784 protein-coding genes, 20 pseudogenes and 1 riboswitch (2 of these 805 only partly in view) are annotated in these 910638 nt (G+C 63.5%); of the genes and pseudogenes, 426 read left to right on the plus strand and 378 right to left on the minus strand.

What is annotated here, in order from left to right; genetic code table 11:
* Positions 1–1370 carry the 5' portion of a sigma-54-dependent Fis family transcriptional regulator gene (locus LOY69_RS11025; protein ID WP_265074531.1) on the minus strand. 499 nt of this gene lie to the left of the window's left edge, so 1370 of the gene's 1869 nt are visible here — the first part of the coding sequence; it begins with the start codon at positions 1368–1370; the stop codon falls past the left edge of the window.
* Positions 1371–1725: 355 nt separating this feature from the next.
* On the opposite strand from LOY69_RS11025, the pseudogene LOY69_RS11030 reads away from it, so the two are divergent.
* From LOY69_RS11030 to LOY69_RS11060, 7 genes and pseudogenes are all read left to right on the plus strand, one after another.
* Positions 1726–2801, plus strand: a pseudogene (locus LOY69_RS11030) (ATP-NAD kinase family protein).
* A gap of 2 nt (positions 2802–2803) precedes the next feature.
* Complete coding sequence (locus LOY69_RS11035; RefSeq protein ID WP_265074533.1) at positions 2804–3781, plus strand: thiamine pyrophosphate-dependent dehydrogenase E1 component subunit alpha; 978 nt, start codon at positions 2804–2806, stop codon at positions 3779–3781.
* A 175-nt stretch (positions 3782–3956) separates the two neighbouring features.
* Positions 3957–4970, plus strand: a complete 1014-nt coding sequence (locus tag LOY69_RS11040; protein ID WP_170004164.1) for an alpha-ketoacid dehydrogenase subunit beta — start codon at positions 3957–3959, stop codon at positions 4968–4970.
* Positions 4970–6082, plus strand: a complete 1113-nt coding sequence (locus LOY69_RS11045) for an acetoin dehydrogenase dihydrolipoyllysine-residue acetyltransferase subunit (protein ID WP_265074534.1) — start codon at positions 4970–4972, stop codon at positions 6080–6082. The genes LOY69_RS11040 and LOY69_RS11045 overlap by 1 nt, the downstream gene beginning before the upstream one ends.
* Positions 6083–6170: 88 nt before the next feature.
* The gene (locus LOY69_RS11050) at positions 6171–7244 is read left to right on the plus strand and encodes a 2,3-butanediol dehydrogenase (protein ID WP_265074887.1); all 1074 of its coding nucleotides are present in this window, start codon (positions 6171–6173) and stop codon (positions 7242–7244) included.
* A 142-nt stretch (positions 7245–7386) separates the two neighbouring features.
* A complete protein-coding gene (locus tag LOY69_RS11055; protein ID WP_170004158.1) occupies positions 7387–8112 on the plus strand; it encodes a hypothetical protein in 726 nt (241 codons plus the stop codon).
* A 421-nt stretch (positions 8113–8533) separates the two neighbouring features.
* The gene (locus LOY69_RS11060; protein WP_258379800.1) at positions 8534–8776 is read left to right on the plus strand and encodes a hypothetical protein; all 243 of its coding nucleotides are present in this window, start codon (positions 8534–8536) and stop codon (positions 8774–8776) included.
* Between the two features lie 214 nt (positions 8777–8990).
* Here the strand turns inward: LOY69_RS11060 and LOY69_RS11065 are convergent, their stop codons facing one another.
* Positions 8991–9347: a DUF6572 domain-containing protein gene (locus LOY69_RS11065; protein ID WP_265074535.1), complete on the minus strand. Its 357-nt coding sequence runs from the start codon at positions 9345–9347 to the stop codon at positions 8991–8993.
* A 38-nt stretch (positions 9348–9385) separates the two neighbouring features.
* Positions 9386–9889 (minus strand): SPOR domain-containing protein, encoded by a 504-nt coding sequence (locus LOY69_RS11070; RefSeq protein ID WP_110653723.1) that lies wholly within the window; start codon positions 9887–9889, stop codon positions 9386–9388.
* Positions 9890–10260: 371 nt separating this feature from the next.
* On the opposite strand from LOY69_RS11070, the gene LOY69_RS11075 reads away from it, so the two are divergent.
* Both LOY69_RS11075 and LOY69_RS11080 read left to right on the plus strand, forming a co-directional pair.
* Positions 10261–11130, plus strand: a complete 870-nt coding sequence (locus LOY69_RS11075; protein WP_110597093.1) for an AraC family transcriptional regulator — start codon at positions 10261–10263, stop codon at positions 11128–11130.
* Between the two features lie 68 nt (positions 11131–11198).
* Entirely contained in the window at positions 11199–11453 is a 255-nt protein-coding gene (locus LOY69_RS11080) for a hypothetical protein (protein WP_110597094.1), read from the plus strand.
* Positions 11454–11501: 48 nt separating this feature from the next.
* Here the strand turns inward: LOY69_RS11080 and LOY69_RS11085 are convergent, their stop codons facing one another.
* Positions 11502–11858, minus strand: a complete 357-nt coding sequence (locus tag LOY69_RS11085; RefSeq protein ID WP_108546317.1) for a DUF6572 domain-containing protein — start codon at positions 11856–11858, stop codon at positions 11502–11504.
* Between the two features lie 423 nt (positions 11859–12281).
* On the opposite strand from LOY69_RS11085, the pseudogene LOY69_RS30530 reads away from it, so the two are divergent.
* Both LOY69_RS30530 and LOY69_RS30535 read left to right on the plus strand, forming a co-directional pair.
* A pseudogene (locus LOY69_RS30530) lies at positions 12282–13037 on the plus strand (MCP four helix bundle domain-containing protein); the annotation flags it as partial.
* A gap of 66 nt (positions 13038–13103) precedes the next feature.
* Positions 13104–13892: a methyl-accepting chemotaxis protein gene (locus LOY69_RS30535; RefSeq protein WP_372859300.1), complete on the plus strand. Its 789-nt coding sequence runs from the start codon at positions 13104–13106 to the stop codon at positions 13890–13892.
* A 435-nt stretch (positions 13893–14327) separates the two neighbouring features.
* On the opposite strand, the gene LOY69_RS11095 is transcribed toward LOY69_RS30535, so the two are convergent.
* Complete coding sequence (locus tag LOY69_RS11095; protein ID WP_265074536.1) at positions 14328–14786, minus strand: hypothetical protein; 459 nt, start codon at positions 14784–14786, stop codon at positions 14328–14330.
* Between the two features lie 32 nt (positions 14787–14818).
* Positions 14819–15187 carry an antibiotic biosynthesis monooxygenase family protein gene (locus LOY69_RS11100; RefSeq protein ID WP_102880282.1) on the minus strand — a complete coding sequence of 123 codons (369 nt, stop codon included), beginning with the start codon at positions 15185–15187 and terminating at the stop codon, positions 14819–14821.
* Between the two features lie 132 nt (positions 15188–15319).
* Between LOY69_RS11100 and LOY69_RS11105 the strand changes: the two genes are divergently transcribed.
* The 3 genes from LOY69_RS11105 (at position 15320) to LOY69_RS11115 (ending at position 16600) form a co-directional block, all read left to right on the plus strand.
* Positions 15320–15748, plus strand: coding sequence for a MarR family winged helix-turn-helix transcriptional regulator (locus tag LOY69_RS11105; RefSeq protein ID WP_102880283.1), 429 nt, complete (start codon positions 15320–15322; stop codon positions 15746–15748).
* A gap of 193 nt (positions 15749–15941) precedes the next feature.
* Positions 15942–16373 (plus strand): hypothetical protein, encoded by a 432-nt coding sequence (locus LOY69_RS11110; RefSeq protein WP_102880284.1) that lies wholly within the window; start codon positions 15942–15944, stop codon positions 16371–16373.
* 53 nt (positions 16374–16426) lie between these two features.
* On the plus strand, positions 16427–16600 hold the full coding sequence (locus LOY69_RS11115; protein WP_265074537.1) for a PAAR domain-containing protein: 174 nt from the start codon (positions 16427–16429) through the stop codon (positions 16598–16600).
* A 98-nt stretch (positions 16601–16698) separates the two neighbouring features.
* Here LOY69_RS11115 and LOY69_RS11120 read toward each other — a convergent pair whose 3' ends face one another.
* From LOY69_RS11120 to LOY69_RS11130, 3 genes are all read right to left on the minus strand, one after another.
* Positions 16699–17100 carry a type II toxin-antitoxin system HicB family antitoxin gene (locus tag LOY69_RS11120; protein ID WP_265074538.1) on the minus strand — a complete coding sequence of 134 codons (402 nt, stop codon included), beginning with the start codon at positions 17098–17100 and terminating at the stop codon, positions 16699–16701.
* A 483-nt stretch (positions 17101–17583) separates the two neighbouring features.
* Positions 17584–17892 carry a hypothetical protein gene (locus LOY69_RS11125; RefSeq protein ID WP_265074539.1) on the minus strand — a complete coding sequence of 103 codons (309 nt, stop codon included), beginning with the start codon at positions 17890–17892 and terminating at the stop codon, positions 17584–17586.
* Between the two features lie 632 nt (positions 17893–18524).
* Positions 18525–19505, minus strand: a complete 981-nt coding sequence (locus LOY69_RS11130) for an IS5 family transposase (protein ID WP_265074540.1) — start codon at positions 19503–19505, stop codon at positions 18525–18527.
* A gap of 239 nt (positions 19506–19744) precedes the next feature.
* On the opposite strand from LOY69_RS11130, the gene LOY69_RS11135 reads away from it, so the two are divergent.
* The 3 genes from LOY69_RS11135 (at position 19745) to LOY69_RS11145 (ending at position 25655) form a co-directional block, all read left to right on the plus strand.
* Positions 19745–24163 carry a hypothetical protein gene (locus LOY69_RS11135; RefSeq protein ID WP_265074541.1) on the plus strand — a complete coding sequence of 1473 codons (4419 nt, stop codon included), beginning with the start codon at positions 19745–19747 and terminating at the stop codon, positions 24161–24163.
* A 506-nt stretch (positions 24164–24669) separates the two neighbouring features.
* Positions 24670–25422, plus strand: a complete 753-nt coding sequence (locus LOY69_RS11140) for an ImmA/IrrE family metallo-endopeptidase (protein WP_265074542.1) — start codon at positions 24670–24672, stop codon at positions 25420–25422.
* Positions 25423–25526: 104 nt separating this feature from the next.
* Positions 25527–25655, plus strand: a complete 129-nt coding sequence (locus LOY69_RS11145; RefSeq protein ID WP_256214295.1) for a hypothetical protein — start codon at positions 25527–25529, stop codon at positions 25653–25655.
* Between the two features lie 759 nt (positions 25656–26414).
* Here LOY69_RS11145 and LOY69_RS11150 read toward each other — a convergent pair.
* The 7 genes from LOY69_RS11150 to LOY69_RS11180 all read right to left on the minus strand — a co-directional run bounded on the left by LOY69_RS11150 (position 26415) and on the right by LOY69_RS11180 (position 32960).
* Positions 26415–26927: a hypothetical protein gene (locus tag LOY69_RS11150; protein ID WP_265074543.1), complete on the minus strand. Its 513-nt coding sequence runs from the start codon at positions 26925–26927 to the stop codon at positions 26415–26417.
* A 770-nt stretch (positions 26928–27697) separates the two neighbouring features.
* Positions 27698–28498, minus strand: a complete 801-nt coding sequence (locus tag LOY69_RS11155; protein WP_320110049.1) for an amino acid ABC transporter ATP-binding protein — start codon at positions 28496–28498, stop codon at positions 27698–27700.
* Between the two features lie 16 nt (positions 28499–28514).
* A complete protein-coding gene (locus LOY69_RS11160; protein WP_265074544.1) occupies positions 28515–29756 on the minus strand; it encodes an NAD(P)/FAD-dependent oxidoreductase in 1242 nt (413 codons plus the stop codon).
* A 46-nt stretch (positions 29757–29802) separates the two neighbouring features.
* Positions 29803–30513: an ABC transporter permease gene (locus LOY69_RS11165; RefSeq protein ID WP_016962591.1), complete on the minus strand. Its 711-nt coding sequence runs from the start codon at positions 30511–30513 to the stop codon at positions 29803–29805.
* Positions 30510–31229: an ABC transporter permease gene (locus LOY69_RS11170; RefSeq protein WP_102880307.1), complete on the minus strand. Its 720-nt coding sequence runs from the start codon at positions 31227–31229 to the stop codon at positions 30510–30512. Before LOY69_RS11170 ends, LOY69_RS11165 begins: the two co-directional genes overlap by 4 nt.
* Positions 31230–31315: 86 nt before the next feature.
* A complete protein-coding gene (locus LOY69_RS11175; protein ID WP_047285526.1) occupies positions 31316–32068 on the minus strand; it encodes a transporter substrate-binding domain-containing protein in 753 nt (250 codons plus the stop codon).
* Between the two features lie 16 nt (positions 32069–32084).
* Positions 32085–32960 (minus strand): MurR/RpiR family transcriptional regulator, encoded by an 876-nt coding sequence (locus LOY69_RS11180; RefSeq protein ID WP_047285528.1) that lies wholly within the window; start codon positions 32958–32960, stop codon positions 32085–32087.
* A gap of 132 nt (positions 32961–33092) precedes the next feature.
* Between LOY69_RS11180 and LOY69_RS11185 the strand changes: the two genes are divergently transcribed.
* From LOY69_RS11185 to nahK, 4 genes are all read left to right on the plus strand, one after another.
* On the plus strand, positions 33093–34130 hold the full coding sequence (locus LOY69_RS11185) for an Ldh family oxidoreductase (RefSeq protein ID WP_265074545.1): 1038 nt from the start codon (positions 33093–33095) through the stop codon (positions 34128–34130).
* Positions 34131–34338: 208 nt separating this feature from the next.
* Positions 34339–35523, plus strand: a complete 1185-nt coding sequence (locus LOY69_RS11190) for a porin (RefSeq protein WP_232644311.1) — start codon at positions 34339–34341, stop codon at positions 35521–35523.
* Between the two features lie 254 nt (positions 35524–35777).
* Positions 35778–36941 carry a nitric oxide-sensing protein NosP gene (gene nosP / locus LOY69_RS11195; RefSeq protein ID WP_265074546.1) on the plus strand — a complete coding sequence of 388 codons (1164 nt, stop codon included), beginning with the start codon at positions 35778–35780 and terminating at the stop codon, positions 36939–36941.
* A complete protein-coding gene (gene nahK / locus LOY69_RS11200; protein WP_265074547.1) occupies positions 36871–39507 on the plus strand; it encodes a hybrid sensor histidine kinase/response regulator NahK/ErcS' in 2637 nt (878 codons plus the stop codon). Before nosP ends, nahK begins: the two co-directional genes overlap by 71 nt.
* A 407-nt stretch (positions 39508–39914) precedes the next feature.
* Here nahK and LOY69_RS11205 read toward each other — a convergent pair whose 3' ends face one another.
* From LOY69_RS11205 to LOY69_RS11230, 6 genes are all read right to left on the minus strand, one after another.
* A complete protein-coding gene (locus tag LOY69_RS11205) occupies positions 39915–40580 on the minus strand; it encodes a response regulator transcription factor (protein WP_102880312.1) in 666 nt (221 codons plus the stop codon).
* A gap of 46 nt (positions 40581–40626) precedes the next feature.
* Positions 40627–41169, minus strand: coding sequence for a PQQ-dependent catabolism-associated CXXCW motif protein (locus tag LOY69_RS11210; protein WP_265074548.1), 543 nt, complete (start codon positions 41167–41169; stop codon positions 40627–40629).
* Positions 41170–41748: 579 nt separating this feature from the next.
* Positions 41749–42543: an ABC transporter permease gene (locus LOY69_RS11215; protein ID WP_265074549.1), complete on the minus strand. Its 795-nt coding sequence runs from the start codon at positions 42541–42543 to the stop codon at positions 41749–41751.
* Positions 42540–43298, minus strand: a complete 759-nt coding sequence (locus tag LOY69_RS11220; protein ID WP_265074550.1) for an ABC transporter ATP-binding protein — start codon at positions 43296–43298, stop codon at positions 42540–42542. The genes LOY69_RS11215 and LOY69_RS11220 overlap by 4 nt, the downstream gene beginning before the upstream one ends.
* The gene (locus LOY69_RS11225; RefSeq protein ID WP_015635007.1) at positions 43295–44269 is read right to left on the minus strand and encodes a YVTN family beta-propeller repeat protein; all 975 of its coding nucleotides are present in this window, start codon (positions 44267–44269) and stop codon (positions 43295–43297) included. The genes LOY69_RS11220 and LOY69_RS11225 overlap by 4 nt, the downstream gene beginning before the upstream one ends.
* Positions 44270–44299: 30 nt before the next feature.
* Positions 44300–45484, minus strand: coding sequence for an ABC transporter substrate-binding protein (locus LOY69_RS11230; RefSeq protein WP_213666035.1), 1185 nt, complete (start codon positions 45482–45484; stop codon positions 44300–44302).
* 190 nt (positions 45485–45674) lie between these two features.
* On the opposite strand from LOY69_RS11230, the gene LOY69_RS11235 reads away from it, so the two are divergent.
* From LOY69_RS11235 to LOY69_RS11245, 3 genes are read left to right on the plus strand one after another with little or no spacing between them, the layout of a single operon-like run.
* Positions 45675–45797 carry a hypothetical protein gene (locus LOY69_RS11235; RefSeq protein WP_258010305.1) on the plus strand — a complete coding sequence of 41 codons (123 nt, stop codon included), beginning with the start codon at positions 45675–45677 and terminating at the stop codon, positions 45795–45797.
* Positions 45798–45799: 2 nt separating this feature from the next.
* Positions 45800–47071 (plus strand): HAMP domain-containing sensor histidine kinase, encoded by a 1272-nt coding sequence (locus LOY69_RS11240; protein WP_265074551.1) that lies wholly within the window; start codon positions 45800–45802, stop codon positions 47069–47071.
* A complete protein-coding gene (locus LOY69_RS11245) occupies positions 47071–47709 on the plus strand; it encodes a response regulator transcription factor (protein WP_265074552.1) in 639 nt (212 codons plus the stop codon). Before LOY69_RS11240 ends, LOY69_RS11245 begins: the two co-directional genes overlap by 1 nt.
* Before the next feature lie 1073 nt (positions 47710–48782).
* Here LOY69_RS11245 and LOY69_RS11250 read toward each other — a convergent pair.
* Complete coding sequence (locus LOY69_RS11250; RefSeq protein WP_265074553.1) at positions 48783–49442, minus strand: pentapeptide repeat-containing protein; 660 nt, start codon at positions 49440–49442, stop codon at positions 48783–48785.
* A 183-nt stretch (positions 49443–49625) separates the two neighbouring features.
* The gene (gene exaA / locus LOY69_RS11255) at positions 49626–51512 is read right to left on the minus strand and encodes a quinoprotein ethanol dehydrogenase (RefSeq protein ID WP_265074554.1); all 1887 of its coding nucleotides are present in this window, start codon (positions 51510–51512) and stop codon (positions 49626–49628) included.
* A gap of 253 nt (positions 51513–51765) precedes the next feature.
* Here exaA and pedF point away from each other — a divergent pair, with 253 nt between their 5' ends.
* The 11 genes from pedF to LOY69_RS11310 all read left to right on the plus strand — a co-directional run bounded on the left by pedF (position 51766) and on the right by LOY69_RS11310 (position 64326).
* A complete protein-coding gene (gene pedF, locus LOY69_RS11260; protein WP_102880320.1) occupies positions 51766–52227 on the plus strand; it encodes a cytochrome c-550 PedF in 462 nt (153 codons plus the stop codon).
* A 5-nt stretch (positions 52228–52232) separates the two neighbouring features.
* Positions 52233–53108 carry a substrate-binding periplasmic protein gene (locus tag LOY69_RS11265; RefSeq protein ID WP_110653655.1) on the plus strand — a complete coding sequence of 292 codons (876 nt, stop codon included), beginning with the start codon at positions 52233–52235 and terminating at the stop codon, positions 53106–53108.
* 8 nt (positions 53109–53116) lie between these two features.
* On the plus strand, positions 53117–53887 hold the full coding sequence (locus LOY69_RS11270) for a quinoprotein dehydrogenase-associated SoxYZ-like carrier (RefSeq protein ID WP_102880322.1): 771 nt from the start codon (positions 53117–53119) through the stop codon (positions 53885–53887).
* A gap of 35 nt (positions 53888–53922) precedes the next feature.
* Complete coding sequence (locus tag LOY69_RS11275) at positions 53923–54852, plus strand: quinoprotein relay system zinc metallohydrolase 1 (protein ID WP_265074555.1); 930 nt, start codon at positions 53923–53925, stop codon at positions 54850–54852.
* A 319-nt stretch (positions 54853–55171) separates the two neighbouring features.
* The gene (gene pedH / locus LOY69_RS11280; RefSeq protein WP_102880324.1) at positions 55172–56947 is read left to right on the plus strand and encodes a PQQ-dependent alcohol dehydrogenase PedH; all 1776 of its coding nucleotides are present in this window, start codon (positions 55172–55174) and stop codon (positions 56945–56947) included.
* Positions 56948–57144: 197 nt separating this feature from the next.
* Positions 57145–58665 (plus strand): aldehyde dehydrogenase family protein, encoded by a 1521-nt coding sequence (locus tag LOY69_RS11285; protein ID WP_265074556.1) that lies wholly within the window; start codon positions 57145–57147, stop codon positions 58663–58665.
* Positions 58666–58977: 312 nt separating this feature from the next.
* Positions 58978–59049 (plus strand): pyrroloquinoline quinone precursor peptide PqqA, encoded by a 72-nt coding sequence (gene pqqA, locus LOY69_RS11290; RefSeq protein WP_011060521.1) that lies wholly within the window; start codon positions 58978–58980, stop codon positions 59047–59049.
* Between the two features lie 61 nt (positions 59050–59110).
* On the plus strand, positions 59111–60025 hold the full coding sequence (gene pqqB / locus LOY69_RS11295; protein WP_265074557.1) for a pyrroloquinoline quinone biosynthesis protein PqqB: 915 nt from the start codon (positions 59111–59113) through the stop codon (positions 60023–60025).
* 423 nt (positions 60026–60448) lie between these two features.
* Entirely contained in the window at positions 60449–61612 is a 1164-nt protein-coding gene (ercA, locus tag LOY69_RS11300) for an alcohol dehydrogenase-like regulatory protein ErcA (protein WP_102880327.1), read from the plus strand.
* Entirely contained in the window at positions 61596–63323 is a 1728-nt protein-coding gene (locus LOY69_RS11305; protein WP_265074558.1) for a NahK/ErcS family hybrid sensor histidine kinase/response regulator, read from the plus strand. The genes ercA and LOY69_RS11305 overlap by 17 nt, the downstream gene beginning before the upstream one ends.
* A gap of 151 nt (positions 63324–63474) precedes the next feature.
* Complete coding sequence (locus LOY69_RS11310) at positions 63475–64326, plus strand: VanW family protein (RefSeq protein WP_265074559.1); 852 nt, start codon at positions 63475–63477, stop codon at positions 64324–64326.
* Here LOY69_RS11310 and LOY69_RS11315 read toward each other — a convergent pair.
* Positions 64300–64848, minus strand: a complete 549-nt coding sequence (locus tag LOY69_RS11315) for a YniB family protein (RefSeq protein ID WP_123723550.1) — start codon at positions 64846–64848, stop codon at positions 64300–64302. The two genes, LOY69_RS11310 and LOY69_RS11315, sit on opposite strands and share 27 nt — an antisense overlap.
* A gap of 184 nt (positions 64849–65032) precedes the next feature.
* On the opposite strand from LOY69_RS11315, the gene LOY69_RS11320 reads away from it, so the two are divergent.
* The 3 genes from LOY69_RS11320 to LOY69_RS11330 are packed head-to-tail and all read left to right on the plus strand — an operon-like array spanning position 65033 to position 69249.
* Complete coding sequence (locus LOY69_RS11320) at positions 65033–65701, plus strand: ABC transporter ATP-binding protein (RefSeq protein ID WP_102880331.1); 669 nt, start codon at positions 65033–65035, stop codon at positions 65699–65701.
* A 1-nt stretch (position 65702) separates the two neighbouring features.
* Complete coding sequence (locus tag LOY69_RS11325) at positions 65703–68183, plus strand: FtsX-like permease family protein (protein WP_265074560.1); 2481 nt, start codon at positions 65703–65705, stop codon at positions 68181–68183.
* On the plus strand, positions 68173–69249 hold the full coding sequence (locus LOY69_RS11330) for a lipocalin-like domain-containing protein (RefSeq protein ID WP_265074561.1): 1077 nt from the start codon (positions 68173–68175) through the stop codon (positions 69247–69249). The genes LOY69_RS11325 and LOY69_RS11330 overlap by 11 nt, the downstream gene beginning before the upstream one ends.
* Before the next feature lie 359 nt (positions 69250–69608).
* Here the strand turns inward: LOY69_RS11330 and LOY69_RS11335 are convergent, their stop codons facing one another.
* Positions 69609–69995 (minus strand): hypothetical protein, encoded by a 387-nt coding sequence (locus LOY69_RS11335; protein ID WP_265074562.1) that lies wholly within the window; start codon positions 69993–69995, stop codon positions 69609–69611.
* Positions 69996–70197: 202 nt separating this feature from the next.
* On the opposite strand from LOY69_RS11335, the gene LOY69_RS11340 reads away from it, so the two are divergent.
* Positions 70198–70554: a hypothetical protein gene (locus LOY69_RS11340; protein WP_259697782.1), complete on the plus strand. Its 357-nt coding sequence runs from the start codon at positions 70198–70200 to the stop codon at positions 70552–70554.
* A gap of 15 nt (positions 70555–70569) precedes the next feature.
* Here the strand turns inward: LOY69_RS11340 and LOY69_RS11345 are convergent, their stop codons facing one another.
* Both LOY69_RS11345 and LOY69_RS11350 read right to left on the minus strand, forming a co-directional pair.
* Complete coding sequence (locus LOY69_RS11345; RefSeq protein ID WP_265074563.1) at positions 70570–71976, minus strand: FAD-binding oxidoreductase; 1407 nt, start codon at positions 71974–71976, stop codon at positions 70570–70572.
* A 146-nt stretch (positions 71977–72122) separates the two neighbouring features.
* Entirely contained in the window at positions 72123–73517 is a 1395-nt protein-coding gene (locus tag LOY69_RS11350) for a VOC family protein (RefSeq protein ID WP_265074564.1), read from the minus strand.
* Positions 73518–73823: 306 nt separating this feature from the next.
* On the opposite strand from LOY69_RS11350, the gene LOY69_RS11355 reads away from it, so the two are divergent.
* Positions 73824–74906, plus strand: coding sequence for a diguanylate cyclase (locus LOY69_RS11355; protein ID WP_265074565.1), 1083 nt, complete (start codon positions 73824–73826; stop codon positions 74904–74906).
* A gap of 168 nt (positions 74907–75074) precedes the next feature.
* Here LOY69_RS11355 and LOY69_RS11360 read toward each other — a convergent pair whose 3' ends face one another.
* The 11 genes from LOY69_RS11360 to LOY69_RS11410 all read right to left on the minus strand — a co-directional run bounded on the left by LOY69_RS11360 (position 75075) and on the right by LOY69_RS11410 (position 89115).
* Positions 75075–75992, minus strand: coding sequence for an ABC transporter substrate-binding protein (locus LOY69_RS11360; protein WP_123392897.1), 918 nt, complete (start codon positions 75990–75992; stop codon positions 75075–75077).
* A complete protein-coding gene (locus tag LOY69_RS11365; RefSeq protein ID WP_123392901.1) occupies positions 75985–76737 on the minus strand; it encodes a (2Fe-2S) ferredoxin domain-containing protein in 753 nt (250 codons plus the stop codon). The genes LOY69_RS11360 and LOY69_RS11365 overlap by 8 nt, the downstream gene beginning before the upstream one ends.
* A gap of 11 nt (positions 76738–76748) precedes the next feature.
* Positions 76749–78725: a TonB-dependent receptor plug domain-containing protein gene (locus LOY69_RS11370; RefSeq protein ID WP_265074566.1), complete on the minus strand. Its 1977-nt coding sequence runs from the start codon at positions 78723–78725 to the stop codon at positions 76749–76751.
* Between the two features lie 97 nt (positions 78726–78822).
* Positions 78823–79026: riboswitch (cobalamin riboswitch) on the minus strand.
* Positions 79027–79059: 33 nt separating this feature from the next.
* Positions 79060–80133 carry an arginine N-succinyltransferase gene (locus LOY69_RS11375; RefSeq protein ID WP_102861857.1) on the minus strand — a complete coding sequence of 358 codons (1074 nt, stop codon included), beginning with the start codon at positions 80131–80133 and terminating at the stop codon, positions 79060–79062.
* A 49-nt stretch (positions 80134–80182) separates the two neighbouring features.
* The gene (locus tag LOY69_RS11380; RefSeq protein ID WP_265074567.1) at positions 80183–81199 is read right to left on the minus strand and encodes an arginine N-succinyltransferase; all 1017 of its coding nucleotides are present in this window, start codon (positions 81197–81199) and stop codon (positions 80183–80185) included.
* Between the two features lie 174 nt (positions 81200–81373).
* A complete protein-coding gene (locus tag LOY69_RS11385) occupies positions 81374–82723 on the minus strand; it encodes an APC family permease (protein WP_102880344.1) in 1350 nt (449 codons plus the stop codon).
* A gap of 184 nt (positions 82724–82907) precedes the next feature.
* A complete protein-coding gene (locus LOY69_RS11390) occupies positions 82908–83660 on the minus strand; it encodes an N-formylglutamate amidohydrolase (RefSeq protein WP_265074568.1) in 753 nt (250 codons plus the stop codon).
* Positions 83644–84999, minus strand: a complete 1356-nt coding sequence (locus LOY69_RS11395) for a glutamine synthetase family protein (protein WP_265074569.1) — start codon at positions 84997–84999, stop codon at positions 83644–83646. Before LOY69_RS11395 ends, LOY69_RS11390 begins: the two co-directional genes overlap by 17 nt.
* Positions 84996–85640 carry an isochorismatase family cysteine hydrolase gene (locus LOY69_RS11400; protein WP_102861852.1) on the minus strand — a complete coding sequence of 215 codons (645 nt, stop codon included), beginning with the start codon at positions 85638–85640 and terminating at the stop codon, positions 84996–84998. The genes LOY69_RS11395 and LOY69_RS11400 overlap by 4 nt, the downstream gene beginning before the upstream one ends.
* Before the next feature lie 2 nt (positions 85641–85642).
* The gene (locus tag LOY69_RS11405) at positions 85643–86497 is read right to left on the minus strand and encodes a MurR/RpiR family transcriptional regulator (protein WP_102861851.1); all 855 of its coding nucleotides are present in this window, start codon (positions 86495–86497) and stop codon (positions 85643–85645) included.
* A gap of 620 nt (positions 86498–87117) precedes the next feature.
* The gene (locus LOY69_RS11410; protein WP_265074570.1) at positions 87118–89115 is read right to left on the minus strand and encodes a GGDEF domain-containing phosphodiesterase; all 1998 of its coding nucleotides are present in this window, start codon (positions 89113–89115) and stop codon (positions 87118–87120) included.
* A gap of 213 nt (positions 89116–89328) precedes the next feature.
* Here LOY69_RS11410 and LOY69_RS11415 point away from each other — a divergent pair, with 213 nt between their 5' ends.
* Entirely contained in the window at positions 89329–89892 is a 564-nt protein-coding gene (locus LOY69_RS11415; protein WP_102864115.1) for a histidine phosphatase family protein, read from the plus strand.
* Positions 89893–89979: 87 nt separating this feature from the next.
* Complete coding sequence (cobF, locus tag LOY69_RS11420) at positions 89980–90741, plus strand: precorrin-6A synthase (deacetylating) (RefSeq protein WP_102864116.1); 762 nt, start codon at positions 89980–89982, stop codon at positions 90739–90741.
* A gap of 152 nt (positions 90742–90893) precedes the next feature.
* Here cobF and ftrA read toward each other — a convergent pair whose 3' ends face one another.
* Positions 90894–91862 carry a transcriptional regulator FtrA gene (gene ftrA / locus LOY69_RS11425; RefSeq protein WP_110594960.1) on the minus strand — a complete coding sequence of 323 codons (969 nt, stop codon included), beginning with the start codon at positions 91860–91862 and terminating at the stop codon, positions 90894–90896.
* Positions 91863–91965: 103 nt separating this feature from the next.
* Here ftrA and LOY69_RS11430 point away from each other — a divergent pair, with 103 nt between their 5' ends.
* The 4 genes from LOY69_RS11430 (at position 91966) to LOY69_RS11445 (ending at position 95202) form a co-directional block, all read left to right on the plus strand.
* On the plus strand, positions 91966–92400 hold the full coding sequence (locus LOY69_RS11430) for a rhodanese-like domain-containing protein (protein ID WP_265074571.1): 435 nt from the start codon (positions 91966–91968) through the stop codon (positions 92398–92400).
* A gap of 273 nt (positions 92401–92673) precedes the next feature.
* Entirely contained in the window at positions 92674–93453 is a 780-nt protein-coding gene (locus LOY69_RS11435; protein ID WP_102864119.1) for an ABC transporter substrate-binding protein, read from the plus strand.
* A gap of 114 nt (positions 93454–93567) precedes the next feature.
* Positions 93568–94680 carry a M14 family metallopeptidase gene (locus LOY69_RS11440; protein WP_265074572.1) on the plus strand — a complete coding sequence of 371 codons (1113 nt, stop codon included), beginning with the start codon at positions 93568–93570 and terminating at the stop codon, positions 94678–94680.
* 123 nt (positions 94681–94803) lie between these two features.
* Positions 94804–95202, plus strand: coding sequence for a hypothetical protein (locus tag LOY69_RS11445; protein WP_180988398.1), 399 nt, complete (start codon positions 94804–94806; stop codon positions 95200–95202).
* On the opposite strand, the gene LOY69_RS11450 is transcribed toward LOY69_RS11445, so the two are convergent.
* The 5 genes from LOY69_RS11450 to LOY69_RS11470 form a co-directional block, all read right to left on the minus strand.
* Positions 95196–95774 (minus strand): hypothetical protein, encoded by a 579-nt coding sequence (locus tag LOY69_RS11450; protein ID WP_170004553.1) that lies wholly within the window; start codon positions 95772–95774, stop codon positions 95196–95198. The genes LOY69_RS11445 and LOY69_RS11450 overlap by 7 nt on opposite strands.
* A gap of 167 nt (positions 95775–95941) precedes the next feature.
* On the minus strand, positions 95942–97585 hold the full coding sequence (locus LOY69_RS11455) for a B12-binding domain-containing radical SAM protein (RefSeq protein ID WP_265074573.1): 1644 nt from the start codon (positions 97583–97585) through the stop codon (positions 95942–95944).
* 188 nt (positions 97586–97773) lie between these two features.
* A complete protein-coding gene (locus LOY69_RS11460; protein WP_170004557.1) occupies positions 97774–98688 on the minus strand; it encodes a DMT family transporter in 915 nt (304 codons plus the stop codon).
* Between the two features lie 99 nt (positions 98689–98787).
* The gene (locus tag LOY69_RS11465; RefSeq protein WP_170004559.1) at positions 98788–99564 is read right to left on the minus strand and encodes a helix-turn-helix domain-containing protein; all 777 of its coding nucleotides are present in this window, start codon (positions 99562–99564) and stop codon (positions 98788–98790) included.
* Positions 99565–99661: 97 nt separating this feature from the next.
* The gene (locus LOY69_RS11470) at positions 99662–100444 is read right to left on the minus strand and encodes a hypothetical protein (RefSeq protein ID WP_170004561.1); all 783 of its coding nucleotides are present in this window, start codon (positions 100442–100444) and stop codon (positions 99662–99664) included.
* A 436-nt stretch (positions 100445–100880) separates the two neighbouring features.
* Here LOY69_RS11470 and folE point away from each other — a divergent pair, with 436 nt between their 5' ends.
* From folE to LOY69_RS11485, 3 genes are read left to right on the plus strand one after another with little or no spacing between them, the layout of a single operon-like run.
* Positions 100881–101441 carry a GTP cyclohydrolase I FolE gene (gene folE / locus LOY69_RS11475; RefSeq protein ID WP_102864126.1) on the plus strand — a complete coding sequence of 187 codons (561 nt, stop codon included), beginning with the start codon at positions 100881–100883 and terminating at the stop codon, positions 101439–101441.
* The gene (locus LOY69_RS11480) at positions 101442–101969 is read left to right on the plus strand and encodes a chalcone isomerase family protein (RefSeq protein WP_115582084.1); all 528 of its coding nucleotides are present in this window, start codon (positions 101442–101444) and stop codon (positions 101967–101969) included.
* Between the two features lie 24 nt (positions 101970–101993).
* Positions 101994–102521, plus strand: a complete 528-nt coding sequence (locus LOY69_RS11485; protein WP_170004563.1) for a DUF3833 domain-containing protein — start codon at positions 101994–101996, stop codon at positions 102519–102521.
* Between the two features lie 25 nt (positions 102522–102546).
* Here LOY69_RS11485 and LOY69_RS11490 read toward each other — a convergent pair.
* Positions 102547–103005 (minus strand): annotated as a pseudogene (locus LOY69_RS11490) (thiol-disulfide oxidoreductase DCC family protein); the annotation flags it as partial.
* 157 nt (positions 103006–103162) lie between these two features.
* On the opposite strand from LOY69_RS11490, the gene LOY69_RS11495 reads away from it, so the two are divergent.
* Positions 103163–104482 carry an Nramp family divalent metal transporter gene (locus tag LOY69_RS11495; protein WP_102880031.1) on the plus strand — a complete coding sequence of 440 codons (1320 nt, stop codon included), beginning with the start codon at positions 103163–103165 and terminating at the stop codon, positions 104480–104482.
* Positions 104483–104562: 80 nt separating this feature from the next.
* Here LOY69_RS11495 and LOY69_RS11500 read toward each other — a convergent pair whose 3' ends face one another.
* Positions 104563–105510, minus strand: coding sequence for a LysR family transcriptional regulator (locus tag LOY69_RS11500; protein ID WP_110653030.1), 948 nt, complete (start codon positions 105508–105510; stop codon positions 104563–104565).
* A gap of 192 nt (positions 105511–105702) precedes the next feature.
* On the opposite strand from LOY69_RS11500, the gene LOY69_RS11505 reads away from it, so the two are divergent.
* Both LOY69_RS11505 and LOY69_RS11510 read left to right on the plus strand, forming a co-directional pair.
* Positions 105703–106128 (plus strand): DMT family transporter, encoded by a 426-nt coding sequence (locus LOY69_RS11505; protein WP_249735905.1) that lies wholly within the window; start codon positions 105703–105705, stop codon positions 106126–106128.
* 2 nt (positions 106129–106130) lie between these two features.
* Entirely contained in the window at positions 106131–106604 is a 474-nt protein-coding gene (locus LOY69_RS11510; protein ID WP_110594949.1) for a DMT family transporter, read from the plus strand.
* 10 nt (positions 106605–106614) lie between these two features.
* Here the strand turns inward: LOY69_RS11510 and glcF are convergent, their stop codons facing one another.
* The 3 genes and pseudogenes from glcF to glcD form a co-directional block, all read right to left on the minus strand.
* Entirely contained in the window at positions 106615–107832 is a 1218-nt protein-coding gene (gene glcF, locus LOY69_RS11515; RefSeq protein WP_265074574.1) for a glycolate oxidase subunit GlcF, read from the minus strand.
* A gap of 3 nt (positions 107833–107835) precedes the next feature.
* Positions 107836–108935: pseudogene (glcE, locus tag LOY69_RS11520) on the minus strand (glycolate oxidase subunit GlcE).
* Positions 108935–110434: a glycolate oxidase subunit GlcD gene (gene glcD, locus LOY69_RS11525; protein ID WP_265074575.1), complete on the minus strand. Its 1500-nt coding sequence runs from the start codon at positions 110432–110434 to the stop codon at positions 108935–108937. Before glcD ends, glcE begins: the two are co-directional and overlap by 1 nt.
* Positions 110435–110686: 252 nt before the next feature.
* On the opposite strand from glcD, the gene LOY69_RS11530 reads away from it, so the two are divergent.
* The gene (locus LOY69_RS11530; RefSeq protein ID WP_102864137.1) at positions 110687–110857 is read left to right on the plus strand and encodes a metallothionein; all 171 of its coding nucleotides are present in this window, start codon (positions 110687–110689) and stop codon (positions 110855–110857) included.
* Between the two features lie 46 nt (positions 110858–110903).
* Here LOY69_RS11530 and LOY69_RS11535 read toward each other — a convergent pair whose 3' ends face one another.
* The 3 genes from LOY69_RS11535 to LOY69_RS11545 form a co-directional block, all read right to left on the minus strand.
* Positions 110904–111131: a DUF6555 family protein gene (locus LOY69_RS11535; RefSeq protein WP_011060569.1), complete on the minus strand. Its 228-nt coding sequence runs from the start codon at positions 111129–111131 to the stop codon at positions 110904–110906.
* Positions 111132–111279: 148 nt separating this feature from the next.
* The gene (locus tag LOY69_RS11540; RefSeq protein ID WP_265074576.1) at positions 111280–112308 is read right to left on the minus strand and encodes a purine-nucleoside phosphorylase; all 1029 of its coding nucleotides are present in this window, start codon (positions 112306–112308) and stop codon (positions 111280–111282) included.
* A 109-nt stretch (positions 112309–112417) separates the two neighbouring features.
* Positions 112418–113365, minus strand: a complete 948-nt coding sequence (locus LOY69_RS11545) for a nucleoside-specific channel-forming protein Tsx (protein WP_110594944.1) — start codon at positions 113363–113365, stop codon at positions 112418–112420.
* A 366-nt stretch (positions 113366–113731) separates the two neighbouring features.
* Here LOY69_RS11545 and kynU point away from each other — a divergent pair, with 366 nt between their 5' ends.
* The 3 genes from kynU to LOY69_RS11560 all read left to right on the plus strand — a co-directional run bounded on the left by kynU (position 113732) and on the right by LOY69_RS11560 (position 117906).
* The gene (gene kynU, locus LOY69_RS11550; RefSeq protein WP_110653023.1) at positions 113732–114976 is read left to right on the plus strand and encodes a kynureninase; all 1245 of its coding nucleotides are present in this window, start codon (positions 113732–113734) and stop codon (positions 114974–114976) included.
* Positions 114977–115007: 31 nt separating this feature from the next.
* On the plus strand, positions 115008–116423 hold the full coding sequence (locus tag LOY69_RS11555; RefSeq protein WP_110594942.1) for an amino acid permease: 1416 nt from the start codon (positions 115008–115010) through the stop codon (positions 116421–116423).
* Between the two features lie 151 nt (positions 116424–116574).
* Entirely contained in the window at positions 116575–117906 is a 1332-nt protein-coding gene (locus LOY69_RS11560) for an OprD family porin (protein ID WP_265074577.1), read from the plus strand.
* An 82-nt stretch (positions 117907–117988) separates the two neighbouring features.
* On the opposite strand, the gene LOY69_RS11565 is transcribed toward LOY69_RS11560, so the two are convergent.
* From LOY69_RS11565 to LOY69_RS11610, 10 genes are all read right to left on the minus strand, one after another.
* Positions 117989–119341 carry an MFS transporter gene (locus LOY69_RS11565; RefSeq protein ID WP_265074578.1) on the minus strand — a complete coding sequence of 451 codons (1353 nt, stop codon included), beginning with the start codon at positions 119339–119341 and terminating at the stop codon, positions 117989–117991.
* 102 nt (positions 119342–119443) lie between these two features.
* Positions 119444–120433, minus strand: a complete 990-nt coding sequence (locus tag LOY69_RS11570) for an amidohydrolase family protein (protein WP_253166017.1) — start codon at positions 120431–120433, stop codon at positions 119444–119446.
* Positions 120430–121002, minus strand: a complete 573-nt coding sequence (locus LOY69_RS11575; protein ID WP_016965505.1) for a 3-hydroxyanthranilate 3,4-dioxygenase — start codon at positions 121000–121002, stop codon at positions 120430–120432. The genes LOY69_RS11570 and LOY69_RS11575 overlap by 4 nt, the downstream gene beginning before the upstream one ends.
* 2 nt (positions 121003–121004) lie before the next feature.
* Entirely contained in the window at positions 121005–121439 is a 435-nt protein-coding gene (locus tag LOY69_RS11580; RefSeq protein ID WP_102880017.1) for a RidA family protein, read from the minus strand.
* Complete coding sequence (locus LOY69_RS11585) at positions 121436–122227, minus strand: 2-keto-4-pentenoate hydratase (RefSeq protein WP_265074579.1); 792 nt, start codon at positions 122225–122227, stop codon at positions 121436–121438. Before LOY69_RS11585 ends, LOY69_RS11580 begins: the two co-directional genes overlap by 4 nt.
* Positions 122224–123258, minus strand: coding sequence for a 4-hydroxy-2-oxovalerate aldolase (gene dmpG, locus LOY69_RS11590; protein ID WP_265074580.1), 1035 nt, complete (start codon positions 123256–123258; stop codon positions 122224–122226). The genes LOY69_RS11585 and dmpG overlap by 4 nt, the downstream gene beginning before the upstream one ends.
* Before the next feature lie 12 nt (positions 123259–123270).
* Entirely contained in the window at positions 123271–124209 is a 939-nt protein-coding gene (locus tag LOY69_RS11595; protein WP_265074581.1) for an acetaldehyde dehydrogenase (acetylating), read from the minus strand.
* Positions 124210–124222: 13 nt separating this feature from the next.
* Complete coding sequence (locus LOY69_RS11600) at positions 124223–125035, minus strand: 2-keto-4-pentenoate hydratase (RefSeq protein WP_265074582.1); 813 nt, start codon at positions 125033–125035, stop codon at positions 124223–124225.
* 13 nt (positions 125036–125048) lie between these two features.
* On the minus strand, positions 125049–126509 hold the full coding sequence (locus tag LOY69_RS11605) for a 2-hydroxymuconic semialdehyde dehydrogenase (RefSeq protein WP_265074583.1): 1461 nt from the start codon (positions 126507–126509) through the stop codon (positions 125049–125051).
* A 96-nt stretch (positions 126510–126605) separates the two neighbouring features.
* Positions 126606–127577: a LysR family transcriptional regulator gene (locus LOY69_RS11610; RefSeq protein ID WP_265074584.1), complete on the minus strand. Its 972-nt coding sequence runs from the start codon at positions 127575–127577 to the stop codon at positions 126606–126608.
* A 213-nt stretch (positions 127578–127790) separates the two neighbouring features.
* On the opposite strand from LOY69_RS11610, the gene LOY69_RS11615 reads away from it, so the two are divergent.
* Genes LOY69_RS11615 through mnmH form a run of 3 tightly spaced genes read left to right on the plus strand, consistent with a single transcriptional unit; the run spans position 127791 to position 130334 of the window.
* Positions 127791–128156: a nuclear transport factor 2 family protein gene (locus LOY69_RS11615; RefSeq protein WP_265074585.1), complete on the plus strand. Its 366-nt coding sequence runs from the start codon at positions 127791–127793 to the stop codon at positions 128154–128156.
* Positions 128157–128199: 43 nt separating this feature from the next.
* A complete protein-coding gene (selD, locus tag LOY69_RS11620) occupies positions 128200–129234 on the plus strand; it encodes a selenide, water dikinase SelD (RefSeq protein ID WP_047303467.1) in 1035 nt (344 codons plus the stop codon).
* Positions 129234–130334 (plus strand): tRNA 2-selenouridine(34) synthase MnmH, encoded by a 1101-nt coding sequence (gene mnmH / locus LOY69_RS11625; protein ID WP_170004197.1) that lies wholly within the window; start codon positions 129234–129236, stop codon positions 130332–130334. The genes selD and mnmH overlap by 1 nt, the downstream gene beginning before the upstream one ends.
* A 52-nt stretch (positions 130335–130386) precedes the next feature.
* Here mnmH and LOY69_RS11630 read toward each other — a convergent pair whose 3' ends face one another.
* From LOY69_RS11630 to LOY69_RS11645, 4 genes and pseudogenes are all read right to left on the minus strand, one after another.
* A complete protein-coding gene (locus LOY69_RS11630; RefSeq protein ID WP_265074586.1) occupies positions 130387–130728 on the minus strand; it encodes a DUF3077 domain-containing protein in 342 nt (113 codons plus the stop codon).
* A gap of 458 nt (positions 130729–131186) precedes the next feature.
* Positions 131187–131366, minus strand: a pseudogene (locus tag LOY69_RS11635) (type II toxin-antitoxin system HicB family antitoxin); the annotation flags it as partial.
* A 189-nt stretch (positions 131367–131555) separates the two neighbouring features.
* The gene (locus LOY69_RS11640; protein WP_047303474.1) at positions 131556–132611 is read right to left on the minus strand and encodes a permease; all 1056 of its coding nucleotides are present in this window, start codon (positions 132609–132611) and stop codon (positions 131556–131558) included.
* A 359-nt stretch (positions 132612–132970) separates the two neighbouring features.
* Positions 132971–133633, minus strand: a complete 663-nt coding sequence (locus LOY69_RS11645) for a histidine phosphatase family protein (RefSeq protein ID WP_110594931.1) — start codon at positions 133631–133633, stop codon at positions 132971–132973.
* 219 nt (positions 133634–133852) lie between these two features.
* Here LOY69_RS11645 and LOY69_RS11650 point away from each other — a divergent pair, with 219 nt between their 5' ends.
* The 7 genes from LOY69_RS11650 to LOY69_RS11680 all read left to right on the plus strand — a co-directional run bounded on the left by LOY69_RS11650 (position 133853) and on the right by LOY69_RS11680 (position 142554).
* Entirely contained in the window at positions 133853–134557 is a 705-nt protein-coding gene (locus LOY69_RS11650) for a glutathione binding-like protein (RefSeq protein ID WP_103740248.1), read from the plus strand.
* Positions 134558–135632: 1075 nt separating this feature from the next.
* Positions 135633–136535 carry a PhzF family phenazine biosynthesis protein gene (locus LOY69_RS11655; RefSeq protein ID WP_265074587.1) on the plus strand — a complete coding sequence of 301 codons (903 nt, stop codon included), beginning with the start codon at positions 135633–135635 and terminating at the stop codon, positions 136533–136535.
* Positions 136532–137128: a hypothetical protein gene (locus tag LOY69_RS11660; protein ID WP_265074588.1), complete on the plus strand. Its 597-nt coding sequence runs from the start codon at positions 136532–136534 to the stop codon at positions 137126–137128. The genes LOY69_RS11655 and LOY69_RS11660 overlap by 4 nt, the downstream gene beginning before the upstream one ends.
* Before the next feature lie 272 nt (positions 137129–137400).
* Positions 137401–138375: a porphobilinogen synthase gene (gene hemB / locus LOY69_RS11665; RefSeq protein WP_016962997.1), complete on the plus strand. Its 975-nt coding sequence runs from the start codon at positions 137401–137403 to the stop codon at positions 138373–138375.
* Positions 138376–138486: 111 nt separating this feature from the next.
* Positions 138487–139008: a sigma-70 family RNA polymerase sigma factor gene (locus LOY69_RS11670; protein ID WP_102864158.1), complete on the plus strand. Its 522-nt coding sequence runs from the start codon at positions 138487–138489 to the stop codon at positions 139006–139008.
* Complete coding sequence (locus LOY69_RS11675; RefSeq protein WP_265074589.1) at positions 139005–139976, plus strand: FecR domain-containing protein; 972 nt, start codon at positions 139005–139007, stop codon at positions 139974–139976. The genes LOY69_RS11670 and LOY69_RS11675 overlap by 4 nt, the downstream gene beginning before the upstream one ends.
* Before the next feature lie 103 nt (positions 139977–140079).
* The gene (locus tag LOY69_RS11680) at positions 140080–142554 is read left to right on the plus strand and encodes a TonB-dependent siderophore receptor (protein WP_265074590.1); all 2475 of its coding nucleotides are present in this window, start codon (positions 140080–140082) and stop codon (positions 142552–142554) included.
* Positions 142555–142595: 41 nt separating this feature from the next.
* Here the strand turns inward: LOY69_RS11680 and LOY69_RS11685 are convergent, their stop codons facing one another.
* Both LOY69_RS11685 and LOY69_RS11690 read right to left on the minus strand, forming a co-directional pair.
* Complete coding sequence (locus tag LOY69_RS11685; RefSeq protein ID WP_110652941.1) at positions 142596–144146, minus strand: FAD-dependent oxidoreductase; 1551 nt, start codon at positions 144144–144146, stop codon at positions 142596–142598.
* 63 nt (positions 144147–144209) lie between these two features.
* Positions 144210–144824: a LysE family translocator gene (locus tag LOY69_RS11690; protein WP_265074591.1), complete on the minus strand. Its 615-nt coding sequence runs from the start codon at positions 144822–144824 to the stop codon at positions 144210–144212.
* Between the two features lie 476 nt (positions 144825–145300).
* Here LOY69_RS11690 and LOY69_RS11695 point away from each other — a divergent pair, with 476 nt between their 5' ends.
* Complete coding sequence (locus LOY69_RS11695) at positions 145301–146392, plus strand: DUF1615 domain-containing protein (RefSeq protein ID WP_265074592.1); 1092 nt, start codon at positions 145301–145303, stop codon at positions 146390–146392.
* A gap of 108 nt (positions 146393–146500) precedes the next feature.
* Here LOY69_RS11695 and LOY69_RS11700 read toward each other — a convergent pair whose 3' ends face one another.
* Complete coding sequence (locus LOY69_RS11700) at positions 146501–147298, minus strand: DUF4349 domain-containing protein (protein ID WP_102880000.1); 798 nt, start codon at positions 147296–147298, stop codon at positions 146501–146503.
* A 197-nt stretch (positions 147299–147495) separates the two neighbouring features.
* Here LOY69_RS11700 and LOY69_RS11705 point away from each other — a divergent pair, with 197 nt between their 5' ends.
* Positions 147496–147915, plus strand: coding sequence for a PaaI family thioesterase (locus LOY69_RS11705; RefSeq protein ID WP_213666078.1), 420 nt, complete (start codon positions 147496–147498; stop codon positions 147913–147915).
* Between the two features lie 440 nt (positions 147916–148355).
* Here the strand turns inward: LOY69_RS11705 and rtcR are convergent, their stop codons facing one another.
* Positions 148356–149948 carry an RNA repair transcriptional activator RtcR gene (gene rtcR / locus LOY69_RS11710; protein ID WP_265074593.1) on the minus strand — a complete coding sequence of 531 codons (1593 nt, stop codon included), beginning with the start codon at positions 149946–149948 and terminating at the stop codon, positions 148356–148358.
* A gap of 204 nt (positions 149949–150152) precedes the next feature.
* Between rtcR and LOY69_RS11715 the strand changes: the two genes are divergently transcribed.
* The 11 genes and pseudogenes from LOY69_RS11715 to LOY69_RS30545 all read left to right on the plus strand — a co-directional run.
* Positions 150153–151703 carry an RNA-binding protein gene (locus LOY69_RS11715; protein WP_265074594.1) on the plus strand — a complete coding sequence of 517 codons (1551 nt, stop codon included), beginning with the start codon at positions 150153–150155 and terminating at the stop codon, positions 151701–151703.
* A 754-nt stretch (positions 151704–152457) separates the two neighbouring features.
* Positions 152458–153684 carry an RtcB family protein gene (locus LOY69_RS11720; protein WP_060838629.1) on the plus strand — a complete coding sequence of 409 codons (1227 nt, stop codon included), beginning with the start codon at positions 152458–152460 and terminating at the stop codon, positions 153682–153684.
* Positions 153685–153688: 4 nt separating this feature from the next.
* Positions 153689–155032 carry a PBS lyase gene (locus LOY69_RS11725; protein ID WP_265074595.1) on the plus strand — a complete coding sequence of 448 codons (1344 nt, stop codon included), beginning with the start codon at positions 153689–153691 and terminating at the stop codon, positions 155030–155032.
* 18 nt (positions 155033–155050) lie between these two features.
* Entirely contained in the window at positions 155051–155695 is a 645-nt protein-coding gene (locus tag LOY69_RS11730) for a hypothetical protein (RefSeq protein ID WP_265074596.1), read from the plus strand.
* A gap of 16 nt (positions 155696–155711) precedes the next feature.
* Positions 155712–156500 (plus strand): nucleotidyltransferase domain-containing protein, encoded by a 789-nt coding sequence (locus LOY69_RS11735; protein WP_265074597.1) that lies wholly within the window; start codon positions 155712–155714, stop codon positions 156498–156500.
* Between the two features lie 8 nt (positions 156501–156508).
* Positions 156509–157537 (plus strand): RNA 3'-terminal phosphate cyclase, encoded by a 1029-nt coding sequence (gene rtcA / locus LOY69_RS11740; protein ID WP_213666083.1) that lies wholly within the window; start codon positions 156509–156511, stop codon positions 157535–157537.
* Positions 157538–157844: 307 nt separating this feature from the next.
* Positions 157845–158963: a site-2 protease family protein gene (locus LOY69_RS11750; protein WP_265074598.1), complete on the plus strand. Its 1119-nt coding sequence runs from the start codon at positions 157845–157847 to the stop codon at positions 158961–158963.
* 205 nt (positions 158964–159168) lie between these two features.
* A complete protein-coding gene (locus LOY69_RS11755) occupies positions 159169–159462 on the plus strand; it encodes a DUF3144 domain-containing protein (protein ID WP_102864173.1) in 294 nt (97 codons plus the stop codon).
* 324 nt (positions 159463–159786) lie between these two features.
* Positions 159787–160203 (plus strand): fascin domain-containing protein, encoded by a 417-nt coding sequence (locus tag LOY69_RS11760; protein ID WP_047285711.1) that lies wholly within the window; start codon positions 159787–159789, stop codon positions 160201–160203.
* A 533-nt stretch (positions 160204–160736) separates the two neighbouring features.
* Positions 160737–161372 (plus strand): annotated as a pseudogene (locus tag LOY69_RS30540) (cache domain-containing protein); the annotation flags it as partial.
* 588 nt (positions 161373–161960) lie between these two features.
* A pseudogene (locus LOY69_RS30545) lies at positions 161961–162494 on the plus strand (methyl-accepting chemotaxis protein); the annotation flags it as partial.
* 71 nt (positions 162495–162565) lie between these two features.
* On the opposite strand, the gene LOY69_RS11770 reads toward LOY69_RS30545, so the two are convergent.
* Together LOY69_RS11770 and LOY69_RS11775 are read right to left on the minus strand one after the other, a co-directional pair.
* Positions 162566–163021, minus strand: a complete 456-nt coding sequence (locus LOY69_RS11770; RefSeq protein ID WP_123392989.1) for a hypothetical protein — start codon at positions 163019–163021, stop codon at positions 162566–162568.
* Positions 163022–163047: 26 nt separating this feature from the next.
* Positions 163048–163971, minus strand: a complete 924-nt coding sequence (locus tag LOY69_RS11775) for a LysR family transcriptional regulator (RefSeq protein WP_110652950.1) — start codon at positions 163969–163971, stop codon at positions 163048–163050.
* A gap of 128 nt (positions 163972–164099) precedes the next feature.
* On the opposite strand from LOY69_RS11775, the gene LOY69_RS11780 reads away from it, so the two are divergent.
* From LOY69_RS11780 to LOY69_RS11790, 3 genes are all read left to right on the plus strand, one after another.
* Entirely contained in the window at positions 164100–165536 is a 1437-nt protein-coding gene (locus LOY69_RS11780) for an MFS transporter (protein ID WP_102879989.1), read from the plus strand.
* Between the two features lie 36 nt (positions 165537–165572).
* Positions 165573–167297 (plus strand): alkaline phosphatase D family protein, encoded by a 1725-nt coding sequence (locus LOY69_RS11785; protein ID WP_265074600.1) that lies wholly within the window; start codon positions 165573–165575, stop codon positions 167295–167297.
* A gap of 112 nt (positions 167298–167409) precedes the next feature.
* Positions 167410–168588, plus strand: a complete 1179-nt coding sequence (locus LOY69_RS11790) for a DUF6166 domain-containing protein (RefSeq protein ID WP_170004897.1) — start codon at positions 167410–167412, stop codon at positions 168586–168588.
* 12 nt (positions 168589–168600) lie between these two features.
* Here the strand turns inward: LOY69_RS11790 and LOY69_RS11795 are convergent, their stop codons facing one another.
* Both LOY69_RS11795 and lysA read right to left on the minus strand, forming a co-directional pair.
* Positions 168601–169272 carry a hypothetical protein gene (locus LOY69_RS11795; protein WP_170004899.1) on the minus strand — a complete coding sequence of 224 codons (672 nt, stop codon included), beginning with the start codon at positions 169270–169272 and terminating at the stop codon, positions 168601–168603.
* 187 nt (positions 169273–169459) lie between these two features.
* On the minus strand, positions 169460–170692 hold the full coding sequence (gene lysA, locus LOY69_RS11800; RefSeq protein WP_123392995.1) for a diaminopimelate decarboxylase: 1233 nt from the start codon (positions 170690–170692) through the stop codon (positions 169460–169462).
* A gap of 129 nt (positions 170693–170821) precedes the next feature.
* On the opposite strand from lysA, the gene LOY69_RS11805 reads away from it, so the two are divergent.
* Complete coding sequence (locus tag LOY69_RS11805) at positions 170822–171736, plus strand: LysR family transcriptional regulator (RefSeq protein WP_123392997.1); 915 nt, start codon at positions 170822–170824, stop codon at positions 171734–171736.
* Positions 171737–171863: 127 nt separating this feature from the next.
* Here LOY69_RS11805 and LOY69_RS11810 read toward each other — a convergent pair whose 3' ends face one another.
* Genes LOY69_RS11810 through LOY69_RS11820 form a run of 3 tightly spaced genes read right to left on the minus strand, consistent with a single transcriptional unit; the run spans position 171864 to position 174448 of the window.
* Positions 171864–173042, minus strand: coding sequence for an acetyl-CoA C-acetyltransferase (locus LOY69_RS11810; protein WP_110652954.1), 1179 nt, complete (start codon positions 173040–173042; stop codon positions 171864–171866).
* Between the two features lie 11 nt (positions 173043–173053).
* On the minus strand, positions 173054–173713 hold the full coding sequence (locus LOY69_RS11815) for a CoA transferase subunit B (RefSeq protein ID WP_011060620.1): 660 nt from the start codon (positions 173711–173713) through the stop codon (positions 173054–173056).
* 36 nt (positions 173714–173749) lie between these two features.
* Positions 173750–174448, minus strand: coding sequence for a CoA transferase subunit A (locus LOY69_RS11820; protein WP_011060621.1), 699 nt, complete (start codon positions 174446–174448; stop codon positions 173750–173752).
* 179 nt (positions 174449–174627) lie between these two features.
* On the opposite strand from LOY69_RS11820, the gene LOY69_RS11825 reads away from it, so the two are divergent.
* Entirely contained in the window at positions 174628–175530 is a 903-nt protein-coding gene (locus LOY69_RS11825; protein WP_102864184.1) for a LysR family transcriptional regulator, read from the plus strand.
* A 3-nt stretch (positions 175531–175533) separates the two neighbouring features.
* Here the strand turns inward: LOY69_RS11825 and LOY69_RS11830 are convergent, their stop codons facing one another.
* The 9 genes and pseudogenes from LOY69_RS11830 to LOY69_RS11865 all read right to left on the minus strand — a co-directional run bounded on the left by LOY69_RS11830 (position 175534) and on the right by LOY69_RS11865 (position 184424).
* Positions 175534–176376, minus strand: a complete 843-nt coding sequence (locus tag LOY69_RS11830; protein ID WP_110595910.1) for an NAD-dependent protein deacetylase — start codon at positions 176374–176376, stop codon at positions 175534–175536.
* Positions 176377–176487: 111 nt separating this feature from the next.
* Positions 176488–177351 (minus strand): methyl-accepting chemotaxis protein, encoded by an 864-nt coding sequence (locus LOY69_RS30550; RefSeq protein ID WP_372820915.1) that lies wholly within the window; start codon positions 177349–177351, stop codon positions 176488–176490.
* A pseudogene (locus LOY69_RS30555) lies at positions 177343–178119 on the minus strand (CHASE3 domain-containing protein); the annotation flags it as partial. The gene LOY69_RS30550 and the pseudogene LOY69_RS30555, both read right to left, overlap by 9 nt.
* A gap of 213 nt (positions 178120–178332) precedes the next feature.
* Positions 178333–180558 (minus strand): LTA synthase family protein, encoded by a 2226-nt coding sequence (locus LOY69_RS11840; protein ID WP_123393001.1) that lies wholly within the window; start codon positions 180556–180558, stop codon positions 178333–178335.
* Between the two features lie 304 nt (positions 180559–180862).
* Positions 180863–181303 (minus strand): CBS domain-containing protein, encoded by a 441-nt coding sequence (locus tag LOY69_RS11845; RefSeq protein WP_102864196.1) that lies wholly within the window; start codon positions 181301–181303, stop codon positions 180863–180865.
* A gap of 169 nt (positions 181304–181472) precedes the next feature.
* Positions 181473–182642, minus strand: a complete 1170-nt coding sequence (solA, locus tag LOY69_RS11850; protein WP_265074602.1) for an N-methyl-L-tryptophan oxidase — start codon at positions 182640–182642, stop codon at positions 181473–181475.
* A gap of 24 nt (positions 182643–182666) precedes the next feature.
* A complete protein-coding gene (locus LOY69_RS11855; RefSeq protein WP_110652958.1) occupies positions 182667–183191 on the minus strand; it encodes a DUF2867 domain-containing protein in 525 nt (174 codons plus the stop codon).
* A 47-nt stretch (positions 183192–183238) separates the two neighbouring features.
* Positions 183239–183481 carry a hypothetical protein gene (locus LOY69_RS11860; RefSeq protein WP_265074603.1) on the minus strand — a complete coding sequence of 81 codons (243 nt, stop codon included), beginning with the start codon at positions 183479–183481 and terminating at the stop codon, positions 183239–183241.
* 19 nt (positions 183482–183500) lie between these two features.
* Complete coding sequence (locus LOY69_RS11865; protein ID WP_265074604.1) at positions 183501–184424, minus strand: LysR family transcriptional regulator; 924 nt, start codon at positions 184422–184424, stop codon at positions 183501–183503.
* 102 nt (positions 184425–184526) lie between these two features.
* Here LOY69_RS11865 and LOY69_RS11870 point away from each other — a divergent pair, with 102 nt between their 5' ends.
* Positions 184527–186041, plus strand: coding sequence for an MFS transporter (locus LOY69_RS11870; RefSeq protein ID WP_110595904.1), 1515 nt, complete (start codon positions 184527–184529; stop codon positions 186039–186041).
* A 229-nt stretch (positions 186042–186270) separates the two neighbouring features.
* Here the strand turns inward: LOY69_RS11870 and LOY69_RS11875 are convergent, their stop codons facing one another.
* From LOY69_RS11875 to LOY69_RS11895, 5 genes are all read right to left on the minus strand, one after another.
* Positions 186271–187377 (minus strand): polyamine ABC transporter substrate-binding protein, encoded by a 1107-nt coding sequence (locus tag LOY69_RS11875; protein WP_221178216.1) that lies wholly within the window; start codon positions 187375–187377, stop codon positions 186271–186273.
* Positions 187378–187517: 140 nt separating this feature from the next.
* The gene (locus tag LOY69_RS11880) at positions 187518–188414 is read right to left on the minus strand and encodes an ABC transporter permease subunit (protein ID WP_102879976.1); all 897 of its coding nucleotides are present in this window, start codon (positions 188412–188414) and stop codon (positions 187518–187520) included.
* The gene (locus LOY69_RS11885) at positions 188411–189292 is read right to left on the minus strand and encodes an ABC transporter permease subunit (RefSeq protein ID WP_170004810.1); all 882 of its coding nucleotides are present in this window, start codon (positions 189290–189292) and stop codon (positions 188411–188413) included. Before LOY69_RS11885 ends, LOY69_RS11880 begins: the two co-directional genes overlap by 4 nt.
* Positions 189293–189336: 44 nt before the next feature.
* Complete coding sequence (potA, locus tag LOY69_RS11890; protein WP_110595902.1) at positions 189337–190479, minus strand: polyamine ABC transporter ATP-binding protein; 1143 nt, start codon at positions 190477–190479, stop codon at positions 189337–189339.
* Positions 190480–190729: 250 nt separating this feature from the next.
* Positions 190730–191485 (minus strand): gamma-glutamyl-gamma-aminobutyrate hydrolase family protein, encoded by a 756-nt coding sequence (locus tag LOY69_RS11895; protein ID WP_265074605.1) that lies wholly within the window; start codon positions 191483–191485, stop codon positions 190730–190732.
* Positions 191486–191751: 266 nt separating this feature from the next.
* Here LOY69_RS11895 and LOY69_RS11900 point away from each other — a divergent pair, with 266 nt between their 5' ends.
* The 7 genes from LOY69_RS11900 (at position 191752) to LOY69_RS11930 (ending at position 200013) form a co-directional block, all read left to right on the plus strand.
* Complete coding sequence (locus tag LOY69_RS11900) at positions 191752–193128, plus strand: glutamine synthetase family protein (RefSeq protein ID WP_110595901.1); 1377 nt, start codon at positions 191752–191754, stop codon at positions 193126–193128.
* 33 nt (positions 193129–193161) lie between these two features.
* Positions 193162–194652 (plus strand): aldehyde dehydrogenase, encoded by a 1491-nt coding sequence (locus LOY69_RS11905; RefSeq protein WP_253085585.1) that lies wholly within the window; start codon positions 193162–193164, stop codon positions 194650–194652.
* A gap of 55 nt (positions 194653–194707) precedes the next feature.
* A complete protein-coding gene (locus tag LOY69_RS11910; RefSeq protein ID WP_265074606.1) occupies positions 194708–195988 on the plus strand; it encodes an NAD(P)/FAD-dependent oxidoreductase in 1281 nt (426 codons plus the stop codon).
* Positions 195989–196238: 250 nt separating this feature from the next.
* Positions 196239–196787, plus strand: a complete 549-nt coding sequence (locus LOY69_RS11915) for a cupin domain-containing protein (RefSeq protein WP_015635120.1) — start codon at positions 196239–196241, stop codon at positions 196785–196787.
* 147 nt (positions 196788–196934) lie between these two features.
* Positions 196935–197870, plus strand: coding sequence for a PoNi-like cognate immunity protein (locus LOY69_RS11920; protein WP_265074607.1), 936 nt, complete (start codon positions 196935–196937; stop codon positions 197868–197870).
* A gap of 150 nt (positions 197871–198020) precedes the next feature.
* Entirely contained in the window at positions 198021–198545 is a 525-nt protein-coding gene (locus LOY69_RS11925) for a hypothetical protein (protein ID WP_265074608.1), read from the plus strand.
* Between the two features lie 304 nt (positions 198546–198849).
* Positions 198850–200013 (plus strand): ubiquitin-like protein, encoded by a 1164-nt coding sequence (locus LOY69_RS11930; RefSeq protein WP_181433955.1) that lies wholly within the window; start codon positions 198850–198852, stop codon positions 200011–200013.
* Positions 200014–200483: 470 nt separating this feature from the next.
* Here LOY69_RS11930 and LOY69_RS11935 read toward each other — a convergent pair whose 3' ends face one another.
* A complete protein-coding gene (locus LOY69_RS11935) occupies positions 200484–201020 on the minus strand; it encodes a hypothetical protein (RefSeq protein WP_265074609.1) in 537 nt (178 codons plus the stop codon).
* 493 nt (positions 201021–201513) lie between these two features.
* Here LOY69_RS11935 and LOY69_RS11940 point away from each other — a divergent pair, with 493 nt between their 5' ends.
* The gene (locus LOY69_RS11940) at positions 201514–202200 is read left to right on the plus strand and encodes a pYEATS domain-containing protein (RefSeq protein WP_265074610.1); all 687 of its coding nucleotides are present in this window, start codon (positions 201514–201516) and stop codon (positions 202198–202200) included.
* Positions 202201–202328: 128 nt separating this feature from the next.
* Here the strand turns inward: LOY69_RS11940 and LOY69_RS11945 are convergent, their stop codons facing one another.
* The gene (locus tag LOY69_RS11945) at positions 202329–203843 is read right to left on the minus strand and encodes a 2OG-Fe(II) oxygenase (RefSeq protein ID WP_265074611.1); all 1515 of its coding nucleotides are present in this window, start codon (positions 203841–203843) and stop codon (positions 202329–202331) included.
* Positions 203844–203948: 105 nt separating this feature from the next.
* On the opposite strand from LOY69_RS11945, the gene LOY69_RS11950 reads away from it, so the two are divergent.
* Positions 203949–204557, plus strand: coding sequence for a TetR family transcriptional regulator (locus LOY69_RS11950; protein ID WP_110595883.1), 609 nt, complete (start codon positions 203949–203951; stop codon positions 204555–204557).
* Positions 204554–205240 (plus strand): hypothetical protein, encoded by a 687-nt coding sequence (locus LOY69_RS11955; RefSeq protein ID WP_265074612.1) that lies wholly within the window; start codon positions 204554–204556, stop codon positions 205238–205240. Before LOY69_RS11950 ends, LOY69_RS11955 begins: the two co-directional genes overlap by 4 nt.
* 160 nt (positions 205241–205400) lie before the next feature.
* Here LOY69_RS11955 and LOY69_RS11960 read toward each other — a convergent pair whose 3' ends face one another.
* Positions 205401–205829: a hypothetical protein gene (locus LOY69_RS11960; RefSeq protein ID WP_265074613.1), complete on the minus strand. Its 429-nt coding sequence runs from the start codon at positions 205827–205829 to the stop codon at positions 205401–205403.
* Between the two features lie 263 nt (positions 205830–206092).
* Between LOY69_RS11960 and LOY69_RS11965 the strand changes: the two genes are divergently transcribed.
* Positions 206093–206554 (plus strand): hypothetical protein, encoded by a 462-nt coding sequence (locus LOY69_RS11965; RefSeq protein WP_265074614.1) that lies wholly within the window; start codon positions 206093–206095, stop codon positions 206552–206554.
* A gap of 364 nt (positions 206555–206918) precedes the next feature.
* On the opposite strand, the gene LOY69_RS11970 is transcribed toward LOY69_RS11965, so the two are convergent.
* The 4 genes from LOY69_RS11970 to LOY69_RS11985 form a co-directional block, all read right to left on the minus strand.
* Positions 206919–207227, minus strand: a complete 309-nt coding sequence (locus tag LOY69_RS11970; RefSeq protein ID WP_134928764.1) for an Hpt domain-containing protein — start codon at positions 207225–207227, stop codon at positions 206919–206921.
* A gap of 59 nt (positions 207228–207286) precedes the next feature.
* Positions 207287–207946 (minus strand): hypothetical protein, encoded by a 660-nt coding sequence (locus tag LOY69_RS11975; RefSeq protein ID WP_110652975.1) that lies wholly within the window; start codon positions 207944–207946, stop codon positions 207287–207289.
* 334 nt (positions 207947–208280) lie between these two features.
* Positions 208281–211928 carry a transporter substrate-binding domain-containing protein gene (locus tag LOY69_RS11980; protein ID WP_265074615.1) on the minus strand — a complete coding sequence of 1216 codons (3648 nt, stop codon included), beginning with the start codon at positions 211926–211928 and terminating at the stop codon, positions 208281–208283.
* Positions 211929–212020: 92 nt separating this feature from the next.
* Positions 212021–213226: an EAL domain-containing protein gene (locus LOY69_RS11985; RefSeq protein ID WP_265074616.1), complete on the minus strand. Its 1206-nt coding sequence runs from the start codon at positions 213224–213226 to the stop codon at positions 212021–212023.
* Positions 213227–213448: 222 nt separating this feature from the next.
* On the opposite strand from LOY69_RS11985, the gene LOY69_RS11990 reads away from it, so the two are divergent.
* The 9 genes from LOY69_RS11990 to LOY69_RS12030 all read left to right on the plus strand — a co-directional run bounded on the left by LOY69_RS11990 (position 213449) and on the right by LOY69_RS12030 (position 222255).
* Positions 213449–214078, plus strand: coding sequence for a response regulator transcription factor (locus LOY69_RS11990; protein WP_110595878.1), 630 nt, complete (start codon positions 213449–213451; stop codon positions 214076–214078).
* A 193-nt stretch (positions 214079–214271) separates the two neighbouring features.
* On the plus strand, positions 214272–215024 hold the full coding sequence (locus tag LOY69_RS11995; protein ID WP_146232637.1) for a molecular chaperone: 753 nt from the start codon (positions 214272–214274) through the stop codon (positions 215022–215024).
* Positions 215021–215518, plus strand: coding sequence for a fimbrial protein (locus tag LOY69_RS12000; protein ID WP_110595876.1), 498 nt, complete (start codon positions 215021–215023; stop codon positions 215516–215518). Before LOY69_RS11995 ends, LOY69_RS12000 begins: the two co-directional genes overlap by 4 nt.
* 7 nt (positions 215519–215525) lie before the next feature.
* On the plus strand, positions 215526–216608 hold the full coding sequence (locus LOY69_RS12005; protein ID WP_110652977.1) for a hypothetical protein: 1083 nt from the start codon (positions 215526–215528) through the stop codon (positions 216606–216608).
* A 306-nt stretch (positions 216609–216914) separates the two neighbouring features.
* Entirely contained in the window at positions 216915–217478 is a 564-nt protein-coding gene (locus tag LOY69_RS12010) for a fimbrial protein (RefSeq protein WP_110595874.1), read from the plus strand.
* 343 nt (positions 217479–217821) lie between these two features.
* Positions 217822–220278, plus strand: a complete 2457-nt coding sequence (locus LOY69_RS12015; RefSeq protein WP_265074617.1) for an outer membrane usher protein — start codon at positions 217822–217824, stop codon at positions 220276–220278.
* 15 nt (positions 220279–220293) lie between these two features.
* Positions 220294–221049 (plus strand): fimbria/pilus periplasmic chaperone, encoded by a 756-nt coding sequence (locus tag LOY69_RS12020; protein WP_110595872.1) that lies wholly within the window; start codon positions 220294–220296, stop codon positions 221047–221049.
* A 130-nt stretch (positions 221050–221179) separates the two neighbouring features.
* Entirely contained in the window at positions 221180–221704 is a 525-nt protein-coding gene (locus LOY69_RS12025; protein WP_265074618.1) for a fimbrial protein, read from the plus strand.
* Positions 221705–221712: 8 nt separating this feature from the next.
* Positions 221713–222255 (plus strand): fimbrial protein, encoded by a 543-nt coding sequence (locus LOY69_RS12030; protein WP_170003692.1) that lies wholly within the window; start codon positions 221713–221715, stop codon positions 222253–222255.
* A gap of 113 nt (positions 222256–222368) precedes the next feature.
* Here the strand turns inward: LOY69_RS12030 and LOY69_RS12035 are convergent, their stop codons facing one another.
* The 5 genes from LOY69_RS12035 to LOY69_RS12055 form a co-directional block, all read right to left on the minus strand.
* Positions 222369–223133: an amino acid ABC transporter ATP-binding protein gene (locus LOY69_RS12035; RefSeq protein ID WP_102879948.1), complete on the minus strand. Its 765-nt coding sequence runs from the start codon at positions 223131–223133 to the stop codon at positions 222369–222371.
* On the minus strand, positions 223130–223789 hold the full coding sequence (locus LOY69_RS12040; RefSeq protein WP_253085566.1) for an amino acid ABC transporter permease: 660 nt from the start codon (positions 223787–223789) through the stop codon (positions 223130–223132). Before LOY69_RS12040 ends, LOY69_RS12035 begins: the two co-directional genes overlap by 4 nt.
* Before the next feature lie 9 nt (positions 223790–223798).
* A complete protein-coding gene (locus LOY69_RS12045) occupies positions 223799–224446 on the minus strand; it encodes an amino acid ABC transporter permease (protein WP_102879946.1) in 648 nt (215 codons plus the stop codon).
* A gap of 63 nt (positions 224447–224509) precedes the next feature.
* Complete coding sequence (locus LOY69_RS12050) at positions 224510–225298, minus strand: ABC transporter substrate-binding protein (protein WP_102879945.1); 789 nt, start codon at positions 225296–225298, stop codon at positions 224510–224512.
* Positions 225299–225488: 190 nt separating this feature from the next.
* Positions 225489–228536: an aminotransferase class III-fold pyridoxal phosphate-dependent enzyme gene (locus LOY69_RS12055; protein ID WP_265074619.1), complete on the minus strand. Its 3048-nt coding sequence runs from the start codon at positions 228534–228536 to the stop codon at positions 225489–225491.
* A gap of 139 nt (positions 228537–228675) precedes the next feature.
* Between LOY69_RS12055 and LOY69_RS12060 the strand changes: the two genes are divergently transcribed.
* From LOY69_RS12060 to LOY69_RS12085, 6 genes are all read left to right on the plus strand, one after another.
* Positions 228676–229116 (plus strand): Lrp/AsnC family transcriptional regulator, encoded by a 441-nt coding sequence (locus LOY69_RS12060; RefSeq protein ID WP_102864225.1) that lies wholly within the window; start codon positions 228676–228678, stop codon positions 229114–229116.
* Between the two features lie 209 nt (positions 229117–229325).
* Positions 229326–229832: a sigma-70 family RNA polymerase sigma factor gene (locus tag LOY69_RS12065; protein WP_110595868.1), complete on the plus strand. Its 507-nt coding sequence runs from the start codon at positions 229326–229328 to the stop codon at positions 229830–229832.
* Positions 229829–230794 carry a FecR domain-containing protein gene (locus LOY69_RS12070; protein ID WP_265074620.1) on the plus strand — a complete coding sequence of 322 codons (966 nt, stop codon included), beginning with the start codon at positions 229829–229831 and terminating at the stop codon, positions 230792–230794. Before LOY69_RS12065 ends, LOY69_RS12070 begins: the two co-directional genes overlap by 4 nt.
* Before the next feature lie 96 nt (positions 230795–230890).
* Positions 230891–233725 (plus strand): TonB-dependent receptor, encoded by a 2835-nt coding sequence (locus LOY69_RS12075; RefSeq protein WP_170003702.1) that lies wholly within the window; start codon positions 230891–230893, stop codon positions 233723–233725.
* Positions 233726–233828: 103 nt separating this feature from the next.
* Positions 233829–234293: a DUF3429 domain-containing protein gene (locus tag LOY69_RS12080; RefSeq protein WP_047303602.1), complete on the plus strand. Its 465-nt coding sequence runs from the start codon at positions 233829–233831 to the stop codon at positions 234291–234293.
* Between the two features lie 165 nt (positions 234294–234458).
* Positions 234459–234620 carry a DUF2986 domain-containing protein gene (locus tag LOY69_RS12085; RefSeq protein WP_102864230.1) on the plus strand — a complete coding sequence of 54 codons (162 nt, stop codon included), beginning with the start codon at positions 234459–234461 and terminating at the stop codon, positions 234618–234620.
* A gap of 107 nt (positions 234621–234727) precedes the next feature.
* On the opposite strand, the pseudogene LOY69_RS12090 reads toward LOY69_RS12085, so the two are convergent.
* A pseudogene (locus LOY69_RS12090) lies at positions 234728–235202 on the minus strand (GNAT family N-acetyltransferase).
* A 493-nt stretch (positions 235203–235695) separates the two neighbouring features.
* Here LOY69_RS12090 and LOY69_RS12095 point away from each other — a divergent pair.
* Positions 235696–236388, plus strand: a complete 693-nt coding sequence (locus tag LOY69_RS12095; protein ID WP_283777127.1) for a tRNA (adenine(22)-N(1))-methyltransferase — start codon at positions 235696–235698, stop codon at positions 236386–236388.
* Positions 236389–236450: 62 nt separating this feature from the next.
* Here LOY69_RS12095 and arsH read toward each other — a convergent pair whose 3' ends face one another.
* The 3 genes from arsH to LOY69_RS12110 are packed head-to-tail and all read right to left on the minus strand — an operon-like array spanning position 236451 to position 238037.
* A complete protein-coding gene (gene arsH, locus LOY69_RS12100) occupies positions 236451–237143 on the minus strand; it encodes an arsenical resistance protein ArsH (RefSeq protein ID WP_102864577.1) in 693 nt (230 codons plus the stop codon).
* 24 nt (positions 237144–237167) lie between these two features.
* Positions 237168–237638, minus strand: coding sequence for an arsenate reductase ArsC (locus LOY69_RS12105; RefSeq protein WP_110652986.1), 471 nt, complete (start codon positions 237636–237638; stop codon positions 237168–237170).
* Positions 237639–237689: 51 nt separating this feature from the next.
* On the minus strand, positions 237690–238037 hold the full coding sequence (locus tag LOY69_RS12110) for a metalloregulator ArsR/SmtB family transcription factor (protein WP_102880097.1): 348 nt from the start codon (positions 238035–238037) through the stop codon (positions 237690–237692).
* A gap of 243 nt (positions 238038–238280) precedes the next feature.
* On the opposite strand from LOY69_RS12110, the gene LOY69_RS12115 reads away from it, so the two are divergent.
* Complete coding sequence (locus LOY69_RS12115; protein ID WP_265074622.1) at positions 238281–239135, plus strand: hypothetical protein; 855 nt, start codon at positions 238281–238283, stop codon at positions 239133–239135.
* Positions 239136–239183: 48 nt separating this feature from the next.
* Here the strand turns inward: LOY69_RS12115 and LOY69_RS12120 are convergent, their stop codons facing one another.
* A complete protein-coding gene (locus LOY69_RS12120; RefSeq protein WP_249735863.1) occupies positions 239184–239525 on the minus strand; it encodes a hypothetical protein in 342 nt (113 codons plus the stop codon).
* Positions 239526–239882: 357 nt separating this feature from the next.
* On the opposite strand from LOY69_RS12120, the gene LOY69_RS12125 reads away from it, so the two are divergent.
* The 6 genes from LOY69_RS12125 to LOY69_RS12150 all read left to right on the plus strand — a co-directional run bounded on the left by LOY69_RS12125 (position 239883) and on the right by LOY69_RS12150 (position 246538).
* A complete protein-coding gene (locus LOY69_RS12125; protein WP_265074623.1) occupies positions 239883–240785 on the plus strand; it encodes an AraC family transcriptional regulator in 903 nt (300 codons plus the stop codon).
* Positions 240786–240954: 169 nt separating this feature from the next.
* Positions 240955–241887 (plus strand): alpha/beta hydrolase, encoded by a 933-nt coding sequence (locus tag LOY69_RS12130; RefSeq protein ID WP_265074624.1) that lies wholly within the window; start codon positions 240955–240957, stop codon positions 241885–241887.
* A gap of 141 nt (positions 241888–242028) precedes the next feature.
* Positions 242029–242316 (plus strand): barstar family protein, encoded by a 288-nt coding sequence (locus LOY69_RS12135; protein WP_265074625.1) that lies wholly within the window; start codon positions 242029–242031, stop codon positions 242314–242316.
* A 96-nt stretch (positions 242317–242412) separates the two neighbouring features.
* Positions 242413–244977: a valine--tRNA ligase gene (gene valS / locus LOY69_RS12140; protein ID WP_265074626.1), complete on the plus strand. Its 2565-nt coding sequence runs from the start codon at positions 242413–242415 to the stop codon at positions 244975–244977.
* Positions 244978–245109: 132 nt separating this feature from the next.
* On the plus strand, positions 245110–245949 hold the full coding sequence (locus tag LOY69_RS12145) for an EcsC family protein (RefSeq protein ID WP_213666113.1): 840 nt from the start codon (positions 245110–245112) through the stop codon (positions 245947–245949).
* 13 nt (positions 245950–245962) lie between these two features.
* Entirely contained in the window at positions 245963–246538 is a 576-nt protein-coding gene (locus LOY69_RS12150) for a GNAT family N-acetyltransferase (protein ID WP_265074627.1), read from the plus strand.
* Between the two features lie 79 nt (positions 246539–246617).
* Here LOY69_RS12150 and LOY69_RS12155 read toward each other — a convergent pair whose 3' ends face one another.
* Genes LOY69_RS12155 through LOY69_RS12165 form a run of 3 tightly spaced genes read right to left on the minus strand, consistent with a single transcriptional unit; the run spans position 246618 to position 247969 of the window.
* Complete coding sequence (locus LOY69_RS12155; RefSeq protein WP_265074628.1) at positions 246618–246947, minus strand: cyclic-phosphate processing receiver domain-containing protein; 330 nt, start codon at positions 246945–246947, stop codon at positions 246618–246620.
* A gap of 27 nt (positions 246948–246974) precedes the next feature.
* A complete protein-coding gene (locus LOY69_RS12160; RefSeq protein ID WP_265074629.1) occupies positions 246975–247379 on the minus strand; it encodes a hypothetical protein in 405 nt (134 codons plus the stop codon).
* Positions 247380–247417: 38 nt separating this feature from the next.
* Positions 247418–247969 (minus strand): hypothetical protein, encoded by a 552-nt coding sequence (locus LOY69_RS12165; RefSeq protein WP_260627304.1) that lies wholly within the window; start codon positions 247967–247969, stop codon positions 247418–247420.
* Positions 247970–248197: 228 nt separating this feature from the next.
* On the opposite strand from LOY69_RS12165, the gene LOY69_RS12170 reads away from it, so the two are divergent.
* From LOY69_RS12170 to LOY69_RS12210, 9 genes are all read left to right on the plus strand, one after another.
* Complete coding sequence (locus LOY69_RS12170) at positions 248198–248986, plus strand: hypothetical protein (RefSeq protein ID WP_265074630.1); 789 nt, start codon at positions 248198–248200, stop codon at positions 248984–248986.
* A 177-nt stretch (positions 248987–249163) separates the two neighbouring features.
* Positions 249164–250174, plus strand: coding sequence for a hypothetical protein (locus tag LOY69_RS12175; RefSeq protein ID WP_146232968.1), 1011 nt, complete (start codon positions 249164–249166; stop codon positions 250172–250174).
* The gene (locus tag LOY69_RS12180; RefSeq protein ID WP_265074631.1) at positions 250165–250506 is read left to right on the plus strand and encodes a hypothetical protein; all 342 of its coding nucleotides are present in this window, start codon (positions 250165–250167) and stop codon (positions 250504–250506) included. Before LOY69_RS12175 ends, LOY69_RS12180 begins: the two co-directional genes overlap by 10 nt.
* Positions 250496–250684, plus strand: coding sequence for a hypothetical protein (locus LOY69_RS12185; RefSeq protein WP_102864243.1), 189 nt, complete (start codon positions 250496–250498; stop codon positions 250682–250684). Before LOY69_RS12180 ends, LOY69_RS12185 begins: the two co-directional genes overlap by 11 nt.
* Positions 250684–250827: a hypothetical protein gene (locus LOY69_RS12190; RefSeq protein WP_180988597.1), complete on the plus strand. Its 144-nt coding sequence runs from the start codon at positions 250684–250686 to the stop codon at positions 250825–250827. Before LOY69_RS12185 ends, LOY69_RS12190 begins: the two co-directional genes overlap by 1 nt.
* Before the next feature lie 8 nt (positions 250828–250835).
* On the plus strand, positions 250836–251465 hold the full coding sequence (locus tag LOY69_RS12195) for a DUF4375 domain-containing protein (protein WP_265074632.1): 630 nt from the start codon (positions 250836–250838) through the stop codon (positions 251463–251465).
* Between the two features lie 59 nt (positions 251466–251524).
* Positions 251525–251971 (plus strand): NUDIX hydrolase, encoded by a 447-nt coding sequence (locus tag LOY69_RS12200; RefSeq protein WP_213666119.1) that lies wholly within the window; start codon positions 251525–251527, stop codon positions 251969–251971.
* A 210-nt stretch (positions 251972–252181) separates the two neighbouring features.
* Positions 252182–252877: an OmpW/AlkL family protein gene (locus LOY69_RS12205; RefSeq protein WP_102879926.1), complete on the plus strand. Its 696-nt coding sequence runs from the start codon at positions 252182–252184 to the stop codon at positions 252875–252877.
* A 222-nt stretch (positions 252878–253099) separates the two neighbouring features.
* Positions 253100–253723: a cell wall hydrolase gene (locus tag LOY69_RS12210; protein ID WP_170003740.1), complete on the plus strand. Its 624-nt coding sequence runs from the start codon at positions 253100–253102 to the stop codon at positions 253721–253723.
* 21 nt (positions 253724–253744) lie between these two features.
* On the opposite strand, the gene LOY69_RS12215 is transcribed toward LOY69_RS12210, so the two are convergent.
* The gene (locus LOY69_RS12215; RefSeq protein ID WP_265074633.1) at positions 253745–254086 is read right to left on the minus strand and encodes a hypothetical protein; all 342 of its coding nucleotides are present in this window, start codon (positions 254084–254086) and stop codon (positions 253745–253747) included.
* Between the two features lie 43 nt (positions 254087–254129).
* Positions 254130–254531 carry a GFA family protein gene (locus LOY69_RS12220; protein WP_170003746.1) on the minus strand — a complete coding sequence of 134 codons (402 nt, stop codon included), beginning with the start codon at positions 254529–254531 and terminating at the stop codon, positions 254130–254132.
* Positions 254532–254789: 258 nt separating this feature from the next.
* On the opposite strand from LOY69_RS12220, the gene LOY69_RS12225 reads away from it, so the two are divergent.
* Positions 254790–255251, plus strand: coding sequence for a methyltransferase family protein (locus tag LOY69_RS12225; RefSeq protein ID WP_102880094.1), 462 nt, complete (start codon positions 254790–254792; stop codon positions 255249–255251).
* Between the two features lie 42 nt (positions 255252–255293).
* On the opposite strand, the gene LOY69_RS12230 is transcribed toward LOY69_RS12225, so the two are convergent.
* A complete protein-coding gene (locus LOY69_RS12230; RefSeq protein WP_102864582.1) occupies positions 255294–255731 on the minus strand; it encodes a hypothetical protein in 438 nt (145 codons plus the stop codon).
* Between the two features lie 183 nt (positions 255732–255914).
* Positions 255915–256535 carry a TetR/AcrR family transcriptional regulator gene (locus LOY69_RS12235; protein WP_102879922.1) on the minus strand — a complete coding sequence of 207 codons (621 nt, stop codon included), beginning with the start codon at positions 256533–256535 and terminating at the stop codon, positions 255915–255917.
* Between the two features lie 93 nt (positions 256536–256628).
* Here LOY69_RS12235 and LOY69_RS12240 point away from each other — a divergent pair, with 93 nt between their 5' ends.
* A complete protein-coding gene (locus LOY69_RS12240; protein WP_240321974.1) occupies positions 256629–256976 on the plus strand; it encodes a darcynin family protein in 348 nt (115 codons plus the stop codon).
* Positions 256977–257065: 89 nt separating this feature from the next.
* On the opposite strand, the gene yfcF is transcribed toward LOY69_RS12240, so the two are convergent.
* A complete protein-coding gene (gene yfcF / locus LOY69_RS12245; RefSeq protein WP_265074634.1) occupies positions 257066–257698 on the minus strand; it encodes a glutathione transferase in 633 nt (210 codons plus the stop codon).
* Positions 257699–257986: 288 nt separating this feature from the next.
* On the opposite strand from yfcF, the gene LOY69_RS12250 reads away from it, so the two are divergent.
* Positions 257987–258316: a hypothetical protein gene (locus LOY69_RS12250; protein WP_102879920.1), complete on the plus strand. Its 330-nt coding sequence runs from the start codon at positions 257987–257989 to the stop codon at positions 258314–258316.
* A gap of 346 nt (positions 258317–258662) precedes the next feature.
* On the opposite strand, the gene LOY69_RS12255 is transcribed toward LOY69_RS12250, so the two are convergent.
* On the minus strand, positions 258663–259559 hold the full coding sequence (locus LOY69_RS12255; RefSeq protein ID WP_102879919.1) for a DMT family transporter: 897 nt from the start codon (positions 259557–259559) through the stop codon (positions 258663–258665).
* Positions 259560–259672: 113 nt separating this feature from the next.
* Between LOY69_RS12255 and LOY69_RS12260 the strand changes: the two genes are divergently transcribed.
* Positions 259673–261007 carry a PLP-dependent aminotransferase family protein gene (locus LOY69_RS12260; RefSeq protein ID WP_110595847.1) on the plus strand — a complete coding sequence of 445 codons (1335 nt, stop codon included), beginning with the start codon at positions 259673–259675 and terminating at the stop codon, positions 261005–261007.
* A 45-nt stretch (positions 261008–261052) separates the two neighbouring features.
* On the opposite strand, the gene LOY69_RS12265 is transcribed toward LOY69_RS12260, so the two are convergent.
* From LOY69_RS12265 to LOY69_RS12280, 4 genes are all read right to left on the minus strand, one after another.
* Positions 261053–262681, minus strand: a complete 1629-nt coding sequence (locus LOY69_RS12265; protein WP_102879917.1) for a methyl-accepting chemotaxis protein — start codon at positions 262679–262681, stop codon at positions 261053–261055.
* Between the two features lie 245 nt (positions 262682–262926).
* The gene (locus LOY69_RS12270) at positions 262927–263808 is read right to left on the minus strand and encodes an alpha/beta fold hydrolase (RefSeq protein WP_265074635.1); all 882 of its coding nucleotides are present in this window, start codon (positions 263806–263808) and stop codon (positions 262927–262929) included.
* An 87-nt stretch (positions 263809–263895) separates the two neighbouring features.
* Entirely contained in the window at positions 263896–264417 is a 522-nt protein-coding gene (locus LOY69_RS12275; RefSeq protein WP_123393142.1) for an alpha-ketoglutarate-dependent dioxygenase AlkB family protein, read from the minus strand.
* A gap of 87 nt (positions 264418–264504) precedes the next feature.
* Positions 264505–265218, minus strand: a complete 714-nt coding sequence (locus LOY69_RS12280) for a murein L,D-transpeptidase catalytic domain family protein (RefSeq protein WP_123393144.1) — start codon at positions 265216–265218, stop codon at positions 264505–264507.
* 151 nt (positions 265219–265369) lie between these two features.
* On the opposite strand from LOY69_RS12280, the gene LOY69_RS12285 reads away from it, so the two are divergent.
* On the plus strand, positions 265370–266944 hold the full coding sequence (locus tag LOY69_RS12285) for a L,D-transpeptidase family protein (protein ID WP_265074636.1): 1575 nt from the start codon (positions 265370–265372) through the stop codon (positions 266942–266944).
* Positions 266945–267046: 102 nt separating this feature from the next.
* On the opposite strand, the gene LOY69_RS12290 is transcribed toward LOY69_RS12285, so the two are convergent.
* Positions 267047–268930, minus strand: a complete 1884-nt coding sequence (locus LOY69_RS12290) for an amidohydrolase (protein WP_265074637.1) — start codon at positions 268928–268930, stop codon at positions 267047–267049.
* Between the two features lie 113 nt (positions 268931–269043).
* On the opposite strand from LOY69_RS12290, the gene LOY69_RS12295 reads away from it, so the two are divergent.
* Both LOY69_RS12295 and LOY69_RS12300 read left to right on the plus strand, forming a co-directional pair.
* Entirely contained in the window at positions 269044–269415 is a 372-nt protein-coding gene (locus LOY69_RS12295; protein ID WP_265074638.1) for a hypothetical protein, read from the plus strand.
* Positions 269416–269418: 3 nt separating this feature from the next.
* Entirely contained in the window at positions 269419–269601 is a 183-nt protein-coding gene (locus tag LOY69_RS12300) for a DUF1289 domain-containing protein (protein ID WP_102879910.1), read from the plus strand.
* A 51-nt stretch (positions 269602–269652) separates the two neighbouring features.
* On the opposite strand, the gene LOY69_RS12305 is transcribed toward LOY69_RS12300, so the two are convergent.
* The gene (locus tag LOY69_RS12305; RefSeq protein ID WP_265074639.1) at positions 269653–270294 is read right to left on the minus strand and encodes a LysE family translocator; all 642 of its coding nucleotides are present in this window, start codon (positions 270292–270294) and stop codon (positions 269653–269655) included.
* Positions 270295–270540: 246 nt separating this feature from the next.
* Here LOY69_RS12305 and LOY69_RS12310 point away from each other — a divergent pair, with 246 nt between their 5' ends.
* The gene (locus LOY69_RS12310) at positions 270541–271215 is read left to right on the plus strand and encodes an ATPase (RefSeq protein ID WP_110595841.1); all 675 of its coding nucleotides are present in this window, start codon (positions 270541–270543) and stop codon (positions 271213–271215) included.
* Positions 271216–271339: 124 nt separating this feature from the next.
* Here LOY69_RS12310 and LOY69_RS12315 read toward each other — a convergent pair whose 3' ends face one another.
* The 3 genes from LOY69_RS12315 to LOY69_RS12325 all read right to left on the minus strand — a co-directional run bounded on the left by LOY69_RS12315 (position 271340) and on the right by LOY69_RS12325 (position 273477).
* Positions 271340–272191 carry a CAP domain-containing protein gene (locus tag LOY69_RS12315; RefSeq protein ID WP_102880092.1) on the minus strand — a complete coding sequence of 284 codons (852 nt, stop codon included), beginning with the start codon at positions 272189–272191 and terminating at the stop codon, positions 271340–271342.
* Positions 272192–272284: 93 nt separating this feature from the next.
* Complete coding sequence (locus LOY69_RS12320) at positions 272285–272980, minus strand: DUF1963 domain-containing protein (RefSeq protein WP_265074640.1); 696 nt, start codon at positions 272978–272980, stop codon at positions 272285–272287.
* A gap of 2 nt (positions 272981–272982) precedes the next feature.
* Positions 272983–273477 carry a PaaI family thioesterase gene (locus LOY69_RS12325; protein ID WP_102879906.1) on the minus strand — a complete coding sequence of 165 codons (495 nt, stop codon included), beginning with the start codon at positions 273475–273477 and terminating at the stop codon, positions 272983–272985.
* Between the two features lie 890 nt (positions 273478–274367).
* Here LOY69_RS12325 and mqo point away from each other — a divergent pair.
* The 3 genes from mqo to LOY69_RS12340 all read left to right on the plus strand — a co-directional run bounded on the left by mqo (position 274368) and on the right by LOY69_RS12340 (position 277844).
* Positions 274368–276005: a malate dehydrogenase (quinone) gene (gene mqo, locus LOY69_RS12330; protein ID WP_102879903.1), complete on the plus strand. Its 1638-nt coding sequence runs from the start codon at positions 274368–274370 to the stop codon at positions 276003–276005.
* Between the two features lie 265 nt (positions 276006–276270).
* On the plus strand, positions 276271–276993 hold the full coding sequence (locus LOY69_RS12335) for a GNAT family N-acetyltransferase (protein ID WP_110653006.1): 723 nt from the start codon (positions 276271–276273) through the stop codon (positions 276991–276993).
* 68 nt (positions 276994–277061) lie between these two features.
* Positions 277062–277844 (plus strand): DeoR/GlpR family DNA-binding transcription regulator, encoded by a 783-nt coding sequence (locus tag LOY69_RS12340; protein ID WP_265074641.1) that lies wholly within the window; start codon positions 277062–277064, stop codon positions 277842–277844.
* 38 nt (positions 277845–277882) lie between these two features.
* Here the strand turns inward: LOY69_RS12340 and LOY69_RS12345 are convergent, their stop codons facing one another.
* The 3 genes from LOY69_RS12345 to LOY69_RS12355 all read right to left on the minus strand — a co-directional run bounded on the left by LOY69_RS12345 (position 277883) and on the right by LOY69_RS12355 (position 281384).
* Positions 277883–279211 (minus strand): MFS transporter, encoded by a 1329-nt coding sequence (locus tag LOY69_RS12345; RefSeq protein WP_265074642.1) that lies wholly within the window; start codon positions 279209–279211, stop codon positions 277883–277885.
* 154 nt (positions 279212–279365) lie between these two features.
* Positions 279366–280559 (minus strand): L-2-hydroxyglutarate oxidase, encoded by a 1194-nt coding sequence (gene lhgO, locus LOY69_RS12350; protein ID WP_265074643.1) that lies wholly within the window; start codon positions 280557–280559, stop codon positions 279366–279368.
* 114 nt (positions 280560–280673) lie between these two features.
* The gene (locus LOY69_RS12355) at positions 280674–281384 is read right to left on the minus strand and encodes a FadR/GntR family transcriptional regulator (RefSeq protein WP_102879898.1); all 711 of its coding nucleotides are present in this window, start codon (positions 281382–281384) and stop codon (positions 280674–280676) included.
* A gap of 359 nt (positions 281385–281743) precedes the next feature.
* Here LOY69_RS12355 and LOY69_RS12360 point away from each other — a divergent pair, with 359 nt between their 5' ends.
* The gene (locus LOY69_RS12360) at positions 281744–282202 is read left to right on the plus strand and encodes a GNAT family N-acetyltransferase (protein WP_123393160.1); all 459 of its coding nucleotides are present in this window, start codon (positions 281744–281746) and stop codon (positions 282200–282202) included.
* Between the two features lie 979 nt (positions 282203–283181).
* Here LOY69_RS12360 and LOY69_RS12365 read toward each other — a convergent pair.
* From LOY69_RS12365 to LOY69_RS12375, 3 genes are read right to left on the minus strand one after another with little or no spacing between them, the layout of a single operon-like run.
* Positions 283182–284123, minus strand: a complete 942-nt coding sequence (locus LOY69_RS12365; RefSeq protein WP_110653770.1) for a class I SAM-dependent methyltransferase — start codon at positions 284121–284123, stop codon at positions 283182–283184.
* Positions 284124–284181: 58 nt separating this feature from the next.
* Positions 284182–284628, minus strand: coding sequence for a hypothetical protein (locus tag LOY69_RS12370; RefSeq protein ID WP_123393162.1), 447 nt, complete (start codon positions 284626–284628; stop codon positions 284182–284184).
* A 47-nt stretch (positions 284629–284675) separates the two neighbouring features.
* A complete protein-coding gene (locus LOY69_RS12375; protein ID WP_265074644.1) occupies positions 284676–285611 on the minus strand; it encodes an ankyrin repeat domain-containing protein in 936 nt (311 codons plus the stop codon).
* Between the two features lie 349 nt (positions 285612–285960).
* Between LOY69_RS12375 and LOY69_RS12380 the strand changes: the two genes are divergently transcribed.
* Together LOY69_RS12380 and LOY69_RS12385 are read left to right on the plus strand one after the other, a co-directional pair.
* A complete protein-coding gene (locus tag LOY69_RS12380; RefSeq protein WP_213666134.1) occupies positions 285961–286944 on the plus strand; it encodes an MDR family oxidoreductase in 984 nt (327 codons plus the stop codon).
* Between the two features lie 135 nt (positions 286945–287079).
* Positions 287080–288435 carry an MATE family efflux transporter gene (locus tag LOY69_RS12385; protein WP_110653766.1) on the plus strand — a complete coding sequence of 452 codons (1356 nt, stop codon included), beginning with the start codon at positions 287080–287082 and terminating at the stop codon, positions 288433–288435.
* 12 nt (positions 288436–288447) lie between these two features.
* Here the strand turns inward: LOY69_RS12385 and LOY69_RS12390 are convergent, their stop codons facing one another.
* Both LOY69_RS12390 and LOY69_RS12395 read right to left on the minus strand, forming a co-directional pair.
* Positions 288448–288768, minus strand: a complete 321-nt coding sequence (locus tag LOY69_RS12390; RefSeq protein ID WP_110653765.1) for a DUF2834 domain-containing protein — start codon at positions 288766–288768, stop codon at positions 288448–288450.
* A gap of 26 nt (positions 288769–288794) precedes the next feature.
* Positions 288795–289184 carry a DUF6713 family protein gene (locus LOY69_RS12395; RefSeq protein WP_102864293.1) on the minus strand — a complete coding sequence of 130 codons (390 nt, stop codon included), beginning with the start codon at positions 289182–289184 and terminating at the stop codon, positions 288795–288797.
* A 148-nt stretch (positions 289185–289332) separates the two neighbouring features.
* Here LOY69_RS12395 and LOY69_RS12400 point away from each other — a divergent pair, with 148 nt between their 5' ends.
* Both LOY69_RS12400 and LOY69_RS12405 read left to right on the plus strand, forming a co-directional pair.
* Entirely contained in the window at positions 289333–289791 is a 459-nt protein-coding gene (locus tag LOY69_RS12400; RefSeq protein ID WP_102879890.1) for a GNAT family N-acetyltransferase, read from the plus strand.
* A gap of 44 nt (positions 289792–289835) precedes the next feature.
* Positions 289836–290645, plus strand: a complete 810-nt coding sequence (locus tag LOY69_RS12405) for a helix-turn-helix domain-containing protein (protein WP_213666139.1) — start codon at positions 289836–289838, stop codon at positions 290643–290645.
* A gap of 49 nt (positions 290646–290694) precedes the next feature.
* Here LOY69_RS12405 and LOY69_RS12410 read toward each other — a convergent pair whose 3' ends face one another.
* Positions 290695–291069 carry a DUF2784 domain-containing protein gene (locus tag LOY69_RS12410; RefSeq protein ID WP_102864296.1) on the minus strand — a complete coding sequence of 125 codons (375 nt, stop codon included), beginning with the start codon at positions 291067–291069 and terminating at the stop codon, positions 290695–290697.
* A 200-nt stretch (positions 291070–291269) separates the two neighbouring features.
* On the opposite strand from LOY69_RS12410, the gene LOY69_RS12415 reads away from it, so the two are divergent.
* The gene (locus tag LOY69_RS12415; protein ID WP_249735869.1) at positions 291270–292322 is read left to right on the plus strand and encodes a hypothetical protein; all 1053 of its coding nucleotides are present in this window, start codon (positions 291270–291272) and stop codon (positions 292320–292322) included.
* Positions 292323–292337: 15 nt separating this feature from the next.
* On the opposite strand, the gene LOY69_RS12420 is transcribed toward LOY69_RS12415, so the two are convergent.
* The 5 genes and pseudogenes from LOY69_RS12420 to LOY69_RS12440 all read right to left on the minus strand — a co-directional run bounded on the left by LOY69_RS12420 (position 292338) and on the right by LOY69_RS12440 (position 298168).
* Positions 292338–294119 carry an FAD-dependent oxidoreductase gene (locus tag LOY69_RS12420; protein WP_265074645.1) on the minus strand — a complete coding sequence of 594 codons (1782 nt, stop codon included), beginning with the start codon at positions 294117–294119 and terminating at the stop codon, positions 292338–292340.
* Positions 294120–294312: 193 nt separating this feature from the next.
* Positions 294313–294924 carry a class I SAM-dependent methyltransferase gene (locus LOY69_RS12425; protein WP_265074646.1) on the minus strand — a complete coding sequence of 204 codons (612 nt, stop codon included), beginning with the start codon at positions 294922–294924 and terminating at the stop codon, positions 294313–294315.
* Positions 294925–295102: 178 nt separating this feature from the next.
* The gene (gene ppnN, locus LOY69_RS12430; RefSeq protein WP_102879885.1) at positions 295103–296476 is read right to left on the minus strand and encodes a nucleotide 5'-monophosphate nucleosidase PpnN; all 1374 of its coding nucleotides are present in this window, start codon (positions 296474–296476) and stop codon (positions 295103–295105) included.
* 223 nt (positions 296477–296699) lie between these two features.
* Positions 296700–297365 (minus strand): suppressor of fused domain protein, encoded by a 666-nt coding sequence (locus LOY69_RS12435; protein WP_110653525.1) that lies wholly within the window; start codon positions 297363–297365, stop codon positions 296700–296702.
* A 51-nt stretch (positions 297366–297416) separates the two neighbouring features.
* A pseudogene (locus LOY69_RS12440) lies at positions 297417–298168 on the minus strand (SIR2 family NAD-dependent protein deacylase).
* 180 nt (positions 298169–298348) lie between these two features.
* Between LOY69_RS12440 and LOY69_RS12445 the strand changes: the two are divergent.
* Positions 298349–298753 carry a response regulator gene (locus LOY69_RS12445; RefSeq protein WP_102879882.1) on the plus strand — a complete coding sequence of 135 codons (405 nt, stop codon included), beginning with the start codon at positions 298349–298351 and terminating at the stop codon, positions 298751–298753.
* Positions 298754–298786: 33 nt separating this feature from the next.
* Here LOY69_RS12445 and LOY69_RS12450 read toward each other — a convergent pair whose 3' ends face one another.
* Positions 298787–299656 carry an isocitrate lyase/PEP mutase family protein gene (locus LOY69_RS12450; protein ID WP_102864306.1) on the minus strand — a complete coding sequence of 290 codons (870 nt, stop codon included), beginning with the start codon at positions 299654–299656 and terminating at the stop codon, positions 298787–298789.
* 438 nt (positions 299657–300094) lie between these two features.
* Between LOY69_RS12450 and LOY69_RS12455 the strand changes: the two genes are divergently transcribed.
* On the plus strand, positions 300095–301222 hold the full coding sequence (locus LOY69_RS12455; RefSeq protein WP_265074647.1) for a saccharopine dehydrogenase NADP-binding domain-containing protein: 1128 nt from the start codon (positions 300095–300097) through the stop codon (positions 301220–301222).
* A gap of 7 nt (positions 301223–301229) precedes the next feature.
* On the opposite strand, the gene LOY69_RS12460 is transcribed toward LOY69_RS12455, so the two are convergent.
* The 3 genes from LOY69_RS12460 to LOY69_RS12470 form a co-directional block, all read right to left on the minus strand.
* A complete protein-coding gene (locus LOY69_RS12460) occupies positions 301230–302555 on the minus strand; it encodes a hypothetical protein (RefSeq protein ID WP_265074648.1) in 1326 nt (441 codons plus the stop codon).
* A 140-nt stretch (positions 302556–302695) separates the two neighbouring features.
* Positions 302696–303643 (minus strand): sensor domain-containing diguanylate cyclase, encoded by a 948-nt coding sequence (locus tag LOY69_RS12465; RefSeq protein ID WP_102864309.1) that lies wholly within the window; start codon positions 303641–303643, stop codon positions 302696–302698.
* A 3-nt stretch (positions 303644–303646) separates the two neighbouring features.
* Positions 303647–304636 (minus strand): response regulator, encoded by a 990-nt coding sequence (locus LOY69_RS12470; RefSeq protein WP_102864310.1) that lies wholly within the window; start codon positions 304634–304636, stop codon positions 303647–303649.
* A gap of 709 nt (positions 304637–305345) precedes the next feature.
* Here LOY69_RS12470 and LOY69_RS12475 point away from each other — a divergent pair.
* Complete coding sequence (locus tag LOY69_RS12475) at positions 305346–305882, plus strand: DUF4174 domain-containing protein (RefSeq protein WP_102879878.1); 537 nt, start codon at positions 305346–305348, stop codon at positions 305880–305882.
* Positions 305883–305946: 64 nt separating this feature from the next.
* Here the strand turns inward: LOY69_RS12475 and LOY69_RS12480 are convergent, their stop codons facing one another.
* Positions 305947–307137, minus strand: coding sequence for an aspartate aminotransferase family protein (locus LOY69_RS12480; RefSeq protein WP_265074649.1), 1191 nt, complete (start codon positions 307135–307137; stop codon positions 305947–305949).
* Between the two features lie 101 nt (positions 307138–307238).
* On the opposite strand from LOY69_RS12480, the gene LOY69_RS12485 reads away from it, so the two are divergent.
* Positions 307239–308186: a LysR family transcriptional regulator gene (locus tag LOY69_RS12485; RefSeq protein ID WP_102864313.1), complete on the plus strand. Its 948-nt coding sequence runs from the start codon at positions 307239–307241 to the stop codon at positions 308184–308186.
* On the opposite strand, the gene LOY69_RS12490 is transcribed toward LOY69_RS12485, so the two are convergent.
* Genes LOY69_RS12490 through LOY69_RS12500 form a run of 3 tightly spaced genes read right to left on the minus strand, consistent with a single transcriptional unit; the run spans position 308138 to position 309907 of the window.
* Positions 308138–308644 (minus strand): NUDIX hydrolase, encoded by a 507-nt coding sequence (locus tag LOY69_RS12490; protein ID WP_102879876.1) that lies wholly within the window; start codon positions 308642–308644, stop codon positions 308138–308140. The genes LOY69_RS12485 and LOY69_RS12490 overlap by 49 nt on opposite strands.
* A gap of 8 nt (positions 308645–308652) precedes the next feature.
* Positions 308653–309360: an NUDIX hydrolase gene (locus LOY69_RS12495; RefSeq protein WP_110595815.1), complete on the minus strand. Its 708-nt coding sequence runs from the start codon at positions 309358–309360 to the stop codon at positions 308653–308655.
* Between the two features lies 1 nt (position 309361).
* Positions 309362–309907, minus strand: a complete 546-nt coding sequence (locus LOY69_RS12500; protein WP_110595814.1) for an adenylyltransferase/cytidyltransferase family protein — start codon at positions 309905–309907, stop codon at positions 309362–309364.
* A gap of 183 nt (positions 309908–310090) precedes the next feature.
* Here LOY69_RS12500 and LOY69_RS12505 point away from each other — a divergent pair, with 183 nt between their 5' ends.
* From LOY69_RS12505 to nadE, 3 genes are read left to right on the plus strand one after another with little or no spacing between them, the layout of a single operon-like run.
* Complete coding sequence (locus LOY69_RS12505) at positions 310091–310738, plus strand: isochorismatase family protein (RefSeq protein ID WP_110595813.1); 648 nt, start codon at positions 310091–310093, stop codon at positions 310736–310738.
* 9 nt (positions 310739–310747) lie between these two features.
* Positions 310748–311977 (plus strand): nicotinate phosphoribosyltransferase, encoded by a 1230-nt coding sequence (gene pncB, locus LOY69_RS12510; RefSeq protein WP_060838784.1) that lies wholly within the window; start codon positions 310748–310750, stop codon positions 311975–311977.
* Between the two features lies 1 nt (position 311978).
* Positions 311979–312818, plus strand: a complete 840-nt coding sequence (nadE, locus tag LOY69_RS12515) for an ammonia-dependent NAD(+) synthetase (RefSeq protein ID WP_265074650.1) — start codon at positions 311979–311981, stop codon at positions 312816–312818.
* A gap of 117 nt (positions 312819–312935) precedes the next feature.
* On the opposite strand, the gene LOY69_RS12520 is transcribed toward nadE, so the two are convergent.
* The 7 genes from LOY69_RS12520 to speD all read right to left on the minus strand — a co-directional run bounded on the left by LOY69_RS12520 (position 312936) and on the right by speD (position 319151).
* The gene (locus LOY69_RS12520; RefSeq protein ID WP_110595811.1) at positions 312936–313316 is read right to left on the minus strand and encodes a GFA family protein; all 381 of its coding nucleotides are present in this window, start codon (positions 313314–313316) and stop codon (positions 312936–312938) included.
* On the minus strand, positions 313316–313837 hold the full coding sequence (locus LOY69_RS12525; RefSeq protein ID WP_265074651.1) for a hypothetical protein: 522 nt from the start codon (positions 313835–313837) through the stop codon (positions 313316–313318). The genes LOY69_RS12520 and LOY69_RS12525 overlap by 1 nt, the downstream gene beginning before the upstream one ends.
* On the minus strand, positions 313834–314355 hold the full coding sequence (locus LOY69_RS12530) for a hypothetical protein (RefSeq protein ID WP_072452323.1): 522 nt from the start codon (positions 314353–314355) through the stop codon (positions 313834–313836). Before LOY69_RS12530 ends, LOY69_RS12525 begins: the two co-directional genes overlap by 4 nt.
* Positions 314352–315017 (minus strand): hypothetical protein, encoded by a 666-nt coding sequence (locus LOY69_RS12535; protein WP_102879868.1) that lies wholly within the window; start codon positions 315015–315017, stop codon positions 314352–314354. The genes LOY69_RS12530 and LOY69_RS12535 overlap by 4 nt, the downstream gene beginning before the upstream one ends.
* 169 nt (positions 315018–315186) lie before the next feature.
* Positions 315187–316500 carry an NAD(P)/FAD-dependent oxidoreductase gene (locus tag LOY69_RS12540; RefSeq protein WP_102879867.1) on the minus strand — a complete coding sequence of 438 codons (1314 nt, stop codon included), beginning with the start codon at positions 316498–316500 and terminating at the stop codon, positions 315187–315189.
* 157 nt (positions 316501–316657) lie between these two features.
* Positions 316658–318022, minus strand: a complete 1365-nt coding sequence (locus LOY69_RS12545) for a glutamine synthetase family protein (RefSeq protein ID WP_265074652.1) — start codon at positions 318020–318022, stop codon at positions 316658–316660.
* Positions 318023–318716: 694 nt separating this feature from the next.
* Entirely contained in the window at positions 318717–319151 is a 435-nt protein-coding gene (gene speD, locus LOY69_RS12550) for an adenosylmethionine decarboxylase (RefSeq protein WP_102879865.1), read from the minus strand.
* A gap of 593 nt (positions 319152–319744) precedes the next feature.
* Between speD and LOY69_RS12555 the strand changes: the two genes are divergently transcribed.
* The 24 genes from LOY69_RS12555 (at position 319745) to LOY69_RS12670 (ending at position 346313) form a co-directional block, all read left to right on the plus strand.
* Entirely contained in the window at positions 319745–321244 is a 1500-nt protein-coding gene (locus LOY69_RS12555) for an alkaline phosphatase family protein (protein WP_265074653.1), read from the plus strand.
* Positions 321244–323058: a B12-binding domain-containing radical SAM protein gene (locus LOY69_RS12560; protein ID WP_102864327.1), complete on the plus strand. Its 1815-nt coding sequence runs from the start codon at positions 321244–321246 to the stop codon at positions 323056–323058. The genes LOY69_RS12555 and LOY69_RS12560 overlap by 1 nt, the downstream gene beginning before the upstream one ends.
* A gap of 3 nt (positions 323059–323061) precedes the next feature.
* Positions 323062–324189: a radical SAM protein gene (locus LOY69_RS12565; protein WP_102864328.1), complete on the plus strand. Its 1128-nt coding sequence runs from the start codon at positions 323062–323064 to the stop codon at positions 324187–324189.
* Positions 324179–326410 (plus strand): ANL family adenylate-forming protein, encoded by a 2232-nt coding sequence (locus LOY69_RS12570; RefSeq protein ID WP_265074654.1) that lies wholly within the window; start codon positions 324179–324181, stop codon positions 326408–326410. Before LOY69_RS12565 ends, LOY69_RS12570 begins: the two co-directional genes overlap by 11 nt.
* 3 nt (positions 326411–326413) lie before the next feature.
* Entirely contained in the window at positions 326414–326668 is a 255-nt protein-coding gene (locus LOY69_RS12575; RefSeq protein WP_102879862.1) for an acyl carrier protein, read from the plus strand.
* 147 nt (positions 326669–326815) lie between these two features.
* Positions 326816–328114 carry a trans-sulfuration enzyme family protein gene (locus tag LOY69_RS12580; RefSeq protein ID WP_102879861.1) on the plus strand — a complete coding sequence of 433 codons (1299 nt, stop codon included), beginning with the start codon at positions 326816–326818 and terminating at the stop codon, positions 328112–328114.
* Complete coding sequence (locus LOY69_RS12585) at positions 328111–329181, plus strand: OsmC family protein (protein WP_213666147.1); 1071 nt, start codon at positions 328111–328113, stop codon at positions 329179–329181. The genes LOY69_RS12580 and LOY69_RS12585 overlap by 4 nt, the downstream gene beginning before the upstream one ends.
* On the plus strand, positions 329175–329585 hold the full coding sequence (locus LOY69_RS12590) for a VOC family protein (RefSeq protein WP_102879859.1): 411 nt from the start codon (positions 329175–329177) through the stop codon (positions 329583–329585). The genes LOY69_RS12585 and LOY69_RS12590 overlap by 7 nt, the downstream gene beginning before the upstream one ends.
* A gap of 9 nt (positions 329586–329594) precedes the next feature.
* Entirely contained in the window at positions 329595–330239 is a 645-nt protein-coding gene (locus LOY69_RS12595) for a sulfotransferase family protein (RefSeq protein WP_213666148.1), read from the plus strand.
* Complete coding sequence (locus LOY69_RS12600) at positions 330232–330903, plus strand: HAD-IA family hydrolase (protein WP_102879858.1); 672 nt, start codon at positions 330232–330234, stop codon at positions 330901–330903. The genes LOY69_RS12595 and LOY69_RS12600 overlap by 8 nt, the downstream gene beginning before the upstream one ends.
* Entirely contained in the window at positions 330881–331315 is a 435-nt protein-coding gene (locus tag LOY69_RS12605) for a type II 3-dehydroquinate dehydratase (protein WP_110653507.1), read from the plus strand. The genes LOY69_RS12600 and LOY69_RS12605 overlap by 23 nt, the downstream gene beginning before the upstream one ends.
* Complete coding sequence (locus LOY69_RS12610) at positions 331308–331619, plus strand: phosphopantetheine-binding protein (protein WP_181433975.1); 312 nt, start codon at positions 331308–331310, stop codon at positions 331617–331619. The genes LOY69_RS12605 and LOY69_RS12610 overlap by 8 nt, the downstream gene beginning before the upstream one ends.
* An 8-nt stretch (positions 331620–331627) precedes the next feature.
* The gene (locus LOY69_RS12615; RefSeq protein ID WP_265074655.1) at positions 331628–335647 is read left to right on the plus strand and encodes a non-ribosomal peptide synthetase; all 4020 of its coding nucleotides are present in this window, start codon (positions 331628–331630) and stop codon (positions 335645–335647) included.
* A gap of 214 nt (positions 335648–335861) precedes the next feature.
* A complete protein-coding gene (locus LOY69_RS12620; protein ID WP_102864339.1) occupies positions 335862–336254 on the plus strand; it encodes a VOC family protein in 393 nt (130 codons plus the stop codon).
* 42 nt (positions 336255–336296) lie between these two features.
* Positions 336297–336650: a DUF1801 domain-containing protein gene (locus tag LOY69_RS12625; RefSeq protein WP_123393316.1), complete on the plus strand. Its 354-nt coding sequence runs from the start codon at positions 336297–336299 to the stop codon at positions 336648–336650.
* A gap of 103 nt (positions 336651–336753) precedes the next feature.
* Positions 336754–337494, plus strand: coding sequence for a class I SAM-dependent DNA methyltransferase (locus LOY69_RS12630; protein WP_102879854.1), 741 nt, complete (start codon positions 336754–336756; stop codon positions 337492–337494).
* 24 nt (positions 337495–337518) lie between these two features.
* A complete protein-coding gene (locus LOY69_RS12635; RefSeq protein WP_102864341.1) occupies positions 337519–338139 on the plus strand; it encodes a sugar O-acetyltransferase in 621 nt (206 codons plus the stop codon).
* Positions 338140–338156: 17 nt separating this feature from the next.
* Entirely contained in the window at positions 338157–338780 is a 624-nt protein-coding gene (gene cysC, locus LOY69_RS12640) for an adenylyl-sulfate kinase (RefSeq protein ID WP_265074656.1), read from the plus strand.
* Positions 338780–341104, plus strand: coding sequence for an efflux RND transporter permease subunit (locus tag LOY69_RS12645; RefSeq protein ID WP_265074657.1), 2325 nt, complete (start codon positions 338780–338782; stop codon positions 341102–341104). Before cysC ends, LOY69_RS12645 begins: the two co-directional genes overlap by 1 nt.
* A gap of 31 nt (positions 341105–341135) precedes the next feature.
* Positions 341136–341939 carry an outer membrane lipoprotein-sorting protein gene (locus tag LOY69_RS12650; RefSeq protein WP_102864344.1) on the plus strand — a complete coding sequence of 268 codons (804 nt, stop codon included), beginning with the start codon at positions 341136–341138 and terminating at the stop codon, positions 341937–341939.
* Positions 341936–343147, plus strand: coding sequence for a hypothetical protein (locus tag LOY69_RS12655; RefSeq protein WP_265074658.1), 1212 nt, complete (start codon positions 341936–341938; stop codon positions 343145–343147). Before LOY69_RS12650 ends, LOY69_RS12655 begins: the two co-directional genes overlap by 4 nt.
* Positions 343148–343201: 54 nt before the next feature.
* Positions 343202–344371: a hypothetical protein gene (locus LOY69_RS12660; protein ID WP_110653501.1), complete on the plus strand. Its 1170-nt coding sequence runs from the start codon at positions 343202–343204 to the stop codon at positions 344369–344371.
* A gap of 84 nt (positions 344372–344455) precedes the next feature.
* Positions 344456–345562, plus strand: coding sequence for a bis-aminopropyl spermidine synthase family protein (locus tag LOY69_RS12665; protein WP_265074659.1), 1107 nt, complete (start codon positions 344456–344458; stop codon positions 345560–345562).
* On the plus strand, positions 345552–346313 hold the full coding sequence (locus LOY69_RS12670; protein WP_170004784.1) for a PIG-L deacetylase family protein: 762 nt from the start codon (positions 345552–345554) through the stop codon (positions 346311–346313). Before LOY69_RS12665 ends, LOY69_RS12670 begins: the two co-directional genes overlap by 11 nt.
* Here the strand turns inward: LOY69_RS12670 and LOY69_RS12675 are convergent.
* From LOY69_RS12675 to LOY69_RS12690, 4 genes are read right to left on the minus strand one after another with little or no spacing between them, the layout of a single operon-like run.
* Positions 346253–347125, minus strand: a complete 873-nt coding sequence (locus LOY69_RS12675) for a glycosyltransferase family 2 protein (RefSeq protein WP_110595795.1) — start codon at positions 347123–347125, stop codon at positions 346253–346255. The two genes, LOY69_RS12670 and LOY69_RS12675, sit on opposite strands and share 61 nt — an antisense overlap.
* Positions 347125–348504, minus strand: a complete 1380-nt coding sequence (locus tag LOY69_RS12680) for an MATE family efflux transporter (RefSeq protein WP_265074660.1) — start codon at positions 348502–348504, stop codon at positions 347125–347127. The genes LOY69_RS12675 and LOY69_RS12680 overlap by 1 nt, the downstream gene beginning before the upstream one ends.
* A gap of 28 nt (positions 348505–348532) precedes the next feature.
* Positions 348533–349609: a Gfo/Idh/MocA family protein gene (locus LOY69_RS12685; RefSeq protein ID WP_185021152.1), complete on the minus strand. Its 1077-nt coding sequence runs from the start codon at positions 349607–349609 to the stop codon at positions 348533–348535.
* Positions 349606–350814, minus strand: coding sequence for a DegT/DnrJ/EryC1/StrS family aminotransferase (locus tag LOY69_RS12690; protein ID WP_102864352.1), 1209 nt, complete (start codon positions 350812–350814; stop codon positions 349606–349608). Before LOY69_RS12690 ends, LOY69_RS12685 begins: the two co-directional genes overlap by 4 nt.
* Positions 350815–351429: 615 nt before the next feature.
* Here LOY69_RS12690 and LOY69_RS12695 point away from each other — a divergent pair.
* Genes LOY69_RS12695 through LOY69_RS12715 form a run of 5 tightly spaced genes read left to right on the plus strand, consistent with a single transcriptional unit; the run spans position 351430 to position 356149 of the window.
* The gene (locus LOY69_RS12695) at positions 351430–352713 is read left to right on the plus strand and encodes an alkaline phosphatase family protein (RefSeq protein WP_265074661.1); all 1284 of its coding nucleotides are present in this window, start codon (positions 351430–351432) and stop codon (positions 352711–352713) included.
* The gene (locus LOY69_RS12700) at positions 352710–353669 is read left to right on the plus strand and encodes a transglutaminase domain-containing protein (protein WP_110653497.1); all 960 of its coding nucleotides are present in this window, start codon (positions 352710–352712) and stop codon (positions 353667–353669) included. Before LOY69_RS12695 ends, LOY69_RS12700 begins: the two co-directional genes overlap by 4 nt.
* 23 nt (positions 353670–353692) lie before the next feature.
* Positions 353693–354436 carry an SDR family NAD(P)-dependent oxidoreductase gene (locus LOY69_RS12705; RefSeq protein ID WP_170004919.1) on the plus strand — a complete coding sequence of 248 codons (744 nt, stop codon included), beginning with the start codon at positions 353693–353695 and terminating at the stop codon, positions 354434–354436.
* Positions 354436–355368, plus strand: coding sequence for an ROK family protein (locus tag LOY69_RS12710; protein ID WP_102864356.1), 933 nt, complete (start codon positions 354436–354438; stop codon positions 355366–355368). Before LOY69_RS12705 ends, LOY69_RS12710 begins: the two co-directional genes overlap by 1 nt.
* Before the next feature lie 55 nt (positions 355369–355423).
* Positions 355424–356149, plus strand: a complete 726-nt coding sequence (locus tag LOY69_RS12715; protein ID WP_102879840.1) for a YczE/YyaS/YitT family protein — start codon at positions 355424–355426, stop codon at positions 356147–356149.
* Positions 356150–356376: 227 nt separating this feature from the next.
* On the opposite strand, the gene LOY69_RS12720 is transcribed toward LOY69_RS12715, so the two are convergent.
* Positions 356377–356706 (minus strand): hypothetical protein, encoded by a 330-nt coding sequence (locus LOY69_RS12720; protein ID WP_265074662.1) that lies wholly within the window; start codon positions 356704–356706, stop codon positions 356377–356379.
* A 568-nt stretch (positions 356707–357274) separates the two neighbouring features.
* Between LOY69_RS12720 and LOY69_RS12725 the strand changes: the two genes are divergently transcribed.
* Positions 357275–359635, plus strand: a complete 2361-nt coding sequence (locus tag LOY69_RS12725; protein ID WP_265074663.1) for a DNA polymerase II — start codon at positions 357275–357277, stop codon at positions 359633–359635.
* A gap of 6 nt (positions 359636–359641) precedes the next feature.
* Here the strand turns inward: LOY69_RS12725 and LOY69_RS12730 are convergent, their stop codons facing one another.
* A complete protein-coding gene (locus tag LOY69_RS12730; protein WP_102879838.1) occupies positions 359642–359938 on the minus strand; it encodes a hypothetical protein in 297 nt (98 codons plus the stop codon).
* 282 nt (positions 359939–360220) lie between these two features.
* Here LOY69_RS12730 and LOY69_RS12735 point away from each other — a divergent pair, with 282 nt between their 5' ends.
* The gene (locus LOY69_RS12735) at positions 360221–361672 is read left to right on the plus strand and encodes a serralysin family metalloprotease (RefSeq protein WP_265074664.1); all 1452 of its coding nucleotides are present in this window, start codon (positions 360221–360223) and stop codon (positions 361670–361672) included.
* Positions 361673–361722: 50 nt separating this feature from the next.
* Here the strand turns inward: LOY69_RS12735 and LOY69_RS12740 are convergent, their stop codons facing one another.
* The gene (locus LOY69_RS12740) at positions 361723–362457 is read right to left on the minus strand and encodes a glycine-rich domain-containing protein (protein WP_265074665.1); all 735 of its coding nucleotides are present in this window, start codon (positions 362455–362457) and stop codon (positions 361723–361725) included.
* 85 nt (positions 362458–362542) lie between these two features.
* Here LOY69_RS12740 and LOY69_RS12745 point away from each other — a divergent pair.
* Positions 362543–362635: pseudogene (locus LOY69_RS12745) on the plus strand (hypothetical protein); the annotation flags it as partial.
* Positions 362636–362681: 46 nt separating this feature from the next.
* On the opposite strand, the gene LOY69_RS12750 reads toward LOY69_RS12745, so the two are convergent.
* Entirely contained in the window at positions 362682–364304 is a 1623-nt protein-coding gene (locus tag LOY69_RS12750; RefSeq protein ID WP_110595790.1) for an MFS transporter, read from the minus strand.
* A gap of 196 nt (positions 364305–364500) precedes the next feature.
* Entirely contained in the window at positions 364501–366147 is a 1647-nt protein-coding gene (locus LOY69_RS12755) for a GMC family oxidoreductase (RefSeq protein ID WP_265074667.1), read from the minus strand.
* A 133-nt stretch (positions 366148–366280) separates the two neighbouring features.
* Here LOY69_RS12755 and LOY69_RS12760 point away from each other — a divergent pair, with 133 nt between their 5' ends.
* A complete protein-coding gene (locus LOY69_RS12760; RefSeq protein ID WP_102879834.1) occupies positions 366281–367174 on the plus strand; it encodes a LysR family transcriptional regulator in 894 nt (297 codons plus the stop codon).
* 6 nt (positions 367175–367180) lie between these two features.
* On the opposite strand, the gene LOY69_RS12765 is transcribed toward LOY69_RS12760, so the two are convergent.
* Both LOY69_RS12765 and LOY69_RS12770 read right to left on the minus strand, forming a co-directional pair.
* A complete protein-coding gene (locus LOY69_RS12765) occupies positions 367181–368116 on the minus strand; it encodes a phytanoyl-CoA dioxygenase family protein (RefSeq protein WP_265074668.1) in 936 nt (311 codons plus the stop codon).
* Between the two features lie 118 nt (positions 368117–368234).
* A complete protein-coding gene (locus tag LOY69_RS12770) occupies positions 368235–368645 on the minus strand; it encodes a hypothetical protein (protein WP_265074669.1) in 411 nt (136 codons plus the stop codon).
* A gap of 303 nt (positions 368646–368948) precedes the next feature.
* On the opposite strand from LOY69_RS12770, the gene LOY69_RS12775 reads away from it, so the two are divergent.
* On the plus strand, positions 368949–369323 hold the full coding sequence (locus LOY69_RS12775; protein ID WP_265074670.1) for a hypothetical protein: 375 nt from the start codon (positions 368949–368951) through the stop codon (positions 369321–369323).
* 28 nt (positions 369324–369351) lie between these two features.
* Here LOY69_RS12775 and LOY69_RS12780 read toward each other — a convergent pair whose 3' ends face one another.
* From LOY69_RS12780 to LOY69_RS12810, 7 genes are read right to left on the minus strand one after another with little or no spacing between them, the layout of a single operon-like run.
* Positions 369352–370764 (minus strand): ATP-binding protein, encoded by a 1413-nt coding sequence (locus LOY69_RS12780; RefSeq protein WP_265074671.1) that lies wholly within the window; start codon positions 370762–370764, stop codon positions 369352–369354.
* Positions 370761–371423, minus strand: coding sequence for a response regulator (locus LOY69_RS12785; RefSeq protein ID WP_102864368.1), 663 nt, complete (start codon positions 371421–371423; stop codon positions 370761–370763). Before LOY69_RS12785 ends, LOY69_RS12780 begins: the two co-directional genes overlap by 4 nt.
* Before the next feature lie 22 nt (positions 371424–371445).
* Positions 371446–372090 carry a tetratricopeptide repeat protein gene (locus tag LOY69_RS12790; RefSeq protein ID WP_102879829.1) on the minus strand — a complete coding sequence of 215 codons (645 nt, stop codon included), beginning with the start codon at positions 372088–372090 and terminating at the stop codon, positions 371446–371448.
* On the minus strand, positions 372087–372896 hold the full coding sequence (locus LOY69_RS12795) for an SDR family oxidoreductase (RefSeq protein ID WP_110595783.1): 810 nt from the start codon (positions 372894–372896) through the stop codon (positions 372087–372089). The genes LOY69_RS12790 and LOY69_RS12795 overlap by 4 nt, the downstream gene beginning before the upstream one ends.
* Positions 372883–373557, minus strand: a complete 675-nt coding sequence (locus tag LOY69_RS12800) for a TenA family transcriptional regulator (RefSeq protein ID WP_110595782.1) — start codon at positions 373555–373557, stop codon at positions 372883–372885. Before LOY69_RS12800 ends, LOY69_RS12795 begins: the two co-directional genes overlap by 14 nt.
* Positions 373554–375035 (minus strand): AMP-binding protein, encoded by a 1482-nt coding sequence (locus tag LOY69_RS12805; protein ID WP_265074672.1) that lies wholly within the window; start codon positions 375033–375035, stop codon positions 373554–373556. Before LOY69_RS12805 ends, LOY69_RS12800 begins: the two co-directional genes overlap by 4 nt.
* On the minus strand, positions 375025–375702 hold the full coding sequence (locus LOY69_RS12810) for a thermostable hemolysin (RefSeq protein WP_102879825.1): 678 nt from the start codon (positions 375700–375702) through the stop codon (positions 375025–375027). Before LOY69_RS12810 ends, LOY69_RS12805 begins: the two co-directional genes overlap by 11 nt.
* Positions 375703–375912: 210 nt before the next feature.
* Between LOY69_RS12810 and LOY69_RS12815 the strand changes: the two genes are divergently transcribed.
* Complete coding sequence (locus tag LOY69_RS12815) at positions 375913–376464, plus strand: cytochrome b (protein ID WP_102879824.1); 552 nt, start codon at positions 375913–375915, stop codon at positions 376462–376464.
* Between the two features lie 140 nt (positions 376465–376604).
* Here LOY69_RS12815 and LOY69_RS12820 read toward each other — a convergent pair whose 3' ends face one another.
* The 4 genes from LOY69_RS12820 to LOY69_RS12835 form a co-directional block, all read right to left on the minus strand.
* Positions 376605–377645: a DUF6602 domain-containing protein gene (locus tag LOY69_RS12820; RefSeq protein ID WP_265074673.1), complete on the minus strand. Its 1041-nt coding sequence runs from the start codon at positions 377643–377645 to the stop codon at positions 376605–376607.
* 17 nt (positions 377646–377662) lie between these two features.
* On the minus strand, positions 377663–378769 hold the full coding sequence (locus LOY69_RS12825) for a DNA alkylation repair protein (protein ID WP_265074674.1): 1107 nt from the start codon (positions 378767–378769) through the stop codon (positions 377663–377665).
* Positions 378770–378970: 201 nt separating this feature from the next.
* The gene (locus tag LOY69_RS12830) at positions 378971–380794 is read right to left on the minus strand and encodes a monovalent cation:proton antiporter-2 (CPA2) family protein (RefSeq protein ID WP_110595777.1); all 1824 of its coding nucleotides are present in this window, start codon (positions 380792–380794) and stop codon (positions 378971–378973) included.
* 189 nt (positions 380795–380983) lie between these two features.
* Complete coding sequence (locus LOY69_RS12835) at positions 380984–381874, minus strand: LysR family transcriptional regulator (protein ID WP_102879820.1); 891 nt, start codon at positions 381872–381874, stop codon at positions 380984–380986.
* A gap of 170 nt (positions 381875–382044) precedes the next feature.
* Between LOY69_RS12835 and LOY69_RS12840 the strand changes: the two genes are divergently transcribed.
* The 4 genes from LOY69_RS12840 to LOY69_RS12855 all read left to right on the plus strand — a co-directional run bounded on the left by LOY69_RS12840 (position 382045) and on the right by LOY69_RS12855 (position 387285).
* On the plus strand, positions 382045–383127 hold the full coding sequence (locus LOY69_RS12840; protein ID WP_213666168.1) for a 4-oxalomesaconate tautomerase: 1083 nt from the start codon (positions 382045–382047) through the stop codon (positions 383125–383127).
* 43 nt (positions 383128–383170) lie between these two features.
* Positions 383171–384496 carry a C4-dicarboxylate transporter DctA gene (gene dctA, locus LOY69_RS12845; RefSeq protein ID WP_265074675.1) on the plus strand — a complete coding sequence of 442 codons (1326 nt, stop codon included), beginning with the start codon at positions 383171–383173 and terminating at the stop codon, positions 384494–384496.
* Positions 384497–384635: 139 nt separating this feature from the next.
* Entirely contained in the window at positions 384636–385940 is a 1305-nt protein-coding gene (locus tag LOY69_RS12850; protein ID WP_110595774.1) for a CitMHS family transporter, read from the plus strand.
* 91 nt (positions 385941–386031) lie between these two features.
* Positions 386032–387285 (plus strand): OprD family porin, encoded by a 1254-nt coding sequence (locus LOY69_RS12855; protein WP_265074888.1) that lies wholly within the window; start codon positions 386032–386034, stop codon positions 387283–387285.
* A 103-nt stretch (positions 387286–387388) separates the two neighbouring features.
* Here the strand turns inward: LOY69_RS12855 and LOY69_RS12860 are convergent, their stop codons facing one another.
* Both LOY69_RS12860 and LOY69_RS12865 read right to left on the minus strand, forming a co-directional pair.
* Positions 387389–388300, minus strand: coding sequence for a M48 family metalloprotease (locus LOY69_RS12860; RefSeq protein ID WP_265074676.1), 912 nt, complete (start codon positions 388298–388300; stop codon positions 387389–387391).
* Positions 388301–388327: 27 nt separating this feature from the next.
* The gene (locus LOY69_RS12865; protein ID WP_102879815.1) at positions 388328–388927 is read right to left on the minus strand and encodes a LemA family protein; all 600 of its coding nucleotides are present in this window, start codon (positions 388925–388927) and stop codon (positions 388328–388330) included.
* A 170-nt stretch (positions 388928–389097) separates the two neighbouring features.
* Between LOY69_RS12865 and LOY69_RS12870 the strand changes: the two genes are divergently transcribed.
* The 4 genes from LOY69_RS12870 to LOY69_RS12885 all read left to right on the plus strand — a co-directional run bounded on the left by LOY69_RS12870 (position 389098) and on the right by LOY69_RS12885 (position 390846).
* Positions 389098–389547, plus strand: a complete 450-nt coding sequence (locus LOY69_RS12870) for a DUF4265 domain-containing protein (protein ID WP_265074677.1) — start codon at positions 389098–389100, stop codon at positions 389545–389547.
* A gap of 22 nt (positions 389548–389569) precedes the next feature.
* Positions 389570–389977: an Imm10 family immunity protein gene (locus LOY69_RS12875; protein WP_102880088.1), complete on the plus strand. Its 408-nt coding sequence runs from the start codon at positions 389570–389572 to the stop codon at positions 389975–389977.
* Between the two features lie 76 nt (positions 389978–390053).
* The gene (locus LOY69_RS12880; protein ID WP_060843293.1) at positions 390054–390392 is read left to right on the plus strand and encodes an FKBP-type peptidyl-prolyl cis-trans isomerase; all 339 of its coding nucleotides are present in this window, start codon (positions 390054–390056) and stop codon (positions 390390–390392) included.
* A 31-nt stretch (positions 390393–390423) separates the two neighbouring features.
* On the plus strand, positions 390424–390846 hold the full coding sequence (locus LOY69_RS12885; protein WP_110653453.1) for an NUDIX hydrolase: 423 nt from the start codon (positions 390424–390426) through the stop codon (positions 390844–390846).
* Positions 390847–390861: 15 nt separating this feature from the next.
* On the opposite strand, the gene LOY69_RS12890 is transcribed toward LOY69_RS12885, so the two are convergent.
* Both LOY69_RS12890 and LOY69_RS12895 read right to left on the minus strand, forming a co-directional pair.
* Complete coding sequence (locus LOY69_RS12890) at positions 390862–391884, minus strand: sensor domain-containing diguanylate cyclase (RefSeq protein WP_110595772.1); 1023 nt, start codon at positions 391882–391884, stop codon at positions 390862–390864.
* A 159-nt stretch (positions 391885–392043) separates the two neighbouring features.
* Positions 392044–392682 (minus strand): LysE family translocator, encoded by a 639-nt coding sequence (locus LOY69_RS12895; RefSeq protein WP_265074889.1) that lies wholly within the window; start codon positions 392680–392682, stop codon positions 392044–392046.
* Between the two features lie 120 nt (positions 392683–392802).
* On the opposite strand from LOY69_RS12895, the gene LOY69_RS12900 reads away from it, so the two are divergent.
* Positions 392803–393762, plus strand: a complete 960-nt coding sequence (locus LOY69_RS12900; protein WP_265074678.1) for a LysR substrate-binding domain-containing protein — start codon at positions 392803–392805, stop codon at positions 393760–393762.
* A 2-nt stretch (positions 393763–393764) separates the two neighbouring features.
* Here the strand turns inward: LOY69_RS12900 and LOY69_RS12905 are convergent, their stop codons facing one another.
* Entirely contained in the window at positions 393765–394259 is a 495-nt protein-coding gene (locus LOY69_RS12905; protein ID WP_102879809.1) for a DUF1543 domain-containing protein, read from the minus strand.
* An 82-nt stretch (positions 394260–394341) separates the two neighbouring features.
* Complete coding sequence (locus tag LOY69_RS12910) at positions 394342–395475, minus strand: cytochrome P450 (protein ID WP_265074679.1); 1134 nt, start codon at positions 395473–395475, stop codon at positions 394342–394344.
* Between the two features lie 81 nt (positions 395476–395556).
* Between LOY69_RS12910 and LOY69_RS12915 the strand changes: the two genes are divergently transcribed.
* Positions 395557–396306, plus strand: a complete 750-nt coding sequence (locus tag LOY69_RS12915; RefSeq protein ID WP_265074680.1) for an ArsR/SmtB family transcription factor — start codon at positions 395557–395559, stop codon at positions 396304–396306.
* A gap of 71 nt (positions 396307–396377) precedes the next feature.
* On the opposite strand, the gene LOY69_RS12920 is transcribed toward LOY69_RS12915, so the two are convergent.
* Positions 396378–399980, minus strand: coding sequence for a transporter substrate-binding domain-containing protein (locus tag LOY69_RS12920; RefSeq protein ID WP_170003067.1), 3603 nt, complete (start codon positions 399978–399980; stop codon positions 396378–396380).
* 337 nt (positions 399981–400317) lie between these two features.
* Between LOY69_RS12920 and LOY69_RS12925 the strand changes: the two genes are divergently transcribed.
* From LOY69_RS12925 to LOY69_RS12960, 8 genes are all read left to right on the plus strand, one after another.
* Positions 400318–401526: an EAL domain-containing protein gene (locus LOY69_RS12925; protein ID WP_102879805.1), complete on the plus strand. Its 1209-nt coding sequence runs from the start codon at positions 400318–400320 to the stop codon at positions 401524–401526.
* Positions 401527–401616: 90 nt separating this feature from the next.
* Entirely contained in the window at positions 401617–402117 is a 501-nt protein-coding gene (locus LOY69_RS12930; RefSeq protein ID WP_265074681.1) for an AAA family ATPase, read from the plus strand.
* Between the two features lie 492 nt (positions 402118–402609).
* Complete coding sequence (locus tag LOY69_RS12935) at positions 402610–404019, plus strand: circularly permuted type 2 ATP-grasp protein (RefSeq protein WP_265074682.1); 1410 nt, start codon at positions 402610–402612, stop codon at positions 404017–404019.
* A gap of 3 nt (positions 404020–404022) precedes the next feature.
* Positions 404023–404973 (plus strand): alpha-E domain-containing protein, encoded by a 951-nt coding sequence (locus LOY69_RS12940; protein ID WP_102864395.1) that lies wholly within the window; start codon positions 404023–404025, stop codon positions 404971–404973.
* Entirely contained in the window at positions 404970–405767 is a 798-nt protein-coding gene (locus tag LOY69_RS12945) for a transglutaminase family protein (RefSeq protein WP_265074683.1), read from the plus strand. The genes LOY69_RS12940 and LOY69_RS12945 overlap by 4 nt, the downstream gene beginning before the upstream one ends.
* A gap of 182 nt (positions 405768–405949) precedes the next feature.
* On the plus strand, positions 405950–407116 hold the full coding sequence (locus LOY69_RS12950) for a DUF1624 domain-containing protein (RefSeq protein WP_110653445.1): 1167 nt from the start codon (positions 405950–405952) through the stop codon (positions 407114–407116).
* 141 nt (positions 407117–407257) lie between these two features.
* Positions 407258–408478 carry a putative DNA modification/repair radical SAM protein gene (locus LOY69_RS12955; RefSeq protein ID WP_265074684.1) on the plus strand — a complete coding sequence of 407 codons (1221 nt, stop codon included), beginning with the start codon at positions 407258–407260 and terminating at the stop codon, positions 408476–408478.
* Positions 408475–409311: a TIGR03915 family putative DNA repair protein gene (locus LOY69_RS12960; RefSeq protein WP_102879799.1), complete on the plus strand. Its 837-nt coding sequence runs from the start codon at positions 408475–408477 to the stop codon at positions 409309–409311. Before LOY69_RS12955 ends, LOY69_RS12960 begins: the two co-directional genes overlap by 4 nt.
* Before the next feature lie 51 nt (positions 409312–409362).
* Here the strand turns inward: LOY69_RS12960 and LOY69_RS12965 are convergent, their stop codons facing one another.
* The 5 genes from LOY69_RS12965 to LOY69_RS12985 all read right to left on the minus strand — a co-directional run bounded on the left by LOY69_RS12965 (position 409363) and on the right by LOY69_RS12985 (position 415674).
* Complete coding sequence (locus tag LOY69_RS12965) at positions 409363–410382, minus strand: branched-chain amino acid aminotransferase (RefSeq protein ID WP_015635266.1); 1020 nt, start codon at positions 410380–410382, stop codon at positions 409363–409365.
* 288 nt (positions 410383–410670) lie between these two features.
* Positions 410671–412062: a dihydrolipoyl dehydrogenase gene (lpdA, locus tag LOY69_RS12970; protein WP_265074685.1), complete on the minus strand. Its 1392-nt coding sequence runs from the start codon at positions 412060–412062 to the stop codon at positions 410671–410673.
* 17 nt (positions 412063–412079) lie between these two features.
* Positions 412080–413378, minus strand: a complete 1299-nt coding sequence (locus LOY69_RS12975; protein ID WP_047303845.1) for a dihydrolipoamide acetyltransferase family protein — start codon at positions 413376–413378, stop codon at positions 412080–412082.
* Positions 413379–414437: an alpha-ketoacid dehydrogenase subunit beta gene (locus LOY69_RS12980; protein ID WP_047303847.1), complete on the minus strand. Its 1059-nt coding sequence runs from the start codon at positions 414435–414437 to the stop codon at positions 413379–413381.
* Between the two features lies 1 nt (position 414438).
* Positions 414439–415674, minus strand: coding sequence for a 3-methyl-2-oxobutanoate dehydrogenase (2-methylpropanoyl-transferring) subunit alpha (locus LOY69_RS12985; RefSeq protein ID WP_102864402.1), 1236 nt, complete (start codon positions 415672–415674; stop codon positions 414439–414441).
* 196 nt (positions 415675–415870) lie between these two features.
* Here LOY69_RS12985 and bkdR point away from each other — a divergent pair, with 196 nt between their 5' ends.
* Positions 415871–416359 (plus strand): Bkd operon transcriptional regulator BkdR, encoded by a 489-nt coding sequence (bkdR, locus tag LOY69_RS12990; protein ID WP_060838848.1) that lies wholly within the window; start codon positions 415871–415873, stop codon positions 416357–416359.
* A 3-nt stretch (positions 416360–416362) separates the two neighbouring features.
* Here bkdR and LOY69_RS12995 read toward each other — a convergent pair whose 3' ends face one another.
* Both LOY69_RS12995 and LOY69_RS13000 read right to left on the minus strand, forming a co-directional pair.
* Positions 416363–417565: an HD-GYP domain-containing protein gene (locus LOY69_RS12995; RefSeq protein ID WP_265074686.1), complete on the minus strand. Its 1203-nt coding sequence runs from the start codon at positions 417563–417565 to the stop codon at positions 416363–416365.
* Between the two features lie 133 nt (positions 417566–417698).
* A complete protein-coding gene (locus tag LOY69_RS13000) occupies positions 417699–419321 on the minus strand; it encodes a methyl-accepting chemotaxis protein (protein ID WP_265074687.1) in 1623 nt (540 codons plus the stop codon).
* A gap of 244 nt (positions 419322–419565) precedes the next feature.
* Between LOY69_RS13000 and LOY69_RS13005 the strand changes: the two genes are divergently transcribed.
* Entirely contained in the window at positions 419566–421050 is a 1485-nt protein-coding gene (locus LOY69_RS13005) for an anion permease (protein WP_265074688.1), read from the plus strand.
* A 6-nt stretch (positions 421051–421056) separates the two neighbouring features.
* Here LOY69_RS13005 and dapF read toward each other — a convergent pair whose 3' ends face one another.
* Positions 421057–421851 carry a diaminopimelate epimerase gene (gene dapF, locus LOY69_RS13010; RefSeq protein WP_265074689.1) on the minus strand — a complete coding sequence of 265 codons (795 nt, stop codon included), beginning with the start codon at positions 421849–421851 and terminating at the stop codon, positions 421057–421059.
* A gap of 217 nt (positions 421852–422068) precedes the next feature.
* On the opposite strand from dapF, the gene LOY69_RS13015 reads away from it, so the two are divergent.
* Together LOY69_RS13015 and LOY69_RS13020 are read left to right on the plus strand one after the other, a co-directional pair.
* Positions 422069–423724 carry an MFS transporter gene (locus tag LOY69_RS13015; protein ID WP_110653438.1) on the plus strand — a complete coding sequence of 552 codons (1656 nt, stop codon included), beginning with the start codon at positions 422069–422071 and terminating at the stop codon, positions 423722–423724.
* Entirely contained in the window at positions 423721–424851 is a 1131-nt protein-coding gene (locus tag LOY69_RS13020; protein WP_102879792.1) for an HlyD family secretion protein, read from the plus strand. The genes LOY69_RS13015 and LOY69_RS13020 overlap by 4 nt, the downstream gene beginning before the upstream one ends.
* 184 nt (positions 424852–425035) lie before the next feature.
* On the opposite strand, the gene copD is transcribed toward LOY69_RS13020, so the two are convergent.
* The 3 genes from copD to LOY69_RS13035 are packed head-to-tail and all read right to left on the minus strand — an operon-like array spanning position 425036 to position 426750.
* A complete protein-coding gene (gene copD, locus LOY69_RS13025) occupies positions 425036–425911 on the minus strand; it encodes a copper homeostasis membrane protein CopD (RefSeq protein WP_265074690.1) in 876 nt (291 codons plus the stop codon).
* A 3-nt stretch (positions 425912–425914) separates the two neighbouring features.
* Positions 425915–426283 (minus strand): copper homeostasis periplasmic binding protein CopC, encoded by a 369-nt coding sequence (copC, locus tag LOY69_RS13030; protein ID WP_265074691.1) that lies wholly within the window; start codon positions 426281–426283, stop codon positions 425915–425917.
* 32 nt (positions 426284–426315) lie between these two features.
* A complete protein-coding gene (locus LOY69_RS13035; RefSeq protein ID WP_102879789.1) occupies positions 426316–426750 on the minus strand; it encodes a GNAT family N-acetyltransferase in 435 nt (144 codons plus the stop codon).
* A 264-nt stretch (positions 426751–427014) separates the two neighbouring features.
* Here LOY69_RS13035 and LOY69_RS13040 point away from each other — a divergent pair, with 264 nt between their 5' ends.
* A complete protein-coding gene (locus LOY69_RS13040) occupies positions 427015–427635 on the plus strand; it encodes a TetR/AcrR family transcriptional regulator (protein WP_102879788.1) in 621 nt (206 codons plus the stop codon).
* A 255-nt stretch (positions 427636–427890) separates the two neighbouring features.
* On the opposite strand, the gene preA is transcribed toward LOY69_RS13040, so the two are convergent.
* From preA to hydA, 3 genes are all read right to left on the minus strand, one after another.
* A complete protein-coding gene (preA, locus tag LOY69_RS13045; RefSeq protein ID WP_265074692.1) occupies positions 427891–429165 on the minus strand; it encodes an NAD-dependent dihydropyrimidine dehydrogenase subunit PreA in 1275 nt (424 codons plus the stop codon).
* On the minus strand, positions 429166–430533 hold the full coding sequence (locus LOY69_RS13050; RefSeq protein WP_265074890.1) for an NAD(P)-dependent oxidoreductase: 1368 nt from the start codon (positions 430531–430533) through the stop codon (positions 429166–429168).
* A gap of 419 nt (positions 430534–430952) precedes the next feature.
* Positions 430953–432392, minus strand: coding sequence for a dihydropyrimidinase (hydA, locus tag LOY69_RS13055; RefSeq protein WP_265074693.1), 1440 nt, complete (start codon positions 432390–432392; stop codon positions 430953–430955).
* Positions 432393–433013: 621 nt separating this feature from the next.
* On the opposite strand from hydA, the gene LOY69_RS13060 reads away from it, so the two are divergent.
* From LOY69_RS13060 to msrA, 7 genes are all read left to right on the plus strand, one after another.
* Positions 433014–434501 (plus strand): NCS1 family nucleobase:cation symporter-1, encoded by a 1488-nt coding sequence (locus tag LOY69_RS13060; protein ID WP_265074694.1) that lies wholly within the window; start codon positions 433014–433016, stop codon positions 434499–434501.
* A gap of 224 nt (positions 434502–434725) precedes the next feature.
* Positions 434726–436003, plus strand: coding sequence for a Zn-dependent hydrolase (locus LOY69_RS13065; protein ID WP_265074695.1), 1278 nt, complete (start codon positions 434726–434728; stop codon positions 436001–436003).
* Between the two features lie 215 nt (positions 436004–436218).
* On the plus strand, positions 436219–436824 hold the full coding sequence (locus tag LOY69_RS13070; RefSeq protein WP_265074696.1) for a hypothetical protein: 606 nt from the start codon (positions 436219–436221) through the stop codon (positions 436822–436824).
* A 259-nt stretch (positions 436825–437083) separates the two neighbouring features.
* Positions 437084–438052, plus strand: coding sequence for an aliphatic sulfonate ABC transporter substrate-binding protein (locus LOY69_RS13075; RefSeq protein ID WP_102879782.1), 969 nt, complete (start codon positions 437084–437086; stop codon positions 438050–438052).
* 114 nt (positions 438053–438166) lie between these two features.
* On the plus strand, positions 438167–440239 hold the full coding sequence (locus LOY69_RS13080) for an ATP-binding cassette domain-containing protein (RefSeq protein ID WP_265074697.1): 2073 nt from the start codon (positions 438167–438169) through the stop codon (positions 440237–440239).
* Entirely contained in the window at positions 440236–441291 is a 1056-nt protein-coding gene (locus LOY69_RS13085; protein ID WP_265074698.1) for a glycine betaine ABC transporter substrate-binding protein, read from the plus strand. Before LOY69_RS13080 ends, LOY69_RS13085 begins: the two co-directional genes overlap by 4 nt.
* Positions 441288–441737, plus strand: a complete 450-nt coding sequence (gene msrA, locus LOY69_RS13090; protein ID WP_265074699.1) for a peptide-methionine (S)-S-oxide reductase MsrA — start codon at positions 441288–441290, stop codon at positions 441735–441737. The genes LOY69_RS13085 and msrA overlap by 4 nt, the downstream gene beginning before the upstream one ends.
* Positions 441738–441936: 199 nt before the next feature.
* Here msrA and LOY69_RS13095 read toward each other — a convergent pair whose 3' ends face one another.
* From LOY69_RS13095 to LOY69_RS13110, 4 genes are all read right to left on the minus strand, one after another.
* Positions 441937–442209 carry a hypothetical protein gene (locus tag LOY69_RS13095; RefSeq protein ID WP_265074700.1) on the minus strand — a complete coding sequence of 91 codons (273 nt, stop codon included), beginning with the start codon at positions 442207–442209 and terminating at the stop codon, positions 441937–441939.
* Positions 442210–443540: 1331 nt separating this feature from the next.
* Positions 443541–444959, minus strand: a complete 1419-nt coding sequence (locus tag LOY69_RS13100) for an efflux transporter outer membrane subunit (RefSeq protein ID WP_265074701.1) — start codon at positions 444957–444959, stop codon at positions 443541–443543.
* Positions 444943–446109, minus strand: a complete 1167-nt coding sequence (locus LOY69_RS13105) for an efflux RND transporter periplasmic adaptor subunit (protein ID WP_265074702.1) — start codon at positions 446107–446109, stop codon at positions 444943–444945. The genes LOY69_RS13100 and LOY69_RS13105 overlap by 17 nt, the downstream gene beginning before the upstream one ends.
* Positions 446099–449320 (minus strand): efflux RND transporter permease subunit, encoded by a 3222-nt coding sequence (locus tag LOY69_RS13110; RefSeq protein WP_265074703.1) that lies wholly within the window; start codon positions 449318–449320, stop codon positions 446099–446101. The genes LOY69_RS13105 and LOY69_RS13110 overlap by 11 nt, the downstream gene beginning before the upstream one ends.
* 230 nt (positions 449321–449550) lie before the next feature.
* Here LOY69_RS13110 and LOY69_RS13115 point away from each other — a divergent pair, with 230 nt between their 5' ends.
* Both LOY69_RS13115 and LOY69_RS13120 read left to right on the plus strand, forming a co-directional pair.
* Positions 449551–449961: a hypothetical protein gene (locus LOY69_RS13115; protein WP_170004963.1), complete on the plus strand. Its 411-nt coding sequence runs from the start codon at positions 449551–449553 to the stop codon at positions 449959–449961.
* Positions 449962–450084: 123 nt separating this feature from the next.
* Positions 450085–451101: a PDDEXK nuclease domain-containing protein gene (locus LOY69_RS13120; RefSeq protein WP_123393850.1), complete on the plus strand. Its 1017-nt coding sequence runs from the start codon at positions 450085–450087 to the stop codon at positions 451099–451101.
* Between the two features lie 75 nt (positions 451102–451176).
* Here LOY69_RS13120 and LOY69_RS13125 read toward each other — a convergent pair whose 3' ends face one another.
* The 6 genes from LOY69_RS13125 to LOY69_RS13150 form a co-directional block, all read right to left on the minus strand.
* Positions 451177–451515 (minus strand): YkvA family protein, encoded by a 339-nt coding sequence (locus LOY69_RS13125; RefSeq protein WP_102864425.1) that lies wholly within the window; start codon positions 451513–451515, stop codon positions 451177–451179.
* 222 nt (positions 451516–451737) lie between these two features.
* Positions 451738–452157 carry a DUF6691 family protein gene (locus tag LOY69_RS13130; RefSeq protein ID WP_110597259.1) on the minus strand — a complete coding sequence of 140 codons (420 nt, stop codon included), beginning with the start codon at positions 452155–452157 and terminating at the stop codon, positions 451738–451740.
* The gene (locus LOY69_RS13135) at positions 452154–452594 is read right to left on the minus strand and encodes a YeeE/YedE family protein (protein WP_265074704.1); all 441 of its coding nucleotides are present in this window, start codon (positions 452592–452594) and stop codon (positions 452154–452156) included. The genes LOY69_RS13130 and LOY69_RS13135 overlap by 4 nt, the downstream gene beginning before the upstream one ends.
* Before the next feature lie 128 nt (positions 452595–452722).
* Positions 452723–453550, minus strand: a complete 828-nt coding sequence (locus LOY69_RS13140; protein ID WP_102879770.1) for a sulfite exporter TauE/SafE family protein — start codon at positions 453548–453550, stop codon at positions 452723–452725.
* Complete coding sequence (locus tag LOY69_RS13145) at positions 453547–454824, minus strand: FAD/NAD(P)-binding oxidoreductase (protein WP_253085750.1); 1278 nt, start codon at positions 454822–454824, stop codon at positions 453547–453549. The genes LOY69_RS13140 and LOY69_RS13145 overlap by 4 nt, the downstream gene beginning before the upstream one ends.
* Before the next feature lie 30 nt (positions 454825–454854).
* Positions 454855–455739 carry an MBL fold metallo-hydrolase gene (locus LOY69_RS13150; RefSeq protein ID WP_265074705.1) on the minus strand — a complete coding sequence of 295 codons (885 nt, stop codon included), beginning with the start codon at positions 455737–455739 and terminating at the stop codon, positions 454855–454857.
* Positions 455740–455991: 252 nt separating this feature from the next.
* Here LOY69_RS13150 and LOY69_RS13155 point away from each other — a divergent pair, with 252 nt between their 5' ends.
* Positions 455992–457305: a sigma-54 interaction domain-containing protein gene (locus LOY69_RS13155; RefSeq protein WP_213666197.1), complete on the plus strand. Its 1314-nt coding sequence runs from the start codon at positions 455992–455994 to the stop codon at positions 457303–457305.
* Positions 457306–457333: 28 nt separating this feature from the next.
* Here the strand turns inward: LOY69_RS13155 and LOY69_RS13160 are convergent, their stop codons facing one another.
* The gene (locus LOY69_RS13160; protein WP_102879765.1) at positions 457334–457876 is read right to left on the minus strand and encodes a GNAT family N-acetyltransferase; all 543 of its coding nucleotides are present in this window, start codon (positions 457874–457876) and stop codon (positions 457334–457336) included.
* A gap of 181 nt (positions 457877–458057) precedes the next feature.
* Here LOY69_RS13160 and LOY69_RS13165 point away from each other — a divergent pair, with 181 nt between their 5' ends.
* Both LOY69_RS13165 and LOY69_RS13170 read left to right on the plus strand, forming a co-directional pair.
* A complete protein-coding gene (locus LOY69_RS13165) occupies positions 458058–459551 on the plus strand; it encodes a helix-turn-helix transcriptional regulator (protein ID WP_265074706.1) in 1494 nt (497 codons plus the stop codon).
* A gap of 142 nt (positions 459552–459693) precedes the next feature.
* Positions 459694–459981: a DUF1652 domain-containing protein gene (locus LOY69_RS13170; RefSeq protein WP_060838880.1), complete on the plus strand. Its 288-nt coding sequence runs from the start codon at positions 459694–459696 to the stop codon at positions 459979–459981.
* A gap of 130 nt (positions 459982–460111) precedes the next feature.
* Here LOY69_RS13170 and LOY69_RS13175 read toward each other — a convergent pair whose 3' ends face one another.
* A complete protein-coding gene (locus LOY69_RS13175) occupies positions 460112–461506 on the minus strand; it encodes a sensor histidine kinase (protein WP_265074707.1) in 1395 nt (464 codons plus the stop codon).
* Positions 461484–462167, minus strand: coding sequence for a response regulator transcription factor (locus tag LOY69_RS13180; protein WP_060838882.1), 684 nt, complete (start codon positions 462165–462167; stop codon positions 461484–461486). Before LOY69_RS13180 ends, LOY69_RS13175 begins: the two co-directional genes overlap by 23 nt.
* Before the next feature lie 169 nt (positions 462168–462336).
* Between LOY69_RS13180 and LOY69_RS13185 the strand changes: the two genes are divergently transcribed.
* From LOY69_RS13185 to hcnC, 4 genes are all read left to right on the plus strand, one after another.
* Entirely contained in the window at positions 462337–462678 is a 342-nt protein-coding gene (locus LOY69_RS13185) for a hypothetical protein (RefSeq protein ID WP_170003304.1), read from the plus strand.
* Between the two features lie 459 nt (positions 462679–463137).
* Entirely contained in the window at positions 463138–463455 is a 318-nt protein-coding gene (hcnA, locus tag LOY69_RS13190) for a cyanide-forming glycine dehydrogenase subunit HcnA (RefSeq protein ID WP_102864437.1), read from the plus strand.
* Positions 463452–464861, plus strand: a complete 1410-nt coding sequence (gene hcnB / locus LOY69_RS13195; RefSeq protein ID WP_265074708.1) for a cyanide-forming glycine dehydrogenase subunit HcnB — start codon at positions 463452–463454, stop codon at positions 464859–464861. Before hcnA ends, hcnB begins: the two co-directional genes overlap by 4 nt.
* Positions 464854–466107 carry a cyanide-forming glycine dehydrogenase subunit HcnC gene (hcnC, locus tag LOY69_RS13200; protein WP_102864439.1) on the plus strand — a complete coding sequence of 418 codons (1254 nt, stop codon included), beginning with the start codon at positions 464854–464856 and terminating at the stop codon, positions 466105–466107. The genes hcnB and hcnC overlap by 8 nt, the downstream gene beginning before the upstream one ends.
* 235 nt (positions 466108–466342) lie before the next feature.
* On the opposite strand, the gene LOY69_RS13205 is transcribed toward hcnC, so the two are convergent.
* Positions 466343–466954, minus strand: a complete 612-nt coding sequence (locus tag LOY69_RS13205; RefSeq protein ID WP_265074709.1) for a glutathione S-transferase — start codon at positions 466952–466954, stop codon at positions 466343–466345.
* A gap of 665 nt (positions 466955–467619) precedes the next feature.
* A complete protein-coding gene (locus LOY69_RS13210; RefSeq protein WP_265074710.1) occupies positions 467620–468843 on the minus strand; it encodes a multidrug effflux MFS transporter in 1224 nt (407 codons plus the stop codon).
* 109 nt (positions 468844–468952) lie between these two features.
* Here LOY69_RS13210 and LOY69_RS13215 point away from each other — a divergent pair, with 109 nt between their 5' ends.
* Together LOY69_RS13215 and LOY69_RS13220 are read left to right on the plus strand one after the other, a co-directional pair.
* Positions 468953–470422 (plus strand): PLP-dependent aminotransferase family protein, encoded by a 1470-nt coding sequence (locus LOY69_RS13215; RefSeq protein WP_265074711.1) that lies wholly within the window; start codon positions 468953–468955, stop codon positions 470420–470422.
* An 82-nt stretch (positions 470423–470504) separates the two neighbouring features.
* Positions 470505–471437, plus strand: coding sequence for a DHH family phosphoesterase (locus LOY69_RS13220; RefSeq protein ID WP_265074712.1), 933 nt, complete (start codon positions 470505–470507; stop codon positions 471435–471437).
* Here LOY69_RS13220 and LOY69_RS13225 read toward each other — a convergent pair.
* The gene (locus LOY69_RS13225; RefSeq protein ID WP_102879756.1) at positions 471434–472354 is read right to left on the minus strand and encodes a MurR/RpiR family transcriptional regulator; all 921 of its coding nucleotides are present in this window, start codon (positions 472352–472354) and stop codon (positions 471434–471436) included. The genes LOY69_RS13220 and LOY69_RS13225 overlap by 4 nt on opposite strands.
* Before the next feature lie 312 nt (positions 472355–472666).
* On the opposite strand from LOY69_RS13225, the gene LOY69_RS13230 reads away from it, so the two are divergent.
* The 13 genes from LOY69_RS13230 to LOY69_RS13290 all read left to right on the plus strand — a co-directional run bounded on the left by LOY69_RS13230 (position 472667) and on the right by LOY69_RS13290 (position 489075).
* The gene (locus LOY69_RS13230; protein ID WP_265074713.1) at positions 472667–474607 is read left to right on the plus strand and encodes a bifunctional 5-dehydro-2-deoxygluconokinase/5-dehydro-2-deoxyphosphogluconate aldolase; all 1941 of its coding nucleotides are present in this window, start codon (positions 472667–472669) and stop codon (positions 474605–474607) included.
* A 130-nt stretch (positions 474608–474737) separates the two neighbouring features.
* Entirely contained in the window at positions 474738–475646 is a 909-nt protein-coding gene (gene iolE, locus LOY69_RS13235) for a myo-inosose-2 dehydratase (RefSeq protein ID WP_265074714.1), read from the plus strand.
* Positions 475643–476449, plus strand: coding sequence for a 5-deoxy-glucuronate isomerase (gene iolB, locus LOY69_RS13240; protein WP_123393865.1), 807 nt, complete (start codon positions 475643–475645; stop codon positions 476447–476449). The genes iolE and iolB overlap by 4 nt, the downstream gene beginning before the upstream one ends.
* Before the next feature lie 43 nt (positions 476450–476492).
* Positions 476493–477992: a CoA-acylating methylmalonate-semialdehyde dehydrogenase gene (locus tag LOY69_RS13245; RefSeq protein WP_265074715.1), complete on the plus strand. Its 1500-nt coding sequence runs from the start codon at positions 476493–476495 to the stop codon at positions 477990–477992.
* Positions 477993–478028: 36 nt separating this feature from the next.
* Positions 478029–478850, plus strand: coding sequence for a TIM barrel protein (locus LOY69_RS13250; protein WP_265074716.1), 822 nt, complete (start codon positions 478029–478031; stop codon positions 478848–478850).
* A 69-nt stretch (positions 478851–478919) separates the two neighbouring features.
* Positions 478920–480857: a 3D-(3,5/4)-trihydroxycyclohexane-1,2-dione acylhydrolase (decyclizing) gene (gene iolD, locus LOY69_RS13255; protein WP_265074717.1), complete on the plus strand. Its 1938-nt coding sequence runs from the start codon at positions 478920–478922 to the stop codon at positions 480855–480857.
* 34 nt (positions 480858–480891) lie between these two features.
* Entirely contained in the window at positions 480892–481902 is a 1011-nt protein-coding gene (locus LOY69_RS13260) for a Gfo/Idh/MocA family protein (protein WP_110596971.1), read from the plus strand.
* Between the two features lie 539 nt (positions 481903–482441).
* The gene (locus tag LOY69_RS13265; RefSeq protein ID WP_102864452.1) at positions 482442–483368 is read left to right on the plus strand and encodes a sugar ABC transporter substrate-binding protein; all 927 of its coding nucleotides are present in this window, start codon (positions 482442–482444) and stop codon (positions 483366–483368) included.
* Positions 483369–483472: 104 nt separating this feature from the next.
* On the plus strand, positions 483473–485038 hold the full coding sequence (locus LOY69_RS13270; RefSeq protein WP_110597018.1) for a sugar ABC transporter ATP-binding protein: 1566 nt from the start codon (positions 483473–483475) through the stop codon (positions 485036–485038).
* Positions 485039–485107: 69 nt separating this feature from the next.
* A complete protein-coding gene (locus LOY69_RS13275; protein ID WP_102864453.1) occupies positions 485108–486130 on the plus strand; it encodes an ABC transporter permease in 1023 nt (340 codons plus the stop codon).
* 421 nt (positions 486131–486551) lie between these two features.
* Positions 486552–486956: a TraR/DksA family transcriptional regulator gene (locus tag LOY69_RS13280; RefSeq protein WP_011060892.1), complete on the plus strand. Its 405-nt coding sequence runs from the start codon at positions 486552–486554 to the stop codon at positions 486954–486956.
* 162 nt (positions 486957–487118) lie between these two features.
* Positions 487119–488741: a methyl-accepting chemotaxis protein gene (locus LOY69_RS13285; RefSeq protein WP_265074718.1), complete on the plus strand. Its 1623-nt coding sequence runs from the start codon at positions 487119–487121 to the stop codon at positions 488739–488741.
* Between the two features lie 115 nt (positions 488742–488856).
* Positions 488857–489075 (plus strand): hypothetical protein, encoded by a 219-nt coding sequence (locus tag LOY69_RS13290; protein ID WP_265074719.1) that lies wholly within the window; start codon positions 488857–488859, stop codon positions 489073–489075.
* 179 nt (positions 489076–489254) lie between these two features.
* On the opposite strand, the gene LOY69_RS13295 is transcribed toward LOY69_RS13290, so the two are convergent.
* Positions 489255–489485: a hypothetical protein gene (locus LOY69_RS13295; RefSeq protein ID WP_102864456.1), complete on the minus strand. Its 231-nt coding sequence runs from the start codon at positions 489483–489485 to the stop codon at positions 489255–489257.
* Positions 489486–490158: 673 nt separating this feature from the next.
* Between LOY69_RS13295 and LOY69_RS13300 the strand changes: the two genes are divergently transcribed.
* The 3 genes from LOY69_RS13300 (at position 490159) to LOY69_RS13310 (ending at position 491980) form a co-directional block, all read left to right on the plus strand.
* Positions 490159–490629, plus strand: coding sequence for a hypothetical protein (locus LOY69_RS13300; RefSeq protein ID WP_102864457.1), 471 nt, complete (start codon positions 490159–490161; stop codon positions 490627–490629).
* Complete coding sequence (locus LOY69_RS13305; RefSeq protein WP_102864458.1) at positions 490629–490832, plus strand: hypothetical protein; 204 nt, start codon at positions 490629–490631, stop codon at positions 490830–490832. Before LOY69_RS13300 ends, LOY69_RS13305 begins: the two co-directional genes overlap by 1 nt.
* A gap of 134 nt (positions 490833–490966) precedes the next feature.
* Positions 490967–491980, plus strand: a complete 1014-nt coding sequence (locus LOY69_RS13310) for an ABC transporter substrate-binding protein (RefSeq protein ID WP_265074720.1) — start codon at positions 490967–490969, stop codon at positions 491978–491980.
* Between the two features lie 145 nt (positions 491981–492125).
* Here LOY69_RS13310 and LOY69_RS13315 read toward each other — a convergent pair whose 3' ends face one another.
* Together LOY69_RS13315 and LOY69_RS13320 are read right to left on the minus strand one after the other, a co-directional pair.
* Positions 492126–494261, minus strand: a complete 2136-nt coding sequence (locus LOY69_RS13315; protein ID WP_265074721.1) for a TonB-dependent receptor — start codon at positions 494259–494261, stop codon at positions 492126–492128.
* 87 nt (positions 494262–494348) lie between these two features.
* The gene (locus LOY69_RS13320) at positions 494349–494735 is read right to left on the minus strand and encodes a DUF2946 domain-containing protein (protein WP_170003274.1); all 387 of its coding nucleotides are present in this window, start codon (positions 494733–494735) and stop codon (positions 494349–494351) included.
* 96 nt (positions 494736–494831) lie between these two features.
* On the opposite strand from LOY69_RS13320, the gene LOY69_RS13325 reads away from it, so the two are divergent.
* Positions 494832–495269, plus strand: a complete 438-nt coding sequence (locus LOY69_RS13325; RefSeq protein WP_102864462.1) for a DUF3995 domain-containing protein — start codon at positions 494832–494834, stop codon at positions 495267–495269.
* Positions 495270–495399: 130 nt separating this feature from the next.
* Here the strand turns inward: LOY69_RS13325 and LOY69_RS13330 are convergent, their stop codons facing one another.
* Genes LOY69_RS13330 through LOY69_RS13355 form a run of 6 tightly spaced genes read right to left on the minus strand, consistent with a single transcriptional unit; the run spans position 495400 to position 501472 of the window.
* Complete coding sequence (locus LOY69_RS13330) at positions 495400–495768, minus strand: Na+/H+ antiporter subunit G (protein ID WP_102864463.1); 369 nt, start codon at positions 495766–495768, stop codon at positions 495400–495402.
* Complete coding sequence (locus LOY69_RS13335; RefSeq protein WP_016962858.1) at positions 495765–496043, minus strand: K+/H+ antiporter subunit F; 279 nt, start codon at positions 496041–496043, stop codon at positions 495765–495767. Before LOY69_RS13335 ends, LOY69_RS13330 begins: the two co-directional genes overlap by 4 nt.
* Entirely contained in the window at positions 496040–496528 is a 489-nt protein-coding gene (locus LOY69_RS13340; RefSeq protein WP_102864464.1) for a Na+/H+ antiporter subunit E, read from the minus strand. Before LOY69_RS13340 ends, LOY69_RS13335 begins: the two co-directional genes overlap by 4 nt.
* The gene (locus LOY69_RS13345) at positions 496525–498213 is read right to left on the minus strand and encodes a monovalent cation/H+ antiporter subunit D (protein ID WP_102864465.1); all 1689 of its coding nucleotides are present in this window, start codon (positions 498211–498213) and stop codon (positions 496525–496527) included. Before LOY69_RS13345 ends, LOY69_RS13340 begins: the two co-directional genes overlap by 4 nt.
* Positions 498210–498554: a Na+/H+ antiporter subunit C gene (locus LOY69_RS13350; RefSeq protein WP_011060906.1), complete on the minus strand. Its 345-nt coding sequence runs from the start codon at positions 498552–498554 to the stop codon at positions 498210–498212. The genes LOY69_RS13345 and LOY69_RS13350 overlap by 4 nt, the downstream gene beginning before the upstream one ends.
* The gene (locus LOY69_RS13355; protein ID WP_102864466.1) at positions 498554–501472 is read right to left on the minus strand and encodes a monovalent cation/H+ antiporter subunit A; all 2919 of its coding nucleotides are present in this window, start codon (positions 501470–501472) and stop codon (positions 498554–498556) included. The genes LOY69_RS13350 and LOY69_RS13355 overlap by 1 nt, the downstream gene beginning before the upstream one ends.
* Positions 501473–501695: 223 nt before the next feature.
* Between LOY69_RS13355 and LOY69_RS13360 the strand changes: the two genes are divergently transcribed.
* The gene (locus LOY69_RS13360) at positions 501696–502037 is read left to right on the plus strand and encodes a hypothetical protein (RefSeq protein ID WP_265074722.1); all 342 of its coding nucleotides are present in this window, start codon (positions 501696–501698) and stop codon (positions 502035–502037) included.
* A gap of 145 nt (positions 502038–502182) precedes the next feature.
* On the opposite strand, the pseudogene LOY69_RS13365 reads toward LOY69_RS13360, so the two are convergent.
* Positions 502183–503209: pseudogene (locus LOY69_RS13365) on the minus strand (DMT family transporter).
* On the opposite strand from LOY69_RS13365, the gene LOY69_RS13370 reads away from it, so the two are divergent.
* The 6 genes and pseudogenes from LOY69_RS13370 (at position 503204) to LOY69_RS13395 (ending at position 509081) form a co-directional block, all read left to right on the plus strand.
* Entirely contained in the window at positions 503204–503767 is a 564-nt protein-coding gene (locus LOY69_RS13370; protein WP_102879741.1) for a helix-turn-helix domain-containing protein, read from the plus strand. The pseudogene LOY69_RS13365 and the gene LOY69_RS13370 sit on opposite strands and share 6 nt — an antisense overlap.
* A 201-nt stretch (positions 503768–503968) precedes the next feature.
* Positions 503969–505171: an SfnB family sulfur acquisition oxidoreductase gene (locus tag LOY69_RS13375; protein ID WP_265074723.1), complete on the plus strand. Its 1203-nt coding sequence runs from the start codon at positions 503969–503971 to the stop codon at positions 505169–505171.
* A 12-nt stretch (positions 505172–505183) separates the two neighbouring features.
* Entirely contained in the window at positions 505184–505648 is a 465-nt protein-coding gene (locus LOY69_RS13380; RefSeq protein ID WP_265074724.1) for an acyl-CoA dehydrogenase, read from the plus strand.
* The gene (locus tag LOY69_RS13385) at positions 505648–507045 is read left to right on the plus strand and encodes an LLM class flavin-dependent oxidoreductase (protein WP_102879738.1); all 1398 of its coding nucleotides are present in this window, start codon (positions 505648–505650) and stop codon (positions 507043–507045) included. Before LOY69_RS13380 ends, LOY69_RS13385 begins: the two co-directional genes overlap by 1 nt.
* 331 nt (positions 507046–507376) lie before the next feature.
* Positions 507377–507631, plus strand: a pseudogene (locus tag LOY69_RS13390) (ABC transporter ATP-binding protein); the annotation flags it as partial.
* A 13-nt stretch (positions 507632–507644) separates the two neighbouring features.
* Complete coding sequence (locus LOY69_RS13395; RefSeq protein ID WP_265074725.1) at positions 507645–509081, plus strand: FAD/NAD(P)-binding protein; 1437 nt, start codon at positions 507645–507647, stop codon at positions 509079–509081.
* Positions 509082–509206: 125 nt separating this feature from the next.
* On the opposite strand, the gene LOY69_RS13400 is transcribed toward LOY69_RS13395, so the two are convergent.
* The 6 genes from LOY69_RS13400 to LOY69_RS13425 form a co-directional block, all read right to left on the minus strand.
* Positions 509207–510316, minus strand: coding sequence for a Gfo/Idh/MocA family protein (locus tag LOY69_RS13400; protein WP_265074726.1), 1110 nt, complete (start codon positions 510314–510316; stop codon positions 509207–509209).
* A 230-nt stretch (positions 510317–510546) separates the two neighbouring features.
* Complete coding sequence (locus LOY69_RS13405) at positions 510547–511314, minus strand: SDR family oxidoreductase (protein ID WP_110653616.1); 768 nt, start codon at positions 511312–511314, stop codon at positions 510547–510549.
* Between the two features lie 39 nt (positions 511315–511353).
* Complete coding sequence (locus LOY69_RS13410) at positions 511354–512421, minus strand: phosphotransferase family protein (RefSeq protein ID WP_110653615.1); 1068 nt, start codon at positions 512419–512421, stop codon at positions 511354–511356.
* A gap of 311 nt (positions 512422–512732) precedes the next feature.
* Positions 512733–513683 carry a 2-hydroxyacid dehydrogenase gene (locus LOY69_RS13415; RefSeq protein WP_123393876.1) on the minus strand — a complete coding sequence of 317 codons (951 nt, stop codon included), beginning with the start codon at positions 513681–513683 and terminating at the stop codon, positions 512733–512735.
* Positions 513684–513699: 16 nt separating this feature from the next.
* Positions 513700–514095 (minus strand): VOC family protein, encoded by a 396-nt coding sequence (locus tag LOY69_RS13420; RefSeq protein WP_265074727.1) that lies wholly within the window; start codon positions 514093–514095, stop codon positions 513700–513702.
* Positions 514096–514229: 134 nt separating this feature from the next.
* A complete protein-coding gene (locus LOY69_RS13425; protein WP_102879731.1) occupies positions 514230–514769 on the minus strand; it encodes a cysteine hydrolase family protein in 540 nt (179 codons plus the stop codon).
* Positions 514770–515270: 501 nt separating this feature from the next.
* Between LOY69_RS13425 and LOY69_RS13430 the strand changes: the two genes are divergently transcribed.
* Both LOY69_RS13430 and LOY69_RS13435 read left to right on the plus strand, forming a co-directional pair.
* Entirely contained in the window at positions 515271–516551 is a 1281-nt protein-coding gene (locus LOY69_RS13430; protein WP_102864482.1) for a serine/threonine transporter, read from the plus strand.
* A 342-nt stretch (positions 516552–516893) separates the two neighbouring features.
* Positions 516894–518573: a SulP family inorganic anion transporter gene (locus tag LOY69_RS13435; RefSeq protein WP_265074728.1), complete on the plus strand. Its 1680-nt coding sequence runs from the start codon at positions 516894–516896 to the stop codon at positions 518571–518573.
* 148 nt (positions 518574–518721) lie between these two features.
* On the opposite strand, the gene acnB is transcribed toward LOY69_RS13435, so the two are convergent.
* The gene (acnB, locus tag LOY69_RS13440; protein WP_102879729.1) at positions 518722–521322 is read right to left on the minus strand and encodes a bifunctional aconitate hydratase 2/2-methylisocitrate dehydratase; all 2601 of its coding nucleotides are present in this window, start codon (positions 521320–521322) and stop codon (positions 518722–518724) included.
* A gap of 409 nt (positions 521323–521731) precedes the next feature.
* On the opposite strand from acnB, the gene LOY69_RS13445 reads away from it, so the two are divergent.
* Complete coding sequence (locus LOY69_RS13445; RefSeq protein ID WP_102879728.1) at positions 521732–522199, plus strand: DUF1289 domain-containing protein; 468 nt, start codon at positions 521732–521734, stop codon at positions 522197–522199.
* A 113-nt stretch (positions 522200–522312) separates the two neighbouring features.
* Here the strand turns inward: LOY69_RS13445 and LOY69_RS13450 are convergent, their stop codons facing one another.
* A complete protein-coding gene (locus LOY69_RS13450; RefSeq protein WP_102864486.1) occupies positions 522313–523176 on the minus strand; it encodes a universal stress protein in 864 nt (287 codons plus the stop codon).
* A 292-nt stretch (positions 523177–523468) separates the two neighbouring features.
* Between LOY69_RS13450 and LOY69_RS13455 the strand changes: the two genes are divergently transcribed.
* The 3 genes from LOY69_RS13455 (at position 523469) to LOY69_RS13465 (ending at position 526260) form a co-directional block, all read left to right on the plus strand.
* The gene (locus LOY69_RS13455) at positions 523469–524074 is read left to right on the plus strand and encodes a tRNA-(ms[2]io[6]A)-hydroxylase (RefSeq protein WP_253085725.1); all 606 of its coding nucleotides are present in this window, start codon (positions 523469–523471) and stop codon (positions 524072–524074) included.
* A gap of 185 nt (positions 524075–524259) precedes the next feature.
* On the plus strand, positions 524260–524970 hold the full coding sequence (locus LOY69_RS13460) for a winged helix-turn-helix domain-containing protein (protein WP_102879726.1): 711 nt from the start codon (positions 524260–524262) through the stop codon (positions 524968–524970).
* Entirely contained in the window at positions 524971–526260 is a 1290-nt protein-coding gene (locus LOY69_RS13465; RefSeq protein ID WP_102864488.1) for an ATP-binding protein, read from the plus strand. It begins immediately after the preceding gene.
* A gap of 84 nt (positions 526261–526344) precedes the next feature.
* Here the strand turns inward: LOY69_RS13465 and LOY69_RS13470 are convergent, their stop codons facing one another.
* From LOY69_RS13470 to LOY69_RS13480, 3 genes are all read right to left on the minus strand, one after another.
* Positions 526345–527145, minus strand: a complete 801-nt coding sequence (locus tag LOY69_RS13470; protein ID WP_102879724.1) for a MipA/OmpV family protein — start codon at positions 527143–527145, stop codon at positions 526345–526347.
* A 6-nt stretch (positions 527146–527151) separates the two neighbouring features.
* A complete protein-coding gene (locus LOY69_RS13475) occupies positions 527152–529083 on the minus strand; it encodes a serine hydrolase domain-containing protein (protein ID WP_265074729.1) in 1932 nt (643 codons plus the stop codon).
* Between the two features lie 138 nt (positions 529084–529221).
* The gene (locus LOY69_RS13480) at positions 529222–529788 is read right to left on the minus strand and encodes a GNAT family N-acetyltransferase (protein ID WP_102864490.1); all 567 of its coding nucleotides are present in this window, start codon (positions 529786–529788) and stop codon (positions 529222–529224) included.
* A gap of 267 nt (positions 529789–530055) precedes the next feature.
* Between LOY69_RS13480 and LOY69_RS13485 the strand changes: the two genes are divergently transcribed.
* A complete protein-coding gene (locus LOY69_RS13485) occupies positions 530056–530487 on the plus strand; it encodes an HD domain-containing protein (protein WP_115582293.1) in 432 nt (143 codons plus the stop codon).
* Positions 530488–530520: 33 nt separating this feature from the next.
* Here LOY69_RS13485 and LOY69_RS13490 read toward each other — a convergent pair whose 3' ends face one another.
* The 4 genes from LOY69_RS13490 to LOY69_RS13505 form a co-directional block, all read right to left on the minus strand.
* On the minus strand, positions 530521–530850 hold the full coding sequence (locus tag LOY69_RS13490; RefSeq protein ID WP_110653531.1) for a hypothetical protein: 330 nt from the start codon (positions 530848–530850) through the stop codon (positions 530521–530523).
* 63 nt (positions 530851–530913) lie between these two features.
* On the minus strand, positions 530914–532362 hold the full coding sequence (locus LOY69_RS13495) for an amidase (protein WP_213666221.1): 1449 nt from the start codon (positions 532360–532362) through the stop codon (positions 530914–530916).
* A 105-nt stretch (positions 532363–532467) separates the two neighbouring features.
* Positions 532468–533589 carry a polyamine ABC transporter substrate-binding protein gene (locus LOY69_RS13500; protein ID WP_265074730.1) on the minus strand — a complete coding sequence of 374 codons (1122 nt, stop codon included), beginning with the start codon at positions 533587–533589 and terminating at the stop codon, positions 532468–532470.
* Positions 533590–533695: 106 nt separating this feature from the next.
* On the minus strand, positions 533696–534727 hold the full coding sequence (locus tag LOY69_RS13505) for an AraC family transcriptional regulator (RefSeq protein ID WP_170004227.1): 1032 nt from the start codon (positions 534725–534727) through the stop codon (positions 533696–533698).
* A gap of 111 nt (positions 534728–534838) precedes the next feature.
* Between LOY69_RS13505 and LOY69_RS30560 the strand changes: the two are divergent.
* A pseudogene (locus LOY69_RS30560) lies at positions 534839–534961 on the plus strand (TRAP transporter large permease subunit); the annotation flags it as partial.
* A gap of 8 nt (positions 534962–534969) precedes the next feature.
* Positions 534970–535098, plus strand: coding sequence for a hypothetical protein (locus tag LOY69_RS30565; RefSeq protein ID WP_413787153.1), 129 nt, complete (start codon positions 534970–534972; stop codon positions 535096–535098).
* 159 nt (positions 535099–535257) lie between these two features.
* Here the strand turns inward: LOY69_RS30565 and LOY69_RS13515 are convergent, their stop codons facing one another.
* From LOY69_RS13515 to LOY69_RS13535, 5 genes are all read right to left on the minus strand, one after another.
* A complete protein-coding gene (locus LOY69_RS13515; protein ID WP_207167689.1) occupies positions 535258–535875 on the minus strand; it encodes a DNA-3-methyladenine glycosylase family protein in 618 nt (205 codons plus the stop codon).
* A 117-nt stretch (positions 535876–535992) separates the two neighbouring features.
* On the minus strand, positions 535993–536895 hold the full coding sequence (locus LOY69_RS13520; RefSeq protein WP_265074731.1) for an alpha/beta hydrolase: 903 nt from the start codon (positions 536893–536895) through the stop codon (positions 535993–535995).
* A gap of 32 nt (positions 536896–536927) precedes the next feature.
* Positions 536928–539168, minus strand: coding sequence for a TonB-dependent siderophore receptor (locus LOY69_RS13525; protein ID WP_265074732.1), 2241 nt, complete (start codon positions 539166–539168; stop codon positions 536928–536930).
* Between the two features lie 103 nt (positions 539169–539271).
* Positions 539272–540609 carry a sensor histidine kinase gene (locus LOY69_RS13530; protein WP_265074733.1) on the minus strand — a complete coding sequence of 446 codons (1338 nt, stop codon included), beginning with the start codon at positions 540607–540609 and terminating at the stop codon, positions 539272–539274.
* Complete coding sequence (locus LOY69_RS13535; protein ID WP_110653537.1) at positions 540609–541301, minus strand: response regulator transcription factor; 693 nt, start codon at positions 541299–541301, stop codon at positions 540609–540611. The genes LOY69_RS13530 and LOY69_RS13535 overlap by 1 nt, the downstream gene beginning before the upstream one ends.
* A gap of 183 nt (positions 541302–541484) precedes the next feature.
* Here LOY69_RS13535 and LOY69_RS13540 point away from each other — a divergent pair, with 183 nt between their 5' ends.
* Together LOY69_RS13540 and LOY69_RS13545 are read left to right on the plus strand one after the other, a co-directional pair.
* Positions 541485–542180, plus strand: coding sequence for a transcriptional regulator (locus tag LOY69_RS13540; RefSeq protein WP_102879712.1), 696 nt, complete (start codon positions 541485–541487; stop codon positions 542178–542180).
* Between the two features lie 5 nt (positions 542181–542185).
* Positions 542186–542971, plus strand: a complete 786-nt coding sequence (locus tag LOY69_RS13545) for a PhzF family phenazine biosynthesis protein (RefSeq protein ID WP_253166715.1) — start codon at positions 542186–542188, stop codon at positions 542969–542971.
* An 83-nt stretch (positions 542972–543054) separates the two neighbouring features.
* Here the strand turns inward: LOY69_RS13545 and LOY69_RS13550 are convergent, their stop codons facing one another.
* Positions 543055–543483 (minus strand): N-acetyltransferase, encoded by a 429-nt coding sequence (locus tag LOY69_RS13550; RefSeq protein ID WP_181430935.1) that lies wholly within the window; start codon positions 543481–543483, stop codon positions 543055–543057.
* 89 nt (positions 543484–543572) lie between these two features.
* Between LOY69_RS13550 and LOY69_RS13555 the strand changes: the two genes are divergently transcribed.
* From LOY69_RS13555 to LOY69_RS13570, 4 genes are all read left to right on the plus strand, one after another.
* Positions 543573–543866, plus strand: coding sequence for a hypothetical protein (locus tag LOY69_RS13555; protein ID WP_110653538.1), 294 nt, complete (start codon positions 543573–543575; stop codon positions 543864–543866).
* Positions 543867–543905: 39 nt separating this feature from the next.
* A complete protein-coding gene (locus tag LOY69_RS13560) occupies positions 543906–544256 on the plus strand; it encodes a hypothetical protein (RefSeq protein ID WP_102879710.1) in 351 nt (116 codons plus the stop codon).
* A gap of 107 nt (positions 544257–544363) precedes the next feature.
* Entirely contained in the window at positions 544364–544975 is a 612-nt protein-coding gene (locus LOY69_RS13565; protein WP_110597001.1) for a hypothetical protein, read from the plus strand.
* Between the two features lie 16 nt (positions 544976–544991).
* Entirely contained in the window at positions 544992–545579 is a 588-nt protein-coding gene (locus LOY69_RS13570) for a hypothetical protein (RefSeq protein ID WP_110597002.1), read from the plus strand.
* Positions 545580–545665: 86 nt separating this feature from the next.
* On the opposite strand, the gene LOY69_RS13575 is transcribed toward LOY69_RS13570, so the two are convergent.
* Positions 545666–546220 (minus strand): UPF0149 family protein, encoded by a 555-nt coding sequence (locus tag LOY69_RS13575; RefSeq protein WP_265074734.1) that lies wholly within the window; start codon positions 546218–546220, stop codon positions 545666–545668.
* A gap of 85 nt (positions 546221–546305) precedes the next feature.
* A complete protein-coding gene (locus LOY69_RS13580) occupies positions 546306–546707 on the minus strand; it encodes a hypothetical protein (protein WP_123393887.1) in 402 nt (133 codons plus the stop codon).
* A 115-nt stretch (positions 546708–546822) separates the two neighbouring features.
* Here LOY69_RS13580 and LOY69_RS13585 point away from each other — a divergent pair, with 115 nt between their 5' ends.
* The gene (locus tag LOY69_RS13585) at positions 546823–547035 is read left to right on the plus strand and encodes a hypothetical protein (RefSeq protein WP_265074735.1); all 213 of its coding nucleotides are present in this window, start codon (positions 546823–546825) and stop codon (positions 547033–547035) included.
* Here the strand turns inward: LOY69_RS13585 and LOY69_RS13590 are convergent.
* The 5 genes from LOY69_RS13590 to LOY69_RS13610 all read right to left on the minus strand — a co-directional run bounded on the left by LOY69_RS13590 (position 547032) and on the right by LOY69_RS13610 (position 550047).
* Complete coding sequence (locus LOY69_RS13590) at positions 547032–547346, minus strand: type II toxin-antitoxin system RelE/ParE family toxin (RefSeq protein ID WP_265074736.1); 315 nt, start codon at positions 547344–547346, stop codon at positions 547032–547034. The genes LOY69_RS13585 and LOY69_RS13590 overlap by 4 nt on opposite strands.
* Entirely contained in the window at positions 547343–547624 is a 282-nt protein-coding gene (locus LOY69_RS13595) for a type II toxin-antitoxin system ParD family antitoxin (protein ID WP_102879703.1), read from the minus strand. The genes LOY69_RS13590 and LOY69_RS13595 overlap by 4 nt, the downstream gene beginning before the upstream one ends.
* A gap of 108 nt (positions 547625–547732) precedes the next feature.
* Entirely contained in the window at positions 547733–548353 is a 621-nt protein-coding gene (locus LOY69_RS13600) for a LysE family translocator (RefSeq protein ID WP_265074737.1), read from the minus strand.
* A 240-nt stretch (positions 548354–548593) separates the two neighbouring features.
* On the minus strand, positions 548594–549181 hold the full coding sequence (locus tag LOY69_RS13605; RefSeq protein ID WP_170004248.1) for an AidA/PixA family protein: 588 nt from the start codon (positions 549179–549181) through the stop codon (positions 548594–548596).
* Between the two features lie 251 nt (positions 549182–549432).
* A complete protein-coding gene (locus tag LOY69_RS13610) occupies positions 549433–550047 on the minus strand; it encodes an alpha/beta fold hydrolase (RefSeq protein WP_265074738.1) in 615 nt (204 codons plus the stop codon).
* Positions 550048–550280: 233 nt separating this feature from the next.
* On the opposite strand from LOY69_RS13610, the gene LOY69_RS13615 reads away from it, so the two are divergent.
* Positions 550281–551477, plus strand: a complete 1197-nt coding sequence (locus LOY69_RS13615; protein ID WP_265074739.1) for a PrpF domain-containing protein — start codon at positions 550281–550283, stop codon at positions 551475–551477.
* Positions 551478–551893: 416 nt separating this feature from the next.
* Here the strand turns inward: LOY69_RS13615 and LOY69_RS13620 are convergent, their stop codons facing one another.
* On the minus strand, positions 551894–552235 hold the full coding sequence (locus tag LOY69_RS13620; RefSeq protein WP_265074740.1) for a low molecular weight protein tyrosine phosphatase family protein: 342 nt from the start codon (positions 552233–552235) through the stop codon (positions 551894–551896).
* Positions 552236–552424: 189 nt separating this feature from the next.
* On the opposite strand from LOY69_RS13620, the gene LOY69_RS13625 reads away from it, so the two are divergent.
* The 3 genes from LOY69_RS13625 to katG all read left to right on the plus strand — a co-directional run bounded on the left by LOY69_RS13625 (position 552425) and on the right by katG (position 556122).
* The gene (locus LOY69_RS13625; RefSeq protein ID WP_265074892.1) at positions 552425–552982 is read left to right on the plus strand and encodes a helix-turn-helix domain-containing protein; all 558 of its coding nucleotides are present in this window, start codon (positions 552425–552427) and stop codon (positions 552980–552982) included.
* A 126-nt stretch (positions 552983–553108) separates the two neighbouring features.
* The gene (locus LOY69_RS13630) at positions 553109–553681 is read left to right on the plus strand and encodes an HD domain-containing protein (RefSeq protein WP_265074741.1); all 573 of its coding nucleotides are present in this window, start codon (positions 553109–553111) and stop codon (positions 553679–553681) included.
* Between the two features lie 260 nt (positions 553682–553941).
* Positions 553942–556122 carry a catalase/peroxidase HPI gene (gene katG, locus LOY69_RS13635; RefSeq protein ID WP_265074742.1) on the plus strand — a complete coding sequence of 727 codons (2181 nt, stop codon included), beginning with the start codon at positions 553942–553944 and terminating at the stop codon, positions 556120–556122.
* Between the two features lie 76 nt (positions 556123–556198).
* Here katG and LOY69_RS13640 read toward each other — a convergent pair whose 3' ends face one another.
* Entirely contained in the window at positions 556199–556627 is a 429-nt protein-coding gene (locus LOY69_RS13640; RefSeq protein ID WP_265074743.1) for a hypothetical protein, read from the minus strand.
* Positions 556628–556861: 234 nt separating this feature from the next.
* Between LOY69_RS13640 and LOY69_RS13645 the strand changes: the two genes are divergently transcribed.
* On the plus strand, positions 556862–557776 hold the full coding sequence (locus tag LOY69_RS13645) for an SGNH/GDSL hydrolase family protein (RefSeq protein ID WP_265074744.1): 915 nt from the start codon (positions 556862–556864) through the stop codon (positions 557774–557776).
* 50 nt (positions 557777–557826) lie between these two features.
* Positions 557827–558081 (plus strand): annotated as a pseudogene (gene tnpB, locus LOY69_RS13650) (IS66 family insertion sequence element accessory protein TnpB); the annotation flags it as partial.
* A 41-nt stretch (positions 558082–558122) separates the two neighbouring features.
* On the opposite strand, the gene LOY69_RS13655 reads toward tnpB, so the two are convergent.
* Positions 558123–558788: a hypothetical protein gene (locus tag LOY69_RS13655; RefSeq protein ID WP_265074929.1), complete on the minus strand. Its 666-nt coding sequence runs from the start codon at positions 558786–558788 to the stop codon at positions 558123–558125.
* A 437-nt stretch (positions 558789–559225) separates the two neighbouring features.
* On the opposite strand from LOY69_RS13655, the gene LOY69_RS13660 reads away from it, so the two are divergent.
* Positions 559226–559489, plus strand: coding sequence for a hypothetical protein (locus LOY69_RS13660; protein WP_265074745.1), 264 nt, complete (start codon positions 559226–559228; stop codon positions 559487–559489).
* 2 nt (positions 559490–559491) lie between these two features.
* Positions 559492–559680 (plus strand): DUF6360 family protein, encoded by a 189-nt coding sequence (locus LOY69_RS13665; RefSeq protein ID WP_258379786.1) that lies wholly within the window; start codon positions 559492–559494, stop codon positions 559678–559680.
* Between the two features lie 46 nt (positions 559681–559726).
* Here the strand turns inward: LOY69_RS13665 and LOY69_RS13670 are convergent, their stop codons facing one another.
* The gene (locus tag LOY69_RS13670; RefSeq protein WP_265074893.1) at positions 559727–560395 is read right to left on the minus strand and encodes a phytanoyl-CoA dioxygenase family protein; all 669 of its coding nucleotides are present in this window, start codon (positions 560393–560395) and stop codon (positions 559727–559729) included.
* 290 nt (positions 560396–560685) lie between these two features.
* On the opposite strand from LOY69_RS13670, the gene LOY69_RS13675 reads away from it, so the two are divergent.
* A complete protein-coding gene (locus LOY69_RS13675) occupies positions 560686–560967 on the plus strand; it encodes a DUF3077 domain-containing protein (RefSeq protein WP_265074746.1) in 282 nt (93 codons plus the stop codon).
* Positions 560968–561146: 179 nt separating this feature from the next.
* Here the strand turns inward: LOY69_RS13675 and LOY69_RS13680 are convergent, their stop codons facing one another.
* The 3 genes from LOY69_RS13680 to LOY69_RS13690 form a co-directional block, all read right to left on the minus strand.
* Positions 561147–562973, minus strand: a complete 1827-nt coding sequence (locus tag LOY69_RS13680) for an AIPR family protein (RefSeq protein ID WP_265074747.1) — start codon at positions 562971–562973, stop codon at positions 561147–561149.
* A gap of 180 nt (positions 562974–563153) precedes the next feature.
* Complete coding sequence (locus tag LOY69_RS13685) at positions 563154–563786, minus strand: cupin domain-containing protein (RefSeq protein WP_123393902.1); 633 nt, start codon at positions 563784–563786, stop codon at positions 563154–563156.
* Positions 563787–563859: 73 nt separating this feature from the next.
* On the minus strand, positions 563860–565812 hold the full coding sequence (locus tag LOY69_RS13690; protein WP_265074748.1) for an FAD-dependent oxidoreductase: 1953 nt from the start codon (positions 565810–565812) through the stop codon (positions 563860–563862).
* A 215-nt stretch (positions 565813–566027) separates the two neighbouring features.
* On the opposite strand from LOY69_RS13690, the gene LOY69_RS13695 reads away from it, so the two are divergent.
* From LOY69_RS13695 to LOY69_RS13755, 13 genes are all read left to right on the plus strand, one after another.
* Complete coding sequence (locus tag LOY69_RS13695; protein WP_265074749.1) at positions 566028–567101, plus strand: ABC transporter substrate-binding protein; 1074 nt, start codon at positions 566028–566030, stop codon at positions 567099–567101.
* Between the two features lie 99 nt (positions 567102–567200).
* Positions 567201–567995, plus strand: a complete 795-nt coding sequence (locus LOY69_RS13700; RefSeq protein WP_093408513.1) for a class II aldolase/adducin family protein — start codon at positions 567201–567203, stop codon at positions 567993–567995.
* 482 nt (positions 567996–568477) lie between these two features.
* Entirely contained in the window at positions 568478–569116 is a 639-nt protein-coding gene (gene betI / locus LOY69_RS13705) for a transcriptional regulator BetI (protein WP_110653560.1), read from the plus strand.
* 82 nt (positions 569117–569198) lie between these two features.
* Complete coding sequence (locus LOY69_RS13710; protein WP_047304616.1) at positions 569199–569915, plus strand: response regulator; 717 nt, start codon at positions 569199–569201, stop codon at positions 569913–569915.
* A 1-nt stretch (position 569916) separates the two neighbouring features.
* The gene (locus tag LOY69_RS13715) at positions 569917–570714 is read left to right on the plus strand and encodes a substrate-binding periplasmic protein (protein ID WP_265074750.1); all 798 of its coding nucleotides are present in this window, start codon (positions 569917–569919) and stop codon (positions 570712–570714) included.
* Entirely contained in the window at positions 570711–572966 is a 2256-nt protein-coding gene (locus LOY69_RS13720; RefSeq protein ID WP_265074751.1) for an ATP-binding protein, read from the plus strand. Before LOY69_RS13715 ends, LOY69_RS13720 begins: the two co-directional genes overlap by 4 nt.
* A gap of 208 nt (positions 572967–573174) precedes the next feature.
* A complete protein-coding gene (locus LOY69_RS13725) occupies positions 573175–574578 on the plus strand; it encodes an amino acid permease (protein ID WP_102879679.1) in 1404 nt (467 codons plus the stop codon).
* Between the two features lie 1297 nt (positions 574579–575875).
* Positions 575876–576667, plus strand: coding sequence for an enoyl-CoA hydratase/isomerase family protein (locus tag LOY69_RS13730; RefSeq protein WP_265074752.1), 792 nt, complete (start codon positions 575876–575878; stop codon positions 576665–576667).
* A 216-nt stretch (positions 576668–576883) separates the two neighbouring features.
* Positions 576884–578044, plus strand: coding sequence for an acyl-CoA dehydrogenase family protein (locus LOY69_RS13735; protein ID WP_110595526.1), 1161 nt, complete (start codon positions 576884–576886; stop codon positions 578042–578044).
* Positions 578045–578065: 21 nt separating this feature from the next.
* The gene (locus tag LOY69_RS13740; RefSeq protein WP_265074753.1) at positions 578066–580165 is read left to right on the plus strand and encodes an acetate--CoA ligase family protein; all 2100 of its coding nucleotides are present in this window, start codon (positions 578066–578068) and stop codon (positions 580163–580165) included.
* Positions 580166–580175: 10 nt separating this feature from the next.
* A complete protein-coding gene (locus LOY69_RS13745) occupies positions 580176–581783 on the plus strand; it encodes a 5-guanidino-2-oxopentanoate decarboxylase (RefSeq protein ID WP_265074754.1) in 1608 nt (535 codons plus the stop codon).
* Positions 581784–581810: 27 nt separating this feature from the next.
* The gene (locus tag LOY69_RS13750) at positions 581811–583019 is read left to right on the plus strand and encodes a pyridoxal phosphate-dependent aminotransferase (RefSeq protein ID WP_265074755.1); all 1209 of its coding nucleotides are present in this window, start codon (positions 581811–581813) and stop codon (positions 583017–583019) included.
* A 9-nt stretch (positions 583020–583028) separates the two neighbouring features.
* A complete protein-coding gene (locus tag LOY69_RS13755) occupies positions 583029–583733 on the plus strand; it encodes an NAD(P)H-dependent oxidoreductase (RefSeq protein ID WP_265074756.1) in 705 nt (234 codons plus the stop codon).
* Between the two features lie 487 nt (positions 583734–584220).
* Here LOY69_RS13755 and LOY69_RS13760 read toward each other — a convergent pair whose 3' ends face one another.
* The 7 genes from LOY69_RS13760 to LOY69_RS13790 all read right to left on the minus strand — a co-directional run bounded on the left by LOY69_RS13760 (position 584221) and on the right by LOY69_RS13790 (position 591542).
* Positions 584221–585006: a hypothetical protein gene (locus LOY69_RS13760; RefSeq protein WP_265074757.1), complete on the minus strand. Its 786-nt coding sequence runs from the start codon at positions 585004–585006 to the stop codon at positions 584221–584223.
* A gap of 74 nt (positions 585007–585080) precedes the next feature.
* Positions 585081–585431: a DUF2493 domain-containing protein gene (locus LOY69_RS13765; protein ID WP_265074758.1), complete on the minus strand. Its 351-nt coding sequence runs from the start codon at positions 585429–585431 to the stop codon at positions 585081–585083.
* A complete protein-coding gene (locus LOY69_RS13770; protein WP_265074759.1) occupies positions 585419–587134 on the minus strand; it encodes a Na/Pi cotransporter family protein in 1716 nt (571 codons plus the stop codon). Before LOY69_RS13770 ends, LOY69_RS13765 begins: the two co-directional genes overlap by 13 nt.
* Before the next feature lie 27 nt (positions 587135–587161).
* A complete protein-coding gene (locus LOY69_RS13775) occupies positions 587162–587362 on the minus strand; it encodes a hypothetical protein (protein ID WP_110595533.1) in 201 nt (66 codons plus the stop codon).
* A 138-nt stretch (positions 587363–587500) separates the two neighbouring features.
* Positions 587501–590212, minus strand: a complete 2712-nt coding sequence (mgtA, locus tag LOY69_RS13780) for a magnesium-translocating P-type ATPase (protein WP_102879668.1) — start codon at positions 590210–590212, stop codon at positions 587501–587503.
* A 285-nt stretch (positions 590213–590497) separates the two neighbouring features.
* Positions 590498–590788: a hypothetical protein gene (locus LOY69_RS13785; protein ID WP_102864541.1), complete on the minus strand. Its 291-nt coding sequence runs from the start codon at positions 590786–590788 to the stop codon at positions 590498–590500.
* 403 nt (positions 590789–591191) lie between these two features.
* A complete protein-coding gene (locus LOY69_RS13790; protein ID WP_102864542.1) occupies positions 591192–591542 on the minus strand; it encodes a hypothetical protein in 351 nt (116 codons plus the stop codon).
* A gap of 558 nt (positions 591543–592100) precedes the next feature.
* Between LOY69_RS13790 and ltnD the strand changes: the two genes are divergently transcribed.
* From ltnD to LOY69_RS13820, 6 genes are all read left to right on the plus strand, one after another.
* Positions 592101–593006, plus strand: coding sequence for an L-threonate dehydrogenase (gene ltnD / locus LOY69_RS13795; protein WP_110651527.1), 906 nt, complete (start codon positions 592101–592103; stop codon positions 593004–593006).
* 10 nt (positions 593007–593016) lie between these two features.
* Positions 593017–594309 (plus strand): 3-oxo-tetronate kinase, encoded by a 1293-nt coding sequence (otnK, locus tag LOY69_RS13800; RefSeq protein WP_265074760.1) that lies wholly within the window; start codon positions 593017–593019, stop codon positions 594307–594309.
* Positions 594306–594944, plus strand: coding sequence for an aldolase (locus LOY69_RS13805; RefSeq protein ID WP_102879665.1), 639 nt, complete (start codon positions 594306–594308; stop codon positions 594942–594944). Before otnK ends, LOY69_RS13805 begins: the two co-directional genes overlap by 4 nt.
* A gap of 177 nt (positions 594945–595121) precedes the next feature.
* Complete coding sequence (locus LOY69_RS13810) at positions 595122–596585, plus strand: SLC13 family permease (RefSeq protein WP_123391106.1); 1464 nt, start codon at positions 595122–595124, stop codon at positions 596583–596585.
* A gap of 21 nt (positions 596586–596606) precedes the next feature.
* The gene (gene otnI / locus LOY69_RS13815; RefSeq protein WP_265074761.1) at positions 596607–597404 is read left to right on the plus strand and encodes a 2-oxo-tetronate isomerase; all 798 of its coding nucleotides are present in this window, start codon (positions 596607–596609) and stop codon (positions 597402–597404) included.
* A gap of 234 nt (positions 597405–597638) precedes the next feature.
* Positions 597639–598706, plus strand: coding sequence for an alpha/beta fold hydrolase (locus tag LOY69_RS13820; RefSeq protein ID WP_265074762.1), 1068 nt, complete (start codon positions 597639–597641; stop codon positions 598704–598706).
* A gap of 353 nt (positions 598707–599059) precedes the next feature.
* On the opposite strand, the gene LOY69_RS13825 is transcribed toward LOY69_RS13820, so the two are convergent.
* From LOY69_RS13825 to LOY69_RS13840, 4 genes are all read right to left on the minus strand, one after another.
* Positions 599060–599872, minus strand: a complete 813-nt coding sequence (locus LOY69_RS13825) for a DeoR/GlpR family DNA-binding transcription regulator (protein ID WP_102879661.1) — start codon at positions 599870–599872, stop codon at positions 599060–599062.
* Between the two features lie 122 nt (positions 599873–599994).
* On the minus strand, positions 599995–600735 hold the full coding sequence (locus tag LOY69_RS13830; protein WP_110651531.1) for a substrate-binding periplasmic protein: 741 nt from the start codon (positions 600733–600735) through the stop codon (positions 599995–599997).
* 74 nt (positions 600736–600809) lie between these two features.
* A complete protein-coding gene (locus LOY69_RS13835) occupies positions 600810–602393 on the minus strand; it encodes a hypothetical protein (protein WP_265074763.1) in 1584 nt (527 codons plus the stop codon).
* The gene (locus LOY69_RS13840; protein ID WP_265074764.1) at positions 602390–604882 is read right to left on the minus strand and encodes a phospholipase D family protein; all 2493 of its coding nucleotides are present in this window, start codon (positions 604880–604882) and stop codon (positions 602390–602392) included. Before LOY69_RS13840 ends, LOY69_RS13835 begins: the two co-directional genes overlap by 4 nt.
* Before the next feature lie 211 nt (positions 604883–605093).
* On the opposite strand from LOY69_RS13840, the gene LOY69_RS13845 reads away from it, so the two are divergent.
* The 7 genes from LOY69_RS13845 (at position 605094) to LOY69_RS13875 (ending at position 613732) form a co-directional block, all read left to right on the plus strand.
* On the plus strand, positions 605094–606125 hold the full coding sequence (locus LOY69_RS13845) for a lysozyme inhibitor LprI family protein (RefSeq protein WP_265074765.1): 1032 nt from the start codon (positions 605094–605096) through the stop codon (positions 606123–606125).
* Positions 606126–606402: 277 nt separating this feature from the next.
* Complete coding sequence (gene fabV / locus LOY69_RS13850) at positions 606403–607599, plus strand: enoyl-ACP reductase FabV (RefSeq protein ID WP_102879659.1); 1197 nt, start codon at positions 606403–606405, stop codon at positions 607597–607599.
* A 276-nt stretch (positions 607600–607875) separates the two neighbouring features.
* Positions 607876–608574: an AzlC family ABC transporter permease gene (locus LOY69_RS13855; protein WP_102879658.1), complete on the plus strand. Its 699-nt coding sequence runs from the start codon at positions 607876–607878 to the stop codon at positions 608572–608574.
* Entirely contained in the window at positions 608574–608885 is a 312-nt protein-coding gene (locus LOY69_RS13860) for an AzlD domain-containing protein (RefSeq protein WP_162884178.1), read from the plus strand. The genes LOY69_RS13855 and LOY69_RS13860 overlap by 1 nt, the downstream gene beginning before the upstream one ends.
* Before the next feature lie 68 nt (positions 608886–608953).
* Entirely contained in the window at positions 608954–609943 is a 990-nt protein-coding gene (locus LOY69_RS13865; RefSeq protein ID WP_265074766.1) for an SMI1/KNR4 family protein, read from the plus strand.
* A complete protein-coding gene (gene nudK, locus LOY69_RS13870; RefSeq protein WP_123391090.1) occupies positions 609940–610911 on the plus strand; it encodes a GDP-mannose pyrophosphatase NudK in 972 nt (323 codons plus the stop codon). Before LOY69_RS13865 ends, nudK begins: the two co-directional genes overlap by 4 nt.
* Positions 610912–611161: 250 nt before the next feature.
* A complete protein-coding gene (locus LOY69_RS13875) occupies positions 611162–613732 on the plus strand; it encodes an EAL domain-containing protein (protein ID WP_265074767.1) in 2571 nt (856 codons plus the stop codon).
* A 76-nt stretch (positions 613733–613808) separates the two neighbouring features.
* Here LOY69_RS13875 and LOY69_RS13880 read toward each other — a convergent pair whose 3' ends face one another.
* Genes LOY69_RS13880 through LOY69_RS13895 form a run of 4 tightly spaced genes read right to left on the minus strand, consistent with a single transcriptional unit; the run spans position 613809 to position 619933 of the window.
* Complete coding sequence (locus tag LOY69_RS13880) at positions 613809–615224, minus strand: ATP-binding protein (protein WP_265074894.1); 1416 nt, start codon at positions 615222–615224, stop codon at positions 613809–613811.
* A complete protein-coding gene (locus LOY69_RS13885) occupies positions 615224–617029 on the minus strand; it encodes a DAHL domain-containing protein (RefSeq protein ID WP_265074768.1) in 1806 nt (601 codons plus the stop codon). The genes LOY69_RS13880 and LOY69_RS13885 overlap by 1 nt, the downstream gene beginning before the upstream one ends.
* Positions 617026–618021 carry a cytochrome-c peroxidase gene (locus LOY69_RS13890; protein WP_413787142.1) on the minus strand — a complete coding sequence of 332 codons (996 nt, stop codon included), beginning with the start codon at positions 618019–618021 and terminating at the stop codon, positions 617026–617028. Before LOY69_RS13890 ends, LOY69_RS13885 begins: the two co-directional genes overlap by 4 nt.
* A complete protein-coding gene (locus tag LOY69_RS13895; RefSeq protein WP_265074769.1) occupies positions 618011–619933 on the minus strand; it encodes a putative bifunctional diguanylate cyclase/phosphodiesterase in 1923 nt (640 codons plus the stop codon). Before LOY69_RS13895 ends, LOY69_RS13890 begins: the two co-directional genes overlap by 11 nt.
* A 198-nt stretch (positions 619934–620131) precedes the next feature.
* On the opposite strand from LOY69_RS13895, the gene LOY69_RS13900 reads away from it, so the two are divergent.
* Complete coding sequence (locus LOY69_RS13900) at positions 620132–621490, plus strand: HD domain-containing phosphohydrolase (RefSeq protein ID WP_102879650.1); 1359 nt, start codon at positions 620132–620134, stop codon at positions 621488–621490.
* Between the two features lie 258 nt (positions 621491–621748).
* Positions 621749–622405 carry a ribonuclease T2 family protein gene (locus LOY69_RS13905; protein ID WP_123391078.1) on the plus strand — a complete coding sequence of 219 codons (657 nt, stop codon included), beginning with the start codon at positions 621749–621751 and terminating at the stop codon, positions 622403–622405.
* Between the two features lie 190 nt (positions 622406–622595).
* Here LOY69_RS13905 and dapA read toward each other — a convergent pair whose 3' ends face one another.
* From dapA to LOY69_RS13935, 6 genes are all read right to left on the minus strand, one after another.
* Positions 622596–623459, minus strand: coding sequence for a 4-hydroxy-tetrahydrodipicolinate synthase (dapA, locus tag LOY69_RS13910; protein WP_110595549.1), 864 nt, complete (start codon positions 623457–623459; stop codon positions 622596–622598).
* A gap of 352 nt (positions 623460–623811) precedes the next feature.
* Positions 623812–624531, minus strand: coding sequence for an anti-sigma factor domain-containing protein (locus LOY69_RS13915; protein ID WP_102879647.1), 720 nt, complete (start codon positions 624529–624531; stop codon positions 623812–623814).
* Positions 624528–625085 carry a sigma-70 family RNA polymerase sigma factor gene (locus LOY69_RS13920; RefSeq protein ID WP_375538617.1) on the minus strand — a complete coding sequence of 186 codons (558 nt, stop codon included), beginning with the start codon at positions 625083–625085 and terminating at the stop codon, positions 624528–624530. The genes LOY69_RS13915 and LOY69_RS13920 overlap by 4 nt, the downstream gene beginning before the upstream one ends.
* Before the next feature lie 107 nt (positions 625086–625192).
* Complete coding sequence (locus LOY69_RS13925) at positions 625193–625732, minus strand: DUF3455 domain-containing protein (protein ID WP_265074770.1); 540 nt, start codon at positions 625730–625732, stop codon at positions 625193–625195.
* A gap of 113 nt (positions 625733–625845) precedes the next feature.
* The gene (locus LOY69_RS13930) at positions 625846–626391 is read right to left on the minus strand and encodes a GNAT family N-acetyltransferase (protein WP_110595552.1); all 546 of its coding nucleotides are present in this window, start codon (positions 626389–626391) and stop codon (positions 625846–625848) included.
* A gap of 184 nt (positions 626392–626575) precedes the next feature.
* Entirely contained in the window at positions 626576–627049 is a 474-nt protein-coding gene (locus tag LOY69_RS13935) for a GNAT family N-acetyltransferase (protein ID WP_265074771.1), read from the minus strand.
* A gap of 468 nt (positions 627050–627517) precedes the next feature.
* On the opposite strand from LOY69_RS13935, the pseudogene LOY69_RS30570 reads away from it, so the two are divergent.
* From LOY69_RS30570 to LOY69_RS13950, 5 genes and pseudogenes are all read left to right on the plus strand, one after another.
* Positions 627518–627832, plus strand: a pseudogene (locus tag LOY69_RS30570) (PAS domain-containing protein); the annotation flags it as partial.
* Between the two features lie 81 nt (positions 627833–627913).
* Positions 627914–629083 carry a methyl-accepting chemotaxis protein gene (locus LOY69_RS13940; protein WP_410897061.1) on the plus strand — a complete coding sequence of 390 codons (1170 nt, stop codon included), beginning with the start codon at positions 627914–627916 and terminating at the stop codon, positions 629081–629083.
* A gap of 68 nt (positions 629084–629151) precedes the next feature.
* A pseudogene (locus tag LOY69_RS30575) lies at positions 629152–629235 on the plus strand (hypothetical protein); the annotation flags it as partial.
* Between the two features lie 126 nt (positions 629236–629361).
* Positions 629362–629685 carry a DUF6388 family protein gene (locus tag LOY69_RS13945; RefSeq protein WP_146232629.1) on the plus strand — a complete coding sequence of 108 codons (324 nt, stop codon included), beginning with the start codon at positions 629362–629364 and terminating at the stop codon, positions 629683–629685.
* A 92-nt stretch (positions 629686–629777) separates the two neighbouring features.
* The gene (locus LOY69_RS13950) at positions 629778–630362 is read left to right on the plus strand and encodes a LysE family translocator (RefSeq protein ID WP_102879640.1); all 585 of its coding nucleotides are present in this window, start codon (positions 629778–629780) and stop codon (positions 630360–630362) included.
* Here the strand turns inward: LOY69_RS13950 and LOY69_RS13955 are convergent.
* The 5 genes from LOY69_RS13955 to LOY69_RS13975 form a co-directional block, all read right to left on the minus strand.
* The gene (locus tag LOY69_RS13955) at positions 630359–631192 is read right to left on the minus strand and encodes an AraC family transcriptional regulator (RefSeq protein WP_123391068.1); all 834 of its coding nucleotides are present in this window, start codon (positions 631190–631192) and stop codon (positions 630359–630361) included. The genes LOY69_RS13950 and LOY69_RS13955 overlap by 4 nt on opposite strands.
* 37 nt (positions 631193–631229) lie before the next feature.
* Positions 631230–631394, minus strand: coding sequence for a hypothetical protein (locus tag LOY69_RS13960; protein WP_249735878.1), 165 nt, complete (start codon positions 631392–631394; stop codon positions 631230–631232).
* 89 nt (positions 631395–631483) lie between these two features.
* Complete coding sequence (locus LOY69_RS13965) at positions 631484–633964, minus strand: TonB-dependent siderophore receptor (RefSeq protein ID WP_265074772.1); 2481 nt, start codon at positions 633962–633964, stop codon at positions 631484–631486.
* A 101-nt stretch (positions 633965–634065) separates the two neighbouring features.
* Entirely contained in the window at positions 634066–635043 is a 978-nt protein-coding gene (locus tag LOY69_RS13970; protein ID WP_123391065.1) for a FecR domain-containing protein, read from the minus strand.
* Between the two features lie 6 nt (positions 635044–635049).
* The gene (locus tag LOY69_RS13975) at positions 635050–635583 is read right to left on the minus strand and encodes a sigma-70 family RNA polymerase sigma factor (protein WP_102879636.1); all 534 of its coding nucleotides are present in this window, start codon (positions 635581–635583) and stop codon (positions 635050–635052) included.
* A 322-nt stretch (positions 635584–635905) separates the two neighbouring features.
* Here LOY69_RS13975 and LOY69_RS13980 point away from each other — a divergent pair, with 322 nt between their 5' ends.
* From LOY69_RS13980 to LOY69_RS13990, 3 genes are all read left to right on the plus strand, one after another.
* The gene (locus tag LOY69_RS13980) at positions 635906–637993 is read left to right on the plus strand and encodes an EAL domain-containing protein (RefSeq protein WP_265074773.1); all 2088 of its coding nucleotides are present in this window, start codon (positions 635906–635908) and stop codon (positions 637991–637993) included.
* Positions 637994–638348: 355 nt separating this feature from the next.
* Positions 638349–639521 (plus strand): NnrS family protein, encoded by a 1173-nt coding sequence (locus LOY69_RS13985; RefSeq protein WP_110651550.1) that lies wholly within the window; start codon positions 638349–638351, stop codon positions 639519–639521.
* 96 nt (positions 639522–639617) lie between these two features.
* A complete protein-coding gene (locus LOY69_RS13990) occupies positions 639618–640586 on the plus strand; it encodes a sensor domain-containing diguanylate cyclase (RefSeq protein ID WP_265074774.1) in 969 nt (322 codons plus the stop codon).
* A 63-nt stretch (positions 640587–640649) separates the two neighbouring features.
* On the opposite strand, the gene LOY69_RS13995 is transcribed toward LOY69_RS13990, so the two are convergent.
* The 9 genes from LOY69_RS13995 to gloB all read right to left on the minus strand — a co-directional run bounded on the left by LOY69_RS13995 (position 640650) and on the right by gloB (position 652340).
* A complete protein-coding gene (locus LOY69_RS13995; protein WP_265074775.1) occupies positions 640650–641525 on the minus strand; it encodes a hypothetical protein in 876 nt (291 codons plus the stop codon).
* A gap of 70 nt (positions 641526–641595) precedes the next feature.
* Positions 641596–642390, minus strand: a complete 795-nt coding sequence (fabI, locus tag LOY69_RS14000; RefSeq protein ID WP_102879631.1) for an enoyl-ACP reductase FabI — start codon at positions 642388–642390, stop codon at positions 641596–641598.
* 22 nt (positions 642391–642412) lie between these two features.
* On the minus strand, positions 642413–644023 hold the full coding sequence (locus LOY69_RS14005; RefSeq protein ID WP_265074776.1) for an ABC transporter ATP-binding protein: 1611 nt from the start codon (positions 644021–644023) through the stop codon (positions 642413–642415).
* A 1-nt stretch (position 644024) separates the two neighbouring features.
* Positions 644025–645044, minus strand: coding sequence for an ABC transporter permease (locus LOY69_RS14010; RefSeq protein WP_102879629.1), 1020 nt, complete (start codon positions 645042–645044; stop codon positions 644025–644027).
* 1 nt (position 645045) lies between these two features.
* Positions 645046–646119, minus strand: coding sequence for a microcin C ABC transporter permease YejB (locus LOY69_RS14015; RefSeq protein ID WP_016964272.1), 1074 nt, complete (start codon positions 646117–646119; stop codon positions 645046–645048).
* Between the two features lies 1 nt (position 646120).
* Complete coding sequence (locus LOY69_RS14020; RefSeq protein WP_110651555.1) at positions 646121–647971, minus strand: extracellular solute-binding protein; 1851 nt, start codon at positions 647969–647971, stop codon at positions 646121–646123.
* A complete protein-coding gene (locus LOY69_RS14025) occupies positions 647968–649797 on the minus strand; it encodes an extracellular solute-binding protein (protein WP_265074777.1) in 1830 nt (609 codons plus the stop codon). Before LOY69_RS14025 ends, LOY69_RS14020 begins: the two co-directional genes overlap by 4 nt.
* Positions 649798–650042: 245 nt before the next feature.
* Positions 650043–651473, minus strand: a complete 1431-nt coding sequence (locus LOY69_RS14030; RefSeq protein WP_102879626.1) for a transglycosylase SLT domain-containing protein — start codon at positions 651471–651473, stop codon at positions 650043–650045.
* 99 nt (positions 651474–651572) lie between these two features.
* Positions 651573–652340: a hydroxyacylglutathione hydrolase gene (gloB, locus tag LOY69_RS14035; protein ID WP_265074778.1), complete on the minus strand. Its 768-nt coding sequence runs from the start codon at positions 652338–652340 to the stop codon at positions 651573–651575.
* 65 nt (positions 652341–652405) lie between these two features.
* Between gloB and LOY69_RS14040 the strand changes: the two genes are divergently transcribed.
* Together LOY69_RS14040 and rnhA are read left to right on the plus strand one after the other, a co-directional pair.
* Positions 652406–653164, plus strand: a complete 759-nt coding sequence (locus LOY69_RS14040) for a methyltransferase domain-containing protein (protein WP_102865229.1) — start codon at positions 652406–652408, stop codon at positions 653162–653164.
* 108 nt (positions 653165–653272) lie between these two features.
* Complete coding sequence (gene rnhA / locus LOY69_RS14045) at positions 653273–653722, plus strand: ribonuclease HI (protein ID WP_102865228.1); 450 nt, start codon at positions 653273–653275, stop codon at positions 653720–653722.
* A gap of 5 nt (positions 653723–653727) precedes the next feature.
* Here rnhA and LOY69_RS14050 read toward each other — a convergent pair whose 3' ends face one another.
* Positions 653728–654051, minus strand: a complete 324-nt coding sequence (locus LOY69_RS14050; protein ID WP_265074779.1) for a DUF2388 domain-containing protein — start codon at positions 654049–654051, stop codon at positions 653728–653730.
* 180 nt (positions 654052–654231) lie between these two features.
* Between LOY69_RS14050 and dnaQ the strand changes: the two genes are divergently transcribed.
* The 3 genes from dnaQ (at position 654232) to LOY69_RS14065 (ending at position 658272) form a co-directional block, all read left to right on the plus strand.
* Positions 654232–654981: a DNA polymerase III subunit epsilon gene (dnaQ, locus tag LOY69_RS14055; RefSeq protein WP_102865226.1), complete on the plus strand. Its 750-nt coding sequence runs from the start codon at positions 654232–654234 to the stop codon at positions 654979–654981.
* A 442-nt stretch (positions 654982–655423) separates the two neighbouring features.
* The gene (locus LOY69_RS14060; RefSeq protein WP_102879623.1) at positions 655424–657679 is read left to right on the plus strand and encodes an Orn/Lys/Arg decarboxylase N-terminal domain-containing protein; all 2256 of its coding nucleotides are present in this window, start codon (positions 655424–655426) and stop codon (positions 657677–657679) included.
* A 14-nt stretch (positions 657680–657693) separates the two neighbouring features.
* Positions 657694–658272, plus strand: a complete 579-nt coding sequence (locus LOY69_RS14065; protein ID WP_102865224.1) for a GNAT family N-acetyltransferase — start codon at positions 657694–657696, stop codon at positions 658270–658272.
* A gap of 5 nt (positions 658273–658277) precedes the next feature.
* Here the strand turns inward: LOY69_RS14065 and LOY69_RS14070 are convergent, their stop codons facing one another.
* Complete coding sequence (locus tag LOY69_RS14070; RefSeq protein ID WP_102865223.1) at positions 658278–659171, minus strand: LysR family transcriptional regulator; 894 nt, start codon at positions 659169–659171, stop codon at positions 658278–658280.
* Between the two features lie 74 nt (positions 659172–659245).
* Entirely contained in the window at positions 659246–659482 is a 237-nt protein-coding gene (locus tag LOY69_RS14075) for a hypothetical protein (protein ID WP_102865222.1), read from the minus strand.
* A gap of 215 nt (positions 659483–659697) precedes the next feature.
* Here LOY69_RS14075 and LOY69_RS14080 point away from each other — a divergent pair, with 215 nt between their 5' ends.
* Complete coding sequence (locus LOY69_RS14080; RefSeq protein WP_265074780.1) at positions 659698–660255, plus strand: NADPH-dependent FMN reductase; 558 nt, start codon at positions 659698–659700, stop codon at positions 660253–660255.
* 147 nt (positions 660256–660402) lie between these two features.
* A complete protein-coding gene (locus LOY69_RS14085) occupies positions 660403–661689 on the plus strand; it encodes an arsenic transporter (RefSeq protein WP_265074781.1) in 1287 nt (428 codons plus the stop codon).
* Between the two features lie 86 nt (positions 661690–661775).
* On the opposite strand, the gene LOY69_RS14090 is transcribed toward LOY69_RS14085, so the two are convergent.
* Positions 661776–662753: a DUF1853 family protein gene (locus tag LOY69_RS14090; protein ID WP_265074782.1), complete on the minus strand. Its 978-nt coding sequence runs from the start codon at positions 662751–662753 to the stop codon at positions 661776–661778.
* 162 nt (positions 662754–662915) lie between these two features.
* On the opposite strand from LOY69_RS14090, the gene LOY69_RS14095 reads away from it, so the two are divergent.
* Genes LOY69_RS14095 through pepN form a run of 6 tightly spaced genes read left to right on the plus strand, consistent with a single transcriptional unit; the run spans position 662916 to position 669416 of the window.
* The gene (locus LOY69_RS14095; protein WP_007920913.1) at positions 662916–663806 is read left to right on the plus strand and encodes an NAD(+) kinase; all 891 of its coding nucleotides are present in this window, start codon (positions 662916–662918) and stop codon (positions 663804–663806) included.
* Positions 663803–664777: a metallophosphoesterase gene (locus LOY69_RS14100; protein WP_181430804.1), complete on the plus strand. Its 975-nt coding sequence runs from the start codon at positions 663803–663805 to the stop codon at positions 664775–664777. The genes LOY69_RS14095 and LOY69_RS14100 overlap by 4 nt, the downstream gene beginning before the upstream one ends.
* The gene (locus tag LOY69_RS14105; RefSeq protein ID WP_102879620.1) at positions 664774–665643 is read left to right on the plus strand and encodes a rhomboid family intramembrane serine protease; all 870 of its coding nucleotides are present in this window, start codon (positions 664774–664776) and stop codon (positions 665641–665643) included. The genes LOY69_RS14100 and LOY69_RS14105 overlap by 4 nt, the downstream gene beginning before the upstream one ends.
* Positions 665644–665658: 15 nt before the next feature.
* Entirely contained in the window at positions 665659–665919 is a 261-nt protein-coding gene (locus tag LOY69_RS14110) for a YeaC family protein (RefSeq protein ID WP_011061566.1), read from the plus strand.
* Positions 665916–666746 (plus strand): DUF2797 domain-containing protein, encoded by an 831-nt coding sequence (locus tag LOY69_RS14115; protein WP_102879619.1) that lies wholly within the window; start codon positions 665916–665918, stop codon positions 666744–666746. Before LOY69_RS14110 ends, LOY69_RS14115 begins: the two co-directional genes overlap by 4 nt.
* Positions 666747–666758: 12 nt before the next feature.
* Positions 666759–669416 carry an aminopeptidase N gene (gene pepN, locus LOY69_RS14120; protein ID WP_265074783.1) on the plus strand — a complete coding sequence of 886 codons (2658 nt, stop codon included), beginning with the start codon at positions 666759–666761 and terminating at the stop codon, positions 669414–669416.
* A 162-nt stretch (positions 669417–669578) separates the two neighbouring features.
* Here pepN and LOY69_RS14125 read toward each other — a convergent pair whose 3' ends face one another.
* Positions 669579–671210: a SulP family inorganic anion transporter gene (locus tag LOY69_RS14125; protein WP_265074784.1), complete on the minus strand. Its 1632-nt coding sequence runs from the start codon at positions 671208–671210 to the stop codon at positions 669579–669581.
* Positions 671211–671643: 433 nt separating this feature from the next.
* On the opposite strand from LOY69_RS14125, the gene LOY69_RS14130 reads away from it, so the two are divergent.
* The 5 genes from LOY69_RS14130 (at position 671644) to LOY69_RS14150 (ending at position 677108) form a co-directional block, all read left to right on the plus strand.
* Positions 671644–672693 carry a WD40/YVTN/BNR-like repeat-containing protein gene (locus tag LOY69_RS14130; protein WP_102865214.1) on the plus strand — a complete coding sequence of 350 codons (1050 nt, stop codon included), beginning with the start codon at positions 671644–671646 and terminating at the stop codon, positions 672691–672693.
* A gap of 32 nt (positions 672694–672725) precedes the next feature.
* Positions 672726–675101, plus strand: coding sequence for an efflux RND transporter permease subunit (locus tag LOY69_RS14135; protein ID WP_110595573.1), 2376 nt, complete (start codon positions 672726–672728; stop codon positions 675099–675101).
* Between the two features lie 216 nt (positions 675102–675317).
* A complete protein-coding gene (locus LOY69_RS14140; RefSeq protein WP_102865212.1) occupies positions 675318–675611 on the plus strand; it encodes a DUF5629 family protein in 294 nt (97 codons plus the stop codon).
* Positions 675598–676773, plus strand: a complete 1176-nt coding sequence (locus tag LOY69_RS14145) for a lactonase family protein (RefSeq protein WP_102879615.1) — start codon at positions 675598–675600, stop codon at positions 676771–676773. Before LOY69_RS14140 ends, LOY69_RS14145 begins: the two co-directional genes overlap by 14 nt.
* 155 nt (positions 676774–676928) lie before the next feature.
* Positions 676929–677108: a hypothetical protein gene (locus LOY69_RS14150; protein WP_102865210.1), complete on the plus strand. Its 180-nt coding sequence runs from the start codon at positions 676929–676931 to the stop codon at positions 677106–677108.
* 178 nt (positions 677109–677286) lie between these two features.
* Here LOY69_RS14150 and LOY69_RS14155 read toward each other — a convergent pair whose 3' ends face one another.
* Genes LOY69_RS14155 through LOY69_RS14165 form a run of 3 tightly spaced genes read right to left on the minus strand, consistent with a single transcriptional unit; the run spans position 677287 to position 679748 of the window.
* Positions 677287–677766: a YbaK/prolyl-tRNA synthetase associated domain-containing protein gene (locus tag LOY69_RS14155; protein WP_080963096.1), complete on the minus strand. Its 480-nt coding sequence runs from the start codon at positions 677764–677766 to the stop codon at positions 677287–677289.
* A gap of 16 nt (positions 677767–677782) precedes the next feature.
* On the minus strand, positions 677783–678541 hold the full coding sequence (locus LOY69_RS14160; protein ID WP_265074785.1) for a sulfite exporter TauE/SafE family protein: 759 nt from the start codon (positions 678539–678541) through the stop codon (positions 677783–677785).
* A 4-nt stretch (positions 678542–678545) separates the two neighbouring features.
* Positions 678546–679748: a TauD/TfdA family dioxygenase gene (locus LOY69_RS14165; RefSeq protein ID WP_222933700.1), complete on the minus strand. Its 1203-nt coding sequence runs from the start codon at positions 679746–679748 to the stop codon at positions 678546–678548.
* Between LOY69_RS14165 and LOY69_RS14170 the strand changes: the two genes are divergently transcribed.
* Positions 679742–680692 (plus strand): LysR family transcriptional regulator, encoded by a 951-nt coding sequence (locus tag LOY69_RS14170; RefSeq protein WP_170002445.1) that lies wholly within the window; start codon positions 679742–679744, stop codon positions 680690–680692. The two genes, LOY69_RS14165 and LOY69_RS14170, sit on opposite strands and share 7 nt — an antisense overlap.
* A gap of 58 nt (positions 680693–680750) precedes the next feature.
* Positions 680751–680876, plus strand: coding sequence for a hypothetical protein (locus LOY69_RS14175; RefSeq protein ID WP_016965043.1), 126 nt, complete (start codon positions 680751–680753; stop codon positions 680874–680876).
* 72 nt (positions 680877–680948) lie between these two features.
* Here the strand turns inward: LOY69_RS14175 and LOY69_RS14180 are convergent, their stop codons facing one another.
* Complete coding sequence (locus tag LOY69_RS14180; protein ID WP_102879612.1) at positions 680949–684047, minus strand: efflux RND transporter permease subunit; 3099 nt, start codon at positions 684045–684047, stop codon at positions 680949–680951.
* A 10-nt stretch (positions 684048–684057) separates the two neighbouring features.
* Positions 684058–685212: an efflux RND transporter periplasmic adaptor subunit gene (locus LOY69_RS14185; RefSeq protein ID WP_102879611.1), complete on the minus strand. Its 1155-nt coding sequence runs from the start codon at positions 685210–685212 to the stop codon at positions 684058–684060.
* 202 nt (positions 685213–685414) lie between these two features.
* Between LOY69_RS14185 and LOY69_RS14190 the strand changes: the two genes are divergently transcribed.
* The 4 genes from LOY69_RS14190 (at position 685415) to nudC (ending at position 689340) form a co-directional block, all read left to right on the plus strand.
* The gene (locus LOY69_RS14190; protein ID WP_102879610.1) at positions 685415–686116 is read left to right on the plus strand and encodes a response regulator transcription factor; all 702 of its coding nucleotides are present in this window, start codon (positions 685415–685417) and stop codon (positions 686114–686116) included.
* Between the two features lie 4 nt (positions 686117–686120).
* The gene (locus LOY69_RS14195; RefSeq protein WP_265074786.1) at positions 686121–687425 is read left to right on the plus strand and encodes an ATP-binding protein; all 1305 of its coding nucleotides are present in this window, start codon (positions 686121–686123) and stop codon (positions 687423–687425) included.
* A gap of 265 nt (positions 687426–687690) precedes the next feature.
* Positions 687691–688503, plus strand: a complete 813-nt coding sequence (locus LOY69_RS14200) for a crotonase/enoyl-CoA hydratase family protein (RefSeq protein WP_102865202.1) — start codon at positions 687691–687693, stop codon at positions 688501–688503.
* Positions 688504–688509: 6 nt separating this feature from the next.
* On the plus strand, positions 688510–689340 hold the full coding sequence (nudC, locus tag LOY69_RS14205; RefSeq protein ID WP_102865201.1) for an NAD(+) diphosphatase: 831 nt from the start codon (positions 688510–688512) through the stop codon (positions 689338–689340).
* Here nudC and LOY69_RS14210 read toward each other — a convergent pair.
* Positions 689308–690087: a TSUP family transporter gene (locus LOY69_RS14210; RefSeq protein WP_011061548.1), complete on the minus strand. Its 780-nt coding sequence runs from the start codon at positions 690085–690087 to the stop codon at positions 689308–689310. The two genes, nudC and LOY69_RS14210, sit on opposite strands and share 33 nt — an antisense overlap.
* 320 nt (positions 690088–690407) lie before the next feature.
* On the minus strand, positions 690408–691643 hold the full coding sequence (locus tag LOY69_RS14215) for an acyl-CoA dehydrogenase family protein (RefSeq protein WP_110595575.1): 1236 nt from the start codon (positions 691641–691643) through the stop codon (positions 690408–690410).
* A gap of 376 nt (positions 691644–692019) precedes the next feature.
* Here LOY69_RS14215 and sfnG point away from each other — a divergent pair, with 376 nt between their 5' ends.
* Entirely contained in the window at positions 692020–693114 is a 1095-nt protein-coding gene (sfnG, locus tag LOY69_RS14220; RefSeq protein ID WP_102865199.1) for a dimethylsulfone monooxygenase SfnG, read from the plus strand.
* Positions 693115–693316: 202 nt separating this feature from the next.
* Here the strand turns inward: sfnG and LOY69_RS14225 are convergent, their stop codons facing one another.
* Together LOY69_RS14225 and LOY69_RS14230 are read right to left on the minus strand one after the other, a co-directional pair.
* Complete coding sequence (locus LOY69_RS14225; protein ID WP_016965720.1) at positions 693317–693796, minus strand: DUF1348 family protein; 480 nt, start codon at positions 693794–693796, stop codon at positions 693317–693319.
* 58 nt (positions 693797–693854) lie between these two features.
* Positions 693855–694418 (minus strand): TetR/AcrR family transcriptional regulator, encoded by a 564-nt coding sequence (locus LOY69_RS14230; protein WP_102865197.1) that lies wholly within the window; start codon positions 694416–694418, stop codon positions 693855–693857.
* A 235-nt stretch (positions 694419–694653) separates the two neighbouring features.
* On the opposite strand from LOY69_RS14230, the gene pssA reads away from it, so the two are divergent.
* Positions 694654–695997 (plus strand): CDP-diacylglycerol--serine O-phosphatidyltransferase, encoded by a 1344-nt coding sequence (pssA, locus tag LOY69_RS14235; RefSeq protein ID WP_102865196.1) that lies wholly within the window; start codon positions 694654–694656, stop codon positions 695995–695997.
* A 106-nt stretch (positions 695998–696103) separates the two neighbouring features.
* Here the strand turns inward: pssA and LOY69_RS14240 are convergent, their stop codons facing one another.
* The 8 genes from LOY69_RS14240 to LOY69_RS14275 form a co-directional block, all read right to left on the minus strand.
* Positions 696104–697303, minus strand: a complete 1200-nt coding sequence (locus tag LOY69_RS14240; protein WP_110595577.1) for an MFS transporter — start codon at positions 697301–697303, stop codon at positions 696104–696106.
* A gap of 235 nt (positions 697304–697538) precedes the next feature.
* Positions 697539–698363 carry an iron uptake system protein EfeO gene (gene efeO, locus LOY69_RS14245; protein ID WP_265074787.1) on the minus strand — a complete coding sequence of 275 codons (825 nt, stop codon included), beginning with the start codon at positions 698361–698363 and terminating at the stop codon, positions 697539–697541.
* Positions 698364–698398: 35 nt separating this feature from the next.
* Positions 698399–699712, minus strand: coding sequence for an iron uptake transporter deferrochelatase/peroxidase subunit (gene efeB / locus LOY69_RS14250; RefSeq protein WP_265074788.1), 1314 nt, complete (start codon positions 699710–699712; stop codon positions 698399–698401).
* A gap of 15 nt (positions 699713–699727) precedes the next feature.
* Positions 699728–700927, minus strand: coding sequence for an iron uptake system protein EfeO (gene efeO / locus LOY69_RS14255; protein ID WP_265074789.1), 1200 nt, complete (start codon positions 700925–700927; stop codon positions 699728–699730).
* 10 nt (positions 700928–700937) lie between these two features.
* Positions 700938–701786 carry an iron uptake transporter permease EfeU gene (gene efeU / locus LOY69_RS14260; RefSeq protein ID WP_265074790.1) on the minus strand — a complete coding sequence of 283 codons (849 nt, stop codon included), beginning with the start codon at positions 701784–701786 and terminating at the stop codon, positions 700938–700940.
* Positions 701787–702006: 220 nt separating this feature from the next.
* Positions 702007–702912 (minus strand): AraC family transcriptional regulator, encoded by a 906-nt coding sequence (locus LOY69_RS14265; RefSeq protein WP_102865190.1) that lies wholly within the window; start codon positions 702910–702912, stop codon positions 702007–702009.
* Positions 702913–703092: 180 nt separating this feature from the next.
* Positions 703093–704391: a glycosyltransferase gene (locus LOY69_RS14270; RefSeq protein WP_265074791.1), complete on the minus strand. Its 1299-nt coding sequence runs from the start codon at positions 704389–704391 to the stop codon at positions 703093–703095.
* Between the two features lie 85 nt (positions 704392–704476).
* Complete coding sequence (locus LOY69_RS14275) at positions 704477–704836, minus strand: response regulator (protein ID WP_102865187.1); 360 nt, start codon at positions 704834–704836, stop codon at positions 704477–704479.
* A gap of 253 nt (positions 704837–705089) precedes the next feature.
* Here LOY69_RS14275 and LOY69_RS14280 point away from each other — a divergent pair, with 253 nt between their 5' ends.
* The 5 genes from LOY69_RS14280 to LOY69_RS14300 all read left to right on the plus strand — a co-directional run bounded on the left by LOY69_RS14280 (position 705090) and on the right by LOY69_RS14300 (position 711647).
* Positions 705090–708584 carry a response regulator gene (locus tag LOY69_RS14280; protein ID WP_110651810.1) on the plus strand — a complete coding sequence of 1165 codons (3495 nt, stop codon included), beginning with the start codon at positions 705090–705092 and terminating at the stop codon, positions 708582–708584.
* Entirely contained in the window at positions 708557–709399 is an 843-nt protein-coding gene (locus tag LOY69_RS14285; RefSeq protein WP_222933699.1) for a CheR family methyltransferase, read from the plus strand. The genes LOY69_RS14280 and LOY69_RS14285 overlap by 28 nt, the downstream gene beginning before the upstream one ends.
* A complete protein-coding gene (locus LOY69_RS14290) occupies positions 709396–710001 on the plus strand; it encodes a chemotaxis protein CheB (RefSeq protein WP_265074792.1) in 606 nt (201 codons plus the stop codon). The genes LOY69_RS14285 and LOY69_RS14290 overlap by 4 nt, the downstream gene beginning before the upstream one ends.
* Entirely contained in the window at positions 709995–711191 is a 1197-nt protein-coding gene (locus LOY69_RS14295; protein ID WP_102879596.1) for a hybrid sensor histidine kinase/response regulator, read from the plus strand. Before LOY69_RS14290 ends, LOY69_RS14295 begins: the two co-directional genes overlap by 7 nt.
* Positions 711192–711269: 78 nt before the next feature.
* Entirely contained in the window at positions 711270–711647 is a 378-nt protein-coding gene (locus tag LOY69_RS14300; RefSeq protein ID WP_265074793.1) for a response regulator, read from the plus strand.
* Positions 711648–711655: 8 nt separating this feature from the next.
* On the opposite strand, the gene LOY69_RS14305 is transcribed toward LOY69_RS14300, so the two are convergent.
* The 7 genes and pseudogenes from LOY69_RS14305 to mexE form a co-directional block, all read right to left on the minus strand.
* Entirely contained in the window at positions 711656–713326 is a 1671-nt protein-coding gene (locus LOY69_RS14305) for a response regulator (protein WP_265074794.1), read from the minus strand.
* Positions 713323–714825, minus strand: coding sequence for an ATPase domain-containing protein (locus LOY69_RS14310; protein WP_102879594.1), 1503 nt, complete (start codon positions 714823–714825; stop codon positions 713323–713325). Before LOY69_RS14310 ends, LOY69_RS14305 begins: the two co-directional genes overlap by 4 nt.
* A 590-nt stretch (positions 714826–715415) precedes the next feature.
* Entirely contained in the window at positions 715416–716471 is a 1056-nt protein-coding gene (locus LOY69_RS14315; RefSeq protein WP_102879593.1) for a HEAT repeat domain-containing protein, read from the minus strand.
* Between the two features lie 74 nt (positions 716472–716545).
* Positions 716546–717445: a bestrophin family protein gene (locus LOY69_RS14320; protein WP_102865180.1), complete on the minus strand. Its 900-nt coding sequence runs from the start codon at positions 717443–717445 to the stop codon at positions 716546–716548.
* A 360-nt stretch (positions 717446–717805) separates the two neighbouring features.
* Positions 717806–719227: an efflux transporter outer membrane subunit gene (locus LOY69_RS14325; RefSeq protein WP_110651572.1), complete on the minus strand. Its 1422-nt coding sequence runs from the start codon at positions 719225–719227 to the stop codon at positions 717806–717808.
* Positions 719224–722402 (minus strand): annotated as a pseudogene (locus LOY69_RS14330) (efflux RND transporter permease subunit). The gene LOY69_RS14325 and the pseudogene LOY69_RS14330 overlap by 4 nt, the downstream one beginning before the upstream one ends.
* A 15-nt stretch (positions 722403–722417) precedes the next feature.
* Positions 722418–723665 carry a multidrug efflux RND transporter periplasmic adaptor subunit MexE gene (gene mexE / locus LOY69_RS14335; RefSeq protein ID WP_110595588.1) on the minus strand — a complete coding sequence of 416 codons (1248 nt, stop codon included), beginning with the start codon at positions 723663–723665 and terminating at the stop codon, positions 722418–722420.
* Positions 723666–724093: 428 nt separating this feature from the next.
* Here mexE and LOY69_RS14340 point away from each other — a divergent pair, with 428 nt between their 5' ends.
* The 4 genes from LOY69_RS14340 to LOY69_RS14355 all read left to right on the plus strand — a co-directional run bounded on the left by LOY69_RS14340 (position 724094) and on the right by LOY69_RS14355 (position 728554).
* The gene (locus LOY69_RS14340; protein ID WP_170002424.1) at positions 724094–725383 is read left to right on the plus strand and encodes an MFS transporter; all 1290 of its coding nucleotides are present in this window, start codon (positions 724094–724096) and stop codon (positions 725381–725383) included.
* 13 nt (positions 725384–725396) lie between these two features.
* Positions 725397–726872 (plus strand): glycoside hydrolase family 32 protein, encoded by a 1476-nt coding sequence (locus LOY69_RS14345; RefSeq protein ID WP_265074795.1) that lies wholly within the window; start codon positions 725397–725399, stop codon positions 726870–726872.
* Positions 726873–726973: 101 nt separating this feature from the next.
* A complete protein-coding gene (locus LOY69_RS14350) occupies positions 726974–727972 on the plus strand; it encodes a LacI family DNA-binding transcriptional regulator (protein ID WP_253084853.1) in 999 nt (332 codons plus the stop codon).
* Positions 727973–728182: 210 nt separating this feature from the next.
* Positions 728183–728554, plus strand: a complete 372-nt coding sequence (locus LOY69_RS14355; RefSeq protein ID WP_213666294.1) for a DUF4156 domain-containing protein — start codon at positions 728183–728185, stop codon at positions 728552–728554.
* A gap of 209 nt (positions 728555–728763) precedes the next feature.
* Here LOY69_RS14355 and LOY69_RS14360 read toward each other — a convergent pair whose 3' ends face one another.
* Positions 728764–729657, minus strand: a complete 894-nt coding sequence (locus LOY69_RS14360) for a LysR substrate-binding domain-containing protein (RefSeq protein ID WP_265074796.1) — start codon at positions 729655–729657, stop codon at positions 728764–728766.
* Positions 729658–729816: 159 nt separating this feature from the next.
* Between LOY69_RS14360 and LOY69_RS14365 the strand changes: the two genes are divergently transcribed.
* Positions 729817–732885, plus strand: coding sequence for an FAD-binding and (Fe-S)-binding domain-containing protein (locus tag LOY69_RS14365; RefSeq protein ID WP_265074797.1), 3069 nt, complete (start codon positions 729817–729819; stop codon positions 732883–732885).
* Here LOY69_RS14365 and LOY69_RS14370 read toward each other — a convergent pair.
* The 3 genes from LOY69_RS14370 to LOY69_RS14380 all read right to left on the minus strand — a co-directional run bounded on the left by LOY69_RS14370 (position 732873) and on the right by LOY69_RS14380 (position 736749).
* Complete coding sequence (locus tag LOY69_RS14370; RefSeq protein WP_102879584.1) at positions 732873–734483, minus strand: amidohydrolase family protein; 1611 nt, start codon at positions 734481–734483, stop codon at positions 732873–732875. The genes LOY69_RS14365 and LOY69_RS14370 overlap by 13 nt on opposite strands.
* Positions 734484–734581: 98 nt before the next feature.
* Positions 734582–735811 carry an MFS transporter gene (locus LOY69_RS14375; protein WP_047304692.1) on the minus strand — a complete coding sequence of 410 codons (1230 nt, stop codon included), beginning with the start codon at positions 735809–735811 and terminating at the stop codon, positions 734582–734584.
* A gap of 47 nt (positions 735812–735858) precedes the next feature.
* The gene (locus tag LOY69_RS14380) at positions 735859–736749 is read right to left on the minus strand and encodes an amidohydrolase family protein (RefSeq protein WP_265074798.1); all 891 of its coding nucleotides are present in this window, start codon (positions 736747–736749) and stop codon (positions 735859–735861) included.
* 306 nt (positions 736750–737055) lie between these two features.
* On the opposite strand from LOY69_RS14380, the gene LOY69_RS14385 reads away from it, so the two are divergent.
* Both LOY69_RS14385 and LOY69_RS14390 read left to right on the plus strand, forming a co-directional pair.
* Positions 737056–739182: a TonB-dependent siderophore receptor gene (locus LOY69_RS14385; RefSeq protein WP_265074799.1), complete on the plus strand. Its 2127-nt coding sequence runs from the start codon at positions 737056–737058 to the stop codon at positions 739180–739182.
* Between the two features lie 121 nt (positions 739183–739303).
* A complete protein-coding gene (locus tag LOY69_RS14390) occupies positions 739304–740053 on the plus strand; it encodes a hypothetical protein (RefSeq protein ID WP_265074800.1) in 750 nt (249 codons plus the stop codon).
* Between the two features lie 917 nt (positions 740054–740970).
* On the opposite strand, the gene LOY69_RS14395 is transcribed toward LOY69_RS14390, so the two are convergent.
* On the minus strand, positions 740971–749268 hold the full coding sequence (locus LOY69_RS14395) for a hypothetical protein (RefSeq protein ID WP_265074801.1): 8298 nt from the start codon (positions 749266–749268) through the stop codon (positions 740971–740973).
* Between the two features lies 1 nt (position 749269).
* Complete coding sequence (locus tag LOY69_RS14400) at positions 749270–760894, minus strand: hypothetical protein (protein WP_265074802.1); 11625 nt, start codon at positions 760892–760894, stop codon at positions 749270–749272.
* A 74-nt stretch (positions 760895–760968) separates the two neighbouring features.
* Between LOY69_RS14400 and LOY69_RS14405 the strand changes: the two genes are divergently transcribed.
* A complete protein-coding gene (locus tag LOY69_RS14405) occupies positions 760969–761691 on the plus strand; it encodes an ATP-binding protein (RefSeq protein WP_265074803.1) in 723 nt (240 codons plus the stop codon).
* A 581-nt stretch (positions 761692–762272) separates the two neighbouring features.
* On the opposite strand, the gene LOY69_RS14410 is transcribed toward LOY69_RS14405, so the two are convergent.
* Entirely contained in the window at positions 762273–762863 is a 591-nt protein-coding gene (locus LOY69_RS14410) for a DUF3238 domain-containing protein (RefSeq protein ID WP_265074804.1), read from the minus strand.
* Between the two features lie 186 nt (positions 762864–763049).
* Here LOY69_RS14410 and LOY69_RS14415 point away from each other — a divergent pair, with 186 nt between their 5' ends.
* From LOY69_RS14415 to LOY69_RS14430, 4 genes are all read left to right on the plus strand, one after another.
* Positions 763050–763958 carry a hypothetical protein gene (locus LOY69_RS14415; protein WP_265074805.1) on the plus strand — a complete coding sequence of 303 codons (909 nt, stop codon included), beginning with the start codon at positions 763050–763052 and terminating at the stop codon, positions 763956–763958.
* Positions 763959–764076: 118 nt separating this feature from the next.
* Entirely contained in the window at positions 764077–764331 is a 255-nt protein-coding gene (locus tag LOY69_RS14420; protein WP_265074806.1) for a hypothetical protein, read from the plus strand.
* Positions 764332–764474: 143 nt separating this feature from the next.
* Positions 764475–765734: a hypothetical protein gene (locus tag LOY69_RS14425; RefSeq protein WP_265074807.1), complete on the plus strand. Its 1260-nt coding sequence runs from the start codon at positions 764475–764477 to the stop codon at positions 765732–765734.
* A gap of 84 nt (positions 765735–765818) precedes the next feature.
* On the plus strand, positions 765819–766592 hold the full coding sequence (locus LOY69_RS14430) for a hypothetical protein (protein WP_265074808.1): 774 nt from the start codon (positions 765819–765821) through the stop codon (positions 766590–766592).
* A gap of 97 nt (positions 766593–766689) precedes the next feature.
* On the opposite strand, the gene LOY69_RS14435 is transcribed toward LOY69_RS14430, so the two are convergent.
* The gene (locus tag LOY69_RS14435) at positions 766690–767808 is read right to left on the minus strand and encodes a tyrosine-type recombinase/integrase (RefSeq protein WP_265074809.1); all 1119 of its coding nucleotides are present in this window, start codon (positions 767806–767808) and stop codon (positions 766690–766692) included.
* A gap of 153 nt (positions 767809–767961) precedes the next feature.
* Entirely contained in the window at positions 767962–768876 is a 915-nt protein-coding gene (locus tag LOY69_RS14440; protein ID WP_102865166.1) for a LysR family transcriptional regulator, read from the minus strand.
* Between the two features lie 269 nt (positions 768877–769145).
* Between LOY69_RS14440 and LOY69_RS14445 the strand changes: the two genes are divergently transcribed.
* Both LOY69_RS14445 and pgm read left to right on the plus strand, forming a co-directional pair.
* Entirely contained in the window at positions 769146–770168 is a 1023-nt protein-coding gene (locus LOY69_RS14445) for a zinc-dependent alcohol dehydrogenase family protein (protein WP_102879467.1), read from the plus strand.
* A gap of 252 nt (positions 770169–770420) precedes the next feature.
* Complete coding sequence (pgm, locus tag LOY69_RS14450) at positions 770421–772067, plus strand: phosphoglucomutase (alpha-D-glucose-1,6-bisphosphate-dependent) (protein ID WP_102879466.1); 1647 nt, start codon at positions 770421–770423, stop codon at positions 772065–772067.
* A gap of 180 nt (positions 772068–772247) precedes the next feature.
* Here the strand turns inward: pgm and LOY69_RS14455 are convergent, their stop codons facing one another.
* Positions 772248–772943, minus strand: a complete 696-nt coding sequence (locus LOY69_RS14455; protein WP_265074810.1) for a pirin family protein — start codon at positions 772941–772943, stop codon at positions 772248–772250.
* Between the two features lie 275 nt (positions 772944–773218).
* Between LOY69_RS14455 and LOY69_RS14460 the strand changes: the two genes are divergently transcribed.
* Positions 773219–775678, plus strand: coding sequence for a UvrD-helicase domain-containing protein (locus LOY69_RS14460; protein ID WP_265074811.1), 2460 nt, complete (start codon positions 773219–773221; stop codon positions 775676–775678).
* 51 nt (positions 775679–775729) lie between these two features.
* Here the strand turns inward: LOY69_RS14460 and LOY69_RS14465 are convergent, their stop codons facing one another.
* Positions 775730–775999: a DUF1652 domain-containing protein gene (locus LOY69_RS14465; protein WP_102865161.1), complete on the minus strand. Its 270-nt coding sequence runs from the start codon at positions 775997–775999 to the stop codon at positions 775730–775732.
* 279 nt (positions 776000–776278) lie between these two features.
* On the opposite strand from LOY69_RS14465, the gene LOY69_RS14470 reads away from it, so the two are divergent.
* The 4 genes from LOY69_RS14470 to LOY69_RS14485 are packed head-to-tail and all read left to right on the plus strand — an operon-like array spanning position 776279 to position 780093.
* Positions 776279–777094 carry a helix-turn-helix domain-containing protein gene (locus LOY69_RS14470; protein WP_102879463.1) on the plus strand — a complete coding sequence of 272 codons (816 nt, stop codon included), beginning with the start codon at positions 776279–776281 and terminating at the stop codon, positions 777092–777094.
* A 51-nt stretch (positions 777095–777145) separates the two neighbouring features.
* Entirely contained in the window at positions 777146–778552 is a 1407-nt protein-coding gene (locus tag LOY69_RS14475; RefSeq protein ID WP_102879462.1) for an NAD(P)/FAD-dependent oxidoreductase, read from the plus strand.
* A gap of 57 nt (positions 778553–778609) precedes the next feature.
* A complete protein-coding gene (locus tag LOY69_RS14480; RefSeq protein ID WP_102865158.1) occupies positions 778610–778951 on the plus strand; it encodes a cupin domain-containing protein in 342 nt (113 codons plus the stop codon).
* 47 nt (positions 778952–778998) lie between these two features.
* Positions 778999–780093, plus strand: coding sequence for a polyamine ABC transporter substrate-binding protein (locus LOY69_RS14485; RefSeq protein WP_265074812.1), 1095 nt, complete (start codon positions 778999–779001; stop codon positions 780091–780093).
* Positions 780094–780191: 98 nt separating this feature from the next.
* On the opposite strand, the pseudogene LOY69_RS14490 reads toward LOY69_RS14485, so the two are convergent.
* A pseudogene (locus tag LOY69_RS14490) lies at positions 780192–780356 on the minus strand (SDR family oxidoreductase); the annotation flags it as partial.
* A gap of 35 nt (positions 780357–780391) precedes the next feature.
* Between LOY69_RS14490 and LOY69_RS14495 the strand changes: the two are divergent.
* From LOY69_RS14495 to LOY69_RS14525, 7 genes and pseudogenes are all read left to right on the plus strand, one after another.
* A pseudogene (locus LOY69_RS14495) lies at positions 780392–780478 on the plus strand (cupin); the annotation flags it as partial.
* 312 nt (positions 780479–780790) lie between these two features.
* Positions 780791–782407, plus strand: coding sequence for a tryptophan halogenase family protein (locus LOY69_RS14500; RefSeq protein WP_213666306.1), 1617 nt, complete (start codon positions 780791–780793; stop codon positions 782405–782407).
* Positions 782407–783492: a monodechloroaminopyrrolnitrin synthase PrnB family protein gene (locus LOY69_RS14505; RefSeq protein WP_265074813.1), complete on the plus strand. Its 1086-nt coding sequence runs from the start codon at positions 782407–782409 to the stop codon at positions 783490–783492. Before LOY69_RS14500 ends, LOY69_RS14505 begins: the two co-directional genes overlap by 1 nt.
* A 41-nt stretch (positions 783493–783533) precedes the next feature.
* On the plus strand, positions 783534–785237 hold the full coding sequence (locus LOY69_RS14510; RefSeq protein WP_102865153.1) for an NAD(P)/FAD-dependent oxidoreductase: 1704 nt from the start codon (positions 783534–783536) through the stop codon (positions 785235–785237).
* 24 nt (positions 785238–785261) lie between these two features.
* Positions 785262–786353: a Rieske 2Fe-2S domain-containing protein gene (locus tag LOY69_RS14515; RefSeq protein WP_110595600.1), complete on the plus strand. Its 1092-nt coding sequence runs from the start codon at positions 785262–785264 to the stop codon at positions 786351–786353.
* A gap of 112 nt (positions 786354–786465) precedes the next feature.
* Entirely contained in the window at positions 786466–787701 is a 1236-nt protein-coding gene (locus tag LOY69_RS14520) for a cation:proton antiporter (RefSeq protein WP_265074814.1), read from the plus strand.
* Between the two features lie 24 nt (positions 787702–787725).
* On the plus strand, positions 787726–788286 hold the full coding sequence (locus LOY69_RS14525; protein WP_265074815.1) for a flavin reductase family protein: 561 nt from the start codon (positions 787726–787728) through the stop codon (positions 788284–788286).
* A gap of 91 nt (positions 788287–788377) precedes the next feature.
* Here the strand turns inward: LOY69_RS14525 and LOY69_RS14530 are convergent, their stop codons facing one another.
* The 5 genes from LOY69_RS14530 to LOY69_RS14550 all read right to left on the minus strand — a co-directional run bounded on the left by LOY69_RS14530 (position 788378) and on the right by LOY69_RS14550 (position 793663).
* A complete protein-coding gene (locus LOY69_RS14530) occupies positions 788378–789139 on the minus strand; it encodes an SDR family oxidoreductase (RefSeq protein ID WP_265074816.1) in 762 nt (253 codons plus the stop codon).
* Complete coding sequence (locus LOY69_RS14535; protein WP_265074817.1) at positions 789136–790518, minus strand: aspartate aminotransferase family protein; 1383 nt, start codon at positions 790516–790518, stop codon at positions 789136–789138. Before LOY69_RS14535 ends, LOY69_RS14530 begins: the two co-directional genes overlap by 4 nt.
* Before the next feature lie 61 nt (positions 790519–790579).
* Entirely contained in the window at positions 790580–791395 is an 816-nt protein-coding gene (locus LOY69_RS14540) for a molybdenum cofactor biosynthesis F family protein (protein WP_265074818.1), read from the minus strand.
* An 89-nt stretch (positions 791396–791484) separates the two neighbouring features.
* Positions 791485–792159: a helix-turn-helix transcriptional regulator gene (locus LOY69_RS14545; RefSeq protein ID WP_102865145.1), complete on the minus strand. Its 675-nt coding sequence runs from the start codon at positions 792157–792159 to the stop codon at positions 791485–791487.
* Between the two features lie 169 nt (positions 792160–792328).
* A complete protein-coding gene (locus tag LOY69_RS14550; protein WP_265074819.1) occupies positions 792329–793663 on the minus strand; it encodes an aspartate aminotransferase family protein in 1335 nt (444 codons plus the stop codon).
* 343 nt (positions 793664–794006) lie between these two features.
* Between LOY69_RS14550 and LOY69_RS14555 the strand changes: the two genes are divergently transcribed.
* From LOY69_RS14555 to feaR, 4 genes are all read left to right on the plus strand, one after another.
* Positions 794007–795494 carry an aldehyde dehydrogenase family protein gene (locus LOY69_RS14555; protein WP_123390987.1) on the plus strand — a complete coding sequence of 496 codons (1488 nt, stop codon included), beginning with the start codon at positions 794007–794009 and terminating at the stop codon, positions 795492–795494.
* Between the two features lie 240 nt (positions 795495–795734).
* A complete protein-coding gene (locus tag LOY69_RS14560) occupies positions 795735–797255 on the plus strand; it encodes an APC family permease (protein WP_123390984.1) in 1521 nt (506 codons plus the stop codon).
* On the plus strand, positions 797221–797814 hold the full coding sequence (locus LOY69_RS14565; RefSeq protein WP_102879453.1) for a DUF3156 family protein: 594 nt from the start codon (positions 797221–797223) through the stop codon (positions 797812–797814). Before LOY69_RS14560 ends, LOY69_RS14565 begins: the two co-directional genes overlap by 35 nt.
* A 149-nt stretch (positions 797815–797963) precedes the next feature.
* Positions 797964–798902, plus strand: a complete 939-nt coding sequence (feaR, locus tag LOY69_RS14570; RefSeq protein WP_102879452.1) for a transcriptional regulator FeaR — start codon at positions 797964–797966, stop codon at positions 798900–798902.
* Positions 798903–799173: 271 nt separating this feature from the next.
* Here the strand turns inward: feaR and LOY69_RS14575 are convergent, their stop codons facing one another.
* Positions 799174–799977: a helix-turn-helix transcriptional regulator gene (locus tag LOY69_RS14575; protein WP_102879451.1), complete on the minus strand. Its 804-nt coding sequence runs from the start codon at positions 799975–799977 to the stop codon at positions 799174–799176.
* Between the two features lie 205 nt (positions 799978–800182).
* Here LOY69_RS14575 and LOY69_RS14580 point away from each other — a divergent pair, with 205 nt between their 5' ends.
* The 11 genes from LOY69_RS14580 to LOY69_RS14630 all read left to right on the plus strand — a co-directional run bounded on the left by LOY69_RS14580 (position 800183) and on the right by LOY69_RS14630 (position 817428).
* Positions 800183–801547 (plus strand): APC family permease, encoded by a 1365-nt coding sequence (locus LOY69_RS14580; protein ID WP_102879450.1) that lies wholly within the window; start codon positions 800183–800185, stop codon positions 801545–801547.
* Between the two features lie 9 nt (positions 801548–801556).
* On the plus strand, positions 801557–802657 hold the full coding sequence (locus tag LOY69_RS14585; protein WP_102879449.1) for a P1 family peptidase: 1101 nt from the start codon (positions 801557–801559) through the stop codon (positions 802655–802657).
* A 299-nt stretch (positions 802658–802956) separates the two neighbouring features.
* Entirely contained in the window at positions 802957–804405 is a 1449-nt protein-coding gene (locus LOY69_RS14590) for a serralysin family metalloprotease (RefSeq protein WP_265074820.1), read from the plus strand.
* Between the two features lie 93 nt (positions 804406–804498).
* Positions 804499–804882, plus strand: coding sequence for an AprI/Inh family metalloprotease inhibitor (locus tag LOY69_RS14595; protein ID WP_102879447.1), 384 nt, complete (start codon positions 804499–804501; stop codon positions 804880–804882).
* A gap of 216 nt (positions 804883–805098) precedes the next feature.
* Positions 805099–806892, plus strand: coding sequence for a type I secretion system permease/ATPase (locus LOY69_RS14600; RefSeq protein WP_110651812.1), 1794 nt, complete (start codon positions 805099–805101; stop codon positions 806890–806892).
* 14 nt (positions 806893–806906) lie between these two features.
* Positions 806907–808223: an HlyD family type I secretion periplasmic adaptor subunit gene (locus LOY69_RS14605; RefSeq protein ID WP_372342524.1), complete on the plus strand. Its 1317-nt coding sequence runs from the start codon at positions 806907–806909 to the stop codon at positions 808221–808223.
* A gap of 2 nt (positions 808224–808225) precedes the next feature.
* Positions 808226–809587 (plus strand): TolC family outer membrane protein, encoded by a 1362-nt coding sequence (locus tag LOY69_RS14610; RefSeq protein WP_265074821.1) that lies wholly within the window; start codon positions 808226–808228, stop codon positions 809585–809587.
* 30 nt (positions 809588–809617) lie between these two features.
* On the plus strand, positions 809618–811300 hold the full coding sequence (locus LOY69_RS14615) for a polyurethanase (protein WP_265074822.1): 1683 nt from the start codon (positions 809618–809620) through the stop codon (positions 811298–811300).
* Positions 811301–811821: 521 nt separating this feature from the next.
* Complete coding sequence (locus LOY69_RS14620) at positions 811822–814914, plus strand: autotransporter domain-containing protein (RefSeq protein WP_265074823.1); 3093 nt, start codon at positions 811822–811824, stop codon at positions 814912–814914.
* 110 nt (positions 814915–815024) lie between these two features.
* The gene (locus LOY69_RS14625) at positions 815025–816878 is read left to right on the plus strand and encodes a polyurethanase (protein ID WP_213666316.1); all 1854 of its coding nucleotides are present in this window, start codon (positions 815025–815027) and stop codon (positions 816876–816878) included.
* A gap of 169 nt (positions 816879–817047) precedes the next feature.
* Complete coding sequence (locus LOY69_RS14630) at positions 817048–817428, plus strand: hypothetical protein (RefSeq protein ID WP_265074824.1); 381 nt, start codon at positions 817048–817050, stop codon at positions 817426–817428.
* 14 nt (positions 817429–817442) lie between these two features.
* Here the strand turns inward: LOY69_RS14630 and LOY69_RS14635 are convergent, their stop codons facing one another.
* On the minus strand, positions 817443–817667 hold the full coding sequence (locus tag LOY69_RS14635; RefSeq protein WP_102865128.1) for a YgdI/YgdR family lipoprotein: 225 nt from the start codon (positions 817665–817667) through the stop codon (positions 817443–817445).
* Positions 817668–817871: 204 nt separating this feature from the next.
* Here LOY69_RS14635 and LOY69_RS14640 point away from each other — a divergent pair, with 204 nt between their 5' ends.
* Positions 817872–819524 (plus strand): VRR-NUC domain-containing protein, encoded by a 1653-nt coding sequence (locus tag LOY69_RS14640; protein ID WP_265074825.1) that lies wholly within the window; start codon positions 817872–817874, stop codon positions 819522–819524.
* Complete coding sequence (locus LOY69_RS14645; RefSeq protein WP_265074826.1) at positions 819521–821815, plus strand: ATP-dependent DNA helicase; 2295 nt, start codon at positions 819521–819523, stop codon at positions 821813–821815. The genes LOY69_RS14640 and LOY69_RS14645 overlap by 4 nt, the downstream gene beginning before the upstream one ends.
* A 53-nt stretch (positions 821816–821868) precedes the next feature.
* On the opposite strand, the gene LOY69_RS14650 is transcribed toward LOY69_RS14645, so the two are convergent.
* From LOY69_RS14650 to LOY69_RS14675, 6 genes are all read right to left on the minus strand, one after another.
* Complete coding sequence (locus tag LOY69_RS14650; protein ID WP_102879437.1) at positions 821869–822282, minus strand: TIGR03067 domain-containing protein; 414 nt, start codon at positions 822280–822282, stop codon at positions 821869–821871.
* Positions 822283–822308: 26 nt separating this feature from the next.
* The gene (locus tag LOY69_RS14655; RefSeq protein ID WP_102865251.1) at positions 822309–822956 is read right to left on the minus strand and encodes a response regulator; all 648 of its coding nucleotides are present in this window, start codon (positions 822954–822956) and stop codon (positions 822309–822311) included.
* Positions 822957–823030: 74 nt separating this feature from the next.
* Positions 823031–826270, minus strand: coding sequence for a hybrid sensor histidine kinase/response regulator (locus tag LOY69_RS14660; protein ID WP_265074827.1), 3240 nt, complete (start codon positions 826268–826270; stop codon positions 823031–823033).
* Positions 826271–826379: 109 nt separating this feature from the next.
* The gene (locus LOY69_RS14665) at positions 826380–827570 is read right to left on the minus strand and encodes an EAL domain-containing protein (RefSeq protein WP_110651613.1); all 1191 of its coding nucleotides are present in this window, start codon (positions 827568–827570) and stop codon (positions 826380–826382) included.
* Positions 827557–830391, minus strand: a complete 2835-nt coding sequence (locus LOY69_RS14670) for an ATP-binding protein (protein WP_123391154.1) — start codon at positions 830389–830391, stop codon at positions 827557–827559. The genes LOY69_RS14665 and LOY69_RS14670 overlap by 14 nt, the downstream gene beginning before the upstream one ends.
* Positions 830392–830595: 204 nt before the next feature.
* Entirely contained in the window at positions 830596–831417 is an 822-nt protein-coding gene (locus tag LOY69_RS14675) for an aldo/keto reductase (RefSeq protein ID WP_110651615.1), read from the minus strand.
* 224 nt (positions 831418–831641) lie between these two features.
* Here LOY69_RS14675 and LOY69_RS14680 point away from each other — a divergent pair, with 224 nt between their 5' ends.
* Genes LOY69_RS14680 through LOY69_RS14700 form a run of 5 tightly spaced genes read left to right on the plus strand, consistent with a single transcriptional unit; the run spans position 831642 to position 835418 of the window.
* On the plus strand, positions 831642–831857 hold the full coding sequence (locus tag LOY69_RS14680; RefSeq protein WP_102865121.1) for a TOBE domain-containing protein: 216 nt from the start codon (positions 831642–831644) through the stop codon (positions 831855–831857).
* A gap of 42 nt (positions 831858–831899) precedes the next feature.
* Positions 831900–832937 carry an isopenicillin N synthase family dioxygenase gene (locus LOY69_RS14685; protein WP_102879433.1) on the plus strand — a complete coding sequence of 346 codons (1038 nt, stop codon included), beginning with the start codon at positions 831900–831902 and terminating at the stop codon, positions 832935–832937.
* 29 nt (positions 832938–832966) lie between these two features.
* Entirely contained in the window at positions 832967–833776 is an 810-nt protein-coding gene (locus tag LOY69_RS14690; RefSeq protein ID WP_110651619.1) for a MetQ/NlpA family ABC transporter substrate-binding protein, read from the plus strand.
* A complete protein-coding gene (locus LOY69_RS14695) occupies positions 833773–834750 on the plus strand; it encodes a methionine ABC transporter ATP-binding protein (protein ID WP_265074828.1) in 978 nt (325 codons plus the stop codon). Before LOY69_RS14690 ends, LOY69_RS14695 begins: the two co-directional genes overlap by 4 nt.
* The gene (locus tag LOY69_RS14700; RefSeq protein ID WP_110595623.1) at positions 834747–835418 is read left to right on the plus strand and encodes a methionine ABC transporter permease; all 672 of its coding nucleotides are present in this window, start codon (positions 834747–834749) and stop codon (positions 835416–835418) included. The genes LOY69_RS14695 and LOY69_RS14700 overlap by 4 nt, the downstream gene beginning before the upstream one ends.
* Positions 835419–835436: 18 nt before the next feature.
* Here LOY69_RS14700 and LOY69_RS14705 read toward each other — a convergent pair whose 3' ends face one another.
* Positions 835437–836348, minus strand: coding sequence for an AraC family transcriptional regulator (locus tag LOY69_RS14705; RefSeq protein WP_265074829.1), 912 nt, complete (start codon positions 836346–836348; stop codon positions 835437–835439).
* Between the two features lie 104 nt (positions 836349–836452).
* On the opposite strand from LOY69_RS14705, the gene LOY69_RS14710 reads away from it, so the two are divergent.
* The 5 genes from LOY69_RS14710 to LOY69_RS14730 are packed head-to-tail and all read left to right on the plus strand — an operon-like array spanning position 836453 to position 840894.
* Positions 836453–837013 (plus strand): carboxymuconolactone decarboxylase family protein, encoded by a 561-nt coding sequence (locus LOY69_RS14710; RefSeq protein ID WP_253084825.1) that lies wholly within the window; start codon positions 836453–836455, stop codon positions 837011–837013.
* Positions 837014–837061: 48 nt separating this feature from the next.
* Entirely contained in the window at positions 837062–838129 is a 1068-nt protein-coding gene (locus tag LOY69_RS14715) for an acyl-CoA dehydrogenase family protein (protein ID WP_265074830.1), read from the plus strand.
* Positions 838126–838965, plus strand: a complete 840-nt coding sequence (locus LOY69_RS14720) for an ABC transporter ATP-binding protein (protein WP_265074831.1) — start codon at positions 838126–838128, stop codon at positions 838963–838965. Before LOY69_RS14715 ends, LOY69_RS14720 begins: the two co-directional genes overlap by 4 nt.
* Entirely contained in the window at positions 838931–840130 is a 1200-nt protein-coding gene (locus tag LOY69_RS14725; protein ID WP_102879425.1) for an ABC transporter substrate-binding protein, read from the plus strand. The genes LOY69_RS14720 and LOY69_RS14725 overlap by 35 nt, the downstream gene beginning before the upstream one ends.
* Entirely contained in the window at positions 840130–840894 is a 765-nt protein-coding gene (locus tag LOY69_RS14730; RefSeq protein ID WP_102865111.1) for an ABC transporter permease, read from the plus strand. Before LOY69_RS14725 ends, LOY69_RS14730 begins: the two co-directional genes overlap by 1 nt.
* A 75-nt stretch (positions 840895–840969) precedes the next feature.
* Here LOY69_RS14730 and LOY69_RS14735 read toward each other — a convergent pair whose 3' ends face one another.
* From LOY69_RS14735 to LOY69_RS14750, 4 genes are all read right to left on the minus strand, one after another.
* The gene (locus LOY69_RS14735; RefSeq protein ID WP_265074832.1) at positions 840970–841764 is read right to left on the minus strand and encodes a type 1 glutamine amidotransferase domain-containing protein; all 795 of its coding nucleotides are present in this window, start codon (positions 841762–841764) and stop codon (positions 840970–840972) included.
* Between the two features lie 112 nt (positions 841765–841876).
* Positions 841877–842719: a metal-dependent hydrolase gene (locus LOY69_RS14740; RefSeq protein ID WP_123390953.1), complete on the minus strand. Its 843-nt coding sequence runs from the start codon at positions 842717–842719 to the stop codon at positions 841877–841879.
* Positions 842720–842757: 38 nt separating this feature from the next.
* Positions 842758–843657 (minus strand): SDR family NAD(P)-dependent oxidoreductase, encoded by a 900-nt coding sequence (locus LOY69_RS14745; protein WP_102865108.1) that lies wholly within the window; start codon positions 843655–843657, stop codon positions 842758–842760.
* Positions 843644–845212, minus strand: coding sequence for a flavin-containing monooxygenase (locus tag LOY69_RS14750; RefSeq protein WP_102879421.1), 1569 nt, complete (start codon positions 845210–845212; stop codon positions 843644–843646). The genes LOY69_RS14745 and LOY69_RS14750 overlap by 14 nt, the downstream gene beginning before the upstream one ends.
* 265 nt (positions 845213–845477) lie before the next feature.
* On the opposite strand from LOY69_RS14750, the gene LOY69_RS14755 reads away from it, so the two are divergent.
* From LOY69_RS14755 to LOY69_RS14800, 10 genes are all read left to right on the plus strand, one after another.
* Positions 845478–846473, plus strand: a complete 996-nt coding sequence (locus LOY69_RS14755) for an alpha/beta fold hydrolase (protein ID WP_265074833.1) — start codon at positions 845478–845480, stop codon at positions 846471–846473.
* A gap of 281 nt (positions 846474–846754) precedes the next feature.
* Positions 846755–848032, plus strand: a complete 1278-nt coding sequence (locus LOY69_RS14760) for an alkane 1-monooxygenase (RefSeq protein WP_102879419.1) — start codon at positions 846755–846757, stop codon at positions 848030–848032.
* A gap of 144 nt (positions 848033–848176) precedes the next feature.
* Positions 848177–848668: an alkane oxidation protein activator PraA gene (gene praA / locus LOY69_RS14765; RefSeq protein ID WP_102865104.1), complete on the plus strand. Its 492-nt coding sequence runs from the start codon at positions 848177–848179 to the stop codon at positions 848666–848668.
* Positions 848669–848875: 207 nt separating this feature from the next.
* Positions 848876–849367, plus strand: coding sequence for an alkane oxidation protein activator PraB (gene praB / locus LOY69_RS14770; RefSeq protein ID WP_102879418.1), 492 nt, complete (start codon positions 848876–848878; stop codon positions 849365–849367).
* Positions 849368–849490: 123 nt separating this feature from the next.
* Complete coding sequence (locus tag LOY69_RS14775; protein WP_102865102.1) at positions 849491–850927, plus strand: outer membrane protein transport protein; 1437 nt, start codon at positions 849491–849493, stop codon at positions 850925–850927.
* Between the two features lie 279 nt (positions 850928–851206).
* On the plus strand, positions 851207–853756 hold the full coding sequence (locus LOY69_RS14780) for an acyl-CoA dehydrogenase (protein WP_265074834.1): 2550 nt from the start codon (positions 851207–851209) through the stop codon (positions 853754–853756).
* Positions 853757–853786: 30 nt separating this feature from the next.
* The gene (locus tag LOY69_RS14785) at positions 853787–855139 is read left to right on the plus strand and encodes a 3-oxoacyl-ACP reductase (RefSeq protein ID WP_102879416.1); all 1353 of its coding nucleotides are present in this window, start codon (positions 853787–853789) and stop codon (positions 855137–855139) included.
* Between the two features lie 3 nt (positions 855140–855142).
* On the plus strand, positions 855143–856036 hold the full coding sequence (locus tag LOY69_RS14790; RefSeq protein WP_265074835.1) for a MaoC family dehydratase: 894 nt from the start codon (positions 855143–855145) through the stop codon (positions 856034–856036).
* Entirely contained in the window at positions 856033–857331 is a 1299-nt protein-coding gene (locus LOY69_RS14795) for an acetyl-CoA C-acetyltransferase (RefSeq protein ID WP_102879414.1), read from the plus strand. The genes LOY69_RS14790 and LOY69_RS14795 overlap by 4 nt, the downstream gene beginning before the upstream one ends.
* A gap of 19 nt (positions 857332–857350) precedes the next feature.
* Positions 857351–859054, plus strand: a complete 1704-nt coding sequence (locus LOY69_RS14800; RefSeq protein ID WP_102879413.1) for an AMP-binding protein — start codon at positions 857351–857353, stop codon at positions 859052–859054.
* 178 nt (positions 859055–859232) lie between these two features.
* Here the strand turns inward: LOY69_RS14800 and LOY69_RS14805 are convergent, their stop codons facing one another.
* Genes LOY69_RS14805 through LOY69_RS14820 form a run of 4 tightly spaced genes read right to left on the minus strand, consistent with a single transcriptional unit; the run spans position 859233 to position 863901 of the window.
* A complete protein-coding gene (locus LOY69_RS14805; RefSeq protein ID WP_265074836.1) occupies positions 859233–860519 on the minus strand; it encodes an efflux RND transporter periplasmic adaptor subunit in 1287 nt (428 codons plus the stop codon).
* Positions 860509–862008, minus strand: a complete 1500-nt coding sequence (locus tag LOY69_RS14810) for a TolC family protein (protein ID WP_110595636.1) — start codon at positions 862006–862008, stop codon at positions 860509–860511. Before LOY69_RS14810 ends, LOY69_RS14805 begins: the two co-directional genes overlap by 11 nt.
* Positions 862001–863200, minus strand: coding sequence for an ABC transporter permease (locus LOY69_RS14815; RefSeq protein WP_265074837.1), 1200 nt, complete (start codon positions 863198–863200; stop codon positions 862001–862003). The genes LOY69_RS14810 and LOY69_RS14815 overlap by 8 nt, the downstream gene beginning before the upstream one ends.
* Positions 863197–863901: an ABC transporter ATP-binding protein gene (locus LOY69_RS14820; protein WP_102879409.1), complete on the minus strand. Its 705-nt coding sequence runs from the start codon at positions 863899–863901 to the stop codon at positions 863197–863199. Before LOY69_RS14820 ends, LOY69_RS14815 begins: the two co-directional genes overlap by 4 nt.
* Before the next feature lie 354 nt (positions 863902–864255).
* Here LOY69_RS14820 and LOY69_RS14825 point away from each other — a divergent pair, with 354 nt between their 5' ends.
* Complete coding sequence (locus LOY69_RS14825; protein ID WP_102879408.1) at positions 864256–865011, plus strand: TetR/AcrR family transcriptional regulator; 756 nt, start codon at positions 864256–864258, stop codon at positions 865009–865011.
* A 253-nt stretch (positions 865012–865264) separates the two neighbouring features.
* Here LOY69_RS14825 and LOY69_RS14830 read toward each other — a convergent pair whose 3' ends face one another.
* The 3 genes from LOY69_RS14830 to LOY69_RS14840 are packed head-to-tail and all read right to left on the minus strand — an operon-like array spanning position 865265 to position 869070.
* A complete protein-coding gene (locus LOY69_RS14830; protein ID WP_265074838.1) occupies positions 865265–866578 on the minus strand; it encodes an NAD(P)/FAD-dependent oxidoreductase in 1314 nt (437 codons plus the stop codon).
* The gene (locus tag LOY69_RS14835) at positions 866575–867663 is read right to left on the minus strand and encodes a polyamine ABC transporter substrate-binding protein (RefSeq protein ID WP_265074839.1); all 1089 of its coding nucleotides are present in this window, start codon (positions 867661–867663) and stop codon (positions 866575–866577) included. The genes LOY69_RS14830 and LOY69_RS14835 overlap by 4 nt, the downstream gene beginning before the upstream one ends.
* 48 nt (positions 867664–867711) lie before the next feature.
* On the minus strand, positions 867712–869070 hold the full coding sequence (locus tag LOY69_RS14840) for a glutamine synthetase family protein (RefSeq protein WP_170002979.1): 1359 nt from the start codon (positions 869068–869070) through the stop codon (positions 867712–867714).
* Positions 869071–869233: 163 nt separating this feature from the next.
* Between LOY69_RS14840 and LOY69_RS14845 the strand changes: the two genes are divergently transcribed.
* From LOY69_RS14845 to LOY69_RS14855, 3 genes are all read left to right on the plus strand, one after another.
* Positions 869234–870142 carry a helix-turn-helix domain-containing protein gene (locus LOY69_RS14845; RefSeq protein ID WP_102879404.1) on the plus strand — a complete coding sequence of 303 codons (909 nt, stop codon included), beginning with the start codon at positions 869234–869236 and terminating at the stop codon, positions 870140–870142.
* A 147-nt stretch (positions 870143–870289) separates the two neighbouring features.
* A complete protein-coding gene (locus tag LOY69_RS14850) occupies positions 870290–871528 on the plus strand; it encodes an MgtC/SapB family protein (RefSeq protein WP_265074840.1) in 1239 nt (412 codons plus the stop codon).
* 115 nt (positions 871529–871643) lie between these two features.
* The gene (locus LOY69_RS14855) at positions 871644–872567 is read left to right on the plus strand and encodes a universal stress protein (RefSeq protein ID WP_265074841.1); all 924 of its coding nucleotides are present in this window, start codon (positions 871644–871646) and stop codon (positions 872565–872567) included.
* 44 nt (positions 872568–872611) lie between these two features.
* Here the strand turns inward: LOY69_RS14855 and LOY69_RS14860 are convergent, their stop codons facing one another.
* Positions 872612–873175, minus strand: coding sequence for a GNAT family N-acetyltransferase (locus LOY69_RS14860; protein ID WP_265074842.1), 564 nt, complete (start codon positions 873173–873175; stop codon positions 872612–872614).
* A 257-nt stretch (positions 873176–873432) separates the two neighbouring features.
* Here LOY69_RS14860 and LOY69_RS14865 point away from each other — a divergent pair, with 257 nt between their 5' ends.
* Positions 873433–874344, plus strand: a complete 912-nt coding sequence (locus LOY69_RS14865) for a universal stress protein (protein WP_265074843.1) — start codon at positions 873433–873435, stop codon at positions 874342–874344.
* 45 nt (positions 874345–874389) lie between these two features.
* The gene (locus LOY69_RS14870) at positions 874390–875751 is read left to right on the plus strand and encodes an MBL fold metallo-hydrolase RNA specificity domain-containing protein (protein ID WP_170002989.1); all 1362 of its coding nucleotides are present in this window, start codon (positions 874390–874392) and stop codon (positions 875749–875751) included.
* A gap of 11 nt (positions 875752–875762) precedes the next feature.
* Here the strand turns inward: LOY69_RS14870 and fnr are convergent, their stop codons facing one another.
* Positions 875763–876515: a fumarate/nitrate reduction transcriptional regulator Fnr gene (fnr, locus tag LOY69_RS14875; RefSeq protein WP_170002991.1), complete on the minus strand. Its 753-nt coding sequence runs from the start codon at positions 876513–876515 to the stop codon at positions 875763–875765.
* A 217-nt stretch (positions 876516–876732) separates the two neighbouring features.
* On the opposite strand from fnr, the gene LOY69_RS14880 reads away from it, so the two are divergent.
* Together LOY69_RS14880 and LOY69_RS14885 are read left to right on the plus strand one after the other, a co-directional pair.
* Positions 876733–878139, plus strand: coding sequence for a hypothetical protein (locus LOY69_RS14880; RefSeq protein WP_146232912.1), 1407 nt, complete (start codon positions 876733–876735; stop codon positions 878137–878139).
* Positions 878140–878151: 12 nt separating this feature from the next.
* Positions 878152–880431 carry a KAP family NTPase gene (locus LOY69_RS14885; protein ID WP_265074844.1) on the plus strand — a complete coding sequence of 760 codons (2280 nt, stop codon included), beginning with the start codon at positions 878152–878154 and terminating at the stop codon, positions 880429–880431.
* 91 nt (positions 880432–880522) lie between these two features.
* Here the strand turns inward: LOY69_RS14885 and LOY69_RS14890 are convergent, their stop codons facing one another.
* From LOY69_RS14890 to LOY69_RS14900, 3 genes are all read right to left on the minus strand, one after another.
* Positions 880523–881230 carry a peptidoglycan DD-metalloendopeptidase family protein gene (locus LOY69_RS14890; protein ID WP_102879395.1) on the minus strand — a complete coding sequence of 236 codons (708 nt, stop codon included), beginning with the start codon at positions 881228–881230 and terminating at the stop codon, positions 880523–880525.
* A gap of 192 nt (positions 881231–881422) precedes the next feature.
* Positions 881423–881965: a histidine phosphatase family protein gene (locus tag LOY69_RS14895; RefSeq protein WP_265074896.1), complete on the minus strand. Its 543-nt coding sequence runs from the start codon at positions 881963–881965 to the stop codon at positions 881423–881425.
* Positions 881966–881982: 17 nt separating this feature from the next.
* Positions 881983–883053 carry an SDR family oxidoreductase gene (locus LOY69_RS14900; protein WP_110651818.1) on the minus strand — a complete coding sequence of 357 codons (1071 nt, stop codon included), beginning with the start codon at positions 883051–883053 and terminating at the stop codon, positions 881983–881985.
* A gap of 179 nt (positions 883054–883232) precedes the next feature.
* Here LOY69_RS14900 and LOY69_RS14905 point away from each other — a divergent pair, with 179 nt between their 5' ends.
* Positions 883233–884114, plus strand: coding sequence for a LysR family transcriptional regulator (locus LOY69_RS14905; protein WP_265074845.1), 882 nt, complete (start codon positions 883233–883235; stop codon positions 884112–884114).
* Positions 884115–884133: 19 nt separating this feature from the next.
* Here LOY69_RS14905 and LOY69_RS14910 read toward each other — a convergent pair whose 3' ends face one another.
* The 7 genes from LOY69_RS14910 to LOY69_RS14940 form a co-directional block, all read right to left on the minus strand.
* Entirely contained in the window at positions 884134–886137 is a 2004-nt protein-coding gene (locus LOY69_RS14910; RefSeq protein ID WP_110651666.1) for a peptidase U32 family protein, read from the minus strand.
* Positions 886138–886260: 123 nt separating this feature from the next.
* Positions 886261–886641 carry a RidA family protein gene (locus LOY69_RS14915; protein WP_110651668.1) on the minus strand — a complete coding sequence of 127 codons (381 nt, stop codon included), beginning with the start codon at positions 886639–886641 and terminating at the stop codon, positions 886261–886263.
* Positions 886642–886699: 58 nt separating this feature from the next.
* Complete coding sequence (locus LOY69_RS14920; protein ID WP_134929045.1) at positions 886700–887839, minus strand: HNH endonuclease; 1140 nt, start codon at positions 887837–887839, stop codon at positions 886700–886702.
* Positions 887832–889721, minus strand: a complete 1890-nt coding sequence (locus LOY69_RS14925; protein ID WP_265074846.1) for an AAA family ATPase — start codon at positions 889719–889721, stop codon at positions 887832–887834. Before LOY69_RS14925 ends, LOY69_RS14920 begins: the two co-directional genes overlap by 8 nt.
* A complete protein-coding gene (locus tag LOY69_RS14930; protein WP_265074847.1) occupies positions 889722–891365 on the minus strand; it encodes a restriction endonuclease subunit S in 1644 nt (547 codons plus the stop codon). It abuts the gene before it with no gap.
* Positions 891362–893209, minus strand: a complete 1848-nt coding sequence (locus LOY69_RS14935; RefSeq protein ID WP_170003005.1) for an N-6 DNA methylase — start codon at positions 893207–893209, stop codon at positions 891362–891364. The genes LOY69_RS14930 and LOY69_RS14935 overlap by 4 nt, the downstream gene beginning before the upstream one ends.
* Positions 893210–893816: 607 nt before the next feature.
* Positions 893817–894437 carry a TetR/AcrR family transcriptional regulator gene (locus tag LOY69_RS14940; RefSeq protein WP_102879387.1) on the minus strand — a complete coding sequence of 207 codons (621 nt, stop codon included), beginning with the start codon at positions 894435–894437 and terminating at the stop codon, positions 893817–893819.
* 139 nt (positions 894438–894576) lie between these two features.
* Between LOY69_RS14940 and LOY69_RS14945 the strand changes: the two genes are divergently transcribed.
* Complete coding sequence (locus tag LOY69_RS14945; RefSeq protein WP_213666335.1) at positions 894577–895020, plus strand: nuclear transport factor 2 family protein; 444 nt, start codon at positions 894577–894579, stop codon at positions 895018–895020.
* A 9-nt stretch (positions 895021–895029) separates the two neighbouring features.
* Here LOY69_RS14945 and LOY69_RS14950 read toward each other — a convergent pair whose 3' ends face one another.
* Positions 895030–895290, minus strand: a complete 261-nt coding sequence (locus LOY69_RS14950) for a hypothetical protein (protein ID WP_102879385.1) — start codon at positions 895288–895290, stop codon at positions 895030–895032.
* Between the two features lie 199 nt (positions 895291–895489).
* Here LOY69_RS14950 and LOY69_RS14955 point away from each other — a divergent pair, with 199 nt between their 5' ends.
* A complete protein-coding gene (locus tag LOY69_RS14955; RefSeq protein WP_102879384.1) occupies positions 895490–895831 on the plus strand; it encodes a hypothetical protein in 342 nt (113 codons plus the stop codon).
* A gap of 11 nt (positions 895832–895842) precedes the next feature.
* Here the strand turns inward: LOY69_RS14955 and LOY69_RS14960 are convergent, their stop codons facing one another.
* The 3 genes from LOY69_RS14960 to LOY69_RS14970 are packed head-to-tail and all read right to left on the minus strand — an operon-like array spanning position 895843 to position 898234.
* Positions 895843–895986, minus strand: a complete 144-nt coding sequence (locus LOY69_RS14960) for a DUF2256 domain-containing protein (protein WP_102879383.1) — start codon at positions 895984–895986, stop codon at positions 895843–895845.
* Positions 895983–897530, minus strand: a complete 1548-nt coding sequence (locus tag LOY69_RS14965) for a cryptochrome/photolyase family protein (protein ID WP_265074848.1) — start codon at positions 897528–897530, stop codon at positions 895983–895985. The genes LOY69_RS14960 and LOY69_RS14965 overlap by 4 nt, the downstream gene beginning before the upstream one ends.
* Positions 897524–898234, minus strand: a complete 711-nt coding sequence (locus tag LOY69_RS14970; RefSeq protein WP_102865071.1) for an SDR family oxidoreductase — start codon at positions 898232–898234, stop codon at positions 897524–897526. The genes LOY69_RS14965 and LOY69_RS14970 overlap by 7 nt, the downstream gene beginning before the upstream one ends.
* 177 nt (positions 898235–898411) lie before the next feature.
* Here LOY69_RS14970 and LOY69_RS14975 point away from each other — a divergent pair, with 177 nt between their 5' ends.
* Entirely contained in the window at positions 898412–898555 is a 144-nt protein-coding gene (locus LOY69_RS14975) for a hypothetical protein (RefSeq protein ID WP_170003011.1), read from the plus strand.
* 97 nt (positions 898556–898652) lie between these two features.
* Here the strand turns inward: LOY69_RS14975 and gltS are convergent, their stop codons facing one another.
* The gene (gene gltS / locus LOY69_RS14980) at positions 898653–899864 is read right to left on the minus strand and encodes a sodium/glutamate symporter (protein ID WP_265074849.1); all 1212 of its coding nucleotides are present in this window, start codon (positions 899862–899864) and stop codon (positions 898653–898655) included.
* Between the two features lie 511 nt (positions 899865–900375).
* On the opposite strand from gltS, the gene LOY69_RS14985 reads away from it, so the two are divergent.
* The 7 genes from LOY69_RS14985 to LOY69_RS15015 all read left to right on the plus strand — a co-directional run.
* Positions 900376–900576: a hypothetical protein gene (locus LOY69_RS14985; RefSeq protein ID WP_102879380.1), complete on the plus strand. Its 201-nt coding sequence runs from the start codon at positions 900376–900378 to the stop codon at positions 900574–900576.
* Between the two features lie 82 nt (positions 900577–900658).
* Complete coding sequence (locus LOY69_RS14990) at positions 900659–901093, plus strand: hypothetical protein (RefSeq protein WP_259697730.1); 435 nt, start codon at positions 900659–900661, stop codon at positions 901091–901093.
* Complete coding sequence (locus LOY69_RS14995; RefSeq protein WP_265074850.1) at positions 901090–902550, plus strand: ATPase domain-containing protein; 1461 nt, start codon at positions 901090–901092, stop codon at positions 902548–902550. Before LOY69_RS14990 ends, LOY69_RS14995 begins: the two co-directional genes overlap by 4 nt.
* Positions 902551–902560: 10 nt before the next feature.
* Positions 902561–903604, plus strand: coding sequence for a sensor histidine kinase (locus LOY69_RS15000; protein WP_110651681.1), 1044 nt, complete (start codon positions 902561–902563; stop codon positions 903602–903604).
* Positions 903605–903959: 355 nt separating this feature from the next.
* Entirely contained in the window at positions 903960–904892 is a 933-nt protein-coding gene (locus LOY69_RS15005; RefSeq protein ID WP_265074851.1) for an NAD-dependent epimerase/dehydratase family protein, read from the plus strand.
* An 80-nt stretch (positions 904893–904972) separates the two neighbouring features.
* Positions 904973–907783, plus strand: coding sequence for a bifunctional glycoside hydrolase 114/ polysaccharide deacetylase family protein (locus LOY69_RS15010; protein WP_102879376.1), 2811 nt, complete (start codon positions 904973–904975; stop codon positions 907781–907783).
* Positions 907761–910638 carry the 5' portion of a tetratricopeptide repeat protein gene (locus LOY69_RS15015; RefSeq protein WP_265074852.1) on the plus strand. It continues 710 nt past the right edge of the window, so only the first 2878 of its 3588 coding nucleotides appear in the window; the start codon lies at positions 907761–907763; its stop codon lies beyond the right edge, outside the window. The genes LOY69_RS15010 and LOY69_RS15015 overlap by 23 nt, the downstream gene beginning before the upstream one ends.

Consider the following 910638-nt stretch of genomic DNA (forward strand, 5'->3'; position numbering starts at 1 on the left):
TCGCGGTGGGTGGCGCAGATCACCTGGATATCCACCGCCTTGCGCTGCGCGGCCCCCAGCGGCGCCACTTCACCCTCGGCCAGCACCCGCAGCAGGCGGGTCTGCAAGGCCAGGGGCATGTCGCCGATTTCATCGAGGAACAGGGTGCCGCCATCGGCCTGTTGCAGCAGGCCCTGCATGCCTTTGTTCGAGGCCCCGGTAAAGGCCCCGGCGACGTAACCGAACAGCTCGCTCTCGATCAGGTTCTCGGGAATCGCCGCGCAGTTCACCGCGACAAAGGGCCGGTCCCGGCGCTGGCTGGCCTGGTGCAGCTGGCGGGCGAAGACTTCCTTGCCGGAACCGGTTTCGCCCTGGATCAGCACCGGCAGGTGGCGGTCCTTGACCCGCACCGCCAGGCGCAGGCTCTGTTCCACTCGCGGGTCCAGCGGTTCGCCGGCCAGGCTCAGGCGCGGGCGACTCTGGGGCCGGCGCGGCGCCTGCAAGCGGCCATGCAGCTCGGCGGACAGCGGGCACAGGGCTTCGTCCCGGGCGCGCTGCAACAGCTGCGGGTCGAACACCTGGGTGATGTGCTGCGGCAAGCGGCCATAGCGGCGCAGCAGGTAATGGCGCGCCGCCGGGTTCAGCGCCCGCAGGCAACCGTCATCGTCCCAGGCCAGCAGGTAATCGGGCTGGCTGTCGACATAGCCCGGGCTGGCATGGGCCCGCAGCACCCAGTAACCCTGGGCGCTGTTCATGAAGAACGCCTGTTCGATCTCCCGCGCGCTCTGCACCACCATCTGCCGGATCAGGTGCTGGGAACGGCGGTCATCCGGGGAGCGCACCGCCGATACGTCCAGCACCCCCAGCAGCTCGCCCTGGGGATCGAACACCGGCGCGGCGGAGCAGGTCAGGCCGATAAACGCGGCGCGAAAGTGGTCGCGCTTGTGCACGGTGATCGGCGTGCGCGCGGTGAGCACCGCCGCCACGCCGCAGGTGCCTTCTTCACCCTCCGACCAGCAGGTGCCCAGGTACAGCCCGGCCTTGCGGCAGTCGTTGCGCAAGGTGGATTCCACCCGGTAGTCGATGGTCTGGCCCTGGGCGTCGGTGAGCAGCACGCAGTAGTCGGCGTCGCGCACCCGGCCATGCAGGCGCGCCACTTCTTCGCTGGCAATGCGCAGGAACAGCTCGGAGCGCTCACGGCATTCCTTGAGCACGTTTTCCGACAGGATGCGCGGCCCCTGCAGCGAGCCGGGGTCCAGCTGGTGCTGCTCCATGGAGCGCCGCCAGGAATCGAGGATCAGGCTCGGCACGGGCGCCTGGGGCAGGTGCGCGGCGTTTTTCAGGACCCGGCTGACGCAGTCCACGTGGGCTTTGGAATGTGCGGAAAGCATGAAGGCCTCCGGTTGCAGCTTCTTATCGTTGTCGGCGCATTAAGCGCCGATCCGCCGCCCTCGACAAGCACCGAACGCCGCCGGGACGGCAGTGAGACGCAACGTCTCAAGGTCTCGCCCAGGCCCCGTGCAGCCTGACATGCAACGTCTCACGGAAGGCTGGCTTCAACGCGCCGCAGCAAGCGCGTCAGCCGCTCTGGAACAGCCTTTTGCAGAGGTTTTCCGACACCTGGCACCGGCCTTGCTCTGGCCCTTGGCAACCAGTCTCCGGCAACCCGCGTCGACTGGCCCATCGAAGAATAAGAACGAGGTGCCCGATGTTTTCTCCTGCCTGTGCTCCGCCCGCGGTGAGCCCATGAACCGCCGCCCCCTGACCGTTGGCATCATCGCCAACCCGGCCTCGGGCCGTGATGTGCGCCGCCTCACCGCCAACGCCGGGCTGTTCTCCAGCACCGACAAGGTCTCGGTGATCCAGCGTCTGCTGGCGGCTTTTGGCGCCACCGGCATCACCCAGGTGCTGATGCCTACCGACATGACCGGTATCGCCGCCGCGGTGCAGAAAAACAGCCGCAGCCGCCAGGCCCGGGAGCAGCACTGGCCGGCCCTGGAGTTCCTCGACCTGACCCTGCGCCAGAGCGTCGAGGACACCCGTCAGGCCGCGCGCTGGATGGCCGAGCGCGAGGTGGCGCTGATCGCCGTGCTCGGGGGCGACGGCACCCACAAGGCGGTGGCCGCCGAGGTCGGTGACATTCCGCTGCTGACCCTGTCCACCGGCACCAACAACGCCTTTCCGGAACTGCGCGAAGCCACCAGCGCCGGGCTGGCCGGTGGGCTCTACGCCAGCGGCCGGGTGCCCGCCGAGATCGCCCTGCGGCGCAACAAGCGGCTGCTGGTGCGCGAGCCGTCCCGGGGCCTGTGCGAGGTGGCCCTGGTGGATGTGGCGGTGTCGCCCCTGGCCTTTGTCGGCGCCCGGGCCATCAGCCGCGCCAGCGATCTGGCCGAGGTCTTCGTGACCTTCGCCGAGCCCCAGTCCATCGGCATTTCCGCCCTTTGCGGGCTGTGGCTGCCGGTGACTCGCCAGGAACCCCACGGCGCCTGGATGCGCCTGGACCCGCAATCCCCCGAAGCGCTGCTGGTGCCCCTGGCCCCCGGCCTGCTGCAGGGCTGCGGGGTGCTGGAGTCCGGTTACCTGCAACCCGACGTGCCCCAGCCGCTGTGCCTGAGCGCCGGCACCCTGGCCCTGGATGGCGAGCGCGAGATCGAATTCAACCCCCACGACCGGCCCACGGTCACCCTGGATGCCGGCGGCCCGCTGAGCATCGACGTCAACGCGGTCCTGGCACACGCGGCGCGCCAGCGCCTGCTGGCCATCGACCGCGATCACCGGCAACACCCCGTGAACCTTCAGTCCGAAGACACCCTGGAGAATAAAAATGTCGACACCCCTGACCACTGACCAGTTGCTCCACGCCTACCGGGTGATGCGCACCATCCGCGCATTCGAAGAACGCCTGCACGTGGAATTCGCCACCGGCGAGATCCCCGGTTTCGTCCACCTCTACGCCGGGGAAGAAGCCTCCGCCGCCGGGGTCATGGCCCACCTGCGCGACGATGACTGCATCGCCTCCAACCACCGCGGCCACGGCCATTGCATCGCCAAGGGCGTGGACGTCTTTGGGATGATGGCGGAGATCTACGGCAAGAAGACCGGGGTCTGCCAGGGCAAGGGCGGCTCCATGCACATCGCCGATTTCGAGAAGGGCATGCTCGGCGCCAACGGCATCGTCGGTGCCGGGGCGCCGCTGGTGGTGGGCGCGGCCCTGGCCGCCCGGCTGCAAGGCACCGACGGTGTGTCGGTGGTGTTCTTCGGCGACGGCGGCTCCAACGAAGGCGCGGTGTTCGAGGCCATGAACATGGCCTCGGTGTGGAACCTGCCGTGCCTGTTCATTGCCGAGAACAACGGCTACGCCGAGGCCACGGCGTCCAACTGGTCGGTGGCCTGCGACCACATCGCCGACCGCGCCGCCGGTTTCGGCATGCCCGGGGTGACGGTGGACGGCTTTGATTTCTTCGCCGTGCACGAAGCCGCAGGCGCCGCCGTGGAGCGCGCCCGGGCCGGGGAGGGGCCGTCGCTGATCGAGGTCAAGCTGACCCGCTACTACGGCCACTTCGAGGGCGACGCCCAGACCTACCGCGCCCCCGACGAGGTCAAGCATTACCGCGAGCACAACGACTGCCTGATGCAGTTCCGCGAACGCACCACCCGTTCGGGCCTGGTGCAGGCCAGCCAGCTGGAGCAGATCGATGCCGAGGTGGAAGCGCTGATCGAAGACGCGGTGCGCAAGGCCAAGTCCGACCCCAAGCCGAGCCCCGCCGACCTGCTCAGCGACGTGTACGTCGCTTACCCATAAGAACCTGCTCACGATCTGCTGCGCTTAGCTCATGCGGCGTTAAAAATGGCTTCGAAATGCTCATTTAGGGCCCTAAATTCCGCTTTCTCAGCCATTTTTGCCTTGCCTGAGCGTCGCTCGCTAGATCGTGAACAGGTTCTACAGCCTCCTCCAAGAACAACAAGAGACCACCATCATGGCGAGAAAAATCAGTTACCAGCAGGCCATCAACGAAGCCCTGGCCCAGGAAATGCGGCGCGACCCCAGCGTGTTCATCATGGGTGAAGACGTGGCGGGCGGCGCCGGCGCCCCCGGCGACAACGACGCCTGGGGCGGTGTGCTCGGGGTGACCAAGGGCCTCTACCATCAATTCCCCGGACGGGTGCTGGACACACCGCTGTCGGAAATCGGCTACGTCGGTGCCGCGGTCGGCGCCGCCACCCGTGGCGTGCGCCCGGTGTGCGAGCTGATGTTCGTCGACTTCGCCGGCTGCTGCCTGGACCAGATCCTCAATCAGGCGGCGAAGTTTCGCTACATGTTCGGCGGCAAGGCCCAGACTCCGCTGGTGATCCGCACCATGGTCGGCGCCGGCCTGCGCGCTGCGGCCCAGCACTCGCAGATGCTCACCTCGCTGTGGACCCACATCCCCGGGCTGAAAGTGGTCTGCCCCTCGTCGCCCTACGACGCCAAGGGCCTGTTGATCCAGGCCATCCGCGACAACGACCCGGTGATCTTCTGCGAGCACAAAATGCTCTACAGCCTGCAGGGCGACGTGCCGGAAGAGTCCTACGCGATTCCCTTCGGCGAGGCCAACTTCCTGCGCGACGGCAAGGACGTGACCCTGGTGTCCTACGGGCGCACGGTGAACACCGCCCTGGACGCGGCCCGTGCCCTGGCCGGGCGCGGCATCGATTGCGAGGTGATCGACCTGCGCACCACCAGCCCGCTGGATGAAGACAGCATCCTGGAAAGCGTGGAGAAGACCGGGCGCCTGGTGGTGATCGACGAAGCCAATCCGCGCTGCTCCATGGCCACCGACATCTCGGCCCTGGTGGCGCAGAAAGCCTTCGCCTCCCTCAAGGCGCCGATTGAAATGGTCACCGCGCCCCACACCCCAGTGCCGTTCTCCGACGCCCTGGAAGACCTGTACATCCCCGACGCGGCGAAGATCGAAAAAGCCGTGCTCACTGTGATCGAGTGGAGCCGCTGATGAGCCAGATCCATACCCTAACCATGCCCAAGTGGGGCCTGTCGATGACCGAGGGCCGGGTCGATGCCTGGCTCAAGGAAGAAGGCCAGAGCATCAGCAAGGGCGATGAAGTGCTGGACGTGGAGACCGACAAGATCTCCAGCAGCGTCGAGGCGCCGTTCTCCGGCATCCTGCGCCGGCAGATCGCCCGCCAGGACGAGACGCTGGCGGTGGGCGCGCTGCTGGGCATCGTGGTCGAAGGCGAGGCCAGCGACGCCGAGATCGACGCGGTGATCGAGCAGTTCCAGGCCAGCTTCGTGCCCGGCGACAGCGCCGACGAAGACAGTGGCCCGGCGCCGCAGAAGGTCGAGCTTGGCGGCCGCTTGATCCGTTATTTCGAAAGGGGCGAAGGCGGCATGCCGCTGGTGCTGGTGCACGGCTTTGGCGGCGACCTCAACAACTGGCTGTTCAACCACGAAGCCCTGGCTGCCGGGCGCCGGGTGATTGCCCTCGACCTGCCGGGCCACGGCGAATCGACCAAGGCTCTGCAACGCGGCGACCTGGATGAATTGAGCGAAGTGCTGCTTGCATTGCTGGATCACCTGGAGATTCCCGTGGCCCATCTGGTAGGCCATTCCATGGGCGGCGCGGTGTCCCTCAACACCGCGCGGCTGGCGCCGGACCGCGTGCGCACCCTGACCCTGATCGGCAGCGCCGGGCTGGGCGCTGAGATCAACGGCGACTACCTGCAAGGTTTTGTCGAGGCCAGCAACCGCAATGCCCTCAAGCCGCAACTGGTGCAGCTGTTCTCCAATGCCGAGCTGGTGAACCGGCAGATGCTCGACGACATGCTCAAGTACAAGCGCCTGGAAGGGGTGCAGGACGCCCTCGGGCAGTTGGCCGGCAAGCTGTTCGCCGATGGCCGCCAGCAGGCCGACCTGCGCCCGGTGGTGCAGGACGGTGCGCAGCCGGTGCTGGTGATCTGGGGCAGTGACGACCGGATCATCCCGGTGAGCCACAGCGCCGATCTCAAGGCGCAGATCGAGGTGCTGCCGGGGCAGGGGCACATGCTGCAGATGGAAGCGGCGGAGCAGGTCAACCGCCTGATCCTCGACTTTATCCGCCAGCACTGAGGTGTGCTGCGGCGGCCAGGGGGCCGTCGCAGCCCTATAACAATCAGGAGAAGCCAAGATGAGTGTTTCCCTCAAGTCCGTTCCGAGCATGCGCGCCGCGGTCTGGCACGGCCGCCACGATATTCGCGTCGAAGACGTACCGCTGCCCGACGCACCAGCGGCCGGCTGGGTGCAGATCCGCGTCGACTGGTGCGGCATCTGCGGTTCCGACCTGCACGAATACGTGGCCGGGCCGGTGTTCATTCCGGTGGACGCGCCGCATCCGCTGACCGGGATCAAAGGCCAGTGCATCCTCGGCCACGAGTTCTGCGGCGAGATCGTTGCCCTGGGCGAAGGGGTCCAGGGTTTCAGCCTCGGTCAGCCGGTGGCCGCCGACGCCTGCCAGCACTGTGGCACCTGCTACTACTGCACCCACGGCCTGTACAACATCTGCGAAAACCTGGCCTTTACCGGGCTGATGAACAACGGTGCCTTCGCTGAATTGGTCAACGTGCCGGCCAACCTGCTGTACGCCTTGCCGGACAACTTTCCCGCCGAGGCCGGAGCGCTGATCGAGCCGCTGGCAGTGGGCATGCACGCGGTGAAAAAGGCCGGCAGCCTGCTGGGGCAGAACGTGGTGGTGGTCGGCGCCGGCACCATCGGCCTGTGCACCATCATGTGCGCCAAGGCCGCAGGCGCGGCCCAGGTGATTGCCCTGGAAATGTCCGGCGCGCGCAAGGCCAAGGCCCTGGAGGTGGGCGCGACCCACGTGCTCGATCCCAAGGAATGCGACGCCCTGGCCGAGGTCAAGCGCCTGACCGGCGGATTGGGCGCCGATGTCAGCTTTGAGTGCATCGGCAACAAGCACACCGCCAAGCTGGCCATCGACCTGATCCGCAAAGCCGGCAAATGCGTGCTGGTGGGGATCTTCGAAGAGCCCAGCGAGTTCAACTTCTTCGAACTGGTGGCCACCGAGAAAACGGTGCTGGGGGCCCTGGCCTACAACGGTGAATTCGCCGATGTGATCGCCTTTATCGCTGATGGCCGGCTGGACATCGCGCCGCTGGTGACCGGGCGCATCCAGCTGGAAGAGATCGTTGGCCAGGGCTTCGAGGAGCTGGTCAACAACAAGGAACACAACGTCAAGATCATCGTTTCCCCCGGTCAGTTGCGACGCTCGTAAGCGAGCGATTTGGCGATGGTCGGCAGCGGTCATCGCACTTTTTTACAGTTTTGCGTTCTATCACCAGGCCTGGCCGCGCCGATCCCCGCCGCAGCCCGTGAATTTCGACCCGGTGCCGATGGCCTACGCTCCCTCTTCTTGCATGATGCAAACCCGCTTTCAGCGCCTGTTCCTGGTGGTGCTGCTGATGCTTGGCGCCACGGCCTGCACCCAGCAGCAAGGGCGCGATATCGCCAAACAGTTTCGTGAAGGCAAGCCTGACGAATTCTTCCAGACCAGCGTCGATCGCATGGCCACCATCGGCATGCGCGACAACCTGCAGAGCCTGTACCTGCTGATGGGCAAGCTCTATCTGCGTAATCCCAGCCAGTGGCGCAAGTCGGGGTTCCCCGATGGCACCACGGCCCAGCGTGAGATTCGCAATGCCATCGAAAAGCGCCAGCCATTGCCGGCCCTGGGGGATCGTCGTGATCTGGCGGCCTTGAGTTATTCCTTGAGCCCGGAGTTTCAGGGGGATCGGGTCGGGGCCTTTATCTATGCCATTGGCAGCATGTTGGTGACGGCCCATGGCGGGCGGACCGAGTTCTACATGACCGATACCATTGATCCGCAGTTCATCAGTAATGCGGCGCGCAATATTGAAAAAGCCACTTGGCTGTTGAGCCAGCGTCAGGATGCCAATGGGGTGTTGTTGCTGTTCTCCAACGAGATTTCCGAGGAGGGCAGCAATCTGAGTTTTGCTGTGGAGTTTGGGAAGATTGTGGCGCGGTTGGATTTGCTGACGCAGATTCTGGATGAGCGCTATCGGCGGGTGGGGTTCAATTATGCGCAGAGTTTGTTGTTGATGAATTTTTTGCCGGTGCAGTAGTAGGGGGGCGGAGCACTCGTCTTGCTCCCGCTCGGGCGCGTAGCGGTTGTAAAACCTGAGGGTGCGGTCTGATTGGTGGATATATCCGTTGCTGCGGGGGCGGCCGCTTATGGTTCCGCTCTTACAGCGGCTCACTTTTGAAGAGCGCAAAAGTAAGCAAAACGCTCTGCCCCTCCACTCGGTGCCTCGCCTAGGCTCGGCATGCCCGAACTCCGGCATTGATCCGTGGGCCGCCGCCACCGGCCATCCATGGCCGGGTGGCGGCTAACCCGGCGTCCTGCCGGGTTACCCACGGCTCAATGCCTGCGTTCGGCCATCGTGGTTAACGGGGCGTTCAGATCAAGATCAAGAGCGTGACGGCGGCCTTGCGGCCGGCCTGAAGATGGGGCGGTGTGTAGCGTCCCCCCATGTAGGAGCTGGCTTGCCAGCGAAGGCGTCAGTCCAGGCGCTGCATGAGTTTGTGCGCCAGTCCGATACGGTGGCCTTTGCCAGCGCCATCAGTGGTGAGGGGCAGGGCATGGATGGGCTGGTGTCGGTGCCGCTGTCCAACCCGCGCTTGGGCGATCGGGACATTCAGGTGCTGACCATGCCCAAGCGGGTGTTGCCGGAAAGCCTGGCGTTCTTTATCGACACCTTGATTGCGCGGTTGCAGAAAGAGGGCTGAGGGAGGCTGCTGACCGTTCTCGCCGAGCCGGACACGCTCAGGGCGCTGGGTGAGTTCCTGATCAAGGCTTCAGCTGACATGGCGGCCAATGGCCTGGAGCATGTGCACCTGCAAGATGTGATCGAGCACTTCTCGCACCAGGATGATGTGGATGTGATTGCCCTCAACCGGGCGCTGATCAAGCCTGCCTGAGGCACCGCCGTGCGCGGCCCGGCTATATGTTGCGAATCCTCTCGTCGGCCCTGAGTTCGAACTTAAAGCCAATGCCCACGTCATTCAGGGTTTCGGTCACGCGGGCCATGAAGTACTCGGCCTGCGCGGGCAGTTCATACAAGCCTACGACCTGGATGATCGGGTACTTGCCATAGGCGCCGGGGATCTCGGTGTAGATCTGGCCACCTTCGATGAAGGCGATGTAGCTGTTGATTTTCTCTTGCAGCAAGAGCAGGTGTTCGCCTTGTTCCGCCTTGCTGCCCCATTCGAGGTGGTCGGTCATCACCAGCAACAGGCTGTCGGGCGGGTCTTTGGGAATTGCCCAGAAATCGATGACTTTGGGATTGGTGATGGACACGTCTGATCCTTAACGAGGTCGGCTTGCAAGCATTTGATTTACCGGGTCACTGAGCGCCAGGTCACCAGTCCATCCAGGCCATGCTCGGACTTCAGGTAGTTGAGTGTGTTCTGTGCCTCGGCCTTTTCTTCGAACGGGCCGGCAAAAAGGTGCGGTGGCTCATCGAGAATGGTGGGGATGTCGATGAGCCCCATCTGTGCAGCCAGGCGTTCAAACTCTTCATCGGTTTGAGCGCTGATGCGCGCTACCCAACCGCTGCGATCCCTCAAGGCGATAGGCTCCACTTCGGCGCCGCAGCGCTTGCATCGTGAGGCGCTGGCGTTGATGTCCTGGGTGCAGGCAGGACAAGGGCGCAGATCCTCATGCACCAGCGCATCAACGCCAGTCTTTGCCAGCCGTGGCATCAACCACACGGCAAGCAGGGCGACGCCAGGAAAGAACAGCCCGATTGCAAACCATCTTGGACCCGAGCGCCCACGTGTACTGGCAGCGTAAGCGGTTATTGCCGTGAGAATGAGCCAGACGGGGAGCGAGACGCCCATTGCAACTCCTTGTGTTGAGGTGTGAGTAATGCTCCCGCTGAACGGGGGGCTGCAAAATATCCGTTCTTTGGCGGCGACGCCATAAACCATCATGCGAGCGGTCTGGTGTGGGGTAGTGGCCAGTGAGGTCAAGTGGTCGCTCGGTCGGCGCCGCTGCCGTTATCAAACCGGAGCGCCTTTGTGTTGCTGGCGCGCCAGGCCATTGGCTTGCTGTCGAATGATGAGGACAATCACGGCGCGGGGTGATTCAAGGCCTTACCCCGGGCGGCTGCCACGAACCACCCGGGTGCACCTTGAGCAAGAGCGGCTAGGCGCGTGCCTGCCGGGATAGCCGATCCTGTGCCTACCGTTATTCCCGGAGCCTTTGCCCAGTGCCTGACCTGTCGATCAACGCCGCCTACGCCAAACGCTTCAACGCGGTACTCGCCTACATCAATGAGAACCTTGAAGGCGATCTGTCGGTGAGGACGTTGAGCCGGGTGGCGAACTTCTCCGAGTTTCACTTCCATCGGCAATTCACCGCCTTCGTCGGCGTGCCGGTTGCACGTTATGTGCAACTGATGCGCTTGCGCGGTGCGGCCCATCGCCTGGTGTCCCGGGCGGACCACTCGGTGCTGGAGGCCGCGTTCGGCGCCGGTTTCGAAAGCCCCGAGGCGTTTTCCAGGGCGTTCAGGCGGGCGTTCGGCATGAGCCCGAGTGCGTTCAGGAAGCAGCCGAACTGGCAGGTCTGGAATGCGGTATTTGCCATCCCTCATTTTTCCAGGAGCATCATCATGCAGGTACGAATCGTGGACTTTGCCGACACCCGGGTTGCAGCGCTGGAGCACTGCGGGCCTGCCGAGCTGGTCAATGAAAGCGTGCGCAGGTTTATCGATTGGCGGATGCAGAGCGGGCAGTCGCCGGTGGCATCGAGTCGCAGTTTTGGCATTCCCTTCAACAACCCCGATACCACGGCGCCGCAGGAATTCCGCTTTGCCATCTGCGGCGAGATTCATGAGGCGGTGGTGGCCAATGAGGTGGGTATTGGCGAGATGCAGATTGCCGGTGGCCGCTATGCGGTGGTGCGGCATGTGGGCTCGCCGGATCACATCGGTGAAAGCATCTACCCGATCTACCGCGATTGGCTGCCGGGCAGTGGCGAGGAACTGCGGGATCAGCCGATGTTCTTTGAATACCTGAGTATTTATCCGCAGACCCCACTGGAGCAGTGGCTGACGGATATTTATGTGCCCTTGCAGTAGTGGGGATGGGTCAAACCTTGCTCATGACCTCGATTTGAGCATGACCTTCGGGTACAGGAGTTCGACCTTTGCCAACGTTGAAACGCTTTAGCGTTCAGGGAACCGCGGTGGGCGGTGAGCAGAGCATCCAGCTGGACGAGATCTCGATTCTCGCCGAGCCGGACACGCTCAGGGCGCTGGGTGAGTTCCTGATCAATGCGGCCAACGAAATGGCGCTCAATGGGCGGGAGCATGTGCACCTGCAAGAGGTGATCGAGGACTTTTCCCATGAGCGGCATGTGGATTTCATTGCGCTTAACCGGGCGCTGATCCTGCCGGCATAAGGTGGTGCTGCGCGCTGCTCGACCGAGGGGCAGCGCGCAGCTGGCGGGCTACAGGCCGGGAGCCTGTTCGGTCACTTTCAGCTCGAAATCGAAGCCAATGCCGCGCTCGTTGAGGAGCTCGCCAATGCGTTTGAAAAACCAATCGACCTGCTCGGGCAGCTCGTGCAAACCCAGGACCCGGATCATCAGCTGCTTGCCGCAGGCATCGGGAATTTCGCGGTAGATCTCCTCACTTTCGATAAAGGTGATGTAGGTGTTGATCTTCTCCTGCAGCAGGAGCAGGTGCTCGCTGTGCGCCGCTTCGTCACCCCATTCGAGAGGGTCGACCATGATCAACAGCAGGCTGTCGGGCGCGGATTTGGGGATTGCCCAGATATCGATGACTGTTGGGTTGGTGATGGACATGGCTGATCCTTCAGAAGGTGGGGGGCGGCATTGTATGACGTGGCTGATGGTGGTTTCAGGACGCGGTCGAGGACACTGGGTGATACGCCAGCCTCTTGCAACACCAGCCACAACAAAAAATTCACTCCCGCGGGATGTTTTTATGACGTGTGCGGATTTAAGGTAATGACGAAATGCCATCATCGTTGAGCGCGCAGCTGGCTCAATGTCGTATTTCAGGCCCAGGCCAAGAAAAGCCCGGGTGGCAGCGGCATGGGCAGTGTGGTTCGACTTGATTGATGCTGCCGCGCCGAGGCAGCTGCAGGTCGATCAACCGGTCGTCGGGCTGTTTGCAGCTCCATGACCTACAGTCGATAGCCTGGGATGACAGCAGCGAAGTACCGACAACTCCACCAAGAGAGATAAAAAATGAACGTCCGGACAATGAACCTCGCTCCACGGTCTGCCGCCTTTTTCTCACTCATTGTCCTGGTGGTGTTTGCCCTGGGCATTGTCGCGGTGCTGCAAATGGGCAAGCTGCGAGACGCGGAACAGGATGTCGAGACCAACTGGATGGCCAGCATCCGCGAGATCGGCAAGATGAAGACCGGCGTCTTGCGCCTGCGTCTGGAAAGCATCCGCATCACCGTGACCACCGACGAACAGCAGCGGCAAACCCGCATCGCCTCCTTGAGTGGTTATCGAAACACGCTGCAGAGCACCATCAGCCAGTACCAACCCCTGATTACCGGGCCGGCGGAGCGCGAGCTGTACCAGGCGGTGGCGACTGATGTGCAGGCTTACTTCAAGCTGCTGGACGAGCTGGAGCCGCTGTTGCGCAGCGGTGACAACGCTGCGGCCATCACCCTGATCAATACCCGCATCAGCCCGATGACCAACATCATGCAAGAGAAGATGGACAAGCTCTCGGACTTCAATGACGAGGGCGCGAAGCAGGCGGGGATCACCGCCGCGTCGGTGTACAGCAGCGGCTTGACGCTGGTGCTGGTGCTGATGGGGGTGACGGTGGTGCTCACCGTGGTGCTGGCCACCGTGCTGACCCGCAGCATAACCTCGCCCATCGGCGATGCCCTGGCAGTGGCCGAGCGCATCGCCGGCAGCGACCTGTCCCGGGAGATCGCAATCAGCGGCCGCGATGAAGCCGGCCGCCTGCTGGCCGCCCTGGCCAAGATGCAGAGCAACCTGCGGGAAACCATCGCCCACATCGCCGACTCCTCCACCCAGCTGGCCTCGGCCTCGGAAGAAATGACCGCGGTGACCGAAGATGCCAGCCGCGGGCTGGTGCGGCAGAACGATGAAGTCAACCAAGCGGCCACCGCAGTGACTGAAATGAGCGCCGCGGTGGACGAGGTGGCCCGCAACGCCGAAGCGGCTGCGCAGTCGTCCCGCGAGTCCATGGAGTTCACCCGCTCGGGTATCGAGAACGTGGCCCAGACCCTCAAAGCCATCGAAGGCCTGGCCGACAACGTGGCCAGCACCGGCGAGCAGGTCAAGGCGCTGTCCGGCAGGGCCCAGGACATCAGCAAAGTGGTGGAAGTGATTCGCGCGATTGCCGAGCAGACCAACCTGCTGGCCCTCAACGCTGCCATCGAAGCCGCCCGCGCCGGCGAGCAGGGCCGGGGTTTTGCGGTGGTGGCCGATGAAGTGCGGGCCCTGGCCCATCGCACCCAGCAGTCGACCCGGGAAATCGAACAGATGATCACCGCGATCCAGGCCGATTCGACCCAGGCGGTGAGTGCGATGAACGTCAGTGCGGAGATGGCCAGCAGCTCGATTTCGGTGGCGCAGAATGCCGATGTGTCGCTCCAGCAGATTGCCCAGGCCATTACCCAGATCAACGAACGCAACCTTCTGATTGCCACCGCCTCGGAAGAGCAGGCGCAGGTGGCGCGTGAGGCGGATCAGAACCTGACCAGTATTCGTGAGTTGTCGATCCAGAGTTCGGCGGGGGCCAGTCAGACGGCCAGTGCTTGTGGGGAGATGGCCAATCTGGCGATTGAACTGAATCGGTTGGTGGCGCGGTTCAAGGTTTGAGGGTGGGTTTTTGCCTTGCGGTGGTCTGGTTACTTTGTGGGGGCGGGTGGGGGACATATCCGTTGCTGCGGGTGTGGTCACTGGCGGTTTCGCTCTTACAGCGACTCACTTTTGAAAAGCGCAAAAGTAAGCAAAACGCTTCTGCCCCTCCACTCGGTGCCTCGCCTAGGCTCGGCATGCCCGAACTCCGGCATTGATCCGTGGGCCGCCGCCACAGGCCATCCATGGCCTGGGGCGGCTAACCCGGCGTCCTGCCGGGTTACCCACGGCTCAATGCCTGCGTTCGGCCATCGTGGTTAACGGGGCGTTCAGATCAAGATCAAAATCAAAATCTGACGGCGGCCTGCCGGCCGGCCTGAAGATGGGGCGGTGTGTACCGCGCCCCGTGTAGGAGCTGGCTTGCCAGCCAAGGCGTCGGTCCAGGCAAGGTATGGCTTACCGACCCTGAGGCAGGGGCCTCTGCAATCGACCGCTTAGACGCAAGCCATCACGTACGTTCAACCCCATCAATGTGAGGTTGGTGGCCCCGGCGATCAGTTCGATGATCTGCACCAGGTAAAAACCCGTGTCGAAGTTGCCAGCCGACGCCCACCGGTTGAGCACAATTGCGCAGGGCACGAGCACCAACAGGCCATTGGCGGCAATGAAGGGCATGCGTTTTTTCTTCGAGGCGATCAGGCGTCCCTGTCGTGCCCGGCTCAGACCCATGCCGCTGGCTCCCGCCACTGCCATCGCCGGGATCAGTACCCAAAGCCCAGGGCTGACGATCAACTGCTTGAGCTGAGCGATCGCATGTCGGGTGCCCATGCTTTCCACCAGCAGGGTCGAGACAAAGAACGTGGCGATGCACAGCAGGGCCAGCAGGCTGGCGGTGAGGTGGAGTCGTTTGAGCATGGGGCGCTTTCCGTCAGTCAATGGGGCGGTGTTCAAGCCGTGCAGATGTTCGGCACAGCTACCTTGGTGAACAGATGGGGCATGGCCAGGGCGCTTGAGGGGTAACGGCCCAGGGCGTTGGCGAAGTCCGGGTGATTGAAGGCTTCGCGAAAGCGCTCCACCGACTCCCATACGGCGTAGTTCAGGAACATGCAGCTGCCACCGATGGCCTGGTGGAGCTGCGTGGAAATGTAACCGGCACGCTGTTTCATCCAGTTGGCATCCAGCTCCCAGGCACGCAGAAGCTCGGGTATATCGTCCTCGTCGACGCTGAACAGGTTGACCAGCACCACCGGTGACTCGCTGCACTGGAGTTGCTGATGAATGGGGACTACAGGATCAAGCGGGCGAATGGACAACATGGCGGTCTCCAAAATGTAAACATGATGACAAGATGGTGCGATGGATAAAAACTAGCTTGATTGACATCATGATGTCAATGTGGAAAAGTTCGCGGCATGAAAAAACCAAACCACACCCCCGCTGGACGCGCCATGACCGATCTGGTCCTCGAGCTCTTTCGAGCCAGTGCGCGCATGCTCACCGCAGGCGATCGCCTGGTGGCTGAGATAGGTCTCACCAGTGCCCGCTGGCAGCTCCTTGGCACGATCGTCGCTGCCGATCGGGCGCAGCCCGTCTCGTGGATTGCCCGCGACATGGGCGCGAATCGGCAGAATGTTCAGCGGATCGTCAACGATCTGGTGAAGGATGGCCTGCTGGAATTTCAACCGAACCCTCACCATCGCCGAGCGCAACTGGTGGTGCTGACGGAGGCTGGAAAGGCTGCATTCGATCAGGCATTGAAGCTTCAAGCGCCCTGGATCAACGAGCTAGCACAGGGGCTGGAAGTCGATGAGATCCAGACTACCCACCGTGTGCTGAACCAGCTGCGCAACCGGTTAGAACAAGACCAGGACGAATGAGCCGTGCCGGCCTGGAGACGAGCAACTCCTCAGGGGGACTCGGCCACAGGCTGTCGGCATCCCCGATGATAATCGGGCCAAAATCACTGCCAGCGTTTCAGGACCTGGGCCCTTTATTGGGAGAATGGCCTGTTCCCCATAACGCGCTCTGCCCACCCTGCAGCGATCTTTTGCACAGTTTTAAGGTTGATGTATGAATGCATTCGATTTTAAGAAATTTAATGTGGGTTCCATTGTTCGAACAGCTGATAGTTGCGCAGCGCTCAAACACCAGATCGGATTCTTGATCCAGGTTCTGGAGGCCTTGGATATCAAGTTCTCTGACTGCGAGCAGGACCCTTTGCTTCTGGCGAAAGCTTATGTGGCCGGGGATATTCCCATTGAACAGTGCAAGGCGCAGGCTGCGGTCTGGTGGGCAAAAATCGACGAAAAAGGCGCCGTGCGAGCGTTTCAGGATCGGGACGTCTTGATGGCCCGGCTGGCCATTTGCTTACTGTCGAATGATGAGGACGATATCGCTGTTTTGGGAGATAACCTGTCGTGGTTTTTTGAGGTGTTGGGTTTCTTGAAAGTGGAGCCGATGAAGCCCATTGAGATGATGAAAGAGTACTTTGAATTCAAATGAAATTTGATTCGCGGCCGACTCGCCATTAGGGCTCCAGCCTGAAGAATCACAACATGAAAGACGCCATTCGTTTTGCTGACGCCACCCGCCATTCTGGCGTGATACTCGAAGCGTTTTCCCAAGCCGAACTCAATGGCGAGCCGATTGCGGGCATCGGCCACAAGGCCGGTTGCCCACGGCTCAATACCATCCCCTGTAGGCGCTGGCTTGCCAGCGAAGCTCGCTAACGAGCGAATCAATACGGCACCGATGAGTGTTCCGCCAGCCAGCGTGCTCCTCCCCAAACGCGTTCTGCGTTCGCTCTGTTGCGCTCTTGAATCTGTGCTTAGCGCCCGAGCTTTTCCATCGCCGCATCGGCCAGAAAGGACGACCGACTCTTGATGTTGTGCTCGCGGACAAAGCGGTCGATCTGCTGAATCACATAACCGGGCAAGGTCACGTTGACCTTCTCGGTCTTGCCCAGGTATGGGGTGATATCGATCTCCAGCATGCCCCAGCCCATGCCCGCGAAATCGGGGTTGGCGCGGTGTTTGTGGGTGGGCAAGGGCAGGGGAATGGCGTGCCCCGCTCGGGCTAGCTCTTCGAGCATGACGTGAGCAATCTCGATGGCCGCGCTATAGGCGGTTTCGAAGGTGTCGCCCGCGGTGACAGCACCGGGAATATCAGGAATCTGGATGCCGGTGGCGGTGTGTTCGTCGCCCCATTCGATGCAGATGGGATATTGCACGGGGATCTCCTCAATAGATGAAGGCTGAAGGGCTAGATCAGTCCAGCCAGTTTCCTGATGGCCCTGACCATCGAAACCTGTAGCCGCTGTCGAGCGCAGCGAGGCTGCGCACGAGGACGCAGTCCTCGCCAAACCTGCCAATGCTTTTCACCTGGCTGCATACGGTGCTGTGTACATATCCGTTGCTGCGGTCATGGCTGCTTACGGTTTCGCTCTTACAGCGACTCACTTTGGAAAAGCCCCAAAGTAACCAAAGGGCTCCTGCCCCTCCACTCGGTGCCTCGCCTAGGCTCGGCATGCCCGAACTCCGGCATTGATCCGTGGGCCGCCGCCACCGGCCATCCCTGGCCGGGTGGCGGCTAACCCGGCATCCCTGCCGGGTTACCCACGGCTCAATGCCTGCGTTCGGCCATCGTGGTTAAGGGGGCAGGAAGATCAAAAGCAAAAAGCCAGATCAAAAGCCAAAGCAAAGCCATGCGCGTTTTACGCGCTTGTTGAGTTCAATGGCGTTTCGGACTCTTGCTCCGTTCGCCACTGAATCACCTCCAGCACCGCGCAACCCTCCCGGGTGAGCAAATGCACCCCTCGGGTGACCCGCGTCAGGTCGCAGTCGGCAATGTCTTTCAGGTTAAGCGTGGACAGCGTGTCCATCAGATCCCGCACCACGGTGAAACGATGGGCCGCACTGCTGGCCAGATCGCTCAGGGATGCTTGGGTGTCGAGGTAGAAAACGGCTTGGTTGGCGTCGTGGGTGTCGACGGCGGTAAAGCGCGAGAGTGGCTGGTCAATCATCGGTACAGCTCCTGTTTATGGAGCAATCACCTGAGTTGCCGACGACGAAGAAAATGACCGCTATGCGCGCCTATGACGACCGGGGAATCACCGCGCACAGCCGCCATAACATCCTGTCGCGGGCACCGGAAAGGTGACTGCAAAGGTGTGGTGGACGCTGATGCTGCGTTGTAATTCGACCGGCCAAGGTCGTCGCGGATGTTGCTGCGAGGGAACGACTATAGGGGCGGGGAGTGGGGGCGGCAACGGTGTGTTGGAGGGGATGTTTGAGTGAGTGTGTCTAGCGGCAGTTGGCTACGGTAAGGATGCAAAGAGACTTTAAATCGCGTTCTGCTTTTTTAGGTGAGTATGAGAGACAGCTATAAGCGGACGCTCAAGACCGGTCAGCGTTCGGCCAAAAGAGGCTCATCGGTTGAAGCGGGGTCTCAACCCATAAATGAAAGTGGTGATCAGGAATTGTGCAAATATCAACCGTAGTCGGGTTCACATTTAGAAGCCGGATCGTTAGGGAAGCTCCGATCAACTTGCCGCATCCGCGCAGCGAGTTGTAAACCCCACCACGTTCAGCGCTAATTATCGCGAAACGTCCCGTGCGTACCGTCTTGGCGGGCTTTTCAGCCCATTTCTCCGTGTTACACGCGTAACTCGCCCATACCCATCAGTAGTTTTCGAGCCATCCAAAGGTTTGACAGGGCGAACAGCGTGGTCAACTGAGCGGTGTTTTTCAGCAGCCCACGGGAGCGTACTTTTACATAACCGAACTGGTGCTTGATCACCCGAAAAGGATGTTCGACCTTGGCCCGCGTCTGCGCTTTGAGGTACTCGATTTTGCGCTTGGCCTTGTAGAGCAGGCTGCGCTTATTCAGTTTGGAATAAGTGCTGCGCCGAGCGGCGATCTGCCAAACCACCGCGCGATTTTCATGCTCCTCACGCTTCTCGACACCGGTGTAGCCCGCATCGGCATAGACCGCGTTTTCCTCGCCATGCAGCAGTTCGGCAACCTGGGTGACATCGGCGACATTCGCCGCCGTACCGTGAACATGGTGGACCAGTCCCGACGCCACATCCGTCCCGATATGCGCTTTCATCCCAAAGAAATACTGGTTACCTTTCTTCGTCTGGTGCATCTCGGAATCACGTTTTCCGTCCTCGTTTTTAGTCGAACTGGGCGCGTGAATAATCGTCGCATCGACGATGGTGCCCTGGCGCAGGGAAAGACCTTTTTCCTGCAAATAACCGTTGATGACGGCAAGGATCGCAGGGGACAACTTATGCTTTTCCAGCAGGTGCCGGAAGTTCATGATCGTGGTGTCTTCGGGGATCGGTCCGCTCAGGGTCAGGCGCGCGAACTGGCGCATGGGAGTGATTTCATAAAGCGCCTCTTCCATCGTCGGGTCGCTCAGGGAAAACCAGTTTTGCAGCAGGTGAATGCGCAGCATGGTTTCCAGCGGATAGGGTTTGCGACCACCGCCAGCTTTCGGGTAATACGGTTCGATCAGCTTCAGCAAACCGTTCCAGGGCACGACCTGATCCATCTCAGTGAGGAACCGTTCGCGGCGTGTTTGCTTACGCTTGCCGGAGTATTCGAAGTCGGAAAAGCTCATCTGACTCATGGGCGGCTCGGATCAGGTGGTGAGGCTGTATTTCAGCACATTTGAGGACTTGTTCGGAGTTTCCTTAGGTGCCCGACCACCGCTTATAGCCACAGCCCCCACAAAGGGCAATGGTTATGCAGTCTCAAAAAATACAAATACAAACAAAATGGCCGCAACACACTTCTCTTCTCACATCTTCATGTTTAATCTAGTGAGGATTTTGGATGGTTTATAATCAATTTGGCATGGAGTTAAATATGAGCGCCCCAGAAGAGCAGGTCAGCTATCCTTGGCCTAATGAGTTCTCGGATATTCAAACTGGTGTCAAAGACTTATGGCGATATACAACAATAAATCTACACAGGCAGCTTGCCGGGAAGTCTGGGGCATATGTATATCTGGTTTATGTGGCGCTTGAAGATTATAAAGGAAGCGCGATCCTTAAATTGGAGCGCAGGTCTAGCTGGCAAAATCTCCCGGTAGAGGCGGAGCAACTTAAAAGGGCTCGAGCTAACTCTGGAGATTTTGGAGAGCAACATTTGCCAGGACTTTTAAGAGAATATTACGAGGGCGATGTTGCAGTATATCTATTCAATATTGCCGCTGACGGGCTTGAGTATGTTTTCCCGCTTGGTAACATAGATAGCAACTCCGATTCAGTTTTAGAAAGTGTCTGCAATGATCTGGCAAAGTGGAGCGCCCTGAATCATAAAGTTTTGCAAGATCCAATGAGCGCGGCTGGCCTGTTAAGTATATGGCTTGAGTATAGGATCAAGCCTGAGGAGGGAGGCCGACTTCACGATTTTTTAAAAATGTGTGGTCTCGCGGCGAGCGAGCACAGTTTTAGTGCAGCGGGAACAGTTTATCCTAATCCTTTGGAGTTTTGTCTTTCCAGTGCCAGCGCTGCAGACTTATATCCTATAATTGGTCAGCAGCATGGTGACTGTCATGGGAATAATTTACTCATAAAGCTCAATCACGCAATGGATGTGCCGTTTTGCTTTATGATTGACTTTGCTCTCTATCAAGAGTCATGGCCAGTATTCTATGATCCTGCTTACTTAGAGCTAAGCTTGATTTTGGAATTAATGCCAGAGGCAACAGTATCTCGATGGGATGCTTTTTTAACTTATTGTGGAAGTTATGCAAATAGAACCGACCAGAGAAAACTAAAGATCCAGGATAAAACTTACTCAATCTTAGTTCGCAATATCAGGGCTCCGTTTCAAAAGTGGGTTTCGAGCAATCATCGCTCCGTCATGGCATCTGCAGACGGGCAAATCATTCTCGCAAGAGTAGCAGCTGGTTTAAATTTTGCGAACAAATCGACTCTTGAGCTAAACCTACGCTACAAAGCACTGCTTTATGCCGCGCATCAACTGAAAGAATTTTTTATTTTCAAGAAAATGGAACTGCCAGATTCTGGACCGCCCTTGAAGGAACCTTTCAGCCAAACTGAAATTCAGGACCCTACTAGTGAGACTCATGAGGAGGGGGATTGGCGATTGGTTTCTAGTGGGTGTCAAGATTTTAGTAGTGATCAGATAAATATTTTGGTCATCGGAGGCGGATTGAATACCGGCAATGGTAGTTATTCCGCTATTGGAACTCTGCCTTGGTCGGCGGTGTTGGACTTTAATCCGGACTCAACTACAAATGGTGTATTGAGCGTTGCTAAAGACGAGCTCCAAAAGCAACGCGGGTTTCATGAGTTGGACGTAGAACCGATAGTTGAAATTAATTTTGATCGAGCTGCACTTTGGTTGATGGCGCGGGGGGCAAGTAATAGGCCCGACACTGTATTCAATGACTTCACTTCTTGGCGCAATCGCAATTTGCGAAAAATCGACAAGCAAATTGAAAAACTTTACTCCAAAGTAAGTCCGAAAAAAATATGCGTTCTAGTGTTGTTTGCAGATGAATCCGACCGGAGTTATTTCATCAAAACGCTGGAGCGTATATTGGAAGTGGTGTCCCCTGAAGCTGCAAAGGTAATAGTTAGTCATGAGCCACACTTAAGTCCAATAGGACTGGAGGAAAAATACGAAAATATTTCTTGTTCGCCAGATAACTGGATATCGGGGGTTGCTCGATATCTCGGCGCAGTGTCAGGCGTGGATACAATTTTTTTGCCAGTACGTATTCAAGAGGGGAACTCTCCCTTTCTAAAGCGAAATCTTCGTTCTTTTTCTCAAGCAGAGTTGCTTAATATCGATGAGGACTTGGAGATCCTTCATCCAGGATTAGAAAATACTCCTGGAGATGGTAATCTAGGTGATTTCTTGAGAGGCAATACCATCACTTGGGCTGAGCTAGGTAAAGGATACGATGTCGAATTAGAAATGTATTCTGAGTTTAGGAAGGAAGTCTTAAAGAAACTTGAAGCGTATACCAATGAAACAATAGAGCTTGGGCATGAGCCAGGAGCTGGTGGTTCGACTGTGGCGCGTCGTCTAGCTTGGTCCCTACACCGCGATTTTCCATGTGTAATATTGCGAAATTTTTCAAGCTCCACAGCTGACCGTGTTGCGCAGCTTTACCAAATGACCCATCTTCCTGTTTTGGTGATAATAGAGGCAAACATACTCAGTGTTGCTGAGAGAGAGCGACTGTTCAAATCGGTTGCTGTGTTGAATGTTCGTGCTGTCTTTGTGTATGTTAAGCGGCGCTATAATGTTCAAACTAAATTTAGAGTTTGCTCTCCTTTAACAAGACTTGAGTCGGGGCTATTCCTTGCTAAATACTATCAAGAAAATGTTGCCCGTCAATCGAGAGTTGAAAAGCTAGCTAGCAGCGATGCTTTACTACCTTACAGAATACCATTTTTCTTCGGTCTGTATGCTTTTGAAGAAAACTTTACTCATATTAATTCATATGTATCAATACACATAAAAGATATTTCTGAAAGATCAAAGATGCTGCTGAGATACTTGTCATTGGTGAGCTGCTACACGCAGGCTTCCCTTGATCTCAGTATTTTGGCGGTAATTGCTGATAGGGCAGAAAGTGAGCTGTATAAAATTGAAGATGTATTTTGTGAAAATGCTTTGAAGCTGATTGTGCAGGATTCTTCATCCGGTCGGAAGATGGTTAGAATTGTGCATCCCCTAATTGCCGAAAGCATTATCTCTCTTAGCGCTGGAGGAGAAGGGGCTGCGGGGGATGTGGTGTCTCAGTTGGAATCTTTATCTTGTAGTTTTATTGATGCCTTATCAGAAAAGTGCCCAAATGATGCGGAAATTGTTCTTAAACTTTTGGATCAGCTTTTTATCCGTCGAGAGCAGGTTCAGGATGAGGGTGCTCGAGCTCAATTCTCGCAACTTATTTCCTCAATTGTAAGTATTCATGGCCAAGGCAATGTTCTGAAAAAGCTGACAGAAAGCTACCCAGACATGGCGCATTTTTGGAATCATCGCGGTCGCCATAGTCTCTTTCAGTTGAATGAATCTTACGAGATCGCAGAAGGTTTTCTTATTACTGCGATCGAAAAACAAAACGCTGATCCTCTGCATCACCATACCCTTGGAATGGTATATCGAGCCGAACTCAAGAGGATTCTCCGGGATCTGCTAAAATCCTCAAGTTCACGCCCTATTAACTCTGAGCAGATTGTGGAGTCCATTGACTCGCTCTATACGCTTGCCGAGGAGTCGTTCAAAGAGGCGAGAAGGTTAGACTCCGACGATGAACATGGGTATGTGGCAAGCGTACAAATGACTATATACATAGTTGAAAATATGCGCCTCATTACAAAGTCAGCTAATTATTCGTCACTTTTTACCGCCTCAGGCAATAGCTCCAGTTGGTTGCGATCGCAGTTGGAACATGCAAAAGATCTATTGGATCACGTAGGCCGGATTCAGGGTCAGAGTAAGAGTGAGTATGTATCGACGTGCCTGTCGAAATATCGTGGTTTGTTTGGTGATTATGAGTCAATGTTTAATGGTTTAAGTGCTCTGTTGAAAAAAAGTTCTGACAAGCCTTGCTTGCGAAGACTCATCGTAGACTGCATTCGTAATGAACATATAGACAGGTGGTCAAGTCTAAAAGCAAAAAATCTCATGCGTATTCGCGATTTGGCAATGGATAATATAAATGAAGGCTCTGCTACTTCGCGAGACTATATAAGTTGGTTTCAGGCGTATCGTAGACTTCCATTGTTTAGTCTTGGAGAAGCAATTAGCGTTATGGATAAGTGGTCTTTGCAGGGGGACCTTTTAGGCGCGCATTATTATCTGTATATCCTTCATTTTCTAAAGTGGTATGGTGGGCTAACTACAGACTTAACGACGATGAAGCGACATTTGAGTAATGTTACCCGAATGGTCTACGGTAAAACCTGGTCGCATGAATGGTTAAGTAACGCCGATGAGTCAAACTGTGGCCTTGTTCAAGATAATGAACTCGGTGAGTTTGTAAACGTAGGTGGTGGGCAAAAATTTTTCGAAAATTCAAAGCTATTATTGCGCGTTACCGGAGTGATATCAAATATCAAGGACGCTCGATCAGGCTCAATAGCTATATTTGGTAGCCAGCAAGGTGGAATTACTCCCCAGCGAGTCGATGCCTTTTTTGTGCCTGGGACTGATTTTATTAAGGGCAGAGACGAGAATAGAGTTATTACGGCTTATATTGGGTTCAGCTATGCTGGGCTACGAGCTTGGTCAGTAAGCTAAATTAGTTGTAAAAATATAGGAAGTTTTACGCCGGGGCACAGCTCTATTGCTGGGCCTCGGTGCTTTCTTAAGGCACTCTTTCAGGAAACATATCTGCTTTGTTAGAGGATTAAATAACTACAACTGATCAGAAGGGGGGAACTCGATAAATACCAGTTTCCAGTTGCTGGCTAATCTAGGGGGAATGTTCGCCTATGGCCTGATCGACTGCACGCGAACGTCCGCTTTTGGCTGTGGAAACTTGCCCGTATCCGGTTTCAGACGCTTCCCAACCTACGCTTTAACTCACCGGCCCCGGCCCCGGCTCCACCCACCCACCCACCCACTCAACCAATCCACTCCCAATACCAAAATCAGCGAAAAAATAAATCCGTGCCCATTTTGATTGCCATTTTGATTGTTTCCGGAAGGCTCGATTCCTGAAACCGTCTGCATGGTGGTTTGCTCATGAGCTTGACTTACTTAACACCGTTCGTCAGCTGGATCCAAATCTGACGGAGAGATGGTTGAATGTCCTACATGTTGTGGTTATTTTTGCTTCTAACACAATATGTGGTGATGGCGAAATGGATCGAGAATACATCCAAGAAGCAGCGCATTGGGTTCACGAAGGCCTTTGGGCAAACAAGGAAGCTCTGTGGCCTGGCGGACAACCTCCACTATTAAGCATGCTCGATCCCGCAGTTGCTGCTTCACTGTTGGGACTGACGTATCTGGAGCTCCCGACCCTTGGTTCCACAAGATTTGCTCCACAAGGTCAGAAATTCCAAGCAGCTGGGATATTTGATCGGCGCTCCGGAAAAATCGCAGTCTCTACCGAATTCCCATTACATGAACGCCGTTTCACAGCTGCTCATGAGATAGGCCATTTCCTACTTCATGAGCAAGAAATTATGCATAGGGACCGGCCGATAGGCGGCTATCACTCACTATCGACCAAGCCTCTGATTGAGCGCGAAGCGGATTATTTCGCAGCGTGTTTCCTTATGCCCCCTAAGCTTGTGATTGCTCGGTTTGAAAGCCAGTTTGGATGCAAGGGGCAGTTTCATTTTAACGACGTCAGTTGTTTTCACCTGAACGCTAACGATCCAAATTCCCTTCTTTATGCCTCGCAAAATTCACTCGACCGAGAAATAGCTTTGGCTCGCTGTACCAGATTCAACGGCAAGGCAATCAATTCTTTGGCTCAGCAATTCAGAGTATCTGACAGTGCCATGGCGGTTCGAATCAAGGAATTGAATTTGGTGCGCTGGCCATAGAATTAAGAAACCAACCTTGGTAGGAGGGCAAAGGGGAAATTTACTTTATGAGAAGTTGATAAGTGCAAAAACCACAATCAATATCAACGTTAAGGAGAAAGCTTATGGCGCTTAAACCAGGCCCAAAACCAATCGCTAAATCAACCGGTGAAGTTGACAAGCGTCGTCGTGATAATAAAGACACGCAAGGAAACAATCCCGACTTGAAACCTAGCAAATCCTCAAAAAAATAAGTTGTCGCTGGCAGAAGCTACTGTAACGGTAGCTTTTGTCATTGAAAAAGGAGACTGATTTATTTCTCAGAAAAAATCAGTCCCCAGTCTTAAGAGAAGATAAGCTCCAACCAGAACAGGGGACGTCTAGGTTTTTGGACGCAATCAGGGTCGTATAACCGGACCCAAGGGCTCGTGTATTCAGTAATTCGGGCTCATGAAATCGCATCTCACTTTCAAGAGTTTGTCGAATCGAGCACGGTGGGTTTTGTACCCAACGCTAGTGCTTGCCTTGCTCAACTTTTTCACCTTCGTAGCGGTCAGCCAGTATCTTTGGGGGCGATGCGCTCAACGGATATATTCAGGCGGGAAAATATTTTGTGTGTGCTCATGGAAGCTGCGTCCACGTATTGCCAGAAATTTGGCAATACAGCTACTGGCATGCAGTGACCGCAATGGGAGGCATCCTGTTTTCGTTTGCGGAGGTCGCTCTCTTCGTTAACACAGGTGACATCACAATTGACTGTAATGCGCCCTAATCATTCATACAGTTGGACGGCTTACCATCCGCTTAATTCTAGCGTTGAACGTCTGTTTCTGGCCGAAAGCTGCGGCTCACGGACGGCCGTTCTCTGCCTGTCATGTCTCCACTAATCTTGCTGCTCAAAAAACGGGCACATGAATGGTTAAGTCGAATGCAAATAGGTGTGAGCCCCCCCGCAATTAACCACCTGTGATCTGAAGATGGCTGAGAGCAAATTGTGGCTCTGAGGCATCTATTCAAAGTGTCTGGTCAACCGCACAATTGCGGTCGATTTTCGACGCATCGGCCATGGGGACGCGCGTGCCCGAATCGACATTGAATATGTCAATGTAACAACCGCTCAGCGCGCCCGGGTTGTCGATAATTCCTCCTTTGATTACGTAACGTGCACCCGGCGTAAATTCGCTGACGAACGCTACGTTGCACGAGCGATTGGCGTTGGCCATGCCGCGCATTATCAGGTGCAGCGGCTTGCCGGCTTCAATCGGAAAAAAGCCTTCCGGCGTCGATACATTCTTATAAACGGAAACCAGTTGCCGTACCTGCCCTCCCTGAGCAGTCGCCACGGCTCTGCCGTATTTGCAGCTGATGGCAGACGCTTCGTCCAGAGATAGGTGGTTTCGATGATTCTCCATCGACACCAATTCGCTGCGGATAAGCGCGTGAGGCGCCCCTTCAGGCACAAGGTATTTCGTCGCTGGGGTGCAGCCTGCAAGCAGCAGAATTGAGCACAGGTAAAGAGGTTTCATAATTTCCTAATTAATGTGGGCACAGGGCGGCTTCTGAGCATGAATTTCTCTGTTCAACGTGAAGATTTCAAACTCAAACGCGTACTTTTCTGTCCTGGAACACATGGCCGATTTTTTCAACACAAACGGCCGAAAGCTGTCCGTCACGAATGTTAGTACGATGGCTGTTTACTGTCTGCGGTGATCATTGCAGTCCGCAAAATCTTCGCATTCGTCGATTTGACCTTTTGTTTATTCTTGGGGACGGGCGACTTATGGGCTGCTTTAGCTGTTGCGGTAGAGGGCCTTCTTTTTTGCGTTGACGGATGCTCGGGTTATCGGAGGTTTTCTTGGATAAAGATGGAGGGTTGAACCAGATAGATAAATAGCCACGCCTAAGACCGCTGCGCACGCTTCGCGGTCGTTCGCAGCCTTCGGCAGTGGCTACAGGTAACGCGAACGGCAATGAAACAGGTAGGCCGATAGGCCGCCGTCTGCTTTTGCTCTTGCTCTGGCTTTTGATCTGCCTGCCCCCTTAGACACGATGGCCGAACGCAGGCATTGAGCCGTGGGTAACCCGGCAGGACGCCGGGTTAGCCGCACTGGGCCATGGATGGCCCATTGCGGCGGCCCACGGATCAATGCCGGAGTGAGGGCATGCCGAGCCTAGGCGAGGCACCGAGTGGAGGGGCAGGAGCCCTTTGCTTACTTTGGGGCTTTTCCAAAGTGAGTCGCTGTAAGAGCGAAACCATAAGTAGCCGTTACCGCAGCAACGGATATGTCCACTTACCTCAATGCACAATCTGCGCAAGAAACGCCTTAGCCCTCTCACTCTTCGGCGCCCCAAAAAACGCCTCCGGCGGCGCATCCTCCACAATCCGCCCCCCATCCAAAAACAACACCCGCTCCGCCACCTGCCGCGCAAACCCCATCTCATGGGTCACGCACAACATGGTCATCCCACTCCCAGCGAGCTTCACCATCACATCCAACACCTCACTCACCATCTCCGGGTCCAGCGCCGAAGTCGGTTCATCAAACAACATAATCTTCGGCTCCATGCACAACGCCCGTGCAATCGCCACGCGCTGTTGCTGCCCGCCAGACAGTTGGCTCGGGTACTTATCCGCCTGATTCTCAATCCCCACCTTGGCCAGAAACCCCCGCGCCAGTTCTTCAGCCTTTTTCCGCGACAACCCGCGCACAGTCATCGGTGCCAGGGTGCAGTTGTCCAGCACGCTCATGTGCGGGAACAGGTTGAAGTGCTGGAACACCATGCCCACTTGGCTGCGCACCTGGGCGGCTTCGCGGGTGTTTTGCGAGAGGTCGGTGCGGTCCACCAGGATGCGGCCTTTTTCGGCGATTTCCAGGCGGTTGATGCAGCGGATCAGGGTGGACTTGCCGGAGCCGGAAGGCCCGCAGAGGACGATGCGTTCGCCCTGGCGCACCTTGAGGTCGATGTCGTGCAGGACGTGGAAGGCGCCGTAGAACTTGTTCAGCCCGGCAATATCGATCACCACTTCACGCGGGTCGACAGTGGGCTGGGCGGGCGCTTGGGAGGCGGCGGAAAGCGGGGCTGTCTGGGTCTGCATGGCGGTTCTCCGTCGGTCAGTTGAAGCGCTCGGCGCGGTAAGGAGTGGGGTCGGTGAAGGGCGTTTCGCCGGTGACCATTTGCGCCAGCAGTTGGCCGCTCACCGGGCCCAGGGTCAGGCCGTGGTGGGCGTGGCCGAAGTTGAACCACAGGCCAGGGTGGCGCGGGGCGGGGCCGATCACTGGGCACATGTCCGGCAGGCACGGGCGGCGGCCCAGCCAGGGTTCGGCGTCGAGGCGTTCGCCCAGGGGGTAGAAGCGGCGGGCCAGGGCTTCGCAGCGGCGCAGTTGGATTTCGTTGATCGACTCGTCCGGGTCGGCGAATTCGATGCCGGTGGTCAGGCGGATGCCGCCCACCATCGGCGCCAGGACGTAGCCGCCCACCGGGTCGAGGATCGGGTGCTGCAAGCGGGTGCCGGGCAGGGCGGCGTAGTGCATGTGGTAGCCGCGCTTGATCGCCAGGGGGATGCGGTAGCCCAGGGGCTCGAAGATGCCGCTGGCTTGCGGGCCGAGGGCGACTACCACTTCTTGGGCGGTGATGGGGCCGAGTTCGCTGTGCACCTGCCAGCCGCCTTCGACTTGGGTCAGGCTCAGGGCGTCGCCGATGACGAATTGGCCGCCGCGCTGCTTGAACAATTCGGCGTAGCCGCGGGTCAGGCCGCCGGGGTCGCTGACGGTCTTGGGGTCGAGCCAGTGCAGGCCGCCCACTACATCCGCGTGCAGGCCGGGTTCCAGGGTCAAGAGTTCGGTGCGGTCCAGTACCCGGTAGTTGAGCTGGTAGTCGCGCAGGTCGGCGGCGGCGCGTTGGGCGAAGTCGAAGGCCTGTGGGTCGTTGAAGGCTTCGATCCAGCCGCCGTCGGCGATCAGCTCCAGCATGTTGGCCGGTCGGGCCAGGGCCAGGTGTTCGCTCACGCAGCGCTCGATCAGCGGCAGCATGGCGCGGGTGGCGGCGGCCAGGCCCTTGGGCGAGGAGTGGCGCCAGTATTGCAGCAGCCAGGGGCCGGCCTTGGGCAGGTGGCGCAGGCTGTAGCGCACGTCTGATTGCTGGTTGAGGCCGTAGCGCATCAGCTTGGTCACTTCCCGGGGGAAGGCGTAGGGAATCACGCTGGCGCGTTCGATCAGCCCGGCGTTGCCGTGGCTGGTGCCGTTGCCCGGGGGCTGGCGGTCCAGCAGCACTACTTGGCGGCCGCGGGCCTGCAGGTGCAGGGCGCTGCTGACGCCGACGATTCCGGCGCCCAGGACGAGGGTTTGGCAATGCATGTTTCAGTCCTTATGACAGGGGCCGCGCGGCGGCCCGCTAAAGGGTTCAGTTCAGGTGCCGGCCCAGGCGGCCTTCCAGGTATTTGAGGCTGCGCCGCACCACTTCGACGATCAGCAGGTAGAGCACCGCAGCCCACAGGTAGATCTGGAAATCGAAGCTGCGGGAGAAGGCCAGCTTGGTCACCCCCATCAGGTCGTAGATGGTCACCAGGGAGGCGATGGCGCTGGCCTTGATCATCAAAATCAGCTCGTTGCCCAGAGGCCCGATGGCGATCAGCAGCGATTGCGGCAGTATCACTTTGCGAAACGCGGTCCAGCGCGACAGGCTCAGGGCCTTGCAGGCTTCGCGCTGGCCCTGGGCCACGGCCAGCAGGCTGCCGCGCAGGATCTCCGCCTGGTAGGCGGCGGTGTTCAGGGTGAAGGCCAGCAGGGTGCAGAACCACGCATCGCGGAAGAACCACCACAGGCCCACGTCCTGCCAGAAGCCTTTGAACGAGCCCAGGCCGTAATACAGCATGAACAGCTGGGCCAGCAGCGGCGAGCCGCGGAAGAAGTACACATAAGCCCCGGTGAAGCGCCGCAGGAACTGATTGCTGGACAGTCGCCCGAGGGCGATCAGCAGGCCAAGTACGGCGCCCAGGCTGAAGGAAATCGCCACCAGTTTGGCGGTCACCAGCAGGCCGTCGATAAAGCGCGGGCCGTAGCGTTCCAGCAGTTCCTGGTTGAGGAACAGGTTCAGCAGGTCATCCAGGCTCATGGTTGCAGGCTCCGTTGCGCACGGTTGAAGCGCCGTTCGAGAAAACTGAACAGGTGCCCCGACAGCGCCGAGAAGAACAGGTAGCCCAAGCAGGCCACGCTGTAGAACAGCATGGGTTCCTTGGTCACGCTGACCGCGAGGTTGGTCTGGCGCATCAGGTCCACCAGGGAAATGGTCGACACCAGGGAGGTGTCCTTGAGCAGCGACAGCCAGTTATTGGAAAGCCCCGGCAGGGCGATGCGCGTCAGTTGCGGCAGCAGCACCCGGGTGAAGGTGGTGCGGCGCGACAGGCTCAGGGCGCTGGCGGCTTCGTACTGGCCCTTGGGCAGGGTCTTGAACGCGGCCAGCCAGATCTCGCTGGAGAAGGCGGCGAACACCAGGCTGAAGGCGATCATCGCGGCGACGAAGGTGTTGATCGCCACTTCACCGGGGTAGCCCAGGGCGCCGAGGATCTTCTGCGCGGCAATCTGGCAGCCGTAGTAGATGATCAGCAGGGTCAACAGCTCCGGCAGGCCGCGAAACACCGTGGAAAAGGTCGTGGCCCAGGCCCGCGCCCAGCGGTTTTTCGAGCGCGCGGCCAGGGCTACCAGTAAGCCCAGGGGCAGGCCGATGGGCACGCAGGCCAGCGCCAGGGCGATGGTCACCAGGGCCCCGGCGAGTAAGGCCGAGCCCCAGCCGCCGCTGGCAAAGGACAGGAGTGACAGCTGTTCGAACATGCGCGAACCCTCAGGAAAATTGAACCGTGCAGGGCGCCGCCGCGCTCAAGGGAGCGCGGGGCAAGGGCAGCGGCAAAGGCGGGCGGTCAGTAGATGTCGAAGGCGAAGTAGCGGCTGGAGATCTGCTTGTAGGTGCCGTTGGCGACGATCTCGTCCAGGGCCTTGTTCAGGCGCTCGCGCAGGGCGTTGTCTTCCTTGCGCACGGCGATGGAAGCGTCGGCGGTGGTGCCGTTGACGTCGCCGATGATCTTGCAGCAGTCCTTGCCGGCGCTTTCAGCCCAGGCCAGCAGCGGGAATTTGTCGGCAATCACCCCGTCCACGCGTCCGGCGGCCAGGTCGCTGTTGGCTTCGTCCAGGGTCGGGTAGAACTTCACGTCGGCACCGGCCGGGCCGTAGTGGTCCTCGGCGTAGATGGCCTGGGTCGAGGAGGCCTGGGCGCCCACGGTGCGGCCCTTGAAGTTGGTCTGGGCGTCGGTGATGTCCGAGTCCTTGGCCACGGCCACCGACAGCGGGGTGCGGTAGTAGTGGTTGCTGAAGGCGATCTTTTTCTTGCGTTCGTCAGTGGCGATCATCGAGGCCACCACGGCGTCGTATTTCTTCGCCAGCAGCGCCGGGATGATGCCTTCCCAGTCCTGGGCGACGATCTGGCACTCGACCTGCATCTGCTTGCACAGGGCGTTGGCGATGTCCACGTCAAAGCCGTGCAGCTGGTTGTTGGAGTCCACGTAGTTGAAGGGCGGGTAGGCGCCTTCGGTGGCGATCTTCAGGGTTTCGGCCTGGGCCGTGGAAGCGGCGATGACCAGGGCGCAAGCGCCGGCGAAGCGGAGGACGTTGTTCATGGAGCACCTCGGTTATTTATTGTTTTGGTCGGGCGGACGATGTGTAACCAACAAACTCGTTATGCAGGGCAGCGGTGGCTTCCAGGCGTTTTTCCACCTCGGGTCCCAGGTGCTTGCACACCTCGTTGACCAACAGGTGCACCAGCGACAGCATGGCCGCGGTGGACTCCCAGAACAGGTTGAATTCAGTGGGCACGCGGAACACCTCGTCGGCGTTCTGCTCGGCCCAGTCGCAGAAAGTGTCGGTGACCAGGGTCACCGGAATCCCCGCCTCGCGGGCCTTGTGGCACAGGGTCAGGGCGTGGCGCGAGTAGCGCCGGGCCTCGAACACCACCAGGGCACAGTCTTCGGCGGGGCTGAGCAGTACGTCGGCGAAATGCCCGGCGGCGCCGTCCACCAGGTGCACGCCGTCGCGCAGGTATTGCAGCAGGTGGACCATGGAGGCGGCGATGCCGCGCTCGGTCTGGAATCCCGCCACGTACACCCGGCGCCGGCTGGCCAGGCGCTGGACCACGGTCTGCCAGGCCGGGGTCAGGCTGTATTCGTAGACCTTGACCAGCGCCGCCACTTCCAGCTCGAAGCTGCGGGGCAGGCCCTGGGCCGCCGGGTTGGGCTGCTGGCGAAATTCCTGCAGGCGGTCGCCCACCAGCCACGGGCCTTCGCCGAGGTCGTTCTTCAGGTCGTTTTTCAGGTCCTTGAAATGGCTGTAGCCGATGGCGCGGCAGAAGCGGCCGACGCTGGATTCGCTGACACCGAGTTTTTCGGCGATGTCGGCAGCGGTCTGGAAGGGCAGTTCGTAGAGGTTGGCCAGCATGTAGCTGGCAATCGCCCGGCCCGACGCGGTGGCGCTGGACAAGCTGCTTTCAAGGCGTTGTTTGATGGGCTGGCTCATGGCCGCTCCTGGTTTTTATTGACCGCTGGAAACGGAAAATGAATGTTTTCTGTCATGAAGTCAACATTTGACAGTTAACTGGCGTGACGCGATAGTCAGGCACCTTCCAATAACAATTCCAATGGAGCTGCCATGCACCACGCGACCCCGGCGCAGGCTGATGTCGAGTACCTCGACCTGCCGGCCTTGACCGACTTGCTGCAACGCATTTTTCTTCGCCACGGCACCTCTGCCGAGGTGGCCCGGGTGCTGGCCGACAACTGCGCCCGCGCCGAGCGCGACGGCTCTCACAGCCACGGGGTGTTCCGCATGCCCGGTTACCTGTCGTCCCTGGCCAGTGGCTGGGTGAATGGGCAGGCCGTGCCGCAAGTGGAGGATGTGGCCCCCGGCGTGGTGGCGGTGGACGCCGCAGGCGGCTTCGCCCAGCCGGCTCTGGCAGCGGCCCGCGAGCTGCTGCTGAGCAAGGCCCGCAGCGCCGGGATCGCGGTGCTGGCGATTCGCAATTCCCATCACTTCGCCGCCCTGTGGCCGGATGTCGAGCCGTTCGCCGAAGAAGGCCAGGTGGCCCTGAGCCTGGTCAACAGCATGACCTGCGTGGTGCCCCACGGCGCCCAGCGGCCGCTGTTCGGCACCAACCCGATTGCCTTCGCCGCCCCCCGCGAGGGCGCCGAGCCCATCGTCTTCGACCTGGCTACCAGCGCCATCGCCCACGGCGATGTGCAGATCGCCAAGCGCCAGGGCCAGCTACTGCCGCCGGGCATGGGGGTGGACCGCGATGGCCAGCCCACTTGCGACCCGGCAGCGATTCTCGACGGCGGCGCCTTGCTGCCCTTTGGCGGGCACAAGGGCTCGGCGTTGTCGATGATGGTGGAGCTGTTGGCGGCGGCGCTGACCGGCGGCAATTTCTCCTTCGAGTTCGACTGGTCGCAACACCCGGGGGCGCAAACGCCCTGGACCGGGCAACTGCTGATCGTCATCGACCCCAGCCACCTGGGCGGCGGGCGTTTTGCCCAGCGCAGCGGCGAGCTGGTGCGGCAGATGCAGGCCGTGGGCCTGGAGCGCATGCCCGGCGACCGGCGCTACCGCACCCGGGCCAAATCCCTGGAGCACGGCATTCCCCTGGCCGTTGCCGAGCTGGCGCGACTGCGCGCGTTGGCGGCCGAGGCTTAAGGCCTTATCCCTTGGCACCGGGGTCGATAGACCCTTGGTGCTACTCCCGGTAGGGGGGCCGGTAGCGGTCCGGTCGTGGATCGGATTTGCCGCTCCCTGCCAGCCCCTCCAAAGCACCGTGAACTTGCCCCCAAGGCAGCCTATGGGCGGCCTTGGCGCGTTTCGATAATCGCCTCCGACATTTCGTCCCCCGTTTGCGGAGCGCGCCATGCATAACAATAAGAACTGCCAGTACCCTCTGATTCCGGCCCTGCTCGTCGGCCTGTCGACCCTTGGCCTGGGCACTGTCGCCGAAGCCGAAATCATGCTGTACGACAAGGACCAGACCACCTTTTCCACCGACGGCTACGTCAACGCCTTCTACGTCAACAGTGACGTCGACCGCGCCGGCGAGCAGTACGACCGCCGCCAGGCGCGGGTGAAGATGGGCTTTCTGCCCAACTACCTGGGCTTCAACATGGGCAAGCAGGTGGACGACCTCAAGCTCGGCGCCCGGGCCTCATTCTGGGTGACCATCAACGACAGCGAAACCAACGGCACCGACACCGCCATCGACGTGCGCCAGTTCTACGGCACCGTGGCCAACCCGGAGTGGGGCGAGGTGCTGATCGGCAAGGACTTCGGCCTGTTCGCCCGTTCCAACATCCTGCTCGATGAAATGCTTGCCGGGTACGGCCAGGTCAGCGACAGCCTGGGGCTGGTGGACGGCGGCGGGGTGTCGTTCGGCAACATCGGCAGCGGTTACCCCTATCCCTTTCCGTCGTCGCAGATCACTTACCGCAGCCCGGTGATGGACGGCCTGCGGGTAGCGGTGGGCATCCTCGACCCGGTGGACACCAACGACAGCAGCGCCCTGGGCAAGGCCTACCAGAAGAACCCGCGTACCGAGAGCGAAATTACCTATCAGTTCGACCTGGGCGGGGCCAAGTTCTACAGCTGGCTCAACGGCAGCTACCAGACCTCCGACAACACCGACCCCAACGTGCAGTCAGTGACTTCCAAGGGCCTGGGTTATGGCCTGCAGGCGAAGATGGGCGGGTTGTCCCTGACCGGTTCCGGGTTCCAGGCCAAGGGCATCAACCCGTTCTTCACCAACAATGCCGGCGAGGCCACCCTGCGCAATGTCGACAGCAAGGGCTACCTGCTGCAGGGCTCGTACAAACTGGGCAAGAACCGCCTGGCGCTGTCCTACGGCAAGACAAAGGACGACGGCAACGGCGTAGTCGGCAGCGGCGCCGATTACCAGACCCGGGGCGTGGCGCTGTTCCACGACATCAACGACAACCTCAAGCTGGTGGCCGAGTACAACCAGTTCGAGATCGACGGCCACCACACCAATGCGCAGAACGAAAACACCGACACCTTCGCCGTGGGTGCGGTACTGACCTGGTAACCCCAGCGTCGGCCCTGGCGTGCGCATCGCGCCCGGGCCGGCGCCCCCTCCATTCCCCATATCTCCCGCATGTCCCGTAGGAGCCGGCTTGCCGGCGAAGAGGCCCGCCAGCCTTGCACCAGCCCGGCCGACGCCTTCGCTGGCAAGCCAGCCCCTACGCCCATGGAACCGGCTACCCGCTACCCAAGTAGCATTCGTCCCCCGGGGCCGGCTTCGTACACTCATTGCTCAGACAACCCGCGCCGGAGGCGACGATGCAGCAAGCCCAGAGCGAGGGCGTGGTCAGTGCCATGTCCCAGGCCGTCGATCCGCAGCAGGTGGCCCAGGACCTGGCCAGCCAGTTGCTGCATCCGCACCTGGGCTTCGTGCTGTTCTTCTGTTCTGCCGAATACCCTCTGCAAACCCTCGGCCCGGCCCTGCAGCAGAGCTTTGGCGGCATCCCTCTGGTGGGCTGCACCAGCGCCGGGGAGATCACCCCGCTGGGCTACGGGCGCAATTGCGTGACCGCCATCGGTTTCGACCATCGGCACTTTTCCATCGCCGCCGAGCTGATCGACCAGATGGAGCACTTCAGCCTGATCGACGCCCAGCAGATGGTCGAACGCCTGGTGGGCCGCTGCCGCAGCAACACCCTGGCGCCGATCAAGGGCAACAGCTTCGCCCTGACCCTGCTGGACGGTCTGTCGAGCCGTGAGGAAATGGTCCTGGCCGCCCTCAGCGCGGCCCTGGGGGACATTCCGCATTTCGGCGGTTCGGCCGGCGATGACAACTACCTGACCCACACCCACGTGTATTTCGGCGGCGAGTTCCACAGCGGCGCGGCGGTGGTGGTGCTGGTCAACACCTGGCTGGATTTCGAGGTGTTCACCACCCACCACATCCTGCCCCGGGAAGAAAAACTGGTGGTCACCGGCGCCGACAGTACCTTGCGTCGGGTCTACGAACTGAACGCCGAGCCCGCCGCCGAGGAGTACGCGCGGCTGATCGGCGTGCCCCTGGCGCAGCTCGACCACCGGGTGTTCGCCGCCCACCCGCTGGCGGTGCGCATCAACCAGCACTATTACGTGCGCGCGGTGCAGCAGGTGCACCCGGACCTGAGCCTGAGTTTCTACTGCGCGGTGGAGAACGGCATAGTCCTCACCGCCATGACCCCCGGCCCCTTGCTGCCCAACCTGCAACAGCTGTTCGACGGCTTGCAGCAGCGCCTCGGCGGGCTGTTGCTGACCATCGGCTGCGACTGCTTTTTGCGCCGCCTGGAGCTGGAGGATCGCGGCAGCCTGGACCAGATCGGGGCCTTTTTGCGGGAACAACGGGTGATGGGTTTCAACACCTACGGAGAACAGTTCAATGGCATGCACATCAACCAGACCTTCACCGGGGTCGCCATTGCCCGCAGTCGAACTCCGGCCCGCCGCTGAGCTGCAAGCGCAGCTCGATGACCTGCAGCGCGAGAACCGCAAGCTGCGGCGCATCAACGAGGCGCTGATCGAACGGGTCGAGTCCGGCATCACCCGTGGCAACGACCCTTACGCGGCGTTCCAGCATTCGGTGGTGCTGGCCGAGCAGGTACGCGAACGCACCGACGCCCTGAACCAGGCCATGGCCGAGCTCAAGGCCGGCAACCATTTGCTCAGCGAAGCGCGGCTGCGGGCCGAGACGGCCCACCAGCACCTGATCGACGCCATCGAGAGCATTTCCGACGCCTTCGTGCTGTTCGACCAGGAGCAGCGCATCGTCCTGTTCAACAGCCGCTTCCGCGCCTTCTGGAGCCACAGCCGGGTGCGGATCATGGCCGGCATGCGCCTCTCGGAAGTGCGCCGGCTGATGACCAGCACCGGGCTGTTCAGCGAAGAACCGCGCAGCGCCGGCGACGAACAACTGCTGTATCGCCTGCACAACGGCCGCTGGTTGCAGGTCAGCGAACGGCCGACCCGGGAGGGCGGGCGGGTGATCCTGTTCACCGACATCACCGAGGTCAAGCACAGCGAAACCCTGCGTCGGGAACAGGCGGTGGCGCAAAAGTCCCACCTGCTGCAACGGGCGGTGGACAACCTGTCCCAGGGCGTGGCCATGGTCAACGCCGAGGGCATCCTCGAACTGTGGAACCGGCGCTTCCTCGAACTCAGCGGGTTGGCCCCGGTGGCCGCGCACCGCTTGTTTGCCGAGGTCATCGGCGACAGCGAGCTGAGCCTGCTGACCCCCGCCAGCCGCGACGGCAATGGCCGGGTGATCCATGAATGCGAGCAGCGCCTGAGCGACGGCCGGGTGCTGGAGATTCGCACCCATCCGCTGCCCACCGGCGGCTTCGTCAACACCTTCACCGACATCACCGAGCGCTACCAGCACGCTGAGGCCCTGAGTGAAAGCGAGCGCTGGATTCGCCTGATCACCGACCATGTGCCGGCGCTGATCGCCTACCTGAATGCCGATCTGGTGTATGAGTTCACCAACAAGGTCTACGAGGAATGGTACTGCTGGCCGCGCGGCGTGATGCTTGGCCAGAGCCTGCGCGAGGTGCACAGCGAACAGCACTACCAGCGCCTGGAAAGCTATGTGGAACGGGCCCTGGCCGGGGAGAGCGTGACCTTCGAATTCGCCGAAACCAACATCAACAACCAGGAGCGCTACATGCTGCGCTCCTACGTGCCCAACCGCCTGGCCAATGGTGAAGTGGTGGGGATCTTCGTGCTGATCCGCGACATCACCGAACGCCGGCGCACCGCCGAGGCGCTGCATCAGGCCTACCAGAACCTGGAACTGCGGGTGCGCGAACGCACCGCCGAACTGACCACCCTCAACCAGCAACTGCTGCGCGAGATCGAAGAGCGCAGCCGGGTCGAATCGCGGCTGCGTGAGGCCAAGGCCGAGGCCGAACGGGCCAACCTGTCGAAGACCAAGTTCCTCGCCGCGGTCAGCCATGACCTGCTGCAACCCCTGAACGCCGCGCGGCTGTTCACCAGCGCCTTGCTGGAGCGTCGCGATCCCCAGGCCAGCAGCGCCCTGGTGCGCAATGTCAGCAACTCCCTGGAAGACGTGGAAAACCTGCTGGGCACCCTGGTGGACATTTCCAAGCTCGACGCCGGGGTGATCAAGGCCGATATCGCGCCCTTTGCCTTGAGCGAACTGCTGGAAAACCTCGCCGCCGAGTACGCCCAGGTGGCCCGCAGCGAAGGCCTGGAACTGCACTTCGTGGCCTGCTCGGCGCTGGTGCGCAGCGACATCCAGCTGCTGGCGCGGATTCTGCGCAATCTGTTGAGCAACGCCATCCGCTACACCCGCCAGGGCCGGGTGGTGCTGGGCTGCCGGCGCCAGGGGCGCTGGCTGTCGATCGAAGTCTGGGACAGCGGTATGGGCATCGCCGCCGAACGCCTGGAAGAAATCTTCCAGGAGTTCAAACGCGGCGAAGAACAGCGCCCGGACCAGGATCGCGGCCTGGGCCTGGGGCTGGCCATCGTCGAGAAGATTGCCGGGATTCTCGGGCACCGCATCGGCGTGCGCTCCTGGCCGGGGCGCGGTTCGGTGTTCAGCGTGCAGGTGCCCATCAGCGCCAGCGCGCCCTTGCCGGCGCCGCGCCCGGAACTGGGGGAAGCCCTGCTGGAGCGTTTGCACGGCGCGCGGATCTGGGTGCTGGATAACGACGCGGCGATCTGCGCCGGCATGCGCACCTTGCTCGAAGGCTGGGGCTGCCAGGTGATCACCGCCTTGTCCGAAGAAGACCTGGCGCGCCAGGTGGACGACTACCGCGCCGAGGCCGACCTGCTGATTGCCGATTACCACCTGGACCAGCAACAGAACGGCATCGACGCCGTGGCACGAATCAACGCCCGGCGCGCCCTGGCGATCCCGGCGATGATGATCACCGCCAACTACAGCAACGAGCTCAAACAGCAACTGCGGCAGCTGGGCCACACCCTGATGCACAAACCGGTGCGCCCGATGAAACTCAAGACCGCCATCAGCCACCTGCTGACGCCCCCCGTGTAGCCGCTGCCGCAGGCTGCGCCCGGCTCCGCAGGAGACGCCAACCCTGACAACGCGGTCTATCAGAACAACCCGCGTGCCCCGATTCATCGCTACGGCGTTGGTCGCGATGGATGCGCCGGTCTTCAGATCGCTGGAAGGGCCTTCGGCCCTTGTCGCAGCCTCGCCGAAGGCTCGGCAGCGGCTACAGGACTTGCAGGGCGCGGAAGGCTTCATGTAGCCGCTGCCGCAGGCTGCGCCCGGCTCCGCAGGAGACGCCAACCCTGGCAACGCGGTCTACCAGAACAACCCGCGTGACCCGATTCACCGCCATGGCGTTGGTCGCAATGAATGCGCCGGTCTTCAGATCGCTGAAGGGCCTTCGGCCCTTGTCGCAGCCTCGCCGAAGGCTCGGCAGCGGCTACAGAGGGTTAGCGGCGCAGGTAGGCGCCGAAATCGATATCACCGGCGCTGAGGATCGCTTGCACCCGGTTGTGCACGTTGAGCTTGCGCAGAATCGCCGAGACGTGGGCCTTCACTGTGGTTTCGGCAATGTCCAGGGTGTAGGCGATCTGTTTGTTGGACTCGCCCTTGGTCATGCGTTCCAGTACCAGGAGCTGTTTGCGGGTCAGGGCTTGCAGCAGTTCCGGGGGAAAGCTCGGGGTCTCGCTGTTGCGCCGCCCCGGCTGGCTTTTCTGGGTGCGGATGATGTCCGGCGGCAGGTACACGTTGCCATTGAGGATCTGTTCGATGGCGTCGGTCATCTGCGAGCGCGCCGAGGATTTGGTGATGAAGCCGACGGCGCCGTAGGTGATGGCCTGGAGCACGATCTGCTTGTCCTGCTCGGCGGAGACGATCACCACCGGAATGGTCGGCGCTTCGTTGCGCAGGGTGATCAGGCCGTTGAGGCCGTGCATGCCGGGCATGTTCAGGTCGAGCAGGATCAGGTCCAGATCGTCGTGCTCCTGGGTCAGGGCCAGGGCGCTGTCCAGGTCGGCGGTTTCCATCACCTCGCTGCCGGGAAATCCGTCGCTGATGACGTTGTGGATGGCTTCGCGAAACAGTGGGTGATCGTCGGCTATCAGAATTTTATACATGGCCTTTCACCTCGTTATTGTGATTGTGCAGGGGGCTTTTGCGGCTTCAGGGAAAGGCTTCCGGCTGGGCCGCCACCACCGGCAACCCGGCGGCCTCCCAGGCGTCCAGGCCGTCGCGATACCAGTAGAGGGAGGTATAGCCCAGGGCTGCGGCGCGTTTTACCGCGTTCCAGCTCAGCCAGCAATCGGCGCGGCAATAAAAGACCAGCGGTCGTTGCCGATTACCGGCACTGAGCTGTTGCAGGTAGCGGCTGAAGTATTGCTGCCACTCTGGGCTCAGCTCGCCGTCGCCGGTGTTGGCCAGCCAGTGGCTGCCGGGCAGGTTGGCGTGGGGCTCGCTGTCGATGAAGCGGCCTTGCAGCCATTGCCGGCGATAGACGTCGATCAGCAGGGGTTTGGGTTGCGCCTGGAGCAGGGCCTGCAAGCCTTGGGTGTCGATGATCTGCGCGGCCTCGATACGCGTGGGCGTCGGGCTGCGGTAGAGGCGGGTGCGATAGCCGTCGGCGGAAAACAGCGGAGTCTCGGCTTGGGCCATTCCCAGGGTCAGGCTCAGCGAGAGCAGGGCCAGGGTCTGCAGGGCACGGGGCATAGGGGGTTGTCCTTCTTGTTATGGGCCCATTACATGCCAGCGCGGGTGCATTTGTGAATGCGACCATCGACAGCAAAAGCAGTACCAAAGTCGTAGGTCCTGGCTGGGCGAGGCTCTCGCGCTTGTCTGTAGCCGCTGCCGCAGGCTGCGAACGGCTTGGGCGGCATTCCGACGGAGGAGACGCCAAACCTGGCAATGCGGTCTATCAGAACAACCCGCGTGGCTCGATTCACCGCCATGGTGTTGGTCGCGATGAACGCGTGGGGCTTCGGATCGCTGAAGGGCCTTTGGCCCTTGTCGCAGCCTCGCCGTAGGCTCGGCAGCGGCTACAGGCGTTGCAGCGATTGCGGAGGTTGCAGGGCTTCGTGTAGCCGCTGCCGCAGGCTGCGAACGGCTCCGGAGGAGACGCTAAACCTGCCGGCGCGGTCCATCAGGAAAGTCCACGGGCGTCGATGCAGCGCCATGGCGTTGATTGTGATGAATGCGCGGGCCTTCGGATCGCTGGAAGGGCCTTTGGCCCTTGTCGCAGCCTCGCCTAAGGCTCGGCAGCGGCTACAGTGGCTCTTTATCTGGAGATACCTAGGCGGTGCTTTTGCGCAGGGCGGCGTGCTGCGGGTTGAAGGTCAGCACCGCCAGCACGGAGAACACCAGGGTCAGCCCCAGGCACACGGCCAGGGCCAGAAGGTTGAGGCGTTGATACAGGGCGAAGCGCACCAGTTCCACGGCGTGGGTGAAGGGGTTGAGGGCGCACAGCCAGTACAGCCAGGGGCTGGCTTCGAGCATCTTCCACAGCGGGTACAGCGCCGAGGACAGGAAGAACAGCGGGAAGATCACGAAGTTCATCACCCCGGCAAAGTTCTCCAGCTGGCGGATGGCGTTGGACAGCAGCAGGCCCAGGGCGCTGAGCATCAGGGCCACCAGCAGCAAGGCCGGCAGGGCGCTCAGCAGGCCCATGGCCGGCGGTTGCACGCCATACAGCCAGGCCACGGCGAGGAAGGCATAGACCTGCAGCAGCGAGATCAATGAGGTGGCCAACATCTTGCTGGCGAGCAGGAAGGCCCGGGGCAGGGGGCTGGTGAGCAGCACGCGCATGCTGCCCATTTCCCGGTCGTAGACCATCGACAGCGAGCCCTGCATGCCGTTGAACAGCAGGATCATGCAGGCCAGCCCTGGGACGATGTAGACCTCGTAGGGAATGTAGGTGCTGTAGGGCTCGATGATGGCGATGCCCAGGGCCGCGCGAAAGCCGGCGGCGAACACCAGCAGCCATAGCAGCGGCCGCACCAGGGCGCTGAGAAAGCGCGTGCGCTGCAGCACGAAGCGCAGCCATTCGCGCAGCACGATGCCACGCAGGCATTGCCAGTAGGCGTTCATGCGAGCGGTTCTCCGATCGGGGCCGGGCGCGGCTGGGGATTCTGGGTCAGGCGGGCGAAGGCCGTGCCCAGGTCGCCGCCCTGTTCCTCACTGATGGCGCTGGCCACGCCACTGGCCACCAGGCGCCCCTGATGCAGGATCAGCAACTGGTCGTCGGCCTGCACTTCATCCAGCAGGTGGGTGGTCCAGAGCACGCTCAGGCGCTGTTCCTGGCACAGCTGGCGAATGTGCCGGTTGAGGGCCAGGCGGCTGGCCGGGTCGAGGCCGGCGCTGGCTTCATCGAGCAGTAGCAGGCGCGGTTCATGCAGCAGGGCGCGGGCGATCTCCACCCGTCGGCGGTGGCCGCCATTGAGGGCGCGGACGCTTTCCCGGCGCCGTTCGCTCAGGCCCTGGCGCGCCAGTTCGGCATCGATTCGCGCCTGCGCCTGGCGCCGCGACAAACCGTGCAGCGCGGCATGGTAGTGCAGGTTCTGCTCGACGCTCAGGTCCAGGTCCAGGGTGCTTTGCTGGAACACCACGCCGAGCTGGCGCAGGGCGGCGCGGGCAGCGTTGCGCAGCGAGCAGCCACCGACGCGTATGTCGCCCTGTTGCAGGTCGTAGAGCCTTGTGAGCAGGGCGATCAGGGTCGACTTGCCGGCGCCGTTGGGCCCCAGCAGGGCGGCAAAGCGTCCGGGAGCCAGGCTCAGGCTGACCTGATCGAGGGCCTGGCGCGGGCCATAGGCGAAGCTCAGCTGGCTGACCTCCAGGGCGTTCATGGGGTCACCACCACGCCCCAGGGATAGCGCCCGACCTTCACCGACTTGAGCACCTTGAGGCTGTTCACATCGATCACCGAGACATCGCCGCTGACCCCGTTGGTGGCCAGCAACTGGCTCTGGTCCGGGGTGAATGCCAGCTGCCAGACCCGCCGCCCCACCAGCAGGTAGTCGAGGATCTCGTAGGTCTTGGCGTCGATCACCGCCACGTGGTTGGCCGGGCCCAGGGCGACGAAGGCGTACTTGCCGTCGGCGCTGAGCTTGATGCCCACCGGCTGCACCTTGTCCGGGTGCACGCCCTTGATCTTGAAGTTCAGGGTCTTGAGCACCTGGCGCGTGGCCACGTCGAGGATGGTCACGGTACCGCCGATTTCCGCCGAGGCCCAGAGCCTTGAGCCGTCCTGGTTGAACTCGACGAAGCGCGGGCGCTGGTCCACCAGGGTGCTGTCGGCCAGGGTCTGGGTGCTGGTGTCGATCCAGTGCAGCATGTTGGTGGTTTCGCTGGTGTTGACCGCCCACTTGCCGTCGGGGCTCACCGCCATGCCTTCGGGTTCGACCCCGACGTTAATCTGGCCGAGGACCTTGGCGGTCTCGGTGTCGATCACCGTGACCAGCGCATCGTCCTCGTTGGACACGTACAGCCAGCGGTTGTTGGGGTGTAGGGCGAACTGCTCGGGGTCCTTGCCGGACGGCAGCTCCTTGATGATCTTGCGGGTCGCCACGTCCATCACCTGGACCCGGTCCGAATCGCTGGCGCAGATGTACAGCAGCTTATTGTCATGGGACAGCAGCAACCCCCGCGGGCGCTGGCCCACCGGCAGGGTCTCGGTGACTTCCAGGGTCTGCAGGTCGATCAGGCTCAGGCTGTTGTCCTTTTCGTTGGAGACCCAGGCCGTGGCGGCCATGGCGTGCCCGGCGGCGAGCAGCAGGCCCGCGCAGAGGGCGGAGCGGCAGAGAAGAGGGCGGCGCATGGCGGATTCCTTGTTGTTGTGGTTATGGGATCAGGGGTAGCGGCAGGTCACTTCGGGGCGGTCGTAGCCCAGGCTGTCCATTTCGTTGAAGGGGTGCAGGAAGCCGTCCTGGGGCGAAGTGCTGACCAGGGCTCGGGGCTGCACCAGGGGAATGGGTTGGCGCAGTTCGCCGTTCCACGGCCGGTAGCTGAGCTTGCGGCCCTTGAACCCGTCCAGGGGCAACTGGTCGCTGAGCAGCAGCGTCTGCAGGGCCCGAGGCTCGGCCTGGCGCAGTTTGCTCACTGCGCTGGCGACGCTGCGCACGGCCATCCAGGCGGCGAAGTCGCGGTCGTTCATCCAGCGTCCGGCCTGGGCTTCGAAGCGCTTTTGCAACTGCGCGGCGCCGAAGGTCTCGACGCTCTTGTGCCAGCCGGTGGGGGTCAGGCCCTGGGTGCCGGCCACCGGGCGCGGGAACCAGGTCTGGTAGGGCAGGTATTCGCCGAAGTCGCCGCGCTCGTCGGCCACCAGCACCACGTCGTATTCGGCGGTCTGGGTGAACAGCGGCATGTCGGCCTGGGCGCTGCGGCGCTGGTCGTTGTCGAAGCTCCAGTCTTTCTCGGCGACCAGCTTCACGCCGAAGCGCTGGGTGGCCCGGCGCAAGGCGTCGGCGTAGGCCCGGTCGTCTTCGGTCTGGCCGACGATGAGCAAGGCCCGCTGCCATTTACGCAGCACCATGAACTGCACCAGGGCGTCGGCCAGCATCGCCCGGCCGGGCAGGCTGTGCAGCACGTTGCCCAGGCACTGGCTGCTGCGCAGGGCGTCGTCGGGGCTGCCGGCGTTGAACAAGAGGCTGTCGGGCAGGGCGGCGGACAGTTCCCGCAGGCTGGCCGCCGGGGCATTCACCACGAACAGCCGCAGGCCCTGGTCGTGCTGGGCCTTGGCGGCTTGCAGCAGCGCCTGGGGGCTGTCGACGCTGGCGCTGTCGAGCTGGAACTGCTGCTTGAGAAAGCGCCCGGTGCTGTTGCTGTCGACAATCGCCAGCTGCGCGCCTTGCAGCCCGCTGTCGGCGGGCTCGGGGATGATATTGGACAGCAGCGGGCCGGGATCGGGGCGATAGCCCAGGTAGCCGATGCGCACCTGCAAGGTGTCCTCGCTGGCCTGGCTCGCGGCCAGGGGCAACAGGACCGAGGTCAGGGCCAGCAGGCAGGTCAGGATAAGCGGGGCAGGCTGGTGCATAAGGCACTCCACGGCAGGTGGCGCCAGCATAGGAACAGCGTCGGGGCGGGGAAATATGCAGAAAGTAGCGCTCGGGCAGTACCAAGGTAGTAGCCCGGCGCGGGTGCGGCGGTCTTAGCATGGTCCCAGCGGCCCCGACCCTGGCCGAACCCGCCCCGAGCCCTGAGCCCGAACCTTGAGAGAGACGCCCATGCGCATCATCAAAGTGCTGCTCCTGCCCTTGCTGCTGATCCTCAGCCTGATCGGCGTCGATCGCCTGCACGGCCCGCGTCCGGTCCTGCCCCTGGCGGTGCCCTTGGTTCCGGGGCGCTAGGCATGTCGGCGCTGTGGCGGATCAACCTGTGGGTCACGGCGTTCTTTGCCGTGGTGACCCTGGCCTGCGCCGGCTTGCTGCTGCATCAGGCGGTGGCCGATGTCGAACGTGAATTGCAGTCCGCCGCAGCGGTGGTGGAGTACTTGAGCGACAGCGCCGAGCGCAACCCGGCGGGCTTGCAACCACACCTGACCCAAAGCCTGCGCCATGTGCGGGTGCACTGGCTGGCGCCTGACGAGGCGGCACGCATGCCGGAAGAGGCAGGGCTGGACGCCTGGCTCGGCCGCCAGTTGTTCAGCGACCGTCTCTACAGCGCCCGCGAACTGGACCTGGGCGACGGGCGCCGGGTGCTGATCGCCGTGGACGCGCGGGATGAGATCGACGAAGTCTGGGATTCCCTGCAACAGCTGCTGAGCCTGTGCGGCCTGGCCTTGCTCCTGAGCCTGCTGACCATCCGCTGGGCAGTACGCCGTGGCATGGGCTTGCTGGATGATTTGCTGCGGGCCTTGCAGCAAGTATCCGGCGGGCAACTGGCGGTGCGCCTGCGCGAAGCCGGCCTGCCGGAAGCGCGACAACTGGCCGGACACTTCAACCGCATGACCGCGACCCTGGAACAGACCCGCGCCGACAACACCCAACTGACCCAGGCCCTGCTGGCGGTGCAAGAGCGCGAGCGCACCTACCTGGCGCAGACCCTGCACGACGACCTCGGGCAATACCTGGCGGGCATCCGCGCCCAGGCCTGCCTGCTGCGCATGGTCAGCAACCAGCCCACGGTGGTGGAACACACTGCCCAGGCCCTGGAGCTCAACTGCGAGCGCTTGCAGCAAGGCTTTCGCGCCCTGGTGCAGGACCTGTACCCGGTGGTGCTGCAGCACCTGCCGCTGGCCGAAGCTTTCGGCCTGCTGGTGAGCCAATGGCAGGACAGCCAGGGCATCGACTGCCAATTGCGGGTCGGCGCCGACCTGCCAGCGTTGCCCGACGCGAGCAAGACCCACCTCTACCGCCTGCTGCAAGAAGCGCTGACCAATGTCGCCCGGCACGCCGATGCCAGCCAGGTACGGGTGCGCCTGCAACGCAGCGCCCGGGGCCTGCGCCTGCTGGTGCGCGACAACGGTTGCGGCGCGCGCCAGCCCCAGCGTCCCGGCGTCGGCCTGCACTCGATGGCCGAACGGGCCCGCAGCCTGGGCGGCGAACTGCACATCCTCAGCCGTCCCGGCGCCGGTTGGGCACTGGCCTTGAACATGCCCCTGAACATGCCCATGGAGGCCTGATGAACATCTTGTTGGTGGATGACCACGCCGTGGTCCGCCAGGGTTACGCCAGCCTGCTGCGCGCGGTATTGCCGGCGATGCAGGTGCGTGAAGCGGCCAGCGGCGAAGAGGCCCTGACCCGGGTCGCCGAAGAAGTGCCGAACCTGGTGATCATGGATTTCGGCCTGCCGGGCATCAGCGGCCTGGAGACCACCCGCCGCCTGCGCCAGCGCCTGCCGCAGCTGCGGGTGCTGTTTTTCAGCATGCACGACGAACTGCCCCTGGTGCGCCAGGCCCTGGAGGCGGGTGCCTCGGGTTACCTGACCAAGAACTCCGCGCCCCAGGTGCTGATCGAAGCGGTGCACCGCGTGCTGGCCGGGCACGCCTACATCGAACAGCCCCTGGCCACCCAGCTGGCCTGCACCCCGGCGCAGAACGCCAGCGACCCGCGCTTGCAGAGCATGACCCAGCGCGAGCTGGAGATCTTCGTGATGCTGGCCAAGGGCACCCCGGCGCGGGTGATTGCCGAGCAGCTGTGCATCAGCGCCAAGACTGTGTCGAACCATTTGACCTTGCTCAAGAGCAAGTTGCAGGTCAGCTCCCATGCGGAGTTGGTGCATTTGGGGATTGATATGGGGGTGGTGCGGGTGGCGGTGTGAGGGGGGGGCAGTTGGGGCTAGGGGATTGAGGGCGTATCCGTTGCAGCGGTCATGGCGGTTTCGCCCTGACTACGGCGATTGGGATGGAGTACATATCCGTTGCTGCGGGTGCGGCCACTTAGGGTTTCGCCCTTACGGCGAGTCCCTTTTTACAAACGCCTAAAAAGGAACCAAAAACGCTTGCCCCTCCATGGGCCCCTCGCTGGGGCTCGGGGTGCCCTCGCTTCGGCATTGCTCCGGGGGCCCGCCGCCAACCGGCCATCCATGGCCGGGTGGCGGCTAGCTCGGCATCCTTGCCGAGCTGCCCCCTACGCAACGCCTGCGTTCGGCCGGCTGGGAAGGGGCCGGAAGATCAAGATCAAGAGCAAGAGCAAGAGCAAGAGCAAGAGCAAGAGCAAGATCAAAAGCCAAAGCCAAGGTGCGCAGGCCGGCTCTTTGTAGCCGCTGCCGAAGGCTGCGAAAGAGGGCGACGCGATATGTCAGGAAAATTGGGGAGGCAGGTTTAGCGTCTCCTGCGGAGCCGGTCGCAGCCTGCGGCAGCGGCTATATGTAACGCGAACGGCAATGAAACAGGCCGGCCGGCAGGCCGCCGTCAGATTTTGATCTTGCTTTTGATTTTGATCTGAGCGCCCCGTTAACCACGATGGCCGAACGCAGGCATTGAGCCGTGGGTAACCCGGCAGGGATGCCGGGTTAGCCGCCACCCGGCCATGGATGGCCGGTGGCGGCGGCCCACGGATCAATGCCGGAGTTCGGGCATGCCGAGCCTAAGCGAGGCACCGAGTGGAGGGGCAGAAGCGTTTTGCTTACTTTTGCGCTCTTCAAAAGTGAGCCGCTGTAAGAGCGGAACCGCCAGCGGCCGCACCCGCAAGAACGGATATGTACCCAACCCCCGCTGTAAAAGCGGAACCATAAGTGGCTACACCCGCAGCACCGGATATGTACCCAACCCCCGCTGTAAAAGCGGAATCGCCAGAGGCCGCACCCGCAGGAACGGATATGTACCCAACCCCCGCTGTAAGAGCGAAACCGCCAGCGGCCGCACCCGCATGAACGGATATGCCCCCAACCCCCTACTTATCCCAAGTCCCCGGACACCCCTGGCACCCTTCCATATTGGCATCCTGAAAATTCCCATAATGCTGCCGCGCCCCGCGCAAATCGGCGCGTTCCAGATTGCTCTCACCCAACTTGGCCTCCTGCAGATTGGCATCACTCAGATTGGCCCCTTGCAGATCCGCCTTGCTCAACCAGGCCATTTCCAGATCCGCCGCTTGCAGGTTGGCCTGGTGCAGCTTGGCCCCGGACAGCCGGGCAAATTGCAGATAGGCCGCGCTGAGGTTGGCGTTCTCGAATTGCGCGCCCTGGGCAAACAGGCCCCAGCCCTGAATGGCCATCAGCTTGGCGTCGGTAAAGTCCGCCAGCCGCAGGTTGCTCTGTTGCAGGCTGGCACGGGTCAGGTTGGCGCCTTGCAGGCGGGCTTTTTCCAAATTGGCCAGGTCCAGCTGGGCATGGCGCAGGTCGGCGCCGGAGAGGTCGGCTCCGGCCAGGTTCATCTTGCGCAGGTCCTGGTTGGCCAGGTTGGCGCCGCGCAGGTTGGCGCCGGGGCATTGGCTGGCTTCGGCAATCACGCAGCCGTTGATGGTCAGCGGGACGTCGTTGCCGTCGTCGTCGACGTTCATTGCCAAAGCGGGGGAGAGGCCCAACAGCAGGGCCAGGGGCAGGTAGTTCATGGTGCTGTTCTCCAGGCGGGAGTGAAGGCGGGTGGGGCGAGGGCGCTGGCTTGCGCTCGGCCGGCGCCCTGGGGGGCGTAGCCGTGGTGAACCCGGCCCCTGGGGTGTGTCGGGCACATCTCAGGGGCTGGTTTTGGGGCCGCTGCGCGGCCCAGCGGAGCAAGCTCCCTCGCCACAAGTCGGTCAGCGCTGGGCGGTCTGGTTATCCCAACTCGGGATCTTGAACACCCAGAACGAACCGCCTTGGGCCACCGGCTTGGTCAGCTCGGCCATGTCGCCACCCCACAGCGGCACCGCGCCGCCGTAGCCCACGGTCACGCCGATGTACTGCTCGCCATCCTGTTCCCAGGTGATGGGCGGCGAGACGATGCCGCTGCCGGTCTGGAATTTCCACAGCTCCTTGCCGGTCTTGGCGTCGAAGGCCTTGAAGAAGCCATCGCCGGTGCCGGTGAACACCAGGTTGCCCTTGGTCGCCAAGACGCCGGCCCACAGTGGCAGCTGCTCCTTGTGTTCCCACACCAGTTTGCCGGTGGTGGGGTCCATGGCCCGCAGGGTGCCGACGTGGTCGTCGTACATGCGCTTGATGCGGAAGCCCATCCCCAGGTAGGCCGAGCCTTTCTTGTAGTTCACTTCCTCGGTCCAGTACTCCTCCTTCCACTGGTTGCCGGGGATGTAGAACAGCCCGGTGTCCTGGCTGTAGGCCATGGGGTTCCAGTTCTTGCCACCCAGGAACGGCGGCGAGACTTCCACCGGTTTACCCTTGGTTTCACCCGGCAGCGGCTTGGCCGGACGCTGGCCTTCGTTTTCCACGGGGCGGCCGGTCTTGAGGTCGATGTGGCTGGCCCAGGTGATGTTGTCGACGAAGGGGAAGGCGTTCTGCAATTTGCCGTTGTTGCGGTCCACCACGTAGAAGAAGCCGTTGCGGTCGGCGTGGCCGGTGGCCTTGACCACTTTGCCGTCCTTGTTCTTGTAGTCGAACAGCACCAGTTCGTTGTTGCCGGAGAAGTCCCAGGCGTCGTTCGGCGTGTGCTGGTAGAACCATTTCACTTCGCCGGTGCTCGGGTCGACGCCGACCTGGCCCGAGGTGTAGAGGCTGTCATAGTCGTGGGGGTTGCCGTCTTTCGAGGTCCGTGCCCAGGTGTTCCACGGGCCGGGGTTGCCGGCGCCGACGATGATGGTGTTGGTTTCGGCATCGAAGCTGGCGCTCTGCCAAGGGGCACCGCCGCCATGGCTCCAGGCTTCGACCTTGCCGGTTTCGGTGGTCTTGTCGTCGGGCCAGGACGGTGCCTTGACGTCGCCGGTGGGGGTGCTGTCCTTGCCGTTGAGGCGGCCCATGTGACCTTCGACGAAGGGCCGCATCCACACCTCTTCGCCGGTGTCCGGGTCGCGGGCGAACAACTGGCCGACCACGCCGAATTCGTCGCCGGAGCTGCCGTGGATCAGCAGCACCTTGCCGCTGGTCTTGTCTTTGATCAGCACCGGGGCGCCGGTCATGGTGTAGCCGGCGCTGTGGTCGCCGAATTTCTTGTTCCACACCACCTTGCCGGTGTTCTTGTCCAGGGCGATGACCCGGGCGTCGAGGGTGCCGAAGTAGATCTTGTCGCCGTAGATCGCCGCGCCGCGGTTGACCACATCGCAGCACGGGCGAATGTTGTCCGGCAGGCGGTGGTTGTAGGTCCACAGGCGTTTGCCGGTCTTGGCGTCCAGGGCGAACACTCGCGAGTAGGAGCCGGTGACGTAGACCACGCCGTCGCGGACGATGGCCTGGGATTCCTGGCCGCGCTGCTTCTCGTCGCCGAAGGAGTAGGACCAGGCCGGGGTCAGCTTGAACACGTTCTTGTCGTTGACCTGGGCCAGGGGGCTCCAGCGCTGGGCGTTGGTGCCCATGCCGTACTGCAGCACGTCCTTGGTAGTCAGGTGGTCGTTGGCGATGTCTTCCCAGGTGACGTTCTTGCTGGCAGGTGTCGCCGGGGCGGTGGCCGCTGTGGCCGCCGTGCTCAAGGACAGGCTGGCGGCCAGCAGCACGGCCAGGCTCAGGGGGGAAAGGGCGGGTAGCGATCTTATTGTCATGGTTGCAGTTCCCAGTGGAGGTTTTGGCCTGACTAGGGTCTGCCGCGGGACGGGCTTTGAGATACGGAAAAAGTCCCGCCTTTGCCGGGAAAAGTTCCCGGGCGGCACCTGATTTAGGCCCGCGCCACAAGCCCTACTACCAAGGGAGTAGGACGCGACCACCAAAGCAGCATACGGCCGCCCGCCGGCTGTTTCTAAGATGGCGCCATGGCCTCTGTAGCGAGGTCTTGCGTGCAATCTTGAGGGCATAACAATGACAACAAAACGCAACGCCTTGCTCGCGGTAGGGCTGCTGACCGGTGCCTTGGCCACCGGCGCTGTATGGGCCCATGGCAACGTGGTGCCCCAGGCGGTGGAAACCCAGGGCCTGACGCCGATCAAGGATGCTGGAGTGAGCCTCGATGGCGACGGCTGGGCCGCGGTCAACCCCTATCGCACTTTGCCCGAGCGCGACAAGGCAGTGGAAATCGGTGCCTCGGCCTACAACCAGAACTGCGCCGCTTGCCATGGCCTGGAAGCCAAGTCCGGCGGTATCGCCCCGGACCTGCGCATGCTCGATGCCGGCGAAGCCGGGGATGAATGGTTCGTCGAACGGGTGCGCCACGGCGCGGTGCGCGATGGCCGGGTGTACATGCCGAAGATGGCCGACTACCTGAGTCAGGAAGCCCTGTGGGCGGTGCGCACCTACCTGGACAGCGTGCGCGTCGAGGAGTGATCGCCATGGGCCGCCTCGGCGTGTTCCTCAGTGGCCTGCTGTTGTGCTGCGCGGCTGTGCAGGCCGAGGTGCGCAACTACGACACGATGATCGCCTCCGGTGAGTTGAAGGTGGCGGTGTACCAGGATTTTGCCCCCTACAGCTTCGAGGATCAGGGCCAGCCCCGAGGTGTTGATGTGGAGCTGGCGCAAGCCTTGGCCGAGGCCCTGGGGGTGCGCCTGCAACTGATCTGGGCGCCCCCCGGGGAGAAGCTCGACGACGATTTGCGCGACTACATTTGGCGCGGCAGTCCGCTGCGCCACCAGCAGTTGGCCGACCTGATGATGCGCGTGCCCTACGACCACGACTTTGCGCAAAAGCGCAACGAACTGGGGGAGCTGACCAACGACCACGTGGTGATGTTCGGCCCCTATCAGGAGGAGCGCTGGCAGGTGGCATTCGACCGCCGCCGGCTGGATGCGGTGGCCAGTGTCGCGGTGTTCCAGCAGCACCCCATTGGCGTCGAAGTGGACAGCGTGCCGTCGTTCTACCTGACCTCGGTGTTCAACGGCATGCTCAGTGCCAAGACCCACCATTACCCCAGCGTGCAGCAGGCCTTCGGCGCCCTGCGGGCCGGGCAGGTGGACGCGGTGATGGCCATGCGCGGGGAGATCGACTGGCAGTTGCATAAGGCCGCTGATCCGCAGTTGGCCCTGGCGGAAAACGCCTACCCGAACATGGGCAAGCAAGTGTGGGAGATCGGCATGGCGGTGCATGAAAGCAACCGCCAGCTGGCCTATGCCGTGGAGGAGGCTCTGGAAGGGCTGATCCGCGACGGTCGCCTGCAGGCGCTGTACGCCCGTTATGGCCTGCGTTACGAGGTCCCACAGATGTATCAATAGGAGCTGCGATGAACTGGCGAGCGACCTGTCTGTTGGCGTGCTGGCTGCCCTTGGCGACCCCGGCGCTGGCCGCTGATCCGCAAGGCCCGGGCGCGGACCCGGTGCCCTCGGTGATGTGGGCCTTCTACCACAAGCAACTGCTGGGCGATGCCGCGTTCGTCTTCGATGACCGGGTCAAGCTGCTGGCGCCGCCCTTTGCCGAGGATGCGCGGCAGGTGCCGCTGGAGATCGACGCCCGGGCCTTCACCGGCGAGGTGGTGCGCATCCTCGCCTGGGCCGAGCTCAACCCCTTGCCGCGGATCGTCGATTTCGAGCCGGGGGAGCGGGTGCTGCCCTGGCTGTCGATCCGCATCCGCATCGAGCAGGCCACGCCGCTGCGCGCTGCGGTGCTGACCCGCGATGGCCTGTGGCACGTGGGCTCGACCCTGATCGATGCCGCCGGTGGCGGTTGCACTGCCCCCAGCGTGGTACGCACCCAGCCGGGTTGGGAAGAGCACATCGGTGAGGTGCTGGGCGGGCGTTATCCCCGGGGGGATGCCAGCCGCCTGCGCCTGCAAGTCTCCCATCCGATGGACAACGGCCTGGTCAGCGGCATCCCTGAGTTCTTCCTCAACCACGCCGAACTGCGCGACCAGAACGACCAGCGCCTGGCCAGCCTCGAACTGTTCCCGGCGGTCAGCGAAAACCCCAACCTGGGGTTCGATATCCAGGGGCCGGGGCAGACCCGCTTGCTGTTGCGCGACAACAGCGGCAACCAGTTCGAGGCCAAGCTGCCCTGACCGCATCCTTTGACCCACCCGAGCCGAGGCGCGCCATGCGTTGGATTCTGCTGTTGCTGCTGTGCCTGGGCCTGCCGGCCCGAGCCGACCTGGACTATCAACTCAAGCCCCGGCAGATCGCTGAGGGCACCTGGCTGCTGGAAGGCAGCACCGACAATTTCGCCAAGGCCAATGGCGGCAACATCGTCAACACCGGGTTCATCGTCACCGACAGCGGGGTGGTGGTGATCGACAGCGGGCCGTCCAAGCGCTACGGCGAAGCCTTGCGCCGGGCGATTGCCGCTACCACCGACAAGCCGGTGATCCAGCTACTGCTGACTCACCATCATCCCGACCATGTGCTGGGCAATCAGGCTTTTGGCGATGTGCCCATCGGCGCCCTGGTCGGCACCACGGACCTGCTGCGCCAGCAGGGCGAGGCCATGGCCGAGAACATGTACCGCATGGTCGGCGACTGGATGCGCGGCACCGAGGTGGTGTTGCCGACCCAGGAACTGAAGCCCGGCCTTCTTGAGGTGGGCGGGCATCGCTTGCGCCTGCTGAGCCTGAGTGGGCACACCGGCGCTGATCTGGCGATTCTCGACGAGAACACCGGGGTGCTGTTTGCCGGTGACCTGGTGTTCTACGAGCGCGCGCTGACCACCCCCAACAGCCCGGGGCTCGGGGTCTGGCTCAAGGACCTGGACACCTTGCAGGCCTTGCCGTGGAAACTGATCGTGCCTGGCCATGGCCCAGTGGCCAGCGATACGGCGCCCTTTGCCCAGATGCGTGACTACCTGGGCTGGCTGGACGAGCTGATGCGCGACGGCGCAGCCCGGGGCGATGACATGGCGGAGATGATCCGCCGCCCGATTCCCGAGCGTTTTGCCGGCATCAGCCTGACCCGCTACGAGCTGATCCGCAGCGTCAGCCACCTGTATCCGCGTTACGAACGCCAGCGCCTGCAGCGTATCGACGGCCTGTAGGCGCCGGCTTGCCGGGGAAGGTGATTTCGAGGGGCTCTTCGCTGGCAAGCCAGCTCCTACGGTAGGCAGGCATATCGCTTGGAGCCTTGTAGGAGCCTGCTGGCCGGCGAAGGCGATCTTGCGGGCCCCTTCGCTGGCAAGCCAGCTCCTACAGTGCGGGGGCATGGCGCCTGCTTGAAGCTTGCCACTGCCCCTCCTGTACCAAGGAACTAGAAAACTCCGCACTGCGGGCAATTGTTGGCAAGCAGGCCGGGACCAAGAATTCCCGGCAGACCGGGAAAATTTCCCGGGAACAACAATAACCGCCGAGGTAGCCGTCATGACCCAACCCCCACGTCGTCCCTGTTTCGCCGTGAGCCTGGTGCTCAGCGCCATGCTGCTGTCCAGCGCGGCCCTGGCCGCCGTCACCGATGAAGAGATCCTCCAGGACCCGAAGAACCCTGAGCAGATCGTCACCAACGGCCTGGGTGTCCAGGGCCAGCGCTACAGCCCGCTGGACATGCTCAACGTCGATAACGTCAAGGAGCTGCGGCCGGTCTGGGCCTTCTCTTTCGGTGGCGAGAAGCAGCGCGGCCAGCAGGCCCAGCCGCTGATCAAGGACGGGGTGATGTACATGACCGGTTCCTATTCCCGGGTGTTCGCGGTGGATGCGCGCACCGGCAAGAAGCTCTGGCAGTACGATGCGCGCCTGCCGGACGACATCCGCCCGTGCTGCGACGTGATCAACCGCGGCGTGGCGCTGTACGGCGATCTGGTGTTCTTCGGCACCCTGGACGCCAAGCTGGTGGCCCTGAACAAGGACACCGGCAAGGTGGTGTGGAGCAAGAAGGTCGCCGACCACAAAGAGGGTTATTCCATCAGCGCCGCGCCGATGATGGTCAACGGCAAGCTGATCACCGGGGTGGCCGGCGGCGAGTTCGGCGTGGTCGGCAAGATCCAGGCCTACGACCCGAAAAACGGCGAGTTGCTGTGGATGCGTCCCACCGTGGAAGGCCATATGGGCTACGTGTACAAGGACGGCAAGGCTATCGAGAACGGCATTTCCGGTGGCGAGGCGGGCAAGACCTGGCCGGGCGACCTGTGGAAGACCGGCGGCGCCGCGCCGTGGCTCGGCGGCTACTACGACCCGGAAACCAACCTGCTGCTGTTCGGCACCGGCAACCCGGCGCCGTGGAACTCCCACCTGCGCCCTGGCGACAACCTGTATTCCTCGTCGCGCCTGGCCCTGAACCCGGACGACGGCACCATCAAGTGGCACTTCCAGAGCACCCCCCACGACGGCTGGGACTTCGACGGCGTCAACGAGCTGATCTCCTTCAACTACAAGGAGGGCGGCAAGGAGATCAAGGCTGCCGCCACCGCCGACCGCAACGGCTTCTTCTACGTGCTCGATCGCACCAACGGCAAGTTCATCCGCGGCTTCCCCTTTGTCGACAAGATCACCTGGGCCACCGGCCTGGATAAGAATGGCCGGCCGATCTACAACGAGGCCAGCCGTCCCGGCGCGCCGGGCAGCGAAGCCAAGGGCAGCTCGGTGTTCGTCGCCCCGGCCTTCCTCGGCGCCAAGAACTGGATGCCCATGGCCTACAACCGCGACACCGGGCTGTTCTATGTGCCGTCCAACGAATGGGGCATGGACATCTGGAACGAAGGCATCGCCTACAAGAAGGGCGCGGCGTTCCTTGGCGCGGGCTTCACCATCAAGCCGCTGAACGAGGACTACATCGGCGTGCTGCGGGCCATCGACCCCATCAGCGGCAAGGAAGTCTGGCGCCACAAGAACTTCGCGCCGCTGTGGGGCGGGGTACTGACCACCAAGGGCAACCTGGTGTTCACCGGCACGCCTGAGGGCTTCCTCCAGGCCTTCAACGCCAAGACCGGCGAGAAGGTCTGGGAATTCCAGACCGGCTCCGGGGTGCTGGGCTCGCCCGTGACCTGGGAAATGGACGGCGAGCAGTACGTTTCGGTGCTCTCCGGCTGGGGCGGCGCGGTGCCGCTGTGGGGCGGCGAAGTGGCCAAGCGGGTCAAGGACTTCAACCAGGGCGGCATGCTCTGGACCTTCAAGCTGCCCAAGGACCTGGTGAGCAAACGCTAATCGTAGGAGCCAGCTTGCTGGCGAAGAGGCTCGCAAGAGCGTCTTCATCGGCAAGCCGGCTCCCGCACAGGGCAATCAACCTACGACCAAATGACGAGAGCCCCCCCTGCCAACGATGCATTCGTCCGGCAGGCGGGGCTCTCTACCATCGGTTCATCGCCTGTCGTCGGACAGGCCTCGACCAGCAGAGGCTCAGCATGATCTACGCACAACCCGGAACCCCAGGCGCCGTCGTGTCCTTCAAGCCACGCTACGGCAATTTCATCGGCGGCCAGTTCGTGCCGCCGGTGGCTGGCCAGTACTTCACCAACACCTCGCCGGTCAACGGCGAAGTGATCGCCGAATTCCCCCGTTCCAACGCCGCCGATATCGACCTGGCCCTGGACGCCGCCCATGCCGCCGCCGAGGCCTGGGGCAAGACCTCGGTCCAGGACCGCTCGCGGGTGCTGTTGAAGATCGCCGACCGCATCGAGCAGAACCTGGAGATCCTCGCGGTCAGCGAGACCTGGGACAACGGCAAGGCGGTGCGCGAAACCCTCAACGCCGACGTGCCCCTGGCCGCTGACCACTTCCGCTACTTCGCCGGTTGCATCCGCGCCCAGGAAGGCGGCGCCGCGGAAATCAACGAACTGACCACCGCCTACCATTTCCACGAACCCCTGGGCGTGGTCGGGCAGATCATCCCGTGGAACTTCCCGCTGCTGATGGCCGCCTGGAAGCTGGCCCCGGCCCTGGCCGCCGGCAACTGCGTGGTGCTCAAGCCCGCCGAGCAGACCCCGCTGTCGATCATGATCTTCGCCGAGTTGATCGCCGACCTGCTGCCGGCCGGGGTGCTGAACATTGTCCAGGGCTTTGGCCGCGAAGCCGGCGAGGCCCTGGCCACCAGCAAGCGCATCGCCAAGATCGCCTTCACCGGCTCGACCCCGGTGGGCTCGCACATCATGAAATGCGCCGCCGAGAACATCATTCCGTCCACCGTGGAATTGGGCGGCAAGTCGCCGAACATCTTCTTCGAAGACATCATGCAGGCCGAGCCCAAGTTCATCGAAAAGGCTGCCGAGGGCCTGGTGCTGGCGTTCTTCAACCAGGGTGAAGTCTGCACTTGCCCATCCCGGGCCCTGGTGCAGGAGTCGATCTACGAGCCGTTCATGGCCGAGGTGATGAAGAAGATCGTCAAGATCAAGCGCGGCAACCCGCTGGACACCGAGACCATGGTCGGCGCCCAGGCATCGCAACAGCAGTACGAGAAGATCCTCTCCTACCTGCAGATCGCCCAGGAGGAGGGCGCCGAGCTGCTCACCGGTGGCGCCGCCGAGCGCCTGGAAGGCGACCTGTCCAGCGGCTATTACATCCAGCCGACCCTGCTCAAGGGCCACAACAAGATGCGCGTGTTCCAGGAAGAGATCTTCGGCCCGGTGGTGGGCGTGACCACCTTCAAGGACGAAGCCGAAGCCCTGGCGATTGCCAACGACAGCGAGTTCGGCCTGGGCGCCGGGCTGTGGACCCGCGACATCAACCGCGCCTACCGCATGGGCCGGGCGATCAAGGCCGGCCGCGTTTGGACCAACTGCTACCACCTGTACCCGGCGCATGCCGCGTTCGGTGGTTACAAGAAATCCGGCGTGGGCCGTGAGACCCACAAGATGATGCTCGACCACTACCAGCAGACCAAGAACCTGCTGGTGAGCTACGACATCAATCCCCTGGGCTTCTTCTAAGGGCAAGAAAGAGCGGGGTAGTTGGGTGCTGCTCCGCTTTGTGTGGCAACGGCGCGACGTCTTGGGTGGACGTCGCGCCGTTTTTTTGCCTGGGGATCGCCCGCCAAACCTCCAGCTGCTGTAGCCGCTGCCGAGCGTGCGAGGCTGCGCAAAGGCCCGTAGGGCCTTGCTTGGCGGTTTCCCGTCAACCGCCTGCGCCAAGCCCCTACCAACGCACCCCGCCGGCTCGTCCCAAAGTAGCATTCGGCCGCCGCGCGCCCCATGCATTAATGCCTCTACCGGAATCCCCGGCACAACAAGAGGATTGACCCCATGTGGCATAAACCCGCGTACACCGACCTGCGCATTGGCTTTGAAGTGACCATGTACTTCGCCAACCGCTGAGCCGTCCCGCTCCGGCCGGCCCGGGTGGCGGCCGGAGTCTTCTGCCCCTTTGGAGCACACCATGCATATCCGCATTCTCGGTTCCGCGGCGGGTGGCGGTTTTCCCCAGTGGAACTGCAACTGCCGCAACTGCGCCGGAGTGCGCGACGGCAGCCTGCGCGCACAGCGTCGTACCCAATCGTCCATCGCCCTGAGCGACCACGGTAGCGAGTGGATCTTGTGCAACGCCTCGCCGGATATTCGCCAGCAGCTGGAATCCTTCCCGACCCTGCAACCGGCCCGACAGCTGCGCGACACCGCCCTGGCCGGAGTGATCCTGCTGGACAGCCAGATCGACCACTGCACCGGCCTGCTCAGCCTGCGCGAAGGCTGCCCGCATCAGGTCTGGTGCACCGAGATGGTCCATCAGGACCTGTGCAGCGGCTTCCCCCTGTTCAACATGCTCAGCCACTGGAACGGCGGCTTGCAGTGGCAGCCTATCCACCTCGATGGCCGCGAGTTCAGCCTACCGGCCTGCCCGGACATCGCCTTGCGGGCCATTGCCCTGCGCAGCAGCGCGCCGCCATATTCGCCCCATCGCGGCAACCCGCACCCGGGGGACAATATCGGCCTGTTCATCGCGGATCGGCGCAGCGGCGCCAGCCTGTTCTACGCCCCGGGCCTGGGGCAGGTGGATGAGGCCCTGCTGGAATGGATGGACCGCGCCGACTGCCTGCTGGTGGACGGCACCTTGTGGCGCGACGATGAAATGCGCGTCTGTGGCGTCGGCGACAAACTGGGCAGCGAAATGGGCCACCTGGCGCAAAGTGGCCCCGGCGGCATGCTTGATGTGCTGGAGCGCTTTCCCCGGGCGCGCAAGGTGCTGATCCACATCAACAACACCAACCCGATCCTCGACGAAGACTCCGCCGAGCGCGCCGAACTGACCCGCCGCGGCATCGAAGTGGCGCATGACGGCATGGACATCCATCTCTGACGCCCCCCGGTCCCTGTAGCCGCTGCCGAGCCCGCGAGGCTGCGCAAAGGCCCGCAGGGCCTTGCCTGACCATCTCCCGCCAAACCCGCAGCGCTCTCAAGAACGCCGCGGCCCTTCGTGCCGTTCGCAGCCTGCGGCAGCGGCTACACCAACCTCGGATCGGCACTGGCCCTGTAGCCGCTGCTGAGCCACGGCGAAGCTGCGCAAAGGTCCGCAGGGCCTTGCTTGACGATCACCCGCCGAACCCGCAGCGGCCTCAAGAACGCCGCGGCCCTTCGTGCCGTTCGCAGCCTGCGGCAGCGGCTACATGGCCTGTAGCCGCTGCCGAGGCTGCGAAGTCCGCCGATGGTCGGATTGCTTTCAGCAACGGATGCTTTAGGCTGGCGTTCTCCTTCCAGAACAATAAGAAAACAGGCTTCCCCCATGAGCCAGAATCTCAGTCTGCTGCGCAAGTTCGTGTCTCCGGAAATCATCTTTGGCGCCGGTTGTCGGCATAACGTCGGCAACTATGCGAAGACCTTCGGCGCGCGCAAGGTCCTGGTGGTCAGCGACCCCGGGGTGATCGCCGCCGGTTGGGTCGCCGACGTCGAGGCCAGTCTCCAGGCCCAGGGCGTCGACTATTGCCTGTACAGCCAGGTGTCGCCCAACCCGCGGGTGGAGGAGGTGATGCTGGGCGCCGAGGTCTACCGCGAAAACGCCTGCGATGTGATCGTCGCCGTCGGCGGTGGCAGCCCGATGGATTGCGGCAAGGGCATCGGCATTGTGGTGGCCCACGGGCGCAGCATCCTTGAGTTCGAAGGGGTGGACATGATCCGCGTGCCGAGCCCGCCCTTGATCATGATTCCCACCACCGCCGGCACCTCGGCGGACGTCTCGCAGTTCGTGATCATCTCCAACCAGCAGGAGCGGATGAAGTTCTCCATCGTCAGCAAGGCGGTGGTCCCGGATGTGTCGCTGATCGACCCGGAAACCACCCTGGGCATGGACCCGTTCCTCTCCGCCTGCACCGGCATCGACGCCCTGGTGCATGCCATCGAGGCCTTTGTTTCCACCGGCCACGGCCCGCTCACCGACCCCCACGCCCTGGAAGCCATGCGCCTGATCAACGGCAACCTGGTGCAGATGATCGCCAACCCGGCGGACATCGCCCTGCGCGAGCAGATCATGCTCGGCAGCATGCAGGCCGGGCTGGCGTTCTCCAACGCGATTCTTGGTGCGGTGCATGCCATGTCCCACAGCCTGGGGGGCTTTCTCGACCTGCCTCACGGGTTGTGCAACGCGGTGCTGGTGGAGCATGTGGTGGCCTTCAACTACAGCTCGGCACCGGAGCGCTTCAAGGTGATTGCCGAGACCTTCGGCATCGACTGTCGCGGGCTCAACCAGCGGCAGATCTGCGGGCGCCTGGTGGAGCACCTGATCGCCCTCAAGCGCGCCATCGGCTTCCACGAAACCCTGGGCCTGCATGGGGTCAGCAGCAGCGATATTCCGTTCCTGTCCCAGCATGCGATGGACGATCCGTGCATCCTCACCAACCCGCGCGAATCCAGCCAGCGTGACGTCGAGGTGGTGTATGGCGAGGCCCTCTGACGAACAGCAACGGGCCCTGGCCGGGCTCTTGGGGCTGGGTAACCACTCGGCGCGCAAGAGCCACTACCCGGAACTGGCGGCGCGCCTGGAAGACCTGGAAACCGAGCGCAACCGCTACAAGTGGCTGTTCGAGCACGCGGTGCACGGGATCTTCCAGGCCAGCCTGCAGGCCGGCATGCGCGCGGCCAACCCGGCCCTGGCGCGCATGCTGGGGTATCAGGACCCCCAGGAAGTGCTGTTTTCCCTGGCCGATCTGGCCGGCAATCTGTTCGTCGGCGGCGCCGCGGAACTGGCGGCCATCGGCGAGCAGTTGCAAAGCCAGCGCAGCCTGCTGGGCTATGAAACCCAGCTGCGGCGCAAGGACGGCAGCAGCATCGATGTGCTGATGAACCTGCTGCTCAAGCCCGACCAGGACGGGTTGGTGGAAGGGTTTGTCGCCGACATCACCGAACGCAAGCTGGCCCAGCAGCACCTGGAACAGCTCAACGACCAGTTGGAGCAGCGGGTCGCCGCGCGCACCGATGAACTGCTGGAAGCCAACCGCAATCTGCAGCAGCAGATCGCCCGGCGCGAACGCATCGAGTGCGATCTGCGGGATGCCCGGGACGCCGCCGAGGCGGCCAACCGCAGCAAGGACAAGTACCTGGCCGCCGCCAGCCACGACCTGCTGCAACCGCTGAATGCCGCGCGGCTGTTGATCTCCACCTTGCGCGAGCGGCGCCTGCCGGCCGCCGAGCAACTGTTGGTGGAGCGCACCCACCAGGCCCTGGAAGGCGCCGAGGATTTGCTCACCGATCTGCTGGACATCTCCAAGCTCGACCAGGCGGCGGTCAAGCCGGACCTGGCGGTGTATCGCCTGGATGAAATGCTCGCGCCGCTGGTGTCGGAGTTCCAGTCGGTGGCCGAGGCGGCCGGTCTGGAGCTGCGGGTGCGCTTCGGCGACTTTGCCCTGTTCACCGACCTGCGGCTGATGACCCGCATTTTGCGCAACTTTCTCAGCAATGCCTGCCGCTACACCGAGCGCGGCAGCATTTTGCTGGCGGCGCGGCGCCGCGGCGATCAGTTGCGGCTGGAGGTGTGGGACACCGGGCGCGGCATTGCCGCCGACCGCTTGGAGTCGATCTTCCTCGAATTCAATCAGCTGGACGTGGGCCGCGCCGCCGACCGCAAAGGCGTGGGCCTGGGGCTGGCGATTGTCGAGCGCATCGCCAAGATCCTCGGCTACCGGGTGCAGGTGGAGTCGCGGCCGGGACGCGGCTCGCGGTTCAGCATCCAGGTGCCCCTCGCGGCCCGGGTGCCGTTGCCCATCAGCTTGCAGGCACCGCAGCCGGGCACCGGCAATCCGCTGCCGGGGCGGCGCCTGCTGGTGCTGGACAACGAGTTGAGCATTCTTGAGAGCATGGCCGCGCTGCTCGGGCAGTGGGGGTGTGAAGTGCTCACCGCCACCGATCAGGCGGCGGCCCTGGCGGTGCTTCAGGGCCGAGCGCCGGAACTGATCCTGGCGGATTTTCACCTGGATCACGGGGTCACCGGCTGCGAGGTAGTGCAGCAGTTGCGCGAGCATTTCCAGCAGCCGCTGCCGGCGGTGATCATCACCGCCGACCGCAGCGACCAGTGCCGCCGGGCCTTGCAGCAACTGGGAGCGCCGCTGCTCAACAAGCCGGTGAAACCGGGCAAGCTGCGGGCCGTGCTCAGCCAGTTGCTGGGCTAGGGCTGGGCCTGTTCTACGGGGCATTCCAGTACGGGGCGCTCGGGTGCAGGGCTTCTGGCATGGGCGCAGGCTTGCCGCTAAGATGCCGCTCTTTTTTTCAAGGACGAAGCCGGCTCCTGCGCCGTCGCGCCGGGCCGCCGTTTAACCATCGATGAAACCCTTGTCCTCGTATCACCCGCTGCTGTACTGGCTGCGGGTACGCCAGAAGCGCCTGATGCGTCATCTGGCCTGGCGTTTTTCCGGGCGCCGTTATGCCCGGCCCGAGCCCGGCAGCCCGCGCTTGCCCCATCGCCTGATCAAGCACACCTCGAAACTGATCCGCACCCTGGGCGACTGCGACCTGGCGCTGCAGCACAACAAGGTGATCAACCTCAAGCTAGCGGTGGCCTGCATCGATGGCGTGCGCATTGCCCCCGGGGAGTATTTTTCTTTCTGCAAACTGGTGGGCCGGCCCAGTCGCGAGCGGGGGTTTGTCGAGGGCATGGAGCTGTCGTTCGGCGAGGCCCGCCGCGGCATCGGCGGTGGCATCTGCCAGCTGAGCAACCTGATTCACTGGATTGCCATGCACTCGCCGCTGGAGGTGGTGGAACGGGCCAACCACAGTTTCGACCCGTTTCCCGACGAGGGGCGGGTGCTGCCCTTCGGTTCCGGGGCGGCGATCTTTTACAACTACATCGATCTGGTGCTGTACAACCCCGGGCCGCAGACCTTGCAGCTCAAGCTGCAGGTCGGCGCGCAACAGCTGGAGGGCGAGCTGCTCTGCGAGCAGCCGCGCGAGCATCGCTATCACGTTTACCAGCGGGCCCACCGCTTTGTGCGCGAGGGCGCCCGGGTGTACCGGGAGAACCAGATCTGGCGCGACATCCGCACCAAAGGCCAGGACGCCGAACTGCTGCGCCAGGAATGCCTGTATCGCAACCGGGTGGTGGTCAAGTACCCGGTGGCAGATGCGCTGCTCGATCCGCCGGCGCCGGGCTCAGATGATGCCCAGCATCCACAGTAGGCCCAGGTAGACCGCCGCAGCGCCCAGGGGCCAGACCACCAGCAGGCGGGTCTGGCTGAAGAACGACGGCGCTTTGCCCACCAGGGTCGAGTCCTCCAGCTCCTGCAGGGTCTTGGCGGGCACGCCTTCTTCGGCCGGGGCCTTGAGCTGGGCTTCGATCAGCGGCTCGACCTCTTCGACCTTGCGCATCATCCCCCGGCCTGTGGCGAACAGCGCCGCGCCGACGAAGATCAGCAGGTAGATCACCAGGAATTTCCAGTGGGAGGAGTAGCTCAGGTCGATGAAGCTGGGCGTCGGGCTGTTGTCCCAGAACCAGTTCAACGGCTGGGTATTGGCGTTGACCTGATACACGAAGTACTTGATCGGGCGATTGATGGTCGAGGCCATGGCGGTGTAGCTGTCCAGGCGCCAATAGAGCATTTTCAGGGTCGAGAAAAAGGTCGAGATCAAGGCACCGGTAAACAACAGTGCGCCTGCGGCGATGTACAGCCGGTACTGCAATTGGGCCCTGGTGTAGGTCATGGGTGCTTCCTGCAATGAACAAAAGGGGCGCAATACTATATTTCGTGACGGCTGGACGATAGGGGCCAGTGCTCGCCCGTCGGTCGCAGAGCGCCTGACGGCCTGGAGAGCGGTGAAGCTTTGCGCAGGTCCTGGGGCGCACGGGTTATCCTTGGTTCCCCTCTCAGGTCGGACGAATCAGCCCATGCTGCAAGTACAAGGAGTGTTCAAGAGCTACCCCACGCCCCAGGGCCCGCTGGCGGTGCTGCAGGGTGTGGATCTGCACCTGGGGCAGGGCAGCAGCCTGGCGCTGATGGGCGAGTCGGGCAGCGGCAAGAGCACCCTGCTGCATCTGGTGGCGGGGCTGGACAAGGTCGATCGCGGCAGCATCCGCATTGGCGAGTACGGCCTGGAGCAGATGAACGAACACCAGCTGGCCAACTGGCGGCGCACTGAAGTGGGCCTGGTGTTCCAGCAGTTCAACCTGATCAGCAGCCTGCGGGTCGAGGACAACCTGGGCTTTCAGGCGCGCCTGGCCGGGCGCTTCGATCCGCTGTGGCAGGCACAACTGGTGGAGCGCCTGGGCCTGGGGGATTTGCTGCGGCGTTACCCGGAGCAGCTCTCCGGCGGCCAGCAGCAACGGGTCGCCCTGGGCCGGGCCCTGGCTGCGAAACCCGGATTGCTGCTGGCGGACGAACCCACCGGCAGCCTCGACGAGGCCACCAGCGACGAGGTGTTGCAGCTGTTGCTGGAGCTACTGGCGGACAGCCCCACCAGCTTGTTGATGGTCACCCATAGCCAGCGGGTGGCCAGCCGCCTGCAACAGACGGTGGTGCTGCAACGCGGTCGTCTGGCCGACCCGGTCGGGGCTTGAGATGGGGGTCTTTGTCACAGCGATGCAGGCGCTGCTGAGCCACTGGCGCCGGCATCCGGTGCAGTTTTTCAGTGTGCTCACCGGACTCTGGCTGGCCACCAGCTTGTTGACTGGGGTCCTGGCCCTCAACAGTCAGGCTCGGGACAGTTATGCCCGGGCCAGCCAGTTGATCGGCGGCGAGCCCCAGGCCAGCCTGGGCAGCGCCAGTGGTGCGAGTTTTTCCCAGCAGGGGTTCGTCGAGCTGCGCCGTGCCGGCTGGCCGGTGTCGCCGGTGCTCCAGGGGCGGGTGCAGCTCAAGGGGCACCCCGACCAGCCCCTGCAGGTGATGGGCATCGAGCCGTTATCGCTGCCCGCCGGTTCCGCGGTGGCCGGGCAGGCCCTGGCGCTGCAACAGATGGTCGAGTTCTTCAGTGCGCCGGGCACCACCTGGGTAGCGCCGCAGACCCTGGCCAGCCTGGGCTTGCAAGAGGGCGAGCAACCCCAGGCAGTCAATGGCCAGCGCTTGCCGCCGCTGCGGGTGCAGGCGGACATGGCCCCGGGGCTGCTGTTGATGGACATCGGTTTTGCCCAGCAGGTGCTCGGCCAGCCCGGGCAGTTGAGCCGCTTGCTGCTGCCCAGGGACTTTGCCGCCCAGGCACCGCCACTGCCGGCGCAACTGGCGGGGCAACTGGTGCTGCGCCAGGGGGAAGCAGAGGGCGATCTGGCGCGCCTGACCGAGAGCTTTCACCTGAACCTGGATGCCTTGGGGTTCCTGTCCTTTGTGGTGGGGCTGTTTATCGTGCACGCCGCCATTGGCCTGGCCCTGGAGCAGCGGCGCGGCTTGCTGCGTACCCTGCGAGCCTGTGGGGTCAGCGCGCGGCTGCTGATTGCCTGCCTGATCGTCGAGCTGGGAGGGCTGGCGCTGTTGGGCGGTGTGGCTGGCGTGGTCAGCGGCTACCTGCTGGCCGGGGTGTTGCTGCCGGACGTGGCCGCCAGCCTGCGGGGCTTGTACGGCGCGCAAGTGGCCGGGCAGTTGAGCCTGAGTCCCTGGTGGTGGTTGAGCGGCATCGGCCTCAGTCTGCTGGGGGCCTTGCTAGCCGGTGGCGCCAGTCTGTTGCGGGCGGCGCGCCTGCCGTTGCTGGCCCTGGCCAATCCCCAGGCCTGGCATCAGGCCCATGCCCACTGGTTGCGGCGCCAGGGCTGGATGGCTTGCCTGGCGCTGCTGCTGGCCCTGGCGGCGTGGCGCTGGGGCGACAGCCTGGCCAGCGGTTTCGTGCTGCTGGCGGCTTTGCTGCTGGCGGCGGCCCTGGGCTTGCCGGTGCTGCTCAATGCCGTGCTGGGCCGCTTGCTGGGGCGCAGTCGCGGGGTGCTGGGGCAATGGTTTCTCGCCGATAGTCGGCAGCAGTTGCCGGCCCTGAGCCTGGCCTTGATGGCCCTGCTGCTGGCCCTGGCGGCGAACATTGGCGCCGGCAGCATGACCGCCGGTTTTCGCCAGACCTTCAACGACTGGCTGGAGCAGCGCCTGAGCGCCGAGCTCTACCTCAACCCGCAAAGCCCCGAACAGGCCGGGCAACTGCTGGACTGGCTGCCGCGCCAGCCCCAGGTGGCGGCGGTGCTGCCCAGCTGGCAGGTGGCGTTGCAGGTTCAGGGCTGGCCGGCGGACCTGTACGGGGTGATCGACCATCCCAGCTATCGCCAGCATTGGCCGTTGCTGGAGGCCCAGGGGGCCGATCCCTGGGCGCAGTTGGCGGCGCACGACAGCGTGATGCTCAGCGAACAGTTGGCCCGTCGGCTCAAGGTGCGGTTGGGGGATCGCCTGGAACTGCCGGTGCCGGCAGGGCACTGGGCGCCCCAGGTGGTGGGGATCTATGCCGACTACGGCAATCCCAAGGGGCACTTGTTGGTGAATGTGCAGCACCTGCTGGCGCATTGGCCGCAGTTGGCGCCGAACCGTTTCAACCTGCGGCTTGCGCCGGAGGCGGTTGCGCCGCTGATCGGCGCCTTGCAACAGCAGTTTCAGCTGGATGACAGCCGGATCATCGATCAGGCCCGGCTCAAGGGTTGGTCGCTGCAGGTCTTCGAGCGCACCTTCGCCGCCACCGCCGCCCTCAATAGCCTGACCCTGGGGGTGTCCGGGGTGGCACTGTTCATCAGCCTGCTGACCCAGAGCCAGAGCCGCCTGGGCCAGTTGGCACCGCTCTGGGCCCTGGGGGTGGGCCGACGCCAGTTGATGCTGCTGAACCTCGGGCAGACCTGGCTGCTGGCGGTGCTCACCCTGATACTGGCGTTGCCCCTGGGGATTGTCCTGGCCGGGTGCCTGAACAGCGTGATCAATGTCCAGGCCTTTGGCTGGAGCCTGCCGTTGCGGGTGTTTCCAGGGCAGATCCTGCAACTGCTGGGCTTGGCCATGCTGGCCACCCTGGCGGCCTCGGCCTGGCCGCTGTTGAAGCTGTACCGTGCACAACCGGCGGATTTGCTGAGGACCTTTGCCCATGAAGATTGATTGCCGGTGGCTGTCGCTGCTGTTTCTGCTCCTGGCCGGCTGCGACCAGGACGCCGCGGCGCCCCAGGGTTTTGCCGGGCTGGGCAACGAGGCCTCGGCCTTTGCCCCGGTGGTGCCGGGGCGCACCTTCAGCTTTCCTGCCGATCATGGCCCACACGACGGTTTTCGCATCGAGTGGTGGTACCTGACGGCCAACCTGAAGGACGCTCAAGGTCGGCAATTCGGTGTGCAATGGACGCTGTTTCGCAGTGCGTTGCGGGCCGCGCCCGAGCAGCCCGGCTGGGGCGCACCGCTGGTCTGGCTGGGGCACGCGGCGGCCACTTCGGCCAGCCGTCACCATGCCGCCGAGCGTTATGCCCGGGGCGGGGTGGGGCAGGCCGGGGCCACGGCGCAGCCGTTCCAGGCCTGGATCGATGACTGGCGCTTCACCAGCCTGTCCAGCGGGGACAATCCCATGGCACGGATGCAGGTGCAGGCAAGCGGGCCGGGGTTCGCCTATCAGTTGCAACTGTCCAGCAGCCAGCCGCTGGTGTTGCAGGGCGCGGGCGGTTACAGCCGCAAGTCGGACCAGGGGCAGGCGTCCTATTACTACAGCCAGCCGTTCTTCCAGGCGTCGGGGCAGTTGCAGATCGACGGCCAACGCTATGAGGTCAGCGGCCCGGCCTGGCTCGATCGGGAGTGGAGCAGCCAGCCCCTGGCCGCCGATCAGACCGGTTGGGACTGGTTCTCCCTGCACCTGGACAGCGGTGAGCGGTTGATGCTGTTCCGGGTGCGGGAGAACCATCGCGCGCCTTACATCACTGGCACCTGGATCAATCTCGATGGCAGCACCCAGAGCCTGGGGCGCGAGCAGATCCAGATGACGGCGCTGGAGGAGGCCCAGGTCGAGGGGCGGCGTCTGCCGATCGCCTGGCACCTGAAGATTCCCGATAAGAAGCTGGACATCAGAACCCGGGCCTTGAATCCCCAGTCGTGGATGAAACTGAGCATTCCCTATTGGGAGGGGCCGATCACCCTGGAGGGCAGCCACACCGGCAGCGGTTATCTGGAGATGACCGGGTATTGAGGGGGGGCTGCAGGACAGCCCCGCGGGCCAGGGTCGGTGGGGCTGAACTGAGGGGCGAGCCGGCGACGAGGGCGACGGATCACCCTGGTGTCCAGTTTTATTCAGAATCCACCCACGGATTTTCCCCTTCAGTTGCACTAGAATGCCAATCGTTCGCCCGGTGCAAGGGCTCTTTACCGGTGCATGGATTGCCAAGGCCAGAGCACTGGGCGAACACCCTCCCGGAGTAATGTCCTGCGAACGCCAGGTTGTGTAACTGTCGCGTCCGGCGACGTTCGAGCCCTTGAAAGGCGCTTAGCTTCCCCTTCAAACACCCCCCTGCGGGTTTCCTGCGCTGCACCGCGGTTCGTCGTGGGCGCTCAAAGCGCGATGGGCTGCAGGTTGATCTGGCGGGCGCGCAGGCTGACCCACTGCGGCAGGCGCTCAGGGCCACCCCGCAGGGACAGGAGGATGATCGAGGGGCCTACTGCCAGGGCTGCGACGCCATCCTCATCGACCTGAACCAGGCGCCCGTTGACCTGCAAGGCACCCTGGTCCCAATGCAGGCGGAACGGGCCCTGGGCACAGGGCTCCAGGTTGTCATTCCAGCTGAACTCGTCCTCCAGGCTCAGTTCCACTTCGTAGTCGTGCCCGACCCTCGGCGAGGGGCCCAGCCATTGGCCGCGGCCCTCGCCGAAGGCACAGCAGAAGCCGACGCAGAGGTCTTGCGCCGCAGTGAGGCGGATGTCTGTCAGGGTGATACGCATGCCAGGGTGTCTCGATAGAGTTGAAGTGGCGCCAAGCCGCTTGCACGGTTGCCGCGCCGGGCAAGGCTGAAGGCTCTGCCGGCGTCTGGCAAGTGCCTGCGGTTTTTCATTGCGCAGTCGCGGGGCCTTCAACAAAATGGCCGACTGCTCCGCGGGACCGCTCGCGGAGGTGGATGGTAGTGGAGATCCTGGATTGATCTGGTTGAAGCGTTTTCTCATGTCGATCGGCGCACTGACGCTGATACTGGTTGCCCTCGGGATTGCCTGGACGAGCCTTTTCAAAGAAGCCGTGCACACATTGCCGGAACATCCCCGGGCCCAGTGGCAGGGCGGCGTCGATGGTGGGCACTACGTTGAAGTCACCCGCAGCGAAGCGCCTTACTACTTCGTCCAGGTCCGTTATGAAAGCGGCGACCTGTGGTCCGAGGGCTGGCTGCGGCATGAGCACGGCGACGGTGCTCCGTTCAGCGCCGCCGACGTGATCGCCTTTGACGGTGACGGGGTGATTTTCCTTCAGCAACGCAAGGTGCTGGCCGGTGACAAGTCCGGGGCCCGTTGAGCCCCGGGGCGTGACCTATTTGCCCTGGTTGTCGCTGCCGTAGGCGTCCCACAGCTTGTTGCGAAACTTGTTGTGTGGATCGACCCGCGCCTTGAGTGCGAGAAATTCCCCGGCCCGCGGATAGGCCGCCCGAAACTGCTGCGCGGTGGCGTGGATCTGATACGGCAGGTAGTAGCTGCCGCCGCGCTTGATCGCGCTGTCCACCAGGGCCCGGGTCCATTCCCGCACTTCGTCCCGTTCCGCCACTGCCGTGCTCTGCTGGTAATACAGCACCAGGGCGAACACGTCAGTCTTGGCCCAGGCCAGTAAGGTGCCGGGGTCGGCCTTGGCGTGGCGGATGGACAGGTTGATCACGTTGACCCTGTGCGCCCGCAGGGTCGCGCCCATCTCCTGGACGAAACTCTCCAGCTGGTCGGTGGGCACGAAGTATTCCTGCAACACGTAGGTGCGCTTGCTCCGGGAGTCGGGCTCCAGTTCGCGCACGTCGAGGCTGGCCTCGTGGTTGCGCCAGGAGACTTGGGGTTTCTTCAGCACCAGGGGGTCGATCACCTCCTGGCGCAGGGCCTTGCCCCCGGGCCATTGGCTCACCACTTTCAGGGCTTTCTGTTCTTTCCAGTAGTTTTGGTCCAGGGGCGTGAGGCGTTCCTTGACCGTTAGCGGCAGGTCGGTCTGGCTGTAGGACACTGCGCGCAGGGTCTGGTACTGGTCGGGGTAGAGCACGGCGTTATGCAGGATGACCTTGGGGTTGTGTTCGATCCGGTCGAGGAAGTAGGAGCGGTAGTCGCCCAGGGGCATTTCTTCGAAGCTGCGCAGCAGGCGCACGTTGTCACTCAGGCGCAAGGTGGCTTCGACTATCACCCCGAGGCCGCCGTAGCCGCCGATGGCGCCGTAGAACAGGTCGGCGTTGCTTTGCGGGCTGGCCTCGACCACTTGGCCGTCGGCCAGCACCAGCTTGATGGATTGGACCGAGGTCACCAGCGGCCCATAGCCGACATAGCGGCCATGGGCGTTGACGCTCAGGGCGCCGCCGACGGTGAAGTTGGCGTAGCTCTGCATGATGCTCACGGACAGATCGTAGGGGTCGATGAAACTCTGCAGGGCGCGCCAGGTGATGCCGGGCTGCACGGTGATTTCCTTGTGCTCGCGGGAGAAACCGAGCACCCGGTCGAAGCCGCGCATATCGATCTGCAAGGCATGCTCGGTGGCAGTCTGGCCGCCCATGCTGTAGCGCCCGCCGCCGATGGCGATGGGGCCGGGGTGTTCGGCCACCCGTTTGACGATCTGCTCCAGGGTGGTGGGCCGGGCCACCTGGTCCACCACGATGGGGTTGAGCTGGGTGATGTCGTTGACGGTTTCTGCTGCGTGGGTGCTCAGCGTGGCGCCGAGGGCGCAGCATAAAAACAGGCCGGTCGCGAATCTCATGTCGCCGTGTCCATCCTTGGTGGTGGCGCGCCGCGGGCTCGGGCGCAAGTGCCGGCAGAATAGCGTTCCGGCCAGGCCATGACCATGGGGCAAAACGACGAGGGGGGAATCCGGCACCGACCCGCAAGGCCGATGCCGGACAGGGCTTAGAGCGCTGGCAGGCCCAGGCTGGCTGCGCATTGCTCCAGGGAGCGCTGCTGGGTCTGGGCGTAGAGCTGCAACTCATCCAGGGTGGCGCGGCCCAGGGCCGTTTCGAAGGCCTGGCGGTTGGAGTGTGCGGCGTAGTGGCTCTGGCTGTCGTCCCCCAGGTTCGACTGGAAGATCCCGGCGGCGCTCACCGGCAGGAAGTCCTCATACACCAGGGGTTCGGCCCGCAGGTGCCCGGCGGCCAGCAACGCTGACAAGGTGGTGGGCCGCTGGGGCTGGTGGCGCGCCGCCAGCCCGGCGTCGCTGACGAAGTAGCGGAAATAGGCCAGGCCCTGTTCACGCATGGCGTCGTGGTTGTCGGGGAACTCGTCGAAATGCGCCTGCATCAGTTGGTTGTAGCGCTGGGCATTGCTCTCGCTGGGGAAGTCGCCCAGGGCGTCGCGGGCCGCGTTCAGCAGGCGGTCGTAGAGGGCCCGGCCCTTGGGTGTCAGTGCCGCGCCGCGTTGCTCGATCTCGCCGAAGCGGGCGCTGTGGCTGCCCTGGGGCAGGTCCTGATCGGTGAAGGCCACCCGTTCCTCCAGGGCCTTGAAGCTGGTCTGGCGCAGCAGGATCGGGCACGCCCGGCGTGGCGGGCCCTCGATCACCGCCTTGGGGGTGATGCCGTGCTCGGGCATCAACCGTTGCACTTCATCGATGTCCAGGGTGCGTGGGGTCAGGTGGTTGATGTGCGGCCCCTTGAACGCCACCACGTCGGCGATCAGCCGGTGCTGGGCACTGAGACTGGCGTACTGGGCGGCGGTCACCGTGGCGTGGTGGTGCCAGCGGAAGGTCTCCAGGGCTTCCTGGATAAAGCGTTGGGCATCCTGGTCATCCAGGCCGCCTTGGGCGTGGGCCTGTTCGATCAGTTCCAGCGCCTTGGGGGTGAAGATCGAGCGTTGGGCCAGCACCTGTTCGGCAAAGCGCCGCAGTTCGGGGTTGTCGATCAGTTCCAGGCGCAGCAACGAGGTGAAGACCCGGAACGGGCTGACGTGCAGGGCCTCTTCGTGCACCGCGCGAAAGGCCGTGGAGTGCACCGGCACCCCGGCCGGGGTCAGGTCGTAGTAGCCCACCGGCTGCATGCCCATGACCGCGAACAGCCGGGCCAGGGTCGCCAGCTCGGCGGCGCTGCCGACACGGATGGCGCCGTGGCGCTCCAGGTCCAGGCGCTGCAGTTCGCCGCTGTGCTGCAAGTGCCGGGCAATGGCCGGCTGCTGTTCCAGGACCTGGGCATTGACCTGGGCCACCAGCGCCATCAGGGCGCCGTAGAGGGGCACCTCCTCACGGTACATATCCGACATGGCCCGGGAAAATCCCTGGCGGATCAGATCAGGACTGACGAAGTGCTGGTTGCTCATGGACAAGGTTCCCGTGGCAGTGGATCGAGGCATGAAAAGGGCGGGGCGTCCTGATTCTGCTGGGGCCTGCCGGGGCTGACAAACGAAGTTTCCTCTGAACTTCATTCTGCAAATGAATGCATGGCGCGCGGCTTGCTCCGGTTTGCGCAAGCCTGGAGGTTGACCGCCGCAGATTCCCGCCGTGCGGGCCCGCCCGGCCCGGGCCGGGCGTGTACACTGATGGCGCGTTGAGCTCATGCTGATAGACGTTCACCGGTTGATGGCTAGCCGCTCGATCCACTTTTTCCATCGCTGGACGGAGGCGACTTGGCCCCTGCGCAGTACACCAGAGGGAAGGGACTGTCACTGGCCAGGAGGCTCTACACCTCGCGCACCCTGGGCCTGGCCCTGGGCTTTTTCTGCGTCGCCACGGGCATGTCGCCGCTGCAACCGGCGCCCTGGGTCTGGGGCTTGATGCTGTTCAACGCCTTTGTCTGGCCGCACCTGGCCTATCAGTGGGCCCGATGGTCCCAGGTGCCGTTTCGCGCCGAGTACCGCAACCTGTTGGTGGATTCGCTGCTGGGCGGGTTCTGGGTCGCGGCCATGCAGTTCAATCCGCTGCCGCTGGTCACCACCCTGGGGATGATGGCGATGAACAACATCGCCCTGGGCGGGGTGCGTTTTTTTCTTGCCGGCTGTGGGGCCCAGGTTCTGGGCATTGGCATCGGCCTGGGGGTGTTCGGGCTGTCGTTCGCTCCCCTGACCACGCCGCAGCAGTTGTATGCCTGCCTGCCGATGCTGACTCTGTACCCGATGGCGCTGGGCTACATCTGTTACCAGCAAGCGGCGACCCTGGGCCGGCACAAGCGCGAGCTGCTGGCCCTGAGTCGCACCGACAGCCTGACCGGGCTGCTCAACCACGGCGCCTGGAAGGACCAGTTGGAGATCGAGTTCCAGCGTTGCCAGCGCCAGGCCCATGGTGGTGCCATCGCCCTGATCGACATCGATCACTTCAAGGCCATCAACGACACCTACGGCCATGTGGCCGGGGATGTGGTGCTGCGCCAGTTGAGCAAGCTCCTCCGGCAGAACCTGCGGGCCAGCGATCAGGCCGGGCGTTATGGCGGTGATGAGTTCTGCGTGATCCTGCCGGACGTGCCGCTGGAGCACGCCGCCGATCTGATGGAGGCGCTGCGCGGGCGCTTCGCGGCCCTGGGCTACGAACAGAATCCGGCGTTGCAGGTGAGCCTGAGCATTGGCCTGGCGGCGTTCAACCCCATGCACGAGGACGCCATGGATTGGTTGAACGATGCCGATCAGGCCCTGTATGCCGCCAAGACCGCTGGTCGCAACAACGTCACCTGCCATCCGCCGGAGCGGCCTTCGCGCCGGGTGTTGAATCCTCTGTAGTACCTGCCTCTTGTCGGGCTTGCCCGTGAAGGCGTCGGCATGTACGCCGTGTGATTGGCGGTGTTCCGTTCGCCGGCAAGCCGGCTTGTAGGAGCGGGCTTGCCCGCGCAGGCGTCGGGTGGCGCGTCGCGGCGGTTGGCGGTGCTCGCTTCGCCGGCAAGCCTTCGCCTACGGGGGAGCAGGGTGCAGGCGCCGCGCCAGTTCCAGCGCGGTGCGGCCGCTGGCGATGCCCGGCACCAGTTGGGCGAAGGGGATGTCGATCAGCCGCTCCTCGCGCACCGCCCGCAACCGCGACAGCACCGGGTCACGCTGCAGCAACTGGCGTTTGCGCGTGGCCGGTGACCACAGGGCGTCTGCCAGGAGCAGCACGTCCGGGTCGTTGCTCAGCAGGGTTTCGCTGTCGACCGTCAGGCGCGGGCGGTCGATGGCGGCGAAGCTGTTGCGGGCGCCGGCGGCTTGCAGCAGTACCCCGACAAAACCGCGCTGGCCCTGGCTGGCGAGGCCGTTGACCTCGCTGTCCAGGTAGAACACCGCGGGCGTGTCGCGGCCCCGGTACAAGGCTGCTGCCGCGGCAAGGTCAGCCTCCATGGCCGCGATCAGTTGCTCGGCCCGGGCTGGCTGCTGCAACAGCCGGCCCAGGGTCCGCAGGTCGCGACGGATATGCCCGAAGTAGTCCTCATCATGCCCGGCGCAGGCCGACTCCAGCAGGTAGCTGGCGATGCCGATGCGCCCCAGACGCTCCCGGGAGCTGAAGTTATCGGGAAACGCCGAAGCGAAGCCGCCCACCACCAGGTCGGGCTTCAGGCTGTAGAGCACTTCCGCCGACGGGTATTGCCGGGCGATCACCGGCACGCCGTGGTACTGCCCCTGGGCCTGGGCCTGACTGTCGTCATCCAGGTAGGCGACGCCGATCATCGACGGCCCGGCGCCCAGGGCCAGCAGCAGATCGGCGCTGTGCTGGTTGAGGGCCACGATGCGTCGGGGAGGGTCCTCGACGGTCCAGGTCTTGGCGCAGTTGTCGTAGCTGGCCGCCAGGGCCGGGACGGTCGCCAGCCATAGCAGGAGGCCGAGGATCTTCCTAGGCATCCGCCACCCCCGCATACGGCGAAGGGATCAGCAGATCCTGCACCGGCTCACCTGCCAGCAGATGCCCCTGCACCAGACGCACGACCTGGCTGTCGTCGCTGACCCGGTACCAGCAGCCATCGGGGTGCACGGTCAGCACCGGCCCCAGGTTGCAGGGGAACTGGCAGGCGGTGCGGGTCAGCAGCACGCCGCCTGGGGTTTCCATGTGCTCAAGGCGCAGCAGTTCACGGCGCAGGGTCTTCCACAGCGCCAGGGCACCGCGGCGCACGCAGCGCGGGCCGGTGCACAGGAACACCTGCCGGGCATGGGGCGGCACCCGCGACCAGTCCGGGTCGCTGGCCACGGCGTTGACCTGATCGCAGGGCAGGTGCCGCTCGTGCTGGGCGATGCTGGCGCAGGCCAGCGCTGCATCCAGCCCGCGACGGCCCAGGGCCTGGGCGGTGATCCACAGCTGCGGCGCCTGGGGATGGGCCCGGGCCAGGCGTCCCAGTTCATCGCGCAGCCAGTCCAGGTAAGCGCTGTCGGAGCTGGGCTCCAGGTCCACCACCAGCAGCGCCGCGCCGTCCTCGGGCAAGGGTTCCTCCAGGGCGGCCCAGAGGCTGTCGAAGCCGTCCAGGGTGTCGATCACCCGGGTGCCGGCGTCCTCGTTGCGCAGCGCCTTGAGCTCGCGGCGAAAGGCTTCGCCCAGGGTGCCGCCGTGCAGGCCGGGGCCGACGAACAGCACCCGTTGATAGTCCTTGTGCATGTCGTTGGGCCTCAGAAGCGGTAGGTGTAGCGCACTTCGCTGGTAAAGGGCCGGCCGAGGTTGTCCACCGCCGGCGCGCTGCTGGTCATGCTGGTGGTGTAGTCGCGGTCGAACAGGTTCTCCACCAGCAGGCTCAGGCGATGTTGCTGGGCCCTGTCGAGGTAGCGATAGGCATCGGCGTCCACCACCGAGTAGTGGCCGTAGTCGACCTTCTTCGCGCTGTCGATCTGGCCGATGTAGCGGATCGCGCCCCCCACGCCCCACTGACCATCCTCGGACTCGTAGCCCAGTCGCGAGCGGGCGAAGAAGCCGGGAATATTGCTCAGGGTCACGCCGTTGCGCGACGCCAGCAGATTGCGGGTCAGGTCCGCCGAGAGGTTCCATCGCGGGCTGAACTGCCAGCGGCCGTCGACCTCCATGCCGCGCACCTTGATCCGCCCCTGGCCATTGACCCAGTGGATGCCATCGAGGGCAATCAGGTCGTCGATCTTGCGCTGGAAGGCCGTGACGCTGGCGTTGAACTCGCCGGCCAGCAGGCTGCCCTTGTAGTCCAGGCCGAGCTCGGCATTCAGGCTCTTTTCCGGCTTGAGGTTGCGGTTGCCTTGTTCGTAGTCCTCGTTGACGAACAACTGCTCGGCGTTGGGCAGCTTGAAGGCGCTGCCGTACTGGCCGCGCAGTTGCCAATGGGCATTGAGGTCGTACAGGGAGGTGAGCATGCCCACGGTGGCGCTCTCGCCGCCGCTCATCTTCTCGTGGCGGATGCCCAGGCTCGGGTGCCAGTCGGGCAGCGCCGCGAACACCGGGCGCAACTGGGTGTACAGGGCATTGGCCTGGGCCTGGTTATTGTCGATCTTGAGCACATCGTCCTGGCCCTTGAACCACTGGTTGTCGGTACCGAACACCAGCACATGGCCGCCGTCCAGCTCGGCCTTGCCTTCGGCCTGCAGGCCCCAGTCGGTGAAGCCCCAGTAGTCGTTGCGGTTTTTGCTCACCAGGCGGCCGTCTTTCAGGCTGTCGATCTTGGTGTAGCGCGTGTCCCAGTCGTTGACATGGCCCTTGACGAAGTAGCTCAAGCGCTCGCTCAGGCGCTGCTCGAAGGTCGCGGTGGCGATCTGCTGGACGCGGTCGTTGGTGGTCTTCTGGTTGTTCACCGGGCGGGCGAAATCCAGGTTGGCATCGCTGTACTGGTAGAACAGTTCCAGGCGCGAATCGTCGGCGAAGCCCTGGATCGCCTTGGCGCCGAAGGTGGTCACTTCATAGCCGCGTTTCTTGTCCCGGGTGCTGGCGCTGTAGGCGCTGTTGCGATAGGGCTGGTAGCCATCGGAGACGTTGTGGCTGACATAGGCCAGCAGGCCCAGATCGCCCAAGCCATTGCTGAGGATGCGCTCCACCCGGGCATCGCCGCTTTGCCCCATGAAGCTGTCCAGGCCCAGGTTGACCTCGCCGGAGGTGTCGCGAGTCTGGGGGCTGCGGGTGACGATGTTGATCACCCCGGACACCGCCTGGGTGCCGAACAGCAGGCTCTGGCCGCCCTTGAGCACTTCGATGCGTTCGATGGCATTGGCCGGCAAGGTGTCCAGGTACAGGCCGCCGTACAGACGGTTGTTCAGGCGTACGCCGTCCAGCAGGATCAGGGTGTCGTCGTTGCGGCCCCCCAGCAGGGAATAGGTGCCGTAGTCGAAGGGGCCGTTTTTCGGCGCGACGTAGAGGCCGGGTACGTACATCTGCAGCACTCGGGTGATGTCGCTGCTGGGGCCGGCGCGTTCGATCTGCTGGCGGTCGATGATCTCCACCTTGCTGCCGTACCGGGCCATTTCGGCCACCGTGGTGGACTCCACCGAAGGGGCGGAGACCCATTGCCGTTCCAGTGTCAGGGGAGTGTCGTCCGCCAGCAGCAGGGGGCTGAACAGGCAGCCGAGCAGGGCACCGCTCAGGGTGCGCCGAGGTGCACGCCAGTCGCATGCAAGGAAGGTGTCAGTTGTTGTCATTCTTGGTCTTCTCGAAAGTGACTTCGGGAAGCACGCAGGAGAAGGTATCGGCCACAGGCACGCGACCATACCGGCCCATGCCCGCCCACCGCAGGATTGCCAAACAGACGTTTCAGGCCGGTCTCCGGGCTTGCGAGTCTGGCGGCATTCGCCTTCCCATACCGTGGGTACAGTGGCGTGTTGAATGCAGCACTCGCTTACCGTTGCGGGGGCAGCACCGGACTGGCCCTGAAAGGGCGCACCGGTTTCCCGTTTCACCTCGTGCACGGCGGCATGAGGCACCTGAAACTGGGCGGCATATGAACATTCGCCCCGGCGTTCGTCAATCTCGTGGCTACAGGGGCAGGGCGGCGTCCGGCGCGAGGGCGATCCCGGACTGGCCCTGAGGCCGCGCCGGGCAGGCCAACAGTGGCACGGCGCGTACCGAGTCCCCTGGCTGCAGTTGCAGGCGCTTGGCGGTCAGGCGGTCCACCAGCAGGCAGCCCGAAACCAGGCGCCCGGGGGCGGCGGTGATGCGGCAGTTTTCCAGGCGGCGGTTGTGAATCAGCCACACCGGCGCCTGTTCGTCCGGGCGGCCCACCAGCAAGGGCAGGGTCTGGCTTTCGCGCACGCTGCGGATCTTCGCCACTTCGGCCTCGATCAGCGGCCCGCCGTCGAAGATATCGATGCAGCCCTGATGGCTGAAGCCTTCGTCGCGCAGGATGTTCACCGCCTGCTCGGTGCTCTGGTGGGCCTGGCCGATGGCCGCCTGGGCCTGTGGGCTGAGCAGGCAGGTGTACAGCGGCTGGCGCGGCATCAGTTCGGCGATGAAGGATTTGCTGCCATGGCTGGACAGGCGGTTGGCCTGCTGGAAGTCCATCTTGAAAAAGTGTCGGCCCAGGCTGTCCCAGAACGGCGAGCAGCCCTGGCTGTCGAGCTGGCCACGCAATTCGGCCACCAGCTTGTCGCCGAACAGCGTCGGGTGCTCGGCGACGAACAGCAAGCGTGCAGTGGACAGCAGGCGGCCGGTGTAGCCCTGGCGCTGGTCGCGGCGCAGGAACAGCGAACACAGCTGGGATTGCCCGGTCATCTCGTTGCACAGGAACAGGGTCGGGATCTCTTTGTCGATACCCAGCCCCGGGGCTCTGCCACGGGTGATGCCGACCCGGTAGTTGTAGCAAGGCTCGCGCAGGCCGATGGCGCCGCTCAGGCCGCAGATGCCGATGATTTGCTGGTCGTCGTCCTCCAGCACGAACAGGTAGTCGGCATCGGCCCGTTCCACCCGGCTGGCGAAGGTGCGCTGGGCCCAGCGCAAGCGATGGGCCAGGCGCTCGGGGTCGGTGGAGAGGTTGTTCAACTCGCGACAGCTGCCCTCCAGCAAAGCCAGCACGCCGGGCAGATCGGTGACGCGGATCGGACGGACGATCATCGGTGCACTCCTTGCGACAGTCCCGGGCAGCGCAGAAGCGGCGGGCCACTCATAACGCGATTCCCCGCACCGGTTCGCCCGGTGTCACTTGCAGGGCCTGGAGCATCGACGGGTCGAGCCCGACCACATCGCCCGGGGCTTCATCCAGAGGCGCGACAATGGCGCGAAATCCCTGCAGTCGGTCATTGCTCAGCAACCAGTGGCGACCCTGGCCACTCTGGGGGCTGAGGTAGCTGGTCGCGACCCGGCTCTGAACGATCGAGCGTAGCTGGTTATTGCGGGCCTGCAGGGTCGGCCCGGCATCGAACAGGTCCACATACTGGGTAGGCGCGAAGCCCTCGTCGATCAGGATGTCGCAGGCCTCCCGCGCATCGGGGTGAATCCGTCCGATGCAGTCCTGGGCCGACGGCGGCAGCATCGGGATGTACAACGGGTACTGGGGCATGAGTTCGGCCAGAAAGCCCCGGCCCTGAAGGGCGCACAGGCGTTCGGCCTCGATGTAGGGCAGGTCGAAGAAGTGCTGGCCCACCGCCTCCCAGAACGGCGACTCGCCGGCGGCGTTGCTGTAGCCGACGATCTCGCTGATGGTGCTCTCGGCAAAGCGCTGGGGGTGAGCGGCCATGAACAGCAGCCGCGCCCGGGACGTCAGTTGCGCCAGGGGCGTGCCCGACAACGCCGGGTCCACGTGGAAGCTGCGCAGCAGGGTCTGCTCGCTGAGGTCCTGGCACAGGGACAGGGTCGGCACGCCGTGTTCGATGTTCAGCTCCCGGGAGCTGCTGATGAAGGGACGGTTGCGCAGGCTGTAGAACGGCGCGGCAAAGCCCGCCGTGGCAAGAATGTCGGAACAGCCGTGGAGCAGGCCGCTGTCTGGGTCCTCGAGCACCAGAAAGTAGTTCTCCGGGCCCTGGCTGGCCTCGGTCTTGGCAAAGGACGCCAGGGAATCGAGGATCCTTTCCCGCAGGTAGGTTTCGTCATCCACCAGGGACGTTACGCCCAGCAGGCGTTCGCGGGCCAGGCGCAGCAGTTGGGGCAGATCGAATAACGCCACGGGACGCAAAGACAGCATGGGTGCACTCCTGTATCAAGGGCCGCTCGCCCCGGGGGGCGAACATGGGCCAGACATCACTGTCGGTTACCACGCAGTTCCACGGCCGCGGCATCCGGCGGCCTGTCCCCGGGCGGCTCTTGGCGGCTGCCTCGGGGGGAAGCGCGACGCCATCCGGCGCCGCAGGTAAGTCACTTAGGGTTTGAGCGGATCGGGCAGGGCGGCACCGCTGCCCAGCTTGTTCAGCAGGAACAGGTAGACCAGCCCGGCGGCTATCCAGATGGCGCCGAGCTTCTGCGCATCCACGCCCATGTTGTACATGATGGCGCTGACGATCACGAAGCCGATCACCGGGCAGATCAGGTGGCGGATCACCTGGCCGGACTTCTGCCGGCGCCAGTAGAAATTGATCACGGTGATGTGCAGCAGCATGAAGCCGCTCAGGGCGCCGAAGTTGACCAGTGAGGTCAGGGTGTCCACCGAGTTGATGAACAGGTAGCAGATCAGCAGCGACAGCACCGCCACCAGGTAGATGCTGATGTGCGGGGTATTGTGTTTCGGGTGGACCTTGGCCAGCACCTTGGGCAGCTTGCCGTCCCGGGCCATGCCGAACAGCAGGCGCGACACTGCGGCTTGCGAGGTGATGGCCACCGCCACGCCCCAGGCCAGCGCCGTGGCCACCCCGGTGAGGGTCGCCAGCCAGCTGCCGGCGGCCAGTTCGGCGATTTCATAGAAGGCGGTGTCGGCGGACTTGAAGCCCATGCCGGCGGCCAGGTCCGTGGCGATCCAGGTCTGCACCACGAAGATCGCCCCCATCACCACCAGCGTGATCAGGGCGGCGCGACCGACGCTGCGGCCCGGGTCGCCCTTGACCTCTTCGGCCAGGGTCGAGATGGCGTCAAAGCCCAGGAACGACAGCACCGCAATCGAGACGCCCTGCATCAGCATGCCGAAGTGGAAGTGTTCCGGGCTGTACAGCGGCGCCAGGGTCAGTTGGCCGTTGCCGGTGCCGCCGTGCAGGGCGTTCCAGGCGTAGAACAGGAAGATCCCCAGGACCACCAGTTGCGCCAGCAGGAACAGGATGTTCATCCGCGCAGTGAAGGTGATGCCCCGCAGGTTGACGAAGGTGGCGCTGACCAGGAACGCCAGGATGAAGCCGACCTTGGGCACTTCCGGGTACAGGTGGTTGAGGGCCATGGCCGCGTAGACGTAGAGCAGCGGCGGGATCAGCAGGTAGTCCAGGAGCATCAGCCAGCCGGCGAGAAAGCCGACATGGGGATTGAGGCCGCGCTGGGCATAGGAGTAGACCGAGCCGGCGATGGGGAAGGCGCGGGCCATGGCGCCGTAGCTCAGGGCGGTGAAGACCATCGCCACCATGCCGATGATGTAGGCCAGGGGCACCATGCCCGGGGCTTCCTGGTTGACGTAGCCATAGACCCCGAACGGGGCGATGGGGATCATGAAAATCATCCCGTAGACCACCAGGTCGCGCAGGCTCAGCCCGCGCTTGAGTTCCTGTTTGTAGCCGAATTCTTCAATCTCCATGAAGCAGTTCTCCTTGTAGCCAATGTAAGTGGGCGCATCCGGCGGCGAGGGTCGTCATTGACGCCTCGCGCGCCGGTCTGTGTTTGAACCTGGCAGGGTTAAAGACACACCACAGCGGTTTTTCTTGTTGTTGTTCCTGTCCTGCAAACAGCCTTTGTTGCGTTCAAGCGTCTTTCAACCTTCGTTACAGCAGTGGCGCCAGACAGTCGCTCCAGTGCTGCACCGCTTCAGGGCTGCGCAACAGGTCGTTGCGCACCTCGATCAGTACCGACTCCAGGCCCCGGGCATCACCGTGCACCGGCACGGTCATGTCGCTCAAGGGGTCGATTTCATAAGGCTGGTTGCCCGCCACCTTTATCGGCAGGGTCCACAAACCTTCCAGTATCCGCGCGGCGTAGGCGGTGGCGTTGCCATACAGCACGCCGACTTCCAGCGCGCGTGGCTGGCTGTAGTACACCGGGGTGAAGCTGTGAATTCCCACCACTCGTACCTCGCGCCCCTCGGCCAGGCGCCGGTCGATGATCCGCTGCAGACGCTGGTGGAACGGTGTGAACAGCTGCTGGCGGCGGTACTCGCGGGTCGCCTCGTCCAGGTGCTGATTGCCCGGCACCTGATAGATCTCGCTCTGCAGCGGGATGCTGTCGGGGGCATGCCGCGGCCTGTTGAGGTCGATCAGCAGGCGCGAATAGTTGGCCGCGATCAGCGTCGCGCCCAGGGCCTGGGACAGGCTCTGGGCCAGTTCCAGGGCGCCCGGGTCCCAGGCGATGTGCTCGCGGGCCGCCACCGGGTCCAGGCCCAGGTCGTGCAGGGCCGGTGGAATGTAGTGGCTGGCGTGCTCGCACACCAGGATCAGCGGATGCGTGGAGTCTTCGCGGAACAGGCGATAGGCCGGCTCGGTATAGAAACCGTGCTCGGCGGATTTAGTACAGGTGTCCATAGTGCTCACAGAGATCGGCAGCGGTCAGGTGCTCGGTCAGGGACACTTCCTTTTGTTTGACGGCGAAATAGGTGCTCAGCAGCTCCGGCGGCAGGGTCTGCAGCAATTCCTTGTTGCTGCGCAGGCATTCCAGGGCCTGGGTCAGAGTGCCGGGCAGGGGCACGATGCCGCTGGCCAGGCGCTGTTCGGTGCTCAGCTCATCGGGGACCTTGTCGGTCATTGCGTTGAGCGGCAGCTTCTGTTCAAGGCCCAGGCGTCCGGCGATCAGGATCACGGCCATGGCCAGGTGTGGCGAGGCAGTGGCATCCAGGGCGCGGAATTCCAGGTTGTACTGCGGTGCCACGGGCTTGCCGCCGATGTCCACGGTGGGGCAGATGCGCAGCGACGCTTCGCGGTTGCGCAGGCCCAGGCAGGCGTAGGAGGCGCTCCAGTGATGGGGTTGCAGGCGTTCATAGGACAGCGGCGTCGGCGCGGTGAAGGCGCACAGTGCCGGCAGGTGCTTGAGCACCCCGGCGGCCCAGTGCTGGCCCAGCCGTGACAGGTCGTCGCCGCGGACCGCCAGGGGATCGTAGAGCAGTGGCGTGCCGTCCAGGTCTTGCAGGCTCAGGTGCAGGTGCACCCCGTTGCACACGGCGTCCGCCGCGGTCTTGGGGGCGAAGCTGACCCGTTGCCCCAGCTGCCGGGCCACTTCCCGGGTGATCTCGCGCACGTTCACCGCGCGGTCGGCGGCGGCCAGGCCCTGGGTCGGGCGGCAGGTGATCTCGTATTGCTGCTTGCCGTATTCGGGGAGGAACATTTCCGGTTCGACACCGGCCGCCCGCAATGCCGCCAGCAGCCAGCCACCGAAGGCCGCGCCCTGGCGCTGGGCCTCCAGGGAGAAGGCCAGGTGCTCGCGTTGAGCGGCGCTGCTGTCGAGGTTGAACTCGTGCTCGAAGGCGGCGGTGATCTGGATGCCCAGCTCACGGTAGCGCTCGACCTCGTTGCGCAGCAGGGTGCGCGGGCAGGCGGCCCAGGGCTGGCCATCGGTCTGGCAGATATCGGCGTGAATGTAGTCCAGGGGCGCGGCCGTGGCATCCGGACCGGCGCCGACAGTGACTCGGCTGTCCAGGTCGGGTATCAGCCGCAGGTCGCCATAGGCGCCCCAGGGGTTGTCCTCGGCGATCAGGTCCTGGGGCGTCAGGGCGCTGTTGGCCGGCACCCAGCCACAGCCGCCGATCCGGTAGCGCTCCAGCTCGTCGCTGGGAAAGGAGCGGCCCCGGGTGACGCCGATCAAATCGGTGGTGACGATGCTGGTCATGGCCAGTGGCGTCAGGGCCTCGATGCCCTGGCCGCGGCTCATCCGCGGATCTCCCGCAGGCGGCCGAGCACGGTCTGGGTATCGGTGATCCAGCAGTAGCCCTTGATCGCATTCAGGCAGGCCTGGTGCCGAGTATCGCTGTAGGTGGCGCAGGCGTCCTCGACCAGGGTCACCAGGTAGCCGCGGTCGGCGGCGTCACGCACGGCCATGTCCACGCACTGGTCGGTGACGATCCCGGCGACGATCAGGTGCCGGGTTTCCAGGTTGCGCAGCACGTAGTCGATGTTGGTGGAGTTGAACACCCCGGAAGAGGTCTTGGGCAGGACGATCTCGTTTTCCACCGGTGCCAGCTCGTCGATGATCGCCGCCTGGGGGCTGCCCTTGGGCAGGTGCATGTCCGACAGCTTGTGGTCCAGGGAGCGGTCACGGCCGTCGGCGGTCAGGCTTTCGATAATGGTGTGCAGCACGTTCTGCCGTGCTTCGCGCACTGCGGCCAGCAGGCGTTGCTGGTTGGGGATCACCTGCTCCCGGGCACGCTTGAGAAAGGCCTCGCCCTCGGGGCCTTGCAGGTGCGGGTCGAACTGCGGTTCGAGCCAGGCGCGCTGCATGTCCACCAGCAGCAGGGCGGTGTGATCGACGACGAAGGGCAAGTCCCGGGGCGAACGGTGGGGCAGGCTGAACATCCTTATTTCTCCTCCAGCACATGGGTATCAAATTGCGCCCGCAGGGCGTCGATGCCCTCCAGGCGTTGATCAAGATCGGCGCTGCGCGGGGTCAGGCAGGCGATCAGCGCCTCGACCTGGGCCAGCGCCGGCACCAGGGTGTCGAATGGCGACAGGGACTCCACCGGGGCACTGATGATCAGGTCCGCCAGCTCCCGCAGCGGCGAGGCATAGATATCGGTGAACAGCACCACCCGGGCGTTGCGCGCCTTGGCTGCGCTGGCCACCCGCAGGGCCTGGGACTGATAGCGGCGGTAGTCGAACAGCAGCACCACATCCTGGCGCTGCAGATCGAACAGGCGGTCCGGCAGTTGCGCGTTGTCTTCAAGAAAGAAACAGCCCGGGCGCATCAACCGCAGGTGGTTGAGCAGGTAGTGGGCGAGGAAGCTGCTGAAGCGTCCGCCAAAGCAGTACAGCTGATGACGGCTGTCCAGCAGCCAGTCCATGAGTACGCGGATGTCTTCGGGCTGGGTCAGGGACTGGGTGTCGTGCAGGGCGCGCTGGCTGTCCGCCAGGTAGCGGCTCCAGGTATCGCCCTGGGCCACTTGTGAGCGTGGGCGCAGCAGGGTGCTGGGGGAGCGCAGGCGGTCGTCCATGTCGCTGAGCAGGGCTTCCTGGAATTCGCCGTAGCCGCTGAAGCCGAGTTTCTTCACCAACCGTACGATGGTCGGGTCGCTGACCCCGGCGTGTTCCGCCAGGCGTGACATCGGCCCCAATCCGTTGCGCGGGTAGTGGTCGAGCAGGGCGCGCACGACTTTGCGCTCTGAAGGCGTCAGGTCGAGGGCGGGGTCGGTGATCAGGTCTCGGAGAGAGGGCATCGGGGTGCCTTGGAAGCTGAATGTCGTTTTTGTTTCATAAAATGGCTAAATGATATTTATGTAATGGACGTTACATGTCTAGTGAAATTTGCGTGGGTGGTGAAATGCTCTGAAATGGGGCGGGGTGGGGTGGAGTTGAGGCGGGGGGACATATCCGTTCCTGCGGGTGGGGCGGTTGGCGGTTTCGCCCTTACGGCGAGTCACTTTGGGGCCCCAAAGTAACCAAAGGGCTCTGCCCCTCCACTCGGTGCCTCGCTTAGGCTCGGCATGCCCTCACTCCGGCATTGATCCGTGGGCCGCCGCCACCGGCCATCCATGGCCGGGTGGCGGCTAACCCGGCGTCCTGCCGGGTTACCCACGGCTCAATGCCTGCGTTCGGCCATCGTGGTTAACGGGGCGTTCAGATCAAGATCAAGATCAAGAGCCAGACGGCGGCCTTGCGGCCGGCCTGAAGCTAAGGGTCGTGCGTTTCTGTAGGAGCTGGCTTGCCAGCGAAGGCGTCCGCCCAGGCGCTGCAGGTCTTGCGGGGCTCTTCGCCGGCAAGTCGGCTCCGGACCTGACGGAATGGATCAACAAGGTGGGCAATGAGGCGGTGGGCGAAAGGCGTTCGATCAAGGCGCTCAGGCTTTGCCCACGCTGCCCACTGGTTGATCGAGGGCCGCTTTCTTTGGCCCGTCGCTATCCAGTTCGATCAGTTCGGCCAGGGGGACTGCCGGGGAGAAGATGTAGCCCTGGGCACAGCGGATGCCAATGCTCTGGAGAATGTCGATCTGCTCCTGGGTTTCAACCCCTTCGGCTGTCAGTGTCGCCTGGTACAGGCGTGCGCTTTCCTGGGCGATGGAGACCGCGGTGCGCATCCGTTCATAGTGCAGCAGGGAAATCATCGAGTGGTCGATCTTCACTTCGCTGAAAGGATACTTGGCCAGGATGCTCAGGGCCGAGTAGCCGGTGCCGAAATCGTCCAGGGACAATCCCACGCCGTGATCCTTGAGCAGAAGCATGTTGTGCGCCACTTGCTGGGTGTCTTGCAGCAGGGTGCTCTCGGTCAGTTCCAGGGTCAGGCGAGCGCCGGGAAGCCCGGCTTCCTTGAGGCGCTGGATCAGCAGGACGGCAAAGTTGGCATCGCTCAGGGTCGAGGACGAGACGTTCACCGCCAGCGGTCCTTTGAGTCCGGCATCGATGTAGTACCGGGCGTCGCGGATCACCGCTTCGATGGTCGCCCATTCGAAGGCTTGCTGCAGGTCGTGGTGGCGGATCACTTCCAGGATCAGCAAGGGAGAAATCGCCGCGCCCTGGTCGTCCTGGGCCCGCAGCAGGGCTTCGGCGCCGATGATCGTGCGTTGGCTCAGGCAGAACTTGGGCTGGTAATACAGCGGCGGGGTGTTCGATCGCACCCACTCCAGCAGTTGCTGGCGGATGCGTTCGTTGCTCTGGGCCTGTTCGATCAGCGACTGGCGTAGGTAACGCACCGGCTGTCTGCTGTCCTGCAGGGCCAGGCTGATGTTGCGCAAGGTGACGTTGGCGCTGTCCCCGGCACAGGCATCGATCACGCAGAACTGCAGCTTGGGCGACAGGCTGCCGTCGCTGGGCAAACCGGCCTGCAAGGTCATCTGCAGGGTGGCGAGCAGCGCCGATTCTTCGACCTGCTGGATGGAGCGGTGCGGCACCACCAGTGCCAGGCTCAGGTCCGAGAACATGAAGGCGCGGTGGGCGGCACTGGCTTGCAGGGCATGGCTGGAGGCGCCGCTGCTGAATTCTTGCGCCAGGGAGATCAGCAACTGGTCGGTCCAGTCATGGCCGTGGATGGCGACCAGGTCCTTGAGGTTGCTGATTTTGATCACGATCAGGGTGTGGGGGACGCGCCGCTCTTTGTTTTGCTCCAGCACCTGGTCGAGGTGGTCGCGCAGGGCACGGCGATTGGGCAGTTGGGTGGTCGGATCGGTCAGGGCCTGTTGCAGCAGGCTTTGCTGGGCCAACTGGTAGCGCGCTTCGCGGCGCAGCATGGCGAATATCAGGATGATCATGGGCAGGGAGAGCAGGGTCGAGCTCAGTCGCAAGGACAGCAGTTGTGCGGTGATGCTGGAGCTGACCGTGCCCATCCAGTCGATGATCTGCATCGGGACGATGGCCGCGCCGAGGCGCATCAGGATCACCAGCAGCATGTCCTTCAGGCTCAGGGCGCTCAGGTCGCGGGTTTCGAACCAGCGATGGAGCAGCATGCCCCCAAGGGCCACCAGGCTAAAACTGAACAGCGCCTCTTCGAACTGCGCGGCGCCGGCAATCCAGTAACGAGCCAGTGCCACCAGGACCAGGCAGGTCATGCCGCCCCACCAGCCTCCCAGCAAACCGGCGAGAAACAGCATGTCGTTGCTCAGGAAAATCTTCACCGGGGTCTGCATGAACCCGGAGGCGAGGGCGATCAAGGCGGCGTTGCTGGTGCCCAGGATCAAACCCAGCAGGATCTTTTTCGACTTGATCAGCCGCTGGGCGTCCTGACGCAGCATCAGCAGGATGCTGAAGATCCCTACCAGGGCAACGTATTGCAGCAGGACGATGGGCTGGAGCGAGGCGTTGAGCGCAAGGTCGAGAGACAGGAGCTCCCACATACCGCTGTGCATGGTGTCGAGGTACCTGATTCGAGTCGAAGTGTGGGAACTTCGCGGAGAATAAAGGCCTGCTGCTTGGGTTGCCTATAAGCCATTTCTTGTTTGGTGATCAGGCGTTTCTTGAGTTTCTGAGGAATTTTCAACCTGTCTCCTGCTGGGAAATAGCCCCGTGGTCGTGCTAAAAAACCGGCCTCAGCCCTGATGTTCCTTTGTCGAGATAACCCCTTGCCGGCCACCCGTTTGACGCTGATCTGCCACGCCCGTACCGCCGCCCAGAAGCTGGGGCGCTTTCCCCTGGACGAAGCTGTGGAGATGGATTGGCAGGCCCAGGCCCTGAGCCGGGCTGCGCAGTTCAGGCATCACCCGCAGGTGCTGTGCGGGCCGGAGCGGCGAACCTGTCAGACGGCGGCGCTGTTCAGCGCAGCGCCGCAAGTGCAGGAAGCCCTGCGTGACTATGGCTTCGGTGCCTGGCAGGGGATGGGGATCGGCGATCTGCAACGCCAGCAGCCGCAAGCCTTGCAGGCCTGGCTGGATGACCCTCATAGCGCCCCGCCGGGAGGCGAGTCGGTCGCCGGGTTGTGCCGGCGCGTGGCGCAGTGGCTGGAGCAGATGGCCCAGCGTCCGGGGCACTGGTTGGCAGTGACCCATCCCTTTGTCATGCGGGCGGTGCTGCTGCAGTTGCTGCAGGCGCCCCTGGGCAGTTTCAACCTGATGGATATCGAGCCCCTGTCGCGGATCGATCTCAGCCATGCCGGTCGCTGGCGCCTGCGCCTGGATGGCCGTGACTGAGACCTGTGCCGGGCGTTCGGGGCATTTCTCCGGGCGCCAAAGCCGCCCATACTTGCCCCCTGGCACAGCAGCGAGAACCAGATCCCCATGAAAACCCTCCTGATCATCGGCATCGGCGCCGGCAACCCCGATTTCATCACCATTCAGGCGATCAAGGCGCTGAACCGCAGTGACGTGGTGTTCCTGATGGACAAGGGGCCGAGCAAGGACTCGCTGATCGATCTGCGGCGCGAGCTGTGCCAGCGTTATCTCACCGAGCGTCCTTATCGCTTCGTCGAAGCCCAGACCCCGGAACGCCAGCGCGGCGATGTGGACTACCAGGCCAGCGTCCAGGCCCTGAACCAGGACAAGCAGCAGGTCTTCGAGCGGCTGATCAACGAGGAACTGGCAGAGGGCCAGACCGGTGCCTTCCTGGCCTGGGGCGACCCGTCGCTGTATGACAGCACCCTGCGCATCCTGCAGCAGATCCTGGCCAGTGGTGCGGCGCAGTTCGAGTATCAGGTGATCCCCGGCATCACCAGCGTCCAGGCCCTGGCGGCGCAACACAAGGTGGCGTTGAACCGTATTGGCCGTTCAGTGGAAATCACCACCGGGCGGCGTCTGGCGGCGGGACAGGCCGGTGATGCCGACAGCCGGGTGGTGATGCTCGATGCCGAGGACTCCTACCGCCAGCTGCGCAATCAGGATCTGGACATCTATTGGGGCGCCTACCTGGGCACGGCGGACGAAATCCTCATTGCCGGGCGCCTGGACGAGGTCGCCGACGACATCCAGCGGGTCCGTCGCCAAGCGCGCGAGGCGCATGGCTGGATCATGGATACCTACCTTCTGCGCAAACCGGAGCCTTAGACACTGGCCGGGATGGACGCCACCGGATAAGCGTGGTGTTCTTCGCCGGCAGCGGGGTCTCCCTCTTTTCCCGTAGGAGCGGGCTTGCCCGCGAAGAGGCCGGGATGGACACCACCGGATGAACGTCGTGTTCTTCGCCGGCAAGCCGGCTCCTACGAGGGGGATTTTTGGCCGAAGCGTTCGCGGTAGGCCGAGGGCGGCAGGCCCACCAGGCTGCGAAAGGCCACGCGAAAACTTTCCACCGAACGATAACCGCAATGCAGGGCGATGCTTTCCGTGGTCTGGCTGCCGCTTTCTAGCAATTCCCGGGCCCGGGCCAGTCGCTCATGCTGCAGCCAGGCCTTGGGCGTGGCGCCGGTGGCGGCGCTGAAACGTCGCAAGAAGGTGCGTTCGCTCATCAGCGCCCGGGCCGCCAGGTCGCTCACCGTCAGCGGCTCATGCAGGCGCTCCCGAGCCCATTGCATGACCTGCGACAGGTCGCTGCGCGGGGTGCGGCTGACCGGAGCCGGAATGAACTGGGCCTGGCCGCCGGTACGCTGGGGCGACATCACCAGGCGTCGGGCCACGCTGTTGGCCACCCGAGTGCCAAAGTCCCGGGCCACCAGGTGCAGGCAGGCATCGATTCCGGCGGCGCTGCCGGCAGACGTGATCAGTTGGCCGGCGTCCACATAGAGCACGTCCGGGTCCACCCAGATGTCCGGGAAGCGCTCGGCCAGCTCTTGGGTGTAGCGCCAGTGGGTGGTGGCGCCCAGGCCGTTGAGCAGGCCGCTGGCCGCCAGAGCGAACACCCCCGAGCAGATCGACAGCAGCCGCGCGCCGCGCTGGTAGGCCCGGCGCAGGGCTTCCATCAGCTCGGGCGGCGGCGCCTGGTCGCGGCTGCGCCAGCCGGGAATGATGATGGTCCGGGCCTGCTCCAGCAGTTCCAGGCCGCCATCGGCCAGTATCCGGATACCGCCCGCAGCGCGCATCGGCCCCGGGTCCACGGCGACGATGCAGTGCTCATACCAGGGAAAATCGAACTCCGGCCGGGCCAGGCCGAAGATTTCCACGGCGATGCCGAATTCGAAGGTGCAAAGGCCGTCGTAGGCCAGGATCGCGACCAAACCGGGAGGATTGTGCATTTGGCGGAAAGTTACCAGTGGGTGTCCGGAGCGCCACTTTAACGCGGTGGGGCAGGGCCGATAAAGTTCTTCCCATCTTAATCGCGACGTTCTGGAGACGCCCATGACCAGCCTGGTCCGCAGCATTGCCGCCGCCCCTTCGGCCATTGCCCTGATGCATTTTTGCAACCGCCTGACCTTTGAAACCGACTGTTCTGACGTCTACAGCAGCCAGGAGGCCGGTGAAGTGGATTTTGTCCTGGTGGATGTGCGGGGCCCCGAGGCCTTTGCCCGCGGCCATGTCCCCGGGGCGATCAATCTGCCCGGGCACTTGCTCACTGTCGAACAGCTGGCCGATTATCCCCGCGATACCCTGTTCGTGGTGTATTGCGCCGGTCCTCACTGCAACGGCGCGAACAAGGCGGCGGTCAAGCTGGCGGCCCTGGAATACCCGGTCAAGGAGATGATCGGTGGGGTCACCGGCTGGCTCGACGAGGGCTTCGAGCTCAGCACCGGGCAACCGCGCAGCGAGGGGCCGGATCTGTCCTGCGCCTGCTGAGGGGCCACTGCGCTGGCGGCGGCCCCAGGCTGCGGCTAGCGCAGGATGTGTCGGTAAAAATGGTCCGTTCTGAGGCGAACGTCGGGTGGTTCAGGGACAAACGCACCACGCCGGGGCGAGGGGGAGGGCGCAGAATCGCGGCTGCATGTTTTTTATAAGTATTTGTCGCATAAACACAATTTGCTTCCCGGGAGCCGCTCTAGACTGCTGGCCACTTCGATTTGCCCATAATCGAAACCAGCCAATAAAAGTCTCCGCCTCCTGGAGTTATAAATGAATAAGTTTGCGCTGTTTGGTGCCTTGGCACTGTCGCTGTTTTCCCTGACCGCTTCGGCCGATGAGGCCAAGCCGATCCGTATCGGTATCGAAGCCGGCTACCCACCGTTCTCGATGAAGACGCCCGACGGCAAGCTCACCGGTTTCGACGTGGACCTGGGCGATGCCCTGTGTGAGCAGATGAAGGTCAAGTGCACTTGGGTCGAGCAGGAGTTCGACGGCCTGATCCCGGCGCTGAAGGTGAAGAAGATCGACGCCATCCTGTCGTCCATGACCATCACCGACGATCGCAAGAAGAACGTCGATTTCACCATCAAGTACTACCACACCCCGGCGCGCTTCGTGATGAAGGCCGGCACCACGGTCAAGGACCCGCTGACCGAGCTCAAGGGCAAGAAAGTCGGCGTACTGCGCGCCAGTACTCATGACCGTTTCGCCACTGAAGTGCTGGTGCCGGCCGGCATCGACCTGGTGCGCTACGGTTCCCAGCAGGAAGCCAACCTGGACATGGTGTCCGGTCGTGTCGACGCGCTGCTGGCGGACTCGGTCAACCTCGACGACGGTTTCCTGAAAACCGACGCCGGCAAGGGCTTTGCCTTCGTCGGTCCCGAGTACAACGATCCGAAGTACTTCGGTGGCGGTGCCGGCATTGCCGTGCGCAAGGGCGACAAGGAGCTGGCAGAGAAATTCAACACGGCCATCACCGAGATCCGCGCCAACGGCAAGTACAAGCAAGTGCAGGACAAGTACTTCGACTTTGATGTCTACGGCGAGTAAGCCGCAGGCTGCAAAGTTTGGGTAAAAAAGGTGGCGCCCGTGATCCGGTCGCCACCTTTTTTGTGCGCCACTGTTTTATTCTGCGCCACGCCTTTTTTGATCCCTGGAGCCACTATGCAACGCATCGACCATTCCTTGCCCTGGGGCCACCTGGGCACTGCGCGCCAGCTCAGCGTGTTTCGCTTCGGCAGCGGTGGCCGCAAGGTGTACATCCAGGCCAGCCTGCACGCCGATGAACTGCCGGGCATGCGCACCGCCTGGGAGCTGAAGCAGCGCCTGACGGAACTGGAGCGCCAGGGGCGTTTGCAGGGCGTGATCGAACTGGTGCCGGTGGCTAACCCCATCGGCCTCGACCAGCAGGTTCAGGGCAGTCACCTGGGGCGTTTCGAACTGGGCAGCGGCAAGAACTTCAACCGTGCCTTCGTCGAGCTCAGTGGTCCGGTGGGCGACTTGATCGGCAAGCAACTGGGCGCTGATGCCGCCGTCAATATCGCCTTGATTCGCCGCACCATGGTCCAGGTGCTGGATGAGCTGCCGGCTCCGGCCTCGCAGCTGCAAGCCCTGCACCGGTTGTTGCTGCGCCATGCCTGCGACGCCGATATCACCCTCGACCTGCATTGCGATTTCGAAGCGGCGATCCACCTCTATGCCTTGCCCCAACACTGGCCGAAGTGGCAGTCCCTGGCGGCGCGTCTGAAGGCTGGAGTGGCGTTGCTTTGCGAGGATTCCGGCGGCAGCTCTTTCGACGAATCCTGCTCCTCGCCCTGGCTGCGCCTGGCCCGGGACTTTCCTCAGGCGGCGATTCCCCCGGCCAACCTGGCCGCCACCCTGGAGCTGGGCAGCATGGGCGATACCCGGGTCGAGCAAGCGCGAGCCAACTGCGAGGCCATCCTCGGCTTTCTGGCCGAGCAGGGCCTGATCAGTGGCCAGTGGCCCGCTGCACCGGATCAATGCTGTGAAGGCATGCCTTTCGAAGGCACCCAATACCTGTTCGCCCCGCACCCCGGAGTGGTCAGTTTTCTGCGCGATGCCGGCGAGTGGGTGGAGCGCGGCGACGCCCTGTTTGAAGTGGTGGACCCCTTGAACGACAGGGTCAGCACCGTGCGTGCCGGCACCAGCGGCGTGCTCTTTGCCCTGGACCGCGGGCGCTACACCCAGCCGGGCATCTGGCTGGCCAAGGTGGCCGGCCGTGAGGCGATTCGCGCCGGCAAGCTGATCAACGACTGAACCGCCAGGGGCGACGCTGACGAGGCGCAGTAACTGGGTTGCCAGGGAACGCTCGGCTACGTCGGCCCTCGATCCGCCATCGCGCCCTTCGCCGGCAAGCCGGCTCATACAGTAGATGTGTCCATGTCCCGAGTGTCCGTGTCTATCCGCCTGCTGTTCACCCTGTGCCTGCTGGCGGCCAGCTTCAATCACCTGCGCGCCGCCCTGGACCATGGGTTGCTCTGGGACTATGGCTACGGCGCCGACACGCCCCTGGCCAGCCGGGCCTTCTGGGGCGCCCTGAGCTTTTTCGATCCGCTGGCGGCGTTGCTGCTGTGGGTGCGCCCGCGCTGGGGGTTGGTGCTGACCCTGGCGATCATCGTGCTGGACGTCGTGCACAACAGTTTCTATGTGGCGGCCCACAGCCAGTGGCTGGAAACCTTCTACCTGTCTCAGGTGGGGTTCGGGCTGGCGGTGCTGGTGCTGCTGCCTTTGGCCTGGAGGGGGCTGGGCTCACCCCCTGAGTCGAAGCGGGTCTACTGACCGAGGATGTGCTTCATCAGCGCCGCATGGCCGGCCTTGTCCGCGGCCCGGGAAATCACCTGGATCACCGCCATGCGGGTGCCGGAGCCGGCGATCAGGGTCGAGTTCAGGGTCTGGCCGCCGCCCTGGGTCGCGGTGCTGTCGATCTGCCGCACACCGAGGCCCTTGAGGGTCATGCTCTTTTCACTTTGCTTGCTGAAGTCCGGCAGCGCTGCGGCCTGTTGCGACAGGAACCCGCTGACCGCGGCATCGAGAAAGGCGCTGTCGTTGTCCTTGACCTGAGTACCGTTGGGAATGCTGTTCTGCGCGGCGATCACCACGGTGCGGGTGGTGGCGTTGGAATACAACGTGCCGCTGGCTCCCGCGGTGCCGTCGGCCTCGCTGCCGGCTGGCAGGGCCGAGGCGCTGAAGCCCTTGGGCAGGGTGAAGGACAGCTTGCCGTCGAGCATCGAGACTTTTTCTCCCGGCGCCGCTTTGGCCGTGGACTTGTCGGCGGCAACCGCGTTCAGCGCACCGAAGCCCGCCACTGCGGCGAACACCAGGACCAGGGCTTTTCTAGCGAAGGATGACATGCACAATCTCCAGGCATGGGATCAAGGGGGCGCATCATCCCACGGTCGTTACAGAAGGCTCCAGAAGGATTTTTCGTGGTGGATCAATGACTGCAAGCTGTTTCGGTTCTTGAGGTTTACAAGACACCGAACAGTGGCAATCGGTTTTCTCCTTCTCGGGGAGCTGGTTACGTATTGACCGGCCAAGTGCCGCGCCGAACCATCTCTTTGACTCGATCTGCGCCATTGGCACGAACTAGAAGTTCCAGCCTGGCCTTTTCGATGTCCTCAGCGCTCCACAACTCGGTTGCCATCGTGGCCTTCTCATGGGACCAGCCATTGTCGTAGTGACGCACCACATACTGCTGCTGGTACTCCCACATTTCAGTGCCAGGAATGGGCGTCACGATAAACGGGTTGGCGTAGGCCATTCCCGCACCCATTAGGCTGACCGCGTAGTCGGTGGTTCTTTCTATCAATTCCAGGCTTTCGATAAACGGTTTGGCGCCCGGAGTGGCGGGTGGATTGACAAAGCCCAACATGAAACCGCCAGTGACTTGGATGCCGTGCGCGGTGAATATCTCGATGATTTCAAAGGTGGCTTGCTGAATCGCGTTGAAGCGCGACTTGTTGGAGTTGATCAGGCTTTCCTCGTTGGCACTCTCCACCGCGAGGTAGATGTTGTAGCAGCCGTTTTCGGCAATCGAGCGAATGAACTGCCGGGCTGTCAGTCCGCCCTTGATCGCGGCGATGACGTTGCGGTATTGCGGACTTTTCAGTTCCTGATCATCCAGCTCAGCGAGGAAGCGCTCTCCTTTGTGTAGCAGCACCAGATTGAACAGGCTCAGACCACCTTCTTCGACCCAGGGCAGGTTGTGTTTTTTCAGCAGGCGTCCCACTTCCATGGCATACAGCGGATCGTGCATCAGGTGGTCGTCCTCGATCAGTACCTCGCTCACGCCCTGACTGACCAGGTCCGCCAAGTGCAGGTCGAACCAATCCAACCCCAGGGCACGCCATGGGCCGTTGATCTTGGGTATGTAGCAGAAGTTGCAGTTCACATTGCAGCCAATGGTGGAGAAAATCTGTGCCCAGGCGCCATGTTTGTGCACCCGAGCGCCGGAGGAGTGATAGGGCTGCAGATAGTGGTTCATATCCAGGAAACTGAAGTCGGGCAAGGGCATGACCCCAAGACGCTCCTCCAGACCCTGGCGGCCAGGGACAATGCTCAAGTAGCTGGATTTGCGCGACGGGCGAACCAGTTGTCCCTGCTGGCCACGATAGGCGACCCCCGGAACTGCATGAATGTCGCCGCCGTCATGGCTTAAGGCGTCGAGCAACAGGGTGAAGGCCCGGTCTGCTTCATTGATCAGGACAAAATCAAATGCGGAGTCCAGCAGCGCGTTCTGCCAATCGCCGCTGGAGTGCGCGCCGCCTGTCACCAGTACCAGGTTGGGATCAATGGACTTGACCAGATCCGCCAGCGCCCGAGCGTTGCCCCATTGCACGGTGTAGTTGCACTGGATGCCGACGATATCGGGTTGTGCCGTCTCGATGATGGTGCGCATCTGCTCATCGCTCAGGCCGTAGCGCAGCAGGTGTCCCTGATCGACTTGCACCAGGGGGGATTCCTGTTCCCAGCCAGCGAAGGGGGCGTCGATGATCTGTACGTCGTAACCCGCGCGCCTGGCCACTGTAGCGATGCGCAGCAGGCCGATGGGAGTACCTGCACGCTTCATCACTTCAAAGGTATCGATGCCGATTTGGGTGAATGCGCTGTCCTTCGGTGCCGGTTCGACCAGGCGCGTGTAGGGCGGAACGAATAGCAGCACTCTTGGGGCTTCGCCATGGGATCGGCGGCGCGTGGCGCTATGGCTGGTCGTTCTGGAGGGGAGACCCAAATTCTGAAGTGTCGCTCTGGTGGGGGCTACCGAAAAAATCGGGCCAGCACGATCGAGCCTCTCAGCCCCTTGGGAGGCAATCAGATGCATTTTTTTGAGTTCCTTGTGGGTTCAGAGAGTCAGGTGTCGCCGGTGCGCCGGTGTGAGGTGGCGATCACTGCTCCAGCGATGATGAGTAGCGCCGGGATCAGCAGGATCGGGTTGGCGTGGGTTTGGCCGACCAGAATCAGCAGCAGGGTGGAAAATAGCGGGGCTAGATAGGAAAGCGCGCCGAGACTTGCCAGGTTGCCGTGTTTGGTCGCGTGATCCCATGCAAAGAACGCCAAGCCAACCGGGCCCAGTCCAAGGCCGACGATCGCCAGCCATTGCCCGGAGTCAGGCTGAACCGTGCTCTCAAAGGCTAGGTGACAGAGCGATCCGGCTAGCGCCACCAGGCCGCAGATTGCCCCGATGATGCTGCTGGGAACGTTGCTGAAGCGTCGATTGATCACCGAGTAACCTGACCAGACCAAGGCACAGAACAAGGCGGCCATATAGCCGGCGATCGGCATGCTGGCCACGCCGGACTGTGATCGTTGCTGCATGATGAACGCTGTGCCAGCAAGTCCCAGGAGTGCTCCCAGCAGTTGTCGCGGGCGCAGTCGCTGGCCGCCACTGACACCGGCCAGCAAGACGATCAGCAGGGGCCAGAGGTAGGCAATCAGGCTGGCCTCGGCCGGGGGCGCGGCCTTGAGGGCGAAGAAATACAGCGCGTGATAGCCAAAGATTCCCAGAAAGCCTGTAGCCCATACTTTCCATGGCTGACGCCAGCCTTGAAAGCCCGCTGCGCCTCGCAGCCCGAGAATGACCAGGCTGGCCAGAAAGGCTACGGCAAAGCTCAAAGCCAGCAACTCAAAAGGCGGGATGCCTGACGTCAGAGTGGTGAGCAAGGCCAGGCAGGACCACAGAAACACGGCAATCACCCCAATGGCGGTTGCCGAGGCGGCAGATCTTGGGGGTGTGAGCGTTTTGGTAGACGTCGTTGCTTGTGTCATGGGTCCCGCCCGATGAGCGTTTCGAAGCGGGGATGATAGGAAGGACGGTCGGTCGGGTATTGGCCTGTGCTGCCTAATACTTGTTCCAGGCTGCATGTTTCAGCAGGTTATGGTGCGCCTTCGAGCCGATGCCGGTGTCAGGTTGCGGTTTTTTTTCAGCGCATGGTTCAAGGCGCTCTGGTCTGCGTAACCCACTCGATGAGCAATTTCCGTGATCGACAGTCGAGTATCGCGCAGCAGGTCAATGGCCAAGTCCAGGCGCAGCCGCGTCACATGGGCAAAAGGCGTGGTTTTCAGGTGTTGCTCGAAGAGTATGTACAAGCGTCGTTCGCTGGTGCCTGAGATTCGGGCTATTTCAGAGGCTGTCAGATGAGTGTCCAGATTGTTTTCGATATGGGTCAGGGCCCTGGCCAGGGTGAACTGTCCGTGGTCAGGGGTGTGGCTGTGGGGCTGGACCAGAGACGACATCAACAAAGTACTCCAGGATTGAGCCACCTCAGGTGAGCTGGTCAGCAATGGAACGCTGCGTGTGGCGTAGTCAAGCAGGTGACGAATCTCCGGTCTTACCGGAAAGAAGCTTTTTTCGTTGAGCCTCTTGATGGTTTCAGCTTCGAACTTTTGGGTGCGGGGCGATGAAAGCGGAACATCAAGGACCAGGAAAGTATTTGCGGTACTGGCGGAAAAGGTATGAGAGCAACCTGCTGGGATGATCACGCCCTGGCTCCAGTCGACTTTGCCGCCACGGCCATCGACCTCTATCTCCATGGAGCCTGATTGCGGCAGCACGATCTGGTGATAGTCGTGGTCATGCAGCTCAATCTGGCCGGAGTAGGATCGCAAGGCCAATGAAGCCTTTGGGGTTTCTATGTTGCTCATCACACTCTTCCATAAGACTGACGACGCATGATGCATGAGTGCCTGAGTTCGGCGCCAGTCTCTGTATGCCGAGGTTTTGTGCCGGTTTGTTTGCGGTTTAAGGATGTTGTCTGGCGGCGCAACTGATGGTGCTTCGCGCCAACAGGCGCTTGCTTAAACCCAGCACCAGCATTGACACCGCCACTGCCAATCCAAAGGCGAGCATTCCCAGTTTCGGCAGGGCCAGGGCCAGTACCAGGCAGAACGCCGCAAAGGAATACAGGCCGGTGCTCAGCGAGCGCAGCAGCACGGTGGTGAAGGCCACGCCGTGACTCTGGTGGGAGAACACCGCCAGCACGCTGCCGAGCACCGGAAAGACTGCGAGCATGCCGCTCCAGCGTTCGCCAACGGTGCTGGCCAGCAAGGTGACCGCCAGGGTCAGCAGGGCCCCGGCGAGCATGCGGTAGACCAGCTTGTCCGACTGGGTGCCGGGCAGGGCGGGCACAGTCTTGACCCGGGGAAACACCCGGGGCGCCAGCAACAGGGCGCTGGCGGCACAGAAAATCGAGAACCCCAGGGAGGGCGGGACCTGGGCGATCACGCTGGCCAGCAGCACCCAGACCAGGGTGGCGATGCTCAGGGCTCCAGGCCAGGCCAGGGTCTGCGCGGCATGGGTGTAGGCAACGCTGAAAGCGATCATGGCGAACAATGCCGAGAGGGCAGCCACTGCGGCGTGGGTGGCGAACACCGGACCTTGCTCCAGGGCCAGAAACAGCAGGATCGGCCCCACCACCACGGGAAAACCCGCAAGCCAGCTGGCAACATTCGGCCCCCAGCGCTTGCTCGCCAGGGAAATCAACAGCAGGAATCCGGGAACTGTCAGCAGTTTCAACAGCAGCATGGGGGACTCGGTGGATGAACGGTGCGCCACCCTAGCATCCAACCCGGCATTTGGCGCGTATCTGGCACGTGTATCTGGCAAAAAGCGAAGCATCGGAGAGAGCAGGGTGGTGCGGGGTTTTCTTGTACGAAACATTGAGGCTGAATCGGTTTTTGAGCTTTTTGTACAAGTATTTACGGGTTTTATCGGGTTTTTATCGATAAAAGTTGTACAAAAATGAAATTCTCGTATAGGTTTTTCAGTGTGAGATGAGGTGATCACTGGCCAGTTTTAGCTGTCCAGGCTGTCACTCTCCACACTTTGGGGTTCCCGAGGTCAAGCCCTGGTGGAATCAGGGCTGGGCCAGTTGTGTGGTTGGTCACCTCGGGGCCCTTTTTTTCCCCTTGGCGCGTGCAAGGATTTGCCCGCCTCATTCACTTTGCGGAACCTGTGCGCCATGTACGATCCTCTCTCCGAGCATTTCCACTGCATTCTTCAGGGGCTGGGTGAAGATCCATCCCGCGAGGGCCTGCGGGATACCCCGCAGCGAGCGTCAAAGGCCTTGCGTTATCTGTGTCACGGTTACGACACCAGCCTCGAAGAGTTGGTCAACGGCGCGTTGTTCAGCTCCACCAGCGACGAGATGGTGATGGTTCAGGACATCGAGCTGTATTCCCTGTGTGAGCACCATCTGCTGCCCTTCATCGGTCAGGCCCATGTGGCTTACATCCCCACCGGCAAGGTGCTGGGGCTGTCCAAGGTGGCGCGGATCGTCGACATGTATGCGCGACGCCTGCAGATCCAGGAAAACCTGACCCGGCAGATTGCCGAGGCGGTCCAGGAAGTGACCGGGGCGGCCGGGGTGGCGGTGGTCATCCAGGCGCGGCACATGTGCATGATGATGCGCGGGGTCGAGAAGCAGAACTCGCTGATGAACACCTCAGTGATGCTCGGGGCCTTTCGCGACTGCGCCAGCACCCGCCAGGAATTTCTCCAGCTATTGCCCAGGCGGTCTTGAATGAACAGCATCCGGCGAGTGCTCGCGGCGCGGTTGTTGTGGCTGCTGGTGTTGTTCAGCGCCACCGCCAGTGCCGGCTGGCAAGAGTCGCTGCCCAATGCACGGCTGCTGGGCAGCGGTGAGTTCAGCTGGTTCGGCTTCAAGGTCTACAACGCGCGGCTCTGGGGCACGGCCTTGCCGTTGACGGCCGACAGCCCCTTTGCCCTGGAGCTGACTTATCGGCGCACGATCCGCCGTGACGAGCTGGTGCAGACCAGCCTGGATGAGATCCAGCGTTTGTCCGGCACTGCAGTCAGCCCGGAGCAACTCAAGGATTGGCAGGCGCAGATGCAGCGCGCCTTTGTCGATGTCGAACCGGGCCAGCGCATTACCGGGGTGTTCCTGCCCGGTCGCGGGGTGCAGTTCTTTGTCGACCAGCGCTTGCAGCACGTGGTCGACGACGAGGCCTTCGCCCGAGCGTTCTTTGCCATCTGGCTCGACCCGCGCACCCGCAATCCGCAGTTGCGCGCACAACTGCTGGGCCGATAGCGGGCGCAGCACAGGAGATGTTCCATGTTCAAGAAATACTTGCTGATGCTGTGTCTGGGCCTGGTTGCTTGCAGCGACACCGACGTCAAGCAGTACCGTGACCAGAAGCCCGAGCTGGAACTGCGGCAGTTCTTCAGTGGCCGGGTCGAGGCCTGGGGCCTGTTCCAGAAGCGCTCCGGTGAAGTGATCAAGCGCTTCCATGTGCAGATCAACAGCCGCAGCGAAGGCGAGAAACTCATCATGCATGAGGACTTTACCTATAGCGATGGCACCCGCCAGACCCGGATCTGGACCCTGGTCCCGACGGGACCCGGCCTGTGGCGCGGGACCGCCGACGACGTGGTCGGCGAGGCCCGGGGCGAAGTCTCCGGCAATGCCCTGCGCTGGCGTTACGTGCTCAACCTGCCGGTGGATGGCACCACCTATCAGGTGCATTTCGATGACTGGATGTACCTGTTGGACGAAAACACCCTGGCCAATCGTTCCTACATGACCAAGTTCGGTTTCGAGCTGGGGCAGGTGACCCTGTTCTTCCGCCGTCAGCCCGGCTGAGGCGCGCTGGCCGGCTCCGGACCCAGGACGGGTCGTCGAGAAAGCGCCCGCGATGGTCGGGGCTGGGCAGCAGGCAGACGTCATGCCGGCCGAACCAGCGGTAGCGGTTGCCGGCGATACGGTCGTAGCCCCAGTCCCGCAGTGGCCGGGGAATCCAGCGCAGCAGGCGCAGCCAGCACCAGGGGGCAGGCAGTTGCGCCATCAGGCGGATAAAGGCCTCGGAGCGTTGCGACAGCCCCTGGTCTTCGATCAGCAGCACGCTGTCGAACTGCTCGGTGGGCTGGCCGAACCATTTCAGCAACGCCTGGCCCTGGGGCGATTGCATCGATGCCAGTTTGATACGCCGCTGGCGGTCGTGGCGGATGACGAAACGCACCGAGGCATTGCACAGCTTGCACACGCCATCGAATAGCAGTACCCGGTCGCCGGGTTGCAGGAAGGGGGGCTGGGTGTCGGGTTCGGGGAGTGTCGCAGCGCTGTTCACGGGGTCACCTTGGGCGGGAAATCGATACCTGCAGCAGGCGTCGCAAGGAGCAGGAGTGGCAGCAGCATACTCGCCTTCAGGATGAGAATTCAGGCTTGGGTGGCTGTGCTGAAACCTCTAAGCTGAGCCCTTGCGTCAATTCGTCGTGGAAATCCCCGTGAAATTCAGCCTACCGAAAATAGCCACCGCCCCCTTTTGTCCGCCGGAGGTGGCGGGCTCCGTGTCCGTCGATCCCGGCGCTTCGCTGTTCAAGCGCCTGCTGCGTTTTGCCGGCCCCGGGTTGCTGATTTCCATCGGCTACATGGACCCGGGCAACTGGGCCACCGCCATCGAGGCGGGGTCGCGCTATGGCTACAACCTGCTGTTCGTGGTGTTGCTGGCGAGCCTGGCGGGGATGGCGGTGCAATGCCTGTGCTCACGCCTGGGCATCGCCACCGGGCGCGACCTGGCGCAACTGTGCCGGGAGCGCTACAGCCGCCGTTCGGCCCGGGCCCAGTGGCTGGCGGCCGAGGTGTCGATCATCGCCACCGACCTGGCCGAAGTGCTGGGATGTGCCCTGGCGTTCCACCTGCTGCTGGGGGTGTCCCTGAGCACCGGGATTGTCATCACCGCTTTCGATACGCTGTTGGTCCTGGCCTTGCAGAACCGCGGTTTTCGCCGGCTGGAAGCGATCATGCTGGCGCTGGTGGCGACCATCGGCGTGTGCTTCTTCATTGAACTGCTGCTGATCAAACCCTATTGGCCGGACGTAGCCCGGGGGTTCACCCCGTCGCTCTCGGCCATCAGCGATGCCGCACCGCTGTACCTGGCGATCGGCATCCTTGGTGCCACGGTGATGCCCCACAACCTCTACCTGCACACCTCGGTGGTGCAGACCCGCTTGATCGGCCAGGACCGGGCCAGTCGCGCCGACGCCATCAAGCTGGCGCGCATCGACACCATCGGCTCCCTGGCCCTGGCGCTGCTGGTGAACGCGGCGATCCTGATCCTCGCCGCCGCGGCCTTCCACAACACCGGCCACAGCGACGTGGTGGAGATCCAGGATGCCTACCATCTGCTCGACCCACTGGTGGGCGGAGCCCTGGCCAGCGTGCTGTTCGGCGTGGCGCTGCTGGCCTCGGGGCAGAGTTCGACCTTCACCGGGACCATTGCCGGGCAGGTGATCATGGAGGGCTACCTGAACCTGCGGATTCCCTGCTGGCAGCGACGCCTGATCACCCGCGGGCTGGCGCTGATTCCGGCGTTCATTGGCGTCTGGCTGCTGGGGGATGGCGCAGTGGGCCAACTGCTGGTGTTGAGCCAGGTGGTGCTGAGCCTGCAACTGCCGTTTGCCCTGTACCCGCTGATCCGCATGACCAACGACCGGCGCCTGATGGGCGAGTTCGTCAACCGTTGGCCGACGCGATGGCTGGCCTGGAGCCTGTTCGCCGTCATCAGCGCAGCCAACGCCTGGCTGATTGCTCAACTCTTCCTGTAGAAGCCGGCTGGCCGGCGAAGGGGCCGCTGAGTCTTGTGCAGGTCTTGCCGACGCTTTCGCTGGCAAGCCAGCTCCTACGGTTACGGGGCGGGTGCGCGGCGGTCCCAATAGGGCTCGGGGCCGAATTTCTCGACGAAGAAGTCGATCACCGTCCGCACTTTCAGCGAGAGGCGCCGGCTGCCAGGCCAGAGGGCGGCAATTTGCTGCGGCTCGAGGCTGGTGGCCACGTCGAAGCCTTCGAACAAGGCCACCAGGCGGCCTTGATGCAGGGCCTCGCCAATCAGCCAGGAAGGAAACATCACCAGCCCCAGGCCCTGTTCGGCTGCCTGGGTCAGGGTGTCGGCGTGGTTGCCGGTCAGGGGGCCCTTGACGCTGTAGGGCGTCCAGTCTTCCCGGCCCCGGCGAAAGAACCAGCGCTGCTGGCCGGTTTCGCCCTTGTAGGCCAGGCACTGGTGCTGCTGCAACTGCTGCGGGTGCTGTGGCGTGCCATGACGTTCCAGATAGGCGGGGCTGGCCGCCACCCGGTAGCGCTGCGGGGCCAGCAGGCGTGCCTGCATCGAGGAATCTTCCAGGGTGCCGATGCGAAACAGCAGGTCGGTGCCGTCCTGCAAAGGATCGATGTAGTTGTCGGTCTGCTGGATGTCCAGTTGCAGCTTGGGGTAGCGGCCCAGTAGCTCGCCCAGCCAGGGCGACAGGTGCCGCTGGCCAAACACTACCGGGGCATTGATCCGCACCAGCCCGGCGGGTTCGTCCTGCTGTTCCTGCAGCGCCTGTTCGGCTTCTTCCCATTGCGCCAGCACACGCCGCGCATGGTGGCCCAGCAAGCGCCCGGCCTCGGTGGGGCTGACGGCGCGGGTGTGGCGATAAAGCAACTGCTGACCCAGGGCCTGTTCCATGAGCTGGATCTGCCGCGAGATGGACGAAGGCGCCAGCCCCTCGCGGCGTGCCACGGCGGAGAAACTGCCCTGGTCGAGCACCGCGATGAACAGGCGCAGGGCCTTGAAACCCAGGTCGTTGAAGCCTTGCATGGGAAATCCTTGCTGTGCGTTTTACGCAAAGGTGTTGTCGGCATGCTCCCATTTATCGCAAAGAGGGCGCAATCGATAATGCCCGCCATTCCTTGATCCCCAAGCAGGTGTTGCATGTCTTCCAATGTGTTAGATCCAGCGCTGCCGACCCCGGCGGCCCAGGTTGAACCCCGCGCTGGCTGGCAGCGCTTGATGTTGTTGCCCCTGGTGATTCTGGCGGGCATGGGCCTGTCGGTGGAGGCCGGCTTGCTCGGCCCGCTGGGCGCCCAGGTCGGGCATTTGTGGGCGACCTTGAGCATCTTCGGCGTGGGCACGGCATTGCTGTTTCTGCTGCTGTTGTTCAGCGGTCCGCAGCCGGGGCCGGCCTTCAGCCAACTGCCGCGCTGGCAATTGCTCGGCGGGGTGCTGGGACCGATCTACGTGGTGGTGCTGACTTTGGCCACGCCCCATATCGGCATTGCCATGACCATGATCGCGATCCTCTCCGGGCAGGTGGGCAAGAGCGTGCTGATCGACCATTTCGGTTGGTTCGGCAGCGCCCGCAAGCCGGTCAATGGCGAACGCTGGCTGGCCCTGGTGCTGATTGTCGTGGCCCTGATCCTGATCGCCCGAGGTTGAACATGAACCTGATTCTTTTGCTGGTCCTGGTGGTGGCTGCGGGTGCGGTGCTCAGTGTGCAAGCGGCGATCAATGGCCGCCTGGGTGAAAGTGTGGGGGTGTTGCGCAGCAGCCTGCTGACCTTTGCTGTGGGCGCCCTGATCACCGGGCTGCTGATTGTGTTTTTCCAACCCCCTCAGGCCATGAGCCTGTTGCAGGCGCCGAAATGGCAACTGACTGGCGCGCTGTTTGGCGTGGTCTACATGCTGGTGATGGTCGGCGCGGTGCCCCGGGTCGGCACCGCGGTGGCCACGGTGGCGGTGATCCTCGGACAACTGGGCATGGGCATGCTGATCGACAACTTCGGCTGGTTCGGCAACCCGGCCATCGAGCTGTCACCCCACCGCGTGCTGGCGATGCTGTGCCTGGCCCTGGCGTTGCTATTCATGTACCGGAGCCGCACACCGCAAGCCGTGAGTGGCAAGCCACGAGCTTGAAGCTTGGCGCTTAGCTCAGCGCGTCTTCCAGCACCTCGATCCAGTGGCGGACCGGGGTGCGGCCGGCACTGTCGAGGTGGATCTGGCAACCGATGTTGGCGGTGGCGATCAACTCCGGCTGGCCGCTTTCCAGAGCCCGCAGCTTGTCGTCCCGCAGTTGTCGGGCCAGGGTCGGCTGGGTCAGGGAGTAGGTGCCTGCCGAGCCACAGCACAGATGGCTGTCAGGCACCGTGGTCAGGTTGAATCCCGCTCGCTGCAACAGCGCTTCCACGGCGCCGCCGAGCTTTTGCCCGTGCTGCAGGGTACAGGGGCAGTGGAAGGCCAGACGCTGTTCGCTGTGGGCGCCGAGCTGCTCCAGGGGTTCGGCGCGCAACACTTCCACCAAGTCCCGAGCCAGGGTGCTGACCTGCCGGGCCTTGTCGCGGTAGGCCGGGTCATGGGCCAGCAGGTGCTGGTAATCCTTGATGAAGGCACCGCAGCCGCTGGCGGTCTGGATGATCGCCTCGGCGCCCTGTTGCAGGTGCGACCACCAGGCGTCGATGTTGCGCCGGGCGCGCTGCAGGCCGGCTTCCTGGGCGTCCAGGTGATAGTCCACGGCGCCGCAGCAGCCGGCCTCGGCGACCGGCTGCACGCTGATGCCCAGGCGATCGAGGACTCGCGCCGCCGCGGCATTGGTATTGGGCGACAGCCCCGGTTGCACGCAGCCTTCGAGCAACAGCACGCGCCGTGCATGGCGCAGGGGCGGACGCGGCTTGGCGCTGGGCAACTGGCGCGGCAGCTTGTCCTGCAGCGCCTGGGGCAGCAGCGGACGCAGGCGGCTGCCGCCCTGGATCAGGGCCTTGAACAGCTGCGGGTTGGCACTCAGCGCTCGCAGTCCGCGGCGCAGCAGTTGCTGGCCGGCGGGCCGGGGCAGGGCGGCATCCACCACGGCGCGGCCGATGTCCAGCAGGTGGTGATAATCGACCCCGGACGGGCAGGTGGTTTCGCAGTTGCGGCACGACAGGCAGCGGTCCAGGTGTTGCTGGACCTGTGCGGTGGCGGTGGCGCCTTCGAGCACCTGCTTGATCAGGTAGATGCGCCCTCGTGGGCCGTCCAGCTCGTCGCCCAGCAACTGGTAGGTAGGGCAGGTGGCGTTGCAGAAACCGCAATGCACGCAGCTGCGCAGGATGCGCTCGGCTTCGGCGGCCCGGGGCAGTTGCCGGGCCTCGGGGCTGAGGGTGGTCTGCATGGTCTAGAGCTCCGCGTAGAGTCGGCCGGGGTTGAAGATCCCTTGCGGGTCCAGCTGCGCCTTGAGCCGTTGGTGGTAGTGCAGCAGGGGCGGCGCCAGGGGCTGGAACGGACTGTCCTGCAGGCCGTGGCTGTAGCAGCTGGCGTGGCCGCCAACGGCGCTGACGGCGGCGCGGATCTCGCTGGCTGGCGCAGCGGTTTTCAGCCAGCGCTGGGCGCCGCCCCAGTCCAGCAGTTGTTCGCCGGGCACTGCCAGCAGCTGCGTGTTGTGCGGCAGCGACAGGCGCCACAGCGGCAGGCTGGGGTTGAAGAAGTCCAGTTGCTGTTCATTGAGCTGGCTCCAGTAGCCCGCGTCCAGGGGCTCGCCGCCCAGGCGTTCATGGGCGGCGGCCACCGAACCTGCGCTGCCTTCCAGGCGCAGGTGCAGGCGCTCGCCGTCGTGGCAGGCGGCGCTGATCGGCAAGGGCTGTTGGCCCCATTCGGCGAGCTTGGTCAGGGCTTGGCCGGGCGTCATTTCCAGGCTCAGGCTCAGGCATTGCCGGGGCTTGGGCAGGACCTTCAGCGAGACTTCGGTGATCAGCCCCAGGCAGCCGTAGCTGCCGGCCATCAGTCGCGACAGGTCATAACCGGCGACGTTTTTCATCACCTCGCCACCAAAGCGCAGGTGCTGGCCGCTGCCGCTGATGATCCGGGTGCCGAGGACGAAATCGCGCACCGCGCCGGCCCAGGGCCGACGCGGCCCGGACAGGCCGCGCCGGCCCAGGGCCGACGCGGCCCGGACAGGCCGCTGGCGAGCATGCCGCCCAGGGTGGCGCCAGCGCCGAACGATGGCGGCTCGCAGGGCAGCATCTGCCCGGCGGCCTCCAGGGTGGCGTGCAACTCACTGAGCGGAGTGCCGGCCCGGGCGCTGATCACCAGCTCCGTGGGGTCGTAGCTGACGATGCCGCGATGGCTGCGGGTATCGAGGATTTCCCCGGCGCATTCGCGGCCGAGAAAGGCTTTGCTGTTGGAGCCCTGGATACGCAACGGGGTGCTGTCCTGCAAGGCGTTGCGGACCTGTTCCAGCAGCGCGGCGCTGGCATCGCCGTCGGGTGGCGCCGTCATCAGAAGCGCTCCAGTTCGGGGAAGGGCAGTTGCCCATGATGGATATGCATGGCGCCGAATTCGGCGCAGCGTTGCAGGGTCGGGATGTTCTTGCCGGGGTTGAGCAGGCCGCCGGGATCGAAGGCGGCCTTGACCCCATGGAACAGCGCCAGCTCATGGGCGCTGAACTGGGCGCACATCTGGTTGATTTTCTCCCGGCCTACGCCGTGCTCGCCGGTGATGCTGCCGCCCACCGCCACGCACAGTTCGAGGATCTTGCCGCCCAGGGCCTCGGCCCGCGCCAGCTCGCCCGGCCGGTTGGCATCGAACAGGATCAGCGGGTGCATGTTGCCGTCCCCGGCATGGAACACGTTGGCCACCCGCAGTTGATGCTCGGCGGCGAGACGGGCAATGCCCCGTAACACCCCCGGCAGTTGGCGCCGGGGAATGGTGCCGTCCATGCAGTAGTAGTCCGGGGACAAGCGGCCCACCGCTGGAAAGGCGTTCTTGCGCCCGGCCCAGAAGCGCACTCGCTCGGCTTCGTCCCGGGCCAGGCGTACCTCGCTGGCGCCGGCGCGTTCCAGCACCTGGCGCACCCGCTCGCAGTCGTCATGCACATCGGCCTCCACCCCGTCCAGCTCGCACAGCAGGATGGCTTCGGCGTCCACCGGGTAGCCGGCGTGGATGAAGTCCTCGGCGGCGCGGATCGCCAGGTTGTCCATCATCTCCAGGCCACCCGGGATGATCCCGGCGGCAATGATGTCAGCCACGGCGCGGCCGGCGGCTTCTACTGAGTCAAAGGCCGCTAGCAGCACCTTGGCGATCGGCGGCTTGGGCAGCAGCTTGACCGTGACCTCGGTGATTACCCCCAACAGGCCCTCGGAGCCGGTGACCAGCGCCAGCAGGTCGAATCCCGGCGCGTCCAGGGCCTGACTGCCCAGGGTCATGGCTTGGCCGTCGACGCTGAGCATCTGCACCTGCAGCAGGTTGTGCACGGTCAGGCCGTATTTCAGGCAATGCACGCCCCCGGCGTTTTCCGCGACGTTGCCGCCGATGGAGCAAGCGATCTGTGATGAAGGATCGGGGGCGTAGTACAGGCCCAAAGGCGCCGCCGCTTGGGAAATCGCCAGGTTGCGCACCCCCGGCTGGAGCCTTGCGCAGCGGGCGGCCGGGTCGATCTGCAGGATGTCCTTGAAGCGCGCCATCACCAGCAGCAGGCCTTTTTCCAGGGGCAGGGCGCCTCCGGACAAACCCGTACCGGCCCCTCGGGGGACCACTGGCACCCGGTGCTCATGGCAGATCTGCAGCAAGCGCTGGACCTCGTGCAGATGCCGCGGCAGGGCCACCAGCATCGGTGTGGTGCGATAGGCACTGAGGCCGTCGCATTCGTAGGGCTTGAGCTGCGGCTCCTGGTCCAGCAGTTCCAGGTCCGGCAATTGGCTGCGCAAGGCCCGGATCAGGGCCTGCTTGTCGACGTCGGGCAGGGCGCCGTCGAGGGTTTCGTCATAGAGAATCGTCATGGGCGGTGAATGACCTTGGGTTGTTCTTGTCAGGTCGAGACAGCATGACCACGGCCTGCATCATTGGCTGGTCGGGCCAGGGTGGCCATCGGTCCATGCGGGCGCTGGCCGAATCACTTTAGTCGCTGTTGGCGTGGCGGGGGGGCTGGGTTGGCCTAGTCTTTGGAGTGCTCGCACCGTGCAGTGGCCGCCATTGTCTGAGGTGGCGCGGTGATCGAGTCCCCTGAAAGACTGATAAAAAGGAACCCTGCCATGTCCAATGAAACCTGCGCCTGTCCGGCCTGCACCTGCAAGCTGGGGCCCCATGCGATTGTCCGTCACGGCAAGCACTACTGCTGTCAGGCTTGCGCCGATCATCACGCCCACGGTGAGCCTTGTGCTTCCACCCAAGGGTGCAAATGCGCCCAAGGCGCCCACGGCTGAAGAGCGCAAACGGGTGGGGCTGCGGCTCCACCCGTTTGCGGCGGGCCTAGACCGAAGGCCGCCAGGTGACATTCTCGATACCGAACTTTTCCGCCATGGGCTTGCTGGTCTTCTTCACCCGTTCCCGGCCGAAACGGCCGATGCGGCCCACTCCCGCATCACAGCTTGCCCAGTGCCAGGCCTCGGCGTTGTCCATCTTTTCCTGGCGGATGATGAAGGACTTGGGAGCGCCGTGAAGGGTGTATTCGATGACGAAGAGTTTTGCGTTGTTCATAAAGCCTCTGTTCCTCCCTGTGATCCTTGAGTGATCCCCCGCAGGCGCAAAAATTCACTTTGATTGGCCGACTCTGGCGCCAACGGTCATGGCCCTGAGCGTGCGTTCACCGGCACGCCGGCTCCTGCGGGTTGCGGGTTGGCACGGATCAGGCTTCGGGGACGCCTTTTTCCCAGGTCGACCAGTTGTTGAGAATGTCCTGCACCAGCGGATTGCCGGCCCGGTAGAGGTTTTCCAGGGCCGGGACAAAGCCGCCCTGGTCGGCGTACTTGAGCAGGTTGTCCACTTCGCTGGCCCCTGGTGCCGGGCGGTCGAAGTCGGAACCGGCGCGTAGCACCGCTAGGCGCTGGATGTCCACCAGACCCTCGCGGCTGGCCCGCAGCAAGGCTTCGTAGGTGGAGTTGTCTTCCTGCTGGGTGGTGCAGTAGGTGCCTTTATTGTCAGTCAGCAGGCGGGTCCAGACTTCGGCCCGTTCGCTCAGGCGAGTACCGGAAAACCAGGTGTTGCCCGCCAGGGTGTCGCAGCGGGTCACCACCGGCGGCTGGTTGGCCGGGGCCTTGGGGTATTTCAGGCGCCAGGCCGCCGATTGCTGGCTTTCGCTCAAGGTCACCCGCTGGCTCAGGGCGAAGGCCTTGGCCTGGAGCTTGGGGTTGAGCTCGAAGACTTCGGTCTTGTAGTCCAGGGGCGGTTTTTCGTTCGGCCCCTTGGTGTTGATCCCCAGGTAACCGGTGGGCCAGTCCTTGGGCGCATCCCGGGAGTCGAGTTCCCACTGGGTGCCGAACTCCACCAGGTAATGAGCCCAGGCGGCGGTGCCGATGGTGCCGTGGTGCGGGCTGATGCCGGCGATCCCGGCAATCAGGAAATAGCTTTTGCGCAGGTCGAACTTCGGCGACAGGGCCAGCGCCAGGGTCGACGCCGCGGCATTGGTCTGGCCCATGCCGGTGGTCAACAGGCACACGTCCCGGTCATTGCAGCGAATGCTCGGATACTCCGCCGCCAGCCCCGGCACGCGAATCTCGCGCTTGAGCTCCAGGCGCTCGATCCAGTGCTGCGCTTCCGGCGCGAACATGCTGATCAGCACCACCTTGGGCTTGATTGGTGCCTCGTTGGCCCAGGCGCCGCCTGCCAGCAGAGCCCCCAGTCCCACTACCCACGAAACCTTTTTAATCCCACGCATACAACCTCCATGACTGCCGTTAACCGGCGCTTATCCTGCCTGATCCAGGTTGCAACTCATCGCAACCGTTCTTGTCTTGCCGTTTGCCGCTCGAAGCTTGCCTCAGCTTCTAGAACTGATACCCGACCCCGGCGTAATAGCCCCAGCCATTGGAGCGGGCACGGAACTCGCCATCGCCGAAATTCAGCACGCTGCCATCCTCCCAGTTGCCGCCGTTGTGGAAGTAACGGCCCACCAGGGTGAAGCGCAGGTGAGTGAAGGCGTACAGCAGCACGTTGGTGGCCACCGTGGCATTGGCGGTGCGCGCCGGGTTGTCCTTGTGCAGGTCGGAGCCGAAATCGAAATTGGTGAAGCCGATGTAGGTCAGCGAGGCGCCGTTGCTGTAGCTGTCGATGGGCACGATGTATTTGAGCTGGGCGCGGTAGCCGTCCCAGGAATACTCGTTGCTGGCGCCGTAGTTTTCCCACTGGTAGCGGCCGTAGAAGTTGGCCGAGAGATTGACCCGCGAATGGGTGTCGATGTCGGTGCCCAGGCCGCTGTACAGGGTGTTGGCGCGGTTGGCGGTGCGGCTGCCGTGGTCGTAGATCCAGTCGAAGGCCACATACCACTCCTTGATCGGCCCGATGGCCAGGCTGCGACCGGCCAGGTAATCGATGGAGATCCGCGGTTCGTGCTCCATGAACAGCGGCGAGCCGTGGTCCCAGATGCCTTTGTCGTGGCTGTTGCCGATGTCGAGGATCTTCGGCAGGTCGATGTAGCCGTACAGCTCGAAGGGGCCCTTGCGCCCGAAGTATTCGTACTCCAGGTAGATGTCGTCCGCCGGGCGCGGGCCGAAGCTGATGTCCTTGCTGCCGATCAGCATCAGGTCCTGGTTGTACCAGTCGGAAAGGTAGGCGCCCTGTTTCGCGGATTGCACATCGGCGCTCAGGCTTTCGCCCTGGGCTGATGCGTCCGGGGCGGGGGATTGGGCCAGTGCGGCGTGACTGAGTAGACCCGTAACGCCGGCCAGCCCGAGGGAAACAGCCCATTGGCGATGACGGGGGAAGCGGTTGTGCATGGAAAGTCCCTGTTCGTGCGGTGTGAAGTCCCTGATGTCCGTTCGCGCGCATGGCGGTGGCGAACACCCACAAAATTGCAACTCGCAAACGTTTGCACATGGCGTACCAACTTGAAATAGCCTTCGCAAATAAAAGCTGAAATCAATCGTCGACAGGGCTTTTGCGTCAGCGCTGTTGCGGCTGCGGCGCTACCGAGCCGCCCACCGATGGAGGGCAGGCGGTGAGCAGGACTGGGTATTACCAGTGGGAATATAAAGGGCCGCCTTTTCTATTATCCAGTAATGACGGCCCTGGCTAGCATCCGGACTCGCTGGTGGCCGTTTGCTGCGACCCCGGCGCCCAATCATCGATACCGAGGGATCGTCATGAGCCGTTCCGCGCCCTGTACCCGGGAGCAGATCCAGCAGTTGGATCAGTCAGACCCGTTGGCCTTCTGTCGCCAGCGTTTTACCTTGCCGCAACACAAGATCTACCTCGACGGCAACTCCCTGGGGGCCATGCCGGCCCATGTTCCGGCACGCCTGGAGCAGGTGCTCAAGGTGGAGTGGGCCGAGGGCCTGATCAACTCCTGGAACGACGCCGACTGGTACCCCGCGCCGCAGCGCACCGGGGCCCGCATCGCCGGGCTGATCGGGGCCCAGGGGCACGAAGTGATAGTGGCCGATTCCACCTCGATCAACCTGTTCAAGGTGCTGGTGGCGGCCTTGCGCATGCAGCCGTCGCGCCGGGTGATCCTGGCGGAGAACGGCAACTTTCCCACCGATGTGTACATCGCCCAGGGCGTCGCGGAGCTGACCGGCTGCCGGTTGCAGTGTGTTGACCCGGAGCAGGTCCTCGACGCCCTCAGCGACCAGGTGGCGATCCTCTCCCTGACCCACGTCAACTACAAGACCGGCCGCCGCTACGACATGGCGGCGATCACCGCGCGGGCCCACGAGCTGGGGGTGCTGGTGGTCTGGGACCTGTGCCACTCGGCCGGCGCCATGCCGGTGGAGCTGAACGCGGCCGGCGCGGACTTTGCCGTGGGCTGCGGCTACAAGTACCTCAATGGCGGCCCCGGCGCGCCGGCCTTTGTGTTTGTCGCCGAGCGTCACATCGCCCAATTGCGCCAGCCGCTGACCGGTTGGCACGGGCACGCCAAGCCCTTCGATTTCAGCCATGACTACCAGCCCCACCCGAGCCTCGACCGGATGCTGGTGGGCACCGCGCCGCAGTTGGGCGTGCTGGCCCTGGAAGCGGCGCTGGAGGTGTTCGACGGCGTTGACCTGCATGCCTTGCGCAGCAAGAGCCTGGCCTTGTCCGAGCTGTTCATCCGCCTGTGTGACGAGCAACTGGCCGGGTTGGGCGTGCAGTTGCAGACCCCGCGCGATGCCGAGCAGCGCGGCAGCCAGGTCTCCCTGAGTCACCCCCAGGCCTACCCGGTGATGCAGGCCCTGATTGCCCGGGGCATCGTCGGCGACTTCCGCGCGCCGGACATCCTGCGCTTCGGTTTTGCCCCGCTGTACAACCGTTTTGAAGACATCTGGACCTGCGTCGACGCACTGCGCGACATCCTCGTCAGCGAGGCATGGAACCAGCCGCAGTTCCTGGCCCGCAAAGCGGTGACCTGAACCCCGTGCCCAGCCTTGGAGCAAGAGTGTCATGACAAAAACAATACGCACCTTCAAACAAGTGGCAGACCGTGAACACGGCCTCAAGCAAAGCCTGAGCAGCGGCCAGCTGTCGATGATCGCCATCGGCGGGGCCATCGGCACCGGGCTGTTTCTGGGCAGCAGTTTCGCCATCGGCTTTGCCGGGCCCAGCGTGCTGGTGAGCTACGCCATCGGCGCGGTAATCGCCCTGTTGCTGATGGGCTGTCTGGCGGAAATGACCGTGCGCCATCCGACGTCCGGCTCGTTCGGTTCATTCGCCGAATTCTATGTGGCGCCCTGGTTCGGCTTTGCCATCCGCTACGCCTACTGGGCCTCCATCGTGTTTGCCGTGGGCACGGAAATCACTGCGGCGGCGATGTACATGAAGTACTGGTATCCCGAGGTGCCCGGCGGTTACTGGATGCTCGGTTTCTCCCTGGCGCTGATTTTGGCCAACGCCTTCAGCGTCAAGGTGTTCGGCGGCATCGAGTATGTGTTCTCGCTGCTCAAGCTGTGCGCCATCCTGGTGTTCATCCTGCTCGGGGCCTGGGTGGTGTACGGCGCGGCGCCCGGCTCGGGCATCGGTTTTGCCAACTACAGCAACGAGGGCGGCTTCTTTCCCAACGGCGCCTGGGGCACCTGGGTGGCGGTGATCGTGGCCTTCTTCAGTTACCTGAGCATCGAGATGATCGCCGTGGCCGCGGGCGAGGCCAAGGACCCGGAACGTGCAGTGACCCGGGCCTTTCGCATCACCATGGTGCGCCTGGTGGTGTTCTACCTGCTGACCATCGCCCTGGTCCTGGCCATCGTGCCCTGGAGCCGCAACACCGGCGGTGAAAGCCCCTTTGTCATGGTCATGGCGGCCACCGGCATTCCCTATGCCGGCGGGGTGATCAATGCGGTGATCCTGGTAGCGGCGCTGTCGGCGATGAACAGCCAGCTGTACATCACCACGCGGCTGATGTTCAGCCTGTCCCGGGCCGGCCAGGCGCCGGCGCTGTTCGGGCGCCTGAGCCGCAACGGCGTGCCCCTGGCGGCGCTGCTGCTGTCGTCCCTGGGGATTGCCCTGGCCACCTTGCTGTACCTGGCCTACGCCGACCAGGCCTTCACCCTGATGATGTCGATCGCCATGTTCGGCGCCATGTTCACCTGGGCCGGGATCTTCCTCACCCACCTGTTCTTTCGCCGGCAACAGGGCTCCGAACCCCTGGCGTTCAAGCTCTGGGGCTACCCCTGGACCAGCCTGGGAGGGCTGTTGCTGATGCTGGCGGTGATGATCACCACACTGTTCACCGAGCAGTTCTTCCTGACCCTGGTCTGCGGGCTGCCGTTCCTGGCGCTGATCCTGCTCATCTATTACCTGCGCTTTCGCGGCCAGCGCCCGCTGGATGCCGCGGCGCCCAAGCCGTTGCCGATCCAACCCTGAGTCCGGACCACCCCGTTTGGGGGAACCGGCTGGTCGGCGAAGCGGTCCGCTTGATCGCTTTCGCCGGCAAGCCGGCTCCTACGGGACCTTTGGGTCCCTGTCGATCCCTGTCGCCACTTCTACAAAAACAATAATCCACAAGGGTTTTGCCATGTCTGACGTAATGCGCCGTTCACCGCTTTTGCTGTTGCCGCTGCTGGGTTGCCTGCCCTGGACCGTCCAGGGGGCCGAGGAGGAGCCGGCCGGTTTCATCGAGGACAGCCATCTGCGCATCCAAGCCCGCAACTACTACCTCAACCGCAGCGTCCAGGACGGCCGTGCCGACCGCAAGGACTGGACCCAGGGCTTTATCGGCCGCTTCGAATCCGGGTTCACCCAGGGCACGGTCGGCGTCGGCGTGGATGCCTTCGCCACTCTCGGGCTCAAGCTGGATGCCTCCGGGGGCAAGACCGGCACCTATAACCTGCCGATCCACGACAACGGCAAGCCGGCGGACCAATACGCCAAGGCCGGTGCCGCGCTGAAACTGAAAGTCTCCGAAAGCGTGCTGCATTTCGGCGAACAGTCGGTGGACACCCCGGTGTTCGCCGTCGGCCACAACCGCCTGATCCCGGAAACCGCCACCGGCTTTGCCCTGGACAGCCAGGAACGGGACAAACTCAAGCTGCAGGCCGGGCATTTCACCTCGGCCACCGGCCACGTCACCACCAACAGCAACGGCGACCTCTGGGCCTTCTATGCTGGCGTCACCACACCCTCGGTGGACTACCTGGGCGGCCAGTACCGGTTCACGCCTGACTGGGGCGCCAGCTTCTATGCGGCGCGTTTCGCCGACATCTGGAACCAGTACTACGCCAACCTCAATGGCCGTACCGACCTGGGGCAGGGCCAGCAGGCCGGTTTCGACCTCAACCTCTACCGCACCCTCGACACCGGTCGGGCCAGAGCCGGCGCCATCGACAACACCACCCTGGGCGCCTCGGTGTTCTATGGCCTGGGCGCCCACCGCCTGACCCTGGCGCTGCAGAACGTCGACGGCAACACCCCGTTCGACTACCTGGGGGTGGGCGACCTGGACCGCAACGGCCGCAATGGCCGCGACCAGGGCGCCTCGATCTACCTGCCCAACTCGGTGCAGTACTCGGACTTCAACGGCCCCAACGAGCGTTCCTGGCAACTGCGCTACGACCTGTCGCTGGCCGGCTACGGCATGCCCGGCTGGAACCTGATGACCCGCTACCTGCGCGGCTCCGGCATCGACGGCACGCACACCCCGGCAGGCAGCGCCTACGCCGGGATGTATGGCCAGGACGGCGTGCACCGCGAGATCAACTTCGAAGCGCGCTATGTGGTGCAGAACGGCCCGCTCAAGGACCTGAGCTTTCGTCTGCGCCAGACCTGGCACCGGGCCAACGTGGCTCAGGGCGAGGGCAATATCGATGAGTTCCGGCTGATTACCGATTACCCGATCGATCTCTTCTGAATCGACCCGGCCTGACAGCAGCGAGCCGCGCCCCCGAAGAAGGCGCGGCTCGCTGCTATTGGACGATAACCTCGGCTTGGGCTCAGTCCTGTTCCATGGCCTTGCTCGTCGGTATTGCGGCCGAATGCCCCAGACGCTTCATCCAGCCCAGGGCCAATCCCGCCAGCAGCACCGGCACGGCGATCCAGGCGAAAAATTGCTGCAGGCCGCCGGCCTGGGCGAACAGCCAGCCACCGAGTAGCGAGCCGATGATCGAGCCGGCACGACCCGCCGCCAGGGCCCAGGCCACGCCGGTGGCCCGGGAGGCGGTGGGGTAGAGGGTGGCGGCCACCACGCTGAGGTTGTTCAGGGTGCCGGTGAGGCTGAAACCGGCCAGGAACACGATGGCCAGGGTGCCGGTGGCGCTGTGCAGTTGGCTGCCGGTGAGGGCCAGGGCGCAGGCGGCGATCAGGCACAGCCAGGGCAGGATGCGCAGGGCGCCGATGCGGTCCATCAGCAGGGCCATGGCGATGCCACCGAGCACGCCGCCAAAGGGGATCATGGCGCTGATCCGTGCCGCGCCGCCGGTGTCGTAGCCGCTGGCCCGCAGCACCGTGGGCAGCCAGTTGGTCAGCAGGTAGAACACGAACAGGCAGCAGAAGAAGGTCAGCCACAGCAGCAGGGTGCGGGCCAGCTGGCCGGGGCTGAACAACGCTGAAAGTGGCGAGCTTGCGCCGGCCTCGCCGCTATCGCCGACCAGTCGCACCCGTTCCCAGTCGGACTGGCCGCTGATGCGGGTGATGATGCGGCGCAAGGTGGCGGTGTGGCGCGGGCTGTTGGCCATGAAGCACACCGATTCCGGCAGCGCCAGGTACAGCACCGGCAACAGCAGCAGGGGCGCCAGGCCGCCGATCAGCAGCAGGCCCTGCCAGCCCACCCGGGGCAGCAGCGCGCCGGCCACCGCGCCGCCCAGCGCCAGGCCCAGGGTGAAGCCGGAATAGCTCAGGGTCACCAGCAGCATGCGCCGCCGCGCCGGGGAGTATTCCGAGCTCAGGGTGATGCAGTTGGGCAGCACGCCGCCCAGGCCGATGCCGGTGACAAAGCGCAGGATGCTCAGCACTTCGATGTTCGGTGAAAGCGCCGTGGCCAGGGTTCCCAGGCCGAAGATCGCCACGCAAATCAGCAGTACGCTCTTGCGTCCGTGGCGGTCGGCCAGGGGGCCGAAGCAGAAGCTGCCCAGGAGCATGCCGAACAGCCCGGCGCCGAAGGCCGGGGCCAGTTGCGCGCGTTCGATGTTCCAGCTGTGGATCAGCTCGGGGGCGATGTAGCCAATGGCGGCCGTGTCGAAACCGTCCAGCAGGACGATCAGGAAACACAGCAGCAACACGCGTATCTGCAAGGCGCCCAGTGGGCTGCGGTCGATGAGTTCACTCAGGTGTTGCGTTCGCTCGTACATGGGTGGCTCCTTATAGGTTTTGTTCGAGGCGGGCATGGGGTGCCCGCCGGATGACCACGGTGACGGGTGCAGCGAGGGGGATGAGGGGCTGAGTGCGGGCACTCAGTACAGGTTGAAGAAGTCCTGGGCGTTGCCGCCGAGCAGGCGTGCCTTGTCGGCTTCGGCCAGGGTCGGGTGTTCGGCGATGCCGCTGCCGATGCGCTGTTCGCCGAGGGGGAAGGGCGAGTCCGAACCCAGCATCACCCGTTCACTGCCCATCACCTCCACCAGCAGTTTCAGGGCGCCGGGATCGAACACCGCCGAGTCGACGCAGAAGCGTTTGACGTAGCTGGACGGCAACTGCGGGCAGTCTTCGCGGACGATGTCGCGGTGACGCCAGGCGTTGTCCACCCGCCCCAGAAGAAAGGCGAAGCCGCCACCGCCGTGGGCGAAGCAGATGCGCAGGGATTCGGGCAGGCGCTCGAACGCCCCGGAGAGAATCAGCGACAGAATCCCCAGCTGGGTTTCCGCCGGCATCGCCACCAGCCACGGCAGCATCCATTTGCGCATGCGCTCGCCGCCCATCATGTCCCAGGGGTGCACCAGCACCGGGATCTGGTTACGGGCGCAGTGATCGAGAAAGGTCACCAGATGATCGTGGTCCAGGTCGTGATTGCCCACGTGGTTGCCGATCTGCACGCCGACGTGGCCGATGGCCTGGGCCCGGCTGGCTTCGGCGCAGGCGGCGTCCAGGTCCTGCAGCGGCACCTGGGCCAGGACCTTGAGCCGGCGTTCGTGGCCGGCGGTCATGGCCATGGCCCGATCGTTCATCAACTGGGCCCAGGGCAGGGCCCGCTCGATGGGCGCGTCGTAGGCGAACATCACCGGCGTGGCGCACATGATCTGCAGGTCCAGGCCTTGCTCGTCCAGGTGCTCGACACGCCGCGCCGGGTCCCAGAGCACGTCGTGCACCGGACGAAAGGCTTTGTCGCCGACCATGATCTGGCCCCGGGCGCCGTCCTTGTGCAGCCAGGGCGCGCGCACCGGGTCCAGGCGCGCGGCCTCGGCCTGGCTGATGTCGGGGAAGAAGTGCGAATGCATGTCGATTTTCATAAGGGGGTCGCTGCCTTGAGGGTGTGGTGCCAGGTCTGCCAGTCGCGGCCCGGGTGGATTTCGCCGCAGCCGGTGCAACGCCGCTGCTCCTGGCTGGTGGCGTAGAACTCTTCGTAGACCGGCGGCAGGTCGTTGACGATGCTCTGCAGCTGCATTTCATAGCGCTGGATCAGCGTGCCGCAGCGGGCGCAGGACCATTGCAGGGCGTCCAGCAGGCCCTTGGGCCGCTGGCGCTCCACCACCAGGCACAGGCTGCCGGGCTCTGGGCGTTGCGGGGAATGAATGACGTGGGGCGCCATCAGGTAGATGTCGCCCTCGCGCAGGTCGATGCGTTCGTAGCGGCCGCGGTCCCAGATGTTCAGGTAGGCATTGCCCTTGAACTGATAGAAGAACTCTTCCATGGGGTCGTCGTGAAAGTCGGTGCGCTGGTTGGGGCCGCCGACCACGGTGACCATGAAGTCGGCGTCCTGCCACACCTGACGGTTGCCCACCGGCGGTTGCAGCAGATGGGCATGTTCGTCCAGCCAACGGTTGAAGTTCAGCGGCGCGCTGTAGTGGTGCTTATCCATTGTTATTGTTCTCGGCGATTGAGCGGGGCGTAGGCCACCGCCTTGATTTCGATGCGCAGGTGCGGATGCGGCAACTGATGCACGGCCACGGTGGTGCGGGTCGGGCCCTGTTCGTCGAAGTACTCGGCGTAGACCTGGTTGTAGGGACCGAAGTCGTTCATATCCACCAGGAAGGCGCTGATTTCCACCAGGTCCTGCAGCCCGGCGTTTTCGCTGGCGAGGATATCGCGGATGTTCTCGATCACCGCCCGGGTCTGGGCGCGAATGTCCAGGCAGGTGGTGCCCAGCTCGTCCACTTCGACGCCGTCGAAGCTGTTGTCCGGGCGCCGCGAGCTGGTGCCGGAGACGAACAGCAGATCGCCGGCGCGCTTGATATGGGGGAAGCGGCCCCGGGGCTTGGCCTTGCCCGGCACCAGGGTCGCGCGGTTGACGGTCATGAGCGTTCCCCTTGGGCCTGGCCGCTGCAGGTGAAGGCGCATTCGCCGTAGCCGGCGATCTCCACTGTCAATTGCGCGCCGGGTGTCAGGGCCACGGCGGCGGTGGCGGCGCCGGCCATGATCAGGCTGCCGGCGGGCAGGCTGATGTCGGCCCGGGCCAGCAGTTGCGAGGCGTGCACCAGGCTGCGCAGCGGATGGCCGAGGATTGCCGCGGTCGAACCGGCCTCCACCAGGGCACCGTCCAGGCGCATCAGTACCCCGGCGTTGGCCAGGGTGGAAAAATCCCGGGACCAGGGGCCGACCACCAGCCCGGCCGAGGAGCAGTTGTCCGCCACCACGTCTTCCAGACTGAATTTGAAGGCCTCGTAGCGCGAGTCGATGATCTCGATGGCCGGGGCCACGGCCTCCAGATAGTCCACGGCTTCGAGCTGGGTCAGCGGCCGGTCGATGGCGCGCCGGGTGAGAAAGCACAGCTCCGGTTCGGCCCGGGGGTGGATGTAGCGATCCAGGTTCAGCTGGCCGCCGTCCTCTTCCAGCATGGCGTCGGTGAGCCAGCCCCAGATCAGGCTGTCGACGCCCATCTGCTGCATCTTGGCGCGGCTGGTGAAGCCCAGCTTGAGGCCGATCATGCGTTCGCCATCGGCGTAGCGGTGGGCCATGGAGGCGCGCTGGATCTGGTAGGCCTGCTCCAGGTTGAAGGGCGTGTGCCGGCTGAACTGGGGCAGGGCGCGAGCCTTGCGTGCGGCCTGATCCAGGGCGCTGGCGATGGGGGCAAGATCGAGGTTCATGGGCGGGACTCCCGGGCAGCGAGCAGGTCGAGGGCGACGTCGACGATCATGTCTTCCTGGCCGCCGACCATGCGCCGGCGGCCGAGCTCGACCAGGATGTCGACGGTTTTCAGGTCGTACTTGTGGGCGGCTTGTTCGGCGTGGCGCAGGAAGCTGGAGTAGACCCCGGCGTAGCCCAGGGCCAGGGTTTCGCGGTCGACCCGCACCGGCCGGTCCTGCAGGGGACGCACCAGATCGTCGGCGGCGTCCATCAGGCGATAGAGGTCGGTGCCGTGGTTCCAGCCCAGCTTGTCGGCGGCGGCGATGAACACTTCCAGGGGCGCATTGCCGGCCCCGGCGCCCATGCCGGCGAGGCTGGCGTCGATGCGCTGGCAGCCTTCTTCCACCGCCACCAGGGAGTTGGCCACCCCCAGGCCGAGGTTGTGGTGGGCGTGCATGCCGGTGGCGGTGTCCGGCTTGAGCACGGCCTTCAGCGCCCGAAAGCGCAGGCGGATGTCCTGCATGTTCATGGCGCCGCCGGAGTCCACCACGTAGATGCAGGTGGCGCCGTAGCTTTCCATCTTCTGCGCCTGCACGGCGAGGTTTTCCGGGCTGGTCATGTGGCTCATCATCAGAAAGCCCACGGTGTCCATGCCCAGTTCCCGGGCGCATTCGATGTGCTGGCGCGAGACATCGGCCTCGGTGCAATGGGTGGCGACCCGCACCACTCGGGCACCGGCCCGGTAGGCGGCCTTGAGGTCGTGCACGGTGCCGATGCCGGGCAGCAGCAAGGTGGCGATGCGCGCGTGTTCGAGCACATCGGCCGCGGCTTCGATCCATTCCAGGTCGGTGTGGGCGCCGAAGCCGTAGTTGAAGCTGGAGCCCTGCAGGCCGTCGCCGTGGGCCACTTCAATGCTGTCGACCCGGGCCGCGTCCAGCGCCCGGGCGATGGCCTGGACCTGATCCAGGCTGTACCGGTGGCGGATGGCGTGCATGCCGTCACGCAGGGTCACGTCGGAAATGTAGAGCTTGTTGCCGGAGGTGGAGGTCATGGCGAAGCTCCTTCAGCGGTTGAGCAGCGACTGGGCCATGCGCTCGGCGGTGGCCAGCGCGGCGCAGGTCATGATGTCGAGGTTGCCGGCGTAGGCGGGCAGGTAATGGGCGGCGCCTTCGACCTCCAGGAACACCGAGGTCTTGAGCCCGCTGAAACGCCCCAGGCCCGGGATCAGCAGCGGCGCCGAGGCCGGAATCGGCTCGAACTGCACCTGCTGCTTGAGCCGGTAGCCGGGCACATAGGCCTGCACCGCCGCGGCCATCTCGCCGATGGAGGCGGCGATCTCCCGCTGATCGGCGGCGGCCGACAGCATCAGCACCGTGTCGCGCATGATCAGCGGCGGTTCGGCCGGGTTCATGACGATGATCGCCTTGCCCCGGGTGGCGCCGCCGAGGGTTTCGATGGCGTGGCGGGTGGTTTCGGTGAATTCGTCGATGTTGGCCCGGGTGCCGGGGCCGGCGGATTTGCTGGCAATCGAGGCGACGATTTCCGCGTAGTGCACTTGGGCCACCCGCGACACCGCGGCCACCATGGGAATGGTCGCCTGGCCGCCGCAGGTGACCATGTTCAGGTTGAGGCTGTTCAGGTGCTGTTCCAGGTTGACCACCGGAATGCAGTAGGGGCCGATGGCCGCCGGGGTCAGGTCGATCAGGCGGATGCCCGGCTTGGCCTGGCGCAGCACGGCCTCGTGGTGCTGGTGGGCGGCGGCCGAGGTGGCGTCGAACACGAGGTCGATGTGGGCGAATTCAGGCATGCGCAGCAGGCCTTCGACGCCTTCGTGGGTGGTGGCCACGCCCAGGCGCCGAGCCCGTTCCAGGCCGTCGGAAGCCGGGTCGATGCCGACCATGGCGCTCAGTTGCAGGTGCCGGGCCTGACGCAGGATCTTCAGCATCAGGTCGGTGCCGATATTGCCCGAGCCGATGATCGCGGCCTTGAGGGTTCTGTTCATGCGTGGCTCCGGTTCATTGGACGCTGGCGAAGGCGGCGCTGACGCTACCCAGGCCCTGGATGTGCGCGGTGAAGCGATCTCCCGGCTGCACCGCGACCATGGGCCCGAGGGCACCGGTCAGGAGGATGTCGCCGGCCCGCAGCGGCGTGCCCAGGCGGGCCAGGGTGTCGGCCAGCCACAGGGCGGCGTTCAGCGGGTTGCCCAGGCAGGCAGCGCCGGCGCCCACCGACACCGGCTCGCCACGCCGAGTCAGGCTCATGCCGCAGCGCACCAGATCGAGTTTTTCCAGGGCCACCGGCTGGCTGCCGAGCACGAACAGCCCGGACGAGGCGTTGTCGGCGATGGTGTCGCTGAGGCGAATGTCCCACTGGGCAATGCGGCTACCGACGATTTCGATGGCCGGCAGGGCAAAGGCCGTGGCGCGGATCAGGTCGGCCACGGTGTGGCGCTCATGGTTCAAGTCATGTTCCAGCACCAGGGCCACCTCGGCTTCGACCTTGGGCTGGCAGGTGTCGCTCCAGGCGATGGGCTGGTCGTCACCGCGGGCCATATCGGCGAACAGCTGGCCGAAGTCCGGCTGGTCCACCCCCAGTTGCTGCTGCACGGCGCGGGAGGTCAGGCCGATCTTGTGGCCTACCGGGCGGCGTCCGGCATCGATGGCCGCCAGGTTGTTGTAGTGCTGCACCTGGTAGGCCAGGTCGGCCAGGGAGGTGTGGGGTTGTGCGGCCTGGGTCTGGGCAATCAGCTCGCGCACCGGGGCGCAGGGCTGGCCGTTGAGCTGGGCCTGGCGCAGGTGGTGCGCCGCTTCAATCAGGTCTGCATGCATGTCGGGGTGCCCCTCAAGGGTTGACGCAGATGGTGGTGATCTCGGAGTAGAAATCCAGGGAGTGACGGCCGCCTTCGCGCCCCACGCCCGAGAGCCTTGTGCCGCCGAACGGCGTGCGCAGGTCGCGCAGGAACCAGGTGTTGACCCAGACCATGCCCACACGGAAGCGCCGGGACAGCTGATGGGCGCGCTTCAGATCGCGGGTCCACAGGGCCGTGGCCAGGCCATAGGCCGAGTCGTTGACCCGGCGCAGCACTTCGTCCTCGGTGTCGAACGGAGCGATGTGGCAGACCGGGCCGAACACCTCTTCACGCAGGCAACGGGCGTGGTCCGGCAGGTCGGTCCAGATCGTCGGCTGGACATAGGCGCCCTGGTCCCGGGCATCGCCGAACTGCGGAATGCCGCCGCCGCTGACCAGGGTCGCGCCTTCCTCCAGGGCCAGTTGGAAGTAGCCCAGGACCTTGTCCCGGTGCTTGTGGGAAATCAGCGAACCCATGTTCACCCCGTCTTCATCGGGGTAGCCGATCTTCAACCGTTCGGCGCCGGCCTTGAGGGCCGCCACGAAGCGCTGGTAGATCGGCCGTTCGACGTAGACCCGCTCCGAGCACAGGCACACCTGGCCCGAGTTGGTGAAGCTGGAGCGCAGCACCCCTGCCACTGCAGCGTCGAAGTCGCAGTCGGAAAACACCACCGCGGCGTTCTTGCCGCCCAGCTCGAAGGACACCTCGCGCACGCCTTCGGCGGCGGCTTTCATGATGGTGGCGCCGGTACGGGACTCACCGGTGAAGGTGATGGCATCGACGTCGCGGTGGGCGGTGAGGAATTCCCCGGCCGAATTCGGTCCGAAGCCGTGCACCAGGTTGAACACGCCGGGCGGCACCCCGGCGTCGCGCATCACTTCGGCCAGCAGGGTGGCGCTGGAGGGGGTGTCCTCGGACGGCTTGACCACCACCGAGTTGCCGCAGGCCAGGGCCGGGGCGACTTTCCAGGTGAGCAGCAACAGCGGCAGGTTCCACGGCGAGATGATCGCCACCACGCCGTGGGGCTTGCGCACGCTGTAGCTGAACACGTCATTGCCGTCGGCGCCGCGCATCTCGAAGATTTCGCCGCCGGATTGGCGCAGCAGCTCGGCGAAGGTGCGGAAATTCTGCACCGCGCGGGCCACGTCCAGGGTCCGCGCCTGTTGCACCGGGCGCCCGGTGTCGGCGACTTCGGCGGCGACGAACGCCTCGAAACGCGCCTCGATGCCGGCGGCAATCCGCAGCAGCAGGTCGGCGCGCTGGCTGGCGCTGTAATCAGCCCAGGGGCCGGACTGCGCCGCCTTGGCCGCGGTCACGGCGCGGTCCACCTGGGATCGGTCGGCCTCGCAGACCTGGCCCAGCACGCGGCCGTCGACCGGGGAGATATTGGCAAAGGTCTGGGGGCTGGCGACGAACTCGCCGTCGATGAAATGGCGCAGCAGGGCAGTGGACACTTGAACCTCCGAAACATGGGTTTCGGGGCGAGTGTAGGAAGGCCTGGTATTAGTGAATAATCAAAGATCGGCCGCTAACTATTAACAATTGGAATATCAGGGTGAAGCCTGGATCGGCGCTTGCCCGCTGTCGGACTCTGCCCGGGCCAGGTCCAGGCACTCGCGAAACAGCCGGGCCGCCGGGCCCAGATTGCGCTGGGCGGCGTAGAAGCAACCGATCTCGCCGAACTGCAGCGGCGCCCCCAGATCGAAAGCCTGGAGCATGCCGGCCTGGATGAACTGCAACGAGGCCTCATAGGGCATCAGGGCCACGGTGCGCTGATCCTGCATCAGGGTGATGTTGGTGAGGATCGACAGCGACTCGGCAACATTGTCCGGCGTCGGCAGGCCATTGTCGGCGAACAGTCGGTCGGCGGTGCGCCGCAGCAGCGAGTCGCGGGTCGGCAGCACCCAGGGGTAGGCGTGCAGGTGTTCCAGGCTGACCGGCATCTGCTGGTGCAACGGGTGATGGGCGCCGGCGACGATGCTCAAGTCCTCGCGGTACAGCACGTCGACCTCCAGGGCCTCGCTGCGCCGGTGCCAGTCGTCCGGCACTCGGCCCACCACCAAATCGACATCGCCCACCGCCAGCGCCGGGAACAACTGGTCCATCTGCCCGACCCGCAATGACACCAGCACCCCCGGCGCGCGCTGCTTGAGCAACTGGATGGCCCGGGGCAGTAGCGAGGTCGAGGCCGAGATCAGGGTGCCGACCATCACCTGCCCCGAGGTGCCTTCCTGGAAGGCGTTGACCTCGTCGGTCAGGGCCCGCAGTTCCGCCAGCAAGGACTTGGCCCGTTGCACCACCACCTGGCCCAGCTCGGTGGCGCTGACCCCGCGGTTGCTGCGCACCAGCAGCGGCGCCTCGAAGTAGGACTCCAGTTCGTGAATGATCTTGGTCACCGCCGGCTGAGTCAGGTTCAGCGCCTGAGAGGCGCGCACCAGCGAGCCGCTTTGCAGCACCTGCTCGAACACCACCAATTGGTGGAACTTGAGCTTGCGGGCGATGGACTGGGTGGTGAATTTCATGGCGGGCTCCGTCAGCGTCTTGCCCTGGCCTCGGGTGAGGGTCGGGGGGGCGCTTTTGTGGGTATGAGGACAAGCGTGCCCGGGCAGGGCGCTGCAAGCCTAACCAAAGTCCGGCGCATTTGCTTGGTTCAAGCGCTACCGCAGGTGTCCGGTCTTGAGGGGCAGGGCGCGGATGCTAGAGTGCGCCACTGATCCGCCGCCCCGGGAGTGACCATGGAATTGTCCGACCACCTGTTGATGCTCGAACGCCAACTGCAACAAGCCGAAGTGCGCGCCGATCGCCAGGCGCTGGAGGCCTTGCTGGCCGATGACTTTCTCGAATTCGGCGCCAGCGGCGGACGTTGGAACAAGGCCCAGGTGCTGCACAGCCTGCCGCAGCAGGACTTCATCGAACGGCGCATCAGCGAGTTTGCGCTGCAGCGCCTGGCGGCCGATCTGGCCCAGGTCACCTACCTGTGCCATAACGCCGCAGCCGGTGGGCGCGCGGCCGGCAGCGCCTGGCGCAGTTCGCTGTGGCGCTGCCGCGAAGGGCGCTGGCAGATGCTGTTCCATCAGGGCACGCCTCGGCCCAGTGCCTGAGGGCTCTGCTAGAATCCCGGTCCCAGACTTGACGAGGTGCCCCATGAGCGAGCCGATTCGCCTGACCCAGTACAGCCACGGAGCCGGCTGCGGCTGCAAGATTTCCCCCCAGGTGCTGGAGGTGATTCTGGCCGGCAGCGGGGCGCAGAACCTCGATCCCAAGCTCTGGGTCGGCAACGCTTCGCGCGATGACGCGGCGGTCTACGCCATCGACGAAGAACGCGGCGTAGTCTCCACCACCGACTTTTTCATGCCCATCGTCGACGACCCCTTCGACTTCGGCCGCATCGCCGCCACCAATGCCATCAGCGACATCTACGCCATGGGCGGCGACCCGTTGATGGCGATTGCCATTCTCGGCTGGCCGGTGAACGTGCTGGCCCCGGAAATCGCCCGGGAAGTGATCCGCGGCGGCCGCGCCGTATGCGACGCGGCAGGTATTCCCCTGGCGGGCGGCCATTCCATCGACGCGCCGGAGCCGATCTTCGGTCTGGCGGTGACCGGGCTGGTGGAAAAACGCTTCATGAAACGCAACGACACGGCCACCGCCGGCTGCCTGCTGTACCTGACCAAGCCCCTGGGGATCGGCGTGCTCACCACCGCCGAGAAAAAGGGCAAGCTGCGCGACGCCGACATCGGCCTGGCCCGCGACTGGATGTGCACCCTGAACAAGCCCGGCAGCCGTTTCGGCAAGCTCGAAGGGGTGACCGCGATGACCGACGTCACCGGTTTCGGCCTGCTCGGGCACCTGGTGGAAATGGCCGACGGTAGCGGCCTCACCGCGCAGATCCACTACGACCGCGTGCCTCGTTTGCCGGGGGTCGAGTACTACCTGGACCAGGGCTGCGTGCCCGGTGGCACCTTGCGCAACTACAGCAGCTACGCCGAGAAAATCGGCCGGGTCCAGGAGCTGCACAAACGCGTGCTCTGCGATCCACAGACCAGTGGCGGCCTGCTGGTGGCGGTGACCCCGCAAGGCAATGCCGAGTTCCTCGCCCTGGCGGCGGAGCTGGGCCTGGAACTGGCGCCCATCGGTGAACTGGTGGAGCGACAGAGCCACGCGGTCGAGGTGTTCTGATGCCTCTGGACTGCACCGACTACCGCGAGATCTTCCTCAACGACCGGCCGATGATGGACACCCGGGCGCCGATCGAATTCACCAAGGGCGCCTTTCCCGGGGTGCTCAACCTGCCACTGATGACTGACCAGGAACGCCAGCGGGTCGGCACCTGCTACAAGCAGCAGGGCCAGCAGGCGGCGATTGTCCTGGGCCATCAACTGGTGTCCGGCGACATCAAGCAACAGCGCGTCCAGGCCTGGGCCGATTTCGCCCGGGCTCACCCCGACGGCCTGCTGTACTGCTTCCGTGGCGGCCTGCGCTCGCAGATCGTCCAGCAGTGGCTCAGGGAAGCGGGCATCGACTACCCGCGGGTTGGCGGCGGTTACAAGGCCATGCGTACCTTCCTGCTGGACACCACCGAACAGGCGTTGCAGCAGTGTGATTTTGTCCTGCTGGGGGGCATGACCGGCACCGGCAAGACCGAAGTGCTGGGCCAGCTGGACAACGCCCTGGACCTGGAAGGCCACGCCAACCACCGCGGCTCCAGCTTCGGTCGCCGCGCCACCGGACAGCCGAGCAACATCGACTTCGAAAACCGTCTGGCGGTGGACCTGCTGAAAAAGCGTGAGCGCGGCGTGCAGAGCTTTGTCCTGGAAGACGAGAACCGCATGATCGGCAGCTGCGCCTTGCCGCTGCCGCTGTACCAGAGCATGCAAGGCTTGCCCATGGTCTGGCTGGAAGACCGCCTCGACAGCCGGGTGCAGCGCATCCTCGACGATTACGTGGTCAACCTCAGCGCCGAGTTCGTGGCCGTGCATGGCGAAGAAGGTTTTGCCCTGTTTGCCGAACGCCTGCTGGAAAGCCTGAACAAGATCCACAAGCGCCTGGGTGGCGAGCGTCACCAGCGCCTGTTCCTGCTGATGGAAGCCGCGCTGGCGGAGCAGGCCCGCAGCGGTGACGTGGAGCTGCACCGGGCCTGGATCGAAGGCTTGCTGGGCGAATACTACGACCCGATGTACGCCTTCCAGCGCGAGAGCAAGGGCGCGCGGATTGAGTTCAGCGGCGATCACGGCGCCGTGCTCGATTACCTGCGCCAGCGCCAGCCGCCATCGCGCTAGCGCTCAATGTTCCGCGCGCTCACATCACCTGAGCGCGCGGTGTGCGTGGGCGTCAGCCGGCAGGGCGTGGACGGTCGAGCAAGGCCTCGACCACAGCCCGGGCCATTTCCACGGAATGCACCATGGACCAGATCAGGCCGCGTTCGATGCCGCTGGCGCGCTCGGTGATTTCATCGGACACCTCCTCGGCGCACTTGAGCAGCAGGGCGACGTGCCTCAAGGCCTCTTCGGCGTTGACCCCGGCTTGCACGCTGAACAGGGTATTGCCCTGGGCATCGCGCAGGCCGAACGGGCGTGCCTGGGTCGGTTTCAGTGCGCTGAGCAGGTTGGCGTTGGCGCGATCCAGTTCGGGGTCGCGCAGTGGGCGGGGTGGATCGGGGACGAGCTTTTTCATTGGGGTACCTACGACTCTAAGGTTAAGTAGAGCCGCCGGTCTCGCTTCCACACGAGAGGGTGGCAGCCGTGCGTGGGTGTGGAAGACCGGGGAGTCTTTTGGTACCCAAAACCCGGCGCACCCGAAGGTGCCCCACGCATGGCCGCCATAACACGTATCTGCAGGCGCAAAGCGTCGGCAGGCGCGTTGAAGCGTTGTACCTATGACCCTTCCGGACTTCCACATCCGAGTCGCTGATGGTGCAGCGACCGGGGGAGACTGCCTGACGAAAACCAAGGGTACAAGCCGCTCAAAGGCGTTGGCGATTCTCTCGGACAAGCCTTACAAAACAAAGCGAAAACTCCGGTTTCGGGAGCGGCATTCCCTGACCAGTGTGTTTCAAGACGATGCGGCGGGGGAGGCGTGGCACTTCGATTGGAAGCCTGTACTCAACGGAGTTGAGCGGGGACAGCCGAGTGTTTGCAGCTGCTCAAATAGTCATCGACCGCCTCTTTGAATGCGGCCTCCAGCTCAGCCAGGGTTTGTCCTTCATAGCTCACCAGGGCACTGATGAACTGGAGCCTGCCAAATAGGCAGTGGTCCTCGGCGCTGACTTCGATAGAGCCGTAGACGCCCTTGTGTTGCAGCAAGTTGTTCACGGTAGCAAGGCCTCCGAGTCTGCGTTGTTCGATGACGTGGCGACGTATCGCGGTCTTTAGCTCAGGACCGGGGTGCGCTTTGTGCAGGTTGCACATTGCGCCGAGATCCAGTCGATGCCAATGCCAAGAGTCGATGTGTCGCTGCCTATCCGGGGCGGGCCCGAAACGGAGGCAGCGACCACCAGGGTTCTACAACAACACCGCACCAATCAACCCGCAAACAATCCCCACCAGCATGGTCAGCACGGCCACGGTCACCAGCACCCGGGCATCGAAGTCTTTGCGCAGCATCAGCAGCGACGGCAGGCTGATGCTCGGCAGGGTCATCAGCAGGGCCACCGCCGGGCCTGTACCCAAGCCCAGGGTCATCATGGTCTGGACAATGGGAATCTCTGCCGCTGTAGGGATCACGAACAGGGTTCCGGCAATCGCCAGCGGCACCAGCCACCACAGGCTGTCACCCATGGCGCCGTCGATATGGGGGAACAGCCAGACCCGCGCCGCGCCCAACACCAGTACCGCCAGCACGTAGATCGGAATGGTGCTCCAGAACAGTTGCCACAGGGTCTTGCCCCAGCGGCTGAGGAACGGCTGGTCGTTCACCGTGCTGGCTTCCACCACCGCATCCACCGCGGCTTCCGGCAGTTGCTCGGGGCCGGCGACCCGCTGCGCCACCAGGGACACGCCCAGCACCAGGACAATGCCCGCCACCAGGCGCAGGGCGGAAAAGCCCCAGCCCAGGACAAAGCCCATGAACACCAGGGTCGCGGGGTTGAGCACCGGGTTGGCGATCCAGAACGCCAGGGCCGCGCCCACCGAGACCTTCTGCCGACGCAGGCCAGCAGCCACCGGCGCGGCGCAGCAGGAACACATCATGCCCGGCAAGGCGAACAGCCCACCGCGCAGGGTCGAGCCGAAACCGGCGCGGCCGAACAGGCGCAGCAGCCAGTCCCGGGGAATCAATACCTGCAACAGGGAACCCAAGATCACCGCCAGCACCGCGGCTTTCCAGATGGCCAGGAAGTACACCTGGGAATAGGCCAGGGCGGCGCTCCAGGGCGAGCTTTGCTGATCGTTGAGGATCGACGCGCCGATGCTGTGGCTGTCGGCGGCGACAAAGGCCTTGAGGTAGTAGGGCGACCACTTCACGTAATACAGGCCGATGGCGGCCACGAGCAGGAACAGCAGGGGTTTGCACCAGAACGCCCAGCCGCGAGCGGGCTGGGTGGAGGCGAGGTTGGACATGAAGGGGTTTCCGCACAAAGACAATAAGCGCGAATTGTAGCCGCTGGCGCCGGTGCGCCGCGAACCGATCTCGTCCGGCCTTGCCTGGCGATCCCCCGTCGGAGCGCTGTCAGCCTTGAGAGCGCCGCGTCCCTGCGGGCCGTTCGCAGCCTGCGGCAGCGGCTACACCAATCTCGGATCGGCACTGGCCCTGTAGCCGCTGCCGAGCGTCAGCGAGGCTGCGCAAAGGCCCGCAGGGCCTTGCCTGGCGATCTCGTGTCGAACGCGCAGCAACCTAAAGATCGTGGCGTCTCCTGCGGAGCCGTTCGCAGCCTGCGGCAGCGGCTACAGGGACGGAGGGCGCCTGTAGTCCGGAACCATCAGCTCGGGCAATCCTGCTCGCCGCCGTCCAGGCCCTGCTTGTAGCTCTGGCTGTGCAGGCTGGCCTTGCCGTTGCGCCAGGTCAGGGTCAGCACGTACAGCGAGTCGAAGTCGCTGGAGGCCCAATCCTCGGTAATCGGGCGCCGCTGGCCCACGGCTTCTTCGGCGACCTTGTTGATCAGCTCCGGCAGGTAGCCGTGGGACCAGGCGGTGTAGATGATCGAGTTGTGGTAGCGGTCGTGCAGCAGTTCGTCCGCCAGGTCGCTGGTGTCATTGGCGGCAAAATCGATGTTCACCGGCAGGCCGAGCTTGATGGCGCTGGGGCTGATGGTCATCAAGGGGCGGATGTAGCTGTAGGAATTGTCCAGCTCGCCTTCCTCGACATTGCGTGTCGGGTTGGCGGCGAACACGTACTGCGCCTTGCCGAACTTTTCCGGCAGCAGCGAGGCCAGGTCGATGGCTCGGTTCAGGCCCTGGCAGTTGAGCTGGCCGAGGCCGCCGGCGGGCTTTTCCGCATGGCGCAGGAACACCAGGGTCTGAGTGCCGTCCACCGGTTGTGCGCGGCTGACGCTGGACTCAAGCGACAGGCACAGGGCGCTGCCCAGCAGCAAGGCCGGTAGCAGCAGGTAGGCGCGGTTCTTGAAGCGGCGGAGCAGGGGCATGGCGGGATTCTTCAGCGCAAGGGGTGGAGGCTGACAAACCTGTGTATTCCCTGTCATCACGGCCGGTGAAGGCAGTGCTTCTGAGTCCCTGGACGGCGTTTGGTTCGATGAGGCGCCAGACTAACCGCGGTATGTTGCCGATTTAAGAAAACCCGGCGGATAATCCCCAGCCGTTGCCTCGTGTGGCGCCCCCCTTTTGACTGTCATTGGAAGCCTGTCATGACCGATCTTTCCGCCTTTGCCGTGACCCAGAAATGGCCTGCGCAGTTTCCCGAATGGATTCAACTGTATTCCCTGCCGACCCCCAATGGGGTCAAGGTTTCGATCATGCTCGAAGAGATCGGCCTGCCTTATGAAGCGCACCGGGTCAGCTTCGAGACTCAGGATCAGATGACCCCGGAGTTTCTCAGCGTCAGCCCGAACAACAAGATCCCGGCGATTCTCGATCCCCATGGTCCTGGCGACCAGCCTTTGGCGTTGTTCGAATCGGGGGCGATCCTGATCTACCTGGCGGACAAGAGCGGGCAGTTGCTGGCCCAGGAATCGGCGGCGCGTTATGAAACCATCCAGTGGCTGATGTTCCAGATGGGCGGCATCGGGCCGATGTTCGGGCAGGTGGGGTTCTTCCACAAATTCGCCGGCAAGGACTACGAGGACAAGCGGCCGCTGGAGCGTTATGTGAACGAGGCCAAGCGCTTGCTGGGGGTGTTGGACAAGCACCTGGAGGGGCGCGAGTGGATCATGGGTGAGCGCTACACCATTGCTGATATTGCGACCTTTCCGTGGATTCGGAATTTGGTTGGGTTTTATGAGGCGGGTGGGTTGGTGGGGTTTGATCGCTTCCCAGAGGTGCAGCGGGTGCTGGCCAAGTTTGTGGCGCGGCCGGCGGTGATCCGTGGGTTGGAGATTCCCAAGGTGGTTTGAGGTGTTTTTTTAGGGGGCGCGCGCGAAAGGGGTAAATATCCGGTGCTGCGGTTATCGCCGCTGGTGGTTTTGCCTTTATGGCGGGGGAGTGGGGTACATATCCGTTGCTGCGGTCACGGCTGCTTAGGGTTTCGCTCTTGCGGCGAGTGGGATGGAGTACATATCCATTGCTGCGGTAACGGCCACTTAGGGTTTCGCCCTTACGGCGACTCACTTTTGTCAAACGACACAAAAGTAAGCAAAAAGTCTTGCCCCTCCATACGGCCCCTCGCTAGGGCTCGGGGTGCCCTCTCTCCGGCATTGCTCCCGGGGGCCCGCCGCCAACCGGCCATCCCTGGCCGGGTGGCGGCTAGCTCGGCATCCATGCCGAGCTGCCCCCTACGCAACGCCTGCGCTCGGCCTGCTGGGAAGGGGCCTGAAGATCAAGATCAAGATCAAAAGCCAAAGCCAAAGCCAAAGCCAAAGCCAAGGTGCGCAGGCCGTCTTCTTGTAGCCGCTGCCGCAGGCTGCGAACGAGCGCTCGCGCTCGCAAAACCAGGCGGCGCGATATGTCAGGAATATCGGGGAGGCAGGTTTAGCGTCTCCTGCGGAGCCGTTCGCAGCCTTCGGCAGCGGCTACACGTAACGCTAACGGCAATGAAACAGGTCGGCCGGCAGGCCGCCGTCAGATTTTGCCTTTGCTTTTGATCTTGCTTTTGATCTTCCTGCCCCCTTAGACACGATGGCCGAACGCAGGCATTGAGCCGTGGGTAACCCGGCAGGACGCCGGGTTAGCCGCACTGGGCCAGGGATGGCCCATTGCGGCGGCCCACGGATCAATGCCGGAGAGAGGGCATGCCGAGCCTAGGCGAGGCACCGAGTGGAGGGGCAGGAGCCTTTGGTTACTTTGGGCTTTTCAAAGTGACTCGCTGTAAGAGCGAAACCATAAGCAGCCGTAACCGCAGCAATGGATATGTACCCCATCCCACTCGCTGTAAGAGCGAAACCGTAAGTGGCTGCACCCGCAGGAACGGATATGTACCCACCCCCCAACCCATTACAATCACCAACCGCTCCCCCCACAGGCCCCCTCTAAATGCCCGCCCTGAACTTCAAACAAATCGATGTCTTCAGCGCCACCCCCTTCAAGGGCAACCCCTTGGCCGTGGTGTTCAACGCCGACGACCTCAGCGACGAACGCATGGCCACCTTCGCCACCTGGACCAACCTCAGCGAAACCACCTTCCTGCTCAAACCCCGCGACCCCCGGGCCGACTATCGCCTGCGGATCTTCACCACCACCCAGGAGCTGCCCTTCGCCGGTCACCCGACCCTGGGCAGTTGCCACGCCTGGCTCGAAGCCGGCGGCGTGCCCCAGGGCGAGGAGATCATCCAGGAGTGCGAGGTGGGCCTGGTGCGCATCCGCCGTCAGGGCAATCAGCTGGCCTTTCTCGCGCCGCCGCTGCTCAAGTCCGGCCCGGTGGAGCCCGAGGTGCTGGAGCAGGTGCGCCGTGGTCTGCGCCTGGCGCCCGGGGACATCGTGCAGGCGCAGTGGGTCGACAACGGCGCCGGCTGGCTGGCGGTGATGCTCGGCGAACGCCAGCAGGTGCTGGACCTGCAACCGGACTACCCGGAGTTGGTCGGTCTGGCGGTCGGAGTGATCGCGCCCTGTGACCCCGAGCGCGATGACAGCGACGCGCAGTTCGAGGTGCGGGCCTTTATCGCCGGTGATGGCATGCCCGAGGACCCGGCCACCGGCAGCCTCAACGCCGGCCTCGCCCAGTGGCTGCTGGGCGCCGGGCTGGCACCGGCTCGCTACCGCGTCAGCCAGGGCCTGAGCATGGGCCGGGCAGGGCGGATTGACGTGGAGCAGATCGGCGATGAAATCTGGATCGGCGGCATGGCGCGAACCTGCATTGAGGGACACTTGAGGCTTCTCCAAACCAGTGAGCAAGCGTGTGGGAACACACCTTCGCCGACTGATCCGAGGCATCCATGAGCGCGCTGAGCCCTGGCGATTTTGCAGGCCCCGGCACGCACAAGCCGGCACGGCTCCGGTGCACCTGGGCCCAGGTTGGGTCCTGCAAGGGCCGGCTGCTGCGGGCCGGCCTGATGGGTTTGCTGGCCCTTGAGCCCGTGCTTTGCAGCGCAGAAACCACGGCGGTCAAACAACAGCCCGGCCCGGCAACCTTGCCCGGCAAGACACCGCGCAGCGATTCCGCGGCATCCGCCAGCGTGGCGGCCACGCCAGGGGACAAGGGCGTGGCGCTGAATGCCACGTGCAACCTGCCGCTCAAGCCATCCGCCGGCAAGGTCGTGGAAATCTATTGGACCCAGGGCCCGGAGAATCGTCGCGTTGTGGGCCGCGAGGTTGACCATTACGTCGATCTCAATCTGATCGTTAAAACTGTGGGTTACCGGCCTGGCGAGTGCATCGAAGCGACGATTCAAGCCGAAAAGGCTGACGATGAAGTTGCCGACGGGATCAAGAAAATCGTGCTCAGGGGAAAGGTTGACGACAGCGGCATGGCCTACTTCAAAACGCCTCTGAAGGACTACACCCTCAATTTGCAGGGCAGCGAGCCGCCGTAGTGTGCGCAACCGTGCGGGAACCAAGCGCCGCTGCAAGATTTGTCGCGCGCCGGTTTTCAATGGCGGCTGCCGCTGTTGCGTCAGATGGTCGCAGGCTGGCCGCGTCGAGGGGCCGACACCCCCCTGAATCGCGGGGCCTGGCAGGTATTGTTACGGCATCGGCAAGGCTCTCTTGAGCTGTGCGGGTTTGTACCCTGGCGGCTCTGGGCATAAGCTTTCAGCCTTTTTTCGCCATCGCTCGTGTTATCCCGCGCTCAGCCTTAGGAAAAATCATGTCCAGCCAGTTCCCAGAAGCCCGTCCCCGCCGCCTGCGTCGCTCCGAACAACTGCGCAGTCTGTTCCAGGAAACCGAATTCACCCTCAACGATCTGGTGCTGCCGATTTTCGTCGAGGAGGAAATCGACGATTTCGTGCCGATCAAGAGCATGCCCGGGGTGATGCGCATTCCCGAATCCAAGCTGGCCGGGGAGATCGAGCGCTACGCCCGCGCCGGGATCAAGTCGGTGATGACTTTCGGTGTGTCGCACCACCTGGACTGTGACGGCAGCGATACCTGGAAGGAAAACGGCCTGGTGTCGCGCATGTCGCGCATCGCCAAGGACGCGGTGCCGGAGATGATCGTGATGTCCGACACCTGCTTCTGCGAATACACCGAGCACGGCCACTGTGGCGTGATGCACGGCCATGAAGTGGACAACGACCAGACCCTGATCAATCTCGGCAAGCAGGCGGTGGCCGCGGCCCGTGCCGGCGCCGACGTGATCGCGCCGTCGGCGGCCATGGACGGGCAGGTCCAGGCCATCCGCCGGGCCCTGGACGCCGCCGGGTTCACCCAGACGCCGATCATGGCCTATTCCACCAAGTTCGCCTCGGCGCTCTACGGCCCGTTCCGCGAAGCGGGCGGCAGTGCGCTCAAGGGTGACCGCAAGAGCTACCAGATGAACCCGATGAACCGTCGCGAAGCGGTGCGCGAGTCCCTGCTGGACGAGCAGGAAGGCGCCGACTCGCTGATGGTCAAGCCCGCCGGGGCCTACCTGGACATCATCCGTGACATCCGCGAGGCCTCGCGCCTGCCGGTGGCGGCGTATCAGGTCAGCGGCGAGTACGCGATGATCAAGTTCGGCGCCCAGGCCGGGGCCATCGACGAGCAGCGCGTCGTGCGTGAGAGCCTGGGTTCGATCAAGCGCGCTGGTGCTGACCTGATCTTCACCTACTTCGCCATGGACCTGGCCCTGGCCGGGATCTGACCAGGCCCCCGCCGTACCGCCACGAACGTCGTCCGGCGTTCGTGGCTCTTGCCAAGACTTCCGCCCCTACATGACAATGCGATTCATTATCAAATATGAATCCTTATTGTCATGCCCGCCGACGACTTATCCCTGCGCAGTGCCGTCACCGATCTGTACACCCATCACCACGGCTGGCTGCAGGGCTGGTTGCGCCAGCGCCTGGGCAACACCTTCGATGCCGCCGATCTGGCCCAGGACACCTTCGTGCGGGTGCTCAAGGCGCGCAATGCCCTGGAGATCCGCGAGCCGCGGCCCTACCTGTCGCGCATCGCCAATGGCTTGCTGATCGATCTGTTTCGCCGCCGCTCCCTGGAGCAGGCGTACCTGGAGGCCCTGGCGCTGGTGCCCGAGGGCGAGCAGCCGTCGCCGGAGGAGCAGAACCTGATGCTCCAGGCACTGTTGGAAGTCGACCGGCTGCTGGACGGCCTGGGGGCCAGGGTCAAGCAGGCTTTCCTGCTGTCCCAGTGCGACGGCCTGACCTACGAGCAGATCGCCGAACGCCTGCAGATCTCGGTGCGCAGCGTCAACAACTACATGGCCAAGGCTATGGAGCATTGCTGCCTGATGCAGATGCGGATGCAATTGTCATGAGTTTTGCCAACCTGCAACTGAGCGTGAGTGAGCGCCAGGCCATCAGCGGCGCGGCGCGCTGGTATGCGCAGTTGCGCTCCGGCACCGCCAGCGAACAGGAACAGGCAGCCTGGCGCGAATGGCTGGCCGCCGACCCCTTGCATCGCCAGGCCTGGGAACGCATGCAGCAACTGGGCGAGCAGATGTCGGCCTTGCCTGGTGGCCTGGCCGGTTCCACCTTGCGCGGGGCCGGGCGCTCGCGCCGCGAGCTGATGCGCAACCTGGTGGTGCTGGCTTCGGCCGGCTCCCTGGGTTGGCTGGGCTGGCGCAGCGACAGCGCCCAGCAATTGCTGGCGGACTATCGAACCCAGGTCGGCGAGCGCCGCGAAGTGCGCCTGGCGGACGGCAGCGCATTGCTGCTCAACACCGACACCTCGGTGAATGTGGCTTTCGACGGTCAGCAGCGCCGGTTGCAGTTGCTCTGGGGCGAGATGCTGGTGAGCGCTGGCATCGATGCACTGCAAAGGCCATTGCGGGTCATCACCCGCCACGGTGAGGTCCAGGCCCAGGGCGCGCGTTTCGTGTTGCGCAGCGAAGAGCGCGAGGATCAGGTGGCGGTGCTGGAGCAGGGCGTGCAGGTCAGCCTGGGCAACGGTATGGCGTCGCGCCGAGTCGAGGCCGGCCAGCAACTGGCGTTCAGCGCTGGAGGCTTTGCTGCGCTGCGGTCCAGCGATGCGTCGGTGGGCGCCTGGCGCCAGGGCAGTATCATCGCCCTCGACCGCCCCTTGGGGGACTTGCTGGCGGACCTGTCGCGCTATCGTCGCGGTGTGGTGCAGTGCGATCCGCAGATCGCCGGACTGAAAGTCTCCGGGGCCTTTCCCATCGATGACACCGATCGCGCCCTGGCGGCGCTTGAGAGCGGTTTCTCGCTGCGCATCGAGCGCTACACCCGCTATTGGGTGCGGGTGTCCCACCGCCGCCTCGGCTGAAACCAAACGGTAAAAATAATTATTCCGGTCTTTGCACTTTTGCCCACTCTGATCCGGCTCATCCCCCAGTGGATTCATTTTCAAGATCGGGGGAAGGCAAAGCATGTCTGAAGTTCACAAGTCGAAGTTGGCCCAGGCCATCAAGGTCGGGCTCTGGGGCGCGCTGGCGGTGTATGGCGCGGCGCTGCTGCCGTTGACCGCGGTGGCGGCCAGCGAACAGACGGCGGTGCGCCGCTTCGATATTGCCGCCGGTGATCTGACCGAGGTGCTGAGCCGTTACGCCAGTGCTGCCGGCGCGGCCATTTCCTTCGATGCCCGGCAGACCGCCGGCCTGCGTTCGGCGGGGCTCAAGGGTGAATACGGGGTACAGGAAGGCTTTGCGCGGATTCTCGCCGGCAGCGGCTGGCAGGCCGAGCCGCAGAGCAACGGCAGCTATGTGCTGCGCCCCGTGCCCCAGGGCAGCGGCACTCTGGAGCTGGGTACCACTCAGGTGCAGGGTCAGGAGCTGGGGGCCACCACCGAGTATTCCGGTTCCTACACCACCGGCGCGGTGACCATCGGCAAGGGCCAGCACTCGCTGAAGGAAACCCCGCAGTCAGTGACCGTGATCACCCGCAAGATGCTCGATGACCAGAACCTCAACACCATCGACCAGGTGATGGAAAAGACCCCGGGCATCACCCTCTACGACTCGCCCATGGGCGGCAAGTATTTCTACTCCCGGGGCTTTCGCATGACCGGCCAGTACCAGTACGACGGCGTGCCCCTGGACATGGGCAACAGCTACGTGCAGGCCGACAGCTTCAGCAGCGACATGGCCTTCTATGATCGGGTGGAGATCCTGCGCGGCGCCGCCGGCATGCTCAAGGGCGCGGGCGGCACCGCCGGTTCGGTGAACTTCGTGCGCAAGCGTGGCCAGGCCACGCCCCACACCCAGCTGATGATGTCCGCCGGCAGTTGGGACAACTACCGGGCCCAGGTGGACACCGGCGGGCCGCTGAACGATGCCGGCACCATTCGTGGCCGGGCGGTGGTGACCCAGCAGACCCGGCAGTACTTCTACGACCTGGGGGAGCGCAAGGATCAGGTCTACTACGGCGCCCTGGATTTCGACCTCAGTGACGACACCACCCTGGGCCTGGGCATGGCCTATGAAGACGTTGACTCGCGCCCGTGCTGGGGCGGCCTGCCGCGCTACAGCGACGGCAGCGACCTCAAGCTCGGCCGTTCCACCTGCCTGAATACCGCCTGGAACAACTCGCGCAGCAAGCGCGCGACCTATTTCGCCGACCTCAAGCAACAGCTCAACGATGACTGGGCGCTGAAGGTAGCCGGGGTCTACAGCCGCAATACCCAGGACATCGAGTACGCCTTCCCCAGCGGTTCGGTGCCGGTGGGTGCCAGCCGCTCCAGCACCCTGATGCTGGGCAGCACCTATGACTACGATCAGGTGGACTACGGCTTCGATGCCTATGTCGACGGCCACTTCCAGGCCTTTGGCCAGGAGCACGAACTGACCTTCGGCGCCAACGCCAGCCGTTCGATCAAGGACGACTTCTACGCCGTGGCCGGTTTGCCGCAGCGGCAGAACGTGCTGGACCCCGATCACCACCTGCCCAAGCCCGATGACAGCTACTACGAAAGCAATTCCACCCGGGGCGGCCCCAGTGATCTGCGCATCCAGCAGCAAGGGCTGTATTCCACCCTGCGCCTGAAACTCGCCGACCCGCTGACCCTGGTCATGGGCAGCCGGGTCAGTTGGTACAAGTCGCAGAACGATGCCGTGGCCTACTGGCGCGACACCCGCACCCCCAGCAGTGCCCGTTCCAAGGAAACCGGCGAGGTCACGCCGTTCGCCGGGGTGCTGTACGACCTCAACGACAACCTCACGGCCTATGCCAGCTACTCCAGCATCTTCACCCCCCAGGGCAGCTATCGGACCCTGGACGGCGCCTCCCTCAAGCCGCTGGTGGGCAAGAGCTATGAAGCGGGGATCAAGGGCGAGTGGTTCGACGGTCGCCTGAACAGCGCCTTCAGCCTGTTCCGCACCATTCAGGAGGATGCGCAGCAGGACGACCCGGCCTGCCCGGACAGCACCTGCTCGTTGAACTCGGGCAAGGTCCGCGCCCAGGGCTTTGAAGCCGAAGTCAGCGGTGAGGTGATCGAACGCCTGCAACTGCTGGCCGGCTACACCTACACCCAGACCAAGACCCTGGAGGATGCCGACAGCAGCAAGAACGGCCAGTCGTTCAATTCCTACGTACCGCGGCACCTGCTACGGGTGTGGGGCGACTACCAGCTGGGCGGTGCCCTGGAACGCTTCACCGTGGGGGCTGGGGTCAACGCCCAGAGCGACAACTACCGGGTCTCGCCCATCAGCGGCAATCACATCAGCCAGGCCGGCTATGCGATCTGGAACGGCCGGATCGGCTATCGCATCGACGACACCTGGTCCCTGGCGCTCAACGGCAACAACCTGCTGGACAAGCGCTACTACACCACCGTCGGCACCGAAGGCTTCGGCAACTTCTACGGCGATCCGCGCAACTTCACCCTGTCGGTCAAGGCTGACTTCTAAGCCCGGCCCCGGCCCCGGCTGCGCAGTGCGTCGAGCGCGGATCAGCGCGGTTTGAGGGCGGCCGGGCTGTTCTGCGGAGAGATCTCGCGTTCGCGGAAATAACGCTCCAGCACCCGCGGATCGGCCGAACGTTCGGCCAGGGCCACGTAGGTGTCCGGGCGCAGCAGGTACAGGGCGTTGCGCGCCAGCCCCGCGCGGGCGTGGGCCGGGCGCCAGTCGAAGACCCGCAACGGCACCCGGTGTTCGGCGCACCAGTCCTGCACCGCGTTGCTGGTGACGCCGTAGACATGCACCTGCCAACCCAGGTACTCCAGGCTGTCGAAGTTGTCGTGCTCGCCGTCCCTGACCCAGGGCAAGCGGTCGCCGCCGTGCACCGGGCCGACGCCACCGGCACTCAGGGGCATGCCCCGGTAGTTGAGGGTGATCTGCGACACGGTGCGAAAGAGAAACTCCCGGGCACTGTCGAAGGCGGCGATCTTCGGCAGCAGCAGGGGGGCCAGGCGGGTGCGTACCAGGTAGGCGACCGGGCCGTCGGCGGTGGCGAAGCTGAACACCCGGTCGGTGGTGGCCACCAGGCGCCGGGCAAACTCCATGCGTTCGATTTCATAGCTGTCCAGCAGGCTTTCGGCGCTCTTGCCGCTGAGCACCGCCGCCAGTTTCCAGGCCAGATTGATGGCGTCGCCGATCCCGGTGTTCATGCCCTGGCCACCGGCGGGGCTATGGACGTGAGCGGCATCCCCCAGGAGAAACACCCGTCCCTGGCGAAACTGCTCGGCCACCCGGTGGTGCACCTTGTAAGTGGAGAACCAGTTGACTTGGGTGACGTTGACCTTGAGCTGATGCATGGCGCGCTGGCTGACGTCTTCGAAACGCAGGTTTTCCGGGTGCTCGGCGCGCTCGTCGCGCACGGTGCCGATCAGCCGCGCGCGGCCGCTGTGGGCCAGGGGAAACACCGCGAGAAAGTCGGCATCGTCCAGGTCCACGTGCAATTGGCCGTCGATGCTCGGGCCGTCGGCCTCGACATCGGCGACGTAGAACACCTGTTGGTAGGTGCCGCCGGGAAAACCCGTGCCCAGGGTCTTGCGCACCGTGGAGCGGGCGCCGTCGCAGCCGGCCAGGTAGAAGGCCTGGCAATGTTCCTCGCGGCCGTCGGGGCCACGCAGGCGAGCGTTGATCAGGTGGCCGTGATCGGTGAAGGCCAGCAGCTCGGTGTCGCGCTCGACGCGCACGCCCAGCCGTTCCAGGCGTTCGATCAGCAGTTGCTCGTGCTCGTCCTGGGGAAAGATCTGCAGGAAGGGGTAGGGCGTCAGGTCTTCGCCGATGGCGTTGAACGGCAGTTGCGCGGCCCGCTCGCCGCGGACCCAGAGGTTGACCGCCGGCACGTGGTGGCCGCGTTCGACGATGGCCTGGGTCAGGTCCAGCTGGCGATACAGCTCCAGGGTCCGGGCCTGGACCGCCAGGGCCCGGGAGGTGGTGCCCGGGCCCAGGGTCTTGTCGATGATCCGTACCTTGACCCCCTGCTGGCGCAGCCAGAGCGCCAGCACCAGGCCGGTGGGGCCGGCGCCGATGATCAGTACGTCGCTGCAGTTCATGTGTTTGCCCTCGCTAAGAGATCAACGTTATGCATCTGACTGCGGGCGGCGCCTGCCGCGGGGTCAACGCTGGGCGAAGGCCAGGTTCAGGCCCAGTCCCGCGAAGCTTGCGGCAAAGCTGCGGCGCAACCAGTTCTGGACTTTGGGCGACTCGATCACCGCGGTACGGAACAGATTGGCCAGCAGCCCGTAGAGCACGAACACGAAGAAGGTCATGGTCATGAACACGCCGCTCAAGAGCAGCATCTGCGGGATCGGATCGCTGCCGTCATGGGCGATGAACTGGGGCAGGAAGGCCAGGAAGAAAATGGTCAGCTTGGGGTTGAGGATGTTCAGCAGGCAGGCCTTGAGCATCAGCGCGCCGGCGCCGTGGCTCACCGTGTTGCTGTCCACGGCAAAGGCCGAGCGATCACGCCAGGTGGCATAGGCCAGGTACAACAGGTAGGCGACCCCGGCGAACTTCAGGCCCTGGAAGGCCAGGGCGCTGGTGTGCAGGATCGCCGACAGACCGAGGATCGAGGCCAGCAGGTGGGGGACGATCCCGGCGGTGCAGCCGATGGCGGTGAACAGGCTGGCGCGCTTGCCGGCCACCAGGGCGGTGGAAATGGTCAGGATCACGCCGCTGCCGGGAATCAGCACGACAATCAGGCTGGTAAGCAGAAAATCCAGGGTCAACATCCGGGTGTCACTCCATTGAGGGCGGGGTCATCAAAGTACACCCAGCCACACCGCCAATAGAAGGATTTTAGCCTGTAGCCGCTGCTGAGCCCGCGAAGCTGCGCGAAGGTCCGCAGGACCTTGCCTGGCGATCGCCAGCCAAACCTCTATCGATCTTGAGAACCCTGCGTCCCTACGGGCCGTTCGCAGCCTGCGGCAGCGGCTACACAAATCCCGGATCGGCATTGGCCCTGTAGCCGCTGCTGAGCCTGCGAAGCTGCGCGAAGGTCCGCAGGACCTTGCCTGGCGATCTCCCGCCTAACCTCAATCGGCCTTGAGAACGTCGCATCCTTGCGACGGAGTGCCGCCCAAGCCGTTCGCAGCCTGCGGCAGCGGCTACAGGGGCGTGGCGGGAACAGCGCTCGCATTCTTTGGTCGAACGCCCCATGCCGCTGCTTTACTTGCACGGCCCTCGTCCAGCCATCTTGCGGAGTCCCATGATTTCCTCTCGTCTTCTCAGTTGCTGCCTGGGCCTGTCGCTGCTGGCCGGTTGCGCCAGCTCGCGCGGCCCCCAGGCGCCGGTGCTGACCCCGGAGCAGACCCAGGCGCGCATCCTGCGCCTGCTGCCGGCCCAGGTCAGCGACCGCCCGGGCTGGGCCCGGGATATCCAGGTGGCCTTCAGCGCCCAGGGCCTTGAGCCGAGCCAGAGCAACCTGTGCGCGGTGCTGGCGGTGACCGAACAGGAATCCACCTTCAAGGTCGATCCGACAGTGCCGGGCCTGGGGCGCATTGCCCGGGAGGAAATCGACCGCCGCGCGGCCAAGGTGCATGTGCCAGCGCTGCTGGTCAGTGCCGCCCTGCAAGTGCGCGGCGCGGACGGCCAGTCCTACAGCCAGCGTCTGGCCAAGGCTCGCAGCGAGAAGGAGCTGAGTGCGATCTTCGATGACTTCATCGGCATGGTGCCCCTGGGCAAGGCCCTGTTTGGTGGCTTCAACCCAGTGCACACCGGCGGGCCGATGCAGGTCAGCATCGAATTCGCCCAGCAACAGGCCCAGGGTTATCCGTACCCGGTGCAGGACTCGATCCGCCATGAAGTCTTCAGTCGCCGTGGTGGCATGTACTTCGGCATCGCCCACCTTTTGGGTTATCCGGTGGACTACCCGCAGCCGCTGTATCGCTTCGCCGACTTCAACGCCGGCTGGTACGCCAGCCGCAATGCGGCTTTCCAGGCCGCGGTGAGCCGCCTCAGCGGGATCAAGCTGGCCCTGGATGGCGACCTGATCCGCTATGACTCGCTCCTGCCCGGCAGCACCGAACTGGCGGTGCGCACCCTGGGCAAGCAACTGGGGCTGCGCAACCCGCAGATTCGCGCCCAGCTGGAAAAGGGTGACAGCCAGGCCTTTGCACAGACCGAGCTGTACCGCCAGGTATTTGCCCTGGCCGACCGCGCGGCGGGCCGACCCGTGCCGCGCCAGCAACTGCCGGGCATCGAACTCAAGAGCCCGAAGATCACCCGCCAGTTGACCACTGCCTGGTTCGCCAAACGCGTGGATGAACGCTACCAGCGCTGCCTGCAAAGGCCGCTGTAACCCCAAGGGCCTGCCCGTTGTAGGCGCTGGCTTGCCAGCGAAGACGCCCGCCAGGGCGATGCAAGGCTTGCGGTCCTGTTCGCCGGCAAGCCGGCTCCTACGGCGGGGTCAGGGGCGACGGCGGACGAACTTGCGCCACAGCCACACCCACAGCATCGCGAGAGGGAAGGCCAGGATCACGAAAGGCAGGGCATAGCTGCCTTTCTCCAGGGCTTCGGCTGTGCCGTCGGACAGGTTGTCCAGCAGGTTGCTGAAGGCGCGCTTGAGACTTGAACCGCGTTCGGCGCCGTTGCTGGGCAGGAAGTTCAGGGTCAGGCGGTTGGTGTCCAGGCGACGCTGTTGTCCGGCAGCTGTCTGGGCCAGCGCTTGCAGGTCATTCTCGATGCCCGCCTGCTCCTTGCTCAGGGCGATCAGGTCGCTGACGCTGATGTCCTTGCGCGCCGCCAGTTCATCCAGGCGCTGTTGCTGGGCCTTGAGTCGCTGTTGCTGGCGTTGCACATCGGCCACGGCATCGGCCAGGTCTTCGGCGCTGGTGATGCGCTCACCCAGTTCGGCCCCTTGAGACGCCTGCTGGACGATGGGCTCGACCCCCTCCGGAACGATTCGCAGCACCACCCGGGCGCGGTACGGGCCTTGCTCCAGGAGCAAGATGTTGCAGGGGCCGAACTGGGCTTTTTCGCAGGCTTCACGGGTTTGTGTCAGGTGCGGGCCGATTTGCTCGGCAGGCAGGGACAGGGTCAGTTCGTGCTCGTAGGCCAGCAGGGCGCCGGCCTTGCCCTGGGCCCCACCGAGGGCCACCGCAGAGCTGTTGTGATCACTGGGAGAGCAGGCGCTGAGGGCCAGTGCACCGAAGAAGGCAAAGGCCAGTCGGCGGCGGATGGCAGGGTGATCGTCCTGATGCTGCATGGAGGCTCCTTGAGTACTTGAAATTGCGGCTAGTGCGCAGGTGCGCATCTTACTGCTGTTCCCAGGATCACCACGATCGCGGCGCAACTTATTTTCGCCAATTTGCCTGGCTGATGCTCATAGGCATCGTGGTCAATCAGGGCTACACCTGTCGCCCTGTGCAACCCTCTGTCACCCAGCGGTTCAAGGAGAGCCTCATGAGCCAATCGGACATCCCCCAGGGCTTCAGTCCCTTGCCCCGCAGCAGCCCGCTGCTGGAGTTGATCGGCCCGGTCTATGGTCGCGGCAGTGGCCGCGAGCTGTGCCTGGGTCTGCGTGCCGATGCCCGCCACGCCAATGGCCGGGGCACGGTGCATGGCGGCATCATCGCCACCCTGGCGGACGTCGGCATGGGGTATGCCATGGCGTTTTCCAGCGAACCGCCGTTGCCGCTGATCACCGCCAGCATGACCCTCGACTACCTGGGGGCGGTGCGGGTGGGGGAATGGATCGAGGTGCGCCTGGAGCATGCCAAGCGCGGTCGGCAGATGGCCTTTGCCACGGTGCTGCTGCGGGTCGGCGAGCGTGAAGTGGCGCGGGCCAGTGGCGTCTTCGCCGTCCCAACTGCAGCCCTGTAGCCGCTGCTGAGCCTGCGAAGCTGCGTAAAGGTCCGCAGGACCTTGCCTGGCGATTGCCAGCCAAACCTCTATCGATCTTGAGAACCCTGCGTCCCTGCGGGCCGTGCGCAGCCTGCGGCAGCGGCTACACAAATCCCGGATCGGCATTGGCCCTGTAGCCGCTGCTGAGCCTGCGAAGCTGCGCGAAGGTCCGCAGGACCTTGCCTGGCGATCGCCAGCCAAACCTCTATCGATCTTGAGCACCCTGCGTCCCTACGGGCCGTGCGCAGCCTGCGGCAGCGGCTACACAAATCCCGGATCGGCATTGGCCCTGTAGCCGCTGCTGAGCCTGCGAAGCTGCGCGAAGGTCCGCAGGACCTTGCCTGGCGATCGCCAGCCAAACCTCTATCTATCCTGAGAACCCTGCGTCCCTACGGGCCGTGCGCAGCCTGCGGCAGCGGCTACAGCTGCTTCCAGTCCAGGCCGAAGCGCGCCAGGTATTTGCGCAGGCGGTCGGCGTCGTTGGGGTTGGCCTTGCCCAGGCGTGACACGCCGAACAGCCGGCGCCCGGCGTCCGACAGGCTGTCGGCGCGACGGCATTCGGCAATCACCGCCTTGAGTTGCAGGCGGTCGAACAGGTCCAGCTCTACCTCGTCGCCCAACAGTTCCTGCAGTTCATCCTCGGCATTTTCCAGGCCCCAGGCGTGGCGCAGGCGCTGGATTTCCTCCTCGACCTGGGCCTGGTCGATGCGTCCGCTGTCGGCCAGGGTGGCCATGCGGGTGATGGAGGCCGACAGTTCGCGGAAGTTGCCCAGCCACGCCGCTTCGCTGGAGCTGGCAAAGGCCAGGTAGCGGCGCCGTGCTTCCAGGTTGAAACGCACCAGTTGCCCTTGCTCCCGGGCGTGGCGTTCCAGCTCGAAATCGATGTTCGGCTCGATGTCCTCGCGGCGTCCCGCCAGCCCCGGCAGGTTGAAGGTCCAGAGGTTGATCCGCGCATACAGGTCTTCGCGGAACAGGCCCTGGGCCACCCGGCCGCGCAGGTCGCGGTGGGTGCCGGCGATGATCAGGAAGTCACTCTCCACTTCCTGGTCCGCGCCCATGGGGAAGAAGCGCTTTTCCTCGATGGCCTTGAGCAGCATGGCCTGTTCGTCCAGTCCCAGTTCGCCGATCTCGTCAAGAAACAGCATGCCGCCGTGGGCCGCCCGCAGCAGCCCCTCCCGGGCGTTCTGGGCACCGGTGAAGGCGCCCTTGATATGGCCGAACAGCGCCGACATGGCACCGTCACCGCGCAGGGTGGCGCAGTTGACCTCGACAAAGCGTCCCTGCACCTGGTGCCGGCCGCGCTTGAGTTCATAGATGCGCCGGGCCAGGAACGACTTGCCGGCACCGGTGGGGCCGATCAGCAGCATCGGCGCCTTGGAGCGCACGGCGACCCGCTCGATCTGTTCGATGGAGCGGTTGAACGCCGGGTTGCGGGTGGCGATCCCGGACTTGAGGAAGGCCAGGCCTTCCAGGCGCTTGTGGGCAAAACGCGAGGCGATGCGGTCGTAGCGCGACAGGTCGAGGTCGATCAGGGCATGGGTGCCGGTGGCGTGTTCGCTGGGGTCGCGGCGCCGGGCCGGCGAGGTCTGGATCAGCCGGGCCGGGAGGTAGCGCGCCTCGGTCAGCAGGAACCAGCAGATCTGCGCCACGTGGGTGCCGGTGGTGATGTGCACCAGGTAATCCTCGCGCTCGGTATCGAACGGGTAGGCGCTGGTGAAGTCGTGGAGGGCGCCGTACACCTCTTCAAAATCCCAGGGATTGTTCAGGCCCATGGGGTGCAGGCGCACTTCGGTTTCCGGCGACACCTGGCGCACATCGTTGGCCACCCGTTCGGCCAGGCTGATATCCCGGGCGTCCAGGCCGTGGATCAGTTCCAGGCGCTGGATCAGCACGTCCTGCTGCTGGCACAGACCGACCGTGGGGCGCCAATGGCTCCAGCGATTGGCGCCCTTGCCGACGCGATCGAGGGTGGAACCGACAAAACCGATGGCGACCGTGGGCTTGCTCGACATGTTTATACCTGATGATAAAAAGCGATAAGCAAAGATATAAAATTATCGAGGCGATTGTCTTGTCGAATGCTCAGTGAAAAAGTGAATAAAAATAATATCGTTATAAATCAATAAGTTAAAAAATAATTTGCTGAAAAATAAAAACCTGGCACAGCGGCTGCAATGTATCTGGCAACGAACGAGACAACAGAGCGAGACGCCAAGATGGCCAACTTCCAGCTGTTCAACACCCAACAGGCAAAAGCGCCAGTGAGCACCACCCTGAACGCTTCCAAGGCCGGGGCTTATGCCTACAACGCCAAGCATCGCGTGGCCCAGCTGGCGGTCACCGGTTGCCTGAACTCGACCTTCTACACCTCGCCTGAAGGTCAACTGGAAGCGGTGCTGCAACTGGTGAGCCAGCTGGACAGCCGCTTCGTCGCCCAGGCCGCCCGTTACGCTCGGCAGCAAGGCCATATGAAGGACATGCCGGCGCTGCTGCTGGCGGCGCTGACCGCACAACGCTCGGCCCTGGTGCCGGAGCTGTTCGCCCAGGTGGTGGACAACGGCAAGATGCTGCGCAACTTCGTGCAGATCCTGCGCAGCGGCGTGACCGGGCGCAAATCCCTGGGGTCGCAGCCCAAGCGTCTGGTGCAGAACTGGTTGAACACGGCCACCGAGCGTCAATTGCTGCAGGCCTCGGTGGGCAACCAGCCGTCCCTGGCGGACGTGGTGAAAATGGTTCACCCCAAGCCAAGCGATGCCTGGCGTGAAGCCTTCTTCGCCTGGTTGATCGGCAAACCGGTGGATGTGCAGGCGCTGCCTGAGCTGACCCGCGAGCTGCTGGCGTTTCGTAGCGGGGCGACAACTCAGGTGCCGCAGGTGCCGTTCCAGTTGCTCGGCAACGAGACGCTGAGTGCTGAACAATGGGCGGCACAGGCCCGCAACATGGGCTGGCAGGGGCTGCGCATGAACCTCAACACCCTGGCCCGCCACGGCGCGTTCCAGGTGCCGGGTTGCAGCGAGTACGTGGCGGCGCGGCTGGCGGATGCGGGGGAGGTGGCCAAGGCCCGGGTCTACCCGTACCAGTTGCTGGCGGCCTACCGCATGGCTGGCGAGGACGTACCGCAAGCGGTCCGCGAGGCGCTGCAGGATGCCCTGGAGCTGTCCCTGGCCAACGTGCCGGCGCTGGCGGGCAACGTGGTGGTCTGCCCGGATGTCTCGGGCTCGATGCACAGCCCGGTTACCGGCTATCGCCAGGGCGCCACCACTGCGGTGCGTTGCATCGATGTGGCGGCCCTGGTGGCGGCAGCGGTGTTGCGCAAGCAGCCGGCGGCGCGGGTCATGCCGTTCGAGCGGGGTGTGGTGAACATCCACCTCAACCCGCGGGACAGCGTGATGAGCAATGCGCAAAAGCTGGCGAACATCGGCGGAGGCGGGACCAACTGCTCGGCGCCCCTGGCCCAACTGGCCAACGCCAAGAGCCGCGTGGACACCCTGATCCTGGTCTCGGATAACGAGTCGTGGATCGATGCGCGGCGCCACGGCGCTACGGAAACCATGCGCCAGTGGGAGCGGATCCGGTCCATCAACCCGCAGGCGAAGCTGGTGTGCATCGATATGCAACCCGGCGCCACGACCCAGGCGCCAGACCGCGAGGACATCCTCAACGTCGGCGGCTTCAGTGACGCGGTGTTCGATGTGATCGAGCAGTTCACCGCAGGCAACTACGGTGCGCAGCACTGGGTCAAGGCAATCGAGGCGATGGCGCTCTGATCGCTGGAACATGAGATAAACCGTGCGCCGGCCAGCCGGCGCACACCACAGATTTTTTGATCATTGGCCCTGAATGCCGCTGTGACTACATCCAAAGGCGTCTCAGCAAATTTTGTCAGGGCCGGTGAGGGCACGAATGCCAGTGGCTGTACATCCTGGTTAAGCCGGTTCGAATCCGGCCATCAGTCACTACTTTTGTCGTGCCACCTTTTTTGCAGTTTTTGCGACGAATGCGGATGGAACTACATCCCAGGTTCGGGATGCGGGTTCGATTCCCGCCGGTGCTGGAAAACGGCGCCGTGGTTCAATGGTCAGAACACGAACGCATTGTTCCATCGACTCTTGTCGTCGCATCTTTTCCCCCGCCTCGGCGGGATGGCAGCGAATGCCACAGGTACTACATGGTGTCGCGGGTTCGAGCCCCGCCAGCCGCAAGGCTGTAGCTCAGTCGGTAGAGCAAATGTGCCTGTTCCCTTGTCGCTGCCCGCAGGCCCGGCCTGCACCGATTGACCCGGCGAATGCCGGTGGAACTACAGGACAGCGAGGTCGCGGGTTCGAGTCCCGCTCACTAGCTCAGAGGCAGAGCGCGCTGCATGTTCCACCTTCACTGGTCGCCGTCTGTACCGAACACCGCAACTCCGTAGGAGCTGGCTTGCCAGCGAAGAGGCCCTTGAGACCGTCTGCTGCGCCCCGGCTCCTACACAATCTATTGAACAAGGCCGAATCAGCGGCCACAGGAAAAAGAGTCAACGACATGGAACACAAAACCTACCAACTGCTGGAAGTGGCCAACGGCAAGCCGATCAAGATGTGGACCCAGGGCGTGCCGGTGGAAAACGAAGCGCGCCAGCAATTGATGAACACCGCCAAGATGCCGTTCATCTTCAAGCACCTGGCCGTGATGCCCGACGTGCACCTGGGTAAAGGTTCGACCATCGGTAGCGTGATCCCCACCGTAGGCGCGATCATCCCGGCGGCGGTCGGGGTGGATATCGGTTGCGGAATGATCGCTGCCCGTACCTCGCTGACCGCCTCCGATCTGCCGGATAACCTGGCCGGATTGCGTAGCGCCATCGAGGCCGCGGTGCCTCACGGTCGTACTTCGCCCCGTAGCGGTCGCGATAAGGGCGCCTGGGGTGATGTGCCGCAGCAGACCGATCAGGCCTGGGCTGCGCTGCACCCACGCTTCAAGGCGATCACCGATAAGTACCCGGCCCTGGCCAACAGCAACAACCGCCAGCACCTGGGAACCCTCGGCGGCGGTAACCACTTCATCGAGGTCTGCCTGGATGAAGCCAACCGGGTCTGGTTCATGCTCCACAGCGGTTCCCGTGGCGTCGGTAACGCCATCGGCAACCTGTTCATTCATCTGGCACAGGCCGATATGCGTCAACATATCGCCAACCTGCCGGACCGCGACCTGGCCTACTTCGAGGAAGGCAGCCAACACTTCGACGATTACGTGGAAGCCGTGGCCTGGGCCCAGGATTTCGCCCGGCAGAACCGTGAGCTGATGATGCAACTGGTGATCCAGGCCACCCGCAAGGTGATCAGCAAGCCCTTCGAAGTGGCGCTGGAGGCAGTGAACTGTCACCACAACTACGTGCAGAAGGAGCGCCACTTCGGTGAAGAGGTGCTGGTGACCCGCAAGGGCGCGGTGTCGGCGAAGAAGGGCGAGCTGGGGATCATTCCGGGGTCGATGGGGGCCAAGAGCTTCATCGTTCGCGGGTTGGGTAACGAGGAGGCGTTCTGCTCCTGCAGCCACGGTGCCGGGCGTACCATGAGCCGCACCAAGGCCAAGAACACCTTCACCCTGGCCGACCAGATCCGCGCGACCGCCCATGTGGAGTGCCGTAAGGACGAAGCGGTGATCGACGAAATCCCGATGGCCTATAAGGACATCGACCAAGTGATGCACGCCCAGCGCGAGCTGGTGGAAGTGCTGCACACCCTGCGTCAGGTGGTGTGCGTTAAGGGGTAGAACAATGGACGACATGGACGCCTTGATAGCGGCGCCGCCCGGCTGGCATTACCAGCTGAGCGACTACGAAGCCCGCCGCGTGCGGGAGGTGATGGACGAATTGGATCGGCACAGTGCCTGGCTGGAACTGAGCCGCTTCGGCAACGGTTTCGTGCGTCAGGCCGCCGTGCGCGGCCTGGCCGCACAGCCTTCGGCCGAGGCCCTGGCGGCCTTGCTGGAGCGCCTCAACGATTGGGTGCCCCAGGTACGCCAGGAGGCTGCCGCGGCGGTCGAGGGGTATCTGGCACCAGAGCGCGCCGAGCTGCTGTTGCAGAGCCTGAAACCGCTGCTGGCCCTGGCCGGCAAACAGCGCGCCGACCACGGCGCGACCCTGGAACGGGCGCGTTCGGTGTTGCAGTTGGCCCAGGTACGCGAAGAAGTTGAAGACGCCTTTGGTGATTGCCGGGGCAAGGCCGCACGCTTTGTCTTCGAGCTGTTGCTCGAAGGGGCGCAGGATCGGGCAGCGCTGCTGGCTCGGGCTCTGCGCCACAGTGAGGTCAGTGTGCGGCAGATGGCGGTGGATGCCTGCGCCGAACTGCCGGCCGCGCAGGCCGTGCCTTTGCTGGAAGAGGTGATGCACAGCTGCGGTGCCAGTGTGCGGGTCAAGGCGCTGCGCTTGCTGCTGCCGTTGCTGGCCGATCCTCGCGAGTATCTGAGTCAGGCCTTGCTAGACCCTTCGGGGGCCTTGCGTTGCCTGGCCCATTGGGCCGCGCCCCGTCACGGGCTGGACCCGCGCGAGGTGTTGCTGCAACGGCTGCAACAACCGGCACCACGGAACAAGCGTGCTTGGCTGGGCCTGTTGGGGCTGGTCAAGGAACTGCAGGAACCCATGGCTGACGCCATGGTGCGACAGGCCCTGGCCTCGCCGGCGCCGAGTGTGCGCCGGCTGGCCCTGCAGACCCTGGGCGAGCGTGGCATGGCCGAGCAACTGGCGGCCCTGGACGACGCCTCGGACAAAGTCTTCAACTGCGCCCTGGGCCTGTTGCACGAGCAACCCTGGGCGGTGTTCGACGAGGTCCTGGAGCAGCGTCTGGACCAGCACTGGCACGACCTGCCGAAGGCGCGGCGCTGGGCCCTGCTGGCTCTCAAGCCGGGCTGGCGCCAGTTGGAATACCTGCTGTGGCGCCTGGGGCAGGGCGGCAGCGAGGCCGCCTATTGGCGTGAGACTCTGGCGCGCTGGTGCGATAGCCGCTACGGGATGTTCGATCCGGTCACCCCCAAGCCGCTGCGCGAAGCCATGTTGCAGCGTGTGCAGGCGATGGAGGCAGCCGGTGAATTGCCCGCAGGTTCAGCCAAGCGCCTGCTTTGAAAAATGGAGAGAGCCTTTATGCAGCCGCGGCCACTGTTGACCCGGATGGAAGATGAACACTGCCGCGCGCTGCGCCAGCAACTGAAGGAGGTGTACTGCGTCTTCGATTTTGTGGTGCTGGCGGTCGAGCCCGAGGCTGAGGTGGATCAAGCCCTGCATCGCCAGGGCTTGCAGCACCTGTACCTGCAACTCATGGCCGAGCGCCGCGAGCGCTGGGAAACACTGCGCCAGGACCCGCGCTACGCCGACGTCGGCTTGACGTCGATGCGCTGGGAGCAGGAGCGGGCGGTGCCTGAGGCGCTCAGCCAGGAACAGGTCCGGCAGCTGGTCTGCGAAAACCTGGAGCAGCAGGACCTGGCCTTGTACCGGGCGTTTCGCCAGCCGCCATACGGGCTGCATTTCCCTGGCGGCGCCGAGCAGGCGCGGCAGGTTTACGGCCAATGGCTGGACGTGCTGGGGCTGGACCCCGAACAGCAGCCCCAGGTGATCAACTGGGTAGGCAACCTGGAACTGGACTTTCTGGCGCCGGACATGGGCCCGCACCTGCTGCCCTGGAGTGACTATTTCGACGAAGGCCTGGAGTGGTGGGGCGTCTGGTGCCTGACGGTGTGGAACCCCGTGCGCCGGACCCTGAGTGTGCTGGCTGCCAGCACCACCGATTGAACAAGGAAAAAGGATCATGGAACACCTGGAGCACCATCCCCTGAGTAACGCCATGCGCGAACGGGTATTGGCCGAGCTGGCGCGGATCGAGCGCGAGCGCAATGTGCAGGTGCTGTATGCCTGCGAATCCGGCAGTCGGGCCTGGGGCTTTGCCTCCACCGACAGTGATTACGACGTGCGTTTCGTCTATGTGGAAAAGCCCGAATGGTTCATCCAGGTGGATGCCGGGCGCGACGTGATCGAGCGGCCCCTGGATGACGAGCTGGACATCAGCGGCTGGGAACTGCGCAAGACCCTCGGGCTGTTGCGCAAGTCCAACCCGACCCTGCTGGAGTGGCTGGACTCGCCCCTGGTGTATCGCAGCGAACCGGCTGCCGCCGCGCGCCTGCGGGAGCTGGCGGAGGCGTTCTACAGCCCGCCGGCGGCACGCAATCATTATCTGTCGATGGCCAAGAAGAACTTTCGCGGTTACCTGCAAGGCGACAGCGTGCGTTTCAAGAAGTACTTCTACGTGCTGCGGCCGTTGCTCGCCGTGCGCTGGATCGATCAAGGGCGCGGCCGACCGCCGATGACCTTTGCCGATCTGCTGACCACCGTCGACCATCAGCCACTGCTGGACGAAGTGGCTGAGCTGCTGGTTTTGAAACGCTGCGCCGACGAGTCCGCCTACGGACCGCGGCGCCAGGCACTGCACGCCTTTATCGCCGCCGAGCTGGAACGCCCGGTGCCGAAACTGGCGCGTACCCATGAAGACAACGCGTTGCTGGACGCCTACCTGCGGGAAACCGTCCGGCACTACGCCTGAGGAATGAAATGAAACAGGATGTCATCGAACTGGACGGCGCCATCGGCGGCGGCCAGGTACTGCGCAGCGCCTTGAGCTTGTCGATGCTCAGCGGCAAGACCCTGCGTATCCATAATATTCGTGCCCGGCGCAGCCGCCCGGGGCTGCTGCGTCAGCACCTGACGGCGGTGCAGGCCGCGGCCCAGGTCTGTGGCGCCAAGACCTCGGGGGTCGAACTCGGCTCCCAGGCCCTGACCTTCGAACCGGGGCCGATCCGTGGCGGCGACTACCGCTTTGCCATCGGCACTGCGGGCAGCTGCACCCTGGTGCTGCAGACCCTGCTGCCGGCCTTGTTGCATGCGCCGCAGCCCAGCCGTGTGAGCATCAGCGGCGGCACCCACAACCCCCTGGCGCCGCCGGTGGATTTTCTCCAGCAAGCCTGGTTGCCGTTGCTGCGGCGCATGGGCGGGCGGGTGGAACTGCAATTGCTGCGCCACGGCTTCGTCCCGGCCGGCGGTGGTGAGCTGGAGGCCTTTGTTCAACCGTCGGTGCTGCAGCCCCTGCACCTTGAGGAGCGTGGCGCACTGTTGGGGAGTCGGGCCTGGGCGCTGAGCGCGGGCCTGCCCGAGCATGTGGCGGAGCGCGAGTTGCGCCGGGTGCACAATCGCCTGGAACTGCCGCGCGAGCACCTCACCCCGGTGCAGCTGGATGAACAATACGGCCCGGGCAATGTGCTGTTGCTGGAGTTCGCCTTCGAGCACCTGACCGAGCTGTTCAGCGGATTCGGCCAGAACAGCCTGCGGGCGGAAAAGGTCGCCGACGTTGCCATCGATCAGGCCCGCGCCTGGCTGGACTCCGGCGCGGCGGTGGCCGAGCACCTGGCCGATCAACTGCTGCTGCCCATGGCCCTGGCCGGCGGCGGCAGCTTCACCACGCCGTGCATGACCGAGCACCTGGAAAGCAATATCCGGGTGATCGAAGCGTTCCTGCCGGTGCGCATCGAGGCGCGTTCGCTGGGCGCGCACCTGTTGCGGATGGAGTGCCACGGCCTGGGATGACAGCCCGGGGCGCGAGGCCCTGGCGCGGCTCAACCCGCTGTTGCAGATGGCCACCCTGACGGCCGTATCCTCAGCGACAGCGCGGCGATCCTGATCCGCCTCGGCCCGGAGTGTCCCGACTCCGGGCTGCTGCCTGAAGCGCCGTCGGCCTGCGCATCTGCACAGGCGCTGGCTTGCTGGCGGCCCCCAGCGTCTGCAGTAGGCGGGGTGAGGGCGACAGGTTGAAGCGGCAGTTGAGTGTGTACCGGAGAAACTGGCAGTCTGCGCGCCCGCGCTGGTGTCGGTTTTTCTCACAAGGATGTACCCAATGGATGGCAATACCTGGCTCAAGGCCTTGAACGCACTGCTGACGCTTCTGCAACGCCTGGTGTTGCTCAGTGGCTGGTTTATCGCCGCGCTGATACTGGGGTTCACCATCAAGTCCGGGTTGCAGCCCTTTCTGGCGATGTTCCTGGCGTCGCTGCTGGGGGTGGTCGCGCTGGTGGTGCATGAGGGCGGGCATTACCTGGGGGCACGCGGGTGCGCCATGCCGGTGTTGCAGGTGCGGGTGGCCGCGGTGGAAATCCAGGTGCAGCGGCGCGGCTGGCGGTTGCGCTGGGCGCCGCAGCTCAAGCGCAATCGCCTGGGCGGTTATGTGATTGCCGTGAGCAATCTGCAACGCCCGCTGCGGCGGCAGTGGATGGTGGTGGTCCTCTGCGGGCCGCTGCTGAACCTGCTGCTGGGCGCCGCTGCCCTGGGGCTCGGGCTGTCCTGGTCCGGGGTGCCCGGGGCCATGGCCCTGGCGTTCGCCGCGATCAATCTGGCCATGGGCCTGGGGAACCTGATGCCGGCCTGGCGGGTGTCGCCCAGTGACGGGATGCTCCTGCTGGGCTGGTTTATGCATCGCGACGATCAACGCCCGGAGCTGGCCCAGGCGCGCCTGCTGGCCCAGACCGTGGCCGGGGTGCCCAGCGCGGAGTTGCCGGAGGAAGATCTGCAGCGTTTGGCCGAAGGCGCCATGCCCGGGCCGTTGCTCGCTTTCGGCTGTCGCCTCAATGCCCTGCAGGATCAGGGCGACTGGCCGGCCGCGGTGCAGATGGAACAGGCGCTGGAACAGCTGCTGGTGGCCCGGGCGACGGAGCTGAACGGCATGAGTGGCCTGATCGAATTGTTGCGTAGCGAATTGGCCTTCTGCCGCGCTTTTGTGCAGCGTGACGTCGCCCCCTTGAACAGCCCCCCGATGAGCGCCGAAGTGGATTGGAACGCACCCTGGCTGCGACCGCGTTGCCTGGCCTTGCAAGCCTTCCTGGAGGGCGACCGGCAGCAGGGCGAGCATCATCTGCAGCAGGCGCTGCAAGCGGCCAATAACAGCGTGGTGCTGGCCCAGGGCAAGAGCGAAGCGCTGCTGGCCGAATACCTGCGGGCGTTGCCGGCACCAGGCCGCTAAGGCCCCGGCCCACGGCATCGAACAGGCCGTTGTGCTGGCGCGGGCTTGCCTGCGAAGGTTTGCCGCAGGGGGACCAAGGTCTGTGCAGCGCCCAGCCGGTTTCCGGGGTGATGGGGGAGTGGGCGGGGTGAAAATAATCGGTTCGCGGTGACAAACCTCTTATACTCCTGCGCCTTATTTTCCCAGCCAGCCAGAGGAACGCCCCGTGGCCAACGAACCGGATCAGGATTTCTACAACCGCGCCGATGCCATCATCGAGTTGACCAACTCCCATATCGCCGACAGCAGCCGGGGCAAGGCCAGCGCTTCGCTGATGTACGCCAATGCGCGCTTCAGCGCCTGGGTCAGCGCCTGCGGCTGCCGTAATGCCGAGGAACTAGCGGCGTCCAAGCAGCAGGCGGTGGACTATTTCCTTGAGGAGTTCCGCCTGATGCTGGAAGAGAACCTCACCGACTACGTCGAGAACTACTCGCGCTACATGAACGCCAATCCGGATTGAAAACAGTCGACGCGGTCTTGCCTGGGCCGCTTTCGTGAGACTGTCGGGCAGTCGCTTGCTGCCCCGCTGCAACCCGTGCACTTATCGCCTCGGGTTGTCTGCCGCCCACCTTGCATAACCCTTTGATCTGAGCGTTCCAGGACCACGGCAACCGTTGGTCCTGTTGTCTTGCGGCCATCCCGAGCGCCGCCAGGGGCTCAACTACACTGCGCCTGCGGCAAGTCTTGCCGGGCGTCGTACCTCCTGCTCAGGGAGGCCGATGACACGGTGGCTTCAGGCCCCGCGACAGACAGGAACACATCCAATCAGCAAGGAGTGCCAACCATGATCGTCATTCCACAACGTGTCATTGAAAACGGTAGTGTCATCTCGCTGCGCGGCGACTCGGGCAACTATATGTCGCGGATGGGCGCGACCGGGCTTGAGCTTTCCAAGGGCTCCATCGACCAATACTGCAAGTTCCGGGTGGTGCTGGTGCAAATCGGCACCGACAAGAAACTTGCGCTGCAGGGCGACACAGGCAAGTTCATGTCGCGCATGGGGGCGACGGGGCTGGAGTTGTCCAAGGACAGCATCGATCAGTATTGCCAATTCGCCTATGCCATCGATACCGCCAGCGGGCAGGTTTCCCTGCGCGGCGACAACGGCAAGTGGATGTCGCGGATGGGCGAGACCGGGCTCCAGTTGTCCAAGGACGGGATCGACCGGTTCAGCCAGTTCATGCTGGTTCTGGAAGGTTGATGCCCGAGTGATTGGGTAGCTCCCTGGCGCTGGCCGGGGCAAGACGGTGACGGTCATTCGCAGCTGCGAGCATTCGTCCACCGATTGAACCCGTGGTGCAGGGCCGGACACACTCTGTCGAGCGCGAGTGCTGCCATCAGCGCCGTTGCCGAGCCGGTCGCGGGAATTCATACACACATTCTGGTCACACAAAACGTGATCGGCGTCACTCTTTTCTCAAGTGATCCATGACCCTGGTCGATAAGCTCTGCATGCCTATTGATACGGAGTTCGTCATGGCCTTGCTACCGGTTCGTCTGTCTCATCGTTTGACCCTCGGCAGTGTGCTGCTGTTGCTGTTCACGGCGTTGGCGGTGTTCGCCGTGATGACCTTGCGGGGGCAGCCCAGAGTGGTGGCGGCGAGCTCGGCCCTGATTGAACAGACCGGCAGTGCCATCGTCCGGCAACTGGCCTTGCAGTTGGCCGGGATCGAAGGGGTGACGGCCAGCATGGCCCATCTGGTGGAAGGGCTGCCCAAGGAGCAGGCGCTGGTGATGGCCACCTTGCCCAAGCTGATCGACCACGAAGGCGACAAGGCGATCGCCGGGGGCGGCATCTGGCCGGAACCCAATGCCTTCACTGCCGGGGTCGAGCGCCGCAGCTTCTTCTGGGCGCGCAGCGATGCCGGGCCCCTGGCGTTCTCCGATGACTACAACGCTGCCGGCAGCGCCGGCTATCACCATGAAGCCTGGTACACCGGCGCGCGCAACAGTGCGCCGGGGCGTTGCCTGTGGTCCGAGGCCTACCAGGACCCGGTGACCCAGGTGCCGATGACCACGTGCAGCGTGCCCTATCGTCAGGACGGCGCCTTCGCCGGGGTCGCCACCATCGACCTGCGCCTGGATGACTTGGCGCGTTTCCTCAAGGAACAGGGCGCGGTCACCGGCGGTTATGCCTTTGCCCTGGATCAGGCCGGCAATGTCTTGTATTTCCCTGATGCCCAGGCCGGTGGCGGTGGGCAGATGCTCAGCTTCGACGCCTTGAGCAAGCAGCAGCCCTGGCTGCATCCGGTGGCCGAGGCCCTGGCCAAGGCGGCGCCTGCCGGGCAGGTGCGCAGCCTGGATCTGGCAGAGGATGGCCGGCTGCAGGAAGCGGCGCGGGTCAGCCTGTTCAGCATGCCCGGCAGTGGCTGGACCATCGGCCTGGTGACCCCCGAGCAGAAGGTCACCGGCCTGGCTCGGGCCATGACCACCGAGATCCTGCTGTTCCTGCTGCCGTTGCTGGCGCTGCTGTTGTTCTTCGCCTGGCTGGCCGGGCACAAGCTGATTGCCCAACTGGAGGAAACCACCCAGCAGATCGATGCCCTGGGCCGCGGTCAGGCCACGGACAACGCCGAGCTGCACGTGGCCCGGGCCGATGAGATCGGCGCCTTGCGCGGTGCGGTTAACCGCTATGCCGGGCAACTGCGGCAGATGCTGCACAAGATCGCCAGCGAAGCCCAGCAGTTGCAGAACGAAGCCGCGCGCCTGGGTGAGCTCAGCAGCACCCTGGCCCAGCGCGCCGAGCAGCAACGCCAGGAAAACACCCAGTTGGCCACGGCCATTACCCAGATGTCCTCCAGTGCTCTTGAAGTGGCGCAGAACACCAACAACTGCGCCGACACCGCCCGCCAATCCCTGGTGGTGGTGCAGGACGGCCAGCAGCGGGTCGCGGCCAACAGTCAGTCGATCCAGCAGCTGTCCACGGAAATGGCCGAGGCCACCGCGGTGATCCAGCGCCTGGAACAGGACAGCCAGCAGGTCGGCGCGGTGTTGGATGTGATCAAGGCCATCTCCGAGCAGACCAACCTGCTGGCGCTCAACGCCGCCATCGAGGCCGCTCGGGCCGGGGAGCAAGGCCGCGGCTTTGCCGTGGTGGCGGATGAAGTACGGACCCTGGCCGGCCGCACTCAGACCTCGGCCAACGAGATCAGCGGCATGATCAGCGATTTGCAGCAGGCGTCACGTCAGGCGGTCCAGGCGATTCAGGCCGGTGAGGCGCGGACCCGTGAAGCCGTGGGCGAGGCCTCCGGCGCGTCGCAGGCACTGTCGAGCACCGTCACCAGCTTCGACGATATTTCCCAGCGTGCGCAGCAGATTGCCGTGGCGGCGCAGCAGCAGAGCCATGTGACCCAGGAGATCAACGAACTGGCGGTGCGCATCCACGGCATCAGCGAGGACAACGCCCGGGACGCCCAGGCCCTGGACAAGGTCAGCGAGGCCATGCAGGCCCTGTCCGGGCGCTTGTCGAACCTCAGCCAGGGCCACAGCTGAGGCATTGCCTGCCCGGGCCGTCAGTGGTCCGGGCGGGTTTCACTCCCCCGGGCCGCAGTCGCCGGCCCGTTTCAGACCTGGCTGGACATCATTAGCTTGAGGTTCAGCAACAGCCCCAACGACACCCAGCCGACCCCCAGCAGGCCATTGATCAGTGGCTTGCCGGGAGCCACGCGCGTGGCCAGGAAACGGGCGATGGCGGCGCCGATCAGCGCGCCGGGAAAGTCCAACAGGTAGAACAGCCAGCCCATGGAGTCCTCCGGGGAGCTGATCCACAGGCTGAACAGCTGCAGGTGCGCGGCCAGGGCCAGGGCCACTCCGGTGAACAGCGCCGGCGTGGGCCGGGTGCACAGCAGCAGGCCGAGGATCAGCCCCTGGGGCAGCCAGTAGGCGGCAAAGTTTTCCCAGAAATACTCCATCGGTTGCCCGGCCCGGACGATTGCCAGGGACAGCCCCCAGAGGAGCGCGACGATGGCGGGTAGGTACTTGAGGCGGGCAACGGGTACAGCGAGTGAGGGTGAGGGCATTGCAGGGTCTCGAGGATCAAGGGGCATCAGCGGTGGTGGCCGCCGGGTAGGGTATCTGTGGTGTCGCTACAGAGTTCGTGGACGCATTGGCGCAACCAGCGATGGGCCGGGTCGGCCTCCATGCGCGGGTGCCAGAGCAGGGAAATGGTCAGCTCCGGCAGCGGTACCGGCAGGCGGAAACTGTGCAGGCCTTCTCGCAGGTTGCTGGTGTGGCGTTCGGGCACCAAGGCGATCAGGTCCGAACCCCGGGCCAGGGCCAGGGCCGCGGAAAAACCGCTGACCAGGGTGACGATCTGCCGCTGCCGGCCCAGGGCCTGCAGCGTATCGTCCATGCGGCTATGGTCGTGCCCCTGGTGGGACACCAGGATGTGCTGGCCGGCCAGGTAGTGGTCGAGACTCACCGGGCCGCGGCTCAAGGGGTGGTCGCTGCGCACCACGCCGATAAAGCGATCGCGAAACAGCGCCCGGGTGCGCAACTCGGGGCTGGTGTCGGCATCGATCACTGCGGTTTCCAGATCGACGCTGGCCTCGCGCAGGGGCTTGCTGTCGCGGTCCAGCTTGGGCACGAAATGCACCCGTACCCCGGGCGCTTCGGCCCGCAGGCGGTTGACCAGGGCCGGGCCGAAGTTTTCGACGAAACCGTCGCGGCTGCGCAGGGTGAAGGTGCGCACCAGTTGCCTGAGGTCGATCTGCTCGGCCGGGCGCAGGGCGGCCTGAGCTTGCTCAACCAGCGGTCCGACTTGCTGGCGCAGTTCCAGTGCCCGGGGCGTGGGCACCAGGCCGCGTCCGGCGCGGACCAGCAGCGGGTCGCCGGTGGCCTGGCGCAGGCGGGACAGGGCCCGGCTCATGGCCGACGGGCTCAGGTTCAGGCGCAGGGCGGCCCGGGCCACACTGCCTTCGCTCAGCAGCACGTCCAGGGTCAGCAGCAGATTCAGATCGGGAGTCGACATGGGCGGAATCTAGCACGCCCAGAGCTGACATGGCGTTGTATGCATCAATTAACTGCAAAGCCTGCGTCTTCCGCCAGGTCTGGCGCGGACATAGGCTGGCGGGCAAATGCCTTGATGGAGTCTGCGCAATGTCCACCCTTGAGTCGAACCGTCCCGCGCTTCAACCCCGTGCACGCTGGGCCCTGGCCAGCCTGTCGCTGGCGACGCTGATGCCGTCCCTGGACACCAGCATTGCCAACGCCGCGCTGCCGAGCCTGGCCCGGAGCCTGGAGGCATCCTTCCAGCAGGTGCAGTGGATTGTCCTGGCCTACCTGCTGGTGATCACCACCTTGATTGCCAGCGCCGGGCGCCTGGGAGACCTGCTGGGCCGGCGCCGGGTGCTGCTGGGCGGGATCGCCCTGTTCACCCTGGCGTCGCTGCTCTGTGGTCTGGCGCCAAGCCTCGGTTGGCTGCTGGCGGCCCGGGCCCTGCAAGGCCTGGGGGCGGCCCTGATGCTGGCCCTGAGCATGGCCCTGGTGGGCGATGCGCTACCCAAAGCTCACACGGGAACGGCCATGGGCGTGCTGGGCAGCCTGTCGGCCCTGGGCACCACTCTCGGTCCGTCCCTGGGCAGCCTGTTACTGGCCGGCGTCGGCTGGCGCTGGATTTTCCTGGTCAATGTGCCGTTGGGGCTACTGGCTTGGCTGCTGGCCTGGCGTTGCCTGCCACAGGACCCCAAAGCCACCTCAGCCAGCGCTTTCGATCTGCCCGGGACGCTGCTCCTGGCCCTGAGCCTGGGTGCCTATGCCCTGGCCCTGACCCTGGGGGACAACCCGCTGGCGCTGTTGAACCTGGGGCTGTTGTCGGTAGCGGTGGGTGGGGGCGTGCTGTTGGTGTGGGTAGAGCGACGGGTAGCCGCGCCGCTGTTTCAGCCCGCCTTGCTGCGCCGGCCGCAACTGCGCCGCAGCCTGCTACTGAGCCTGCTGGTGTCCACGGTGATCATGACCACTCTGGTGATCGGGCCTTTCTATCTGTCCCAGGGGCTGGGGCTGGCGACTGTCTGGGTGGGCCTGTGCCTGTCCCTGGGGCCGCTGGTGGCGACCCTGAGCGGGGTACCCGCCGGACGCCTGGTGGATAGGCTCGGCGCCCGGCTCTTGTGCCGGCTCGGGCTGCTGGGCATGTTCTTCGGTCTGTGCCTGCTGGCGCTGTTGCCCGTGAGCCTGGGGCTGGCGGGGTACCTGCTGCCCATTGCCCTGGTGACCGCCAGCTATGCGCTGTTCCAGGCGGCCAACAACAGCCTGGTGATGCTCGACGTGGCAGCGCAGCAACGGGGGCTGACGGCGGGCCTGTTGAGCTTGTCACGCAACCTTGGCCTGATCAGCGGCGCGGCCGCCATGGGGGCGTTGTTTGCCGTGATGTCGCGGCCGGGCGAGGGCGGTCCTGCCGATGTCGCGGCGGTGGCCCGTGGCATGCACTGGACCTTTGCGGTCGCTGCCGTTCTGATGCTGCTGGCGCTGATTGTCGCCTGTTTCGACCGGTTGTCCGAGGCGCCTGATCGGGCTTGTCGGTTGCCGCGCCCGAACTAAGCTTGGCCTGCACACCCCACCAAGGAGCAGGTCACCGTGAGTACACTTCGCACCCCTTCTTTAGGCCCGATTGTCGGGCACACCACCGATACGTCCTGCCGTTTATGGATCGCCGCCTCCGATGCCCTGGACGAGAAGGGCGTGGCGGAGGATATCCGCACCATCGGCGTGATTGGCGTGGTGGGCAGCAATGGTCGGGTCGCGGCGGACAACATCTTCTATTTTCGCTTGCGACGCGAGTACCACCGTACCGGCACTTTCAATCTTGGTGTCGACACCAGCCTGTGGAGCAACCAGGCTGCGCGCAAGCAGCTCAAGCCCTTTGTGCTGACGCCTGACACCCGGTATCGGGTGCGCATGGCGTCGCTCAACGTCGATGACGCGGGCAGCAACGATGATGATGTGTCCAGCGAGTCGGTGGTGCAGCGCCTGCCCGAGCCTGGCGCCTGGGCCAATGATCTGAACCGCACCGGGGCCGACAAGATGTACGTCGAAGCCGAGTTCACAACCCACGCCAGTGCCGGCGCCAAACCCGCGCCCCTGAGCTTTCTGCTGGGGTCTTGCCGCTACCCGGGGCTGCTGTGGAAACGCAAGAATTCCGACACCATCTTCGGACCGATGCTGGCCGACCATGGGGATGCGCAACTGGTGCTGATGGTGGGTGACCAGATTTATGCCGACCTGTTCAACCGCCTGGTGCCGGTGGGGCTGGCGGATACTTTCGAGGAATTCGAGGAGCGCTACCACAGCGCTTTCGGCTCGCCGAACATCCGCCAATTGCTGGCCCACCTGCCCACCTACATGATCCTCGACGACCACGAGATCGAGGACAACTGGACCCAGGACCGGATTCGCAAGGACCGTGACAAGCGCCTGCTGTTCAACCTCGCCATGGGCGCCTACATGAGTTACCAGTGGAGCCATGGACCCCGCTTTGCCGACAGCTATGTCCATGGCCGGGCCATGACCGGTGACGACAAGTACCTGCAGCAGTTGCAGACCAACCAGCTGTTCTACGACTTCTCCTGTGGCGACTACCCGTTCTTCGTGCTCGACACCCGTACCCAGCGCTTTCTCGATGATGTGCCGGACGCCCTGGAGGACAACCATCTGCTGGGCCGTCCTTCACTGCACCCCAGCGAGCCGGGTCAGCTCGACCGGCTGTGTGCCTGGTTGCGGCACATGCAGGAGGATCGGGGCAACATCCCCAAGTTCGTGGTCACTTCCAGCGTCTTTGTGCCCAACGGCGTGGATACCGTGGGCACAGACTCTGATGCCGTGCGCCACAAGAACGACAGCGATTCCTGGTCGGCTTTCCCCTCCACGCGACGCGCCGTGCTGGAAACCATGATCGAGCACCAGGTGCAGAACGTGGTGTTCCTGTCCGGAGACATTCACTGCTCGAACATTTCCCGGTTGGCGTTCAGTGCCGCGGGTCAGGCCCTGAAGTCCTATGCCGTCACCTCGTCGGCCTTCTACTGGCCTTTTCCCTTTGCCGACGGTGACCCGGCCGGTTACGTGCACGACTCAACGGCGCCGCAGACGCCCGATAGCTTTGCGCTTCTCGACGGTACGCACACCATGGATTACCACACCTGGGCCTTTACCCAGGCCGATAACTTCGCCCGTCTCGACTTGCATCCCGACAGCGCCGAGTTGGTGGTGCAGTTCTACGGCGCCGACGGTGCGCCGCTGTTGACCCGCAAGCAGGACGACAGCGTGAACAACCAGGAGGAACGGCTGCAACTGATGCCTTGGTAGCAGGGGCGTCCTCAGCTATGCCGATTGATGGATAATCAACCTCCCCTGACCGCTTGCTCCGGCCGGGGGAGGCAATGGAGTTTCCATCAATCAGGCGGGCAGGGGCGTAGGCATGGGGCTAGGTGTACAGGAGATCAATGGCAGTATCGGTGAGCAGAAAACATCGGCGCTGTTGTTGAAACGATTCTGGGTTTTGAAGCGCACCCCCGATGTGGATGGCGCAGATTTTCTGGTGCAGTTTCCGCAGACCGATCTTGAGTCCATCAGGGCTGCCGCTGGTGGCATCCAGTGCTTCGGTATTGTGCAGTCGAAGTACTTCCAGAAGAAAAATCCGGTGCGTATCCAAAAGCATTATGTATTGGATCAACAGGTTCCCCGCTGCGAGTTTTTTTGCTTGATCCACTCCCAGGATGATCAGGGTAATGACCTGACCTACTTCTTTTCGGCCAAAGAAATTGTTCAATGCTTCGAGGACAGGGGGGATAATTATGTGTTCTCTGTCACCAAGAAAAGAACCTATGAAAAGTACCGAAATCTTAGTTCGCAGGTGATCTTCAATAGCATTGAAAATGGCATGTATGAGGCCGATGTAGCGAACAATAAAGTGTATATAAACAAAATATACGAACGTATTGTCATGCCTACACAGCATTATCAGGAAGAGCCTGATTTCGAGTATTCATTGAGGATTGTCGAAGGGGTCAGGCTGGTTATCTGCTTTGATCTCCAATCGTCACGTAAGCATCTGCTGGAAGGACGACGAGACCTGCATGCCAATCGAGGAGAGTTCGGCTGGGGTGGCAAAGGCACCGGCAGCAAGTTTCTGGCCGTATCCTTGCTGGCTCATCACCTGGATGGCGCCACGCCCGGAGAGAACGAAATCAATGCGCTCTTGAACAATTTGATTGCAAAACTGGATTTCACCGCAGAGCACCGGATCTCAAGTGCGGATGTGCGGCTCGCACTGTCGAAGGTGACCCCCCAAGGGCAGTTGCTGTGGGACAAGAGCCAAGCCGAATTGCCTCAGAATGAGGACTTTTCACGAGAGTATTTCATTATCAAAGACTTGATTGGCAACGTCTTGCACATGGAGTGCTATCGCGCAGAGCAGTATGAGATCCCTGTAGAGGCAACGCTTGCCAGTCAGGTGTCGATCTTTCTTCCTGTGGCCAAGAAGAACCTGGATGCTACATCGAACAAGTTGCTGGCAGTGGTAGCGCTCAAACGAGAGTGGCAGGGCGCTCAAGTCGTGCGGATTCTTGGAATCCAGAGTATCTACTATGACAATTGATATCTTGGGCGCTTAGACCTCGCGGCCTTTTATGTAGATTTCGTGCAAGTCATCTACGCGACCAAGAAACATCGCCTGACGACATAGCATCGAACTGATGAGGGCGATGCTAATGCCCAGGTAAAGTAACTTGTATTGCGCGATGGGCAGAAAAACTGGGGTGTTGTAGCACAACTCTATGGTGATCAGGGTAATGAATCCGCTCAGCAGGTTCTGGCAAAGCGTCACTTCCGCCATGGCCTTCACCAGTGTCTTCCCGGCCCCCTCATCCTCTTTTATGACTTGGTCGATGCGCTTTGAAAGATGTTTCCATTGCCTGGTAAAGGAGGTGGATGTTTCTCCGTCCAGTCCCAGCAATTGTTTCATGTTCCGGCTGCTGGCTAAGAGGGCGATGGACAACAGGTCCCAGAGGACGGCAAAACCTGTGAAGACGATGCCGGATACGTAGCTAAGAATGATCAATACGATAAGCAGAGTGCCTGTGAGCATTGCTGGAACACTTTGCGGTTCAACCCCTGGCAGGAGCGGGTACTTGAAGGCCAGGACGATCCAGAACGCCATGCCTGGGCAGATTCGCGCAATCAGGTCGTAATAGATGCTGGGAATGAGGTTGAAGATCGAGGTGAGCCCGCTGCCGCCTTCGCTCTTGCCGGGTTCTTTCTTACCCTTGTCTGCATCGCTCATGGCTCTCTCCCTTGTGCTCGGAACTCCTGGCTACTGACTATTAGTTCAAGGGGATTGCCTTGTCCATGGAGCAGGCTGGCTAAGCCGGTCAGCAGCGCGATGGCATGGAAAGGGACGAGCACCTGGCTGGGCGAACACAGGGCCTTGTTTCCCTGTGTCGCTATCCGGATCGGTATCCAGAGGGGGCTTACAACCCCAGTTCCAGCGCCAGCAAGTCCGCCAGTGGCTGGCGCCGGCGGATCAGCTGTGGCTGGCCGTTGGCGAACAGCACTTCCGGCAGCAGCGGCCGGCTGTTGTAGTTGGAGGACATGCTGGCGCCGTAGGCGCCGGTGTCGTGCAGCACCAGCAGGTCGCCGACCTGGGCCTGGGGCAGCAGGCGCGGGGTCAGGCATTCGTCGTCCTGGGTGAAGATATCGCCGGACTCGCACAGCGGGCCGCCAACCACGGTCAGCTGTTGCGGGCGCTGCACCGGCTGGCCGCTGGCGTCCAGCAGGCTCATGCCGTGGTAGGCGCCGTACATGGCCGGGCGCATCAGGTCGTTGAAGCCGGTGTCCACCAGCACGAAGTGGTGCTGGCCGGCGGTCTTCACCACCCGTACTTCGCTGACCAGGCAACCGGCCTCGGCCACCAGGAAACGTCCGGGCTCGATTTCCATGCGCACGCCGTGGCCCAGGTAGGCCTCGATCTCCCGGCGCGCAACGCTCCAGGCGTTGGCGTAGCGCTGCACGTCCACCGCGGTGTCACCGTCGCGGTAAGGGGTGGACAGGCCGCCACCAATGGAGAACGCCTCGATGTCGTGGTCCAGGGATTTCACCGCCGTCACCATGGCCGCGCCCACTTGCTCCAGGTGGTCGTAGTCGACCCCGGAACCGATGTGCATGTGCAGGCCCACCAGGTGCAGGCCGTACTGGCGGATCACCGCCAGGGCTTCGCCGACCTGATCGTGCCAGATGCCGTGTTTGCTGTTCTCGCCGCCAGTGTTGGTCTTGCGGCTGTGGCCGTGGCCGAAGCCCGGGTTGATCCGCAGCCAGACCCGGTGCCCCGGGGACTGCTCCCCGAGTTGACGGAGCATGTCGATGGAGCCGGCGTTGACCTCCACTTGCAGTTCCACCACGCGCTTGAGGGTGGCTGCGTCGAACAGGTCGCAAGTGAAGACGATGCCGGCATCCACCGGGCTGAAACCGGCCAGCAGGGCACGCTCGATCTCCCCCAGGGATACGGCGTCGACCCGTACCCCGGCCTCGCGGATCAGGCGCAGCAGGTGCAGGTTGGACGAGGCTTTCTGGGCGTAGCGCACCACGTCGAAGGCCTGCAGTTGGGCAATGCGCGCCTGGATGGTGGCGGCGTCATAGCACCACAGTGGAGTGCCATATTGGCGGGCAGCGGCGACGAGTTGAGCAGGAGAGAAGGGAATGGCCATGGGGATTGCTGTCTGTGGTCAGTGAGAGTGGCTGCAGCATGCCGATTTCCGGTCATTCAATAAAATATCTATTCTTTGTAGCCTGATTCAGATCTGATATGGGTTGAGCGATCAAGCGAGCCTCTGTTCATGGACATCTCCCTGCGGCACATCGAAGTATTCCGCGCCATCATGCAGGCCGGCAGCGTCACCGGCGCCGCGCGCCTGCTGTTCACCTCGCAGCCCACGGTGAGCCGCGAACTGGCGCGGCTGGAGGCGCTTTCCGGCCTGCGCCTGTTCGACCGCGAAGGCGGGCGCCTGTTGCCCACGGCCCAGGCCCTGCTGTTGCTTGAAGAGGTCGAGCGGGCCTATGTGGGGCTGGAGCGGATCAACAGCGTGGCCCAGTCGATCCGCCGTTTCGAGCACGGTCAGTTGAGCCTGAGCTGCCTGCCACTGTTCTCCCAGACCCTGCTGCCGCGGGTGTGCCAGCGCTTTTTGCAAGCGCATCCGGGGATCGGCCTGAGCATCACTGCCCAGGAATCGCCGCTGCTGGAAGAGTCCCTCAGCGCCCAGCGCCATGACCTGGGCCTCACCGAAAGCGAGCACCTGCCACGAGGTACTCAAGGGGAGCTGCTGTTCTGCGCCGACATGGTCTGCATCCTCCCGGACGATCATCCGCTGTTGGCCAGGCCACGGCTGGCTTCGGAGGATTTTCGCGGGCAGAACTTCATCAATCTTTCGGGCCTGGATATCTACCGGCAAACCCTGGACGAGCATTTTCGCCAGGCCGGGGTCGATCGCCGGGTGGTGGTGGAAACCACCAACGCCGCCTCGGTGTGCGCCATGGTGCGCCAGAAACTGGGGGTGGCGATCATCAATCCCTTGAGCGCCATGGAGGAAGTGGGGCGTGGCTTGGCGATCCGTCCGCTGCAGCTGTCGGTGCCGTATCGGGTGATGCTGATCCGCCCGGATTACCGGCCGTCATCGAGTTTTGTCGAGGGCTTTTGCCAGTCGTTGCGAGAGGAAGCGCGGCGCCTGGAGGGGCAGCTACGTAACATCCTATGAAAACCGACACCCTCCTACAGGAGCCCGCTTGCTGGCAAAGGCGATCTCTCGAACGCCTTCGCTGGCAAGCGGGCTCACAACGGGATGTTTCTGAGGGACAGGCCCGCGCAGGTCGCGGGCCGGATGGTTAGCGCTCGATGGCCAATGCCACGCCCTGACCGCCGCCGATGCACAGGGTCGCCAGGCCTTTCTTGGCGTCGCGCTTGAGCATTTCATGCAGCAGGGTCACCAGCACCCGGCAGCCCGACGCGCCGATCGGGTGGCCGATGGCAATGGCGCCACCGTTGACGTTGACCTTGCTCGCATCCCACGCAAGCTCCTTGGCCACCGACAGGGATTGCGCGGCGAAGGCTTCGTTGGCTTCGATCAGGTCCAACTGGTCCAGGGTCCAGCCGGCCTTGTCCAGGCAGCGGCGGGTGGCGGAGACCGGGCCGATGCCCATGATCGCCGGATCGACCCCGGCGTTGGCGTAGGCGGCGATCCTGGCCAGTACCGGCAAGCCCAGGGCCCGGGCCTTGCTGGCGCTCATCAGCATCACTGCGGCGGCGCCGTCGTTCAGCGCCGAGGCGTTGCCGGCGGTGACGCTGCCGTCTTTCTTGAATGCCGGCTTGAGCTTGGCCAGGGCTTCGGCGGTGGTGCCGGGGCGCGGTTGTTCGTCGGTGGCGAAGGTCAGCGGTTCGCCCTTGCGCTGGGGAATCTGGATCGGGGTGATCTCGTCAACGAAGCGCCCGGCCTCGATGGCCGCTGCAGCTTTCTGTTGGGAGGCGGCGGCGAAGGCGTCCTGGGCTTCGCGGCTGATGCCGTATTTTTCCACCAGGTTCTCGGCGGTGATGCCCATGTGGTAGTCGTTGAAGGCGTCCCACAGGCCGTCGCTGATCATGGAGTCGATCATCTGGCTGTGGCCCATGCGCAGGCCGGTGCGGGCGCCGGGCAGCACGTAGTTGGACAGGCTCATGTTTTCCTGGCCGCCGGCGATGATTACTTCGGCATCGCCGCAGCGGATGGCCTGGGCGCCCAGGTGCAGGGCTTTAAGGCCAGAGCCGCAGACCTTGTTCAGGGTCATGGCGGGCACGGCGTGGGGCAGGCCGGCCTTGATCGCGGCCTGGCGGGCGGGGTTCTGCCCGGCGCCGGCGGTGAGCACCTGGCCCATGATCACTTCGTCCACCTGGGCCGGGTCGATGCCGGTCTGGGCCAGCAGTTGGCGAATCACCGCGGCGCCCAGGTCGACGGCGGGAATGCCCGCCAGGGAGCCCTGGAAACTGCCCACGGCGGTACGAGTAGCGGCAACGATAACGACGTCTTGCATGTTGGGGCTCCTTAAGCGAACTGCATTTCAGGCACGTGGTCCGGCACGATCAGCTTGCCGGCGGTCTTGCTGACGATTTCCTCGACGCTGACCCCGGGGGCGCGCTCCTTGAGGATGAAGGCGCCGTTCTCGATCTCCAGGTAAGCCAGATCGGTGAGCACGCGCTTGATGCACTGGGCGCCGGTCAGCGGCAGGCTGCAACGGCTGAGCAACTTGGACTCGCCGTCTTTCGAGGCATGGGTCATGGTGACGATGATGTTCTCGGCACCGGCCACCAGGTCCATGGCGCCGCCCATGCCCTTGACCAGCTTGCCGGGGATCATCCACGAGGCGATGTTGCCTTGCACGTCGACTTCGAAGGCGCCGAGCACGGTGAGGTCGATATGGCCGCCGCGGATCATCGCGAAGGATTCGGCGGAGGAGAAGATCGAGGCGCCGATGCGTGCGGTGACCGTCTGCTTGCCGGCGTTGATCATGTCGGCGTCGACTTCGTCTTCAGTAGGAAAGGCGCCCATGCCCAGCAGGCCGTTTTCCGACTGCAGCATGACTTCCATGCCGTCGGGGATGTAGTTGGCCACCAGGGTCGGAATGCCGATGCCGAGGTTGACGTAGAAGCCGTCCTGCAGTTCGCGGGCGACGCGCTGAGCCATTTGTTCGCGGGTAAGAGCCATGTTTGTTGTCCTTTTAGTCGGGCTGGGGAAGGGCGATCACTTGCGCACGGTGCGCTGTTCGATGCGCTTCTCGAAGGTGCCGCAGATGACCCGGTCGACGTAGATGCCAGGGGTGTGGATCTGCGTCGGGTCCAGCTCGCCCGGCTCGACGATTTCTTCCACTTCGACCACGGTGATCTTGCCGGCGGTGGCCGCCAGGGGGTTGAAGTTCTGCGCGGTGTGGCGATAGACCACGTTGCCGAAATGGTCGGCCTTCCAGCCCTTGACGATGGCGAAGTCACCGGTGATGGACTCTTCCATCAGGTAGGTGCGGCCCTTGAACTCGCGGGTTTCCTTGCCGTCGGCCACCGGGGTGCCGACGCCGGTAGCGGTGAAAAAGGCCGGGATGCCGGCGCCGCCAGCGCGCATTTTTTCCGCCAGGGTGCCTTGGGGGGTCAACACCACTTCGATTTCGCCGCTGAGCAGCTGTTTCTCGAACAGGGCGTTTTCACCGACGTAGGAGGCGATCACCTTGCTGATCTGGCGGTCTTCCAGGAGCACGCCCAGGCCGAAACCATCGACCCCGCAGTTGTTCGACACCACGGTCAGATCACGGGTGCCGCGGCGCTTGATCTCGGCGATCAGGTTCTCGGGGATACCGCACAGACCGAAGCCGCCGGCGATCACGGTCATGCCATCTTGCAGACCTTCCAGGGCTTCCTCGTAGGACGCCACGCGCTTATCGAAACCTGCCATTTGCACCATCCTCTTTCTTGTTCGTTGGCGGCTGGCCAGCCGTTTGCGGATCAGTGTTGCGCTGCACGATTGATTTGTTAAGTTGATTTTTAAGGTTGATTGATTTGAAAAGCAGCATAATCAGCTCCAAGCTTGCGGCCTGAAGTTTATAGCTGGCGGCTGCCTCCTGAGGATGACAGATGACGGTTAAACAGATTCGGGCCTTTCTGGCGGTGGCCCACAGTTTGAGCTTTGCCCTGGCCTGCGAGCGCCTGCACCTGTCGCAGTCGGCCTTGAGCCTGACCATCAAGGCTTTGGAAGAAGGCTTGGGCGGACGGTTGTTTACCCGCAATACACGCAATGTGGCGCTGACCCCGGAAGGCGAGGCTCTGCTGCCTCTGGCCCGGCGCCTGATCGCCGATTGGGACAACGCCGAGGACGAACTGCGCCAGCGTTTCACCCTGCAGCGCGGGCGGGTGACGGTAGCGGCCATGCCGTCCTTTGCCGGTAATCTGCTGCCGCCGATCCTCAAGCACTTTCGCGCCCGTTACCCCCAGGTCAACGTCACGGTCAATGACGTGGTCAACGAGCAGGTGCTGGAGATGGTCCGCGACCGCGAGGTGGAACTGGGGGTGGCGTTCGAGCCTCAGGACAGCACTTCCTTGCTCTTCACCCCGCTGTACATCGACCGTTTCGTGGCCGTGGTGCCCAAGGATTCGCCCCTGGCGCAGCGCAGCCGCATCGACTGGCAGACGCTGCTGCAGGAGCCCTTTATCACCCTGCAGCGGCCGTCCACGGTGCGGGTGATGCTGGAGGACCATCTGCGGGCCCGAGGCGTGCAGTTGCCGGTGGAATTTGAAAGCCATCAGCTGGCAACCGTGGGGCGCATGGTCGCCAGCGGCCTGGGTGTCAGTGCGGTGCCGGCGCTGTGTGCCCAGCACATGCGCGAGCTGGGCGGGCATTGCCTGACCCTGGATGATCCGGTGGTGGAGCGAGCCATCGGCGTCTTGACCAAGCCGGGGGAGGAGTTGTCCACCGCGGCCCAGGCGCTGTTCGACATCCTGCGCGAGGAAAACCTCGACCAGCGCGTGGCCATGCTTTGAGGCTTAGCGCAGCAGGCGTTCGGCCAACAGCGGCAGCAACCGGTCGCAGGGCTCGCCGAGCTTGAGGTCCAGCAACTCGTCGGCGCGGGTCTTGCCGAAGTTGATGGCCAGCAGCGGCTTGCCCTGCTCAGCCACGGCGCGACACAAGCGAAACGCCGAATACGCCATCAGCGATGAACCCACCACCAGCAGGCCGGCGGCCTCGTGTACGGCACTCAAGGCCCGGGCGGCGGTGTTCTGGGCCACGTTCTCGCCGAAGAACACCACGTCGGGCTTCAAGCGGTCGCCGTCGCAATAGGGGCAGCGGGGGACCTGGAAGCGTTCCTCGAAGGCCGGGTCCAGCAGGGTGTCGCCATCCGGCGCCTGCACCGCGTCGACGCCGGCCAGGTAGGGATTGAGCGCCTGCAACTGCTGCTGGATGGCATCACGCTGACTGCGCTGGCCGCAATCCAGGCACAGCACTCGGTGCAGGCTGCCGTGCAGTTCGATGACGTCCAGGCTGCCGGCCTGATCGTGCAGGGCGTCGACATTCTGGGTGATCACCCCGGCAATCCGGCCTGCGGCCTGCAATTGCGCCAACGCCTGGTGCGCGGCATTGGGCCGGGCCTGGCGCATGCGCGGCCAGCCGAGCATGGCTCGGGCCCAGTAGCGACGACGGGCGTTGGCCTGTCCAAGGAACTCCTGATACATCATCGGCTGCTTGCCGCGGCGCACGCCTTCGCTGTCGCGGTAGTCGGGGATGCCTGACGGGGTGCTGATGCCGGCCCCGGTCAGGACCATGAACGGCTGGCCGTGCATGGCGGCGGCGACTTGTTCGAACGGCGCAGCGGTGGGTCGATCGATCATGGGCTGCTCTCCTTTGCAGAGGGGACGGTGATCAGAAATAAACGCAAAACCTCGGGGATGCCAGGGTTTTGCGTCGATGACTGGGCGGTCGCCCTGGCCAGGGCGCTGAACCTACAGATGGAACACGTTCACCTGTTGCTCCAGGTTCTGCGCCAGTTGCTGCAGGGAGCGGGCCGTCTCGGTGGTTTCCTCCACGGCCTGGCTGTTCTGCTGGGACATTTGCGCGATGCGCTCGACATTGCGTGCCACATCCTGACTGGCGGCGGTCTGCTCCCGCAGGGCCAGGGATATCTGGTCCACCACCCGCACCACATTGCCGGACGAGGTGCGGATATTGACGATGGCCTCACCGGCCTGCTGGGCCAGTTCGACGCCGTTTTTCACCTGATTGACCCCCACGTCCATGCTGCTCACCGCCTCTCGGGTGCCCAGCTGGATCTTGCCGACCATCTCGGTGATCTCCTGGGTCGAGTTGGCCGTGCGCTGGGCCAGCAGGCGTACCTCATCGGCCACTACGGCGAAGCCGCGACCCTGTTCCCCGGCCCGGGCGGCTTCGATGGCCGCGTTCAGGGCCAGCAGGTTGGTCTGTTCGGCAATGCCTTTGATCACGCTGACAATGCTGGAGATCTGCTCGGCGTGCTGACCCAGTTCACCAATCTGGGTGGCCGAAGCCTGCACGGTGTCGGCGATCAGGCGCATGCTGCCCAGGGTGTCCTGGATCACGCTGCCGCCTTCCTCGGACTGGCGCCCGGACTCGCTGGACAGGGCGTGGGCATCCCCGGCGTTGTCCGCCACATGGTTGATGCTCACGGTCAGCTCTTCCACCGTGGCCGCCATGGAGGAGGCCGAGTGGGACTGCTCCTGGGCCGAAGCCGAGAGCTGCAACGAGGCGCTGGAAATGCTCTGGGAGGCGCTGACCAACTGGTCGGCCCCCTGCTTGATCTGACTGATCATGGTCCGCAGGCGCTCCTGCATGGCGGCGAAGGCCTGCAGCAGGTTGCTCACCTCATCACGGCCGGTGGCGCTGATGCTGCTGTCCAGGCGGCCGGCGGCGATGGCCTTGGCCACGTCCACGGCCCGGCGGATACGGCCCACCAGATTGCTGGACAGCGACCAGGCCACCAGCATGGCCAGCACCGCCGCCAGCAAGCCGCCGCCGATCAGGATCGCCAGGGCCGAGGCCTTGGCGTCGTCCATGGCCTGGCTGCGGGCGTCCTGCAGGCTTTTTTCCGCGTCGCGCAGCTCACTGGTGAGCTGGCGCATGGCGTCCATCTTCGCCTTGTCGCGGCCAGCGCTGATTTGCGCCGCCATGGCTTCGGCAGGCTGGCTTCCGGCGTTGATCGCCCGGCGCAGGTCCAGGTTGCCCTGGACGTCGTCGCGCAGCCACTGGTCGTGCAGGGCCTTGAGTCGCTCCAGGCGTGCCTGCTGCTCGGGGTTGTCTGTGGTGCTGCTTTTGATCCGGGCGTAATAGTCGGCAAAGGCTTTTTCGCCTTGCTCCAGAGGTTCGAGGAAGCTGTCGCGACCGGTGAGGGCATAACCGCGCATACCGGTCTCGACATTGATCAGGCTGCGCAGCAGGGCGTCGGACTGGCTCAGGACCTCGTAACTGTGGATGTTGCTTTTGACACTGCTGCTGACCTGATCGAAACCGCGCAGGGCCGCTAGTACCAGCAGCAGGAGGATCAGCAGGACGACGCCGAAACCGGCATAGAGCTTTTGTGAAATGCTCAGATTGGAAAACATAGGAAGGACCGCTCCTAAACCGTTGACTGAATGCTTCACAGGGCTGTGTCTCGACGAGGCAGCGTGATAGCTCAATGATGTTCAAATGACATCAACGGTCCGACTTTTCCTGTACAAAAAAAGTTTCATGTACAGGAAAATATTTTTTGCGGGGCGTGTAGAGGGGCGCATCGAGCGTCGCCCGAAAGGGCGATGCTCGATGTCCGGCAGGGTTCAGCTGGAATGGGCGCTGCTGTCTTCTTCGGGGTCGACGTTCTCAGGTTGCCCCGGCAACTCGGTGATCACGCTGAAGTCGCTGACTTCCACCGCGCCCAGGCCGTAGCCCAGAAGGTGGAAGGAGAACGCCTTGCGGGTTTCCGGGTTGTCGAAGCTGAAGTCCATTTGCAGCGGCTGGTCGGGGGTTACCAGCATTTCTTCCGGCAGGCCCAGGGGGACGTCCTGTTCCAGTTCCTTGCCCTTGAGCAGGATGTAGGCGTTTTGCTGCGGGTCGGCGGAGCGCACGGTGAAGCGCACCCGGGTCTGGGAACCCTTGGGCATTTCCAGGTACTGGGCGCCGATCAGGTTGTCGGCCCAGTCATCCTTGATCTGTGCTTGCAGCGGGATGATCGCCGGGCTGCCGAACTGATAGTGCTGGTTCAGGGGTGATTGCAGCAGGCTGCGATCCAGATGCGTGGCTCGGGCACTGATCTGCCGGGCCCGCAGGCCGCCGTACTGACCTTGCAGACTGGCGCTGTCGGCGATGAAACCGGGGCTTGAGTAGTAGCGGCAGCGCTGCTGGAAATCACATTCGGTGAAGGTGCCCTGGCCGTCGTGGTAGCGCAGCTTGCCGTTGGTGTAGGACATGATTTCCCGGCCCTGGGCGTAGTCGCGGAACAACGAGCGGCCGCTGAGGCTGGCGGGCACCGGCAGGCCGAAGTAGTCCAGCACTGAGGCGCTGAGGTCGACGTGGCCGTAGGTCCCGGACTTGAGATGGGGCAGCAGGTCCTGGTCGGGGGCCAGCATCAGGTTGAAGCCCCAGGACGAGGCCAGGCGCACGCCGTCGATGCCGTGGGATTCATCGGAGGTGATGATCACCAGGGTGTCCTTGAGCACGCCCTTGCGTTCCAGCTCCGTGAGGAACTGGTCGATGGCGTCGTCCAGGTAGCCGACCGCCGCCTGCTTGGGCGTCTCGTAGCGCTCCAGGTAGTCCTCGGGCGCGGAGTAGGGCTGGTGGGTGCCGACGGTCAGCAGGGTGAGCATCCAGGGCTGCTTTTTCTTCTTCAACTGATCCACGTAGCTCAGGGCGCCTTCGAAGAAGGCCTTGTCGTCCTTGCCCCAGGGGAATTCCAGGTAGTTGTCGTTCTTGAACCACTCCAGGCCATGGGTCGCGTCAAAGCCGATGTGCGGCATGATCTTGTCTTTGGCCATGAAGCGCAGGCCGGCGCCCTGAAGGTAGTGGGTGTTGAAACCGAACTTGTGCATCTGCGCCGGCAGGCAGGCCTGGTTGCGCTGGTTCTGGGTGAGCATCTCGACGCCCTTGGGGGTGCCGTTGTCGAGCTTGTCGTAGTCGCCGCAGAGCATGGCGTACAGGCCGCGAATGGTCTGGTGGCTGTGCAGCACGTAGTCCGGGGTGTTCATGCCACGCTCGGCCCAGGCGCTGAGCTTGGGCATCAGGTCTTCCTGATAGTGGCTGTTCAGGGCCTCGCGGTTGGTGCGGATATAGGCCCCGGGAATGCCTTCCAGGGTAATCAGCAGCACGTTACGCGCGCGGCCGGCGCTGGGCAGCAGCGGCTGGCCTTCAAGGTCCAGACGGGTCAGGCCGGCCATGGGCGGCGGCACATCGGCGACATCGCCTTGCAGCCAGTCTTCCAATTGCATCTGCGCCTGGCCGGTGGCGGTGGCCAGGGCCTGGTGGGGCAGGTTGAACAGCTGCCACTGATCGGCTTCGCTGGGTTTGAGGTATTGGGTGGCGCCGTGGGCCAGGAGCAAGCCCAGCGGCAGAATCCAGAGCGTGCGTGGCAGTGTCGGGGTTTTCACTGCGCGACTGCTGCGCTGGACCACCAGCCACAGCACCAGCCCCAGCAGCAGGGTCAGCCCCAGCTCAGGGTGGGTCAGGCCGCCGCCGGTGGAATTGCCGACAAATTGCGGGTCCACCAGGTAATGCAGGTCGGCGAGGTTGGGCATGCGCCCCACCGCGCTCACCAGCTCGGCGCTGACCAGGGTCAGCAGGGCCCAGACCAGCAGCACCGGCAGCGCCAGCCACCAGCGGCGGCGGTACAGCAGCAGGGTCAGCAGGCTGGCGCTGGCCAGGTCCGACAGGTAACCCAGCGGATTGGACCAGCCCAGGGCCAGGCGCGCGCCCATTGGCACCAGCAACAGCAAGCCGAACAAGGTGCACAGGGGAGCAAGAGGGTGTTGGAGGCAACGACGGATCAACTTCACAAATAACCTGCCTGTCATTAAATCTTCACGCAAATGTGCGCGAGTCTAACAAGAGCTTCAGGTAAGACGTTTCTTATTCATGGGGGGAATTCAGTTTTGGCCGAGTTGAGAATTGGCCCGGATGCTCTTCAGATTGAGCTGAAGGCCAGTACTCAGGCGTCTGACGGCTGTTGTGGACGGGGCTGTCAGTGGCGGGATTTACTATTTCAGAGTGTGAAAAAACCAGCACCGCTGGATCTGCTCCAAGTTGATGGCGCCGCGCTGTTGCAGGTGCGGGCTGGCCAGCGAAGGCGCCGTTTGGGGCGATGCCAGGCTTGTGGGCTCATTCGCCGCGAATGTATTGCTCCAGCTGGCGGATCAGGTCGGCCTGTTCGGCAATCGCTTCCTTGACCAGGTCGCCAATGGACAGCAGGCCCAGCAGTTGGCCGTTCTCCACCACCGGCAGGTGGCGCAGGTGGCTGTCGGTCATGATGCTCATGCAGGTTTCCACGCTCTGGTGGGAGTCCACGGTGATCACCGGCGAGCTCATGATGGCGCTGACCGGGGTGCCCACCGAGGAGCGCCCGTGGAGCACCAGTTTGCGCGCATAGTCGCGCTCGCTGATGACCCCGACCACTTGACCGTTCTCCATCACCGGCAAGGCGCCGACGTTTTTTTCGGCCATCAGCATCAGCGCTTCCAGGACCATCTGGTGCGGGGCGATGGTGTGCACTTGCTGGTTGTGCTTGGCCTTGAGTTTCAGCAGTTCTGCGACGCTCTTCATGGGGCGCTCCGGTGGTTCTACGTGGGGCGGCGATGCGCCGCCCTGAGGGTTTGTTAAAGAATCGTAGAGACTGGGCCCGTCGGCAAGGCTGAAAACGGCAGATAAACGGCGAAAAACGTCAGCCCGGGGATTTTTTTTCATCAGCGCCCCAATAAAGGGGTCGTTGCCTTCAGAGGAAGCGCTGCAGAGAGAAACCGCCCAGGTCGATCTCGCTGTGCCCGTCCACGTGCCACTGGGCCAAGGCTTCGCCAATCGCCGCCGAATGCTTGAAACCATGACCGGAGCAGGCACTGACCACGGTGACGTGGGCCAGGTGAGGGTGACGGTCGATGATAAAGCCCGAATCCGGAGTCACGGTGTAGGCGCAGACGCTGGCCTTCACCAACTCCGGCGCCAGCCCGGCGATATGCGGCGCCACCAGCTCGTGGAACAGGCGCTGGGCGTCGGCGAGGCTGGGCTGGCGGTCGAGGCTGTCCGGCTGGCTGCTGACGCGGTATTGCTCGGTGGCGATCTTCACGCTGCCTTCGCCGGGAATCGGCGGGAAACCGTAGCAGGCGTCGACATCGCCGGCGCTGTGGAGGATGAAGCTCGGCGAGCGAGCCGGGTAGTGCTGGGGCTCATCGAGGCGGAACCAGTACAGCTGCTGGCGACAGACCTGCAGCAGTGTGTCGAAGGGCGCCCCGAGCAACTGCGCCGACCACATGCCGGCGCTGACGATGACTTGCCGGGCCTTGATCGGCGAGCCAGTGCTGATGATCTCCACGCCCTCGGCGCCGGGCTTGAGCTCCAGCACCGTCTGGCCGCTGATCAGCGTGGCGCCCAGTTGCCGGGCCCGGGTCAGTTGCGCGTCGATGCAGCGTTCCGGGCGGACAAAACCACCGCCGGGCTCGAAGTAGCCCCGGGCGCTGTCGGCCAGCGGGGCGAACTGCGGGAAGCGCTGACGAATGTCGGCAGCGTCGAGCACTTCATGCTCGATACCGTAGCGTCGGGCCAGGTCAATGCTGTTGTCGGTGAAGTCCCGGGCATCCGCCGGGCGCTGCGGATCGGTGCTGGCGGTCATCACCAGTACCCCGCATTGCTCGAACAGCGGCACATCCAGCTCGGTTTCCAGCTCGCGCCAGATCTGCTGCGAGCGGATCGCCAGGGGCACATAGGCCGCGCCTTCGCCCACCGCCTGGCGGGTGATGCGGGTGTCGCCGTGGCTGGAGCCCTGGTCATGGGGCGGGGCGAAGCGGTCGATGCCCGCCACCTTGACCCCGCGCTTGGCCAGTTGATAGAGAGTGGCGGCGCCCATGGCGCCCAGGCCTACGACGACAACATCGAATTCGGGTGTCTGCACGGCAAGTTCCTTGGGGGTGAAGGCTCAGCGGTTATTGATGGTGGCCAGGGTCATGGGCGCGATGATCCGGTGGAATGGCGCCACCGGCAGCATGTACAGGCGCCCCAGGCGATTGTGCGGATGGACCACGGTGGACAGCACGATCGGACGCAGGCCCTCAGCGGTCAGGGGCTGGAGGTTGAGGGACAGGTGCACGTCCAGGTGCTTGTCGCGATCCACCACCAGCACCTCATCGGGGCTCTGGGAGATCAGGGTAAAGATGCCGACCCGGTCGCCGGGCTGGTAATCCTCGTCGGGGCGCGACAGGTCAATGCGGGTCAGGCGTCCCAGGTCCTTGAGGCCGAACAACTGCACCACACGGTTGCGCAGGCCCATCAGGCGGTCGATCCAGGCCGGGGTCTGGCTCATCAGGTTCAGCAGGTGGCGCATGGCGCTGCGCTCGGGGTCTTCGGCCAGGGTGCGGCGGCAGTCGACGAAGGTCGCGCCCGGGGCCAGGGCAGCGATGCTGGAGTCATGGGGCAACGGGCAAGCGTGTACTGCGGACTTCATCGGTGCAGCTCCTTGAAAGTTGGCGGCTTTGGCTTCATGCCGATCAGTCACGCCAGAAGTCGCAAAAAAATACCACTTCCTGAGGCGAGGAACTTGCTGTTGTGTAGCGGCCAGTTGCCGCTGGCCGAGGGTTGCCATTGCCAGGTGGCAGCGCGCAAGGATTCGGTGGTTTTCCGCACTGCTAGGGCCGGAATCAGCACAAACACGCACGAAGTTGCAAGCAGGTCGAAGGGACCTGTGCCGACCATTGAACGGTGGCGTTCGGTGGCACGCGGACTGAATTCAGCCAACGCAATGGCTGCTTGCCACTTAAGCCTGCTGGCGGACCGCGTCTTTTCCCCCCCTGGCGGCCGGCTCCGCGTTCTGTAGCAGCAACTGACCGAACTCCTGGGCTGCCGCCGTCTTTTCGCCGCTGCTCCAGGCCAGCAGGAAGCGCGCTCCGGGCAACCCCGGCAGGCCGTATTCACCATCGACGATGCGCAGGCCCGGGCGCAGGTCGCTGGCCATCTGCACGGTGACTCCGAGACCGGCGAGCACTGCCGTGCGGATGCCTTCCTGGCTTGGCGAGCTGAACGCCACATGCCAACTGGCGGCGCTTTCGCCCAGGGCATCAAGGCCGATCTGCCGATTGACGCAGGGGGCCGGCGCCAGGGCCAGGGGCAGCGAGGCGCCCGGGGCCAGGTCGAAGTGCTCGGCGGCGACCCAGACGAACCGGGCGCTGCGCAGCACGGTGCCGCTGTCGCGCCGCCCCGGCTCCGAGAGCACCACAGCCAGGTCCAGTTCCCCGGCCTTGAGCATCTGGCGCAGGTCCAGGTAGGTGCCAACGCTGACGTCCAGGCGCACCTCGGGAAAGGCTCGGGAAAACTCGCAGAGCAGTGGCGGCAGGCGCTCCCCCATAAAGGTCTCGGGCACCCCGAAGCGCACCACGCCACTCAGTCGCGACGGCTGGAAGCGCCGGGCCAGGGCGTTCAGGGAGGCGAGGATCTGTTGCGCGTGCTGCAGCACTTCCTGACCGTCTTCGGTCAGGCTCAGGCGCCGGGTGGTGCGCAGCAGCAGGGGCCGGCCCAGTTGCTCTTCCAGACGGCGGATCTGATGGCTGACCGCCGACTGGGTCAGGTTCAGGCGCTTGCCGGCGCGGGTGAAGCCGGCACATTCATGGACTGCGACCAGGGCCCGCAGCAGGGTGGGATCGATGTTCAAGGCAGACTGCCATTCATGATGGGAATTACTCAATCCTACAAAATCTAATCATTTCCGTCATTGAGTGGCGTTGCCCAGACTTGACCCCTCGGTCGCCCCTGGACGGGTGGCGACACCACTTGCGGACAACCTTCGATGCCTCAACCTTCTTCACGCAACACCCTGGCCCTGGCGGCGGTCTGCCTGGCCGCGCTGATGTTCGGCCTGGAAATCTCCAGCGTGCCGGTGATTCTCCCGGCCTTGGAAGACCGTCTGCAGGGCCGCTTTACCGACCTGCAATGGATCATGAATGCCTACACCATCGCCTGCACCGCGGTGCTGATGGCCACCGGCGCCCTGGCCGATCGCTTTGGCCGCAAGCGGGTATTTGTCCTCAGCATCGTCGCCTTTGGCCTGGCCTCGCTGCTCTGTGGTCTGGCCCAGAACATGACGGCGCTGATCGCCAGCCGGGCCCTTCAAGGCCTGGCCGGGGGCGCGATGCTGATCACCCAGGTGGCGATCCTGTCCCAGCAGTTTCGTCAGGGCCGTGAGCGCAGCCGGGCCTTCGCCGCGTGGGGCGTGGTGTTCGGCATTGGCCTGGGGTTCGGGCCGATCATTGGCGGAGCGATCCTGTCGCTGTCCAGCTGGCCGTGGATTTTCCTGGTGCACGGGCCGCTGGCGCTGCTGACCCTTGGGCTTGCCGTGGCCGGGGTCGAGGAGGCCCGTCAGGCACGGGCCTGCAAGCTCGATAGCGCCGGCATCGTGCTGCTGTCGCTGGCGGTGTTCGGTCTGACCTTTGTGCTGACCCAGGGCCCAACCCTGAGCCGCTTCAGCGCACTGGTCGTGGTGCTTGCGACCCTGGGCTGCTTCGCTGCCTTTATCCGTGCCGAGCGCCGCAGCCGGCAACCGATGTTCGAGCTGGGGGTATTCAGGAACCGCCGGTTTTCCGGGGCGTTGCTGGGTTCCATGGGGATGAATTTCAGCTTCTGGCCGTTCATGATCTACCTGCCTATCTACTTCCACGGCGCCTTGGGCTACGACAGCCTGCACAGCGGACTGGCGCTGCTGGCCTATACCTTGCCGACCCTGATCCTGCCGCCCGTGGGCGAACGCCTGGCCCTGCGTTTCGAGGCCGGTTGGGTGATTCCTCTGGGGTTGTCCGGCATCGGCCTGGGCTTTGTGGCGATGTTTGGTGCCAGCCAGTGGGCCTTCAGCAGCGGTGTGTTCATGCTCCCCGGCGCGCTGCTGGCGGGGATCGGTCTGGGCATCTGCAATACGCCGGTGACCAATACCACCACTGGGTCGGTGCCCGTCGATCAGGCCGGCATGGCCTCGGGGATCGACATGAGTGCGCGGATGATTTCCCTGGCGCTGAACATTGCCTTGATGGGCTTGATCCTGGTGGCGGGGGTGGGCGCCTACCTGCGGCGTCACCTGAGTGGGGCGCTGGATGCCGGGCAACTGCAGGGTTGGGTGCAGCAGATTGCCTCTGGCAGCGGCTCTTTGGAAGCTTTGCCGTGGCTGGCGGAAGGTACGCCGCAGGCGGCCCTGGTCCATGGCTTTGGCTGGGTCATGCTGTACGGCGGCTTGAGTGTCTGGGGGCTGGCAGTGTTCAGTCTGCTGATATTCGCCCCATGGCAGCAAAAGCCAGCGGAGTCGATCGCGCAGTAGCCGCTGCCGCGCATCAGCGAGGTTGCGAAAAGGGGGCGCAGGCCCCTCTGTTGCCCCAGGCGTTGCAGCCTGCGGCGATAGGGAAAGCAAAAAAGGCGCCCGAAGGCGCCAAGGATTCACCCCAACCGAGGGAGCCGGGTGAAGCCGTTCGCAGGGGTGTCGCGGTGGTAAGGCGCGACAGGAACGGAAAAAGGGCAGCAGCGCCCGCCTGTCCGGCGGGCGGCTTGGATCATTTACCCAGCTTGATCCTTGTCCAGCCGCGGTTCATCACGCGCTGGATGGCAATCGGCTGATCCGGCACCGCGTACAGGGTGGCCAGTACGTCTTGCGGCGGGTAGGACGCCGGGTCGTTGCGGATCGCTTCGTCCACCAGTGGCGTGGCTGCCGCGTTGGCGTTGCTGTAGCCCAAGCTGTTGGTGACCTCGGCGATGATGTCCGCGCGCATCAGGAAGTTCATGAACAGGTAGGCGTTGTCGACGTTGGCGGCGTCCTTGGGGATGGCCATCATGTCGTAGAAGCTGCCGGCGCCTTCCTTGGGAATGCTGAACGCGACCTTCTCCTGGTTGCCGGCCTCTTCGGCGCGGGAGCGGGCCTGCAGCACGTCGCCGGAGTAACCCACGGCCACGCAGATGTTGCCGTTGGCCAGGTCCGAGATGTACTTGGAGGAGTGGAAGTAGGTCACCGAAGGCCGGATCTTCATGAACAGCTCCTGGGCTTCGAGGATCTGCGCCTTGTCCTTGCTGGTCACCGGGTAGCCCAGATAGTGCAGGGCCGCGGGGAGCATCTCGGTGGGCGAGTCGAGGAAGCTGATGCCGCAGGCCTTGAGCTTCTCGGCGTTCTCGGGCTTGAACAGCAGGTCCCAGGAGTTGGTCGGGGCATCAGTGCCCAGGGCCGCCTTGACCTTGTCCGGGTTGTAGCCGATGCCGATCGAACCCCACATGTAGGGGAAGGCATGGGCGTTGCCCGGGTCGCTGGCGGAGGCGTTTTTCAGCAGTACCGGGTTGAGGTTTTTCCAGTTGGACAGTTTGGACTTGTCCAGTTCCTGGTAGACCCCGGCCTTGATCTGCTTGGCCAGGAAACTGTTGGACGGCACCACGATGTCGTAGCCGGACTTGCCGGTGAGCAGGCGCGCTTCCAGGGTTTCGTTGCTGTCGAAGACGTCGTAGGTGACGTGGATACCGGTTTCGGCCTCGAACTTTTTCAGGGTGTCCGGGGCGATATAGTCCGACCAGTTGTAAACGCGCAGCACCTTATCGTTGGCTTGAGCGCCGGTCACCATCGCGCCCATCAAGGACAGTGAGAGCAGGGTTTTGGCGAACAGTGTCCTGCCAAGCATTTTCATCACTACAACTCCATTTCTTATTGTGCAGATTGCTGCGTGTGCAAGGTGGATATCAGGGTGGAGGCTTTCGCCAGCAAGCTGGCTCCTACAGGTTTGTGTTGTCTGTAGGAGCCAGCTTGCTGGCGAAGAGGCCGTCAGGCCGTCGCCGGCGCTCGTACCGCAGGTTTTTTCGCCGCCGGTGGCTGCCAGGATTCGTTGGCGGTGAAGTCCATGGCTTCCTGGATCGCCCGCTTGCGGGCGGCTTCGGCGCGACGGCCGAAGTACCAGACCAGGAAGGTCACCAGGGACACCGCCAGCAGGATCAGGCTGGCCACGGCGTTGATCTCGGGCTTGACCCCCAGGCGCACCGCCGAGAACACTTCCATCGGCAAGGTGGTGGAACCCGGGCCGGATACGAAGCTGGCCAGCACCAGGTCATCCAGGGACAGGGCAAAGGACATCATGCCGCCGGCCGCCAGTGACGGCGCAATCATCGGGATGGTGATCAGGAAGAACACCTTGAACGGGCGCGCTCCCAGGTCCATGGCCGCTTCTTCGATGGACAGGTCCAGCTCCCGCAGGCGCGCGGAGACTACCACGGCTACGTAGGCGGCGCAGAATGTGGTGTGGGCGATCCAGATGGTGACGATCCCCCGTTCCATGGGCCAGCCGATCAATTGCGCCATGGCCACGAACAGCAGCAACAGCGACAGGCCGGTGATCACTTCGGGCATCACCAGCGGCGCGGTGACCAGGCCGCCGAACAGGGTACGGCCCTTGAAACGGGTGACTCGGGTCAGCACGAAGGCCGCCAGGGTGCCCAGGGCCACCGCCGCTACGGCGGTGTACAGGGCGATTTCCAGGGAGCGCATCACCGAGCCCATCAGCTGCTGGTTGTCCAGCAGGCCGACGTACCACTTGATCGACCAGCCGCCCCACACCGTCACCAGCTTGGAGGCGTTGAACGAGTAGATCACCAGGATCAGCATCGGCAGGTAGATGAACAGCAGGCCCAGCACCAGCATCAGTTTGGAAAATTCGAAGCGTTTCATGCCCGTGCCTCCATCTCTTTGGCCTGGCTGCGGTTGAACAGCAGGATCGGAATAATCAGGATCGCCAACATCACCACCGCCAGGGCGGAAGCTACCGGCCAGTCACGGTTGTTGAAGAATTCCTGCCACAGCACGCGGCCGATCATCAGGGTTTCCGGGCCGCCCAAGAGTTCCGGAATCACGAACTCGCCGACCACCGGGATGAACACCAGCATGCAACCGGCGATGATGCCGTTCTTGGCCAGGGGCACGGTGATCTTCCAGAAGTTGTTGAAGTTGCTCGAACCCAGGTCGGACGCGGCTTCCAGCAGGCTCTGGTCATGCTTGACCAGGTTGGCGTAGAGCGGCAGCACCATGAACGGCAGGTAGGCGTAGACCACGCCGATGTACACGGCGATGTTGGTGTTGAGGATTTCCAGCGGCTGGCTGATCAGCCCGGTCCACAGCAGGAAGCTGTTGAGCAGGCCGTTGTTGCTGAGGATGCCCATCCAGGCGTAGACGCGGATCAGGATCGCGGTCCAGGTCGGCATCATGATCAGCAGCAGCAAGACGTTCTGGGTTTCCTTGCTGGCCTTGGAAATGGCGTAGGCCATGGGGAAACCCACCACCAGGCACATCAGGGTGCTCAGCAGCGCCACCTTCAGCGAGCCCAGGTAGGCCGAGAGGTACAGCTCGTCGCCGGCCAGCATGGCGTAGTTGCCCAGGTTCAGCAGCAGCTGGAATTTCTGTTCGGCGTAGCTGTAGATCTCCGAGTAGGGCGGGATTGCCAGGGCCGCTTCCGAGAAGCTGATCTTCATCACCAAAAAGAACGGCAGCATGAAGAACAGGAACAGCCAGAGAAAAGGAATGCCGATCACCAGCTTGCGACCGCTGGGCAGCATGCGGAACAACTTCTGATTGAACGTGCTCATGGTCGAAGTCCTCATGCCCGCAGCACCACGCCGCTGTCGTCTTCCCACCAGACGTAGACTTGGTCATCCCAGGTCGGCCGCGCGCCACGGCGCTCGGCGTTGGCCATGAACGACTGGACGATCTTGCCGCCAGGCAGCTCGACGTAGAACACCGAGTGGCCGCCCAGGTAGGCGATGTCGTGCACTTTGCCTCTGGACCAGTTGTAGCGGGCGTCGGGCTTGACGGTGGTGACCAGCATCTTTTCCGGGCGGATGGCGTAGGTCACCGACTTGTCCTGCACCGAGGTGCTGACCCCGTGGCCGACGTAGATCTGTTGCTCAAGGTCCGGGCAGTCGATGATGGCGTAGCCTTCCAGGTCTTCGGTGACGGTGCCGTCGAAGGCGTTGACGTTGCCGATGAATTCGCACACCAGGCGGCTCACCGGCGCCTCGTAGATGTCCACCGGGCTGCCGGTCTGGGCGATCCAGCCCAGGTGCATGATGGCGATGCGCTGGGCCATGGTCATGGCTTCTTCCTGGTCGTGGGTCACCATCACGCAGGTCACGCCCACGCGCTCGATGATCTCAACCAGCTCAAGTTGCATCTGCGAACGCAGCTTCTTGTCCAGGGCACCCATGGGTTCGTCCAGCAACAACAGCTTGGGACGCTTGGCCAGGGAGCGGGCCAGGGCCACGCGCTGGCGCTGGCCACCGGACAGCTGGTGCGGCTTGCGCCGGGCGTACTGGGTCATGTGCACGAGCTTGAGCATTTCCTCGACCCGGGCCTCGATCTCGGCGGCCGGCAGGCGGTCCTGCTTGAGGCCGAAGGCGATGTTCTGGGCCACGGTCATGTGCGGGAACAGGGCGTAGGACTGGAACATCATGTTGATCGGCCGCTCGTAGGGCGGCATGTCGGTGATGTCCACGCCATCCAGCAGGATGCGGCCCTCGGTGGGGCGTTCGAAGCCGGCGAGCATGCGCAGCAGGGTGGATTTGCCGGAGCCGGAACCGCCCAGCAGGGCGAAGATCTCACCCTGGTGGATCTCCAGGGAGACATCGTCCACGGCCACGGTTTCATCGAACTTCTTGGTCACGCGGTCGATCTTGACCAGGACCTTCTGCGGGCTCGGGGTGCCTTCGAGGGCCTTGCGGTAAGTGCTGGAGGCGTTTGCCATGTGAAACTCCCAACAGGTGTCAGCAGCCTGGCCAATTCGGCCGGGCTTAAAGGTTGATTGCCAGCCCGCAGGGGGTGCGGGCTGATTCGGCGCTGCCTTCCTGGCGGCCTGACGCTATTTGTTGTTGTGGTCTTGCCGTTTGCTGCTCACGCCGAACACGGGGCGCGCGCAGGCGCGCTCGCCGTGGGGCAGGGCGTGGTGGATCTTGTTGAATGCCTGGAAGGCCGCCTTGGCGGCCGGGGTTTGCCGCTTAGCGGCGTTGCGCGGCCCGTTGCCGGCAGGCGTCGCCAAAGGCCTGGAAGATTCGCAGGTAGGCCGGGTTCGACAGCACCTGCCATTCCGGGTGCCACTGCACGCCGAAGGCGAAGGCCTTGCTGTGTTCCACCGACAGCGCCTCGATCAGGCCATCCGGGGCCACGGCCTCGACCCGCAGGCCGGGGGCCAGGCGGTCGACGCCCTGGCTGTGGATCGAGTTGACCTGGATCTCGCCGGCCAGGCCCATGGCTTCGAACACGCCGCCAGGCTGGATCGTCACCGGGTGCGCCGGGGCGTACTGCACTTCGATGCGCGGGTCGTCGGCTTCACGGTGGTCCATGTAGCCCGGCAGTTCATGCACCTTCTGGTGCAGGCTGCCGCCGAAGGCCACGTTCATTTCCTGGAAGCCGCGGCAGATGCCGAGCACTGGCACGCCAGCGGCAATCGCCGCGCGCAGCAGGGGCAGGGTGGTGGCATCGCGTTGCGGGTCGTGGGCGGTGCCCGGTTCGCTGGGCGTGCCCTGGTAATGGAGGGGTTCGACATTGGATGGCGAGCCGGTAAACAGCAGCCCGTCCATGTTGTGCAGCAGATCGTCGATATCGATCAGATCCGCCAGGGAAGGAATGATCAGGGGCAGGCCCTCGGCCGCGACGCTGACAGCACGCAAGTACTTGTCGCCGCTGACGTGGTAGGGGTGCAGGCCGATCTCTTTGACGCACGCAGTAACGCCGATCAATGGCTTGAATGCCATTTTTATCACCTCGAAATTCACGCTGGAACGAGTTTTTCCAGAGCTTATCCTCGTTGATTTTAATTAACAACTTCCATGTAAAAAATTCTAAACGTTAATCGTCCGAAAACCGCAGGTGGCGCGGATTGAGCCGGTTATTTGTCTCTGGTGGAGCAAAATAATTGACGAAAAGCCGCTGCTGTTGGCTATTGACTCCGGTTTTTCTTTCGGGTTGACTGCTGGCGTGTCACAGCAGTGAACATAATAATTAACACAATAGGTGCATCATGTCGGTCCCCCCGCGTGCCATTCAACTCAATGAAGCCAATGCCTTCCTGAAAAAACACCCCGAGGTTCTCTACGTCGATCTGCTGATTGCAGACATGAACGGTGTGGTGCGCGGCAAGCGCATCGAGCGCACCGCGCTGCACAAGGTCTACGAGAAGGGCATCAACCTGCCAGCCTCGCTGTTTGCCCTGGATATCAACGGCTCCACGGTGGAAAGCACCGGCCTGGGCCTGGACATCGGCGACGCCGACCGCATCTGCTATCCGATCCCCGGCACCCTGAGCGTCGAGCCCTGGCAGAAGCGTCCCACCGCGCAACTGCTGATGACCATGCACGAGATTGAAGGCCAGCCATTCTTCGCCGACCCCCGCGAAGTGCTGCGCCAGGTGGTGACCAAGTTCGACGAGCTGGGCCTGACCATCTGCGCCGCCTTCGAGCTGGAGTTCTACCTGATCGACCAGGACAACGTGAACGGCCGTCCACAGTCGCCCCGTTCGCCGATCTCCGGCAAACGTCCGCATTCCACCCAGGTCTACCTGATCGACGATCTGGACGAATACGTCGACTGCCTGCAAGACATCCTTGAAGGCGCGAAAGAGCAGGGCATCCCGGCCGACGCCATCGTCAAGGAAAGCGCCCCGGCGCAGTTCGAAGTCAACCTGCACCACGTCAGCGACCCGATCAAAGCCTGCGACTACGCGGTGCTGCTCAAGCGCCTGGTGAAGAACATCGCCTACGACCATGAAATGGACACCACCTTCATGGCCAAGCCTTACCCGGGCCAGGCGGGTAACGGCCTGCACGTGCACATCTCGATTCTCGACAAGCAGGGCAACAACATCTTCGCCAGCGAAGACCCGGAAACCAACGAAGCCTTGCGCCATGCCATCGGCGGCGTGCTCGACACCCTGCCCGAGCAGATGGCCTTCCTGTGCCCTAACGTCAACTCCTACCGCCGCTTTGGCGCGCAGTTCTACGTGCCGAACTCGCCGACCTGGGGCATCGACAACCGCACCGTGGCCGTGCGCGTACCCACCGGTTCTGCCGATGCGGTGCGCATCGAGCACCGGGTGGCTGGCGCCGACGCCAACCCTTACCTGCTGATGGCTTCGGTACTGGCGGGTATTCACCACGGCCTGACCAACAAGATCGACCCGGGCGCGCCGGTTGAGGGCAACTCCTACGAGCAGAACGAACAAAGCCTGCCCACCAACCTGCGGGACGCCCTGCGCGTACTGGACGACAGTGAAGTGATGGCCAAGTACATCGACCCGATGTACATCGACGTGTTCGTGGCCTGTAAGGAAAGCGAGTTGGCGGAGTTCGAAAACTCCATCTCCGACCTGGAATACAACTGGTACCTGCACACGGTCTGATGACCGTGTCACTTCCTGCCTTGAGTATTTGCCATGACTAAATCCCGCAGCGACTGGGAGCAGCACTTCCAGTCCCTCAGCCTTGAAGGCCGTGCCTTTATCGACGGCCAGTACTGCGCCGCCGCCAGCGGCGCCACCTTCGAATGCCTGAGCCCGGTGGACGGGCGCTTTCTGGCCAACGTCGCCAGCACCGATCAGGCCGATGCCGATCGTGCGGTGGCCGTGGCGCGCCAGGCGTTCAACAGTGGCGTCTGGTCGGGCAAGGCCCCGGCCGAGCGCAAGCGCATCCTGATTCGCTTCGCCGACCTGATCCTTGCGCACCAGGAAGAACTGGCGCTCCTGGAAACCCTGGACATGGGCAAGCCGATTGGCGACTCCATGGCTATTGATATTCCGGCCACGGCCAACGCCATCCGCTGGAACGCCGAAGCCATCGACAAGCTCTACGACGAAGTGGCGGCCACCCCTCACGACCAGCTGGGCCTGGTGACCCGGGAACCGGCGGGCGTGGTGGCGGCCATCGTGCCGTGGAACTTCCCGCTGATCATGGCCAGCTGGAAGTTCGCCCCGGCCCTGGCGATGGGCAACTCGTTCATCCTCAAGCCGTCGGAAAAGTCGCCGCTGACCGCGATCCGCATCGCCCAGCTGGCCCTGGACGCCGGCATCCCCAAGGGCGTGTTCAACGTCCTGCCGGGCTACGGCCACACCGTCGGCAAGGCCCTGGCCCTGCACATGGATGTGGATGTGCTGGCCTTCACCGGCTCCACCGCCGTGGGCAAGCAACTCTTGGTGTATTCCGGCGAAAGCAACATGAAGCGGGTGTGGCTGGAAGCCGGTGGCAAGAGCCCCAACGTGGTGTTTGCCGACGCCCCGGACTTGCGCGCAGCGGCCGAAGCGGCGGCTGCGGCCATTGCCTTCAACCAGGGCGAAGTCTGCACCGCCGGTTCGCGCCTGCTGGTGGAACGCTCGATCCGCGAACAGTTCATCCCGCTGCTGGTGGAGGCCCTCAAGGGCTGGAAACCGGGCCATGCCCTCGATCCCGAAACCCGGGTTGGCGCGGTGGTGGACCAGCGCCAACTGGAGAACGTGCTGCGCTACATTGAAATCGGCAAGCAGCAGGGCGGCCAACTGCTGGCCGGTGGTGTCCGCACCCTGGAAAGCACTGGCGGCCTGTATGTCGAGCCGACGATCTTCGACGGCGTGACCAACGCCATGACCATCGCCCGGGAAGAGATCTTCGGCCCGGTGTTGTCGGTCATCAGCTTCGATACCGAAGAAGAAGCGTTGCAGATCGCCAACGACAGCATCTTCGGCCTGGCGGCTGGGGTCTGGACCGCCAACCTCAGCCGCGCCCACCGCTTTGCCCGTGGCCTGCGGGCCGGCAGCGTGTGGGTCAACCAGTACGACGGCGGCGACATGACCGCGCCGTTCGGCGGTTTCAAACAGTCCGGCAACGGTCGCGACAAGTCGCTGCATGCCTTCGACAAATACACCGAGCTCAAAGCGACCTGGATCAAGCTCTAACTCTTATAACAACAGCGGCGGCGGGCCTGGGCCCGTACCCGCTGGGGAATTTCTCATGCAAACCTACGTGAACAGCTACTACGCCGCGACCCGCAACCAGACCACCGACTACCCGCCACTCGAAGAGAGTGTGGAGTGCGACGTCTGCGTGATCGGCGCCGGTTACACCGGCCTGTCCTCGGCCTTGTTCCTGGCGGAAGCCGGTTATAGCGTCACCGTGCTGGAAGCGGCCAAGGTCGGCTTCGGCGCCAGCGGGCGCAACGGCGGGCAACTGGTCAACTCCTACAGCCGCGACGTGGACGTGATCGAAGAACGCTACGGCGAAAAAAGCGCCGAAGTGCTCGGCAGCATGATCTTCGAAGGCGCCGACATCATCCGCCAGCGCATCCAGCACTACGACATCCAGTGCGACTACCGCCCCGGTGGCATTTTCGCCGCCCTGAACAACAAGCAGCTCAAGGGCCTGGAGGAACAGAAACGCAACTGGGAGCGCCTGGGCAATCACAACCTGAAGCTGCTCGACAAGGCGCAGATCGACCGCGAAGTCGGCACCAAGAACTACATCGGCGGCCTGCTGGACATGCAGGGCGGCCACATCCACCCGCTGAACCTGGCCCTGGGCGAAGCCAGCGCCATCATCGGCCTGGGCGGCAAGATCTTCGAACAGTCGGCGGCGGTGGAAATCACCTACGGCGAACCCAACGTGGTGCGTACCGCCAAGGGCCTGGTGCGCGCCAAATACCTGCTGATCGCCGGCAACGCCTACCTGCAGCAAGACCTCGATCCACGAGTGACCCGCAAGAGCATGCCCTGCGGTTCGCAGATCGTGGTTACCGAGCAACTGCCCGAACAACTGGCCCGCAGCCTGATCGCCAACAACTACTGCGTGGAAGACTGCAACTACCTCTTGGACTACTTCCGCCTCACCGGCGACAACCGCCTGCTGTACGGCGGTGGCGTGGTCTACGGCGCCCGGGAACCGGATGACATCGATCAGCTGATCCGGCCGAAGATCCTCAAGACCTTCCCCCAGCTCAAGGACGTGAAGATCGACTACCGCTGGACCGGCAATTTCCTGCTGACCATGTCACGCATGCCGCAATTTGGCCGGATCGAAAAGAACGCCTACTACATGCAGGGCTACAGCGGCCACGGCGTCACCTGTTCGCACTTGGCCGGCAAGCTGATTGCCGAAATGATCCGCGGCGACGCCGAACGCTTCAACGCCTTCGCCTCCCTGCCGCACATGCCGATGATTGGCGGGCGCACCTTCCAGGCCCCACTGACCGCCCTGGGCGCCGCGTACTACGCCCTGCGCGACCGCTTCGGCATCTGAATACACAACGCGGCTACAGCCTCCACCCTGTAGCCGCTGCCGCAGGCTGCGACGAGGTCCGCAGGACCTCCCGACGCCCCCCGACAGCGCCCACATTTCCCCCGCGGCACCCCTCATCGCCAGCCTTTACAGCTTGCCTGTCAAACATGTTTAAATAGCCGCCTTTTCAGGCTCCAGGGCAGCCAAATCGCGATCCTCGCGACCCAACCGCCGCAAAAATACCCTTAAGTACTTCTCACATAAGGCTGTTATGGACACGGGCACCCGACTCAAACTCGTTCGCGAAAGCTACAAACTCTCCCAGCGCGAGCTGGCCCGTCGTAGCGGCGTCACCAATGCCACCATCTCCCTGATCGAACAGAACCGCGTCAGCCCCTCCGTCAGCTCCCTGAAAAAGCTGCTGGAAGGCATCCCCATGTCCCTGGCCGACTTCTTCACCTTCGACCAGCCGCCCCGTGAGCACCAATACGTGTTCCGCGCCAACGAACAGCCGGACCTGGGCCGCGACGGCCTGCGCCTGCTGATGATCGGCGCCCCGGTGGCCAACCGGCAGATGCGCTTTCTGCGCGAGCAGTACGCCCCCGGCGCCAGCTCCGGTGAAGAAGCCATCGTGCACAGCGAAGGCGAGGAGTGCGGGCTGGTGACCCGCGGCACCGTGGAGTTGACCGTGGACGGGCAAGTCAGCGTGCTCAACCCGGGGGATGGCTATTACTTCCCCACCACCTTGCCCCACAGCTTTCGCAACATTGGCCAGGATGAGGCGGAAATCATCAGCGCCAACACCCCGGCGAACTTCTAAGGGCTGGGTGACTGATCCGGCTCGACCTGTTGCAACCCTATCCAGCCTGCGCCTTGTGTCGCGGGCTTTGTTTTTTAGACTGGTGACTGCCGTTGCCGCGCTTGCCGGCAACGCCTGGAGCGGGCGCCGTTCAGACAAGGAAGACCCATGATCAAGGACAGACGACAAGCATTCCTCAGCGCTGCGCGCCTGGAGAACTTCTTCAGCAATTACCAGCACAGCGTGGAATTCTTTGTCGAAAACACCTTTGAGGCCGACTCCGAAGCGCAGGAAAAGTCCCTCAGGGCCCGGCATTTCCAGAAGTGGATCTTCAAGGAAATCCTCATCCGCTACACCGCCGGCCACAGCATCGACCTGTTGATTCCCTTGCTGGAAACCCTGGTGGACAGTTACGAACACCTGCAAAGACAACTGGCCGAATACAACCAGATTCCGAACATCACCCCCTTGGCGATAGACGACTGGCTCGATCAGTACCAAGAGTGCGTCCAGGTGTTCAGCCTGTGCATCCTGCTGCACCGCGCCGACCTGCTCCAACGCTTCGTGGCCCTGATCGACCCCGCAGGCTACGCCGGGGACGACACCCTCTACGAAGACCTGTTGAGCAAACTGCTGCCCGACCGATATGACGTCGATGACTGGTACCACGACGTCTACACACCGCTGATACAAGCCATCTACGCCGACGACCCAACCGAGGCCAGCGACCTTCTGCAGCAGTACTGTGACGACTGGTACCCCGCGTTCGAGCAAGCGCCCTGGCACGACAGCCACCTGCAAGGGGACGAGGGCAGCTACTGCGGGTATTGGGCGTTCGAGGCGGCTGCTATTGCCTTCCTTTATGGCATCGATGACAGCGGGGTCGAGCATAGGGTCTATCCCAAGGATCTGGTGGCCTATGCGAGGAACCTTCGGCCGAGCGATCCGAAGCATGTAGCGCCGGTGGTGGCGGGGCAGTCCTGTAGCAAGGCCGGTTATTGGTTTACCCCGGCGCAGCCGGAGTCGCGGCGCTGCTTTGCACAGGGGGAAGTGATGCCGGAGTTTGAGGGGGCAGCGGTTTGGTATTGGGTGGCGCAGGGGTAGGGGTGGGCTGCCATTCGTTGTAGCGTTTTCCAACCCTTGTTTCTGGTCGAATGCAGAAGGGGGCTGCTATCGACTCAACGGCATCGTCCTTGAGCGGCAGTTTTCGGTCAGCAGTGGACTGCCCCTCGTCCGACGTACATGAGGTGCTTAATGGATAGCCGCTATTGCTTTTCTCATACGAGAGCAGCCCAAGACTTGCACAAGGCGCGTTTACTGGTGGGTAAGCGACTGAACGCGCTGATGCATGACCAGTACTATTTCAACGGGGAAATGAGTCTGGGAGATGTAGGCTCTATTGAATGGCATTTCGGCGAGCAAGAGGTGATATCCATGTACCTCTTGAGTGATGGTGAGAGTGTTGGGGCTGACATGTACCCCATCAACACGCCTGTTTCCTTCGAGATAGAGCCTGGCGTGACTTGCGCCTGGAAGAGGGAAAACCTCCTTGCAGCGTTATCAGCGTCCCACCTCGAAGGCGAGAAGGTTCTCGAGGTCAAGGGCATTCTCGATGCCCTCAATGGCCAGGTATCTCGGCTAGTCGGATTTAGGATCGAGTTTGGGTCCGGGGACTTCCTGGTTTTTCTTAACCAGGGCGACGATGCCGCCATGCTGGTCAATACGCTCCCGCCAGCATGCGTCGAAATCGAAACCAGCTTCGTGACCTTCATTCAATGAAAGCTATGGGTTGAAAAGCTTTCTCGTGGTGGGCTGTTTTCGTCCAGAAGCAGCCGCGGGTACAAGGTCTTGTCAGATGAGCGCGCTGGATCTGTAGCTTCGCTATGAGCTCCGAATGTTTGTATGCAACCAGCTGCGATTCACTGAGGGGGAGTGGCTGTCCAGGTGATATTACCGTGCTACTATCGCCGGCTTTTTTACAGAGTCGGTATCTTTTGTGACGCTACCTATCGTTAGAGTTCCCCTGCTTGTTCGTGCCTTGTTGCTAGTGCTGGCATGTGGTGTAACCACACCCGCAGTTGCCATGCAGATATTCGTCAAGACCCTCACTGGCAAGACCATCACGTTGGACGTTGAAGCTAGTGACACGGTCGAGAATGTCAAAGCCAAGATTCAGGATAAGGAAGGCATTCCTCCCGACAAGCAGACGCTGAGGTTTGCCGGAAAAACCCTGGAGGATGGCCGAACTCTTTCGGATTACAACATTGCAAAAGAGTCGACGCTTCACCTGGTGATGGTGCAGATCGTATTGCAGCCTAGTGGGTTGGATGGACTTGCCCGGCAGGCGAGCGACGTGTCAAAACTCGCGGTGGACTCCGCTGTTTTAGTACTGAGTGGAAACCACGGGCACCCCCTGGATTTTCGTGTTGCCTCCGGCAAGCAAAATTGCGCTTGGCTAGCCGGAGATTGGGGCGGGGATGACCTCGGCGGTGCCGGTAGCTCGGTTGGGGTTGCTGAGGTCGGAGGGTGCCAGCGTCTTACGGAAAGCGGCGCGCAACTGGGGCTTGCGGTGGGCAAAAGCCGTGTACGCGATAGCTCTGGAGGGGCGAATTCCATCAAAGAGCAAGGATCCTACCTGTTGGTGGAGTTCATCGCGCCAGTGACCGCGCTGTCTCCCGATCTTTGGTCGACTCTGACCGCGTATTACAACCATGGCGATGCTGATATTCGCCGTGGTTATTCGACACTTTCAGGGGATGAGGGCTCAAGCGCCACTCCAGGAGTCGATACCGTGGCGTTGCGTACCCGGTTGGACTGGGAAGCTCTCTGGCGCCCCATGGGCGTGGAGCTCTCACCCTATGCAGACTTGAACTATGTGCAAACGCGAGTTTCATCCTATGACGAGGCCGGTGGTAGTCAGGCCATGTCGCTGGGTGAACGCAATCACAGCATTTCTGAGCTTCGGTTCGGGATGAATGGCAAGTACCTGTTAGCGGATCACCTTGAGTTGCTCGCCGGTATTGAAGGGGTTCGCCGTGTTCATGATGATGCTGACCCGATAGACGCCTATTGGGGGGCGCAGCATTTTCGTCTGGACCCAGAGCAAAGCGACCGAGCCTGGATGCGCGGCCAGCTCGGAGTCGCGTGGTTGATGCTAGATAGTCGGTTGATGTTCTTGCTCAATGCCAGCAATGAGGGGCAGCAGCCAGCACGCTGGGTGGCAATGAGTTGGACAGGTTCGTTCTGATACGGCCGCGACGAATCGTCACTTTTAGCCCCAAAACCTTTGCCATGAAGGAAAGCGGGACAGATTTATTTCCTACTGCTGGGAATCCTTGACTGCGCTTCTGGTGCGCAGGACCTCTCACAGATCCGCTTTGCCATCGGCCTGTTGCTCAGTGATGGCTTCGATCTGTTGCGTACCTTGGGTGATAGAACCTTGAGACAGGCTGATCCTGCCTGACCCCTGGTTGAGTAATGAAGCAACAAAAAAGGCGACGCAATGCGTCGCCTTTTTGCTTGAACGGGGCGCTTTTCAGCGATCGGCTCTTTGCCCACTGTCCTGCCTCTGCCGTTGGCCTCAGATCCGCTCACTGACTTTTAAAAACTACCTTAGGGCTCCGCCGTTCTGGTGGTGGGTGGCGCAGGGACAGCGGAGAGGCCGGTATCGGCTAGAGCAGAGAAAGGAAATCTACCCCTCTGCTCCAGTGCCTTGTTCTAAAAGTTGAAACGTTGGTCAAACACGGTCTGCTCGCCCACCGTCACGCTGCATTGGCGGGCTACTTCAGTCGGCATCACCTTGCCCAGCAACGGCGCCAGCGACTTGTAGAACACCTTGTCGCAGGCGTCGTCTTTGCTGAAGGCTTGGGCGTTACCGGCCGCGTCTGCCGTAATCCGGCAGCCTGCCACCAATTCGGTGGGCAACTCGTTCAATGGCACTGTTGTCGAGCCGGAGCCCTGCAACTCGATCAGCTCGTTGCATGTGCCCTTGGCCGGACCTTCCTTGATGGTTTTGGTAAAGGCGACGCGTTGGTAGTCAGTACCGGTGAACAGTACCTGGTCGTTAACAGTGACTCGGTATTGTGAGGGTTTGAAGGCGATGGTTTTGATGCAGAACTGCGTCGTGACCGGTTTCCCATTGACCTCAGAGGTGGCCGCTTTGCAACCTGGGGTGGCCTGGGTGAAGGAGGTATCGGGCGAGCTGACACAACCGGCCAGTGAAAGCAGACACACACCGAACAGCATTCTTTTCATGGGACTTCCTGTGCTCAAACACACCGCCTCCAGCAGGCGGCTCCGGACGCAGATCATACCAGCGACCTGTTGGCCAAAGGCGCAGAAAGGCAAGGAGGCCCTTTAGCTCGGCTACCGAACCCCATCTCGACAGCTGTCTGCTTCCGGCCCAGGCGGTGTGAAGAGCCCAAGTAAAAATCGAAACCCGCGTTTCAACATGAAAGCTGAACTGTAGTGGTCGCTCCAAGAGACACGGACAGATTTATTTCTCTACCCTAAACGTCTGCTATTCGCCGTTTTTAACTTTGAGCGTGTCTCTTTGCCCACCGGGCCTTCAGTTCCGGGAGATTTCATACAGATGTGGCGCACGCACGTTCCATAAAAAAAACGCTCATCCACTTCCTCGCCTAACCTGATTTTAGTTGCAGACGGACTCTGCCGTTTTTTGTTCAAGGCCAATTGAACGCTGCACGGCGGTAGCACGCTTTCGAGGGAAATACAGGAGGATCAACACATGGATAGCGCACGATCGCCGGAAGATAAGAGCAAGTTGGAGGCAAGGGCTCGGCAGCGTAAGGCTGCGATCATTGCATTATGTGGAGTTTTGTTTGTACACGCGTTCTTCCTGGTTCCACCTGAGCGAATGACCGTGCCAGTTGTCAGCATTATTACAAGCCTCATATGGCCGATTATCGTCCTGGTGGTAATGGTTCTATTCCAGCCGTACGTCGAAAAGCTTTTCTTAGAGATAGTCGAGCGAATCAAGGGAGGATCTGGCTTAAAAATTGGAAGTTTTCTTGAGATCCAGAGTCTTCCCGAGCAAGCGCGGAAGATTCCTGTTCCCAGCGAGGAGCAGAATGTAACGCTGGAAAACATCGCCTTGCTGCACACGAGCTTCTTTTCGGAGGCAGGAACACGTTTGTACGGTGGCGACGGTCGAGCGTATTACCAGTTTGAGGTGGTTGTTATGGCGCCAGACGTCGTCATGGACAGCGTGGACAGGGTAGTTTACCGCCTCGAAAACACTTGGCCTGAAGCGCTCAGAACAAGAGAGACTCGCGACCGCGCGTCAAGATTCAAGATGAAGGACTTGGCCAATGGAACTTCAATCGTCGAGGCCGACGTCTACTTTCGCGGTAGCGACCAACCTCTGAAGCTTAACCGCTTCATTGATTTGCGCCCCGACGGCCCGCGCATCTAGAGTTCTCGCCCTCAGCATTTGAACATTAATGCACCAGAGCAAGTGGCAACTTATACGTTGAGTCTACAGCCAAAAGCGGACCCGACCGATAGGTAGACACGGAGTCGGCGACGGTGCCCACCTAAACCCTAGCCCTTGTCGCCATGCACCAATATCCGGCCGTCATACCCACAACTGATCCAGCGACCGGCGCTGCTGGGGAGTACATCGGTTGCAAAGTTGTCGTGTGAGCCGATGATCGCCCCCTGCCGTGAGGGCAGGTCCCAGCGCCTGACGAATCCATCCTCGCCGCAGGTCAGCAGTATGTGTCGCGCCTCGAAGCGCACGCGCCGGACCGGCCCGTCATGAGCGGCCAGGCAATCCAGGAGCGCCAGCATCGGTTCGGTCGCTAGCAGGTGCACCGCGCCGTCGAGATCACCAGCGGCCAAGGTGACGCTGCCATCGGCGTCGATCCAGCTCGCCAGCGTCCTCAGGGGGCGGCCCAGATCGAGCACTTGTACGCAGTCCCGCTCCTCGGGTTGCCACAGCCTGACGGTTCCGTCCTCCGATGCGCTGGCGAAACCGCCGTCGCCCGTAGGTGCGATCGCCCAGACCCAGCAGGCGTGGGCCTGACGCCTGTCCGCGGCACCTGTCGCCAGGTTCCAGACTGTCACGCGACCGTCAGCAGCCCCGGTCACGAAGCGGCCAGCGCCTAACCTTGCCGAGGACAGGACGGCCGAATCCGATGTGCCGACCAACCTTGACTTGCCGCTCGCCAAGGACCAATGCCGGATCGTACGGTCACGCGAGTGAGAAACCAGCTCGCCAGGCGCCACTTCCACCAGACCCAGAATGGACTGTGTATGTCCGTCAAGCTGACCCAGGCAGCGACCCTCGCGATCCCACAGCCGGATGGTTGAGTCACGCCCGGCGCTTGCAAAGCCCCGGTCGCCAAGGTCGGCAAGCGCCCATACGTACCCGCGGTGGCCCGGCTGGAAGGGACCGTCGACGTGCAAGGCACGCTGTGGCTCGTACATCAGGTCACTGCGCATGATGTATTTTTGGCCTGCGTCCACTAAGGCGCCGGCGTGCCAGAGTGTGTGGTCGAATACGATCAGGCTGCCCTTTCGGGGGCGCAGCCTGAGCGTGGAATTCCGGTTCGACATGGCTGCGGAGCGCCCCTCGAAGAACACGGTCTCTCCGCCGCTGAATGCATCGTCGTTAAGATAAATCATGAAGGTCAGGCGTGACTGTTGGCGCTGGCGATGGTGTACACCATCCTGATGGGCACGGAACTGGGTGCCGGGCCGGTAGCGGCAGAAGCGCAGCCGCTCATTGATGCCGACCAGACGCCAGCCGTCCTCATCGATCACCGTACCCAGCCTCGGCATCCGCCAGGCGCAGTGCTTCAAGCGTTCGAAGAGTCGTCCGGCCAGAGCTGGGTCGTCTGCCACGATCCGGTCATTATCGCGGTAGGAGGACGGGTAGTCAGACCCTGCGCTGGCGAACCCGCACTTCTGCGTGGCTTCTATCAACGCCTCGCACTCGCTGGCCGAAAGAAACTCGTGGACCAGCACACAGCGCACCCGGTCACCCAGCGGTAGCTCGACCGAGGCCGACGGAGCAGTGGCCCCGGCCACCAGTTTTTCAGCGAAGGAATTCATCGTGATCTCCAAAATTGGTCCGATAACCAATATTTGGAAAGCTAGGGTGCGACGGGGTCGATGTCAATGCTAAGCTGGTCGCGCAACCAATATTGGAAAGATGACATGGCACGGCGCTCGAACACTGATGAAAGACGCGGCCAGATCGTGGCGGCACTCCAGGCCGTGATGGCCAAGGCCGGCTACGCAGGCGCAACCATAGCGGCCATCGCCCGGCACGCGGAGCTAGCGCCTGGCCTCGTGCACTACCACTTCAAGGACAAGCGCGAGATCTTGGTGGCACTGGTCGACTCACTGGCCGGCTACGCCCGTCAGCGCTACGAGTCCCGGGCTGCTGCGGCCCAGACGGCCGAGCAAAGGCTTCAAGCCTATATTGCAGCACACCTGGCCTACGGTTCGGACGCGCAGCCCGATGCGGTGGCGGCGTGGGTGATGATCGGCGAGCAATCGGCCCACGACCCAGACGTGCGTGAGGTCTATCAGGCTGTGCTAGCGGCGCAGATGAAGCTTCTCAAGGGCCTGCTCCGGCAGCGATTCGCCGAACGCGGACGCCGCGCCCGAGGGCTCGACGCGCTGGTGGCGGGCATTACATGCTTTATCCAGGGGGCGTTCACGCTGTCCACCACGGCGCGGCCACTGCTGCCGACGGCCTTCGCCGCACCGACGTTGATCGATTGGGTGGAGCGTTACATTGATACGCAGGAGGAGCGATGACGAAACCGCCAGAAGGGCACAGTCTCTTTCCGGCCGGCGCGCACGGCGCCCCTGAGGTGCCTGATGGTGTGGATTTCGCCGCCTGGACTCGCCTCTGGGCGGAGCTTGGCGCCGGCTGCCCGCCGCGAGAAACCTACGAAGAGCTCTTGCGACGCTACCGCGAGCCCCATCGTGCGTACCACAACTGCCAGCATTTGCAGGAATGCCTCCAGGTGCGTCGACTCATCAACGCAGCCTGCCACGCCCCCGCTGAAGTCGACCTCGCACTTTGGTTTCATGACGCCATATACGACCCCCTTCGCAGCGACAACGAGCTGCGCAGTGCGCAATGGCTGGACGACGTGGCACGCGATAGCGGCCTGGACGATGAAACCCGACGCAGGCTTTACGGCCTGATCATGGTGACGCGACACGACGGCGCTCCAGCCTCGGCAGACGAGGCCATGTTGGTGGACACGGATCTGGCGATCCTTGGGGCATCGGCCGCGCGGTTTGAGGAGTACGACCGCCAAGTCCGTCGCGAGTACCGATATGTGCCTCTGTTTGTGTACCGCCGAAAGCGGCGCCAGGTCCTGGAAGGCTTTCTGGCACGCGGGCGCATCTATACGACCGCACCGTACTTCGATGCATTCGAACAGCAAGCCCGCGTCAACCTTGCCCGCGCCATCGACCGCCTCGACTGAGAAACGGCCAACAGCGGAGGCGGGACATTCGCCTTCTCAGGTGCCTGGCCACTCGGCAGTTCAAGCCGCCACCGCAAACAGATGACGGGGCATCGCCGGCCAAAAAACCATGGTTACCGGTCACACAGGCTGCCGTTACCGTTGCGCCCGTGATACCGACCTAAGGCTTGGCCCGATCCCAGCGACACTCCGCCAACCGGTGCCCATCGGTTCCGCTCTTTTCTCGCCTGTCGATGTCGCCGTCGGCGTTCAGGTAGATATGGGTGTTGGGCCATTGCGGGGTGATGCTGATGCAGTGATTACGCCCCGTGTTCTTGCTCCACCAGGAAAATTCCATGAAGAACTCGTCGTCGGGGAAGAGCACGCCATGATCGGTTGCGCCGCCTCCGGGAAGCATTCCTCCTTTATCAATCCGATCCTGGACATTCCAGATGTACCTGAGCTCATCCCGGCCGGCTTGGGAGTAGTGAACATTCACCCTTGGCAACGCGAAGTCCCAATGCGTGACCAGCCCAAACAGCAGCGGTATCCAGAGCAGCTTTACGTACCATGGCCGGCGCGTGCCTGCATGGAGGGGCCAGAGTTTCATCTCCATCCTTTGGGCGTATTTTTTTGGGGGGGCGTGGGTTGAGAGTGGAGACGGCAGTGTCGCAGCCTGTCGTTGTCCACTTCCGGCTGCTGGGCCCTTAGCAATATTGCGAAAAAATACAACGTTAAGACAGTCGATGAGTTGAAGGCTCTAACTAAAGGTGGCAGATCAACGACGCACAGGAATGATGGCATTTTGAAGCCATTCTGTAAGTCATGTAAACAAGTTATGGGTAGGCTAGAAATGGAAGATGGAGCCACACAATGATTGATAGTATAGAAGTTAAAGAGTTTGATGGTCTGGAGCGGCAGTTGCTTGATGCGAATGTTTCTTATAGCGAGATGACGCGTGAGTACGCTAGTTATCTAATGGGTCTTATCCAAAGAGGTGAATTAAAAACTATTGCTGCCAGCAAGTTGGAAAAGTTGGTGCCGTTCTTGAAAGAGGCCATCTTGCGCGAGCGTATCGAAAGTGATGAGGTACTTCGAAAGAAGCTCACTGTCGATCTCTGGAAAATGGAGCAGCAAAGTCGCAAGGAAGATGAAGATTATGCAAATTTCATCCGAGGTGTGCTCTATTGCTATGGTACAGAGGAGGTTTGGGAAGAGGAGGGCGATGGTCCAACCCCTATCTATCTTTACTTTTTGATCCTGAAAAAAATATTGCCGGGTCTGAGGAAAGATTTTATTAGTAGTTTTAATCGATTCCTTGGAGGGCGCAGCTAAGCCATTCTCTGTTTTTTTGTCGGGCTCAGATAATAATGGCTGGAGAGAATCTCTCCAGCATTACTTAGGCCGGAACTACAAAGATAGTGCAATCGGTTCATAATAAATTTTAATCGCAAGGCTCAAAACACAACCCCGGACTAATACACAATGCAGGTTGGACAATAGTGGGGGCGGCTTATGTTCTTGAGGGGCTACCGGGCATCCGGTAATCCGCGATCAATGAGTCAAACCTGGCCACCAAGCCGGCCGAGCCTGCTGCCATAGCAGCGGTCGACTCACTGGCGCGGTCAGCGCCGCTCAGCACCTTTGAAAATCACCTTGGCCCCGCTGAAGCGGGGCAGTCCGTGCGTTCTCCCCGATATCACCCGGCCAGTGGTGCCGATCCGTCGTACTGCTCAAGCAGCTGCTGTTCAAGGGTCACGATGGCCTGTTTAACCTGCTCAACACAGTCGCTCACCAGGGGCATGTTCAGGTCCGGGCTCTGACAGGCGTCTTCCAATTGCCGGCAGCTTTCCACCAGTTGCTCGCCCTTGACGACTCGTGCTGCCCCTTTGATGCGATGCGCCAACTCGGACAGTTCCGCTGTTGCTTGGTCGCGCAGCAGTGTCTCCAGGGTCTGCAGGTCGGTGCGATTGTTGCTGAGCAATTCGCTCAGGATGTGCTGCAGCATGGTCGGCTCGCTGCCCACCAGGGTATGCACAGAGCCTGGGTGGCCTCTCGTGCTGACGCTCAGCAGCCGGAAGCTTTGAGCCCGGTGCCGATGGTCACCGCGCTGACCTGCACTTTCTCAAAAGCCTTCTGCGCGGCGGCGTTGTATTTCTGGTCGCAGTTGAAGCGTGTTTCCATCACGTAGTCTTCGCCTTCTGCTTTGCGCATCTGCGACTCCCACTGGTCGGCGGCGCTGAGCGCGGCATCCGAGACCAGCACCACCTCCAGCAGCACCTCTCTGAAACCTATGGCGCGGGGGCCTTCCCAGTGGGCGTAGACGGAAGGGTCGGCGGCGTTGCCGCACATGCTCAGGCAACTGGCGCTGTAGCTCAGGCCGCCACCGGACGATTCGGTGAACGCGCCTACGGTGAGCGGCTTGCCGGGAGCGGGGGCGAAGGTGTCGACGAACTGGGTCAGGTCAGCCTGGCATTTGGGCGTCAGCTCCATGCGCAGTTTGCTGACTGTGCCGCCTTCTATGGTGGCGGTGATGTTGCAGCCCTGGACTTTGAACTTGTGCTCATCGCCGAAGGATTCCCGAGGGATTCCGGCGACGGATTCAAAGTACCGCTGATTGGTGCCCAGCATATCGCCGGTGAAGACTTGGGCCACGGAGGCGGCATGGGCGACGTCAACGGACAGGGCCAGTGTCGAGGCAAAAAGGCTGTAGATCAGCTTGTTCATGGGAGAGTCCTTTCAATGGGTGACCAGAATCTGTGGTCACCTTCAAGTGGGTTGGGGGACGGGAGTTTAGCAGGCGTTGGTGCTGCGTTTTACGGGTTTCTTGCCGATTTTTTCTGTGTGCCACCCCTGGGAAAAAAGTGGAGGCGGCTTATGTTCTTGAGGGGCTACCGGGCATCCGGTAATCCGCGATCAATGAGTCAAACCTGGCCACCAAGCCGGCCGAGCCTGCTGCCATTGCAGCGGTCGACTCACTGGCGCGGTCAGCGCCGTTCAGCGCCTTTGAAAATCACCTTGGCCCCGCTGAAGCGGGGCAGTCCGTGCGTTCTCCTCGATATCACCCGGCAAGTGGTGCCGATCCGTCGTACTGCTCAAGCAGCTGCTGTTCAAGGGTCACGATGGCCTGTTTGACCTGCTCAACACAGTCGCTCACCAGGGGCATGTTCAGGTCCGGGCTCTGACAGGCGTCTTCCAATTGCCGGCAGCTTTCCACCAGTTGCTCGCCCTTGACGACTCGTGCTGCCCCTTTGATGCGATGCGCCAACTCGGACAGTTCCGCTGTTGCTTGGTCGCGCAGCAGTGTCTCCAGGGTCTGCAGGTCGGTGCGATTGTTGCTGAGCAATTCGCTCAGGATGTGCTGCAGCATGGTCGGCTCGCTGCCCACCAGGGTATGCAACGACTCCAGATCGAATACCTGTGGGGATTGGCTGCTGACGCGTTCTTCGGGCGGCAGGGGCGCGCGTTCTTCTTCCTCGACTTGACCCAGGGCCAACAGGCGCGCCTCCAGTTCATCCAGGCTGATGGGCTTGATCAGACAGTCATTCATTCCGGCCTGGATGCAGCGTTCCACTTCCTCGGGCTGGGCGTCGGCAGTCAGGCCGATGATCACGATCGGTTCGTCGTGCGTGTCGCGTTCATCCTGGCGAATTGAGCGGGCCAGTTCGGCACCGTTCATGACGGGCATGTGGCAGTCGGTGATGATCAGGTCAAAAGCGTGCTCGCGCCAGGTCTTCAGTGCCTGTTGTCCATTTTCCGCCTCGACTATGTCGTGCCCGAGAAACGCCAGTTGCTGTCCCAGGACCTGACGGTTCACCGGGTGGTCGTCCACCACCAGAATCTGCAGGCGGTACATCTGCCGTCGCTTGATGCTGGGTGCAGGTTCTACGGCGGCCAGGCGCTCCAGCACCTGAAGACGAAGATCCACCTCCACCAGGGTGCCCTGGCCCAGGGTGCTGCTCATTGAGACAGTGCCGCCCATCATTTCGCACAGGGAGCGACAGATCACCAGTCCCAGGCCGGTACCTTCGGTATTCAGGACATTGCGTTCGACTTGGGCAAAAGGTTGGAACAGCCGCTGCTGGTTACTAGGAGATATGCCTATCCCTGAATCTTCGACGCGCAGTTTGACCTGCAGCAACGAGTTCTCCACCAGATCGCCGCTGATGCTCACTTTAATGAAGCCGGCTTCGGTGAACTTGATGGCGTTGCTTATCAGGTTGGACAGAATCTGCTTGAAGCGCATGCCGTCTACCAGCACATCGCAATTGATGCTGGAGTCGATTTCGAGGAGGAAGCTCAGGCATTTCTGGCGTGCCAGACCTTCGAAAACACGGGCTATGGATTCCACCAGCTCGCGCAGGTTGGCGCGTTTGGGCGAAAGGCTCAGACGTCCCGACTCAATGCGGGCGATGTCGAGAATATCGCCGATCAGGTCCAGCAGGCTCTTGGCCGAGCTGTAGGCGATTTCAATGCTGGAGCGCTCGATCCGGTCGCTATCGGCGCGTTTGAGCGCCAGTTCCAGAATGCCGATGATCGCGTTCATGGGGGTACGGATTTCATGACTCATGGTGGCCAGGAACGTGGTCTTGGTGCGGCTGGCCTGGTCGGCCAGGTTCTTCGCTTCCTTCAATTCCTGGACCAGATGCCGATGCTTGGTGATGTCCAGCCAGCCGCAGATAACGCCTTTGGTGACGCCATTGTTGTCCTGGAAGGGTTGGATCCAGTGATCGATCCAGACATCCTTGCCCTGCAACTTGACCTTGTACACCGAACTGATGGTCTGACCGTCGCGTATGGCTTGCAGGTAGCTGTGATGCAGGTCGGGTTCAGCGCAGAAATGCTCCTTGGGCAGCTGTTGCACGGATTTGTGCAGAACCTGCTCGGCGGTCAGGCCGACACTCTGCAGGTAACTGCGGTTGCACGAGAGCATCTTGCCGTCCATGTCACGAATGTAGAGAACCGGGGGCATGTTTTCGGCCAGGGCCTCGATGAAGCGCAATTGCTCATTCAGGGTTTTCTCGGCCTTGATCCGACGTCGCAGATACAAGGCCCAGGCCAGTGTCAGCAACAGCAGGAGCGCCGCGGCGGCGATGATTTCGGCGATCAGCAGTGCATAGTCGCGCCAGGTTTCGCCACTCATGCCCGGTGGTGAGCGCCAGTGGTTGGCGATAGCGTTCAGATCGTCCGCCGGGAGACTGAGCAGGGCCTTGTCGAGAATCGACTGAAGCTCGGAGTCACTGCGCCGCAGAGCAAAGCTGGCGTTTGCCCGACTGGTGTGGATCAGGTCGGCAATGTTCAGGCGATTTTGAAACAGACGGACAATGTAGTAGCGAGCGGCTGGCAATGACACCAGGGCGGCATCGGCGCTGCCGTCATAGACTTTGTTCATGGCGTCCAGAGTGGTGCCGGCCTCGATCAATTGCGTGCTCGGATAAAGCTCGCGGACGTGTTGCAGGGTCACGTGACCTGATGGAATGGCAAGACGCTTGCCTGCCAGGTCTTCGGCGGTCAGCCCCTTGTCCTTGCTGCCACTGGGTGTGACCAGGACAAAAGGGCTGGTCAAAAACGGCCTTGTGAAACGTAGCTTGTCCTCGCGCTGCGGGCCTGCCGTCATGATGGCGATGTCCGCCTCGGAGTTGCTCAAGGCTTCAATCTGCTGCGGATAGCCGCCATTACGCACAGTCACCTGGAAATGCAGGCCGGTGCGCTGCGAGATGATCTCCAGCAGTTCGGCGGCAACTCCGGAGAACACTCCGTTGGCGTCGAAGAACGCCACGGGCGCCAAGTCATCGTTGATGATCAGGCGTATCACCGGGTGACGACCGATCCAGCGTGACTCTTCTGGAGTCAGAACAATTTTTTCGTTGGTCGGCACGAAACCGCTACCGACCCAGCGTTGACTCAGATGGCTCAGTTTTTCCTTGCCAATGGCCTCGATGCTTCGGTCAAGGATGCGCTGAAGACGGTCGTTGTCCTTGTTGATCGCATAGCCATAACCACCCCTGGCAAGGTCAGCGAAGCGCTCGAACTTGAGGAAGCCGTAGTAAGAACGGTTGATCTGGAAGTAGGCGCTCAGTACATCGTCCAGGTACATGTCGGCATGGCCAAATGCCGCCGCAGCTATGGCTTCGTTATGGGTGGGGTAGATCATCAAGCGGGCACGAGGAAAGCGCGCCTGCGCTTCGCCGCTGTGTTCCTTGACGACGGAAACCCGCAGTCCGGCCAGGTTTGCCGGGGACTGGCGCAGTTCGGCGTTGCGCTTGAACAAGGCCAACCGCCCATCGGCGAACGGTCGGGTGAAGCTGACGGCATCGCTGGATTGCCCGGGGCTGTTGTAGCTGCCCATCAAGTCGATGGCGGAGGCCTGCAGGGCCTGTAGGGCTTGTTCTCGGGTGGCGAAGGGAACCACCTTCATGCCGACTCCGAGCATCTGCCCGATCAATGAACTGACGTCCGCCGTAATGCCTTCGTAGTGACTGTCGTTGTAATCGACATTGAAGGGAGGCGACTCTTGTGCGACCACACCGATTTTCAACTCCGACTTATGCCGTAGCCAGTGCCAGTCCTCTTGTTCAAGTACCAGTTCGTGGTGATCGAGGCGCACCTCGCTATACAGCGTATTGGGCAATAGGGGTGGCTGGGCCGCTGCCGTCTGAGCGGCAATGGTCACCAAGCAGGCAAGTAGCCAGATAAGTCGTGAGTGCATGGTCTCTTCAGAAAATGAGGAAGGCTTAGTTGAGTCGAGAGCGCTGAAAATACAGAGTGAAAATAGTAGCTGTCGCGGGTTGCTTTGGCCTATCAATTTATATCGTTAGTGGGGGGACTTGAGGGCTTGTTGCAATAGGCGATGAAGTGACTTTCCGGCATGGGGCGGGCAAATAGAAAACCTTGGACAATCGAGCCCCCCAACTTCAATAGTTGCTCCTGCTGTTCAGGGGTTTCCACTCCTTCGATGATCACGGACATTCCCAGGGAGCCCGCCAGGGCCAAGGTATAGCGGATGATGGCGCAGCTTGCGGGGTGATGTTTCATCTTGCGCACGAAGTTGCGGTCCAACTTGATTTGGTTGAAGGGCAGCTCGTAGAGCCGTTCCAGAGACGCGAAGCCGGCGCCGAAATCGTCCATGGCCAAACCGCAGCCCATGAGCCGCAGGCGCACCATATTTTCCAAGCTGTACGCGCAAGCGCTCATCACAGAGGTTTCGGTGATTTCAAAGGTGATGCAACTTGAAGGCACCTGGAAGAGCGCCAACAAGGACGTTACGGATTCAGTCAGAGTCGCGGAGGATAATTGTGAGGGGTGCAAGTTGAAGGAAAAATTCAGCGGTAAGTCGTTTCTTGCCAGTTTGCGCCGCAGCGCCAGACCTTGATCGAACAATTGCCAGAACAGTCGATCCAGTAGGTTGTGGTCTTCCATGATGTTCAGGAAGTGTGACGGCGGCAGCACCCCCAGTTGGGGGTGGTTCCAGCGAGCCAGGACTTCGGCGCCCAGCACGGCAGCGGTATCGAGTGCCGCCTTGGGTTGGTAGTAGGGCTCGAACTCTCCGTTGTCCAGACCGCGCAACACATCACCCAGCGTGGGCAGCGCAATGCTCTTGAGCGGGCTGGCCATGTCATGCCGCAGGGACTGGTATCGCTTCAGCAAGGTGGTCAGACGCTCCAGGTTGAAGGGTTTGCTCAGGCTTCCAAGAAAATGCAGGCCCAGGCGCTTGATCATGGACACGGTGGTGTTGCGCAGCGCCAGGTCAATCTGGCTGCAGAGGATGACCGCGCGCAGTTTGCCGCTGTGACTGGCGTGACGCAGAAAGGCCAGGCCGTCCATGCCGGGCATTTTCAGATCGCAGATGGCAATGTCGATGGCTTCACAACTTTCCAACAGTGCCAATGCCTGACTGCCGCTGATGGCTTCATGAATCTGGCCGGGTATTACCTTCCTTAACGCGGTGATAGTGACCAGGCGTTGCAGGGGCTCATCTTCCAAAACTAGAACGTTCAGGTGTTGCATTGCTGGCTCGTGTTGTTGACTCGTCGGATATCTTGCTTAAGCCATTTGATACGGGTCCATTAGATGTATCCTCATGCCTTGTAGGAAATTTCCTAATGAAAAAATCAGAGCGTCTGAATTTTCCAATGATCGTCAATAACCACTTGTAAGTCGGGTCAAATCCGAGGAATTTGCGCCCTCGCAGTTGCTGCCCGGCGGCAAGTTATAAGGTGAAATGACATTATGCACAGCGTATTAATAGTGGATGATCATCCCGTCGTTCGATTGGCGGTGAAGGTTCTACTGGAAAAGCACGATATGCAGGTGGTGGGCGAAACCGATAACGGGCTGGATGCGATAGAACTGGTGCGCGAGCATGTTCCGAGTGTGGTGATTCTCGATATCGGCATTCCCAAACTCGATGGCCTCAAGGTGCTGTCCCGGATCAAGGCGCTGGGCTTGCCCACCGAGGTATTGGTGCTGACATCGCAGTCTGTCGAAAGCTTTTGCAAGCGCTGTATCCAGCTTGGCGCTAGAGGCTTCGTCAACAAGGAAGAAGACCTGAGCAACCTGGTGGTGGCGCTGAATGCGGTGCTGGCCGGCTATACCTTTTATCCTTCGCTGGTGAACGATGTTTCCAAGCCGGCTGCCGAGCAGTTGTCCGAGACCGAGCTGATTGGCTCACTGACCGATCGGGAAATGATCGTGCTGCAGTATCTGGCTCAGGGCTATTCCAACAAGGCCATCAGCGAGAAGCTGTTTCTCAGCAACAAGACCGTCAGCACCTACAAGGCCCGTTTGTTACAGAAACTCGGGCTGGGCTCGCAAGTTGGCCTGGCAGAGTTCGCCAAGCGCCATGGGCTGATTATCTGAAAGAGGCCAAAGCGGCAATATTCATACTCGGCAGTTCAGTTTGAATTGCGGGTATCTGTGCATCTTGCTCAGGCAAGTTACCAAGTTATTGCAGAGACTTTCCGTAGTTATGTAGGAAGTTTCGCAATGATAAAGGTCTTGTCTATTGAATAGACTTTGCCGGTATTTAAATGTCTGGACCGCAACTTTGATCATGATTAAATCCACCACTCTCGTTGCTTTGCTGTTGGCTTTCTTTAACGCGCAAGCGATGGCGGCGCTGGCCCTTGGCAGTTCGCGAATGATCATCCAGGCGCCCAAGACCCGTGCCGTGGTCATGGTGCATAACCGTTCCCCCCATAGCGCTTATCTTGCCCAGTCCTGGATCGAGGATGCTCAAGGGCAGAAGCCTGAACGCTCGCCCGTGGTGGCCTTGCCGCCGATCCAGCGCCTGGAGGCCCGGCAGGACAACCAGTTGAACATCCAGGTGCTGCCGCACGTGGCTGATCTGCCCCAGGATCGGGAAACATTGTTCTATCTGAATGTGCGTGAGGTTCCCCCGCGCGGCGAAGACAAGGAGGTCATCCAGATCGCTCTGCAACGGCGGATAAAAGTCATTTACCGGCCACAAAGAATACGCCCGCTCACGGTCGGCCTCACCAGTCCCTGGCTGTCCGCCCTGACCTTGTCCAAAGAAGAAAGCGGACGCTTTCAGCTGAACAATGCCACTCCCTATCATGTGACCCTCATCGAGGCCTTCGGTGATGAGTCCGGCGCATCGCCTGTCACGGACTTCAAGCCCATGGAAATTCCGCCTTACAGTGAGCGTCGCCTTGAGGGCAAGTTCGCTCCGGGCGTCCAGCGGCCGACATTGGTCTATATCAATGATTTTGGCGGGCGTGGGCAATTAAGTTTCGACTGCCTGGATGGCGTGTGCACCGTCATACAGAACAGTGTCCGCTCATGAGACGGATAAACCTGATTGGGCGTGTGTTTTGCGGCCTGTGCACTGTCCTGATGGCGGGAAACCTAGAGGCCGCCACTCCGGGTGGGCTGTATGTGTATGTGAACTTTGAAGTGTTCGATCCTGCCAACTGCAGCGTGAATGTGCTTCAAACAAAGATAGATTTTGCCGAGGTCAAGACTGATGAGATCAATGGGCGCGAGGGCGCCAGGAAGATTCCTTATCAGATCAGTTGCAACAATCCCTCCCAGTCACCCGCACTCAAATTGAAGTTTGTCGGCTCCCCCGGCTTCAATGCTGAAGTGTTGCAGACCAGTACCAGCAATCTCGGCGTGCGCTTTCTGGTGAATGGCAAGCAACAGCCCCTCAACAGCGAGTTCTCGGTGAACTACGCCTCTGTACCCACGCTGGAGGCTGTGCTGGATGCCAAGCCCGGCAGCGTTTTGCGACCGGGTGTCTTCACTGCCAACGCGGTGCTCGTTATCACTCAGGAGTAAGCTCCCTGTGGCTATTTCCACTCTGGATACAACAAGCAAGATGAGTCTGTGCCTGCCAATGTCGTGGCTGGCTCTTGCGGCAATATTCTTCTCGGTCAAGTCCTGGGCCGAGCCTGTTCCTCCAGGAACGCCGGACGGTGCCTGCTGGGGCAATAATCAGCTGAGTATTGAAATTAAGAACGGCGCTTTTACCTCCAATGAAAAGGGCACGTTATATGAAACGACCTATCAAACCATTCCCAGTGACTACGACGGTTGGTGCTATTCCGATAGTGGCGAGCAGAGGGCCAGCTATTTCAGGGCTGAGCTGAGTCAGACCTTGTCCCGTGTCGATAATGATTTCTTCAGATTGACCGAAGACATCGATATGAAAATATTCGTAACGGGCAATAGTGCGCCGGAAAGCTACGTCCCCTTCAGGGACAAATTCAATGCGGGCGCCACCGCTGGGCCTTCCGATAATGGTGTCACTCCCTTGCGCTGGGCAAACGCGGGCAACCAGGGCAAAGTCACCTTCCGTCTTCGGCGCAAGGCGCTCAGTGGGGCTGTATACCTTCCGCCCAGCGAGCTTTTTTCGTTCTTTCGCTACTCGCAACCGGGGCGCTGGAGTCCTCAACCGCTGTACACGCTGTCGTTGAAATCACCGACCATTCTGTCGGTTCCCGCTACCTGTGATCTTAATAATGGGCAAAATTTCCTGGCGCTTAAGATAAAAGAGCCGATTGATAGCCGCAAGGTTCAGAGTATTGCGGTGAACAATGTTATCTACGGTTATAACGTGGGTAGCAAGTTGACCCTTCGCTGTGACTCCGGTCAGCTTGATCCGGCCAAATTGGCTATTGGCCTGATAGGCAGCCCCGGGGAAAAGAGCAGTGCGCTGGCCACATCAAATCCGGGAATTGATCTGGTATTTTATGCTCGCTCAGGCAGTGGCGTTTATATCCCGCTCATGCCATTCCAGCAAACACCACTCAATGGACTGGCCACTAAAGGGCTGCTCGAAATCGAGGTGATGGTACAGAAAACTTCAAAGCCCATATCCACTGGCACTCATACCGGATATGGCGTTCTGACCCTTACGGAATATTAAACTCGGGTTGAAACAGTATTTTTCAAGCGGCGCCCAGGTTGACACTAGTCTGGGCGCTTTTTTTATGCGCCCTGAGTCGCTGGGTAGATGCATTAAGACAAACTAGAAGTTGACTCGGAATTTTCCTATGCGCTTATCGAACCTTTCTTATCTTAATTCTCTTGGTCGGTAAATATAATAACTCCCGACACTCACTAGTTGGCTGCGGTTCAGTCGACAAGTGGCATGTCATGGATTTTGCCTTGTGGTCTATCCATGTGATGCATGGTGCCAACATATCAAATGTGTACTTGTAGGGATTCTAAAATGAAATTCAGCAAAATGGCGGCAGCTGTAGCAGCAGTGATACTCAGTGGCACTTCGGTGTTGGCCATGGCGGCGGACCAGGGCGGTGGCAAGGTCAACTTCAAGGGCAACATCAACGACTCTCCATGCTCGATTTCCAGTGGCTCCCTGGAGCAGGTGGTGGAGTTCGACTCGATCTCCAACAGCGCGCTGAAAAATGGTGGAAAGTCCGCTTTGAAGCCGTTCTCCATCAAGCTCAACGGCTGCGACCTGGGCTCGCTGAAAAGTGCCACCGTGACCTTCACCGGCGCGCCTTCGGCGGCCAACCCCGATCTTCTGGGCTTCCAGAGCGGTACTGCCAAGGGCGCAAGCCTGGCGATCGCCGATCGCAATGGCACGCTGATCAAGCTCGGCTCGTCCTCCGATCCGCAGAATCTTTCCGACGGTGAAAGTGCGCTGAACTTCACGGCCTATCTGCAAGGCGACATGCTGGCTCCCGAAACCGAAGGCGGTGAGGCCAAGCCGGCCACTGTGGTCGCGGGTACTTTTGATACTGTCGCCAACTTTACCCTGGCGTATCAGTAACTTTGCATGAGGTGCGGCCTGGATACGCAAGTTCGCGTATTCCAGGCGCACTGCCGATCTTGTCTCGATTGGATCGCCGCCAATCTTCTCGGTTTTTCGTTGTTTCGACGTTATAGGCCATGCACTGCCATGGCGCTCGAACATGACTCTCGTTAATCAGTACTCAACACTTAGATGTTGCCTGCGTACATATCCAATGTCGTTCGTGACAGTGTTGGGCGCAGTGGTCGATCGATGCTGTTTTATGGCCAAGGGAAGCGAGCGAGAGAACTGGTTGTCGTTGTAAAGGGAAGTTAATTACGTGGTTCAACACCGGGTATGGCTCTTCACTACGTTGTGGTCTATGGCCAGCTTGGCTAGTGCAGCCGAAGAGTTTCAGTTCAATACGGACATCCTTGATCTCAAGGATCAACAAAATCTCGATCTCGGCTTGTTTTCCAAGGCTAACTTCATTTTGCCGGGGCAATACAACCTGGTCGTTCACGTGAACCGCGACTCGTTGCCGGAAACTTCCGTGGACTACATCGCCCCGGAGGATGACCCCAAGGGCAGTGTGGCCTGCATCTCTCCGGCACTGGTGGCCGAGTTGGGTCTGAAAAAACAGCGGATGAATCAACTTGCCTGGTGGCACCAGGGCAATTGTCTGGATATCAGCAGCATTCCAGGCATGACGGTGCGTGGCGACCTGGGCGCCTCGGCCTTGTATCTGAACATTCCCCAGGACGCCCTTGAATACACGGCAAGCAACTGGGACCCGCCTTCGCGCTGGGACGAGGGCATTAGCGGATTTTTGTTTGACTACAACTTCAATGCCCAGACCATGGATTACGCCGGACCTCAGGCCAGCGACCAGCAGTTGACGGGTAATGGCACCGCCGGTTTCAACCTCGGCGCCTGGCGCCTGCGGGCCGATTGGCAAGGGCAGGTGCACAAGACCTCCGGCAAGCCTAGCCAGCGGCAATTCGCCTGGAGCCGCTACTACGCATCGCGGGCGATTCCGGCGTTGCGCGCCCACCTCAGCCTGGGAGAAAACTATCTGGACTCCAACCTGTTTGGCAGCGTGCGCTACACCGGTGCCAGTCTGGCCACCAGCGACAACATGCTGCCGCCCAACCTGCGCGGCTATGCGCCGGAAGTCAGTGGTGTCGCGCGGACCAACGCGCGGGTGCTGGTCACGCAGCAGGGACGCATTCTGTACGACACCCAAGTGCCGGCGGGGCCCTTTCGCATCCAGGACCTGAGCGATGCGGTGAGCGGCAAGCTGGATGTGCGTGTCGAAGAGCAGGACGGCAGCGTTCAGGAGTTCCAGCTGGACACGGCCAGCATTCCCTACCTCAGCCGCCCGGGCACGGTGCGCTACAAAGTGTCCGCCGGCCGACCTTCGGACTGGGAGCACGAGCCCGATGGCCCAGAGTTCGCCAGCGGCGAATTCTCTTGGGGGGTGAGCAATGGCTGGTCGCTGTATGGCGGGGCGCTGGGGGCGCAAGACTATCGCTCGCTGGCCGTGGGCGTGGGGCGTGACCTGATGGCCTTCGGCGCCCTGGCGGTTGACGTGACTCAGTCCAATGCCCGCCTGGCGGAAATCGGCCAGCGCCAGGGCAAATCCTATCGCGCCAGCTATTCGAAGCGCTTCGAGGATTACGACAGCCAGGTGACGTTCGCCGGTTATCGTTTCTCCGAGGAAGATTTCATGACCATGAACGACTTTATCGAGGCTCGTCGCAGTGGCCGGTTGAATAATCAGAGCAAGGAAATGTACACCGCGACACTGAGCAAGAATTTTCGTGATCAGAACCTGAGCCTGTACTTCAACTACAACCACCAGACCTATTGGAACAATGCGCCGAGCGACCGTTACAGCCTGTCGCTGTCGCGATATTTCAACCTGGGCGGGCTGAAGAACCTGGGCCTGTCGCTGACCGCCTACCGCAGTCAGAGCCATGGCGCGGTCGATGAAGGCGCCTATCTCTCCCTGAGTCTTCCCTGGGGCGACAGCGGCTCGGTCAGTTACAACTCCACGCTCAACCGTGGCAGCAGCGGTCACAGCTTGAGCTATTACGACCGTCCGGATGAGCGCAACAGCTACATGCTCAGCGCCGGTACCGCCAGCGATGGCAACACGGCCAGCGGCTACCTGAACCACGAGGGCAGCCTGGCCGATGTCACCGCCAGCGCCAGCTATCAGGCCGGACGCTATCGTTCTGCCGGTCTTGCAGTGCAGGGCGGGGCGACCCTGACCGCCGAAGGGGCGGCGCTGCACCGGATCACCACCCTGGGCGGTACTCGCCTGCTGCTCGATACCAATGGCGTGGCCGGGGTGCCGGTGCAGGGCAACGGCGCCAGCACCTATTCCAACCGATTCGGCAAGGCGGTGGTGGCTGATATGAACAGCTATTACCGCAATCAGGCGAGCATCAACCTGGATCAACTGGCTGACGATCTGGAAGCCGGGCGCTCGGTGACCCAGGCCACGCTGACCGAGGGCGCGATTGGCTACCGGCGCTTCGGCATTGTTTCCGGGAGCAAGGGCATGGTCCGCATCCTCCTGCCGGACGCGAGCCCGCCGCCTTTTGGCAGCGGTGTGTACAACGCACGAGGCCAGGAAACCGGAATCATTGGCGAAGACGGCCTGGTGTACCTCACCGGCATGCAGGTCGGTGACCTGATGTCGGTGCAGTGGGACGGCAAGGCCCAATGCGACTTCGCCCTGACGGAGCAGGTCAATGCGGATGACCCGCAAGCGCAATTTGTCTGCCGGCCCCTTGCGGTCCGCGAAATCCAATCCCCTAGCAACCCGTAATAAGGAGTGGCTTGCATGCCATGGTTCGACCTGAAAAAAAGCCTGCTTGTCATCGGCCTGAGCCTCTTGGCTCTGGAGTCGGTACACGCCGCCATCGCCCTTGACCGTACGCGAATCATCTTCAATGGCAGCGAGAAATCGGTGAGCGTGGGCATCAGCAACCAGAATCCCCAGCTGCCGTATCTGGCCCAGGCCTGGCTGGAAAACGACAAGGAGGAGAAGATCGGCGGCCCCTTGACCGTGCTGCCTCCGGTGCAACGGCTCGAAGCCGGCGCCCGCAGTCAGGTGAAGATCCAGAGGCTGGCGCAGGTGGGGCAGTTGCCCCAGGACCGGGAGTCGCTGTTCTACTTCAACTTGCGTGAGATTCCACCGCGCACCGACAAGCCCAATGCCTTGCAGATTGCCCTGCAGACACGGATCAAGCTGTTCTATCGTCCCGAGGCCCTCGTCAGGGGCGGCGGACAGAATCAGGTGCCTTGGCAGGAGCAACTGACGCTGTCCCGGGAGGGCGAGCGCTACGTGGCGCATAACCCGACGGCTTACTACGTGACTCTGGTTGATGCCCAGGTCCGCGTGGGTGGGGCATCCGTTGCAGACTTTCAGCCGGTGATGCTGGCGCCCTGGGGACGCCAGGAGCTGAGTGTCGGCGCCCGGACCCTGGGCAATACGCCGGTGCTGACGTATGTCAACGACTTTGGCGGGCGGCCGCAACTGGAGTTTCGCTGCACGGCGGGGCAGTGCCTGGCCAGGCCGGTGGCCGATGCGAGCTGAGGTGGGCGTGACGCCACAGGGCGCGTTCGGGGTTGTCGCTGCGCAGGCTCAGTGGCTGGGCGCAAGGTTTGCAGCGCAGCCTTGGATGGGCCGGGAGCTGGGGGCCGGTCGCAGGAGGCCGGGCGTTTTCATGAGCCGGTTGTGGCGCAGTAAAACCGGGTGCCTGGTGCTGCTCTGTTGCCTCTTGTGGCTGGGGCTGCCGAGTGTGGGCCGGGCGGCGGGGAACATGGATTTCGCCGGCGTCTTGATCGCGCCTCCGCAATGCACGGTCAGCGACAAGGACGCGCCCATCAGGGTGTCATTCGGCAACGTGCTGCTGCGCAAGATCGACGGCGAGCACTATCGTCAGCCGATTCCCTATCAGATCAAGTGTCCGGGGCTGGTGGCGCAAAATTCGATCTGGAAGATGCGCCTGACGTTCAAGGGCTCAGCGGCAGACTTCAACCCGGCGTTGCTGCGCACCTCTGTCAGTGGCTTGGCCATCAAGCTGTTTCTGGGGGAGCGGGAACTGGAGCTCAACCAGCCTCGGCAGATCAGCCTCGACAGTCTGCAAAAGCCACCGGCATTCGAGGCGGTGCCGGTGAAGAAGGTCGGAGCGCAGCTTGCGTTGAGCCAGTTCAATGCTTCCGGGCTGTTGCTGGTCGAGCTGTATTAGGTGAAGTCATGAAGCGATTGCTCAACGGCTATTTGTGCCTGTGCTGTGCCTGGCTCGCGGGTGGCTTTGGCGCTCCGGCGGCTGCGGCAGACAACGTCTTTTTCAGCGGCCAGCTGATGGATCAGACCTGTACCCTCGAGCCTGGCTCCGAAACCCGGACTCTGGACTTCGAAGATGTGAGTCAGCAGGAGCTCTATCGCGAAGGCAGGACCGCGAGCAAGGCCGTTGTCCTGAACCTGCTTGACTGTGATTCAAGCGCCGGCAGGACCGAGGTCAAGGTGACCTTGGGTGGTCATGAAAGTCAGCAGATACAGGGCTTTCTAGAGCTCGACAGCGGCAGTCCGCAAGGCCTGGTGATTGGCCTGGAGGATGCAGCGGCGCAGCCCTTGCCCCTGGGACGCGCGCATTCCATTGGCCGCATCAGCCAGGACGGCAAGCAGTCAGTGACCTTTCTGGCTTACCTCAAGGCGCTTCCCAATGCCTTGCGCGAGCACAGCATTGGCAAGGGGCCGTTGGCTGCTTCATTGACCTTCACCTTGAGCTATGAGTGAGGGTGGGCGCAGCTGCGTCTTAGACAGCACCGCGTCGAGACGGGAGCGCGTTTACGGCGGCGCCGTTGCCCCCTGGCGCAACAGCACCTTCGGCCAGCGCGGGCGCCATTGCTCTAGGCGTGCAGGTGCTTTTTCAAGAACGACCGGGTGCGTTCGTGAGTCGGGTTTTGCAGGATCTCTTGCGGCGCGCCTTCCTCGACCACCACGCCACCGTCCATGAAGACGATCCGGTCCGCCACTTCACCGGCAAAGCGCATTTCATGGGTGACGATCAACATGGTCATGTGCTCGGCGGCCAGTTGTTTCATCACCTGGTTGACCTCTTCCACCAGCTCCGGGTCCAGGGCCGAGGTGGCTTCATCGAACAGCATGACTTTGGGTCGCATCGCCAGGGCCCTGGCAATGGCCACGCGCTGTTTCTGTCCGCCGGACAGGCGAGAAGGGTACTCGTCGAACTTGTTGGCCAGGCCGACTTTCGACAGGTACTCCATGGCCAGCTCGCGAGCGGCGGCTTTGTTCAGCCCTTTGAGCTTGATCGGCCCGAGGGCGATGTTTTCGTGCACGGTCAGGTGCGGGAACAGATTGAAGTGCTGGAACACCATGCCCATCTGCTGACGCACGCTGTTGATGTGCTGTTCGAATGCGCGACCTTTCAACGGCCGGTTGACGTGCTCGCCTTCCAGCCAGATCTCTCCTTCGTTCAGCACTTCCAAGTGATTGATGGAGCGCAGCAGGGTGCTTTTGCCCGAACCACTGGGGCCGATGATGGCGATGATCTGTCCGCGCGCGACAGACAGATCGATGCCTTTGAGCACTTCAAGTGCGCCATACGCCTTGCGCGCGCCCTTGACTTCAACCATGAACTTTTCTGTGGTCATCGTGACATCTCTACCTTGGTTTCAAGCAGGTGCAGGCCGGCTTCCAGAACAAGATTGACCGCGTAATAAATCACCGCGACGGCCAGATAGAATTCGAACGGGCTGTAGGTTTCGCTCACGGCGCGCTGGGCGCTGTAGACCAGCTCGGCAATGCCGATGATCGACACCAGGGAGGTGTCCTTGAGCAGCACAATCAGGTTGTTGCCCAGCGGCGCCAGGGTGCTGCGCAGTGCTTGCGGCACAATCACGTAGCGCTGGGCCTGACTGCGGCTCAGGCCAATGGAGCGCGCACCTTCAATCTGCCCGGGGTCGACCGACAGGACCCCGGCACGAATCACGTCGGCGTTGTAGACCGCAAAATGCAGGCTCAGGCCGATGATGCCGGCCATCAGCGCCGGGATATCGATCCCCACTTGCACCAGGCCGTAATAGATCAGGTACAGCTGCAGCAGCAGGGGCGTGCCCATCAGCAGCCAGGTCAGGAAACGTATGGGCAGGGAGACCAGTTTCGGGGTGTAGAGCACGATCAGGGCAAAGGCTATTCCAGCGATCAGGCTCAGCACACTGGAGCAGAGGAACAAGACGATGGTCCACCAGAGCCCGGTGGCCAGCAGCTCGGAATAGGGGGACACGATACTCAGGTCAAGGCTTGGCATGGAGGTGTCTCACTTGGCCGCGAAGCGTTTATCGAGGTGGTCCACCATCAGCCTGACCGTGTAGACCATGGCGATGTACAAAATGGCCGACACCATGAAGATCTCGAATGGCTTGTAGGTGGAGCTGATAAAACGCTGCGCCGTGTAGGAGAGTTCCACCACGGAGATGGTCGACACCAGGGCCGAGCCTTTGATCAGCGCGACCGCATTGACCCCCAGTGGCCGGATCATCAACTTGGCGGTTTGCGGGAGGGTGATCAGCCACAGGGTCTGGCCCTTGCCGAAACCGATTGAGCGGGCGGCTTCGACCTGACCGGGATCGATGTTGCTGATCGCGCCACGAATGGATTCGGCCATGTAGGCCGCGATGTTCAGGCCCAGGCCGATCACGCCTGCGGAGAACGGCTCCAGCTCAAGGCCGATTTGCGGGCCGCCAAAGTAGATGAGAAACAGTTGGACCAGACAGGGTGTGCCGCGAAAAACGCTGATGTAGACCCTGGCCAGGCAGCGAAGCAGAAAAAAGCCGGACAGCCGTGCCGCCACCAGCACGACGGCAACCAGCAAACCCAGCAGCAGTGCCAGCAGCGAAACGTGCACCGTGACCCAGGCCGCCTCCAGAAAAAACGGCAGGGTGCGCTGTATAAGTGTCAGATCCATGGGCAGGCTCGAAAAGGTCGGAGTGACTGGCCCGACCCCAGGTCGAGCCAGGCTGCAGATGAGTCAGCGAATGTCCTTGCCAATCCACTGCATCGAGATCTTTTCGTAGCTGCCATCGGCGAGCATGTCGTTCAGCGCCTGCTGCATCGCGGCCTTGAGTTCTGGGTTGTTCTTGCGCAGGGCAATGCCCATACCCTCAACCCCACCGTCACTGTCGGGTGGCGTGATGATGCGCACCTTCTGCCCGGTTTCCTTGACGGCCACCAGCACCGGCACGCTGTCCATCACCAGCGCATCGAGGCGCCCGGCGTCCAGGTCGACCAGCATCTCGGGAAGGCCTTTGTAGGTCTTGACCTTCAGGTTGCCGCGCGTCCTGGCCCATTTGTCGTGGGCATCGCCCAGGGTGACGCCGACCTTCACCTCCTTCAGGTCATCCAGGCTGTGGATCGGCGAGTCTTCCTTCACCACGATGGTGCGGCCGGCGTGGTAGTAGGGGCCGACGAAATCCACGGCCTTCTGGCGCTCCGGGGTAATGGTCATGGAGGCGATGATGGCGTCATATTTTTTCGCCAGGAGCCCGGCAATGATCCCGTCGAAGGGCGTGGTGACAATGCTGACTTTCACCCCGAGCCGCTGGGCCAGGGCTTCGCTGATGGAGGCGTCGAAGCCGACAATCTGGTTCTGCTCGTTGGCAAAGCTGAAGGGCGAGTATTGCCCGCTCATGGCAATGCGAATCTCTTTGGAGTCCTGGATCGACTGCAAATCATCAGCCTGAACGGCTGTAGGACAGAGGAGCGCCGCGGCCGCGACGGTGGATGCAGCAAGCAGACCCTTGAGCGTTCTGGTTAGCATTGGATGGCACCTTTGAAGAATTATTAATTATTGTTTTTGGGCTCTTCACCCAGGCCTCGGGAAAAGCTTTGCATAGGCCGTTCTGGAAAGCACCCGGCAAGGTGTCCGCCAGCCGGACACATTGCCGGAGTTGGCCGACACTATGTCGGCCGGGCACGCAGGCTGTCACTCGTGCGCCGATCCGGGCGCTCTAGCGCAGGGCCGCCTGGAAGCTGTCGTCCAGCACCTCGAGCAGGAAGTCGGCATTCTTGTGACTGAAAATCATCGACGGGCGCATTTTCAGCACGTTGTCATGGGGGCCTTCGGTGCCGATCAGCACGCCGCGCTCCCGGGCACCATCGGCGACCTTTTTCGCCAGTTGCGTGGCCGGAGCCTTGCTCTGGCGATCGGTGACCAGCTCGATCCCGAGGAACAGCCCCAGTCCGCGTACATCGCCAATGGCATCGTAGCGCTGCTGCAGTGTGCGAAAGCCATCGAGCAGGTAATTGCCCACCGTCAGTGCGTTGAGTTTCAGGTTGTCGCGCTCGATCACATCGAGAACGCTGAGCCCCACGGCACATGAAACCGGGCTGCCGGCGAAGGTATTGAAGTACTCCATGCCGTTGTTGAAGCTGTCGGCGATCTCGCGGGTGGTCACCACCGCCGACATGGGATGGCCGTTGCCTATGGGTTTGCCCATGGACACCGCATCAGGCACCACGCCCTGGGTTTCAAAGGCCCACCAGTGGCTGCCCACTCGGCCAAAGCCGACCTGAACTTCATCGGCCAGGCACAGACCGCCCTCGGCCCGCACCATTGCATAGACTTCTTGCAGGTAGTTTTCCGGGAAAAACAGCTGCCCGGCGACACTGGGAATCGACTCCGCCAAGAAGAACGCCGGGGCTCGGCCTTGCCGGCGCATGCTGTCGATCTGCTCGGCGACACTTTGCGCGAAACGCTTGCCCAGCTCTTCCAATGGCCAGTCATCCGCTGCGCGGTAAACGTCCGGCACGGCCGCCTCGAATACATGCTCTGCACGGCCCTTGCCGGCCTTGCGCTTGTACTTGTAAGGGCTCAGATCAATCAGCTCCTGGGTGGTGCCGTGGTAGGCCCAATCCAGCACGATGGCATCATTGCGCCCGGTGTGATTGCGCGCCATGCGCAGCATCAGGCTGTTGGCCTCGCTGCCGGAACAGCCAAAGGAGGCGACCGCCAGGCCCTCGGGCAATGTTGCGGTGAGCCGCTCGGCGTATTCCACGATGTTGTCGTGCAGGTAGCGGGTGTTGGTGTTCAGCCGTGAAGCCTGACGCGCAAGGGCTTGCACCACATCGGGATGGCAGTGGCCGAGGTGGCAGACGTTGTTGAAGCAGTCCAGATAGGCCCGGCCAAAGTTGTCGATCAACCAGACCCCATCACCGCGCACGAACTTGATCGGGTCCGAGTAGGAAATCGACAAGTTGGGCAGCAGCAGTTGCTTACGCTTGGCCACGATCTGCGCTTTGCTCCTGCCTTCCTGGCTATAGGTTTCCGGAGGAATTCCGGCCAGGGTCGAAGCATCCGGGAACAGGTCGGCCCACACCTCAAGATAGGCGCGCTCACCGACGCCGATGAACTCGCTCGCCTTCAACTGGGTGTCGGTGGACATCTGGAAATGCACATGGGGCAGCCAGCCGCCATTTTCCGTGTCCGCGCCCATGTAGCCCACCAGCGCGCCCGCTTCAAGGTGGTCCCCGGGTTTGAGGCGTGTCAGCGCTTCGTGGGCCATGTGCCCCCACAGGGTCAGGAAGGGCGGGCAGCCTTCAGGCGAGTGCTTGAGCATGATCAAACCGCCATAGCCCAGCGGTTCAGGCTCGACCTCGACGCTCTGCACCACACCGGCAAGCGGTGTGTACAGCGGCGTTCCGGCCGGCATGATCAAGTCGACCCCCAGGTGCATGATCCGGCGCTCTCCTGCAATGAAGCGTGATTCAAAGGCGCTGTCGGTGTAGATGGTCCGGGCTTCGCCCCAGGGCCCGATGCCCAGCGGCACCTGATGTTCAGCTGAGAAATCATTCCACCACTGGGTCGCCTCTGCCGGGCGCTGCGCGGCGGAAGCGATGGTCATTTCATGGGCGGCATCGGCGAACGGCACAATGGCCTTGTTCAGGGTCGCCGCCGAGGGATGCACGATGTCCGCGAAGGACTGGCGGTTTTCATCCACCCAGCGGCGAATGGCCCCGGCACCTTCTATCGCGTCGTAACCGCAGGCTTTGCGCAGGATCGCCGTCGCCAGGCGCGGGTTCATGCGATCCATCTTTTCCAGCAGGCGCCAGGCCGGGGCTTCGCTGATGGCCAGGTAGGGGTTGTCCTGGGTCTGCTGGTGGCGCGAGGCCGACAAGGTGACGCTGATGACCAGGCGCATGGCGATCAGATTGAACAGCACGTCCAGCTCTTGCGGTTGCAGCGGGTAGCGCTCATGGAAGCCGCCGGTGAGGGCGGCGGCCGCGCCTATTGGGTCTTGCATGTCGAGAATGGCGTAGGCGCAGGTGATGGCGACTTCGGCAATCAGCACCGTGTGCACCGCATCGCCGAAATCGATGATGCCCGAGACCTGCTGGTGGTTTTGCGGGTTGACGAGGATGTTCCAGTCATTGCCGTCGTTGTGAATGACCTGGGTGCGCAAGCGCGCAAGCTTGGGTTCGACCCTGGTTTCGAAATCATCGATGAAGCGCTGCAGAATGGCGCGTCTGGCGGGGTCCTTGATGAAGTGCAGGCGGGCGCGGGAACGGGCGGCGTGCCGCAGGTCCCAGTCCAGATCGCGGACCGCGCCGGGATGCATGAAGCCCTGAAGGGCATGGTCCATGTCGGCGAATGATTGACCCAGGCTGCGCATGAGTTCGAAGGTGCGCGGGACCTCGGCCAGCGGCGTTCCTTGCAACCAGCTCACCAGGCGCACCGCGTGGGTTTCGCCAGAGGGCGCCACGGCCGAGGCGAGTAAATCGCCGGTCAGGCTTTTCTTCAACTGCGGTACGCCAAGCTCGGGGCTGTGATCGGCCAGATGACTGAGGATGGCGGTCTGCAGCTGGCTTTCAATGCGCGGTTCGCTGGCGTTGACGACTTTCAGAATCCATCCCGCATCGGTCGCTGTGTTCAGCCGGAAGTTGCAGTCTCGCTCGCCGTCCAGAGGCGAGGCGCTCGCGCTGACATTGAAAAGCTGCGCAGCCAATTGTTCGGCATCGCGGGGCGAGAACTGCGGGGCGGGGTGGCAAAGGTCAGTCATGGTAATGGTTTTCCTGGTTATTTTTTTCAGTTAGCTTGGCATGCGAAATCTTCGAGGGCAGTAGGTATGCGGTCGGCTTTGGCCTGCATATTGTCGGAATCGACCGGCACAAAATCGGCAGTCAATGTGAGGAGTTTCAATGCGCGACCTGGACGTGAAAGATCGGGAAATACTCGACATTCTGTCTAAAGAGGCGCGGATCGCCCTGAAGGCCCTGGCCGCGAGAATCGGCTTGTCCAGAAGCGCCACCAGCGAGCGCGTCAGCAACCTTGAACGCAATGGTGTGATCAGGGGCTACCGGGCGGATATTGGCGAAATCGACGCCAACGTGATTCGCGCCATGTTTCTGGTGTGCCTGAAACGCACACCGGCCATCAGCCTGCTGGACATGCTGGCCCAGCACTCGCAGGTGCGCCGCATCTCTTCGGTCAGTGGCCAGCTGGACCTGGTGATCGAGATCGAATCACGCACCATTGATGATCTGAACCGAGTCCGGGATGCCGTCGCCAGCCACGAATCGGTCGAGGACATCACCACCGCCGTGGTCCTTCGCCGCGATATCGATCGACAGACCTCCTGATCCGCCGCGGCAAGTCTTGATGGCGCGCGCCTGCGGGAAATGCCGGACACCGCTCAAACGCAGCGGCAATCCACGCTTGGCACCTGATCCCCGTGGCCTGATCCGTGAAGTCGGGCCAGGCTCTTCACGGCAATCGCAACGTGCCGTGCTGTACAACTCCCATTCGCAAACCATAAAATGAGAAGCATTATCATTAATGCGAATCTCCCATGCACAACCACAGCCTCTCTTCGCCTGTCGCTCAGCTGTATGCGAATCATCACGGCTGGCTGCGCGGCTGGTTGCATCGGCGCCTGGGGCACAGCGCCGATGCCGAGGACTTGGCGCACGACACCTTTATCCGCGTGCTGCGGTCCCAGGAAGATGTGCGTGAGCTGCGCCAGCCCATGGCGTTTCTGGCCACCATCGCCAATGGTCTGTTGATCAATCGCTGGCGTCGTCAGGCCATCGAGCGGGCTTACCTGGAGGCGCTGGCGGCACGGCCGGTGGGGGAGGAGCCTTCGCCGGAAGAGCGGCATCTGATGATCGAGACCCTGCTGCAGTTGGATTCGCTGCTGGTGGGTTTGTCGTCGCGGGTGCGGCAGATTTTCTTTCTGTCCCAGCTCGATGGCTTGACCTACCCGCAGATCGCCGCGCAGTTGGGCCTGACCGTGGCCCAGGTGCAGCGGGCCATGGGCAAGGCGTTCAGCGTCTGTTATGCGAGCCTGTTTGAATGAGTGGCGTCGCGGTCGATCCCCGGGTGCGGGACAGCGCCATTGATTGGCTGGTGCGGATGCAGTCCGGGCTGATGAGCGCCGCGGACCATCAGGCCTTGCAGCAGTGGCGCGAGGCCAGTGCCGAGCATGAGTACGCCTGGCAGCGGGTCAGCGGTTTGCCGCTGATGTTGCAGCCGGGGGCCCATCTGCTGGCGGATGCCACGGCGCGCCGGGCCTTGCAGGCGGCGGGCGCCGATCCGCAACGGCGGCGGCAGGTGCTCAAGTGCCTGTTGGCGCTGGGACTGCTGGGAGGCGTGTCCTGGCAGGGGGCGGATTCCACCCTGGTGCGTTCAGCCTTGGCCGGTTATCGCACCGGCATCGGTGAGCGGCGACGTTGGGCCCTGGCTGACGGCGGTTCGCTGTGGCTGAACACCGCCAGTGCGGTGAATCTGGACTTGGGTGCGGGGCAGCGCAGCGTGCAGTTGATCGAGGGCGAGCTGGCCCTGGATACCCCGGCCGGATCGGCCTCCCTGCAACTGCAAACGCCGGATGCGCTGTTGTACAGCCAGGGCGCCCATCTGCTGGTGCGCCATGATCGCCAGGGCACTCAGGTGACCGTGCTGCGCGGGCTGGTGCAGGTCAGTGCCCGGCAGCCGTCGACCCCGCTGCCATTGCAGGCCGGCTGGCAAACCCGGGTCGATGGCCGGGGAGTCGGGCGGCCGAGTGCTATTGATGTGTTTCTGGCCCAGGCCTGGATGCGCGGCATCCTGCCCGCCGAGCGCATGCGCCTGGATCAGTTGCTGGCAGAGCTTTCGCGCTATCGCCCGGGTTTTTTACGTTGCAGCGAAGCGGTTGCCGCTTTGCGGGTGACTGGCAGTTTCCAGCTGGACGACACGGATGCGGCCCTGGCCCTGGTGGCCAATACCCTGCCGGTGCGCATCGAGCGCAGAACCCGTTATTGGGTGACGGTGGTGCCGGCCTGAAAGTTTTTTTCACCTGTGCGATAGTTTTTTCGATCTGGCTTGGCCTTCAGGTATTACCCACCGGCACAGGTGGGTTTCGATCCTTAGGAGCCTTGCATGATTTTCCCCGCTCGTGTCTTGCGTACCCATACCTTCGGCCTGCTGTTGCTCAGCCTGCAACCGCTCTACAGCGAGATGGTGCTGGCGGCAGGAGAACGTCACTACAGCATCGGCGCCGGTCCCCTGGACCAGGTGCTGTCACGTTTTGGCGCCGAGGCGGGGATCAGCATGGCCGGCAGTGCGCTGCTCACGGCGGGCAAGACCAGCCAGGGCCTGCAAGGGGATTTCACTACCGAAGCGGGCTTGAACCAGCTGCTGGCGGGCACCGGCCTGGGCTACGTGCGTCAGGCCGACGGCGGCTATGCCTTGCGCCTGCGCTTGGATGCGGTGTCGCTGCCGACGCAGAAGGTCAAGGGCGAGAACCCTGACGAGCAAGAGGTGTATCGGGCACCGCGTTCGTCGGTGTACATCTCCGCCGACGACATGCAGCGCTTTGGCGTGGTGTCGGTGGGCGACGTGCTCAAGGGCCAGCCCGGGGTGCAGGTCGGCGACAGCCGCAATGGCGGCGGCCTGGATGTGAACATTCGCGGCATCCAGGGCCAGAGCCGAGTGGCGGTGACAGTGGACGGTTCGCAACAGGCGCTGGATGTCTATCGCGGTTATGCCGGCACCCAGCAACGCAGCTACATCGACCCGGACATGATCAGCGACATCGCCATCGACAAGGGCCCGAGCCTGACCTCCAGCGCCATCGGCGGCACGGTCAAGATGCGCACCCTCGGCGTCGGCGACATCCTCAAGGACGGTCAGAATGTCGGCCTGCGGCTCAAGGGCGATGTCTGGAACAACGGCGTGGCGCCGGCCCGTCGCGACCCCCACTCCAAGACCGAGGACCTGGACGCGGAGCCGCACCAGAGCCGTGGCGGGCTGTTCGGCTCGGACGCGGAGTCCGGCAGTGCTGCGTTTGCCTACAGCCATGACTTGTTCGATGTGGTGGCGGCCTACGCCCAGCGCAACCAGGGCAACTATTTCGCCGGCAAGAAGGGCCAGGATCGCTACCGCACCTTTGACCGCTACGGCGATGAAGAGACCAGTGTGGCCACCACCTACAACGCCGGGGAAGAGGTGCTGAACTCCTCGTCGAAGACCCAATCGTGGCTGCTCAAGACCACCCTGCGCCCAGCGGACGGCCACAGCTTCGACCTCGGCTACCGGCGCTATGACGGGCGCATCGGCGAGATCATGCCCTCGGACATCTTCCGTTTCGGCACCGGTGGCATCTACCAGTACCCTCTGGGCCACACCCAGATCGACACCTACACCGCGCGCTACAACTACCTGCCCGCGGACAACCCGCTACTGGACCTGACTGCCGACCTGTGGCTGACCGATGCGCAGACCAGCCAACTGAGCGCCTGGTCGGCACCGGCTTCCCAGGCCTATCGCACGGACCGTTCCTGGGCCCGCCAGGCCAACCGCCGCACGGGCGGCGGTCTGGCCAATACTTCGCGCTTTAGCACCGACTACGGCGACTTGAAGCTGGACCTGGGCGGCTCGTTCCAGCTGGAGGAACTGCGCCCGCAGAAGGGCGTGGTCACCACCCAGGACGACATCAACGCCAACCGCAGCTTGCGCGAAGGCTCGCGGCAGGAGTTCAGCTTCAACGGCAAGCTGGAATACCAGCCGGTGGAGCGCCTGACGCTGTGGGGCGGCGGTCGTTACACCCACTATCGCAGCAAGGACCATGTGGCCAATGCCACGGCGCGCAGAGAGGAGCGCGAACACAAGTACGTGACCGTCTCCAGGCCCGGCGACTATGGCTACCTGATGTGGTTCCCGGACCAGAACGGGCTGTACACCGATGCGACCGACCCACGCTTGAACAACGGCATTGTTTTCAACAACACCAACTATCCATTCGAAGGCACGCCCTACAACCAATTCGGCGCGACCGAGACGGAAGTGGGCGACGCGCAAGTAGGCCGGGTGGTCACCGGCTACAACTATTCGGGCAAGGACAGCAACAGCGGTGGCGCCTTTGCTCCGGCCTTTGGCATCAATCTCGAAGTGCTGCCAGACACCTTCGTCTATGCCTCCTACACCCAGGGCTTTCGCATGCCTTCGCTGTTCGAAACCGGCTACGGTGTGCAGCAGACCACGCCGGGCAAGGGCCTGAAGCCCGAGCGCTCAAGCAACTGGGAGATCGGCGCCAGCACCTTGCACAAGGGGCTGTTCGTGGATGACGATTCGGCGGCGATCAAGCTCGCCTACTTCAACAACAGCATCAAGAACTACATCACCCGCTACTACGATCCGAGCCCGGGCCTGTGGGGCCTGATGCGCTTCAGCAATACCGACAGCTACACCACCCGCGGCCTGGAACTGCAGACCCACTACGATGCCGGACGGGTGTTTGCCGACCTGTCGTCCACCTACTACCTGAAGACCGAAACCTGCGACGCGGCCTTCGCCGCCACCCTGCGCGCCACCAGCAACCCCTACCGGAAAACCGCCGACACCCCGGATTGCACCCCGGGCAGCTTCATGGGGTCCTACACCAACACCCAGAACCCGCCGCGCTTTGCTGGCAACCTGACCACCGGCCTGCGCTTCTTCGACCAGAGCCTGACCCTCGGCACGCGGATTACCTATACCTCGGGGCCCACCGTCACCGCCGACAAGCCCTGGCAGACCGGCGCCACCACGCCACAACTGAACTACCGCGAAGTGGCGTTGTTCGATCTGTTCCTCAACTACAAGTTGAAGCAAGACGCCAGCCTCAATGTGTCGCTGCAAAACCTCACGGATCGCTACTACCTGGACCCGCTGGCGCAGAGCTTCATGCCGGCGCCGGGACGTACGCTGCGGGTGGGGATGCAGGCGAAGTTCTGAGGTGCCGGCAGTGGCCAGCCGGTTGCGGTGAGTCAACGCGACGGCCATTCAGAGGGCGCTTTTGCGGCTACAGTTTTCAGTGCCCTAATTGAGAGGAATCCAGATGAACCTTTTGTCTTCTGTATCGCCACCCAAGCCTGTTGCCCTGCTGGGTTATGGCGGCTTGCTGCCGTTTCTCGGGCTGGCGTTGCTGGCCGTGGTTGCGCACGGACAGCGGCTGTTGTGGTGCCAGGCATTGGTCAGTTACGGGGCGGTGATCCTGAGTTTTGTCGGAGCCCTGCATTGGGGCTTTGCCATGATCGCTCCCGGCATGAACGCGCAGCAGCGTCACACACGCTTTGTTTGGAGCATCGTCCCTGCGCTGATGGGCTGGGTCGCCACCTTGCTGCCGCTGTCATGGGGCGGGCTGTTATTGATTGGCGGATTCTTCGCGCACTGGTGGCATGACCGGCAGCTCTCGCAGGTCATGCACCTACCGGCCTGGTACCTGCCGATGCGTTTGCGACTGACCATCGTGGCCAGCGCCTGCCTACTGCTGGGTGTGCTCGTGATGGCCATCGGGAGTTAGGTGCGACGTTCAGCTACCGCTTCCCACCGAAGGGGCGGTGGTTGAAGCAACAGGCATCGCCGAGGAAGGGCGCTGAGGATCATTCGCTGGATCGGCAAAGAGTTACCAGCCCCGTCGAGTGGCGGCTGATATCATTCCTGCACTTAAAAAGCCGGGTAGCCCCACATGAATCGTCGCAAGAAAATCCAGCAGCTATTGAAGGCTCACGCCAAGAAGGCCAGCGCCAAACTGGCTCCGCAAAAAAAGTCCAAGTACATCAGCAAGGCTGATCGGGCGAAGCTGGCCACCGAGGCCAATGACGACGCTGTGGTTGTCACTGAGAGCTGATCCATCCGCTTGAAGCCCGACGGACCTTTATCTGGCCGACTTGCGCGACGCTATCTTTTCTCGGGCTGAGCACGCCTCTGGCCAGCAGAGGCGCGGCCGGGTCAGTTCTACAGAGGGCAGAGCATGGTCTGCACCTTGATATGGGGGGCTTTCCAGGGGTTCCCATTCATTGATGAAGACGAATCCCTGCTTCAGATAGAAGTGTGCGGCTCTTGCGTTCTCGGGGGCGACATCCAGATACACGCACTCATGGCCCTGGTCTCGCCCACTGGATTTCACCGCGTCCACCAACCCTGCGGCCACGCCGCTGCCCCGTGCGTCGGGGGCTACCCACATGCCGATCAAGTTGTAGCGGTTCGCGCCACTGACTGCGGCACCAATCATTCCCACCGGCTGCTGGTCCTTGAAGGCCAGCCAGAATTGGCTACCGGTTGACGAGGCGCGGTCCTGCCACTGCTGGTCACTGTAGTGGGCGGCAGTCTGGTAACTCACGCCAAAGGCAGTAGGGGTGTCCTGAAGTGCCGCGAGACGAACGCGCTTCAACAGCATCCAGTCCCTGGTTTGCGTCAATCGAATGTCCATGGTTTTCCTGAAGGTGGGTGAAGACTCAACAACTCGCTAACTGGCTCAAGGACATACAGCGAGCTCCAAAGCGGCGGTAAACCCAGTTCCTCCATGTAGGAAGTGAAGCTGTTGAAAGGCTCGGTACCCATGACCTCGGCAGTGAGCCACAGCGACTCGCACTCTTGGCAAACGTACAGAATCTCCTGCGTTGCCCGCACTTGAACCTTGGTCACTTCGCCTTGTTCACATTCTGGACAGAGCATTTTTTAAGCCCCCAAATGGGCGCGGAGTCTATCACTGACCAGGGTGCACGCTGCCAGCAACGAAGGTCGGCTTCCGCTCAGAAACCCGCCATGCAGGACGGTGCTTTCGACCCCGTGCGGAGCGGGCCTTTTCTGCAGCGCATCCCAGGTCCCGGTCGCATAAATTTGAAAAGCCCGGCGTTGCCCGCCAGAATCGCCCCCCGATCCGGCCCTGGCTGGCGGATGTTCGTGGTGAAAAGGGGCAGCAGTTGAAGCAACAGACATTGTCCATGCGCCTGGCGCGTGTGGCGGCGCATGTGCCGGCCGGCGCGCGGCTGGCCGATATCGGCTCGGATCACGGCTACTTGCCGTTGGCCTTGATCAGCCGCGGCGCCATCGTTGCAGCGGTGGCAGGGGAGGTGGCGTTGACGCCGTTTCGCTCGGCCCAGCGCGCGGTGCGCGAGAGCGGCATGGAGCAGCAAATCGATGTGCGCCTGGCCAACGGTCTGGCCGCGATCGAACCGGCAGACGGGATCACCGCGATCAGCCTCTGTGGCATGGGCGGCGAGACTATCCGTGACATCCTCGACAGCGGCCAGGCGCGCTTGAGCGGTGAGGAGCGTCTGATCCTGCAACCCAACGGCGGCGAGCAGCCGTTGCGCCAATGGTTGATGGAACATGACTACCAGATCCTCGCCGAGGAAGTGCTGCGAGAGAACCGCTTCGACTACGAAATCATCGTCGCCGAGCGCCTCGGGCCGGTGCAGTACAGCGCCCGGGAGCTGTACTTCGGCCCGCTGCAGATGCAGGCCCGCAGCCCGGCGTTCCTGGCCAAGTGGCAGCGCCTGCTGCGGCTGAAGCAGCGCACCCTGGCCAATTTCACTCAAGCCCAGGCCGTGCCCGAGGACAAGGTGCAAGAGGTCGTCCGCCAGACGCAATGGATCAGCGAATTGCTGGCTTGAGCCGGCGCTTCAAGTGGGCCGCAATGTCCGGGACTCAGCGAGAGGGCAGGGGGATCGTGCTCTCAGATCGAACGCTGGTTGACCCGGGCCATGAGTTGCTCGGCGCTTTCCTTGCGCTCCGAGTAGCGATCCACCAGGAACGCTTGCTGGTCTCGTAGCACAAGGGTGAACTTCACCAGCTCCTCCATCACGTCGACGACCCGGTCGTAGTAGGCCGAGGGTTTCATCCGCCCCGATTCGTCGAATTCCAGGTAGGCCTTCGGCACCGAGGATTGATTGGGGATGGTGAACATGCGCATCCAGCGGCCCAGCACCCGCAGCTGATTGACCACGTTGAAGGACTGCGAGCCGCCGCACACTTGCATCACCGCCAGGGTCTTGCCCTGGGTCGGGCGCACGGCACCGAGCTCCAGGGGAATCCAGTCGATCTGTGCCTTGAACACCGCCGACATTGCGCCGTGGCGCTCCGGCGAGCACCAGACCTGGCCTTCGGACCATTGCACCAGATCCCGCAGTTGCTGAACCTTGGGGTGGTCCACGGGAGCGTCGTCGGGCAGGGGCAATCCGGACGGATCGAAGATCCGGGTTTCGGCACCCAAGTGCTGCAGCAGGCGCGCGGCTTCTTCGACCAGCAGGCGGCTGAACGAGCGCTCCCGGGTCGAGCCGTACAGTAGCAGGATGCGCGGTTTGTGCTCGGGCCTGGCGTGCTTGCCATCGAGCAGGGAGAGGTCGAGGTTGGGCAGGTGTTCTGACAGGTGTTCTGACATGTGTCCTCCGGCTCAGAGTGTGCCGATACGGTTCAACTCGTGCTGCAGTTGCTCACGGCTGAGGTGGTTGAAAGGCAGGCCCAGGAAGGCCCGGCAACGCAGCTCGATGTGCGCCAGGGTGGCGCGGAAGGCGGCGTCGACGCAGGCTTCGTCACCCCGGACGTCGGAGGGATCTTCCAGGTTCCAATGGGCCTTGAGTGCGGGGCCGAAGTACACCGGGCAGGCCTCGCCCGCCGCCTTGTCGCAGACGGTAATCACGATGTCGGGCGGGTTGTCGGCGAAGGCGTCGTTGCCCTTGCTGTACAGGCCGGCGGTGGCGATGCCGGCCTGCTCCAGGGTGGCCAGGCTGCGGGGCAGCACCTGACCCTTGGGAAAACTGCCGGAACTCAGGGCCGCAAATCCCTCGGACGCCAGGTGGTTGAACAGGGCTTCACAGAGGATGCTGCGGCAGCTATTGGCCGTGCACATGAACAGGACTCGCATGGGTTGCTCCTTCCGCTGCGGCGGACGTCAAAGGCTCTTTGGGTAGCGGATTCAGCAACAGGCAGCAGCGCGGACCGGGCGTCCATCCATGTTCTGCAGGCGCGCAGCGTTGTCCTGGAGCCAGTGGGCGTTGGCGTGCAGGGTCACTTGCAGGATCTGGTGCACCCAGGCGGGTAGCTCCGGATTCAGGCGGTAGTAGACCCACTGCCCCTGGCGGCGATCCAGCAACAGGCCACTGCTGCGCAGTTGGCCCAGATGGCGGCTGATCTTCGGCTGGCTGTCGTTCAGGGCGCACATCAGCTCACAGACGCACAGTTCGCCCTGGTGCGCGATCAGCAGGGTGGCGCGGGCGCGGGTTTCGTCGGCAAGACTCTTGAATACGTCGGCAGGCGTCATCATGGTGCTGGCTTGAATATATGGGAAATCGAATATACGGAAATCCATATGTTTCATGCAAGCCATGGGAGTAGCAAAGCCCGCTGTTGCCGCCCCCGAGCAGTCCAGACCCGCAATGAGCGCCCGCACTTGCCATTTGCCAGCATCTTGTCGGTGTCGAAAGCCTGCCTTTATGATCGTCGCGTCATGCACGACGCCGCCGACGCAGTCCGCGGTTCTCTACAGGCTCACAGGGACGTTCAAGCGATGAAAATCACGATCAAGGCCGGTTCGCTCATGCAAGGCTGCTTGGGCAAAGGCCTGGCAGGCCTGCTGTTGTCCACCTTTACCCTGGCGGCGCCAGCGCTGGTCCAGGCCAAGGAGGCACCGATTCCTCCAGGCGCGGTGCTGGCGGTGATGCAGAACGTCGAGGTTCCCGCGGCGAATGAGGAGGTGGAGCTGGAGGACGGTGTCACCGCCACGTTCTGGTACGGCAAGGAGCTGAACTTCGACGGCAAGCATTACTACGCGGCGTTTGTCTGGCATACCCGGGACAGTGCCGCCCGCCAGGGCGAGGATTTTGCCGCGCCCGACGTCCAGGTGCGGCTGGCCGATGCCACCTTCGAACTCACCCATCCAGGCCAGACGCCGGCCTATTCCATACTCAGTATCGAGCGCAAGATCGGCTTTTTTGGCGGCCGGGAAAAGCCCGAGGAAGTGGACACCAAGCGCCAGGCCCTGGAACACCGCACTGCCGACGGGCGCCTGCTGTTGGCGGTGCCCACGGCCACCTTTGAGGACGGCATCGTCACCAAGGGCTATACGCTGTTCGTGTTCAACCCGAACAAGAAACCCGAAGACGACGGCTGGATCTGGTCCCATGTCGGCCAGGTGCGCACCGGCGAGGACAATTCGGCGGCCTGCGACGACGGCGCGGTGATGCCGTGCATCGGCAGTGACGGTGAGCTGAGTTTCGTCGCCGGCCAGGAGTCGCTGCCGCAGGTGCAGGTCAAGGTCAGCGGCACCACCTTCCAGGGGCCGGAAAAAGTCCGTCCGCTGGTGGCGGCCGACAACCTCACCTATGTCTATGACAGCAAGACCCAGCAGTACATCAGTCACTAGGTTGCGCCGAGGCTTCAGCGAGGCCGGCCGCAGAGCGGGTCGCGCTACTCAGGCATGGGCATCAACGCCGATCCTGGCCTGCAGCCAATCCTGGTAGAGCAAGGGGCTGTCCGTGGACTGGCCGGCGTTCCTGGCGATGAGGGTCTTGCCGTCCAGGCGGCCGATTTCCATCAGGTATTGCAGGCCCTTGAGCACGTGGGTGGCGTCGCTCTTGTCGAGCGATGCCACATCGGGCAGTTCGACGCTGTTGCTCTTGTCGTCGAAGGTCGCCCAGGTAGGGGTGGTTCTGTATTGGGCTATCAGCTTTGCGTTCGAAGCCTGCGACTCCAGAAAGTTGGCGTCGATCTGCGCCTGGATTTGCGGCGTTGCGTTTTCGACTTGAATCTTCATGGACTTCACCGTGCCACTCTCCAAAGCCCGGGTGATTCCCTTGAGGCCCATAGCGACGAGTGACGTGGTGCTTGAGATGCTTCCTGTCATGTGACGACTCCCTGGGCGGTAGCGGCAGACGGAGCAAAAGTCGGGCCATGATCCGGCAGTCTTGTGCTGTGCCGTTCTGTGCGGTGTCCGTGGCGTTGCCGGGGCAGGGCAGTGGCAGGGGCTGGCCGAAGCAGGCAAGGGATTGCCGTTGGTGGTTCGGGGGCCGTTCATGCAATGCCAATCCATTCTTGAAGAAAAACTCGAACTGGCTCCACAATCAGCGCACAGTGACCGGCCCTTCTTGCACCACTCCCGACCGCAGCCATCATGATCCAGCACCCCGACTCCCCCTCACTCGCCACTCTGGCCAGCTTGATCGCCCGGCACACCAAAGCCTCCGGTGATTTTCCCACTCTAGTGCCCAACCTCACGTTGCACCGGCGCGCCACGGCAACGGCGCCCATTCCCTGCATCTACAGCCTGGGCCTGGGGGTGATCGCCCAAGGAGGCAAACAGGTGCTGCTGCATGACTCGGTGATCGATTACCGGGCCGGGCAGGGCATGTTGACCAGCATCGACCAGCCGGTGGTGGCGCGGGTGTCCGAGGGTTCGGTGGCCGAGCCCTTCCTGGGCATGATGCTGACCCTGGATATGCACCAGATCCTGCAAACGGCTGCGCAAATGCAGCCGCCGCCCCCGTCCCGGGCCAGCGGTTATCGGACAGTGGTGGTGGATGAGCTGCAGCCGGGGCTGCTCAGTGCGCTTGAGCGTCTGCTGGGGCTGTTGGACGAGCCGGCCTTGATTGCGCAGCTGGCGCCGCTGATCCAGCAGGAGATTATCGTGCGCCTGTTGGCCGGGCCCTACAGCCTGGTGCTGCAGCAACTGCTGGCGGTGGGCTCGCCGACCCAGCAGATCTTCAGGACCGTGGCCTGGCTCAAGCAGAACTTCACCCATCCATTGCGGATCGACGACCTGGCGCAGCGGGCGCATATGAGCCCGTCCTCTTTCCGCCAGCATTTTCGCGCGATCATCGGCGTCAGCCCGTTGCAGTTTCACAAGCAGTTGCGCCTGCAGGAAGCCCGGCAGTTGATGCTCAGCCAGAACCTCGACGTCGGTCGTGCCGCCGGGTTGGTGGGCTATGAAAGCGCTTCGCAGTTCAGCCGTGAATACAGTCGGGTGTTTGGCGCGCCGCCACAGCGGGATATCCGGCGGATGCGCGAGACCGGTTGAGGCCGGGACGTACGCAATCGTCTCCTTGGCAAAACAGGCAAGCTTGTCGTTGGAATAGGCAAAGTCTTGTGGTGCGGCATTTCTATACTGGGGCCCAGCGACGCAGCAGCCCATCAGGGCCCACATCGATCCAGACAAGCCCGTCCAGCGCGGCTCAAGGAGCACGGTCATGAGCACTACCATCCAGCACGTCACCTACCGCAATCTCGGCTGGGACACCGCCGCAGACATCTACCTGCCTGCGGACTTCGACCCGAGCAAGGCTTACCCGGCCATCGTCAGTACTCACCCCATCGGCAGTTGCAAGGAACAGACCTCCGGTAATGTCTATGCCGCCGGGTTGGCCCGGGCCGGTTTCATCGCCATTGCCTTCGACGCCAGCTTCCAGGGCGCCAGCGGTGGCCAGCCGCGCTATATCGAAGACCCGGCGATTCGTGTATCGGACATCCGCTTTGCCATCGACTACCTGTTGACCCTGCCGTATGTCGACCCGGAACGCATCGGTGCCATCGGCGTCTGCGGAGGCGGCGCCTACACCATCCATGCGGCGATGACCGACTACCGGATCAAGGCCCTGGCCTCCATTACCGGGGTCAACTTCGGTCGCCTGATCCGCGAAGGTTTCAGCAACTTCGATCCCGTCAGCGCCCTGCACGCCATGGCCAAGCAACGCACCGCCGAGGCCCGGGGCGAGGCGCGTCATGTGATCAACTACCTGCCGGCATCGATAGCCGAGGCGCAGCAGAACGGCATCAGCGATATTGACGTCCTGGAAGCCACCGAGTACTACAAGTCGCCCCGTGGTCAGCAACCCAACGGCGCCACCAGTGGCCTGTTTTCTTTCAACAGCGCGGCCTTTGGCTGGGATGCCTTCCTGCATGCCGAAGTGCTGCTGACCCAGCCGCTGATGGTGGTGATCGGCGACAAGCCCGGGGGCTTCGGCGCCTATCGCGATGGCCTGGAAATCCATGGCCGTGCCGCCTCCAAAGACAAGCATCTGGTGGTCGCCGAAGGCTGGTCCCACTACGACCTGTACGACCGCGACGAACCGGTGGCGCTGGCCATGGCGCAATTGCTGCCGTTCTTCCAGAAATACCTGTAAGACGCGCGCCGAAACGGTGTCCCAGCCGCCTCAGTCATGGGGCGGTGTCGAGCGTCGGTGCCCGAGCCGCTTGCGTAAGCGTCCGCAGGCGATGGCATCGGTTATGCTGGCGGCCCATGAACCGGAGCAGAGGTACAGAACATGACGCGCCTGCCGTGGCTGGAAATTGATGTGCGTGACCTGGGCACGGCCCGTGAACTGCACCTGGCCTTGCGCGATGCCTTGGGTTTCCCCCAGTGGTATGGCTGTAATTGGGATGCCTTCTGGGATGCCATTTCCGGTCTGGTGGACATGCCGCTGCAGTTGCGGATCAGGGGCTGGGACAGCCTCTCTCAGCGTTTGCCGGACGATGCGCGACTGCTGGAGCAATGCCTGCTGCGCTTGCAAAGCCAGTACCCGGCATGGGCTGCGGACCTGCAGTTCGATTGAACGAAGATGCAAAAAAGGGGCGCTTGGGCAATTTACTAATCCCGCGCGATCCTCTATAAATTTCCCCTTCGGCGCCGATTCTTGCGGCGCCACCGGGTGATAACAGGAGGATGCTATGTCACCGTTAAACGTGTAACCCCAACGCTTTGCCCCATCGCCACACCCTCGCTTGAACACCTCGAAACACGCTGGTCCCAGCGCTGGCTGGAAGAGGGCACCTACGCCTTCGATCGCAGTGCCACCCGGGACGCGGTCTACTCCATCGACACACCGCCACCCACGGCCTCGGGCTCATTGCACGTCGGCCATGTGTTCAGCTACACCCACACCGACATCATCGCGCGCTTTCAACGCATGCGCGGCAAGGCCGTGTTCTACCCCATGGGCTGGGACGACAACGGTTTGCCCACCGAGCGCCGGGTCGAGAACTACTACGGCGTGCGCTGCGATCCCCAGGCGCCTTACCAGCCGCAGTTGCAGCCACCGGCCCGGGTCGCCGAGCGGCGTGCCGACTATGCGGCGATCAGCCGGCGCAACTTTGTCGAGCTGTGCCACCGCTTGACCGCCCTCGACGAGCAGGCCTTTCGCAGCTTGTTCATGCAGTTGGGCCTGTCGGTGGACTGGGGCCTGACCTACGCCACCATCGATGAGCGTGCGCAGCGGGTCAGCCAGCGCGCCTTGCTGCGCAACTACCAGCGCGGCGAGCTCTACAGCCAGCAGGCTCCCTGCCTGTGGGACCTGACCTTCCAGACCGCCGTGGCCCAGGCTGAACTTGAGGAACGGGAGGTGGCGGGGGCGTATCACGACCTGCGGTTCCAGGGCATCGAAGGTGAGGATTTATGCATTGCCACCACCCGCCCCGAATTGCTCGCGGCCTGCGTGGCGCTGGTGGCGCATCCGGATGACCCGCGTTACCAGAAACGCTTCGGCCAACACCTGCGTTCGCCGCTGTTCGAGGTCGAGGTGCCGTTGCTGGCCCACGCCCTGGCCGATCCGCAGAAGGGCAGCGGGCTGGCGATGGTCTGTACCTTTGGCGATCTGACCGATGTGCTCTGGTGGCGCGAGCTGCAGTTGCCCACCCGCTCGATCATCGAGCCGGACGGTCGGCTGCTGGCCCAGCCGCCCGATTGGCTGACCACGCCGGGCGCGCGTCAGGCCTATGAGGCCCTGGCGGTGTGCAGTTTGCCCCAGGCACGCAAGTTGATACTGCCGATGTTGCGTGAATGTGGCGCTTTGCTTGGCGAACCGCGGCCGATCCGGCACGCCGTGAAGTTCTTCGAGAAGGGCGACCAGCCTCTGGAGATTGTCGCCACGCGCCAGTGGTACTTGCGCAACGGTGGGCGCAGCGCTGAACTGCGCCAGCAGTTGCTCGGCCGCGGCCAGTCCCTGGAGTGGCATCCGCCGTTCATGCGCAGTCGTTACGAGCACTGGGTCGGCGGCCTCAATGGCGACTGGCTGATCAGCCGTCAGCGGGTCTTCGGCGTGCCGATTCCGTTCTGGTATCCGCTGGATGCCCAGGGCGTAGCGGACTACGCCAGGCCGATCCTGGCGGACGAAACCTCACTGCCGGTGGACCCGACCCTGGACACGCCAGCGGGCTACCGCCCCGAGCAACGCGGCCAGCCCCATGGCTTTATCGGCGAGCGCGACATCATGGACACCTGGGCCACCAGTTCCCTGACCCCGCAGATCGCCGCCGGCTGGGAGGAGGACGAGGATCTGTTCCAGCGCGTCTATCCCATGGATCTGCGACCCCAGGGCCACGACATCATCCGTACCTGGCTGTTCTCGACCCTGGTGCGCAGCCATTTCGAAGCGGCCGTCGTGCCCTGGCGGCACGTGGCGCTGTCGGGCTGGATCCTTGATCCGGACCGCAAGAAGATGTCCAAGTCCCGGGGCAATGTGGTCACGCCGCAAGCCTTGCTGGAGCAATACGGCAGCGACGGCGTGCGCTATTGGGCGGCCCTCGGGCGCCCGGGCAGCGACACCGCCTTTGAAGAGCAGCAAATGAAGATCGGCCGGCGTCTGGCGCTCAAGCTGTTCAATCTGTCGAAGCTGGTTTTCGCGGTGCCGGGAGACCCCGAGGGTCGTGTCGATCAGCCATTGGATCAGGCCATGCTGCAGCGCCTGGGGGCGGTGACCCTGGACGCCCAGGCGGCTCTGGAGGGCTACGACTACAGCAGTGCGCTGATGGGCATCGAGGACTTCTTCTGGTGGTTCTGCGATGACTATGTCGAGCTGGTCAAGCGTCGTGCCTATCGGCCCGAAGGGCATTCGGCGCGTAATGCCCTGGCGGCGGCCTTGAGTGTGCTGCAACGCTTGTTCGCACCGTTTCTGCCCTTTGTCTGCGAGGAGGTCTGGCGTTGCTGGCAGCCGGGTTCGGTGCACCGGGCCAGCTGGCCCGAGGCGCAGGCGGCCGAAGACTTTGTCGAGCCGCTGCTGGAGGCGGTCAGTGCCACGCTGGCCGCCATTCGCAAGGCCAAGTCCGATGCCCGGCAGTCGATGAAGGCCGCGGTGGCGCGCGTTGAGCTGGTGGAGCGCGGGCCGCTGCTGGAATCCCTGCAATGCGCCCGACAGGACCTGATCGACGCCGGGCAGGTCGCCAACCTGGTGTTCATTGACGGCGCGGTACGGGAAGTGCGGGTCTGGTTGCAGGATTGACGGCAATGATCCGGGGCCTGCCCGCGAGAGGACGTTGCAGTCCTTTCGCGGGCAGGCCCCGGCCTCACTTTCCCGAGCGTTGCAAACCCATTACCTTGCACGTCGTGGGCGGTTTAACGGCAGGAGAAGTGCGTGAATATCAAAGACAATCCGCAGGATTATGGGGACCTCAAGCGTGCCGTGGGCTTGCTGGAGTCACCCTCGCTGACGGCGCGCCTGTCCGGCGTGCTCGGCTCGCCCATTGAAAGCGCGGTCAAGGCCTTGCCCAACTGGGTGTCCGGAAAAATCAACGATGCGGTGGTGGCCGCGCTGCAGACCTCCGCCGATGCGGCGCTGTGGAGCCTGGAAAACACGCCAAAAAAACAGGCCTCGACGCTGCTGCACAAAGTCTATGCCGCCACCTCCGGTGCGGTGGGCGGGGCTTTTGGTTTTGCCGCGCTGTTTGTCGAGTTGCCCATCTCCACCACCATCATGATGCGCTCGGTGGCCGATGTGGCCCGCAGCGAAGGCTTCGACCTTAACGACCTGGCCACCAAGCAAGCCTGTATCGAGGTGTTCGCCATGGGCGGCAACAGCCAGGCCGATGACGCCACGGAGACCGGCTACTACCTCACCCGCAGCTTCACCACCCAGGCCATGCAGCAACTGTCCAAGGAACTGGCGGCGATTGCCGCCAAGCAGGGGGTGGGCGCGGCTGGCAGGTTGTCGCCGGGGCAGGTGGGCAAGTGGCTGGCGCTGTTGATCGAGAAGGTCGCCAGCCGTTATGGCGTGACCATCTCCAGCAAGTTCGCGGCCCAGGCGGTGCCCGTGATCGGCGCCGTTACCGGGGCCACCATCAATGCGCTGTTCACCGATTTCTACCAGGACATGGCCCGGGGGCACTTCACCGTGAAGCGCCTGGAGCACAAGTACGGCTTTGAGCAGATCAAGAGCGAGTATGCGCAGCTCATGGGCAAGCCGCTGGCAGGCTAGGGCGGGGAGTGATATGAGCGACTTTCCCGTTATCCGCACCCCGCGCCTGATCCTCAGGGAACTGTGCCCGGCCGATGTGCCGGCGTTGTTCGCCATTCACAGCGACGCCGATGCGATGCAGTGGTTCGGCACCGATCCAATGACTGATGACCAGCAGGCCGAACAACTGCTGGCCCAGTTCGCCAGCTGGCGGAGCTTGCCCAACCCGGGCGTTCGCTGGGGCATCGAGCGCCAGGCCGAACCCGGCCTGTTGGGCACCTGTGGCCTGTTCAAATGGAACCGCCCGTGGCGCAGCTGCGCCATCGGCTTCGAGCTGGCGCGTGCAGCGCAAGGGCAGGGGTTGATGACCGAGGCGCTGGAGGCCATCCTCGACTGGGGCTTTGCCCACATGGCGCTGAACCGTATCGAGGCCCAGGTGCACCCGCAGAACCTGGCGAGCCTCAGGTTGCTGGAGCGGATGGGGTTTGTTCGCGAAGGGCTTTCACGGCAGGCGGGGTATTGGCTGGGGGCTCATCATGATCTGGTGCAGCACGGGTTGTTGAGGGCCGACTGGCCCAGTCTGGCGCCGCTCGCCGCAAGTCCTGTGTAGCCCAGCGCGATTGTGCGCTTCGGCAGCCGGCGAAGGGTCAAAGCAGTGGATGTAGCCATACAGGTTGCCGCTCATGGGGTCAGATGCCTGTGTTGTCGGTTGATGGGCGGCATCCGTTGTTGCGGGCCAGTCGATCGATCGCTTGCACGCCGGCGCGCATCTTTTCCACGGCGCTGGCATTGGCCGAGTGGATGTGAATACGCGGTGGACGAAAGCCATTCAGGGCCACGGCCTCTTCGATCCACAGGATCACGTCGTAACCGGTGCCGCGCCGGTCATCTCCGAGGTCGTGGTCGAGGCTGATCTCTTCGACGCCGCCGGCTTTGAGCAACGCGATGACTTCGTCCGGCCAGTAGGTGCGAATCCAGCCTTGCGGGGTTTGGCGTTCGTCGTCGAGGTAGATTTTCATGGGCCTGTTTACTCTTTCAGATGCAGTTCAAGCATCGGCGTCGTTCGCGATGACATGCAGCACAAGGCTCAGCGAGTCGTCGGTGAGCTGCGGTGGGTGATCCTGTTGCAGTTTGTCGATGAAAAAAAGCGCACCCGGCGCTGTTTCAGCGGGCATGGAGAGGCAAGGGTAGAGTTGGTTTTTACTGGCCTCGGCATACTGGATATGAACCTTGCTGTGCTCAATCCAGATCCTGCTCGATTGACCGGAGCAACTCAGGAACAGGGTGCTGAAACTTGATTGCTCCTGCTCCTGCTCCTGCTCCTGCTCCTGCTCCAGCGGCATCGATTGAGAGTCGCCGTGCCGGCCTTTGCGAATGGCTCGTGCCATGGCATTGAATGCTTTGGGTGTGCCAAAGAAATGCAGTTCCTGTCCGTTCAGTCTTGCCAGCACGTCAAGTTTCCTTTCGTATCGCGTCGGTCAACGCTGGGTCATTGCAACCTGCGCCGGAGCGCTAGCAGGACCGCGTCAGCGTGGCAGAGTTGCCCGTCCAGAGGAGTTGCACCGGCTGTTTCAGGCACCAACCTGATCGTGCTGGGCACGCCTTGGCCGCAGAGCTGCTGTTGAGCTAGCAGCAGGACTCGGCGGCTGCCTGTAAGCCAATGCTTGTTCTGCTCTGACAGCAGTGCAACGACCTGTGGATAGGTGCAGGCCAGTTTTTGCCGCAGATTGCCCATCGCGGTTTTGTCGTGGCGATTGAATGCAGGAGTCAGCACATAAAAGTTGCCCATCGCAGCGTCCTGATCGTACTTGTCTTGCAGGTAGTCATCCACGCTGATGGCACTACCGATGGTGTCGACCACTCCAGTCTGGACGTTGACCAGATGGGCGTTTATGCCGATATAGCAACTCGACTCCACGCCGTGCTGCACATAATCCACGCTGTTGCAGCGGATCACCCAGTAAGCCCTCAGGGGGCAGAGCTCGCAGGACTGAATGACAAAACGCTCAGGTTTTCCATCGTTGATAATGCCGTCATGCATGGCGAGCACCAGAGCACAGGCTTGTTGGGCTGAGAGCATCGGTGGGTGGTCTTTTACGGTGAGTGTCTGGATGAATTTTCGCCCAGTTGTATAACCCGATATTGAGCAATAAGCCATTGCCGGGCTTAAGGTTGCACAGTTTTTCCAGCAGTGGATTAGTCCGCCGCAGTTGTGTAAAAACGCTCTGCTATTCAACCCGGCACCCGCTGCCAACTCAGGTGGAACCCAATGCGGCCCAACGCCGAACTCCGATTGTTTGCACTGCCGGTATGCGCCGGTCTGGTCTACGCCGTGATCAAGGGGCTGATTAAGGGCTGGAGTGGCACGCAGCTGTTTTCCGGTTTTTTGTTTGGCAGCGTGATTGCCATTGTCCTGGGCATTCCTCTGCTGCTTTGGAGTGATCGGCGCTGCCCGCAGGCCAAGATGCGCTATCTGTGGATCGGCCTGATCCTGAGCCTGGTCGCGACCTTGTTGGTACGCGCGTCATGGATGCAGTTGTTGCTACTGCCGCTGGCCGGCGGACTGGCCCTGGGTGGCCTGTACAGCCTGGTGATCCGTGGTATCGACAAGCTGCCGGTGCCGCTTCATGGACGAGCTCGGCAGGGTTGGGGGCGGCTCCTGGCGGTGCCACTGTCAGGTGCATTGACCCTGGGCAGCATCGCTACGGCGCTCTATCCCAAGGGCGTGGAAAGCCTGCCGATGTTTTTCTTCGGCGGGTTGATCGGCGCGTGGCTGAGTGTGCTGGTCTGTTGGCCGATGCTGTGGCTGGTGGAGCGGGTACTGGTCACCCCTTGGCGCTACGTGATCGGTGGCGGCCTCAGTGGTCTGGTGGTCTGGCTGCTGTCCGGGGCACAGGGGTTGATGGTCAATCCTCAGGGCTGGTCCGCGGGGCTGGGCTTCTGGGTGCCGATGCTGACCCATGGTTTCTTTCCGTTCCTGCTGATCGGGCTGTTGAGCGGGATGCTGATGACGGCCTGCAACCGGATGCTCCAGCGCAGGAAGACGGGCCCCGGTTGAATTCGGTGACCTTGCCGCCTTCTAGATACTTCGATGGGGCAAATATGATAGCGTTGCGCCACTTTTACCCTGCCGATCAAGGGATTTTTCGTGCGTCGATTGCTCAGTCGCCTATCAACCGTGTTTGCCGGACCCTCGGATGAGTACTGGGACCAGAAAGCCACGGAGTTGACCTATTTGGGCAAGCTTCATCGTGGTGAGCTGGAGTTTGAGCAGAGCCGCCCGGGCCAGAGCCTTCAAGAGCGCGCCATCGCCGCCGTGGGACCGGTGAACTTTACCGAGCTGCTGGCTGAGCTGGAGGTCGATACCGGCTACAGCACCTTGACGGCGGCGCAGATCAGCGGCGCGGTCGGCATCGGTATTGCGGGGGTGGTCTCGGCGTACATGACCAATCTGCACGCCGACAAGCTGGAGGAGCTGTTTCTCAAGTTGCATGAGTATTTCAAGCCGGAAGGCACCACCAGCCCCCTCGACTATCGGACCGGCGCCAAGCATCGCTACATCTTCGGGCATGACCTCAATGTGTTCCAGAAGCTGCCGGACGACTACACCTTCGGTGGCGAGTCCGTAGGCGGCAAGACTCTCTATTCTCTGGTCGTCGATTACATCGAGGCGGGGTACCCGGGCGCAGGACCGGTGCTCAAGCACCTCAAGGCGATTGCCCATATTCTTACCCATTGCCTCAGCGACCTTCCCACCAAGGATGGTCTTCCCCTGCCGTTCAGCTCCCTGTTCACCCAGTGGGTGAAGGATGAAAGCAAGGCGTCCGGCTACAGCGCCTCGAACCCGCTGATGGATGCTCTGGGCAGGGAGTTCGGTACGATCAATGCGGCGGATATCAGCTCCTACGCCACCATCAAGCTGCTGTTGAGCGGACGGCACGCCATCGCTTTCTACAAGTCCGAGGTGACCCAGGAGGACAAGGACCTGCACCTGGCGCTGATGAGCACCATCGCCTACGGCACGGGGTTGATGATCCAGATGTTGCTGCTGGTCGCCGGGGCAGGGGGGCGCACCGGTAAGATGAACTACCTGATTGCCGGACCTTTTCTCTGGAATGCCGGCAAGTCGACCTTGATTACCCATCGTCAGCACCAGCGGGTGGTGATGGACTACGAGCGCTCCATCCGTCTGCTTGACGATAAAACCACCACCTTCGATGACTGGATCAGAGTTCAATGCCAATGATCGATCATGCCGAAAATGCCGATACCGAATACCACTTCGAGTCGTCGGACGAGTACTGTTCTCCCGATCTCGTGGAGCAGGTTGCCCAGGCGCTGAAGCAGAACATGAGCCTGACGGCGGCCGACCTGGCTCAGTTGGCGACCATCGTGCACCTGGAGCGTCTTCGCCACGACTTTGCCCACAGCGGGCAAAGTCTTGCCGAGCATGGCAAGGAGATTCAGCGGCTGCGCAACGAGTTGATTCAGCATCACCACCGCGAGCCATTCGACAATGGCAAGTTGGAAAAAGCCTTCTACAAGGCGTTGAACAAGGCTTACGGCTATGTCGGATAAAGTCGTCCGGGGCCTGTTCATAGCTGCGGGCGCCATCGTCGTCAGTTGTACGTCGGGGCTGATGGGCAAGCTCGCCTCCGACCATCGAGAGCGCAAGCGCAGAAGCCGGCTTGATGAAACCTTGAACAAGATGGAAGCCAAGATGGCAGCGGACAAACAGAACCGGGGAACTCCTTGATGGCGATTGTGGTAATAGGACTGTTTTTCCTGATCCTGGCCATTGTGGTGTTCAGCACGGTCTTTTCATTGCTTGAAAAATCACGCATCGCCAAACACGAGCAGATGAAAAAGGCCAAGGCCAAGACCTTCAGGAAAAAATAGGTAGCGTTTTGAGATTCCCTCCCATCCTCCATGTCGACTTCGAAGATGACGCGCTCTGCCTGAGCTGGGCCGACGGCCTGGTCCTGCGCCAACCCTTGAGCCGTTACAGCCAGCTGCAAAGCGCCACACCCGAGCAGCGCGCGGATTTTCGGATTCACCCGCATGGGATCTCGGTGTCCTGGCCGCACCTGGGTGACGCGGATGTCGGCATCGATGCCTTCGACTGGATCTGGGAGCACCTGTGCCGGGAATCCATGGGGCGGCTGCAGGCTCTGGAGTGGCAACTGGAGCAATTGCCAGAGGACGATCAGTTGATCGTGGCGCTCTGGCGCCTGGAAGCGGACGGTTACAACGGGGGCTTCCTGCAGTTCTTCTGCAACTGGGGCGAGCATTGCTGCGAGCTGGCGCTCAAGGCGCTGGTTGCCATTGGCGCGCGTAGCACCCATGCCGTGGTCAGCCGCCAGCGGGAGTTGATCGGGCCTCTTGACGATCACCCGCAACTGCAGCGGCTGTGGGACATTCCCGAGCTGCTGAGTGACGAGCAATATGAGCTGATCGGTGGCGAGCTGGACGAGCAATTGTGGTCGGCGATGGAGGAGGTGCCGACGCTGGCGGTAAAGTATTTCTACGCTGGCTGATGCTCATTGCGCCATGTTCTAATGCCGCGCCTTGCCCCCCTTTGAATGGACGTCTTCCCTTGGCTGAACCTCGTATCCGCGCCCTGGCGCTGTGTGTCTTCCATCACCAGGGCAAGATCCTGGTCAATCAGTTCGTTGATGCCGACACGCAACAGATGCTGTTCCGGCCGCTGGGCGGTGGGATCGACTTTGGTGAGCACAGCGCCCAGGCCATTGTTCGCGAAGTGCAGGAGGAGTTGGGGCAGTCGATCAACAACCTGCGGCTGATCGGCACTCTGGAAAGCCTGTTTGTTTACGACGGCAAACCCGGCCATGAAATCGTCCAGGTGTACGACGCCTGCTTCGAGGATGCGACGGTCTATCAGCGCGCTCAACTTGACGCCCAGGAAAGCGACGGCGCGCCCTTTGTGGCCCGCTGGCAGGGCAGCGCCAGTTTCACCGAGCATACGCCGCTGGTTCCCCAGGGGTTGGGCGAACTGCTGAAGAACGCCGGCTTGCTGGACTGACCGGGCCCCGGCCGCGATTGGCCGCAGGCGACCGGCCGCGGCCTTGATTCACGAAACACCCCGCAACGCATCCGGCGCCTGATCGGCCTCGGCCTATGTCATTCGGCAGATGTGCGCGTTCACCTGCTTCTCGATACTCAAGCCTCCCTGGCACAGCCCGCCGTGATCACGGCTGGCGGGTTGGCCGTTGTTCGAGTAGTGGAGTGATGCATGCGTAAATTGACCCTTCTGAGTACCAGCCTGCTGTTGTCTGCCCTGGCCGTTTCCACGGCCCAGGCCTTCGAGGCTGGCGACATTATTGTCCGCGCCGGCGCGGTGACGGTGGACCCGCGTGAGAGCAGCTCCAGCGTCAAGGTCGATCGCGGCGCCCTGGCCGGCACCAGCCTGGGGGGCAAGGCCAGCCTGGGCAGCGATACCCAATTGGGCCTGAACTTCGCCTACATGCTGACCGATAACCTGGCGGTGGAACTGCTGGCGGCGACCCCCTTTGAACACAACGTGAGCCTCAGTGGCACCGCTGGCGGCATTGCCGATGGCAAGCTCGGTTCCCTCAAGCACCTGCCGCCGACCCTGAGCCTGCTGTACTACCCGATGCACAGCAAATCGGCGTTCCAGCCCTATGTAGGGGCGGGGATCAATTACACCTGGATCTACGATGAAAAGGTCGGCAGCCGGGCTTCAGCCGCAGGCTTCGACAACTTCCGCGCCGGCAACTCCTGGGGCTGGGCGGCACAAGTGGGCATGGACTACATGCTCACCGATCGGCTGATGCTCAACGCACAGATGCGCTACATCGACATCAATACCGATGCCTATGTGAACAACAGCCAGCTTGGGGTTCGCTCCAAGGTCAATGTGGATGTCGACCCGTTCGTGTACATGGTGGGCTTGGGCTACAAGTTCTAGGTGCTGAGCCGGGGCGCTGCGCCGAGGTCCAGCGTCCCTGGTCCGGTCAGCGTTTTTCAAGGGAATGTTTTAGTGGCGCCATGGTCGACTCGATATGGCCCGCTCATGACCCGTCGGTAGTCGCCTACGAGCCCTTGCGCCGGCCTCGGTGCGCGGCGCTGTGGCTCAATGGCTCAGGGCTGGCGCTGACACAGGGTCCATGACTTGTTGGAAGAGTCGATCATGCACTTCATCGCAAGGCTTACCTGCTACGGTCTGATGCTCTATATCGCCCAGCTCCTGGCCGCCGAGCCGCAATCGGTGGTCCAGGAAGTGGCCAAGGACAAGGCTCAGGTCCTGGAGCAGAAAGTCGCGGACAAAGAGAGCCCCAAGGCCGAGCCCCAGGCGGCAGCCATCACCAAGCCTGAAGTCCAGGCCGTTGACCCCGCTGGACAGGCACCGGTGGACGATGCCATCACCTGTCTGTCGCGAACTCTGTATTGGGAAGCCAAAGGAGGGGAGTCTGCCGATATGGAAGCGGTGGCCGATGTGGTCATGAACCGCCTGGGCCATGAAGGTTTTCCGTCTACCGTGTGCGAGGTGGTCAAGCAGGGCTCGGAAAAAAGTCCGTGCCAGTTCTCCTGGTGGTGCGACGGTCGCCCGGATCAGGTGCAAGAGGAGGGGCGCTATAGCCTAGCCAAGGAGATTGCGCGCAAGGCGCTGAATCAGCAGCTCCAGGACCGCACCGGCGGCGCCCTGTACTTTCACGACCGCAGCGTTTCACCGCAGTGGGCCAAGAGCTATATCAAGACCACCGAAATCGGCCATTTCCTGTTCTACAAACCCAAGGATCTGGCGGCGCGCTAGCGGCGCCGGGGCCGGTGGTGTTCAGGTCGTCGGGCGGTGCTGACGCAGCCAGCGCTTGCCCAGGGGCGTCAGCCTGTGCCGGATGGATTGGCTGAAGCGTTTGCGAGACACCTGATGCAGCAGGGTTTCGCATAGCTCGTGATCCAGTGGAAAGCCTGTTTCCAGCCATATCACGGCACATTGCGCCCAGTATTCGGAGTCGGACTCCAGGGCGGTCAGCAGCAACTGGCGCAGGTCGACCGCTTGGGGCAGCGGGTGCTTGATGTCCAGCTCGGCCAGGGCATTGGGCAGGTTGGCCGCTACCGACTCATAAGGGCTTTCCAGCAGCGGCAGTAGCCACACGTAGCACAAGTGCTGGCTCATCTATTGGCCGATCCTTCAGGTAGGGGCACGGCTGCGCCCGGGGTCAGGGCAGTTGCGGATAGTGATCGGTGATGGCATGCCAACTGGCTTTCATGGCCACGCAATGGTGCTTCTGCTTGGGGGCTGTGAATGGCGTGTCCAGGGTGGCGATGGCGATTGAAATCCACTCGGAGTATTCGCCTCGCACATTTTGCCAGAACAATGATGAGCCACAGTGGCAGCAGAACTGGCGCAGCACGCCGGGGGAGGACTCATAGCTCTTGAGGGCTGTGCCGGCGTCGCTGACGTGCAGATTCGCGCGCGGGGTGCTGGCGTAGGAGGCAAAGGCCGCGCCATGGCCTTTCTGGCACTTGCGGCAGTGGCAGTGGGTGACGGCTTTCAGTGCGCCGGACACTCGGTAAGTGACTGCGCCGCATAGGCAACTGCCTTGATGGGGTATTTGCATGTTGTGAGGGATTCCGAGGTTTCAGGGCCATTCGCGCTGGAACCAGTCCAGTTGGGGGTTCAGAGTGGACGGGGACAATCAGGTCGAGGCCCGGAGGATGTACAAATGCGCGCTGATGCTCAAGTGGGCAGTGCCGGCTTCCCAGGAATGTCTTGTCGCATTATTGAGCGACGGTAAGCTGTGGCGGGTGACGGGCAACCTCTGGGGCCAGAGATCCGTCGCCTGTCTATTGCGCAACATGTCGAGGGAAGAATCATGCTGCAGGCATTGGAAAACAAGGTTCCGCCCCCGCTGGTGGCGCTGGTGTTCGGCGGGCTGATGGGCGGTGCATCGCTGGGGCTGCCGGGACTTGACCTGGCATGGGGCACACGCCTGTTGTTGGCGCTGCCGCTGATCGGGGCGGGGCTGCTGTTTGTGCTGGCGGGCGGGATTTCGTTCCGGCGTGCCCGGACCACGGTCAATCCCTTGAAACCCGAAGCGGCCTCAGCGTTGGTCACGTCAGGCATCTACCGCTACACCCGCAACCCGATGTATGTCGGCTTTGCCCTATGGTTGCTGGCCTGGGGGCTGTACCTGGCCTCGCCCCTAGTGCTGCTGGGCGTCCTGGGGTTTGTCCTGTACATGAACCGCTTGCAGATTGCTCCCGAAGAACGGGCGCTCGGGCGGTTGTTTGGTGCGGATTTTGCGGCGTATCGACAGCGCGTGCGGCGCTGGCTCTAGGTCGCACGCCTCTGTGCTTGCGGCAGAGGCGTGACGGTTGTCTCAAGCCGCCACTTGCGCCTGAATCTGCAACTGGCCATCCACTTCGCGAGTCAGGCCGCTGGCGACGAACAGCGGCACCAGCAGCTTGTGCAGTTCGGGCTCGACGAAGTCCTTGACCGTCGCCAGGTCCAGCTCGCCGCTCACTGCAAGCTCGATCTTGGTGAAAGACAGCCAGGCTTTCTTCAGGGCCAGCAGTACGTCGCTGCCAGCGGTGCTGGCGAAGCGGCGGTGGGCCACGCGGCCGGCGAAGTTGAAGCTGTGCTGGTATTCATAGCCGGTTTCGTCACCCTGGCTGGCAACGCAGCGGCCACAGGTGCAGGGGCCGTCGGCGAAGGCGGCGCGCAGGTAGCTGTTGAAGTCGACGATGGGCTTGAGGGCCAGGCGCTTGTCGACTTCGAACAGGTCACCGGTCATTTTTGCTTCACTGCTCAAGGTCAGGTTCCTCAGGGTCGGGCGGTGTATTTACAAGGGGCGCACCATACCAGCCGGATCGGCGCACGGGTACTTTTCTGGCGTTGAGCGGCCTGCCACATCATGGCGTGCCCTTGGGCAAGGCCGATGATGCCCAGCATATGTTTGCCTGCATGCGTCAGCCGTCATGTGTGTCGCCGCGTCGGTCGATCATTCTCCGGCAAGCGTCAGATAGCCGCGGATGGCGCGCATGACCCGACGCTCCAGGTCCAGGGCGTCGGTTTCACCTCGCTCACCTGCGGCGTCAATCATGCCGTGGGTCAGGGCGAACAGGTCGTGGGCCACCGTGACCACGTCATCGAGCACCCAAGGTGCATCGGCCAATTGCAGGGCCTGCACCAGGGTTTGATGAATGACCTGGGCCACTCGCTGATGGCGCTCTTGCAGCGGCAGCCGGCGCTCTTCGAAATCGATCACTCGGGCCAGTTCCGGCCGGCGCAACTGGTGGGCCACTGCGGCCTGGACCATGGCGCGGATGCGCTCCAGGGCGCTGCCGTGACTGCTCGCGTCGTGGACATCGCTGAGCAACTGCGCGGTCTCGCGCTCGATCAGCGCCACCGTCAGGGCATCGCGGTTGGGAAAGTACTGATACAGCGAGCCGATGCTGACACCGGCCCGTTGCGCCACGGCGTTGGTGGAGCAGGCGGTGAGTCCCTGGGTTTCCAGAATGCGAGCAGCCGCTTCCAGAATAGCCTCGACGGTGTGCGCCGAACGGCGTTGGCTCGGGGTTTTACGCGGGGTCAGAGGAGGGCTGGCAGGGTGTTTTGACATGGCGGCAATGCGAGTTTCAAAGGTGAGTTATGACTCGTATTCTGCTTGGGCAAGCAGCACTCATCAACCCTTTGTCTGTCAGGAGTCAACACCATGTCTGTCACCGTGCTCAGCGTATTCATGCTGGTAAAAACCACCCCGGAGTGGTTGGGGTTTCCGGTCGAGGAGCGCTTTCGCCTGTTGCGTACCCAGATGGAGCCGATTCTGCAACGGCATTCGGCCGAAGTATCGCTGCGCTTCTTCGATATCGAGTTCTACTCGGCGCGGGTCACCGATCTGTGGCTGTGGGAAGCCAGCAGTCACCATGCCTATGAGCTGTTGGTGGAGGAGTTGCGGGAGACGCCGTTCTGGGACCGCTACTTCTCGATAGTGGAAATCCTTCCCGGCGTGGAGAACGCCTATGCCAAGAACTATGAGCAGCAGCCCTTGCTGGCGTCCTGAGTCGTTTGCGTCACTGAACCAGGCACCCTCCCGGATTTGCGGGAGGGTTTTTGCATTGGCGGCTCATCAAACGTATCCGCCCCAGGCCGCTACAGCGCCGGCCGCGGCAAACGCAGCCATTCCTGGACTGCCGGCCGCTGCCATTGGCGCCGGGCATAGTCCACCAGGCGCGCCGGCATCGGGTCGCCGTTGAGGATCAGTCGGTTGAGCATCAGCGCCAGGTCGACATCGGCAATCGACCATTGGCCGAACAGGCAGTCACGGCCATCGGCCAACAGCGCTTGCGCAGTATCGATCAGCTTGGCCACCGCCGCTTCGGCGGGTGGCGACAGAGGTTCGCCCTTGCAGCCATAGAACACCACCAGGGTCGAGCGCTCCTGGCGGATCGGCAGCAAATCGCTGCGTAGCCAGGCCTGGACCTGGCGGGCCTTGGCTCGCTGTTGTCGGTCGAGGGGATAGACCGCGGGTTCGGGGAACAGCTCCTCCAGGTATTCAGTGATGGCCGAGGATTCGGACAGGGCAAAGCCGTCATGCACCAGGGTCGGTACGCGTTGCGTCTGAGACAGGCGGGCATAGGCGGGTTCGCGGTGTTGCGCGGCGTCCAGATCCAGGGGCAGCAGGTCGAAATCGATGCCCTTCTCGCGTAGTGCCACGAACACGGACAGGGCATAAGGGCTGGTGAACTGAGCATCGACGTACAGGCGCGGGCGGGAAGCGGTCACGGCGGTATCTCCATAGGGGGAACCGACACGCTAAGAGATCCTGTTCGATAAATAAAATGCGCGATTTTTATCCTGGCATTCCTCGTGGGAATACTGGCGAGCGGCCGGCGCGGCGGGTGTCATGCTGCGCTGTATCGGCCTCGGGCAACTGAGCCGCCACTGGGGGATCGCCTGGGTGGCCAGTATCGGCAGGCATATTGCCTTGATTGGTCGCGCAGAATACTGGCCCCGGACAGTCTGAAATGTCGCCAAAATCGCTTTATTTTCAGGTGGTTAGGTGACCGAAAAATGCGCCATGTGTTGATTACGCTGACGTCGTTTGCCCTGCTGAGTGGGGTTTGTGCGGCCCAGGCCCGGGAGCTGGCGGCCAATGATCGTTATGTTTGCAGTTGGGGCGCAGGCACGGCTGCCAGGGCCCAGGAGCTGAAGTTGTCCGGGGTGTCGCTGTACGCGGCGCGGCAGAAGATCCAGGTCTACAAGTTCAGCAAGGGCTGGATGCGCATGATGGCCCTGGGGATCACCGAGCAGACCTACGACAGCCCCTCGCGGATCAGGCCCGAAGCCTTGCGCAAAAGCTTTTACGACGACTGTGTGCGGTATAAGTTGGCCCGTCGATAGTGGCTGCTACAGGCTCAAGCCTGAGTGTTGCGCAACGCAAGCGCGGTCTCTGATCCGTATTTTTCTCGCTCATCTGCATCTGTTATCAGAACAGCCAAGGTTTGAAAATGGCGCGCCCACTGGGTCTTCTGGCTGGAGATCCGGTCCGCTGCACCGCAAACCTAATGTTCAGGAGGCCTGATGACTAAGATGGCGTTTTTCTTGTTTGGATTTTTAGCCTTGACCATCGCTATCGGTGCGCTTGCCACTATCTCTCCGACTTGAACGGGGCCGTTCGCGGCTCCGGTTTCATTTCCCTTTACCATCAGTGGCAGGGCAGATCAGCCACTGCCACTGAATCTGACTGCTATCTGGAAAACTTCTTCGCTCCGGCTACGCACAGGATCACTGCCACTGTGACCCCGAGCATGCCCAGGCTGACCTGTTCATGCAGCAGGCCGGCGGCCAGGGCCAGGCCGAAGAATGGCTGCAACAACTGCAGTTGGCCGACGGCGGCGATCCCGCCCTGGGCCAGTCCGCGGTACCAGAAGACAAAACCGATGAACATGCTGAACAACGAGACATAGCCCAGGCTGAACCAGGCCGGTAGGCTGATGCCGCTAAAGGAGGCCGGAGCGCTGAACAGGGTCAGGACCGCCATGACCGGCAACGACAAAACCAGGGCCCAGGAAATCACCTGCCAGCCTCCCAGGGTTCGGGACAGTTGCGCGCCCTCGGCGTAACCCAGGCCGCACACCAGCACCGCCAGGAGCATGAGCAAATCGCCCTGGGGCGACGCCGACAGCCCCTGGGACAGGGCATAGCCCGCTACCAGCAGGCTGCCCAGCACCGAGAACAGCCAGAACACCGGACGCGGTCGTTCACCGCCGCGCAACACGCCGAATACCGCGGTGGCTAGGGGCAGCAGGCCGAGAAACACGATGGAGTGAGCCGAGGTCACGTACTGCAGGGCCAGGGCGGTCAGCAAGGGAAAGCCCAGCACCACGCCCAGGGCGACGATGGTCAGGGGCAGCAATTGCTGCCTGCTGGGGCGTCGTTCCTTGAACAGCAACAGGATGCACAGGGCCAGGACCGCAGCGAGGGTGGCGCGGACAACGGTAAGGAACAGCGGGTCGAACTCCAGCACCGCGACCCGGGTCGCCGGTAGTGAGCCGCTGAAGATCAGTACCCCGATAAAGCCGTTCAGCCAGCCGCCGGCGGTATTTTCCAGCGGGGGGGATTGCAGGTGCGATGTCCGTTCCATTCAACAAGTGCTCACTACGATTGGCAGGGGCAGGCCCGGGGTGGGGCTTGCGTCCAGCTCATCCTAGGATTGAAAATCAGCACAATCAAAAAATTGTCATGGATACAGCGTCAATGGCCCGCGCCCGCTACAAGCAGTTAGTCGATGTGTTTGCCGCCGATATCCGTCGCGGTGTGCTGGCCCCTGGCACCCGCCTGCCCACCCATCGAGAGCTGGCGGCCAGGGAAGGGCTGGCGCTGGTAACCGCCTCGCGGGTGTATGCCGAGCTGGAAGCCATGGGCTTGATCAGCGGCGAAACCGGGCGTGGCACCTTTGTCCGGGAAACCGCGCTACCGCCCGGACAAGGTGTAGATCAGCAGGCCACGGCGGCCGGAACCCTGGACCTGAACTTCAACTACCCGTCCTTGCCCGGGCAGGCAGAGTTACTGCGCGCAGCCCTGCGTCAGTTGGCGTCCTGCGGCGACCTGGAGGCCCTGCTGCGCTATCAACCCCACGCTGGCCGCAGTCATGAGCGGGCCACGGTGGCGCAGCATTTGGCGGGTCGCGGTCTGGCGGTGAAGGGCGAGCAGGTGCTGATTGTCAGTGGGGCCCAGCACGGCCTGGCGACCACGGTCATGGCCCTGCTCAAGCCCGGCGACGTGGTGGCCACCGATGCCTTGACCTACCCGGGGTTCAAGGTGGTGGCGGATGCGCACGGATTGGAGTTGCTGGCCATCCCATTGACGGCAGAAGGCCCGGACCTCGATGCCTTCGAGCGCTTGTGCCAGCGTCGGCGGGTAAGGGCGGTGTACGCCATGCCGACTTTGCACAACCCCATGGGCTGGGTGCTTGACCTGGCCTGGCGCCAGCGTCTGGTGGCCCTGGCCCGCCAGCATGGGTTGCTGATCATTGAGGACGCGGCCTACGCCTATCTGGCGGACGATCCACCTGCGCCCCTGGCGGCCCTGGCCCCGGAAAGCACGGTGTACATCTCGGGTTTTTCCAAGAGTGTGGCCGCCGGGCTGCGGGTCGGCTACGTGGTGACCTCCGCAGACCGAGCGCCCTTGCTCGAACGCGCGATCCGCGCCACCACCTGGAACACCCCCGGGGTGATGACCGCCATGGCCTGTGCCTGGATCGAGGACGGCACCGTGGCGCGCCTGGAGCAGGAAAAACGCCAGGACGCCCAGGCCCGTCAGCGTCTGGCTCGGGAGCTGTTGGCAGGGCTGGAGCATATCGGCCACCCCAACTCGTACTTCCTCTGGCTGCCTTTGCCCGAGGAAGTACGCGCCGATCAGGTGGCCATGGCGTTGCTGCGCGAGAACGTCTCGGTGTCCACCGCCGAGCCCTTTGTCTGCGCCGGGCCGGTGCCCCATGCCATTCGCCTGGCCCTGGGCTCGGTGGACCTGGCCGATTTGCCCGAGGCGCTGGCCAAGGTCCGGCAAGTGATCGCCCGTTACGCGTTCTGAAGCGGCACGTTCGAAGCTTTGAACTTGCCGCTGACAATTGCTTTTTTAGAGCTTGAACTGGGTCACCAGCCCGTTCAGGTCCACCGCCAGCCGCGACAGTTCCTGGCTGGCGGCGTTGCTCTGGTTGGCCCCGGCCGAGGTCTGGGTCGACAGGTCGCGGATGTTGATCAGGTTGCGATCCACTTCCCGGGCGACCTGGGCCTGTTCCTCGCTGGCGCTGGCGATCACCAGGTTGCGTTCGTTGATCGCGGTGATGGCCTGGGTGATCTGGTCCAGGGCCAGCCCCGAGGCGCGGGCGGCTTCCAGGGTCAGATGGGCGCGCTCGTTGCTGTTGCGCATGGCGCTGACCGCCCCCTCGGTGCCTTCCTCGATGGTGTTGATCATGCTTTCGATTTCCTGGGTCGACTGCTGGGTGCGATGGGCCAGGGCCCGCACTTCGTCGGCGACCACGGCAAACCCCCGTCCGGCATCCCCGGCCCGGGCCGCTTCGATGGCCGCATTCAGGGCCAGCAGGTTGGTCTGTTCGGCAATCGAGCGGATCACTTCCAGCACCTGGCCGATATTGCGCACGTCCACTGCCAGGTGCTCGACCTGTTCGCAGGTCTGGGTCACGTCTGCCGCCAGTTGGCCGATGGAGTCCACGGTGTGTTGCACCTGCTCGCGGCCGTGGTGGGCGGTGCGGTCGGTTTCCTGGGAGGCTTCGGAGGTGCTCACCGCATTGCGCGCTACTTCCTCCACGGCGGCGGTCATCTCGTTGACTGCCGTGGCAGCCTGCTCCACTTCATTGCTTTGCTGGTGCAGGGTTTGACTGGAGTGTTCGGTGACCGCATGCAGTTCCTCGGCGGCGGAGGCCAGTTGGTTGGAGGAGTCGGCGATCCGCTGCAGGGTGCCCCGCAGGCTGGCCTGCATGGTTTGCAGGGCTTGCAGCAGGCGTGCCGGTTCGTCCTTGCCGCTGACCGTGATGCTCTGGCCGAGGTCGCCGCTGGCGATGGTTTCTGCCACGGCCACGGCCTGGCCCAGTGGGCGCACGATGCTGCGGGTCAGCAGCAGGGCGAGGGCGATGGTCAGGGCCACCACGATCAGCATGATCAGCACGACCATGGCAATGGCGCCCTGGAACACCTCACTGCTCAGCTGCGCGGCGGCGACGCCACCCCGAGTGTTGGTGTCGATGATGTCCAGCAGCTCCTTGAGCATGGCGTCGGCATGGGTCAGGAACGAACCGCCGTCGACGACATCGATGGCCGCTTCCTTGTGCCCCTGGCGCACCAGTTCCACCACCCGGTGCTGTTCCTTGATGTAGGCCGCCTTGGCGCTGAGAAAGCGTTCATAGGCCGAGCGCTCCTCGGCCTCGGTGATCAGCTTTTCGTAGACGCCTTGCTGGCGATTGAGTTGCTCGTCGAGTTCGCCGACGCGCTTGAGCAGGGCCTGTACATCGTCGTGGTCACGGACCACCAGCATGCGCAGGGTGATGGTGCGGATCTGGGTGCTGGTCAGGGCCAGGGCGTTGGCGGCGACAATCGATGGCTGCCAGTTCTGGTCGACCTCAAGGGATTGCTGGTTCATGCGCCGCATTTCCAGCAACGAGAAGCCCCCCAGGCCCAGTGCCAGCAGGGCGATCAGGGCGAAGCTGAACCCTGCGCGGCGGGAAATATTCATCGTTCTCAAGAGCATGACTGTGTTCCTTGTGGCGGCAAAAAGTACAACCGGCGAAGCGAGTCGCGGTTTGCATCTGTGCGGTGCACTGTGGAGCGAGGCTTCACGGCACCGTCGGTTTTTGCACACAAGGTCGGCGGTAGGCGCATCTGATCGGCGCCTTTGCCAGGGTCTTCCAGGGGGGACAGGAGGCACGGCCGGCCTGGAAAACCCGCCGATGATATCACGATGACATCTATTTGCGGGCGCCTGGCCCGCGGCTTTCACTGGGCTTCGGTTTGCAGGAAGCCTGCGATGGAGCGGGCACTGGTCACTGGGTCGACTTGCATGAAACAGTGCTGGCCGTCGATCACCTGGGTGCTCAGGTGCCGGTTGAGGGCGGCCCAGCGTTTGATCGAGCGGGCGACGTAGGGGTAGCTGTCGCGCCCGTGGATCACCAGGGTCGGGGTCTGCACCCGGCGCAGGGATCGCCACAGGCGCCGCGGGAAGCTGCTGAAAATGTCCACCTCGCGTTCAGGGGAGCATTTGAGCGCTACGCCTTGACCGTCGTCTTTCAGAGCGTGCTCGACGTAGGCGTTCAGGGCCTCGTCGCTCCAGCCCTTGAAGATCCCCCGGTTGGCCAGGGCGGCCTTGGCCGAGGCGCGGTCCGGCCAATGCTGGCGGCGAGCAGCGGCCTTGCGAGCCAGGGTATGGCGACGGTTGAGGCCCAGGGCCGAGAGCAGCCTCAGGGAGCTGATCATCGATGGGCTGAAAATCACCGGGTCGAGCATCACTGCCTTGGCAAACAGCTGGGGGCGTTCGGCCACGATCAGACTGGTGAGCACGCCGCCAAAGCTGTGGCCGACGGCGTAGCGGGGCACGTCACCGTAGGCCTTGAGCCCGGCCTCGAAGGCTTCGGCCGCCAGTTCTGCGGTGCGGTTCCAACCCACAAACGGGCCGCCATGATCGCTATCGCCATGGCCCTGGACGTCGCTGAGCCACAGGTCGAAGGATTCGGCCAGCAAGGCCAGCAGCGGACGATAGGCCATGGAGCAGAAGCCGTTGCCGTGGAGGAAGTGCAGCAACGGTTTACCCGAAGGTTCGGAGCGCAGGCCGCGCAGGGTGAAGCCTTCGGGGCAGGGGTAGGACCAGGGAAGCAACTGCATGGGGCCTCTATTCGAGCGGTGATCACAGCCGGGCATTGTCGATGGCGCGGCCCTTGAGTCAAGGGCCGATCCTGACCGAGTCCAGCACTACGCGGTCTTGAGCTGTCGAAACGACAGGCTGATGCGTTCGCCGGCATTCGGGGCCTTGGGGATCGCGTGCAGCCAGTGTTTCTGCAGTTCGTCCGACATGTGCAGCAGCGAGCCGCTGGCCAGGCTGTAGTCGAAGGTGGCGCCGCTTTCCTTGTGGCGAAAGACCATGGCCCGGGCGTGACCCAGGGAGACGATCACCACCCCGGTGCCTTCCACCAGTTGCTCGTTGGCATCGGAATGGAAGCCCATGGAGGACTGGCCGTCCGGATAGAAGTTGAGCAGGCAATTGTTGGGGCGAAAGCCCAGCAGCTGCTCGATCGGCCCGCACAGCTGCTCCAGCGCCTCGGGCATCGGCACTGCCGGGTAGGTGATCTGCGAGTAGTCGTAGGGCGCGCCGAAGCTGGCGGTCTTGCGTGCGCGCATGCGTTCATCCCAGAGCACGCTGTCCTTGAGGTGGTTGAACAGGGCGTCTGGGGCCGGGATGAAGTCAGGGAACAGATCGATTGCAGGTGGCGTCATGGGGCGGCTTCAAGTGCTAGAGGGACGAGCAGCGAGTCTAACCCGGTTACGGGCGCCCTCGCTGATCGGCATTGCGCCACCGAGCAATCAGCCGCCGTTGCTGCTCAGGATGCTCGCGACCTGACGCGGCTGGCAATTGAGGTAGGGCGAGGATTTCAGCCAGCGCTGGTCCGGATACCAGGAAAACATGAACTGGCCATCCTTGAGCTTGTCTATCACCTGGCGCGCCACCTGGGGTCGCACCGCCGGGCAGCCCTGGCTGCGGCCGATGCGGCCCTGGCGCTGGCTCCACAAGGGGTTCACGTAGTCGGCGGCATGGATCACGATGGCCCGGTCCCGGGCCCGGTCGTTGAAGCCGGGCTCCAGGCCGTCCATGCGCAAGGAGTAGCCGTGGGTGCCTTCGTAGCTCTCCTGGGTGCGGAACAGGCCCAGGCTGGATTGATAGCTGCCCAGGCGATTGGAGAACTGGGTGGCGAAGTTTTCCCCGGACTTCTGTCCGTGGGCCACCAGGTCGCGCAGCACCAGTTTTTTGCTGCGCAGGTCGAAGATCCACAGGCGCCGCGCGGTGGACGGTTGCGAGTAGTCGATCACCGCCAGGTGCCGGGCTTGTCGGGCACCACTGTTGACCGCGCATTGCATGGCGTTCAGGGCACTTTTCAAGGCCTGGGGATTGAGTTCCGGTGCGGCGTGAGCGAGGCTGCTGTACAGCGCGGGAGCGGGTTTGCTGGCGGCGAAGGAAGGACTGCAAAAGGCGCCCAGAGCGATAGTCGCCAGGCAGATTCGGCACAAGAAGTTCAACATGTTTAGAGCATCCCCATGATCACTTTGGCTCCTGACGTCCTGTCGTTCCCCCGGCAGTCTGGTCTATATGTTTAGATCCCAGGCCTGATTGTTCCCCATCTGCCGTAACGGTTGGCCAACGCACTGAAGGCCACGGATTGGAGTAAAGCAGTTGTTCAAAAAAACCGCATGTTACTTGAGCCTGTGCCTGCTCGCTGCGCCATTGGTCGCGCTGGCCGAGGACCCTGCGCTGGCGCCGGCCAGTGCGCTGCAACTGACGCTGACCCAGTTGGCGGTGGCTTGCCCGGCACTGAGTCCACGCCTGGATGCTTCCGCGCAACTGCTGTTGCAGGCGTTCTACCGCCAGAACGGCGAACAGCCGGTGTGGTCCGCCGAGCACCGGCTGGCCAGCTTGCAGGCGCAATTGGCCCAGGTGATCGATGACGGCCTGGACCCGGAGCGCTATCGGCTGCCGGTGAGCAGCGCAGCAGGGGATGAGCTGTGCACCGATATCGCGATCAGTCATCAGTACCTGCAAGCCTTGCAGGACCTGCACTACGGTCGCCTGTCACAGAGCCGCTTCGAGCCCTTGTGGCGGGCCCAGCCGCCGGCAGACGATCGCCAGGCGGCGTTGCTGGCGATGGCCGTGCCCGGGCTGGACAACCTCGCCGGCGCCTTCGATCAGGCCCGTCCGAACCTTGAGCAGTACCGCAACCTGCGCCAGGTCTATGCCCGTGAACGCCAGCAACCATTACCCAGTTGGCAGGCGGTAGCCGGTGGCCCGCTGTTGCGTCCGGACATGCAGGACAAGCGAGTCCCGGAACTGGCCCAGCGCCTGTACCTGGGCGGCTTTCTGCCAAGCCCCGAGGTCAGTGCCGATAATACCTTCAGCAGTGACCTGGTAAACGCGGTGAAAAATTTCCAGCTCAGTCATTCGCTGCAGGCTGATGGCGTGATTGGCGCGGGCACCCTCAAGGAGCTGAATATCAGCCCGGCCCAGCGCCGTGAGCAACTGCGCATCAACCTTGAACGCCTGCGCTGGCTGGCCCAGGATTTCGAACCCAATATCGTGTTGGTCAACGTCGCGGCCGCGCAACTGACCTTCTATCAGGACGATGCGGTGGTGTGGCAGACCCGCACCCAGGTCGGCCGAGCCGAGCGTCAGACCCCGCTGTTGAAGTCCCAGGTCACGCGCTTGACCCTGAACCCTACCTGGACGGTGCCGCCGACCATTCTCAAGGAAGACAAACTGCCGGAAATCCGCCGTGACCAGGGCTTCCTCAATCGTCAGAACCTGCAGGTGCTGGATGCCAATGGCCAGCCCTTGGCGCCCGAGGATGTCGATTGGGAGCGTCCGGGCAATATTCTTCTGCGCCAGGGCGCGGGCCCGCGCAACCCCTTGGGGCGCATCGCCATCCGTTTTCCCAATCCGTTCTCCGTGTACCTGCACGACACCCCGAGCCAAGCGCTGTTCAGCAAGGGGCCCCGTGCCTTCAGTTCCGGCTGCGTGCGGGTCGAACAGGCGCTGCAACTGCGCGACTGGTTGCTGAGCCCGGCGGAGCGACTGCGCACCAACGAACTGCTGGCCACCGGCCTGACCCACGAATTTCGCTTGGCCAGGCCGGTGCCGATCCTGCTCAGCTACTGGACGGTGCAGGCCGACAGCCATGGGCAACTGCTGTATGCGCCGGATATCTATGGGCACGACGAAGTCCTGTCCAGCGCCTTGGGCAGCAAGCTCCTGTAGCCGCGAGCTTGCTCGTGATGAACCGGTGAGCGTCGCATTCAATCGGCAAGCGCGGGTTCGCGAGCAAGCGTGTGCCTGTAAGAGGGCCGTGTCGCCGCGGTTTCAGGGCTGCGCGGGTGCGAGCTGGTCGTAGATCACATCCAGTGCCGGTCCAAGGTCGCCATCTCCCTGGGCGACGGCCTTGATTCCCTGGGGCAGCGGCAGCGATGGATCGCCATGCATGCCCAGCGGCGCTGGCAACGGCGTCACCTTGGCCGGCCGCTCATAGATCACCCGGCCTTCCTTGATTGTCTTGAGCACCTTGATCTCGCTCAGGTTTTCGGGCGCTTCGGTCAGCGGGTTGGCCGACAGCACGGCGAAGTCCGCCAGTTTGCCGGGGGTGATGGAGCCTTTGCGGTCCTCCTCGAAGTGCTGGTACGCCGACCACAGGGTCATGGCCTTGAGCGCTTGCAGAGGCGTTACTCGCTGCTCCGGTCCCAGTACATAGCCGCTGCGGGTGGTGCGATTGACTGTGGTCGCCAGCACCCGCATGGAGTCTGGCAGGGCCACCGGGGCATCGTGGTGGGTGGTGAACTTCAGGCCGGCCTTGAGCACCCATTGAGTGGGCGAGATGTTTTCTGCGCGCTCCGGCCCCAGCACCGATTGGCGGTGCCAGTCGCCCCAGTAATAGGTATGCATGGGGAACAGTGACGGGAAGATCTTCAGTTGCTTGAGTTCGGCCACCTGATCCTGGCGCAGGGTCTGGCCGTGGATCAGCACCGGGCGCACATCGACGCCGGGGTAGGCTTTTTCCGCGGCGCGCATCGAGCTCAGCAACTGGTCGATGGCCCGGTCGCCGTTGGCATGGGAGAGGATCTGCCAGCGATTGGCCAGGGCTTGCTTGTAAATGGTCAGGGCGTCGTCGTCCTTGACCACGCCGTAGCCGGCATAGCTGGCGTCCTGACCTTGAGGCGGCTTGAAGTAGGGTTGGCTGAGCCAGGCGGTCTTGCCCTGGGGCGAGCCGTCCAGGGTCAGCTTGACCCCGCCGATGCGAAAGTGCCGGTCATAGCTCACCGGTTGGTTGGTCGGGTGATACCAGGGCGCGACCAGCAGTTCCTTGGTGCCCGGGGTGAGGATGTCGGGGTAGGAAACAATGTCCGCCAGCAGCTTGCCGTCGCCAGCGGCCTTGATTGCGGTCTTGACCTGGTCCGGCGAGGAGCGGCCGTCCTGCAGGGTGGTGTAGCCATAGCTGATGTACAGCTGTTGCCCGGCGCTGAGCATGTCCACCGCCTGGTCGGCAGTGAGCTTGGGGAAGATCTTGATCAGGGCATTGAAGAAGGCGTTTTCCTCCAGTACGCCGTTGGGTTCCTGGCTGCCCTCGACCCGGCGGATCACCCCGCCTTCCGGGTCGGGGGTCGAGGCGTCGATCTTCGCCAGTTCCAGGGCCTTGCTGTTGAGCACCCCCAGGTGCGAAGACTGGTGGACGATGGCAATGGGCACGTCCCTGGACACGGCATCCAGGTCGTCCTTGGTCGGGTGCCGCTGTTCCTGGAGTTGGGAGTCGTCATAGCCAAAACCGAACAGCACGCCGAACTGCTTGGGGATCGGTGACTGCTGTTCGAAGTTGCGCAGGGTTTCCTGAAGCTTGGGGAGGGTGTCGTTGGTGCCGTCCGGCGGTGGCAGCAGGTTGGCGCTGGCGGCCTGGAAACCCACCATCGATACATGGCCGTGGGGGTCGATGAAGCCCGGCAGCAGGGTGGTGCCCTTGAGGTCGATCATCTGCGTGGTCGGACCTTGATTCTGCAGTACCTGTTTGCGCTCGCCCACGGCGAGGATCTTGCCGTCCTTCACCGCCACGGCCTGGGCATTGGGGTGTTTGTCGTCGAGGGTGATGATCGGGCCGTTGAACCAGATGGCGTCGGCCACCGGGGCGCCCGTGGCGGCCATGGCGCTGCCGCAGGCGAGCTGGATGGCGGCCAGGAGCAGGGTGAGAGAGGGTCGTGACATGACCTGTCTTCCTTGAAGGTATGAAGGAGGGCACAAGCCTAGACGCAAAGATGCGTCCCGAGGGAGAAGCTTGAGGTATCGTGTGCGGCCTTTTTTGCCTCTCGAGGGTCGTCATGCCATTGAACAAACGCCAGCAGGCCGCCATGGAGCGTCTACTGGCCGTCACCCTGACCGAGGCTTGCGAAAGCGCCAAGGCGCAGATCGAGGGTTTTGCCTGGCTGACCCACGAGGCGGATTACGCGGCCTTTCCCTCCAGCCTGGTGGTGGTCTGGGTCTTCGACACCCAGGCGCACAAGGAGCGCGCTCTGGACGCGGGCCAGGGCCCACTGATGATCGAGTTGACGGCCCGAGCGTTGAACGAGGCCCAGGTGTGCCTGGACTCATTGGCCGCCCATGTGTTCTTCGACAGCGAAGAACAGTGCCGCAGGGGCAACGCCGGTGATTGGGCGCAACGCCTCAAGCGCCTGCGTCCGGGGCGGGGTTGAGCCATGGCCAAGGAAATCGACAACCCCTGCATCGCCCTGTGCCAGCTCAGTGGCGACCTGTGCGTGAGTTGCGGACGGACCAAGGAGGACATCCGCAAATGGAAGCGCATGAAGCGCCCGGAAAAGATGGCCGCGGTGCAGCGGGCCAGTGCGCGGCTCAAGGCCTTGCAGAAAAAGAAGGGTTGAAGGCCGCTTCACCCCCCGCAAGGCAGATCAGGTGCCCGGTCAGGTGCCTGATCAGACCGTTTGCCGACGCATCGCCAGGATAGTGGTGCCGAAGAAGATGAAGGTCGAACCCACCACGCGATTGACCCACTTGGACAGCGCCGGGCGGGTCAGCACGCCCTTGGCCCGGGAGGCCAGCAGGGCGTAGACGCTGAGGGAGACCAGCGACAGCGCCATGAAGATCAGGGTCAGGATGAAGAACTGCGGCAGCAGCGCGGCGTGCTGGTCGATGAACTGGGGGAACAGCGCGGTGAAGAAAATCGTCGCCTTGGGGTTGGTGGCGGCGGTCAGGAAGGCCGACTTGAACAGCTTCAGGCGTGGCGGCGGGGCGAGCTTGTTGTGCTCGGCGCTGCTCGGGCTCAGGAGCTGGCTTTTGCTGAACAACTGCTTGGCGCCGAGGTAGAACAGATAGCCGGCGCCGACGATTTTCACCGCGTTGAAGACCCACTCGGAACTGGCGATCAGCGCACCCAGGCCGAGCATGGCCGCGGCAGACATGCAGAACAGCCCGCTGATATTGCCCAGTGACGACCACAGGGTCGATTTGGCGCCGTAGGCCACGCTGTTGTGCAGCGCCACCAGGGTGGCAGGGCCGGGGCTGGCAATGGCGATGGCCGCCACCAGGGTGTAGGTCAATATCGAGTGAGCATCCATGGTTCGGACTCGTGCTGCAGAAAAAGGGGGCTTGATTCTATAGCGGCGGTGGCCAGCTGTATGCCAGAAAATGAGGGGCTTGCAGGTCGTGGCGGGTGATCGAGGTTGCACCTTCGCAGGCGTATCGGTGCCTATTGTCAACCATTGCTGCAATCGATAGTTATCATCAAAAAGTGCAGGTTCCGTTTTTCCAGCAAAGGAGGAAGATGGCGCTTACACCGTGCTGGCTGCAGAAGGAAACACCCGATGAGAATCTCGACTCTATTGACCCTTGTGGTTGTCTTGATCGCGGGAACCGGTGCTTCTGCGACAGCCTTCGCCGCCGATGACATGTCCTGCCACTTCTTGCCCATGGCCGACAGCAGCGCCGATCTGCGGCACGCCCAGTCGGTAGGGTTGCTGTACAGCGAAAACACCCTCAATACCCTGGAGTACCTGGAGCACTACCACTCGGTGGCGCTGAACGGGGCGAAAAATGCCGGGCTCGACCCGCGCATCAGTGCCGCCTTTGTCGACAGCTCCGACCCGCAACGGGCGATCAACTGGTTGACGGCGTCGTTGCAGAAACACTTTGGTACCGTGACCCTGTATGACAGCCTCGATGCCGTGGTCCAGGCCCGGCCTGACGTGGTGGTCATGCTCGATACCTACAACCAACTGGTGACCAAGGCCAACCGCAAGGTGGAGGCGCGGTTCATCGCCAAGTTCTATGACGCCAACCTGCAATACATCGGCAAGGCCGAAGGCATTCAGGCCAAGGAGCTGCCTTCGGTCTGGGTCCGGGGCAAGGCGGCACCGGAAATTGCCGCGCAGATCAACCAGCAGACCGAGCTGCAGGTCAATGCGCTGAAGCAGTTCGACGCATCCCTCAAGGCGCTGGTGAGCCAGGGTGATGCTGGGCAGGTGGCGACCAACCAGTAAGGTCGCCATTGGCTGAAAAAAAACGCCCCGGTTGATCGGGGCGTTTGCGTTCATGGCCGGGCTCGAACCCTGACGGGGACTGGCCGGCCACTGTGGTCGGCAGGCCCTGTCTGGAGCCGGCGCCTCAAGGCGCGCCGAACATTGCAGTCCAGTAGATGCCCGCATCGCTTTTCGGGTCCACTGCATAAGCTGCACCCAGCTCGCGGTAGGCCGGGTTCATCAGGTTGGCGCAGTGCCCGGGGCTGGCCAGCCAGCCGTCCAGCACCTTGCGCGCGCTGTCCTGGCCGGCGGCGATGTTCTCGCCCACTTGTTGCCCGGCATAACCGGCCAGTTCGGCGCGATCGCCCGGGGTGCGGCCGTCATGGTCCTTGTGATCGAAATAGTTCTGGTTGGCCATGGCCCGACTGTGTGCTTCGGCGGTGCTGCCCAGGGTGGCGTTCCAGGCCAGCGGTGCGCTGGCGGCAAAGCTCTGGCCGCCGCATTGCCGGGGCTGGCTGCGGGCGCTGTTGATCTGTGCCAGCAATTGCTGGCCCTCGGCTTGCCAATCCCCGAGGCGGGCGGCCAGCAACGGCCGCGCGAGGACGATGCGCCACTGGTTGGCCTGGCGATTGACGCCGATATCGACGAACTGCGGGTCCAGCACCACCTGGCAGAAGCTCTCGCGCACTGCCTGCATCGCCGCCTGGGCGTCCCGGGGGCCGGAGAGGCTGATGGCCTGCACATTGACCATGGGATAGGCCGCCCGTGCCAGGGCCTGTTGCAGGTCACCGACGTTGTCTACGGGCAGGATCAGGCGCGGATCGCTGGCCAGTGGCGGCAGCTCCGAGGAGGCCTGGTTGGCGCAACGTTGCGGCTGGCTACGGTAGGCGTTGATCGATTCGATCAACTGCGACCGATCATCGGCCATGGCGCTGGCCGAACCCAGCAGGCCCAGCGCCAGAGCGGCGGCGGGCAAGAGCAATGGACGCAGGGGCATGAAGGTCTCCCGAAAAATGACAGCGCTCATGATGCACCCGGCGCCCGGGCTTTTCATCCGTGGGAAGATGAAATCGCTATTCACCGGCCGGTCTCAATAGAAGTCGAAGTACAGCGCCCATTCCCCCGTGTCGCGATGCTTCCAGAACATCAACTTGCCGCCGTCCACCACGTTGAGTCCGATCTTGGCGTCGGAGGCAATCTGCATCACGAATTCGAAACCGTCTCCGATATCGATCCCTGATTGGCAGTAGGACGGATAGCCCCCCAGCTTGTGTTCATAGCAGTGGCTGATCAGGTCGTAGTAACACTCGATCCGGCCGCTGCGTTCCAGTTCGAGAATGGCCTGCTCCACCTCATCGGGGATGCCGCCACCGTCCCACAGCGGAAAGTCCTCGGCCACGGCTTCGGCTTTGATTGGCATGGGTTTGAGGAAGGCTCCGGGAGCCACCAGCTCCTTGCGCACCAGCACCTCGTCGTCGCGGTATTCGCGGATCAGCCAGCGTTCACCCATGGGCTCCAGGGGTTCGGGAAAGGGGTTGGCGACAAACACGCTCAGCACCCGCACGCCTTTTAGCAGCGGGCTGTGAAAGGGCAGGCTAGGGAGATAGAGCTGGGCAAAGGGCAGCAGGGTTTCACCGGCGCGGTTGCGCGGCAACTCTTCGTCTTCGCGAAACAGAAAGACTCGGCCCAGCCAGCTTTCCTCATCGCTGTGAGTCGGACGAAAGCCGCCGGCACTGAACTTCACGGCTGGCTTGGCCAAGTGCAGCTGTATTTCCTGAATGTCCATACTCAGGCACCACGTCCATGAGCGGCGGCGGCCAACTGCTCTGTATCGACCCGAACAAATACCGAATCGCCAATGGCGGTCAGTACATCACCGGCATACACCTCACAGATCACCCGGCTCTTGCGCCCCACGTCGCCCTCGACCTTGGCCCGCAGGGTCAGGGGTACGCCCATGGGCGTGGGCTTGATGAACTTGATGCCCAGGTTGCCGGTGACGCAGTCGATGCGCGGCAGGCTGCCCGGTTCCCGTTGTTCGTTACGGTAGTGGTAGGCCATGGCGGTCCAGTTGGAGTGGCAGTCCACCAGCATGGCGATCAGGCCGCCGTAGACCAGGTCCGGCCAGCCGCAGTACTGGGATTGCGGCAGGTGCTCGGCGATCACATGCACGCCGTCTTCATGCCAGTGGCTCTTGATCTGCAGGCCGTGGTGGTTGCTGCTGCCGCAGCCGAAACAGACGCCCTCGGGGGCGGTGGTGTCTTGCAGGGAAGTCTCGTGCATGGTTGTTCTTCTTGTCCTTGACGATGGTCTGGCAGGTCTTGCAGTCGGCCATGATGCCTGTGCCATTGCTGACCGCCAAGGCTCAGTGCAGTGCCGAGGCGTAGCGACCGGCCAGCGTCTTTGTGACGCATTGATTGTGGCGAGTGTCGTAGGCTCTGTACGAAAACTACCTGCGCTTCGATCATGCTGCGCACTACGCGCCTTCGGCGCTACGTAGAAACAGGCTCGGAATGCTCATGTAGGTCCCTACACTCCGCTTCCTCGCCTGTTTTTGCCTTGCCTGATCTTTGCTCGGCAGCTTTCGTACAGACCCTGGTGCGTCGCGGTTTTTTCGAGGGCCAGGGCAGCCGCTCCGGCCAAGACAGGCTGATGCCGTAATGATATTCTTGCGCTGAATCGGTTCATCGTTTGTGCAGAAATACCTCCCCTATGCTTTGCTTCAAGTGGCCTGTTCGGGTCCTTGCAAGCGCGTGGGAGTGTCTGGGCAAACTCGCCGAATGCAATGTCAGGCAGTGTTCGTCTACCTCCTTTGGTTGACCCCGACCCTTCTTTGTCCTGCTGGCCCCGTGTAGACGGGTGTCAGTGTTGTGCGTCGAATCGAGTCCGGTGTCGGTGAAAGGAGTGGGGCGTTATTGCCCGTTGGTCTACGTCCCGTGACGTGTCCTGAGAAACAAGTGTCACTCAAGTAGCTGAAGCCAAAAACGACAAGAAGTCAGCGCCGGAGCGATATAAAACTGAGGTCGAGCCAGTCTCGTCGGCCTTGTGTGCCCACCCTCCAGTTCTTTTGAATGCGTTCATCCAGGACCTGCGAAATGCCTGTTTCGCAATGCACTGAGTTCGCAGGATCGAGGATGGGGCGGCGGATGGCGTTCTATCGTAGGTACTACAGAATGTTGAAGAAAGTGAACACGGCCCTGATCGGGCTGGCGATGTCGATAGGCCTCACGTCCGCGCACGCGGCTGAGCCGAAGAAAGTGGATGTGCTGCTGATCGGTGGCGGCATCATGAGTTCGACCCTCGGGGTCTGGCTCAATGAGCTGCAGCCCGATTGGTCCATGGAGATGGTCGAGCGCCTGGATGGCGTGGCTGAAGAAAGCTCCAACGGCTGGAACAACGCCGGTACCGGTCACTCCGCCCTGGCTGAGCTGAACTACACCCCGGAAGGCAAGGACGGCAAGATCGAGATCGCCAAGGCCATCGAGATCAACGAAGCGTTCCAGATTTCCCGCCAGTTCTGGTCGTGGCAGGTCAAGAACGGTGTGCTGAAGAACCCGCGTTCGTTCATCAACTCCACGCCGCACATGAGTTTTGTCTGGGGCGATGACAACATCAAGTTCCTCAAGGCACGCTACGAGGCCCTGCAGGCCAGCCCGCTGTTCAGCGGCATGCAGTACTCCGAAGACGCCGAGCAGATCAAGAAGTGGGTACCACTGATGATGGAAGGTCGTGATCCGGCGCAGAAGATCGCTGCGACCTGGAGCCCGATCGGCACCGACGTCAACTTCGGCGAGATCACTCGCCAGTTCGTCGCGCACCTGCAAGCCCAGCCGAACTTTGCTCTCAAGCTGTCCAGCGAAGTGCAGGACATCGAGCGCAATGAAGACGGCTCGTGGCGCGTGACCTACAAGAACCTCAAAGACGGTTCGAAAACCGAAACCGACGCCAAGTTCGTGTTCATCGGCGCCGGCGGCGGTGCCCTGCACCTGCTGCAGAAGTCGGGCATTCCCGAGGCCAACGAATACGCCGGCTTCCCGGTGGGTGGCTCGTTCCTGGTGACCGAGAACGCCAGCGTTGCCGAGCAGCATCTGGCCAAGGCCTATGGCAAGGCTTCGGTGGGCGCTCCGCCGATGTCGGTTCCGCACCTGGACACTCGCGTGCTGGACGGCAAGCGGGTCATCCTGTTTGGCCCATTCGCTACCTTCTCCACCAAGTTCCTCAAGGAAGGTTCGTACTTCGACCTGCTGACCAGCACCACCACCCACAACTTCTGGCCGATGACCAAAGTCGGTATCGAACAGTACCCGTTGGTGGAATACCTGGCCGGCCAACTGATGCTGTCGGATGACGACCGCTTCAACGCCCTGAAGGAATACTTCCCCAACGCCAAGCAAGAAGACTGGCGCCTGTGGCAGGCCGGTCAGCGCGTGCAGATCATCAAGCGTGACGAAGAGAAGGGCGGCGTGCTGAAACTGGGCACCGAGATCGTCGCTTCCCAGGACGGCAGCATCGCCGGCCTGCTGGGCGCTTCCCCAGGTGCCTCGACCGCCGCGCCGATCATGCTCAGCGTGCTGCAGAAGGTGTTCAAGGACAAAGTGGCGACCCCGGCCTGGCAGGAAAAACTGCACCAGATCGTACCGAGCTACGGCACTGCCCTGAACGACAGCCCTGAGCGTGTGGCCAAAGAATGGGCCTACACCGCCGAAGTGCTGCAACTGACCCCGCCACCAGCGGTCAAGGGCGCTGCACCTCAGGCTCCGGCCAGCATGGCCAAGCCAGAGAGCAACCCAGCGGCCGACATGGCGCTGTAAGCCTCGGCCCCGTCCGCGTTCGTCGGATGGGGCACAGCGGCTGCCACCGTGCAGCCGTATCTTGCATGGGTTGCGGCGATATCCCTGATGTCGTCGCAACTTGCCGGCCTTGCCGGTGCCTCTGAAGCAGCATCTCCGTATCTTTCTCAACGAGGCTTGAGCCCGACTCGAGCAACTTGTTGGCTGCCTGTGCCTTGCCATGACGCGGTATGATTGCCGCGCCCGCCGTTGCGGGCACGCCTCAACCCTCGGAGTCACTGCCTCGATGTCCAGCATCACCCTGTTCCAAGCCCCGCCGCCCGAAGCCATCCAGAGCCAGATCCAGCAAATGGTCGTGGACTACATCACCGACATCAGCGCGGTGGCCATTGCCCCGAGCAACCCGCTGTACAACCTGTACCAGTACGGCGTCGGCTACGAAGTGCACCTGTACCTGCAGGCCATGGACGGTTCCCGGGGGATCGCGGTAGAGCTGGTGGTGGCCACCGACACTCAGGACCCTGAGCAGGTGCTGGGCTTCACCCTGTACCTGCCGCTCAAGGACGATCCCCAGGCCTGTGCCGTGGCCTATATGGCGGTGCGGCAAAACCATCGGCGCCAGGGCATTGCCCGGCAGATGCTGGAGGCGCTGCGTGCCCGCTATCCCCATGCCGAGCTGGCCTGTCACGTGGCCAAAGTGGAATGTTTCGAGGCCCTGGGCTTTCAGCTGCTGGGCGCCCGCGGTCCGCAAGTGCTGATGAACACCCGGGACCATGGCAGCGATGGCTTGCTGGCGGTATTGGACGTGGCGCCGATCTACCAATCGGTGGAAGTGCGGCAGATTCACACCTACCTGCTGGCCCAGCACGGGCGCAAGGCCATGCTGGAAGCGGAGAAGAAGCGCGACCGGCATCTGGACCAGATGACCCGGCAGGCCCAGGCCCTGGTGCGCGAGCGCCTGGGTGAGGCGGCGCTGTACAACGCACGGCCCCCACAGTTGATCTCCTGAGCGCGCCTGCTTGTTTTCGCGAGAGGGCTTGGCTAATCTCGCGAAAACACGCAAAAACGGGCAAGAACATGCAAAACCTGCACCCGGCAGCCGAGCTGCCCTCCCTGCGTCGACAAAAGATCCTTCTGCTGCTGGAGCGCGACGGCAAGGTCATGGCCGCTGAGCTGAGCCGGCACTTCGCGGTTTCAGAAGACACCATCCGCCGCGACCTCGCCGAGCTGGATGCCAATGGCCTGGTGCAGCGGGTGCACGGCGGTGCGCTGCCGCGACCCAAGGACAGCGGCAAGGACTACTTCACTCGGGTCGGCGAAACCAACGAGGCGAAACTGCGTCTGGCGCAGTTTGCCGTGCAATGGGTGCGGGACGGCCAGACGGTGCTATTCGATTCCGGCTCCACCACCTTGCACATCGCCCAGTCCCTGCCGGCCGATATCCGCCTGACCGCAGTCACCGCTTCGCCAATGATTGCCGTGGCCCTGGCCGAATACCCTGGGGTCAAGGTGATTCTCGTGGGCGGCCAGCTCAATCCGGCAACCCTGTCCGCCAGCGGGCATGAAGCACTGCGGATGATCCAGGGGATCAAGGCCGACCTGATGTTCACCGGGGTCTGTGCGATTCACCCGGAGATCGGCATCAGCTCCCTGCATTTCGATGAAGTGCCGATCAAGCAGGCGATGTTCGACAGCGCCGCCGAAGTCATTGCCGTGACCACCGCCGACAAGCTGGGCGCCATGGAGCCCTTTGTGGTGGCGCCGTGCAACCGCCTGCAGCGGCTGGTGACCGAGCAGGAGGTGCCGGAGGTGGATATCGAAGGTTATCGCCAGTTGGGGATCGAGGTATTGCTGGTCTGAGCCGCCCCAGGATGGCCTGCGGACGGCTCAACGGGCTGTCAGTTCTTGAACGCCGAGTGCTTGCGCCCCTGGTCGAAGAGGGCAAACACCATCACCAGCACGGCGGCCACCGCGAGAATGATCACCACACCGTCGGTGGAGTGGGTGGCCGAGGCAGTGACCAGGGACAGGGCGCCCAGTGGCGCCAGGCCGCCGGCAATCGCGGTGCCGATCTCGCGCCCGGTGCCGAAGCCCGAGGAGCGGGTCGCGGTGGGGAACTGGCGGCTGAGGAACGAACCCTGAGGCGCGAACATCATCGGTGCCAGGATGCCGGTGCCGACGCCGATGGCGATGTAGATCATCAGGCTCTCGCCGGTATTGAGCAGGGCCAGGAACGGGTAGGCGAACAGCAGCGAGAACACCCCGCCCAGAATCAGCACGGTCTTGCTGCTCCACTTGTCGCAGAGCCAGCCGAAGAAGGGCACGGCGACGATGGCGATCAGGCTGGCGATGGTCACCGACAGTGAAGTGACGTGCACATCGACATTCTTGTACTGGGTCAGGTAGGCCAGGGAAAAGGTCTTGAAGATGTAGCTCAGGGCGTTGTAGCCAATGGCGACGAAGAACACCACCGCCAGGCCCTTGAGGTCGTTCTTGAACAGTGCCTTGAGGGGCGAGGGCTTGGCCTTCTGGCTTTCCTTGCTCAGTTCCTTGAACTCCGGGGTTTCCGGAATGCTGTTGCGCACCCACAGGCCGACCGCCACCAGGACGATGCTGCACACGAAGGGAATGCGCCAGCCGCCGGCCAGCAGGAAGTCGTTGCCGTTGATGGTCAACAGGTAAATGGTCAGCGACGACAGCAGCAGGCCCAGGTTCAGCCCCAGCGCCGGCCAGGCACCTTGGCTGCCGCGTTTGCCTTCGCTGGCGTGTTCATAGGAGGTGACCGCCGCGCCGGAGAGTTCGGCGCCGGCCCCCAGGCCCTGGATGATGCGGATCGCCACCAGCAGGATCGGTGCCCAGATGCCGATGGAGGCGTAGCTGGGAATCAGGCCGATCAGTGCGGTGCACACGCCCATCAGGCAGAAGGTCAGCACCAGCACCTGCTTGCGGCCGAACTTGTCCCCCAGGTAGCCGAACAGGATGCCGCCGAAGGGACGGGCGATAAAGCCGATGGCAAAGGTGGAGAAGGCCATCAGCGTGGCGCTTTTCGGGTTGCTGTTATCGAAGAAGATCTTCGAGAAGACGATGGCCGCCATGGTGGCGTAGAGGTAGAAGTCGTACCACTCCAGCATCGAGCCGAAGATGGTGGCCGCCGCGACCTTGCGCAGGCGTTTCTTGGTTTGTTGTGGGGTTTCCGCTGCAGTAATGCCGGTTTCAACTGCGGTCATTGTGTACATCCTCTTGGATCATTGTATTTATTGTCGAGTTGACGCGGGTCTTGCTCGGTGTGCCCCAAAGGGACTGCCGAGGGGTATTTCGGCGGCACGGGGCCCCGCAGACAGCGCTGCGGCGCTGTGCAACAAGGCGTGCCGCGTCTGTGTTTCAGTCGGTCTGGAAAATCTTGTCGGCAATCATCGAACCAATGGGAATCGCCGACGTGGCGGCGGGCGAGGGCGCGTTGCATACGTGCAACATGCGTGGGGTCTGGGCGAACAGGAAGTCGTGCACCAGGCTGCCGTCACGCATTACCGCCTGGGCGCGAATCCCCGCCTCGTAGGGCAGCAGGTCGGAGACTTCCAGGGACGGGCAGTACTTGCGGCACTGCTCCAGATAGCCGGACTTGAACAGCGAGTTCTTCATCTCCGTGGTGCCGGAACCCAGGTTCTGCCAGATGGTTTTCCAGAACCCGGGGAAGCTGGCGTACTGCGCCACGTCGCGCCAGTTGATGGAGAACTTCTTGTAGTTCTCCCGGCCCAGGCCCAGCACCGCATTGGGGCCGACGGTGACGCTGCCGTCGATCATGCGGGTCAGGTGCACGCCGAGGAATGGCAGCTCCGGGTCGGGGATCGGGTAGATCAGGTGATTGACGATGTTGTTCTTCGAGGCCGGCAGGCGGAAGTACTCGCCGCGGAAGGGGATGATCTGGTGGTCGATCTTCACCCCGGCCAGGGTCGCCAGGCGATCCGATTGCAGGCCGGCACAGACCACCAGTTTCTTCGCCTGCCAGCTGCCGCTATGGCTGTTGACCGTGACGCTGTCGGCGTTTTCCTGGATCGCGGTCACGGTCTGGCTGAGGCAGATTTCACCGCCGTCGCGGCGGATCACCCGGGCCATGGTTTCGCAGACTTCGCGGTAGTCGACGATGCCGGTGGCGTCGAGGAACAGCCCGCCGAGGCCGACGATGTTCGGCTCACGCTCACGCAGTTGCTCGGCGTCCAGGCGCTCCACCTTCAGGCCGTTCTGTTGTGAGCGCTGGTACAGGGCTTCCATGCGCTGCACTTCCAGGGCGTTTGACGCTACCAGCACCTTGCCGCAGACCTCGAACTTGATCCCGTGCTCGCTGCAGAACTGCTTGGTGGCCTCGGCGCCGCGCTTGCACAGGTCGGCCTTGAGGCTGCCCGGCGCATAGTAGATACCGGCGTGGATCACCCCGCTGTTGTGCCCGGTCTGGTGCTTGGCCAGGACATTTTCCTTTTCCAGGATCACCAGCGAGGCGCCCGGCTGGCGCTTGAGGATCTCCATGGCCGTGGCCAGTCCGACGATGCCGCCGCCGATGATGCAAAAGTCATAAATCATGGTTCTGGGTACCTTGGATCAAACGGTTTCAAGTCTGGTTATCAGGTTGTCAGACTAAGTATTCCGATAAAAAACCGCAGGCTAGCGCTTGCGGCTTGAAGCGTGTTGCAGTTGTTAGTCGAGGGTTGGCAGCTCCAGGCCCAGGCGCTTGGCCGCGGCACGCAAGTGAGCATCGGCACAAGCGGCGGCGGCCTGGCGATCACCGGCGGCAATGGCCTGGTACAGCGCCTGGTGTTCCTGGGTGGCATCGGCGGAACCGCCGACCTGGCGCCGCGCCGAGTTTTCCCAGGCGGCCTTGCGGGCGCTGGTTAGCTGGCTGCGCAGAAAATCATGGAAGGCCACGAAGTAGTCGTTCTTGCTGGCCTCGGCGATGGCCCGGTGAAACTCTACGTCAGCCAACCCCGCGGCTTCGAAATCGCTGCGCTTGTCGTGCATTTCCTGCAGGGCTTGCTGCATGCGCTGCAGATCGGCGGCATCGCGGCGCTGGGCGGCAATCGACGCAGCCTGGGTTTCGATCCACAGGCGCATCTCGAACATCTGCGCCAGATCTGGCAGGCGGCCATCGGCCTGGGGGAAGCGGAACACCGTGCCGGCAGGGGTCTTGGAAATGTACGACCCCAGGCCGCGCCGGGCGATCAGCACGCCATCGGCCTTGAGCTGGGCAATGGCTTCGCGCACCACCGAGCGGCTGACATTCAGCTGCTCGGCCAGTTGCTGCTCAGTGGGCAGGCGCGACTCGGGAGCCAGGCGGCCGGAGTCGATCTCGGTACGGATCGCATTGACCACACGCACAACGAGAGAGTCGGGACGCTGGAGTTCAAGCATGGAGAAACCTTGGTAGTCAGGTTGTCAGACAATAGCCGCTGGGAATTTTTGCTGTCAAGAAAAACCCACAGCTCAGCGCTATCGCCGGCAGTTGGGACTAAGGCTCCGAGTCCTCAGGCACTCCTTGCAATCGCTCACAGAAGCTTCGGGTCGTCCACGTTCTGTTCGCGTAGAAAGCGGGTGGGATTCACTTTGGGGCCCATTAGCAGTTCGAGGTGTGAGGTTCGCGAGCGGTGGCAAAAGTGGTCTGCTCTTTGCGATTGAAATGGACTGATAAAACCCTCCATTCAAACCATAAGCTGGCGCTCCTCACCATCCAGGGGTTGACGTCTGGAGTGGGTTTTCAAAAGGAGAGTGCAATGAGTGATCAACAACACGCAGTGACGATACGGCCGATCCAGCCTGGCGATTATCAGCAGTGGTTGCAGTTGTGGCTGGCGTATCAGGACTTCTATCAGGTGACGCTGGATGAGCAGGTCAGTGTGGTTGCCTTCGAGCGTTTCTGCGATCCGCAAGAGCCGGTGTTTTCCGCGGTGGCGGTGCAGGGTGAGGAGCTGATCGGTTTCGTCAACTCGGTGTTGCACCGTTCGACCTGGGCGGTAACCGACTTCTGTTATCTGGAGGATCTGTATGTCGCTCCGGCAGTGCGGGGCAGTGGTGCGGGGAAACTGTTGATCGAGTGGGTGCAGGCCTTTGCCCGGGAACAGCGGTGTGGGCGGTTGTATTGGCATACGCAGGAGAGCAACAAGCGTGCGCAGAGGTTGTATGACTGGGTGGCGCAGAAGCCGGGGGTTATTGAGTATCGGATGGGGTTGTGAGGCGGGGCGGGGGCTTTGGGGGTTTTTTGGGGGGCATATCCGTTGCTGCGGTCACGGCCACTTATGGTTTCGCTCTTACAGCGAGTCACTTTGAAAAGCCCAAAGTAACCAAAGGCTCCTGCCCCTCCACTCGGTGCCTCGCCTAGGCTCGGCATGCCCTCACTCCGGCATTGATCCGTGGGCCGCCGCCACCGGCCATCCATGGCCGGGTGGCGGCTAACCCGGCATCCCTGCCGGGTTACCCACGGATCAATGCCTGCGTTCGGCCATCGTGGTTAACGGGGCGTTCAGATCAAGATCAAGATCAAGAGCGCGACGGCGGCCTTGCGGCCGGCCTGAAGATGGAGTGGGGCGTCCCTCCCACCACCTCCCGTAGGAGCTGGCTTGCCAGCGAAGGCGTCCGCCCTGACGCTGCATGACTCACGGGCCTCTTCGCCGGCAAGCCGGCTCCTACGGACAGCGCGTAACACGCGCTTGGCTCTGGCTCTGGCTTTTGATCTTGATCTTCAGGCCCCTTCCCAGCCGGCCGAGCGTAGGCGTTGCGTAGGGGGCAGCTCGGCAGGGATGCCGAGCTAGCCGCCACCCGGCCATGGATGGCCGGTTGGCGGCGGCCCCCGGAGCAATGCCGGAGAGAGGGAACCCCGAGCCCCAGCGAGGGGCCCATGGAGGGGCAAGCGTTTTTGGTTCCTTTTTAGGCGTTTGTAAAAAGGGACTCGCCGTAAGGGCGAAACCCTAAGTGGCCGTGACCGCAGCAACGGATATGTACCCCGTCCCCCTCGCCGTAAGGGCGAAACCATAGGTAGCCGCACCCGCAGCAACGGATATGTACCCCGTCCCCCTCGCCGTAAGGGCGAAACCATAGGTAGCCGCACCCGCAGCAACGGATATGTACCCCGTCTCCCTCGCCGTAAGGGCGAAACCATAGGTAGCCGCACCCGCAGCCACGGATACATCACCCTTCCCAGCAGCGATGGCCCCTCTATTCCCCCTGACGAAACACCAGCGCCTTGAGCCCACACTGCGGATCGGCATCGGGAAACTCTGGCGGGTTCTCCAGCCGCTGTTCAAAACGCAACCCCGGCGCTGCCTCGGCCATGCCCTCCAGCAGAAACTCCACGGTAAATGCCGGGTCGTTCATGCAGGCCAGCACGCAGCCGTTGGCTGTCAGCAACTCCGGCAAGCGCCGCAGGACCCGGGCATAGTCCTTGCCCAGGACAAAGCTGCCTTTCTGGAACGATGGCGGATCAATGATCACCAGGTCGTAAGGGCCGCCTTGCTTGACCTTGCTCCAGGACTTGAACAGGTCATGGCCGAGAAAGCTCACCCGGCTGGTGTCGTGGCCATTGAGCCGGTGGTTGTCGCGGCCACGGCTCAGGGCCGCTCGGGACATGTCGAGGTTGACCACTCGCTCGGCACCGCCAGCGATCGCTGCTACCGAGAAGCCGCAGGTGTAGGCGAACAGGTTGAGCACGTTCTGGCCCCGGGCATGGGCCCGCACCCAGTTGCGCCCGTAGCGCATGTCGAGGAACAGCCCGTTGTTTTGCTTGCTGCCCAGGTCCACCTGGTAGCGCAGGCCTTCCTCGGTGATGGTGCAGGAATCCACCGGCTGGCCCAGCAGCCATTCGCCATGGCTGTCGGGCAGGTAGCGGTGTTGCAGCATCAGGCTGCGGGCGCCGCTGGCGGCCCATTGTGCGGAGTTGCCCAGCTCCACCAGCAGCAGCTTGAGGGCCGCGAGTTGTTCAGGCTCCGGCGCCTTGAACAGGGACACCAGCAGTACCCCTTGCAGCCAGTCCACGGTCAGTTGCTCCAGCCCCGGCCAGCAGCGGCCGCGGCCATGGAACAGGCGCCGGGTTTCGGTGGGCGCGGTGGCCAGGGCGGTTAGCAAGTGCTGGTTGAGGGTGGCGAGGGCTTGAGGGGTCATCACGGTAACCGGCGATTTTCGGGGGCGGCATTTAACCACAATTGCCGGCGTCCGGCGCTCAGTCGATGTACTGCGCTCGCCCCGTGGCGCGCCAGTGTGCAAGTCGCTCGTCCATCACCGATGCCAGCCGGTCGTAGTTGCTCCAGCTGTTTTCCACCCGGTAGATGGTGCCCGGCTCGGGGGCCAGGATCTGTTCGTAGTCGCTGGAAAACCGACCGCTGTCCCGCCCCTTGTAGTAGGCCAGGGCAAAGGCATTGCCTTCGTCGTTGAAATCGCCGTCGCTGAGCTTTTCATCCAGTATCCGCAACAGGAACTCGCGGCCATCGAGGGTGCGGGCCTGGACTTGGCGGATCTCCTCTTCGACATCGTCTAGCAGCTCCTCGCTGGCAAAGTCGTTGATCAGCATCCAGGCCAGGAACAGGCCGATGTGGGTGGCTCCGGCCGTGGTAGGCAGGTCGCCGGGAAAGTCGCCGCCGTAGTGCCAGGAGGCGTCGTCGTATTTCATGGGGGCAGGTCCTGAAAGGTGAGAGGGGCGTGCAAGTTGCAGGGGCGTCACAGAATCGCGTTGGTCCATTTCGGGGTGCCGGCCAGGCGCCGCTTGACGCTGTCGATGCGCCATTGCCCCGCGACCCGTTTGACCAGGAAGCGATGCTCGTAGCACAGCGCCCGGGAGGCTGGATCACGCATCAGCACTTCGGCCTCGGCGGGCTTGAGCAACTGGCAGCCCAGTAGTTGGTCGGCCTCGGAGTAGGTTGTGGGGTAACCGTAGGAGGCTCGGGGATAGGCCCGCGGCCGCAGGGTGCAGAAACGTTCGAGGAGCTGTTGCGGTTCGGCCCAGAAGGCCGCGTCGACAGCCTCGTGGCCCAGGGCATTGCCCCGTTGTTCCCAGGCCTCCAGCGCCAGGGTATAGGCCCGCACCTGGGTGACCGGATCGCCACTGTTGTCATCGCCTGCTGCCAGTGGCGGCCAGGGCAGGGAAGGGGCCGCTGCGGGCGCTGGCGGCGCTCCGGCACCGGCCTGCGCCAGCTGTTGCATGATCTGGGTATGGCCCTTCTCTTCGGCCAGGGACCAGGCATTGCGCTGCTGGAAGTCCAGGCGCAGCGGATCGGCGCCGGCTTTGAGCAGCAAGCTCAGCATTGCCTCGTGCCCGGCCTGGGCGGCGTTCATCAGGGCAGTGCGTTGCAGTTCGGGGCTGGCGTGTTCGAGCGCTGCGCCATGGGCGATCAGCAACTCGGCCATGGCGGTATCACCTTGGCTGGCGGCCCAGGCCAGGGGGCTGTAGCCCAGCGCTTTGCACGGTTGCTGGACATTCGCGCCGCGTGCCAGCAGCAGCGCCACGGCCGGCTGGTGCCCGGCGATAGTGGCGGCCAGCAGGGCCGTGCGGCCGGTGCCCTTGTGCTGCCATTCAAGGTCCGCGCCAGCATCAAGGAGGCGCTCGATGGTCGCGAGATCGCCGCGTGCGGCGGCTTTTTCCAGTAGGTGAGACAAGGTCGAGAATCCGTTCGGTCAGGGTAGAAACGCCGCGGCATGGTAACGCTCCATGCTGCGTTTTTGCCACGCCCGATACGCCCCGCATCGCCGTTCTGGCAGGCCAGTCGCGCTGGGCTATGTTGCGATACGGGATGCTGGGTGCGGCCCGGGTCATTGCGAGCGTCGCTGGCGGGGACTGGGGTGAGGGGCGATCAATGACCGTTAGCGCCGGCCCGGCCACCGGAGTAATCCTGTGGCGGGCGGGGGTGTTCATGGACGCCTTCCGAAGGCTTGCGTAGGATGGCGCGTTCGCGTTCTACGCCGTTGCAGCCAGCGCTGCAGCCTCCCTTGCCAACAGGAGCCCGTGATGTTCAAGGCCATTGTGATCGACAAAGACACTGCAGGTTATCGCGCCCATCTGAGCCAACTGGAGGAGGTGCAACTGCCTGCAGGCGATGTCACGGTGCGGGTGGCCTACAGCACCCTGAACTACAAGGACGGCCTGGCGATCACTGGCAAAAGCCCGGTGGTGCGGCAGTTTCCCATGGTCCCCGGAATCGACCTGGCAGGCACCGTCGAAGCCAGCAGCCATCCGCGCTTTCGCCCGGGGGAGCAGGTGCTGCTCAATGGCTGGGGCGTGGGCGAGAGCCATTGGGGCGGGCTGGCGCAGAAGGCCCGGTTGCAGGGTGACTGGCTGATCCACCTGCCAGAAGCCTTCAGCGCGCGCCAGGCCATGGCCATCGGCACTGCCGGCTACACCGCCATGCTGTGCCTGATCGCCCTGGAACGCAGCGGCCTGACCCCCGAGCACGGCGAAGTGCTGGTCACCGGTGCCAGCGGCGGTGTCGGCAGCTTTGCCATCAGCCTGCTGTCGCGCCTGGGCTACTCGGTGATCGCCGCCACCGGGCGGCCGGAAGAGGCCGACTACCTCAAGGCGCTGGGGGCCAGCCGTATCATCGAGCGCGCCGAACTGTCCGAGCCGGGACGCCCGCTGGCCAAGGAGCGCTGGGCGGCGGCCATCGATTCGGTGGGCAGTCACACCCTGGCCAACGTCTGTGCCGGCACCGCCGCCGATGGTCTGGTGGCTGCCTGCGGGTTGGCCCAGGGCATGGATTTCCCGGCTTCGGTGGCGCCCTTCATTCTGCGGGGAGTGAGCTTGCTGGGGATCAACAGCGTGACCCGTCCCTACCACGAACGGGTGCATGCCTGGGAGCGCCTGGCTGCCGAGGTGGACCAGCAGCACCTGCAGCGGATCACTCGCGAAGTGGGCCTGGAAGAGGCGTTGACCGTCGCCCGCGAACTGCTCGACGGCAAGGTCCGCGGGCGGGTGGTGGTGGACGTCAACCGCTGATATAAACCTCGGGCCGCTGCGCTGCCGGAACGTCGCGTGCGGCCTTCATTGCTGCACCTTCCAGGACCGACGCGAGCCCCGTGCCACGGACTGCTTCGCGGCCCTTCGTCCTCTTGATCCGAGGTTGCCTGCCCCATGTCGATTCCCGCCCAGCGCCCGCTTTGGCAGGTGTACCTGATCTTCCTCATGCCCATGGTGCTGTCGAACTTCCTGCAGTCGTTCTCCGGCACGCTCAATGGCATCTACATCGGGCAGATGCTGGGGACCCAGGCGTTGGCCGCGGTGTCGGGGATGTTCCCCATCGTGTTCTTCTTCATTGCCCTGGTGATCGGCCTGGGCGCGGGGGCCTCGGTGCTGATCGGCCAGGCCTGGGGCGCCCGGGAGCTGGGCACGGTCAAGGCGGTGGCCGGCAGCACCTTGCTGCTGGGCGCGCTGATCGGGTTGTTGGGGGCGGTGCTGGGCATGCTGTTTGCGCGGCCGGCGTTGCAGGGCCTGGGCACGCCCCTGGATGTGCTGGACGAGGCGGTGGGCTATGCCCGGGTGATGATGCTGATCATGCCGCTGCTGCTGGTGTTCGTGCTCTTTACCCAGTTGCTGCGCGGTGTCAGCGATACCCTGTCGCCGCTGCTGGCGCTGATCGTGTCGACCCTGGTGGGCCTGCTCCTGACCCCGGCGCTGATTCGCGGCTGGCTGGGCCTGCCGCCGATGGGCATCCAGAGCGCGGCGTTCGCCGGGCTGGTGGGCAATATCCTGGCCATGGGCTTTCTGGTCTGGCGCCTGAGCGGTCGGGCCCATCCCCTGGCGCCGGATCGGGCGCTGTTCGCGGCGATGAAGCTGGACCGGGCGATCCTCGGCAAAGTGCTGCGCATCGGCCTGCCGACCGGGGTGCAGATGGTGGTGATCTCGCTGTCCGAACTGGTGATCCTGGCCCTGGTCAACCGCCACGGTTCCCAGGCTACGGCGGCTTATGGCGCGGTGACCCAGATCGTCAACTATGTGCAGTTTCCGGCGCTGTCGATCGCCATCACCGCGTCGATCCTCGGGGCTCAGGCCATCGGCGCCGGGCGCCTGGAGCGCATCACCCCGATCCTGCGCACGGGCCTGGCGATCAACCTGTGCCTGACCGGGGCCCTGGTGCTGCTGGGCTACCTGATTTCCCACTGGCTGCTGGGGCTGTTCATCATCGACCCCACAGCCCTGGTGCAGGCCGAACACCTGCTGCACATCATGCTCTGGAGCATCCTGGTGTTCGGCTTCCAGGCGGTGGTGGGCGGCATCATGCGCGCCAGCGGCACGGTGCTGATGCCGGTGGCGATCTCGATTTTCTGCATCCTTGGGGTGCAGCTGCCGATGGCCTATCTGTTGGACGCGCACTTCGGCCTGCAGGGGGTATGGATGGCGTTCCCGGTGGCCTACCTGAGCATGCTGGTGCTGCAGACCGGCTACTTCAAGCTGGTCTGGCGGCACAAGCAGATCCAGCGGCTGATCTGAGGCCGTTGCCGCTCAGGCGCTGCGGGGCGAGCCTCGGCCAAAGCCGTTGACCACGATGTACAGCAGCGGGCCGATGGAGACGAAGACCGCCGTCAGCAGCAGGTAGGGCAGCACCGACAGCGCCGAGCGGCCCCGGGCCCGGGCGTCTTGCAGCATCCACAGTCCAGCCAGCAGCGCCATCAAGTACAGGTCGATGACCACCTGCGCGGTGTCGGGTTGCGACAGCAGTTGCACGCCGAATTGCAGCAGCGACTGCTGTGCCTGGAGCAGGGTGAACAGGGTGTAGGCACTGAAGGCCAGCAGGGTCAGCAGCGCGAGGTAGGGACGGGGCATGGTGGGTTCCTTGAGCCGGGAGGTGATCAGTCGTTGCACGGGGAGCGTTGCCGGCCCAGGTCCAGCATCAGGTAGAGCAGGCCGGTGGCACCGCAGGCGAAGATCAGCGTTTGCGACAGCAGCGAGTCGAAGAGGTACAGCGGGTGCTGCTGAAGGTTGTAGTGCAGCCCGGCGTGAACCACGGCAAAGGCGGCCAGCAGTTGCCGGCTGGTCCGGCGCATGGCCTGGCGCGGGTGCCCGATCAGCCACATCAGTGCGACGCACAGCGGTACATGCAGCGCAATGAACCACTGCTGGCCCAGCGCCGGATCGAGGTCGCGCAAGCCATACAGCAGGCGCCACTCGGCTTGGGCCACGGCGTCCAGTTCATGGCCGGCGAACAAGGCCAGGCATAGGCGCCAGAGTGTTTTTCTCACCGTTAAACTCCTTGAACTACGGGGAGCGAACAGGCTAAGTGGCAACCCCCGGGCCACTCAATGACCTCCCAGGTCATAGACAGGCGTGGGGCACAAGCGCTCAGCTGGGCGGCACCGGACGACAATCACCTTCAAGGAATGAGTAGCAATGAGCGACAGCGAACAGGCTCCTGAGCCAGGCACCTCGAGGGTGATCCGTGAAGCACGGCCCGACGATGTGCCGGCCATGCTCGGCTTTGATGCCTACGCACAATCCCATGCCAGCCGGGGCCAGGCGCTTCGCGAGGCGGTCGGGCGGGGCCAGGTGTGGGTTGAGCTGGCGTGCGACAGGATCGCCGGCTATGTGCTGCTCAATCATGATTTTTTCGATCAGGGGTTCGTCTCCCTGGTGGTTGTGGCGCCCGGGCAACAGCGTCAGGGGGTGGCACAACGGCTGCTCGCCGCCGCCGAGAAGGCTTGTCGGACGAGCAAGCTGTTCACTTCCACCAACCGTTCCAATCGGGCGGCCCAGGGGCTGCTGGCCAAGGCCGGATTCCGCCCCAGCGGGGTGGTCGAGAACCTGGACGAGGATGATCCCGAACTGATCTTCTTCAAGCCTGTTCGCTGAGTTGTCCGCCAACGGCTAACCCACCCAAAGGATGATGGAACCCGATGATTGAACCCCTTGGACGCGTTCCCGCGCCAGCGCTGCCGGTCGGCGCGCAACTGCGCCAGCTGCGGCGCCAAGCGCGCTTGAGCCAGCTGGATCTGGCGTTGCAGGTGGGCATGTCGCAACGGCACCTGAGTTGCGTCGAGACGGGCCGGGCGCAGCCCAGCCCGGCGCTGCTGCATGGCTTGCTGAGCACCCTGGATACCCCACTGGAAATACGCAACCGGGTGTATCTTGCCGCCGGCTATGCCCCCCGTTATGCCGCCTTGCCATTGGACGATCCGGGCCTGGAGCCGGTGCGCGCCGCGCTGATGCACCTGCTCCAGGCCAACAACCCGGCGCCGGCCATTGTCATCGACAGCGGTTGGCAGGTACTGGCCGCCAATCGCGCCACCACGGCCTTGTTCGGGCTTTTGGGACTGCCGCCGGCGGCGCTGGAGCAAGGTTTCAATCTGCTGGCGAGCCTGCTGCTGCCCGGTGGTTTTGGTGACTGCCTGATCAATGCCGAAGAGATCCGTCAGGTGGCTTGGCAGCGGGCGGCCCGGGAGGCGGCGCAACAGCCAGGGCTGGCGGCGCTGCTGGCGAGCCTGCCGTGCCCCGGCGAGGTAGCGGGTGCTGCAAGCCTGGCCACGCCGTTGCTGCTGACCCGGGTGCGCGGGCCCACGGGGGAACTGCGTTTTCTTTCCACCTTCACCACCTTTGGCATGCCCCAGGACATCACTGTGGCGTCATTGCGCATCGAGCACCTGATCCCCGCCGACCAGGCCACCTGGCAGGCGCTGACCCAGGCCTGCGAGGCCGATCCGTCCTAGAACGCCAAGGTGCGGGCCGGTTCGCCGCTGCGGTCACAAGGGGGAGGCTTCAGGCGTGGCGGGTACGGCTCCAGCGCCGTGCCAGGTAGCCGTAGACCGAGAGGTTGATCACTAGAACCAGGCTGCCCAGCCAGAGCTGGATGCCCGGGGTCAGCCCGGCGGGGTAGATCAGTGGGATCAGGTAGTGCTCGATGAACCCGGCCCCGTAGCCATCCTGGCCGGCGGCGTGGCGCAACAGGTTTTCCCAGCGGGTCAGCGGGCATTCCAGGTGCAGGACTTCCACCGCCACACCCCAGGCCGCGGCGGGCAGGTGCAGCAGCATCAGCCGTGGATGACGCAGCACCAGCAGGCCTCCCAGCAGCACGAAGACGATGAATGACAGGTGAAACAGCACCAGGCTGTCAGCGGCGATGCGGTAGAGCATGAAGGTTCCTTGTAGGGGGGAGGCAGGTCCGTGGCGCAGGCGCCCCGGGCAATATACCGATGCCGGAGGCGTCGTGGGTGATGATTGCACTAGCGCCTGGCAAAACGCCCCGGGCGGCGCAGTGGCGCTACCTATACTGCAAGTAGGCCAGGCCGGACAGTCGAGTCTGGCCTGGCCTTGCCTTCAGGGAGGGACTTGCCTTGTGCTCACTGGCGCTGCGTTGCTGTCGCCCCAGGTCCTGGTTGTTCAGCCTGGGGCTGGCGGTGCTGGTACTGCTCCTTCCTGGCTGCGCCAGCCGTGTCGCCGAGCCCGTCGCCCAGGCGCCGGTCAGTCCGGCCGTCTGGCGTCAAGTGGACGTGGAGCTGCTGAACGCCTCACGCTCAGCCACCCAGCAGGCTGAAGTCTATGCCCAGGGCTCCATGGAGCATTGGCGCACGCGGATCTATCAGCAGACCGACGAACACTTCATTCCCTGGTTCAGTGGCTACTGGACCCAGGAATGGCTGGCGCTCAAGGTCGGTTGGTATTCCCTGAACGACCGGGGCGATGACGCACAGGCTTCCAGGCGCCTGGCCGGTTACCTGCAGGAACAGTATCAGCAGCGGGTCCTGGCACCAGTGGCGCTGGAGATCGATGCCGATGGCATTACTGGCGAGGCCATGGAGTTCTATGTGCAGTTGCTGCGTCAGCAGGTGCAGCTCAGCACTGCGCGTCACCAGTTGCCCGTGCCGCAATTGGATCAGCATCTGGCGCGGATCATCGCCATCGATCTTGGGCCCCAGGCCGGGCAACGCGCTTCGCTGCAGCAACTGTTGCAGGTAGAGCCGGTGGCCCGTCTGCCGGCCTATGCGCCGCTGTTGCAGCAGATTCATGCCGGGCCGGCGACCGATCAGGGGGAGGCGGCGCCGGGCGTGTCCCAGGTGGCCCAGGTCACCAGTGAGAAACTTCAGGCCCAGTTCGCCAGTCGCGGTGTGGCCGGTGCCGTGGCCGCCGCGGTGGGGCGGGTGGCCGGAGCGCTGATTTCCGTGGGGGTGGCGGGCGTGCGGGCCCTGGTCCAGAACAATGAGCGCGAGGACCTGCAGGCGCAGACCCGGCGCGACCTGGGCGTGGCCTTCGATCAGGCCTGGCTCAAGCAGTTGCATGACCCTGAGCACGGGGTCATGGCCGGGGTGTATTACCTGGCGCGGCAGATCGAGGCGCAGTTGCAAGCGTCGCAACCCCTGGTGGAGCAGGGCCCCGGCTGGAGCCCATGAGCCAGCGGCGCCAGGTCAATGCATCGCCGCGCATTGTCCGGAACCTGCGCCAAGGGCCGGTTCGAGGATCACCTCATAGTCACTGACGCCTGCGGCATGGCGCCCGGCAATGTAGCCGAAGGTCATGGCCGGCCCCAGGTTGATGCCCCCGGACGGGTAGAAACCGCCCATGACACTGGCCATGTCGGTGCCCGCGGCATACAGCCCCGGGATCACTGCCCCGGCCTGATCCAGTACTTGGGCCTGGGGGCTGGTCTTGAGCCCGGCAAAGGTGCCGAAACTGCCGGGCAGCACTTTGACCCCATAGAACGGCCCTTGCTGGATAGGCGCCACACAGGGGTTAGGTCCTGGGTGCAGGGCGTCACCCTGCTTGCGGTTGTAGGGCGTCGAACCGCGACCGAACTCAGGGTCCTGACCCTGCCGGGCATGCTGGTTGAACGCTTGTACCGTGGCGGCCAGGCCTTGTGGGTCGATGCCGCAACGCCGTGCCAGCTCCTGGATGGAGTTGGCCCGTTGCAGGTAGCCGTTGCGTACCAGATGGCCCACGGGCAGGGGGAAGGGGCGGGCATAACCCAGCCCGTAACGACGCTGGAAGCGGTGGTCGCAGATCAGCCAGGACGCCACTTCCTCGCCGGCCGGAACCGCTTCCACCATGGCCGCGGTGTAGTCGTAGTAACCGTCGGCCTCGTTGACGAAGCGTTTGCCATTGGCCAGCACCCCGATCACCCCGGGCTTGGCCCGATCGATGATATGGGGAAAGTGGCCGATGCTGCCGTCGGCGTGTTGCACCCGCGATACCGGGGCCCAGGCCACCGGGCTGGCAAGGTCGGTGGCCAGCACGGCACCGGCGGCCTCACCGAGACGAATGCCGTCCCCCGAGCAGCTCAAGGGGGGCAAGGCCAGATGCTCGTCGGGGCCAGGCGCCCGGGGAAACAGCGCCTGGCGTCGAACCGGGTCGTGGGCAAAACCGCCGGCCGCCAGGACCACGCCGCGACGGGCACGGATCTCCCGCGGCCCCTGAGGCGTGTCGACCAGGGCGCCGTGCACCCCTTGTTCGTCCTGTAGCAGCGAACGGGCCGGCGACGACTCCAGCAGATTCACTCCCAGGTCCTGGGCCGACTTCGCCAGCCGGCCGATCAGCGCCACGCCGTTCACCAGGTGCATGGCCCGGCCATGCAGCGCCAGGTCCCGCAGATGGCGGACAAAGCGCTTGCCCACATGCAACAGCGACTTGAACGAGCGAGTCATGCTGAGAAAGGCGCCCAGGTCGGCCCCGGCCATGATCGGCATGCCCAGGAACGAGGTCTCGCGCAGGGTCCGGCGCAGGCGCGCCAGCAAGGGACCAATGGCCCGGGCGTCATAGGGCGCGGCGATCACCTGATGACCCTCGATACCGGCTCCGGGCACCTGGCCGTGGATGTCCGGAATGCCATTGCCGTCGACGAACTGCAGGGCGGTGTGCTGTTCGAAGAAGGCCACCATCTGTGGGCCGTTATCAAGAAAGGCGTCGATGCGTCCGGCGTCGTAGCCTTCGCCCAGTTCATGCCTGAGGTAGGTGCGCGGTTGCTGCGGGTTTTCATGGATGCCGGCGCGGCGTGCCAGCGGATTGCCCGGCACCCACATCCAGCCACCGGACCAGGCACTGGCACCGCCGAAAGTGGAATCCTTTTCCACTACCACCACCTTCAGCCCATGCCAGGCGGCGGTCACGGCGCAGGCCAGACCGGCAGCTCCGGAGCCGATCACCAGCAGGTCACAATCCAGGGGCGGGAGGGTTGCGGCGGGAACTTCGCTCACGATGACAGGCCTTTTTTGGTGTATTTATAAAAAATGGAATTGCGTTCCATAATGTTGGAAAACTATTTCACGTGGCCATGAGGCTGTCAAACCCGCTGCGTTTTGCAGGTGGCAACGCCGTGTGCAGCGGCGTTGTCCGGGGATAGGGGGAGGGGATGGAGAAAGGGGGGGGCGGCGGCCTTGGTGGCGTCCGTCAGGGTTTGCGCAGGATCAGGTCGAACCTGTGGTTGTGCTTGGGACCGTGCAGGCTCTTGCCCAGCCCTTCGCTTTCCTCGAAATGCTCGATGTGCAGGCCGGCGCACAGTGCCTGTGCGCCGCTGCGGGAGTGAAAAGTCAGGTCTGGCGCCGTGGCCCATTGGTCCCGCTCACCGAACAGCTGGCCCACCAGCAATGCGCCGGGTTGCAAGGCCTCGACTTGCACCTGCCAGAACCGGGCGAAGGCGTCGGGGCGACAGAACGGCCAGGCCAGTCCGGCGTGAATCAGCTGGGCCGGCGCCAGTTCATCGAGGGTTTCGAAGTGCCCCTGGACGGCACGTAGGCGACCTTCGGCGAGGGTTCCGGCGCGTTCTTTGAGGCGCTCGATGGCGCTCGCTTCCTGGTCGATGGCCAGCACTCTCCAGCCGCGCTCCAGCAGTAAGCGGGTCTCGATGCCCGAGCCGCAACCCAGGTCGATGGCCAGAGGGTGGTCCATGTCGGGCAGGTTCAAGGCCAGGGCGCGGCACAACAGGGGCGAAGGTGGGCGACCCTCGAAAGTCTTGTAGAAGGCTTCCCACCGGGCGGACGTCTCACTGTCTGGTGCTGGCATGAATCACTCCTTGATGGTTGGCGCCACATCCTAGCGGAGCCCGGCCATCCTTTGCCGGGTTTCAGCTAGCACAAAGCCCAGGGGGCCGGCCTGGCGCGGGAGGCAAATGCCGGGCAAGAAAAAGCCGCGCGCTCCCAGGGAACGCGCGGCGCTGTTCAACCACCGAAGGGGCTGGGGATCAGCTCACTACGCGGTAGCACGGCACATAGGCCGCGCCGCCTGGCAGCTTCATGCGGTGCTGCTCGACGAAGGCTTTGAGCAGTTGGTCCAGGGGCTGCATGATCGCCGGGTCACCGTGAATGCTGTAGGGACCTTTCTGTTCGATCAGGCGGATGCCCTGGTCCTTGACGTTGCCGGCGACGATGCCGGAGAACGCCCGGCGCAGGTTGGCCGCCAGTTCGTGGGGCGCCAGGGCGTGGTTCAGTTGCAGGTTGGCCATGTTCTCGTGGGTCGGATCGAAGGGGCGCTGGAAGCCCTCGTCGATCTTCAGCAGCCAGTTGAAGTGGAAGGCGTCGTTGCGTTCGCGGCGGAACTGCTTGACGGTCTTGAGCCCTTCGGTCATCTGCCGGGCCACTTCTGCCGGGTTGTCGATGATGATCTGGTAGTGCTTCTGCGCCGCTTCGCCCAGGGTCGCCAGGACAAAGGCGTTGAGCTGCTCCAGATAGGGCGCTGCGCTCTTGGGACCGGTCAGGATCACCGGGAACGGCAGTTCACGGTTGTCCGGGTGCATCAGGATGCCCAGCAGGTAGAGGAATTCCTCTGCGGTGCCGGCGCCCCCCGGGAAGATGATGATGCCGTGGCCGACACGGACGAAGGCCTCCAGGCGCTTCTCGATATCCGGCAGGATCACCAGCTCGTTGACGATGGGGTTCGGTGCTTCGGCGGCGATGATCCCCGGCTCGGTCAGGCCCAGGTAGCGGCCGCCGCTCATGCGCTGTTTGGCGTGGGCGATGGTCGCGCCTTTCATCGGGCCCTTCATCACGCCCGGACCGCAGCCGGTGCAGATGTCCAGCTTGCGCAGGCCCAGTTCGTGGCCGACCTTCTTGGTGTATTTGTATTCTTCGGTATTGATCGAGTGGCCACCCCAGCACACCACCATCTTCGGCTCCACGCCGGGCCGCAGGGTGCGGGCGTTGCGCAGCAGGTGGAAGACGTAGTCGGTGATGCCCTGGGAGCTCTCCAGGTCGATGCGCTGGCTGTCCAGTTCGTTCTCGGTGTAGACGATATCGCGCAGGGCGCTGAAGAGCATTTCCCGGGTGCTGGCAATCATCTCGCCGTCGACGAAGGCGTCGGCCGGTGCGTTCAGCAGTTCCAGGCGCACGCCACGGTCCTGCTGGTGAATGCGCACTTCGAAATCGTGGTAGGCGTCGAGGATGGTCTTGGCGTTGTCGACGTGGGCGCCGGTGTTGAGGATCGCCAGGGCGCACTGGCGGAACAGCGTGTAGATGCTGCCGGAACCGGCGGCGCTGAGTTGTTGCACTTCACGTTGCGAGAGGGTCTCCAGGCTGCCTTTCGGGCTCACCGAAGCATTGATCACTTGTCTTTGCGGCATTAATCCATTTCCTGAAATCGGCGCCACCGCGCCATGTGCGGTCAGTGGCGAAAAAACGGCGGGGCAGTGAAAGAGCCACCGGTACGGGGCTTGGTTTCCAGCGGCAGGGCAAGAAAGCAAACGTCGTCGCGAGATTGTTCGCTGTCTGAATCTACCTCAAGCGGGCCCGCTGTGGCTGGAAAAATGACGATCCGTCACGGTCGCGGTGAATTTTCATCGAGTCTCAGCAGACGCTGGCCCGTGCCGGATCCATCACCGGCGAGGCTGCGGCCTGGGTCAGGCGTTGCTGCAGGGCCGGATACCCCGCGCCCTGGCCCCAGGCGTGTTCGTCCAAGGTCAGACCGACGATCTGCAGGAATTCGAAGCGTCCGCTCAGCAATTGATGAGGCCCGGCAAAAGCCGGCGCGGGGATGAACAGCAATGCCTGCAACAGGCTGTCGCCGCCGTCGATGGGTTGCCCGGTACGCATGCGGTCCCATTCGTCCAGCGGCGGCTGCTCGCCGAAACGGCCGGCGGCCAGTAGCAGTTGATAGGCGCAGAATTTACGCAGCAGGTGCAGGGCCCAGGGCGCCTGCTCGCGGGTTTCCAGCAGCAGTTCCTGGCCCATCCCGGACCAGCCATCGGCTTCGGGTTGCGCATCTTCCCAGGCATTGGACAGCCCTGAAGTGACGTACAGCCAACTGTTGCGCGTGGTGGTAGGCGGTGATTCGAAGACTCCGTGGCTGAGCCAGCGCGGGTCGATTTCGGTCTGACCGAAGACCTCGCTGAACAGCGCCATGTCCAGGGGGTAGATGCCTGGGCCCAGGTCGCCGAACAGCGCCGGGTAGAGTTGTTCCTCACGTTGTGCCCAGGCGGCTTCAAACCATGAAGAGTCGGGGGATTGCAGCATGTGAAAGCGTCCTTGAACAGAAACGGTGGCTCGGCTTGAGCCCCCAGAAAATCAGGCAAAGGCCTGGCGCAGCAATTGCGGCAGAATCTCTCCGGCCTTGCCCACCAGGCTGTATTCCTCAGGCTTCGTACAGGCCTGGGGCTGCGGGTTGATGTGCACCACGCAGGCACCTTGCTCCAGCGCCAGTTGGGGGATCTGCGCCGCCGGCTGCACCAGACCCGAGGTGCCTACCGACAACAGCAGGTCGCATTCGCCTGCCGCTTTGAATGCCTCCTTGAGGATGTGCGGTGGCAGGGCTTCGCCGAACCACACCACCCCGGGGCGGATCTTGCCGTTGCAGCCGGTGCAACGGGGGGGGGCTCCAGGCTGCAACCCTGCTCCGGCAACAGGGGTTCTGGCAGTTCGCCGCTGAAGGGGCGGTTGCAGGCGAAGCACTTGGGGTAGTGCAGGCTGCCGTGCAGGTGCAGCACCGAGGGGCTGCCGGCGCGCTCGTGCAGGTCATCGACATTCTGGGTGATCAGGGTCAGGCGCGGTACGCGTCGGGCCAGTTCGGCAATCGCCAGGTGGGCCGGGTTGGGTCGGGCCTGGAGCACTTTCATGCGGCGCCATTCATACCAGCCCCAGACCAGCGCCGGGTCCTCGCGAAAGGCTTGGGGCGTGGCCAGCCGCGCCGGGTCGAAGTTCTCCCACAACCCGGTCAGGGCGTCGCGAAAGGTCGGGATGGCGCTTTCGGCCGAGACTCCGGCGCCACTGAATACCACCAGGTGTCGGGCCTGGGCCAGGCGTTGGGGATCGAACTCCATGGATGACCTGTCTCCCTTGTTACGCTGATATCGGGGTCGCATTATCGCCAGCCGCTTCGGACCTGTCCGAAAAAAACACTGCGGGCGCATCGGGAATGAATTTATCGTCAAGCCGCCGCTCATAACTCTTGTCAGCGGTCCTGTCCGTAGAGTCCTCAAACCTTCAGGGAGTGTTACCCCATGTACCCAGCCTCGTCCGTCAACCCAGACGCCACCTCCCGTTTGATCCTGGTGGTGGAGGATGAACCGACGGTGCTGGAGTTCCTGTGCGAGATTCTGCAGGACGAGGGGTTTGCCACCGAGGCCATGGAGAGTGCCGACCGGGCCTGGGAGTTCCTGCAACAACATGCCGCGGACGTGGCCCTGCTGCTGACCGATATCACCATGCCCGGCCGGCTCAATGGCGCCAGCCTGAGCAACCTGTGCGGTGAGCACTGGCCGTCGCTGCCCATTGTGGTCATGTCGGGTTTCGAGACCCCCGAGAGTTCCGGGGTGCGTTATCCGGTGTCCTTCATTCGCAAGCCCTGGACCATCGGGCAGATCCTCGACTGCGTGGAAGGCGCGCTGAAATCGGCCCAGGGTTGAGGCGTTGCGCCTCACCCCGGCCCATCGCCGGTGTTACTCCTTGACGCTCATGAACTCCTTGGCCCAGACGATGTAGTCCTCGGGCTGGGTGTAGGTATGAGCCAGTTCGGTGGCACTCAGGTCCGAGGCCTGGGTGAAGATCTGCCGCTGTTCCCGCAGGCAATCGTAAGTGGCCTTGATCGCGGCGAAGTAGGCGGCGTGGCCGTCCACCACGATTTTCACTCCCAGCTCCGCCAGGCGTGCGTCGTCGCGCAGGGCCGGGTTGCCGTAGGTCACCAGCATCAGCGGCACACTCAGGTGCTCGGAGATCTGTTCCAGTTGCTCGAAATCACGAATGCCCACCATGCAGATGGCGTCGGCGCCGGCACGCTGATACTGCTGGGTGCGGCTGATGATTTCCTGCACCGGGAGAATCCCGGCGTTGGTCCGGGCGATGATCGCCAGTTCGTTATCGACCCGGGCTTCCAGGGCGGCGCGGATCTTGCCGACGCCTTCGGCAACGCCAATCAGGTCGGTGGATTTACGCCCGAACTGGGCCGGCAGCAGGGTGTCTTCGATGGTCAGCGCGGCGATGCCGGCACGCTCCAGCTCAACCACGGTGCGCATCACGTTGAGGGCGTTGCCGTAGCCATGGTCGGCATCGGCGATCACCGGTAACTGGGCCACGCGGCCGATGCGGGTGGCCTGTTCGGCGAATTCGCTGAGGGTGATCAGGGCGAAGTCAGGGGCCGCCAGCACTTGCAGCGAAGCCACGGAGCCACCCAGGATGCCCACTTCAAAACCCAGGTCGGCGGCGATACGGGCAGACATCGGGTCGAACACGGAAGCGGTGTGGTAGCAGGAGTTGGAAGCGATCAGTTCACGGAAACCGCGGCGCAAATCTTGATGGGAAAGCCTGGACATAACAGCTCCGAGATAGGATCGAGAGATCGACCTTGAGGTCGAGTCAGATTTTGCAATCAGTTCCCTTGGCGAGCCGATGATTGAAGGGCTCACAGCGAAACGTTAGTTGGGCAGATGAAGGTGAAGCAAAGGGGGGTAACAAGGCGTCTGGGTCTCACTCGGTTGCGTGAACCGGCAAGTTTATTATGCGAAGCCGACATAGCAGGACGAGGCTAACACGCTCCAAGGCCCGAGTTGATGAGGAATTTGCATAGCATTATGCCGGACCGGCATTGGCATTTTTTTTCTAACTGAATATTACGACGCTTCGCCGAGGGTGGTTGAGGAGGCCGCCGCAGGCAACCGGGGGCTTGTCGATCCCTGGCAAATCCACCAAGCTGCCGCGCTTCGAATGGCAGCTTGGCAGCTGCGCAATGGCTTGGTTCAAGGATGCAGGTAATGACGCTCAGGGTGTTGGTGGTCGGTGGTTATGGCAATTTCGGCAGCATCGTCTGCCGCTATCTGATCCAGACGCCCGGGGTGCATCTGCTGATTTCCGGGCGTGACCCGCGCAAGCTCGCGGCCAAGGTTCAGGCGCTGCAAGCCGAGGCTGGACAGCCCTGCGAAGGCTGGTGCGGCGATGCCATGGGCCCGCAGTGGGTGCCGGCGCTCAAGGCCCTGGATGTGCATTGGGTGATCCACACCGCAGGGCCGTTCCAGGGCCAGTCCTACGCGGTGGCCCAGGGCTGCATCGAGGCTGGGGTCAACTACTGCGACCTGGCCGACTGCCGCCAGTTCGTGCGCGGTATCGGCACCCTGGATGAAGCGGCTCGGGCCGCCGGGGTGACCCTCCTCAGCGGGTGCAGTTCGGTGCCGACCCTGTCGACGGCGATCATCGATGAGTACCGTGAGCGGTTCTCCCGCATCGATCGGATCGAGCACGGTATTTCCTCCTCGGCGAAAATGCCCGGCCTGTCCACCATCCAGGGCGTGCTGGCCTACGCCGGCCGGCCGATCCTGCAACTCAAGGACGGCCGGCCGCTCCCGGTGATCGGCTGGCAGGGCCTGACCTTGCGCAAGCTGCCCAGGCTGGGCACGCGGCTGGTGGCCAATGTCGATGTGCCGGACCTGGACCTGTTCGCCGAGCGTTATGGCGCCCACACCTTGAGCTTCAAGGCGGGTGCCGGGCTGAAGATCGCCGGGCTTGCCAACGCCCTGCTGGCCCAGGCGGTGAAGCTCGGGCTGATCGCCGACCCGGCGCCTTGGGCTGCGCGTCTGCATCGTTGCGGCACTTGGTTTGAAGGTTTCGGCGACGGCCTCAGTGCCATGTACGTGGACGTGCATGGCCTGGGCCAGGACGGTCAGCCGCTGTCGATGTACGCGCAGTTGACCGCCACCCACGATCACGGCCCGGAGATCCCCAGTTGCGCTGCGGTGGCCCTGGTGCACAAGCTGCTGGCCGGCCATGTGCCGGTCTCGGGGGCGCGCTCCAGTGCTGGCGAGGTCAGTGTCGAGGAGTACCTGCGGGCGATCGATGATCCGGATCACCTGCAACTGCAGGTGAGTTTCTCGCGCCCGCCGGTTTAAAACCCACTCACCACAGCAGGGGCTTGGCGAAGTCCTTCCAGAACAGCCAGCGCCGCAGTTCGTGGTGCTCGCCGGTGCCGATCTGCCAGTCCGGTCGTCCGCTATCCAGGGCGATCTGGACGATGATCCCGGCATAGGTCGCGGCCACCAGGGTCTTGCCGTCGGCGCTGATGTCCATGGCGGTGAGGGTCGAGCCGATGTAGTGCTGCCAGCGCTCTTCGCCGGTTTCACTGATGGCCCGCAGGTAACCGTAGGCGTCGCCGATGATGAACTCGTCGCCCCGTGAAGCAGCGGCATACACCCGGGCGCCTTCTTGCAGCACCGGGGTGCGCGGGTCGTCGCTGTAGAAGTCGGTGGAGAGCCCCGGCAGGTCGGCTACCGCCACCCCCACGCTGGCGCCGCCATAGAAGTGGCAAGCATTGAGCAGCAGGCGGTCGCCGCGCTGGTTGAAGTGAGCGAAGTGCGGGTACTCGCTGGCGGGGCCGATCTGCGCGACCTGCTGCAACCTTGCATCGAACACCAGGTGCATCCCGCTTTGCTCGCCGATGGCTATCCACTGGCCATCGGGCGACACCGCGCCATGTTCCATGCTCAGGCCGATGCTCAGGTCTTCGGCGGCGACGCCGTCGGCCAGGTCCTGCTGGATGTCCTCAAGGCTGCGCAGCAGGCGGGTGGCGCCATCGGCAGCCAGGACGAAGATGCCGTCGGCACTCACCAGCAGCACCCGGCGCCCGTCAGGGAAAGGGATCAGGCTGGTGGCAGAGGGGCGTCCGCTGTCTTCAAGCTCCAGACCTGCCGGCAGGCCGGCGTGAGGGGCGGGCCAGGGAAAGCTGGCGACCTGAGGCCCATTCCAGCCGTCAGTGACCTGGATGCCGTCGGCCCGGCCCCAGGCGAAGTAACGCCGCTGCGGGCACATGCCGAAGCACTCCACCTGCTCCAGGGTCTGGATCCGCGCATCGTCGATATGCACCACGAAGCCGGCTTCATAGGGCGCGCCGATGCGTGCCAGCAGGCTACCGTCCGGCAACAGGGCCAGGGTCGGAATCATCCGCCCCTGGCTTTCCAGGCGCGGCGTCAGTGGGAAGTGTGCCGGTGGCCAGTCCTGGCGGAAGGCCTGGCGCGCGGCCTCATCATGGGGGGCCTGATTGCTCGCTTCCAGGGCCGCTTGCCAGTCCTGCAACAGGTGCTCGGTGTCGGGCATGTTCGGTTCCTTCAAGCCCTTCCAGCCCTCGCGGGTGCCGGTTTCGACATAGTGGTTGATGTCGCGGGCATAGGTCAGCACGGCTTGCTGCCATTGCTGTTGCGGGGACAGGTTCGAATTCGACTGGGACATGCGCGCAGGACTCCTTGTGGCGCTGGAAAAGGCGTAGCAGACCGGGGGATGGACCGGAAAAACGCGCAGTTTATCCCTTGGCGGCGGTTTTTTTTCAAGGGGCCTGAGTGCCCCTGTTCAAGGCGCCCGAGTGCCGCTGTTCAAGGCGCGTAGGTGCTGACCCGATTGCGCCCAGCGTGCTTGGAGGCGTACAGCGCCTGGTCGGCCCACTCGATCAGGCAGCGGTGGTCCCGGGCCGGACGGTCGAGGCAGGCGATGCCCAGGCTGATGGTGAAGGCGATGGCCTGGCCGTTGTGGATCACCTGTTGTGCCTCCACCGACTGGCGCAGGCGCTCGGCCAGGGTGTGGGCACCGGCCAGATCGGTGTGGGGTAGGAGGATGGCGAACTCTTCGCCGCCATAACGTCCGGCCACGTCGCTGTCGCGCACATGCTCGTGGATCAGTTGCGACACGCGTTTGATCACCGCGTCACCGGCCTGGTGCCCGTAGCGATCATTGATCGACTTGAAGTGGTCGATGTCCAGCATCAGCAGGGCAATGGCGTTGCCGTGGCGGCTGTATTCGAACGCCAGGCGCTGTTCCCAGTGGCCACGGTTGAACAGCTGGGTCAGGTGGTCGACGCGTGACAGGTGCTGCAACTGCTGGTTGGCCTTCTGCAGCGCCAGGCTGTTGATCGCCACGTCGGTGAGGTCGTAGATCACCAGGCAGACATGATGGATCTCGCTGTTGGACGAACGCAGCGGCAGCAGCGTGGTGTTCTGGTACATAAACTCGCCCTGGCCGGTAATCGGCTGGTAATTGTTGAAATGCACCAGGTACGGCCGCTGCTTCCAGATGGTAAAGGCCGGTGTGCCCAGGGCCACCACACGCCCGACCTTGCGGGTGAACCAGGGTCGCTCGACCTCGGGGAACAGCTCGAAAAAGGACTGGTCGATGGCCTGCTTGGATGGCACGCCGGAGCGGTTCTCCATGAAGCTGTTCCACACCTGGACCCGGCACTCCAGATCAAGCACCACGATCCCCACATCGATGCTCTGGACCACCGCCAGCAGCCAGTGCAGTTCACTGAAATCCATTCGTTTGGGCATGGCTCAATTCATCAGGTAGGCGAGCTTCTGTTCCAGCAAGGCCATGGAGCTCTCGGTGAACAGCAGCAACAGGTCGAAGTGGATGTTCTGTTCTTCCAGGCTGTAGCTGATCTCCACCGCTTGGGTCCTGTTCCAGCGTTGCTGGTTGAGCACGATCAATTCATCGATGGTGGTGTGTTCGCCCAGCACCTGAGGATGCCCCACGGAAAAGAACACATCCAACTGCTCGGCAATGCTGCTCAAGCAGGCACCGATCAACACGCTGGACAGGTCGATCAGCACTTCCATTTCCTGATAGGGATCGGTGCCCTGTTCCATCAGTTGGGCGATGTCGGCCACTTCCGAGTCGTAGAACATCAGCAGCGCTTCGCCGGCAATGCCGCTGCCGATATAGCTCTGGCAGATGGCAGTCAGTTGCCGGGCGCGATTGGCATCGGCCAGGAGCATCTGCAGTTCGCCGGCCTCCAGCACATTGACGTGAGGGATCGGCAGGTGCACGAACACGTCCAGGACCTTGGCGATCAGCGCCGCGGCGTAGCCCATGGAGACGTTGACGGTTTCCCGGAACGCGTCGCGAAAGGTCACCAGGGGTGGCGGCGACAGGGGGGCGACGGGGGATGCGCCAGGGCTGTCCAGCAGTTGCAGTTCGTTGAGCAGTGCACGCAACTGCTGGGGATCGAAGGGCTTCTTCAGGAAGGCCCGGGCCCCCAGTTCGCGGGTGCGACGGACCGCTTCTTCCTGGACGTCGCCGGAGATGACGATGATCTGTGCGTCGATGCCTTCTTCCTGTACCGCACTCAAGACCTGGTAGCCGTCCATCACCGGCATGGTCAGGTCCAGCAACGCCACCTTGCCCAGCCCCCGGCGCAGCGCCTCCAGGCCTTCGCGGCCGTTGCAGGCCTGGGTCACGGACACCCGCCACTCACTGGGCAAGGTCCGCAGCACCTGCTTGCGGGCCATGCTCGAGTCATCGCAGACGAGGAGAGGGATCATCGGGGTCGGACGCTCATTCGAAAAAACCGCCGTTGGATAACGTTCAGGAATGTAACGAGTTGCCGCGCAATAAGGGTGGTGTAACGGGCTGTCCGTGCCGCGCCGCACTATAGTTCGGTCGGCAATGGAAGAACAAGTCGGCGTTCATTGAGTTATTTGTTCCAGATCATTGTTCTGTGCATTGAACTGCAGAGCGAGTTGCAACTTTCGGCTGATATCAGCCTGTGCCTCGATGCGTTGTTCCCTTTGCATTGCTGGGTGAGTTCAGCGAGATGCTGAAAGCATCGAAAGCCCCGAGATAGAAAGGTTGTTAAAGGTCAGTGAACCGTTGTGCCTGTTTTCTGGCGTTTGCAAAATGACACTTTGCAAGCAACTTTAAAAGGCTGCCGTTCAATACGCTTGATGTACGAGCTGGTCAGGGACGGTGGTATGAAAGACGGCATATTCTGCTGCCGGAGGAGGGCGTGAAAGTTTCGGCGCAACCGCTGTTCCGATATTCCGTACAGCCCGCTTATATGCAACAAAACCTTACCGTGGAATGCACTTCTATGATCGCTGCCAACCCTGTAGCCCTTGTTTCCCGCCGCCTATAGACCACGAGGCGCAGGCCCGGCCGGCCGGGCAAAAAAATGTCAGATTTTGAGTCCCGGCCTGGACCTTTTCCTGCAATGCGCAATCATTACTGCGTGGAAAACATAAGGAGAGACGCATGTTCATTCGGTCATTGACCCTCGCTACTCTGCTCGCTGTCGCCGGCCCGGTCCTGGCGGCCGACAACGACGGCCCATTGGCTCAGGACCTGGGCAAGTCACGGCCATTGATCGTGATCGCCCCCAGCACCGTGGACCCGACCCTGGTGAGCCTGAAGAAGTCCCTGGATGAGCCGGCGACCCGTCAAGCCTTCAACGAACGCAACATGGTCCTGTACACGGTGATCAACACCATCGGCCAGCGCGATGGCAAGGACATCGATCCGCAATCCACCATGGCCCTGATCCGCAGCCTCAAGCTGGGGGCGGGGGCCCAGACCAAGGTGATCCTGGTGGGCAAGGACGGCGAGAAAAAGCTCGAGCACTCCGGGAGCATCGAGCTCAAGGAAGTCTTCAGCGCGGTCGACCAGCTGCCGGCGGCGGAGAAACAGGCCGCGGCTCCAGCTCCGGCTCCCGAGCCGGAAGCCAAACCGGCCAATGCCAAGGCCGGCAAGGCGACCAAGCCGGCGGCGGCGCCCAAGCCGCTGGACGACTGAATTGCATAGCCGGCTAGCCCGGGGCAGGCGCTGCGCGCCCCGGAACTTGCCCAGCGTCATCGCGTCAGCCCTGGCGCGATGACAGCGCCTCAAGGGTTTGGCGCAGCCCGTCGACGATCATCTCCACTTCTGCGGCATCGATCACCAAGGGGGGCAGCAGGCGGATGGTCGTGCCGCGGGTGACATTGATCAGCAGGCCATGATCACGGGCGGCGATCTGCACCAACTGCTGGGCCGGCTGCACCAGCTCGATACCCACCATCAGCCCCAGCCCGCGAATCTCCCGTACCGCCGGATGTCCCGCCAGCTCCTCCCGCAACCGACCTAGCAACTGGGCGCCGCGTTGCTCGGCGTTAGTCAGCAACTGCTGTTCCTCGATGATGTCCAGCACGGTGCAGGCCGCGCGGCAGGCCAGGGGATTGCCGCCGAAGGTACTGCCATGGCTGCCTGGGGTGAACAGTTCGGCGGCCTTGCCCCGGGCTAGGCAGGCACCGATGGGAATGCCATTGCCCAGGCCCTTGGCCAGGGTCATCACGTCCGGTACCACGCCTTCGTGCTGACAGGCGAACCAGCGCCCGGTGCGGCCGATACCGCTCTGGATCTCGTCGAGCATCAGCAGCCAGTTGCGCCGGGTGCACAGCTCACGCACGGCCTTGAGGTAGCCGGGCGCAGCCAGCTGGATGCCGCTTTCACCCTGGATCGGCTCCATCAGCACCGCGCTGATGCGCGGACCGTGCTTGGCAACGACCGATTCCAGGGCGGCCAGATCGCCGAACGGCACCTTGAGAAAACCGTCCGGTAACTGGCCGTAGCCCAGGAGCACTGCCGGGCCGTCGCTGGCGGCCAGGGTGGCCAGGGTCCGGCCATGAAAGGCGTTTTCCATGACCACCACCAGGGGCTGCTCGATGCCTTTGTGCCAGGCGTGCAGGCGCGCCAGCTTGAGGGCGGTTTCATTGGCTTCGGCCCCGGAATTGTTGAAGAACACCCGTTCCATGCCACTCAGCTGGGTCAGTTTGGCGGCCAGTTGCTGCTGCCAGTGGATGTCATAGAGATTGGAACTGTGCAGCAGCAGGCCGGCCTGTTCGCGGATGGCGCTGACCAGGCGTGGATGAGAGTGGCCGATACCGGTCACCGCGACTCCGGCGATGGCGTCCAGGTACTCACGCCCGGTCTGGTCCCAGAGGCGGCTGCCCAGGCCCTTGCAGAAGCTCAGGGCGAGGGGCTGGTAGGTGCTCATCAGGCAGGCGGCGGTCATGGCGGGCGACTCCATCTCAGGGGGTGTGCTGCCAGTATCGTTAGCCATTCAGGCTAGATAAACTCGCCATTTCTTTAATCATCTTGAAGTCAGGGTTGATAATGGATCTGTTCCAGGCAATGTCGGTGTACGTCAAGGTGGTGGAGGCGGGAAACATGACGGCCGCCGCCCGGGAATGCGCCATGTCCACCACCATGGTGGGCAATCACCTGCGGGCCCTGGAGCAGCGCCTTGGAGTGCGCCTGCTCAACCGCACGACGCGACGCCAGCGCCTTACCGAATTCGGCACCGAGTACTACCAGCGTTGTCTGGCGGTTCTGGGCCTGGTAGCGGACTCCGAGCGCCTGGCGGAGCAGGCTCAAGGCGAGCCCTCCGGCACCTTGCGCATCACCGCGCCGCTGACCTTCGGCACCGAGCGCCTGGCTCCGGCCCTGAGCGAGTTCCGGGAGCGCTGTCCGCAGGTCAAGGTGGAACTGACCCTGGCCAATCAGCGTTTCGACTTGAGCGACGGCGCCTTCGATGTGGCCGTGCGTCTGGGCAACCTGGACAACTCAGCGCTGATTGCCCGGCCGCTGCAGGATTACACCCTGACCATCTGCGCCGCTCCGGAGTACCTGGAGCGTTGCGGCACCCCGCAGGTTCCCGAAGATCTGCAGCAGCACAACTGCCTGGCATTTGCCTACCCGGCCGGTGACGAGTGGAGCTCCACCGCCACCCAATGGCCGTTGCGCGGGCCCGAGGGGGATGTGCTGATTCCGGTGTCCGGCTCGTTGCTGACCAACACCTCGTCCGGGTTGCACCGGGCGGCGCGGGGTGGGCTGGGGCTTGTGATGATGCCCGATGCGCTGGTGGAGGAGGACCTGCAGCAGGGCCGGCTGGTGCCGGTGCTGCAGGATTATCAGTTGCCGTTTCGGACGATGCACCTGCTGTATGCCCAGGACCGCTACCGCCTGCCCAAGCTGCGCAGCTTTGTCGACTTCGCCCTGGAGAAGTGGGGGCGTCAGGCCGACTCGGCGGCCAGCAACATCATTGCTGCCGACAGGGTGTGACCGTCGGTGATCTGGCCGGCGGCGATCATCGCCAGCAACTCCTGGCGGCTGACCCACAGTACATGGTCCACCTCGCCATCGGTGGCGGCGCTCTGCTGGTCGGCGATCTCGACCTGACACACCGCCACCGCGCTGGCGATCAGCGAAGTGTTGCTGTGCAGCAAGCCCAGTTGGCGGACCTGCGATGCCTGCCAGCCAGTCTCTTCCAGCAGTTCCCGGGCTGCGGCGTCACAGGCGCTTTCCCCGGCATCGATGGCGCCCCGGGGAAACTCGATGGACTGGCCGCCAATGGCCCGGCGCTTGAGGTCAACCAGCATCAGCCGGCCATCGGCCAGGGTCGGCACGGCCACCACGCCGTTTACCGCCTGGGCTTCCTTGATGATGAAGTAGCCGTTTTCGCGGACCACCTTGAAGTACGGGGTTTGCAGCAGGCACTGGCTTTCGGTGACGGAACTCATGGGCGGCATTACTCCAGAAAACAACGATCGAACAGGTACAACTCGGTGGGTTTGAGGCTTTCCACTGTGGCCTGAGGGCGGCCGCCATCGCCGCTTTTCTTGCGCCCGGTTTCCTGCAGGTAACCGGCCTCGCTCATCTTCAGCAGGCGCTGGCGGATGCTGGTCTTGAGCACTGGCCGTTGCAGCACCAGGGAGAAGATGCTCACCGCCTCGGGGGCGCTGAATTCCTGGCCGAGAAACATCAGCGGCAGGCTGCTGTACAGGGATTTGGAAAACAGCCGCTCCCGTGTCTGGGCCACCAGGCTGTTGTGGTCGAAAGGCAGTTTGAAGGCGCCGCTGGCTACGTCCGCGAGGGCAAAGAAACCCTGCTGCGGGCCGGGCTGTACCGGGTCGCTGACGATCCCCAGGTAAAAGGTCGAGGACGACCAGCAGCGCGGGTCGCGGAAGGCGTCGCCGACGGTGCCCACCTGTTCCAGCCAGGCCAGGGGCATGTCCACTTTGCTTGAACGGCGCAGGCGTTCCACCGCGTCATTCAGGCTGCGGTCCTCGACATCGCCGTTGACCACGATGCCCGGCAGTGCCCAGTGTCCGGCGAATGGCTCGCTGTCCCGTTGGTGAAGGAGAATTTCCAGCTCGCAGCGCTCGCGGTTGTAGCGCAGCAGGCACAGGTCGATGGTGTGCAGGTAGGCGCTGGGGAGGGTGGTGCGATCGTGCATATCAACTTCCGTGGACGGCGTAGAGGCCGTAGTTTAGCGGATTCATGCCCGGTGCCAGCCATTGGCTCGGCGGTGTTTCGCCGCTGGCCAGGCACTGGCGCAATACGCTGCTGCGCACTCCAGGCTGTTCCTCGATGCAGAGGATGGAAAAGCGTTGCAGCAATTCTTCGCCGCGATGGAACCTGGGCAACTGCCGCGCCACGTCTTCACCCACCACCAGGGCGATGCGCTTGCCGTCCAGGGCCAGGTCGTCGGCCAGGCGTTGCAGCAGAGTGAAGCTGTAGACCGGACCCGGATCGGCCAGGGCCAGCTGCCGCTCCAGGCGGCTGACCGCCAACTCGGCCTGGCACTCGGGCTGCAAGTGCGTGGTGATCGCCTGCAACCAGTTGGCCCGTTGCTCGAAATCGGCCATGCGCTTGCCATCCGGGTGGCGAAAGCTCGGGACTACCAGTACCCGGCGGGCGTGGCGAGCGGCTTCGAGCATCACCTGGGCGTGTCCGGCGTGGGGCGGGTTGAAGGCGCCGCCATAGAGGGCCAGTTCAAACATCTGCTTTTCCTCGTTTGGTACATGACGTGTACCTTAGCATCGCTTTTGTCGGCGGAGAATCTCCTTTTGCACCTTGTTCTTGCAGATTGATTGAAGATCGATTGATAAAAATAAAATCCATAGGGGCTTGTCATGAAAGTACATGACATGTACTTTGTGCTCCATGCAGAGGAGAGACCCAGCATGAACAGCCAAACGATGAAGACCGCTTCCTTCGATGTCGATGCACAAAAGAGCTTTACCCCGCTGTGCCCGAACGAGTTGCCCGTGGCCGAAGGCGATCGCATCGGCGGCGAGCTGAATTTCATGGCGACCCTGGCCAGCTTGCGCATCGGCAGCAAGGACGCCCACAGCCCCCAGGCTCCCTGGGTGGTGGCCGAGCACGCACAGATGCTCCAGCCCACCGGCCTGGAACACGCCGACCTGACCTGGGTCAGCCACTGCGTACCGGGCACCGCAGGCTTCACCCTGCTGGACGAGTTGCCCACGCCGTACGACTACGACTACTTCGTGTGGAAGGGCGTGGAGCCGGACCTGCACCCCTATGGCGCCTGCTATCACGACCTGCACGGCAAGCTCTCCACCGGGGTCATCGAGTACCTCAACAGCCAGGGCGTGCAACAAGTCATCGTCGGCGGCCTGGCCCTGGATTTCTGCGTCAAGACCACCGCCCTGCAACTGGCCGCCGCCGGCTTCAAGGTGATCATTCACCTGCCGGCCTGTCGCGCCATCAGCGCCGAGGGTGCTACCCAGGCGATCGACGACATGCAACGAGCGGGCATCGCGGTTGCCGCGACCCGCGAAGCAACCGCCAGACTGGCCAAGGCCTGAGGAGTCATCATGGAAAGTGCATTCGACCGTAACAACGGCGTGATTCAGAGCCTGCTGGACACCGACTACTACACCTTCACCATGATGCAGGCGGTGCTGCACCAGCACCCCAATGTCGATGTGGAATACCAGTTCATCGTCCGCTCCAAAGAGTCCCTGGTGCACCTGATCCCCGAGATCCGCCAGGAACTGGAAAAACTCGCCGGCCTGCAGATGCGCGAAGGCGAACAGCGCTTTTTGTTCAACAAGCGCTTTCGTGAGTACCTGACCCCGGACTTCGAACAGTTCCTCGGCCTGTTCCGCTTCAACCTGCGCTACATCCACGTGGCGGCGGTCGATGGCCAACTGAGCATCCGCGTCCGTGGTCCGATGCTGCACTGCATCATGTTCGAGCAGCCGGTGCTGGCCATGGTCAGCGAGTTGCGCAACCGCGATAAGTACCCCGAGGTGGAGCTTGAGGATGTCACTCGCCGGCTCTATCAGAAGTTCGAATGGCTGGAGAAAAACGCCAGCCGCGACGAGCTTGCCGAGTTCCGCGTTTCGGATTTTTCCACCCGCCGGCGCCTCTCGTTCAAGGCCCAGCGCGAAGTGGTGAAGATCATGCGCAGTGATTTCCCTGGGGTCTTCGTTGGCACCAGCAATGCGCACCTGGCCTACGAGTTCGACCTGCCGCTGATCGGCACCATGGCCCACCAATGGCTGATGGTGCACCAGCAACTGGGGCGGTTGCGGGAGAGCCAGAACGCCGCCCTGGAGAATTGGGTGCACGAGTATCGCGGACGCCTCGGCATCGCCCTGACCGACTGCATCAGCACCGACTTTTTCCTCAAGGACTTCGACCTGTACTTCGCCAAGCTCTACGACGGCCTGCGCCAGGATTCCGGGGACCCGCTGCTCTGGGCCGACAAGGTCCTGGCCCGCTACCGCGAACTGGGCATCGACCCACGGACCAAGGACCTGATGTTCTCCGATGGCCTGAACTTCGAGAAATGCCTGCCGATCCTGCGCCACGTGCGTGGCCAGGCCAGGTTCGGGTTTGGCATGGGCACCAGCCTGGCCTGCGACGTCGAAGGCGTGGAGCCACTGAGCATCGTGATGAAACTGGTGCGGGTGCATGGTGAACCGGTGGTGAAGTTCTCTGACGACCCGATCAAGAACGTTTGTGAAGACCCGTCGTTCCTGCGCTACGCCGCCCAGGTGTTCAACGTCGATCTTGCCCACTCGCCCCTGGAGGCCTGACATGAGCAACCAAACCCAAGAACGCATTGCCCGGGAACTGGGCATCGACCGGCAACTGGTGCGTGGTGGCGAGGCCCTGGAAATCGCCCGGCGCGTGGACTTCATTCAGCACGTGCTGCGCGAGTCCGGCTGCACGACCCTGGTGTTGGGCATCAGTGGCGGAGTCGACTCCCTGACGGCCGGCCGCCTGTGCCAGCTGGCGGTGGAGCAACTGCGCGGGGCAGGGCAGGAGGCGCGATTTATCGCCATGCGCCTGCCCTATAAAAGCCAGGCGGATGAAAGCGATGCCCAGGCGTCCCTGGACTTCATTCGCCCGGACAGCGTCAGTACCTGCAACATTGCCGACAGCGTCGATGGAATGATGAATCAGCTACAGATCGAAGGCTTGCAACCCTCGGCGGCCCTCACGGACTTTGCCAAGGGCAACGTCAAGGCCCGAGCGCGGATGATCGCGCAGTACGCCGTGGCCAACTTCAGCAACGGCCTGGTGGTGGGCACCGACCACGGCGCCGAGGCGCTGATGGGCTTCTTCACCAAGTACGGCGACGGCGCCTGCGACCTGGCCCCGCTGTCGGGGTTGACCAAGACTCAGGTACGCCTGCTGGCCGACGCCCTTGGCGCTCCCGGCCAACTGGTGCACAAGGCGCCCACCGCGGACCTGGAAGAACTGGCCCCGGGCAAGCTGGATGAAACGGCTTATGGTTGCAGCTACGAAGAAATCGATGCCTACCTGATGGGCGAGCCCGTCACCGACGCAGTGCGCCACCTGATCGAACGTGCCTACCTGCGAACGGCCCACAAACGCGCCTTGCCCCGTGCGCCCGCGGCAGCTGGCCTATAGCAACGGACTTGTGTTGTTCGCCGGATCGCCTTCGGCGGCAAGCCGGCTCCTACAGATCGCGCTGCACCGAATTCCGTAGGAGCCAGCTTGCTGGCGAAGGGGCCCGCACGATCACCGTCATTCGCCTCCATGCCACCAGCGGGGGCGCTGGCCTTTGAACGAATGGCGGGTCGGTGCCAGTGCCTTGCGGTTGTTGCTGTCGAAGGCACCCAGCAGCAAGGCAACGGTCGGCTCATCATCGATGGCACCCAACGAACTGCCGCACTGTGGGCAGAACGCCCGGCTCGAATAGTCCGACGACCTGAAGGTCGCCGGTGCGCCGCCAGGGCCGGTCCAGGTCACCCGTTCCCGGGGGAACTCGACCCACGCCAGTGTCAGCGCGCCACTGTGGCGCTGGCACAGTTTGCACGAGCAGGTATGGGGATTGGCGGCAGGCCCTCGGGCCTCGAAGCGAATCTGCCCGCACAGGCAGCCGCCCTGGTACAGGCTGGCAGTCATCAGCGTGGGTTCTCCTGAGGAATCAAACGGTCCTTTTCCAAGTCACGCAGCAGTTCATCGAGCATCTCTCTGCGGCTTTCGACCTGCACCGGCGGAACATACCAGGCCGCTACACTATAGCCTTCACGACGGTAGTCGTAGGTCTTGAGCAGTTGGCCGTCCTTGAGCAGGCTGCCGCGCAAGTTGCTCTGGTAGGAGTAGGGCATGGGGAAGGTCAGCAGGGTGATGGCATTCAACGCGCCAAGCAGTCCGGCACTCTTGCCTCCAGGTTCGCTGATCAGGAGGCTGTAGCCGCTGCGACTGTAGCCACCATCGAGAAAGGAGAAGGCTCCGGTTTGACGCAGGGCGGCGATGGTTTGCCGTTGCTCCTGTTCGTCGAAGCGACTTTTCACCGGGCCCAGGTCCAGGGTCAGCGGTACATAGGGATGTTGACTGCGGTAGTCCAGCGGCGCCATTCGGGTGCCACAACCGGTGATGATCAGTGCGCTGCACAGCAGGGTGGTCAAACCTATGGGGTTCATTGGGCCTGACTCGCGGTTGGCAACAGTTGATCCTGACGCAGATCGCCAGCAAAGGCGCGGGCGATGCGCTGGATATTCTGCTCTTGCATTTCACCGCCCTGATCCAGCAGCCAGGTGTATTTATGCGTCAGGTTGCGATAGCTGTAGCGCTTGAGGAGCTTGCCCTCGTGCAGCAGGCTGATGTCGGTGTGGGTGTCGATGCCATTGGAGAGCGGCATCAGGAACAGAGTGGCGGCACTGAGGAAGATCAACGGCATTGGCGGCATGTCCCGCTCGGACTTGAACTGAATGCGGGCGCTGTAGTCGCCAGCTTGTCCGGCGCCGGTCTGGACATCTTCGAACACCCCGGTGGCACGCAAGGCGTTACGTAACTCAGCGGCGCGCAATGGGTCATCGACCATCACATGCAGGGGCATCAAATAGGCTTGGCCATCCGTCAGCGGACGGTCCGGCAAGGTGTCGGTTGCCGTGCAGCCCGCGAGCAGCAGGAGGGCGCAAAGGGTCAGGCAGGATTTCATGGATGAATCTCCGCAGTGGCGTTGGCTGGGCTGGTTTGCTTGTTGACGGGAAGGATGAAGGGCTTGGCCTTGTCCAGATCCAGCGGCATCCATTGCAGGTCCGGCAGCCCCGGCACCTGGCGCTGGGCAATCACGGCGTCACGGGGCATCTGATTGCTCCAGGCAAAGAAGCACTGGGTCACTTGGCTGCAGACCGAGCGAAACTCGCCGATGTAATACGCCTTGCCCGCCTCCAGGCGCAGCGGCAGTACGAACTCTTCGCGCGCTTCCTGGGATTGCAGGCGTGAGCCGAGCCCCGGGGTGTAGACCATGGACCAGAACTGGAAGTTGTAGAACTCGTAATCACCCGGTTTGAGCGGCATGACAAATACACTGCCGGCAGCGCGGGGTTCATGGATGTCCTCAGGCGTTGGCCGTGGGTCGCCCTCCCAGAGTGCCGCGGCGCCATTGATTGAGCCGCGCTTGCGAATCAGCAGGCGCAGGTTGGTGGCGGCACCGCCGCCGCCCAGGTACTGCGGGCCAATAGCGCCCACCAGATAGGTCGTGGGTTCGTTGGCTGCGGGTTGCAGAGGGGCGCTGACGATGGCGGCGGGTTGGCTGATGCAGCCAGAAACTATGCTGGTGGCCAGCAGCAAGGACGAAGCCTTGAGTACGCGGAACATGGGGAACCCTGAAAGTGACTTTGGACAAGGCGCAGGCAGGGTGCATGTTTGTCTGTGCGTAAGCCCTCCCTGGCGCTGCTCATGAGCGGCGCCGATGGTACGGAATCGGTTGGGCTTTGGGTAGTTGCGGCCAGTGACAATTACCAGAGGGGGCCTATTGACCGAACCCTCAGCGCAGTTTCTCCAGCATCTGGTAGTACCACATGCCCGCCGCCAGCATCGGGTTGCCCAACTGGTCGCCAAAGGGCACGCGGATGTGTTGGCAGGCGGCGAAGGTGTCGTAGTGGCCGAGGTGGCCGGTCAGGGCCTCGGCCATGATCTCGCCCATGATGTGGCTGGTGGCCACGCCGTGCCCGGAGTAGCCCTGGCAGTACCAGACGTTGTCCGAGAGCTTGCCCAGTTGCGGGATGCGGTTGATCACGATGCCCATGGCGCAACTCCACTGGAAGTCGATGCCCACGCCCTTGAGCGCCGGGAAGGTGCGTTCGATGCACGGGCGCAGTTCGCCGGCGATGTCTCGCGAGTCCTTGCCGCTGTAGTTGGCGCCGCCGCCGAACAGCAGGCGGCCGTCGGCGGTCATGCGGTAGTAGTCGAGGACGAAGCGGCAGTCGTAGACCGCCAGGTCCTCGGGGTTCAGGCGCTTGGCCAGGTCGCCCAAGGGCTCGGTGGTGACGATGCCGCCCATGGCCGGGAAGATCTTGCCCTTGAGCTTCTTCGGCTCCAGCTTGTGGTAGACGTCGCCGGCCAGCAGCACTTGCTTGGCGTTGATCCGGCCTTGGGCGGTGATCACTGCCGGGTGTTCGCCGTGGACGATCTGCAGCACTTCGCTGTGCTCGAAAATCAGTGCCCCTAGGCTTTCGGCGGCCCGGGCTTCGCCGAGGCACAGGTTCAGCGGGTGCAGGTGCAGGTTGCGGGTGTTCTTGATGGCGCCGTGGTAGAGGTCGCTTTCCAGCAGGCCGCGCACCTGGGCCCGGTCCAGCAGGCTGACTTCGTCGCCCATGCCGCGGCGCAGCGCTTCTTCATAGTCGGCGCGCAGGTCGGGCAGGTGGCTGGGCTTGTAGGCGGCGTGCAGGTGGCCGTGCTTGAGGTCGCAGGCGATGGCGTATTTCTCCACCCGTTGCTGGATGATCCGGTGCCCGCGCCAGCGCAGGTTCCAGATGAAATCGTCGACCTCGTCGCCCAGTGCGCGGCGCATCTGTTTGCGCATGGCCGCATCGCCGGAAAGGCTGCCGGTGACCTGGCCACCGTTGCGCCCGGTGGCGCCCCAGCCGATCTTGTGGCTTTCGACGATGGCGACTTTCAGGCCGCGCTCGGCCAATTCCACCGCGCTGGCAACGCCGGTGAAGCCGCCGCCGATGATCACCACATCCACCTGATGGCTGCCTTGCAGGGTCGGGTAGTGGGTTTCCTGATTCAGGGTGGCGCTGTAGTAGCTGGGGCAGCGCTCGGCTGCCGGGGTCCGCGGATCGAAGGCGGCTGTCATTGAAAAATCCTCGTGGAAAAAACAACCGGCGGCTGCGTGGGGGCAGCGGCCAGCGCTTCAGCAACTGTCGATGATCTGCCGGGCGCAGCTCAGGTCCGGCAAAGCGGTTTCAGGCCGCCTTGCCCATGAGTCCAGCACCGCAGATCGTTTCTGCGGCTCAGGCCTGGGTCAGGTACCAGCGCCAGTCCTGCTCGCCGACTTCGGCCATGAACTGGCGGTATTCGGCACGCTTGACCGCCAGGTACACACCGAGGAACTCACGGCCCAGGGCGTCCCGGGCCCAGGCCGATTGCTCCAGGGCGATCAGCGAGGTCAGCCAGTCGGTGGGCAGCAGTTCGGTGGCCTGGGCGTAGCCATTGCCCTGCACTGGATCGCCCGGATCGAGCTGTTCGCGCAGGCCACGATGGACGCCGGCGAGGATCGCCGCCGCGGCGAGATAAGGGTTGGCGTCGGCGCCGCAGATGCGGTGTTCGATGTGCCGACTGTTGGCCGGGCCACCGGGCACCCGCAGGCTCACGGTGCGATTGTCGACGCCCCAGGTCGGCGCCAGGGGCGCGTAGCTGTTGGCCTGGAAGCGCCGGTAGGAGTTGGCGTTGGGGCAGAACAGCAGCAGCGATTCCAGCAGGGACGCGAGCATGCCGCCCACCGCCTGGCGCAGCAGCGGGGTGCCGGCCGGGTCCTCGGAGGCAAACAGGTTGCGGCCCGCAGCGTCGGCAATGCTCACGTGCATGTGCATGCCGGTGCCGGCCAGGTGGTCGAAGGGCTTGGCCATGAAGGTGGCTTGCATCCCGTGCTTGTGAGCCACGGCCTTGACCAGGCGCTTGTAGCGCACCGCCTGGTCCATGGCCTCCAGGGCATCGCCGTGTTCCAGGGTGATTTCCACCTGGCCCGGGGCGTACTCGGAGATCGCCGTGCGCGCCGGAATGCCTTGCAGTTTGCAGGCGGCGTAGAGATCGGCGAGGAACGGCTCGATCTGCTCCAGCTCGCGCAGACCGTAGACCTGGGTGCTGCGCGGACGACCGCCGTCGGCGTCCAGGGCCGGTTGCGGTCGGCCGTTGCCGTCACGCTTGGCGTCCAGCAGGTAGAACTCCAGCTCGCAGGCCATCACCGGGTGGTAACCCTCGGCCTTGAGCCCGTCGATCACCTTGATCAGCAGGTGGCGCGGATCGGCGATGCTGGCGGGCATGCCCTCCTGCGGATGCATGCTGACCTGCACAGCCGCGGTGGGAATCTGCCGCCACGGCAGGCGCACCAGGCTGCCGGCCAGCGGGTAGGCACGGCAGTCGATATCACCGATGTCCCACACCAGGCCGGAGTTCTCCACGTCGTCGCCGTTGAGGGTCAGGCCGAGGATGGTGCTGGGCAGGGGCCGGCCGCTTTCATACACCGCCAGCAGTTCTTCGCGGTGCAGCAGCTTGCCTCGGGGCACGCCGTTGGCGTCGAGGATGAACAGCTCGATCATGTCGATGTCGGGGTTGGCGGCCAGGAAGTCACGGGCTTCGTCGAGGGCGGCAAATTTCATCAGGGTTCTCGCTTGCGCCATTGGGGCGCGCAGGTTTTCAGGTCCTGCAACAACGCCGCGCACGGTGCGGTTGCAAGGGTAGAAATCAGGTCTGGGAGCGGCACGCGCAGGAGGGCGCGATCAGGCCAGAAGCGAGTGATCCGGAGGACGTGAGGAGTGGCGCAGACGGGAGCGGCACAGGGCCATGGGCAGGTTGACCAGGAGTTTCATGGGCAGGGCCTGTCCAGCAAGTACAAGCCGATGACGGCGGCGCGGTCCTCATGGACCTCACGAGGCGTGGCGGGGAGCGAGCGGGGCAGCGAGAACCCAGCGTCGACGTCAGCACCGCGGCCACTGTGCAGGGGCGCGGGCGCTGATCTGTCGAATCCGTGAAACGGGCTCAGGGGGTACATCGCCGGGTGATCTCGCTGTCGAGTTCGTTGTAGTTATTGGTTATGGGAACCGGGCGCTGCTGGGGCAGAGCAATGGAGCCGTTGTCCCAGGGCGGATCAATACTGCAAGAATCCGTCCGCCAATGTAAGGGGGGTAAACGGCTCCAGTGCCCTGGCGGGTGCCCTGCACCCACGGGGAGAGGTGCGAGCTAGAGCGGTGCTTTCTGGTTGCCAGAAGTGTCTGATTTTTTTTACAGAGCCCCAGTAGACACCGGGCAACTTCCACGCAGCATCACCGAGTATCAAGGCTCTTCGTACAAAGCCTAGGGATCGACCGACTCTGTCTGGTGCCGTACCACCGGCGCTGCATGGCTGGCTGGCAGGTGAGGGGATGCTTGCGTCGCTCCCCGCTCAACGATCTTCATCGCCCGTACATCGCAGCCCAGGTTCGAACAGATGTAGTCGAATGCCTTGACCGGGTCGCAGGTTGTGCCGCAGGTAAAGATGTCGAGAAACAGCGCGCCATGCTCGGGGTAGGTGTGGAAGGAGGCGTGGGACTCCTCCAGCATCACCAGGACCGTTGCGCCTTGTGGCTCGAAGCGTTTTGTCAGCGTGCCACAGACCGTCGCGCCGGCTTCGGCGGAAGCGGCACACAGCAGTTGGGTCAAGGCATCCAGGTCATTGAGCTTTTCGGGGGCGATCTGATAGAGCTCGCCCAGCGTGTGCCTGCCAAAAAAAGCATTGGCGTTCGGGTTCATAGGACTTCCCTGTTTCGACACCAGTACGGATGGCGCGGGTCGGTGAGTGACAGGCTGCGCAGGCCTGATTGCAGGCGCCGATGATGGGATAGCCGGTACTCGATTTCCAGGCAAATTGCCGGCGGGTTATTTGAGTATGTAAGAGGTTGATACCAATTGTTTCGCAGGCCCTGGCGGAGCGATCAGCACCTGGCGCGCAGGCCCCCGAGGCAAGGCGGCGCACGGCACCGGCAATGATTCATGGGCCTTGATCAACTCACTCATCGGTTCAGCTATCGCCATCGGCAGGCGTCGCCGTGCTGTCCGGGGGCGAATCTGTTCCTTTATTAGTTGCTGGAAATATCGATTCATACTCGGATTGATTTTGTTACAAGTCTGAAATTATTTTCGGAGTTCTTTGTTTGATGTCGGTGTTAGCTTGTTTTCGCTGCTGTTCCGGCTGTGCCTGGTAGTTGTGAGTCTCGAACTTTGTCGGTTGGTTTTCGAATGGCGTCGCAATAGCGATTCTTATACGTCGCTGCTGTTTGAAATGTTGTTATGCAATGTTGATGAAAGTTTATCTGGTTGAACTTTAGTGTCGGAGGTGGGTGATCATGGAAGATCAGAAGTTGAAGTTGTTGGTCTTCGGTATCGACGGGGCGTCCCATGCTGTCCTCCAGCAACTGATGGCTCGGGGATTGCTGCCGAACTTCAGCGCACTGCGCCGGCGCGCCTCCCATGGGGTACTGCAATCGACCTTCCCACCGCACACGGCACCGGGCTGGGCCTCCATGTTTACCGGGGTTTCTCCGGGTGAACACGGGATCTACCAGTTCTGGTCGACCCAGTCTGCGGACTATCGTTTCCGGGCAATGAACGCTGCCGACTATGGGCGTGAACCCTGCTGGCTGACCCTGGAACGCCAGGGGCTGAAAGTCGGTGCCTACAACATCCCCATGACTCATCCGCCGGCAGATCTTCAGGGCGGCTATATGATCAGCTGGCCATTGGCCAAAACCCTGAGATATACCTCGCCCGCCAACTTGATGCATGAGTTGATGCAGGCGGGACTGCACTATCATTCAGACATTGTCACGATGTATCGCGGTCAGGAAGACTACTGTGAGCAGGCGCGCAAGTTTATCAAGGGGCGTGCCGATACTTGCTGTTTTCTGCAGCAGACCCGACCAGTGGATGCACTGTTTGTAGTCTTCACCGAAGTTGATCGTGTCAGTCACTATTATTGGGGCGATCACTCGGCGCCAAGTTCAGTAGTGGAACAGTGTTATATCGATATTGATCAGGCGCTGGGCACGGTATTGACCCTGGCCGATGACGACACCCTGGTGGTGGTGGCTTCCGACCATGGCTTTGGCCTGTGTGAAGCGGACTTCAGCGTGCACGAGTTCCTCGAACAACAGGGCCTGCTGGCGACCCGCTATGAACTCCAGGACTCGGGCGCCGAGGCCTCCCACGACGACCCGGGGGCGCGTTCCTGGTTCGACGCCCCCGGAAGCTACCGACGTGTGGTGGATTGGTCGCGCACCGAGTTCTACATGCCCACCCCTGGCTGCTTCGGTGTCAATGCCAATCTGATGGGGCGCGAGGCCCAGGGGGTGCTGCGCGCCGAGCAGTTGCCGGAGGCCGAAGCGCGTTTGCAGCAAGCCCTGGCGCAGGTGCTCGACGAACAGGGGCGCCCCTGGTTCACGCTGGTCAAGGCCGATCAGGTGTATGCCGGCGCACGCCTGCAGGACGCTCCCGACTACCTGCTGATCCCCAGGGATTTCAGAGTCATGCCGACGCCGGCACTCACTGGCCGGGTCTGGAGTACACCGGCCCAGCGTGGCGTGCATCGGCCCGACGGCATCGTGTTTATCCGTGGCTCGACCTTTCCCGAGGACGCCGCGCTGCAAGCGCGGATCGAAGACATCTACCCGACGATCCTGGCCCATCTGGGGCTGCCGGTCCCTGAAGGGCTGGAAGGCCACTGGTTGCTGGAACCGGCCCACGAGCCGCAGCGCGAGCCCGGCCGCAAAGGCTGTGGCGGGCAACGAATGAGTGAAGAAGAACAGCGCTTCATGGACAGCCAATTACAACAAATTGGGTATTTTTAATGGAAACCGTGCAGTTCACCAACGCCGCCGACGGGTTGATTCCGCTCGCCAACCTGGCTGAGCCGATCGATGCGCCACCGACCAATCCGCTGCATTCCACTGTCGACTTCCGCAAGCCGCAGCCGATGCGCGTGTGCTTTCCGGTGTTGCTCGATGGCGACCTGGTGATGAGTTCCGAACACCTGGGCGTCAGTTACCTGGTGTCGATCCTGCGGGACCTGGGAGCCGAGTGCCAGGTGGTCGAGGTCAAGTCGATCCAGCACGGCGACGAGATTGCCATTGCTGAAGTGGTGGCCTTCAAGCCCGACCTCATTGGTTTCTCCCTGACCACGGTCACCGTCAGTCATGCCACCGCTTTCGGTTCGGCATTGCGTGCGGCCCTGCCCGAGCAGGTGGCGTTTCTGGCCGGTGGCCCGCTGGCCACCTTCCTGGGCTCCAAGTTGCTGAGCAACCCCAACTGGAGCTTCCTTGACGCCCTGGTGCGCGGTGAGGGCGACGTGCCGCTGGTGCGCTACGTCGAGGCCTTCTGGGATCACGGCGACTACGCCCGGGTGCCGAGCCTGAGCTGGCGCGAGGAGGGCGGGTTCGTCATCGACAACCCCATTGGCAAGCCGGTGCCGGAGCTGGACATGCTGCCTGAGCCGGCGCGGGATCAGTTCGAGCTCAACAGCGGCAAGCTGCCCTACCTGCGCCTGGCCACCACCCGTGGCTGCACTGCGCGCTGCACCTTCTGCAACGCGCCTCACGCCGGCAACAAGATCAACCCCGGCAAGCTCTGGCGGGCCAGGACCCCGGACAATATCGTCGATGAAATCGAGCGGCTTTATCACAAGTACAACTTCAACACCTTCGACTTCGTCGACTCGACCTTCGAAGACCCGGGCGGTGCGCCGTTCGCCAAGCAGCGGATTGCCGACATCGCCCAGGGCGTGCTCGATCGTGGGCTGAAGATCTATTACAACTGCTGCATGCAGGCCAAGAACTGGCACCCCGAAGACCAGCCGCTGCTGGACCTGCTGTACCGCTCCGGCCTGGAGAAGGTGCTGATCGGCATCGAGTCGGGTTCACAGATCGGCCTGGACCGCTGGAAGAAGAAGTCCACGGTCGAGGACAACAAGCGGGCCATCGAGCTGGTGCGTGGTGCCGGCATCTACGTGGCCTTCGGATTCATTGCCTATCACCCCTGGTCGACCTTCCAGGAGATCCGTGACAACAACCTCTTCCTGCGCGAATACATGGGCTACAACCTGCGCCGCTACACCGTGCGCCTGGAGCTCTATCCCGGGGCGGAGGCGGTCGAGACCCTGCGCGCCGAGGGCAAGCTGCATGACGACTTCGATGTGTCGCTCAATGCCCTGAGCTACGACTTCGAAGACCCGCGAGTGCGTCAGTTGTCGACCATCAGTGCCTTGCTCTACGGCGAGAAGTACGCCTCGGAAATGGTCATCGAAAAGGAACCGGCGGTGTTCGAGTTCGAGACCTACGACATTGTCATGCACACCTTCATGTCGCGCTTGCGGCGTGCGGTGCTCGGCGACGCCCGGGGCATGGCGATTCTCGAAGCCGGCGAAGCCAAGGCCGCCGAATTGCGCCGGCTCATGAGCGATTTCAACTATGCGCTGATTTCCGAGATGACCGACCTGGCCGAGCAGGGGACCCTCGACGAGGCCTATGCCCATGAACGGCGACCCCAGGTCGAGCAGTTCTACCGGGTCAAGCTCGGCGAGCTGCGCCAGGTCCAGTTGGGAATCAGCATGCAACTCCACCGCGCCGGGCTGAGCCTGCGCGACATCCAGTTCAGCAAAGGGGCTTGAGCCATGACGAATGCCGAACCGGTGAACTTTCTCGGTCACAGCCAGTTGCTGGGCAATGACCTGGTCATCAACGAGGACTCCTGCAACCTGGGGTGCACCTACTGCCTGACCGGGCAGAGCAACATGAAGTCGTCCCACGAAGGCAAGCTGATCTTCCAGCCGCCGGTGCACGACGTGTACAGCCAAGACAGTGACCTGGGCCGGCGTCTGCAGACCATCGTCGAGCGGGTGAATCGCACCTTCAAGCCACCGCTGCTGAAACTCACCGGCGGCGAGATTTTCATCATCAAGGGCATCATGAGCTTCATCGAGAGCATGTCGCCCCTGCATGAAGTGCTGATCGTACAGACCAACGGCCTGCCGTTGACCCGGGACAAAGTGCGGCGCCTGGCCCAACTGGGCAATGTCGTGGTGCAGATCTCACTCGACAGCAGCAACTATCAGGGCAACAGCTATCGGGTCCTGTCGCCACGCATCCACGAGATGATCATGGAGCGTATCGCGATGGTCCTGGAGGCCGGCCTGCCGCTGGAAATCTACGGCGTGCTCAATGACCGCAGTGCGCCGTATCTGCGCGAGTTCGTGGAGTGGTGCTCCGGGTTTGCAGACAACCCGCCGCAGCTGTTTCCGTTCCCCGTCCGCGGCCCTGACAGCGAGAAGTTCAAGGTGCGCCCCGAGCAGTATCCGTTCATCGACGCGTTGTTCGAGCTGCGCGAGCGTTACCCGCAGATCCTGCCACCCAAGGCCTACCTGGACCGCCTCAGTTCGTTCTATCACCAGGGGCGGCGCACCTGGCGCTGTCACCTGCCGCGCCTGGTGCTGTCGACCTTCAGCGACGGCGTGGCCACGCCCTGTCCGAACATCTGGTTCCACAACATGGGCAACGTGCTGGAACAGGACTGGAACAAGGCTCTGGCGCCGGTGAACCGCTCACCGTTCTATCAGTTGCTGCTGGCTGAACGACCACGGCTGGATGCCTGCAAGGGGTGCTTCACGCCCTGGGACACCCTGAGCCTGTATTTCGAAGACGCTATCAGCCTGGACGAGTTGTGCCGTGCGCCTTCCTACGCGCCCCAGGCCGTCAGGAACCTGCTCGAACAAGCCAAGGAAGCGTATCAACATGGCGCCTGAGTCACGGACCGATGACCGCTGGTTTGCCCAACTGAGCGCGGGGCCGGTACTGGCTTCGCTGCCGGCAACCCGGCGCAGTGAGTGGGCCCGGCAGCTTGGTGAACTGGCCAGCAGCGGTCAGCAGCGCCTGCTGCTGGTGTTCGACAGTACGCTTGAGCATGCCGCGCTGTTGCTGGTGCTGCTGGAGCAGGGCTTGTCGCCGTTGCTGGTGGCCAGCGATGCCAAGCCCCAGGAACTGCAGCGCTATGCCGCCCAGGGGGCGATCAGCCACAGCGTCCATCTGGAGCAGGGCGAACTGCGGGTGACATCGCTTGAGCCTGGCGCTGCACTGCCTGCCGATCCGGCAGTGCAGCCACACCGGCGTGGCATCTATCTGCTGACGTCGGGCACCACGGGGGAACCGTCGCTGGTTTTTCGCGACCTGCACAGCTGGCGCGACGAAGGCTTGCGCTATTGCCGGCTGTTGCAACTGAGCCACGAGGACCGGGTACTGTTCATTGCCCCGGTGTATCACGCCTATGCACTGGGCTGGTTGTGGGGCGCGTTGCTGGCCGGGTCCCAGGTGGAAATCTGCAGGCCCACGGAACTGGGGGCGGCGCTGCAGGCGCTGCGTCTGCGCGCCAGCCATTGCGTGGTCACGCCGATGCTGGCGACCCTGATGGCCCAGCGGGTTGGCCAGGGTGAGCGTCCGCCCCAGCTCAAGGTGGTGATGTCCGGCGCCGGCCCGGTGGACGGACAGCTCGACCAGCAGTTCCAGCAGGCCTTCGGCATCGGACTGTCGCGCAACTATGGCAGTACCGAAAGCGGTGCCGTGTTTGCCGGCGTCGCGCCATTGCCGCCGTTGTCCATCGGCTTTCCCATGCCGGGGATCGAAGTCGTGGAGCCGGCGGCGGGTCAGCCGTTTGCCCTCAAGGTGCGACTGGAGGATGGCCGCCTTTACGACACCGGCGACATCGCCGAACAGAGTCCGGCCGGCTACAGCATTGTCGGTCGTGAAAGCAGTGCGATCCGTCGGGGCGAGCGCTGGATTTCGCCGTTCGAGATTGAATCGGTACTGACCAGCCACCCCGACGTACTGGATTGCTCGGTGCGGGCAGTGAAGTCGGCCCGGGCAGGCAACGACCATATTTTCGCCTTCGTGGTCTGGAGTGCCGAGCGGCCCTGGAACCCGGGACTGCTGCGCGAATACTGTCAGGCGAACCTGGCGTCGGCCAAGGTCCCCGACCGCTTCGAGCGCACGGCATTGATTGCTCGTAGCAGTAATGGCAAGCCGCTGCTCAGTCGCCGCTACCGCCCGGCTGCCAGCCGGGTATTGCTCGACGCGGCCCACGCTTACAAGCGTTCGCAATTGCTGTTGGCATTGTGGGATTGCGGCGCCTTGCAACTCAGTGCCCAGGGCTTGAGCGTCGATCAGATTGCCCAGCGTACCGGGCTGCATGCGCAGACTCTGGCGGTGGCCTTCGACACCGCCCAGGCCAACGGATTGGTGCAGGAAGCCGCAGGCGCCGAGGCGCATGCGCAGGACCTTGAGGCCCTGGCTCCGGTGCTCGATCTGGAAGCCTTCAACAACCGCCACTGGAACCGCCTGGACGAGTTGCTGGCGGTGCTGCATGACGGCCTCGACCGGCGCGCTTTCGAGCAGAGTCCCAAGCATCCGCAATTGCTTCGGCGCTACCAGCGCGCAGTGTCCGGGGCGGACAAGCAACTGGCCGCGCAACTGACCTGGCGCAAGGCCTTGCTCCACACGACGGGCGCCATTCGCCTGCTCGATGTCTGTGCCACCGGCGCGGTGTACACCCAGGCGTTGCTTGGTCGCCGACGCCTTGACTGCAACGCCAGCCGGATCGTGCCACTGGGGGGGCTCAACCCTGTGGCGGCGGATATTCCGGTGCACAGCCGGGAGACATTGGCCGAGCTCGATGAGTGCCAGTTCGACGTCATCGTGCTCGACAACACCTTGCACCAGCCCAGCGTAGCCCAGGCCCTGCCTGCCTTGCTGGAGCGCCTGGGGGCAGGTGGCCGGCTGATCATTGACGAGATTTTCTTTTGCGACACGGCCTCGGCAGCTGTCGGCGTGGATTGGCTGACCCATGGCGGCTGCCAGTACCCGAGGCAGGACGAGGTGGTTGCGGCGCTGGCGCGCCTGGGGTTCGTCGGCGAGCAGATCTGGCGCCGCGAATCGATGATTTATCAATGCACGATGTTATTCAGCAGGAGCTAGAAAATGACCGATACCGACCGCTTGATCAAAGTGTTCTCCAGCACCGTGGGCCGTGAGCTGAGCCGCGAAGACCTTTCGGGGGGCGACCTGATTGGCACCCTGGGCCTGAACTCGATCGACGCCTTGCAGTTGCTGATCCAGGTGGAAACCGAGTTCGGCTTTTCCATCGAGGACAACGAGCTGTCCATTGAACTGGTCAACTCGCTGGAGCGCCTGGAAGCCTTCGTCGCCGACAAGACCCAGGCCCGGGTCGTCTGAGGACGATGACGGCATGTGTCTCTTTGCCAACCTCGGCCGCGCGCTTTGCAGTGCGCGCCGACCTGGGCGGCCCGGCGCCCGCCGGGCCGCCCGGAAGAACCGAACGACGAGGGAATTCGTGTGAACGATGCAAAAAAGACTGAGGCAATGTTTGCCAATCGTCCCGGCACCGATGCCCAGTTGCCCTGGCTCAACCAGCTCAACCGCCAGCGTCTGGCCGGGCCGGCGATGGAGAACAATCGCTGGCTGACCGAAGGCGAGGCCCCGGCGACACTCTGCGTGCACGCCGGCACCTACGAGGACCCGGTGACCGGGGCCGTGGGCACGCCGATATTTCCCAGCACCACCTTTCGCTTCAGCCAGTCCACCTACGAGTCGTTCCTGGAAGGCTACGTGCGTGACATTCCCACCTACAGCCGCTACGGCAACCCGGGGCAGTGGTCGGTGCAGTTGAAGGTGGCGGCCATGGAGGGGGCGCAAAGTGCCTTGGTTCTGTCATCGGGCATGGCGGCGATCGCCTCGACCCTGTTCGCCCTGACCAACCGCAATGGCCACATCATCTCTTCCTACGATCTCTACGGTGGCAGCTACAGCCTGCTGCACGCCGACATCAGCCAGGCCGGGCGCTCGGTGAGCTATGTCGACCCGCTGGATCTGCAGGCGATTCGCCGGGCGATCCGCCCGCAGACCCAGATCATGTTTTTCGAGCTGCTGTCCAACCCGCTGATGAAGGCCATCGATCTGCTGGCCATCGCTGCCTTGTGCAAGCAGGAGAACATTCTCCTGGTGGTGGACAACACCTTCCTTTCACCCATCAGTTGCCGTCCCCTGGAGTGGGGGGCCGATATCGTCATCCACTCGGCGACCAAGTACCTCAACGGGCACAGTGACGCCACCTGTGGCGCGGTTGCGGGCAGTCGCAAGCTGGTGGACCGGGTCTGGGCACAGCTGTTGCGCTTTGGCGGTAACCTGGACCCCTTCGTGTGCTTCCTTCTGGAACGGGGCATGAAGACCCTGGCGGTGCGCATGCAGGCTCATGCCGCAGGGGCCCGGCAGGTGACGCGTTTTCTCGAACGCCATCCGCAGGTGACCGCGGTGCATTCGGTCTATGCCGAGGAGTATGCCCACCCCCATCTGTACCAGTACGCCGCCCAGGCCACCTGCGGCATGCTCGGTTTTGAGCTGCGGGGCGGCGATCCGGCGGCCCTGCAACTGCTGGAACACCTCAAGCTGATCACCTGTGCCACCAGCCTGGGCGGTGTCGAGTCGCTGGTGAGCCTGCCGTTCAACACCTCCCACAGCGGCCTGACTCGCGAGCAGCAGAAAAAGATCGGGCTCAACCCCGGGCTGGTCCGGCTGTCGGTGGGAATCGAGGACCCTGATGACCTGTGTGCCGATCTCGAGCAGGCGTTGCGTCAGGTCTACCAAGGAAGGAGTCAGCCATGAGAAACGGAATGAACATCTCGGGCTTCAGTGAGATTGTCCACGAGATCCAGCAAGAGCCGGCCCAGGCGATCTTCCGTTACGCCGCCTATGCGCACTGTTCGCCGGCCGGCGGCATGCTGGCCGGCGTGGCTCCGGCCTTGATCGGCCTGTTGCGCGCGCCGCGGCATTTCGAAGTACCGATCCGCCCCAGCCCGGCGTTGCAATGCCAGGGGCTGCTGGACCCGGCCTGGCCCCAGGAATTGGCCCTGGCGGCGCTCTCCGGCTGTTTCCTGGTGTCCGCGGTGTCGGGGTTTTCCGCGCGACGGACCACGGTCGATCATCTGTCGATGACCACCAGCGCGATCCTGCAGGAAGCGGCCGCTGCTGCTCCCCAAGTGCGCTACGAGATCCGTTCGGGCACCGACAAGAAGATCAGCGAAGCCCTGGAAGTGATCGAGGCGGTGAAGAGCCACAGTCCCAATCACCAGACTTTCGTCCAGCCCCTGGGGCTTTCGGCACGCCTGGTGGATGCCGAGGGCGCTGGCCCCTGGCACAGGTTTTGCCCCTTCGAGCAGGCGCCTGCGGATACTGCGGCGGTCCAGACCAAGACCCAGGCCCTGTCCCTGGATTGCCAGTGGCTCTATGGCACTCAACTGCGGGCGGACTTCGTCCACCAGGACCCTCAGGACCTGCGCAGCTTTCCTATCGACCAGCCCAAGCAGCTGGCCGGTATCGACTGGGGCCCCAACCCCCAGGAATACCTGCTGATGGCGATTGCCGCCGATGTCCTGGCGCAGCTCAACCGTCGCCAGCAGTTGCCGGGTGCGGTGCACCTGGACGTGCGGGCCATGGTGGACATCCGCGGCATGTGTGAAGTGGCGCCGACCCCGGTTCACCTGCAGGACATCGAGCTTGAACTGCAAGTCGAAGGCTGGCCGGCCGCCCAGTTGGCGACGCTGATGCAACAGCTGGCGGCGAGCATCGAGGCCTCGGTGGTGTGTGCCCTGATTCGCCATCGGGTGGGTTTCGAGTTCCAGGTCGGTGCCCGGCCGCTGTCCGAGGATGCCCGCGAGTGCCAGCCATGCTGAATCAGTCGACCCTGTGTTTCGCCACCCTGGCGGTTCCCGACCTGGCGGCTGCCGAAGCCTTCTATGTGCAGGTCCTGGGTCTGCAGGTCAGCCGGCGCTTTGCCCCGACCCGCTGGATCAGCCTGGATGTGGACGAGCAGGGCGGTGCCGGACTCGGCCTGATCGAAGACCCGCTGATGGCCCGACCGTCGCCGGCCAGCATGCTTGACCTGATGGTGCCTGAGCTGGATGCGCTGGTTGCCCGGATGCCGCCGCAGGTGACCCTTGTCGAGGCGCCAGGGCCGACCCTGTGGGGCAGTTACAAGGCGGTGATCGAGGACCCGTTCGGCAACCGCCTGGGCCTGGTCCAGTGCAGCCCGCAGGCCGCTGTCCAGGATACCGGGCAGCCGGGAAAGAACGAGTAAGGAGCTGGGATGCTTAAGCAATATGAATGCATGAATGTAGCGGACTGCGTTGCTGGCGATGGCGGCTTCGTGTCCGTGGTCTCCGGGCTGCCGCGCAGCGGCACCTCGATGATGATGCGTGCCCTGGCCAGTGCCGGCCTGGCACCGCTGACTGACAACCTGCGCCAGGGCGATGAGCGCAATCCCCATGGCTATTTCGAATGGGAAGCGGTCAAGTCCCGCGACGGCTACCTGGGGTGGATGGACCAGGCCCGCGGCCGTGCGGTCAAGCTGGTGTCGCGCTTTCTCCAGCACCTGCCAGCGACCCACGGGTATCGGGTGTTGTTCATGCACCGTGATATCGATGCGGTGATCCGTTCCCAGCGAGACATGGCCGAGCACCACAGCGGTCAGGTCTGGGGAGGGCAGGAGGTCGAGGAACTGGCGCGGCTGTATCGCGAGCATGTGGCCCAGGTGCTGGCATGGGTCCGTTCGCGGCCGAACATGCAACTGCTGGAACTGGATTATCAACGGGTGCTGCAAGACCCTGACGGCGAATTCACCCGGGTTGCGGCATTCCTCTCACCCTTGCCCCTGGCGGTGCAGTCGATGGCGGCCACGGTGGATCGAGGTCTGAATCATCAAGCGGCGATGGAGGCTGCGAGCCATGTCTGAATTGCCCATCCGTGCAGTCATCTTCGACCTCGACGGAACCTTGATCGACAGCAAGCAAGTGATTCGCGAGGCCTACCACGCGGCCCATGCCCAGGTGGTAGGGGCGGACGTCGAGCCACCACCGTTCAGCGAGTACTGCAAGCACCTGGGACGCAGCTTTGTGCAGATCATGAAGATCATGGGGCTGCCGGCGCAGATGCACCCGGTGTTCATGCGTGAAAGCAACGCGCGAATGCAGCGCATCCGCGTGTTCGAAGGCGTCGGGGGACTGTTGGCGAGCTTGCATGCCAGGGGCATTCCCATGGCGATCGCCACGGGCAAGGACCATGGGCGCACGGTGGCGATTCTCGAGTACCTGGGCCTGCTGAAGTATTTCTCCTGCATCGTCGGCAGCGACGACGTGGCCAATCCCAAGCCGGCGCCGGACATGGCCCGGATGATTGTCGAACAGTTGCATCTGGACCCGGCGAGCTGCCTGTTCGTGGGCGATGCCCTGGCTGACCTGCAGTGCGGCCAGGCGTCGGGCATGCAGACCGCGCTGGCGCTCTGGGATCATCCCGGCGAGGAGATCCGGCGCTATCCCAGCACCTATCAACTGACTGCGCCAGGCCAGATCCTGGCCTTGCTGGAGGTGGCTCGCCATGCCGACATTACTCCTGCTTAACGGCCCCAACCTGGGGCGCCTGGGGCTGCGCGAACCGCAGGTCTATGGCACCAAGACCCTGGACCAGATCACCGCTGAGGTCACCGCGGTCGCCGCCTCCCGTGGCTGGACGGTGCTGGCCCGACAAAGCAACCATGAGGGCGAGTTGATCGACTTCATCGAGAGCCAGCATCAGGCCGAGGCGATGATTATCAATCCGGGGGCGCTGATGATGTCCGGCTGGGCCCTGCGCGATGCCTTGCAGGACTACCCGGGGCGCTGGATGGAGGTGCACATTTCCAACCTGTTTGCCCGCGAGAGCTTCCGTCACAGTTCGTTGCTGGCGCCCCTGTGCCACGGCTTCATTGCCGGTCTGGGCACTGATGGCTATGCCCTGGCCGCCGCGGCACTGGTGGGAGCCGGCCATGTGTAGTGCAACGGCGGTACCGCTGCAGACTCAGGTGATGGACGACGTGCTGGGCCTCTGCGCCCGTTTGCTGAAGGTGGCGCAGGAGCAGTTGCATGCCGGGCAGAACTTCTTCGCCATCGGGGGCAGCTCGTTGCAGGCCCTGCAACTGTGTGCACTGCTCGAACAACTGCATCCGCAACTGTGCGGCGAGGACGGGATTGACCTGACCCTGATCGTCGGCACCGCGACCCTCGGCGAGTTTGTTGCCGCCGTGCTGCAGGGGGCGGCCGACCGGCGTGCCGGGGCAATCTGCGAGGGTGAACTATGAGCCAGGCGATGGCGACATTGATCGAGCATTGGGAACAGCGCGGTGTGCACCTCTATGAAGATGGCGGGCGCCTGCGCTACTACTGCGGCGCAGACGGACTGCCTGAAGATATCCGCCATTTAGTGGGTCATGAGAGGAGTCGCCTGCTGGCGTACCTGGCCCCGACGGACCCACTGGCGTCTCACCTTGGCGGGCTGCGCCAGGCCTACTGGCTGGGTGAGCATTCGGCTTTCAGCCAGGGCAGTGCTGCCTATCTGCACCTGGTCTATGCCGGCGCGGTGCCCACGGCCGCGCAATTGCAAGCAGCATTGCCCCGCCTGCTGGCCTTGCACCCGATCCTGGCGTACACCCTGGACGCCCAGGCCCCGCGCTTCAAGCCGCTGGTCGCGCCGCAACTGATGGTCGAGCAGCAGGTCGCTGCAGAGGGGACGGACCCACGGCGTTGCACGGCCCTGGCGGACAGCGCCATGCCGATTGCGCCGTTGACCGCGGAGCAGCCGCTGTTTCGCCTGGTGCTGGTGGCAGGTCCCCATGAGCGCTGTTTGCATGTGGTCTATCGGCTGGCGCTGTTCGATGCCCCGGCGGTGCAGATTTTTATCGGTGACTTGCTGGCACTGGTCGCCGGAGACAGTCCTCTGCAAGCGCAGGGCTATGCCCCGGCGCAAGTCGCGGCGTGGAGCCGGGCCCAACGCCTGGCGCGTTTCAAGGCCCGGCACTACTGGCTGCAAAAGATTCCCCAACTGGCTGCGGGTCCGGACCTGCCGCTGGCTCGGCGTCGGCAGGCGAGTGCAACACCGGCGCGCTTCATCGAGCATCGGGTGGTCCTGACGCCGGCGCTGCAGCAGGCGCTGAGTGCGGCGGCACGGCATCACCGGGTGTCGCTCAATGCGGTCCTGCTGACGGTGTATCTGCAGACCCTGGCACGCTGGTCGGGCAGGACCACGGTGACCTGCAGCGTCATGTACAGCACCCGGACGCTGCTGGGGCCGGAGTTCGCCCGCACCATCGGCAATTTCGCCGATACCCTGCTGCTCGATCTGCCATCCCAACCCCTGGCCTTTGCCGCCTGCGCCCAGCGGGTCCAGCAGGACCTGTACGGTGCGCTGCAGCATGCCGCCTACGATGGCGTGTCAGTGGTCCGCGAATGGATTCGCGAACACGACCAGCGTCTCGACAGCAGCGAGCCGCCGATGCCTTATGTGTTTTCCTCGTTGCTGGAAATGGACCTGCCGGCGCCACCGCTGCAACAGACCGATCACGCGATGATGACGCCGCAGATCTGGATCGACGCCCAGGCCTTCGCAAGCGAGGCGGGCCTGTGCCTGTCCTGGGACGAGCGCGAGGGCTTGTTCGAGCCCGGGCTTGTCGCCCAGGCCTTCGAGCATTTTCATGGCGCCCTGGAGCGCCTGGCCAACCAGCCGTCGACCTGGGAGCTGAGCGAGCTGGCCTTGCCTGAGTCACTGCTGGCCCGGGTCGATGCCTTCAATCACTGCACGCGGCCGCTGCCTCGGCAGGCTCTGCATCAGGGCCTGTCCAGGCAAGCGGCGCTGCGCCCGGATGCGCCGGCGCTGTTGAGCGCTGGCAGCAGTCTGAGTTTTGCCGAACTGTTGCGCCTGGCCAGTCGTCTGGCCAGCCACCTGAATGAAAACGGCGTGGGGCCCAGTGACCATGTGGTGGTGCGCGGCAGTCGGGACAGCGCCAATGTGGTGGCGATCTACGCGGTACTGATGGCCGGGGCGACCTATGTTCCGGTGAGCAAGAGTTCTCCGGTGCGCCGGGTGCATTCGATCATCACCCAGGCAGCGGCCACCACGGTGCTGGGCGACGATGCTGCGGACATCGCGGCGGTGCTCGCATCGCCGGTGAACTGGTCGCTCGACTACCGGCACTGGCTGGCGTCGCCGGAGGCGCAGGGCGCCGCTATCGCACCGGCTTATCCGGCGGTGGACAGTTCCCTGGCCTACCTGATGTTCACCTCCGGCACCACGGGCACGCCCAAGGGGGTGGCGGTCAGCCATCGCGCCGCGTTCAATACCCTGCTGGACTGTCGCGAGCGCTTTGCCATCGACGCCCAGGACCGGCTGCTGGGGGTCAGTGAGTTCAGCTTCGACCTGTCGGTGTTCGACCTGTTCATGCCAGCATTGTGCGGCTGTGCGCTGATCCTGCCGGCCAATGGCGAGCGGGCCGAGCCCCAGGCCTGGCTCGACGCGGCACGGACCCATGGGGCGACTGTCTGGAACTCGGTCCCGGCGATCATGGAAATGGCCCTGGGCTACGCCAGGGCGGTGGGCCTGCCGGCGCCGGCGGCGAGTGTGCGCCTGTGGATGGCCAGCGGTGATTGGATCGCCCTGGGGTTGCCCGAGCGCCTGCGGGAGCTTACACCGGGTTCGCGCTTCGTGGCCTTGGGGGGCGCCACCGAGGCGGCCATCTGGTCCAACTGCTTCGAGGTCCAGCAAGTGCACCCCGAGTGGCCGAGCATTCCCTATGGCCGGCCGCTGAGCAACCAGCGGTTCTACATTCTCGACGCGCTGGGCCGGCGTTGCCCGCCTGGGGTCAAGGGCATGCTGTACATCGCCGGCGACGGCCTGGCAGCGGGCTACATCCATGATCGGCAACGGACCGAGCAGGCCTTCTTCATCGAGCCCGGGTTGCAGCAGCGGGTCTACCGCACCGGTGACATGGGACGGCTGCGAATGGACGGGGAGATCGAGTTTCTCGGCCGCGAGGACTTGCAGGTCAAGCTCAATGGCATGCGTGTGGAACTGGCGGAGATCGATGCGGTGCTGGGACGCGCCCCCGGGGTCGAACAGGTGGCGGTGTGTGTAGACGCTGCCGGGGCCTTGTACGGGTTTTTCGTCGCCGGTCAGCCGGCACCCAGTGGCCCGCAGTTGCTGGCCTTCGCGGCGCAGTACCTCAATCCCTACATGCTGCCGGTGCAGTTGTTCGCGCTGGCGCAGATGCCGCTGAGCGCCAACGGCAAGGTGGATCGGGGGGCGCTGGTGGCCTTGCTGCCAGGGCTTTGCGAGCCCGGCGAGCCGGTGCAGGAGGTGGGCTTCTCGGCCCGGCAGGAACTGCTGCTGAGCTGCGTCCAGCGGGTGTTGCCGGCGGTACGTGGCGCGGCTGATTCATGGTTCGACATGGGCGCCTCGTCACTGCACGCGGTGCACATCCTGCTGGGGTTGAACACTGAGCTGGGGCTGGACCTGAGCCTGGCGGACATCTACGCCTATCCCTCGGTCAGTGCCTTGCTCGGGCATATGCAGGGCACGGGCCGGCGGCACCGCAACCGGGTGGATTTCTGCGCCGGCAGCGGTGAGCCGCAACCCTTGCTGGTGCTGGTGCACCCGGTGGGCGGGGCGTTGTCGTGCTATTGGCCGATGATTCGTGCCACCCGCGAGGACTTCCAGGTGATTGGCCTGTGTGCCGACGCTGGCCAGCGTTTCGATACGCTTGAGGATCAGGCCCTGGAGTACCTGGAGCAATTGCAGGACAGCCTGCAGGCAGCACGTCCGGTGGTGCTGGCCGGTTGGTCGTTCGGTGGCGTGCTGGCGGTGGAAATGGCCCGCTTGCTCAGTGACCGCGGCCGTCAGCAACTGGCGCTGGTGACCCTCGATGCGGGCGCGCCGCTGGACAGCGTGGTGCAATTGCCGCCGAGCCTGTTGCAGCAACTGTTCCAGGACGACCTGGAGCATTGCGCCCAGATCCAGGCCACGGGCCAGGCGGTAGCCGAAGTCTGCGAGAGCGCCACCCAGGAACGCTTTGCCTTGTTCTGTCGGCACTACGCCGCCTTGCTCGATTATCGCTACCGAGCGCCGGCTTGCCCGACCTGGCACCTGCAGGCCAGCGTCGAGCAGCCGTCCAGCGGGCTGCGTCCCTTGGCCGGACAGGACCGGGACGCCCATTGCCTGACCCTGGCTGGTGACCACTACAGCATTCTTTCCGGGGCGGCCCTGGAGCAGATTTTGCTGAGCCTGGCGGCGGCGGTGCGCGAAGTCAGCGCGGCGGATGACCGCCAGGCAGGGACATGAACGCTGGTGACCACAGGCGTGCGCGCCCAGTGGCCACCCCGGCAGGCGGCTCACTAGTGGCTGCGGGCCATGATGTGGAGTGTCTGAAAGTGCTGTTCCAGGCTGATTCTGCACTGGCGGATCGCCCCGCTAACCGGGAAAATTCGCCTCGGCTCCAAGGCTGCCACCCAGGCGCCAGGAGCCTCATAAACAGGGTAATTAAAGGAGTGACACTGTGAAGTTTGGATACACGATTGTTTATGTTCCCGATGTTGAAGCCTCGATCCGTTTCTTCGAGGACGCCTTCGGTTTCTCCCGTCGTTTCCTCGACGAGTCCGGTGATTACGGTGAACTCGACAGTGGCGCCACGACCCTGGCCTTCGCCAGCCGCGGCCTGGCGGACTCCAATTGTGAAGGCGGCTACCAGTTCTGCAGCCCTCAGCACAAACCTCTGGGCATCGAGATCGCCCTGGTCACCGATGATGTGCCCAAGGCCCATGCCAAGGCCCTGGCCGCCGGCGCCACCGAGCACGCGGCTATTCAGCACAAGCCTTGGGGGCAGGTGGTTTCCTATGTGCGTTGCCCGGCCGGAACCCTGGTCGAGTTGTGCACTCCGGTGGGCCAGTGAGCACCGGGCTTGAGGTTGCGGGCTGCCAGGGAGTACGCGGTCATGGTTAAAACCGAGGATGCGGTCCTGGCGTTGCTCGAGGACATCGGCAGCACCCACGGAGCCTTGCTGGACATCGTCCAGCGTGTGCGCCAGGTGGTGGAGGAAACCTGCGGCGGCGTCGCGGAAATGGTCAAGTACGGGGGCATCATGTTTTCCCGTGCAGCGCCGTTCTGCGGGGTCTATGCCTATACCGACCATGTATCGGTGGAGTTTGGTCAGGGCTATCTGTTCGACGACCCGCACGGGGTGCTCGAAGGCTCTGGAAAGTTTCGCAGGCATATCAAGTTGTTTGCTGTATCGGATGTTCAAAAGAAGCATCTTGCTGATTATGTAAGGCAAGCAATCAATCAATAGTCTTTTGAACTGAACACCTAACTAACGGTTGTTTCCTGCGGGGGATCATATCCCCCGCACGGGACCTTATTGCCCTGAAAAAACCACAGAGTGGAATGAGCACATGAACGATGCCAGCACTTACGGCGAAACCCTGGCCGATATCTATGACGACCTGTACGGCGAGGCTCCGGCCAATGCCATCGAGGTCCTGGTGGCAATGTCCGGCACCCGCGAGCCGGTGCTGGAGCTGGGGATCGGCACCGGGCGTTTCGCCTTGCCGATGCATGCACGCGGTGTGCAGGTGCATGGCGTCGATGCATCACCGTCGATGCTGGAGAAGCTGCGGGCCAAGCCCGGTGCGGCCGGCATTCCCCTGACCGAGGCGGATTTCGCCACCCTGGAAGGGGTCGGGGGCGGTCCGTTCAGCCTGGCCTTCTGCACCTTCAGTTCATTGTTCCTGCTGCTGTCCCAGGCCGCCCAGGTCAGTTGCTTCAAGGCCACCAGCGCCTTGCTCAAGGACCATGGACGCCTGGTGATCGAGACCTTTTATCCGGACCTGTCGCGCTACGGCAAGGACCAGCCGGTCTATGTCGGCGGCCTGGAGCGCAACGAAGTGCTGCTGGAAGCTTCGCGCCTGGATGCCGTCGCGCAGCGGGTCAGCTGCCGCTTTATCCGCATGCAGGAGCAAGGGGTGAAAGTGATTCCGGTGGAGCTGCGCTATGCCTGGCCGGCGGAACTGGACCTGATGGCCGAGCTGGCGGGCATGCGCCTGGTGCAGCGCTGGTCAAGTTGGGACAAGACGCCTTTCGTCGAGGGCTCGTTCAAACATATATCGACCTATGAAAAGTTGCCCCAGGCCTGACTTTCCAGAACTTCGGAGTTGGACATGGACGTTTCTCAATCACCACGCATTGTGATCGACGAAAGTCGTTCGGCCCGCGAGTTGATGCTCGCGGGAGAGTGGTTCTGTACGCCTGATCTGGAACTTGCGCGCATGCGTTTTCGCTCCCAGGCATTGCAACGACGCTTTAACGATTGCTCTGTTCTGGCGTTCAAGGAACAGCAGGCCCTGCTGGCGAAGTTACTCAAGCGAGTGGGCCTGAACAGTTGGATAGAACCCAACTTTTATTGTGATTACGGGGTGCATATCGAGATTGGCGATGAGGTGTTTATCAACATGAACTGCACCTTTCTGGACGCAAACCGGATCCTCATCGGCGATCGCACCTACCTCTCGCCCGGCGTACAGCTGATGACCACCGCCCACCCCCTGGACCCCCGGGCACGTACGGTGCGCATCGACGCTCGCCTCAAGTGCGTGCAGCGGGCGGCACCGATTGTGCTGGGCAACGATGTGTGGATCGGCGCGGGGGCGGTGCTGTTGGGCGGGGTGGAGGTCGGCGATGGCAGCGTCATCGGCGCCGGCAGCGTGGTGACACGCTCGATCCCGGCCGGGGTACTGGCGGCAGGTAATCCCTGCCGAATCATCCGCTCGGTGTACGAGTGAACCTACTGGATCTGTTTATGAGAGACGTGACAGTGAATATCGATGACACAGGCAAGGGCCACACCGGCGCTATCGCCTCCCTCGGCGAGGCGGCCGGCCGGTTCGTCCATGGACCGTTGTGTGTGTGGTTCACCGGCCTTTCGGGGGCCGGCAAGTCGACCCTGGCCAGGGCCCTGGAAGCGCGGCTCGGGCAGTTGGGCGCACGAGTGCGGGTCCTGGATGGCGACGACCTGCGTGGCGGGTTGAACAGCGATCTGAAATTCAGCGCCGCCGACCGCAAGGAGAATATCCGCCGCCTGGGGGAGGTTGCCCGGCTGTTCTACGAAAGTGGCTACATCGTCCTGGTCAGTGCGATTTCGCCATTCATTGAAGACCGCGAGCGGGCGCGGGCGTTGTTTGCCGCGCCGTCGTTCATCGAGGTGCACGTCGCCACTGCTCTGGCCTTGTGCGAAGCGCGCGACCCCAAGGGCCTGTATGCCAGGGCCCGCAGTGGCCTGTTGCCGGAGTTCACCGGGATTGACAGTGCCTACCAGCCGCCGACGGCCTGCGAGTGCCTGATCGAGACGGCAGGGCGCAGTGTCGACGACGGCGTCGGGCAGTTGCTGGAAGTCATTGGGCGCATCGGTGGAGGACAGCATTGATGGCCACTTCGACCTTCGAGCGCGTGCTCAAGCGTTACCGTTTCTGGCTGTTTGCCCTGGTGCTGGCGCTGGTCGCGGGGTTGTCCTGGGGGATGACCTCGATCCGCTTCGCCGCCGACTACCGGGCGTTTTTTCCCGAGGGCGAAAAAACCGTCGAGCAACTGGACGCCTTGCACCGGCAGTTTGGCAAGTCCGACACCCTGCTGTTCGTGATCAAGAACCCCAAGGGCACGGTGTTTACCCGGGAGTACCTGGAGCAGTTGCATGAGCTGACGCAACAGGCCTGGCACATTCCCCACGCTTATCGGGTGGACTCGGTAACCAACTTCCAGCATGTGTTCGCCGAAGGCGACACGGTGCATGTCGAGGCCCTGGTACGCGAGCCCACGGACCTGACGCCGTCCCACATCGAGTTGATGGAGCGCCTGGGACGCAATGACATCGAACTGGTCAAGCGCCTGGTGTCCAGCGATGGCCAGACGCTGGGGGTGCTGGTCACCCTGCAGTTTCCGCCACAGACCCTGGATGCGGCGCTGGCCGCCACCGCCGAAGGCCAGCGCCTGCTGGATGACTTTGCCCGCAAGAACCCGCAACTGCAGGTGCACCTGACCGGGCTGGCGGCCGTGGAGGCGGCCTATCCGGCAGCGGCGCAGCAAGACATGGCGGTGCTCACGCCGTTGATGTACCTGATCATTCTGCTGGTGAGCGTGCTGATGCTGCGCAGTCTTGGCGCCCTGCTGGTGGTGCTGATCGCCATCAGCATGGCCACCGCCGCGACCCTGGGCGCCAGCGGCTGGCTGGGCTTTGAGGCGACGGCCTTGACCGGCCTGCTGCCGACCATTGTCCTGGCGACCTCGGTGGCGGAGATCATGCACGTGCTGTCCGCCGCGCGGCAGATGAGCGCTGAGTATGGCCAGCGCCGGGTGGACCTGGCCTGCGCGGCGATCAAGGACACCATCAAGCCGATTGCCATTGGCACGGCGACCAATGCCGTGGGTTTCTATAGCCTGGTGTTCGCCGCGTCGCCGCCCTACAAGGAGTTCGGGGTGCTGGCGGCCATCGGTGCGGTCATGGCGTTGCTGGTGACCATTTCGGTGGCCGCGGTGCTGATCCCGCTGCTGCGGCTCAAGCCGCTTGAGGGGGCCGCCAGCCGGCGCTATTCGCTGTACATGGAGCCGTTGTTGCGCTACCCGAAGCTTTGGCTGCTGGGGTTTGTGGTGCTGTTCGTGCTGGCGATCGAGCCGGCGCGCAACAACCTGATCAATGACCGGATCGTGGAGAACTTCGACACCAGCATCCCGGTGCGCAACGCCACCGAGTTCGCCATGGACAACCTGTCCGGGATCTATCGCCTGGAATATGTCGCCACCTCGGCCAAGAGCGATATTTCCGATCCGGGCTTTCTCGTCGAACTGGACCGTTTCGCCCAGTGGCTCAGGACTCAGCCGGAAGTCGATTCGGTCACCACCCTCGGTGATGCCCTGAAGAAGCTCAACCAGACCATGAACGGCGGGCAGGCCGGGGAATACCGCTTGCCCAGCGACCCGGCGTTGGCGGCACAGATGCTGCTGGTGTACGAAATGTCGCTGCCGTTCGGCCTCGACCTGGGCAGCCAGATCAACATCGACAAGTCGGCCACGCGCCTGGTGGTGACCCTGAGCCGGCTCGACACCCAGCAGATCCGCGACATCAAGCAGCGGGCCGATGACTGGTGGCAGACCCATGCCGATCGTGCGGCGCTGGTGCCGAGCCTGGGCACCGGCGAGGCGGTGGTGTTTGCCAACCTCACGCACATCAGCATCGAGTACATGGTCAATGGCCTGCTGTTCGAACTGGTGACCATCACCCTGATGGTCGCGCTGTTCCTGCGCAACGCCGGCCTGGGGCTGATCAGCATCCTGCCCAACGTCTTTCCGTTCTTCATCATGTTCGGCCTCTGGGGCCTGTGGCGCGGTGAGATCAATACCGCGGCGATCAATGTCTGCGTGGTGGTCTACGGCCTGATCGTCGAGGCCACGATCCACATCATGAGCCACTACAAGGAGCTGCGCCTGGTGCAGGGCCACCCGCCACGAGAGGCACTGCGCCTGACCTACCAGCATGTGCTGCCGTCGGTGTTCGCCAATGCGGTGATTCTCGCCTCGGGCTTCATGGTGATGACCTTGTCGCCGTTTTCGATGAACGCCGATTTCGGCCTGCTGGCAGTCATCGCGATTTTCCTCGGACTGATCTTCGACGCTCTGTGCCTGCCCCTGGTGCTGCTGACCTTTGACCGCTTCCTGTGGGGCCGCGCCGCCACGCGAATGGCCACGCGCGAAGCCTGAACCCGACCCGTATTCAGAGAAGGAATCGACAATGAACTGCAATGCCGTATCGAGCGTCTGCCTGTCACTCTGCGCACTGCTGTACCAGGGGACATCGCTGGCCAGCCCGGAGCAGGAACTGGGGCAGCAATACGCCCATCACTGGCGCGACAGTGACCTGGGCTACCAGGACACCAGTGCCAGAATCCGCTTGACCCTGGTGGAGAAGGAGGGCGCCAGCACCGACCGCTTCATGCGCATGAACAGCTTCGAAACCGCCAGCACGGCGGTGGGCGACAAGGTGCTGCTGACCTTCGAGGCCCCGGAGAACATCAAGAATTCCCGGGTGCTGATCCACTCCAAGATCAAGGAAGGCGATCAGGTCTGGCTGTACCTGCCGGCCCTCAAGCGGGTCAAACGGGTGGCGGCGGCCGACCGTTCCGGGTCGTTCTCGGGCAGCGAGTTTTCCTACGAGGACATTGGCTCAATGGAAGTCGGCAACTACGACTACCAATGGTTGCGCGACGAACCCTGCGGCGACTTCCAGTGCGCGGTGGTCAAGCAGGTGCCGCTGTATCCGTATTCGGGCTATTCGTCGATCTGGGTCTGGTACAACAAGACCGACTACCGGCAGATGAAGACCGAGTACTACGACCGCAAGGGCAGCAAGTTCAAGACCCTGACCCTGGGTGACTACCAGTTGTTCCTGGGGCGCTACTGGCGTGCCCTGAACATGACCATGGTCAATCACATCACCGGTCGGCAAACCGTGCTGGTCAGTTCCGACGTGCAGTTTCGCACCGGCATCCGGGAGGACGCTTTTGAACCTGCAAGGCTTGGAAACCTGACGCAATGAATCCAGGCAAGGTCCACCGCAGGCTCCAGGCGTTGCTGCTGGGGCTGTGCTGGAGCGTCACCCAGGTGCAGGCCGAGGCGGAGCAGGGGTTGTCGGCGAAGATCGCGCTCAAGCGCTACTTCTTCAGCTCATCGCCGGCCGAGGGCGTTGACGATGGGCAGCTGTCCGGCACCGCGCAACTGGGCCTGGACTACCAGTACCTGCAGAGCTGGGACAGCCTGCGCCTGCGCCTGGTGGTCAACCCGCGCTACCTGGAGAGCGGGTCCAGGGACCCGCGGCCGAGTTTCTATTGGGATGAGCTGTTCGTGCTCCTCGAGCAGGACAACCGTGAGCTGAAAGTGGGGCGGATCAAGGAGCATTGGGGCGTCATGGAGACCCGCCAACTGGTGGATGTGATCAACACCTACGACAATCTCGACGGTCTGCAACCGGAAGAAAAGCTCTCGCAGAAAGCCATCAAGCTGGGCAGCACCCTGGGGCCCGGGCATCTGAGCCTGTACCTGCTCGACGGCTTCGAACCGGTGCAGTTCTACAGCGAGCCGGCGCGGTTTGCCGCTTACCGGGTCCAGCCAGCGGCCGAGTACATCCACGGTGCCGATCCGGATTCCCTGGATCTGGCGGCGCGTTATTTCGTCTCGGTGGCCGACCTGGACATCGGCCTGAGCTACTTCAAGGGCACCAATCGGTCGCCGGCATTGCGCGCCGAAGGTGACAGCCTGGTGGCCCAGTACACCGAGGTCACGCAATGGGGGCTGGATGCGATCTGGGTCAGGGAACAATGGTTGTACAAGCTCGAGGCCCTGGATCAGCGGGTTAGCGACAATGCCTACAGCTCGCGCAAGCTGTCGGTGGGGCTCGAATACGCGATTACCCGGGCCTGGCGCGATGCCGACCTGAGCCTGATCGGTGAATACCACCACGACCGTGACCAGCCCCTGGCCCCGGTGAGCATCTTTGATCGCAAGTTCCTGTTGGGGGCGCGCCTGGAACTCAACGATGCCCATTTGTCCTCGGTGTTCCTGGGCTACACCGCGCAGGCGTCCGATCTGCGCAACAACATGCTCAGCGCCTCCCTCGACCTGGGGCTCAGCGATGCAGTGCGGGCCGGTGTCAGCGCGGCGCTGATCAACAGTTCCGCGAGCGACGTGGTCTGGGATGCGCTGGCCAGCGATTCCCACGTGGCGTTGGAGCTTTCCTATTCATTCTGATCGTACCGGCGCACGCCGGGCCGATCCCATGCAATTGCTTAAAGGGATAACGCCATGGATACCTTGCTACAGATCATCGGATTCGGGCCCGCGGCCCTGGGTCTGTTCATTACTGCAGATCGCAATGGCCGTTTGCAGCAATTGCTCGACTGCGGGTTGCAGGTGCATGAGCGCAGTGCCTCCCTGGAGCAGTGGGATGGCCTGGGCTACGAAATCGAAGCCAATTCGCCGATTGCCGATTTCCTTGGCGGCATTCGCCGCGACGGGGTGTTTGCCCAGTGCCTGGATCAACCCCAGGTACAACGCTGGTTGCAGGTTCCGGAGCAGGTAGTGCCCCTGGTGCAGGTCTCGGCGTTTCTGCGTCAACTGGCGCAGGTAATCATCGAGCGCTGTCAGGCTCACCCCAGGGCGGCGATCCATTTTGCCCACGGGGTCGAGGACGTCCGATGCGAGGCGGATGGCTTCACGGTCAGTGGTGGCTGGGGTAACAGTTCCAGCCGTTACCTGGTGCTGGCTTGTGGCGCCCGGGTGCGTGAGCTGCAACCGCAGGAGGCGATGCCGGCCACTTCGGTGCTGTGCTCCGACCGGGTGCTGCGGGGGCGGGTTGACCCGATCCTGCGCCAGACCCTGGAGCAAGGGCGGCCAGTGGTGGTGCTGGGGGGCAGTCATAGCGCCTTTTCCGTGGTCGGCTACCTGCTTGAGCGTTTCACCGGACTGCTCGGCCTGGGGTCGATCCAGGTCCTGTGCCGTCGGCGCCCGGCATTGTGGGCGGCCTCGACCCGGGTTGCCGCGCCATTGGGGGCCCAGGACCGGGTGGATGAGGACAGTGGCGAGGTCAACCGCTTCTGCGGCTTGCGCGGCGCCGCCCAGGACACCCTGCTGCAGATCGAGGCTGGCGCGCGCGCCAGTGTCGTCTTGCACATCGGCTCCACCGATCCGCAACCCTGGCTCGCCCGCGGTGCGCTGTTGATCAATGCCACCGGTTACCGACCCCGATTGCCCGGGCTGTTGGATGCCCAGGGCCGTCAACTGCGCCTGGACCAGCGCGACGGCAACCTGTGCAAGCACCCGCAGAGCCACGAACTGACGGTGGGCGGCCAAGCGGTGCGCGGGTTGTTCGGCACCGGGCTGGGGTTTTCCGACCGGCGCGGCGCGACCCTGGAAGTCGGGGTCAACTTCTTTCACGGCCGTTGTGCCGGGAACATTCTGCACGCCGTGCTCTGACGGCATCTCACTTCAACCAGGCATACAGGAGGCTGCATGCGCACACTCGCGGCAACTCGATCGGATCTACAGACAGGACTGGCGATGCTGCCCAGCGCTTTACCCGCGGACCCCGCCGCACTGGACGACCTGCTGTCCAAACTCGCCACCCCCCAACGGGTCTATCAATTGCTGTCGTCGCGCCTGACGGTGCGGCAGGTGCTCTGGTGCCTGGCGCAACTGCTGGCCGAGGGACAGCTGCGCGTGGTGCCGGGAGGCTCGCCGCAGCGCTTTGTCCGGGAGGGGCCGGATGAGACTCCGCTGCCGGGCTGCGGCCTGCATCTGGTGGGCGACGACAGCCTGCGCCTGAACCCGCATTTTCGCGAGATCCTCACCGATCTCATCAGTGACAAGCAGAGCCAGTACAGCCAGTCCGTCGAGACCTACGAAACCTTGATCCGTCGTTACAAGATCATGCAGAGCCTGGGCGACTTGAATCACGAGGCGCTGTTGCTGTTGGGGGATGACGCGTTGTTCTCGCTGTTCCTCGCGGTACATGGTTATCGCCGACGGATCGTCGTGGCGGACATCGACCCGCAGTTGCTGGCGACCATTGCCCGGGTCGCGGCGCAGCAGGGTTTCAATAACATCGAGGTGGTTCAGTACGATGTCTTCCAGCCCTTGCCCCAGAGCCTGGTCGGGCAGTTCGACTGCTTTGCGGTCAATGGTTTCAAGGACCTGGGAGGCTTGCTGATGTTCGTCTGTCGCGCCTTGCAGGCACTCAAGGCGCCACCGGCCATGCGCAGCGGCTACCTCAATTTCGGCAGTCACGATGTGCTGTCAGTGGAGCAGGTCAGGCAGGAAGTCGAGATGCATCAGGTGCTGCTGCGCTTTGGTCTGTACCTGGACTACTGCGTGCCCTGTCCCGAAACCCATGTGTGCAGTGCCTTCGAGGAAGCCTTCAGCGCCAGCGCGCAACGCCTGGCCGAGGTGCCGCCGGTGTTGCGGGTGCAGGCGTGCGAGCGTGAACTGCAGGCGCTGTACCAGGCCTTTTCCCACCTGTCCTGGGTGCAGATGCGCAACTTCCCGGACATCCAGCTCTCGCCCCTGAAGATGGGCCGCTGCCGGGTGGTGGAGCGCAATGACCGGGAGATCTCCCGGTTCCTGCGCTTGGGCCAGTTGTACGCAGGCAGCACCGCCAATGCCCAGTGAGGCCGGCAATGGCCGGGTGGTGGTGCTGTCGCCGCACCCGGACGATGGGGTCTGGTCCCTGGGCAGCGGCCTGGCACGCTGGGCGCCGCGGCAGGAGATTGAGCTGTTGAGCCTGTTTGCCGGCGACGCCCCGGCGGGGCTGACCCGGGCCCGTGCGCCGGAGCAGCGCTGGCGCTGTTTTTCCACGCCCGGGCAACGTCGCGCCGAGGATCGGCGTGCCGCCGCAGTCCTCGGCTACGGCTGTTCGAACCTGGAGGCAGCGGATGGTGCATTGCGTCTGGATCAGGGCGGAGGTTTTGCGCATGCCAGCCTGCAGTCGCTGTTCCTGGACAGCGCCCCGGGCTCCTGGCCAGCCCCGGAGGCTGCCCTGGTGGCTGCGCTGCAAGGTTTTCTACGGCCGCAGGATGTGGTCTGCGCGCCGCTGGCCATCGGGGGGCATGTCGACCATTGCCTGACCCATCGCCTGGCCCGCGAGCTGCCTAACCGGGTGTATTTCTACAGTGAGTTTCCCTATGCCGAGCAGTTGTCGCAGCAGGCGCTGCAGGGGCATGTGCGGGCCTTGGGCCTGCAGCTGCAGGCCCGGGATATTGCCTGTTCCTGGCCGGCGTGGCGCGAGGCGGCGCTGTGCTACCGCTCCCAGGTGCTGATGCTGTTCGCCGGTCAGGGCCGTTTTCTCCAGGCCCTGCAGCGTCACTGCCGCGTACAGGGGGACACGGCGTTCTGCCGGATCTGGTCGACCCGGGCGATGTAGCGCTGCACCGAGCCGGTGGGCGAGAGCAGTTCGTCCAGGGCCAGGGCCTCGGCGATTGGTGCCTGGGCCTGGAACAGTTGCAGGTTATGCCGATGGTCTTCCCAGCGCTGGGGATTGTGATGGGACATGTGGTAACCGCAGGCGCGGGGTTCCAGGCTCAGCCTGACCCCGGCCCGCCACAAGCGGTAGCCCAGGTCCAGGTCTTCCATGCCCCAGCGTCGGCCATAGGACGCATCGAACCCGCCTACTTGGCGCCAGGCGCTGCGCGACAGGGAGATGTTCGCCCCGGCACTGGCCAGCCATGGCCACTGGCTGGCCCGTGGATGTTCTGCGGCCTGCTCCAGGGGATTGGCCAGGGTCCGCGCGCTCTGTGGTGTCCAGCGCCCGGCCAGCAAGTCTTCCACCAGGATCGGTGGGCAGCCGACGGTGCCCAGGGCCGGATCGCTCACCGGACCCAGGGCAATCAGTTCCCGCAGCCGGCCGTGTACCAGGCCGCCGTGTGCCTGCTGGGCCTGCAGGTGGGCCTCGAAGAAACCGTCCTGGACCAGGATGTCATCGTCGAGAAACAGCAGGATCTCACCCCTGGCGACACTGGCCCCAAGATTCCTCGCCGCTGCGCGCCCCAGGCCCGGCGAGCTGAGCAGCCGTACGTCCGGCAAGGATTCGACCAGGGCCAGTACGGCGGGCTGGGCGCCGTCGGCGACGATCACGGTCTCGAATTCACAGCGTGCCTGTTGGCGCTGCAGGCTGGCCAGGGTCAGGCGCAGGCGCTCGGCCTTGGCATGCACCGGAATGATCACGGAGAGCTGCATCAGGCACCTTCGTCGCGCAAGTCGCTGGCAGGGCCAGCCTGGCCGGGCTGGTGGTTCAGTTGGTGGTGGCGCTGGGTCATGAGCACCGCAGCGATCAGGTTGCCGATCAGCATGGCTTCCACCAGACCATTGAGGCCGCGCTGCCAGTGCAGGGTCAGCAGCCAGCCCAGGGGCACCATCAGCAGCAGGTAGGCAATGGCATGGATCAGGGTGGGGGCCATGGCGTCTTCGCGTCCGCGCAGGGCATTGGACATGATTCCCTGCCAGGCATCGAAGGGCAGCGCCAGGGCCAGTAGCAGCATGCTCGGCAGGGCCACGGCCAGCAGTTGCGAGTCATGGCTGTATTGCGCCAGCAACGGTTCCGGCAGGGCCGCCAGGACCAGGGCGCAGAGGGTGCTCAGGGACACCCCCAGCAGCAGCCCGGCGCGGGTCGACAGCTTGATGTCCGGCAGGTCGCGGTTGCCGTGGGCCATGCCCACCTGGATCGAGGTGGCAAAGCCGACCCCCATGGGAATCATGAACAGGATCGAGCGGATATTGACCAGCACCGCGCAGGCGGCGGCAATTAACGGCGAGGCCACTGCGGCCATGACCGCGATGAGCATGAAGGCCAGGGCTTCGATGCCGAAGCTCAAGCCGCCGCCGTAACCGATGCGGCGCTGCATCTGCCATTGCGGCCAGGCCCAGCGAAAACGCTGGTTGATCGCGAAATCGTCACGGTCAGCCATGATCCGGTGCACATACAGCACGATCGCCAGTGCCATCAACAGCCGGACAATGGTGGTGCACCAGGCTGAGCCCAGGGCGCCCATTTCCGGCAGGCCGAACTCGCCGTAGACCATGGCGTAGCACAGCACTGCGTTGACCAGGTTGCCGCTCAGGATGACCAGGGTGGCGGGCATGGGGCGAGAGATGCCTTCGAGGAAAAACGAGTAGGCGATGTAGATCAGGATCGCCGGCAACCCCAGCGCCACGATGACCATCAGTTCGGCAATGGCCGCGGCCAGCTCCGCCTGCACCCCGAACCGCGCGAGCAAGGGCAGGCTGGCGACACTGGCCAGGGCGCAGGCCAGCCCGAGACCGAGGGCCTGGACCACTCCGCGCTGGGCGGCCAGGCCGGCGGCGCGCGGGTCCTGCTGGCCGATGGCGATCGAGCCCATGACCAGGATGCCGAACAGCAACCCGGCGGCAATCAGCATGTAGGTGTCGGCAATCGCGTGGGTGATGGAGATCGCCGCCAGCGACTCGGTGGCATAGCGCCCGACCATGATGGTGTCCACCAGGGACAGCAACAGGAAGCCGATGCGCGACACGACGATCGGCCCCGAGAGTTTGGAGAGTTGCAGCAACTTGTCTTTGAGCGGTGTGGAACTGGCCATGGGAGTGGCTCCTGGCTGCGGCGCCCGGTCAGTGACCTGGCCGGGCGGTGCAAGATGGCGTGAGATGGGGGTAGAGGGCGGACATCGCCGAGGCCAGCGAGCGCAGCTTGCGGTACTCGTGTTCGCGGGTCTGCGCACAAGTGCCCAGGCTGGCGATGCGGCTGCCGAGGAAGTCCCGGTAGGGCGCGAGGTTGTCCTCGGCGGCGAAGGCCAGAGAGGTCTGGGTGCCGTCCACGGTCAGGGTCAGGCTCGGCTGTTGGATGCGGTTCTGGCTGAAGCCGAAGGTGGTGCGCAAACACAGCTCACCAGCGCTGCCGTACAGGGTGATACGGGTTTCATCGTGCTCCTGGTGGCTGGCCCAGGCAGTACTCATGCGCACCAGCGTGCCGCCCCGGGCCTGCAGGCAACTGAATGACTGCGACTCGACTTCGATCGCGCCTCCCGGGCCCTGGTCGCCACGCCAGGTGGCCTGCTGTTGAGCTTCATCGGCGGTCGCCGGCACATGGTTGCACAAGGCCGCGTCGATCAACGGATAGTCCAGTGCATGCAGAGCCACCTCCAGCAGGTGCCAGCCCAGGTCTGCGCCCGAGCCGGCCAGGGCCTGACTGGCCTGGGTGAACCAGGAGCCCGGGCGCGGTACCCCACGACGCCGACGCCAGCTGACATCGATGCAGTGCAGGGTGCCCAGTGCGCCCCGGGCCGCGGCCATGGCGCGAACGTCGCTGCGGTGGGCCGCCGCGGCGCTGACCAGGAGTTCGGCACCGGTTTCACGGCTGCAGCGGATCAACTGTTCGGCATCCGCGGAGGACAGGCAGGCGGGTTTTTCCAGGATCACGTGCAATCCCTGGCCCATGGCCCTCAAGGCTTGCTGCACGTGATGCACGTTGGGCGAGCAGATCAGGGCCAGATTGCAATTGTGCAACGCCTGGTCACTCATGCAGCGATGCCAGCGCGGGCCAGGCGACAGGGCAGGGAAGGCCGTACTCGCATCGGTCTGTGGATCGATCACCGAGACAATGTGCGCATTGTGTTGCACCAGCAGTGGTGCCCAGACATTGCGCACCACCCAGCCGGCTCCGACGAGGGCTATACGGGGCTCGATCATCGTTCGCCGGCCAGATGCTGGTGGACCTTGGCGATGGCCGTGGCGATGTCCAGGGTGTCCTGTTCGTTGCCGAGCAGGGCGCGGTGATGGATCCAGATACCTCGTTGTGCCATGTGCTCGGTCACCGGACAGGAGGCGATGCATTGGGCCAGGTCCTGCCGGGTCGGTGCCGGTGCCTGCCAGAAGCTGGGAATGCGGTACAGCGCCTGGTAGGAGCGGAACGCCGGGATGCCTTCGGCCACCAGGCAGTCCACCACCCGGTTGCGATCCAGCGCGCGCTGGCCCGGGAGGTCGTTGAGGGTGAACAGGAACATGTAATAGGGATGGGTGTGGGCATCTTGGGTGCGCACCTGTGCGGTGACCAGTCCCTGGCGGGCCAGGGTGTCACTCAGGAGCCGGGCGTTGTGCTGGCGCACACGGGTCTGTTGCTCCAGGCGTGAAAGCTGGACACCAAGCACCGCGGCGCTGAACTCGCTCAACCGGGCATTGGTGCCGACCACGGTGTGCTGATAGCTGCGATCACCCAGCGGACGCCCGCAATTGCCATACAGGAAGACCTTCTCGCGCAGCTCTTCGTTGGGGCACAGGACCAGGCCGCCTTCACCGGCGGTCATCAGCTTGAAGTTCTGGAAACTGAAGCAGGCCAGGGAGCCATACTCGCCGATCCCGGTATCTGCGTAGCCCCGCGCGCCGTGGGCATGGGCGGCGTCCTGGATGATCACCAGCCGATGCTGGTCGGCGATTCTCGACAGGCTGAGCATGTCGCACATGTGCCCAGCCATGTGTACTGGAATGATGGCTCGGGTGCGGGGGCCGATGTTCGCCAGCACGGCGGCCGGGTCGATGCACAGCGTGTCGGGCAGTACATCCACGGCAATCGCGGTGGCACCGATACGCTGGCAGGCCATCGAGGTGGAGATGAAGGTGAACGCCGGCACTATGACCTCGTCACCGGCACCGATGCCTGCGGCTTGCAGGGCGATTTCGATCGCCACTGTGCCGTTGCTCACCGCAAAGGCCGAATGGGCACCGTGCATCTGCGCGAAGGCCTGTTCGAAGTCCAGGTTTTCGCAGCCTTGCATGCGCCACCACTGGCCCTGGTGCAGGCTGCGCAGCAGAGCGCTTTCCTCTTCGGCGCCAAACTGTGGCCAGCCGGGATAAGGGGTTTGTCGAACAGGGGTACCGCCATCAATAGCCAGGGTCATACATCCATTCCCTTGGAAAGGTTGATAAATAAACAGGCAAGCAGATGTTTACCGGGATGTTTTGGAAGAAGTCCCGGTGTTTAAAGTGTCTTTCCTGAAGTTGTAGTTGGGCTGCCAAATGTGTCGCGCTATAGATTTTGTAGTTCGTGGGTGGTGCTTCCCTAGTTGTTATTTTCAGAGTCGCCGTGAAGATAACATGGGATTAAAAGCTGGGTGCAAGGTTATTTTTAGTAATCCTTTGTAATATTGTGAAATACTCTCGGAGTTGCAGTTGTCGTGTCCGAATTAATCCCTGTGTTAAAAAATCGGAAATAGCTGATTTGTCCTGAAGCCCCCGTTCTGAATGGCTTTGAGGTGGGTTGGTGGCGGGCTTAGGCGCGCTTTATAAGAATAGCTGACGTCAAGGAAGTGTCGTTTCATATCTGGGAATTTATATGCAGCTCTCCTTTTTAAATAAAGGAGTGGTTTGTGTCTTTCTGCCTTTTATTCGCTTTCTTGACAGGGTGGTATTCGCGACATTGCAAAGGGATTGTCACTTTGCGGTCATGTCTAAGTGTTGGTTCGGTATTCACTAAGTTTGCCGGATTCAGGGATGATAAGAGGCTAATTGATATTATGAAGACATTGATTGTCATTGCCGAAGGGATGGACCCACTGGTACTGGAGTCCGAAGTTGCCAAAGGCCGGCTTCCATGGTTCTCGCAGCGCTTGGGCGCGCACTCTTATCGGCATTTGAATTGTGGGCCGGTGCCCTATGAGCCAAGCAACCTGGCGACCGCGTTCTCGGGGGTCAACCCGGGTCGGCATGGCTGCTTTTCCTACTGGAGCGCCCACAGCTCGGGGGAGATTCCGCGGATTCTCGAAACCACCGATGTCATGGCGCCCCGGCTTTGGGAGTGGCCGGAAATGGCCGGTCAGCGTTTTGCGGTGGTCAATGTGCAGCTCACCCATCCGCCGCGGCCGCTCAATGGCACGCTGATTACCTACCCGATGCACAACTCGATGAACACCAGCCACCCGCGCAGCCTGCTGCGCGACCTGAATGCCCAGGGGGTGCGCTACGCCCATGACGTTTCGCTGTTCTACACCGGGCAGCCCTTCGACGAGTTCGCGGCCCAGGCCTTCCGGATTGCCGAGCATCAGCTCGACAGCGCCATGGCGCTTGCGCAAGAGGCGGATGTGATGATCGTCAACCTGACCCTGGCCGATCGTCTGTCACATTTCATGTGGTACGAAATGCTTGAGTCCGAGCCCGCGCAGCGCCCGCAGATTCTGCGCGCTTATGACTTCATCGACCGTGCCTGCGCGCGTCTGCAGTCCCTGGCTCCAGAGTCGATGCTGGTGTTTTCCGAAATGGGCTTCGGCGAACTGGCGGGGTTCTTCTCCATCGATCAGCACTTGCGGGCCGCGGGCCTGCAAGTGCTCGACGAGCAGGGGCAGGTTGACCTCAAGCGCAGCGTCGCGCTGGAGACGGTGCAGGGTTCCCATGGGGTGATGTTGTGCGCCGACCTGTGCAATGAAGGGCACGCCAGCGCTGCTCAACGCCAGGCGGTGATGCAATGCCTGAGTGACATCCGCTTTGCCGATGGGCAGCCGGCGCTGGCCAGCGTCCGTGCCCGGGAGGAGGTGTACCAGGGCCCCCATACTCACCTGGCCCCGAGCCTGATCGTGACTCCGGCGGACCCCAAGCGCCCACCTTTGGGCGATCCGCGCTGGGCCAACCACGTGCGCCGCACCGCGCAGTCGGGATGGCATCGCGACCGCGGCTTCGTGCTGTTGGATGGGGCCAGGATCAAGGCCGCGCCGGGGCCCCTTCAACTGCAACAGATCGCCCCGACAATCGCCGGGCTGAGTGGTTGTCAGGCGGCTGCCCAATGTGAAATGACGAGCTTCGCATGACCAGCCTGGCGCTTGTTCGGCAGCCGATGGCGCAAGCTGTTCTCGATAACCTGGGCAAGGTCGAGGATCACCATCGCCGGTTCAGCGTGGCGGCAGGGGAGGCGGGGCTCTATGGCTTTGTCGACAGTGACCTGCAGGCACTGAAGTCCATCGGCCTGGTGTCGCGTATTCAGGAGCACGACGAGTTCTTCGATCCTGACGATCTGTACAGCCTGTCCCTGCACCTGCGCTTGCCGTCGTTGCACAAACTGGCCATGCGCAGTTGGGCCACGGCGTTTCGCCAGTCCGATCGTCAGCGACAGGTTGAACTGGTGTATACGCTCAACGAGAAACAGCCGCCCCAGGGGCCGATCCAGGTGCTGACCGCCGCGGAGCGCCTGTGTGTGCTGGAGGCACCGCAGGGCGGTGACTTCTATCGCCAATGCCTAGTCATACCGGGCCAAATGCGGCTCCTGCCGAGTCCGTTTCGGGAGCTGATCGAAGAGGTCAGTGCCGGCATGCAGTTCTACATGCTGCATGACGGAGTTCGTTGGGATCTTGAATTCATGAGCCGGCACAAGCTGGCCGAATGCGGTGGCTTCTCGAAACTGCTGGTTGAGCGGGCCAAGGCACTCGGCTTGCCTGCCAGGCAGGTATTCGGCCTGCTGCTCAGTTCCCCCTATGCCACCGGCCATTACTGGGCCGAACTGCAGATCTGTGGTGAGTGGATTGCCGTGGACCCCTTGATGATCCGCCTGCTGTCACAGCAGGCGGGGCTTGTCTGTGATCAATGGCCGCTGCACAGGTCACCGCTGGGCGCGCTGTTGAGGCTGTGCGTTGTCGAATCCTACGACCACAACGGAGCTCCCTGCCTGAGCTGCTTCGAAGACAAGTACTTTCGCCAGCTTCCTGTGGCGACGGCAGGAACCACGCAGTACCGGGTGTCATACAGGGTAGCGGTTCAGCTGCCTGTTTAAATCGATTGCAGATAGGGAAAATCATGCTGGAACTGAATGGACGGGTGTGCCTTGTCACAGGGGCTTCAGGTGTGCTGGGCGCTGCGATATGTGAAGAGCTGGTCCGCGAAGGCGCTTGGGTCTTCGGGGTCTATCAACACAACATCGAGCGTATGCAAGCCCTGGTCGCCGAGACCGCGGAGCTGCCTGGCACACTGATTCCGGTCGCTTGCGACCTGACATGCGCAGAAGATACCTCAAGGATGCTGGCCACCCTGGCCGCTGACTCAAGGCCGATTCATGCCTTGGTCTGTTGTGCCGGGAAGATGTTGCGCAAGTCTGCCCTGCTCAGCAATCAACTCGATGGCGACCCGCTGTTCGAACTCAATGTCGAGGCCACGATCCGCCTGGTGCGTCAGGTTGTGCGGCCGATGCTGGGGCAGCGAGCCGGGCGCGTGGTGCTCCTGGGGTCACTGGCCGGCGAGAGCGGGATGCCCGGGCAAAGCCTTTATGCCGCGTCCAAGGCGGCGCTGCATGGTTACGCCCGATCATTGGCCTTTGAGGTCGGTGGGTTCGGCATCACCGTCAATGTGGTAGCTCCGGGGGCCGTGGCCGGACCACCGACCCATTACAGCGCCGCCGAGGAACAGCAGGTGTGCCAGCGTATTGGCCTGCGACGCTTGGGACGCCCCGAGGAAGTGGCGGCAGTGGTCGGCTTTCTCGCCTCGGCCCGGGCCTCCTATATCAACGGTGCGGTGATCGCGGTCGATGGCGGAGGGCGTTTCTGATGCATTGCGCAAGTATCGACCTGGGCGGCAGCAAGATGGCCCTTCACTTCAGCATCGCCGGACGCGTTGTGCAGCGTGAGCGCATCGAGATTCCGGCCGGTTGTGTTCCGCAAAGCATTCTTGAACAGGCGGTGGTCCTGTTGTGCCAGCAAATAGCGCTGTACGGCCCGATCAATTGCCTGGTGATTGCCAGCGCGCCGACGATCAATGCCGACGGCACAATCATTCGCTGGCCCAATCGACCCGACTGGGAAGGCCTGGCCATCGGCCCGGCTTTTCGCATCGAGGGGGTCGAACGGGTGATCTGGTGCGATGACGGAACGGCGGCGACTTTCGGCGATGCCACGGTCATGCGTGCCTCCAACCTGGTGCATTTTTCCCTGGGCACCGGGGTTGGTGGCGGCGTGGTCTATCAGGGCCGCATGTTGCCCGATCGCGAATTGGGACACCTGCTGGTCTGGCCCGGAGGAGCGCCCTGCAGTTGTGGACGGGCGGGTTGTCTGCAGGCCTATGCGTCGTTCCGTTCACTGGACAAGTTTGTCGCCTCGATGGGCTTTTCCGATGAGGCCACGCTTAACCACTGGCGCTTGCGGGCGGTACAGGCCCTGGCGCTGGCCACGGCCAACCTGGTGGAGCTGTTCCGGGTGGAGGTGATCTGCCTTGGCGGGGGCATGCTCGGACGCTTCCCGGAAATTCCCCATCAGGTGGGCATGCTGCTGCGCGAGCCGGGCTACCTGAAACCCTCCTTGAATCCGCCCCTGGTGATGCATTCCCCCCAGGGCACCGAAGCCTCGGTGCTGGGCGGGTTGTATCTGGCCCAGGCCAGCCACGAAGTGCAGAACGAGATTTGCGAAGGTGGCATCGACAACTCCAGGGTCAGCATTCGCCATGTCAGCAACGGCATGAGTTTTATCTCCATGAGCTCGAGGTGAATGGGCGCATGGCAGGACACAACGGATGTATCCATTCTGAGAAAAGGCAAACGATATGATCAACGAACCAATCCACGAGCCCAAGGGCCTGAAGAAAGTCCTGGCCGCCTCTGTGCGTGCCTGGCTGACGCCGAGTCGGCTGGCGATGTACTTGATAGGCGTGATGATCTTTTCGCTGGGGGCACTGTTCTTTATTGTCAGCCGATTGGGCACCGATCCACTGGATGTGTTTGTCATCGCCTTGAACAATCATCTGCAGGTGGGACTGGGGGCTTGTTCTGCTTTGTTCTCGGTGGGCTTGTTGCTCTGGTGGGCACTGTGGAACAGGCAGTGGCCGCCGATCAGTCCCTTTGTGACCACGACCCTGACCGGACTGTTCATCGATCTCTGGCTGTTTCTGGAGTTTGACGAGGTGTTGGCGGCGGCCCTGGGGCCTTATGTGCTGCTCGCCATTGGCTTGGGGCTGTGCGCTTATTCCTCGGCGCTGATCATCATGAGCGGGATCGGCATCCGGGTCATCGATTTACTGGTGATCAGCATGATGAACAAACTCGGTTGGTCCTTCACCCTGGCGAAGATGGTTCTGGAGATTTCGGTCTTTGTCCTCGGCTGGTTCATGGGCGGGCCATTCGGCATCGGGACCATCGCGTTTCTATTGATCATCGCGCCGATGATCAAGCCCTTCATGAACATGAACGAGCGTTACCTGCGCATGGGCAACTATGGGCTAAAGCGCCGCGATGTGTATTTCGTCCCTCCGGCGTCGCTCACTGGCAAGTAAGGCCGCTGTGCTCGAAGAGCATGCCCAGGTGCCGGATCGAATGGTCGAGAAACAGGCGCGTCAGGGAAGTTCCGAGCCACTTGTTGCAACGCTGTGGCAAGTCATGAGGGGAGTGAAAGTTGCTAGAGGTGGCTGCAACACGCAGAAGTTGGTTATGTGCCGTGTTGCAGTTGTTCCAGGAAGAGGGTGGATCAACGGGTGTTCAACCCGTTGATCACACAAGGTACTCAACAAAACCGATCAATCACCCGAACTTCCGAGTTGTCCCGCAGCGATTGCCATTCGGCTTTCAGGGTCTCCAGGACCCGACCGATGAAGTCTTTGTCGGCGGCGGCTTTCTTGCCGACGTAGCCCTGGCCGCGGCGGTACATCTTCAGGCGGGCCGCCAGTTCCTGGTTGTTCTGGTCGAACTCTGCTTCATGGCTATGGGGCGACAGGCAGTCGATATGCACTTGGCCCGACTTGGCAATCCACAGGATATGGCTGTCGTGGCTGTCTTTCTGTGCGGCGAACATACGTGCCAATTCATCAATAGTGGGTTGATTATTAAGATTCATTTGTAGCCCCCTTGACCATTTATCGATCTATCTAAGTTGATTCGCTAATTCATCTTGCTACGTCGGTAAGTTGAACCCTGATACCGGAAACAGGGCGACAGAGGGTGTCTGTCGGATACAGATAAGGCCCAGAGCCTGATGCGTGTAGTTGCCTTGATTAACTGCTACGCAATAGCGTCACAACGAAGAGAAGCAGCGTAAACCTGGATGAAGCTGCCGACATTCCCACCATCGGCCACAAGCATCTTGAAGAGTTTTCGCCGGCTTCCCGTCTTGGTACTGGACGGTCAATGCCAGGTCAGTTTCATCAATCTGCCTTGTGGGCAGTACACATCCGGGTCACAGCTCGGCGGTCAGACGAGCTTGCTCATAACACCTTTGCCTCGTCCCCCGATCGGGGGGACGCCTGCATCATGCAAGGGCGAAATCCTCTCGTCAACGGTTTTGTAGTGAAAATTTTAAGGCACTACATATTGTCTGACAAAAGCCGAAAAGCCATCACCCAGGCCCCCCAATGCCGGTCAGGGCAGGTAGAATCGGCGCCTTGAAATGTTCTGAGGTTGCAGCGGTGGATGTACAACAAGGCTTCGTCCTGACCCGGCACTGGCGCGACACGCCGGCGGGCACGGAAGTCGAATTCTGGCTGGCCACCGATCAGGGGCCGCGCCGTATCCGCTTGCCGTTGCAAACGTCCGTGGCCTTCATTCCGGCGGCCCAGCGGGCCCAGGCCGAGCGTTTGCTGGCCGACGACCCGGATGTCCAGCTGCGCCCCTTGCAGTTGCGGGACTTCCACCAGCGCCCGGTGCTGGGCATGTACTGCCCGCAGCACAATCAGCTGATGCGCCTGGACAAGACCCTGCGCCGTGCCGGTGTCGAGGTGTTCGAGGGCGACGTTCGACCGCCCGAGCGCTACCTGATGGAGCGTTTCATTACCGCGCCGGTGTCCTTTGGCGGCCAGCCAGGGCCCGACGGCCTGTTGCTTGAGGCGCAGATGAAGCCGGCGCCGGACTACCGCCCGACCCTCAAGCTGGTGTCCCTGGACATCGAAACTAGCGAGCGCGGTGAGTTGTACTCCATTGCGCTGGAGGGGTGTGGCCAGCGCCAGGTGTACATGCTCGGCAAGGCCCGGGAGGACGACAGCCCGGTGGACTTCGATCTGGAGTTCTGCGCCAGCCGCGAGCAGTTGCTGGAGAAACTCAACCAATGGCTGGCCGAGCACGACCCTGACGCAATCATCGGCTGGAACCTGGTGCAGTTCGACCTGCGGGTGCTTCACGAACATGCCCGGCGCCTGGCCGTGCCCCTGCGCCTGGGGCGTGGTGGCGAGGAAATGCAATGGCGCGAGCACGGCAGCCGCACCCATTACTTTGCCTCGGCCGCCGGGCGCTTGATCATCGACGGTATCGAGGCATTGCGTTCGGCGACCTGGAGTTTCCCGTCCTTCAGCCTGGAGAACGTGGCCCAGACGCTGCTGGGGGAGGGCAAGTCCATCGACAACCCGTACCAGCGCATGGACGAAATCAACCGCATGTTCGCCGAGGACAAGCCGGCCCTGGCCCGCTACAACCTCAAGGACTGCGAGCTGGTGACGCGGATCTTCGCCAAGACCGAGCTGCTGACCTTTCTCCTGGAGCGGGCCACGGTCACCGGCCTGCCCGCCGACCGCAGCGGTGGCTCGGTGGCGGCCTTCACTCACCTGTACATGCCGCTGATGCATCGCCAGGGCTTTGTCGCGCCCAATCTCGGCGAGCTGCCGCCCCAGGCCAGCCCCGGTGGTTTTGTCATGGATTCGCGGCCCGGGTTCTACGAGTCGGTGCTGGTGCTGGACTACAAGAGCCTGTACCCCTCGATCATCCGCAGTTTCCTGATCGACCCGGTGGGGCTGGTGGAGGGCCTGCGTCAACCGGATGACCAGCACTCGGTGGCAGGCTTTCGCGGCGCGCGCTTCTCCCGTACCCGACATTGCCTGCCCTCGATCGTGACCCGGGTCGCCGAGGGCCGCGAAGTGGCCAAGCGCGAGCACAACGCGCCATTGTCCCAGGCCCTGAAGATCATCATGAACGCCTTCTACGGCGTGCTCGGCTCCAGCGGCTGCCGCTTCTTCGATCCACGCCTGGCGTCATCCATCACCTTGCGTGGCCACGAGATCATGGCCCGTACCCGGCAGTTGATCGAAGCCCAGGGCCATCAAGTGATCTATGGCGATACCGACTCCACCTTCGTCTGGCTCGGCAGCCTGCATGACGAGGAGCAGGCGGCGCTGATCGGCCGCGGCCTGGTGGCCCACGTCAACCAGTGGTGGCGCGAGCATCTGCAGCAAGAGTACGGCCTGGAAAGCGCCCTGGAGTTGCAGTTTGAAACCCACTACAAACGCTTTCTGATGCCCACCATCCGCGGCGCCGAGGAGGGCAGCAAGAAGCGTTACGCCGGCCTGGTGCAGCGCGCCGATGGCAGCCAGGAGATGGTCTACAAGGGCCTGGAGACCGTGCGCACCGACTGGTCGCCCCTGGCCCGGGAATTCCAGCAGGAGCTGTACCAGCGCATCTTCCACCGCCAGCCCTACCAGGACTATGTGCGCGACTACGTGCAACGCACCCTGGCCGGGCAACTGGACGATTTGCTGATCTACCGCAAGCGCCTGCGCCGTCCCCTGGACGACTACGAGCGCAACGTGCCACCCCATGTGCGCGCGGCGCGCCTGGCGGACGAGTACAACCGCGAGCAGGGCCGGCCCCTGCAGTACCAGAACGGTGGCTGGATCAGCTACGTGATCACCCTGGCTGGCCCCGAGCCCCTGGAAAACCGCCGCGCGGCCATCGACTACGAGCACTACCTGACCCGGCAACTGCAGCCGGTGGCAGACGCCATCCTGCCGTTCGTGCAGGACGACTTCAGCACCCTGGTGGGCGGGCAGATGGGCCTGTTCTGAGGCGCCTCAGTCGTCCACGGCTTCGCACAGGCCACTGGCACCGTGTTTGTCGCTGTACTTCACGCTCACTGAATCGTCGTCCTCGACGCTGATGGTCAGGTTCGTTTCCGGCGTCTTGACCTGGAAATGCCGGTCATCCACGGCGCGGCTCTTGACCACTTTGCCGTTGATGTAAATCGGACCGCCCTGGTCGGCGCTGACGGCCAGATTGCCGGGGCAGGAGACGTTGAACAGCGGTACAGCTTCGGCGTGGGCGGCGCCGGTGAACATCATCAAAGTGCCCAGCAGCAGGATTTTGCGCATCGCGGACTCCTCGTGGAACAGCCTGGAGGCAGAGGCCTGAGCGGCCCTTTGCAACCCCGGATGGGGGCTTAGCCTATCGGCTGCCAGAGCTGTGCGCGAGTGGAATATTTACCCCGGGACAGAGCGGTTTTCGGGCTTTTGTCGGACAAAAAAAACCGTGGACTCGCCGTTGACGACTGTGTCAGGTTTCCAGGGCCTCAATGGGCGAGTGATAGGACGATCTCGCAGGCGGGGTCGTGGCTGTTCTATCGGAAATTTTTTGTCTGGAACAAGGACGTAACAATGTCAAACGCACTATCCAAAGCACTTCCTGAAACTATCGGTTACGGGATCGACCCGCTCGCAGCGGGCAGTAATGCCTACCAGCAGGTCCACGCCTTCAGCCATCTGTATGACCGGGGCGGCAGCGAACTGGTGAACGGCAAGCCATCGTTCACCGCCGACCAGGCCGCCGACTCGATCCTGCGCAAGGGCCTGTCCTGGCACGACCAGAACGGCGACGGCAAGATCGGCCTGAGCTACAGCTTCCTCACTGACAAACCGGCCAACTACAACCCGGCCCTGGGCAGTTTCAGCGAGTTCAGCGCGCTGCAGAAGGCTCAGGCTTTCCTGGCCCTGCAGTCCTGGTCGGACGTGGCCAACATCACCTTCAGCGAGTCCGCCAAGGGCGGCGACGGCCACCTGAGCTTCGGCAACTACAACGTCAGCACCGGCGGCGCGGCCTTCGCCTACCTGCCGTCCGGCAGCAGCTATGACGGCCAGTCCTGGTACCTGATCAACGACCAGTACCGGGTCAACGAAACTCCGGGCAATGGCAACTATGGTCGCCAGACCCTGACCCACGAGATCGGCCACAGCCTGGGCCTGTCCCATCCGGGTGTATACAACGCCGGCAGCGGCAGCCCCACCTACAACGACGTCACCTACGCCCAGGACACCCGCGGCTACAGCCTGATGAGCTACTGGAGCGAGAGCCACACCGGGCAGAACTTCAGCAAGGACGGCGGCGGTGCCTACGCCTCGGCGCCGTTGCTGGACGATATCGTCGCGGTGCAGAAGCTCTATGGCGCCAACCACGAGACCCGTGCCGACAACACGGTCTATGGCTTCAACTCCAACACCGAGCGGGATTTCTACAGCGCCCATAGCGCCTCCGACAAGCTGGTGTTCGCGGTCTGGGACGGTGGCGGCAACGATACCCTGGACTTCTCCGGCTTCACCCAGAACCAGAAAATCAACCTCAACGAGGGTGGTTTCTCCGATGTCGGCGGCCTGGTGGGCAACGTCTCCATCGCCCATGGCGTGACCGTGGAAAACGCCATCGGCGGTTCCGGTAATGACCTGCTGATCGGCAACGCTGCGGCAAACATCCTCGAAGGCGGTGCCGGCAACGACATCCTCTACGGCGGTGGCGGCGGCGATAGCCTGTGGGGTGGGGCGGGGGCCGACACCTTCGTCTACGGCGCGGCTGCGGATTCGACCTTCGACGCCCCGGACTGGATCATGGATTTCGCCAGTGGCGAGGACAAGATCGACCTCAGCGGCCTGTTTGCCTCCACCGGCGCCACCCTGAACTTCGTCAGCGGCTTCACTGGCCACGCCGGCGATGCGATCCTCACCTACTTCGCCGAGACCAACCAGACCAGCCTGATGATCGACCTGACCGGCCATGGCGCGGTGGACTTCGCCGTGGGCACCGTGGGCCAGGCGGCCTTCACCGACATCATCGCCTGATCAACGCTGTGTGACGGGAGCGGCGCCAAGGCGCCGCTCTTCACTGAACGTCAGTCACCACCCCCGCCGCCACAACCGCCACCCCCACAACCGCTGCCATCGCTGGCGCCACTGTCCCCGTCGCCGCCGAAACGCGAGCCGTCACTGTCGCTGCCACTGCTGGAGGAATCGCTGTCGAAGGAACTGCTGTGCAGCTCGCTGCCGCAGTGCACCACCGCGGCCGTGCTGCCGTTGTCCGTCAGGCGCCGCAGGGACTGGCAGTCAGCGACGTAGTGAAAGCCCCGGGCGATCTTCAGCTTGGCATCCAGGGCGAACAGCAGCGGCAGGCGGCTGGGTTGGGCCGGGTTGATGTTTTCTTCCAGGCAGGCCTGGCGCCAGACCCGGCGCAGGCCGTTGTCGCTTTTCTGCTCGGCGTTCTGGCCAAGCACCGCAGCGGGGGTGTGATGGAGGAACTGGCCGAAGGCCTTGTTGCAGAACGCCTGGTAGTCCCGGGTATGCAGGATGAATTCATGCCACAGGTCGTCCACCACCTGGGACGGCATCGACACGTAGCGCTGGCCGCTTTTGAGGTAGGCGAGGAAAAATTGGCGCAGGCCCTGGGCCACCAGTTGGCAGTCCTTGAGGCTCAGGTGCGGATGCTGGGTGCGCAGCGGCTCGAACAGCCGCGGTGGCAAGGTGAAGTTGCGGATATAGGCTTCCCGGCGCAACGCAGTGAGGGCTTTCTGACGGCGCCAGAACACCAGGATCAAGGCCAGGGCCATCACTGCGGGAAGGATCAACAGCATGCTCGGTCTCCGCCGGAAAAAGTGCCGAGACAGTGGCGCAAAGCAGCGCGTTATTCAAGCCGTCCCATCGATGCCGCCCTTGACGATCGCCGGCAACCCGCCCGAGTGGAACCTGGAGCCGTCGCAGTCCAGCGCCTCCAATCAAGACACCATCGCCAGCGGCTGTAACAACACCTGACAGCCGCCGGCTCCTACGCAATCCTGCTCGCCCGTGAACGGCCCCGTCAGACGTGGTCGATATCGATATCCCGGGTCTCACGCAAACACAGCAAGCCCACCACCAGGCTGACCCCGGTAATCAGCACCGGGTACCACAGGCCATAGAAGATATCGCCGGTGTACACCACCAGGGCAAAGGACACGGTGGGCAGGAAGCCGCCAAACCAGCCGTTGCCAATGTGGTAGGGCAGGGACATCGAGGTGTAGCGGATACGGGTCGGGAACAGCTCCACCATCAGCGCTGCCAGCGGGCCGTAGCACATGGCGGCAATCAGGATCAGCGCCACGATCAACAGCACCACCATGGGCTTGTTGACGTTCTGGGTGTCTGCCTGCTGCGGATAGCCGGCCAGGGTCACCGCGCCACGCAGCGCCGCTTCGTCGAAGCCGTTGATCTTCACGTCACCGACGCTGACCTGTACCGGGCTGCCGGCCGGGGCGGCGACGCTGCTGTAGGGCAGGCCCTGTTTCACCAGGAAGGTCTTGACCTTGTCGCAGGGGCTGTCGAAGCGCGCCTTGCCCACCGGGTCGAACTGGAAGGTGCAGGTGGCCGGGTCGGCGCTGACGCTGATGGGCGCCTGGCGGCTGGCCTGGTCGATGGCCGGGTTGGCGTAATGGGCCAGGGCCTTGAAGATCGGGAAATACAGCACGGTGGCCAGCAACAGGCCGAGCATCAGCACCGGCTTGCGGCCGACCTTGTCCGAGAGCCAGCCGAAGAAGATGAACATCGGCGCGCCGATCACCACGCTGATGATCAGCAGGCTGTTGGCCAGGGCCGGGTCCATCTTGAGGAACTGGGTGAGGAAGAACAAAACGTAGAACTGCGCGGCATAGAAGGTCACCGCTTGTCCGGCGTTGATGCTGAACAGGGCGATCAGCACCACCTTGAGATTCTCCCATTTGCCGAAGGACTCGCGGATCGGCGCCTTGCTGGCGCGGCCTTCTTCTTTCATTTTCAGGAACGCCGGCGACTCGTGCAGGCTCATGCGGATCCAGGTGGAGATGCCCAGCAGGACGATGGACAGCAGGAACGGCAGGCGCCAGCCCCAGACCTCGAACTGATCGCCGGTGAAATAGCGGCAAGCCAGTACTACCAGCAGCGACAGCAGCAGGCCGAGGGTCGCGGTGGACTGGATCCAACTGGTGTGCAAACCGCGCTTGCCCTGGGGCGCGTGCTCGGCCACATAGGTGGCGGCACCGCCGTATTCACCGCCCAGGGCCAGGCCCTGGAGCATGCGCAGGGCCACCAGGATGATCGGTGCGGCGATGCCGATGCTGGCGTAGTTGGGCAACAGGCCCACGGCGAAAGTCGCCACTCCCATGAGGACGATGGTGGCGAGGAAGGTGTACTTGCGGCCGATCATGTCCCCCAGGCGACCGAACACCAGGGCGCCGAAGGGGCGCACCACGAAGCCGGCGGCGAAGGCCATGAGGGCGAAGATGAACGCCGTGGTGTCGTTGACCCCGGCGAAGAACTGCTTGCTGATCACCGCTGCCAGGGCGCCATAGAGAAAGAAGTCATACCACTCGAACACCGTGCCGAGTGACGAGGCGAAGATCACCTTCTGACTGCCCTTGGCGGCACAGTCGTCCAGGGACGCATTGAGAGGCTGAGCGTGTTCTGACATAGGGGGCTTCCTTACAGTGATTATTGTTGTTGTTCCACTGCCGGCGCCGTGACTGACGCCGTTGTTGCGATTCACCGCGACCGTGCGATGAACCTTCGTTTACCTCCCGAGCGTAGGAGCTGGCTTGCCAGCGAAGAGGCCCTTGAGCCAGGTGCCGGCCTTGGAGGCGCCTTCGCCGGCAAGCCGGCTCCTGCACTCATGCCGGGGTGGTGTTCTCCTTGTGCTGGACGGTACTCCTGGGGACGCTGGCGAGAATCAGTTCGGCAGCCTTCTCGGCGATCATCAGGGTCGGCGAGCAGGTGTTGCCGGAGGTGATGCGCGGCATGATCGAGGCATCGGCAATCCGCAGTCCGGGAATGCCGTGCACCCGCAGTTGCGCGTCGACGACGGCGTGGGCGTCGCTGCCCATGCGACAGGTGCCCACCGGATGAAAGATGGTGGTGCCGATGCGCGCCGCCGCTTCATGCAGTTGTTCCTCACTCTGCAGCTGCGGCCCGGGCAGGTATTCGCTGGGTTTGAACGGCTGCAGGGCCGGGGCACCGACGATGCGCCGGGTCAGGCGGATGGCATCGGCGGCGACGCGCAGATCCTCCGGATGGCTCAGGTAATTGGGCTGGATCAGCGGTGCATCCCCGGGTTCCACGGAGCGTATCTCTATCCGGCCGCGGCTTTGCGGACGCAGGTCGCAGACCGAGGCGGTGAAGGCCGGGAAGCTGTGCAGGGGCTCACCGAAGCGCTCCAGGGACAGCGGCTGCACGTGGTATTCGAGGTTGGCGCTGGTCTGCTCCGGTCCCGAGCGGGCAAAGGCGCCCAATTGGCTCGGGGCCATGGACAGCGGGCCGCTGCGGTCATACAGGTAGCGCAGGCCCATGCCCATCTTGCCCCACAGGCTGCCGGCGATCTGGTTCAGGGTGCGAGCGTTTTCCAGCTTGTAGATCAGGCGCAACTGCAGGTGATCCTGGAGGTTGCCGCCGACCCCGGGCAGGGCATGGCTGACCCCGATCCCCAGCCGCTGCAGCAGCGCGCTCGGACCAATCCCGGAGCGCTGCAGAATACTTGGCGAGCCGACGGAACCGGCGCACAGAATGATCTCCCGGCGGGCCTTGAACGTCTGCTGGCGGCCCTGGCTGATGGCCCATACTGCGGTGGCGCGGCCGTCCTCGAGTATCAGCCGCTGCACCTCGACATCGGTCAGCACCACCAGGTTGGGGCGGTTGGCGATGGGCTTGAGAAAAGCCTTGGCGGCGTTCCAGCGCACCCCGGCCTTCTGGTTGACCTGGAAGTAGCCGCAGCCTTCGTTGTCGCCGCCATTGAAGTCGTCGATGTTGCGGATGCCGCTCTGCTGCGCAGCCGTGCGGAAGGCGTCGAGGATCGGCCATGACAGGCGCTGGCGCTCGACCCGCCATTCACCGGCGGCGCCGTGCAACTCGCTGCCCCCGGCAAAGTGGTTTTCGCTTTTCTTGAACAGCGGCAGGACCTCGTTCCAGCTCCAGCCCGGGTTGCCTTCAGCGGCCCAGCCGTCGTAGTCGGCGGCCTGGCCGCGCATGTAGATCATGCCGTTGATCGAGGAGCAGCCGCCCAGCACCTTGCCCCGCGGGTAGCTCAGGCTGCGACCTTGCAGGCCCGGTTCGGCTTCGGTCTTGAAGCACCAGTCAGTGCGCGGGTTGCCGATGCAGAACAGGTAGCCCACGGGAATGTGAATCCAGGGGTAGTTGTCGCGGCCGCCGGCTTCCAGCAGCAGCACCCGGTGCTGGGGATTGGCCGACAAGCGATTGGCCAGCAGACAGCCGGCGGGACCGGCGCCGACCACGATGTAGTCGTAGGCGTCAAAGGCAGGGAGCATCCGTGACCTCTTTTCTTCGTTCTTGTTTTGCCCTCATCCTAGTTGTTAGCTTTCGTTAAAAGAATGTTAGTTTTTACCCACCTGCTGTGCGTTTTCTAACAGCGTCCCTCTTCGACATCCACCAGGATTTTCCATGTTCGACTGGAACGATCTGCGCTACTTCCTCGAGCTGCAACGCAGCGGGCGTCTGCTCACCGCGGCTCGGCGACTGAACACCACCCACGCCACGGTGGCCCGGCATATCGAGGCGGTGGAGCAGGCCCTGGGCACCGCGCTGTTCGTCCAGCATGCCCAGGGCTACGAGCTGACCCCGGCCGGCGAGGCGCTGCTCAAGCACGCCGAGGCCATGGAAAACGTCGCTTTGCTGGTGCAGGAGGAAATCACTCAGTCCAGTGCGCCCCTGGGCAAGATCCGCGTCGGCGTCACCGAAGGCCTGGGGGTGAAGTTCCTGGCCAGCCGCATGTATGGCCTGTTCGAACGTTATCCGGGGTTGGAAGTGGAGCTGGTGGCGGTGCCGCGCTTTGTCAGCATTCTCAATCGCGAGGCGGAGATCAGCATTCACCTGGAGCGCCCCAATGCCGACATGCTGGTGACCCGCAAACTCACCGACTACCGCCTGGCCCTGTACGCCAGCCAGGCCTACCTGGACCGCGCGCCGCCCCTGCGCAGCCGCGAGGACCTGGGGCGCCACGCCTGGATCGGTTATGTCGACGACCTCTTGTTCAGCCAGGAACTGATGTTCCTCAACAGCTTCTGCCGCAACCCCCAGGTGGTGTTCCACAGCACCAGTGTCATCGCCCAGCAGGAAGCGGCCCGCTCCGGTCTGGGGATCGCCGTGCTGCCGTGCTACATGGCCGCCGCCGACCCGCAACTGGTGCCGCTGCTACCGGCCGAGAGCATCCAGCGCGCCTACTGGATCAGCACCCGCCGCGAGCTGCACAAATCGGTGCGGTTGCGGGTGGTCTGGGATTATCTGGTGCAGCTGTGCGCGGCGCAGCAGCAGGTGTTGCTGGGGCCTGAGATCTAGCCTGGTTCAGAGAATCGGCCCGCAATGGGCCGAACTGCGGATCGGTGCACCGGGCTTGATGTCGACGAAGCGCGAGCCGTAGGACACCGGGTTCAGCGGGCCGCCGTCCAGGCCCATGCCCAGGCCACCGGCGCTGCGGGTTTCACCTTCCTGCAGCAGTGGATCAAGGCATGCCCGCCAGTCCAGCAAGCGCAGGGTCACGGCCTGGCGCCGTTCCAGGTCGCCGGGCAGCAAGGGGCTGGAGCGGTGCCACAGGTATTTGCTGAACAGCAGGGCGTCGCCGGGATCGAAGGCCTCTTCGATGCGTTGCTCCTCGAAGGCGTCGGTAAGCACCCCGGGCGTGCAGTAGGTCTGGCGCAGGTGCGCGGAAAATTCGGCCACCGACTCGCCCCGTGCCAGTTTGCCTGCCAGCAGGCGCGAGAACTGGAAGTTCTCCTGGGCCGAGAACAGCGACAGGGGCACCCAGGCCATGCCGCCACCTTGCAGTTGGGGGCGGATCGGCTGTAACGGCATCCACAGACTGAAGGCCGGGTCCTGGGGGCGGATGTAACGAAAGTTCAGCGAGTCGTAATGCCAGGCAAAGCCCGAGCGTCCCACCCCCAGCTCGAAGCTCTGGGCCTCGCTCATGATCAAGCGGCAGCCGGTGAGGCGGGTCAGCACCTGGGCGAAGGCCGGTTGCCGGTAGAGGCGGTCGAGGATGCCAACCTGAGTCACCCGATGGGTCAGGCGGCTGAAACCGTCGCCATGGGCCGAGGTGCCCGAGGGGGCAGGGCGCAGTTGGCTGTTGGCCAGCTCGCGCAGTTGCAGGATGGCCGCGGGCGTCAACAGACTGCGCAGTTTGATGAAACCACGCTCCTTGAAATGCCGTAGATCGTCCTGATCCAGGCGCAGCGGGTTGACCAGGGCAGGGGCGGTGTCAGGCAGGACCGGTGGCAGGTTCACAGGGGTATTCCATTACCAGGGGACAAGGCCCTTGAGTATGGACAGCGCGAGCTGGGTCGGCAGGCTGGATTCGACCTCGAACAACGCCTTTGCGACATCGGGCAGAGAAGGCGGCGTCTTAGCCGCCAGGCCGGACGTAGCGGTCCTGGGTCTGGATGAACTCATCGAAGGCCCGGGAGTTGTAGACCTCAAGGCAAGCATGCAGCACCACCTTGTCGCGGCTGTATTTGCTGCTTCCCGAGGCCTGCTCATAGGCTTGTGCCACGTAGTCGGTGGTGGCGGTGTAGGGGTTGTGCAGGGTTTCCAGGGTGTCTTCGTTCTGCAGCACGTTGTACAGGCCTATCCCCAGCACGCCGTACATGCCGACGGCGTGGCCGACGTCCCGACGCATGGCCGAGGGTTCCGGGAAGCGCTCGGCCAGGCAGTTGGCCAGGCCATAGTTCTTCAGGGACTGGCGGGCAGCGTCGACCTCACTGGTGGCCTGGGCCGCGCTGCAGGCAGCGGCCAGTGATAACAGCAATACGCTCATCCTTTTCACCCTTGCCACTCCTCGATCCAGGCATCCGCCAGTGCTGACGGCGGCAGATGGTCGGCGTTGCCACGGCGCTTGTCAACGAGCCGGCCTGCCGTCGATCCCATGCCCCAGACAGCCCTTGCACCGCAGGATTCCCAGCTCTCTTTTGCGCCGCTATTGCTCTAGAATGCCGGCGCTTTGAGCGCCGCCGTTGAGGACCATGCCCGGCCCTGCTCAAGGCGATTGTCCAGGCCTGCCTGCGCCTGCTGGGCCTGCCCCCTCTTGAAGACCCCACGGGTAAAAGGAACGACCCTCCCGATGCAAAAAATCAAACTCATTCTGGGCTCCGCACTGGCGCTGTTCCTGGCGTACCACGCCTACGGTTCGTTCTACTACGGCACGCCGTATCAGGGCCGCGACTACAGTCCTGACCAGGCCTTCTACTACCAGAAATACCGCTTGTTCAGCTGGCGCACCTGGATTCCCACCATGACCATGCCCGGTGATGGCGACAGCTCGCGCTACAGCGTTGGCGGCTACCTGCGGGTGTTCAAGGCCGACGGCACGCTGGTGGGGCAGTCCTATGACGGCTGCATTGCGGTGGTGGAAGTGTCCTGGTACGACGATGCGGTGGGCGGCTTCGGCTGCAGCGAGCACTTGATCGCGCTATCCGGGAAGGCCACGCCGGACTGAGCGTTCAGTCCCGGCGCCCGCCCATGGGCTATGGCTCGCGGCGCGCCGTCCAGGCGCTGCCCAGCCGCAGCGGTTGCTGGCAGGGAATCGACAAGGTCGCGCGCAGACCGCCCTGGGGCAGGTTGTCGAGGCTGATCCGGCCACCCAGGTGGCGGGCGATGACGCTGACGATGGTCAGCCCAAGTCCGGCGCCGTGGGCGTTGCCGCGACTGTAGAAGCGCTCGAACAGCCGCTCGCGTTCCCCTTCATCGATGCCCGGGCCCTGGTCTTCCACGCTCAGTTCGAAGTGTTCGTCGACCTGGGTCAGGCGCACGCTGATCACGCCATTGGCCGGTGAAAAGTTCACCGCGTTGCTGATCAGGTTATTCAGGGCAATATCGATGGAGGCCGCTTCAGCGCGAACCGGATAGGGACGCTCGTCCACCTCGAAGGACAGCTCCAGGCCCTTGTTCAGCAGCCATGGGGTCAGTTGCACCAGGCTCTCGCGCACGGTGTGGGCCAGGTCCACGGTCTGCTCGCTGGGCATCTGCGCCTTGGGTTCCAGGCGGGCCATGGTCAGCAACTGGTTGACCAGGCGCCCGGCGCGGTCGACGCCCAGGATCAGCGATTCCAGGGAGGCCCGGCGTTCCTGTTCGGTGCCGGCTTGCAACAGGTTCTGCGCGTGCACGCGCAACACCGCCAGGGGCGTGCGCAGCTCATGGGCGGCGTCGGCAATGAAGCGCCGCTCGCGGCCCAGCAGTTCCTGAATCTGCGTCAGCATGCGGTTGAGGGCAGCCTGCATGGGTTCCAGTTCCCTGGGCAGCGGTTCCAGGTGCAAGGGTTCCAGGGAACCGCTGGGCCGGGCCCGGAGCAGGGCGGCCATATTGGCCAGGGGGCGCAGGCCCCAGCCGATGGCCAGCCAGATCATCAGCACCAGCAGCAGGCTGCCGACCACATTGGGCCACAGGGTGTGGCGCATGATGCGGTTGACCAGGTCACTGCGCACATCGACTCGCTCGCCGACCCAGACCCGCAGTCCGGAATCCTGATCATCCAGGATGAAGGTGCGCCACTGATGGTCGTTGCCGTCCTGTTCATTGCCGAACCCTGGCGCCAGCGGCTGCACCGCCAGGGCGGGGGCGCTGGTGGTGCGCACCAGCAGGCTGCCTTTGCGGTCCCACACCTGGAAGGCGATCTTGCTTTCGTAGGGGTGACCGTCGACCTGGGGCATGGCCTGGCTCAGTGCCAGGTTGAAGGCGTGATACAGCTGGGCCTGCTCGGCGCTGCTGTTGGGCATGCGCATGATGCCCAGCAGCAACCGGGCATGTTGCGCCAGTTGGGCGTCGTAGACCTCGTCGATCTCATGGTTGCTGTCGTGCAGGTTGAAGGTCGTCAGAATCAGCAGGCCGGCGAACAGCAGACCGATGATCAGGGTCAGGGTGCGTCGGCGGATCGAATTCATCGACGCTCCTCCACCAGATAACCGACCCCGCGAATGGTGCGGATCAGGTCGGCGGAAAACTTCTTGCGCAGGTGGTGGATGTGCACTTCCAGGGTGTTGCTCTCGGCCTCTTCATTCCAGCCGTAGAGCAACTGCACCAGGCGGTCGCGGGTCATCACCCGGCCCGGCGGCGAGAGCAGTTCGTAGAGCAGCTGGTACTCCTTGGGTGTCAGGGCCACCGGCTCGCCGTGGTAGTGCACCTGCTGGGTGCCAGGGTCGAGGCTGATGCCGGCGTGCTCGATCAGCACCCGGGCGCGCCCGGCACTGCGCCGCAGCAGGGCCCGCAGCCGGGCCTTGAGTTCGTCCAGGTCGAAGGGCTTGATCAGGTAGTCGTCGGCGCCGGCGTCCAGGCCGGCGATACGGTCCTCGGTGGCGTCCCGGGCGGTGAGAATCAGCACCGGCAGGGTCGAACCGCTGTCGCGCAGGCGCTTGAGCACTTGCAGTCCATCCAGGCGCGGCAGGCCGAGGTCGAGCAAGGCCAGGTCGAAGGTTTCGCTGAGCAGCGCATGCAACGCGCTGCTGCCGTCCTTGAGCCAGTCCACGGTGTAGCCTTCGCGAGTCAAGGCTTGGTGGATACCTTCGCCCAGGGGCTGGTCGTCCTCGATCAGTAGTAAGCGCACAACGACTCCTGTCCTGTCCGGATCATTTGATTTTCTTGCCCACCTCGGCCAGCAGCGCCTGGATCTCTTCGTGCCGGCCCTTGTCGGCCACTTCCCGCCCGGGGCGCGGAGCAGCTTGCAATGCCTTGAGCAAAGCGACCCGGGCTTCACCGTAGCGGCCCTGGCGATACAGGTGGTCACCCCAGAAGTACAGACTATCCAGGCCGTCGGGGTTTTGCTGCAAGGCTTGCTTGAGCAGCTCCTCGGCCTTGTCGGCGTCGCCGAACCCGATGGGCCAGCCAGGAACGCGATCATACAGCGCACCCAGGCTGGTGTAGGCAGAACCCTGCAGGGCCTTGGGGTCCAGATTCAGCGCCCGTTCCAGGTCGGCCTTGGCTGCCTTGACCTTGCTCAAGGCCCCCAGCCCGCCCTGGGCTCCGGCCCAACTGCTGGTGACGATGCCCGACCAGATCCAGGCTTCGGCGACCGCCGGGCGCTCCTGGGTAAAGGCCCGGGTTTGCGTGGCCAGCTGTTCAAAGGCGGCGGCCCGTTGCTCGGCCGGCACCTGGTACTGAATGTGCGCCCAGCCTTGCTGGATGACGCCGAGACGTTGCTGGTCCGCCGTATCCAGGGCCCAGGCGGGCAGGCTCAAACAGCCCAGCAACAGTGCGCTGATCAGGTTCTTCATGGTTTTTCGTGCTCCCGTTCGGATCGGATACTCAGCCGCCGGATCAGCGGCAGGTGTTTACGCAGGCCGCGGTCCACCAGGTTGGGCAGCAGACTGTTGAGGCGGACAAAAAAGCGTTCCGGCCAGCCCAGGTACAACTCGCGGTGGTCGCCGGCGATGGCGTGGACCACCGCGCTGGCCACGGTCTGCGGATCGTCGACGTTGCTTTTCAAGGCATCGTTCAAGGCCTGGGCGGCGGGGCTGTTCATGCTGGTGCGGGTGGCTCGCGGCGCCACATAGAGCACGTTGACCCGGGTGTCCGCCAGTTCCCGGCGCAGTGCCTCGGAGAAGCCGCGCAAGGCGAACTTGCTGGCGCAGTAGGCGGCATAACCGGGGTAGCCGATGGAACCGTAGGTGGAGCCGACGTTCACCACCATGGCGCTGGAAGCCTGTTGCAACAGCGGTAGCAGCAGGCGAGTCAGGCACATCGGTGCGCCGATGTTGACCGCCAGCATGGCGTTGATCTCGGCGTCTTCGAGCTGTTCGAGCATGGCGAAGTGATTGATTCCGGCGGCGTTGATCAGCAGGTTGACGCTACCGATGGCCTCGGCGGCCAGCAGCACCTTGCGCCGGTCGCTGAGAAAGGTCAGGTCCGCCGAGACCCAGCACAGTTGATTCGGGTAACGCGCCAGCAGCGGCTCCAGGGGTTCCTTGTGCCGGGCCACGGCCAGCACCTGGGCGCCACTGGCGCACAGGGCCTCGGCGATGGCCAGGCCGATGCCGCCACTGGCCCCGGTGAGCACGGCACGGGTTTCAGGCAGGCGCATGGGCGCGCTCCCCGACACGTGGCAGACCGCGGAACATCTCGCTGTACAGGTGGTAGACCACCTTCGAGGCATGGATCACTGCGGCCTGGTCGGCAGGGTCGTCGAGACGGTCCATCAGGCGCTTGTAAGTCTGCATATGCTCGATGTCCAGGGAACCGTGGGAGGCCAGGTAACTGAAGGCGCTCTGGGGCAGTTGCAGACTGTCCTGGATGCTGCCGGCGGCCAGGGTGGCCAGGGCGATGCTGGTGCCTTCGAGCACGTTGACCATGCCGAACAGTCCCACCGGATTGTCCCGGGCGATCAGGTCATAGAGAAAGCTCACCATCAACTCGATGGCCAGGGACGGGCGGCCATCGCGAACCGCCAGACGGTCGCCGCCGCAGGCGACGATGTCGTTGAGCACCCACTGTTCATGGCCGTACTCCTCCTCGATGTACTCGCACACCGCGCCGCGCAGCCATTCCAGACGTTCCGGCAGGCGTGCGCCGCACGCCATCATCAGCGGCACGGTGTGGCGCACGTGGTAGTAGGCCTGGGTCAGGAACGCCCGGTAGCCCTCAAGGCTGACCTGGCCGGCCAGGGCTTCACGAATGATCGGCAGGCTGAACAGCTGTTCCCGTTCCCGGGAGGTGGCGGCTTGCAGTTGGTCGAAAAAACTCATGACGATGATTCCTCGGAATGAACAGTAGGGCAGAGCAGGTCGCGGTAGCGTTCAACGATGGCCTCGCGGCGAGGCCGGCCGTTGGCGGTGAGCAGGCCGCTGGCTGGGGTGAAGGGTTGCTGCAGGCGGGTCCAGTGGTGGACCTGGGCGTAGTCCGGCAAGGCCTCGTTGGCCTGGGCCACGGCGGCGTCCAGTTGGCTGTCGCTGCAGTCCGGCCGATGGGGCCAGAGCAGGGCATGGTTGCGAGGCAGGGCCTCGCCGTAGACGAAGGCTTGGGCAATATGGCTGCGCTGGGTCAGTTCGGCTTCGACCCATTCAGGGTTGACGTTGCGCCCGTAGCTGGTGACGAACTGGTGCTTCTTGCGGCCCTTGAGATAGAGGTAGCCATCGCTGTCGAACTCACCGATATCGCCGCTGTGCCACCAGCGCTCGACCCGCTCGGGTTCACCCAGGTAGCCCAGCAGCAGCGAGCCCTCGATCAGCACCTCGCCGTCGGCTGCCAGGTGCACTCGGACATGGGGCAAGGGCTGGCCGACGCTGCCCGGGCGGTGTGCGCCGGGACGGTTGAGGCACACCACCGAGGCGCACTCCGACAGCCCATAGCCCTCGTACACCGGCAGGCCCAGGCGCTGGGCGCGTTGCAGCAGCTCCAGCGAGACCTTGGCCCCGCCCACGGCGGCAAAGCGCAGGCTGGCGGGATTGAACAGGCGCTGTTCGGCGGCCCCCACCAACAACAGCAACAACTGCGGCACCAGGATCAGGCTTTCGGGCTGACGCTGGGCCAGGCAGCCGAGCAAGGTGGGCGCGTCGACCCCGCTGGCGCCCTGGATGCCCAGGGTTTTCTGACTCGGCAGGCTGAGGGTGGCACCGGCATAGAGCGCGGCGTAGCAGCCCAGGTTTTCCAGGAGAATCCCCAGGGGCAGCAGCGCCAGGTGATGGCGCGGGTTGCTGGAGTGACTGGTCTGTTCCAGTTCCCGGGCCACCTGCAGCAGGCTGTCGGCGCCCAGGCACACGCCTTTGGGGGTGCCGGTGGTGCCGGAGGTGAAGGTCAGTTTCGCGGTGCCTGGCGGCAGGATTGAGGGTCCATCGAAGCGTCGGCGCCAGAATTCGCCCTGGCGCTCATAGCCGGCGGCTTGCAGTGGCGCCTCCTGGCCGTCTTCGACCAACAGCAGCTCGGCGCGGCTCTGTTCCAGGCAGTGCTGGCGCTGGGCAGCGCTGAAGAAGGGCGGCAGGGTCAGGCAGGTCAGGCCCTCGAATAGGGCCGCCAGGTCCCAGAGCAGCAGTTCCGGGCCGTTGTCCAGGGCCAGGGCCAGCACGTTTACCTGTGCCTCGCGCAGCCGTTGCTGGCGGTCGATCACCTCGGCATACAGGGTGGCGTAGTCCAGGCGCAGGCGATCGCCCCAGAGTGCAATGTGGGCGGTCTTTTCTTCGGCGTGCTTGCGTAGTGCTTCCTTGAAGCGCTGCACTTCAGGCGACATGGGTGTTCTCCTCGAATGACTCCGGCAGGCCCAGGCGGTTGAACATCCCCATGTTGCGCAAGTGGATGAAGCCTGCGCGGATGCTGCCCACGTGTACCGATGGCTGGCTTTGGTAGTAGCTGCCCCAGTGATGCCGCTCTTCACCCAGGCGCTCGGGGTCGGCCGCGCACAGGGTCAAGGGGCGCAGGCCCAGGCGATGAAAGCTGTTGACCAGGCCGATGTTGCCGGTGAACGCCACCCACTCCAGGCCACCCATGGCCAGCAGCCAGGTGATGGCGATGATGGACAGGCGTGCGCTGCCGGTGTCGCTGGCCGCCAGGTTGCCCACTTCCACCACGCCCTGACGCGCCGTCGGGCGCTGGGCGGCGAAGTCGATCAACTCCTCGATCGGTGCATCCAGATAACGTTCCAGAAACAGCGGACCGCTGCTGGCCAGGCGCACCCCGGCGACGGCGCACAGCGCGCCCTGGGGATCACTCAAACCGAACAGCTCCGGCATGAACTGACGGATGGTGGCGCCGTGGACCTGCTGGAATCGCTGGCTGACGTAGGTTTCGAAGACGGGGCGCTGAACCTCGCCAGGCAGGCTGCGGGCCAGGGTCAGGGCCGTAGCGCAGTCCCGGCCGAAGTTGAGGGGCAGATGGATGTTCCAGTCAAAACCAGGCATGGATGCAGAGCCTCCCGAGGCATGTTGGGGAGGAGTATCGGCAGGCTTTCTTAACGAAGTCTGAAGATGGCCAAAAGACATTTTTTGCGCTCTTCAGGTTGCCTTAAGGCTGGCAACACAAGGTGGCCCACCCGAGCGACAAAAGGCGTTGCGCGGGCCCTGCGACGACCTGAATGACTCGGGCGTCCCGAACCACCGTGAGGACTGTGTATGACTGCTCAATCCGTACCATCGCGTTACGCGCGACTGTCGATCCTGATGCACTGGCTGATGCTGGCGCTGTTCGTCGGCGTCTATGCCTGCATCGAACTCAAGGGGCTGATGCCCAAGGGCAGTACGGCCCGGGGGCTGTTTCTCGGGCTGCACAGCCTGTTCGGGATCAGCATCTTCGCCCTGGTGTGGATTCGCCTGGTGGCCCGCCTGCAACCGCGACCGCCGATCTTGCCGGCGCCCTCTGCCTGGCAGACCGGGCTGTCGCACCTGATGCACCTGGTCCTTTATGCACTGATGATTGCCACGCCGCTGCTGGCCTGGCTGATGCTCTCGGCGGCGGGCAAGCCCGTGCCTTACTTCGAGTTCTTCCTGCCGGCCGCGCCAGTGACGGTGGACCCTGATCAGGCGCGATTCTTCAAGCACTGGCACGAGCAACTGGGTAGCGCCGGCTACTGGCTGATCGGCCTGCATGCCGTGGCCGGGCTGTTCCACCACTACTGGGTAGGCGACAACACCCTCAAGCGCATGCTGCCGGGTGCCCGGCGCTGAAATACGGCGTGGCCGGCAGGCGCCGGCTGGCCAGCGAACCGCCGCGCCGCGGTCCGCCGATTCTCCACGGCGTCCTCAGGATCGCTTTCGCCGCAAGCCGGCTCCTGCGGGGGGACGGTCTGTGGGGGCTGTCGATGGCTTCAGGTCCTTGCCTTCCACAGGCCGAACTTGCCCGCCAGATCCAGCTTGGGATCACGCACCCGGGTCAGGTTGATCGCGGCGCCGGACCAGCCGCCCTCCATCTCTTCACTCAGGTGGTATTTCAACAGGTTGTACTGGATCGCCGTCCCCCCCAGTTGCTGGTAGCCGATGCGTGAGGTCACTGCCTCCAGCAAGCTGGAAATCAGGTACTGCAGCGGCGTTTCGTAGGCCTTGATGGCGATGCCGTAGTCGAAGCTCTCAGCGTTGCTTTCGCGAAAGCAGGCGAAGAATTCCTGCTTGCTCATGCTGCTGGACATGGCCGTGTTGTAGCTCTGGCGACAGGCTTCGAGGTCGGCAGCGCCGGGCCGGGGCAGGGCCAGGTGGTTGTTGAGGTTCTTCAGGGTCACACAGCCCTGGGTGGCGATGACCTCGGGCATCAGGGTCACGTCCAGTTCACCGGCACGGTCGGGGAGGTTGTGCCAGCTGTTCAGGCTGTTGCGCAGTTGCTCCAGGCTGGCGCCGGGATAGCCTCGATAGCCGTACACATACGCTGGCGGCAGCACCAGGCCCATGACCGAATTCATCTGCGAGACCGTGAGGTTCTGATAGTCGCGGTCATAGATGCGCGCGCTGTACTCGTCGAGGGAATGGCGCAGCACCGAGGGCTTGAGGTTGCGCACCGACTTGCCGTTCTCCAGGGCCTCGAACAGGCTCTTTTCGTTGAGCTGGGACTTGACCTCCACGGTGGCGATCACCCCTTCGATCAGGTACACGTCGGCCGAGCCGAAGGTGCGCAGCGTGGGGAAATCGTTGCGGTAGATGATCAGGTCGATCTGCTTGGAGATGCCGCCTTGGGCGTCGATGATCTGCCCGGCACCGATGCTGATGTTGCTCGGTAGAAAACGCTTGAGGACGTCACGGATGAAACTCTCCCGGGCGTCGCCAAGGACCCCGGAGTGGCTGGCGATGGTGCTGCTGACGCTGAAACTGCTTTCCAGGACCCGGGCGATGGATTTCGCCCATTTGCTGATGATTGCCACGCGGTCTTCCTTGAATGTCAGGGGATGAGCAAGTCGAAATGGCTGGTGGCCAGGGGTTCGCCGTTGACCAGCAACTGCACGCCATGGCGTCCGGGATAGTGACGGCGGGTGGTCAGTTCGCGGATCTGCTGGCTGCGGCCCAGGTCCACCCGGGCCAGGCCTTGCAGGGTGAAGGTCTTGAGCTTGAACACCTTGCTCGCCGTGGCGCCTGAAGCCTTGACGTAGTCGATGGCGTAATCCACCACCAGGCGCTGGTGGCGGGGGCTGGTGGAGACCAGGGTCAGGGACAGGTTGAGGCTGTCCCCCAGGCGCAATTGCCCGGGAGCCACCTGGAAGCGGCTGACCTCGACTTCAGCCCGGGCCCCGGCCCCGATGATCGCCAGGGCCCGGCGGTCGCCCTGCTTGATCAGGCTGCGCAAGGCATGACGGGCGATCCAGGCACTGTGGGGTTGCTCCAGGGGCCAGCCTTCAAGGCGTTCCAGGACCCATTGCGGGTGCTCCTTGGTGATGTCGTTGAGGTGATTGGCCACGGATTTGCGCACGTACAGGCTGGGGTCGTTGCGCAGGCGTTCGAGGATCGGCGCCGCCAACTGCGGGTCGGCTTGCAGCTGTTCCAGGCGAAACGACCAGGGCAGGCGCGGACGGCTGCCCTCGCTGGCCAGGCGACGCACGTGTTCATCGCTGTCGGTGGCCCACTCCTGCAGCACAGCCAGCGTGCGCTGGCAGTCCTGGCGCAGAAAGTGGCGCACGGCGAACTCGGATGAACCAAATCCGGTGAAGTACTTCAGCGCCGCCATGGACAGTTCGAAGTCATGCAGGCCGTAGCTGGCCACGTAATGGGGCAGGAAGATGCACACAAAGCGGCTGTTCAGGCGCGGCGCCAGTTGGCGCAACAGCTCGAGGCTGGTGGCGTAGTCCAGGTCCAGCACCTGATGCAGGCTGTCGCTGACCCGGGCCAGGCGCTGCATCAGCGACAATTGGGGCAGATCCTGGCTGGCCAGCTGCAAGAAGGCCTGGCGCTGGAAGTCTGGATACACCGCGTGCATCTGCTCGGCGATGTGTTCCAGGCGTTCCTGGTTGAAGATCTCCTTGAGGGCGGGAGCGTTCTGCTGGCTTGAGCTCATGGGGTGTATCCGTTCAGTGGCGAGGCGGCGTCCACTTTACACAACCGCTCCTGACAGAATCTGTCGGTAGTCGCTGGCCACCACCACAACCTGCCGTCCCCAGTCGCTGGTTGGCAGCCACGCAGTCCTTGGGGGCTAGGCCAGGTTCAGTGGCCTGTTCGCCAGCAAGCCGGCTCCCACGCGGTGTTGTCTGAAGCGCCGTCAGCGCATCGGCGGCAGCGGGCTCTCGATCTGCTCGTCCTGCTCGTCGGCGGCGAACAGTCGGGCCAGTTCGGCTCGGGCTTCCTGGGCGCTCTGCAGCACTTTGGCAGCGTCGTCGTAGACCGCGTGCTGGGCCGCCAGCAGTTGTTCGTCGTGCTGGGTGAAGCGCTGGATTCGCGAGTCGGCCTGGGCCTGGCTGAGCCCCAGGCCCACCAGGGTGCGGCGGCTCATTTCCAGGCTGGAGTAGTAGGTTTCCCGCACGGCCTGGGCCTCCAGGTCCATCAGCCGGTGCACGTGCTGGCGGTTGCGCGCCCGGGCGATGATCTTCAGGTGCGGGTAGAGCTTGCGCACCTGCTCGGCGGTCTTGATGTTGGTTTCCGGGTCATCGGTGGCGATGACGAAGTACTCCGCTGTACCGACCTTGGCCGCGCTGAGGATTTCCGGGCGCATGGGGTCGCCGTAGAACACCGGCATGCCGCCAAAACTGCGGATCAGTTCGATGGTGTCCACCGAGGTGTCCAGGGCGACGAAGGGGATTTTCTGCGCCCGCAGGATACGCGCCACGATCTGCCCCATGCGGCCCATGCCGGCGATCACCACCCGCGGGCTGTCGGCATCGATCTGGCGGTATTCGGCGGGCATTTCCAGGGGCTTGGCCTTGGGTTTGAGCCAGCGCGAGCAGGCCAGCAACAGCAACGGGGTCAGGGCCATGGACAGGGTAATGGTGAGCACCAGCAGGTCATGCAGGCGGGCCTCGAACAGGCCCTGGTCGCGACCGATCTTGAACACCACGAAGGCGAATTCACCGCCGGCCGCCAGCACCACGCCCAGGCGCACCGCACTCTCGCGATTGAGCTCGCCGGCCAGCCGCCCGACCACAAACAGCAGCGGCAGCTTGAGGCCGATCAGCAGCAGGGTCAGGCCCAGCACCGCGATGGGCGCGCTGAGCAGCAGGCTGATATTGGCGCCCATGCCGACGCTGATGAAGAACAGCCCCAGCAGCAGGCCCTTGAAGGGTTCGATCTGCGCTTCCAGCTCATGGCGGTATTCCGAGTCCGCCAGCAGCAGGCCGGCGAGGAAGGCGCCCAAGGCCATGGACACGCCCACCAGATCCATCAGCCAGGCGGTGCCGATCACCACCAGCAGGGCGGTGGCGGTGGACACTTCCGGCAAGCGGGTGCGAGCCACGATGCGAAACACCGGGCGCAGCAGGTAACGCCCGCCCACCACCACCACGGCGATGCTGCCCAGCACTTGCAGGCCGTGACGCAGATCCTCGGCGCTGCTGGTGTGGTGATCGTTGCCGGCCAGCACCGGGACCATGGCGATCAGCGGAATGGCGGCGATGTCCTGGAACAGCAGGATGGCGAAGGCCATGCGCCCGTGGGGGCTGTTCAGCTCCTTGCGTTCGGCCAGGCTTTGCAGGCCCAGGGCGGTGGATGACAGGGCCAGGCCCAGGCCCAGCACGATGGCGCTGTTCAGCGATTGGCCGAACATAAACAGCGCCACCACGCCGATCACTGTGCCGGTCAACAACACCTGGGCCAGGCCAGCGCCGAACACCGCCTTGCGCATCACCCACAAGCGCTTGGGCGACAGCTCCAGGCCGATGATGAACAACAGCAGCACCACCCCCAGCTCGGAGATGTGACTGACGCTTTGCGGATTGCCCACCAGCCCCAGCACCGAGGGGCCGATCAGCACCCCGGCCAGCAGGTAGCCGAGCACGGCCCCCAGTTGCAGGCGCTTGGCCAGGGGCACGATCAGCACGGCGGCGCAGAGGAACACGACGGCGGCTTGTAGCAGGTTGCCTTCATGGGGCATCGGGGGGACTCCAGGGAGAACGGGGCGCAGTGGATGATAAAGGCTTGCCGGTGACAATCAGCGGATGGCTGTTGCCAGTCTGCGCCCGGATAAAAACGGCGTGGATGTTCTGAGACTGGCGGTGCGCCCTGCAAGGCACGTCGGAGTAGGAGGGAGGCTGGAGAGGGGGGAGCTGGAGGGACGCACCGGTCAGTGCGGCCACTGCTCCAGCAGGATCGCCACGAACTTTTCCGCCGCCGGCGACAGCGATGCGCCGCGTCGATACACCAGGCCCAGGGTGCGATTGACCACGGGGTCGGTCAGCGGAACGCTGACCAGGGTCGGGTGATCGGCGGCCGGCATGGCCAGGCTTGGCATCGCCGACACCCCGAGCCCGGCCTCCACCATGCCCAGCGACGTGGACAGGTGCTGCACCTCGTAGAACCACTGGGGCCGCCAGCTCAAGCCGGACAGGGCATGGTCCAGCAGCATGCGGTTGCCGCTCAGGCGACCGACGCCGATCAAGCGATAGTCGCTCAGTTCCGACCAGGTCACCGAGCTGCGCTTGGCCAGTTCGTGGTCGCGCCGGCAGGCCAGGACAAAGGGCTCGTTGACCAGTGGCACGAACTCGATGTCCGGGTGCTGGCCGCTCATCATGTTGATGCCGAAGTCCGCTTCGCCGCGCAGCACCGCTTCAAGGCCTTCGTTGGCACTGAGATCGAGCAGACGGATGCGGATTTTCGGGTAGCGCTGGTTGTACAGGCGGATCACCGACGGCAGGAAGTAGAAGGCCGCCGTGGGGATGCAGGCCAGGGTCACCTGACCGATCTGCCGTTCTGCCAGCTCACGGATGTTGAGGATCGAGTCGTCGAAGTCGTCCAGCAGGCGTCGGGCCTTGGGTAGAAAATCGCGACCGACGCTGGTCAGGCTGACCTTGCGCGTGGTGCGGTCGAGGAGGGCGGTGCCCAGTCCCTCTTCGAGCTTTTTCATGCGTCGGCTCAGGGCCGGCTGGGACAGGTGCAAGGCGTCGGCCGCTTCGTGAAAACTCCCCAGTTCGGCGATTTTCACGAAAGATCTGATGTCCTGAAGCTCATATTCCATGCGGGTTTCTCAAAGCGGGAGTCGGGTGGAACGCTGCCGGACACGATATTTAATTCATGCATGAAACGCAATAATGTCTCTGATCTTTGCATTGGAAACACTTTTTAATCCCTGACACTCTTGTGCCCAGAACATCAATTACCTCGATTGATCAACAAGAGTCAGTGTTCATGCAACGAATTCCTTGTGTGTTGATGCGCGGCGGCACCTCCAAAGGGCCGTTTTTTCTGGCCTGGGATCTGCCGGTGGCCGTGTCCGAGCGTGATGAGCTGTTGCTCAACCTGATGGGTTCCGGCCACGAGCTGGAAATCGATGGCATCGGCGGTGGCAGCCCGCAGACCAGCAAGGTGGCGATCGTTAGTCCGTCGCTGCACCCGGACGCGGATGTCGACTACCTGTTCGTCCAGGTCATGGTGTCCCAGCGGCGGGTCGATACCGCACCCAACTGCGGCAACATGCTCTGCGCCGTGGGGCCCTTCGCCATCGAACAGGGGCTGGTCAAGGCCACGGGGGCACAGACCCAGGTGCGGATTCGCAACCTCAACACCGGCACCCTGGTCAATGCCCAGGTCCAGACTCCCGATGGCAAGGTCAGCTACGAAGGCGACACCACCATTGACGGCGTGCCGGGCAGCGCGGCGCCGGTGGCCCTGACCTTTCTCGATGCCGCCGGGAGCAAGACCGGCCAGTTGTTCCCCACGGGCCAGCCCCAGGATTTGATCGACGGCATTGCCGTGACCTGCATCGACATGGCCATGCCCATGGTGCTGGTGCAGGCGGCCTGCCTGGGCAAGCGCGGCGATGAAAGCCCGGCCGAGCTGGACGCCGACGCGGACTTTCTCCAGCGTCTGGAAAGCCTGCGGGTGAAGGCCGGGCTGGCCATGGGCCTGGGGGATGTCAGCGACAAAGTGATTCCCAAGCCGGTCCTGGTGTCCCGGGCCCAGTCCGGGGGCACCCTGGCGGTGCGCTATTTCATGCCCCACAACTGCCATCGAGCCCTGGCCATTACCGGCTCCATCGGCCTGGCTACCGCCTGTGTCACCGCCGGCAGTGTGGTGGCCGAGATGCTGGGCGGGATCAGCGAGCCGCGCCTGCAAAAGGTCCGTATCGAACACCCCAGCGGGGCAATAGATGTCGTATTGTCCTACAGCGGCACCCGCCCCGAGACCATCCGCGCCTCGGTGGTCCGCACCGCCCGCCGGTTATTTTCCGGGTATGTCTACGCGCCTGTTTCACAACGCCTTGCCGGGTAGTTGACGCGCTGTCGATCCCGGTTGCATCAGAACAATTCTAAAAATGGGTGATGCCATGAAAGTTGTTAAATCGCTCTACTTCCAGATCCTCTGTGCGGTGTTCCTCGGGGTTCTGGTGGGGCACTTCTGGGCCCAGCAAGCCATTGCCTTGAAGCCCCTGGGAGATGCCTTCATCAAGCTGATCAAGATGATGATCGCCCCGGTGGTGTTCTGCACCATCGTCACCGGTATCGCCGGCATGAGCGACAAGCGTTCCCTGGGCCGCCTGCTGAGCAAGACCATGCTGCTGTTCCTGGGCCTGACGCTGATCAGCCTGTGCATCGGCCTGGCGGCGGTCTACCTGTTCCAGCCCGGCGCGGGGATGAACATCGACCCCACCCGGTTGAACACCCAGGGCCTGTCCCAGTACACCGATTCGGCAGCCAAGCTGGGGGTGGTGGAGTTCTTCATGCACATCATCCCCGAGACCTTCATTGGCGCCTTCAACAAGGGCGAGGTGCTGCCGGTGCTGTTTATCGCGGTGCTGTGCGGGTTTGCCCTGTCGTCCCTGGGCGAGCGCGGCAAGCCGGTGCTGGAGGTGCTGGAGTCGGCCTCGCAGATGGTGTTCAAGATTTTTTCCTACCTGATGCGTTTCGCGCCGGTCGGTGCCTTCGGCGCCCTGGCCTTTACCGTGGGCCAGTACGGCATCACCTCCCTGGGCGCCTTGGCCAAGCTGATCATGACCCTCTACGTCGCCTGCGGTTTCTTTGTCTGCGTGGTCCTGGGCGGCATTTGTCGGGCAAACGGCTTCAGCCTGTGGAAGCTGTTGCGCTACCTGCGTGAAGAGTTCCTGGTGGTGCTCGGCACCTCGTCCACGGAGCCGGTGATGCCGCGCATGCTGGAAAAACTCCAGGCCCTGGGCTGCAAGAAAAGCGTGGTGGGGCTGGTGCTGCCCACCGGCTATTCGTTCAATCTCGACGGTACGGCGATCTACCTGTCCCTGGCGGCGATCTTCATTGCCCAGGCGTGCAACATCGAGCTGAGCGCCGGCCAGATCGTCACCATGCTGGCGATCATGCTGCTGTCGTCCAAGGGCGCCGCCGGGGTGACCGGCAGCGGTTTCGTGGCGCTGGCCTCGACCCTGACGGTGATTCATGACATTCCCCTGGCCGGCCTGGCGTTGTTGATCGGCATCGATCGCTTCATGTCCGAGGCCCGGGCCTTGACCAGCCTGGCGAGCAACGCCGTGGCGACGGTGGTGATCGCCCTCTCGGAGCAGGCCTGCGACCGCCAGGTGCTGTTGCGCACGCTCGATGGCCAGCCGCTTGTGGCTCAGGCCGCTGCCGCCGATGACAGCCCCGCGGCCGCTCTGGCGAGCAAGCTCGGCTAGACCCGCCAGGCACTACCGCTTTACCCCAAGTACCGACTCAACACCTGCGCCGGGCGCCTTTGAACGGGGCGTCCGGTGCTCGGGTGGCCGTGCGCCCGCGCGCCGGTCATGCTCATCATAAAAACAAGAGAATCGACTTATGCTCGCTTTACTCGGCCTCGCCATGGTGGTGGTCTTTACCGTCCTGATCATGACCAAGCGCCTGTCGCCCATCGTCGCCTTGACGCTGGTGCCTATCGTTTTTGCGCTGCTCGGCGGGTTTGCCGGCAGCACCGGCAAGATGATGCTCGACGGCCTGAAAATGGTCGCGCCGTCGGCGGCGCTGTTGTTGTTCGCCATTCTGTTCTTCGGCTTGATGATCGATTCGGGGCTGTTCGATCCGCTGATCCGCAAGATTCTCAAGCGGGTCAATGGCGACCCGATCAAGATCGCCATCGGCACCGCGTTGCTGTCGCTGGTGGTCGCCCTGGACGGCGACGGCACCACCACCTACATGATTACCTGCGCGGCCATGCTGCCGTTGTACAAGCGCATCGGCATGAACCCGATGATCCTCGCCACCATCGCCATGTTGTCCCTGAGCATCATGAGCGGCATGACCCCGTGGGGCGGGCCGGCAACCCGAGCCATCGCCGCTCTTGGTCTGGATGCCGGCGAGTACTTCGTGCCGCTGTTGCCGACCATGATCGGCGGCGCCGCCTGGGTGGTGTTTACCGCCTACCTGCTGGGTCGGGCCGAGCGCAAGCGTATCGGCAATACCCAGCTGCAAAGCGGTGGCGGTGACTGCTACATCCAGGCGATTCTGGAAGACACGCCGCACAAGCGGCCCAGGCTGGCCTACGTCAACCTGCTGCTGGTGGTGGCGGTGATGACCGCGCTGGTGTTGGGCCTGATGCATTCGGCGGTGCTGTTCCTGATCGGTTTTGTCCTGGCGCTGATGATCAACTACCCGCAGTTGGATATTCAGAAGGAGCGCATTCTTGCCCATTCAGGCAACGCCATGACCGTGGTGCTGCTGGTCTTCGCCGCGGGGATCTTCGCCGGGATCTTCTCCGGCACCAAGATGGTCGATGCCCTGGCACAGACCCTGGTGGACTGGATTCCGCCCTCCTGGGGTCACCTGTTCCCGCTGGTGGTGGCGCTCACCAGCATGCCGTTGACCTTCGTCCTGTCCAACGACGCCTACTACTTCGGCGTGGTGCCGATCCTGGCCAACGCGGCGGCGGCTTATGGCATTTCTCCCCTGGAAATCGCCCGCGCCTCGATTCTCGGCCAGCCGGTGCACCTGATGAGTCCGCTGGTGGCCTCGACCCTGCTGCTGGTGGGCATGGTGGACCGTGACATTGGCGACTTCCAGAAAGCCACGGTGAAGTGGGCCGTGCTGACCTCCCTGGTCATTACCGCCCTGGCCTTGCTGACCGGTGCCCTGACCCTGTTCGTCTGATTGCTTCGAAACCCTCTTTTGTGGCCTGGCGCGCCTGCTGGCGGGGCGCTTGGCGAACTGCGCCTTGAATAACAACAACGAGAAGTACGACATGAGCCATTTGCTGATTCGCGCAACGGTATTTTGCTGCTTGAGCCTGCCACCCGTGGCCGGGCTTCAGGCCGCTGATTTCAACGATGACAGCAGCCTCAAGCTGCAATTGCGCAACGTTTATTTCAACGAAAACTTCCGCGACGAACACGGCCTCAGCGCCAAGGCTGCGCGCACTGCCAAGAGCGAGCGCACGGAATGGGCTCAAGGCTTCCTGCTTGACTATCAGTCCGGGTTCACCCCCGGCACCCTGGGGTTCGGGGTCGATGCCCTGGGGCTGCTGGGTGTCCGGCTCGATTCCGGCAAGGGGCGCAGTGGCACCGGGCTGCTGCCGGTGCACGACGACGGTCGCGCCGCGGGCGAATTTGCCAGTGCCGGCGCCACGGCCAAGGTGCGGCTGGCCAAGACCATCCTCAAGTACGGCACTTTGCTGCCCAAGACCCCGGTGCTGGTCTACAACGATGCCCGTCTGTTGCCGCAGACCTATCAGGGCACCCAGCTCACCAGCACGGATATCGACGGCCTGAGCTTGACCGGCGGTTATCTGCAGCGCTTCAAGCTGCGGGACTCCACCGACAGCGTGGGGCTGGTGCCCGACGGTTACAGCGGCGGCCAGTCCGGGGACTTCCGTTATGGCGGAGCCGAGTACAAGTGGAGCAAGAACCTGCGCCTGAGCTATTTCCATGGCGAGCTTGAGAACTTCTATCGGCAGGACTTTGTCGGCCTGCAACATGACCTGGCGCTGGGGCAGGGGACCTTGACCAGCGATCTGCGCTACTTCCGCAGTGCCGATTCAGGCGCGGCCTTTGACGGCAAGATCGCCAACCGCATGCTCAGCGGCCAATTGACCTACGCCATCGCCGGGCATTCCCTTGGCGGTGGTTATCAGCACCTCAGTGGCGATGCGGGTTTGCCGTATATCAGCGGCGCCACGGTCTACTCCTTCAGTAACGCCGGTATCGGCAAGTTCATCGAAGAGGGCGAGAAGACCTGGATGCTCAGCTATGGCTACAACTTCGCCAGCCTGGGTGTCCCCGGCCTGACCTTCAGCTCGCGCTACCTGAGCGGCAACGACGGCAAGTCCGGGACCCGGGTCGATGAGTGGGAGCGAGACGCCGAACTGGCGTATGTACTCCAGCAAGGCTCGCTCAAGGGGTTGGGGGTGAAGCTGCGCAATTATGTGTATCGCTCCGACTACTCCCGGGGACGCGACAGCAACCGCCTCTACATCACTTACGACATTGCCCTTTGGTAGCGCATTTACAGCGGCTTGAAGCGCCCATCCCACTGCGGGTCCAGGCGCTGGATGCGTGCGGCCAGCGGCGGGTGGGTGGCGAACAGGCGTTCCAGGCGCAGTTTCACCCCCTGGTGGAAATACAGGTGGCTGTACTGCGCGGCGGCAAAGGCGCGCAGGCGTGAACCGGCGCTGCTGCCGCCGATCTTTTCAGGGCGCCGGCAATGCCCTGGGGGTTGCGGGTGAACTGCACCGCCGAGGCATCGGCGAGAAACTCGCGCTGGCGGCAGATGGCGGCCTTGATCATATTGCCCAGCAAGCTGCCCAGGGAGCCGAAGACCAGCAGGGCCAGGCCCAGCACGGCGAAGATGATCTGCCAGAAGAAGCGGTGGCGGTCGCTGCCCAGGTGCTGCTTTTCAGCCTGGCGCAGCACCGCGATGCCCGCCAGGCTGAACACCAGCAGGCCGTGGATCACTGCCAGTAGGCGGGTATTGAGGCGCATGTCGCCGTTGTAAATGTGGCTGAACTCATGGGCGACCATGCCCTGCAATTCGTCGCGGTCCAGATGGATGAGGGCACCGCGAGTGATTCCGAGTACCGCCTGCTGCGGGGTCAGTCCGGCGGCGAAGGCATTGATCGCGTCTTCCGGCAGTACATACACGGCCGGCAGGGTGGCGCCCGAGGCCAGGGCCATTTCCTCGACGATATTGAGCAGGCGCTGTTCTTCGCTGCCCCGTGGCGAGTCGTTGATCAGGCGTCCACCCAGGTGCTCGGCGATCACCTTGCCGCCGGCCCGCAGGCGCCAGGTCTTGTACCAACTGCCCAGCACCACCACCACGAGCATGAGCACTGCTATGACCGCGACCACGGTCCAGTTCAGTACCTTGGGCTGGCCGTACTGCTGATTCAGCTCGCGCCACAACAGGCCCAGCCCCAGGCTGCTGAGGCTGACCAGGGTGGTCACCGCCAGGGTCATCAACAGCAGCAGTTTGAGGGTGTGGCGCCGGGCACGGGCCTGGTGTTGAAAGAACTTCATGCAAGCTTCCGGGGGCAGGCGGCGGGGTTATTGAAAGGACACTTTGCTGGCGTCTTGGATCTGCGCGCTGTCGGCGAATTGCAGCAGGGCGGCATCGGCGCGATGGCCGAACAGCCCGGCGAAAAACAGCGCCGGCACTTGTTGCTTGCACAGGTTGTAGTCGGTCACGGCGTCGTTGAAGGCCTGGCGCGCGTAGGCGACCTTGTTCTCGGTGCTGGTCAGTTCTTCGCTGAGCTGCGCCATGTTCTGCGAGGCCTTGAGTTCCGGGTAAGCCTCCAGGCTCAGGTGCAGGCGGTCGAGGACCTGGTCCAGGGCACCCTGGTCCTGGCCCAGGCGGGCGATGCGCGCGCTGTCGCCGGGTTGCGCGGCGGCGGCTTGCAGGCTGTCCCGGGCACTGTTGCGGGCCTCGGCCAGGGCGGTCAGGGTCTGGCGCTCGTGCTGCAGGTAGCCTTTGACGGTCTCCAGCAGGTTGGGAATCAGGTCGTAGCGGCGCTTGAGTTGCACTTCTATCTGGGCGAAGGCATTGCGCAGGCGATTGCGCCGGGTCGTCAGACGGTTGTAGAGACTGACCAGGTACAGCGCCAGAGCGGCGAGCAGCACCAGGGCGACGATATCGGCGGTGGCCATGGGATGTCCTTATCGGGGTGGGGCGTGAGGGCGGCCATGTTAACGGAAACGTCCCGGGCAGTGACAGACCTTTGCCACACTGCCATTCAAGGATTGCCACGGGCCGGCAATTCTGCGAAAAAGCGCTCGGCGTTCGCCGGCCTCCAGGTCGGGCGGGCGCTTTTTATTCAATGAACCAGGGACAGGTGATGGACAAGATCATGCTCAGGTTGACGGTGGTCGACGACTATCCACCGGTCGCCAGCGAAGGGGTCTGGGCGCAACAGCAGCCTGACGGTCTGTACCGAGTCGCCAATATTCCCTTCTATTCCCCGGATGTCTGTTACGAGGACGACGTCGCAGTCCAGGTGCAGGACGATGGCTTGAAGTGGTTCAAGCAGATCGAACGCAGCAGTGGCAACAGCACGCTGCGCCTGGTGTTTTTTGAAACCGGCCGGGCCCGGACGTCCGAGGTGCTGGAACGGATCAATGCCCTGGGCTGCCGTTGGGAGGGCATGAGCAAGGCCTTCTACTCAATCAATGTGCCGGCCTCGGTGCTGCTGGACAGCGTGCTGGACTACCTGCAGGCATGCTTTGAACAGGATTGGCTGGACTATGAGTCCGGGTTGTTGCGCCAGTGAGCGTTAAAAGGAGCAGATGCTGATGAGCCTGAAGTTTCATGCAACCACCTACAGTGCCTGCACTGAGGACGAGGTCCGGATACTGGGCTTTGCCGACGATGGGCAACAGCCAGGGCATTACCTGCTGCTGCAGCGTGCCGAATGCGTTGACGAGCAGGATCGGCAACTGGGCATGGACACCTACTATGTAGAACTGGGCGGGCAGGACGTGGCCGGCTACGGTGGTATCGAGCGCCTGCAATTGGCGCCGGGGCATTTGACCCTGCACTTTTCCAGCACCCTGGACTGGTGCCGTGCCTTGCCCAACCTTGAAGTCAGCTGGGATGCCGGGCTGGCCAGCGTCGAGGAGGTCGAGGCGGCGTTCGGCGAGATGTTTCTGGGCACCGACACAGCGGTCCAGGTCCAGCACGGGGCGGCTGCAGCGCAGTGATTGCCAAGCAGCGGCAATTCTGCGAAAAAGCGCGCCGCAGTCCCGTGTCGGGGCAATGTTTGAACGGGAGTGAAGCATGAGTGACCAATTGCAGGTGATCGATATCCAGCTGGGCGACGGCAAGGCGGTGGTCAAGGGCGCTTTGATCACCACCCAGTACCGGGGCTTTCTGGAGGACGGCAGCAGCTTCGATTCCTCCTACGATCGCGGCAAGCCGTTCCAGTGCGTGATCGGCACCGGGCGGGTGATCAAGGGGTGGGACCAGGGCCTGATGGGCATGCAAGTGGGCGGCAAGCGCAAACTGCTGGTGCCGGCGCACCTGGGCTACGGCGAGCGCAGCATGGGGGCGATCCCGCCCAACTCGAACCTGATCTTCGAGATCGAGTTGCTGGAAGTGCTGACCCGTGACGATTGAGGTGCAGGCGCGAACTGCACAAGCGAGGTCGATGCCCGCCAACAAGGCTTGCCCGGTGGTGCTGCGCCACACCACTGAACTTGAGGTCTTGGCCTTTCGCCACCCGCTGGCCGGTCTGCAACTGGTCAAGGGCACGGTGGAGGCGGGAGAGTCGACGGCCGCTGCGGCGGTCCGCGAGCTGGCGGAAGAGGCTGGCGTCCAGGCCGAGGAAAGCCGCTTTCTCGGGCTTTGGCACTCGGGGTTTTCTGGCCAGGTGTGGGCCTTCCATGAGTGCCGGGTGCGGGTGCCACTGCCCGAGAGCTGGACCCATTTCACTGCGGATGATGGCGGCCATCAGTTCGAGTTTTTCTGGCATCCCCTGGCCAGCCCGCCGTCGGCCCAATGGCACCCGCTGTTTCAAGCGGCCCTGGGCTTGCTGCAGGAGCGCTTGCTGGGCGCGGGCCGCGACGCCTAGGCAAGGCTGGCGGTATTACTGCCCCAGGCGGTACTGGTTGTTGCCGCTGCGTTTGGCCTCGTACATCGCCAGGTCGGCGACGTGCAGCAACTGGTCCATGCGCCCGGCATGGTCGGGAAACACCGCCACGCCCAGGCTGCTGCCGATGCTGTGGCGATGGCTGTCCACCTCCACTGGAGGCGACAGTTCATTGAAGATCTTTTCGCCGATGCGCCGGGCTTCTTCCTCCAGGTCGAGCCCCGGGGACAGCCCCTCCAGAATCACCACGAATTCGTCGCCGCCGATCCGCGCTACGGTGTCGCTGGTGCGCAGGATGCCTTGCAGGCGCCGGGCCGTGGCGCTCAGGACCCGGTCGCCGGCAGCGTGGCCGTACTGGTCGTTGATCGCCTTGAAACCGTTGAGGTCGACGAACACCAGGGCCACCCGGGTCTGATTGTGACGCGCCTGCTCCAGGGCCCGGGACAGGCGCTGTTCCAGCATCAGGCGATTGGGCAGGCCGGTCAGCGGATCGAAATGCGCCAGTTGCTGCAACTGGCTGGTGGAGACTTTCTCATCGGTAATGTCCCGCACCACCCCCATCATCTTGATGGTGGTGTCGTGCACGTTCTTCACCACGTTGCCGGTTTCCCGCAGCCAGTGGATGCTGCCGTCGGGCCACACCACGCGGTATTCCTCATCGTGGTTCTCGCCGGTTTCCAGGCAGCGCAACTCACCGGCGCGGACCCGTTCGCGATCGTCCGGATGCACGCAGGAGCAGAAGAGTTCGTAGGAGGGCACCACTTCGCCGACCTTGAAGCCGAACATGCCGTAGATGGCTTCCGACCAGTACAGCCGCTGGGTGTCCACTTCCCAGTCCCAGGTGCCGATGCGTGCGAAGTACTGGCTGCGCTTGAAGCGCTCGGCATCGTCGGGCACGCCTTCGGCGAGTTTGCGATAGACGCGCAACTGGGCCTGGGCGCGGCGTTCGCGGCGCAACAGCCACAACGCCAGCAGGGCCAGCAACAGGGACAGACACAGCAGGGGCCAGACAGCAATCATCGGATTCTGGACAGCATGGAAGAGGGTGGTCCTGAGGGGTGGATAGCACTTGGCTATGTTAATTCATGGCGTGCTTCCCACAGGAGATTTTTATCGGCTGGCGAGCGGTTTTTCCACAATGTCGCCACGGGCTACGAATGCCCGGGGCACAGTCACGCGTCACCGCTGGGCGACGGCATTGCTCAGTTCCAGCACGGCGTAGCCCAGGCCCAGCAGAGCCACCAGTAACAGCGCCAGGCTGGAAATGCCGGTCACCAGGCGTTTGTACTTCAGCGAGAAACCCTGACGCGCCACCAGGATGTAAGCCCCCAGCACGGCAAAATCCACCAGCACCCAGACCAGCGTCAGCAGCAGCGCACTGTGTTGCAAGGAGCGGGTGACCTGGATGAACTGGGGGAAGAAGGAGGCAAAGAACACGATGTCCTTGGGGTTGCCGATCCCCACCAGGAAACCGCTGGCCAGGCCCTGGCGGCCCTGGTCAGCGCGTGGCGCTGCCGCCACGGGTGCCGGGCCAAACACCTCCCGCAGTCCTTGCACGCCCAGCCAGCCGATGAAGCAACAGCCCAGCAGACTGACCCAGCCGATCAGGCGCGGGTCCAGCGCCAGGCCGGTGGTCAGCATCAGCACCGCCAGCAGCGCCAGCAGCAGTGAGGCGGCGTTGGTGCCCAGGGCCGTCAACACGGCCTGGCGCGGGCCGGCGTTCATGCTGGTGTTGACGATCAGGGCCACCACCGGCCCCGGGGTGGCCACCAGCATCAGTACGCTGAGTGCATAGGCCAACAATAGCGACAGGTTCAGGTCCACGAATAACGCCTTTCAAGTCATGTGCAAGGCCGCAGCTTGGCGGCTTTGAGCTGCATTGAAAAACGCAAAAAGCTATGACCTACTATGAGTTTTAATCATTGTTGGTGCCTGTCGATGGTCGAATCCTTGCCGCCGCTCTACGCGTTGCGGGCCTTTGAAGTGGCCGCCCGTTCCAGCTCCTTTACCCGGGCCGCCGAGGAACTGTCCCTGACCCAAAGCGCCATCAGCCGGCATATCCGTACCCTGGAAAGTCAGTTCGGCTGTCGCCTGTTCGAGCGCCACGGCCCCAGGCTGGTGCTTACCGAAGCCGGACAGCGCCTGGCCCGGGAGCTCAAGGTGGGCTTTCGGATCATCGAGGATGCCTGCCTGCCGCTGCGGGCCAACACCGGCCAGTTGCGTCTCAAGGCGCCTTCGACCCTGACCATGCGCTGGCTGCTGCGGGTTCTGGAGGCTCTCAAGGGGCAACAGCCGGCGCTGGCGGTGCAACTGGCCAGTGTCTGGATGGACTTCGACCATGTGGATTTTTACGCCGAGCCCTACGACTGCGCGATTCTCCTGGGCAACGGACACTTTGGCGCCGGGATCGAGGCCTGCAAGCTGTTCGATGAGTGGCTGATTCCCATCGGCCCACCCGAGCCCGCGGACGGACCGCCCTGGTCCCTGGAGCGGCTCAAGGACGCCGAGCTGATCCATCCTTCGGCGGACCGTCGCGACTGGCGCCGCTGGCTGCAGGCACAAGCACCGCAGGACCGGGCGTTGCTGGAGCAGGTGCGGCTGGAGCGGGGCAATGTCTTCGACACCCTGGACCAGGCGATCTGCGCTGCCATGGCCGGGCACGGCCTGTCGATTGGCGACCTGCATCTGGTGGCGCAGGACATTCGCCTGGGGCGGATCAGCCTGCCGTTCCCCAGCGCGGTGGCCTCAGGGGACGGCTATTACCTGGTGTGGCTGCGCGACAGTCCACGCCAGGAGCACATCGCCCGGTTGCGGGCGTTTCTATTGAGCCAGGTGCTGGATATCAGCGATCTCGAACTGGACTACCGGGTGCTGGGGGGCGGTCACCGGCCGTCTTGAACTCAGTTGAGGAGGATGTAGTCGTTGCGCTGCACGATGCCCCGGTGCGGGCCGGGCACCAGGTGCACATAACGGCCCTCCAGCAGGTCGATCGGCAGGCAGTCGTCCACGTCCAGCAAGGCATCGGTGTGGGATTTGTGCCAGTGGGCCAGCATCTGCCGTTTGCCTTTGGCCTTGGCTTCGGCCTTGTCCCGGGCCACCACCAGCAGGTAGCTGTGGGCCTCGCCAAAGGCCGCCGCTTCGTAACCGCCCAGGTTCAGGAAGTACAGGCGTGGTGCACCCGGCTGCGGTGCCAGGGGGCTGAGTTCGACCTTGCAGTCCTCGACCCCGTCGACCTGCATCCAGGCGTCGATGTGCAAGCCCGCCGGGCTGCCGAACCAGCCTTCGCGCAGTTGCGGGTAGGCGGCTTCGAGACGCTCGGCGACCACGAACTGGACATCGTGGACTTCAATTTTCGCTCTGGGGTGTTTTCCCCCCAGCATCACCACAAACAGCATTGTTGTTCCTTTTCCAGGATCGGTTTTGGCAGTGGGGCACCTTTTACCTCAAGCGCGCGGAGACTGCCAAGGCGCTTGCCGGTTATCCGGCGGCATCGGTGAACAGCGGCAGGCGGCCGTTGACCGAAGGCAGGTAATTCCAGTCTAGCGCCAGGGTGCTCAGCCCCGGCGAGCGCAGCAGCTGCTGCAGCAAACTCTGGACGATATTCAGCGCCAGGCCCTGGCCGGGACAGCGGTGCGTGCCGCTGCCAAAACTGAACCCCTGGTATGCCGGATCGCAGCCGGTGACCGCGGCCAGGGCCGGGTCGTGGTTGGCCGCCGCCAACAGCACCAGCACCGTCTCGCCGGCTTGCAGGTCCACGCCCAGCAGGGTGCAAGCCGTGGCGACGAACCGCCGGGTGTTCTGCACCGGCGGGTCCAGGCGCTGGCGTTGGAGCAGCCAGGCACTGAGCCGGTCCGGGTCATGGGACAGGCGCTGGCACAGTGACGGCTCCGCCAGCAGGGCGATCAGGCTGTTGCCGATCAGCCCGGCGCAGGCGTCGTGGGTTTGTGCCAGCAGGCCCAGCAGGTTGGCCTGCAGATCCTCTGGGGCAAGGCCCTGGCTGCGCTCGAGGATCGCCCTCAGGAACGGGCTGTGTTGCGGCGCATCAAGCAATGCCTGCATCTGTTGGATCAAGTGCTGCGCCGCTGAGTCGGCGGCCTGCAGCTGTTCTGCGTTGCTCAAGGGGGAGAGGCAGGCAACGAATTCGCCGGTGCGTCGGGCCAGGTCTTCGCGCCGCTCGGCGGCTATTCCCAGCAGTCCTGCCAGCAGTGCCACCGGCAGGCGCCACTGCCAGCGTTGCAGATCGTTGGCGCCTTGGGGGGCGCTCAGGGCAGGGCGCCACTGTGCCAGCCAGGGCTGCAGGTCGATGGCGCCCAGCTGCTGCAGCGGCGCCGCCATGGCTGCACGGGGACAGCCGTGGCGCAGGCCATCGTTCATCCGCATCAAGCGCGCAAACACGTCCCCGGCAGGCCGCCCGGCGATGGCCCGGGGCACCGGTTCCTGGGGCGGTCGGACACGGCAGGCGGGGTGGTTCAGCACCGCCGCCACTGCGGCGGCGCTGCTGGCGACCCATAGGCCCAGCGCTGAATCGTAGGTCAGGCCTCCCCGGGCACGCAGGCGGGCGTAATAGAAATCGTAGGGGGCAAAGTGGGTGGCAGCGCTGATCGGGTCCATGATTTGTCTCTTTGTTGGGCAGATATCCAGGTTGCTACTATCCTCATCTTTTCGAAGACACGATTCGTCATGGAGCGAAATATGAATGTAGTGCAGAACGACCTGGGGGTATCCAACGTGGCGGCGGCCATCGCCGAGCCGGCCCGTACCCGGATGCTGTGTGCGCTGATGGATGGCCACGCCCGTACCAGCACCGAGCTGGCGGCGATTGCCGAGGTCAGCACTTCCACCGCCAGTGCCCACCTGGCCAAGCTCAGGGACGCCGGCCTGCTGCGGGTGCAGATCCAGGGGCGGCACCGTTACTACGGCCTCGGCGATCCGCTGGTGGCCCAGGCCCTGGAGGCCCTGATGGTGATCGGCCAGGGCAGTACCTTCACCCCGCGTACCCCGGACCGCCTGCAATTTGCCCGCACTTGCTACGACCACCTGGCGGGCACCCTGGGGGTGCAGTTGCACGACCGGATGCTGGAAGCCGGCTGGTTGCTGATGGGAGAGGAGGGCGAGGACTACCGGGTCAGTGACAGTGGTGTCGAGTTCTTCCGCGGCCTGGGCATCGACGTGGTCGAGCTGAGCAGGCTGCGCCGAAGCCTGGCCTGTCCGTGCCTGGACTGGAGCATGCGCAGTCCGCACCTGGCGGGCGCCTTGGGGGCGGCGCTGCTGCGGGTGCTGTTGCAGCGCAAATGGCTGAGGCAGGATGTGGACAGCCGAGCGCTGACCCTGACCGGCACCGGCGGGCGCTACATCAGCAAGTATTTCGGTATCGCCTTGATTCAGCCATCCAAGCCGTTGTCGGCATCGGCCAGTCTGGAGCTGCAAAGCCTGGGGGCCTGAACCCCGGCGGCTGGGCGGTAAGGAGCTCTGGTGCGGTGCCCGAGTGTGCGATCAGCTGATGCCAGGGCTGCTCAATCGGGCACCACGGACTCCAGCAAGTCACGATCCAGCCCCACCATGGCCTGCTCCAATCGCGTCAATGCCGTCTTGATCTGGCCGGCATTCGCGCCTTCGCGGCAGGCCTTCTCCAGGTATTCGCATTCATCGATCAGGGCCTGGGCATTGATGATCCGCGCCGCGCCGCGGATACGGTGAGCCAGGTCGGTCACGCCTTTATTGTCGGGGTTGGCCAGCAACCCGCGGATCTGCTTCAAGTCCTGCTGGTTGCTCTGGTGCAAGCCTTTGAGCACCCGCTGAATGGAGGCTGGGTTGCCGCCGGTGAGGTGGTCCAGTTGCTGGATGTCGAAGCGCTCACTGTTGGCCTTGAGTTGCAAGCGGGGCAGGGCGGGCAGTTCTCGCAGACGGCGGTCCAGTTCCGGCAGGGCAATGGGCTTGAAGATGCATCCATTCATGCCGGCGTCCCGGCAACGCTGTTCCTCTTCGGGTTGGACGTTGGCGGTAAAGCCGAAGATCTGCACCGGTGGCCGGCCCTGGATCTGTTCGGCAACACGGATTTGTCGGGTCAGCTCATAGCCGTTCAGCACCGGCATGTTGCAGTCGGTGATCACCACGTCGAAGGTTTCCCGCTGCCAGACCTTGTAGGCTTCGGCGCCGTTCTGCGCCTGGCTCAATGAATAGTCCAGGAAGCGCAGTTGCTCGCACAGCAGTTGGCGATTGGCCTGGCTGTCGTCCACCACCAGGATATGCAGCGGTGCCCTGGCGGCGACCGACGGGGTGGCTTGCGTTACAGCAGGCGGTGCATCGGGCAGTGGGTCGAGGCGATTCAACTGCACCTGCACTCGGGCCAGGGTGCCGACGCCCGGCTGGCTCTCCAGACGCAGTTGGCCGCCCATCATTTCGCAGAGCGTGCGGCAGATCACCAGCCCCAGTCCGGTGCCCGAGCGGGCGTTCTGATGTTGCCCTGGCACCTGGCTGAAGGGCTGGAACAGCCGTTGCTGGTCGTCGGGATCGATGCCGATCCCGGTGTCCTTGACGGTCAGCAGCAGGGGCAAAAGTTGCGCATCGTCACCCTCGGCCTGCAAACGGATCTGCACCCCGCCGTGTTCGGTGAACTTGATCGCATTGCTCAGCAGATTCGACAGCACCTGCTTGAAGCGCAATGGGTCCACCAGCACGTCGCCATTGACGCTGCTGTCCAGATCCAGCTCCAGGCGCAGGCCCTTTTGCCGGGCCAGGCCATCGAAGACCCGGAACACCGACTCCACCAGATCCCGCAGGTTGGCCCGTTCGGGGCTCAGGCTCAGGCGTCCGCTTTCGATCCGGGCGATGTCCAGGATGTCGCCGATCAACTCCAGCAGGCCCTGGGCCGAGCTGTAGGCCACCTCGATCGAGCTGCGGTCGAGCTGGCCCTGGTCGGCACGCTTGAGGGCCAGTTCCAGCATGCCGATGACCGCGCTCATGGGGGTACGGATCTCATGGCTCATGGTGGCCAGGAAGGTGGTCTTGGCGCGGTTGGCCTTGTCGGCGTCGTTCTTGGCCTGGGTCAGCTCGTCCAGCAGTTGCTGGCGCTCACTGATGTCCAGCCAGCCGCCGATGATGCCGAGGATTTCGCCCTGGGCATTTCGATAGGGCAGCATCCAGTGGTAGATCTGCGTCCGCTGCCCGCGGATATGGACGGTGCGGTCGATCAGCAGCGGCGGGCCACCGTCGAGGATGCTTTGGAAATCTTTAGCGAACAGACTGGCTTCGGGCACCGCCAACTGTTCGAGGTTGCTGCCCAACACGCTCTCGCGATCGGTGCCCATGGTCTTGAGATAGCTGTCATTGCAGATCACCAGGCGCCGCTCGAGGTCGCGCACGTAGATCGGATTCGGCGTGCCGTTGATCAGCGCGTCCATGAAGCGCATTTGATCGTTGAGCGCATGCTCGGCCCGTTCGCGCTGGCTGACCTGGCGGCGCATGGCATAGCCCCAGGCCAGGGCGATCAGCAGCAACAGCACGGAGACGGCACCCGCCAGGTAGAGGGTGGTGCGGTAGTCGCGCCAGGAAGGGGGGACGACAGCGGCCTTGGAGCGCCAACGATTATTGAGCTCGGTAATGGCGTCGGGAGAAATGCTGCGCAAGGACTTGTCGATGATGCTGAACAGCTCCAGTTGGTCCCTGCGCACGCCGAAGGATTCGTTCAGCAGCGGCAGGTTCAGGGCCGATCGGACCTTGAGCTGGTCTTGCTTGATGCGCGGCAAGTTGAAACTGACAGCGATTTCCGCTTGCACCGCAGCATCGCCCTTGTGATCGCGCAGCAGAGCCAGGGCTTCGAAGTTGGTTTGTACTTCTTTGATCCGGATCTGTGGATAGCGCTGGCGCAGCAGCGGCACCAGGGCATGGCCGCTGCCGATCAGCAGGGTCTTGCCGGCCATTTCTTCCAGGGTTTTCGGCGCATCGGGAGCGTCGCGAGTGATCAACATGTAGGGCCCGACCAGGTAGGGGCGGGTGAATTGCAAGTAGCCTTCGCGCTCGGGGTTGCGGGCTCGATCGGCCACCATCTGCACCCGGCCCTCGCGTACGGCGTTGTTGAGGTCCGTGAAGCTGGGCATGGCATCGATCTCGAAACTCAGCCCGGTCTTGGTCTCCAGCATGGCCAGCAGGTCGGAGGTAATCCCCAGGTAATTGCCCTCGGCGTCGAAGTAGGACATCGGTGGCAGATAGCGGTGAATGCCGATGCGCACCACGGGGTTGTTTTTGATCCAGCGTTGTTCGTCGGCCGTGAGATCGGTTTTTTCCATGCTCAGCAGCAGGCGGTCGCCCCAGCGATTGCGGATGCTGATGTCCTGTTCCTTGTGGATCGCTTGCAGTGCACTGTCGATCAGGCGTTGCAACTGCTGGTTGTCCGGGTTCACGGCGAAGGCGAAACCCGGGATGCTCGCGGGGCCGCTATAGATGATCCGCAGGTAGTCGCTGTAGTTGCGCGAGATCAGGAACTGCGCCGAGACCGCATCGCTGAGCAGCACATCGGCATCACCGAAGGCCACGGCGGCCATGGCGGCATCCGTGTTGTCGTAGCCTTCGATCTGTGCCTTGGGGTACATGGCCTGGGCAACGGGCAGGCTGATGGTGTCCAGGGAAATGGCCAGGCGGCGTCCCTGCAAGCCGTTTTTCAGTGATGGAGAGTCCCCGAGGCGGGCCACCAGCGTCGGGCGATTGACCAGGTAGCGTTGGCTGCGCAGGAGCTGACGTTGCTGGGCATCGACCGGTGTCACGCTGCCCATGAAGTCGATCTCACCCTTGGCCAGGGCCTTGAAGACCTGTTCGCGGTTGTCATAGGCGCGGACGCTGATCTTCACCCTCAGAGCGTCCGCCAGCAGGCCGATGTAGTCTGCGGTGATGCCTTCGTATTCCCTGGACTCGTTGACCATCTCCAGCGGTGGCAGGTTCTGCTGCGAGGTGCCCAGCACCAGTTCGCGCTTGTTGCGCAGCCATTGCCAATCATCGTTGGTCAAGGACAATTCATGGTGGTGGGGTGATTCATAGTTGAGCAGTTGCAAGGGAGTTGCGGTGTCTCCCAAGGCGGGAAAACATGCCAGCCATATCAGCGTTGGCAGGAGGAAGCGGGGCATCGGGGCTCCTGATCGAAGAACGGCACAAGGATGAGTCGAGGAGGAACTGGGCTGGCTGAGTTGACCGCCGCACAAGGGCTGATCGTCAATGCTGGATATCAATATAGATCAAGGATGAGCGCGAAACGGGCCTATTTTCCTGAGTTGCTCGGGCTTGGGCAAGCCCGTCGAGGCTGGCGGACCGAAGGTAGGGGCTTTGTCTTGACCCGCGTTCGGTTGGCGATACGCTTGTGTCTATCTGCACCCTTGCGATACTTCTGTCGGTTAGTGCCACAGAAGGTGCCAAGCGATCCGTTATCGGGCCCCTCGGCAGTCGCCGCTCACCCTGGAGCCGCGCGTGAATACCCTGAAAATATTGGTGCTTGAAGACCATCCGGTGCAGCAACTGCTGGCCCTGGAGCAGTTGCGACGCCTGGATGTAGCTCAGCCATTGGCGGCGTCCGATGGGGACAGTGCCCTGAACCTGCTGCGTGAGCGCGGTGCGGCGGACATCGTGCTCTGCGACTTGCAGATGTCGGGCATGGACGGCCTGGAGTTCTTGCGGCGGGCCAGTGAGGAGCAATTGGTGCGGGCCGTGATTCTCTACAGCCTGATTGAGTCCGATCTGCGTCGCGCCGTGTTGCAGATGATCAGCCTGCATGGGTTGATCGTCCTGGGGGACGTGGGCAAGCCGGCGGACCTGGAAGCCCTGCAGGCGATGCTCGAACTGTATCAGCAGCGCCATCAGCAACAGGTTCCGGCGCCGTCCCGGCACTTCGCCCCGGTGAGCCTTGAAGACCTGCAGCGGGGGGTCGAGCAGGGCCAGTTCGTCGCCTACTACCAGCCCAAGTTCGACCTGCGCCACGCCAGTTGCTGTGGCGCCGAAGTGCTGATGCGTTGGTGCCATCCCGAGCGCGGTGTCCTGGCGCCGGCGGCCTTTCTCGATGAGCTGGAGGCCGCAGGGCTGCTGGACGAGGTTCTCCACCAGCAGCTTGACCAGAGCATGGCCCTGCAGCGCCGACTGCTGGACCAGGGTGAAGAACTGGAGCTGGCGTTCAACCTGATGCCCCGACAACTGGCCAGCGGAGACATCGTCAGGCACATCCGTCAGGCCATCGACCGGCATCAGGTTCCGCCGCGGTTGCTGACGTTCGAAATCACCGAGGTGGGCCTGGTGCAGGCGCCGGCCATCAGCCTGGAAAACCTGGTGCGCCTGCGGATGATGGAGTGCAACCTGGCCATCGACGACTTCGGCGCCGGCTACTCCTCCTTGCAGCGCCTGTGCGAACTGCCGTTCAACCAGATCAAGCTCGATGCGCATTTTGTCCGTGAATTGGTGCGTCAGCCCCGCTGTCGCGCGGTGGTCGGTGCCTCCCTGGCCTTAGCCAGCAACCTGGAAATGTGCCTGGTGGTGGAGGGGGTGGAAACCCAGCTCGAACGGCGCCTGCTGCTGGAAATAGGCTGCGTCATGGCCCAGGGGTACTGGTACGCCCGGCCGATGTCGGAAAGCGCACTGTTGTCCTGGCCGCGAAGCATCCCGGCCGAGCAACCTGCAGTGTTTCCCTGACACTGCTCTGCGGTGTCGGAGGGGCCCGCGCTGGACGTCGACGGCGATTGCGTTGAAGCTTGCCCTCCAACGTTCCAGCCAGGGCCATGCATGCTCATCGTATTCAGCGGATTGCCGGGCTCCGGCAAGACCACCATCGCTCGCACCCTGGCTCCCCACTTGGGAGCCACCTACCTGCGTATCGACAGCATCGAGCAGGGCCTGCGCGATGCCGGCCTGGCAGAGGTCGGCAAGGCCGGTTACCAGATCGCCCTGCAACTGGCCGAGGCCAATCTGGCCCTGGGCAACCCGGTGCTGGCCGACTGCGTCAATCCCGTGGCCGAAAGTCGCCAGGCCTGGAGCGATCTGGCGCAGCGACTGGGAGTGCTCCTGCTGGATGTCGAGGTGATCTGTTCCGACCCCCGGGAACATCGACGGCGGGTCGAGACCCGGCAGGTGGATGTGCCGGGGCTGCAAGCGCCCAGTTGGCAGTCGGTAATCGATCACGACTACCAGGCCTGGGCGGAGTCGCCCTTGCGCCTGGACAGTGCGAGCCTGTCGCCGCAGCAGGCGGTGGCGCTGATCCTGGCTCGGTTGCCGGTGCGCAGCTGACGGCCGACCGGCCAATCCTCGCTGCGGCCAGTCAATGCCTTGAACCTCGATGGTGCGCTGGCGGTCAGTGTTCAGGGGCCGCTGTTGGCCAGTGCACGCCATATTGCCGGCAAAGCTCCCGATAACGGGGCAAAAAAATCCTCCCTGGGGCTTTGTGCACCGATTCAGCCCGCAACCGTTTGCCATGACTCGGGCAGGGTCCCCATGGGCGTCCCCAAGACCGCTTCCTGGTGGGGATATATGTCTCTTTTATGAATGTATTTGTCGCCATTTGTGGGGTTTTTCAGACCATATGCCGCAGTGGCCGTGGTTTGGGCATTTGCGGCATAGCCTTTGCTACCGCTCTGTGAAGCGGGCGGCAGGGGCCGTCCGACCGTGGGCCCAGGAGGTGCTCGCACACAGGGGAACTATCATCCCTTCTAGGTTAAAGCCGGGTCACGCACACACAGGGTTCAAATAAAAAGCCGTTCATATCACGGCAAGGAGTTGGCTATGTCCCGCGCTTTTTTCGATGAAATGTACGCTGCCAGCGGCACCTGTCGACCACACTACGAAGCGTTCGCCCGTTGGCTGGCGGACACGCCCCTGGAGCTGCTGGACCAGCGTCGGCGTGAAGCCGACCTGTTGTTCCACCGCGCCGGTATCACCTTCACCCTGTACGGCGACGAACAGGGCACTGAACGCCTGATTCCCTTCGACATCATTCCCCGCAGCATCAAGGCCAGCGAGTGGCGCACGGTGGAGCGCGGCTGCGTGCAGCGGGTCCAGGCGCTGAACCTGTTCCTGGCGGATATCTATCACGGCCAGCGGATCATCAAGGAAGGCATCATTCCCGCCGAGCAGGTGTTGGCCAACGAAGGCTATCAGGTGGCCATGCAGGGCCTGGACCTGCACCGGGGCACCTACGCCCATATCGCCGGAGTCGATCTGGTGCGCGACGGCGATGGCAGCTACTACGTGCTGGAGGACAACCTGCGCACCCCCAGCGGCGTGAGCTACATGCTTGAAGACCGAAAGATGATGATGCGTCTGTTTCCCGAGTTGTTTGCCGCCCAGCGCATTGCCCCCATCGATCATTATCCCAACCTGTTGCTGGACACCCTGAAGAGCTCCAGCCCCCTGGACAACCCGACGGTGGTGGTGCTGACCCCGGGACGTTTCAACAGTGCCTATTTCGAGCACGCGTTCCTCGCCCGGGAAATGGGCGTGGAACTGGTGGAAGGCGCCGACCTGTTCGTGCGTGACGACCGGGTGTTCATGCGCACCACGGCCGGCGCCCAGGCGGTGGACGTGATCTACCGTCGGCTGGACGATGCCTACCTCGATCCGCTGTCATTCAATCCGGACTCCATGCTCGGGGTGCCCGGGCTGATCGCCGCCTATCGCTGCGGCAATGTGGTGCTGGCCAACGCCGTGGGCACCGGGGTCGCCGACGACAAGTCGATCTATCCCTATGTGGACGCAATGATCCGCTTCTACCTGAGCGAAGAACCGATCCTCAAGAACGTGCCCACCTGGCAGTGCCGCAAGCCCGCCGAGCTGTCCCATGTGCTGGCCAACCTGCCGAACCTGGTGGTCAAGGAAACCCAGGGCTCCGGCGGCTACGGCATGCTGGTAGGGCCGGCGGCCACCGCAGCGGAGATCGAAGAATTCCGCACCCGCCTCAAGGCTCGCCCCGAGGCTTACATCGCCCAGCCGACCCTGTCCCTGTCCACCTGCCCGACTTTTGTCGAAAGCGGCATCGCCCCGCGGCACATCGACCTGCGGCCGTTCGTGCTCTCCGGCCGGGAAACCCGCCTGGTGCCCGGCGGCCTGACCCGCGTGGCGTTGCGCGAAGGCTCGCTGGTGGTGAACTCGTCCCAGGGCGGCGGCACCAAAGACACCTGGGTAGTGGAGGACTGAACCATGCTCTCAAGAACCGCTGCGGACCTGTACTGGATGTCCCGCTACCTGGAGCGCGCCGAGAACCTGGCACGCATGCTCGAGGTCAGTTATTCGCTGTCGCTGATGCCCCAGGCCGGGCGCGGTGACGGCCATGCCGAACTGGCCATGTCGTTGCTGGCGGCCGGCACCCTGGATGACTACAACCAGCGCTACGGTGAACTGAACACCGAGCGCATGCTGCACTTTTTCGCCCTCGACGAGACCAACCCGGGGAGCATCTACTGCTGCCTGCGGGCGGCCCGCAGCAATGCTCACGCGGTGCGCGGGCGGATCACCGCGGACATGTGGGAGAACATCAACGCCACCTGGCTGGAGATGCGCAACATCGCCCGCAATGGCCTGGGGCGCTACGGCATCAGCCAGTTCTGCGAGTGGGTCAAGGAGCGTTCGCACCTGTTCCGCGGTGCCACCGCCGGCACCATCATGCGCAACGACGCCTATCGCTTCATTCGCCTGGGGACCTTTATCGAGCGCGCCGACAACACCCTGCGCCTGCTGGACGCACGCTATGAAATGTTCGGCGAGGAGTCCGAGGAAGTCAGCGATAACTCGGCCCGGGGCTATTACCAGTGGAGCGCCTTGCTCCGTGCCTTGTCGTCCTTCGAAGCGTTCAACGAGATCTACCGCAATGCCCCGGGGGCCGAGCAGGTGTCCGAGATGCTGCTGTTGCGCGCCGATGTACCGCGCTCCCTGCATGCCTGCGTCGAGGAGCTGGACCAGCTCCTGGCCACCTTGCCGGGGGACAACGGACGCCCGGCCCAGCGCCTGGCCGCCGAACTGAACGCGCGCCTGCGCTATACCGGGATCAACGAGATTCTCGATTCCGGCCTGCACCAGTGGCTGACCGATTGCATCGGGCAGATCCGCCACCTGGGGCAGACCGTGCATGAGTCCTATCTGGAGGTGGTATGAAACTGTCCATTCGTCACGACACGACCTACAGCTACGCCGATGAAGTCTGCACCAGCATCCAGTTCCTGCGGTTGACGCCCCAGGACAGCCAGCGCCAGCAGGTCCTCCGATGGCACCTGGAGCTGCCACGGCAGGTGCGCGCCCAGCGCGACCCCTACGGCAACATCCTGCATGTCATGACCCTCGACGAGCCCCACGGCGCCATTGTCCTCACGGCCTTTGGCGAAGTGCAGATCGATGGCACGCGGGAAGTGGAGGGCGACAGCCAGTCGCCGCTGCCGTTCCTGCGTTGCAGCCACCTGAGCAAGGCGGACTCGGCCCTCTGCGACTTTGCCCGGCGCCATTGCGGCGAGCGCCGTGATCGCGCCGCGCTGATCGAGTTGATGCAGGCCCTGGCCGAGCACATGCCCTACAGCCCGGGTGCCACCGGGGTTGGCAGTACTGCGGCCGAAGCCTTTGCCGGCGGTGCCGGGGTCTGCCAGGACCATACCCACGCGTTCCTGGCCTGCGCCCGCAGCCTGGGGATTCCCGCGCGCTACGTCTCCGGCTACCTGTGCACCGAGGACGCCAGCCACCTGGCCAGCCATGCCTGGGCCGAAGCCTGGCTCGACGACGGCTGGTACAGCTTCGACGTGACCAATCGCCTGGCGCGACCCGAGCGTCACCTGAAACTGGCGGTGGGCCTGGACTACCTGGATGCCTGCCCGGTGCGCGGCATGCGTCGCGGGGGAGGGGCCGAACAGATGCAGGCCCGGGTCCAGGTCAGTTCCATGGTGCAGTTCCAGCATCAGTAACGCCGCGCAGCGTCGCCGCCCATGCCCTGGCCGGGCGCGGCGCTACGGGTCGATTGTTGCCTGGGGCCGTGGCCACAGCTAAGGAGTTTTGGATAGACAGGCAGATGTTATAAAGTAACGACCGATTTGCCGGGCGCGAGACCGGCACCGTCCCTTTGAACCTGACGCTGCGATCCCTCCTTATGAGTTCTTTACCCAACCCTCCCGCAGGCCTCGGCACCCGGCTGCTGAGTATCGATGCCCTGCGCGGCCTGGTGATGCTGTTCATGCTACTGGACCATGTGCGGGAAACCTTCTTCCTGCACCGGCAGGTAAGCGATCCCATGGACGTGGCCACCACCGAGCCCGGGCTATTTGTCAGCCGCACCCTGGCACACCTGTGCGCGCCGGTGTTTGTCCTGCTGACCGGGCTTTCGGCTTACCTGTTTGCCCAGAAGCACGGCCATCGGGCCGAGGCCAGCGCTTTCCTGTTCAAGCGTGGGTTGTTCCTGGTGGTGCTGGAGCTGACCCTGGTGAACTTCGCCTGGACCGGGCAGGTTCCGCCGACGCTGATCTATCTGCAGGTGATCTGGGTCATCGGCCTGAGCATGCTGGCGCTGTCGGCCCTGTTGTGGCTGCCTCGGGCGCTGTTGTTGGGCCTGAGCCTGCTGCTGATCGGCGGGCACAATCTGCTGGATGGGCTGCATTTCGCCCCGGGCGAGGCGCTGCACGTGCCTTGGGCGATCCTGCATGATCGCGGCTGGATCGAATGGGGCGAAGGGCTGCGTCTGCGGACCTCTTATCCGCTGCTGCCATGGATCGGCGTGATCGGCCTGGGTTATGCCCTGGGGCCCTGGTTCGCCCGCGAAGCCGAGGCCGCTCAGCGACAGCAGCGTCTGTTGCGATGGGGGCTGGCGGCGCTGGCGGGGTTCATCGTGCTGCGGCTGCTTAACGGCTATGGCGAGCGGCCCTGGGTCAGTGGCGAGACCTGGGTGCAAACCCTGATGAGCTTTTTCAACATCACCAAGTACCCGCCGTCGCTGCTGTTTATCGCCCTGACCCTGGGCGCCGGGCTGCTTCTGCTGCGGGCCCTGGAGCGGCGGCAGGACAGCGGTTTGATCCGGGTGCTCGGCGTATTTGGCGCGGCGCCGATGTTCTTCTACCTGTTGCACTTGTATGTGCTCAAGGGCCTGTATCTGCTGGCCGTGGCGCTACTGGGGCGCAATCAAGGGGCCTATTTTGGCTTCGATTGGCTGGGCTGGCTGTGGCTGATCACGTTGCTTCTGGCCTTGATCCTGTACCCGCCGGTGCGGGGCTTCGCCCGACTCAAGGCCCGGCGCCGCGACCTGGCCTGGCTGAAGTACTTCTAAGGGGCCAGTCCCTTGCTGCCTGCGCCGGATTGCTGGCGCAGGCAGGGCAATCAGCGTTTTTTTGCCGGCGCCGACAAACACCGCTTGAACGGCATGGGGCACCCTCTGTACTGTATATAAAAACAGTATTCGAGCCTCGCCATGCAACTGATCGACAAGCTGAGCATCCTCGCCGACGCCGCCAAGTACGACGCTTCCTGCGCCAGCAGCGGCGCGCCCAAGCGCAGTTCCGAAGGCAAGAGCGGGTTGGGTTCGAGCAATGGCATGGGCATCTGCCACAGCTATACGCCGGACGGACGCTGCGTCTCGCTGCTCAAGGTGCTGCTGACCAATTTCTGCCTCTACGACTGCCAGTACTGCGTCAACCGCCGCTCCAGCGATGTGCCCCGGGCCCGTTTCAGCCCCGAGGAAGTGGTGCGCCTGACCCTGGATTTCTACCGGCGCAACTGCGTCAGCGGGCTGTTCCTCAGCTCCGGGATCATCCGCTCGGCGGACTACACCATGGAGCAGTTGGTGCAGGTGGCCAGGCTGTTGCGTGAAGAGCATGAGTTCCGCGGCTACATCCACCTCAAGACCATCCCCGACGCCGACCCGCTGCTGATCGAGCAAGCCGGGCGCTATGCCGACCGCCTCAGCGTCAACGTCGAGTTGCCCACCGACCAGGGCCTCAAGGCCCTGGCCCCGGAAAAACACCTGGGCTCGATCAAGCAGGCCATGGGCACCATCTATACCGGCGAGCAGACCGTGCTCAACGAGCCCCGGGCGCCGCGTTTCGCCCCGGCCGGGCAGAGCACCCAGATGATCGTCGGTGCCGACGACACCGATGACAGCACCATTCTCCACAGCGCCGAGGCGCTGTACGGCAATTTCCGCCTGCGCCGGGTCTATTACTCGGCGTTCAGCCCGATCCCCAACAGCCCGAAAAGCGTGCCCCTGGCCGCGCCGCCGCTGATGCGCGAGCACCGTCTGTACCAGGCCGACTTCCTGTTGCGCGGCTATGGCTTCAGCGCCAACGAACTCTTCAAGGGGCCGGGGCACCTGGCCCTGGACATCGACCCCAAGCTGGCCTGGGCGCTGGAGAACCGCAACCTGTTTCCCCTGGACCTGAACCGCGCCGAGCCAACCTTGATCGCGCGCATCCCGGGGATCGGCCTGCGTACTACCCAGCGCCTGGTGGAACTGCGTCGCGAGCGGCGCATCCGCTTCGAGGACCTGGCGCGCATGCGCTGTGTGCTGAGCAAGGCCAAGCCGTTCTTCATCACCAGCGACTATCACCCGCAGCAGGCGGAAACCAGCAGCGCGCTGCTCTACCAGCAACTGCGGGACCGGCCGCAACCGCAGCAGATGGGGCTCTGGGGATGATCAGCCTGGACTGCGACGACCTGTTCGACACCTGGCGCCAGCAGGCGCGCTGGCTGCTCAGTCATTCCATCGATCCGAGTCGGGTCAGTTGGGCCGGGACCCGGGAGGCCGACCTCTTCGCCAGCGACGAGAGCTGCCCTGAACAGCCCGGACCGTTTCGCGCGCGCATTCCCCAGGCCCTGCTGGAGCTGTTGCAGCGGGCCGCCTGCTATCGCGGCGAGCAGCGCTGGAGCCTGCTCTACGAGGTGCTGTGGCGGGTCAGCCATGGCGACCGCACGGCCATGCTCAGCGGCGATCAACTGGGCAGCGAGTTGCAGCGGCGGATCAAGCAGGTGGACCGCGAGGCCCATCACCTGCATGCCTTCGTGCGCTTCGTCAGGCTGCCCGAGGGCCGCTCATCCCTGGCCGAGCAACCCGAATACGTAGCCTGGCACGAACCGGCCCACGACATCCTGGCCCAGGCCAGCCGGCACTTCATCGGACGCATGGGGCGCCACCGCTGGATGATCGCCACGCCCCGGGACGGGGTGTATTTCGACGGCGAGCAACTGCACCACCAGCGCCAGTGCCCCGCTGGTTGGCAGCAACTGGCCCAGGCCGGCGACGACCCCGGAGGCGAGCTGTGGCTGGCCTACTACAGCCACATCTTCAACCCGGCGCGGCTCAACCCCAAGGTCATGCAGGGGCATTTGCCGACCCGGTTCTGGAAGCACCTGCCGGAGGGACCGCTGATTCCGGCGCTGATCAGTGAAGCGCGCCACGGCAAGCAGCGCGACGGCCAGGCCAGCCAGGTGGCGGCGCGGCGCGGCAAGCGGATTGGCGGCGGGCAATAAAAAGCCCGCCCCTGGCAAACAGGGGCGGGCTGGGGTGCAGCAGGGGGCGAATCAGACCTTGACGATCCAGCCCGCTGGCGCTTCCACGTCGCCGGTCTGCACGCCGGTCAGCTCTTTGTAGAGCTTCTGGGTGATCGGGCCGACGTCTTTTTCGCTGTAGAACACGTGCAGCTTGTCCTGGTACTGGATGCCGCCGATCGGCGTGATCACCGCGGCGGTGCCGCAGGCGCCGGCTTCCTTGAAGTCCGAGAGCTTGTCGATGAACACGTCGCCTTCGACCACTTCCAGGCCCAGGCGGGTCTTGGCCAGCTCGATCAGCGACAGGCGGGTGATACCCGGTAGTACCGATGGCGAGTTGGGGGTGACGAATTTGTCATCGTGGGTGATGCCGAAGAAGTTGGCCGAACCGACTTCCTCGATCTTGCTGTGGGTCAGCGGGTCGAGGTAAATGCAGTCGGCGAAGCTGGCCTTCTTGGCCTGGGAGCCCGGCATCAGGCTGGCGGCGTAGTTGCCACCGACCTTGGCCGCGCCGGTGCCTTGTGGGGCGGCGCGGTCGTAGCTGGAGATCAGGAAGTTGTGCGGAGTCAGGCCGCCCTTGAAGTAGGCGCCGACCGGGATGGCGAAGATCGAAAAGATGAACTCCGGCGCGGTGCGCACGCCGATGTTGTCGCCGACGCCGATCACGAACGGACGCAGGTACAGCGCGCCGCCGGTGCCGTATGGCGGAATGAAACGCTCGTTAGCCTTGACCACGGCCTTGCAGGCTTCGATGAACTGTTCGGTGGACACCTGCGGCATCAGCAGGCGGGCGCAGCTGCGCTGCATGCGCGCGGCGTTCTGGTCCGGACGGAACAGGTTGATCGAGCCGTCCTTGCAGCGGTAGGCCTTGAGGCCTTCGAAGCATTGCTGACCGTAGTGCAGGGCGGTGGAGCCCTCGCTGATGTGCAGCACGTTGTCTTCGGTCAGGGTGCCTGCGTCCCACTCGCCGTTACGCCAGTGCGACAGATAGCGCTTGTCTGTCTTGATGTAGTCAAAACCCAGCTTGTCCCAATTGATGCTTTCGTTACCCATGACACCCTCTATCACTTAACAACCGCCGGAACGGCTCAAGGCTTCTGACGTTTTTTTGGATGGGCACAACAATACTGCATTCCGGGGGCGCACCGCATCCCGGACGATGGGAGGGCGCGCAAAAAACTTGGCCTGCTCATGAAGCTTCCTCCATAACAGCCCCCATACCCCCTGTAGGAGCGAGCTTGCTCGCGAAGGCCCCGGCGCGAACGCTTGGCTATCCCCGCCAGCTCTTTCGCGAGCAAGCTCGCTCCTACCTGGGCGCTGTCCTGTGTGCCCCTTGAATGGTTACAGATGCAGGGCGTGGCCCAGTGCCCGCAGCGCCGCTTCCTGGACCGCTTCACCCAGGGTCGGGTGGGCGTGGATGGTGCCGCCGATGTCTTCCAGGCGCGCACCCATTTCCAGGGATTGGCCGAACGCCGTGGACAATTCGGAGACACCGACTCCCACCGCCTGCCAGCCGACAATCAGGTGATTGTCACTTCGGGCCACCACCCGCACGAAACCGCTTTTCGATTCCAGGGTCATGGCCCGGCCATTGGCCGCGAACGGGAAGTTGCTGACGATGCAGTCCAGGCCGGCAGCGCGGGCTTCGTCCGGGGTCTTGCCCACCACCACCAGTTCCGGGTCGGTGAAACACACCGCCGGGATCGCCGCCGGGTTGAACTCGCGGTGCTTGCCGGCGATCAGCTCGGCGACCATCTCGCCCTGGGCCATGGCCCGGTGGGCGAGCATCGGCTCGCCGCTGAGGTCACCGATGGCCCAGACGTTGCGCATGCTGGTCTGGCAGCGGTGGTCGATCTTGATCGCCGCGCCGTTCATGTCCAGGTTCAGGCTTTCCAGGTTCCAGCCCTGGGTGTTGGGTTTGCGACCGACGGCCACCAGCACCTGATCGGTGGCCAGGTTCAGGGTGTCGCCATTGGGCTCGCGCACCTGCAGGCTGCTGCTGGCGGCATCGAAGCCCAGCACGCTGTGCTTGAGGTAGAGCTTGATGCCCAGCTGCTTCACCGATTCCAGCACCGGCTGGGTCAGTTCCGCGTCATAGGCCGGCAGGATGCGTTCCTGGGCCTCGACCACACTGACCTCGACCCCGAGCTTGCGGTAGGCGATGCCCAGTTCCAGGCCGATGTAGCCGCCGCCGACCACGGTCAGGCGCTTGGGCAAGGTCTTGGGTGCCAGGGCCTCGGTGGAGGAGATGATCGGCCCGCCGATGGGCAGCATCGGCAAATTGACGCTTTTTGAACCAGTGGCCAGCAGCAGGTGCTCGCACTGGATGCGGGTATCGGTGCCTTCGATCTCCACGGTCTTGCCGTCGATGACCTTGGCCCAGCCCTGAATCACCTGGACCTTGTTTTTCTTCAACAGCGCGGCGACCCCGGTGGTCAGGCGGTCGACGATGCCGTCCTTCCATTCCACGCTCCTGCCGATGTTCAAGGTCGGCGCCGCCACTTCGATGCCCAGGGCCGAGCCCTGGCTGTGGTGGCGAGTCTGGTGGAACTGCTCGGCGACATGAATCAGCGCCTTGGACGGGATGCAGCCGATGTTCAGGCAGGTACCGCCCAGGGCCTGGCCTTCCACCAGGATGGTTGAAATGCCCAGCTGGCCGGCACGGATCGCCGCCACATAGCCACCAGGACCGCCGCCGATGATCAGCAGCTGGGTATTGAGAGTCTGTTGCATGCCTGCTCCTCTGAAAGTCAGTCCACAAACAGCGTGGCGGGTTGTTCGAGCAGGCCGCGAATGGCCTGGATGAATTGCGCAGCGTCCATGCCGTCGACCACCCGGTGATCGAAGGAGCTGGAGAGGTTCATCATCTTGCGGATCACGATCTGGCCCTTGATCACCATCGGCCGTTCGACGATGCGGTTGACCCCGACAATCGCCACTTCCGGCAGGTTCAGCACCGGGGTGCTGACGATCCCGCCCAGGGCGCCGAGGCTGGTGAGGGTGATGGTGGAACCGGACAGTTCATCCCGGGCTGCCTTGCCGCTGCGGGCGGCCTTGGCCAGGCGCGAGATTTCCTCGGCGTTGCCCCACAGGCTGCGGGCTTCGGCGTGACGCACCACCGGCACCATCAGGCCGACGTCGCTCTGGGTGGCGACCCCGACATGCACCGCGCCGTGGCGGGTGATGACCTGGGCTTCGTCGTCGTAGCGCGCGTTGATCTGCGGGAAGTCGCGCAGGGCCACGACCATGGCCCGTACCAGGAACGGCAGCAGGGTCAGCTTGCCGCGGCTGGCACCGTGTTTTTCATTGAGGTGGATGCGCAGCTCTTCCAGGGCGGTGACGTCCACTTCCTCGACATAGCTGAAGTGTGCGGCGCGGTGCTTGGATTCCTGCATGCGCTGGGCGATCTTGCGGCGCATGCCAATCACCTGGATCTGCTCTTCGTCGTGGCGTTCGGCATAGCCTGTGCCCGGCGCCGAGTAGCCCTTGAGCGGCTGGCTGTCCTGGGCCAGGTAGGCCTCCAGGTCTTGGTGCAGGATGCGCCCGGCGGGGCCGCTGCCTTGCACCAGACGCAGCTGGATGCCCAGGTCCAGGGCGTGCTTGCGCACGGCTGGCGAGGCCAGGGGGCGTTCGTCGGCCTGGCGCGCCACCGGCGCCTGGGGAGCAGGGCGGCAGGCGGCTTGGCTGGCGACGGCTTGTTCCACCTTCGGTGCTTCGACCACTGGCGCGGCAGCCGGCTTATTAATAGCTGCCGGCGCTTGTTGCGCCGGCGCGGCGGCCTGGGCGGACTCCTTGAGGTTGCCCGCGCCTTCGACTTCGATGCTGATGAGGATGCTGCCCACCGCCATCACTTCACCGGGTTCGCCGCCCAGGGAAATGACCGTGCCGTGCACTGGCGAGGGAATGTCCACCATCGCCTTGTCGGTCATCACGTCCGCCAGGACCTGGTCTTCCACCACCTGATCGCCGACTTTTACGTGCCACTGCGCCAGTTCCACTTCCGCGATGCCTTCGCCGATGTCCGGCATCTTGATAACGTGCGTGCCCATTCAGACCTCCATGACCCGTTGCAGCGCCGCGCCCACTCGGGACGGCCCTGGGAAATATGCCCACTCCTGCGCGTGGGGATACGGCGTATCCCAACCGGTGACGCGCTCGATCGGGGCTTCCAGGTGGTGGAAGCAGTGTTCCTGCACCAGCGACACCAGCTCGGCGCCGAAACCGCAGGTGCGGGTCGCTTCGTGTACTACCACGCAACGGCCGGTCTTCTTCACCGACTTGACGATGGTGTCCAGGTCCAGCGGCCACAGGCTGCGCAGGTCGATGACCTCGGCGTCGATGCCGGTTTCCTCGGCCGCCACTTGCGACACATAGACGGTGGTGCCGTAGGTGAGGACGGTGACGTCCTTGCCTGGGCGGGCGATGGCTGCCACATCCAGCGGCACCTTGTAGTAGCCGTCCGGCACCTGGGCCGCCGGGTGTTTCGACCACGGAGTCACCGGGCGGTCGTGGTGGCCATCGAACGGGCCGTTGTACAGGCGCTTGGGTTCGAGAAAGATCACCGGGTCATCGTTTTCGATGGAGGCGATCAGCAGGCCCTTGGCGTCGTAGGGGTTGGACGGCATCACGGTGCGCAGGCCGCAGACCTGGGTGAACATCGCCTCGATGCTCTGGCTGTGGGTCTGGCCACCGTAGATGCCGCCACCGCAGGGCATGCGCAGGGTCATGGGCGCGGTGAACTGGCCGGCGGAGCGATAACGCAGACGCGCGGCTTCGGAAATGATCTGGTCCGAGGCTGGGTAGACGTAGTCGGCGAACTGGATTTCCGCCACCGGGCGCAGGCCGTAGGCGCCCATGCCGATGGCCGCGCCGACGATGCCGCTTTCCGAGATCGGTGCGTCGAACACCCGCGAGGTGCCGTACTTGGCCTGCAGGCCCTCGGTGCAGCGGAACACGCCGCCGAAGTAACCGACGTCCTGGCCGAACACCACCACGTTGTCGTCACGCTCGAGCATCACATCCATGGCCGAGCGCAGGGCCTGGATCATGGTCATGGTGGTGGTGGTCATGGCGGTTTCCAGCTGGATATTGTTGTTGTGATCGTTCATGTCAGACCCCCAGTTCCTGGCGTTGACGTTTCAGGTGCTCGGGCATGTCCTTGTAGACGTCCTCGAACATGGTCGCGGCGCTGGGAATCTGGCCGCCGGCGAGGGTGCCGTACTGCTCGGCTTCCTTCTGCGCGGCGATGACCTGGGCTTCGAGCTCGGCACTGACTGCGGCGTGTTCCTCTTCGGACCACTGGCCGATCTTGATCAGGTGCTGCTTGAGGCGGGCAATCGGATCGCCCAGGGGAAAGTGGCTCCAGTCGTCGGCCGGACGGTACTTCGACGGGTCGTCGGAAGTGGAGTGCGGGCCGGCGCGGTAGGTGACCCACTCGATCAGGGTCGGGCCGAGGTTGCGCCGGGCGCGTTCGGCGGCCCAGCGCGAGGCGGCGTAGACCGCGATGAAATCGTTGCCGTCGACCCGCAGGGAAGCGATGCCGCAGCCCACGCCGCGTCCGGCGAAGGTGGTGGCTTCACCGCCGGCAATGGCCTGGAAGGTGGAGATCGCCCACTGGTTGTTGACCACGTTGAGGATCACCGGCGCGCGATACACGTGGGCGAAGGTCAGGGCGGTGTGGAAGTCCGATTCGGCGGTGGCGCCGTCGCCGATCCAGGCCGAGGCGATCTTGGTATCGCCCTTGATGGCCGAGGCCATGCCCCAGCCCACGCCCTGCACGAACTGGGTCGCCAGGTTGCCGGAGATGGTGAAGAACCCGGATTCCTTCACCGAGTACATGATTGGCAGCTGGCGTCCCTTGAGCGGATCGCGCTCGTTGGACAGCAGTTGGCAGATCATTTCCACCAGCGGCACTTCCCGGGCCATCAGGATGCTTTGCTGGCGGTAGGTGGGGAAGCACATGTCGTCGATGTTCAGGGCCAGGGCCTGGGCGCTGCCGATGGCTTCTTCGCCCAGGCTCTGCATGTAGAAGGACATCTTCTTCTGGCGCTGGGCCACCACCATGCGGTTGTCGAAGATCCGCGTCTTGAGCATGGCGCGCATGCCCTTGCGCAGGATCTCCAGCGGCACGTCGTCAGCCCAGTCACCCAGGGCGTTGCCCTGATCGTCGAGCACACGGATCAGGCCGCGGGCCAGGTCGGCGCAGTCGGCAGGTTCGATATCGATGGGAGGTTTGCGGGCCAGGCCGGCGTCGTTCAGACGCAGGTAGGTGAAGTCGGTCTTGCAGCCGGGACGGCCCGAGGGTTCGGGAACGTGCAGGCGTAGCGGTGCATACGCTGTGGTCATGGCTTTCTACGCTCGATCTTGTGGATTTCTTGTAATTGGGCGCGCTAGCTGACAGTCATTCCCTGGGTAAGGGAAATCTTGTCCTACAAACATCATAGGCCGGGCGTAGAAGAATATTTATCTCTGTTTCATTGCGCTGGAAGTTATTTGCAGATAAAAAATCTGCATAAACATAAAAAACAGGTTGTTTTGTCTCATGCGCAAACTGGATCGTACCGACATCGGCATTCTCAACAGTCTTCAGGAGAATGCTCGCATCACCAACGCCGACCTCGCCCGTTCGGTGAACCTTTCGCCCACGCCGTGCTTCAACCGGGTCAAGGCCATGGAGGAGCTGGGGTTGATCCGCGAGCAGGTGACCCTGCTGGATGCCGACCTCTTGGGGCTGCACGTCAACGTGTTCATTCACGTCAGCCTGGAGAAGCAGGTGGAAGAGGCCTTGCAGCACTTCGAAGAGGCCATCGCCGACCGCCCGGAAGTCATGGAGTGCTACCTGATGGCCGGCGACCCGGACTACCTGATCCGCGTGCTGGTGCCCACCATCCAGTCCCTGGAACGCTTCATGATGGACTTTCTGACCAAGGTGCCCGGGGTGGCCAATATCCGCTCCAGCTTCGCCCTCAAGCAGGTGCGCTACAAGACCGCGCTGCCACTGCCAGCCAACGGCCTGACCCTGGGCACCTGAGGGTCAGGCGGGGACTCCGCTCCAGAGCCGATCCAGGTTCTTGAACTCCCAGTCTTCCGGGGCTTCGCGAGCGACGATGCGATCCTGGCCGTGGATCTTGGCCAGGTCGACCACGTTCTGTTCCAGTGGCAGGTTGGAGCGGGTGGAGAAGAACACCCGGACCTTGGGCGTCAGCAACGACTTGGGGTTTTGTTCGATCACCACCGCCAGGCGCCCGCTCTTCAGGCGCACCAGGGCCCCAACGGGGTAGATGCCCACGCTCTTGACGAAGGCCTGGAACACCCGCTGATCGAAATGACCTTTCCAGGTGGACATGCGCTGGATCGCTTCGGCCGGGTCCCAGCCACGGTTGTAGGGACGATTGGAGGTCACCGCGTCGTACACATCGCAGACCGCGCCCATCTGCGCGAACAGGCTGATCTGGTTGCCGGCCAGACGGTGCGGATAGCCGGAGCCGTCGGCCTTTTCGTGGTGATGCAGGCACACATCCAGAACCAGCGCATCCACATCGGGGCTTTGACGCAGGATCGCGCCACCGGCTTCGGGGTGCAGCTTGACCCGTTCGAACTCAGTGTCCGAGAGCTTTTGCGGCTTGTTGAGAATGCTGTCGGGGATGGTCAGCTTGCCCACGTCATGCAGCAATCCGGCAATGCCTGCCAGGCGGATATAGTCCTCCGACAAGCCCAATTGCCGCGCGGTGGCCAGCATCAGCGCACAGACCGCCACTGAATGCATGTAGGTGTAGTCATCGGCGTTCTTGAGCCGCGCCAGACTGATCAGCGCATCGGGATGACGCAGCAGCGACTGGCCGATCTGCAGCACCAGATCCTCGGCTTGCTGCATCTCCAGGGCCTGGCCCATGCGCACTTCCTGGAACATCGCCGTCACCGCCTTGCGCGAGTAGGCGCAGAGCTTTAGGGCGCGCTGCACTTCCTCATCCATGCTGGCCCGGGGCGTGGCAGCGGTGGCCGGCTGTGAGGTCGGCGGCAGGTCCGGCGTGGCGGTTGCACTGGCCTCGGGCAGGTCGCCACCTTTGCTGGTGTCGATCCACAGGCTGCTGAGGTTGGAGCTTCGCAGGCGTTGCAGGTCGGCATGGCTGTCAAGAACAAAGCCAGCCTTCCAGAAAGAGTGGTCCAGCCAGGAGCCACAGAACTGATGGATGTACATGCCCATCTGCAACTGATGGATCGAAATCAGTTTCAGCATCAACAACACTCCCTTTCAGGCCGTCGGCCATTGCCGGCCATCTGGCTCCTACAGACCCGTGTAGGAGCCGGATGGCCGGCTAACAGCGCCAGCGCTTTTCTCTACCTGACGTCTTACCGGGCCTGGGCCCGTCTCACAGGGAGAAGCGTGCCACCAGTTTGTTCAGGCTCACCGCCAGGGACGACAGTTCACTGCTGGCAATGGACGTCTGGCTGGCGGCAGACGAGCTTTGCAGCGACAAGTCGCGGATGCTCATCAGGTTCTGGTCCACCGAGCGTGCCACCTGGGCCTGTTCCTCCGAGGCGGTGGCGATCATCAGGTTGCGTTCGTTGATCTCGCTGATGGCCTGGGCGATATGGCCGATGGCGGCGCCGGCCTCGTGGGCGATGGCCAGGGTCTGGCTGGCATCCTCGCTGCTTTGCTGCATCGACAGCATGGCCTTGCTCGAACCGTTCTGGACGCCCTGGATCATCTGCTCGATCTCCTGGGTCGAGAGCTGGGTACGGTGGGCCAGGGCCCGCACTTCATCGGCCACTACAGCAAAGCCGCGGCCTTGCTCGCCGGCCCGAGCGGCCTCGATGGCCGCGTTGAGGGCCAGCAGGTTGGTCTGCTCGGCAATGGCGCGGATCACGTCCAGGACCTTGCTGATGTCCTGGGCCTGCTGGGCCAGGCCGGCCATTTCCACCCGGGTGTTTTCCACGGTGCCGGTGAGCTTCTCGATGGAGTGGATGGTCTGCTCGACCCGCTCCTTGCCCAGCCCGGCGGAGCGCTCGGATTCCTGGGTCGACTGCGAGGCGGACACCGCGTTGCGCGCCACTTCCTCCACCGCGGCGGTCATTTCGTTGACTGCGGTGGCGGCCTGATCGGTCTCCATGCTCTGTTGCTGGATGCCGGCGTTGGACTCGCGGGTAATGGCGCTCATTTCCTCGGCGGCGGAGGCCAGCTGGGTCGAGGAATCGGCAATTTGGCGGATGGTCGACTTCAGGTTGTCGAGCATGGACTGGGTGGATTTCTGCAGGTCGGTGAGTTCGTCCTGGCCGCTGACTTCCACTTGGGTTCGCAGGTCGCCCTCGGCGATTTTGCGCGTGGTGGCCAGCAGCGATTGCACCGGGCGGGTGATGCTGCGGGTGAACAGGGTGGCGATGAGCACGGTCAGGACAATCGCCAGGACGATGATCAGCGAGGTCAGGGTCAGGCCACTGTCAAACTGATGGTCGGCCAGGGTCGCCGAGTGCGCGGCACCGCTCTCGTTGATCGCGATCAGGGCTTCGATGGCGCTTTGCAAGGCATTGGCCAGGGGCACCGTGACCTGATTGATGTAGTCACTGCTCTGCTGTGGGGTGTTGGTCTTGCTGGCATCGATCAGCACCGCCAGCTTGTCCAGGTAGTCCTGGGCGCCGCGCTTGACCTGATCAAAGGCGGTTTTCTCTTCGGCGCTGGACACCAGCGGCTCGTAGTCCTTGACGGCCTGGGCCAGGGTGGCTTTCAGGCTACCCAGCTTGTCCAGGGATGCGCCTTTCTGGACTTCGCTTTCAGTGGCGTAGTGCAGGGCCTCCAGGCGCACACGCAAGGTGGAAGATTCGATTTTCGTGGCTTGCCTGACGCTGGGCAGCCAATTGCTTCGCAGGTCCAGTGCAGCATCGTGAATCTGTCCCATTCTCCACAGCGCCAGTCCCCCCAGACCGACCACTAGCACACAGATAGCGCCAAAACTCAGGAGCGCCCTGGACGTCAGTTTCAAGTTTCTTGTCACCATACAGGCACCTTGCAGGTTGGAGTGATACCGCCAATTTCTTTTCGACTCCTTGTCGCCCTGATAGCACTGTGACTCCAAAGAGATGAAAAATCTGTAGGGATGTAAAAATATTTCTTTGCGTCCAGCGGGCTTCAACCTAGCGTCGCCGCAAGGGCGGGCAACCCCGCGGCTTGACCTTTATCAACGCGCTTTTGGCGGTTTTGTAGCAAGCTTGGCGCCTCTCCAATTGCAAAGGAAAAGGCCCATGACTACGCCTCTGACACCGGCGCCCGCGGCCAAGGCAGTACTACCGATTGGATTGCTGATCGCCGTGCTGGCCATGATCGGGGTGCTGTTTCTGCCACTGCCCGCCGACCTGCCGGTGGCCGGCCAGCGGATGCTGGCGATCCTCGCCTTCGCGGTGGTGGTGTGGATCAGCGAAGCGGTGTCCTACGAGGCCAGCGCGATCATGATCACCGCACTGATGGCGTTCCTGATTGGCACCGCGCCGACCCTGCAGGACCCGACCCAGGTCTATGGCAGCTCGGCGGCCATCAGTCTGGCGCTGACCGGGTTCTCCAATTCGGCCCTGGCCCTGGTGGCCGGTGCCTTGTTCATCGCCGCCGCCATGACCCACACCGGCCTCGACCGGCGCATCGCCCTGGTGACCCTGACCCGGGTCGGCACCAGCACCCGGCGCATCCTCATCGGTGCCATTGCCGTGACCATCCTGCTCAGCCTGCTGGTGCCCAGCGCCACGGCCCGCAGTGCCTGCGTGGTGCCGATCATGATGGGGGTGATCGCCGCGTTCGGCGTCGACAAGCGCTCCAATATCGCCGCCGGGCTGATGATCGTGGTCGCCCAGGGCACCAGCATCTGGAACGTCGGCATCCAGACCGCCGCGGCGCAGAACCTGCTGACCGTGGGCTTCATGGACAAGATGCTCGGCCAGCGCGTGGCCTGGCTCGACTGGCTGATCGCCGGGGCGCCCTGGGCGCTGATCATGTCCCTGGTGCTGCTGTGGCTGGTGCTGAAACTGCTGCCGCCGGAAACCGACAGCATCCCCGGCGGCAAGGAAGCGGTGGCCCAGTCCCTGGTGGACATCGGGCCCATGACCGGGCCGCAGAAGCGCCTGCTGGCGGTGTCGCTGCTGCTGCTTTTGGCCTGGTCCACCGAAGGCAAGCTGCACCCCTTCGACACCACGACCACCACCTACGCCGGGCTGGTGATCCTGCTGCTGCCGCGGATCGGCATCATGACCTGGAAGGACGTGCAGTCGCGCATTCCCTGGGGCACGGTGATCGTCTTCGGGGTCGGCATCAGCCTCGGTTCGGCGCTGCTCAGCACCCAGGCCGGGCAATGGCTGGGCGGGCAGGTGGTGGCCCACACCGGCCTGGACCAGGTCGGGCCTTTGGCGGTGTTCGCGATTCTCGCGGCGTTCCTGATCCTCATTCACCTGGGGTTCGCCAGTGCCACGGCCCTGACCTCGGCCTTGCTGCCGATCCTGATTGCCGTGCTGCAAACCCTGCCGGGCGAGTTCAGCCGCCTGGGCATGACCATGCTCCTGGGCTTTGTCGTCAGCTACGGTTTCATCCTGCCGATCAACGCGCCGCAGAACATGGTCTGCCTGGGTACCGAGACCTTCAATGCCCGGCAGTTCGCCAAGGTCGGGCTGCTGGTGACGCTGATCGGCTACCTGTTGATGCTGGTGTTCGCCATGACCTGGTGGAAATGGCTGGGCTGGATGTAGAGCCCTTCACAGTGACCCGCTGAACACCCGGGTCACGCTGCCGGCCAGGCGCACCTTGCCCTGGCCGTCCCAGCTCACCGTCACCGGCCCGCCGTCGCACAGCACCTGCACCGGGCTGTCGAGCAAGCCACGACGGATGCCATTGACCGCCGCCGCGCAGGAACAGGAACCGGAGCCCAGGGGGATGGCGCCATGGCGCTCCCAGATGCGCAGGCGGATGGTCTGGCGGTCGATCACCTGGATGAAGTGCACATTGGTCTTGTGTGGAAACAGCGGGTCGCTCTCGATCGTGGGACCCAGGGCGGCAACGTCCAGTTGCTCCAGATCGTCGACGAAAAAACTGCAATGGGGGTTGCCCATGCTGCATGCCGCCGGTGTTCCTGGCAGCGGCAGGTGCAGGCTGTCCAGCTCTCGGGCCAGGGGGACGTCCCGCCAGTCGAACGATGGTCGGCCCATTTCCACGGACACCGACTGATCCTCAAGACGCAGGCAGTGCTGCAGGCCGCGGGCGGTTGTCAGCTGCACCGAGGTGGCACCGCTTTCCTCCATCAGCAGGTCGGCGGCGCCGCGGGTGGCGCTGCCGCAGGTGTTCAGGCTGGAACCATCGGCGTTGAAGAAGGTCAGTTGCGCCGCGCTCTCGTGGCAATCGCCGAGCACCACCAACTGATTGAAACCAATGCCGCGTCGGCGATCGCCCAGGGCCTTGGCCAGCTCGCGGGTGATCGGGTTGTCGCGGCCACGGGCATCGATCAGCACGAAGTCGTCGCCATTGGCGTGCATCTTGACAAAGTTCAGCGGCATGCGAGCTCCGATGGGCGAGGGCAGGCGGCGCCCGCTTCGACGGGCGCCAGCGAGGGCAGGATTGCGAAAAAACGCCACCGGCGCCAGCGCCTTAAAATAAAATTCATCCTGCAAGCCTGGGCATTGCCTGGACGGTGGGATTTTCCGGCACACTGCCGGAGCACCGCGAACATCGCCGGGCGCTGCAACAGCGACCGGCACAGCACAAGGTCACGGCATGGATCACTACGCCCCGCGCAACTGGCAGCCCCACGAAAAGCCCAGCTTGCCCGGTTCCCCCTCGACACCGCTGCACCCCGGCCACAAGCGCCTGGCCTATGCCCTGGTGGGCTTGCTGGTGGCGATCACCGGCGGCCTGGGCAACTCGCTGGTGATCGCCAACCTGCCGTACCTGCAAGGCGCGCTGGGGGCGACCACCGCGGAAATGGCCTGGCTGCCGGCCGCCTACGTGATGACCAATGTGTCGATGAACCTGCTGCTGGTGAAGTTTCGCCAGCAGTTCGGCCTGCGCGCCTTCACCGAAGTGTTCCTGGTGCTTTATGCCCTGGTGACCTTCGGCCACCTGTTCGTCAACGACCTGAGTTCGGCCATCGCCGTGCGCGCGGCCCATGGCATGGTCGGCGCCGCGCTCAGCTCCCTGGGGCTGTACTACATGGTCCAGGCCTTCCCGGCGAAATGGCGGCTCAAGGCCCTGGTGCTGGGGCTGGGCACCTCGCAGCTGGCCTTGCCCCTGGCCCGGCTGTTTTCCGAGGACCTGCTGCAGATCGCCGAATGGCGCGGCCTGTACCTGTTCGAACTGGGCCTGGCGCTGACCTCCCTGGGCTGCGTGTTCCTGCTCAAGCTGCCGCCGGGGGACCGTTTTCGCACCTTCGAGAAACTCGACTTCCTGACCTTCGCTTTGCTGGCCACAGGCGTTGCCCTGCTGTGCGCGGTGCTATCGCTGGGGCGCATCGACTGGTGGCTGGAAGCGCCGTGGATCGGCTACGCCAGTGCCGGCTCCATCGTGCTGATCCTGGCCGGGCTGTGCATCGAACATAACCGCAGCAACCCGATGCTGATGACCCGCTGGCTGGGCAGCGGGGCGATGATCCGCCTGGCCCTGGCGGTGATCCTGATTCGCATGGTGCTGTCGGAACAGTCCACCGGCGCCGTGGGCTTTCTCCAGGCGTTGAACATGAGCAGCGAGCAGATGCGCCTGCTCTACGGGGTGATGCTGCTGGGCAGCATCGCCGGGCTGGCCACCAGCGCGCTGACCATCAACCCGGCGCATCTGTTGATGCCGCTGGTCATTTCCCTGGCGCTGATGGCCGTGGGCTCGGTGATGGACAGTTTCTCCAGCAACCTCACGCGCCCGGCCAACATGTACCTCAGCCAGTTCCTCCTGGCCTTTGGCGGCACCTTCTTTCTCGGCCCGACCATGGTCCTGGGCACCCGCAATGTGCTGACCAACCCGCGCAATCTGGTCAGCTTCTCGGTGCTGTTCGGCATCTGCCAGAACCTCGGCGGGCTGATCGGCTCGGCCTTGCTCGGCACCTTCCAGATCGTGCGCGAGAAGTACCATTCCAGCCACATCGTCGAGCAATTGACCCTGCTCGATCCCCAGGTCCTGGCCCGGGTGCAGAGCGGCGCGGCGGCCTACGGCAAGGTCATCGCCGACCCGGACCTGCGCACCCTGCAAGGCATTCGCAGCCTGGCCAGTGCGGCCACCCGCGAGGCCAACGTGCTGGCTTATAACGATGTATTCATGCTGATCGCGGTGATTGCCGTACTCACCATGCTCTGGATATTCATCCGCAGCCTGTGGCTGATGAGCACGACCCGAGCGGTCGCGCCCGCGGCTCCCGTTCAACAAAGTGGTGCCCCAACTTCATGAGCGAAACCGTCAACCCCACCACCAATGCCATCGCCTCGACTCCCGAGCCCAACGGCCCGCCGAGTGTTCCGGCGACCGAGCCGCGCCCGCTGGCGGTGCGCATCCTCTCATCCCTGGGCTTTGCCGCCATCGCCATCGTCGGTGTGCTGATCGTGCTCTATGCCTGGCAGCTGCCGCCGTTTTCCAGCGCCATCGAAAGCACCGAGAACGCCCTGGTGCGCGGGCAGGTGACCATCATCGGCCCGCAGCTCAGCGGCTATGTGTTCGAGGTGCCGGTGCAGGACTTCCAGCAGGTCAAGGCCGGCGATCTGCTGGTGCGCCTCGACGACCGCATCTATCGCCAGCGCCTGGACCAGTCCCTGGCGCAACTGGCGGTGCAGAAGGCAGCCCTGGCCAATGCCCTGCAGCAACGCAACAGCGCCGAAGCCACGATCAAGCTGCGCCAGGCCGCTCTGGTCGACAGCCAGGCCCAGGCGCGCAAGAGCGCGGCCGACCTGCAACGCAACCAGGCACTGATTGCCGACGGTTCGGTGTCCCAGCGTGAGCTGGACGTGACCCGCGCGGCCAATGCCCAGACCGTCGCCGCCGTGGCCCAGGCCCAGGCGCAACTGGACATCGCCCGCCAGGACCTGCAGACGGTGATCGTCAACCGCGGCTCCCTGGAAGCGGCGGTGGCCAGCGCCGAAGCCGCGGTGGAGCTGGCGCGCATCGACCTGTCCAACACCCGCATCCTCGCGCCCCGCGACGGGCAACTGGGGCAGATCGGCGTGCGCCTGGGGGCTTACGTCAACTCCGGAGCCCAGCTCATGGCCCTGGTGCCGAACCAACTGTGGGTGATGGCCAACATGAAGGAAACCCAGATGGACAATGTGCGGGTCGGGCAGCCGGTGAGTTTTACCGTGGACGCCCTGAACCACCGCACCTTCAGCGGCAAGGTGCAGCGGATTTCCCCGGCTACCGGTTCCGAATTCGCCTTGTTGCAGGCCGACAACGCCACCGGCAACTTCGTCAAGATTGCCCAGCGCGTCCCGGTGCGGATCAGCGTCGACCCGGATCAGCCAGAGCTTGAGCGCCTGCGCCCCGGATTGTCGGTGGTGGTCAGCATCGACACCTCCGTCACGCCTTGATCCCTCTCGCCGCGGATCCTCTGTAGCCGCTGCCGCAGGCTGCGACCGGCTGCGCAGCAGACGCCAAGGATGGCGCCCCACCGCAATGCTCAAGACCAGGGGGGGAGGCCTTGAGATCGCTGAAGGTCCTGCGGACCTTTTCGCAGCCTGCGGCAGCGGCTACAGGGGCGCGGTGCGCGGGAGGTTATGCCGCCTGCATCGGCGGCAAGGTGCCCAGCAACGACACGGCGGCCACCGCCGCCACGCCCAGCAACCACTCCACCAGCACGCTGCTGCGCAGGCTCGACAGGCGCTGGTCGCAGCCGCGGATGCGCAGGCGGTTGAACAGCGCCAGCCCGAGCATGCCCGCCACCAGCAGCACCTTGATCAGCAGGATCAGGGCAAAGCCGCTGAACAATGGGCTTGGCCACCACTGTCCGGTGAGCACCCGGACGTTGATCAGGCCGGTGATCAGCAAGCCGCTTACCAGCCCGTAACCCACGCCGCTGAAGCGCTTTAACAAGGGTTCGACAGACAGGCTCGCGGGTTGGCGCAACACCAGCAACAACACCAGCAAACCCCCCAACCAGATGGCGACACAGCTTAAGTGCACGATCTGATTGAGGATCAGCATCTGCCCCTGCAGCCCATCAAGCATGGCGCCGTGACCCACCGGAGCCAGGGTTGCCAGGAGCAGGGCACCGAGCCCCAGTTGTAGTGACAGGTGTCGGCCCAGTGGGGTCAGCAGCAACCCCAGCAACAAGAGGTTGAGCAGCAGGTGCCAGGTCCAGATCTGGCCGAAGAAGGTCTTGCCCAGTACCAACCCCACAGTTGCCGGGTCCAGCGCCGCCGGCCAGGAGCCGGCCATGCTGGCGGTGATCAGCAGCAGCCAGCACAGGCCACTGCAAAGGCCGATCAGCGTCAACCAGCGGCTGAGCCGGTCGAGCTGTCGATGCACGGCGCCATGGCCGTTGTGCGCGGCATCTCGGCCCAGCAACAACGGGCGAAACACCCAGGCGCCGACCAGGGTCAACACCACCGCAAAGTGCACAAAGCGGCACAGCACCAGCCATGACGCCATGGCTTACGGGCTCACCTTGAAGCTGTAGCTGCCTTCGCTCTTGTGGGTGTCCACCGACACCGCGTGCCACTCCACCTTGTACTCGCCAGCGCGCAGCGGCGTGGCGGCGGGGGTGACCACCAGGGTTTTCTTGTCCGTACCTTCGGTGGCCAGGCTTTTCACTTCGAGGGGGGCACCGTCCTTGCTGATCGTCACTTGAGTGAAGGCCGCTTCCACGCCTTCGCTGAACATCAGGCGCAGTTCGTTGGGCGCAACCACGCTGCTGTTGGCCGCCGGGGTCGAGCCTTTCAGGTGGGCGTGGGCGAATACCGAGGAGGCGCCCAGCAGCGAGGCGAGCAGGGCGGTGGTGGTGAAGAGGTTTTTCAGTGACATGAGAGGGTTACCTTTATATAGAGGGCAGGGGCTCAACGATCGCGCAACTGCATGTGGATGATCGGAAACGGCCGGCCTTCGCCATCGGTTTCCGAGCGGCCGCAGTCGACGAAGCCGTAGTGACGGTAAAAGCCATGGGCCTGTGGGTTCTGTTCATTGACGTCGACCTTAAGGCCCGGACGGCGTACATGATCCAGCAGCCGGCGACCGATGCCCTGGCCGCGTTGGGCCGGTTCGATGAACAGCATCTGAACGGTGTCGTCGCTGGTGGCGATAAAACCGCCGGGGCTGGCGTCGGGGTTGTCCCAGACCCAGGTTTCAAGGGCCGGCAGGTAGCTGTCGCGTACCAGCGGGTACAGGCGCTGGATATCGTCTTCGGCAATAAAGTCATGGGTGGCGCGGACCGAACGCTCCCAGAGCGCGGTCAGCAGGGCGTCGTCCGCAGCGACGCGAGGGCGAATCTTCATGGGGGTATTCCATCGGTAACAGGACAGATGGCCGGCGATGGGGCAGGGCCGGCACTCGGGCAGAGACCTGTATGCCCGTGTCGCGAATTAACGCCTGGACGGAGCACCGCAGTGGCTGCTGCAAATGAGCGGGAGGCCGATCCTACCCAATACGTGCGGGCGGCGAAAGACCCATCCAGGCCCGCAATGTCGCAGGCCTGACAGCTCCCCGCAGGGCGCGGGCGGATGCTAGTCTTGCCGCAGACTGTTTTCGTAGGAGCCCTCATGGGCAATCACAAGATCGAGATTCGTCGCAGCAACGTGGAAAAGATCCTCCTGGCGGCCGAGAAAATCTTCGCCGAAAAAGGTTATGCCGGGACCGCCATGGCCGACATCGCCGAAGAAGTGCAACTGCCGCGCTCCAACCTGCATTACTACTTCAGTACCAAGAACGAGCTGTACAGCGCCGTGCTCATGGACCTGCTGGACCTGTGGAAGCAGGACGCCCTGTGCTTTGAAATGTTCGACGATCCGCGGGTGGTGCTCAGCAGCTACATCCGCGCCAAGATGCAGCATTCGCGCAGCCGGCCTTATGGCTCCAAGGTCTGGGCCAACGAGATCATCCATGGCGCGCCGACCCTGGGCGAGGCATTGGATGCCAGCCTGTACGACTGGGCGAAGATGAAGGAAGCGAAGATCCGCCAATGGGTCGAGGCTGGACGGATCCTGCCGGTGGAACCGTCGAGCCTGCTGTACATGATCTGGGCCTCGACCCAGCATTACGCCGACTTCGACCACCAGGTGATGATCCTCAATGACCACCAGCCGCTGTCGGACCTGCAATTCGAACGCGCGGTGCAGACTGTTACCAGCGTCATCCTGCGGGGCATCGGCCTGGAGCCCTGAGCAACACGCGAAGTTGCAATCCCTGTTGACCTCAAGAACGCCGCGAGCGTACCGCTCGTTCGCAGCCTGCGGCAGCGGCTACACGAAAACCCCCGACCCTCGCAATTCCTGTAGCCGCTGCCGAGCCTGCGAGGCTGCGAAAAGGCCCACAGGGCCTTGCTTGACGGTCTCCCGCCAATCCTTTGCTGGCCTCAATAACGCCGCGAGCGTACCGCTCGTTCGCAGTCTGCGGCAGCGGCTACAAGTGGTGCGGTGTTACACGGCTTCGCGGTAGGGGTTGCGCGGGTCGTGCAGCCAGTCGAGGAAGGGCTTGCCCGTGTCCTGGGGCACCATTTCGATGCAGTCCTGCACCGGGCAGGTGATCTGGCACAGGTTGCAGCCCACGCACTCGTCGTCGATCACTTCGTATTTATGGGTGCCGTCGGCCTGCCTGAGGCTGGCAATCGCTTGGTGCGAGGTGTCTTCGCAGGCGATATGGCAGCGGCCGCAACCAATGCACGCCTGCTGGTCGATCTTGGCGATCACCTGGTAGTTGATGTCCAGGTACTTCCAGTCGGTGGTGTTGCCCACCGCGCGCCCGGAGAAGTCCTGCAGGCTGTGGTAGCCCTGGCTGTCCATCCACCGCGACAGGCCGTCCTTCATCTCGTCGACGATGCGAAAGCCATGCAGCATCGCCGCCGTGCACACTTGCACCGCACCGCAGCCCAGGGCGACGAACTCCGCCGCATCGCGCCAGTTGCCGATGCCGCCAATGCCGCAGATCGGCAGGCCGCGGGTCTGCGGGTCACGGGCAATCTCGGCCACCATGTTCAGGGCAATCGGCTTGACCGCCGAGCCGCAATAACCGCCGTGGGTGCTCTGGCTGCCCACCATCGGGTGGGCCACCATGCGTTCCAGGTCGACGCTGGTGATGGAGTTGATGGTGTTGATCAGCGACACCGCATCGGCACCGCCGCGATGGGCGGCGCGGGCGGCCATGCGGATGTCGGTGATGTTCGGCGTCAGCTTGACGATCACCGGCAGCGAGCAATAAGTCTTGCACCAGCGAGTCACCTGTTCGACGTACTCCGGCACCTGACCCACCGCCGCGCCCATGCCCCTTTCCGGCATGCCATGGGGGCAGCCGAAGTTCAGCTCGATGCCGTCGCAACCGGTGGCTTCCACCAGGGGCAGGATGGCTTTCCAGGATTCCTCGACGCAGGGCACCATCAGCGACACGATCAAGGCGCGATCCGGCCAGTCCTTCTTCACCTGGGTGATTTCCTTGAGGTTGATCTCCAGGGAGCGGTCGGTGATCAGCTCGATGTTGTTGATGCCCATCACTTCCCGGTTCGGTCCGAAATGCGCGGAATAACGGGACGAGACGTTGACTGCCGCCGGGTCCTCACCCAGGGTTTTCCAGACCACACCACCCCAGCCGGCCTCGAACGCGCGGACCACGTTGTAGGCCTTGTCGGTGGGCGGCGCGGAGGCCAGCCAGAACGGATTGGGGGCTTTGATACCGGCGAAGACAATCGACAAATCGGCCATTTACGCAGCCTCCACATTGAGCATGAGTTGGGCATGCATGGCTTCTGCGGCCAGCTTGCCGTGTTGCACTGCCTGCACGGTCAGGTCCTGGCCGAGGCTGACGCAATCGCCGCCGGCGTAGACCCCGGGAATGCTGGTGCGCAGCTGTTCGTCCACCTGGATACGTTCCCCGCAACGCTGCAGTTCCCGCGCCAGTGGATCGGCCAGGGCGCCGCCGTCGAACGACTGGCCGATGGCCTTGAAGATCGCGTCGGCCGCCAGCTCGAAGGTTTCCCCGGTGTGTTGCAAACGGCCTTCGTGCATGTGGGTGCGGGCGAAGCGCATGCCGCGCACCCGGCCCTGGTCATCCAGCAGCACGTCTTGCGGTGCGGCCCAGGTCAGCAGGCGTACCTGATTGGCCTTGGCGATCTCCTGCTCGTGCGCGGTGGCGCCCATGTCCTCGACGCCCCGGCGGTACACCAGATTGACGTCCCGGGCGCCGAGGCGGGCCATTTGCACGGCCATGTCGATAGCGGTGTTGCCGGCGCCGAGGACGATGCAGCGGTCGGCCAGCGGCAACTGGCTGAGGTCGTCGGCCTGACGCAGTTCGCGGATGTAGTCGGTGGCGGCCAGCAGCCCGGGGGCGTCTTCATGTTCCAGCCCCAGCTGTTTGCTGGCGGCCAGCCCGAGGCCAAGGAACACCGTGTCGAACTCCTGATGCAGTTGGCTTAGGCTCAGGTTGGCGCCGAGTTTGTGCCCGTGGCGGATCTCGATGCCACCAATCCCCAGCAGGAACTCCAGCTCTTGCTGAGCGAAGTCATCCACCAGCTTGTACTTGGCGATTCCATATTCGTTGAGGCCGCCGGCTTTCTCCCGGGCTTCGAAAATCACCACGTCGTGGCCGTGCAGGGCGCTGCGGTGGGCGCAGGACAAACCCGCCGGGCCGGCGCCGACCACGGCGATGCGCTTGCCAGTGGGTGCGGCGCGCTGGAACGGGTGCTCGGTGAAGTGCGCGTTGTCCAGGGCATAGCGTTGCAGCAGGCCGATCAGCACCGGCGCGCACTCCTGGGCGTTGTTGCGCACGCAGGCCTGCTGGCAGAGGATTTCGGTGGGGCAGACCCTTGCGCAACTGCCGCCGAGGATATTGGCCGAGAGAATCTTCTGCGCCGCGCCCTGGACGTTGTCGGTGTGGATATTGCGGATGAACAAAGGAATGTCGATCTCGCTGGGGCAGGCGTTGACGCAGGGCGCGTCGTAGCAATACAGGCAGCGCGAGGCTTCCAGATGGGCCTGGCGGGCGTTGAGCGGCGGCGCCAGATCGCTGAAATGGCCGGCCAGGGTGGCGCCGTCCAGGGTCGGGTGGGGCAAGTGGTTCAAGGTCTTGATCACGGTTTTGGCCTCACGGTTTTTCATCTGCCTCTGACGGGCATGGGTGTTCACGAAACTGCTATCTGTCCTGCCGTCCTGTAGCCGCTGCCGAGCCTGCGAGGCTGCGAAAACGCCCGCAGGGCCTTGCTTGACGGTCTCCTGCCAATCCTCTGCTGGCCTCACGAGCGCCGCGAGCGTACCGCTCGTTCGCAGCCTGCGGCAGCGGCTACACGAAACCACCTGTTCCCCGCACTCCCTGTAGCCGCTGCCGAGCCTGCGAGGCTGCGAAAAGGCCCGCAGGGCCTTGCTTGGCGATCTCCTGCCAGCCCTCTAGTGGCCTCAAGAACGCCGCGAGCGTACCGCTCGTTCGCAGCCTGCGGCAGCGGCTACACAGAGCGTGGATTGGCATTGGGGCCTTGCGTGGTGTTCTTGCGCCGGGATCAGCGTTTGACGGCGGTTGGCTTGTGCTGCTCGGCGCGCTTGCTCAACAGGTCGAACACTGCCGGGTAGGCCGGGCGTTCGATGTAGCGCCCGGCGCCGCGTTCGGCTCGCAGGTCGCCGTCGGCCCACACCAGCTTGCCCTGGCTGATGGTGTGGCTGGGCACGCCGCGCACGGTCTTGCCTTCGAAGATGTTGAAGTCCACCTGCTGGTGGTGGGTCTTGGCGGAGATGGTGCGGCTGCCTTGCGGGTCCCAGAGCACCAGGTCGGCATCGGCGCCGACGCGGATCGCGCCCTTGCGCGGGTAGAGGTTGAAGATCTTCGCGGTGTGGGTGGAGGTCAGGGCCACGAACTCCTGCATCGACAGGCGTCCGCTGTTGACCCCTTCATCCCAGAGCACGGCCATGCGGTCCTCGATGCCGGCGGTGCCGTTGGGGATCTTGCTGAAATCATCGCGGCCGGCGGCTTTCTGCTCGGCGCAGAAGCAGCAGTGGTCGGTGGCGGTGGTGTGCAGGTTGCCCGATTGCAGGCCGTGCCACAGCGCTTCCTGGTGGCCACGAGGGCGGAAGGGTGGGCTCATCACGTAACCGGCGGCGGTCTGCCAGTCCGGTTCGCGGTACACGCTGTCGTCCAGCAGCAGGTGGCCGGCCAGCACTTCACCGTAGACCGGTTGGCCCTTGCTGCGGGCGTAGGTGATTTCGTCCAGCGCCTCTTTGGTCGAGACGTGCACCAGATACAGCGGCGTGCCCAGGGTTTGGGCGATACGGATCGCCCGGCTGGCGGCTTCGCCTTCCACTTGCGAGGGCCGCGACAGCGGGTGGGCTTCTGGCCCGGTGATGCCCTGGGCCAGCAACTTGCGCTGCAGGTGGTACACCAGCTCGCCGTTTTCCGCGTGCACCGTGGGCACCGCGCCCAGTTCCAGGCAGCGCTCGAAGCTGGCCACCAGGGTGTCGTCGGCGGCCATGATGGCGTTCTTGTAGGCCATGAAGTGCTTGAAACTGTTGATGCCGTGGTGCTGTACCAGCTCGGCCATTTCCTCGCGCACCTGCTCGCTCCACCAGGTGATGGCCACGTGGAAGCCGTAGTCGCTGGCGGATTTCTCGGCCCAGCCGCGCCACTGGTGGAAGGCCTCCAGCAACGACTGCTGCGGGTTGGGAATCACGAAGTCGATGATCGAGGTGGTGCCCCCCGCCAGGCCCGCCGCGGTGCCGCTGAAGAAGTCTTCGCTGGCCACGGTGCCCATGAAGGGCAGTTGCATGTGGGTATGGGGATCGATGCCGCCAGGCATCAAGTATTGGCCGCTGCCGTCGAGCACTTCACAGCCGGCGGGAATATCCAGATTGTTGCCGATGGCGCGAATTAGACCGCCTGCGCAGAGTACATCGGCTTTGTAACTTTCATCATGGGTAATAACGGTGGCGCCACGGATCAACAGAGACATTCCGAGTTCCTCGCAGGCATGACCGACTGGTGCCGGTTCTAACTTTTTTATTGAACGCACTGACAACTTAATAATCCTGTCAGCGGTGTCAGGATTAGAAGCTAGCCGGAGTTTAAAGAAACAGCAAGAATATTTTATATAAGCTTATATTCACTTTAACTTGTTGAAAAATAACAATAAAAAACACAAATCCGCAAAATGGTGCGGCTCATCACCATTTTGACGCACTTGACAGGATCGAAAAATAGTCGAGATTTCCTATGTCAAATCAGCTGCTTGAGGAGTCGCGAGAAAGACTAATCGATAACTTGGAAAATTAACGTGCACCGCTTTGGGTCCTGACCAAACGGACAACTTGCCAAACACCCGGCCTGAGTGAGTTGGCAACTAACCGAGGGCTACAAAGTTGGTTGAATAAAACTGAGTGGTATCAGTTGTTTACATGGATTTCGCACACTGTGCAGTAGCGAGTTCGGCCGTAGTTGGCATCTTTATTGATTGCCGCCGCAGATCGCTGGCCAGGAGGGCGGAAGTCGTCAGTTCTCCGGCCATCGTCCGGCGCGCTGTTCCTGAGTGCGCCGGCCTGATGAGCAAAATAATCAGAACAACAGTGGAGCGGCCATGCAACAGATCAGATCCCAGGTGACCGAGCGCGAAGGCTTGTACGAGCTGGACGCCGGCAGCGACGTGCTCGACAGCCCCCGTTACAACCACGACATCGCACCGACCAAGGTCCAGGAACGCACCTGGAACAAATGGCACATCACCGCACTGTGGATCGGCATGTCGATCTGCGTGCCCACCTACACCCTGGGCGGGGTACTGACCGCCTACTTCGGCCTCAGCGTCGGCGAGGCGCTGCTGGCGATCCTGCTGGCCAATATCGTGGTGCTGGTGCCCCTGACCCTCAACGCCTTTGCCGGCACCAAGTACGGCATTCCGTTCCCGGTGCTGCTGCGCTCGTCGTTCGGCATCATCGGCTCCAACGTGCCGTGCCTGATCCGCGCCTTGGTAGCCTGCGGCTGGTTCGGCATCCAGACCATGTTCGGCGGGTTGGCGATCCACCTGTTCCTGGGCTCGATCTTCGAGGGCTGGAAGGCCCTGGGCGGCACCGGCGAGGTGATCGGCTTCATGATCTTCTGGACCCTCAACCTGTGGGTGGTGCTGCGCGGCGCCGAGTCGATCAAGTGGCTGGAAACATTGTCTGCGCCGCTGCTGGTGGCGGTGGGCATCGGGCTGCTGGTGTGGGCCTTGCCCAGTGTGTCGCTGACTGAGTTGCTGGCGATCCCGCCCAAGCGTCCCGAAGGCGCCAGCGTCACCAGTTACTTCATGGCCGGGCTCACCGCCATGGTCGGCTTCTGGGCCACCTTGTCGCTGAACATTCCCGACTTCAGCCGCTACGCGAAAAGCCAGAAGGACCAGATCCTCGGGCAGATCTTCGGTCTGCCGCTGACCATGTTCCTGTTCGCCGCCCTGGGGGTGGTGATGACTGCCGCCTCGGTGAAGCTGGTGGGCGTGACCGTCTCCGACCCGGTGAGCCTGATCGGCCACATCCAGAGCCCGGGCTGGGTAGCCCTGGCCATGGCGCTGATCATCATCGCCACCTTGTCCACCAACACCGCAGCCAATATCGTCTCGCCCACCAATGACTTCCAGAACCTGGCGCCCAAGCTGATCGGCCGCACCACGGCGGTGATCCTCACCGGCCTGGTGGGGCTGGCGCTGATGGGCCACGAGTTGTTGAAAAAGCTCGGCCTGCTGATTTCCGACGTCAGTCTGGAGACGGTGTATTCCAACTGGCTGCTGGGCTACTCCAGCCTGCTGGGGCCGATCGCCGGGATCATGGTGGTGGACTATTTCCTGATCAAGAAACAGCGCCTGGACCTGGCCGGCCTGTACCGCGACGACGTCTACCCGGCGTGGAACTGGCACGGTTTCATCGCCTTTGGCGTACCGGTGGCCCTGACCCTGATGTCCCTGGGCAGCAGCGCCTTCAACTGGTTCTACAGCTACGGCTGGTTCACCGGTTCGGCCCTGGGCGGGTTGATCTACTACGGCCTGTGCACCTGGCGCAGCACCCAGGTGGCGACCGCCAAGACCCCAACATGAACACCCAGCCAGCGCTTACGTGCTCACCACATACGCGCGGTTTTTTGTAGGCGCTGGCTTGCCAGCGAAGGCGTCGGCACGGGCGACGCACATCTTGCGCGCCCCTTCGCCGGCAAGCGCAACACCGCCCGGCCTGCTCCTATCGATTGTTGCTAGGCCGTTATCCCGGGTGATTGCGTCACGCATCCCCGACAAAATCAGAAGAAATGCCTGAGGAGATCACCATGAACGCTGCCGTCGAGGTTCTGCAATCCAGCCATCAGCACATCAACCGCGACCGTCTGTGGCAGTCGCTCATGGCGCTGGCCCAGCTCGGCGCCACGGTCAAGGGTGGGGTCTGCCGTCTGGCCCTGACCGACCTCGACCGCCAGGCCCGGGATTTGTTCGTGAAGTGGTGCGAGGAGGCCGGTTGCACGGTCACGGTGGACGCTATCGGCAACATCTTCGCCCGCCGCCCCGGGCGCAATCCGCACCTGCCACCGGTGATGACCGGCAGCCATATCGACACCCAGCCCACTGGCGGCAAGTTCGATGGCTGCTTCGGCGTGTTGGCCGGGGTCGAGGTGCTGCGCACCCTCAATGACCTCAAACTGGAAACCGAAGCGCCCCTGGAAGTGGTGGTGTGGACCAACGAAGAGGGTTCGCGCTTCCCACCGTGCATGATGGGCTCCGGGGTGTTCGCCGAGAAATTCACCCTGGAGGACACCCTGGCCAAGACCGATGTCGAGGGCATCAGCGTCGGCGAGGCGTTGAATGCCATCGGCTACGCCGGCACGCGCCCGGTCAGCGGGCATCCGGTGGGCGCCTATTTTGAAGCGCATATCGAGCAAGGCCCGATCCTGGAGGACGAGCGCAAGACCATAGGCATTGTGCTCGGCGCCCTCGGCCAGAAGTGGTTCGACCTCAAGCTGCGCGGTGTCGAAGCCCACGCCGGCCCGACCCCCATGCACCTGCGCAAGGACGCCCTGGTGGGCGCCGCGGCCGTGGTCGCCGCGGTCAACCGCGCCGCCCTCGGCCACCAGCCCCACGCCTGTGGCACCGTCGGCTGCCTGCAAGCCTACCCGGGCTCGCGCAACGTGATTCCGGGCGAGGTGCGCATGACCCTGGACTTCCGCCACCTGGAGCCGGCGCGCCTGGATTCGATGATTGCCGAAGTGCGCCAAGTGATCGACAACACCTGCGAAGAACACGGCCTGAGCTACGAACTGACCCCCACCGCGGACTTCCCACCGCTGTACTTCGACCCCGTCTGTGTCGACGCCGTGCGCGGAGCCGCGCAGGGCTTGGGGTTGTCCCACATGGACATCGTCAGCGGCGCCGGGCACGACGCGATCTTCGTCGCCGAACTGGGCCCGGCGGGGATGATCTTCGTGCCCTGCGAAGGCGGCATCAGCCATAACGAAATTGAAAATGCCGACCCCGACGACCTCGCCGCCGGCTGCGCCGTCCTGCTGCGCGCCATGCTCGCCGCCTCCCAATCCATCGCCCAGCGCCAAGCGTAGGAGCCGGCTTGCCGGCGAAGGGGCCCGTCAGACGTGCGTCGCTGGTGCCGACGCCTTCGCTGGCAAGTCAGCTCCTACCGGTAGCTTGCGGTGTTTCCACGAACCCGCCCACACCGCCATTCCCGTAGGAGCCGGCTTGCCGGCGAAGGGGCCCGCCAGACGTGCACCGCCGGTACCGACGCCTTTGCTGGCAAGCCTGCTCCTGCCGGAGCAGCGTGAGCCGCTTTGCCTGGCGTACACTGGCGAACTTTTCGCACGGGATGTCGACCATGCACAGGATGGTGCTCTGTCTGGCCCTGGCTCTGAGCCTGGGGGGTTGTATCGATTACAAATGGGGCCACGACTGGAAGGCCGACAATCCGGGCGGCTGGCAAGACGCAAGCGTTGTCGGTTTCGACAAAGGCACGGCGTTCCAGCTGGCCTGCGGGGGCAGCCCACTGTATGTGAACGTGGAGACCCACGCCTCCCATCAACTTTTATCGCTGTTCTTCATCCCGTTGTTTTCCGCGTCGTACGATGACGGCCATGTGCAGATCAGGGCCAATCACCCCAGCCTGATGGCATGTGCTTCGCCCGCGCAAAACCCTCTGCTGCTGAAGCTGGACAACCGGCCCATTCAGGCTGCCGGCTTCCCGCTGCGCAGCGGTGAAGGCCTGTGCATCATCGACCTGGACCCGCGTGAGTTGCAGGGCGAGCAGCTGTCGATCGAAGTCAACCAGGCCTTGCTGCCCTGCGCGGTGGCGCCGATGACCCTGAAAAAGGACAGTTTCTTCTGCCTTCGGGCTACAAAGTTCGGCGGTTCGACACCGTGCGGTCGGTAGCCAAAAAGCCAGGCCCTGCGTACCGAACGCGGCCCGACCTTTCGCAGCCTCGCGGGCTCGGCAGCGGCTACAGGGTCCGTGGCGAGCTGTTTTTTGTAGCCGCTGCCGCAGGCTGCGCACGCCCGGCACGGGCGTAGGGGGTAGGGCCGAGATAGAGCTGCCAGCCGAACCTAAGCTAATTCCTAAAAAGTATTTATTTTTGATTTATTAGATCGATTAGCTTTTAGCGACTCTCCTGTCTCCCAGAAGGTTCGCCCCCATGCGCCTGCCCTTTGCTTTGCGTCGTAGCTTGTCGATCACCGCCCTGGCCGGTCTGGCGCTGGGCATGGCCCTCAATGCCCAGGCCGATACCGATCTGCGCATCGGCTACCAGAAATCCTCGACCCTGCTGGCGCTGCTCAAGGCCCAGGGCACCCTGGAAAAACAGCTGGCGGGGCAGGGCGTCAACATCACCTGGCACGAGTTCACCAGTGGCCTGCCGCTGGCTGAATCGCTGAACGTGGGCAATGTCGACATCAGCGCCGATGTCGCCGACACGGTGCCGGTCTTCGCCCAGGCCGCCGGGGCCAAGCTCACCTATTTCGCCACTGAAACCCCGTCGCCCGCCGCTCAGTCCATCGTCATCCCCAAGGATTCGCCGCTCAAATCCCTGGCTGACCTCAAGGGCAAGCGCATCGCCGTGACCAAGGCTGCCGGCAGCCACTACCTGCTGATCGCCGCCTTGCGCGAAGTGGGCTTGAGCTTCGCCGATATCCAACCGGTGTACCTGACCCCGGCCGACGGCCGCGCGGCGCTTGAAACCGCCAAGGTCGATGCCTGGGTCACCTGGGAACCCTTTGTCGCCAGCGCCCAGCGGCAGCAGGGCGCGCGGGTGCTGCACGACGGCCAGGGGCTGGCCAGTTATCGCCGTTACTACCTGGCTTCCAACGACTACGCCAAGGCCCATCCCGAGGTGTTGCAGCAGGTCTTTGCCGAGCTGCAGAAGACCGGCGCCTGGGTCAAGGCGCACCCGGCCGAGGCGGCGAAACTGCTGGGCCCGCTGTGGGGCAACCTGGACGTGCCGACGGTGGAACTGGCCAACAGCCGCCGCACCTATAAGGTCGAAGCGGTCAAGCCGGACGCCCTGGGCGAGCAGCAGAAAATCGCCGATGCCTTCTACCAGGAAAAGCTGTTGCCCAAGCCGGTGGATGCCCGGGCGGTGCAGTTGTGGAGCCCCAAATCCTTGTAGTGGGTCGTTAGGTCGCTTTCGCTTGTAGGAGCCGGCTTGCCGGCGAACAGGTCCCCCCCTTTTTTCTTGTTCACCGCCGGCTACGCCATCCCGCGCCCGGCGTCAGGAGTTCCCGTGTCTGCCGTTCACCCCCAAGAGGCCTTTGCCGTCCCAGCCTCCGTCAGCCCGCCCGCGGATAACGCCGACGTGGTGCTGGAATTACGCCACCTGACCAAGCACTACGCCCGCCGCCGTGGCCAGTCCGCTCCGCCTGCGGTGCAGCAGGTCAGCCTCAAGGTGCGCCGTGGCGAAGTGCTGTGCCTGATGGGCACCTCCGGCAGCGGCAAGTCCACCTTGCTGCGCCATATCAACCGGCTGATCGAGCCCAGCAGCGGCGAAGTGCTGATCGACGGTTCGGCCATCAGCCAGCTGTCGGCCAAGGAGCTGCGCACCCTGCGTTCGCGGCGCATCGGCATGGTGTTCCAGCACTTCGGCCTGCTGCCCCACCGCAGCGTGCGCGACAACGTCGCCTTGCCCTTGGAGCTGCGCGGCGAGTCTGAAGCCCTGCGCCATGCCGCAGCCGACGTGCAGTTGCAGGCCATGGGCCTTGAAGGCTGGGGCGAGCACTATCCCCATGAGCTGTCCGGCGGCATGCAGCAGCGGGTCGGCCTGGCCCGGGCCCTGGTCAGCGAGCCGGACATCCTGTTGATGGACGAACCCTTCAGCGCACTGGACCCGACCATTCGCCGTGACCTGCAAAGCCACTTTCTGCGGGTGGTGCGCGAGCGCGGCATCAGCACCTTGCTGGTGACCCACGACCCGGCCGAAGCCCTGCGCCTGGCGGACCGCATCGCCGTGTTGCGCCACGGCCAGTTGATTCAGGTCGGTACGCCCGAGGAACTGCTGAAGCAACCGGCGGATGCCGAGGTGGCGGACTTCTTCCAGGAGCACGGCGCCCGCAGTGCCACGCCGGTGGTGGCGATTGCACCCAGTAACGCTGTGGCGGCACCGGCACCGGTCAGTTCCGGGCTGTCCTCGGCCCAGGCCCTGCTGCTGGGGCCCGCCGCCCTGGCCGCCAGCGGTCGCGGTGGCCTGTATTGGCTGGGCTTTGCCCTGGAATTGGGTGCGGCCGCAGCCTTGGGGCAAGGGCTGGCCACGGCCAGTTTCGCCTGGGCCGGCTTGGCGCTCATCGGCTTGCTGCTCAGCCGCCTGTTGAGCCTGGCCCTGGCCCGCCGCCCCAGCCGCCTGGGCCGTTCCGACTGGCACCTGCCGTGGTTGGTGTTGCTGCTGTGCCAGGCCCTGGTGCTGTGGCGGGTACTGGCTGCTGATGCCTCGGGCCCCTGGCTGCAGTTTCCCGCCGACCGCCAAGCGCTGCTGGGCACCGCCGCAGCCATCGACCAACTGATTGCCTGGTCCCAGGTGACGTTCGAAAGCACCTTCGTCGGCGTGATAGTCGCCGTGCGTACGGTGATCGACAGCACCGAAAGCCTGCTGGGCTGGCTGCCCTGGCCGGTGCCGGCCCTGGCCCTGGTGCTGCTGGCCTGGCGCAGCGCCGGTGCCGCACTGGCCCTGACCAGCGCCGCGGCCTTGCTCTACATCGGCCTGTTCGGTTTCTGGGAACGGACCATCGCCACCCTGGCTCTGGTGGGTTCCTCGGTGCTGATCTCGCTGTTGATCGGCGTGCCCGCCGGCATCCTCCTGGCCAAGCGCGCCCTGGCTCGGCGCCTGATCACTCCGCTCTTGGACGTGATGCAGACCCTGCCGACCTTCGTGTACCTGATCCCGGCGGTGGCGTTCTTCTCGGTGGGCAAGACCCCGGCGGTGATCGCCACGGTGATCTTCGCCCTGGCGCCGATGATCCGCCTCACCGCCCTGGGGATTCAGGAAGTGCCCAAGACCGCCGTCGAAGCGGCCCTGGCCCACGGTGCCACGCCGTGGCAGATCCTGACCAAGGTCGAACTGCCCCTGGCTGCGGGCTCCTTGCTACTGGGGATCAACCAGACCCTGGTGATGAGCCTGTCGATGGTGGTGGTGGCGGCGCTGATCGGCGCCGGCGGCCTGGGCTACGACGTGATGACCGCGTTGCGCAACATCAAGGGCGGCGAGGGCATGTTGGCCGGCGCCGCGATCGTGTTCTGCGCGCTGATTCCCGACCGCATCATTCAAGCGACCCTGCGCCAGCGGGATCGCACATTACAGCCATCATGAGGTGTCCCTTGAACAAGTCGTTTACCCGTACCCTTGGCGCCGCCGCGCTCTTGTTGGGTTTGTCCCTGCCGGTGCTGGCCAAGGACAAGATCGTCATTGGCGAGCAGAACTGGACCGGTGCCATCGCCATCCAGAACATCCTTGGCGAAGTGATCAAAAGCCGCCTCGACGGCGAGGTTTCCTACCTCGCCGGTGACGTGCCGGTGCTGTTCGCCGCCGCTGCCAAGGGCGACGGCTCGGTGGACGTACTGACCGATATCTGGCTGCCCAACCAGTCCGCCGCCTGGGCCAAATACGTCACCGGCGGCACCCGCTCCCTGGTGCCCAACAAGCAGCCGTACCTGGGGGTTCAGGGCTTCTACATCCCCGGCTACCTGCAAGACAAATACGGCGTGAAATCGGTCTACGACCTGCAAAAGCCTGAAGTGGCGAAACTTTTCGAACCCCAGGGTGGCGGCAAGGCGCAACTGCTGGTGGGCCCGGCGGGCTGGGAGTCGACCTACATCGGCCAGATCAAAGCCAAGGATTTCGGCTTTGCCGATCAATTCGAATCGGTGTCCACCGAAGCCTCGGTGACCTACGCCAAGCTCGCCGCCGCCTACAAGGCCCAACGCGGCGTGGTGTTCTACGCCTACACCCCGGACTGGATCTTCTCCGCCTTCGACCTGCGCCGCCTGGATGAACCGGCGTTCGACGGCTACGCCCAGGACAACAAGAAGGGCGATCCGCTGTACAAGGCCGACGGCTGCTGGAAATTCATCAGCCCGACGGTGGATGCCGACTGGCTGAGCAAGAGCAAGATCACCTGCGCCTACCCGGATGCACGGGTGTATGTCCTGGCGTCCAGCACCCTGCAAAAACGCGCGCCACGAATTGCCGCGTTCCTGGAGAACTTCAGCATCGAACCTCAGGCCCTGAACGACCTGATTCTCAAGATCGAAAAGGAACAGCAACCGGCGGCGCAGGCGGCCAAGGAATGGGTGGCGGCGCATCCGCAGATCGTTGATGGCTGGCTGGGTGCCAGCGGTGAAAAGGTTGGGGTGGCTCAATGAGTGGGCTTGAACAAGCGACCTTCGGCGCCGGGTGTTTCTGGGGCGCGGAAGCCGCGTTCCGGGCCTTGCCTGGGGTAGTGGACAGCCGCGTCGGCTACGCCGTGGAAGCGGCGGACGAAGCCTTGCAGATTGAAGTGGTGCAGGTGGATTTCGACCCGCAGGTGCTGGCGTATACCCGCCTGATCGAACACTTTTGGGATCTGCATGATCCCACTTCGGTGGATCGCCAGGGTGAGCATGGCGGGGTGAAGTATCGCTCGGCGATTTTCCACACCAACGCTGGGCAGGCCGAACAGGCGAGGGCGGCCAAGACCGCCCTGCAAGACTCTGGCCGCCTCAACAAACCCGTAGTCACGGTGATCGTGCCCCTGGGCCGTTTCGACCTGGCGGATGAAGCGCACCAGCGTTACCTGGAGAAGAATGGCCTGAGCAGTTGCCATATCTAGAAGGCGCAAGCCGCAAGCCGCAAGCTTGGAGCTTGAGGCTCATTTGGCTGTATGCAAGTTGCTCTTTGTGGCGAGGGAGCTTGCTCCCGTTGGGCTGCGCAGCGGCCCCAAACCCTGATGCACGCGGTGCATCAGGTGGCATGGGGTTGAGGCCCAAGCGGGAGCAAGCTCCCTCGCCACAGGTCAGCGAACCGAACTCCTACGCGACCCGCCACTGAATCACTTCCAGCACCGCGCAGCCTTCGCTGGTGAGCAGGTGCACGCCACGGGTGATGCGGGTCAGGTCGCAATCGCTGATGTCTTTCAGCCCCAGGGTGGACAGGCTGTCCATCAGGTCGCGGACCACGGTGAAACGGTGGGCGGCGCTGCTGGCCAGGTCGCTCAAGGGGGCGTCGGTGTCGAGGTAGAACACCGGGTGTTCGGTGTCGTGGGTGTCGATGGGGGTGAAGCGGGGGAGGTGATGGTCAGTCATAGGTGCGGCTCCTGCTTATAGAGCAATCGCCTTTTTGCCGACCGTGAGGATTGGGGCAGTGATGCGCGAGCAGGCTGGCCGGGGATAGGGCAACAGCACATCTTGAGGTGTCCCGCGCACCACCGTCATAACCTTTGATCGCAGGGACAAAAGCGACTGCGAGGATGTTTGAAAGTGGATGCGTTCCTATATTCGACCGGCCAAGGTCGCTCGCGGATTGGGTTGCGAGGGGCTGACTATAGGAGCGGCGTCATAGCGCTGCAACAGGGTGGTTGGGGAGATGTTTGAGCGCTTGTTTCGTGGTGTAGGTGGCTGGTTTTGGTGGGGGGCATATCCGTTGCTGCGGGTGTGGCGGCTGGCGGTTTTGTCTTTGTGGCGAGGTTGACGGGATGCATATTCGTTGCTGCGGTAACGGCCGCTGGAGGTTTCGCCTTTATGGCGGGGGACGGGGTACATATCCGTTGCTGCGGTCATGGCCACTTAGGGTTTCGCCCTTACGGCGAGTCCCTTTTGTCAAACGCCACAAAAGGAACCAAAAGGGCTTGCCCCTCCATACGGCCCCTCGCTAGGGCTCGGGGTGCCCGAGCTCCGGCATTGCTCCGGGGGCCCGCCGCCAACCGGCCATCCATGGCCGGGTGGCGGCTAGCTCGGCATCCATGCCGAGCTGCCCCCTACGCAACGCCTACGCTCGGCCTGCTGGGAAGGGGCCTGAAGATCAAGATCAAAAGCCAAGCGCGTGTTACGCGCTGTTCGTAGGAGCCGGCTTGCCGGCGAAGAGGCCCGCAAGACATGCGTCGCCCTGGCGGACGCCTTCGCTGGCAAGCCAGCTCCTACAGGGGGCGGTGCACACCGATCAATCTCCAGGCCGGCCGGCAGGCCGCCGTCAGATTTTGCCTTTGCTTTTGATCTTGCTTTTGATCTTCCTGCCCCTTTAGACACGATGGCCGAACGCAGGCATTGAGCCGTGGGTAACCCGGCAGGACGCCGGGTTAGCCGCACTGGGCCAGGGATGGCCCATTGCGGCGGCCCACGGATCAATGCCGGAGTTCGGGCATGCCGAGCCTAGGCGAGGCACCGAGTGGAGGGGCAGGAGCCCTTTGCTTACTTTGGGGCTTTTCCAAAGTGAGTCGCTGTAAGAGCGAAACCATAAGCAGCCGTAACCGCAGCAACGGATATGTACCCCATCCCACTAGCTGTAAGAGCGAAACCGCCAGCAACCACACCCGCAGCAACGGATATGTACACCAAGAAGACCGCAACCTCAGGTTTTACGGCCGCTGCGCGCCCGAGCGGGAGCAAGCTCCCTCGCCACAAGGGCTCTGTTTCAGGTTTCAAACCCCGTCTTTCCATCCCCCACCTAACGCGACCAGCAAGCCCACGCTGGCCTGCAACTCTCGCGTCTGCACCGCCTGCAACCCCCGTTGCGCCTGCAAGGCCGCGGTCTGCGCCGTCACCACATCCAGATAACTCACCGCCCCGGCCTGATAGCTGTTCATGGCCAAGGTCTGGGTATGCAGCGCCGCATTCACCGCCGCCTGCTGATCCAGCGCCTCCTGACGCAAATCCCGCAGTTGCCCCAGGTTGTCCTCCACCTCCCGAACCGCCCGCAGCACCTGCCCACGGTAATGGGCGGCGGCCTCTTCGAACTCGGCATGGGCCTGTCGCTCATTGGCGCTCAGCCGCCCGCCATCAAAAATCGGCAGGTTCACCAAAGGCCCCAGGGCCCAATAGCGATTACCCGCCGCCAACAGATTGCCCACGCCTTGGGTCTGCCCACCGAGCATCCCGGTTAGGCTGAAGTCCGGGTACCAGGCGGCGCGGGCGATGCCTATGCCAGCATTGGCGGCGTACACCCGGCGTTCGGCTGCGGCAATGTCCGGCCGGCGTTGCAGCAGGGTGCTGGGCAGTTGCTGGGGAATACTCGGCAGGCTCAGCAGTTGCGTCGAGGGCGCCAGGCTGAACCGGCTGTCCGGTTCCCCCACCAGTTCGCCAATTGCGTGTTCGGTGAGGTTGCGTTGGGCGCGTACTTCGTCCAGTTCCGCTTCGGCGCTGGCCAGTTGGCTCTGGGCCCGGGTCAGGTCCAGTTGCGAGGCGATCTGCCCTTGATAACGGTCGCGGGTCAGTTGCAGGGCCTGGGCGTAATCCTCCAGGGAGTGGCTGAGGATGCGGCTCTGGGCGTCCAGGCCATTGAGTTGCACATACAGGCTCGCCAGCTGTTTTTGCAGGCTCAGGCGCGCGGCTGCCAGGTCGTCGCCAGAGGCTTGGGCCTGGGCGTCTCCGGCAGCCGCTTGATTGCGGATCCGGCCCCACAGGTCGAGGTCGAAGCTCAGGGCGAAACCGGCGGTGTTGCTGTTGTAGATCGACGGTTGCGTGCTGCCGCGCAGGGGGCGGCTGTCCGACTGGCGCTGGCGCAGCGGTTGGGCGCTGGCGCTGATCTGCGGGAACAGCCCGGCATGCAGTTGGCTGGCGTAGGCCTGGGCAGCGTCGTAGTGGGCCAGGGCCGCCGCCAGATCCGGGTTGGCTCGGAGCAGGCGTTGTTGCAGGTCATCCAGCTGCGGGTCCTGGTACAGCCGCCACCAGTGCTCGGCGATCCCCTGGGGCGCGGCGGCCGGGTGCCAGGGGCCGTCGGCGTTCTGTTCGCGATACTGCGCGGGCAGGTCGATGGGCGGCACTTGGTAATGAGGGGCCAGGGAGCAGCCGTGCAGGGCCAGCAACAGCAGGGCGGCGAGAGGTTTAAGCCTTTGGCGCATGTTCGCCTCCCGCGTCCGCCAGTTGCACAAGGTCGCCTTCGCGCAGGGCGTCCGGCGGGTTGTCAATGACGTGATCGCTGGCTTGCAGGCCTTGGTCGATCACCAGCCGTTCCCCCAGGTCCAGGCCAATATGGATGCTGCGCAGGTGCACGCGTTTTGCACTGTCGATCACCGCCACTTGGGTGCCCTGGGCGCGGAAGATCAGGGCGCTGGCGGGGATGCTCACGCCGTGGGTGTCGGCAGGGATGGCCAGGGTTGCTTCGGCATAGTCGCCGGGCATCAGGGCGCCGTCGGGGTTGGCGGCGACGAACTGTGCCAGCAGGGTGCCGGAGCGTGGGTCGATGGCGGTGGAGTCGCCCAGCAGTTGCGCGCTGAAGTGCTGGCCGGGATGTTCCGGCACGCTCAACTGCGCCACCAGTCCAGGGCGGATCACGCTGGCGTAGTTCTGCGGAATCGGCACGTAGAGCCGCAGTTTGTGGGTGTCCGCCAGGTCGAACAGCTCCGGGTCGCTGTCGTTGTCGGCCTTGATCAACTGGCCGATATCGGTGTGGCGGGCGGTGAGGGTGCCGGCGAACGGCGCACGAATGGTCTTGTAGTCCTCCAGCGCCGAGAGCCGCCCATAGTCGGCGGCGGCCGCGTCGGCATTGGCTTTGGCGGCGGCTGCGTTTGAGGTCTTTTCGTCGGCTTCCTGGCGCGATACCGAGTGGCTGGCCAAGAGGTTTTGCCAGCGCGCGGCGGTGGTCTGGGCCAGCCGTGCATTGGCCTGCTGCTGGACCATCCGCGCCCGGGCCTGGGCCACTTGCTGGTCCAGGTCGGGGCTGTCGATATGGGCCAGCACCTGCCCGGCGCTGACCTTGGCGCCGATGTCCTGGCTCCAGTCCTTGAGGTAGCCGCTGACCCGGGCATGGATCGGCGCCTTGCTCCAGGCCTCCAGGTGCGCCGGCAGGCGCAGGGTGTCGCCCAGCACGTTGGGTTGCGGCTGCAACACCAGCACTTGGGGCACGGCGACGGTTTCGGTCCAGGCGGCCACGGCCCGTTCATGCCGGGTGCGCGCGGCCAGGCCGTTGGCCACCAGCAGCGCGGCCAGGCTTAGGCTGCCGATGCCCAGCAGCATCAGGCGTTTGCGCGAAGGGGTGTGATCAGGCGACATGGGTGTGTTCTCCAGCAACAGCGGATTGGGGGCGGCGGCCGTGGACCAGGCTGAAGACCACGGGGACAAAGATCAGGGTGGCCACGGTGGCGAGGAGCAGCCCGCCGATCACCGCGCGGCCCAGTGGGGCGTTCTGTTCCTCGGACAGGGCCAGGGGCAGCATGCCGATGATCATCGCCAGGGCGGTCATGCAAACCGGGCGAAAGCGCGTGTAGCCGGCTTCCAGGGCGGCCTTGAGGGCATCGCCATGTGCCGCCAGGCGCTCGCGGCAGAAACTCACCACCAGGATCGAGTTGGCGGTGGCCACCCCCATGCACAGGATGGCCCCGGTCAGCGCCGGCACCGACAGCGAGGTGCCGCTCAAGAACAGCATCCAGACGATCCCGGCCAGGGCCGCTGGCAACGCGGTGATGATCACGAACGGATCGACCCAGGACTGGAAGTTGACCACGATCAGCAGGTAGATCAGCACCACCGCCCCCAGCAGGCCCAGGCTCAAGCCGCTGAAGGCTTCATGCAGGGCGTCGATCTGCCCGTGCAGGCTGACCGTGGCGCCCTTGGGCCGCAGGGCCGCGACGTCGTCCAGGACCTTCTGCATGTCGTGGGCCACAGCGCCCAGATCGCGGCCTTGCACGCTGGCGTACAGGTCCAGTGTGGGCTGGATGTTGTAGTGGCTGACCACCGCCGGGCTCTCGACGCGGGAGATGTCCGCCAGGCCGCCGAGGATCTGCGACTGGCCATTGCTACCGGTCACCGGCAGTGCCTCCAGGGCCGGCAGGCTGTCCAGGCGGTACTGCGGGGTGGCGGCGACGATGGAGTAAGACACGCCGTTCTTCGGGTTGAGCCAGAAGGTCGGCGCCACCTGGGAGCTGCCGGCCAAGGAGGCCACCATGCTGTTGGTCACGTCACGCTCGGTGATCCCCAGGCCGTTGGCCCGCAGCCGATCGACCTTGACCTGCAGTGACGGGTAGCCGGTGGACTGCTGGAGGCGCAGGTCGGCGATGCCCGGCACATGTTTGAGGCGCCGTTGCAGTTCCAGGGCGAAGGCGCGGTTGGCCGCGTCATCGGGCCCGGAGATTTTCACGTCCAGCGGGGCCGGGGCGCCGAAGTTGAGGATCTGGCTGCTGATGTCCGCCGGGAGGAAGGCGAACTGGCTGCCGGGGAAGCTTTCCGGCAAGGCTTCACGCAGCTGTTTCACGTAGTCGGCGCTGGGGGCGTGGCCGGACTTGAGGGTGACCTGGATATCACCGTCCTGGGGCCCGATGGTGCCGCTGTTGCTGTAGGCCATGTCGATGCCGCTCAAGGGGATGCCGATGTTGTCGATGATGCTGTCCAGTTGCTCGGCCGGGATCACTTCGCGAATCCGCGCTTCGATGCGGTCGAAGGCCGCCGCGCTTTCCTCGATACGCGTGCCCAGGGGCAGGCGCACGTGCAGGGCCAGGGCGCCGGCGTCGGTGGCGGGGAAGAAGTCCTGGCCCAGGCTCGGCAGCAGGGCGAAGGAAGCCAGCACACAGGCGAGGAAGCCGAGGATGAAGGTCTTGCGCCGCCCCAGGGCCAGGTGCAGCAGGCCGTGGTAGGTGTCGCGCACGTTGGAGAAACGCGCCTCGAAACCCTGTTGGAACGCCAGTAGCCCGCGTACCAGCGTGTTGCGCGGCTTGGCGTGTTGTTCGCCCTCGTGATGGTTGATGAAGGCGTCTTCCGGGTGATGCCCGGGACCCGCTTCCGGCACATGGGGCTTGAGCAGGTACAGGGCCAGGGTGGGCACCAGGGTCCGCGAGAGGATGAACGAGCTGGCCATGGCGAAGATCACCGCCAGGGCCATGGGCCGGAACAGGTAGCCGGCGATGCCCTGCAACAGGAACATCGGCACGAAGACGATGCAGATGCACAGCAGCGAGACGAAGGCCGGGCCGACGATCTGCTTGGCGCCGTCGAGGATTGCGTCCTTGACCGCCTTGCCCTGTTCCAGGTGCCAGTTGATGTTCTCGATGGTCACGGTGGCATCGTCCACCAGAATCCCCACCGCCAGGGCCAGCCCGCCCAGGGTCATGACGTTGAGGGTCTGGCCGCTGAGCGCCAGCAGGGCAATGGCCGAGAGCACCGCCAGGGGAATCGAGGCGGCGATGATCAGTGTTGAGCGCCAGCTGCCGAGGAACAGCAGGATCATCGCGCTGGTCAGCAGGGCGGCGATGATGCCTTCCCGGGCCACGCTGCCCACCGATTGCTTGACGAACACCGAGGCGTCCCCCAGCAGCGAAGTCTTCAGCGCCGGCGGCAGGGTTTCATTGATCCGCGGCAGCATCTGGCGGATGCCGTCGACGATGGACAGGGTGGAGATATTGCCGTTCTTCAGCGCCGGCATCAGCACCGCGCGGCGTCCGTCAACCCGCACGATATTGGTCTGCGGCGGCGAGCCGTCGCGCACGTGGGCCACCTGGCCGATGGTGATCAGGGCGCCGTTCACGGTCTTGATCGGCAGGTCGTTGAGCTCCTCGATGGCGGTGGGGCTGTTGTTCAGCAGCACCGTGTATTCATTGCCGCCGAGCTTGGCGGTACCCACCGGGATGATCTGGTTCTGCGCCGCCAGGGCATTGCCCACGTCCTGGGCCGACAGGCCTTTGGCGGCCAGGGCTTGCGGGTCCAGGTCGAGGGTGATCTGCCGTTGCTTGCCGCCCATGGGCGTGGGCATGGCCAGACCGGGCAGGGCGCTCAAAGGCAGGCGGATGTTGTTCTGCACCAGGTCGCGGATCTTCGCCTCCGACAGGGTCGGGCTGGAGAAGGCCATTTGCAGGATCGGCACCGTCGAGGCGCTGTAGTTGAGGATCAGCGGCGGGGTGATGCCCGGTGGCATCTGCTTGAGCACGGTTTGTGACACCGCCGTCACCTGGGCGTTGGCGGTGCGGATATTCACTCCGGGCTGGAAGAAGATCTTGACGATGCCCATGCCCGGCAGCGACTGCGACTCGATGTGCTGGATGTCGTTGACCGTGGTGCTCAGGGAGCGCTCGTAGGTGTAGATCACCCGCCCGGCCATGGCATCCGGCGACAGGCCGTTGTACTGCCAGACCACCGCCACCACCGGGATGCCGATATCCGGGAACACGTCGGTGGGGGTACGCAGGGCCGCCAGGGGCCCGATGATGCAGATGAATATCGCCAGCACGATGAACGTGTAGGGCTTGAGCAGTGCGGTCTTGACCAGCCCGAGCATGCCGAAAACCTCCGAGGGAGTGGGATTGCAAACCTCGGCAGCCTGCAGCGACCCACCTAACACGCGGCTTTCAGCCAGGTGAAGGAAGTTTTAGGTAAGGCCTGAAATTCCTTTCACTGGGATTCATTTGTACTCGTACCGACGCCTCGACACCCTTGATGGGCATCGACGCAGTCGGTTGTCCTGGACTGGCGTCGCACTCATTTCTGTTATTGGCGAGGTACGTTTTCATGACACTCAAACCGCTGTTGCTGATTCCCGTCCTGGGGCTTGCCTGCTTGCTCAGCGCCTGCGCCGGGCCGATGCCCCAGCCCGACCCCAGCCAGGCCTGGATTGGCCTGCAGGAAGAGGCGCCCAACGACCTGATGGCCGAACGGGTGGACGGGAAGAAGGTCGACGATGGGCGTTATTTTGAGGTCAAGCCCGGCGCCCATCGCCTGGACGTGACCTTGTTTGAAGAGAGCGTCGGCGACTCCAATCAGCAAGACTGCAATGGCCATATCAGCTATAGCGGCTTCAAGGCCGGTGAACACTACAAACTGGTGGAGTCGAGCCTGGGGACCGAGGTGTCGGTTCGCTTGTATGACGCCAAGGGCAAGCAGGTGGCCAGCACCCATGGCTTTGCCTGCATGCCAGGCTGACGGGGCGGTTTGCGTCACTGAAACAAGGACGTTTCTCTCAAGCTAAAGAGACGGGGCCGACTATAGCGGCACGGTGAGCCGGGTGATGATGGAGGCCTTTATCCAGGCAACCGGGCGTTCGTCATGAAGCAAGAGGCGCAAGCGGCCGTCACCTCCACCGAGGTGGCATTCAATGAAGTGGCTCTAATGATCACCGCCGCACGGCAGCGGGCGGTGCGGGCGGTGAACACTGAACTGGTGGAACTGTACTGGCAGGTCGGCGCCTATATCAGCCGCAAGCTCGAGGCGGCGGAATGGGGCGATGGCGTGGTCCAGCAATTGGCGGATTACCTGGCGCGGCAGCAGCCGGGGCTGCGGGGGTTTACCCGGCGTAACCTGTTCCGCATGCGTCAATTCTATGAGGTCTATCGAGGGCAGGAGAAAGTGTCAGCAGTGCTGACACAATTACCCTGGACCCAGAACCTGATCATTCTTGCGCAAGGTAAATGCGCTCAAGAGCGCGAGTTTTACCTGCGCATGGCCATTCAGGAACAGTGGTCGACCCGAGAACTGGAACGACAGATCAAGTCCGCCCTGTTCGAACGCACGCTGACCCGCCCGGCAAGCGCCTCGGCCAGTTTGAGACAGGCCCGTCCCGAGGCCCTGAAGGTCTTCAAGGATGCCTATATGGTGGAGTTTCTCGGCCTGGCCCAGGGGCATGATGAAGCCGATCTGCACCAGGGGCTGGTGCGCCAGCTCAAGGATTTTCTGATCGAGATGGGGCGCGACTTCTGCTTTGTCGCTTCTGGCTATCCCCTGCAGGTCGGCGGGCGCGATTTTGCCCTGGATCTGCTGCTGTTCCATCGTGGGTTGAATTGCCTGGTGGCCGTTGAACTCAAGGTCGGGCGCTTCGAACCGGAGTACCTGGGCAAGCTGGACTTCTACCTGGAGGCCCTGGATCGCCAGGTGCGCAAACCCCATGAAAACCCGGCGCTGGGCGTGTTGCTCTGTGCGAGCAAGCATGACGAGGTGGTGGAATATGCCCTCAACCGTTCACTGTCGCCGGCGTTGATCGCCGAGTACCGGACCCAACTGCCGGACAAGAAGCTGCTGCAGGCCAAGCTGCAGGAGTTTTATGCCCTGGACACCCAGGCGCGGTGAGTCGAACGGCCATTGTGTCCGGGGTTCTGCACCGCCTTGCTGAGTCCTATGCGCACCCTGGCGCCGACCTTCGGCTCATTCCGGCTCACTGCCGAACCAGTCCGCCAGGCGTGCGCTGGCTTGTTCCCGGACCTCGGCGTTGATATGCGCAGCCACAGCCACCACTGAACCGGCCAGCAGCCCAAGGTCATCGGTGTATCCGGCCCCGGGAAGCAGGTCGGGGACCATGTCCAGCGGCAGTATGAAGTAACCCAGGGCAGCGTAGATGGTGGTCTTGGCCCAGATCGGGGTTTGTGGTCGTTGCGCGGCGTAGTAGAGCCACAGGGCTTTTTGGATCAAGGTCCGGCCGATGCGCGAGGCGTAGCGGCCGATCTTGCGCCAGAGACAGAGTTCAAGGGATTGGGTGGTGGACATGGCGCACTCCTGGGAGATACAGGTCCTGGCCATCGTCGCCGCCCGCGCCCCTGACCGGCAGAGGCCAATATTTCCCTGGCCGTTTCCCAGGCAGGAGCAGGCTTGCCGACGAAGAGGCCGATGACGGCGTCATCAATCCTCTGTCAGGTCAGCGGTGCCAGCGAGAGCCTGCGCTGGCAAGACTGCTCCTGCGCAGGGGCGGTGTATGCGTGGGTGTGCGCTTCAGCCGAGTCGGCGGGCCTCCAGGCGCTGGAACAGCAACATGCCCAGGAGCATCGCCAGGACGAATACCCAGGCTTGCCAGTGCCCGCCCGGCAACAGCACCAGGGCCGGCCCCGGGCAGATCCCGGCGATGCCCCAGCCGACGCCGAACAGCAGGCTGCCACCGATCAGGCGTCGATCGACACTGCGCTTGGCGGGAATCTGCATGGGGGCCCCGAGCAGCGAGCGCGAGCGGCCCATGGCCCAATGGAAGGGCCACCAGGCCGCCGCGATGGCGCCGAGCATCACCAGCGCCAGTGACGGGTCCCAGGTGCCCGCCAGATCGAGAAAGCCCAGGACCTTGGCCGGGTTGGCCATACCCGCCAGCAACAGGCCGATGCCGAACAGCAGGCCGGCGACAAAAGCGCTGAGTTTTCTCATGGCAGCAGCCCCAGTCCGTGGCGCAGCACCCAGACCGTGGCGAAGCCGGTGCCCATGAAGCACAGGGTGGCGATGATCGAGCGTGGCGACAGTCGGGAAATACCGCAGACCCCGTGGCCGCTGGTGCAACCGGCGCCGTAGCGGGTACCGATGCCCACCAGCAGGCCGGCGCTGATCAGGCCGAGCAGACCGCCCTGGAACTCGGCGACGGGCAGGGCGTGAAACAGGCCCCAGAGCAGCGGCGCCAGCAGCAGCCCGAGGATGAACAGGGCTTTCTCGCCCCAGCCGTCGCCGCCCGGTTGCAGCAGGCTGCCGAGCAGGCCGCTGATTCCGGCGATGCGCCCGTTGGCGACGATCAACAGCCCGGCCGCCAGGCCGATCAACGCGCCCCCGGCCAGGGCCGACCACGGTGTGAAATGCAGATAATCCAAAAGCATGTCCTGTTCCTTGTAGGAGCCGGCTTGCCGGCGAAGGGGCCAATCCTGGCGCCGTGAGTATTGCGTCGGACAGCGGCGTCGGCGAGGACGCCTTCGCTGGCAAGCCAGCTCCTACGCGGTGTATGGGCTCAATGGGACAGCCAACCCAAGGCCCCGCCCGCCAGCAGCAGCGCCGCCAGCATGCCGGTGATGGCAAACAGTTGTTGCAGGCGCGGGCCGGCCAGGTGGCTGGCCACTTGTCGTCCCAGTACCAGTCCCACCACCGCGCCCAGGGCAAAGGGCGCACCCACGGCCCAGTGCATCACGCCGCTGAGGCTGGCGGTCACCACGCTGCCCAGGGACACCAGGGCAATCACCGCCAAAGAGGTGGCGACGATGCTCTTGCTGTCCAGGTTGGTGTAGCGGCTCAGGGCCGGGATGATCACGAAGCCGCCGCCGACGCCGAGCAACCCCGACAGCAGGCCCGAGAGCATGCCGGTGAAGGTCAGTGCCCGGGCGCAGGGCAGGGTCCAGCGCAAACGGCCCTGGGCCGGGTTGAGCACGCAGGGCAGGAACGCCGGGCGTGGCGCGACCTGGCCCTGTTTCAATTCCAGGCTGGCCTTGCGCAGGATGCGTCCGCAGGCGTACAGCAGCACCAGGGAAAACAGCAGGGCCAGGGGCAGGTTGGGCAGGCGGTGGGCCAGCCACAGCCCCAGCGGCGCCATGAGAATGCCAATGCTGGCGACAAACCCCGCCGCACGGTAGCGCACGATGCCCTGGCGCAGGCCCAGCACCGCGCCGACGCTGGCGGCCAAGCCCACCGCCAGCAGGCCGATAGGGGCGGCCTCGACCATGCTCAAACCCAGGCCGAACACCAGCAGTGGCACCGCGAGGATGCCGCCGCCGGCTCCAGTCAGCGCCAGGATCGCGCCAATGACCGCCCCCAGCCCAGCGCCCAAAAGACTGTGTTCATTCATGTCTTCGGGGTGTCCGTGGCCAGGGTCGGTTGTGCCAGCCATTCATGGCCCTTGAGCATGCCGCGCCAGTACAGCGGCGGTAGGATTCGCTCCTTCAGCCACCAGGCGCGACGGGTCGGCTGGCGGCCGTCCAGCAGCCAGCGCGGGAAGCTCGGTGCCAGCTTGCCGCCGTAGGTGAATTCGGCGAGGACGATCTTGCCCCGTTCCACGGTCAGCGGGCAGGAGCCGTAGCCGTCGTACTCGGCCAGCCGGGTCAGGCGCTTGAGGGCCACCAGCACGTTGTTGGCCACCACTGGCGCCTGCTTGCGTGCCGCCGCGGCGGTCTTGGCGTTGCTGGTGTTGGTGGCATCGCCCAGGCCGTGGACATTGATGAAGCGCTTGTGGCGCAGGCTATGGGGATCGACATCGACCCAGCCAGCGGCGTCGGCCAGGGGGCTTTGGCGGATAAAGTCCGGGGCGCATTGCGGCGGCACCACATGCAGCAGGTCGAAGGCACGCTCAAGGGTTTCCTGGCGGCCGTCGGCCAGGGTGCGCACGAAGGTTGCGCGCTGGGCCGGGCCGTTCACCGCCACCAGGTTGTGGCCGAAATCCAGTTCGATGCCGTACTTCTTCACGTATTCCATCAGCGCCGGCACATAGTCGGCGACGCCGAACAGCACGCCGCCGGCATTCAGGAAGCGCGGCTTGATCGACTCCAGGCGGCCGTTGCGCCGCCAGTGGTCGCAGGACAGGTACATGGCTTTCTGCGGCGCCCCGGCGCACTTGATCGGCATTGGCGGCTGGCTGAATAGCGCCTCGCCCTGTTGCAGCTGCTGCACCTGTTGCCAGGTGTAGGGCGCCAGGTCGTAGCGGTAGTTGGAGGTCACGCCGTGGTTGCCCAGGGCCTGGGGCAGGCCGTCGATGGCCGCCCAGTCGAGCTTGAGCCCGGGGCACACCACCAGTTGGTCGTAGCCCAGCACGCGGCCGTCGTCCAGCACCAGGGCATTGTTGTCTGGTTCGAACAGGCTGACGGCGTGCTGCAGCCACTTGACGCCCTTGGGCATCAGCGCGGCCATGCTGCGTTCGGTGGACTGGGCGCTGAACACCCCGGCACCCACCAGGGTCCAACCGGGTTGATAGTAGTGGCTGCTGGCCGGGTCGATGATCGCCACGTCCAGGTGTGGATCGCGGGACATGAGGCTGGCGGCGACGGCAATGCCAGCGGCACCGCCACCGACGATCAGCACCTGATGGCTGCCGTCGACGGCGCGCAGGGCCGGGTTGAAGGGACGCATGGCAAGTTCTCCGTGTGGAGTCAGTAATCGTTATAGGGTGTTCAGGGGAATCTTCAGGTAGCTCACGCCGTTGTCTTCGGGCTCGGGGAAGTGCCCGCTGCGCATGTTGACCTGCACCGAAGGCAGGATCAGCACCGGCATGTCCAGGGTTGCGTCGCGGGCTTCGCGCATCTTCACGAAGCTGTCTTCGTCGACGCCCTGATGGATGTGAATGTTGTTGGCGCGCTGCTCGGCAACGGTGGTCATGTATTGCAGTTCGCGGCCGTTGGGCAGGTAGTCGTGGCACATGAACAGCCGGGTCTCTGGGGGCAGGGCGAGGATCTTGCCGATGGAACGGTACAGGGTCCGTGCATCAGCCCCGGGGAAGTCGCAGCGGGCGGTGCCGTAGTCGGGCATGAACAGGGTGTCGCCGACAAAGGCCACGCACTCGTCGCCCACTTGCACCAGGTAGGTCATGCAGGCAGGGGTATGCCCCGGGGTATGCAGGGCCCGGGCGCTGAGGCCGCCGATGGCGAACTCGGCGCCGTCTTCGAGCAGCACGTCGAACTGGCTGCCATCCCGGGCAAAGGCCGGGGCTTCGTTGAACAGCGCACCGAAGACTTTCTGCACCCGGGTGATCTGATTGCCGATGGCCACTTGGGCCCCCAGTTGGTCCTTGAGGTAGGCGGCAGCGGACAGGTGGTCGGCGTGCACGTGGGTTTCCATAATCCAGTCGACCCGGGCGTCCAGCTCGCGCACCCGGGCGATCAGGCGGTCGGCGGACTCGGTGCGGGTGCGGCCGGATTTCGGGTCATAGTCCAGCACGCTGTCGATCAGCGCGCAGCGGCGGCTGGCCTGGTCCATCACCAGGTAGCTGATGGTCCAGGTGTGAGGGTCGAAAAAGGCTTCTACACGCAGCGTGTCGCTGATGATCATGGGGCACTCCAGGCAATGAAGGTGAGGGCAGTCTGCGCTGTCGCTCGTCCCTTGGACTGTCAATAAACGTGCCAACCTCGAGCGCCCGGATTGGCCACCTGTTCATTGAAGTAGAAGGCCGCAGAGGCTGCCATCAGGCGTTTTTCGAGGCGACTGCCAGCGTCATCTGGCAGTGATATGGCAGTTTGTGACAGAAAATGGCAGAAGGCCGCGGCGTGCTTTAAGCTGCCGCCACTGCCTCGGAGTTGCCCCATGTCCCTGATCGCCACCGACCGTGCCCAGCCGTCCATGTCTGCCCTGGTGTCCTACCTCGAACACGACCCGCAACCGACCATCGTGCTCGACACCGACTACAACATCATCGCCGCCAACACCGCCTACCAGCGCCAGTTCGGCGTGGCCGGCAAGCCCCATGTGGGCGCCAAGTGCTATCGCGTGTCTCACCAGTTCGCCGTGCCTTGCGACCAGGCCGGCGAGCATTGCCCGATGCGCAAGGCCCATGACAGCCGGGTGCCGGAGCGCATGCTGCACATTCATCACACACCTCGCGGCCCCGAGCACGTGGATGTGGAGCTGCGGCCGATCATTGGCGAGGCCGGCACCGTGGTGGCCTATGTCGAACGCCTGAGCTCAGTGGCGGTGGCGTCGGTGCAGCCCCAGCAGAAGGGCCTGGTGGGCCGCTCGCCAGCCTTCAACGAAGCCTTGAGCGCCTTGCAGCGGGCGGCCCCGGCGCCGATTCCGGTGTTGCTGCAGGGTGAGTCCGGCACCGGCAAGGAACTCTTTGCCCGTGCCCTGCACGATGGCAGCCCCCGGGCCAGCGGGCCGCTGGTGGTGGTGGACTGCACCGGGCTCACCGAAACCCTGCTGGAAAGCGAATTGTTCGGCTATGAAAAGGGCGCCTTTACCGGCGCCCTGCAACGCAAGATCGGCCTGGCGGAAGCGGCCCACGGCGGCACCCTGTTTCTCGACGAAATCGGCGAGGTGCCCCTGGCCATGCAGGTCAAGCTGCTGCGCCTGATCGAGTCCGGCAGCTTCCGCCCGGTGGGCAGCCTGCGCACCGTGCATTCGGACTTCCGCCTGGTGGCGGCGACCCACAAGCCGCTCAAGGAAATGGTCGCCGCTGGCACCTTTCGCCAGGACCTGTACTACCGCATCAGCGCCTTCCCGATCCGCCTGCCGGCCCTGCGCGAACGCAGCGACGACCTGCCGCTGCTGATCGACAGCCTGCTGCGCCGCCTCGATCCCGGGGTGGTGCCGCGGGTCGATCCCCAGGCTCTTGAGCAGCTGCGCTTGTACACCTACCCAGGGAACATCCGCGAGCTGCGCAACATCCTCGAACGGGCGCGGTTGTTCAGTGATGACGGGGTGATCCGCCCGCAGGACCTGCCGGCAGAACTGCGCAGCCCACAGGCACCGGTCCCGGTGACCCGCCGTCGCACCGGCAAGGACCTGGAACAGCTGGCCCATGCCCTGGAAGTGTTCGACGGCTCGCGCAGCGAGTTGGCCAAGACCCTGGGCCTGAGCGAGCGAACCCTGTACCGGCGGCTCAAGGCCCTGGGCTTGTAGTGGCGCGCAGGGCGCGGGGAAGGCAGCCTCAGCCCTGGGCGGAGTGCTCCTTGAGGGGCAGGTCGCAGGCCATGACCCACATGCCGATCTGCTCCAGGTCGGTGCTGAACGGCACCTCGTCGACTTGGCGCAGGCCGGCGCTTTCATAAAAGCGCCGGGCGCCGCTGTTGCTCTTGAGCACGTCCAGCCACAGGCAGGATTCCCCGGCGGCGCTGGCCCGTTGCAACACGTGTTCGAGCAGGCGCCGGCCATGGCCCTGGCCGGCCTGGGACTTGAGCAGGTAGATCTTCTGCAGTTCGGCCCCGAGCCGGCCGCTGCCCGGCGTCGGGCGGGCCCAGTTGAGCTTGGCAAAGCCGATGGGCTGGTGCTGCGGGTCCAGGGCCAGCAGCCACAGGTGCCGGTCCCGGGCCGCTACGGACGCTTCGAGGTTGGCGGGGGAGAAGTCCTGGTCGAGAAACTGCTGCATGCCGTCAGTCGTCCAGATCGCCGCGAAGTGTTCGCGGTAGGTGGCGCAGCCTATGGCCTGCAGGGCATCGATATCGCGGCTGTCGGCTTCACGGATGGTGATCATGCTTCACTCCTTGAGGGCGGTCGGACCGGGCGCAGCAGCTTAACCCTTGGCGCGAGGAGGCTCCAGTGCGCCGCGGTGAAGGTGCAGGGCACGATGGCGAGCGGTCGTGGTCGTAGTGTTCAGCCCCTTTTTTGCGGCGCGCAGCCTGTCTGCTGTGGCGCCGGTTCTGACTGGAGATGCCATGAGCCAGGCCGTACTTGCTACCGAAACCAATCGCCGCCAGTTGCAGCAGATCATCGCCGGTCTGTCCGACGGGGTGATCCTGATCGAGACCGACAAGGCTCGCAGCCTGCTCTGGGCCAATGAAGCGGCGCTGGCCATGCATGGCGTCGGCGAGGTCGGCGAGCTGGGGGCCAATGTCCGCGAGTACGCCCGGCGCTATGCCTTGCGCTATCGCAACAATCACCCCCTGGCCCTGGAGGCCTATCCCATCAATCGGGTGGCCGCCGGTGAAACCTTCAGCGACGTGGTGGTGGAAGTGCAGGCCGAGATCGACGGCGAACCGCGGCACTGGGTGCACCGGGTGCGCAGCATGATCCTCACCGATCGCAGCGGCGCGCCGGAATCCCTGGTGCTGATCCTCAGCGATGCCAGCGACTGGGCCAGCGCTGAACAGCGCTTTGAAAAGACCTTCAACGCCAACCCGGCGCCAGCGGTGATCTGCCGCCTCAGTGACTTGCGCTATATCAAGGTCAACCAGGGCTTCCTGGAAATGACCGGCTATGCCCGGGACCAGGTGATCGGCCGCTCGGTGTACGAGCTGGATGTGCTGGAGGACGCCGAGCACAAGGACCTGGCCATCGAGCGCCTGGGGCAGGGCGCGACCATTCCGCAGATGCAGGCCGAGCTGCGCCTGCCCGACGGTGGCAGCAAGCTGGTGATCGTCGCCGGCCAGCCCCTGGACATCAACGACGAGGATTGCATGCTGTTTTCCTTCATGGACCTGGAGCCGCGGCGCAAGATCGAGATTGCCCTGCGCCAGAGCGAGGAACGCTTTGCCAAGTCGTTCCGCCTGACCCCGGTGCCGACCCTGGTGTGCAGCGCCGAGCAGCAGATCGTCGACGTCAACGAGGCCTTTCTCAATACCTGCGGCTACAGCAGCGAAGAGCTGCTGGGCAAGAACGTCGGCGCCATCGGTTTCATCGCCGAAGCCGCGGCGGCCAGCCAACTGTTCAGTCAACTGGAGAAGGCCGGCAACGTCGATGGCCTGGACCTCAAGGTGCGCCAGAAGAACGCCGGGCTGATCGATTGCGTGGCCTACGCCGACACCGTGCTCATCCAGGACAGCCCCTGTTACCTGCTGGTGCTGATGGACATCACTGAGCGCAAGCGCTCCGAACTGGAGCTGGTGGGCGCCATCGAAGAAGTGATGCGCGACGCTTCCTGGTTCAGCCGAACCCTGATCGAAAAGCTGGCCAACGTGAGAAGCCCCAAGGCCCGGGACACGCCTGGGGTGTCCTCTGCCGACCTGACGGCCCGCGAGCGGGAAGTGCTGGGGTTGATCTATCAGGGATTGGCAGACAAAGAGATTGCCGCCCAGTTGAAGCTGGCGCCCAACACCGTGCGCAACCATGTCGCCACTCTGTATTCCAAGCTCGGGGTGCACAGCCGGGGCGAAGCCATCGTCTGGGCCCGGGAGCGCGGGCTGTTCGTCGGCACGGTCGGCAGTCGGTGACGCTGAACTGGTGCATATGCACCAGGGCAACCCGTGCAAATGCGCCTTCTTTGCGTGGTGGGTGTTTTCTACCCTTGGAGCTGCCACAGCTCCGGTCAATGGGGCTGTGGCAGAGCACAACCACAGCACAAGGACAGCCCGCATGGGTGATGAACAGAGCAAGGGCACCGTGACCGATCAGGCACCGGCGGTGCTCACCCAGGCCCAGTGGCGCGCCTGTATCGAACAGCGCCTAGCGCCCCTGGCCTGCAGTTTCAGCCATGCCGGCGACGGCACCCTGACCCTGCGGGTGTTCGAGCCCGACAGCGGCCGGGTCGATCTGGTGGTCAGCGGGTTGCGCATCAAGTCCCTGCAGAGCGAGGCCGACGTATTGCGGCTCATTGACGAGTTGCTATACGAGCTGGACAGCAACTCCCTGGGCCACCTGTAGCCGCTGCCGAAGGCTGCGAACGCTCTGGGCGGCACTCCGTCGCAGGAGGTGCTGCTTTTGAGGTCGCTGAAGGTCCTGCGGACCTTTTCGCAGCTTCGCAGGCTCAGCAGCGGCTACAGGGCTGGGTGGGTCAGTTGTCGGCGATCAGGCTTGGCCGGCAATCCAGGCTCAGGCGCGCGCCGCCGCGTTCGCTGCTGCCCACTTCGAGCTTGAAGCCGTGCAGGCTGACAATCGCCGCGACAATCGACAGGCCCAGGCCAAAGCCGCCTTGGGCGTTGCTTTCGTCGACCCGGTAGAAGCGCCGGAACACCGCCACCCGTTCCGCCGGGGGAATGCCGGGACCTGAGTCCAGCACCTCCAGGCGCGGGCTGCCGTCATCGTCGAGGCCGCGCAGTATCACTTCGCCGCCTGGCGGGGTGAACTTGATCGAGTTGCTCAGCAGGTTGGCCAGGGCCTCGAACAGCAAGGCGCGGTCGCCGGTGAGCCGGGGCAGGCTGGCCGGAACATCCAGCACCAGGGTCAGGCGGCCTTCTTCGGCCAGGGGCAGGTAGAAGTCGTACAGCTCGTGGAGCAGGGGCAGGGGATCGAGTTCGAGGAAGCCCGAGCGCCGTTGCTGGTCCTCCAGTTCGGAGATGCGCAGCAACCCGCGAAAGCGCGCCATCAAGGTGTCGGCCTCGGCCAGCAGCTGGTCCATCTGCAGGGCCTGGGGCGAACCTTCCTCGGCCTGTTGCTGCAGGCGATAGAGCTGGGCCCGCAGGCGGGTCAGCGGGGTGCGCAGGTCGTGGGCGATGTTGTCGCACACGCCCTTGACCTCATGCATCAGCCGCTCGATGCGTTCGAGCATGGCGTTGACGATGGCCGCCAGCATGTCCAGTTCGTCACGCCGGTCCGACAGCGGCAGGCGCCGGGTCAGGTCGCCGGCGACGATGGCCTCGGCGCTGGCCTGGATCTGGCGGATGCGCCGTAACGGCCGGCGGCGCAGCAGATGCCAGCCGGCGACCCCGGGAATGATGGTCAGGGAAATCCCCCACAGCAGGGCGTGGAGAATGATCCGGGTCACCGCGAACAGCGAGCCGTTGTCGCGCACCAGCACCAGCCAGCGGCCGTCCCGGGTGTGGGTGGCCACCGCGTCGCAGCTGTCGCGGGGCAGGTTCGTGTCGTCGGAGTCGATGCAGTTCTTCAGCTCGTGGATCTGGCCGTCCAGGGGCAGGTCCTCGGGGATCTGCCGGATCGGTCCGCTCAAGGGCCGGCGCTGTTCGTCGAACAGGCCGTAGGCGTCGATGGCGCGCATGTCGAAGGTCATGCTGGTGGCCAGGGCTTCCACCAGTTGCTCGCCTTCGAAGCGCGCGAACAGGTGCTGGCGCTGCATCAGCGAGTGTTTGGCCAGGCTGTCCAGGTAGGTGGAGACTTCGTAGTACAGCACCCCCATGAGGATGCAGCTCCAGGCCACGAACAGCGTGCTGTAGAGCGCCAGCAGGCGGCTGCTGGAGGAGCGCCAGCCTTTAGAGGGGTTCAGCAATGACATAGCCCGAGCCTCGCACGGTGCGGATCAACGGGGTCATGCCGGGCGGGTCGATCTTTTTGCGCAGGCGGCCGATGTGCACGTCGATCAGGTTGGTTCCCGGGTCGAAGTGATAACCCCAGACCTCTTCAAAGATCATCATCCGCGAGAGGATCTGTCCGGTGTTGCGCATGAGGAATTCCAGCAGCTTGTATTCGGTGGGCAGCAGGCTCAGCAACTGGTCGGCGCGGGTCGCTTCGCGGCTGATCAGGTTCAGCTCCAGGTCGGCCACTCGCAGGCTGGTGGCGAAATCCTTGACCGTGTTCTTGCGTCGCAGCAGCACCTCGACCCGGGCCGCCATCTCGTCGGAGGCGAAGGGCTTGGTCAGGTAGTCGTCGCCGCCGGCACGCAGGCCGCGTACTCGTTCGTCGACGTCGGAGAGGGCGCTGATCATCAGGATCGGCGTCGACACACCGATGGTGCGCAGGGTGGTGACGATGGCCAGGCCGTCCAGTTCCGGCAGCATGCGGTCCAGGGTGATCAGGTCGTAGTCGCCGCTCACGGCGCGCACCAGGCCTTCGCGGCCGTTGTCCACCCAGTCCACGTCGAGGCCGTGGCTGCTCAGTTCGGCGACGATCTCCCGGGCCGTCACGGCGTCGTCTTCGATGGTCAGAATGCGGGTCATAGGCGTTACCTGCTTAGCGGTTCGTGACACAGGCGGGCATTTTGCCAAGAAACCAGGGGCGGGATTCTAAATAAACTTTCATCTGGCTTGTCGTCCGGTCTGCACGGTTCGAGTCGGGGAGGGTGAAGCTTGATATCATCCGGCCACTTTTTTGCCAGGAGGCGTCACCATGAGTGCCCTGACTCGGGTCGGCTGGAAGCCCTTTTTCGCGGTGTGCCTGTTGCTGCTGTGCAGCGCGGCGGCCCAGGCGGCCAATCAGCCCTGTTCCGGAAAGAAAGGCGGCATCGCCCGTTGTGACGGCGAGCTGTTCCTGTGCAATGACGGTTCCATCAGCGCCTCGAAGAAGAACTGCGCGCTGATGTTCGGCCAACGCTCCTCCACCCCCCGCGCCGAGCCGCTGCTGCGTGATACCCAGGGTTGCACCTGCGGCAGCGGCAGTTTCTGCACCGGGCCACGGGGCGGGGTCTATTGCCTGACGCCCAGTGGCAACAAGAGCTACAAGCGTCGTTAGGCTCTGTACCAACCGTTTTGAGACGAAGCTCAGGCAAGGCGAAAACGGTCGAGGAACGGCCGGGGGCGCGTTCGACTTTACGGTTTGTAACAGTGCCAATGTTCATAAGGTTCGCGCGGCTGTCGTCGATGCCTTGAACCACTAATTGGGGACAGGGCCCTGACCTTTGGCGGCGGTCGCGCAGGGGCCGTGGTATGTCTTAAAGGCGCCGCTGCCGGGCTTCTGCCGGCCGCGGCTTTTTGTGGCGTGTATCGCAAGTTTCAGAGACAAGGCACTGCTTTGAGGGACACCGTCCTTTTGCTTGGCCCAGATCAATATTTCTGTCAGACAAAAACACTAGATTTGCCCGCGCTCGGTTCTGACAGCCACTTCGGAACCGCGGTGTGACCGCGTCCTTGCCCCAGGACTCCAGGCGGCAGGATGCCGGTAACCCCACTCACTTCTCACGGATGAACCGCAATGCGTCAGATAGACCGCAATTTTGATATTCAGCCGCTGCAGCATGCGGACATGACCATCAGTCTCAACGGCCAGCCGGTCACTGCCGCCCTGGGTGAAACAGTCCTCAGCGTGATCCAGGCCACCGGCCTGCGCCAGGTGGCGCGCAATGATCACGGACAGTTGGTCGGTGCCTACTGCGGCATGGGCGTGTGCCATTGCTGCCTGGTGCAGATCGACGGCCGCCACAAGCGCCGTGCCTGCCAGACCCTGGTCAAGCCGGGCATGCAGGTGCAGACCCTGAGCAACCGCATCAGCGAGACGGAGCCCACGGTATGAGCCTGAACCCGGTGATTGTCGGCGGAGGGCCGGCGGGCATGGCGGCGGCTATCGAACTGGCCAAGCACGGCGTGCGCAGCACTCTGATCGAAGAAGCCTCGCGCCTGGGTGGCGTGGTCTTTCGTGGCCCGCTGCGCGATGGCGTGCAACTGGATTACCTGGGGCCGCGCTACTGCGAGACGCTGGCCAAGCTACACGGCGAATTTTCCGATCACGAGCAGATGATCGAGGTGCGCCTCAACCACCGGGTGATCGGCGCCGAGGGCCTTGACAGCCTGATGCTGCTGGATGCCGACGAGCAGGTGCAGCGGGTGGCCTATGGGCAATTGTTGCTGGCGGCCGGCTGCCATGAACGCAGCGTACCGTTTCCCGGCTGGACGCTGCCGGGGGTCAAGTTGCTCGGTGGCCTGCAACTGCAGATCAAGAGCGGCGTGGTCAAGCCGCAAGGTCCCGTGGTGATCGCCGGCACCGGGCCCTTGCTGCCACTGGTGGCGTGCCAGTTGCACGCCTCGGGCGTGCGGGTGGCCGGGGTCTACGAGGCCAGTGCCTTGAGCAAGATCGCCAAGCAGAGCCTGGCCCTGCTGAACAAGCCCCAGCTGTTTCTCGACGGCCTGAGCATGCTGGCCTACCTCAAGCTTCACAGCATCCCCCTGCGCTATGGCTGGGGCGTGGTCGAGGCCCAGGGCCAGGACGCCTTGAGCGTGGTCACGGTTGCCCCGTATTCCGCCGACTGGCAGCCGGACATGGCCAAGGCCGAGCGCATCGCCGCCCAGACCCTGGCGGTGGGTTATGGCTTCATTCCCCGCACCCAACTGAGCCAGCAGATGGGCCTGGATCACGGCTTCAGCGATGACGGCTATCTGCGGGCCAACGCCAACGCCTGGCAGCAGAGCAGCGAGCCGCACATCCATCTGGCCGGCGACATGGGTGGGATTCGCGGTGGTGAAGCGGCGATGCTCACCGGCCGCATCGCGGCGCTGTCGATCCTCATGCAGCGCGATGTGCTGAGCAACGACGCGGCCTTGCAACGGCGCCAGGGCTACGAGCGCAAACTGGCCTCGATCCTGCGCTTTCGCGGCGCGGTGGACCGCTATACCGCACGTGGCACCGGGCAGATAGACCTGCCCAAGGGCGACACGGTGATTTGCCGCTGTGAACACACCACTCGCAACGATATCGAGCGCGCCCTGAGCCAGGGCGTGCAGGACATGGCCAGCCTGAAAATGCGCACCCGGGTGAGCATGGGCGACTGCCAGGGGCGGATGTGCGTCGGCTATTGCAGCGACCGCCTGCGCCAGGCCACCGGACGCAAGGATGTGGGCTGGATTCGCCCGCGCTTCCCGTTGGACCCGATTCCGTTTTCCGCCTTTGCAGCCCCAGACCAGGAGGTCCCCGGACATGAGTAAGTATTACGACGTGGTGATTGCCGGTGGCGGCGTGATCGGGGCGTCCTGCGCCTATCAGTTGTCCAAGCGCAAAGACCTCAGAGTGGCGCTGATCGACGCCAAGCGTCCGGGCAACGCCAGCCGGGCTTCGGCCGGCGGCCTGTGGGCCATCGGCGAGTCGGTGGGCCTGGGCTGCGGAGTGATCTTCTTTCGCATGATGTCGGCCAACCGCAAGCGCGAGGCCCAGGGTTCGGCGGTGGTGGTGGACTCCAGCACCCCGCACATCCTGCCGCAGTCGTTCTTCGACTTCGCCCTGCAGTCCAACGAGCTGTACCCACGCCTGCACCGCGAACTGATCGGCCTGCACGGCATGGACTTCAAGTTCGAACAGACCGGGCTCAAGTTCGTCATTTATGACGACGAGGACCGCCTGTACGCCGAACACATTGTCGGTTGCATCCCGCACCTGTCCGATCAAGTGCGCTGGCTCGACCAGGCGGCCCTGCGCGCCGCCGAGCCGAAGGTCAGCCACGAAGCCCAGGGCGCCCTGGAGTTCCTCTGCGACCACCAGGTCAACCCCTTCCGCCTGACTGATGCCTACACCGAAGGCGCACGGCAGAACGGCGTGGATGTGTACTTCAACACCAACGTCACCGGGGTCCTGCACCAGGGCAACCGGGTCAGTGGGGTACAAACCGCCGAGGCCGGGCTGTTCCATTGCTCGACCCTGATCAATGCCGCCGGTGCCTGGGCCGCCGAGCTGAGCCTGCAGGCCACTGGGGTGGAGATTCCGGTCAAGCCGGTGAAGGGCCAGATCCTCCTCACCGAGCGCATGCCCAAGCTGCTCAATGGTTGCCTGACCACCAGCGACTGCTACATGGCGCAGAAGGACAACGGCGAGATCCTGATTGGCAGCACCACCGAGGACAAGGGCTTCGACGTCAGCACCACCTACCCGGAAATCAACGGCCTGGTGCAGGGGGCAGTGCGCTGCATTCCCGAGCTGGCCCAGGTCAACCTCAAGCGCTGCTGGGCGGGCCTGCGTCCGGGCTCGCCGGACGAGTTGCCGATTCTTGGGCCGATGGACGGGGTCGAGGGTTACCTCAACGCCTGCGGACACTTCCGTACCGGCATCCTGACCTCGGCGATCACCGGCGTACTGCTGGACAAACTGGTGAACGACGAAGCCCTGCCGCTGGACATCACTCCGTTCCTGGCCCGGCGTTTCGCCACCGCCCCGGTGAAGAAACAGCCCGAACCGGCCTGACAGATCCCCACGAGGATCTGTTGGACTTGCGTTGGAGCTGGCTTGCCAGCGAAAGCGTTTCCAAGAGCGCTGCACGGCTCGCGGGCCTCTTCGCCGGCAAGCCGGCTCCTGCGGTCGGCAGGGTCTGTTGGACTGTCGTAGGCGCTGGCTTGCCAGCGAAAGCGTTTCCGAGAGCGCTGCACGGCTCACGGGTCTCTTCGCCAGCAAGCCGGCTACGGTGATGACGCTGTGTGGGTCAGGTGGCGGGGGTGTCGAGGAACACCGGCAGCTGTTCGGCGTATTCGGCAAAACCGCGCACCGCCGGGAATTGCTCGGGACCGAACAGGTCCGCCACCATCATCTGGCTGAAACTCCAGGCCACCGCCAGGCTGATCCCGGCCTGGCTCAGGGCGCCGTCCTGAGGCAAGGGCTGTTTCTGCAGTTCCTGTTCCAACTCGGTATAGGCGGCCTGCAATTGGCCGCCGATCCGCTCCAGCCAGGGGCCGTGCTGTTTCTCCGCCGGACGCAGCTTTCGTTCGTAGACAATCTGCACCGACTTCTCACAGGCCGCCAGGGCCAGACCGATCAACCGCAACTCATGCAAACGCGCTGGCAGGGCCAGGGGCATCAGGCTCCTTTGTGGGCCGGCCAGGCTTTCCAGGTAATCGAGGATCAGGCTCGAATCCATCAGCACTTCACCCCCGTCGCAGACCAGGGTGGGTGCCTTGACCACCGGGTTGATGGCCTTGAACTGCTCGAAGGTGCTGAATACCGAGACCGAATGATGCTCGAAGGGCAGGTCCATGCATTTGAGGCTGATGGCGACACGGCGCACGTAGGGTGAATCGAGCATTCCAATGAGTTTCATCGCGTATTTCCTTGTCTTGAACGGCGCAACGGATGGGGACGGCGCGGTTAATGTAGCGGCATTGAATCGGCCTTGCACAGCTCCTTGCCATGGCTCAGCAGCGGCTACAGGCCAATGCCGATCGGGGATTTGTGTAGCCGCTGCCGCAGGCTGCGAACTGGCTGGGCGGCACTCCGTCGAAGGGCCGCAGCGCTCTTGAGGCCGCTGCGAGTTCGGCTGGAGATCGTCAAGCAAGGTCCTGCGGACCTTTGCGCAGCTTCGCCGTGGCTCAGCAGCGGCTACAGGGCCAATGCCGATCCGAGGTTGGTGTAGCCGCTGCCGCAGGCTGCGAACTGGCTGGGCGGCACTCCGTCGAAGGGCCGCGGCGTTCTTGAGGTCGCTGCGAGTTTGGCTGGAGATCGTCAAGCAAGGTCCTGCGGACCTTTGCGCAGCTTCGCGGGCTCAGCAGCGGCTACAGGGCCAATGCCGATCCGAGGTTGGTGTAGCCGCTGCCGCAGGCTGCGAACGGCACGAAGGGCCGCGGCGTTCTTGAGGCCGCTGCGGGTTCGGCTGGCGATCGTCAAGCAAGGTCCTGCGGACCTTTGCGCAGCTTCGCGGGCTCAGCAGCGGCTACAGCAATGCAGGTAATCGGCGACCGGCAGGTGCTCGTCGCGTGCCCACAGGTGCTAGCGCTGCCGTGGTCGCAGGCACCACCAGACCAGGCCCAGGGCGACGCTGAACAGGCCGGTCAGGGCTTGCAGCGAACCGGCCGGGCTGTCTGCCAACAGGCTGGCAAGCAGTCCGCAGCCCGCGGTCATGGCCATCTGGATAAAAAAGAACAGCCCCGAGGCGGTGCCCGCCACCGCCGCATAGGGTTGCAGGATCGCCAACTGGCAGGCGGGGATTGCCAGGCCCACCGAAAGCATCAGCGGCAGCATCGGCAGGACGATTGCCCACAGGCTGTCGGGCCACAGGCTGCGGGCAAGCAGCAGCAGGCCGGCGCCAGCCAGGTTCAGCACACAGGCCCCGGCAATCAGGCGGTCGGCGCTGTGGCGTACCCCTAGGCGCTGGAACAGCCGCGAGCCCAGCAGGTAGCCGGCTACGGTGGCGGCGAACACCAGGGCATAAGCGCTGGAAGACAGCCCCAGCTGGCGCTGCAACAGCGCCGGCGATTGCAGGATAAAAGGGAAGTAGGTGCAGTACAGGCAGCCGATGGCCAGGGAGTAGCGCATGAAATAGGCCTCCCCCAGCAGGCGCAGGTACAGGCGCGGCAGGCTTCTGGCGGCCACGGGGCAGAGCTGGGGCGGACGGGTTTCGGCAAGCCGCTTGTACATCAGCAGCCAGGCCGCCGCGGCCACCAGGCTCAGGCACAGAAACAAGCCGCGCCAGCCCAGCAGGTGGTCGATCAGGCTGCCCAGCGGCGGCGCCAGCATCGGCGACAGGGCAATGCCCATGGACAACAGCCCGAGCAATCGCGGCTGCTCCTCGGGGGCGCAGCGGTCGCGGACCATGACCCGGCCGATCAGGGTGCCGCAGCAACCGCCCAACGCTTGCAGCAGGCGGGCGACCATCAGCACCTCGACGTTGGCGGCGAGCATGCAGGCCAGGCTGGCCAGCAGGAATAGCGCCGTGCCCGCCAGCAGCACCGGGCGTCGGCCATAACGGTCGCACAGCGGCCCGCCCAGCAGCATCGACAGCGCATAGCCGAGCATGTACAGGCTCAGGGTCAGTTGCAGCTGGGCGTCGCTGGCCAACAGGTCGTCGGCCATGGCCGGCAGCGCCGGCAGGTACAGGTCGATGCTGATCCGCGGCAGGCAGACCACCACCAGCAGCAACAAGGTCCAGAGCCAGGGGGCGAGGGCGGGTTCAATAGCGATGGAACGGGTGGTGGAGGGGGCAACGGGGGGCATGGCAGGCTCGGGGCAAGGGGGGACGGCGCTGAAATTAAGGTCTTTATGGTTTAATGCCGAGCACCGTTTAGAGCGCTTTTGACTGGACCACTATGAGCCGTGGAAAACAATGAGCCGTGGAAAACACCCCGTGCCCCTCGACCTGCCCCTGCCGGAGCGCATGGATGAAACCCTGGGCAAGCAGGACAGCGCCTACGGCGCCTTGCGCCAGGCGATCCTGGAAAAACGCCTGCCGGCCGGCTGCCGCTTGCCCTCGACCCGCACCCTGGCCCAGCGCTGGGGCCTGTCCCGGGGCACCCTGGAAGTGGTCTTCGACCGCCTGCGCAGCGAAGGCTATGTGAGTCGCGCCAGCGGTTCCGGGACCCGGGTCTGCGCGGTGGTGCCGGACCTGTATCTGAGCACCCCGGCACGCGTTGCACCGGCATCCACCCGTGACAACGAGCCCTCGTATCCGCCGCTGAGCGTACGTGCCGGCCAGCCCTTTGTGGCACGACTCGCCGACCCGGCGCTGTTCCCCCTGCAACGCTGGACCCGTTCCCTGACCCGAGCCCTGGGCAGCGCCACGGCGCAATCGCTGTGCGATGCCGACCCCGCCGGCCTGCCGGCGCTGCGCCAGCAGATCGCCGAGTACCTGGGGCAGCACCGCGGCATCGCCTGCCATGCCGGGCAAGTGATGATCACCACCGGCATTCGCCACGGCCTCGATCTGCTGGCCCGCAGCCTGCTCAGTGCAGGGGACAAGGTGTGTATCGAAGACCCCGGCTACCTTTCGGCCCAGGGCCTGTTTGCCCTGGCCGGTGCGCGGCTGGTGCCGATTCCGGTGCAGGAGGAGGGCATCGACGTGGCGCAACTGCAAGGCCACGGCGATGCACGCATGGTCTACGTGACCCCGGCCCATCAGGCGCCCCTGGGCATGACCATGCCGGTGTCCCGGCGTCTGGCGCTGCTGGAATGGGCCCGGCACAGCGACACCTGGGTGGTGGAAGACGACTACGACAGCGAATTCAACTACCAGAGCGCGCCCCTGGCGGCTCTCAAGTCTCTGGACCCGGATGACCGGGTGATCTACTGCGGCAGTTTCAACAAGACCCTGTTCGCCGGTTTGCGGGTGGGCTTCATGCTGGTGCCCGAGGCGCTGCGTGCCCGGCTGTTGGCCACCTTGCAGAACACCGGGCGCTCGGTGGGGGTGATCGAACAGCTGGCCCTGGCCGACTACATCGCCAGTGGCGCTTTTCTGCGTTGCCTGCGGGCGGCGCGTCAGGCTTATCAGGAGCGCCGCGACCTGCTGCTGGCGATTCTCGCGCGGGAGGCGCCCGGCTGTTACCGCATCAGTGGCCAGCAGGCCGGGCTGCATCTGCTCCTGGAGTTGCCGCCGGGCAGCGACGAGGCGGGCTTTCGCCAGCGCGCGGCAGAGCAGGGCCTGCTGCTGCAAGGGGTGATTGAACATTGTCAGCAGGTGCGCCGGGCGCCAGCGGTGATCATCGGCTATGCGGCCCTGAGCCTGGCGCAGATCCGCTTCAGCGGTGCGCGTCTGGCGGCGCTGCTGGTGGCCGAGGCGGGGCAGGAACATGAGCGGTGAGCCCTGACGGTCATCGGGCTGTCATCTCGCTCGGGCACCCTCGACGCCCCGGCCTTCGGCCTTTGTGGATTACACGGACGTTATGATCATTGTCACTGCCGGTGCGGCCTATCTGGATATCGACGCCTACGCCGGCTGCATCGCCTACGCCGAATTGCTCAACCTCAGCGGCCGCCCGGCCCGGGCCCTGAGCAGCGCACCGCTGAACGAGAGCATCCCGGCCCATTTCCGCCAGCAGCTCAAGGGCCTGGACCGCCACGTCCCGGAGGGCGCCGACCAGTTCGTGCTGGTGGACATCTCCAACCACCTGCACCTGGACCCGTTGGTGGACCTCACCCGGGTGATCGAGGTCATCGACCATCACCCCGGGTTCGAGGCCTTCTGGGACGAGCGCCTGGGCAAATACGCCGATATCCGCCAGATCGGCGCCGCCTGCACCCAGGTCTTTGAGCGCTGGCGCGATTCCGGGCTGTTGCCCAAGATCAGCCGCGACAGCGCGCAATTGCTGGCGGCGGGAATCCTCGACAACACCCTGAACTTCACCGACCAGGGATGCACCGCAGCGGACCGCCAGGCCTATGCTGCCCTGGCCGCCCATGCAGGCCTGGGGCCACAGTGGCCCGACGAGTACTTCCAGCAATGCCAGCAGCAGATCGAAGCGCAACTGGCGCAGGCCCTGCTCAAGGACCTGAAAGTCCTCGAACCTTCCAGCAACCTGCCGCGGCGCTTTGCCCAACTGACCCTATGGAATGGCGAGGACCTGCTGGCGCGCCAGCGCAGCCTGATCGAGCAGGTGCTGGGGCAATGGGGCGATGACTGGCTGCTGAACCTGATCAGCCTCAGCGAGGGTAAAAGTTACCTGCTGACCGGCAGCCCGGGCAGTGCCCGCAAGCTGGAGCGGCTGCTGGAGTGCAGCGCCCTGGACGGCGTGCATTGCCTGGCCCGGCCGATCCTGCGCAAGGAGCTGCTGCGCAAGGGCCTGGCGCTCCAGGCCCCGTCCTGTCGGACGGGCTAGTCGTCGAAGCCGCCTTGCTCGTGAATTTCGTCCATCTTCAGTTCCAGGCGGTAGGCCACGGCGATGAACAGTGCCTGGCACAGGCACAGGGTGGCGCTCAGTGAGCGGAAGGCGAAGGAGCTGCCTTCATTGACCAGCAGCACGCTGTTGGCGCGCTTGGCCAGGGGCGACAGGGTGCTGTCGGTGATGATCAGGGTCTTGGCCTGGTTGTGCTGGGCAATGCGCAGGCAGTGCTGGGTCTCTTTGCCATAGGGGGTGAAGCTGATGGCGATCACCAGGTCGTTGGGGCGGATGCTGCGCATCTGCTCGCGGTAGCTGCCCCCCAGGCCCGACACCAGATGAATGCGCTTGTTGGTGTGCTGCAGGTTGTACACCAGGTAGTCGGCCACGGCGAAGGAGCGGCGCACCCCCACCACGTAGATGTTGTCGGCGTTGACCACCAGGTCCACGGCCTTGTCGAAGGCCGTGTCGTCCAGTTCCAGGCCCAGGCGCTCGATGCCCGAGAGGGTGGCGTTGACGCATTCCCGAGCCAGGTCGCCGCCGCTGGCTTTCTGCGACTTGTTGGCAATCATGCTGCGGATGCGCTGCTGGTAGTTCTGTACCGGCGTGGCCTTGTGGGTGTAGGCCTGGCGAAACAGCGCCTGCATTTCACTGAAGCCGCTGAAGCCGAAACGCTGGGAGAAGCGCACGATGGCCGAGGGATGCACTTCGCATTCCCGGGCGATGTCGCTGATGCGGTCGACCATGATCCGGTCGCTCTGCTGGCTCATGTAGCTGGCAATGCGCTTGAGCTGGCGCGGCAGGCTCTCGTATTCCTCGGTGATCAGTTGCAGCAGGCGTTCGGCATTGATCGGAGGGCTGACGAGGTCGCTCTCGGGCGTGCTCTCGGACAAGGCCGGCTGATCGGTGCGGGACATAGAAAATCCTTCTGGCTTGTGCTTATGGGAACGGCCTGTGGCCCCGTCCCCTGACAATAGGTGGGCAGCCGGCAGTCTACAGGGTAGGGGCCGATAAAATCTTCGGGCTGATGCCGGCCGGCACCTTGCTGAAACGATGCATGACCTCTGGCTCAGGCTAGAACAAGTTTAATGGAAAAAATATTCCACGTAAAAAACTTATAGAAAAAATATTGATTGGCGCCGAGAGACGTTTTAGTCTGCATCCACCAAGAGTGTTCGGCGCCTGCCAAGGGCGGCGAGCACAGGCTGATAAAAATAACAGGAGCCAGCATGGGCCAGACTCGTTTTGCCAGTGGGCGTCAATTGGATCTGATTTGCCTCGGACGCCTGGGCGTCGATCTCTATGCACAGCAGGTCGGTGCGCGGCTGGAGGATGTCAGCAGTTTTGCCAAGTACCTCGGCGGCTCGTCGGCGAACATTGCCTTCGGCACCGCGCGCCTGGGCCTCAAGTCGGCGATGTTGAGCCGGGTCGGCGACGATCACATGGGGCGCTTCCTGGTGGAGTCCCTGGTGCGCGAAGGCTGTGACGTCAGCGCCATCCAGGTCGACCCGCAACGCCTCACCGCCATGGTCCTGCTGGGCCTCAAGGACCGCGAAACCTTCCCCCTGGTGTTCTACCGCGAGAACTGCGCGGACATGGCGCTGCGTGCCGAAGACATCGACGAAGCCTTTATTGCCTCCAGCAAGGCCTTGCTGATCACCGGCACCCATTTCTCCACCGACGGCGTCTACCGAGCCAGCCTCCAGGCCCTGGACTACGCGCAAAAGCACGGGGTCAAGCGGGTCCTGGATATCGACTACCGGCCGGTGCTCTGGGGCCTGGCGGGCAAGGCTGACGGCGAGACCCGGTTTGTCGCCGATCACCAGGTCAGCCAGCATGTGCAGAGCATCCTGCCGCGCTTCGATCTGATCGTCGGCACCGAAGAAGAATTCCTCATTGCCGGCGGCAGCGAAGACCTGCTGACGGCCTTGCGCACGGTGCGCTCCCTGAGCGCCGCGACCCTGGTGGTCAAGCTCGGCCCGCAGGGGTGCACGGTGATCCACGGCGAGATTCCGCAGCGCCTGGAGGACGGGGCGATCTACCCTGGTGTGCGGGTGGAGGTGCTCAACGTGCTGGGCGCCGGCGATGCCTTTATGTCCGGCTTCCTCAGTGGCTGGCTGGAAGACGCCAGCGATGAGCGCTGCTGCCAGTTGGCCAACGCCTGCGGCGGCCTGGTGGTGTCGCGCCATGCCTGTGCCCCGGCGATGCCGACCCGCGCCGAACTGGATTACCTGTTCAGCAGCCCGGTGCCCATTACCCGTCCCGACCAGGACCCGATCCTGCAGCGCCTGCATCAGGTCAGCGTGCCGCGCAAGGCCTGGAAGCCGCTGTTCGTCTTTGCCTTCGATCACCGTGGGCAACTGGTGGAACTGGCGCAACAGGGCGGCCAGGACCCGACGCGCATCAGCGCCCTCAAGCAGCTGTTTATCCAGGCGGTGGAGCGGGTCGAGCATCAGCTGCGCGAGCAGGGCGTGGCGGCCGATGTGGGCCTGCTGGCCGACCAGCGCTTCGGCCAGGACGCGCTGAATGCCGCCACCGGTCGCGGCTGGTGGGTGGCGCGTCCGGTGGAGGTCCAGGGCTCGCGGCCCCTGGCCTTCGAGCATGGGCGCTCGGTGGGCAGCAACCTGATTGCCTGGCCCCAGGAGCAGATCATCAAGTGCCTGGTGCAATATCACCCGGACGACGAACCCCTGCTGCGCCTGGAGCAGGAGGCGCAGATCATGGGCCTGTACCAGGCGTCCCAGGTCAGCGGCCATGAGCTGCTGCTGGAAATCATCCCGCCCAAGGACCTGCCCGGCGCCCATCCCGAGGTGCTCTACCGCAGCCTCAAGCGCCTGTACAACCTGGGCATCTACCCGGCGTGGTGGAAGATCGAGGCGCAGTCGGCTGAGGAGTGGAAAAAGCTCGACGAGCTGATCCAGGAGCGCGACCCGTATTGCCGTGGCGTGGTGCTGCTGGGCCTGAATGCCTCGGCCGAGTGCCTGGCCGAGGGCTTCCGGCAAGCTGCCAACAGCCAGACCTGCCGTGGTTTTGCCGTGGGCCGGACGATTTTCCAGGAGCCGAGCCGTGGGTGGCTGGCGGGGGAGATCGACGACGAAACCCTGATCCGGCAAGTCCAGGGCACCTTCGAACAACTGATCAACGCCTGGCGCAGCGCCCGCCCCCTGTAGGCGCCGGCTGGCCGACGAAGAGGGTCTTGAGCCTGGTGCCAGGCTCGCCGGCGCCTTCGCTGGCAAGCCAGCTCCTGCGAGTGCGAGGCCGTTCTCCACGCTTTCATGAATAACAACAAAAGGTGCAGCCATGCCCGCTATCCGAATTGGCATCAACCCGATCTCCTGGAGCAACGACGACCTGCCGGCCCTGGGCGGTGAAACGCCCCTGAGCACCGCCCTGAGCGAAGGCCGCGACATCGGTTACCAAGGCTTTGAACTCAACGGCAAGTTCCCCAAGGACGCCAAGGGCGTGGGCGATGTGTTGCGCCCTTATGACCTGGCGCTGGTCTCGGGCTGGTACTCCAGCCGCCTGGCCCGGCGTTCGGTGGCACAAGAAATCGACGCCATTGCCAGCCACGTCGAACTGCTGAAACGCAACGGCGCCTCGGTGCTGGTCTACGGCGAAGTGGCCGACTCGATCCAGGGCTCACCGGTGCGCCTGATCGAGCGTCCGCGCTTCCACAGTGAACAGGCTTGGCAGGATTACGCCGACAAGCTCACGGAGCTGGCGCGTTTCACCCTGTCTGAGGGTGTGCGCCTGGCCTACCACCACCACATGGGCGCCTACGTCGAGTCCCCGGCAGACATCGACAAACTGATGAGCCTGACCGGCGAGGAAGTCGGCCTGCTGTTCGATTCGGGCCACTGCTACATGGGCGGCGGCGAACCCTTGGAGGTGCTGCGCAAGCACATTCGCCGCGTCTGCCACGTGCACTTCAAGGACGTGCGCAAGCCGGTGGTGCAACTGGCGCGCAACAACCTGTGGAGCTTCCCGGACTGCATCGTCAACGGCACCTTCACCGTGCCCGGCGATGGCGACCTCGATTTTGCCGCCTTGCTCGACGTGCTGCTGGACGCGGGCTACCAGGGCTGGCTGGTGGTGGAAGCCGAGCAGGACCCGGCCGTGGCGCCGAGCTACGTCTATGCGAAAAAAGGTTACGACACCCTGCGGGCCCTGCTGGACGCCGCTGTGCAACGCAGGAGCACTGCCCAATGAACCTGCTGGTGAAAAGCGCGGCCAAGGGCCGGACCCTGGTCCAGCTGCCAGAGGGCGCCCTGGAATACGTGGGCTTCAGTGCCTACCGCCTGAGCCTTGGGGAAAGCCTGCCGGTCAGTGCCGGCGACCAGGAGCTGTGCCTGGTGCTGCTCAGCGGCCGTATCGATGTGCAGGGCCAAGCGCCCCAGGGCGCCTTCCAGTGGGACAACCTGGGGGACCGGCAATCGGTGTTCGAAGACAAATCGCCCTTTGCCGCCTACCTGCCGCCGGGCAGCCAGGCCCAGGTCAGCGCCTTGAGCGAGGTGCAGATTGCCCTGTGTGCCGCCCCGGGTGATGCCGCCGCTGGCCTCGGCCCACGGCTGATCCGCCCGGAGCAGTGCAAGCGCAGCGTGCGCGGCAAGGGCGCCAATACCCGTTATGTCTGCGACATCCTGCCCGACAGCGAGCCGGCCCATTCCCTGCTGGTGGTGGAGGTGCGCACGCCGTCCGGGCATTCCTCCAGCTACCCGCCGCACAAGCACGACACCGATGACTTGCCGCACCAGAGCTTTCTGGAAGAGACCTATTACCACCAGATCAACCCGCCCCAGGGCTTCGTCTTCCAGCGGGTCTACACCGACGACCGCAGCATCGACCAGGCCATGGCCGTGGAAAACAGCGACCTGGTGGTGGTGCCCAAGGGCTATCACCCGGTCAGCGTGCCTTACGGCTACGAGTCCTATTACCTGAACGTCATGGCCGGGCCCAAGCGGGTCTGGCAGTTCCATAACGACCCGCAGCACAGCTGGCTGCTGGATCTCTGAAGCGCCGAACTCAGACGGCAACCCTTTACGGAGAACAAGAACAATGAGCGATACCCCGGTAATAGGTCATTACATCGGCGGCCAGGTACAGGACGCCGGTGAGCGTTTCAGCCAGGTGTTCAACCCGGCCACGGGTGCGGTCCAGGCCCGCGTCGCCCTGGCCAGCCAGAAGACCGTGGACGAGGCCGTGGCCTCGGCGCTGAAGGCCTTTCCCGCCTGGTCCGAACAGTCCTCCCTGCGCCGTGCGCGGGTGATGTTCAAGTTCAAGGAACTGCTGGACCGGCACCACCAGGAACTGGCGCAGATCATCACCCGCGAGCACGGCAAGGTGCTGTCCGACGCCATGGGAGAAGTGACCCGCGGCATCGAGATCGTCGAGTACGCCTGTGGCGCGCCGAACCTGTTGAAAACCGATTTCAGCGACAACATCGGTGGCGGCATCGATAACTGGAACCTGCGCCAGCCCCTGGGCGTGTGCGCCGGGGTCACGCCGTTCAACTTCCCGGTGATGGTGCCGCTGTGGATGATCCCCATCGCCCTGATCACCGGTAACTGCTTCATCCTCAAACCGTCCGAGCGCGACCCGTCCGCCAGCCTGCTGATGGCGCGCCTGCTGACCGAAGCCGGGTTGCCCGAAGGGGTGTTCAACGTGGTCCAGGGCGACAAGAGCGCCGTGGATGGCTTGCTCCAGCACCCGGACATCGAGGCGATTTCCTTTGTCGGTTCGACGCCGATTGCCGAGTACATCCACCAGCAGGCCAGCGCCCGAGGCAAACGCGTGCAGGCCCTGGGTGGGGCCAAGAACCACATGATCGTGATGCCCGACGCCGTCCTGGACCAGGCCGCCGACGCACTGATCGGCGCGGCCTACGGCTCGGCTGGCGAGCGCTGCATGGCGATCTCCGTCGCCGTGGCGGTGGGCGAGGTGGCCGATGAATTGATCGCCAAGCTGCTGCCGCGTATCGACCAGCTCAAGGTCGGCAACGGCTTGCAGGGCGACAGCGACATGGGGCCGCTGGTGACCGCCGAGCACAAGGCCCGGGTTGAAGGTTTCATCGACCAGGGCGTGGCCCAGGGCGCACAGCTGCTGGTGGACGGTCGCGGTTTCAAGGTACCGGGGGCGGAGCAGGGCTTTTTTGTCGGCGCCACCCTGTTCGATCACGTCACCCCCCAGATGAGCATCTACCAGCAGGAAATCTTCGGGCCGGTGCTGGGCATTGTGCGGGTGCCTGATTTTGCCAGCGCAGTGGAGCTGATCAACGCCCATGAATTCGGCAATGGCGTGTCCTGCTTCACCCGCGACGGCGGCGTGGCCCGGGCCTTTGCCCGCAGTATCAAGGTGGGCATGGTGGGCATCAACGTGCCGATTCCGGTGCCCATGGCCTGGCATTCCTTCGGCGGCTGGAAGCGCTCGCTGTTCGGCGATCACCATGCCTACGGCGAGGAAGGCGTGCGCTTCTACAGCCGCTACAAGAGCGTGATGCAGCGCTGGCCCGACAGCATCGCCAAGGGCCCGGAGTTCAGCATGCCGACGGCCAAGTAACGGTCGCGACGCGATGGATTTTGGAGAACAAGAAGAATGAGCCAGCCCCTGCGTTTCGCCCTGAATCGTATGGTTGCACCGCGTTTGTCACTGCCGGCGTTTATCGACCTGGCGCTGACGCTGAAGGTCGATGCCATTGAACTGCGCAATGACCTTGCGGGCGTGGAAATCGAGGACGGTACGCCGCCGCAGCAGGTCCGCGAATTGTGCGCGGCCCAGGGGCTCAAGGTGTTGTCGATCAACGCCCTGTACCCCTTCGATGTGTGGAACGACGAGCGTCGCCAGCAGGCCCTGAAACTTGCCGCCTATGCCCGTGCCTGCGGCGCCGAGGGGCTAGTGTTGTGCCCGCTCAATGACCCTGCCGATCCGCGCACTGAGGCCCAGCGCAGCAGCGCTCTGCGCAGCGCTTTGAGCGAGCTGGCGCCGATTCTGCGGGATCACGGCCTGCTGGGGTTTATCGAGCCCCTGGGCTTTGAGGAATGTGCGCTGCGCCACAAGCGCACGGCAGTGGAGGCGATCCGTGCCATCGGCGGCCTGGATGTGTTGCGCCTGGTGCACGACACCTTCCACCACCACTTGGCCGGCGAGCGTGAGTTGTTCCCCGAGCTGACCGGGCTGGTGCACATCTCCGGTGTCGAGGACCGCCAAGCGCCGCTCAACCGCATTCGCGACGGCCATCGGGTACTAGTAGCCGAGGCGGACATCCTCGGCAATGTGGCGCAGATCGACACCTTGCGCAGCAGTGGCTACAGCGGCTACCTGTCGTTCGAGCCTTTTGCCGAGAGCGTGCACGGGCTGGCGGACATCCAGCAGGCGCTGGCGGCGAGCATTGCCCACTTGCGGCAGGCCCTGGCCTGAGGTCATTTCCTTGTGGGTGCTGGCAAGCCGGCTCCCGCAGGGCGACATAACAAGATGAAGGTGCAAACCATGAGTACGACACGCTTGACCATGGCCCAGGCCCTGGTGAAATTCCTCGATAACCAATACGTCGAGGTGGATGGGGTCCAGAGCAAGTTCATCGCCGGGGTCTTCACCATTTTCGGCCACGGCAACGTGCTCGGCCTGGGCCAGGCCCTGGAGCAGGACAGTGGCGACCTGGTGGTGCACCAGGGCCGCAACGAGCAGGGCATGGCCCACGCCGCCATTGGTTTCGCCAAGCAGCACCTGCGGCGCAAGATCTACGCCTGCAGCTCCTCGGTGGGCCCCGGCGCGGCCAATATGCTGACCGCGGCGGCCACCGCCACGGCCAACCGGATTCCCTTGCTGTTGCTGCCGGGGGACGTCTACGCCAGCCGCCAGCCGGACCCGGTGCTGCAACAGATCGAACAGTTCCATGACCTGAGCATCAGCACCAATGATGCCTTCAAGGCCGTGAGCAAATACTGGGACCGCATCAACCGTCCCGAGCAACTGATGAGCGCGGCGATCCACGCCATGCGTGTGCTCACCGACCCGGCGGAAACCGGCGCCGTGACCCTGGCATTGCCCCAGGATGTGCAGGGCGAAGCCTACGATTACCCGGATTCCTTCCTCGCCAAGCGCGTGCATCGCATCGACCGCCGTCCGGCCACCGAGGCCATGCTCGGCGATGCCCTGGCGCTGTTTCAGGGCAAGCGCAAGCCGCTGATTATCTGTGGCGGCGGGGTCAAGTATTCCGGGGCCAACCGGGCGTTGCAGGCCTTTGCCGAACGCTTCGGCATCCCCTTTGCCGAAACCCAGGCGGGCAAGAGCGCGGTGGTTTCCGAGCATCCGTTGAACGTCGGTGGGATCGGCGAGACCGGCTGCCTGGCGGCCAACCTGCTGGCCAGGGAAGCCGACCTGATCATCGGCATCGGCACCCGCTACAGCGATTTCACCACCTCGTCGAAATGGCTGTTCCAGCACCCGGAGGTGGCGTTCCTCAACCTCAATGTCTGCCCTGGCGACAGCCTCAAGATGGAGGGTGTGCAGCTACTGGCCGATGCCCGCGCCGGCTTGCAGGCCCTGAGCGAAACCCTGGGCCGCAGCGGCTATCGGGCGGCCTGGGACGCACAGGTCAGTGCGGCCAAGGCGCAGTTGGAGGCCGAGGTGGACCGGGTGTATCAGGTGCAATACCAGGACGATGGTTTTGTCCCGGAGATCAACGACCACATGGACCCGGCGGTGCTGCGCGAATTCATCGAGCTGACCGGTTCCTGCCTGACCCAGAGCCAGGTGCTCGGGCTGCTCAACCAGGCCTTGCCCGAGGACGGCATCATCGTCGCCGCCGCCGGCAGCCTGCCCGGCGACCTGCAGCGCAGCTGGCGCAGCAAGGGGGTCAACAGCTACCACGTGGAATACGGCTATTCGTGCATGGGCTACGAGGTCAACGCGGCCCTGGGGGTCAAGCTCGCCGAGCCGGATCGCGAGGTGTACGCCCTGGTGGGCGACGGCTCCTACCTGATGCTGCACTCGGAACTGGTCACCTCGATCCAGGAGCAGCGCAAGATCAACGTGGTGCTGCTGGACAACATGACCTTCGGCTGCATCAACAACCTGCAGATGGGCCACGGTATGGACAGCTTCGGCACCGAGTTCCGCTACCGCAACCCGCAGAGCGGCAAGCTCGACGGCGGCTTTGTGCCAGTGGACTTCGCCATGAGCGCCGCCGCCTACGGCTGCAAGACCTACAAGGTCAGCACTGAGGAGCAACTGCTGACGGCCCTGGCCGATGCCCGGACCCAGACGGTATCGACCCTGATCGACATCAAGGTCTTGCCCAAGACCATGATCCACAGCTACCTGTCCTGGTGGCGGGTGGGCGTGGCCCAGGTGTCCACCAGCGAGCGCACCGATGCGGCGGCCAAGACCCTTAATGAACGCCTGGCCCAGGCCCGGCAGTACTGATTGCTCTGCAACGAACAACAACAGGAGTATCTGCATGTCTTTGAAACTTGGCGTTATCGGGACCGGGGCCATCGGCCAGGATCATATCCGTCGTTGCAGCCAGACCCTGCTGGGCAGCCAGGTGGTGGCGGTCACCGACATCAACCTGGCGTCGGCGGCCAAGGTGGTCAGCGACCTCAAGCTCAGCGCCGAGGTCTATCCGGATGGCCACGCGCTGATCAAGGCGGCGGACGTCGAGGCGGTGCTGGTCACCTCCTGGGGGCCGAGCCACGAGGAGTTCGTGCTGGCGGCGATTGCCGCGGGCAAGCCGGTGTTCTGTGAAAAGCCCCTGGCGGTGACCGCCGCCGGCTGCCGGCGCATCGTCGAGGCCGAAATCGCCCACGGCAAGCGCCTGGTGCAGGTGGGTTTCATGCGCCCCTACGATGCCGGCTACCAGGCCTTGAAGGCGGTGATCGACAGCGGCCAGATCGGCGAGCCGCTGATGCTGCACTGCGCCCACCGCAACCCGCGGGTGGGTGAGAACTACAAGACCGACATGGCCATCACCGACACCCTGATCCATGAGCTGGACGTACTGCGCTGGCTGCTGGCTGACGATTATGTGTCGGTGCAGGTGGTGTTCCCGCGCAAGACCAGCAAGGCCCTGGCCCACTTGCGCGACCCGCAGATCGTGCTGCTGGAAACCGCCCGTGGCACGCGCATCGACGTCGAGGTGTTCGTCAACTGCCAGTACGGCTACGACATCCAGTGCGAAGTGGTGGGGGAGAGCGGTATCGCCAGGCTGCCGGAGCCGTCCCAGGTGCAATTGCGCAGCGAAGCCAAGCTGTCCAACGCCATCCTGATGGATTGGAAGGAGCGTTTTATCGCCGCCTATGACGTGGAGTTGCAGGCCTTTATCGACGGCGTGCGCGCCGGCCAGGTAGGCGGGCCCTCGGCCTGGGACGGCTTTGCTGCCGCGGTGGCGGCCGATGCCTGCATCGAAGCGCAGGGCAGCGGCCAGATCGTCAAGATCGAGCTGCCTGAGCGCCCGGGCTTCTACGCCTGACCTTGTACCGGGCCCGCCCGGGGGGATTTGCGGGGGGCGCCTCCGGTTGGGCGCCGCTGAACCGCCGCCCGGGTTTTCCCCGGGCGCGCCCCCATTGGGCTTGGGCGCACATTCGCCACGGGGCCAGGATTTTCAAGGCTTTAACTGATTTAGAATAAAATTCTAAAATGAGTTGATGTAGAAATTATTTTCCAATAAAGTCATTTTCAGGTTGCCGACTCGCTAGGTCGCACGCCCTCAAGCAAACCATGAGAGGCGTGCGGACCGACCCACAAAAACAACAGGTACCGTCGATGAAAACCTTCACTAGCACCATCCTCGCTCTACGTTCGCGATTTCGCAGCTCGCCCGCGCCAACCTCCGCTTCGCCTCGGCCCAGCCGCTCTGCCGTCCTCCTGACCTGCCTCGGCTTTCTGTGTGTAGAACGCAACGGTTCACTGCTGTGCTGCGTACCCGGTGCCCCCATCGTGCATCTGTCGCTCTGAGTGGTTTCTGCGCTTTATCCATAAAACCTACAAGAATGTGGAGAAAGACCTGTGATGAACACCAAGATCCGTTTTGCCTCGCTTGCACTGTCGATGCTGCTGGCCAGTGGGGCCGCCTTCGCCGACATCAAGATCGGCGTGAGCATGTCGCAGTTCGATGACACCTGGCTGACCTATCTGCGCGAGTCGATGGATCAGAAAGCCAAGTCCCTGCCCGATGGCGTCAAGCTGCAGTTCGAAGACGCCCGCAGCGATGTGGTCAAGCAATTGAGCCAGGTCGAGAACTTCATCAGCCAGAAAGTCGACGCGATCGTGGTCAACCCGGTCGACACCGCCGCCACTAAGAAAATCACCGAGGCTGCGGTGAAGGCCGGCATCCCCCTGGTGTACGTCAACCGCCGCCCGGATGACCTGAACCTGCCCAAGGGCGTGGTGACCGTGGCTTCCAATGACCTGGAAGCCGGGAAAATGCAGATGCAGTACCTGGCCGACAAGATGGGCGGCAAGGGCGACATCGTGATCCTGCTGGGCGACCTGGCGAACAACTCCACCACCAACCGCACCAAGGGGGTCAAGGAGGTGCTGGCCCAGTACCCGGGGATCAAGGTCGACCAGGAACAGACCGGGGTCTGGCTGCGGGACAAGGGCATGACCCTGGTCAACGACTGGCTGACCCAGGGCCGCAAGTTCGACGCGGTGGTGTCCAACAACGATGAAATGGCCATTGGTGCCGCCATGGCGCTGAAGCAGGCCGGGGTCGAGAAGGGCAGTGTGCTGATCGCCGGTGTCGACGGCACTCCGGATGGCCTGCGTGCGGTGAAGAAGGGCGAATTGGCGCTCTCGGTGTTCCAGGACGCCAAGGGCCAGGCGGACGGTTCCATCGATACCGCGGTGAAGATGATCAAGCATGAGCCGGTAGAGCCGGCGGTGTGGGTTCCGTATCGGCTGATCACCCCGGACAACGTCGACCAGTTCAAGTAACGCCGCTCACCTTCCAGAGCTGTTCCAGAAGAACAGGCTCTAACAACAATAAGTAATAAGTGGCAAGGCGGCCTCGGGCGGCCTTGCCGATGGAGTACCTGATCATGTTCTCTAGCGCGACTGCCTCGAGCACCCCGCTGGCGGGTATCTTGCCTGCCGCCACATCGATTGAAGAACCCTATCTGCTGGAGGTCATCAACGTCAGCAAGGGCTTTCCCGGTGTGGTCGCCCTGTCCGATGTGCAACTGCGGGTACGCCCGGGAACGGTGCTGGCGCTGATGGGCGAGAACGGCGCCGGCAAGTCGACCCTGATGAAAATCATCGCTGGCATCTATCAGCCGGACGCCGGCGAGCTGCGCCTCAAGGGCCGGCCGGTGGTCTTCGAAACGCCCCTGCAGGCCCTGCAATCGGGCATCGCCATGATCCATCAGGAGCTCAACCTGATGCCGCACATGAGCATTGCCGAGAACATCTGGATCGGCCGTGAGCAGCTCAACGGCCTGCGCATGATCGATCACCGCGCCATGCACCGCTGCACCGCGCAGTTGCTGGAACGCCTGCGCATCAACCTCGACCCCGAGGAGCAGGTGGGCAACCTGAGCATTGCCGAGCGGCAGATGGTGGAGATCGCCAAGGCGGTGTCCTACGACTCCGACGTGCTGATCATGGACGAACCGACCTCGGCCATTACCGACAAGGAAGTGGCGCACCTGTTCTCGATCATTGCCGACCTCAAGGCCCAGGGTAAGGGCATCATCTATATCACCCACAAAATGAACGAAGTGTTCGCCATCGCCGATGAAGTGGCGGTGTTCCGCGACGGTGCCTATATCGGCCTGCAACGGGCCGACAGCCTGGACGGCGACAGCCTGATCTCGATGATGGTGGGGCGCGAGCTGAGCCAGCTGTTTCCCCAGCGCGAGAACCCCGTCGGCGATCTGCTGCTCCAGGTACGCGACCTGCGCCTGGACGGGGTGTTCGACAGGGTGTCCTTCGACCTGCACGCCGGGGAGATCCTCGGCATCGCCGGGCTGATGGGCTCGGGCCGGACCAATGTCGCCGAGACCCTGTTCGGCATCACCCCCTGCGACGGCGGCGAGATGGTTCTCGACGGCCAGGCCCTGCGCATCAGCGACCCGCACCAGGCGATCGAGAAGGGCTTTGCCCTGCTGACCGAGGATCGCAAGCTCAGCGGGCTGTTCCCGTGCCTGTCGGTCCTGGAAAACATGGAAGTGGCGGTGCTGCCGCATTACGCCGGCGGCGGCTTTGTCCAGCAGAAGGCCTTGCGTGCCCTGTGCGAGGACATGTGCAAGAAGCTGCGGGTCAAGACCCCGTCCCTGGAGCAATGCATCGATACCTTGTCCGGGGGCAATCAGCAGAAGGCCCTGTTGGCGCGCTGGCTGATGACCAACCCGCGCATCCTGATCCTTGATGAGCCGACCCGGGGTATCGACGTCGGGGCCAAGGCCGAGATCTACCGCTTGATCTCCTTCCTCGCCAGCGAAGGCATGGCGGTGATCATGATTTCCTCGGAGCTGCCCGAAGTGCTGGGCATGAGCGACCGGGTCATGGTCATGCACGAAGGTGAGCTCATGGGCACCCTCGACCGCAGCGAGGCGACCCAGGAACGGGTGATGCAATTGGCGTCGGGAATGTCGGTGGTGCACTGATTCTTCAATCGATGGCGGTCGGCGGCGCTGTGATTCGCCGCGGCCAGGCACTAACAAAGGTGAGTGGTTATGAACGTGATGTCTGAAAACAAACCGGCCGCGGCGCCCGCTAGAACGCGCCGGCGCCTTCCCACCGAACTGAGTATTTTTCTGGTCCTGATCGGCATCGGCCTGGTCTTCGAGCTGTTCGGCTGGATCGTGCGTGACCAGAGCTTCCTGATGAACTCCCAGCGCCTGGTGCTGATGATCCTCCAGGTGTCGATCATCGGCCTGCTGGCCATCGGCGTGACCCAGGTGATCATCACCACGGGCATCGACCTGTCCTCGGGCTCGGTGCTGGCGCTGTCGGCGATGATTGCCGCCAGCCTGGCCCAGACCTCGGACTTTGCCCGGGCAGTGTTTCCGTCCCTGACCGACTTGCCGGTGTGGATACCGGTGGTGGCCGGGCTGGGGGTGGGCCTGCTGGCGGGGGCGATCAACGGCAGCATCATCGCCATCACTGGTATTCCGCCCTTTATCGCCACCCTGGGCATGATGGTGTCGGCCCGCGGCCTGGCCCGCTATTACACCGAAGGCCAGCCGGTGAGCATGCTGTCCGATTCCTACACCGCCATCGGTCACGGGGCGATGCCGGTGATCATCTTCCTGGTGGTGGCGGTGATCTTCCACATCGCCTTGCGCTACACCAAGTACGGCAAATACACCTACGCCATCGGCGGCAACATGCAGGCGGCGCGCACCTCGGGGATCAACGTCAAGCGCCATCTGGTGATCGTCTACAGCATCGCCGGGTTGCTGGCGGGGCTGGCCGGGGTGGTGGCCTCGGCGCGGGCCGCCACCGGGCAGGCGGGGATGGGCATGTCCTATGAACTGGATGCGATTGCCGCGGCCGTGATCGGCGGCACCAGCCTGGCCGGTGGCGTGGGGCGCATCACCGGCACGGTGATCGGCGCGCTGATTCTTGGCGTCATGGCCAGTGGCTTCACTTTTGTCGGCGTGGATGCCTACATCCAGGACATCATCAAGGGCCTGATCATCGTGGTGGCGGTGGTCATTGACCAATACCGCAACAAGCGCAAGCTCAAGCGCTGATCCACCAGCCTGTTGTCGGCGCCGGCTGGCCAGCGAAGGCGCCCACAAGATGAGGTACAACGGACGGGGCTGTTCGCCGGCACGTTGGTTTTTGCGGCGGAGAAACGGGGAAAAAGGCTCCGAATCCGCCGTCCGGTACTGCCGTTTGTCTTCTAAAAGACCTGCTCGTATGGAATTTTTTGTTATAAAAGCACTCTGAAAAGCGCCACCAAAGCCCGCAATTGCGGGCTTTGTGCGGTTTGTCAGACAGATTCGCTGTCATTTCAGTTGCTGCGCCCTCAAACCGGCCTTAGACTGCCGCCCCTCGTAAATTGAGTGCCGGGTGGCGCTTGGAAGGTATGGCGCCTTTCTGATGACCTGACGGGTCAACCGGAAACAGTTTGAATTCGCCTTAATGCACGTATTTTTTATAGAGAAATCAATGACCAAGGAAAAGTTGCTGGCCATGCCGGCGGATGACTACATGAATGCCGAGCAGCACGCTTTTTTCAGCGACCTGTTGCAAGCCATGAAGGTGGAAACCCACGAGCGCATCGAACAGAACCGGATCGCCATTGAAAGCCTGGACACCCCGGCTGACCCGGCCGACGCCGCTTCCGTCGAAGAAGAGCGCACCTGGTTGGTCAACGCCATTGATCGTGACCAGCGCATGCTGCCGCAATTGGAGCAGGCCCTGGGCCGGATCAGTGACGACAGCTTCGGCTGGTGCGATGACAGCGGCGAGCCGATCGGCCTCAAGCGCCTGCTGATCAGCCCAACCACCAAGTACTGCATCGAAGCCCAAGAGCGCCACGAGCAGATCGACAAGCATCAGCGTCAAGCCTGATCGCCAGCCCCCGCCACAGCGGGGGCTTTGTTTTTTCGGGTACGACTCCATACCCGCTCATTCCCTTGATCTACTGCAAACCCCCGACTAAGGGACCATGGATAATGGCCTTCTAGTGGCGTCTAATGCCGAAAATAATTAGAACGATGTGGGGTGCTAAACATGTCAAGAGAAGGATCTCTAGCGGTGCCGATCGCGCAACCGCTGGCAGCAACACCCGCCGCCCGTTGGTGGGCGCCGACCTTGCAGAGCGCGGCCTTGATGGGCTTGCTGGGTGGCCAGGCACTGGGTGACTGGCCGCTGTACCTGTGCCTGCCCCTGGCGGTGCTGGTGGTCTGGCTGCCCCGGCTGAGAAGCCGCAAGGTGCCCGAGGCGCCGGCGACAACGGCCGACAGCGAGCTGTCCTCGCTGACCCGCGACCTGTCCTACAGCACCACCCATAACGCCCTGTCTGCCGCTGGCGTGGCCTATTCGGTGACGCAACTGGCGGGCAAGCTGCAATCCCAGCTGGATGCCGCGGCGCGCATCGTCGGCAACGCCGAAGTGATGATCAAGACCGAACAGGCCACCTCGCAACTCAGCCGGCAAGCCCTGGAGGCGGCCAGTGAGGCCCACGCCAGCAGCGCCGAAGGGCGCACGGTGCTGGGGGAGTCCATCAGTCGCATGCACTCCCTGAGCGAGCGGGCCAGTGGCAGCCGCGAGCTGATCGAGGCCTTGAGCCAGCGCAGTGAAGAGATCCAGCGGGTGACCCTGGTGATCCAGTCCATCGCCAGCCAGACCAACCTGCTGGCCCTGAATGCCGCTATCGAGGCCGCCCGGGCCGGGGAGCACGGACGGGGTTTTGCCGTGGTCGCCGACGAGGTGCGCGGGCTGGCCGGGCGCACCGCTACGGCCACCGATGAGGTCGGGGTGATGGTGGCCGATATCCAGCAACGCACCAGCGATGTAGTGGAGCAGATCCGTCAGCTGTCCGACGACCTGAACCTGGGGGTGGAGCAGGTGGAACACACCGGTCGGCACCTGGACAACATCGCCCGTCTGGCAGCAGGGGTGGAAGGCCAGGTCAGCGAGATCGCCCGGGGCGCCGAGACCAACCGCGAACAGTTGGACAGCCTGTTCCATGCCGTGGAGCAGATGCGCAGCGACCTGGCGGTCAGCGATCAGCAGACCCGCAGCCTGGCTCAGGCGGCGGTGCAGATGGAAGGGCAGGCGGAAACCATCAGTGAGCGTCTGGCGGCTGTGGGGCTTGATGATTACCACCAGCGCATCTATGACCTGGCCCGTGAAGGCGCCCGGCGTATTGCCGAGCAGTTCGAGACCGACCTGGCGCAGAACCGCATCAGCCTCGACGACCTGTTCGACCGCCATTACCAGTTGATCGCCAACACCGATCCGGCCAGGTACCAGACCCGTTTCGACCGCTACACCGATCAGGTGCTGCCGCCGATCCAGGAATCCCTGCTGCCGCGCCACGACGGCCTGGTGTTCGCCATCGCCTGTACCCAGGAGGGTTATGTACCGACCCACAACCTGGCCTTCTCCCAGCCGTTGACCGGCGATCCCGTGGTGGACAACCTGCATAACCGCAGCAAGCGCAAGTTCGCCGATCGCACCGGCATTCGTTGTGGCAGTCACCAGCAACCACTGTTGCTGCAAACCTATACCCGCGATACCGGCGAACTGATGCACGACTTGTCGGTGCCGATCTGGGTCCAGGGGCGGCATTGGGGCGGGTTGCGCCTGGGCTACAAGCCCGAGCAGGCGCCGCCCCAGCGCAAGGGCTGAGAACATTATTACCAGGGGCGTAAGACTGCTGTGCAGGATGTGACTGTTTCAGACGCCGGGAACTGACTAGTATGCTCACATCGTTAGGGAGCTAACTAATTCCCGGAGGTTCTCCATGCACAGCAAAGTTGATGTAGCCGTGATGATCGGCAGTGGTGTTCCCCCCATGCTGCGGGACCTGGGACGCAAGGCGTGCTGGGTGGTGCTGGTCAATGGCGAACAACGTGGCACTGCCTTTGCCAGCCGCGTCGAGGCCGAGGAGTGCCGGCAGGCCTGGCAGGCGAAACTGGCGCAGTGCCGGCCTGGGCGCCATGTATTCCAGCATTCGGCTTGATGCTTGGGCGGCAGATAGAGGCTTGATCGGTTGGGGCGGATGTCTGGATTCAGGCTGTTGCAGGCAGGGCCCGAAGGCGAGTCGCTGGTGTTAAGTTAATCATCATGATGCTCTTAAACGGATCTCGCCTGGGTCACGGGGGCGCCGCTGGGTTCCCGGGCGGCGCGCTGTGGCAGGTATCAGGCGTTCAGGGCGCCCTGGTCAATGGCCAGCTTGAGGGCCTTGGCGGATTCCCTGGCCGCCGCTGCAGCTTCTTCGGAGGTCTTGAACCAGCGGTCGCGTTCCACCTGGTGGAAGGTGATCTGGGTCAGTGGAGGTTTGGCGCGCATGGCAATCACGGCCTGGAATTCGCCTTCGACTTCTCTGCACTCGCCACGAATGAAAAACTCGCCAATATCTAGTTCGGTCACTTCTAGCCTTCCCTTGGAGATGAGTGAGTGCTTGAGCGCCCGTACCGCGATCGCTCAACCAGCGAGGGAGTATGGCAGTTGTTGCGTTGCGACGGGCTGAGTTATGTCATTGCGGTTTTAGGTAGAGATTGTTCTGAGGCACTAAAGTGAACTTTCTTACGCTTCAATCCGCCAATCCAGATCACTGCACCAGAGTGTTACTGGTTAGAATGCCGGGCCTTGTGTGACGACTGCGGGCAACATTACCCGCTGATGAGCAACATTAGTCTTTGTACTAATGAATGGCCGTGCAGTCATGAATCGCTCGCTTTAAATGGTCGAAATGCACAAAGTTGCTCTAGAATTGCTTCTGCAACCCGAAGTGGCTGCCGATCCGGGGATTCAATCTCAGGGTATATCCGGCTTTCCGGCCTGTTTCAGTACCCGCCCCAGATAGCTCGCCGCCACACTTTTCGGGGTGTCAGAGCCTACTCCTACAGCCTTTGACCTGTGCCTGATGCTTCGGCAGAAATGCCCGCTGCTCAGCGCCGGCGTTAACGCCGTGGCCTGGAGTACCCGCTGCATTTGAGTGTTTTTTGGGGTAACTGATTGGGGTGATCACGCCGTCATGGCGGTTTTTTGTGCTGTCCGTTTTTCCTCGGACGGCACCCTTTTGAGTATCGGGGAGTGTTCCTTGGCAGTAAGTAATCTTGAAATGCATGCGTTGTTCGTTTTGGGTGATTTGCGCGCAAAGCTGGTCAAGCAGTTCCAATCTCGTTTTGTCTACATCACCGAACAGTCCGCCGAAGGCATCTACATCGCCGAGATCGATACCGAGAGCGCGTTGGTGGTGGACGACAAGCCTCGGTTGGAGCTCAAGGTGGGCGATCATTTTCGCGCTGCAGTACTGCCCAGCCGGGAAGGCGGCAAGCTGGAGATCCGCTTTCGCGAGATCAAGCTGACGGTATACGGCCTGGGCGACTATGCCTTTGTCAGCAGTCCCCTGGGGCAGGGGATTGTGTTCAAGGAAGGTCACTCGGTGGTGATGGTCTTCGCCGCCAACGAGCAATTGCAGGAAGGCTTGAGCAAGACGCTCAAGGCAGTCAGCGCCAAGGCGGCCAAATTCCGCAAGGGCGAACTGGTGAGTTTCAAGGCCAGCGAGTAATGAGCCAGAGCCGCGCCGAGTTTCACCAGCAGCACCAGCAGGCCGCGTGTGACGAAGCTCAACGCCTGTTCGCCGAGAAGGCGCGCTTGCAGGGCGCCTGGCTGAACTGGGTGGCCGGCCAGCTGTACCACCTGCGCCCGGCGGCATACGCCAGCATGGTGCGCCGCGAGTTGCAGCGGCTGCAGGAGCCGGCGGACCCTTGATGGTCGATCCGGGCCGCGACCCCGGTTGAAAATATGGAACCTCTACTACAGTCAGTTGACTGAATGCTTCAGGGGCCTGGCAGCTTTGCGTGGCGTGTCCCTTTGGTCCTGGTCCTGATCCGAGAGGTGCACCCATGAAAGGAATACGAGCGCTGCTGGCCAGCAGCCTGTTGGCCCTTGCCGCCTTGAACGCGCCACCGGTGGCGGCGGCTTCCGCGCCGATTCACTTCGCCGATCTGAACTGGGAGAGCGGCAGCCTGATCACCGAGATCCTGCGGATCGTGGTCGAGAAGGGTTATGGCCTGCCCACCGATACACTGCCTGGCACCACCATCACTCTGGAAACCGCCCTGGCCAACAACGATATCCAGGTGATTGGCGAAGAGTGGGCGGGGCGCAGCCCGGTGTGGGTCAAGGCTGAGGCCGAAGGCAAGGTGCTGGCCCTGGGGGACACGGTCAAGGGCGCTACCGAAGGCTGGTGGGTGCCGGAGTACGTGATCAAGGGTGACCCCGCCAAGGGCATCGCGGCCCTGGCGCCGGAGTTGCGCAGCGTCACCGACCTGGCGCGCTACAAGGATGTGTTCAAGGACCCGGAGAGTCCGACCAAGGGACGTTTCCTCAACAGCCCGATTGGCTGGACCTCGGAGATCGTCAACCAGCAGAAGCTCAAAGCCTATGGCCTGGAGGACAGCTACGTGAACTTCCGCAGTGGCTCCGGCGCAGCCCTGGATGCGGAGATCAGCTCGGCGATCCGTCGGGGCAAACCGATCCTGTTCTACTACTGGTCACCGACGCCGCTGCTGGGGCGCTTCAAACTGGTCCAGCTGCAAGAGCCGTCCTTTGATGCCGAGGCCTGGAAGACCCTGACCGACGCCGACAACCCCAACCCGCGTCCCAGCCGTTCCCTGGCCTCGAAACTGTCCATCGGCGTGTCTGCGCCATTCCACAAGCAGTACCCGCAGTTGGTGAGCTTCTTCAGCCAGGTCGAGCTGCCCATCGAGCCCCTCAACCAGGCCCTGGCGCAGATGAGCGAAACCCACAGCACGCCCCGGGACGCGGCCCGGGCCTTCCTCAAGCAGCATCCTGATCTCTGGCGCAACTGGGTGCCCCAGGACGTCGCCGCCAAAGTCGCCGCCGCCCTGTTGTAGGAGCCGGCTTGCCGGCGAAAGGGCCCGCAGGCCTTGCGCCTTCCATGGCGACGCCTTCGCTGGCAAGCCAGCTCCTAGGGTCGCCCTGACACCGCGCGATGTTCCCGTAGGCGCCGCTTGCCGGCGAAGAGGCCCCCAAGGCGGGTCAGAAGCGGGTCTGCACCGCCAGTTCGAAGGTGCGCGGGGTGCCCAGGTAGTAAGCCGGGGAGACATGGGCGAACTTGCCGTAGACCTCGTTGGTCAGGTTGCGTACCCGGCCGGTGACGGTGGTGTGGCTGTCGACCTGGTAGCGCAGGAAGCTGCCGTACAGGGTGTAGGCCGGCAGCGTCAGGGTGTTGGCGTTGTCGGCGTACACCGAGGCCACGTAGCGGGCATCGACGCCGGTCTGCCAGCTTGGGGCCAGGTCATAGGTCAGCCACAGGTTGGCCACCCGCTCGGGGACGTTGGTCGGGGTGTTGCCCTTGCGCGAGACCACGGCGCCGCTGGCAATCTTCTCGTTGAACTCGTCATATTCGGCGTCCACCCAGGCGAAGTTGGCCTCCGCCAGCAGCTTGGGGGTGACCCGCAGGGAACTGGCCAGTTCGATGCCCTTGGAGGTCTGCTGGCCCACGGGAATGCTGTTGGCCGGGTCCTGGGGGTCGGTGACGGCAAAGTCCTTGCGTTCGATGCGGTAGGCCGCCAGGGTCGCCGAGCCGCGTCCGTCCAGGTAGTCGAACTTGCTGCCCACTTCCCATTGCTTGCCGGTGGACACCTCGAAGTTCTGGGTGCCGCTGGGCTGTTCGGCGGCCGTGCTGTATTGCACGTAGACGTTGGCGCTGGGCAGGAACTGCCAGGTCAGCCCCAGGCGCCCGGTGACCGGCTCCCAGCTGCGCTTGAGATGCCGCGGGTTGCTGGCGCTGATCACGCGGTGGTTGGTCACGTCCAGGTCGATGGCGTCATAGCGCAGGCCGCTGAGCAGGGACAGCTCGTCGGTCAGGGCCAGGCGGTTCTCGACGAACAGGGCGCGGGTGGTGACCTGGTTGGTCTTGTCCTTGACCCAGCTCTGGCGGGTGCCCTTCAGGTCGTAGAAGTACCCCGGTTGGAAGTTGCCGGGGTCCACGCTGTTGTTGGCCGAGACGTTCCATGGAGAGCTGGTGGTGCTGTTGACCTTGTACTCAAAACCCCCGGACCAGGTGGTATCGAGGCCGAACAGTTGATCGTCATGACGCAGTTCGAACTGGTTGCCGTCCTGCTGGCCCTGGTGCCGCACCAGATAGGCGGTGGAGCGGTTCACTCGGCTGTTGTCGGGGCTGTACTGGTAGGTCTCAAGGTTGCGGTAGTCGCGCTGGCTGTCCAGGTGATAGAGGGTGTTGCGCAGGCTGGTGCTGGGGTTGATCCGGTAGTCGATGATCGAGCGCAGCCACACTGTGCGCTGTTCATACAGGCCGTCGGCGACGTTGTAGTTGTTGAAGCGTTGGTGCTTGTCGATCTTCAGCTCGCCGGCCTTGGGGTTGCGCACCGGGGTGCCCCAGTAGGGGCTGTCTTCGTGCTCGTCCTGGTATTCCACCGCCAGGGTGTGGGACAGGTCAGGGGTCAAGTCGCTGAGCAGGGAGAAGGCCAGGCTCCAGGCATCGCGCTCCTGGCGGTCGATGTAGCCGTTGCTGGTGTTGTGGCTGACGTCGAAGCGCGCGTAGTGCTGCACCTCGGCGCCCGCCGGGCTCAGGGCGTGATTGACCCCGAAAGCGGTTTGCGTGGTGTCGTAGCTGCCGTAGCTGAGCAGGCCCTCGGCCGCCTGTTCGCGGCGGTCCGCCAGCTTGGTCACGTAGTTCAGCGAGCCGCCCACGGAGCCGGCGCCATTGATCAGCGACGAGGGGCCGCCCACCAGTTCCACCCGGTCATAGATCCAGGCGTCCACCGGCCGTGCCAGGCCGGTGGCGACGTTGATGCCGTTGAACATCTGGGTGATCTGGCTGCTGGTGAAGCCGCGGTAGGAGATGAAGCCGCCGAACCCCGGTGGTGCACTGGCATTGACCCCGGGCAGGGCGTTGGCGGCGTCCTGGAAGGTCTGGGCGCCACGGCGCTCGATGTCCTGGCGGCTGGCGATCGCCACCGAGGCCGGGGTTTCCCGCAGGCTCAGGCCCAAACGCGAGGCCATGCCGCTGGACTGCTCCAGGGACAGGCCGGGTTCAACGTCTGCCTCTTCGGCGTTAACGGTGGTAGGGACCAGCTCCAGGCCGGATTTGCCCCAGGCGTTGACGGACAGGCAGGCCAGCAGGCTCGCCAGTAAAGGAAGGTGTTTCATGCATGCATCCTGAATTCTTGACTAGGAAAAGGCCCACGAAAGCGCGCCGCGCAGCAGCGCAGTGGGCGGGTCGAGCACGAGCAAGAATCAGGCGTAGGGCGGTGCCCGAGGATGGGCGGCGGGCCAGGTGAAACGGGCCGGGAGGTGGGTCTGAAGCTGGCGCGCCAGCGGCGGCGCCTGGGGTTGGGGCAACAGCGCCAGGGTGACGCTGGAGTTCAGTGCCGGGCCCATGCCGCCGGTGGAGCACAGCGGGCAACCGAAGGCCTTGGACAGGGTGGGCAGGGAGTCCTGGTCGGCCGGCTGTTGCAGGGGGGCTTGGGTGTTGGGATCGATGCTGCAGAACTGCCCGCCGATGCCGTTGAGCTGCATGCCGAGCATCTGCCCGTGGCCGATGCTGCAGGCAAACACGTTGAACAGGACGCAGCAATAAAGCATCCAGGCAACGAGCGAGCGATCGGAACGGGTCAATTTCATGGGGCGGCACTTTATCATCGAAGGCGACGAACGTACTTACAAAAACCAGCAATCGAGTCCATTCTCTTTACGACTTTTTTACAAGGACGTCTGAACATGAATCTTCTGCTCGCTCAGGGGATGTCCGGCACTTTTCTGTTCATCAGCCTGATCCATCTGTACTGGGCCGCCGGAGGCAAGCGCGGCAGCGACGCGGTGATCCCCCAAGTGCCGGGGCCGGTTCCCGGGCAGAGCCAACCGGCCTTTCACCCTCCGGCCCTGGCCACCTTGCTGGTGGCGGTGGGGCTGTTGCTGGTGGCGATGCTGGTCTGCCTGCGGGTTGGGCTCTACCTGCCGACCGTGACCCATCCGTCCCTGCAATGGGTGATCAGCGCCATTGCCTTGCTGATGTTCGCCCGGGCCATTGGCGACTCCGAGCTGGTTGGCTTCTTCAAGCAAGTGCGTGACTCGAAGTTCGCCCGTCTCGACACCCTGTTCTATTCCCCGCTGTGCGTGGTACTGGGTGCCGGATTGCTGGTGCTGGCCTGGGCCTGAAGGGCAAGCCCGCCCACTGTAGGCGCTGGCTGGTGTAGGAGCTGGCTTGCCAGCGAAGGCGCCAGCCGATTCGCTGCAAGGCTCAAAGGCCTCTTCGCCGGCAAGCCGGCTCCTGCATGGGGTGGTGTGCTCAGTTGCCGCTTTCGTTGCGTTTGCTGCTGACCTCTGCCGGCACATCGTCACCGGCCATGCGCTTGCGGAACAACGCCGCGCGGGCCAGCAGCAGGGTGGTGACCGGCACCGTGATCGACAGCAGAATCGGAATCAGCCAGGCATGCAGCACCGGCCCGGACTTGAGCGCTGAAAAATACAGGATCGAGGCCAGGGCCACGGTCCAGGAGCCCATGGTTGAGGCCAGGGCCGGCGGGTGCATGCGCTGGAAGTAGCTCTTCATGCGCAGGATGCCCAGGGCACCGATCAGGGCGAAGACGCTGCTGATCACCAGCAGCACGGCCACCAGGACCTCCACCCAGAGGGGCAGTTGTTCCAGGCTGTTCATTCGATCACCTCGCCGCGCAGAAGGAATTTGGCCAGGGCGAAGGAGCCGACAAAGCCGAACAGGGCAATCAGCAGCGCCGCCTCGAAGTAGGTGTCACTGGCGTAGCGGATGCCCAGCACCAGCATCATCAGCATCGCCAGGATGTACAGGTAGTCCAGGGCCAGGACCCGGTCCTGGGCCGAGGGGCCCTTGAACAGGCGCACCAGGGTCAGGACCATGGCCAGGGAAAACAGGAACAGGCTCAGCAGGATCGCGTTGGTCAACAGCACGCTCATTCGAAAATCTCCATCAGCGGGCGCTCGTAGGTCGCCTTGAAGTGCTGGATGAATTGCCCTTCGTCCTGCAGATCGAAGACGTGCAGCAAGAGGATGCTGCGGTCCAGGGACAGCTCGGACCAGACCGTGCCCGGCACCACCGTGGTGATGGTGGACAGCGCCGCCAGGCCATTGGCGTCGCGCAGGTCCAGGGGGATCTTGACGAAGGCCGAGCGCACCGGCCGGCGCCCGTTGTTGAGCACGCCCCAGGCCACGATCAGGTTGGAGACCAGCACATCGCAGCCTACCCGCAGCAACAGCCGCAGGATGGTGCCGGGGCGGCGGATGCGGATCGGCAGCGGCCGCAGCGGGCGCATCAGCAGCGGTGCGAGAAAGCCCAGGATGGCCCCCAGCAGCAGATTGCCGGGGCTGATGGACAGGTTCAGCACCAGCCACAGCAGCCACAGCGCCAGGGACAGGAAGGGGGCAGGGAACAGACGCTTCATGGTTGCACCTCCGCCGCCTGGGTGGCCTTGGACTCAGGGCTGAGCACGGTGCGGGTGCCCAGTACCGCCATCACATAGTGCTCCGGATGATTGAGGCTGTCGGCGGTGGCCTGGGTGAAGCGCAGCAGCGGCTCGGCCTTGAAGCTGAGCAGCACGCAGAGCCCCAGCAACGCCACGATCGGCACGCATTCCAGACGCCGCAACACCGGTGAAGGTCGCTCCTCCGGGCTCCAGAAACGCTGGATGCCCAGGCGCGCAAAGGCGATCAGCGAGGCCAGGCCGGAGAGGATCAGCAGCACCAGGAAAATCCAGCCCGCCAGCGGGATCGGCGTGTCGCTGCTGGTTCCCAGGCCCGTCGGGTTGAGCAGGGCGGCGATCAGGTTGAGCTTGCCGATAAAGCCCGACAGCGGCGGCATGCCGATGATCAGCAGGGCGCAGGCAATGAAGCTCAGGCCGAGGAAGGCCATGGTCCAGGGGATCACCTGGCCGACCACCACTTGCTGTTCGTCGTCGAGGTTGCTGCCCCGGGGCGGGGGAAGGGTTTCCATGGGCCGCGGCAGGATTTCGCCTTCGTCTTCCAGAGGCACTTCCACCGCCGAGCGCGAGCGCTCGATCAACTCCGCCAGCAGGAACAGCGCACACAGCGCCAGGGTCGAGCTGAACAGGTAGAACAGCGCCGCGCCGGTGAGCGCCGGCTGGGCGAAGCCGATCACCGCGATCAGGATGCCCGCCGACACCAGGATGCTCAGGCTGGCCATGCGCTCCAGGCGCTGGGCCGGAAGAATCGCCAGGGCGGCGCAGAAGATCGTCGCCAGGCCGCCGTAGATCAGCCACTGGTTGCCGAAGTAGGCCGAGGCCCCGGCCTGCCCGGAGAACAGCAGGGTCCACAGGCGCAGCACGGTGTAGATCCCGACCTTGGTCATGATCGCGAACAGCGCCGCCACCGGGGCGCTGGCCGAGGAATAGGCCGGCACCAGCCAGAAGTTCAGCGGCCACATCCCGGCCTTGGCCAGGAAGGCGATGGCCAGGATCGCCGTGCCGGCATGCAGCAGGCCGCGATCGGCTTCCGGCACCAGGGGGATCTTCATCGCCAGGTCGGCCATGTTCAGGGTCCCGGTGACCCCGTAGATCATTGCCGTGCCGATCAGGAACAGCGACGAAGCCAGCAGGTTGATGGTGATGTAGTGCAGCCCCGACGACACCCGCGCCCGTCCAGAGCCGTGCAGCATCAGGCCGTAGGAGGCTGCCAGCAGCACCTCGAAGAACACGAACAGGTTGAACAGGTCTGCGGTGAGGAAGGCGCCGTACAGGCCCATCAGCTGGATCTGGAACAGCGCATGGAAGCTGGCCCCGGCGCCGTCCCAGCGGGCCATGGCGAACAGCAGCGCGCTGACCCCGATGATCCCGGTGAGCACCATCATCAGTGCCGACAGGCGATCCACCACCAGCACGATGCCGAAGGGCACCTGCCAGTTGCTCGGCAGGTACACGCCGAAGGAGCCGGTGGCGCCCTGGACCTGGGTCCAGTACAGCAGGTACGCGGCCAGGGCCAGCCCCAGCAGGCTGGAGAACAGGTTGATCCGCGCCTTGAGCGGGCGGTGTTTCTCCCCCAGCAGCAACATGATGGCCGCCGTCAGCAGCGGCAGGAGGATGGGGGCGACGATCAGGTGGGACAACGAACTCATTCCTTGGGCTCCCGGCCGTCGACGTGGTCAGTGCCGGTCAGGCCCCGGGACGCCAGGAGCACCACCAGAAACAGCGCGGTCATGGCGAAGCTGATGACGATGGCGGTGAGCACCAGGGCCTGGGGCAACGGGTCGGTGTAGTGCAGCAGGTCCTGGGGCACGCCGTCCTTGACGATGGGTTCCTTGCCGATGAACAGGCTGCCCATGCTGAAGATGAACAGGTTGACCGCGTAGGACAGCAGGCACAGGCCCATCACCACCTGGAAGGTCCGCGGGCGCAGGACCAGCCAGACTCCGGAAGCGGCGAGGACCCCAATGGCGATTGCGATGACTTCTTCCATCAGGCGGCTCCGCTCTTGATCAGGGATTTGGACTGGCTGGCCGGCTTGTGGGCCCGCACCGACTGGTGCGCCAGGGCGGTGAGGATCAGCAGGGTCGCGCCCAGCACCACCGCGTACACGCCGATGTCGAAGAACAGGGCGCTGGCGATGTGGATATCACCGAACAGCGGCAGGTCCACATGCACCGTGTGGGTGGTGAGGAACGGGTAGCCCCAGGCCAGGGCGCCGAGGCCGGTGGCCAGGGCGAACAGCAAGCCGGTGCCCATCCAGCGCAGCGGCCGCAGGCTCATCTGGGCCTCGACCCACTGGGTGCCGGCCACCATGTACTGGAGGATGAAGGCCACCGACATCACCAGCCCGGCGACAAAACCGCCGCCCGGCAGGTTGTGCCCGCGCATGAACAGGTAGAAGGACACCACCAGGGCAATCGGCAGCAGCAGGCGCACCAGCACCGCCGGCACCATCATGAAGCCCAGGGCGGTGTCGCTGGCCTGGCGCGGGTTGACCAGATCGGTGACCACGTCCGGGGCCAGCAGGCGCTGTTGCGCCGGCAATTGCATGCTTTCCTTGGGCGGGCGGAAGCGACGCAGCAGGGCGAACACGGTCAGGGCCACGGCTGCCAGCACGGTGATTTCGCCCAGGGTGTCGAAGCTGCGGAAGTCCACCAGGGTCACGTTGACCACGTTGGTGCCGCCGCCTTCAGGCAAGGCACGGCTGAGGTAGAACGAGGAAATATCGTTGGGAGTGGGGCGGGTCAGCATGGCGTAGGACAGCACCGCCATGCCCAGGCCGACGGCGATCGACAGGCTCAGGTCGCGCAGGCGGCGGATGCGCGCCTTGGGCACGCTGCTGGGCAGCGGCGAGACATCCTCGATCCGCCGTGGCAGCCAGCGCAGGCCGAGGAGGATCAGCACCGTGGTCACCACCTCCACCACCAGCTGGGTCAGGGCCAGGTCCGGCGCCGAGAACCAGACGAAGGTCACGCAGGTCATCAGCCCGCAGACGCTGACCATGGTCAGGGCCGCCAGCCGGTGGTACTTGGCCTGCCAGGCGGCGCCCAGGGCGCAGGCGATGGCCAGCAGCCAGAAGGTCACGAAGACGATGGAGCCGGGAATCTTCGGCCGGTCGCCCCAGGTCAGCTGGCTGTAGAGCATGGGAATCAGGCCGGTGATCACCGCCGCCAGAATCAGCAGAAACAGCTGGGTCTGCAGGCGCTTGGTGCTCAGCCGCCGCTCCAGGCGCCGGGCCAGGCGGGTCATGCCCACCAGGCTGCGCTCGAACAGCAGCTTGCCGTTGAGGCGGCCCACTCCCGGCGGGTAGGCGAAACGCCCCGCCACCAGCGGTTTGTGCAGCAACAGGTAAAGCACGATGCCGCAGGACATGGCGATCAGGCTCATGATCATCGGCGCATTGAGGCCGTGCCAGATGGCCAGGCTGTATTCGGGCAGGGTGCCGCCCACCACCGGCCGTGCGGCGGCGGCCAGCAGCGGACCGATGATCTGCGCCGGGAAGATCCCCACCAGCAGGCAGGTGAACACCAGCAGTTCAACCGGGGCACGCATCCAGCGTGGCGGCTCGTGGGGCGTGTGCGGCAGGTCGGTGGCCGGTTCGCCGAGGAACACATCCACGGTAAAGCGCAGGGCGTAGGCAACGCTGAAGGTCCCGGCGATGGTGGCGATCACCGGCAGGGCGATTTCCACCCAGGCGCTGGAATTGATGAACACCGTCTCGGCGAAGAACATCTCCTTGGACAGGAAGCCGTTGAGCAGCGGCACCCCGGCCATCGAGGCACTGGCGACCATGGCCAGGGTCGCGGTGTAGGGCATCAGCTTGATCAGGCCGTTGAGCTTGCGGATGTCGCGGCTGCCGCTCTCGTGGTCGATGATCCCGGCGGCCATGAACAGCGACGCCTTGAAGGTGGCGTGATTGAGAATGTGGAACACCGCCGCCACCGCCGCCAGGGGGCTATTCAGGCCCAGCAGCAGGGTGATCAGGCCCAGGTGGCTGATGGTGGAGTAGGCCAGCAGGCCCTTGAGGTCGTTCTGGAACATCGCGCAGTAGGCGCCCAGCACCAGGGTGCAGGCCCCGGCGCCGCTGACGATGTAGAACCATTCTTGCGTACCGGACAACGACGGCCACAGGCGGGCCAGGAGAAACACCCCGGCCTTGACCATGGTCGCCGAGTGCAGGTAGGCCGAGACCGGCGTCGGCGCGGCCATGGCGTGGGGGAGCCAGAAGTGGAAGGGGAACTGCGCGCTCTTGCTCAGGGCGCCCAGCAGGATCAATGGCAACAGGATCGGGTAGAGCGCATGGGCGCGGATCTTGTCTCCGGCAGCTAGCACCTGATCCAGGTCGTAGCTGCCGACCACATGGCCGAGCAGCATGACCCCCGCCAGCAGGCACAAGCCCCCGGCGCCGGTGACCATCAGCGCCATGTAGGCGCCACGGCGGGCGTCGGAGCGGTGATGCCAATAGCCGATCAGCAAGAAGGAGAAGAGGCTGGTGAGCTCCCAGAAGAACACCATCTGGATCAGGTTGCCGGAAATCACCAGGCCGAGCATGGCCCCCATGAACGCCAGGAAGAAGGCGAAGAAGCGCGGCACCGGGTCTTGCGGCGACATGTAGTAACGCGCGTAGAGCGCCACCAGACTGCCGATACCCAGCACCAGCAATGAGAACAGCCAGGCGAAGCCGTCCAGGCGCAGCACGAAGTTCAGGCCCAGGCTCGGCAGCCAGGTATATTCCTCGCGGATAATCCCGCCATCGGCGATCTGCGGGTACAGCAAAGCCACCTGGACGGTGCCAATGAGTGCCACCAGGCCGGCCAGCAGGGATTCGGTGTTACGTGCGTTGTGCGGCAGCACGGCCGCCAGACAGCTGCCTATGAATGGCAGAAGCAGTAGAACTATCAGGGACATAGGCTTCTAATCTGCGGAAAAGTATGACGCATAATACGTGCCAGGCCCTGGATCACCAACCGCCATGCGCGGCCCGGCCCCCCAAAGAAATGTTACATACGCTTTCAAAGGTAGGAGACAAATGCCTGATGCGCCCGTTCACCGGGCGCTGCAGGGCCAAGGTCCTGCCCAGGTCAAAACACCACAAGGATCGACAAGGGTGCACATGATTAAAGGATCGGCCATGGGCCGGCTGTTTCGACGGGGCTGTTTCGCCTTGCTGTTCACTGCCTTCGGCGCCGGGTTGGGGGTGGGTGTGGAGCATTATCTCGACCGACCCGACATGCTCAAGACCCGACAGGCGCTGATCATCGAAGGCCCGATGGGGGATGATCGGACCTACCAGCTGCCAGCGGGCACGGTGCTCTACTTCGACCGCGCCTTTGCCGAGGGGCATGTGCTCTACCATGCCTATTTCTATTTCCACGGTGCGCCCGAGCATGACCCGGTGCAGCTGGAGCCCAAGCACAAGGGGTCGTTGACCGTCCCTACCTGGCTCTACGCCCCTGGCGACCCCGCGCGGTAGGCGCTGGCTTGCCAGCGAAGAGGTCCGCAAGATCGCCTTCGCCGGCAAGCCGGCTCCTACATGCCCCGCGATACCCCTGCCAACCGTAGGAGCTGGCTTGCCAGCGAAGAGGCCCGCGAGACCGCCTTCGCCGGCAAGCCGGGTGCTACAGGCCGTCCGCTGCCTGCCCGGTCAATGCCGGTTGATCAGCATCCGCGGCCCGGCCCTTGGGTTTCCATTCGCTGATGATCACCGCCAGCACGATCAAGGCTCCCCCCAGCAGCGCCAGCGCGGGCAGGCGTTCCCCGGCGATCCGCCCGACAATCCCGGCCCACACCGGCTCACCGGCATAGATCAGGGTGGCGCGGGTCGGCGAGACGCTTTTCTGCGCCCAGTTCATCGCCACCTGGATCGCCGCACTGGCTGCCCCCAGGCCCAGGGCACTGGCCAGCAGCAGCCAGGAAAACCCCGGCAACGCTTCCCCGGTCGGTAGCACCATGGCAAAGGCCAGCAGTGAGGTGACCGCCAGTTGCACCACCGTGACCCGGCGCACATCCACCTGCCCGGCGAAGCTGCTGATCAGAATGATTTCGGCGGCAATGGCCACTGTGCTGATCAGGGTGGCGATCTCCCCGGGGCTGAAATCCAGCGAGGCGCCATTGGGGCCGGACAGCAGCATCAACCCGGTAAACGCCAGCATGATGCCGATGCTTGGCAGCAGCCCCGGACGCTTGCCCATGAACAGCCATTGCAGCAGGGGAACGAAAGGTACATAGAGGGCCGTGATAAACGCCGATTGGCTGCTGGGAATGCTTTGCAGGCCCACCGTCTGCAAGCCGTAGCCGAGCATGATGGCGGTGCCGATAAAGGTCCCGGCACGCAGCTCGAACAGGGTCAGCCCGCGCAGGTGGCGCAATGAAAACAAGGCGACGATGCACGCCGCCGCGGCAAAGCGCAGGCCGACAAAGAACATCGGCCCGCTGACGCTCATGGCCTTCTGCACCAGCAGGAAGGTGCCGCCCCAGATCATGGTGATCAGCGCCAGCACCGCTTCGGCCCTGCTGAGTGGGAAGCGCATTGCGCGGGAGGGCGTTGAAGTCATGGCCTTGCGTGCTACCTGAGGGGGGACGCACAATGCGCCGGAAGCTGGGCAGTATACTGCGCAGGCCCGGAGAGCGAGCAATATAGTGCACAAAGATAACGTCCAACGGGCTTCGGTCCTGCAACATGTCAGCCTCAACGTGCGACGCCTGCGCCATGCCGCAGGCTTGAGCCAGAGCGCCCTGGCGGAAAAATCCGACGTCAGTCGGCGGATGCTGGTGGCCATCGAGGCCGGGGAGAAGAACGTCAGCCTCGGCACCCTGGACCGAGTGGCCGAGGCCTTGAACGTGGCTTTCAGCGACCTGATCCAGGCCCCGGATGCCCGAGACCCGAGCCGTATCAACGAGCTGGCCTGGGCCGGCGTCATCCCCGGGAGCAAGGCGCTGCTCCTGGCCAAGGCCGAGGCCAGCCGTGAAGTGGAACTCTGGGAGTGGCAGCTCGAGCCTGGCGAGGTCTATCACTCGGAGTGCGACACCGTCGGCTGGAGCGAGCAGATCTATGTCGTCGAGGGCTGCCTGACGCTGTTCTTCGGAGACGCCGAGCGGCGCCTGGAAAGCGGCGACTTCTTCATGTTCGCCAGTCATGTGCCTCACGGCTATCGCAATGACGGCGCCCAGGCCACGCGCTTCGTGCGCAACGTGGTGTACTGATTGCCCAGGCGTGTCGGCCACTGTTGGCCAGTCAACAGCGGTTGAACATTCTGCCTGTTTTCAGTTGATGCCTTTTCTCCGAAGTAATCTTCAAGCTGTTGAAATAAAAGGATTTTATATTTAGGCACGACTCCTGCAATTGTCCTGATAGCGAGCACCCGAGCGGTGTTTATCTTGATCTTCAGGACGTGGAGTCGGCCCATGACAGCCCCAGCCCAACCCTCACCCAGTGCCCACCTCATCCGCAGCGATGCCGAGGCCATCAGCGTGGCCCAGGCCCTGGCCCAGCGCTTTGCCGTGGAGGCCGCGGTACGCGACCGCGAACGGCGCCTGCCGGTGGCGGAACTCGACGAGTTCTCTGCCAGCGGCCTGTGGGGCATCACCATTCCCCGGGCCTACGGCGGCGCCGGGGTGTCCTACGTGACCCTGGCCGAGGTGATCAAGCTCATCTCCGCCGCCGATCCCTCCCTGGGCCAGTTGCCACAGAACCACCTCGGCGTGGTGGACATTCTGTTGCAGACCGCCAGCGAAGAGCAGAAGCAGCACTACTTCGCCAAGGTGTTGCAGGGCTACCGCTTTGGCAACGCGTTTTCCGAGGCCGGCAGCAAGCACGTCGGCGCCTTTGAAACCCAGATCCGCTTTACCGGCGAGCAGGCGCAGGTCGACGGCGAGAAGTTCTACTGCACCGGCGCCTTGTTTGCCCACATCGTGCCGACGGTGGCGGTGGATGAGCACAACCAGGCCCATATCGCCTTTATCGAGCGCGACAACCCCGGCCTCACGGTGATCGACAGCTGGGACGGCTTCGGCCAACGCACCACCGCCAGCGGCGGGGTCAGCCTCAAGGCCGTGCAAGTGCCGCGCAGCGCGGTGATCCCGGCCCACCGGGCCTTCGACCAACCCACCGCCGACGGCCCGATCTCGCAGATCATCCAGGCCGCGGTGGACACCGGTATCGCCGTCGCCGCCCTGGAAGACGCCAAGCATTACGCCCGGCAGTCCCGGCCGTGGATCGACAGTGGCCTGGATCACGGCTGGCAGGACCCTTTTACCCAGGCCGCCATCGGTGACCTGGAATGGCGGGTGCACGGCACCGAGGCGATCTTGGTCAAGGCCGCCGAGGCGGTCGACCAGGCCCTCGCCAGCCCCAGCGAAGACAGCGTCGCCCACGCCTCGCTGGTGGTGGCCCAGGCCAAGGTGCTGTCGGCAGAAAGCGCCTTGCTCGCCGCCAGCAAGCTGTTCGAACTGGCCGGCACCCGCTCGGTGTCGGCCAAGTACAACCTCGACCGCCACTGGCGCAACGCTCGCACCCACACCCTGCACGACCCGGCCCGCTGGAAATACCACCTGATCGGCAACTTCCTGCTCAACGGCGTCAAGCCACCCCGTCACGCCTGGAACTGAAAGGACACCGCCATGAACGCATTGACCCAACCCGACAGCCCCCAGGCCGCCCTGGCCGCGATCGGCGAGCAACTGCAAAGGGCCCGCGACCTGTTGCAGCGGACCCTGGAGTTCGTTCGCGACGAGGCCCGGCCCTGGTCCGGCAGCGGCCTGAGCAAGGCCAGCGACGACCCGTATGTGATCAGCCGCTTTGGCGATCTGCAGATCCGCATCGAAGTGGCCGCCGCCCTGCAGGAGCGGGCCCAGTACCGGCTGCAAGAGGGCAAGGACCCGGCCGAGATCGCCATCGCCCTGGCCGAGGCGGCGATTGCCGCCGCCGAAGCCCTGGCGGCGGCCGGCAACGCCGAATTCGAACTCACCGGCCAGCGCACCCCGCAGCCACAGGCCCTGCAAGACCCGCTGCGCTGGAAGTATCAACTGATCGGCAACTACCGCCTCAATGGCGTGCTGCCCCAAGGTTTCAGGAGTGCTGTGTGATGTCCCGTGAAATCCGCCTCAATGCCTTCGACATGAACTGTGTCGGTCACCAGTCACCGGGGCTCTGGGCCCATCCTCGGGACCGTTCCTGGCAGTACAAGGACCTGGAGTACTGGACCGACCTGGCGCGCATCCTTGAGAAGGGCAAGTTCGACGGGCTGTTCATCGCCGATGTGCTGGGCATCTACGACGTCTACAACGGCAATGGCGAGGCGGCGATCCGCCAGGCGGCCCAGGTGCCGGTGAACGACCCGCTGCAATTGATTCCGCCCATGGCCCTGGTCACCGAGCATCTGGGCTTCGGCCTCACCGCCTCGCTGTCGTTCGAGCATCCGTATCCCTTTGCCCGGCGCCTTTCGACCCTGGATCACCTGACGAAGGGCCGTGCCGGCTGGAACATCGTCACCTCCTACCTGGAGAGCGGGGCGAAGAACATCGGTCAGCAGGCGCAGACCGAACACGACGCCCGCTACGACTACGCCGAGGAGTACCTGGAGGTTTGCTACAAGCTCTGGGAAGGCAGCTGGGAGGAGGGTGCGGTGCTACGTGACCGCGAGCGGCGGATCTTCAGCGACCCGAGCAAGATCCACGAGATCCGCCACGCGGGCAAACACTTCCAGGTGCCGGGGATTCACCTGTGCGAGCCGTCACCGCAACGCACTCCGGTGCTGTACCAGGCCGGGGCGTCCAGCCGCGGCAAGCAGTTCGCCGCCGAACAGGCCGAATGCGTGTTCGTTGCCGCGCCGTCCAAGGTGCTGCTGAAAAAGACCGTGGCCGACATCCGCCGCCGCGCGGCCGAAGCCGGGCGCGACCCGTCGAAGATCCTGATCTTCAACCTGCAGACGGTGATCCTCGGCGAGACCGATGCCCTGGCCAAGGCCAAGTTCGAGGAATACAAGTCCTGGGTCAGCTACGAAGGCGCCATGGCGCTGATTTCCGGCTGGACCGGCATCGACTTCAGCCGCTTCAAGCCCGACGAGCCCCTCAAACACGTGCACACCAACGCCATCCAGTCTGCGGTGGAAGCCTTCTCCACCGCAGACCCGAACAAGGTCTGGACGCCCCACGAGCTGGCGGACTGGGTCGGCATCGGCGGCTTTGGCCCGTTGTTCGTCGGCAGTCCGGAAACCGTGGCCGACCTGCTCCAGGAGTGGGTGGAAGAGACCGATGTCGACGGCTTCAACCTGGCCTACGCCCTGACCCATGAAACCTTTATCGATGCCGTGGAGTTGCTGGTGCCCGAGTTGCAGAAACGCGGGGTCTACAAGACCGAATACGCACCGGGCACCCTGCGAGAGAAACTCTTTGGCGCCGGCCCGCGGCTGCCGGTGAACCACCCCGGCAGCGCCTGGCGCGACCTCGCAACCCGGCTTCAGCCGCAACGCGCCAGCGCCTGACCCCGCGCCTCTCGTAGGAGCTGGCTTGCCGGCAAAGAGGCCCGCAAGACCTGCGCCCGATTTGCCGGCGCCTTCGCCGGCAAGCCGGCTCCTACAGAGACGCCGCCGACCTGCAGGTAGGGGCTGGCTTGCCAGCGACCAGGCTAGCCATCCTTGCCCCGATTGCCCCCCGGGCTGGCCTCCGTCACGGCTGTCGTTCGCTGCCCCGGCTGCGAGGGGGGTGTCCGCCTGAAGTTCATCTGGCAGCCGCCCCAGGCCACGGCTCAACCCACAACTGCGGCCTGGGCCGCCGAATTCAAACGGAACAGCGCATGACGCCAACCGCGCCCATCCTACTTTGGTACTGCTGGATGAACCTTCCATGGGCTTGGCGCCTATCATCGTCCAGGAGATTTTTCAGATCGTTGCCCAGCTTAATCGCGAGGCGGTAGTGAGCTTTCTGATCGCCGAGCAAAGCATTAATCTGGCGCTCAAATACGCTCCCCATGCCTGCCTGCTGGACACCGGCCGAGTGGCCCTGTCCGGCACCGCCGAGCAACTGCTGGCCCGGGGCGATCTGCAGGACTTCTACCTGGGCAAACACTGAGCGTGAGTATTCCATGAGCCAAAACCACTGCGGACAGGCAACCCCAGCCACCCGTGATGCTGAAATTCTGATTGTCGGCGGCGGCCTCAGTGGCGCCTTGCTGGCGGCGCAATTGCTGCGCCTGCCGGGGCGGCGGCGGATACTGGTGATCGAGCCCCGCAGCGAGCTGGGTCGCGGCGAGGCCTACAGCGCTGTCGAGCTGGGGCACACCCTGAACGGCAACGCGGCACGGATGAGCGTCGATCCGGACAATGCCGATGACCTGACCCACTGGCTGACCCAGCATATTGCTGGCGGTGGCTGGCCCGAATCGGGCCGCCAGTCGGTGCCGGTCAGCGAGCTGTTTCCACCTCGGGGGCTGTTTGGCGTCTATGTGCAGCAACGCCTGGCCGAGGCGCTGCAGCTGGGCCTGGAACAGGGCTCCAGCCTGAGCCATGTGCGCGGCGAGGCGGTGGATCTGGAAACCGACAGTGACGGTGTCTGCCTGACGCTGGCGGACGGCCGCCAGCTGCGCGGTGGAGTGGCGGTACTGGCCACCGGCATGTTCCCGGCGGCGCGCACACCGCAAACCCGGTCCAGCGGCCTCAATGCCGCAGCCCTGGACCCTTGGGACGTGGCCGCCATGGCCCGCCTCGACCCGCAGGCGACGGTGCTGATCATCGGCTCCGGGCTGACCATGGTGGACGCCGTGGTGTCCCTGGAGCAGGCCGGGCATCGCGGGCCGATCGAGGTGTTCTCCCGGCATGGCCTGCTGCCCCATGTGCGCCGCCAGCCGCCGGCCTGGGTGGACTTTCTCGCCGCCGACCTCAAGCTGCGCAGCCCGCGACAACTGCTGCGGGAGGTGCGGCGCCAGTGCCGCGAGGCCCAGGTTCAAGGCATCGACTGGCAAGCACCGCTGGACACGGTGCGGGTGCATATCGGCCGGTTGTGGAGCCAGGCCAGCGAGGCGCAGAAACGCCAATTCGTGCGGCATGTGCGGCCCTGGTGGGAGAGCCACCACCATCGCTCGCCGCCCTTGAGCGCCGAGCGGGTGGCGCGCCTGCACGCAGAGGGCCGCTTGCGCATTCATGCCGCGGCCTACCAGGGACTGGAACCTTCGGTGGAGGGTCGCCTGACGATCCGCCTGCGTTATCGCGGCACCGAGCACAGCGAGCGCCTGGAGGGGGACGCACTGATCAACTCCAGCGGCATTGAATACGACTGGCGCCGGGTCGCCCGGCCTTTGCCGCAGCAACTGCTGGCCCGTGGTCTGGTCATCCCCGGGCCGTTGGCCCTGGGCATCAGCGCCACGGCAGAGGGTGCCGTGCACAACGCCCGTGGCCAAGCGTCCGAGCGCCTGTTCGCCATGGGCCCGCCGTTGCGTGGCCTGTGGTGGGAAAGCACCGCCGTCACCGACGTCGCCCTGCAGGCCAAGGCCCTCGCCGCGCACCTGGCGGCATTGCCCTTGTAGCCGCTGCCGCAGGCTGCGAACGGCCCGCTAGGGCCGCGGCGTTCTTGAGACCGCTGCGAGTTTGGCAGGCGATCGTCAAGCAAGGTCCTGCGGACCTTTGCGCAGCTTCGCGGGCTCAGCAGCGGCTACAGGAGGGTGATCCAGCGCTGTTCCTGGGCGGCAGCGCGGATCGCCGCGGCCAGGCGCTCTATTTCCCAGGCCTCGGCGAAATCCGTGCCGTCCTCACCCTGGCCGCACAGGGCCATGATCAGTTCATGCACTTCCAGGGTCTTGAGTTCGTTGTAGCCCAGTTGATGCCCGGGGGCCGGGCTGAAGGCGGCGTAGCCGGGCAGGTCCGGTCCGGCCAGCAGGCGCTGGAAGCCTTTCTGCCCGACCCGGTACAGGCGCAGTTCGTTGAGCCGTTCCTGGTCGAAGGCGAGGGTGCCCAGGGTGCCGCTGATCTCGAAGCTCAGGTGGTTTTTGTAGCCATGCTTGATCCAGCTGCTGCTCAACGTGCCCCGCGCGCCATTGGCGAAACGCAACAAGGCGTGGGCCTGATCGTCCACGGCAATATGGCGCCGTTCCTGGCTGCCGGCGTGGGTCGGTCGTTGCAGATGCACCGTCTGCACATCGGCGCACACCGCCTGTACCGGTCCCATGAGAAAGCGCGCCATGGCCAGCAGGTGGCTGCCCAGGTCGGCCAGGGCGCCGCCGGCGTGCTGCGGGTCGCAACGCCAGGACCAGGGTGAATCCGGGTCGGCCATGAAATCCTCGCTGAACTCGCCCTGGAAACTCACCAACTGCCCCAGCTCGCCCTGGCCGATCAACTGCCGGGCCAGGGCGATCATCGGGTTGTGCTGATAGTTGTAACCGACCCGGGTCACCACCCCAGCGGCCTGGGCGGCGTGGTGCATCTGCCGGGCCTCATCGACGCTGATGGCCAGGGGCTTTTCGCAGTACACCGCCTTGCCTGCCGCCAGGGCCGCCATGGCCATGGGGAAGTGCAGATGGTTGGGGGTGGTGATGGCCACCAGATTGACCCGGGGATCGGCGATCAAGCCTTGCCAGTCGCTATGGGCCCGGGCGAAGCCCCAGGCCCCGGCACAGTGCTCGGCGCGCTGCGCATCGGCATCGGCCAGGGCCGCCAGGTGCAGGCGCACCGGCAGTTCGAACACTGCGCTGACACTGCGAAACGCCAGGGCGTGGGCCCGGCCCATGAAGCCGGTACCGATCAAGCCAATGCCAAGTTCATCCATAGCCGCACCTGCAGAATTATTGTTTTAGGAAGGGCTAGTTATGGAATAAAAATTCTCTAATTGCAATTGCTGGAATTAAAATTTTGACGGGCGCTGTAGGAGCCGGCTTGCCGGCGACAGGGCCCGTGTGGCTTGCGCTGGGTTCAAGGTCCTGTTCGCTGGCAAGCCCGCTGCCAAGGGAAATGAAAAAGGCAGCCCGGAGGCTGCCTTTTTGGTGGTGCAAGCGGGCCTCAGGAGAGGAAGCCGCCATCCACGTTCAGCGAAATGCCGGTGGTGTAGCTGGAAGCGTCGCTGGCCAGGTAGAGCACCGCGCCGGCCATTTCGCTCGGGTCGGCCACGCGCTTGAGGGGGATCTGCGCCAGGGCGGTCTTGAGGATGGCGTCGTTCTTCACCAGGGCCGAGGCAAACTTGGTGTCGGTCAGGCCCGGCAGCAAGGCGTTACAGCGGATACCGAACTGTGCGCATTCCTTGGCGAAGACCTTGGTCATGTTGATCACCGCCGCCTTGGTCACCGAGTAGATGCCCTGGAAGATCCCCGGCGAGATGCCATTGATCGAGGCGACGTTGATGATGCTACCGCCGCCGTTGTCGCGCATCAGCTTGCCGGCTTCCACCGACATGAAGAAATAGCCGCGGATATTGACGTCGACGGTCTTCTGGAAGGCCCCCAGGTCAGTGTCCAGGACGTTGCAGAATTGCGGGTTGGTGGCGGCGTTGTTGACCAGGATGTCGAGGCGGCCGAACTGCTCGCGAATCCCGGCGAAGACCTGGCTGATCTGCTCCATTTCGCCGATGTGGCAGGCAATCGCCGTGGCCTTGCCGCCGGCGGCGATGATGGCGTCGGCCACGTGTTGGCAGCCTTCGAGCTTGCGGCTCGACACGATCACATGGGCTCCTTGCTGGGCCAGGAGCTTGGCAATGGCTTCACCGATACCGCGGCTGGCGCCGGAGACGAATGCGATCTTGCCGTCGAGGTCGAACAACTGAGTCTTGGACATGGTTTTTCCTTGCTGGGCTGTCGGGCGCCGAGGGCGCGGTCAGAGGCTGGATTTTTCGATGACCTGCAGGCTCATCTGCTCCAGCAGTTTGTTCATGTGAATGAACTGCGCGAAGCGTTTGTCCTGGGTCTGGCCGTGGTAGAAGCGGTAGTAGATCTGCTGCACGATGCCGGCCAGGCGGAACAGGCCGTAGGTGTAGTAGAAGTCGAAATTGCCGATTTCGATTCCCGAACGTTCGGCGTAGTAATCGACGAATTCCTGGCGGGTCAGCATGCCCGGCGCGTTGCTCGGCTGGCGCCGCATCAGTTGCACCGGCGCCGGGTCGGCGGCCTCGATCCAGTAGGCCAGGGTGTTGCCCAGGTCCATCAGCGGATCGCCCAGGGTGGTCAGTTCCCAGTCCAGCACGCCGATGATCTGCATCGGGTTGTGGGGATCGAGGATGACGTTGTCGAAGCGGTAGTCGTTATGCACGATGCTTGAGGTTGGGTGATCGGCGGGCATCTTGTCGTTGAGCCAGGCCTTCACGGTTTCCCAGTGCGGCGCATCGGGGGTCAGGGCTTTCTCGTAGCGCTCGCTCCAGCCCTTGATCTGGCGCTGCACATAGCCTTCAGGCTTGCCCAGGTCGCCCAGGCCGCAGGCGTTGTAGTCGACCCGATGCAGTTCGACGAAGCGGTCGATGAAACTCTTGCACAGGGCTTGGGTCCTGCCGGCATCCAGGCCCAGTTCCGCCGGCAGGTCGGAGCGCAGGATGATGCCCTTGACCCGTTCCATGACATAGAACTCGGCGCCGATCACCGACTCGTCGGTGCAGTGCACATAGGCCTTGGGGCAGTAGGGGAAACCGTCCCTGAGCTGATTGAGAATGCGGAACTCGCGGCCCATGTCATGGGCGGACTTGGCCTTGTGGCCAAACGGCGGGCGGCGCAGGACGAATTCCTGGTCCGGGTACTCCAGCAAGTAGGTGAGGTTCGAGGCACCGCCCGGGAACTGGCTGATTTGCGGTGTGCCGCTGAGGCCGGGAATATGCGCCTTGAGGTATGGATCGATCAGGTTGGCATCGAGCTCCTCGCCGGGGCGAGTACGGGTGGATTGGTCTGTAAGCGCCATGCTTATCCCTTCTGCTTATTCTGGAGGCCAGAGATTATTGACTAATCTAATGCGCCTACCGGCCCCTCACAATCGCGGCGAGCCTTTATAGGTGCGCGTGTTGCCGGACAATCATTGCTTTTGATACAAGCGTTTGAATTTACCCCCGTGTGTCTACGACCCGGTGAGACCAAGCCCTCGTAGGAGCCGGCTTGCCGGCGAAGAGGATGTCATGATCGGCGCTGGCTTTCGCTGGCAAGCCAGCTCCTACACAAGCCATGCAGGCCAGAGGTTGTCCGCCCCACGAGCATAGGCGTTGCCCAGGGGATGGGTTAGTTGGGTGTCGGCAGGGGAAGGGGGGTCAGCAGGGGGCGACCCTCGAAGTGGGCCAGCAGGTTTTGGCCGACCATGTCCACGGTGTCGCGGCTGGCCTGGGGCGAAAGGCCGGCGACGTGGGGCGTCAGTACCACATTGTCCAGGCCCTTGAAACCGTCCGGCACTTGCGGTTCGTCATCGAACACGTCCAGGGCCGCGCCGGCGATCCGCCGCTGTTTCAGGGCTTGCAGCAGGGCGTTGGTGTCCACCACGCTGGCACGAGCGATGTTCACCAGGAAACCTTCGGCGCCAAGGGCTTGCAGCACCGGCTGGTCCACCAGATGCCGGGTGTCGGCGCCGCCGGGGGTGGCGATCACCAGGGCATCCGAGTCCCGGGCCAGTTCCAGCAGGGTCGGGCAAAAGCGGTAGGGCTGGTCCGGCCGGGGCTGACGGCTGTGATAACTCACGGTCATGTCGAACCCCAGGGCACAGCGCCGGGCGATGGCCTGGCCGACGGCGCCCAGCCCGAGGATGCCCAGGCGCATGCCGGCCACGGAAGGGCGCAGGACTTTTGGCCATTGTCCCTGGCGCACGGCGGCATCGGACTGGGGAATGCCCCGGACCAGCGAAAGCAACAGGGCGAGGGCATGATCGGCCACCGACGAGGCATTGACCCCGGCGCCATTGGTCACGGCAATCCCGCGGTTGCTCGCCGCTTGCAGGTCCACCTGCTCATAGCCGGCACCGATCACGCAGATGATCTGCAGCCGGGGCAGGGCGTTGATTTCCGCCGCAGTCAGCCCCAGTGGGCCTCGGGTCAGCACGGCGTCGATCTGTGGGGCGTGGGTCTTGATGGCCTGGGCCCGTTCGGCGGGCGTGGGGGCCAGGATCAGGTTGAAGCCCAGCGCTTCGAGCAAGGGCAGGTAGGCGTTGACGTTCTCGACCAGGACCAGGACGGTGGCGCGCATGACGGTTCCTCAGCAGTTAATGGGGCAAGGGCTGGCGCAATTGAAAGATGTTGCCTTCCGGGTCGACGCCGTCGCAGACCTGCGCCCCCATGAATGACCATTCGCGCTCGGCCTCGTACAACCGGCCCCCGGCGCTGGCGGCCCGTTGCCTGGCCTGTTGCAGATCGGCGACCTGGAACAGCGGCTTGCACGCGCCATCGCTACGGGGCAGTGGCGGTTCCTGCACGATGATGCGCGCGGCAATCGCCGCAGGCACCTGGACCAGTGTCAGCTCGAAGCCCTGATGCATCAGTTGCTGGTAATCGGCCTGTTGCTCGGTGATGGGCCAGCCCAGCAGGTCGGCATAGAAGCGGGCGAGTGACGGCGGGTCGAGGCTGTAGAGGATGCAGCCGGCGATCGTGGTGGCGCTCATGGAGGATTCCATACAGGCGGGGACGAAGGCTCAAGGGTGCGGGTTGCGAGGGATTTTGGCAATGCTCGCCGGCACCGTTCCCGGGGGAGTCACGCCATGTTCGGCGTGCCCGGGGCGGTGTGGGGACTATGGGGTCAGAAGGTCACATCGGCGGTCGTGGCCAGGCGCACGAAGGGGCCGTTGAGGGTGGCGTTATGGTGGGCGATGATTTTCTTCGCCCCCAGCACGGGTGTGTCCATGCAGGTATGGGCGTCCTCCACCAGCACGGCGGCAAAGCCCAGGTCGCCGGCGGCGCGGCAGGTGGCATCGACGCAGTACTGGGTCTTCATGCCGACGATCACCAGCTCATTGACCTGGGCTTCCTGCAGGCGCTCGGCCAGCCCGGTGCCGACAAAGCAACTGGGGCGGGTCTTGTCCAGCACGCAGTCCAGTTCTTCATCCACTTCCAGGGTCGGCAGCAGTTGCCAGAGCGGGCTGCCGGCGGCAATCGGCGACTCGGCGGGGCCGGTATGGCGCACGGCGAAGATCGGCGCCCCGGCCTGGCGGGCGCGGCGGATCAGCTGGTTGATGTTTTCCAGGGTCTGTTCGCGCTTGTAGGGCTTGTCCGGTCCGTTGAACAGGCCGACCTGCATGTCGATGACCAGCAGGGCACGCTTGGCGTTGGATAAAGGCATCTTGTCTCTCCTTGTAGTGCCAGCTGGACGGAGAAACAAAAGGCCCCGTCCATTGCTGGCGGGGCCTTGGTTTTACTGTGCTTGCATCATCCCGCACAGCTACCACACGACCCGCCGTAGGCAGTCGTGGTGGTAGAGGTAGGGTTGAGCGCGTAGATATTCATGGGGTCCGATCATGCCGCCTGGCCGTGAATCTTGTCAACGCGGCCCAGCGCGCGTCGGCTTGCTGAGGAACAGGTGCGTGGGATGTGCATCGCCTTCGCGGACGCTTGCGCCGGCAAGCCGGTGCCAGGGGAAGGCGGGAGAGAGCCGGGCCAGACGCTTCGCCACGGCAAAAAAATAAATCTGCACCGTACAAACCGTTCCTCAGCTAAGTCTATGCAGCGCTCGCGGAATCCCGGACAATCGCGCCCCCTCTGTTTCGGTCGGGGCTCTGTCTGTCGGGTACTCCGACGCGCCCTGATCGAATGGCAAACGACCGGAATGTGGAGATCCCACCGGATGAATGATCAGGCCAACAGCGTTGATCAACGCTTTGAAACGGCGACCCCAGCGACCCTGAGTAGCTGGAACCGCCAAGACACCACCTGGATGCTGGGCCTGTTTGGCACCGCCATTGGTGCCGGTACCCTGTTTCTGCCCATCAATGCCGGCATCGGCGGTTTCTGGCCGCTGTTGATCCTGGCGCTGCTGGCCTTCCCCATGACCTTCTATGCACACCGCGGCCTGACCCGCTTCGTGCTCTCCGGGCGTGACGGTGCGGACATCACTGACGTGGTGGAAGAGCATTTCGGTCTCACCGCCGGTGCCCTGATCACCTTGCTGTACTTTTTGGCGATCTTCCCGATCCTGCTGATCTACAGCGTGGCCCTGACCAACACCGTCGACAGCTTCATGACCAACCAACTGCACATCGCGCCGCCACCGCGGGCGATCCTGGCCCTGGTGCTGATCTTCGGCCTGCTGGTGGTGGTGCGTTGCGGCGAGCAGGTGATCGTCAAGGCCATGAGCCTGATGGTCTATCCGTTCATCGTGGCCCTGCTGTTCCTCGCGGTGTTCCTGATCCCGCACTGGAATGGCGGCATCCTCGCCACCGTCAGCGATGTCCCGGCGCCTTCGGCCTTCCTGCATACCCTGTGGCTAGCGATTCCGGTGATGGTCTTCTCGTTCAACCACTCGCCGATCATCTCGGCCTTTGCCGTGGACCAGAAGCGCCGCTATGGCGTGCATGCCCAAGAGCGCAGCTCGCAGATCCTCTCGCGTGCCCACCTGCTGATGGTGGGCATGGTGCTGTTCTTCGTCTTCAGCTGCGTACTGACCCTGAACCCGGCGCAACTGGCCGAAGCCAAGGCGCAGAACCTGTCGATCCTGTCCTACCTGGCCAACCACTTCCAGAATCCGACCATCGCCTTCGCCGCGCCGTTGATTGCCTTCGTGGCCATCGCCAAGTCCTTCCTGGGTCACTACATCGGTGCCAGCGAAGGCCTCAAGGGCCTGATCGGCAAGAGCGGCCGGCGTCCTGGGGCGAAAACCCTGGACCGGGTTACCGCTGCCTTCATGCTGGTGATCTGCTGGGCCGTGGCGACCCTCAACCCGAGCATCCTGACGATGATCGAGACCATGGGGGGCCCGGTGATCGCGGCGATCCTGTTCCTGATGCCGATGTACGCCATTCGCAAAGTGCCGGCCATGGCCCGCTATCGCGGCCAGGCCTCCAACGTCTTCGTGACCCTGGTGGGCCTGGTGGCCATTACCGCCCTGGTGTACTCCCTGGCTTCGTGAGTGGTGCGACGCGCTGGCGGGTGCCTTCGCCGGCATTCCACACCTGCGCGACGCTCACCGCCTGGAGCCGGCTTGCCGGCGGACAGGCCCTCAAGCCTGACGCAATTGCTGGCAACACAACCAACGCCGCCGGTGCTCACAGCACCGGCGGCGTTGTCGTTCAAGGCATTGATCAGGATCGTTTGCTGCCTTGAATAAAGGTCTAAGCTGGTGCTCTTATTGCTGCCCGGAACCCGCCAATGGCCACTCCCGTCACACGGGCTGCAATCTGGCCCAAAGGCGTTGATGGCGTTGGGCGACACCCTCTGAATTCGAATTTTGCCTTGTCACGGACGAACCCGATTGGCCACTGAACCCCTCACCCAGCCAACTGTTGTCCCCAAACGCAGCCGTGACCTGCTGGCCGGCTTGTCCATCGCCGGCCTGTTGCTGCCGGAGGCAGTGGCCTATTCCGGTATTGCCGCCTTGCCGCCTCAGGCCGGGGTCATTGCCCTGTTCGCCGGGTTGCTGTGCTACGGCCTACTGGGCAGCAGCCGCTTCGCCATTGTCTCGGCCACGTCCTCATCGGCGGCGGTGCTGGCCGCTGCCACCTTGTCCCTGGCAGAGGGCGACGTGCAGCTGCGCCTGAACCTGGCGTTCGCCCTGGTGCTGCTGACCGGAGGCTTCTTCGTCCTGGCGGGGCTGTTTCGCCTCGGCGGCGTCACCGCGTTCATTGCCAAGCCGGTGCTGCGGGGCTTCGCCTTCGGCCTGGCCGTGACCATCATCCTCAAGCAACTCGCCACCGTCGTGGGGGTGCACCTGAGCACCGGCAACCTGGTGCGCTTTCTGCCCCAGTTGCTGGAGCAGTGGCCGCAGTGGAACTGGGCCGGTGCGGCGGTGGCGGCATTGGCCTTGCTGGTGCTGGCGATCTGTTCACGGATTCCCTATGTGCCCGGTGGGCTGGTGGCGGTGGTGATCGGCATTGGCGCCGGGCAATGGCTCGACCTGCCGGCTCATGGGGTGGCCCTGATCGGGGTGATCGAACTCAAGTTGCAGGTGCCGAGCCTGCCGGACCTGCCCTTTGCCGACTGGCTGCGCCTGGGGGAACTGGCGTTTGCCCTGGTGATGATCCTGTATGCCGAGTCCTACGGCTCCATCAGCTCCCTGGCGCTCAAGCATGGCGACCGGGTTTCGTCCAACCGCGACCTGCTGGCCCTGGGCGCTGGCAATCTGCTCTCCGGTCTGTTCCATGGCATGCCCGTCGGCGCCGGTTATTCGGCCACTTCCGCCAACGAAGCGGCGGGGGCCCGCTCGCGGCTGGCCGGGCTGACCGCTGCTGCGGTGATGCTGATCATCGTTCTGACGGTGCTGCCCTATATCGCCCTGACCCCGGAGCCGGTGCTGGCGGCGATCGTCATCTATGCCTTGGGCCATGGCCTGAGCCTGCAACCGCTGGGGCGCTATTTCATCTGGCGCCGGGATCGGTTGCTGGTGATCTGTGCGGTCACCGCGGTGCTGGTGCTGGGGGTGCTGGATGGTTTGCTGCTTTCGGTAGGGGTGAGCATTCTGTTGATGCTGCGCCAGTTGTCGGCGGCGGATATCCAGATCCTCGGTCAATTGGGCAGCGGACATGATTTTGTCGACCTCAGCCGCCATCCTCAGGCGCGGCAGGTGCCGGGGGTGCTGATTCTGCGTCCGGGGGAGGCGCTGTTCTTCGCCAACGCCGAGCGCATCCTGGGCGGTGCCTTGCATCTGATCCGGCATGTGCAGACGCCGATTCACACGGTCATTCTCAGCCTGGAAGAGTCGCCGAATCTGGACGGCACCAGCATCGAGGCCCTGGACGACTTCTTCCGTCAGGTCCGCCTGGAGCACAAGCGCCTGGCCCTGGCCCGGCTCAAGCACAGGGCCAAGGAAGCCCTGGCGGGCCTGCCGTCGACTGCCGAGCATCAGGTGTTGCTCAGTGGCACCAGCGTCGACGATACGCTGCAGGAAAGCCTGCAGATCTGGAGCGGTCAGGCTCAGGCAGGACTCTGGCATTGAGTCTTGGCGCTTGGGTGTATCGCGCCTGGCCTGTGGCAGCGCAGCGCAGGGCGAACTAGCGGGCAGGGCAGTCAGCAAAAGTTACAGGCATAAAAAAAACGCCGCGTATCGTGGAATACGCGGCGTTCTTTTTTACAACGCTAGAGCCTTAGGCTTGCACCACCGGGATCTTGGCGTTAGCGGCCGCTTCACGGAACTCGGCGATCTGGTCGAAGCTCAGGTAGCGGTACACGTCCGCTGCCATGCTGTCGATCTTGCCGGCGTATTCCATGTACTCCTCGACGGTCGGCAGGCGACCCAGGATCGAAGCCACCGACGCCAGCTCGGCCGAAGCCAGGTAGACGTTGGCGCCATCGCCCAGACGGTTCGGGAAGTTACGGGTCGAAGTCGACACCACGGTCGAGTTCGGCTCTACACGTGCCTGGTTACCCATGCACAGCGAGCAGCCCGGCATTTCCATGCGCGCGCCAGCCTTGCCGTAGATGCCGTAGTAGCCTTCTTCGGTCAGTTGGTGAGCGTCCATCTTGGTCGGCGGCGACAGCCACAGACGGGTTGGCAGCTGGCCCTTGACCTGATCCAGCAGCTTACCGGCGGCGCGGAAGTGACCGATGTTGGTCATGCAGGAACCGATGAACACTTCGTCGATCTTCTGGCCAGCAACGCTGGACAGCAGGCGAGCGTCGTCCGGGTCGTTCGGCGCGCAGAGCACAGGCTCCTTGACGTCGGCCAGGTCGATCTCGATGACTTCGGCGTACTCGGCGTCCTTGTCGGCTTCCAGCAGCTCAGGGTTGGCCAGCCAGGCTTCCATCGCTTGAGCGCGACGCTCCAGGGTACGGGCATCGCCGTAGCCTTCGCCGATCATCCAGCGCAGCAGGGTGATGTTGGACTTCAGGTACTCGGCGATCGATTCTTTGGACAGCTTGATGGTGCAACCGGCAGCCGAACGTTCGGCCGAGGCGTCGGACAGTTCGAAGGCTTGCTCGACGGTCAGGGTTTCCAGGCCTTCGATCTCCAGGATGCGGCCGGAGAAGGCGTTCTTCTTGCCTTTCTTCTCGACGGTCAGCAGGCCTTTCTGGATCGCGTAGTAAGGGATGGCGTGGACCAGGTCACGCAGGGTGACGCCAGGCTGCAGCTTGCCCTTGAAGCGAACCAGGATCGATTCCGGCATGTCCAGTGGCATGACGCCAGTGGCGGCGGCGAAGGCCACCAGGCCGGAACCGGCCGGGAACGAGATACCGATCGGGAAACGGGTGTGGGAGTCACCACCGGTGCCGACGGTGTCCGGCAGCAGCATGCGGTTCAGCCAGCTGTGGATGATGCCGTCGCCCGGACGCAGGGACACGCCGCCACGGGTCATGATGAAGTCAGGCAGGGTGTGGTGAGTGGTGACGTCGATCGGCTTTGGATAGGCCGCGGTGTGGCAGAACGACTGCATCACCAGATCGGTGGAGAAGCCCAGGCAAGCCAGGTCTTTCAGTTCGTCACGGGTCATAGGACCGGTGGTGTCCTGGGAGCCCACGGTGGTCATCTTCGGTTCGCAGTAGGTGCCTGGACGTACGCCAGTCACGCCGCAAGCCTTGCCGACCATCTTCTGCGCCAGGGTGAAACCCTTGGTGCTTTCGGCTGGAGCTTCAGGCTTCTTGAACAGGTCCGACGGTGGCAGACCCAGCTCGGCGCGCGCCTTCTCGGTCAGGCCACGGCCGATGATCAGCGGGATACGGCCGCCAGCACGGACTTCGTCGAGCAGGACCGGGGTCTTCATTTCGAAGGTGGCCAGGACTTCGTCGCTGTTGTGCTTGGTGACTTTGCCAGCGTGCGGGTACAGGTCGATCACGTCGCCCATGTTCATCTTCGACACGTCGAATTCGATCGGCAGGGCGCCGGCGTCTTCCATGGTGTTGTAGAAGATTGGAGCGATCTTGCTGCCGAAGCAGAAGCCGCCGGCACGCTTGTTCGGCACGTAAGGAACGTCGTCGCCGAAGAACCACAGCACCGAGTTGGTCGCCGACTTACGCGACGAACCGGTGCCGACCACGTCGCCAACGTAGGCGATCGGGAAGCCGTCGTTGCGCATCTGCTCGATCTGTTTCATCGGGCCGATGGAACCTTGCACGTCAGGCACGATGCCGTCACGGGCCATTTTCAGCATGGCCAGGGCGTGCAGCGGGATGTCCGGACGGGACCAGGCGTCAGGGGCAGGGGAGAGGTCGTCGGTGTTGGTTTCGCCGGTGACCTTGAACACCCGCAGGCTGATCTTGTCGGCCAGTACCGGGCGGTTCTTGAACCACTCACCGTCGGCCCAGGATTGCAGTACGCCCTGGGCGTGAACGTTGCCGTTCTTGGCTTTTTCCGCGACGTCGTGGAAGGCGTCGAACATCAGCAGGGTGTGCTTGAGTTGAGCGGCAGCAACAGGCGCCAGCTCGGCGTCGTCCAGCAGGTCGACCAGGGTCACGATGTTGTAGCCGCCCTGCATGGTGCCCAGCAGTTCTACGGCGCGCTTCTTGTCGATCAGAGGGGAGGAGGCTTCGCCTTTGGCCAGCGCGGAGAGGAAACCGGCCTTGACGTAGGCGGCTTCGTCGACTCCTGGCGGAACGCGATTGGTGATCAGGTCAACGAGGAAAGCTTCTTCGCCAGCCGGGGGATTCTTCAGCAGCTCGACCAGGCCTGCAGTTTGTTCGGCGTTAAGCGGCTGGGGAACGATACCCAGTGCTGCGCGCTCTTCGATATGTTTGCGGTAGGCTTCAAGCACAGTTATTACCCTCATCAGTGGTCCCAAATGGGTGTCCGGGACGCTCATCCCGAAATTGCCGTACTCATGCGCTGCGTGGCGTTGTGGGCCACTTAGCCAGAATTACCGACAATTCCTTACAGAAGCTGCTTTCAAAGTTTTACGCCTGCAGAACGGGGAGCTGATGAGGGTTGGCGCTGGATTTTTCCCCGCTGGAAAAATCCCTCGCCAACACCGCTCTGAAGGAACGACTGTGCTCGTGACGCTTTGAAAACAGCTTCAAACGGACATTGGCGCCTAAAAAGGCTGGCTGATTCTACGGCAAAAAAAATCTAAACGTAAGTTGCTGTATTGAAGTTTGAGGGGTGATCAATCTTAGACAAAGGGCTAACATTGCCGACTGTTTTGCCTTTGCGTGTGTTGTTTTTCTATGCCCAATCAGACCATCAAGACCCCTTGCGTCGGCCTCTGCTCCACCGTCTACGGCGACCTGGTGTGCCGCGGCTGCAAGCGTTTCCATCACGAAGTGATCAACTGGAACGGTTACAACGAGGAGGAGAAACGCGCGGTCTGGTTGCGTCTTGAACAACTGCTGGTGCAGGTGATGGCGGCCAAGCTGGAAGTCTTCGACCCGGCGCGTCTGCGCGGGCAACTGGAGCAGCGCAAGATCCGTTTCGTGCCGCACCAGTCCGAGTATTGCTGGGCCTACCAGCTGATTGCCCGGGGCGCGCGGGTGATCAACCAGCTCGACGCCTACGGCATGGCGCTGTTACCGGAGTTCCGCGACTGGGGCCTGCCGGAGTTGCGTGACGCCATCGATCGGGAATTCTTCCTGCTGTCGGAAGCCCACTACCAGCGCTACATCGCCCCGGGGTTTCTCAAGGACGCCCTGGGCTGAGAGGTTCGTCGGCCAGCCACTTCCTGCGCAAAGGGTGCTGCAGGCGTGGGCTTGCCAGCGACAGCGTCGTCATGGGCGACGCAGGTTACGCGCTGGCGTTGCGGGGAAGGGTCTCAGACTTTGGCGGCGAGTTCTTCCAGGTGGTCCATGATGTCCGCCGGCTTGAGCACCAGCACGTCACTGTCCAGGGAGTCGAGCACCACTTCGGCGGTGTTGCCGATCAAGGCCCCCGACAACCCGGTGCGGGCCACGGTGCCGATGATGGTCAGCACGGCCCCCAGCTTGTGGGCCATATGGGGAATCAGCACGTCCGCCGGACCTTCCTCGATATGCAGGTGCGCATCGTCGATATCGAACTCGGCCTGGAACGCCCTGCATTCCTCGCGGTAGCGCTTCTCGATGGTTTCCTTGAGCTGGAACACCGGGTCGGATGCCGAAAGCATCGGTGATGGATGGGCGCTGATCACGTGCAGTTGGGCCCTGGCCAGGCTGGCGATGTCGAAACCATAGTCAACGATGCTGGCATGCAGGGTACGGTGTTCGCCGTCCATGTTGCCGACATCGATGGCCGCCATGACCACGCCACCGGCCCAGGGGGTGGCGGTCTTGACCAGCAGCACCGGGGTTGGGCAGTAGCGCAGCAGTTTCCAGTCCGCCGGGGTCAGCAGGACTTTCTTCAGCGGATTGTCATGGGAATGCTGCTTGATCACCAGGCCGCAGCCCTCGGCCTGCTGCACGTCGATGATGGTTTCATGCAGGCTCTCGTTCCAGGCCTGCTCGGTGGTGACGCTGTAGCCTTCGCCGGTCAGGCTGCTCTTGAGCACGCTGAGCAGCGCCGAGTGTTCGTGCTTCTTGTCGCAGACCAGCAGATGCAGGTGGGCCTGGGTGACCCCGGCAATCAGCTTGGCGCGCTTGAGGGCCAGACTTTCGCCAGGCGTGGGATCGATGACCACCAGGATGCTGCGGATACTTTGCATGATCGGGATCTCCAGGAAAGGGATGAATGGTTAGGGTCTGTTCCCGTTTGGCCCAGCAACGCGGCTCGTCACCAAACGGGAACAGACCCTAGCGTGCACAACTATAGTTGCTGGCGCCCGCGCCGCATGTTGATGCATATCAAGCGCGGCCGCTGGTGGTCTGCGACGTGGCCGGTATAATCGCCAGCCTTTCGCTGTGAAGCCTTATTTGTCTCGTGAGCCTCATGTTATCGATCACTGATAGTGCCGCCATTGCTCGCCTTGCTGTGGCGGATTGCTCGGAAATGCGCCGATGAACTTTTTGGAAATTCATGACTTCCTCGGCTGTCGGACTCCCGACGCCTGGGTCCAGGCGGCCCTGGCCGACCAGGAAACCCTGCTGATCGACCACAAGAACTGTGAGTTCAAGGCCGCCAGCACCGCCCTGAGCCTGATCGCCAAGTACCACTCCCATGTCGACCTGATCAACATGATGTCGCGCCTGGCCCGGGAAGAACTGGTGCACCACGAACAGGTCATGCGCCTGATGAAACGACGCAAGGTCGAGCTGCGCCAACTGCACGCCGGGCGCTACGCCTCGGGCCTGCGCAAAGTGGTGCGCAGCCATGAGCCGGTGAAGCTGGTGGACACCCTGGTGGTCGGCGCCTTTATCGAAGCCCGCAGTTGCGAGCGCTTCGAAGCCCTGGTGCCACACCTGGATGAGGAGTTGGGCAAGTTCTATTTCGGCCTGCTCAAAAGCGAGGCCCGGCACTATCAGGGCTACCTGAAGCTGGCCTACCAGTATGGCGACGCCAAGGACATCGCTCAGGTGATCGACAAGGTGCGGGCCGCCGAGCAGGAGCTGATCGAGTCCCCGGACCCGGAATTCCGCTTCCACAGCGGCGTACCGGCCTGGTAAGGCACAACCCTCGTGTCGCTGCCCTTGTGTAAAAACAGGGGCAAATTGTTAAAAACTCTTAAAAGAATGAAACTTTGCGCAAAACCGCGATAAGTCGCTGGTTTTGCCGCGACCTTAGCCTTTTTTTAACCTGGGTCCTTCTATAATGCGCGCACTCAAAATTGTGTGCTTGCGAACGGGAAGGTATGGAAAACCTGGGTCTTGGCAAAGTCCTGCTGGTGGAAGATGACGAGAAGCTCGCCGGGCTGATTGCCAGCTTCCTGTCCCAGCATGGCTTTGAAGTGCTGACGGTACACCGGGGCGATGTGGCCTTGGCGGCGTTTCTCGAATTCAAACCGAAGTTGGTGGTGCTCGACCTGATGTTGCCGGGCCAGAGCGGCCTGCACGTGTGCCGGGAAATCCGCGCCGTGGCCGATACCCCGATTGTCATCCTCACCGCCAAGGAAGACGACCTGGACCACATCCTCGGCCTGGAGTCCGGCGCCGACGACTATGTGATCAAACCCATCAAGCCGGCGGTGCTGCTGGCGCGGCTGCGGGCCCTGCAGCGGCGCCAGGTGCCGGAGTCGACCGCCTTGCGCGGGGCCCTGGAGTTCGGCGTGTTGAGCATCGACCGCAGCAGCCGCGAGGTGCGTCTGTCCGGCGAGCCGATCGAACTGACCACCATGGAGTTCGAGCTGCTCTGGCTGCTGGCCAATGCGGCAGGCAAGACCCTGTCCCGGGATGACATCCTGAACCGCATGCGCGGTATCGAGTTCGACGGTCTGAACCGCAGCGTCGACGTCTACATCAGCAAATTACGCGGCAAGCTCAAGGACAACCCGCGCGAGCCGGTGTGCATCAAGACCGTGTGGGGCAAGGGCTACCTGTTCAATCCATTCGCCTGGGAGATTTGAATGCTGCGGCTGTTTCTGGGGCTCTACCTGTTCCTGGCCCTCGGCTTTGCCGGAGCCATGACCGCGGTGCAACACATCTTCCTCAACTACCTGGCGGTGGACCTGATCGAGGCCTACAACCGTGATGCGGTGCGCGGGCCGGCCTACAGCCTCAGCGAGCAGCTGCGGCCCTTTGACGAGGCCGGGCGTCAGCATCAACTGGAGTTGCTCAAACCCCATTACGGGCTGGGGCTCAAGCTGGTGCAGGCCGGCGAGCTGGACCTCAACCAGAAGGAGCGGGCGCTGCTGAGCGCCAAGCAGCTGGTGGTCCGGGATGATTTCAACGAATTCATTTCCAGCATCGACGACGGTCCCCAGTTACTGAGCATCAAGCTGCCGGAAGACCCACCCCTGACCCTGCTCTACAACATCGCCGCCTATGCCTTGCTCGGCACGCTGCTTGCCATCGTCCTGTACTTCTGGGTGCGCCCGCACTGGCGCGACCTGGAGCGCCTGCGCCTGGCCGCCGAGCGTTTTGGCGGCAATGACCTCAGCACCCGCCTGCAACTGTCCCAGCGTTCCAACATTCGCGACCTGGCCCAGCACTTCAACCGCATGGCGGCGCGCATCGAGGGCCTGATCGCCAACCAGCGCGAGCTGACCAACGCGGTGTCCCACGAGTTGCGCACGCCCATCGCGCGGCTGTCATTCGAGCTGGACCAGTTGCAGCAGCAACCGGACCCGGAGGAAAACCGCGAACTGATCGCCGACATGTACGCCGACCTTGGCGAACTGGAGGACATGGTCTCCGAGCTGTTGTCCTACGCCAGCCTGGAGCACGGCGCGGCCACCATCAGTCGCGAGAATATCCAGGCCCAGAGCTGGCTCGACAGCGTGGTCGGCAGTGTCGCCCTGGAGGCGGAAGCGGCGGGGGTGCAGTTGCTGATCCGCTCCTGCCAGGTCGAGTACGTGCGGATCGAGCCACGCTTCATGGCCCGGGCGGTGATCAATCTGCTGCGCAACGCCATTCGCTACGCCGACCGGCGGGTGGAGGTGTCCCTGGTACGCCTGGAGCAGGGCTACGAAGTGCGGGTCAATGATGACGGGCCCGGCGTGCCGGTGGACGGACGGGAGAAAATCTTTGAACCCTTTTCCCGGCTCGACGCCAGCCGCGACCGGCGTACCGGTGGCTTCGGCCTGGGCCTGGCCCTGGTGCGACGGGTCTCCCAGTGGCATGGCGGCAAGGTCGAGGTGGTGGATTCGGAGTGGGGCGGGGCCTCGTTTCGCCTGACCTGGGCCCATGTCGATTAGCGGCGGCGGCAAGTTGCAAGCGGTAAGCGGCAAGCTTCAAGCCGCCAGTTCGCTGCTTGCCGCTTGCCGCTCGAAGCCTACCGCTTAAAAGCTGTACTCAAGCTGGGTGCCCAGCACCGTCTGCATGCGCCGATCGACGATCGGGCTGTCGCCGGCTTCCTTGCCCAGGTACTGCAGGGACAGCAGGGTCGAAAGCTTGGTCTGCTCGTTGAGGGGCAGGGTCCATTCCAGGTCCAGGCCATTGCTCACCAGCCCGCCCTTGGCGCGGTAGGCGCTGAAGCGGCTGTTGGCGGCCTGGGTGCCGCTCACGCCGTACCAGGTCTGCATATAGTCGGCATTGCCGAACAGGCTGTTGAGGCTGGCATCGAGGCTGCCCAAACGTCCCTCGTACAGGTTGGTGCCAATGCTCAGCTGCAGCTGGCTGTAAGCTGAACCGGTGTCCTTGTTGTCATTCTTCTTCACGGCGTGGGTCACCGTGGCTCCCAGTTCGAACGGGCCCAGGTCGTAACCCAGGTGTGCGCCGAACTGCGCACGTGACTTGATCTGGCCCATGCCCTTGAGCCGCTTGGAGCCTTGGCCCAGGTGGTTCTTGTCGCGCCGTTCTTCGCTGGGGCCGACCCAGGTGCTGAACGACAGGTCGCCCCATTCATGGCCCCAGCCCAGGCCCTGGTCGGTGTTGAGGAAGAGGCCATAGGGGCTGATGATTTCGCCGCCGAAAATCGGCGCCACGGTGCGCTCGTCACTGCCGCTGTAGCGCGGCACGCTGGCAACACCGCCGCGCACGCCATATTTCCAGTCCTCGGCATGCAGCGCTGCAGACCCTGTGGCCAGGCCGAGGGTGCCCGCCCAAAGGGCGACGGTGGTGCAGCGTTTCAGGCTTTTCATAGTGTTTTAGAACCTCAGGTAGTGGGGGGTGTAGATACGTTTGAAGGAGTAGCCGAGGACGTTGACCCCGTTGACCTGACGGCGCACGGTGTCGCCCAGCCCGGGGCCATGGCCGGCAATCACCGCATGGGCGTTGTCCACCGGAGCCAGGATGTAATCGGTGAGGGTGCGGCCCTGTTGCAGGCTGCGGATCATCAGGAAGCCGTCTTCCAGGGCGATGCTGACGCCGTTCAAGGGGGCGTTGGCTTCGTCATCGTTGAGGGCGTGATAGGTGCCGACCATGGCCAGCCAGTTGTCGGGCAGGGGCACCGGGTCGATCCGTTCCCCCATGGCCAGTAGCTGGCCGTGGCGCTTGGCGGTAAACACCCGGTTGCCCTGAACGTTCATGACGTCCAGTTGCACCCGTCCCAGGTCGCCCAGGTCCTGCTGCCACAGGCCGAGGATTTTCTTCTGCGCCCGCAGCCAGCCGTGTTCGTCGCGCAGCAACTCGAAGCGCGTGCCGGCCAGTTCGCCAAACAGCCGCTGGTCCTGGTCCTTGATGCGCAGCACGCCCCAGGTCGTGGCATAGAACCCCGCCAGATGCTGGCGGTCGGCGGCTTCCGGCACCCGGCGCCGCGGGCTGGGCTGGTCGGAGCCGTTCTGGTCTGAGCCCTTCTGGTCAGTGCGACTCTGGACGGAGCTACTCGGTACGGAGCCATTCGGGACGGAGCCATCCTGGCCGGAATCGTGCTGAACGCAGCCCTGCTGAACAGGGCCGGCTTGCATCCCTTCGGGGGCGCCATGGGCCTGCTGCAGCATGCGCAGAATCTGCGGCACCAACGGCTGGGCCAGGGCTGCGCCAGAGCCGGAATTGCTCATCACGATCACCGCCAGTTGCTGCTCCGGGAGCACGCTGATCCGGGCGTGGAAATCATCGCCGGAGCCACTGCGCTGCCAAGTGCCAATCCCCGGGTTGACCCACTCGTCGCCACAGGGCGAGAGGAACCAGCCCAGGCCCACCTGACAATCGAAATCCAGCGGGTTGCCGCTGTTCTGCGGACGCACCATCTCCTTGATCGAGGCCGGTGAGAGCAACGCCTGGTGCTTGTAGCTGCCCTGGGCGAAGAGCATGCGCACGAAGTGGCTCAGGTCCCGTGGATTGCTCCACAAGCCAGCGGCGGACAGGTCGCGCACCAGGACATCATTGCTGCGGGAGCCGTCGGTATAGCCTTGGGTGCGGTAGGGTTGTGCGCCGCTGCCGCCTATGAAACTCGACTGGCTCATGCCCAGCGGGCGCAGCAGGCTTTTTTGCAGTTGCATCTCGAAATCCAGGCCGCTGCTGCGTTCCACCGCCGCGCCCAGCAGGGCGTAGCCCAGGTTGGAGGGGGCGGTCCGGGTGCCCGGGGCATTGTTCAGCCAAACCCCGCTGACCTTTCTCGGCAGCTCGTTGAGGGCCTGGGGCGTACGTGAGTCGCGCAGGTACTCGGCGGGCATCCCGGCCTGATGGCTGAGCAGACGGCGCACAGTCACGGCCTGGTCGGCGGCGTTCTGGTCCTGGTGAAAGCGCGAGCGGACGTAGAATTCCTTGAGGCTGTCCTGCAGGGGCGCATCCAACTGCAGGCGTCCCTGTTCCACCAGTTGCATGACCGCCGTAGCAGTCAGCAACTGCGACAGGGCGCCGGCGCGAAACGCGGTGTTCTCGGTCACTTGCAGGCCCCGTGCCTGGTCGGCAAACCCGAAGCCTCGGGCCCAGATCAGCTCCTGGCCGTCCACCAGGGCGATGGACAGTCCCGGGACCTGGTGCTCGGCCATCTCCCGGGGGATGTACTGCTTCAAGTAGCTGATGATGCTGGCGTAGTCGCCGGGCGCTATGACCGGCGGCGCAGGTGGTTGGCCATTGCAGCCGAGGCTGCTCAGCAGGATGCCCAGCAGTGGCAGGCCGAGAAGTTTGGGGGACATGCAGCACCCGACCGGAAATTCGATGAGCGGATGCTAGGGAAGGGCGTCTGAGGAGTCTTTGGCAGCTTTGTCTGGAAACTGTCAAAGAGTGTTAAGCGAAGGTGGCCGCGCCTCGGACCGAGGCGCGGCTTGGGCGGGTTACAGCTCCAGGCTGTGGATCACCTGGGTGGCATCATCGGGGTCGATGGCGCTGCGCATGCCGAGGGTCTTCGCCAGGCGGCGCATGCTGTAGTTGGCGGCGCTGTCCACCGAATACAGCTGCTGGAAGCCATTGGTACGGGCTTCGTCGATCAGATGCTGCATCAGCAGGGCACCGAGGCCCTTGCCTTGCCATTGATCGGCGATGGTCACGGCAAACTCGCAGCGCCAGGGCTGGTCGTCGACCTGGGCATAGCGGCTGATGCCGACTTCCCGCAGCTCGCCGTTGTCGTGGACCAGGGCCACGTAGGCCACCCGTTGCGGGGTGCCGACGTCCATCAGCTGATCCAGCAACTGATCGCCGACTTCCTTGACCTCACCGAGAAAGCGCTGGTGCCGGGTGACGGGGGAGAGGTTTTCGATAAAGGCCTTTTCCCGGCCCCGGTCTTCAGGGCGCAGCGGGCGGATCAGCACGTGGCTGCCGTCGCTCAGGGCGTCGATCCAGTATTGGCCTTGCTGGGCCGGAAATGGCGGTTGGGCGAGGACATCGAGGGCGCTGCTGGACATGATCAAGTCTCCGGGGAAGCAAAGGGCAGGTGATTGCCACAAGCTTTACTCCGCCGGCGATCCGGGCGCTTGATCGGCATCAATGTCCGCTGCTGTCGCGCCTCGGCTGGCGATCACCGGTCATGGCCCCATCCGGTGCCTATCAGGTGGATGGGCAGCTGGTCGACGCGCCGGTGCTGCAACGGGCCCGGCGTCTGCTGGCCCTGGCCTGAACCGGTCGGGTTAGTATGGCCCCGGCATTGTTGCCAAGATCCGGAGCCACCGCCCATGAGTACCCTGGAACGCGCCATCGCCATTGCTGCCCGGGCCCATGCCGGGCAAGTCGACAAGGGCGGGGCGCCCTATATCCTCCATCCCCTGCGGGTCATGCTGCGGCTGTCCGAGCCCCGGGAACAGCTGGTCGCGGTGCTCCACGACGTCATCGAAGACAGCCCGGTGACCCTGGAGCAACTGCGCGGCGAAGGTTTCAGTGAAGAGGTGCTGCAGGCCCTGGCGGCGCTGACCAAGGTCGAGGGTGAGGACTATCCGGGGTTTATCCGCCGCGCTGCACAGAATCCTTTGGCGCGGCGGGTAAAGCGGGCGGACCTGGCGGAGAACAGTGACCTGTCACGCATCCCCGAACCCAGCGAGGATGACCGGCGGCGCCTGGAGAAGTACCGCCAGGCCATCGAGTACCTTGACAGCCTGGACCGGCCTTGAGCCGCTAGCCCAGGGCCAGCGGCGCCGGGGCGTTCAGTTGCTGTAGTTGGAAAGGGCGACTTCGGCGTTGCGCGCCGGTGGCTTGCTGCCCCGGGTGCGCCAGTGTTCGATCAGGGCGCGACCATGGGCCAGCCCGGCTTGCAGGGCGGCTTCGGTGCTGGCGTAGTCGTTGCCGTAGGGCGGGCAGGCAAAGTGCACGGAAAAGCACGGGTGCTGGCCATGGCCGGTGAGCCGCCCGACGTAGCTGAAGCTGGCGCCGGATTGATGTGCATAGAGGCTCGGCGAACTCGGCTCACGAATGATCATCACGTAGATGTCGTGGTCGAATTGAGTGTCTTGATACCAACTGCTAGAAGACTCCATGGTCCACCTCCTTGTCCGTAAAGCGGCGCGATGTTGCTGCGTCAGCGGGTTGTTCAGTGCAGTTCACGCCCGGGGGGCGTCCAGCAGGCCAGCGGGATGAGCGAACACCCCGGCAGGCAGCAGTTTTTCCAGGGCCCGGGCGGCCCGCAGGACCCGTTCGTCATGGCCGAAGCGGGCGACGATCTGCAGGCCTATGGGCAGGCCGGCGGCGCTCAGGCCGCAGGGCATGCTCAGCGCCGGTTGGCGGCTGAAATTGAACGGGAAGGTGGTGGGCTGCCACATGGCGCTGATCTGCTCCGGCCAGTCGGGCGGCATCTGGCGCTCCACGGCGAAGGGCTCGACCACCGCAGTGGGGGTCAGCAGCAGGTCGTAGTCGCCGAGAAAGTCATGCAGTTGTTGCGCGACCCGATGCCGCTCCTGCACCGCGCAGGCGTAATCCAGGGCATTGAGCTGGCGTGCGCGGACCTGGGCCTGCTGGAGGAAGTCGCCGACCAGGTGCTGGCGCTCCAGCGGGATTTCCTCGGCCATGGCGCTGGCCACTTCCACCGGCCAGGCCCGCAGGTAATTCGCGGCCGGCTGGCCGATGTCCGGCGAGGCCTGGACCACGGTCGCCCCGGCCTGCTGCAGCAACTGGGCAGCGGCCAGGCAACGGGCGGCAATCTGCGGATCGACATGGGCGGCATGGCCCAGGTCGGCGCTGAAGGCAATGCGCAGGCCGCTGATGCCGTCCTCGATGCCGGACAGGAACTGGCCGGGAGCATGGGGCCAGGCGAAAGGTTCATCAGGCTCATGGGCGCTCATCAGCTCCATCAGCAGGGCGATATCCCGTACATGCCGGGCAATCGGGCCTTCGGCGGCCATGCCCCCCGGGTCGATGCTCGGGCAGGCGGACACCAGGCCATGGCTGGGCTTGAAACCGATCACCCCACAAAAGCTCGACGGGGTGCGGATCGATCCGGCGGCATCATTGCCAGTGGCCGCCGGCGCGTAACCGGCGGCCACGCCAGCGGTGCTGCCGCCACTGCTGCCACCGGCATGCAGGGCCAGGTTCCAGGGGTTGCGGGTGATGCCGGTCAGCGGGCTGTCGGTCAGCGGCGTGCTGCCCAGTTCCGGCAGGGTGGTCTTGCCAATGAAGATCGCCCCGGCCTCGCGCAACCGCGCCACCAGGCTGGTGTCGCGGGTCATGGGTGGGCGGTCGGCCAGCGCCCTGGAGCCGCTGCGGGTGTGCCAGCCCTGGATGTCGCTGTTGTCCTTGACCAGGATCGGGATGCCGTCCAGCCGGCCCAGCGGTTGCCCGGCGGCCCAGCGCGCGGTAGCCGCCTGGGCGGCGGCGAGAGCGGCCGCGTCCTGGCGCTCGCAGAGGGCATTGAGTTGCGGCTCATGGCGTTCGATCCGGGCCAGCACGGCGTGCAGCAGATCCACCGGGGTGAACTGCCGGGCGGCAAAGCCGTGCAGCAATGCCTCGATGGACAGCAGGTGCAGGGCCGGTGGGCTGGACGGGGATAACGACATGGGCAGCTCTTCTATCAAGGCCGTGGGGCGCCGGTGGCGGGCCAACGGGCAAGGGCTGCGAACGCGCCGCTGGTGGCGGCCCGCAAACCCTTGAGGGTCAAAAACTCAGCGGCCACTGGTGACCTTGACCCAGGTCCGGGTCCGGGTGCGTTCGGCCTTGGCCGGCAGCGGTGCCAGGGGGTACAGGCGGGTCATGGTCTCGGCGCTGGGGAACAGGTCCGGGTTGTCCAGCAGCGTCTGCTGGATGAACGGTTTGGAGTCGGTCACGCCATTGGGGTAGCCGACGTAGTTGCTGATGGAGGCGATGACTTTGGGTTCCATCAGGTAATTGAGAAAGGCGTGGGCGGTGTCCACGTGCTTGGCGCCGGCGGGAACGGCCACGGTGTCGATCCACACCAGGGTGCCTTCCTTGGGAACGCGCATTTCAATGTGCACGCCGTTCTTGGCTTCGTTGGCGCGGTTGGCCGCCTGCAGGAAGCCGCCGGAGTAGCCCACGGCCACGCAGATGTTGCCGTTGGCGATATCGCCCATCCACTTGGCGCTGTGGAAGTAGCGCACATAGGGACGCAGCTTGAGCAGCAGGGCCTCGGCCTTGCGGTAGTCCTCGGGGTTCTGGCTGTTGGGGTCCAGGCCCAGGTAGTGCAGGGCCAGGGGCAGCATCTCGGCGGGCGAGTCGAGGAAGGTCACGCCGCACTGGCTGAGCTTCTTCAGGTTCTCTTCCTTGAACACCAGGTCCCAGCTGTTGACCGGGGCATCGGTGCCCAGCAGTTCCTGGACCTTGTCGCGGTTGTAGCCGATCAGGTTGGTGCCCCACATGTAGGGGATCACGTAGCGGTTGCCCGGGTCGCTCTGCTCCAGCAGCTTCATCACTGCCGGGTCGAGGTTCTTCCAGTTCGGCAGTTGGCCACGGTCCAGGGGCTGGAAGGCGCCGGCGCTGATCTGCTTGCTGACGAAACCGCTGGAAGGCACCACCACGTCATAGCCGCTGTTGCCGGTCAGCAGTTTGGCTTCCAGCACTTCATTGCTTTCGAAGATGTCGTACTTGACCTTGATCCCGCTCTGGGCCTGGAAGTCCTTGATGGTGTTGGGAGCGATGTACTCCGACCAGTTGAAGATGTTCACCGTGCGCTCGGGGGCGGCGTGGGCGCTGAAGCTGGCGCTCAGGGCCAGGGCGCTCAGGGAGCAGCTCAGGGCCAGGCGGGTGAGGGCGGTATGCAGCGATTTCATGTGACAACTCCATGTCTGAAATGAGCGGGACCTTCCGGGTGGATCATTCTTGGCCGGATAGGTCCCTGAGAGAATGTTGGCAACGGTCAATAGGGGATATTTAGCGTCAATCTTCAGCGCAGTCCGAGAGCGGTCCGAGCTGGCCGGCCAACTGCCGGAAGCGCCCGGGAGCGACACCGCTCCAGCGTTGGAAGGCATGGCGGAAACTTGCGGTTTCCTTGAAGCCCAGGGCTTCGGCGATGCGGTAGATGGGCAGGCTGTGCTGGCCCAGCAACTGTTGCGCCCGGGCATAGCGCAGCTCATCGAGCAACTGCTGATAGCTGGTGTCCTGGGCCCGCAGGCGCCGGCGCAGGGTGCTGGGGGAACAGTGCACCTGGCGCGCCAGGCTGTCGAAGTCCGGCACTGCGTGCAGCTGTTCATTGAGGATGCGCCGCACCTGATCGATCCAGGTCGGCCGGGCACTGAGCTCTTCGTTGAGGCGGATGCAGCGTTGCAGCATGTCGTTCTGGGTGACCAGGTCCGCCAGGGGCAGGCGCCGGTCCAGCCATTCCAGGTCGAAGCCGATGGCATTGCGCCCTGCGTTGAACTGCACCGGGCAGTTGAAGGCCTGCTCGTAGCTGTCCAGGTAGGGTTGCGGGCCGTGCATCAGTTGCACCTGGCGCAGGGGCAGGGAGCAGCCCAGCAGGTCCTGGCAGGTGACCCGGTAGGACGACATGCAGAAGTCGGTGTTGAACACCTCAAGCTCGGTCTCGCTGTACTGGTCGGCGGTGAGCCAGGCCAGGCCGTCGCGGACCTCCAGGTCGAGGCGGAAGAAGGTGCCCAGCAGCAAGGGGTAGCGCAGCGCCAGGGACCAGCCTTCGCGCAGGGTGGCGCTGGTCAGCAGGGTCAGGCCGAACATGCCGTAGGCGCTGATATGCAGGTTGCGCCCCAGCACCAGCCCCAGGTCCTGGCGAAATTTCACGGCGTTGCTGAACACCCGCATTTCCTGGCTGATGTTGATCAGGCTGTTGGGCAGGTCCAGGTCGGCCAGCTGGATGCCACTGCCTTCGAGCAGCACCTCGGGCGATACATCGCTGTCGCGAAAGGCGTCCAGCACCGCTTGAGTGGTGTGCAGGGTAGTCAGGCGAAGAGCGGCCATCGGCGATCTCAGATTGATAGCGGGAGGCGTGACTTTAGGGGTTACGCGCGCGCGGTTCAATTGCCCACTTGCCGGCGCTGGCGCGCTGGCGAAGGCGTCGGCCTGGCCCACGCCAACGCCTGCGTCGGCCATATCCGCGGCAGCCTGGCGTTTGCCGCGGTACTGGCCTGCATGCTGTTCGCCGCGTTGTCCGGTTCGTCGCCGGCCACGGTGGGCTCGATTGCCGTGGCGGGTACCGCGACATGGCGCTGCGCGACTGCGCCAAGGTGCTGCTGGAGTCGGGCCGACTGTCGATCCTGCTGCTGTTCCTGATCCTGGTGACCTACGTCCCGCTGATCTCCCTGGCCTTGCCCAACTGGCTGGGCATGTAAACGAGACGCTGGTTGCACTGGCTGAACTGGCTGCAACTGGTTGCGCTGGCTGTCTGTAGCCGCTGCCGCAGGCTGCGAACGACTGCGAAGCAGGCGCCGCTCTTGAGGTCCCTGAAGCCCCTTCGGGGCTTTTCGCAGCCTGCGGCAGCGGCTACAGGGTTAGGGTTGGTGGGGCGGCACGCGCCACAGGTACCAGGCGGCGGTGGTGCGCCAGGGGCTCCAGGCCTGGCCGATCTGGCGCAGCTGGCGGGGGCTGGGCGGTTGCTCCAGGCCCTTGAGGCGGCGGTAGCCTTCGCGTACGCCAAAGTCGTCCACCGGCAAGATGTCCTCGCGCTCAAGGCTGTAGATCAACAGCATCTCCACGGTCCAGCGGCCAATGCCGGGCAGCTGGGTCAGGCGCTCTATCAGCTGTTCATCATCCAGGCCGCGGGCGCTGGCGGCATCGGGGACGCGGCCGTCGAGGGTGGCCTGGGCGATGCCGTGCAGGGTCGCCACCTTGCGTGCGGAGAAGCCGCAGCCGCGCAGGCGCTCCAGGCTGGCATCGGCCAGTTGCCGGGGCGTGGGGAAGGCCTGCCCGGGAAACAAAGCGCGCAGGCGGCCGAGTATCGCGTCGCCTGCGCGGGCATGCAGTTGCTGGTAGGCCACCGCGCGCACCAGCGCCTGATAAGGCTCGCGCTCCGGGCGGGGCTGGTGCAGGCAGGGGCCGACGGCGGCGATCAGTGCGGCCCAGTCGGCATCCAGTGCGGCAAGAAAACGAGTGGCGGGGCAGGTGGGCATTGGCGATCCGGAACACGTGGCGGGGCGAGCGGCAGATTAGCCCGCCGCCCCAAGGCTTGCACCCCGTCTCTTGCGCTGGAACTCGCTGCCCGGGCCTTGCACCCGGGCGCAGGGTTTTCAGTCCTTGGCCGCCGGGAGGTAGAGCCGCTCCAGCACGTAGTGCAGGGAAGCCGCCAGGGTTTGGCCATGGCTGAGTTTTTCGAAGCTGTGGTAGTCCAGGGCCAGCCCCGGCACCTGAGCCAGTTGCGCCTGCAACTGGCGGGCGCGCTGGTCGGCCTCGGGCCCCGCTGGCTGGCGCGGGTTGCCCGGTTCGGCGCCGCCACGCATCAGCAACAGTTGTGCACGCTGGCCCTGCAGGCGTCCGGCCAGGCCCTGGGCCTGGGTCAGGACCAGGCCGTCGCCCCACCACAGCGAAGGACTTGCGGCGGCGTAGTGGCGAAACTCCTGGGGCCGGGCGAACAGCGCTTGCAGCACCAGCAAGCCGCCATAGGAATGGCCCCACAGGGTCTGCTGCGCCGGGTCGATCGGCGCCTGCGCCGCCACGGCCGGGCGCATGCGCTCGCGCAGCAACTGCAGGAAGGCCTCGGCGCCGCCGCTGGGCTGCCCGGTCAGCGGGTCTTGCTGTGCTTCAAGGCCCGGTTGCTGCGGGGTGTAGTCATAGGTGCGGGCGTTGCGTTCGATGCGCAGCGGGGTCTGGTAACCCACCGCCACCAGCAGCGGCGCCGGGCCGCGGTCCAGGCGCTTGAGCTGCTCGGGGTCCAGAGCGCCGATGGCGGCATTGCCATCGAGCATCCACAGCACCGGGTACCCCTGTGGCGGCGGTGCCTGCAGCGGCTGGCCGATCCACAGCTGGTAGTGGCGCTGGCCGTCGGCGGAATCCAGTTGCAGGCTGCTGAAGCGGTAGGGCAGGTCCTGGCGCTGTAGCAGGCTGCGGTCCATGGGCTGGTCCGGGGCGGGGGCGGCCAGGGCCGTTCCCGCAAGGCCCCAGGCCAGGGCCAGGGGCAGAACAAAACGTCTCATCAGGCGTTCTCGGCGGGGGCTGGGCGATGGCATCAGAACGATGCGCTCAGGCTGGTGTACAGGGTGCGCCCGGGCTCGTTGTAGGTGGCGGCGCCGGCCCCGGCGATGTTGTTCACGCCCTGGGCATTGCCTTCACGGAACAGGCGTTTGTCGAACAGGTTGTCGACCCCGGCGGTGATGCTCAGGTGACGGGTCAGGGCGTAGGTGCCGCTGACCCCGGCAATGGCGTAGGGCGCCAGTTGCTGGGTGGCGCTGCCGGTGACTCGGTCGCCGTGGTAGTCGTATTTCTTCGGCGTCTGCTGGCCGTACCAGGCCACGCTTGCCTGCAACGACAGGTCCTGGGTGGCCTGCCAGTCGAGCATCGAGTTGAGGGTGTAGCGCGGGGTCACCGAGAGGTAGTCGCCGGTTTGCTTGTTCTTCGATTGCAGCATGTAGGTGAAGTTGTTGTTCCAGGTCAGCTGGCTGGCCAGGGGTATGGTCAGGGTGCCTTCCAGGCCTTCCACCAGGGCCTTGGGCACGTTCTCCCACTGGTAGATCGCCGCGTTGCGGTAGGCGCCGCTGCCGCCGCTGGCTCGGCTCACTGGCGCCAGGCCGGATTCCACCTTGTTCTTGTAGTCGTTGCGGAAGTAGGTCAGGCCGGCGACCCAGCCGTCGGCCTTGTACTCCAGGCCCAGTTCCTTGTTGACGCTGGTTTCTGCTTTGAGCTTGTCGTTGCCCTGCAGGTAGCAGCTGGTGCTCTGGCCATAGCAGCCCTGGCCGCGGCTGTAGAGCAGGTAGTCGGCGTTGAGCTGGTACAGGTTCGGCGCCTTGTAGGCCCGGGCGATGCCGGCCTTGAGGGTCAGGGTGTCGCTCAGGGCATGGGACAGGTTGAGGGACGGGCTCCAGTTGTCGCCCACGATGCTGTGATGGTCGAAGCGCAGGCCCGGGGTGAGCATGGTGCCCGGGCGCAGTTTGATGTTGTCTTCGGCGAACAGCGAGAAGATCTGCGCGCTGGACTGGGTGCTGCGGTTGCTTGAGCTCAGGCCGCCCACGGCGCCGCCTTCGCTGGTGCTCTGGGTGTTGGCGCTGGGGTCGTCGAGCTTCTGCTGGGACCATTCGCTGCCCAGGGTCAGGGTCTGCTCGAAACCTGAGTGCAGCGGCAGGTTGACTTCGCCATGGGCGGTCAGGTCGCGCAGCACCGCAGTGTAGAACTCGCTGTTGCTGAAGATGCCCTCGGTGCCGCCGGCCAGGCCTTCGTTGATCCGCGTGTTGCGGGTCTTCTCGTATTGCAGGTAGGCCATGGAGCTGCCGAAGTCCCAATCGCCGCGATGGGTCAGGGCGTAGGTTTCGCGGTAGCTGCGGTTGGTCTCGTGGCCCAGCAGGTTCTGCACATTCTTGTTGCTGTTGGTGTTCTGGGTATCGCCGGTGTAGATATTGCCCTGGCGGCTGAAGCCGGCTTCGAAGTCCAGGCTCTGGTCCGGAGTCATGCGCCAGCTCAACAGGCCGTTGAGGTCCTTGTTGCGTACGCCTTCGCGGCCAGCGGGAAGGGTGCCGACCTGGTTGCCGGTGCGCAGGGATTCATGGCCGGCGTTGATGTCGGCGTCGTCGGAGTCGGTCTTGGCCACGTTGCCATAGACCCGGTAGCTCAAGGTGTCGGTGAGCGGGCCGTTGAGGCCGAAGCTGGCGCGCTGGGTGGCGCCTTCGTCCTTGTGGCTCGGGAACGAGCTGTAGAGCGTGGCGTTGCCGTGGGTCTGGCTGCCGGCCTGCTTGGTGATGATGTTGATCACCCCGCCAGCGGCACCGTTGCCGTAGCGGGCCGCCGCCGGGCCGCGGATCACTTCGATGCGTTCGACCTGATCGGCCGGCACCCAGTTAGTGTCGCCGCGGCTGTCGCGCTCGCCGCGCCAGCCGTAGCGCACCGAGTTGCGGCTGCCCACCGGCTTGCCGTCCACCAGGATCAGGGTGTTTTCCGGGCCCATGCCGCGGATGTCGATCTGCCGGTTGTTGCCGCGCTGGCCGCTGGTGGAGTTACCGGTGAGGTTGACCCCGGGCATGGTGCGGATGATCTGCGACAGGTCGTTGGCCGGCGGGCGCTTCTGGATGTCCTCGGCGGTGATCACCGAGACCCCCGGTGCCTGCTTGGTTTCTTCCTTGGCGGTGGCGATGACGCTCTGGGGTTCCAGCTCCAGGACCGGCGGGGTCGAGCCTGCATTGGCGGCCTGCACCGCGTGGCTGAGCAGGCAGCAGCCGGACAGCAGGAAGGGGGCGAAAGGACGCAGCGAGCGCATGGACATCGGTGATCTCCGGACAGAGGCAGAAACAGAAGATCACGAATGATAATGACTGCTATTTGCGAGTAAAGCGCATTAACTTTCTAAACACTTCCAGGTCGTGGGTCTAGGCGGCAGGCAGCAGCAGGTGCATGCACAACCCGGGTTTGCCATTGCTGGCCCAGATCCGCCCCTGATGCAGTTCCACGGCGCGCCGGGCGATGGCCAGACCCAGGCCGAAACCGTCGCCCTGTGCCGAGTCCAGGCGCTGGTAGGGCTGGAAGATCCGTTGCAGGTCCTGCTCGGCCACGCCCGGTCCCTGGTCTTCCAGGCACAGGTGCCAATAGGCACCTTCGCGCCAGCCGCGCAGGCTCACCCGGCCGTCGGCGGGGGAATAGCGGATGGCATTGCGCAGCAGGTTTTCCAGGGCCTGGGCGATGCTGTCCAGGTGCACCTGGACCCGGCACTCGGCGTCCAGCAGGCAGGGCAGGCGCTCGGCGTCCCAGGCGCTTTCGAAGCAGGCGTCCTCGCGCAGCGCCTCCCAGATCGACAGCACCTGCACCGCTTCGGTGGGCAGTTGCGGACGTTCGGTGTCGAGCCAGGCCAGGTCCAGGGTGTCTTCCAGCAGGCGCTGCATGTCGGCGATTTCCCGGTCCAGGCGCTGACGCAACTGCTCCGGCGGCAAAGGGCTGTCGTGGGCGATGCGCAACCGCGCCAGGGGCGTACGCAGCTCATGGGACAAGGTGCGCAACAACAGGCGCTGCTGGGCCAGGCTCTGGCGCAGGCGCTCGGCCATGTGCTCGAAGGCCAGGGCCAGTTCCCCCAGTTCGTCGTGGCGGTTCACCAGGGGCGTGCCCAGCCCCTGGCTGTCCAGGTCGTCGGCGCGCAAGGCATCGGCGCGGTCGCGCAGGCGGTTCAGTGGCAGCACCAGATGGCGATAGAGCAACAGGCCGAGCAGGGCGGCGAGCAGGGTCGGCACCACGCCATGGCTGAAGAGGTGGGTCCAGGGCGTCAGGCCGCTGGGCAGCAGGCGCTCGGGCAGTTGCAGCACCAGCCGGCCTTGTTCCGGGTGCTCGGGGAACTCGATGCTGACGTAGGGCAACTCGTCCTGCAGGCGCCGACTCATGGGCCAGTCGAGCTTGCGCATGAAGGTCAGGTGGCTGGCGTCCTCGGCGCTCAGCGGCGTGCTGCCCAGGCGTTGCAGGCGTTCGCCGAGCACCGCGACCCAGGTGTCTTCCTCGGCCGCCAGGCGTTTTTCAAAGGCATCCACCGCCGCGGCGCCGCCCTGCTGCCAGGCGGCCTCGGCCTGCTGCGCATAGCGGGCCAGGTACTGGCGATCGGCGGGGTCGAGAAAATAGGTGCTGCGCTCGGCCGACAGGCCCCAGGTCCAGATGATCCAGGTCAGCAGCAGGCAGAAGCCGATCTGCAGCCCGGCCAGTTTCCACAGCAGGGGATGACGGCGCATCAGTGACGTTGCGCCTCCACCAGGATGTAGCCGGCACCGCGCACCGCCTGGATCTGCAGGTGCTGCACCCCAAGGTCGGCGAGTTTGCGCCGCAGGTTGCACACGTGCACATCCAGTCCGCGATCCAGGCGCGTATAGATGCGGTGCAGTACGTGCTGATAGAGAAAGGGCTTGCTCAGGGTTTCTCCGGGGTGCTCGCGCAGGGTCACCAGCAGCCGGTATTCCGAGCCGGTCAGGCCCGCGGCGCGGCCCTGGTGCAGCACATCCTGGGCCTGGTCGTCGAAGCTCAGGTCCGGGTCCTGGCGTGTGGCCTGCTGCTGTTGCACCCGGGCCATGCGCCGCAGCAGGGCGTCGGCGCGGGCGTCCAGTTCGGCCAGGCTGAAGGGCTTGGGCAGGTAGTCGTCGGCGCCCCGGGTGAAGCCGGTGATGCGGTCCTGCTCGGCCCCCAGGGCCGACATCAGCATCACCGGCGTGTCTTGCTCCTGGCGCAGGGTTTCCAGCAGGGCCAGGCCGTCCAGGCCCGGCAGCATGATGTCCAGCAGCACCAGATCGAAGCGGCCGGCGCGCACCGCTGCCAGGCCCTGGCGGCCGTCGGTGCAGGTGGTCACGGCAAAGCCGCGCTGGCGCAAATGCCGGTCCAGATCGTCGCGCAGTCGGGCGTCGTCTTCCACGAGGAGCAGGTTGGGGGGCACGGGGGAGAGCACTTGAATGGAGGTCTCTAATGAGAATGTTTTACATTTGCGGATATTGCAGCAATGCCCCTGGCTGTGCAATTGCCACGATGGGTTGACAGGATTGAGTCGCTGGTCGACTAAAAGTTGAATATTCAACAAGGTGTTGATATTTTTCCCGGCCACTTTCCTTGGTAACCGCCCATGAACCCGCCTTGCGATGCCCTTCTTGCCGAGCGCCAACTGGTCCTGCAGGTGCTGCGCAGCACCTTGCAGATGCTTGCCAGCGTGGTTGGCCAGCATGTGGAAATCGTCCTGCATGACCTGGACCGCCCGGAATCGTCGATCGTCGCCATCGCCAACGGCCATGTCACCGGGCGCCGGGTGGGCGACCCGGTGCTGGGCGGGCCGCGCCAGGACCTGGGTTTTGCCGCGGTGCTGAGTGCCCTGCAAGACCGCTCGGCGAGCACCCCGCTGGTGCTGGAAAACTACCCGACCCTGGCCCCCGACGGCCGCGAGCTGCGCAGCTCCACGGTGATCTTTCGCGACCGCAGCGGGCAGCCCTTCGCCAGCCTGTGCAGCAACAGCGACCTGAGCGGCATCGCCGCCGCCCACGCCTGCCTGGGCCAGTTGCTGGGCCTGGGCAGCGCGCCTGCGCCGCGCCACGATGAAACCCGCGACATGGAGCAGTTGCTGGCCCAGATCATCCAGGGCGCCTGCCCGGCAAACGCGACGCGCCTGAGCAAGCAGCACAAGCTCGACGCCGTGCGCCAGATGCAGGAGCGCGGGGTGTTCATCGTCAAGGGCGGAATCGAGAAGGCCGCCGCGGCACTGGGGGTGACCCGCTACACCATCTACAACTACCTGGAACAGATCCGCGCCGAAGGCGCCGAGGAATGACCGCGATGCAACTCGATATCTTTCAAGTGGATGCCTTTACCTCCCACGTCTTCGGTGGCAACCCGGCGGCGGTGTGCCCCCTGGAGGCCTGGTTGCCGGATGAACTCCTGCAACGCATCGCCCTGGAGAACAACCTGTCGGAAACCGCCTATTTCGTGCCCCGGGGCGAAGTCTTCGAGCTGCGCTGGTTCACCCCCACGGTGGAAGTCGACCTGTGCGGGCACGCCACCCTGGCGGCGGCCTGGGTGCTGTTCGAGCAGTTGGGCGAGCGCCGCGACGTGCTGCGTTTTGCCACCCGCAGCGGCGAGTTGCGGGTGAGCCGCGAGGGCGGCCTGTTGTCCATGGATTTTCCCGCCAAGCAGCCCGAGGCAGTGGCGATTGCTCCGGCCCTGCTGCAAGCCCTGGGGTTGCCAGCGGCCGAGGCCCTGTATCGCACCGACGATTACCTGCTGGTGGTGGACGACGAACGCCTGGTGGAATCGCTCAAACCGGATTTCGCCGCACTGGCGGCCTTTGATGTGCGCGGCATTGCCGTGACGGCGCCGTCCCGGGAGTTCGATTTCGTCTCGCGCTGGTTCGGCCCGCGGGTCGGAGTCAATGAAGACCCGGTCACCGGTTCCGCCCATACCTCCCTGGCGCCTTACTGGGCCGCGCGCCTGGGCAAGCGTCAGTTGCGGGCGCAACAGGGCGGGGCGCGCAAGGGCCAGCTGGAGTGTCAGGTGCTGGACAACGGGCGGGTGATCATCAGTGGCCACGGTGCCTTGTACCTCAAGGGCAGCCTCTTCCTCTGAAGCAGCGGTGGCTTTAACGAGCCGGCCTGATACCCGCCGGCGGATTTGTCCGGGCGCCGCCTGGGGGAGTAGAGTCGCGCCCTTCAGCCCGGCCAGGCCATGATCAGCTCGGCTTCTCCGGTATTGGGGTCAATGCCGTTGCCGATCACCTGGAATCCCTGCTGGCGGTAGAAGCCGATGCTTGGCAGGTTGGCGGCATACACCGCCAGTTCCAGGCGTGAGCGCCGCTCGCGGGCATCGGCCAGCAGCTGTTTGCCCACGCCCTGGCCCTGGTGCTGCACACTGACGAAAATCGCTGCCAGCTGATCCTCATGCAGGCAGTAGAAACCCAGGAGCTGGCCGTCGCGTTCGGCCACTCGGGTCTGGGCATGGGGAATGTAGAGGTTGCGCATGTCCTCGACTTTGGCGCGCCAGAAATCGGGGTCGACAAAGTGGTGGGCCTGGATCGAGGCGTCCAGCCAGAGCGCCAGCAACGCTTGCAGATCGCTGCTTTGAAAGTCCCTGATCAGCATGTTTGGGGGCCTGTCTGTTTGAAATGTGCGCCGCACGCTACCCAGGTGGCGGCGGTCTGTCCAATGGTTGAGAGTCAAGGAAGTATTCGATGCTGGAAAGCAACCGCACCATCACCCTCTCGGGGGAGCAGGCCCTGCAAGCCCTGGCGGAACTGGAGTTCGTGTTGATCTCGCTGCACAAGATGGGCGCCTACTACAGGGATAAACCCGTGGCCGACTACCAGCGCGCCACCACCGATTTCATCGATAACCAGCAGGTCACCCAGCGCCTGGCGCAGGTGCGCAGGATTCTCAGCGAGCCCTTCGACCGCACCCTGGGGGAGGACGACATGGACGACATCGAGCGTCATGTGCAGGGGCTCGAACTGTGGCGCCCCGAGTAACCGCGCTGTCATTACCTGTCGTTTTTCAAGGAACCTGTCGTGTCCCGCATCAGCCTCGCCACGGCGACCCCCACCACCAGCCTGGCGCTGGTCAAGTTTCTCCATCAACGCCTGGGCCTGTCCCTGAGCGTTGCCCAGGGCTATCTGCGCCGTGGCGCCGAGGGTTTCTTCTACAGCGCCAAGCTGTTTCACAACGACCATGTAGAGCGCGAGCAGGAACTGCGCGACATCCTCGCCTTCTTCAACAACGCTCAGGTGCCGCTGCTGATTGTCGAAAGCGACCCCGATGAGGAGTGGAACGGGGTTGCGCCCGAACCGTTGCAGGACTGCGCGATGCCCCAGGAGCACTTGTTCAATCTGCTCCAGGCCTATGAAGAGGATTATCAATAAGGCCCGGGAGCGGGCCTGTAGCCCCCAACTGAATGCGAGGTTTTCCTAAAGTTCTGGGCCCTGGGGTCGAGACTTTGGTGCTGTCCGTTGATCAATAAGGATATTTCGTGTTCAAAACCCTCCTCAGGGCCGCCGCCCTTATCGCCACCCTGGCGCTGACCGGCTGTGTCTCCTATAGCGTCACCGGCCCGCTGGGCGCGCCGCTGCATCCCGCGCCCATCAGCAGCCCGCGCACTGCGCAAATTGCCGATGTGCAAGTCACCGCTCCCGGTATCGACGAAGCCACCCGCACCGCCATCAGTCGTTCCCTCACAGCCCAGCTGACCCCCTACGTCAAGAGTGCCGGCTACTTCCGTCAGCTCAGCGAATTCCCCACCCGCCTGGGCGAGGAGGACGTAGTGCTGAAGTTCAACATGACCTCCCTCAAGGGCCACCGCGCGCCTCACCCGGGCTACCTGCCTGGAGCCTTGCTGACCCTGACCGTATGGATCTGGGTCAACGGGCCGATCTACGTCGATAGCTTCGACCTGGCCGGCGAGCTGTCGATCGTCGACCGCAACGGCCAGGAACTGGCCAGTGCCAAGGAGCAGCTCAAGTTCGAGCGCAACGTCGGCTTGTACGGCCGTGAGTACTGGGCCCCGACCCAGGGCGCCAAGCAACTGAATGAACTGGTTGCCAAATTGCTCGACAACGCCAGCGCCCGGTTGGCACAACGCTAAGATCAAGGAGAGACACATGTTGGTTTCCATCAAGCACGTCCTGGTGCTCGGCGCAGTGCTGCTGAGCGGCTGCGTGTCCTACTCGCAACACGAACTGACAGCCGTCGGCACCTGGCCTCCGGCGGCACAGACCACCGAGCAAAAGCCCAGCGCGTTTGTTCGCACCACCGCCATGTACCAGGTCAACGGCGGCCCGGCCAATGCCGCCGCCGGCGCTCCGGCGGCCGCCTGGGAAACCGTGGTGGCCGACGCCTACCGCCAGTCCGGGCGCTTTGCCCGGGTCAGCACCGACAAGGTCGAATCGGACCTGTATGCCGAAGCCACCCTGTACAACAACGAACAGTTCAGCATGGCCTCGGCCATCATCACTGGTGCCACCTTCTTCGTGATTCCGTCCACGGCCAAGAACACCTTCACCCTGGAGACGGTGTTCAAGGACAAGGACGGCAAGGAACTGGGGCGGATTCGCAAGAGCGAGTCGGTGCGCACCTGGATGCAGTTGCTGCTGATCGTCGCCATTCCTTTCCAGGCGGACACCCGCGACGTGGTCCAGCAACTGGCCCGCAGCACCCTGGATGAAGCGGTGCAGCGCAAATTGCTGTAAGCCTCGCGCCGCTGGCAGGCCGCAAACAAAAACGCCGCGGGCCCTGATCGGAGCCCGCGGCGTTTTTTTTTCGGATGCGGTTTATTTCAGCGCTGCGCCAACCAGTAGGCATGCAACTGCCGCGCGGCAGGTTCGATGGCCGCGATCTGCTGGCGATGCTGCTCCAGGTTCAGGTCGGCGGGCAGTTCGAAGTTGTCCTGTTCGGCGCAGTCGATGATCAACTGCAGCGCCTGGACCTGCGGCGCCGGCATCTCCGGCCAGTTGCCCACGGCCACCCCGCGCAGGTAGCCGAAACACCATTCTTCGGCCAGCAGCAGGTTCTGGCCCTGGTGTTCGGTCTGTTCGAAGCGCGCCTTGAACGCTTGCGGGGCCTGGGTCAATTGCGCGGCCAGGGTGTTGATGTGACGCACGCACAGGTCGATGAACTGCCGGCATTGCTCCGGGGTTTCCCAGGCCGGGTTTTCGCCGCCCCAGATGCCCGGGAACCATTCGGCGATATCGACTTGAGCCGGGCCCGACACCAGCGCGGTGAAGTAGCCGTCCAGCTCGCAAGGATTGAGCACCGAGTGGTCGTCGCCGTACTGGAGCAGGGTGTCTTCGATCAGCTCGAAGTCGGCGGCGTTCAGTGGGGTGTTTTGCATGAGGGGAGTCCTGGAAAAAGCAGCGGCAAGTTTCCAGCTTTGAGCCACAAGCCGCAAGCCTGCTGCTTGTAGCTGAAACTTGCCGTCAGGTATCGCGCAGCAAGTCCTGGGCATCGAGCAGGCGGTAGGCGATTTCCGGGCGGTTCTCCATGGCCCGGCGGATGGCGGCGGGAATCGACTGTCGGGTCTTGCGACACAGGCCGGGGTGCTCGGCCAGGGCGATCGTGATACCGCGCATGCTGCGCACTTCGTTGTCGCTGGGGGTGATCTCCACACGGACCCCCAGTTGCTGGTAGATCCGTCGCTGCATGTGCTCCAGGTCCGCCAGGTCCTTGAGATTCTCCAGGCGTTCGAGCAGGCGCTTTTCCTCCTGGCGCGTCAGATTGAGGATGCGCAGGTCGGCTCCGGGGGTGTCCAGCAACTGCTCGCGCTCGCAGATGCAGGCGCCGGGCGGACAGGGTTGGCGAAGGGCGAGGCTGGTGTTCATGGGAAAACATCATAGCGAGCCGGACGCGGCGCGCAGAGAAAAATGTGCGCGAGGGCGCATCCGTTTCCTAGGCTCATTCGCAGGATTGTTGTCTCGGCGTTAAAGGGGCGAACTGATGAGCATGGAGATCCTCGACATGAAGTCTTTGCGGCACCTGCCGCTGGCCGCCCTCAGCGACGAATTGCAGTTATTGCCGCGGCTGCTGGCGGGCGAGCAGCGGGCCTTTCGGCAGCATCAGGCCGCCGTGGCCGGGGTTGAGTCACCGGATGCTGGATTGTCCTGGTCGGCCTGCCCCGCAAAGCCCTTGCGGTTGGCGTCATCTCTTTAGTTCTCCCAATCAACCAGAAGAGTGGTTTCGAAATCCTGGCCACCGTAAAAAAGGCCCAAGATGACAACCTTCCGGGTCTCGACGGCAAAGGCGATCACGACCCCCTTGCGATAGTGTGTGATACGCAGGCCGGGGCGTATGTCATCCCGCTGGTTTCCCCGTTGAGGAAAGGTCTGCAGCGTTTGGCAATGGCTCACGATGGCGTCGGTATAGCGCTGGGCAATGTTTGGCGAGGCTGCCGTGGCTATATAGCGATAGAGCGCGGTTAGCTGCTCCAGAGCTTCTGGAGCAAATTCGACGGTGTGCGTCATTCCAGTTTGTTGCGGGCGTTCTGGTGCTCTGCTGACAACCGAGCACGGACCTGATCGACACTGAGTGTGCGTGAAGCGTCCGCTTTCAAGGCATCGTAGGCGGTTGCCACTTGGCCGGTGAGCCAGCTTTCCATGGCTCGATCACGAGCCATCAATGCCCGCAGGCCATCGCGTATGACTTCACTTTCGCTGGCATATTCACCAGTAGCGACTTTGGCTTTCACCGCGTCGGCCATCTGGTTTGGCAGGGTGATGCTGAATTGCTGAGTGCTACGCATGGGGAGTTTCTCCAGCTGAGTAGGATTTAATCCTACCCTCGCGCCGAGCAAAATGCATAGAACCCCTCATGCATGGGCTGTACCCGTCCGACTGAAGGTTGTACTCCTCTAGCCGCGTCGCGCCATCAACAGTACCGACGCCGCCCCCGACAACAGCACCGCGCAGCCGCGATTGAACAGGCGCTTGCCCCGGGGTTCGGCAAACCAGCGGCGCAGGTGCAGGCCCATGTAGGCGTAGGCGCAGATGGCGATCCACTCCAGCCCCAGGAACAGTGCGCCCAGCATCAGGAACTGCGGGCCCATCGGCTGCGCCGGATCGACGAATTGCGGCAGGAAGGCGGTGAAGATCAGGATCGCCTTGGGGTTGCCCGCCGCCACCAGGAATTCCTGGCGGGCCAGGGCCCACAGGCCGACGCGGGCCGGGTCATCGGCCACGTCATTGCCGGGGTTGGCACGCCACAGTTGCCAGGCCAGGTACAGCAGATACCCCGCACCGAGGATCTTGATGGCATGGAACAACAGTTCCGACGTCTGCAGGACCACCGCCAGGCCGGCGGCGGCCAGGGCGATCATGGCGGCGAAGGCCAGCAGCCGGCCGCTGCCCGCCAGGCAGGATTGTCGATAGCCATAACGGGTGGCGTTGCTCACGGACAACAGGTTGTTCGGGCCAGGGGCCATGTTCAGGGCGAAACAGGCGGGGATGAACAGGCTCAGGGTGGCGAGATCCATACAGTCTCCGGGACAAGGCAAGGGAACGGGCCCACGCCATCGGCGACCTCGGGGCTGGCCGGGAGGTTGTTGCGGCGGGGGTCGATAAAATACGGGCCGCGTCGGGCGGGAGGCAAGTGCCTGGTTCGCGGTGCATCAAGGCTTGGCCAAGGTTGAGCGGGGAGGAGAGGCAGTGACAGTGATCGGGCAGGGCGACGGCAAGCCCCTCTCCCGGTGCCGACAGGGAGAGGGGCAAGGCACTCAGTTGATATTGATGTAGGGGTCCCAGTCGCAATAACCCACCACCTGGTTGTCACTGTCGACAATCATGAAGGCCCAGGTATAGGTGATGCTGCCTTGGCGCACGGCGCGGCCTTCCCAATAGAAGTTCTTGACGCTCTGGGCGATGGGCTGCCCGGATGGATTGCTTTGATTGATGATCGGCATGGGCGTGTGGTTCAAGACCACCGGGGTGATGTCTTGCACGTAATTGGGGTTCTGTTGCGTCACAACCGGCGACGTCTGGGTGTACTGATACAGCAGCACCGTGTGGTACAGCCCCTCGGACAGGCTGGTGCTGCGCCAGTGGATCAGGTCGCCCTCCTTGAGGTTGACCGACAGTTCATCCGTACCTTCGCCGACTGGGGCGTTGTTGCGTCTGGCAACCATGTAGATCGCCTGACTGGAGAGCCTTACCCCGCCGGTGGTGAAGTTGTAGAGGTGGCTGGGCTGCGTCGGGTCGCTTTTTTGCAGGTTGAATGTTTGGCCGCTGTCGAATTGCTTGCCCTGGCTATTGAGAATGGTGTCCACATCAATGGTGACCATGATGTCGATGATGTTGTCGTTCATGTCCAGCTCCCTGCTGTCGCGTTAGATGCCTGGAGTGCCCAGGCAAACAGGCAATCGAGTTTCCGGGCGCGGCCACTGAGCATCGGTACCCGGGCCCCGGTTTGCCGGGCTTCGAGCTTGATGCACTTCCGTGAAGTCGCGAGTGGAATCTAGATCCTCAAGACGCTTAGTCAAATGGCCCGCTGTAAAAAGAGTGAGCACAAGACGAGCGGTGCAAGGCCAGGGGCAGGCGTCCGCTTGGGCGCCTTCGATCAGGCTGCGCCCAGGTGCTGGTCGAGCCATTGCGCCGCCTGAGTGGCATGGCTCAGGCCCAGGTCGTGGTCGGCCCCGGGCACGATGCGCAAGAGGGCTTGTGGCAACAGTCGGGCCAGACGCTGACCCACCGCCACCGGGCTGATGGGATCGCGGTCGCCCCACAGCAGCAGTACCGGCATGGGCAATTCCCCCAGGCGCGGGCCGAGGTCGCTGTGGTCATCGACAAACCAGCGGGGCAGTTGCGGATAGGCCACGGTGTAATCCTTGCGCCAGTTACTGGCGCCCAGGTCGGACATGTCGACGCCGCCGGAGGTGACGCTTAACACCAGATGGGTGATCAGCTGCGGCCGCGCCAGGGCCGCACGCACCGCGATGATGCCGCCCATGGACTGGGCCACCAGCGCGGTGGGCTGGTCGATGTGTTGCAGCACCAGGTCCACCAGATCGTCCATGCCCTGCACATCAGCCCGCGCCGGGGTGTCGCCAAAACCCGGCCAGCCCAGGTGCACCTGGCGCGCCGGATGGCGCAGCTGCGCGGCCAAAGGTTGCCAGAATTGACGATTGCCCGAGGCGCCGGGCAGGAACAACAGTTGTTGGGGGGCTTGGGGCATGGCATCGCTCCGGGTCCATGGGCGGTGGGTTGAACCCTCGCGCTGACAGCAGGGTCGCGCGCGGCGCTAGAAAGTACGGTGCTCGGGTTGCGCGAGCAAGCGCTGTATCAGGCGACCGCGGCTCGCCATGCCGCCGCCCCGGGATCGGCCGCCAGGGTTTATCATGCTGCGCTGCCGCCCGTTGCCCGCGCGACCAGGGGCTGCACTTTTCGCCCACCGTGGAGGCGCCCGCCATGCCCGATCTGCAAAAGCCTGCTGCTATCCCTGAGTTCCCCGTGTGCCACGCCCGTGGCGGCACCTCCACCGGGCTGATCCTGGCCCGCGAAGCGCTGCCCCGGGACGAAGCCCTGGTGGAAGAACTGCTGCGCCACCTGATGGGCGTGCCGCTGCAGGGCGAGTGGCCGGGCAACACCCAGATCACCGGCCTGGGGCGCGGCGGGCCCACCAGCAACAAGGTGTTCATCGTCGAGCGCCGCCCCGGCGAGACACGGATGATCAGCACCCTGGCGCAACTGGCGGCGGGCAAGAGCGCCATCGACTGGAGCGTCAACTGCGGCAACATGTCCGCGGCCCTGCCGTTGTACGCCCTGCAACGCGGCTGGCTGGAGCCCGGGGAGGGCGGTGGGCAGATCGAGATCTACAACAGCAACACCCAGACCACGATGTATGCACGCCTGAGCCTGCGCGACGGTCGGCTGCTGAGCGACACGCGAATTCCCGGGGTCAACGGCGTGTTTCCCGGGGTCGACCTGTTCCTCGACAAACCGGTGGGCGCCAAGACCGGCGCGCTGTTTCCCACCGGGCAACGGGTCGACCTGCTGGACGGCATTGCCGCCACCTGCATCGATGTGGCGGTGCCCATGGTCATCCTGCGCGCAGCGGACCTGGGCCAGACCGGCGAGGAAACCCCGGCCGAACTGGACGCCGACTTGCAGTTCAAGGCGCGCCTGCTGGACCTGATGGTGCAAGGCGGCCTGCGCATGGGCTTGCGCAAGCGCGATGGCAGCCTGATGAGCGCCGACGACCTGCGGCGCAGCGAAACCATCCCGAAGATCTGCATCGTCAGCCCGGCGCGAGAAGGCGGGGATATTGCCACCCGCTACTTCACCCCACAGAACGCCCACCCGTCCCTTGCGGTGTCCGGTGGCTGCTGCCTGGCGGCGGCCTGCCTGGCCGAGGGCACTGTGGCCCATGCCATGCTGGCGCGGGCACCGGTGATAGGCGAAGAGCCGGGCGAGTACCCACTGGCGATTGAAAATCCCGCCGGGGTGCTGGAGACCCTGATCAACGCCCGGCTGGCCGGCGGGGAGCTACTGATCGACGGCGCCGCCTACCGGCGCAGCGCGCAGATCCTGTTGCAGGGCAGCACACCGCTTTACAACGCCTCGCCCGAACTGACCGCCGCCCTTGGCGCCGCACACCGCGCATGACCCCACCCCGAATCCGCCTCGTGTAGCCGCTGCCGAAGGCTGCGAACGAGCCACAGGCTCGCGGCGATCCCCCAACCGCCGAGGCCCCTGCGGTGCCTTGCGCAGCCTGCGGCAGCGGCTACAGAGGTGTCCGTGACGCCAGCGCCAGCATCCGCTTCATGTAGCCGCTGCCGAAGGCTGCGAACGAGCCGCAGGCTCGCCAGCGATCCCCCAACCGCCGAGGCCCCTGCGGTGCCTTGCGCAGCCTGCGGCAGCGGCTACAGAGTTGTCCGTGACGCCAGCGCTAGCATCCGCCTCGTGTAGCCGCTGCCGAAGGCTGCGAACGAGCCGCAGGCTCGCCAGCGATCTCGCAAACCGATGGGGTCTTGCGCAGCTCCACCCGCAGCTCAGGCGGGGCCCTGAATGCCAAAGGCATATCAGCGAGCCGCGCCGCCATCGGGAAGAAACGGCGGCACCTTCTGCCGCAACAACTGGATCAACTCCGGGTCCATGAACTCGTAATCATCGGGAATGTTCAGGCACACAATCTGCTGCTCGCGCAGTTGCGCCTTGAAGCGCTTACGCAGTTTTTCCCGGTGCCGGGTTTCCATCACCACAATCAGCCCGGCCCATTGCACCAGCTCCGGACCCAGGGGCACTTCGGCATCGTGGTTGAGCCCCGCCGAAGCGGTTTCGATCCCCGGCCAATCGGCGAACAGCTGCTCGGCGGTGGGGCTGCGCAGCTTGTTCTGGCTGCAGACAAACAAGACATTGAGCATTGGGCCGAACTCCTTGGCACCGACGCCCGGCCCGTGGAGGGCAGGGCAAAGGCGCTGATTTTTCGGGGCTTTTACTGCACTGTCCAGCAACTTGTGGCGGGCCGAACAAATTGCATTGGTCGGCGCCAGTTGCCCGCCATGCGCCGCGCCTGCGAAACTGCCAGCCCCTTTACTCGCATCGCCCAGGCCATGTCCGTAGCGCTGTTCACCTCACCCCATCTGGGCCTGGCCCTCAGGCGCTGGCGCCTGTTGCACCGGGTCAAGCAACAGCACGCCGCCGAACTGTTCGGCGTGGCGCAGTCGAGCATTTCCCGTTGGGAAAACGGCCAGCAAGCCATGGAGCCGGCGGAGCGTGCGCGCCTGGAGCAACTGCTGGCGGCCAACCTCAGCGCCGCTGCCGATCAGGCCCTGGCGCGGCTGGTGAACGACAGCCCGCGCGCCGTGCACCTGGTGTGCGACCTGACCCATCGCCTGCTGGCCTGTTCAGCGACCCGCGCCGGGCAGTTCGGCGTGCCCTTGAGTGAGCTGCTGGGCCAATCGCTGTGGGGCTTCTGCACCGAGGAAATCGTGCGCAAGGAAGCCGCCCTGGATGACCTGGGCTGGCGCGAAGTGCTGGCACCGCCGTCCGTGGAATTCTTCAGCGGCCACAACGATTCGGCCATCGTGCCCATCGCCCCCAGCCAGTGCCGCTGGACCCGCCTCAACCTGTCCGACGGCAACGCCGTGCGGCTGGTGGAAACCCTCTGAAGCGCCTGTCGAGGCCACGCCACGCATATTTTATCCGTGGACCGGGCTCCGGCCGCTGACTAGTCTGGTAAGCCATCGCCCGCCGCCCCACGGCGCGGGCCTCGTTCACTTGCAGCAGGCTTGTCCATGACCCCCGAACTTCTCAGCGGCCGCCTTGAATTCCTCCGTGAAGCGGAAAAACTCAAGGACGTGCTGCGCAGCGCCCACACCTCCAGCGGCCGCCAGGAAAGCACCGCCGAACACAGCTGGCGCCTGTGCCTGATGGCGCTGCTGTTCGAAGACCAACTAGGCGAACTGGACCTGCTGCGGGTGCTGAAACTGTGCATCGTCCACGATCTGGGGGAGGCCATTCACGGCGACATCCCGGCGGTGGCCCAGGCCGGCCATCCGCACAAGAGCCAGCAGGAGCGCGACGACCTGCAATTTCTCGCCCGGTCCCTGGACGCCCCGGCCCGCCAACGCCTGCTGGACCTGTGGGATGAATACGAAGGCGCCGCCAGCGCCGAGGCGCGCACGGTCAAGGCGTTGGACAAGCTGGAAACCCTGTTGCAACACACCCAGGGCCAGAACCCGGCGGACTTCGACTACCGCTTCAACCTCGGCTACGGCCGCCGCTACACCGATGCCAGCCCGTTGTTCCAGGCCCTGCGCCAGCAGATCGACATCGACACCCAGCGTCGCCTGAACGCCCAGGGCTAAGCCGCGGTTCAGGATGTGCGGTGTTTGCTTTATGCGGCGTTGAACAGCCTGAGCATCGCTCGCCAGAGGATGAACAGGCTCCAGGCTCCAGGGGGCAGGGCGCCCGCTGCGAGCCTGGCACCTGTCATGGTTTTTTTCTGCCAGGGTCATCAAGCGAAGCTATTTTTACCTTCGCTTGTCCTTCACTACGCTTTTCAAACGCCCATCCCTCCTAGGGCCCCAGTCGAGCGGCCGGGCAGGGATGATCGAAGGAGTGACCCATGTCCAACGAATCTAAGTGCCCGTTCAAACACACCGCCGGTGAAGGCACCAGCAACCGTGACTGGTGGCCCGGCCAACTGAACCTGAAGATCCTCCACCAGCACTCGCCGCTGTCCGACCCGATGGCCGAGGACTTCGACTACGCCGCCGAATTCAAGACCCTGGATCTGGCCGCGGTGAAGCGCGACCTGCTGGCCTTGATGACCGACTCCCAACCCTGGTGGCCGGCGGATTTTGGCCACTACGGCCCGCTGTTCATCCGCATGGCCTGGCACAGCGCCGGCACCTACCGCATCGCCGATGGCCGCGGTGGCGCCGGGGGCGGGCAGCAGCGCTTCGCCCCGCTCAACAGCTGGCCGGACAACGTCAGCCTGGACAAGGCGCGGCGGCTGATCTGGCCGATCAAGCAGAAATACGGGCGCAAGATCTCCTGGGCCGACCTGATCATCCTCACCGGCAACGTCGCCCTGGAATCCATGGGTTTTAAAACCTTCGGCTTTGCCGGTGGCCGCCAGGACGTCTGGGAGCCGGAAGACCACGTCTACTGGGGCAGCGAAACCACCTGGCTCGGCGACCAGCGCTACAGCGGCGACCGCGAGCTGGAGAACCCCCTGGGGGCGGTGCAGATGGGCCTGATCTACGTCAACCCGGAAGGCCCCAACGGCAACCCCGATCCGCTGGCGGCGGCCCGGGACATCCGCGAAACCTTCGCCCGCATGGCCATGGACGATGAAGAAACCGTGGCCCTGATCGCCGGCGGCCACACCTTTGGCAAGACCCACGGCGCCGGCCCCGCGACCCACGTCGGCCCGGAACCGGAAGCCGCCGGCCTGGAAGAGCAGGGCCTGGGCTGGAAAAGCAGCTTCGGCACGGGCGTTGGTGGCGACGCCATCACCAGCGGCCTGGAAGTGATCTGGACCACCACCCCGACCCGCTGGAGCAACGACTTCTTCGACCACCTGTTCGGCTTCGAATGGGAACTGACCACCAGCCCCGCCGGCGCCCACCAATGGCGGCCCAAAGCCGGCGCCGGGGCCGACAGCGTGCCCGACCCCCACGACCCGAATAAACGCCGCACGCCGTCGATGCTCACCACCGACTTGTCGCTGCGCTTCGACCCGGCCTACGAGGCGATCTCCCGGCGCTTCCACCAGCACCCCGAGCAACTGGCCGAAGCCTTCTCCCGGGCCTGGTTCAAACTCACCCACCGCGACATGGGCCCGCGCGCCCGCTACCTGGGCCCGGAAGTGCCGGCCGAGGAACTGATTTGGCAAGACCCGATTCCCGCCGTGAACCACCCGCTGATCGACGCCCAGGACATCCAGCAGCTCAAGGGCCAGATCCTCAACTCGGGTCTGTCCGTGGCGCAACTGGTGTCCACCGCCTGGGCCTCGGCCTCGACCTTCCGCGGCTCGGACAAGCGCGGCGGCGCCAACGGCGCGCGGATTCGCCTGGCCCCGCAGAAAGACTGGGAGGTCAACCAACCGCAACAACTGGCCCAGGTGCTGCGCGCCCTGGAAGCGGTGCAGAGCGCCTTCAACAGCGCGCAAAGCACTGGCAAGCGCGTGTCCCTGGCGGACCTGATCGTCCTTGGCGGCTGCGCGGCGGTGGAACTGGCGGCGAAAAATGCCGGCTACAGCATCAGCGTGCCCTTCGCCCCGGGGCGCATGGACGCCAGCCAGGAACAGACCGACGTCGAATCTTTCGCCGTGCTGGAACCTGTGGCCGACGGCTTCCGCAACTACCTCAAGCCGGTTTCCGGCGTCACCGCCGAAGCCCTGCTGGTGGACAGAGCACAACTGCTGACCCTGACCGCCCCGCAACTGACCGTGCTCCTGGGCGGCCTGCGGGTGCTGGGGGCCAACGTCGGGCAATCGCCCCACGGCGTGTTCACCGCGCGCCCGGGCACCCTGAGCAACGACTTCTTCGTCAACCTGCTGGACATGGGCACCCAATGGAAACCCCAGTCCGAGGCCCGCGACCTGTACGAAGGCAGCGACCGCGCCACGGGGCAATACAAATGGAGCGGCACCCGGGTCGACCTGCTGCTGGGTTCCAACTCGCAACTGCGGGCCCTGGCCGAGGTGTATGCAGCGGCGGATGCGGGGGAGAAGTTCGTGAAGGACTTTGTTGCGGCCTGGGACAAGGTGATGAACCTGGATCGGTTCGATCTGCGCTGAGAGGTTTGCAAACCGGGTAAAACGACAACGCCTCCCTAGGGAGGCGTTGTTGCACCTGCAGCGCCCGCCCGACACTTTATTTGGTCTTGAGGTACTCATTGAGAAACGCCTGGGCATCGCCATAGCTGGACAGGTTGCTGTCATAGCCCACCTTCAGCGGCTTGGCCTCACCCGGCAGATGCAGCTCGCCATAGCCTTCCTGAAGCAGCAGCACCACGAACTTCTGCCCGTCCACCTGAGTGAAGTAACGGGTGTCGCGGTCGGTTTGCTCCACGTTCATTTTCTGAATGCGCATGTTCCAGTCGTGGTCGGCGTCTTCCACCTGCACCAACGCCTGATTGGCGCTGCGCTCACCGATGCGCAGGGTCCAGACCTTCACCCCGTGCGGCCCGGTGTAGGCCAGGATCTTGTCCGCGACCTGTGGCCGTTCCTCGGCCTGGGCCAGCCCGGTTCCCAGTACCCACGCCATGACCCACGCGGCCGCCCAACGGTAATAAAGCTGCATCCTTCTAGCTCCTGAACATGAAAAGGGGCGGTTATTGAAGCCGACCCATGCGGCGCTGCCAAGCACCCAAGGCAACAGGCGGGCTAAAAAAACCGGCGCACACGCTGGACTCACCCGCCACCGACCTGTCGCGAACAGCACACTCTTTGCGCCCTCGGCTAAATACAGGTCGCAAGCGTGGCGAGGCAAAGCGTCGCCACCGGTAGTCTAAGAGCACCACCCGGGAGACTTTCAATGATTCGACGCGCTTGCTTGGCCGCTCTATTGACCATGACTGCCACAACCGCCTTTGGCGGCCCTGGCTACGATCATCTCTATGCGTTCGGTGACAGCTACTCTGACAATGGCGCGGGTGAAACCTTCACCCGAACCATGGCCGCGCAGAAGGTCAAAGATGCACAGGAGCTGCCCGGTTCGTTGTATTGGCAGGGACGCTGGAGCAATGGTCCCACCGCGGTCGAGCACTTGGCGCAGGCCTTGAAAATCCCCTTGACCGACTACGCCATTGGCGGCGCCAAAAGCGGCAACGGCAACTACTACGCCTGGATGCAGCCCTCTCGCGACACCGGGGTTTTCGGGCAAATTGCCGATCACCTGAAGGCCGCTAAAACACACAAGGCGGATCCGGATGCGCTGTATTTCATTTTCATCTCAGCCAATGACTTTTTTGAATGGGCCGACTTCGCGCACCCAGAAACGATCGACGTGCTTGGCCAGAACAGCGTGGCGAACATACAGAAGAGCACCGAGACGCTGATCGCCGCAGGGGCGAAGCACCTGATGGTGGTGGGGACCACGGATTTGAGCCATGTACCGGCTGTGGTGCAGGGCAATCAAGTCAAGAACGCAACGCACTACCAGCAGATACTCGAACAAAAACTGCCCGCCGTGCTGACAACACTGGCTAACGCCCATCACGTGAGCATTGGCTACTTCGACCACCTGGCCTTCAGCAACGCGCTTCGCGCGGTACCCGAGGTGGCGGGCCTGAAAGATCTGGATACCCCGTGCCAAGCCACCTACCCGGACGTCAAACCCGTGTGTGCGGATCCGGATGCCCATTACTACTGGGATGAATGGCACCCGACCCGCAAAGTCCACAGCCTGGCCGCCGAGGCGATGCTTGAAACGCTAAAAGCGAGCCGTTGAGGTTTTCTATCCGCTCGATAGCCGGTCAGCACTGCCCGGCTATCGAGCCCATGGACATGCGCGCCGGAACTGAAACTGCGCTGGCCCGGGTGGTTGCCGTGTTCGGTGCGGCGCAAGCGCACTGTGCTTATCTGTTTGCTAACCGCCGCGCCAATCGCATGAAAGTGCTGGTGCATGATGGGTTTGGCATCTGGCCGGCTGCTCGCCGATTGAACCAAGGCAAGTTCCACTGGCCAGGCATTCGCCAAGGCCCTGAACTCGAGTTGAATATCGAGCAACTTCAGGCCTTGGTGTTGGGTTTACCCTGGCAACGCATGGGCAGTGGCGGTGCGCGTTCATCGACTTCTTACGGATCAACTCCGGGAAGCCAGGCAAGCGGCCAGTGTGTCGTTATTTGCAGCGGCAACGAAAGAGCGATGAATTGTGTCTCAATCCGCACGCGCCCCTGTGAGTCGGTGCGTTCCCCCAGAATTACCGGCAGCCTCCTGCAACGCGCGAGAGCATCAGCCACACTTATGTGCAGCAATTTAGCGATGACGCGCGCAGCATCTCGGATGCGATCAGCCGGACACGTATCCAGCTGAAGATCGTATTCGGGAAAAAAGTCGCGTGAAATGCCTGGCAACGGGTGTTGATCCACGCACCGACCGCTGTAGAACTCGCCCCGATCTAGAAAGGCGTCTCGCTCGGCGTAGTGTTCAAGCGCAGCGGCATAGTCCTCAAGTTGTGAGAGCGGCTGCTGACGCTTCTGTACGCTCAGTACATCTACAAAGTCGGCAGCTTCAAGGCAATACGAAAGGCCGTGCGCTACGGCAAAGGCCGGCATTTGCTCACCGTTCTCGCCGGGTACGCTTTTCGATTCTTCCTCGGGCGAAGAGAGGTAAAAGCGAGCTTCGATCAGCGGTGCTCCGTCCTTGACATAGACCCATGAATAGCGGCTCCAGACATCGTCATTGCTATCACAGGTCGCAAGGGCTTCGATAACGTCACGAAGACTTAAAAGTAAAAGCATGTTAAAAATTCCCCCCACCCAATGCACCATATTCTACAGAGCCAATTGAGGTGTCCCACAGCTCTCTGAAGGTTGTTCATGCCTTGACAATGCCATCAGGATGGGACGGCCAGACGCATACTGTGCTTCTGCGCGACGCTGGCAATCGAAGCGCCGGGCTGGGTGCATTCTTGGCCAACCTGGGCCTTGAAGGATTAGGAATAGGAACGGCGTTGTGGCTGCATGGAAAGACCCGCTTAAAAGGCTAGAGAGGGTGTCCGCTTAAATTGAGGTCTACACCATCGCCTTTGGCGTCGGGGTCAGGAAGGTGTGTTGCCCAGACGCTTACCGATAAAGTGACCCGCCTCAAAGCGCCTGACGCACAAGCTGCGCCTCTGCACATTCCAGCCCGCGATCGCGCCCCGATTCAAAGGCTGCATTTTCAGGACGAATACCCCATGAGCCAACTCACCGCACTGATCGCCCAAGCCCAAGCCGGGCTGTCGGTCCAGCAAAACATTCCCCAGGAACGCTGGGAGGCCATTGCCACCCAGTGCGGCGCGGCGGAAATCGCCGAGATCAAAACCCGCATCGCCTCACTCAAGGCCGCCAGGGAAGCCGTCGAAGACTGGGACGGCGACACCCGCGATGACCTGTATTTCGCCATCGCCGACTTCACCCGCCTGCTGGAATTGGCCAGCGCCCACGCACAAGGTGCATGAACATGCCGATTGACCGCACAACGGATTATTTCGAGAGCAGCGAGGGCGCCGTGCGCCTATGGATAGAGCAGGGCAGTGCCATTCATCTCAAGGCCATCAGCCCGCACAACGACCCGGTGGAACTGACGGCAGAACAGGCCCTGGAACTGGCCCAGGCACTGCAACGTTTGGCCGGCCGCCTGGCCGACTGAATGAGCGCCACGCTGCGGCTGACGCACCCCTGGCGCCCGAGCCCACTCAGATAAAATCCGCCGGCTCGAAGCGCTCGCGGGTGTCCATGCGGATAGCACGCAGGCCCAGCGTCTGCAGATGGGACTCATACAGCCCCAGGGCGCAATAACTGATCAGCAAGCTGCGGCGGCGAGCACCACTGGGGTTGAGGCTGGCCCCATGCACCAGATCGGCATCGAACAGCAGCACGTCCCCCGCATTGCCCGCCAACTGCACCACCCGGGATTCATCACTGAAATCGAAGGGCGCCAACCGCTCCCCGGGGCGATGACTGCCGGGCACGATGCGCGTCGCGCCATTGGCCGGCCCATAGTCATCGAGATAGACCAGCGCCGTGACCCGGTCACCGAGGCGCTGATCCGACAGATCCCGGTGCAATACCTGATGACCGCCCCCCGCCAATGGCTCGCGGCCCTCCACCTGAGCTAGAAAAAAACCTTCCCCGATCAACTCCCCGGCTACCGCCAACAGCGCCGGCAAGCGACACACCGCCTGCACCCGTGCATCCAGATCCACCAGCGCATGACGCCAATCGTGGCCCCGAGGCACCGGCCATTGCTCAGGCCCAATCACCCCCGCCTCGAAGGTCGCCCGCAGCTCATCTAGCCAGTCGGCGGGCACCGCCTGACGCAGCAACAGGTAACCGTTTTGATGGAGTTGTTCGCGGTCGATCATGGGGGGGCAGATGTCCTTATCCGGGGTGGGGGAGAGCATAACGGCTCGCTAATCCAAGCGACATAACCGGCTACGGTTTAGCGGTTGCCCCAGCGTGAGCAGACCGCCTAGTCTGCTGCGGTCGCTGCAAAATCAGCGACCGGGCCTGAGAACCCGATCAGATGCAGGCACATTATTGATCAGGGGGTTTCAATCATGTCTGCCGGTAATCTGTCCGTAATTTGCTGCTGTTCCTTTCGCCTTCCTCCGCTCAACAGCCTCTGCTGCCAGACCTTGGCGGGAGGTGCACGATGAGCCATTCAAACTCCATCAAAACCCAAGGTTTTGTCACCTTTGGCCAATGTGCCGATCCTGAACTAACGTTGTTTCGCGTCAATGCGGATGTGCCTTTGCAGCAGGCGCTGGAGCAGGCTTCGACGTTGTTGTACTACGCCAAGAAGTTAGCGCTGGATGCTGCTATGGAAGAGCAGGGGGAGCGGTATGCGTGGGCTGCGTATTTTTTGGCGGAGATGGGGAAGGCGGTGATTGATGATGTGTGTTTGGGGCTGGCGACAGAAGTGATTCGGAGTTGAGGCGACATCATATGAGGTAGATAGAGACGTCGCTTACTACTGGTCGATAAGCGACGTCTTTATGGTTTGAAAGAGCAGATTTCGGCTAGTCTTTAACTTGTTGCCAGCAGGGTCAGCCCAAGGGCTCCTCCAGTAGCATCAATGCTGTGGTCTTTTTCGAGTTGTTAAGTTGTGCTTCATTAGGAAGCAATAGCTCCATTAGTAGGCGGGTGTGCTCTGAGTTTGGTTTTCAGATGTTCAATTATTTCGCTAACTTTTTCGGTGTTTGCAAAGAATCTTGCAGGATAAGCATTTGTGTATTTGTGTTCGATATAATGCTCAATCTCATTGCATAGAAAGTCGAGTTTTTCAGATAGGTTCTGTTCATTTGGCTGCACTATTTCTGCTGCGTTGTAAATTCCACATATTTCTCTAAGTAGAAGAGAGGTTAATACCCTGTTTGCGTGGGTAACAATTAAGTGTAGTTTTCTTTTCGCAGCTCTATCAGTTCCATCAAGTTTTTTGGAGATTAGTTTCTCGATTGCGCGTAAGTGTGTGACAGAGTTTATGACTTTTATGCCCGAGATTGTAGGGTTGAATATGGTTTTGTAAAAGTTTCCATCAAGGTTTTCAAAGAAACGTCCTCGTTTCCCCTTGAGTGTTGTAAGTGTGGATGAAGACATGGTGAGACACGCAAGTCCATCAAGTGCTTCATCAAGATCAATTACAGGCTGTTCATGTGACCAGGTTTGGGATGATGTTCTCAGTAGTTGATATTGGTAGCCCTCTACGGCAAGCTCCCTTGAAAGTCTTATCTGCTCTGGATGCTGAGATGCAAAGTCTCGACCTAATACTCTGTTCTGGTGATTGTTGGCTTTTGTTATTGCTGTTGCTATTTCAGCATTTTCCGTGTCGTTGACTTTTATAAAGCGGGCAGAGACTTTTATTTGGGATAGGGTGGTGCTCCGGTCTTCGGAAACCCCCTTGAATATTTGTCCAATTGTACTTACCGTCTGAGCGCCATTTATAATGCTGACATTTGAAAACTTAAAGGTTCCCCTTGTTGTGTCTCTGCTAGCATTCCTACGGTGAGGTTGTATGTCAGACACTAGCAGTGTTATGCCGTTGTTGTAGTACCAGAACATTTCTGGGGTGTTGTTGGCTGTTTCCTTGATTGAGGCATTGACTTCGGTGTCACCTAATAAATTTCGTATGTTTTTTGAGAATAGTCGAGTGCCATGAGACTCCCACCACTCAAGAATTTGGTCGCCACTGATTTGCCCATAGTATGAGAGGTATGGTTCCTTTTTTTGACCATAGTCCTCTATCTCGACGTCATCTAGGTCAATACTCACATGAGTTCCTGCTTGTAGCCATTCAGTTAGGTCTTCGGCAGATACTAGGTGTACTTGGAATGGCAGTTCATCTTGTGAGAGTGTATCGGGCGCAAGTGCTGCAGAGTTGAGCTCATCCTGCCAAAGTTGCATGTCACTAAGAATGACTTCCGCAGCTCCTCTTTTTCCAGTGTGAGCCATGACGAAGAGGAATTTGTAATCTTGCGAGCTTAAGCCTATGTCAATGTCAGATGATACGGATTGAAGGATTTCATCGAATCTGTGGTATTCCTCAAGTTGCAGTTTTTCGCAGGCAAACTTGAAGGCTAGAAAGTCATCTTTTGTCCAAGTTCCGTTGCCCGCTTGATTAAATTTGGATTGTACTATGACAACTACTTTTTCGTTGTGGTTTACGCATATTGCGTCAATTCCGCCATCTTTGGAACTGTCGCAAACACTCTGGCCTGCAGTAGCGTCATCGACGGATGCTAGGCTATAAATTGTAAAGGCTGCAATGGCTCTACTAGCCATTTTAATATCGTAATCTGACATTTCTGGGTCGCATTCACGTTTATGTATGTGACTCTGAAAACGTTCGCGAAGCTTATTGCCTAGTCGCTGGGCGACAATTTTTGAAGTGGCAGCAGCAGGAGTTGCGTTATCTTCTATTAGAATATCTTTAATGAAGGCCATGAACTAAGCTTTTCATCCTTGTATTTTATGGTTTGCAAAGCGCGTAATTGGTGTGCTGTTAAGAGCTTTTCCATTAGTAGCGTGTAGAGTGTTTAGTGCTGGTTATTTATCCAGTCTTAAAGAGTTCAGCTTGCGTCTTAGCAGTCTACCTGCATGTTACTACCGCTCAGCGTCCCCCCCTCAAAACGTCGGCGGCGTAATCACCCACAACACCACCGCATCCTCCTCCCCAGGATTCCCATACTTATGCGGTTCCTGGCTGGAAAAGCTAAAGCTATCCCCCTCACTCAGCTGAAAATACCGTTCCCCCACCCACAGCTCAAAGCTCCCCGACAGCACATACCCGGCTTCCTCGCCCTCATGGCTGTAACTCTCCTTGCTGTAGGTCCCCGGCGGAAAGCGCGAGTGCAGAAACTCCAGCTGCCGGGTCGGTTGTGGCGTCAGCAACTGATCAATAATCCCGTTCTCATAATTCACCTGCAGCCGCTGTTTCTTGCGCACTACATAGCCCTGATCCTCGGGCGCGGTCTGGGTTTCGCTGGCGAAGAACCATTGGATGGTCACGCCCAGGCTGCGGGCGATGTTGAACAGGGCGGGGATGGAGGGGTAGGCGAGGTTGCGTTCCAGTTGGCTGATGTAGCCGGCGGTGAGTTCGCTCTGCTGGGCCAGTTCGCTCAGGGTCAGGCCGCGGCGTTTGCGCAGGCCGCGGATGCGGGTGCCAAGGAACTGCGGGCCGCCGGGGGCCTGGTTGTCGGTGCCGGGCTCCGGTGCGGGAGGGCGGCTCGCGGGCGGCGTCTTGCTGCTGGGGTTCATGGCGGGCTCCGGACCAGGTGAACGGGCGCGTCCGGGCGCCCGTCCTGCAAAAGCCCTGGAGTATAAAGCAGCCTCAAAGCGCCCAGGCGACTTTCAAGCCTTCGTGGATGGCTTCTTCGACGGTGCGCGGTGCCAGGCAGTCGCCGATGCGTTGGAAGGGCACCAGGCCTTTGAGCTGTTGGCCGAGGTCGTCCACGGATTGGTGGCCTTGGCACAGGACGAGGCTGTCGACATTTTCCAGCAGCATGGGTTCGCCGCTGGCGGTGTGTTGCAGGTACACGGTGCTGTCGTCGCAGCCGTATAGGCGGGCGTAGGGGATGATCGGGATCGCCAGTTTGTGCAGTTCGCCGGCCATCTGGTCGCGCACGTACAGCGGCAGGCTTTCGCCGCAGTGGGTGCCGTTGACCGCCAGTTGCACCTGGTGCCCGGCGCGCACCAGGCGCTCGGCGATGCCGGGGCCGATCCAGTCGCAGCGCCAGTCGGCCACCACTACGCTGCGGCCCAGTTGCACTTCGTCCCGCAGTACTTGCCAGGCGTCCACCACTTGCAGGTCGCCGCCGCGTTCGAAGTTCGGCCAGTAGGGTTGGGCGCCGGTGGCGATGATCACGTGGTCGGGCTTTTCGCGCTCGATCAGGGTGCGGTCGACCCGGGTGTTGCGCACCACTTCCACACCGGCCAGTTGCATTTCCCGTTGCAGGTTGGTGCTGGCGCCGCCGAATTCGCTGCGCCGGGGCAGCAGTTGCGCCAGTTGGATCTGGCCGCCCAGTTGCGCGCTGGCTTCGTAGAGGGTCACGCGGTGGCCGCGTTGGGCGGCCACCGCAGCGGCTTTCATCCCGGCCGGGCCGCCGCCCACCACCAGGATGCGTTTGCCGCGGGCGCTGGGCTTGGGCTGGCCGTAGAGCAGTTCGCGGCCGGTTTCCGGGTGCTGGATGCAGGAGATCGGCAGGCCCTTGTGGAAGTGGCCGATGCACGCCTGGTTGCAGGCGATGCAGGCGCGTACGTCCTCGGCTCGGCCGCTGTCGCTCTTGTTGGGCATTTGCGGGTCGCAGATCAGCGCGCGGGTCATGCCGCACACGTCGGCCTGGCCCTTGGCGATGATCGCCTCGGCCTCCTGGGGCTGGTTGATGCGCCCGGTGACGAACAGCGGGATCGACAGCCCGGCCTTGAAGGTGCCGGCTTCCCGGGCGAGATAAGCCGCTTCCACCGCCATGGGCGGCACGATGTGCACGGCGCCGCCGAGGGAGGCGGAGGTGCCGGCGACGATGTGCACGTAGTCCAGTTGCCCTTGCAGCAATTGCACGGCGGCCAGGGATTCGTCTTCGGTGAGGCCTTCGGGGTCGCGTTCATCGGCGGAAATGCGCAGGCCGATGATGAAGTCGGCATCGGTGCTGGCGCGCATGGCGCCGAGAATTTCCCGGATAAAGCGCAGGCGCTGTTCCAGCTCGCCGTTGTAGCCGTCGGTGCGGCGGTTGACCCGCGGGTTGATGAACTGCGCCGGCAGGTAGCCGTGGCTGGCCACCAGTTCCACGCCGTCCAGCCCGGCCTGATGCAGGCGCCGGGCGGCGTCGGCGTAGCCCTGGATGATCTCGTCGATCATGTCCTGGTCCAGGGCCCGGGGCATGACCCGGAAGCGTTCGTTGGGCACCGCCGAAGGCGCATAGGCCACTGCCAGCAGGCCGTCGGCGGACTCCATGATTTCCCGCCCCGGGTGGAAGATCTGCGACAGCACCACGGTGCCGTGGGCGTGGCAGGTTTCGGCCAGGCGCCGGTAGCCGTCGATGCAGGCGTCGTCGGTGGCCATCAGCACGTGGCTGGTGTAGCGCGCACTGTCGTGGACCCCGGCCACCTGCAGCACGATCAGGCCGACGCCGCCTTCGGCCCGGGCGCGGTGGTAGGCAATCAGCTGTTCGTTGACCAGGTTGTCGGTGGGCATCGAGGTGTCGTGGCCGCTGGACATGATGCGGTTCTTCAGGCGTTTGCCACGGATCTGCAAGGGTGCGAACAGGTGCGGGAAGGCGCTGGTCATTGCGGTGACTCCAGGCGGGCCAAGGGCAGGGGAGCACAGCCTTGGCGTTGTTATTGTTGGCCTATCAAAATTTACCGCCAGTAAAAAATCAACTTGTTTTTTTACTAAGGCTTGCAGTAGCTTCGACCTGCGCCCGCTTTTGGCGCGAACCTCACAACAATAAAAAAGGGCCGTGCCGGCGCCTGCCGGTGTGGCACCGCGACGAGGATTCACAGATGAAAGCGCTCACCCGCAAGCACGGTTGTTCTTTCCTGGCCCTGAGCCTGGCCTTGGGTCTGACCCTGGGCCAGCCGCTGATTCACAACAAGGCCCAGGCAGCCCCCGACATGGTGGTCGTGGCGTACGGCGGAGCCGGACAAAAAGCCCAGGACGTGGCGTTGTTCCAACCCTTCAGCAAGGCCGATGGCAGCAAGCTGATCCAGAGCGAATACAACGGCGAAATGGCCCGCATCAAGGTCATGGTCGACACCGGCAACGTCGACTGGGACCTGGTGCAGATCGAAGGCCCGGACCTGATGCGCGGCTGCGACGAAGGCATGTACGAACCCCTGGACTGGAAGGCCCTGGGCCGTGCCGAGCAGCTGATTGCCGACGCAGCCCAGCCCTGCGGCTCGGCGGTGCTGGTGTGGAGCGTGGCCATTGCCTACGACCGCAACAAGCTGGCCAAGGCCCCGACATCCTGGGCGGATTTCTGGGACGTCAAGCAGTTCCCCGGCAAGCGCGGCCTGCGCAAACGCGCGGTGTACAACCTGGAGTTCGCCCTGATGGCCGACGGGGTCAAGGTCGAGGACGTGTACAAGGTCCTGGCCACGCCCCAAGGGGTGGAACGGGCCTTCGCCAAGCTGACCGAGCTCAAGCCCTACATCCAGTGGTGGGAAGCCGGAGCCCAGCCGGGGCAGTGGCTGGCCGCCGGTGATGTGGTGATGACTTCCAGCTACAGCGGGCGTATCGCCGTGGCGGCCCAGGGCGGTGCCTCCCAGGCGGTGGTCTGGCCCGGCAGCCTGTACGGCATGGATTACTGGGCGATCATCAAGGGCTCGAAACACGTGGATCAGGCCAAGCGTTTCATCGCCTTCGCCAACCGCCCCGAGGTCCAGGTCGACTACGTCAAGCAGATCCCCTATGGCCCGACCAACACCCTGGCCGCGGCCAAGCTCGACCCGGCGCTGGCGCAGTGGGTGCCGACCTCGGAACAGAACCTCAAGGACGCCCTGGCGATGAACGTGGAGTTCTGGGTCGATCATGGCGAAGAGCTGGAAGAGCGCTTCAACGCCTGGGCCAGCAAGTAAGCGCAACGGGCTGGACGCCTGCGGGCGTCCGGTCCTATTGTTTGCCGGCTGTTTTTACCGATCCTGTTTGCCCGCCCACCCGCCTGGAGGACTCCAACAATGAACAATATCGCTCCCAGCCCCCACGCCCTGACCGAGCGCAGCGCCACTGAACAGCGCCTGCGTGAAGAGCTGGCGGCCTGCTACCGGTTGATCGCGCACTTTCGCATGACCGACCTGATCTTCACCCATATCTCGGTGCGCCTGCCTGGGCCCGAGCATCATTTCCTGATCAACCCCTATGGCTTGATGTTCGATGAAATCACCGCCTCCAACCTGGTGAAGATCGACCTCAATGGCGAGGCCGTGGAGCCCTCGCCATACCCAGTGAACCCAGCGGGTTTTGTGATTCACAGCGCGATTCATGGCGCCCGGGAAGATGCTCAGTGTGTGCTGCACACCCACACCAAGGCCGGTTGTGCGGTGGCGGCGCTCAAATGCGGCTTGCTGCCGGTGAACCAGATTTCCATGGAGTTCTATGGCCGCGTGGCCTACCACGATTACGAAGGCGTGGCCCTGGACCTGGGCGAGCAGCAACGGCTGGTGGCTGACCTGGGGGACAAGAGCGTGCTGATGCTGCGCAACCACGGCTTGCTCACCGTGGGTGAAACCGTGAGCCAGGCGTTTTTGCGCATGTACTACCTGGAGAAAGCCTGCGAGATCCAACTGGCGGCCCAGGCGGCGGGGGAGATCGTGCTACCGCCGGACGCAGTCTGTGCCCACACCGAACGCCAGTTCAACGACCCGGGCCGGCCTTTACAGGAAGGCGAACTCAATGACCCGGACGCCATGCAACTGGCCTGGGCAGCGTTGCTGCGCCTTCTGGAGCGCATCGCCCCCGACTACCGCGCCTGACCCCCCGTGGGTTTGTATCTACCTGTAGCCGCTGCTGAGCCCTGGCGAAGCTGCGAAAAGGCCCGCAGGGCCTTGCTTGACGATCTCCAGCCGAATTTGTGTCGCCTTCAAGATCGTTGCGTCCCTACGACGGAGTGCCGCCCAGACCGTGCGCAGCCTGCGGCAGCGGCTACAGGGACCGCGCCGTTTGTTGTCTTTGTCACGGTGCTCCCGGCTTTGTCATGTGTAGCCGCTGCTGAGCCACGGCGAAGCTGCGAAAAGGCCCGCAGGGCCTTGCTTGACGATCTTCAGCCGAACCTGTGGCGCCCGCAGGATCTTTGCGTCCCTACGACGGAATGCCGCCCAGACCGTTCGCAGCCTTCGGCAGCGGCTACAGGAAGCGGTGCGGCTTGGGCGGTCACACAAACGCTGGATCGTCACGAAAGGCCTGTTGTACAGTCGTTCAGTTTAAATTTCCCGCCACTGTCCAAGGAACCCGCCCCATGAGCCAGGAAGCGCGCTTTTCCCGTCTGGAACCCGACCTGCGCAAGGCCGAGCTGATCGAGGCGACCCTGACCTGTCTCAAGCGCCACGGTTTTCAGGGGGCGTCGATCCGCAAGATCTCCGCCGAGGCCGGGGTCTCGGTGGGGCTGATCAGCCATCACTACGCCGGCAAGGACGAGTTGGTGGCCCAGGCGTATCGGGCGGTCACCGGGCGTGTCATGAGCCTGCTGCGCGAAGCCATGGAGCAGGCCGCGCCCACTCCTCGGCAACGGTTGTCGGCGTTCTTTCGCGCCTCGTTCTGCGCCGAACTGCTGGACCCCAAGCTGCTGGACGCCTGGCTGGCGTTCTGGGGCGCGGTGAAGACTGCCGAGGCGATCAACCTGGCCCATGAACATTCCTACGGCGAATACCGCAACGAGCTGGCCAGCCTGCTGACCCGCTTGGCCGGGGAGCAGGGCTGGGCGCAGTTCGACGCCGATCTGGCGGCCATCAGCCTCAGCGCCTTGCTCGACGGCCTGTGGCTGGAGTCCGGGCTCAACCCCGGGACCTTCAGCCCGCAGCAGGGCGTGCAGATCTGCGAAGCCTGGGTTGAGGGCTTGCTGGCCAGCCAGGGGCGCGGGTTTATCAGGCCGACATAGGGCTGTTGATCGGTTGTTCAGTAATGGCTAGGCTGCTGCGCACAAGGTTTCTTTTCTAATAAAAATAATCAGGAAACAGGCGATGACTCCTCGGGTTTTGATCGTCGACGACGATCCGCTGATTCGCGAACTGCTTCAGGCTTATCTCTCTCAGGAAGGCTACGACGTGCACTGCGCTGCCACCGCGGAGCAGGCGGAGAGCTTTCTTGGCCAGCACACGGTGGACCTGCTGATGCTGGACATCCGCCTGCCGGGCAAGGACGGCCTGACCCTGACCCGGGAACTGCGGGTGCGCTCGGAAGTAGGGATCATCCTGATCACCGGGCGCAACGACGACATCGACCGCATCGTCGGCCTGGAATGTGGTGCCGACGACTACGTGATCAAACCCCTCAATCCGCGCGAGCTGGTGTCCCGAGCCAAGAACCTGGTGCGCCGGGTGCGTCATGCGCGCCAGCCGCAACCCCAGGCGTCGAGCCCGAGCCCGGTCAAGCAGTTCGCCGACTGGGCCCTGGACACCGACCGCCGTCGGCTGATCGATGCCGGGGGCGCTGAAACCCTGCTGACCCATGGCGAGTACCAACTGCTCAGCGTGTTCCTGCGCAACAGCGGTCACACCCTGAGCCGCGACCAGTTGATGGACCAGATCCGCAACCGCGAATGGGTGCCCAGCGACCGTTCCATCGACGTGCTGGTGGGCCGCCTGCGGCGCAAGCTGCACGACGACCCGGCCGAGCCGGAGCTGATCATCACCATCCACGGTGCCGGTTACCTGTTCACCGCCAGCGTGGCCGCCTGAATTGCTGCGCCGCGCAGTGGGCCTGTGCCTGAGCCTGTGCTTGATCCTCCTGGCCGGCCCGACGTTCGCTGAACCCCGGCCCGTGCTGCGTTATTGCGACTACCCGGTGTACCCGCCGATTTCCTGGAGCGACGGCCAGCAAGTGCGCGGGCTGGCGCCGACCCTGGTGCGTCAGGTGCTGGGGGACCTGGGTTATCAGGTGCAGGTGGTGGTGCTGGGCAACTGGAAGCGCTGCCTGCTGGACGCCGCCGCAGGCCGGGTGGATGTGGTGCTGGCCTACAGCACCAGCCAGCGCCAGCAGGACCTGCTGTTTTCCCAGGTGCCGGTGCTGCGCGAAGAAGTCGCGCTGTTCGTCAACCGCCGCCATCTGCCGCGTTTTACGCACTTGCAGGGCTTGCGGGCCTATCGCGGCGGCCTGCTGTTCGGCGAGAGCTACGGCCAGGATTTCGACCGCGAAGTGGTGCAGCACGGCAACATCGAATGGGTCTCCAGCAGCCAGCAGAACTTCGGCAAGCTGATTCGCCAGCGCATCGATTTCATCCCCCATGAACGCCGCACCGGGCAGCTGTTTATCGAGCAGTTGCCGGGAGCCGAGGACATCATCGCCTTGCCCCAGGCGGTGAGCGTCGACTACCTGCGCCTGGCGGTGTCGCGCCACTCGCCCCTGGCGCCGCGCATGGCCGAGATCGACGCGCGGTTGCAGCAGCAGGTGGACAGCGGCGCGGTGCAGCGCTGGCTGGCGCAAAGCCAGGACGACTACCGCGCCATGCTCAAGGCGCAACGGGAGACGGCGCCATGATCTCCCTGCGTTCCGCCGGCCTGTTGCGCCGCCTGCTGCTGTTTATCTTGCTGTTCAGCCTGTGCTTCACCGTGCTCGCCAGCAGCGTGCAGCTGTACTTCGAATACCGCCGGGAAATGCGCGAGATCGACAGCCGCATGGAGCTGATCCGCGCCGGTTACCTGGGCAGCCTGGAACGCAACCTGTGGGACCTCAACCACGAGCAACTGACCGTGCAGTTGCAGGGGCTGGTGGACTTTTCCGACGTGGCCCGGGTGCACCTGATCAGCAACGATTTCGACTTGCAGCAGGGCAGCGCCGAGCTGATCGGGCCGTTGCGGGTCGAGCGTTTTCCCTTGAGCTACCAGCCGCCGTCCGGGCCGCTGCGCCAGCTCGGCGAGTTACAGGTCAGCACCGACCTGGGGGCGGTGTACCGGCGCCTGTACGCCACCGGGTTGGCCAGCCTGTTGTGGATGAGCGTGTTTCTCTGCGGGTTGGCGGTGGCCTTGTCCGGGCTGTTCTACCGCCTGGTGACCCGGCACCTGCAAGTGATGGCCGATTTCGCCCGGCGCGTGGCCGCCGGCGAGCTGCACGAGCCCCTGCGTCTGGACAAGCGCCAGCGCCCCGGCGGCGACGAGATCGACACCGTGGCCCGGGCCCTGGACGACATGCGCCGGGCAGTGCTCGACGACGTGCAGCGCCGCGAAGCCGACCGATTGGCCTTGCAGGACAAGCGCGACGAATTGCAGAAAATGGTCCAGCGCCGCACCGCCAGCCTGATGCACGCCAAGGACGAGGCCGAAGCCGCCAACCTCGCCAAGTCGCGCTTTCTGGCGACCATGAGCCATGAACTGCGCACCCCGTTGAACGGCATCCTCGGCATGGCCGAACTGCTGCGCCAGGCGCCTCTGGATCAGCAGGACCGCCAGCGCTTGCAGGCCTTACATCAGGCCGGGGAAGGCCTGCTGAGCATCCTCAACGAAGTGCTGTCCTTTGCCCGGTTGGAGGAGGGCGAAAGCCGCCCGGAACTGCGGGACTTCTCCCTGCGTCAGTTGCTGGAAGAAGTCACCACCTTGTTGCAGCCCCGGGCCGAGGCCAACCGCACCCGCCTGGAACTGCATATCGATGAGCAACTGGCGCCGCGTCAGCAGGGCGCCGAGCAGTACCTGCGCCAGGTGCTGAGCAACCTGCTGGCCAACGCCATTCGTTTTACCGAAGAAGGCTGGGTGCGGGTCGAGGTGCAGGTGCTCGGCAGTACCGCCGAGGGCCAGCGCCTGCGCTGCTGCGTGCGCGACAACGGCATCGGCATTGCCGCGTCGATGCGCGAGAAGATCTTCGAGCGTTTCGTCCAGGCCAGTGACGAGGTGACCCGGCGCTATGGCGGCACCGGCCTGGGATTGGCCATCTGCAAGCACCTGCTGCAGCAACTGGACGGACGCATCGGTGTGGACAGCGAGCTGGGGCAGGGCAGTTGTTTCTGGTTCGAGCTGGCGTTGGGCATCGGCCAGGAGCCCTTGTCGGTGCCCGCACTTGAGTTGCCGACTCAGGCTTTGAAAATCCTGGTGGTGGAAGACGTGGCCCTGAATCGCGAAGTGGCCAGCGGACTGCTTGAGCGTGACGGCCATCAGGTGTGGCTGGCGCAAGACGGTGAAAGCGCTCTGGCCCTGTGTCAGCAGCAAGCCTTCGACCTGTTGCTGCTGGATGTGCACTTGCCGGGCATCAGCGGAGTTGAGCTGTGCCGCGAGATCCGCCAGCGTCCCGGGCCCAACCGGCAGGTACGCATTGTCGCCCTGACCGCCAGCGTCCAGCCGTCCGTGGTGCGCGGTTATCTGCAGGCCGGGATGCAGGGCATTCTTGGCAAGCCGTTGCAGTTGGAGAGCCTGCGGCAGGTGCTGGCCGGGCAGGCGCAGTTGCCGCAGGCCGACACAGAGGAGGGCTTGCTCGACCAGGGCTTGCTGGACACCCATCGCAGCCTGTTGGGCGAGCAGAAATTGCACAGCCTGCTTCAAGTCCTGGCCGATGCCCTGGATCAGCAACTGCCCCTGCTGACCGATGCCCTGGCCGCCGAAGACTGCACCGAAGTCCAGCACCTGGCCCATCGCCTGGCGGGCAGCGCCGATTCCCTGGGCTTCTGCGCCCTGGCCCGGGTGCTGCGGGAAGTGGAGGAGGCGGCGCAGCAGACGGATCGCTCGGCGCTGACGGCCCTGGCGGCGCGCCTGCATCCGTCCTGGCAACAGTCCCGGGCCTTGCTGCAACAGTTGTTGGCGGCCTGACGTACAAAATCCTTACGACTTTTTACATCTTCGATCCTGGCGTTCAATCCGAACTTACATGGCTTTCCAATAATCGCTGAAGCCGCGCCCGCCGCGGTCTTCGAAGCTTATTGGAGATAATAATAATGAACTGCCTGCAAGCTGCTTCCGCCTTCCGCCACACCCCTTCGCTCCGCGCCCCGCGCCTTACCGACTGCTGAGGTGCGCCATGACAACCACCACTGAACGTAAAGGCATCCACCTGACCCGCTCGTTGAAGAGCCGGCACATTTTCATGCTGTCCCTGGGCGGCGTGATCGGCACCGGGCTGTTCATGGGCTCCGGGGTCACCATCAACCAGGGCGGCCCCTGGGGGGCGATCCTCTCTTATTTGGTGGCCGGGTTCCTGATGTACCTGGTGATGGTCTGCCTCGGCGAACTGTCGGTGCAGATGCCGGTGTCCGGCTCGTTCCAGGCCCACGCCACCAAATACATTGGCCCGGCTACCGGCTTCATGATCGGCTGGGTCTACTGGATGAGCTGGGCCACCACCGTGGGCCTGGAATTCACCGCCGCCGGCATGCTGATGCAGCGCTGGTTCCCCGACGTGCCGATCTGGTACTGGTCGGCGCTGTTCGTGGCCTTGCTGTTCGGCATCAACGCCCTGGCCACCCGCGCCTTTGGCGAGGCCGAATACTGGTTTGCCGGGATCAAGGTGCTGGCGATCCTGAGCTTTATCGTGGTCGGCGCGCTGGTGATCTTCGGCGTCATCGACCTGCCCAGCGGCGCCCCGGCGCCGATGTTCGACAACCTCAAGGGCGACTCCCTGTTCCCCAACGGCCTGCCGGCGGTGTTCGCGGTGATGATGACCGTGGTCTACGCCTTCCAGGGCTGCGAGATCATGGGCGTGGCCGCTGGTGAAACCGATCAGCCGGAAAAAAGCATTCCGCGGGCCGTGCGCAACGTGGTGTTCCGCGTGCTGATCTTCTACGTCCTGGCGGTGATGGTGCTGGCGGCGATCATTCCCTGGCAGCAAGCCGGGCTGGTGGAAAGCCCCTTCGTCCAGGTGTTCGACATGGTGGGCATTCCCTACGCTGCCGACCTGATGAACTTCGTGATCCTCACGGCGATTCTTTCGGTGGGCAACTCCGGGTTGTATGCCTCCACGCGCATCCTCTGGGCCATGTCCAAATCCGGCATGGCGCCCAAGGCCCTGTCGCCCCTGAGCAAACAGGGTGTGCCCCTGCGTGCCTTGTTCATCACTCTGTGCTTTGCCCTGATCTCGCTGATGACCAGCTTTATCGCTGCCGACACCCTGTTCATGGTGCTGATGGCCGTGAGCGGCATGGCTGGCACCGTGACTTGGATCGTCATTGCTCTGGCGCAGTACCGCTTTCGTCGCCAGTTCCTGCGCGAGGGTGGGCAACTGGAGCAGCTCAAGTACCGCGCGCCGTGGTTTCCCCTGGTGCCATTGCTGTGCATCGTGCTGTGCAGCTCGTTGTTTGTGTTTCTGGCTATGGATGAAACACAGCGGCCGTCGTTGTATTGGGGTTCGGGTTTTATTGCTCTGTGCTATGGCGCCTATTACCTGATGCAGCGCAAGCGTCAATTGCAACCTGTAGCGGCGGTTTAGGAGCCGGCTTGTCGGCGAAGGGGCCCGGGGGGCGGGCAGCGTCTGGGTGGATGCCTTCGCTGGCGTTTGCGGCTAGCGGGGCGGGGTACATATCCGTTGCTGCGGTCACGGCCGTTGGTGGTTTTGCCTTTATGGCGGGGGATGGTGGACATATTGGGGACATATCCATTCCTGCGGGTGCGGCCACTTAGGGTTTCGCCCTTACGGCGAGTCCCTTTTTACAAACGCCTAAAAAGGAACCAAAAACGCTTGCCCCTCCATGGGCCCCTCGCTGGGGCTCGGGGTTCCCTCGCTTCTGCATTGCTCCGGGGGCCCGCCGCCAACCGGCCATCCTTGGCCGGGTGGCGGCTAGCTCGGCATCCATGCCGAGCTGCCCCCTACGCAACGCCTACGCTCGGCCGGCTGGGAAGGGGCCGGAAGATCAAGATCAAGATCAAGATCAAAAGCCAAAGCCAAAGCCAAAGCCAAGGTGCGCAGGCCGGCTCTTTGTAGTCGCTGCCGAAGGCTGCGAAACCAGGCGACGCGATATGTCAGGAATATCGGGGAGGCAGGTTTAGCGTCTCCTGCGGAGCCGGTCGCAGCCTTCGGCAGCGGCTACATGTAACGCGAACGGCAATGAAACAGGCCGGCCGGCAGGCCGCCGTCAGATTTTGATCTTGCTCTGGCTTTTGATCTTGATCTGTTAGCCCCGTTAACCACGATGGCCGAACGCAGGCATTGAGCCGTGGGTAACCCGGCAGGACGCCGGGTTAGCCGCCACCCGGCCATGGATGGCCGGTGGCGGCGGCCCACGGATCAATGCCGGAGTGAGGGCATGCCGAGCCTAAGCGAGGCACCGAGTGGAGGGGCAGGAGCCCTTTGCTTACTTTGGGGCTTTTCCAAAGTGAGCCGCTGTAAGAGCGGAACCATAAGTGGTCGTTACCGCAGCAACGGATATGTACACAGCCCACCGCTGTAAGAGCGAAACCGCCAGCAACCAAACCCGCAGCAACGGATATGCCCACCAATCAGACCGCCCCCTCATGTTTTACGACCGCCGCGCGCCCGAGCGGGAGCAAGCACCCTCGCCACAAAAACCTCCCCCACCCGCACTTTTGTCGAGGCTTGTTCGAAGTTGTAACAACCCCCACGCAACAACCCCCAATGCCCAGATTTTTACCCAATAAAAACAAAGGGATATCTCAAAAAGTCGACCAAAACTCCCCCCAATCCCCCCAATTGCCGCCTTGTTGAACACTCGTTTAGTATCACCCTCAAGCCACCCCCTCACGCCAACCACAATAATTCGAGGACGCCCATGACCCTTTCATCGTCGCTGCTCAACCGGATCGAAGCCGGCGTAGCCTGGATCACCCTCAACCGCCCGGCGCAACGCAACGCCCTGGATATCCCGACCCTCAAAGCGCTGCACAGCCTGTTGGAAACCTGCAACAGCGACCCCAGCGTCCGAGCCGTGGTCCTCACCGGCAGCGGCCGCAGTTTCTGCGCCGGTGCCGACCTGGCGGAATGGGCCGAAGCCGAAGCCCGGGGCGCTCTGGAAAGCTACGGCTGGACCGAAACCGCCCACGCCCTGATGACCCGTCTGCACAGCCTGGACAAACCCACCATCGCCGCCATCAACGGCACCGCCGTGGGCGCGGGCATGGACCTGAGTCTGTGCTGCGACCTGCGGGTGGCGGCGCAGTCGGCGCGGTTCAAGGCCGGCTACACCAGCATGGCTTACTCGCCGGATGCCGGTGCCAGCTGGCACCTACCGCGCTTGATCGGCAGCGAACAGGCCAAGCGCCTGCTGTTTCTCGACGAATTGTGGAGCGCCGAACGGGCCCTGGCCGCAGGGCTGGTGGGCGAGGTGTGCGCCGATGAGCAGTTGATCGCCAGCGTCAGTGAGCTGGCCGCGCGCTTGGCAGCGGGCCCGACCTTCGCCTTTGCCCAGACCAAGAAGCTGATCCGCCAGGGTGCCGAGCGCAGTTTGCCGCAGCAGTTGGCGGCCGAGCTGGCCGCCGGCCTGCTGTGCGGGCGCAGCGCCGACGGCGCCGAAGCCCTGCGCGCCGCCACGGAAAAACGCCCCCCACGTTTCCAAGGGTTGTAGGAGCGGTCGGGCAGCGCGCGGTTTGCCGGCGAAAGAGCCCCTGGGCCATGCGCCCATTTTGTAGGAGCCGGCTTGCCGGCGAAGGCGCCCGCAAGAACAGCGCCTTATTCAAGGGCCTCTTCGCCAGCAAGCTGGCTCCTACGGGAAGGTTTTTTCGGCAGGCCGTACTGCCCGATCACTGGTTTTTTGCACTGTCACTCACTCACAGGTAGCGCCATGAATTTCCAACTCAGCCAAGAACAAGAAATGCTGGTGGACGCGGTTCGCAGTTTTGTCAGCAAGGAGTTGCTGCCCCACGAGGACGCGGTGGACCGCGCCGATGAGGTCAGTGCCGACCTCGCCGGGGAGATCCGCAGCAAGGCCATCGCCGCTGGTTTCTATGCCTTCAACATGCCCGAGGAAGTGGGCGGCGGCGGTCTGGACTACCTGTCCCAGGCGCTGATCGAGCGTGAGCTGGCCAAGTGTTCCTGGGCCCTGCATGTGTTCGTTGCCCGGCCTTCGAAAATCCTCATGGCCTGTACCGGCTCGCAGATCGGCGACTACCTGCTGCCCTGTGTGCAAGGGCGCAAGGTCGACTGCTTCGCCCTGACCGAACCCGGTGCCGGTTCCGATGCCAATGCGATCAAGACCCGCGCCGTGCGCGACGGCGGCGACTTCGTGCTCAACGGCAGCAAGCATTTCATCAGCCACGCCGGGCATGCGGATTTTGCCATCGTTTTCGCGGTCACCGGCACCTATGAGCACAACGGTCGTCAGCGCAACGCGGTGACTTCGTTCCTGGTGGATCGCGACACCCCGGGCCTGACCATCCGCCGTGGCCCCAAGTGCGTGAGCAACCGTGGCTACCACACCTTCGAGATGTTCTTCGACGACTGCCGGGTGCCGGCCAACAAGGTGCTGGGGGAGGTGGGCAAGGGCTGGGAAGTGGCCAACGCCTGGCTCACCGCCGGACGGGTGATGGTCGCGGCCAACTGCGTCGGGCAGGCCCAGCGCGCCCTGGATGCCTCCCTGCAATGGGCCGCGGATCGCAAGCAGTTCGGCCAGGCCATCGGCAGCTACCAGGGGGTGTCGTTCAAGCTGGCGGACATGGCCACGCAGATCCGCGCCGCCGAGCTGTTGACCCTGCACACCGCGTGGAAGATGGACCAGGGCAGCATGACCGACGGCGAGGCCGGCATGGCCAAGCTGTTCGCCAGTGAAGTGCTGGGCCGGGTGGCCGACGAGGCGGTGCAGATCTACGGCGGCATGGGCCTGATGGACGAAGGCCCGGTGGAGCGCATCTGGCGCAATGCGCGGATCGAGCGCATCTGGGAAGGCACGTCGGAGATCCAGCGCCACATCATTTCTCGTGAACTGCTGCGGCCGCTGATGCGCTGAGCGCCCTGGAGAACTGCCGTCATGTCCCAGACCTTGCGTGACAATCTCAAACGCCTGCTGGCGCCCCGGCATCTGGCTTTCGTCGGTGGGCGCAGCATGGCCCGGGCCCTCAAGCGCTGCGCCGAAGGCGGTTTTGCCGGGCCCATGTGGCTGGTCAACCCGCAGCATGCCGAGCTCGATGGCGTGCCCTGCGTGGCCAGCATCGAACAGCTGCCCTGCGGCCCGGATGCGGTGTTCGTCGCCACCAACCGCGAGCTGACCCTGACCTGCGTCGCGGCGCTGGCGGCCAAGGGCGCGGGCGGGGCGATCTGCTACGCCTCAGGCTTTGCCGAAACCGGTGCCCAGGGCCAGGCCCTGCAACAGCAACTGCTGCAGGCGGCCGGTGACATGGCGCTGCTGGGCCCCAACTGCTACGGCCTGCTGGACTACCTGCACAGCGCCGCGCTGTGGCCGGTGGCCCATGGTGGTCAACCCGTGGAACGCGGTGTGGCGGTGCTGACCCAGAGCGGCAACTTTGCCTACAACCTGTCCATGAGCGACCGCTCGCTGCCAGTGGCCTACATGGCGTCGGTGGGCAATCAGGCGCAGCTGGGCATTGCCGAACTGATGGACGTGCTGCTGGACGAACCCCGGGTCACGGCCATCGGCCTGCACCTGGAAGGCCTGAAGAACGTGCCGGGGTTTGCCCGGGCGGCACATAAAGCCCTGGAGAAGGGCATTCCGATCATTGCCCTGAAGACCGGGGTGTCGCAGATCGGCGCCGAACTGGCCTTGAGTCACACCAGTTCGCTGTCGGGTTCCGATGCTTTGTACGACGCGTTGTTCCAGCGTCTGGGGGTGATCCGGGTCAGCGGTCCGGTGAGCTTTGTCGAGACCCTGAAGGCCGCCTCTTGCGGGCAGTTGCCGGCCGGCCCGCAACTGATGGCCCTGGCCTGTTCGGGGGGCGACGCCGGGCTGATCGCCGACTACGCCGAGCGCAACGGCCTACAGCTGCCCAAGCTGGAGGCCCGGCAATGCGCCGAGCTGGCCGAGGTGCTGCCGGGCTACGCCAATCTGGTCAACCCGCTGGATTTCACCACGGCGATCTGGGGCGACGCCCAGGCCCTGCAAACCATGCTCGATAGCGCCCTGCGGACCGAGGCCGACAGCGCCATGCTGGTGCTGGATTACCCGGCCGAGTTCACTGGCGAGCGCAAGGAATGCGACCTGCTGCTGGAGCTGTTTTGCGCGGTGCTGCAACGCCACGGCAAGCGCGGTTTTGTCACCTCGGCCTTTCCCGAACTGCTGCCGGCCAGCGCCCGGGAGCGTTTGCATGGCCATGGGATTCCCGCCTTGCAAGGGGTGGAGGATGGCCTTGCCGCTTGGGGCCGGATCGTCGCCTATCAACAGCGACGCTCGGCGTTGCTGGCCCTGGGTGAATCGGCCCTGGTGCCATTGTGTCCGGCAGCCTTGGACGGCAGCGGTGTGCTGCTGGACGAGTGGCAGTCCAAACAGGCCTTGCGTGGCTTCGGCCTGAGCATCCCGGACGGTGTGTTGAGCACCCCCGAGCAGGCCCTGAGCGCGGCCGCTGCGGTCGGTTATCCGCTGGTGCTCAAGGCGGTCAGCGCGCAGTTGCCGCACAAGACCGAGGCCGGGGCGGTGGCCCTGAATCTCAAGGACCCTGAAGCCCTCAGCGCGGCCTTGCGCCTGATGCGCACGCGGATCGCCGAGCATGCCCCCAGCGTGGCTTTTGAGCGGGTGCTGCTGGAACCCATGGCCGCGCCGCCCCTGGCGGAGTTGATTGTCGGTATCAAGCGCGAGAACGACTTCGCTCTGGCCTTGGTGATCGGTGCTGGCGGGGTGCTGGTGGAATTGCTCAAGGACAGTCGCAGCCTGCTGCTGCCCACCACCGAAGGGGCGATCCGCCAGGCCCTGCTCAGCCTGCGCAGCGCCGCCTTGCTGCAGGGTTTTCGCGGGCGCCCGACGGCTGATCTTGAAGCCCTGGTGGCGGCCATCGGCGCGGTGGCGGACTACGCCTGCGAACACGCCGGGCAATTGCTGGAACTGGATGTGAACCCATTGTTGGTCGGTGCCCAAGGCACCGTCGCGGTCGATGCGTTGATTCGCCTTGGCCAGGCTTGAGGAGAGAGACATGCACGATCAGACCTTGACCGGTGGCCAGGCCCTGGTGCGCCTGCTGGCCGGCTACGGCGTCGACACGGTGTTCGGCATTCCCGGGGTGCACACCCTGGAGCTGTATCGCGGGCTGCCCGGCAGCGGCATCCGCCATGTGCTGACTCGGCATGAGCAGGGCGCGGGCTTCATGGCCGACGGTTACGCCCGGGTCAGTGGCAAGCCCGGGGTGTGCTTCGTCATCAGCGGCCCGGGGGTGACCAACGTCGCCACGCCGATTGGCCAGGCTTATGCCGACTCGATCCCGCTGCTGGTGATTTCCAGCGTCAACCACAGCGCCAGCCTGGGCAAGGGCTGGGGTTCGCTGCATGAAACCCAGGATCAGCGGGCGATTACCGCGCCTATCACCGCGTTCTCGGCCTTGGCCCTGAGCCCGGAAGACTTGCCCGAGCTGATCGCCCGGGCCTTTGCCGTGTTCGACGGCGAGCGCCCGCGCCCGGTGCACATCAGCGTGCCCCTGGATGTGCTGGCGGCCAAGGTCGCCCGGGACTGGACCGGTGAAGTGCGCCGGCGTCCCGCTCGCGGCCCGGCCGCCGCGGCGGATATCCAGCAGGCGGCAGACACACTGCGCAACGCCAAGCGGCCGATGATCATTGCCGGTGGTGGCGCGCTGCACGCCGCCGAGCAACTGCGGGCCCTGAGCACCCGGTTGGGCGCGGTGTTTTTCAGCAGCGTCGCCGGCAAGGGCCTGCTGCCGGACGAGGCGCCACTGAACGCCGGGGCGACCCTGTGCGTCGAGCCCGGCTGGCAGTTGATCGCTCAGGCCGACGTGGTGCTGGCGGTGGGCACCGAGATGGCCGACACCGACTACTGGCGCGAGCGCCTGCCGCTGAACGGCGAGCTGCTGCGCCTGGATATCGACCCGCGCAAGTTCAATGACTTCTATCCGTGTGCGGTGGCTTTGCACGGCGATGCCCGCGCCACCCTGGACGCCTTGCTCCAGGCCTTGCCACCCACACCGGCCGAAGCGGGGGCGGCGATTCACGCGGTGGCCGATCTGCGCCAGGCGGTGCAGAACGGGCAGGGGCCCTTGCAACAGATTCACCGCTCGATCCTGCAACGGATTGCCGCCGAACTGCCGGAGCACGGCTTTATCGCCAGCGACATGACCCAGCTGGCTTACAGCGGCAACTACCTGTACCCGAGCCGGGCCACCCGCAGCTGGTTGCATCCCACCGGCTACGGCACCCTCGGCTACGGTTTGCCGGCGGGCATCGGTGCCAAGCTCGGTGCCCCCGAACGCCCGGGGCTGGTGCTGGTGGGCGACGGCGGGTTTCTCTACACGGTGCAGGAACTGGCCACGGCGGTGGAGGAGCTGGACAGCCCGCTGGTGGTGCTGCTGTGGAACAACGACGCACTGGGGCAGATCCGCGATGACATGCTGGATCTGAATATCGAACCCATCGGTGTGCTGCCGCGCAATCCGGATTTTGCCGCCCTGGCCCGGGCCTTTGGTTGCAGCGTCAGCCAGCCCGCCAGCCTCGATGAGTTGCAGCAGGAACTGCGCAGCGGCTTTGCCCGCAATGGCCTGACCCTGATCGAACTCAAGCACGCCTGCGCGCGCTGACCATCCCTTTTTGCCTGGAGCCTGAGCATGCGCTTTTCACAACTGACCCAACGTATTGCCGGAGACGGCGCCGCCGCCTGGGACATTCATTACCGGGCCCTGGCCAAACGCGAACGTGGCGAGGAAGTCTGGTTGCTGTCGGTGGGCGACCCGGATTTCGACACCCCCCAGCCCATCGTCCAGGCGGCCATCGACAGCCTGCAGGCCGGCCACACCCATTACGCCGATGTGCGCGGCAAGCGCGCCTTGCGTGAGGCCATTGCCCGGCGTCATCAGCAGCGCAGCGGGCAAGTGGTGGATGCCGAGCAAGTGGTGGTGCTGGCCGGTGCCCAGTGCGCCCTGTACAGCGTGGCCCAGTGCCTGCTGGACCCGGGCGATGAGGTGATCGTGGCCGAGCCGATGTACGTCACCTATGAAGCGGTGTTCGGTGCCTGCAATGCCCAGGTGGTGCCGCTGCCGGTGCGGGCCGAGGACGGCTTTCGGGTGCAGCCCGAGGCGGTTGCCGCGCGCATCACCGGCAAGACCCGGGCCCTGGTGCTCAACAGCCCGCACAACCCCACGGGCGCCAGCATCCCTCGGGCCACCTGGGAAGCCCTGGCGGCGCTGTGCATCGAACATGACCTGTGGCTGATCTGCGATGAGGTCTACAGCGAGCTGCTGTATGACGGCGAACACGTCAGCCCGGCCAGCCTGCCGGGCATGGCCGAGCGCACCGCGACCCTCAACAGCCTGTCCAAGTCCCACGCCATGACCGGCTGGCGCCTGGGCTGGGTGGTGGCGCCGACGGCCCTGGCCGCGCACCTGGAAAACCTCGCCCTGTGCATGCTCTACGGCTCGCCGGAATTCATCCAGAACGCGGCCATCGTGGCCCTGGAGCAACCCTTGCCGCAGCTGCGGGACATGGCCGAGGCCTATCGCCAGCGGCGGGATCTGGTCTGCGACTGCCTGGCCGATTGCCCCGGTGCCCGGCCGTTGAAGCCTGATGGCGGCATGTTCGTCATGGTCGACATCCGCGCCACCGGGCTCAGCGCCCAGGCCTTCAGCCAGCGCCTGTTGGACGAGCAGGGAGTCTCGGTGCTGGCCGGCGAAGCCTTCGGCCCCAGTGCCGCCGGGCATATCCGCCTGGGGCTGGTGCTGCAGCCGGATGACTTGCGCGAAGCCTGCCGGCGCATTGCCCTGTGCGCTGAGCACTGCCTGAGCCGCCGGGTTGCACCTGCCACTTTGCCCACTGTTTGAGGAGTCTTCATGAAGGTACTGATCGTTCACGCCCACCCCGAACCGCAATCCTTCACCGCCGCCTTGCGCGACCAGGCCCGCAGCACCTTGGAGGCCCAGGGGCATCAGGTGCAGGTCAGCGATCTGTACGCCATGAACTGGAATCCGGTGGCCAGCGCTGCGGATTTTGCCGCCCGGGATAATCCGGATTATCTGGTGTACGCCCTGGAGCAACGCCTGGGGGTGAAGAACGCCAGCATCGCCGCCGACATCCAGGCCGAGCTGGACAAGCTGCTGTGGGCTGACCTGTTGATCCTCAACTTCCCGGTGTTCTGGTTCTCGGTGCCGGCCATGCTCAAGGGCTGGATCGACCGGGTGCTGGTGTCGGGGGTGTGTTATGGCGGCAAGCGCTTCTATGACCAGGGCGGGCTGGCGGGCAAGAAGGCCCTGGTGACCCTGACCCTGGGCGGGCGCGAGCACATGTTTGGCGAGGGTGCGATCCATGGACCGCTCGAAGAGATGTTGCGCCCGTTGCTGCGCGGTACTTTGGCCTATGTCGGTTGTGACGTACTGGAACCGTTCGTGGCCTGGCATGTGCCTTACATCAGCCAGGAGGCCCGAGAAGAGTTTCTGCACAGCTACCAGCAGCGCCTGCAAGACCTGGCGGACGAGCAACCGTTGGTTTTTCCACGTCTGGACCAATTCGACGAAGCCCTGCATCCACTGCCCCTGTAGCCGCTGCCGCAGGCTGCGAACGGCCCGCGAGGGCCGCGGCGTTCTTGAGATCGCTGCGAGTTTGGCGGGCGATCGTCAAGCAAGGTCCTGCGGACCTTTGCGCAGCTTCGCCGTGGCTCAGCAGCGGCTACAGGGCCAATGCCGAACGGGGTTGTGTAGCCGCTGCCGCAGGCTGCGAACGGCTTGGGCGGCATTCCGACGCAGGAGACGCGGGGATCTTGACGGCGACAGAAGTTTGTCTGGAAATCGTCAGGCAAGGCCCTTTGGGCCTTTGCGCAGCTTCGCCGTGGCTCAGCAGCGGCTACAGGGCCAGTGCCGATCGGGGTTGTGTAGCCGCTGCCGCAGGCTGCGAACGGCTCCGCAGGAGACGCGGGGATCTTAAGGCCGCCCAAGATCGGCAGGCGATCGTCAGGCAAGGCCCTTTGGGCCTTTGCGCAGCTTCGCGGGCTCAGCAGCGGCTACAGGGGGCGGCGATTCTATGGGGCGCTCAGAAGCGCAGGGTTGCTCCGGTGGTCAGCCAGCGGTCGCGGTCTTCGGTCAGGTGCTGGCCAACGATCAGGTCCAGGTCCAGGTGCTGCCCCACGTGCAGGCGCGGGCCGGCCTGCCAGCCCTGTTCGCCGCCGCGCTGGCCGTAGCGCTCGGCAATCAGGGTCAGGCTCGGCATGAGGTCGTATTCCACACCGCTGCCCCAGGTCCAGCGGTGGTTCTGCTCGCCATCGTCGTAGGCATGGGTCCAGCCGGCATTGAGGTTCAGGCGCAGGCGGTCGCTGGCGCTGAAGGTCAGGGGCAGGGTGAGGTCGCCGCCGTCGAAGCTGTGGTGGCGGTTCAGGGCCCAGTGGGCGGAGCCGGCCAGGGCCAGTTGCAGGCCCAGGTCTTCGCGGTTCAGCAGTTGGACCTTGATCTGCGGGCTGAGCTGGGTTTCGCCGTGATCGTCGGCCTGCTGGCGCTGCACGGCGGCCCCCAGTTGCACCCAGGGCAGTTGGCTGAAGGTGCAGGCCGGGGCAATCACGCTGTTGTGGCTGGAGCCTTGATGCCGGGTGCTCTGGTACCAGACATCGACATTGCATTCCCCGGGGGCGTTGATGGCGCCGTCATCCACTACATAGGCACCGCCGGCGGCCTGGGCCTTGGAGCACAGGGCCAGGGTGGCGGTGGCCCCGACAGTGAGGGCGAGGAACAGCAGGTTGCGTTTGAGCATGCGGCTTTTTGCGGCAGGCAGGGTGTGGCCCCAGGAGGCGGAACGCGAGGAGCGATGTGGACGGTGCTTGGACATGGCGGATCTCGTTCTGTTGGGGCGCCGGACCGCTTGGTTGGGGAGCCGGCGCGGGTGGGTGCTGCGTGGGGTGTTTACTGGTCGTCGACCGACAGGGTCTGGATGCCGCGGACCCGGGCCTGGGCCAGCAACTCTTCGGTGTCTTCCCCGCCGGGCAGGGCGAGGACGATGTCCGGGCGGCTGTCGGCCAGCATGAAGCTGTTGCGCAGGCGCTCGGCGTGTTTGCCGTGCAGTTGCCAGTTGGGCGGGTAGCGGACGATGTGGGTCCCGGTTTCCCGGGCCCAGTCCTCGATGTGGGCACCGAGGAACTGGCTGCCGCCGTGGATCACCACCCGCACTTCGTGCAGGCGCTGGAAGGCTTCCAGGACCCGGCGGCACAGGCGGCTGTCGGCGTAGTAGCGGCCGGCGCAGATCAGGACGCGCATGGGCTGTCCTCCTTGGCTCCGGTCACGGGGTGCTCGGCGCCGGGCGCTTCGGCCAGGGGCTCGCTGAGGTAGCCGTGCTCGATGTCGCGCTCACCGGCGCGCTCCAGGGCCGGGTAGGCCAGGGCGGCGATGTGGTGGTGGACTCGGCGGTAGTCGCGCAGCAGGCGCTGGAAGATGTCTCCGGATTCGGCCCAGGCACTCTGGTCTTCGCGCAGTTGGCGAAAGTGCTCGCGGCCGGCGGCGGCTTCCAGGCGCCGCACGTTTTCCTTGCGCGCCAGCAACTGGTGGGCGGTGGGCAGGTCTTCGCGCAGGAACACGGTGATGGCCAGGCTCAGGCTGTCCAGCAACTCCTGGTGCAGCGGGTACAGGGTGCCCAACTCGAAAGCGGAAAAGGCCTCGCCACGGCGCAGACGCCTTACTGCCAATTGCGCCAGGCTGGTGGAAAGAATGTCGCCGGCGTGTTCAAGGTTGATCACCAGCAGCAGGATTTCCTGGGAGCGGTCGGCGTCCTGGTCGCTGATGCCTTCCTTGCCGATGTCCGCCAGGTAGGCGCGGATCGCCGCGCTGAGCAGGTCCAGGGACTGGTCGATGTGCCGCACCTGCTCGGCATGGGTGATGCTTGAGGTGCGAAACAGCTGCAGCACCCGGTCGAGCATGCTCGAAAGCATGTCGGCCATGCGCAGGGCTTCGCGGGCAGCGTTGGCCAGGCCGATATTGGCCACTTCCAGGCCGGCCTGGTCCAGGTACAGCGGCATGCCCGGATCGGTGACCGGGGCGGGAGCCGGCAGCAGCCGGGTCAGCAGCTTGCCCAGGGGCTCGGTGAAGCCAATGAACAGCAGACCGAGGATCAGGCTGAAGGCGCTGTGCAGGTAGACCACCAGCAACTCCGGTGGCAGGGCTTGCACTGCGTCCAGGTGGGCCAAGGCGGTGATCCAGGGCAGCACCAGGACCACGCCCACCAGGCGCACCAGCAGGTTGCCCAGGGGCAGGCGCCGGGCCACGTTGCCGCTGGCGCCGAGCAGGGATGGCAGGGTGCCGCCGAGGTTGACCCCCAGCACCAGGGCCATGCTGGTGGCTGGCGACAGCAGGCCGGTGCCGGCCAGGGAGGCGATCAGCAGCACCACCGCGACGCTGGAGTGGCACATCCAGGTCAGCAGCATGGCCACCAGCAGCGCCAGCAACAGGTCGCCGTCGAGGCTGGTCATCACCAGTTGGAACACCGGTGTGCTTTCCACCGCGCCCAGGGTGGCGCCGAGCATGCCCAGGGCCAGCAGCATCAGGCCCAGGCCGATCAGCGCGCAGCCGATGCTTTCAAAGCGCGAGTCGTCCCGCAGGCGGAAGGTCAGGAAACCCGCCAGCAGCAGCACCGGGGCCAGCAGCGAGAGGTCGAGGCTGAGCAGCTGGACCACCAGGGTCGAGCCGATATTGGCCCCCAGCATCACCGCCAGCGCGGGGGCCAGGCCCAGGGTGCCGGCAGCGGTAAAGGAGCTGGCCATCAGGCTCACTGCGGTGCTGCTTTGCAGCACGCCAGTGATGCCGACGCCGCACAGCAGCGCCAGCCAGCGGTTGTTCAGGTGTTGCCCGAGCCAGTGCCGCAGCGGGCTGCCGAAGCCGCGCAGGAGTGATCCGCAGATCATCTGCGAACCCCACAGCAGCAGGGCGATGGCGCCGGCCAGGTTGATCAGAAGAGTGGTGCCCGACATGAGTGTGCTCCCGGGTCGGTGACAGGTTCAGGCCATCGCCACGCGCAGCGAGGCGCGGGTGAGGGCGGCGCTGAAACCCAGCAGAAAACGAATTTCAACGGCGCTCAGCAGGCCGCGGACATACAGCCGGATGCTCACGCGGGTGAGCAGGCGGGCGCAGGTGCACAGGCTGCAGACCAGCAGGGCCTGGAGGCCGCGTTGCAATATGGAAAAAGGCTTGAGATACATGGCGATGCTCCTTTCGGGCGAACAGCGTCGCCGTCGGCAGGGCGCTGGCCGCGCCGACGGTGGCATCGTTGGTTAGGTGTATCGGGCGCGGCCGTCCGAGGGCGGCCGCGCCGGGCTCACGCCCTTAGAACCAGGCCCTTAGAACCACTGCTTGAAGCGGCGGATGTACAGGGTCTTCATGGTCTGGGCGACCACGCAGTAGGCGAGCAGGGTGCCCACCAGCCAAGGGAAGTATTCCCACGGCAGCGGCACCAGGCCGACCATGCTGCCCAGGGGCGAGAAGGGCACGTAGATCCCCAGCGCCATCACCAGTCCCGTGGCCAGCATCACCGGCAGGGCCGCGGTGCTCTGGATGAACGGGATCTTGCGGGTGCGCAGCATGTGCACCACCAGGGTCTGCGAGAGCAGCCCTTCGATGAACCAGCCGGACTGGAACAGGGCGGCCATTTCCACGCTGTTGGCGGCGAACACGTACCACATCAGGGCGAAGGTGGTGATGTCGAAGATCGACGAGGTCGGCCCGATCCACAGCATGAAGCGCCCGATGTTGTTGGCGTCCCACTTGCGCGGCTTGGCCAGGTACTCCTTGTCCATCTTGTCCCACGGCAGGGCCAGCTGGGAGAAGTCGTACATCAGGTTCTGCAGCAGCAGGTGGATCGCCAGCATCGGCAGGAAGGGGATGAAGGCACTGGCCACCAGTACCGAGAACACGTTGCCGAAGTTGGAGCTGGCGGTCATGTTCAGGTACTTCATGATGTTGCCGAAGGTCTCGCGACCCTTGATCACCCCTTCCTCCAGCACCATCAGGCTCTTTTCCAGGAGGATGATGTCCGCCGATTCCTTGGCGATGTCGGTGCCGCTGTCCACCGAGATGCCGACGTCGGCATCGCGCAGGGCCGGGGCGTCGTTGATGCCGTCGCCGAGGAAGCCCACGGTGTGGCCGTTGGCTTGCAGGGCCTTGAGCACCCGGGATTTCTGCAGGGGGGTGAGCTTGGCGAACACCGTGCGCTCTTCCACCAGGCGCCCGAGCACCTGGTCATCCATGTGCTCGATGTCGCGACCCAGCAGCGGTTCGCCCGCTTCCAGGCCCACTTCGCGGCAGATCTTCGCGGTGACGATGGGGTTGTCGCCGGTCAGCACCTTGACTGTCACGCCGTTGTCACGCAGGGCGGCGATAGCCGGGCCGGCGGTTTCCTTGGGCGGATCGAGGAAGGTCAGGAAGCCTTCGATCACCAGCTCGCGCTCATCGCTGGCGCTGTACTGGCTGCGGGTCTGGCCCTTGGGCAGGTCCCGGGTGCCCACCAGCAGCACGCGGAAGCCGTCGCGGTTGTAGTCCTCGGCCAGTTGCAGCAGGGCGGCGCGGCGCTCGGCGTCGAGGCTCACGGCCAGTCCGTCCTGGCGTACCCGGGTGGCGGTTTCCAGCATTTCTTCCACCGCGCCCTTGCACACCAGCAGGTGATCGCCACGGGCATCGGCGAGGATCACCGACAGGCGCCGACGGACGAAGTCGAAGGGCAGCTCATCGACCTTGCGCCAGGCGGCCGGCGGGGTGAAGTGCGGGTTGCCCTCGGCGAAGCTGACCACGGCGCGATCCATCAGGTTCTTCATGCCGCTCTGGTGGTGGCTGTTGAGCCAGGCCAGTTGCAGCACCGCATCGCAGCGGCTGCCGCTGATGTCGACGTGGTGTTCGAGGATGATCCGGTCCTGGGTCAGGGTGCCGGTCTTGTCGGTGCACAGCACGTCCATGGCGCCGAAGTTCTGGATCGCGTTGAGGCGCTTGACCACCACCTTGCGCTTGGCCATGGCCGCAGCGCCCTTGGCCAGGTTGGCGCTGACGATCATCGGCAGCATTTCCGGGGTCAGGCCGACGGCCACCGCCAGGGCGAACATGAAGGCTTCGGCCCAGTCGCCCTTGGTGAAGCCATTGATCAGCAGCACCACTGGCACCATCACCAGCATGAAGCGGATCAGCAGCCAGCTGACGCTGTTGACCCCACGGTCGAAGGCGGTCTGGGTGCGCGAGCCGACGATGGAGCGGGCCAGGGAGCCGAAGTAGGTGCGCCCGCCGGTGGCCACCACCACGGCGGTGGCGGTGCCGCTGACCACGTTGGTGCCCATGAAGCAGATGTTGGGCAGGTCCAGCAGGTCTTGCTGGTCGGCGGCCAGGGCCTGGGCGGATTTTTCCTGCACGGCCCCCAGGGTGTCGTATTTCTCCACCGGCAGGGCTTCGCCGGTGAGCACCGCCTGGCTGATGAACAGGTCACGGGATTCGATCAGGCGGATGTCCGCCGGGATCATGTCGCCGGCCGACAGCTGGATGATGTCGCCCACCACCAGTTCGCGCATCGGTACTTCGCGAACCCGGGCCTGCATGCCCATCTGCTCGCGGCGCAGCACCGCGGCGGTGGTGCGGACCATGGCCTTGAGGGCTTCGGCGGCCTTGGCCGAGCGGTGTTCCTGCCAGAAGCGCATCAGGCCGCTGGCCAGCACCATCACCAGGACGATGATCACGCCGGTCAGATCAGTTTCTTCGCCGGCTTGCAGCGGCAGCCAGAAGTCGGTGAAGAAACTGATACCGGTCAGGGTCATCAGCACATAGATGAAGGGGTTGTTGAAGGCTTGCAGCAATTGCACCAGGGCGTGAGGCGGACGGTCGTGGGCGACCTCGTTGTGGCCATCCCGTTGCAGGCGGCCTTCGGCGTCCAGTTCAGTCAGGCCAGCGGTGCTGGAGTTGACGTTGGCCAGGGTCACGGCCAGGCCGTTCTGGGCTTCGCGGGCGGCACGCATCGACAGTTTGTTGCTGTCGCGGGTGGCGCTGGTGTTGCGGGAAGTTGTGGTTTTTACAGTCATTGCGTGTGCTCCTGCCGCCTGACTACGGCACGACACAGCGACCACTCAACTAATTAAAGACGAGCGAAAGTATGTCGAGCCGCAGGTTAGCGATCGATACGGATCTTGGCGTTTTTCAGGTTTTAACGTTCGCTGCCCAAACAATGAAGTTGAATGGACAGCGAACCTACTACTGGCCTCTTCCATAACTTTCTCCAGCAAGTTTTATTAACGAGAAGGCAATAAGGCGCCGTCAAACTTCCAAGTAAGAAGTTTGTGTGAAAACAACGGAAAGTGACCGTTGATTTATGGGTAAGTGCGCGCCCCGAGGTACAGGCCGAAGATCAGTCCGGCCTGCTGCAAGAGCAGGGCCGCGCCCCGACTCTGCGGGTCCTGGCTGTCGTCCAGGCTCCAGCGTTGTTGCAGCTGGCCGGTCATCGGGCAGACGCGCCAATTGGCCCGCAGGGCGGTGGCGGCGCAAGGTGAGGATGAGGAGAACGGCGAGCGTGCGAGAGCCTTGGGCTCACGGCACAGCTTGACCCGCATGGTGGCGGCAAAGGCGCGTACGCCGGGCATTACAGAAGATGTGAAGTGCATGACTTGTGCCTCGTGACCGGACTGGTTCCGGGGAGGCAAGTTACGTTGGAGCGTCAAGCCCTAGCGCAGCTCACCCGACCGCGGAGTCGAGTCCCGTCATTTTTCAGGGGTGCCTGGCGCTGCGCAGCGGCAGTGACCAGACAGCGTCTAGATACTGTGTCCATTGGCTTCTTTAGTGAGTTGAAAAAAGGCCGGATTTCCCGGCCCGCGCAATTTACTCAGGAGGGTCCATCGAGTCAAGGTTAAATTGCCTTGAATCGTTGTTCGATGATGAAGTTTCAGGTGAGGTTCAGCTTGAGGGATGAGTTCAGGCGTCGAGAGTGGGAAACATATAAGGGATACAAATAAAAAGTGCCCATGACCGATGGGGCGTCATGGGCACTGAATATAACTTCGCGGATTATCAGTTCAGCAAGTGCCGGGAGATATCCTTGTAAGTGTTGCTGTCGGTGGCGGCCATCAGTTGCCGTCCATCCTTTAAGGTGCCGATGAAGGTCACCTCGTTTTCAGTCCCCGCCATCAGGTAACCGGCAATGGCGCCTACTGGCCCCAGCAGCATGGCGCCGGCCACGCCATAACCGAAGGCGTCCTTGTTGGCGACGGGGCTTTCAGTAGCGATTTCCAGGCTCTTGAAGGCCGATGCCTTGATCTCGACACCGGCGCTGTTGAGCACTGTCTTGAGCCTGAAGGTGCCGTGGCGGTACTCGCCGGCGCCCTGCAGAAAATCGCCCGATAAAACTTCAATATTTGCCATGTTGAATCATCCTTATCCAAGCATAACGAGACGGACCATTGAGCCCCTGGTCAGTGGGGGCGTCAACGGGGTTGCGATGAAGGGTGCTACCGCCAGTCCGCCTTCACCTGTCCTGAGCCTCGGTCAGGATCTCGCGCTCAATGCTGATCCAGATCAGGGCTGTGAAAGGTTGTAGCAGGGGATGGCGACTGGACCTCGATGTTCCGACCAGTGGCGGGCGCGGGCCGGAGGCAACGGGCAGGAAAAAGCGATGTTAAAAAATGTTAGATTGAAAAATATCTTCACATAATCCGCTCATTGGTGGATGATCATTCACAGCCAACGCTCAACCTGATAACAACAGCAACAGGATGGCCATGATGATCGCTTCGCTCCTGCCTCTCTCGGCACCGGTTCACGGTGCCATGCACCTTCCGGGCTTGCCGTCTGGCGCTGCGCCTGTTGCCGCTCTCTGTGTTGCATTTGCCGGACCTGCAATCCGGATTTCCCTGTCCTGCCCGGTTCTTGCCCGGCGCCTGTCCGGCGCGGCACAGTCCTGGTCTATTTCTGGAGTCCCCCATGAATAACAACAATGTCGGTGTCATCGGTCTTGGCGCCATGGGCCTGGGTATCGCCCGTTCGCTGTTGCGCAGTGGTTTCAAGGTGCACGCCTGCGATGTGCGTGCCGCGGTCACCGAGCAGTTCGCCGCTGAAGGCGGCGTGGCCTGCGCCTCGGCCGCGCAGTTGGCAGAGCAGTGCGAGGTAATCATCACCGTGGTGGTCAACGCCGAGCAGACTGAAAGCGTGCTGTTTGGCGAGGGCGGGGCGGTCGCGGCCCTGCGCCCCGGCAGCCTGGTGATCGGCTGCGCCACTGTGGCCCCGACTTACGCCGTGGACCTGGGCCAGCGCCTGGAGGCCCTGGGCTTGCTCTATCTGGATGCGCCGATCTCCGGGGGCGCGGCCAAGGCTGCCGCCGGCGAGATGACCATGATGACCTCCGGTCCGGCCGGCGCTTACGCCAAGGCTGAGGCGATCCTTGCGGGCATGGCCGGCAAGGTCTACCGCCTGGGGGATGCCCACGGCCTGGGCTCCAAGGTCAAGATCATCAACCAGTTGCTGGCCGGGGTGCACATTGCCGCCTCCGCCGAAGCCATGGCCCTGGGCCTGCGCGAAGGGGTGGACGCCGATGCCCTGTACGAGGTGATCACCCACAGCGCCGGCAATTCCTGGATGTTCGAGAACCGCGTGCCGCATATCCTCAAGGCCGACTACACGCCACTGTCCGCGGTGGACATCTTCGTCAAGGACCTGGGCCTGGTGCTGGATACCGCCCGCGCCAGCAAATTCCCGCTGCCGCTGTCGGCCACCGCGCACCAGATGTTCATGCAGGCTTCCAGCGCCGGTTTCGGTCGCGAGGACGACTCGGCGGTGATCAAGATCTTCCCGGGCATCGACCTGCCCGTGGCCAAGCCTGATGCCGTTTGAGGAGCCTGTGATGACGACTTCCACTCCACGCCCGTTGCTGGGTTGCATCGCCGATGACTTCACCGGTGCCACCGACCTGGCCAACATGCTGGTGCGCGGCGGCATGCGCACGGTGCAGAGCATCGGCATTCCCAGCGCCGAAGTGGCCGCCGGCCTGGACGCCGACGCCGTGGTGATCGCGCTGAAGTCCCGCACCACCCCGGTGGGCGAGGCGGTGGCCGAATCCCTGGCGGCGCTGCAATGGCTGCGCGAGCAAGGCTGCGAACAGATCTTCTTCAAGTACTGCTCGACCTTCGACTCCACCGCGGCGGGCAACATCGGTCAGGTCAGCGAGGCCTTGCTCAAGGCCCTGGGTGGCGACTTCACCCTGGCCTGCCCGGCGTTTCCGGAGAACGGCCGGACGATTTTCCGTGGCCATCTGTTTGTCCAGGACCAGTTGCTCAACGAGTCGGGCATGCAGCATCACCCGCTGACGCCGATGACCGACGCCAACCTGGTGCGGGTGCTGCAGGCGCAGACCGCACTGCCGGTGGGCCTGCTGCGCTACGACAGCGTGGCCCAGGGCGTGGACGCGGTGCGGGCGAAGATCGCCGAACTGCGGCAAAAGGGCGTCGCCATGGCGATTGCCGATGCGCTGTCCGATGCCGACCTCTATACCCTCGGCGCCGCCTGCGCCGACCTGCCGCTGTTGACCGGCGGTTCCGGGTTGGCCCTGGGCCTGCCGGAGAATTTCCGCCGCGCCGGCAAGTTGCGTGATCTCGACGCCGCGAATCTGCCGTCGGTGGCCGGTGGCGAAGTGGTGCTGGCCGGCAGCGCCTCGGCGGCCACCAATGCCCAGGTGGACGCCTGGCTTGAGGCCGAGCGTCCAGCCCTACGCATCGATCCCCTGGCCCTGGCAGCGGGCGAATCGGTGGTGGCCCAGGCCCTGGCCTTTGTCCAGGCGCAGCAGGACACGGTGCTGATCTACGCCACCAGCACTCCCGAGCAGGTCAAGGCGGTGCAGCGGCAATTGGGCGTCGAGCGTGCCGGGGCCCTGGTGGAGAACGCCCTGGGCGAGATCGCCCGTGGCCTGCGGGATAACGGCGTGCGGCGCTTTGTGGTGGCCGGCGGCGAAACCTCCGGAGCGGTGGTCAAGGCCCTAGGCGTGCGCCTGCTGCAGATCGGTGCGCAGATCGATCCCGGGGTGCCGGCCACGGTCAGCAGTGGCGGTGAACCCCTGGCCCTGGCCCTGAAGTCCGGCAACTTCGGCGGTCGCGACTTTTTCGCCAAGGCCCTGCGCCAACTGGCCGGAGGTCAGCCATGAGCCGCGAAAACGCCCTGCGCGAAGAAATCTGCGACGTCGGCCATAGCCTCTATCAGCGTGGCTACACCGTGGGCAGCGCCGGCAATATCAGCGCGCGGCTCGACGATGGCTGGCTGATCACCCCCACCGATGTCTGCCTCGGGCGCCTCGATCCGGCAGCCATCGCCAAGGTCAACCTGGCGGGGGAGTGGGTCAGCGGCGACAAGCCGTCCAAGACCCTGGCCCTGCATCGCCAGGTGTATGACCGCAATCCGGGTGTGGGCGGGGTGGTGCACACCCATTCCACTCACCTGGTGGCACTGACCCTGGCCGGGGTCTGGCGCGACGACGACATCCTGCCGCCGCTGACCCCGTACCAGGTGATGAAGGTCGGGCACATTCCACTGATCGGCTACCAGCGTCCGGGTTCGCCCAAGGTCGCCGAGCAGGTGGCGCAACTGGCCAACCGGGTGCGCGGGGTGATGCTCGAACGCCTGGGCCCGGTGGTCTGGGAAAGCAGCGTGTCCAAGGCCAGCTATGCCCTGGAAGAACTGGAGGAAACCGCGCGCCTGTGGCTGATGAGCCAGCCGCGACCTGAGCCCCTGGATCAACACGCCCTGGACGAACTGCGGGACGCTTTCGGCACCGCCTGGTAATCACTGACAACGCTTCACGGCAAGCGCCCCCGGGAGCGCCATCGGGCTCTCGTGGGGAGCGGCTTGCCGGTAAAAAACAATAACAACAGGACTTCCCGAGATGAATGACTGCATTGGCTTTACGGGTCCCAGCGTCACCTGCAACACCTGCCAACCACTGGGTGGAGGGCTTGCCCAATGAGCCCGCTGATTCTGATGATCACCGCCGGGGCCGGTATCGCCCTGTTGCTGTTTCTGGTGCTCAAGTACAAGTTCCAACCCTTTGTCGCGCTGATGCTGGTGAGCATCCTGGTGGCCCTGGTGGCCGGGGTAAAACCGGCGGAGCTGGTGGCCACCATCGAAGGCGGCATGGGCAAGACCCTTGGCCACATCGCCATCATCATTGCCCTGGGCGCCATGATCGGCCGCATCATCGAACTGTCCGGCGGTGCCGAGGCCCTGGCCAAGACCCTGATCGAGCGCTTCGGCAACCGCCGCACGCCCCTGGCCCTGACCATCGCCGGCTTCATCATCGGCGTGCCGGTGTTTTTCGAGGTCGGGGTGATCATCCTCATGCCCCTGGCCTACGGCGTGGCCCGCAGTGCGCGCAAGCCGCTGCTGGTGTTCGCCTTGCCGATGTGTGCCGCCTTGCTCACCGTGCATGCCTTCCTGCCGCCCCATCCGGGCGCGGTGGCGGCGGCCAGCCAACTGGGCGCGGACCTGGGTCGGGTGCTGATGTTCGGCCTGCCGCTGACCGCGCTGCTGTGCTACGTCGGCTACCGCGTGGCCGGGCGCATGACCCGGCGCAATTACTCGATGACCGACGATATCCGCGCCGAAGTCTATGGCCCGCATGTCACCAATGAAGACCTGGCGGCCTGGAACAGTGGCGCCGAGCAATCGGCCAGCCCGCAAGCACTGGCGGCCGTGGCCCATATGGGCCTGGAGGAATCCACCGGCACTCTGGCGGCGAAACTGCCGCCGGCGCCGCCACCGGGTTTCGGCCTCATCGTCAGCCTGATCCTGCTGCCTATCGTGTTGATCCTGCTGGGCACCCTGGCCACGTCCTTGCTGCCTCTGGAATCCACCCTGCGCGGCGTGTTGACCGTACTGGGGGCACCGCTGGTGGCGCTGCTGCTGGACACCTTGCTCTGTGCCTGGCTGCTGGGTTCGCGCCGCGGCTGGAGCCGCAGCCAGGTCTCCGACGTGATCGGCTCGGCCTTGCCCGGGGTGGCCATGGTGATCCTGATTGCCGGTGCCGGCGGGGTGTTCGGCAAGGTCCTGGTGGACACCGGGATCGGTGCCGTGGTCTCCGACATGCTGCGCACCACCGGCCTGCCGGTCCTGGCCCTGGGCTTTTTGCTGACCATGCTGCTGCGTGCCGTGCAAGGCTCCACCACCGTGGCCCTGGTGACCACGGCGGGCATCATCGCGCCGCTGATCGCCACCCTCGACCTGAGCCCCAACCACATGGCCCTGCTGTGCCTGGCCATGGGTGGTGGCGGGCTGGCCATGTCCCACATCAATGACGCCGGGTACTGGATCTTCACCAAGCTGGCCGGGCTCAACGTCGCCGATGGCCTGCGTACCTGGACCGTGATTACCACTTTGCTCGGCACCTTGGGGTTCTGTATTACCCTGCTGATCTGGCCGTTTGTCTGACCCTTTGTCCCAGGAGTTCCCATGCCTCGTTTTGCTGCCAACCTCAGCATGCTCTACCCGGAACATGCCTTTCTTGAACGTTTCGCCGCCGCAGCGGCAGACGGCTTCACGGCCGTGGAGTACCTGTTTCCCTACGACTACAGCCCCCAGGTGCTCAAGCAGCACCTGGACGATCATGGCCTGCAGCAGGCGCTGTTCAATGCGCCGCCCGGTGACTGGGCGGCGGGGGAGCGGGGCATCGTCTCCCTGCCCGGACGCGAGCATGAGTTCCGCCAGGGCTTCGACAAGGCCCTGGAGTACGCCGCGGTGCTGGGCAATTCACGGATTCACGTGATGGCCGGCCTGCTGCCGTCGGAACAGGACCGGGCCCGCCATCACGCGGTGTACCTGGAGAACCTGGCCCATGCCACGGCCCAGGCGGCCAAGGTCGGAGTCACCGTGCTGCTGGAGCCGATCAACACCCGTGACATGCCGGGGTTCTTCCTCAATCGCCAGGACCAGGCCCAGGCCATCTGCAAGGAAGTCGGCGCGGCCAACCTCAAGGTGCAGTTCGACTGCTATCACTGTCAGATCGTCGAAGGCGACCTGGCGGTGAAGCTGCGTCGGGATCTGGCGGGCATCGGCCATATCCAGATCGCCGGGGTGCCGGATCGTCACGAGCCGGACCTTGGCGAGCTGAATTATCCCTACCTGTTCCAGCTGATGGACGAGCTTGGCTATGACGGCTGGGTCGGTTGCGAATACCGCCCCCGCGGCGACACCTCCGCCGGCCTGCAATGGCTGCGCGACTGGCAGGCGCGCCAAGGCTCGGCGGTGTAGCCGCTACTGCAGGTTGCGCAGGAAAAGGTATCTGGGGAACGTCGCGCAAGGCCCGGCGGGCATCGCTTTATGTAGCCGCTGCCGAAGGCTGCGAACGAGCCGCAGGCTCGCAGCGATTCCCCGACCGCCGAGGCCCCTGCGGTGCCTTGCGCAGCCTGCGGCAGCGGCTACAGAGGGTACGAAGGCCACGAACGGCTTGCGATGATTCGTAGCGATAAACACAGGAGGTTTTCCATGCAGCGTCTTGCCTGCCGGGCTGCGCTCGGCCTGATTTTTTCCCTGGGTGGTATGTCCCTGGCCGCGGCCGCGAGCTTGCCGCCGGCCACCGAGGGCGATTGGGTTGCCCCGCAATTCACCTTTCACAACGGCGAACAGCTCGCCAACCTGAAACTGCACTACATCACCCTGGGCAACCCCAAGCACCCGGCGATCCTCTACCTGCACGGCACCTACCGGCCGGCCAGCGACCTGCTGAGCAAGGATTTTGGTGGCGAGCTGTTCGGCCCGGGGCAACCTCTGGACGCGAGCAAGTATTACATCATCGCCACCGATGGCATTGGCGTCGGCCAGTCGAGCAAGCCTTCCGATGGCCTGCGCGCGCGGTTTCCCCAGTACAACTACGACGACATGGTCCAGGCCCAGTACCGGTTGGTCACCGAGGGGCTGGGGGTCAAGCACCTGCGCCTGATCATCGGCAATTCCATGGGCGGCATGCAGACCTGGCTCTGGGGCCAGCAATGGCCACAGATGATGGACGCCCTGGTGCCCATGGCCTCCCAGCCCGGGGAAATGTCCTCGCGCAACTGGATGATGCGCCGGCTGCTGGTGGAGTCGATCAAGCAGGACCCGGCCTGGGACAACGGCAATTACCGGGTCCAACCGCCGTCTCTGCGTCTGGCCAATGCGTTGTTCGCCACTGGCACCAGCGGCGGCACCCTGGCCTATCAGGCCCTGGCGCCGACCCGGGCCCAGGCCGACCAGTTGGTGGATGAACGCCTCAAGGCGCCACAGACCGCCGATGCCAACGACTTCATCTACCAGTGGCAGTCTTCGGCGGACTACAACGCCGCGCCGGGGTTAAGCAAGATCCAGGCGCCGGTGCTGGTGATCAACGCCGCGGACGATGAGCGCAACCCGCCGGAAACCGGCACCCTGCAAGCGGCGCTCAAGCAAGTGAAAGATGCTCGCCTGCTGCTGATTCCCGCCAGCGCCGAAACTCGCGGGCACGGCACCACCGGCATGGCCCGGTTCTATGCTCGTGAGCTGGGGCAGTTCATGGCCGACACCGAGAGAGCCCACTAGGCTCTGTCCGAACAGTGTTGAGACAAAGGTCAGGCAAGGCGAAAACGGTCGAGGAACGGCCAGGGTCGCGTTCGACTTTACGGGGTGTAAATGAGCCTTCCGATCGGACTCGCGCACGAGACCGTTTTCCACGCAGCTTCACCGAGTATCAAGGCTTTTCGTACAAAGCCTAGGGAGGGCTGTTCACTCTTTGTGGCGAGGCAGCGTGCTGATGCTGGGTGGCGCAGCCGCCCCAAACCCGGACGGCGCGACCTTTCGGGGATTGAGGGGCATCAGGCATTGCGTCAGCTGCGCAGATGAGCGGGAGCACGTTCCCTGGCCACGGATTGCAGGTGTTGGGGGCTATCGCTGGCTCAGGATGGTGCCGGCAGCAGCAATTCCACCCCGTGCTTGCGAATGCCGTCCGCCGCTGCGGGAGCCAGGGCCGCGTCGCTGATGATGATGTCGAACTGCTCCAGGTCGGCGATCTTGTACATGCCGAAGGTGCCGTACTTGGAGCTGCTGGCCACCAGCACCACCTGGGTCGCCGATTGCATTGCCACCTGCTTGACCTCGACCTTCAACGCCGAGGGCGTGGTGAGGCCCCGGCGCAGGTCCCAGGAACTGGTGGAGATAAAGGCCACGTCCGTGACCACCTGGCGCAGAGTCGCCACTGCCAGCCCGCCAACGCAGGAATGGTTGGAATGGTCCAGCTGACCACCGGTGTGGATCACTGTCACTTGGGGTGCGTCGAGCAACGCCTGGACCACGCCGAAATCGTTGGTGATCACGGTCATGCCCGACAGCGCCTTGATGTAGGGCACGATCTCCAGGGTGCTGGTGCCGGCATCCAGGTACACCGTCATGTCCGCATGCAACAGGCCCGCCGCGAGCTTGGCCATGGCCTGCTTCTGCGGCAGTTCCACCACGGCCTTGGATTGATGGCTGGGCTCGCTGTGCAACTGACTGGCGATGCGCACGCCACCGGTCACCGAATGGGCGCGGCCTTCCTGTTCCAGCAGGGCGATATCCCGGCGCACCGTCATGTGCGAGCAGTCGAACATCTCCATCAACTGGTGCACGCTGAGTACCTGATGCTTGCGCAATTGGCGCAGGATCTGCTCGCGGCGCTGTTCCGGAATCATCGGGGCGTTACTGTCAGTGGCGAGGTCCTTGGGACTGGGCATTGGGGCTCCGGATTGGCGGGTCGGCAAAGACAGAAATGGGCTCGTCATAGTAGCGAAACTCGCCGCCGCGGACGAGATTTACTGCCGTTCACGAGTCAGCAAATTCTATCTTGAGGCCGTCGTCAGCAGTTGCTTGAGCAGGCAGTGCGGTCGATATGCCAGCGCTGTTTGAGCCGTTGCAGGCTGCCATCGCGTTTCATCGCCTCCAGGGCCCGCTGCCAGCGGGCGACCCGGGCGGCGTCGACCTTGGGGGAAAAGGCAATGTAGGCGTCCTGGCGCATCAGCGGCATTTGGTAGCTCAACTGATCGAAGGGCATGCCTTCTTCGGCGGCGAAGGTGCTGACGCTCATGGTGTCGGCCACCAGGTATTGCACCCGTCCCAGTTGCAGCAGGCGAATCATGACCTGCGGGCTGTCCACCCCCCACAGATTGTCCAGCCCCTGTTGCTTGAGGTAGCGGTAGACCAGCCACTTGCGCGGTACGGCAATCTGTCCGCGGGTCTGGTGCAGGTCGGTGACTGCGCTGTGGTCGCCAGTGCGGGCGTACAGCGCGGTTTCGGTCTGCATCAGCGGCCCCACCCACTGATAGCGCGACTCGCGCTCGGCCGTGCGCAAAATGGTAAACACCGCGGTGTCTTCGGCCTCGCTGGCATCGCGCAAGGCGCGCAACATCGGCCGTTGCTGGACCTGCACCGGATCACCGGTGCGTTGCGCCAGGGCTTGCACCACCTCCACAGCGAAGCCCGTCATGTGCTCGCCCTGCTGGAAGTGCAGCGGCGGGTGGTTGTCGGTCAGCATGCGCAGCTCGCCAGCGTGAGCGGTGAGACTCAACAGCGACAGCATGGTCCCCAGTACCCAGTTCATCGTGTTCCTTGAATAGACAGAAGAGCAAAGCTTAGTACGAGCCCTCACGAGGCGTCGCCAGAAAAAATACGGCGTCATGGGTCGGCACGCTGATAGAGCCGGGTGTTGGTCTCGTCACACTGACGACACTGCAGCAGCCGGCTTTCCGTCATCAAGGCCAGGGTTGAATACAGCCGGTCTTCGGTCAGTCTGGGTTGCCAGGCCTTGTCGGTACCGGACAGCAGGGAAACCAGGCCTTGGTCCTCGAGGCTGATGCGCAGCCTTGGCTTGGCCTCGGTCATGCGCATGGCGGCGATGCCGAAGTGCTGGCTCAGCAGGTTGTTCTCGATCAGGTTGAGGACCAGTTCCGACAGGCTGATCTGTTGTTTGCGCTGCAGTGAGCGAGCCCAGTACTGCAATGACAGCCGCGCCTGGCCCCCCTGGTCCAGATAGGCGCTGTGCCGGGGGCAGGCGCTGAGGTCCTGGGTGATGGCCGCCACCAGAAACAGCAACTGCAAGGCCTCGCCGGCGGCTTGCTCGTCGTGGTTGTCGATGTATTCCTGCAGATGGTCGATGCGCTCGAACAGATCCAGCTCGGCCACTTGCAGCCCCGCCTCCAGCAAGTTCGCGGCCTGCGGGGACAAGGCCCGGTAGTGTTCCAGGACCGCTTGCACCGAGCTCTCGGCCCGCAGTGGGATGCAGTCCAGGGACAGCAGTCGGTCGCGCAGTGCCTCACTGCTGTGCAGGCCCTGGGCGATATGCAGTTCCATCCAGCCGAACAGGCTTTCAAAGGCCAGGCGCTGGGCCTGGCGCAATTGCAGGACTCGCCACAGTGCCTGGGTCGGGGCCAGTCCGGCCACCTGCTCGGCCGGGAAGTCGGACAGGGGCAGCAGCGCCATGGCCCGGCGCAGCACCGGCAGGCTGGTTTCGCTGCCCAGCACCTGCAACGTGGCGCGGATCAGGTTGATGGAACATTCGCGGTGGCTGGCCCTGGGGTTTTTCGCCGTTCCCGCAGGTGGGTAGAACTCGTCGCGAAAAATCTGCGCTTCCTGGCGGGTTGGCCAATTGCGACCCCACTTCATATGCACGGCGCCGGCCTGCTCGACACTGCCCTGCAGGTCTTCGACGCAGATCAGCCACGGATAGAGCGCCAGCGTACGCAAACCTTTATCCAGGGCCCGGGCCAGTGCTTCACCCGCTTCGGTGACGCCGTAGGTGCCGTCGGGTTGCGGCCAGGCCAGGCCCAGGCCGGTGTCAGGCTTGAACGAGGGGCCGTACTGCACCGCATCGAACCAGCTGGGGCCGCGATGCCAGGTCTTGAAGTCCAGGGGGAAAGGGCCTTTGCCGGGCGGGCTGTACTGGCGATTGCCGGCCATGTAGGCACCGTCACCGGCCAACTGATGGCTCCAGCCGAACAGCACCTCGATCTTTTCCCTGAAGCGTTGGAAGCGCTGACCCGCGGGCAGTTCGCCCGAGTAGGTCTGGCTGTGCTGATTGAAGATCCACACCGCCCAGCACATCACCGAATACGGGCGAATCCACTGGGTGCCGTTGTTGATCCCCGGCATGAACTGGTCCATCAGTTCCAGGTTGGCTTGTCGCAGTCCGAGGTAATCCACGCCGCCGCTCTCACGCACGGACGGGGAGACGAAAAAGGCGCGTTGGGGCAATGGGCTCATGGTTCGAGTGACACCATCAGGGCCTGGCAATACTGGCAGTGGCTGATGCGGCGTTGTGTCAGGCGGGCAAGGGCTTCGCGCTCCACCGGGGCGCAGCACCAGCGGGTATTGGGGCAACTGCTGATGGTGCGATGGTTGACGCGGTAGTAACCCGGCCGCGGGCGATTGGGGGAGTGGATGTGCTGCAACGCGGTGATCTCTTCTGGGGTGAAACGATTTGCCGGCAGCCGTTGCTGACGGGCCTGTTGACGATCTTCGATGTAGCTGCTGAGCAACGCCCGCAAGGTGCTGGTGTGTTGCACCGCGTCCAGGGCTTCCAGGGCCTCGGCCACCCCGTGGTCCACCAGCCGTTGCGCAGGTTCCTGGTTGAACCAGCGTTGTGCCAGGTGCCGGGCCTGGACGAAGTCCACGGGCCCCTGGCCGTAGCGTTCCAGGTACTCATGCAGGGTGGTGGCGTCCAGCGTCCCCAGGGTTGTGCTAGAGGCCAGCCTGCCCGGCAGCGCCAGGGTGGCGGCCAGGCCGTAGACCGCTTCGTCCACCAGTGGGCGATCTTCGGCGGCCAGTTGGGCATGGTCGACGCAGTTGAGCCAGCGCTGGGCAAAATCCCGGGCATTGGCCGGCAGGTGCAGGCGACGCAGATAGAAGTCCAGGGCGACATGGCACCAGACATACAGCAGCTGGGCTTTCTTGCGGCTGCTCAGGCCCTTGAGGTTGACCAGACTCTGCAGGGTCTGGTTGAACTCGTTGATCAGGTTGGGAGAGGGCAGCGATTCGAGGTTGGGGTCCGACGCCGGATCGAAGTCGCCGTCTTCTCGACCATCGTCCAGCTCGATGATAGGTGCCGCATCACCGTGCCCCACGGGTCCTTGCCCGGGGTTGGCGTGGTGCAGCAAGCCTGCGATGGCCTGGAGCAACGCCCAACTGCCGTCGCGGCCGGTAGCGGCTTTGGCCACGCTCGGCAGCCAGTGGCGAGGGCGCTGGGGCGGCTGTAGCGCAGGCGGCTCGGTGCCGCCTGGCGGGTTGACGGGCGTCGTGGCGGGCTCAGTGCGCAGCGGTGCATCGGGCTCTTCGGGCAGTTGTTGCGCGTGCAGCACCAGGCAGTTGAGCAGGATCTGCAGGTCGCCCTGGGCTTGGTTGCCCCCCAGCAGTCGGCCCAGAGCCCCGCACAGGCTGCGAATCGGCAGGGGCATGCTCAGGTAGGCGTCAATGCAGACCCAGCCTCGGGCACTTTGTGTCGCGCGCTCCAAGCGAAGTTGCAGCCCCTCGTCCAGCCTGGTGTCCAGGGTCCGCTGCAGCGGCCAGACGAAGCCGCCTTGCGCGGTCAGTTGCAGTGGCGCCGTTTCGAGGACTTCTTCGGCGCACTCCAGGATCGCCAGCCATTCTCCGGCCAGCGCTTGCTGACCGATCAGCCGGCCTTCCAGCTGCTGTTCTTCGTTGAGGCGTGCATAGACGCACAGGGTCGCCTCCTGGTCCTGGCGCTCGAAGGCGTCCGCTTCATAGCGCGGTGCTTCGACGGGCTCCCAGCACTCATCCGTGGCGCTGTCGAGCTTGCGCAGCACCGCCACTTCCACGTTGTCGGTGCTGTCCATGGAGGTCCGGGTGGCATTCACGCTGCCGGTCAGGGTCCAGTTGCCGGCGCCGCGCAACTCCAGCCACTTGGCGTGCAGCCGTCGCTGGTTGTGTTCGACCTTGGGCGTCACCCAGTCGATCTCGACTGGCCAGTCCCTGGTCTGCTCCAGGGGAAAGGAGCAGACGCCGTTGCCTGGAACCCCTACGGTGAGCCGAGGGATGCTCAAGGTCTTGAGCAGATGGCCCAGGGACTGTCCATCACGGCTGTGGAAGGGCGAAAGCAGCAGCAGGCTGTGCCAGCGCCGGCCTGCGGCGCGCTCGATCAATTGCTCGGTGATGGCGGTGTCCAGGGAATGCAGCAGTTCCACCGGCTGCGGTGGCGCCTGATCATGAAACTGCTGGCTGAGGGCCCGGGCCCGTTGAATGAAGGGCAAGAGGGCGCTGTCGTCGGCGATCTGCAGGTGCGGCCGGGTGCAGAGATTTTCCAGGAAGTCGGCGAAGTCGGCGAAAGCCCCCGGCTGCTCCCCGGCGCTGAGGACTTCCAGTACCTCGACATTGCCGCCGTGGCCGCCAAAGGTCAGGTTGCCGCTACCGACCATCAGCAGGTCCTGATCTTCGCCGCGCAGGTAGGTGATCTTCGGGTGGAAAATGCCGTCTTTGACCCGGACCGGAATCAAGGCGTAGTCCTTGCCTACATGCCGCGCCCGCAATTCCATCATCGAGGCGCGGTAACCCTGGATATCCACCAGCAGGGTGACTTTTTCACAGCCGGCTTCGCGCAGTCGAGGCAGCACGTAGCTTTCGAAGTAGGTCAGGCTCAGGGCATAGGTGGTGAACAGGGCCTCTTTCCACGGGCCGTTTTCGATGAAGTGCAGTGGCGACGGTCCGTTCGGGCCTGGGGGGTTCGGGGGGGACGCCATCGTGTTCTCCAGTCCATGGGGCGAGGCTCAAGTCGGTGGCTGATTATCGGGCAACGCAGCGCTGTTGCAAGTGTCGGTGATGTCACAGTGCTTGCATGGGGGGTCATGAGGCCGGGAAGGAGGGGGCAGAGGGATTTTTTTCATGAATGCTTCGTGAGTAAGAAGTCGACGCAGGTATTCTTGCAAAGCCCTTTTTGAATGGAATCGAACCATGTCCGCCTCCCTTGTACGTCCACTGCGGGCCAGTGGCTTGCTGCTCGCTGTCCTGGCCTGTGCCACCGCGACCCAGGCCAGCAGCTTCGACTGCGCCAAGGCCGCCAGTGCCAGTGAGAAGGCCATCTGCGCCGACCCCTATACCGCCGGGCTGGACAGCCAGCTGGGCAAGGCCTGGACGGCGACCCTGGCCGAGGCCAAGGACCCCAAGGCGCTGCGCCTGGGGCAGCGTGAATGGCTCAAGCAGCGCGACCAGTGCCAGGCCGACCTGGGCTGTCTGCGCAGCCAATACCTGAGCCGGCTGATGGTGCTGCGCTATGTGAATATTGCGTTCAACTGGCAGGGCACCTGGCAGCGGGTCTCGGTCAGCCCGTTCTACGGCGGTGAGCTGGTGATCCGGCGCAGCGGCGAAGATCGTCTGAGCTTCGACCTGTCGGCCATGGGCGGCGCCAATTCCGGTGCGCTGGCGGGCAAGCTGCAGCTCAAGGACGGTGAAGCCCGCTACAGCGTCGAGGGCTGCCAGCTGCGCTTGACCCCGCGCAACGGCCTGTTGCAGGTGACCCAGGAGGGCGACTCTTATGCCTGCGGCGCCGGTTCGGGGGTGTATTACGACGGGCTCTATGTGGCCTCCCGGCAAATCCTGGAGCACCAGTACGATTTGCTCTCCACCGCCCTGGTGCGTACCGAGGAAGAAGATCTGCGCGCCCGCAAGCTGCTGCAAAAGGATTACCAGACCCTGCTCGACAGCGGCTCGGTGTTCTCCCAGGACACCTCGGCTGAGCTCAAGGGCGCCGAGGTCACCGATATGTGGCTGCAAGGGTTGGCTAATACCAATGCGGCGATTTTCGTGCGCGGTGCCAAGGGCGAGTTGTGGGTCGCGCTGCTGGCAGTGGTGGGCCCTACCGATGAAGTGCGGGTGCGCTACTACACCACCGAGCCTGAGTGGAAGCAGCGCCTGCCGGACGTGGTACAGCGCTGGTACGAGGCGCGCAGCCAGGGCCAGCAACTGCCGCTGGACATGATGCCCTGAAGCACAGGCGGGCCGGATCTCATCATCTGTTGATGAACGTGGCGGCAGAAATTTCGCCGGGTGGATGCTGAAGCCGGCCGGTGCAGCTGCTAGAGTCTCGGCCCGGGCCGCCTGGATATCGCCCCGAGGGTGCCGGCACAGGGGCGCCAAGCCTTGGCCTGCCGGGCAAATTCCATCAGTTGGTGACGCGAAGCCATTGTGAGCGTCTACGACCTTAGCAAGTGACACTGCCGCCGCCGTTACCGGCGCCTGGCACATTGAAATTGGGAGATTGTAAATGGTCATCAAACCCCGCGTTCGCGGCTTTATCTGTGTGACGACCCATCCGGTGGGTTGCGAAGCCAACGTCAAGCAGCAGATCGATTACGTCACCCAGCAGGGCGCCATCGACGCAGGGCCTAAGAACGTGCTGGTCCTCGGCGCATCCACCGGTTACGGCCTGGCCGCGCGGATCACCGCGGCCTTCGGTTGCGGCGCCAACACCCTGGGGGTGTTCTTCGAGCGCGGCAGCGTTGACGGCAAACTGGGCACTGCCGGCTGGTACAACACCGCGGCGTTCCACAAGTTCGCCGAAGAAAAGGGCCTGTACGCCAAGAGCATCAACGGCGACGCCTTCTCCGACGCGGTCAAGGCCGAAACCATCGAAACCATCAAGCGCGACCTGGGCAAGATCGACCTGGTGGTCTACAGCCTGGCGGCGCCGCGCCGCACCCACCCCAAGACCGGTGAAGTGCTGAGCTCGACCCTCAAGCCCCTGGGCAAGTCCGTGACCCTGCGCGGTGTCGACACCGACAAGGAAATCGTCAAGGAAACCACCCTGCAGCCAGCGACCCAGGAAGAGATCGACGGCACCGTGGCAGTGATGGGCGGCGAAGACTGGCAGATGTGGATCGACGCGTTGCACGAAGCCGGTGTGCTGGCCGAAGGCGCGAAAACCACCGCCTTCACCTACCTGGGCGAGAAGCTGACCCACGACATCTACTGGAACGGCTCCATTGGCGAAGCCAAGAAGGACCTGGACCAGAAAGTCATCGGCATGCGCCAGCAACTGGCCGAGCTGGGCGGCGACGCTCGGGTGTCGGTGCTCAAGGCCGTGGTCACCCAGGCCAGCTCGGCGATCCCGATCATGCCGCTGTACCTGTCGCTGCTGTTCAAGGTGATGAAAGAGCAGGGCAGCCACGAAGGTTGCATCGAGCAGGTCTACGGCCTGTACAAGGACAGCCTGTACAACAGCGAGCCGGTGATCGACCAGGAAGGCCGCCTGCGTGCCGACTACAAGGAGCTGCAACCGCAGGTCCAGGACCGGGTCAAGCAACTGTGGGACCAGGTGACCAGCGAGAACCTCTACGAGATGACCGATTTTGTCGGTTACAAGCAAGAGTTCCTGCGCCTGTTCGGTTTCGAGATCGAAGGGGTCGACTACGAAGCCGACGTCGATCCGGACGTGAAGATCAGCAACCTGATCCAGCTGTAATCCGCGCCTAGTGTCAGCCAGCGCCCCTCCTTCGTGAGGGGCGTTGTCGTTTGCATCCCCATATTTCATGTAGGAGCCGCCTTGCCGGCGAAGAGGCCCGCACGTCTTGTGCTGGTCTTGGAGACGCCTTCGCTGGCAAGCCAGCTCCTGCAGGTAGGTTCTGCTGTCGTGTAGGAGCCAGCTCCTACGGGGGCGAGGCAATTGCGCAAGATTGTTCAAGCCAGGGGGCGCCGGCAGATGGCACAGTCAGCGTCCGTTATCTGTGTGCAGGGTGTCATGTCCAGCGTTCTCTTACCTCGTGCCGCCTTTATCCGCGGCGCCATCGCCATCATGCCGCTGTCCCTGGCCACCGCGCCTTGGGGGCTGCTGGCCGGTTCCATGGCCATCGAAGCCAATCTCACGCCGCTGCAGGGCCAGGGGCTGTCGAGCATCGTCTTTGCCGGCGCCGCGCAACTGGTGGCCATCGGCATGCTCAAGGGCGGGGCAGGGATCTTCTCGATCCTGCTGACCACCTTGCTGCTCACGTCCCAGCACTTGCTCTATGGCATGAGCCTGCGCTCGGTGATCTCGCCCTTGCCCGGGCGCTGGCGGGTGGGCCTGGGCTTTCTGCTCACCGATGAGCTGTTCGCCTTGACCAGCGCCCACGACAAGCAGCAGTTCGACCGCTGGTATGCCCTGGGCGTGGGCCTGACCTTTTATGTGGCCTGGAACCTGTTCACCCTGCTGGGCATCGTGCTGGGCAAGAGCATTCCGGGCCTGGAGCACCTGGGCCTGGACTTTTCCATCGCCGCCACCTTCATCGCCCTGATCACGCCGCTGGTGCGCAATGTGCCCACCGTGGTCTGTGTCGCAGTGTCGCTGTTCTGCTCGGTGCTGTTCAGTTACTGGCAGTGGGGCTCGGCGCTGGTGTTGTCGGGCCTGGCGGGGATGGCCGCGGGTTTTGTCTGCAACAAACTGTATCGGGGGCAAGCATGATGGTCTGGGCAGTCATCTTCGGCATGGGCCTGTTGGTCTTTCTCAATCGCTACGTGTTTCTCGAACCGCGCCTGCCGCTGCGCCTGAGCAGCAATGCCCGGCAGTTCCTCGGCTTTGCGGTGCCGGGCATGCTCACCGCCATCTGCGGGCCGATCGTGTTCATGCCCGATCACCAGTTGAACCTGCACTGGGACAATCCCTACCTGCTGAGCTCGCTGGTGGCCATTGCGCTGGTGATCTACACCCGCAACACCCTGGTCAGCATGTTGCTGAGCATGGGGTTCTTTTTCTTTCTGCGCTGGTGGCTCTGAGGGCCATTTGCGCTAGCCTGTGCCGCTTTCGGCGCAGGCCGACCTTTAAACCGCAACGGATGCATCGGATGAGCGACTTCCCCCACGATATCGACCTGGACGCGTTCTGGGACAGGGCCACCCACTGCAAGATCAACCAGGCACCGGCCAGCGCCGCCATGATCGCCGAGCTGCAAGCCGAGCTGGGCTATCGCCTGCCGCTGTCCTATGTGGCGTTCATGAATCGCTACAACGGCGGGCGCCCGCACCTGTGCTGTTGCCCCACCGAACAAGGCACCTCCTGGGCTGAGGACCACTGCGCGATCGACAGCTTCCTGAGCATTGGCCGCGACGCCGCCTATTCGTTGGGCGGCAGCCTGGGCAGTCGTTTCAAAATCGAGAAATGGGGTTACCCGGACCTCGGGGTGTACATCTGCAATTGCCCGTCTGCCGGGCACGACATGGTGGCTCTGGACTACCGCGAATGCGGCCCCGAGGGCGAGCCGCGGGTGGTGCACGTGGACCAGGAACGCGACTACGCAGTGACCGTGCTGGCGCCGAACTTCGAGGCCTTTATCCGCGCTCTGGTGTCCCCCGAGGTCTACGACACCTCGGAGCAGGATTACCTGGACGATCTGGACAAGGTCGCCAGCGCGCCGTTCTCAGCGCTGCTGGAGGAGTTGCTCGAACAGTTCCACGAAGTGCCCGACCTGGGGCCGCTGATCCGCCAGATCGCCTTGCGCATCGTCCATGAAAAACGCTACTTCGCGCTGCATGCCGATCCGCTGTCGCAACTGCTGTATGACTTGCAGTTCTGGCTGTACCGCAACTGCTATCCGGTCAACGACGAAGAGTCGTACCTGCAGGTCTACTGCGACATGATCGCCTTCGCCAAGGGCTTCGGCACCGGTGGCTACGCCCCGGACTTCATCCGCGACTGGTTTCGGGCACGGCTGGCCGGCGGCCAAATGCGCCAGGCGGCGGACGGGTTGGTCTTGACGCCAGCCTATCGCGCGCAGTTGCTGGAGCAACTCTCGGGGTTTCGCCCCATCAGCCCAGACTCTCAGGAGCAGCCATGAGCGAGGCATCGATTCGCATCACCGCCGAACAGACCCTTTCTGATAATTGGTACGTGCTGAAGAAGTACAGCTTCGAGCTGCGTCGCCGCGACGGCAGCTGGCAGGCCCAGGACCGTGAGGTCTATGACCGGGGCAATGGCGCGACCATCCTGCTGTACAACCTCAAGCGGCGCACGGTGCTGCTGACCCGGCAGTTCCGCATGCCGGCTTTCGTCAACGACCACCACGGCTACCTGATCGAGACCGCTGCCGGCCTGCTGGACAACGCCAGCCCGGAGGTGCGCATCCGTCAGGAAGCGCAGGAGGAAACCGGTTGCCGGGTAGGCGAGGTGCAGAAGGTTTTCGAGGCCTTCATGAGCCCGGGTTCAGTGACCGAGCGGGTGCATTTCTTCATCGGTCATTACCAGGCCGAGGACCGCATCGATGAAGGCGGCGGACTGGAGCACGAAGGCGAGGACATCGAGGTCCTGGAGCTGGACATCGACCAGGCCCTGGGCATGATCGACAGCGGCGAAATCGTCGACGGCAAGACCATCATGCTCCTGCAATACCTGCAGCTGCATGTGCTCAAGCCGCGCAGCCTGATGGTGCTGGTGGCCGGCCCGTACCGTTCTGGCAGCGGCGACGATCCGGCAGTGCTGGCACGCAATGTCGCGGCCATGGAGCAGTGCGCCGCCCAGGTGCTGGCGGCCGGGCATTTCCCGGTGCTGGGGGAGTGGGTGGCGTTGCCCATGACCCGGTTGGCGGGGTCCCTGGCGGTGGGCGATGAGATCTACAACGCGCAGTTCCACGCCTATGCCGAACGCCTGCTGGAGCGCTGTGATGCCGTGCTGCGCATCGGCGCGGCCTCGGCGGGCTGCGACGCCATGGTGCGGGTCGCCGAGCGCCTGGGCCTGAGTGTCTATCACCGGGTGGAGCAATTGCCGGCTGTGACGCCGGGCGCGCTCCCGGCTGATTCCGACCGCTGATCCCGACGACTGATTCAGTGCAGCGCGGGTGGTCGGATCGATCACCTGCGCTGGCCGTCAGCGCCAGCACCGCACCTGCACCCTACCTTCCAAGAAACCCCTCACCACAGCCGCAGCCTTCGTGCACCCGGCATTTCCAGGCCCCGCGGGAAAATACTGTCTATCGTCAATAGGCAAGCGCGAGCTTCGTCAAGGACTGTGTGGGGCAGGGCCTCACCGGTCGGTTTGTCGCCATGGCGCCTGGAGCATTATGGAAAACCTCGGTCAGGACCCATCTCAAGGACGCAGCACCTCCAATCAGGCGCTGACTCGTGCCACCTTGCTGGGGTGCTCGGGGCTGCTGCTGGCGCTGTTCCTCTTCACCGGCTTGCTGCTGGTGTACATCGCCCTCGACCAGAACCTTTCCGCCGAACAGCACAATCGCCTGGATATCGAAAAGGCCCTGCAATCGCTGGACAGCAATGCCCGCACCACGCTCAAGGACTATGCCCTGTGGGGTGACGCCTACCAGCACCTGCACCTGCAGGTCGACCTCGACTGGGCCTACACCCGGCAGAACTTCGGTCCGACCCTGTACCACGACCTGGGTTTTGACGGCGTGTTCGTGATCAGTCCGGCAGGCCGCACCGTGTATTCCCTGGTGGCTGGGCGATTGGAGTCGATGGATGCCCGGGACTGGCTGGGGGAACAGCTGGCGCCCCTGGTGCAGGAGGTACGTTCGCAAGCCGGCGGCAAGGCCATCAGCCGTTACCATGCCATCGCCGGGACCCCGGCGCTGGTGGTCGCCGACCTGTTGAACCCAGGCAACGACCCGCAAGTGCGTGCCGACAGCGGGCCTCAGTCGGTGCTGATTTTCGTTGCGCGCCTGGAACCGTCGCGATTGTTGGCGCTGGGGCAGGGACTGGGCATCGAACAGTTGCAGGTGGCCGGCCCCGCGCAGGCCGCCGCACTGCCGTCCCTGACCCTGCCCGACGGCGCCGGAGTCCTGCAATGGCAACCGACACGCCCCGGGCATCAGTTGCTGGTACTGGTGATGCCGTTGCTGCTGTTGGCGGGCCTGCTGGCGGGCATCATGGCCGGCTTTCTGTTGCGCCGGGCCGGCGCGGCGGCCCGGGTCATGGACGATCAGGTCCAGGCCCTGCGGGTCAGTCGTAGCGCCTTGCTGGCCAGTGAAGAACGCTTTCGCGACGTCGCCGAAGCGGCGTCCGACTGGATCTGGGAAGTGGACCGGCACTTGTGTTTCACCTACTTGTCCGAGCGTTTCGAGGTGGTCACCGGGCTCTCCCGAGAGTCTGCGCTGGGGCGGCCGATGAACGAGCTGCTGAGCTCCGAGCAGGGGTCGCTGCTCAACTGGCTGGCGGCCCCGGAGCGGCGTTCCCAGGCGATCCTGCAATGCGCTTACCTGGATGGCCACCGGCAGCCGCGGATCTGCCGCCTTTCGGTGCGAGCCATGGCCGCCGGTGGTTATCGGGGCACCGCCAGCGACATCACCGAGGAGGTCGCCGCAAGGCGGCGGATCGAGTACCTGTCCCAGCACGATGCCCTCACCGGACTGGCCAACCGTACGCGCATGCAGGAGTTTCTCGAAGGCAAGCTGTTGGCCCTGCCGACCCTGCAGGAGCCCTTGTTGATGCTCAGCGTCGACCTCGATCGCTTCAAGCCGGTGAACGATCTGCTGGGGCATGCGGCGGGCGACCAGGTGCTGCATGAGGTGTCCCAGCGTCTGGCCCAATGCCTGCGGGGCGAGGATCTGGTGGCCCGGGTCGGGGGCGACGAGTTTGTCCTGGTGGTCCCGGGACAGGTTGCCCAACCCGAGATCGAAGGCCTGTGCCGGCGCCTGATCGAGCGGATCGAAGAGCCGTTCTACATTGCCGAGCATGAAGTCTTCATCAGTGCCAGCATCGGCATTGCCCGGGCGCCGGTGGATGCCAGCCTGGCGGAGGAGCTGCTGCGTTTTGCCGACATCGCCCTGTATGAGGCCAAGGCGGCGGGGCGCAGTACCTGGCGGTTCTATGCCAGCGACATGAATGTGCGGATCATCGAACGCCGCGGCCTGGAGCGCGACCTGCGCCACGCCATCGAGCAGGATCAGTTGCTGCTGCAGTTCCAGCCACGCTATCGGCTGGCGGACGGACAGCTGGTGGGCGCCGAGGCGGTGGTGCACTGGCGGCATCCCCAGCGTGGGCTGCTGGGGCCCGAGGTGTTCTTACCGATTGCCGAGGACACCGGGCTGATCCTGCCCTTGAGCAACTGGGTGCTGCACGCCGCCTGCCGCGCGGCCCGGGCCTGGCCCGAACGCCTGCTGCTGGCGGTCAACCTGTCGGCCGCCGAGTTCCAGCGCGGGCAACTGGTGGCCAGGATCAGGACCGTCCTGGGCCAGAGCGGGCTGGCGCCCTCGCGGCTGGTGCTGGAAATGACCGACAAGGCGCTGCTGGACGACGGTCGCCAGGTGCTGGAGATCATGCAGGGGCTCAAGGCCCTTGGGGTGCAACTGCTGATGGACGATTTCGGCAGTGGCTACTCGGCGTTGCAGTACCTGCGGACCTTCCCCCTGGACGGCCTGAAGATCGACAGCAGCCTGGTGGCCGGACTGGGCGGCAATCAGGCCGGGCATTCGATTGTCCAGGCCATCGTCGATCTGGGGCATGCCTTGAGTCTGAAGGTGATTGCCGAAGGTGTGGAAAGCCCGGAGCAGTACCAGGCGCTGCAGGACATTCAGTGCGATCAGGCCCAGGGGCCGCACCTGAGTCCGCCTCTGGACAGCGACGCCTGGGTGAGGCTGTGCACCGAGCTGTCCCAGGCCAGCCGCTTTACCACTTAAGGCGGACCTTGCAGCGCTCGCTGGCCGTTGTGCCGCGCTCGCAATCAGCGCCGGGGACGGGGAGGGCGTGCCCGGTTCAGGCCGGGTCTGGACGATGGGGACCCTGACGGATCGGCAGTTCCACCCGAAAGGTGCTGCCCACCCCCAACTGGCTGTGGACGCTGATTTGCCCGCCGTGTTTCTTGACGATCCCGTAGGACAGCGACAGGCCGAGCCCGGTGCCCTGGCCCACCGGCTTGGTGGTGAAAAAGGGGTCGAAGATCTTCTGCAGGTGCTGCTCGTCGATGCCGCAGCCACTGTCGCTGACTTCCAGCCAGACCCGGTCGCCTGCCACGCCGTTGCTCAGGGTGATGGTGCCGCGCTCGGGGCCTATGGCCTGGGCGGCATTGATCACCAGGTTCATCACCACCTGATTGAGCTGGGAGGGCAGGCACTCGATCTCTGGCAGCGGCTGGTAGTGCTTGATCAGGTCGGCCTTGTACTTGAGTTCGCTGGCGACGATGTTCAGGGTCGAGTCGATGCCCTGCTGCAGGTCCGCCATTTGCCAATGCTGGTCGCTGTCGACCCGGGAGAAATTCTTCAGGTCCTTGACGATCTGCTCGACCCGGCCGATGCCGTCCTTGGATTCCTTGATCAGCAGCGGGATGTCCTCCTGGAGAAAGTCCAGGTCGATGCTTTCGCGCAGGCTTTGCAGGCGCTTGCGCAACTCCGGCGCGGCGATGGCCTCTTCACTCTGGCGATAGGCCGTGAGCAGCTGGCTGATCTGTTCCAGGTAGCCCGCCAGGCTGCCGAGATTGGAGGCGACGAAGCCGATGGGGTTGTTGATCTCGTGGGCGACCCCGGCCGCCAGTTGCCCGAGGGAGGCCAGTTTCTCCGATTGCACCAGCTGGTTTTCCAGTTGCTTGCGCTCGTCGATTTCCTGTTGCAGGGCCGCGCCGGCCTGTCTCAGGTCCTCGGTGCGCTGCTCCACCAGGTCTTCGAGATGGTGCATCTGCAGCAGGGCACGGGCGGTCATTTCCCATTTGCTGGTGAGGGTGCTGGCCATCTGCTGGACTTCGATGTTGTCGAAGGGCTTCTTCAGGATCAGCAGGCGGTTGTGGCCCTGCAGGCGCTCCAGCAGGTCCTCCCAGGAGTAGTCGGAATAGGCGGTGCACACCACCACCTGCAGGCGCGGGTCCTCTTGCCAGAGGCGCTCGATGGTCTGGGCTCCGTCCCAGCCCTGGGGCATGCGCATGTCGACGAAGGCCAGGGCATAGGGGCGCTGCTGCTCCAGGGCCTGGCAGACCTTGTTCAAGCCTTCCTGGCCGCCGTAGGCCGAGTCCAGTTCAAAGGGCTGTTGCCGGGGCTTGGCCTGGGCGCCGAACAACTGCGCTTCCAGGTCGTCCAGGCTGTTGGCGTCCGCCGCAGGCGGGGTGAGGATCTTGCGAAAGTCGTCGTGGATCGACGGGGTGTCGTCGATCAGCAGAATTCGCCGGTTGCTCAGATCGTCCATCATTGGCCCTCAGCGCTGATCAGCGGTATGTCCAGGGTAAAAGTCGCTCCCAGCCCCGGCCCGTCACTGTGCACGCTGAGCTGTCCGTCCATTTCCATGGCGGCCAGGGCGCAACTGTGCAGGCCGAAGCCATGTCCTTCCTTGCGGGTGGTGAAACCGTGGGCAAAGATTCGCGTCAGGTTCTCGGCGGCAATGCCTTCGCCGCGGTCGCGGACTTGAATGCGCAAGGTCCGGTTGTCGATCACATGGGCACTCAGGGTCAGGGTCCGGGAGTGTTCGTTGAGATCGGACATGGCGTACTTGGCGTTGCTGATCAGGTTGATCAGGATCAGCAGCAGGCGGTGCTTGTCGCCCAGGACCGGTGGCACCTGGGTGTAGTCCTTGACCACCGTGACCTGATGCCGGGCCAGGGCGCCGGAGTTCATGCGCAAGGCGTCATCGATCAGTTCGCCGACCTGCAACGGCTCGATCAGCCGCGAGGCCCCGGCGTAGGACTGCTGGGTGGCGACGATTTCCTTGATGTGGTCGACGCTGCGCCCAAGCTGGGCCAGTTCGCTGCTCATGCCCTGTTGCTCGCTGGCAATGGCTTGTACCAGTTGGTTGAGGTAGCCGGGGAGCAGCTTGCCTTTTTCGTCCTCACTGAAAAAATGCCCCAGATCGTGTTGATGCTGATTGATCAGTTCCATCGCCTTGCCCAGGCCCTGAGCCTTGCTGGAGCGCAGGGTGCGGCTGAGCATCTCGCTGGAGATGTTCACGCTGTTGAGCACGTTGCCGACGTTGTGCAGGACATTGGTGGCGATTTCCGCCATGCCGGCCTGGCGCGCGGCGTCCAGCAACTCGCTCTGGGCCTCCTTGAGTTCCCGGGTGCGTTCCTCGACCCGCTGCTCCAGGTGTTCATTGGCGCTCTGCAGGGCGGTGTTGACCCGACGGATGACGGCAAAGCTGCTGATCAGGCGGATCGCCAGATAGAGGATCAACAGCACCAGCAGCACCGAAAATGCCAGCAGATACTGGTGGGACTTCTGGTCCTGCAGGTCGGCCTGGAGCTGGTCGTGGTTGAGCAGGCGGGTGATGTCGTCCAGGCGTTCGGCCACCGGGACCGAGGTGAGCCGCTCCAGCAGTTCATTGACCACCGGCTGCTCGCGCAGGATCACGGCGACGTGCTTGCTGAGGATGTCCACCGGTTCGTGCATGGCGGTGGGCAGGCGTTCCTTGTTGACCGTCAGTTTGTTCAGCCCTACCAGGATGTCCGCGGCTTTGTCGCTGCTGGAGATCTGGGCGAACTCCAGGCTGCTGAGCAGCAGGTCGTAGGTGTCGATGGCAAAATTCTGCAGCGCCAGTCGCTGCTGATCATCGAGGTCGGCCAGCCGGCGCTGGATGTCGTCCTCGGCGTAGGGCAGGAATGCCAGGGAGTTGCGCAGCACCGCGTTGTGGGATTTGAACCGTTCCACCAGGCCGGCTTTTTCCTGGAAGGCATTGTGGAACGCCTGGTGACTGGCCTGCCAGGCCGCCGGGTCGCTGTGACCCTGTTGCGAGAGCTGATCGAAGTGCTGCCACACCTGGTTGATCTGCTGCACCGGCTGCACCAGCGGATCGTAGTCGTGGGTAATGGCGATGCGCGCCTTGAGCACTTCGGTTTCCCATTGGGCGTTCAATTGCTTGATCTGGCCGATCAGGTCCCGGGACAGGGCGAAGTTCGGGGATTGGCCGATCATGGTCTTGAAGTAGAGCAACGCCAGCGCCAGGACCAGGCCCAGGGCCACCAGGGTCAGGAGCGTGGAGGGCCAGCGGCGGCGCAACTTCATAGCGGCTTGCCCTGCCATTGCCCGGTGAGGGTCTGGAGAAACTTGACGATCAGGCGGGTGTCCTGGGGGTTGGGGGTACGGCCCAACTGGTACTTGAACATCACTTCCACGGCCTGTTCCAGGGTCGTGGCCGAGCCGTCGTGGAAGTAGGGGGCAGTGACCGCCACATTGCGCAGGCTGGGGACCTTGAACACGTTGCGGTCCTGCTCGTCGCCGGTGATCAGGAAACGCCCCAGGTCGGCGTCGGTGGGGTTGCCCCGGTCGGCAAAGTAGTCATTCATCACGCCGAACTTCTGGAACATGTTGCCGCCGATATTGACCCCTTGATGGCAGGCGATGCAGCCGTAGTCCTTGAACCGCTGGTAGCCGTACTTCTCCTCCTGGCTGAGGATCTCGGTGTTGCCTTGCAGGTACTGGTCGAAGCGCGAGCCGGCACTGAGCAGCGTCTGTTCATAACTGGCCAGGGCGTCCTGCACGTTGGCCGCGGTGATGGCGTCCGGGTACAGCGCGCCGAAGGCCTGGCGGTAGCTGGCGTCGTCATTCAGGGTGCGCAGCAGGTTGGGCCAGTTGTTGCCCATCTCGGTGGGGCTTTGCACCACGTTGTCGATCTGCGCCTGGAGGGTCTCGACGCGACCGTCCCAGAACTGGCGAAAGTTCAGCGCAGCGTTGAACACACTGGGGGTGTTGACCTGGGAGAGCTGGCCCTTGATGCCCTGGGACTTGGCCTGTGCATCGGCTCCACCCTGGTCCAGCCGATGACAGCTGGCGCAAGAGAGGCTGTTGTCCAGGGACAGGCGCGGCTCGTTGAACAGCCGCCTGCCCAGTTCCACTCGCTGGGGATCGAGGGTGGGTACTGCGGGCAGGGGCTTGAGCGGTTCGTCCAGCGGTGCCGGGAAGGCCGGCGGGGCGACAGCGGCCATCGCCCAGAGCAGCAGGCCGATGAGGCTGTGCGAGCGGCGTTGGCGTTGTCTGGGCTGCTGTTCAGCGGTCATGGTCGGCTACCTGCATCTGGGACGCCTGGGCCCGCAGCAGGCGGGCAAAACTGTCGGCCGGCAGGGCCTTGCTGAAGTAATAGCCCTGGCCTTCCTCGCAGCCCTGTTGCTTGAGGAACGCCAGTTGTTCCTGGGTTTCCACCCCTTCGGCGATGATGCTCAGGTTCAGGCTGCGCCCCAGTTGGATAATCGCGCTGACCAGGGCGGCGTCCTTGGGCTCGTGACTCAGGCCATGGATGAAGGACTGGTCGATCTTCAGCACGTCCACCGGGAACTTGCGCAGGTAGCTGAGGCTGGAATAGCCGGTGCCGAAATCGTCTACCGCCAGGCGCACCCCCAGGGCCTTGATGGCTTGCAGGGTGGCGAGGGTGGCTTCGACGTTCTGCATCAGTACCCCTTCGGTGATTTCCAGTTCCAGCAGGGTCGGGTCCAGGGCACTGTCCAGCAGTGCGCGCTGCAACTGCTGGAGCAACTGCGGTTGCCTGAAGTCGCTGGCCGAGAGGTTGACCGACAGGCGGATCGGCGCCAGTCCCGCCTGCTGCCAGGCACGGGACTGGCGGGTAGCTTCGCCCACTACCCACTGACTGATCCGGTTGATCAGGCCACTGTCCTCGGCCACTGGAATGAACTGGGCGGGGCTGATCCAGCCCTGTTGCGGGCTGAACCAGCGAATCAGCGCTTCGGCGCCCACCACCTGGCCCGAGGCCAGGTGGATCTTGGGCTGGTAGTGCAAACTCAACTCCTGGCGCTCCAGGGCCTGGCGGATGCCCGATTCCAGGTGTTGGCGTTCCCGGGCGCGGTGGGTCATGTCCTCGGTAAAGAAACCGTAGCCCCCCGGTGCCTGCTCCTTGCTGTTGCGCATGGCCATCTCGGCCTTCTTGATCAGGCTCAGGGCATCCTGGCCATCCTCGGGGTAGAGGCTGATCCCCAGGCTGGCGGTGACCCGCAGATCGTGCCCGGCCACATCGTGGGGCTGGCTCACCGTCGCCAGGAGCTTTTCGGCGACGCTACGGACCTGGGGCGGCGGCTCCTGATCATGGAGCAGCACCACGAATTCGTCGGAGCCGTAGCGGAACACCGAGTCCGACTCGCGCATGCCGTGCTGCAGGCTGTGGGCGATCCTCTTGAGCAACTCGTCGCCGGCCGGGTAGCCCAGGGCATTGTTGATCCGCTTGAAACGGTCCAGTCCGAGGAACATCACCGCCAGCTGTTGCCCATAACGCCGGGCCCGGGCCATGGCCTGGCCCAGGCGATCGCCGAGCAAGGCGCTGGAGGGCAACCCGGTGAGGGTATCGTAGTGCAGCAGGTGGGAGACCTTGAGCAGTTCCGCGACCCGTTCCTCGATGGTGCGCTGCAGATCGTCGAGCTTGTGCCGCGCATCCTGGGTCATCTGCCACTTCCAGGTCAGGGCACTGGCCATCTGGCGGATTTCCAGGCTGTCGAAGGGCTTTTTCAGGATCAGCAACTGGTCGCCAAAGGCCAGGCGCTCGGCCATGGTTTCCCAGGAATAGTCCGAATAGGCGGTACACAGCGCGATCTGCAGATCCGGGTCGACCTTCCACAATTGCTCGATGGTTTCCAGGCCGTCCCAGCCCGGCGGCATGCGCATGTCGATGAAGGCCATGGCATAGGGGGTGTCTCGGGCCAGGGCCGACTCGACCATGGCCAGGGCCTCGCGACCCTGGAACGCCGAATCCAGGCTGAACACCTGGAGCGGGCGGGGGGGGACGCTGCCGAACAACTGGTCTTCGACCTGGCTCAGGGCCAGGTTCTGCGAGGGCATGAGGATCTTGTGGAAGTCTTCATGAATGGAGAGGCTGTCATCCACAATCAGCACCCGTCGGTTGACGCTCGCAGATGGTGAGTCCGAGGGGTCTTGCGAACTTGTCTGTGCGTCGCAGCCAGTGTCCATTGACTTTCCCTAGTGTTCTGAGCGCGCGTCCAACGCTGTGAGCATAGTCACTGGAACATGCGCCGTACGAGGTTTTTTCGATTTACATCCCCGGGTGAAAATCAAAAAAATAGCTAGGATTGTCTGGGCTGTAGCGCCGCTGGGCGCTGGCCGGGCGGAGCTGTCCGGGGAACGAGATGCAGGACAGGGGGACCCACCATGGAAGAGTTGCAGCCCACCGAACCAGGACAGCGTCCAAGCCTGTTGCTGGTGGATGACGAAGAATCGATCCTCAACAGCCTGCGGCGCCTGCTACGCAGCCAGCCCTATGAAGTGCTGCTGGCCGACAGCGGTGCCAGGGCCCTGGAAATCCTGGCCCAGCGTCCGGTTGACCTGGTGATGAGCGATGCGCGCATGCCCGACATGGACGGCGCCACCCTGCTGGCCCGGGTGCGCGAGGGCTACCCGGCCACCCGCAGGATTCTGCTCACCGGCTACGCCGACCTGAGCACCATCGTCAAGGCCGTCAACGAAGGGCAGATCCACCAGTACCTGAGCAAACCCTGGAACGACGAAGAGCTGCTGCTGATCCTGCGCCAGACCCTGGAATACCAGCACGCCGAGCGCGAGCTCAAGCGCCTGCAGCAACTGGTGCTGGAGCAGAACCGCCAGCTCAAGGTGAGCAACGCCGAACTGGAAAAGCGCGTGGCGTCCCGGACCGCCGAGCTGCAACAGACCGCCGACATGCTGGACCTGGCCTATGAAGAGCTCAAGCACAGCTATGTGACCGGCACTGAGGTGTTCTCGCTGCTGGCCAACCTGCGCCTGCCGGCGGACAAGCAGACCAACCGCAAGATCATCGAACTGGTGCGCGCCTGTTGTGCAAGCTATGGCCTGGACGAAACCGCCAGCCGTGACCTGACCATGGCCGCCGCCTTGTACAACATCGGCAAGCTGAGCTGGAGCGATGCCATGCTGGCCGCTCCGGCGGAGCTGTTGCGGCACGCCGATCAGGAGCGCTATCGGGCCTATCCCTCCCAGAGCGAGTCGCTGCTGATGACGCTGGAGCCGATGCAGGATGCAGCGCGGCTGATCCTCCATCATCAGGAACGCTGGGATGGCAGCGGCTTTCCCCAGCATCTGCGGGGCGAGGCGATTCCCTGGGGCGCCCGGCTGCTGAAGCTGGTGGTGGACTTCATCGAGTTGCAGTGCGGGTTGATTTTGGAGCGGCGGATGAACAGCGACGAGGCTTTGCTGTTCATTCGCAAGTACGCCGGCCGTCTGTATGACCCGAACATGGTGGAAGGCTTTGTTCGGGTCTGTGCTGCCTACCTCAATGACGTGACCGTCGATGATCCGACGGTCCGGGTGCTGGGCACCCGTGATCTGCAGGCGGGGATGGTCCTGCGGCGCAACCTCAATGCCGACAACGGCATGCTGCTGCTCAATGCCGGCAAGGTGATCAGCGAGCCGCTGGTCCAGAAGCTGATTGCCTTTGAGGCCATGGAAGGGGGGCACTACAGCATTTTTGTCAGCGTGCCTGAAGCCCCAGGGCCGTCTCTGGACATCGGGCACTGATCGCCGCTCTTGATCTGTGCCCGGTTGTTCCGTCATCTTTCGCACCGCGCGCCGCCCCAGGCCCTGGCGCAGCGTCCCGCTGGCGCCTCGGCCGACGCTCGCTCGGCGGTCGTCGCGCCTGGCCGGCTTTGCCGGGGCACGGCGCGGCGAATGTCATGTTCCTGCAACCCCGGCATGCCAAGAAAGTGAAGCTGTGTGCCAGCAGCTGCACCCCGATGGCGTGGCCAGGACAATCCGATATCCCTAGGAGAGGTAACGATGAGAAAGTTTTTTGCCCTGATGGCAGCCTTGGTGCTGACCCTGGGGATGGTGGGCATCAGCGACGCGCGTCAGCCCAAACAGCAGCGCGAGTCGGTGGCGGGGGCTTTTGACTACTACCTGCTGGCTTTGTCCTGGTCACCGACCTTTTGCCTGATGCATCCGGAGAACGAACAGTGCTCGGGCAAGGGCTATGGGTTTGTCCTCCACGGCCTGTGGCCGCAATACGCCAAGGGCGGCTGGCCCCAGTCCTGCCCACCCTTGACCCCGCTGACGCAGGAGGAGCGGGCCAAGGGACTGACCCTGTTTCCCACCGCCAAACTGATGAACCACGAATGGACCAAGCACGGCACCTGCAGTGGCCTGGGGGGCATGGGTTACCTGGATGCGACGGACAAGGCCCTGGCGACGGTGCAGATACCGCAAGCGCTGCAGCCTTCGACCGCGGTGCGTTACTTTGAAGCCACGCAGATTGCCCAGCAGTTTCGCCAGAGCAACCCGGGGATCGCCGAAAACGGCATCGCCATTCTCTGCAGCGGCCCCGAGCTTTCCGAAGTCCGGGTCTGCCTGACCAAGGATCTGGACTTTGGCGCGTGCGGCAAAGGCGTTAAAAACCAGTGTCGCGCCGGCCAGATCCGTATCCCGCCGATCCGCTGAAAGCGTCCGCGCGCCGCGCTGATCGGCGCCGACGGGGCATCGAGATTGTCGTGCCCCCACTTCTGTAGGAGCCGGCTTGCCGGCGAAGAGGTCCTCGAACCTTGCACCGGGCTTGAGGACGCTTTCGCTGGCACGCCAGCTCCTACGGGCCACAGGCACGTCAATTCCGATGCTCCGTAGGACAAGCCCTTCAGGGCAGGTCGGCCAACAGGTTTTGCAGGTGTACGGCGGTGGCGGCGCTGCAATCCTGCATCGGTGCCCGCAGGTGTGGCTCGATCAGTCCCTGATGGGCCAGCAAGGCTTTCACGGGCGCCGGGTTGGGCTCGGCGAACAGCGCCTGAATCAACGGCACCAGTTGCCGGAAGGTGGTCCGCGCCGCATCCAGCTGCTGGTCCCGCACCTGGCGCTGCAACTGCACGAACAACTCCGGACGAATGTGCGCCGCCGCCGCAATGGCGCCGCTAGCCCCCAGGCACAGGGCGCTGAACAGTTGCAGGTCTTCACCGCACAACACCTCTACCGCGCCACTGGCCAGCAGCGCCAGGGTCTTGTCCAGGTTGCCGCCACAGTCCTTGACCGCTGCAATCCGCGGATGACGCACGATGTTGAGCAGGGTGTCCTTGTCCAGGTTGACCCCGGTGCGATAGGGAATGTCGTAGACGATCAGCGGCACGCTGGAGGCATCGGCGACGCTGTGGAAGAAGCTTTCCAGGGCCGCCTGGGAGGGGCGGATGTAATAGGGCGCAGGCACCAGCAGGGCCGCCACCGGGCGCTTGAGGATTTCCGTTTGCAGGCTCAGCAGCGATTTCAGGTTGTTGCCTGCCAGGCCCATGATGACTCGCCCGGCGGGGGCCTGTTCGAGCACGGCGTCGAGTACCGCCAGTTGTTCGTCCTTGTCCAGGGCCGCGGCTTCGCCGGTGGTGCCGCAGACCACCAGCCCGGCCACGCCGCTTTCCAGCAGATGGGCGCTCAGGCGCCGCAGGGCGGCAAAGTCGATGGCGCCATTGTGAAAGGGCGTGACGATGGGGACCCAGATTCCTTGAAACGATGACATGCGTGTTCTCCTGATGGTTGACCGTCGGGTCGTCGTCAGAAGAGTAGAAGGGCGTTAAGCAGGGGGCGGGTGTCCGTAGCGCTTGATGTCCTGTCAGCTCATCTGACGGGACACAGCGCCCCGGTCACATGAGCGACTGTTTCTTCGATTTAGAGTTGCAAGCCACCCAGGCTCCGGCCTTGGCCAGCAGGCCAATGGCGCGAGAATCGAGGGTAAGGGCTTGGGACATGGCTGGGGCAGACTCTGAAATCAGGCGCACAGTTTTAAAAGCCGGCGCGGGGTTTGTCAATCCTCGAACAGGGCTCGGTTGACTGGCTGCTGCCACGCCGGGTCAAGGCGGGTTCTGCGCGGGTCACAGGGTCTTGACGGCGCGGCCGATGAACTGCACGGGGCCGGTAGGCCTGCCAACCGCCGAGCCTTGGCGATCTTCCAGGGTCAGTTCGAACAATTGGTTGGTCTGCAGGGGCGGCAGGTGATCAAGCGGCACACGCAACGGCTGGCCGGGCTTGACCAGCCCAAGAGACACCGGGCCCTTCCAGTCGTCGGCCTTGGTCCAGAACTCCAGGGCCTTGTCCGCCGGAACCTCGATGCTGCCCAGTGGAATCAACTGCAACTCCCGGGTGTCATTGGCTTGCACCACCCAGCCGGGTGATTTGTCCTGAGGGGCTACCAGCACCACCAGGTAACTGGGAGGGGCATCGGGGCGCAGCATCAGCAGGCTGGCCAACAGGACACTGGCGGCCAGGCCGGCCGCGGCCAATCCGCGCCACAGCGCCAGAGGGTTGAAGCGCCTGGCGCTACTTGCGGCCGAGACCGGGTCAGGTTCAGCCAGTTGCTCCAGGCTGCGTTCTATACGCCGCCAAAGCCAGGGCGACGGCGTGACGGGAGCGGCCAAAGCGGTGAGGGGATGCAGGCGCTGTTCCCAGCTTTGCACGGCGCTACGCAGGGCGGGGTCATGGGGCAGGCGCTGTTCGAGCAGGCGACGTTGTTCGGCGTCCAGGGTGCCCAGGACATATTCACTGGCCAGGGCCTGGAGCGTGGGATCGCTGTCGTCCCGTTGACCGATATTCATCCCAGGCACTCCCGTAAAGCACTGAGACTGCGCTTGATCCAGGCTTTGACCGTCCCCAGCGGGGTGGTCGTTCTGGCGGCAATCTCCATGTGTGAATAGCCGTCCAGATAGGCCAGCAGGAGACACTCGCGGCGCTGTGAGGGCAATTGCCCCAGGCAATGCTGAAGACGTCCGGCATCAGCCAGCACGGTGACCGCCTCTGTGTTCATGGCCAGCCCGTCAAGGGTGTCCAGGTGGTCTGCATAAGGTTCTTCAATAGGCACCTCACGGCCATGGCGGCGCAGGAAATTCAGCGCCAGATGCCGGGTGATGCTGAACATCCAGCCGCGGGCACTGCCCCGTTCGGGGTCGAAACTGCTTGCGCCTTGCCAGATTCGGATAAAGGCGTCGTGCAGGATGTCTTCGGCCAGGGCCGTGTCGCGTACCAGGCGTTTGGCGACGCCGAGCAAGCGCGGCCCTTCCTCGTGATAAAGGGCTTCCAGAGCCTGGCGCTCACCTCGGGCACAAGCGGCGATGCAGCCTGCGTGGTCAAACAGGGGTTCGGGTAGAGACAAGGGCATTTACCTGCGACAGATGACAGCCACCGCCACCCAAGCGGTGCAGTGGCTGTCAGCAGCGTAGACCAGTTGCCAATGCCTGGCCTTGCATCTTGGGTGGCGAATCAGCGGGCCGCCCAGAAGATGTAGTCCGCCTGGTACTTCACTGTTTCACGGGTGCCCTTGTTAGCGGCGGTGCACGCGCTGCTGGGGGCCACGCCACCCTTGAGGGCCACTCGCTGAATGTAACTGACGCCGCTCATCAGCCCCTTGCCTTCGGCCGGATTGGCCTTGACCAGCTGATAGGGCAGGTTGCCGGCGCTGGACGGCGCCACGGCGACCTGGGTCCCGGTGATCTTCGAACCGTCCTTGGCCTGCCAGGTGGCTGGTGGGCCGAAGTAGTCACCCAGCACTTTACCGCTGCGATCGCTGAGCACCGCCTTGGGGCCGACGAAGACCCATTCGGTCTCGCCCGGTGCATTGGCCTTGTCCCGGCACTCGTAGGTGATTTCACCGGTGCCCACGGTTTCCAGGGCAACTTTGTGGCCCTCCGGCACCTTGATGCTGTCGGGCAATGCGCTCTGCGCCTGGGCCGCAGGCAGGGCGCCCAGGCAGGCGATGGTCAAGGTTGCGCTGAGGCAGAGAAGACGTTGTTTGGCGTGCATGGTGGCTCTCCATTGGGGATCGGTTCGGCAGTTTTCAGGACTGCTATGGGTACTACCCCTGAGCGACGTATCTGGATGCAGCGCCGAGAAAAAATATTCAGCGCAGCGGCATATCACCCGCTGCGGGTCATCCGGTGATCCTGGGCGTTGAGCCGGTACAGCAGGCTCGGTGGCTGCCCGGGAAAGTCCTCCAGCTCGCCGTCCAGCGTCATCCCCAGGCGTTCCAGGGCCCGCCTGGACGGCAGGTTGTCGGGCCGCACCAGGCCGGTGACCCGGGGCGCCAGCAGTTCGCCGAAGGCCAGTTGCAGGGCCGCCTGGGCCATCTCGTTGGCGAAACCCTGGCCCCAGGCTTCGGGGGTGAAGCGAAAGTACAGGTTCAGCCCGGCCTCCTGCCCGAAGTGCGCCCGCATGAGTCCGCCAAAGCCGATGATCTGTTGCGGTGCGTCCAGCCGGGCGATTGCCCAGTAGCCAAAGCCGTACTGCTGCCAATGGGCAATCCAGCTGTGCAGCCGGTCGCTGGTGGCTTCGGCGCTGTCGGGGCCGCAGGGGTTGAAGCGGTGGGTCTGCGGGTCGCCGTGGATGGCGCAGGCCTGCGGTAGGTCGTCCAGGGTCGGTGGACGTAACAGCAGGCGTGTGGTGCGGGTGATGGACGACAACATGGACGAGGCTCTTTGCTTCAGATGAGATGGAGCGCCAGGTGGCAGGTGGTGGTCAGGCCTGTGCGGGTGGCCCCGGAGAAGGTAGGTGATCACCCCGGACTTTTCCATTGTCGTCAGGGCGCGCTGGTTGAAGCCGCGAGCAGGGCCCAGCCTGCGCAACGAACCGCTTGCCGCCGCTGCGGCGTCAGCCTGGCCAACGGTACAGGCTGGCGGGATAGCCCTGGGCGATGATCGGTGTCGGGGTTTGCCCCGGCAGCATGGCCTGCCAGAAATCCCGGGCGGGCAGGTTGGCGCTGAAGTGCATCACCTGCCAGGGCCCCTTGTAGTGCTCGAACAGTTGTTGCGTCACCTGCCGGCCGACGCCCTGGCGGCGCAGCCGTCGAGCGATGAACAGGTAGCCGAGGTTGTACCGCGCATCGCTGTCGCAGCGTTGCTGGTCGACGACGGCAAAGCCGGTCAGTTCCCCCGCCACCAGGATCAGCCAGGGATGGGTGGCCGGGTGGCGCCAGTAGTCGTCCAGGGCCTGGATGGCGTACAGCCCCTGGGCGGCGAATTTGAGTGGCAGCCACTGACTGAGCTCATAGAGATAGAACTGCATGAGGTTTTCCAGGCAGGGCCAGTCGTCGCGAGCGGCCGGGCGCAGTTCAAGATGGTCCATCAAGGGCGACTCCAGCCCCGATCGGTCCGAGGCGCAACGGGTGGTGGTGAAAAATGGGGAGTGGTTAAAGGGAATCTGCCACTGATCAATGCGCGCGTGAAGGTTTCGACGAGTTTGTTTTTCATAGGCGGAAGATGGAGTTTGCAGCGGCACTGGGTATTTTGGAAATAATGCTTCTCAATAATTAGAAAGTTAGCTTCCTATGTTTGGGGCGAATATTGATGTACATCACAAAAGTCTTTAATTCGGCACGTTCAAGTGGGGTGGTGTGATGATTTTTTTGCACTCTGATCAATGCTCGAACCTAGACTTAAGTCGACTGGATCGATAGTGGCCATTTGCAATAATTGACTTGGCTCTGGAAAGTTCTGCGGGTAAGCAGAGGAAGTCTTCAGGTCATCGCAGGATGCGGAAGTTGTTGTTTGATAGTGAATGGCAATTGAATACTTTCCTGCGAGGCATTTCAGAATGAGAAACAATCTTCCTGTGACCCAGCGCGAGCTGGTGTTTCCTGCGGAACAGCGGCTGATTTCCGCCACCGATGTTCACGGCAAGATCACTTACTGCAATGACGAGTTTGTCGCGGTCAGTGGTTTCAGTCGGGAAGAGCTGATCGGCAGCCCGCACAATATCGTGCGCCATCCGGACATGCCCGAAGCGGTGTTCGCGCACATGTGGTCCTACCTCAAGGACGGCAAGAGCTGGATGGGCATCGTCAAGAATCGCAGCAACAACGGCGATCACTACTGGGTCAACGCCTATGTCACGCCCATTTTCAGCAAGGGCGTGATCGCCGGCTACGAGTCGGTGCGGGTCAAGCCCGAACGTGAACAGGTGGAGCGCGCCAGCGCCCTGTATCAACGTATGCGCAGCGACAACCTGGCCTTGCCCTGGAGCTACCGGGTGGCCAGTGTCTGCGGCTTTGCCTGGCCGCCGCTGCTGGCCCTGGCGGCCACGGCCGGGGCCTACTGGCTGGGTGGCCCCTGGGCTGCGCTGGGGGCGGCGGTTCCCGGTTATTTCGCGGTCCAGGGGTATGCCTTCTATCGCGCGCGGCAGATGTTGCAACGCATCAGTTCGGTGTCCCTGGGCAGCTTTGACAGCGAGCTGATCGCGCGCACCTACACCGATGAACACGGCCCGGTCGCACAGTTGCAGATGATCCTGATCAGCGAATCGGCGAAAATCCGCACCGCCCTCAGCCGGCTTGGCGACTACGCCAATCAGGCGGCGTCCCTGGCCTCTACCAGCCAGAGCCTGTCCAAGCAGGCGGAAACGGCCCTGGGCAAACAGCGCGATGAAGCGGACATGGCCGCCACAGCCATGAACCAGATGGCCTCGTCGATTTCCGAAGTCTCGGTGCATATCCACGACACCGCCTCGGCCGCCGATCAGGTCAACAACCTGACCCAGGTAGGTTCCCAGGAAGCCCAGAAAACCCGGGTGGTGATCGAGAAGCTGGCGGACACCGTGGATGCGGTCAGCCATTCTGTGGAAGGCCTGGCCGAGGAAACCCAGTCCATCCAGCAGGCGGCGAACATGATCCGTTCCATTGCGGAACAGACCAATCTGCTGGCCCTCAATGCGGCGATCGAGGCAGCCCGTGCCGGCGAGCAGGGCCGTGGTTTTGCGGTGGTGGCCGACGAGGTGCGGGCCCTAGCCTCCAAGACCCGGGAGTCCACGCAGAGCATCCAGCGCATCATCATCACCTTGCAGGAAGTAGCCAGCCAGGCAGTGGAGGTGGCCCGCCAGGGCAGCATCGAGGCGCGTTCCGGGGTGGCCCAGGTGATCAGTACCCAGGAAGCCCTGAATGGCATCAACTCGGCGGTGGAGCGCATTCACCAGATGAGCCAGCAAATGGCCGCCGCGTCTGAGCAGCAAGCCCATGTGGCCGAGGAAATATCCGAGCAGATCACCAATATTGCCCGCGTCTCTGACCAGAACGCCGACATCGCCGTGCACTCCTCTTCAGTAGGCGGTGATCTGGAAACTACTGCTCATGAACTTAATGCCTTGGTGACCCGTTTCAACAATTGATCGCCAACGGCAATCAGAAACTTTTGTTAATCGCCAATTGATCAAGTTGATCAGGGCAGGGGGTTCGTATGTCCAGAGTGATAGGAGCGGTAAACAGCCGTACTCAGTTGGCAGGGCCGAATCGTCTGGAACTATTATTATTTCGTTTTAATTAGTTGCAGTTGTATGGCATCAACCTGTTAAAAGTTAGGCTCTGTCCGAACAGTTTTGAGACGAAGGTCAGGGGCAGAGCGTCAATGCCCGACATTGATTACTTGATTGAAGTGAGAGCCATGCCAATGTCTGAGCTCAGTTATCAGCAAGCCTTGATGCTGTACCTCTCTGAACGTCCGGAGCTCGTTGCCCGGCTGGGGCTCGGGCGACCCTCGGGCCACTGCTGGCAGCCCGGGGACTTGAGCGATTGGCAGCTCCAGCAGGCCGGTCTCCTGTTTGACGAAGAAGCCCAGCTGCGTGGCATCGGCACCTGGGAGTTGGCCCTGTCGTTCGTTGCTCGAACGCCCCAGGAACTGAGCCAGATGACCCTCCACGCGCATCGGGAAATCGCCGAGATGGTGGACATGGAGTGGGAGCAGTACTGCGCGCTGAATCATTTGCAGCACTAGCAGAGCCTGAGGGCAATTTTCTTCAATACCGGCTGGGTGCCTTGGCCTAACTTGTCCCGCAGTTGTTCCGACCAAGACAAGAGAGGCAAGCAATGAGCGTAGTGTTTTCCATGGCGGCCTTTGCCCTGGCCGCTTCTATCACCCCGGGGCCGGTGAACATCGTGGCCCTGGGCAGTGGCGCACGGTTCGGCTTCAGGGCCAGTTTGCGCCACGTGGCCGGGGCCACCCTGGGGTTTGTCCTGTTGCTGGTGCTGATTGGCCTGGGGTTGCACGAACTGCTGCGCCAGTGGCCGCTGCTGACCCAGGGCATTCGCCTGTTCGGCGTGGCCTTCCTGTTGTACATGGCCTGGAAGCTGGCCCGGGACGATGGTCGCCTGGATGCCGACGCTGCAGCCCGGGCGCCGTCGGCCTGGTACGGCGCGCTGATGCAGTGGCTCAATCCCAAGGCCTGGCTGGCCTGCGTGGCCGGGATGGGCGCTTTTGCCGCCGACGGGGACGTGGGCCTGGTGTGGTTGTTCGCCGGGTTGTATTTGCTGATCTGCTACCTGTCGATTGCCTGCTGGGCCTATGCCGGCAGTTGCTTGCGGCACTACCTGAGCAACCCGGCGCAGATGCGTCTGTTCAACCGCTGCATGGCCGCGTTGCTGGCTGTCAGCGCTGCCTATCTGTGGGTCTAGCGTTGGCCGCGGTATTGACCGGGAGTGGCCGCCAGATGCTGTTTGAAGGCCCGCTGGAAATGCGCCTGATCGGCAAAGCCGGCCTCCAGTGCCACCTCGGCGATGGGCGCGCCGCTGCGCAGGCGAGCCTGGGCAAACTGCACCCGCTGGTTGACCAGGAAGGCGTGGGGCGGCATGCCGAATTGCTGCTTGAAGGCGCGGATCAGGTAGGACGGGGAAAGCTCGGCGACCCGGCAGATATCGTCTAGTCCCAGCGTTTCGGTGCAGTGCTGACGGATGTACTGCGCCGCTTGCAGCAGCTTTTCATTACTGACCCGTGGCGGCCGCTCGGCGGGGTTCAGGCGTTGCTGCAAGTCGCTGAAGAAGATCACCGCGCAGCTGTGCTTGTGCAGGGGCTCGGCGTCGGGGTCCACCAGGGTCCGGTACAACTGCTCAAATTCGGCGAAGAGCTGGGGGTCCTGGCTGTGGGTTGTGCTGAAGGGACGAAAGTCCAGCTCCGGGCTGAAGCCCAGTTCGTGCTGCAGGGCGGTGAGCCAGGGTGTATCGACGTACAGCATGCGATAGGACCAGGGCTGGTCGTCGATGGGGTTGCAGGCATGCACCACCCCGGGGTTCATCAGCACCACGGTGCCGGCGCTGACCCGCCAGCGGGATTGCCCGCTGAGGTAGGTGCTCTGGCCGGCGGTGATACTGCCGATGGAGAACTGTTCATGGGCGTGGCGGCTGTAGCAGACCTTGCGGCCATCGGCGATGGCGCGGGCCTCGATGAACGGCAAGGCCGGATCGCGCCAGAACTGCGGCGCCTGGTCGGGGGGCAGGGCAGGTTTCATCCTGAAGGTTCCATCAGCGGGAGCTGACGCGAGTGTATTAGCTCTTGCCGTCAAAGGCCCGTTGCAGTTGGTCGATATCGATTTTTTTCATCCCCAGCAGGGCCTGCATCACCCGTTGCGAGCGGCTTGGGTCGGTGGCGCACATCATCTGCGCCTTGTAGTCGAACCACAGGCAGGGGGTGATGGTTTGAATGCGCTGCATGGTGTCGGTCCTCTGCGGGTTGATCACGCTGGAACGTAGTCAACCCGGCACAGGGGCGGTGCACCGCAGATCGGCTGCCGGGCGCGGCCTCAGAAGTCCCAGCGGGTGGTCAGTTGCAGGCTGCGGGGTTCACCGTAGAAACCGGTGCCGAAGTTGCCCAGGCCCGTGTAGTACTGCTTGTCGAACAGGTTCTTCACATTCAGGGTCGAGCTCAGGTGCGAGTTGAACTGGTAGCGGGCCATGGCATCCACCAGGTAGTAGCTGTCCTGGGTGATGCGTGAATCGTGTCCGCCATTGACCGGATCGTTGGGATCGGGCTGGAACACCTTGCCGAAGAAATCGCTCTGCCAGTTGACCCCGCCCCCTAGCGTCAGGCGTTCCCAGGCCCCGGACAGGCGATACGTGGTGAACAGCCGGGCCACCTGTTGTGGCGCGGTGGTTTGCAGGACCGAGCCGTAGACATAGTCGTTGTTGGCGTCGCGGGTGTGGTTGTAGCTGTAGCCGGCGGACAGGTTCCAGCCTTCGCGCAGCTCGCCGGCCACCTCGACCTCGAAGCCTTTGGTGGTGGAACCCTCGATCGGCTTGTAGATGCCCTCGGTGCTCCAGCCGCTGACCAGTTGCGCGACGTTGTCCTGCTCGATGCGGAACACCGCGAAGCTGGCATTGACCCGGCCGTCCAGGTACTCGGCCTTGATCCCCGCCTCATAGCTGTCGCCTTCCACCGGGTCGAGCAGTTTGCCGCTGACGTCCTTGCTCATCTGCGGCTGGTAGATGTTGGTGTAGCTGGTGTAGACCGAGTAGGTGTCATTCAGGTCATAGATCAGCCCGGCATAGGGGGTGACCACACCTGTTTGCTGATAGCGCAGGCGTACGTCGGCCCTGGTTGGATCGATGTAGTGGGTGTTGTCGATGCCCTTGAAGTCGCTGACCCGGGTGCCGAGGATCACCGCCAGCTCGTCGGTGGGCTTGAGCCGGGTGGCCAGGTAGGCGCCGGTCTGGCGCTGGAGGATGTCGTTGTCGCCGATCTTCGGGATGTCCGGCTTGGCGAACTCGCCGCGCCACTGGTAAATGCTGCCGCCCACCGGCGGGTACACCGAGCCGTGGACCGGGATGTCCTGTTTGGCGTTCATCAGCATGAAACCGGCGATCAGCTCGTGCTCGCGGCCGAACAGGCTGAAGGGCCCATGCAGGTTGATGTCCAGGTTGTCTTGAATCTGCTCGCCCTTGAACTTGCCCATGTACATGAACATGCCGTCGCCGGTGGTCGGGTTCGGATTGCCGCCGCTGGCGGAGCCCAACAGGGTGTCGTGCTGGCGGCGCAGGCGGTCGTAGCTGACCTTCAGGGTCCAGTCATGGGCCAGTTGCTGTTCCAGGGAAGTGAACAGGGTCTGGTTGTTGAAGTCGCGGCGGCTCCAGTCGGTGGCCGGGTTGAACGAGCGCGAGAAGCGGGTGCGCGAGCCGTCGCTGAAGTACATCGGGAAGCCGGTCCAGGTGGCGCCCCGGGAGCGGGTGTTCTGCTGGTCCAGGCCCACCGTCAGCAAGGTGTCCGGGGTCAGGTCGGCTTCGAGAATGCCGTAGGCGATGTCCTTGGTGTTCTGGTAGTGATCCAGGTACGAGCTGCGGTCCTGATAGACCCCGACAAAGCGCCCGCGCAGGTTGCCGCTTTCGGTCAGCGGGCCTGAGATATCGCCTTCGCTGCGGTAGTTGTCCCAGGAGCCGACGGTGCCGGTGACCGAAGCCTTGAACTCACGGGTCGGGCGTTTGCGGATCAGGTTGACGGTGGCCGACGGGTCGCCGGAGCCGGTCATCAGGCCGGTGGCGCCCTTGATGATCTCCACCCGGTCGAAGGTCGCCATGTCGGTGCTGGTGGTGCCGTAGTCGTAGACCCCGTCGTAGGTGGTGTTGACGCCGTCGTACTGGAAGTTGGTGATGGGCATGCCGCGGCTGGAGAACTCCCAGCGCTCGCTGTCGTAGTTCTGCACGCTGACCCCGGGGGCCCGGCGCAGGGTGTCGGCAATGCTGCTGGTGCCCTGGTCGTCCATCTGCTGGCGGGTGATCACGGTCACCGATTGCGGGGTTTCCCGCAGCGACAGGTTGAGGCCGGTGGCCGAGGCGCTGGCGCCGGTGGTGTAGAGGTGGCTGTCCTCGGTGACGGCGCCCAGGCCCTGGGCCGAGACCTGGGTGGTGCCCAGTTGCAGCGGGCCGCTGTGGGCCGGGAGAGCTTGCAGCACATAGCCGCCGCTGACGGCCTGGGCTTGCAGGCCGCTGCCTTGCAGCAACTGTTGCAGGGCTTGCTCGACGCTGTAGCGGCCCCGCAGACCGGGACTCTGCTTGCCGGCGGCGAGGTCATTGTGGCCGGCGACAAAGACTGTGCTCTGTTCGGCGAAGCGATTGAGCACGGTGACCAGCGGGCCGGGGCCGATGTTGTAGGTCTGGCGCTGGCTGTCCGCTTGTTGGCTGGTGGGGTTTTCGGCGGCCTGGGCCCAGGGCGCGGGCAGGCACAGAAGGGCGCTGCACAGGGTCAGGGGACGCAGGGACAGGCGCAGGCGGGGACGGCTGGGGGTTGGCATGAGGTTCCCTTGTGGATCGGTAATGTGAGAGCTGTTACCGGGTTAACCGAACCAGAAAGACAAAAGGGAACCGCAACCTGAAAAAAAAGCTCACCGCGTGTTCAGGCCCGGGGTTCAAGGGTCACCCACCAGGAGGCCAGACGCTTGACGCGCACCGGCAGGGCAGCCTCCAGCAGCGCCAGGGCCTGGTCGGAGTCGTGCAGGGGAAAGGCCCCCATCACCGGCAGGCGGCCAATGGCCGGGTCACAGCCCAGGTGTCCCGGACGATAGCGTCCCAACTCATCGAGCAGGTGCTCCAGCGGCAGGTTGTCGGCCAGCAACAGGCCGCGGCTCCAGGCCTCGCGGGCCGCGCTGGCGCCCAGCAGCGGGCCCAGTGCGCGGGCGTCGAAGGCCAGTTGCTGGCCGGCGTTGACCACCTGCACCTGGCCCCCTTCGGCGTTGCGTACTTGCACGGCCCCGGCGTAGACATTGAGCAGGGTGCGTTGCCCGTCCCGGCGCACGCTGAAGCGAGTGCCCAGGGCCTGCAGCCGTCCGTGTTCGGTGTCCACCAGGAAGGGGCGCTGCGGGTCCTTGGCGGTGTCGATGAGGATTTCTCCCTGGTGCAGCAGCAACAGCCGCTCCAGGGCGCTGTAGCGCACATCCAGCGCACTCAGGGCATTGAGCCAGAGGTGAGTGCCATCGCTGAGGCGGGCATCGCGCACTTCCCCGGTGCCGGTGGCGAAGTCCGCCCGCCAACGGCCCAGTGCCTGGGGCAGCGCTGTACCGCGCCAGGTGCCCCAGCCCAGGCCGATCAACAACAGGCCGCCGAGCACCTGGCGCCGCGCCAGCGCCGGGCGCCGGTCACCGCGCAAGGCCTGGCCGGCGGCTTGCTGGGCTGCGGCGTCCTGCAACGGCAGCAGGCGCTGGCTGACCCGCTGCACATAACCCCAGGCCTGGCGGTGTTCCGGGGTCTGCTCGAACCAGGCCTGCCAGTGACGACGCTGTTCGTCGCTGACGGCTTCGTCCTGGAGTTGCACGTACCAATGGGCGGCCTGTTGCAGGCTGGCGTGGCTCAACCGGTTGCCGGTGTGTTCGCTCATGGCGTTCTACTCCACCAGCAGGCCATCGAGTTCGGCCTCCAGCAGTGCGCAATGCACCAGGGCCTGGGCCAGGTATTTCTTCACCATGCGCTCGCAGACGCCCAGCTCGATGGCAATCTCTCTGTAGGGGCGCCCGTGCAGTTGCGCCAGGATAAAGGCCTCGCGCACCCGCTGGGGCAGGCGGCCGAGCATGGCGTCCACTTCGTGCAGGGTCTCGACGATGATCGCCCGTTGCTCCGGGGACGGTTGCACCGCCTGGGGCCGCGCCGCCAGGGCCTGGAGCCACGCCTGTTCCAGTTGCCGGCGGCGCCAGTGATCGATGCACAGGCCTCGGGCAATGGTGGCCAGATAGGAACGTTGCTGGACCTCGCCATCGAGCTGGGGTGGACGCTTGAGCACACGGACGAAGATCTCGTGGGCCAGGTCGGCGGCATCCCAGGCATGGTTCAGGCGCCGCCGCAGCAACTCGTAGAGCCAGCGGTGATGGGCGTCGTAGAGGTGGTGGACCACAGCGGGGCTGGCGGGTGGCGTCGAGGGCAAGGGCGTGGTCCGGTGACAGGCTGGGCTGTAAATGGGAATTGATCGCGATTAAAGCAAAAGCCCGAATGCCCTGCAAATGATATCGATTCGCCGTTGTGCGGCTGCCGATCAGGCCCGAACCTTGGAAAAAGACATCAAGTCTGGCGCCCGGGAGGCGATAAAACACTCAGGCCCCCTGTATTCAATGCTTGCTGGCAGGGGTTTCTTCAGTGGTATCGTCGCTTGCATCCGATTGTCACGGCTGGGCTGTGCAACCCGCTTGCCAGGCTGTGACGGGGCCGTCTGCGGGGGGCGGGCATGCAGTGGCAGAGGGGAGAGGTTGATGCGGCAACCGAGGTTCAAGCTGTTTTTCACCCACCGCCTGGCGCTCCTGGCGGGCGCCGAGTCCTTGCGTTCGATACGTGAGGGGCTGCTCTGGCTGTTGCCCTGTCTGCTGGTTTCGGCGGTATTCCTGATACTGGCCCAATGCGCCCAGGCCCTGGGGGCTCCCAGTACCCTGGTGGACTTGCTGGCCGGGCTGCACAAGCGCATCAGTTCGATCATCCCCTTACTGGTGGCGGCGTCCATCGGCTACATGCTGGCGATCCAGTACCGCTTGCCCCAACTGCCGGTGGCCTTTCTCTGTCTGTCCCATGTGGTGATCGCCATCTACCTGCTGCGGGACTATCCGCTGGCGTCGGCGACGTTCGTGCTGTTCATTGCCATTGCCTCGCCTCTGGTCAATGTCCCGGTCATGGCCTGGCTGCATCGCCGACGCTGGACACGGCTGGTGGACGAGGGGCTGGTGGGGCACAACCTCAAGGGCACTATCAATATGGTGCTGCCGGGGGTGCTGACGTCCCTGGCGCTGGTGGCGGTGCTGCAGTCGCTGTTGCAGGTCCACGACTTTGCCTACGTGCAAGGCCCGATCGACATCGACAGCCTGGACTATCCCTACTTCAACGCGATCCTTTTGACCACGACTAACTCCCTGCTGTGGTTCTTCGGCATTCACGGCACCTACGCCATGCAGCCGTTGATGGAGGTGATGGATCAGGCGGTGGCCCTCAATGCCGCCGATCACGCTGCCGGACAGCCCCTGCGCTATGCCCTCAACAGTGGCTTGCTGGGCTGTTTCGCCTTTATTGGCGGCTCCGGCGGCTCCCTGGCCCTGGTGCTGGCGATCCTCGGTTTTTCCAAGAGCCGTTCCATGCGCCTGCTGGCGCTGGCGAGCCTGGCGCTGTCGCTGTTCAACGTCAACGAACTGCTGCTGTTCGGCCTGCCGATCATTCTCAACCCGCGCTTGCTGGTGCCGTTCATGCTGGTGCCCATGGTCAATGCCTGCCTGGCACTGCTGGTGGTGCAGCAGGGCTGGGTGAGCCCGGCGCTGGTCAGTGTGCCCTTTACCTCACCGGTGCTGCTCAATGCCTACCTGAGCACCCAGGGCGATTGGGGCGCGGTGCTCCTGCAACTGGTGCTGCTGGGCGTCGGTACGCTGATCTACACGCCTTATGTGCGCAGCATCCAGCGCCAGGGCGAAGGCAGCGAGCAGGTGTACCTGAAGGCCTTCGACGCCACCTTCCATGGCCTTGAGGAGCGGGGCCGGCTGTTGGAGCTGGACCCGATGGTGGCGGCCTACAAACAGGCGGCCCAGCAGTCCTTGCAACTGGCGCGGATCCAGCAGTTGAGCGGCTACGACTTCCACCTGGAGTATCAGCCCCAGGTGGCCAAGGGCAGTGGTCTGTGTACGGGGTGCGAGGCGCTGATCCGTGCCCGGGATGCCCAGGGGCAGGTCAAGTCGCCCTGGGAGCTGCTGCAATGGCTGGGGCAGGCCGGGCTGATGCCCGAGGTGGATTTCTGGGTGGCGTCCCAGGCGGTGCGCCAGCACCTGGCCTGGAGCAAGATCGGGTTCGAGTTGCCCATCACCATCAATATCTCCAGCGCCACCCTGGCCTCGGCGGAGCATGGCCGGCGCCTGCTGGAGATTCTGGCCCGGGCCCATGGCCAGGTGTCGGTGGAGATCACCGAGGACGCTCTGGTGGGGGATGCGCTGCTGACCCAGCAATGGATCGGTAAATTGCATGCCCTGGGCGCGCGGGTCTATATCGACGACTTCGGCACCGGCTTCTCGGCCTTGAGCTACCTGCATCAGTTTCCGGTGGACGGGATCAAGATCGACCGCAGCTTCGTCCTGGCCCAGCGCGAGCCCAAGGGTGCCCAGGTGCTCAACGGTCTGCTGCGTTTTTGCGAAACCCTCAAGCTCCAGGTGGTGGTCGAAGGGGTGGAGACCGGTGAGCAGCTGGATTTCTTGCAGTCCAGTTCGGAGTTGATCATCCAGGGCTGGTACTTCAGCAAGTCCTTGCCCGGGGAGCAGATTCCCGGTTTTGTCAGCCAGCGGGCGCGCAGTGCCCTGACGGCCAGCGAAGACTGAGTGGCGTCGTCAAGGGGGCGACCTGAAGGCCGGGCGATCCGGGCGTGGCAACGCTTGACCCAGCCAACGGGGAGCGATCCGCAGGCGTTGTTCCTCGACGCCCAGCAACAAGTGCAGCGGGCAAAACGCAGCTTGGGATTTGCGGTCATATTGACTTGACTGGTGTCTTAATGACCTTTTTTGCTCGTTGTCAAAAAGACTGTGCAAAGCGCAGGGCCGCGGTTTGCGGCAGATCTGGCGCTGGCATGAATCGTGATGGGGATGGGGCATATCGCCACTGATTGGCCGAGGAGCTCCATGATGATCCGCTACTGCAATTGGCCACTGTCTGTCCTGATTTCGGGGAGGGCGGCCTGTGTCTTTGCCTGAACGTTGGCGGCAATGGACCGCACAGCCATTGTGGAGCCTGGGCTTCCGGCCGTTTTTCCTGGCGGGAGCCGCCTTTGCCTGCCTGGCCCTGCTGGGCTGGGGGCTGTGGCTGCACGGCGCCCTGAGTGGCCTGCAACCGGTGGCCGGGATGCTGGCATGGCACCGTCACGAAATGCTCTTTGGCTTCGCGGTGGCGATCATTGCCGGATTCCTGCTCACGGCGGTGGCCAACTGGACCGGCCGCCCGGGCCTGAGCCGCACCCCGCTGCTGTTGCTGTGGCTGGTTTGGCTGGCGGGGCGCCTGGCTTGGTGGCTGCCGCTGCCGGTCCCGCTGTTCCTCGGCGTGCAGTTGGCCTTCATACCGCTGCTGGTGGCCGTCATCGGGCGCGAGCTGTGGTGCGCCGGCAAGCGCGAGAATTACCCCATGGTCGTGGTGCTGGGGCTGCTGGCGCTGTTTCAGGGCCTGACCCTGTGGGGCCTGCTGGAGCACCAGGACAGCTGGCAGCGGCGTGGCGAACTGGGCGCCTTGTGGCTGGTGGCGACCTTGATGACGGTGATCGGCGGGCGGGTGATCGGTTTCTTCATCCAGCGCGGCCTGCAACTGCCGCCCGCGGCGCCGGCATCGCCCTGGCCGACCCGGGTGCTGCTGGTGGGCAGCCTGCTGGTGGCACTGTCCATGGCCCTGGGCGGCGGCGAGGCCCCGCACGGCTGGCTGGCGCCGGTGTTTGCCGTGCTGGCGGGCCTGCATGGCTGGCGCCTGTGGCGCTGGCACCAGCCGCGGCTGTGGCGCGTGCCGCTGCTCTGGTCGCTGTACCTGGCGTACCTGTGGCTGGCCCTGGCGACCCTGGGCATGGCGCTCTGGCACCTGGGCTGGGCCGTGCCGCAGAGCCTGGTGACCCATGCCCTGGCGGTGGGCGGCCTCGGCGGGCTGGTGCTGGGAATGATCGCCCGGGTCAGTCTTGGCCATAGCGGGCGGCCGCTGCAGGTGACCGGGGCCATGGCTGGTGCTTTCGCCTTGCTGTTCCTGGCGGCGGTGTGTCGGGTGCTGCTGGTGCCGTTCAGCAGTTTGGGGTTAGGGGGCTCGGCGGTGCTGGGGGCGCTGGCGTTTGCCCTGTTCGTTGGCGGATATGCGCGGATTCTGCTGACGCCACGGCGTTGACGCGCATCAAGTAGCGACATCGAGCCACATCGTTACCAGTAAGGCGGTGGTCAAACTGGACTACGCTTGCGGTCTTAGCCGCAAATGGAGTCAGCGATGTTGTACCCAAGCAAACCCAACAATGAGGCCCTGCGAATTCAGACCCTGCGCGAGCTGAATGTCCTCGATACTTCGCCGCAAGAGCGCTTCGACCGCCTGACCCGGCTGGCCAAGCGCCTGTTCAATGTGCCGATCGCCCTGGTCAGCCTGGTGGATAGCGACCGGCAATGGTTCAAGTCCTGTGTGGGGCTGAGCGCCACCGAGACTTCGCGGGATATTTCCTTCTGCGGCCACGCCATTCTCGGTGACCAGATTCTCACCGTCTGCGACGCCGAGCTGGACGAGCGTTTCCATGACAACCCGCTGGTCGTCGGCGAGCCGGGAATTCGTTTCTATGCCGGTTGCCCATTGACCGTGCCCAATGGCAGCAAGCTGGGCACTCTGTGCCTGATCGACGTCAAGCCCCGGGACTTGGACGATGAGGAGCGCGCCTTGCTGCGGGACCTGGCGCGCATGGCCGAGCAGGAGCTGGCAGCGGTACAGATGGCCAGCATGGATGAGATGACCCTGCTGTCCAATCGCCGCGGCTTCGAAGCCCTGGCCCGGCACGCCCTTGGGGTCTGCAAGCGCTTGAAGAAGCCGGCAACCCTGCTGTTTTTCGACCTCAACGAGTTCAAGCAGATCAACGACAACTACGGCCATGCCGAAGGCGACGGGGCATTGAAGACCTTTGCCGATGTGCTGCGCATTGCCTTTCGCGAGAGCGATGTGATTGGCCGCCTGGGCGGCGATGAGTTCGTGGCGCTGCTGAGCGCTGCCGATCACGTCGAGACTTCGGCGATCATGGCGCGCCTCGGTGAGCTCCTCAATGAACGCAACGCCACCCTGAAACGTGGCTACGACATCCGCTTCAGCGTCGGCCAGATCGAATACGACGCCGGACGCCATCCTGACATCGAGGCGTTGCTGGCGGACGCCGACAAGGCCATGTACCTGCACAAGCAGGCTGGCAAGCGGGCTCGCTGAGGGTTGCTGCCGCCAAGCCCTGTTCGGTGACGCGGGGCAGGGAAGGGCGTCAGTGGCAGGGCGCTATTGGCCGCGCTCCATCAGCGGTGGGCTATAGCTTTCCTCGATGTCGACCCCGGCCGCCCTGGCTCGGCTTTCAACTTCTGAGCGACGTTGCAGCCGTTCTTTCAAATGCGCAGGGAACAGGGTTCTCCATTGGGCTCTTTGTGCCTCTGCAAAGTCGCGGGTCCAGAACGTGTCCAGGGACATCAGGTTCAGGCTTATCAAGTAGACAGCGCTTTGCAGGGGGGCGCTTTTCGAGTCGTAGCGCAGGGCTCGGACATGCGCAATGTAGTTGCCGTGATAGAGATACCAGTCATAGAACCTGTTGTTGCCCAGCCACTGCTCAAGGCTCATCTCATGGTTGGCATCGAACAGCGGGTGGCTGAGTGGCTGGGTACCCAGGAGGCTTTCCTTCCAGTCCAGCTTGTGCAACTCGCCAGCGGCTATTCGGGGGTCGGAAGGGAAGTAGTATTTTTGCCATCCAGCGTTCTTCAACGTCCTGAGAAGGTTATAGACAAGCGCCTTGTTGGCCTTGTGAGTGCTGTTGTCCGGCAGCCCGCGAAGGTCGATGTTCAATGCCTGGATGGTGTTTGAGGTATTGCCATCAACGGCAATCAGCAGCCCGGCCACCTGATCCAGTTCAAGCGTGCCCTCGGGCTGGGCCAGGCTCAGGTCAAGGAGTGCTCCCTGACGATCCGCCTCATACCAACATAGGTTGACCGCATCCAGGCAGTCGGCGGTAAAGCTCACCGGGCTCTTTTCCAGGAACTCGGCAACCGGTGTGCCCAAGGGGATGTGCAGGCGTGCGACGCTGCTCTGGGTTTTATTCGGGGCTTTATCTTGAGTGTGGTCGCAGCCGGCTAGAAAAAGTACGAGCAACAGATAGCACCGCTTCATGTTCGGCCTTTCCAATGAGCGGGAGGGGGCAGGGTGGCGAGTGCGCAAGCCCCCTCGCCGCAGCCAGCAATCACTCGTCGAGGTTGCCCATGGCGGTGGTGTTGAAACCGCCGTCCACGTACATGATCTCGCCGCTGATGCCCGAGGCCAGGTCCGAGCAGAGGAAAGCGCCAGCGTTGCCGACTTCCTCGATGGTGACGTTGCGCCGCAGCGGGGTCTGGGCTTCGTTGGCCGCCAGCATCTTGCGGAAGTTCTTGATCCCCGAGGCAGCCAGGGTGCGGATCGGGCCGGCGGAGACGGCGTTGACCCGAGTGCCTTCCGGGCCCAGGGAACCGGCCAGGTAGCGCACGCCGGCTTCCAGCGAGGCCTTGGCCATGCCCATCACGTTGTAGTTGGGCATGGTGCGCTCGGCACCCAGGTAGGACAGGGTCAGCAGGCTGCCGTTGCGGCCCTTCATCAGCTCGCGACCGGCCTTGGCCAGGGCCACGAAGCTGTAGGCGCTGATGTCGTGAGCAATGCGAAAGCCTTCGCGGGTGGTGGCGTCGGTGAAGTCGCCTTCGAGTTGATCGCCCGGGGCGAAGCCCACGGAGTGGACGATGCAGTCCAGGCCGTCCCATTTCTTGCCCAGTTCGGTGAAGACCTGGGCGATCTGTTCGTCGCTGGCCACATCGCAAGGGAAGCACAGCTCGGCGCTGGAGCCCCAGCCGGCGGCGAACTCCTCGACCCGGCCCTTGAGTTTTTCGTTCTGATACGTGAAGGCCAGCTCGGCGCCTTCACGGTGCATGGCGGCGGCAATGCCGGAGGCGATCGACAGCTTGCTGGCGACACCGACGATCAGGACACGCTTCCCAGCGAGAAAACCCATAAGTAGCTACTCCTGTTGCAGGTTATTCGGCGCTTGCCGGAGCCAGGAAGGCGGCTTCCAGCAATTGCCGTGTGTACGGATGTTGTGGGACGGCAAAGATACTGCGCGCGTCACCCTGTTCCACCACCTGGCCGTGCTTGATCACCATCAACTGGTGGCTCAGGGCCTTGACCACCGCCAGGTCGTGGCTGATGAACAGGTAGGTCAGGTTGTACTTGCGTTGCAGGTTGCGCAGCAGTTCCACCACCTGGCGCTGCACGGTGCGGTCCAGGGCCGAGGTCGGCTCGTCCAGCAGGATCAGCCGCGGCTTGAGCACCAGGGCCCGGGCGATGGCGATGCGCTGACGCTGGCCACCGGAAAACTCATGGGGGTAGCGGTGCCGGGTGTCCGGGTCCAGGCCAACTTCCTTGAGCGCTTCGATGATCGCTTGTTCCTGCTCCTGTTCGCTGCCGATCTTGTGAATGCGCAAGCCTTCGCCAACGATCTGGCTCACGCTCATGCGCGGGCTGAGGCTGCCAAAGGGGTCCTGGAACACCACCTGCATTTCCCGCCGCAGCGGCCGCACCTGGTGCTGGGACAGGGCGTCCAGCTGCTGCCCCTCGAAACGAATGCCGCCCTGGCTGGCGATCAGGCGCAGGATCGCCAGGCCCAGGGTCGACTTGCCCGAGCCGCTTTCGCCGACGATGCCCAGGGTCTGGCCCTGGGGCAGGCTGAAGTGGATGCCGTCCACCGCCTTGACGTGATCCACGGTGCTGCGCAGCAAGCCTTTCTTGATCGGGAACCAGACCTTGAGGTTGTCCACTTCCAGCAACGGCGGGCCGATCGGGTTGTTCGCCGGGGTGCCGCTGGGCTCCGCGGCCAGCAATTCCCGGGTGTAGGGGTGCTGCGGCGCGCGGAACAGCTCCTCACAGGACGCCTGCTCGACGATGCAGCCCTTTTGCATGACGCAGACCCGGTGGGCAATGCGCCGTACCAGGTTCAGGTCGTGGCTGATCAGCAGCAAGGCCATGCCCAGGCGCGCCTGCAGTTCCTTGAGCAGTTCGAGGATCTTCAATTGCACGGTGACGTCCAGGGCGGTGGTCGGTTCGTCGGCGATCAGCAGCTCCGGTTCGTTGGCCAGGGCCATGGCGATCATCACCCGTTGCCGCTGGCCGCCGGACAGTTCGTGGGGCAGGGCCTTGAGGCGCTTGTGCGGCTCGGGAATGCCCACCAGTTCCAGCAGTTCCAGGGTGCGCTTGCTGGCGATCTTGCCGGTCAGGCCCTTGTGGATGCCCAGCACTTCGTTGATCTGTTTCTCGATGCTGTGCAGCGGGTTCAGCGAGGTCATAGGCTCCTGAAAGATCATGGCGATGCGGTTGCCGCGAATGTGGCGCAGGGTCTTCTCGTTCAGGGTCAGCAGGTCGTGCCCGGCGTACTGGATGCTGCCGGATGGGTGCTGGGCCAGGGGGTAGGGCAGAAGGCGCAGGATCGAGTGGGCGGTCACCGATTTGCCGGAGCCGCTTTCCCCCACCAGGGCCAGGGTTTCGCCGCGCTTGATGTCGAAGCTGATGCCTTCCACCACGCGCTGGCACTGGGCGCCGGCGACGAATTCCACCGCCAGGTCGCGGACTTCGATCAGAGTGTCCTGGGTCATGTCATTTCCTCGGGTCGAAGGCATCGCGGGCGGATTCGCCGATAAACACCAGCAGGCTGAGCATGAGCGCCAGCACGGCAAAGGCACTGATGCCCAGCCAGGGCGCCTGCAGGTTGGACTTGCCCTGGGCCACCAGTTCGCCCAGGGATGGCGCGCCGGGGGGCAGGCCGAAGCCGAGGAAGTCCAGGGCGGTGAGGGTGCCGATGGCGCCCGTGAGGATAAAGGGCATGAAGGTCATGGTGGAGACCATGGCGTTGGGCAGGATGTGGCGGAACATGATGGCGCCGTTCTGCATGCCCAGGGCCCGGGCCGCGCGCACGTATTCCAGGTTGCGCCCGCGCAGGAACTCGGCGCGCACCACGTCCACCAGGCTCATCCAGGAAAACAGCAGCATGATCCCCAGCAGCCACCAGAAGTTGGGCTGCACGAAGCTGGCCAGGATGATCAGCAGGTAGAGCACCGGCAGCCCGGACCAGATTTCCAGGAAGCGTTGCCCGGCCAGGTCCACCCAGCCGCCGTAGAAGCCCTGCAGGGCGCCGGCGATGACCCCGATGATCGAGCTGAGGATGGTCAGGGTCAGGGCGAACAGCACCGAGATGCGAAACCCGTAGATCACCCGGGCCAGCACATCGCGGCCCTGGTCGTCGGTGCCCAGCAGGTTGTCCGTCGACGGTGGCGCCGGGGCCGGCACCCGCAGGTCGTAGTTGATGCTCTGGTAGCTGTAGGGGATCGGCGCCCAGAGCACCCAGGCGTCCTTCTGTGCCAGCAGTTCGCGGATGTACGGGCTCTTGTAGTTGGCTTCCAGGGGGAATTCGCCGCCGAAGGTGGTTTCCGGGTAGCGCTTGAGGGCCGGGAAGTACCAGCCGCCTTCGTAGTGCACCACCAGCGGCTTGTCGTTGGCGATCAGTTCGGCGCCCAGGCTGAGGACGAACAGCACCAAAAACAGCCACAGCGACCACCAGCCGCGTTTGTTGGCCTTGAAGCGCTCGAAGCGCCGGCGATTGAGGGGGGACAGGTTCATCTCAATGCTCCCGGCTGTCGAAGTCGATGCGTGGGTCCACCAGGGTGTAGGTCAGGTCGCCGATCAGTTTCACCACCAGCCCCAGCAGGGTGAAGATGAACAGGGTGCCGAACACCACCGGGTAGTCGCGGTTGATCGCCGCCTCGAAGCTCATCAGGCCCAGGCCGTCGAGGGAGAAAATCACCTCCACCAACAGGGACCCGGTGAAGAAGATGCCGATGAAGGCCGAGGGGAAGCCGGCGATCACCAACAGCATGGCGTTGCGGAACACGTGACCGTAGAGTACCCGGCGCTGGGTCAGACCCTTGGCTTTGGCGGTGACCACGTACTGTTTGTTGATCTCGTCGAGGAAGCTGTTCTTGGTCAGCAGGGTCATGGTGGCGAAGTGGCCAATCACCAGGGCGGTGACCGGCAGCGCCAGGTGCCAGAAGTAATCGAGGATCTTGCGGCCCCAGCTCAGCTGGTCGAAGTCGTTGGAGGTCAGGCCGCGCAGGGGGAACCAGTTGAAATAGCTGCCGCCGGCGAACACCACGATCAGCAGGATGGCGAACAGGAAGGCCGGGATCGCGTAGCCGACGATGATCGCCGAGCTGGTCCAGACATCGAAGTGGCTACCGTGGCGGGTGGCCTTGGCGATCCCCAGGGGGATCGACACCAGGTACATGATCAGGGTGCTCCACAACCCGAGGGAGATGGACACCGGCATCTTTTCCTTGATCAGGTCCACCACCTTGGCATCGCGGAAGAAGCTGTTGCCGAAGTCCAGGGTGGCGTAGTTCTTGATCATGATCCACAGGCGTTCCGGCGCCGACTTGTCGAAGCCGTACATGTGCTCGATTTCCTTGATCAGCGCCGGGTCCAGGCCCTGGGCGCCACGGTAGCTGGAGCCGGCCACCGAGACTTCGGCGCCGCCGCCGGCGATGCGGCTGGTGGCGCCGTCGAAACCTTCGAGCTTGGCGATCATCTGCTCCACCGGCCCGCCGGGGGCGGCCTGGATGATCACGAAGTTGATCAGCAGGATGCCCAGCAGGGTAGGGATGATCAGCAGCAGTCGGCGAACGATATAGGCCAGCATGTCATTGCTCCCTGTCGGCTGTGGCCGCCTGGTCCGGGGCCGGTTCTACGGCAGGCTTGGCATCGGGTTTGATCCACCAGGTGTTGATGCCGATGTCGTACTTGGGCGCGACTTGCGGGTGGCCGATGTGATCCCAGTAGGCCACGCGCCAGGTCTTGATGTGCCAGTTGGGGATCACGTAGTAGCCCCATTGCAGGACCCGGTCCAGGGCCCGGGCGTGGGCCACCAGGCTGGCGCGCGAATCGGCGTTGATCAGGCTTTCCACCAGGGTGTCGATGGCCGGGTCCTTGAGGCCGATGTAGTTGCGGCTGCCGGGCTTGTCGGCGCTGGAGGACATCCAGAACTCGCGCTGCTCGTTACCTGGGGAGTTGGACTGGGGAAAGCTGCCGACGATCATGTCGAAGTCCCGCGAGCGCACCCGGGTGATGTACTGGGACACGTCGACCCGGCGGATCACCAGGTCGATGCCCAGGTCGGCCAGGTTGCGCTTGAACGGCAGCAGCACCCGCTCGAACTCGGTCTGGGCCAGGAGGAACTCGATCACCACCGGTTTGCCCTGGGCGTCCACCATCTTGTCGTCGACGATGCGCCAGCCGGCTTCCTGCAGCAGTTGATAGGCCTGGCGCTGCTGGGCGCGGATCATGCCGCTGCCGTCGCACACCGAAGGCGAGAAGGCCTGGTCGAACACCTGGGGCGGGATCTTGCCCCGCAGCGGTTCGAGAATCGCCAGCTCCTCCGGGCCCGGCAGGCCGGTGGCGGCCATCTCCGAGTTCTCGAAGTAACTGCGGGTGCGGGTGTAGGCGCCGTTGAACAGCTGCTTGTTGCTCCATTCAAAATCCAGCAGCAGGCTCAGGGCGTGGCGTACCCGCACGTCCTGGAACAGCGGCCGGCGGGTGTTGAAGACAAAACCCTGCATGCCGGTGGGGTTGCCGTTGGCGATCTGTTCCTTGATCAAGCGGCCCTGGGCCACGGCCGGGGTGTTGTAGGCGTTGGCCCAGTTCTTCGCGCTCATCTCCAGCCAGTAGTCGAACTGCCCGGCCTTGAGGGCTTCCAGGGCTACGGTGTTGTCGCGGTAGTAATCGCTGGTGATCACGTCGAAGTTGTAGAAGCCGCGGTTGACCGGCAGGTCGCGGCCCCAGTAGTCCTTGACCCGCTCGTAGCGGATCGAGCGTCCGGCCTTGACCGCGGTCACCCGGTAGGGGCCGCTGCCCAGGGGCACTTCCAGGTTGCTCTTGGCAAAGTCGCGGCTTTCCCACCAGTGCTTGGGCAGGACCGTCAGTTGGCCGAGGATCAGCGGCAGTTCGCGGTTGTTGCTGTGCTTGAACTTGAACAGCACCCGCAGCGGGTCTTCGGCGATCACCTGGTCGACGTCGGCGTAGTAGCCGCGGTACAGCGGCGAGCCGGCGCTCATCAGGGTCTGGAAGCTGAACACCACGTCCTCGGCACGAATCGGCTGGCCGTCATTGAAACGCGCTTCCGGGCGCAGGTAGAAACGCACCCAGCTGTTGTCCGGGGCTTTCTCGATCTTGCCCGCCACCAGCCCGTACTCGGTGAAGGGCTCGTCCAGGCTCTGGGCCATCAGGGTGTCGTAGATCAGGCCGATGTTCTGCTCGGGCACGCCTTTGCTGATGAATGGATTGAGGCTGTCGAAGCTGCCGAAACCGGCCATGCGGAAGGTGCCACCCTTGGGCGCATCAGGGTTGACGAAGTCGAAGTGCTGGAAGTTCGCCGGGTATTTCGGCGCTTCGTTGTACAGGGTCAGGGCATGTTGCGGCGCAGCCTGGGCACAGCAGGCGATGACGCCGAACAACAGGCCGCTGGTGCGCAGGAGCAGGGCACGCAGAGGCATCATTGGGGACTCTCCAGGGACTTCAGCCACCAGGCGTTCAAGCCCAGGTTGTAGGGCGGCGTGGTGACCAAGGCGAACCGGTTACGGTAGGCCAGTCGGTGATAGTTGAGGTACCAGTTGGGAATCATGTAGTGCTGCCACAGCAGCACCCGGTCCAGGGCGCGGCCGGCGGCCAGTTGCTCGTCGCGGCTCTGGGCGGCCAGCAGTTGCTCCAGCAGGTGATCGACTATGGGGTTGTTGATGCCTGCATAGTTCTTGCTGCCCTTGACCGAGACCTGGCTGGAGTGGAAGTACTGCCATTGCTCCAGGCCCGGGCTCAGGGTCTGGTTGAGGGTCATGAGGATCATGTCGTAGTCGAACTGGTCCAGGCGCTGCTTGTATTGCGCCCGGTCCACGGTACGCAGGCGCGCGTCGATGCCGATGCTGGCCAGGTTCTCCACATAAGGCTGGAGAATGCGCTCCAGGTTGGGATTGACCAGCATCAGCTCGAAGCGCAGCGGCTGCCCGGCGCTGTTCTGCAGGCGCTGGCCATTGAGCTTCCAGCCGGCTTCGGCCAACAGCCCCAGGGCGCGGCGCAGGGTATCCCGGGGGATGCCGCGGCCCTCGGTACGGGGCAGGCTGAAGGCCTGGGTGAAGAGATTGGGGGGCAGTTGCTCGCGGTAGGGGGAGAGCAGCAGCCATTCGTGCCCCACCGGCAGGCCCGTGGCGGAGAATTCGCTGTTGGGGTAGTAGCTCAGGGCGCGCTGGTAGGCGCCGCTGAACAGGGTGCGGTTGGTCCATTGGAAGTCGAACATCAGGCCCAGGGCCTCGCGCACCCGCACATCGGCGAAAGTCCCGCGGCGGGTGTTCATGAACAGGCCCTGGGTCTGGGTGGGGATCTGGTGCGCCACCTGGGCCTTGATCACCTCGCCGCGATTGAGCGCCGGGAAGTTGTAGCCGTTGGCCCAGTTCTTGGCCTGGTGCTCGATGTAGATGTCGAACTCGCCGGCCTTGAAGGCTTCGAAGGCGACGTCGCTGTCGCGGTAGAACTCCACCTCGACCCGGTCGAAGTTGTTGAAGCCGCGCTTGACCGGCAAGTCCCTGCCCCAATAGTCCTTGACCCGTTCGAACACCAGTTGGCGCCCGGGCTGGACCTGGGTGATGCGATAGGGGCCGCTGCCAAGAGGCGGGGTGAAGGTGGTGGCCTTGAAGTCGCGGTCTTTCCAGTAGTGCTGGGGCAGGACTGGCAACTCCCCCAGACGCAGGATCAACAGCGGGTTGCCGGCGCGCTTGAAGACGAAGCGGATGCGCTGCGGGCCGAGGATATCCACCCGCTGCACCTCCTGCAGGTTGGTGCGGTACTGCGGGTGACCTTCCTTGAGCAGCAGGCGGTAGGAAAACGCCACGTCATAGGCGGTGATCGGCTTGCCGTCGTGAAAGCGTGCCTCGGGGCGCAGGTTGAACACCACCCAGCTGCGGTCCTCGCTGTATTCCACGGAGCGGGCGATCAGGCCGTAGCTGGAAGTGGGTTCATCGCCGGAGGGCGCATAGAGGCCGGTGCCCACCATCAACGGCTCGTTGAGCTCGTTGACGCCGTATTGCAGGAAGTTCGGCGTGGCGACCGGGCTGATGCCCTTGAAGGTATAGGGATTGAGGGTGTCGAAGGTGCCAAAGGCCATGACCCGCAAGGTGCCGCCTTTGGGCGCCACGGGATTGACCCAGTCGAAGTGGGTGAACTTGGCCGGGTACTTGAGCGTGCCAAACTGCGCATAACCATGACTTTCAGTGATCGTTGCGCTTGCGGGAAAGCTCAAGGCCAGACTGATGAAGAACAGAAGGAGGGGACGCATCGAGTCAGAGATCCGATCCAGGCGGCTTGGGCTTTGTGCTCCGTACAGTAACAGCTTGTATCAGCAGGAAAAAGCGCGCTTTTTCTGCGGCTTGTGTAGCGAGGGGGCTGGCTCCCGTTGGGGCGCGCAGCGCCCATTGACCCAGGCGCCGCGTGACTTCAGATACCCTCAGCTTTCAGGGCTTGCCGGTGCTGTGCACTGGAGCGCGAGCCCGCTCCCTCGCCACAACGAGCCGGGTTGCCCTGTCAGTGCGGCAGGTAGACCGTGAGCATCTGGCCCGGCTTGAGGGCCTGGGCTGCGCGCGGGTTCCAGCGCTTGAGGTGCTGCATTTCCACATTGAAACGCTTGGCCACGATGTACAGCGAGTCGCCTTGCTTGACCTTGTAGCGGGTCGATTTCTGCTTGCCGCTGCTGGCGACGGTGGTTTTCTTGCCGGCGGCCTTGCGGGTGTCCTGCATCACCAGGGTCTGGCCGACCTTGAGGTTCTTGCCGCTGAGCTTGTTCCAGCGTTGCAGGTCCTGCACATCCACCTTGTTGGCCTTGGCGATCAGGGTCAGGTTGTCGCCGTTCTTGACCCGATAGATACGCTTGGGCCGCAGTGAGTCGCGACCTTCGTCGCGGTCGAAGACCGGCTTGAGGGAGCGTTTGCTGATCAGCTCTTCGGGTTTCATGGTGGACAGGCTGGTGGTCAGCAGCTGTGCCTTGGACGTTGGCACCAGCAGGTGTTGCGGGCCATCGACGGTGGTGCGCTGCTTGAACGCCGGATTGAGCTGGAACAGCTCGTCCTCGTCGATGTTGGCCACCGCCGCGACCTTGGACAGGTCCATGCGCTGGTTGATTTCCACGACCTGGAAGTAGGGTTCGTTGGCGATCGGGTTGAGATTGACGCCGTAGGCTTGCGGGGCCAGCACCACCTGGGACAGGGCCAGCAGCTTGGGTACATAGGCCTGGGTTTCCGTCGGCAGCGGCAGGTTCCAGTAGTCGGTGGGCAGGCCGAGCTTCTCGTTACGCTCAATGGCCCGGCTGACCGTGCCCTCGCCGGCGTTGTAGGCGGCCAGTGCCAGCAGCCAGTCGCCGTTGAACATGTCGTGCAGGCGGGTCAGGTAGTCCAGAGCCGCGGTGGTCGACGCGGTGATGTCGCGTCGGCCATCGTAGAAGCGGGTCTGGCGCAGGTTGAAGTAGCGACCGGTGGCCGGAACGAACTGCCAAAGTCCCACCGCATCGGCCCGGGAATAGGCCAGCGGGTTGTAGGCGCTTTCGATGACTGGCAGCAGCGCCAGTTCCAGCGGCATGTTGCGCTCTTCGAGACGTTCGACGATGTAGTGGATATAGAGGCTGCCGCGCTCGCCGGCGTTTTCCAGGAAGGAAGGGTTACTGGCGAACCACAGGCGCTGTTGTTCAATACGCGGGTTGACGCCCTGGCCTTCTTGCAGTTGGAACCCCTGGCGCATGCGTTCCCAGACATCCTGGGGGACTTGCGGGCTTGGCTGGTTGCTCAGCCAGATGGGTTTCTGCTTGATGCGGGCGTTGAAATTCTGAGTGTGTGTCGCGTCGCTCTGCGGGGCATGACCGGTGCTTTGGCAGCCCGCAAGAGTCGCTGACACAGCTACCGCGATGGCCTGGGCCAAGCGCGTCAATGCGTCTGAACTGATGGAATAACGAATAGATGACGACATTGGCTGGAAGTAAGTTCCGGGCAAAAATGTCGGGCGATTCTAGAAAGCACCCGGGGTGCGGTCAACCATTCAGAATTTTTGTGCCAACAGTTGGCCGGCTTAGAACTTATCTTTCCAGGCCCTCAGGGCCGCAAAGACCGCACTCTGGGACGGGTTATCCTGGCCATTCCGTTCGTCCGCTTTTTGTTTAACGGATGTTTCACCGGTACGCAAAAACGGGTTGGTCAGTTTCTCCAGGGCCAGGGTTGATGGCAGGGTCATGCGCCCTTGCTCGCGCATCTGCGTGACCTTTTCCAGACGCTGGGCAATGTCCGGGTTGGCGGGTTCCACTGCCTGGGCGAAGCGCAGGTTGCTCAGGGTGTATTCGTGGGTGCAGTAGATCAGGGTGTCGTCCGGCAGCGCGGCGAGGCGGCTGAGGGAATGGTGCATCTGCTCTGGGGTACCTTCGAACAGGCGGCCGCAACCGGCGGCGAACAGGGTGTCGCCACAGAACAGCAGGCCGTGATGGTAGTAGGCGATATGCCCCAGGGTATGGCCCGGTACGGCGAACACCTCGAAGTCCCAGCCGAGGATGTTGGCGTGGTCGTTGTCGTTCAGGGCCACGTCGCGTCCGGGGATCTTTTCTTGTGCGGGGCCGTAGACCGTGGCGCCACTGTGCTGTTTCAGGTGCTCGACACCGCCGACATGATCGTGGTGATGGTGGGTCACCAGGATGTCGCTCAGGCTCCAGCCCGGGTGCTGTTCCAGCCAGGCCAGTACCGGCGCCGCATCGCCGGGATCGACGACGGCGCAGCGCTGGCTGCGATGGTCTTGTAACAACCAGATGTAGTTGTCGGTGAAGGCGGGCAGGGCACTGATCTGTATCATCTTTGGATTCGCCAAGCGGAAAACAATGGCGCATCTTAGAACTTCTTGGCGTGTTGGAGAATGCAATGACCGATAAAGCCTTCGCTCAGGCAGATCCCGACTGGCTGGCCCTGATCAGTGCGGCCCGGGACTGGTTGTCCGGCCCTCTGGGGCAGTTTCTGCTGGATGAAGAGCGACGCATGCTTGAAGAAGAGCTGGGGCGTTTCTTCGGCGGTTACCTGGTGCATTACGGGCCCTCGGCGCAGACCCCGCCGGCGGCGCCCCAGGTGCAGCGCAATGTACGCCTGGGCGCGCCGTTGCCCGGGGTTGAGATCGTCTGTGAGGAACAGGCCTGGCCCTTGAGCGAACATGCCGCCGATGTGGTGGTGCTGCAACACGGCCTGGATTTCTGCCTGTCGCCCCACGGCCTGCTGCGCGAGGCGGCCAGCAGCGTAAGGCCCGGCGGCCACTTGCTGATTATCGGTATCAACCCCTGGAGCACCTGGGGCCTGCGCCATGTCTTCGCCCATGACGCCTTGCGCCAGGCCCGTTGCATCTCGTCGTCGCGGGTGGGCGACTGGCTCAACCTGCTGGGGTTCGCGCTGGAGAAACGCCGCTTCGGGTGCTATCGTCCGCCGCTTGCCTCGCAGGCATGGCAGGCTCGATTGGCGGGCTGGGAGCGCAAGGCCGGGCAGTGGCAACTGGCCGGCGGCGGCTTTTACCTGCTGGTGGCGCGCAAGATCGCCGTCGGCCTGCGCCCGGTGCGCCAGGTGCGACGCGAACCCATGGGCAAGCTGTTGCCACTGCCCATGGCCAAGGTCAATCGCCGTAACAGCGAACCCTGACGACCTGCAGCAACCTTCTTTTTATATAGACCGGCCGAGTGACCTCGGCCCAGGGCGCTGTCGACCGCAATCGGCAGGCCACTGGCAATTTTCTGATGGAAGGCGTGGATGAGCGATAGCGTAGAAATCTTTACCGACGGTGCCTGCAAGGGCAATCCCGGCCCTGGTGGCTGGGGCGCGTTGTTGGTGTGCAAGGGGGTCGAGAAGGAACTCTGGGGCGGCGAAGCCAACACCACCAACAATCGCATGGAACTGATGGCGGCGATTCGCGGCCTGGAAGAGCTCAAGCGCCAGTGCGACGTGTTGCTGGTCACCGACTCGCAGTACGTGATGAAGGGCATCAACGAGTGGATGGCCAACTGGAAGAAGCGCGGCTGGAAGACCGCAGCCAAGGAGCCGGTGAAGAACGCCGACCTGTGGCAGCAACTGGATGAGCAGGTCAACCGCCACAACGTCACCTGGAAATGGGTGCGTGGCCACACCGGCCATCACGGTAACGAGCGTGCCGACCAGTTGGCCAACCGGGGTGTAGACGAGGTTCGCGGCTACAAGGGCTGATGGCGTTACAGGGTGAGGATCGCGGCAGCCAGTTGGGTGTCGCTGTAGGGCGGGTTGTGCAGCACTTGGCGAATCCTCTGCAGCGCCGACTCCAGCTGTACGCCGCGAATCGCCCCGTTGCTGGCGATAAAGGCCGCGGCATCGCTGCGGGCTTGCAGGACGATCTTGTCGTCCTTGAACGAGCTGCTGATCCCGGCGGTGCCTTCGCTGCTGGTCAGCAGCCCGCTCATGCTCAGGTCGGTGCTGATCACCAGGCTGGTGGCCTGGCCGGAGTTGTTGAACAGACCGGCCAGCAGCAGGATTGGCAGGTAGCGCCGGAGTGTCGTCATGGCTGGAAAAGTCCGTGGGAAAGATCGGCGGCACCCTAGCAGGCGAGCCTTCGGCCCACCTCAGCAGCTTTGCTAATAACTGTTAAAAAGTGCGCGGCAGCGGCGTGACCGGTGCGCGCACAGTCCATGGGTTGGGCATGCTAAAATCCCGCCCTTTGCCAGATTGAGAACGGACCACTGATGGCCAACAGATCTGTTGTACTCGATACCGAAACCACCGGTATGCCGGTGACCGACGGTCACCGGATCATTGAAATCGGTTGCGTCGAGTTGATCGGTCGGCGCCTGACCGGGCGGCATTTCCACGTTTACCTGCAACCGGATCGCGAGAGTGATGAGGGCGCCATCGGCGTTCACGGCATCACCAACGAGTTCCTGGTGGGCAAGCCGCGTTTCGCCGAAGTCGCCGATGAGTTCTTCGACTTTATCAAGGGCGCGCAGCTGATCATCCACAACGCGGCGTTCGACGTTGGTTTCATCAACAACGAATTCGCCTTGATGGGGCAGCACGAGCGGGCGGACATCACCCAGCACTGCACCATCCTTGACACCCTGATGATGGCCCGTGAGCGGCACCCGGGGCAGCGCAACAGCCTCGACGCCCTGTGCAAGCGCTACGGTGTCGACAACTCCGGCCGTGAATTGCACGGCGCCTTGCTCGACTCGGAGATCCTGGCCGACGTCTACCTGACCATGACCGGTGGCCAGACCAGCCTGTCCCTGGCGGGCAATGCCTCGGATGGCAACGGCTCTGGTGAAGGTGCGGGCCGGGCCTCGGAGATCCGCCGGTTGCCGGCCGAGCGGCCGCGGGGGCGGATCATCCGCGCCAGCGAAGCCGAGTTGGCCGAGCACCAGACGCGCCTGGAGATCATCGCCAAGTCTGCCGGCGCCCCGGCCCTGTGGACCCAGTTGCTCGAAAACCAACACTAAGCCGTTGTCGTCCGTGGCCCTGTAGCCGCTGCCGCAGGCTGCGAACGGCTCCGTAGGAGATGCGGCGCTCTTGAGGGCGCTGGAGATTTGGCGGGAGATCGTCAAGCAAGGTCCTGTGGACCTTTTCGCAGCCTCGCCGTGGCTCGGCAGCGGCTACAGGGTAATGCCGAGCCGAGAGTGTTGTAGCCGCTGCCGCAGGCTGCGAACGGCTCCTTAGGCGACAGAGGTTTGTCGGGAGATCGCCAAGCAAGGCCTTGTGGGCCTTCACGCAGCTTCGCCATGGCTCAGCAGCGGCTACAGGTGTGTGGGGCGTGGGCCGGCAATTGTGCCTGTGCGACCTTTTGTTACATCGAGTCTGTGCTCGGGGTGACAGGCGACGCCAGGAGCTTCTACCCTGAGTCCATTGGCGGGACCTACCCGCCGCCTCAGGACAGCCTGCCCCATGTATAAAGACCTGCAGTTTCCGATCCTGATCGTGCACCGCGATATCAAGTCCGACACGGTGGCGGGAGACCGGGTGCGGGGCATCGCCCGGGAGCTGGAGAAGGACGGGTTCAGCATCTTTTCCGCGGTCAACTACGCCGAAGGGCGACTGGTGGCTTCTACCCATCACGGCCTGGCCTGCATGTTGATCGCTGCCGAGGGCGCCGGGGAAAACACCCATCTTCTGCAAAACATGGTGGAGCTGATCCGCCTGGCCCGGGTACGCGCACCCTTGTTGCCGATCTTCGCCCTCGGGGAGCAGATGACCCTGGAAAACGCCCCCGCCGATGCCATGAGCGAGCTCAACCAGCTGCGGGGCATTCTCTACCTGTTCGAGGACACGGTGCCGTTCCTGGCCCGGCAAGTGGCCCGGGCCGCGCGCAATTATCTCGACGGCCTGCTGCCGCCGTTCTTCAAGGCCCTGGTGCAGCACACCGCCGATTCCAACTATTCCTGGCACACCCCGGGGCACGGCGGTGGCGTGGCCTATCGCAAGAGCCCGGTGGGCCAGGCGTTTCACCAGTTCTTCGGGGAGAACACCCTGCGTTCCGACCTGTCGGTGTCAGTGCCGGAGCTGGGTTCGCTGCTGGACCACACCGGGCCCCTGGCGGAAGCCGAGGCGCGGGCAGCGCGCAATTTCGGTGCCGACCATACCTTCTTCGTGATCAATGGCACCTCCACCGCCAACAAGATCGTCTGGCATTCCATGGTGGGGCGCGATGACCTGGTGCTGGTGGATCGCAACTGCCACAAGTCGGTGTTGCACTCGATCATCATGACCGGGGCCATCCCCCTGTACCTGTGTCCCGAACGTAATGAACTGGGGATCATCGGGCCGATTCCCTTGAGCGAGTTCAGCCCCGAGTCGATCCAGGCCAAGATCGATGCCAGCCCGCTGACCCGTGGTCGACCGCCCAAGGTCAAGCTGGCGGTGGTCACCAACTCCACCTATGACGGCCTGTGCTACAACGCCGAGCTGATCAAGCAAAGCCTGGGCAACAGTGTCGAGGTGCTGCATTTCGACGAGGCCTGGTATGCCTACGCGGCCTTCCACGAATTTTTCGCTGGGCGTTACGGCATGGGCACCTCGCGCTCCGCTGACAGCCCCCTGGTGTTCACCACCCATTCCACCCACAAGCTGCTGGCGGCTTTCAGTCAGGCGTCGATGATCCATGTGCAGGATGGCGGCGCCCGACAACTGGATCGGGACCGCTTTAACGAAGCCTTCATGATGCACATCTCGACGTCGCCGCAGTACAGCATCATTGCCTCGCTGGATGTGGCCTCGGCGATGATGGAAGGGCCGGCGGGGCGCTCGCTGCTACAGGAAATGTTCGATGAAGCCCTGAGCTTCCGCCGGGCCCTGGCCAATCTGCGGCAGAACATCGCCGCCGATGACTGGTGGTTCTCGATCTGGCAGCCGGAGCGGGTCGAAGGCATCGATCAGGTGCGCACCGGCGACTGGTTGCTGGAGCCCGAAGGCGAGTGGCACGGTTTTGCCGGCGTCACCGACGACTATGTGCTGCTCGATCCGATCAAGGTGACCCTGGTGATGCCCGGCCTTACCGCTGGCGGGGCCTTGAGTGAACACGGAATTCCCGCGGCCGTGGTCAGCAAGTTCCTCTGGGAGCGCGGGCTGGTGGTGGAAAAGACCGGGCTCTATTCGTTCCTGGTGCTGTTCTCCATGGGCATCACCAAGGGCAAGTGGAGCACGCTGCTCACCGAGCTGCTGGAGTTCAAGCGCAACTACGACGCCAATGTCAGTCTGGCCAGTTGCCTGCCCAGCGTCGCCGGGCAGGACCCGCAGCGCTATCAGGGCATGGGCTTGCAGGATCTGTGCGACCAGTTGCACGCCTGCTACCGCAGCAACGCCACGGCCAAGCACCTCAAGCGCATGTACACGGTGCTGCCGGAGGTAGCGATGAAGCCCGCCGATGCCTATGACCATCTGGTGCGCGGCGAAGTGGAGGCGGTGTCCATCGATCAACTGCAGGGGCGTATCGCGGCGGTGATGCTGGTGCCATACCCGCCGGGTATTCCGCTGATCATGCCCGGTGAGCGATTTACCGAAGCGACCCGCTCGATCATCGACTACCTGGCCTTTGCCCGAGCTTTCGACAGCAGTTTCCCAGGGTTCGTCGCCGATGTGCATGGCCTGCAGCATGACGACCAGGGCCATGGCCGGCAGTACACCGTCGATTGCGTCAAAGCATGAGGAGTTTTCCTGCTATGCAACCTGTGGTGAATCCCAAGTATCCGGGACTGGCGATCCGTGTGGCCGACGAGGGCTTCGCCGCCTACGTTTGGGGCAGCGACTTCAGCTTCGAAGTCAGTGCCTACGCCGAGGCCGAGCGGGGCATGCCGGTGGCGGACTGGCCGCTGCGCAGGATCGTGCCTTACCGCAAGTGCTATGGCATCGATCCCGAGGAATTCAGCAGTTACCGCAACGCCGCGGACAGCGAGATCTTCATGGCCTACCTGGACGACCAGCCCGTGGGGCACGTGGTGGTCAGCACCAATTGGAACGGTTACGGGCATATCGATGAGTTGGCGGTGCATGCGCCGGCCCGGCGGCACGGCGTCGCCAAGGGGCTGCTGGAGGTGGCGCAGTTCTGGAGTCGCAAGAAGCAGTTGCCGGGGGTGATGCTGGAAACCCAGAACAACAACCTCGGCGCCTGTCGCCTGTATGAGCGCTGCGGCTACGTGGTGGGCGGGGTGGATCACCTGCGTTATCGCGGCATCGATCCGAATACCAGCGAGGTGGCGATTTTCTGGTACCGGCTGTTTGCCGATGAGCCTCAGGCGTAACGGTCCTAGCCGGCCAGCAGCGTTTCGGCCTGCTCGGTCAGCAGTTCCAGCAGGGCGCCGAGCAGGGGCGAGTCCTCGCCGGAACTGCGGCGCAAGGCGTACAGCGTGACACTGATGGGGGGTGACAAGGGGCAGGCATCGAGCCCGGCGCCACGGGCACCCACGGCGGTGAACGGGTCGACGATGGCCAGGCCCTCGCCGGCCTCCACCAGGCTGCGCATCATCTGGTAGGTCTGTACCCGGGTCTGGATTACCGGGCTTGGGCGCAGATTCTGCAGCTTGCTGGTGAGTATCACGCTCAGCGGGTCCTGGCCCTCCAGGCCCACCATGGCCTGGCCCGCCAGCTCCTGCAGGGCTACGTATTTCTGCTTGGGTTGCAGCCAGCCATGGGGCGCCAGCAAAAACAGCTTGCCCTGAGCCAGGGCCTGGCTGTGGATGTCCGGGTGTTCGGGGTCATGCAGGCTCAGGCCCAGGTCACAGTCGTGCAGCAGCAGGCTGTGGACCATGTCGCGGGTGCTCTGGCTGAGGAGGCTGCAGGGCGTATCGGCGAAGCGCCGGCGCAGGGCCGCGATGCACTGAGGCAGCAGTTGCTGGACCAGCGGGGGCGTGCCAACGATGCGCAAAGGCGGCGCCTGATGAAACCTCAGGCTGTCAGCCAGGCGTTGTACCGGCTCGAAAGCGTCGTACACCCGGTTGATTGCCGGTTGCAGTTCCCGGGCTTCGCGAGTGGCCTGCAAGCGCCCGCGCACGCTGGCGAACAGCATGAACCCCAATTGGCTTTCGGCATCGCGTAGCAGGGCTTCGACTTCAGCCACCGAGAGTTGCAGCAGCTCGGCGGCGGTGCCCAGGTGGGCGGTTTGCAGGAGCGCCTGAATCACTTCGATATGACGTAAACGCATGCTTGAAGTCCATGTCCAGCCGGTTAGGGAGTCAGGCGTTGAATCCTACCCCAAGTCCGGGCCGGCGGGCATGATCACTCACTGACATAGGTTTCCGGCTCCCGCACGATGGTGACGTCCGATTGCACCAGCAGGAATTGATTGTCATCGAGCTTCTTGACCCGGTCGCCAATGGCCAGGCGGTAGGTGGTAACGGGCTCCGAGCTGGCCTGGTCGCCCTCTGCGGGCATGGATTCCTGGAACTCGTGCACTGAATACACCCGTCCCTCGGCATCTCTTGCATGGAATTGTCCGACAAGTACTGCTGCCATCTTTAGAGCCTCTGGAGATAAAACACGCAAATTCGGTGCTGTAGACCCGACGTGTGCAAGGTAAGTTTTGCCGGCCGGAAAAAATAATCCGCCGTCGCAGCAGGCGGCCTCCCAGGTCTTGGAACTTATGCAGGGAAATGGTTTGTGTGGGGTAGCAGGCGACCCCCAGGCTCATCTATAACTAACACCTTCTTCAAGCCAAGGGTTGGAATGCAATGAGCAATGTCTACAAAGTCGCAGTGTTGGTCGGCAGTCTGAGAAAACAATCCCTGAATCGCAAGGTGGCCCTGGCGCTGGCCGAGCTGGCGCCGGCGAACCTGCAGTTGAGCATCGTCGAGATTGGCGATCTGGCGCTGTACAACGAAGACATCGACGTGACGCCACCCGCGGCCTACACCCGCTTTCGCGAACAGATCGGCTCTGCCGATGCGGTACTGTTCGTCACCCCGGAGTACAACCGCTCGGTACCGGCAGCCCTGAAGAACGCCATCGACGTCGGTTCGCGTCCCTATGGCAAAAGTGCCTGGAGCGGCAAGCCCGGAGCGGTGATCAGCGTTTCCCCCGGGGCCATCGGCGGCTTCGGTGCCAACCACCACCTGCGCCAATCCCTGGTATTCCTCAATGTGCCGTGCATGCAGCAGCCCGAAGCCTACCTGGGCGGCGCCGGCTCGGCGTTCGACGAGGCGGGCAAGCTGTCGGAAGCGACCCGGCCGTTCCTGCAGAACTTCATCACCGCCTACGGCCAATGGGTCGAGCAGCACAAGAAGGCTTGAGTGCTGTCTGTCACCCACATTCTCCTGCTCTGGTAGGCACCGGTTTGCCGGCGAACGGGCTCCTGGGGCTTGTATCAGCCTCAGGTGCACGGTCGCTGGCAAGCCAGCTCCTGCGCTAGCCCCCTCTTTATTCAAGATTTCTTAGTCATGTTGATTGCAGTATCGATTTTCTTGCTGACCATTACCCTGGTGATCTGGCAGCCCAAAGGCCTGGGCGTCGGTTGGAGCGCGGTGTTCGGCGCGCTCCTGGCCCTGTTCTGCGGCGTGGTGCAACTGGCCGACATCCCGGTGGTGTGGCAGATCATCTGGAACGCCACCGGCACCTTCGTTGCGCTGATCATCATCAGCCTGCTGCTGGACGAGGCCGGGTTCTTCGCCTGGGCGGCCCTGCATGTGGCGCGCTGGGGGCGGGGCAGGGGGCGACGGCTGTTCGCCTTCATGGTGCTGTTGGGAGCCCTGGTGTCGGCACTGTTCGCCAACGACGGCGCGGCGCTGATCCTCACGCCCATCGTCATTTCCATGCTGCTGGCCTTGCGCTTTTCTGCCGCCACGACCCTGGCTTTCGTCATGGGGGCCGGCTTCATCGCCGACACCGCAAGCTTGCCGCTGGTGGTGTCGAACCTGGTGAACATCGTCTCCGCGGACTTCTTCCAGATCGGTTTCAACCGTTATGCGGCGGTGATGCTGCCGGTCAACCTGGTGAGCGTCGCGGCGACCCTGGCGGTGCTGCTGTGGTTTTTCCGCCGGGACATCCCTGAGCAGTACGATCCGCGGCAACTGGCCGAGCCGGCCAGTGCCATTCATGACCGGGCGACCTTCATCGCCGGCTGGTGGGTGCTGCTGATCCTGCTGCTGGGCTGTTTTGCCCTGGAGCCGCTGGGGATTCCCATCAGCGCCATTTCCGCGGTCTGCGCCACTTTGCTGCTGGTGATCGCGGCACATGGGCACAAGATATCCACCCGCAAAGTGCTCAAGGAAGCGCCATGGCAGATCGTGATTTTCTCCTTGGGCATGTATCTGGTGGTTTATGGCTTGCGCAATGCCGGGCTGACCGGGTATCTGGCGGGCTGGCTCGACGGCTTTGCCGCTGGTGGCGTCTGGGGGGCGGCGCTGGGCACCGGATTGCTGACGGCGGGGCTGTCATCGGTGATGAACAATTTGCCCACGGTGCTGATCGCTGCCTTGTCCATCGATGCCAGTCAGGCCACCGGGGTGGTCAAGGAAGCGATGATCTACGCCAATGTCATTGGCAGCGACCTGGGGCCGAAAATCACCCCCATCGGCAGCCTGGCCACATTGCTTTGGCTGCATGTGCTTGAACGCAAGGGTATCCATATTGGCTGGGGTTATTACTTCCGGGTCGGCATCGTGCTGACACTGCCGGTGCTGCTGGTGACCCTGGCGGCCCTGGCGTTGCGGCTTTCCCTGGTATAGCGAAACCCCACCGAGCCGGCTTGCCGGCGAAGGGGGCGGCGAGATGTGTGCCCGGCGGGGGAGGACTTTCGCTGGCACGCCAGCGCCTACGCAGGTTGGTCTCTGGGCGCTAGGGGCTGGGTCGCGGGGACGTTGGGCCAGAGGTCGGCCACTAGGAACAGGCGCTCGGCTTCTTCCCAGCCCCCTTCGGCTGTTTCCACCAGTCGTACCAGCAGTTGCGCCGGGGCCTGGGCGTCCAGTTCTGCAAGCCATTGCTGCAGTTGCCCGGCCGTCCAGGCCTGTTCGGCCGGATAGTGAGCCGGAGCCAGCCAGGCGTGGCGGGGCAGGGGCTGCCAACGCCCGGGTGCGCTCTGGGCGATGAAGGCGGGCCAGTCCCGCTGGTGCAGCCAGCGCCCTCGCAGGTGCTGCGGGTGAGCGCCTTGAGGCGGTTCGGCGTGGCCCGGCCAGGGATAGAGCAGGTAGCCCCCCAGCCACAGGTGGGCGCTGAACTGCTGGATATCCAGCGCCGCCAAGGCTTCGCGGCTTTCGGCGCGGGCGGAAATCGGCAGTTGGTGCTCGTCCAGGTGCGCCAGCTTGCGGTCCAGGCGGTCGTGACAGCCCGGGCCAAGCCATTGCGCACTGTCGCAGCCGTTGCCGTGCTGCGGGCCCAGGTAGAGCTTGATCGCCAGCTCCAGGTGATGCACGCCTTCGCGGTCGCGCAGCAGCATGTCCAGTTCACCGAGGGTGTGCCCCTCACGGCGGATCGGCAGGTTGGCCGCCAGCAGTTCCACCCCCGGCGCATGCTGCACGGCAAATTGCCAGAGGCGTTCGTAGTACAGGCCCAGGCGCCGGGTCCGACCCTGATTCAGCCAATGGCGCAAGGCGCGGCTGTCCAGATCCTGGCATCGCAGCCAGTGGGCCAGCAGTTGTGGCGCCAGCACCCAGTCGCTGCCGGCCAGGGGGTGGCGCTGTGGCCAGGGCGTATGGCTGAGCATCGGCGGCGCGAGGATGACCCAGGCGAGGTCGCGGACTTCAGGTTGACGCAACTGGCGGGGGAGGCTGAGCAAATCCGGGAACAGGAGCATCTTGCGAGCATAGACGCAAACCTGTGCCGTTCGCGATAAATGCGTGCCACTCGCAGTTGCGTCGGCTGCTCCCAAGCGCCCGTGGCTGAAAGGATTTTGTCTAACGCCGGGTTTCGCCCATAATCCTCCGTTTCGCCCGTACCCGAATTCCGCAGGAGCCCCATGGAGCAGTTTCGCAATATCGGCATTATCGGTCGCCTGGGCAGTTCCCAGGTGCTGGACACAGTTCGCCGACTGAAGAAGTTTCTGCTGGCGCGCCACCTGCACGTGATCCTTGAAGACACCATCGCCGAAGTGCTGCCGGGCCACGGTCTGCAGACCTCCTCGCGCAAGCTGTTGGGCGAGGTCTGCGACATGGTCATCGTGGTCGGCGGCGACGGCAGCCTGCTGGGCGCCGCCCGGGCCCTGGCGCGGCACAATATTCCGGTGCTGGGGATCAACCGCGGCAGCCTGGGCTTTCTCACCGACATCCGCCCCGATGAGCTGGAAGTCAAGGTTGCCGAAGTGCTCGACGGCCACTACCTGGTGGAAAACCGCTTCCTGCTGCAGGCCGAAGTCCGTCGCCATGCCGAGGCCATCGGCCAGGGCGATGCGCTCAACGACGTGGTGCTGCACCCGGGCAAGTCGACGCGGATGATCGAGTTCGAGATCTACATCGACGGCCAGTTCGTCTGCAGCCAGAAGGCCGACGGCCTGATCGTCGCCACGCCTACCGGTTCTACGGCCTACGCGCTGTCCGCCGGCGGCCCGATCATGCATCCCAAGCTGGATGCCATTGTGATTGTGCCGATGTACCCCCATACCTTGTCTGGAAGGCCGATCGTGGTCGATGGCAACAGTGAGCTGAAAATCGTCGTGTCCAAAGATATGCAGATCTATCCGCAAGTCTCCTGTGACGGGCAGAACCACTTCACCTGTGCCCCGGGCGACACCATCACGGTCAGCAAGAAGGCGCAGAAGCTGCGCCTGATCCATCCGCTGGACCACAACTACTACGAGGTCTGTCGGACCAAACTCGGCTGGGGCAGCCGACTGGGCGGTGGAGGCGACTGATGCTCGATCCCGCGCGTAGCTACGACCTGATCGGTGACGTGCACGGTTGCGCCCTGACCCTGGAGCACTTGCTGGATCGGCTCGGTTATCACAAGCAGGGCGGCGTCTGGCGGCACCCGTCGCGCATGGCGGTGTTCCTCGGTGACATCATCGACCGCGGCCCGCGAATCCGTGAATCGCTGCATATCGTCCACGACATGGTGGTGGCCGGCCAGGCGCTGTGCATCATGGGCAACCATGAATTCAACGCCCTGGGCTGGAGCACCCCGGCGGCGGCCGGCAGCGGCAAGCAGTTCGTGCGCGAACACACCCCGCGCCATGCCCGACTGATCCACGAAACCCTGACCCAGTTCGAACACCACCCTGGCGACTGGCACGACTTCCTCGAGTGGTTCTATGAACTGCCGCTGTTCGTCGACGCCGGCCGTTTCCGCGTGGTGCACGCTTGCTGGGATGCCGGCCTGATCGCGCCCCTGCGCCAGCAGTATCCGGACGGTTGCATCGATCGAGCCTTCCTCCAGGCTTCGGCGCTGCCCGACAGTTTTGCCAGCACCGCCTTCGATCGCCTGCTGCGCGGCACCGACATGCGCCTGCCCCACGGCCTGACCATGACCAGTGGCGACGGCCTGACCCGGGCGTTCTTTCGCACCAAGTTCTGGGAAGACGACCCGCAGACCTACGGCGACATCGTCTTCCAGCCCGATGCCTTGCCCGATCCGGTGGCGCGCACGCCGTTGTCCCCGGCCGAGAAAAACAGCCTGCTGCGCTACGGCGCCGACGAACCGATGCTGTTCGTCGGCCACTACTGGCGCAGCGGCAAGCCGGCGCCGATCCGGCCCAACCTGGCGTGCCTGGATTACAGCGCGGTGCTCTACGGCAAGCTCGCCGCGTATCGGCTGGACCAGGAAACCCGCCTGGACCCGAATAAATTTGTCTGGGTCGACGTCGAGCGGCCCGAGGTGTTGCGATGAGCGCGGTAGCGGTTTTGCGTCTGCCCCTGGCCACGGATCTGAGTGGTTTCGTCAAACTGCTGCAGCGCATGCAGGTGCCGCACCGGGTCAGTGAGGAGGCCGGCGAGCAGGTGCTCTGGGTGCCGGAATCCATCAGTGAGGATGTGCGGGGCCTGTACCAGCGCTTTCCCCAGGGCGATCCCGAGCAGCAACTGGATATCCCGCAGGCGGCCACCCCGGCCCGCGTCGGCCTGGGGGAGCAGTTGCGCCGCAGCCCGATTACCGCGCTGATCCTGCTGCTGAGCCTGGCGGTTTGCGGCATCACCTTGCTGGGGGACAACCTGCAAACCCTCGGCTGGTTTACCTTCCTCGAGTTCCGTGTGGTCGGCGACTACATCCAGTTCAGTTCCCTGGCCGACAGCCTGGCGGCGGGGCAGTGGTGGCGCCTGGTGACGCCGATGCTGATCCACTTCGGCATCCTGCATATCGCCATGAACGGCATGTGGTACTGGGAACTGGGGCGGCGTATCGAGTTGCGCCAGGGCAGCATCAACCTGCTGGGCTTGACCCTGCTGTTCAGCCTGGTGTCCAACTACGCCCAATACTATTTCAGTGGCCCGACCCTGTTCGGCGGCCTGTCCGGGGTGCTCTACGGTCTGCTCGGGCATTGCTGGATCTACCAATTACTGTCCCCCAACCCCATCTACCGCCTGCCCCGGGGCGTGCTGGTGATGATGCTGGTGTGGCTGCTGCTGTGCCTGTCCGGGCTGGTGTCGATGATCGGTTTCGGCGAAATCGCCAACGCCGCCCACGTCGGCGGGCTGCTCGTCGGTTGCCTTACTGGTTTGTTGGGCGGCTTGTACAGTCGCCGTAAACTGGCCCTTTGAATGCTGGAGTCTTGTATGTCGTCCTTTGTCGAAATGATCGAAAACATCACCCCCGAGATCTACCAGAGCCTGAAGCTGGCGGTAGAAATCGGCAAATGGTCCGATGGCCGCAAGCTCACCGCCGAGCAGCGCGAACTGTCGCTGCAGGCGATGATCGCCTGGGAAATGCAGAACCTGCCCGAGGACCAGCGCACCGGCTACATGGGCCCGCAGGAATGCGCCTCGAAGTCGGCGCCGGTGCCGAACATCCTGTTCAAGTCGGATGCCATCCATTGATCGAGATTGGCCGCGGTTCCATCAGCAAAATGTCGGCACGCCTGGACGGGCCGAATGTTCAGTACGCTTTTCGCCTGGGTGACAGCGAGGTGCCGGTCAATCCCCTGATCGGTACCCAGGTGCGCCTGGAATACCTGGGGGCGATCCACTGCACCCACTGCGGGCGCAAGACCAAGACCAGTTTCAGCCAGGGTTACTGCTATCCGTGCATGACCAAGCTGGCCCAGTGCGATATCTGCATCATGAGTCCGGAACGTTGCCACTACGACGCCGGCACCTGCCGCGAGCCGTCCTGGGGCGAGCAGTTCTGCATGACCGATCACGTGGTCTATTTGGCCAACTCCTCGGGGATCAAGGTCGGTATCACCCGCGCCACCCAGTTGCCGACCCGCTGGCTCGACCAGGGCGCCAGCCAGGCGCTGCCGATCATGCGCGTGGCGACCCGCCAGCAATCGGGCTTCGTCGAGGATCTGTTCCGCTCCCAGGTGGCGGACAAGACCAACTGGCGTGCCTTGCTCAAGGGCGATGCCCAGGCGGTGGACCTGGTGGCGGTGCGCGAGCAACTGTTTGAATCCTGCGCCGAGGGCCTGTTGGCTCTGCAGGAGCGTTTCGGCCTGCAGGCGATTCAGCCGGTGACCGATATCGAGCCCCTGGAGATTCGTTATCCGGTCGAGCAGTACCCGGCCAAGATCGTCAGCTTCAACCTGGACAAGAACCCGATTGCCGAAGGCACGCTGCTGGGGATCAAGGGCCAGTATCTGATCTTCGACACCGGCGTGATCAACATTCGTAAGTACACGGCCTACCAGCTCGCCGTGCATCAGTAGAAGGAATTCGCCATGCGCACCGATCAACCGAAGATGATCTACCTGAAGGACTATCAGGCCCCCGAGTACCTGATCGACGAGACCCACCTGACCTTCGAGTTGTTCGAGGACCACAGCCTGGTCCATGCGCAGCTGGTGATGCGTCGCAACCCGGCCCGTGGCGCCGGGCTGCCGCCGCTGGTGCTGGATGGCCAGCAGCTGGAGCTGCTATCGGTGAGCCTCGCCGATCAGCCGCTGAGTGCTGACGACTACCAGCTGGACGACAGCCACCTGACCCTGCACCCCACCAGCGCCAGCTTCACCCTGGACACCAGCGTGAAGATCCACCCGGAAAGCAACACCGCCCTGGAAGGCCTGTACAAGTCCAGTGGCATGTTCTGCACTCAGTGCGAAGCCGAGGGCTTTCGCAAGATCACCTATTACCTCGACCGCCCGGATGTGATGAGCAAGTTCACCACCACCGTGGTGGCCGAGCAGCACAGCTACCCGGTGCTGCTCTCCAACGGCAACCCCATCGCCAGCGGCCCCGGTGAAGACGGCCGGCACTGGGCGACCTGGGAAGACCCGTTCATGAAACCCGCCTACCTGTTTGCCCTGGTGGCCGGTGACCTGTGGTGCGTGGAAGACAGCTTCCGCACCCAGAGCGGCCGCGATGTGGCGCTGCGCATCTATGTCGAGCCGGAAAACATCGACAAGTGCCAGCACGCCATGAACAGCCTGAAAAAGTCCATGCGCTGGGACGAAGAAACCTACGGCCGTGAATACGACCTGGACATCTTCATGATCGTCGCGGTGAACGACTTCAACATGGGCGCTATGGAAAACAAGGGCCTGAACATCTTCAACTCCAGCGCCGTGCTGGCCCGTGCCGAAACTGCCACCGACGCCGCCCACCAGCGGGTCGAGGCCATCGTCGCCCACGAATACTTCCACAACTGGTCGGGCAACCGCGTGACCTGCCGCGACTGGTTCCAGCTGTCGCTCAAGGAAGGCTTCACGGTGTTCCGCGATGCCGGATTCTCCGCGGACATGAACTCGCGCACCGTCAAGCGCATTCAGGACGTGGCCTACCTGCGCACCCACCAGTTCGCCGAAGACGCCGGCCCCATGGCCCATGCCGTGCGCCCGGAAAGCTTTATCGAGATTTCCAACTTCTACACCCTGACCGTGTACGAAAAGGGTTCGGAAGTGGTGGGCATGATCCACACCTTGCTCGGAGCTGAAGGTTTCCGTAAGGGCAGTGACCTGTACTTCGAACGCCATGACGGTCAGGCCGTGACCTGTGACGATTTCGTCAAGGCCATGGAAGATGCCAACGGCGTCGATCTGACCCAGTTCAAACGCTGGTACAGCCAGGCCGGTACGCCACGGCTGGCGGTCAGCGAGTCCTACGACGCGGCGGCCAAGACCTACAGCCTGACCTTCCGCCAGAGCTGCCCGCAGACCCCGGACAAAGTGGAGAAACTGCCGTTCGTGATCCCGGTGGAGCTTGGCCTGCTGGACTCGAAAGGGGCGGGTATGGCCCTGCGCCTGTCCGGCGAAAACGCCGCCCAGGGGACTTCCCGGGTGATCTCGGTGACCGAGGCGGAGCAGACCTTCACCTTCGTCGATATCGCCGAACATCCGTTGCCATCGCTGCTGCGGGGCTTCTCGGCGCCGGTGAAGCTGAGCTTCCCCTACAACCGCGACCAGCTGATGTTCCTCATGCAGCACGACAGCGACGGTTTCAACCGTTGGGACGCCGGCCAGCAGTTGGCCGTGCAAGTGCTGCAAGAACTGATTGCCCAGCATCAGCAGGGTCAGGCGCTGGTGATGGACGAACGTCTGGTGACCGCCCTGGGCACCGTGCTGGCGGACGACAGCCTGGACCAGGCCATGGTCGCGGAAATGCTGTCGCTGCCGGGCGAGGCGTATCTGACCGAGATCAGCGAAGTGGCGGATGTCGAGGCGATCCATGCGGCTCGCGAGTTTGCCCGCCAGCAACTGGCTGACAGCCTGTTCGATGCGCTGTGGAAGCGTTATCAGGCCAACCGGGCAGTGTCCAAGGCCACGGCCTATGTGGCCGAGTCCGAGCACTTTGCCCGTCGCGCGCTGCAGAACATTGCGTTGTCCTACCTGATGTTGACCCGCAAGCCCGAAGTGCTGGCGGCGGCCATCGAGCAGTTCGACAGCGCCGACAACATGACCGAGCGTCTCACCGCCCTGGCGGTGCTGGTCAACTCGCCGTTCGAGGCCGAGAAGGCCCAGGCTCTGGCGGTGTTCGCCGAGAACTTCAAGGACAACGCCCTGGTCATGGACCAGTGGTTCAGCGTCCAGGCCGGCAGCCCGTTGCCGGGCGGCCTGGAGCGGGTCAAGGCGCTGATGCAGCACCCTGCGTTCAACCTCAAGAACCCGAACAAGGTGCGGGCGTTGGTGGGGGCTTTTGCCGGGCAGAACCTGATCAACTTCCATGCGGCGGATGGTTCGGGTTATCGCTTCCTGGCGGATCTGGTGATCCAGCTCAACGGCTTCAACCCGCAGATTGCCTCGCGGCAACTGGCGCCACTGACTCGCTGGCGCAAATACGACAGCGCCCGTCAGGCGCTGATGAAGGGCGAACTGGAGCGCATCCGTGCTTCCGGCGATCTCTCCAGCGACGTGTTCGAAGTGGTGAGCAAAAGCCTCGCCTGACGGCGGCAGCGGCTACGCCTGTAGCCGCTGCTGAGCCTGCGAAGCTGCGCCAAGGTCCGCAGGACCTTGCTTGGCGATCGCTGTCATACCTCTGTCGGTCTTGAGATCGATGCGTCCCTGCGACGCAGTGCCGCCCAGACCGTTCGCAGTCTGCAGCAGCGGCTACAGAGGGGGCAGTGCGCTGCTCAAGTCGCGGTGATAGTTCTGCGCGCCAATGGCGTGCAGGATGCCCACTCGCTCAAGCTTGGCATGAACCTTCAGGTTGGCTTCGCACAGTTTCACCACGATCCCGCGCTTGTGCAGCTGACCTATCACTTCCTCCAGGGTCTGCAGGCCAGTGATATCCATGAACGGCACATGCTTGAGGCGGATGATCAGCAGCCTGGGATCGCTATGGGTCTGGGCCAGGGCCCGTTCAAAGGTTTCGGCAGCGCCAAAGAACAGGGGGCCTTCGATGGTATAGATCAGCACCCCAGCAGGCAGGTGCCCGCGGCCTTTGTCGCGCAATTCGTTCTCCAGATCCTCTCCCACCACTTGCTGCACCTCCACCGAGGAGGCCATGCGCCGCAGAAAATGCAGCATCGCCAGGATCACTCCGATGTTCACCGCAATCACCAGATCACTGAACACCGTCAGCACAAAGGTACACAGCAGGATCGCCACATCCGCCCGGGGCGCGCGTTGCACCATGCGCTTGAAGTGGTGCAGCTCACTCATGTTGTAGGCCACCACGAACAGGATCGCCGCCAGGGCGCACAACGGGATATTGGCCGCCAGCGGCGCGAGAAACAGGATGATCAGCACCAGCACCACGGCGTGGGTGATGCCGGCCAGCGGGCTGCTGCCGCCGTTGCGGATGTTGGTGGCGGTGCGGGCAATGGCGCCGGTGGCGGCGAACCCGCCAAACAGCGGCGTGGCCAGGTTGGCGATGCCCTGGCCGATCAGTTCCTGGTTGGAGTCGTGGCGGGTGCCGGCCATGCCGTCGGCCACCACCGCCGACAACAGCGATTCGATGGCTCCGAGCATGGCGATGGCGAAGGCCGGTCCTATCAGGTCGAGTATCCGTGGCAGGCTGATCTCGGGCAGTTGCAGGGTCGGCAAGCCCTGGGGAATGCCGCCAAAGGCACTGCCGATGGTGGCCACGCCCTGGAACTGGAACAGTGACTGCAAGGCGGTGGCCAGGACCATGGCAACCAGCGGCGCCGGCAGGCGCTTGAGCGCGGGGATCTTGGGTACCCACAACAGCAGCGTCAGGCTGAGCAAGGCCAGCAGGGTGGTGGCCAGGTGCAGTTCGGGCAGGGCTTGCAGCAGGTGCCAGAGCTTCTGGTGGAAGTGTTCGCCCTGGACGGCGGGCAGGCCGAAAAAGTCTTTCCACTGGCTGACCCAGATGATCACCCCGATCCCGGCGGTGAAGCCGAGAATTACCGGGTCGGGGATGAATTTGATCAGGGCGCCCAGGCGGCTGATGCCCAGCAGGAACAGGATGATCCCGGCCATCATGGTCGCCAGTTGCAGGCCGTCGACCCCGTATTTGGCAGTGACCCCGGCGAGAATCACGATAAAGGCCCCGGTGGGGCCGGCGATCTGCAAGCGGCTACCGCCGAACAGCGACACCAGCAGGCCACCGACGATGGCGGTGTAGATGCCCTGTTCCGGCTTGACCCCGGAGGCGATGGCAAACGCCATGGCCAGGGGCAGCGCCACCACGCCGACAATCACCCCGGCCACCAGGTTGCGAGCCCAGTGCCGGGGGCCGAGCAAGCCAGCCTTCCACGCCTCGCGTATGGCAATCATGCGTCACTCCTGAAGGTCATCGGGCTCGCCACCCACGCAGCTCATCATAGTCAACGCTGGGTAGCGGCGGCTGATGCCCTGGATCAGCCTTTGGTCGTGTACCGGTGCTACACGCCGACAGGCCGCGCAAACCTCAGCTAAATTGACAAGCTTTTCGTACCGGCATCAACGCTTCCTCGCCTGCTGCAGAGGAGCATCGATCAGCCCAGCGAATGCCCGAGCATTCAGGGGCCTGGCCAGACGCGGTGATTAACAAAAGATAACGTGGCGTTGATTGTCAGACCTTTCCAAAGCCCGATAGGATAGCCCGCAGCCGAAGGGGCTCTAGAGTGCAGGTTTCAGGACGATCTTCACGGTCGGTCCAGGCATCGCAAACCCCTGAAGGCGCCCTGAGAGGTCAAATGACCTGACAATAATAATGGGGGAATGGTCTATGAGTGAGCCTGTCATGGGTGTAGTTGTTGGCCGCCCGCCGGCGCTGCGCACGTTCGCATTGCTGGCTACAGCGCTCTCGCTGTTGGGTGTCGTGACGCTGTCGACACCGGTCCTGGCCGCTGCCACCGCAGCGGATACTGTCTATTCCATCGAATCGCCCAAGGCGGCGAAAAGCCTGATGCTCGATGTGGTCCACGCCGGCAAGCGCCTGGTGGCAGTGGGCGACCGCGGGCACATTCTCTATTCCGACGATCAGGGAGCGTCCTGGGTGCAGGCCAAGGTGCCCACCCGGCAACTGCTGACCGCGGTGTATTTTGTCGATGACCAGCACGGCTGGGCGGTGGGCCACGATGCCCAGGTCCTGGCCAGCACCGATGGCGGTGTCACCTGGAGTCGGCAGTTCCAGGACCTCAAGCGTGAAGCGCCCTTGCTCGATGTCTGGTTCAAGGACACCCGCAACGGCTACGCCGTCGGTGCCTATGGCGCCTTGCTGGAAACCACCGACGGTGGCCAGCACTGGGAAGACGTCAGCGATCGCCTGGACAACGAAGATCAGTTCCACCTCAACGCCATTGCCCAGGTCAAGGATTCCGGACTGTTCATCGTCGGCGAGCAGGGCAGCCTGTTCCGCTCCGCCGATGATGGGCAGACCTGGGAGCGCCTCGAAGGCCCCTATGAAGGCTCGCTGTTCGGCGTGATCGCTACCGGCCAGCCGGCGACCCTGCTGGTGTTCGGCCTGCGGGGCAATCTCTATCGTTCCACGGATTTCGGCAACACCTGGGAGCAGGTGGAGTTGAACGCTGCCCGTGGCGCCCTGGAGTTCGGCCTGTCGGGTGCTACCTTGCTGGACGACGGCTCGCTGGTGATCGTCGGCAACGGCGGCAGCGTGATCCGCAGTACCGACCACGGCCAGACCTTCAGCGTATTCAACCGTGCGGACCGCCTCTCGCTGTCGGCGGTGACCGCTGCCGGCAATGGCAAGCTGATCCTGGCCGGGCAGGGCGGGGTGCGGATCTCTGCGGCAACCGGCGCTGACGTCGGCAAATAAGCCGGGCACATAATAAGAAGGTGGGGAATTCCATGAGCAGTCATCACCAGGACAAGGCGAACTTTCTCGAACGCCTGATTTTCAACAACCGCCCGGCAGTGATCTTCATTTGCCTTTTGGTCAGCGCTTTTCTGTTCTGGCAGGCGACCCTGATTCGGCCTTCCACCAGTTTCGAAAAGATGATCCCGCTCAAGCACCCGTTCATCGAGCGGATGATGGAGCACCGCAATGACCTGGCCAACCTGGGCAACACCGTGCGTATCTCGGTGGCGGCCCGCGACGGCGACATCTTCACCCAGGAGTACATGGAGACCCTGCGGCAGATCAACGACGAGGTGTTCTACATCTCTGGCGTCGATCGCTCCGGGCTCAAGTCGCTGTGGAGCCCCAGCGTGCGCTGGACCGAGGTGACCGAAGAAGGTTTCGCCGGTGGCGAGGTGATTCCCCAGAGCTATAACGGCTCGCCCGAAAGCCTCGACCAGTTGCGCAACAACGTCCTCAAGTCCGGCCAGGTCGGGCGCCTGGTGGCCAACGATTTCAAATCCAGCATCGTCGACATCCCGTTGCTGGAGTCCTACCCGGACCCTCAGGACCAGGGCAAGCTGCTGGCCCTGGACTACCAGAAGTTCTCCCACCAGCTGGAAGAAAAGATCCGCGACAAGTTCGAAGCGCAGAACCCCAATGTGAAGATCCACATTGTCGGATTCGCCAAGAAGGTCGGCGACCTGATCGATGGCCTGATCATGGTGGTGATGTTCTTCGGCGTGGCCTTCATCATCACCCTGGTGCTGCTGTACTGGTTCACCTGGTGCATCCGCAGCACCATCGCGGTGCTGATCACCACCCTGGTGGCGGTGGTCTGGCAACTGGGGCTGATGCATGCCTTCGGCTTTGGCCTGGACCCGTACTCGATGCTGGTGCCGTTCCTGATCTTCGCCATCGGCATCTCCCACGGGGTGCAGAAGATCAACGGCATCGCCCTGCAGTCCAGTGACGCCGACAACGCCCTGACCGCGGCGCGGCGGACCTTCCGCCAACTGTTCCTGCCGGGGATGATCGCCATTCTCGCCGACGCCGTGGGCTTCATCACTTTGCTGATCATCGACATCGGGGTGATCCGCGAGCTGGCCATCGGTGCCTCCATCGGTGTGGCGGTGATCGTGTTCACCAACCTGATCCTGCTGCCAGTGGCGATTTCCTACGTCGGCATCAGCAAGCGCGCCATCGAACGCAGCAAGAAGGATGCCTCCCGCGAGCATCCGTTCTGGCGCCTGCTGTCGAATTTTGCCAGCCCCAAAGTGGCACCGATCTCCATCGCCCTGGCCCTGGTGGCCTTTGGCGGCGGCCTCTGGTACAGCCAGAACCTGAAGATCGGCGACCTCGACCAGGGCGCGCCGGAGCTGCGTCCCGACTCGCGCTACAACAAGGACAACAACTTCATCATCAGCAACTACTCCACCAGCTCCGACGTTTTGGTGGTGATGGTCAAGACCGCGTCCGAAGGTTGCTCGCGCTATGAAGCCATGGCCCCCATCGACGAGCTGATGTGGAAGATGCAGAACACCGAGGGCGTGCAGTCGGCGATCTCCCTGGTGACTGTGTCCAAGCAGATGATCAAGGGCATGAACGAGGGCAACCTGAAATGGGAAACCCTGTCGCGCAACCCCGATGTGCTCAACAACTCCATTGCCCGGGCCGATGGCCTGTACAACAACAACTGCTCCCTGGCGCCGGTGCTGGTGTTCCTCAATGACCACAAGGCCGCGACCCTGGACCGCGCGGTGCATGCGGTGCAGGAATTCGCCGCGCAGCACAACAAGGATGGCCTGGAGTTCATCCTCGCCGCCGGCAACGCCGGGATCGAGGCGGCCACCAACGAAGTGATCAAGGAGTCCGAGCTGACCATCCTGATCCTGGTGTACATCTGTGTGGCCGGCATGTGCATGATCACCTTCCGCTCCTGGGCGGCGACCCTGTGCATCGTCCTGCCGCTGGTGCTGACCTCGGTGCTGGGCAACGCGTTGATGGCCTTCATGGGCATCGGCGTCAAGGTCGCGACCTTGCCGGTGGTGGCGCTGGGGGTGGGCATCGGGGTCGACTACGGCATCTATATCTACAGCCGCCTGGAAAGCTTCCTGCGCGCCGGACTGCCGTTGCAGGAGGCTTACTACCAGACCCTGCGTTCCACCGGCAAGGCGGTGCTGTTTACCGGCCTGTGCCTGGCCATCGGCGTGTGTACCTGGATCTTCTCGGCGATCAAGTTCCAGGCCGACATGGGCCTGATGCTGACCTTCATGCTGCTGTGGAACATGTTCGGTGCCCTGTGGCTGCTGCCGGCCCTGGCGCGGTTCCTGATCAAGCCGGAGAAGCTGGCGGGGCAGAAGGGCAACTCGCTGTTCGCTCACTGATCCAGGCGTTTTGAACACTCAGCCGCGCCCTCGGGCGCGGCTTTTTCATGCCTGCTCCCAGGGCATGAACAGGCTGGCGCCGCAGGGCAATGCCAGACCCCTTCGACAGTGCCCGCAGGCCGCACCGGCGGCGAGTGATGACTGGACGCAATACGGGCCCGATCCTTGGGCGCCGATCAGCTATGATTGCGCCTTTCCAATTGATGATTGATTGCTATGACCGCTGCTACCGACACCTTGCTCACCGCCCTTGAAGCCTGCGACATGCTGGAAATCGACGGCCTGCACGCCTTCGATTTCACCCTCGACGAGCAGCGCCTGCTGATCGAGTGCATGGATGGCCGTGCCGCCAAGCGCTGGAGCTTTACCCTGGCCCAGGTGCAGGCCGCGACTTTTGATCAGGCGCTGCAGAGCTGGACCCTGGTCGCTGATTCCGGCGAGCACCGCCTGGTGTGCATGAGCGCGTTCAGTGCCCGCGACGAAGAGGAGAGTGAGCATGAAGATGCGTAATTTCTGGCCGCTGTTGATGGCCGGCAGTGTTGGTGCCATGGCGGTCCAGGCCGCGCCGGCAGAGACCCAGGAACTGCTGGTGGGTTCCTACACCCAAGGGCAGAGCCAGGGCCTGTATCGCCTGCGTTTCAACGAGGGGACCGGGCGGATCGATGCCAAGCCGTTGCAAGTGGTGAAGAGCTCCAACCCGTCCTGGCTGACCCTGTCCAAGGACCAGAAATTCGTCTTTGTGGTGAATGAAAACAGCCCGGGGCAGGTTGACCCCATCGGTCGTGTCAGCAGCTACAGCCTGGCGCCCAAGACCCATCAACTGAACCTGATCAACCAGGTGCAGAGCCAGGGCAACGAGCCTACTCACTCCAGCCTGAGCGCCGACGGCAACTACCTGTTCGTCAGCAACTATTCGGTGGACGTGGACCCGGGTGGCAGCCTGGCGGTGGTGCCGGTCAGCGCCGACGGCCATCTGTCGCCGGTGGTGCAGCTCACCAGCCATCCGGGCAGCCGCGTCGATCCCGAGCGCCAGCAGTCGGCCCACGTGCATTCGTCGGTGTCGTCCCCGGACGGCCAGTTCGTGTTCGCCAACGACCTGGGGGCAGACAAGATCTTTGTCTACCGCTACGACCCCAAGGCCAATCCGGAACACCCGCTGACGCCTGCCGAACCGGCCTTTGTCCAGCTGCCCCCAGGCAGTGGTCCGCGCCACTTGCTGTTCAGTGCCGATGGCAAGCGTGCCTACCTGACCCTGGAGATGAGCGCCCAGGTGGCGGTCTTTGACTATCAGGACGGCAAGCTGACCCAGCGTCAGTTGCTGGATCTGGCGGCCAATGGCTCCAAGGAGAAAAAGGCCGCGGCGGCCCTGCATGCCTCCAAGGACGGCCAGTACCTGTATGTCAGCAACCGTGGCACGGCCAACCAGTTGCTGGTGTTCGCCATCGACCCGAGCAACGGCCAGCTCAAGGAGATCCAGCGCCGTTCCGTGGAAGGCGATCACCCGCGGGAGTTCAGCCTCGATCCGAGCAACCGCTACGTGCTGATCGGCAACCAGAAAAGCAATGAAATCGTGGTGATCGAACGTGACGCCAAGACCGGTTTCCTCGGCAAGACGGTGCAGAAACTGCCCTTCGAAGCCCCCAGCGACATCAAGTTCCTGGTGCGTCAATAGACCGCAGGCCCCGGTATCCGGGGCCTGACTGCTTCTATCAATCACGCTGATAATAGCTACTGCCGCAAAGCATTTTTTCCCGCCAACCCTCGGGAGTAAGTTTGCTCAACAGCCCACACGGGCAAGCAAGCCAACTGAATCCGAGGGTTATACCGATGAACTTCAATCTCTTCTCCGTGATCGCAGCCTCCGCCATTTCCGCCAGCGTGGCCCTGCCAGCCAGCGCCAACGTGGAAATCAGCCGCAAGACATCCTCCACCAACACCTACACCCAGAAGTACCTGCAACAAAGCGCCAACTTCTACGCCGCCCTGGATCACAAGAGCCACGGCTGATCGGCTAGCGTTACGCCTGTGCTGGCTAGCCACCTGGCATGTCCAGCGCGATATCCACGTTGCCCCGTAGCCACTGAGTTCCTCACACGATTTGCGCCCAAGCCGGCATGGCTTGCCGACCTTGCGATCGACAAGCTCTGCTTCATGTCATAGGGGAGGGCGCAAGGGGAAGGTTTGCTCAGGCCTGGCTGATGTCCAGCAATCGAGGCATGGCAATCGCCAGATAATCCTGCGTATCGAGCACCATCGACGCATCCAGCCGCCCCGCGTTGAAGGCTATTTCTGCGTAGCCTGTGGTCAAGGCCGGATCGACGATCAATTGAATCCGCTCATCGAAAACAAAAGGAGGGATGGCGCCGATCCGGCACCCTGTCAGTTCCATGGCGGTTTCGGCCTTCACCAGCTCGGCTTTTTTCCCGCCCAGGGCCGCTCCGACTTTCTTCATGTCCAGCTTCTGGTCGCCCGGCAGTATCACCAGGGCATAGGGTCCGGGCTGCCCCTTGAGGGAGCAAAGCATGGCCTTCGCGCCTTGGCCGGGCTCGGTGCCACGGATTTCGGCGACGCGCGCCGACTGGCCCTCGGCATCGTGCATCAACACCCGGTAGGAGGCTGAGCGGGCATCGAGCAGTGCCACGAGGCGATCGAACATCGGATGCATGTGGTTTTCCTCTGGTTTACAGGAGCATGTCGTAGGACAGTTTGCTGATCAGAATCACCAGCAACACCAGGAATAGAGCCCGGACAAAGGGCACGCCCTTATGAACGGCCAGCCAGGTGCCAGTGAGCGCGCCCAGGATGTTGAATGCCGCCATGGGGATTGCGATCAGGTAGAGCACGTTACCCGTTGGGATAAAGAACATGAGTGCCGCTACGTTGGTCGCGATGTTCACCAGCTTGGCCGATGCCGAGGCATGCAGAAAGTCGAAGGCGAAGCAGCGGATGAACAGGAAGATCAGGAAGCTGCCAGTGCCGGGACCGAACAGGCCATCGTAGAAACCGATGGCGCCGCCGATGATGATCGCCAGCAGTTTTTCCTTGGTACCGATGCGCATGGGTTTGTGCAGGGCGCCGAAATCTTTCTTCCAGAAGGTGTAGATCGCCATCAGTACAATCAACACCAGCACCGCCGGCCGGATCATCGACTGAGGTACGAACGACACCGTGGCGGCGCCGAAGAAGGCCATGACAAAGGCCGCGCAGGCGGCGGGGATCACAAGCCCCCAGTTGATCACCACCTTGCGCACGAAGGATCGGGCCGCGAATGCGGTGCCGCAGGCGGCCGCGACTTTGTTGGTACCCAGCAGCGCCGCCGGTTGAGCGGTGGGGAGCACGTTGAATAGCGCGGGAATCTGGATCAGTCCGCCGCCACCCACCGCCGCATCGATCAGGCCGGCGGCGAAGGCGAACACGCAAAGGATGACAATATCGACCATGAAATCAGGCTCTGCCTATGTAGGGTTGATGAGGGGCCAGCGGCACCACGCGTGCCGGATCATTGACCCCGAAGACCCGCAACATCCAGCGATCACGGCCGTCGTAGCGGGGTGTAAAACCATCCCGGGCATGCAGGGTTTGCTGGTTCTTGAAGATCAGCATGTCCCCTGGTTGCAGCAGTATGTGGTGCACGACATCGGGATGATCGGCGGCGGCGGCGAACAGTTGGAGGGCAAACTGCGCATTGGCGCAGGTCGCTTCGACACTCGCTTTGTTGTAGCGGCAATACAGGTCACCGGTTGCGCTTCTGTACAGCAAGGGGACGTTTTCCAGCACATTCCCCTGTTTGCCGAAGGAGGCCGGTCGGCGAACGGTGAAGTTCGGTCGTAACAATTCCTCTTCGACACAGGCCGGCAGAATGGCCAGCACCTCGTCAATGGCGACGATGCGCGTCGGCACATCGAGCTCGCAGCGCAGGCCGGTCAGGGACAGGTACTCCGGACAGGCCGACAACTGCGAGACGGGTTCGCAGGTCAAAGGCAGGTGAGGGTTGTCGACGTGCATGCCCAGGTCCGCGCGCGAGCCATAGGAGCTCTTTTCGGTCTCTCGCTTGTGCTTGGGCGATACGTGACGGAACACGGTGTCGTTGCTTTCACCCTCGTAGGCCAGTGGACGGGTTTGCAGGGTTTGCAGCACGGACAAGATAGCCCCGGCCAGCGTTGATACGTTCTCGATACCCGGCTCCAGGTCATAGGGCGTGGCCGGCAGTTGCGGGTCCAGCGGCAGCCCCCTGACGATCATCGCCACGTCACGGGCCTGTGGAAAATTGCGTAGCTGCTGGATTTTCTCCGGGCACAGGGCACTTTCCAGCAGTCGCCCCAGGGCCGGCATGTGGCGGATACCCGAGGCACTATCGGTCACGTCCAGCGCTGCCAGACCGGCCTGAAGTGTGCGTTGTTCTTCGAGCGACAGATGAATTTGCGGTATCTCCCGTCGGATCGAAGTCACTGATTTTTTTTCCAGCCATTCATGAGTGACTTCATCAACACAAGCTGCGGCTTTCCCGATTACTTCATCCAGCTTTGACACGTCCTTGCGCTCCTGTTTGCCCCATCCTTGTGGGTTGAGCGGGAAGGTTAACGGAAGGGCCTTTTTTTGTGTTGCAATGCCGCGTTGTGAAAAATGCAATGAGGTGGACAGTGGCATTGAATATGTTGGGGGAACTTGAAGCCTTCGCGACCGTGGCTCGCAAGCGCAGCTTCGTCGCCGCGGCACGGACGCTGGGGCGCTCCCCCAGCGCACTGACCCGTGCCGTTCAAGCCCTGGAGGAAAGTGTGGGGCTCAAGTTGTTCAATCGCTCCTCCAATGCCGTGAGCTTGACCGAAGCGGGTGAATGCTTATTGCCCCACGCGTACAAAATGCTCGACCTGCAACGTGAGGTCGATGAAGACCTGTCCGGTCTCAGCGGCCTGGCCTCCGGCTGGATCCGTTTTTCCGCCCCCGAGTTTCTCGGACAAGGGGTATTGCCCCGGTTGATCGCGCAATACTGCGAGCGTTATCCAGACGTTAATGTCGATGTGATTTTCACCGATGAGATCATCGACCCGGCCAAGAGCAAGCTGGACTTCTCGATTCGCGGCGCGTTTCCACAATCCAGCGACTTGATCGGCTTTGCGCTCTGGAGTTACTCACGTTATCTGTACGCCAGCCCCGGCTACCTGGAGCGCAACGGCATGCCCGAGTCCATCGAGGCACTGGAGTCGCATTCGCTGATCCTGCATACGGCGCCACGGATTCTCAAGGAGTGGAATTTTCGCAGTGAGGAGCAGGCCATCAGCTTTCGGGTTCACCCCAAATTTCGTTTCAGCTCCGGTCTGGCGGTATTCCAGGCAGCCCTGGCGGGCGTCGGGATCGCCCGCTTGGCGGATTGGATGGCGGAGCCCGAAGTGGCAGCGGGGCGCCTGCTCCGGGTTTGTCCTGAGTACAAGCTCACCTCCAGCAGCGGTGAGAGCCCACAGATGCACGCGGTGTACCCGGCCGGAAATTTGCCGCTGCGGGTGAAGGCATTGCTGGAGATGATCCGCGACTTAGGTGAAAGCCTCGAATGTAAACGCGGCTCAGCACAAATTATGCTTGGCAGTGGCACATAGCCATGTGTTTAAATTTGACGCTGAATTATTGACTCTTTCCCGAGCAAGGATCGAAAGCATGCTGACGCGTCTGGCTGTGGTTCTGCTGTTGCTCTATTCCACCCCCATCCTGTCTTCTGCCCAGCCTGTGGAAGGCGAGCCAGAGACCTCTCGCGAGCGTTTGACCAGCCTGTTGCAGGACTGACGTTCGAGGCTGGATTGAGCGTGGCAATCAAGGAAGGAACGGGTCCCGGAATCGGGACCCGTTTGTCTGGGTTCAGTCCTTGGACGAACCGCGTTTTACCAGTTTCATGACCACCACGAAGAACACCGGGACGAAGATCACCGCCAGGGTCGCGGTGATCATGCCGCCGATCACCCCGGTGCCGATGGCCTGCTGGCTGGCGGAACTGGCGCCGGTGGCAATGGCCAGGGGCACCACGCCGAGGATGAAGGCCAGGGACGTCATGACGATCGGCCGCAGACGCAGGCGTGCTGCCTGCACCGTGGCGTCGATCAGGTCGTGGCCTTCGTCGTACAGGCTCTTGGCGAACTCGATGATCAGGATCGCGTTCTTCGCCGACAGGCCGATGATGGTGATCAGGCCGACCTTGAAGAACACGTCGTTGGGCATCCCGCGCAAGCTCACCGCCAGCACCGCACCCAGCACCCCCAGGGGCACCACCAGCAGCACCGAGGTCGGAATCGACCAGCTCTCGTAGAGCGCCGCCAGGCACAGGAACACGATCAGCAGCGACAGGCCCAGCAACAGCGGCGCCTGACTGCCCGAGAGGCGTTCCTGCAGCGACAGACCGGTCCACTCCAGGCCCAGGCCGGCGGGCAACTGGCTCACCAGTCGCTCGACTTCCTGCATGGCTTCACCGGTGCTGTGGCCCGGAGCCGGTTCGCCGGAAATGGCAATCGCCGGGTAGCCGTTGTAGCGGGTCAGCTGGGCCGGCCCCAGGGTCCAGGTGGCGCGGACGAAAGCAGACAGCGGCACCATCTTGCCGGCGCTGTTGCGCACGTTCATCCGCAGCAGGTCCTCGACCTGGCTGCGTTGATCGCCTTCGGCCTGGACCACCACCCGCTGCATGCGTCCCTGGTTGGGGAAGTCGTTGATATAGGCCGAGCCCAGGGCCGTGGACAGCAGGTTGCCGATATCGGCGAAGGACACGCCCAGGGCGTTGGCCTGCTTGCGGTCGACTTCCAGTTGCACCTGGGGCGCTTCGGCCAGGGCGCTCTCGCGGACGTTGGCCAGGATCGGGCTCTTTTCCGTGGCAGCCAGCAGCTCGGTCCGGGCCTGCATCAGCGCGGCGTGGCCGACGCCGCCACGGTCCTGCAGACGGAATTCGAAGCCACTGGAGGTGCCCAGGCCGTCGATCGGCGGCGGCAGTACGGCGTACACCACGGCGTCCTTGATCGCACTCAGGGCGCCGTTGGCGCGGTCGGCAATGGCCATGGCCGAGTCGTCGCTGCCCCGTTGCGACCAGTCCTTGAGGGTGGTGAAGGCCAGGGCCGCGTTCTGTCCGCTCCCGGAGAAGCTGAAGCCGAGGATGATGGTGCTGTCGCCCACCCCCGGTTCGCCGGCGTTATGCGCCTCGATCTGTTCCACCACCTTGATCGTGCGGTTCTGGCTGGCCCCGGGCGGCAGCTGGATGTCGGTGATGGTGTAGCCCTGGTCTTCCACCGGGAGGAACGAGGAGGGCAGGCGGCTGAACAGCAGCGCCATGATCGCCAGCAGCGCGACGTAGATCAGCAAGTAGCGACCGGTGCGCTTGAGGGCATAGCTCACGCCGCCCTCGTAGCGGTTGCTCAGGCTTTCGAAACGCCGGTTGAACCAGCCGAAGAAACCGCTGCGTTCATGGTGTTCGCCCTTGGCAATAGGCTTGAGCAGGGTGGCGCACAGGGCCGGGGTCAGGGTCAGGGCGAGGAAGGCCGAGAACAGGATCGAGGTGGCCATGGACAGGGAGAACTGCTGGTAGATCACCCCCACCGAACCCGGCATGAAGGCCATGGGAATGAACACGGCGACCAGCACCAGGGTGATGCCGATGATGGCCCCGGTGATCTGCTTCATGGCCTTGCGCGTGGCTTCCTTGGGCGACAGGCCCTCGGTGGCCATGATCCGCTCGACGTTCTCCACCACCACGATGGCATCGTCCACCAGGATGCCGATGGCCAGCACCATGCCGAACATGGTCAGCACGTTGATGGAGAACCCCAGGGCCAGCATGGTGGCGAAGGTGCCCATCAGCGCCACCGGCACCACCAGGGTCGGGATCAGGGTGTAGCGGATGTTCTGCAGGAACAGGAACATCACCAGGAACACCAGGGCCATGGCTTCCATCAGGGTGTAGATCACTTTGGTGATCGAGACCTTGACGAAGGGTGAGGTGTCATAGGGGATCTTGTATTCCACGCCGGTGGGGAAGTAGCGCGACAGTTCGTCCATCTTGGCGCGGATCAGGGTCGCGGTATTCAGCGCGTTGGCCCCGGGGGACAGCTGCACGCCAACAGCGGTGGAGGGCTTGCCGTTCAGGCGTGTGCCGAACTGGTATTCCTGGCTGCCGACTTCCACCCGCGCCACATCGCCGATGCGCACCGTGGAGCCGTCGGGATTGGCCCGCAGGACAATGTCGGCGAACTCTTCCGGCGTGCTCAGCTGGCCCTTGACCAGGATGGTGGCGGTGATTTCCTGGCTCGACGGGTTGGGCAGATCGCCGATGCTGCCTGCCGGCACCTGGGCGTTTTGCGCGCTGATGGCGGCATTGACGTCCGCCGGGGTCAGGTTGAAACCGATCAGCTTCTGCGGGTCGAGCCAGATGCGCATGGCTCGCTCGGCGCCGTACAGCTGGGCCTTGCCAACCCCGTCCACGCGGCGGATCTCGTTCATCACGTTGCGCGCCAGGTAGTCGCTGAGGGCCACATCGTTGAGGCGCCCGTCATTGGAGGTCAGGGTGATCAGCAACAGGAAGCCGGCGGAGACTTTCTCCACCTGCAGGCCTTGCTGGGTCACGGCCTGGGGCAGGCGCGGCTCCACCGCCTTGAGGCGGTTCTGCACGTCCACCTGGGCCAGCTCCGGGTTGGTGCCGGGCTGGAAGGTGGCAGTGATGGTGGCGCTGCCCAGGCTGCTCTGGGAGGAGAAGTACAGCAGGTGGTCGGCACCGTTGAGCTCCTGCTCGATCAGGCTGACCACCGACTCGTCCAGGGTCTGCGCCGAGGCACCCGGATAGGCCGCGTAGATCTCGATCTGCGGTGGTGCCACGGTGGGGTACTGCGCCACCGGCAGTTGGGGAATCGCCAGGGCGCCACCCAACAGGATGAAGAAGGCGACCACCCAGGCGAACACCGGGCGGTCAATAAAGAATTGCGGCATGTCGTACTACCTACTGGCCAGGATTCTGAGCGAGCGGAAGGGGCGTGTCGTCGATCTGCACCAGCTCGCCGGGACGGGCGTGCTGCAAGCCTTCGACGATGATGCGGTCACCGGGCTTGAGCCCTTCGGTGACGATCCAGCGGTCTTTCTGTACCCCGCCCAGTTGCACGGGGTGTTGCACCACACGGTTTTCGGCATTCACCAGCAACACCTGGGCGACGCCGGCGCTGTCACGCTGGATGGCCCGTTGCGGCACGCTGATGCCCTGCTGGTTGACGGCCTGCTCCAGGCGTACGCGCACGAAGCTGCCGGGCAACAGATCGAGGTCCGGGTTGGGGAACTCGCTACGCAGGATGATCTGCCCGGTGCTCGGGTCGACGCTGATGTCGGCGAACAGCAGTTTGCCGGGCAACGGATAGAGGCTGCCGTCGTCCTGGATCAGGGTGGCCTTGGCCTGGTCCTTGCCCACCTGTTGCAACTGCCCGGCCCGCAAGGCCCGGCGCAGTTCATTGAGCTCACGGGTGGATTGGGTCAGGTCGGCGTGGATCGGGTCCAGTTGCTGGATCAGCGCCAGAGGCGTGGTTTCGTTCTGGCCCACCAGGGCGCCTTCGGTCACCAGGGCGCGGCCGACGCGACCGGAAATCGGCGCGGTAACGGTGGCGAAGTCCAGATTGAGCCTGGCACGTTTGACTGCGGCCTGATTGGCCGCGACTTCGGCATCGGCCTGGCGCCGGGTCGCCCGGGCGTTGTCGTATTCCTGGCCGCTGATGGCCTGGTCGGCGATCAGCTTGGCAAAGCGTTGTTCCTGCAGGCGCGCCTGGAAGGCACTGGCCTCGGCCTTGCGCAGGTTGGCCCGGGCGCTGTCCAGGTCGGCCTGGAAGGGCGCCGGGTCAATGCGGAACAGCACGTCACCCTGCTTGACGTCGGAACCCTCGCGGAAGGTCCGTTGCAGCACCACCCCGGCCACTCGGGCACGGACTTCGGCGATCCGCGGTGCGGCGATGCGCCCGCTCAGTTCGCTGGTGATGGACAGGGCCTGGCTCTGGATCGTCTCGATCCGCACCGTGGCGGTCGGTGGTGTCTGTTCGCCCTCGGTTTGGCCGCAGGCGCTCAGCGCCCCTGCCAGAACCAACAGGCAGAGTGGCGCGAAGAGTTTATTCGACATGCTGATACCCCAATAATGACCTCGGCATGCTAAGGGCATGAGTCAAGGCCCGCTGTGAAGCTGTGTAGGTGCTGTGTGAAAAAGTGTGAAGCAGGCGCGCCCGGGTTGCCGCTGTTGTATATCCTTGGCGCCTCGCTGGTTGTAGCCGGTGCTCTATAAGAAACGCCGGTACTCTGTATTTCTTCAATAAAGACCTCAGCTCATGCCCAATATTCTTCTCGTCGAAGACGACTCCGCCCTCTCGGAACTGATTGCCAGTTATCTGGAGCGCAACGGCTATCAGGTCAGTGTGATCAGTCGTGGCGATCAGGTGCGGGAGCGGGCCAAGAGCAATCCGCCGGACCTGGTGATCCTCGACCTGATGTTGCCGGGGCTGGACGGTTTGCAGGTCTGCCGTTTGTTGCGCGCCGACTCGGCGACTTTGCCGATCCTGATGCTGACCGCGCGCGATGATAGCCATGATCAGGTCCTGGGGCTGGAAATGGGCGCCGACGACTATGTGACAAAACCTTGCGAACCGCGAGTGCTGTTGGCACGGGTGCGTACCTTGTTGCGCCGCAGCAGCCTGAGTGAGCCGCAGACCGCCAGCGACCAGATCCTCATGGGCAACCTGTGCATCGACCTCTCCGAGCGCACCGTGACCTGGCGCGAGCAGTTGGTGGAACTGTCCAGCGGTGAGTACAACCTGCTGGTGGTGCTGGCCCGGCACGCCGGTGAAGTGCTCAGTCGCGACCAGATCCTCCAGCGCCTGCGGGGCATCGAGTTCAACGGCACCGATCGCTCGGTGGACGTGGCCATCTCCAAGTTGCGACGCAAGTTCGACGACCATGCCGGCGAGGCGCGCAAGATCAAGACCGTCTGGGGCAAGGGCTATCTGTTCAGCCGTTCCGAGTGGGAATGCTGAGTCCATGCTGCGCATCCTGATCCGGCTGTACCTGATCACCATCGTCGCCTTCAGCGCAGCGATCTACCTGATTCCCGACCTGGTGATCAAGGTCTTCCACGAGCGTTTCCTGGACTACAACCTGGATCAGTCCCGGGGGCTGCAGAGCTTGATCGTCAAGCAGTTTCGCGCCATGCCTGCGTCCCAGTGGCCGACCCTGGCCGAGGAAATGGACGAGGAGTTCCACCCGCTGCAGGTGGCTCTTGTGCGCATCGACGATCCGGACTTCAGCCTTTACGAGCGTGAGCGCCTGGAACGCGGCGAGAAGGTCGTGCGCCTGGGAGACTGGGGCTGGCGCACACTGGCAGTGTCGCCGCTGGATGACCAGCTGGCGGTGAAGCTGGTGGTGCCGCCGGACCCTCTGGACGTCAACCTGCTGTACTGGAGCATCAACGTGCTGATCGTCGCGGTGCTGCTGGCCTGCCTGCTGCTTTGGGTCAGGCCCCACTGGCGCGATCTGGAGCGCTTGAAGCGCACCGCCGAGCGCTTCGGCAAGGGCCACTTGAGTGAACGCACGCAACTGCCCGGCAGCTCCAACATCGGCAGCCTGGCCCATGTCTTCGACACCATGGCCGGGGACATCGAGCAACTCCTGAACCAGCAGCGGGACTTGCTCAATGCGGTGTCCCACGAGTTGCGCACGCCTTTGACCCGACTGGATTTCGGCCTGGCCCTGGTGCTCTCCGACGATCTGCCTGCCGCCAGCCGCGAGCGTCTGCAAGGGTTGGTGGCGCATATTCGTGAACTGGATGAACTGGTGCTGGAGCTGCTGTCCTACAGCCGCCTGCAGAATCCGGCCTGCCTGCCGGAGCAGGTCGAGGTGTCGCTGGACGAGTTCATCGACAGCATCCTTGGCAGCGTCGACGATGAACTGGAATCGGACATCGTCATCGATGTCCTGCTGCACGGCACCCTGGAGCGTTTCACCCTGGACCCGCGGCTGACTGCCCGGGCCCTGCAGAACCTGCTGCGCAATGCCACCCGTTACTGTGAGAAACGCATTCAGGTGGGCGTGCTGGTCAGCGACGAGGGGTGTGAAATCTGGGTCGACGACGACGGCATCGGCATTCCTGACGACGAGCGCGAGCGGGTATTCGAACCCTTCTACCGCCTGGACCGCAGCCGCGACCGCGCCACCGGCGGATTCGGCCTGGGCCTGGCCATCAGCCGCCGCGCCCTGGAGGCCCAGGACGGCACCCTGACCGTGGAAGCCTCGCCCCTGGGTGGCGCGCGTTTTCGCCTGAGCCTGCCGCCCCCGACCACCCGCTGAACGGCTCCCACGGCCTTGTCGCCGCTGCCGAGCCTGCGATCGCCGACGCAGTCGGCGCAAAGCTGGAACAACGCGGCGTCTGCTCCAGCGTGCCCTCAGGGCCCGTTCGCAGCCTGCGGCAGCGGCTACACAAACCGGCGTGCCTTCAAGGGCGCGCGCCAGCCTGCGGCCAGTCCCGTTTTTGGCCAATGCGCTGCCTTACGGGGCGGCGCCACCACTTGCTATAGTTCGGCCCTCATTTTCCGCCCAGTAAAGGATCACTGCCATGTCCGAATACCAAGCCTTTCGCGTCGAACTCGCTGACAACATCGCCCATGTGCAGATCAATCGGCCGGAAAAGATCAATGCCATGAACGCCGCGTTCTGGAGCGAGATCGTCGAGATCTTCCGCTGGATCGATGACACCGATGCGGTGCGGGTGGTGGTGCTCAGTGGCGCCGGCAAGCATTTTTCCTCAGGTATAGACCTGATGCTGCTGGCTGGCGTGGCCAACGAACTGGGCAAGGACGTGGGCCGCAATGCCCGTCTGCTAAGGCGCAAGATTCTCCAGTTGCAATCCTCCTTCACCGCCGTGGACAACTGCCGCAAGCCGGTGCTGGCGGCGATCCAGGGCTATTGCCTGGGGGGCGCCATCGACCTGATCAGCGCCTGCGACATGCGCTATGCCGCTGACGATGCCCAGTTCTCCATCAAGGAAATCGATATCGGCATGGCGGCGGATGTCGGCACATTGCAACGTTTGCCACGTATCATCGGCGACGGCATGCTGCGCGAGCTGGCCTACACTGGGCGCACCTTCGGTGCCGAGGAAGCGCGCAGCATCGGCCTGGTCAACCGCACCTACAGCGATGCCGCCAGCCTGCTGGACGGGGTCATGGAGATTGCCCGGGAGATTGCCGCCAAATCGCCGATCGCGGTCAGCGGCACCAAGGAAATGCTCAGCTACATGCGTGACCACCGGATCGATGACGGCCTGGAATATGTCGCCACCTGGAACGCCGCCATGTTGCAGTCCAACGACTTGCGTGTGGCCATTGCCGCCCACATGAGCAAACAGAAACCCGAATTTCTGGATTGATTGACGATGATTGCACGCTGGACCACCGCAGTACTCGACACCGACCTTCCTGGCGGCTGGGCCGTGGCCCGCGGCCCGGAAGGTTTTCTCCATGACGACAACGGCGCGCTGTTCCCGCGGCACTGGCTCAAGGGCCAGGACCTGCCGCTGCTGGCGGAACACGGCATCGGCCACCTCGATGGCGAGCCGGTGTACCTGCTGGAACTCAGTGGCCGCGCCGAGGTGCCGGGCTGTCGCTGGAAAAGCCTGCGAGCCTTCATGCTGGAGGGCGATCACACCCTGTACAAGGTCCTGGGCTACGCCGCACAGATCGGCACCTGGGCCCGGGAGCATCGCTTTTGCGGCAGTTGCGGCCGGGCCACGCGGCAAGTGCCGGGGGAGCGGGCAATGTATTGCGAGCCCTGCGATCTGCGGGCCTATCCGCGCATTTCACCGAGCATGATCGTGCTGATCACCCGGGGCGACGAGATTCTTCTGGCCCGCTCTCCGCGTTTCGTTACGGGTGTCTACAGCACCCTGGCCGGCTTTGCCGAGCCCGGTGAGTCGGCGGAGGATTGCTTGATCCGCGAGGTGCGGGAGGAGGTGAGCATCGAGGTCAGGAACATCCAGTACGTGGGCAGTCAGTGCTGGCCGTTCCCGCATTCGATGATGCTGGGCTTCCATGCCGAATACGCCGCTGGCGAGATCATCCCCCAGGAAGACGAGATCGAGGATGCCCAGTGGTTCAACGTGCACGCGCTGCCGCCGTTGCCGGCCTCGCGCTCGATTGCCCGCTACCTGATCGACCTCTATGTGGCGCGCCGTCTAGGCCACGCTGAACCAGTGCTGCCAGGCTAGGCGCACGGTCAACCCCAGGACCACGGTGATGAACACCGGGCGAATGAACTTGGCACCACCGCTGATGGCGGTGCGTGCGCCGAAGAACGCCCCGACCATCACCGACAGGCCCATGCACAGGCCGATGATCCAGTCCACCTGCCCGGAGAACACGAACACCGACAGCGCTGCGATGTTGCTGACGAAGTTCATGCTGCGGGCCACGCCGCTGGCCTTGACCAGGTCGATGGGGTAGAGCAGCAGGCTGCTCACGGTCCAGAACGCCCCGGTGCCGGGCCCGGCCACGCCGTCATAGAAGCCCAGGCTGAAGCCCTGGCTCGATTGCCACTTCTTCTTGATCGGTGCGTCGCTGTCCAGCGGCGCCTTGGGGGTGCCGCCGAACAGCAGGTACAGGCCACAGGCGAAGACGATCACCGGCAGCATCTTGTTCAGCCACTCGGCCGGCAGGTAATGGGCGACGATGGCCCCGGTCAGCGCCCCCACCAGGGTGCCGACAATGGCGTGGGTCCATTGCCGGGGGTGGAACAGCTTGCGGCGATAGAAGGTGAAGCTGGCGGTGGCGGAACCGAAGGTCGAACTGAGCTTGTTGGTACCCAGGACCAAGTGCGGCGGCAGCCCGGCCGTCAGCAGGGCCGGCGTGGTGAGCAGCCCGCCGCCGCCAGCGATGGCGTCGATGAAACCGGCGATGAATGCTACGAGGGCGAGAATGGCGAGGGTGGTCAGGTCTACGCTGAGTTCGAAGGGCATGGATTCGGCTTATTGTTCGGCGGGAAGCGCAAAGGGGGCTGCGCGAAAGATCGCCATCTTACCTGCAACCCCGCCCGCTGCGCGACCGCCTCGACCTTGGTCTGATACCCCTATCCCAGGCGCCGGCTTACCGGCGAGTGAGCCCCTGAGTCTTGCGCACGATCGGAGGACGCCCTCACTGGCAAGCCAGCTCCTACGGACGGCGCATGGCCCGGAAAGCGTAGGAGCCGGCTTGCCGGCGAATGGGCCCTTGAGCCTTGTGCACGACCGGAGGGTGCCTTCGCTGGCAAGCCAGCTCCTACGGACGGTGCAGGGAAGGGTCAGCGTTGCGGGCCGTTGCCGATCTGCCAGACAAAAGGCGGTTCGCTGCCGTTGATACGCCAGTCACCGACAATCCGTGCCTTGTAGATCACCGGGTTATGGGACGACACGGTCCGCGCATTGCGCCAATGCCGATCCAGGGCCTTGCCCTGGCGAATGTCCGAAGCCCCCAGGGCATTGAACAGTTCGCTGGTGGCGCGCTGGATCAGTTCGCTCACCACCACCTGGGCCGTGGCCGATTCGATTTCCGCGGCCACATTGGCTTCACGTTCCTTCACCTGATCCCCGGCAAAGCGCGCCAGGTACGCCCGTTGCGCCGGCGCTGCTGCCCGTACTGTCGCCGCCTCGGCGGCATACACCAGGGCTGCAATCTCGCCCACCACCTGCTGCACCTGGGCGTCGGCGCTGACCTGCGGTGCGTTGCCATGGCTGTAGATGCGTTTGCGCAACCGCACTTCGTGAGCCACATCGCGCAGTGCAGCGCGGCCGATCCCGGACAGGGTCGCCAGCAGCACCAGTTGATAGAAGGCGGTCTGGTATTTGAAGCGGGTGGCGAAGTCGATGAGGTTCTCGGCCTCCACTTCGGCGTCGGTAAAGCGCGAGGTGCCACTGCCGGTGGTGCGCTGGCCGAAACCGTCCCAGTCATCGCTCTGCTGGATGCCGCTCTGGCGAGTCCTTACGGCGGCAATCACATCGCCGCCGGTATCGCTGCGCTGGGCGTAGACATCGATCCAGTCGGAGAAAATGCTGCCAGTGCTGTAGAACTTCTCGCCATTGAGGCGCCATTTTTCGCCGTCCGGCGTCACCTTGGTGATCACTTGGCCAATCTCCACCGCGCCGATTTCAGTCCAGGCGCAGCCGACGATATCGCCCTCGACAAAACGCTTGAACCACAGGTCCCGGGCCGGGCCAGGGGGCGCATTGAGGCGATCCTCGGCAAAGGCGAAGTGCCCGCGCAGGGCCTGGGGCACATTGGCATCGGCCTCGGCCAGCTCGATCAGCAGTTGAAACAGCTGGGGCAGGGAGGCGCCGCCACCACCGTATTCCACCGGCACCCGCAGCGCGCCGAAGCCGGCCTCCTTGAGCCATTGGATAGGTTCATAAGGCAAGGTGCGGCTGTGCTCGCGCTCCACGGCACCGGCGGCGATCTTCTGGAAGATTGGCCGGAAGCGCTCGGCCAGGGCTTCGTAGTCGACGCCTACGGACAGCGGATTGATTACCTGATGTTCGGTCATGGTGTGGCTCCTGGGGCAGGCAGTAAAAAACAGTAGGTGTCGAAGCTGATTGCACACAGCATGCCGGAATCCCCAGTGCCGGTTTGCCTGGGCGCGGGCGGGGGCGAGCATCCGGCAACTGTTGTCCGGGCAACAGTTGATCAACAAATCGGTTGATTGCAGGTTTTTTGGATGGTCTGTCGCAGCTGTTGCAAGTGGCGCTTGCAGGGGCAACGAAGTCGCCCCTGCAACCCTGGCAAGCCGCTGCGGGCCTGGTCCTGCGCCGCGGGCCTGTGCCCTGCCCGGGCTCCGGAACAAGGCTTGCGCCGGCGCTGTCGGGCGCTGGCACGCTTGCTGCTCTGGTCCTTGCACCTTAATCAGTCCCGAGGACCGAACCATGAGTCAGCAAGCCGTCAAATTTGCGTATTGGGTGCCTAACGTCAGTGGCGGGCTGGTGGTGAGCAAGATCGAACAGCGCACCCACTGGGGCATCGACTACAACCGCAAGCTGGCGCAGATCGCCGAAGCGGCGGGCTTTGAATACGCCCTGACGCAGATCCGCTTCACCGCCGGGTACGGCGCCGAATACCAGCATGAGTCGGTGGCCTTCAGCCATGCGCTGTTGGCGGCAACCGACAAGCTCAAGGTGATCGCGGCGATCCTGCCCGGGCCCTGGCAACCGGCCCTGGCGGCCAAGCAACTGGCGACCATCGATCAACTGACCAACGGCCGCATCGCGGTGAACATTGTCAGCGGCTGGTTCAAGGGCGAGTTCCAGGCCATCGGCGAGCATTGGCTCGAACACGATGAGCGTTATCGCCGTTCCGAGGAGTTCATCCGTTCCCTGCGCGGGATCTGGAGCCAGGACCACTTCACCTTCAAGGGGGACTTCTATCGCTTCGACAATTACAGCCTCAAACCCAAGCCCCTGGGGCAACCGGAAATCTTCCAGGGCGGCAGTTCGCGGGCGGCCCGGGACATGGCCGCGAGGGTGTCGGACTGGTACTTCACCAATGGCAACAGCGTGGAGGGCATCAAGGCCCAGGTTGACGATATTCGTGCCAAGGCCGCCGCCAACCAGCATTCGGTGAAAGTCGGGGTGAATGCCTTTGTGATCGCCCGGGACACCGAGGAAGAAGCCCGGGCGGTGCTGGCGGAGATTATCGACAAGGCCGATCCGGAGGCGGTGAATGCCTTTGGCGATGCAGCCAAGCAGGCCGGCAAGGCCTCACCGGAGGGTGAGGGCAACTGGGCCAAGTCCAGCTTCGAGGACCTGGTGCAATACAACGACGGCTTCAAGACCAACCTGATCGGCACCCCGCAGCAGATTGCCCAGCGGATTGTCGCCTTGAAGGCGGTGGGGGTGGATCTGGTCCTGGCGGGCTTCCTGCATTTTCAGGAGGAGGTTGAGTATTTCGGCCAGCGCGTACTGCCGTTGGTGCGGGAGCTGGAAGCCCAGGCCCTGCTCAAGGAGCAAGAAGCCGCAGCTTGAATGGCGTGTTGCTTGCCGGCGAAGAGGCCCGCAAGCCTTGCATCGCCCTCGAAGACGCCTTCGCTGGCAAGCCAGCTCCTACGGGAAGGTGTTTTGCGAGGTTGCTTGTAGGAGCCGGCTTGCCGGCGAAAGGGCCCCTGGGTCTTGTGCAAGGCTTGAGGACGCTTTCGCTGGCAAGCCAGCTCCTACGGGGGCGGGTGGGTTACAGGCCCAGGTCGCTGAGGCCTGGATGGTCATCCGGGCGCCGGCCCAGGGGCCAGTGGAATTTGCGCTCGGTTGCCTTGATCGGCATGTCGTTGACGCAGGCAAAACGCCGGGCCATCAGCCCTTGTTCGTCGAACTCCCAGTTCTCGTTGCCGTAGGAGCGGAACCAGTTGCCCGAGTCGTCATGCCATTCATAGGCGTAGCGCACGGCGATGCGGTTGTCGGTAAAGGCCCAGAGTTCCTTGATCAGGCGGTAATCCAGTTCCTTGGCCCATTTGCGGGCGAGGAAGGCCTTGGCCTCTTCGCGGTTGTGGGCAAACTCAGCGCGGTTGCGCCATTGGGTGTCCAGGGTATACGCCAGGGATACCCGTTCCGGGTCCCGGGAGTTCCAGCCATCTTCGGCCAGACGGATCTTTTCAATCGCCGACTCGCGAGTGAAAGGTGGAAGGGGCGGGCGCACTTGAGCGTTAGACGACATGACTTGTCTCCAATAAAAGTTGCTGTTCAAACAAAGCAGTTGCTCTTGTTTAAAACAATCAGAGGTCCAATAACTTTCGCGCCATGCATTGCGCATTATCAGCAGCACTGTGATCGCCCATGACAAGGGCAACGGTAATGGCGCCATCGATCAGGATCAGCAGTTGCGCTGCCAGTTCCTTTGGATGTTGCACGCCATGTTCCTGGCAAAGCTCGGTCACGTAATCGAGCAGTTTCTGTTTATGTTGTTTGGCCACCTGGCGCACCGGGTCCTGGGGATCGCCGGTCTCGCCGCTGGTGTTGATAAAGGCGCAGCCGCGGAAACCTTCGGACCCGAACCAGTCCCTGAGTACGCTGAACAGCGCCAGCAGCCGCTGTGCAGAGCCTTCGGCCTTGCCCACTTCAGTCCTGTACCAGTGCATCCAGCGCTGGTCGCGACGTTCCAGGGCGGCCACCACCAGTTCGTCCTTGTTGCTGAAATAGCGATAGACGCTCTTTCTCGAGACCCCGGCGGTCTTCACCAACAGATCCATGCCAGTGGCGGCAATGCCGCTCTTGTAGATCAGCTTCTCGGTGACGTCGAGGATGATGTCGCGTGTTTCAGAGGGAGTGATTTCGTTCATGGCGCAAAGAGTAGAACGATCGTTCTCCTTGGTCAATCCTGTTATTCAAACTTTTATATTCAGCGGTCTTTCTCACAGGTGCTGGCTTGCCGGCCAAGGTAATTTCCAGGGCAGTGCAAGACTCAAGATGCTTTGCGCCAGCAAGCCGGTTACTTCAGAACGGGCTGACAGGGGACTCAGCCTGTTCCATGGTGTAAGCTCTTGCGCTCTTTGGATTTGAGCCACTGCGAGCCCTATGCCGTCGCTTTTCAAACGTTCCTTGCTGCCCAAACTGCGCAGCTTCCCCCTGGCTGCCGAAGCCTTCACCACTCTGACTGGCGCTGCGCAATTTCGTCGCACTCTGCTGGAGCAAATTGCCCAGGCCCGGCGGCGCATCTATATCGTCGCGCTGTACCTGCAGCAGGATGAGGCCGGTCAGGAAATCCTCGATGCCCTGCATGCCGCCAAGGCCGCGCGCCCGGAACTCGAGGTGCTTGTGGTGGTGGACTGGCTGCGGGCCCAGCGCGGCCTGATCGGCGCCGGCAAGCAGCCGGGCAACTCGGCCTGGTATCAGGAAATGACCCGTACCCATGCCACCGAAGTGCCGATCTACGGCGTGCCGGTGCAGACCCGGGAGCTGTTCGGGGTCCTGCACCTCAAGGGCTTCGTGATCGACGATTGCGTGCTCTACAGCGGCGCCAGCCTGAACAACGTGTACCTGCACAAGTTCGACAAGTACCGCTTCGACCGTTACCACCTGCTGCACAACCGCGCCCTGGCCGACTCCATGCACCATCTGGTGCAGCACGGCCTGGTGGCGTCGCGGGCGGTACATCGCCTGGACCTGCCGAACCTGCCGACCACCCGCAGTCTGCGTAACGACATCGGCGACCTGCGCAGTCGCCTCAAGCACGCCACCTACGACACCACCGCTGGTGGCCTGGACAAAAGCGGGCTGTCGGTCAGTCCGTTGCTCGGCGTCGGCAAGGGCAACCCGCTGAACCGGATCATCTGCGAACTGATCGCCGGGGCCCGCCAGCAACTGACCATCTGCACGCCGTATTTCAACCTGCCCTTGGTGGTGACCCGGGAAATCAATCGGGCCCTGGAGCGCGGGGTAAAGATCGACATCATTGTCGGCGACAAGACCGCCAACGACTTCTATATCCCGCCCAGCGAGCCGTTCAAGGTCATCGCGGCCCTGCCTTACCTGTACGAGATCAGCCTGCGACGCTTTGCCAAGCGCCACCAGAAAGTCATCGACAGCGGCCTGCTCAACCTGCACCTGTGGCGTGACGGCGACAACACCTACCACCTCAAGGGCCTGTGGGTGGATGAGCGCTACACCTTGCTTACCGGCAACAACCTCAATCCCCGGGCCTTCCGCCTGGACCTGGAGAACGCCCTGTTGCTGGACGATCCCAAGGGCGAGTTGCTGGAGGCGCGTCGTGCCGAACAGGCCGAGATCTACCGCCATACCCGGCGCATCGAGCACTTCCAGTACCTGGACAGCCTGGTGGACTACCCCGAGGCGGTGGGCAAGTTCCTGCGTCGGGTCAGCCGGGTGCGCATCGAACGCCTGCTCTACCGCATGCTGTAGCCTGTAGCCGCTGCCGAGCCTGCGAGGCTGCGCAAAGGTCCGCAGGACCTTCAGCGTTCCGAAGAACGACGCCGCCTGCAGAGCCGTTCGCAGCCTGCGGCAGCGGCTACAGGGATCGGGGGGTTGGCCAGATGGCGATCAGTACCAGCAACACCGCCGCGAGCAGGTAGGGCAGGCGCGGTTCGATGGCGTAGATCAGGCTGCCGGCCATGGGGCCGATGACCACGCCCAGGCCCTGGGCCGCGCCGATGCTGCCAGCTGTCGCGCCCTGTTCCGAGGCCTCTACGGCATTGGCTGCCAGGGCCGAGAACGATGGAAACACCCCACCCATGCCCGCCGCCGAGACAAAGAACGCCAGCCACAGGCCCCAGGCGCTGTCCACCAGCATGCTGCCGGCATAGCCCAGCGCCGACAGCAGGGCGCCGTAGCGGATCATCCGCAGCGGCGGCCATTCCAGCTTGCGCACCACCAACTGCGCGCAGATCAGTGCCACGCCGACCATGGCCAGGGCCACCCCGGCCGTCTGGGCGGCATCGGCAGGGCTCATGTGCAAACGGTCCAGGGCGTAGAAGCTGACGGTGATCTGGGCAATCGACACACAGAGCATGGCGACAAAGGCCACCACCATGGGCCGGCGCAGCCGTGGGTCGCCCAGGCGCACCCGCGTCGGGGCATGGGCCAGGTGCAGTTCCTGGCGCGGCAACTGGTAGCGCAGCACCACAAATGCCAGCAGCGGCAGCACCGCCATGGCGTAGAACGGCAGGCTGAGGCTGTAGCGGGCCAGCAAGGCGGCCACCGCAGGCCCCACCACCAAGCCCACGGCGTTGGCGGCGCCCAGGGTGGCCATGGCGCGGGCGCGGTGCTGGGGTTCGACGTTATCGGCGATCAGGGCGAAGCCGCCCACCGGGATCGCCGCATAAAAGGCGCCGATCAGCCCGCGGCCAAGCATCAGGCCGAGAAAGGCCATGGCGACGCTGGGCAGCGACTGCAACGACAGGTCGATGAACAGGCACAGGGCCCAGTAGGCGAGGGTGAAGCCTGCGGTGCCCAGCAACAGCACCCGACGCCGGCCGAAGCGGTCACTGGCCTGGCCCCAGGGGCGTGCCAGGAGCATCCAGATCACCCCGGAAACGGTCACGGCGGCGCCCGCATGCCAGGTTTCCAGATGCAGGGCCCGGGAGATCGGGCCGATCAGCGAGACGAAGGCCATCATCGACATGGTGCAGGCCATGTAGGCGGCCATCAGCGGCAGCAGCGAGAAGGGTTTGGCAGCCAGCGGCGTGGCCGCTGCTGTGGAGCGAGACATAGTGGGTCTTCCATGAAAGCCGTTGGGCCGTGAACGTTATCGGGATAACGGGCAACCGCCCAGCCTTATCTGCGTCGGTGATGGCAGCACCCTTCAGGCGCCGGCTTGTCGGCGAAGCGGGCGACCAGGACGAAGAGGCAATTGGGGCCTGTGTTGTTCTGGACGTCGCTTTGGCGGGCCAGCCAATTCCTGCACCAGCCAACTCCTGCATGAGCTGGCTCTGGTGAGGGCGGGCTCAGTTCAGGCCCAGTTTGCCGCGCAGGGTGGAGAGGTCTTCGGCCAGGGTGTTGACCGGACCGATCAGGGCCTTGCGGTCGTTTTCCTTGACCTTGTCGTAGGTCATGAAGCCGCCGTCCGGGGTTTTGTACTTGGCGAGGATCTTGTTCACCGTGGCGAAGTTCTTGTCCACCTTGGCGACAAAGGCCGGGTCCTGTTTCGCGATCTGCCCATGGAACAGGTCGACGATTTTCTTTGCGCCGTCGATGTTGCCCTGGAAGTCGTAGAGGTCGGTGTGGCTGTAGCGGTCTTCTTCTCCGGAGATCTTGGTCGCGGCCACTTCCTCCAGCAGGGCGGCGGCACCCCCCACGACTTTTTCCGGTGGGAAGGTCAGGCCGGCGACGCGGGTCTGCAGGTCCTTGACGTCCTTGTTCAGGCCGTCGGCCAGCTCGCCCAGGCCTTCGGTGCTGTTTTCCGAGAACAGCGAATATTCCAGGCGGTGGAAGCCGGTGAAGTCTTCGGCCTTGACGCCTTGCTCGTGGTCGTCGACCCGGGAGTCGATGGCGGCATCGAGGTCGCTGAAGAGTTCGGCGATGGGTTCGATCGACTCGTAGTAGACCCGGGTCGGTGCGTAGAGCTTCCTGGCGCTGGCCAGGTCGCCCTGTTTCACCGCATCGGTGAATTGCTGGGTGTGGCTGGCCAGTTCATCGAGCTGCTCGGTGACGTAGATCTTGTAGTCGGAGATCGGCCCCACCAGCTCCAGGGGCGCAGCGGCGGCGAACGCCGACAGCGGAGCGTGGAGCAAGCCAAGGGTCAGCAACACAGCGAGGGGCGACTTTTTCATGGGACTTTTCCGTGGGGGTTGAAGTGTCATGGGGGTCAGGCGGTGGTGTTCGGTCGGGTGGCTTCGAGCAACGAGCGACCGATGAAATCGCCGGCGCCGGTGACCCCGGGCAAGCTGAAGAAGTAGCCGCCACCGGTAGGCTTGAGGTACTCCTCCAGAGGCTCGCCGTTGAGGCGGGTCTGGACCGCGATAAAGCCTTTTTCCAGGTCCGCCTGGTAGCAGATGAACAGCAGGCCCATATCCAGCTGACCGTTCTTGTTGACCCCATTGGAGTAGTTGAACGGCCGGCGCAGGATCAGGTTCTGCCGGGTCTGTGGGGTGCGCGGGTTGGCCAGGCGGATGTGGGCATCGAGCTTGGTCAGCTTGCCGTGGGGGTCACGGGCGTAGTCGGGGACCTGGCTTTCTTTCTGGCCATCCATGGGCGCGCCCGTGGTCTTGATCCGGCCGATGATGCTTTCCTGCTCCTGCAGCGGGGTGCGGTCCCAGCGCTCGACAAAATTGCGGATGATCCGTACCGCCTGGTAGCTGCCGTGAGCCGCCCAGGCCGGTTCGTCGCTGCCGGGTTGGACCCAGACGATCTGCTGCATGGCTTGCTGGTCATTGGAGTCGGGGTTGGCCGAGCCGTCGCGAAAGCCCAGGAAGTTGCGCGCGCTCTGCGCTGGCTCCCCGGGCTTGGCCGGCGCCTGGGGCGGCACGCTGCCTTCCTGCTTCCAGCGCACCAGCAAGAGGTCGGGGAGGTTCTTCACGATGTCGCGCAGGGCGTGGATATTGGTGTCGGCGGTGTTGGAGCAGAACTGCAGGCTCAGGTCGCCATGGCAGCAGGCCGGCTCCAGGGCATCGTTGGGAAAACCCACCATGCGGATCAGGCGCTTGGGTTTGGCGGCGGCCAGGCCAAAACGTTCGTCGAACAACGATTCGCCCACCGACACGGTGATGGTCAGGTTGTCCGGGGTCACTACCGGGCCGAGGATGCCGGAATCCAGGGGCGGCAGTTTCGGGTCGACCTGGGCCACCGGCCCCCCGCTCATGAGAAAGGCGATGCGTTCGTCGAGGGTACGGAACAGTCGCTCCAGGTCATCGCGGTCGCTGGCCAGCACATCGAAGGACACCAGCATGCCCGAGGTCGGGCGCGGGGTGACGATGCCGCTCTGGTGCTGGCCGTGGTAGTCGTGGCGGTCCTGGGTCCTGTCGCTGCTGGGGGCCTGGGTGACCTGGGCTGCGGCGCCGGCGGCCATGGCCGGGCCACTCAGGCTGCTGCCGGCCAGGGCCATGCCGGCGGCGCCCATGCCCAGCAGCACGCGCCGGCGCTGGGCGGAAAAGCACGGGTTGGATGGATCGGAATCGTTCATTGAAAACTCGTCAGGTTACAGGCCGGAGAGGCCGAGTGCGGGATCGATGGCGTCGAGAGCGTCGGCCAGGGCCTTGGCCTTGTCGGCGATCTCTTTGCGTTGTGCGGCGCTGACCTTGTCGTAGTCCAGGTAGCCGGCGCCGTCGCGCAGGCTGGCGAGCCGGGTGTCCAGTGCATTGGTGGCGTTGTCGACCTGGGGCAACAACCGGGCAGCGGACTTGGCCAGCAAGGGGCGCAGCAGGTCGATGACCTTGCGGGTGGTTGCCAGGTTGGCGGCAAAGCCGTTGAGGTCGCTGTGGCTGTAGCGTTCTTCCTCGCCGCTGCTGGCCCGCAGGTCGGCAAGGCTGCGCAGGTTGCGTGCGACGATGCTCACCAGTTGTTCCGGCGCCAGGGTTTGGGCCAGCAGTTGCTCCTTGAGGCGCGAGACGTTGCTGGACAGCTGCTTCGCGACCGGAGCCAGGCCGTCCAGGTCGCGTTTCTGGAACAGGCCGTATTCCAGGCGGTGGAAGCCACTGAAGCCCGGGTCCTGTTCCCGCTGTTCGAAATAGTCGGCGCGGGCGTTGATGGCGTTGTCCAGCTCGGCCAGGCGCTGGGCGGCCGGGGCCAGTTGCTGGTAGGCGGCGCGGGCCGGCAGGTACAGGGCTTGGGCCTGCTTCAGGTCACCGGCATCGATGGCCTGTTGCAGAGCGTTCACCGCCTTGATCAGGGCACCGCCTTGGGTGCTCAGGTAAACCCGGAATTCCGCCAGTGGGCCGATAAAGGCCACCATCGAAGGCCGGGCCTTGGCCTGGGCCTCGGACTGCGCGGTCGGGGTCACGTGCAGGGTGCCGCGCGGGTTGCTCAACAGCCCGCAGGTAATGGCGTAGTCGCCCGGTTGCAGGGTGGCGTTGATCACCTGGCTCAGGCCCGGAGCGATGTTCTCCCGCTCCTCGACCACCAGCACGCCATCGAGGATTTCCCATTCCACGGCGCGGTCCGAGCGGTTGACGATGCGAAAGCTGGCGTGGCCTGCCGGCACCGTCAGCGCGTTGGGTTCACAGCTGTGGGGATGGAGAGTCACGGTGATTTCGCCCTGGTGGGCCTGGCGCTTGCTGGCGGCCCGTTGCGAGGCGTAATAGAACAGCCCGCCGGCGGCGATCATGACGATCACCGAGCCGGCAACCGCCCAGCGCAAGGCGCGGGGCGGCGAGGCCTGGGTAGAGGCTTGCTGGGTCATTGAGGGAGCCTTACTGACTGGAAACGGAAGATGCTGAGCCGGGCGCCTTGGCCAGGGCGCCACCGGGCAGGAAGAACAGCACCAGGGTCACGCCCAGGTACAGCACATAGGCGCCTAAGGTGCTGAGGGTGGGGGCGTCCTGGTAGCCGAACATGCCGGCCAGCACCGAGCCCAAAGGGCCATCCATGGGCAGGCTGGCGCTGACATCGAAGAGCACGCTCTGCAGGTGGTTCCAGACCCCGGCTTCATGCAGGGCCTGCACCGAGTTGGCGAGGATGCCGGCGGCCACCACCAGGATGAACAGTCCGGTCCAGCGGAAGAAGGCGGCGAGGTTCAAGCGCATGCTGCCGGTATAGATCAGGAAACCGACGATGATCGCCACGATCAGCCCCAGCAGGGCGCCGAGCGGCGCGCCCGGGCCTTCGCTCTGCTGGAACACCGCCAGCAGGAAGAACACGGTTTCCAGGCCTTCCCGGGCGACGGCGAAGAACACCATGGCGATCAGCGCCGTGATCTGATGCCGGGAGCCGGCCAGGGCCTGGTCCAGGGAGGCTTGCAGGGAGTGCTTGATCGAGCGCGCCACCTTGCGCATCCAGAACACCATGGAACTGAGAATGCCTACGGCCACCAGGCCGACGATGCCCTCGAAGAGTTCCTGCTGCTTTTGCGGGAATTCGGCGCTCATCAGCTCCAGGCCGCCGCCCACCAGCAGGGCCAGGGCCGCGGCGAGAAACACTCCGATCCACACCGCGGGCATCCACTGGCCACGGCCGGTCTGCTTCAGGTAACTGGCGATGATGCCAACGATAAGCGCGGCTTCAATCCCTTCGCGCAGCATGATCAGAAATGGAACAAGCATTCAGCACCGGCGGGGCAATGGGTAGGGAGCTAACTTGTAACATAATGATACTCATTGCCAAATGAAGATCATTGACATCTGCTGAACCTGAGCTGAACGAGATTTATTTACCAGTGTTCGCGCTCTGTAGGAGCCGGCTTGCCGGCGAAGAGGCCCCCGAGCCCTGCGCAGGACGTTAGACCGCCCTCGCTGGCAAGCCAACTGCTACGGGGCGGGGCGATCAGCCCAGGTTCTGCTCGGTCAGGCGTTGCACCGCCAGGCGGCGGTAATGGGAAGGGGTCATGCCCTTGAGTTGCTGGAAGCGGCGATTGAAGTTGGAGATGTTGTTGAATCCAGACTCGAAGCACACGTCGGTCACCGGTTTGTCGCCATCGGCCAGCAGTTCGCAGGATTTGCTGATCCGCAGGCGATTGACGAACTCGATGAAGCAGCGCCCCGTGGCCTGTTTGAACACCCGGGAGAAGTAGGTGGGCTTCATCCCCAGGTACTGGGCCACTTCCTCCAGGGGCAGTTCTCGGGCGTAGTGGGCAAAGATGTAGTCCACGGCACGGTTGGTGCGGTCGACACTGTGTTCATCCGCCAGTTGCACGCGGGTGGCGCCGGACAGCAGTTGATAGTCGTCGCAGGCCGCCAGCAGTTCCATGAGGATGAAAAAGTGGCCGAGGCGGGTGATGCCGCTGGAATCGGCAATGCGCTGCATCAGGGGCAGGGCCTGGGCGATGGTGTGCTTGCAGCGGAACTCGATACCGTATTGCGCCCGCTCCAGCAGTGGGCTGAGGTTCTTCAGTTCGGTGAACACCTGGCTGCCGCTGTCGAACAGTTCGTCGGTGAAGTTCACCAGCATGTCGCGCTTGGCCACGACCTCGTCCTCGGCCACCTGGCTGATCCAGTTGTGGGGCAGGTTGGGGCCGGTCAGGAACAGCGTCTGCGGATAGAAGTTGCCAATGTAGTCGCCGATGAACACCTTGCCGGAGCTGGCGACGATCAGGTGCAGTTCGTATTCCTTGTGGAAGTGCCAGCGCACCAGGGGGCAGGGGAAGCCGTGCTGGCGATAGATGATAGACAGGCCGTTATGGTCGTCCATCAACTCGTAGGAGGGGTCGCTGATCTTGCCGGTTCGACTCATGGCGCGGGACTGTTCTTGTTGTTGGCCGCGCTGATAATGCCTTGTGCCCCGCCCGCGCACCAGTAGGAGCTGGCTTGCCAGCGAAGAGGTCCATGAGGGCGATGCAGGGCTTGCGGGCCTCTTCGCCGGCAAGCCGACTCCTACAGGGAGTTTGCGTGTCTCGCCCGTAGGAGCAGGGGGTCATGGGGCAGGGCGGTTCTTGGCTTCGATCCATTGCGCCATGTATTGGGTGCTCTTGTGATGGTGGTGTCGCAGCATGGCGCCGGTGAAGTTGTCCCGGCGCAACTGCTCCAGGTGCTGGCGGCAGTCTTGCAGGCGCTGGATCAGCGCCGGGCCGTGGACTTGCTGGCGGTAGCGCGCTTCAAGCAACCGCCGGCCATCGATCTGGGCCTGTTCCCACAACTGTTGGTCCTGGTACAGGCGCACGGCCGCGGTCGCCAGGGCGCTGGCCGATTCGGCCACCGCGCCCGGCCAGGGCAGGCCATCCTGGGACATGGATTCGCTGCCCACCGGCGTGGTGACGCTGGGCGTGCCGCAGAGCATGGCGTCCAGCAGCTTGCCCTTGATCCCGGCGCCAAAACGCAGGGGGGCCAGGCAGATCCGCGCGGCGCTCATCACCTGCAGCGCGTCTTGCGCCCAGTTCATGATGTAAAAGCCCTGGGCCGGGTTGTGCAGGGCTGCCGCCTTGGGCGGGGTGTAGGCGCCATACAGGTGCAACTGGGCGCCGGGCAGTTGTTGGCGGATCAGTGGCCACACGCGGTTTTTCATCCAGAGCACGGCGTCCCAGTTCGGCGCGTGGCGGAAATTGCCGATGCTGAGGAAGTGCGCCCGCTGTTCGAAGGGCGGGAAGTCCTGCGGCAGTTGTTCCAGCATCAAGGGGCACCAGTGCAGCAGCGCCGGAGGCAGGCGGAACTGCTGCACCAGCAGCTCGATCTCCACCTCGGAGATCATCAGGCTCAGGTCGCAGCGGTAGATGGCGGCGATCTCGCGCTTGGCCAGGTCGGTGTCGGCCATGTGCTGGAACTCTTGCGCCGCGGCCTGGGTGAACAGAGCGCTGAAGTCATCTTCGTCGGCGCAGGCCTTGAGGTGATCCTTGAGGCGCTGATGCCGGGCATGGCGCAGGCATTGCAAATCCGAGGTTTCCAGGACCCGCAGGGCATTCGGGCAGTGTTGCTCGACCCGCCAGCCGAACTGTTCCTCCATCATGAACTGGTCGAACAGCACGATGTCCGGGGCCAGTTCGGCGACAAAGCGGTCAAAACTGCTGTTGTTGAGCTCGATAGGGCATTCGCGGATGCCCAAGGCCGCCAGGTCCTCCTTGTGTTCGCCCTCTTTGGCCGGGCTGCTGAAGGTCAGCTCCCAGCCCTGGTCGAGGAAACTCTGGAGGATCTGCATCATGTGCCCGCCGGCGGCGGAGGAGCGGGGTTCGGGCCAGACGTAACCAATGATCAGGACTTTGGTTGCGGCGGTGGGACTCATGAGGGGCGATTCCTGGCAGGCAAGGGCAAAAAAAGGCCGCCATTAAACCACAGCGCGCCAGCGGCGGATCAGGCCGCCGCCGGGCTCAACCGAGGATGCTGCGCACCTTGTCCCGCAACTGGTCGATAGAGAAGGGCTTGCCGATCACCGACATGCCGGCGGGCACGTCGATGGACTCGGCATAGCCGCTGGCAAACAGCACCGGCAGGTGCGGACGCAGTTGCCGGGCGCGTTCGGCCAGTTCACGGCCGTTCATGCCGGGCAGGCCGACATCGGTCATCAGCAGGTCGATGGTCTGTTGCGGGTTTTCCAGCAGGCTCAGCGCGGCGTCACTGCCATCAGCCTCCAGGACGCTGAATTCGAGCTCTTCGAGAACATCGACAATCAGCATGCGCACGATGGCATCGTCTTCGACGACTAGGATGGTGGAGACGCTGGCGGGCATAGGGGCTCTCTCAAGAAATGGGTGGTACGGGGCGCTGCGACAGGCGGCCCTGTGCATCAGTAAGTGGCGACTGGCCACAAGTTCCCGAAGCTGTACAGAAAAAGGCTGTTGTACAAGCGCCGGCAAGAATAACCGCTTCCCTTGTCCCAGGGCAGGTCCAATCGCAGTTGTGAACCCATGGGTTATAAAAAATAGCTGCGATGGCCGAATGTGGGGCAAACTTCGTTTTTTTTCCTGCGCCAAGGTCCATCAAATGATCCGTCCGTCATCGGTTGATGAACAGAGTTTTCGCAAGCTGCTGACCCGCAACATCAGCCTGCCCCTCGGTGTAGGCGTGCTCAGCGCGGTTTTTTTCGTGTCCCTGATCACCTACCTGCTCTCGGTCATCCAGTGGGTGCAGCACACTGACCGGGTGATCAACAATCTCAATGAGGCGGCGCGCCTGACCATCGACCTGGAAACCGGCATGCGCGGTTTCCTGATCACCGGCGATGAGCATTTCCTCGACCCTTATGAAGTGGCCAAGCCACGCATCCTCAGCGAGCTCAATGGGCTGCGTGATCTGGTCGCCGACAACCCGCAGCAGGTCGACCGCCTCAAGCGCCTGGAAGCCCTGCAGCTGGAGTGGAACAACTTCTCCCTGAGCATGATCGAGCTGCGTCGGCAGAACGGCGACTACCGTGGCGCGGTGCAGGCCGGGCGGGGCAAGCGCCTGACCGACGAGATCCGCAAGGAATACGAGGATGCGGTGGGCATGGAGCAGCAGTTGCGCCTGGAGCGTAATGAGAGCGTCAGCCGCACCACCATTTTCAGCGTGATCCTGTACCTGTTGTTCGTGGTGGGCATCAGCGGCTTGCTGGCCTATGTCGGGCGTCGGGATCTGCTGGCGCTGTCCAAAAGCTACAGCGACAACCTCGAGGCCCAGGAAAACAGCGCCCGGCGCCTGGAACAGCAGGCCTGGCTGCGCAACGGCCAGACCGAACTGGCCGAACAGATGCTCGGCCAACTGACCCTGAACCTGCTGGGGCGCAATATCCTCCAGTTCTGCGCCCATTACCTGGGGACACCGGTGGCGGCGCTGTATGTCCGTGAAGATCACGGCGGCCTCAAGCGTGTGGCTTCTTATGGATTTTCCCGTGAGCTGGAGCAGCAAGAGCAGTCGCTGTATGGCGATGAGGGCCTGGTGGGCCAGGCCGCGCAGCACAAGCGCCTGATCCGCCTGGACGATGTGCCGGTGGATTACTTCAAGGTCAGCTCCGGCCTGGGCGAGGGCGCGCCGCGCAGCGTGCTGGTGGTGCCGACCCGTGATGACGACCGGGTCAATGGCGTGATCGAGCTGGGCTTCCTGCGGGCGCTGAGCGATCGCGATGTGGAGTTGCTGGAGCTGATTGCCGGCAATATCGGCACCTCCATCGAAGCCGCGCGCTACCGCCAGCGCCTTCAGGAAGTGCTGGCCGAAACCCAGCAGCTCAACGAAGAGTTGCAGGTGCAGCAGGAAGAATTGAAGACCGCCAACGAGGAGTTGGAGGAGCAGTCGCGGATTCTCAAGGAGTCCCAGGTGCACCTGGAAACGCAGCAGGTGGAACTGGAACAGACCAACGAGCAGTTGGCCGAGCAGGCGCAGATCCTGGCCGAGCAGCGCGACGCCATGGACCGCAAGAACAGCGAGCTGAACGAGGCGCAGACCCAGCTTGAAGAGCGCGCCGAAGAACTGCAGCGCTCCAGCAAGTACAAGTCCGAATTCCTCGCCAACATGTCCCACGAACTGCGCACGCCGCTCAACAGTTCGTTGATCCTGGCCAAGTTGCTGGCGGAAAACCCCCAGGAGAACCTCACTGCCGAGCAGGTCAAGTTCGCCGAGTCGATCTATTCCGCCGGCAACGACCTGCTGAACCTGATCAATGACATCCTGGATATCTCCAAGGTCGAGGCGGGCAAGCTCGAAGTGCGTCCGGAAAATGCCAGCGTGCCGCGCCTGGTGGACGGCTTGCGCAGCCTGTTCCAGCCGTTGACCGCGGACAAGGGCCTGGCCTTCAAGGTGGAGCTGCAACCGGGGGCGCCACAGAGGCTGTTCACGGATCGCCAGCGGGTCGAACAGATACTCAAGAACCTGCTGTCCAACGCGGTCAAGTTCACCGAAAGGGGCCAGGTCAGCCTGAGCGTTGGTGCTCAGCCGGAGGGCGGTATCGCCTTTGTCGTGCAGGATTCGGGGATCGGCATCGCCCAGGACCAGCAGGAAAGCATTTTCGAAGCCTTCCGCCAGGCCGACGGCACCACCAACCGGCGTTATGGCGGCACTGGCCTGGGGCTGTCGATCTCCCGGGATCTGGCGACCTTGCTGGGGGGCTCCATCAGCGTCAGCAGTGAACCGGGGCAGGGCAGCATTTTCACGCTGGTGCTGCCAGAGCAGTACAGCGAGGCGGCCGAGCCGGTGCTGGCGCCAGCGCCTGCAATGATGCCGGTGGCGGCGCCTGTTGCACCCAGTGCGCCGTTGCCGGTGACTGAAGTGCCTGGCAGTGAGATCCCGCGCTTTGCCGATGACCGGGACAAGGCCCCATTCAGCAGCCGCTGCATCCTGGTGGTGGAAGATGAGCCGAATTTTGCGCATATCCTCTTCGATCTGGCCCACGAACTGGGTTACCACTGCCTGGTGGCCCATGGCGCCGACGAGGGCTACAGCCTGGCCGAGCAGTACATCCCGGACGCCATCCTGCTGGACATGCGCCTGCCCGACCATTCCGGCCTGACCGTGCTCCAACGCCTCAAGGAACATGCCCAGACCCGGCATATCCCGGTGCACGTGATCTCGGTGGAAGACCGGGTGGAAGCGGCCATGCACATGGGCGCCGTGGGCTACGCGGTGAAACCCACCACCCGCGAGGAGCTCAAGGACGTCTTCGCCCGCCTGGAAGCCAAGCTGACGCAGAAGGTCAAGCGCGTGCTGCTGGTGGAGGACGACGACCTGCAACGCGACAGCATTGCCCGGCTGATCGGCGACGACGATATCGAGATCACCGCCGTGGGCCTGGCCCAGGATGCCCTGGACCTGCTGCGCGAGAATGTCTACGACTGCATGGTCATCGACCTCAAGCTGCCGGACATGCTCGGCAACGATCTGCTCAAGCGCATGTCCACCGAGGACATCTGCTCCTTCCCGCCGGTGATCGTCTATACCGGGCGCAACCTGACCCGGGATGAAGAGACCGAGCTGCGCAAGTATTCCCGTTCGATCATCATCAAGGGCGCCCGCTCGCCGGAGCGCCTGCTGGATGAAGTGACGTTGTTTCTGCACAAAGTCGAATCCCAGTTGTCCCATGAGCGGCAGAAGATGCTCAAGACCGCCCGCAGCCGCGACAAGGTCTTCGAGGGGCGCAAGATCCTCCTGGTGGATGATGACGTGCGCAACATCTTTGCCTTGACCAGCGCCCTGGAACACAAGGGCGCGGTGGTGGTGATCGGCCGTAACGGCCATGAAGCCATCGCCAGACTCAATGAAGTCGAGGATATCGACCTGGTGCTGATGGACGTGATGATGCCGGAGATGGACGGTTTCGAAGCCACGGTGCAGATCCGCAAGGACCCGCGCTGGCGCAAGCTGCCCATCATCGCCGTGACCGCCAAGGCCATGAAGGATGACCAGGAGCGCTGCCTGCAGGCCGGCTCCAACGACTACCTGGCCAAGCCCATTGACCTGGACCGGCTGTTTTCCCTTATCCGCGTATGGCTGCCGAAGATGGAAAGAATTTAGTGGAGCGTAATACCGAGATCGAACTGCGTTTGCTGATCGAAGCTATTTATCTCAAATACAGCTACGACTTCCGCGACTACTCCGGTGCTTCGATCAAGCGCCGGGTCAACCACGCTTTGCGTCAGTTCGAGTGCAAGACCATTTCCGCGCTGCAGGAGCGGGTGCTGCACGACCCGACGGCGTTCATGCAATTGCTGCAGTTCCTGACCATTCCGGTGAGCGAGATGTTTCGCGACCCGTCGCACTTCCTGGCGATCCGCCAGGAGGTGGTGCCGCTGCTCAAGACCTACCCGTCGATCAAGATCTGGATCGCCGGCTGCAGCACCGGGGAAGAGGTCTATTCCATGGCCATCCTGCTGCGCGAAGAAGGGCTGCTGGAACGCACCATCATCTATGCCACGGACATCAATCCCAGCTCCCTGGAGAAGGCCAAGCAAGGCATCTTCTCCCTGGAGAACGTGCGGGCCTACACCCACAACTACCAGCAGGCCGGCGGCCAGCGTTCCTTTGCCGACTACTACACCGCAGCCTACGACTACGCGATCTTCGACAAGAGCCTGCGGGAGAACGTGACCTTCGCCGACCACAGCCTGGCGACCGACAGCGTATTTTCTGAAACTCAATTGATTTCATGTCGTAACGTATTGATTTACTTCAATAAAAAATTGCAGGATCGGGCCTTCGGACTGTTCCATGAGTCGCTCTGCCACCGGGGTTTCCTGGTGCTGGGCAGCAAGGAGACCCTGGACTTTTCTGCCTACGGCAAGCACTTCGAACCCTTGGTCAAACAAGAACGGATCTACCGCAAGACATGAACCAGCAGACTGCCGGACACAACCTCTGGCCACGGGTCGAGGCCGTTGTGGTGGGCGCATCCGCCGGTGGCGTGGAGGCGTTGTTGAATCTGTTCAGTGACTTTCCCCAGGACTTTCGCCTGCCGGTGATCGTGGTCCTGCATCTGCCGGACGAGCGTCGCAGCCAGTTGGCGGACATCTTCGACCGGCGCCTGGCGCTGTCGGTGAAGGAGGCTGAGGACAAGGAGCAGATAATCCCCGGTACCTTGTACTTCGCTGCCCCCGGTTATCACTTGTCGGTGGAGCAGGACCGCAGCCTGTCCCTGAGCCAGGAGGAGCGGCTGCACCATTCCCGTCCCGCTATCGACTACCTGTTCGAATCCGCGGCGGATGCCTACGGCAATAGCCTGGCCGCCGTGCTGCTGACCGGGGCCAACCAGGACGGCGCCTGGGGGTTGGCGCAGATCAAGCGCCAGGGCGGCCTGACCATTGTCCAGGACCCCCGCGAAGCCCAGGTCGCGACCATGCCGGAAGCGGCCCTGGCCCTGCAGCAACCGGATTACATTCTCCCTTTGCGCGGCATCAGCCGTCTGCTTGCCGAGCTGGAACGAACCTCATGTTAAGTACTATTCAAGCCAAGCTGCTGATCGTCGACGATCTGCCGGAGAACCTGCTGGCCCTGGAAGCGCTGATCAAGCGCGAGGACCGCCTGGTGTACAAGGCGCTGTCGGCCGACGAGGCCTTGTCGCTGCTGCTCCAGCATGAGTTCGCCATGGCCATCCTTGATGTACAGATGCCGGGCATGAATGGCTTCGAGCTGGCCGAGTTGATGCGCGGCACCGAGAAGACCAAGCACATCCCCATCGTTTTCGTCAGTGCCGCCGGACGCGAGCTCAACTACGCCTTCAAGGGCTACGAGAGCGGGGCGGTGGACTTCCTGCACAAGCCCCTGGACATCCACGCGGTGAAGAGCAAGGTCAATGTGTTCGTCGACCTGTACCGCCAGAGCAAGGCCATGAAGCAGCAGGTCGAGGCCCTGGAGCAGAGCCGGCGTGAGCAGGAGGCGTTGCTCAACAAGCTTCAGGCCACCCAGAACGAGCTGGAGCAGGCGGTGCGCATGCGCGATGACTTCATGTCCATCGTCGCCCATGAAGTGCGCACGCCCCTCAATGGCCTGATCCTGGAAACCCAGCTGCGCAAGATGCACCTGGCCCGGGAGAACGCTGCCGCCTTCAGCCTGGACAAGATGCACGCCATGGTGGATCGCGACGAGCGCCAGATCAAAAGCCTGATCCGCCTGATCGAAGACATGCTGGACATCTCGCGGATTCGCACTGGCAAGCTGTCGATTCGCCCGTCCCGGTTTGACCTGGCGCAGTTGGTACGCGGGTTGGTGGAAAACTTCGCGCCCCAGGTGGAAGCTGCGCAATCGTCCCTGAGCCTGGAAGCCGAGCAGCCGTTGCAAGGCCACTGGGACGAATTCCGCATCGAACAGGTGATTTCCAATCTGCTGACCAATGCCTTGCGCTACGGCGCCAAGAGCCCCATCCAAGTCCGGGTCTATGCCCAGGACGGCGAGGCCCGGGTCGAGGTGCGCGATCATGGGATTGGCATCAGCGAAGAGAACCAGAAGCGAATTTTCCAGCAGTTCGAGCGGGTCAGCGCCAGCCACGTGGCGGCGGGCCTTGGGCTTGGGCTGTTTATTTCCGAGCAGATCGTCACTGCCCATGGCGGCACCATCAGTGTTGAAAGCCGGATTGGCGAGGGCGCGCTGTTTCGCGTGAGCCTGCCCTTGTCGACGACCGACGAATGACTAAAAGCGTAATGCTCACGCAACCTCTGCGTGACCCAATGGTCGTAACAGCAGCAATTGATCGAGCAAAGGTTTTCCATGAGTGAAGATGCACAAGACGTCGTACTGATCGTCGAAGATGAACCCGTCATCCTGATGCTGCTGGCCGACTATCTGTCGGGCCTGGGCTACCGGGTACTCCAGGCGGAAAATGGCGAGCAGGCGTTCGAGATCCTGGCCAGCAAGCCGCACCTGGATGTGATGATCACCGACTACCGGCTGCCCGGCGGCATTACCGGGGTGATGATCGCTGAGCCGGCAGTGAAGCTGCGCCCGGACCTCAAGGTGATTTTCATCAGCGGCTATCCCAACGAAATCCTCGAATGCGGCAGCCCCATCACCCGCAAGGCACCGATCCTGGCCAAGCCCTTCGACCTCAGCAGCCTGCAGGAGCAGATCCAGCAACTGCTGGCTTGAGCCGGTCCTCAGTCGCGGATCATCTCCTGCACCTTGGCGGTCAGCAGGTCGAAGGTGAAGGGCTTGGTGATCAGTTGCATGCCGGGGTCGAGGAAGCCGCCCCGGGCGGCGGCGTGCTCGGCGTAGCCGGTGATGAACAGGACTTTCAGTTGCGGGCGGATCTGCCGCCCGATCTCCGCCAGTTGCCGGCCGTTCATGCCCGGCAAGCCCACATCGCTGATCAATAGATCGATGCGTTGCCCCGAATCGAGGATCGGCATGGCGCTGCGGGCGTCGCCGGCTTCGACAAAGGCGTAGCCCAGCTCGCCGAGTACCGCGCTGACCAGCACCCGGACCGCCGGATCATCCTCGACGATCAGCACCGTTTCGCCGTTCTGTGCGGTGCCCGACTGGTGCTCCAGCGGCTGTTCATCCAGCTCCGCACTGCCCCGATAGCGCGGCAGGTACAGGCTGACCTCGGTGCCCCGGCCCAGGGTGCTGTTGAGGGACACGTGGCCGTGGGACTGCTTGCTGAAGCCATAGATCATCGACAGCCCGAGCCCGGTGCCCTGGCCGATGGGTTTGGTGGTGAAGAAGGGGTCGAACACCCGATGGATGATGGCGTCGGGCATGCCGCAGCCGTTGTCGCTGACTCGCAGCAGCACGTAGTCGCCGGGTTCGAGGTTGTCGTGGGCCTGGGTGAAGTCCGGGCCCAGGTGCTGATTGAGGGTTTCCACCAGCAGCCGGCCGCCATTGGGCATGGCATCCCGGGCGTTGAGGACCAGATTGAGCAGGGCGCTTTCCAGCTGGTTGGGGTCGGCCTCGGCGATCCACAGTTGCGGGCACAGCTGCATGTCCAGCTGGATGCTTTCGCTGAGGCTGCGTTGCAGCAGTTCGCCCATGGACGTCACCAGGGCATTCATTTCCACTGGCTTGGAGTCCAGCGACTGGCGCCGGGAGAAGGCCAGCAGGCGATGGGTCAGGCCGGCGGCGCGATTGGCCGAGGTGACCCCCAGGTCGATCAGTCGGTCCAGGTCTTCGGTGCGGCCCCGGGCCAGGCGCCGGCGCAGCAGCTCCAGGCTGCCGATGATGCCGGTGAGCATGTTGTTGAAGTCATGGGCGATGCCGCCAGTGAGCTGGCCCACGGCTTCCATCTTTTGCGACTGGCGCAGGGCTTCCTCGTTGTGCCGCAGTTGCGCCGTGCGCTCCTGCACCTGCTGTTCCAGGGTTTCCAGGGTGCATTGCAGGCGCAGTTCGCTCTGGCTCAGGTCGATCAGCCGGTCCCGGGCTTCGTATTGGCGACGGCGTCCGCGCAGGGCGGCGCTGACCAGGCTGATCAGGGTGGCCGGATGGAAGGGCCGTTCGAGGAAGCTGACGTTGCCCAGGGGCACGCTGAAGCCTGAGGCCGGGTTCTGCTCCGGACCGCCGTGCTGGGTCAGCAGCACGATGGGCAGGTCGGACCAGGCCGGTTGTTGTTGCAGATGGCGCAGCAGGGGGGCCAGGTCGACCCCGCGCAAAGCCTCGGCGGCGATGATCAGCAGCCCGGCGCCGTGCTCCAGCTCTGCGCACAGGGCCGGCAGGTCCGGGCAGATCAGGCTGCGAAATCCCGCCTCGTTGAGCATCATCTGCGCCAGCTGGCTGTCACGGCCGTGGGGCGTAAGCACCAGGGCGCGTTCGGAAAATGCCAGGTCCTGGGTCATCGCCCCTCGTCCCGAAGCAGCGGTTTGCTTTCGCCCAGGTAGGTGGGCACGCCGCGCAGTACGCCCTGGAAGGCTTCCAGGGGTTCGCCGATGGTCAGCCCGCGAGCGCCGATGCGGTATTCACGGATGGTGGACTCGTGGCTGCCGGTGCGTTTCTTGATGATGGAGATGGCCCGACGCACCTTGCCCAGGGCCTCGAAGTAGCGCAGCAGGACCACGGTGTCCGCCAGGTAGGTGATGTCCACCGGGGCCTGCATGTCGCCCACCAGGCCATGCTGGGCCACGGTCATGAAGGTCGCGGCGCCCTGGCGGTTGAGGTACAGCAGCAGTTCGTGCATGTGCAGCACCAGGGCGTTTTCCTCGGGCATGGCCGCCTGGTAGCCGTTGATGCTGTCGATCACCACGGTCTTGATCCGTTGTTGGTCGACACAGCGCCGGACCCGGTAGGACAGTTCCCCCGGGGACAGTTCTGCGGCGTCCACTTGCTCGATCACCAGATTGCCGGTGGCTTGCAGGGCCTCCAGGTCGATGCCCATGTTGCGCATGCGTTCCAACAGCAACCCCAGCTCTTCGTCGAAGATGAACAGCGCGGCTTTCTCGCCCCGGGCCACGGCGGCCGCGGCGAAGATCATCGAAATAAGCGATTTGCCGGTACCGGCGGGGCCGAGGATCAGGGTGCTGGAGCCGCTTTCGATGCCGCCTCCCAGGAGCGCGTCCATTTCCGCAATGCCGCTTGTCAGGGTCAGGCGCTCGTTGCGGCCCCGGTGTTCGGCAGCCACCAGCCTTGGGAAGACATGGACCCCGTCGCCCATGATGGTGAAATCATGGAAGCCGCCGCGGTACTTCTGGCCACGGTATTTCACCACCCGGACGCGCCGGCGCTCGGCGCCGTAGCTGGGGGTCAGCTCTTCCAGGCGGATCACCCCGTGGGCCACGCTGTGCACGGTCTTGTCCAGGGATTCGGTGGTCAGGTCGTCCAGTAGCAGTACGGTGGCGTCATAGCGCACGAAGTAGTGCTTGATCGCCAGGATCTGTCGCCGGTAGCGCAGGGAACTCTGTGCCAGCAGGCGGATTTCCGAGAGGCTGTCGAGCACCACCCGCGTTGGCTTGACCCGTTCCACCACGTCGAAGATCTGCCGGGTGGCTTCCCCCAGCTCCAGGTCCGAGGAATACAGCAGGCTTTGCTGGTGCTCGGCATTGAGCAGGCTTTCCGGTGGGGTCAGCTCGAAGATGTGGATGTTGTGGTCCAGCTGCCAGCCGTGGGACTGGGCGCCCTGGCGCAGTTCGCGCTCGGTTTCCGAGAGGGTGATGTACAGGCAGCGCTCACCGGCCAGGGCGCCGGCACGCAGAAAATGCAAGGCCACGGTGGTCTTGCCGGTGCCGGGTTCGCCTTCCAGCAGGAATACATGGCTGCGTGATAATCCGCCAGAGAGAATATCGTCCAGGCCTTCGACGCCAGTGGCGGCTTTTTCGCTGAGCAACGCAGATGAGGTCGACAAACAATGCCCTCGCACATATAGGTCCAGGTGATCGGCGATGGCGACGAACGCCTTGATATCGCTGATAAATCACTTGACCGTCTGCCGTTGCCACGGTTCAACCTTTTGTTGTGTAGCCGCTGCCGCAGGCTGCGAACGGCTTGGGCGGCATGCCGACGTAGCAGGCGCGGGGATCTTGAGGGCGGCAAAGGTTTGGCTGGGGATCGCCAGGCAAGGCCCTGCGGGCCTTTTCGCAGCCTCGCGGGCTCGGCAGCGGCTACAGGTTTTGTGCTGGCTCTTGTAGCCGCTGCCGCAGGCTGCGAACGGCTTGGGCGGCATGCCGACGCAGCAGGCGCGGGGATCTTGAGGGCGGCAAAGGTTTGGCTGGAGATCGCCAGGCAAGGCCCTGCGGGCCTTTTCGCAGCCTCGCAGGCTCGGCAGCGGCTACAGGTTTTGTGCGGGCTCTTGTAGCCGCTGCCGCAGGCTGCGAACGGCTTGGGCGGCATGCCGACGTAGCAGGCGCGGGGATCTTGAGGGCGGCAAAGGTTTGGCTGGGGATCGTCAGGCAAGGCCCTGCGGGCCTTTTCGCAGCCTCGCGGGCTCGGCAGCGGCTACAGGCCCTGCTGCAGGGCCGGGTCGTCGGGGTTCTGCTGTTCCAGCTGGGCCAGCAACACCTGGACGTTCTGCAACTGGCCGCTCTCTTTCCAATAGTTGATCAGCAGCACCCGCGCCTTGCGGTTGTAAGGCTGGCGCTGGACGATTTCCTCCAGTTGCTTCTGCGCCGCCTCCAGCTCCTGCTGGCTGTGCAGGGTGGTGGCCAGGTCGTAGCGGTAGGCGGCGTTGTTGGGTTCCAGTTCCACCGCCCGCGACAGGCCCAGCAGGGCGAATTCGCCTTGGCCGTGGTGCAGCAGCCAGAGCCCCAGGGCATGTTGCAGGTAGGCGGAGTCTTGCTGGGCCTGCAGTTGCTTGGCCAGCAACTGGCGGGCGGCGTCGCTCTGGCCTTGCTTGTCCAGCACTTCGATCTGCAGCACCACCGCTTGCAGGTTGTCCGGGGCCAGGCGCAGGGCCTGTTCCAGGGTCTGCTGGGCCTTGCTCAGGTTGGCGTTGTGCAGGTACAGGCGGGCCAGTTGGTATTGGGCCTCGACGTCGTCACCCCGGGTCTTGAGCACCTGGGTGTATTCGTCGATCACCTGCTGCAGCGGGCCGAAGTACAGGCCCTGGTCATCCGGGCTCAGGCCGAGCAGGGCGTCTACCGCGGCAAAGCGCACGCTTTGCTCGTGATCGTCGAGCAAGGGGCCGAGCAGCAGGCTGCGCTGGCCACTGGGAACCAGACCCAGCACGCTCTTGATCGCGGCTTTGCGCACCTCGGGCGAGGGGTGATAGAGGTCGGCGTCCGCCAGCTTCAGGGCCTGGGGGCTGGGGTAGTTGGGCAATACCGCCAGCAGGCGGGTGCGCTGCTGATCATTGAGGTCGGGGCGCGCCAGTTGTTGGTACAGCACCCGTGCTGCGCCCGGCTGGCCGTTACGGGCTTTCTCCAGGGCCGGGCCGTAGCCATGCTTGATCGCCTCGGGAACCGCTGGCGGGCTGCTGCGCAGAAAGGTCCAGGCCAGGGCCAGGGCGATAACGAGCAACAGGCTGATCAGCAGGTAGCGACGGGGCAGGGGCATGCAGGAATCCGGAAGCTGGCGACTTTTGGAAGGCGCAAGCTTCGGTCAGGAATGGGCCTGAGTCAAACCCGGGTTCAGGTCAGTACGTATTCCTGGGGTTGCAGTGGTGGCGGCAGGTCCCGGTGCCCCAGTGCGGCCAGGACTTCACGCTCCAGGCCGCGCAATAGAGCGTTGCACGGCAGATCATTGTCGTCGTAGCCAAAGGGGTCTTCGAGGTCGTTGCCGATTTCATCGAGGCCCAGGAAGGTGTAGCTGACGATGGCGGTGAAGATCGGTGTCAGCCAGCCCAGGGGCTCGGCCATGGCAAAGGGCAGGAGGATGCAGAACAGGTAGATGGTGCGGTGCAGCAGCAAGGTGTAGGGGAAGGGCAGCGGGGTGTTCTGGATGCGTTCGCAGGCGGCCTGGACCTGGCTCAGGCTGACCAGGCGGGTTTCCATCTGGGTGTAGCGCCATTCGCTGATCAGCCCCTGTTGCGCCCACTGCGAGCAGCGCTGGCCGATGCGTTGCAACTGGGCATCGGTGAGGTTGGGGTGCTGCGGGTCGATGTCGGCCTGGGCCCAGGGTTGCAGGGCGCGGGCTTCGTCTTCATGGCGCAGACGGGCAATCAGGCTGTGGGCGAAGCCGCAGAGGTCGCGCAGCAGGCCCTCGCGCTGGGGATGAGCGTCGATGATCAGGCTTTCGCGGATCAGCGAACGAACCTCGATGATCAACTGCCCCAACTGCTTGCGGCCTTCCCACCAGCGGTCGTAGCAAGCGTTGTTGCGAAAACTCATGAAGATCGACAGCGACAGGCCCAGCAGGGTGAAGGGCGTGGCATTGACCTTGGAGAAATAGGTGGGCTGCAGGGTTTCCACCAGGACGATGACCGACGCCAGCAGGGTGATCAGCACGCAGCGCAAGGCAATGCGCTTGGCGATCGAGCCCTTGAGGGCAAAGAGGATGCTGATCAGGTTGGGCTTGGGGCGGACGATCATGAGGGCTGAGGCCAGGGCGATTACGCGGCGAGTGAAGAGTAGGAGCGCGCCGTAGGGCTGTCCAATCGCAATGATCGACCGAATGATCGATTGTCTCTATCGGCCGCCGGCCCTTGCCTGACGATTGCCCGCGGAGCCTTGAGCGGCCTTGCGATCCTGGCGTCCCTTCGGGCCGTTCGCAGCCTGCGGCAGCGGCTACAGGGAGCTGTGTAGCCGCTGTCGAGCCTGCGGCGAGGCTGCGAAAAGGTCCGCAGGACCTTGCTTGGCGATGTCGTGGCAAAAAAAAGCCCCGCGACCGAATGATGCACGGGGCAAAACATTGGTTGGTTGCGGCCAACCAAAGGAGCTCGTTGCAAATCCTTACTGGCTGGCCACCGTCTCCGGCTGCCAGCCACCGCCCAGGGCCTTGTAGATGGCGACAATGCCGCGGTACAGGTCGACTTCGGCCTGGGCCTGGGCATCTTCGGCCGCCAGCCGTTCACGCTGGGCGTCCAGCAGCACCAGGAAGTCCACGGTGCCTTCGCGGTAGCGGATCTCGGCCAGGTCCGCGGCGGCACGGCTGGATTCGCTCTGGCGGATCAAGGAGATCAGCCGTTGCTGGCGCTTGCCGTAATCGCTGAAGGCGTTTTCCGATTCTTCCAGGGCCAGCAGCACTTGCTGCTCGTAGCTGGCCAGGGCGCCGTCGGCATTGGCGTCGGCACCCCGCAGGCGGGCCCGCACGCTGCCCAGGTCAAAGGCCGCCCAGGTGATGCTTGGGCCCAGGGCCCAGGCACTGGCCGCCGAGGAGCCGATCTGTGAACCGCGTCCGGCGGTGAAGCCGAGGAAACCGCTGAGGCTGACCCGTGGAAACAGGTCGGCCTTGGCCACGCCAATCCGTGCGGTGGCCGCCGCCAGCTGGCGTTCGGCGCTGAGGATATCGGGACGACGTTGCAGCAGCTCGCCCGGGTCGCCAATCGGCAGGGCCTTGGCAATCGCCGGCAGCTGCGCCGGCGAGAGGTCGACGCTGAGCTGATCCGGACGCTCACCCAGCAGGGTGGCGATGCGGTTGCGCTGGCGGGTCTGCTCGGCCTGCAGCTGCGGCACGCTGGCTTCCACCGAGGCCAGGCGGGCATCGGCGCGGACCACATCGAGCTGGTCGCCGACCCCGGCGTCGCGCAGGCTTTCGGTGATCTTGCGCGAGGCCTGCTGGTTGTCCAGGTTGGCCAGGGCGATCTTTTCCCGCAGCTGTGCGCCGCGCAGTTGGCCGTAGGCGTCCACCAGCTCGGCGATCATCGTCACTTGCAGCTGGTAGAGGTCGGCCTCGGCGGCTTGCTGGTCGGCGTCGGTGGCTTCCAGGTTGCGCTGGATGCGGCCAAACAGGTCCAGCTCCCAGGCCATGTCCAGGCCCAGGTCGTAGCGCTCGCTCTTGACCCGCTTGGTGGTCTGTCCCGGAATCTGCCCCTTGGCTTGGTCGCTGCTGGCGCGGCTGGTGATGGTGGGCATGGCGTCATTGCTGGCGTCATCGCGAATTGCCCGGGCGGCCCGCAGGCGGGCGAAGGCCACCCGCAGTTCACGGTTGCCCTGCAAGGATTTGCTCACCAGCTGGTTCAGGGTCGGGTCATCGAACTGCTGCCACCAGATGCCTTCGAAGCGTGCGCGGTCGAAGTTCTTCTGGCCCGCGGCGCCATCGGTGGCGGCGCTGATGTGCGCCGCCTCGGTGGTTGGGCTTTGGTAGTCCGGACCGACGGCGCAGGCACCGAGGGCCAGCACCAGCAGGCTCGGCAGGAAGACTTTGGCACTCATTGTTGCGTCTCCAGTTGCAGGGCGCGGGCGGCTTTGCGGGCCTCGCTGCGCTCCACATAATTGCGGATCAGGACATAGAACACTGGGGTCAGCAGCAGGCCGAAGAAGGTCACCCCGAGCATCCCGGAGAACACTGCGACGCCCATGGCGTGACGCATTTCCGCACCGGCGCCGCTGGAGATCACCAGGGGCACCACGCCCATGATGAAGGCGAAGGAGGTCATCAGGATCGGCCGCAGACGCAGGCGGCAGGCTTCCAGTACCGCCGCCAGCGGATCGAGGCCTTCCTCTTGCTTGTCCTTGGCGAACTCGACGATCAGGATCGCGTTCTTGCAGGCCAGGCCCACCAGTACGATCAGGCCGATCTGGGTGAAGATGTTGTTGTCGCCACCGGAGATGATCACCCCGGTAATCGCCGACAGCAGGGTCATCGGCACGATCAGGATCACCGCCAGCGGCAGGCTCCAGCTCTCGTATTGCGCGGCCAGTACCAGGAAGGCCAGCAGCACGCAGAGCGGGAAGACGAACAGGGCGGTGTTACCGGCCAGGATCTGCTGGTAGGTCAGCTCGGTCCATTCGTAGGTCATGCCGTTGGGCAGTTCTTCCTTGAGCAGTTTCTCGATCGCCGCTTCTGCCTGCCCGGAGCTGTAGCCCGGGGCGGCCGCGCCGTTGATTTCCGCGGTAACGAAGCCGTTGTAGTGCATCACGCGGTCGGGACCGGCGGTGTCGCTGACCTTGATGAAGGTCGCCAGGGGGATCATCTCGCCCTTGTTGTTGCGCACTTTCAGTTGGCCGATCTGTTCGGGTTCGAGACGGAACTGCTGCTCGGCCTGGACGTTGACCTGATAGGTGCGGCCAAAGCGGTTGAAGTCGTTGGCATACAGCGAACCCAGGTAGATCTGCAGGGTGTCGAAGATGTCGGAAATCGCCACGCCGTGGGTCTTGGCCTTTTCCCGGTCGATGGCCGCGTCCACCTGAGGCACGTTGACCTGGTAGCTGGTGAACAGTCCAGCCAGTTCCGGCACGCTGCGGCTCTTGGTGATGACGTTCTGCACTTCTTTATACAGCTCGTCGTAACCCAGCCCGCTGCGGTCTTCCACTTGCAGGCGGAAGCCACCAATGGTCCCCAGGCCCTGTACCGGCGGCGGTGGGAAGATCGCCATGTAGGCGTCCTGGATATCGGCGTACTTGCCGTTCAGGGCACCGGCGATGGCACCGGCGGACATGCTCGGGTCCTTGCGCTCATCGAAGGGCTTCAAGGTGACGAAGACGATGCCGTTGTTCGGGCTGTTGGTGAAGCCGTTGATCGACAGGCCGGGGAAGGCCACCGCGCTTTCCACGCCGGGTTGCTTGAGGGCGATGTCGGACATGCGCTTGATCACGTCTTCGGTGCGGTCCAGGCTCGCCGCGTCCGGCAGTTGGGCGAAGGCCACCAGGTACTGCTTGTCCTGGGCCGGCACGAAACCGGTCGGGGTGTGGGCGAAGCCGAACCAGGTCAGCACCATCAGGCCGGCATAGAGGAACAGGGCGATGCCGCTGCCGCGGATGACCCGGCGCACCGTGCCGACGTAACCATGGCTGGCACGATCGAAGAAGCGGTTGAACGGCTTGAACAGCCAGCCCCCAGCAGCTTGTCGAGGATCTTCGAGAAGCGGTCCTTGGGTGCATGGTGTTCCTTGAGTAGTACCGCGGCCAGGGCCGGCGACAGGGTCAGGGAGTTGAAGGCCGAGATCACCGTGGAAATCGCGATGGTCAAGGCGAACTGCTTGTAGAACTGCCCGGTCAGGCCACTGATGAAGGCCGCCGGTACGAACACTGCGCACAGCACCAGGGCGGTGGCGATGATCGGGCCGGTCACTTCGCGCATGGCGCGCTGGGTGGCCTCCACCGGGTTCAGCCCCAGGCCGATGTTCCGTTCGACGTTCTCCACCACCACGATGGCGTCGTCCACCACGATACCGATGGCCAGTACCAGGCCGAACAGCGACAGGGCATTGAGGGAGAAGCCGAACAGGTGCATCACCGCGAAAGTGCCGATCAGCGACACCGGCACGGCCACCAGCGGGATGATCGAGGCGCGCCAGGTCTGCAGGAACAGGATCACCACCAGCACCACCAGGATCAGCGCTTCGAACAGGGTGTGCACCACCGCTTCGATGGAGCCGCGGACGAAGATGGTCGGGTCGTAGACGATGCTGAAGTCCATGCCCTGCGGGAAGCTCTGCTTGAGTTCGGCCATCTTGGCCCGCACTTCGTTGGAGATCTCGATGGCGTTGGAGCCCGGACGCTGGAAGATCGGGATCGCCACCGCCGGCTGGTTGTTGAGCAGCGAACGCAGGGCGTACTGGCTCGACCCCAGTTCGATGCGGGCGATGTCTTTCAGGCGAGTGATCTCACCGTCTTCGCCTGAGCGAATGATGATGTTCTCGAACTCTTCCTCGGTGACCAGTCGGCCCTGGGTGTTGACCGACAGCTGGAAGCTGGTGGCGCTGGGCGCAGGCGGTGCGCCCAGGGCACCGGCGGCGACCTGACGGTTCTGTTCACGGATCGCGGTGACCACGTCGGTGGCGGTCAGGTTGCGCGAAGCGGTCTTGTTCGGATCGAGCCAGACCCGCAGCGAGTAGTCGCCCATGCCGAACAGCTGTACATCCCCCACGCCGCCCAGGCGCGCCAGCTCATCCTTGATGTTGAGCAGGGCGTAGTTGGACAGGTAGAGCATGTCGTAGCGTTTGTCCGGCGAGGTCAGGTGGACCACCATGGTCAGGTCCGGAGAGGCCTTGTCCACGGTGATACCGATGCGCGTCACTTCTTCCGGCAGCTTGGGCTGGGTGCGGGTCACACGGTTCTGCACCTGCACCTGGGCGTTGTCCAGGTCGGTGCCCAGGGCGAAGGTGATGGTCAGGGTGATCTTGCCGTCGGCGGTGGATTGCGAGGACATGTAGAGCATGTTCTCGACCCCGGTGATGGCTTGTTCCAGTGGCGCGGCCACGGTTTCACCGATGACTTTCGGGTTGGCCCCCGGGAAGTTGGCGCGCACCACCACGGTGGGCGGCACCACTTCCGGGTATTCGCTGATGGGCAGCTGGAACAGCGAGATGGCGCCGGCGATCAGGATCAGCAGCGACAGCACCGCGGCGAAGATCGGCCTTGAAATGAAGAACTGGGAAAAATTCATCTTGAGAGTCGTCCCTTAACCGCGCGGTGTCGCAGCGGCGAGTTTCACAGCCGGAGCCGCCTTGGCAGGGGTGACCTGCGGCAGGTTGCTGGCTTCCAGTGCTTGGCGTTGTTGGGCCAGGGCGGCGAGGGTTTCCTGGCTGGCCATGGGGATCACTTCAGGCGTGACCGGGGCACCGGGACGTGCCCGCTGCAAGCCCTTGACGATGATGGTGTCGTCCTTGCTCAGCCCGTTGCGCACGATGCGCAGGCCCTCGATCTTCGGCCCCAGTTCCACGGCGCGGTAGGCCGGCTTGTTGTCGGCGTCCATCACCAGCACGAACTTCTTGCCCAGGTCGGTGCCCACGGCTTCGTCATTGATCAGCATCGCCGAGTAGGTGCCGCTGCCCACCAGTTTCAGGCGCGCATACAGGCCCGGGGTGTAGCTGCCGTCACGGTTGTCGAACACGGCGCGGCCGCGGATGGTGCCGGTCTTGGGGTTGACCTGGTTGTCGACGAAGTTCATCTGGCCCAGGTGCGGGTGGCCTTCTTCATTGGACAGGCCCAGGTACACCGGGGTGGTCTGGCCGCGCTGACCCTGGCGGGCGAGCTGGGTGTACTTGAGGTACACACGTTCGTCGGCGTCGAAGTAGGCGTAGACCTTGTCGGTGGACACCAGGCTGGTGAGCGGGGTGACATCGGCGGTCACCAGGTTGCCGGCGGTGATCTGTGCGCGGCTGACGCGACCGCTGATGGGGGCCACCACCCGGGTAAAGCTCAGGTTGAGCTTGGCCAGGTCCAGTTGAGCCTGGATCGCATCGACTCCGGCCCGGGCTTCCTGGGCGGCGCTGCTGCGGGTGTCGGCCAGCTCGGCGGAAATCGCGTTGCTGGTCAGCAGGCGCTGGCCGCGTTGGGCTTCGTTGGCGCTGCGGGTAGCGGTGGCCCGGGCTTGTTGCAGCTGGGCTTCGAGGCGGCGGACTTCAGCCTGGAAGGGGCGCGGGTCGATCTGGAACAGCAGGTCGCCTTTCTTCACCAGAGCGCCTTCGGTGAACGCCACTTGGTCGATCTGGCCCGAGACCCGTGGCCGGATTTCCACGGTTTCCGGGGCTTCCAGGCGTCCGGTGAACTCATCCCATTCGTTGACCGGCTGCTCCAGCACCTTGGCCACACTGACCTTGGCAGCGGGCGGGGCGGAGGCGGTTTCCGGGGCTTTGCCGCAGGCACTCATGACCAGAACGGCGAGGGCGGCTAAGGGGTAACGCAAGAGTTTGACTGACTGGTCCATGGTTCATCCGCCAAGGTAATTTGAGATGGGCGGATGATGCTCGGCAGGGTGGTATCTCACGAATCGAATGAAGCGAAGGTAACTATCATTCGGAATGATATAAGCCCCAAGCGAGCCCTCTAGCCTGCACCTTTCGTTAGGGTGCTATCAATCCCCTGGTATGCAATTGATTGTTGCCGCATACGCAACATTGCCCGTTGGGGCTGGGGGCAGCTGTCGGCGAACAGGCCCTCATGTCTTTGTATTCGGGCATTGCAGAGATTGTTTGAACGGCTCGCAGGCGCCTGTCGCGCAGGGACCTTCTGCGGGTCATGCGGGGCGTGTTGAGCGCTTTTTGCAGATGACTCCACTTGACAGCGAAGGGTTTGAAGACGCGTAATATGTCGCAATGTTAACGTTAACCTAGATAAGAACAAGAGGGTCGTCACATGCAGCTTGCCGCCAAACGCGAGTACTGGCTTATCAGTGGTTTATTGTTTTTCTTCTTCTTTTCGTGGTCATCCAGCTATTCGCTGTTCTCTATCTGGCTGCATCGAGTCATTGGCTTGAATGGCACGGAAACCGGGTTCATTTTCGCCGCCAACGCCATTGCGGCGTTGCTGGTTCAGCCCTTCTACGGCGCTCTTCAAGACCGCCTCGGGCTGTCCAAAAAGCTGTTGGTATGGATTGGCATCTTGCTCTGCGCTGCGGCCCCGTTTGCCATTTATGTCTACGCCGGCCTGTTGGCGCAGAACGTGGTGCTCGGCGCCTTGGTCGGTGCGGCGTTTCTGGCGCTGGCGATGCTGGCAGGCGTGGGGGTAATCGAGTCCTACACCGAGCGTTTGTCACGTCATGCGGGGTTCGAGTTTGGAACCACCCGAATGTGGGGATCGTTGGGCTGGGCCAGCGCGACCGGTGTGGTCGGCGTGGTGTTCAACATTGATCCTGACATTGCTTTTTACATGAGCAGCGCCGCCGGCGTCGTGTTCCTGCTGATCCTGTCCCGCCTGGACCTTGACCGTTTGAACCAGCCGGCTGCCCAGGCGGGCACCATTGCCCACCCCGTGCGCCTGAACGATCTCTGGAAGTTGCTGACACTCCCGCGATTCTGGGCTTTCAGCCTCTACCTGACGGGGGTGTGCGGGATCTACATGATCTACGAGCAACAGTTTCCGGTGTATTTCTCCTCGTTTTTCCCGACCCCGGAGGAGGGCACCCGCGCCTATGGCTACCTGAACTCGTCTCAGGTGCTGGTCGAGGCAGTCTTGATGCTGTTTGCACCCTGGGTGGTCAGCCGTACAGGCGCCAAATACGGGCTGATCCTGGCCGGCAGCATCATGTTTGTACGCATCCTTGGCTCCGGGATGGCAACGCAGGCCTGGGCTATCGCCGCCTGCAAGATGTTGCACGCCTTGGAAGTGCCCATCTTGCTGGTCTCGATATTCAAATACATTTCGCTGAACTTCGACTCTCGGCTGTCCGCCTCGATCTACCTGGTGGGATTCCAGTTCGCCCAGCAATTGACCGCCATGCTGCTATCGCCGCTGGTGGGCTACGGCTACGACCATTTCGGTTTCTCCAGCGTCTACGTGCTGATGGCAGGCCTGGTCGGCGTTTGCCTGTTGCTGTCATGGACCTTGTTGCGCAAGGACCCCGTGCGCGGCGCCGCTCAAGACCGGTCTGGCGATTCGCCGGAGCTGCCTGCCATCGCTCAATCTGCCCTTCGTTATGAACCCTAGACAGGAACCGGCCATGCACGCTGCACTGTTAGAGCAAGCGCATCGCGCTATCGAAAAAAAGCTGCCCGAGCGGGAGGATGACTATCGCCTGGCCTATCACCTTGCGCCGCCGGCAGGATGGATGAATGACCCGAACGGCCTGGTGTTTTTTCGCGGTGAATACCATGTGTTCTACCAACATCATCCCTATTCGGCTAAGTGGGGGCCGATGCACTGGGGGCATGCCAAGAGCCGCGACCTGGTGCACTGGGAGCATCTGCCCATCGCGCTGGCGCCTGGCGACGCCGATGACCGCGATGGCTGCTTTTCAGGATCTGCGGTGGTCGCGGACGACAGGCTGTACCTGATCTACACCGGGCATACCTGGCTGGGTGCGCCGGGTGACGAGCGGCACATTCGTCAGGTCCAGTGCCTGGCCAGCAGCATCGATGGCGTTTCGTTCAGCAAGCACGGGGCGGTGATCGATACGGCGCCTGAGCCGAGCATCATGCATTTTCGCGATCCCAAGGTGTGGCGGCGAGCAGGGCAGTGGTGGATGGCCCTGGGCGCTCGCCAAGGCGACGACCCGCTGCTCCTGCTCTATCGCTCCGACGATCTGCATCACTGGAAGTACCTCAGGTGCGCGCTGCAGGGGCGACGCGAGTCGGACGGCTACATGTGGGAGTGTCCGGACCTGTTCGAACTCGATGGCAACGATGTGTTTCTCTATTCGCCTCAAGGCCTGAAGCCCAGCGGTTATGACAACTGGAACAAGTTCCAGAACAGCTATCGGATGGGCCTGCTGGACGACCGTGGATACTTCAGCGAGTGCGGTGAGCCGCGTGAACTGGATCATGGTCACGATTTTTATGCGGCGCAGACCCTGCTGGCGCCGGACGGACGCCGCCTGTTGTGGGCCTGGATGGACATGTGGGAGAGCCCGATGCCGAGTCAGGCGCAGCACTGGTGTGGTGCGCTGTCGCTGCCTCGTGAGCTGAGCCGTAATGGCGAGCGCCTGCGCATGCGGCCGGCCCGCGAGCTGAAGGCGCTACGCCAGTCGCAACGGACACTGGCGATCGGCGTGGTCGAATCCGGCAATTGCCTGCTCGATGAGCGAGGGACGTTACTGGAGTTCGAACTGTCCCTGGACCTGGCTGGCAGCACTGCTGAGCGCTTTGGGCTGGCGCTGCGTTGCAGTGAGGATCAGCAAGAGCGGACCCTGGTGTATTTCGATGCGATGGCGCGCCGCCTGGTGCTGGACAGGCAACACTCGGGAGTGGGGGTGAGCGGTGCGCGCAGCGTGCCGATAGCCAAGGGACAAACGCGGATAGACCTGCGGATTTTCCTTGATCGTTCGTCTATCGAGGTGTTTGTCGATGACGGCGCTTATAGCTTGAGCAGCCGGATCTATCCTCGTCCTGACAGCCAGGCGGTCATGGCGTTTGCGGTCAATGGCAGCGCTGGGTTTGGCGATGCGTCGGTCTGGCACCTGGCCGATCTGCGCCTCTGACCCTGGTGATCGGCCATGGGCGCGCGACGTCTGGCGATGTGTTGTCATGCTTTTGCCAAGCATGACATGATGCCCGGCCATACAAGCATTGGCACCTGCGAATGGCCTCAGTTAAAGATGTCGCGCATCTCGCAGGGGTTTCCTTGATGACGGTGTCCAGGGCGCTCAATACCCCGGAAAAAGTCAATCAGGAAACCCTGGCGAAAGTCCTGCAAGCGGTTGAGACCCTGGGTTATGTCCCCAGTCTTTCTGCCCGACAGATCCGCGGCGGCGCTTCCCGTAGCAAAACCATTGGCGTCTTCGCGCTGGATACCGCCACCACGCCCTTCGCCGTGGAAATGCTCCTGTCCATGGAGCGCACCGCCCGGGAACACGGCTGGAATGTCTTCATCCTCAACGTGTTCGAAGTGCCGCCGAGCCAGCAGACCATCGACCTGATGCTGTCCCACCAGCCTGACGGAATCATCTTCAGCGCCATGCAGTTGCGGACCATCGAGATCCCCCCGGCGTTGCGCAGCCTGCCGCTGGTGCTGAGCAATTGCATGAGCCTGGAGTCCGGGGTGGCCTGTTATGTGCCTGACGATGCCGACGGCCAGTATCAGGCTGTGCGGCATGCGCTCAAGCGTGGCTACCGCAGTCCGTTGTGCATCAACCTGCCACAAGCCAGCCTGGCCTGGGAGCAGCGCCAGCTTGGATTGTGTCGAGCCCTCACTGAGGCTGGAATATCCGTGGCCGATGTTCCTCAATACAGTCTGTCCCAGGATGACGCCTATCAGGAAACGATCGCCGCGCTGGAGACGCAATTGCAAGCGTCGCAAGGAGCGCCAGCGTTCGATCTTCTTATCTGTGGTAACGACCGCATCGCTTTGCTGGCTTACCAGTACTTGCTAAGTCGCGGTCTGCGTATTCCGCAGGACGTGGCGGTTCTGGGGTACGACAACATGATCGGTGTTGCCGAGCTGTTCTACCCGCCGCTCAGTACCGTGCAGTTGCCGTATTACGAAATGGGGCGGCGTTCTGCTCAGTACCTCATTGAGCGCTGGGAACAGCCGACGATTCACAGGGTTGCGTGCCCGCTGGTAGAACGCGAATCCTGCTGAACGGCATGGCTGACAGGACAATGCGCGCACCCGGCGGGTGCTCATGATCCTGGTGCTGGCGAATCGTCGGCCGGCCTTTACATTTTTTGACTGCAGATTCACTGATTAATACAACTCCGGCTTCAGCAAAGTTTGATACTGCGCGCTCTACCGCCCCGAAGGATTCTCCGCTCGGGGTATCGCTCCAAATGCACGAAAGGAATCATCCGGATGTATCTCTCTCATAGGCTCACGGGGATCGGTCTGTGTACCGCGTTGTTTGTCCTGGCAGGTTGCGCGCCCACATCAATAGCCGGACTCGGGGCCAACAATGTGCGCATCACCCACAACGAACCGGGACGTGAATGCCAGTTTCTTGGTGATGTCACCGGCAGTCAGGGCGACTTTTTATTGGGCAGTATCACGGGTAACGCCAATCTCGAAACCGGCGCCCGCAACGACCTGAAAAACAAGGCCGCGGCGCTGGGGGGCAACCGGGTTTACCTGCTCACTCAGCGCGCAGGGCAGACCGGTTCGGACAATCGCCTGGAGCAAACCAACGTGACGCTTTCGGGCAATGTCTATCGCTGTCCCGAGTCCTGAGCCGGCGGCCTGCCGCTGAGCGCTGAACATCTTTCCCCGTCAATGGCCGAGCTGTCAGCGCTATGGATGTCGGCATCGGTTCGGGAGCGGTCAGCGCCGGGATCTGCGTCCGCTGCTGCCAATGATCATGCGCTGGTGATGTGTTGAACGGAGCGCTCGGCCATTTCTGCTGCCGAGCCCGCAGCAGGATGATGCTTGCAGCGGGCGCCTCAGGAGGGGAGGGACAGCAACCAGGCGCTGAAGGTCTTGAACGCCGGAAAGTGCTGGTAGCGCGCGGCGCAGGTCAGGTAATAGTTGCGACCGCTTTCCATGGGGCCGAACAGCTTGACCACGGCTCCAGACTCGATTTCCTCCTGCACCAGGATATCGGGAACCAGCCCGATACCTATGCCTGCGGCCACCGCCTGGATCAGGTGGGCGGTGAGCTCGAAGCTGGGGCCCGTGCGCATTTTCTGGTGATCCAGGTTGTTGAAGTCGAACCAATCAGACCAGCCGTTGGGGCGAGACACCACATTGAGCAGCAAATGATGGGGGAGCTCGTCCAGCGATAGCTCGGGGTTGCCTGCCAGGGCCTTGGGGCTGGCGATGACGATCAGTTTTTCTCGCAGCAGCAGGTGCGACACGTAGCCCGGCCAGTCCCCTTTCCCCGCACAGATGATGGCCTGCATGTCGCCCACGCTGGAGGGGTTGTCGGCGTGAATGATCCTTGAATGGATATGCACCAGGTTCCTGGGATGACGGGCATAGAACTCATGCATTTTTGGCAGCAGCCATTTTGAGCCGAACGTCGGAAGCACCGCCAGGTTCAACGGGCCATCTTCTTCCTTGAAGGCAATGGTCTGCAGGGTGGCGCTGCGAATGCGCCCCAATGCGGCGCTGAGTTCATGCTGGTACAGGGCGCCGGCGGCGGTGAGTTCGATTTTTCTGCCCTCGCGCTTGAACAGCGAGATCTCCAGCTGCGATTCCAGGGCCTGCACTTGCCGGCTGACCGCGCTTTGGGTCAGGGCCAGTTCGTCCGCGGCTTTGGTGAAGCTGCAATGGCGGGCGGCGGCCTCGAAAGCGACCAGCAGGGACATTGAAGGGGTCAGTCGGCGTGGGTTCATTCATAAAGCTCATGCAAAAGCTGCAGGTTTTACGTTTGTGTGAAACGTCTTGGCCCCACAAAATCGTGGGTGCGCCCCTTGCCATGCAGCAGCTGTCGGGGGGTAAGCATACATAACGAGAATGCTCAGATTAGCGGTATCGCCAGTAGGAATTCCAGCATGATTGCCCGGTTGTCTCCCCATGAAGTCAAAAACCCAGCCTGCGAGTTGTTCCTGGCTCGCCTGGAACAGGAAGGTTTCCAGGGAGAAATCGCTCGCGATCATGGGCTCAGGACCGTGCTGGCGACCGACAACTCGATCTATCAGCGCCTGCCGCAAGCCGCGGTGTTTCCGCGCAATGTGCAAGATGTTCAGCTGTTGGCCCGCCTCGTGGCGCTGGCGCCATTCAGCTCGGTGGTACTCACGCCGCGGGGCGGAGGAACCGGCACCAATGGTCAATCGTTGACCAGCGGGATCGTGGTCGACTTGTCGCGCCACATGAACGGCATCCTTGAGATCAACGTCGAGGAGCGCTGGGTGCGGGTGCAAAGCGGCGTGGTCAAAGACCAGCTCAACGCGGCGTTGAAACCCCATGGACTGTTTTTTGCGCCCGAGCTGTCGACGTCGAACCGGGCCACCATCGGCGGCATGATCAACACCGACGCAAGCGGCCAGGGCAGCTGCACCTATGGCAAGACCCGTGATCATGTCCTGGCGCTGTCGACCATTCTCATCGGTGGCGAGCGGCTCGACAGTGTGCCCCTGGACCCTGACCAGTGGCAGGCACAGGCCCGTCGCGAAGACAAGGTTGGCGCGATCCATCGCTGTGCATCGCAGATCGTGGAGCAATATGCCGAGCTGATCGAACACACCTTTCCCAAGCTGAACCGTTGCCTGACGGGGTACGACCTGGCGCATCTGCAGGAGCCCAACGAGCGACTCAATCTCAACAGTGTCCTGTGCGGATCCGAAGGCTCGCTGGGTTTCATCGTGGAAGCCACGCTCAATGTGCTGCCTGTCCCCCAGTACTCGATCCTGGTCAACGTGCGGTATGCAGGCTTCATGGATGCGTTGCGCGACGCCAAGGCGTTGATGCAGCTCAAGCCGCTGTCCATCGAGACGGTGGACTCCAAGGTCCTCGGGCTGGCGATGAACGACATCGTCTGGCACGGCGTCGCCGAGTACTTTCCCCAAGACCTCGAGGTGCCGACCCTGGGCATCAACCTGGTTGAGTTCAGCGGCGACGACGAGGCGGCCTTGCTGCAACGCGTGGATGAATTTGTCCTGCACCTGCAGCGTGACACCCGCGTGGTGCGATTGGGGCACACCCTGGCCGTCGGCGCCCAGGCCGTGCAGCGGGTCTACGCGATGCGCAAGCGGGCCGTGGGGTTGCTGGGCAATGTCAAAGGCTCCGCCCGGCCCCAGCCGTTCGTCGAAGATACCGCCGTTCCTCCCGAGCACCTGGCTGATTTCATTGCGCAGTTCCGCGAGCTGCTCGATAGCCATGGCCTGGAATATGGCATGTTCGGTCACGTGGACGCCGGGGTCCTGCATGTGCGGCCGATCCTGGACATGAAAGACCCCGCTCAGGCGGCCCTGATCCGGCCCATTTCCGACGCCGTCGCCGAGCTCACGCACAAGCACGGCGGCTTGCTCTGGGGCGAGCATGGCAAAGGCTTGCGGTCGCAGTACGTGCCCGACTACTTCGGCGAACTCTATCCGGCCCTGCAGGAGCTCAAGGCGGCTTTTGACCCGAACAACCAACTCAATCCGGGCAAGATCGCCACGCCCAAGACGCTGCCCGACGCCCGGTTGACCCGGGTGGACGAGGTCCGGTTGCGGGGCGAGCTTGATCGCACCATCGATGAGCGGGTCTGGTCGCACTACGACGCCGCGGTGCATTGCAACGGCAACGGCGCCTGCTACAACTTCGACCCCGATGACGCCATGTGTCCGTCCTGGAAAGGCACCCGCAATAGACTGCACTCGCCCAAGGGGCGCGCGTCGCTGGTGCGTGAGTGGCTGCGCTTGCAGGGCCAGCAAGGTGTCGATGTGCTGGAAGTGGCTCTCTCGTCCAGGTCCGCGCTGCTCGGCCTGCCCAGGCGTGCGCTCAATACGCTTGCACGGAAGCTGGGCCAGAAAGACTTTTCCCACGAGGTCTACGAGGCGATGGCCGGGTGCCTCGCCTGCAAGTCCTGTGCGGGGCAGTGCCCGGTGAAAGTCAATGTGCCGGACTTTCGCTCGCGGTTTTTGCAGCTGTACCACAGTCGCTATCTGCGCCCGTTGAAGGATTACCTCATCGGTTCCCTTGAGTACACCATTCCCCACTTCGCCCGCGTGCCGCGCTTTTACAACGGGATCATCGGCTCGCGGATGGTGGGGGCGTTTCTGCGGCGGGTGGCCGGAATGATCGACAGTCCGCTGCTGAGCCTGCTGGATTTTGATGAGGTGTGCCGGCGGTGGAACGTGCGCGTGGCGTCGCCTGCGCTGCTTGAGGGGATGGACGAGGCGCAACGGGCTCGCAGCGTGATTCTCGTGCAGGACGCCTTTACCCGTTACTTCGAAACACCGCTGCTGGCCGATTGGATCGAACTGATTTCCAGGCTGGGGTTTGAGGTGTACATCGCGCCGTTCGCGGCCAATGGCAAGCCGCTGCAGGTCCAGGGCTTTTTGAGAGCCTTCGAAAAGGCTGCGCATTGCAACGGCCGATCGCTGCGCCAGCTGCACCGATATCAGATTCCATTGGTGGGTCTTGATCCGGCGATGACCCTGGTTTATCGGCAGGAGTACGCCAAGACCCTGGGTCAGGATCAGGCCCCGAGCGTGCTGCTGCCGCAGGAATGGCTGGCCCAGGTACTGGCGCCGTCAGCGCTGTGCGCGGACCAGGAGACTTACCACTTTGTGCCGCACTGCACCGAGAAAACCAACGAGCCGGGCAGCGTGGCGCTGTGGCAGACGATTTTTGCGCGAGTCGGCCTGAAGTTGCAGGTGCAAGCCAGCGGCTGCTGTGGGATGTCCGGAACCTATGGCCACGAAACCCAGAACGCCGGGACCTCGGAGGTCATTTACCGCCAGTCCTGGGGCCCCTTGGTGGCCCGTCTCAATGGGGCCGGGCGCCTGCTGGCGGATGGCTACTCGTGCCGCAGCCAGGTCAAGCGCAAGGACGGACAGACCGTCCAGCACCCGCTCCAGGCCCTGCTGAAGCTGATGCGCGGCGCCGACCAAGCCGGGCGTCTTCAGAAGCCGTAGAGCTGTGCTGGGTTGTCCACCAGGATCTGCTTGATCAGCGCATCATCGTTTTCAACCCAGTCGAACAGCATCTCCAGCAGGCTGGCGTCGTTGGGCATCGGCACCGGTATGCACGGATGTGGCCAATCGCTTGCCCACAGCAGCCGGTTCGGATTGGCCTCGATCAACGCCCGGGCGTAGGGTGTTACGTCGTCATAAGGAAAGTCCTTCGACGCGGTAAAGCGATAGGCGCCGGACAGCTTGACCCACACCCGGCCTTCTTGCAGCAGGCGCAGCAGGTCGGTGAATCCCGGGTGGTTCAGCCCGCAACTGGTGGGCATGTGCCCCATGTGGTCGATGACGACTGGCACCGGCAGGCTGGCCACGGTTTCGTACAAGTCGGCGAATTCGGTGATATCGATCAGCAACTGAAGGTGCCAGCCAAGGGGTGCGACTTTTTCCGCCAGGGCCGCAACATCCGATACCTCGACGCCACTTTTAAAGATCAGGTTGACGCGCACGCCGCGAACCCCGAGGCGATGCATCGCCTGCAGGGTTTGGCTATCGGTGTCGGTATCGATCACCACAACCCCGCGCAATGCGCTGCCCCCTTGCTTCAGCGCCGCCAGGGTGGTGCTGTTGTCCGCCCCGTAGACACTGGGTTGGACGATGACTGCGCGACTCAATCCCAGGGTTTTCTGGACGTGCTCAAAGGCCTCCAGGGGAGCGGGGGGCGGCGTGTAGGAACGGTGAGGGGAGAACGGTTGCCCATGCTCGTCACCAAAGACGTGGAAGTGGCAGTCGCATGCCCCATCCGGCAAGGTGCGTTGCAGTTTGCGCGGCTCGGGATCCGGGCCTGCGCATTGCGGGGCGTAGGTTTCGCCCAGCGAACTCATGCGAGTGATTTCCCAGCCTTGCAATCCCCGCAACCCATTGCGCTCGGCGGAGTTGATGATCTGTTGCCAGGTGGCGCGCCTGGCGAGGTCGGGGTCGCCGAGCTTGATCGCGTCAAAGATCGCCTGATGTTCGGCCAGCAGGGTTTCGCCGAGGTCGCTCGAACGCACCAGGCGGTTTTCCAGCAAGGCCGCTTCGTAGACGTGGCTGCAGAGAAAGATGATGAAGTTGCGAAAGTAGTCATTGCCTGTGGCGTCGGCAATGGCGCGCTTGAACTGCAGGCTGTGCTCCAGCATGTCCTGAGGGTTTTGCAGGCCGTCGCGCAGGGTGTCCAGCGCCGCTGCGATCTTGTTCAACTGATTGAGTGAGCGACGTCGGGCGGCCATGGCGGCTGCGGCGACTTCGAGGTCCAGGCGCAGTTCGTAGAGCTGGCGCAGCTTGGTGCTGTCGGTCAGTTCCTCTTGAGTGATGCGGAAGCTGCTCTGGTTGGCTTCGGTGGCAACAAACACCCCAAGCCCTTGGCGACTGATGACGAGGCCAGCCGAACTGAGCCGCGCCACGGCTTCACGCACGACATTTCGGCTAACGGCGAAGGCTTCGGCTAAGCGGCTTTCGGTGGGGATGCGATCACCGGGACGGAGTCGACCTTCACGTATTTCACTTTCCAGATAACGAAAGATCTCAACCGAGAAGTGATCACGTCGGCCAATTGCTTTTATAGTCATTTTTCTCAGTCATCGAATGTCGGTTTCAAAAGCTTGAAACGTAGAACGCCCGCGTAACGAACGATACGCGGGCGTTACTCTAACAAATGATGTCTGGTTCAGTGCAATTGCTTGCCCCTGGTTTCCGGGAGGAAGCAGGTCACCACCAGGACCAGGCAGTAGGCACCTCCGGCGAACATCGCAATCGCGGTGCCCAGGCTGTATTGGGCACTGATGAAACCGACGAGTCCCGGGAACAGTGCGCCCACCGCGCGCCCGAAGTTATAGGAGAACGCCTGGCCGTTGGCCCTCACTGCCGAAGGATAAAGCTCCGTCAGAAAGGCCCCCATGCCGCTGTAGATACCGGATGCGGCGAACCCCAAGGGAAAACCGAGAATCAGCATCTGGGTATTGGTCAGGTTCAGTTGCATGTAGCAGATCACGCTGATGGCCGACAGGACGGCGAAGAGGATGAAGTTGGCGCGGCGCCCCAGCCTGTCAGACAGGTAGGCACCGCAGACATAGCCGAAGAATGACCCCAGGATGACCACCAGCAGGTAGCTGCCGGTGCCGAAGACTGACAGGCCCTTCTCCAGCTTCAGATAGGCCGGCAACCATGTGGTGATCGCGTAGTAGCCACCTTGTACCCCCATGCACAGCAGCGCGGACAACAGGGTGGTGCGCAGCAGCGAGGGGGAGAAGATGTGCCAGAAGGCCACCCTGTTGCCTGTTTCGCTCTGGTGCTTTTTGCTCTGCAGGAACACCTCGGGTTCTGGCACGTATTTACGAATGTAGAGCACCAGGAGTGCAGGTGCGATGCCGATCCAGAACAGCGAGCGCCAGGCAAGGTCTTCGGGAAGGTAGCTGAAGGCCACTGTGTAGAGCAGCGCGGCCGCGCCCCAGCCAATGGCCCATCCGCTCTGCACGATACCCACGGCCTTGCCGCGATGTTCCGCTCGGACCATTTCGCCGATCAGCACCGAGCCCACTGCCCACTCGCCGCCGAACCCGAGGCCTTGCAGCGCACGAAGGACAAACAGCTGTTCGAAGTTTTGCGCGAAGCCGATCAGTACGGTGCAGATCGAGAACCACAGAATGCTGATCTGCAGCAGCCGCACCCGACCGTAGCGGTCAGCCAGGATCCCCGCTCCCCATCCGCCAATGGACGAAAACAGCAAGGTCACGGTGCTCAGCAGTCCCACTGATCCCTTGTCGATGTGCCAGAGGGTCATCAAGGAGGCGATGACGAAGGTGAACACCATGAAGTCCAGGGCGTCCAGCGCCCAGCCACCCAATGCGGAATAGAAGGTGCGTTTTTCAACGGTATTAAGTTCGCTAAACCAGCTCATTATTGTTCTCCGTGCAGCACCTTAGTGCCGCTGGGTTATTGTTTTTGTTATTTGAAGTCGTACAGAACGGCGGGGTTATCGACCAGGATGCTCTGTCGTTGGCGCTCATCGGGCGCCCATGAGCGCAAGCGATCCAGTAATGAACCGGTGTCGGGCGTGCTTTCGAGCGCTACGTGGGGCCAGTCGCTGCCCCAAACCATTCGTTCGGGGGCGACGCCCAGCAAGGCATGGGCCAGCGCATCCGTGTCGGCATAGTCCGGATGCCGCTCACTCAGGCGGTAAGCGCCCGACAACTTGACCCACCAACCGTGTTCCGCCACGTTTCTCAGCAGCAACTCGAACCCCGGCTCCTTGACGCCCAGGCGGGCCGGGAAGTGTCCGAAGTGATCGATCACCACGGGGCAGGGCAGCCTGGCTATCCGTGCCTGCAGCTCGCTTAACAGCCGGACATCAATCAAAAACTGCAGATGCCAGCCAAGGTCGGCAACTCGATGGGCAAGACGCTCCATCAAGTCCAGATTCACGCCGCCGCGAAACAGCACGTTGATGCGAACTCCGCGCACACCCAAGGCGTGCATGTGCGCCAGTTCGTCATCGCCGATTCGTTCGTCGACTACCGCGACGCCCCTCAGTCGATCGTGATGACGTTGCAACACCTCGAGCATGTAGCGGTTATCGGTGCCGTAGACGCTCGGCTGCACCAGAACCCCGCGCTGCATCCCCGTGGCCCGCAACATGTCCAGGTACAGCGCTTCAGGTGCGGGAGGCGGGGTGTAACTGCGCTCGGGTACCAGGGGATAGCGCTCAAAATCAGCACTGATCACATGCGCATGGGTGTCGCATGCACCTGTCGGCAGCACGAAGCTCGGGGCTTGGATCGTTTCTCTCGGGGCGGCACAGGAGGGCGGCCACGCTGTGGCGGATTTGGGGTGAGGCATGGATTTCATCTCCTCGACAGCTCTTCGCACGCCTTGGCGGTTGCAGAGCGGTACTTGTTGGTTGTTGGTTGTTGGTTGTAGGTTGTCCAACAAGTGCTGGCATGTTGAATTTTTGCCCTGGCCTTGTCAATGGATGCAGGTGGGGATTTCGCGCGACGCGCTTCGGTGATGGCTAGGGGGGGAATAGCGGTCTTGGGTACTAATGGGAATTTGTATTAATTGCGAATGGTTTTGTATAGCATGCGCCGGAGTTTTTTGGCGGTTTCACCCCTTGTATTGGCCTATTCGTAAAGGTTTTTTCTCTCCATGCGCCGAACCCTGCTTTCCATTTGTGTGCTGCAAGCGTTGTCGTCTACCTCATGGGCTGAACAAGCGCAGGTAAAGCCCTCAACCCTTGAGTTGGGCACGGCCGATGTCATCGGCACCGCGACTTACGAAAGGGCAGATGGTCCGGTGCAGGGTTATCGCGCAACGCGCTCGGCCAGCGCCACGCGGACCGATACCTCGATCCATGAAACCCCGCAGTCGATCAGTGTGGTCGCCAAGGATGCGGTGGAGGATCTTGGAGCCACGCGTTTGCAGGACGCGCTGGACTACGCCGGGGGCGTGGGGCGGGCGAACAATTTTGGTGGGCAGGGGCTGACCACGTTTACCGTCCGTGGCTTCACTACCGGCGAGTTTTACCGCAACGGTTTTCCCATCAATCGCGGCTATCCGAACATGCCGGATGCCAACACCATTGAACGCCTTGAAGTGCTGCGCGGCCCGGCAACCATGCTTTATGGCCGAGGTGATCCTGGCGGTACTTTCAACGTGGTTTCCAAACAGCCGTTGCCCGAGCGCACGGTCACCCTGGGCAGTCAACTGAACGACCAGGGCATGAGGCGCGGCACGTTGGACGCTTCCGGGCCGCTCGACGAAGACGGGCGCCTGGCCTATCGACTGAACGTCGTGGGCGAGGGGGGCGACACCTTCCGCGATCATGTCGACACCGAGCGCTACGGTGTCACGCCGGTGCTCAGCTGGCAGGTAAGCGACGCGACCAGGCTGATTTTCGAAGGCGATTTCATGCGTAACAACGCGCCTCTGGATCGAGGCGTTACCCGTTACGCGAAGCAGATTGGCAGCGCTTCTCGCGACAGTTTTTTCGGTGAAAAAGACGTTGGCAAACTGCACAACGACAACAACATGGCGCAACTGCGCTTCGAACACCTGCTCAACGACGACTGGACCCTGGGGGGTGGTGTGCAGTGGCTTGAAGGTTCGCTCAAGGGCAACGCGGTCGAGGCCAACGGTATTGCCGCTGACGGCCGCACCTTGGGGCGCAATTTCAACTATCGCAAGCTGGAGTGGACCGACCGGGATGCCCAGCTCAACCTGACCGGCCATTTCGATACCGCCGGTTTGCAGCACACTTTGCTCACCGGTATCGAGTACGAAGACTACGACTACCAGTCGATCATTCAACGCTCCAGTGGTGCTGTCGGTGCGTACCCCATCGACCTCTTCGATCCGCTGTACGGCCAGCCGCGTCCGGCCCTGACCCGCACGCCGACTCATGACAAGGAAAACCTCAAGACTTATGCCGCGTTCGTGCAGGATCAAGTGGCCCTGACCGACAAACTGAAAGTGCTGGCAGGGGCGCGTTTCGAACGCTTCGAACATGACTATGAAACCTATGTACCCGGCGGCAAGAGTTGGCAGGCCAGTGACAACGCGGTCACACCGCGCATTGGCGTGAGCTACGACTTGACCGAGACCTTGGCGCTCTACGCCGATACCGCTCGCTCGTTCAAACCCAACACCGGCGCCAGCCGGCTCGGCGGCGGGTTTGCGCCGGAGAAGGGCAAGTCTTATGAAATGGGTCTCAAGTGGGAAGCACTGGATCAGCAGTTGAGTGTCGACGCGGCGATCTATCAGATCGAAAAGCGCAACGTCTTGACCACCGACCCTGTTGACTCGACCTTCAGCGTGGCCGCCGGTGAAGTGCGAAGCCGTGGTTTCGATGTCAACGTTGCCGGCAACCTGACACCCGAATGGCGCGTGATCGGCGGCTACGCCTATGTCGATGCCGAAGTCACCAAGGACAACGTGCTGCGCTCTGGCACGCGGCTGCTGAACATCCCGCAAAACAGCTTCAGCCTGCTGAATATGTACGAGTTCCAGGACGGCATGCTCAAGGGCCTGGGCCTGGGGAGCGGACTCAGGTACGTCGACGAGCGCGCCGGGCAAACCGCCAATACCGGGTTTTCGATGGGCAGCTACACCGTTGTCGATTTGCTCGGTTTCTACAAGGTCAATGACAAGGTGCGGCTGAATCTGGATCTGAAAAACCTGTTTGACCGTGATTATGAAGAGGGCGCGTTCGGCAACGTTTATGCTTATCCGGGGGCTCCGCGAACGCTGCAGGTCGGCATTGCCTACACCTTGTAGTGGGTGTGTTTTGCTGGCACGGGCCGAGCTTGTTCCGCTGACACGATGGTAATCCTGCCTGTTTGCAATGGGACCTTGTGCCGGTGATACACAGCAACTCCAAAACCAAGAGAGCCTCGAAATGAGTCGACCGTACAATTTCCTTGTCGCCCATCTGAAAAAGGAGGGTTCGGCACAACTGCCTGCCGTCAGCGTCTCTTTAAGGGAATGGTTTGGGCAGTTGGGAGTGGCCATTGAACGCTTCGGTAACAATGCCGGGAAAGTCGTCAAGTTCTCTGAGAAAAATCATGAAAAGAACTTGCTGGCTCCCGATTCCGCAGGAGTAACGCTTTATTCCGAGCGAATCTGGTCAAAGGATGAATGCGACGAATCGATGAACTGTCATGTCAGTGCCGTTTTCCTGCACGACAATGGCTTGCTCTTGAGCGTCGCAGACGAGGTCATGAGTCTCGAGCAACTGATCGAATCGTTCTGGCGCCTGGAGGACTTTGCCGAGCTCTTTGAATATCTGTATGCCTATCAGGAAAGCCAGGGTTACGGAACCGGGTTCGGCTTGGGCTTTTACACCCCGGACGAGTTACACCCTTTGATGTGGGAGGGGCGTAACCAGGTCGGCAAATGGGCAGCGTCCACTCGAAATTCAGTCGATGCTCACTACATCAGGGATGTTTTTGACTTCAATGGGTTCAGTGAGGAAAAACTGAATGCCTTGCCAGCGCAAAAGCAAAGCGCACTGGAGTCGGTGATGAATCGGTTCGGTGAGCGTCAGTTGCAAAACGGCTGGAATGTCTGGCGCATGACTGGCGACGATCAGTGCAACGCCAGAAAAGAGCTGATTGCCAGCGATGTGCTCGCCGCCTTCTCTGCATGAGGGCCGAGTGTTGGCATTGATGCGCAATTGCCCCACCTGCTGAGGGCAAGACTGCCCCAACTTGGATAGGTAGATACCGCGCACAGACGGCCTTAGCCTTGAAGGCTGCTTGGGTCAGCGGTTTTTCGGCAGATGGGTCAATTCTTCATCAGCGCCTACAACCCTGGCGCCACTACCTTGTATTGCAACACTCATCCAATAATCGGTGGATGTTGAAGGCGACACTGGTCGATCTCAAAGGCTATCCGGATCCCCAAAAAACATTTTGACAGGGCTCTAGCACGGTAGTTTCAGTTCGAAAAATATTAATGTGCCCCCAATTTTGCCCCCACTCACAAGCCGTACACGGGCGATCACGAATGGCGATTCCAGATAAACACCAGCGTGGCTTTGGCTGGCTTTCAGTGTACTCCCTCAAGTCAGTATTTAATCTTTCTTGTGAAAGTCCTCAGCCTGCCTCGGCGTCGCGTTGCAGTATTTTATGCTGCAATGCAATGCGTCGGCAGCAGCCTTCCATCTGTGTGCAATCGCTCAACCATCCCCGGCTGGTGTTTCATTCTATGGAAGGGTATCGCCGGGGCGTACAAGGTGGGCTTCAAAGCTCAGCTAGGAATCAGCGATGACTTATCAGTCTTGATAGGTTTACAGAAAGCCTCAGTAGCAGATGAAAAAGAAGCTGCGGCTCAGATTAGGCAGACGGCCAGATCGCTAGTTTGGGCCAAGCGCTGATGAGTTGCACCAACATCCGGCGAGCATTCTCGCCTAAATAGGTCTGATTTCATTAGACCACTACACACTCAGTTAAAAGTCATGAATCCTTCCCGTAGAGTTAAGGTGCGGCCTCCGCAGCGGTGCGCGCGTTAGCGCACCCTAGGCCGGCAGCACCAGCCAGGTTCACGAGTGTCATGCTGTTTCCCTTACTTGATGTTGAAGTCTTCCGGTGTCAGGAATTCGGCAACACTGTCCGGCCAATAACCCTGACCATTGCGATCGCTTTTGAGCACCGCCAGCGCATGCTCTTTCAACATCGTGGCCGGACAGGTCAGGTACCACACGAAATCCGCATGGCGTCGCATCAAGCCCGTGCGAAAGCCGCGCGCCGGGTCCATCAGATCGACACGGCGCGGCAACGGCGACTGGGCGTGCAGCGGCATCGCCAGACGCCACCGTCCATCCTTGCCCTGGCTACGTTGCAGTGCCAGGTACAACGCGGGTGGTGGCTCGACCACTGCCTCGTCGGTCAGCGTCAACGCCAGGGTACAAGTGGGCACTGGTGTCAGGGCTATGTCGACCGCGGTAAAATCTCCTGCCTGTGTGTTCCACAGGCGGCGCGTGAGTAATGAATCAGTGTTGTCCGGTTTGCCGCGGAGCGCCGCGCTCACCTGCAGCACATCGCCAGGCTGCAGGTCTGCCGGCTCACCATTGGCTTCCACCAGCCGGGTCAGCGGCATTTCGTAGACGGTCGCAAGCTTGACCCATAACTCGCCCGCGACCGGCTTGTCTTTAACGTCGATGTGGCTGCCAAATTTCACCTCGCGTGTCTTGCCGCTGGCCGCCAGCAGTTTCAAGGTGACGCGCGCGACGTCCTTGTGTCTCTCGCTATCGTTAAGTTGATCCAGGTCGCCCGCCGGCGCAGCGCCTTTCGCTTCGGCCACCGCTTGGGCCAGTTCGTCCATGCGCCGCTCGTAGGCGATATCGAGCATTAGGGTGACCACCCCACGCCGGTTGACCCGGCCGCGGTCCGCCGACAGCACCAGACGCAGGTCGCCGCGCTGGTCGACGTCGTGAGGGTCGAGGTGGCCTGTCGCCTTGAGTTTGTCGACGGTACTGAACGGCGGGTTGGCGAGGTCTCGGTCATAGGTGGGGTCGCTGAAGATCAGCGTCGATGGGGTCAGCGGCAGTGAGCCTCGCGCCTGCAGCATCGGGTAAAGTGGCATGCGCAATGTCAGCGGCGCACGCTCGCTGCCACCCTCGACCAGTCGTCGCTGGTCCGGATCACCGCTGTCGAGCTTGACTTGCTCAGCGGGTTTGGTCGGTACCGCGCTCGACGAACAGGGCAGGAAAGTCCACTGCAGTTCCACTGGCGGCAGTACTGCCAGCTCAGCGAGCGCGCGTGCGATCTCGGGTAACACCGTTGGCGGCTGCGCCGACAACGGTAGCCAGACCGCACGCGGATCGAGGGTCAAGGCAATCGAGGCCATGCACCAGTTCCAGCCAGCTGCATTCTCGCAAGGCGCCTTCTGTATCCCATATGTCCATTTGACCTGCGTGGCACCCGCAGCCAGTACCAGCCAGTGGTAGGTGAGGAGATGGCCGCCGATTTTCAGTCGCGCACTCGACATGCCGTCTCGAAGGCCAAGCGCGGTGAACAGAAAAGCGGCCGGGCTGACCGGCATTGCCTCGGCAGGCTGTTGCAGGGCCAGGCGCACGACGATCCGGCACACCAGGCGCACCGAGCCGTCCCAGCGCTCCGATACCACGCTTGCGCTTTCCGGGCTAGCCACGACCTCGATCGCCCAGTCCTGGAACTGGTCGCCTTGGCCTTTATCTGGCCCGGGACCGAAGGATCCAGAGCCACCCTGGACGATGTCGGCGGAACCCAGCAAAGCGCTGGCCTGCGTCAGCGGGCGCGCCAGTGAAGCCTGTATACGGCGGTCGCGCGCGGCGTCGCCGCAATTGGCTGGCAGCTCCTTGGGCCGCGGTGTGCGCAACTTGCGCGCGAACGATGAGCTGGCCTGGGCCGGCGCGCCGAAGCGCGCATTCACCGCGTCGTAGGCGCGAATATCGCCTGTCGCCGTGCCATCGAACCGCGCGAGTATGCGGACTCGGCGCAGCGTCATTATACCGGCCCGTTCTCCGACGGATGCGCCCGCGACCTGGCCTGGCATGAAGGGTTGTGCCTGGGGGCCGGCTAACGCAACCGCCGCAGCGGCGGCTTCGGTATCTTTGTGCGGCACGCTACGCGGCGTACTCTCCAAAATGGCGCCGACCACCTCGGTGTCGACTGGAAGGCGCACCCGTGGCGGTGCCGGCTGCAGCCAGCCGATGGGTTCCCCACGCAGTTTGGCGACCTGCAGCGGCAGGTATACCGGCACCTGCGTTTGAGACAGCCACACCAGGTCCAGCGCCGGCTTTTCCAAACTCAGGTCGATTGGCGCCGAGGCACTGGCCGGCAACGTCAAGCGGCGTGCCAGGCCAGCCAGGCCGGAGCCCTCCTCATCGCGGATAGGCGTGCCCGGCCCCTCGTTGGGTGCGGCCAGCCAGCGCAGCAGGTTGTGTACTGCCGGCATGGCCGGCGCACCACGGCTGCCATCGGCAAACGCGACGGGAACGGCCGGATCGCCCATCTCGCGGTCGAGCGCCATCGACGCAATCGTGCCGTGCAGAAAGGTTGCCCCATCCGGTCCGTCATAGGATGCCAGTAGAAAACCGGTAGGGTCGGGGTCGAGGGTTACGGCGATCGCGCGAAGATAGGGCGCCATCGAGAGGTCGTTCGAAACTGGACGGGTGTAAGGGGAGGGTTGCCGCCGCACGCGGCTCCCCAATACGTACAGCATGTTCGAGGGCGGCCGCGGCGGCGTCTCAAGGGTCACCGGCGCGACATCGCGCATTTCGACTGCCGCGGCCAGGATAACGTCAGGGAACACGCGCCCGGACTCGATGCGCTTCAGTGTGCATGCCACCAGCGACAGCGCACGGATGTCCGTCTGGTCGGGCTTGTTGGCATACTTCGCAGGGGCGGCGTTCAACACGGCATTGACTGACACCGCCGCCGCCAGGAAGAACGGCGTTCCCTGCAGGCTGGGGTTGTTCTCCTGCGGACGTACCTCGAAACTTTGCTCGACCAGAACGGTGCCGATCATTTGCACCACGGCTGCTGTGTCCCACTGGCGCGTCAGCGAACCGGCCAGCAGGGCGGTCGCCAGCGCGTCCGACGACACATTGGCGGGCGACGCCGCCGTCGGACGGGTGAGTGCGACCGCGCGCGCGGCCGGGCCATCGTTCCAGGCAAGCTCGATACCCTCTTCGAACGTGTCCTGCGCGATCCGGATGCCGAGCCCTGCCAGTACCGGCAGACGCAGCAGCGGGGCGGCGATGTCATCTTGCGCGAATCGCAGCATCCCGACGAAGCCCCCCGCAATCATGACGGTGTCGCCCCCGTGCGCGGCCCAGAGCTTGCGGAACGGGGCGCCCAATGCACCCTGCAGGACGGTGGCGACGGCGCCGGCGCCGGCGCGTAGCATGCCCGGCTCTTCATCACCCTTTTTGCCATTGACAATGTCCCGCTTGTAGCGGGCCGCGAAGGTGCTGGCGTCTTCCTTGAGTTTTGCTGGCACAGGCGGTACCAGGCCGGCAGGGCGGCCCACAGCAATCGATTCGACGCCGGTCCAGCTCAAGGTCTTGTTGTCGCGCTGGAGCGTGTGGCGGGCCACCACTGGCGTCACCCAGACCGCCGTGTCGTGGGGCCTGAGGATGGCTGCCGCGACCGTGAGCGGTAACCGGTGGCCGGCTAAGGTCCATTTGACCCTGTGTTGCGCCGCACTGCCCGTGTCATGGCCAACAAGCACCCGGCCGCTGAGTGGGCGTGTTGTCGTCAGAGGCAGCGGTACCCGGGATGCCGGTGAGCCAACGTCGAGTGCCGGCCAACCGACGTCGTTGTCGGCGTCTATAGAGGCGTCGACAGTGGCCTGCCCCACCCATTTGCCCTCGTCGTTGGTGCCGACACTGAAGTGCATGTGCGCACCGGTGACGGTAATGCCTTTCCCGCACAGCCGGCCGGCGCCGCCGTTGTAAGCCTGTTTATCCTGCAACAGCACACCCTCGCACTGTCCGGCGGTGAGCTCCACCGTTCCATCAATCCGGTTGGGGTTGGGTACACCCAGCTGCACGACGAGGCCGGCCCGCACGCTGGCGCGCGCGCCGTCCGCGGCTACGTTGAAACCGGCTTTCAGCTCGTCTGAAATCGCGCCGTTCGCCTCGTCGGGCGGGTCGTCCCGCTTCGTGTTCGACGCCGTCATCCCGAGCAGCACCAAGGGTGCGTCCAGCCCCAGTGGCCAGATCACCGGGGCGGTGGCGCGATCGGCGTGCTCGCCTTGCGCAAATAGTTCGATCACCGGGTCCCATTCGAATTTGACGGGCAGATCTCTGAGCGGCTCGTTTGGGTCGAACAGGTAGCCGGCGCTCACGCAAGCACGTTTGATGCGCAGGCGCGACTGGCCAGTATCGGCTGGATTCGGGGTAGCGCGCATCACCACTTGCCAAGCGCCGTCCTCACCGGGTGCCGATACGATAGCCGGCCGCCCGAGGCCTACCATGACGCCCGCGACCTCGACGCCGAAACTGAGACCCTTCAAGGCGAATGTCGCACCTGTGGAGCAGCGGGCCGTGACCCGCACCCGTCGCCCGCGGGCGTTGTCCGCTGCGCGCAGCTCGAACCGCAAGGGGTGTGCCGTGTCGGCCAACGTGAAGGAGGCTGTCAGGCCGCTGGGGCCCGGGTTCGATAGGATCACCCGGATCAGGTTGCTACTGTCAGTGCGTGGGTCGAGCGCCAGGCGGCACAGCAGCTCGACGGATGACACCGCATTGGCAGTCAGCTTCAAATCGATCAGGCGCAGCGGCTCCAGGCGAAAGCCGAAGAAGGGTATTTCGCCGCGACCGAGCAGGATGGCAGCTTTGGCGGCGGCCATCTCGACCGGAGCGAAGCGCCATTCGGCACCGCTGCGCGCGAGTACTGCGTCCTTGTCTAAGGCATCGAAGGCGATCGACGCCTGCGGGTCAGTATCGAGCTGCGCAGTGTCGCCATCAAACAACAGATCCTTGAACCAGAACTGGAATCCGACGCCGTTAATGGTCGCATCGACTGGTTTTACCAGTGAGACCAGCCGTTTGCCCGCGGCGCTACCGCCCACCGTCACCGGACGCGTCATCAAGATGGAAGCGACGACCAGCGTTGCGGGACCAGCCCCGCTCATCGCGTTGTCGAGATCGATGCCATCTTGGCTGAAGGTGGCCGGGCTGAATCCGAGCACTTGAAAACTGTTTGCGTCGCCTGTCGCTGTTGTCTCCTCCAGCCTGAGCTTGTTGTCTTTCACCAGCCAGCCGTCGTAACCAGCCAATGCCCCGTTTCCTCGCACAGCGGCGCGTTTTCCCAGCGTCAGAGCGCCGTAGGGCAGTGGCGGCGGGAGTGGACTGTCGCCATAGTGGTCGATACGCAGTGTTGTTGACCAGGTCAGTCCGCGCACCAGTGTTTTTATTTCGACAGTCTTCGGCGCGTCGAGGGCCACAAATCCGCTCAGGTAGCTGTCTACCACGCGGCTGTTTTGCTGCTTGCGCTCCTGTTCGCGCCAGAAAGCGGCCAGTTGGGGCCAGTCGAGGGCGGTGGGGACGCTGCCGGTCGCCGGCTGCTCTAGCGACGGTGCCGGCACACCCTGTGCTGGCGGCAGGGCGGCAGTGGCAAAGGCCTCGTCGAGCAGCGGCAAGTCATAGCGCAAAGCAGCCTGGAAGACAGGTTGGCCATTGCCAGCCTTGGGGCCGGGCAGCATGCGTAGCTCAACGCCAGGCACGCCGACGCAGGCGAAACCGATGCCGCGTTCCGGTACCACGCCTTCGCGGCTATTGGCACCCCCTGCGCGCGGCCAACTCGGCACCGGCTTCAGTTCGAACGCTTTGCCGTCGACTCCCCGCAGTTCCAGTAAAGGAGCATGGATGGAGTGCGCCAGGAGCGCCAATGGCATGAGTACTTCTTTAGGGTTCGTCACGCTGCGTTCGAGCAAGGCGTAGGGATGCAGGTCGCGACTTTCGAGGGGACGCTGGGAGCCACCGGCCGCGCGTGTCATCGGCATGCCGGCGGCCAGCGGGATAGCGGGATGGCGCAGCCAGGCCACGGCTGGCCACGGCTTTTGCCGCTCCAGCGCCAAGTCGGGGAGCACTTTGCGCGCGGCTTCAAGCGCCGCTTGCGCGTCGTCAACACGATTCGACGCTGTTTCGGTACTGACATGCGCGGCTTTGAGTTGCTTGTCGGTTTGCGTTATTGCGCCTGCCAGCATCGGGTCCTTGCGCAATTGTGCAACCGGTGCCAGCGCCGCGCGCCATTCGACGTCGGATGCGGCAAGCTGCGCGCGCATTGTATCCACCCGGTTTTCGACGACACCCATCAGGAGGTTGCGCGGGTCGTCGCGGTTGGGTATTGCGTCGTAGCGCTCGTCGATGCACTGAGCGGACTCGACCAGCGCTTCGCGTGCTTCTTCAGGCTTGAGCAACTCATCGACCCAGCGCGTGCTGTCGGTACGAAACGACAGCGCCATCGTGTCCCAGCTGAGCTTCAGGTCGGTATCTTTCGTTTTCCGTTCGGCGCACAGAACGAGGTTGCTCAGCGTTGCGCCGAGCGCAGGTCGGGCAGCATCAAGTGATTCCGGGGTCAGCATGACCACGTCGACGAAGGCCCCGGGGCCGGCCCCCAGGCGCGGTAGCGATTCCTGTGCGTCGGGACGGTCGGCCGATAGCCACAGCAGTCCCCGGGCCGAAAGGACTGGATCGTGGAGGGTGATGACCGCGTCCTCCAGTTGGGCACCACCGCCTGATATGCCGGGACGAAGGCGTACCTTGCCTTGCACCCCGGACGCCTGTTCTACCGTTAAGCTCCATGGCGACTCGGCATCGCGCACCGTCGTCGCCTCGGGCTTGAAACCGGATTGCACGTCAGCAGAAATGCCAACGCGGCGCAGCCGGAAGAAGCCGTCGAGCACACCAGGTAGTGGCGCCGCCCGCGGTGCACCGGCGAGGACATGATCATTGCTGGTGTCGATCGGGCCCAGGTTAGGCACTGGCAGCTGCAGCCAGCCATTGTCGAGGGCAACAAAGGCCGGGATCAGGGGCCGTGCGTACTCGTCACCGAACGGCAGCCCCGCCATTCGGGCGGACGGCACCGGCGGTGGCGTCGCGATGCCATAGGCCCCACGCAGCTCGGGCACGAGACGCCCAAGGTCGAAGTCCAGCTCAAGCGGTTCGACCTCCATTGTCAGCGTTTTCGCATCGCATCGACACGCCAGCGACACGGCACCTTGCAGATTGCCTTCTTCGAAGGCGAACTGCACCCCCCGCGCGCCGTCGGCCAGCGCCACCTCGCTCACCTGCAGGGATTGCGCGCGCAAGCCGGCAACGCTGTCTATCGCCCCCAGAATCTGCGGGCTGACCAGCGCGACCTGGACGTCAGGTCCGGGCACCTCAACCGCATTCGCATCAAGGCCGGTCGGTTCGCCCGAGTTTGGCGCGCGCAGTACGCGCCAGGAAAACTCCGGCAAGGCACCGCCGCGGCGGCCCGCGAACTTGAGTCCCAGCATATCTTCACCGGAGTCGCCACTCTCCGGCACGATCGCTCCCCATGCTTTGGCCCACTCGGCAGGGTCGGCGGCGGCGAGCAGTTTAAGCCGCAATTCAAAACCCTGATTAACCGGCAACGCATGCAGCAGGACTCGACCGACCAGAGGCGCGGCTGCGGCGCGACCTGGGAATGGCAACGCGGCGTCGAACTCGATGCCGTCCGGAACCAGCCAGACCTTGGGCCAATTACTCCAGCCGGTGCCAGCTCCGACGACAATGCCCAGCTTACGCAACCATTTGAGCCCGAGCATGTCGAGATTGACGTGCAGGCCGACTCGGCCAGCGATCAGGCGCAGCGGCGGCACCGCAATTGCGTCGTCGACGACCTTCTGGAACCGGTCCTGCCCCTCATCGTCCAGGACCTCGGCCACTACATGCACGAACGGGGCCGCGCCGGCTGATTCGTCCGGGCCCTCGGTAACCGAGCGCAGTGCCTTGCCACGATCGACGGCGACTTCCTTGCCGTCCTCGTTCCAGCCGAACAGCAGGCGATCCTTGTCGATGTAATTGCCGTTCTCGTCAGTGCGCTGGCGGTACTGCAGGTTCTGGGCGCCGACCACCAGATGCAGGTCGAGCAAACGTGGCCGCACCCACTTTTCGTCGGGCATCGCCGGCTGGTCGGCTACCAACACCCGTACCGGGTGGACATGGTCGGCGGTGGCGCCGATTGCCTTATCATGCGCTCCTAGCGCGTTCCGCCATCCGAAATGGGGGGCACTGGCATGCAGGATCCAAAGAGGCCAGGCGTCATTTCCGCCAGGTACCTGCGGCCCGGCCAGCGTGACGCTGCGTAGCATGCCCGGCTGCTGCGCCAGGTCGTCGATGATCCGGTTCATGCTATATCACCTCGCTCGCCCATTTGGTCCAGGTCGGCAACCCGACCGGGACTTCCATTTCGCCGGGCGTTACCCAGCCCTTGCCCAGCGCTTCCCGTTCAATGGCGTTGCGGGTGTCAACCACCCGCAACGCCATCGAACTGCCCGCACCCAGCAGCCGTTCGCGGCATGCCTGCCAGAGTTGGCCGGTGCCGCGCTGCGCCGCCGGGTGGCCGGATTGCCAGGCAGCGGCGGCTTCTGCCTGAACAGGTAAGTCATACAACGTCAGCAATTGGACGCCAGTAGTACTGGCGATCAGCGGGAACGGTGAGTCGGCCACAAGCGGATCGAGAGCCAGCGGTAACAGTTCGACTTCTATAGTGCGCTGGCGTTGTAGTGCGGCTTTTTCCGGATCATAGTCAGGCACGGGCGGCAGGGCATTCGCTTCCATCTCCATACTGCGCGCAATTGTGCGCAGCGCTGTGCATGCGGGTTGCAGGTCAGCGTCCAGCTTGGGTTCGAGACTGTCGACTGTTGCCTCTATCTCATGCGCACGTTCGAGCAGCCATGCCTGGGTCGCGTCGCGTCCATCGGGGAGATCCACGAACGGTCCCACCGCAAGCAGGACGATGTCTTTAATCTCGGCAAAGTTACTGGCGGCGGCATTGAAGGCCTGCGTCACAGCTTGCTCAGCACCTCGGGGAAGGCGGATGCGGCGCTGTTCCGGCGCCAGCCCGTTCGGTGCCAGCTGCAAGCGCGCGCTTAGGTGGAACTCAAGCCGACCGCTGACCACCGAGTGGCTCATCCTGGGTTCGCCGTCCTCACCATCAATCGTAGCGAAGCGCGTACCGCGGCATCGCAGCACGATCGGACGCGGCACCTGGCCTCCTTCTGCCACGGGGTCATGCGCGATCAGGGTGACTTCGGCATCCTGATCTTCAAAGCTGCGGCCGCCGCCCAGGTGCCCGCGCCGAAGCAGCGTGTAGCGCACATTTGGGTCGGGACACCATGCTACGTCAAGTTCTCCCCCGGAGAACCAGGCGTGCGCGCCGACTTCGCTCAGGTCTGCGTGCGATATCATGCGCAGGCCGCTCAGGTGGATTGCCGAACTGTGTTTGTCGAGGCGGGTGATGGTCAGCTCGGGTGTGCCACCCAGCGCCGCTGTTTCCTTGTCCACATCGTTCTGCTGCACGCGCCAGGAAAGTGCCAGTGGGCGCCGAGGCGTCGCGTCCTGCACCGTGCTGATCACGCGCGACACCACCACGCCGGCGCGCGCCACGGCAAGCGCGGTGACGCGATAATGGGCTGGCAAATGGCTGACCCGCCATACGTCGGCGCCTTTCCACAACGACGGATACAGGCCAGCAAGTTCGCCCAGGTCGGTGCCGTCGATGCCACGCGAGTCATCCATGGCGATGGCCGCCAGCGTCGGCAAGCGCTCCGGGTACACCGTGAATTGCAGGTCGGCAGGGGGGCGCAGTGCGCCGGCAATTGTGGCCGGCCAGTCCGGGTCGCGGTATTCGCGCACGAAGCTCAGCGCAGTGCCTTGCGTGCCGAGCCGGGCATACAGCGGCCGATTCGAGAAAGCCAATCCTTCCTCGCCATGCCTTGCCAGGATCAGTTCCCACTGGCCTGCCGCGACGGGGCCAACGTCGGCAACGGTATAGTCGCGCCGTACCAGACGAGAGCCGAGGATTACCGGAGGTTCGATGCGTTCGGTGCGTTCCGACACCGCTAGCGCATAACCGATCGCGCGCTTGAAAGCGCCGGCTTGGTTGCCAGACTCCACTAGCAGGCCGTCGGTGACCAGTTGCTCGCTTTCCCCCTGAGTCTTGTAGTAGCCCGCGCCCAGGGCCTGGTTCTGGTAGCGCGGGGTCGCACGCACCGCGTACACGCGCGCATGCGCCCAGCGGTCAGCGTGTAGAAAGGAAAGCGTCAGCCTGCCCGCGTCATCGGCTGCCAGGTTCAACGGATTGGCCTTCACTGGCGCGGCCAGTGCAAACTGAATAACGTTGTGGTTGTAGCCCGGCGCGGCCGCATGATCGAGGAAGCGCTGGGTCCAGGGCAGGTAGGCCGCGGCAATTTCCAGGGTAGACTTGGTTTCGACATCGTCGGCCCAAGTCGGGCCAGGCCAGGCCAGCGCGGGCGCGGCGAAGCGCAGGTTGTCACGCAGCGAGAGGAACGCCGCCTTCGGGCGTGCGGCCTGCGCGAGCTCGTCGGCCCACTCGTCAGGGGCGAGCGCTCGGAAGCGCTCGTATGGCGAAGGCCCATCGGCGTCCGGTGTACAGATCTCGACGAATGCGGGTGTGAGGGAGGAGGGCGATATCAGGCCCGATGTTGGCAATTTTGCTCCAGCCGGCGGCACGACGAACGTCTTTAACTCCTCAAAGGGGACGAACTGCTCGCCCGACGTGGTCTCCGTGGTCATAGTCGGAACGCTGCCGGCGTGACCGAAGGTTTCGGTTGTGGTGCTGGTAACCATGCGCACGCGCGCGACCAGCGAGATGTCCGGTTGCGCAAAATCGCCCTGGTCACTGCTGCGCAGGAAGAATTGCAGTGCAAGAGCAGGCGGCGTCGTGCTGACCAGGCCTTTGGGAAACGCGTTCAGCGCCAGGCGCTCGACGACAGCGGGTTGCAGCGCACTGGTACGCCCATCCTGCATGCTGGTCAGGTCGGCCGACATGCCTTTTACGGTGAACACAACCTCATAGCCAAGCAGCATGCGGGTGGCGCTGACCGTTTTACGGGTGCGCCAAGTGCCGTCAGGGTCCTTCTCGACCTTTACCGTGAGCAGGCTCGCGTCCTCCAGTTGCTCGGGCCAGTAGCCTTTTTCCCAGCGCATATCGAGGAAGAAGTAGCGGCGCGCGGGAGCCGGCACTGGCCTCAGCGACAGCTGCGCGATCGACAAACCGTCGCTGTCGAGCTCAAGCCGGCCGTGCTCGAGTTCGACACCGGCGCTGGCCAGAACAGCGTCGAAAGGACCTGGGGTGCGGTCGCGCCCGGGGCGCAGCAACACGTCGACAAAAGGCTGTCCGAAATCGTACCCATCCTCCCCGTCCGCGGATGAGTAGCGGCTGACGGTGGATTTGAATACATTATGAACCCGCCCCAGCAGCTCTTCGGCGGAAAGGAAACGGTCCATGTCGCGGTCATACATCTTGATCGTGGAGGCCAGGCCGAGCTGCTGCAGTGCGGCCCATCCATAGGGATCGGTCTCGTTATTGCTGTCGGCCAGGAAAGCGGCCATGGTGGTCGCAGCCACCGGCTGTACCGGCTGCACCGCCACCACATATCGACGGTACAGACCCTCATTGGCGCTGCTGTATTCCAGTTCGCCCACGACCTCTTCCAGGATGGGATGCAAGGTTCCCGTCAGGGTCAAGGGCAGTACCGCTTCGCCGCATAACTGGTCATGCATCCCACCACTGGCCTTGGCCACCCAGCTGCGCGCTTCAAGACGGATGCTGCAGGTGAGTAACGTGCCCCCGGCAAGCGCCCCCAACATCTGGCGCACCGCCGTGGGCGGCACCTTCAGTAACAGCCCCAGCAGCGCGGCGCGTACTCGCGCGGTGCTGAGAGCCGAGGCGCCATCGGGGGCCGTCAGCGTCAGCAGGGGCTCGTCTTCAGATGGCTTCGCCAATAGCTCCAGATGTTTCGAAAAGGTTGCTTCGCCGAAGTTCAGGTGGCCCCAGCGGACGTGTGCCTCCTTGTTCAGCTGTTTGGCAAGCAGCTTGAGCCAAGCTTGCGCATCGGCCGCCGTGGTGCAACTGAAGCTGACATAGATACGATCCGGTTGGCCGTGGGACATCAGGTCCGTCACGGCGGCCTCGGATGCAGTCGCAAACACGCGCATGCGCGGCACCCGCGCGGCGAAGGCCACCGTTGATTCTGCCGCCGAGTACCAGGGCGCGCGGCGTGGCACGGATTGGCCGGAGCGGCTTTGCGCACGCAAAGCAAGGCGCCAGGTTTCGCTGGGGTAGTGCGCTTGCCAGCCGGGCCAGTCCTTGTTCGAGTCAGGCAGCAAGCGCGCCATCTCGGGCGACACACGTTCGATCCGGGCGACACGGCGCGCGCGTCGCCAAGTGTCGGCGTTCCTGTCGAACTCGGGTGCCAAGGCGGTGTCTAGCGGGGCCAGGTCGTCAAGGTCGAGTTCGTGCAGGTCGAACCCAGCGATGCTGCTGGCGTGTATACGGTCGACGTCGGCGCCATTGCCACGCACAAAATCCGGGACCGCATCGAAACTGACTTCGGTGAGGATGCGCCGTTCCGGGTCGCGCACCAGTACACAGGCATTGACGCCGCCGGGCTCGAGCAACTTGTCGAGCCCGCCCTGATGTGGCGGCGCGAGAAAACGTGCGAAGCCGCTGCTGGCTTGCAGCTGGCCCGGACCGTGCGGTGGCAGGTCGAGGTGAACCGGCCATTCGAATGCATCCGGGCGCAGCAGGCCAATGTCGTTGCGGACCAAGTCGAGCGGTTCGATCCGTACCTCGATGTTGACAGGCACTCGCTTCGAGATCGTTGTGAAGGTATGCGGCTTGCCATCGGCACCCTGTACGGTCGTCATCTGGACTGTCTCGAGCGCGAAACGGGTGGCGATGCGCGCACCAGCCTTTGCGCCCCCGCGTCGCCAAAGGCTTTCGAGAAAGCCGACATTGTCTTTCGGTTTCACAAGCAGGGGAATATGTTCGTTGCCGAGTGCCTCATCGACCCGGCCGATGTCGGTGGTACCAGAGAGCAGGCTCCACAGCGGATAGGTTTCGAGCGTTTGGTGGTCCGGCTCGATCGGGTCGATGAAGCTGTCGGCCGGTATCTTGTCGTTCAAGCGTACGTCGACAAAGCTATCTCGCTTGAGCTCCCAGACGCGCTCGTCGCCGCTCTTGTTGAAGGTAGCGGCAAGACCGGGGCGGCGCTCGGTCAGTCCATCGGTACCGTAATGGCCAGAGGGACTGATGTTCTCCGGATCAGCCACCAGATGGTATTTGCGCACGACCGTGACGTTGTCCTTGCGCCGGGCGTTGGCCTCTCCCGCCGGGTCGCGTAGCGCCATCAGGATTGCGATACTGCCCTTGTCGGGCATGTCTTCCTTGTGATGAGGTGTCGTGACGTACTGGCCAGGCCCCATGCGCTTGATGATGACGCGCAGCTCGGCTTCGGCTGGGCGCAGCGGCGGCAACGGTCGCGGGATATCGACCAGAAATGACTTGGGCATGCCGCGCGAACCGGCGCTGTCGACAGGGGTCACGGTATAACTGAGTGAGATCGACTCGCGGTCGGCGAAGGTGCGCGCCCAGGCGGTAGCGCCTTCGAATGTGCCGGCTTCGTCGTTGCTCGGCAAGAGCGCCCGGCGCAATTCTTGATTCAGGTCAGACAGGTCGTCCGTGTACTGCCAATCCGGTGCCAGTTGCGACACGACGCCATGCAGGTCGACGCCGCCAAGGGTGGCTGCTGGCTTGACCAGAACCGTACGCGGCGTGAATTCGTGGCCCTCCAGGGTACGCACGATCTCGTAGTGTTTCAGGAACTGGTCGGGATTGGCTTGCGGTGCCAGTTCCGGCGTGGCGGCGTCGCACTTGATGGTCTGGGCGAACGGCAGTGTCAGCTGCCAGTCGAGCTTGACGCCGTCGGTGGCGCAGGTGCTGCGGTCCCCCGTCAGCATCGGATCCTGCTCGACGAACCAGCTCGGAAACGGATTGAACACCTCGATCTTACCGGCAGTGATTTTTGCCGCGGGCTTCGGCTCGTCCGGCTCGTCCTTGCGAATACCTAATAGCGCCAGTTTTTCCAGCGCTTTCACCGGGCCGAAGAACACCAGTCCGAGATCGGCCACGTGGGCTTCGTGATTGGAGGGCAGGGTAGAAGCCGTCAGCGCCACAAATTGCTCGGCGAACATTGCCAGCACCGTGGAGCGAGCCTGGTGGACACCGTCGACCACCGGGTTGGCAGCGGTTTCAGCTGCATGCCCACGCTGGAACAGGTCGCGCTCGGAATTACGCTCCTGCTCGGTGCCCACGGGTGCTGGCTTTGGATTGGCGTGGATGCGCGGCCTTTTCGGCTCGTGCCAGCCTGAGCTGCGGCGGTAGGGCGGCTCGTTGGGCACCGGCGGCACTCTGGTCGGTGCATCGAACCACGTGGTGTCAGTCAGGTAGCATTCGTCGAACAGCAGCGCGAGTGTCAACTTCTTCAAACCGTCCTCGGTCTGAACCGGATTGTTCCATTTGGCTCTGACCTCGATCTCCTGGAGCTCTTTTGCCGGTGGGATCACGAATGACTCGAATTCGCCACTTGCGGCATTGTATCGATACAGCTTCTGCAGAAGGTCGATATCTTCTTTTGACAAACTGCCCGTGAGTAGGAAATGGGCCGGCCTGGTCTCGTCGCGCGCGCCGTTATCTTTGATGAAACCGGTTACGGGGACATAACCGGTCGCCGGGGCATAGAACGCGCTTTTAAACGGGGGCTCGTTCGCCAGTTGGTTGTCCCGCTTGGTCGCTTCCTTCGGGGTCAGCAGGGCATATCCAAAGCCATCCTCGGGCGTCAGCGGGCTCAGTGTTCTCGGGTGGATGCTTGCCTGATGCAGTACACACCAAAAATCGGTTTCACAAGGTGGCAAACCGAACTGGCTGCGACGTTGCGAGTCCGGCTTTGGGTTGCCCGTGTTGTTCGGTATCTTGATGTCGCTCGGCGCGGGTGCGCTGGCCGATGCCTGCGCGTGCGCGGCGTCTTTTGCAGTGCGCTCGTCGCCACTGCGCGCGAGCGCCGCAGGCGCTGCGTCAGGTTCTTCGGCGGTGATGGACATGGCCAGGAAGCGCTGCACCCGAGCGCGCGCATCGTCGAGCTGGCCCTTGCCAAGAGTGAAGCCGACACTGACCGAAAGCGTGCAACCGAATACCGATACCGCCACTCTGGCGGCCACGCGGGCACCCACGCCTTCGGTCGACAGGGCGATCTCGACCGCCGCTGAAAACTGTAGCGTCTGCGAAAAGCCGATGCGAAGGGTAAAGCTGGTAATGCCGAGGTCGACCTCGAGCCAGGCGCGGAACGATACTTTCAGTTCGGCGTCGAGGGCGATCAGGCCGTAGATCAGCGATCCGCTCACACGCCAGGTCAGGTAGCACAACACGCGCGCAACCAGACTGGCCCTCAGCGTTGCTTCGGCGCAGACGCCGACCGGGCCCGCCTGGAATTCACCCCCAAAGCGGAAGAACGCATCTGCCTCGATGTTGTAGCCCCACAGCAGGCCATCTTCGGCTGCTCGGAAGATCATCCCCCCGCGCACGGTCACGCGCATGTTTTCCTCATCCATCAAGCGCACGACCAGCTGGTTCGGCCAGCCCAGTTCGTAATGGAAGAGGCCAGGCTTGATGAATAGTGTGGCCGACCAGTCGACCGACTGCAGTGCGGTGCGCATCGGAGCACCTTTCTGCAGCGCGGGAATGCGTTCGCCGATATAGCCTTTACTGTCGCCGATCATGCGCGCCAGCAGGCGCTGCTGTGGCGCCGAGATATACAGGTAGCCCCGCAGGCCAGGTTTCGAGCGCAGGCCGTCCTTATCGTTCAGGTAGTCGATGTAGTTGGTGCCGACCCAGCCGCGCAAGCCCATGAACAGGGTGAAGTCGGAGCGGATGGCCGCCACCAGATCAAACAGGAAGGGGTTCTGCGCCGCGTTTTCGGCCTCTTCATCCCAGTTCTTGCTGGCTGGGTAGACCTGGATCGCGCCTTTCAGGGCCAGGGTCACGCGGTCGCCTTCGAATTCCGGCTTCCATGCCGAGAACTTGTGCAGGTCGCCCTGGGTTTTCGACACCTCGTCGAGCGCGCTGACCAGCTTGGGGATCGAGGTGGCGCGGTCGGCCGCGTCGATTGCGTCAAGCGTGTAGCGAAAGCCCAACCCGAAGCCGGCTTCGCGCAGGTAGAAATTCCACACCACGGTGGGGATTTCGATGGCCAGCTTTTTCTTGTCCGCATAGAAGAAGAACGACTTGCGGCGCTCACCCGGTCGGTCCTTGTGCTCCAGTTCCAGGAAGCCGAGGCTGGCGCCCATGGCGCCCCAGCCGGGGATGTCGAATTCGCCTCGGCCGAGGAAACCGTAGGCGTTGTAGTCGGGCGGCGCCAACTCCTTGCCTTCGACCGTGCGCGTGTCGGCGTCGACCGCAATAACAGAGCCACGGACGCGGATCGCGCCTTTGAGGTTGAGGTCGATACCGAGCCCATCGGCCTTGATGCGGGGAAGCGATTCGCCTTCCTTCGGCGGCGCGATCCATAGGCCGTGGAAATCGATTGATGGCGCCATCACGTCGCCAATCTCGACAAACTGGATCTGGCCCGAAATGTTCACCGCCGGATCGCCGTCGAACTTGGGCGAGGCTGGATGGTAACCAAAACCGCGCAGCTCGAACGTAAACAGGTTGAACAGGTTGAAGCTCTTTTTCGGGTTTAGTGTCTTCTGGAACGAGATATGTTTGAGTAGCACGCTTGGATCGGCCGACAGCGGCGTGCGCTCGAGATTCATTTCGACCCCGTCGAGGTATTGCAGCAGCCCGCTTTCGAACTCTCCGGGTTTCGGCGTGAAGCGAAGCGAACCTGTTACCAGGTAGTAGAAGTGGTAGCCACCATCCTTCACAAAGGCGATGTCGAGGTCGCTGATGGTCAGGGTGAAACGTGACGTATGGCAGATGATGGGATCGCTCTTCTTGTCGAGCTCGACTTTCCCGGATTGAAGGACGATGCCTTCACCTTCGACTTCTGCAAACGTCAGCGCCACCGTACAGTCGGCCTCGCCGACCAGATCGGGCGGCAGCGCACCGCGTCCCGCGATCATTGCGCGGACCAACCGGCCACCCTTGATTTCCAGCGTCCCGTCGTTGAAGTGAAAGGGCACGTCGATGCCACTCAGACGCACCGGATTGTCGGCGACCTTTGCAACCAGGTCGAGCCCACCCGGCCCGATCTTGAAGGTAGTGACCTCGAACACCACACCTTGACCGTCCGACGACAAGCCATTGAAACGCAACTGCATGCGTGCCTTGTTTTTGGGCTCTTCACCCGGTTTTGGCGCATTCAGTTCAAACCCGCTCTGGCCACCGGCAAAGCCAAGCTTAAACATGTCAATTTTGGCGTTACTTTTGCGCTCATCGGCATCGGCCTGTTCGATCACCCACAATAGCCCGAGTGCGTTTTCCTCGATGCGTTGGGACGCAATTGTAAATTCGTCGCTCGTCTCGAGTGTGACGGCAAGCGAGTCGAGGGAGATCTGTGCTTTGAGCGCCAGGCTGGTTTCCAGGCCCGCTGCCTTTAGCCCCAGCACCAGCTCTACTCCTGCGTTGCGGTTGCTCAGGCTGGCGTAAGGCCTGGATTCCTTGACCCACACCACGTTTGCCAGGGAGCCCTTGAGTTTGTCGAGGAACCCTGGTCCCGCGCCAGGAGTAGGATCAGCGCCGGATTCGCCCATCCCCAGCAGCGGCAGAATGCGATCCGCCTTGAATTCGACGTCGAGGTCGAACGCCTGCTCCAGCGGTACCAGGCGGAACGGGCCGTCCACGGAGCGTACATTCATGCCGGGGTTGCCGGGCAGTTGCACGGTGGTGGTTGCGCCCGCCATACGCATGAAAAACACCGTATGGCCTCGGGTCAATCCGGCTACCACCAGAATCAACTGCGACGCCTCGGCCATCTCCTTCAACTTCAAGTTGAGCCCGAGCAACGGCTCATCCGATAGCGTGCGTGGCTGCGGCACGGAATTCTTGCCATCGACATCGCGCAAAGGTCGACTGTCGGTTTTATGGGTTTCGTTATCCGTACGATCGAGCCAGAGATCAGTGTGCAGAGACGCAACCTTGGCAGATTCATTATCGGGCGGGGGTGTGTCGCAGGTGAGCACCAGATAGGCACCGGGCTGAGTGACGAAATCAAGTAGCAGCCCAGGTTGCCAGTGGCCGGGGATTTTCAAGGTAAATCCCAGCAGTGCCTTGTTGCGTTCCTCGTTGTTGCCATTCGTGCGCGAAGTTACCAATACTTGGCGCAGTTCGAACGGATGGGTGCCGATACGCAATTCAAGGGTAAAGGGTGGTGTTGTCGATGGGCTCAAGGCCAGGTCTTTGAAGCCCCGAAGCAGCGCCGCAACCATCTCGGCGATACCGCCCAGCCCGCTGCTGAGCAAGTCGCCAAGCGCATCGAGGGCGCCGCCGACTTTGTCGGCCAGGAAGATCGCGGCGCGACCCGTTGCCAGCGCCATGCGTGCGAGCATGTCGAGCAAGGTCTCCAGGTGCGCGCGCAGCATGGTGCCAGTATCGATGATGATGTTCATCACCGCCGCGCCGCCGCGCAGCATCTCTTGCGCCGCGTTTTGGAGCAGAACCAGCGGAAACGGTTCGACCAGTTCCAGTGCGAGCAGTCGGGCGCCCGAAGGGTCGATCTCGACCTGGCCTGTTACCGTCAAAAAGGCGTCCGGGTCGTCAGTAACCCGTAGCATCAAACGCTCAAAGCTGATGACCGCGCGCAGAGTCTCACCCTCGTCGGGCGGGGCGGGTTTGCCGAACGCGTTTCCCTGATGCGAGGGGGTGACCGTCAGTTTCGCCCACGTGAACTCGAACGGGCCGAAGCGGTGCGGCGCATTCAACGGTATATCGATTGGTTGCATCACGGCCTTGACCGTGCCGCCGAAAACCTGTTTGTTCGCCACGTCGCCCAGCGTCAGTTGTTCGATCCTGACCCCCGCGCCGCCCGGCAATGCCACATTCACCGTGAAGACCGCGGCCTTGGCCACCGGGTCGAGGTCGACGTCGGGGTTGAAATCGCCGGTGACCACGACCCAATCGATTCCCGGACCCGCCGAGCGCAGCTTTAGGAAGAGTTTTGGCTGGCTGGCGGTGGGTGGGTCGAGCTCGACCGTAATGTTTGCATCGTCCACCAGGCGCCGCAGAGTGGATTCGGCTCCGGTCAAGGCATTGCGAAGTGCGAGCGGCGCCATCGGCTTACCGAGGTCGAAATGCGGCAGGTTAAATGTCGGGAAGCGTAATCCCAGGTCGTCCGCGTCGATCCGTAAAGATGCACCCACTGCGGCGTCGACGATCACCGTCAGCGCCACGCTGCGTTTGAGGGTGGCGGTCATTAAACTGACGTAGGCCGCCAGCTCGATCGACATATCTGCCTTGAGCGTAACGGGATCATCGGCAACCGTCGGGTCGACCGTCCACAACTGCATCCTGATGTGCCCGCCGGCAAAAGCGTTGACGAGTGGTGAACCAAGGAAAGCGGCAGCCTGTGCCCTCGCATCGACCTCGATCGACTGCATGCGGCGCACTGTGTCCTGTACTAGAGCGACAAACTGCCTGACAGCGGTTCCACTGGCCGTCGCGATTTCGGCTTTCAACTCGGCACTGTTCAGGAACCGCTTTTTACTATCATGGATCAGGGTGCCGGGGATGCGCAGAGGACTGGTCAGGAAAAAATTGCACGCAGCGGTCGTAGAAGCGTCCGGCGGGTTATCGGGGCATGGTCCGACAACGCGGGCGATTTCGACGAAAGCACTGTTCAACTCCTTGTCTTCGTCCCTTTCCCCGACAAGTATCTTTCCTAGCTGACCTGAAGCTGTACCAACCAGGTAAAACTTGTTAACACCCTCGATAGGAATGGCAATGGATTCACTCGACACGTGCGTCTCCTTACGATCGGTACACGCGCCGGCAGAGCGTCGTGTCGTGGGCGAACTGGTGTGAAGCAGTGTAGTTGCGAAATGCGCATGGTATTGGCCGCGATCAGCCAGGAGCGTTTGCCATTGCTCTGTTGTGCGAGAGGAACTCGGAAGAACTTAATATCGAACTGCCTATTCGTCAGGCGTTGGTCGCATTCGCAAAAGGTCCCGATTTCGCGTGCAAGATCATTGGTTGGGCTGATGATCTCGACGAGGCGAGATATCGTTCGCTACGCAGCATCGGCGCCGCGCTGGGGAGGACATGTGATATAGATTTCACTGCGCTCGGCGACCAAATGGCTGCGATATCTTCAGCAATTCGCGGCGTACCATTTGGCCCAGCGAATCTCATTCCATCCGGGGAATGGAGCGCTTTATTGGCGATTGCAACTGCGGCGCTCAAACGCTGTCGGAGCGGAATCTGGGAGCTACGTCGGCAACCCGGCACGGGCCCGGACAGTGGTCGCGACGGTCTTCATTTTTTCGAACATTTGCACGAAGTGATCGATCGCGTTGTCGAGGAAATCAATGCCCCCTCGACCAACTTCGCTAATTCACACCGCCTGCTGCTGAGCGGAGAGGCGGGCGTTGGTAAGTCAAACTTGCTGGCCGATGTCGTCGAGCATCATGTTGCGCAGGGCTTTCCCGCCGTCCTGATGCCTGGTGGAGCGTTCAGTGATGCGGAACCTTGGAGACAGATTGCCGAGCAGTTGGAGCTGACAAATGCATCCTCCGGATGCAATTCTCGTTGCGTTTGATTCCGCTGCCGAAGCAGCTGGCACCCGCGCATTAGAGTGATCAAAGTGGGTATCGGGCATTTCGTACCCATGCCATAGAGCAAGGGCGAGACGCGGTAAATCTCGCCGTGAAGAACGGAAAATGAGGTGACTTAATCACCTCAATCTGGACAAGAGATCGATACAAGTAAAAATTGTACCGCGGTGACGACCACGATCTCGATTCCGATTTGAAGGCGCGATTGGCGATGCCGCAGGTCATTGATGGATTGCTTCGCGTGATTTGAGCGAGGAGGGCACCGATCGTCTTGCCTGAACTGTAACCTCTCAAGGTCTGTAGTTGCGTCGCGCCGAGTGTTGTATCGATTGGAAGGCTGCAAAAGTAAGTGTTTTTGCCCCCCTGGTGGAGCCCACGGACGATCAACGCATCAATGCAACATGGAACCCTGCAGATCCGAGCTAGCAGGATATTCCGCGCCGAGCTTTTACGGCTGCGCGGTTATCCAGAGGCCATTCGAACGGCATACATCTCTGCAAGTTGAATAATCTCCAGCCAAGTTCAAGCAATTTCGGGCGCAATCTGGAGTTCGACCATCAGATCGTCATAGTGTCTTCCAGGCGATCTTTACACTTTGATCGCCTGTACCTCCCAGGGCAGATGGATCTTCACCCTGTTTTACGGCATCCCACTCGTAGACCGTTTTGCCATTGATCTGCAGCGTGTAGTTGGGAAATCCGTCATGTATACCGTCGACACTGAACTGCACGCCACCGCCGGCCTTACGCAGACCGACAAGGATCGCGGCATTGATATGGGGTGCCACGGGCATCATAGGGTTGCCCCCGTCGACGATGAATTTCACCGCATGGGTGGCGCCATCGAAAAGCGTCCAGCCCACATTCAGGTTGTCCGCCGTTCGCGCCAGGGTAGCTGTCCCGGTTGGCTTCGCGCCCGGGCGGAGGGCGCGGAACCAGTCCGGTTTTCCGGGAATAGTCGATAGATCGCCACTGGCGTACTCGCGCGTGGAGCCCCAGGCCAACTCGGGAAGTTTCAAAGAAGTCGGGCCCGCCTGATCCAGATCCAGCGTCGCACTCGGGCTGCACTTGGTGCCGCCACTGAAGGCATAGGTAAGGTAGTAGACGGCTTCGCTGGGAATACCGATGGTTAGTTTTACAGAGACGCTGTTGGCCACGGGAATACTCCTTTGAAGTTGATACGTTCAGGAAATGTAGCCAGAAAAAATTTGTTTGCATGCGTAGCGCGAAACAAAACGACGACTAGCATATTGCTATCAATGCAGCGTCTGTTCCTGCAAACAGCCAATGCACCCGAACACGCCGTTCTCTGGCAAATGCACGGGCTCACAGGGAGGTGGACAATGTCTGACCGATTTCTGGCGTTTCGTTGTTTCGGTATTTTTGCCTGGCCGCCGTTGAAGTCGGTCGAGCCCGACGAACCTGCAGCGGAGGGGGTGGTCGAGATACATTACGTTCTCGATGCCAAGAAAGCCGTAATGGTAGGGTGCGCGCGCTGGGTGCCCAGGGACACCTGGAAGCCGGATCTCGAATTCACCACCTCCCTGGCCGACATCCCACCCTTGCCGAAGACCTCGGATGCTGCCAAGACTGCGCTGAAAAATGCCGCCGACAGGACTCTTGCGTGGCGTTTCGATCAATCGGGTGTCGTGCTGGCGTTCGAAGGCGTGCAGGTATTCGAGCAGTACGCTGTGCGCAAAGATCAGGCGGGGGTATTTCAACAGGAACTGGATCTGCGGGTTCCTGTGGTCCGAGAGCATTTTCCTTCAGTTTCAGCGAGTCACTACAAGAGCCGGGTACTGATCGGTCAGGACAATAATCCCCTGTTGCGGTTCGACCTGGCGCTGCCGCTACTGTCACCCCAGGATGATGAACAGTTCAAGGCAGGACGAGCGTTTTGTCGCGTTTTCCGCGTTGCATCACTCCAGGCAGGCCGTGTCCGGTTTCACGCCGATTGCGCAACCCTTGCTCGTGGAGAACATGGCGTTCGGTCGGCAGGATCGCTCCACCGGAAGCGTTGGGGAGCAGGGCGTTTCATTCAGCTCGTTGCGACCACCTTCGATGAAGGCTATTGGCCGATTCGGCTTCGCTTGGGACACCTGGCCAAAAACCAAAAACGTAGAGTCCTGGGTCGAAATCCGCCTGGGCCTGCGTCCCGAGAGATCGAAGACCAGCGAGGGCGGTGTGTTGGCATTGAAGAGCACGTCCGTCGGAAAGTGGGCTACGTTCGGCGCGGATCTCATTATCGATGAAGCCGGGAAGGTCCAAGTCCTCGGAGCTTGGGCTGTCGACCGCAACGGTAAGCGGCAGGCGATGGACGTTCAATGGTTCGGAACCCCGTGGGGCGCGTACGCGATGCAGGGACTGGTCATGACTGTCGAGCCGGCGAAATTCAAGGACGGGGTGGACCGTGAACTCTGGCTGGAGGTCGCGATGCTTGCGACTTCGCTGGCCGAAGATGACAGCGTTCGCCACAGTTTCAACAGCACTCTGGACCTGGACTGGCTCTTCGGAGCCGACCCGCTGTCATCCGACACTGCCGCAAGCGAAGACACGTTGCGTGGGTTGCATGAGGTCCAGGCCAGGATCATCTCGGTATCGCCACCGATATCCATAAACGGTTGAGGTGCGGCACAGGGGCTGACCTGCGGCGGGCGCATTGGGCCGCGGCTTATCGAAAGAAGAGGGCGATTGCGATGATGAAAGCTTCGTGGCGACTCATAGGCGCACTGTTGACACTGAATCTGTGTGCTCCCGTTGCGGCAAGCATGGAAACGCCGCAACTGGCGACTAAATGCATAGTGGTAAGAGATTCAGGGCTTTTTGAAAGCAGATCCGACGAAAAAAAGGACGCGACACTCAAGACCGGCGAAAGAAACCGCGACCCGACTTGTATCACCCTCGGTAGCGACGCTAGCCCGTTGGTCGGCACCGGCGACTTGATCATTGCCGTGGACAAAGCGGAGTTCACCGCCTTGCAGGCATCGCAGGAAGCCATGAGCGGGGCATTCGTGTTGTATCTCAATGGCGTGCCCTTGCCTACCGATGCCATGCTGATCGCCTCCGAAACGGTGAGTCAATATGTCCAGCTAAGGTTCCGGATCCGCCAGGGACCGGAAACTCAGCGCTTGTGGTCCATGCTGTATGCCGACGGAGCCCTGTTCGCCCCGACAGACTTATACGCGGCACTGGGGTGGCGATCCAGCAACGACGCCGCACTGGCGATGATTCCATCGCGAGGCCAGACCACATTAGTGAGCATCACCACTGGAGCCAGGCTGGCGCTTGCGCTTTTGCTGGTCGTGCTGGCCATCGCCGCCATCGTGTATGTCGGCAGGGCGACGGACACCCTGCGTGACGAGCCGGACTCGACGATCCCGCCGTGGTGGAAAGAAGCCCGCAAGCTCCGGACCAGGCTGGCGCAGTTTCCGGACGATACGACGCGAAACCAGTACCTAAAGGAATACCCCGGCTACGACGGAACCGATGTCCTGCGCTACGACAACCTGGCCAGCAATGCACTCGCTGGCGAGACGGTCGAGACGGCGGACGTCGATGCCACATGCTTTGGCCTGGCGCTGCGCAAGCCCGACTGGAAACCCGTGCGCGCGTCCTTCAGCCTTAGTCGCACCCAGATGGCATTGTGGTTCACCTTCGCCGTCGCCACCGGGCTGTTCCTATGGCTGTTGTATGGGGACCTGCGCAGGATAGATGGATCGTTGCTGGTCTTGCTCGGCATCAGTATCGGCACGGCGGGACTGTCCTGGATCACCGACCGCAATGCCCCGAGCGGCCGCGGCTACGTGCCGAGTCGTGGGTTCTGGTACGACCTTCTAACCGGCTTCGACGAGCGCAAGCAACTGCATCGCTACCAGGCGGTGGTGGTGAATATCCTGCTGCTGGTAGTGGGAATCTTCCATGTACAGCAGCAGTTGAGCTATCCGGTGTTCGATCCGACCTGGTTGATTTTTCTGGGGATCAGCGGGGCGGCTTATGGGGTGGGCAAGCAGGTGCTGGAGAGCAGGTGAAACGCGGCGTCAGATGTTTTCAAACAGCTCCTGATCAAATGAGCCGCAGCAGAGCTTCAGTCGTCGACAGAGGGCGGAAGCTTTGTGAAGACGATCGACTTACAAGCGTTATTACAATTGTTCGCTGTTTTAAGGCAAAATGCCATCTTTTCGCCTGAAAGCGGTATGGCCATGCAAATATTACCTTTGCTAGATTTTTTCCCTCTGAGTGAGGGTGAGCACGATCCTAGGGAAGTAGCGTTGCATGCTCAACGAGTAAAGCTTGGCTGGCCGGGAGTGTCATTACGGCCCAGGCTGGTTGCAAATAACGCTCTTGAATTTGCCAATCACGCTGCTATTACACGTGGGGCCGGTGGAAACATTTTCACACATGAGCTCGAGAGAAAGCTGAACACTGGCGTCTATCGTAGTTGGCTGAGTTGCATGCCTACTTTGAGTGCTTCCCCTCAAACAGAAAAATACCGCGATTGCAAACACGATACTGAAAAATTGGATCTGGAACTGGCATCGCTCCCAACCTTGTGCGCTGGGCAAAAGCTTTTTCATGGAGGTCATTGGCCTGGGAAACTGCAAGTTGGAGCGACCATTGGCGTCGATAGAGCTTTTTCCACGACCTTGAATGCTTATCGTGCGGCTTGGTTTTCCGATGAGGCTCAGCGTAAAAATGGCGGGGAATTCCATCTTTGGGTTATCACTATTTCAAGCTTTTTTATTAGTCCGGTCTATGTGTACAGCACTTTTTCAAATAGGCGTACAGGGCACGAGATGGAGGTATTAATTCGCCGTGGATTTAAGGCAGTGTTGACGGCCATTGATGTTGGTTTTGGTTACAAAATTTTGCATGTAGAGTTTTCCTAGGTTCTGCATGAAATCCCGCGCGAGCAATTTCCACCCCTCATGGCTGAGGGCTTTTGGTAATGGCACCAAGGTGGCGCTGCATCGACGCAAGGAAGGCCTAGGTGATTGAATCGATGCCCAAGTGCTCGTGGGCAATGGTTCTGTAGGTCGCGCGAAAGCCGTGAGCTGTGATGTCGTACTCAGGCCAGATGCGCTGAAAGGACTTGAGCATAGAGGTAGGGTTTATGGGACGTCCCGGATAGACCGGCGAGACGAACACCCAGCCTTTGCCTTCTTCATCCACCACGCGAGTTTTATGTAGTTCGCGTAACAGAACCAAGGCTTGCTCAGGCAACGGCACGATGTGTTTGCTCTTGTCCAGGTGCTTGGTCTTGCTCACCACATAACGCCAATCGGCGCCGACCAAGTCGACATCTTCCCAGCGCATCTGCACCAGTTCGCCTGGGCGGACCGGCAACATGACCAGCAGGCGCATTGCGGCGGCAACGCTGCCGTCGTTGCAGTCATCAAGGCGTATAAGAAACCTGCCCAGGTCGGCTGGCCTTTCGATCGCCGGGTTGCTGGTCACGACATGGCGGATCTTCAACTCCTCAATGTTGCTAAGCGCCACATTACGTTCCACCCATCCGCGCCCCTCGGCAAAGCCCAGGACGGCACGGATGATAGTACGCACGCGCCGGGCCATGGCCATGGTGCGCTGACGGCGCAACGCCGTAATGATCGTGGTGATGTGCTCCAGCTTGATCTCGCTGACCGGTTTTTTACCAATCGCGGGCAAGATGTGGTTGTTCAGCGCTCCGCTAAACCCCGAGATGGACTTGGTCACCAGTTCGGCAGACTTGAATGCCAACCATTGTTCGGCCACGTACGCGAAGGTGCGCTCTTCATTGAGCAACTGCGCCTCGATTTTGGCGGTCTTGGCCTTAAGCGGGGCGGTGTGGTTAGCCACATCGCGGCGTGCACTGCGGGCAATGTCGCGGGCTTCCTTCAGGCCGATATCGGGGTAAGCGCCGATGGAGAAGCGGTTCTCCTTGCCGTGCAGCCGATACTTCAAGCGCCAGAACTTGGAGGGAGCTTTGCCGGCCTTGCTTGACGCCCTGACCTCCATGTAGAGACCAGGGACTTCGCCGTCAGCGTGTTTGCCGGGTTCGGTCAGCGAGCGGATCAAGGCATCGCTGAGTTTTCGTTTGAAAACAACCGCATTATCTGGTGGCATCGGTGGGGGCATCCTTTTTAAGGAACCGAAATTTGCCCCCAATTATGCCCCCACGAGTCATGGAATCCATTAGATCTAGACAGACGGCAACGGACTAAAATTACGTATAAGCCACTGTTATAAAACAGTTTTATGGAATTCACTGGAATTCTATTACAGGCTATCGGGGTCCCCAAAAAACATCTGAATCCGCGAACGCAACCAGCGCTCTCCCGGGTCGTTGTCCTGTGAGCCGCGCCAGGCCATGTGCAGCTCGAAGCTGCGCACCGGCAGGGGCGGGTCTTCGGCGCGTACGCCGCCGGCGGCGGTCAGGGCCTCGGCGGTGTAGTCGGGGACGGTGGCGAGGATGTCGGTGCCGGCCAGCAGGGTGCTCAGACCGTTGAATTGCGGCACGGCGAGTACCACATGGCGTTTGCGTCCGAGCTTCTCCAGTTCTTCATCGATAAAACCGCTCAGGTCCCCGGCGAACGACACCAGGGCGTGAGGGCGGGCGCAGAAGTCGTCCAGGCTGAGTGCGCCGGGCACGGTGTCGGCACGCAGCAGTTTGGGCAGGCTGCGGCGCAGGACTTTGCGTTTGGCGTTGGCCGGCAGGTCGGCGGTGTAGCTGACGCCGATGGAGATTTCACCGGAGGCCAGCAGCGACGGCATCAACAGGTAGTTGGCCCGGCGCACTACCAGCACGATGCCCGGGGCTTCGGCGCGCAGGCGCTTGAGCAGCATCGGCAGGAGGGCAAACTCCGCGTCGTCGGACAGGCCAATGCGGAACACTGTGGTGCTGGTGGCCGGGTCGAACTCGGCGGCGCGGCTGACGGCGGTGGAGATCGAGTCCAGGGCCGGTGAGAGCAGGGCGAAGATTTCCACGGCCCGGGCCGACGGCTCCATGCTGCGGCCGGTGCGTACAAATAGCGGGTCGTCGAACAAGTTGCGCAGCCGCGACAGGGCGGCACTGATGGCTGGCTGACCGAGAAACAGCTTCTCGGCGGCGCGAGTCACACTGCGTTCGTGCATCAGTGTCTCGAACACAATCAATAGATTCAGGTCGACACGACGCAGGTCATTACGATTCATCTGGAGTCCTGGCAGAGTCAGCGAACTTGACGGGAGCGGCCATATCGGAACAATGGCCGGCGTGAATCTTACGGGTAAAGGCTGGTACTCTGCATCGGCTAAATGTTGTTTGTTTGTGCTCAGGCTGCGGCCCGACACGCTGTTCGCCCCGATTTTCAAGGGCACGGAATCAATGACAGACATGTCGACTATTAATAGGCACTGATAGTCTTGCTTTCAAAGCCCGGATAAAGTTCGCGGCATTAGAGGTTAATTTGACGAGGTTTGCGATGTCCCGCACGATTCGTTTTCACAAGTTTGGACCGGCCGAGGTGCTCAAATGCGAAGAGCATGCGGCCTCGTTGCCTGCGCCAGGCGAAGTGCAGGTACGAGTCGAAGCCATCGGTATCAGTTGGTACGACGTGCTCTGGCGGCAGAACCTGGCGTCGTCCCATGCGCGTCTGCCGTCCGGTCTCGGACACGAAATGGCCGGTGTGGTCACGGCGGTAGGCGAGGGCGTCGACGACCTCGCGGTCGGTGACAAGGTCGCCAGCTTTCCCGCGCAAAGCCCCAATGACTACCCGGTGTATGGCGAGCAGATCGTCCTGCCACGCTCGGCCCTGACCCGTTATCCGGATGTGCTTAGCCCTATCGAAGCCGCGGTGCATTACACGCCGCTGTTGATTGCCTATTTCGCCTACGCTGACCTTGCGCGGGTCAAGCCCGGGCAGTTCGCCCTGGTCACCGATGCCAGCCACTGTGCCGGCCCGTCTTTTGTGCAGTTGGGCAAGGCCCTGGGTGTGCGGGTGATTGCCGCGACCAAGACCGCTGAAGAGCGTGAGTACCTGCTGTCCCTCGGCGCCGAAAAGGTGATTGTCACCGAAGAGCAGGACCTGCTGATGCAGATCAACAAGCTCACCAACAATCGCGGGGTCGATGTGGTGTTCGACGGTCTGGGCGGTCCGCAGATGTCGATGCTCGGTGATGTCCTGGCGCCTCGCGGCAGCCTGGTGTTGTACGGCCTGCAAGGCGGCAACCAGACTCCATTCCCGGCCTGCGCGGCGTTCCAGAAGAACATCCAGTTCTTTGTCCACTGCATCGGCAACTTCACCGGCAAGCCGGAACTGGGGATCATTCAGGATCAGGTGGCGTTGCAGCGTGCGCTGCGCGACATCAACCAGCTGACTGCGGATCGAGTGCTGGTGCCCTTGAAGACCCGAGTCTTCCCCTTCAGCGAGTTTGTCGAGGCGCACCGTTACATGGACGAATGTCCATGTCGCGAACGGGTCGCGCTGCAGGTCGAACCGGCCTGATTCCCCCAACGCCAGGCCAAGCCTGGCGTTTTTGTATCTGTATCTTTGTCGGCCCCGGCTTGTCGGCCAATGGGGCCTGGGCCTCGTGCAAGCCTTGAGGCTGTCTTCCCTGGCAAGCCAGCTCCTTAAGCCAGGCCTGCTTCAGTCAGCTGAGAAAGGTGGGGTTGTTCTGGGATAGATTTCGTCGCGCGGTGGTCAAACTGCCAGTAAACTGCGCTCCATTCCCGAACCATCCTTTTTCAGAGGTTTTGCATGACTCTCAGTCCTTTTGCGGGCAAGCCGGCACCCGTTGAGTTGCTGGTCGATATCCCGCGACTGGTTACGGCGTATTACACCGGTCAGCCCGATGCATCGGTGCCCACCCAGCGCGTGGCTTTCGGCACCTCCGGGCACCGCGGCAGCTCGTTCGATCTGAGTTTCAATGAATGGCATGTCCTGGCCATCAGCCAGGCCATCTGTCTGTACCGCGAAGCCCAGGGCATCACCGGGCCGCTGTTTGTCGGCATCGATACCCACGCACTGTCGACCCCGGCCGGGGCCAGTGCCCTGGAAGTCCTGGCCGCCAACGGCGTGACCGTGATGATTGCTGCCGGTGACGAGTACACCCCGACGCCGGCGGTGTCCCATGCCATCCTCTGCTACAACCGCGGTCGCACTTCGGGCCTGGCGGACGGGATCGTTATCACCCCGTCCCACAACCCGCCACAAAGCGGCGGCTACAAGTACAACCCCACCAATGGCGGCCCGGCCGACACCCACATCACCAAGTGGATCGAAGCCAAGGCCAACGAGTTGCTGGCGGCCAAGCTCGCCGGGGTCAAGCGCATCAGCTACGAGCAAGCGCTGAAGGCCGACACCACCCATCGCCACGACTACCTCAACACCTATGTCGCCGACCTGATCAACGTCATCGACCTGGACGCGATTCGCAACGCCAAGCTGCGCCTGGGCGTGGACCCGCTGGGTGGAGCAGGGGTGCGTTACTGGTCGGCAATCGCCGAGCACTACCGCCTTGACCTGGAGGTGGTGAACAAGCAAGTGGACGCCACCTTCCGTTTCATGTCGGTGGACTGGGACGGGCAGATCCGCATGGACCCATCTTCCAGCTACGCCATGCAAGGGCTGATCGGCCTGAAAGAACGCTTTGACGTGGCCTTTGCTTGCGACCCCGATCATGACCGTCACGGCATCGTGACCCCAAGCGGCGGCCTGCTGGCGCCCAACAACTACCTGGCGGTGTCCATCGACTATCTGTTCCAGAACCGTCCGCAATGGCGGGCCGATGCCGCCGTGGGCAAGACCGTGGTCAGCAGTGGCTTGATCGATCGGGTGACGGCACGCCTGGGTCGTCGCCTGTACGAAGTGCCGGTGGGCTTCAAGTGGTTTGCCGATGGCCTGTTCGATGGCTCTCTGGGCTTTGGTGGTGAAGAAAGTGCCGGTGCCTCTTTCCTGCGCAAGGATGGCGGCGTCTGGTGCACCGACAAGGACGGCCTGATCCCGTCGCTGCTGGCCGCTGAAATGACCGCACGTACCGGCCGTGATCCAAGCCAGGCCTACCGCGCGCTGTGCGACGAGCTGGGCGAACCTTTCTCGGTGCGGGTCGATGCCAAGGCCAATCCGCAGCAGAAAGCCTTGCTCAGCAAGCTCTCCCCGCAACAAGTGACCTCGACCCAGTTGGCTGGCGAGCCGATCCAGCAGATCCTCAGCCAGGCCCCGGGTAACGATCAGGCCATTGGCGGCCTGAAAGTCATGACTGAGAACGGCTGGTTCGCCGCACGCCCGTCTGGCACCGAGGACATCTACAAGATCTACGCTGAAAGCTTCATCGGCGACGACCACCTCAAGCAGCTGGTGCAGGAAGCCCAGACCCTGGTGGACACCGCCATCAGCGGCAACTGATTCACGTTAGGAGCCGGCTCGCCGGCGAAAAGGTCCTTGAGACGGACACAGGTCTTGCGGATGCGTTCGCTGGCAAGCCAGCTCCTACGGTGGTTGTTCATTGCACGATCTGTGTAGCCGGCTAGCGGGCAAAAAAAGGGGCGACCATCACGGTCGCCCCTTTTTATTTGCCGCTGCGGTTCAAGCCAGGTCTACCAGCACGATTTCGCTGTCTTGCACGGCGCTCACCCGCAGCACCCGCTCATCTTCGATTGCAACACCGTCTCGAGCTTCGGCACGCAAGCCGTTGATCTCGATCACCCCGGTCGCCGGCACCAGATAAGCCCGACGCCCCGCGTCCAGGTGATACTCGGCGGTTTCCCCGGCCTTCAGGTTGGCCGCCACCAGCCGTGCATCGGCGCGAATACGCAAGCTTTCCTCATCGCCATCCTTGCCGCTGGCCAGGGTCACGAACCCTTCGCGCAACCCCTTGGGAAAAGGCTTGGCGCCCCAACACGGCGCGGAGCCGGCCTGGTTGGGAATGATCCATATCTGGAAGATCTTGGTCGGCGTGGCTTCCATGTTGTATTCGCTGTGGGCGATCCCGGTCCCCGCACTCATCACCTGCACGTCACCGGCTTCGGTGCGTCCCTTGTTGCCCAGGTTGTCCTGGTGGCTGATGGCGCCTTCGCGAACGTAGGTGATGATTTCCATGTCCCGGTGCGGATGCTGGGGGAAGCCGGTGCCGGGAGCGATTACGTCATCGTTCCACACCCGCAGGTTGCCCCAGTGCATGCGCTTGGGGTCATGGTACTCGGCGAAGGAAAAGTGGTGATGGGCATCCAGCCAGCCGTGGTGAGCGCCACCCAGGGAGCTGAAAGGTCTGAGTTCAAGCATGATCGTCTCCTCAAAAGGGCTCGTAATGGCTCGTTGGACCCGGGCCAAAAAACGATAACCGTTGGTTGATGGCGTGCATCTTCCATCAGCTATTGATCGATAAAAAGCGCAAAAAATGCCGTAATCCAATCGTAAAATTAGATGGTTTTTTTTGTCGCAGAGCTGGTGTTAAACCTTCGGTTCATCGCTTAAGTTAATGACCCGCAAGCAATTCGCTGGATACCGTGAAAAAATCCGGCGACCATTACCGCTCAGTCTCATCCCCTGGAGTCCGCGTGTCGCAACACAGCCCCGATCTGCCCCCCGATCTTTTGCCCCTGGCTCAGATGCCCCTGTTGAAGCGCTTGGCGGCGCGGTTTTTCGGCCATGGCCTGAATCGCCTGCGGGCTCAGCATCGCGCGTCCTGGCTGCACGGTCAGGCCGACGGCTTTCGCAGCGGGCACACGGCAGGCGTGGAATACGGCTATCAGGAGGGACGGCTCGAAGGGCTGGAGGAAGGGCGTCAGGTGCTGCTGATTCGCGACAGTCGCAACACCGAGCACCGGCCGCCGGGGGTGGATGACCGGCTGTTCGACGACTGGCGCCTGCCGCTGAGCGCCGAGTTGAAAAAACGCTTCAAGGCCGATGTCTCCCGGTTGCTGGCGCCGCAGGCCCAGCCCAGCGCTGCCCAATGGAAGATGATTTTCAGCGACACGCCTGCCACTGCAGTGATTGCCGGGGCCGGGGCGGGCAAGTCGACTTCTTTGGTATTGCGCCTGCTTTTGCTCAATCACTACCTGGGATTCGAGCTGGATTCCATGACCGTAGTGACTTTCACCCGGGAGTCACGCAAGGATTTCATCAACAAGCTGGTGCAGGTCTTTGCCCTGTGGGGCCGGGCGCTCAGCCCCCGGGAAGCCCGGGATCTGGTGCGCACCTTCCATTCGCGGATCTTGCCCATGGTGCGCAGTCTGCCGGGGTTCGAACGCCTTCAGGCCTTCGAGAACCTCAGTGAGCGGGTGCAGGGTGCCGAAGACGAGGTGGACAGCAACCCCTTCGACCTGCGAATCAACGATGCCCAGCGCAAGCACCTCAATGCCTGCTACCAGGCGCTGTACCGCAGCGACGAACGCTTTCGCCTGGCGCTCAAGCCCTTGCTGCGCCACGCCTTGCAGCTCAAGGAGCTGGAGCGCGATCACCCCGATGTACAGAAGCGCGTGGCGGTCACCGAGCTGGCGGCCAAGCGTGATGAGGAGCTCTGCGACACCGTGGAAGACCTGTGGTTTCGTGCCGGGGCCTGGCCGATCAAGGGCATCGAGCCTCAGCGCCAGAGCTTTGAAATCAACGGATCGACCTTCCATTGCCATGGCTATGCCGCTGAGCTGGATGCCTGGGTGGTACTGGGCTTCGACCCGCGGGAGAACCCGCAGATCAGTCGGCCCGGAGCCAAGCTGACGGTGCGGGCGGAGTGGGCGGTAAAGCGCACCTTGTTTCAAGCTTTCTGTCGTAAGCCATTGATTTGGTTGGATAGTTACGAATCATCCAGGCGGGCTTTGGGCGCCTTTTCTGCCGAGGTCAGTGCCGGCCCGGGCTTCGACTACAAGGTCAAGGGCGAGCTGGCTTCGGCGCCGTTGCTGGATTGTTTTGTTGCCGCCGCCGGTTTTATCGAGAACCTGGGGCTGGATGTGGGCGACGCGGTCGGCAACATGAGCTTCGCCCAGGATGATCCGGACCGATTCTTCTTCGAGGCCTTGAGCCTGTTCTGGCGAGCCCTTGAAGACCACTTGCTGGATCAGTCGCCGCCGATCATGAGCTACAACCGGATGTTCGCCCTGTTCAGCGAGCGCTCCCCGGAAAACTTCAAGCTGCTTAGCGACAGTTGCCTGAGGCCGATGTCGCATCTGATGATCGACGAGTTTCAAGACGTTTCGCCGCAGATCGTTTCTTGGATCAAGGCCAGTCTCAGGGAGATTCGCAGCCGTGGCGCGGCCCTGCACGTGGGGCGTGGAGCCCAGCATTCTTCCTTGCTCTGCGTGGGCGATGACTGGCAATCGATCTACGGCTGGCGCGGCAGTTCGCCGAAGTACTTTATCGAGTTCAACAAGGAGTTCCCGTCTCCGGCCACCAATCGAGTCATGCTCAGCGAGAACTACCGCAGTCATCAGCATGTGATCGATGCGGCGGAGCATATTGTTCGCGCAGCCCCGGCGATTGCCGGAAAGAAGGCCAAGGCCAGTGGCGAGGCCAAGGACCTATGGCCGGTGCAAGTACTGGATCGTGACGATCAGGGCCTGGCCCAGCGCCTGGCAGAGCACTACCGGCAGGGCGATTCAATCTTGATGTTGTTTCGAAAAACTAGCGATAAGTTATTGATAGAAGAGCATATTTCACCAATAGTTAATGTTGATTCTAGTTTGCCTCCCGCGGCTCGACGGCTCAAGCAACTCACCTATCACAGTGCCAAGGGTTTGCAGGCGGACGCGGTGTTCCTGCTGGGAGATTGCCAGCACCTGAGCAGCTCGCCCTACAAGAATCAGGTGTATCGCATGGCTGGCCTGGGCAAGGATGGCGACGCCGAACCCTACGACAGCGCGCAGAAGGACGAGATCCTGCGCCTGGCTTATGTGGGGATCACTCGGGCGGCCAAGCACTGCTACTGGTACGTCGATCGCCAGGAGGCGGCGGCGGGCAATGCGCCCAAGGCTTCGGACCGGGTGCCCCGAGACAAGCCATATTTCCGCGACCTGCGGCAATGAGGACGAAAAAAGCCCGCCGGTCAGGCGGGCTTCGGTCGATGGGGCCTGGCGTCAGGCCTTGAGTGTCAGGGACGGAGCAAAGGCCTCCAGTTCATCTTCCACCGCCTCGATTATTCGTTCGACATCCGCGGCGCTCATCACCGTGGCACAGGGAATGCCGGCGATGGCGATCATGGTTTCGCCGCTGGCACGGTCGAAGAGCCGGGCGATCATGCTGCCTGGCGCATCCATGCTGGCCTCGAAGCCCAGGGGATGAAAATGCCAGCGCATCAGCTGGCAGGCGTTGGGAAAGGTGACTTTACTGGCCCAGACTCTGTTCATCGGTGGCCCACCTTGATTCATTGAGCGCTTCCTTGTGCTCGCGGTAGGAACGATCGGCTCGTCAATGACCCGATCAGTCAAGGGTTTAAAAATAGCACCGGCTTGTGACCGCTCGCAGTTTTTTTGCCCACCGTCCGGCGGTTCACTCGCAGATTTTTGATGCACGTCATGTATTCGCCCAAATGGGGCTAGAGAACCCGGGTCCTTGGCTGAAGGACGGTCATTGATGCCTCTGCCGAAGTTCGGCAAGCTGCGCTTTTTTGGCTGTTCGAGATCCTTATGACTGCCCCTGACGACGGGCCTCTGCAAACCCAGGCCACCGGTGAAACCGTGATGCGTTATCACCTGTGCTGGAAGCACCGCGACCTCGATGGCGTGATGGCGCTTTACCATCCGCAAATCCAGTACAACGACTTTTTCCAGAATCGCACCCTGGGCCTCGCTGAGCTGCGGGAATACGTGCGTGTGAGCATGCCCCGCGCGCCCGATGAGGCCCTGGAGCACTGTGATCGCATTCGCCTGGATGGCAACACGGCCTTTATCCAGTATCAGGTGACCCTGCGGGGTGGCCAGGGCCTGGTGTCGTTCCGCTCCAGTGAAGCGATTACCGTGCGCGACGGCCTGATTTGGCGGGTCAATGAATATGCGTCCCTGGTGCGTGAACCGGCGCCGGACAGCTCTTCAGCCAGCCTGCGCCCGGCGGTCAGCCGCCTGGGGCTGTCGCCGCGCCAGTTGAGTTTCATGGCCGAGGACTTGCAGCAGTACTTCCAGCGCCAGCAGCCTTACCTCGATCCGCAACTGGACCTGCAGCGGGTCGCCCGGGAGTGCGGCTACAGCCGCAATCAGATTTCCTACCTGCTCAATCAGGTGCTGGGCCAAAGCTTCTACCGTTATGTGAACCAGGCGCGCCTGCAGCATGTGCTGGCGGCCCTGGACCAGGCCGCGCCGCCGCTTCGGGTCGACGAACTGGCCTTTGCGGCCGGGTTCAATTCCCTGTCGGCGTTCTACAGCTGTTTTCGCCAGCACACCGGGCAGTCGCCCAAGGCTTATGCCAAACAAATTTCTTTGCGTGCACGCGCGCAAGACAGCCCCTGAAGACAGGGACTAGGATCGCCGCATTCGAAGTTCGGATTGCGGAGTGCTTGCATGCCAGCGTGGCGCAGTATCAGTTTGTGGATGGACCAGTTGGACGAGCCGCTGTTGCCGCGCCCGTCCCTTGAGCAAGACCTTGATCTGGACGTGGCGATCATTGGCGCCGGTTACACCGGGCTGTGGACGGCCTATTACCTCAAGCGCCAAGCGCCGCAGCTCAAGGTGGCGGTGATCGAGGCCCAGACCGCAGGTTTCGGCGCCTCGGGGCGCAATGGCGGCTGGCTGATGGGCAATCTGCTGGGAGAAGACCGCCTGCTGGCAGGGCTGTCGCCGGAGCAGCGTCGAGCCTCTTTCGACCTGCTGCATGGCATTCCCGATGAGGTGGCCAACGTCATCGAACGGGAAGGCATCGACTGCGATTACCGCAAAGGCGGGGTGCTGTATTGCGCGGCCCGCTATCCCGAGCAGGAAACCAGCCTGCGCCAGTACCTGGACAAGCTCTACGCCCAGGGCCTGAACCAGGACGATTACCGCTGGCTGAACCCCGAGCAACTGGCTCAGCAGTTGCGGGTGGCCAACGCCTATGGCGCTATCTATGCCCCCCATTGCGCCACCATCCAGCCGGCCAAGCTGGTGCGCGGGCTGGCGCGTGCGGTGGAGCGCCTGGGGGTGAACATTTACGAGAACAGCCCGGTGACCCATTGGCAGGCCGGCAGCCTGCAGACCCGCCACGCCGCAGTGCGCAGCCGCTGGATAGTGCCGGCGGTGGAGGGGTACTCAGTGACCTTGCCGCCCCTGGGTCGTTATCAGTTGCCGGTGCAAAGCCTGCTGGTGGCCACCGAGCCCCTGCCGGAATCGACCTGGGACGAAATCGGTCTGAACCAGGGCCAGGCCTTCAGCGAAAGCAGTCGCCAGGTCACTTACGGTCAGCGCTCCATGGATAACCGCCTGGTGTTTGGTGCCCGGGGTGGATATCAGTTCGCCAGCAAGCTGCGCCACGATTTCGACCTGAGTCGGGACGAGGTGGAGCTGCGTCGCTACCTGTTCGGCGAGCTGTTCCCGCAATTGAAGAACGTGCGCATCACTCATTCCTGGGGCGGCAACCTGGGCATGTCCCGGCACTTCATGCCGCACATGCTGTGTGACCGGCGCAAGGGCATCGCCTTGTCCGGTGGCTACGGCGGCGAAGGCGTCGGCGCCAGCAATCTGGGTGGCCGGACCCTGGCCGACCTGATTCTCCAGCACGACAGCCCGCTGGTCCGCCAACCCTGGGTGTTGGCGCAAAGCGGCCTCGACGCCCTGCGGGTCTGGGAACCTGAACCCTGCCGCTGGCTGGGCTACAACGCGATCATTCGCAGCTTTGTCCATGAAGACCAGACCCTGGCCAACCCGGCTTCGCCTGCGTGGCGGCGGCGTCTGGCCAGCCGGGTTGCCGGGTTCATGGAAGGCTTCATGCACTGAGTCGGGTTTCTTGCACCGAACGATGTCCGTTCGGTTTTTTCAACCAAAGGTAGAGCCATGAGCATCACGCAATTCAAGCACACCGCCACGGTCACCCTGGACGAGTCGGCGCCGGTCGCCGTGCCCCTGGGGACGCCCGTGGCCGTGACATCGGTGACTGCCGTCGAACGCAACGACGGGGTCGAAACCGGGATCTGGGAATGTACTCCGGGGCGCTGGCGGCGGCAGATCGTCGCCCAGGAGTTCTGTCATTTCATCCAGGGCCGCTGCACCTTCACGCCCGACCATGGCGAGCCCCTGCACATAGAAGCCGGCGATGCACTGATGTTGCCGGCCAACAGCACCGGCATCTGGGATATCCAGGAAACGGTGCGCAAGACCTACGTCTTGATTTTCTGATCCCTTGATTGCCTGCCAATAACAAAACCAGCCACAGGTATCGACTCATGATCCGCAAGACTTGCACTTTGCTGTTACTCAGCCCCTTGTTCCTGGGCGCTTCTCTGGCCCAGGCCGCCGACACGGTCAAGATCTACAACTGGTCGGACTACATTGCCCCGGACACCACCAAGCAGTTCCAGAAGGAAACCGGGACAGGTTTCACCTATGACGTCTACGACAGCAACGAGACCCTGGACGGCAAGCTGATGACCGGTAAATCCGGTTACGACGTGGTGTTCCCCTCCAACCATTTCATGGCGCGGCAGATCCAGGGCGGGGCGTTGAAGAAGCTCGACAAGAGCCAGTTGCCCAACTGGAAAAACCTCAACCCGGCGTTGCTCAAAGCGCTGGAGGTCAATGACCCGGGCAACCAGCACGGTTTTCCGTACCTGTGGGGCAGCACCGGGATTGGCTACAACGTGGCCAAGATCAAGGAAGTGCTGGGGGATGACGCACCGCTGGACTCCTGGGACCTGATCTTCAAGCCCGAGTACATGCAGAAGCTGCAGAAGTGCGGCGTGGCGATTCTCGACAACGGCCCCGAACTGATTCCCACGGCCTTGAATTACCTGGGGCTGCCACACCACAGCAAGAACCCGGCGGACTACAAGAAAGCCGAGGCGCTGCTGATGACGGTCCGGCCTTATGTCAGCTACTTCCATTCGTCGAAGTACACCAGCGACCTGGCCAACGGCAATATCTGCGTGGCGGTGGGGTTCTCCGGGGACATCCTGCAAGCGGAGAGCCGGGCCAGGGAAGCGAAGAACGGGGTGGAGATCGGCTATTCGATTCCCAAGGAAGGCTCGCCGATCTGGTTCGACATGGTTGCCATGCCCGTGGACGCACCGGATGAGAAGGCCGGGTATGCCTTCATGAACTACCTGCTGCGCCCGGACGTAATGGCCAACATCAGCAACTACGTGCATTACGCCAATGGCAACCAGCAAGCCGATGCTCTGGTCGACCCAGCGATCAAGAACGACACCAAGGTTTACCCGAGCCCGGCCATGATGGACAAGTTGTTTGCCCTGGAAGCCATGCCGCTGGACATCGACCGTATCCGCACCCGCTTGTGGAACAAGATCCGCAGCGGCAACTGATCCCCACCCCCACAAACGGCGTAGGAGCCGGCTTGCCGGCGAAGAGGCCTCAGAGGCAAGCACTGCCCTTGAGGACGCCTTCGCTGGCAAGCCAGCGCCTACAACTGGCTGTTTTCCGGGAGCAGGGCGCCGCCGTCCACTATCAGGGTCTGGCCGGTGATGTAGCCGGCCTGTGGCGAGGCCAGGAACAGCATGGCGTAGGCAATGTCCTCAGGCGTTCCCAGGCGCCCGAGGGGAATGCCCCTGGACAGGGTCGCGGCGTCATCAGGTCATGGCGGGCGGCGCCGATCGCCGTACCCTGGGAATGCCCGTGGCCGTGACATCGATGACCGCCGTCGAAGGCAGCGACGGGGTCGAAACCGGGATCTGGGAATGCGCCCCCGGGGTGCTCGCGACGCCTTTGATCGGCTCGCCTCTTGCAAAATCGGCGTTGGATGAAGTCAGCCCAAAATACGCCGCTACGTCAGACCACCCTTAGCGGCGGGCTGATTAGGCGCAAAGGACCTCCGCAACACCTTCCTCTATAGCCAACGCCTTTGCATTTTAGAAATGCTAATTCGGAAACAGAATTTGCATCGCTTTTGCGGCCGGCTAGAGTCAACTCGAACAAGCACATTGATGTGGCTCTTGCACGGATGCACGGAGACTGGCGGCCTCTACCTCATGGCCGGCAGTTCGCCTTGAAACAAGGAGTGTTATGAACAAGCCGATCAAGAATATCGTCATCGTGGGCGGCGGTACTGCGGGCTGGATGGCCGCCTCGTACCTCGTCCGGGCGCTCCAACAGCAGGTAAACATCACGCTCATCGAGTCTGCGGCGATCCCCCGGATCGGCGTGGGCGAGGCGACCATCCCGAGTTTGCAGAAGGTGTTCTTCGACTTCCTCGGGATACCGGAGCGGGAGTGGATGCCCCAAGTGAACGGCGCGTTCAAGGCCGCGATCAAGTTCGTGAATTGGAGAAAGCCTCCCGACCACTCGCGCGACGATTACTTCTACCATTTGTTTGGCAGCGTGCCGAACTGCGACGGCGTACCGCTTACCCACTACTGGCTGCGCAAGCGCGAACAGGGCTTCCAGCAGCCGATGGAGTACGCGTGCTATCCGCAGCCCGGGGCGCTTGACGGCAAGCTGGCACCGTGCCTGCTCGACGGCACCCGCCAGATGTCCCACGCGTGGCACTTCGACGCGCACCTGGTGGCCGACTTCTTGAAGCGCTGGGCCGTCGAACGCGGTGTGAACCGTGTGGTCGACGAAGTCGTGGAGGTTCGCCTGAACGACCGCGGCTACATCTCCACCCTGTTAACCAAGGAAGGTCGGACGCTGGAGGGAGACCTGTTCATCGACTGCTCCGGCATGCGGGGGCTCCTGATCAATCAGGCCCTGAAGGAGCCCTTCATCGACATGTCCGACTATCTGCTGTGCGACAGCGCGGTCGCCAGCGCCGTGCCCAATGACGACGTGCGCGAGGGGGTCGAGCCGTACACCTCCGCGATCGCCATGAACTCGGGGTGGACCTGGAAGATTCCGATGCTGGGCCGGTTCGGCAGCGGCTACGTCTTCTCGAGCAAGTTCACCTCGCGCGACCAGGCCACCGCCGACTTCCTCAACCTCTGGGGCCTCTCGGACAATCAGTCGCTCAACCAGATCAAGTTTCGGGTCGGGCGCAACAAGCGGGCGTGGGTCAACAACTGCGTCTCGATCGGGTTGTCGTCGTGTTTTCTGGAGCCCCTGGAATCGACGGGAATCTACTTCATCTACGCCGCGCTTTACCAACTCGTGAAGCACTTCCCCGACACCTCGTTCGACCCGCGGTTGAGCGACGCATTCAACGCCGAGATCGTCTACATGTTCGACGACTGTCGAGACTTCGTCCAGGCGCACTATTTCACCACGTCGCGCGAAGACACGCCGTTCTGGCTCGCGAACCGGCATGAGCTGCGGCTCTCGGATGCCATCAAAGAGAAGGTTCAGCGCTACAAGGCGGGACTGCCGCTGACCACCACGTCGTTCGACGATTCCACGTACTACGAGACCTTCGACTACGAATTCAAGAACTTCTGGTTGAACGGCAACTACTACTGCATCTTTGCCGGCTTAGGCATGCTGCCCGACCGGTCGCTGCCGCTCTTGCAGCACCGACCGGAGTCGATCGAGAAGGCCGAGGCGATGTTCGCCAGCATCCGGCGCGAGGCCGAGCGTCTGCGCACGAGCCTGCCGACGAACTACGACTACCTGCGGTCGCTGCGTGACGGCGATGCGGGGCAGTCGCGCAACCAGCGCGGGCCGACACTCGCGGCGAAGGAAGGCCTGTAGTGGAACGCACCTTGAACCGGGTATCCGCATTCGCGGCCACGCACGCCGCCGTGGCGGCCTGCGATCCGCTACAGGCGCGCTCGCTGGTTCTGCAGCTGCCTGGCCTGAATCGTAACAAGGACGTGCCGGGCATCGTCGGCCTGCTGCGCGAGTTCCTCCCGGTGCGCGGCGTGCCCTCCGGCTGGGGCTTCGTCGAAGCCGCTGCCGCGATGCGGGACATCGGTTTCTTCCTGGGGTCGCTCAAGCGGCACGGACATGAGCCTACGGACGTGGTGCCCGGGCTTGAGCTGGTGCTGCTCGACCTGGCACGCGCGACCGACCTGCCGCCGCGCGAGACGCTCCTGCATGTGACGGTCTGGAACCCCGCGGCGGCCGACGCGCAGCGGAGCTACACAGGGCTCCGCGACGAAGCGCACCTGCTCGATAGCGTGCGCATCTCGATGGCGGCCCTCGAGGCGGCCATCGCGGTGACCGTCGAGCTGTCCGATGTGCCCCTGCGGTCGCCCGCGTTCGCGCAAGGGTGCGACGAGCTAGCAGCCTATCTGGAGAAAATGGTCGAATCGATCGTCTACGCGTACCGCTTCATCTCGCCGCAGGTCTTCTACGATGAGCTGCGCCCCTTCTACGAACCGATTCGAGTCGGGGGCCAGAGTTACCTCGGCCCCGGAGCCGTAGAAATGCCCCTCTTCGTGCTGGAACACGTCCTGTGGGGCTCGCAATCGGAAGACCAAGCTTATCGAGAATTCAAAGAGACGTACCTGCCCTACGTGCTTCCCGCGTACAGGGCGGTCTACGCTCGGTTCGCTGGGGGGCCGGCAATCATCGATCGCGCGCTCGCCGAGGCGCGAGCGGTCGATGCACGAGGCGAGTCCGTCCGGGCTGGGCTGACAGCCCTCGAGCGGGTCTTCAAGGTGCTGCTGCGCTTCCGGGCGCCTCACCTTAAATTGGCGGAGCGGGCGTACGAAGTCGGGCGAAGCGGCCCCGCAACCGGCAGCGGAGGGTACGCGCCCAGCATGATCGGCGATCTACTCACGCTCACGTGTGCCGCGCGGTCCCGCATCCGCGCTGCGCTCGACGAATCCTGACGCGCACGGCCAGGTCCTATCTGACAAGGAGAGTTTGCCCCATGACTCAGCAGAGCCCCGCGAACGGGCGCGATAGCAACCATTTCGACGTGATCATCCTCGGCTCCGGCATGTCCGGAACCCAGATGGGAGCCATCCTGGCCAAACAACAGTTTCGCGTGCTGATCATCGAGGAGTCGTCGCACCCGCGGTTCACGATCGGCGAATCGTCGATCCCCGAGACGTCGCTCATGAACCGCATCATTGCTGATCGCTACGGCATTCCGGAGCTGGGCCACATTACGTCGTTCTACTCGACGCAGCGTTACGTCTCGTCGAGCACGGGCATCAAGCGCAACTTCGGCTTCGTGTTCCACAAGCCCGGCCAGGAGCACGACCCGAAGGAGTTCACGCAGTGCGTCATTCCCGAGCTGCCGTGGGGACCAGAGAGCCATTATTACCGGCAAGACGTCGACGCCTACCTGTTGCAAGCCGCCATTAAGTACGGCTGCAAGGTTCGCCAGAAGACCAGCGTGACCGAATACCACGCCGATAAAGACGGCGTCGCGGTGACCACCGCCGAGGGCGAACGGTTCACCGGCCGGTACATGATCGACTGCGGAGGCCCGCGCGCGCCGCTCGCGACCAAGTTCAAGCTCCGCGAAGAACCGTGTCGCTTCAAGACGCACTCGCGCAGCCTCTACACGCACATGCTCGGGGTCAAGCCGTTCGATGACATCTTCAAGGTCAAGGGGCAGCGCTGGCGCTGGCACGAGGGCACCTTGCACCACATGTTCACAGGCGGCTGGCTCTGGGTGATTCCGTTCAACAACCACCCGCGGTCGACCAACAACCTGGTGAGCGTCGGCCTGCAGCTCGATCCGCGTGTCTACCCGAAAACGGACATCAGCGCGCAGCAAGAATTCGATGAGTTCCTCGCGCGGTTCCCGAGTATCGGAGCTCAGTTCCGGGACGCCGTGCCGGTGCGCGATTGGGTCAAGACCGACCGCCTGCAGTTCTCGTCGACCGCCTGCGTCGGCGACCGCTACTGCCTGATGCTGCACGCGAACGGGTTCATCGACCCGCTCTTCTCCCGGGGGCTCGAGAACACCGCGGTGACCATCCACGCGCTTGCGGCGCGTCTCATCAAGGCGCTACGCGACGACGACTTCTCCCCCGAGCGCTTCGAGTACATCGAGCGCCTGCAGCAAAAGCTTTTGGACCACAACGACGACTTCGTCAGCTGCTGCTACACGGCGTTCTCGGACTTTCGCCTATGGGACGCGTTCCACAGGCTGTGGGCGGTCGGCACAATCCTCGGGCAGTTCCGGCTCGTGCAAGCCCACGCGAGGTTCCGCGCGTCGCGCGACGAGGGCGACCTCGATCACCTCGACAACGACCCCCCGTACCTCGGGTACCTGTGCGCGGACATGGAGCAGTACTACCAGTTGTTCAACGACGCCAAGGCCGAGGTCGAGGCCGTGAGCGCCGGGCGCAAGTCGGCCGAGGAGGCCGCGGTGCGGATTCACGCCCTCATCGACGAGCGCGACTTCGCCAAGCCGATGTTCGGCTTCGGGTACTGCATCACCGGGGACAAGCCGCAGCTCAACAACTCGAAGTACAGCCTGCTGCCGGCGATGAAGCTGATGTACTGGACGCAGACCCGTGCGCCGGCAGAGGTGAAAAAGTACTTCGACTACAACCCGATGTTCGCGCTGCTCAAGGCGTACGTCACAACCCGCATCGGCTTGGTTCTGAAGAAGTAGTCGGTCTAGGACGACACAAAAGCGATGAACAACATTCAACTGGATCAAGCGAGCGTCAAGAAGCATTCCCCGGGGGCGTACGACGCGACCACGCGCGTGGCCGCGAGCTGGTACGTCGCAATGCGCTCGCACGACCTCAAGGGCAAGCCGAAGGAGTTGACGCTCTTCGGCCGTCCGTGCGTGGCGTGGCGCGGAGCGACGGGGCGGGCAGTGGTGATGGACCGCCACTGTTCGCACCTGGGCGCGAACCTGGCTGACGGGCGGGTCAAGGACGGGTGCATCCAATGCCCGTTTCACCACTGGCGGTACGACGAGCAGGGCAAGTGCGTTCACATCCCCGGCCACAGCCAGGCGGTGTGCCGGCTGGAGCCCGTGCCGCGCGGGGCGCGCCAGCCGACGTTGGTCACCGCCGAGCGATACGGCTACGTGTGGGTCTGGTACGGCTCCCCGCAGCCGCTGCACCCGCTGCCCGAAATCGCCGCGGCCGACGTCGACAACGGCGACTTTATGCACCTGCATTTCGCGTTCGAGACGACGACGGCGGTCTTGCGGATCGTCGAGAACTTCTACGATGCGCAGCACGCGACCCCCGTGCACGCGCTCCCGATCTCGGCCTTCGAGCTCAAGCTTTTCGACGACTGGCACCGGTGGCCGGAGGTTGAGTCGCTGGCCCGGGCGGGCGCGTGGTTCGGTGCCGGGATCGACTTCACCGTGAACCGCTACTTCGGCCCCCTCGGCATGCTGTCGCGCGCGCTCGGCCTGAACATGTCGCAGATGAACCTGCACTTCGATGGCTACCCCGGCGGGTGCGTCATGACCGTTGCCCTGGACGGAGAGGTCAAATACAAGCTGCTCCAGTGTGTGACGCCGGTGAGCGACGGCAAGAACGTCATGCACATGCTCATCTCGATCAAGAAGGTGGGCGGCGCCCTGCGCCGTGCGACCGACTTCGTGCTGTTTGGGCTGCAGACCAGACAGGCCGCGGGGTACGACGTCAAAATCTGGAACGGGATGAAGCCGGACGGCGGCGGCGTGTACAGCAAGTACGACAAGCTCGTGCTCAAGTACCGTGCGTTTTACCGGGGCTGGGTCGACCGCGTCGCGGGTGAGCGGTGATGCATGAGGCCGAGCCGGTATCGGCCGCGTCGCTCCGCCAGGCGCTCGCGAACCTGGCGAGCTGCGTCGCGGCCACCCGCTTCGCGTCGGCGTCGCTCTTTCCGAGGTACTCATGACCATCTGGCTGTTGCAACTCGTGCTGGTGATCGCGCTCTGCAATGTCTGCGGCCGCATTGCCGAACGCCTCGGCCAGTGCGCGGTCGTCGGCGAGATCGCGGCCGGTCTGCTGTTGGGACCTTCGCTGTTCGGCGTGATCGCACCGAGTTTCTACGACCTGTTGTTCGGCCCACGTACGCTGTCAGCCATGGCGCAAGTCGGCGAAGTCGGCCTGATACTGCTGATGTTTCAGATCGGTCTGCATATGGAGTTGAGCGAGACGCTGCGCGGCAGACGCTGGCGCATACCTGTCGCGATCGCGGCGTGCGGGCTCATCGCGCCGGCCGCGATCGGCATGATCGTCGCCAGCGTCTCGAAAGATACGCTTGCCAGCGACGTGCCGGCGCTGCCCTACATACTCTTCTGCGGTGTTGCGCTTGCGGTATCAGCGGTACCGGTGATGGCGCGCATCATCGACGACCTGGCGCTCAGCGCCATGGTGGGCGCACGGCACGCAATGTCTGCCGCGATGCTGACGGATGCGCTCGGATGGATGCTGCTTGCAACGATTGCCTCGCTCTCGAGCGGCCCTGGCTGGGCATTTGCGCGCATGCTCGTCAGCCTGCTCGTGTATCTGGTGCTGTGCGCGCTCCTGGTGCGCTTCGTGGTTCGACCGGCGCTTGCGCGGCTCGCATTGACTGCGCATGCGGCGCGCGACCGCTTGGCCGTTTTGCTTTGCTTCGTAATAGCGTCGGCACTCGCGACGTCGCTGATCGGATTCCATAGCGCATTTGGCGCACTTGCGGCGGCGCTGTTTGTGCGGCGCGTGCCCGGCGTCGCGAAGGAGTGGCGCGACAACGTCGAAGGTTTCGTCAAGCTTGTGCTGATGCCGGTGTTTTTCGCGTATGCGGGGCTGCATGCCTCGGTCGGCACGATCGACGACGCGGCATCCTGGATGTGGTTCGGTGTATTCCTCGCGGGCGGATTCATCGGCAAGTTCGGCGGCAGCTATCTGGGCGCGCGTGCCACCGGGCTTGTGCCACACGATGCGATGCTGGTGAGCTCGTTGATGAATACGCGCGGCTTGATGGAGCTAATCGTCCTGTCGATCGGTCTGCAGATGCAGATCCTTCCACCAAAGGTCTACACGATCCTCGTGGTGTTCGCGCTGGTGACGACGGCGCTGACCGCACCGCTGGTTCGATTCACGCTGCGCGTGCAATCGCGCGCAATGAGCCAACAGGCCATCTGAGCCAGCTTGAGGGGAGAGATCACCATGAATGCTGCCACCGAAACCAAGGCTCAGGATTTGCTCGATGCCGAGGGCTGCGATGTTCGCGATGTCCGCGAGCTGCGCAACTTGCTGGGGCAGTTTGCTACCGGTGTGACCGTGATCACCACGCGCACCGCTGAGGGCCGCAACGTCGGTGTGACAGCCAACTCGTTCTCCTCACTCTCGCTATCGCCGGCGCTGGTGCTCTGGAGCCTGGCACGCACCGCACCGAGCCTGAAGTTTTTTTGCTCGGCGAGTCACTTCGCCATCAATGTGCTGGGCGCGCACCAGCATCACTTGTCGGAGCAGTTCGCACGGGCAGCCGCTGACAAGTTCGCCGGTGTAGCTCATTCCTATGGCAAGGCGGGATCCCCGGTGCTGGACGATGTGGTGGCAGTGCTGGTGTGCCGTAACGTCACCCAGTACGAGGGCGGTGATCACCTGATCTTCATTGGCGAGATCGAACAATACCGATACAGCGGCGCAGAACCGCTGGTCTTCCATGCAGGCCAGTACCGGGGTTTAGGGAGCAATGAAACAGACAGTGCACTCAAGCTCGAATAGCCCGGTTTGTGTGATCCTCTGGCGGTAGGGGGCACTGATCTGCGTCCGGATTGCGTAGTGCCACAGTTCATCTTGAGCAACTTCCCAGCGCCTACAACTGGCTGTTTTCCGGGAGCAGGGCGCCGCCGTCCACTATCAGGGTCTGGCCGGTGATGTAGCCGGCCTGTGGCGAGGCCAGGAACAACATGGCGTAGGCAATGTCCTCAGGCGTTCCCAGGCGCCCGAGGGGAATGCCCCTGGACAGGGTCGCGGCGTCGCCGAGGTTGTCCATGGCTTGGGTGGCGATAAGCCCCGGTTCGACGCCGTTGACGGTGATTCCATACTCCGCCAGTTCCAGTGCCGCTGCACGAATGAAGCCATTGACCCCCGCCTTGGACGCCGCGTAGTGGGCCAGTCCGGGAATTGCCGTGCGTGGGCCGGTCACCGATGAGGTGACGACGATCCGCGGTGCTCGGGCCCGGCGTAGCGCCGGCAAGGCTGCCTGGGTCAGCCAGAAGCAGCTTTTCAGATTCACCGCCAAGGTGCTGTCGAGGGTCTGCTCCTCAAGCTCGGCCAGCTTCTGCAGCGGAAAGATCCCGGCGTTGTGCAGCAGCAGGTCCAGGCCGCCGAAGGCGTCCAGGGTCGCCGCTATCGTCTGTTCGGCGGCTGCCCGGGTGCCGAGGTCCAGGGTCAGCAGCTCCGCTGTTCCGCCGGCCTGACGAATCAGGCGTTGGGTTTCGGCGCCTGACGCAGCGCTGCGGGTGGCCAGCATGACCTTGGCGCCCCCGGCGGCGAACACCTGAGCGATCGCCCGGCCAATGCCTTGGCCCGAGCCGGTGACCAGGGCGATGCGCCCGCAGTCATCCTGGCTCATGGCCGGGCTCCTGGCAGGACCTGGGCCAGGCACTGGTCCAGCAACCGATTGTGCAGGTCGACCTGCGCCTCGCGGGTGGCCGGACACACCAGGGCCATGTTGTGGAATGGGGTCAACAGCACCCCGCGATTGAGCAGGTACAGGTGCAGGTACGCCTCGATCAGAGCATGGCGGGCGTGGTGGGCTTCGCCACCGTTACGCGGGGCCTGCTGCATGAACAGGTATTCGACCCGGGCACCGATGCGGGTCACATGCCAGGGCAAACCGTGCTTGCCGATGATGCTGTCGACGCCGGCTCGCAGGCGCTCCGCGAGCAGGAACATGCGTGCGTAGTTTTCATCGTTCATCACTTCGCTGAAGGTGGCGCGCATGGCGGCCATTTGCAGGGCGTTGCCGGCCAGGGTTCCACCGAAGCCGAAGTGGTTGATCGCCTGGCCCGGCTGGAAATGCGGCAGTACCCGCCAGATCCGTTCGGCCATGGCCTGGCTGCAGCCCCAGACAGCCGTGGGAATGCCCCCGGCGATGGATTTTCCCAGGACGAAGAAGTCCGGCTGCAAGCCCTGTTCGCCGCAATAGCCCCCCGGTCCACAGGACAGGGTATGGGTTTCGTCAATGATCAGCGGTACGTCATAGCGCTGGGTCAACTGCCGCAAGCCGTCATGGAAAACCGGGGCCGGAGGCACCATGCCGACGTTGGTCATGAAGGGTTCGGTCAGCACCGCGGCCACGTCGCCATGGGCCAGCGCCGCCTCCAGGGCCGGCAGGTCGTTGAACTCCACCAGTCGGGTGGTGGAGGCGTGCTGCAAGCCGTTGGCGTGCACGCCGTCTCGGGGAATCATCTGCCCCTGGGCGTCGAATTCCACCTGGGATTCGTCGACGCTGCCGTGGTAGTTGCAGTTGAACACCAGGACCTTCTGCCGTCCGGTGATCATCCGGCACAGGCGCAGGACAAAGCGGTTGGCATCGGTGGCTGAAGTGGTGACCTGCCAATAGGGCAGACCAAAGCGCCGGCTCAGCTCCTTGCCGACCCACAGGCTGTCGGCGGTGGGCAGCATCAGCGTCGAGCCATGCAGGGCCTGTTCGGCAATGGCTGCGGCCACGGCTGGCTGGGCATGGCCGAACATGGCGCCGGTGTCGCCCAGGGCAAAGTCCACGTACTCGCGGCCGTCGCAATCGGTGAGGGTCGCACCACGGGCATCCGCCACCATGATCGGGTAGGCGCCGGGCCATTGCTGCATCCAGTGCAACGGCGCGCCGTACAGCCAGTGCTTGAGGTTTTCCTGATAGAAGGCGCCGGAGCGCGGGTGTTGCTCGACAAACAGCTGCAGTTCGGACTGATAGCAGCTGGCGACGCGTTGCAGATCAAGGCCCAGAGTCATGGAAGTATCCTGTGAAAAGCGCTGCCGGCTGGCGCTAGGACAAGCCGGCAGCGGTGCGGAATCAGGGGTGTTGGGTTCGGTTGAGGACCTGGGCCAGGGCGCCCACCGGGAAGTTGGCGGCATGGCTGAAGTCTGCACCCTGGTAGCCGAATATCTTGCCGTCGCTACGCCCGGCCTTGAGGTCGATCAGCACCAGGCCCAGGGTCGGGACGATCTTCTCGCGCCAGACAAACAGGTACAGCTGCTCGGCGATCTTGTAGTAGTGACAGCGGTCGGTGTCCGCCAGGCCTTGCTCGACACCCCTGAGGCACTGCCAGCTATAGAAGTTGGCATTCAGGTAGATGTGCTCGTAAGCCTCGCTGGCGCTGTAGACATACTGGTTGCGCAGGCCGATCAGTTCGGCGGTGGGCGCATGTCGCGCAGTCTCGGCCGTGGGCAAGGCATCGATTGCACCCTGGAGGAACTGCGCCTTGACCGAGGTCAGCTCGCCGCCAGCCAGCGCCCGGCTGAACAGGTCGACGCCGCATTCGGCCTGGCTCGGCATCTGGCCGATCACGGCGGTGAAGCACTGGCGCTCAAGATCGAGGATCAGGCTTACCGAATGGGACTGGCCTTGCTCCTGCTTGAGGAAGTCCACCAGGTAGATACCGGGGCGTATCGAAGTGGCGCGATAGGGCAGGTCGTCACTGGCGTGCTGGCCGAGGCTGTTCCAGCGCAGGGTGTCGACAGCGAAGTGGTGTTCGATCTGCCAGCCGTTGTCGAAGTGCAGGGTCAAGGTGCGACCGGACAGATCATCCACCCCCGCAAGGATGTGATTGTCGTCTGCAAAACCGTCCGCCAGGGCGCCGACGGTGATCCACTCAGGTTGCTGATTCATGGCAAGGCTCTTGTCCAGGAAAGGAGAACCCCATGTTCTGCCTGGGCGCCGATGCCGCCCATCAACCAAATGGTTGAGCCGGTGGCCCGTTACAAGAACAGCGTGCTCACCAGCTCCGTGCGATTGCCGACCCCGACCTTGCGAAACAGGTTGATCAGGTGGGTCTTGACCGTGGGCAGCCCCAGGTCCAGGCGCCTGGCGATGCTCTTGTTGTCGGCACCATCGCGCAGCAGCCAGGCGATCTCCCGTTCCCTGGGGGTGAGGTTGGCCAGACGTTCGTCGACCTGGGAATAGGGCGCCAGGGCAGCGATTTCCAGCAGGCCCTGCAAGGCATGCAGGGTGCCCAGTTCGTCGACGCTGAAATGCCCCAGGGCATTGTCCCGCAGCAACGACAGGCCGGCGATGGGGCGTTCACCGTCACAGGCGAGAATCTCCACCACATCCAGTACCCCGTGGCGTTGCAGGAACCCCTGGTAGACCTCGGTTGCATGACGGCCCTGCTGGGCCATGCCCATGTGCAGCGACAGCACCGGGCGCCCGGCGGCGGCACAGTTGCGTGGCTGCAACGGGTCGTAGTGGCGGTAGCGTTGCAAATAGGCCTGGTGCATCTGCTCGGGCATGCGGTACAGCGAGAAGTCCCGGGCCTGCAGGTTCGGATCGATGCGGTAGAAAGCGCAGAGGGTGGCGGGTACCACCCGGGTAAAGGCGGCGATGCAGCGTTGCCCCAGTTCATGGGCCCCGGGCAAGGAAGTGGGCGCAATCATCGGATAGCTCCTGGCTGCCGGCTGGGCAGTGGCTCGGGTGGTTGGGGACTGTGACGGGTGTGCGCTGTCCGTGTCAGGGCGAGTGAAAACCAGGAGCGGGGCGCCTGGCAAGCAGGGATGCAGCACAGGCTGCGGTCGCTGTTTGATTGACCGCAGCCGGTTGCAACGATCAGCGCTGGGCCTTGCTCAACCCCTCGGCGAGGGCATCGACTATGGCATCCACCTGTGGCTGCTGGATCACCAAGGGCGGCGAGAGAATGATCTTGGTGCCCACCGGGCGCACCATGACGCCATTGTCCCGGGCAATCTGTGCCACCTGATTGGCATAGCCGCTCATGGGGTCGATGGGTTCGCGGGTGGTCTTGTCTGCCACCAGATCCAGGGCCAGCATCAGGCCTTGGCCCCGCACTTCACCGACGGTGTCGAAGCGCTCGACGAAGGGCCGCAGCTTGTCCAGCATGTAGTCGCCCATCTTCGCCGCGTTGGCCGGCAGGTCTTCCTTGACCACGATGTCCAGGCAGGCCAGGGCCGCAGCGCAGGCCACCGGGTGCCCGGAGTAGGTGTAGCCGTGCATGATGGCGCCGGTGAAGTTGGCGTTTTTCTCGAAGGCGGCCTCGATCCGCCGGTTGACCACTGTCGCGCCCAGGGGGATGTAGCCCGAGGTGATGCCCTTGGCCAGGCACATGATGTCGGGTTTGACTCCCCACAGGCGGCTGCCGAACATCGAGCCGCTGCGGCCGAAGCCGGTGACCACCTCGTCGGCGATCAGCAGGACGCCGTACTTGTCGCAGACTTCGCGGATCAGCGGCCAGTAGTTGGCCGGTGGCACTATCACGCCGCCGGCGCCCTGGATCGGCTCGGCAATGAAGGCGGCCACGGTGTCCGGGCTCTGGAACTGGATCTCCCGTTCCAGCAGGTCGGCGCAGATCTTGCCCAGCTCTTCCGGGTCCTGGCTGTAAGGGTTGCGGTACAGCCAGGGCGTATCGATGTGGTAGCAGCCGGGCAGCAGGGGCTCGTAGTTGCGCCGGAACACCGTGTTGCCGTTGACCGAGGCGCCACCGAAGTGGGTGCCGTGGTAGCCCTGGCGCAGGGAAATGAACTTGGTGCGGTCGGCCTGGCCTTCGAGCTTCCAGTACTGGCGGGCCAGTTTCAGGGCGCTTTCGATGGCATCCGAACCGCCGGAACTGAAGGACACCCGGCACATGTCCTCGGGCTCCAGCAGGTTCATCAGCACCCGGGACAGCTCTTCGGCACGAGGGTGGCTGACCCCATCGAACAACTGGAAATACTCCAGCTCATCGAGCTGGGCGGTGATGGCCGCTTTCACTTCCTTGCGGTTGTGGCCGACGTTGACGTTCCACAGCCCGGCGACGCCATCCACCAGCTGGTGGCCCTTGTCGTCATAGACATAGCAACCATCGCCGCGGACGATGCGGATCGGTTCGCGTTGCTTCATTTCGTTGGGGTGCAGCATGGGGTGCCAGAAACGGCTTGCTTGGCTCACGTTGAGTCTCCTGAAAACGCACGGACAGCGTGGAGCTATTAGTGCGTCATTTGCGGGCTTCTGGCTTGCCTCTGTGTGCCAGGACATTTGACCCAGGCTGCCAGTGGCGATTTGGCGGGTATCGCTGCCGGCCATTGGCAGGGGCTGGCTTGCCAGCGAGGGCGTCCGTGCAGGCGGCGCAAGGCTTGCGGGCCTGTGCGCCGGCAAGCCGGCTCCTATGGCCAGCCCAGGCGCCGCTGGCGCTGGCAGCCAGGGCCAAGTTTTGCGGCAGCCAGGATCAAGACGGCATCCGACTTTGGGCTCAAAGTCCACCTCGAACAAGGTCTACCTGCGAGGAATCAAGATGAGCGTTGCCATCGACCCACGTGTCGCTGCATTCATAGACAGTCAGCACGGCCTGCTGATTGACGGTCTCAGCCAGCCCGCGCTCTGCGGAGCACGGATGCCGGTGTACAACCCCGCCAGTGGCGAGCAGTTGACCCAGGTTGCCGCCGCCGCCCAGGCCGATGTGGATCTGGCGGTGGGGGCCGCGCGCCGGGCCTTCGAAGGCAGCTGGAAGGCGTTGCGTCCCGCCGATCGCGAGCGCCTGCTGTTGAAGCTGGCGGATCTGCTGGAGGCCAATGGCGAGGAGCTGGCGCAGTTGGAGACTCTCAACAACGGCCAGTCGATCCATCTGGCCCGGGCCCTGGAGGTGGGAGCAGCGGCGGAGTTCACCCGCTACATGGCCGGTTGGGCCACCAAGATCGAAGGCAAGAGCCTGGATGTGTCCATCGCCGCGGTGCCGGGGGCACAGTACCGGGCTTATACGGTGCCGGAACCGGTGGGCGTGGTGGGAGCCATTGTGCCGTGGAATTTTCCGTTGCTGATGGCCATCTGGAAAATCGTCCCGGCCCTGGCTTGCGGCTGCACCGTGGTACTCAAGCCCGCCGACGAGACTCCGCTCACTGCGCTGCGCCTCGGCCAGCTTTGCCTGGAAGCGGGGATCGCCCCCGGCGTGGTCAACGTGGTGACCGGCAGTGGCGCCCAGGCCGGTGCCGCGCTGGCCGCCCATCCGGGGATCGACAAGCTGGCGTTCACCGGTTCGACCCAGGTCGGCAAGCTGATCGGCCACGCGGCGGTGGACAACATGACGCGCTTTTCCCTGGAGCTGGGTGGCAAGTCGCCGGTGATCGTCCTCGACGACTGCGACCCGCAGACTGCTGCCGCTGGGGCGGCCGGGGCCATCTTCTTCAATCAGGGACAGGTCTGCACGGCGGGCTCGCGGCTGTATGTCCAGCGCGGGATCTACACCCAGGTGCTGGAGCGCCTGGTGGCCATTGCCGAGTCCTTGCGCATTGGCCCGGGGTTGGACGAGCAGGCACAGATCAATCCGCTGATTTCTGCCAAACAGCAGAAGCGCGTGCTGCAGATGGTCCAGCGCGGGGTCGAGGAGGGCGCCAAGGTGCTCTGCGGCGGAGTTGCCCATGGTGAGCAGGGCTTTTATGTCCGTCCCACGGTGGTGGCCAACGTCAACGCCAACCTGCAACTGGTGCGCGAGGAGATTTTCGGCCCGGTGGTGGTCGCGACGCCTTTCGATTCTCTGGAGGAAGTGGTGGCCCTGGCCAATGACAACCAGTACGGGCTGGGTGCAAGTATCTGGTCCAACGATCTGAGTCAGGTCATGCAACTGATTCCCCAGATCAAGGCAGGCACCGTTTGGGTCAACACCCACAACATGCTGGACCCGTCGATGCCCTTCGGCGGTTACAAGCAATCGGGCATGGGCCGCGAGATGGGCCATGCGGCCATCGAGGCCTATACCGAGAACAAATCGGTGTGCATCGCTTATTGAGCACGCCCCACGCAGACGCCTTTGCCGGCCAGCCGGTTGACTGTAGGAGCCGGTTGGCCGGCGAAGAGGCCCCCAGGACAGGCGTCATTCTCATGGACGTCTTCGCTGGCAAGCCAGCGCCTACAGGGCGTGAACATGATTTCAGCTGCGTCAGACAGCCAAGCTCTGCGCCCTTGCCGGGCGTGCCCTTGAAATGCCTAGAACAACAATCATCAACCCATGCTTTCGAGGTTTACCATCATGTCGCTCAACGACAGACTCAAGCACCACCTGGATCAGGGCGTGGTCGGCTTTCCCACCGCGCTGGCCAGTGCCGTGGGCCTGATCATGGCCAGCCCGGTGATCCTGACGGCCACCACCGGATTCGGTATCGGTGGTGGAGCGTTCGCCGCGGCGATGGTGATCGCCCTGCTGATGATGCTGGCGCAATCCACCACCTTCGCCGAAGCGGCCTGCCTGTTGCCCACCAATGGCTCGGTCTATGACTACCTGGCCTGTGGCCTGGGTCGTTTCTTCGCCATCACCGGGACCTTGTCCGCCTACCTGATCGTGCATGTGTTTGCCGGGACGGCGGAAACCATTCTCAGTGGCGTCATGGCCCTGGTGAATTTCGAATCCCTCAATACCCTGCTGGAACAGAGCGGCAGCGCCTGGTTGGTGGGGGTCGGGTTGGTAGTGTTCTTCGGCCTGCTCAACGCGGTGGGCATCACCGCCTTCAGTCGTGCCGAGGTGATCCTGACCTTCGGCATGTGGACCACCCTGATCATCTTTGGCGTGCTCGGGGTCATCAAGGCCCCGGCTGTGGAGCTCGATGGCTGGTTCGGCGCGTCAATGGTGGGGACCGACCTGACGACCATCCTGTCCCTGGTGGGCATGGCCATGTTCATGTTCGTCGGCTGCGAGTTCGTCACCCCCCTGACCCCGGATGTACGCAAGGCCGCGAGGACCATTCCCCGGGCCATGGCCCTGGGGCTGGTAGGCGTCGCGGTGTGCATGTTCATCTACGGCGCGGCCATGAAGCGCCAGGTGGAAAACATTGCCTTGAGTGAGGATGGCAGCGTGCATTTGCTGGATACGCCCATGGCCATTCCGCATTTCGCCGAGCAGATCATGGGGCCGTTCGGCCGTATCTGGCTGGGGATCGGCCTGCTGTTTGCCGGTGCCGCGACTATCAACACGTTGATGGCCGGCCTGCCGCGAATTCTCTATGGCATGGCCCTGGACGGGGCATTACCCAAGGTTTTCACCTACCTGCACCCGCGCTTCAAGACACCGCTGCTGTGCATCGCCGTGGCGGTCCTGATTCCCTGCCTGCATGCCTGGTGGCTGGGTGGCAGCACCGACAGCATCATGCACCTGGTGCTGGCGGCGGTCTGTGCCTGGAGCACCGCCTACCTGCTGGTCACCTTGTCGGTGGTGATGTTGCGCATTCGCCGGCCGGATTTGCCGCGGGCTTATAAATCGCCATGGTTTCCGTTGCCGCAGATCCTGTCTTCGGTGGGGATTGTCCTGGGCATGTGGTTCATCACTCCCCCCGGGATGAATCCACGGGATATTTATGTGCCCTTCGGCAGCATGTTGGGCCTGACCGCAATCTACGCGCTGGTCTGGACCCTGCTGGTACAGAAGGTCAATCCGTTTCGTCCGGTGCCGGTGGAGGAGGTGCTGGAACAGGCGCTGAGCCTGTCGCCGGATGAAGTACCAAGCCCTCGGGAGAACCTGTCTGATGAATCTTTCAAGCTGGCGACAAAACCTCTTTGAATTCTGGCACCGGGCACCTTCGGGCTATCGCCCGGGGGTCACCCTGGGTCAGGTGCGGCGGGATCTGGCGGGCCTGGATTTCACCCCTCGCTCTGCTGGGCTGGGTGTTTTCCACTGCCCGCAAAACGCTCTGGAGTTCGAAGTGCGGGAGCGTCCCCAGGCGCAGTTCCTGATGCATATCGTGGTTTGTGAGTGGCGTCTGCGGGTGCCCTGCGAGCGTCCCGGGCAAGCGCGGATCGGCCTGCGCCACACCGGGGCGATTCGTCGACAGGGCGTCGCCGCGCGATTGCTTGCGGGGGAGGCAGAGCAATGGGCGCCCTTGCTGCAGAAGCTGTGCAGTGATCAGTCGTTGCTGGAGCGGCTGCTGCCGCTGGACTTCAAGCACCTTGAGCTGTGGCGGGATGAGCAGGGCTGGCAAGTGCGCCTTGAACACTTTGGCGCCAGCGAGGTGGTCAATCGTTTACCGGGGTTCAGGCGCTACATACGCTTGAGTGTCCAACAGCGGGCGGCGCTGTTGGGCAGCTTCACTGAGTTGTACAAGCTTCTACGAGAATTCTGACCGACATAACCGTAAGCACTGGCATACACCCTGCTTAAGCCATAACAGACTATCCATGCTGTCAGGCTCCTTGCCTGGCAAATAGATAACATGTTAATGATATCGCCATAACAACAAAGGCGGTCTGAACCGGCTTATGGAGGTGCACAGTGCTTGCTTCGCATAGTTTCAGTTCCTGGGTAGGTGCCCTGCAGGGTGTCTGCGGTCGATTCGACGCCCGCCCGGCGCGCAATCCCGCCTTGTTTATCGGTGAAGTGGGTCTACAGGATTATGCCGGGCTGGAGGTGGCGCAGATCCGCACCAATGCCGGGCTGATCTCCCGTCAGAGCACCAAGGTCGACCATGAGGACGATCGCCATTGTTTCCTGATCATCCAGCGCAGTGGCCACGCTCGCTTGAGCCAGGATGGCGAGAGCATTGAGCTGGCTCCCGGCGACATGGCGTTGCTGGATTCGGCCGGTGCCTGTGAAATCGTGCCCCACGGCCTGATCGAGCACGCCTCGTTCCACCTGAGCCGGGAAGAGGTTTACCGGCATCTGCCGACCCCGCAGCGCAAGTTCGGCAAGTTGTCGCAAAACTGCGCCAGTGGTCGCCTGATGCGTTTGCTGGTGGAGCAGATCTGCGCCGGCGATCTGCAGGGGTGTGCGGCGCAGCAGGAGGGCCAGGCCCTGCAAGAGGCCCTGATCGCCTTGCTTGGGCCGACCCTGCGTCAGACGGCCAGCACCCTGGATGGCTTTGACGAGAACCTGCATGGCCAATGCCTGCGTGATCAGGCTCGGCAACTGATCAATCAATCCCTCAATGAGCCGGGCCTGACCCCGGTATCCCTGGCCGGGCAGTTGAATATTTCGGTGCGCCAGCTGTACCGACTGTTTGAGGAGCAGGGCGACAGCGTGTGTCGCTTCATCCAGCGCTCCCGGCTCAAGCGCAGCGCGGCGGACCTGAGCAACCCGCAGCTGCGCAACGAATCCATCACCGACATCGCCTTCAAGTGGGGGTTTACCGATTCGGCGCATTTCAGCCGGACCTTCAAGAAGCATTTCGAACAGTCGCCCCGTGACTTCCGCGCCCGCTCCCTGAACGCGTAGGCGCCGGAGTTTCGCATCGCCCTCAAAAACGGCAACGCTGGCTACGTAGGAGCCGGCTTGCCGGCAAAGAGGCCCTTTGGTTTTGCGCTGCTCTTGAGGACTCCTTCGCTGGCTGTGTAGGAGCCGGCTTGCCTGCGAAGAGGCCCTTGAGTTTTGCGTTGTCCTTGAGGACGCCTTCGCTGGCAAGCCAGCTCCTACGGCAAGTAGGCAAGTAGGCTGGCAAGACCGCAAGACCGCGAAAAGACCGTCAACAGCAGCCTGAACAGGGGCGTCAGGGGTTTTCCAGATCATGCCCCAGGGATTGGATGAACAACGAAAACAACTCGGGCTGGCTGGAGATGTCCAGCTTGGCGTAAAGGTGGCGGCGGTGCACCTTGATGGTGTCCGGCGAGATTTTCAAACGCTCGGCCATGGCTTTGGAAGAAAAACCCCGGAGGATCAGCCGGGCAATCTCCAGCTCCCGATCCGACAGCACCGCGCTGCCGAAATGGCTCAGGGCATCGCGAATCTGGCTGGCCATTTCCTCTGCAACCGGGGCCTGGGGACGTATCTGGCTGTGTTGCCAATGCTGTTGCATCAGTGGCAGCACCCAGGCCGCAAAGGTCGTGAGCTGGCCGATTTCCTCGCGATTGAAGACCCGTTGGTTGCCCAGTGACAGGGACAGGGTGCCGGCTTCGGGCAGTTGCAGGATGAATTGCACTTCATCTTCCAGGACGTTGTCGTGGAAGTAGCTGAGAAAGTACTCGCTCTGGCGGAAGTGGTCCGGGGCCACTTCTTCCAGGCGGTACAGGCCGCTGGGGTAGCCCTCGCGACAGGCCTGGAAGAACGGGTCCAGCAGGTACAGGCCATTGAGGTAGGTGAGCATCGACGCCGGTTTGCTGCTGGGCTCCGCGTCATATTCCTCAAGGGCCCGGGGCGGACCATCCACCGGGTAGAAGATCGCCAGGGCATTGTCGAACGGCGTGGCCTGGTGCAACAGCAGGATCAGCTGTTTCCAGAATCGCGGGTTGCCGATCAGCGTAAGGGTGCGACCCAGGCCGGCGTGCATGCCGACCTCCCTGAACAGATTACTCAAAGACCTTGCTCCATTGATGCGTCGAAAGTGCCGTAGAAGGGTTTCGTCGATTTGCCTGTTGCCGTCAAGGGGAGTACTCCAATAGGGGAATTGGTCGCCGTCATGTGACTGCCTAGAGTAGCTCCCAGCCAGTGCGTCCCAGAGCGCACCCGCCCGATGGATTTCGTTTCTGCCTCAGACCAACAATAAACACGAGGATAACGATATGAGCTCTCCCTCCGTGCCCGACGGCGCGCTGAAACCAACCTTGAGTGTGTTCGATGTGGTGGCTATCACTGTTTCCGGTGTGACCCCCGCCAGTTCCGTGTTCGTGATCGCGCCCTTTGCCATCCACCAGGCCGGCAGCGGGGTGTTCCTGGCGTTCGTCATGGCCGGGTTGCTGGCACTGATGTTTGCCTTCTGTTACGCCGAGCTGGGCCGAGCCCATAACAGTGCCGGCGGTGAGTACGTGTACGCCAAGCGCGTGTTTGGCGGCATGGCCGGCTATGCCACCTTCCTCACGGTGCTGGTGATGCTGCTGTTCATCCCTCCGGTGCTAGCCACTGGAGCCGCCACCTATTTGAACAATGCCCTGGGTACCGACTTCGACTCCCAGACCGTGGCCCTGGTGATAGTGGTCTGCAGCTATCTGCTGGGCATCCTCAACATCAAGCTCAATGCCTGGATCACCGGCACTTGCCTGTTGCTGGAGGTGGCGGCGTTGCTGGTGATTGTCTGGCTGGGCTTTGGCAACGCCACGCAACCGGTGAGCATTCTTTTGCAACCGCAGATCGTCGATCACGGTGCATTGCAGATGGCGCCCTGGGCCCTGGTGATCGGTGCGGTGGGTATCGGTCTGTTTTCCTACAACGGCTACGGGCCGGCGGTGCTGCTGGCCGAAGACATGAAGTGCAAGGGGCGCGGCGTGCACAAGGCGGTGCTCTGGTCCCTGGTGCTGGTGGTGATCATCGAACTGGTGCCGCTCACCGCGCTGCTGATCGGCGCGCCGTCCTTGAGCGCGATGCTGGCCAGCCCAGATCCCATCGGCTACCTACTCACCAGCCATGGCAATGAAACCCTCGCCAGGGTGGTCAGTGGCGGGATCTTCCTGTCGGTGTTCAACGCCATTGTCGCGATCGTCATCCAGATCGGCCGGGTGGTGTTCAGCAGCGGCCGCGACGCCCTGTGGACGCCCACCATCAACCGCCTGTTCACGCGGATTCATCCACGCTGGGACTCGCCATGGCTGGCTACGTTGTTCCTGGCGATTCCTTCGGCAGTACTCAGTTTCAGCTCGAATCTGGCGGACCTCACGTCCTTCAGCGTGTTGCTGATCATGCTGGTGTACCTGATCGTTGCCCTCAGTGCGCTGATGAGCCGGGTGCTGCTGCGCGACCGTGAGCATCCCTATCGCATGCCCCTGTGGCCGGTACCGGCACTGCTGGCGGTGATGGGCGCGGGGTATCTGCTGATCAATCTGTTCCTCGAGGCGTCCCTGCGGGACATCATGGTGATTATCGGGCTGCTGGCACTGTCGGTGATTCTCTATGGCACCAATGGCCGGTACAGCCCGGCGTTTCAGAAATTGTAAGGAGTGGTTATGCGAGCACGTCAATTGGGCATCAGCCTGGGTCTGGGGACACCAGGTCCGTTCAATGCGATCACCGACGTCCCCGGGGTACGGGTGGGGCACAGCACCCTGAAAGCCAGCGTGGGCGGCAAGCAGGTGCGCACCGGGGTCACTCTGGTCCAGCCCCGGGCCGGGCATGCGCGGCAACAGCCCTGTTTCGCCGGTTGCCATGTACTCAACGGCAATGGCGATGCCACGGGGCTGGAGTGGATTCGCGAGGCGGGCACCCTGACCACGCCGCTGGCCATTACCAATACCCACAGCGTCGGCGTGGTGCGCGACACCCTGATCGCCCTGGAGCGCGAGGCCCTGGCGGACCCCGCCGTGTACTGGTGCATGCCGGTGGTGATGGAAACCTACGACGGCCTGCTGAACGATATCTGGGGTCAGCATGTGGGGCCGCAACAGGTGCGCGAGGCCATGGCCAGTGCCGAATCCGGGCCGGTGGCCGAAGGCGCGGTAGGCGGCGGCACCGGGATGATCTGTCATGAGTTCAAGGGCGGGATCGGTACCGCCTCCCGGCGGCTGGCGGCAGCGCAGGGCGGCTACACCGTCGGCGCTCTGGTCCAGGCCAACCACGGCAAGCGTGAAGAGTTGCGGGTGGACGGTTACCCGGTGGGGCGTCATCTGGGAGGGATTGCCTCACCTTTTGCCGAGCGCGGCACCCCGGGCATGGGCTCGATCGTGGTGATCCTGGCCACTGATGCGCCGCTGCTGCCCCATCAGTGCCAGCGGCTGGCCCAGCGTGCTTCCATCGGCATTGCCCGAACCGGTGGCGGCACCGAAGATTCCAGTGGCGATATCTTCCTGGCCTTTGCCACGGGAAACCGGGACTTGCCCGCTGCGGATTATGGACGCAAGGACCTGGCGTTCACTGCACCTCTGGCGATGCTCAACAACGATCACATCTCGCCGCTGTTCAGCGCAGCGGCCGAGGCGGTGGAGGAGGCCATCATCAATGCCATGCTGGCAGCCGAGCCGATGACCAGTGCCGACGGGGTGCAAGTACCGGCGCTGACCCCGCAAGCATTGAGGCAAGCATTGGAACTAACTGGTTGGAACATGAAATAACCGACTAAGAAGTGCGACGCAATCGACATAATTTTCTACATGGATATTTAATAATTAAATTGTAGATTGTCGGACAATGCCTGGCGCTAATCGGCTGGAAAAGAATCTTTTAAGTGCACGGTCATTGTTTGCGGGAGTTTGTCGGAACAGTGGAATTTGGCGTCAAAAAAGTAGTGGACGCCTGATTTCAAATTGTGTCAGCTTTCTTTCGCCTGCTTAGGGCGAGTGATAGGACGATCTCGCCAGGGATTGTCGCTATCTGACAAAAACTGTTCCATTGATTACAAGGAAGTGTGTTTATGTCGACAATAAAAAAGAGCGCTATTGCATCTGCCGAACAGCAACTCGAGCCATTGGCCGCAGCAAGTTCGGCTTATAACCAGATCAATAGCTTTAGCCACCAATACGATCGTGGCGGCAATCTCACGGTTAACGGCAAGCCTTCGTTCTCAGTCGATCAAGCCGCCACGCAATTGCTGCGTGACGGCGCTGCGTTCAAGGACCTGAACGGTAACGGCAAAATCGATCTGTCCTATACCTTCCTGACCTCGGCCTCCTCGAGCACCATGTACAAGCACGGTATCTCCGGGTTCAGCCAGTTCAGTGCCCAGCAGAAGGCCCAAGCAGTGCTGGCCATGCAATCCTGGGCCGATGTGGCCAATGTCGTGTTTACCGAGAAAGCCTCGGGTGGCGACGCTCGCATGACCTTCGGCAACTACAGTGGTGGCCAGGACGGCGCGGCGGCCTTCGCCTACCTGCCGGGCACCGGTGCCGGTTACGACGGTACCTCCTGGTACCTGATCAACAGCAGCTACACCCAGAACAAGAATCCCGACCTGAACAACTATGGCCGTCAGACCCTGACCCATGAGATCGGTCACACCCTGGGCCTGGCTCACCCTGGCGACTACAACGCAGGCGAAGGCAACCCAAGCTACAAGGACGCCAGCTACGGCCAGGACACGCGTGGCTACAGCATCATGAGCTACTGGAGTGAAAGCAACACCAGCCAGAACTTCAGCAAGGGCGGGGTCGTGGCCTATTCGTCCGGTCCGCTGATGGACGATATCGCGGCCATCCAGAAACTCTACGGGGCCAACTACGGCACCCGTGCCGGCGATACCACCTATGGCTTCAACTCCAACACCGGGCGCGACTTCTACAGCGCCAGTTCGTCTGCCGACAAGCTGGTGTTCTCGGTGTGGGACGGTGGTGGCAACGATACCCTGGACTTCTCCGGGTTCACTCAAAACCAGAAGATCAACCTCAATGAGACCTCGTTCTCCGACGTTGGCGGCATGGTGGGTAACGTTTCCATTGCTCAGGGCGTGACCGTGGAGAACGCCATCGGCGGTTCGGGCAACGATCTGTTGATCGGCAACAATGCGGCCAACGTGCTCAAGGGAGGTGCCGGCAACGACATCATCTACGGTGGCGGTGGCGCCGATAAGCTCTGGGGCGGTTCGGGTTCGGACACCTTCGTGTTCGGCGCCAGTTCCGACTCCAAGCCGGGCGCGGCCGACCAGATCATGGATTTTGTCAGCGGCCTGGACAAGATCGATCTGACCGGTATCACCAAGGGTGCGGGCTTGCATTTCGTCAACGCCTTCACCGGCGCGGTGGGTGACGCCATCCTCACTACCTCCGGGGGCATCAGCACCCTGTCCGTGGACTTCTCCGGGCACGGCGTGGCGGACTTCCTGGTCAGCACCGTTGGCCAGGCAGCCGTCAGTGACATCGTGGCCTGAGTGAAGTAGGCGGAAGGCGGCGCCGATGCGCTGCCTTCCGTTCTTGCATTGGCCCCGGGGCTGAGCGAGTCTACCGGGCGGACGGAGCACCCTATGACCCCACACACCTTGAGTTGCAAGGCGGCCACCTGGCTGCTGGCGACGCTGACGATCTTTTATGGAGCACTCACCATGGCAAGCAGCCTGCGTTTGGCGGACCCCTCGGAACTGGTTGGACACTGGCAGTTGCAGCAACAGAGCGAGCCTGGCGGCGCCTGCGCCCTGGACCTGCTGCAAAACGCAGCCCTGGGAGACGGCGCCGAGTGCCTGTCGAAGTGGATCGGTGAGGCGGCGGTGGGCTGGTTTCCGGAGCCCGACGGTATTGCCATCACGGGGCGGGAAGGCTCAAGGATTATCTTTTTCAGTCGACAGAGAGAAGGCCTGTACGAAGCGCGCCTCAAAGGCGACGGTTTGATCGTGTTACAGCGTGCTGGCTAATTAAGGCAGCAGGTTGTTCGTTTAATCTTGGGTGGTTGTGGTTTTAGTTTTACCACTCTTTTAATCGACAGGTTTTTAACCGGATGACTGTTAACTACAGTTGTCTGGTTTGGGTGTGTCTGCAGACTTTGAGACTAAGGGGCACACATCTTTAGTTGCGCCGTATATGAGGTGCTCGCGTTCGGCGCGCAGGGTCGGCTCAGGGAAATGTTGAAGATGCTGAATAATAGTCATCCTGCACCACTGTTCAAGGCATTGGGCGAATACAAGGGCATCCTGATCAGTGTCGGCTGTTTCACCGCGTTGATTAATGTGCTGATGCTGGTGCCCTCCATCTATATGTTGCAAGTCTACGACCGGGTGCTGTCTTCGCAGAATGAGACCACCCTGGTGATGCTGTCGCTGATGGTGGTGGGCTTTTTCCTGTTTATCGGGCTGCTGGAAGTGGTGCGCAGCTTTATCGTCATCCGCATCGGCAGCCAGTTGGAGCGCCGCTTCAACCTGCGGGTGTATCAGGCGGCATTCGAACGCAACCTGGCCCGTGGCGAAGGCCATGCCGGCCAGTCACTGGGCGATTTGACCCATATCCGCCAGTTCCTCACCGGGCCGGCGTTGTTCGCCTTCTTCGATGCCCCCTGGTTTCCCATCTACCTGCTGGTGATCTATGCCTTCAACGTCTGGCTCGGGGTGTTCGCCACGGTGGGCGCGGTGTTGCTGATCGCCCTGGCGTGCCTGAATGAAGCCATGACCAAGAAACCCCTGGCCGAGGCCAGCGGTTTTTCGCAACGCTCCACCCAATTGGCCACTAGCCATTTGCACAATGCCGAGACCATTCAGGCGATGGGCATGCTCGGTGCCTTGCGCAAGCGCTGGTTTGCCGTGCACTCGCGCTTTCTCGGCTTGCAGAACGAGGCCAGCGACACAGGTTCGGTGATCAGTTCCCTGAGCAAGACCCTGCGTCTGTGCCTGCAATCCCTGGTGCTGGGCCTGGGCGCCTTGCTGGTGATCAAGGGCGACATGACCGCGGGGATGATGATCGCCGGGTCGATCCTCATGGGTCGGGTCCTGAGTCCCATCGACCAGTTGATCGCGGTGTGGAAGCAATGGAGTTCGGCCAAGCTGGCCTATGGTCGACTGGACGCGCTGCTGCGCGAGTTCCCACCCAGTGACAGCGCCATGTCGTTGCCGGCGCCCAAGGGCCAGGTGAGTTTCGAGCAGGTCAGCGCCGGGCCTCCCGGACGTCGGGCGGCGACCCTGCAGCAGGTGAGCTTCAGTATCAATGCCGGTGAAGTGCTCGGGGTGCTGGGGGCCTCCGGTTCCGGCAAGTCGACCCTGGCTCGGGTACTGGTGGGCGTCTGGCCGACCCTGGCCGGCACGGTGCGCCTGGACGGCGCCGACATTCATCGCTGGAATCGCGATGAGTTGGGTCCCTACATCGGCTATTTGCCCCAGGACATCGAACTCTTCACCGGCAGCATCGCCGAGAACATCGCACGCTTTCGCCAGGCCGACCCGGAGCAGGTGGTCCAGGCCGCGCAGCTGGCCGGAGTGCACGAGTTGATCCTGCGCCTGCCTCAAGGCTACGACACCGTGCTTGGCGATGACGGCAGCGGCCTGTCCGGGGGCCAGAAGCAACGGGTGGCCCTGGCTCGGGCCTTGTATGGCAATCCCAGCCTGGTGGTGCTCGACGAACCCAACTCCAACCTCGACACCGTGGGCGAGAGCGCCCTGGCGGCGGCGATTGCCCAGCTCAAGGCCCGGGGGACCAGCGTGGTTCTGGTGACCCATCGCTCGTCGGTGCTGGCCCTGGCCGACAAGCTGCTGGTACTCAATGAAGGCCGCCTGCAGGCCTTTGGCCCCAGCCAGGAAGTACTCAAGGCGTTGGCCGGTGCCCAGCAGCCCCAGTCACTCCAACCCCAGGAACCGGCCAGACCCGCCGCTGCAGCCGCACCCGGTGGCTTGAGCATGAGCCGCCAGTATCAGGCCCCGACACGGAACAAAGGCGCATGAGCAAGGACAGCAACATGATGATCGAAGAGGGTTATGCGCCGGAACGGGTTGAGCGTGATGCGGGCTTTTTCGCGCGCATGGGCTGGATACTGGCCCTGGTGGGGGCCGGCAGTTTTTTCATCTGGGCCGCGCTGGCTCCACTGGATCAGGGGATTCCCGTGCAAGGCACGGTGGTGGTGTCCGGCAAGCGCAAAGCGGTGCAGTCCATGAGCAGCGGGGTGGTCAGCCGGATTCTGGTGCGTGAAGGCCAAAGCGTGAAGCAGGGCCAGCCGTTGTTCCGCCTGGATCAGACCCAGGTGGCGGCGGACGTGCAGTCGCTGCAGGCCCAGTACCGCATGGCCATGGCCAGCCTGGCGCGCTGGCGCAGCGAGCGCGACAACCTCAAGCAGGTGGACTTCCCGCCGCAACTGAGCAACAGCGACGACCCACGCCTGGCCCTGGTGCTGGAAGGCCAGCGCCAACTGTTCAGCAGCCGCCGTGAGGCGTTCTCCCGCGAGCAGGCGGGCATCCGCGCCAATATCGAAGGCGCCACCGCGCAACTGGCGGGCATGCGCCGGGCGCGCACCGACCTGGGCAACCAGGCCGAGTCCCTGCGCCAGCAACTGAGCAACCTGCAACCTTTGGCCGACAACGGCTACATCCCGCGCAACCGCTTGTTGGAATACCAGCGCCAGTTGTCCCAGGTGCAACAGGAGCTGGCGCAGAACACCGGTGAAAGCGGGCGCATCGAGCAGGGCATTCTCGAGTCCCGGCTCAAGCTGCAACAGCACAGCGAGGAGTACCAGAAAGAGGTCCGCAGCCAATTGGCCGAAGCCCAGCTCAAGACCCAGACCCTGGAGCAGCAACTGACCTCCGCCGGCTTCGACTTGCAGCACAGCGAAATCATTGCCACTGCCGACGGCATCGCGGTCAACCTTGGGGTACACACCGAAGGCGCCGTGGTGCGCCAGGGGGAAACCCTGCTGGAAATCGTGCCCCAGGGCACGCACCTGGAAGTGGAAGGGCGGTTGCCGGTCAACCTGGTGGACAAGGTCGGCCCCCATCTGCCGGTGGACATCCTGTTCACCGCCTTCAACCAGAGCCGCACGCCACGGGTGCCGGGGGAAGTCAGCCTGATATCCGCCGACCAGATGGTCGACGAGAAGACCGGCATGCCGTACTACGTGCTGCGCAGTAGCGTCAGCGACCAGGCCATGGAGAAGCTCAACGGCCTGGTGATCAAGCCCGGGATGCCGGCGGAGATGTTCGTGCGCACAGGCGAGCGTTCACTGCTCAACTACCTGTTCAAGCCTCTGCTCGACCGGGCCAGCTCTGCATTGACCGAAGAATAAGGATGTCGCGTCGTATGAGTAAGCTTTCCATTCTCGCCGCGGCCTTGTCCTTGCTGGTGTGCCAGGGGACCCAGGCCATGGGTCCGTTCCAGATCTACGAGCAGGCCCTGCGCAACGATCCAGTGTTTCTCGGCGCCATCAAGGAGCGCGATGCCGGCCTGGAAAACCGCGCCATCGGCCGCGCCGGTCTGCTGCCCAAGGTGGGCTACAGCTACAACAAGGGCCATAACAACTCCAAGGTCACCTACCTGGACACGGTGCGCGGCAGCGTCAGCGAAAAACGCAACTACGACAGCTACGGCTCGTCCCTGACCTTGCAGCAGCCGCTGATCGACTACGAGGCCTACGCCAACTACCGCAAGGGCGTGGCCCAGGCCCTGTTTGCCGATGAGAACTTTCGCGGCAAGAGCCAGGAGTTGCTGGTGCGGGTGCTCAGTTACTACACCAAGGCCCTGTTCGCCCAGGATCAGATCGAGATCGCCCTGGCCAAGAAGAAGGCCTTCGAGCAGCAGTTCCAGCAGAACCGGCACATGTTCGAGCAGGGCGAGGGCACCCGTACCGACATCCTCGAGGCCGAGTCGCGCTACGAGCTGGCCACCGCCGAGGAGATCGAGGCCCGGGACGAACAGGACGCGGCCTTGCGTGAACTGGGGGCGCTGATTGGCGTGCCCGACCTCGACGTGCGCGACCTCGACCCCTTGCAGGAAAACTTCCAGTCCTTTGCCCTGAGCCCGGCCAATTACGACACCTGGCATGAGATGGCCCTGAGCAACAACCCGGTGCTGGCCTCCCAGCGGCAACGGGTCGAGGTGGCGCGTTATGAAGTGGAGCGCAACCGCGCCGGGCACCTGCCCAAGCTCAGCGCCTACGCCAGCGTGCGGCAGAACGAATCGGAAAGCGGCAACACCTACAACCAGCGCTACGACACCAACACCATCGGCATCGAAGTCAGCCTGCCGCTGTACGCCGGTGGCGGGGTGTCGGCCTCCACTCGCCAGGCCAGCCGCGCCATGGAGCAGGCCGAATACGAACTGGACGGCAAGACTCGGGAAACCCTGATTGAACTGCGCCGGCAATTCAGTGCCTGTCTATCTGGGGTGAGCAAGTTGCGCGCCTACCAGAAGGCCCTGACCTCGGCCGAGGCCCTGGTGGTGTCCACCAGGCAGAGCATTCTTGGCGGTGAGCGGGTCAACCTGGATGCGCTCAATGCCGAGCAGCAGCTCTACACCACCCGGCGTGATCTGGCCCAGGCCCGGTATGACTACCTGATGGCCTGGACCAAGTTGCATTACTACGCCGGAACCTTGCGTGAAGAAGATCTGGCCCGGGTCGATGAGGCCTTTGGTCAGCGCACCGGTCCCTGACGGGCCGCAGGATAAAAAGGAGAAACGCACATGAGCATCTTCGACTACAAAAACGCCGTGGGCGGTGCCGGCAAGGCCCAGTACAGCGAGGCCATCACCCTGGCCTTGTATGCAGGCAATCCCACCGGCGAGGCCTTGCCGGGCACGTCCTGGCGACCCATCAGCGCCTCGCAGTTGGGCTATCAGGGCCACATCAGCGCCCAGGGCACCATTTCCGGCGAGCAGTCTTCGGTCAGCGACGCCCAGGTCGAGATCCTCGGCAAGTACGACGGCGCCGGGCAGTTGCTGTCCATCGGCATCAGCTTTCGCGGCACCGACAGCCTCAAGGACGGCCTCAACGACCTGCAGGCGGCCTTTGTCTCCGGCTTTGCCGACAACTACAGCCGCCTGGCCTTCGACAACCTGCTGGGCAAGGTCGCCGCCTTCGCCGCGGCCCAGGGCCTGAGCGGCAGCGATGTGCTGGTCACCGGGCACAGCCTGGGCGGGTTGGCCGTCAACAGCCTGGCGACCCTGAGCACGGAGCACTGGGGCGGCTTCTACCGGGACGCCCACTACCTGGCCTTCGCCTCGCCGACCCAGAGCGCCAGCGACAAGGTGCTGAACATCGGTTATGAAAACGACCCGGTGTTCCGTGCCCTGGATGGCACCCACTTCAACGCATCGTCCCTGGGCACCCATGACAAGCCACAGGAGTCGGCCACCAACAATATCGTCAGCTTTACCGATCACTATTCGTCGTTGTCCGGCAAGCTGGTGCCCCAGAGCATCCTCAACCCCTGGTCCTGGTCGGCCCATAGCGCGGTCGACTACGCCGCGGGGCTCAACCGCGTGATCAATTCGGACTTCTATGACCTGACCAGTCGCGATTCGACGGTGGTGGTTTCCAACCTGTCCGAGGACAAGCGCGACCAGGTCTGGGTCAAGGACCTGAATCTCTACGCCGACCAGCACAGCGGCAGCACCTTCATCATCGGCACCCAGAGCAACGACCTGCTGCACGGCGGCAAGGGCAACGATTACCTCGATGGCGGGGCCGGTGATGACCGTTTCCGCGACGACGGCGGCTACAACATCATCCATGGCGGTTCGGGTCATAACGTTTTGCAGCTGCAGCAGCCGCTGAAGAACTTCTCCATTGCCAATGACGGCGACGGCACTTTGTACGTCCGCGATGCCTACGGCGGCATCAGCATGACCCGGGATATCGGCGCCCTGGTCAGTCACGAGGCCGGGAGCTGGTGGCAACTGCTCGGCAAGGACGTCAGCTACAGCGTGACCGCCGACGGCTTGCAGAACGGCAACCAGTGGACCGCCTACAACCACTCCCTCAATGGCGATGCCTATGGCAATGCGCTGGTGGCCAGTGTCAATGGCGACTGGCTGTTCGGCCATGGCGGCGACGACCTGCTGAGCAGCGATAAGGCCAACGTGACCTTTGTCGGCGGTGCCGGCAACGACGTCATGTACTCCAGCGGAGGTGGCAGCAACACGTTCCTGTTCAGCGGCAACTTCGGCCTCGACCTGATCCACGGCTACCAGAGCAGCGACAAGCTGGTGTTCATGGGCGTGCCCGGCATCGATGCCCATTACGACTACAGCCAGCACCTGTCCCAGAGCGGCAACGACACCTTGCTCAAGGTGGGCGACTACTCGGTGACCCTGGTGGGCATCGGTATGGAGGGGCTCAACGGTTCAGGCATCGTGTTCGCCTGATTCAGCCTCGGCCGGGGGAGCGCAGGATTCGCTCCCCCGGGCTTTGCGGACCTTGAACCCAGAGAGAGTCGGGGTGGCTCCCCTGAAGTCGCCGGCAACATCCTGATCCGTCCTGGATGGACGATCGAACAACAACAAAAAACGAGAAGTCATCAACATGGATGTCAGATGTCATCAGTTCAACAGGCTGGCGGGCACCCTGTGCCTGGCGTTTGCCGCAGGCCTGCCGTTGACGGCCGCCCAACGCCGTTCGGCACACCGGCCAGTGGGGCGTTCCCGCCCCCATGCCATCGGCGCTCTGGCGCTAGCCATGGCACCTTTCCCTTATCTGAACAACCAGCAAGCCCAGCAGGTGCTGCCAAGCCCCGTGCGTCTGTGCTGCTGCCTTGGCGCGCCTGGGGTGTTGGTGAGCGACACAAGGGTGTCGGAGTCAATCTGCAATGGCGTTTCCACGACGTCATTCGAGCGGCGGGCAGGGAGCCTGCCAGGGCCATTTCGCAACACAACTAAGGAAGGTCGTAGTGAAGCAAGTCAAACGCAAGGATGGCGCTGTGCTGGGGCAGGAACGGGGATGGTTGACCCTGGCTCCGGCACTGTTGGGTTGGGTGGCGCTGCTGGGCACGGTCCAGGCGGCGCCCTATGTGGAGAACGGCCGCCGGGGCGACGCCGGCAGCTGGCGCAGCACCGAGTTCAAGGCCGATTGGGGCCTGGGGGCGATTCATGCCGACAGTGCCTATGCCGCCGGTTACAGCGGCAAGGGCGTCAAGCTGGGGATCTTCGACCAGCCGGTGTATGCCCAGCATCCGGAGTTCGCCAGCCCGGGCAAGGTGCTGACCCTGGTCACCAGCGGCACTCGCCAGTACACCGATCCCTATATTCCGGTGCAGGCCGGCGATGCCTTCGTCTATGACGGTCGCCCGTCGGTGGGCTCGGACGGCAAGCTGGGGTCCCACGGCACCCATGTCGGCGGGATCGCCGCCGGCAACCGCGACGGCGGGGCGATGCACGGGGTGGCCTTCGACGCCCAGATCATCAGCGCCGACAACGGCGATCCCGGCCCGGAGGACGGCATCATCCTCGGTAACGATGGTGCGGTGTACAAGGCCGGCTGGGACGGCCTGGTGGCCAGTGGCGCGCGGATCATCAACAACAGCTGGGGCATCGGCATTACCGATCGCTTCAGCCAGGGCGGGCGCGATCCGGCGTTCCCGCACTTCACCCTGGACGATGCCCGGGCGCAGTTCACGCAGATCCAGCCGTTGCTGGGCAGCTTGCCGGGCGGCGCCTACGACGGGGCGATCGCCGCAGCCCGCAGTGGGGTGCTGACGATTTTCGCCGCCGGCAACGATTACAACCTGAACAACCCCGACGCTATCGCCGGGCTGGCCTACTTCGTTCCGCAGATTGCCCCCAACTGGCTGACCGTGGCGGCGTTGCAGCAGAACCCCGATACCGGCAGCGCCGATCCCTATGTCATCAGTACCTTTTCTTCCCGCTGCGGCTACACCGCGAGCTTCTGCGTATCGGCCCCCGGCACCCGGATCTACAGCTCGGTGATCGGCGGCACCAGCCTGGAGAACATGACCCTGGGCTACGCCAACAAGAACGGCACGTCCATGGCTGCGCCCCATGCGGCTGGCGCCGCGGCGGTGCTGATGGAGCGTTTCCCCTACATGAGCGCGGCGCAGGTGGCCAGCGTCCTGCGCACCACGGCCACCGATCTGGGTGCCCCGGGCATCGATGCCTTGTACGGCTGGGGGATGATCGATCTGGGCAAGGGGATTCGCGGGCCCGGCATGCTGGTGACCGAAGCGGATATCCCTGAGGAGTTCCGTATCCAGGGCGGCTACGGTTCGACCCAGTTCGTCGCTGACCTGCCGGGCTATGGCGCGCTGCTGGATGCCGGCAAGCCGACCCAGCGGCGCTGCAATGACATCAGCTGCGTACTGGATATCTGGAGCAACGACATCAGTGGCCACGGCGGCCTGACCAAGCAGGGCGTCGGCACCCTGGTGCTCAGCGGCGCCAATACCTACGCCGGGCCGACCCTGGTCAATCAGGGGCGGCTGGCGGTCAACGGCTCGCTGCTGTCGGCGGTGACGGTGAACGCTGGTGGCATCCTCGGCGGCACGGGCCGCGTGGGCGCACTGACCGCCAACGCGGGCGCGATTGTGGCCCCGGGCAACTCCATCGGCACCTTGCATGTCAGCTCCGATGTGAACTTCCTCCCGGGTTCGACCTACGCGGTGGAGGTGTCCCCCAGCGGCAGCGACCGGATTGTCAGCGACGGCCAGGCCACCCTCGGCGGGGCCAGCCTGGCTCTGGAGCTGGAAAACCCGGGGTTGTCCCTCAATGCGCAACGGGTCCCGAGCCTGGTGGGGCGGCAGCTGGACATCCTGCAGGCCGCCAATGGCGTACAGGGCAGCTTCGGCCCGGTGCTGTCCAACTCGCTGTTTCTGGGGGGCAACCTCAATTACAGCGCCGGCGGTGTACAGCTGGCGGTGGCGCGCAATGCCACCTCGTTCAGCAGCATCGGCCTGAGCCCCAACCAGCGTTCGGTGGCCGATGCTGCCGAGCAACTGGGGGCGGGCAACCCGGTGTATGAAAGCCTGTTGCTGGCCGCCAGCGCGGCCAGTGCACAACAGGCCTTCGAGCAACTGTCCGGGGAAATTCATCCGGCCGTTGGCAGCCAGTTGCTCAATGACAACCGCTACCTGCGTGACGCGATGGGTGAGCGGCTACGCCAGCAGGGCGGGGACGCGGTGCCTACCGTCGAGGGCGGCGAGCAGGGGCTGTGGCTCAAGACCCTGGGCGCCTGGGGCAAGGCCGACGGCGGCCAGGATCGAGCCGGCTATACCAGCTCCATCGGCGGCCTGCTGGCCGGTGTCGACGGGCAAGTGGACCCGAGCACCCGCCTGGGCGTGTTCACCGGCTACAGCGACAGCTCGCTGAGCATGGGCGATGGCCGGCATTCTTCGGCCAGCATCGACAGCTACCACCTGGGTGCCTACGCCGGACGCGAGCTTGCACAACTGCGCCTGAGCCTGGGCGGTTCCTACAGCTGGCACCGCATCGCCACTCGGCGCGAGCTGCAATATGACGAGGTTGCCGATCGCCAGAAGAGCAAGCGTGATGCCCGCAGCCTGCAGCTGTTCGGCGAAGCGGCGTGGCACCTGGATCTGCAGCCCATGGCCCTGGAACCCTTTGCCAGCCTGGCCTATGTGCATGTGGACAACGAGCGTTTCAAGGAACACGGCGGCGCCACGGCACTCAAGGGCGATAGCGACAATCGCGAGGCCTGGCTCTCGACCTTGGGCATGCGCGCCGGCAAGCAGTTGCAGTTGTCTTCCGGGCAGACTGTGGAACTGTCCGCTACCCTCGGCTGGCAGCACAATCTGAGCGCCACCGGCGCCGACCAGCATCTGGCGTTTGCCGACGGTGGACAAAGCTACAAGGTGCAGAGCCTGTCACTGGACCGCGATGCGGCGGTCGTCGGTGCACGGGCGGGCATTGCCCTGGGCCGACAGACCCGGGTCAATCTGGATTACAACGGGTTGCTGGGCAGCCGTGACCGGAACCATGGGGTCGGCTTGACCCTGGACTGGACTTTCTAAGACCCAGGCAACGGATGTGCAAGGTGTTGTACAGGTCCTCCAGGCCCGGAAACGGGGCCTGCGAGGGCCTGAGCTTTCTCTGACAATTCCAACAATAGAGAGGCAATACCATGGGTGTGTTTGACTACAAGAACTTCACCGCAGCCGACTCCAAAGCGCTGTTTTCCGATGCGCTGGCGATCACGCTGTATTCCTATCACAACCTCGACAACGGCTTTGCCGTGGGTTACCAGCACAACGGCTTCGGCCTTGGCCTGCCGGCGACCCTGATCACCGCGCTGATCGGCAGCAGCGATTCCCAGGGCGTCATCCCCGGCATTCCCTGGAACCCGGATTCGGAGCAGGCCGCCAAGGACGCGTTGCACCAGGCCGGGTGGTCCACCCTCAGTGCCCAGCAACTGGGCTACAGCGGCAAGGTGGATGCCCGGGGCACCTTCTTCGGCGAGAAGGACGGCTACGGCACGGCCCAGGTGGAGATCCTCGGCAAGTACGATGCCCAGGGCCACCTGAGTTCCATCGGCATCGCCTTTCGCGGCACCAGCGGCCCCCGGGAATCGGTGATCGGCGACACCATCGGTGATGTCATCAGTGACCTGCTGGCCGCCCTGGGACCCAAGGACTATGCGAAGAACTACGCCGGTGAGGCCTTCGGCAAACTGTTCGCCGATGTGGCGGCTTTTGCCCAGGCCAATGGCCTGTCGGGCAAGGACATCCTGGTCAGTGGCCACAGCCTGGGCGGGCTGGGGGTCAACAGCCTGGCGGACCTGAGCAGCGAACGCTGGTCCGGGTTCTACAAGGATGCCAACTACATCGCCTATGCCTCGCCGACCCAGAGCACCAGCGACAAGGTGTTGAACATCGGTTATGAAAACGACCCGGTGTTCCGCGCCCTGGACGGTTACAACTTCAACCTGTCGTCCCTGGGTGTGCACGACGCCCAGCAGGACTCGGCCACCAACAACATCGTCAACTTCAACGACCATTACGCCTCGACCCTGTGGAACGCGCTGCCGTTCTCGATCCTCAACATCCCCACCTGGATTTCTCACTTGCCCACCGGCTACGGCGATGGCCTGACCCGGGTGCTGCAGTCGCAGTTCTATGACTTCACCAGCAAGGACTCCACCATTGTCGTGGCCAACCTGTCGGACCCGGCCCGGGGTAGCACCTGGGTCCAGGATCTGAACCGCAACGCCGATACCCACAAGGGCAGCACCTTCATCATTGGCAGCGACGGCAACGACCTGATCCAGGGCGGTGGCGGCAACGATTACCTGGAAGGCCGCGACGGCAACGACACCTTCCGCGATGACGGCGGCTACAACATCATCCTCGGCGGCAAGGGCAGCAACACCCTGGACCTGCAGCACTCGGTGAAGGACTACAGCTTCGCCAGCGACGGCGCCGGGACCCTGTACGTGCGCGACGCCAGCGGCGGGATCAGCATGACCCGCGACATCGGCGCCATTCAGAGCAAGGAGCCGGGGTTTCTCTGGGGCCTGTTCAAGGATGATGTGTTCCACCAGGTCACCGACCAGGGGTTGAAGGTGGGCAGCCAACTGACCCAGTACGCGTCTTCGGTGAAGGGGGACGGCGGCGACAACCTGCTCAAGGCCCATGCCGGCGGCGATTGGCTGTTCGGCCTGGACGGCAACGATCACTTGATCGGCGGCAAGGGCAACGATGTCTTCGTCGGTGGCGCCGGCAATGACCTGATGGAGTCGGGTGGGGGCAACAACACCTTCCTGTTCACCGGTCATTTCGGCCAGGACCGCATCCTCGGCTACCAGAGTGGCGACAAGCTGGTGTTCATGGGGGTGAGCGGCGTGCTGCCGGACCAGGACTATCGGGCCCACGCCAGTAGCAGCGGCAATGACACCGTGCTGACCTTCGGCCATGACTCGGTGACCCTGGTGGGCGTCAGCCTCGCGCACCTCAACGGCTCGGGCATCACCCTCGCCTGATGGACCCGCAGCGTGGGGCTCGCAACGGGCTCCGCGCTGACTTGGCAAGAAAATCGTGACCTGTTGGTCGATTGGCGACTCAAATACTTGTAAAACCCAAGCCTGGTCATGCGTTACCCAAGGTATTGAGCAGTAATCGATTCAAGGAAAAGGCAGGAGAGTGTTGACAGTGAGTAATAGCAAGAGGTGTGCGGGCGGACTGGTGCTGGCCCTGTGGGCGCTCATGGCATCGGCCGAAGAGCTGCCTCAGAGCTCGATTCTGAAACGTTACGGAGTGACCCCGGATCAATTGCCGGCCGGCCAGCCGGCGCCAGCCGAGAAGCAGGAGCCAACACCCAGTCGCTTCAATCTGCAGCCGGAGCAACCCATTGCAAATTTCCGTCTGGGGGACGGCAAGGCGCCAGAAAGCACGGGCAACATCAGTATCGATAACGCCGAAGCCCGGGAGCGGCAGCGCTGCCAGCAAGTGCGTGACGAGATGTCAAAGCGCGGCAAGCCCCTGGGGATTGTCTGCGAACCGGGGCAGGGACCCTTTCCCTGGTCGCACTGAGGTGCACGGCTGAATCATTGTTCCTGGCGAACGGTGGCCACATCGTCCGCCTTGACCCGGATGGTCTTGCCGGAAATGTCCTGGAATTCGTAGAAGCCATCAGCAGTCTTGGTCTTGGGCTGGTCCCGGGTCAGGTACTGGGTACCGTTCTGCAAGGTCACCACGGTGGGTGAGGCGCAGCCGGTCAGGGCCAGGGCGGCGACACTGGCCAGGAGCAATCCCAGGTTCTTCACATTCATATAGACCTCTTATCGGTAGGGGTATCCGTGTTGCGCCGGACACTATAAGCATGGCCCCTTGGTGTCGTGAAGACGACGAAAGTTCGCCTGGGCACTGGAAAAATCTTCTTCCCGCCATTTATCCAATAGTGTTTGCCAGACCGGGTCGTCGGCTGTTATCTGTACGCATAACCAGTATTAGTCCAGCCGTGGCGCCTTCGTTCAGTGACTTCCAATCCCCTCGAGAACCCCTTTTATTACCTGCACAACTTCCAGCAAGTCCTGAACTGGCTGGAGCTGCGCTATGCCGATGTGCTGCGCGATGAAGAGCAGCGTTTCATCAGCGATTTCGCGCAGTTGCCCCAGCCCTCCCAGGCCTTGCTGGTGCGCATGGTGATGCGCAAGGGGCGGCATTTTCGCCTCGGCAAGTTGCGTTACCCGGAGATCGGCGACAGCGCCCGGGCCCTGCAGCCGCTGCTGGCGTTGGGCTGGGTCGATGAGCAGGCACCCTTGGCCCTGGACGAGTTGTTCGGCCTGTTGCAAAAGGCCGAGATCCTGCAGTGCTTCAGTGACCAGGGGCTGGTGGCCAAGGCCAAGAAGAACCAGTGGCTGGAGACCCTGCAGGCGCTGTACCCGCAACCCCGGGCGTTCGGCCAATGGTGCCCGGCACTGGCGGACCGGCTGCTGAGCCTGACGGTCATGCCGTTGTGCGATCGCCTGCGCTTGATGTTCTTCGGCAATCTCTACCAGGACTGGTCGGAATTCGTGCTGGCGGACCTGGGGATCTACAGCTACGAAAAGGTCGAGATCAGTGCCGATGCCCGTGGCTTGCGCAGCCGTGACGATGTGGACGGCTTCATCTACCTGCACCAGTGTCAGGAAGCCTTCGAGGCCGGGGAGGAGGTGGACGCGGTGCTCGCGCGCATCGCGGCGTTCAGCACCGCCAACCCCTGGCTGGAGAAACGCCGCGGCAAGCTGTTGTTCCAGCTGGGGCAGCATTGCGAGCGGTTGACGGACTGGCGGCAGGCCCGGGAGATCTACCAGCAATGTGCCTACCCCGGTGCTCGCCTGCGGTTGATCCGGGTCCTGGAGCTCAGTGCCGAGTATCAGGCGGCGCTGGCGCTGGCCGAGCAGGCTGCGGCGGCGCCCCAGAGCGCCGCCGAGGCCCAGCAGCTGCTGCGGGTCATGCCCCGGCTGCGGCGCAAGCTGGGTGGCCCGCCAGCGCCTCGGACGGTCAGCCGCGAGGTGGCGCGACTGGATCTGTGCCTGCCCCGTGACGCCGATGGGCTGGCGGTGGAACTGCATGTCCAGGCCCATCTGCAGCAGCCCCAGGCGCCGGTGCACTACGTGGAAAACAGCCTGATCAATTCGCTGTTCGGGTTGCTGTGCTGGCCGGCGATCTTCGCCCCCTTGCCCGGGGCGTTCTTCCACCCGTTCCAGCGCGGGCCGGTGGATCTGCTGAGCGAGGACTTTCATCAGCGGCGCAGCGATCTGTTCCAGGCCTGCCTGGAGGAGCTGGACGATGGTCGCTACCGGGACAGCATCCGCCAGCGGTTTGTCGACAAGTGGGGCCTGCAGTCGCCCTTCGTGTTCTGGGGGGCCTTGACCGAGGAGTTGCTGGAGCAGGCCCTCGACTGCCTGCCGGCCGAGCACCTGAAACACTGGTTTGAGCGCCTGTTGCTGGACATCAAGGCCAACCGGGCCGGTATGCCGGACCTGATCCAGTTCTGGCCCGAGGCCAGGACCTACCGGATGATCGAGGTCAAGGGCCCGGGCGACCGCCTGCAGGACAACCAGCTGCGCTGGCTGGACTTCTGCCAGGAGCACCGGATGCCGGTGGCGGTGTGCTATGTGCAATGGCAGGACCTGTCGACGTGAGCTACCGCATTGCGGTGCGCGCCTTGTGCGAGTTCAGTGCCAAGAGCGGCGACCTGGATCTGCGTTTCACCCCATCGCCTACCGCCCTGGAGGGAATAGTCGGGCACCGCACCGTGGCCTCCCGACGCAATCCTGGCTACCAGAGCGAAGTGGCCCTGGAGGGTCAATACGGCGAGTTGCTGGTCAAGGGCCGGGCGGACGGTTATGACCCGGCGCAGAACCTCCTGGAGGAGATCAAGACCTATCGGGGCGACCTGGCGCGCATGCCCGACAACCACCGGCAACTGCACTGGGCCCAGGCCAAGGTCTATGGCTGGCTGTTGTGCCAGAGCCTGCAGCTGCCGAGTATCCGGGTCTCGCTGGTGTATTTCGACATCCTCAGCGAGCAGGAAACCGCCCTGGTGGAGGAGCACAGTGCCGAGGCATTGCAGGAGTTCTTCAATCGGCAGTGCGCGGTGTTCCTGGAGTGGGCGCAGCAGGAAATGCGCCACCGCGAGGCCCGTGACCAGGCCACTGGGGCCCTGGTTTTTCCCCATGGCGAGTTCCGCCCTGGCCAGCGGCACCTGGCGGAATCGGTGTACAAGGCGGTCAGCACTGGCCGTTGCCTGCTGGCCCAGGCGCCCACCGGTATCGGCAAGACCCTGGGCACGATCTTTCCCATGCTCAAGGCCATGGCCCCGCAGCAACTGGACAAGTTGCTGTTTCTCACCGCCAAGACCCCGGGGCGGCAGTTGGCGCTGGATGCAGCCCGGGTGCTGTTCGCCAGCCAGTCCCAACTGCCGTTGCGGGTCCTGGAACTGGTGGCCCGGGACAAGGCCTGCGAACACCTGGACAAGGCTTGCCACGGCGAGTCCTGCCCGCTGGCCAAGGGGTTCTACCAGCGCCTGCCCGCGGCGCGTCAGGCGGCCAGCCAGGTGCCGATGCTGGATCGCCAGGCGCTGCGCGAGGTGGCCCTGGCGCATCAGGTCTGTCCTTACTACCTGAGTCAGGAGATGGCCCGCTGGAGCGATCTGGTGGTGGCCGACTACAACTATTATTTCGATTTCAGCGCCTTGCTGTTCAGCCTGGCCCAGGCCAATCAATGGCAAGTGGCGGTGCTGGTGGACGAGGCCCATAACCTGGTGGAGCGCGGGCGTGGCATGTACAGCGCCAGCCTGGATCAACAAACGCTGGCCAGCGTGCGCAGCACTGCGCCCCAGGCGCTGAAAAGTTCGTTGCAACGGCTCAACCGCGAATGGAACGCCTTGCACAAGGAACAGCTCGCGCCATACCAGGCCTATGACCAACTCCCGACGGCCTTGCTCAGGGTGCTGGCCTTGTGTGTCGCGGCCCTGGGGGACTACTTCAACGAGCAGCCTCAGGGCCTGGACGTTGGTTTGCAGGGGCTGTATTTCGAACTGCTGCAATTTGCCCGGGTGGCGGAGCTGTTCGATGAACAGCAGTTCATCTTCGATATCAGCAAGCGCTCCCTGAGTGCCAGGCGCAGCCTGTCGCGGCTGAGCCTGCGCAACGTGGTGCCGGCGCCGCTACTCGGGCCGCGACTGACGGCGGCCCGCAGCACAGTGCTGTTTTCCGCCACCCTCAACCCGCAGCATTACTACCGCGACCTGCTGGGATTGCCCCAGACCACGGTGTGGCTGGACGTGGAGTCGCCGTTTGCCGCCGCGCAGCTGGACGTGCATATCGTCAGCCGCATCTCCACCCGCTATGTGCATCGACAGGCGTCCCTGGCGCCCATCGTCGAACTGTTGGCCCAGCAGTTCGCTGCGCGGCCGGGCAACTACCTGGCGTTCTTCAGCAGCTTCGATTACCTGCAGCAAGTGGCCGAGCTGTTGGCTCGCGAGCACCCGCAGATTCCGCTGTGGTTGCAGTCCAGGGGCATGGATGAAGCGTCGCGCCTGGGCTTTCTCCAGCAGTTTCGCGCAGAGGGGCAGGGCATCGGGTTCGCCGTGCTCGGCGGGGCTTTCGGCGAGGGCATCGACTTGCCGGGCTCAAAACTCATTGGCGCCTTTGTCGCCACCCTCGGGCTGCCTCAGCTCAACCCGTTGAACGAGCAGATGAAACAACGCATGGCCCGGCTGTTCGGCTCCGGGTACGACTACACCTACCTCTATCCCGGACTGCAGAAAGTGGTGCAAGCGGCAGGGCGGGTGATTCGCAGCCAGGCCGATCGGGGCGTGTTGATGTTGATCGACGATCGCTTTGCTGAGCCCAGGGTGCGGCAGTTGTTGCCAAGCTGGTGGGCCGTGGACGCCCAAGACCCGGCGTCGGCTGGTGAGATTTCGAGGTGATAGCGCGGAGCTGAAGCCGCTTGCCCCCGGCGTTTGTGCGCCGGGGGCGAGGGTCACTGGCCCTGGCGGACCCGGACGAAGCGCCGCAGGGTCTGGCCTGGCCCGGTGCTGAAGCGGGTTGGCCGGGGTTGGCCTTCATCGGCGGCGATGAACACGAAGTCGTCCTCAGTCAGCTCATAGCTGGCGGGCAAGGGCTTGCCCGCATCCGCGCCGATGGAGTCGATCCAGGTGATCGACTTGGGGGTGGTGCTGCTGTCGAGGGTGAAGCTTCCGGCCAGCAGCACGTCTCCCGCCACCGTCAGCACGCGAAACTGATCACCTTCGATCAGGGTCAGGGCTCCGGGCGCACTGTGCTCGTCCGGCGGATTCAGCACGCCGCTGTCCTCCATTGAGATTTGCTCCCAGGCTCCCTGCAGGCGTTGAAGTTCCAGCGAGTCGTTGTTCCTTGCTGATGATGCAGTATCCATTGTCGATCAATTCCTTGTGGGGGCGTTCAGTTGAAGATATTGCGGCCTATGCAGTAGGTCAGCAGGTCCTGGTCGCTCTGTACCTCCAGCTTGCGCATGGCGGAGATCTTCTGGGCACTGATGGTCTTGGAGCTGCGGTTCTGGCTGCGGGCGATGTCGCTGACGCTTTTGCCGGACACGAACAGGCGGAGGATTTCGAACTCCTTGGGCGACAGGGTGGAGATGCGCTCATCGATCGCCACATTGGATTCCATCACCGAGTTGGAAGCCGGCTCCAGACTGCGGTAGACGCCTTTTTGCGCGATGGCCTTGAGGGCGGTCTGGATCTCTTCGTGCAGCTGGCTTTTCTGGATGACCCCAACCACGCCCAACTCGTGCAGGCGGGTGAGGATCAGTTGGTTGGAAATCATGGTGAGGATCAGGATCTGCAGGTGCGGAAAGTTACGCTTGAGGTATTCCACCAGCTTCAGGCCATCACCGTAGGGTGAGTCTCCAGGCATGTTGTAGTCGGTGATCACGATGTCCACCTGTTTGGCTTCCAATTGCTGGATCAGGCCTTTGGAACACACCGCTTCACCGACGATTTCGAAACGTTCGTCGCGCTCCATCAACTCGCGTACGCCCAGCAAGACAATAGGGTGATCGTCAGCAATGACTACTTTCAGTTTTTCCATGGCAAACACACCCGTGTAATACGCAAATGAGTAAAGAAACATGAGACTGACGGTACATTAAACCCTGCCACCCATTATTCAAGGGGCAACAGGAGTTCCGACAAGTGCTGCATCAGTTGCCTGACTTGAGCTACCAGTGTCGGGCTCAGGGTGTTTTCCAGTAATTGGCACTCCAGTTCGGCGCAGGCCCTGGCCAGCGCCCCGGCCTGCACCGCCCCCATGGCCCCGGCAATACTGTGCAGACGCTCGGCCGCCGCCTTGCCGGAGCCGGTTTCCAGGGCTTTGGCCAGCCGTTGCAGGTCATCGTGCATGGTGCTGAGAAACAGCGGTCGCATCCGCTCCGAGACCTGAATACGGTCTCTGACGGGGTGGGGTGACACGGGCCGGTTTTCGCTTCGCAACCCAGGTCTGGCGGCGAGCGGGGCGCTTTTGCCGGGCACCTGGCAGAGTTTCGACAATTGCCCCCGCAGGGTCTGCAGGCTCATGGGCTTGACGATCCAGCTGTTCATTCCGGTAGCCAGGCAACGGCGGCCTTCCTCGCGCAAGGCATTGGCAGTGACGCCGATGATCGGCAGTTCCGGCTCCCTCAGACGCAACTCTCTGGCCAGGTCGTAGCCGTTCATGACCGGCATGTTGACGTCGGTCAAGGCGATGTCGAACCGTTGCGGCAGCCACTGTTCCAGGGCTTGCTCACCATTGGCCGCCAGGGTTACCTGGCAACCCAGGGCCTCCAGCTGCTCCTTGATGATGGCCTGGTTGATGGGGTTGTCTTCCGCCACCAGGATGTTCAGGTTCAGGCATTGCAAGGTGTCGGGTTCGCGCTGTGCCAGATGCAGCGGCTGTCCCTGGCGGGCCAGCGCTGCGGCCTGGGCGATGGCACGAATGTCGTGGGCGTCGACCTCCCAGTGCGCCGGCTGCAAGCTGCTGCTGTGCCAACGACCGCTGGAACTGGCACTGACGCAGGGGCCGGGCCAGGTGGGCTGGGCGTCCCGGGGCAGCATGTCGATCAGGACGCTGCTCTGGGGGTTGTCATCCCAGCTGGTGGGCAGCGGATAGGCCTGGACCCCCAGGCGGTTGAGCCAGTCGCACGTGCTTTTCATCAGTTCCGGCACCGGTGCGCGGACATACACAGGTGGTCCTTCGGGCAGTGGCTCGGCTCCCGACAAGGTCCCCGGCAGGCGTTGCAGGGTCAGGCGCAGGGAAAAGCTGCTGCCCAGCCCTGGCTCGCTGATGACCTGCATCTGCCCACCCATCATGTCGCTCAGGCGCTGGCAGATCGTCAGACCCAGCCCGGCCCCGGCTTCGCTGGAAGCGTCGCGGACCTGATAGAAGGGGTCGAACAACTGGGGTTGCTGCAAGGCCGAGATGCCAATCCCGGTATCGGTGACTTGCCATTCGATGCTGGCCTGGCGCACGTCCTGCTCCAGCACCCGGACGCGCAGTACCACCCGGCCGCAATCGGTGAACTTGATCGCATTGCTCAGCAGGTTGCTGAGAATCTGCTGGATACGGTTGGCGTCCCCCAGCATCAGGTCCGGCAGGCTCGGGTCGATGCAGGCGTAGAACAGCAGCCCGCGGCGTTCGGCAAAGGCGGCGTAGGCGTGCAAGGCATCTTCTACCAAGTCCAGGGGGCAGAACGCCTCCGGGTCGATGCTCATCTGCCCGGATTCGATCTTGGAGACGTCGAGAACGTCGCTGATCAGTTGGAACAAGGTGCTGGAGGAGCGCTGGATGGTTTGCAGGTAATCGCTCTGGCGCGGATCCAGTTGGGTCATGCCCAGCAGTTCAAGGGTGCCGAGCATGCCATAGAGCGGGGTACGGATCTCGTGGCTCATGGTGGCGAGGAACAGGGTCTTGGCTTCGTTGGCCGCGTCCGCCGAACGTCTGGCCTGTTCCAGTACCTGGGCGTCCTCGACATGCTGGGTGACGTCGTTGAAGGTGCAGAGCAGCACCTCCTGGCCCTGGTAGCGGGTCGAGACCAGGCCAACCTGCAAATGGCGTCCGTCGACATCGAGGCTGGTCTCGTCGTTGTCCATCAAGCGCTGGTCCTGCTGCAGCAGGGCCAGCAGTTTTGTCGTGCCTTGCCATTGTTCGGCCTGACGATTTTCCAGCAGCACTTTGAAGTCTTCCCGACGCACCACACACAGGCCCGTGGGCGCGGTGTCGAGTACCACCCGGCTGAAGGCCTCACTCTCGGCAATGCTCTGGTGCGCCAGTTGCGCCGGCGTCACTACCTTGTTGCGATACCAGCGACTGGCGGCCCAGCCGCTGAAGAACGCGCCCAGGGCCAGGGTCAGCAGGCCTGCCAGGGTCCACAGGGCGTAGCCGAAGTAGCTCTTGTAGCTGATGCTGTAGATCCCGGTCCAGAGCGCCGGGGTGTGGCTCGTCACCTTGAAGACCATCCCTTGCCAGCCGAAGTTGAGGCCCTCATGCAGGGCGTCGGCACGGACGTGGGAGCCGGTGAGGATGCTGCCGGAAGGTTCGATCAGGGTGAAGTCGTCATAGATCGACCAGTTCATGAGGCGCTCGATGTTATTGACATCGTCCAGGTTCAGCAGCGAGGCGACCACCATCGACTCGTGCGTGCCCTGGGTGCGCAACTGTTGCGGCCCTGCATGCAGGCTGATGTAGGCCAGCAGCTTGGGGGAAACCTGCGCCGAGGCCGGCACATTGTATGTTTCCCAGTAGACCTGATTGTTCGGAGGGTCGTTGTTCTTCACTGCCAGGTGCCGCAGGACCCTATCCACCACGCTGCTGTAGGGCATGTCGCTGTTCCAGGGAGTGCCGCGGGTGTGCCGCGCCGCGGGAACGCTGATGTCGAAGTTGCCGAAGGTGTTGAAGAGGAAGGTGCGTGGTGCTTGATAGTGCGAGGTGGACCAGAAGGCACCGTAGAACGTCGACAGGTGCATGCCCAGGGCGAACACCTTGGGCAGCTCGCTGGCGGCCAGTTGCTGGTGATTGAAGTTCAGGCTGAAAGGCGTCGAATAGGGCGCTTGTTGCCCTTCGTAAGCGGTTTCTCCCTCGCTGGGCAGGGGCTGCTGCAGATACTGCGCAGTGGGTTCGTCGGCCAGCAATGCCTGTATGGACGGGTGGCTGGCCAGGCGCCGGAGGAACAGCTCTTGTTCCTGGATGTTTTCCATCAGTCCGGTGAAATGCAGCTTTACCGTGCTGTCCTGTTCATTGATCAGGCGTTGGGCGGCCCAGTAGAGAAGGGTGAACAGCAGCAGCGCCAGGCCCGCGAGAATCAACAGACCCTTGTTCAACCGGATCGAGCTTCGACTGAGACTCTCCAGGAAGGTGTCGCGGTATTTCATCACTGAATTCCCAAATGCATATAAGGGCCTCGATTCCGAGATTCCTCTCTCTGAAGCAAGGCCGTCAGCGATGAGTGAAGGTTGCGTGGGTGAGCAAAGGGCTCATCGGCTAGTACAGGGTCGCTGGTCCGTCTTGGGCCAGTAGTTGTTGAAACTGTTGCGAGGACACCGCGTGGGAAATCAGGAAGCCCTGCACCTGGGTGCAGTCGATTTTGCGCAGCAGGGCCAGTTCCTGTGCGCTCTCCACGCCCTCGGCGACCACTGTCAGGCCCAGTTGGCGGCCCAGCGCAATGATGCTGGTCAGGGCCTGGGCGATTTCCTCGTTGTTGTGGCAGCCCTGGACCAAGGCCCGATCGATCTTCAGCTCGGTAAAGGGCGTCGACACCAGATTCATGTAGGAGCTGTAGCCCTTGCCGAAATCGTCCTGGGACAGGCCGAAGCCCTTGATGCGCAGGCGGCACGCACCGGCGTAAAAGTTGCTGATGTGTTCCGGAGTGGAGCACTCCATCAGCTCGAAGCAGATCTTGCCGGGTATGCCCTGGCGCTGGATCACGAAGTCATGCAGTCGATCGGCCAGGTCGGAGCTGTTGAGCAGGTGGGTTGGCAGATTGATCGACACCGGAATGTCATAGCCGTCTTCCCGCCAGCGCACCTGAGCTTCCAGAGCCTGTTCGAGGATCAGCCACAACAGCTCCTCTTCGAGTCCCGCCTCGGTGAGTTCCGGTAGAAAGTCGCAGGGCAACAGCATGCCGTGTTGCGGGTGCATCCAGCGCACCAGCGCCTCGGCGGCGACGATGCGGCCGTTGTTCAGGGCTTTCTTGGGCTGGAACCAGGCTTGAATCTGCGAATTGCGCAGGGCGTGTTGCAGGGTCTCAGTGCTGCACTCGACCCAGATCGCTGGCGGCGGCTCGCTGCTGATCAGCTCCGGTAGCTGCGCGGTGAGGCTGCGCAGTGCCGCCAGGCTCACGGGTTTGGAAATCAAGCCTATGACCCGCAGGCCCAGGTTTCGAGCCACCAGGCTGGCGCCCATCAACATGCGCCTGGAGGAGGCACTCATGATTGCCAGGGCCGGGCGTACGCGGTGCTTGGCCAGGCCCTGGATGAACTGCACACCGTCCATGCCAGGCATCAGCAGATCTGTCAGTACCAGATCGAAATGCCGTTGCTTGAGACGCTCGAGAGCCTCGGAACCGTTGCTCGCGACCTCCAGCTGGTAAGGCCCCAGCTCGTTGAACAAGTGTTGCAGGTACATGTACTGAAACGGCTGATCTTCGACGATCAAAATGCTACAGGACTTCATGAGGGGCTCTTTCATAGGGCGCCAGATAGTTGAACAACGCTCTTAGTGCAAAGGGCTTGACCAGGCAGTGGTTCATCCCGGCTGCAAGACAGAGCTCTTCTTCTCCGCGCATTGCATTGGCCGTCGCCCCGATGATCGGGATCGAACAGCCTTGACGTCGAAGCTCCTTGGCCAGTTCATAGCCGTTGAGCTTCGGCATGTTCACATCAGTCAACACCACGTCGAAGTGCCCGTTTCTCCAGATGGACAAGGCATCTTCTCCGTTCGAGGCCAGTTCCACGCTGCAGCCCAGCTCCTCCAACTGGTCCTTGAGGATCAACTGGTTGATCACGTTGTCTTCGGCCACCAGCACATGCAGGCTGAGTTTTTTCAGTTCGCGGCTGTCGGTATGTTCCTCGCTCTGGGCCACCCAGACGCCCTGTGCCTGGCTCACCGCCTGGTGGATCGCCCGCAGGTTGTTGGTGTTCACCTGCCAGCTGCCGCCACGGATCCGCGGTTCGTTGTGGCCGTCACCACTGGCGAGCACCAGAGGGCCCTGCCAATCGGGCTCCAGGCGATGTTCGACGATCCCCGGGTGCAGCTCGATCAGCACGTTGCCGCGGCTGCGATCCGACTGCGTGGGCAGGCTGAACTGGGCCCGGGCGCCCCAGCGCCGTAACCACCCGGCCACGGATTCCGCCAGTTCGCGGACCGGGGACACCACATAGATCATCTCCGGCAAAAGCGGACTGATCAGCGGGGTGTGGGACACCATGGGGCAGGCTTCCAGGGGCAGGGTGAGGGTAAAGCTGCTGCCCAGCCCGAGTTCGCTGACCATGCGGATGTTGCCGTTCATCAACTGCGTCAGGCGCTGGCAGATCGGCAGGCCCAGGCCCGTGCCGGCGATGACATTGGTGTTGCCTTCGGTCTGGTAGAAGGGTTCGAAGATCAGCGCCTGGTCGTCCTGGGCGATGCCGCGGCCAGTGTCAGATACCTGCCAGAGGATGTTGCTGCGTTCGCCGTCACGACTGTCCACCCGGACTCGCAGGACGATACGTCCTGAGTCGGTAAACTTGACCGCGTTGTTCAGCAGGTTGCTGAGGATCTGGCGGATCCGTGTGACATCACCAAGAAGAATTTCCGGCAACTGCGGGTCCACGCAAGCATAGAACTGCAGTCCCTTGGCGTGGGCGGCAGCGGCATAGCCCTGGATGATCTCGTGCACCAGATCCAGGGAGGAGAATTCACTGAGTTCCAGGGCCAACTGCCCGGCCTCGATCTTGGACACATCCAGCACGTCGCAAATCAGTTGCAGCAGAGTGCCGGAGGAGCCTTCGATGGCCCGCAGGTAATCCTTCTGCTGGTTGTCCAGGTGGGTTCGGGAGAGCAGCTCAAGGGTGCCGAGCACGCCGTACAGCGGTGTGCGGATTTCGTGGCTCATGGTGGCCAGGAACAGCGTCTTGGCTTCGTTGGCGGTATCGGCCAGGCGTTTGGCTTCTTCCAGGGCCGCTTCGATCTGCTTGCGTGCGCTGATATCGCTGAAGGCACAGAACAGCACGTCCTCGCCGTTGTAGCGGGTCGGTGCCGAGCTGAGATAGAGATGGCGGCCATCGGCGGTTTCAAAGTAATCCGAACTATTGGGGCGGTTGGGATCGAAGGCCTGTTCGATCCAGCCGGCACAGAGTTGATCGCGCTCGGTGCCATTGCCCAGCCATTGCTGAGACAGGGTGTTCTCCAGCACCACCCGGCCATCGCTGCGACGCAGCACGCACAGGGCTACCGGAGCGATCTGGATCACGTCGCGACTGAAAGCTTCGCTTTCGATCAAGGCTTGGATCCGGTCCAGCGCTGGAGCGATCAGGCGCACCTCGACCCAGTGGGTCAAGAAACCGATCAGTGCCATGCCGAACAGGCTGATGAGCAAGGCTACAAACAATTGCGGCCAAAGACTCTTGAGCAGATTGTGCAAGTCGAAGGAGTACACCAGTTGCCAGTCCGATGACCCCAGTTGCTTGCGGATCACCAGATGGTCGGGCCACCAGCGGCCGCCGAGAAAGCCGAAGAAGCTGCCGCCCTTGACCTGCTGCACGTCCTCGCTCAGTTGTGCGCTGGGGGTGCTGCTGAAAATCAGCCCGCCGTGGGAATTGAACATCATGAAATCCCCGGCGCTCTGGTCACTGAGGGCCGCGGAGACACTCTTGCCGTCCATCTCCAGGCCCAGCCAGCCAGAGTTGGCGTAGCGCTCGTCAAGGCGGGTGAAAATGTACAACTGGGCAGTGCCCGAGGAGTGATCCATCAACCACAACTCTTCACCCGGCGGGACTTCGGAGAACTTCAGCGTGGCCAATTTGGCCAGCAGCGGTCCGGGCAGATACGCCGATTCAGGCTGGGTACTGAACAGCCGTTGCACTTGGGATTGTTCGCCGCCGGGGACATACAGCAGGTTCAACTGTTTGCTTTTGAGATAGTCGCGCATGCGTTTGGTAAGCCAGATCCCCCATTGGTTTCCCTCCGGCCCACCCAGATGCAAGTGGATTTCCTCCGCCGGGTCGGCACTGGGCTCGTAGGCCTCGTTCTGCCGGGATTTGTGTACGGCGGACAGGCTCAGGCTTTCCAGCAGGGCTTCACGACTGGTGAAGAAAGTCTGGGCTTCGGCAATGGCGCTGCTCATGTAGCTGCGCCGTTGTGACAACTCGTTGCTGATACTTGAACGCAAGAAGTTGTAAACGGCACCCAGCAGGCCGATCAAAAAAATCAGCGCCACGACACGAAGCAGCCGACGGGCTGCTTCAGGACTGGAAAAAAGGGGATTGATCTGATGCAGGTAGCTTTTTAATCTCATCCGCCAACTGTAATTGTGGGGCATGCCAACCAGGGATCAGACAATTCTTAAATAGCTGGGTACAAAGTAGCTTTGTGGTGTTTATGTTTATCTGGAACTTAGTTGTTTGTCTGAAACAGCAACTTTCCGATCAGCCATTTTCTTGCAACTAGTCTTTTGTAACTTTTCCTGAAATCGAGAGTTTCTTATTCCGTTACAGCGGTTTCAGACCATCTCCAGGTGCTGTTTACGCCGGGGCGGAGTAAACACTTGATCCAGGGCTTGCAGGTCCTGGGGTTCCAGTTGCAGTTCACCGGCCTGGGCGTTGAGCCGCAGGTGCGCCGGGCGCACTGCCTTGGGAATCACCAGCACCTGGTCCTGGCGCAGTAACCAGGCCAGGGCTACCTGGGCTGAGGTAACCCCGTGGTTCCGGGCAATCTGCTGCAATACCGGTTTGGCCAGCAAGGCGCCGCCCTGGCCGATCGGGCAATAGGCCATAAGCGGCATCCGTCGGTGTTGGCAGGCGGGCAACAGGTCGAACTCGATACCCCGCGACTCCAGGTTGTACAGCACTTGATTGGTGGCGCAGGCCGGTGCGTCCAGTTCCTCCAGGTCAGCCACGTCGAAGTTGGAGACCCCCCAACGGCGAATTTTGCCGGCTTCGCGCAGCCGTTCGAAGGCTTCGACGGTTTCCGCCAGCGGATACTGTCCGCGCCAGTGCAGCAGGTACAGGTCGATGACCTCGGTACCCAGGCGTTGCAGGCTGCGTTCGCAGGCCAAAGGCAGGCCCTTGCGACTGGCATTGTGGGGATACACCTTGCTCACCAGGAACACCTGATCGCGGCGCCCGGCAATGGCCTGGCCGACCACCTCCTCGGCGCCGCCTTCGCCGTACATCTCCGCGGTGTCGATCAGGGTCATGCCCAGCTCGATTCCGCTGCGCAGCGCGGCGATTTCCTGATCCCGCTGCCGGCGATCCTCCCCCATGCGCCAAGTGCCCTGGCCAATGACCGGAACCTGGGTATCCGCGAGCTCGAGCGTGCGCATGCTGCCTCCTGGGATCTGTAGCGAGTCGGATGGGGAGGGCACAGGGAAACAAAGCCATGGGCGGCGGTCAAGGCCCGCCAAGCCCAGGGCGAGGGTGGAAATCATATATTCCTAAAATGCATAAAATTCTAATTATTTATTCCTTTGAAGGCTTTGGCTAAAGGTGCATGTTTGTCACCAGCCGCTCAATTCCAGAGTCCGGTGCCAGCAGAGGAATTTTCAGCATGACCATTCAAGCGATCAACGTACGCAACCAGTTCAAAGGCGTGATCAAGGAGATCCACGAAGGCCAGGTGGTTTCGGAAATCGACGTGCAGACCGCTTCGGGCATTGTCACCTCGGTGATCACCACCCGCTCGGTGCGCGACCTGGAACTGAAGATCGGCAGTGAAGTGATCGCCTTCGTGAAGTCCACTGAAGTGTCCATCGCCAAGCTCTGAGACACGCACCTCGGACGTCGTCAATTAACAGGGGAGTGAAACATGCCGCACTCGCTGGATATCACCGCGTTACCCGTGCTCGACCTGAGCCAGTTGGAGGGGCGCCCGGAGCAGCGCCAGGCCTTTCTCCAGAGCCTGCGCCAGGCGGCGCGGGACGTCGGGTTCTTCTACCTCACCGGGCACGGCATCGACAGTGGCCTGCTGCGTCGGGTGCAGGATCAGGCCCGGGCCTTCTTTGCCTTGCCCGACGCCGACAAGGCGGCGGTGGGCATGATCCACTCGCCGCATTTTCGCGGCTACAACCGTGCGGCCTCGGAGATTACCCGAGGCCAGCCGGACCTGCGCGAGCAGTTCGACCTTGGTGCCGAGCGCCAAGCCTTGCCGCTGGACCCGCAAAGTCCACCCTGGGCTCGCCTGCAAGGGCCCAATCAGTGGCCGGCACAGTTGCCGCACTTCAAGCCCCTGTTGTTGGAGTGGCAGCAGGCAATGACCGGCATGTCGCTGCGCCTGCTGCGAGGTTTTGCCCAGGCCCTGTCATTGCCGGAGCATGCTTTCGATCCCTTGTACGGCGAGCGGCCCAATGAACATATCAAGCTGATCCGCTATCCCGGCCGCGCCCCGGGACAAAGCAACCAGGGCGTAGGCGCCCACAAGGATTCCGGATTCCTCAGCTTTTTGCTGCAGGACCAGCAGGCCGGTCTGCAGGTGGAAGTGCAAGAGGGCCGCTGGATCGACGCACTCCCCAGGGACAACACCCTGGTGGTGAACATCGGCGAGCTGCTGGAACTGGCCACCCACGGCTACCTGCGGGCCACGGTGCACCGGGTGCTCTCGCCACCGGCGGACCGCGATCGCTTGTCGATTGCCTTTTTCCTCGGCGCCCAACTGGACGCCCGAGTGCCGCTATACCCCTTGCCCGCAGCCCTGTTGCAGGAAGCCCGGGGCCCGGCCAGCGATCCGGACAACCCATTGTTTCGTGAAGTGGGCTGGAACTACCTCAAGGGCCGCCTGCGCTCCCACCCCGATGTCGCCCAGCGCTTCTACCCCGATGCCCTGGTCCCCAAGGCCCTGAGTGCCTGACCCCGATTCGCCGACCCAAGGACATAACCATGTTGAACAAGAACCTGTTTGCCCTGGCGCTGCTGGCCGGCCTGGGTCACTTTCTGCCGGCGGTTGCCGCGCAGCCGTTGCGGGTCGCGGCAGACCCGGTGCCCCACGCGCAGATCCTCGCTTATGTGCAGAAGCTCGACCCGCAACTGGCGTTGCAGATCATCGAGATTCCCAACGGCGTGAACTCCAATGAGTTGCTGGCCCACGGCGATGTGGACGCCAACTACTTCCAGCACCTGCCTTATCTCAAGTCCCAGGAGCAGGCCCTGGGCCAGCCGTTCGCGGTGGCCGCCAGCGTGCACATCGAACCCCTGGGCATCTACTCCCAGCGGCACAAGAGCTTCGATCAGGTACCACAGGGCGGCACAGTGGCGGTGCCCAACAATGTCACCAACCTGAGCCGTGCCCTGTACCTGTTGCAGAGTTACCAGCTGATCCGCCTCAAGCCCGGCTTCAGCGATCCGGCCCGTGACCAGGCCACCCCCAAGGACATCGCCGACAACCCCAGGCAGTTGAAGATTCTGGAAATCGAATCACCGCAGATTCCCCGGGCCCTGGAGGATGTCGACCTGGCGGTGATCAACGGCAACTACGCCCTGGAAGCGGGCCTGGTGCCAGCCAAGGATGCCCTGGGGCTGGAACAGGCCGAACACAATCCCTACGCCAATATCCTGGTGACCACCCCCCAACTGCAGGACGACCCACGCATCCGGCAGCTGGCCAAGGACCTGCGTTCTCCTGAAGTGGCCAAGTACATCACCGAGTCCTACAAGGGTTCGGTGATCCCGGCCGCGGACCGCCAGCCATGATCCAGGTGGAGCAGGTCAGCAAGGTCTATGGCGAAGGCCAGCCGCCGGCCCTGGATCGGGTGTCACTGACGGTTCCCGACGGCGCGGTCTACGGCATTCTCGGCCGCAGCGGTGCCGGCAAGTCGACCCTGTTGCGCTGCCTGAACCTGCTGGAGCGCCCCAGCAGCGGGCGCATCCTGATCGATGGCCAGGACCTCGGCACGCTGTCCGAAGGCCAGCTGCGCAGGCAGCGCCAGGGCATCGGCATGATCTTCCAGGGCTTCAACCTGCTGCATTCACGCACGGTGCAGGACAACGTCGCCGTGCCCCTGGAAATCGCCGGCCTGGGCAAACCGCAGCGACAAGCCCGGGTCCTGGAACTGTTGGATCTGGTAGGGCTGAGCGACAAGGCCCAGGCCTTTCCTTCCCAACTGTCCGGTGGCCAGAAGCAGCGGGTAGGCATTGCCCGCGCCCTGGCCGCCGGTCCCCGTTATCTGCTCTCGGATGAAGCCACCAGCGCCCTGGACCCGGAAACCACCGCCTCGATCCTGCAACTGCTGGCGCAAATCAACCGCGAGCTGGGGCTGACCATCGTGCTGATCACCCACGAATTGGAGGTGGTCAAATCCATCTGCAGCCATGCCGCTTCCCTGGCCCAGGGCCGGTTGCTGGAGTGCGGTGCGATTGCACAACTGCTTGCAGACCCGCAATCGGCCCTGGGTCGCGCCTTGCTGCCGGGCTACAACCTGCCGTTCAACGGCAGCCAGCCCGAGGCCGAGCTGACATTTTTCGACAACCAGCGTGCCGCGCCGCTGCTTGCGCAACTGAGTCGCCAGCAGGCGCTGGAACTCAAGGTGCTGGCCGGTGGTGTCGAGTCGGTGGGCGGCCGGCGGGTAGGGCGCCTGCGCATCGCTGCCGCGGGTGCCGACGTCGGAAAATTCCAGCAACTGCTGACGGCCCTGGCCCAGCGAGGCATCCGGAGTGAACGCCTGTGAACCGCACTATTGATTGGCAGGAACTGGCGCAACTGCTGATAAACGCCACCGGCGAGACCCTGTACATGGTGCTCCTGGCCTCGCTGTTCACGGTGCTGATCGGCTTGCCTCTGGGCGTGCTGCTGTTCGTCAGCCGCAAGGGCGGCCTGCGCCCCATGCCGCGGATCAATCGACTGCTGGGCACCCTGGTCAACCTGGGACGTTCCTTGCCCTTTGTGGTGCTGCTGATCGCCTTGATTCCCCTGACCCGGCTGGTGGTAGGCACCACCCTGGGCAGCACCGCAGCGGTGGTGCCCATCACCATCGGCGCCTTTCCATTTTTTGCACGGATCGTCGAGAACGCCCTGGATGAGGTGGACAAGGGCCGGATCGAAGCGATCCTGGCCATGGGCGGGCATATCGGCCATGTGATCTTCAAGGCGCTGCTGCCGGAGGCCTTGCCGGCACTGCTGGCGGGGCTGACCCTGACCCTGGTGATGCTGATCGGCTTCTCCTCCATGGCCGGGGTCATCGGGGGCGGCGGCCTGGGCGACCTGGCGATCCGCTACGGCTATCAGCGTTTCAACAACCAGATCATGGTGGCCACGGTGCTGGTCCTGGTGTTGCTGGTGCAGGGAGTACAGAGCGGCGGCGACAGGCTGGTGCGCTCCCTGGCGCACCGCCGTTAAACCCTGTGCGGGTGCCACTCAGCGCCCTTCATGCTGCTTGCGATAGGCCCCGGGCTGCAGGCCCACGGCCTTGGTGAAGGCCCGGGTGAAGGCGGCGATGGATTGATAACCCACGCTCGCCGCTGCCTGCTCCACGGTCTGGTTGGCCTTGAGCAATTGGCAGGCATGGCGCATGCGCAGGGCCAGCAGCACCTGCCCCGGGGACTGCCCGGCCAGTTCATTGAAACGCTTGAAGAACGCCGAACGCGACAGCCCGGTCAGGGCCGCCATGCTTTCCAGGGGCCAGGGCTGGCCGGGTTGCTGGATCAACTGTTCCAGCAGCGGGGCGAATCCCGGGTGCCGAGCCAGGGCCACGAGGCCGCCGAGGTCCTGGTTGTCGCTGACCTGTTGGCGCAGCACATAGAGGAACAGCAGGTGGCTGAGACGCTCCAGCAAGGCCGAGGACGGTGCCGGGGTGCGCTGGCACTCGTCGAGAATCAGTTGGAACAGCGCACGGGCGGCGCTGAGGGACGGATCGCCGGCCCGCAGGATCAGCCAGCCCGGCAAGCAGTCGATGATCAGCGAAGACAATCCCGACTTGAAGTGGAAGAAGCCGCAGACCAGGCCCACGCCATCCTGGGCGCTGGAATCCAGGGCCGTCATGGCCATGCGCGGCAGTTGTTGCGCCACTGCGGACTGCTGGGCGCTGGACAGTCGATAGCCCAGGTCCTGTAGCAGAAACACCGCATCCCCGGCGTCCAGGCGCAGCGCCTCGGGCACGCCATCGATGTGCAGCCAGCAATGGCCCTGGACGATCAGGTGGAAACTGGCCCGGGCCAGCCCCTGGGTGCTGGCGTGCCAGCCACCGCAGTAACGCCCGACATGAAACAGGCTGGCATCCAGTTCCAGGCCTTCTAATAACCAATCAACCAAGGGGCTTGATGAAATCATCTAAGGGAAACACTCAGGAGCAAGTAATCGCTACTTTAGAATATGGATCGGAATTCTTATAACCAACAGACTTGACGCACACCTACATACCAGGAGTCCACTCCATGTCCCGCGTCACTCTACACACCTTGCACAGCGCCCCAGAAGCCGCCCGGCCATTTCTTGAAAATGCCCTGAAAAATTCCGGCTACATTCCCAACCTGCTGGGCATCCTGGCCAACGCCCCGGCCGCCCTGGAGACCTACGTCACGGTCTCGGGCCTCAACGCCAAGGCTGATCTGAGCCTGGCGGAGCGGGAAGTGGTGCAGTTGATCGCCGCTACCACCCATGGCTGCGATTTCTGTGTCGCAGGTCATACCGCGGTGGCCCTGAACAAGGCCAAACTCCCGGACCCGGTGGTCAGCGCCCTGCGTGAGCAGAGCAGCTTGCCCGAGGCCCGTCTGGAAGCCCTGGCGGCCTTCGCTCGGGAAGTGATCGCCACCCGGGGCAAGGTCAGCGACCAGGGCTACGCCCAGTTCAAGGCCGCAGGGTACAGCGAGGGCAACGCCCTGGAGGTGATCCTGGGCATCAGCCTGGCGACCCTGTGCAATTTTGCCAACGTGTTCGCCGGGACCGAACTGAACCCCGAGCTGGCCCAGTATCGCTGGTCGGCCCAAGGTCAATGATTCAAGGCGCCGGTTATCCAACGGCGCCCCCTTCAAGGAGAAAACCACATGCTCAGTGCGCACTTGAGTGAATGGCTGGATGCCCAGGCCCAGGCGCTGGACCAGGGTCACTGCGATCCCCAGCAGGTACTCGCTCGCCTCGCCGGAGCCGACGTGCTGCGGGTCGGCATCGACCAGGAACTGGGGGGCAGCGGCGGCGACCTGACCGATGCTCTGGAAGTCATGGCCGCGGTGGCCAGTCACTCCCTGGCGGCCGCCTTCGTGTTCTGGGGCCAGCGGGCCTTTATCGAATACCTGCTGCACAGTCCCAACCAGGCGCTGCGCGAGCGCTTGCTGCCCTCGTTGCTCAGTGGCGAGCTGGCCGGGGCCACCGGGCTGTCCAACGCCATGAAATTCCTGTCCGGGATCGAGGCGCTGCAAGTCAAGGCCCGGGACCAGGGCCAGGGCTGGAGCCTCAACGGCCGCCTGCACTGGGTCACCAACCTGCGCAAGAGCGGTTTTGTGGTGGCGGCGGCCATCGAGCACGAGGAGGGCGGTGCGCCCTTTATCCTGGCGATCCCCGATGCCTTGCCGGGGCTGCAGCGCTCCGACGATCTGCAACTGATGGGCCTGCAATCGAGCAACACCGCGGCCCTGGACTTGAGTCAGGTGCAGGTTCCGCGAGACTGGCTGCTGCACGAGGACGCCCGAGTCTTCCTGCCGGCCGTGCGCCCGGCCTTTCTCGGTCTGCAATGTGCCCTGGCCATCGGCCTGGCACGCCGGGCCCTCAGGGAAGTGGAAAGCCATGTCCAGGGCGCCCGCTCGATTCTCATGGAGCCGTTGCACGAGCAGCGCCAGCACCTGGAACAGACCGTTGCCGAGCTCAAGGAGGGTCTGCTCGACGGGCGTTTCCTGACCCAGCCCGCAGCGCTGTTCCGGGTGCGCATCGCCTTGGCCGAGGCCACTGCCAACGCCGTGCAACTGGAGTTGCAGGCCAGCGGTGGCAAGGCCTACCTCAATGAATTCGGCAGCGGCTTTGCTCGGCGCTGGCGCGAGTCGGCCTTTGTGCCCATCGTCACGCCAAGCCTGGTGCAATTGCGTGCCGAACTGCAGCGCCAGGCGCGTAACGCAGCATGAGCGCGTTGTTGAATGCGCAGAACATCAGCCTGGGCTATCCCGGGGCCGAGGGCTGGCACGCGGTGCTGGAAGACTTCGAGCTGCAACTGCAAGCCGGCGAAGTGGTGTCCATCCTCGGCCCCAGCGGGGTCGGCAAGTCCAGCCTGTTGCGGGTCCTGGCCGGCCTGCAGCAGCCCCACAAGGGACAGGTCAGCCTGTTGGGCGAGGTGCTCAGCGGTCCTCATCCTCGGGTCGCGGTGGCCTTCCAGGACCCCAGCCTGTTGCCCTGGCTGACCCTGGAGCACAACGTCGCCTTCGGCCTGGATTTTGCCCGCCAGCCGCACTTGAGCCAGACGCAGCGTCAGGCCCGTATCGACCACGCCATCGCCGCCGTTGGCCTGGACCATGCCCGTCGGCAGTACCCGGCCCAGCTCTCCGGCGGCATGGCCCAGCGCACGGCCCTGGCCCGCTGCCTGGCCCGGCAGCCGCAAGTCTTGCTGTTGGACGAACCCTTCGGCGCCCTGGACGAGGTGACCCGGGCCGACATGCAGCAACTGCTGCTCAAGGTGATCGGCCAGCACCGCACGGCCGCGCTGCTGATCACCCACGACATCGACGAAGCCCTGCTGTTGTCCGATCGGGTGCTGCTACTGGGTAACAGCCCGGCGCGCACCCTCGGCCAGTGGCACATCGACCTGCCGGCGCCCCGTGCCGAACGGATCGAGGAACTGGGCGCCTTGCGTATCGAGATTCTCAAAACCCTTCGGCGGGCGAGCCGCAACCCCCTTAATTCCCCATTGCCTGCACCGTCGGAGATTGACCATGTGCCTGGACGACTTCACCCACACGCGTCGTGACTTCCTCAAACTCAGCGCGCTGCTGACCGCCGGCGGCGCCTTGCCGCTGCTCAACAGCTTGCACGCCCGCGCCGCCCAGGAGCCGGATGCGCCAGTGCGCATCGGCTACCTGCCGATCACCGACGCCACGCCGTTGCTGGTGGCCCACAACAACGGCCTGTTCGAGGCCGAGGGCATCAAGGCCGAACGCCCGGTGCTGCTGCGCAGCTGGGCGCAGGTGATCGAGGCGTTCATTTCCGGGCAGGTCAATGTCATTCACCTGCTGTCGCCGATGACCGTCTGGGCCCGCTACGGCAGCCGGGTGCCGGCCAAGGTGGTGGCCTGGAACCATGTCGGCGGCTCCGGCCTGACCGTGGCCCCAGGCATTACCGAGATCAAGCAACTGGCGGGAAAGTCGGTGGCGATTCCGTTCTGGTACTCGATCCACAACGTGGTGGTGCAGCAACTGTTTCGCGACAACGGCCTGGTGCCGGTGAGCAAGGCCGCCGGCAGCGCCCTGGGCGCCAACGAGGTCAACCTGCTGGTGCTGCCGCCATCGGACATGCCGCCGGCCCTGGCCAGCCAGCGCATTGCCGGCTACATCGTCGCCGAGCCCTTCAACGCCCTGGCCGAAGAGCTCAAGGTGGGGCGGGTACAGCGCTTTACCGGGGATGTCTGGCGCAATCACGCCTGCTGCGTGGTGTTCATGCATGAGCACGACCTGAACAACCGCCCCGAGTGGTCGCAGAAAGTGGTCAACGCCATCGTCAAGGCCCAGCTCTGGACCCGGGACCACCGCGCCGAGGCTGCGCAGTTGCTGTCCAAGGACGGCAGCAATCGCTACACGCCCCATGCGCCCCAGGTGCTCAATCGAGTGCTGGCGCCAGCGGCCAGCGACCGTGAGGCTTATCTGGCCAGCGGCGCGATCCAGCACAGCCACTGGGACGAGTCGCGCATCGACTTCCAGCCGTATCCGTTTCCCAGTTACACCGAGGAGTTGGTCAAGCGCCTCAAGGACACCCTGATCGAGGGCGACAAGGGCTTTCTCGCCAACCTCGACCCGGCGCACACCGCCCAGGACCTGGTGGACGATCGCTTTGTGCGCAACGCCATCGCCGCGGTGGGCGGGCTCAAGGCCTTCGGCCTGGCGGACAGCTTCGAACGCAGCGAGGAGTTTGGTCTTTGATGGGCAAGCAACCTTCCTCCCTGAGCCATTGGGTCCTGGGCCTGGCGGGGCTGCTGAGCCTGCTGCTGGGCTGGTGGCTGGGGGTGCACCTGCTGGGAGGCGGCAATGGCCTGGCGGCGCGTTTCTCCCCCGAGGCGACCTTCGCTAGCCTGGTGGAACTGCTGGGGCGCGGCGAGCTGTATGAGCATGTGTTGGTGAGCCTCAAGCGCATCTTGGTAGGGCTGCTCCTGGCCTTGCTGATCGGCGTGCCCCTGGGCCTGCTGGTGGGCAGTTATCGGCACCTGGAGGCGGCGACCACCCCGGCGTTCCAGTTCTTGCGGATGATCTCGCCGCTGTCCTGGATGCCCGTGGTGGTGATGCTGATGGGGGTAGGGGACCAACCGATCTACTTCCTCCTGGCGTTTGCCGCCCTGTGGCCGATCCTGCTCAACACCGCGGCCGGTGTGCGTCAACTGGACCCGCGCTGGCTGCAACTGAGCCGCAGCCTCAGCGCCACCCGCTGGGAAACCTTGCGCAAGGTGATCTTGCCCGGGGTGGTGGGGCATGTCCTGACCGGGGTGCGACTGTCCATCGGCATTCTCTGGATCGTCCTGGTGCCCTGCGAAATGCTCGGTGTCAGCGCCGGCCTGGGCTACTTCATCCTCGACACCCGGGACCGCCTGGCCTACTCGGAACTGATGGCCATGGTGCTGCTGATCGGCGTGCTCGGGTTTGCCCTCGACGCCCTTGCCCGTGGCCTGCACCGACGCTGGTCCCATGCCTGATCCGGCTCCCTCTCCCGCAGGCGCCGGCTTGTCGGCGAACAGGTCATGGAGACAGTCGTGCGTGCCGCCACGCCTTCAAGCCGGGTCAGCGCTGCTCTGCTCCGGCTGAACCTGGGCCTGACGGGCCTGTTGCAGCAGAGCGACCCATTCATTGGCGAAGCGGTGACAGTCCCCCGGCCAACGCGCGGTCAGCAGGTTGCGGTCGCGCACCAAAAAGCCGCGCTCGGGGTGCTGCGCTGAATCCCGGCGCGGCAGCCAGGGCCCGGAAAGAAAATCCGCCGGGCTGGCCAGTACCTGCTTGATCTCTTGCTCGACGCTGTGGTCGTAGGTGCGGTAATAACGCCCCAGCCATGGCGCGGTGACGATCCAGGCCGCCAGTTCCATGGGTCCTGCGAGCAGGGCGGTGACCTTGCGCCCGTAGAGCACCGAGCGCCCGCTGTCGGGGTCGATGCAGCGGGCCAGCGCGAGTGGGCCGTGACACACCGCGGCCACGGGTTTGTCGGCCTTGAAGAACGACAGAATGATTCGCCTCACATCCGCGGACTCCAGCAGGCTGCGCATGCCCCGGGCATGCCCGCCCGGAATCAGCAGGCCCTCGAAGGCTTGCGGATCGACGTCGGCATAGTTCAGGGGGCTGAGAAACGCCGGGTCGCGGGTCATGCTGTGGTAGTGCTCAAGGTCGGCGGCCGGGGTCATCAACAGCGGATTGAGCGGACCGAAGCCCAGGCTCACCAGGCGCGAGTCGGCGTAGGCCGGGAACCCCAGGGGCGTGGCGAATTGCGCGTCAAAGCCAGCGTCCCTGGCGGCCTGCCAGGGCAGGCTGCTTTCAGTGGGATCGTAGTCGGCGTGGGGCAGCAGGATCAGGATCATGGCGCGCGCTCGCAGCACAAAGGGTGCGCTGCAGGTTAGCAGCCCCTGGCGTGCGTGCAGGCGCTCATGGCACGCCGCTGGCGCAGCGTGTCATGGCTGCCCACTTGGCCGCTCACTTGGCCGCCACGGCGGCGCGGGTGCGTTCGATCTCTTGCACCAGGCCGTCGATGCGTTGCAGCTGCTCGCGGTTGTCGTGGTCCCAGGGATGGAAGCCCGGCTTGAAGAATTGCAGCCAGGGCAGGGCGATGCGCGGGAACACGCCCTTGGGACCGTAGAGGTACTTGATCACCTGCCACAGGCCGCGCCAGTGACCACCGCGACGGCGGTCGGCGATGAGCATCCGCACATGGAAGTCGAACACCACCAGCCAGAAGGTCAGGGTGGTGAAGAGCATGGTCCCGGTGCGGATCAGGTAGCGCTTGGGCCCGGGCTTGAGCACGGTGTTGAAGACGTCGTAGGACACCGATTTGTGTTCGGTTTCTTCCAGGGCGTGCCACAGCCACATCTGCCGATAGCCTTCCACCGAATCGCCGAAACGGCTGGGGTCGCGCAGCAGCAGGTCGGCAAGGATCGCCGTGTAGTGTTCCAGGGCTACGGTGATGGCCAGGTTGAAGGCCGCAGGGAAGTGCTTTTTCTGGAAGTCGAGGATCATCCGCAGCCGTCGATCCAGCAAATGGGCCGGCAGCCCGGCGTCCTGCAGCAAGTCGTTGTAGCGCACGTGCTCGCGGCTGTGCATGGCTTCCTGGCCGATGAAGCCCTGGATCTCGCGCTTGAGCTCGGGGTCGTGAATCTGCTCGCGGTAGTGGCGCACGCTGTCCATGAAGAACAGCTCGCCGGCAGGAAACAGCAGGGACAGGGCATTGAAGAAGTGGCTCACGTGGCTGCCTTGTTCGTGCCAGTCGCAGGCACGTTCGGCAGGTAGTTCGACCTGGATGTCGCGGCGGATGGGCAGCATGGCTGGCGCTCCTCTAGACATGAAATGGGTACGCGGCGCTACAGGCCGCGCTCGTCCTGGGCCTCGTAGACTGCCGGCCGTTCCTGGCCCGGCTTGGGCGCCATGCGCCGGCTGATCCACACCACCAGGGCCTGATAGGCGCCGGGCAGCAGGCGCACCAGCAGATCGAGGAAGTGCGCGTCGCGGCCGATCAGCACCCGGCGCTTGTTTTTGCGCACCCCGTGCAGGATCACCTTGGCGGCGGTTTCGGCGCCGGTGATGAAGAGCTTTTCGAAGTCATCCCGGGCCTGCTGTTCGTTGTCGATCAGGAAGCCCTTGACGTTGTCGCTGATGCGGCTGCTGCGGGCGATGTCGGTACGGATGCCGCCCGGGTGCACGCAAGTGGCGGAGACGCCGTTGCCTTGCAGGTCCAGCTCCTGGCGCAGGGATTCGGTAAAGCCGCGTACGGCGAACTTGGTGGCGTTGTAGCCGCTCATGCCCGGTTGGGAGAACAGGCCGAAGACGCTGGAGGTGTTGATGATATGGCCGTCGCCGGATTGCTTGAGGTAGGGCAGGAAGGCCTGGGTGCCGTGGACCACGCCCCAGAAATTGACGTCGACGATCCACTCCAGGTCCGCCAGGCTCGAACCTTCCACGGTGCTGGACAGGGCCACGCCGGCATTGTTAAAGATCAGGTTGATCTGCCCGTGTTCGGCGGCGCTGGCGGCGGCCCAGGCGAACATCGCTTGGCGGTCGCCGACGTCCAGTTCCTGGCTGCTGATGCGCAATGGCAGCAAGGTCGCGGCCCGGGCCTGGGTCACGGTCTGCGCCAGTCCCTGGGGGTTCTTGTCGGCCAGGGCCAGGTGGCAACCCTCGCGGGCCAGGGCAATGGCCAGGGCACGACCCATGCCGGAGGCGGCGCCGGTGATGGCCGCGACTTTACCGTTAAAATTTTTCATCGATGGCAGCCTCTTGCAGGTTCAACGGGCGCGCTGCGGCCGGCGTGGCGGCAGTCCCGGGGTGGAGCAGGTGAGTGGTCAGGTAGTCCTGGAGCTGGAAGTGCTGCACGGTCTTCCTGAAGCTCCAGGTAGAGCCGGGCCAGAGGGTGGTGTTCTGGCCGCTGCGGGGGTCCAGGTACCAGCTGCGGCAACCGCCGGTGGACCAGATGGCCCCGGCCAGGCGCTGTTGCAGACGCTGGTTGTACTGGCTCTCGACCTGGGGCTTGACCTCCAGGCTGGCGATGCCGTCCAGGCGCATCCGTTCCAGGGCCTTGAGGATGTAGTCCACCTGAGCCTCGATCATCAGGATCATCGAGTTGTGCCCAAGACCGGTGTTGGGGCCGACGATCATGAACAAGTTGGGAAAGCCCGGCAGGCAGGTGCCGAGGTAGGCATGGGCGCCCCTGGACCAGGCGTCCATCAGGTCCTGGCCCCGACGGCCGAAGAGCAGGCCCTGGGGAATCGGGTCGGTGGCCTGGAAGCCGGTGCCGAAGATGATGCAGTCCACCGGGTGGCGGGTGCCGTCGGCGGTGATCACGGCATCGCTGTCGATGCGCTGGATGGCATCGCTGATGACCCCCACATTGCCTCGGGAGAGGGCCGGGTAGTAGTCGTTGGAAATCAGTATGCGCTTGCAGCCGATGGTGTAGTCGGGCGTCAGGCGTTGGCGCAGGAGCGGATCGGCGACTTGCTTTCGCAGGTGCCGCAGGGCCACGCGCTGTACCACTTTCATCAGTTTCGGCCGACGGGCGAAGGCGATCACCCGGCTTTCCAGGGCCCAGTACAGCGCCGAGCGCACCAGCCGCTGGGTGAAGGGCAGGTGCTTGAAGGCCCAGCGTTCCGCCGCGCTGAGCTGGCGGTCGGGCTTGGGCATGATCCACGGCGGGGTGCGCTGGAACAGCTTGAGCTGCGCCACCCGGGGAGCGATTTTCGGGACGAACTGAATGGCACTGGCGCCCGTGCCTATCACCGCCACGCGCTTGCCTTGCAGGGAGTAGCGATGGTCCCACTGCTGGGAGTGAAAGCGCTTGCCGGTGAAGGTGTCCAGGCCGGGAATCTGCGGGATCGCCGGACGCGACAGACCGCCCATGCCGGACACCAGCACCCGCGCGCTGACCTTGCGGCCATTGCTGAACCTCAGTTGCCAGCGCTCTGAAACCTCATCGAAGACCGCCTGCTCCAGGCCCATGTTGAAGTGCAGAAAGGGCGCCAGGGCGAAGTCCCTGGCGCAGTTCTCCAGGTACTCGCGGATTTCCGCCTGGGGCGCGAACTGCCGGGTCCAGTTGGGGTTGGGTGCGAAGGAAAAGGAGTAAACGTGGGATTGCACGTCGCAGGCGCAGCCGGGGTAGTGATTGTCACGCCAGGTGCCCCCCAGGGACGCGGCTTGTTCGGCGACCAGGAAGTCTTGCAGCCCGGCTTGCTTGAGCTTGATCGCCATGCACAGCCCGGCGAAACCGGCGCCGATGATGGCGATGTCAACGACCTCGGGGTCGTTGGGTGGCGAGTACGCATTCATGGTGTGTACCTCGATTGTGGTGACGCTTGGGGTGACTTTCGTCGGTGAGTGAAACCTCAGGATTGCACAAATTAAAATAATGTTTTAAAAATTAATTTAAATAAATCACCTGAAAAAGTCACCTACGCCATTCGCTTGTGGATCTTGCAGGGCTCATCCGGACCTGGGATGAGACGCCACAGGCAGTACCGGGCCAAGGCGACAGCCACTGCGGCGGATCATCCTGGTCCTGCAGCGAGGCGCAGGGAAGCTGGGGGGACGGGTTATGCAGTGGCTGGTAGCGGCGGCGGTATTTCTGGCGGTCAGCGCGGTGCTTTGGGTGGTGAGCTTGCATATCAACCGCAGGATCGAACGTCAGGTGCCGATCAACGGGCGCTTTCTCGAAGTCGGCGGTGAACGCCTGCACTACACCGACGAGGGCCGCGGCCCGGCACTGCTGATGATCCATGGCCTGTCCGGCTGCGGTCGCAACCTGACCCATTCCCTGGCGCCGCAACTGCGCGAACGGTTCCGGGTGATCACCCTCGACCGCCCCGGCTCAGGCTATTCCACTCGGGCCCGCGGTGCGGCGGCGGACCTGCCGGCCCAGGCCAGCCTGGTGGCCAAGTTCATTCGCACACTGGACCTGGGGCAGCCGCTGGTACTCGGGCATTCCCTGGGCGGCGCCGTGGCCCTGTCTTTGGCGCTGGATCATCCGCAATCGGTGTCCGGGCTGATCCTGGTGGCGCCCTTGACTCATCCGCAACGCATGCTGCCCTGGGTGTTCCTGTCCCTGGGAGTACGTCCGGCCTTCCTGCGTCGCTGGATGTCCCTGACCCTGGCGGCGCCCATGGCGATGCTCGGTCGTCGCGGTCTGGTGAAGGCGATATTCGCCCCGGACCCGGTGCCCGAGGACTTTGCCGAGCGTGGCGGCGGCTTGTTGGGGATGCGTTCGGACAACTTCTATAACGCCTCCAGCGAGATCGCGGTGGTCAATCGCGCCTTGCCGGGCATGGTCAAGCGCTACCCCAGCCTGAAGCTGCCGGTGGGGCTGATCTATGGTTCGGCGGACTCGATACTCAATTACCGCCGGCATGGCGAGGCCATGGTGGGCAAGGTGCCGGGGTTGCAACTTGAGATCGTTCCAGGTCGGGGGCACATGCTGCCCATCAGCGCCGTCGAGCGAGTGGTGGCCATGGTCGAGCACATTGCTGCACAAGCCGTACCACAGCGCAGCGCCACCGTGCTGCGCCCGCCGTTCGCGGCATCCCGAGCAGGCTAGGGGCGATTGCGATCGTCGCGCAACGACTCTGGCAGCAGCTGTAAAGGCTTCACGGGCGACATTCAAAACAGGCCGAGAAAATAGTTGACGAGCTAACGAACCCGAGCTATTTTTTTAAAAAAATGTTTTGAATGTTTTTTTTGAAAGTGCAATTGAGCGATTAAAATAATGAAAATAACGCCATTTCACGCTTTTGTTTTTTCATCTGTTCACGCTCCCTACAGCGCCGTCGCGCTGTCCTCTATGGCATCCCTGCCGACGGCCATCCTGCGGAGGCTGCCATGACTGTTTCCGTGGCGGCACCCGGCGTCTGGACCGATGGCAAGCGTCACCTCTGGTGGCTGGGCACCTTGCCGATGATCACCCCTTTGCTCGCAGGCCTGTTCGCACTGACCACCGGTGTCCAGGTGTTCTGGTGGAGCGGGGTGGTGGTGATCTTCGGCCTGATTCCCCTGATTGACGGCCTGCTCGGAGAGGACGCCAGCAACCCGCCGGAATCCGCGGTTCCCGATCTGGAAAAACAACCCTACTACCGTTTCATCGTCTACAGCTGCGCCGTGCTCTCGGTGGTGTCCCTGGTAGTCACCGCCTGGATGGCCATCAAGGGGGTCGACTGGATCATGGCCGGTGGCTTGTTGCAGCTTAGTGAACAGCTGCACCTGCAGGGCAGCCTGGCGAGCTTCGCGGCCTTCCTGACCGAACGTGCGCAACTGCATGGCAGCGTCGGCTGGTTCACTTACCTGGGCATGGCCATGTCCACCGGTGCCGCCACCGGCATCGCCATCAACATCGCCCATGAGCTGGGGCACAAGAACCGCGGGATGTCCAAGTTCCTGGCCAAGCTGGCCCTGGCCTCGACTTTCTACGGGCACTTCTTCGTCGAACACAACCGTGGTCACCACGTGCGCGTGGCAACCCCTGAAGATCCCGCCAGCTCTCGTCTTGGCGAATCCTTCTGGAGCTTCCTGCCGCGTACTGTGTGGTTCAGCCTGCGCTCGGCCTGGCACCTGGAAAGCGAGCGCCTGCACAAGCTCGGGCTGCCGACCCTGCACTGGAAGAACGGCGTGCTCAGTGCCTGGCTGTACAGCGTGGTGCTCTGGGGCGTGCTGATCGCCTGGCTCGGCGCGGCGGTGATTCCCTTCCTGGTGATCCAGGGCATCTACGGTTTCTCCCTGCTGGAAGTAGTGAACTACGTCGAGCACTACGGTCTGCTGCGGCAGAAACAGCCCAACGGCCGGTATGAGCGCTGCTCGCCGCGTCATTCCTGGAACAGCAACCGCATCGTCACCAACATCTTCCTGTTCCAGCTGCAGCGTCACTCTGACCACCATGCCAACCCGACCCGTTCCTACCAGGCCTTGCGCCACTTCGACGAGTCCCCGCAACTGCCCTATGGCTACGCCACCATGATCGTCTGGGCCTATGTGCCGGCGCTTTGGCGGCGACTGATGGACCACCGGGTCCTGGCCCATTACTCGGGGGATGTGCGGTTGGCCAACCTGCATCCGGCCAAGCGTGCCGAACTGCTCAAGCAATACGGCTTCACCGACACCGATTGAGACACCGCTCTTTAGTTGGACCGCTCACCCCTTCAAGTGCCCGTGAACCGCCTGCGTTTGCCTGCTTGAGGGTGAGCCCCGAATACAGAAGTCCTTGAACACGTTGACCGACAACAACAATAAGCAACTGTAAGGAAGTCACGGATGTCTATTTCACCTCTGCTCGCTGCCCGTCTGTTCGTGGTCATGCTGGGTGTGTCACTGATGGGCGCTGCCGATGCGGCGCGCATCGAGCCGGCCAACACCGAGTTCACCGCCAAGGGGCCCATCAGCTTCGCCAAAAGCATCATCAATGCCGACTGCACCATCCAGGTCAGCGGCAAGGTCAGCCCCGACGGCAGCTTCGCCAGCGTCGAGAAAGTCGACTTCAGCGGCGGCCTCAAGTGTGGCCAGGTGGAAGCCACGCACCTGCCCTGGAAGCTGATTGCCAAGGATGAAACCAGCGGCGCCATGTCCGGCATCCAGGTCACCGTACACGCCCCCCTGGTGGGCGGCGATTGCGGGCCGAGCACCGCCGAAGGCAGTTGGAACAACCGCACCGGCAAGCTGGAGGCGACCCAGGTCAGCCTTGAGGGCGGCTGCACCATCAAGACCGTATCGATCCAGATGCCGCCCACGTTCCGGGTTGCGCCCTGAGTCACGACAGATTCCATGGAGGGACGCTGATGAACTTGCGATCAAGTAGTCCGAAAGCGCCGGCAGCTCAAGCCCGGTCGGTATCGCCATAGCGTGCTCCAGCACCGAATTCGGTCGAACTGGAGAGCCGATGGCGTCATCGACACCCTGGCGAGGCTGATAACCCCCTGGCAACTGCCTGTTGCCTAAATCTTGAGGAAAACAACAATGCAAAGCATCAAGACTCTGGTATCCGTAGCTTCTTTCGCCATCTGCCTGGGCGCCGCGTCGATGGCCAACGCTGCCACCATTGCACCTGCCGGTGCGTCCTTCTCGGCACCGGGCACCATCTCGGTGTCTTCGCCGGCATCGTTTGGGATTCCAGTCAATTGCAACATCAACTTCACCGGTACCGTGGCGGCCAACGGCTCCAATGCCTCGATCACCGGCGCCACCGTCAGCGGTAGCAACTCGCTGTGCGGCGTGCCGGTTCTGCTGAACCTGCCTTGGACCCTGACCGCCTCCAGCGCTACCGCAGGCACCGTGACCGGGGTCAACTTCAAGATCCTCTCCAACTGCAGCAGCACGCCGGTGACCATCAACGCCACCTGGAACAACGCCACCAACACCCTGAGCATTCCTTCGGCGCAATCCGTCGGCAGTTGCAAAATCACGGCGTTGAGCGTCAAGCCGAACCCAGCCTTCACCGTAACCCCTTGAAGTTGATCTGACTTCAGCCTGTTGATCACTTGCTGAAAAAACAGGCGCCTCGTTTGAGGCGCCTGTTGCAACGCCCTGGATCGGTGGTGGCCGATCGCGGTCGATAATAATAAGGAGTGGGGCATGAATAATAAGAAACACAAGATCCAGGCCGCTATTGGCCTGGCGGTGCTGGGTGGCCTGATTGGTTCCGGGTCGGTGCAGGCGGGTGGTTTCTCAACTCCGACCTATGGCGCTCCAGGCTGGGGTCGGGCGTTTGGTGGTGGTTCGCTGTTCAAGAATGATCCCAGTGCTGCGTACAACAACCCGGCAGCCATGGCGTTCATCGATCACAACGTGGCACAGATGACCGTGGATTACGCGCGGATCAAGATGAAGTTCAAAGGCAACGTCAACGACTATCAGGGGAATCCGGCCTCCATCACTCCCGTGGATGACACCGGCGCTCCCAGCGGCGCGGCGATGCCCCTGACCGGCGATGGCGGGGAGGGTGGTTTCACCGCCTGGTTGCCCACCGGTTTCATGGTGATGCCGATCAACGATCGCTTTGCTTTTGGCCTCAGCCAGGTCGTGCCCTTGGGCATGCGCAGCACCTGGGACGAAGGCTGGAAAGGTCGTGACTTCGCCGTGGATACCAAGATTGAGACTGTCGGCCTGACCGGGGCCCTGTCGTTCAAGGTCCGTGAGGATTTCTCCATCGGTGCCGGGGTCATCGTGCAGCACAGCAAGGGCTTCGTCAGCCAGAACCTCAACGTCAGTGGTTCGGCGGGCATGTCGGTGCTTCCTGGAGCGCCCTCGGGCATTGGCTCCAACCTGATGCGGGTCAAGGTCGATAACACTTCGGTCGGCTGGTTCACCGGCATCACCTGGAAACCCACCGAGCAGGACACCCTGGGCCTGAACTATCACGCCAAGATCAAGAACAAGATGGAGGGCAAGTACAACATTCGCGCCGACGCCCTGGGCCGCAATTTCATGACCCAGCCGGCCGGTCCCAACGGTGAAACCCTGACCGAACTGGCTTATCCGGGCCTCAAGCTAAACCCCGATGGTGCCAACGCCAGTACTCAACTGGACATTCCGGCTACCGCCGGCCTGGACTGGGTCCACGTGTTCAATGATCGCTTCACCATGGGTGCCAGTCTGCTCTGGACCCAGTGGTCGTCGTTCAAGGACCTGACGCTGAAGTCTGATGGCAACACCTTGGTGGCGATTCCTTACAACTACAAGGACTCGATGATGTACTCCCTGGGTGGCGACTATCGCTTCACCGATGAGCTGACCCTGCGCGCTGGTGTGGCCTTCGACCAGACCCCGACTCGCAATTCGACCCGTGACCCACGGATTCCGGATAACGATCGCTGGTTCACTTCCATCGGTTTTGGCTATGACATCAAGGCCATTCCCGGGCTGACCATCGACGGCGCCTATTCCCGGCAGTTCGTCAAAGAGGCCAAGCTCAAGACCGTCAACGTTGACCGTCTTGGCGGTTCCACCATCGACGGCAAAGTCGACTCCAAGGGCGAAGTGGTGAGTCTCTCCGCGACCTATCACTTCTGAGGCCTCGCGCTTCATCCATGCCTTGAGATAACGGCAGTACCAAGGGATTGTGCGACTGTCGTTGGCTGGACGGGTCACCTCAGGACCCGTCTCGACCTGCCTGCTTTTCCAACCTTTGGCTGACATCGTTCAGCCGTTATGCGTTGCCGAAAACACTCAAAACAATATTTAAAAATAAAATTTGAAACATGCTTCTTTCCTTTGTAGGGTGATCGTCGAGGGGCCGGCACAACGCCCGGGCTCCCAGTGGTTGTCTCGTTAGAACAAGAGAGGTATTCCATGATTGTCTGGTTATTGGTGGGACTCGCCGCAGCCTGTGCACTGGCCTATCGCCAGGCCGCCGCGGCCCTGTGGCTGGGCAGCGGCCTGGTGTGGCTGGCGGCAGGTTATCTGTTCAATCTGGTGGGCACCCTGGGACTGACCCTCGGCGTGCTGCTGGTGCTGGCGCCGGCCGCGCTGCTGAGCATCAAGCCCCTGCGCCGCGCCTTGTTCACCCGCAAGGCCCTGGCCATGTTCCGCAAGATCATGCCGGCCATGTCCGACACCGAGCGCGCCGCCATCGAATCCGGCACGGTCTGGTGGGACGCCGAGCTGTTCAGCGGCAAGCCCGACTGGCCACGCCTGCTGCAGGCCGCCCCGGCCAGCCTGAGCGCCGAAGAGCAGGCGTTCATGGACAACGAAGTGGAAACCCTGTGCAACATGGCCAACGACTGGGAGACCACCCAGATCTGGCAGGACCTGTCGCCCAAGGCCTGGCAATACACCAAGGACGCGGGTTTCCTGGGGATGATCATTCCCAAGCAATACGGCGGCAAAGGCTTCTCCCATTACGCCCATTCCCAAGTGGTGATGAAACTCTCCACCCGCTGCTCGGCGGCGGCGATCTCGGTGATGGTGCCCAACTCCCTGGGCCCGGCCGAGCTATTGCTGCACTACGGCACCGAGGCCCAGCGCCAGCATTACCTGCCGCGCCTGGCCCGTGGCGAAGACATTCCGTGCTTTGCCCTGACCAGCCCCTATGCCGGTTCCGACGCCGGGGCGATTCCCGACGTCGGGGTGGTGTGCAAGGGCCAGTTCGAAGGCCAGGAAGTCCTGGGCTTTCGCGTCACCTGGGACAAGCGCTACATCACCCTGGGCCCCATCGCCACGGTGCTGGGCCTGGCCTTTCGCGCCGAAGATCCGGACGGCCTGCTGGGTAGCAAGGGCAGCCTGGGGATTACCTGCGCACTGATTCCCACCACCCATCCGGGGGTCAATACCGGGCGTCGCCACTGGCCGCTGAACGCGGTGTTCCAGAACGGCCCGACCACCGGCAAGGATGTGTTCATTCCCCTGGAATGGGTGATTGGCGGTGGCGCTCAAGTGGGCAACGGCTGGCGCATGCTGATGGAGTGCCTGGCGGCCGGGCGGGCGATTTCCCTGCCGTCGGCCAACGTCGGCCTGGGCAAGGTGGCAGTACGCGGCACCACGGCCTATGCGGCGATGCGCAAGCAGTTCGGCCTGCCCATTGGCAAGTTCGAAGGCGTTCAGGCGCCGTTGGCGCGCATGGCCGGGCACCTGTATGCCTGCGATGCGGTGCGCAAGGTTTCGGTGGCGTCCCTGGATGCCGGCGAGAAACCTTCGGTGATCTCGGCGATTGCCAAATACCACGTCACCGAACGCGCCCGGGCCATCGTCAACGACGGCATGGACATCGTCGCCGGCAAGGGCATCTGCATGGGCCCCAACAACTTCCTGGCCCGGGCCTACCAGCAAAGCCCGATTGCCATCACCGTGGAAGGCGCGAACATCATGACCCGCTGCCTGATCATCTACGGCCAGGGGCTGATCCGTTGCCATCCTTATGTGTTCCGTGAAATGGAAGCCGCTCGCGATGGTGGACGCAAAGGCCTGGAAGCGTTCGACAGCGCCATGTTCGGCCATATCAGCTTTGTCTGCGCCAACACCGTGCGCGCCGCGGTGCATGCGCTGACTGGCGGCCGCCTGATCAAAGCCCCGGCCAACACCGACAAGGCCCTGGCTGGCTATTACCGGCAGATCCAGCGTCTGTCGGTGGTGCTGGCCCTGGCTTCGGACATTTCCATGGGCGTGCTGGGCGGTGCTCTCAAGCGCAAGGAAAGCATCACCGGACGCCTGGGGGACATTCTTTCCCAGCTGTACATCCTGTCCTGCGTGCTGAAGCGCTTCGAAGACGATGGCCGGCCCCAGGCCGATCTGCCGCTGGTGCATTGGGCGGCACAGGATGCCCTGCTGCGGGCCCATGAAGCCCTGGCCGAGGTGCTGGACAACTATCCGTCCAGAGCGGCTGCGCGGATTATTCGTGGCCTGAGCTTCCCCCTGGGCATTCCCCAGCACAAACCCAGCGACCGCTTGCTGGCCGAGGTGGCCGAGCTGGTGCAAACCCCAGGCGCCACCCGGGACCGCCTGTTGGCCGACTCCTACATCCCGCAACCGGACATCGACAAACTGGCCTACGGCGAACTGGCGTTCCGCCTGCAACCGCAAGTGGAACTGATCGAGGCCCGGCTCAAGCCGGCGATCAAGCAGGGCGCCCTGGCGCCGTTGCCGATCTCCCGCGAGGCCTTCGGCGTGTGGCGGGTCCAGGCTCTGGAACAGCAATTGATCAGCCAGGACGAAGACGAGCTGCTCAGTCGTTACGTGGAATACGGCGATCACGCGATCCAGGTCGACGACTTCCCCCAGGACTTCGGTCTGCTGGAAGCCTTGCAACAGCGTCAGGCGCACTTCGAGCAAAGCGCCAAGCCGGCCTCACGCAAACGTGCCGCCAGCAGCGAAGACGCGGTGCTGGCCAGCGATTCGGCCTATTGAGCCTCTACTGGATTGGATCGGGATCTCTTTATGTCTGACGGTTATCTTTCGTTCGTCAATTCCGGGTGGGGCCGCTGGCTGGCCCAGCGGACCGGCCTGCCACAACCGCTGCCGCTGCAACGCCAGCGCGAGGGGCAGGGCGGCAACCTGATCAACCCGGTGGTCCTCGCCGCGGCGCCCGAGGGGCGCCTTCTGGGCGAGCTGCAACGGATCTTCGCCGCCACCGACACCGTGGCGGCCCAGGCCGCAAGCATCAACGCGCCCTCGACCGTGAAGGTCCAGGGCCTGGTCTTCGACGCCAGCGGGCTGGCGGATATCGCCCAGCTCGATGAGCTGTACCGCTTCTTCCACGCCAATGTCCGGCGCCTGACCGCCCACGGTCGGGTGCTGGTGCTGGGCACGCCGCCGGAGCACTGCAAGGCGCTGGCCCAGGCCGTGGCGCAGCGGGCCCTGGAGGGTTTCGTGCGTTCCCTGGGCAAGGAGTTGCGCCGGGCCATTACCGCGCAACTGCTGTATGTCGAGCCCGGTGCCGAAGGTGAACTGGACAGCAGCCTGCGGTTTTTCCTGTCCCGTCGTTCGGCTTATGTTTCGGGTCAGGTGGTGCGCATCGGCGAGCCGGTGGATGTGCCCCGGCACATCGACTGGGCCCAGCCACTGGAAGGCCGGCGAGCCCTGGTCACGGGGGCCTGTCGCGGCATCGGCCTGGCCATTGCCCAGGTCCTGGCCCGGGAAGGCGCTCAGGTGGTGTGCCTGGACATTCCCCAGGTCGAGGCAGAGTTGCAGCAGGCGGCAGCGGGCCTCAAGGGCAGCGCCCTGGCCCTGGACATCACCGCTTCTGGTGCCGGGCAGCGGCTGCTGGAGTTCGTCGGTGAGCACGGTGCTTTCGATATCGTCGTGCACAACGCCGGCATCACCCAGGACAAGACCCTGGCGAAGATGACTGAAGCCGCTTGGCGCAAGGTCATGGCCGTCAACCTGGAAGCACCGCTGCTACTGAGCCAGGCGCTGCTGGAGGGCCAGGGCCTGAACCCGGGGGGACGGATCGTCTGTGTCTCGTCGATTTCCGGGATCGCCGGCAACCTCGGGCAGAGCAACTACGCCACGTCCAAGGCCGGGGTCATCGGTCTGGTGGAGAGTCTGGGGCCACTGGCGGCGCGTCAGCAGATCACGGTCAACGCGGTGGCACCGGGCTTTATCGAAACCCAGATGACCGCGAAGATCCCGCTGCTGATTCGCGAGGCCGGACGGCGCATGAATTCCATGTCCCAGGGCGGGCAGGCCGTGGATGTGGCGCAAACCATCGCCTGGCTGGCCCATCCGGCCTCCGGCGGGATCAATGGACAGGTGGTCCGCGTCTGCGGACAAAGCCTGCTGGGGGCCTGAACCATGAATGCCGACTCTGCCATTCGCATCATCGAACCGCCGCCGTCCCGGGGCCAGTTGCTGTACGACGGCATCCGCAGCTTGCGCAAGCCCAAACTGGAGGCCGTCCCCAAGCTGCCCAGCGAGCGCCTTGTGCGCCCGGCGGTGGAGCTGCAGGCCGCCGAAATCGCCCGTTATGCCCAGGCCTGTGGCTTTCGCCGGGAGCACGGTGTGCCGCTGGCCTTTCCCCATACCCTGGCGTTTCCCTTGCACCTGTTGCTGCTGACCCACCCGACGTTTCCCTATCCGGCCAGCGGCATGGTCCACCTGGCCAACCGTATCCGTCAGTACCAGAAGCTGGAGGAAGGGCAGGCCCTGCGCCTGGAAGTGTTTGCCGAGCGTTGGCTGGCCCATCCCAAGGGCCAGGCGTTGTCGATTGCCACCCGGGCCCACAGTGGCGGCAGCCTGGTCTGGGAAAGCGACAGCCTGTATCTGCGCCGTGGCGTCAGCGCGCCCATTGGTGAGCCCTGGCAAGGCTCGCTGCCGCTGGATGAACAGGCTCTGGTGCGCACTCAACGTTGGAGCCTGGGGGGCGACCTGGGGCGGCGCTTTGCCCAGGTCAGCGGCGATTTCAATCCGATCCACACCTCCTGGCTCGGCGCCCGGCTGTTCGGTTTCCGTCGGCCCATCGCCCACGGCATGTGGACCCTGGGCCGGGCACTGGCAGCGCAGCAACCACCCCATCCACTGGCGGCGGCGGAGCTGGACTGCGAGTTCAAGCTGCCGATCTTCCTGCCGGCGGCGGTGACCCTGTGGAACCGTCTGCCCGACGGTCCGCGCCATGCGTTCGAAGTGCGCAACAACGCGGGGGACAAACCCCACATGCGCGGCCTATTTATCTGGGGAACTGGGCAATGACTGAGTACAGTTTCAATCCGGCGCCGGTGCGCCGGGTGGCGATCATCGGCGGCAACCGGATTCCGTTCGCCCGTTCCAATACGGTGTATGCCAACGACAGCAACCAGGACCTGCTGGTGGCGGCGTTGCAGGGGCTGGTGGATCGCTACGGCCTGTCGGGCCAGCGCCTGGGGGAGTTCGCCGCGGGGGCGGTGATCAAGCATTCCCGGGATTTCAACCTGGCCCGGGAAAGCCTGCTGTCCACCACGCTGTCGCCGCAGACCCCGGCCTACGACGTGCAGCAGGCGTGCGGCACCGGGCTGGAGGCGGCGCTGCTGGTGGCCAACAAGATCGCCCTGGGGCAGATCGAAGTGGGCATCGCCGGTGGTGCCGACACCACTTCCGATGCGCCCATCGGCATCAACGAAGGGCTGCGGCGGACCTTGCTCCAGGCCAACCGCGCCAAGGGCGCCGGCAACAAGCTGCGCAGCCTGCTCAAGGTGCGCCCGGGGATGTTCTTCAAGCCGCTGTTGCCGCGCAACGGCGAGCCACGCACCGGCCTGTCCATGGGTGAGCACTGTGAAGAAATGGCCAAGCGCTGGCATATCAAGCGTCTGGCCCAGGATGAACTGGCCCTTGCCAGCCACCAGCAACTGCAGGCCGCTTATCAGCGCGGCTTCTTCGACGACCTGATCACCCCGTATCGCGGCCTGACCCGGGACAACAACCTGCGGGCCGATGCCAGCCTGGAGAAGCTCGCCGGCCTGGGCCCGGCCTACGACCGCCACAACGGCACCCTGACCGCCGGTAACTCGACCCCGCTCACCGACGGCGCCTCAGTGGTGCTGCTGGCCAGCGAGGAGTGGGCCGCCGCCCACAACCTGCCGGTGCTGGCCTACCTGCGGACCGGGGAAACTGCCGCAGTGAACTTCGTCGACGGTACGGAAGGGCTGCTGATGGCTCCGGCCTACGCAGTGCCGCGCATGCTCGCCCGGGAAGGCCTGGGCTTGCAGGATTTCGACTTCTACGAGATTCACGAGGCTTTTGCCGCCCAGGTGCTGTGCACCCTCAAGGCCTGGGAAGACCCCGACTACTGCAAGGACAAACTCGGCCTCGACGGCGCCCTGGGCAGCATCGAGCGCAGCAAACTCAACGTCAACGGCGGCTCCCTGGGCTGCGGGCATCCCTTTGCCGCCACCGGCGGGCGCCTGTTGGCGACCCTGGCCAAGGCGATCCACCAGCGCGGTTCCGGCCGCGGGCTGATTTCCGTTTGTGCAGCCGGCGGGCTGGGTATCACCGCCATCGTCGAAAAATAAAATAACCAGGAGACTGCCAATGAGTGTCGTGAGCCTGCAACCCGCCGAGCGTATCTGGCTGAACGCTTACCTGCCGGGTGTGCCCAGCGATATCGAAGCCGACATCGACCGCTACCCGTCGCTGCGGGAAGTGTTCCTCGAACACGTGGACAAGTACCGCCACCGGGTGGCCTACGTCAGCATCGGCACCGAGATGGGCTACGACCTCTGGGAGAAGCGCGTATTCGCCTTCGCCGCCTGGTTGCAATCCAAAGGGGTGAAGAAGGGCGATCGGGTGGCCCTGATGATGCCCAACTGCCTGCAATACCCGATCTGCCTGTTCGGCACCCTGTTGGTGGGGGCGGTGGTGGTCAACGTCAACCCGCTGTACACCGCCCATGAACTGCGGCACCTGCTCAAGGACAGCGGCGCCGAAACCGTGGTGATCTTCGAGAACTTCGCCCACACCCTGGAGCAGGCGATGCCGGGCAGCCAACTGAAGAATGTCGTGGTGGCCGCCATTGGCGACTTGCTGGGCACCTTCAAGGGCGCGGCCTTGAACTTCGCCCTGCGCCACGTGCAGAAGCAGGTGCCCAAGTTCAACCTGCCAGGCTCGATCCGCTTCCCGGCGATGATGAAACTGGCCGCCGTGCTGGAGCCCCGTCCAGTGGAGCTGAAGCAGGATGACATCGCCTTTTTGCAATACACCGGCGGCACCACCGGCGATGCCAAAGGCGCCATGCTTACCCACCGCAACATCCTCGCCAACCTGATGCAGGCCAAGGCCTGGGTTGGCGACCAGTTGGACGAAAACCAGCAGGAAACCAACGTCACCTTGCTGCCGCTGTATCACGTGCTGTCACTGACGGTGAACTGCCTGATGTTCATGTGCCTGGGCGGGCGCAACATCCTGATCGCCAACCCCCGGGACGTGAAGCGGGTGCAGATGATCCTGCGCAAGGAGAAGTTCAGCGGCATCGTCGGGGTCAACACCCTGTTCAACGGCCTGCTGGAGAACGAAGAGTTTCGTGGCCGGGACTTCTCCGACCTGAAGCTGGCCATCGCCGGCGGCATGGCCACCCACACCGCCGTGGCCCGGCGCTGGAAGGAAGTCACCGGGGTGCCGATCATCGAAGGTTACGGCCTGACCGAATGCTCGCCGGTGGTGAGCATCAGCCCCATCGACATCGCGCGCATGCGCGAGGGGGACTTCACCGGGACCATCGGCGTGCCGCTGCCGTCGACCTGGGTGCGTTTCGTGCGTGAGGATGGCGAACTGGCGGAGCTGGGCGAGGAGGGCGAGTTGCAGGTGCGTGGCCCCCAAGTGATGAAGGGCTACTGGCAGCGTCCGGAAGAAACCGCCAAGGTCCTGGACCGTCATGGCTGGCTGTCCACCGGGGATATCGGGGTGATGAACGAGCAGGGTTTCATCCGCCTGGTGGACCGCAAGAAGGACATGATCCTGGTGTCCGGCTTTAACGTGTACCCCAACGAGATCGAAGATGTGGTGGCCTTGCATCCGGGCGTGGCGGAAGTGGCGGCGATCGGGGTCGAGGATGGGGTGACGGGGGAGAAGGTGAAGATCTTCGTGGTGCGCAAGGACCCGAACCTGACCCAAGAGCAGTTGCTGGCCCACTGCCGCGAGTACCTGACCGGCTACAAGGTGCCGCGCTACGTCGAGTTCCGCACCGAAGAGTTGCCCAAGACCACCGTGGGCAAGGTGCTGCGCCGCGCCCTGCGTTAGTTCCGAGGGCGCCCGAGGTTGTTCTGAAGATCGCCAAGCAAGGCCCTGCGGGCCTTTTCGCAGCCTCGCCGGGGCTACGATCGGTGTAGCCGCTGCCGAAGGCTGCGAACGGCCCGCAGGGGCGCAAGAGTCCCTAGGGCGCTAGAGGTCTTCGGGTGATAGCCAGGCAAGCCTGAACCTACAAGGCGTTGGGCAGGCGGACCTGGCCCGGCTGCAGGCCAAACACTTCGACACCCTCAGCCGTCGATTGGCCCACGCTCACCGGCAGCCGTTGTGCCGGCTGATCGGCGCTCGCCCGATATTCCACACTCATGCCATCTGCGCCGCGCTGGATCGCTGCCGGCGGGATGACGATTGCCTGGTCGTTGCGGTAGGTGATGATGGTCAATCGCGCACTCATGCCCAGGCGTACCCGCTGCAGTTGTTCCCGGGTCAGCGTAGGGATCGACAAGGTCACCGGGAACTGTGCGCTGGCGCCGCTGGCGTCGCCGGGCAGGGCCAGGCTGCTGACGATGTCCACCTGGCCATTGAGGCGTTCGCCATCAAAGCCGTCACCGAGGATTTCCACGCTCTGGCCCTGACGCAGCTGGTTAATGTCCAGCTCCGAGACCTTGCTGACGATCTTCAGTTGCTCGATGTTGGCCAGACCGAACAGGGCCTGGCCCTGGCCGACCTTGCTGCCGGTTTGCACCGGGCCCGAGGCCCCTGCCGAGGCGATTTGGCTCAGGTTGACGCCCGGCGCCGGCACCACGATGCCGGCAAACGGCGCGGTGACGTCCTTGCCCGCCAGTAGGGCGCGCAGGGCTTCGTATTTGACCGTGGCATTGGTCAGTTCCATCTCGGCAATCTGCCGGTATTCGCCCTTGCCCTGATCCAGGGCCTGTTGCAGCTCGCCCTGGGCCGCGCTCAGGTCCAGGCGCTGGGTCTGCAGTTGTTGGGTCAGGTCGTCCAGTTCGTTGCGGGGAATGATGCCCCGGGCAAACAGGCTCTGGCTTTCACTGAGCTTGCGCTCGGAATTGCTGACCGCCATCTGCGAGGAACGCAAGGTCCGCCGGGCACGGGTGACCTGGGCGCTGTTGTTCCAGTCCTGCAGTTCCTGGACGCTGCGTCGGGCCTTGAGCTGGACCGACAAGGCTTCGCGCAACTGGATCTCGATCAGGCTGGGGTCCATTTTCAGCAGGGTCTGGCCGGCCTCCACCCGTTGGCCCTGTTCCACCAGGTTGGCCAGGACAATGCCGTCGAACGGCGCGGTCAGGCTGATGGTGCGCTGGGGTTCGATCTTGCCCACCAGGCCGATCTGATGAATCAGCGGCGCGCTGCTGACCTCGATCCAGCGGCCCTTGTCAGTCGCTGTGTGGTCCGGGGCGTGGTAACCGCTCAGGGCCACGCCGGCCAAGGCCAGCACCACCAGCACCGCGCCCCCTTGCAGGTAGCGTTTGCGCGAGCTTTTCTGCTCAGTAGTCATTGAGCGCAATGTCCCAGGTCTCCAAGGTCGTGCCCAGGGTCAGGTCCAGTTGGGTCTGGGCGTTGAGGTAGGCGATAAGTGCGTTGAGGCGGGCGTTTTCACTGGTGCGCAGGTCGCTTTCATAGCTCAGCACCTGAAAGTTGCTGGAGCGTCCGGCGCTGAGTTTTTCCCGTTCGATCTCCAGTTTGCGCTTGGACAGTTCCACCGCGCGCTGGGCAATTTCGTACTGGCGCCAACGGGTGCCGAGGTCGCGCACCACGTCATTGACACCGCGCTCCAGGGCCTGGCGGGCATCGGCCAGGACCAGCGCCTGGTTTTCCACGTCGACCCGGGCATGGACTTCCGCCTGGCGGGTACTGAGGTCGCCAATGGGGATTTGCACCTGGACCCCGGCATAGCTGTCCCAGGTCCTGCCCGCGCCATTGCCGCCGTCGTTGTCGTAGCGGTTGCGCACCTGGTTGGCACCGGCCACCAGGGACACGTCCCAACGGCCCTGGTCCTTGGCGATCACCAGGTTCAGATCGGCCTGCTGGCTGCCGAGCAAGGTCGCCAGGTAACTGGGTTGCTGGAGCTGGGCCAGGCGCAGGGCGTCCTGCTGGTCGATGCTGATCCTGGCGGCTTCCAGGGCGTCGCTGGCGCGAATGCGCGTGGACAGGTCCAGGGCCAGCAGCCGCAGCAGCGACAGGCGATTGATGTCCACCTGATTGCGCGCTTCTTCGACCCCCAGTTCCTGGCTGGCGATATCGGCTTCGGTCTGCACGATCTCGAACTCGGCCATGCGCCCGGCGGCGATCAGCGCCTTGTTCACCTGGAGTAGGGCATTGGCGCGCTTGAGGGCATCCTCGACGATCGCCAGCTGTTGCTGGGCCCGCAACAGCTCGCGGTAGGCGCCGATGATGTCGCTGATGGTCTGCGCCACGTTGGCCTTGAGGTTGAGGCGATAGGCCTGTTCGTTGATCCGCGCCAGGCGTAGCGGGGCGGTGGTCACATCCCAGCCGGCGCCCTTGAGCAGGGGCTGGATAATCGCCAGGTCGAGGCCGTCGCGTCGGTAGTAGCCGGCCCGATTGGCATTGCTCAACTCTTGCCGCCAGGCCATGTTCAAGCGGGTGCCGTACTCCCCCAGCAAACTGGAACTGGGCGTGAGCATGGCGTTGCGTACCCCGTCGTTGCTGCCCTTGTTGGCCTGGTAGGTGCCACTGAGCAGCAGCTTGGGATTGAAGGCATCTTCCGAGACCCGCAGATCGAACTTTTGCGCCACGCGCTGCAAGTAGGCGCTGCGAATCCCGCGGTTGTTGCGCAGGCCCAGGTAGACCGCATCGGCGAGGGTCAGGTCGGTCTGCTGCTGGCTCAGCAGGACGCTGCGTTCATAACCGCTGTGCAGGGTCGGGGCTGACGCCTGGCGAGCCACATTCATGTCCTGGGAGGCGGCTTGCCCCAAGGGGCTGATCAGCCACAGCAGCAACAGCCCGGCGCGTTGGCGATCATTCATCGCGCAGCGCCTCCACCGGTTGCAGGCGCGAGGCCGAGATGGCCGGGTACAGGCCGAAGAACAGGCCGATCAACAAGGTGCTGCCGATGCCCAGGGGCAAGGATGCAGAGGCCAGGGAAAACTGCCAGCCGGAAACCCGGGCATAGAGGTAGGCGGCGCTCATGCCCAGCACCGCCCCGGACAGGGCACCGACCGCCGTGAGGGTCACGGCTTCGAGCAGGAACAGGTTGCGGATATCCCGGCGCCTGGCGCCCAGGGCCATGCGGATGCCGATCTCGCGACGCCGTTCCGAGACGTTCATCAGCATCACGTTCATCACCCCGACGCCGCCCCCCACCAGGGAGATGCCCCCCAGGGCCATCAGCAGGTAACCGAAGGTGCGGCTTTGCCGGGTCATGCCGTCGATGATCTTTTGCGGTATCTGTACTTCCACGCCCCGTCCCGGTAGCTGTTTTTTCAGCGCATCGCCCAGGGCCGTGGCCAGTTGGTTCATGTCCTGGGAGGGCGCGGCGCGGGCTATCAGGTTGCTGATCTGCGCACTGGAGGAAATCCGCCGCATGCCCTCCAGGGGCACGAACAGGGATTCGTTGGTCTGCACCGGGATCAGCACGGCAGCCGGTTGCGGTTGCAGGATGCCAATCACCTGGAACAGATAGTCATTGATGCGAATTCTGTCGCCCAGGTGCAGTGGGTCATGGGGCTGGCTCAGGGCCTGGGCCACTTGTGCCCCCACCACCGCGTAGGTTTCGGCGGCATCGAATTCCGAAAGGAAGCGTCCTTGCTGCAACTGCAGGCGCATGGCGTCGTTCAGTGCCGCAGTGCTGCCCACCAAGTTGGCGTTGGTGGTGCGTCCCTGGAATACCACTGGGCCGCTGAACAACGCCACCGGGGCGATGTGCAGCAGGTTGGGCAGGGCCTTGTACAGGGTGGCGAGGTCCAGCGCCGCCGGCATGGGCGTGCGCGCCCCCGAAGTGTCGGGGAACTGCACCGCCAGGGTGTCGGTGCCCATGTCCTGGAAGATCGCCGCGGCGTCTTCGGCGGCGTTATGGCCGATATTGATCAGGGCCACCACCGATGAACTGCCGATGACGATCCCCAGCAGGGCCAGGATCGAACGCTTGCCCAGGGTGCGCAGGCTGACGAAGGCTTCGTGCAGCAACTGGCTGGCGCTTTGCTCGACCTTGAGGCTCATGCCGGGCAGACCTCCTGGACCACGCCGTTGGTGACCCGGATCTGCCGCTCCAGGCGCTGGGCGATGCCCGGGTCGTGGGTGACGATGATCAGGGTCACCTGGCGCTCGCGGTTCAGCGACAGCAGCAGGTCCATGATCTCCTGGGCGGTGTGGCTGTCGAGGTTGCCGGTGGGTTCGTCGGCGAGGATCACCGAGGGTTCGCCCACCAGGGCGCGGGCAATCGCCACCCGCTGGCGCTGACCGCCGGAGAGGTCCGCCGGGCGGTGGTGGGCCCGCTGCCCCAGGCCCACCTGATCGAGCATGTGCTGGGCGCGTTCCAGCGATTCACGCCGCGCCACTCCGCGATAGCTCAGGGGCAGGGCGACATTGTCCAGGGCACTGAGGCGCGGCAGCAGGTTGAAACTCTGGAAGACGAAGCCGATCTGCTGGTTGCGGATCGCCGCCAGCTGGTCGGGGCTAGCGCGGAAGATATCGTGCCCGGCAAAGCGGTAGTCGCCGTTGTCGGGCAGATCCAGCAGGCCGAGGATGTTGAGCAGGGTGCTCTTGCCGGAACCGGAGGCACCGAGAATGGCGCAGCTTTCACCGGCTTCGATGGACAGGGAAACGTTCTTGAGAATGTGGAGCGGTTGCTCCGCCAGCCGATAGCTCTTGCCTATGCCTTGCAGGGAGATAAAACCTGGGTCGATTATCGTCGCTGTCATCGCTTACCGCGCCGGCTGGCTCGACTGAATGCTTGAACATTCCCACCACGTAGGGCTCGTGCAGCGGGGGGTTCAGGGGCAACGCCAAGCTCTGGTTTTATTTATTATTTTAAAAAATTTGTTTGAATAGTAACTGCGTTCATCCTGGCGCGCCAGCTGTCTGAACCGGGTAATTGCGGGCTTTTTTCGGGATTTTTCTACCAGGAACCCGCGGGTCACAAAACGGCCTCGGGCCGCTGGGGACGTCCCTGTGACGCTTGCTTTTAGGGCTTCTCGCGGGTATAAAAAATCAAATTTTTTTTTAAAACACTGTTCGAACGGTCAGTTTTTCATCCCAGCAAAGGTTAGTCCTCCATGGTCGCCAAGAAACTCAGTGCCCCCAATGTCACCAAGACCCGACTGCTGGAAGCGACCGAGGCATTGTTCATCAAGTACGGCTACGACGCCGTGCTGCTGCGTCAGATCACCGAGCGCGCCCAGGTCAACCTGGCGGCGGTGAACTATCACTTCGGCGACAAGGACTCGCTGATGAAAGCCCTGCTGATGCAGCGCCTGGGCCCCCTCAACGATCAACGCCTGGAGCTGTTGGCCAAATGTGAAGAGCAGGCCCAGGGACCGCTGGACTGCGAGACCCTGCTGGGGGTGCTGTTCGCCCCGGCCATGGGCCTGGAGCGCAGTGATGAAAGCGGTGGCCTGGAAGGCCGCTCCTTCATCCGCTTTCTCGGCCGGGTCTACAGCGACACGTCGCCCTTCATCCAGGAATACCTCAAGGAACACTACCAGCCGGTATTCGAGCGCTTCTTCAAGGCCTTTGCCCTGGCGCTGCCGGACCTGCCGCGCAACGAATTGGGGGTGCGCCTGCAGTTTGCCCTCAAGGCGATTTCCGGGGTGATGGCCGGCACCGAACTGCGCTTGCTGATGCAGGCCATGAGCCTGGGCCGTCCGGCCACTGACGCCGAAGTCATGGCCAAGCTGATCAGCCTGGTGTCGGCGGCAATTCGTGCGCCCATGCAGGACCCGGATTCGGAACAGGCCCTGGAAAAGGTCTTGAACACTCAGCGCCTGATTCGTCAGCACAGCCAGTCCCAGGTCGGAATGATTTCCGCCTGAGGGGCTGCCGCTCCTGCCAGCACCGCACAGTGCCGGCAGGAGCGGCAGTGTCATTCGAAGCATCAATATTGCTCAGGGCTGCGGCCGCCATCTGCCAGGTTCTGCTCCTCGCATCGACCCTGGAGCGCCCGGCATCCAGAATGAGCGGCCACAACGGATCAATGCGCTATTGCTGGATTTTCCGCAGCGACGGTTCACCTGAAGAACCTGCCCGCCCCGTAGCAAGCGGGGTGGGACCGGCGAAGGCGGGCGGTCAACCGAGCATTTCCCGCATCCGGTGCCAGAGCATGCCCAGGGCCAGCAGCGGTGCGCGCAGGGCTGGGCCGCCGGGGAAGGTCATGTGTGGGACGGCACTGAACACATCCAGGCCATGGCTGTGCCCGGCATGGATGGCTTCGGCCAGCAGCCGTGCAGTCCAGTGGGTGACATTCAGGCCATGGCCGGAATAGCCCTGGGCGTAGTACACGTTAGGGTACTGGTGCAGCCGACCTACCTGGGGGAAGCGATTGGCGGTGATGCCGATCTTGCCGCCCCATTGGAAGTCGATGGCCACATCGTTCAATTGGGCAAATACCTTGAGCATCTTCGGCCGCATGTAGGCGCCGATGTCCGCAGGATCACGCCCTGAATAGTGGCAGGCACCGCCGAACAGCAGGCGTCGATCCGCCGTCAGCCGGTAGTAGTCCAGGCCCACTTTCTGGTCGCACAGCGCCAGGTTCTGCGGGATCAACTGTGTCGCCAGCGCCTCAGGCAGTGGCTCGGTGGTGATGATGTAGCTGCCGGCGGGCAGCACCTTGCCGCTCAGGCGTGGCTCCAGTTCATCCAGGTGGGCGTTGCATCCGAGCACCAGGCTGGCGGCGCGCACGGTGCCTGTGGCGCAACGCACCTCGACGCGGTTGCCATGCACCAGCTCCAGCACCGGGCTCTGTTCGAAGATCCTTACCCCCAGGGACGCCGCGACCCGCGCTTCCCCCAGCACCAGCTTGAGTGGGTGCAAATGCCCCGAACCCATGTCCACCAGGCCCCCGGCATACACCGGGGAGTCCACCACCTGATGCATGTCCTGAGGCGCCACCAGGCGGGTAGGGTGGCGGTAGCCCAGGCTCGCCAGATGCTCCTGTTCTGCCTGGAACGCCGCGAACTGGGCCCGGGTATTGGCCAGCTCGCAGAAGCCCCAGCGCAGGTCGCAATCGATGCCGTGCTCGGCGATGCGCTGGCGCACCACGTCCACCGACTCGATCCCGGCATGCTCGAGGTATTTCACCCCCTCCTTGCCGACGTAGCGGGCAAAGCCGCTGACGTCGTGGCCAATGCCGCGGATCAGTTGGCCGCCATTGCGCCCACTGGCGCCCCAGCCGATTCGCCGGGCTTCAAGGAGAATCACCGACAGCCCGCGCTGGGCCAGCTCGATGGCGGTGTTGACCCCGGTGAAACCACCGCCGATGACACAGACATCGGCGCTCAGGTCCCCGTCCAGGGACGGGTAGCCGGGCAGGCTTCCGGCGGAGGCGGCGTAGTAGGAGCGGGCGTGCTCGCTGGCGCTGCCCGAGTGTCTTGGCTGAATCATTTGTTGGACTTCACTTTGCTCCAGGAGCGGGTCATCAAGCGCATGATGGCCGGCGACTGGGTGGTGGAAATGTACAGTTTGTCGAGCACGTCCTGAGGCGGGTACACCTCGGGATTGTTCACCAGCTCGGCGTCCATGTACGGCTGGGAGGCCGGGTTGGGGTTGGCATAGCCGACATAGGCGCTGACCTTGGCGATCACTTGCGGGTCCAGCAGGTAATTGATGAAAGCGTGAGCCTCCTTGACGTTGCCGGCATCGGCGGGAATCGCCAGCAGGTCGAACCACAGGTTGCTGCCTTCCTTGGGAATGGCGTAGGCGATGTTCACCCCGTTCTTGGCTTCCTTGGCCCGGTTGGCGGCCTGGAACACATCCCCGGAGTAGCCGAAGGCGATGCAGATATCACCGTTGGCCAGGTCCGAGACGTACTTGGAGGAATGGAAGTAGGTGATGTACGGGCGCAGGGTCAGCAGCTTGGCCTCGGCTTTCTTGTAGTCCTCGGGATTTTCACTGCGCGGGTCCAGCCCCAGGTAGTTGAGCACCGCCGGAAATACCTCGTCCGAAGAGTCCATCATCGACACCCCGCACTGCTGGAGCTTCTTCAGGTTCGCAGGCTCCAACAGCACCGCCCAGGAGTCGATGCGCTCGATGCCCAGCACCTGCTTGACCTTGTCGACGTTATAGCCGATGCCGTTGGTGCCCCACAGGTAGGGCACCGAGTACTGGTTGCCGGGGTCGTTCTGCTCCAGCAGCGCCAGCAGCTTGGGGTCCAGGTTCTTCCAGTTGGGCAACTGCGAGCGGTCCAGCTTGAGGAACGCGCCGGCCTTCACCTGGCGCGCCAGGAAATGGTTGGAGGGCACCACCACGTCGTAGCCGGTGCGCCCGGCCAGCAACTTGCCCTCCAGGGTTTCGTTGGAGTCGAACACGTCGTAGATCACCTTGACCCCGGTTTGCCCCTGGAAGTCGGCGAGGGTGGTCTGGCCGATGTAGTCGGTCCAGTTGTACACGCTGACACTGGGTTGTGCCTGGACGGCGGCGCTCATCAAGGCCGCCAGTGCTGCCGGGATCACTGCTTGCAAAAGACGCATATCGACACCTCTTCGGGTTGTTTTTATTGATTGCAGAAGGTGGGGAAATCAGACGCTGAGCAGCAGGAACTCGCGTTCCCAGGAGCTGATCACGCGCTTGAAGTTCTCGTGTTCGGCGCGCTTGACCGCCACATAGCCACGGACGAACTTGCGCCCCAGGTAGTGCTCGATGGTCGGGCAATCCTCCATGTGCGCCAGGGCGTCCTCGATGGTGATCGGCAGGCGCAGGTTGCGGCGTTCATAGGCCCGGCCTTCCACCGGGGCGCTGGGCTCGATGCCCTCGACCATGCCCAGGTAGCCGCACAGCAGGCTGGCGGCAATCGCCAGGTAAGGGTTGGCATCGGCGCCGGGCAGGCGGTTTTCCACGCGCATGGCGTCGGGGCTGGCGGTGGGCACCCGCAGGCCGACGGTACGGTTTTCCTCGCCCCATTCGACGTTCACCGGGGCCGAGGTGTCCGGCAAAAAGCGGCGGAACGAGTTGACGTTGGGGGCGAACATCGGCAGCACCTTGGGGATGTACTTTTGCAGGCCGCCGATGTGGTGCAGGAACAGCTGGCTCTTCTGCCCATGTTCGTCGACGAAGATCGGCTTGCCGGTGGCGATGTCCACCACGCTCTGGTGCAGGTGCATGGCGCTGCCGGGCTCATCGGCCACCGGCTTGGCCATGAAGGTGGCGGTGACGTTGTGCTTGAGCGCGGCCTCGCGCAGGGTGCGCTTGAACACGGTGATCTGGTCCGCCAGATCCAGGGCGTCGCCGTGGCGGAAGTTGATTTCCATCTGTGCCGGGCCGTCTTCGTGGATCAGCGTGTCCAGGTCCAGGCCCTGGGCTTCGCACCAGTCGTAGACATCCTCGAACAGCGGGTCGAACTCGTTGGCGGCATCGATGGAGAACGACTGGCGGCCGCTTTCCGCCCGTCCCGAACGGCCCAGGGGCGCCTTGAGCGGCAGGTCCGGGTCTTCGCAGCGCTGGGTCAGGTAGAACTCCATTTCCGGGGCGACGATCGGCTGCCAGCCCTTGTCGGTGTACAGCTGCAGCACTTTTTTCAGCACGTTGCGCGGCGACAGCTCGATGGGGTTGCCGAACTTGTCGAAGGTGTCGTGGATGACGATGGCCGTGGGCTCGATGGCCCAGGGCACCAGGTAGATCGATGACGAGTCGGGGCGGCAGATCATGTCGATGTCCGCCGGGTCCAGCAGTTCGTAGTACAGGTCGTCGTCGACAAAATCCCCGGTTACCGTTTGCAGCAGGACACTTTCCGGCAGGCGCATGCCGCGCTCATGCAAGAACTTGTTGGTGGGCGCGATCTTGCCGCGGGCAATGCCGGTCAGGTCGCTGACCACGCACTCTACTTCGGTAATCTTGTGATCTTTCAGCCAGGAGGAAAGCTGATCGAAAGGGGCGTTCATAAAGACCTCGATGATTGGTTTTGTCTGCACCGAGGTGAGCGGGAGTATCCCGGCAAGGCTTCCCCTGCGGCGCATTGGCGACTATCTTGGGCGAGCCTTGTTGTTCCATCTATCCACTTTAAGCAGCACCAAAGCGCACCAAAAGAGTGCGCAAGGTCCCCCGATGACAGCGTCCAATCCGCTTCAGGTTCAAGCCTTCAACACCTTCGATGTCGCCGATCAGATCCGTGCCACCCCGGGTTGGGTCCAGCACTACCAGCAGATGTCCCCCGGGCATTTCAACGGCCTGGTGCGCTACCTCGACCTGCAGGGCGTAGAGATCTACGAGGAGTGCATGAACACCCGGGTCGAGCAGAATTTCAGTGCCCCGCAAGGCGCCCTGGCGTTCTGTTTCGATCGCAGCGACAACGCCCTCTACCTGCTCAATGGCGAGAGCCGCAACATCTGGATCACCCCGGAGAACTACCAGGAAGTGGCGGTGGTGTTCGGCCCCGAATTCGTCCAGCGCCAGGGCCTGGGAGTGGAACGCCTGGAGGGCCTGTTCATGGCCCCGCTGACCAACCAGCAGAATGCCCTGTTCTGCCGCTGGCTGAGCGCCACCTTGACCCGCCTGTCCCAGACCCTCGACCCACCCAGCCGCGAAGCGCTGACCCAGCAACTGCTGGACGACTGCCTGTACATCCTCGACAACGCCTGCGTGCGCCTGGACCCGGGCAGCCTGCAACGGCGCAACGAGGAGCGGGGCATCATGCAGCGGGTGGCGCAATGGGCCGCCGACGTCCCCGAAGAAACCCTCAACCTGCTGGAGCTGTCCCAGGTGGCCGGGGTCTCCCTGCGCCAGTTGCAGAGTGCGTTCAAGGCCTTTACCGGCATGGCCCCCAGCCAATGGCTGCGCTTGCGCCGGCTCAACAGCGCACACCGGGAGTTGCTCAGCCGTGGCCCTGGCGAAACCACTGTGGCCGAGGTGGCGATGCACTGGTCGTTCTGGCACCTGGGACGCTTCTCCAGCAGCTATCGAGCGCTGTTCAAGGAGTTGCCCAGCCAGACCCTGAAACGCCATGGGCGTGCCTGACCCATAGCGAAGAAGCCCGCAAACCCTGCATCGCCCTCAACACGGTCTTCGCCGGCAAGCCGGCTCCTGCAAGGCGCTGGGCGGCCGATTCGCGAAAGCGCCGGCAGCGCTCTATTCTCGGTGTGGGCTGTCTTCCTGGGGCGTGCAATGCTTGAAACCATCGACCTGACCAACGCCGCCGCGGCCCTGGGGATCGGCATGCTGGTGGGCCTGGAGCGCGAGCGGCGCAAAGGGCAGGGGCCTCAGCGTGGCAGCGCCGGGTTGCGTACCTTCGCCATCACCGCGCTGTTGGGGTTCATCGGCCAGCGAGTCGGCGGCCCGCTGCTGCTGGCCTCGCTGGCCATTGCTGTGGCCGGGTTGGTGACGGTGGCCTATTGGCGCAACGAGCAAGAGGACCCGGGGGTCACCAGCGAAGTGGCGCTGCTGGCGGTGCTGATCCTCGGGGCCTTATGTGGCACGGACCCGGAGCTGGCGCTGGCCATCGCCGTTGTCATGACCGCCTTGCTGGCCTATCGACAGACACTCCATCACTTTGTGCGCAGTCAGTTGAGCGACCGGGAAATCGCCGATGGTCTGACCCTGCTGGTGGCGGCGCTGGTGATCCTGCCCCTGGCGCCCGACCGGTTCATCGGTCCCTATGGCGCCTTCAACCTGCGCACCATAGGCACCCTGACCGTGCTGTTGATGGCGGTGGGCGCCTTGGGACATGTGGCGGTACGAGCCCTGGGCACCCATTACGGGTATGCCCTGAGCGCCGTAGCGTCGGGGTTCGTGTCCAGCACCTTGACCATCGTCTCCATGGGCCAGCGGGTCGCCAACGCGCCGCAGCAGGTCCGGACCCTCGGCGCGGCGGCGATTCTCTCCAACCTGGCCACGGTGGCGCAGATCGGCCTGATCCTGGCGACGGTCGATAGCGCGCTGCTGCAGGCCATGTGGCTGCCCCTGCTGCTGGGGGGCGCGAGCACGGCGCTGTATGCCGCCTGCCTGATGTTTCCCCGCACCGATCCCGGCAGCGTCGAGCCGGTCAGCGACAAGGGCGCGTTCAATCCCAAGCTGGCCTTGATCGTGGCCCTGACCATGAGCGCCATCACCTTCGCGTCTTCGCTCATGCTCAACTACTTCGGGCAGTTGGGGGTGATGTTGACTGCGGTGATTAGCGGTTTTGCCGATGCCCATGCGTCCACGGCGTCCATTGCTTCGCTGGTCAAGTCCGGGCAATTGCCCGGCGCGGCCATCGGCAGCGTGGTGATGCTGGCCGTCAGCAGCAACGCACTCAGCAAGTGCGTGCTGGCAGCCATCAGTGGCGGACGCCGCTTTGCCCTCTACGTCGTTCCAGGGCAGGTGCTGTTGACCCTGGCGATGTGGGGCGGCGTCTGGCTGCAGTAACCAGGCCCTGGAAAAAAACGCGACGCCTGACAAAGATCAACTCGCCTCTGGCCAGAGCGCTCAGTCTTGAGTGCCCCTTGCGGTTTTTTTTCAAGCGCTTGAGCCGAGGTGAACCATGTCGCAAACACCACGTTTACTCTTGATCGCGCCCCAGCAGATGCAGCGCACCGCGGCTTTCGAGCGCACTGCGCAACTGGCCAAGGCCTTGCAACTGCCGGTGCACATCGTCGCCCTGGATCATCTTCAGGCGCTGACGCTGGCAGGGCTGTTCGACAGCGGCCAGGCCGAGCAATTGCAGGTGGCCTATCTGCAACAGCACCGGCAATGGCTGGAACAACAGGCGCAACCGATGCGCGAGCAGGGCCTGCAGGTGACGTGCGAGGCGCTGTGGGTCACCCAGCCGTATCAGGCGATCCAGCAGTTCGCCAATGAAATGCCCCTGGCCCTGATCATCAAGGATGCCCATGCCGAGTCGGCGATGCGGCGGATCTTCTATACCCCGCTGGACTGGCAACTCTTGCGCGACTGCACCTTGCCGGTGCATCTGGTGACCGAAGCCCGGCACCCGCGGCCGCGGCGGGTGCTGGCGATCATCGACGTGCTGCGCAGCGAAGTGCAGGACCTGCAGTTCAACGATCAGATCGTCGACGCGGCAGTGAAACTGGCCGAGCAGTGCGACGCCGAGCTGGACCTGCTGCATGTGTATGACTGGGTGGCGGTCTATGCCAAGGACACCGGCGCCGGCGCGCTGTCCTTGGCCAGTGGTTTGTATGAAGCCCTGGGCGCGGCGCAACACGAGGTTTATCGCGCGCTGGCGGAGCGCCACGGCGTGCCCCCGGAACGCAGTCACTTCATTGAAGGCATGCCGCTGCAGCAAATCTGCCGCTTCGCCGAGGAGCATCAGAGCGATGTGATTGTCATGGGCACCACCCAGCACCGTGGTGTGCACAAGCGCCTGGGCAGCACGGCCGAGCACCTGCTGTTGCAGGCACCCTGCAGTATCTGGGCGGTCAAGCCACCGCGCGAACCCCAGCAGTGACAGGGGCCGGCCACGCCCGCCATGGGGCGGCGTGGCGGCTCGGGTCAGAGGAACAGGCGGTGCAGCACCTGATGGGCATCGTCGGGATCGGTACGGGTGGTGAAACCCAAGGCAGCGGCCAGCTCGCGCATCGGCTGGTTGTTGGCGCTGTCCACTGAATACATCTGATGAAAACCATGCTGGCGGGCTGCGCGGATCAGGTGGGTCATCAGCAATGAGCCCAGGCCCAGGTGCTGCCATTCATCGGCGACAGTGACCGCGCATTCGCATTGATCGCCAGTGGCGGCGGCATAACGACTGACGCCGATTTCAATCAACATGCCGTTTTCATGCACCAGGGCTATGTACGCCAGGCGCTGCTTGCCATCGACGTCCATCAACTGGTTAAGCATGGCGGTGTCGGGCTCCTTGATCTGGGCCAGAAAACGCATGTGCCGGGAATCGGCGGACAGCCGCTTGATGAAATCGTATTCGCGCTGCCGATCCTGCTCTGTCAGGGGCCTGATCAGCACGTGGCGGCCATCATCAAGGGCTTCGATCCAGTGCTGACCGGTCACGCAGCCATAGGCTGCGGCGGCCTGGTCATTGTGTTCTTTGATGCTGAACATGGGGGCGATCCTCTAGGGATGATCAAGCGTGGCCCGCGACCCCAGGCCGCGTGGTTCCTATCCTTTACGCCTGTTGCAGGGGGCAGGATCTGATCTGGATCAGACGCGGCTCAGGGGCTCGGATATTCACTGCCGACGCGGTGTTAACCCGCCGCTTTGTGATTTTTATCAAGCCGGCGGCGCAGGTGGCGAGCATCATCGAGGCATCGGCTGGGGGCGCCCTGGCCGTTGTTCAGTGCGCCGTCCGGGAGGTGCCCATGTCCACACTGCAACGCGTGCTATTGATTGCACCTACGGCCCTGTCTCACAGCCCGGCATTTGATCGCGCAAGCGCGTTGGCCCGGGCCTTGGGCGCCAGTTTGCACATCGTCGCCTTTGACTTCGTCGAGGTGCTGGAGGTGGCGGGGCTGTTCGATCATCAAGCCATGGCCCAGGCCCGGGAAGGCTACCTGCAGGTGCATCGGCATTGGCTGGAACAACAGGCCCGCTTCGAGCGGGCCCACGGTTTGCAGGTGAGCACCGAGGTGCTGTGGGCCAAGGCTCGCTTGCAGGAGATTCTCGACTATGTGAGCGACTACCACCCGGACCTGGTGGTCAAGGACGCCCAGCCGGTGCCAACCCTCAGGCGCATCTTCTACCAGCCTCTGGACTGGTTGCTGCTGCGCGAGCTGCGCCAGCCATTGCACCTGGTGACGGACTGTCGGCACCCCTTGCCGTTGAAGGTATTGGCCGCCCTGGACCTGTCCCATCTGGAATACCTGACCCAGGGCCTGAATCAACGCATTCTCGAGATGTGCGCGACCCTGGCCAAACACTGCGGTGCCCGGGTGCACTTGCTGAATGTGGTGGATTGGGCCACTGAGAACGCCACCGGCCTGCCGATCTACAGTCCTGACACCAACATCAGCTTGCGTGATGCGGTGAATGATGCACAGCAGGAAGCGTTCGAGACCCTGGCCGAGCGCTACGCCATTGCCCCTGAGCACTGTTATCGCCTGGAGGGTGTGCCGCATCAGGTCATCGCACGCTTTGCCGCCGACAACGATTTCGACCTGATGGTCCTCGGGCGTGTGCATCGCCGGGGCTTGCAACGCTTCATCGGCTCCAGCGCCGAGCAACTGCTGTATCACACACCTTGCAGCCTGATGCTGGTGGAGCCTCAGGAGTGAGATCGGGCTTGAGCCGTGGCCCTGCCCGGCGGCCAGGAGATGACGATGCGCATTAGTTTTCTCGGTGCCGCCGGCACTGTCACCGGCAGCAAATACCTGTTGCAGCACGAGGGCCGGCATGTGCTGGTGGACTGCGGGCTGTTCCAGGGCTACAAGCAACTGCGCCAGCACAACTGGGAGGCCTTTGGCCTGCCACTGCGTGAACTGGATGCCATTGTCCTGACCCATGCTCACCTTGATCACAGCGGTTACCTGCCGGTGCTGGTGCGCAACGGCTATCGCGGGCCGGTGTATGCCACGGCGGCTACCTGCGAGTTGGCGAAGATTCTGCTGCGCGACAGCGGTCGCCTGCAGGAAGAGGAGGCGGCCTATGCCAATCGTCATGGCTATTCCAAGCACTCCCCGGCATTGCCGCTGTATACCGAGCGCGATGCCGAGCAGGCCCTGAAACTTCTGCACCCGGTGCAACTGCAGCACCGAGTGGAGGTGGTGCCGGGGATGCACATTCAATTGCGCGGTGCCGGGCATATTCTTGGCGCCGCCACGGTCCAGGTGGATGCCGCAGGCATGGCACTGGTGTTCTCCGGCGACCTGGGACGCATGCAGGACCCAGTGATGTTCGCCCCGCAAAGCATCGAACAGGCCGACTACCTGCTGGTGGAGTCGACCTATGGCGATCGCCTGCATTCCCGGGACGACCCCGAGCAGCAACTGGCTGACGTCATCAACCGCACCGCCCAGCGTGGCGGCATCACCCTGGTGCCGTCCTTTGCCGTGGGCCGCGCGCAGTTACTGATGTATCACCTGTATCGCTTGCGCCAGCGCCAGGCGATTCCCGACCTGCCCATCTACCTCAACAGCCCGATGGCCACCGACGCCACCCATCTGTACCAGCGCTTTCGCAGTGACCACCGGCTGTCCCGGGAAGAGTGCGAAGGCATGTGCCATGTCGCGCACATCGTGCGCAGCACCCAGGAATCCATGGCCCTGGACTCGCTCAAGACCCCGGCGGTGATCATCGCCGCCAGCGGCATGGCCACCGGCGGTCGGGTGCTGTACCACCTCAAGGTACTGGCGCCCGACCCCGCCAACAGCCTATTGATTCCCGGGTTCCAGGCCGGCGGCACCCGTGGTGCGCAGATCATCGCTGGCGCCGAGTCGGTGCGTATCCATGGCCGGGAAGTGCCGATCCGCGCCGAGGTCACGGCCATGCAGAGCCTCTCGGCCCATGCTGATGCCGACGAGATCATGCAATGGCTGCGAGGCTTCAAGCGCCCGCCGAAACACACCTACGTGGTCCACGGCGAGGCCAACGCCGCCGACACCTTGCGCCGGCGCATCAGCCTGGAACTGGGCTGGTCGGTGTCGGTGCCGGAATATCGGGACAGCGTGGAGTTGCAGCCTTGAGGGGCGGGGGACTATTCCCTGGCGGCGTTATGACAACCCGCCACCCGCTGTTTCAGGCCTTCCAGATCGAGGATCTGGACCTGCTTGCCATCGATGATCACCAAGCCCTGATCCCGCAGATGAGCGATGCACCGGCAAATGGTTTCCAGGCGCAGGCCCAGGTAGGAGCCGATCTCCTCGCGGCGCATGCGCAGGACAAAGGCCCGTGACGAATAGCCCCGCAGGCTCAGGCGTTGCGACAGATTGAGCAGAAAGGCCGCCAGACGCTCGTCGGCGTTCATGTTGCCCATCTGCAGCAACATGCTGTGATCACGCACGATCTCCCGGCTGAGGATCTTGTTCAGGTTGTGCTGCAGCGAAGGCAGGGCCTGGGACAGCTGTTCCAACTGGGCAAAGGGAATCGGGCACACCTCGCCATCTTCCAGGGCAAAGGCGCTGCAGGCGTGCAGGTTGCTGCTGATGGCATCCAGCCCGAGAATCTCCCCGGCCATCTGGAACCCGGTGACCTGTTCACGACCGTCCACCGACAGCACGCTGGTCTTGAAGAACCCCAGGCGCACCGCGTACAGCGAGCTCAAGGGATCGCCGGCGCGATACAGCGTGTGGCCTTTCTTCACCCTGACCCGTTGCAGGATCAAGGTGTCCAGGCGTTCTACCTCCTGGTGGCTGAGGCCCAGGGGCAAACACAATTCCAGAACGCTGCAACTTGAGCAGGCGGCTTTGAGGTACTGCACCTGGATGGGGCGTGTCTCGAATGGCGGCATGGGGGGCTCGCTGCAGTTGAGTCGGCTCAGGCCAGAGGAGGAGGGCGAGCCTGGTGATTGAATGTAGACCGATGCGGCCCGGGGAGCACGGTTAAACGGTTTTAACATTCGCCGGTGGCGCCTGACGCTGATCCGGAGCGAGCAAGAGAAGGGGGATGGCAATACGCCATAAAGCATTTAAAGTGAGCGCCCCCTCTCCCATGTTCAAGGATTGACGATGCGCAGGACTGGATTCTGGACCCGTTGCCAAACGACTTTGCTGACAAGCTGCCTGCTTAGCCTGCCATTGGCGGTACTAAGCCTTGAGACTCAGGCAGCGGAGCCTGATTTCATCACCCTGGTGATCGAGAACGAAGGCGACTATCCCATCACGTTTGAGCCGCCATTCCACGTCGATTCTTCGGATTTCGAGCGCAAATACCCGGTAAGCGTGCCCAAATACGCCACCGCCAAGGGCCTTGAGTCCGGTCCCGTGGTGATCGGCGCGCGCCAGCAGGGCATGCTGGTGATGGCCTTGAGCAAGCCGATGTTCAACATCCTCGATATCTTCAGCAAGGACTGGGGTTTCAACCTCAAGTTCTGCCAGGAGCGTGGGGCCTGTGACGAAGCCCGGCTCAGCGGGACCATCCGCTCCACCACCAGCTTCAACTGGAAGCAGTCGAACAACTTCAGCCAGGCCCAAGTCAGCGACATGACCAACGACGAGCTGGAGGCCTATGCCAAGACCAAGGCCATGATCTCGGGCATTCTGACCACCCTGGGCAGCGTTCTCGGCCTGCCGATCGGTGCGGGCGGCATGATCGGCGGCCTGCCGGATGCGCAGAACTTCAAGGTGACCCTGAAGCAGCAATGCAATGCACGCTTCTCGATGAACCTGGAGCCTTCGCTGGCACAGAACGGCGATTTTCTCGTCGACTTGCGGGTCAACCGCGTGCTGCCCAGCGACATGACCAACTTCAACGGTTTTGTCATCGACGACAGCGCTGTGGTCGGCAAGGGGTTGCGCCTGGTGGAAAACAACTGCCGCGATGGCCGGCAAGCCCAGTGCCTGATCAGATTCAACGGCGGCACCGATATCAAGAACCTCAACACCACCGAGTTCTCCGTCACCGATCGCGCCGGTTGCATCGCCGGCGACAAGCTGGCCTATTCCCAGGGCGCGTTCATGCTCAGCAACAAGGTCGGCTTCCCAGTGCGCTACACCCTGTTCATCAAGGACCGCATGGTCGACAACGGCGAAGTCTGGCCCGACCAGAACAAGGACCTGCGCCAGTTGGTGGGCCAGGTCATGGCCACCGTCGGCGACCAGGAATGCCCGCAGGCCCAGGACCCCTGGATGGGTGGGCGGCGCATGGGTGTCTGCCCGTTGCGCCTGGAAGTCCAGGGTGACGGTGGCCCGGGGCTCAAGGGCAGTCTGCGTTGCAGCCTGTCCATGCGTCAGGGCACCGTGGGCGACCCCAATGCCGACTACATGAACCTCTACAGCCTGACCGGTTGCACCCCGGCCATGCCGGCGTCCATCAGTCCGGTGGCCGGTTTCTACCAGATGGACGTCAAGCGTCTGGTGCCCCTCAGTGGCATGCACAAAATGATTTCCATCGAGCTGATCAAGCCGCAGCAGTAAGGACGTAAGCAGATGTCAGCCACACAGGCTTTTACCGCCCCGGGCGGGCACGACGCGGCGCTGACCCGACGCGAGGACGACCTTCTGGACCGCTGGCCGGTGGCCAAGCTGGTCTATCGCATGATCACCGCGACGCCCTTGGGCTGGTCGGCGCGGATCGGCCTCTATGGTCAGTGGGGCAGCGGCAAGACCAGCGTGCTGAATTTTCTGCAGCAGATTGCTGAGAAGAACGACGATATTGTCATCCGGCTTCCCGCGTGGCGCACCACCGGGGAGCAGGAGTTCATCGTTCAGTTCTATTTGCAACTGGCCCAGGTGCTGGGACGCTTGGGCTACGCAGAGCCCTTCCGGAACTGGACGAAACGCCAATCGAAAAAAGGTGCAGATCTGGTTGGGGCGTTGGCAAAAAAAATAGCTGAAACGGAGTTGCCAGAGTCAGTTAACTCCAGCTACTTCGTCACCGCCTGGGCCACTGCCGCCGGTGTCGCCGCCGAGAAATTAAGCGACATATTGCAGCTCGACAGCAGCGACATAGAGGCCCTGCGCAAGGAGCTGGGTCATAGACGAGTCATTGTCTTCATCGACGACCTTGACCGTGCCGATCCGCAAATACTTCCGCAGACGCTTCTAGCCCTGCGCGAGCTCCTGGACTGGCCGGGATTTGTCTTTGTCCTGGCCTTCGACAAGGACGTGGTGGGCAAGGCACTTCGCTCCTATTCCGAAGCCTTCGGCGAGTCGGCCCAGCACTTTCTGGACAAGATCATCGATGTACCGGTGACCCTGCCCGAGCCAAGCCCGAAGCAGGTGCAGCGAATGGTCGCCAGGAACCTGAAATACTGCTGCCCATTCCTGCCGGACACGGCCATCGAGCAGACCGCCGAGTGGTTTCCCACCAATCCGCGCCAGGCCAAACGCATCTGCCGCAGCTTGTCGGTGTTTGGCGCGGCGGCTGATCGACATGCCGAGGGCCAACTGGACTGGCGCGGAATCATCCTGCAGACCATCTTGCGTGAGACCGAACCCAAGGTGGCCCAGGTGGTTGAAGAGCACCTGCTGGGTTTCCACTCGGCCTTCAGAGCCAACATGTTCGGCAATGCCAATACCAAGGAACAGGAGCAGCACAAGCAAGTAGCGCTCAACGCCGCACAATCTCCCAAGGATGAGATTAAGAACAAGCGCCTGCTGAAGTTGATCGAAGAGCTGGGCCATGCCAGAAGCAAACTGTCTCTGGCAAACATTCACTATGAGATGAGCCTGGCGGTCCGCGAAGTGGAGTTCACCATTCCCGAGTTTTCCCGGTTGGTGAAATCCTGGGGTGAATTCCAGAACGTCCAGACCCTCAACGACTTCATTCGTGATGCGGCCAGTCGTAGCGATGAAGGAGAGGTTGCCGTGGCCAGCGCGATGCTCAACATGGCGAATTTCCAGTATGGCGAGCAGTTGGGCAGAACCGCCTCGTTCTACTCACGGGAAGCCTTTGAGCGAGCGTTGAGCCGTGCCGGTGAGCTGTTGGGGTTGATCGAGTTCTGTTACACGGCCGATCTTCAGGGCGCCATATTCAAGGCGCGCAGCGAATATGACGTGTGTATCGGCTTTATCAGGAGCTTTTATGGGAGCGTCTCAAAGGACGGCAGCCAACCGGAAAGAGCGCTCCGTGAACGCGAGCTGCGATTGGCGGCGATCATTGCCGCTCAGTGCGATGATCCACAGCGCCTGTATCTGGATGCAGAGCCTATACAGGGCACGCTGCGTGTTCCTGCCTGGGAAGTTGCCCGAGCATATGAGCACTATGTGGATGCGTTGCGGACGGTGCTCGCGCCGCCTCTGATACACAGTGCCATCCAGGTGTTCGCCTTGCCCAATGGCGTCATGAATGCACTGATCCTGGATGATGCGCGGCTCAAGTGGGTACTGACAGAAGAGCGCTCCCCCCTGTATACGCAGGCATGCAAAGAGCTGGGATGTGCTGCCTTGAAGCAACTGATCGAGACCCCTCAGGACCTGGGCAGCAGGGAGGTACTGGCGAAGAATGCCCTGTCCTATCTGGATGCGTTTATTACTCGCTGGGAGTCTGCCTCCACTAGTGCAGAGCAGGCCAAGCCCTATCTGGAGTATATCCAGTTGGCTTGGCAGGCCCTCTGCCAGCTGGAACCAACCATACAGACACGGGTGCATCTGAATAAACTAAAGTCGCAGCTTGAACGGCAGGTGGCGATCCCGGGGTTCCTGGGTACTCCCACCTGGTGGGATGACGAACCCAATGACATCGAGCACGAACTGCGAGGCATTTGACTCCGCGCAGCCTCCGCTCAATAGCGCGAGAGGCCATCGCCCCGGGTTTCGTTGACGTGCCTTGGCCCCGGGCGCAGGGGTCTTGTTGCACTCACCCCGGCGGCAACAACCGCAATGGGTCCACCGGTACGCCGTTGGCGCGGATTTCGAAGTACAACTGGGCGCGGTCGGTGTCCTGGGACCCGGCCTCGGCAATCTTCTGGCCCTTGATCACCATCTGGCCTTCCTTGACCACCAAGCGGCTGTTGTAGGCGTAGGTGCTGGTGTAGGAGGGGCCGTGCTGGAGGATCATCAGGTTGCCGTAACCGCGCATGTAGCCGGCGAACGCCACTTTGCCGCCCAGGGTGGCGTGGATGGGCTGGCCCTGAGTGGTGGCGATGCGGATGCCCTGGTTGAGCTTGCCGGTGGGGGAGAAACGGCCGATCAGCACCCCGCGCAGCGGCCAGCTCCAGCCTTGCAGGGTGACCTTGGGCATCGGCGGGGCGGGCGGTGCGGCCTTGACCTTGCTCTTGCTGGCGGTGCTGCGCGACTTGCTGCTGACCACGCGGGTGGTCCTGGTCGCGCCGCCAACCCGCAGCACCTGGCCGACTTCCACGGTGTAGGGCGCCTTGAGGCCGTTGAGCCGCGCCACTTCCTTCCAGTTGGTGCCATTGCGGCTGGCGATCGAATACAGCGTGTCGCCACGCTTGACCCGGTATTCACCGGCCTTGAGCGGCCCAGTGCCGCCAGGGCTGGAGGAATTGGAGCTGCAGGCCGATACCGCCAGCAGTAGTGCAATCAATAGAAGTCTTACCAACACACGGCAACCATTAAGTCCTGATAAAGCCCTGCAGCCCGAGCTGCCCGCGACGCGCCAGGCAAGCCGGCAACTATACCTGTTTGCGGCTTGAGAGGCGCGTTATAGACCGCAACATGCAGCGTTAAATTCAATGATTGTGTTGCTGGTTGAGCGCTGGGCCATCAAGCGTCAGGACTTATGACGCCGCAACGATCAGGCAGCGCTACGCCGATACACCGTCGCACTCCAATAGCGGCTGCCGGCGCGTTCTTGGCGACGCCAACCGGCGCCAGCCAGCTGTTTGCCAATCAGCCGATTCATCCAGCCATGGCCGAGCAACAGCACGGGGCCCTGCTGGGTCAGGGACTGAAGTTGCAGGGCGGCGGCTGCCGCCCGACTCCGGGTCGCAGTGGCGGTTTCGACGTGCCTGGAGTAACCGCAGCACCACAGGATTCGCAGAATGGCCGCCCAGGTAATAGGTGACAGGCGTGGTTGTCGCCAAGGTCCATAAGGCAGTTGCGCCTCGCAGAACAGTGGGTCCACCAGGGTCGGTTGCAGCCCCAGGGCCTGCACCGATGCCAGTGCTCGAGGAGCGCTGCTGGAGACAATCACGGCGGCGCTGGCGGCCAGTTGCAGACTGGATGGTGGGGCCGGGTGCGCAGTGATTGCCGAGCGATCGTAGTCCTGGATCCAGCCCTGCATGTCGAGTGCTGAAATTCTGTCGTTCGCTATGCCTTCGGGTTGACCGTGACGCATGAGGATGATGGTGCTGTTCAAGGTCTGGTTACGTCCTGCTTGGTGCGGTTCGAGGAATGGGCGGCCGGCGCCTGTCTGGGAAGCCAGCCATGGTCCTGATACCAGGCCAGGGTATCGCTGATGGTGCGTTCCAGGGACCGGAAGCTCAGGTCCAGTTCCTGTTCGCTCTTGCTCGGGTCGAAACGGCTGCGACCGGATTCCTGAAGCATTAGACGCACCGTGGCCAGGCTCAGCAACACCGGCTTGCCGGTCAAGCGGGCATAGAGTTCCTGCACTGCCGCCAAGGTATAGAGCAAAGGGACTGGCAACGGGCGCACTGGGGTCCTGACGCCAGCGACACGCCCCAGCAGCGGTACCAGTTCGGCCATGGTCATGTGCCGGCCCGCCGCCAGGTAGCGTTCGCCCCGGCGTCCCTGGCGCGCGGCGGCAATCTGCGCCAGTGCCACATCACGGGCGTCGACCACCGAGAAACTGCCTGGAACCAGGCCGGGCAGGCGGCCAAGCACCACGTCGTTGAGCAATTGTCCGGAGGACGTCGGCCCGATGTCTCCGGGGCCCCACATCCAGCCGGGCAGAACCATGCAGGCATGCATCTGCGGATGGCTCTCAAGGAACGCCAGCACTGCTTGATCGGCGAGGATCTTGCTGCGGTAGTAGTCATCCGCATCGGCGGGGTCACGCAGGCACGTCTCGTCGATCAGTTGGCCGGGCTCGCCCTTGAGCACGGCAATCGACGAGGTGTGGATGAAGCGGCGGATACCGGCGCTGTAGGCCCGCTCCAGTAAGCGCTGGGTGCCCAGGACGTTGATCCTCTGCAGTTGTTGCCAGTGACTGCCACCCTTGTAGTTGTCGCGAAAGAACGCCGCGGTGTGAAACAGCGTGTCGCAGCCATGCAGTGCAGCGGCGAACCAGTCGACATCGGCCATGTCGCCCACCACCAGTTCCAACCCTGGCAGCGAACCGAACTGCTGTTCACCCTTGGCTCTTGAACGTACCAGGGCCTTGACCTGGCAGCCTCGGGCCAGCAGTTGCCGGACCAGATTGTTGCCCAGCAGGCCGGTGGCCCCGGTGACAAAGGTGTAATGCATTTCAGGGCGATAGCCGGCATCGGCGTTCGCTTGGGGGCGGTGTTCGGGGGCAGTGCTCATACGGTCCGTTCCATGGGTTTGGAGGGCGCTAGATATACCTTGGCCAGCACCACGGAAAAACAGCGAGTCCTGCATAATGGCTTTGCGAATTTGCAAAGCGACCAGCAGGGAGTAGGGCTTTGGAAGCGAATTGGGATGATCTGCGCCTGTTGCTGGCGGTCTGGCGGCGCGGCAGTTTTCTGCAGGCCGGCCAATTGCTGGGGGTGGCGGCCTCGACGGTGTCCCGTCGCTTGAGCCAATTGGAAACGGCCCTGGGCGAGCCACTGCTGCAAAGAGGTGTCGAGGGCTGTTGGCTGACGCCGCGGGGACAATCACTGGTGGAAGTCGCCCTGGCCGCAGAGGAAGGGCTGAGGCGCCAGAGCACTGTGGGCCTCACGCAGTCGCAGAGCGAACTGCGCGGCAGCATCCTGGTCAGTGCAGGCGAGGGCTTTGCCCCTTGGGTGCTGGAGGCAGCCCATCGGGTGACGTCGGTTCATCCAGGCTGCTCGGTGGAGCTGCAGGTAAGCGCCGAGTTTCACAAGCTGGCCCGCGGCGTGGCGGACATCGCGGTGCGCACTGCGCATCAGGGTGAGCCTTCGCTGATCTATCGCGCATTGGGCAAGCTTGAGTATGGCGTGTTCGCCAGTGCTGACTTGTTGCGCAGGTGCCCGGACATCACCCCGGCGACGGCCGCCACCATCGGCTTGCTTCCACCCCTGGACAACCTGCCGCAGATGCGCGCGGCCAAGGCCGCAGGCCTTGAGGGCCGGCAGATCAGGGTGAGTTCGTTCACGACTCAGGTCGAGGCGGTACGGCGCGGGATGGGGATTGCGGTCATGCCGCGGATTCTGGGGCACGATCTGGTGGAGCTGTTTGCGTCGATGACGTTTCCAGCGATGGAGATCTATCTGGTGACCCGGCCTCAAGCCTTGAAGCAGGCGCATATCAAACACTGCTTCGAGGTTCTGGAGCAGGTTTTGAGTGAGGCACTGGCGCCTGGACAACCCGGCGCAATCCCTTAGGACTGCGCCGGTGCGTCACTCAGTGCGGCGCGCGGGGAATGGTCTTGAGCAGGTCTTCGGGGCTGATGTGGCCGACGACGGCTTCGGCGGCGGCGCTGCCCGGCAGCGGCAGGTCGAGGATGTGGCCCTTGATCTTGCCCACGACGTGCATTTCGCAGGGCTTGCAATCGAACTTCAGGGTCAGCACTTCGTCACCGTGCACCAGTTGCATCGGTGCCACCTTGGTGCGCACGCCGGTTACGCCCTTGGCCTGCTTGGGGCACAGGTTGAAAGAGAAACGCAGGCAGTGCTTGGTGATCATCACCGGCACGTCGCCGTGTTCCTCGTGGGCCTCGAACGCGGCGTCGATCAGTTGCACGCCGTGGCGGTGGTAGAAGTCCCGGGCTTTCTGGTTGTAGACGTTGGCCAGGAACGACAGGTGCGACTCCGGGTACACCGGCGGCGGGTTGCTTTCGGCCTTGCGCGTGCCCCGTGGATGAGCCGCGACGCGGGCCGTGTCCAGCGCTTCGATGACTTCCCGGCGCAGGGCCTTGAGCTGGGAATTGGGGATGAAGTACGCCTGGGGCGCATCCAGCTTGATGTCCGTGGCGTGGTAGAGGGTGGTGCCCAGTTGCCCCAGCAGGTCCTGCAACTGCCCGAGGGCCTGCTCCGGCTTGTTGGCCACGCCGAACGGACCGTCCAGGGTGACGCTGGCGCTGATGCCTTCTTCGCTGGTGGCGGTCAGTTGCAGGCGTTCTTCCCGCAGGGTGGCCAGCCAGGACAGGCCAATGCGCCGCTCGGCGGAGGTGCGGGTCAGGGCCTGCTGCCAGTTGTGGTCGAGGTTGCGGCTCAGCGGATGATTGGGACGCAGGCGCTGCAGGGCTTCGGGCATCTCGTTGGGCTCGACCCGATAGCGGTAGCGTTTTTCGCCATCTTCTTCGAATTCGCCGCGAGCTTCGGCGATGTTGGCGCGGAAACCCACCACTTCACGCTTGATCAGCAGGTTGAGGCCGTCGCCATTGGACAGCGGTTCGAAGGTCACCACTTGCAGGTCGCGCTTGCCGACTTTTTCCACGGTGCCCACTGGCAGCCCGGTGAAGGTCGGCGAGTCGAAGGCGCCGATGTCGATCTTGCGCTCGCTGACGAAGTAGTCGGTGCTGCCACGGTGGAAGGTCTTGTCCGGATCGGGGACGAAGAAGTGCGCGGTGCGGCCGCTGGAGGCGCGGGCCAGGTCCGGACGGTCTTCGAGGACGTCGTCCAGGCGCTGACGGTAGTAGGCCGTGATGTTCTTCACATAGGCCATGTCCTTGTAGCGCCCCTCGATCTTGAACGAACGCACGCCGGCTTCCACCAGGGCGCGGATGTTGGCGCTCTGGTTGTTGTCCTTCATCGACAGCAGGTGCTTCTCGTAGGCGATCACGCCGCCGTGCTCGTCTTTCAGGGTGTAGGGCAGGCGGCAGGCCTGGGAGCAGTCGCCGCGGTTGGCGCTGCGGCCGGTCTGGGCGTGGGAGATATTGCACTGGCCGGAAAAGGCCACGCACAAGGCGCCGTGAATGAAAAACTCGATGGCCGCGTCGGTTTCGGCGGCGATGGCGCTGATTTCCTTGAGGTTCAGTTCACGGGCCAGCACCAGTTGGGAGAAACCGGCCTGGTCGAGGAACCTGGCCCGCTCCAGGGTGCGGATATCGGTCTGGGTGCTGGCATGCAGCTCGATGGGCGGAATATCCAGCTCCATCACCCCCAGGTCCTGGACGATCAACGCATCGACACCCGCGTCGTACAACTGATGGATCAGCTTGCGCGCCGGCTCCAGTTCGTTGTCGTGGAGGATGGTGTTGAGGGTGGTGAACACCCGGGCGTGATAGCGGCGGGCGAACTCCACCAACTGGGCGATCTCGCCCACCTCGTTGCTGGCGTTGTGACGGGCGCCGAAGCTCGGGCCACCGATGTACACCGCATCGGCGCCATGCAGGATGGCTTCGCGGGCGATGGCCACATCGCGGGCAGGGCTGAGCAGTTCCAGGTGATGTTTGGGCAAGGACATGTTTTTTTAGTCAGGCTTATCAGGATCAAGGCGCGCATTGTAGCGGCGAAACGCGTGCCCGGCACCCGTATGCTGCCCGGTGGCGGCCACGCATTGCGCGCAGCCGCGAATAAACCCGCGGCGTCAGGCCTTGGCGGCCATCGCGGTGACTTCCACGCGCATGCCTTCCACCGCCAGAGCGGCCACGCCAACGGCGGCGCGCACCGGCCAGGGCTTGGCGAAGAAACGCTGGTAGACCTCGTTGAACGCGGCGCGGTCGGCCATGTCGGTGAGGTAGATGGTCAGGTGCATGACCCGGTCCATGGAACTGCCGGCCCGCTCCAGGGCGACTTTCAGCGCCTGCAGGGTGCATTCGCTCTGCAGGGTGATGTCCCCCAGTTCCAGGCTACCGTCGGCGCGGGTCGGGATCTGGGTGGAAACCAGGATGCCGTTGAACGCGGCGACGTCGGAGGAGATGGAGTCGGCGTCCGGGTCGGGGGTGAAAACGAGGTCTGGGTTGGCCATGGGGGTCTCTTGTTCGAGGGAAAACGGTTCGCAAGGATGAGTGGGTGCCGATTGAAGTTCAAGTTATGAGGGTCTTTTTCCGGTCCTCATCCCATGCGTCGTCCAGGTCGCGCTTCCAGGCGGCAATTCGCCGAGGGTCACACAGGGCCTTGGCCAATGCCTGGTGTACTTCATAGTTGGGTTCGGTTTCACTGAGCCCGTCGGTCCAGTCCTTCACCTGTTGATAGATGCTTTGGAGCGGCGTTGGGGCATCGTTTTTTCGCTGCCGGGTCAGGATGGATTTGTACAGCTTGCGGTTCTCGCCCTTGAGCTCTCGGGTCCAGCGATCTTCCAGGTGCAGGAGCCTGTTCAGGTTGCGGACCCGTTGCACGTCGGCGGCACGCGTGCTACTGAGCATGACACTGAGCTTCTCGACGTTGAACTCCAGCTTGAGTGTGCCGGCAGGGTTACGCCTGTAGGGGTGGAACCACTCCTCAAAGGAGCCGCTGCTGTGCACGGGATGTGCAGCCTTGTGCTGTGGTCCATTGCACTCGCCGCAGATGGGGACCAGATTCTCCGCACACACCGCTAGCAAGGGGTAGGCGCTCTTGGGTATCCAATGGTCGACCTCGACATTGCGCAACTCTCCACCGCACATCACACAGACATGCCGGGCGTCCTGGTCCTTGTCGCCCTTGTGCAGAGCAAGAAAGCTGTCGCAAAAGTGCTGGTACTTCAGAAGCAAGCTGCGCTCACCAGTCGGGGTACCGTCGGCAAGGTAGGGCAGGCCGTCTTTAAGCCCCTTGTTGTAGAACGCCTCCATCAGGTCCTGAAGGTTTTTTTGGTGGGCTTTGGCGCCCGGGTCGCCAGCGAAGGGGTAACCCACTGGCATTGCCGGAGCGATGGGCGCTGCCTCGAAGTAGCGGCCGATCCGGCTGGTTGCATTGATCCAGTCACGCAAGCGGTCTTTCTGCGCGTCAGTGAGTTCGGCCAGATGGGCGGCCCGCTCCAGAAGCTTGTGGCGATTGAGTTTCTTGTTCAGAAAGCCCCACAGCCAACGGCTTTCTTCCGGGCTGAGGGGCAGTGCCTGCAAGTCGACAGCCGTCAGTTGTGCTGCCCGGGTCGTCGGCTGGCACAACCACAGGGCAAACTCGCGCATCATGTTCTGGCATGCCCTCAAGGCGCCGGAGCAGTCGACAGGCTCGATGGGTTTAAGCATCGGTATCGCCCCGAGCGTTGCGGCTGGCCTGGAGCTTGTCGATCAAGCCATGCAGATCGGCTTTCAACTCATCCGATTTCACCTGCTCGATCAAGGCATTCAGGGTGCGAGTGTCTTCGGTCTGCTCCCAGTGGTTGAGCCGGGCGCGCAGTTCGGAGCGATAGAAACCGGTGCCAAGCCGATTGATCACCGCCCTAAGCTGCATTATTTGCGCGGCAGTGGGTACCTGTACCTGTTCTACATGCTTGAGAAAGGCCTCGATACGCTGCTGTGCACGGCTGCCGATGCTGTCTTGCGTGTGAAACAGATTCATCATCAGCGCCCCGGGATCGGTGGCGAAGGTGCGGGTACCGACCTGATTGGCTGAAGAACTGCCGTCCGCTCCCTTCTTGATAAAGATGATTTCTTCATCGAACACATCCGACAGCACGATGGCCGAATGGCTGGCGATCAGCACGCTGTTGGCGTCCTCGCCCATGGCCAGCTCGATATTGCTGACGATTTCGCGTTTCCAGGCATCGTTGAAGTGGGTTTCCGGCTCGTCGAGCAGCAGCAGGGCATCTTGCTGGCCCGCCAGCAGGTGGAACAGCGCCCAGCGCCGCAGCACCATCTGTTCGCCATCGGATAGGTCGGCGTAGCTCATGACCCCGCTGTCGCTGGCGAACGCGTCCTCGGGCTTTTCGTTGCGCCGCAACGACATTTCGATGCCGTCGATCAGGCCTACAGCCAGCCAGCGCGACAGTTCGTTGAAGCGGCTGAAGGCACTCTGGCCGGCTTCACCCAGCATCAGGGCCAGGGCCTGTTCCTGAGTCGTTGCCTGCTGCAGTTGCGGGTTCAGGTACTGGTTATTGCCCAAGGCCGGCACCGGGGCACCCACATCAAAGTGCAGCACCCGCAGGCGATTGGCGGGGTCGGGTTGGGCCAGCACCTCGCCGGCCACCAGCATCAGGTCGTGCATTTTGCTCTGCAAGGCCCGGGGGGCAGCCAGGGCCCGCTCCAGGTCCACTCGCAAGCGCACACTGACCAATCGATGCCAGCCGGCCTTTTCGAACAGGCCGGCCAGCCCCCGATCATTCTGTTGCGGCTTGCGTTGCAGCATCAGGTCCTGCAGGACCACGGCCAGCAAGGCTGCATCCGGGCGACCGTCGCTGAGCAGGATGGGGCGGTTGAGCTGGTCGCTGGCATCGTCGGTGCTGTGGGGCAGGGGAGCGGGTTCCCGAGGCCGCGGTTCGCTGGCATCCAGCGAGGCTTCGTCGTGGTGGGTCCAGCCCACGGGACGCTCCAGCTCGAAGGGATAATCCTCATCGTCCTTGAAGCGCGCAGCACTGCTCGACTGATCAAGAGGGGGACGCCAGATATCCTGCCAGGCCCTCCAGGAGCCGGAGGTGTAGGCCAGCACCCGTGGCAGCAGGTCCGTCACCGCCTGCGGGTAGCTGCCTTCCCTGACCCGGGCAATGAACGGCAGTGGTTGCTCCGGGTCCGTCGGCTCCGTGCCCAATCGCTGGATGGCCGCTTCGAACGTCTTACTGTCGGCGCTTTTGGCAAAGGGCGCGTCCTGCGCCAGCCACAGGCTGGTGGACGCATTGGAGCCTACGCTCTTGAAGATCACCGTGCGCAGGTTGCCGCTGGCTGCGGCGCCCAGTTCATAGACCAGGGTGAAGGCAAACCCCGGCAGCTTGCCATCGGCCAGGGCGATAAAGATCGAGGCAATGGCCCGCAGCAGGTGGCTCTTGCCGCTGCCGTTGAGGCCCACCACAAAGTGGATGGCGCAGGGCGCTGCCTTGTCCTGGATAAACGCGTCCCAGGGTGCATCCTGGGCGAAGCTCACCTTGAGGTCGCTCAGGGGCGCATAGAGGTTCAGATTCAAATAACGCAAACGCATTTATTGCCCCTTGTCCGAGCTTGCACGGTTGTCAGTGAAACGCTTCAGATCACTTCCCCGGCTGTCTTCCTCGGCGTGGCCCGACGCGTTGAGTCGACAGGCCCTGAAGGCGGTCATGAAGCGTCCATCGCCGTGGCCTCCGGCACCGGGAATGCCGACTTTGCGGATCAGCCCGAGGGCCGTGATCTGCTCCAGGGCGCGGCGCAGGGATACCTCGGAAATAGGGGTTTCCTGGTTAAACAGCGGATGGCGGCAGAAGGCGTCGACGGCATCCTGGTCATCGATCAACAGCGCGAACGGCAAGCTGCTCAAGGCCTCCCAGACCCGCGCCTGAAAGACCGACAACTGCGCAGCGACCCGTGCACGCGCGGTGCGTTGCGCGGGTGTCGCCCAGCCTTGTGCCTGACGAGAACCAGGGCGTGGGGTTTCCTCGACTCGCTGCGGGGCCACTTTTTTCGGCGCCCGTCGTTGGCTGCGCCACTTGCGGGACAGGCTTGCTGAGAAGGCCTCGGTCAGCATGGCTGATGCCAGGATCCGGGCCTTTTCCTGGGCATCGTGCAACTGCTGGCGTGGGACCTTGTTCAACAGGTCGACAATGACCCGCTGCTGCGCCAAGGGCGGGAGTGCCAGTTCCATGCGCTCGAAGAGTGATCGGGAGACCATTCCGCGATCACTGATGCTTTGTACCTGTTTACCGAGCCAGGACAGCCCCATGAAGCAGGCTAGGTACTCCGGGAGGACCTTGTTGTTTGGCCGCAGCACCTGGAAAGCACTCGACGCGAAAGGCGTGGCTGATTTCTCCTTGGGGACAACGAAGGCGCTGCCACTTTCGCCAAAACCCTCGGCCAGTGTGAACAGCACATCGTTGGCCTGGACTTCGATGCAGGACTTTCTCAGCGTCTCGAACTTGACCTTGGCGGGCTGCACCTGCCCGGTTGCCCGATCAGTGCTTTCGGGGGTGAAGAGCCGGACTCTTGCCGGCCTTCTGCTCTCGCTGGGGCTGCGTCTGGGCGGCCTGAACTTGCAAATGGACGACATGGTGACCCGTGGCCAGGACTGGGCCTTGGCCCCGGAAACCAGCAGCTCCAATGCCAGGGCATCGGACAGATGAGCGGCTTTATGCAGCGCTTCCTCGTAAGGCCTCAACGAGGCTTGCTGCAAGAGGTCGACAAGGTAGGCCTGCTCATCGAGGGGCGGCAGATGCATTCTCAGATTGCGGAAGAAGCTCAGGGGAATGCTCAGCTGGCTTTGAGTTCCCCGGTTGGTATCCAGAGCGGCCTGCTTGAGCCAGGGCTGCTGGATGAAATGCAGCAAAAAAGCCGGAAGCACCTGAGGGTCCGGACGCAAGGCGAGAAAGTGTTGGGCAACACCGAATTCGGTGGTCAGCCCCGACATGATCCTGGCTTGCATGACATCCCGCCCACGGGTGGCGATCAGTACATCCCCCTCCTGAAACAGCGCGCCTTGTGAAGATGTTTCGCCATAGGGGCGGATATTGGCGGTCGGACTCTGTCCGTCCAGATCGCCGAGTGCCGAATTGGGGTAGAAGCTCACCAGCACTTCAGGGGCCGGACGCAGCGCACGAGGGTTGAGTTCGCAAATGTCCAGCAGCCCGACCTCCCTCCAGGAGGGAGGAAAGCTCATAGCACCTCTCCAATCAGCTTGCGCAACTGGCGCAGGCGCTCGAGGACATCGACTTCTATGGCCTCCAGCTCATCGATCAGTTCCAGGGCCGAACGTTCCTCCGTGGGCTTTGGTTGCTCGATGACTTTGTAATCGTCCAGGTCCAGGCTCCAACCGTTGCCTTCGATGCAGTCTGGGGCCAGAAGGTTCGAGCGCAACTTGTCATTGATATAGAGTCTGGGCTGCATCACTTCCACATAGGCGGAGCGGACCTGCCCCTGCTCATCGTGAGAGCCGTGGATCTGGTTATTGACCGATCGCCATGCTGGCTTTTGCAGCCAGCTACGTACCGGAACCAGCCACTGCTTGAGCTGGGTCGCTTCGCGCTCGGGGATCGCATTGAGGGACGCCCAACTGGCGTCCTGCCAAGTGTCCGGCCGGAAATACCGCTCCTTGCCGGCATCCCATACATGTTCACCCTTTTGACGCTGTCTGAAATGCACCAGTGCATCGAACAAGTCGTTATCCGCGCCAGCGGGCAGCTCATCGCGCTTGTGGTCCATCGAGTAACCATCCTGGGTGACCTCATAGAACCAGACCGCATCGGTCTTCGGTTCCTTGCTGAAGGAAGTCGATGCGTCATGGAGCCCCGTGACCTTGCGCACCACCAGGACCGCGGCCTCGATGCCGGTATAGGGATTGAAAATCTCTCCCGGCAACAGGATCACCGCCTCCACGTGATGCCGGGACAGCAGCTCGCGGCGCAGTTCAACCTCGGCTTTCGAGCTGCCGTACAGCAGGCTCTGGGGAATGATCAGCGCCGCTCTGCCTCCGACCTTCAACAGGCTCAGTGCACGCCAGACAAACAGCAGGTCAATCTTGTCGGAATGATTGACCTGATCCTCCCGGGTGTAGCTCGGCAAGTACTGGGTACCTGCGGCTTCCTCCGGATCGATGCGGCCACCAAAGGGCAGGTCACAGAGCACAAAGCTGAAGCTTTCGCTGAGTAAAGGCTGTGCAGGCCCCTGGAAGTCAGTCATGACCAGGCTGTTGCCCTGCATGAACTGCGGCAGTTCGATGCCGTGCAGCAGCAGGTTCACCCAGCCAATCCGTGCCAGGGCGTGACTGAGGTCCACACCCACCAGGCCTTCGCCAATAGTGTCTAGACGTTTATTCCGGGCTATCGGCCCGGGGGCATCGGCCAGCATGTAGTGCAGGGCGCTGATGAGAAAACCACCGGTACCGGCTGCGGGGTCGACGATACGCTGTCCGCGTTTTGGATCCAGCAGCGCCACCATGAACTGGGTGATATGCCGTGCGGTGACCAATGGGCCAATCCTGCTGCTGGCCGAGGCTTCGGTGAACAGATACTCGAACACTTCGCCGGATGAAAACCGGCCCTTGTTCTGGCGTCCGTGATAAGGGAACAGCTGATCGATAGCTTTGATCAGAAGTCTGAGTGCCTGGCTTTTGCTCGGATCAAGTTGAAAGTAGGCGTCGCGCAGCATGCCGTTCAAGCTCAAGCGCCTGGCCAGGGATGGTTGGCCGACGATGATCAGCAACTCCAGTTCCCGCAGCCACGGAAACAATCGGTCATTCAGGTAGCTGCCAGGATCCTCGTGTTGCAGCAGGGTGTTCCAGAACGAAGGGCGCTCGTCGAACGAGTTCTCATCATCAGGCATGAGCAACTGGAAGATCGACGGCAACCCATCCTCATCCGGCTCAGCGGCCATGCCATCCAGGCGCTTGAGAAATATCAGGCAGGCAATCTGTTCCAGTGCCACGTAGGGCGAGGAGGCCAGCCCGGCACCGGAAACCAGGTCCCAGAGCGAGGCAACTTTTTTCCGGATATCAGCAGGAAGCATCGTAGTCCTTTGCGATAAGAGGTCGGGGGCAGCGAAAAAGTGGCAAGTATAGGGGGTTTGCCGCAGTGGGATAAAAGCACTTGGCTAGCGTGCAGTGCGCCCGCAGATTGGCGCCAGAGTTCATGTTTTCGGTGATGGAGTGTCTGCACTCCATATCTATTGTCAAATGGAGCGTAAAGGCTCCATGTTTGAGATCCATTGGCCACTGCTGCAGAAATTCTGCGTCCATCAAGTTGCAGTACGACAGCCATGGATATCAACGGACCAGCACAGCCTCGCCCCAGGATCCTGGGGGCAATGCTTCAGCGACAGCCTTGGCGCGCTGCTGGACGTGCTCGAGAAGCGGGACTATGTACCGGCAATCGATCGCATCGCACCCCTGGTCCAGGAGCACTTGGAGATAACCCAGGCCCAAGGTCCGGCACCGTCAGCACGGCGGCCCGGGCATTGAGCTTGCGCACCTCGCTAAAGAAGAGCGAGGAGACGATCGAATCGCCAAGCCTGGCATCCCAGCGGGGGATCAGTATATGCACGCCGGCAGTGGGCGTTGCTGACCCTGGCTGGCGATCCGCCGGCGCACGGAACAGGCAGCGGGCGATGGTCTTCTTCATTCCCGGCTACCGGCCTGGAACAGTTGCAGGAAGCCTTGCAGGGTGTTGTCGACGAAGCGCTGGTCCGAGGTGCCGGCGGGAAAGTGCAGGACGCCATGGATCACCAGCGACGCCAGGCCATGGGTATAGGACCAGCCGGCGAGGGCGGCCCGACGGACCTCGGGGTGTTCGATGTCCAGTTCGAGGATCTCGGCAATGATCCGTCGCAGCTCGCCAAAGGCTTGGTTGCGGGCATTGAGTAAGAGGGGCGGCATCTCGCCAGTGGCGAACTCGGGGCCGAACATCAGCTGGTAAAGCGCCGGGTTGGCGCGGGCAAAACTGAAGTAGGCCAGGCAGGCATCGCGCAATTTTTGCAGGCCGCTCTGGGTACTGTCCCGGGGCAACACCTGGGCCAATTCGTGAAAGCCTTGAGCGGCCAAGTGGCCGATGAGCTCCGCGCGATTGGCGTAATGGTGATAGGCCGCCGTGGCACTGACCCCGACCCGTTCGGACACCGCACGCAGCGACAGCTTGGTCGGGCCGACTTGCTCAAGCATGTCCCGGGCCGCATCGAGCAGTTGCGGTGCCAGATTGCCCACGTGGTAGGAATCCCGTGAGCGCGAGGAGTGCTTGGTCATGTTTGGAAGGCCCCGAATGGCTTCGACTGAAAGGCAAAAAAAAGCGCCGAAATCTTATCATGAGCCATAATCTTGACGGCGCTAAGATTGGCTCGTAGCCTGGGCGCCACAACAACAAGACCGCTTAAGGAAGCCCCCTATGTCAGAACTGAAACTGCAACCCCAGGCCGCCGTATCCTTGCAACGCTGGCACGCCATGGTCGCCGGGCAAGACCTGCACGACTTGCCCGGACTGCTGGACCCCAAGGTGGTGTTTCGTTCGCCCATGGCCCATACCGCCTACCCGGGAGCTCAGGTCGTGGCGACCATCCTTGGCACGGTGCTCAATGTCTTCGAGGATTTTGCCTATCACCGCGAGCTGGCCACCGCCGATGGCCTGAACGTGGTGCTGGAGTTCAGCGCCCGGGTCGGCGACAAACAGGTCAAGGGCATCGACATGATCCGCTTTGACGAGGGCGGCAAGATTGTCGAATTCGAGGTCATGGTGCGGCCCATGAGTGGGTTGCAGGCCCTGGGAGAGGAAATGGGCAAGCGTTTGTCCGCCTACCTCGCCGCCAGCAAGGGGGCGCCGTCGGCACCCTGAGAAGCCGGGTTATTCGAGGGTTTCACCGGCGGCCGGGCTCAGCCAGGTCGCAACCACCCGCCGATCCAGCTCTTCCCAGTCCGCCATTCCCAGCACCCGAGTGGTGTTCAGGCCGCGCAAATAGCCGCGCAGTTGGTAGGCAACCGCCTGCAATGCCTGCGGTTCTGCGCTGTTGTCACGCAATACGCTTTCATACTCGATCAGGTAGTCGGCCACCCGCTCGCGAAATTCGGGCAGGACGGCATCGCGGATAAGGTCAAAAGTTCGCACGCAAGAATCCCTTTTAGTTGTAGTTGGACTGCCGGGCAGTCTGCCCGCAGGGCAACTATTGGTTCAAGTGATAGTGACAATCAAAAAACAGCTATTTTGTCGGACGCGTCAACCGTGGAAAATCGCCGCCCTCGATAGCGCCCGCAGGGTTCAACCCGTGGCGCCCTGTACCCGCGTTCTTGACTCCAGGATGTGTCCGATGCGCCTTTTACCCCTGTTTGCCATGACTTCTGCCGCTGTTGTGCTGGCCGGCTGCGCCTCTGCGCCGAACAACCCGAGCCTGGTCATGCAGACCCGCAAAACCCCCGCCCAATACGCCGATTGCGTGATGCCCAAGCTGCAGAGCAGCGACCAGACCGCTACCGTTTCGCAATCACAGCGCGGCTACCGGATCGTGGTCACCAGCAAGGTGGCGGCGGACAACGTGCTGGAAGCCTACAAGGCGCCCAACGGCGGCAAGGTATTCCTCTATGAGCGGCATTTGCTGGCCTCCAGCTTTGCCCCATCCCATTTCGAAAAGACCGCACAAGACTGCCTGTAACCCGCCGGGGCTCATGGCTTCCTGGCGCGGGCGCTGCGGCGACAGCGTTCGGAACACCAGCGCACCTCATCCCAGCAACGCGCCCAGCGTTTGCGCCAGGTGAAGGGCCGGCCGCAGGCGGCGCAGTCCTTGCGCGGCAGGTCGGACTTCTTCACAAGGCTTCTCCGGCGTCCAGGCGCGCCAGCAACTCCTCGCCTCGTTGCCAGATGGCGTCCCGGCGCGGGGCGTCCATGCGCTGCAGGTTGCGATAGGTCAGCGCCAGGCGCGGATTGGCGCCCAGTTGCTCCTGGTGGCGGATCAGGAAATGCCAGTACAGGGCGTTGAACGGGCAGGCATCGCTGCCGGTGGCCTGGTCCACCCGGTAACGGCAGCCGCCGCAATAGTCGGACATCCGCTGGATATAGCGACCGCTGGCGCAATAGGGCTTGGAGCCCAGGTAGCCGCCGTCGGCGTGCATCACCATGCCCAGGGTATTGGGCAGTTCGACCCAGTCGAAGGCATCCAGGTAGACCGCCAGGTACCAGTCGCAGATGGCCTTGGGGGCGATGCCGGCCAGCAGGGCAAAATTGCCGGTGACCATCAGCCGCTGGATATGGTGGGCGTAACCCAGTTCCAGGGTCTGGCCGATGGCCTGGGACATGCAGCGCATGTCGGTGGCGCCGCTCCAGTAGAACTCCGGCAGGGCCCGGGTATTGCCCAGGCCGTTGAGCTCGGCGTATTCCGGCATGCGCAGCCAGTAGATGCCGCGGACATATTCACGCCAGCCGATCAGTTGGCGGATGAAACCCTCCGCGGCATTCAGCGCCACCCGGTTCTCGCGGTAGGCACGCTCGACATCGGCGCAGAGCTGGCGCACATCCAGCAGGCCGATATTCAGCGCGGCGCTGATCCGCGCATGAAACAGAAAGGGCTCGCCCTCGGCCATGGCGTCCTGGTAATCGCCGAACGCGGCCAGGGAAAAGTCGAGGAAGTGCTGCCACAGCTCCTGCGCCTGCTCGTGGGTCACCGGATAGTCGAAGCGCGCCAGGTCACCGTAGTGATCGCTGAAGCGCTGGCCTACCAGTTGCAGTACCTCGCGGGTAATGGCGTCGTGGCCGAAGCGCGCCGCAAAGGGCCCGCGCAAGCCCCGGGGCAGGGCCTTGCGGTTGTCGGCGTCGAGGTTCCAGGTGCCACCGCAGGGGCGGCCATCGGGCTCCAGCAGCAGGCCGCTTTGCCTGCGCATCTCGCGGTAGAAATACTCCATGCGCAACGACGTCCGTCCGGCCGCCCAATCGCGGAACGCTTCGCGCGAACACAGGAACCGCCGATCCACATGAACAGTCAGGGGCAGGCCGGCATCGCGCAGGGCCTGTTCCAGTCGCCATTCTCCGCACTCGGTGACATGCAATTGAGCCGCACCGAGGGCCGTCTGCCAGCGCCGCAACTCGCCAGGAAGGCTGCCGCTGTTGTCAGGATCGTCCAGCTTGACGTAGATCACCCGCCAGCCTTGCTCGCGCAGGCGCTCGGCAAAGTGGCGCATTGCGCTGAAGATCAGCAGGATTTTCTGTGGATGATGCCGGACATACCGCGCTTCGCTGTCGACTTCGGCCATCAGCAGTGTGTCGTGGACCGGGTCCAGGACCTTGAGCAACTCCAGGTCGAACGACAACTGGTCGCCCAGCACCAGCCCCAGTCGGCCGCCAGCGCCGGCGGCTACCACGGCAGACGCTCGCCGTCGTAGGCAAAGAACTGGCCGCTGTCGGCCGCACTCAGGCGGTCGATCAGCGTCAGCAGCTCCCAGGCCGCCACGCTGGCCGGCCGCGCCGCCGCGGAGCCGCGAAACGGTTGCGACAGCTGTGACACCACCGTGCCGGGATGCAGGCTGAGCAGACGGGCCCCGGGCCGGGTTCGCGCCAGTTCGATGGCCGCGGTTTTAACCAGCATGTTCAGCGCGGCCTTGGAGGCGCGATAGGCGTACCAGCCGCCCAGGCGGTTGTCGCTGATGCTGCCGACCTTGGCCGACAGCAGCGCCATCGCGCCCTGGGGCGCCAGCAAGGGCAGGAAGTGCCGCAGGACCAGGGCCGGGCCCACGGCATTGACCTGGAACACTGCCTTGAGCGCCTGGTCTTCAAGGGCGGCGTAGGTTTTTTCCGGTTTGATGTCGGCGCGATGCAGCAGACCGGCGGCATGCACGATCAGCTGGTAGGGCGCCTCATCCGCCAATTCGGCGGCGGCCCGGGCAATGCTGTCGGGCTGTTCAAGGTCGAGCGCGGGAAGCGTGCCGCGGGACAGGGCGCGCACCCCGGCGCAGCGCGGGTCCTCTTCGAGCCACTGGCAAAAGGCCGAGCCCAGCGCGCCGCTGGCGCCAATCACCAGAGCACGATAGCCCGCACCCAGGGACTGCATGTTCAAGGTAGTGCTCATTGTGTTTTACCCACCGATTGACGTGGCAGCGAGCCTGACTCCCTGCTCGCACTGTCAAATTCCATGAGCAATAGTTGTACATAAATTTTGATTTTGTACAGGATTTTTGCAGCGATTGCGGCTAAAAAGTCTTCAGGGTGAAGCCGCTGCCGGCTTCGGCAATGGAAGGAGAGGGCAATGTGGGGTTTTTGCTTGATGCTTGGCCTGGTATTGGTCGTGGCGCTGTTCCTTTGCCTGCGCCGTCGCTGGCCGAGGGTGCGGCGACCGGTGCGCAAGGCCAGTGCCTGTCTGGGCGGCGAAGAGCAGCACCCGCTCGATTAGGTTGTACGTGTGCGATTGTGCTGTACAGCTTTGCTCTATGGCTGTGCTGATCATGATTCGCCCGCCGGCACAGGAATCCGGCGGGCGGAGCGCTCCATCAAGCAACAACCCCCAGCCAAGGCAGCGCCAGGTACAGCTTGATCACGATGGCGTTGCTGATGTCGATAAAAAATGCCCCCACCATCGGCACCACCAGGAATGCCATCGGCGATGGTCCGTAGCGCTGGGTCACCGCCTGCATATTGGCGATGGCCGTCGGCGTCGCGCCTAGCCCGAAACCGCAATGGCCGGCAGCCAGGACCGCAGCGTCATAGTTGCGGCCCATGACGCGGAAGGTGACGAAGATCGCAAACAGCGCCATCACCAGGGTCTGCACGGCCAGCAGAATCAGGATGGGCAGGGCCAGGCTGGCCAGATCCCACAGCCGCAGCGACATCAAGGCAATCGCCAGGAACAGCGACAAGCTCACGTTGCCCAGCAGCGACACTTCCTGATCGAAGACCTGATGCCAGCCCAGCGCCGACAGGCCATTGCGCAACACCACCCCGACGAACAGCACACAGACGAAGGTCGGCAGTTCCAGCGCCGTGCCCTGGATCAAGCCGCTGAGAAAACTCCCGGCCTGCAGGCTGATGGCAACCAGGGCCAGGGTCTCGATGAAACTCAGCGCGGTGATCTGCCGCTCCTTGTAGGGCTGCTCATAGCCTCTGGGCAAGCGCGGTTCGCCTTGCACGGCCCCAGGGGTTTGCACCCTCTTGACCAGCAGGCGAGCGACCGGCCCGCCGATCAAGCCCCCCAGCACCAGGCCGAAGGTGGCCGAGGCCATGGCGATTTCGGGGGCCGAGGCCAGGCCATATTGCTCCTTGAACACTGCGCCCCAGGCTCCGCCCGTGCCGTGACCGCCGGACAGTGTCACAGAGCCGGTCAACAGCCCCATCAAGGGATCAAGCCCCAGCGCCTTGGCCAGGCCAATGCCCATGGCGTTCTGTACCAGCAGAAAACCGGTGACCAGCAGCAGGAATACCGCCAGGTTGCGCCCACCTTTTTTCAGGCTGGCAAAGTCTGCGCTCAGGCCAATGGTGGCAAAGAAGGCCAGCATCAAGGGCGCCTGGAGCGAGGTATCAATGCGGACTTCCATGTCCCCCATACCCCGCAGCAGCAGAAGCAGCAAGGCCACCACCAAGCCTCCGGCCACAGGTTCGGGAATATTGTAGGCACGCAAGAAACCGACTCGGGTGACAAGGCCACGCCCCAGTAACAGCACCAACGATGCGGCCACCAGGGTTCCATAGAAGTCCAGTTGGACCATTCGCACACTCCTCAGTCTGGGTTTCTGGACGCACTGTCAGCCAGTCGCGCCAGCGGCTAGGGTTGAGAGGCCTCAACCTGATTGATTGCGGGCTGGACGGCGGTTACTGGCTTGCGACCTGCACGGATAGCCACGCACATTGCCTGGCGCCGATCGATCAAGTCGGGCCGTTGGATAAGGCTGTCGCGCAGCGGCAGGCGCATTGAGTGGTCGCGCCGCTGCCGGTAGTCGGTCTGGTGTTCTGCGTGGGAGGTTTTCAAGCAATTGATTCACGCCCGCACTTTGCGCCCGCAATGGCGGGCTGATTGCATTGCGCTGGCGTTAAGAGCGGATTAACAGAGGCCCAGGCGTGCGTGGAAAGCGGGTTTTTAAGAAATGTCTGATCAGGGGGCGAGATCAGGCGAGGGCGCATCCCCGAGCAGGATCGATTTGAACTACTGGTTTTGCAGGCACTCCACGGCAGAAGGGACAAGATTTCTTCGCCCAGACGTGTCGCCACCAGGGAAAAACCATGAAGTCCGTCGATGATTTCCGGCTTGAGGCGTACAAGCTGCTACTGGAGCTGGATGCTGCAACGACGAGCATGATGATGCTGGTTTCCGCACGACAGGCCTGCGGGCCTGAGTGGGAGAACGCAACCCGCAGGCATCAACAGGCTTTTGAGGCCTGGACGCTGTTTCTTAGAAGCCAGGCTCCGGAGCCCTCTTTATAGGGACAGGGCCACATCCAATAGCGCTTCTATACGCGGCTATAGGGTGTACTATCGAATTCTTCTCACCCACTATCAGCCAACCATGTCCACGCTAAGCGAAGAGAGCCGCCAGATCGTAGCTTCTCTGGCGCGAAGTGTTGGCCCGGAGGCTGACGTTGCAAGCATCGCCCAGGCGATTGTCTCAACCTTGCAGCGCATGAGCCGCGCCCTCTCGCCGATTATCGGTGAGCAGGGGGTTGCCGCTCTTTACTGCCGCAGCCTTCATCTGTGCATCTCGGCGCAACCGCGCCTGGCCGGCCTCTATGACGGGCTACAGGCCGAATTGAACCTGACGGCCCTCAAGTCGGTACTCATAGAGCAAAGCCCGGCCGAGGCGCTGTTTTTCGGTGAAGTGATGCTCACCACCTTCTATGAACTGCTGACCACGCTGATTGGTCCCTCGCTCACTGCACGCTTGCTGAGTGGCGTGTGGGAGCCTTTCTTGAGCGATCCCCCTTCGCAGGAACATGCGCCATGAGCAGCAAAGTCACGATCAACCGCTTGGCCACTGGCGTGCCAGGACTGGACGAGGTGCTGGGCGGAGGATTGCCGGAGTTTTCGTTCAATCTGATCGCCGGCCCGCCGGGCTGCGGCAAGACCACCCTGGCTCACCAGATGATGTTCGCCCTGGCGACGCCGCAGCGTCCGGCGCTGTTCTTTACGGTGCTCGGGGAGCCGCCGCTGAAGATGCTCCGCTATCAGCAACAGTTCGACTTTTTCGACAGCGCAGCGATCAACCAGTCGATTCACTACATCAACCTGGCCGACGACACCCAGGCCGGCGACCTCGACGAGGTACTACGGCGTATCGTCAGTGAGGTCCAGGCTCACTCGCCGGGGTTGGTGTTCGTCGATTCCTTTCGTTCGGTGGTGCTGGCAAGCCAGACCCGGGACAACCCCAACAACAACCTGCCGCTGTTCGTCCAGCAGTTGGGCATGTTGATGACCACATGGCAGGCGACCACCTTCCTCATCGGTGAATACTTCAATGAAACCGACACCAACCCGGTGTTCACCGTTGCCGACGGCTTGATCTGGTTGCGTCAGAGCGTTCAGCGCAACTCCATGGTGCGCAAGATGGAAATCATGAAGATGCGCGGCCAGCCGACGCTGCCGGGGCTGCACACCTTTCGCATCGCCACTTCGGGAGTCCGGGTTTTTGCACCGGCGGCCATCAGCACCGTTGAAACGCCACTGGAGTTCCCCATCAAGCGCCTGAAGATGGGCGTTGCGCGTCTTGACGACATGCTCGGTGGCGGCCTGCCACAGGGGTATTCGCTGCTGGTGGCCGGACCGTCGGGCTCGGGCAAGAGCATTCTGGCGGCGACCTTCCTCGCCGAAGGCGCGCGCAACGGTGAAACCGGCGTGATTGCAGTGTTCGAGCAACGACCCAACCATTCGCAGAACCCCACCCTGGCCGCCCTGATCCACAGTGGCCAGGTTGGCCTGGTGGACAGCCGGGCCGCTGATTTGTCGATCGATGAAATAGTCCATCTGCTGCTGACCGAGATCACCCGGATCAAGGCGACCCGAGTGGTGGTGGATTCACTGTCCGGCTTCGAGCTGGCCCTGGCGCCGACTTTTCGTGAGGATTTTCGCGAATCACTGGCGCGGATGGTCAGCGCGCTGACCAGTGCCGGCATTACCGTGCTGCTGACCTCGGAGTTGGAAGATCGCTACACCGACCTGCGCTTCAGTCCCTACGGTACGGCGTTTCTCACCGATGCCATCATCGTCCAGCGCTACATCGAAGTGCAAAGCCGTTTGCAGCGCATCATGGCGGTGGTCAAGGTGCGAGCCAGCGCTCATTCCGATGAGCTGCGCCTGTACCACATCGATGATGACGGCTTGCAGATCGGCGAAATGCTGCCTGATCAGGAAGGCCTGCTCGGCGGTCGTCCCACCCGGCAACACGTGGACAAAGGCGAGGTGTGAGTAGAAAACAATGAACGAGGTCAATGGCAAGACCGACCAGGCCGCCACGGCGGCTCGTGAACTGTTGCTCCTCGGCCAGAAAATCGTCCAGGCGCGCGCAGTTCTGGCGTCGTTGCAAAAAGAACTGGGCGAAGCCAACACCCGGGTCGGCGATAGCCAGTACATCGAGCAACTGATCGAGGCCAATCAGCAACTGGTACAGGCCATCCTGCTGGCGCAATCCAACGCGCAGGAGGCCTTGCGCATCCAGCAGGAGCAGCCGTTGAACCTGGAGATGCGCGAAGCCAATGAGCAGTTGGTGATTGCAGCGCTCAGCGCGCAACACCTGCAGGCCACCGCCGAGCAACTGCTGGAGCAACAGCGGCACATCCTGGTACTGGTGGCCCATGAACTGCGCCACCCACTGACGCCCATCAGCATGATTGCCGGCCGCCTGGCCCGGGTCCCCAGTGAAGAGCTGCCACGAATGCAGGCACTGATCGAAGGTCAGGTGCAGCATATGTCGCGGCTTGTGGATGATCTGCTGGATGTCTCCCGGGTCAGCACCGGCAAGCTGCACCTGGATCGCCAGGTGGTGGACTTGAGGCAGATTGTCGATGACGCCATCGAGACCTGTAGACCCTTGATGAAGGCCCGGCATCTGCACTTCAGTGCCCAGCGACCGGATGACCCGTTGCCGGTCGAAGGCGACCCGGTGCGTCTCAAGCAGATTCTCGGCAACCTGCTGGGCAATGCTGCCAAATACACCCCCGCAGAGGGGCAGGTGACGCTTTCGGTCAGCACCCGGGGCGATGCCGTGCAACTGACGGTTTGCGATAACGGTATTGGCATTTCTGCCAAAGCCCTGCCGTTTATCTTCGAACCCTTCATTCAGGACGCCCATGCTATCGGCTTCAATGGCGCCGGGCTGGGCATCGGCCTTACGGTGGTGCGCGAACTGGTGGAAGCCCATGGCGGAACAGTGCAAGGCATGAGCGAAGGCAGCGGCAAAGGCAGTCGCTTCGTCGTGATTCTGCCCCTGGTGAGCGATTTAATTTCCACCCCCAACCCGTAGCGGTGATCGCCTGATGCCATCACTGCCAAGGCTGATAGCCTTGATCCAGAGCCTTGAAGCGCTAGATCGTCAATATATTGGCCCTTGTTTGGCTCTGCAGCTGAAAAAATAATAAATCGACGCAATATTGACGCGATAGTATTTTTATCCCAGTATCCGGCCGCTGAACGCTTGATTTTATTGATGTTTTTTTGACGTCAGGGTTTCGGGCGTTCTTCCAGAAAGGCGTTTCAGCCTTTGAATAAGCGTGAGTAACCAGGGAAATATTGGCCATAGGGGCTAATAGCCATGGCGTATTCAGTGGGTGTGCTAGTTTCAAACGGCGCAGCTGCGATATTTTTCTTCGGGATGATCTATGTCTACTGAACGGATACTGGTGACAGGTGGCGCAGGCTTCATCGGTTCTCACCTGGTTGATGCGCTGTTGGCCAAAGGCTATGGGGTCCGGGTTCTGGATGACCTTTCGACCGGCAAGGTCAGCAATCTGCCGGTGGACAATCCGCAACTGCAACTTGTAGTGGGGGATGTGGCCGATGCCGCGGCCCTGGCGGAAGCCATGCACGGCTGTGGCGCGGTGGTGCACTTGGCGGCTGTCGCTTCGGTCCAGGCCTCGGTCGAGGACCCGGTGCGCACCCACCAGAGCAATTTCATCGGCACGCTGCGGGTGTGCGAGGCCATGGTCGCCGCCGGCATCCGTCGAGTGGTGTTTGCGTCCAGTGCGGCGGTCTATGGCAATAACGGGGAGGGCACCCCGATCAACGAAGACACGCCCAAGTCTCCCCTCACGCCCTATGCGGCGGACAAACTCGCCAGCGAGTACTACCTGGATTTCTACCGTCGCCAGCATGGCCTGGAGCCGGTCATCCTGCGCTTCTTCAATATCTTCGGGCCGCGCCAGGACCCATCGTCGCCGTACTCCGGCGTGATCAGCATCTTCAGCGAACGGGCCAAGCGCGCACGCCCCATCACCGTGTTCGGTGATGGTGGCCAAACCCGCGACTTTGTCTATGTTGAGGACTTGGTGAAGATCCTGGTCCAGGGCCTTGAACATCCGGCACCTGCAGCCGATGCCACCAACGTCGGCCTCAGCGGCGTGACCACCCTCAATGACCTGATTGCCGCCCTGGAACAGATCAGCGGCCAACCCCTGGACGTCAGCCATGGGGCGGCCCGTTCTGGCGATATCCGCCATTCCAAGGCCGACAACCGGCGTTTGTTGGAGCGTTTCGACCTGGGCACGCCCACCAGCCTGACCGAAGGCTTGGCTAGGCTGTACCGCAGTCTTTAGCTTTGCGGGCTTGCACAGACCCGTTTCCGGGGACTTGAGCGTTTGCTGTTGTGCGGATTGATTGACTTGAAGAGTGAGTGATGGACATGGAGTTTCGCCGGGGGAGTGTCTGCACAGTGGTTCGGCGTCTGTTTACTGCATTAGCGTTATGTGCCGGCCATTCGCTGGTACAAGCCGCCCCGGCGGCTCCCGCCAGCGTCGGTTTCTGGTACGCCGAGCAACCGCCGCTGCCGGAGCTGGCGCAGTTCGAGTGGGCGGTGGTCGAGCCCGGTCATATGGCCCCAGGGGATGTCGCTACCTTGCGCAAGCTGGGCAGCCAGCCGTTCGCCTACCTGTCGGTGGGCGAGTTCGACGGCGATCGCGCCGCACTGGACAAGGAAGCCCTGAGCCACGGAGCCAGCGCCATCCGCAACAAGGCGTGGAACAGCCAGGTGATGGACATCGCCACCCCGGCCTGGCGCGAACACCTGTTCAAGCGCGCCAAGGCGTTGCAGGACCAGGGTTATGCCGGTCTGTTCCTCGATACCCTGGACAGCTTCCAGTTGCTTCCCGAAGCCGATCGCGAACCGCAACGCCAGGCCCTGGCGTCGTTCCTGCGGGAACTGCACAGCCGCCTGCCGAACCTCAAACTGTTCTTCAACCGGGGGTTCGAGGTCTTGGGCGAACTCGACGGCGTCGCCTCGGCCGTGGCGGTCGAATCGATCCATGCCGGCTGGGATGCCTCGACCAAGCGTTATCGTCCGGTGTCCGAGTCCGATCGCAACTGGCTCGAAGGCGAACTCAAACCACTGCGGGCAAAAAACATTCCACTGGTGGCCATCGACTACTTGCCGTCCAACCGTCGTGAAGAGGCGCGCAAGCTGGTGCGCCAGTTGAGTCAGGAAGGCTTTATCCCGGTGGTCACCACCCCGGACCTGAATGCCATCAGCATGAGCACCGTGGAAGTGCAGCCGCGGCGCATCGCCATGCTCTATGACCCGCGTGAAGGTGAACTCTACGACCACGCCGGGCACCGGATGCTGGGCGGCCTGCTGGAATACCTGGGCTATCGGGTCGACTACCTGCCCGCCGATGACAGCCTGCCGTCCTATAGCTTCGCCGGCCTCTATGCCGGGGTGGTGCTGTGGATGACCAGCGGCCCGCCCCAGGACAGTCGTGCCTTTAACAGCTGGATTGGCCAACGCCTGGACGAGCAGGTGCCGTTGGCCATCATGGCCGGGCTGCCCATCGAAGATCGCGCACTGCTCAAGCGCCTGGGGCTGAACCTCGCAGCGCCAGGGGCTCGCGGGGCACTGCAGGTGCTGAGCCAGGACAAGACACTGATCGGTGGCTTCGAAGCGCCGGTCGTGGCCCGTTCCCGTGAACTGACCCGGGTGACGCTGCTGCCCGACGGGCCGAAACCGGCACTGTTGCTGGGCGATGACAAGGGCGGCAAGTACGCCCCCGTGGCCATCGGCGCCTGGGGCGGCATGGCCTTGGCGCCTTATGTGGTGGAGTCCAATATCGAGCGCAGCCGCTGGATTCTCGACCCCTTCGCCTTTATCCAGAAAGCCCTGCGTCTGCCGGCGCAACCGCGCCCGGACACCACCACCGAGAACGGCCGGCGGATCGCCACCGTGCATATCGACGGCGACGGTTTTCCCTCCCGCGCCGAAGTGCGCGGCACCCCGTATTCCGGGCGCCAGGTGCTGGATGACTACATTCGTCCCAACCCGTACCTGACCTCGGTGTCGATCATCGAAGGGGAGATCGGGCCCAAGGGCATGTCGCCGTTTCTGGCCAGGGAACTGGAGCCGATCGCCCAGGAGATCTTTGCCGACCCCAAGGTCGAGGTGGCCACCCACACCTACAGTCACCCGTTCTACCTGCAGCCGGAGAAGGCCAAGAAGGACGAGGACTTCAGCGCCGAATACGGCCTGCGCCTGAATATCCCGGGGTACAAGAACCTGGATTACAAGCGCGAGATCCTCGGCTCGCGGGACTACATCAATAGCCGCCTGACCACCGCGCAGAAGCCGGTGAAGCTGCTCTTCTGGCCGGGGGACGCGCTGCCCAGCGCCGAGACCATCAAGCTGGCCTACGACGCCGGACTGAAAAACGTCAACGGCGGGCAGACCATCCTGACCAAGGCCAATTCCTCGTTGACCGGCCTGTACCCCTTGCTGCGTCCCACCGAAGGCGGCTTGCAGTACTACGCGCCGGTGATCAACGAGAACATGTACACCAACCTCTGGAAAGGCCCGTATTACGGCTTTCGCGACGTGATCGACACCTTCGAACTGACCGACAGCCCACGGCGCCTGCGGGGCATTCACCTGTACTACCACTTCTATTCGGGGACCAAGCAGGCATCGATCAAGGCCATGACCGACATCTATCAGTTCATGCGTGGCCAGCAGCCGATGTCCTTGTGGATGAGCGACTACCTGGATCGGATCCACGGCCTGTACCAGGCCAGCCTGGCCCGTACGCTCAATGGTGACTGGCAGGTTCGCGGCATGGATGGCTTGCGCACCCTGCGCCTGGACCCGGCGCTGGGCTGGCCGGACCTCGGCCGTTCCCAGGGCGTAGCGGGGGTCCGCGATCTGCCCCAGGGGCGTTATGTGGCCTTGAGCCGCGATCATGCGCTGCTGGCCCTGCGTCCTGAGCGTGATCCACGTCCGGCTCTGGAGCTGGCGAACATTCCCCTGCGTGACTGGCGCTATGTCAGCGATCGACAGGTGACGTTCTCATTTGCCGGTCAATTCAACCTGGAGTTCTCGGTGCGTTCGGCCAGCCCCTGCCGGGTCGAGGTCCAGGGCCAACGTTATGCCGGCAAGTCCGAGCAGGGCCTGTGGCATTTCCAACTTCCCATGAAGCAGGTGAGTAATGCCCAACTCCTCTGCAACTAAGGCCCCACGCGCGCGGCTGCTCAATCCCTGGGCGTTGCTGGTGGTGGCGATTGTCGTCGGTATCTTGCTGTGGGCGACCTATCGCAACGAAGATGCGTTCCGTCCCAAGGGCGGCCAACCGGATGAAGTGTCCGCCAGCTATGCCGAAGTCCTGCTGGCGGCCCACCCGGAAAACAACGAGTTGCGCACTCAGTTGCTCGATCTGCTGATTCAGCTGGGCGACTACCCGAGAGCGGAAAAACACCTGGCGCAGTGGTCACAGCCCGATCCGGCGCTGAAGGCCTACTACCGCTTGCAACTCGATGCCCTGGCGCTGAACAACAGCACTGACAGCGCCGCGTTACAGGCCCTGGCCGAGCGCTTCAAGGCCTTTGACTACAAGGCACTGCCCAGCCCGCAGCTCGAGCGCCTGGCCACTCTGGCCTTGAGCGCCCAGGCCCCGGGACTGGCTGCCGATGCCTATACCGAGCTGGCCCGTCGCGATCCCAAGCAGCGCGATCAATGGCTACCCGAGGCGGCCAAGTGGTACCAGGCCAGCGAGCAACCCGGGCGCGCCGCCGATCTCTATGTGCAACTGCTCGATGCCAGCCAGACGCCGCAAGAGCGTCGCCAGTTCCTGGAGAAAGCCTTCAAGAGCCTGGTGGCAGCGGATCGTGGCGATCAGGCCGCCGAGCTGCTGGCCCGGGAGCTGGCCACCCAGCCGGACGCGCTGGATGCGGCGCTGCTGGATCAGGGCGTCGACGTGGCGGTGGCGCACAACCGCAGGGACCTGGCCGAGCAGTTCTTCAGTGCCTGGCGCAAGTTGCAACCCGACAGCCCGGAAGTGCTGGCCAAGGAATTCAAGCAGCGCCTGGCCTTCGGTGACCTCGAAGGGGCATATGCCGTGGGCTCGCAGCTGCTGGAGCTGCATCCGGATGATCCGCTGCTGCTGGAGCAGATGGCCCACATTGCCGAATGGCAGGGCGATTCGGCCTCGGCGCTGGGCTACTGGATCAGCCTGAGCAAGCTGCGCAACAACCCGGCCGAGTTCGAGCACACCTGGCGCCTGGCGATGCAGACCTACGATTTCGACCGGGGCATTCCACTGCTGGCGGGGATCATGGAGACCCGGGCCTTGAGCGATGTCGAACTCGATGCCCTGGTGTACGCCGAAGAATCCAGGGGCACGCCCGAGCAGGGGGAACAGTGGCTGCGCCGCTATGTCGGCAAATACCCGAAACACCGGCTGGCCTGGGTCCGTCTGTTGCAGAACCTGGAAAACACCGCGCAGTACCCGCAGCGGCTGGCGGTCTGGAAGCGCTTCGCCGGCCTTTATCCGTTGACCAGCACCGAGCGGGTGGACTGGGCCAACAACCACCTCAAGCTGTTCGACAGCCCGTCGGCCTGGAAGGTGATCACCGCAGTCGACGGCAACAAGATCAATGACTTCAACTACTGGCAGTCCCGTGCCGCACTGGCTTGGGACCTGGAGTTGGACGATGAACTGCAGCTGGCACTGGAGAAGATGCTGGCCATCAAGGGCTCGCTCAATAGTGGCGACGAGAGTGAGTTGATTGCCCTCTATCGCGTCCGCGATCCGCGCAAGGCCTTGCAGTTGACCGTTGACAGTTGGCGCCGTGAGCACAATCCGCAACGCCTGATTGCGGCCCTGCAACTGGCCCAGGAGCTTCAGGACTGGCCACTGGTGGTCGACCTGCTTAAGGAAGCCGACCAGTACCCGGATGCCTCCGACCGCTCCCAGGTCCTGGCTGCCCGCGGTGCGCTGGCGGTGCAACAAGGCCGTACCGACGAGGCCCTGCGCCTGTATCGCCTGGGCTTGAGCCGCTTCCCGGATGACAACACCTTCCGCGAGCGCCTGATGTGGCTGTATGTCGACCTGGGTCGCACTGGCGAGCTCAAGCCGCTGTTGCAGCAATGGCGCTCCCTGGCCCGCGGTGACAGCACCCTATGGTTGCCGTTTGCCGCTGCCAGTCAGTTGCTCGGGCGCAATACCGAGGCCCTGGCCTGGTACCGCCTGTACCTGCGGAGCAACCCACAGGACTGGATGGTCCAGGCGGCCTACGCCGACGCCCTGGAAGGCGCGGGGTATGCCGACTCGGCCCAGCGCCTGCGGCTCAAGCTCAACCGTGAAGTAACGCCTGAGCAGATCCGCGCCACGCCTCAGGGCTATGCGACCTGGCTGCGCCTGGTGGCCAGCAGCTACTCGTCGCGCAAGGCGCTGAACAAGGCGATGCAATGGCAGGACGGCTCCAAGCCGATGCTGCAGTTGTGGTTCGACCAGATGCTGGCCCGCCTGGATGAGATCAATCAGTCGACGCAGAAAGATGACTGGCTGGCCTGGGCCCGCGCCCGTGGCCTCAAGGTCAATCGCTACGAACAGATCCAGGAAGCCCTGCGCGGCAACAACCGCCAGGCCCTGGAACGCCTGGTGGCCAGCGACGACCTGGACCCGGCGCAACGGGTCGAGGCCCTGAACAGCCTGGGGCGCAGTGGCGAAGCGCTGGCCGTGGACCTGTCGGCGCTGGGCGAGGACCAGCCTGCGGCGCTCCGTGAGCAATTGCGGCGCCAGGCCATCGAATTGACCGAGCGCACCCCCCAGGGTGTGCAGATCGCCTGGGATCGCCAGGACTACGGCGGACTGGTGTTCAACGGCCCGCGCCTCACCGCAGCGCGTTACCTGAACGACAACTGGTACGCCAAGCTGGTACTGGAGCAGGGCCGATACAGCGGCGATGTCCTCGACCCATCGCGCCTGGGCAACGAGACCAATACCGAATTGACCTTGCAGCGGCAGTTGGAGAACGGCAACTACAAGCTGATTTTCGACAGCAGCCTGCGCAAGGACGATGACCGCA

Source organism: Pseudomonas sp. B21-059 (assembly GCF_026016285.1).
Taxonomy (GTDB): domain Bacteria; phylum Pseudomonadota; class Gammaproteobacteria; order Pseudomonadales; family Pseudomonadaceae; genus Aquipseudomonas; species Aquipseudomonas danubii.

What these genes read in the sequence shown, in the direction of transcription:
- LOY69_RS11045 (WP_265074534.1), top strand. Translation starts at nt 4,970, where the DNA reads ATGAGCCAGATCCATACCCTAACCATGCCCAAGTGGGGCCTGTCGATG.
- LOY69_RS12325 (WP_102879906.1), bottom strand. Translation starts at nt 273,477, where the DNA reads ATGCACGAGACTTCCCTGCAAGACACCACCGCCCCCGAGGGCGTCTGT.
- LOY69_RS12950 (WP_110653445.1), top strand. Translation starts at nt 405,950, where the DNA reads ATGAGTTCTTTACCCAACCCTCCCGCAGGCCTCGGCACCCGGCTGCTG.
- LOY69_RS12720 (WP_265074662.1), bottom strand. Translation starts at nt 356,706, where the DNA reads ATGAATCTTAATAATCAACCCACTATTGATGAATTGGCACGTATGTTC.
- LOY69_RS11940 (WP_265074610.1), top strand. Translation starts at nt 201,514, where the DNA reads ATGGATAGCGCACGATCGCCGGAAGATAAGAGCAAGTTGGAGGCAAGG.
- LOY69_RS12280 (WP_123393144.1), bottom strand. Translation starts at nt 265,218, where the DNA reads ATGTTGAACTTCTTGTGCCGAATCTGCCTGGCGACTATCGCTCTGGGC.
- LOY69_RS14825 (WP_102879408.1), top strand. Translation starts at nt 864,256, where the DNA reads ATGGTCGCCAAGAAACTCAGTGCCCCCAATGTCACCAAGACCCGACTG.
- LOY69_RS13835 (WP_265074763.1), bottom strand. Translation starts at nt 602,393, where the DNA reads ATGAGCCCATTGCCCCAACGCGCCTTTTTCGTCTCCCCGTCCGTGCGT.
- LOY69_RS14710 (WP_253084825.1), top strand. Translation starts at nt 836,453, where the DNA reads ATGTCCCGCGTCACTCTACACACCTTGCACAGCGCCCCAGAAGCCGCC.
- LOY69_RS14200 (WP_102865202.1), top strand. Translation starts at nt 687,691, where the DNA reads ATGTCCGAATACCAAGCCTTTCGCGTCGAACTCGCTGACAACATCGCC.
- LOY69_RS13630 (WP_265074741.1), top strand. Translation starts at nt 553,109, where the DNA reads ATGACCCCCGAACTTCTCAGCGGCCGCCTTGAATTCCTCCGTGAAGCG.
- LOY69_RS13845 (WP_265074765.1), top strand. Translation starts at nt 605,094, where the DNA reads ATGTCCGCCTCCCTTGTACGTCCACTGCGGGCCAGTGGCTTGCTGCTC.
- LOY69_RS14095 (WP_007920913.1), top strand. Translation starts at nt 662,916, where the DNA reads ATGGAGCAGTTTCGCAATATCGGCATTATCGGTCGCCTGGGCAGTTCC.
- LOY69_RS12690 (WP_102864352.1), bottom strand. Translation starts at nt 350,814, where the DNA reads ATGACCCTGGCTATTGATGGCGGTACCCCTGTTCGACAAACCCCTTAT.
- LOY69_RS12425 (WP_265074646.1), bottom strand. Translation starts at nt 294,924, where the DNA reads ATGCCAGCACCAGACAGTGAGACGTCCGCCCGGTGGGAAGCCTTCTAC.
- LOY69_RS13155 (WP_213666197.1), top strand. Translation starts at nt 455,992, where the DNA reads ATGTCCCTGATCGCCACCGACCGTGCCCAGCCGTCCATGTCTGCCCTG.
- nudK (WP_123391090.1), top strand. Translation starts at nt 609,940, where the DNA reads ATGAGCGAGGCATCGATTCGCATCACCGCCGAACAGACCCTTTCTGAT.
- LOY69_RS14080 (WP_265074780.1), top strand. Translation starts at nt 659,698, where the DNA reads ATGAGCAATGTCTACAAAGTCGCAGTGTTGGTCGGCAGTCTGAGAAAA.
- LOY69_RS13865 (WP_265074766.1), top strand. Translation starts at nt 608,954, where the DNA reads ATGAGCGACTTCCCCCACGATATCGACCTGGACGCGTTCTGGGACAGG.
- LOY69_RS14870 (WP_170002989.1), top strand. Translation starts at nt 874,390, where the DNA reads ATGCGCATTAGTTTTCTCGGTGCCGCCGGCACTGTCACCGGCAGCAAA.
- LOY69_RS12105 (WP_110652986.1), bottom strand. Translation starts at nt 237,638, where the DNA reads ATGCGAGTCCTGTTCATGTGCACGGCCAATAGCTGCCGCAGCATCCTC.
- dapF (WP_265074689.1), bottom strand. Translation starts at nt 421,851, where the DNA reads ATGCCGCTGAACTTTGTCAAGATGCACGCCAATGGCGACGACTTCGTG.
- LOY69_RS13610 (WP_265074738.1), bottom strand. Translation starts at nt 550,047, where the DNA reads ATGCCCCAAGCCCCCCAACAACTGTTGTTCCTGCCCGGCGCCTCGGGC.
- LOY69_RS12470 (WP_102864310.1), bottom strand. Translation starts at nt 304,636, where the DNA reads ATGATCCCTCTCCTCGTCTGCGATGACTCGAGCATGGCCCGCAAGCAG.
- LOY69_RS12755 (WP_265074667.1), bottom strand. Translation starts at nt 366,147, where the DNA reads ATGCTCCCTGCCTTTGACGCCTACGACTACATCGTGGTCGGCGCCGGT.
- LOY69_RS12465 (WP_102864309.1), bottom strand. Translation starts at nt 303,643, where the DNA reads ATGCCCAAACGAATGGATTTCAGTGAACTGCACTGGCTGCTGGCGGTG.
- LOY69_RS13085 (WP_265074698.1), top strand. Translation starts at nt 440,236, where the DNA reads ATGAGGTGTCCCTTGAACAAGTCGTTTACCCGTACCCTTGGCGCCGCC.
- LOY69_RS12810 (WP_102879825.1), bottom strand. Translation starts at nt 375,702, where the DNA reads ATGCCTGGTTTTGACTGGAACATCCATCTGCCCCTCAACTTCGGCCGG.
- LOY69_RS14750 (WP_102879421.1), bottom strand. Translation starts at nt 845,212, where the DNA reads ATGAATGCGTACTCGCCACCCAACGACCCCGAGGTCGTTGACATCGCC.
- LOY69_RS11535 (WP_011060569.1), bottom strand. Translation starts at nt 111,131, where the DNA reads ATGAACAACGCAAAACTCTTCGTCATCGAATACACCCTTCACGGCGCT.
- LOY69_RS14940 (WP_102879387.1), bottom strand. Translation starts at nt 894,437, where the DNA reads ATGACCAAGCACTCCTCGCGCTCACGGGATTCCTACCACGTGGGCAAT.
- LOY69_RS13325 (WP_102864462.1), top strand. Translation starts at nt 494,832, where the DNA reads ATGAATCTTCTGCTCGCTCAGGGGATGTCCGGCACTTTTCTGTTCATC.
- LOY69_RS14365 (WP_265074797.1), top strand. Translation starts at nt 729,817, where the DNA reads ATGATTGCCCGGTTGTCTCCCCATGAAGTCAAAAACCCAGCCTGCGAG.
- LOY69_RS12035 (WP_102879948.1), bottom strand. Translation starts at nt 223,133, where the DNA reads ATGACCACAGAAAAGTTCATGGTTGAAGTCAAGGGCGCGCGCAAGGCG.
- pedH (WP_102880324.1), top strand. Translation starts at nt 55,172, where the DNA reads ATGACCCAACCCCCACGTCGTCCCTGTTTCGCCGTGAGCCTGGTGCTC.
- LOY69_RS14865 (WP_265074843.1), top strand. Translation starts at nt 873,433, where the DNA reads ATGTCCACACTGCAACGCGTGCTATTGATTGCACCTACGGCCCTGTCT.
- LOY69_RS12295 (WP_265074638.1), top strand. Translation starts at nt 269,044, where the DNA reads ATGCCATTGAACAAACGCCAGCAGGCCGCCATGGAGCGTCTACTGGCC.
- nadE (WP_265074650.1), top strand. Translation starts at nt 311,979, where the DNA reads ATGAGCAACCAAACCCAAGAACGCATTGCCCGGGAACTGGGCATCGAC.
- LOY69_RS11730 (WP_265074596.1), top strand. Translation starts at nt 155,051, where the DNA reads ATGCAGCCGCGGCCACTGTTGACCCGGATGGAAGATGAACACTGCCGC.
- ltnD (WP_110651527.1), top strand. Translation starts at nt 592,101, where the DNA reads ATGAATAACAACAATGTCGGTGTCATCGGTCTTGGCGCCATGGGCCTG.
- hcnB (WP_265074708.1), top strand. Translation starts at nt 463,452, where the DNA reads ATGAGCCTGAACCCGGTGATTGTCGGCGGAGGGCCGGCGGGCATGGCG.
- LOY69_RS11505 (WP_249735905.1), top strand. Translation starts at nt 105,703, where the DNA reads ATGTTGTTGCCCCTGGTGATTCTGGCGGGCATGGGCCTGTCGGTGGAG.
- LOY69_RS13950 (WP_102879640.1), top strand. Translation starts at nt 629,778, where the DNA reads ATGAGCGTAGTGTTTTCCATGGCGGCCTTTGCCCTGGCCGCTTCTATC.
- LOY69_RS11925 (WP_265074608.1), top strand. Translation starts at nt 198,021, where the DNA reads ATGGATAGCCGCTATTGCTTTTCTCATACGAGAGCAGCCCAAGACTTG.
- LOY69_RS14845 (WP_102879404.1), top strand. Translation starts at nt 869,234, where the DNA reads ATGACAGCGTCCAATCCGCTTCAGGTTCAAGCCTTCAACACCTTCGAT.
- LOY69_RS12080 (WP_047303602.1), top strand. Translation starts at nt 233,829, where the DNA reads ATGAACCTTTTGTCTTCTGTATCGCCACCCAAGCCTGTTGCCCTGCTG.
- LOY69_RS13505 (WP_170004227.1), bottom strand. Translation starts at nt 534,727, where the DNA reads ATGGCCGCTCTTCGCCTGACTACCCTGCACACCACTCAAGCGGTGCTG.
- LOY69_RS11460 (WP_170004557.1), bottom strand. Translation starts at nt 98,688, where the DNA reads ATGACACAAGCAACGACGTCTACCAAAACGCTCACACCCCCAAGATCT.
- nosP (WP_265074546.1), top strand. Translation starts at nt 35,778, where the DNA reads ATGCAGCAAGCCCAGAGCGAGGGCGTGGTCAGTGCCATGTCCCAGGCC.
- LOY69_RS14090 (WP_265074782.1), bottom strand. Translation starts at nt 662,753, where the DNA reads ATGCTCCTGTTCCCGGATTTGCTCAGCCTCCCCCGCCAGTTGCGTCAA.
- LOY69_RS11500 (WP_110653030.1), bottom strand. Translation starts at nt 105,510, where the DNA reads ATGCAAGGCTTCAACGACCTGGGTTTCAAGGCCCTGCGCCTGTTCATC.
- LOY69_RS14885 (WP_265074844.1), top strand. Translation starts at nt 878,152, where the DNA reads ATGTCAGCCACACAGGCTTTTACCGCCCCGGGCGGGCACGACGCGGCG.
- LOY69_RS13525 (WP_265074732.1), bottom strand. Translation starts at nt 539,168, where the DNA reads ATGTCCATGCGCTCGCTGCGTCCTTTCGCCCCCTTCCTGCTGTCCGGC.
- LOY69_RS11790 (WP_170004897.1), top strand. Translation starts at nt 167,410, where the DNA reads ATGGGGCTAGGTGTACAGGAGATCAATGGCAGTATCGGTGAGCAGAAA.
- LOY69_RS11930 (WP_181433955.1), top strand. Translation starts at nt 198,850, where the DNA reads ATGCAGATATTCGTCAAGACCCTCACTGGCAAGACCATCACGTTGGAC.
- ftrA (WP_110594960.1), bottom strand. Translation starts at nt 91,862, where the DNA reads ATGCACAATCCTCCCGGTTTGGTCGCGATCCTGGCCTACGACGGCCTT.
- LOY69_RS13315 (WP_265074721.1), bottom strand. Translation starts at nt 494,261, where the DNA reads ATGAAACACCTTCCTTTACTGGCGAGCCTGCTGGCCTGCCTGTCCGTC.
- LOY69_RS13460 (WP_102879726.1), top strand. Translation starts at nt 524,260, where the DNA reads ATGGAAAACCTGGGTCTTGGCAAAGTCCTGCTGGTGGAAGATGACGAG.
- LOY69_RS13605 (WP_170004248.1), bottom strand. Translation starts at nt 549,181, where the DNA reads ATGAACGACAACATCATCGACATCATGGTCACCATTGATGTGGACACC.
- LOY69_RS11805 (WP_123392997.1), top strand. Translation starts at nt 170,822, where the DNA reads ATGGACATCTCCCTGCGGCACATCGAAGTATTCCGCGCCATCATGCAG.
- LOY69_RS13640 (WP_265074743.1), bottom strand. Translation starts at nt 556,627, where the DNA reads ATGCAGCTTTATTACCGTTGGGCGGCCGCGTGGGTCATGGCGTGGGTA.
- LOY69_RS14655 (WP_102865251.1), bottom strand. Translation starts at nt 822,956, where the DNA reads ATGGAAAAACTGAAAGTAGTCATTGCTGACGATCACCCTATTGTCTTG.
- LOY69_RS11735 (WP_265074597.1), top strand. Translation starts at nt 155,712, where the DNA reads ATGGAACACCTGGAGCACCATCCCCTGAGTAACGCCATGCGCGAACGG.
- LOY69_RS14920 (WP_134929045.1), bottom strand. Translation starts at nt 887,839, where the DNA reads ATGCTTAAACCCATCGAGCCTGTCGACTGCTCCGGCGCCTTGAGGGCA.
- LOY69_RS13290 (WP_265074719.1), top strand. Translation starts at nt 488,857, where the DNA reads ATGCACAGCAAAGTTGATGTAGCCGTGATGATCGGCAGTGGTGTTCCC.
- LOY69_RS11430 (WP_265074571.1), top strand. Translation starts at nt 91,966, where the DNA reads ATGACCAGCCTGGTCCGCAGCATTGCCGCCGCCCCTTCGGCCATTGCC.
- LOY69_RS14485 (WP_265074812.1), top strand. Translation starts at nt 778,999, where the DNA reads ATGATCCGCAAGACTTGCACTTTGCTGTTACTCAGCCCCTTGTTCCTG.
- cysC (WP_265074656.1), top strand. Translation starts at nt 338,157, where the DNA reads ATGAGAGACGTGACAGTGAATATCGATGACACAGGCAAGGGCCACACC.
- LOY69_RS14795 (WP_102879414.1), top strand. Translation starts at nt 856,033, where the DNA reads ATGACTGAGTACAGTTTCAATCCGGCGCCGGTGCGCCGGGTGGCGATC.
- LOY69_RS11680 (WP_265074590.1), top strand. Translation starts at nt 140,080, where the DNA reads ATGTCTGAAGTTCACAAGTCGAAGTTGGCCCAGGCCATCAAGGTCGGG.
- LOY69_RS12605 (WP_110653507.1), top strand. Translation starts at nt 330,881, where the DNA reads ATGCCGACATTACTCCTGCTTAACGGCCCCAACCTGGGGCGCCTGGGG.
- LOY69_RS14900 (WP_110651818.1), bottom strand. Translation starts at nt 883,053, where the DNA reads ATGCATTACACCTTTGTCACCGGGGCCACCGGCCTGCTGGGCAACAAT.
- LOY69_RS13210 (WP_265074710.1), bottom strand. Translation starts at nt 468,843, where the DNA reads ATGCCCCCCGTTGCCCCCTCCACCACCCGTTCCATCGCTATTGAACCC.
- LOY69_RS12900 (WP_265074678.1), top strand. Translation starts at nt 392,803, where the DNA reads ATGGTCGAATCCTTGCCGCCGCTCTACGCGTTGCGGGCCTTTGAAGTG.
- LOY69_RS13755 (WP_265074756.1), top strand. Translation starts at nt 583,029, where the DNA reads ATGAAGGTACTGATCGTTCACGCCCACCCCGAACCGCAATCCTTCACC.
- LOY69_RS13220 (WP_265074712.1), top strand. Translation starts at nt 470,505, where the DNA reads ATGATCATTGTCACTGCCGGTGCGGCCTATCTGGATATCGACGCCTAC.
- LOY69_RS13980 (WP_265074773.1), top strand. Translation starts at nt 635,906, where the DNA reads ATGCGGCAACCGAGGTTCAAGCTGTTTTTCACCCACCGCCTGGCGCTC.
- LOY69_RS14370 (WP_102879584.1), bottom strand. Translation starts at nt 734,483, where the DNA reads ATGACTATAAAAGCAATTGGCCGACGTGATCACTTCTCGGTTGAGATC.
- LOY69_RS12585 (WP_213666147.1), top strand. Translation starts at nt 328,111, where the DNA reads ATGAGAAACGGAATGAACATCTCGGGCTTCAGTGAGATTGTCCACGAG.
- LOY69_RS14510 (WP_102865153.1), top strand. Translation starts at nt 783,534, where the DNA reads ATGACTCAGCAGAGCCCCGCGAACGGGCGCGATAGCAACCATTTCGAC.
- LOY69_RS14685 (WP_102879433.1), top strand. Translation starts at nt 831,900, where the DNA reads ATGCCGCACTCGCTGGATATCACCGCGTTACCCGTGCTCGACCTGAGC.
- LOY69_RS12335 (WP_110653006.1), top strand. Translation starts at nt 276,271, where the DNA reads ATGTCCAGCATCACCCTGTTCCAAGCCCCGCCGCCCGAAGCCATCCAG.
- LOY69_RS12020 (WP_110595872.1), top strand. Translation starts at nt 220,294, where the DNA reads ATGCCATGGTTCGACCTGAAAAAAAGCCTGCTTGTCATCGGCCTGAGC.
- selD (WP_047303467.1), top strand. Translation starts at nt 128,200, where the DNA reads ATGAGCGAGCCGATTCGCCTGACCCAGTACAGCCACGGAGCCGGCTGC.
- LOY69_RS13455 (WP_253085725.1), top strand. Translation starts at nt 523,469, where the DNA reads ATGAACTTTTTGGAAATTCATGACTTCCTCGGCTGTCGGACTCCCGAC.
- gltS (WP_265074849.1), bottom strand. Translation starts at nt 899,864, where the DNA reads ATGGTCCAACTGGACTTCTATGGAACCCTGGTGGCCGCATCGTTGGTG.
- LOY69_RS11165 (WP_016962591.1), bottom strand. Translation starts at nt 30,513, where the DNA reads ATGAGCCTGGATGACCTGCTGAACCTGTTCCTCAACCAGGAACTGCTG.
- lhgO (WP_265074643.1), bottom strand. Translation starts at nt 280,559, where the DNA reads ATGATTTATGACTTTTGCATCATCGGCGGCGGCATCGTCGGACTGGCC.
- LOY69_RS14665 (WP_110651613.1), bottom strand. Translation starts at nt 827,570, where the DNA reads ATGAAGTCCTGTAGCATTTTGATCGTCGAAGATCAGCCGTTTCAGTAC.
- LOY69_RS12975 (WP_047303845.1), bottom strand. Translation starts at nt 413,378, where the DNA reads ATGGGCACGCACGTTATCAAGATGCCGGACATCGGCGAAGGCATCGCG.
- LOY69_RS13400 (WP_265074726.1), bottom strand. Translation starts at nt 510,316, where the DNA reads ATGGATGAACTTGGCATTGGCTTGATCGGTACCGGCTTCATGGGCCGG.
- LOY69_RS12355 (WP_102879898.1), bottom strand. Translation starts at nt 281,384, where the DNA reads ATGCTTGAACTCCAGCGTCCCGACTCTCTCGTTGTGCGTGTGGTCAAT.
- LOY69_RS14660 (WP_265074827.1), bottom strand. Translation starts at nt 826,270, where the DNA reads ATGAAATACCGCGACACCTTCCTGGAGAGTCTCAGTCGAAGCTCGATC.
- LOY69_RS14590 (WP_265074820.1), top strand. Translation starts at nt 802,957, where the DNA reads ATGTCGACAATAAAAAAGAGCGCTATTGCATCTGCCGAACAGCAACTC.
- LOY69_RS14595 (WP_102879447.1), top strand. Translation starts at nt 804,499, where the DNA reads ATGACCCCACACACCTTGAGTTGCAAGGCGGCCACCTGGCTGCTGGCG.
- LOY69_RS12555 (WP_265074653.1), top strand. Translation starts at nt 319,745, where the DNA reads ATGGAAGATCAGAAGTTGAAGTTGTTGGTCTTCGGTATCGACGGGGCG.
- LOY69_RS11345 (WP_265074563.1), bottom strand. Translation starts at nt 71,976, where the DNA reads ATGAGATTCGCGACCGGCCTGTTTTTATGCTGCGCCCTCGGCGCCACG.
- LOY69_RS12365 (WP_110653770.1), bottom strand. Translation starts at nt 284,123, where the DNA reads ATGACCCCTCAAGCCCTCGCCACCCTCAACCAGCACTTGCTAACCGCC.
- lysA (WP_123392995.1), bottom strand. Translation starts at nt 170,692, where the DNA reads ATGGCCATTCCCTTCTCTCCTGCTCAACTCGTCGCCGCTGCCCGCCAA.
- LOY69_RS14140 (WP_102865212.1), top strand. Translation starts at nt 675,318, where the DNA reads ATGACCGCTGCTACCGACACCTTGCTCACCGCCCTTGAAGCCTGCGAC.
- LOY69_RS12120 (WP_249735863.1), bottom strand. Translation starts at nt 239,525, where the DNA reads ATGAAGATTCAAGTCGAAAACGCAACGCCGCAAATCCAGGCGCAGATC.
- LOY69_RS13720 (WP_265074751.1), top strand. Translation starts at nt 570,711, where the DNA reads ATGATCTCCCTGCGTTCCGCCGGCCTGTTGCGCCGCCTGCTGCTGTTT.
- LOY69_RS11650 (WP_103740248.1), top strand. Translation starts at nt 133,853, where the DNA reads ATGACCGATCTTTCCGCCTTTGCCGTGACCCAGAAATGGCCTGCGCAG.
- LOY69_RS12980 (WP_047303847.1), bottom strand. Translation starts at nt 414,437, where the DNA reads ATGAACGATCACAACAACAATATCCAGCTGGAAACCGCCATGACCACC.
- LOY69_RS11270 (WP_102880322.1), top strand. Translation starts at nt 53,117, where the DNA reads ATGAACTGGCGAGCGACCTGTCTGTTGGCGTGCTGGCTGCCCTTGGCG.
- LOY69_RS12170 (WP_265074630.1), top strand. Translation starts at nt 248,198, where the DNA reads ATGCGGCCCAACGCCGAACTCCGATTGTTTGCACTGCCGGTATGCGCC.
- LOY69_RS14860 (WP_265074842.1), bottom strand. Translation starts at nt 873,175, where the DNA reads ATGTTCAGCATCAAAGAACACAATGACCAGGCCGCCGCAGCCTATGGC.
- LOY69_RS12560 (WP_102864327.1), top strand. Translation starts at nt 321,244, where the DNA reads ATGGAAACCGTGCAGTTCACCAACGCCGCCGACGGGTTGATTCCGCTC.
- LOY69_RS13775 (WP_110595533.1), bottom strand. Translation starts at nt 587,362, where the DNA reads ATGTATCTCAAGCCTTTTTCCATATTGCAACGCGGCCTCCAGGCCCTG.
- LOY69_RS14180 (WP_102879612.1), bottom strand. Translation starts at nt 684,047, where the DNA reads ATGCCGCAATTCTTTATTGACCGCCCGGTGTTCGCCTGGGTGGTCGCC.
- LOY69_RS14455 (WP_265074810.1), bottom strand. Translation starts at nt 772,943, where the DNA reads ATGCTTGAACTCAGACCTTTCAGCTCCCTGGGTGGCGCTCACCACGGC.
- LOY69_RS11585 (WP_265074579.1), bottom strand. Translation starts at nt 122,227, where the DNA reads ATGAACCTCGATCTTGCCCCCATCGCCAGCGCCCTGGATCAGGCCGCA.
- LOY69_RS14560 (WP_123390984.1), top strand. Translation starts at nt 795,735, where the DNA reads ATGTCGCTCAACGACAGACTCAAGCACCACCTGGATCAGGGCGTGGTC.
- LOY69_RS12060 (WP_102864225.1), top strand. Translation starts at nt 228,676, where the DNA reads ATGCGCGACCTGGACGTGAAAGATCGGGAAATACTCGACATTCTGTCT.
- LOY69_RS13655 (WP_265074929.1), bottom strand. Translation starts at nt 558,788, where the DNA reads ATGCTTTTACTTTTAAGTCTTCGTGACGTTATCGAAGCCCTTGCGACC.
- LOY69_RS12055 (WP_265074619.1), bottom strand. Translation starts at nt 228,536, where the DNA reads ATGACTGACCTTTGCCACCCCGCCCCGCAGTTCTCGCCCCGCGATGCC.
- LOY69_RS11760 (WP_047285711.1), top strand. Translation starts at nt 159,787, where the DNA reads ATGATCGTCATTCCACAACGTGTCATTGAAAACGGTAGTGTCATCTCG.
- LOY69_RS11990 (WP_110595878.1), top strand. Translation starts at nt 213,449, where the DNA reads ATGCACAGCGTATTAATAGTGGATGATCATCCCGTCGTTCGATTGGCG.
- LOY69_RS14935 (WP_170003005.1), bottom strand. Translation starts at nt 893,209, where the DNA reads ATGCTTCCTGCTGATATCCGGAAAAAAGTTGCCTCGCTCTGGGACCTG.
- LOY69_RS14880 (WP_146232912.1), top strand. Translation starts at nt 876,733, where the DNA reads ATGCGCAGGACTGGATTCTGGACCCGTTGCCAAACGACTTTGCTGACA.
- LOY69_RS12540 (WP_102879867.1), bottom strand. Translation starts at nt 316,500, where the DNA reads ATGACAGCCGCCTTCGATCCGCGGACCCCGGCAGCCGAGCGCTGCCCC.
- ercA (WP_102880327.1), top strand. Translation starts at nt 60,449, where the DNA reads ATGAGCCAGAATCTCAGTCTGCTGCGCAAGTTCGTGTCTCCGGAAATC.
- LOY69_RS13385 (WP_102879738.1), top strand. Translation starts at nt 505,648, where the DNA reads ATGTCCCGTGAAATCCGCCTCAATGCCTTCGACATGAACTGTGTCGGT.
- LOY69_RS13500 (WP_265074730.1), bottom strand. Translation starts at nt 533,589, where the DNA reads ATGAAATCGCTGCATACCGCCCTCACCCGCCTGGCCCTGAGCTGCTCC.
- LOY69_RS14465 (WP_102865161.1), bottom strand. Translation starts at nt 775,999, where the DNA reads ATGAACAGAGTCTGGGCCAGTAAAGTCACCTTTCCCAACGCCTGCCAG.
- LOY69_RS12570 (WP_265074654.1), top strand. Translation starts at nt 324,179, where the DNA reads ATGGCGCCTGAGTCACGGACCGATGACCGCTGGTTTGCCCAACTGAGC.
- LOY69_RS12220 (WP_170003746.1), bottom strand. Translation starts at nt 254,531, where the DNA reads ATGCAAATACCCCATCAAGGCAGTTGCCTATGCGGCGCAGTCACTTAC.
- rtcR (WP_265074593.1), bottom strand. Translation starts at nt 149,948, where the DNA reads ATGTCGAGCAAGCCCACGGTCGCCATCGGTTTTGTCGGTTCCACCCTC.
- LOY69_RS14805 (WP_265074836.1), bottom strand. Translation starts at nt 860,519, where the DNA reads ATGACTACTGAGCAGAAAAGCTCGCGCAAACGCTACCTGCAAGGGGGC.
- LOY69_RS12520 (WP_110595811.1), bottom strand. Translation starts at nt 313,316, where the DNA reads ATGACTGCCAGCCTGTACCAGGGCGGCTGCCTGTGCGGGCAGATTCGC.
- dnaQ (WP_102865226.1), top strand. Translation starts at nt 654,232, where the DNA reads ATGGCCAACAGATCTGTTGTACTCGATACCGAAACCACCGGTATGCCG.
- LOY69_RS12945 (WP_265074683.1), top strand. Translation starts at nt 404,970, where the DNA reads ATGAAACTGTCCATTCGTCACGACACGACCTACAGCTACGCCGATGAA.
- LOY69_RS14125 (WP_265074784.1), bottom strand. Translation starts at nt 671,210, where the DNA reads ATGATTGCCATACGCGAGGCGTGGAAGGCTGGCTTGCTCGGCCCCCGG.
- LOY69_RS11335 (WP_265074562.1), bottom strand. Translation starts at nt 69,995, where the DNA reads ATGCGTATCACCCTGACAGACATCCGCCTCACTGCGGCGCAAGACCTC.
- LOY69_RS11265 (WP_110653655.1), top strand. Translation starts at nt 52,233, where the DNA reads ATGGGCCGCCTCGGCGTGTTCCTCAGTGGCCTGCTGTTGTGCTGCGCG.
- LOY69_RS30565 (WP_413787153.1), top strand. Translation starts at nt 534,970, where the DNA reads ATGGCGCTGCGCGACTGCGCCAAGGTGCTGCTGGAGTCGGGCCGACTG.
- LOY69_RS11510 (WP_110594949.1), top strand. Translation starts at nt 106,131, where the DNA reads ATGAACCTGATTCTTTTGCTGGTCCTGGTGGTGGCTGCGGGTGCGGTG.
- LOY69_RS14760 (WP_102879419.1), top strand. Translation starts at nt 846,755, where the DNA reads ATGACTGTTTCCGTGGCGGCACCCGGCGTCTGGACCGATGGCAAGCGT.
- LOY69_RS12340 (WP_265074641.1), top strand. Translation starts at nt 277,062, where the DNA reads ATGCAAAACCTGCACCCGGCAGCCGAGCTGCCCTCCCTGCGTCGACAA.
- LOY69_RS13590 (WP_265074736.1), bottom strand. Translation starts at nt 547,346, where the DNA reads ATGACGCACACCGTCGAATTTGCTCCAGAAGCTCTGGAGCAGCTAACC.
- LOY69_RS13395 (WP_265074725.1), top strand. Translation starts at nt 507,645, where the DNA reads ATGAGCCAAAACCACTGCGGACAGGCAACCCCAGCCACCCGTGATGCT.
- LOY69_RS14155 (WP_080963096.1), bottom strand. Translation starts at nt 677,766, where the DNA reads ATGCATCCGATGTTCGATCGCCTCGTGGCACTGCTCGATGCCCGCTCA.
- LOY69_RS13005 (WP_265074688.1), top strand. Translation starts at nt 419,566, where the DNA reads ATGACTACGCCTCTGACACCGGCGCCCGCGGCCAAGGCAGTACTACCG.
- LOY69_RS11555 (WP_110594942.1), top strand. Translation starts at nt 115,008, where the DNA reads ATGACAAAAACAATACGCACCTTCAAACAAGTGGCAGACCGTGAACAC.
- LOY69_RS12830 (WP_110595777.1), bottom strand. Translation starts at nt 380,794, where the DNA reads ATGCCCCATGAAGGCAACCTGCTACAAGCCGCCGTCGTGTTCCTCTGC.
- LOY69_RS11645 (WP_110594931.1), bottom strand. Translation starts at nt 133,633, where the DNA reads ATGCCCCTGCTCCGCCGCTTCAAGAACCGCGCCTACCTGCTGCTACCG.
- LOY69_RS13710 (WP_047304616.1), top strand. Translation starts at nt 569,199, where the DNA reads ATGACTCCTCGGGTTTTGATCGTCGACGACGATCCGCTGATTCGCGAA.
- LOY69_RS14680 (WP_102865121.1), top strand. Translation starts at nt 831,642, where the DNA reads ATGACCATTCAAGCGATCAACGTACGCAACCAGTTCAAAGGCGTGATC.
- LOY69_RS14110 (WP_011061566.1), top strand. Translation starts at nt 665,659, where the DNA reads ATGTCGTCCTTTGTCGAAATGATCGAAAACATCACCCCCGAGATCTAC.
- lpdA (WP_265074685.1), bottom strand. Translation starts at nt 412,062, where the DNA reads ATGCAACAGACTCTCAATACCCAGCTGCTGATCATCGGCGGCGGTCCT.
- LOY69_RS14060 (WP_102879623.1), top strand. Translation starts at nt 655,424, where the DNA reads ATGTATAAAGACCTGCAGTTTCCGATCCTGATCGTGCACCGCGATATC.
- LOY69_RS11160 (WP_265074544.1), bottom strand. Translation starts at nt 29,756, where the DNA reads ATGCATTGCCAAACCCTCGTCCTGGGCGCCGGAATCGTCGGCGTCAGC.
- LOY69_RS11245 (WP_265074552.1), top strand. Translation starts at nt 47,071, where the DNA reads ATGAACATCTTGTTGGTGGATGACCACGCCGTGGTCCGCCAGGGTTAC.
- LOY69_RS13420 (WP_265074727.1), bottom strand. Translation starts at nt 514,095, where the DNA reads ATGAGCGCCACCACGATCGCCGGCTGCATCCTCTACAGCCTCGACCCG.
- LOY69_RS11285 (WP_265074556.1), top strand. Translation starts at nt 57,145, where the DNA reads ATGATCTACGCACAACCCGGAACCCCAGGCGCCGTCGTGTCCTTCAAG.
- LOY69_RS11920 (WP_265074607.1), top strand. Translation starts at nt 196,935, where the DNA reads ATGATCAAGGACAGACGACAAGCATTCCTCAGCGCTGCGCGCCTGGAG.
- LOY69_RS12940 (WP_102864395.1), top strand. Translation starts at nt 404,023, where the DNA reads ATGCTCTCAAGAACCGCTGCGGACCTGTACTGGATGTCCCGCTACCTG.
- dctA (WP_265074675.1), top strand. Translation starts at nt 383,171, where the DNA reads ATGGGTGATGCCATGAAAGTTGTTAAATCGCTCTACTTCCAGATCCTC.
- LOY69_RS14810 (WP_110595636.1), bottom strand. Translation starts at nt 862,008, where the DNA reads ATGAATGATCGCCAACGCGCCGGGCTGTTGCTGCTGTGGCTGATCAGC.
- LOY69_RS11220 (WP_265074550.1), bottom strand. Translation starts at nt 43,298, where the DNA reads ATGAACGCCCTGGAGGTCAGCCAGCTGAGCTTCGCCTATGGCCCGCGC.
- LOY69_RS13215 (WP_265074711.1), top strand. Translation starts at nt 468,953, where the DNA reads ATGAGCCGTGGAAAACACCCCGTGCCCCTCGACCTGCCCCTGCCGGAG.
- LOY69_RS13345 (WP_102864465.1), bottom strand. Translation starts at nt 498,213, where the DNA reads ATGAGTTCGTTGTCCCACCTGATCGTCGCCCCCATCCTCCTGCCGCTG.
- LOY69_RS11750 (WP_265074598.1), top strand. Translation starts at nt 157,845, where the DNA reads ATGGATGGCAATACCTGGCTCAAGGCCTTGAACGCACTGCTGACGCTT.
- LOY69_RS11240 (WP_265074551.1), top strand. Translation starts at nt 45,800, where the DNA reads ATGTCGGCGCTGTGGCGGATCAACCTGTGGGTCACGGCGTTCTTTGCC.
- LOY69_RS12410 (WP_102864296.1), bottom strand. Translation starts at nt 291,069, where the DNA reads ATGCTCTACCGCATCGCCGCTGACAGCCTGGTGCTGTTTCACCTGTCA.
- LOY69_RS11225 (WP_015635007.1), bottom strand. Translation starts at nt 44,269, where the DNA reads ATGCGCCGCCCTCTTCTCTGCCGCTCCGCCCTCTGCGCGGGCCTGCTG.
- LOY69_RS13105 (WP_265074702.1), bottom strand. Translation starts at nt 446,109, where the DNA reads ATGTCGCCTGATCACACCCCTTCGCGCAAACGCCTGATGCTGCTGGGC.
- LOY69_RS11445 (WP_180988398.1), top strand. Translation starts at nt 94,804, where the DNA reads ATGTCCCGAGTGTCCGTGTCTATCCGCCTGCTGTTCACCCTGTGCCTG.
- LOY69_RS14970 (WP_102865071.1), bottom strand. Translation starts at nt 898,234, where the DNA reads ATGAGCACTACCTTGAACATGCAGTCCCTGGGTGCGGGCTATCGTGCT.
- LOY69_RS11250 (WP_265074553.1), bottom strand. Translation starts at nt 49,442, where the DNA reads ATGAACTACCTGCCCCTGGCCCTGCTGTTGGGCCTCTCCCCCGCTTTG.
- LOY69_RS14325 (WP_110651572.1), bottom strand. Translation starts at nt 719,227, where the DNA reads ATGAGTGCCAAAGTCTTCCTGCCGAGCCTGCTGGTGCTGGCCCTCGGT.
- glcD (WP_265074575.1), bottom strand. Translation starts at nt 110,434, where the DNA reads ATGACGATTCTCTATGACGAAACCCTCGACGGCGCCCTGCCCGACGTC.
- LOY69_RS12050 (WP_102879945.1), bottom strand. Translation starts at nt 225,298, where the DNA reads ATGCTAACCAGAACGCTCAAGGGTCTGCTTGCTGCATCCACCGTCGCG.
- LOY69_RS12840 (WP_213666168.1), top strand. Translation starts at nt 382,045, where the DNA reads ATGCAACGAATTCCTTGTGTGTTGATGCGCGGCGGCACCTCCAAAGGG.
- LOY69_RS12185 (WP_102864243.1), top strand. Translation starts at nt 250,496, where the DNA reads ATGTCGGATAAAGTCGTCCGGGGCCTGTTCATAGCTGCGGGCGCCATC.
- LOY69_RS11530 (WP_102864137.1), top strand. Translation starts at nt 110,687, where the DNA reads ATGTCCAATGAAACCTGCGCCTGTCCGGCCTGCACCTGCAAGCTGGGG.
- LOY69_RS12015 (WP_265074617.1), top strand. Translation starts at nt 217,822, where the DNA reads ATGGCCAGCTTGGCTAGTGCAGCCGAAGAGTTTCAGTTCAATACGGAC.
- LOY69_RS11975 (WP_110652975.1), bottom strand. Translation starts at nt 207,946, where the DNA reads ATGAACAAGCTGATCTACAGCCTTTTTGCCTCGACACTGGCCCTGTCC.
- LOY69_RS13205 (WP_265074709.1), bottom strand. Translation starts at nt 466,954, where the DNA reads ATGAAACTCATTGGAATGCTCGATTCACCCTACGTGCGCCGTGTCGCC.
- LOY69_RS12855 (WP_265074888.1), top strand. Translation starts at nt 386,032, where the DNA reads ATGAGCCATTTGCTGATTCGCGCAACGGTATTTTGCTGCTTGAGCCTG.
- LOY69_RS12905 (WP_102879809.1), bottom strand. Translation starts at nt 394,259, where the DNA reads ATGCTGTTTGTGGTGATGCTGGGGGGAAAACACCCCAGAGCGAAAATT.
- LOY69_RS11570 (WP_253166017.1), bottom strand. Translation starts at nt 120,433, where the DNA reads ATGAAAATCGACATGCATTCGCACTTCTTCCCCGACATCAGCCAGGCC.
- LOY69_RS11175 (WP_047285526.1), bottom strand. Translation starts at nt 32,068, where the DNA reads ATGAACAACGTCCTCCGCTTCGCCGGCGCTTGCGCCCTGGTCATCGCC.
- LOY69_RS13275 (WP_102864453.1), top strand. Translation starts at nt 485,108, where the DNA reads ATGAACGTGATGTCTGAAAACAAACCGGCCGCGGCGCCCGCTAGAACG.
- LOY69_RS11085 (WP_108546317.1), bottom strand. Translation starts at nt 11,858, where the DNA reads ATGTCCATCACCAACCCAACAGTCATCGATATCTGGGCAATCCCCAAA.
- LOY69_RS13880 (WP_265074894.1), bottom strand. Translation starts at nt 615,224, where the DNA reads ATGGACGATCTGAGCAACCGGCGAATTCTGCTGATCGACGACACCCCG.
- pepN (WP_265074783.1), top strand. Translation starts at nt 666,759, where the DNA reads ATGCGCACCGATCAACCGAAGATGATCTACCTGAAGGACTATCAGGCC.
- LOY69_RS14725 (WP_102879425.1), top strand. Translation starts at nt 838,931, where the DNA reads ATGTGCCTGGACGACTTCACCCACACGCGTCGTGACTTCCTCAAACTC.
- praB (WP_102879418.1), top strand. Translation starts at nt 848,876, where the DNA reads ATGCAAAGCATCAAGACTCTGGTATCCGTAGCTTCTTTCGCCATCTGC.
- LOY69_RS12165 (WP_260627304.1), bottom strand. Translation starts at nt 247,969, where the DNA reads ATGCATGACGGCATTATCAACGATGGAAAACCTGAGCGTTTTGTCATT.
- LOY69_RS11655 (WP_265074587.1), top strand. Translation starts at nt 135,633, where the DNA reads ATGCCCGCCCTGAACTTCAAACAAATCGATGTCTTCAGCGCCACCCCC.
- LOY69_RS13225 (WP_102879756.1), bottom strand. Translation starts at nt 472,354, where the DNA reads ATGTCCCGCACCGATCAGCCGGCCTTGTCCGAGAGCACGCCCGAGAGC.
- LOY69_RS12445 (WP_102879882.1), top strand. Translation starts at nt 298,349, where the DNA reads ATGTACCCAGCCTCGTCCGTCAACCCAGACGCCACCTCCCGTTTGATC.
- LOY69_RS30535 (WP_372859300.1), top strand. Translation starts at nt 13,104, where the DNA reads ATGACCGCGGTGACCGAAGATGCCAGCCGCGGGCTGGTGCGGCAGAAC.
- preA (WP_265074692.1), bottom strand. Translation starts at nt 429,165, where the DNA reads ATGGCCGATTTGTCGATTGTCTTCGCCGGTATCAAAGCCCCCAATCCG.
- LOY69_RS13110 (WP_265074703.1), bottom strand. Translation starts at nt 449,320, where the DNA reads ATGCTCGGGCTGGTCAAGACCGCACTGCTCAAGCCCTACACGTTCATC.
- LOY69_RS13410 (WP_110653615.1), bottom strand. Translation starts at nt 512,421, where the DNA reads ATGGCGCTTACAGACCAATCCACCCGTACTCGCCCCGGCGAGGAGCTC.
- LOY69_RS11725 (WP_265074595.1), top strand. Translation starts at nt 153,689, where the DNA reads ATGGACGACATGGACGCCTTGATAGCGGCGCCGCCCGGCTGGCATTAC.
- LOY69_RS13380 (WP_265074724.1), top strand. Translation starts at nt 505,184, where the DNA reads ATGAACGCATTGACCCAACCCGACAGCCCCCAGGCCGCCCTGGCCGCG.
- LOY69_RS12400 (WP_102879890.1), top strand. Translation starts at nt 289,333, where the DNA reads ATGAGCGACAGCGAACAGGCTCCTGAGCCAGGCACCTCGAGGGTGATC.
- LOY69_RS12010 (WP_110595874.1), top strand. Translation starts at nt 216,915, where the DNA reads ATGAAATTCAGCAAAATGGCGGCAGCTGTAGCAGCAGTGATACTCAGT.
- LOY69_RS12850 (WP_110595774.1), top strand. Translation starts at nt 384,636, where the DNA reads ATGCTCGCTTTACTCGGCCTCGCCATGGTGGTGGTCTTTACCGTCCTG.
- LOY69_RS14535 (WP_265074817.1), bottom strand. Translation starts at nt 790,518, where the DNA reads ATGACTCTGGGCCTTGATCTGCAACGCGTCGCCAGCTGCTATCAGTCC.
- rtcA (WP_213666083.1), top strand. Translation starts at nt 156,509, where the DNA reads ATGAAACAGGATGTCATCGAACTGGACGGCGCCATCGGCGGCGGCCAG.
- LOY69_RS11210 (WP_265074548.1), bottom strand. Translation starts at nt 41,169, where the DNA reads ATGCCCCGTGCCCTGCAGACCCTGGCCCTGCTCTCGCTGAGCCTGACC.
- LOY69_RS11630 (WP_265074586.1), bottom strand. Translation starts at nt 130,728, where the DNA reads ATGAAAAAGCTCGTCCCCGATCCACCCCGCCCACTGCGCGACCCCGAA.
- LOY69_RS12130 (WP_265074624.1), top strand. Translation starts at nt 240,955, where the DNA reads ATGAGCACTACCATCCAGCACGTCACCTACCGCAATCTCGGCTGGGAC.
- LOY69_RS12600 (WP_102879858.1), top strand. Translation starts at nt 330,232, where the DNA reads ATGTCTGAATTGCCCATCCGTGCAGTCATCTTCGACCTCGACGGAACC.
- LOY69_RS11125 (WP_265074539.1), bottom strand. Translation starts at nt 17,892, where the DNA reads ATGATTGACCAGCCACTCTCGCGCTTTACCGCCGTCGACACCCACGAC.
- LOY69_RS12665 (WP_265074659.1), top strand. Translation starts at nt 344,456, where the DNA reads ATGCTGCCCAGCGCTTTACCCGCGGACCCCGCCGCACTGGACGACCTG.
- LOY69_RS13040 (WP_102879788.1), top strand. Translation starts at nt 427,015, where the DNA reads ATGGGCAATCACAAGATCGAGATTCGTCGCAGCAACGTGGAAAAGATC.
- LOY69_RS11600 (WP_265074582.1), bottom strand. Translation starts at nt 125,035, where the DNA reads ATGCATGCAGACCTGATTGAAGCGGCGCACCACCTGCGCCAGGCCCAG.
- LOY69_RS12800 (WP_110595782.1), bottom strand. Translation starts at nt 373,557, where the DNA reads ATGAGTTTTTTCGACCAACTGCAAGCCGCCACCTCCCGGGAACGGGAA.
- LOY69_RS11855 (WP_110652958.1), bottom strand. Translation starts at nt 183,191, where the DNA reads ATGAAGTCCGCAGTACACGCTTGCCCGTTGCCCCATGACTCCAGCATC.
- LOY69_RS14520 (WP_265074814.1), top strand. Translation starts at nt 786,466, where the DNA reads ATGACCATCTGGCTGTTGCAACTCGTGCTGGTGATCGCGCTCTGCAAT.
- LOY69_RS14525 (WP_265074815.1), top strand. Translation starts at nt 787,726, where the DNA reads ATGAATGCTGCCACCGAAACCAAGGCTCAGGATTTGCTCGATGCCGAG.
- LOY69_RS14820 (WP_102879409.1), bottom strand. Translation starts at nt 863,901, where the DNA reads ATGACAGCGACGATAATCGACCCAGGTTTTATCTCCCTGCAAGGCATA.
- LOY69_RS11470 (WP_170004561.1), bottom strand. Translation starts at nt 100,444, where the DNA reads ATGCTGCTGTTGAAACTGCTGACAGTTCCCGGATTCCTGCTGTTGATT.
- LOY69_RS11820 (WP_011060621.1), bottom strand. Translation starts at nt 174,448, where the DNA reads ATGGCAGGTTTCGATAAGCGCGTGGCGTCCTACGAGGAAGCCCTGGAA.
- LOY69_RS14375 (WP_047304692.1), bottom strand. Translation starts at nt 735,811, where the DNA reads ATGAGCTGGTTTAGCGAACTTAATACCGTTGAAAAACGCACCTTCTAT.
- LOY69_RS11685 (WP_110652941.1), bottom strand. Translation starts at nt 144,146, where the DNA reads ATGAACTGCAGCGACGTACTGATCATCGGCGCCGGCCCCACCGGCCTG.
- mexE (WP_110595588.1), bottom strand. Translation starts at nt 723,665, where the DNA reads ATGGACCAGTCAGTCAAACTCTTGCGTTACCCCTTAGCCGCCCTCGCC.
- pqqB (WP_265074557.1), top strand. Translation starts at nt 59,111, where the DNA reads ATGCATATCCGCATTCTCGGTTCCGCGGCGGGTGGCGGTTTTCCCCAG.
- otnI (WP_265074761.1), top strand. Translation starts at nt 596,607, where the DNA reads ATGCCTCGTTTTGCTGCCAACCTCAGCATGCTCTACCCGGAACATGCC.
- LOY69_RS12310 (WP_110595841.1), top strand. Translation starts at nt 270,541, where the DNA reads ATGAGAATCTCGACTCTATTGACCCTTGTGGTTGTCTTGATCGCGGGA.
- LOY69_RS13965 (WP_265074772.1), bottom strand. Translation starts at nt 633,964, where the DNA reads ATGCCAACCCCCAGCCGTCCCCGCCTGCGCCTGTCCCTGCGTCCCCTG.
- LOY69_RS11150 (WP_265074543.1), bottom strand. Translation starts at nt 26,927, where the DNA reads ATGAAACCTCTTTACCTGTGCTCAATTCTGCTGCTTGCAGGCTGCACC.
- dmpG (WP_265074580.1), bottom strand. Translation starts at nt 123,258, where the DNA reads ATGACCTCCACCTCCGGCAACAAGCTCTACATTTCCGACGTGACCCTG.
- LOY69_RS13130 (WP_110597259.1), bottom strand. Translation starts at nt 452,157, where the DNA reads ATGAGAAAACTCAGCGCTTTTGTCGCCGGCCTGCTGTTCGGCATCGGC.
- LOY69_RS11385 (WP_102880344.1), bottom strand. Translation starts at nt 82,723, where the DNA reads ATGGAGATTGAAGAATTCGGCTACAAACAGGAACTCAAGCGCGGGCTG.
- LOY69_RS12505 (WP_110595813.1), top strand. Translation starts at nt 310,091, where the DNA reads ATGAACAGCCAAACGATGAAGACCGCTTCCTTCGATGTCGATGCACAA.
- efeB (WP_265074788.1), bottom strand. Translation starts at nt 699,712, where the DNA reads ATGAACGATTCCGATCCATCCAACCCGTGCTTTTCCGCCCAGCGCCGG.
- LOY69_RS12045 (WP_102879946.1), bottom strand. Translation starts at nt 224,446, where the DNA reads ATGGATCTGACACTTATACAGCGCACCCTGCCGTTTTTTCTGGAGGCG.
- LOY69_RS14130 (WP_102865214.1), top strand. Translation starts at nt 671,644, where the DNA reads ATGAGTGAGCCTGTCATGGGTGTAGTTGTTGGCCGCCCGCCGGCGCTG.
- iolB (WP_123393865.1), top strand. Translation starts at nt 475,643, where the DNA reads ATGAACCTGCTGGTGAAAAGCGCGGCCAAGGGCCGGACCCTGGTCCAG.
- LOY69_RS13125 (WP_102864425.1), bottom strand. Translation starts at nt 451,515, where the DNA reads ATGTCCACCACCCAATCCCTTGAACTCTGTCTCTGGCGCAAGATCGGC.
- LOY69_RS12305 (WP_265074639.1), bottom strand. Translation starts at nt 270,294, where the DNA reads ATGGATGCTCACTCGATATTGACCTACACCCTGGTGGCGGCCATCGCC.
- LOY69_RS11185 (WP_265074545.1), top strand. Translation starts at nt 33,093, where the DNA reads ATGCACCACGCGACCCCGGCGCAGGCTGATGTCGAGTACCTCGACCTG.
- hcnA (WP_102864437.1), top strand. Translation starts at nt 463,138, where the DNA reads ATGCGTCAGATAGACCGCAATTTTGATATTCAGCCGCTGCAGCATGCG.
- LOY69_RS13805 (WP_102879665.1), top strand. Translation starts at nt 594,306, where the DNA reads ATGAGCCGCGAAAACGCCCTGCGCGAAGAAATCTGCGACGTCGGCCAT.
- LOY69_RS13250 (WP_265074716.1), top strand. Translation starts at nt 478,029, where the DNA reads ATGAGCCAGCCCCTGCGTTTCGCCCTGAATCGTATGGTTGCACCGCGT.
- LOY69_RS11395 (WP_265074569.1), bottom strand. Translation starts at nt 84,999, where the DNA reads ATGAGCCGCGGCCAGGGCATCGAGGCCCTGACGCCACTGGCCATGACC.
- LOY69_RS14830 (WP_265074838.1), bottom strand. Translation starts at nt 866,578, where the DNA reads ATGATTCAGCCAAGACACTCGGGCAGCGCCAGCGAGCACGCCCGCTCC.
- LOY69_RS11100 (WP_102880282.1), bottom strand. Translation starts at nt 15,187, where the DNA reads ATGTTGTCCATTCGCCCGCTTGATCCTGTAGTCCCCATTCATCAGCAA.
- LOY69_RS12580 (WP_102879861.1), top strand. Translation starts at nt 326,816, where the DNA reads ATGTTTGCCAATCGTCCCGGCACCGATGCCCAGTTGCCCTGGCTCAAC.
- LOY69_RS13355 (WP_102864466.1), bottom strand. Translation starts at nt 501,472, where the DNA reads ATGTCCCTGATAGTTCTACTGCTTCTGCCATTCATAGGCAGCTGTCTG.
- LOY69_RS12835 (WP_102879820.1), bottom strand. Translation starts at nt 381,874, where the DNA reads ATGGAATATGAGCTTCAGGACATCAGATCTTTCGTGAAAATCGCCGAA.
- LOY69_RS14625 (WP_213666316.1), top strand. Translation starts at nt 815,025, where the DNA reads ATGGGTGTGTTTGACTACAAGAACTTCACCGCAGCCGACTCCAAAGCG.
- mnmH (WP_170004197.1), top strand. Translation starts at nt 129,234, where the DNA reads ATGCCTCTGGACTGCACCGACTACCGCGAGATCTTCCTCAACGACCGG.
- LOY69_RS13470 (WP_102879724.1), bottom strand. Translation starts at nt 527,145, where the DNA reads ATGAAAAGCCTGAAACGCTGCACCACCGTCGCCCTTTGGGCGGGCACC.
- LOY69_RS14895 (WP_265074896.1), bottom strand. Translation starts at nt 881,965, where the DNA reads ATGCGTCACGGTCAACCCGAAGGCATAGCGAACGACAGAATTTCAGCA.
- LOY69_RS14475 (WP_102879462.1), top strand. Translation starts at nt 777,146, where the DNA reads ATGCCAGCGTGGCGCAGTATCAGTTTGTGGATGGACCAGTTGGACGAG.
- cobF (WP_102864116.1), top strand. Translation starts at nt 89,980, where the DNA reads ATGAAAACCCTCCTGATCATCGGCATCGGCGCCGGCAACCCCGATTTC.
- LOY69_RS11560 (WP_265074577.1), top strand. Translation starts at nt 116,575, where the DNA reads ATGTCTGACGTAATGCGCCGTTCACCGCTTTTGCTGTTGCCGCTGCTG.
- LOY69_RS13745 (WP_265074754.1), top strand. Translation starts at nt 580,176, where the DNA reads ATGCACGATCAGACCTTGACCGGTGGCCAGGCCCTGGTGCGCCTGCTG.
- LOY69_RS13305 (WP_102864458.1), top strand. Translation starts at nt 490,629, where the DNA reads ATGAGCCAGAGCCGCGCCGAGTTTCACCAGCAGCACCAGCAGGCCGCG.
- LOY69_RS14740 (WP_123390953.1), bottom strand. Translation starts at nt 842,719, where the DNA reads ATGCTGCCCATCCGCCGCGACATCCAGGTCGAACTACCTGCCGAACGT.
- LOY69_RS13120 (WP_123393850.1), top strand. Translation starts at nt 450,085, where the DNA reads ATGAAGCAAGAGGCGCAAGCGGCCGTCACCTCCACCGAGGTGGCATTC.
- LOY69_RS13840 (WP_265074764.1), bottom strand. Translation starts at nt 604,882, where the DNA reads ATGGCGTCCCCCCCGAACCCCCCAGGCCCGAACGGACCGTCGCCACTG.
- LOY69_RS11130 (WP_265074540.1), bottom strand. Translation starts at nt 19,505, where the DNA reads ATGAGTCAGATGAGCTTTTCCGACTTCGAATACTCCGGCAAGCGTAAG.
- LOY69_RS14385 (WP_265074799.1), top strand. Translation starts at nt 737,056, where the DNA reads ATGCGCCGAACCCTGCTTTCCATTTGTGTGCTGCAAGCGTTGTCGTCT.
- LOY69_RS11965 (WP_265074614.1), top strand. Translation starts at nt 206,093, where the DNA reads ATGATTGATAGTATAGAAGTTAAAGAGTTTGATGGTCTGGAGCGGCAG.
- LOY69_RS11950 (WP_110595883.1), top strand. Translation starts at nt 203,949, where the DNA reads ATGGCACGGCGCTCGAACACTGATGAAAGACGCGGCCAGATCGTGGCG.
- efeO (WP_265074787.1), bottom strand. Translation starts at nt 698,363, where the DNA reads ATGAAAAAGTCGCCCCTCGCTGTGTTGCTGACCCTTGGCTTGCTCCAC.
- LOY69_RS12935 (WP_265074682.1), top strand. Translation starts at nt 402,610, where the DNA reads ATGTCCCGCGCTTTTTTCGATGAAATGTACGCTGCCAGCGGCACCTGT.
- dapA (WP_110595549.1), bottom strand. Translation starts at nt 623,459, where the DNA reads ATGTCATCGTTTCAAGGAATCTGGGTCCCCATCGTCACGCCCTTTCAC.
- LOY69_RS12525 (WP_265074651.1), bottom strand. Translation starts at nt 313,837, where the DNA reads ATGAACCCCATAGGTTTGACCACCCTGCTGTGCAGCGCACTGATCATC.
- LOY69_RS12565 (WP_102864328.1), top strand. Translation starts at nt 323,062, where the DNA reads ATGACGAATGCCGAACCGGTGAACTTTCTCGGTCACAGCCAGTTGCTG.
- LOY69_RS11365 (WP_123392901.1), bottom strand. Translation starts at nt 76,737, where the DNA reads ATGCACAAGGACTATCAACGGGTGCTGTTCGTCGGCCCCGGCCTGCAC.
- LOY69_RS13150 (WP_265074705.1), bottom strand. Translation starts at nt 455,739, where the DNA reads ATGATCATCAGCGACACGCTGCGTGTAGAAGCCTTTTTCGACCCTCAC.
- LOY69_RS14480 (WP_102865158.1), top strand. Translation starts at nt 778,610, where the DNA reads ATGAGCATCACGCAATTCAAGCACACCGCCACGGTCACCCTGGACGAG.
- LOY69_RS12610 (WP_181433975.1), top strand. Translation starts at nt 331,308, where the DNA reads ATGTGTAGTGCAACGGCGGTACCGCTGCAGACTCAGGTGATGGACGAC.
- LOY69_RS11810 (WP_110652954.1), bottom strand. Translation starts at nt 173,042, where the DNA reads ATGCAAGACGTCGTTATCGTTGCCGCTACTCGTACCGCCGTGGGCAGT.
- LOY69_RS11360 (WP_123392897.1), bottom strand. Translation starts at nt 75,992, where the DNA reads ATGCCTAGGAAGATCCTCGGCCTCCTGCTATGGCTGGCGACCGTCCCG.
- LOY69_RS14270 (WP_265074791.1), bottom strand. Translation starts at nt 704,391, where the DNA reads ATGAGTCCCACCGCCGCAACCAAAGTCCTGATCATTGGTTACGTCTGG.
- gloB (WP_265074778.1), bottom strand. Translation starts at nt 652,340, where the DNA reads ATGATACAGATCAGTGCCCTGCCCGCCTTCACCGACAACTACATCTGG.
- LOY69_RS13405 (WP_110653616.1), bottom strand. Translation starts at nt 511,314, where the DNA reads ATGTCCAAGACTCAGTTGTTCGACCTCGACGGCAAGATCGCATTCGTC.
- LOY69_RS11675 (WP_265074589.1), top strand. Translation starts at nt 139,005, where the DNA reads ATGAGTTTTGCCAACCTGCAACTGAGCGTGAGTGAGCGCCAGGCCATC.
- LOY69_RS12670 (WP_170004784.1), top strand. Translation starts at nt 345,552, where the DNA reads ATGCCCAGTGAGGCCGGCAATGGCCGGGTGGTGGTGCTGTCGCCGCAC.
- LOY69_RS12190 (WP_180988597.1), top strand. Translation starts at nt 250,684, where the DNA reads ATGGCGATTGTGGTAATAGGACTGTTTTTCCTGATCCTGGCCATTGTG.
- LOY69_RS13620 (WP_265074740.1), bottom strand. Translation starts at nt 552,235, where the DNA reads ATGCTCAATGTCTTGTTTGTCTGCAGCCAGAACAAGCTGCGCAGCCCC.
- LOY69_RS14835 (WP_265074839.1), bottom strand. Translation starts at nt 867,663, where the DNA reads ATGCGTCTTTTGCAAGCAGTGATCCCGGCAGCACTGGCGGCCTTGATG.
- LOY69_RS13885 (WP_265074768.1), bottom strand. Translation starts at nt 617,029, where the DNA reads ATGAAGTTGCGCCGCCGCTGGCCCTCCACGCTCCTGACCCTGGTGGCC.
- LOY69_RS12660 (WP_110653501.1), top strand. Translation starts at nt 343,202, where the DNA reads ATGGATACCTTGCTACAGATCATCGGATTCGGGCCCGCGGCCCTGGGT.
- LOY69_RS14050 (WP_265074779.1), bottom strand. Translation starts at nt 654,051, where the DNA reads ATGACGACACTCCGGCGCTACCTGCCAATCCTGCTGCTGGCCGGTCTG.
- LOY69_RS14790 (WP_265074835.1), top strand. Translation starts at nt 855,143, where the DNA reads ATGAATGCCGACTCTGCCATTCGCATCATCGAACCGCCGCCGTCCCGG.
- LOY69_RS11275 (WP_265074555.1), top strand. Translation starts at nt 53,923, where the DNA reads ATGCGTTGGATTCTGCTGTTGCTGCTGTGCCTGGGCCTGCCGGCCCGA.
- LOY69_RS11670 (WP_102864158.1), top strand. Translation starts at nt 138,487, where the DNA reads ATGCCCGCCGACGACTTATCCCTGCGCAGTGCCGTCACCGATCTGTAC.
- LOY69_RS11565 (WP_265074578.1), bottom strand. Translation starts at nt 119,341, where the DNA reads ATGTACGAGCGAACGCAACACCTGAGTGAACTCATCGACCGCAGCCCA.
- LOY69_RS14545 (WP_102865145.1), bottom strand. Translation starts at nt 792,159, where the DNA reads ATGATTGCGCCCACTTCCTTGCCCGGGGCCCATGAACTGGGGCAACGC.
- LOY69_RS12915 (WP_265074680.1), top strand. Translation starts at nt 395,557, where the DNA reads ATGAATGTAGTGCAGAACGACCTGGGGGTATCCAACGTGGCGGCGGCC.
- LOY69_RS11870 (WP_110595904.1), top strand. Translation starts at nt 184,527, where the DNA reads ATGCCTCAACCTTCTTCACGCAACACCCTGGCCCTGGCGGCGGTCTGC.
- LOY69_RS14735 (WP_265074832.1), bottom strand. Translation starts at nt 841,764, where the DNA reads ATGATCCTGATCCTGCTGCCCCACGCCGACTACGATCCCACTGAAAGC.
- LOY69_RS14135 (WP_110595573.1), top strand. Translation starts at nt 672,726, where the DNA reads ATGAGCAGTCATCACCAGGACAAGGCGAACTTTCTCGAACGCCTGATT.
- LOY69_RS13580 (WP_123393887.1), bottom strand. Translation starts at nt 546,707, where the DNA reads ATGAACACCAGCCTCGCCCTTCGCCAACCCTGTCCGCCCGGCGCCTGC.
- LOY69_RS13185 (WP_170003304.1), top strand. Translation starts at nt 462,337, where the DNA reads ATGAGTGCCCTGACTCGGGTCGGCTGGAAGCCCTTTTTCGCGGTGTGC.
- hemB (WP_016962997.1), top strand. Translation starts at nt 137,401, where the DNA reads ATGTCCAGCCAGTTCCCAGAAGCCCGTCCCCGCCGCCTGCGTCGCTCC.
- LOY69_RS11960 (WP_265074613.1), bottom strand. Translation starts at nt 205,829, where the DNA reads ATGAAACTCTGGCCCCTCCATGCAGGCACGCGCCGGCCATGGTACGTA.
- LOY69_RS14215 (WP_110595575.1), bottom strand. Translation starts at nt 691,643, where the DNA reads ATGACCGAACATCAGGTAATCAATCCGCTGTCCGTAGGCGTCGACTAC.
- LOY69_RS11155 (WP_320110049.1), bottom strand. Translation starts at nt 28,498, where the DNA reads ATGCAGACCCAGACAGCCCCGCTTTCCGCCGCCTCCCAAGCGCCCGCC.
- LOY69_RS12655 (WP_265074658.1), top strand. Translation starts at nt 341,936, where the DNA reads ATGAATCCAGGCAAGGTCCACCGCAGGCTCCAGGCGTTGCTGCTGGGG.
- LOY69_RS13285 (WP_265074718.1), top strand. Translation starts at nt 487,119, where the DNA reads ATGTCAAGAGAAGGATCTCTAGCGGTGCCGATCGCGCAACCGCTGGCA.
- folE (WP_102864126.1), top strand. Translation starts at nt 100,881, where the DNA reads ATGTACGATCCTCTCTCCGAGCATTTCCACTGCATTCTTCAGGGGCTG.
- LOY69_RS13735 (WP_110595526.1), top strand. Translation starts at nt 576,884, where the DNA reads ATGAATTTCCAACTCAGCCAAGAACAAGAAATGCTGGTGGACGCGGTT.
- LOY69_RS11895 (WP_265074605.1), bottom strand. Translation starts at nt 191,485, where the DNA reads ATGGCATTCAAGCCATTGATCGGCGTTACTGCGTGCGTCAAAGAGATC.
- LOY69_RS13280 (WP_011060892.1), top strand. Translation starts at nt 486,552, where the DNA reads ATGACCAAGGAAAAGTTGCTGGCCATGCCGGCGGATGACTACATGAAT.
- LOY69_RS11700 (WP_102880000.1), bottom strand. Translation starts at nt 147,298, where the DNA reads ATGCAGCATCAGGACGATCACCCTGCCATCCGCCGCCGACTGGCCTTT.
- LOY69_RS12390 (WP_110653765.1), bottom strand. Translation starts at nt 288,768, where the DNA reads ATGCCCCGTCCCTACCTCGCGCTGCTGACCCTGCTGGCCTTCAGTGCC.
- praA (WP_102865104.1), top strand. Translation starts at nt 848,177, where the DNA reads ATGTCTATTTCACCTCTGCTCGCTGCCCGTCTGTTCGTGGTCATGCTG.
- LOY69_RS12535 (WP_102879868.1), bottom strand. Translation starts at nt 315,017, where the DNA reads ATGTTCCGCGTACTCAAGGCTTCGTCCTTGCTGCTGGCCACCAGCATA.
- sfnG (WP_102865199.1), top strand. Translation starts at nt 692,020, where the DNA reads ATGAGTCAGCAAGCCGTCAAATTTGCGTATTGGGTGCCTAACGTCAGT.
- LOY69_RS12240 (WP_240321974.1), top strand. Translation starts at nt 256,629, where the DNA reads ATGTCTGTCACCGTGCTCAGCGTATTCATGCTGGTAAAAACCACCCCG.
- LOY69_RS14300 (WP_265074793.1), top strand. Translation starts at nt 711,270, where the DNA reads ATGAGTGAAGATGCACAAGACGTCGTACTGATCGTCGAAGATGAACCC.
- LOY69_RS12675 (WP_110595795.1), bottom strand. Translation starts at nt 347,125, where the DNA reads ATGCAGCTCTCCGTGATCATTCCGGTGCATGCCAAGGCCGAGCGCCTG.
- LOY69_RS12760 (WP_102879834.1), top strand. Translation starts at nt 366,281, where the DNA reads ATGTTCGACTGGAACGATCTGCGCTACTTCCTCGAGCTGCAACGCAGC.
- fnr (WP_170002991.1), bottom strand. Translation starts at nt 876,515, where the DNA reads ATGCCGCCATTCGAGACACGCCCCATCCAGGTGCAGTACCTCAAAGCC.
- LOY69_RS14600 (WP_110651812.1), top strand. Translation starts at nt 805,099, where the DNA reads ATGCTGAATAATAGTCATCCTGCACCACTGTTCAAGGCATTGGGCGAA.
- LOY69_RS11935 (WP_265074609.1), bottom strand. Translation starts at nt 201,020, where the DNA reads ATGAAAAGAATGCTGTTCGGTGTGTGTCTGCTTTCACTGGCCGGTTGT.
- LOY69_RS11815 (WP_011060620.1), bottom strand. Translation starts at nt 173,713, where the DNA reads ATGGCTCTTACCCGCGAACAAATGGCTCAGCGCGTCGCCCGCGAACTG.
- LOY69_RS14165 (WP_222933700.1), bottom strand. Translation starts at nt 679,748, where the DNA reads ATGCCACTGTCCACCTCATTGCATTTTTCACAACGCGGCATTGCAACA.
- LOY69_RS14015 (WP_016964272.1), bottom strand. Translation starts at nt 646,119, where the DNA reads ATGCTGGCCTATATCGTTCGCCGACTGCTGCTGATCATCCCTACCCTG.
- LOY69_RS11055 (WP_170004158.1), top strand. Translation starts at nt 7,387, where the DNA reads ATGATGCAAACCCGCTTTCAGCGCCTGTTCCTGGTGGTGCTGCTGATG.
- LOY69_RS12000 (WP_110595876.1), top strand. Translation starts at nt 215,021, where the DNA reads ATGAGACGGATAAACCTGATTGGGCGTGTGTTTTGCGGCCTGTGCACT.
- LOY69_RS14695 (WP_265074828.1), top strand. Translation starts at nt 833,773, where the DNA reads ATGATCCAGGTGGAGCAGGTCAGCAAGGTCTATGGCGAAGGCCAGCCG.
- pncB (WP_060838784.1), top strand. Translation starts at nt 310,748, where the DNA reads ATGGAAAGTGCATTCGACCGTAACAACGGCGTGATTCAGAGCCTGCTG.
- LOY69_RS12545 (WP_265074652.1), bottom strand. Translation starts at nt 318,022, where the DNA reads ATGAAATTTGCCGCCCTCGACGAAGCCCGTGACTTCCTGGCCGCCAAC.
- LOY69_RS11035 (WP_265074533.1), top strand. Translation starts at nt 2,804, where the DNA reads ATGTCGACACCCCTGACCACTGACCAGTTGCTCCACGCCTACCGGGTG.
- LOY69_RS14975 (WP_170003011.1), top strand. Translation starts at nt 898,412, where the DNA reads ATGTGGGGTTTTTGCTTGATGCTTGGCCTGGTATTGGTCGTGGCGCTG.
- LOY69_RS13100 (WP_265074701.1), bottom strand. Translation starts at nt 444,959, where the DNA reads ATGCGCCAAAGGCTTAAACCTCTCGCCGCCCTGCTGTTGCTGGCCCTG.
- LOY69_RS12265 (WP_102879917.1), bottom strand. Translation starts at nt 262,681, where the DNA reads ATGCTCTTGAGAACGATGAATATTTCCCGCCGCGCAGGGTTCAGCTTC.
- copC (WP_265074691.1), bottom strand. Translation starts at nt 426,283, where the DNA reads ATGTCACTGAAAAACCTCTTCACCACCACCGCCCTGCTCGCCTCGCTG.
- LOY69_RS11545 (WP_110594944.1), bottom strand. Translation starts at nt 113,365, where the DNA reads ATGCACAACCGCTTCCCCCGTCATCGCCAATGGGCTGTTTCCCTCGGG.
- LOY69_RS11995 (WP_146232637.1), top strand. Translation starts at nt 214,272, where the DNA reads ATGATTAAATCCACCACTCTCGTTGCTTTGCTGTTGGCTTTCTTTAAC.
- LOY69_RS13900 (WP_102879650.1), top strand. Translation starts at nt 620,132, where the DNA reads ATGGAAGAGTTGCAGCCCACCGAACCAGGACAGCGTCCAAGCCTGTTG.
- glcF (WP_265074574.1), bottom strand. Translation starts at nt 107,832, where the DNA reads ATGCAGACCACCCTCAGCCCCGAGGCCCGGCAACTGCCCCGGGCCGCC.
- LOY69_RS14755 (WP_265074833.1), top strand. Translation starts at nt 845,478, where the DNA reads ATGCAGTGGCTGGTAGCGGCGGCGGTATTTCTGGCGGTCAGCGCGGTG.
- LOY69_RS13035 (WP_102879789.1), bottom strand. Translation starts at nt 426,750, where the DNA reads ATGAAGATTCGCCCTCGCGTCGCTGCGGACGACGCCCTGCTGACCGCG.
- LOY69_RS11610 (WP_265074584.1), bottom strand. Translation starts at nt 127,577, where the DNA reads ATGAAATTCACCACCCAGTCCATCGCCCGCAAGCTCAAGTTCCACCAA.
- LOY69_RS13095 (WP_265074700.1), bottom strand. Translation starts at nt 442,209, where the DNA reads ATGACTGACCATCACCTCCCCCGCTTCACCCCCATCGACACCCACGAC.
- LOY69_RS11370 (WP_265074566.1), bottom strand. Translation starts at nt 78,725, where the DNA reads ATGACAACAACTGACACCTTCCTTGCATGCGACTGGCGTGCACCTCGG.
- LOY69_RS12890 (WP_110595772.1), bottom strand. Translation starts at nt 391,884, where the DNA reads ATGATTGCTGTCTGGCCCCTGCTGTGTCTGTCCCTGTTGCTGGCCCTG.
- LOY69_RS12155 (WP_265074628.1), bottom strand. Translation starts at nt 246,947, where the DNA reads ATGAAAATCTACCTCGACGACGAACGCCAAACCCCGCAAGGCTGGATT.
- LOY69_RS13690 (WP_265074748.1), bottom strand. Translation starts at nt 565,812, where the DNA reads ATGACCAGCGCCTTCCCGCACCTGTTCGCACCCTTGCAGATCCGTGGC.
- exaA (WP_265074554.1), bottom strand. Translation starts at nt 51,512, where the DNA reads ATGACAATAAGATCGCTACCCGCCCTTTCCCCCCTGAGCCTGGCCGTG.
- LOY69_RS12715 (WP_102879840.1), top strand. Translation starts at nt 355,424, where the DNA reads ATGATCAACGAACCAATCCACGAGCCCAAGGGCCTGAAGAAAGTCCTG.
- LOY69_RS12480 (WP_265074649.1), bottom strand. Translation starts at nt 307,137, where the DNA reads ATGACCGCCGCCTGCCTGATGAGCACCTACCAGCCCCTCGCCCTGAGC.
- LOY69_RS13000 (WP_265074687.1), bottom strand. Translation starts at nt 419,321, where the DNA reads ATGGTGACAAGAAACTTGAAACTGACGTCCAGGGCGCTCCTGAGTTTT.
- LOY69_RS13875 (WP_265074767.1), top strand. Translation starts at nt 611,162, where the DNA reads ATGGAAAACCTCGGTCAGGACCCATCTCAAGGACGCAGCACCTCCAAT.
- LOY69_RS13790 (WP_102864542.1), bottom strand. Translation starts at nt 591,542, where the DNA reads ATGGCAAATATTGAAGTTTTATCGGGCGATTTTCTGCAGGGCGCCGGC.
- LOY69_RS13930 (WP_110595552.1), bottom strand. Translation starts at nt 626,391, where the DNA reads ATGTTGTCGTCCATCACCCGCACCACACGCCTGCTGTTACGTCCACCG.
- LOY69_RS14730 (WP_102865111.1), top strand. Translation starts at nt 840,130, where the DNA reads ATGGGCAAGCAACCTTCCTCCCTGAGCCATTGGGTCCTGGGCCTGGCG.
- LOY69_RS13115 (WP_170004963.1), top strand. Translation starts at nt 449,551, where the DNA reads ATGACACTCAAACCGCTGTTGCTGATTCCCGTCCTGGGGCTTGCCTGC.
- LOY69_RS12490 (WP_102879876.1), bottom strand. Translation starts at nt 308,644, where the DNA reads ATGAGTTCCGTCACCGAAAGCCAGTGCCTGCTGCAAACCCCGTACTTC.
- LOY69_RS12345 (WP_265074642.1), bottom strand. Translation starts at nt 279,211, where the DNA reads ATGACCGCAGTTGAAACCGGCATTACTGCAGCGGAAACCCCACAACAA.
- LOY69_RS12575 (WP_102879862.1), top strand. Translation starts at nt 326,414, where the DNA reads ATGACCGATACCGACCGCTTGATCAAAGTGTTCTCCAGCACCGTGGGC.
- LOY69_RS12870 (WP_265074677.1), top strand. Translation starts at nt 389,098, where the DNA reads ATGAACCAGGGACAGGTGATGGACAAGATCATGCTCAGGTTGACGGTG.
- LOY69_RS12115 (WP_265074622.1), top strand. Translation starts at nt 238,281, where the DNA reads ATGAAAATCACGATCAAGGCCGGTTCGCTCATGCAAGGCTGCTTGGGC.
- LOY69_RS11915 (WP_015635120.1), top strand. Translation starts at nt 196,239, where the DNA reads ATGGACACGGGCACCCGACTCAAACTCGTTCGCGAAAGCTACAAACTC.
- LOY69_RS13545 (WP_253166715.1), top strand. Translation starts at nt 542,186, where the DNA reads ATGCAACTCGATATCTTTCAAGTGGATGCCTTTACCTCCCACGTCTTC.
- LOY69_RS14160 (WP_265074785.1), bottom strand. Translation starts at nt 678,541, where the DNA reads ATGGTCGATATTGTCATCCTTTGCGTGTTCGCCTTCGCCGCCGGCCTG.
- LOY69_RS12730 (WP_102879838.1), bottom strand. Translation starts at nt 359,938, where the DNA reads ATGCGCAAAATCCTGCTGCTGGGCACTTTGATGATGTTCACCGGCGCC.
- LOY69_RS13730 (WP_265074752.1), top strand. Translation starts at nt 575,876, where the DNA reads ATGACCCTTTCATCGTCGCTGCTCAACCGGATCGAAGCCGGCGTAGCC.
- LOY69_RS12750 (WP_110595790.1), bottom strand. Translation starts at nt 364,304, where the DNA reads ATGTCAGAACACGCTCAGCCTCTCAATGCGTCCCTGGACGACTGTGCC.
- iolE (WP_265074714.1), top strand. Translation starts at nt 474,738, where the DNA reads ATGCCCGCTATCCGAATTGGCATCAACCCGATCTCCTGGAGCAACGAC.
- LOY69_RS12930 (WP_265074681.1), top strand. Translation starts at nt 401,617, where the DNA reads ATGCTCATCGTATTCAGCGGATTGCCGGGCTCCGGCAAGACCACCATC.
- fabV (WP_102879659.1), top strand. Translation starts at nt 606,403, where the DNA reads ATGGTCATCAAACCCCGCGTTCGCGGCTTTATCTGTGTGACGACCCAT.
- LOY69_RS12865 (WP_102879815.1), bottom strand. Translation starts at nt 388,927, where the DNA reads ATGGCCACCGCCGATATCGTCGCCCTGGTGCTGCTCGCCGCTCTGGCG.
- LOY69_RS12435 (WP_110653525.1), bottom strand. Translation starts at nt 297,365, where the DNA reads ATGCTGCAATCCCCCGACTCTTCATGGTTTGAAGCCGCCTGGGCACAA.
- LOY69_RS12475 (WP_102879878.1), top strand. Translation starts at nt 305,346, where the DNA reads ATGTTCATTCGGTCATTGACCCTCGCTACTCTGCTCGCTGTCGCCGGC.
- iolD (WP_265074717.1), top strand. Translation starts at nt 478,920, where the DNA reads ATGAGTACGACACGCTTGACCATGGCCCAGGCCCTGGTGAAATTCCTC.
- LOY69_RS12125 (WP_265074623.1), top strand. Translation starts at nt 239,883, where the DNA reads ATGATCCAGCACCCCGACTCCCCCTCACTCGCCACTCTGGCCAGCTTG.
- LOY69_RS11595 (WP_265074581.1), bottom strand. Translation starts at nt 124,209, where the DNA reads ATGAACAGAACCCTCAAGGCCGCGATCATCGGCTCGGGCAATATCGGC.
- LOY69_RS13585 (WP_265074735.1), top strand. Translation starts at nt 546,823, where the DNA reads ATGAGCATGGAGATCCTCGACATGAAGTCTTTGCGGCACCTGCCGCTG.
- mgtA (WP_102879668.1), bottom strand. Translation starts at nt 590,212, where the DNA reads ATGACTGTAAAAACCACAACTTCCCGCAACACCAGCGCCACCCGCGAC.
- LOY69_RS11480 (WP_115582084.1), top strand. Translation starts at nt 101,442, where the DNA reads ATGAACAGCATCCGGCGAGTGCTCGCGGCGCGGTTGTTGTGGCTGCTG.
- LOY69_RS11325 (WP_265074560.1), top strand. Translation starts at nt 65,703, where the DNA reads ATGGGGGTCTTTGTCACAGCGATGCAGGCGCTGCTGAGCCACTGGCGC.
- LOY69_RS13825 (WP_102879661.1), bottom strand. Translation starts at nt 599,872, where the DNA reads ATGCCCAGTCCCAAGGACCTCGCCACTGACAGTAACGCCCCGATGATT.
- LOY69_RS14925 (WP_265074846.1), bottom strand. Translation starts at nt 889,721, where the DNA reads ATGCGTTTGCGTTATTTGAATCTGAACCTCTATGCGCCCCTGAGCGAC.
- LOY69_RS14690 (WP_110651619.1), top strand. Translation starts at nt 832,967, where the DNA reads ATGTTGAACAAGAACCTGTTTGCCCTGGCGCTGCTGGCCGGCCTGGGT.
- LOY69_RS13595 (WP_102879703.1), bottom strand. Translation starts at nt 547,624, where the DNA reads ATGCGTAGCACTCAGCAATTCAGCATCACCCTGCCAAACCAGATGGCC.
- LOY69_RS12615 (WP_265074655.1), top strand. Translation starts at nt 331,628, where the DNA reads ATGGCGACATTGATCGAGCATTGGGAACAGCGCGGTGTGCACCTCTAT.
- LOY69_RS11095 (WP_265074536.1), bottom strand. Translation starts at nt 14,786, where the DNA reads ATGCTCAAACGACTCCACCTCACCGCCAGCCTGCTGGCCCTGCTGTGC.
- LOY69_RS11580 (WP_102880017.1), bottom strand. Translation starts at nt 121,439, where the DNA reads ATGACCGTCAACCGCGCGACCCTGGTGCCGGGCAAGGCCAAGCCCCGG.
- LOY69_RS13475 (WP_265074729.1), bottom strand. Translation starts at nt 529,083, where the DNA reads ATGTCCCCCAAACTTCTCGGCCTGCCACTGCTGGGCATCCTGCTGAGC.
- LOY69_RS11405 (WP_102861851.1), bottom strand. Translation starts at nt 86,497, where the DNA reads ATGCCCTCTCTCCGAGACCTGATCACCGACCCCGCCCTCGACCTGACG.
- LOY69_RS30550 (WP_372820915.1), bottom strand. Translation starts at nt 177,351, where the DNA reads ATGCAGGAGCGCCTGCGGACCATGATCAGTCAGATCAAGCAGGGGGCC.
- LOY69_RS12590 (WP_102879859.1), top strand. Translation starts at nt 329,175, where the DNA reads ATGCTGAATCAGTCGACCCTGTGTTTCGCCACCCTGGCGGTTCCCGAC.
- LOY69_RS14420 (WP_265074806.1), top strand. Translation starts at nt 764,077, where the DNA reads ATGACTGTCGAGCCGGCGAAATTCAAGGACGGGGTGGACCGTGAACTC.
- LOY69_RS14945 (WP_213666335.1), top strand. Translation starts at nt 894,577, where the DNA reads ATGTCAGAACTGAAACTGCAACCCCAGGCCGCCGTATCCTTGCAACGC.
- LOY69_RS13970 (WP_123391065.1), bottom strand. Translation starts at nt 635,043, where the DNA reads ATGAGCGAACACACCGGCAACCGGTTGAGCCACGCCAGCCTGCAACAG.
- LOY69_RS13140 (WP_102879770.1), bottom strand. Translation starts at nt 453,550, where the DNA reads ATGAATGAACACAGTCTTTTGGGCGCTGGGCTGGGGGCGGTCATTGGC.
- LOY69_RS13180 (WP_060838882.1), bottom strand. Translation starts at nt 462,167, where the DNA reads ATGACCCGCATTCTGACCATCGAAGACGACGCCGTGACGGCCCGGGAG.
- LOY69_RS11660 (WP_265074588.1), top strand. Translation starts at nt 136,532, where the DNA reads ATGAGCGCGCTGAGCCCTGGCGATTTTGCAGGCCCCGGCACGCACAAG.
- LOY69_RS13495 (WP_213666221.1), bottom strand. Translation starts at nt 532,362, where the DNA reads ATGTCGTTATCCCCGTCCAGCCCACCGGCCCTGCACCTGCTGTCCATC.
- LOY69_RS12460 (WP_265074648.1), bottom strand. Translation starts at nt 302,555, where the DNA reads ATGTCCCAGTCGAATTCGAACCTGTCCCCGCAACAGCAATGGCAGCAA.
- LOY69_RS14150 (WP_102865210.1), top strand. Translation starts at nt 676,929, where the DNA reads ATGAACTTCAATCTCTTCTCCGTGATCGCAGCCTCCGCCATTTCCGCC.
- LOY69_RS14815 (WP_265074837.1), bottom strand. Translation starts at nt 863,200, where the DNA reads ATGAGCCTCAAGGTCGAGCAAAGCGCCAGCCAGTTGCTGCACGAAGCC.
- LOY69_RS13810 (WP_123391106.1), top strand. Translation starts at nt 595,122, where the DNA reads ATGAGCCCGCTGATTCTGATGATCACCGCCGGGGCCGGTATCGCCCTG.
- LOY69_RS14265 (WP_102865190.1), bottom strand. Translation starts at nt 702,912, where the DNA reads ATGAGTCGAACCGGCAAGATCAGCGACCCCTCCTACGAGTTGATGGAC.
- LOY69_RS11440 (WP_265074572.1), top strand. Translation starts at nt 93,568, where the DNA reads ATGCAACGCATCGACCATTCCTTGCCCTGGGGCCACCTGGGCACTGCG.
- LOY69_RS13020 (WP_102879792.1), top strand. Translation starts at nt 423,721, where the DNA reads ATGAGCGAAACCGTCAACCCCACCACCAATGCCATCGCCTCGACTCCC.
- LOY69_RS12780 (WP_265074671.1), bottom strand. Translation starts at nt 370,764, where the DNA reads ATGAATTCGATCCGCCGACGCACCCTGACCCTGATCATCGGTCTGCTG.
- LOY69_RS14985 (WP_102879380.1), top strand. Translation starts at nt 900,376, where the DNA reads ATGAAGTCCGTCGATGATTTCCGGCTTGAGGCGTACAAGCTGCTACTG.
- LOY69_RS12320 (WP_265074640.1), bottom strand. Translation starts at nt 272,980, where the DNA reads ATGGACATTCAGGAAATACAGCTGCACTTGGCCAAGCCAGCCGTGAAG.
- LOY69_RS12495 (WP_110595815.1), bottom strand. Translation starts at nt 309,360, where the DNA reads ATGCACGATCGCACCACCCTCCCCAGCGCCTACCTGCACACCATCGAC.
- LOY69_RS13015 (WP_110653438.1), top strand. Translation starts at nt 422,069, where the DNA reads ATGGATCACTACGCCCCGCGCAACTGGCAGCCCCACGAAAAGCCCAGC.
- LOY69_RS13145 (WP_253085750.1), bottom strand. Translation starts at nt 454,824, where the DNA reads ATGCGTCCCTTCAACCCGGCCCTGCGCGCCGTCGACGGCAGCCATCAG.
- LOY69_RS12135 (WP_265074625.1), top strand. Translation starts at nt 242,029, where the DNA reads ATGACGCGCCTGCCGTGGCTGGAAATTGATGTGCGTGACCTGGGCACG.
- LOY69_RS13065 (WP_265074695.1), top strand. Translation starts at nt 434,726, where the DNA reads ATGAACGCTGCCGTCGAGGTTCTGCAATCCAGCCATCAGCACATCAAC.
- kynU (WP_110653023.1), top strand. Translation starts at nt 113,732, where the DNA reads ATGAGCCGTTCCGCGCCCTGTACCCGGGAGCAGATCCAGCAGTTGGAT.
- LOY69_RS14280 (WP_110651810.1), top strand. Translation starts at nt 705,090, where the DNA reads ATGATCCGTCCGTCATCGGTTGATGAACAGAGTTTTCGCAAGCTGCTG.
- LOY69_RS13445 (WP_102879728.1), top strand. Translation starts at nt 521,732, where the DNA reads ATGCCCAATCAGACCATCAAGACCCCTTGCGTCGGCCTCTGCTCCACC.
- LOY69_RS12370 (WP_123393162.1), bottom strand. Translation starts at nt 284,628, where the DNA reads ATGAAATACGACGACGCCTCCTGGCACTACGGCGGCGACTTTCCCGGC.
- LOY69_RS11205 (WP_102880312.1), bottom strand. Translation starts at nt 40,580, where the DNA reads ATGTATAAAATTCTGATAGCCGACGATCACCCACTGTTTCGCGAAGCC.
- LOY69_RS12530 (WP_072452323.1), bottom strand. Translation starts at nt 314,355, where the DNA reads ATGAAATCCTGCCTGACCCTTTGCGCCCTCCTGCTGCTCGCGGGCTGC.
- LOY69_RS11690 (WP_265074591.1), bottom strand. Translation starts at nt 144,824, where the DNA reads ATGTTGACCCTGGATTTTCTGCTTACCAGCCTGATTGTCGTGCTGATT.
- LOY69_RS11795 (WP_170004899.1), bottom strand. Translation starts at nt 169,272, where the DNA reads ATGAGCGATGCAGACAAGGGTAAGAAAGAACCCGGCAAGAGCGAAGGC.
- LOY69_RS12180 (WP_265074631.1), top strand. Translation starts at nt 250,165, where the DNA reads ATGCCAATGATCGATCATGCCGAAAATGCCGATACCGAATACCACTTC.
- LOY69_RS11720 (WP_060838629.1), top strand. Translation starts at nt 152,458, where the DNA reads ATGGAACACAAAACCTACCAACTGCTGGAAGTGGCCAACGGCAAGCCG.
- LOY69_RS12695 (WP_265074661.1), top strand. Translation starts at nt 351,430, where the DNA reads ATGAAGACATTGATTGTCATTGCCGAAGGGATGGACCCACTGGTACTG.
- LOY69_RS11435 (WP_102864119.1), top strand. Translation starts at nt 92,674, where the DNA reads ATGAATAAGTTTGCGCTGTTTGGTGCCTTGGCACTGTCGCTGTTTTCC.
- LOY69_RS11980 (WP_265074615.1), bottom strand. Translation starts at nt 211,928, where the DNA reads ATGCACTCACGACTTATCTGGCTACTTGCCTGCTTGGTGACCATTGCC.
- LOY69_RS12595 (WP_213666148.1), top strand. Translation starts at nt 329,595, where the DNA reads ATGCTTAAGCAATATGAATGCATGAATGTAGCGGACTGCGTTGCTGGC.
- LOY69_RS13680 (WP_265074747.1), bottom strand. Translation starts at nt 562,973, where the DNA reads ATGGCCTTCATTAAAGATATTCTAATAGAAGATAACGCAACTCCTGCT.
- LOY69_RS13430 (WP_102864482.1), top strand. Translation starts at nt 515,271, where the DNA reads ATGAATGATCAGGCCAACAGCGTTGATCAACGCTTTGAAACGGCGACC.
- LOY69_RS14065 (WP_102865224.1), top strand. Translation starts at nt 657,694, where the DNA reads ATGCAACCTGTGGTGAATCCCAAGTATCCGGGACTGGCGATCCGTGTG.
- LOY69_RS13940 (WP_410897061.1), top strand. Translation starts at nt 627,914, where the DNA reads ATGCGCAGCGACAACCTGGCCTTGCCCTGGAGCTACCGGGTGGCCAGT.
- LOY69_RS12805 (WP_265074672.1), bottom strand. Translation starts at nt 375,035, where the DNA reads ATGTCGCCTGAAGTGCAGCGCTTCAAGGAAGCACTACGCAAGCACGCC.
- LOY69_RS14530 (WP_265074816.1), bottom strand. Translation starts at nt 789,139, where the DNA reads ATGAGCCAGGATGACTGCGGGCGCATCGCCCTGGTCACCGGCTCGGGC.
- LOY69_RS14500 (WP_213666306.1), top strand. Translation starts at nt 780,791, where the DNA reads ATGAACAAGCCGATCAAGAATATCGTCATCGTGGGCGGCGGTACTGCG.
- LOY69_RS12815 (WP_102879824.1), top strand. Translation starts at nt 375,913, where the DNA reads ATGACTGCTCAATCCGTACCATCGCGTTACGCGCGACTGTCGATCCTG.
- LOY69_RS13480 (WP_102864490.1), bottom strand. Translation starts at nt 529,788, where the DNA reads ATGTCCAGCAGCGCCCTCGATGTCCTCGCCCAACCGCCATTTCCGGCC.
- LOY69_RS13990 (WP_265074774.1), top strand. Translation starts at nt 639,618, where the DNA reads ATGTTGTACCCAAGCAAACCCAACAATGAGGCCCTGCGAATTCAGACC.
- LOY69_RS13160 (WP_102879765.1), bottom strand. Translation starts at nt 457,876, where the DNA reads ATGATCACCATCCGTGAAGCCGACAGCCGCGATATCGATGCCCTGCAG.
- LOY69_RS14425 (WP_265074807.1), top strand. Translation starts at nt 764,475, where the DNA reads ATGGAAACGCCGCAACTGGCGACTAAATGCATAGTGGTAAGAGATTCA.
- LOY69_RS11905 (WP_253085585.1), top strand. Translation starts at nt 193,162, where the DNA reads ATGACTAAATCCCGCAGCGACTGGGAGCAGCACTTCCAGTCCCTCAGC.
- LOY69_RS14775 (WP_102865102.1), top strand. Translation starts at nt 849,491, where the DNA reads ATGAATAATAAGAAACACAAGATCCAGGCCGCTATTGGCCTGGCGGTG.
- LOY69_RS11050 (WP_265074887.1), top strand. Translation starts at nt 6,171, where the DNA reads ATGCGCGCCGCGGTCTGGCACGGCCGCCACGATATTCGCGTCGAAGAC.
- LOY69_RS12205 (WP_102879926.1), top strand. Translation starts at nt 252,182, where the DNA reads ATGCGTAAATTGACCCTTCTGAGTACCAGCCTGCTGTTGTCTGCCCTG.
- LOY69_RS13335 (WP_016962858.1), bottom strand. Translation starts at nt 496,043, where the DNA reads ATGAGCGTGCTGTTGACCAACGCGATCCTGCTGAGCCTGTTCCTGTTT.
- LOY69_RS14210 (WP_011061548.1), bottom strand. Translation starts at nt 690,087, where the DNA reads ATGCCCTTCGAACTCAGCGTAGACCTGACCACCCTCGCCATTCTCGCC.
- LOY69_RS12150 (WP_265074627.1), top strand. Translation starts at nt 245,963, where the DNA reads ATGAGCGACTTTCCCGTTATCCGCACCCCGCGCCTGATCCTCAGGGAA.
- LOY69_RS14190 (WP_102879610.1), top strand. Translation starts at nt 685,415, where the DNA reads ATGCCCAATATTCTTCTCGTCGAAGACGACTCCGCCCTCTCGGAACTG.
- LOY69_RS13260 (WP_110596971.1), top strand. Translation starts at nt 480,892, where the DNA reads ATGTCTTTGAAACTTGGCGTTATCGGGACCGGGGCCATCGGCCAGGAT.
- LOY69_RS14390 (WP_265074800.1), top strand. Translation starts at nt 739,304, where the DNA reads ATGAGTCGACCGTACAATTTCCTTGTCGCCCATCTGAAAAAGGAGGGT.
- LOY69_RS11840 (WP_123393001.1), bottom strand. Translation starts at nt 180,558, where the DNA reads ATGACAGGCAGGTTATTTGTGAAGTTGATCCGTCGTTGCCTCCAACAC.
- LOY69_RS12735 (WP_265074664.1), top strand. Translation starts at nt 360,221, where the DNA reads ATGTCAAACGCACTATCCAAAGCACTTCCTGAAACTATCGGTTACGGG.
- LOY69_RS11825 (WP_102864184.1), top strand. Translation starts at nt 174,628, where the DNA reads ATGACGGTTAAACAGATTCGGGCCTTTCTGGCGGTGGCCCACAGTTTG.
- LOY69_RS11465 (WP_170004559.1), bottom strand. Translation starts at nt 99,564, where the DNA reads ATGAGCAACATAGAAACCCCAAAGGCTTCATTGGCCTTGCGATCCTAC.
- LOY69_RS14635 (WP_102865128.1), bottom strand. Translation starts at nt 817,667, where the DNA reads ATGAATGTGAAGAACCTGGGATTGCTCCTGGCCAGTGTCGCCGCCCTG.
- LOY69_RS13675 (WP_265074746.1), top strand. Translation starts at nt 560,686, where the DNA reads ATGAGCCATTCAAACTCCATCAAAACCCAAGGTTTTGTCACCTTTGGC.
- LOY69_RS14715 (WP_265074830.1), top strand. Translation starts at nt 837,062, where the DNA reads ATGCTCAGTGCGCACTTGAGTGAATGGCTGGATGCCCAGGCCCAGGCG.
- LOY69_RS11380 (WP_265074567.1), bottom strand. Translation starts at nt 81,199, where the DNA reads ATGCTGTCTTTGCGTCCCGTGGCGTTATTCGATCTGCCCCAACTGCTG.
- LOY69_RS14605 (WP_372342524.1), top strand. Translation starts at nt 806,907, where the DNA reads ATGATGATCGAAGAGGGTTATGCGCCGGAACGGGTTGAGCGTGATGCG.
- LOY69_RS13625 (WP_265074892.1), top strand. Translation starts at nt 552,425, where the DNA reads ATGTCCGTAGCGCTGTTCACCTCACCCCATCTGGGCCTGGCCCTCAGG.
- LOY69_RS12360 (WP_123393160.1), top strand. Translation starts at nt 281,744, where the DNA reads ATGAGTGATCAACAACACGCAGTGACGATACGGCCGATCCAGCCTGGC.
- LOY69_RS12630 (WP_102879854.1), top strand. Translation starts at nt 336,754, where the DNA reads ATGAACGATGCCAGCACTTACGGCGAAACCCTGGCCGATATCTATGAC.
- LOY69_RS12380 (WP_213666134.1), top strand. Translation starts at nt 285,961, where the DNA reads ATGTTCAAGGCCATTGTGATCGACAAAGACACTGCAGGTTATCGCGCC.
- LOY69_RS12995 (WP_265074686.1), bottom strand. Translation starts at nt 417,565, where the DNA reads ATGCTGAAACTGATTTCGATCCATCAGTTGCAGATGGGCATGTACATC.
- LOY69_RS13600 (WP_265074737.1), bottom strand. Translation starts at nt 548,353, where the DNA reads ATGGATCTCGCCACCCTGAGCCTGTTCATCCCCGCCTGTTTCGCCCTG.
- LOY69_RS11375 (WP_102861857.1), bottom strand. Translation starts at nt 80,133, where the DNA reads ATGATCGTCCGTCCGATCCGCGTCACCGATCTGCCCGGCGTGCTGGCT.
- mqo (WP_102879903.1), top strand. Translation starts at nt 274,368, where the DNA reads ATGTTGAAGAAAGTGAACACGGCCCTGATCGGGCTGGCGATGTCGATA.
- LOY69_RS13905 (WP_123391078.1), top strand. Translation starts at nt 621,749, where the DNA reads ATGAGAAAGTTTTTTGCCCTGATGGCAGCCTTGGTGCTGACCCTGGGG.
- LOY69_RS14075 (WP_102865222.1), bottom strand. Translation starts at nt 659,482, where the DNA reads ATGGCAGCAGTACTTGTCGGACAATTCCATGCAAGAGATGCCGAGGGA.
- LOY69_RS11695 (WP_265074592.1), top strand. Translation starts at nt 145,301, where the DNA reads ATGATTTCCTCTCGTCTTCTCAGTTGCTGCCTGGGCCTGTCGCTGCTG.
- LOY69_RS12770 (WP_265074669.1), bottom strand. Translation starts at nt 368,645, where the DNA reads ATGAGCGTATTGCTGTTATCACTGGCCGCTGCCTGCAGCGCGGCCCAG.
- LOY69_RS13760 (WP_265074757.1), bottom strand. Translation starts at nt 585,006, where the DNA reads ATGTCCAAGCACCGTCCACATCGCTCCTCGCGTTCCGCCTCCTGGGGC.
- LOY69_RS12110 (WP_102880097.1), bottom strand. Translation starts at nt 238,037, where the DNA reads ATGATGACGCCTGCCGACGTATTCAAGAGTCTTGCCGACGAAACCCGC.
- bkdR (WP_060838848.1), top strand. Translation starts at nt 415,871, where the DNA reads ATGCGCAAACTGGATCGTACCGACATCGGCATTCTCAACAGTCTTCAG.
- LOY69_RS11970 (WP_134928764.1), bottom strand. Translation starts at nt 207,227, where the DNA reads ATGCTGCAGCACATCCTGAGCGAATTGCTCAGCAACAATCGCACCGAC.
- LOY69_RS12955 (WP_265074684.1), top strand. Translation starts at nt 407,258, where the DNA reads ATGCAACTGATCGACAAGCTGAGCATCCTCGCCGACGCCGCCAAGTAC.
- LOY69_RS11985 (WP_265074616.1), bottom strand. Translation starts at nt 213,226, where the DNA reads ATGCAACACCTGAACGTTCTAGTTTTGGAAGATGAGCCCCTGCAACGC.
- LOY69_RS13820 (WP_265074762.1), top strand. Translation starts at nt 597,639, where the DNA reads ATGCAGCGTCTTGCCTGCCGGGCTGCGCTCGGCCTGATTTTTTCCCTG.
- LOY69_RS14145 (WP_102879615.1), top strand. Translation starts at nt 675,598, where the DNA reads ATGAAGATGCGTAATTTCTGGCCGCTGTTGATGGCCGGCAGTGTTGGT.
- LOY69_RS11945 (WP_265074611.1), bottom strand. Translation starts at nt 203,843, where the DNA reads ATGAATTCCTTCGCTGAAAAACTGGTGGCCGGGGCCACTGCTCCGTCG.
- rnhA (WP_102865228.1), top strand. Translation starts at nt 653,273, where the DNA reads ATGAGCGATAGCGTAGAAATCTTTACCGACGGTGCCTGCAAGGGCAAT.
- LOY69_RS14850 (WP_265074840.1), top strand. Translation starts at nt 870,290, where the DNA reads ATGCTTGAAACCATCGACCTGACCAACGCCGCCGCGGCCCTGGGGATC.
- LOY69_RS11910 (WP_265074606.1), top strand. Translation starts at nt 194,708, where the DNA reads ATGCAAACCTACGTGAACAGCTACTACGCCGCGACCCGCAACCAGACC.
- LOY69_RS15005 (WP_265074851.1), top strand. Translation starts at nt 903,960, where the DNA reads ATGTCTACTGAACGGATACTGGTGACAGGTGGCGCAGGCTTCATCGGT.
- LOY69_RS11230 (WP_213666035.1), bottom strand. Translation starts at nt 45,484, where the DNA reads ATGCACCAGCCTGCCCCGCTTATCCTGACCTGCCTGCTGGCCCTGACC.
- LOY69_RS13425 (WP_102879731.1), bottom strand. Translation starts at nt 514,769, where the DNA reads ATGCCTTTATCCAACGCCAAGCGTGCCCTGCTGGTCATCGACATGCAG.
- LOY69_RS12075 (WP_170003702.1), top strand. Translation starts at nt 230,891, where the DNA reads ATGATTTTCCCCGCTCGTGTCTTGCGTACCCATACCTTCGGCCTGCTG.
- LOY69_RS13670 (WP_265074893.1), bottom strand. Translation starts at nt 560,395, where the DNA reads ATGATCGACCGCGAACAACTCCATCAAAACGGTTACCTGTTGCTGCGT.
- LOY69_RS13375 (WP_265074723.1), top strand. Translation starts at nt 503,969, where the DNA reads ATGACAGCCCCAGCCCAACCCTCACCCAGTGCCCACCTCATCCGCAGC.
- LOY69_RS12255 (WP_102879919.1), bottom strand. Translation starts at nt 259,559, where the DNA reads ATGGAACGGACATCGCACCTGCAATCCCCCCCGCTGGAAAATACCGCC.
- LOY69_RS14380 (WP_265074798.1), bottom strand. Translation starts at nt 736,749, where the DNA reads ATGCCTCACCCCAAATCCGCCACAGCGTGGCCGCCCTCCTGTGCCGCC.
- msrA (WP_265074699.1), top strand. Translation starts at nt 441,288, where the DNA reads ATGAGTGGGCTTGAACAAGCGACCTTCGGCGCCGGGTGTTTCTGGGGC.
- LOY69_RS14720 (WP_265074831.1), top strand. Translation starts at nt 838,126, where the DNA reads ATGAGCGCGTTGTTGAATGCGCAGAACATCAGCCTGGGCTATCCCGGG.
- LOY69_RS14305 (WP_265074794.1), bottom strand. Translation starts at nt 713,326, where the DNA reads ATGACCCAGGACCTGGCATTTTCCGAACGCGCCCTGGTGCTTACGCCC.
- LOY69_RS14225 (WP_016965720.1), bottom strand. Translation starts at nt 693,796, where the DNA reads ATGTCGTCTAACGCTCAAGTGCGCCCGCCCCTTCCACCTTTCACTCGC.
- LOY69_RS13230 (WP_265074713.1), top strand. Translation starts at nt 472,667, where the DNA reads ATGGGCCAGACTCGTTTTGCCAGTGGGCGTCAATTGGATCTGATTTGC.
- LOY69_RS12790 (WP_102879829.1), bottom strand. Translation starts at nt 372,090, where the DNA reads ATGAAGAACCTGATCAGCGCACTGTTGCTGGGCTGTTTGAGCCTGCCC.
- LOY69_RS13685 (WP_123393902.1), bottom strand. Translation starts at nt 563,786, where the DNA reads ATGAACCCCAGCAGCAAGACGCCGCCCGCGAGCCGCCCTCCCGCACCG.
- LOY69_RS12455 (WP_265074647.1), top strand. Translation starts at nt 300,095, where the DNA reads ATGACGCTCAGGGTGTTGGTGGTCGGTGGTTATGGCAATTTCGGCAGC.
- ppnN (WP_102879885.1), bottom strand. Translation starts at nt 296,476, where the DNA reads ATGCCGCAAAGACAAGTGATCAATGCTTCGGTGAGCCCGAAAGGCAGC.
- LOY69_RS13955 (WP_123391068.1), bottom strand. Translation starts at nt 631,192, where the DNA reads ATGAAACCTGCCCTGCCCCCCGACCAGGCGCCGCAGTTCTGGCGCGAT.
- LOY69_RS13170 (WP_060838880.1), top strand. Translation starts at nt 459,694, where the DNA reads ATGGGTGATGAACAGAGCAAGGGCACCGTGACCGATCAGGCACCGGCG.
- LOY69_RS11615 (WP_265074585.1), top strand. Translation starts at nt 127,791, where the DNA reads ATGGAATTGTCCGACCACCTGTTGATGCTCGAACGCCAACTGCAACAA.
- LOY69_RS11115 (WP_265074537.1), top strand. Translation starts at nt 16,427, where the DNA reads ATGAAAGACGCCATTCGTTTTGCTGACGCCACCCGCCATTCTGGCGTG.
- pedF (WP_102880320.1), top strand. Translation starts at nt 51,766, where the DNA reads ATGACAACAAAACGCAACGCCTTGCTCGCGGTAGGGCTGCTGACCGGT.
- efeO (WP_265074789.1), bottom strand. Translation starts at nt 700,927, where the DNA reads ATGACCCAGCAAGCCTCTACCCAGGCCTCGCCGCCCCGCGCCTTGCGC.
- LOY69_RS12450 (WP_102864306.1), bottom strand. Translation starts at nt 299,656, where the DNA reads ATGTCCAGGCTTTCCCATCAAGATTTGCGCCGCGGTTTCCGTGAACTG.
- LOY69_RS11315 (WP_123723550.1), bottom strand. Translation starts at nt 64,848, where the DNA reads ATGACCTACACCAGGGCCCAATTGCAGTACCGGCTGTACATCGCCGCA.
- LOY69_RS13465 (WP_102864488.1), top strand. Translation starts at nt 524,971, where the DNA reads ATGCTGCGGCTGTTTCTGGGGCTCTACCTGTTCCTGGCCCTCGGCTTT.
- LOY69_RS14005 (WP_265074776.1), bottom strand. Translation starts at nt 644,023, where the DNA reads ATGACCCAGGACACTCTGATCGAAGTCCGCGACCTGGCGGTGGAATTC.
- LOY69_RS13740 (WP_265074753.1), top strand. Translation starts at nt 578,066, where the DNA reads ATGTCCCAGACCTTGCGTGACAATCTCAAACGCCTGCTGGCGCCCCGG.
- LOY69_RS13645 (WP_265074744.1), top strand. Translation starts at nt 556,862, where the DNA reads ATGATTCGACGCGCTTGCTTGGCCGCTCTATTGACCATGACTGCCACA.
- LOY69_RS13520 (WP_265074731.1), bottom strand. Translation starts at nt 536,895, where the DNA reads ATGAGACGTTTTGTTCTGCCCCTGGCCCTGGCCTGGGGCCTTGCGGGA.
- LOY69_RS12710 (WP_102864356.1), top strand. Translation starts at nt 354,436, where the DNA reads ATGCATTGCGCAAGTATCGACCTGGGCGGCAGCAAGATGGCCCTTCAC.
- LOY69_RS12965 (WP_015635266.1), bottom strand. Translation starts at nt 410,382, where the DNA reads ATGGGTAACGAAAGCATCAATTGGGACAAGCTGGGTTTTGACTACATC.
- LOY69_RS12700 (WP_110653497.1), top strand. Translation starts at nt 352,710, where the DNA reads ATGACCAGCCTGGCGCTTGTTCGGCAGCCGATGGCGCAAGCTGTTCTC.
- LOY69_RS12705 (WP_170004919.1), top strand. Translation starts at nt 353,693, where the DNA reads ATGCTGGAACTGAATGGACGGGTGTGCCTTGTCACAGGGGCTTCAGGT.
- LOY69_RS14025 (WP_265074777.1), bottom strand. Translation starts at nt 649,797, where the DNA reads ATGCGTCCCCTCCTTCTGTTCTTCATCAGTCTGGCCTTGAGCTTTCCC.
- LOY69_RS11715 (WP_265074594.1), top strand. Translation starts at nt 150,153, where the DNA reads ATGGCCAACTTCCAGCTGTTCAACACCCAACAGGCAAAAGCGCCAGTG.
- LOY69_RS11105 (WP_102880283.1), top strand. Translation starts at nt 15,320, where the DNA reads ATGACCGATCTGGTCCTCGAGCTCTTTCGAGCCAGTGCGCGCATGCTC.
- LOY69_RS12235 (WP_102879922.1), bottom strand. Translation starts at nt 256,535, where the DNA reads ATGTCAAAACACCCTGCCAGCCCTCCTCTGACCCCGCGTAAAACCCCG.
- LOY69_RS13830 (WP_110651531.1), bottom strand. Translation starts at nt 600,735, where the DNA reads ATGAACTGGGTACTGGGGACCATGCTGTCGCTGTTGAGTCTCACCGCT.
- LOY69_RS13515 (WP_207167689.1), bottom strand. Translation starts at nt 535,875, where the DNA reads ATGCCCACCTGCCCCGCCACTCGTTTTCTTGCCGCACTGGATGCCGAC.
- speD (WP_102879865.1), bottom strand. Translation starts at nt 319,151, where the DNA reads ATGAACCCGAACGCCAATGCTTTTTTTGGCAGGCACACGCTGGGCGAG.
- LOY69_RS13860 (WP_162884178.1), top strand. Translation starts at nt 608,574, where the DNA reads ATGGTCTGGGCAGTCATCTTCGGCATGGGCCTGTTGGTCTTTCTCAAT.
- LOY69_RS14585 (WP_102879449.1), top strand. Translation starts at nt 801,557, where the DNA reads ATGCGAGCACGTCAATTGGGCATCAGCCTGGGTCTGGGGACACCAGGT.
- LOY69_RS14650 (WP_102879437.1), bottom strand. Translation starts at nt 822,282, where the DNA reads ATGGATACTGCATCATCAGCAAGGAACAACGACTCGCTGGAACTTCAA.
- LOY69_RS12085 (WP_102864230.1), top strand. Translation starts at nt 234,459, where the DNA reads ATGAATCGTCGCAAGAAAATCCAGCAGCTATTGAAGGCTCACGCCAAG.
- LOY69_RS11450 (WP_170004553.1), bottom strand. Translation starts at nt 95,774, where the DNA reads ATGTCATCCTTCGCTAGAAAAGCCCTGGTCCTGGTGTTCGCCGCAGTG.
- LOY69_RS11780 (WP_102879989.1), top strand. Translation starts at nt 164,100, where the DNA reads ATGTCCACCCTTGAGTCGAACCGTCCCGCGCTTCAACCCCGTGCACGC.
- LOY69_RS13360 (WP_265074722.1), top strand. Translation starts at nt 501,696, where the DNA reads ATGGGCCGGCTGTTTCGACGGGGCTGTTTCGCCTTGCTGTTCACTGCC.
- LOY69_RS13750 (WP_265074755.1), top strand. Translation starts at nt 581,811, where the DNA reads ATGCGCTTTTCACAACTGACCCAACGTATTGCCGGAGACGGCGCCGCC.
- LOY69_RS12500 (WP_110595814.1), bottom strand. Translation starts at nt 309,907, where the DNA reads ATGTTTGAACTGGCCCTCTATGGCGGCGCCTTCAACCCGCCCCACGCC.
- LOY69_RS13725 (WP_102879679.1), top strand. Translation starts at nt 573,175, where the DNA reads ATGACAACCACCACTGAACGTAAAGGCATCCACCTGACCCGCTCGTTG.
- LOY69_RS13765 (WP_265074758.1), bottom strand. Translation starts at nt 585,431, where the DNA reads ATGCGCGTCCTGATCTGCGCCGGCCGCTACTACGCCGACAGCCGCCTG.
- LOY69_RS12920 (WP_170003067.1), bottom strand. Translation starts at nt 399,980, where the DNA reads ATGCCCCGCTTCCTCCTGCCAACGCTGATATGGCTGGCATGTTTTCCC.
- LOY69_RS11190 (WP_232644311.1), top strand. Translation starts at nt 34,339, where the DNA reads ATGCATAACAATAAGAACTGCCAGTACCCTCTGATTCCGGCCCTGCTC.
- LOY69_RS11575 (WP_016965505.1), bottom strand. Translation starts at nt 121,002, where the DNA reads ATGGATAAGCACCACTACAGCGCGCCGCTGAACTTCAACCGTTGGCTG.
- LOY69_RS11410 (WP_265074570.1), bottom strand. Translation starts at nt 89,115, where the DNA reads ATGCACAGCGGTATGTGGGAGCTCCTGTCTCTCGACCTTGCGCTCAAC.
- LOY69_RS11390 (WP_265074568.1), bottom strand. Translation starts at nt 83,660, where the DNA reads ATGGACACCTGTACTAAATCCGCCGAGCACGGTTTCTATACCGAGCCG.
- LOY69_RS14030 (WP_102879626.1), bottom strand. Translation starts at nt 651,473, where the DNA reads ATGTCGTCATCTATTCGTTATTCCATCAGTTCAGACGCATTGACGCGC.
- LOY69_RS13320 (WP_170003274.1), bottom strand. Translation starts at nt 494,735, where the DNA reads ATGAAATTGACCCGTTCCGATCGCTCGCTCGTTGCCTGGATGCTTTAT.
- LOY69_RS12485 (WP_102864313.1), top strand. Translation starts at nt 307,239, where the DNA reads ATGGATCTGTTCCAGGCAATGTCGGTGTACGTCAAGGTGGTGGAGGCG.
- LOY69_RS14555 (WP_123390987.1), top strand. Translation starts at nt 794,007, where the DNA reads ATGAGCGTTGCCATCGACCCACGTGTCGCTGCATTCATAGACAGTCAG.
- LOY69_RS12960 (WP_102879799.1), top strand. Translation starts at nt 408,475, where the DNA reads ATGATCAGCCTGGACTGCGACGACCTGTTCGACACCTGGCGCCAGCAG.
- LOY69_RS14615 (WP_265074822.1), top strand. Translation starts at nt 809,618, where the DNA reads ATGAGCATCTTCGACTACAAAAACGCCGTGGGCGGTGCCGGCAAGGCC.
- LOY69_RS14780 (WP_265074834.1), top strand. Translation starts at nt 851,207, where the DNA reads ATGATTGTCTGGTTATTGGTGGGACTCGCCGCAGCCTGTGCACTGGCC.
- LOY69_RS14705 (WP_265074829.1), bottom strand. Translation starts at nt 836,348, where the DNA reads ATGATTTCATCAAGCCCCTTGGTTGATTGGTTATTAGAAGGCCTGGAA.
- LOY69_RS13450 (WP_102864486.1), bottom strand. Translation starts at nt 523,176, where the DNA reads ATGCAAAGTATCCGCAGCATCCTGGTGGTCATCGATCCCACGCCTGGC.
- LOY69_RS13665 (WP_258379786.1), top strand. Translation starts at nt 559,492, where the DNA reads ATGCCGATTGACCGCACAACGGATTATTTCGAGAGCAGCGAGGGCGCC.
- LOY69_RS13490 (WP_110653531.1), bottom strand. Translation starts at nt 530,850, where the DNA reads ATGGAGTCTTCTAGCAGTTGGTATCAAGACACTCAATTCGACCACGAC.
- LOY69_RS13175 (WP_265074707.1), bottom strand. Translation starts at nt 461,506, where the DNA reads ATGTCATTGCTGAACCCCTCTAAAGGCTGGCGCTCCTCCAGCAGCCGC.
- LOY69_RS14315 (WP_102879593.1), bottom strand. Translation starts at nt 716,471, where the DNA reads ATGCCCCTGCCCCGTCGCTACCTGCTGATCAGCCTGTTGCTCGTTATC.
- LOY69_RS13570 (WP_110597002.1), top strand. Translation starts at nt 544,992, where the DNA reads ATGTTGGTTTCCATCAAGCACGTCCTGGTGCTCGGCGCAGTGCTGCTG.
- LOY69_RS11705 (WP_213666078.1), top strand. Translation starts at nt 147,496, where the DNA reads ATGAGCCAATCGGACATCCCCCAGGGCTTCAGTCCCTTGCCCCGCAGC.
- LOY69_RS12645 (WP_265074657.1), top strand. Translation starts at nt 338,780, where the DNA reads ATGGCCACTTCGACCTTCGAGCGCGTGCTCAAGCGTTACCGTTTCTGG.
- LOY69_RS14800 (WP_102879413.1), top strand. Translation starts at nt 857,351, where the DNA reads ATGAGTGTCGTGAGCCTGCAACCCGCCGAGCGTATCTGGCTGAACGCT.
- LOY69_RS14955 (WP_102879384.1), top strand. Translation starts at nt 895,490, where the DNA reads ATGCGCCTTTTACCCCTGTTTGCCATGACTTCTGCCGCTGTTGTGCTG.
- LOY69_RS14355 (WP_213666294.1), top strand. Translation starts at nt 728,183, where the DNA reads ATGTATCTCTCTCATAGGCTCACGGGGATCGGTCTGTGTACCGCGTTG.
- katG (WP_265074742.1), top strand. Translation starts at nt 553,942, where the DNA reads ATGTCCAACGAATCTAAGTGCCCGTTCAAACACACCGCCGGTGAAGGC.
- LOY69_RS12315 (WP_102880092.1), bottom strand. Translation starts at nt 272,191, where the DNA reads ATGCCCCTGCGTCCATTGCTCTTGCCCGCCGCCGCTCTGGCGCTGGGC.
- LOY69_RS13350 (WP_011060906.1), bottom strand. Translation starts at nt 498,554, where the DNA reads ATGGAAGAAGTCATCGCAATCGCCATTGGGGTCCTCGCCGCTTCCGGA.
- LOY69_RS12680 (WP_265074660.1), bottom strand. Translation starts at nt 348,504, where the DNA reads ATGGCCAGTTCCACACCGCTCAAAGACAAGTTGCTGCAACTCTCCAAA.
- LOY69_RS13555 (WP_110653538.1), top strand. Translation starts at nt 543,573, where the DNA reads ATGCTGGAAAGCAACCGCACCATCACCCTCTCGGGGGAGCAGGCCCTG.
- LOY69_RS12880 (WP_060843293.1), top strand. Translation starts at nt 390,054, where the DNA reads ATGAGTGACCAATTGCAGGTGATCGATATCCAGCTGGGCGACGGCAAG.
- LOY69_RS14515 (WP_110595600.1), top strand. Translation starts at nt 785,262, where the DNA reads ATGAACAACATTCAACTGGATCAAGCGAGCGTCAAGAAGCATTCCCCG.
- LOY69_RS14995 (WP_265074850.1), top strand. Translation starts at nt 901,090, where the DNA reads ATGAGCAGCAAAGTCACGATCAACCGCTTGGCCACTGGCGTGCCAGGA.
- LOY69_RS11330 (WP_265074561.1), top strand. Translation starts at nt 68,173, where the DNA reads ATGAAGATTGATTGCCGGTGGCTGTCGCTGCTGTTTCTGCTCCTGGCC.
- LOY69_RS11145 (WP_256214295.1), top strand. Translation starts at nt 25,527, where the DNA reads ATGGCGCTTAAACCAGGCCCAAAACCAATCGCTAAATCAACCGGTGAA.
- LOY69_RS12775 (WP_265074670.1), top strand. Translation starts at nt 368,949, where the DNA reads ATGCAAAAAATCAAACTCATTCTGGGCTCCGCACTGGCGCTGTTCCTG.
- LOY69_RS12405 (WP_213666139.1), top strand. Translation starts at nt 289,836, where the DNA reads ATGATTGAACCCCTTGGACGCGTTCCCGCGCCAGCGCTGCCGGTCGGC.
- LOY69_RS13960 (WP_249735878.1), bottom strand. Translation starts at nt 631,394, where the DNA reads ATGCAGCGCATTCAAACCATCACCCCCTGCCTGTGGTTCGACTACAAG.
- LOY69_RS14345 (WP_265074795.1), top strand. Translation starts at nt 725,397, where the DNA reads ATGCACGCTGCACTGTTAGAGCAAGCGCATCGCGCTATCGAAAAAAAG.
- LOY69_RS14990 (WP_259697730.1), top strand. Translation starts at nt 900,659, where the DNA reads ATGTCCACGCTAAGCGAAGAGAGCCGCCAGATCGTAGCTTCTCTGGCG.
- LOY69_RS11400 (WP_102861852.1), bottom strand. Translation starts at nt 85,640, where the DNA reads ATGTTCAGCCTGCCCCACCGTTCGCCCCGGGACTTGCCCTTCGTCGTC.
- LOY69_RS12040 (WP_253085566.1), bottom strand. Translation starts at nt 223,789, where the DNA reads ATGCCAAGCCTTGACCTGAGTATCGTGTCCCCCTATTCCGAGCTGCTG.
- LOY69_RS12985 (WP_102864402.1), bottom strand. Translation starts at nt 415,674, where the DNA reads ATGACCACAGCGTATGCACCGCTACGCCTGCACGTTCCCGAACCCTCG.
- LOY69_RS14440 (WP_102865166.1), bottom strand. Translation starts at nt 768,876, where the DNA reads ATGAATCGTAATGACCTGCGTCGTGTCGACCTGAATCTATTGATTGTG.
- LOY69_RS14230 (WP_102865197.1), bottom strand. Translation starts at nt 694,418, where the DNA reads ATGAACGAAATCACTCCCTCTGAAACACGCGACATCATCCTCGACGTC.
- LOY69_RS11540 (WP_265074576.1), bottom strand. Translation starts at nt 112,308, where the DNA reads ATGCGTGGGATTAAAAAGGTTTCGTGGGTAGTGGGACTGGGGGCTCTG.
- LOY69_RS14415 (WP_265074805.1), top strand. Translation starts at nt 763,050, where the DNA reads ATGTCTGACCGATTTCTGGCGTTTCGTTGTTTCGGTATTTTTGCCTGG.
- LOY69_RS14915 (WP_110651668.1), bottom strand. Translation starts at nt 886,641, where the DNA reads ATGGCCAACCCAGACCTCGTTTTCACCCCCGACCCGGACGCCGACTCC.
- LOY69_RS11170 (WP_102880307.1), bottom strand. Translation starts at nt 31,229, where the DNA reads ATGTTCGAACAGCTGTCACTCCTGTCCTTTGCCAGCGGCGGCTGGGGC.
- LOY69_RS14565 (WP_102879453.1), top strand. Translation starts at nt 797,221, where the DNA reads ATGAATCTTTCAAGCTGGCGACAAAACCTCTTTGAATTCTGGCACCGG.
- LOY69_RS13615 (WP_265074739.1), top strand. Translation starts at nt 550,281, where the DNA reads ATGCCCGATCTGCAAAAGCCTGCTGCTATCCCTGAGTTCCCCGTGTGC.
- LOY69_RS11770 (WP_123392989.1), bottom strand. Translation starts at nt 163,021, where the DNA reads ATGCCCTCACCCTCACTCGCTGTACCCGTTGCCCGCCTCAAGTACCTA.
- LOY69_RS13770 (WP_265074759.1), bottom strand. Translation starts at nt 587,134, where the DNA reads ATGTCGGGCACCACTCTTCTGATCAACCTGGCCGGCGCCATCGCCCTG.
- LOY69_RS14185 (WP_102879611.1), bottom strand. Translation starts at nt 685,212, where the DNA reads ATGTCGAATAAACTCTTCGCGCCACTCTGCCTGTTGGTTCTGGCAGGG.
- LOY69_RS12250 (WP_102879920.1), top strand. Translation starts at nt 257,987, where the DNA reads ATGCGCCATGTGTTGATTACGCTGACGTCGTTTGCCCTGCTGAGTGGG.
- LOY69_RS12860 (WP_265074676.1), bottom strand. Translation starts at nt 388,300, where the DNA reads ATGAAGTTCTTTCAACACCAGGCCCGTGCCCGGCGCCACACCCTCAAA.
- hydA (WP_265074693.1), bottom strand. Translation starts at nt 432,392, where the DNA reads ATGTCTCTGTTGATCCGTGGCGCCACCGTTATTACCCATGATGAAAGT.
- LOY69_RS13310 (WP_265074720.1), top strand. Translation starts at nt 490,967, where the DNA reads ATGAAAGGAATACGAGCGCTGCTGGCCAGCAGCCTGTTGGCCCTTGCC.
- LOY69_RS13550 (WP_181430935.1), bottom strand. Translation starts at nt 543,483, where the DNA reads ATGCTGATCAGGGACTTTCAAAGCAGCGATCTGCAAGCGTTGCTGGCG.
- LOY69_RS11900 (WP_110595901.1), top strand. Translation starts at nt 191,752, where the DNA reads ATGTCGGTCCCCCCGCGTGCCATTCAACTCAATGAAGCCAATGCCTTC.
- LOY69_RS13890 (WP_413787142.1), bottom strand. Translation starts at nt 618,021, where the DNA reads ATGACCGCTGAACAGCAGCCCAGACAACGCCAACGCCGCTCGCACAGC.
- LOY69_RS12270 (WP_265074635.1), bottom strand. Translation starts at nt 263,808, where the DNA reads ATGCAGTTGCTTCCCTGGTCCTACCCCTGCCCCGAAGGCTTCACCCTG.
- LOY69_RS11485 (WP_170004563.1), top strand. Translation starts at nt 101,994, where the DNA reads ATGTTCAAGAAATACTTGCTGATGCTGTGTCTGGGCCTGGTTGCTTGC.
- LOY69_RS14295 (WP_102879596.1), top strand. Translation starts at nt 709,995, where the DNA reads ATGTTAAGTACTATTCAAGCCAAGCTGCTGATCGTCGACGATCTGCCG.
- LOY69_RS11040 (WP_170004164.1), top strand. Translation starts at nt 3,957, where the DNA reads ATGGCGAGAAAAATCAGTTACCAGCAGGCCATCAACGAAGCCCTGGCC.
- LOY69_RS14340 (WP_170002424.1), top strand. Translation starts at nt 724,094, where the DNA reads ATGCAGCTTGCCGCCAAACGCGAGTACTGGCTTATCAGTGGTTTATTG.
- LOY69_RS12070 (WP_265074620.1), top strand. Translation starts at nt 229,829, where the DNA reads ATGAGTGGCGTCGCGGTCGATCCCCGGGTGCGGGACAGCGCCATTGAT.
- LOY69_RS12635 (WP_102864341.1), top strand. Translation starts at nt 337,519, where the DNA reads ATGGACGTTTCTCAATCACCACGCATTGTGATCGACGAAAGTCGTTCG.
- LOY69_RS13340 (WP_102864464.1), bottom strand. Translation starts at nt 496,528, where the DNA reads ATGAAGCGTCTGTTCCCTGCCCCCTTCCTGTCCCTGGCGCTGTGGCTG.
- LOY69_RS11640 (WP_047303474.1), bottom strand. Translation starts at nt 132,611, where the DNA reads ATGTCCAACCTCGCCTCCACCCAGCCCGCTCGCGGCTGGGCGTTCTGG.
- LOY69_RS11180 (WP_047285528.1), bottom strand. Translation starts at nt 32,960, where the DNA reads ATGAGCCAGCCCATCAAACAACGCCTTGAAAGCAGCTTGTCCAGCGCC.
- LOY69_RS13925 (WP_265074770.1), bottom strand. Translation starts at nt 625,732, where the DNA reads ATGCACGCCAAACAACGTCTTCTCTGCCTCAGCGCAACCTTGACCATC.
- LOY69_RS13530 (WP_265074733.1), bottom strand. Translation starts at nt 540,609, where the DNA reads ATGCGCCGTCATCCCCTGCTGTGGAAACTGGCCGGGCTGCAGATCGGC.
- LOY69_RS14395 (WP_265074801.1), bottom strand. Translation starts at nt 749,268, where the DNA reads ATGAACCGGATCATCGACGACCTGGCGCAGCAGCCGGGCATGCTACGC.
- pssA (WP_102865196.1), top strand. Translation starts at nt 694,654, where the DNA reads ATGCCGTCGCTTTTCAAACGTTCCTTGCTGCCCAAACTGCGCAGCTTC.
- LOY69_RS11320 (WP_102880331.1), top strand. Translation starts at nt 65,033, where the DNA reads ATGCTGCAAGTACAAGGAGTGTTCAAGAGCTACCCCACGCCCCAGGGC.
- potA (WP_110595902.1), bottom strand. Translation starts at nt 190,479, where the DNA reads ATGGCAAACGCCTCCAGCACTTACCGCAAGGCCCTCGAAGGCACCCCG.
- LOY69_RS13855 (WP_102879658.1), top strand. Translation starts at nt 607,876, where the DNA reads ATGTCCAGCGTTCTCTTACCTCGTGCCGCCTTTATCCGCGGCGCCATC.
- LOY69_RS12875 (WP_102880088.1), top strand. Translation starts at nt 389,570, where the DNA reads ATGAGCCTGAAGTTTCATGCAACCACCTACAGTGCCTGCACTGAGGAC.
- copD (WP_265074690.1), bottom strand. Translation starts at nt 425,911, where the DNA reads ATGGCGTCATGGCTGGTGCTGTGCCGCTTTGTGCACTTTGCGGTGGTG.
- LOY69_RS13695 (WP_265074749.1), top strand. Translation starts at nt 566,028, where the DNA reads ATGAAAGCGCTCACCCGCAAGCACGGTTGTTCTTTCCTGGCCCTGAGC.
- LOY69_RS14320 (WP_102865180.1), bottom strand. Translation starts at nt 717,445, where the DNA reads ATGATCGTCCGCCCCAAGCCCAACCTGATCAGCATCCTCTTTGCCCTC.
- LOY69_RS11830 (WP_110595910.1), bottom strand. Translation starts at nt 176,376, where the DNA reads ATGATCGATCGACCCACCGCTGCGCCGTTCGAACAAGTCGCCGCCGCC.
- LOY69_RS12260 (WP_110595847.1), top strand. Translation starts at nt 259,673, where the DNA reads ATGGCCCGCGCCCGCTACAAGCAGTTAGTCGATGTGTTTGCCGCCGAT.
- LOY69_RS13540 (WP_102879712.1), top strand. Translation starts at nt 541,485, where the DNA reads ATGAACCCGCCTTGCGATGCCCTTCTTGCCGAGCGCCAACTGGTCCTG.
- LOY69_RS12215 (WP_265074633.1), bottom strand. Translation starts at nt 254,086, where the DNA reads ATGAGCCAGCACTTGTGCTACGTGTGGCTACTGCCGCTGCTGGAAAGC.
- LOY69_RS14285 (WP_222933699.1), top strand. Translation starts at nt 708,557, where the DNA reads ATGGCTGCCGAAGATGGAAAGAATTTAGTGGAGCGTAATACCGAGATC.
- LOY69_RS12210 (WP_170003740.1), top strand. Translation starts at nt 253,100, where the DNA reads ATGCACTTCATCGCAAGGCTTACCTGCTACGGTCTGATGCTCTATATC.
- LOY69_RS13945 (WP_146232629.1), top strand. Translation starts at nt 629,362, where the DNA reads ATGTCTGAGCTCAGTTATCAGCAAGCCTTGATGCTGTACCTCTCTGAA.
- LOY69_RS14010 (WP_102879629.1), bottom strand. Translation starts at nt 645,044, where the DNA reads ATGAACCTGTCCCCCCTCAATCGCCGGCGCTTCGAGCGCTTCAAGGCC.
- LOY69_RS13915 (WP_102879647.1), bottom strand. Translation starts at nt 624,531, where the DNA reads ATGAATATCGGTCAACGGGACGACAGCGATCCCACGCTCCAGGCCCTG.
- LOY69_RS11215 (WP_265074549.1), bottom strand. Translation starts at nt 42,543, where the DNA reads ATGAACGCCTACTGGCAATGCCTGCGTGGCATCGTGCTGCGCGAATGG.
- LOY69_RS11775 (WP_110652950.1), bottom strand. Translation starts at nt 163,971, where the DNA reads ATGTCGACTCCCGATCTGAATCTGCTGCTGACCCTGGACGTGCTGCTG.
- LOY69_RS14785 (WP_102879416.1), top strand. Translation starts at nt 853,787, where the DNA reads ATGTCTGACGGTTATCTTTCGTTCGTCAATTCCGGGTGGGGCCGCTGG.
- LOY69_RS14070 (WP_102865223.1), bottom strand. Translation starts at nt 659,171, where the DNA reads ATGCGTTTACGTCATATCGAAGTGATTCAGGCGCTCCTGCAAACCGCC.
- LOY69_RS11070 (WP_110653723.1), bottom strand. Translation starts at nt 9,889, where the DNA reads ATGGGCGTCTCGCTCCCCGTCTGGCTCATTCTCACGGCAATAACCGCT.
- efeU (WP_265074790.1), bottom strand. Translation starts at nt 701,786, where the DNA reads ATGCTTGTTCCATTTCTGATCATGCTGCGCGAAGGGATTGAAGCCGCG.
- LOY69_RS13265 (WP_102864452.1), top strand. Translation starts at nt 482,442, where the DNA reads ATGAACACCAAGATCCGTTTTGCCTCGCTTGCACTGTCGATGCTGCTG.
- LOY69_RS11310 (WP_265074559.1), top strand. Translation starts at nt 63,475, where the DNA reads ATGAAACCCTTGTCCTCGTATCACCCGCTGCTGTACTGGCTGCGGGTA.
- LOY69_RS14610 (WP_265074821.1), top strand. Translation starts at nt 808,226, where the DNA reads ATGTCGCGTCGTATGAGTAAGCTTTCCATTCTCGCCGCGGCCTTGTCC.
- hcnC (WP_102864439.1), top strand. Translation starts at nt 464,854, where the DNA reads ATGAGTAAGTATTACGACGTGGTGATTGCCGGTGGCGGCGTGATCGGG.
- LOY69_RS11880 (WP_102879976.1), bottom strand. Translation starts at nt 188,414, where the DNA reads ATGAAACGCTTCGAATTTTCCAAACTGATGCTGGTGCTGGGCCTGCTG.
- LOY69_RS13060 (WP_265074694.1), top strand. Translation starts at nt 433,014, where the DNA reads ATGCAACAGATCAGATCCCAGGTGACCGAGCGCGAAGGCTTGTACGAG.
- LOY69_RS14840 (WP_170002979.1), bottom strand. Translation starts at nt 869,070, where the DNA reads ATGAACGCCCCTTTCGATCAGCTTTCCTCCTGGCTGAAAGATCACAAG.
- LOY69_RS13575 (WP_265074734.1), bottom strand. Translation starts at nt 546,220, where the DNA reads ATGCAAAACACCCCACTGAACGCCGCCGACTTCGAGCTGATCGAAGAC.
- LOY69_RS12650 (WP_102864344.1), top strand. Translation starts at nt 341,136, where the DNA reads ATGAACTGCAATGCCGTATCGAGCGTCTGCCTGTCACTCTGCGCACTG.
- LOY69_RS14360 (WP_265074796.1), bottom strand. Translation starts at nt 729,657, where the DNA reads ATGAACCCACGCCGACTGACCCCTTCAATGTCCCTGCTGGTCGCTTTC.
- LOY69_RS14290 (WP_265074792.1), top strand. Translation starts at nt 709,396, where the DNA reads ATGAACCAGCAGACTGCCGGACACAACCTCTGGCCACGGGTCGAGGCC.
- LOY69_RS15000 (WP_110651681.1), top strand. Translation starts at nt 902,561, where the DNA reads ATGAACGAGGTCAATGGCAAGACCGACCAGGCCGCCACGGCGGCTCGT.
- LOY69_RS13270 (WP_110597018.1), top strand. Translation starts at nt 483,473, where the DNA reads ATGTTCTCTAGCGCGACTGCCTCGAGCACCCCGCTGGCGGGTATCTTG.
- LOY69_RS13895 (WP_265074769.1), bottom strand. Translation starts at nt 619,933, where the DNA reads ATGGACACTGGCTGCGACGCACAGACAAGTTCGCAAGACCCCTCGGAC.
- LOY69_RS15010 (WP_102879376.1), top strand. Translation starts at nt 904,973, where the DNA reads ATGGACATGGAGTTTCGCCGGGGGAGTGTCTGCACAGTGGTTCGGCGT.
- LOY69_RS13660 (WP_265074745.1), top strand. Translation starts at nt 559,226, where the DNA reads ATGAGCCAACTCACCGCACTGATCGCCCAAGCCCAAGCCGGGCTGTCG.
- LOY69_RS14540 (WP_265074818.1), bottom strand. Translation starts at nt 791,395, where the DNA reads ATGAATCAGCAACCTGAGTGGATCACCGTCGGCGCCCTGGCGGACGGT.
- LOY69_RS12275 (WP_123393142.1), bottom strand. Translation starts at nt 264,417, where the DNA reads ATGACGCCACCTGCAATCGATCTGTTCCCTGACTTCATCCCGGCCCCA.
- LOY69_RS12030 (WP_170003692.1), top strand. Translation starts at nt 221,713, where the DNA reads ATGAAGCGATTGCTCAACGGCTATTTGTGCCTGTGCTGTGCCTGGCTC.
- LOY69_RS13330 (WP_102864463.1), bottom strand. Translation starts at nt 495,768, where the DNA reads ATGAACAGCCTGGAACAACTGCCCCTCTGGGTGGAGGTCCTGGTGGCC.
- LOY69_RS13165 (WP_265074706.1), top strand. Translation starts at nt 458,058, where the DNA reads ATGAGCCAGGCCGTACTTGCTACCGAAACCAATCGCCGCCAGTTGCAG.
- LOY69_RS11350 (WP_265074564.1), bottom strand. Translation starts at nt 73,517, where the DNA reads ATGAGCAACCAGCACTTCGTCAGTCCTGATCTGATCCGCCAGGGATTT.
- LOY69_RS14675 (WP_110651615.1), bottom strand. Translation starts at nt 831,417, where the DNA reads ATGCGCACGCTCGAGCTCGCGGATACCCAGGTTCCGGTCATTGGCCAG.
- LOY69_RS13075 (WP_102879782.1), top strand. Translation starts at nt 437,084, where the DNA reads ATGCGCCTGCCCTTTGCTTTGCGTCGTAGCTTGTCGATCACCGCCCTG.
- LOY69_RS13415 (WP_123393876.1), bottom strand. Translation starts at nt 513,683, where the DNA reads ATGCGCGCCACCGTCCTGGTCCTGGTCGAGAACGTCAACGCCTACCTG.
- LOY69_RS14240 (WP_110595577.1), bottom strand. Translation starts at nt 697,303, where the DNA reads ATGTCTCGCTCCACAGCAGCGGCCACGCCGCTGGCTGCCAAACCCTTC.
- LOY69_RS11135 (WP_265074541.1), top strand. Translation starts at nt 19,745, where the DNA reads ATGAGCGCCCCAGAAGAGCAGGTCAGCTATCCTTGGCCTAATGAGTTC.
- LOY69_RS13485 (WP_115582293.1), top strand. Translation starts at nt 530,056, where the DNA reads ATGAGTACCCTGGAACGCGCCATCGCCATTGCTGCCCGGGCCCATGCC.
- LOY69_RS13700 (WP_093408513.1), top strand. Translation starts at nt 567,201, where the DNA reads ATGAACAATATCGCTCCCAGCCCCCACGCCCTGACCGAGCGCAGCGCC.
- LOY69_RS11305 (WP_265074558.1), top strand. Translation starts at nt 61,596, where the DNA reads ATGGCGAGGCCCTCTGACGAACAGCAACGGGCCCTGGCCGGGCTCTTG.
- LOY69_RS12025 (WP_265074618.1), top strand. Translation starts at nt 221,180, where the DNA reads ATGAGCCGGTTGTGGCGCAGTAAAACCGGGTGCCTGGTGCTGCTCTGT.
- pgm (WP_102879466.1), top strand. Translation starts at nt 770,421, where the DNA reads ATGACTCTCAGTCCTTTTGCGGGCAAGCCGGCACCCGTTGAGTTGCTG.
- LOY69_RS14745 (WP_102865108.1), bottom strand. Translation starts at nt 843,657, where the DNA reads ATGAAAAATTTTAACGGTAAAGTCGCGGCCATCACCGGCGCCGCCTCC.
- betI (WP_110653560.1), top strand. Translation starts at nt 568,478, where the DNA reads ATGAGCCAGGAAGCGCGCTTTTCCCGTCTGGAACCCGACCTGCGCAAG.
- LOY69_RS14040 (WP_102865229.1), top strand. Translation starts at nt 652,406, where the DNA reads ATGACCGATAAAGCCTTCGCTCAGGCAGATCCCGACTGGCTGGCCCTG.
- LOY69_RS11875 (WP_221178216.1), bottom strand. Translation starts at nt 187,377, where the DNA reads ATGCTTGGCAGGACACTGTTCGCCAAAACCCTGCTCTCACTGTCCTTG.
- LOY69_RS11235 (WP_258010305.1), top strand. Translation starts at nt 45,675, where the DNA reads ATGCGCATCATCAAAGTGCTGCTCCTGCCCTTGCTGCTGATCCTCAGC.
- LOY69_RS14445 (WP_102879467.1), top strand. Translation starts at nt 769,146, where the DNA reads ATGTCCCGCACGATTCGTTTTCACAAGTTTGGACCGGCCGAGGTGCTC.
- fabI (WP_102879631.1), bottom strand. Translation starts at nt 642,390, where the DNA reads ATGGGTTTTCTCGCTGGGAAGCGTGTCCTGATCGTCGGTGTCGCCAGC.
- LOY69_RS14105 (WP_102879620.1), top strand. Translation starts at nt 664,774, where the DNA reads ATGAGCGCGGTAGCGGTTTTGCGTCTGCCCCTGGCCACGGATCTGAGT.
- LOY69_RS13995 (WP_265074775.1), bottom strand. Translation starts at nt 641,525, where the DNA reads ATGAAGCGGTGCTATCTGTTGCTCGTACTTTTTCTAGCCGGCTGCGAC.
- LOY69_RS14085 (WP_265074781.1), top strand. Translation starts at nt 660,403, where the DNA reads ATGTTGATTGCAGTATCGATTTTCTTGCTGACCATTACCCTGGTGATC.
- LOY69_RS12825 (WP_265074674.1), bottom strand. Translation starts at nt 378,769, where the DNA reads ATGAGCTCAAGCCAGCAGAACGCTCCCGCCCTCAAGGAGATCTTCAAC.
- LOY69_RS11955 (WP_265074612.1), top strand. Translation starts at nt 204,554, where the DNA reads ATGACGAAACCGCCAGAAGGGCACAGTCTCTTTCCGGCCGGCGCGCAC.
- nahK (WP_265074547.1), top strand. Translation starts at nt 36,871, where the DNA reads ATGGCATGCACATCAACCAGACCTTCACCGGGGTCGCCATTGCCCGCA.
- LOY69_RS14670 (WP_123391154.1), bottom strand. Translation starts at nt 830,391, where the DNA reads ATGAGATTAAAAAGCTACCTGCATCAGATCAATCCCCTTTTTTCCAGT.
- LOY69_RS14930 (WP_265074847.1), bottom strand. Translation starts at nt 891,365, where the DNA reads ATGAGCTTTCCTCCCTCCTGGAGGGAGGTCGGGCTGCTGGACATTTGC.
- nudC (WP_102865201.1), top strand. Translation starts at nt 688,510, where the DNA reads ATGATTGCACGCTGGACCACCGCAGTACTCGACACCGACCTTCCTGGC.
- LOY69_RS13935 (WP_265074771.1), bottom strand. Translation starts at nt 627,049, where the DNA reads ATGGACCATCTTGAACTGCGCCCGGCCGCTCGCGACGACTGGCCCTGC.
- LOY69_RS14580 (WP_102879450.1), top strand. Translation starts at nt 800,183, where the DNA reads ATGAGCTCTCCCTCCGTGCCCGACGGCGCGCTGAAACCAACCTTGAGT.
- LOY69_RS12910 (WP_265074679.1), bottom strand. Translation starts at nt 395,475, where the DNA reads ATGGACCCGATCAGCGCTGCCACCCACTTTGCCCCCTACGATTTCTAT.
- otnK (WP_265074760.1), top strand. Translation starts at nt 593,017, where the DNA reads ATGACGACTTCCACTCCACGCCCGTTGCTGGGTTGCATCGCCGATGAC.
- LOY69_RS14350 (WP_253084853.1), top strand. Translation starts at nt 726,974, where the DNA reads ATGGCCTCAGTTAAAGATGTCGCGCATCTCGCAGGGGTTTCCTTGATG.
- LOY69_RS13245 (WP_265074715.1), top strand. Translation starts at nt 476,493, where the DNA reads ATGAGCGATACCCCGGTAATAGGTCATTACATCGGCGGCCAGGTACAG.
- LOY69_RS14195 (WP_265074786.1), top strand. Translation starts at nt 686,121, where the DNA reads ATGCTGCGCATCCTGATCCGGCTGTACCTGATCACCATCGTCGCCTTC.
- LOY69_RS12685 (WP_185021152.1), bottom strand. Translation starts at nt 349,609, where the DNA reads ATGATCGAGCCCCGTATAGCCCTCGTCGGAGCCGGCTGGGTGGTGCGC.
- LOY69_RS13785 (WP_102864541.1), bottom strand. Translation starts at nt 590,788, where the DNA reads ATGCACTTCACATCTTCTGTAATGCCCGGCGTACGCGCCTTTGCCGCC.
- LOY69_RS12625 (WP_123393316.1), top strand. Translation starts at nt 336,297, where the DNA reads ATGGTTAAAACCGAGGATGCGGTCCTGGCGTTGCTCGAGGACATCGGC.
- LOY69_RS14855 (WP_265074841.1), top strand. Translation starts at nt 871,644, where the DNA reads ATGTCGCAAACACCACGTTTACTCTTGATCGCGCCCCAGCAGATGCAG.
- LOY69_RS14175 (WP_016965043.1), top strand. Translation starts at nt 680,751, where the DNA reads ATGCTGACGCGTCTGGCTGTGGTTCTGCTGTTGCTCTATTCCACCCCC.
- LOY69_RS12885 (WP_110653453.1), top strand. Translation starts at nt 390,424, where the DNA reads ATGCCCGCCAACAAGGCTTGCCCGGTGGTGCTGCGCCACACCACTGAA.
- LOY69_RS14910 (WP_110651666.1), bottom strand. Translation starts at nt 886,137, where the DNA reads ATGTCCTTGCCCAAACATCACCTGGAACTGCTCAGCCCTGCCCGCGAT.
- LOY69_RS12300 (WP_102879910.1), top strand. Translation starts at nt 269,419, where the DNA reads ATGGCCAAGGAAATCGACAACCCCTGCATCGCCCTGTGCCAGCTCAGT.
- LOY69_RS14435 (WP_265074809.1), bottom strand. Translation starts at nt 767,808, where the DNA reads ATGCCACCAGATAATGCGGTTGTTTTCAAACGAAAACTCAGCGATGCC.
- LOY69_RS14275 (WP_102865187.1), bottom strand. Translation starts at nt 704,836, where the DNA reads ATGCCCGCCAGCGTCTCCACCATCCTAGTCGTCGAAGACGATGCCATC.
- LOY69_RS12065 (WP_110595868.1), top strand. Translation starts at nt 229,326, where the DNA reads ATGCACAACCACAGCCTCTCTTCGCCTGTCGCTCAGCTGTATGCGAAT.
- LOY69_RS11845 (WP_102864196.1), bottom strand. Translation starts at nt 181,303, where the DNA reads ATGAAGAGCGTCGCAGAACTGCTGAAACTCAAGGCCAAGCACAACCAG.
- LOY69_RS14020 (WP_110651555.1), bottom strand. Translation starts at nt 647,971, where the DNA reads ATGATGCCTCTGCGTGCCCTGCTCCTGCGCACCAGCGGCCTGTTGTTC.
- LOY69_RS14470 (WP_102879463.1), top strand. Translation starts at nt 776,279, where the DNA reads ATGACTGCCCCTGACGACGGGCCTCTGCAAACCCAGGCCACCGGTGAA.
- LOY69_RS12290 (WP_265074637.1), bottom strand. Translation starts at nt 268,930, where the DNA reads ATGTCACGACCCTCTCTCACCCTGCTCCTGGCCGCCATCCAGCTCGCC.
- LOY69_RS12795 (WP_110595783.1), bottom strand. Translation starts at nt 372,896, where the DNA reads ATGCGCCTGCCTGAAACCCGTGCCGTGCTCACCGGGGCCAGTGGCGGC.
- LOY69_RS12740 (WP_265074665.1), bottom strand. Translation starts at nt 362,457, where the DNA reads ATGCTGTTGATCCTTCCCGCAGTGATGGCCCTGGCCTTGATCCTGGTG.
- LOY69_RS11110 (WP_102880284.1), top strand. Translation starts at nt 15,942, where the DNA reads ATGAATGCATTCGATTTTAAGAAATTTAATGTGGGTTCCATTGTTCGA.
- LOY69_RS12385 (WP_110653766.1), top strand. Translation starts at nt 287,080, where the DNA reads ATGTCGATTCCCGCCCAGCGCCCGCTTTGGCAGGTGTACCTGATCTTC.
- LOY69_RS13135 (WP_265074704.1), bottom strand. Translation starts at nt 452,594, where the DNA reads ATGCTTTTGGATTATCTGCATTTCACACCGTGGTCGGCCCTGGCCGGG.